Annotated in this window: 858 protein-coding genes, 18 tRNA genes, 2 other RNA genes, 5 pseudogenes, 1 riboswitch and 1 other annotated feature (2 of these 885 running past the window's edge); of the genes and pseudogenes, 460 read left to right on the forward strand and 423 right to left on the reverse strand. The window is 57.2% G+C overall.

From position 1 onward, the window contains the following. From ACP4QI_RS05245 to ACP4QI_RS05260, 4 genes are all read left to right on the forward strand, one after another. Positions 1-247: the final stretch of an MFS transporter gene (locus ACP4QI_RS05245; RefSeq protein WP_142488521.1), read on the forward strand. 992 nt of this gene lie to the left of the window's left edge; 247 of the gene's 1239 nt are visible here — the last part of the coding sequence; its start codon lies off the left edge, out of view; it ends in the stop codon at positions 245-247. 14 nt (positions 248-261) lie between these two features. Then, positions 262-1287 (forward strand): sugar phosphate isomerase/epimerase family protein, encoded by a 1026-nt coding sequence (locus tag ACP4QI_RS05250; RefSeq protein ID WP_426495113.1) that lies wholly within the window; start codon positions 262-264, stop codon positions 1285-1287. Then, positions 1280-2422 (forward strand): Gfo/Idh/MocA family protein, encoded by a 1143-nt coding sequence (locus tag ACP4QI_RS05255; protein ID WP_231312929.1) that lies wholly within the window; start codon positions 1280-1282, stop codon positions 2420-2422. Before ACP4QI_RS05250 ends, ACP4QI_RS05255 begins: the two co-directional genes overlap by 8 nt. A 75-nt stretch (positions 2423-2497) precedes the next feature. Further along, a complete protein-coding gene (locus ACP4QI_RS05260) occupies positions 2498-3472 on the forward strand; it encodes a LacI family DNA-binding transcriptional regulator (protein ID WP_142488524.1) in 975 nt (324 codons plus the stop codon). A gap of 1 nt (position 3473) precedes the next feature. Here the strand turns inward: ACP4QI_RS05260 and ACP4QI_RS05265 are convergent, their stop codons facing one another. Both ACP4QI_RS05265 and ACP4QI_RS05270 read right to left on the reverse strand, forming a co-directional pair. After that, positions 3474-4718, reverse strand: coding sequence for a mechanosensitive ion channel family protein (locus tag ACP4QI_RS05265; RefSeq protein ID WP_426495112.1), 1245 nt, complete (start codon positions 4716-4718; stop codon positions 3474-3476). A gap of 67 nt (positions 4719-4785) precedes the next feature. Beyond that, complete coding sequence (locus tag ACP4QI_RS05270) at positions 4786-6222, reverse strand: MFS transporter (protein ID WP_426495111.1); 1437 nt, start codon at positions 6220-6222, stop codon at positions 4786-4788. A 107-nt stretch (positions 6223-6329) separates the two neighbouring features. Between ACP4QI_RS05270 and ACP4QI_RS05275 the strand changes: the two genes are divergently transcribed. From ACP4QI_RS05275 to ACP4QI_RS05285, 3 genes are all read left to right on the forward strand, one after another. Then, positions 6330-7199, forward strand: a complete 870-nt coding sequence (locus ACP4QI_RS05275; RefSeq protein WP_285111530.1) for a helix-turn-helix transcriptional regulator — start codon at positions 6330-6332, stop codon at positions 7197-7199. Next, a complete protein-coding gene (locus tag ACP4QI_RS05280) occupies positions 7196-8230 on the forward strand; it encodes a DUF2157 domain-containing protein (protein WP_426495110.1) in 1035 nt (344 codons plus the stop codon). The genes ACP4QI_RS05275 and ACP4QI_RS05280 overlap by 4 nt, the downstream gene beginning before the upstream one ends. A gap of 153 nt (positions 8231-8383) precedes the next feature. Continuing rightward, positions 8384-8986, forward strand: a complete 603-nt coding sequence (locus ACP4QI_RS05285; RefSeq protein WP_426495109.1) for a hypothetical protein — start codon at positions 8384-8386, stop codon at positions 8984-8986. 27 nt (positions 8987-9013) lie between these two features. Here ACP4QI_RS05285 and nfsB read toward each other — a convergent pair whose 3' ends face one another. From nfsB to ACP4QI_RS05300, 3 genes are all read right to left on the reverse strand, one after another. Further along, entirely contained in the window at positions 9014-9667 is a 654-nt protein-coding gene (gene nfsB / locus ACP4QI_RS05290) for an oxygen-insensitive NAD(P)H nitroreductase (RefSeq protein WP_142488531.1), read from the reverse strand. A 91-nt stretch (positions 9668-9758) separates the two neighbouring features. Then, the gene (locus tag ACP4QI_RS05295; RefSeq protein ID WP_142488532.1) at positions 9759-10130 is read right to left on the reverse strand and encodes an MmcQ/YjbR family DNA-binding protein; all 372 of its coding nucleotides are present in this window, start codon (positions 10128-10130) and stop codon (positions 9759-9761) included. Beyond that, entirely contained in the window at positions 10120-10710 is a 591-nt protein-coding gene (locus ACP4QI_RS05300; protein WP_142488534.1) for a TetR/AcrR family transcriptional regulator, read from the reverse strand. The genes ACP4QI_RS05295 and ACP4QI_RS05300 overlap by 11 nt, the downstream gene beginning before the upstream one ends. A 190-nt stretch (positions 10711-10900) precedes the next feature. Here ACP4QI_RS05300 and ACP4QI_RS05305 point away from each other — a divergent pair, with 190 nt between their 5' ends. Next, positions 10901-12004: an MBL fold metallo-hydrolase gene (locus tag ACP4QI_RS05305; RefSeq protein ID WP_426495108.1), complete on the forward strand. Its 1104-nt coding sequence runs from the start codon at positions 10901-10903 to the stop codon at positions 12002-12004. A 32-nt stretch (positions 12005-12036) separates the two neighbouring features. After that, a complete protein-coding gene (locus ACP4QI_RS05310; protein ID WP_106992253.1) occupies positions 12037-12378 on the forward strand; it encodes a RamA family antibiotic efflux transcriptional regulator in 342 nt (113 codons plus the stop codon). Positions 12379-12423: 45 nt separating this feature from the next. Here ACP4QI_RS05310 and ACP4QI_RS05315 read toward each other — a convergent pair. After that, a pseudogene (locus ACP4QI_RS05315) lies at positions 12424-12973 on the reverse strand (omptin family outer membrane protease). A 38-nt stretch (positions 12974-13011) separates the two neighbouring features. Beyond that, positions 13012-13260 carry a DUF1158 domain-containing protein gene (locus ACP4QI_RS05320; protein WP_142488536.1) on the reverse strand — a complete coding sequence of 83 codons (249 nt, stop codon included), beginning with the start codon at positions 13258-13260 and terminating at the stop codon, positions 13012-13014. 488 nt (positions 13261-13748) lie between these two features. Here ACP4QI_RS05320 and ACP4QI_RS05325 point away from each other — a divergent pair, with 488 nt between their 5' ends. The 3 genes from ACP4QI_RS05325 to ACP4QI_RS05335 all read left to right on the forward strand — a co-directional run bounded on the left by ACP4QI_RS05325 (position 13749) and on the right by ACP4QI_RS05335 (position 20702). Next, entirely contained in the window at positions 13749-16469 is a 2721-nt protein-coding gene (locus ACP4QI_RS05325; RefSeq protein WP_426495107.1) for a cation-transporting P-type ATPase, read from the forward strand. 63 nt (positions 16470-16532) lie between these two features. After that, complete coding sequence (locus ACP4QI_RS05330) at positions 16533-17597, forward strand: efflux RND transporter periplasmic adaptor subunit (protein WP_426495106.1); 1065 nt, start codon at positions 16533-16535, stop codon at positions 17595-17597. A 9-nt stretch (positions 17598-17606) separates the two neighbouring features. Then, complete coding sequence (locus ACP4QI_RS05335) at positions 17607-20702, forward strand: efflux RND transporter permease subunit (protein ID WP_426495105.1); 3096 nt, start codon at positions 17607-17609, stop codon at positions 20700-20702. Here the strand turns inward: ACP4QI_RS05335 and ACP4QI_RS05340 are convergent. Then, the gene (locus ACP4QI_RS05340) at positions 20692-21813 is read right to left on the reverse strand and encodes a YbdK family carboxylate-amine ligase (RefSeq protein WP_285128661.1); all 1122 of its coding nucleotides are present in this window, start codon (positions 21811-21813) and stop codon (positions 20692-20694) included. The genes ACP4QI_RS05335 and ACP4QI_RS05340 overlap by 11 nt on opposite strands. A 193-nt stretch (positions 21814-22006) precedes the next feature. Here ACP4QI_RS05340 and ACP4QI_RS05345 point away from each other — a divergent pair, with 193 nt between their 5' ends. The 4 genes and pseudogenes from ACP4QI_RS05345 to ACP4QI_RS05360 all read left to right on the forward strand — a co-directional run bounded on the left by ACP4QI_RS05345 (position 22007) and on the right by ACP4QI_RS05360 (position 23703). Beyond that, positions 22007-22444, forward strand: coding sequence for a nuclear transport factor 2 family protein (locus ACP4QI_RS05345; RefSeq protein ID WP_156263148.1), 438 nt, complete (start codon positions 22007-22009; stop codon positions 22442-22444). A gap of 40 nt (positions 22445-22484) precedes the next feature. Further along, positions 22485-22799 (forward strand): annotated as a pseudogene (locus ACP4QI_RS05350) (cupin domain-containing protein); the annotation flags it as partial. Positions 22800-22878: 79 nt separating this feature from the next. Then, a complete protein-coding gene (locus ACP4QI_RS05355) occupies positions 22879-23124 on the forward strand; it encodes a YmjA family protein (RefSeq protein WP_142488543.1) in 246 nt (81 codons plus the stop codon). 96 nt (positions 23125-23220) lie between these two features. Continuing rightward, positions 23221-23703, forward strand: coding sequence for a cold-shock protein (locus ACP4QI_RS05360; RefSeq protein WP_156263151.1), 483 nt, complete (start codon positions 23221-23223; stop codon positions 23701-23703). Between the two features lie 75 nt (positions 23704-23778). Here ACP4QI_RS05360 and ACP4QI_RS05365 read toward each other — a convergent pair whose 3' ends face one another. From ACP4QI_RS05365 to ACP4QI_RS05385, 5 genes are all read right to left on the reverse strand, one after another. Continuing rightward, positions 23779-24489 carry an ABC transporter ATP-binding protein gene (locus tag ACP4QI_RS05365; protein WP_426495104.1) on the reverse strand — a complete coding sequence of 237 codons (711 nt, stop codon included), beginning with the start codon at positions 24487-24489 and terminating at the stop codon, positions 23779-23781. After that, complete coding sequence (locus tag ACP4QI_RS05370; protein ID WP_156263153.1) at positions 24476-25312, reverse strand: ABC transporter ATP-binding protein; 837 nt, start codon at positions 25310-25312, stop codon at positions 24476-24478. Before ACP4QI_RS05370 ends, ACP4QI_RS05365 begins: the two co-directional genes overlap by 14 nt. Next, entirely contained in the window at positions 25305-26138 is an 834-nt protein-coding gene (locus tag ACP4QI_RS05375) for an ABC transporter permease (RefSeq protein ID WP_142488549.1), read from the reverse strand. Before ACP4QI_RS05375 ends, ACP4QI_RS05370 begins: the two co-directional genes overlap by 8 nt. Beyond that, positions 26138-27151: an ABC transporter permease gene (locus ACP4QI_RS05380; RefSeq protein WP_426495103.1), complete on the reverse strand. Its 1014-nt coding sequence runs from the start codon at positions 27149-27151 to the stop codon at positions 26138-26140. The genes ACP4QI_RS05375 and ACP4QI_RS05380 overlap by 1 nt, the downstream gene beginning before the upstream one ends. Positions 27152-27289: 138 nt before the next feature. Next, positions 27290-28858, reverse strand: a complete 1569-nt coding sequence (locus tag ACP4QI_RS05385) for an ABC transporter substrate-binding protein (protein ID WP_426495102.1) — start codon at positions 28856-28858, stop codon at positions 27290-27292. A gap of 209 nt (positions 28859-29067) precedes the next feature. On the opposite strand from ACP4QI_RS05385, the gene ACP4QI_RS05390 reads away from it, so the two are divergent. From ACP4QI_RS05390 to ACP4QI_RS05400, 3 genes are all read left to right on the forward strand, one after another. Continuing rightward, positions 29068-29781 carry a GNAT family N-acetyltransferase gene (locus ACP4QI_RS05390; RefSeq protein ID WP_142488555.1) on the forward strand — a complete coding sequence of 238 codons (714 nt, stop codon included), beginning with the start codon at positions 29068-29070 and terminating at the stop codon, positions 29779-29781. 240 nt (positions 29782-30021) lie between these two features. Further along, positions 30022-30174: a Hok/Gef family protein gene (locus tag ACP4QI_RS05395; protein ID WP_142488557.1), complete on the forward strand. Its 153-nt coding sequence runs from the start codon at positions 30022-30024 to the stop codon at positions 30172-30174. 345 nt (positions 30175-30519) lie between these two features. After that, positions 30520-30672: a Hok/Gef family protein gene (locus ACP4QI_RS05400; RefSeq protein ID WP_285128669.1), complete on the forward strand. Its 153-nt coding sequence runs from the start codon at positions 30520-30522 to the stop codon at positions 30670-30672. A gap of 96 nt (positions 30673-30768) precedes the next feature. Here ACP4QI_RS05400 and ACP4QI_RS05405 read toward each other — a convergent pair whose 3' ends face one another. Genes ACP4QI_RS05405 through ACP4QI_RS05420 form a run of 4 tightly spaced genes read right to left on the reverse strand, consistent with a single transcriptional unit; the run spans position 30769 to position 35510 of the window. Beyond that, positions 30769-32268 carry an FGGY family carbohydrate kinase gene (locus ACP4QI_RS05405; protein WP_426495101.1) on the reverse strand — a complete coding sequence of 500 codons (1500 nt, stop codon included), beginning with the start codon at positions 32266-32268 and terminating at the stop codon, positions 30769-30771. A 15-nt stretch (positions 32269-32283) separates the two neighbouring features. Then, on the reverse strand, positions 32284-33702 hold the full coding sequence (locus tag ACP4QI_RS05410; RefSeq protein WP_059308548.1) for an L-fucose/L-arabinose isomerase family protein: 1419 nt from the start codon (positions 33700-33702) through the stop codon (positions 32284-32286). A gap of 34 nt (positions 33703-33736) precedes the next feature. After that, positions 33737-34687 (reverse strand): transketolase family protein, encoded by a 951-nt coding sequence (locus tag ACP4QI_RS05415; protein WP_285128672.1) that lies wholly within the window; start codon positions 34685-34687, stop codon positions 33737-33739. Continuing rightward, positions 34680-35510 carry a transketolase gene (locus ACP4QI_RS05420; RefSeq protein ID WP_426495100.1) on the reverse strand — a complete coding sequence of 277 codons (831 nt, stop codon included), beginning with the start codon at positions 35508-35510 and terminating at the stop codon, positions 34680-34682. Before ACP4QI_RS05420 ends, ACP4QI_RS05415 begins: the two co-directional genes overlap by 8 nt. Before the next feature lie 295 nt (positions 35511-35805). Here ACP4QI_RS05420 and ACP4QI_RS05425 point away from each other — a divergent pair, with 295 nt between their 5' ends. Further along, positions 35806-36756, forward strand: a complete 951-nt coding sequence (locus ACP4QI_RS05425; RefSeq protein WP_156263163.1) for a sugar-binding transcriptional regulator — start codon at positions 35806-35808, stop codon at positions 36754-36756. Positions 36757-36861: 105 nt separating this feature from the next. On the opposite strand, the gene ACP4QI_RS05430 is transcribed toward ACP4QI_RS05425, so the two are convergent. The 6 genes from ACP4QI_RS05430 to ACP4QI_RS05455 all read right to left on the reverse strand — a co-directional run bounded on the left by ACP4QI_RS05430 (position 36862) and on the right by ACP4QI_RS05455 (position 44225). Next, complete coding sequence (locus tag ACP4QI_RS05430; protein ID WP_142488577.1) at positions 36862-37950, reverse strand: ABC transporter permease; 1089 nt, start codon at positions 37948-37950, stop codon at positions 36862-36864. Between the two features lies 1 nt (position 37951). Next, positions 37952-39478, reverse strand: coding sequence for a sugar ABC transporter ATP-binding protein (locus ACP4QI_RS05435; RefSeq protein WP_426495099.1), 1527 nt, complete (start codon positions 39476-39478; stop codon positions 37952-37954). After that, on the reverse strand, positions 39478-40086 hold the full coding sequence (locus ACP4QI_RS05440) for a DUF2291 family protein (protein WP_231312911.1): 609 nt from the start codon (positions 40084-40086) through the stop codon (positions 39478-39480). The genes ACP4QI_RS05435 and ACP4QI_RS05440 overlap by 1 nt, the downstream gene beginning before the upstream one ends. A gap of 11 nt (positions 40087-40097) precedes the next feature. After that, the gene (locus ACP4QI_RS05445; protein ID WP_426495098.1) at positions 40098-41039 is read right to left on the reverse strand and encodes a D-ribose ABC transporter substrate-binding protein; all 942 of its coding nucleotides are present in this window, start codon (positions 41037-41039) and stop codon (positions 40098-40100) included. Between the two features lie 135 nt (positions 41040-41174). Next, positions 41175-41819, reverse strand: a complete 645-nt coding sequence (gene entD, locus ACP4QI_RS05450; protein WP_426495097.1) for an enterobactin synthase subunit EntD — start codon at positions 41817-41819, stop codon at positions 41175-41177. A 165-nt stretch (positions 41820-41984) separates the two neighbouring features. Further along, complete coding sequence (locus tag ACP4QI_RS05455; RefSeq protein ID WP_142488585.1) at positions 41985-44225, reverse strand: TonB-dependent siderophore receptor; 2241 nt, start codon at positions 44223-44225, stop codon at positions 41985-41987. 254 nt (positions 44226-44479) lie between these two features. On the opposite strand from ACP4QI_RS05455, the gene fes reads away from it, so the two are divergent. The 3 genes from fes to entF are packed head-to-tail and all read left to right on the forward strand — an operon-like array spanning position 44480 to position 49769. After that, positions 44480-45682 (forward strand): enterochelin esterase, encoded by a 1203-nt coding sequence (gene fes, locus ACP4QI_RS05460; RefSeq protein ID WP_426495096.1) that lies wholly within the window; start codon positions 44480-44482, stop codon positions 45680-45682. Positions 45683-45696: 14 nt separating this feature from the next. Continuing rightward, entirely contained in the window at positions 45697-45909 is a 213-nt protein-coding gene (locus ACP4QI_RS05465) for an MbtH family protein (protein ID WP_142488588.1), read from the forward strand. Beyond that, positions 45906-49769 carry an enterobactin non-ribosomal peptide synthetase EntF gene (gene entF / locus ACP4QI_RS05470; protein ID WP_426495095.1) on the forward strand — a complete coding sequence of 1288 codons (3864 nt, stop codon included), beginning with the start codon at positions 45906-45908 and terminating at the stop codon, positions 49767-49769. Before ACP4QI_RS05465 ends, entF begins: the two co-directional genes overlap by 4 nt. Before the next feature lie 621 nt (positions 49770-50390). Here entF and fepC read toward each other — a convergent pair. The 3 genes from fepC to fepD are packed head-to-tail and all read right to left on the reverse strand — an operon-like array spanning position 50391 to position 53175. Further along, positions 50391-51185: an iron-enterobactin ABC transporter ATP-binding protein gene (gene fepC, locus ACP4QI_RS05475; protein ID WP_426495094.1), complete on the reverse strand. Its 795-nt coding sequence runs from the start codon at positions 51183-51185 to the stop codon at positions 50391-50393. Then, positions 51182-52171: an iron-enterobactin ABC transporter permease gene (gene fepG / locus ACP4QI_RS05480; RefSeq protein WP_142488597.1), complete on the reverse strand. Its 990-nt coding sequence runs from the start codon at positions 52169-52171 to the stop codon at positions 51182-51184. Before fepG ends, fepC begins: the two co-directional genes overlap by 4 nt. Then, on the reverse strand, positions 52171-53175 hold the full coding sequence (fepD, locus tag ACP4QI_RS05485; protein ID WP_156263168.1) for a Fe(3+)-siderophore ABC transporter permease: 1005 nt from the start codon (positions 53173-53175) through the stop codon (positions 52171-52173). Before fepD ends, fepG begins: the two co-directional genes overlap by 1 nt. Before the next feature lie 111 nt (positions 53176-53286). On the opposite strand from fepD, the gene entS reads away from it, so the two are divergent. After that, on the forward strand, positions 53287-54522 hold the full coding sequence (gene entS / locus ACP4QI_RS05490) for an enterobactin transporter EntS (RefSeq protein WP_142488601.1): 1236 nt from the start codon (positions 53287-53289) through the stop codon (positions 54520-54522). Between the two features lie 110 nt (positions 54523-54632). Here entS and fepB read toward each other — a convergent pair whose 3' ends face one another. Next, a complete protein-coding gene (gene fepB, locus ACP4QI_RS05495) occupies positions 54633-55592 on the reverse strand; it encodes a Fe2+-enterobactin ABC transporter substrate-binding protein (RefSeq protein WP_156263169.1) in 960 nt (319 codons plus the stop codon). A gap of 187 nt (positions 55593-55779) precedes the next feature. Here fepB and entC point away from each other — a divergent pair, with 187 nt between their 5' ends. The 7 genes from entC to bamE all read left to right on the forward strand — a co-directional run bounded on the left by entC (position 55780) and on the right by bamE (position 61627). Beyond that, positions 55780-56955, forward strand: coding sequence for an isochorismate synthase EntC (gene entC, locus ACP4QI_RS05500; protein ID WP_231312901.1), 1176 nt, complete (start codon positions 55780-55782; stop codon positions 56953-56955). Between the two features lie 9 nt (positions 56956-56964). After that, entirely contained in the window at positions 56965-58563 is a 1599-nt protein-coding gene (gene entE, locus ACP4QI_RS05505) for a (2,3-dihydroxybenzoyl)adenylate synthase EntE (RefSeq protein ID WP_426495093.1), read from the forward strand. Between the two features lie 10 nt (positions 58564-58573). Continuing rightward, the gene (locus ACP4QI_RS05510; protein WP_285129926.1) at positions 58574-59428 is read left to right on the forward strand and encodes an isochorismatase; all 855 of its coding nucleotides are present in this window, start codon (positions 58574-58576) and stop codon (positions 59426-59428) included. Between the two features lie 2 nt (positions 59429-59430). Next, complete coding sequence (gene entA / locus ACP4QI_RS05515) at positions 59431-60177, forward strand: 2,3-dihydro-2,3-dihydroxybenzoate dehydrogenase EntA (protein ID WP_426495198.1); 747 nt, start codon at positions 59431-59433, stop codon at positions 60175-60177. Further along, entirely contained in the window at positions 60178-60591 is a 414-nt protein-coding gene (entH, locus tag ACP4QI_RS05520; protein ID WP_285128357.1) for a proofreading thioesterase EntH, read from the forward strand. It begins immediately after the preceding gene. Between the two features lie 147 nt (positions 60592-60738). Beyond that, a complete protein-coding gene (locus tag ACP4QI_RS05525; RefSeq protein WP_231312897.1) occupies positions 60739-61269 on the forward strand; it encodes a hypothetical protein in 531 nt (176 codons plus the stop codon). Further along, positions 61247-61627: an outer membrane protein assembly factor BamE domain-containing protein gene (gene bamE, locus ACP4QI_RS05530; protein ID WP_426495092.1), complete on the forward strand. Its 381-nt coding sequence runs from the start codon at positions 61247-61249 to the stop codon at positions 61625-61627. Before ACP4QI_RS05525 ends, bamE begins: the two co-directional genes overlap by 23 nt. A gap of 97 nt (positions 61628-61724) precedes the next feature. Here bamE and ACP4QI_RS05535 read toward each other — a convergent pair. The 3 genes and pseudogenes from ACP4QI_RS05535 to ACP4QI_RS05545 form a co-directional block, all read right to left on the reverse strand. Next, positions 61725-62837, reverse strand: a pseudogene (locus ACP4QI_RS05535) (M20 family metallopeptidase). Positions 62838-62850: 13 nt separating this feature from the next. Next, entirely contained in the window at positions 62851-63315 is a 465-nt protein-coding gene (locus tag ACP4QI_RS05540) for a YjiG family protein (RefSeq protein WP_142488614.1), read from the reverse strand. Further along, positions 63315-64031, reverse strand: coding sequence for a nucleoside recognition domain-containing protein (locus ACP4QI_RS05545; protein ID WP_285128353.1), 717 nt, complete (start codon positions 64029-64031; stop codon positions 63315-63317). Before ACP4QI_RS05545 ends, ACP4QI_RS05540 begins: the two co-directional genes overlap by 1 nt. 281 nt (positions 64032-64312) lie before the next feature. On the opposite strand from ACP4QI_RS05545, the gene cstA reads away from it, so the two are divergent. Both cstA and ACP4QI_RS05555 read left to right on the forward strand, forming a co-directional pair. Continuing rightward, positions 64313-66418 (forward strand): pyruvate/proton symporter CstA, encoded by a 2106-nt coding sequence (gene cstA, locus ACP4QI_RS05550; protein ID WP_156263174.1) that lies wholly within the window; start codon positions 64313-64315, stop codon positions 66416-66418. A gap of 59 nt (positions 66419-66477) precedes the next feature. After that, a complete protein-coding gene (locus ACP4QI_RS05555; protein ID WP_142488620.1) occupies positions 66478-66675 on the forward strand; it encodes a YbdD/YjiX family protein in 198 nt (65 codons plus the stop codon). Here ACP4QI_RS05555 and ACP4QI_RS05560 read toward each other — a convergent pair. The 4 genes from ACP4QI_RS05560 to ACP4QI_RS05575 all read right to left on the reverse strand — a co-directional run bounded on the left by ACP4QI_RS05560 (position 66672) and on the right by ACP4QI_RS05575 (position 69446). After that, positions 66672-67076 carry a helix-turn-helix domain-containing protein gene (locus ACP4QI_RS05560; RefSeq protein ID WP_142488622.1) on the reverse strand — a complete coding sequence of 135 codons (405 nt, stop codon included), beginning with the start codon at positions 67074-67076 and terminating at the stop codon, positions 66672-66674. The two genes, ACP4QI_RS05555 and ACP4QI_RS05560, sit on opposite strands and share 4 nt — an antisense overlap. Beyond that, on the reverse strand, positions 67054-67353 hold the full coding sequence (locus tag ACP4QI_RS05565; RefSeq protein ID WP_142488624.1) for a type II toxin-antitoxin system RelE family toxin: 300 nt from the start codon (positions 67351-67353) through the stop codon (positions 67054-67056). The genes ACP4QI_RS05560 and ACP4QI_RS05565 overlap by 23 nt, the downstream gene beginning before the upstream one ends. Before the next feature lie 190 nt (positions 67354-67543). Then, complete coding sequence (locus ACP4QI_RS05570) at positions 67544-68287, reverse strand: SDR family NAD(P)-dependent oxidoreductase (protein ID WP_285111557.1); 744 nt, start codon at positions 68285-68287, stop codon at positions 67544-67546. Between the two features lie 61 nt (positions 68288-68348). After that, positions 68349-69446, reverse strand: coding sequence for an oxidoreductase (locus tag ACP4QI_RS05575; RefSeq protein ID WP_142488628.1), 1098 nt, complete (start codon positions 69444-69446; stop codon positions 68349-68351). A gap of 161 nt (positions 69447-69607) precedes the next feature. Here ACP4QI_RS05575 and ACP4QI_RS05580 point away from each other — a divergent pair, with 161 nt between their 5' ends. From ACP4QI_RS05580 to ACP4QI_RS05595, 4 genes are all read left to right on the forward strand, one after another. Next, complete coding sequence (locus tag ACP4QI_RS05580) at positions 69608-71110, forward strand: sugar ABC transporter ATP-binding protein (protein WP_142488630.1); 1503 nt, start codon at positions 69608-69610, stop codon at positions 71108-71110. After that, the gene (locus ACP4QI_RS05585) at positions 71107-72102 is read left to right on the forward strand and encodes an ABC transporter permease (RefSeq protein ID WP_032616998.1); all 996 of its coding nucleotides are present in this window, start codon (positions 71107-71109) and stop codon (positions 72100-72102) included. The genes ACP4QI_RS05580 and ACP4QI_RS05585 overlap by 4 nt, the downstream gene beginning before the upstream one ends. Positions 72103-72121: 19 nt before the next feature. Further along, a complete protein-coding gene (locus ACP4QI_RS05590; protein WP_156263178.1) occupies positions 72122-73186 on the forward strand; it encodes a sugar ABC transporter substrate-binding protein in 1065 nt (354 codons plus the stop codon). An 81-nt stretch (positions 73187-73267) separates the two neighbouring features. Beyond that, complete coding sequence (locus tag ACP4QI_RS05595) at positions 73268-74512, forward strand: LVIVD repeat-containing protein (RefSeq protein WP_426495091.1); 1245 nt, start codon at positions 73268-73270, stop codon at positions 74510-74512. A 63-nt stretch (positions 74513-74575) separates the two neighbouring features. Here ACP4QI_RS05595 and mtnK read toward each other — a convergent pair whose 3' ends face one another. Next, on the reverse strand, positions 74576-75775 hold the full coding sequence (mtnK, locus tag ACP4QI_RS05600) for an S-methyl-5-thioribose kinase (protein ID WP_426495090.1): 1200 nt from the start codon (positions 75773-75775) through the stop codon (positions 74576-74578). Positions 75776-75880: 105 nt separating this feature from the next. Between mtnK and mtnA the strand changes: the two genes are divergently transcribed. After that, the gene (gene mtnA, locus ACP4QI_RS05605) at positions 75881-76900 is read left to right on the forward strand and encodes an S-methyl-5-thioribose-1-phosphate isomerase (RefSeq protein WP_426495089.1); all 1020 of its coding nucleotides are present in this window, start codon (positions 75881-75883) and stop codon (positions 76898-76900) included. Positions 76901-77002: 102 nt separating this feature from the next. Here mtnA and ACP4QI_RS05610 read toward each other — a convergent pair whose 3' ends face one another. The 3 genes from ACP4QI_RS05610 to ACP4QI_RS05620 are packed head-to-tail and all read right to left on the reverse strand — an operon-like array spanning position 77003 to position 78842. Then, positions 77003-77545 carry a 1,2-dihydroxy-3-keto-5-methylthiopentene dioxygenase gene (locus ACP4QI_RS05610; protein ID WP_426495088.1) on the reverse strand — a complete coding sequence of 181 codons (543 nt, stop codon included), beginning with the start codon at positions 77543-77545 and terminating at the stop codon, positions 77003-77005. After that, positions 77542-78231 carry an acireductone synthase gene (mtnC, locus tag ACP4QI_RS05615; RefSeq protein ID WP_285128347.1) on the reverse strand — a complete coding sequence of 230 codons (690 nt, stop codon included), beginning with the start codon at positions 78229-78231 and terminating at the stop codon, positions 77542-77544. Before mtnC ends, ACP4QI_RS05610 begins: the two co-directional genes overlap by 4 nt. Continuing rightward, the gene (locus ACP4QI_RS05620; RefSeq protein ID WP_426495087.1) at positions 78228-78842 is read right to left on the reverse strand and encodes a methylthioribulose 1-phosphate dehydratase; all 615 of its coding nucleotides are present in this window, start codon (positions 78840-78842) and stop codon (positions 78228-78230) included. The genes mtnC and ACP4QI_RS05620 overlap by 4 nt, the downstream gene beginning before the upstream one ends. 120 nt (positions 78843-78962) lie before the next feature. On the opposite strand from ACP4QI_RS05620, the gene ACP4QI_RS05625 reads away from it, so the two are divergent. Then, a complete protein-coding gene (locus tag ACP4QI_RS05625) occupies positions 78963-80123 on the forward strand; it encodes a pyridoxal phosphate-dependent aminotransferase (protein ID WP_426495086.1) in 1161 nt (386 codons plus the stop codon). A gap of 73 nt (positions 80124-80196) precedes the next feature. Here the strand turns inward: ACP4QI_RS05625 and citR are convergent, their stop codons facing one another. Both citR and dsbG read right to left on the reverse strand, forming a co-directional pair. Continuing rightward, a complete protein-coding gene (citR, locus tag ACP4QI_RS05630; RefSeq protein WP_285128344.1) occupies positions 80197-81111 on the reverse strand; it encodes a DNA-binding transcriptional repressor CitR in 915 nt (304 codons plus the stop codon). A 225-nt stretch (positions 81112-81336) separates the two neighbouring features. After that, on the reverse strand, positions 81337-82083 hold the full coding sequence (dsbG, locus tag ACP4QI_RS05635) for a thiol:disulfide interchange protein DsbG (RefSeq protein ID WP_426495085.1): 747 nt from the start codon (positions 82081-82083) through the stop codon (positions 81337-81339). 356 nt (positions 82084-82439) lie between these two features. Between dsbG and ahpC the strand changes: the two genes are divergently transcribed. Further along, positions 82440-83003: an alkyl hydroperoxide reductase subunit C gene (gene ahpC / locus ACP4QI_RS05640; RefSeq protein ID WP_032617008.1), complete on the forward strand. Its 564-nt coding sequence runs from the start codon at positions 82440-82442 to the stop codon at positions 83001-83003. A gap of 189 nt (positions 83004-83192) precedes the next feature. Next, on the forward strand, positions 83193-84758 hold the full coding sequence (gene ahpF, locus ACP4QI_RS05645; RefSeq protein ID WP_426495084.1) for an alkyl hydroperoxide reductase subunit F: 1566 nt from the start codon (positions 83193-83195) through the stop codon (positions 84756-84758). A gap of 56 nt (positions 84759-84814) precedes the next feature. On the opposite strand, the gene uspG is transcribed toward ahpF, so the two are convergent. Next, positions 84815-85243 carry a universal stress protein UspG gene (gene uspG, locus ACP4QI_RS05650; RefSeq protein ID WP_285128341.1) on the reverse strand — a complete coding sequence of 143 codons (429 nt, stop codon included), beginning with the start codon at positions 85241-85243 and terminating at the stop codon, positions 84815-84817. A gap of 225 nt (positions 85244-85468) precedes the next feature. Here uspG and ACP4QI_RS05655 point away from each other — a divergent pair, with 225 nt between their 5' ends. After that, complete coding sequence (locus ACP4QI_RS05655) at positions 85469-86707, forward strand: zinc-dependent alcohol dehydrogenase (protein ID WP_156263186.1); 1239 nt, start codon at positions 85469-85471, stop codon at positions 86705-86707. A gap of 70 nt (positions 86708-86777) precedes the next feature. On the opposite strand, the gene rnk is transcribed toward ACP4QI_RS05655, so the two are convergent. Then, on the reverse strand, positions 86778-87188 hold the full coding sequence (gene rnk, locus ACP4QI_RS05660) for a nucleoside diphosphate kinase regulator (protein WP_142488653.1): 411 nt from the start codon (positions 87186-87188) through the stop codon (positions 86778-86780). Positions 87189-87598: 410 nt separating this feature from the next. Here rnk and ACP4QI_RS05665 point away from each other — a divergent pair, with 410 nt between their 5' ends. Then, positions 87599-88228 carry a flavin reductase family protein gene (locus ACP4QI_RS05665; protein WP_426495083.1) on the forward strand — a complete coding sequence of 210 codons (630 nt, stop codon included), beginning with the start codon at positions 87599-87601 and terminating at the stop codon, positions 88226-88228. Here ACP4QI_RS05665 and rna read toward each other — a convergent pair. Continuing rightward, positions 88222-89031, reverse strand: a complete 810-nt coding sequence (rna, locus tag ACP4QI_RS05670) for a ribonuclease I (RefSeq protein ID WP_426495082.1) — start codon at positions 89029-89031, stop codon at positions 88222-88224. The genes ACP4QI_RS05665 and rna overlap by 7 nt on opposite strands. An 88-nt stretch (positions 89032-89119) precedes the next feature. Beyond that, the gene (dcuC, locus tag ACP4QI_RS05675; protein WP_426495081.1) at positions 89120-90493 is read right to left on the reverse strand and encodes an anaerobic C4-dicarboxylate transporter DcuC; all 1374 of its coding nucleotides are present in this window, start codon (positions 90491-90493) and stop codon (positions 89120-89122) included. Between the two features lie 296 nt (positions 90494-90789). Here dcuC and ACP4QI_RS05680 point away from each other — a divergent pair, with 296 nt between their 5' ends. From ACP4QI_RS05680 to cspE, 7 genes are all read left to right on the forward strand, one after another. Then, the gene (locus ACP4QI_RS05680; protein ID WP_285128337.1) at positions 90790-91191 is read left to right on the forward strand and encodes a hypothetical protein; all 402 of its coding nucleotides are present in this window, start codon (positions 90790-90792) and stop codon (positions 91189-91191) included. A gap of 55 nt (positions 91192-91246) precedes the next feature. Next, entirely contained in the window at positions 91247-91561 is a 315-nt protein-coding gene (locus tag ACP4QI_RS05685; protein WP_426495080.1) for a copper-binding protein, read from the forward strand. An 11-nt stretch (positions 91562-91572) separates the two neighbouring features. Further along, positions 91573-92829, forward strand: coding sequence for a TolC family protein (locus tag ACP4QI_RS05690; RefSeq protein ID WP_426495079.1), 1257 nt, complete (start codon positions 91573-91575; stop codon positions 92827-92829). Beyond that, entirely contained in the window at positions 92826-94025 is a 1200-nt protein-coding gene (locus ACP4QI_RS05695) for an efflux RND transporter periplasmic adaptor subunit (protein ID WP_426495078.1), read from the forward strand. The genes ACP4QI_RS05690 and ACP4QI_RS05695 overlap by 4 nt, the downstream gene beginning before the upstream one ends. Continuing rightward, complete coding sequence (locus ACP4QI_RS05700) at positions 94022-97138, forward strand: efflux RND transporter permease subunit (RefSeq protein ID WP_426495077.1); 3117 nt, start codon at positions 94022-94024, stop codon at positions 97136-97138. The genes ACP4QI_RS05695 and ACP4QI_RS05700 overlap by 4 nt, the downstream gene beginning before the upstream one ends. Positions 97139-97372: 234 nt before the next feature. Next, positions 97373-97876, forward strand: coding sequence for a lipid IV(A) palmitoyltransferase PagP (gene pagP / locus ACP4QI_RS05705; protein WP_231600433.1), 504 nt, complete (start codon positions 97373-97375; stop codon positions 97874-97876). Positions 97877-98066: 190 nt separating this feature from the next. Then, entirely contained in the window at positions 98067-98276 is a 210-nt protein-coding gene (gene cspE, locus ACP4QI_RS05710; protein WP_002439184.1) for a transcription antiterminator/RNA stability regulator CspE, read from the forward strand. Between the two features lie 220 nt (positions 98277-98496). Here the strand turns inward: cspE and crcB are convergent, their stop codons facing one another. Next, complete coding sequence (gene crcB / locus ACP4QI_RS05715) at positions 98497-98880, reverse strand: fluoride efflux transporter CrcB (protein WP_039031372.1); 384 nt, start codon at positions 98878-98880, stop codon at positions 98497-98499. 66 nt (positions 98881-98946) lie between these two features. Here crcB and ACP4QI_RS05720 point away from each other — a divergent pair, with 66 nt between their 5' ends. Beyond that, positions 98947-99735 (forward strand): deaminated glutathione amidase, encoded by a 789-nt coding sequence (locus tag ACP4QI_RS05720; RefSeq protein WP_426495076.1) that lies wholly within the window; start codon positions 98947-98949, stop codon positions 99733-99735. Between the two features lie 126 nt (positions 99736-99861). Beyond that, on the forward strand, positions 99862-100062 hold the full coding sequence (gene tatE / locus ACP4QI_RS05725) for a twin-arginine translocase subunit TatE (RefSeq protein ID WP_142488664.1): 201 nt from the start codon (positions 99862-99864) through the stop codon (positions 100060-100062). Between the two features lie 85 nt (positions 100063-100147). On the opposite strand, the gene lipA is transcribed toward tatE, so the two are convergent. The 14 genes from lipA to leuS form a co-directional block, all read right to left on the reverse strand. Then, positions 100148-101113, reverse strand: a complete 966-nt coding sequence (gene lipA, locus ACP4QI_RS05730) for a lipoyl synthase (protein ID WP_156263194.1) — start codon at positions 101111-101113, stop codon at positions 100148-100150. A 207-nt stretch (positions 101114-101320) separates the two neighbouring features. Further along, the gene (locus tag ACP4QI_RS05735; RefSeq protein WP_156263195.1) at positions 101321-102274 is read right to left on the reverse strand and encodes a YbeF family transcriptional regulator; all 954 of its coding nucleotides are present in this window, start codon (positions 102272-102274) and stop codon (positions 101321-101323) included. A gap of 302 nt (positions 102275-102576) precedes the next feature. After that, positions 102577-103218, reverse strand: coding sequence for a lipoyl(octanoyl) transferase LipB (gene lipB / locus ACP4QI_RS05740; RefSeq protein WP_426495075.1), 642 nt, complete (start codon positions 103216-103218; stop codon positions 102577-102579). Positions 103219-103310: 92 nt separating this feature from the next. Then, positions 103311-103574, reverse strand: a complete 264-nt coding sequence (gene ybeD, locus ACP4QI_RS05745; protein ID WP_003022706.1) for a DUF493 family protein YbeD — start codon at positions 103572-103574, stop codon at positions 103311-103313. Positions 103575-103681: 107 nt separating this feature from the next. Continuing rightward, on the reverse strand, positions 103682-104893 hold the full coding sequence (gene dacA, locus ACP4QI_RS05750) for a D-alanyl-D-alanine carboxypeptidase DacA (protein ID WP_142488668.1): 1212 nt from the start codon (positions 104891-104893) through the stop codon (positions 103682-103684). A 139-nt stretch (positions 104894-105032) separates the two neighbouring features. Beyond that, on the reverse strand, positions 105033-106154 hold the full coding sequence (gene rlpA, locus ACP4QI_RS05755; RefSeq protein ID WP_426495074.1) for an endolytic peptidoglycan transglycosylase RlpA: 1122 nt from the start codon (positions 106152-106154) through the stop codon (positions 105033-105035). A 10-nt stretch (positions 106155-106164) separates the two neighbouring features. Beyond that, a complete protein-coding gene (gene mrdB / locus ACP4QI_RS05760) occupies positions 106165-107277 on the reverse strand; it encodes a peptidoglycan glycosyltransferase MrdB (RefSeq protein ID WP_032617027.1) in 1113 nt (370 codons plus the stop codon). 2 nt (positions 107278-107279) lie between these two features. Then, on the reverse strand, positions 107280-109181 hold the full coding sequence (gene mrdA, locus ACP4QI_RS05765; protein ID WP_142488670.1) for a peptidoglycan DD-transpeptidase MrdA: 1902 nt from the start codon (positions 109179-109181) through the stop codon (positions 107280-107282). A 30-nt stretch (positions 109182-109211) separates the two neighbouring features. Further along, complete coding sequence (gene rlmH / locus ACP4QI_RS05770; protein ID WP_003858701.1) at positions 109212-109679, reverse strand: 23S rRNA (pseudouridine(1915)-N(3))-methyltransferase RlmH; 468 nt, start codon at positions 109677-109679, stop codon at positions 109212-109214. A 3-nt stretch (positions 109680-109682) separates the two neighbouring features. After that, the gene (gene rsfS / locus ACP4QI_RS05775) at positions 109683-110000 is read right to left on the reverse strand and encodes a ribosome silencing factor (RefSeq protein WP_032617029.1); all 318 of its coding nucleotides are present in this window, start codon (positions 109998-110000) and stop codon (positions 109683-109685) included. 270 nt (positions 110001-110270) lie between these two features. Further along, the gene (gene nadD / locus ACP4QI_RS05780; protein ID WP_426495073.1) at positions 110271-110924 is read right to left on the reverse strand and encodes a nicotinate-nucleotide adenylyltransferase; all 654 of its coding nucleotides are present in this window, start codon (positions 110922-110924) and stop codon (positions 110271-110273) included. Positions 110925-110927: 3 nt separating this feature from the next. Beyond that, positions 110928-111959 carry a DNA polymerase III subunit delta gene (gene holA / locus ACP4QI_RS05785; protein ID WP_156263200.1) on the reverse strand — a complete coding sequence of 344 codons (1032 nt, stop codon included), beginning with the start codon at positions 111957-111959 and terminating at the stop codon, positions 110928-110930. Further along, complete coding sequence (gene lptE / locus ACP4QI_RS05790) at positions 111959-112537, reverse strand: LPS assembly lipoprotein LptE (protein WP_156263201.1); 579 nt, start codon at positions 112535-112537, stop codon at positions 111959-111961. Before lptE ends, holA begins: the two co-directional genes overlap by 1 nt. Positions 112538-112551: 14 nt before the next feature. Beyond that, positions 112552-115134 (reverse strand): leucine--tRNA ligase, encoded by a 2583-nt coding sequence (leuS, locus tag ACP4QI_RS05795; protein WP_156263202.1) that lies wholly within the window; start codon positions 115132-115134, stop codon positions 112552-112554. A 213-nt stretch (positions 115135-115347) separates the two neighbouring features. Here leuS and ACP4QI_RS05800 point away from each other — a divergent pair, with 213 nt between their 5' ends. Continuing rightward, positions 115348-115830: a zinc ribbon-containing protein gene (locus tag ACP4QI_RS05800; protein ID WP_285128330.1), complete on the forward strand. Its 483-nt coding sequence runs from the start codon at positions 115348-115350 to the stop codon at positions 115828-115830. 44 nt (positions 115831-115874) lie between these two features. On the opposite strand, the gene ACP4QI_RS05805 is transcribed toward ACP4QI_RS05800, so the two are convergent. The 12 genes from ACP4QI_RS05805 to miaB all read right to left on the reverse strand — a co-directional run bounded on the left by ACP4QI_RS05805 (position 115875) and on the right by miaB (position 130013). Beyond that, positions 115875-117650, reverse strand: a complete 1776-nt coding sequence (locus tag ACP4QI_RS05805) for a two-partner secretion domain-containing protein (protein WP_426495072.1) — start codon at positions 117648-117650, stop codon at positions 115875-115877. A gap of 72 nt (positions 117651-117722) precedes the next feature. Further along, the gene (locus ACP4QI_RS05810; protein WP_426495197.1) at positions 117723-119399 is read right to left on the reverse strand and encodes a ShlB/FhaC/HecB family hemolysin secretion/activation protein; all 1677 of its coding nucleotides are present in this window, start codon (positions 119397-119399) and stop codon (positions 117723-117725) included. 337 nt (positions 119400-119736) lie between these two features. Next, a complete protein-coding gene (gene rihA / locus ACP4QI_RS05815) occupies positions 119737-120672 on the reverse strand; it encodes a pyrimidine-specific ribonucleoside hydrolase RihA (RefSeq protein ID WP_426495071.1) in 936 nt (311 codons plus the stop codon). Positions 120673-120794: 122 nt separating this feature from the next. After that, on the reverse strand, positions 120795-121520 hold the full coding sequence (locus tag ACP4QI_RS05820) for an amino acid ABC transporter ATP-binding protein (RefSeq protein ID WP_285128326.1): 726 nt from the start codon (positions 121518-121520) through the stop codon (positions 120795-120797). Continuing rightward, positions 121520-122194 carry a glutamate/aspartate ABC transporter permease GltK gene (gene gltK / locus ACP4QI_RS05825; protein ID WP_285128325.1) on the reverse strand — a complete coding sequence of 225 codons (675 nt, stop codon included), beginning with the start codon at positions 122192-122194 and terminating at the stop codon, positions 121520-121522. The genes ACP4QI_RS05820 and gltK overlap by 1 nt, the downstream gene beginning before the upstream one ends. Further along, positions 122194-122934, reverse strand: a complete 741-nt coding sequence (gene gltJ, locus ACP4QI_RS05830) for a glutamate/aspartate ABC transporter permease GltJ (protein WP_426495070.1) — start codon at positions 122932-122934, stop codon at positions 122194-122196. Before gltJ ends, gltK begins: the two co-directional genes overlap by 1 nt. A gap of 157 nt (positions 122935-123091) precedes the next feature. Beyond that, entirely contained in the window at positions 123092-124000 is a 909-nt protein-coding gene (locus tag ACP4QI_RS05835; protein WP_285128323.1) for an amino acid ABC transporter substrate-binding protein, read from the reverse strand. A gap of 394 nt (positions 124001-124394) precedes the next feature. Beyond that, the gene (gene lnt, locus ACP4QI_RS05840) at positions 124395-125933 is read right to left on the reverse strand and encodes an apolipoprotein N-acyltransferase (RefSeq protein WP_426495069.1); all 1539 of its coding nucleotides are present in this window, start codon (positions 125931-125933) and stop codon (positions 124395-124397) included. 5 nt (positions 125934-125938) lie between these two features. Then, the gene (gene corC, locus ACP4QI_RS05845; protein ID WP_032617040.1) at positions 125939-126817 is read right to left on the reverse strand and encodes a CNNM family magnesium/cobalt transport protein CorC; all 879 of its coding nucleotides are present in this window, start codon (positions 126815-126817) and stop codon (positions 125939-125941) included. A gap of 103 nt (positions 126818-126920) precedes the next feature. Further along, positions 126921-127388 carry an rRNA maturation RNase YbeY gene (gene ybeY, locus ACP4QI_RS05850; protein WP_142488684.1) on the reverse strand — a complete coding sequence of 156 codons (468 nt, stop codon included), beginning with the start codon at positions 127386-127388 and terminating at the stop codon, positions 126921-126923. After that, positions 127385-128431, reverse strand: coding sequence for a PhoH family protein (locus tag ACP4QI_RS05855; RefSeq protein ID WP_142488685.1), 1047 nt, complete (start codon positions 128429-128431; stop codon positions 127385-127387). The genes ybeY and ACP4QI_RS05855 overlap by 4 nt, the downstream gene beginning before the upstream one ends. A 151-nt stretch (positions 128432-128582) precedes the next feature. Continuing rightward, positions 128583-130013, reverse strand: a complete 1431-nt coding sequence (miaB, locus tag ACP4QI_RS05860) for a tRNA (N6-isopentenyl adenosine(37)-C2)-methylthiotransferase MiaB (protein WP_142488686.1) — start codon at positions 130011-130013, stop codon at positions 128583-128585. A gap of 135 nt (positions 130014-130148) precedes the next feature. Between miaB and ubiF the strand changes: the two genes are divergently transcribed. Beyond that, complete coding sequence (gene ubiF / locus ACP4QI_RS05865; protein ID WP_426495068.1) at positions 130149-131324, forward strand: 3-demethoxyubiquinol 3-hydroxylase; 1176 nt, start codon at positions 130149-130151, stop codon at positions 131322-131324. A gap of 95 nt (positions 131325-131419) precedes the next feature. Here the strand turns inward: ubiF and ACP4QI_RS05870 are convergent. The 12 genes from ACP4QI_RS05870 to nagB all read right to left on the reverse strand — a co-directional run bounded on the left by ACP4QI_RS05870 (position 131420) and on the right by nagB (position 138294). Next, a tRNA-Gln gene (locus tag ACP4QI_RS05870) sits at positions 131420-131494 on the reverse strand. A 38-nt stretch (positions 131495-131532) separates the two neighbouring features. Next, a tRNA-Gln gene (locus tag ACP4QI_RS05875) sits at positions 131533-131607 on the reverse strand. 43 nt (positions 131608-131650) lie between these two features. Further along, positions 131651-131727 (reverse strand) — tRNA-Met (locus ACP4QI_RS05880). 17 nt (positions 131728-131744) lie between these two features. Further along, positions 131745-131819 (reverse strand) — tRNA-Gln (locus tag ACP4QI_RS05885). A gap of 33 nt (positions 131820-131852) precedes the next feature. Then, positions 131853-131927, reverse strand: a tRNA-Gln gene (locus ACP4QI_RS05890). Between the two features lie 23 nt (positions 131928-131950). Further along, positions 131951-132035: transfer RNA gene (locus ACP4QI_RS05895), tRNA-Leu, on the reverse strand. A gap of 8 nt (positions 132036-132043) precedes the next feature. Next, a tRNA-Met gene (locus ACP4QI_RS05900) sits at positions 132044-132120 on the reverse strand. 226 nt (positions 132121-132346) lie between these two features. Further along, on the reverse strand, positions 132347-134011 hold the full coding sequence (gene asnB, locus ACP4QI_RS05905; RefSeq protein ID WP_032617046.1) for an asparagine synthase B: 1665 nt from the start codon (positions 134009-134011) through the stop codon (positions 132347-132349). 250 nt (positions 134012-134261) lie between these two features. After that, positions 134262-135014: a ribonucleotide monophosphatase NagD gene (gene nagD, locus ACP4QI_RS05910; protein ID WP_285128320.1), complete on the reverse strand. Its 753-nt coding sequence runs from the start codon at positions 135012-135014 to the stop codon at positions 134262-134264. Between the two features lie 45 nt (positions 135015-135059). Next, positions 135060-136280, reverse strand: a complete 1221-nt coding sequence (gene nagC / locus ACP4QI_RS05915) for a DNA-binding transcriptional regulator NagC (protein ID WP_142488690.1) — start codon at positions 136278-136280, stop codon at positions 135060-135062. 8 nt (positions 136281-136288) lie between these two features. After that, positions 136289-137437 carry an N-acetylglucosamine-6-phosphate deacetylase gene (gene nagA / locus ACP4QI_RS05920; protein WP_156263208.1) on the reverse strand — a complete coding sequence of 383 codons (1149 nt, stop codon included), beginning with the start codon at positions 137435-137437 and terminating at the stop codon, positions 136289-136291. 56 nt (positions 137438-137493) lie between these two features. Then, positions 137494-138294, reverse strand: a complete 801-nt coding sequence (gene nagB, locus ACP4QI_RS05925; protein ID WP_142488692.1) for a glucosamine-6-phosphate deaminase — start codon at positions 138292-138294, stop codon at positions 137494-137496. Between the two features lie 324 nt (positions 138295-138618). Here nagB and nagE point away from each other — a divergent pair, with 324 nt between their 5' ends. The 4 genes from nagE to chiQ all read left to right on the forward strand — a co-directional run bounded on the left by nagE (position 138619) and on the right by chiQ (position 144706). After that, positions 138619-140640, forward strand: coding sequence for an N-acetylglucosamine-specific PTS transporter subunit IIBC (gene nagE / locus ACP4QI_RS05930; RefSeq protein WP_285112518.1), 2022 nt, complete (start codon positions 138619-138621; stop codon positions 140638-140640). Positions 140641-140819: 179 nt separating this feature from the next. Then, positions 140820-142487 (forward strand): glutamine--tRNA ligase, encoded by a 1668-nt coding sequence (gene glnS, locus ACP4QI_RS05935; protein WP_285112521.1) that lies wholly within the window; start codon positions 140820-140822, stop codon positions 142485-142487. 435 nt (positions 142488-142922) lie between these two features. After that, the gene (chiP, locus tag ACP4QI_RS05940) at positions 142923-144329 is read left to right on the forward strand and encodes a chitoporin ChiP (protein WP_142488695.1); all 1407 of its coding nucleotides are present in this window, start codon (positions 142923-142925) and stop codon (positions 144327-144329) included. 47 nt (positions 144330-144376) lie between these two features. Further along, positions 144377-144706, forward strand: coding sequence for a ChiQ/YbfN family lipoprotein (gene chiQ, locus ACP4QI_RS05945; protein WP_142490072.1), 330 nt, complete (start codon positions 144377-144379; stop codon positions 144704-144706). Between the two features lie 156 nt (positions 144707-144862). Here the strand turns inward: chiQ and fur are convergent, their stop codons facing one another. The 4 genes from fur to ybfF form a co-directional block, all read right to left on the reverse strand. After that, on the reverse strand, positions 144863-145309 hold the full coding sequence (gene fur, locus ACP4QI_RS05950) for a ferric iron uptake transcriptional regulator (RefSeq protein WP_142488696.1): 447 nt from the start codon (positions 145307-145309) through the stop codon (positions 144863-144865). Between the two features lie 291 nt (positions 145310-145600). After that, positions 145601-146131 carry a flavodoxin FldA gene (fldA, locus tag ACP4QI_RS05955; protein ID WP_032617056.1) on the reverse strand — a complete coding sequence of 177 codons (531 nt, stop codon included), beginning with the start codon at positions 146129-146131 and terminating at the stop codon, positions 145601-145603. 155 nt (positions 146132-146286) lie between these two features. After that, the gene (ybfE, locus tag ACP4QI_RS05960) at positions 146287-146574 is read right to left on the reverse strand and encodes a LexA regulated protein (protein ID WP_142488697.1); all 288 of its coding nucleotides are present in this window, start codon (positions 146572-146574) and stop codon (positions 146287-146289) included. 128 nt (positions 146575-146702) lie between these two features. Then, positions 146703-147476: an esterase gene (gene ybfF, locus ACP4QI_RS05965; RefSeq protein ID WP_156263212.1), complete on the reverse strand. Its 774-nt coding sequence runs from the start codon at positions 147474-147476 to the stop codon at positions 146703-146705. A 183-nt stretch (positions 147477-147659) separates the two neighbouring features. Here ybfF and seqA point away from each other — a divergent pair, with 183 nt between their 5' ends. Next, positions 147660-148202: a replication initiation negative regulator SeqA gene (gene seqA / locus ACP4QI_RS05970; protein ID WP_142488699.1), complete on the forward strand. Its 543-nt coding sequence runs from the start codon at positions 147660-147662 to the stop codon at positions 148200-148202. Positions 148203-148226: 24 nt separating this feature from the next. After that, positions 148227-149867 carry a phosphoglucomutase (alpha-D-glucose-1,6-bisphosphate-dependent) gene (pgm, locus tag ACP4QI_RS05975; protein ID WP_426495067.1) on the forward strand — a complete coding sequence of 547 codons (1641 nt, stop codon included), beginning with the start codon at positions 148227-148229 and terminating at the stop codon, positions 149865-149867. A gap of 81 nt (positions 149868-149948) precedes the next feature. Here pgm and kdpE read toward each other — a convergent pair whose 3' ends face one another. From kdpE to kdpF, 6 genes are read right to left on the reverse strand one after another with little or no spacing between them, the layout of a single operon-like run. Continuing rightward, positions 149949-150626 carry a two-component system response regulator KdpE gene (gene kdpE, locus ACP4QI_RS05980; protein WP_285128318.1) on the reverse strand — a complete coding sequence of 226 codons (678 nt, stop codon included), beginning with the start codon at positions 150624-150626 and terminating at the stop codon, positions 149949-149951. Continuing rightward, positions 150623-153298, reverse strand: coding sequence for a two-component system sensor histidine kinase KdpD (kdpD, locus tag ACP4QI_RS05985; protein ID WP_426495066.1), 2676 nt, complete (start codon positions 153296-153298; stop codon positions 150623-150625). The genes kdpE and kdpD overlap by 4 nt, the downstream gene beginning before the upstream one ends. Further along, the gene (kdpC, locus tag ACP4QI_RS05990) at positions 153299-153874 is read right to left on the reverse strand and encodes a potassium-transporting ATPase subunit KdpC (protein WP_426495065.1); all 576 of its coding nucleotides are present in this window, start codon (positions 153872-153874) and stop codon (positions 153299-153301) included. It lies immediately after the preceding gene. A 12-nt stretch (positions 153875-153886) separates the two neighbouring features. Further along, the gene (kdpB, locus tag ACP4QI_RS05995; RefSeq protein WP_426495064.1) at positions 153887-155935 is read right to left on the reverse strand and encodes a potassium-transporting ATPase subunit KdpB; all 2049 of its coding nucleotides are present in this window, start codon (positions 155933-155935) and stop codon (positions 153887-153889) included. 17 nt (positions 155936-155952) lie between these two features. Further along, complete coding sequence (kdpA, locus tag ACP4QI_RS06000) at positions 155953-157632, reverse strand: potassium-transporting ATPase subunit KdpA (RefSeq protein ID WP_426495063.1); 1680 nt, start codon at positions 157630-157632, stop codon at positions 155953-155955. Next, positions 157632-157721: a K(+)-transporting ATPase subunit F gene (kdpF, locus tag ACP4QI_RS06005; RefSeq protein WP_071886481.1), complete on the reverse strand. Its 90-nt coding sequence runs from the start codon at positions 157719-157721 to the stop codon at positions 157632-157634. Before kdpF ends, kdpA begins: the two co-directional genes overlap by 1 nt. Positions 157722-158029: 308 nt before the next feature. Between kdpF and ACP4QI_RS06010 the strand changes: the two genes are divergently transcribed. From ACP4QI_RS06010 to nei, 10 genes are all read left to right on the forward strand, one after another. Further along, positions 158030-158236: a YbfA family protein gene (locus ACP4QI_RS06010; protein WP_142490073.1), complete on the forward strand. Its 207-nt coding sequence runs from the start codon at positions 158030-158032 to the stop codon at positions 158234-158236. A gap of 592 nt (positions 158237-158828) precedes the next feature. Then, positions 158829-160241 (forward strand): deoxyribodipyrimidine photo-lyase, encoded by a 1413-nt coding sequence (gene phrB, locus ACP4QI_RS06015; protein ID WP_285128314.1) that lies wholly within the window; start codon positions 158829-158831, stop codon positions 160239-160241. Between the two features lie 10 nt (positions 160242-160251). After that, positions 160252-160995, forward strand: coding sequence for a type 2 GTP cyclohydrolase I (locus tag ACP4QI_RS06020; RefSeq protein WP_142488706.1), 744 nt, complete (start codon positions 160252-160254; stop codon positions 160993-160995). Positions 160996-161009: 14 nt separating this feature from the next. Then, a complete protein-coding gene (pxpB, locus tag ACP4QI_RS06025) occupies positions 161010-161666 on the forward strand; it encodes a 5-oxoprolinase subunit PxpB (protein ID WP_142488707.1) in 657 nt (218 codons plus the stop codon). Continuing rightward, complete coding sequence (gene pxpC, locus ACP4QI_RS06030) at positions 161660-162592, forward strand: 5-oxoprolinase subunit PxpC (protein WP_142488708.1); 933 nt, start codon at positions 161660-161662, stop codon at positions 162590-162592. Before pxpB ends, pxpC begins: the two co-directional genes overlap by 7 nt. Next, complete coding sequence (gene pxpA, locus ACP4QI_RS06035) at positions 162582-163316, forward strand: 5-oxoprolinase subunit PxpA (RefSeq protein WP_426495196.1); 735 nt, start codon at positions 162582-162584, stop codon at positions 163314-163316. The genes pxpC and pxpA overlap by 11 nt, the downstream gene beginning before the upstream one ends. A gap of 40 nt (positions 163317-163356) precedes the next feature. Next, positions 163357-164067 (forward strand): DUF969 domain-containing protein, encoded by a 711-nt coding sequence (locus tag ACP4QI_RS06040; protein ID WP_156263220.1) that lies wholly within the window; start codon positions 163357-163359, stop codon positions 164065-164067. Then, the gene (locus tag ACP4QI_RS06045; RefSeq protein ID WP_426495062.1) at positions 164064-165059 is read left to right on the forward strand and encodes a DUF979 domain-containing protein; all 996 of its coding nucleotides are present in this window, start codon (positions 164064-164066) and stop codon (positions 165057-165059) included. The genes ACP4QI_RS06040 and ACP4QI_RS06045 overlap by 4 nt, the downstream gene beginning before the upstream one ends. Before the next feature lie 9 nt (positions 165060-165068). After that, positions 165069-165713 carry a pyroglutamyl-peptidase I gene (gene pcp, locus ACP4QI_RS06050; protein ID WP_285128312.1) on the forward strand — a complete coding sequence of 215 codons (645 nt, stop codon included), beginning with the start codon at positions 165069-165071 and terminating at the stop codon, positions 165711-165713. 13 nt (positions 165714-165726) lie between these two features. Then, positions 165727-166518, forward strand: coding sequence for an endonuclease VIII (gene nei / locus ACP4QI_RS06055; protein ID WP_142488712.1), 792 nt, complete (start codon positions 165727-165729; stop codon positions 166516-166518). Positions 166519-166600: 82 nt separating this feature from the next. Here the strand turns inward: nei and ACP4QI_RS06060 are convergent, their stop codons facing one another. Both ACP4QI_RS06060 and ACP4QI_RS06065 read right to left on the reverse strand, forming a co-directional pair. Beyond that, complete coding sequence (locus ACP4QI_RS06060; protein ID WP_142488713.1) at positions 166601-167887, reverse strand: citrate synthase; 1287 nt, start codon at positions 167885-167887, stop codon at positions 166601-166603. A 205-nt stretch (positions 167888-168092) separates the two neighbouring features. After that, positions 168093-168200, reverse strand: coding sequence for a hypothetical protein (locus ACP4QI_RS06065; RefSeq protein WP_426495061.1), 108 nt, complete (start codon positions 168198-168200; stop codon positions 168093-168095). A 327-nt stretch (positions 168201-168527) separates the two neighbouring features. On the opposite strand from ACP4QI_RS06065, the gene sdhC reads away from it, so the two are divergent. From sdhC to pnuC, 26 genes are all read left to right on the forward strand, one after another. Beyond that, the gene (sdhC, locus tag ACP4QI_RS06070) at positions 168528-168932 is read left to right on the forward strand and encodes a succinate dehydrogenase cytochrome b556 subunit (RefSeq protein ID WP_185902418.1); all 405 of its coding nucleotides are present in this window, start codon (positions 168528-168530) and stop codon (positions 168930-168932) included. Next, the gene (gene sdhD, locus ACP4QI_RS06075) at positions 168926-169273 is read left to right on the forward strand and encodes a succinate dehydrogenase membrane anchor subunit (RefSeq protein WP_142488714.1); all 348 of its coding nucleotides are present in this window, start codon (positions 168926-168928) and stop codon (positions 169271-169273) included. The genes sdhC and sdhD overlap by 7 nt, the downstream gene beginning before the upstream one ends. Next, a complete protein-coding gene (gene sdhA / locus ACP4QI_RS06080; protein WP_142488715.1) occupies positions 169273-171039 on the forward strand; it encodes a succinate dehydrogenase flavoprotein subunit in 1767 nt (588 codons plus the stop codon). Before sdhD ends, sdhA begins: the two co-directional genes overlap by 1 nt. Before the next feature lie 15 nt (positions 171040-171054). Beyond that, positions 171055-171771, forward strand: a complete 717-nt coding sequence (gene sdhB, locus ACP4QI_RS06085) for a succinate dehydrogenase iron-sulfur subunit SdhB (protein WP_103178719.1) — start codon at positions 171055-171057, stop codon at positions 171769-171771. A gap of 238 nt (positions 171772-172009) precedes the next feature. Beyond that, entirely contained in the window at positions 172010-174817 is a 2808-nt protein-coding gene (sucA, locus tag ACP4QI_RS06090) for a 2-oxoglutarate dehydrogenase E1 component (protein ID WP_142488716.1), read from the forward strand. A gap of 14 nt (positions 174818-174831) precedes the next feature. Beyond that, entirely contained in the window at positions 174832-176052 is a 1221-nt protein-coding gene (odhB, locus tag ACP4QI_RS06095; protein ID WP_142488717.1) for a 2-oxoglutarate dehydrogenase complex dihydrolipoyllysine-residue succinyltransferase, read from the forward strand. An 87-nt stretch (positions 176053-176139) separates the two neighbouring features. Continuing rightward, positions 176140-177306 (forward strand): ADP-forming succinate--CoA ligase subunit beta, encoded by a 1167-nt coding sequence (gene sucC, locus ACP4QI_RS06100; protein WP_142488718.1) that lies wholly within the window; start codon positions 176140-176142, stop codon positions 177304-177306. Then, positions 177306-178175 carry a succinate--CoA ligase subunit alpha gene (gene sucD, locus ACP4QI_RS06105; RefSeq protein WP_032617085.1) on the forward strand — a complete coding sequence of 290 codons (870 nt, stop codon included), beginning with the start codon at positions 177306-177308 and terminating at the stop codon, positions 178173-178175. The genes sucC and sucD overlap by 1 nt, the downstream gene beginning before the upstream one ends. An 816-nt stretch (positions 178176-178991) precedes the next feature. Then, positions 178992-180593, forward strand: coding sequence for a cytochrome ubiquinol oxidase subunit I (gene cydA / locus ACP4QI_RS06110; protein WP_142488719.1), 1602 nt, complete (start codon positions 178992-178994; stop codon positions 180591-180593). 15 nt (positions 180594-180608) lie between these two features. Then, positions 180609-181748 carry a cytochrome d ubiquinol oxidase subunit II gene (gene cydB, locus ACP4QI_RS06115; RefSeq protein ID WP_142488720.1) on the forward strand — a complete coding sequence of 380 codons (1140 nt, stop codon included), beginning with the start codon at positions 180609-180611 and terminating at the stop codon, positions 181746-181748. Between the two features lie 14 nt (positions 181749-181762). Further along, positions 181763-181876 carry a cytochrome bd-I oxidase subunit CydX gene (cydX, locus tag ACP4QI_RS06120; protein ID WP_006177208.1) on the forward strand — a complete coding sequence of 38 codons (114 nt, stop codon included), beginning with the start codon at positions 181763-181765 and terminating at the stop codon, positions 181874-181876. Then, complete coding sequence (gene ybgE, locus ACP4QI_RS06125) at positions 181876-182160, forward strand: cyd operon protein YbgE (protein WP_142488721.1); 285 nt, start codon at positions 181876-181878, stop codon at positions 182158-182160. The genes cydX and ybgE overlap by 1 nt, the downstream gene beginning before the upstream one ends. Before the next feature lie 148 nt (positions 182161-182308). Further along, positions 182309-182713: a tol-pal system-associated acyl-CoA thioesterase gene (gene ybgC / locus ACP4QI_RS06130; RefSeq protein ID WP_006819080.1), complete on the forward strand. Its 405-nt coding sequence runs from the start codon at positions 182309-182311 to the stop codon at positions 182711-182713. Then, complete coding sequence (gene tolQ, locus ACP4QI_RS06135) at positions 182710-183402, forward strand: Tol-Pal system protein TolQ (RefSeq protein ID WP_072036639.1); 693 nt, start codon at positions 182710-182712, stop codon at positions 183400-183402. Before ybgC ends, tolQ begins: the two co-directional genes overlap by 4 nt. 3 nt (positions 183403-183405) lie before the next feature. Further along, the gene (gene tolR, locus ACP4QI_RS06140; RefSeq protein ID WP_032617094.1) at positions 183406-183834 is read left to right on the forward strand and encodes a colicin uptake protein TolR; all 429 of its coding nucleotides are present in this window, start codon (positions 183406-183408) and stop codon (positions 183832-183834) included. 37 nt (positions 183835-183871) lie between these two features. Next, entirely contained in the window at positions 183872-185218 is a 1347-nt protein-coding gene (tolA, locus tag ACP4QI_RS06145) for a cell envelope integrity protein TolA (RefSeq protein WP_156263224.1), read from the forward strand. A 128-nt stretch (positions 185219-185346) separates the two neighbouring features. Continuing rightward, the gene (tolB, locus tag ACP4QI_RS06150; protein ID WP_106992811.1) at positions 185347-186639 is read left to right on the forward strand and encodes a Tol-Pal system beta propeller repeat protein TolB; all 1293 of its coding nucleotides are present in this window, start codon (positions 185347-185349) and stop codon (positions 186637-186639) included. 34 nt (positions 186640-186673) lie between these two features. After that, entirely contained in the window at positions 186674-187195 is a 522-nt protein-coding gene (pal, locus tag ACP4QI_RS06155; RefSeq protein WP_032617096.1) for a peptidoglycan-associated lipoprotein Pal, read from the forward strand. Between the two features lie 9 nt (positions 187196-187204). Continuing rightward, positions 187205-187999, forward strand: a complete 795-nt coding sequence (gene cpoB, locus ACP4QI_RS06160; RefSeq protein WP_285128309.1) for a cell division protein CpoB — start codon at positions 187205-187207, stop codon at positions 187997-187999. Between the two features lie 162 nt (positions 188000-188161). Next, positions 188162-188237 (forward strand) — tRNA-Lys (locus ACP4QI_RS06165). A 26-nt stretch (positions 188238-188263) separates the two neighbouring features. After that, a tRNA-Val gene (locus ACP4QI_RS06170) sits at positions 188264-188339 on the forward strand. A gap of 3 nt (positions 188340-188342) precedes the next feature. Continuing rightward, positions 188343-188418 (forward strand) — tRNA-Lys (locus ACP4QI_RS06175). A gap of 49 nt (positions 188419-188467) precedes the next feature. Beyond that, a tRNA-Lys gene (locus ACP4QI_RS06180) sits at positions 188468-188543 on the forward strand. A gap of 29 nt (positions 188544-188572) precedes the next feature. Beyond that, positions 188573-188648: transfer RNA gene (locus ACP4QI_RS06185), tRNA-Lys, on the forward strand. Between the two features lie 163 nt (positions 188649-188811). Further along, on the forward strand, positions 188812-189855 hold the full coding sequence (nadA, locus tag ACP4QI_RS06190) for a quinolinate synthase NadA (protein ID WP_426495060.1): 1044 nt from the start codon (positions 188812-188814) through the stop codon (positions 189853-189855). A gap of 29 nt (positions 189856-189884) precedes the next feature. Beyond that, positions 189885-190604, forward strand: coding sequence for a nicotinamide riboside transporter PnuC (gene pnuC / locus ACP4QI_RS06195; protein WP_285112537.1), 720 nt, complete (start codon positions 189885-189887; stop codon positions 190602-190604). Here pnuC and zitB read toward each other — a convergent pair. Both zitB and ACP4QI_RS06205 read right to left on the reverse strand, forming a co-directional pair. Beyond that, a complete protein-coding gene (zitB, locus tag ACP4QI_RS06200; RefSeq protein WP_426495059.1) occupies positions 190601-191539 on the reverse strand; it encodes a CDF family zinc transporter ZitB in 939 nt (312 codons plus the stop codon). The genes pnuC and zitB overlap by 4 nt on opposite strands. A gap of 108 nt (positions 191540-191647) precedes the next feature. After that, the gene (locus ACP4QI_RS06205; protein WP_426495195.1) at positions 191648-192151 is read right to left on the reverse strand and encodes a protein YbgS; all 504 of its coding nucleotides are present in this window, start codon (positions 192149-192151) and stop codon (positions 191648-191650) included. 321 nt (positions 192152-192472) lie between these two features. Here ACP4QI_RS06205 and aroG point away from each other — a divergent pair, with 321 nt between their 5' ends. Next, on the forward strand, positions 192473-193525 hold the full coding sequence (gene aroG, locus ACP4QI_RS06210) for a 3-deoxy-7-phosphoheptulonate synthase AroG (protein ID WP_142488727.1): 1053 nt from the start codon (positions 192473-192475) through the stop codon (positions 193523-193525). A gap of 67 nt (positions 193526-193592) precedes the next feature. On the opposite strand, the gene gpmA is transcribed toward aroG, so the two are convergent. The 7 genes from gpmA to modE all read right to left on the reverse strand — a co-directional run bounded on the left by gpmA (position 193593) and on the right by modE (position 201345). After that, the gene (gene gpmA, locus ACP4QI_RS06215) at positions 193593-194345 is read right to left on the reverse strand and encodes a 2,3-diphosphoglycerate-dependent phosphoglycerate mutase (RefSeq protein ID WP_032617105.1); all 753 of its coding nucleotides are present in this window, start codon (positions 194343-194345) and stop codon (positions 193593-193595) included. Positions 194346-194556: 211 nt separating this feature from the next. Further along, positions 194557-195597 carry a galactose-1-epimerase gene (gene galM, locus ACP4QI_RS06220; protein ID WP_426495058.1) on the reverse strand — a complete coding sequence of 347 codons (1041 nt, stop codon included), beginning with the start codon at positions 195595-195597 and terminating at the stop codon, positions 194557-194559. Next, positions 195591-196739 carry a galactokinase gene (gene galK, locus ACP4QI_RS06225; protein ID WP_426495057.1) on the reverse strand — a complete coding sequence of 383 codons (1149 nt, stop codon included), beginning with the start codon at positions 196737-196739 and terminating at the stop codon, positions 195591-195593. Before galK ends, galM begins: the two co-directional genes overlap by 7 nt. A gap of 2 nt (positions 196740-196741) precedes the next feature. Beyond that, positions 196742-197788 (reverse strand): galactose-1-phosphate uridylyltransferase, encoded by a 1047-nt coding sequence (gene galT / locus ACP4QI_RS06230; protein ID WP_426495056.1) that lies wholly within the window; start codon positions 197786-197788, stop codon positions 196742-196744. Positions 197789-197797: 9 nt separating this feature from the next. After that, complete coding sequence (galE, locus tag ACP4QI_RS06235) at positions 197798-198814, reverse strand: UDP-glucose 4-epimerase GalE (protein ID WP_142488731.1); 1017 nt, start codon at positions 198812-198814, stop codon at positions 197798-197800. A gap of 205 nt (positions 198815-199019) precedes the next feature. Further along, positions 199020-200489 carry a molybdate ABC transporter ATP-binding protein ModF gene (gene modF / locus ACP4QI_RS06240; RefSeq protein ID WP_426495055.1) on the reverse strand — a complete coding sequence of 490 codons (1470 nt, stop codon included), beginning with the start codon at positions 200487-200489 and terminating at the stop codon, positions 199020-199022. A gap of 67 nt (positions 200490-200556) precedes the next feature. Next, complete coding sequence (gene modE / locus ACP4QI_RS06245; protein ID WP_426495054.1) at positions 200557-201345, reverse strand: molybdenum-dependent transcriptional regulator; 789 nt, start codon at positions 201343-201345, stop codon at positions 200557-200559. 127 nt (positions 201346-201472) lie between these two features. On the opposite strand from modE, the gene ACP4QI_RS06250 reads away from it, so the two are divergent. The 4 genes from ACP4QI_RS06250 (at position 201473) to modC (ending at position 204325) form a co-directional block, all read left to right on the forward strand. Continuing rightward, entirely contained in the window at positions 201473-201622 is a 150-nt protein-coding gene (locus ACP4QI_RS06250; RefSeq protein WP_039029358.1) for an AcrZ family multidrug efflux pump-associated protein, read from the forward strand. Positions 201623-201801: 179 nt separating this feature from the next. Further along, positions 201802-202578, forward strand: a complete 777-nt coding sequence (modA, locus tag ACP4QI_RS06255; protein ID WP_426495053.1) for a molybdate ABC transporter substrate-binding protein — start codon at positions 201802-201804, stop codon at positions 202576-202578. Then, a complete protein-coding gene (gene modB, locus ACP4QI_RS06260) occupies positions 202575-203264 on the forward strand; it encodes a molybdate ABC transporter permease subunit (RefSeq protein ID WP_142488735.1) in 690 nt (229 codons plus the stop codon). The genes modA and modB overlap by 4 nt, the downstream gene beginning before the upstream one ends. A 2-nt stretch (positions 203265-203266) precedes the next feature. After that, positions 203267-204325, forward strand: a complete 1059-nt coding sequence (gene modC, locus ACP4QI_RS06265) for a molybdenum ABC transporter ATP-binding protein ModC (RefSeq protein ID WP_285112544.1) — start codon at positions 203267-203269, stop codon at positions 204323-204325. Here the strand turns inward: modC and ACP4QI_RS06270 are convergent, their stop codons facing one another. Continuing rightward, positions 204326-205144 (reverse strand): pyridoxal phosphatase, encoded by an 819-nt coding sequence (locus ACP4QI_RS06270; protein ID WP_426495052.1) that lies wholly within the window; start codon positions 205142-205144, stop codon positions 204326-204328. It abuts the gene before it with no gap. A gap of 153 nt (positions 205145-205297) precedes the next feature. On the opposite strand from ACP4QI_RS06270, the gene pgl reads away from it, so the two are divergent. Next, a complete protein-coding gene (gene pgl, locus ACP4QI_RS06275; RefSeq protein ID WP_426495051.1) occupies positions 205298-206293 on the forward strand; it encodes a 6-phosphogluconolactonase in 996 nt (331 codons plus the stop codon). Positions 206294-206724: 431 nt separating this feature from the next. Further along, positions 206725-206814, forward strand: a complete 90-nt coding sequence (tisB, locus tag ACP4QI_RS06280; RefSeq protein WP_142488739.1) for a type I toxin-antitoxin system toxin TisB — start codon at positions 206725-206727, stop codon at positions 206812-206814. Between the two features lie 53 nt (positions 206815-206867). On the opposite strand, the gene ACP4QI_RS06285 is transcribed toward tisB, so the two are convergent. Next, a complete protein-coding gene (locus ACP4QI_RS06285) occupies positions 206868-208151 on the reverse strand; it encodes a putative acyl-CoA thioester hydrolase (protein ID WP_445730306.1) in 1284 nt (427 codons plus the stop codon). Positions 208152-208375: 224 nt separating this feature from the next. Here ACP4QI_RS06285 and hutI point away from each other — a divergent pair, with 224 nt between their 5' ends. The 5 genes from hutI to hutH all read left to right on the forward strand — a co-directional run bounded on the left by hutI (position 208376) and on the right by hutH (position 214644). After that, positions 208376-209599, forward strand: a complete 1224-nt coding sequence (gene hutI / locus ACP4QI_RS06290) for an imidazolonepropionase (RefSeq protein WP_426495049.1) — start codon at positions 208376-208378, stop codon at positions 209597-209599. Beyond that, positions 209596-210534 (forward strand): formimidoylglutamase, encoded by a 939-nt coding sequence (gene hutG / locus ACP4QI_RS06295; RefSeq protein ID WP_426495048.1) that lies wholly within the window; start codon positions 209596-209598, stop codon positions 210532-210534. The genes hutI and hutG overlap by 4 nt, the downstream gene beginning before the upstream one ends. 44 nt (positions 210535-210578) lie before the next feature. Further along, entirely contained in the window at positions 210579-211313 is a 735-nt protein-coding gene (locus ACP4QI_RS06300; protein WP_426495047.1) for a histidine utilization repressor, read from the forward strand. Between the two features lie 125 nt (positions 211314-211438). Beyond that, entirely contained in the window at positions 211439-213124 is a 1686-nt protein-coding gene (hutU, locus tag ACP4QI_RS06305; RefSeq protein ID WP_156263237.1) for a urocanate hydratase, read from the forward strand. Then, complete coding sequence (hutH, locus tag ACP4QI_RS06310) at positions 213124-214644, forward strand: histidine ammonia-lyase (protein WP_142488744.1); 1521 nt, start codon at positions 213124-213126, stop codon at positions 214642-214644. The genes hutU and hutH overlap by 1 nt, the downstream gene beginning before the upstream one ends. Before the next feature lie 67 nt (positions 214645-214711). On the opposite strand, the gene ACP4QI_RS06315 is transcribed toward hutH, so the two are convergent. Both ACP4QI_RS06315 and bioA read right to left on the reverse strand, forming a co-directional pair. Continuing rightward, positions 214712-215188 carry a kinase inhibitor gene (locus ACP4QI_RS06315; RefSeq protein WP_142488745.1) on the reverse strand — a complete coding sequence of 159 codons (477 nt, stop codon included), beginning with the start codon at positions 215186-215188 and terminating at the stop codon, positions 214712-214714. 44 nt (positions 215189-215232) lie between these two features. Beyond that, positions 215233-216522: an adenosylmethionine--8-amino-7-oxononanoate transaminase gene (gene bioA, locus ACP4QI_RS06320; protein ID WP_426495046.1), complete on the reverse strand. Its 1290-nt coding sequence runs from the start codon at positions 216520-216522 to the stop codon at positions 215233-215235. A gap of 87 nt (positions 216523-216609) precedes the next feature. Between bioA and bioB the strand changes: the two genes are divergently transcribed. From bioB to bioD (ACP4QI_RS06340), 4 genes are read left to right on the forward strand one after another with little or no spacing between them, the layout of a single operon-like run. After that, the gene (bioB, locus tag ACP4QI_RS06325) at positions 216610-217650 is read left to right on the forward strand and encodes a biotin synthase BioB (RefSeq protein WP_142488746.1); all 1041 of its coding nucleotides are present in this window, start codon (positions 216610-216612) and stop codon (positions 217648-217650) included. After that, the gene (gene bioF, locus ACP4QI_RS06330) at positions 217647-218804 is read left to right on the forward strand and encodes an 8-amino-7-oxononanoate synthase (RefSeq protein ID WP_426495045.1); all 1158 of its coding nucleotides are present in this window, start codon (positions 217647-217649) and stop codon (positions 218802-218804) included. Before bioB ends, bioF begins: the two co-directional genes overlap by 4 nt. Further along, positions 218788-219543, forward strand: a complete 756-nt coding sequence (gene bioC / locus ACP4QI_RS06335) for a malonyl-ACP O-methyltransferase BioC (protein ID WP_426495044.1) — start codon at positions 218788-218790, stop codon at positions 219541-219543. The genes bioF and bioC overlap by 17 nt, the downstream gene beginning before the upstream one ends. Further along, the gene (gene bioD / locus ACP4QI_RS06340; protein ID WP_426495043.1) at positions 219536-220261 is read left to right on the forward strand and encodes a dethiobiotin synthase; all 726 of its coding nucleotides are present in this window, start codon (positions 219536-219538) and stop codon (positions 220259-220261) included. The genes bioC and bioD (ACP4QI_RS06340) overlap by 8 nt, the downstream gene beginning before the upstream one ends. On the opposite strand, the gene ACP4QI_RS06345 is transcribed toward bioD (ACP4QI_RS06340), so the two are convergent. Further along, positions 220200-220895 (reverse strand): ABC transporter ATP-binding protein, encoded by a 696-nt coding sequence (locus ACP4QI_RS06345; protein ID WP_285128293.1) that lies wholly within the window; start codon positions 220893-220895, stop codon positions 220200-220202. The two genes, bioD (ACP4QI_RS06340) and ACP4QI_RS06345, sit on opposite strands and share 62 nt — an antisense overlap. Before the next feature lie 746 nt (positions 220896-221641). On the opposite strand from ACP4QI_RS06345, the gene uvrB reads away from it, so the two are divergent. Then, positions 221642-223657, forward strand: a complete 2016-nt coding sequence (gene uvrB / locus ACP4QI_RS06350) for an excinuclease ABC subunit UvrB (protein ID WP_142488751.1) — start codon at positions 221642-221644, stop codon at positions 223655-223657. 49 nt (positions 223658-223706) lie between these two features. On the opposite strand, the gene yvcK is transcribed toward uvrB, so the two are convergent. Next, positions 223707-224615 carry a uridine diphosphate-N-acetylglucosamine-binding protein YvcK gene (yvcK, locus tag ACP4QI_RS06355; protein WP_142488752.1) on the reverse strand — a complete coding sequence of 303 codons (909 nt, stop codon included), beginning with the start codon at positions 224613-224615 and terminating at the stop codon, positions 223707-223709. A gap of 225 nt (positions 224616-224840) precedes the next feature. Beyond that, positions 224841-224975, forward strand: a riboswitch (molybdenum cofactor riboswitch). On the opposite strand from yvcK, the gene moaA reads away from it, so the two are divergent. From moaA to ACP4QI_RS06385, 6 genes are all read left to right on the forward strand, one after another. After that, positions 224963-225952 carry a GTP 3',8-cyclase MoaA gene (gene moaA, locus ACP4QI_RS06360; protein ID WP_426495042.1) on the forward strand — a complete coding sequence of 330 codons (990 nt, stop codon included), beginning with the start codon at positions 224963-224965 and terminating at the stop codon, positions 225950-225952. Its footprint overlaps the riboswitch before it by 13 nt. A gap of 19 nt (positions 225953-225971) precedes the next feature. Then, positions 225972-226484, forward strand: a complete 513-nt coding sequence (gene moaB / locus ACP4QI_RS06365) for a molybdenum cofactor biosynthesis protein B (protein WP_156263243.1) — start codon at positions 225972-225974, stop codon at positions 226482-226484. Between the two features lie 3 nt (positions 226485-226487). Next, a complete protein-coding gene (gene moaC, locus ACP4QI_RS06370; RefSeq protein WP_426495041.1) occupies positions 226488-226973 on the forward strand; it encodes a cyclic pyranopterin monophosphate synthase MoaC in 486 nt (161 codons plus the stop codon). Then, a complete protein-coding gene (moaD, locus tag ACP4QI_RS06375; RefSeq protein WP_426495040.1) occupies positions 226966-227211 on the forward strand; it encodes a molybdopterin synthase sulfur carrier subunit in 246 nt (81 codons plus the stop codon). The genes moaC and moaD overlap by 8 nt, the downstream gene beginning before the upstream one ends. Before the next feature lies 1 nt (position 227212). Then, positions 227213-227665, forward strand: a complete 453-nt coding sequence (gene moaE / locus ACP4QI_RS06380) for a molybdopterin synthase catalytic subunit MoaE (RefSeq protein WP_231312834.1) — start codon at positions 227213-227215, stop codon at positions 227663-227665. A 58-nt stretch (positions 227666-227723) separates the two neighbouring features. Then, positions 227724-228428, forward strand: coding sequence for a Bax inhibitor-1/YccA family protein (locus ACP4QI_RS06385; RefSeq protein ID WP_156263245.1), 705 nt, complete (start codon positions 227724-227726; stop codon positions 228426-228428). A gap of 79 nt (positions 228429-228507) precedes the next feature. On the opposite strand, the gene ACP4QI_RS06390 is transcribed toward ACP4QI_RS06385, so the two are convergent. Genes ACP4QI_RS06390 through ACP4QI_RS06400 form a run of 3 tightly spaced genes read right to left on the reverse strand, consistent with a single transcriptional unit; the run spans position 228508 to position 231469 of the window. Continuing rightward, positions 228508-229470 carry a lysylphosphatidylglycerol synthase transmembrane domain-containing protein gene (locus tag ACP4QI_RS06390; RefSeq protein ID WP_142488762.1) on the reverse strand — a complete coding sequence of 321 codons (963 nt, stop codon included), beginning with the start codon at positions 229468-229470 and terminating at the stop codon, positions 228508-228510. Beyond that, complete coding sequence (gene clsB / locus ACP4QI_RS06395) at positions 229470-230711, reverse strand: cardiolipin synthase ClsB (protein WP_142488763.1); 1242 nt, start codon at positions 230709-230711, stop codon at positions 229470-229472. Before clsB ends, ACP4QI_RS06390 begins: the two co-directional genes overlap by 1 nt. After that, positions 230708-231469 (reverse strand): endonuclease/exonuclease/phosphatase family protein, encoded by a 762-nt coding sequence (locus ACP4QI_RS06400; protein ID WP_285128291.1) that lies wholly within the window; start codon positions 231467-231469, stop codon positions 230708-230710. Before ACP4QI_RS06400 ends, clsB begins: the two co-directional genes overlap by 4 nt. A 132-nt stretch (positions 231470-231601) precedes the next feature. On the opposite strand from ACP4QI_RS06400, the gene ACP4QI_RS06405 reads away from it, so the two are divergent. Beyond that, the gene (locus tag ACP4QI_RS06405; protein ID WP_142488765.1) at positions 231602-232012 is read left to right on the forward strand and encodes a YbhQ family protein; all 411 of its coding nucleotides are present in this window, start codon (positions 231602-231604) and stop codon (positions 232010-232012) included. On the opposite strand, the gene ACP4QI_RS06410 is transcribed toward ACP4QI_RS06405, so the two are convergent. The 5 genes from ACP4QI_RS06410 to cecR form a co-directional block, all read right to left on the reverse strand. Beyond that, entirely contained in the window at positions 231974-233080 is a 1107-nt protein-coding gene (locus tag ACP4QI_RS06410; RefSeq protein ID WP_426495039.1) for an ABC transporter permease, read from the reverse strand. The genes ACP4QI_RS06405 and ACP4QI_RS06410 overlap by 39 nt on opposite strands. 96 nt (positions 233081-233176) lie before the next feature. Continuing rightward, complete coding sequence (locus ACP4QI_RS06415; protein WP_142488767.1) at positions 233177-234310, reverse strand: ABC transporter permease; 1134 nt, start codon at positions 234308-234310, stop codon at positions 233177-233179. Then, positions 234303-236039 (reverse strand): ATP-binding cassette domain-containing protein, encoded by a 1737-nt coding sequence (locus ACP4QI_RS06420; RefSeq protein WP_426495038.1) that lies wholly within the window; start codon positions 236037-236039, stop codon positions 234303-234305. The genes ACP4QI_RS06415 and ACP4QI_RS06420 overlap by 8 nt, the downstream gene beginning before the upstream one ends. Continuing rightward, a complete protein-coding gene (gene hlyD / locus ACP4QI_RS06425) occupies positions 236032-237027 on the reverse strand; it encodes a secretion protein HlyD (RefSeq protein ID WP_426495037.1) in 996 nt (331 codons plus the stop codon). Before hlyD ends, ACP4QI_RS06420 begins: the two co-directional genes overlap by 8 nt. Next, a complete protein-coding gene (gene cecR, locus ACP4QI_RS06430) occupies positions 237024-237701 on the reverse strand; it encodes a transcriptional regulator CecR (protein ID WP_426495036.1) in 678 nt (225 codons plus the stop codon). The genes hlyD and cecR overlap by 4 nt, the downstream gene beginning before the upstream one ends. Positions 237702-237971: 270 nt before the next feature. Between cecR and rhlE the strand changes: the two genes are divergently transcribed. Then, positions 237972-239336, forward strand: coding sequence for an ATP-dependent RNA helicase RhlE (gene rhlE, locus ACP4QI_RS06435; protein WP_142488771.1), 1365 nt, complete (start codon positions 237972-237974; stop codon positions 239334-239336). A 95-nt stretch (positions 239337-239431) separates the two neighbouring features. Next, positions 239432-241609 carry an ATP-dependent DNA helicase DinG gene (gene dinG / locus ACP4QI_RS06440; RefSeq protein WP_426495035.1) on the forward strand — a complete coding sequence of 726 codons (2178 nt, stop codon included), beginning with the start codon at positions 239432-239434 and terminating at the stop codon, positions 241607-241609. Here the strand turns inward: dinG and ACP4QI_RS06445 are convergent. From ACP4QI_RS06445 to ACP4QI_RS06465, 5 genes are read right to left on the reverse strand one after another with little or no spacing between them, the layout of a single operon-like run. After that, positions 241596-242096, reverse strand: coding sequence for a fimbrial protein (locus ACP4QI_RS06445; protein WP_426495034.1), 501 nt, complete (start codon positions 242094-242096; stop codon positions 241596-241598). The genes dinG and ACP4QI_RS06445 overlap by 14 nt on opposite strands. An 8-nt stretch (positions 242097-242104) precedes the next feature. Further along, on the reverse strand, positions 242105-243082 hold the full coding sequence (locus tag ACP4QI_RS06450; RefSeq protein WP_426495033.1) for a fimbrial protein: 978 nt from the start codon (positions 243080-243082) through the stop codon (positions 242105-242107). Positions 243083-243098: 16 nt separating this feature from the next. Next, a complete protein-coding gene (locus ACP4QI_RS06455) occupies positions 243099-245639 on the reverse strand; it encodes a fimbria/pilus outer membrane usher protein (RefSeq protein ID WP_426495032.1) in 2541 nt (846 codons plus the stop codon). 13 nt (positions 245640-245652) lie between these two features. Further along, positions 245653-246327, reverse strand: coding sequence for a fimbrial biogenesis chaperone (locus ACP4QI_RS06460; protein WP_231312824.1), 675 nt, complete (start codon positions 246325-246327; stop codon positions 245653-245655). 57 nt (positions 246328-246384) lie between these two features. Further along, positions 246385-246921 (reverse strand): fimbrial protein, encoded by a 537-nt coding sequence (locus ACP4QI_RS06465; RefSeq protein ID WP_142488777.1) that lies wholly within the window; start codon positions 246919-246921, stop codon positions 246385-246387. 280 nt (positions 246922-247201) lie between these two features. On the opposite strand from ACP4QI_RS06465, the gene ybiB reads away from it, so the two are divergent. Beyond that, positions 247202-248167 (forward strand): DNA-binding protein YbiB, encoded by a 966-nt coding sequence (gene ybiB / locus ACP4QI_RS06470; RefSeq protein WP_142488778.1) that lies wholly within the window; start codon positions 247202-247204, stop codon positions 248165-248167. Positions 248168-248279: 112 nt separating this feature from the next. On the opposite strand, the gene ybiJ is transcribed toward ybiB, so the two are convergent. The 5 genes from ybiJ to mcbA all read right to left on the reverse strand — a co-directional run bounded on the left by ybiJ (position 248280) and on the right by mcbA (position 252704). Further along, positions 248280-248540, reverse strand: a complete 261-nt coding sequence (ybiJ, locus tag ACP4QI_RS06475) for a DUF1471 family protein YbiJ (RefSeq protein ID WP_142488779.1) — start codon at positions 248538-248540, stop codon at positions 248280-248282. A gap of 285 nt (positions 248541-248825) precedes the next feature. Beyond that, entirely contained in the window at positions 248826-249092 is a 267-nt protein-coding gene (locus tag ACP4QI_RS06480) for a DksA/TraR family C4-type zinc finger protein (protein WP_032617164.1), read from the reverse strand. Between the two features lie 73 nt (positions 249093-249165). Beyond that, a complete protein-coding gene (ybiX, locus tag ACP4QI_RS06485) occupies positions 249166-249843 on the reverse strand; it encodes a PKHD-type hydroxylase YbiX (protein WP_426495031.1) in 678 nt (225 codons plus the stop codon). A gap of 41 nt (positions 249844-249884) precedes the next feature. Continuing rightward, positions 249885-252170 carry a catecholate siderophore receptor Fiu gene (locus ACP4QI_RS06490; RefSeq protein ID WP_285128278.1) on the reverse strand — a complete coding sequence of 762 codons (2286 nt, stop codon included), beginning with the start codon at positions 252168-252170 and terminating at the stop codon, positions 249885-249887. Positions 252171-252443: 273 nt separating this feature from the next. After that, on the reverse strand, positions 252444-252704 hold the full coding sequence (gene mcbA / locus ACP4QI_RS06495) for a DUF1471 family periplasmic protein McbA (RefSeq protein WP_142488782.1): 261 nt from the start codon (positions 252702-252704) through the stop codon (positions 252444-252446). Positions 252705-252945: 241 nt separating this feature from the next. Between mcbA and rlmF the strand changes: the two genes are divergently transcribed. Beyond that, positions 252946-253860 carry a 23S rRNA (adenine(1618)-N(6))-methyltransferase RlmF gene (gene rlmF, locus ACP4QI_RS06500; RefSeq protein ID WP_197090567.1) on the forward strand — a complete coding sequence of 305 codons (915 nt, stop codon included), beginning with the start codon at positions 252946-252948 and terminating at the stop codon, positions 253858-253860. A gap of 36 nt (positions 253861-253896) precedes the next feature. On the opposite strand, the gene ybiO is transcribed toward rlmF, so the two are convergent. The 6 genes from ybiO to rhtA form a co-directional block, all read right to left on the reverse strand. Beyond that, positions 253897-256107 (reverse strand): mechanosensitive channel protein, encoded by a 2211-nt coding sequence (gene ybiO / locus ACP4QI_RS06505; protein ID WP_285128276.1) that lies wholly within the window; start codon positions 256105-256107, stop codon positions 253897-253899. A gap of 125 nt (positions 256108-256232) precedes the next feature. Next, positions 256233-256955: a glutamine ABC transporter ATP-binding protein GlnQ gene (gene glnQ / locus ACP4QI_RS06510; protein ID WP_142488785.1), complete on the reverse strand. Its 723-nt coding sequence runs from the start codon at positions 256953-256955 to the stop codon at positions 256233-256235. Continuing rightward, positions 256952-257611 (reverse strand): glutamine ABC transporter permease GlnP, encoded by a 660-nt coding sequence (gene glnP / locus ACP4QI_RS06515; RefSeq protein ID WP_039029408.1) that lies wholly within the window; start codon positions 257609-257611, stop codon positions 256952-256954. Before glnP ends, glnQ begins: the two co-directional genes overlap by 4 nt. Before the next feature lie 117 nt (positions 257612-257728). Then, positions 257729-258475, reverse strand: coding sequence for a glutamine ABC transporter substrate-binding protein GlnH (gene glnH, locus ACP4QI_RS06520; protein WP_142488786.1), 747 nt, complete (start codon positions 258473-258475; stop codon positions 257729-257731). Positions 258476-258836: 361 nt separating this feature from the next. Beyond that, positions 258837-259340: a DNA starvation/stationary phase protection protein Dps gene (dps, locus tag ACP4QI_RS06525; RefSeq protein ID WP_142488788.1), complete on the reverse strand. Its 504-nt coding sequence runs from the start codon at positions 259338-259340 to the stop codon at positions 258837-258839. Between the two features lie 280 nt (positions 259341-259620). Next, on the reverse strand, positions 259621-260508 hold the full coding sequence (rhtA, locus tag ACP4QI_RS06530; RefSeq protein ID WP_426495030.1) for a threonine/homoserine exporter RhtA: 888 nt from the start codon (positions 260506-260508) through the stop codon (positions 259621-259623). Positions 260509-260863: 355 nt separating this feature from the next. Between rhtA and ompX the strand changes: the two genes are divergently transcribed. Next, positions 260864-261382 (forward strand): outer membrane protein OmpX, encoded by a 519-nt coding sequence (gene ompX / locus ACP4QI_RS06535; RefSeq protein ID WP_142488790.1) that lies wholly within the window; start codon positions 260864-260866, stop codon positions 261380-261382. 89 nt (positions 261383-261471) lie between these two features. Here ompX and ACP4QI_RS06540 read toward each other — a convergent pair whose 3' ends face one another. Together ACP4QI_RS06540 and mntS are read right to left on the reverse strand one after the other, a co-directional pair. Continuing rightward, complete coding sequence (locus tag ACP4QI_RS06540; RefSeq protein WP_285128275.1) at positions 261472-263055, reverse strand: phosphoethanolamine transferase; 1584 nt, start codon at positions 263053-263055, stop codon at positions 261472-261474. Between the two features lie 279 nt (positions 263056-263334). After that, the gene (gene mntS / locus ACP4QI_RS06545; protein ID WP_032617180.1) at positions 263335-263460 is read right to left on the reverse strand and encodes a manganase accumulation protein MntS; all 126 of its coding nucleotides are present in this window, start codon (positions 263458-263460) and stop codon (positions 263335-263337) included. A 184-nt stretch (positions 263461-263644) separates the two neighbouring features. Between mntS and mntR the strand changes: the two genes are divergently transcribed. The 6 genes from mntR (at position 263645) to ACP4QI_RS06575 (ending at position 270649) form a co-directional block, all read left to right on the forward strand. Next, complete coding sequence (mntR, locus tag ACP4QI_RS06550) at positions 263645-264118, forward strand: manganese-binding transcriptional regulator MntR (RefSeq protein ID WP_250588624.1); 474 nt, start codon at positions 263645-263647, stop codon at positions 264116-264118. After that, entirely contained in the window at positions 264115-265224 is a 1110-nt protein-coding gene (locus ACP4QI_RS06555) for an anion transporter (RefSeq protein WP_142488792.1), read from the forward strand. The genes mntR and ACP4QI_RS06555 overlap by 4 nt, the downstream gene beginning before the upstream one ends. A gap of 103 nt (positions 265225-265327) precedes the next feature. After that, positions 265328-266419 (forward strand): HlyD family secretion protein, encoded by a 1092-nt coding sequence (locus ACP4QI_RS06560; RefSeq protein ID WP_142488793.1) that lies wholly within the window; start codon positions 265328-265330, stop codon positions 266417-266419. Continuing rightward, the gene (locus ACP4QI_RS06565; protein WP_426495029.1) at positions 266416-267987 is read left to right on the forward strand and encodes a DHA2 family efflux MFS transporter permease subunit; all 1572 of its coding nucleotides are present in this window, start codon (positions 266416-266418) and stop codon (positions 267985-267987) included. The genes ACP4QI_RS06560 and ACP4QI_RS06565 overlap by 4 nt, the downstream gene beginning before the upstream one ends. Then, a complete protein-coding gene (locus ACP4QI_RS06570; protein ID WP_285110670.1) occupies positions 267987-269510 on the forward strand; it encodes an efflux transporter outer membrane subunit in 1524 nt (507 codons plus the stop codon). Before ACP4QI_RS06565 ends, ACP4QI_RS06570 begins: the two co-directional genes overlap by 1 nt. A 98-nt stretch (positions 269511-269608) precedes the next feature. Beyond that, positions 269609-270649, forward strand: a complete 1041-nt coding sequence (locus tag ACP4QI_RS06575) for an aldo/keto reductase (RefSeq protein ID WP_426495028.1) — start codon at positions 269609-269611, stop codon at positions 270647-270649. Positions 270650-270819: 170 nt separating this feature from the next. On the opposite strand, the gene ldtB is transcribed toward ACP4QI_RS06575, so the two are convergent. Continuing rightward, positions 270820-271740: a L,D-transpeptidase gene (gene ldtB, locus ACP4QI_RS06580; protein WP_426495027.1), complete on the reverse strand. Its 921-nt coding sequence runs from the start codon at positions 271738-271740 to the stop codon at positions 270820-270822. Positions 271741-271959: 219 nt separating this feature from the next. On the opposite strand from ldtB, the gene ACP4QI_RS06585 reads away from it, so the two are divergent. Next, the gene (locus tag ACP4QI_RS06585) at positions 271960-273555 is read left to right on the forward strand and encodes an ABC-F family ATPase (protein WP_142488798.1); all 1596 of its coding nucleotides are present in this window, start codon (positions 271960-271962) and stop codon (positions 273553-273555) included. A 155-nt stretch (positions 273556-273710) separates the two neighbouring features. Here the strand turns inward: ACP4QI_RS06585 and ACP4QI_RS06590 are convergent, their stop codons facing one another. The 4 genes from ACP4QI_RS06590 to ACP4QI_RS06605 all read right to left on the reverse strand — a co-directional run bounded on the left by ACP4QI_RS06590 (position 273711) and on the right by ACP4QI_RS06605 (position 279498). Then, positions 273711-274973, reverse strand: a complete 1263-nt coding sequence (locus ACP4QI_RS06590; protein ID WP_426495026.1) for a DUF1479 domain-containing protein — start codon at positions 274971-274973, stop codon at positions 273711-273713. Between the two features lie 150 nt (positions 274974-275123). Then, a complete protein-coding gene (locus ACP4QI_RS06595) occupies positions 275124-275939 on the reverse strand; it encodes a Cof-type HAD-IIB family hydrolase (RefSeq protein WP_426495025.1) in 816 nt (271 codons plus the stop codon). Between the two features lie 222 nt (positions 275940-276161). Next, positions 276162-278594, reverse strand: coding sequence for a formate C-acetyltransferase/glycerol dehydratase family glycyl radical enzyme (locus ACP4QI_RS06600; protein ID WP_426495024.1), 2433 nt, complete (start codon positions 278592-278594; stop codon positions 276162-276164). A 4-nt stretch (positions 278595-278598) separates the two neighbouring features. After that, positions 278599-279498, reverse strand: coding sequence for a glycyl-radical enzyme activating protein (locus ACP4QI_RS06605; RefSeq protein WP_426495023.1), 900 nt, complete (start codon positions 279496-279498; stop codon positions 278599-278601). 126 nt (positions 279499-279624) lie between these two features. On the opposite strand from ACP4QI_RS06605, the gene fsa reads away from it, so the two are divergent. Further along, on the forward strand, positions 279625-280287 hold the full coding sequence (gene fsa, locus ACP4QI_RS06610; RefSeq protein ID WP_156263261.1) for a fructose-6-phosphate aldolase: 663 nt from the start codon (positions 279625-279627) through the stop codon (positions 280285-280287). Between the two features lie 89 nt (positions 280288-280376). On the opposite strand, the gene moeB is transcribed toward fsa, so the two are convergent. Together moeB and moeA are read right to left on the reverse strand one after the other, a co-directional pair. After that, positions 280377-281129: a molybdopterin-synthase adenylyltransferase MoeB gene (gene moeB / locus ACP4QI_RS06615; protein WP_426495022.1), complete on the reverse strand. Its 753-nt coding sequence runs from the start codon at positions 281127-281129 to the stop codon at positions 280377-280379. Positions 281130-281131: 2 nt separating this feature from the next. Next, positions 281132-282364 carry a molybdopterin molybdotransferase MoeA gene (gene moeA, locus ACP4QI_RS06620; RefSeq protein ID WP_426495021.1) on the reverse strand — a complete coding sequence of 411 codons (1233 nt, stop codon included), beginning with the start codon at positions 282362-282364 and terminating at the stop codon, positions 281132-281134. 189 nt (positions 282365-282553) lie between these two features. Between moeA and iaaA the strand changes: the two genes are divergently transcribed. The 6 genes from iaaA (at position 282554) to ACP4QI_RS06650 (ending at position 289366) form a co-directional block, all read left to right on the forward strand. Then, entirely contained in the window at positions 282554-283492 is a 939-nt protein-coding gene (gene iaaA, locus ACP4QI_RS06625; protein WP_426495020.1) for a beta-aspartyl-peptidase, read from the forward strand. An 11-nt stretch (positions 283493-283503) separates the two neighbouring features. After that, positions 283504-285375: a glutathione ABC transporter ATP-binding protein GsiA gene (gene gsiA / locus ACP4QI_RS06630; protein WP_426495019.1), complete on the forward strand. Its 1872-nt coding sequence runs from the start codon at positions 283504-283506 to the stop codon at positions 285373-285375. Between the two features lie 35 nt (positions 285376-285410). Beyond that, the gene (gsiB, locus tag ACP4QI_RS06635; protein WP_426495018.1) at positions 285411-286949 is read left to right on the forward strand and encodes a glutathione ABC transporter substrate-binding protein GsiB; all 1539 of its coding nucleotides are present in this window, start codon (positions 285411-285413) and stop codon (positions 286947-286949) included. A 47-nt stretch (positions 286950-286996) separates the two neighbouring features. Next, positions 286997-287917, forward strand: coding sequence for a glutathione ABC transporter permease GsiC (gsiC, locus tag ACP4QI_RS06640; protein WP_142488809.1), 921 nt, complete (start codon positions 286997-286999; stop codon positions 287915-287917). Between the two features lies 1 nt (position 287918). Next, a complete protein-coding gene (gene gsiD / locus ACP4QI_RS06645; protein WP_156263266.1) occupies positions 287919-288830 on the forward strand; it encodes a glutathione ABC transporter permease GsiD in 912 nt (303 codons plus the stop codon). Between the two features lie 146 nt (positions 288831-288976). Continuing rightward, positions 288977-289366: a hypothetical protein gene (locus tag ACP4QI_RS06650; RefSeq protein WP_426495017.1), complete on the forward strand. Its 390-nt coding sequence runs from the start codon at positions 288977-288979 to the stop codon at positions 289364-289366. Positions 289367-289521: 155 nt separating this feature from the next. Here the strand turns inward: ACP4QI_RS06650 and ACP4QI_RS06655 are convergent, their stop codons facing one another. From ACP4QI_RS06655 to ACP4QI_RS06665, 3 genes are all read right to left on the reverse strand, one after another. Continuing rightward, positions 289522-290262 (reverse strand): nitroreductase family protein, encoded by a 741-nt coding sequence (locus tag ACP4QI_RS06655; protein ID WP_426495016.1) that lies wholly within the window; start codon positions 290260-290262, stop codon positions 289522-289524. Positions 290263-290373: 111 nt separating this feature from the next. Continuing rightward, positions 290374-291051, reverse strand: coding sequence for a type 1 glutamine amidotransferase domain-containing protein (locus tag ACP4QI_RS06660; RefSeq protein ID WP_426495015.1), 678 nt, complete (start codon positions 291049-291051; stop codon positions 290374-290376). A gap of 83 nt (positions 291052-291134) precedes the next feature. After that, on the reverse strand, positions 291135-293564 hold the full coding sequence (locus tag ACP4QI_RS06665) for a membrane-bound PQQ-dependent dehydrogenase, glucose/quinate/shikimate family (RefSeq protein WP_285128259.1): 2430 nt from the start codon (positions 293562-293564) through the stop codon (positions 291135-291137). 191 nt (positions 293565-293755) lie between these two features. Here ACP4QI_RS06665 and ACP4QI_RS06670 point away from each other — a divergent pair, with 191 nt between their 5' ends. Then, complete coding sequence (locus tag ACP4QI_RS06670; protein WP_426495014.1) at positions 293756-294193, forward strand: GNAT family N-acetyltransferase; 438 nt, start codon at positions 293756-293758, stop codon at positions 294191-294193. 287 nt (positions 294194-294480) lie between these two features. Here the strand turns inward: ACP4QI_RS06670 and ACP4QI_RS06675 are convergent, their stop codons facing one another. Together ACP4QI_RS06675 and ACP4QI_RS06680 are read right to left on the reverse strand one after the other, a co-directional pair. Next, the gene (locus tag ACP4QI_RS06675; RefSeq protein ID WP_285128257.1) at positions 294481-294942 is read right to left on the reverse strand and encodes a hypothetical protein; all 462 of its coding nucleotides are present in this window, start codon (positions 294940-294942) and stop codon (positions 294481-294483) included. A 26-nt stretch (positions 294943-294968) separates the two neighbouring features. Beyond that, positions 294969-295190, reverse strand: coding sequence for an ash family protein (locus tag ACP4QI_RS06680; protein WP_426495194.1), 222 nt, complete (start codon positions 295188-295190; stop codon positions 294969-294971). Positions 295191-295542: 352 nt separating this feature from the next. Here ACP4QI_RS06680 and ACP4QI_RS06685 point away from each other — a divergent pair, with 352 nt between their 5' ends. The 7 genes from ACP4QI_RS06685 (at position 295543) to ACP4QI_RS06715 (ending at position 303025) form a co-directional block, all read left to right on the forward strand. Continuing rightward, on the forward strand, positions 295543-298305 hold the full coding sequence (locus ACP4QI_RS06685) for a sigma 54-interacting transcriptional regulator (protein WP_426495013.1): 2763 nt from the start codon (positions 295543-295545) through the stop codon (positions 298303-298305). Positions 298306-298400: 95 nt separating this feature from the next. Next, entirely contained in the window at positions 298401-298823 is a 423-nt protein-coding gene (locus ACP4QI_RS06690) for a PTS sugar transporter subunit IIA (protein ID WP_285128255.1), read from the forward strand. A gap of 15 nt (positions 298824-298838) precedes the next feature. Further along, positions 298839-299309: a PTS sugar transporter subunit IIB gene (locus ACP4QI_RS06695; RefSeq protein WP_142488816.1), complete on the forward strand. Its 471-nt coding sequence runs from the start codon at positions 298839-298841 to the stop codon at positions 299307-299309. 16 nt (positions 299310-299325) lie between these two features. Further along, on the forward strand, positions 299326-300102 hold the full coding sequence (locus tag ACP4QI_RS06700; protein ID WP_106992490.1) for a PTS mannose/fructose/sorbose/N-acetylgalactosamine transporter subunit IIC: 777 nt from the start codon (positions 299326-299328) through the stop codon (positions 300100-300102). Then, positions 300083-300928 carry a PTS system mannose/fructose/sorbose family transporter subunit IID gene (locus tag ACP4QI_RS06705; RefSeq protein WP_285128253.1) on the forward strand — a complete coding sequence of 282 codons (846 nt, stop codon included), beginning with the start codon at positions 300083-300085 and terminating at the stop codon, positions 300926-300928. Before ACP4QI_RS06700 ends, ACP4QI_RS06705 begins: the two co-directional genes overlap by 20 nt. Positions 300929-300940: 12 nt before the next feature. After that, positions 300941-302002, forward strand: coding sequence for an SIS domain-containing protein (locus ACP4QI_RS06710; RefSeq protein WP_426495193.1), 1062 nt, complete (start codon positions 300941-300943; stop codon positions 302000-302002). Positions 302003-302014: 12 nt separating this feature from the next. Beyond that, on the forward strand, positions 302015-303025 hold the full coding sequence (locus tag ACP4QI_RS06715; RefSeq protein ID WP_142488820.1) for an SIS domain-containing protein: 1011 nt from the start codon (positions 302015-302017) through the stop codon (positions 303023-303025). A gap of 82 nt (positions 303026-303107) precedes the next feature. On the opposite strand, the gene rimO is transcribed toward ACP4QI_RS06715, so the two are convergent. Then, on the reverse strand, positions 303108-304433 hold the full coding sequence (gene rimO / locus ACP4QI_RS06720) for a 30S ribosomal protein S12 methylthiotransferase RimO (protein WP_426495012.1): 1326 nt from the start codon (positions 304431-304433) through the stop codon (positions 303108-303110). 193 nt (positions 304434-304626) lie between these two features. On the opposite strand from rimO, the gene ACP4QI_RS06725 reads away from it, so the two are divergent. After that, the gene (locus ACP4QI_RS06725; protein WP_426495011.1) at positions 304627-304800 is read left to right on the forward strand and encodes a glycine cleavage system protein T; all 174 of its coding nucleotides are present in this window, start codon (positions 304627-304629) and stop codon (positions 304798-304800) included. A gap of 13 nt (positions 304801-304813) precedes the next feature. On the opposite strand, the gene ACP4QI_RS06730 is transcribed toward ACP4QI_RS06725, so the two are convergent. Continuing rightward, positions 304814-305734: a LysR family transcriptional regulator gene (locus ACP4QI_RS06730; RefSeq protein ID WP_426495010.1), complete on the reverse strand. Its 921-nt coding sequence runs from the start codon at positions 305732-305734 to the stop codon at positions 304814-304816. A gap of 242 nt (positions 305735-305976) precedes the next feature. Between ACP4QI_RS06730 and bssR the strand changes: the two genes are divergently transcribed. Together bssR and ACP4QI_RS06740 are read left to right on the forward strand one after the other, a co-directional pair. Then, positions 305977-306360 (forward strand): biofilm formation regulator BssR, encoded by a 384-nt coding sequence (gene bssR / locus ACP4QI_RS06735; protein ID WP_426495009.1) that lies wholly within the window; start codon positions 305977-305979, stop codon positions 306358-306360. A gap of 104 nt (positions 306361-306464) precedes the next feature. Beyond that, positions 306465-307583, forward strand: a complete 1119-nt coding sequence (locus ACP4QI_RS06740) for a PQQ-dependent sugar dehydrogenase (protein ID WP_285131032.1) — start codon at positions 306465-306467, stop codon at positions 307581-307583. Between the two features lies 1 nt (position 307584). Here the strand turns inward: ACP4QI_RS06740 and ACP4QI_RS06745 are convergent, their stop codons facing one another. After that, positions 307585-308211 (reverse strand): glutathione S-transferase family protein, encoded by a 627-nt coding sequence (locus tag ACP4QI_RS06745; protein WP_426495008.1) that lies wholly within the window; start codon positions 308209-308211, stop codon positions 307585-307587. Positions 308212-308467: 256 nt separating this feature from the next. Between ACP4QI_RS06745 and dacC the strand changes: the two genes are divergently transcribed. After that, entirely contained in the window at positions 308468-309673 is a 1206-nt protein-coding gene (dacC, locus tag ACP4QI_RS06750; RefSeq protein ID WP_231312797.1) for a serine-type D-Ala-D-Ala carboxypeptidase, read from the forward strand. 154 nt (positions 309674-309827) lie between these two features. Here the strand turns inward: dacC and deoR are convergent, their stop codons facing one another. The 3 genes from deoR to ACP4QI_RS06765 all read right to left on the reverse strand — a co-directional run bounded on the left by deoR (position 309828) and on the right by ACP4QI_RS06765 (position 311998). Beyond that, the gene (deoR, locus tag ACP4QI_RS06755) at positions 309828-310586 is read right to left on the reverse strand and encodes a DNA-binding transcriptional repressor DeoR (RefSeq protein ID WP_142488829.1); all 759 of its coding nucleotides are present in this window, start codon (positions 310584-310586) and stop codon (positions 309828-309830) included. Between the two features lie 67 nt (positions 310587-310653). Further along, complete coding sequence (gene ybjG / locus ACP4QI_RS06760) at positions 310654-311262, reverse strand: undecaprenyl-diphosphate phosphatase (protein WP_285128246.1); 609 nt, start codon at positions 311260-311262, stop codon at positions 310654-310656. A 7-nt stretch (positions 311263-311269) separates the two neighbouring features. Then, positions 311270-311998 (reverse strand): phosphatase PAP2 family protein, encoded by a 729-nt coding sequence (locus tag ACP4QI_RS06765; protein ID WP_426495007.1) that lies wholly within the window; start codon positions 311996-311998, stop codon positions 311270-311272. Between the two features lie 167 nt (positions 311999-312165). Here ACP4QI_RS06765 and ACP4QI_RS06770 point away from each other — a divergent pair, with 167 nt between their 5' ends. Next, positions 312166-313401: an MFS transporter gene (locus ACP4QI_RS06770; protein WP_426495006.1), complete on the forward strand. Its 1236-nt coding sequence runs from the start codon at positions 312166-312168 to the stop codon at positions 313399-313401. 81 nt (positions 313402-313482) lie between these two features. On the opposite strand, the gene ACP4QI_RS06775 is transcribed toward ACP4QI_RS06770, so the two are convergent. Continuing rightward, the gene (locus ACP4QI_RS06775; RefSeq protein WP_285131034.1) at positions 313483-314295 is read right to left on the reverse strand and encodes a Cof-type HAD-IIB family hydrolase; all 813 of its coding nucleotides are present in this window, start codon (positions 314293-314295) and stop codon (positions 313483-313485) included. Beyond that, complete coding sequence (locus ACP4QI_RS06780) at positions 314285-315502, reverse strand: MFS transporter (RefSeq protein WP_142488834.1); 1218 nt, start codon at positions 315500-315502, stop codon at positions 314285-314287. The genes ACP4QI_RS06775 and ACP4QI_RS06780 overlap by 11 nt, the downstream gene beginning before the upstream one ends. Positions 315503-315583: 81 nt before the next feature. Between ACP4QI_RS06780 and ACP4QI_RS06785 the strand changes: the two genes are divergently transcribed. Beyond that, positions 315584-316126, forward strand: a complete 543-nt coding sequence (locus tag ACP4QI_RS06785; RefSeq protein WP_426495005.1) for a TetR/AcrR family transcriptional regulator — start codon at positions 315584-315586, stop codon at positions 316124-316126. 48 nt (positions 316127-316174) lie between these two features. On the opposite strand, the gene ACP4QI_RS06790 is transcribed toward ACP4QI_RS06785, so the two are convergent. Genes ACP4QI_RS06790 through ACP4QI_RS06800 form a run of 3 tightly spaced genes read right to left on the reverse strand, consistent with a single transcriptional unit; the run spans position 316175 to position 319008 of the window. Next, positions 316175-316552: a hypothetical protein gene (locus tag ACP4QI_RS06790; protein WP_142488836.1), complete on the reverse strand. Its 378-nt coding sequence runs from the start codon at positions 316550-316552 to the stop codon at positions 316175-316177. A 42-nt stretch (positions 316553-316594) separates the two neighbouring features. Beyond that, positions 316595-318271: a hypothetical protein gene (locus ACP4QI_RS06795; RefSeq protein ID WP_426495004.1), complete on the reverse strand. Its 1677-nt coding sequence runs from the start codon at positions 318269-318271 to the stop codon at positions 316595-316597. After that, positions 318268-319008: a hypothetical protein gene (locus ACP4QI_RS06800; protein ID WP_231312789.1), complete on the reverse strand. Its 741-nt coding sequence runs from the start codon at positions 319006-319008 to the stop codon at positions 318268-318270. The genes ACP4QI_RS06795 and ACP4QI_RS06800 overlap by 4 nt, the downstream gene beginning before the upstream one ends. Before the next feature lie 549 nt (positions 319009-319557). Between ACP4QI_RS06800 and ACP4QI_RS06805 the strand changes: the two genes are divergently transcribed. The 6 genes from ACP4QI_RS06805 (at position 319558) to crtB (ending at position 325871) form a co-directional block, all read left to right on the forward strand. Further along, complete coding sequence (locus ACP4QI_RS06805) at positions 319558-320130, forward strand: DUF2239 family protein (protein ID WP_156263291.1); 573 nt, start codon at positions 319558-319560, stop codon at positions 320128-320130. Between the two features lie 226 nt (positions 320131-320356). Next, positions 320357-321277, forward strand: a complete 921-nt coding sequence (locus ACP4QI_RS06810) for a polyprenyl synthetase family protein (protein ID WP_156263292.1) — start codon at positions 320357-320359, stop codon at positions 321275-321277. Further along, a complete protein-coding gene (gene fni / locus ACP4QI_RS06815; protein WP_142488841.1) occupies positions 321274-322302 on the forward strand; it encodes a type 2 isopentenyl-diphosphate Delta-isomerase in 1029 nt (342 codons plus the stop codon). The genes ACP4QI_RS06810 and fni overlap by 4 nt, the downstream gene beginning before the upstream one ends. Next, entirely contained in the window at positions 322302-323477 is a 1176-nt protein-coding gene (gene crtY / locus ACP4QI_RS06820; protein ID WP_426495003.1) for a lycopene beta-cyclase CrtY, read from the forward strand. Before fni ends, crtY begins: the two co-directional genes overlap by 1 nt. Next, positions 323470-324948 carry a phytoene desaturase gene (locus ACP4QI_RS06825; protein ID WP_285131038.1) on the forward strand — a complete coding sequence of 493 codons (1479 nt, stop codon included), beginning with the start codon at positions 323470-323472 and terminating at the stop codon, positions 324946-324948. Before crtY ends, ACP4QI_RS06825 begins: the two co-directional genes overlap by 8 nt. Next, a complete protein-coding gene (crtB, locus tag ACP4QI_RS06830) occupies positions 324945-325871 on the forward strand; it encodes a 15-cis-phytoene synthase CrtB (protein WP_426495002.1) in 927 nt (308 codons plus the stop codon). Before ACP4QI_RS06825 ends, crtB begins: the two co-directional genes overlap by 4 nt. On the opposite strand, the gene ACP4QI_RS06835 is transcribed toward crtB, so the two are convergent. From ACP4QI_RS06835 to ACP4QI_RS06845, 3 genes are all read right to left on the reverse strand, one after another. Continuing rightward, positions 325810-326346, reverse strand: a complete 537-nt coding sequence (locus tag ACP4QI_RS06835) for a sterol desaturase family protein (RefSeq protein WP_426495001.1) — start codon at positions 326344-326346, stop codon at positions 325810-325812. The genes crtB and ACP4QI_RS06835 overlap by 62 nt on opposite strands. Positions 326347-326773: 427 nt before the next feature. Further along, on the reverse strand, positions 326774-327820 hold the full coding sequence (locus ACP4QI_RS06840) for an acyltransferase family protein (protein ID WP_426495000.1): 1047 nt from the start codon (positions 327818-327820) through the stop codon (positions 326774-326776). A 432-nt stretch (positions 327821-328252) separates the two neighbouring features. Beyond that, positions 328253-329938, reverse strand: coding sequence for an aspartate:alanine antiporter (locus ACP4QI_RS06845; RefSeq protein ID WP_142488847.1), 1686 nt, complete (start codon positions 329936-329938; stop codon positions 328253-328255). A gap of 274 nt (positions 329939-330212) precedes the next feature. Between ACP4QI_RS06845 and ACP4QI_RS06850 the strand changes: the two genes are divergently transcribed. Then, positions 330213-330602, forward strand: a complete 390-nt coding sequence (locus ACP4QI_RS06850) for an inner membrane protein YbjM (RefSeq protein WP_142488848.1) — start codon at positions 330213-330215, stop codon at positions 330600-330602. Between the two features lie 13 nt (positions 330603-330615). Here ACP4QI_RS06850 and ACP4QI_RS06855 read toward each other — a convergent pair whose 3' ends face one another. Next, a complete protein-coding gene (locus ACP4QI_RS06855; protein ID WP_142488849.1) occupies positions 330616-330885 on the reverse strand; it encodes a GrxA family glutaredoxin in 270 nt (89 codons plus the stop codon). Positions 330886-331065: 180 nt separating this feature from the next. Between ACP4QI_RS06855 and nfsA the strand changes: the two genes are divergently transcribed. From nfsA to ACP4QI_RS06910, 11 genes are all read left to right on the forward strand, one after another. Continuing rightward, positions 331066-331788 carry an oxygen-insensitive NADPH nitroreductase gene (gene nfsA, locus ACP4QI_RS06860; RefSeq protein WP_142488850.1) on the forward strand — a complete coding sequence of 241 codons (723 nt, stop codon included), beginning with the start codon at positions 331066-331068 and terminating at the stop codon, positions 331786-331788. 72 nt (positions 331789-331860) lie between these two features. After that, on the forward strand, positions 331861-332763 hold the full coding sequence (gene rimK / locus ACP4QI_RS06865; RefSeq protein ID WP_142488851.1) for a 30S ribosomal protein S6--L-glutamate ligase: 903 nt from the start codon (positions 331861-331863) through the stop codon (positions 332761-332763). Positions 332764-332806: 43 nt separating this feature from the next. Further along, positions 332807-333283, forward strand: a complete 477-nt coding sequence (locus ACP4QI_RS06870; protein WP_156263300.1) for a YbjN domain-containing protein — start codon at positions 332807-332809, stop codon at positions 333281-333283. Positions 333284-333632: 349 nt separating this feature from the next. Beyond that, positions 333633-334745 carry a spermidine/putrescine ABC transporter substrate-binding protein PotF gene (gene potF / locus ACP4QI_RS06875; protein WP_231312782.1) on the forward strand — a complete coding sequence of 371 codons (1113 nt, stop codon included), beginning with the start codon at positions 333633-333635 and terminating at the stop codon, positions 334743-334745. Positions 334746-334841: 96 nt separating this feature from the next. Further along, the gene (gene potG, locus ACP4QI_RS06880) at positions 334842-335975 is read left to right on the forward strand and encodes a putrescine ABC transporter ATP-binding subunit PotG (RefSeq protein ID WP_142488854.1); all 1134 of its coding nucleotides are present in this window, start codon (positions 334842-334844) and stop codon (positions 335973-335975) included. Positions 335976-335984: 9 nt separating this feature from the next. Beyond that, complete coding sequence (gene potH, locus ACP4QI_RS06885; protein WP_285110693.1) at positions 335985-336935, forward strand: putrescine ABC transporter permease PotH; 951 nt, start codon at positions 335985-335987, stop codon at positions 336933-336935. Next, on the forward strand, positions 336932-337777 hold the full coding sequence (gene potI / locus ACP4QI_RS06890; protein WP_285131042.1) for a putrescine ABC transporter permease PotI: 846 nt from the start codon (positions 336932-336934) through the stop codon (positions 337775-337777). The genes potH and potI overlap by 4 nt, the downstream gene beginning before the upstream one ends. Before the next feature lie 59 nt (positions 337778-337836). Then, positions 337837-338325, forward strand: coding sequence for a YbjO family protein (locus tag ACP4QI_RS06895; RefSeq protein ID WP_142488856.1), 489 nt, complete (start codon positions 337837-337839; stop codon positions 338323-338325). A 40-nt stretch (positions 338326-338365) separates the two neighbouring features. Then, positions 338366-339493, forward strand: coding sequence for a 23S rRNA (uracil(747)-C(5))-methyltransferase RlmC (rlmC, locus tag ACP4QI_RS06900; protein WP_426494999.1), 1128 nt, complete (start codon positions 338366-338368; stop codon positions 339491-339493). A 135-nt stretch (positions 339494-339628) separates the two neighbouring features. Next, a complete protein-coding gene (locus tag ACP4QI_RS06905) occupies positions 339629-340321 on the forward strand; it encodes a response regulator transcription factor (RefSeq protein ID WP_426494998.1) in 693 nt (230 codons plus the stop codon). Then, positions 340318-341772 (forward strand): sensor histidine kinase, encoded by a 1455-nt coding sequence (locus ACP4QI_RS06910; RefSeq protein ID WP_426494997.1) that lies wholly within the window; start codon positions 340318-340320, stop codon positions 341770-341772. Before ACP4QI_RS06905 ends, ACP4QI_RS06910 begins: the two co-directional genes overlap by 4 nt. Before the next feature lie 141 nt (positions 341773-341913). Here the strand turns inward: ACP4QI_RS06910 and artJ are convergent, their stop codons facing one another. The 6 genes from artJ to ACP4QI_RS06940 form a co-directional block, all read right to left on the reverse strand. Beyond that, positions 341914-342645 (reverse strand): arginine ABC transporter substrate-binding protein ArtJ, encoded by a 732-nt coding sequence (gene artJ / locus ACP4QI_RS06915; RefSeq protein ID WP_142488860.1) that lies wholly within the window; start codon positions 342643-342645, stop codon positions 341914-341916. Between the two features lie 173 nt (positions 342646-342818). Then, a complete protein-coding gene (gene artM / locus ACP4QI_RS06920; protein WP_142488861.1) occupies positions 342819-343487 on the reverse strand; it encodes an arginine ABC transporter permease ArtM in 669 nt (222 codons plus the stop codon). Beyond that, complete coding sequence (artQ, locus tag ACP4QI_RS06925) at positions 343487-344203, reverse strand: arginine ABC transporter permease ArtQ (protein ID WP_032617286.1); 717 nt, start codon at positions 344201-344203, stop codon at positions 343487-343489. The genes artM and artQ overlap by 1 nt, the downstream gene beginning before the upstream one ends. Before the next feature lie 6 nt (positions 344204-344209). Then, on the reverse strand, positions 344210-344941 hold the full coding sequence (gene artI, locus ACP4QI_RS06930) for an arginine ABC transporter substrate-binding protein ArtI (protein WP_142488862.1): 732 nt from the start codon (positions 344939-344941) through the stop codon (positions 344210-344212). 19 nt (positions 344942-344960) lie between these two features. Then, entirely contained in the window at positions 344961-345689 is a 729-nt protein-coding gene (gene artP / locus ACP4QI_RS06935; protein WP_059308406.1) for an arginine ABC transporter ATP-binding protein ArtP, read from the reverse strand. A 213-nt stretch (positions 345690-345902) separates the two neighbouring features. Further along, on the reverse strand, positions 345903-346421 hold the full coding sequence (locus ACP4QI_RS06940) for a lipoprotein (protein WP_142488863.1): 519 nt from the start codon (positions 346419-346421) through the stop codon (positions 345903-345905). Between the two features lie 122 nt (positions 346422-346543). Here ACP4QI_RS06940 and ACP4QI_RS06945 point away from each other — a divergent pair, with 122 nt between their 5' ends. The 3 genes from ACP4QI_RS06945 (at position 346544) to ACP4QI_RS06955 (ending at position 348590) form a co-directional block, all read left to right on the forward strand. Then, positions 346544-346867 carry a heavy metal-binding domain-containing protein gene (locus ACP4QI_RS06945; RefSeq protein ID WP_032617291.1) on the forward strand — a complete coding sequence of 108 codons (324 nt, stop codon included), beginning with the start codon at positions 346544-346546 and terminating at the stop codon, positions 346865-346867. Beyond that, on the forward strand, positions 346864-347694 hold the full coding sequence (locus ACP4QI_RS06950) for an N-acetylmuramoyl-L-alanine amidase (RefSeq protein WP_426494996.1): 831 nt from the start codon (positions 346864-346866) through the stop codon (positions 347692-347694). The genes ACP4QI_RS06945 and ACP4QI_RS06950 overlap by 4 nt, the downstream gene beginning before the upstream one ends. A gap of 272 nt (positions 347695-347966) precedes the next feature. Continuing rightward, complete coding sequence (locus ACP4QI_RS06955) at positions 347967-348590, forward strand: helix-turn-helix domain-containing protein (protein ID WP_426494995.1); 624 nt, start codon at positions 347967-347969, stop codon at positions 348588-348590. On the opposite strand, the gene ACP4QI_RS06960 is transcribed toward ACP4QI_RS06955, so the two are convergent. After that, positions 348584-349249, reverse strand: a complete 666-nt coding sequence (locus ACP4QI_RS06960) for a hypothetical protein (protein ID WP_426494994.1) — start codon at positions 349247-349249, stop codon at positions 348584-348586. The genes ACP4QI_RS06955 and ACP4QI_RS06960 overlap by 7 nt on opposite strands. Further along, positions 349249-350826: an ExeA family protein gene (locus tag ACP4QI_RS06965; RefSeq protein ID WP_426494993.1), complete on the reverse strand. Its 1578-nt coding sequence runs from the start codon at positions 350824-350826 to the stop codon at positions 349249-349251. The genes ACP4QI_RS06960 and ACP4QI_RS06965 overlap by 1 nt, the downstream gene beginning before the upstream one ends. Positions 350827-351089: 263 nt before the next feature. Here ACP4QI_RS06965 and gspC point away from each other — a divergent pair, with 263 nt between their 5' ends. From gspC to ACP4QI_RS07040, 15 genes are all read left to right on the forward strand, one after another. Then, on the forward strand, positions 351090-351863 hold the full coding sequence (gspC, locus tag ACP4QI_RS06970) for a type II secretion system protein GspC (protein WP_231312772.1): 774 nt from the start codon (positions 351090-351092) through the stop codon (positions 351861-351863). Between the two features lie 13 nt (positions 351864-351876). Continuing rightward, the gene (gene gspD / locus ACP4QI_RS06975) at positions 351877-353787 is read left to right on the forward strand and encodes a type II secretion system secretin GspD (protein WP_231312771.1); all 1911 of its coding nucleotides are present in this window, start codon (positions 351877-351879) and stop codon (positions 353785-353787) included. Between the two features lie 23 nt (positions 353788-353810). Beyond that, positions 353811-355286: a type II secretion system ATPase GspE gene (gene gspE / locus ACP4QI_RS06980; protein WP_370462894.1), complete on the forward strand. Its 1476-nt coding sequence runs from the start codon at positions 353811-353813 to the stop codon at positions 355284-355286. Beyond that, positions 355286-356494 carry a type II secretion system inner membrane protein GspF gene (gspF, locus tag ACP4QI_RS06985; protein WP_426494992.1) on the forward strand — a complete coding sequence of 403 codons (1209 nt, stop codon included), beginning with the start codon at positions 355286-355288 and terminating at the stop codon, positions 356492-356494. The genes gspE and gspF overlap by 1 nt, the downstream gene beginning before the upstream one ends. A gap of 2 nt (positions 356495-356496) precedes the next feature. Further along, positions 356497-356940 (forward strand): type II secretion system major pseudopilin GspG, encoded by a 444-nt coding sequence (gene gspG, locus ACP4QI_RS06990; RefSeq protein ID WP_285110699.1) that lies wholly within the window; start codon positions 356497-356499, stop codon positions 356938-356940. Further along, positions 356940-357425: a type II secretion system minor pseudopilin GspH gene (gspH, locus tag ACP4QI_RS06995; RefSeq protein WP_142488870.1), complete on the forward strand. Its 486-nt coding sequence runs from the start codon at positions 356940-356942 to the stop codon at positions 357423-357425. The genes gspG and gspH overlap by 1 nt, the downstream gene beginning before the upstream one ends. Further along, positions 357418-357804 carry a type II secretion system minor pseudopilin GspI gene (gspI, locus tag ACP4QI_RS07000; RefSeq protein WP_426494991.1) on the forward strand — a complete coding sequence of 129 codons (387 nt, stop codon included), beginning with the start codon at positions 357418-357420 and terminating at the stop codon, positions 357802-357804. Before gspH ends, gspI begins: the two co-directional genes overlap by 8 nt. Further along, the gene (gspJ, locus tag ACP4QI_RS07005) at positions 357801-358448 is read left to right on the forward strand and encodes a type II secretion system minor pseudopilin GspJ (RefSeq protein WP_426494990.1); all 648 of its coding nucleotides are present in this window, start codon (positions 357801-357803) and stop codon (positions 358446-358448) included. Before gspI ends, gspJ begins: the two co-directional genes overlap by 4 nt. Positions 358449-358504: 56 nt before the next feature. Further along, entirely contained in the window at positions 358505-359455 is a 951-nt protein-coding gene (gene gspK, locus ACP4QI_RS07010; protein WP_434737711.1) for a type II secretion system minor pseudopilin GspK, read from the forward strand. A 15-nt stretch (positions 359456-359470) separates the two neighbouring features. Next, positions 359471-360616: a type II secretion system protein GspL gene (gspL, locus tag ACP4QI_RS07015; protein WP_426494989.1), complete on the forward strand. Its 1146-nt coding sequence runs from the start codon at positions 359471-359473 to the stop codon at positions 360614-360616. After that, the gene (gene gspM / locus ACP4QI_RS07020; protein ID WP_426494988.1) at positions 360613-361098 is read left to right on the forward strand and encodes a type II secretion system protein GspM; all 486 of its coding nucleotides are present in this window, start codon (positions 360613-360615) and stop codon (positions 361096-361098) included. Before gspL ends, gspM begins: the two co-directional genes overlap by 4 nt. Next, a complete protein-coding gene (locus tag ACP4QI_RS07025; RefSeq protein ID WP_426494987.1) occupies positions 361095-361892 on the forward strand; it encodes a prepilin peptidase in 798 nt (265 codons plus the stop codon). Before gspM ends, ACP4QI_RS07025 begins: the two co-directional genes overlap by 4 nt. 256 nt (positions 361893-362148) lie before the next feature. Next, positions 362149-364848 carry a glycosyl hydrolase family 18 protein gene (locus ACP4QI_RS07030; protein WP_426494986.1) on the forward strand — a complete coding sequence of 900 codons (2700 nt, stop codon included), beginning with the start codon at positions 362149-362151 and terminating at the stop codon, positions 364846-364848. Positions 364849-364990: 142 nt separating this feature from the next. Further along, on the forward strand, positions 364991-365437 hold the full coding sequence (iagB, locus tag ACP4QI_RS07035) for a type III secretion system invasion protein IagB (RefSeq protein WP_231312763.1): 447 nt from the start codon (positions 364991-364993) through the stop codon (positions 365435-365437). A 140-nt stretch (positions 365438-365577) separates the two neighbouring features. Then, entirely contained in the window at positions 365578-367395 is a 1818-nt protein-coding gene (locus tag ACP4QI_RS07040) for a glycoside hydrolase family 19 protein (RefSeq protein ID WP_426494985.1), read from the forward strand. A gap of 36 nt (positions 367396-367431) precedes the next feature. On the opposite strand, the gene ACP4QI_RS07045 is transcribed toward ACP4QI_RS07040, so the two are convergent. The 4 genes from ACP4QI_RS07045 to poxB form a co-directional block, all read right to left on the reverse strand. Continuing rightward, complete coding sequence (locus ACP4QI_RS07045; RefSeq protein ID WP_142488880.1) at positions 367432-368445, reverse strand: NAD-dependent epimerase/dehydratase family protein; 1014 nt, start codon at positions 368443-368445, stop codon at positions 367432-367434. A gap of 92 nt (positions 368446-368537) precedes the next feature. Beyond that, positions 368538-369974, reverse strand: a complete 1437-nt coding sequence (locus tag ACP4QI_RS07050) for an SDR family oxidoreductase (protein WP_426494984.1) — start codon at positions 369972-369974, stop codon at positions 368538-368540. Between the two features lie 9 nt (positions 369975-369983). Continuing rightward, a complete protein-coding gene (gene ltaE / locus ACP4QI_RS07055; protein ID WP_142488882.1) occupies positions 369984-370985 on the reverse strand; it encodes a low-specificity L-threonine aldolase in 1002 nt (333 codons plus the stop codon). A 38-nt stretch (positions 370986-371023) separates the two neighbouring features. Further along, positions 371024-372742, reverse strand: coding sequence for a ubiquinone-dependent pyruvate dehydrogenase (gene poxB, locus ACP4QI_RS07060; RefSeq protein WP_142488883.1), 1719 nt, complete (start codon positions 372740-372742; stop codon positions 371024-371026). Positions 372743-372894: 152 nt separating this feature from the next. Here poxB and ACP4QI_RS07065 point away from each other — a divergent pair, with 152 nt between their 5' ends. Then, positions 372895-373329 (forward strand): DoxX family protein, encoded by a 435-nt coding sequence (locus tag ACP4QI_RS07065; RefSeq protein WP_156263320.1) that lies wholly within the window; start codon positions 372895-372897, stop codon positions 373327-373329. A gap of 122 nt (positions 373330-373451) precedes the next feature. Here the strand turns inward: ACP4QI_RS07065 and hcr are convergent, their stop codons facing one another. The 4 genes from hcr to aqpZ form a co-directional block, all read right to left on the reverse strand. After that, entirely contained in the window at positions 373452-374420 is a 969-nt protein-coding gene (gene hcr, locus ACP4QI_RS07070) for an NADH oxidoreductase (protein ID WP_231312758.1), read from the reverse strand. 10 nt (positions 374421-374430) lie between these two features. Continuing rightward, positions 374431-376083: a hydroxylamine reductase gene (gene hcp / locus ACP4QI_RS07075; protein ID WP_426494983.1), complete on the reverse strand. Its 1653-nt coding sequence runs from the start codon at positions 376081-376083 to the stop codon at positions 374431-374433. 143 nt (positions 376084-376226) lie between these two features. Beyond that, positions 376227-377126 carry a lysine exporter LysO family protein gene (locus ACP4QI_RS07080; protein WP_426494982.1) on the reverse strand — a complete coding sequence of 300 codons (900 nt, stop codon included), beginning with the start codon at positions 377124-377126 and terminating at the stop codon, positions 376227-376229. A 168-nt stretch (positions 377127-377294) separates the two neighbouring features. Beyond that, positions 377295-377990 (reverse strand): aquaporin Z, encoded by a 696-nt coding sequence (aqpZ, locus tag ACP4QI_RS07085; protein WP_426494981.1) that lies wholly within the window; start codon positions 377988-377990, stop codon positions 377295-377297. 371 nt (positions 377991-378361) lie between these two features. Here aqpZ and ACP4QI_RS07090 point away from each other — a divergent pair, with 371 nt between their 5' ends. Then, positions 378362-378607: a hypothetical protein gene (locus ACP4QI_RS07090; RefSeq protein ID WP_426494980.1), complete on the forward strand. Its 246-nt coding sequence runs from the start codon at positions 378362-378364 to the stop codon at positions 378605-378607. A 122-nt stretch (positions 378608-378729) separates the two neighbouring features. Further along, complete coding sequence (locus ACP4QI_RS07095) at positions 378730-380388, forward strand: ATP-dependent endonuclease (protein WP_142488890.1); 1659 nt, start codon at positions 378730-378732, stop codon at positions 380386-380388. Here ACP4QI_RS07095 and ACP4QI_RS07100 read toward each other — a convergent pair. Then, positions 380385-381341 (reverse strand): VirK/YbjX family protein, encoded by a 957-nt coding sequence (locus ACP4QI_RS07100; RefSeq protein WP_156263325.1) that lies wholly within the window; start codon positions 381339-381341, stop codon positions 380385-380387. The genes ACP4QI_RS07095 and ACP4QI_RS07100 overlap by 4 nt on opposite strands. Before the next feature lie 159 nt (positions 381342-381500). On the opposite strand from ACP4QI_RS07100, the gene macA reads away from it, so the two are divergent. Next, entirely contained in the window at positions 381501-382616 is a 1116-nt protein-coding gene (gene macA, locus ACP4QI_RS07105) for a macrolide transporter subunit MacA (RefSeq protein WP_142488892.1), read from the forward strand. After that, positions 382613-384553 (forward strand): macrolide ABC transporter ATP-binding protein/permease MacB, encoded by a 1941-nt coding sequence (macB, locus tag ACP4QI_RS07110; protein WP_426494979.1) that lies wholly within the window; start codon positions 382613-382615, stop codon positions 384551-384553. The genes macA and macB overlap by 4 nt, the downstream gene beginning before the upstream one ends. 287 nt (positions 384554-384840) lie before the next feature. On the opposite strand, the gene cspD is transcribed toward macB, so the two are convergent. Further along, positions 384841-385062 (reverse strand): cold shock-like protein CspD, encoded by a 222-nt coding sequence (gene cspD / locus ACP4QI_RS07115; protein WP_032617324.1) that lies wholly within the window; start codon positions 385060-385062, stop codon positions 384841-384843. Positions 385063-385383: 321 nt separating this feature from the next. Here cspD and clpS point away from each other — a divergent pair, with 321 nt between their 5' ends. From clpS to ACP4QI_RS07130, 3 genes are all read left to right on the forward strand, one after another. After that, the gene (gene clpS, locus ACP4QI_RS07120) at positions 385384-385704 is read left to right on the forward strand and encodes an ATP-dependent Clp protease adapter ClpS (protein ID WP_032617325.1); all 321 of its coding nucleotides are present in this window, start codon (positions 385384-385386) and stop codon (positions 385702-385704) included. Positions 385705-385734: 30 nt separating this feature from the next. Continuing rightward, positions 385735-388011, forward strand: a complete 2277-nt coding sequence (clpA, locus tag ACP4QI_RS07125; protein ID WP_032617326.1) for an ATP-dependent Clp protease ATP-binding subunit ClpA — start codon at positions 385735-385737, stop codon at positions 388009-388011. A gap of 779 nt (positions 388012-388790) precedes the next feature. Continuing rightward, positions 388791-389204, forward strand: coding sequence for a hypothetical protein (locus ACP4QI_RS07130; RefSeq protein ID WP_426494978.1), 414 nt, complete (start codon positions 388791-388793; stop codon positions 389202-389204). Between the two features lie 32 nt (positions 389205-389236). Here ACP4QI_RS07130 and ACP4QI_RS07135 read toward each other — a convergent pair whose 3' ends face one another. Next, positions 389237-390058, reverse strand: a complete 822-nt coding sequence (locus tag ACP4QI_RS07135) for a helix-turn-helix domain-containing protein (protein ID WP_142488895.1) — start codon at positions 390056-390058, stop codon at positions 389237-389239. A 198-nt stretch (positions 390059-390256) separates the two neighbouring features. Between ACP4QI_RS07135 and ACP4QI_RS07140 the strand changes: the two genes are divergently transcribed. The 3 genes from ACP4QI_RS07140 to ACP4QI_RS07150 are packed head-to-tail and all read left to right on the forward strand — an operon-like array spanning position 390257 to position 394818. Further along, positions 390257-391822, forward strand: coding sequence for an alpha-L-rhamnosidase-related protein (locus tag ACP4QI_RS07140; RefSeq protein ID WP_426494977.1), 1566 nt, complete (start codon positions 390257-390259; stop codon positions 391820-391822). 24 nt (positions 391823-391846) lie between these two features. Then, positions 391847-393226, forward strand: coding sequence for a glycoside-pentoside-hexuronide (GPH):cation symporter (locus ACP4QI_RS07145; protein WP_426494976.1), 1380 nt, complete (start codon positions 391847-391849; stop codon positions 393224-393226). A 29-nt stretch (positions 393227-393255) separates the two neighbouring features. Next, entirely contained in the window at positions 393256-394818 is a 1563-nt protein-coding gene (locus tag ACP4QI_RS07150) for a carbohydrate porin (protein WP_142488898.1), read from the forward strand. A 79-nt stretch (positions 394819-394897) separates the two neighbouring features. Here ACP4QI_RS07150 and infA read toward each other — a convergent pair whose 3' ends face one another. The 5 genes from infA to trxB form a co-directional block, all read right to left on the reverse strand. Further along, a complete protein-coding gene (gene infA, locus ACP4QI_RS07155; RefSeq protein WP_001040187.1) occupies positions 394898-395116 on the reverse strand; it encodes a translation initiation factor IF-1 in 219 nt (72 codons plus the stop codon). Positions 395117-395402: 286 nt separating this feature from the next. After that, complete coding sequence (gene aat / locus ACP4QI_RS07160) at positions 395403-396107, reverse strand: leucyl/phenylalanyl-tRNA--protein transferase (protein WP_142488899.1); 705 nt, start codon at positions 396105-396107, stop codon at positions 395403-395405. Positions 396108-396154: 47 nt separating this feature from the next. Continuing rightward, the gene (gene cydC / locus ACP4QI_RS07165) at positions 396155-397876 is read right to left on the reverse strand and encodes a heme ABC transporter ATP-binding protein/permease CydC (RefSeq protein ID WP_426494975.1); all 1722 of its coding nucleotides are present in this window, start codon (positions 397874-397876) and stop codon (positions 396155-396157) included. Then, positions 397876-399642, reverse strand: coding sequence for a heme ABC transporter permease/ATP-binding protein CydD (gene cydD / locus ACP4QI_RS07170; protein WP_156263330.1), 1767 nt, complete (start codon positions 399640-399642; stop codon positions 397876-397878). The genes cydC and cydD overlap by 1 nt, the downstream gene beginning before the upstream one ends. Positions 399643-399755: 113 nt before the next feature. After that, a complete protein-coding gene (gene trxB / locus ACP4QI_RS07175) occupies positions 399756-400724 on the reverse strand; it encodes a thioredoxin-disulfide reductase (protein WP_197090569.1) in 969 nt (322 codons plus the stop codon). 550 nt (positions 400725-401274) lie between these two features. Here trxB and lrp point away from each other — a divergent pair. The 10 genes from lrp to ACP4QI_RS07225 all read left to right on the forward strand — a co-directional run bounded on the left by lrp (position 401275) and on the right by ACP4QI_RS07225 (position 415632). After that, on the forward strand, positions 401275-401769 hold the full coding sequence (gene lrp / locus ACP4QI_RS07180; RefSeq protein WP_000228469.1) for a leucine-responsive transcriptional regulator Lrp: 495 nt from the start codon (positions 401275-401277) through the stop codon (positions 401767-401769). Positions 401770-401902: 133 nt separating this feature from the next. After that, positions 401903-405823 carry a DNA translocase FtsK gene (ftsK, locus tag ACP4QI_RS07185; protein ID WP_426494974.1) on the forward strand — a complete coding sequence of 1307 codons (3921 nt, stop codon included), beginning with the start codon at positions 401903-401905 and terminating at the stop codon, positions 405821-405823. A gap of 130 nt (positions 405824-405953) precedes the next feature. Beyond that, entirely contained in the window at positions 405954-406568 is a 615-nt protein-coding gene (lolA, locus tag ACP4QI_RS07190; RefSeq protein ID WP_426494973.1) for an outer membrane lipoprotein chaperone LolA, read from the forward strand. A gap of 9 nt (positions 406569-406577) precedes the next feature. Next, positions 406578-407921, forward strand: a complete 1344-nt coding sequence (gene rarA / locus ACP4QI_RS07195; RefSeq protein WP_426494972.1) for a replication-associated recombination protein RarA — start codon at positions 406578-406580, stop codon at positions 407919-407921. Between the two features lie 219 nt (positions 407922-408140). Next, complete coding sequence (gene serS, locus ACP4QI_RS07200) at positions 408141-409433, forward strand: serine--tRNA ligase (protein WP_142488906.1); 1293 nt, start codon at positions 408141-408143, stop codon at positions 409431-409433. A gap of 202 nt (positions 409434-409635) precedes the next feature. Beyond that, a complete protein-coding gene (gene dmsA / locus ACP4QI_RS07205) occupies positions 409636-412080 on the forward strand; it encodes a dimethylsulfoxide reductase subunit A (protein ID WP_426494971.1) in 2445 nt (814 codons plus the stop codon). A 10-nt stretch (positions 412081-412090) separates the two neighbouring features. After that, positions 412091-412708, forward strand: coding sequence for a DMSO/selenate family reductase complex B subunit (locus ACP4QI_RS07210; protein WP_156263335.1), 618 nt, complete (start codon positions 412091-412093; stop codon positions 412706-412708). A 1-nt stretch (position 412709) separates the two neighbouring features. Beyond that, the gene (locus ACP4QI_RS07215; RefSeq protein WP_426494970.1) at positions 412710-413573 is read left to right on the forward strand and encodes a dimethyl sulfoxide reductase anchor subunit family protein; all 864 of its coding nucleotides are present in this window, start codon (positions 412710-412712) and stop codon (positions 413571-413573) included. Between the two features lie 274 nt (positions 413574-413847). Beyond that, complete coding sequence (locus tag ACP4QI_RS07220) at positions 413848-414996, forward strand: MFS transporter (protein WP_142488910.1); 1149 nt, start codon at positions 413848-413850, stop codon at positions 414994-414996. Between the two features lie 123 nt (positions 414997-415119). Then, the gene (locus ACP4QI_RS07225; RefSeq protein WP_285128198.1) at positions 415120-415632 is read left to right on the forward strand and encodes an anti-virulence regulator CigR family protein; all 513 of its coding nucleotides are present in this window, start codon (positions 415120-415122) and stop codon (positions 415630-415632) included. A gap of 34 nt (positions 415633-415666) precedes the next feature. On the opposite strand, the gene pflA is transcribed toward ACP4QI_RS07225, so the two are convergent. The 4 genes from pflA to ycaO all read right to left on the reverse strand — a co-directional run bounded on the left by pflA (position 415667) and on the right by ycaO (position 421969). Then, on the reverse strand, positions 415667-416407 hold the full coding sequence (gene pflA / locus ACP4QI_RS07230) for a pyruvate formate lyase 1-activating protein (RefSeq protein ID WP_142488912.1): 741 nt from the start codon (positions 416405-416407) through the stop codon (positions 415667-415669). A gap of 203 nt (positions 416408-416610) precedes the next feature. Further along, positions 416611-418893 (reverse strand): formate C-acetyltransferase, encoded by a 2283-nt coding sequence (pflB, locus tag ACP4QI_RS07235; RefSeq protein WP_142488913.1) that lies wholly within the window; start codon positions 418891-418893, stop codon positions 416611-416613. A gap of 51 nt (positions 418894-418944) precedes the next feature. Continuing rightward, on the reverse strand, positions 418945-419802 hold the full coding sequence (focA, locus tag ACP4QI_RS07240) for a formate transporter FocA (protein WP_142488914.1): 858 nt from the start codon (positions 419800-419802) through the stop codon (positions 418945-418947). Between the two features lie 406 nt (positions 419803-420208). Then, complete coding sequence (ycaO, locus tag ACP4QI_RS07245; RefSeq protein WP_285128197.1) at positions 420209-421969, reverse strand: 30S ribosomal protein S12 methylthiotransferase accessory factor YcaO; 1761 nt, start codon at positions 421967-421969, stop codon at positions 420209-420211. A gap of 138 nt (positions 421970-422107) precedes the next feature. Between ycaO and ACP4QI_RS07250 the strand changes: the two genes are divergently transcribed. From ACP4QI_RS07250 to ACP4QI_RS07310, 13 genes are all read left to right on the forward strand, one after another. Further along, positions 422108-422800 (forward strand): DUF421 domain-containing protein, encoded by a 693-nt coding sequence (locus ACP4QI_RS07250; RefSeq protein ID WP_285128196.1) that lies wholly within the window; start codon positions 422108-422110, stop codon positions 422798-422800. A 162-nt stretch (positions 422801-422962) separates the two neighbouring features. Next, the gene (serC, locus tag ACP4QI_RS07255) at positions 422963-424051 is read left to right on the forward strand and encodes a 3-phosphoserine/phosphohydroxythreonine transaminase (RefSeq protein ID WP_142488917.1); all 1089 of its coding nucleotides are present in this window, start codon (positions 422963-422965) and stop codon (positions 424049-424051) included. A 71-nt stretch (positions 424052-424122) separates the two neighbouring features. Continuing rightward, positions 424123-425406 (forward strand): 3-phosphoshikimate 1-carboxyvinyltransferase, encoded by a 1284-nt coding sequence (gene aroA / locus ACP4QI_RS07260; protein WP_285128195.1) that lies wholly within the window; start codon positions 424123-424125, stop codon positions 425404-425406. 187 nt (positions 425407-425593) lie between these two features. Continuing rightward, positions 425594-426277, forward strand: a complete 684-nt coding sequence (cmk, locus tag ACP4QI_RS07265; RefSeq protein WP_032617356.1) for a (d)CMP kinase — start codon at positions 425594-425596, stop codon at positions 426275-426277. A gap of 111 nt (positions 426278-426388) precedes the next feature. Then, on the forward strand, positions 426389-428062 hold the full coding sequence (rpsA, locus tag ACP4QI_RS07270; RefSeq protein ID WP_032617357.1) for a 30S ribosomal protein S1: 1674 nt from the start codon (positions 426389-426391) through the stop codon (positions 428060-428062). Between the two features lie 120 nt (positions 428063-428182). Beyond that, on the forward strand, positions 428183-428470 hold the full coding sequence (gene ihfB, locus ACP4QI_RS07275) for an integration host factor subunit beta (RefSeq protein WP_032617358.1): 288 nt from the start codon (positions 428183-428185) through the stop codon (positions 428468-428470). A gap of 213 nt (positions 428471-428683) precedes the next feature. Then, positions 428684-430948 carry a ComEC family protein gene (locus ACP4QI_RS07280; protein WP_426494969.1) on the forward strand — a complete coding sequence of 755 codons (2265 nt, stop codon included), beginning with the start codon at positions 428684-428686 and terminating at the stop codon, positions 430946-430948. A 36-nt stretch (positions 430949-430984) separates the two neighbouring features. Beyond that, positions 430985-432733, forward strand: coding sequence for a lipid A ABC transporter ATP-binding protein/permease MsbA (gene msbA, locus ACP4QI_RS07285; RefSeq protein ID WP_032617360.1), 1749 nt, complete (start codon positions 430985-430987; stop codon positions 432731-432733). Next, complete coding sequence (gene lpxK / locus ACP4QI_RS07290) at positions 432730-433734, forward strand: tetraacyldisaccharide 4'-kinase (protein WP_285128193.1); 1005 nt, start codon at positions 432730-432732, stop codon at positions 433732-433734. The genes msbA and lpxK overlap by 4 nt, the downstream gene beginning before the upstream one ends. A 15-nt stretch (positions 433735-433749) precedes the next feature. Then, on the forward strand, positions 433750-434979 hold the full coding sequence (locus ACP4QI_RS07295) for a winged helix-turn-helix domain-containing protein (protein ID WP_426494968.1): 1230 nt from the start codon (positions 433750-433752) through the stop codon (positions 434977-434979). A 45-nt stretch (positions 434980-435024) separates the two neighbouring features. Beyond that, positions 435025-435207, forward strand: coding sequence for a protein YcaR (ycaR, locus tag ACP4QI_RS07300; RefSeq protein WP_039029479.1), 183 nt, complete (start codon positions 435025-435027; stop codon positions 435205-435207). Then, positions 435204-435950: a 3-deoxy-manno-octulosonate cytidylyltransferase gene (gene kdsB / locus ACP4QI_RS07305; RefSeq protein WP_426494967.1), complete on the forward strand. Its 747-nt coding sequence runs from the start codon at positions 435204-435206 to the stop codon at positions 435948-435950. Before ycaR ends, kdsB begins: the two co-directional genes overlap by 4 nt. Before the next feature lie 130 nt (positions 435951-436080). After that, complete coding sequence (locus ACP4QI_RS07310) at positions 436081-436974, forward strand: YcbJ family phosphotransferase (RefSeq protein WP_142488923.1); 894 nt, start codon at positions 436081-436083, stop codon at positions 436972-436974. Here the strand turns inward: ACP4QI_RS07310 and elyC are convergent. Next, positions 436951-437730, reverse strand: a complete 780-nt coding sequence (gene elyC / locus ACP4QI_RS07315; RefSeq protein WP_285110723.1) for an envelope biogenesis factor ElyC — start codon at positions 437728-437730, stop codon at positions 436951-436953. The genes ACP4QI_RS07310 and elyC overlap by 24 nt on opposite strands. A gap of 124 nt (positions 437731-437854) precedes the next feature. Between elyC and cmoM the strand changes: the two genes are divergently transcribed. The 7 genes from cmoM (at position 437855) to ACP4QI_RS07350 (ending at position 448492) form a co-directional block, all read left to right on the forward strand. Continuing rightward, positions 437855-438640 (forward strand): tRNA uridine 5-oxyacetic acid(34) methyltransferase CmoM, encoded by a 786-nt coding sequence (cmoM, locus tag ACP4QI_RS07320; RefSeq protein ID WP_426494966.1) that lies wholly within the window; start codon positions 437855-437857, stop codon positions 438638-438640. Further along, the gene (gene mukF / locus ACP4QI_RS07325; protein WP_142488926.1) at positions 438637-439959 is read left to right on the forward strand and encodes a chromosome partition protein MukF; all 1323 of its coding nucleotides are present in this window, start codon (positions 438637-438639) and stop codon (positions 439957-439959) included. The genes cmoM and mukF overlap by 4 nt, the downstream gene beginning before the upstream one ends. Continuing rightward, the gene (gene mukE, locus ACP4QI_RS07330) at positions 439940-440644 is read left to right on the forward strand and encodes a chromosome partition protein MukE (protein WP_142488927.1); all 705 of its coding nucleotides are present in this window, start codon (positions 439940-439942) and stop codon (positions 440642-440644) included. The genes mukF and mukE overlap by 20 nt, the downstream gene beginning before the upstream one ends. After that, complete coding sequence (gene mukB, locus ACP4QI_RS07335; RefSeq protein WP_285131206.1) at positions 440644-445092, forward strand: chromosome partition protein MukB; 4449 nt, start codon at positions 440644-440646, stop codon at positions 445090-445092. Before mukE ends, mukB begins: the two co-directional genes overlap by 1 nt. Positions 445093-445275: 183 nt before the next feature. Then, positions 445276-447099: a L,D-transpeptidase gene (gene ldtD / locus ACP4QI_RS07340; protein ID WP_307763848.1), complete on the forward strand. Its 1824-nt coding sequence runs from the start codon at positions 445276-445278 to the stop codon at positions 447097-447099. Positions 447100-447276: 177 nt separating this feature from the next. Continuing rightward, positions 447277-447825 (forward strand): YcbK family protein, encoded by a 549-nt coding sequence (locus ACP4QI_RS07345; protein WP_142488930.1) that lies wholly within the window; start codon positions 447277-447279, stop codon positions 447823-447825. Between the two features lie 19 nt (positions 447826-447844). Beyond that, on the forward strand, positions 447845-448492 hold the full coding sequence (locus ACP4QI_RS07350) for an MBL fold metallo-hydrolase (protein WP_142488931.1): 648 nt from the start codon (positions 447845-447847) through the stop codon (positions 448490-448492). 116 nt (positions 448493-448608) lie between these two features. On the opposite strand, the gene ACP4QI_RS07355 is transcribed toward ACP4QI_RS07350, so the two are convergent. The 4 genes from ACP4QI_RS07355 to ACP4QI_RS07370 all read right to left on the reverse strand — a co-directional run bounded on the left by ACP4QI_RS07355 (position 448609) and on the right by ACP4QI_RS07370 (position 453710). Continuing rightward, a complete protein-coding gene (locus ACP4QI_RS07355; RefSeq protein WP_156263346.1) occupies positions 448609-449799 on the reverse strand; it encodes an amino acid aminotransferase in 1191 nt (396 codons plus the stop codon). Positions 449800-449983: 184 nt separating this feature from the next. Next, positions 449984-451066, reverse strand: coding sequence for a porin (locus ACP4QI_RS07360; RefSeq protein ID WP_426494965.1), 1083 nt, complete (start codon positions 451064-451066; stop codon positions 449984-449986). A 606-nt stretch (positions 451067-451672) separates the two neighbouring features. Beyond that, positions 451673-453073 carry an asparagine--tRNA ligase gene (gene asnS / locus ACP4QI_RS07365; RefSeq protein WP_156263347.1) on the reverse strand — a complete coding sequence of 467 codons (1401 nt, stop codon included), beginning with the start codon at positions 453071-453073 and terminating at the stop codon, positions 451673-451675. Positions 453074-453248: 175 nt separating this feature from the next. After that, positions 453249-453710 (reverse strand): Lrp/AsnC family transcriptional regulator, encoded by a 462-nt coding sequence (locus tag ACP4QI_RS07370; RefSeq protein WP_426494964.1) that lies wholly within the window; start codon positions 453708-453710, stop codon positions 453249-453251. A 207-nt stretch (positions 453711-453917) separates the two neighbouring features. On the opposite strand from ACP4QI_RS07370, the gene dpaL reads away from it, so the two are divergent. From dpaL to ACP4QI_RS07390, 4 genes are all read left to right on the forward strand, one after another. Further along, positions 453918-455132 (forward strand): diaminopropionate ammonia-lyase, encoded by a 1215-nt coding sequence (gene dpaL, locus ACP4QI_RS07375; RefSeq protein WP_426494963.1) that lies wholly within the window; start codon positions 453918-453920, stop codon positions 455130-455132. Between the two features lie 117 nt (positions 455133-455249). Continuing rightward, positions 455250-456536 (forward strand): aromatic amino acid transport family protein, encoded by a 1287-nt coding sequence (locus ACP4QI_RS07380; protein WP_426494962.1) that lies wholly within the window; start codon positions 455250-455252, stop codon positions 456534-456536. A gap of 23 nt (positions 456537-456559) precedes the next feature. Beyond that, entirely contained in the window at positions 456560-457798 is a 1239-nt protein-coding gene (locus ACP4QI_RS07385) for a Zn-dependent hydrolase (RefSeq protein ID WP_426494961.1), read from the forward strand. 18 nt (positions 457799-457816) lie between these two features. Next, a complete protein-coding gene (locus ACP4QI_RS07390; RefSeq protein WP_142488938.1) occupies positions 457817-458980 on the forward strand; it encodes a M20 aminoacylase family protein in 1164 nt (387 codons plus the stop codon). Positions 458981-459028: 48 nt separating this feature from the next. On the opposite strand, the gene pncB is transcribed toward ACP4QI_RS07390, so the two are convergent. Next, positions 459029-460231, reverse strand: a complete 1203-nt coding sequence (gene pncB / locus ACP4QI_RS07395) for a nicotinate phosphoribosyltransferase (protein WP_285128182.1) — start codon at positions 460229-460231, stop codon at positions 459029-459031. 264 nt (positions 460232-460495) lie between these two features. Between pncB and pepN the strand changes: the two genes are divergently transcribed. Next, a complete protein-coding gene (gene pepN, locus ACP4QI_RS07400) occupies positions 460496-463108 on the forward strand; it encodes an aminopeptidase N (protein WP_426494960.1) in 2613 nt (870 codons plus the stop codon). A 149-nt stretch (positions 463109-463257) separates the two neighbouring features. On the opposite strand, the gene ssuB is transcribed toward pepN, so the two are convergent. Genes ssuB through ssuE form a run of 5 tightly spaced genes read right to left on the reverse strand, consistent with a single transcriptional unit; the run spans position 463258 to position 467495 of the window. Beyond that, the gene (gene ssuB / locus ACP4QI_RS07405) at positions 463258-464025 is read right to left on the reverse strand and encodes an aliphatic sulfonates ABC transporter ATP-binding protein (RefSeq protein WP_285131213.1); all 768 of its coding nucleotides are present in this window, start codon (positions 464023-464025) and stop codon (positions 463258-463260) included. Further along, positions 464022-464813 (reverse strand): aliphatic sulfonate ABC transporter permease SsuC, encoded by a 792-nt coding sequence (gene ssuC, locus ACP4QI_RS07410; RefSeq protein ID WP_142488942.1) that lies wholly within the window; start codon positions 464811-464813, stop codon positions 464022-464024. Before ssuC ends, ssuB begins: the two co-directional genes overlap by 4 nt. Positions 464814-464822: 9 nt before the next feature. Then, positions 464823-465968, reverse strand: a complete 1146-nt coding sequence (gene ssuD, locus ACP4QI_RS07415; RefSeq protein ID WP_142488943.1) for an FMNH2-dependent alkanesulfonate monooxygenase — start codon at positions 465966-465968, stop codon at positions 464823-464825. Further along, on the reverse strand, positions 465965-466927 hold the full coding sequence (locus ACP4QI_RS07420; RefSeq protein WP_426494959.1) for a sulfonate ABC transporter substrate-binding protein: 963 nt from the start codon (positions 466925-466927) through the stop codon (positions 465965-465967). Before ACP4QI_RS07420 ends, ssuD begins: the two co-directional genes overlap by 4 nt. Next, positions 466920-467495 (reverse strand): NADPH-dependent FMN reductase, encoded by a 576-nt coding sequence (ssuE, locus tag ACP4QI_RS07425; RefSeq protein WP_059308351.1) that lies wholly within the window; start codon positions 467493-467495, stop codon positions 466920-466922. Before ssuE ends, ACP4QI_RS07420 begins: the two co-directional genes overlap by 8 nt. Positions 467496-467743: 248 nt before the next feature. Here ssuE and pyrD point away from each other — a divergent pair, with 248 nt between their 5' ends. Continuing rightward, a complete protein-coding gene (gene pyrD, locus ACP4QI_RS07430) occupies positions 467744-468754 on the forward strand; it encodes a quinone-dependent dihydroorotate dehydrogenase (protein WP_156263354.1) in 1011 nt (336 codons plus the stop codon). Positions 468755-468922: 168 nt separating this feature from the next. After that, on the forward strand, positions 468923-469459 hold the full coding sequence (gene zapC, locus ACP4QI_RS07435) for a cell division protein ZapC (protein WP_142488946.1): 537 nt from the start codon (positions 468923-468925) through the stop codon (positions 469457-469459). On the opposite strand, the gene ACP4QI_RS07440 is transcribed toward zapC, so the two are convergent. Continuing rightward, a complete protein-coding gene (locus ACP4QI_RS07440; RefSeq protein ID WP_156263355.1) occupies positions 469456-470565 on the reverse strand; it encodes a YcbX family protein in 1110 nt (369 codons plus the stop codon). The two genes, zapC and ACP4QI_RS07440, sit on opposite strands and share 4 nt — an antisense overlap. A 99-nt stretch (positions 470566-470664) precedes the next feature. Between ACP4QI_RS07440 and rlmKL the strand changes: the two genes are divergently transcribed. The 6 genes from rlmKL to rmf all read left to right on the forward strand — a co-directional run bounded on the left by rlmKL (position 470665) and on the right by rmf (position 478590). Beyond that, a complete protein-coding gene (gene rlmKL, locus ACP4QI_RS07445) occupies positions 470665-472773 on the forward strand; it encodes a bifunctional 23S rRNA (guanine(2069)-N(7))-methyltransferase RlmK/23S rRNA (guanine(2445)-N(2))-methyltransferase RlmL (RefSeq protein ID WP_285128178.1) in 2109 nt (702 codons plus the stop codon). A 12-nt stretch (positions 472774-472785) separates the two neighbouring features. Further along, the gene (locus ACP4QI_RS07450) at positions 472786-474693 is read left to right on the forward strand and encodes an ABC transporter ATP-binding protein (RefSeq protein WP_426494958.1); all 1908 of its coding nucleotides are present in this window, start codon (positions 472786-472788) and stop codon (positions 474691-474693) included. An 18-nt stretch (positions 474694-474711) separates the two neighbouring features. Next, positions 474712-475980 carry a membrane integrity-associated transporter subunit PqiA gene (pqiA, locus tag ACP4QI_RS07455; RefSeq protein WP_142488950.1) on the forward strand — a complete coding sequence of 423 codons (1269 nt, stop codon included), beginning with the start codon at positions 474712-474714 and terminating at the stop codon, positions 475978-475980. Next, the gene (gene pqiB, locus ACP4QI_RS07460; RefSeq protein ID WP_142488951.1) at positions 475970-477607 is read left to right on the forward strand and encodes an intermembrane transport protein PqiB; all 1638 of its coding nucleotides are present in this window, start codon (positions 475970-475972) and stop codon (positions 477605-477607) included. Before pqiA ends, pqiB begins: the two co-directional genes overlap by 11 nt. Beyond that, positions 477607-478170, forward strand: coding sequence for a membrane integrity-associated transporter subunit PqiC (gene pqiC / locus ACP4QI_RS07465; protein ID WP_426494957.1), 564 nt, complete (start codon positions 477607-477609; stop codon positions 478168-478170). Before pqiB ends, pqiC begins: the two co-directional genes overlap by 1 nt. Positions 478171-478422: 252 nt before the next feature. Then, on the forward strand, positions 478423-478590 hold the full coding sequence (gene rmf, locus ACP4QI_RS07470) for a ribosome modulation factor (protein ID WP_032617397.1): 168 nt from the start codon (positions 478423-478425) through the stop codon (positions 478588-478590). A gap of 72 nt (positions 478591-478662) precedes the next feature. Here rmf and fabA read toward each other — a convergent pair whose 3' ends face one another. Together fabA and ACP4QI_RS07480 are read right to left on the reverse strand one after the other, a co-directional pair. Then, a complete protein-coding gene (fabA, locus tag ACP4QI_RS07475) occupies positions 478663-479181 on the reverse strand; it encodes a bifunctional 3-hydroxydecanoyl-ACP dehydratase/trans-2-decenoyl-ACP isomerase (RefSeq protein ID WP_032617398.1) in 519 nt (172 codons plus the stop codon). Between the two features lie 68 nt (positions 479182-479249). After that, entirely contained in the window at positions 479250-481010 is a 1761-nt protein-coding gene (locus ACP4QI_RS07480; RefSeq protein ID WP_426494956.1) for an AAA family ATPase, read from the reverse strand. Positions 481011-481196: 186 nt separating this feature from the next. On the opposite strand from ACP4QI_RS07480, the gene matP reads away from it, so the two are divergent. Continuing rightward, entirely contained in the window at positions 481197-481652 is a 456-nt protein-coding gene (gene matP, locus ACP4QI_RS07485) for a macrodomain Ter protein MatP (protein ID WP_142488954.1), read from the forward strand. 67 nt (positions 481653-481719) lie between these two features. Here the strand turns inward: matP and ompA are convergent, their stop codons facing one another. Together ompA and sulA are read right to left on the reverse strand one after the other, a co-directional pair. Then, positions 481720-482775, reverse strand: coding sequence for a porin OmpA (ompA, locus tag ACP4QI_RS07490; protein WP_426494955.1), 1056 nt, complete (start codon positions 482773-482775; stop codon positions 481720-481722). 354 nt (positions 482776-483129) lie between these two features. Then, positions 483130-483639 (reverse strand): SOS-induced cell division inhibitor SulA, encoded by a 510-nt coding sequence (gene sulA, locus ACP4QI_RS07495; RefSeq protein ID WP_142488956.1) that lies wholly within the window; start codon positions 483637-483639, stop codon positions 483130-483132. A 217-nt stretch (positions 483640-483856) separates the two neighbouring features. Between sulA and ACP4QI_RS07500 the strand changes: the two genes are divergently transcribed. Further along, positions 483857-484483, forward strand: coding sequence for a TfoX/Sxy family DNA transformation protein (locus ACP4QI_RS07500; RefSeq protein ID WP_142488957.1), 627 nt, complete (start codon positions 483857-483859; stop codon positions 484481-484483). Here ACP4QI_RS07500 and yccS read toward each other — a convergent pair. Both yccS and ACP4QI_RS07510 read right to left on the reverse strand, forming a co-directional pair. Beyond that, the gene (gene yccS, locus ACP4QI_RS07505) at positions 484468-486603 is read right to left on the reverse strand and encodes a YccS family putative transporter (RefSeq protein ID WP_426494954.1); all 2136 of its coding nucleotides are present in this window, start codon (positions 486601-486603) and stop codon (positions 484468-484470) included. The two genes, ACP4QI_RS07500 and yccS, sit on opposite strands and share 16 nt — an antisense overlap. Before the next feature lie 18 nt (positions 486604-486621). Further along, positions 486622-487068, reverse strand: coding sequence for a YccF domain-containing protein (locus ACP4QI_RS07510; protein ID WP_142488959.1), 447 nt, complete (start codon positions 487066-487068; stop codon positions 486622-486624). A 123-nt stretch (positions 487069-487191) separates the two neighbouring features. Between ACP4QI_RS07510 and helD the strand changes: the two genes are divergently transcribed. Then, a complete protein-coding gene (helD, locus tag ACP4QI_RS07515) occupies positions 487192-489246 on the forward strand; it encodes a DNA helicase IV (protein ID WP_285110736.1) in 2055 nt (684 codons plus the stop codon). A 161-nt stretch (positions 489247-489407) separates the two neighbouring features. On the opposite strand, the gene mgsA is transcribed toward helD, so the two are convergent. Continuing rightward, positions 489408-489866 carry a methylglyoxal synthase gene (gene mgsA, locus ACP4QI_RS07520; RefSeq protein ID WP_142488961.1) on the reverse strand — a complete coding sequence of 153 codons (459 nt, stop codon included), beginning with the start codon at positions 489864-489866 and terminating at the stop codon, positions 489408-489410. Between the two features lie 79 nt (positions 489867-489945). Further along, on the reverse strand, positions 489946-490608 hold the full coding sequence (gene csgI / locus ACP4QI_RS07525; RefSeq protein WP_426494953.1) for a curli synthesis inhibitor: 663 nt from the start codon (positions 490606-490608) through the stop codon (positions 489946-489948). Positions 490609-490779: 171 nt separating this feature from the next. On the opposite strand from csgI, the gene ACP4QI_RS07530 reads away from it, so the two are divergent. Continuing rightward, positions 490780-491193 (forward strand): CoA-binding protein, encoded by a 414-nt coding sequence (locus ACP4QI_RS07530; RefSeq protein ID WP_106992629.1) that lies wholly within the window; start codon positions 490780-490782, stop codon positions 491191-491193. Positions 491194-491231: 38 nt separating this feature from the next. On the opposite strand, the gene hspQ is transcribed toward ACP4QI_RS07530, so the two are convergent. Together hspQ and rlmI are read right to left on the reverse strand one after the other, a co-directional pair. Beyond that, entirely contained in the window at positions 491232-491549 is a 318-nt protein-coding gene (gene hspQ / locus ACP4QI_RS07535; protein WP_032617412.1) for a heat shock protein HspQ, read from the reverse strand. A gap of 60 nt (positions 491550-491609) precedes the next feature. Beyond that, positions 491610-492800, reverse strand: a complete 1191-nt coding sequence (gene rlmI, locus ACP4QI_RS07540) for a 23S rRNA (cytosine(1962)-C(5))-methyltransferase RlmI (RefSeq protein WP_142488963.1) — start codon at positions 492798-492800, stop codon at positions 491610-491612. A 175-nt stretch (positions 492801-492975) separates the two neighbouring features. Here rlmI and ACP4QI_RS07545 point away from each other — a divergent pair, with 175 nt between their 5' ends. The 3 genes from ACP4QI_RS07545 (at position 492976) to yccX (ending at position 494676) form a co-directional block, all read left to right on the forward strand. Continuing rightward, on the forward strand, positions 492976-493533 hold the full coding sequence (locus tag ACP4QI_RS07545) for a kinase inhibitor (RefSeq protein ID WP_142488964.1): 558 nt from the start codon (positions 492976-492978) through the stop codon (positions 493531-493533). A gap of 10 nt (positions 493534-493543) precedes the next feature. Then, the gene (locus tag ACP4QI_RS07550) at positions 493544-494332 is read left to right on the forward strand and encodes a helix-turn-helix transcriptional regulator (protein ID WP_426494952.1); all 789 of its coding nucleotides are present in this window, start codon (positions 493544-493546) and stop codon (positions 494330-494332) included. Between the two features lie 62 nt (positions 494333-494394). Further along, positions 494395-494676: an acylphosphatase gene (gene yccX, locus ACP4QI_RS07555; RefSeq protein ID WP_285128167.1), complete on the forward strand. Its 282-nt coding sequence runs from the start codon at positions 494395-494397 to the stop codon at positions 494674-494676. On the opposite strand, the gene tusE is transcribed toward yccX, so the two are convergent. Together tusE and yccA are read right to left on the reverse strand one after the other, a co-directional pair. Beyond that, positions 494673-495002, reverse strand: coding sequence for a sulfurtransferase TusE (gene tusE / locus ACP4QI_RS07560; RefSeq protein ID WP_103823605.1), 330 nt, complete (start codon positions 495000-495002; stop codon positions 494673-494675). The genes yccX and tusE overlap by 4 nt on opposite strands. 86 nt (positions 495003-495088) lie before the next feature. Then, a complete protein-coding gene (gene yccA / locus ACP4QI_RS07565; RefSeq protein ID WP_032617416.1) occupies positions 495089-495748 on the reverse strand; it encodes an FtsH protease modulator YccA in 660 nt (219 codons plus the stop codon). Between the two features lie 267 nt (positions 495749-496015). Here yccA and ACP4QI_RS07570 point away from each other — a divergent pair, with 267 nt between their 5' ends. The 3 genes from ACP4QI_RS07570 to ACP4QI_RS07580 all read left to right on the forward strand — a co-directional run bounded on the left by ACP4QI_RS07570 (position 496016) and on the right by ACP4QI_RS07580 (position 498811). Continuing rightward, positions 496016-497644, forward strand: a complete 1629-nt coding sequence (locus tag ACP4QI_RS07570) for an ABC transporter substrate-binding protein (RefSeq protein ID WP_426494951.1) — start codon at positions 496016-496018, stop codon at positions 497642-497644. A 145-nt stretch (positions 497645-497789) separates the two neighbouring features. Continuing rightward, a tRNA-Ser gene (locus ACP4QI_RS07575) sits at positions 497790-497877 on the forward strand. Between the two features lie 358 nt (positions 497878-498235). Then, complete coding sequence (locus ACP4QI_RS07580; RefSeq protein ID WP_285110739.1) at positions 498236-498811, forward strand: hypothetical protein; 576 nt, start codon at positions 498236-498238, stop codon at positions 498809-498811. A gap of 126 nt (positions 498812-498937) precedes the next feature. Here ACP4QI_RS07580 and ACP4QI_RS07585 read toward each other — a convergent pair whose 3' ends face one another. The 3 genes from ACP4QI_RS07585 to ACP4QI_RS07595 all read right to left on the reverse strand — a co-directional run bounded on the left by ACP4QI_RS07585 (position 498938) and on the right by ACP4QI_RS07595 (position 502820). Next, on the reverse strand, positions 498938-499225 hold the full coding sequence (locus ACP4QI_RS07585) for a hypothetical protein (protein WP_142488969.1): 288 nt from the start codon (positions 499223-499225) through the stop codon (positions 498938-498940). A gap of 411 nt (positions 499226-499636) precedes the next feature. Then, on the reverse strand, positions 499637-501316 hold the full coding sequence (locus ACP4QI_RS07590) for a glycoside hydrolase family 43 protein (RefSeq protein ID WP_426494950.1): 1680 nt from the start codon (positions 501314-501316) through the stop codon (positions 499637-499639). 64 nt (positions 501317-501380) lie between these two features. Further along, positions 501381-502820 carry an MFS transporter gene (locus ACP4QI_RS07595; RefSeq protein WP_185902419.1) on the reverse strand — a complete coding sequence of 480 codons (1440 nt, stop codon included), beginning with the start codon at positions 502818-502820 and terminating at the stop codon, positions 501381-501383. A 507-nt stretch (positions 502821-503327) separates the two neighbouring features. On the opposite strand from ACP4QI_RS07595, the gene ACP4QI_RS07600 reads away from it, so the two are divergent. After that, a complete protein-coding gene (locus ACP4QI_RS07600) occupies positions 503328-504707 on the forward strand; it encodes a carbohydrate porin (RefSeq protein WP_445730301.1) in 1380 nt (459 codons plus the stop codon). Between the two features lie 35 nt (positions 504708-504742). On the opposite strand, the gene ACP4QI_RS07605 is transcribed toward ACP4QI_RS07600, so the two are convergent. The 5 genes from ACP4QI_RS07605 to ACP4QI_RS07625 are packed head-to-tail and all read right to left on the reverse strand — an operon-like array spanning position 504743 to position 511288. Then, complete coding sequence (locus ACP4QI_RS07605) at positions 504743-505798, reverse strand: LacI family DNA-binding transcriptional regulator (protein WP_426494925.1); 1056 nt, start codon at positions 505796-505798, stop codon at positions 504743-504745. Continuing rightward, entirely contained in the window at positions 505788-507215 is a 1428-nt protein-coding gene (locus ACP4QI_RS07610) for an inositol monophosphatase family protein (protein WP_426494924.1), read from the reverse strand. Before ACP4QI_RS07610 ends, ACP4QI_RS07605 begins: the two co-directional genes overlap by 11 nt. Positions 507216-507254: 39 nt before the next feature. After that, positions 507255-508358, reverse strand: coding sequence for an ABC transporter substrate-binding protein (locus ACP4QI_RS07615; protein WP_231312710.1), 1104 nt, complete (start codon positions 508356-508358; stop codon positions 507255-507257). A gap of 25 nt (positions 508359-508383) precedes the next feature. After that, positions 508384-509463 (reverse strand): ABC transporter ATP-binding protein, encoded by a 1080-nt coding sequence (locus ACP4QI_RS07620; RefSeq protein ID WP_156263369.1) that lies wholly within the window; start codon positions 509461-509463, stop codon positions 508384-508386. Between the two features lies 1 nt (position 509464). Further along, the gene (locus ACP4QI_RS07625) at positions 509465-511288 is read right to left on the reverse strand and encodes an ABC transporter permease (protein ID WP_426494923.1); all 1824 of its coding nucleotides are present in this window, start codon (positions 511286-511288) and stop codon (positions 509465-509467) included. A 178-nt stretch (positions 511289-511466) separates the two neighbouring features. Here ACP4QI_RS07625 and ACP4QI_RS07630 point away from each other — a divergent pair. Continuing rightward, a tRNA-Ser gene (locus ACP4QI_RS07630) sits at positions 511467-511554 on the forward strand. 175 nt (positions 511555-511729) lie between these two features. Then, entirely contained in the window at positions 511730-512176 is a 447-nt protein-coding gene (locus ACP4QI_RS07635) for a transposase (protein WP_142488978.1), read from the forward strand. 171 nt (positions 512177-512347) lie between these two features. Here the strand turns inward: ACP4QI_RS07635 and ACP4QI_RS07640 are convergent, their stop codons facing one another. After that, positions 512348-513451 (reverse strand): NADH:flavin oxidoreductase/NADH oxidase, encoded by a 1104-nt coding sequence (locus tag ACP4QI_RS07640; protein ID WP_142488979.1) that lies wholly within the window; start codon positions 513449-513451, stop codon positions 512348-512350. Positions 513452-513599: 148 nt separating this feature from the next. Then, positions 513600-514514: a LysR family transcriptional regulator gene (locus ACP4QI_RS07645; RefSeq protein ID WP_142488980.1), complete on the reverse strand. Its 915-nt coding sequence runs from the start codon at positions 514512-514514 to the stop codon at positions 513600-513602. Positions 514515-514621: 107 nt separating this feature from the next. Here ACP4QI_RS07645 and ACP4QI_RS07650 point away from each other — a divergent pair, with 107 nt between their 5' ends. The 3 genes from ACP4QI_RS07650 (at position 514622) to ampC (ending at position 517681) form a co-directional block, all read left to right on the forward strand. Further along, positions 514622-515287 (forward strand): DsbA family oxidoreductase, encoded by a 666-nt coding sequence (locus ACP4QI_RS07650; protein ID WP_426494922.1) that lies wholly within the window; start codon positions 514622-514624, stop codon positions 515285-515287. Further along, positions 515277-516425, forward strand: coding sequence for an FAD binding domain-containing protein (locus tag ACP4QI_RS07655; RefSeq protein WP_426494921.1), 1149 nt, complete (start codon positions 515277-515279; stop codon positions 516423-516425). Before ACP4QI_RS07650 ends, ACP4QI_RS07655 begins: the two co-directional genes overlap by 11 nt. 113 nt (positions 516426-516538) lie before the next feature. Further along, positions 516539-517681, forward strand: coding sequence for a CMY2/MIR/ACT/EC family class C beta-lactamase (ampC, locus tag ACP4QI_RS07660; protein ID WP_426494920.1), 1143 nt, complete (start codon positions 516539-516541; stop codon positions 517679-517681). Positions 517682-517709: 28 nt separating this feature from the next. On the opposite strand, the gene ttrR is transcribed toward ampC, so the two are convergent. After that, positions 517710-518291 (reverse strand): tetrathionate respiration response regulator TtrR, encoded by a 582-nt coding sequence (gene ttrR / locus ACP4QI_RS07665; RefSeq protein ID WP_426494919.1) that lies wholly within the window; start codon positions 518289-518291, stop codon positions 517710-517712. Next, positions 518291-520027 (reverse strand): tetrathionate respiration histidine kinase TtrS, encoded by a 1737-nt coding sequence (ttrS, locus tag ACP4QI_RS07670; RefSeq protein WP_156263374.1) that lies wholly within the window; start codon positions 520025-520027, stop codon positions 518291-518293. The genes ttrR and ttrS overlap by 1 nt, the downstream gene beginning before the upstream one ends. Positions 520028-520191: 164 nt before the next feature. On the opposite strand from ttrS, the gene ttrB reads away from it, so the two are divergent. The 3 genes from ttrB to ttrA are packed head-to-tail and all read left to right on the forward strand — an operon-like array spanning position 520192 to position 524984. Then, positions 520192-520938 carry a tetrathionate reductase subunit TtrB gene (ttrB, locus tag ACP4QI_RS07675; protein ID WP_142488986.1) on the forward strand — a complete coding sequence of 249 codons (747 nt, stop codon included), beginning with the start codon at positions 520192-520194 and terminating at the stop codon, positions 520936-520938. After that, a complete protein-coding gene (gene ttrC, locus ACP4QI_RS07680; RefSeq protein ID WP_426494918.1) occupies positions 520928-521923 on the forward strand; it encodes a tetrathionate reductase subunit TtrC in 996 nt (331 codons plus the stop codon). The genes ttrB and ttrC overlap by 11 nt, the downstream gene beginning before the upstream one ends. Then, positions 521916-524984, forward strand: a complete 3069-nt coding sequence (gene ttrA / locus ACP4QI_RS07685) for a tetrathionate reductase subunit TtrA (RefSeq protein ID WP_426494917.1) — start codon at positions 521916-521918, stop codon at positions 524982-524984. The genes ttrC and ttrA overlap by 8 nt, the downstream gene beginning before the upstream one ends. Positions 524985-525115: 131 nt before the next feature. Here the strand turns inward: ttrA and ACP4QI_RS07690 are convergent, their stop codons facing one another. The 3 genes from ACP4QI_RS07690 to ACP4QI_RS07700 all read right to left on the reverse strand — a co-directional run bounded on the left by ACP4QI_RS07690 (position 525116) and on the right by ACP4QI_RS07700 (position 527693). Then, entirely contained in the window at positions 525116-526489 is a 1374-nt protein-coding gene (locus ACP4QI_RS07690; protein WP_426494916.1) for a M24 family metallopeptidase, read from the reverse strand. A 27-nt stretch (positions 526490-526516) separates the two neighbouring features. Further along, positions 526517-526753: a DUF1272 domain-containing protein gene (locus ACP4QI_RS07695; RefSeq protein WP_231312697.1), complete on the reverse strand. Its 237-nt coding sequence runs from the start codon at positions 526751-526753 to the stop codon at positions 526517-526519. Positions 526754-526898: 145 nt separating this feature from the next. After that, positions 526899-527693 carry an SDR family NAD(P)-dependent oxidoreductase gene (locus tag ACP4QI_RS07700; protein WP_426494915.1) on the reverse strand — a complete coding sequence of 265 codons (795 nt, stop codon included), beginning with the start codon at positions 527691-527693 and terminating at the stop codon, positions 526899-526901. Positions 527694-527956: 263 nt separating this feature from the next. On the opposite strand from ACP4QI_RS07700, the gene ACP4QI_RS07705 reads away from it, so the two are divergent. Next, positions 527957-529339, forward strand: a complete 1383-nt coding sequence (locus ACP4QI_RS07705) for a glycoside hydrolase family 28 protein (protein ID WP_156263380.1) — start codon at positions 527957-527959, stop codon at positions 529337-529339. Positions 529340-529572: 233 nt separating this feature from the next. Here the strand turns inward: ACP4QI_RS07705 and ACP4QI_RS07710 are convergent, their stop codons facing one another. Further along, positions 529573-530565, reverse strand: coding sequence for a hypothetical protein (locus ACP4QI_RS07710; RefSeq protein ID WP_231312694.1), 993 nt, complete (start codon positions 530563-530565; stop codon positions 529573-529575). A 428-nt stretch (positions 530566-530993) separates the two neighbouring features. Continuing rightward, positions 530994-531878 (reverse strand): SDR family oxidoreductase, encoded by an 885-nt coding sequence (locus ACP4QI_RS07715; RefSeq protein WP_142488994.1) that lies wholly within the window; start codon positions 531876-531878, stop codon positions 530994-530996. Between the two features lie 286 nt (positions 531879-532164). Here ACP4QI_RS07715 and ACP4QI_RS07720 point away from each other — a divergent pair, with 286 nt between their 5' ends. Both ACP4QI_RS07720 and ACP4QI_RS07725 read left to right on the forward strand, forming a co-directional pair. After that, positions 532165-532728, forward strand: a complete 564-nt coding sequence (locus ACP4QI_RS07720; RefSeq protein ID WP_285130715.1) for a YcxB family protein — start codon at positions 532165-532167, stop codon at positions 532726-532728. A gap of 3 nt (positions 532729-532731) precedes the next feature. Continuing rightward, on the forward strand, positions 532732-533526 hold the full coding sequence (locus ACP4QI_RS07725; RefSeq protein ID WP_285110753.1) for an AraC family transcriptional regulator: 795 nt from the start codon (positions 532732-532734) through the stop codon (positions 533524-533526). On the opposite strand, the gene leuA is transcribed toward ACP4QI_RS07725, so the two are convergent. Both leuA and ACP4QI_RS07735 read right to left on the reverse strand, forming a co-directional pair. Continuing rightward, positions 533478-535154, reverse strand: coding sequence for a 2-isopropylmalate synthase (gene leuA, locus ACP4QI_RS07730; protein WP_426494914.1), 1677 nt, complete (start codon positions 535152-535154; stop codon positions 533478-533480). The two genes, ACP4QI_RS07725 and leuA, sit on opposite strands and share 49 nt — an antisense overlap. A 95-nt stretch (positions 535155-535249) precedes the next feature. Next, positions 535250-536122: a LysR substrate-binding domain-containing protein gene (locus ACP4QI_RS07735; protein ID WP_426494913.1), complete on the reverse strand. Its 873-nt coding sequence runs from the start codon at positions 536120-536122 to the stop codon at positions 535250-535252. A gap of 100 nt (positions 536123-536222) precedes the next feature. Between ACP4QI_RS07735 and ACP4QI_RS07740 the strand changes: the two genes are divergently transcribed. The 3 genes from ACP4QI_RS07740 to ACP4QI_RS07750 are packed head-to-tail and all read left to right on the forward strand — an operon-like array spanning position 536223 to position 537447. Next, positions 536223-536525 (forward strand): carboxymuconolactone decarboxylase family protein, encoded by a 303-nt coding sequence (locus ACP4QI_RS07740; protein WP_285127957.1) that lies wholly within the window; start codon positions 536223-536225, stop codon positions 536523-536525. A gap of 5 nt (positions 536526-536530) precedes the next feature. Beyond that, positions 536531-536920 (forward strand): tautomerase family protein, encoded by a 390-nt coding sequence (locus tag ACP4QI_RS07745; RefSeq protein ID WP_426494912.1) that lies wholly within the window; start codon positions 536531-536533, stop codon positions 536918-536920. Further along, entirely contained in the window at positions 536917-537447 is a 531-nt protein-coding gene (locus ACP4QI_RS07750) for a DUF4865 family protein (RefSeq protein ID WP_426494911.1), read from the forward strand. Before ACP4QI_RS07745 ends, ACP4QI_RS07750 begins: the two co-directional genes overlap by 4 nt. Here ACP4QI_RS07750 and ACP4QI_RS07755 read toward each other — a convergent pair. Next, positions 537413-537574 (reverse strand): annotated as a pseudogene (locus ACP4QI_RS07755) (GNAT family N-acetyltransferase); the annotation flags it as partial. The gene ACP4QI_RS07750 and the pseudogene ACP4QI_RS07755 overlap by 35 nt on opposite strands. Positions 537575-538340: 766 nt before the next feature. Here ACP4QI_RS07755 and ACP4QI_RS07760 point away from each other — a divergent pair. Both ACP4QI_RS07760 and ACP4QI_RS07765 read left to right on the forward strand, forming a co-directional pair. After that, entirely contained in the window at positions 538341-538835 is a 495-nt protein-coding gene (locus ACP4QI_RS07760) for a molybdopterin-dependent oxidoreductase (RefSeq protein ID WP_142489001.1), read from the forward strand. 17 nt (positions 538836-538852) lie between these two features. Further along, complete coding sequence (locus ACP4QI_RS07765; protein WP_142489002.1) at positions 538853-540781, forward strand: putative bifunctional diguanylate cyclase/phosphodiesterase; 1929 nt, start codon at positions 538853-538855, stop codon at positions 540779-540781. A gap of 45 nt (positions 540782-540826) precedes the next feature. Here ACP4QI_RS07765 and ACP4QI_RS07770 read toward each other — a convergent pair whose 3' ends face one another. Further along, positions 540827-541279 (reverse strand): winged helix-turn-helix transcriptional regulator, encoded by a 453-nt coding sequence (locus ACP4QI_RS07770; RefSeq protein WP_426494910.1) that lies wholly within the window; start codon positions 541277-541279, stop codon positions 540827-540829. A 148-nt stretch (positions 541280-541427) separates the two neighbouring features. Here ACP4QI_RS07770 and agp point away from each other — a divergent pair, with 148 nt between their 5' ends. Then, on the forward strand, positions 541428-542669 hold the full coding sequence (gene agp, locus ACP4QI_RS07775) for a bifunctional glucose-1-phosphatase/inositol phosphatase (protein WP_285127954.1): 1242 nt from the start codon (positions 541428-541430) through the stop codon (positions 542667-542669). A gap of 142 nt (positions 542670-542811) precedes the next feature. Here agp and ACP4QI_RS07780 read toward each other — a convergent pair whose 3' ends face one another. Both ACP4QI_RS07780 and wrbA read right to left on the reverse strand, forming a co-directional pair. Then, positions 542812-543039, reverse strand: coding sequence for a YccJ family protein (locus ACP4QI_RS07780; RefSeq protein WP_142489005.1), 228 nt, complete (start codon positions 543037-543039; stop codon positions 542812-542814). Between the two features lie 20 nt (positions 543040-543059). Continuing rightward, positions 543060-543656 carry an NAD(P)H:quinone oxidoreductase gene (wrbA, locus tag ACP4QI_RS07785; RefSeq protein ID WP_142489006.1) on the reverse strand — a complete coding sequence of 199 codons (597 nt, stop codon included), beginning with the start codon at positions 543654-543656 and terminating at the stop codon, positions 543060-543062. A gap of 393 nt (positions 543657-544049) precedes the next feature. On the opposite strand from wrbA, the gene ACP4QI_RS07790 reads away from it, so the two are divergent. Together ACP4QI_RS07790 and ACP4QI_RS07795 are read left to right on the forward strand one after the other, a co-directional pair. After that, positions 544050-544226 carry a con-10 family general stress protein gene (locus ACP4QI_RS07790; RefSeq protein ID WP_032617468.1) on the forward strand — a complete coding sequence of 59 codons (177 nt, stop codon included), beginning with the start codon at positions 544050-544052 and terminating at the stop codon, positions 544224-544226. A 141-nt stretch (positions 544227-544367) separates the two neighbouring features. Beyond that, positions 544368-545282, forward strand: coding sequence for a DMT family transporter (locus ACP4QI_RS07795; RefSeq protein WP_156263389.1), 915 nt, complete (start codon positions 544368-544370; stop codon positions 545280-545282). On the opposite strand, the gene rutG is transcribed toward ACP4QI_RS07795, so the two are convergent. From rutG to rutA, 7 genes are read right to left on the reverse strand one after another with little or no spacing between them, the layout of a single operon-like run. Continuing rightward, a complete protein-coding gene (gene rutG, locus ACP4QI_RS07800) occupies positions 545279-546607 on the reverse strand; it encodes a pyrimidine utilization transport protein G (protein ID WP_142489008.1) in 1329 nt (442 codons plus the stop codon). The genes ACP4QI_RS07795 and rutG overlap by 4 nt on opposite strands. A gap of 20 nt (positions 546608-546627) precedes the next feature. Beyond that, positions 546628-547119, reverse strand: coding sequence for an NADH-dependent FMN reductase RutF (gene rutF, locus ACP4QI_RS07805; protein WP_426494909.1), 492 nt, complete (start codon positions 547117-547119; stop codon positions 546628-546630). A 9-nt stretch (positions 547120-547128) separates the two neighbouring features. Further along, on the reverse strand, positions 547129-547719 hold the full coding sequence (locus tag ACP4QI_RS07810) for a malonic semialdehyde reductase (protein WP_426494908.1): 591 nt from the start codon (positions 547717-547719) through the stop codon (positions 547129-547131). Further along, the gene (gene rutD, locus ACP4QI_RS07815; RefSeq protein WP_426494907.1) at positions 547716-548528 is read right to left on the reverse strand and encodes a pyrimidine utilization protein D; all 813 of its coding nucleotides are present in this window, start codon (positions 548526-548528) and stop codon (positions 547716-547718) included. The genes ACP4QI_RS07810 and rutD overlap by 4 nt, the downstream gene beginning before the upstream one ends. 7 nt (positions 548529-548535) lie before the next feature. Next, a complete protein-coding gene (rutC, locus tag ACP4QI_RS07820) occupies positions 548536-548922 on the reverse strand; it encodes a pyrimidine utilization protein C (protein ID WP_106992667.1) in 387 nt (128 codons plus the stop codon). 11 nt (positions 548923-548933) lie between these two features. Beyond that, a complete protein-coding gene (rutB, locus tag ACP4QI_RS07825) occupies positions 548934-549626 on the reverse strand; it encodes a pyrimidine utilization protein B (protein WP_426494906.1) in 693 nt (230 codons plus the stop codon). Continuing rightward, on the reverse strand, positions 549626-550717 hold the full coding sequence (rutA, locus tag ACP4QI_RS07830; RefSeq protein WP_156263393.1) for a pyrimidine utilization protein A: 1092 nt from the start codon (positions 550715-550717) through the stop codon (positions 549626-549628). The genes rutB and rutA overlap by 1 nt, the downstream gene beginning before the upstream one ends. A 290-nt stretch (positions 550718-551007) precedes the next feature. Here rutA and rutR point away from each other — a divergent pair, with 290 nt between their 5' ends. Next, complete coding sequence (gene rutR / locus ACP4QI_RS07835; protein WP_142489014.1) at positions 551008-551646, forward strand: HTH-type transcriptional regulator RutR; 639 nt, start codon at positions 551008-551010, stop codon at positions 551644-551646. Here rutR and ACP4QI_RS07840 read toward each other — a convergent pair. Beyond that, on the reverse strand, positions 551643-552038 hold the full coding sequence (locus tag ACP4QI_RS07840; protein ID WP_285127949.1) for a lysozyme inhibitor LprI family protein: 396 nt from the start codon (positions 552036-552038) through the stop codon (positions 551643-551645). The two genes, rutR and ACP4QI_RS07840, sit on opposite strands and share 4 nt — an antisense overlap. A 152-nt stretch (positions 552039-552190) precedes the next feature. Beyond that, complete coding sequence (putA, locus tag ACP4QI_RS07845; protein WP_426494905.1) at positions 552191-556153, reverse strand: trifunctional transcriptional regulator/proline dehydrogenase/L-glutamate gamma-semialdehyde dehydrogenase; 3963 nt, start codon at positions 556151-556153, stop codon at positions 552191-552193. Positions 556154-556573: 420 nt separating this feature from the next. On the opposite strand from putA, the gene putP reads away from it, so the two are divergent. Together putP and ACP4QI_RS07855 are read left to right on the forward strand one after the other, a co-directional pair. Beyond that, on the forward strand, positions 556574-558082 hold the full coding sequence (gene putP / locus ACP4QI_RS07850; protein ID WP_285127947.1) for a sodium/proline symporter PutP: 1509 nt from the start codon (positions 556574-556576) through the stop codon (positions 558080-558082). A gap of 104 nt (positions 558083-558186) precedes the next feature. Beyond that, positions 558187-558606 (forward strand): DUF3574 domain-containing protein, encoded by a 420-nt coding sequence (locus ACP4QI_RS07855; protein ID WP_445730307.1) that lies wholly within the window; start codon positions 558187-558189, stop codon positions 558604-558606. A 96-nt stretch (positions 558607-558702) separates the two neighbouring features. Here the strand turns inward: ACP4QI_RS07855 and ACP4QI_RS07860 are convergent, their stop codons facing one another. Further along, the gene (locus ACP4QI_RS07860; RefSeq protein WP_142489019.1) at positions 558703-559887 is read right to left on the reverse strand and encodes a NupC/NupG family nucleoside CNT transporter; all 1185 of its coding nucleotides are present in this window, start codon (positions 559885-559887) and stop codon (positions 558703-558705) included. 251 nt (positions 559888-560138) lie between these two features. Here ACP4QI_RS07860 and efeU point away from each other — a divergent pair, with 251 nt between their 5' ends. From efeU to ACP4QI_RS07885, 5 genes are all read left to right on the forward strand, one after another. Next, entirely contained in the window at positions 560139-560972 is an 834-nt protein-coding gene (gene efeU / locus ACP4QI_RS07865; RefSeq protein WP_156263399.1) for an iron uptake transporter permease EfeU, read from the forward strand. Positions 560973-561020: 48 nt separating this feature from the next. Next, positions 561021-562148 carry an iron uptake system protein EfeO gene (efeO, locus tag ACP4QI_RS07870; RefSeq protein WP_156263400.1) on the forward strand — a complete coding sequence of 376 codons (1128 nt, stop codon included), beginning with the start codon at positions 561021-561023 and terminating at the stop codon, positions 562146-562148. Between the two features lie 4 nt (positions 562149-562152). After that, positions 562153-563436 carry an iron uptake transporter deferrochelatase/peroxidase subunit gene (efeB, locus tag ACP4QI_RS07875; protein ID WP_426494902.1) on the forward strand — a complete coding sequence of 428 codons (1284 nt, stop codon included), beginning with the start codon at positions 562153-562155 and terminating at the stop codon, positions 563434-563436. A 500-nt stretch (positions 563437-563936) separates the two neighbouring features. Next, the gene (phoH, locus tag ACP4QI_RS07880; RefSeq protein WP_426494947.1) at positions 563937-564731 is read left to right on the forward strand and encodes a phosphate starvation-inducible protein PhoH; all 795 of its coding nucleotides are present in this window, start codon (positions 563937-563939) and stop codon (positions 564729-564731) included. Between the two features lie 455 nt (positions 564732-565186). Further along, positions 565187-566680 carry an alanine/glycine:cation symporter family protein gene (locus tag ACP4QI_RS07885; protein WP_426494901.1) on the forward strand — a complete coding sequence of 498 codons (1494 nt, stop codon included), beginning with the start codon at positions 565187-565189 and terminating at the stop codon, positions 566678-566680. Positions 566681-566880: 200 nt separating this feature from the next. On the opposite strand, the gene ACP4QI_RS07890 is transcribed toward ACP4QI_RS07885, so the two are convergent. The 4 genes from ACP4QI_RS07890 to ACP4QI_RS07905 all read right to left on the reverse strand — a co-directional run bounded on the left by ACP4QI_RS07890 (position 566881) and on the right by ACP4QI_RS07905 (position 568856). Beyond that, positions 566881-567018: non-coding RNA, RtT sRNA (locus ACP4QI_RS07890), on the reverse strand. Positions 567019-567063: 45 nt separating this feature from the next. Continuing rightward, a tRNA-Ser gene (locus ACP4QI_RS07895) sits at positions 567064-567151 on the reverse strand. Positions 567152-567297: 146 nt separating this feature from the next. Continuing rightward, positions 567298-567975 (reverse strand): isochorismatase family protein, encoded by a 678-nt coding sequence (locus ACP4QI_RS07900; protein WP_156263403.1) that lies wholly within the window; start codon positions 567973-567975, stop codon positions 567298-567300. A gap of 20 nt (positions 567976-567995) precedes the next feature. Beyond that, positions 567996-568856, reverse strand: a complete 861-nt coding sequence (locus ACP4QI_RS07905) for a pirin family protein (protein WP_426494900.1) — start codon at positions 568854-568856, stop codon at positions 567996-567998. A 110-nt stretch (positions 568857-568966) separates the two neighbouring features. Here ACP4QI_RS07905 and ACP4QI_RS07910 point away from each other — a divergent pair, with 110 nt between their 5' ends. Continuing rightward, positions 568967-569872: a LysR family transcriptional regulator gene (locus ACP4QI_RS07910; RefSeq protein ID WP_426494899.1), complete on the forward strand. Its 906-nt coding sequence runs from the start codon at positions 568967-568969 to the stop codon at positions 569870-569872. 611 nt (positions 569873-570483) lie between these two features. Here the strand turns inward: ACP4QI_RS07910 and ACP4QI_RS07915 are convergent. After that, positions 570484-570571, reverse strand: a tRNA-Ser gene (locus tag ACP4QI_RS07915). Between the two features lie 228 nt (positions 570572-570799). Between ACP4QI_RS07915 and ghrA the strand changes: the two genes are divergently transcribed. The 4 genes from ghrA (at position 570800) to ACP4QI_RS07935 (ending at position 573713) form a co-directional block, all read left to right on the forward strand. Next, the gene (ghrA, locus tag ACP4QI_RS07920; RefSeq protein WP_285127943.1) at positions 570800-571738 is read left to right on the forward strand and encodes a glyoxylate/hydroxypyruvate reductase GhrA; all 939 of its coding nucleotides are present in this window, start codon (positions 570800-570802) and stop codon (positions 571736-571738) included. 83 nt (positions 571739-571821) lie between these two features. Beyond that, a complete protein-coding gene (locus ACP4QI_RS07925; RefSeq protein ID WP_426494898.1) occupies positions 571822-572559 on the forward strand; it encodes a phosphatase in 738 nt (245 codons plus the stop codon). A gap of 20 nt (positions 572560-572579) precedes the next feature. Further along, entirely contained in the window at positions 572580-573134 is a 555-nt protein-coding gene (locus ACP4QI_RS07930; RefSeq protein WP_142489031.1) for a TorD/DmsD family molecular chaperone, read from the forward strand. Positions 573135-573230: 96 nt separating this feature from the next. Continuing rightward, positions 573231-573713, forward strand: a complete 483-nt coding sequence (locus ACP4QI_RS07935; protein WP_426494897.1) for a DUF1097 domain-containing protein — start codon at positions 573231-573233, stop codon at positions 573711-573713. Positions 573714-573755: 42 nt separating this feature from the next. Here ACP4QI_RS07935 and csgG read toward each other — a convergent pair whose 3' ends face one another. From csgG to csgD, 4 genes are read right to left on the reverse strand one after another with little or no spacing between them, the layout of a single operon-like run. Beyond that, positions 573756-574589: a curli production assembly/transport protein CsgG gene (csgG, locus tag ACP4QI_RS07940; RefSeq protein WP_032617498.1), complete on the reverse strand. Its 834-nt coding sequence runs from the start codon at positions 574587-574589 to the stop codon at positions 573756-573758. A 26-nt stretch (positions 574590-574615) separates the two neighbouring features. Beyond that, the gene (csgF, locus tag ACP4QI_RS07945) at positions 574616-575032 is read right to left on the reverse strand and encodes a curli production assembly/transport protein CsgF (protein ID WP_142489033.1); all 417 of its coding nucleotides are present in this window, start codon (positions 575030-575032) and stop codon (positions 574616-574618) included. Between the two features lie 13 nt (positions 575033-575045). Next, entirely contained in the window at positions 575046-575435 is a 390-nt protein-coding gene (gene csgE, locus ACP4QI_RS07950; protein ID WP_142489034.1) for a curli production assembly/transport protein CsgE, read from the reverse strand. 4 nt (positions 575436-575439) lie between these two features. Next, positions 575440-576090, reverse strand: coding sequence for a biofilm master transcriptional regulator CsgD (csgD, locus tag ACP4QI_RS07955; protein ID WP_142489035.1), 651 nt, complete (start codon positions 576088-576090; stop codon positions 575440-575442). Positions 576091-576836: 746 nt separating this feature from the next. Between csgD and csgB the strand changes: the two genes are divergently transcribed. The 6 genes from csgB (at position 576837) to ACP4QI_RS07985 (ending at position 580673) form a co-directional block, all read left to right on the forward strand. Continuing rightward, complete coding sequence (csgB, locus tag ACP4QI_RS07960; protein WP_142489036.1) at positions 576837-577286, forward strand: curli minor subunit CsgB; 450 nt, start codon at positions 576837-576839, stop codon at positions 577284-577286. A gap of 41 nt (positions 577287-577327) precedes the next feature. Further along, the gene (csgA, locus tag ACP4QI_RS07965) at positions 577328-577783 is read left to right on the forward strand and encodes a curli major subunit CsgA (protein WP_142489037.1); all 456 of its coding nucleotides are present in this window, start codon (positions 577328-577330) and stop codon (positions 577781-577783) included. Between the two features lie 61 nt (positions 577784-577844). Beyond that, entirely contained in the window at positions 577845-578171 is a 327-nt protein-coding gene (gene csgC, locus ACP4QI_RS07970) for a curli assembly chaperone CsgC (protein ID WP_142489038.1), read from the forward strand. 68 nt (positions 578172-578239) lie between these two features. Then, entirely contained in the window at positions 578240-578626 is a 387-nt protein-coding gene (locus ACP4QI_RS07975; protein WP_231312671.1) for a type 1 fimbrial protein, read from the forward strand. Positions 578627-578710: 84 nt separating this feature from the next. Continuing rightward, the gene (gene ymdB, locus ACP4QI_RS07980) at positions 578711-579253 is read left to right on the forward strand and encodes an O-acetyl-ADP-ribose deacetylase (protein ID WP_156263437.1); all 543 of its coding nucleotides are present in this window, start codon (positions 578711-578713) and stop codon (positions 579251-579253) included. Further along, entirely contained in the window at positions 579189-580673 is a 1485-nt protein-coding gene (locus ACP4QI_RS07985; protein WP_185902421.1) for a phospholipase D family protein, read from the forward strand. Before ymdB ends, ACP4QI_RS07985 begins: the two co-directional genes overlap by 65 nt. A gap of 33 nt (positions 580674-580706) precedes the next feature. Here the strand turns inward: ACP4QI_RS07985 and mdoC are convergent, their stop codons facing one another. Then, positions 580707-581867 carry a glucans biosynthesis protein MdoC gene (gene mdoC / locus ACP4QI_RS07990; protein ID WP_156263439.1) on the reverse strand — a complete coding sequence of 387 codons (1161 nt, stop codon included), beginning with the start codon at positions 581865-581867 and terminating at the stop codon, positions 580707-580709. Positions 581868-582140: 273 nt separating this feature from the next. On the opposite strand from mdoC, the gene mdoG reads away from it, so the two are divergent. The 3 genes from mdoG to ACP4QI_RS08005 all read left to right on the forward strand — a co-directional run bounded on the left by mdoG (position 582141) and on the right by ACP4QI_RS08005 (position 586524). Beyond that, entirely contained in the window at positions 582141-583676 is a 1536-nt protein-coding gene (gene mdoG, locus ACP4QI_RS07995; RefSeq protein WP_142489042.1) for a glucans biosynthesis protein MdoG, read from the forward strand. Continuing rightward, on the forward strand, positions 583669-586197 hold the full coding sequence (gene mdoH / locus ACP4QI_RS08000) for a glucans biosynthesis glucosyltransferase MdoH (protein WP_142489043.1): 2529 nt from the start codon (positions 583669-583671) through the stop codon (positions 586195-586197). The genes mdoG and mdoH overlap by 8 nt, the downstream gene beginning before the upstream one ends. A gap of 99 nt (positions 586198-586296) precedes the next feature. Continuing rightward, a complete protein-coding gene (locus ACP4QI_RS08005) occupies positions 586297-586524 on the forward strand; it encodes a YceK/YidQ family lipoprotein (RefSeq protein ID WP_114387444.1) in 228 nt (75 codons plus the stop codon). Here the strand turns inward: ACP4QI_RS08005 and ACP4QI_RS08010 are convergent, their stop codons facing one another. From ACP4QI_RS08010 to ACP4QI_RS08020, 3 genes are all read right to left on the reverse strand, one after another. Then, a complete protein-coding gene (locus ACP4QI_RS08010; RefSeq protein ID WP_039032335.1) occupies positions 586525-586899 on the reverse strand; it encodes a MysB family protein in 375 nt (124 codons plus the stop codon). It abuts the gene before it with no gap. A gap of 98 nt (positions 586900-586997) precedes the next feature. Next, complete coding sequence (gene mdtG / locus ACP4QI_RS08015) at positions 586998-588248, reverse strand: multidrug efflux MFS transporter MdtG (protein WP_426494896.1); 1251 nt, start codon at positions 588246-588248, stop codon at positions 586998-587000. A gap of 148 nt (positions 588249-588396) precedes the next feature. Beyond that, entirely contained in the window at positions 588397-589323 is a 927-nt protein-coding gene (locus ACP4QI_RS08020; RefSeq protein ID WP_426494895.1) for a Kdo(2)-lipid IV(A) acyltransferase, read from the reverse strand. A 221-nt stretch (positions 589324-589544) separates the two neighbouring features. Here ACP4QI_RS08020 and trhO point away from each other — a divergent pair, with 221 nt between their 5' ends. Then, on the forward strand, positions 589545-590594 hold the full coding sequence (gene trhO, locus ACP4QI_RS08025; protein WP_142489046.1) for an oxygen-dependent tRNA uridine(34) hydroxylase TrhO: 1050 nt from the start codon (positions 589545-589547) through the stop codon (positions 590592-590594). Between the two features lie 45 nt (positions 590595-590639). Here trhO and ACP4QI_RS08030 read toward each other — a convergent pair whose 3' ends face one another. From ACP4QI_RS08030 to mdtH, 9 genes are all read right to left on the reverse strand, one after another. Continuing rightward, entirely contained in the window at positions 590640-591215 is a 576-nt protein-coding gene (locus tag ACP4QI_RS08030) for a YceI family protein (protein WP_426494894.1), read from the reverse strand. A gap of 1 nt (position 591216) precedes the next feature. After that, positions 591217-591783 (reverse strand): cytochrome b, encoded by a 567-nt coding sequence (locus ACP4QI_RS08035; protein ID WP_156263444.1) that lies wholly within the window; start codon positions 591781-591783, stop codon positions 591217-591219. A gap of 261 nt (positions 591784-592044) precedes the next feature. Continuing rightward, positions 592045-592158 (reverse strand): YceO family protein, encoded by a 114-nt coding sequence (locus ACP4QI_RS08040; protein WP_142489049.1) that lies wholly within the window; start codon positions 592156-592158, stop codon positions 592045-592047. Between the two features lie 56 nt (positions 592159-592214). Continuing rightward, positions 592215-593333 carry an N-methyl-L-tryptophan oxidase gene (gene solA, locus ACP4QI_RS08045; protein WP_426494893.1) on the reverse strand — a complete coding sequence of 373 codons (1119 nt, stop codon included), beginning with the start codon at positions 593331-593333 and terminating at the stop codon, positions 592215-592217. A 117-nt stretch (positions 593334-593450) separates the two neighbouring features. After that, the gene (gene bssS / locus ACP4QI_RS08050; RefSeq protein ID WP_142489051.1) at positions 593451-593705 is read right to left on the reverse strand and encodes a biofilm formation regulator BssS; all 255 of its coding nucleotides are present in this window, start codon (positions 593703-593705) and stop codon (positions 593451-593453) included. 270 nt (positions 593706-593975) lie between these two features. Beyond that, positions 593976-594221, reverse strand: a complete 246-nt coding sequence (dinI, locus tag ACP4QI_RS08055; RefSeq protein ID WP_156263446.1) for a DNA damage-inducible protein I — start codon at positions 594219-594221, stop codon at positions 593976-593978. A 74-nt stretch (positions 594222-594295) separates the two neighbouring features. Further along, positions 594296-595342, reverse strand: a complete 1047-nt coding sequence (gene pyrC, locus ACP4QI_RS08060) for a dihydroorotase (RefSeq protein WP_285127935.1) — start codon at positions 595340-595342, stop codon at positions 594296-594298. 111 nt (positions 595343-595453) lie between these two features. Continuing rightward, positions 595454-596014 (reverse strand): lipoprotein, encoded by a 561-nt coding sequence (locus tag ACP4QI_RS08065; protein ID WP_426494892.1) that lies wholly within the window; start codon positions 596012-596014, stop codon positions 595454-595456. 107 nt (positions 596015-596121) lie between these two features. Then, on the reverse strand, positions 596122-597330 hold the full coding sequence (gene mdtH, locus ACP4QI_RS08070; protein WP_426494891.1) for a multidrug efflux MFS transporter MdtH: 1209 nt from the start codon (positions 597328-597330) through the stop codon (positions 596122-596124). Positions 597331-597564: 234 nt separating this feature from the next. On the opposite strand from mdtH, the gene rimJ reads away from it, so the two are divergent. The 4 genes from rimJ to murJ all read left to right on the forward strand — a co-directional run bounded on the left by rimJ (position 597565) and on the right by murJ (position 601421). Then, the gene (rimJ, locus tag ACP4QI_RS08075) at positions 597565-598149 is read left to right on the forward strand and encodes a ribosomal protein S5-alanine N-acetyltransferase (RefSeq protein ID WP_142489056.1); all 585 of its coding nucleotides are present in this window, start codon (positions 597565-597567) and stop codon (positions 598147-598149) included. Between the two features lie 9 nt (positions 598150-598158). Beyond that, positions 598159-598809 carry a YceH family protein gene (locus ACP4QI_RS08080; RefSeq protein WP_285110775.1) on the forward strand — a complete coding sequence of 217 codons (651 nt, stop codon included), beginning with the start codon at positions 598159-598161 and terminating at the stop codon, positions 598807-598809. Positions 598810-598811: 2 nt separating this feature from the next. Further along, positions 598812-599735, forward strand: a complete 924-nt coding sequence (locus ACP4QI_RS08085) for a Gfo/Idh/MocA family protein (protein WP_285110776.1) — start codon at positions 598812-598814, stop codon at positions 599733-599735. Between the two features lie 150 nt (positions 599736-599885). Continuing rightward, positions 599886-601421: a murein biosynthesis integral membrane protein MurJ gene (gene murJ, locus ACP4QI_RS08090; protein WP_142489059.1), complete on the forward strand. Its 1536-nt coding sequence runs from the start codon at positions 599886-599888 to the stop codon at positions 601419-601421. Between the two features lie 57 nt (positions 601422-601478). On the opposite strand, the gene flgN is transcribed toward murJ, so the two are convergent. From flgN to flgA, 3 genes are all read right to left on the reverse strand, one after another. After that, positions 601479-601901: a flagella biosynthesis chaperone FlgN gene (flgN, locus tag ACP4QI_RS08095; RefSeq protein ID WP_142489060.1), complete on the reverse strand. Its 423-nt coding sequence runs from the start codon at positions 601899-601901 to the stop codon at positions 601479-601481. A gap of 7 nt (positions 601902-601908) precedes the next feature. Beyond that, positions 601909-602196 carry a flagellar biosynthesis anti-sigma factor FlgM gene (gene flgM, locus ACP4QI_RS08100; protein WP_142489061.1) on the reverse strand — a complete coding sequence of 96 codons (288 nt, stop codon included), beginning with the start codon at positions 602194-602196 and terminating at the stop codon, positions 601909-601911. Positions 602197-602289: 93 nt separating this feature from the next. Further along, positions 602290-602946, reverse strand: coding sequence for a flagellar basal body P-ring formation chaperone FlgA (flgA, locus tag ACP4QI_RS08105; RefSeq protein WP_426494890.1), 657 nt, complete (start codon positions 602944-602946; stop codon positions 602290-602292). A 161-nt stretch (positions 602947-603107) separates the two neighbouring features. Between flgA and flgB the strand changes: the two genes are divergently transcribed. The 11 genes from flgB (at position 603108) to flgL (ending at position 613011) form a co-directional block, all read left to right on the forward strand. After that, positions 603108-603524, forward strand: a complete 417-nt coding sequence (gene flgB, locus ACP4QI_RS08110; RefSeq protein WP_032617531.1) for a flagellar basal body rod protein FlgB — start codon at positions 603108-603110, stop codon at positions 603522-603524. Positions 603525-603526: 2 nt separating this feature from the next. Next, positions 603527-603931 carry a flagellar basal body rod protein FlgC gene (gene flgC / locus ACP4QI_RS08115; RefSeq protein WP_426494889.1) on the forward strand — a complete coding sequence of 135 codons (405 nt, stop codon included), beginning with the start codon at positions 603527-603529 and terminating at the stop codon, positions 603929-603931. A gap of 11 nt (positions 603932-603942) precedes the next feature. Next, a complete protein-coding gene (gene flgD / locus ACP4QI_RS08120; protein WP_426494888.1) occupies positions 603943-604647 on the forward strand; it encodes a flagellar hook assembly protein FlgD in 705 nt (234 codons plus the stop codon). 21 nt (positions 604648-604668) lie between these two features. After that, positions 604669-605931: a flagellar hook protein FlgE gene (gene flgE / locus ACP4QI_RS08125; RefSeq protein WP_426494887.1), complete on the forward strand. Its 1263-nt coding sequence runs from the start codon at positions 604669-604671 to the stop codon at positions 605929-605931. A gap of 20 nt (positions 605932-605951) precedes the next feature. Next, positions 605952-606707 (forward strand): flagellar basal body rod protein FlgF, encoded by a 756-nt coding sequence (locus ACP4QI_RS08130; RefSeq protein WP_426494886.1) that lies wholly within the window; start codon positions 605952-605954, stop codon positions 606705-606707. An 11-nt stretch (positions 606708-606718) separates the two neighbouring features. Next, a complete protein-coding gene (gene flgG / locus ACP4QI_RS08135) occupies positions 606719-607501 on the forward strand; it encodes a flagellar basal-body rod protein FlgG (RefSeq protein ID WP_032617536.1) in 783 nt (260 codons plus the stop codon). Positions 607502-607558: 57 nt separating this feature from the next. Next, a complete protein-coding gene (gene flgH / locus ACP4QI_RS08140) occupies positions 607559-608257 on the forward strand; it encodes a flagellar basal body L-ring protein FlgH (RefSeq protein ID WP_106992723.1) in 699 nt (232 codons plus the stop codon). A 12-nt stretch (positions 608258-608269) separates the two neighbouring features. Beyond that, positions 608270-609367, forward strand: coding sequence for a flagellar basal body P-ring protein FlgI (locus tag ACP4QI_RS08145; protein WP_285127928.1), 1098 nt, complete (start codon positions 608270-608272; stop codon positions 609365-609367). Then, positions 609367-610320, forward strand: a complete 954-nt coding sequence (flgJ, locus tag ACP4QI_RS08150; protein ID WP_142489069.1) for a flagellar assembly peptidoglycan hydrolase FlgJ — start codon at positions 609367-609369, stop codon at positions 610318-610320. Before ACP4QI_RS08145 ends, flgJ begins: the two co-directional genes overlap by 1 nt. Positions 610321-610396: 76 nt before the next feature. Beyond that, positions 610397-612043, forward strand: a complete 1647-nt coding sequence (gene flgK / locus ACP4QI_RS08155; RefSeq protein WP_285127927.1) for a flagellar hook-associated protein FlgK — start codon at positions 610397-610399, stop codon at positions 612041-612043. A gap of 14 nt (positions 612044-612057) precedes the next feature. After that, positions 612058-613011 carry a flagellar hook-associated protein FlgL gene (flgL, locus tag ACP4QI_RS08160; RefSeq protein WP_156263459.1) on the forward strand — a complete coding sequence of 318 codons (954 nt, stop codon included), beginning with the start codon at positions 612058-612060 and terminating at the stop codon, positions 613009-613011. Between the two features lie 80 nt (positions 613012-613091). On the opposite strand, the gene ACP4QI_RS08165 is transcribed toward flgL, so the two are convergent. Then, complete coding sequence (locus ACP4QI_RS08165; RefSeq protein WP_285127926.1) at positions 613092-614306, reverse strand: MFS transporter; 1215 nt, start codon at positions 614304-614306, stop codon at positions 613092-613094. Between the two features lie 109 nt (positions 614307-614415). Here ACP4QI_RS08165 and ACP4QI_RS08170 point away from each other — a divergent pair, with 109 nt between their 5' ends. Next, positions 614416-615354 (forward strand): LysR family transcriptional regulator, encoded by a 939-nt coding sequence (locus ACP4QI_RS08170; RefSeq protein ID WP_426494885.1) that lies wholly within the window; start codon positions 614416-614418, stop codon positions 615352-615354. A 40-nt stretch (positions 615355-615394) separates the two neighbouring features. Here ACP4QI_RS08170 and rne read toward each other — a convergent pair whose 3' ends face one another. After that, complete coding sequence (gene rne, locus ACP4QI_RS08175; protein ID WP_445730308.1) at positions 615395-618586, reverse strand: ribonuclease E; 3192 nt, start codon at positions 618584-618586, stop codon at positions 615395-615397. 571 nt (positions 618587-619157) lie between these two features. Between rne and rluC the strand changes: the two genes are divergently transcribed. Further along, a complete protein-coding gene (gene rluC / locus ACP4QI_RS08180) occupies positions 619158-620105 on the forward strand; it encodes a 23S rRNA pseudouridine(955/2504/2580) synthase RluC (protein ID WP_142489075.1) in 948 nt (315 codons plus the stop codon). A 74-nt stretch (positions 620106-620179) separates the two neighbouring features. On the opposite strand, the gene ACP4QI_RS08185 is transcribed toward rluC, so the two are convergent. Further along, positions 620180-620764 carry a Maf family protein gene (locus ACP4QI_RS08185; protein ID WP_426494884.1) on the reverse strand — a complete coding sequence of 195 codons (585 nt, stop codon included), beginning with the start codon at positions 620762-620764 and terminating at the stop codon, positions 620180-620182. A gap of 141 nt (positions 620765-620905) precedes the next feature. Between ACP4QI_RS08185 and yceD the strand changes: the two genes are divergently transcribed. The 14 genes from yceD to ptsG all read left to right on the forward strand — a co-directional run bounded on the left by yceD (position 620906) and on the right by ptsG (position 633252). Beyond that, complete coding sequence (yceD, locus tag ACP4QI_RS08190) at positions 620906-621427, forward strand: 23S rRNA accumulation protein YceD (RefSeq protein ID WP_142489077.1); 522 nt, start codon at positions 620906-620908, stop codon at positions 621425-621427. A 16-nt stretch (positions 621428-621443) separates the two neighbouring features. Beyond that, positions 621444-621617: a 50S ribosomal protein L32 gene (rpmF, locus tag ACP4QI_RS08195; protein WP_003857964.1), complete on the forward strand. Its 174-nt coding sequence runs from the start codon at positions 621444-621446 to the stop codon at positions 621615-621617. A 79-nt stretch (positions 621618-621696) separates the two neighbouring features. After that, on the forward strand, positions 621697-622731 hold the full coding sequence (gene plsX, locus ACP4QI_RS08200; RefSeq protein ID WP_221888527.1) for a phosphate acyltransferase PlsX: 1035 nt from the start codon (positions 621697-621699) through the stop codon (positions 622729-622731). Positions 622732-622737: 6 nt separating this feature from the next. Next, complete coding sequence (locus ACP4QI_RS08205; RefSeq protein ID WP_142489079.1) at positions 622738-623691, forward strand: beta-ketoacyl-ACP synthase III; 954 nt, start codon at positions 622738-622740, stop codon at positions 623689-623691. 15 nt (positions 623692-623706) lie between these two features. Beyond that, positions 623707-624636: an ACP S-malonyltransferase gene (gene fabD, locus ACP4QI_RS08210; protein ID WP_426494883.1), complete on the forward strand. Its 930-nt coding sequence runs from the start codon at positions 623707-623709 to the stop codon at positions 624634-624636. Between the two features lie 13 nt (positions 624637-624649). Continuing rightward, positions 624650-625384: a 3-oxoacyl-ACP reductase FabG gene (fabG, locus tag ACP4QI_RS08215; RefSeq protein ID WP_032617552.1), complete on the forward strand. Its 735-nt coding sequence runs from the start codon at positions 624650-624652 to the stop codon at positions 625382-625384. A gap of 154 nt (positions 625385-625538) precedes the next feature. Beyond that, positions 625539-625775, forward strand: coding sequence for an acyl carrier protein (acpP, locus tag ACP4QI_RS08220; protein WP_003857954.1), 237 nt, complete (start codon positions 625539-625541; stop codon positions 625773-625775). Positions 625776-625866: 91 nt separating this feature from the next. After that, positions 625867-627108, forward strand: coding sequence for a beta-ketoacyl-ACP synthase II (gene fabF / locus ACP4QI_RS08225; RefSeq protein ID WP_142489081.1), 1242 nt, complete (start codon positions 625867-625869; stop codon positions 627106-627108). Between the two features lie 141 nt (positions 627109-627249). Further along, entirely contained in the window at positions 627250-628059 is an 810-nt protein-coding gene (pabC, locus tag ACP4QI_RS08230; RefSeq protein ID WP_426494882.1) for an aminodeoxychorismate lyase, read from the forward strand. A gap of 2 nt (positions 628060-628061) precedes the next feature. After that, positions 628062-629084, forward strand: coding sequence for a cell division protein YceG (yceG, locus tag ACP4QI_RS08235; RefSeq protein ID WP_426494881.1), 1023 nt, complete (start codon positions 628062-628064; stop codon positions 629082-629084). Next, positions 629074-629715: a dTMP kinase gene (gene tmk, locus ACP4QI_RS08240; RefSeq protein WP_142489084.1), complete on the forward strand. Its 642-nt coding sequence runs from the start codon at positions 629074-629076 to the stop codon at positions 629713-629715. The genes yceG and tmk overlap by 11 nt, the downstream gene beginning before the upstream one ends. Continuing rightward, positions 629712-630716 carry a DNA polymerase III subunit delta' gene (holB, locus tag ACP4QI_RS08245; protein ID WP_156263465.1) on the forward strand — a complete coding sequence of 335 codons (1005 nt, stop codon included), beginning with the start codon at positions 629712-629714 and terminating at the stop codon, positions 630714-630716. The genes tmk and holB overlap by 4 nt, the downstream gene beginning before the upstream one ends. 10 nt (positions 630717-630726) lie before the next feature. Beyond that, complete coding sequence (locus ACP4QI_RS08250; RefSeq protein ID WP_156263466.1) at positions 630727-631521, forward strand: metal-dependent hydrolase; 795 nt, start codon at positions 630727-630729, stop codon at positions 631519-631521. A 297-nt stretch (positions 631522-631818) separates the two neighbouring features. Continuing rightward, the gene (gene ptsG / locus ACP4QI_RS08255) at positions 631819-633252 is read left to right on the forward strand and encodes a PTS glucose transporter subunit IIBC (protein WP_142489087.1); all 1434 of its coding nucleotides are present in this window, start codon (positions 631819-631821) and stop codon (positions 633250-633252) included. A 185-nt stretch (positions 633253-633437) separates the two neighbouring features. Here ptsG and fhuE read toward each other — a convergent pair whose 3' ends face one another. Next, on the reverse strand, positions 633438-635624 hold the full coding sequence (gene fhuE, locus ACP4QI_RS08260) for a ferric-rhodotorulic acid/ferric-coprogen receptor FhuE (RefSeq protein WP_426494880.1): 2187 nt from the start codon (positions 635622-635624) through the stop codon (positions 633438-633440). A 354-nt stretch (positions 635625-635978) separates the two neighbouring features. On the opposite strand from fhuE, the gene hinT reads away from it, so the two are divergent. The 8 genes from hinT to ACP4QI_RS08300 all read left to right on the forward strand — a co-directional run bounded on the left by hinT (position 635979) and on the right by ACP4QI_RS08300 (position 642069). After that, positions 635979-636338 (forward strand): purine nucleoside phosphoramidase, encoded by a 360-nt coding sequence (gene hinT, locus ACP4QI_RS08265; protein ID WP_142489089.1) that lies wholly within the window; start codon positions 635979-635981, stop codon positions 636336-636338. 1 nt (position 636339) lies between these two features. After that, the gene (locus tag ACP4QI_RS08270) at positions 636340-636714 is read left to right on the forward strand and encodes a YcfL family protein (RefSeq protein ID WP_142489090.1); all 375 of its coding nucleotides are present in this window, start codon (positions 636340-636342) and stop codon (positions 636712-636714) included. Positions 636715-636727: 13 nt separating this feature from the next. Next, positions 636728-637375 (forward strand): penicillin-binding protein activator LpoB, encoded by a 648-nt coding sequence (gene lpoB, locus ACP4QI_RS08275; RefSeq protein WP_197090595.1) that lies wholly within the window; start codon positions 636728-636730, stop codon positions 637373-637375. Further along, positions 637356-638180 (forward strand): thiamine kinase, encoded by an 825-nt coding sequence (thiK, locus tag ACP4QI_RS08280; RefSeq protein WP_426494946.1) that lies wholly within the window; start codon positions 637356-637358, stop codon positions 638178-638180. Before lpoB ends, thiK begins: the two co-directional genes overlap by 20 nt. An 11-nt stretch (positions 638181-638191) precedes the next feature. Then, entirely contained in the window at positions 638192-639217 is a 1026-nt protein-coding gene (nagZ, locus tag ACP4QI_RS08285) for a beta-N-acetylhexosaminidase (protein ID WP_426494879.1), read from the forward strand. A 34-nt stretch (positions 639218-639251) separates the two neighbouring features. Then, a complete protein-coding gene (gene ycfP / locus ACP4QI_RS08290; RefSeq protein ID WP_103179108.1) occupies positions 639252-639794 on the forward strand; it encodes an alpha/beta hydrolase YcfP in 543 nt (180 codons plus the stop codon). Positions 639795-640027: 233 nt separating this feature from the next. Then, positions 640028-641332, forward strand: a complete 1305-nt coding sequence (locus tag ACP4QI_RS08295) for an NAD(P)/FAD-dependent oxidoreductase (RefSeq protein ID WP_426494878.1) — start codon at positions 640028-640030, stop codon at positions 641330-641332. Between the two features lie 197 nt (positions 641333-641529). Next, positions 641530-642069: a glycine zipper 2TM domain-containing protein gene (locus ACP4QI_RS08300; protein WP_142489094.1), complete on the forward strand. Its 540-nt coding sequence runs from the start codon at positions 641530-641532 to the stop codon at positions 642067-642069. Between the two features lie 481 nt (positions 642070-642550). Here the strand turns inward: ACP4QI_RS08300 and ACP4QI_RS08305 are convergent, their stop codons facing one another. Continuing rightward, positions 642551-643186 (reverse strand): TetR/AcrR family transcriptional regulator, encoded by a 636-nt coding sequence (locus tag ACP4QI_RS08305; RefSeq protein ID WP_231312615.1) that lies wholly within the window; start codon positions 643184-643186, stop codon positions 642551-642553. A gap of 240 nt (positions 643187-643426) precedes the next feature. Between ACP4QI_RS08305 and bhsA the strand changes: the two genes are divergently transcribed. Then, the gene (gene bhsA, locus ACP4QI_RS08310; protein ID WP_142489097.1) at positions 643427-643684 is read left to right on the forward strand and encodes a multiple stress resistance protein BhsA; all 258 of its coding nucleotides are present in this window, start codon (positions 643427-643429) and stop codon (positions 643682-643684) included. A gap of 78 nt (positions 643685-643762) precedes the next feature. On the opposite strand, the gene ldtC is transcribed toward bhsA, so the two are convergent. The 3 genes from ldtC to ACP4QI_RS08325 all read right to left on the reverse strand — a co-directional run bounded on the left by ldtC (position 643763) and on the right by ACP4QI_RS08325 (position 649508). After that, positions 643763-644716: a L,D-transpeptidase LdtC gene (ldtC, locus tag ACP4QI_RS08315; RefSeq protein ID WP_231312614.1), complete on the reverse strand. Its 954-nt coding sequence runs from the start codon at positions 644714-644716 to the stop codon at positions 643763-643765. A gap of 152 nt (positions 644717-644868) precedes the next feature. Continuing rightward, positions 644869-648315 carry a transcription-repair coupling factor gene (mfd, locus tag ACP4QI_RS08320; protein ID WP_142489099.1) on the reverse strand — a complete coding sequence of 1149 codons (3447 nt, stop codon included), beginning with the start codon at positions 648313-648315 and terminating at the stop codon, positions 644869-644871. Between the two features lie 119 nt (positions 648316-648434). Continuing rightward, positions 648435-649508, reverse strand: a complete 1074-nt coding sequence (locus tag ACP4QI_RS08325) for an acyltransferase family protein (RefSeq protein WP_426494877.1) — start codon at positions 649506-649508, stop codon at positions 648435-648437. A gap of 271 nt (positions 649509-649779) precedes the next feature. Between ACP4QI_RS08325 and lolC the strand changes: the two genes are divergently transcribed. The 5 genes from lolC to cobB are packed head-to-tail and all read left to right on the forward strand — an operon-like array spanning position 649780 to position 654720. Beyond that, complete coding sequence (gene lolC / locus ACP4QI_RS08330) at positions 649780-650979, forward strand: lipoprotein-releasing ABC transporter permease subunit LolC (RefSeq protein ID WP_426494876.1); 1200 nt, start codon at positions 649780-649782, stop codon at positions 650977-650979. Next, positions 650972-651673: a lipoprotein-releasing ABC transporter ATP-binding protein LolD gene (lolD, locus tag ACP4QI_RS08335; RefSeq protein ID WP_142489102.1), complete on the forward strand. Its 702-nt coding sequence runs from the start codon at positions 650972-650974 to the stop codon at positions 651671-651673. The genes lolC and lolD overlap by 8 nt, the downstream gene beginning before the upstream one ends. Continuing rightward, the gene (gene lolE / locus ACP4QI_RS08340) at positions 651673-652917 is read left to right on the forward strand and encodes a lipoprotein-releasing ABC transporter permease subunit LolE (protein ID WP_156263475.1); all 1245 of its coding nucleotides are present in this window, start codon (positions 651673-651675) and stop codon (positions 652915-652917) included. Before lolD ends, lolE begins: the two co-directional genes overlap by 1 nt. A gap of 54 nt (positions 652918-652971) precedes the next feature. Next, the gene (gene nagK / locus ACP4QI_RS08345) at positions 652972-653883 is read left to right on the forward strand and encodes an N-acetylglucosamine kinase (RefSeq protein ID WP_285127915.1); all 912 of its coding nucleotides are present in this window, start codon (positions 652972-652974) and stop codon (positions 653881-653883) included. Between the two features lie 15 nt (positions 653884-653898). Continuing rightward, positions 653899-654720: a Sir2 family NAD+-dependent deacetylase gene (cobB, locus tag ACP4QI_RS08350; RefSeq protein WP_285127914.1), complete on the forward strand. Its 822-nt coding sequence runs from the start codon at positions 653899-653901 to the stop codon at positions 654718-654720. A gap of 93 nt (positions 654721-654813) precedes the next feature. Here cobB and potD read toward each other — a convergent pair whose 3' ends face one another. From potD to potA, 4 genes are read right to left on the reverse strand one after another with little or no spacing between them, the layout of a single operon-like run. After that, positions 654814-655848, reverse strand: coding sequence for a spermidine/putrescine ABC transporter substrate-binding protein PotD (potD, locus tag ACP4QI_RS08355; RefSeq protein WP_285110793.1), 1035 nt, complete (start codon positions 655846-655848; stop codon positions 654814-654816). After that, positions 655845-656636 carry a spermidine/putrescine ABC transporter permease PotC gene (gene potC / locus ACP4QI_RS08360; protein WP_142489107.1) on the reverse strand — a complete coding sequence of 264 codons (792 nt, stop codon included), beginning with the start codon at positions 656634-656636 and terminating at the stop codon, positions 655845-655847. Before potC ends, potD begins: the two co-directional genes overlap by 4 nt. Then, positions 656633-657490, reverse strand: a complete 858-nt coding sequence (potB, locus tag ACP4QI_RS08365) for a spermidine/putrescine ABC transporter permease PotB (RefSeq protein WP_426494875.1) — start codon at positions 657488-657490, stop codon at positions 656633-656635. The genes potC and potB overlap by 4 nt, the downstream gene beginning before the upstream one ends. Further along, positions 657474-658610, reverse strand: coding sequence for a spermidine/putrescine ABC transporter ATP-binding protein PotA (gene potA, locus ACP4QI_RS08370; protein WP_142489109.1), 1137 nt, complete (start codon positions 658608-658610; stop codon positions 657474-657476). Before potA ends, potB begins: the two co-directional genes overlap by 17 nt. 249 nt (positions 658611-658859) lie before the next feature. On the opposite strand from potA, the gene pepT reads away from it, so the two are divergent. Both pepT and ACP4QI_RS08380 read left to right on the forward strand, forming a co-directional pair. Next, complete coding sequence (gene pepT / locus ACP4QI_RS08375; RefSeq protein ID WP_285127911.1) at positions 658860-660086, forward strand: peptidase T; 1227 nt, start codon at positions 658860-658862, stop codon at positions 660084-660086. 79 nt (positions 660087-660165) lie between these two features. Beyond that, positions 660166-660657, forward strand: a complete 492-nt coding sequence (locus ACP4QI_RS08380; RefSeq protein ID WP_426494874.1) for an REP-associated tyrosine transposase — start codon at positions 660166-660168, stop codon at positions 660655-660657. 93 nt (positions 660658-660750) lie between these two features. On the opposite strand, the gene ACP4QI_RS08385 is transcribed toward ACP4QI_RS08380, so the two are convergent. From ACP4QI_RS08385 to rluE, 8 genes are all read right to left on the reverse strand, one after another. Beyond that, positions 660751-661872 (reverse strand): ribosomal protein uL16 3-hydroxylase, encoded by a 1122-nt coding sequence (locus tag ACP4QI_RS08385; RefSeq protein WP_426494873.1) that lies wholly within the window; start codon positions 661870-661872, stop codon positions 660751-660753. An 89-nt stretch (positions 661873-661961) separates the two neighbouring features. Further along, positions 661962-663425: a two-component system sensor histidine kinase PhoQ gene (gene phoQ / locus ACP4QI_RS08390; RefSeq protein ID WP_142489113.1), complete on the reverse strand. Its 1464-nt coding sequence runs from the start codon at positions 663423-663425 to the stop codon at positions 661962-661964. Beyond that, on the reverse strand, positions 663426-664097 hold the full coding sequence (phoP, locus tag ACP4QI_RS08395; protein WP_032617646.1) for a two-component system response regulator PhoP: 672 nt from the start codon (positions 664095-664097) through the stop codon (positions 663426-663428). A 123-nt stretch (positions 664098-664220) separates the two neighbouring features. After that, entirely contained in the window at positions 664221-665591 is a 1371-nt protein-coding gene (gene purB / locus ACP4QI_RS08400; protein ID WP_426494872.1) for an adenylosuccinate lyase, read from the reverse strand. Between the two features lie 19 nt (positions 665592-665610). Then, positions 665611-666240, reverse strand: coding sequence for a high frequency lysogenization protein HflD (hflD, locus tag ACP4QI_RS08405; protein WP_142489115.1), 630 nt, complete (start codon positions 666238-666240; stop codon positions 665611-665613). A 27-nt stretch (positions 666241-666267) separates the two neighbouring features. Beyond that, positions 666268-667377 (reverse strand): tRNA 2-thiouridine(34) synthase MnmA, encoded by a 1110-nt coding sequence (mnmA, locus tag ACP4QI_RS08410; RefSeq protein WP_142489116.1) that lies wholly within the window; start codon positions 667375-667377, stop codon positions 666268-666270. Between the two features lie 41 nt (positions 667378-667418). Beyond that, positions 667419-667892, reverse strand: a complete 474-nt coding sequence (locus tag ACP4QI_RS08415; protein WP_156263484.1) for an NUDIX hydrolase — start codon at positions 667890-667892, stop codon at positions 667419-667421. Continuing rightward, entirely contained in the window at positions 667885-668556 is a 672-nt protein-coding gene (gene rluE, locus ACP4QI_RS08420) for a 23S rRNA pseudouridine(2457) synthase RluE (RefSeq protein ID WP_426494871.1), read from the reverse strand. The genes ACP4QI_RS08415 and rluE overlap by 8 nt, the downstream gene beginning before the upstream one ends. Before the next feature lie 117 nt (positions 668557-668673). Between rluE and icd the strand changes: the two genes are divergently transcribed. Continuing rightward, positions 668674-669924 (forward strand): NADP-dependent isocitrate dehydrogenase, encoded by a 1251-nt coding sequence (icd, locus tag ACP4QI_RS08425; RefSeq protein ID WP_142489119.1) that lies wholly within the window; start codon positions 668674-668676, stop codon positions 669922-669924. Positions 669925-669970: 46 nt separating this feature from the next. Here icd and ACP4QI_RS08430 read toward each other — a convergent pair whose 3' ends face one another. Then, a complete protein-coding gene (locus ACP4QI_RS08430; RefSeq protein ID WP_445730309.1) occupies positions 669971-671854 on the reverse strand; it encodes an acyltransferase family protein in 1884 nt (627 codons plus the stop codon). A gap of 247 nt (positions 671855-672101) precedes the next feature. On the opposite strand from ACP4QI_RS08430, the gene ACP4QI_RS08435 reads away from it, so the two are divergent. After that, positions 672102-672365, forward strand: a complete 264-nt coding sequence (locus ACP4QI_RS08435) for a hypothetical protein (RefSeq protein WP_426494869.1) — start codon at positions 672102-672104, stop codon at positions 672363-672365. Between the two features lie 35 nt (positions 672366-672400). Here the strand turns inward: ACP4QI_RS08435 and yncL (ACP4QI_RS08440) are convergent, their stop codons facing one another. Further along, positions 672401-672493, reverse strand: a complete 93-nt coding sequence (gene yncL, locus ACP4QI_RS08440; RefSeq protein ID WP_142489122.1) for a stress response membrane protein YncL — start codon at positions 672491-672493, stop codon at positions 672401-672403. A 364-nt stretch (positions 672494-672857) separates the two neighbouring features. Here yncL (ACP4QI_RS08440) and ACP4QI_RS08445 point away from each other — a divergent pair, with 364 nt between their 5' ends. Beyond that, a complete protein-coding gene (locus ACP4QI_RS08445) occupies positions 672858-673106 on the forward strand; it encodes a GlsB/YeaQ/YmgE family stress response membrane protein (RefSeq protein ID WP_106993575.1) in 249 nt (82 codons plus the stop codon). A gap of 127 nt (positions 673107-673233) precedes the next feature. On the opposite strand, the gene ACP4QI_RS08450 is transcribed toward ACP4QI_RS08445, so the two are convergent. Together ACP4QI_RS08450 and ACP4QI_RS08455 are read right to left on the reverse strand one after the other, a co-directional pair. After that, positions 673234-673332, reverse strand: coding sequence for a YoaK family small membrane protein (locus ACP4QI_RS08450; RefSeq protein ID WP_032617670.1), 99 nt, complete (start codon positions 673330-673332; stop codon positions 673234-673236). Between the two features lie 44 nt (positions 673333-673376). After that, positions 673377-674405 (reverse strand): sensor domain-containing diguanylate cyclase, encoded by a 1029-nt coding sequence (locus ACP4QI_RS08455; protein ID WP_156263519.1) that lies wholly within the window; start codon positions 674403-674405, stop codon positions 673377-673379. 353 nt (positions 674406-674758) lie between these two features. Between ACP4QI_RS08455 and ACP4QI_RS08460 the strand changes: the two genes are divergently transcribed. Beyond that, positions 674759-675064, forward strand: coding sequence for a hypothetical protein (locus ACP4QI_RS08460; protein ID WP_142489124.1), 306 nt, complete (start codon positions 674759-674761; stop codon positions 675062-675064). A 1-nt stretch (position 675065) separates the two neighbouring features. On the opposite strand, the gene ACP4QI_RS08465 is transcribed toward ACP4QI_RS08460, so the two are convergent. After that, positions 675066-675410, reverse strand: coding sequence for a DUF488 domain-containing protein (locus tag ACP4QI_RS08465; protein WP_142489125.1), 345 nt, complete (start codon positions 675408-675410; stop codon positions 675066-675068). 147 nt (positions 675411-675557) lie between these two features. On the opposite strand from ACP4QI_RS08465, the gene ACP4QI_RS08470 reads away from it, so the two are divergent. Further along, positions 675558-676268 carry a CTP synthase C-terminal region-related (seleno)protein gene (locus ACP4QI_RS08470; RefSeq protein ID WP_426494868.1) on the forward strand — a complete coding sequence of 237 codons (711 nt, stop codon included), beginning with the start codon at positions 675558-675560 and terminating at the stop codon, positions 676266-676268. A gap of 8 nt (positions 676269-676276) precedes the next feature. Here the strand turns inward: ACP4QI_RS08470 and ACP4QI_RS08475 are convergent, their stop codons facing one another. Continuing rightward, positions 676277-677464, reverse strand: a complete 1188-nt coding sequence (locus tag ACP4QI_RS08475; protein ID WP_426494867.1) for a CynX/NimT family MFS transporter — start codon at positions 677462-677464, stop codon at positions 676277-676279. Positions 677465-677563: 99 nt separating this feature from the next. Between ACP4QI_RS08475 and ACP4QI_RS08480 the strand changes: the two genes are divergently transcribed. Then, positions 677564-678352, forward strand: coding sequence for an AraC family transcriptional regulator (locus ACP4QI_RS08480; RefSeq protein ID WP_285127903.1), 789 nt, complete (start codon positions 677564-677566; stop codon positions 678350-678352). On the opposite strand, the gene ACP4QI_RS08485 is transcribed toward ACP4QI_RS08480, so the two are convergent. Continuing rightward, positions 678336-678782, reverse strand: a complete 447-nt coding sequence (locus ACP4QI_RS08485; protein ID WP_142489129.1) for a DUF441 domain-containing protein — start codon at positions 678780-678782, stop codon at positions 678336-678338. The genes ACP4QI_RS08480 and ACP4QI_RS08485 overlap by 17 nt on opposite strands. 277 nt (positions 678783-679059) lie before the next feature. Between ACP4QI_RS08485 and ACP4QI_RS08490 the strand changes: the two genes are divergently transcribed. After that, positions 679060-679989: a diguanylate cyclase gene (locus ACP4QI_RS08490; RefSeq protein ID WP_426494866.1), complete on the forward strand. Its 930-nt coding sequence runs from the start codon at positions 679060-679062 to the stop codon at positions 679987-679989. A 144-nt stretch (positions 679990-680133) separates the two neighbouring features. On the opposite strand, the gene ACP4QI_RS08495 is transcribed toward ACP4QI_RS08490, so the two are convergent. Further along, the gene (locus ACP4QI_RS08495) at positions 680134-681420 is read right to left on the reverse strand and encodes a YeaH/YhbH family protein (RefSeq protein ID WP_142489131.1); all 1287 of its coding nucleotides are present in this window, start codon (positions 681418-681420) and stop codon (positions 680134-680136) included. Positions 681421-681546: 126 nt separating this feature from the next. Continuing rightward, entirely contained in the window at positions 681547-683481 is a 1935-nt protein-coding gene (gene yeaG / locus ACP4QI_RS08500) for a protein kinase YeaG (RefSeq protein ID WP_142489132.1), read from the reverse strand. Positions 683482-683914: 433 nt separating this feature from the next. Between yeaG and ACP4QI_RS08505 the strand changes: the two genes are divergently transcribed. Both ACP4QI_RS08505 and ACP4QI_RS08510 read left to right on the forward strand, forming a co-directional pair. Then, positions 683915-684661, forward strand: coding sequence for a MipA/OmpV family protein (locus ACP4QI_RS08505; RefSeq protein WP_142489133.1), 747 nt, complete (start codon positions 683915-683917; stop codon positions 684659-684661). Positions 684662-684751: 90 nt separating this feature from the next. After that, positions 684752-685606: an aldo/keto reductase gene (locus ACP4QI_RS08510; protein ID WP_426494865.1), complete on the forward strand. Its 855-nt coding sequence runs from the start codon at positions 684752-684754 to the stop codon at positions 685604-685606. Positions 685607-685652: 46 nt separating this feature from the next. On the opposite strand, the gene ACP4QI_RS08515 is transcribed toward ACP4QI_RS08510, so the two are convergent. Both ACP4QI_RS08515 and gapA read right to left on the reverse strand, forming a co-directional pair. After that, positions 685653-686537: a D-hexose-6-phosphate mutarotase gene (locus tag ACP4QI_RS08515; RefSeq protein WP_426494864.1), complete on the reverse strand. Its 885-nt coding sequence runs from the start codon at positions 686535-686537 to the stop codon at positions 685653-685655. A 76-nt stretch (positions 686538-686613) separates the two neighbouring features. Then, positions 686614-687609, reverse strand: coding sequence for a glyceraldehyde-3-phosphate dehydrogenase (gapA, locus tag ACP4QI_RS08520; protein ID WP_032617687.1), 996 nt, complete (start codon positions 687607-687609; stop codon positions 686614-686616). Between the two features lie 341 nt (positions 687610-687950). On the opposite strand from gapA, the gene msrB reads away from it, so the two are divergent. Both msrB and ACP4QI_RS08530 read left to right on the forward strand, forming a co-directional pair. Continuing rightward, positions 687951-688364, forward strand: a complete 414-nt coding sequence (msrB, locus tag ACP4QI_RS08525) for a peptide-methionine (R)-S-oxide reductase MsrB (protein ID WP_426494863.1) — start codon at positions 687951-687953, stop codon at positions 688362-688364. A gap of 42 nt (positions 688365-688406) precedes the next feature. Further along, positions 688407-688685: a YeaC family protein gene (locus ACP4QI_RS08530; RefSeq protein ID WP_142489137.1), complete on the forward strand. Its 279-nt coding sequence runs from the start codon at positions 688407-688409 to the stop codon at positions 688683-688685. A gap of 43 nt (positions 688686-688728) precedes the next feature. Here the strand turns inward: ACP4QI_RS08530 and ACP4QI_RS08535 are convergent, their stop codons facing one another. The 4 genes from ACP4QI_RS08535 to sppA all read right to left on the reverse strand — a co-directional run bounded on the left by ACP4QI_RS08535 (position 688729) and on the right by sppA (position 694060). Next, positions 688729-689979, reverse strand: coding sequence for a glycoside hydrolase family 18 protein (locus ACP4QI_RS08535; protein WP_142489138.1), 1251 nt, complete (start codon positions 689977-689979; stop codon positions 688729-688731). A gap of 497 nt (positions 689980-690476) precedes the next feature. Further along, positions 690477-691118, reverse strand: coding sequence for a bifunctional nicotinamidase/pyrazinamidase (gene pncA / locus ACP4QI_RS08540; RefSeq protein WP_142489139.1), 642 nt, complete (start codon positions 691116-691118; stop codon positions 690477-690479). Between the two features lie 9 nt (positions 691119-691127). Next, a complete protein-coding gene (ansA, locus tag ACP4QI_RS08545; RefSeq protein WP_142489140.1) occupies positions 691128-692144 on the reverse strand; it encodes an asparaginase in 1017 nt (338 codons plus the stop codon). A 59-nt stretch (positions 692145-692203) separates the two neighbouring features. Next, complete coding sequence (gene sppA, locus ACP4QI_RS08550; RefSeq protein ID WP_426494862.1) at positions 692204-694060, reverse strand: signal peptide peptidase SppA; 1857 nt, start codon at positions 694058-694060, stop codon at positions 692204-692206. Positions 694061-694224: 164 nt separating this feature from the next. On the opposite strand from sppA, the gene ACP4QI_RS08555 reads away from it, so the two are divergent. The 3 genes from ACP4QI_RS08555 to ACP4QI_RS08565 all read left to right on the forward strand — a co-directional run bounded on the left by ACP4QI_RS08555 (position 694225) and on the right by ACP4QI_RS08565 (position 697846). Beyond that, positions 694225-694776 (forward strand): NAD(P)H nitroreductase, encoded by a 552-nt coding sequence (locus tag ACP4QI_RS08555; RefSeq protein WP_231312577.1) that lies wholly within the window; start codon positions 694225-694227, stop codon positions 694774-694776. A 117-nt stretch (positions 694777-694893) separates the two neighbouring features. Continuing rightward, the gene (gene selD, locus ACP4QI_RS08560; protein ID WP_156263557.1) at positions 694894-695937 is read left to right on the forward strand and encodes a selenide, water dikinase SelD; all 1044 of its coding nucleotides are present in this window, start codon (positions 694894-694896) and stop codon (positions 695935-695937) included. Between the two features lie 4 nt (positions 695938-695941). After that, a complete protein-coding gene (locus ACP4QI_RS08565; protein WP_426494861.1) occupies positions 695942-697846 on the forward strand; it encodes a DNA topoisomerase III in 1905 nt (634 codons plus the stop codon). Between the two features lie 93 nt (positions 697847-697939). Here ACP4QI_RS08565 and gdhA read toward each other — a convergent pair whose 3' ends face one another. Then, on the reverse strand, positions 697940-699283 hold the full coding sequence (gene gdhA, locus ACP4QI_RS08570) for an NADP-specific glutamate dehydrogenase (protein WP_142489145.1): 1344 nt from the start codon (positions 699281-699283) through the stop codon (positions 697940-697942). Between the two features lie 236 nt (positions 699284-699519). On the opposite strand from gdhA, the gene ACP4QI_RS08575 reads away from it, so the two are divergent. Further along, entirely contained in the window at positions 699520-699795 is a 276-nt protein-coding gene (locus ACP4QI_RS08575; RefSeq protein WP_285127895.1) for a YnjH family protein, read from the forward strand. Here ACP4QI_RS08575 and ACP4QI_RS08580 read toward each other — a convergent pair. Next, positions 699755-700171 (reverse strand): pyrimidine (deoxy)nucleoside triphosphate diphosphatase, encoded by a 417-nt coding sequence (locus ACP4QI_RS08580; protein ID WP_231312571.1) that lies wholly within the window; start codon positions 700169-700171, stop codon positions 699755-699757. The two genes, ACP4QI_RS08575 and ACP4QI_RS08580, sit on opposite strands and share 41 nt — an antisense overlap. A gap of 69 nt (positions 700172-700240) precedes the next feature. Here ACP4QI_RS08580 and ACP4QI_RS08585 point away from each other — a divergent pair, with 69 nt between their 5' ends. Both ACP4QI_RS08585 and ACP4QI_RS08590 read left to right on the forward strand, forming a co-directional pair. Then, positions 700241-700813: a carboxymuconolactone decarboxylase family protein gene (locus ACP4QI_RS08585; RefSeq protein WP_426494860.1), complete on the forward strand. Its 573-nt coding sequence runs from the start codon at positions 700241-700243 to the stop codon at positions 700811-700813. Further along, positions 700806-701438 carry a CDP-alcohol phosphatidyltransferase family protein gene (locus ACP4QI_RS08590; protein ID WP_307762611.1) on the forward strand — a complete coding sequence of 211 codons (633 nt, stop codon included), beginning with the start codon at positions 700806-700808 and terminating at the stop codon, positions 701436-701438. Before ACP4QI_RS08585 ends, ACP4QI_RS08590 begins: the two co-directional genes overlap by 8 nt. Here ACP4QI_RS08590 and ACP4QI_RS08595 read toward each other — a convergent pair. The 7 genes from ACP4QI_RS08595 to ACP4QI_RS08625 form a co-directional block, all read right to left on the reverse strand. After that, complete coding sequence (locus ACP4QI_RS08595; RefSeq protein WP_285127892.1) at positions 701430-702737, reverse strand: sulfurtransferase; 1308 nt, start codon at positions 702735-702737, stop codon at positions 701430-701432. The genes ACP4QI_RS08590 and ACP4QI_RS08595 overlap by 9 nt on opposite strands. Before the next feature lie 87 nt (positions 702738-702824). After that, on the reverse strand, positions 702825-703457 hold the full coding sequence (locus ACP4QI_RS08600; RefSeq protein ID WP_285127891.1) for an ATP-binding cassette domain-containing protein: 633 nt from the start codon (positions 703455-703457) through the stop codon (positions 702825-702827). Then, on the reverse strand, positions 703457-704992 hold the full coding sequence (locus ACP4QI_RS08605; protein ID WP_426494859.1) for an ABC transporter permease subunit: 1536 nt from the start codon (positions 704990-704992) through the stop codon (positions 703457-703459). The genes ACP4QI_RS08600 and ACP4QI_RS08605 overlap by 1 nt, the downstream gene beginning before the upstream one ends. Further along, positions 704965-706137 carry an ABC transporter substrate-binding protein gene (locus ACP4QI_RS08610; protein ID WP_142489152.1) on the reverse strand — a complete coding sequence of 391 codons (1173 nt, stop codon included), beginning with the start codon at positions 706135-706137 and terminating at the stop codon, positions 704965-704967. Before ACP4QI_RS08610 ends, ACP4QI_RS08605 begins: the two co-directional genes overlap by 28 nt. An 11-nt stretch (positions 706138-706148) precedes the next feature. After that, a complete protein-coding gene (locus ACP4QI_RS08615) occupies positions 706149-706835 on the reverse strand; it encodes a TVP38/TMEM64 family protein (RefSeq protein WP_426494858.1) in 687 nt (228 codons plus the stop codon). Next, positions 706836-707645, reverse strand: a complete 810-nt coding sequence (gene xthA, locus ACP4QI_RS08620; RefSeq protein WP_426494857.1) for an exodeoxyribonuclease III — start codon at positions 707643-707645, stop codon at positions 706836-706838. A gap of 47 nt (positions 707646-707692) precedes the next feature. Then, positions 707693-707944 carry a hypothetical protein gene (locus tag ACP4QI_RS08625; protein ID WP_142489155.1) on the reverse strand — a complete coding sequence of 84 codons (252 nt, stop codon included), beginning with the start codon at positions 707942-707944 and terminating at the stop codon, positions 707693-707695. 145 nt (positions 707945-708089) lie between these two features. On the opposite strand from ACP4QI_RS08625, the gene astC reads away from it, so the two are divergent. The 7 genes from astC to ves all read left to right on the forward strand — a co-directional run bounded on the left by astC (position 708090) and on the right by ves (position 715793). Further along, complete coding sequence (gene astC, locus ACP4QI_RS08630) at positions 708090-709310, forward strand: succinylornithine/acetylornithine transaminase (protein WP_285110816.1); 1221 nt, start codon at positions 708090-708092, stop codon at positions 709308-709310. After that, positions 709307-710341: an arginine N-succinyltransferase gene (gene astA, locus ACP4QI_RS08635; protein ID WP_142489157.1), complete on the forward strand. Its 1035-nt coding sequence runs from the start codon at positions 709307-709309 to the stop codon at positions 710339-710341. The genes astC and astA overlap by 4 nt, the downstream gene beginning before the upstream one ends. Then, positions 710338-711825, forward strand: a complete 1488-nt coding sequence (gene astD / locus ACP4QI_RS08640) for a succinylglutamate-semialdehyde dehydrogenase (protein ID WP_426494856.1) — start codon at positions 710338-710340, stop codon at positions 711823-711825. The genes astA and astD overlap by 4 nt, the downstream gene beginning before the upstream one ends. Further along, entirely contained in the window at positions 711812-713137 is a 1326-nt protein-coding gene (gene astB, locus ACP4QI_RS08645; RefSeq protein WP_142489159.1) for an N-succinylarginine dihydrolase, read from the forward strand. Before astD ends, astB begins: the two co-directional genes overlap by 14 nt. 10 nt (positions 713138-713147) lie before the next feature. Next, positions 713148-714113 carry a succinylglutamate desuccinylase gene (gene astE / locus ACP4QI_RS08650; RefSeq protein ID WP_426494855.1) on the forward strand — a complete coding sequence of 322 codons (966 nt, stop codon included), beginning with the start codon at positions 713148-713150 and terminating at the stop codon, positions 714111-714113. Positions 714114-714450: 337 nt separating this feature from the next. Further along, on the forward strand, positions 714451-714939 hold the full coding sequence (spy, locus tag ACP4QI_RS08655) for an ATP-independent periplasmic protein-refolding chaperone Spy (RefSeq protein ID WP_285127885.1): 489 nt from the start codon (positions 714451-714453) through the stop codon (positions 714937-714939). A gap of 296 nt (positions 714940-715235) precedes the next feature. Next, positions 715236-715793 carry an environmental stress-induced protein Ves gene (gene ves / locus ACP4QI_RS08660; protein ID WP_142489162.1) on the forward strand — a complete coding sequence of 186 codons (558 nt, stop codon included), beginning with the start codon at positions 715236-715238 and terminating at the stop codon, positions 715791-715793. On the opposite strand, the gene cho is transcribed toward ves, so the two are convergent. Together cho and nadE are read right to left on the reverse strand one after the other, a co-directional pair. Then, positions 715762-716649: an excinuclease Cho gene (gene cho / locus ACP4QI_RS08665; RefSeq protein ID WP_142489163.1), complete on the reverse strand. Its 888-nt coding sequence runs from the start codon at positions 716647-716649 to the stop codon at positions 715762-715764. The genes ves and cho overlap by 32 nt on opposite strands. Positions 716650-716734: 85 nt before the next feature. Beyond that, positions 716735-717562 carry an ammonia-dependent NAD(+) synthetase gene (gene nadE, locus ACP4QI_RS08670; protein WP_285127883.1) on the reverse strand — a complete coding sequence of 276 codons (828 nt, stop codon included), beginning with the start codon at positions 717560-717562 and terminating at the stop codon, positions 716735-716737. A 231-nt stretch (positions 717563-717793) separates the two neighbouring features. Between nadE and osmE the strand changes: the two genes are divergently transcribed. The 7 genes from osmE (at position 717794) to chbG (ending at position 723645) form a co-directional block, all read left to right on the forward strand. After that, complete coding sequence (gene osmE, locus ACP4QI_RS08675; RefSeq protein ID WP_106993615.1) at positions 717794-718135, forward strand: osmotically-inducible lipoprotein OsmE; 342 nt, start codon at positions 717794-717796, stop codon at positions 718133-718135. Between the two features lie 273 nt (positions 718136-718408). Continuing rightward, positions 718409-718726, forward strand: coding sequence for a PTS N,N'-diacetylchitobiose transporter subunit IIB (gene chbB, locus ACP4QI_RS08680; protein WP_142489165.1), 318 nt, complete (start codon positions 718409-718411; stop codon positions 718724-718726). Positions 718727-718810: 84 nt separating this feature from the next. After that, on the forward strand, positions 718811-720169 hold the full coding sequence (gene chbC, locus ACP4QI_RS08685; protein WP_142489166.1) for a PTS N,N'-diacetylchitobiose transporter subunit IIC: 1359 nt from the start codon (positions 718811-718813) through the stop codon (positions 720167-720169). 46 nt (positions 720170-720215) lie between these two features. Further along, complete coding sequence (chbA, locus tag ACP4QI_RS08690) at positions 720216-720569, forward strand: PTS N,N'-diacetylchitobiose transporter subunit IIA (protein WP_142489167.1); 354 nt, start codon at positions 720216-720218, stop codon at positions 720567-720569. A 28-nt stretch (positions 720570-720597) separates the two neighbouring features. After that, positions 720598-721416 carry a transcriptional regulator ChbR gene (gene chbR, locus ACP4QI_RS08695; protein WP_426494854.1) on the forward strand — a complete coding sequence of 273 codons (819 nt, stop codon included), beginning with the start codon at positions 720598-720600 and terminating at the stop codon, positions 721414-721416. Between the two features lie 103 nt (positions 721417-721519). After that, the gene (locus tag ACP4QI_RS08700) at positions 721520-722875 is read left to right on the forward strand and encodes a 6-phospho-beta-glucosidase (protein WP_142489168.1); all 1356 of its coding nucleotides are present in this window, start codon (positions 721520-721522) and stop codon (positions 722873-722875) included. 11 nt (positions 722876-722886) lie between these two features. Next, positions 722887-723645: a chitin disaccharide deacetylase gene (gene chbG, locus ACP4QI_RS08705; protein WP_426494853.1), complete on the forward strand. Its 759-nt coding sequence runs from the start codon at positions 722887-722889 to the stop codon at positions 723643-723645. A gap of 129 nt (positions 723646-723774) precedes the next feature. Here the strand turns inward: chbG and katE are convergent, their stop codons facing one another. Further along, entirely contained in the window at positions 723775-726033 is a 2259-nt protein-coding gene (katE, locus tag ACP4QI_RS08710) for a catalase HPII (protein ID WP_426494852.1), read from the reverse strand. Positions 726034-726246: 213 nt separating this feature from the next. On the opposite strand from katE, the gene cedA reads away from it, so the two are divergent. Continuing rightward, positions 726247-726486 carry a cell division activator CedA gene (gene cedA / locus ACP4QI_RS08715; RefSeq protein WP_231312557.1) on the forward strand — a complete coding sequence of 80 codons (240 nt, stop codon included), beginning with the start codon at positions 726247-726249 and terminating at the stop codon, positions 726484-726486. Positions 726487-726545: 59 nt separating this feature from the next. Here cedA and ACP4QI_RS08720 read toward each other — a convergent pair whose 3' ends face one another. The 4 genes from ACP4QI_RS08720 to hxpB form a co-directional block, all read right to left on the reverse strand. Beyond that, a complete protein-coding gene (locus tag ACP4QI_RS08720; RefSeq protein ID WP_142489171.1) occupies positions 726546-727937 on the reverse strand; it encodes an L-cystine transporter in 1392 nt (463 codons plus the stop codon). 129 nt (positions 727938-728066) lie between these two features. Then, positions 728067-728657, reverse strand: coding sequence for a metal-dependent hydrolase (locus ACP4QI_RS08725; RefSeq protein WP_032617729.1), 591 nt, complete (start codon positions 728655-728657; stop codon positions 728067-728069). 92 nt (positions 728658-728749) lie between these two features. Then, the gene (gene kduD / locus ACP4QI_RS08730; RefSeq protein ID WP_142489172.1) at positions 728750-729511 is read right to left on the reverse strand and encodes a 2-dehydro-3-deoxy-D-gluconate 5-dehydrogenase KduD; all 762 of its coding nucleotides are present in this window, start codon (positions 729509-729511) and stop codon (positions 728750-728752) included. 147 nt (positions 729512-729658) lie between these two features. Beyond that, on the reverse strand, positions 729659-730327 hold the full coding sequence (gene hxpB, locus ACP4QI_RS08735) for a hexitol phosphatase HxpB (protein ID WP_142489173.1): 669 nt from the start codon (positions 730325-730327) through the stop codon (positions 729659-729661). 145 nt (positions 730328-730472) lie between these two features. On the opposite strand from hxpB, the gene ACP4QI_RS08740 reads away from it, so the two are divergent. Beyond that, on the forward strand, positions 730473-731009 hold the full coding sequence (locus ACP4QI_RS08740) for a YniB family protein (RefSeq protein ID WP_156263579.1): 537 nt from the start codon (positions 730473-730475) through the stop codon (positions 731007-731009). A 37-nt stretch (positions 731010-731046) separates the two neighbouring features. Here ACP4QI_RS08740 and ACP4QI_RS08745 read toward each other — a convergent pair whose 3' ends face one another. From ACP4QI_RS08745 to pfkB, 3 genes are all read right to left on the reverse strand, one after another. Continuing rightward, entirely contained in the window at positions 731047-731907 is an 861-nt protein-coding gene (locus ACP4QI_RS08745) for a fructosamine kinase family protein (protein ID WP_231312554.1), read from the reverse strand. Between the two features lie 105 nt (positions 731908-732012). Further along, positions 732013-732303, reverse strand: coding sequence for a type V toxin-antitoxin system endoribonuclease antitoxin GhoS (gene ghoS, locus ACP4QI_RS08750; RefSeq protein WP_156263581.1), 291 nt, complete (start codon positions 732301-732303; stop codon positions 732013-732015). An 88-nt stretch (positions 732304-732391) separates the two neighbouring features. Next, complete coding sequence (gene pfkB / locus ACP4QI_RS08755; protein WP_142489177.1) at positions 732392-733324, reverse strand: 6-phosphofructokinase II; 933 nt, start codon at positions 733322-733324, stop codon at positions 732392-732394. 293 nt (positions 733325-733617) lie between these two features. Here pfkB and ACP4QI_RS08760 point away from each other — a divergent pair, with 293 nt between their 5' ends. Both ACP4QI_RS08760 and ACP4QI_RS08765 read left to right on the forward strand, forming a co-directional pair. Then, positions 733618-734376 carry a DUF481 domain-containing protein gene (locus ACP4QI_RS08760; RefSeq protein WP_285127879.1) on the forward strand — a complete coding sequence of 253 codons (759 nt, stop codon included), beginning with the start codon at positions 733618-733620 and terminating at the stop codon, positions 734374-734376. Positions 734377-734630: 254 nt separating this feature from the next. Next, positions 734631-734864, forward strand: coding sequence for a hypothetical protein (locus tag ACP4QI_RS08765; protein ID WP_156263583.1), 234 nt, complete (start codon positions 734631-734633; stop codon positions 734862-734864). Between the two features lie 185 nt (positions 734865-735049). Here ACP4QI_RS08765 and yniD read toward each other — a convergent pair whose 3' ends face one another. Together yniD and yncL (ACP4QI_RS08775) are read right to left on the reverse strand one after the other, a co-directional pair. Next, the gene (gene yniD / locus ACP4QI_RS08770; RefSeq protein WP_231312552.1) at positions 735050-735157 is read right to left on the reverse strand and encodes a small membrane protein YniD; all 108 of its coding nucleotides are present in this window, start codon (positions 735155-735157) and stop codon (positions 735050-735052) included. Positions 735158-735266: 109 nt separating this feature from the next. Beyond that, on the reverse strand, positions 735267-735359 hold the full coding sequence (yncL, locus tag ACP4QI_RS08775; RefSeq protein WP_072036629.1) for a stress response membrane protein YncL: 93 nt from the start codon (positions 735357-735359) through the stop codon (positions 735267-735269). A 327-nt stretch (positions 735360-735686) separates the two neighbouring features. Between yncL (ACP4QI_RS08775) and thrS the strand changes: the two genes are divergently transcribed. The 14 genes from thrS (at position 735687) to selO (ending at position 748301) form a co-directional block, all read left to right on the forward strand. Next, positions 735687-737615, forward strand: a complete 1929-nt coding sequence (gene thrS, locus ACP4QI_RS08780; protein ID WP_142489179.1) for a threonine--tRNA ligase — start codon at positions 735687-735689, stop codon at positions 737613-737615. Positions 737616-737618: 3 nt separating this feature from the next. After that, positions 737619-738161, forward strand: coding sequence for a translation initiation factor IF-3 (gene infC / locus ACP4QI_RS08785; RefSeq protein ID WP_023616141.1), 543 nt, complete (start codon positions 737619-737621; stop codon positions 738159-738161). Between the two features lie 96 nt (positions 738162-738257). After that, positions 738258-738455, forward strand: a complete 198-nt coding sequence (rpmI, locus tag ACP4QI_RS08790; RefSeq protein ID WP_003030583.1) for a 50S ribosomal protein L35 — start codon at positions 738258-738260, stop codon at positions 738453-738455. 50 nt (positions 738456-738505) lie between these two features. Further along, positions 738506-738862, forward strand: a complete 357-nt coding sequence (gene rplT, locus ACP4QI_RS08795; RefSeq protein ID WP_032617738.1) for a 50S ribosomal protein L20 — start codon at positions 738506-738508, stop codon at positions 738860-738862. Positions 738863-738979: 117 nt separating this feature from the next. Then, positions 738980-739103 (forward strand) — a sequence feature (Phe leader region). Next, positions 738985-739029, forward strand: coding sequence for a pheST operon leader peptide PheM (gene pheM, locus ACP4QI_RS08800; RefSeq protein ID WP_001386830.1), 45 nt, complete (start codon positions 738985-738987; stop codon positions 739027-739029). (Overlaps the previous feature by 45 nt.) 40 nt (positions 739104-739143) lie before the next feature. Further along, positions 739144-740127: a phenylalanine--tRNA ligase subunit alpha gene (pheS, locus tag ACP4QI_RS08805; protein WP_106993635.1), complete on the forward strand. Its 984-nt coding sequence runs from the start codon at positions 739144-739146 to the stop codon at positions 740125-740127. A 15-nt stretch (positions 740128-740142) separates the two neighbouring features. Further along, a complete protein-coding gene (gene pheT, locus ACP4QI_RS08810; RefSeq protein WP_426494851.1) occupies positions 740143-742530 on the forward strand; it encodes a phenylalanine--tRNA ligase subunit beta in 2388 nt (795 codons plus the stop codon). Positions 742531-742534: 4 nt separating this feature from the next. Further along, positions 742535-742834, forward strand: a complete 300-nt coding sequence (ihfA, locus tag ACP4QI_RS08815) for an integration host factor subunit alpha (RefSeq protein WP_006820203.1) — start codon at positions 742535-742537, stop codon at positions 742832-742834. Positions 742835-742935: 101 nt separating this feature from the next. Continuing rightward, positions 742936-743916: a vitamin B12 ABC transporter permease BtuC gene (btuC, locus tag ACP4QI_RS08820; protein WP_285127876.1), complete on the forward strand. Its 981-nt coding sequence runs from the start codon at positions 742936-742938 to the stop codon at positions 743914-743916. A 36-nt stretch (positions 743917-743952) separates the two neighbouring features. Continuing rightward, positions 743953-744504 carry a glutathione peroxidase gene (locus tag ACP4QI_RS08825; RefSeq protein WP_142489182.1) on the forward strand — a complete coding sequence of 184 codons (552 nt, stop codon included), beginning with the start codon at positions 743953-743955 and terminating at the stop codon, positions 744502-744504. Continuing rightward, the gene (btuD, locus tag ACP4QI_RS08830; protein ID WP_426494850.1) at positions 744504-745259 is read left to right on the forward strand and encodes a vitamin B12 ABC transporter ATP-binding protein BtuD; all 756 of its coding nucleotides are present in this window, start codon (positions 744504-744506) and stop codon (positions 745257-745259) included. Before ACP4QI_RS08825 ends, btuD begins: the two co-directional genes overlap by 1 nt. 71 nt (positions 745260-745330) lie before the next feature. Then, a complete protein-coding gene (locus ACP4QI_RS08835) occupies positions 745331-745795 on the forward strand; it encodes an NlpC/P60 family protein (protein ID WP_426494849.1) in 465 nt (154 codons plus the stop codon). 288 nt (positions 745796-746083) lie between these two features. Beyond that, on the forward strand, positions 746084-746797 hold the full coding sequence (locus ACP4QI_RS08840; RefSeq protein WP_285127874.1) for an EAL domain-containing protein: 714 nt from the start codon (positions 746084-746086) through the stop codon (positions 746795-746797). 61 nt (positions 746798-746858) lie between these two features. Then, on the forward strand, positions 746859-748301 hold the full coding sequence (gene selO / locus ACP4QI_RS08845; RefSeq protein ID WP_426494848.1) for a protein adenylyltransferase SelO: 1443 nt from the start codon (positions 746859-746861) through the stop codon (positions 748299-748301). Here the strand turns inward: selO and ACP4QI_RS08850 are convergent. The 8 genes from ACP4QI_RS08850 to ppsR all read right to left on the reverse strand — a co-directional run bounded on the left by ACP4QI_RS08850 (position 748298) and on the right by ppsR (position 756439). Further along, a complete protein-coding gene (locus ACP4QI_RS08850; protein ID WP_142489187.1) occupies positions 748298-749077 on the reverse strand; it encodes a heme ABC transporter ATP-binding protein in 780 nt (259 codons plus the stop codon). The two genes, selO and ACP4QI_RS08850, sit on opposite strands and share 4 nt — an antisense overlap. After that, positions 749070-750062 carry a FecCD family ABC transporter permease gene (locus ACP4QI_RS08855; RefSeq protein WP_426494847.1) on the reverse strand — a complete coding sequence of 331 codons (993 nt, stop codon included), beginning with the start codon at positions 750060-750062 and terminating at the stop codon, positions 749070-749072. The genes ACP4QI_RS08850 and ACP4QI_RS08855 overlap by 8 nt, the downstream gene beginning before the upstream one ends. Then, positions 750062-750883 carry a heme/hemin ABC transporter substrate-binding protein gene (locus ACP4QI_RS08860; protein WP_426494846.1) on the reverse strand — a complete coding sequence of 274 codons (822 nt, stop codon included), beginning with the start codon at positions 750881-750883 and terminating at the stop codon, positions 750062-750064. Before ACP4QI_RS08860 ends, ACP4QI_RS08855 begins: the two co-directional genes overlap by 1 nt. Beyond that, a complete protein-coding gene (gene chuS, locus ACP4QI_RS08865; protein WP_426494845.1) occupies positions 750880-751908 on the reverse strand; it encodes a hematinate-forming heme oxygenase ChuS in 1029 nt (342 codons plus the stop codon). The genes ACP4QI_RS08860 and chuS overlap by 4 nt, the downstream gene beginning before the upstream one ends. Positions 751909-751956: 48 nt before the next feature. Beyond that, entirely contained in the window at positions 751957-753942 is a 1986-nt protein-coding gene (locus ACP4QI_RS08870; protein WP_426494844.1) for a TonB-dependent hemoglobin/transferrin/lactoferrin family receptor, read from the reverse strand. Between the two features lie 69 nt (positions 753943-754011). Continuing rightward, positions 754012-754248 (reverse strand): hemin uptake protein HemP, encoded by a 237-nt coding sequence (hemP, locus tag ACP4QI_RS08875; RefSeq protein ID WP_185902350.1) that lies wholly within the window; start codon positions 754246-754248, stop codon positions 754012-754014. 156 nt (positions 754249-754404) lie between these two features. Further along, positions 754405-755451: a 3-deoxy-7-phosphoheptulonate synthase AroH gene (gene aroH / locus ACP4QI_RS08880; protein ID WP_426494843.1), complete on the reverse strand. Its 1047-nt coding sequence runs from the start codon at positions 755449-755451 to the stop codon at positions 754405-754407. Between the two features lie 154 nt (positions 755452-755605). Further along, positions 755606-756439, reverse strand: coding sequence for a posphoenolpyruvate synthetase regulatory kinase/phosphorylase PpsR (ppsR, locus tag ACP4QI_RS08885; RefSeq protein ID WP_142489193.1), 834 nt, complete (start codon positions 756437-756439; stop codon positions 755606-755608). 338 nt (positions 756440-756777) lie between these two features. On the opposite strand from ppsR, the gene ppsA reads away from it, so the two are divergent. Next, on the forward strand, positions 756778-759156 hold the full coding sequence (ppsA, locus tag ACP4QI_RS08890; protein ID WP_285127865.1) for a phosphoenolpyruvate synthase: 2379 nt from the start codon (positions 756778-756780) through the stop codon (positions 759154-759156). Between the two features lie 110 nt (positions 759157-759266). On the opposite strand, the gene rprA is transcribed toward ppsA, so the two are convergent. Then, positions 759267-759377, reverse strand: an RNA gene (rprA, locus tag ACP4QI_RS08895) — antisense sRNA RprA. Between the two features lie 186 nt (positions 759378-759563). Continuing rightward, positions 759564-760676 carry an AI-2E family transporter YdiK gene (ydiK, locus tag ACP4QI_RS08900; protein WP_142489195.1) on the reverse strand — a complete coding sequence of 371 codons (1113 nt, stop codon included), beginning with the start codon at positions 760674-760676 and terminating at the stop codon, positions 759564-759566. A gap of 207 nt (positions 760677-760883) precedes the next feature. Here ydiK and ydiJ point away from each other — a divergent pair, with 207 nt between their 5' ends. The 9 genes from ydiJ (at position 760884) to ldtE (ending at position 771705) form a co-directional block, all read left to right on the forward strand. After that, the gene (ydiJ, locus tag ACP4QI_RS08905) at positions 760884-763940 is read left to right on the forward strand and encodes a D-2-hydroxyglutarate dehydrogenase YdiJ (protein WP_426494842.1); all 3057 of its coding nucleotides are present in this window, start codon (positions 760884-760886) and stop codon (positions 763938-763940) included. Beyond that, complete coding sequence (gene menI / locus ACP4QI_RS08910; RefSeq protein WP_285110838.1) at positions 763937-764347, forward strand: 1,4-dihydroxy-2-naphthoyl-CoA hydrolase; 411 nt, start codon at positions 763937-763939, stop codon at positions 764345-764347. Before ydiJ ends, menI begins: the two co-directional genes overlap by 4 nt. Positions 764348-765073: 726 nt before the next feature. After that, positions 765074-765442, forward strand: a complete 369-nt coding sequence (sufA, locus tag ACP4QI_RS08915; RefSeq protein ID WP_106993654.1) for a Fe-S cluster assembly scaffold SufA — start codon at positions 765074-765076, stop codon at positions 765440-765442. Between the two features lie 8 nt (positions 765443-765450). Then, positions 765451-766938 (forward strand): Fe-S cluster assembly protein SufB, encoded by a 1488-nt coding sequence (gene sufB / locus ACP4QI_RS08920; RefSeq protein WP_426494841.1) that lies wholly within the window; start codon positions 765451-765453, stop codon positions 766936-766938. Between the two features lie 16 nt (positions 766939-766954). Continuing rightward, entirely contained in the window at positions 766955-767701 is a 747-nt protein-coding gene (gene sufC / locus ACP4QI_RS08925) for a Fe-S cluster assembly ATPase SufC (protein WP_142489198.1), read from the forward strand. Further along, a complete protein-coding gene (sufD, locus tag ACP4QI_RS08930; protein WP_142489199.1) occupies positions 767676-768947 on the forward strand; it encodes a Fe-S cluster assembly protein SufD in 1272 nt (423 codons plus the stop codon). Before sufC ends, sufD begins: the two co-directional genes overlap by 26 nt. After that, entirely contained in the window at positions 768944-770164 is a 1221-nt protein-coding gene (sufS, locus tag ACP4QI_RS08935) for a cysteine desulfurase SufS (protein ID WP_426494840.1), read from the forward strand. Before sufD ends, sufS begins: the two co-directional genes overlap by 4 nt. Before the next feature lie 13 nt (positions 770165-770177). Then, positions 770178-770594 (forward strand): cysteine desulfuration protein SufE, encoded by a 417-nt coding sequence (gene sufE, locus ACP4QI_RS08940; protein ID WP_142489201.1) that lies wholly within the window; start codon positions 770178-770180, stop codon positions 770592-770594. A 97-nt stretch (positions 770595-770691) separates the two neighbouring features. Further along, the gene (gene ldtE / locus ACP4QI_RS08945) at positions 770692-771705 is read left to right on the forward strand and encodes a L,D-transpeptidase LdtE (RefSeq protein ID WP_426494839.1); all 1014 of its coding nucleotides are present in this window, start codon (positions 770692-770694) and stop codon (positions 771703-771705) included. Positions 771706-771767: 62 nt separating this feature from the next. On the opposite strand, the gene lpp is transcribed toward ldtE, so the two are convergent. The 3 genes from lpp to ynhH all read right to left on the reverse strand — a co-directional run bounded on the left by lpp (position 771768) and on the right by ynhH (position 774040). Further along, a complete protein-coding gene (gene lpp / locus ACP4QI_RS08950; RefSeq protein ID WP_001082307.1) occupies positions 771768-772004 on the reverse strand; it encodes a murein lipoprotein Lpp in 237 nt (78 codons plus the stop codon). 310 nt (positions 772005-772314) lie between these two features. Continuing rightward, the gene (gene pykF / locus ACP4QI_RS08955; protein WP_142489203.1) at positions 772315-773736 is read right to left on the reverse strand and encodes a pyruvate kinase PykF; all 1422 of its coding nucleotides are present in this window, start codon (positions 773734-773736) and stop codon (positions 772315-772317) included. Positions 773737-773743: 7 nt separating this feature from the next. Next, positions 773744-774040 (reverse strand): protein YnhH, encoded by a 297-nt coding sequence (gene ynhH / locus ACP4QI_RS08960; RefSeq protein WP_426494838.1) that lies wholly within the window; start codon positions 774038-774040, stop codon positions 773744-773746. 281 nt (positions 774041-774321) lie between these two features. On the opposite strand from ynhH, the gene ACP4QI_RS08965 reads away from it, so the two are divergent. From ACP4QI_RS08965 to fumD, 4 genes are all read left to right on the forward strand, one after another. Next, positions 774322-775344, forward strand: a complete 1023-nt coding sequence (locus ACP4QI_RS08965) for a methionine ABC transporter ATP-binding protein (protein ID WP_142489204.1) — start codon at positions 774322-774324, stop codon at positions 775342-775344. Then, on the forward strand, positions 775337-776005 hold the full coding sequence (locus ACP4QI_RS08970) for a methionine ABC transporter permease (RefSeq protein ID WP_103179330.1): 669 nt from the start codon (positions 775337-775339) through the stop codon (positions 776003-776005). The genes ACP4QI_RS08965 and ACP4QI_RS08970 overlap by 8 nt, the downstream gene beginning before the upstream one ends. Before the next feature lie 28 nt (positions 776006-776033). Next, complete coding sequence (locus tag ACP4QI_RS08975; RefSeq protein WP_039029111.1) at positions 776034-776846, forward strand: MetQ/NlpA family ABC transporter substrate-binding protein; 813 nt, start codon at positions 776034-776036, stop codon at positions 776844-776846. Positions 776847-776956: 110 nt separating this feature from the next. Beyond that, positions 776957-777166 carry a fumarate hydratase FumD gene (gene fumD / locus ACP4QI_RS08980; protein ID WP_426494837.1) on the forward strand — a complete coding sequence of 70 codons (210 nt, stop codon included), beginning with the start codon at positions 776957-776959 and terminating at the stop codon, positions 777164-777166. On the opposite strand, the gene ACP4QI_RS08985 is transcribed toward fumD, so the two are convergent. From ACP4QI_RS08985 to ACP4QI_RS09000, 4 genes are read right to left on the reverse strand one after another with little or no spacing between them, the layout of a single operon-like run. After that, entirely contained in the window at positions 777147-777833 is a 687-nt protein-coding gene (locus ACP4QI_RS08985) for an ABC transporter permease subunit (protein WP_285127858.1), read from the reverse strand. The genes fumD and ACP4QI_RS08985 overlap by 20 nt on opposite strands. Continuing rightward, positions 777827-778594, reverse strand: coding sequence for an amino acid ABC transporter permease (locus tag ACP4QI_RS08990; RefSeq protein WP_285127857.1), 768 nt, complete (start codon positions 778592-778594; stop codon positions 777827-777829). The genes ACP4QI_RS08985 and ACP4QI_RS08990 overlap by 7 nt, the downstream gene beginning before the upstream one ends. Next, positions 778594-779409 carry an amino acid ABC transporter ATP-binding protein gene (locus ACP4QI_RS08995; protein WP_426494836.1) on the reverse strand — a complete coding sequence of 272 codons (816 nt, stop codon included), beginning with the start codon at positions 779407-779409 and terminating at the stop codon, positions 778594-778596. Before ACP4QI_RS08995 ends, ACP4QI_RS08990 begins: the two co-directional genes overlap by 1 nt. 1 nt (position 779410) lies before the next feature. After that, positions 779411-780229: an ABC transporter substrate-binding protein gene (locus ACP4QI_RS09000; RefSeq protein WP_142489210.1), complete on the reverse strand. Its 819-nt coding sequence runs from the start codon at positions 780227-780229 to the stop codon at positions 779411-779413. A 242-nt stretch (positions 780230-780471) separates the two neighbouring features. Here ACP4QI_RS09000 and ACP4QI_RS09005 point away from each other — a divergent pair, with 242 nt between their 5' ends. The 4 genes from ACP4QI_RS09005 (at position 780472) to ACP4QI_RS09020 (ending at position 783298) form a co-directional block, all read left to right on the forward strand. Continuing rightward, positions 780472-780633 carry a hypothetical protein gene (locus tag ACP4QI_RS09005; protein WP_181247256.1) on the forward strand — a complete coding sequence of 54 codons (162 nt, stop codon included), beginning with the start codon at positions 780472-780474 and terminating at the stop codon, positions 780631-780633. 160 nt (positions 780634-780793) lie between these two features. Next, a complete protein-coding gene (locus ACP4QI_RS09010; protein ID WP_426494835.1) occupies positions 780794-782122 on the forward strand; it encodes a sensor histidine kinase in 1329 nt (442 codons plus the stop codon). Then, on the forward strand, positions 782115-782738 hold the full coding sequence (locus ACP4QI_RS09015; RefSeq protein WP_156263625.1) for a response regulator transcription factor: 624 nt from the start codon (positions 782115-782117) through the stop codon (positions 782736-782738). The genes ACP4QI_RS09010 and ACP4QI_RS09015 overlap by 8 nt, the downstream gene beginning before the upstream one ends. Before the next feature lie 77 nt (positions 782739-782815). Then, on the forward strand, positions 782816-783298 hold the full coding sequence (locus tag ACP4QI_RS09020) for a GlcG/HbpS family heme-binding protein (RefSeq protein ID WP_426494834.1): 483 nt from the start codon (positions 782816-782818) through the stop codon (positions 783296-783298). A gap of 65 nt (positions 783299-783363) precedes the next feature. Here ACP4QI_RS09020 and ACP4QI_RS09025 read toward each other — a convergent pair whose 3' ends face one another. Next, positions 783364-783504: a hypothetical protein gene (locus ACP4QI_RS09025; protein ID WP_032617828.1), complete on the reverse strand. Its 141-nt coding sequence runs from the start codon at positions 783502-783504 to the stop codon at positions 783364-783366. A 127-nt stretch (positions 783505-783631) separates the two neighbouring features. On the opposite strand from ACP4QI_RS09025, the gene ACP4QI_RS09030 reads away from it, so the two are divergent. Together ACP4QI_RS09030 and ACP4QI_RS09035 are read left to right on the forward strand one after the other, a co-directional pair. Continuing rightward, a complete protein-coding gene (locus ACP4QI_RS09030) occupies positions 783632-784450 on the forward strand; it encodes an MBL fold metallo-hydrolase (RefSeq protein WP_426494833.1) in 819 nt (272 codons plus the stop codon). Positions 784451-784493: 43 nt separating this feature from the next. Next, positions 784494-785129 (forward strand): carbonic anhydrase, encoded by a 636-nt coding sequence (locus tag ACP4QI_RS09035; RefSeq protein WP_231312524.1) that lies wholly within the window; start codon positions 784494-784496, stop codon positions 785127-785129. 81 nt (positions 785130-785210) lie between these two features. Here ACP4QI_RS09035 and ACP4QI_RS09040 read toward each other — a convergent pair whose 3' ends face one another. After that, positions 785211-786821 (reverse strand): FAD-NAD(P)-binding protein, encoded by a 1611-nt coding sequence (locus tag ACP4QI_RS09040; protein ID WP_426494832.1) that lies wholly within the window; start codon positions 786819-786821, stop codon positions 785211-785213. Positions 786822-787118: 297 nt separating this feature from the next. Between ACP4QI_RS09040 and ACP4QI_RS09045 the strand changes: the two genes are divergently transcribed. From ACP4QI_RS09045 to ACP4QI_RS09060, 4 genes are read left to right on the forward strand one after another with little or no spacing between them, the layout of a single operon-like run. Beyond that, the gene (locus ACP4QI_RS09045; protein WP_426494831.1) at positions 787119-789518 is read left to right on the forward strand and encodes a DMSO/selenate family reductase complex A subunit; all 2400 of its coding nucleotides are present in this window, start codon (positions 787119-787121) and stop codon (positions 789516-789518) included. Next, positions 789502-790134: a DMSO/selenate family reductase complex B subunit gene (locus ACP4QI_RS09050; protein ID WP_426494830.1), complete on the forward strand. Its 633-nt coding sequence runs from the start codon at positions 789502-789504 to the stop codon at positions 790132-790134. Before ACP4QI_RS09045 ends, ACP4QI_RS09050 begins: the two co-directional genes overlap by 17 nt. Next, the gene (locus tag ACP4QI_RS09055; RefSeq protein WP_426494829.1) at positions 790127-790960 is read left to right on the forward strand and encodes a dimethyl sulfoxide reductase anchor subunit family protein; all 834 of its coding nucleotides are present in this window, start codon (positions 790127-790129) and stop codon (positions 790958-790960) included. The genes ACP4QI_RS09050 and ACP4QI_RS09055 overlap by 8 nt, the downstream gene beginning before the upstream one ends. Further along, entirely contained in the window at positions 790960-791835 is an 876-nt protein-coding gene (locus ACP4QI_RS09060; protein WP_426494828.1) for a 4Fe-4S binding protein, read from the forward strand. Before ACP4QI_RS09055 ends, ACP4QI_RS09060 begins: the two co-directional genes overlap by 1 nt. A gap of 65 nt (positions 791836-791900) precedes the next feature. Here the strand turns inward: ACP4QI_RS09060 and ACP4QI_RS09065 are convergent. The 3 genes from ACP4QI_RS09065 to mdtK form a co-directional block, all read right to left on the reverse strand. Further along, positions 791901-791977, reverse strand: a tRNA-Val gene (locus tag ACP4QI_RS09065). Positions 791978-791988: 11 nt separating this feature from the next. Next, positions 791989-792065 (reverse strand) — tRNA-Val (locus tag ACP4QI_RS09070). Positions 792066-792216: 151 nt separating this feature from the next. Next, entirely contained in the window at positions 792217-793590 is a 1374-nt protein-coding gene (gene mdtK / locus ACP4QI_RS09075; protein ID WP_142489220.1) for an MdtK family multidrug efflux MATE transporter, read from the reverse strand. A gap of 223 nt (positions 793591-793813) precedes the next feature. Here mdtK and ACP4QI_RS09080 point away from each other — a divergent pair, with 223 nt between their 5' ends. Beyond that, positions 793814-794458 carry a riboflavin synthase subunit alpha gene (locus tag ACP4QI_RS09080; protein WP_142489221.1) on the forward strand — a complete coding sequence of 215 codons (645 nt, stop codon included), beginning with the start codon at positions 793814-793816 and terminating at the stop codon, positions 794456-794458. 34 nt (positions 794459-794492) lie between these two features. On the opposite strand, the gene cfa is transcribed toward ACP4QI_RS09080, so the two are convergent. After that, positions 794493-795641, reverse strand: coding sequence for a cyclopropane fatty acyl phospholipid synthase (cfa, locus tag ACP4QI_RS09085; protein WP_285110854.1), 1149 nt, complete (start codon positions 795639-795641; stop codon positions 794493-794495). Positions 795642-795921: 280 nt separating this feature from the next. Next, a complete protein-coding gene (gene punC, locus ACP4QI_RS09090) occupies positions 795922-797118 on the reverse strand; it encodes a purine nucleoside transporter PunC (protein WP_426494827.1) in 1197 nt (398 codons plus the stop codon). Between the two features lie 116 nt (positions 797119-797234). Here punC and punR point away from each other — a divergent pair, with 116 nt between their 5' ends. Then, positions 797235-798167 carry a DNA-binding transcriptional activator PunR gene (gene punR, locus ACP4QI_RS09095; protein WP_285127844.1) on the forward strand — a complete coding sequence of 311 codons (933 nt, stop codon included), beginning with the start codon at positions 797235-797237 and terminating at the stop codon, positions 798165-798167. On the opposite strand, the gene purR is transcribed toward punR, so the two are convergent. Further along, positions 798164-799189, reverse strand: a complete 1026-nt coding sequence (gene purR / locus ACP4QI_RS09100) for an HTH-type transcriptional repressor PurR (protein ID WP_426494826.1) — start codon at positions 799187-799189, stop codon at positions 798164-798166. The genes punR and purR overlap by 4 nt on opposite strands. 295 nt (positions 799190-799484) lie before the next feature. Between purR and cydH the strand changes: the two genes are divergently transcribed. Both cydH and ACP4QI_RS09110 read left to right on the forward strand, forming a co-directional pair. Further along, a complete protein-coding gene (gene cydH / locus ACP4QI_RS09105; protein ID WP_106993692.1) occupies positions 799485-799574 on the forward strand; it encodes a cytochrome bd-I oxidase subunit CydH in 90 nt (29 codons plus the stop codon). Between the two features lie 164 nt (positions 799575-799738). Further along, complete coding sequence (locus tag ACP4QI_RS09110) at positions 799739-800905, forward strand: MFS transporter (protein ID WP_426494825.1); 1167 nt, start codon at positions 799739-799741, stop codon at positions 800903-800905. Between the two features lie 35 nt (positions 800906-800940). On the opposite strand, the gene sodB is transcribed toward ACP4QI_RS09110, so the two are convergent. Both sodB and ACP4QI_RS09120 read right to left on the reverse strand, forming a co-directional pair. Continuing rightward, positions 800941-801522 carry a superoxide dismutase [Fe] gene (gene sodB, locus ACP4QI_RS09115; protein ID WP_231312510.1) on the reverse strand — a complete coding sequence of 194 codons (582 nt, stop codon included), beginning with the start codon at positions 801520-801522 and terminating at the stop codon, positions 800941-800943. A gap of 122 nt (positions 801523-801644) precedes the next feature. Continuing rightward, complete coding sequence (locus tag ACP4QI_RS09120) at positions 801645-802448, reverse strand: C40 family peptidase (RefSeq protein ID WP_426494824.1); 804 nt, start codon at positions 802446-802448, stop codon at positions 801645-801647. A gap of 336 nt (positions 802449-802784) precedes the next feature. Between ACP4QI_RS09120 and grxD the strand changes: the two genes are divergently transcribed. Further along, a complete protein-coding gene (gene grxD, locus ACP4QI_RS09125) occupies positions 802785-803132 on the forward strand; it encodes a monothiol glutaredoxin 4 (RefSeq protein WP_032617810.1) in 348 nt (115 codons plus the stop codon). 46 nt (positions 803133-803178) lie between these two features. Here the strand turns inward: grxD and rnt are convergent, their stop codons facing one another. The 5 genes from rnt to eptA all read right to left on the reverse strand — a co-directional run bounded on the left by rnt (position 803179) and on the right by eptA (position 807834). Next, positions 803179-803829: a ribonuclease T gene (gene rnt, locus ACP4QI_RS09130; protein WP_142489229.1), complete on the reverse strand. Its 651-nt coding sequence runs from the start codon at positions 803827-803829 to the stop codon at positions 803179-803181. A 96-nt stretch (positions 803830-803925) separates the two neighbouring features. Then, a complete protein-coding gene (gloA, locus tag ACP4QI_RS09135) occupies positions 803926-804333 on the reverse strand; it encodes a lactoylglutathione lyase (RefSeq protein WP_142489230.1) in 408 nt (135 codons plus the stop codon). An 83-nt stretch (positions 804334-804416) separates the two neighbouring features. Continuing rightward, entirely contained in the window at positions 804417-805514 is a 1098-nt protein-coding gene (locus tag ACP4QI_RS09140; RefSeq protein WP_426494823.1) for an alkene reductase, read from the reverse strand. 53 nt (positions 805515-805567) lie between these two features. Continuing rightward, positions 805568-806167 carry a TetR/AcrR family transcriptional regulator gene (locus tag ACP4QI_RS09145; protein WP_142489232.1) on the reverse strand — a complete coding sequence of 200 codons (600 nt, stop codon included), beginning with the start codon at positions 806165-806167 and terminating at the stop codon, positions 805568-805570. Between the two features lie 38 nt (positions 806168-806205). Further along, positions 806206-807834, reverse strand: a complete 1629-nt coding sequence (eptA, locus tag ACP4QI_RS09150) for a phosphoethanolamine transferase EptA (protein WP_426494945.1) — start codon at positions 807832-807834, stop codon at positions 806206-806208. A gap of 146 nt (positions 807835-807980) precedes the next feature. Here eptA and ACP4QI_RS09155 point away from each other — a divergent pair, with 146 nt between their 5' ends. From ACP4QI_RS09155 to sodC, 3 genes are all read left to right on the forward strand, one after another. After that, positions 807981-808220, forward strand: a complete 240-nt coding sequence (locus ACP4QI_RS09155) for a DUF1289 domain-containing protein (RefSeq protein ID WP_142489233.1) — start codon at positions 807981-807983, stop codon at positions 808218-808220. 48 nt (positions 808221-808268) lie between these two features. After that, positions 808269-809165, forward strand: coding sequence for an aldo/keto reductase (locus tag ACP4QI_RS09160; RefSeq protein WP_426494822.1), 897 nt, complete (start codon positions 808269-808271; stop codon positions 809163-809165). Between the two features lie 81 nt (positions 809166-809246). After that, the gene (gene sodC, locus ACP4QI_RS09165) at positions 809247-809765 is read left to right on the forward strand and encodes a superoxide dismutase [Cu-Zn] SodC (protein ID WP_156263636.1); all 519 of its coding nucleotides are present in this window, start codon (positions 809247-809249) and stop codon (positions 809763-809765) included. Here sodC and ACP4QI_RS09170 read toward each other — a convergent pair. The 3 genes from ACP4QI_RS09170 to ACP4QI_RS09180 are packed head-to-tail and all read right to left on the reverse strand — an operon-like array spanning position 809744 to position 812861. Further along, positions 809744-811762 carry an FUSC family protein gene (locus tag ACP4QI_RS09170; protein WP_426494821.1) on the reverse strand — a complete coding sequence of 673 codons (2019 nt, stop codon included), beginning with the start codon at positions 811760-811762 and terminating at the stop codon, positions 809744-809746. The genes sodC and ACP4QI_RS09170 overlap by 22 nt on opposite strands. Further along, positions 811759-812622, reverse strand: a complete 864-nt coding sequence (locus ACP4QI_RS09175; RefSeq protein WP_221888539.1) for an efflux RND transporter periplasmic adaptor subunit — start codon at positions 812620-812622, stop codon at positions 811759-811761. The genes ACP4QI_RS09170 and ACP4QI_RS09175 overlap by 4 nt, the downstream gene beginning before the upstream one ends. Before the next feature lie 2 nt (positions 812623-812624). Further along, positions 812625-812861 (reverse strand): DUF1656 domain-containing protein, encoded by a 237-nt coding sequence (locus tag ACP4QI_RS09180; protein ID WP_231312506.1) that lies wholly within the window; start codon positions 812859-812861, stop codon positions 812625-812627. A 187-nt stretch (positions 812862-813048) separates the two neighbouring features. On the opposite strand from ACP4QI_RS09180, the gene slyA reads away from it, so the two are divergent. Further along, positions 813049-813489, forward strand: a complete 441-nt coding sequence (gene slyA / locus ACP4QI_RS09185) for a transcriptional regulator SlyA (RefSeq protein ID WP_156263639.1) — start codon at positions 813049-813051, stop codon at positions 813487-813489. Positions 813490-813525: 36 nt separating this feature from the next. On the opposite strand, the gene ACP4QI_RS09190 is transcribed toward slyA, so the two are convergent. Together ACP4QI_RS09190 and slyB are read right to left on the reverse strand one after the other, a co-directional pair. After that, complete coding sequence (locus tag ACP4QI_RS09190; RefSeq protein WP_285127840.1) at positions 813526-814887, reverse strand: sensor domain-containing diguanylate cyclase; 1362 nt, start codon at positions 814885-814887, stop codon at positions 813526-813528. A gap of 194 nt (positions 814888-815081) precedes the next feature. Next, positions 815082-815549: an outer membrane lipoprotein SlyB gene (gene slyB, locus ACP4QI_RS09195; RefSeq protein ID WP_156263641.1), complete on the reverse strand. Its 468-nt coding sequence runs from the start codon at positions 815547-815549 to the stop codon at positions 815082-815084. A 285-nt stretch (positions 815550-815834) separates the two neighbouring features. Between slyB and anmK the strand changes: the two genes are divergently transcribed. The 5 genes from anmK to pdxY all read left to right on the forward strand — a co-directional run bounded on the left by anmK (position 815835) and on the right by pdxY (position 820418). Further along, positions 815835-816959 carry an anhydro-N-acetylmuramic acid kinase gene (anmK, locus tag ACP4QI_RS09200; protein WP_142489242.1) on the forward strand — a complete coding sequence of 375 codons (1125 nt, stop codon included), beginning with the start codon at positions 815835-815837 and terminating at the stop codon, positions 816957-816959. A gap of 96 nt (positions 816960-817055) precedes the next feature. After that, on the forward strand, positions 817056-817379 hold the full coding sequence (mliC, locus tag ACP4QI_RS09205) for a C-type lysozyme inhibitor (RefSeq protein WP_142489243.1): 324 nt from the start codon (positions 817056-817058) through the stop codon (positions 817377-817379). A 57-nt stretch (positions 817380-817436) separates the two neighbouring features. Further along, positions 817437-818093, forward strand: coding sequence for a pyridoxamine 5'-phosphate oxidase (gene pdxH / locus ACP4QI_RS09210; protein ID WP_142489244.1), 657 nt, complete (start codon positions 817437-817439; stop codon positions 818091-818093). A 126-nt stretch (positions 818094-818219) separates the two neighbouring features. After that, positions 818220-819494, forward strand: a complete 1275-nt coding sequence (tyrS, locus tag ACP4QI_RS09215; RefSeq protein ID WP_142489245.1) for a tyrosine--tRNA ligase — start codon at positions 818220-818222, stop codon at positions 819492-819494. Positions 819495-819557: 63 nt separating this feature from the next. Then, entirely contained in the window at positions 819558-820418 is an 861-nt protein-coding gene (gene pdxY, locus ACP4QI_RS09220) for a pyridoxal kinase PdxY (RefSeq protein WP_142489246.1), read from the forward strand. A gap of 85 nt (positions 820419-820503) precedes the next feature. Here the strand turns inward: pdxY and gstA are convergent, their stop codons facing one another. The 12 genes from gstA to blr form a co-directional block, all read right to left on the reverse strand. Then, a complete protein-coding gene (gene gstA, locus ACP4QI_RS09225) occupies positions 820504-821109 on the reverse strand; it encodes a glutathione transferase GstA (RefSeq protein ID WP_142489247.1) in 606 nt (201 codons plus the stop codon). Positions 821110-821217: 108 nt separating this feature from the next. After that, positions 821218-822726, reverse strand: a complete 1509-nt coding sequence (dtpA, locus tag ACP4QI_RS09230; RefSeq protein ID WP_142489248.1) for a dipeptide/tripeptide permease DtpA — start codon at positions 822724-822726, stop codon at positions 821218-821220. 615 nt (positions 822727-823341) lie between these two features. After that, positions 823342-823977: an endonuclease III gene (gene nth / locus ACP4QI_RS09235; RefSeq protein WP_285110861.1), complete on the reverse strand. Its 636-nt coding sequence runs from the start codon at positions 823975-823977 to the stop codon at positions 823342-823344. After that, positions 823974-824660 carry an electron transport complex subunit E gene (locus ACP4QI_RS09240; protein ID WP_142489250.1) on the reverse strand — a complete coding sequence of 229 codons (687 nt, stop codon included), beginning with the start codon at positions 824658-824660 and terminating at the stop codon, positions 823974-823976. The genes nth and ACP4QI_RS09240 overlap by 4 nt, the downstream gene beginning before the upstream one ends. Before the next feature lie 2 nt (positions 824661-824662). Beyond that, positions 824663-825283 carry an electron transport complex subunit RsxG gene (rsxG, locus tag ACP4QI_RS09245; RefSeq protein WP_156263645.1) on the reverse strand — a complete coding sequence of 207 codons (621 nt, stop codon included), beginning with the start codon at positions 825281-825283 and terminating at the stop codon, positions 824663-824665. A 10-nt stretch (positions 825284-825293) separates the two neighbouring features. Continuing rightward, positions 825294-826346, reverse strand: coding sequence for an electron transport complex subunit RsxD (rsxD, locus tag ACP4QI_RS09250; RefSeq protein ID WP_156263646.1), 1053 nt, complete (start codon positions 826344-826346; stop codon positions 825294-825296). Then, positions 826347-828560, reverse strand: a complete 2214-nt coding sequence (rsxC, locus tag ACP4QI_RS09255) for an electron transport complex subunit RsxC (RefSeq protein WP_426494820.1) — start codon at positions 828558-828560, stop codon at positions 826347-826349. After that, positions 828553-829131 carry an electron transport complex subunit RsxB gene (gene rsxB, locus ACP4QI_RS09260; RefSeq protein WP_142489254.1) on the reverse strand — a complete coding sequence of 193 codons (579 nt, stop codon included), beginning with the start codon at positions 829129-829131 and terminating at the stop codon, positions 828553-828555. Before rsxB ends, rsxC begins: the two co-directional genes overlap by 8 nt. Beyond that, complete coding sequence (rsxA, locus tag ACP4QI_RS09265) at positions 829131-829712, reverse strand: electron transport complex subunit RsxA (RefSeq protein WP_142489255.1); 582 nt, start codon at positions 829710-829712, stop codon at positions 829131-829133. Before rsxA ends, rsxB begins: the two co-directional genes overlap by 1 nt. A 75-nt stretch (positions 829713-829787) precedes the next feature. After that, on the reverse strand, positions 829788-830228 hold the full coding sequence (locus ACP4QI_RS09270; RefSeq protein WP_426494819.1) for a DUF2569 domain-containing protein: 441 nt from the start codon (positions 830226-830228) through the stop codon (positions 829788-829790). 84 nt (positions 830229-830312) lie between these two features. Beyond that, the gene (gene ydgT, locus ACP4QI_RS09275) at positions 830313-830528 is read right to left on the reverse strand and encodes a transcription modulator YdgT (protein WP_032617854.1); all 216 of its coding nucleotides are present in this window, start codon (positions 830526-830528) and stop codon (positions 830313-830315) included. Between the two features lie 200 nt (positions 830529-830728). Then, the gene (blr, locus tag ACP4QI_RS09280; protein ID WP_185902423.1) at positions 830729-830887 is read right to left on the reverse strand and encodes a division septum protein Blr; all 159 of its coding nucleotides are present in this window, start codon (positions 830885-830887) and stop codon (positions 830729-830731) included. Positions 830888-831132: 245 nt separating this feature from the next. Here blr and ACP4QI_RS09285 point away from each other — a divergent pair, with 245 nt between their 5' ends. Further along, positions 831133-832173: an oxidoreductase gene (locus ACP4QI_RS09285; protein WP_142489258.1), complete on the forward strand. Its 1041-nt coding sequence runs from the start codon at positions 831133-831135 to the stop codon at positions 832171-832173. Between the two features lie 32 nt (positions 832174-832205). Here ACP4QI_RS09285 and add read toward each other — a convergent pair whose 3' ends face one another. The 3 genes from add to malX all read right to left on the reverse strand — a co-directional run bounded on the left by add (position 832206) and on the right by malX (position 836118). Continuing rightward, positions 832206-833207, reverse strand: a complete 1002-nt coding sequence (add, locus tag ACP4QI_RS09290) for an adenosine deaminase (protein WP_156263648.1) — start codon at positions 833205-833207, stop codon at positions 832206-832208. Positions 833208-833303: 96 nt separating this feature from the next. After that, complete coding sequence (locus ACP4QI_RS09295) at positions 833304-834476, reverse strand: MalY/PatB family protein (protein ID WP_426494818.1); 1173 nt, start codon at positions 834474-834476, stop codon at positions 833304-833306. A gap of 49 nt (positions 834477-834525) precedes the next feature. Next, positions 834526-836118, reverse strand: coding sequence for a maltose/glucose-specific PTS transporter subunit IIBC (gene malX / locus ACP4QI_RS09300; RefSeq protein ID WP_426494817.1), 1593 nt, complete (start codon positions 836116-836118; stop codon positions 834526-834528). A 178-nt stretch (positions 836119-836296) separates the two neighbouring features. Here malX and ACP4QI_RS09305 point away from each other — a divergent pair, with 178 nt between their 5' ends. Further along, a complete protein-coding gene (locus tag ACP4QI_RS09305; protein ID WP_426494816.1) occupies positions 836297-837325 on the forward strand; it encodes a Mal regulon transcriptional regulator MalI in 1029 nt (342 codons plus the stop codon). 2 nt (positions 837326-837327) lie between these two features. On the opposite strand, the gene ACP4QI_RS09310 is transcribed toward ACP4QI_RS09305, so the two are convergent. Continuing rightward, positions 837328-838224: a LysR family transcriptional regulator gene (locus tag ACP4QI_RS09310; RefSeq protein WP_426494815.1), complete on the reverse strand. Its 897-nt coding sequence runs from the start codon at positions 838222-838224 to the stop codon at positions 837328-837330. A gap of 108 nt (positions 838225-838332) precedes the next feature. Here ACP4QI_RS09310 and ACP4QI_RS09315 point away from each other — a divergent pair, with 108 nt between their 5' ends. Both ACP4QI_RS09315 and ACP4QI_RS09320 read left to right on the forward strand, forming a co-directional pair. After that, the gene (locus ACP4QI_RS09315) at positions 838333-839313 is read left to right on the forward strand and encodes an MBL fold metallo-hydrolase (protein ID WP_426494814.1); all 981 of its coding nucleotides are present in this window, start codon (positions 838333-838335) and stop codon (positions 839311-839313) included. A 15-nt stretch (positions 839314-839328) separates the two neighbouring features. Beyond that, positions 839329-840183 (forward strand): alpha/beta fold hydrolase, encoded by an 855-nt coding sequence (locus tag ACP4QI_RS09320; protein WP_426494813.1) that lies wholly within the window; start codon positions 839329-839331, stop codon positions 840181-840183. Positions 840184-840222: 39 nt separating this feature from the next. Here the strand turns inward: ACP4QI_RS09320 and ACP4QI_RS09325 are convergent, their stop codons facing one another. Together ACP4QI_RS09325 and manA are read right to left on the reverse strand one after the other, a co-directional pair. Next, positions 840223-841773 carry a YdgA family protein gene (locus ACP4QI_RS09325; RefSeq protein WP_426494812.1) on the reverse strand — a complete coding sequence of 517 codons (1551 nt, stop codon included), beginning with the start codon at positions 841771-841773 and terminating at the stop codon, positions 840223-840225. 98 nt (positions 841774-841871) lie between these two features. Further along, a complete protein-coding gene (gene manA / locus ACP4QI_RS09330) occupies positions 841872-843047 on the reverse strand; it encodes a mannose-6-phosphate isomerase (RefSeq protein ID WP_426494811.1) in 1176 nt (391 codons plus the stop codon). 199 nt (positions 843048-843246) lie between these two features. Here manA and fumA point away from each other — a divergent pair, with 199 nt between their 5' ends. Both fumA and fumC read left to right on the forward strand, forming a co-directional pair. Continuing rightward, on the forward strand, positions 843247-844893 hold the full coding sequence (gene fumA / locus ACP4QI_RS09335; protein WP_426494810.1) for a class I fumarate hydratase FumA: 1647 nt from the start codon (positions 843247-843249) through the stop codon (positions 844891-844893). Between the two features lie 194 nt (positions 844894-845087). Further along, the gene (fumC, locus tag ACP4QI_RS09340; protein ID WP_426494809.1) at positions 845088-846482 is read left to right on the forward strand and encodes a class II fumarate hydratase; all 1395 of its coding nucleotides are present in this window, start codon (positions 845088-845090) and stop codon (positions 846480-846482) included. Here fumC and tus read toward each other — a convergent pair whose 3' ends face one another. The 6 genes from tus to rstA all read right to left on the reverse strand — a co-directional run bounded on the left by tus (position 846483) and on the right by rstA (position 852538). Beyond that, entirely contained in the window at positions 846483-847412 is a 930-nt protein-coding gene (gene tus, locus ACP4QI_RS09345) for a DNA replication terminus site-binding protein (RefSeq protein ID WP_156263660.1), read from the reverse strand. Positions 847413-847485: 73 nt separating this feature from the next. Further along, a complete protein-coding gene (gene rstB, locus ACP4QI_RS09350) occupies positions 847486-848784 on the reverse strand; it encodes a two-component system sensor histidine kinase RstB (protein ID WP_426494808.1) in 1299 nt (432 codons plus the stop codon). A gap of 79 nt (positions 848785-848863) precedes the next feature. Beyond that, the gene (locus ACP4QI_RS09355) at positions 848864-849634 is read right to left on the reverse strand and encodes an ABC transporter ATP-binding protein (protein WP_426494807.1); all 771 of its coding nucleotides are present in this window, start codon (positions 849632-849634) and stop codon (positions 848864-848866) included. Next, positions 849631-850593: a FecCD family ABC transporter permease gene (locus ACP4QI_RS09360; RefSeq protein ID WP_426494944.1), complete on the reverse strand. Its 963-nt coding sequence runs from the start codon at positions 850591-850593 to the stop codon at positions 849631-849633. The genes ACP4QI_RS09355 and ACP4QI_RS09360 overlap by 4 nt, the downstream gene beginning before the upstream one ends. An 86-nt stretch (positions 850594-850679) precedes the next feature. After that, complete coding sequence (locus tag ACP4QI_RS09365) at positions 850680-851681, reverse strand: ABC transporter substrate-binding protein (RefSeq protein ID WP_426494943.1); 1002 nt, start codon at positions 851679-851681, stop codon at positions 850680-850682. A gap of 140 nt (positions 851682-851821) precedes the next feature. Next, positions 851822-852538, reverse strand: a complete 717-nt coding sequence (gene rstA / locus ACP4QI_RS09370) for a two-component system response regulator RstA (RefSeq protein ID WP_426494806.1) — start codon at positions 852536-852538, stop codon at positions 851822-851824. A 128-nt stretch (positions 852539-852666) separates the two neighbouring features. Here rstA and ACP4QI_RS09375 point away from each other — a divergent pair, with 128 nt between their 5' ends. Then, entirely contained in the window at positions 852667-853002 is a 336-nt protein-coding gene (locus tag ACP4QI_RS09375; protein ID WP_142489276.1) for a GlpM family protein, read from the forward strand. Here ACP4QI_RS09375 and folM read toward each other — a convergent pair. The 3 genes from folM to ydgH form a co-directional block, all read right to left on the reverse strand. After that, the gene (gene folM / locus ACP4QI_RS09380) at positions 852999-853721 is read right to left on the reverse strand and encodes a dihydromonapterin reductase (RefSeq protein ID WP_231312488.1); all 723 of its coding nucleotides are present in this window, start codon (positions 853719-853721) and stop codon (positions 852999-853001) included. The two genes, ACP4QI_RS09375 and folM, sit on opposite strands and share 4 nt — an antisense overlap. Positions 853722-853759: 38 nt before the next feature. Next, complete coding sequence (locus ACP4QI_RS09385; protein ID WP_142489278.1) at positions 853760-855142, reverse strand: amino acid permease; 1383 nt, start codon at positions 855140-855142, stop codon at positions 853760-853762. Positions 855143-855328: 186 nt separating this feature from the next. Further along, positions 855329-856282: a DUF1471 family protein YdgH gene (gene ydgH, locus ACP4QI_RS09390; RefSeq protein ID WP_426494805.1), complete on the reverse strand. Its 954-nt coding sequence runs from the start codon at positions 856280-856282 to the stop codon at positions 855329-855331. A 535-nt stretch (positions 856283-856817) separates the two neighbouring features. Between ydgH and pntA the strand changes: the two genes are divergently transcribed. From pntA to ACP4QI_RS09405, 3 genes are all read left to right on the forward strand, one after another. Beyond that, positions 856818-858347: a Re/Si-specific NAD(P)(+) transhydrogenase subunit alpha gene (gene pntA, locus ACP4QI_RS09395; protein ID WP_142489280.1), complete on the forward strand. Its 1530-nt coding sequence runs from the start codon at positions 856818-856820 to the stop codon at positions 858345-858347. Positions 858348-858357: 10 nt separating this feature from the next. Next, positions 858358-859746 carry a Re/Si-specific NAD(P)(+) transhydrogenase subunit beta gene (pntB, locus tag ACP4QI_RS09400; RefSeq protein WP_142489281.1) on the forward strand — a complete coding sequence of 463 codons (1389 nt, stop codon included), beginning with the start codon at positions 858358-858360 and terminating at the stop codon, positions 859744-859746. 112 nt (positions 859747-859858) lie between these two features. Then, positions 859859-860974 (forward strand): mechanosensitive ion channel family protein, encoded by a 1116-nt coding sequence (locus ACP4QI_RS09405; RefSeq protein WP_426494804.1) that lies wholly within the window; start codon positions 859859-859861, stop codon positions 860972-860974. A 36-nt stretch (positions 860975-861010) separates the two neighbouring features. On the opposite strand, the gene uspE is transcribed toward ACP4QI_RS09405, so the two are convergent. The 6 genes from uspE to ACP4QI_RS09435 all read right to left on the reverse strand — a co-directional run bounded on the left by uspE (position 861011) and on the right by ACP4QI_RS09435 (position 867877). Next, positions 861011-861961 carry a universal stress protein UspE gene (gene uspE / locus ACP4QI_RS09410; protein ID WP_426494803.1) on the reverse strand — a complete coding sequence of 317 codons (951 nt, stop codon included), beginning with the start codon at positions 861959-861961 and terminating at the stop codon, positions 861011-861013. 135 nt (positions 861962-862096) lie between these two features. Beyond that, positions 862097-862849, reverse strand: coding sequence for a fumarate/nitrate reduction transcriptional regulator Fnr (gene fnr / locus ACP4QI_RS09415; protein WP_032617879.1), 753 nt, complete (start codon positions 862847-862849; stop codon positions 862097-862099). Positions 862850-863031: 182 nt separating this feature from the next. Next, positions 863032-863547 carry a methylated-DNA--[protein]-cysteine S-methyltransferase gene (ogt, locus tag ACP4QI_RS09420; RefSeq protein ID WP_142489284.1) on the reverse strand — a complete coding sequence of 172 codons (516 nt, stop codon included), beginning with the start codon at positions 863545-863547 and terminating at the stop codon, positions 863032-863034. Between the two features lie 11 nt (positions 863548-863558). Further along, positions 863559-865085 (reverse strand): p-aminobenzoyl-glutamate transporter, encoded by a 1527-nt coding sequence (abgT, locus tag ACP4QI_RS09425; protein WP_142489285.1) that lies wholly within the window; start codon positions 865083-865085, stop codon positions 863559-863561. Positions 865086-865121: 36 nt separating this feature from the next. After that, positions 865122-866567 carry a M20 family metallopeptidase gene (locus ACP4QI_RS09430; protein WP_426494802.1) on the reverse strand — a complete coding sequence of 482 codons (1446 nt, stop codon included), beginning with the start codon at positions 866565-866567 and terminating at the stop codon, positions 865122-865124. Then, complete coding sequence (locus ACP4QI_RS09435) at positions 866567-867877, reverse strand: M20 family metallo-hydrolase (RefSeq protein ID WP_426494801.1); 1311 nt, start codon at positions 867875-867877, stop codon at positions 866567-866569. Before ACP4QI_RS09435 ends, ACP4QI_RS09430 begins: the two co-directional genes overlap by 1 nt. A gap of 175 nt (positions 867878-868052) precedes the next feature. Here ACP4QI_RS09435 and ACP4QI_RS09440 point away from each other — a divergent pair, with 175 nt between their 5' ends. The 3 genes from ACP4QI_RS09440 (at position 868053) to ACP4QI_RS09450 (ending at position 870830) form a co-directional block, all read left to right on the forward strand. Beyond that, positions 868053-868961, forward strand: coding sequence for a LysR family transcriptional regulator (locus ACP4QI_RS09440; RefSeq protein WP_142489288.1), 909 nt, complete (start codon positions 868053-868055; stop codon positions 868959-868961). A gap of 345 nt (positions 868962-869306) precedes the next feature. Continuing rightward, positions 869307-869870 carry a DNA endonuclease SmrA gene (gene smrA, locus ACP4QI_RS09445; RefSeq protein WP_285127820.1) on the forward strand — a complete coding sequence of 188 codons (564 nt, stop codon included), beginning with the start codon at positions 869307-869309 and terminating at the stop codon, positions 869868-869870. A 3-nt stretch (positions 869871-869873) separates the two neighbouring features. Beyond that, on the forward strand, positions 869874-870830 hold the full coding sequence (locus ACP4QI_RS09450) for a zinc-dependent alcohol dehydrogenase family protein (protein ID WP_426494800.1): 957 nt from the start codon (positions 869874-869876) through the stop codon (positions 870828-870830). Here the strand turns inward: ACP4QI_RS09450 and ACP4QI_RS09455 are convergent. Further along, on the reverse strand, positions 870827-871864 hold the full coding sequence (locus ACP4QI_RS09455; RefSeq protein ID WP_142489292.1) for an AI-2E family transporter: 1038 nt from the start codon (positions 871862-871864) through the stop codon (positions 870827-870829). The genes ACP4QI_RS09450 and ACP4QI_RS09455 overlap by 4 nt on opposite strands. Positions 871865-871998: 134 nt before the next feature. On the opposite strand from ACP4QI_RS09455, the gene ACP4QI_RS09460 reads away from it, so the two are divergent. The 4 genes from ACP4QI_RS09460 (at position 871999) to ACP4QI_RS09475 (ending at position 875208) form a co-directional block, all read left to right on the forward strand. After that, on the forward strand, positions 871999-872166 hold the full coding sequence (locus ACP4QI_RS09460; RefSeq protein ID WP_426494799.1) for a protein YdgV: 168 nt from the start codon (positions 871999-872001) through the stop codon (positions 872164-872166). A gap of 114 nt (positions 872167-872280) precedes the next feature. Continuing rightward, positions 872281-872643, forward strand: coding sequence for a multidrug/spermidine efflux SMR transporter subunit MdtJ (mdtJ, locus tag ACP4QI_RS09465; protein ID WP_285127817.1), 363 nt, complete (start codon positions 872281-872283; stop codon positions 872641-872643). Continuing rightward, positions 872630-872959: a multidrug/spermidine efflux SMR transporter subunit MdtI gene (mdtI, locus tag ACP4QI_RS09470; RefSeq protein WP_142489294.1), complete on the forward strand. Its 330-nt coding sequence runs from the start codon at positions 872630-872632 to the stop codon at positions 872957-872959. Before mdtJ ends, mdtI begins: the two co-directional genes overlap by 14 nt. Positions 872960-873045: 86 nt before the next feature. Then, positions 873046-875208 (forward strand): bifunctional diguanylate cyclase/phosphodiesterase, encoded by a 2163-nt coding sequence (locus ACP4QI_RS09475; RefSeq protein ID WP_426494798.1) that lies wholly within the window; start codon positions 873046-873048, stop codon positions 875206-875208. A 1-nt stretch (position 875209) separates the two neighbouring features. Here the strand turns inward: ACP4QI_RS09475 and ACP4QI_RS09480 are convergent, their stop codons facing one another. From ACP4QI_RS09480 to ACP4QI_RS09510, 7 genes are all read right to left on the reverse strand, one after another. Continuing rightward, on the reverse strand, positions 875210-876034 hold the full coding sequence (locus tag ACP4QI_RS09480; RefSeq protein ID WP_285127815.1) for a trypsin-like serine peptidase: 825 nt from the start codon (positions 876032-876034) through the stop codon (positions 875210-875212). A gap of 279 nt (positions 876035-876313) precedes the next feature. Then, the gene (gene asr, locus ACP4QI_RS09485; protein ID WP_231312481.1) at positions 876314-876634 is read right to left on the reverse strand and encodes an acid resistance repetitive basic protein Asr; all 321 of its coding nucleotides are present in this window, start codon (positions 876632-876634) and stop codon (positions 876314-876316) included. A 149-nt stretch (positions 876635-876783) separates the two neighbouring features. Beyond that, positions 876784-878271, reverse strand: a complete 1488-nt coding sequence (locus tag ACP4QI_RS09490) for a carboxypeptidase M32 (protein ID WP_426494797.1) — start codon at positions 878269-878271, stop codon at positions 876784-876786. A gap of 165 nt (positions 878272-878436) precedes the next feature. Further along, the gene (locus ACP4QI_RS09495; RefSeq protein ID WP_285125549.1) at positions 878437-878769 is read right to left on the reverse strand and encodes a DUF1493 family protein; all 333 of its coding nucleotides are present in this window, start codon (positions 878767-878769) and stop codon (positions 878437-878439) included. Next, entirely contained in the window at positions 878763-879206 is a 444-nt protein-coding gene (locus ACP4QI_RS09500; RefSeq protein ID WP_426494796.1) for an STM2901 family protein, read from the reverse strand. The genes ACP4QI_RS09495 and ACP4QI_RS09500 overlap by 7 nt, the downstream gene beginning before the upstream one ends. Positions 879207-879212: 6 nt before the next feature. After that, positions 879213-879698, reverse strand: a complete 486-nt coding sequence (locus ACP4QI_RS09505) for an Hcp family type VI secretion system effector (RefSeq protein WP_285125551.1) — start codon at positions 879696-879698, stop codon at positions 879213-879215. Positions 879699-879944: 246 nt separating this feature from the next. Beyond that, the gene (locus tag ACP4QI_RS09510; RefSeq protein WP_426494795.1) at positions 879945-881198 is read right to left on the reverse strand and encodes an MFS transporter; all 1254 of its coding nucleotides are present in this window, start codon (positions 881196-881198) and stop codon (positions 879945-879947) included. 122 nt (positions 881199-881320) lie between these two features. Between ACP4QI_RS09510 and ACP4QI_RS09515 the strand changes: the two genes are divergently transcribed. From ACP4QI_RS09515 to bioD (ACP4QI_RS09525), 3 genes are all read left to right on the forward strand, one after another. After that, on the forward strand, positions 881321-882220 hold the full coding sequence (locus ACP4QI_RS09515; protein WP_156263685.1) for a LysR family transcriptional regulator: 900 nt from the start codon (positions 881321-881323) through the stop codon (positions 882218-882220). A 127-nt stretch (positions 882221-882347) separates the two neighbouring features. Further along, positions 882348-883568, forward strand: coding sequence for a sugar metabolism global transcriptional regulator Mlc (gene mlc, locus ACP4QI_RS09520; protein WP_142489306.1), 1221 nt, complete (start codon positions 882348-882350; stop codon positions 883566-883568). Positions 883569-883693: 125 nt separating this feature from the next. Next, positions 883694-884389 carry a dethiobiotin synthase gene (gene bioD, locus ACP4QI_RS09525; RefSeq protein ID WP_142489307.1) on the forward strand — a complete coding sequence of 232 codons (696 nt, stop codon included), beginning with the start codon at positions 883694-883696 and terminating at the stop codon, positions 884387-884389. Here the strand turns inward: bioD (ACP4QI_RS09525) and clcB are convergent. The 7 genes from clcB to ACP4QI_RS09560 all read right to left on the reverse strand — a co-directional run bounded on the left by clcB (position 884324) and on the right by ACP4QI_RS09560 (position 890954). Continuing rightward, positions 884324-885634, reverse strand: a complete 1311-nt coding sequence (gene clcB / locus ACP4QI_RS09530) for a voltage-gated ClC-type chloride channel ClcB (RefSeq protein WP_426494794.1) — start codon at positions 885632-885634, stop codon at positions 884324-884326. The genes bioD (ACP4QI_RS09525) and clcB overlap by 66 nt on opposite strands. Before the next feature lie 88 nt (positions 885635-885722). Further along, positions 885723-886874, reverse strand: coding sequence for an osmoprotectant ABC transporter ATP-binding protein OsmV (gene osmV, locus ACP4QI_RS09535; protein ID WP_307762708.1), 1152 nt, complete (start codon positions 886872-886874; stop codon positions 885723-885725). Next, positions 886874-887521 carry an osmoprotectant ABC transporter permease OsmW gene (osmW, locus tag ACP4QI_RS09540; protein WP_142489310.1) on the reverse strand — a complete coding sequence of 216 codons (648 nt, stop codon included), beginning with the start codon at positions 887519-887521 and terminating at the stop codon, positions 886874-886876. The genes osmV and osmW overlap by 1 nt, the downstream gene beginning before the upstream one ends. A 9-nt stretch (positions 887522-887530) precedes the next feature. Further along, complete coding sequence (osmX, locus tag ACP4QI_RS09545) at positions 887531-888430, reverse strand: osmoprotectant ABC transporter substrate-binding protein OsmX (RefSeq protein ID WP_285110893.1); 900 nt, start codon at positions 888428-888430, stop codon at positions 887531-887533. Between the two features lie 18 nt (positions 888431-888448). Beyond that, a complete protein-coding gene (gene osmY, locus ACP4QI_RS09550) occupies positions 888449-889159 on the reverse strand; it encodes an osmoprotectant ABC transporter permease OsmY (protein WP_032617901.1) in 711 nt (236 codons plus the stop codon). 257 nt (positions 889160-889416) lie between these two features. Continuing rightward, entirely contained in the window at positions 889417-890160 is a 744-nt protein-coding gene (locus ACP4QI_RS09555; protein WP_156263691.1) for a YoaK family protein, read from the reverse strand. A gap of 170 nt (positions 890161-890330) precedes the next feature. Beyond that, positions 890331-890954, reverse strand: coding sequence for a glutathione S-transferase family protein (locus ACP4QI_RS09560; RefSeq protein WP_426494793.1), 624 nt, complete (start codon positions 890952-890954; stop codon positions 890331-890333). A gap of 152 nt (positions 890955-891106) precedes the next feature. Between ACP4QI_RS09560 and ACP4QI_RS09565 the strand changes: the two genes are divergently transcribed. Then, positions 891107-891628 carry a hypothetical protein gene (locus tag ACP4QI_RS09565; protein ID WP_231312469.1) on the forward strand — a complete coding sequence of 174 codons (522 nt, stop codon included), beginning with the start codon at positions 891107-891109 and terminating at the stop codon, positions 891626-891628. Positions 891629-891763: 135 nt separating this feature from the next. Next, positions 891764-892159: an Imm63 family immunity protein gene (locus ACP4QI_RS09570; protein WP_285110896.1), complete on the forward strand. Its 396-nt coding sequence runs from the start codon at positions 891764-891766 to the stop codon at positions 892157-892159. Positions 892160-892301: 142 nt separating this feature from the next. Here ACP4QI_RS09570 and ACP4QI_RS09575 read toward each other — a convergent pair whose 3' ends face one another. The 5 genes from ACP4QI_RS09575 to ACP4QI_RS09595 form a co-directional block, all read right to left on the reverse strand. Then, complete coding sequence (locus ACP4QI_RS09575; RefSeq protein ID WP_426494792.1) at positions 892302-893657, reverse strand: carbohydrate porin; 1356 nt, start codon at positions 893655-893657, stop codon at positions 892302-892304. A gap of 83 nt (positions 893658-893740) precedes the next feature. Further along, on the reverse strand, positions 893741-895168 hold the full coding sequence (locus ACP4QI_RS09580; RefSeq protein ID WP_285127803.1) for a glycoside hydrolase family 32 protein: 1428 nt from the start codon (positions 895166-895168) through the stop codon (positions 893741-893743). A gap of 187 nt (positions 895169-895355) precedes the next feature. Then, positions 895356-895610 (reverse strand): SemiSWEET transporter, encoded by a 255-nt coding sequence (locus ACP4QI_RS09585; protein WP_142489319.1) that lies wholly within the window; start codon positions 895608-895610, stop codon positions 895356-895358. Positions 895611-895612: 2 nt separating this feature from the next. Then, positions 895613-897040 carry a melibiose:sodium transporter MelB gene (gene melB, locus ACP4QI_RS09590; RefSeq protein ID WP_426494791.1) on the reverse strand — a complete coding sequence of 476 codons (1428 nt, stop codon included), beginning with the start codon at positions 897038-897040 and terminating at the stop codon, positions 895613-895615. A gap of 84 nt (positions 897041-897124) precedes the next feature. Continuing rightward, positions 897125-898480, reverse strand: coding sequence for an alpha-glucosidase/alpha-galactosidase (locus ACP4QI_RS09595; protein WP_426494790.1), 1356 nt, complete (start codon positions 898478-898480; stop codon positions 897125-897127). Positions 898481-898752: 272 nt separating this feature from the next. Here ACP4QI_RS09595 and melR point away from each other — a divergent pair, with 272 nt between their 5' ends. The 4 genes and pseudogenes from melR to ACP4QI_RS09615 all read left to right on the forward strand — a co-directional run bounded on the left by melR (position 898753) and on the right by ACP4QI_RS09615 (position 901350). Beyond that, a complete protein-coding gene (gene melR / locus ACP4QI_RS09600) occupies positions 898753-899679 on the forward strand; it encodes a transcriptional regulator MelR (protein ID WP_142489322.1) in 927 nt (308 codons plus the stop codon). 620 nt (positions 899680-900299) lie between these two features. Beyond that, positions 900300-900497 (forward strand): Arm DNA-binding domain-containing protein, encoded by a 198-nt coding sequence (locus tag ACP4QI_RS09605; RefSeq protein ID WP_426494789.1) that lies wholly within the window; start codon positions 900300-900302, stop codon positions 900495-900497. Positions 900498-900594: 97 nt separating this feature from the next. Then, positions 900595-900758, forward strand: a pseudogene (locus tag ACP4QI_RS09610) (IS3 family transposase); the annotation flags it as partial. Continuing rightward, a complete protein-coding gene (locus ACP4QI_RS09615) occupies positions 900733-901350 on the forward strand; it encodes an SDR family NAD(P)-dependent oxidoreductase (RefSeq protein ID WP_426494788.1) in 618 nt (205 codons plus the stop codon). The pseudogene ACP4QI_RS09610 and the gene ACP4QI_RS09615, both read left to right, overlap by 26 nt. 162 nt (positions 901351-901512) lie before the next feature. Here the strand turns inward: ACP4QI_RS09615 and ACP4QI_RS09620 are convergent, their stop codons facing one another. Then, positions 901513-902688 carry an MFS transporter gene (locus ACP4QI_RS09620; protein ID WP_426494787.1) on the reverse strand — a complete coding sequence of 392 codons (1176 nt, stop codon included), beginning with the start codon at positions 902686-902688 and terminating at the stop codon, positions 901513-901515. An 83-nt stretch (positions 902689-902771) separates the two neighbouring features. Between ACP4QI_RS09620 and ACP4QI_RS09625 the strand changes: the two genes are divergently transcribed. Further along, positions 902772-903272, forward strand: a complete 501-nt coding sequence (locus ACP4QI_RS09625; protein ID WP_426494786.1) for an Lrp/AsnC family transcriptional regulator — start codon at positions 902772-902774, stop codon at positions 903270-903272. 79 nt (positions 903273-903351) lie between these two features. Here the strand turns inward: ACP4QI_RS09625 and ACP4QI_RS09630 are convergent, their stop codons facing one another. Beyond that, a complete protein-coding gene (locus ACP4QI_RS09630; protein WP_426494785.1) occupies positions 903352-904233 on the reverse strand; it encodes a LysR family transcriptional regulator in 882 nt (293 codons plus the stop codon). Positions 904234-904386: 153 nt separating this feature from the next. On the opposite strand from ACP4QI_RS09630, the gene ACP4QI_RS09635 reads away from it, so the two are divergent. After that, positions 904387-905484, forward strand: coding sequence for an oxidoreductase (locus ACP4QI_RS09635; protein ID WP_426494784.1), 1098 nt, complete (start codon positions 904387-904389; stop codon positions 905482-905484). A gap of 34 nt (positions 905485-905518) precedes the next feature. Here ACP4QI_RS09635 and ACP4QI_RS09640 read toward each other — a convergent pair whose 3' ends face one another. Then, positions 905519-906709, reverse strand: a complete 1191-nt coding sequence (locus tag ACP4QI_RS09640) for an MFS transporter (RefSeq protein WP_285127791.1) — start codon at positions 906707-906709, stop codon at positions 905519-905521. A 59-nt stretch (positions 906710-906768) separates the two neighbouring features. After that, complete coding sequence (locus ACP4QI_RS09645) at positions 906769-907905, reverse strand: alpha/beta hydrolase (protein WP_285127790.1); 1137 nt, start codon at positions 907903-907905, stop codon at positions 906769-906771. A gap of 120 nt (positions 907906-908025) precedes the next feature. Here ACP4QI_RS09645 and ACP4QI_RS09650 point away from each other — a divergent pair, with 120 nt between their 5' ends. Next, a complete protein-coding gene (locus ACP4QI_RS09650; protein WP_285127789.1) occupies positions 908026-908910 on the forward strand; it encodes a LysR family transcriptional regulator in 885 nt (294 codons plus the stop codon). Between the two features lie 470 nt (positions 908911-909380). Beyond that, positions 909381-909876, forward strand: the 5' portion of a protein-coding gene (locus ACP4QI_RS09655) for a GIY-YIG nuclease family protein (protein WP_350223585.1). It continues 449 nt past the right edge of the window; the window shows 496 of its 945 coding nt (coding positions 1-496); it begins with the start codon at positions 909381-909383; its stop codon lies off the right edge, out of view.

Here is a 909876-nt window from a genome sequence, read left to right on the forward strand (position 1 = left end):
TATCTACACCGACCGCGTGGCGGGCGAAAAGGTAAAAGGCCAGGCGCAGAGCATGATCGTGATGTTCACTTACGGTATCGGCATGCTGTTGGGCTCACAAATTTCCGGCGCGCTGTACAACCGTCTGGTAGCCGGGCAACCCGTGCCTGAGGCGTGGGTGACATTCTGGTGGATCCCGGCAGTCGCTGCTGCTGTGATTGCACTCGTTTTCCTTGTCTCGTTCAAATATGAAGATGACAAGGCGTAATTTCTGGAGGTGGTATGAGGACGATTAAAGGCCCGGGAATTCTTCTGTCGCAGTTTATCGGCGGGCAACCACCGTTTAACACCCTCGACGGGCTGGCAGGCTGGGCAGCGGAAAAGGGCTATAAAGCGGTGCAAATTCCCTGCAACCATAAAGCGATTTTTGACGTAGAGCTGGCGGCAGAGAGCCAGACCTACTGCGATGAGATAAGCGGCAAACTGGCGCAGCACGGGCTGGTCATCAGCGAACTCTCCACCCATCTGGAAGGGCAGCTGATCGCCGTAAACCCGGTGTACGACGAGGCGTTTGATAACTTCGCCCCACAGGCGGTGCGCGGTAATGCCGCCGCCCGCCAGGCGTGGGCCACCGATATCGTCAAAAAGGCGGCAGCGGCTTCGGCCCGGCTCGGGTTAACCGCCCACGCCACCTTCTCGGGCTCGCTGGCCTGGCCGTTTATGTACCCCTGGCCGCCGCATAACGAGGCGCGTTTCCAGGAGGCGTTCAGCGAGCTGGCCCGCCGCTGGCGGCCGATACTGGATGTCTTTGACGAGCAGGGGGTGAACCTCTGCTATGAGATCCACCCCGGGGAAGATCTGCACGATGGCGTCACCTTCGAGCGTTTTCTGGCGCTTCTGGACAACCACCCGCGCTGCAACATCCTTTACGATCCCAGCCACCTGCTGTTGCAGCAGATGGATTACCTGGCCTTTATCGACCACTACCACACCCGCATTAAGGCGTTTCACGTCAAGGATGCCGAGTACCGCCCGAACGGGCGCAGCGGCGTCTATGGCGGGTATCAGAGCTGGATCAACCGCGCCGGACGCTTCCGCTCCCCGGGCGACGGGCAGATCGACTTTAAAGGCATTTTCAGCAAGCTGACCCAGTACGACTATGACGGCTGGGCGGTGCTGGAGTGGGAGTGTTGCCTGAAGGACGGTGACACCGGGGCGCGGGAAGGGCGCGAGTTTATCTCCCGCCACATTATTCCGGTTTCCGATCGGGCGTTTGACGATTTCGCCGCAGGAGAACTTCATGATTAACGTCGGTATTATCGGCAGCGGCTTTATCGGCCCGGCGCACATCGAAGCCCTGCGCCGTCTCGGCTTCGTGCAGGTCGTCGCCCTGTGCGACGGCTCGCTGGAACAGGCGCAAGAGAAGGCCCGGGCGCTGAACATTCCTCATGCCTGTGGCAGCGTGGACGAACTGCTGGCGCACCCGGATCTGCACGTGGTGCACAACTGCACGCCAAACCATCTTCATGCGGAGATCAACCGCCAGATCCTGCGGGCCGGAAAGCATGTCTTCTCCGAAAAACCGCTGTGCATGACCCCGGACGAGGCGCGGGAACTGGTGGCCCTGGCGGAGCAGGCGGGTGTGGTGCACGGCGTGAGCTTTGTTTATCGCCAGTTTGCGATGGTGCGCCAGGCGGCGAGCATGGTCGGGGCGGGCTCGCTCGGACGGCTGTTTGCCGCTCACGGCAGCTATCTGCAGGACTGGATGCTGCTGGAAACCGACTATAACTGGCGGGTCGACGCGGCGCTCGGCGGGGCATCGCGCGCGGTGGCGGACATCGGTTCCCACTGGTGCGATACCATTCAGTTTCTGACCGGACGGCGCATCACCGAGGTGATGGCCGACCTGTCGATCGTCTGGCCGACCCGCAAGGCCAACGTGGCCGGGAACCAGACCTTCAGCCAGGCGGGCGATGCGGTGTATGAAGACAAGCCCGTCACCACTGAAGATTTCGGCTCGGTACTGTTCCGCTTCGACGACGGCAGCAAAGGCAGCTTTACCGTCTCGCAGGTGAGCGCAGGACGGAAAAACCGCCTCAGCCTCGAGGTCAACGGCAGCGAGGGTTCCGTGGCCTGGGATCAGGAAGTGCCCCAGCAGCTGTGGGTGGGCCATCGCGCCCGGGCCAATCAGACGCTGACGGACGATCCAGGCCTGATGAACCGCGACGTGGCCGACAGCGCCCACTTCCCGGGCGGCCATATCGAAGGCTGGCCGGACGCCTTTAAGAACATGATGGCGCAGTTTTATCGTGCAGTGCAGGCGGGCAGGATGCCGGATAAGCCCGTGTTTGCCACCTTCCATGACGGGGCAAACGTGATGTATATCATTGATGCAATAGTGAAAAGCCATCAGCAGCAGCGCTGGATTAGCGTCGCGCAGTAATACCTTGCCCGGTGCGCCGGGCAACCCATTTATGGTAGCCTGCTGCTAACGCTAACTGCAGGATCACTCGTCGCTATGTCAATTCAGAAAATCGCCCAACTGGCGGGCGTCTCGGTGGCGACGGTATCGCGCGTGCTGAATAACAGCGATACCGTCAAAGCCAAAAACCGCGATCGCGTCTTGCAGGCGATTAAAGAGGCTAACTACCAGCCCAATCTTCTGGCTCGTCAGCTGCGCACCTCGCGCAGCTATATGATCCTGGTGATGGTCTCCAATATTGCCAACCCGTTCTGCGCCGAGGTGGTGAAGGGCATTGAGGCGCAGGCGGAGAAAAATGGCTACCGTATTCTGCTCTGCAATTCCGGTTCCGATATTGAACGCTCCCGCTCGGGACTGAGCCTGCTGTCCGGCAAAATGGTCGACGGCATTATCACCATGGACGCCTTTACCCGCCTTACCGAGCTGGCGGCGCTGATTGGCGATGCCCCCTGGGTGCAGTGCGCCGAATACGCCGATGCGGGGGCGGTCTCCTGCGTCGGGATTAACGATGTCGATGCCTCCCAGCATGTGGTCAGCCGCCTGGCCGACGGCGGACGTCAGCGCATCGCTTTGATCAACCACGACCTGAGCTACAAATATGCCCGCCTGCGCGAGCGCGGGTACAAGAGCGTGCTGCATCTGCGCGATCTATCGTATCAGGCCATTGAGTATGCGAGCGATCTCAGCGCCGCAGCCGGAATGGCGGCAATGACCAAACTGCTGGCGGCAGAACCGCGCCCGGACGCGGTGTTTGCGGTCTCCGATACCCTGGCCGCGGGCGCGTTACGTGCCATCGAAAAGGCAGGGCTGCGCGTGCCGCAGGATATTGCCGTGGTGGGCTTCGACGGCACGGAGCTGTCGGAGATGGTCTCGCTGACCACCATCGAACAGCCGTCGCGGGATATCGGGCGCAAGGCGGTCGATCTGCTGCTGAACAGAATCGACAACCCCGACGCCGCGACCGAGCGGGTGATGATGAACTGGCGCTTTATTTCCCGCGCCAGTACCTGAGCTATTTTGCCAGCGCGCCGGCCAGGGAGCGAATATCGTTCCCGGTCGGCGTCTGGTGTATGCGCAGGCCAAATTCATCAATCACCGCGAAAATATGATCGAAAATATCGGCCTGAATCGCCTCATATTCCGCCCAGATCACGGTGTTGGTAAAGGCGTATATTTCAATCGGCAGCCCGTTGGCGTCCGGCGCTAATTGCCGCACCATTAAGGTCATATCCTGGCGAATACGCGGGTGATTGCGTAGATATTCATTCAGGTAAGCGCGGAAGGTGCCAATATTGGTCATCTTGCGCAGGTTCAGCACCGACTCGCCTTCGCCATTCTCCTGATTCCACAGCGTAATCTCCTCGTGGCGTGTCGCCATATAGGGCTTGAGCAGCTTCGCCTGAATCAGCTGCTGCTGCTCCTGCTGGTCGAGAAAATGGATGCTGGTGGTATCAATATTCAGGCTGCGCTTAATCCGCCGTCCGCCGGAGGCCGACATGCCGCTCCAGTTGATAAAGGCGTCTGAGACCAGCGCCCAGGTCGGAATGGTGGTGATGGTGTTATCGAAATTGCGCACCTTGACGGTGGTCAGGCCGATATCCGTCACCGTACCGTTGGCGCCGTATTTCGGCATCTCCAGCCAGTCGCCGAGCTTGAGCATATCGTTGGCGGAGAGCTGAATGCCCGCCACCAGCCCGAGAATCGGATCTTTAAAGACCAGCATCAGCACTGCGGCCATCGCGCCCAGACCGCTGATCAGAATGGCGGGGGACTGGCCGATCAGCAGGGAGATAATCAGGATCCCCACCAGAATGGCGCTCACCAGCTTGATGCCCTGGAAGATCCCCTTCAGCGGCAGCTGCGAGGCGGTCGCCATTTTCTGCGACAGATTGAAAATCACGTCCAGCAGCGAGAAGAACGCCAGCAGGGCGTAAACCATCACCCACAGCTTCGCGCAGGTGGTGAGTATTTCCGCCGCGTCGCTGCCTTTTTGCAGCCACAATACCGCCTGAACGTTGACGATGATCCCCTGCAGGGTAAAGGCCAGACGGTGAAATAATTTATTCTGGGTAATGATTTGCAGCCATAAATGGCTGCTGGCCCGGGCGCGTTTCTCGAACGCCCGCAGCACCACTTTGTGCAGAATAAAATGAATAATCAGGGCAGTAAGAAAAATAATGCCAAAGATGATCACAAGGGAGGTGGTGTGATTAATTTCAATGCCTGTCTCTTCGACCAGGGAAATGAACTCCTGCATAACGTCTCCTGTATTAAAGCAGCCGCCATAATGGCGGCTGAGGATCTATTATGCAAATTCGCCAGGCCTATTTTACCGCCTGACAGGTCTTCACCACCGGCAGGCACAGGCGATGGCGCAGCCGCAGCGTGACCAGCGCCAGCACGATCATCATGACGGTTTCCACCACCAGGAAGACGTTAATCGCCTCTGCGTAATCCCCGCGATGGGTGTGCAGGGCGTGGAGCAAAATCGCGCCGAATATCGCCGGGCCGAGGCCGAGCGCCGCCTGTTGCAGGGTGCTGAGGATGGCGCTGGCCGCCCCGGCATCGTCAGGCTGGATATCGCGCATCCCGATACGGTAGAAGCTGTTCACAATCAGCGCCTGGCCGTAGCCCACCAGCCCGGTAGCCGGGGCGAGAGTCAGGGCGGTGTTCTCCTGTCCCCAGATGCGGAAGGTGACGATCAGCGCCAGCAGGCCGGTTATCTGGATCGCCAGCCCGGTCAGCAAAATGGTGCTGGTGCTGTAGCGAGCAATCAGGCGCGGGGCAAACCACGCCGAAACAAAATAGGTCACGCCCAGGGCAATAAAGCTGTTGCCGGACTGCCACGGTGCCATTCCCAGACCGGTCTGCATGGTCAGCGCCATGCAGAACATAAACCCGGACCAGACGCTGAAAAAGAGCAGCGCAATCAGCACGCCAAAGCGGATGCTGCCGAGCCGCATCAGCCGCGGCGGGATCAGCGGATGAGCCCCATCGCGCTCTTTTTTACGCGCATTCAGCGCCATTAAATACGCCAGCGGGATAATGGCGAGAAGCATAGCCTTCAGCGGCCAGGACCAGTGCCACTGCGGCCCCAGCGCCATCGGGAACAGCAGGCAGCAGAGGATCGCCGCCAGTAATGCGGTGCCCGACCAGTCGATACGCGACGGCGTGTCGCGGCGGGTTTCCGGCACGTAGCGACGGCTCAGGGCCAGCACCAGCAGGCAGATCGGCACGTTGATAAAGAAAGCGTTGCGCCAGCCCAGCCCGGCGATATCCGCCGACACCAGCCAGCCGCCGCCCATCTGCCCGACGATAAAGGCAATCCCGCCGATGCCGCCAAACAGGCTGATGGCTTTCGCATGGGCAGGGCCTTTCAGTGTGACGTGCAGAGTGGCAAGAATTTGCGGCACGATCATCGCCGCCCCTGCGCCCTGAACGATGCGCGCCGCCAGCAGCTGCTCGATATTGCCCGCCATGCCGCACAGCAGCGAGGCCAGGCCAAAGCTCGCCACGCCCCACATAAACAGACGACGGCGGCCGAGGTTGTCCCCCAGCTTGCTGCCAAGGGCCAGGCAGACGGCAAAGGCCACGCCGTAAAGGGCGACAATCAGCTCCAGCCCGGTGGCGGTGGCGTGCAGCGAGTGGGTGATGGCGTCCAGCGCCACGTTGGTGATTGAGGTATCAATCAGCGGCAGCATCTGGCCGGTTAACAGCAATATCAGGCCTGCGCGACCCGGTGAAACAACTGACGTATTCATGGTGACTCCATTGCGTCAAACAGCGTAGCGTCGTAGCATCAACCATCTGATAAACGGGTACCAGTTCTTGCTTATACTGGTACTGGCACTACCATGCAGGGGGCAATATGGCGCTGATGTCTGAACCCGTCACCTCACTTCAGGATGACACCCGTAAACAGCTCGGCGCATTTTTACGCGCCCGACGCGAAAGTCTCGACCCGCAGCGCCTTGGTTTACCGCGCAGCGGTCGACGCCGTACCCCAGGCCTGCGCCGGGAAGAGGTGGCCCTGCTGGCGGACGTGGGCGTCACCTGGTACACCTGGCTGGAACAGGGCAGGGACGTCAACCCTTCAATCACGGTGATGGCGGCGGTGGCGAAGGCGCTGCAGTGCACCCCGACCGAAGCCCGCCACCTCTTCCTGCTGGCCGGCCTGCCGCCGGGTGAAGCGCCCCAGGCGGTCTGCTGCGAGGGGATCAGCGAAGGCACCCGTCGTCTTCTCGACACCCTGATGCCGAAACCCGCCAGCATCCAGAAACCGAACTTCGATATCGTGGCGTGGAATGACAGCTTTGGGCACCTGATGGGCGTCGATTTCAATGACATCCCGCCGGAAGACCGCAACTGTATTTATCTGTTCCTCACCCACCCGGCGTGGCGCGCCCGCCTCGGTAAGCGCGGCGACGTGCTGCCGGTTTTCGTCTCCTATTTCCGCGCTGCAATGGCGGAGCACCGCGGTGACCCGCAGTGGGAAGCCAAACTGGCGCGCTTCTTTGCGGTGTCCGAGGAGTTTGAAGCCCTGTGGCACCAGCGTAACGACGTGCGCGGCGTGGAAAACCAGCTCAAGCTGTTTACCCATCCCGAACTCGGCGATTTTCATCTCCAGCAGATGTACTGGTACTCCGCCCCGCGCAACGGCTCCCGCCTGCTGGTCTATCTGCCGGTGGATGACGAGGGCGAGCGCGCGCTGACGTGGCTGGCGGAGCAGGCACAATGAACGTCACCCGCAAACAGGAACGCCTCCTGCGCCGCGCCCTCAACGAATGGCAACAGGAGGGGGCATTAACCGCCGACGAGCATCAGCGTCTGGCTGCCAGCTTAAAACGCGTCGCCATGGACTGGCAGCGCCTCAGCCGCTACGCCTTCTGGACGGCAATCGCCTGCGTCATCATCGCCATCGGTAGCCTGTTTGCCGACAGCGAGCTGATGGCGCGCATCATCGAGTTCTTCGCCTTCTCCTCCATCGCCCGCATCGGACTGCCTGCGCTGATGGCAGGGCTGTTTTATCTGTGGGGATTCAGCCGCCAGCGGCGGGAAACCCAGTGGCACTACAGCACCGAGGCAATTCTGTTCCTCGGCGTGTTCTTCACCGCCATTGCGCTCTGGCAGCTGGGGGAACGGCTGAATACCGGTAGCGGCCATATCGCGCCGCTGTTCCTGCTCGGCTGCGCCGTTTACGGGCTGGTGGGCTTCTTCGGGCGTTCGGGGCTGGTGTGGCTGTTCTTTTTGCTCTCGCTGGGCAACTGGTTTGGCGCGGAGACCGGCTACATGTCCGGCTGGGGCGCCTACTGGCTGGGGATGAGCTATCCGGTGCGCTTTATCTTCTTCGGCGGCGCGCTGCTGGCGCTGTGCTGGTGGCTGCGCGGGATGCTGCGTAAACGCCATCTGTACACCACCAGTAAAGCGATGGGGCTGACCTATCTGTTTGTTGCCCTGTGGATCATGTCGATTTTTGGCAATTACGATATCGATAACGGGTACGGCACCACCCGGGCGGCGCTGCTGCCGTGGGCGCTGCTGTTCGCGGTGGCGGCCGGGATTTGTATTTATATCAGCCTGAAAACCGACGACGGCATGCTGCGCGGATTTGGCCTGACGTTTCTGGCGATCAACCTCTATACCCGCTATTTCGAATACTTCTGGGACGGGATGAACAAGGTGCTGTTCTTCCTGATCCTGGCGGCGTCGCTGGCGGTGATAGGGCGCTATGCGGAGCGGATCTGGCACGCGGGGAGCGGAGCGAAGTAGATCTTTTGCGAGAGGGCTTCCGGGATCCGGAGCCCCTTCTGTTGAAGGCTGTCAAAGCGTGTAAGGTGAGGTTTAATGTAAACCAACCTGCTGAATCTACGTCATTTAGCTGAGTAGTGAAGTGGGCTATACTTACGCGATGAGAAACCAGTCATGTCGCCACTGATGATTGATTCCGCAGATTTCAGCCAAAAACTCGGGCTTATCTCCCGAAACGTCGAACATACCGAAGCGTTTCTGGCAAGGGGCACAGTGGAGTTTCACCTGCCGGGTTTTTTGCTTCCTGTGGGGTACCTGCTCCTGAAATCGCGTTATGGCGATGAATACCGACTCGTCACCACCGACGACGGCAAGCCTGATACGGCGTATGCCGTAAAGCTGGCATTTCATAAAGAAATTACCTTTCCCCACGGTGCCGCTACGCAAGTGATGGTCTGGCGTACGCCACGCGCAGTCCATCAACGCGTGATAAGCGGATTACCCCAATTATTCTTTCAGTGGGTGCTAAGCGAATACGACATTGTGGTATCAGACAGCGAGCAAACCGGCGACGGACAGCGCTTCTGGCTGCGGATGATCGACTGGGCGTTTACCATGAATTATCAGATCGGTGTGGCGGACGGCATGGTTGGTGAAGAGTGGCACTTAACGCCAGTTAATTCATACGCTGAACTGGAAGAGCGCTGGATAGCGTTCGCCTGGCGTAACGATCGCGACGTGCATCCGCATCGCAGCCTGGTTATCAGTAAAAAGTAACGGGCCGCAGATCGCGGCCCGTTTGTATCAGCACTCAGTCACAATGGTGCTCAGCGGCAGGCGAGATTTTGGCAGGGTGGCGTTGAAATCTTCCACGCTGTGATGCCCAACCGGCACCACCACCAGGCTGGTGAAGCCTTTCTCTTTCAGACCAAACTCTTCGTCGAGGACTGCGGCGTCGAAGCCTTCAATCGGCACTGCATCCAGGCCCATCGCGCCCACGCCCAGCAGGAAGTTGCCGACGTTCAGGTAAACCTGTTTCGCCATCCACTGGTCGTCATCTTTCAGATCGACACGGTGCAGATCGGCGAAGAAGGTGCGGCCTTTGTGGTTGGCGGCTTTCGCTTCTGGCGTGTTGAAACGGCCGTCGGCCTCCTCCTGATCCACCACGCGCGTCAGCCAGGCATCGTCCATCGCGGTTTTGGCGCAGAACACCACCACGTGAGAAGCATCCAACATTTTGCGTTCGTTAAAGACAAAGCCACCGGCTGCGGACTTCGCCACCCGCGCTTTACCTTCCTCGGTGCTGGCGACGATAAAGTGCCACGGCTGCGAGTTGGTGCTGGACGGGCTGTACTGCAGCAGGGTTTTAATCTGTTCCGCCTGGTCGGCAGTCAGTTTTTTGCTCGGATCAAACGCCTTTGTGGAGTGACGTTTTAAGGCAACGGAAATGATATCCATAGCTACTCCTGGGTTAACATCGCCCACCGGGGGCGAGGAAAGGGAAAAGGGTACAAGGGGAAGGGGACAAAGATAAGGGCATTAAGAGCGTTTAACCGCCGGGGCGTAAACGTTTTTGCTCTTTTTTCGGCAGTTTATCCACCACCAGATGCCACGAATCATCGATCAGATCGGCTAGCAGCGCCGGGGTGATATCTTCGGCTGCATAAATCGAAATCCAGTGCTTTTTATTCAGATGGTAGCCGGGCTCGATCCCCCGGTAGATCTGCTGGTTGAGCAGCGATTTTTGCGGATCTGACTTCAGGCTGACGTGCTGGCGTCCATGCGCCACGCCCATCAGCATAAAAATTTTGCCGCCCACTTTAAACACATCGTATTCCGGGCCAAAGGGCCAGCAGTGCTCGGTAAAGGGCAACTCCAGCGCCACCTGCTTTGCGCAGGCGGCGAGCGTTTTACTGTCCATGGATATCCTCTTCGGCTAGCGCTCGCCACATGGCTTCAAAACCCAGCGCCTTAAATTCGGCGGCGCGCGCCGGTTCGCGGGTGGCGAAGGACATCGTCGTCTCCGCCAGCGACAAGAACAGGGCATCGCCAAACAGTCGAAATTCCTCTGACATAAATACCGGGCGGATATGACGACGGCACAGCTCATGCAGTTCCGGGAACATCTCGTGTACCGCCTGTTCGGTTTCGGCGTTAATCTTCTCGCTCACCCCGAGCTGGCGTATTGCGCCGTGGGCTACCGGGTTGCGGATCCCCCAGTCAACGTAGCTGTTCCAGATATTGCGGGTATGCTCTTTCGGCTGGGTGAGGGCACGATCCATATTCGCCAGCATGGTCTGGCACAGGTCCTGTTTCAGGTGCAGGTAGAGGGCGTTGAGCAGATCGTCTTTGGTGGCGAAATAGCGAAACAGGGTGCCTTCAGCCACCCCTGCGCTGCGGGCGATTAACGCGGTAGAGGCCGCAATGCCCGACTGGGCAAAAGCGGTGGTTGCCGCGTCCAGCAACGCCAGTTTTTTATCTTCACTTTTCGGACGAGCCACTGCATTTCCTCCAGTTTATGTGCAAAAACCCTGATTGAATCATGCCCTTTGCGGGGCTGCAACGTGGAATGTCAAAGATCTTAAAACGTCTTGACGACTTTCGCATCACTTCTATAATGAGTGCTTACTCACTCATAATCAAGTTTTGCCCGCGCAGGCCATCGGATGGGGCGCGAATTCGGGTCGGGATATGAAAAAGCGTTTTATTATTAGCCTGGTGGTAGTGATGATTATTGCATCAGCGGCGAGTTTGCCGTTTGTACTGAATGCCGGATTCGGCCAGCCGCCACAGGGCGCGCAGCTGAGTGAGTTTGCCGCTTCGCCGCAGTATCGCGACGGTCAGTTCCATAACACCCTGCCCACGCCGGGGTTTACCGGCAACAAGAACATGCTGGCGGCGTGGTGGGATTTTCTGGTGACGAAGCGTGAGAACGCCCGTCCGGCCCAGCCGCTGCCGCTGGTGAAAACCGATCTGGCACAACTGCCGCTGGATCAGGACACCCTGGTCTGGCTCGGCCACTCCTCGTGGTATCTGCAGCTGGCAGGCAAACGTATCCTGATCGATCCGGTGTTCAGCGGTTACGCTGCACCTTTCTCCTTCCTTAATAACGCCTTTGCCGGCGAGTACCCCTGGCACGCCGAAGAGATGCCCGACATCGATCTGCTGATTATTTCTCACGATCACTACGATCATCTCGATTACGCCACCATCAAGGCGCTGATGCCGAAAGTGAAACGCGTGGTCACGCCGCTCGGGGTAGGTTCGCATCTGCGTTACTGGGGTATGGATCCGTCAATCATTGAGGAGCGGGACTGGGATCGGTCGGTGCGCATCAGCGATGACCTGACAGTGCACGTTCTGCCAGCGCGGCATTTCTCCGGGCGGGGACTGAAGCGCAACCAGACGCTGTGGGGCAGCTTTATGTTTGTCACCCCGCAGCAAAAGGTGTTCTACAGCGGGGATTCCGGTTACGGCCCGCACTTTAGCGCCATCGGGGAGCAGTTTGGCAGCGTCGATCTGGCGATCATGGAGAACGGGCAGTACGACCAGGACTGGAAGTACATCCATATGCAGCCTGCCGAAACGGCGCAGGCCGCCGCGGATCTGAATGCCAGGGCGGTGGTGCCGGGCCACTCCGGGCGCTTTGTGCTGGCAAAACACACCTGGAACGACCCGCTGATCAAGCTGTCGCAGGCCAGCAAGGATAAGCCGTATCGCCTGCTGACGCCCGAGCTCGGTGAGCCGATCAGAGTGGATGATGCCACGCAACAATTTCACGCGTGGTGGGAATAATGTTAAATCGAAGAGCAGAGGGGGAGAGCAGCATGACTATTTCTGCTCAGGTTATCGACACCATTGTCGAGTGGATCGACGACAACCTTCATCAGCCGTTGCGGATCGAGGATATTGCCCGTCACGCGGGCTATTCCAAGTGGCACTTACAGCGGCTGTTTATGCAGTATAAAGGCGAGAGCCTTGGGCGTTATATTCGTGAACGTAAGCTGCGGCTGGCGGCGCGGGATCTGCTGGAGTCAGACGAAAAGGTCTACGACATTTGTCTGCGCTACGGCTTTGACTCCCAGCAGACCTTTACCCGCGTCTTCACCCGTACGTTCAACCAGCCGCCGGGGGCGTATCGCAAGGATAACCACAGCCGGGCGCACTAATGCGCATTCCCCTCCCGTGCAGGAGGGGATATTTAAGGCCACTATTTAAAAACGATACTGCAGGCCGACGGCGACAACATAGTTTTCGTTTTCGATCCCCGCCGCATCGCCATGCACATATAAGGAAGGTCCCCCGAGCAGGTTATCCCTGATTTCGGTACTGCCTTTTCCCTCGTCATAGCGCGTCCAGCTAAATTCCGCGAACACTTTGGCATTCGGCGTCACGTAGTAGCCCACATCCACCATTGCGGCATAATAATCGGCATTATTGGCTTCATCGCGGTAGGTGAACTGGCGATCGTAATGCTCGTCATTATCTCTGGCGCGTACCCACGGGCTATATCTGACCTGACCATTGATCTCAATATTCTGATAGCGATACATTCCCACAAGGCCAGCATAGGCGACACCAAAACGCTGTTTGTACGAGATACCGCGATCGTTATCCGGGTACTCGCCGGTCATTTTCCTGCTTCAGCAACCAGCCCTTGGCACTCAGGTCAAATTCGTTGGCATGATTGAGGCGGCTTGCCGGATGGGTTGACCAGTCTGTCGGGCTCTCCTGGTTAGGATCCATCCAGTCGTAATCATCCATATGCGATCCGCCAGGGGAGAAACGGCGGATCGCTGAGATTAATCGGCCTGCGAAAACCAGCGGCGCCAGATGAAGCGCAGGACAAAGAACTCAACGGTGCCGAGCAGTAAAAACCACAGGCAGAAGATAATGGTGTAAAGCTGGTTAAGATCCATCAGATGGAAGGTGCTCATCAGCTTCTGTGCCACCACCAGCCCCAGCGAAGGTGCAGGCAGCAGCAGAACGGAGAGAAAGGCCATCAGCAAGATGCCGCCTGCCGTTAACAGTGTTTCTAACGGGTGTCTCATGATTATGTTAATCGTCAGTTAAAAATAACATTCTCCCGGATAGGGCTTCGTAAAGCAATATCATCTATCAGGTGCGCGGGCGATAAATAATCGCCCGCTAATTTGCTGATATTCCCTTGCCAGATACCCGCTAATTCAATTAACCTGCGTTAATGTAAATTATTGTCACCCGCCGGAAAATAGTTTTACAAAGGTATAAGTGCTATATCCAATTAACGTCGCAATAACAATGGCTGCGATAATATATAACGCCAGGCGACGCCCGCGATAAATTCCAAACATGCTGACCCCTCGTTTAGTTTAGGTTTAGAAATAATTTGTAAAAATCACCGCATTGAAATGAAACGTTTTCTGTTTAATGCCATCGACAGAAATAATAGTGCGTTAAATTAATTGCCGTGACAACCCATTAAATTAACGCCTGACGATTTATAAAAGCAGAAATGGAATTCAGGCTTTTGCTCACTGCGAACTAAAGGAGCTGAAATATGACCAAAATACATCACTCTCACACGCCACCGTCCACGGCGGGCCACGCACCGACGCAGGCTTATCAGCAGACCGTCGAGCAGACCCTCGCGGCGCAGCATAGCAACACGTCTGGCCTGAGCCGTGCCGAAGCTCAGGCGCGCCTGCAGCAGCATGGCCCCAATGCCCTGCCGGAAAAAAAAGCCAGACCGGCGTGGCTGCGTTTTCTGGCCCACTTTAACGACGTCTTAATTTACGTCCTGCTGGCCGCCGCGGTGTTAACCGCAATAATGGGCCACTGGGTCGATACTCTGGTGATTCTGGGTGTGGCGGTGATTAATGCCTTAATTGGTCATATTCAGGAGAGTAACGCCGAAAAATCCCTGAGCAGTATCCGAAATATGCTTGCCAGCGATGCGCGCGTTATTCGCGAAGGGGCTCATGAAACAATACCGACAACTGAAATAGTTCCCGGGGATATTATTGTCCTGCGCGCCGGAGATCGTATTCCGGCAGATATGCGGGTGATCGAGGCGCATAATTTACGCGTGGAAGAGGCGATCCTCACCGGCGAATCTACGGTGGTCGATAAACATATTCTGCCTCTGACCGGGGAATTAACTCTGGGCGACCGCACCAATCTGCTGTTTTCCGGCACCACCGTCAGCGCGGGCGGCGGCCTGGGCGTGGTGATTGCCACTGGCCAGCAGACCGAGCTGGGCCACATCAACCAGATGATGGCCGGAATTGAAAAACACCGCACCCCGCTGCTGGTGCAGATGGACAAGCTCGGCAAAGCTATCTTCGGCCTGATTATGGCGATGATGGCCGCGCTCTTTGTCTTCAGCCTGCTGCTGCGTGATATGCCGCTCGGCGAACTGCTGCTGTCGTTAATCAGCCTGGCGGTGGCCGCGGTGCCGGAAGGTCTGCCAGCCATCATCTCGATTATCCTGTCGCTGGGCGTGCAGGCGATGGCGCGTAAGCGGGCCATCATCCGCAAGCTGCCTACCGTAGAGACGTTAGGGGCGATGACCGTGGTCTGCTCGGATAAGACCGGCACCCTGACCATGAACGAGATGACCGTCAAAGCGATCATCACCGCTGACAGCTGCTACCGCGTCGAGGGTGACAGCTACTCCCCGGAAGGCAATATCTGCCTTGAGGGCAGCGACGAGCCGGTACAGATCCAGCCGGGCACCGTGCTGGAACAGTATCTGCGCACCATTGACCTGTGTAACGACAGCCAGATGATTCAGGACGAGCGCGGCCTGTGGAGCATTACCGGTGGGCCGACCGAAGGCGCGCTGAAGGTACTGGCAGCGAAAGCCCACCTCATGCCGGTGATGACCACGCTGCTCAACAAGATCCCGTTCGACTCGCAGTACAAGTACATGGGCACCCACTACCAGATTGGCAGCGAGGAGCAGATCCTGATCACCGGCGCGCCGGACGTCATTTTCGCCCTGTGCGCAGAGCAGCAGACCCGTAACGGCGCAGAAGCCTTTAACCGTGCGTACTGGGAAACCGAGATGGAGCGCTATGCCCGCCAGGGGCTGCGCATGGTGGCCGCGGCGTTCAAACCGGCGAACGGTGAACAGGAGCTGACCCACGACGACCTCAGCCACGGCCTGATCTTCCTCGGCATCGCCGGGATGATGGATCCACCGCGCCCGGAGGCGATCGACGCCATTCACGCCTGCCAGCAGGCGGGGATCCGCGTGAAGATGATCACCGGGGATCACCCGCAGACGGCGATGAGCATCGGGCAGATGCTGGGGATCGCCAACAGCGCCCAGGCGGTAACCGGCTATCAGCTGGAGCATATGGATGATGCCGGGCTCGCAAAAGCGGCGGGGGAGTACGACATCTTCGCCCGTACCAGCCCGGAGCATAAGCTGCGTCTGGTGAAGGCCTTGCAGGAGCAGGGCGAGATCGTCGGCATGACCGGCGACGGCGTGAACGACGCCCCGGCCCTGCGCCAGGCGGACGTGGGCATTGCCATGGGCATCAAGGGCACCGAAGTGACCAAAGAAGCCGCCGACATGGTGCTGACCGACGACAACTTCGCCACCATTGCCAGTGCGGTAAAAGAGGGCCGTCGCGTCTACGACAACCTGAAGAAGACCATTCTGTTCATCATGCCGACCAACCTCGCGCAGGGGCTGCTGATTGTGATTGCCCTGCTGGCGGGGAACATCATTCCGCTGACGCCGGTGCTGATCCTGTGGATGAACATGGCGACCTCCGCCACGCTCTCTTTCGGACTGGCCTTTGAAGCCGCCGAGCGCAACATCATGCGTCGTCCACCGCGTCAGACCGGGCAGCACGTGATGGATGCCTACGCCGTCTGGCGCGTGGCCTTCGTCGGCACCATGATTGCAATTGCCGCCTTTGCGCTGGAAGCCTGGCTGGCCCCGCGCGGCCACAGCGCGGAATTCATCCGCACCGTGCTGCTGCAGATGCTGGTCTGCGCCCAGTGGGTCTACATGATTAACTGCCGCAACACCGGGGGCTTCTCCCTGAACCGCGGCCTGTTGGCAAACAAAGGGATCTGGCTGGTGACGGGCGTGCTGCTTCTGCTGCAGTTGGCGATTATCTACCTGCCGTTTATGCAGATGCTGTTCGGCACCGAAGCTCTGCCGCTGCGCTACTGGGGCGTCACCCTGGGGATGGCGAGCGTGATGTTCTTCATCGTCGAAATCGAGAAGCGCCTGACCCGCAGGTTCCGTAAGGCTGCATAACCTAAAACCTTACCCCTTACCCTCTCCCTGCAGGGGAGAGGGTCATATTCAGAGATAATCCCCATGAAACTGACCTTCCTGTGCGTACTCCTCGCCTGCGCCCTGCAAACCGCCTTTGCCGCCGCCATCCCCGTGCGCGTCGCCACCGTGGAGCAGACCGCCCACGCCGCCGAGCGCCAGATCCCGGGCCGCGTCGAAGCCATACACACCGTTGAACTGCGGGCCCGCACGGAGGGCGTGATCGCCCGGGTGCACTTCCGCGACGGGCAGTATGTGAAAAAGGGCGACCTGCTGTTTGAGCTGGACAACGCCGAGCCGCGGGCCGCCCTGCGCCTGGCGCAGGCCGAGGTCAGGAGCGCAGAAGCCACCCTGCGTCAGGCGCAGCAGCAGCTCTCCCGCTTTGAGAGCCTGGGCAGTAACAACGCCATCAGTCGTCACGACGTGGATAACGCCCGCATGCAGCGCGACGTCGCCCGCGCCGCGCTTGAGCAGGCGAAAGCCCGGCTCGAAACCCGTAACGTCACCCTGGCGTACACCCGCATTACCGCGCCCATTGATGGCCGCGTGGGACACAGCCGTTTTCACGTGGGCAGCCTCGTGAACCCGGCCAGCGGCGTGCTGGTGGAGGTGGTGCAGCTTGACCCGATCCGCATTGCCTTTGCGCTGGAGGAGGGAGCCTTCGCCACTAAAGCCGGGCAGCATTCGGACATTCGCGCCATGAAGCAGGCCTGGCAGGTGCTGATAGACAGCAACGGTCAGCGCATCAGCGGGGAACTGACGTCCGTGGATAACCGCATCGACCCGCGCACCGCCAGCGTGATGCTGCGCGCCGAGTTTGCCAACCCGCGCCATCAGCTATTGCCCGGCGGCAACGTAAACCTGTATCTGCGCCCGGCAAGCGTTCAGCCGGTGCTGACCCTGCCCGCCGCGGCGGTGCAGCAAAACGGTAACGGATACTTCGCCTGGGTAGTTAACGCCGACGGCAAAGCCGAACAACGCCCGCTGACCCTTGCCGGGCAGATCGGCCAGCAGTTTCAGATTGCCTCCGGCATCGCGTCCGGTGAGCGAGCGATTACTGACGGCGCGCAGCGCGTGCAGCCAGGCGCTGCCGTTCAGATACTCAATTAAGGAGCCACCATGCTGACGTTTTTCATCAAACGCCCGCGCTTCGCAATGGTGATCGCGCTGGTCATCACCCTGCTGGGGGCTATCGCGCTGAGGATGATTCCGGTGGAGCAGTATCCGCAGATCACGCCCCCGGTTGTGAATGTGTCAGCGTCATGGCCCGGTGCCAGCGCGGCTGACGTGGCGGAAGCCATCGCCACGCCGCTGGAGACCCAGCTGAACGGCGTGGATCATATGCTCTATATGGAATCCACCAGCTCGGACGAAGGCAGCTACAGCCTGAACATCACCTTTGCCGCAGGAACGGACCCCGATTTAGCCGCCATCGACGTGCAAAACCGCGTCGCGCAGGCCGTGGCGCAGCTTCCCGCCGAGGCGCAGCAAAACGGCGTGCAGGTGCGCAAGCGCGCCACCAACCTGATGATGGGGGTAAGCCTTTACTCACCGAATAATTCCCACTCACCGCTGTTCGTCAGCAACTACGCCAGCACCCAGCTGCGTGAGGCGCTGTCCCGCCTGCCGGGCGTTGGGCAGGTGCAGATGTTTGGCGCGCGGGACTACAGCATGCGCATCTGGCTGCGTCCGGACCGCATGAACGCCCTGAACGTCACCACCGACGACGTGGCCCAGGCACTGCGGGAGCAGAACGTGCCGGGGGCGGCAGGCCAGGTCGGCACGCCACCGGTGTTTAACGGCCAGCAGCAGACCCTGACCATTAACGGGCTGGGGCGCTTAAATCAGGCTGAAGATTTCGCCGGGATCATTATCCGCGCGGGGGAGATGGGCCAACTGGTGCGCCTGAAGGATGTCGCCACCATTGAACTCGGCTCCCGCAGCTACAGCTCCGGCGCACAGCTGAACGGGCATGACTCCGCCTACCTCGGCATCTACCCCACGCCGTCCGCCAACGCCCTGCGCGTGGCTGACGCGGTGCGCGCCGAGCTGGAACGTTTGTCCGCACGCTTCCCGGGCGATCTGACGTACGAAGTGAAATTCGACACTACCTCCTTTGTTGCGGCCACCATCAAGGAGATTGGCGTTTCGCTGGCGCTGACCCTGCTGGCGGTGGTGGTCGTGGTTTCCCTGTTTCTGCAAAGCTGGCGCGCGACGCTGATTGTCGCGCTCGCCATTCCGGTGTCGCTGGTGGGCACCTTTGCGGTGCTCTATACGCTGGGTTATTCCGCCAACACCCTCAGCCTGTTCGCCATTATTCTGGCGCTGACCATGGTGGTGGATGATGCCATCGTAGTGGTGGAGAACGTGGAAACCCTGATGGCGGAAGGGCAGAGCCGCACGGAGGCAACCGCCCAGGCGCTGCGGCAGATTGCCGGGCCGGTGATTGCCACCACCCTGGTGCTGCTGGCGGTGTTTGTGCCGGTAGCGCTGTTGCCTGGGATTGTCGGCGAGCTTTATCGCCAGTTCGCGGTGACGCTCTCCACCGCCGTGACGCTTTCAAGCCTGGTGGCGCTCACCCTGACGCCCGCGCTGTGCGCGATGCTGCTGCGTCCGCGCCCGGAGAAACCTGCGGCACTCTATCGCACCTTTAACCGCGGGCTGGACGCCACGCGCGGTTTCTACACCCGCATCGTGAACGTTTTAAACCTGCGCCCGTGGCTGGCGCTGCTGGCCACCGCAGGCGCGGCGGCTGTCGTCGCGTTCAGCTTTATGTCGATGCCAAAAGGCTTCCTGCCCCAGGAAGACCAGGGCTACTTCTTCGCCAGCGTCCAGCTGCCGGAGTCGGCCTCGCTGGAGCGGACCGAAGCAGTGATGGCGACGGCGCGGGCGCTAATCGCCAAAAATCCGGCAGTGGAGGACGTGATTCAGGTCTCCGGGTTCAACATTCTCAACGGCACCAGCGCCTCCAACGGCGGCTTTATCTCCGTGATGCTGAAGGACTGGAGCGAGCGTCCACCGCTGGATGCGGTGATGGGCACATTGCAGCGCCAATTGCTGGCCCTGCCGGAAGCGACCATCATGACCTTCGCGCCGCCGACGTTGCCGGGGCTGGGCAACGCCTCCGGCTTTGACCTGCGCATTCAGGCCCAGGCGGGGCAGAGCCCGGCGGAGCTGGAGCGCGTCACCCGGGAGGTGCTGGCGAAAGCCAACCAGCACCCGCAGCTGAGCCGGGTGTTCACCACCTGGAGCAGCAACGTGCCCCAGTTGACCCTCACCGTTGACCGCGAGCGGGCCGCACGCCTCGACGTGCCGGTGTCGCGCATCTTCAGCAGCCTGCAAACCGCCTTTGGCGGCACCCGCGCCGGAGATTTTAGCGTCAACAACCGCGTCTACCAGGTGGTGATGCAAAACGAGATGCAGTGGCGCGAGCGCGCGGAGCAAATCAGCGAGCTGTTCGTGCGCAGCAATAACGGCGAGCGGGTACGCCTGAGCAATCTCGTCACCATCACCCCGACCGTCGGCGCGCCGTTCCTGCAGCAGTACAACCAGTTCCCGTCGGTGTCGGTAAGCGGCTCGGCGGCGCAAGGGGTGAGCAGCAGCACGGCGATGGCGGTGATGGGTCAGCTTCTGACAGAGAACCTGCCTGCCGGGTACGACTACGCCTGGAGCGGCATGTCGTATCAGGAGCAGCAGACCGGCAACCAGGCGATCTGGATTGTGCTGGCGGCGGTGGTCATGGCGTGGCTGTTCCTGGTCGCCCAGTACGAAAGCTGGACGCTGCCGGCGAGCGTGATGCTCTCGGTGCTGTTTGCCCTCGGCGGGGCGCTGGTGTGGCTGTGGATAGCGGGGTACGCCAACGACGTCTACGTGCAGATTGGGCTGGTGCTGCTGATCGCCCTTGCCGCCAAAAACGCCATCCTGATCGTCGAGTTTGCCCGCGCGCGGCGCATGGAGGGAGTGGCCATTGTCGATGCTGCCCGCGAGGGGGCGTCCCGCCGCTTCCGGGCAGTGATGATGACCGCCGTGTCGTTCATTATCGGGGTCCTGCCGATGATGCTGGCGACCGGAGCCGGTGCCCAGAGCCGCCGCATCATCGGCACCACGGTGTTCAGCGGCATGCTGGTGGCCACCGTGGTGGGGATTGTCTTTATCCCGGCGCTGTTTGTGCTGTTCCAGCGCCTGCGCGAGTGGGGGCACCGGCTTACGGGCTAGTCGCCCACAGCTCGGCATGTTTTTGCACTAAGGAGATGAGCGAGCCACCGTCTGCGATAAAGTCCCGCATGCGCTGCGCCTCGCTCTTGCCCTGCTTCAGCATCAGGCCAATCTCCTGAATCGCGCTCGTCGCGCCCAGCTTCTCCGCAGACGGCGCCACGCGCTCCAGCAGCCAGGCGAGATCCTCAGCAATGGTTTTCTGCTCTCCGGTATGCACGTCCGTCAGGATCCCCGCTAACCCGTAGCGACAGGCCTGAAAACGGTTAAAGCGGTACAGCAGAAAATCCGCTTCCTGATGCTTATAAGGCCGCGTGGTCAGCAGCCAGTGCGAGGTGGCCTGAATCAGCCCGGCGATATTGATGGCATGGGCGAGGGTGAGCGGCGTATCCATCACCCGCACCTCCACGGTGCCAAAATGCGGGCTGGGGCGAATGTCCCAGTGCAGATCTTTGATGCTGTCGATCATGCTGGTGTGGCTCAGGCGACGAAACAGACCCTCGAACTCCTGCCAGCTGTTAACCCACGGCATCAGGCCATTATCCGGGAACCCCGAGAAGATATTGAGCCGCGATGAAGCAAACTTCGTGTCGGTGCCCTGCATGTAGGGCGAGGTTGCCGCCAGGGCGATAAAGTGCGGCACGAAGCGCGACAGGCCGTGCAGCAGGTAAATGGCATCATCGCCGGTGCGACACCCCACGTGGACGTGCTGGCCGAACACCGTGGCCTGCAAAATCAGATAGCCAAAGCGCTCCAGCGTGGCGTTATACCGCTCGTCCTCGCACACCTCCTGACGCTGCCATTTCTGAAACGGATGCGTGCCGCCGCCGCAGATCCGGATATGGTGCTCCGCCGCGGCGCGCAGGATGCTCTGCTGCATGGCGGAGAACTGCGCCGCCGCCTGGTCGATGTTGTGGCATACCCCGGTGGCGATCTCGAGCATGCTTTCGGTGATGTCATGCTTCACCTCTCCGGCTTTGATGTCGTTTTTCACGGCGTCGATCAGGGCGGAGGAGTCCTGGCTCAGATCGTAGCCCGGCGGGTTAACCACCTGCAGCTCCAGTTCGATGCCCAGGGTATAGGGTTCAGAGGAATGAAAGTCGGGTAAAGGCATAGCGCACTCCGTTGTCTGTGATGAGTTGAGTATAGACAACGGGGGGATCTCGCTCCGGGCAGGTGAAAGCATTGGCAGCGGGTGAGCGCTGTCATTAAAAAATAGAAAAGCCTAAACTTGGACAAAATACATTGGTTGTGTAAGTTTTAACTATGCCGCAACCACGATGTTGTTCAAATACAGGGTAGGATTTATGAGCGCACTGCCATCCGTCATCGACAGATTTGTAGATTACTACGCCGATCTGGATAACCAGCCCCCCTCGGCGCTTGTCGCGCTCTATGATGCTAACGCCATACTTTTCGATCCTTTTGGCGAGCACAAAGGACTGTTTTCGATCCAGCGCTATTTCATGCACCTGCTGGCTAACGTCGACTCATGCCGCTTCACCCTCGATCCCCCTCTGTATGACGCCCGGCGTTTTGTCGTGACATGGACCATGCACTGGTCACATCCGCGGATGGCCGGAGGTGAAACGCTCTCTTTGCCGGGGTGCTCATTCGTGGAAATTGAGGACGATATGATCGTTCGCCAGCGCGATTACTACGATGCCGGAGAGATGATTTATGAACATCTTCCTCTGCTGGGCTGGGCCGTACGCGGCGTGAAGAAGAGGGTACGCAGCGGGTGATACCGCCTGATGGACGGGCTTTTTTCTTCATCCTCTCGAACACTGGCAGCCGAAAGTCATCGCTCAGATGAATGATTACCAGTTTAAAATCGTCAAAATTTCCGGTGATTTTATCTGGCACGCCCACCCGGAGACCGATGAAGCCTTTATTGTTATCGAGGGCGTTTTACGGATCGATTTTCGCGACGGGCATATCCTCATTCATCCGGGAGAGATGTACGTGGTTCCCAAAGGCGTTGAGCATAAAACCTCTGCGGAAGAGACAGTGAAAATGATGATGATCGAGCCTTGCGGCGTCCTGAATACCGGACACGAAGGCGGAGCGCGCACCGCTGAAAACGATGTCTGGATCTAAGGTTATCCGGCAGGGATGCCAGAAAAAAACGCGGGAGAATGCTATTATCAGGCAGCATCTGACACCCTGAGGAACACTTATGAGCAACGACGTACCGATTAAATATTATGACATCGTGGATGAGTACACGACGGAAGCCGCCACCCCGGTAAGCGAAGCCGAACGCGATCCGCTGGCGCTCTATTTCCAGCTGCTGATCACCCGCTTGATGAATAACGAAGAGATCAGCGAAGAGGCGCAGACCGAGATGGCGGTGGAAGCGGGTATCAACGCGCAGCGTATCGATGATATCGCCAATTTCCTCAATCAGTGGGGCAATGAGTAGTTCCTGCGTGAAAGACGTAGTCTGCGCAGGCGTTGTGCTTTACACTGCGCGCGGCAAAAATTGAGTTGATAAACGATTAATTGGGCGGTAACGGCGATGGCGATGAACGGAACAATCACAACCTGGTTTGAAGATAAGGGTTTTGGATTTATCAAAGATGAAAACGGCGACAACCGCTATTTTCATGTGATTAAGGTCGCCAACCCTGATCTGATTAAGAAAGATGCCGCGGTGACGTTTGAACCCACCACCAACAACAAGGGGTTGTCAGCGTTTGCGGTTAAAGTGATACCGGAAAGCAAATACATCTTCATTGATGGCGAGCGTCATAAGATCACCTCCATCAAGTCTTACCTGGTGTACAGCGAAGAAGAGTCTGCCGACACCAAACTGGATAAAGAGGTGCTGTCGGTGAAGAGCCTGATGGGAAATATCGCCCCAAAATCAGCCGCGAAAACAGGCGAGATACGCACGTTGAAAAAACTGGCGATCACCACCTTCCAGGGCAAAACGTTCATTTTCTCCGAAGATGAAATCGACATTGATGCTACGGTAAAACAGCTTAAGAACCTGGTGTAATCTGCACTGCCGGGGGGCGGCTACGCCTTACCCGGCCGAAATTGTAGGCCCGAGCAAGCGCAGCGCCGCCGGGCACTACCCCTGGTTCATCCGATGTTCACCTGCGTTTAAGGCCTCACGGTCAAAGAAACGCTGGATCACACCTCCCGCCATAAACGCCGCCCGATCCGACATATGGGCAATCACATCCGCATCATGGCTCACCAGCAGGTAGGTCATCCCGTGCTGCTGTTTCAGGCGATTCAGCAGGTTGAGAATTTCGGCCTGCACCGACATATCCAGCGCCGAGGTGGGCTCATCCAGCAGCAGAAGCTGCGGGCGTAACAGCAGCGCCCGGGCAATTGCCACACGCTGACGCTGCCCGCCGGAGAGCTGGTGGGGATAGCGCTTGCCCGCATCGGCAGCCAGCCCCACCTGCTGCAGCGCCTCCGCCACCTTTTCCGCAATCTGCGTTGCATCGTGGATCCGTAACGGCTCCGCCAGGGTGCGCGAGATGGTGTGATTGGGGTGCAGCGAAGCCCAGGGATCCTGAAACACCATCTGTACGTTGCGGCGCAGCGAGCCGGTAAAACGTACCCCGGGCTGAAGTTTGTCGCCCAGCACCTGAATATTGCCGTGCCACTGGCGCTGTAGCCCGGCCAGCACCCGCAGAATGGTCGATTTCCCGCAGCCCGATTCACCGATCAGGCTGAAGGTTTCACCTTGCTCAATCGTAAAGCTGGCGGCAGAAACCGCCGTTTTCTCCCCGAAGGTCACCTGTAGCTGTTCTACGTTAACGAGTGCCATGAGTCACCTCCTTCCAGGGCTGAGTGCGGTCGAGCGTCGGCAGCATCTGCCCGAACGTGTTGGCAGCAGGGCGGCAGGTCCACAGCGTTTGCGTATAAGGATGGGTGGCCTGAGGCAGCTGGCTCGCTGCCATCTCATCCACCTTTTCGCCCTGATACATCACCAGCACGCGATCGCAATGCTCCGCCACCAGCGGCAAATCGTGGCTAATCAGCAGCATCGCCATCTGGCGTTGCGCGCACTGCTCCACCAGCAGCGCGAGGATCTGGTTACGCAGGCGGGCGTCGAGCGCGGAGGTGGGTTCATCGGCAATCAGCACCCGCGGGTTGTTGATCAGCGCAATGGCAATCATCACCCGCTGGCCCATGCCGCCGGAGAGTTCCCCCGGATAGCGGCTGAGCACCGCGTCGGTCAGACCCACGGCGTGGATCATCTCCCGGATGCGCTCCAGCCGTTCCCGTCGCGACAGTTTCTGGTGCAGGGTTAAGGCCTCATCCAGCTGCGCCAGCACGTTTTTCACCGGGTTGAGGGCGTAGCGCGGATCCTGAAGCACCATCGCAATCTCGTTACCGCGAAGTTGTCGCCAGCCGCGCGGCGACAGGGTAGTGAGATCGTGCCCCAGCACATTGAGCCGCTGTGCGCTGACCCGGCCTGGCTTGCGCACCAGCCCCATCAGTGCCCGGGCGGTCATCGACTTGCCCGAGCCGGATTCCCCGACCAGCGCCAGCCGCTCATTGCCCAGGGTAAAGCTGACGTTGTTAACCACCCGCGCGGCGGGATAATCAATCGTCAGGGAATCGACAATAATGCGGGGTTCAGTCATGTTGTGGCTCCAGCACGTCGCGCAGGCCGTCGCCCAGCAGGTTAAAGGCCAGGCTGGCAATCAGGATCGCTCCGCCCGGAATAGCGGCAATCCACCACTGATCGAAAATGACCTGCATCCCGTCGGCAATCATCGCCCCCCATTCCGCCATCGGGGGACGTGCGCCGAGGCCGAGGAAGCCCAGCCCGGCCGCCGCCAGGATAATCCCGGCCAGATCGAGCGCCAGACGCACGATGGCCGAGGGCAGACACAGCGGCAGAAGATGCCCCAGCAGCAGGCGAAAACCGCGAATGCCCATCATTTCGGCCGCCGCCAGATAGTCGCTGTGGCGCAGACGCTGGATCTCGCTGCGCGCCTGCCGGGCGTAGGCCGGCCAGGTGGTCAACGCCAGCGCCAGCGCGCCGTTGACCAGCCCCGGACCGAGCATGGCGACAAAGGCAAAGGCGAGGATCAGACGCGGCATCGACATCACCACGTCGGTAAAGCGCATTAACACCCGCTCCAGCCAGCCGCCGTAGTAGCCGGATAAAATTCCTACCAGCAGCCCGGCGGGCAGGGTGATAACGGTGACCAGCGCCACCAGTCCCAGCGCCGGACGGCTGCCATAAATTAAGCGTGAGAGCAGGTCGCGGCCGTAGCTGTCGGTGCCGAGCCAGTGCTGGGCATTGGGGGCCTGCAGTCGTGCAGCGGCGTCCTGCCAGTTCGGATCGACCGGGGCCAGCCACGGGGCGAACAGCGCCACCAGCAGCAGCAGGGTAATGATGACCAGCCCGCAGAATGCTGCCGGCGAGCGGCGCAGACGTCGTAAAAACAGATAAAACGGCATCAGCGCACCCTTGGGTCAGTGAACCGCACCAGCAGGTCGGTCAGATTATTGATCAGCACGAAACAGACGCCGATCAGCAGCGTTCCGCCCATGATGGCGGTGGTATCCCCGGCGAACAGGGCGGTGGTGAGGTAGCGACCAATTCCCGGCCACGAGAAGACGGTCTCGGTTAACACCGCGCCCTCCAGCATGCTGGTGTAGGCCAGCGCAATCACGGTGAGCAGGGTGCTGCGAATATTGGGCAGCACGTGGCGCAGCAGAATGGTCATCTCACCCGCCCCTTTGGCTCGCGCCAGCAGGATGTACTCTTTATTCATCTCGCTCAGGCACGCGGAGCGCGTCAGGCGGGTGATGCTCGCCAGCGAATAGTAGGCCAGCAGCAGCACCGGCAAAACCAGATGGCTGACGGCGTTTTTAAAGGCCGCCATGTCGCCGGAAAGCCAGGTGTCGATCAGCGCAAATCCGCTGCGCGGATCGACGGTATATTGCCAGATATCGTCCAGCCTGCCGGGCCCGGCGCTCCACTGCAGCTTCGCGTAGAACAGCGCCAGCATCAGCAGCCCGAGCCAGAAAATGGGCACCGAGTTGCCGAGCAGGGTGAGGGTGCGGATAACCAGGTCGAGCGGCGAACCGACATAACGGGCGCACAGCACCCCGGCCATCACCCCCAGCAGGGAACCGAGGATCAGCGCCAGGGTGGCCAGCTCCAGGGTGGCCGGGAAGGCGTGCAGCAGATCCTGCAGCACCGGCTGCCCGGTGGCGCTGGCGGTGCCGAGGTCGCCCTGCACCAGATTAACCAGATAGTGCCAGAACTGCACCGGCAGTGGCCGATCCAGCCCGAGCTGGTGGCGAACCTGATCGTAGGTGGACTGGCTGGCATGGTCCCCGACGATCTGCAAAACGCGATCGACCGGCGAGAGCGCAGAGAGCGCAAAGGTCACGAGCAAAAGCCCGAGCAGCGTGAGGAACAGGGTCAGCAGGCCCTGGAGCACGCGGGTGGAAAGATGTGGCATGGGAGATCTCTTCATGCCGGGTGGCGGCTTCGCCTTACCCGGCCAACAAAATATCATCGTGCGTGGAGAGGTTTTGTAGGCCCGTGCAAGCGCAGCGCCGCCGGGCGATGAGCGCATGTACGTGGCCGACAAACTGGGCTATTTCGTGACTTTATCGTACCAGACCATATCCGCATTCAGCCCCTGCTGATAACCCTTCACGTTATCACGCACCACAATCTGGGTTTTGCCCTGATCGACAAACACGTACGGCGAGGTCTGCTGCAGCTGCTCCTGCATCTGCTTATACAGGTCGAGGCGTTTGGCCGGATCCGGCTCGGCCACTGCCGACAGCGTGGCTTTGTTGAGTTCCGGGATCTGCCAGCCGTTAAGCCCGGCCACGGTGCTGGATTTGCCGTCATTCCACGCGAAGGCGCTGGCGTTGGAGTGGGCGTCGAAGTAATCCGGGATCCACAGACGGATAGCGGCCTGGTGCTGTTTGGCCCGCACGCGGGCATACACCTGGCTACCGGCTGCTGGCAGGAGTTCGATCTTCACGCCACCCTGGGCAAAGCTCGCCTGCATCGACTGGGCAATGGTAATAAACGGCGGTTTGTTCTCCACATCGAGGGTGAAGTGCGCGTCTTTGATACCCGCTTTCGCCAGAATCTCTTTCGCTTTGGCCGGATCAAATTTGAACGGGTTATTCTCCAGAGCGCCTGGCAGGCCTACCGGCAGGAAGCTCTGGTGGACAAAGTACTGGCCTTTCAGCAGATCTTTGGTGATGCCTTCATAATCCACCAGCCAGCGTGACGCTTCCCAGAAGGCCGGGTTATTCAGCAGCGGGTTGGCGCTGTTGCCGGCGTTAAACACCAGGTAGTTCTGCTCCGCAGAGGGGATGCTCAGCACGGTGACGCCCGGTTTGCCGGTGAGGGCACCCACCTGGTCAGCACCGAGATCGCGGGCGACATCGGCGTCACCCTGCTCGATCAGCAGGCGACGGGAGGCCGGATCCGGCACGTTTTTGATAATAATATTTTTCAGCTTCAGCGCGCCGCCCGGCGCGCTGGCGTTGGCTTCCAGCACGATGGCCTGATGCGGCTGGTAGACGCGCATTTTATACGCGCCGCTGCCTGCAGAGTGCATCTTCAGCCAGGCGTTGCCAAAGTCATCGCCTTTGACATTGGCGGTGACCAGCTTTTCATCCACGATGGAGGCAATCGGCGTGGAGAGAATATTCAGCGCAACGGCCGGACTCACGTCTGCCGTCCAGTGCAGCTGCAGCGTGTGATCATCCACCTTTTTCAGCTGGCTGGCGATATTGCCCGGCTCCCAGCCCAGCACGTTAAGAATAAAGGCCGGGGACTTGTTCAGGGTGATGGCGCGGGTATACGAGAAGATGACATCTTCCGCACGCAGCGGGTTGCCGGAGGCAAATTTCGCGTCCGGCTTCAGCTTGATGGTCAGGGTTTTTGCTGCCGCATCCGCCTCCCAGCTTTCGGCCAGGATCGGGGTGATTTTTTCCGGGTTATCGCGGTCAGGCTGCACCAGGCGCTGATATAGGCTGGGCACGGTCTGGATACTGGAGAGCTCGTTGGCTTCGGCCGGATCGAGGCTCACAATGTCATCCAGACCCTGAGCGACAACCAGCGTATCAGGTGGCGTAGCGGCATGGGCGGTTGCTGTCAGCGAAGCCAGCACCAGTAACGGCAGTAGTTTTTTGGTCATAACGATCCCTGAACGTCTTGTTTTTGATTGTTTTATAGACCGTTACGTTAGGGGGGCGGACAGAAATTAGGAAAGTCTTAATTCTGCTTAGCTTATTCCCGTAGCGCATAATGAATTATTTATAGTTATTAGCGGGGCTAGCGGTACCGTTATGCAGGCAATCCTGTATTGTGAAATAACAATCTATTAACAAACAAAAGGGGTAGAGCGTGCCGGAAATCAATATCTGGGGGCAGACCGTTAACGATCCTGTTCCCGGCTGGCAGGGGGCCAGCGTGTTAGAGCGTGGAGTACTGGAAGGGCGTTTTTGCCGTCTTGAACCGCTGGATGCGGTAGAGCATGCGGTGGATCTGTTCGAGGCGTACGCGCTGGGCGACGACAGCGACTGGACCTGGCTTGCCAGCAATCAACCTGCCAGCGTGGAAGCTACCGTCGACTGGTTGCAGGTCAAGGTGCAGGATGAGGGACTGGTGCCTTTTGCGGTGATCGATCGCCGCAGCGAGCGCGCCGTTGGGCTGGTCTGTTACATGGCAATTGAACAGCAGCTGGGCTCGGTGGAGATTGGTCATGTCACCTGGTCGCGGAAAATGAAAAACAGCCCGCTCGGCACCGAAGCCGTCTGGCTGCTGCTGAAGTATGGCTTTGAACGGGGCTACCGTCGACTCGAGTGGAAGTGCGATTCGATGAACATTGCTTCGCGTCGGGCCGCCGAGCGGCTGGGCTTTGTCTGGGAAGGGCGGCTGCGGCAGAAACTGGTGCGCAAAGGCCGCAACCGCGACAGCGATATGCTGTCGATTATTGACAGCGAATGGCCGGAACGGGACGCGGCCATTCGCGGCTGGCTGGCCGCGGACAATTTTGATGCTGAGGGACGGCAAATCAGACGCCTTGAGACGTTTCATGTGCGCCCGGAAACCGCCTGATTTCCCGGCAACCTGAACGTATTCCGAAAAGGTTATTCTGCTGGTTAAATATACAGTTAAAAGGCGATTTTTTAGACGATACGGGAGTAATATAGCGGCGGGTGCCTGATGCTTTCTGAGCTCAGGCAGGTGTGGTGGGCCAGAAAGCAAAAGCCCCGGAGATGTTTCCATCAACCGGGGCTACCACTCCAAACCCAAACAATTTGGATGGTAGCCTCTTCTTAGCAAGGAGGCAATGACATGCTTAACAAGTACGCCTTTGCGGCGATCCTGGTACTGGGTTTAACTGTGCTGGGCGTCACGTTTCTGGTTCACGAGCAGTTATGCGAGCTGAGCTTTAAGGAGCGTGATGTGGAAGTGAAAGCTGTTCTCGCTTACGAAACGAAGAAGTAGCGGTACGCGGGGAGCAATCCCCGCTTATCCGGTTGTCGGTTTGGTTCGGGCACCCGTTTTTTTGCCCCGTCTGGTGATGAGCCGGACGGGGCATTTTTATTTATGGTAGCGGCATCCTAAATGTATTCTGAAAACATCATTTTACTGGTTAAATACACAGTTTAATGGCGCTTTTTTCAGCGATACGAGAGTAATATTGCGGCGGGTGCCTGATGCTTTCTGAGCTCAGGCTGGTGTGGTGGGCCAGAAAGCAAAAGCCCCGGAGATGTTTCCATCAACCGGGGCTACCAACACCAAACATAGACAATTTGGATGGTAGCCTCTTCTTAGCAAGGAGGCAATGACATGCTTAACAAGTACGCCTTTGCGGCGATCCTGGTGCTGGGTTTAACTGTGCTGGGCGTCACGTTTCTGGTTCACGAGCAGCTATGCGAAGTGAGCTTTAAGGAGCGTGATGTGGAAGTGAAAGCTGTTCTCGCTTACGAAACGAAGAAGTAGCGGTATGCGGGGAGCAATCCCCGCTTATCCGGTTGTCGGTTTGGTACAGGCACCCGTTTTTTTGCCCCGTCTGGTGATGAGCCGGACGGGGCATTTTTACGTTCTTACCCGTTCAACGGTCTCCTGCCAGGCTTGCCAGCGGCTCTGCAACCGGGCGTGACGCGCCATGTCGGGTGTAAAAGTGACATGTTCCGGCAGATACTGGCGCAGCTGCGCGGTGGTCAGGTTAAACAGCGCCTTACGGGCCAGCAGGGCGGCCCCCATCGCGGAGAGCTCCGGCACGTCGCTGCGCATCACCGGACAGCCGAGCAGGTCCGCCTGATACTGCATCAGCCAGTCGTTTTTCGTCGGCCCGCCGTCAACCATCAATCCGTTGAGGGTAAAGCCCGGATGAACGCGCATCGCCAGCACCACGTCGGCAATCTGATAGGCGATCGATTCCAGGGCCGCGCGGATCAGGTGCGCCCGCTTCACGCCCCGGCTCAGGCCGTGGATCATGCCGCGTGCGTTTTCATCCCACCAGGGGGCGCCAAGACCGGTCAGCGCCGGAACAAAATAGACGCCGAGGGTGGAGTCCACCGAGCGGGGCAGGGTGTTCAGCTCATGGGCCAGCTCCGCCTGCGACAGCTCGCTCAAGCCGGTGCTGTCCGCCATCCATGCCACCGCATCGCCGGTGTGCGGAATATTGCCCTCAAGGCCGTAGACCAGGGTGTCGCCATCATGCCACGCCACGGTGGTGGCCAGCGCGCTAACGTCGCAGCGGGCGGAGGAGACCGGTGCCATCACCGACGAACCGGTGCCGTAGGTCGCCTTCACGCAGCCTTCGGCACCCAGACCATGGGCAAAGAGCGCAGCGTGGGAGTCGCCAATCATCGCCATCACCGGCAGTCCGTCAGGGATCGACGGACAGCCGCAAGTGTAACCAAACAGTCCGCTGGAGGGCTTGATATCCGGTAGCGCCGCGCGCGGGATGCCAAACAGCGCCAGCATCTGCGGATCCCAGTCGGCGGTATGCAGGTTCATCAGCTGGGTGCGGGCGGCGTTGGCGTGGTCGCAGCTGAACGACAGGCCCCGGGTCAACTGCCACAGCAGCCAGCTGTCAACGGTGCCGAGGCAGATCTCCCCCCGGGCGGCGCGCTGCGCGCCGTCGGGGGTGTTATCCAGCAGCCAGCGCATTTTAGAGGCCGAGAACAGCGGGGCGATGGGCAGGCCCGTTGCCGCCTTGATCTGCGGCCCGTAGCCATTTTCCCGTAGCTGATGGCAAAAGGACGCGGTGCGGGAACACTGCCAGCTGAGCGCCGGAGCAATGGGCTTGCCGGTTGCCCGATACCAGCCCACGACGGTTTCACGCTGATTGCTAATCGCCAGCGCGGCAACTCTCTCCGCCCCAACGGTGGCAATCGCCCGGGCCACCACCTCGAGGGAGGCCTCGACCAGCAGTTCAGCAGACTGCTCCACCCAGCCTTCGTGCGGGGTCTGGATCGCCAGTGTCCGGGAGAAGCTCGCTACCACATGACCGCTTGCGTCCAGCGCCACCGCTTTGGCGTTGGTGGTGCCCTCGTCGAGGGCAATAATAATATCCTTGCTCACCGACATTGCGGCCTCCTGCCCTTAACGATGGAGATAAGTTGAAACGCCGAGGTAGCGGGTGAAGGCTTCATGCAGGATCTCCGCGCTGGCAGAGTGGTTCATCGCCACGTGATGCTCAAAACCGTTGCGGCAGATCCAGTTCAGCAGGTTCTCCAGATGCGGGACCTGGATCACCGCCCGGCAGCCCACCGTATCCAGCGGATCGTCCACCGACTGGCCCTGGCCCACGTAGGCTTTGATTTCTCCGGTAAGATCGTCGGTGCTCAGGCGGAAGTAGGTCAGCGGGCCGCTTTTCAGACGACCGTGGACCGCGCCGCAGGTGTTCTCTTTCCCGACCGTGGTACCGATGATATCAGCGGTGCCCATGTGCGGGGATTCGAGGCTGGAGGCGGCGAAGTTACCGCAGTGGAACAGGACACATTTGTCGCGATCGTCGCCGAAGTTGTTGTTCCAGTCGGCAATGGAGGCCGGATTCATATTGCTGCTGGCCAGGGCATACATGGAGAGGGCCCCCATCACGTCCACCTCGCAGGCGCTAGGCATCAGCTGGCCGGACATCACGCTCATGATCGAGCAGACGTTAATGCCGAGGTTCTCCTGCAGGGAGGTCCAGCACTGGATGGCGGTGGTGTCGATGTCGTTGGCCACCACCCACTCGCTGATCACCACAAACAGCTTGGCCATAGTCACCAGCTTGTCGGCCGGAATGCGGCTGGCGTCGGCGTTGTCGATCAGAATCCGGCGTTTTTCATCCACGCGGATATCGTCATCGCGCAGGGTTTTAATGCGGGTAAAGACTTCGGACAGATCGAGAGTTTCCACGGCAATGCCCAGTCTTTCCAGCAATTTCTCGCTGTAGCGCACGGTGTTAAAGCCCGCCGGACGGGCACCAATCGCCCCCACGCGCACTCCCCGCATGCTGCTCACCACGCGGCACACCTGCTCGAAGCGCTTCAGATCCTGTTCAAACACCTCGCCGGTGAGGGCGCAGACGTGCTGGGAGGTGAGGGTAAAGGGAATGCCGTACTGACGCAGGTTGTTGCACAGGGAGATCTTGCCGCAGAAGCTGTCGCGGCGGGTCGCCAGCCCCATTTTATCGAGGTTATCTTCCTCGGCCTGCACCAGCACCGGCACGTTCAGGCCAGAAAGACGCAGGGTTTCTGCCACCGCTTTTTCATCGCCAAAGTTCGGCAGCAGCACCACCACGCCATGAATGCGATCGCGATGGGCGCGAAACAGCTCGGCGCACACTTTGGCATCCTGACGGGTTTCGACGCCGCCGAGTTCGGTCTGGCTCGGATCGAGCATCACGGTGTTGATCCCCAGGCGGCCAAACAGGGCGATCGCCTGCTCGCGTGCTTCTGCCACCAGATAGCTCGGGAAAAACCCACGGTTGCCGATGATCACGCCCATCGTAAGTTGTTGAGGAATTCGGGACATTGCTTCTCTCTCCAGTAAGATGTTGTTGTTATTTTCAGCAAATCTGTCGCGTCAGCATTTCCCGGGCGTGTTTCACCACTCCAGCGACATCAATCTCATGACGTGCCCGCGTTGACGCTCTGTCGGCGGCAATCGCGTATTGTCCATCCGGGATCCCCAGACGTTTCAGCGGCACGGCGCATCCGGCCTCGGCCAGCACTTCCGCCACCAGGCTGCCGACGCCGCCGTTGACGTTATGCTCCTCGACGCTCACCACCACCTTGCAGGGGGCGATTGCCGCCAGCAGCTGTTGGGTATCACAGGGACGAATAGATGGAACGCTGATAATAGTGGCGTCAATACCTTCTTCCGCGAGTTGTGCGGCGGCTTCCACTATTTCATGCACCGTCGATCCCATCGCCACCAGCGCCACGTCGTGGCCGGTGCGCAGGACGTTAATCTTGCCCGGGGCAAAACGGTAGCTTTCATCGTGCAGTTCCGGCAGATTTTTGCCGTCGAGACGGATATAGACCGGGCCCACATGGTCGAGGGCGTAGTCGATGATCTGGCGGCACTCGTTCGGGCTCGACGGGGCGTAAATTTCGATATTGCCGAAGCCGCGCATAATGGCGATATCGTCGATGCTGTGGTGGGTGCTGGCGAGCGGGCCGTAGCTGGCGCCGGCGTTCAGGCCGAACAGCTTAACGTTGGTGTTGTTGTAGCAGATGTCGACTTTGATCTGCTCGTTGGCACGTGAAATCAAAAAGGGCGCGGCGTTACAGGTGACGGCGATCTTGCCGCCAATCGCCAGCCCAGCAGCGGCACCCACCAGCGTCTGCTCGGCGATGCCGACGTTAACCAGCCGGCCCGGGAAACGCTGCATAAAGGGGGCGATTTTCGCCGTGGAGGTCGAGTCTGCCACCACCGGCACCAGGTCCACGCCGCGTTCGACGGCGTCAATAAAGGCATTAACCATCACCGTGGCGAGGTGTTCGCTATTACTCATCTTTCAGTTCCTCCAGCGCCAGTTCAACTTCTTCCCCTTTCGGCACCCGGTGGTGCCATTCAGGCCGTCCCTGAATAAATGAAATTCCCGCGCCCTTGGTGGTATGGGCAATCACCACATGCGGCTTGCCGTTGGGCTTCAGTCCTTCCAGCGTGGCGACCACATCCGCCATGTCATTGCCGTTGCAGCCGGTCACTTCCAGGCCGAAGGCTCTCCACTTATCATCCAGCGGATCGGTGTTGAGGATCTCTTTGGTAGAGCCCGCCAGCTGGAGGTTGTTTTTGTCATTGATAATAAACAGGTTATCCAGCTGATAATGAGCGGCGACCAGCGCGGCTTCCCAGTTGCTGCCTTCCGCCAGTTCACCGTCGCCGGTCACCACAAACACCCGACGCTTGCTGTTGTTGCGTTTCGCGGCCAGGGCGATCCCCACCGCTACCGGCAGACCATGTCCCAGCGCGCCGGTGTTCAGCTCAATGCCAGGGGTTTTGTGTTTCACCGGGTGGCCTGGCAGGTGAGAGTCGGCATGCTGATAGGTGGAGAGCCACTCGACGGGAATAAACCCGGCCTCGGCCAGCACGCAGTAATAGCCGCCCACCGCATGGCCTTTTGACTGGATATAGATATCGCGCTCATCGCTGTCCTTCAGCTGCGGGGAGCAGTTCAGAATGCGAAAGTAGAGGGCGGTCAGCAGTTCGACCTGCGAAAGATCGGCGCCGGTATGGCCGCCCGCCGGGCTTTCGGCATTCAGCACAATGATCCGGCGACGAATCGAACGCGCCCGGGTTTCGAGCTCCGCGACGGAGAGCGAAAACGGATTCATAACATACCTCCTGAATTTATAATCTGTTGCGAATAATTATTCCAGCCGGGTACGTTTTTTCCCTGTTCTCTCTGTCAGAGCAGGGATTTATGACCGCTTTGAATATATATTCAATGCTGATTTATTATTCATGATAGTAAGATATGCCCTGCTCTGGGGTTTGTCTACGGTTTGCGCAGGCAAATTTCGAAGAAAAGAGAAAAGGATCACATTTGCCCGGCGGATCGCGACGGCGCTTGCTTGTTAAATATTCATGGATGAATAAAAATAACGACAGTCGATTAAGGGGGACGTTATGTCGAAGCAGGATGAACAGCGACTGCTGGTCAAGATCGCCACACTTTACTACAGCGAGAATAAAAAGCAGTCCGAGATTGCCTCGCTGCTGCATCTCTCGCAGTCCTTTGTCTCACGGGCGCTGACCCGCTGCCAGAAAGAGGGGCTGGTAAAAATTACCGTGGTGCAACCGACCAACATTTTTGTCTCGCTGGAAAAGGCGCTGGAAGAGCAGTACGGCATCCGCCAGGCCATCGTGGTGGACGTGGGGGAGAACCCGTCCAGCGCCCAGATTAAGCACGCCATCGGCAGCGCGGCGGCGCACTATGTTGAAACCCGCCTGCGCCCGGAAGACCTGGTCGGGATCTCCTCCTGGAGCAGCACCATCCGCTGCATGGTGGATGAGATGCACCCGCAGAATATCCGCGCCGCCGGGGTGATCCAGCTGCTGGGCGGCGTCGGCCCCAACGGCAACGTGCAGGCGACGATCCTCACCCAGCAGCTGGCGGCGCACCTCGGCTGCCCGGCAGGGCTGTTGCCGTCCCAGAGCATTGAGCACTCGGTGGAGGAGCGCGCCCGGCTGGTGAGCAGCCCGGACGTAGCGGCGGTGGTGGGCAAATTCGCCGAAGTGGACGTGGCGATTGTCGGCATCGGCGAACTGGAGCCGTCGCAGCTGCTGAAAAACTCCGGCAACTACTACAACGAAGATATGCTCAAACTGCTGGCCGAGCGCGGGGCGGTAGGGGACATCTGCCTGCACTACTACGATGCGAAAGGCGAGCCGGTGCTGAGCCCGGAAGAAGATCCGGTGATCGGCATGGAGCTGGCGCAGATCCGCGCCTGTCCGCAGGTGATTGCCCTGGCCGGTGGGGAAGAAAAGCGCAACGCCATTCGCGGGGCGCTGGAAGGGAAGTACATCGACGTGTTGATCACCGATTACCCGACGGCGCGGAGTTTATTGAAAGCGTAGTTTTGCCCGGCGGCGCTTCGCTTGCACGGGCCTACAAAACTGCCGTTGACCTTGTAGGCCGGGTAAGGCGAAGCCGCCACCCGGCACAAAGACCGCACAACCGCGCTACTTTCCTTCCATCACCGCTTTTTGCGCCACCACCGCCGCTTTCTGCTGCATCCGGTTTTGCATCTGGTCGATGATCACCGCCACGATAATCACGATCCCTTTGATCACCATCTGCCAGAACTCGCTGACCCCCATCATCACCAGGCCGTCGGCAAGGAAGCCGATGACGAAGGCGCCAATCAGGGTGCCGAGAATGGTGCCGCGGCCACCGGCCAGCGAGGTGCCGCCCAGTACCACCGCCGCGATGGCGTTCATCTCAAACGCGGTGCCGTTGGCCGGATGGCTCGCCAGCAGCTGCGCGGAGACCACAATCCCGGCGATGGCGGCGCAGAACCCCGACAGGGTATAGACCAGCACTTTCACCTGCTTGACCCGCACTCCGGAGAGTTCTGCCGCGCGTTCGTTATCGCCGATGGCGTAGACGTGGCGGCCAAACGGCAGGCGGCGGGCGATGTAGGCGATCGCCAGCGCCAGGACGATCATCATCCAGATGGCCCACGGGATGCCGAGCAGCGTACCGGCGCCAATCTCATCGAAGCCGGTATTCCCCAGCTGCGGGTTGCCTGACAGGCCCGGGAAGGTCTGGCCGTCGGAGGTGAGCATCGCCGCCCCGCGCAGCACGTACATGGTGCCAAGGGTGCAGATAAAGGGCGCGACGTTATAGCGGGTGATGATCCAGCCGTTAACCGCCCCGATAAGCGCGCCAATCAGTAGCACGATGGGCACAATCACCCACACGCTCGGGAAGATAGCGATGCCGAACATCGGCAGCACAATCCCTTTGGTGATCATCCACCCGGCGATCATCCCGCACAGCCCCAGCGTGGCGCCAATCGACAGGTCGATCCCGGCGGTGATGATCACGAAGGTGATCCCCAGCGCCAGAAACGCGTTGATGGCGATATGCTTAATCATGATCACCAGGCTTCCGGCAGAGAGAAAGCCTGGCACGGTCATTGTGAAAAAGCCGACAATCAGAAACAGCGCAATGAAAGTGCGCATCTTCAGCAGCAGCAGAAGTAATTTTTCCCGGGAAGGCGCGGCCCCTTTTTGCGGCGTCAGCGCGACAGACTGTGTCGTTTTCATCTTAGAACCCCTGAGCACTTGCGGTGACCAGCGCCGATTCGTCGGCCCGATCGCGAACAATATCGGCGGTCAGTTTGCCGCCGGACATCACCAGAATGCGGTCCGATACCGCCATAATCTCTTTCAAATCCGAGGTGGAGAACACCACCGCGATGCCCTGCTGCGACAGCTGCACCATCATGCGAAACACGTCCGCTTTGGCACCCACGTCTATGCCGCGCGTCGGCTCATCAAGGAACAGCACCTTCGGATTGGTCAGCAGCGAGCGGCCAATCACCACTTTTTGCTGATTGCCGCCGCTGAGCGCCTGGATCTCGACTTCCGGGGTGGAGACCTTGATCGACAGATTGCCGATGGTGCTGGCCACCACCTCCTGCTCCGCTTTCTGCGCGATGGTGAAACCGCGCTGCAGACGGCGCCACAGGCTGGCGATGGTCAGGTTGCTGGCCACCGACGAGCCGGGGAAGATCCCGGTGCGTTTGCGATCTTCCGGCACCAGGCTCATCCCCATGCGGATGCGCTCGGCGGTGGTGAGCCGCTGCGGCACCGGTTTGCTGTCGAGCCACAGTTTGCCCAGATAGTTGCGCTCGGTGCCAAGCATGCACTCGAACAGCTCGGTACGCCCGGCACCCATCAGGCCGTAGATGCCGACGATCTCGCTGGCGTTCACCTGGAAGCTGACGTCGTTGACCACCGTATTCCCGGCGGCATTGACGCAGGTGATGTGTTCCGCCTCCAGCACCGGCGCGCCGAAGGTACGGCCCGGCTCGAGGAAGTTGCTCACCGGATCGCTGCCGAGCATCTCGCGCACGATCCAGGGCACGTCGATATCCTGCACCTTCGCCTCGGCCTGGAATTTGCCGTCGCGCAGAATGGTGATCACATCGCCTATCGTCATCAGCTCTTCCAGCCGGTGGGAGATATAGATGATGGTGACGCCCTGGCGGGTCAGCTCGCGGATCACCCGAAACAGGATCTCCACCTCGGTTTTACTCAGCGCCGAAGTGGGCTCGTCGAGGATCAGGATGTCGGCATCCTCGGCCAGCGCCTTGGCTATCTCGATCAGCTGCTGCTGCCCGACCTTCAGGTTGCCCACCAGCTCCCGCGGGGAGATGGGCTGATCGAGGCGTTTCAGCAGCGCCGCGGTGCGGGACTCCTGCTCCGCCTCGTTAATCGGCGTCACCCCTTTTTGCAGCTCGCGACCGAGAAAGACGTTCTCCGCCACGTTGAGGTTTTCAAACAGGTTCAGCTCCTGGTGCACCATGCCGATCCCGTGGGCAGCGGCATCCCGGGTGTTAGTGAACGCCACCTGCTTGCCGTTGAGCCACATCTCGCCGAGGCTGGGCTGCTGCACCCCGGCAAGGATCTTCATCAGCGTCGATTTTCCGGCGCCGTTCTCGCCGATAATGACGTTCACTTTGCCGCGCCAGACGCGGTAATCGACCTTATCCAGCGCCACGGTGCCGGGAAACAGCATCGAGATGCCGCGGGTGCTGAGGATAATGTCCTCTGCCGGGTTATCGCTCATCACGGCGCCTCCTGTTTCAGTTCCAGCGCCGCCGCTTCATTCGCTTTGCCGCCCGTCAGGGTGGTGGCAAACAGCACGGTGGCATTTTTGCCGCTCCAGCTGTCATCGACTTTTGGCAGATGTTTCACCGCCTCGCGGTTTAACGCCCGGGAGAGTTGGGCGTACTGCACCTGATTGGTAAATTCATCGAAGCGGAAGCCGGCCGCGTCGCGGATGGCGTTGCCCCGCATCACCGGCCCGGTCTGGATCTGAAGCGGCTGGCCGTTCACCGTCATCACCAGTTTCTGCTCGTTGGCGCTGCTGGCCTCCACACGCTCCACTTTGCCGCTGAGGCGCACGAAGACGCTCTGCGCTTTGTCAGACGGCGTTTTCAGCTGGGTGGAGAGGGCGCTGGCGTCCAGCGCATGATTTTTGGCGGCGTCGAGGATCCGCGGCTGCCAGGTTTGTTGCGCGATCTGCTGTGGGGTCTGATTGTCAAAGCTCGCTTTGGCATTGGGATCGGCAGGCATGATGGGCTTGCCGTTCTCATCCAGATCCACCACGGTGCAGGCCGTCAGCAACAGGGCAGCTGCGCCTGTCAGCGCGGCGCCCCATTGTTTTAACCGCATACTGCCTCCGCTTATTTGCTGAGGTTGAACACATTCAGCTTGCTGGCGTTGGACTCATCGATCAGCACGCAATCCATCAGCTGTTTCTCGTCTTTTTGCGCTTTGCCGTTTTTCAGGTAGTAATCCGCCTGCTCAACCGCCATCTGCGCCTGCTCCCAGCCCGGCTGCAGGACCGTGGCTTTGATGTTGCCCTTCTTCAGGATCGAGTCGCGGGTGTAGTCGCTGCCGTCAAAGCCGACCACAATCACGTTGTTCTTCCCGGCAGCCTTCAGCGCCGCTTCAGCCCCCAGCGCCATGGTGTCGTTACCGGAGATCACCCCGACGATGTCCGGGTTGGTCTGCAGGATGGCTTCCATACGGGTAAAGGCTTCGGTCTGACTCCAGTTGGCGGTCTGCTGCGCCACCATCTTCATATCCGGATAGTCATCCAGCACGTCGTGGTAGCCCTGGGAGCGCACGTGGGCGTTGGTGTCCGACGGACGGCCCAGCAGCTCAACGTATTTACCTTTGCCGTCCAGCAGCTTCGCGAACTTCTCCGCGCCAAGCTGCGCCCCCTGATAGTTGTTCGAGACAATCTGCGCCACCGCCACGTCGGTTTTGTTGATTTCACGATCGATCAGGAAGGCAGGGACGCCTGCCGCTTTGGCCTTCTCCAGCGGACCGACGGTGGCATCTGCCCCGGCGTTATCCAGAATGATCGCTTTCGCTTTACGGGCGATAGCGGTCTCAATCAGCTGGTTTTGTTTGTTCACGTCATCGTCATGCGAGGCGACAAGGGTGGTGTAACCCAGCTCTTTCGCTTTCGCCGCCGCGCCGTCGGCTTCAGCCTTGAAGAACGGGTTGTCGTGTGAGGGGGTAATAATCGCAATGAGTCCGTTATCGGCGGCAAACAGGGAGCCGGAAGCGGCGATCATTGAGGCCAGTAAAGCGGATTTTACAAAGGTCGTGTTCATTCTTTTTCTCCACATTGAATATTTATTCAATAATGATTTATTATTCAATGTAACGATAAGACTGCCTGATAAAACTGTCTACGGTTTAGGCAGCTAATTTGTTTAAAAGGAGAAAAGGATCACGATCCTGAGCCGTTATGCATCGCAGATCAGGGTGATGACCTGGGTATTAATCTGGCTCCAGTGCAGGGTAAATGCCTGATTTTGTGCAAAGGGCGGAAAAGGGCGGGAGAGGGATAAGGTCAGGGTGTTGGCCGTCAATGCCGTGGCGCGCGCACTGTCGAAGCCCATCCACGCCTGCACCTGCGGAAACAGGGCTTTGAACAGGCTCTCTTTGGCGCTGAAGGTGAGGGTGAAGGCCAGATCGAAGGGAAGGCCGCTCCCGGCCAAGAGTTGTGCTTCCCGGGCATCGATTACGCCGTCCTGGATTTCACGGACTTCGTGCTTGTCAATGATCGCTTCACAATCAATGCCGATAAGGCCATTTTTCCGGCATATCGCCACAGCCTGCGTACCGCTGTGAGAAATACTGCCGCTTACGCCCTCAGGCCACAGCGGTTCGCCGCTGTTGCCGATGCCGGCAATAGTTTGCCGGTTCAGGGCATGAAAGGCGGCGATCCGTCCGGCCAGGTGATCGGCTTTGCGCTTGCGCCCGGCGTGGGTGAGTTGCTGATGATGCGGAAGCCAAAGCAGATCGGCATCGCTGAACGTCGTGGGATCGAAGGTAATACAATGAACGGTTTGCCCGGCCAGAAGAAACGTGGAGTAGGTAGTCTGCATATGCTTCTCGCCACGGTAAAAAGGGCACTTATGGTAGCACACGCGCCCGGACGGTTCCTGGTGCCGTTGAGTTGAGTATGTAGGCCCGTGCAAGCGCAGCGCCGCCGGGCGAGGCAGGGTGCGAGAATAAAGAAAAAGGCAACTCACGTTGCCTTTTTGCTGTTGTCAGAACTGCGTATTCACGCTCATATACCAGGTGCGGCCCGGTTCGTTATAGGTATACGCCCCTGCGCCATACATATAGGCCCCGGTGGTGGTATTCCCGGTCGTCTGGGCATTCCCCGCACGCCACTGGCGTTTATCGAAGACGTTATCCACGCCGCCGGTCAGGCTGACATATTTGGTTACGTCCCAGGTCGCGCTCAGGCCGACGATGCTGTAAGGGCTGACTTCGTCCTTCTCAGAACCGCTCACCGGCTGACCTTTGTAGTTATACTTCTTCGGCTGCTGCTTGCCGTACCAGGTGAAGGTCGACTGCAGGGAGACATCCTGCTGTACCTGCCAGCTCAGGGTTGAGTTCAGCGTGTACTCCGGGATGATCGACAGACGGTCGCCGGTCTCCTTGTTCTTGCTTTGCAGCATGTAGGTAATGTTGTTGGTCCAGTTGATGGTGTCGCTGACCGGCACGTTCAGGGTGCCCTCCAGCCCTTCCACTACGGCTTTCGGCACGTTTTCCCACTGGTAGATATCGGTTTGCACCTTACCGGAAGAGGTATGACCCACCGGGGCATAGCCCGCTTCAATCTTGTCGCGGTAGTCGTTACGGAACCAGGTCACGCCCGCCAGCCAGCCGTCGCGTTTCCACTCCAGGCCAATCTCTTTGTTGATGCTGGTTTCGGCTTTCAGATCCTCGTTACCCAGCATATAGCAGCCGACGCCGTCTGCACTCGCGTAGCAACCCTGGCCCTTGCTGTAGAGCAGGTAGTTCGGGTTGGTCTGGTACAGGCTCGGGGCTTTATAGGCCCGGGCGATCCCCATCTTCAGGGTAAAATCATCCCCCAGCCCTTGCGACAGGTTCAGGGACGGGCTCCAGTTGTTGCCCACGATAGAGTGATGATCGAAGCGCAGCGCCGGGGTCAGCATGGTGCTGTCGGTCAGCTCCATGTTGTTCTCCGCGAACAGGGAGAAGATCTCCGCATCGGAGTACGGGCTGCGGCTGTCACTCATTCCCGGAACAGCACCGCCCTGCAGGGCCTGGCCATTGGAGGACATATCCTTCATCCGCTGCTGATCCCACTCGGTACCCAGCGTCAGGTTCTGGTTGACGATAAAGTCGATCGGCAGGTTGATTTCGCTGTGCAGCATCACGTCGGACAGGTCGGTGTCGGTGAATTTGTTGCTGTTAAACAGCCCTTCCAGGCCGCCCGCCAGCCCTTCACCCAGACGGGAGTTGCGGGTGTGTTCGTACTGCGCCCAGTTGTTGGTGGTGATGCCGTTATCCCAGCCGCCGGTCCAGGTGACCGCAAAGTTCTGGCGATAGAGACGGTTGGTCTCTTTGCCGTAGTTCTTCTTTACCAGCCCGTTGCTGCTGTTATCGTTGTTGGTGTTCTGGGTATCGCCCGCGTAGAGGTTATTCTGACGGCTGTAACCCGCTTCGAACTGCAGGGCCTGCATCGGGGCAAAGTCCCAGCGCAGCACGCCGTTGACGTCTTTATTCTCGACCCCTTCACGGCCGGCAGGCAGCGTATCGGCATAGGCGCCGGTACGTTCAGACTGATGGCCCTGGTTGATGTCCCAGGCATCGGCCTGGGTTTTATCCAGGTTGCCGTACAGGCGGAAGCTGAAATCCCCGCCCAGCGGGCCATTGAGGCTAAAGTTGGTGCGTTTGGTGGAGCCTTCTTCATCGTGCTCAGGGGCATTCAGATAGGTGTTCCAGGAGCCATGCCACTCGTTGCTGACCTTTTTGGTGATGATGTTCACCACGCCACCCGCCGCGCCGTTGCCGTATCGTGCTGCTGCCGGGCCACGGATCACTTCGATGCGCTCGATCATCTCTGGCGGCACCCAGCCGGTATCGCCGCGGGTGTCACGCTCGCCGCGCCAGCCCAGACGGATGGAGTTACGGCTGGTCACCGGCTTACCGTCAATCAGGATCAGGGTGTTTTCCGGGCCCATGCCGCGGATATCAATCTGGCGGTTGTTGCCGCGCTGGCCGCTGGTGGAGTTACCGGTGAGGTTGACGCCCGGCATGGTGCGGATAATCTCTGACACATCGCGTGCCGCCGGGTTTTTACGAATTTCATCGGCGGTGATGGTCGATACGCCCGGTGCCTGCAGGTTCTGCTCGGCGGCGGTGATCACCATGGTGTCTTCGTTGCCCGCGGTATCGGCTGCCATCGCAGGCAGTGCCACACCGTAAATCCCCAGATTGACCAGTAAGGCCAGTGAGTGAAGCTTGTTATTCATTGTATGTCCTGCTTTTCGATGCCGCATGCCTCATGGCTCCGTCCCGAATGGGTGAGGCGGCGGGAGGCTATCGCCCGCAGTCTGCGAAAACCCCTCAGTCCTGAGTCAGTACGCAGCGCATGGCATGGTTATTTAATGTTCGCGCTTCCCACAGCGCGCCCATACGCTATTGCAAATGAAAATAGTTATCAATAATATTATCGATATTGTTTATCTTTTATCAAAAAAACAGAACAGGTCATGGGGTTATATCGGTGACGACGCTGGAAACGGGAAGTGACGCCTGGTGGCAGTCGAAACAGGGGCCCGAAGGGGTGCGGGAAGGGGATCACTATCGGGTGACCTTCTGGTGGCGCGATCCGGGCGGAACAGAGCAGACTTCGCCGCTGAAGCGGGTATGGCTCTATATCACAGGCGTGACCGATCACCACCACAATGCCCGTCCGCAGACGCTGGAGCGCATTGCCGGCACCGACGTCTGGCAGTGGCAGGGCGAGTTCAGCCCAAACTGGCGGGGTAGCTACTGCTTTATCCCCTCTGTTCACGAGGACGACTTCAGCGAGGCGGTGTTTGCCACCGATCCGCCGGACCGCATGGCCCTGCGCGAAGGCTGGCGCAAGCTGTTGCCGCGCGCTATTGCCGATCCGCTAAACCGCCAGCACTGGCGCGGCGGGCGCGGTCATCCGGTCTCGGCGCTGGAGATGCCCGAGGCACCGGTTCAGCCGGGCTGGGATCGGCTTGATACCCCTTATATGCCCCCGCAGTGTATTTCATGGCAGAGCGCCAGGCTTGGCAACGCCCGCCGGGTCTGGATCTTTACCACCGGCGAGGATACCTCTGACGAGCGCCCGCTGGCGGTGCTGCTCGACGGCCAGTTCTGGGCCGAAAGTATGCCGATCTGGCCCGCGCTTTCTGCGCTCACCGCCGCAGGCCAGCTGCCGTCCGCCGTTTATGTGCTGATCGACGTTATCGATACCGCCCATCGCAGCCACGAGCTGCCCTGCAACCCCGACTTCTGGCTGGCGGTGCAGGAGGAATTACTCCCGCAGGTGCAGGCGCTGGCCCCGTTCAGCGACCGGGCCGATCGTACGGTGGTCGCCGGACAGAGCTTTGGCGGGCTCTCGGCGCTCTATGCCGGACTGCACTGGCCCGGGCGTTTTGGCTGCGTGCTCAGCCAGTCGGGATCCTTCTGGTGGCCCCATCGCGGTGGCAAACAGGACGGCGTGATTATCGAACAACTCAAAAACCAACAGCTGTCGGCGCAGGGACTGCGCATTGTCCTTGAGGCGGGGCGACGCGAACCGCTGATCTACCGCGCGTGCCAGTCGCTGTACGCCGAGCTACAGCACACACAGCAGCAGGTTTACTGGCGTCCGGTGGACGGCGGACATGATGCACTTTGCTGGCGGGGAGGGCTGACGCAGGGGCTGATGACTCTCTGGCAGCCGCTTATTTAATAATGGAGTCTGGTATGGAATTCAGTAACCCCTTCGACGATCCGCAGGGCCTGTTCGCCATTGTGCAAAACGCGCAACAGCAGTACAGCCTGTGGCCGCAGCAGTGCGCCCTGCCTGAGGGCTGGCGCGTGGTGTGCGAGCCGCAGTCGCAGGAAGCCTGTCAGCAGTGGCTTGCAGCCCAGTGGCAAACCCTGATCCCAGCCCATTTTGCACAGGTGACCCCATGAGCGCACAACTTCCTCTCGTGGCCGCCCAGCCGGGGATCTGGATGGCGGAACAGCTTTCCGACCTGCCCAACGCCTGGAGCGTGGCCCATTACGTCGAGCTGATCGGCCCGGTTGATGCGCCGCTGCTGGCGAAAGCGGTGGTGGCGGGCATGATGCAGGCCGACACCCTGCGTACGCGGTTTACCGAGGACAACGGCGAGATCGGGCAGTGGGTGGACGAGAGTGCTACCCTGCCGGTGCCGCAGATTATTGACCTTCGCGCTCACGCCGATCCGCATGCCGCGGCGCAGGCGCAGATGCACGCCGATCTTAACCAGAACCTGCGCGTCGACAGCGGCCAGCCGCTGGCCTTCCACCTGCTGATTCAGGTGGCGGACAACCGCTGGTACTGGTATCAGCGCTATCACCATTTAGTGGTGGATGGCTTCAGCTTCCCCGCTATTACTCGCCAGATCGCCGCCATTTATCGCGCCTGGTCTAACGGTGACGCCACGCCGGCGTCGCCGTTTACGCCCTTTGCCGAGGTGGTGGAGGAGTATCAGCGCTACCGCGACAGCGAGGCGTATATCCGCGACGGTGCTTTCTGGGCCGGGCAGCGTAAGCAGCTCCCGCCGCCGGTATCGCTCTCCAGCGCGCCGCTGCCGGGTCGCGCCGCGACCACCGACATTCTGCGCCTGAAGCTTACCGCCGATCGTTACGCCTTCAACCAGCTCGCCAGTACCAGCCAGATCCAGCGCACCGACCTCGCTCTGGCGCTGGTGGCCCTGTGGCTCGCCCGTCTGACCGGACGCATGAACTATGCCGCCGGGTTTATCTTTATGCGCCGGATGGGCTCCGCGGCGCTCACCGCTACCGGGCCGGTGCTGAACGTGCTGCCGCTGGCGGTGAACATCAACGCTCAGGAGACGCTGCCGGAGCTGGCCCAGCGCCTGGCCGGGCAGATGAAAAAGATGCGTCGACATCAGCGGTATGACGCCGAGCAGATCGTCCGCGACAGCGGGCGCGCCGCCAGCGACGAGGCGCTGTTTGGCCCGGTGTTTAACGTCAAGGTCTTCGACTACCAGCTGGATATCGATGGCGTTCAGGCGGTGACGCATACCCTCGCCACCGGCCCGGTCAACGACCTTGAGATGGCGCTGTTCCCGGACGAGCAGGGCGGTCTGAGCATTGAGATCCTCGCCAACAAGCAGCGTTACGATGAGGCCACCCTGGTGCGCCATGTCGATCGCCTGCATGGGTTGCTGGCGCAGTTTGCCGCCAATATCGACCTGCGCTGCGGCGAGGCCGAAACGGTTTCTGACGCCGAATATCAGCAGTTGGAAAAGATTAACCAGACAGCGGTTCCTCTGCCGCTCACCACCCTGAGCGCGCTGGTGGCGGAGCAGGCGGCGAAAACCCCGGACGCCCCGGCGCTGGCTGATGCGCACCACGAACTGACTTACCGCCAGATGCGCGAGCAGGTGGTGGCCCTGGCGAACCAGCTGCGTGCCCGGGGCGTGAAGCCCGGCGACAGCGTGGCGGTGGCGTTACCGCGTTCGGTGTTCCTGACGCTGGCCCTGCACGCCATCGTCGAAGCGGGGGCCGCGTGGCTGCCGCTGGACACCGGATATCCTGACGATCGTCTGCAGATGATGATCGAGGACGCGAAGCCGTCGCTGTTAATCACCACCGACGACCAGCGCCCGCGCTTTAACCATCCGGCTCTTTTTAGTTACAACACACTAATGCCTGCGGAGAGCAGCGCACCGCTCAACCTCAGTGCCCCGGAACAGACCGCCTATATCATCTTTACCTCAGGCTCAACAGGACGGCCGAAAGGGGTGATGGTCGGCCAGACCGCCATCGTCAACCGCCTGCTGTGGATGCAAAACCACTACCCGCTCACCGCCGCCGACGTGGTGGCGCAAAAAACGCCGTGCAGCTTTGACGTCTCGGTGTGGGAGTTCTGGTGGCCGTTTATTGCCGGGGCGAAGCTGGTGATGGCCGAGCCGGAGGCGCACCGCGATCCGCTGGCGATGCAGGACTTCTTCGCGAAGTACGGCGTCACCACCACCCACTTTGTGCCGTCGATGCTGGCAGCCTTTGTCGCCTCGCTGACTCCGGAAAACGCCGCCTGCTGCGCCAGCCTGAAGCAGGTGTTCTGCAGCGGCGAAGCCCTGCCGACCGCGCTGTGCCGGGAGTGGGAGCAGCTCACCCATGCGCCGCTGCATAACCTCTACGGCCCGACCGAAGCGGCAGTGGACGTCAGCTGGTATCCGGCCTTTGGCCCGGAACTGGCGGCGATAGAGGGCAACAGCGTGCCGATCGGCTTCCCGGTGTGGAATACCGGCCTGCGCATTCTGGATGCGATGATGCGCCCGGTGCCGTTCGGCGTGGCGGGCGATCTTTATCTTACCGGGATCCAGCTGGCGCAGGGCTACCTGGGCCGCCCGGATCTGACCGCCAGCCGCTTTATCGCCGACCCGTTCGCGCCGGGCGAGCGCATGTACCGCACCGGAGACGTGGCCCGCTGGCTGGATAATGGCGCGGTAGAGTATCTGGGCCGCAGCGACGATCAGCTGAAAATTCGCGGTCAGCGCATTGAGCTGGGCGAAATCGACCGGGCCATGCTGACCCTGCCGGACGTGGCCCAGGCGGTAACCCACGCCTGCGTCATCAACCAGGCGGCGGATACCGGCGGCGACGCCCGTCAGCTGGTGGGCTATGTGGTCTCGGAATCCGGTCTGCCGCTGGATCGCGACGCGCTTTTAACTGCCCTGAAAACCCAGCTGCCGCCGCATATGGTGCCGGTGGTGTTACTGCAACTCAGCGCGCTGCCCCTTAGCGCCAACGGCAAGCTGGATCGCAAGGCGCTGCCGCTGCCGGAGCTGACGATGAAGACTCGGGGCCGCGCACCGGAAAGCGACGCCGAACAGGCGATTGCCGCGGCGTTTTCTGCCCTGCTGGGCTGCGAGATCAACGACATCGAGGCGGATTTCTTCGCCCTCGGCGGCCACTCGCTGCTGGCGATGCGCCTTGCCGCCAGCCTGAGCCGCCACTTTGCCCGCCAGGTTACCCCCGGCCAGGTGATGGTGGCCTCGACGGTGGGCAAGCTGAGCGCCCTGCTGGGATCCAACATTAGCGACGAGCAGGCCCGGCGTCTGGGGTACGAGACGATTTTGCCCCTGCGCGAAAGCCACGGCCCGACGCTGTTCTGCTTCCATCCGGCCTCCGGTTTTGCCTGGCAGTTCAGCGTCCTGGCGCGCTATCTCAATCCGCGCTGGTCGATTACCGGTATCCAGTCGCCGCGACCGGGACCGATGCAGCACTGCGCCACCCTGGACGAGGTGATCGACCAGCACCTGGCGACGCTACGCGCCCAGCAGCCGCACGGGCCTTATCATCTGTTCGGCTACTCTCTCGGCGGCACGCTGGCGCAGGGCATCGCCGCCCGCCTGCGCGCGCAGGGAGAAGCCGTGGCGTTCCTTGGCCTGCTGGATACCTGGCCGCCGGAGACGCAAAACTGGCGTGAAAAAGAGGCTAACGGCCTCGATCCGGAGGTCTTAGCGGAGATCGAGCGTGAGCGTCAGGCGTTCCTCGCCGCCCAGCAGGGGCAGGCATCCGGGGAGCTGTTCAGCGCCATCGAGGGCAACTATGCCGATGCGGTGCGTCTGTTGACCACGGCGCACAGCGCGAAGTTCGACGGCAAAGCGACGCTGTTTGTCGCTGAACGCACGCGAACCATGGACCCGCTCGCCGCCTGGGCACCGTGGGTGGGGGAGCTGGAGATCTATCACCAGGACTGTGCCCACGTGGACATCATCTCCCCGCAGGCGTTTGAGACGATAGGACCGGTGTTGAAGAGGATTCTGGGGGAGTAAAAACGCCCGGCGGCGCTACGCTTGCCGGGCTTACGGTCCGTGCTGTGAGTTTTTTGTAGGCCGGGTAAGGCGTAGCCGCCACCCGGCGATGCGGCAGCGGTGCGGCTGATGCCCGGCGGCGCTGCGCTTGCCGGGCCTACGGTCCGTGCTGTGAGGTTTTAGTAGGCCGGGTAAGGCGTAGCCGTCACCCGGCGGTGCGGCAGCGGTGCGGCTGATGCCCGGCGGCGCTGCGCTTGCCGGGCCTACGGCCCGTGTTGTGAGGTTTTAGTAGGCCGGGTAAGGCGTAGCCGCCACCCGGCGATGCGGCAGCGGTGCGGCTGATGCCCGGCGGCGCTGCGCTTGCCGGGCCTACGTTCCGTGCTGTGAGGTTTTAGTAGGCCGGGTAAGGCGTAGCCGCCACCCGGCGATGCGGCAGCGGTGCGGCTGATGCCCGGCGGCGCTACGCTTGCCGGGCCTACGGTCCGTGCTGTGAGGTTTTTGCAGGCCGGGTAAGGCGTAGCCGTCACCCGGCGGTGCGGCAGCGGTGCGGCTGATGCCCGGCGGCGCTGAGCTTGCCGGGCCTACGTTCCGTGCTGTGAGTTTTTTGTAGGCCGGGTAAGGCGTAGCCGCCACCCGGCGTTTTTATCGCCGACCCAAAGGCACCACCAGCGGCGTGCCCGCCACCGGATCGTCAATAATCATGCAGCGCATCCCGTAGATCCGCTCGATCAACGCCGGGGTGACAATCTTTTTCGGCGCACCTTCCGCCACAATCTTCCCGTCGCGCAGGGCAATCAAGTGGGTGGCATAGCGGCAGGCCTGGTTCAGGTCATGCAGCACCGCCGCAAGGGTAAAGCCCTGGGTGCGGTTCAGGTCGCTCAGCAGCTCCAGCAGGTCGATCTGATAGCTGATATCCAGCCAGGTGGTCGGCTCATCCAGCAGCATGATCGATGTCTCCTGGGCCAGCACCATCGCAATCCACGCCCGCTGACGCTGTCCGCCGGAGAGGGTGTCCACGCTTTGCGCCGCCAGGTCGGTAATACCGGTGGCCTGCATCGCTTTGGTGACCGCCAGTTCATCCTCTTTACGCCAGCGGGTAAACAGCGGCTGGTGCGGATAGCGCCCGCGCGCCACCAGCTCCTGCACCGTGATATCTCCCGGCGTAGTGGCGTTTTGCGCCAGCAGCCCGACCCGGCGCGCCACCTCTTTGCTGGCAAAGCGCTGGATCTGCTCGCCATCGAGGAAAACGTTGCCATGAAGCGGCGTCATCAGGCGGCTGAGGGTGCGCAGCAGGGTCGATTTCCCGCAGCCGTTAGGGCCGATAATGGCGGTGAAGTGGCCGTCGGGGATCGCCACCTGTAAATTTTCAGCCACGGTTTTTTTGCCGTAGCCGAGGGTCAGATTTTCGCCGCGCAAGCGGGTCAGATTGGCACTCATTTCTTGCGGGACTCCTGAACAAGCAAGACGATAAGGTAGATACCGCCAAGACTGACGGTCACGACGCCCACCGGAAGTTGATACGGCATAAACAGCTGCTGGGCGCAGAGATCCGCCGCCAGCAGCAGCAGCGATCCGCACAGCGCCGACTGGGTTAACCCCCAGCGTGCGGTACCGCTCAGACGGCGGGCAATATGCGGTGCTACCAGCGCAATAAAGGAGATCGGCCCGGCAATGGCGGTGGCCGCGGCGGTTAACACCACCGCCACCAGCATCAGCATCAGACGCGAACGCTCGACGCTGACGCCCAGCGCGCAGGCGCTGTCGTCACCCATCTCCAGCAGACGCATCCGTTTTACCAGCAGTAATGCGCAGACAAACATCAGCAGGATCAGCGGGGCGGCGGGCAGGGTTTTGGCCCACGTCAGGCCGTTGAGCGACCCGGCGAACCACAGCCCGGCAGAGAGCGAGGTCTCCAGCGACGCCTGCAATAGCAGCCAGGTGTTAAAGGCCATCAGCATGGCGCGCATGCCGATGCCAATGATGATCAGGCGGAAGGTTTCAATGCCGTCGCGCCAGGCCAGCGCCCAGACGATCAGCGAGGTGAGAATACCGCCCGCCATTGCCGCCAGCGTAATGGCCGTCAGGTGCTGACCAAACAGCACCATCGCTACCAGCACGCCGCTCCATGCCCCGGTGTTAAAGCCCATCACGTCCGGGCTGCCGAGGGGGTTGCGCATCAGCGACTGGAAAATCGCGCCGCTGATCCCAAGGGCCGCGCCGACCAGCAGGGCCATCATCACCCGCGGTAAACGCCATTCGGTGACCACCATGGTGATATTACGCGGCGCACTGCCGGTCAGGGCATTGAAGACCTGAGCGAAATCGAGCGTCACCGCCCCGCTGCGCAGGCTAAACAGGGCCACGCCGAGGCTGACCAGAACCAGCATCAGGCAACTGATAACTAAACGACGGGACGGGGCCATCACAATCCACCTCCGCGCTTGCGGCGCACCAGGAAAATCAGCACCGGCGCGCCGATAAAGGCGCTGACCACCGACACCCGCAGCTCGCCGGGCACCAGCAGACGCCCGATAATGTCGGCAAACAGCAGCAGGGCAGGGGTGGCAAGCAGCGTCACCGGCAGGGACCAGCGGTGATCGGCTCCCACCAGCCAGCGCGCCATGTGCGGCATCATCAGGCCGATAAAGGCGATGGGGCCCACCACCGCCGTGGCGCTGCCGCACAGGACGGTAATGGTCAGTAATCCGAGAAACTGGGTGCGCGCCACGCGGCTGCCGAGGGCGGTGGCGGTGTCGCTGCCGAGGCTCAGGCTGTTGAGCGCCCGGCTTAACAACAGCGCTACGGCGGCGGCGATCAGCACCGGCACGCTCACCACCTGTAACGTTTGCAGGGTGCGGATATCCAGCGAGCCCGCCTGCCAGAAGCGCAGCTGGTCGTAGACGTCCGGGTTGAGCAGGGCGATGCCGTTGGAGAGACCGTCCAGCACCGCCCCCAGCGCTACGCCCGCAAGCGTCAGGCGAACCGGGCTAAGCTGGCCCCCGCCCTGGCTGCCGGTAAAGGCCACCAGCAGCGAGGCGGAAAAGGCCCCGCACAGCGCCATCACCAGCTGTTCGCCGGGGGAGGAGAAGCCAAACAGCGCCGCGCCCAGCACGATGGCGAAGCTGGCCCCGGCGTTAACCCCGAGAATGCCCGGGTCGGCCAGCGGATTGCGGGTCAGGGTTTGCATCAGCGCGCCGGCGAGACCGAGAGCGGCACCGGCCAGCAGTCCGGCGAGGGTGCGCGGAAGTCGGGCATCCCGCACGATGGTGCAGTCGGCGCTTTGACAGGTGGCGGTGAGGGCATCGACCACCACGGAAAACGGCAGCGGTTTCGCACCCACCGACAGGCTGAGGGCGACGGCAAACGCGAGCAGTAACAGTAAACCGGGCACGGCAAGGGCGCGTGACGCGGAAGAGGAGTACGACATAGCAACGTCCATGATTTGATAATGATAGTAATTATCGTTATCTATCTTATTTAGCTATGTTAGCATGTGCGGCCATGGAATTGGTACAAAAGAAACCATTAAGGCTTTGTAATGACCCGACAATCCTGGCTGCTCAATCTGAGCCTGCTGAAGACCCATCCGGCGTTTCGTGCTGTTTTTATTGCCCGTTTTATCTCCATTTTATCCCTTGGCCTGCTCGGCGTGGCCGTACCGGTCCAAATCCAGATAATGACCCACTCCAGCTGGCTGGTGGGGCTCTCCGTCACCCTGACCGGTGGAGCGATGTTTATCGGTCTGATGGTCGGCGGGGTGCTGGCGGATCGCTACGAGCGTAAGAAGCTGATTTTGCTGGCGCGCGGCACCTGTGGGGTGGGCTTTGTCGGGTTATGTTTGAACGCGATGCTGCCGGAGCCGTCGTTAATCGCCATCTATGCCCTGGGCCTGTGGGACGGCTTTTTTGCTTCCCTCGGGGTAACGGCGCTGCTGGCGGCAACGCCGGCGCTGGTGGGGCGCGAAAACCTGATGCAGGCAGGCGCCATCACTATGCTCACCGTACGTCTGGGCTCGGTGATCTCGCCGATGGTCGGCGGCCTGCTGCTCGGCACCGGGAACGTCGCCTGGAACTACGGCCTGGCGGCGGCGGGTACCTTTATCACCACCTTAACCCTGCTGCGCCTGCCTTTATTGCCACCTCCGCCGCAGCCGCGTGAACATCCGCTGAAATCCCTGATGGCGGCGATCCGCTTTCTGTTCAGCAACCCGCTGATTGGCGGCATCGCCCTGCTGGGTGGTCTGCTGACGATGGCGAGCGCGGTGCGGGTGCTCTATCCGGCGCTGGCGATTGAGTGGCAGATGAGCGTGTCGCAGATTGGCCTGCTGTATGCGGCGATCCCGCTGGGTGCGGCTTTTGGCGCGCTCACCAGCGGCAACCTGGCGCAGAGCGCCCGTCCGGGGCTGATTATGCTGGTGGCAACCCTGGCCTCGTTTATTGCGATTGGTTTCTTCAGCCTGATGCCGTTCTGGGCCCTGGGCGCGATCTGCCTGGCGCTGTTCGGCTGGCTGAGCGCGGTCAGCTCATTGCTGCAATACACCCTGATCCAGACCCAGACCCCGGAAGCGATGCTCGGGCGCATCAACGGCCTGTGGACGGCGCAGAACGTGACCGGCGATGCGATTGGCGCCGCCATTCTCGGCGGGCTGGGGGTGATTATGACCCCGGTGGCGTCGGCCAGCAGCAGCGGGTTTATGCTGGCGATGGTGGGGGCAATACTGCTGGTGGGGTTAGCGGAGTTGCGCCGGTTCCGGCAGGAGCCTGCTCCGGTTTAATGCGGTGGAATGTGCCGGGTGGCGGCTACGCCTTACCCGGCCTACAACACCCACAACCGCACGAACCGTAGGCCCGGTAAGCGCAGCGCCACCGGGCACAAGGCCGCCCCTTACTTAAACAACCCCTCTAAACGCTCCAGCACCCGCATCGCACTGAAATAATCCAGGCGGAAGGTCTCGGTGCCCAGCGCCCAGACGCGTTTGTTTTGCACCGCCGGGAGATGGGCCAGCAGCGGGTTGGCGTAGATCGCATCCACGTCCTTCTGATCCCCGGCAAACAGGAACAGCCCTTCGCCGTTCAGCCCGGTCGCCAGATTTTCTCCCCCTAACTGCACAATGTCGTGGCGTTTGCCCTGGCTCTGCGACGGGTTCAGCCCGGCGGGCAGAGTGGCAAGAGAGAAGCCCAGCTGTTGCAGCAGCTTGCCCTGCGCCGACTCGGCGGTCCACAGGTTGGCGCTGTGGGCGGCGGCGGTATAGACAATGGCGTTCACCGGCTGCGGCGGCTGCTTCAGCTGCTGTTTGACCCGGGTGAGCTGTGTATCAAATTCCGCAATCCGCGCCGCGGCCTGCTTCTCCTGTCCGGTAATGGTGCCCAGCTGGGTCAGCAGCGCCTGCCAGCTTTTGTCGTCGTAGTTGATCACCAGCGTCGGGGCGATGGCCGACAGCTGATCGTAGAGCGCCACGGCAGAATCCCCGCCGGTGGCGCTGACCAGGATCAGATCCGGCATCTGGGCGGCAACGGCTTCGGCGCTCGGCTCACCGATATACAGGCGCGCCAGCTTACGCTGTTTTGCCACCTCGCCCCACTGGCGCAAAAAGCCCTGATCGTCCGCCACCCGGTTGTTCGGCGTGGTGGCGCCGCTGGCAATCACCGGGGCATCAATCGCCAGCAGGGAGCCGGTGAGGGTCACGCTGGTGGAGACAATCCGCGTCGGTTTGCTTTCCAGCGTGTGGGTTCCGTGGCTGTCAGTGACCTGACGCGGCCAGTCGGCGGCAAGCGCTGAGGTTAATCCTGAAATTAAAAGTCCGGTTAAAAGCAGGGTGTTACGACAAACAGCGGGCAGTTTCACTAAGGGGCATCCTGTTTTCGTTGAAGTTAATGCTTCTCATTTTCATAAATGAGCCGCAGGGATGCAAGCGATAGTCGCACAAGTTGCGCTGCAGGCGGTTGACACCATCGCGCTCTGGGATTAGGTTAGCGAGCGAAAATATAAATGATAATAATTCTTACTGCTTTTATCATTTCAGGAGGATGATATGGATACGTCACTGGCTGAGGACGTTCAGCACACCGCGACCACGCTGCACAAAGACAGCTTCTTCTTTATGTCGCCCTATCGCAGCTTTACCACGTCTGGCTGCTTTGCCCGTTTTTCCACCCCAGCCGTCGGCGGCGACGATCCGGCCAGCGCGTTTCAGCAGCAGCTGACTCAGGCCTTTGCCGATGCCAAAGCCGCCGGAATTGCTAACCCGGTGATGGTAGGGGCGATCCCCTTTGATACCCGCCAGCCGTCGTCGCTGTTCATTCCGCAAGCGTGGCAACCTTTTGCCCGCCCGGCGCGCCAGCAGTCTGCCCGCTATGCCGCCCGGACCGCACCCTTGACGGTCAAATCCCGCACCGAGATCCCGGCGCAGTTAGCCTTCGAAGAGATGGTGGCCCGCGCCGCCGCCCTGACCGCCACTCCGCGCGTCAACAAGGTGGTGCTGTCGCGCCTGATCGATATCGCAACCGAAGAGAACCTCGACAGCGGTGCGCTGCTGGAAAAACTGATTGCCCAGAACCCGGCCAGCTTTAACTTCCACGTCCCACTGGAAGATGGCGGGGTACTGCTCGGCGCCAGCCCGGAGCTGCTGCTGCGTAAAGAGGGGGCCCATTTCAGCTCCCTGCCGCTGGCCGGCTCCGCCCGTCGTCAGCCGGACGACATGCTCGATCGCGAGGCGGGCAACAAGCTGCTGGCCTCGGCAAAAGATCGTCACGAACATGAGCTGGTCACCCAGGCGATGAAGGCGGTCCTGACCCCGCGCAGCCATCAGCTGACCATGCCTGCCTCGCCGCAGCTGGTGACCACCCCGACCCTGTGGCACCTCGCCACCCCGGTGGAAGGCGAAGCGCGTGAAGATGAGAACGCCCTGACCCTGGCCTGCCTGCTGCACCCGACTCCGGCCCTGAGCGGCTTCCCGCACCAGGCGGCGAAAGAACTGATTGCCGAGCTGGAGCCGTTCGACCGCGACCTGTTCGGCGGCATCGTCGGCTGGTGCGACAGCGAAGGCAACGGAGAGTGGGTGGTGACCATCCGCTGCGCGCGACTTCACGCCAACAGCGTGCGCCTGTTTGCCGGTGCCGGGATTGTGCCTGCCTCCTCACCGGTCGCCGAGTGGCGCGAAACCGGCGTCAAACTGACCACCATGCTGAACGTTTTTGGTTTGCATTAAGGATTAATCATGACCCTTCCCTTTACCCGCTGGCCCGATGAATTCGCCCGCCGCTATCGTGAAAAAGGTTACTGGCAGGATCTGCCTCTGACAGAGATTCTGACCCGCCACGCCGACAGCGATGCGCTGGCGATTATCGACGGCGAACGCCGCATTACGTATCGCCAGTTCCAGCAGTGCGTCAATAACCTCGCAGCCGCGCTGCAGGCGCAGGGGATCCAGCGGGGCGAAACCGCTCTGGTGCAGCTGGGGAACGTCGCCGAGTTCTATATCACCTTCTTCGCGCTGTTGCAGGTGGGCGTGGCTCCGGTCAATGCTCTCTTCAGCCATCAGCGCAGCGAGCTGAACGCCTACGCCAGCCAGATTGAGCCCGCGCTGCTGATTGCCGACCGCGCCCACGGGCTGTTTGCCGGCGACGACTTCCTCAACACCTTTGTGGAGCAGCACCGCTCCGTGCGCGTGGTGCTGCTGCGCGGCGAAGGGCTGGAAACCGCCATTGCCCGTCCGGCGGAGAACTTTATCGCCAGCCCGACCCCGGCCGATGAGGTGGCGTTCTTCCAGCTCTCCGGCGGCAGTACCGGCACGCCGAAGCTGATCCCGCGCACCCACAACGACTACTACTACAGCATTCGTCGCAGCAACGAGATCTGCGGTATTAGCGCGCAAACCCGTTACCTGAACGCCCTCCCGGCGGCGCACAACTTTGCGATGAGCTCTCCGGGCACGCTGGGGATCTTTATGGCCGGGGGCTGCGTGGTGCTGGCCAACGATCCGAGCGCCACGCTCTGCTTCCCACTGATCGAACAGCATCAGATCACCGTCACCTCGCTGGTGCCGCCGGCGGTCAGCCTGTGGCTACAGGCTATCGCGGAAGGGGCTGGTAATGCCCAGCTGGCCTCGCTGCAGCTGTTGCAGGTGGGCGGAGCGCGACTCTCCGCCACCCTGGCTGCCCGTATTCCGGCAGAGATGAGCTGCCAGCTCCAGCAGGTGTTCGGCATGGCCGAAGGGCTGGTGAACTACACCGCGCTGGATGATGCCCCGGAACGCATCATGAATACTCAGGGCCGCCCGATGTGCCCGGATGACGAAGTGTGGGTGGCCGATGAGCACGGCAATCCGCTGCCGCGCGGCGAGGTGGGGCGTCTGATGACCCGCGGGCCTTACACCTTCCGCGGCTACTACAAGAGCCCGGAACACAACGCCAGCGCCTTTGATGCGAACGGCTTTTACTGCTCCGGGGATCTGATCGCCATTGACGAGCAGGGCTATATCACCGTGCAGGGGCGCGAAAAAGATCAGATCAACCGCGGCGGGGAGAAGATCGCCGCCGAAGAGGTGGAAAACCTGCTCCTGCGCCACGAGGCAGTGATCCACGCCGCGCTGGTCAGCATGGAGGACAGCCTGCTGGGCGAGAAGAGCTGTGCGTATCTGGTGGTGAAACAGCCCCTGCGCGCGGTCGAGGTGCGCCGCTTCCTGCGCGAGCAGGGGGTTGCAGAATTCAAACTGCCGGATCGCGTGGAGTGCCTGGAGGCACTGCCGCTGACGCCGGTAGGCAAAGTCGATAAAAAACAATTACGCCTGTGGCTGGCCGAACGGGCGCAGGGCTGAGGAGCAGAAGATGGCAATTCCAAAATTAACCGGTTATGCGCTGCCAGGGGCAGCAGATCTGCCGACCAACAAAGTCAGCTGGACGATGGAGCCCGCGCGCGCCGCGCTGCTGATCCACGATATGCAGGAATACTTCCTGAACTTTTGGGGCGATAACTGCCCGATGATGGCCCAGGTAGTGGCGAACATTGCCCGCCTGCGCGACTACTGCAAACAGCAGGGGATCCCGGTCTACTACACCGCCCAGCCGAAAGAGCAGAGCGATGAAGATCGCGCCCTGCTGAACGATATGTGGGGACCGGGCCTGACCCGCTCCCCGGAGCAGCAGCGCATTGTCGCGGAGCTGACCCCGGATGACGCCGACACCGTGCTGGTGAAGTGGCGCTACAGCGCGTTTCACCGCTCGCCGCTGGAGCAGATGCTCAAAGAGAGCGGCCGCGATCAGCTGATCATCACCGGGGTGTACGCCCATATCGGCTGCATGACCACCGCCACCGACGCCTTTATGCGTGACATCCAGCCGTTCTTCGTCGCCGATGCGCTGGCGGACTTCACCCGGGATGAGCACCTGATGTCGCTCAAGTACGTGGCCGGTCGTTCCGGTCGCGTGGTGACCACCGACGAACTGCTGCCGTCCCTTCCTGCCTCGAAAGCGGCGCTGCGCGAGCTGATCCTGCCGCTGCTGGACGAGTCCGACGAGCCGATGGATGACGAAAACCTGATCGACTACGGTCTGGATTCAGTGCGGATGATGGCCCTGGCGGCGCGCTGGCGCAAAGTGCATGGGGATATCGACTTCGTGATGCTGGCGAAAAACCCGACCCTGGATGCCTGGTGGGCGCTGCTCTCCCGCGAGGTGAAATAATGCTGGATTTCACGGGAAAAACCGTCTGGGTGACCGGGGCCGGAAAAGGCATCGGTTACGCCACCGCGCGGGCGTTTGCTGAGGCGGGCGCAAAGGTGACAGGCTTTGACGTCGCCTTCCCGCAGGCGAGCTATCCCTTTGGCACCGAAGTGCTGAACGTGGCGGACGCGGTACAGGTGAACGAGGTTTGCGGACGTCTGCTGGCGACGATCGATCGTCTGGATGTGCTGGTCAATGCCGCCGGGATCCTGCGGATGGGGGCGACCGATCAGCTCTCGCAGGACCACTGGCAGGAGACCTTTGCGGTCAACGTGGGCGGGGCATTCAACCTGTTCCAGCAGACGATGGGCCAGTTCCGTCGTCAGCAGGGCGGGGCGATTGTCACCGTGGCGTCCGACGCGGCGCACACCCCGCGCATCGGCATGAGCGCCTACGGTGCTTCGAAAGCGGCGCTGAAAAGCCTCGCCCTGACCGTCGGCCTCGAGCTGGCGGGCAGCGGCGTGCGCTGTAATCTGGTGTCGCCGGGCTCTACCGATACCGATATGCAGCGCACCCTGTGGGTGAGCGATGACGCCGAGCAGCAGCGCATTCGCGGCTTTGGCGAGCAGTTCAAGCTCGGCATTCCGCTGGGAAAAATCGCCCGTCCTGAAGAGATTGCCAGCACCGTGCTGTTCCTCGCTTCTGACCACGCCAGCCACATCACCTTGCAGGATATCGTGGTGGACGGCGGCTCGACGCTGGGGGCCTGAATGATCTGGAAACGACATTTGTCCCTGGAGGCGCTAAACGACTCCAGCCTGAACACGATGGTGGCGCATCTGGGGATCGTCTATACCCGGATCGGTGATGACACCCTCGAGGCCGAGATGCCGGTGGATGCCCGCACCCATCAGCCGTTTGGCCTGCTGCACGGCGGCGCGTCGGCGGCGCTGGCGGAGACGCTGGGGTCAATGGCCGGTTTTCTGATGACCCGCGATGGGCAGAGCGTGGTAGGCACGGAGCTCAATGCCACTCATCATCGTGCGGTGTCGCAGGGGAGGGTGCGTGGGGTGTGTCAGCCTCTGCATCTCGGGCGCACCAGCCAGAGCTGGGAGATCGTGGTGTATGACGAGCAAGGGCGGCGCTGCTGTACCTGTAGGTTGAGTACCATGGTGTTGGGCTAATATCAGGGCGAGATTATTCTCGCCCTGCGTCATTTATTTTTATCTTAACGAAATTAGCATCATTATTTTCTTAAAATTCCCCTTTTAATTGCGGCAGGATGGTCGCTGTTACGGTTTTTCGTTATGCTGCCCGGCGGGATGAATATAATGGAACTGACAATGGAAAAAATGCGATATATTACGGGAGCGCTCGCTGCATCATTATTATTATCAGGATGCGCCACCTACTGGGGAAAAGTACCTTATACGCCGCCGCCGGATTCCGAGCAAAACACGGCAAATGTTCGCATGATCGGTAACCCGCCTGGATTTACGATCAGTCAGCACGGCAAAAAAGATGGTGCGGTTGATTTTACCAGCGTCGTGGTGTTACGGCCTACCCACGATCTGGGGTTCCCGAAAGCCAGCAATGACCCGGATCGCTATAAAGAAACCTATTACGACGCGAAAGTGTATGCCGGAACGCCGACCCGGGTGGGGTTCAGGTTCCTCTATGGCTGTAACTTTGTGAGCTATACCTTTGTGCCGCAAAAAGGTGAAACCTATGAGTTTCGCCTTTCAGTTTCGGATAAGAGTGGTTACTGCGTGCTGTATGCGACCCATTTAAAATACGACAGCGAAAACCAAATCTACCTGGACGAAAAGGTCGAAAAATATGAAGGTTACACAAGTAAATAGTCTCGGTGTGAAAATACCGGGGCTTATTTTGTTGGGCTTATTTTGTATGGCGATGCTCAGCGGTTGTATAAGGAATGTCGATCGTACGCAACAGGGAACCGTCAGTAAACTCCAGGAAAGCGACCTGGATAAAAAGTTGGTGACGGGTAAAACAACCAAAAAGGATGTGTTACTGCTGTTAGGGCGACCCGATATTCCGCAGGATTACAACCATCAGAATACGTGGTTATATCATTCGAAGGTTAAAGGACGCGCGCTGTATGTGGTCGTTCCTGTGTTTTATGATGAGTCCGTAACGCTGGTACTGACCTTTGATGAAAATAAAATACTTACCCACCGGGAATATAAAAAGGCGTAATTATATCCCTTTGCTTTAACTGGGTATCCACCCGCAAACGTGGGTTTTGTAGGCCCGGTAAGGCGAAGCCGCCACCGGGCGCACAACTGCACAATGGTTACAACATCGACACCACCCGCTTCAACAACCTGATCCGCGGTTCAATCGACGCCTTATCCAGCCACTCCGCCGGGCTGTGGAAACCGGCGCCGATCGGGCCAAAACCGTCGAGGGTCGGGATACCCAAGGCCGCGGTATGGTTCGCATCGCTGCCGCCGCCGACCGCCTGCCAGGTAATGGCGATCTCCTCTTCGCGTCCGGCTTGCTCAACCCGTGCCATCAACGCACGCGTCTCATCGCTGGTGGCCATCGCCGGTTTGTGGTTGATGCGGGTGAGAGTGGTGGTCACCCCGTCGAGAAAACCTTTCGCACATAATGCCTCCAGCGCCTGATGCACCCGGTCGTATTCGTCGTTTTCCCAGAAGCGCACGTCCAGCTCGGCGTCGGCGATGTCGGCCACCACGTTTCCCGCGCTGCCGCCCTGGATCACCCCGACGTTCAGCGTGGTGCCGCGCGTCAGGTCGGTCAGCCCGTTAATCGCCAGAATGCTGTGGGCCAGCGCCACGATCGCCGAACGGCCTTTCTCCGGGTCGTTACCCGCATGGGCCGCCACGCCGCTGAAGTGCAGCTGATAACCGGCCATCCCTTTACGCGCTTTCACCAGCGACCCGTCGGCGCGGGCGGCTTCGCACACCAGCACGCAGCGGGACCGTTTTGCCAGCTCGCCGATCCATTCGTGTGAGTAAACGGAACCGGTCTCTTCATCCGGGTTCATCGCCACCGCAATCGACAGCCGCTATTTATCAGCCACGTCCAGCCCGCGCATCGCCCACAGAATATTGAGCAGGCCGCTCTTCATATCCGAGACGCCAGGGCCGTACAGCCGGGTCTCATCCTGACTCAGCGGACGCGCGGCCACCGTGCCTGGCGCAAATACCGTATCGAGATGGCCCACCAGCAGCACGTCAAATTGCTTCGCCTGCGGTTTGTTGGTGGTAAACACGCCGGGGCCCACCTGGTTGCCCAGATCAACCTGCCTGGTATGCCAGCCTTCGGCCTGCCACAGGCGCTGCATAATGCCCGCCACCGTCGCCACGCCGTCGAGGGTTTTGGTCCCGCAGTCGACATTGACCAGGGTTTTCAGCTCTTCAATGTAGTGTTCAAGATTCATCAGCGATCCTTTTTCAGAGAATAATGCGCATCAGCAGCATGGCTAAGAAGGCGTTGATAACCGAGATGGCGATCATCAGCGGAATACGGGTGGCACGGGTGCCAATCACCCCGAGGATGCGCCCGAGGTACTGCACCTGGGAGCCCATCAGGTAGATGGCCGGAGCGAGGATCGCCAGATGCTCGCCGGTAAGAATGCCTTTATCAAACAGGCCGATGGCGACGCCAATACCGCCGCCCATCGACATCCAGCCGCCGATCAGCACCGCGGCGGCTTCCCCCGGCAGGCCAAACAGCCCCATCAGCGGGGCGAATATCATCCCGAGACCTTTTAAGGCACCGGTGATCTCCAGCGCTTTGATGATAATAAAGGCCATCACCACGTTCGGCAGGGTGCTGCTGGTGGCGATACCCCAGCCTTTGCGGGCGCCTTCGACAAAGACGTCGGTGATAACAGGATTGGCGTTCGGGGCGCTCATCAGGCTTCTCCTTTTGCCGGGGCGGTGACAGGGGCTTTATTCTGGAATCTGACAACCAGGCGCATCATATTGGCACCGACAATTTTCATGATGAACATCACCGCGATGCAGGCTCCGATGGAGGTCGGCACTGCCGCCGTGCCGTCGATAGCCACCAGGGTGAAGAGGATCGCGCCGGAGGAGAAGAAGTTGGTGATCATCGCCCCGGCCGAGAACTGAAACATGGCGAAGACATCTTTTTCGTTCTCTCCGATCAGCCCTTCGTCGGCGAGGTTGCGGGTCAGGGACGCGCCCACATCGGTGCTTTGCAGGCTGCCGATCAGCGCCAGGCCGGTGGTGCCCGGGATGCCCAGCAGCGGCCGCAGTAGCGGGGTTAGCAGCTTGCGCGCGGCACGCAGGGCGCCGTAATGCTCCAGCACGTTGATCATGCCGAGGGCAAACATCACCGCCGGGATCAGCCCGAGGGCAAACAGAAAACCATCCATCGCGCCGCTGCCACCGGTGCCGCGAAAGGCGCTGGTGGCGGTGGTTAAGGTGCCCTCATTAAGACTCGCTTTACTGACCACCTTGCCAAACGCGCCGTTCAGCGTGGTGAAATCAAACACGCCGTACCACTCTTTACCGCCTAACAGGCCGGAGAAAAATACTGCTGCAAACGCCAGTGCGAAATACGCGCCGGGGCCCACCTTATACTCCTCAGGGTGTAAACTTTTCATATCCTTTTCCTTGTTAAAATAGTGTCCTGCAAGGCTATTCTGGTGATAAAACCCATAAAAAAACTGATGTAAATCATCCTGTAAACGCAGATACGGGAAAAATTGCCTGAATTGTGAACTGGATAAGGCACGGAAAGCGGGTGAAAGTGATCGGCTTAACAATGTTATGTAAATGACTGGTTGGATGTCTGTTTTTACGTGTAGTTGAGTTGTTAAATCTTAAGCGAGTGTTATAGATACAAAATGTAACATCTCTCTTCTGCGATGATGGAAACCATATCATGAACAACTCAGGGAAATACCTCATCTGGGCAGGGCTCTCCGTGGTGGGCGCCTTTGCGCTGGGCTATATCGCCCTCAACCGCGGTGAACAGATCAATGCGCTGTGGATTGTGGTCGCAGCGGTCTGTATCTATCTGATTGCCTATCGTTTTTACGGTAAGTTTATCGCCCGCAACGTGCTCTCCGTCGACCCGACGCGCATGACGCCGGCGGTGCGGCATAACGATGGTCTGGACTATGTCCCGACCGACAAAAAGGTGCTGTTTGGCCACCACTTTGCGGCGATTGCCGGGGCCGGGCCGCTGGTGGGGCCGGTGCTTGCCGCGCAGATGGGCTATCTGCCAGGGATGATCTGGATCCTTGCCGGGGTAGTGCTGGCCGGGGCGGTGCAGGACTTTATGGTGCTGTTCGTCTCCACCCGCCGCGACGGGCGTTCGCTCGGCGAGCTGGTGAAAGAGGAGATGGGCCCGACCGCCGGGGTGATTGCCCTGGTAGCCTGTTTCATGATCATGGTGATTATCCTCGCGGTACTGGCGATGATCGTGGTGAAAGCCCTGACCCACAGCCCGTGGGGGACTTACACCGTCGCCTTTACCATTCCGCTGGCGATCTTCATGGGGATCTATATTCGCTATCTGCGCCCGGGGCGCATTGGTGAAGTGTCGGTGATTGGCCTGTTCTTCCTGGTGTTCGCCATTATCTCCGGCGGCTGGGTGGCCGAGAGCCCAACCTGGGCCCCGTACTTTGACTATACCGGCGTGCAGCTGACCTGGATGCTGGTGGGCTATGGCTTTGTGGCCGCGGTACTCCCGGTGTGGCTGCTGCTGGCCCCGCGCGACTACCTCTCCACCTTCCTGAAAATCGGCACCATCGTCGGGCTGGCGATTGGCATTCTGATTATGCGCCCGACCCTGACCATGCCTGCGGTAACTAAGTTTATCGACGGCACCGGTCCGGTCTGGTCCGGCAACATGTTCCCGTTCCTGTTTATCACCATCGCCTGTGGCGCGGTCTCTGGCTTCCATGCCCTGATTGCCTCCGGCACCACGCCGAAGATGCTGGCTAATGAAAATCAGGCCTGCTTTATCGGCTACGGCGGCATGCTGATGGAGTCCTTTGTTGCCATCATGGCGCTGGTTTCGGCCTGTATTATCGATCCCGGCGTTTACTTCGCGATGAACAGCCCGATTGCGGTGCTGGCACCGGCCGGTACGGCGGACGTGGTGGCCTCTGCAGCCCAGGTGGTGAGCGGCTGGGGCTTTGCCATTACCCCGGATACCCTGACCCAGATTGCCAACGAAGTGGGCGAGCAGTCGATTATCTCCCGTGCGGGCGGTGCGCCGACCCTGGCGGTGGGGATGGCCTACATTCTGCACGGCGCGCTGGGCGGCCTGATGGATGTATCATTCTGGTATCACTTTGCGATCCTGTTTGAAGCCCTGTTTATCCTGACGGCGGTGGATGCGGGAACCCGTGCGGCGCGCTTTATGCTGCAGGATCTGCTGGGGGTGATTTCTCCGGGGCTGAAGCGCACCGAGTCGCTGCCGGCCAACCTGCTGGCGACCGCGCTGTGCGTGCTGGCGTGGGGTTACTTCCTGCATCAGGGGGTGGTGGATCCGCTAGGGGGCATCAACACCCTGTGGCCGCTGTTCGGTATCGCTAACCAGATGCTGGCCGGTATGGCGCTGATGCTCTGCGCGGTGGTGCTGTTCAAGATGAAACGTCAGCGTTACGCCTGGGTGGCCCTGGTGCCAACGGCGTGGCTGCTGATCTGTACCCTGACCGCCGGCTGGCAGAAAGCCTTCAGCCCGGATGCGAAAGTGGGCTTCCTCGCCATCGCCAACAAGTTCCAGGCGATGATCGACAGCGGTAAGATCCCGGCGCAGTACACCGAGTCACAGCTGTCACAGCTGGTGTTTAATAACCGTCTCGATGCCGGGTTGACCATCTTCTTTATGGTGGTGGTTGTGGTGCTGGCGCTGTATTCTCTGAAGACCGCCCTGGCCGCCCTGAAACAGGACAAGCCAACGGCGAAAGAGACGCCGTATCAGCCGATGCCTGCCAACTATGAAGAGATTGTGACCCAGGCGAAAAGTGCCCATTAAAGGCAATGCCGGGTGGCGCTAGCGCTTACCCGGCCTACATTTCCAGTGAGATGAGCGATATGTTCGACACCCTATCTAAAGCAGGTAAGTACTTAGGCCAGGCGGCAAAAATGATGATCGGCGTGCCGGACTACGACAACTACGTTGAGCATATGCGCGTCAACCATCCTGACCAGACCCCGATGACCTACGAAGAATTTTTCCGCGATCGCCAGGACGCCCGCTACGGCGCCAAAGGCGGGGCGAAGTGCTGTTAACCCTCTTTCGGCAGGTACAGGCTGATCTGCTCCTGCGTGCAGCCGTAAATGGCCGCCAGTTTTTCACGGGTGCGTTTTTGCGGGCGGGAGTCGACGGCTTCCAGCTGTGACACGGCGGACTGGCTGATGCCCAGCTTGTCGGCAACTTCCTGTTGCGATAAGCCGCGCAGGATGCGCCACGCGGCCTGCAGGCTGACCTGTTCATAAGTCATAATGCGGCAGACATCTTCGGGTAAACCAACATGATCATAGATGTCGGTTTCGCTATCGATTTTCTCCCATTCTTCTTCATTTTCATCATCATATTCCGCCAGTTGCAGTTGCATACGGAAGTACTCGTCGTAAGGAATAACGACATATTGCGGCTTACCTTCGTCATCATTGATCATTTGTACAGCCATAGAGAGTGTTCTCCTCATGCAGATAAGTGGTGGACGTTCTTCGCTTGACGGCCACGATGTAGCAAACATCCCGCGACTCTCCCTGGAAAATGAAGATCACCCGGTAATCTCCAGTCCGTAAGCGATAATAATCCTCACCCATATCGAGTTTTTTAATATCAGGACGCGGCGCATTTCTGTCATTGATTGCCGCCATTTTCTCTTCAATTCGCGTCTGGTAGCGCTTATCTATCTTTGCCAGATCGCGTTTAGCGGTTCTTGACCACACAATCTTCATCCGTACCTCCACTGTACGCCCACACGAAATATAAGGAAATAATAAGACTATTAGATAAATTCCGAATTACTTATGAGGTACTGTAGGACGGGGATCGGGGCGGAAAAAGCGGCAAAAAACGGATTGTCGAGGCGGGTCGAAAACGCCTCTGCCAGGCGGCAGAGGCGTACATAAAATCTGCGAGCGGGCGTCAGGCGTTCAGCCCACCGTCCACGTCCAGCCCGGTGCCGGAGATCTGCCCGGCTGCAGGGCTGGCAAGGAAGGTGACCGCGGCGGCGATATCTTCCGGCTGGCCGTAGTGCCCGGTGGCAATAAGCTGACGCTGCGATGCGGCCTGCACGCCATCCTCCGGGTTCATATCGCTATTGGTGGGGCCGGGGTGGACCAGATTGACGGTGATGCCGCGCGGCCCGAGGTCACGTGCCAGCCCACGGGTCAGGGAGTTGAGCGCCGATTTGGTCATTGAATAGACGGCGATACCCGGCTGGGCGACGCGGTTGGCCAGACAGCTGCCGATGTTGATGATCCGTCCGCCGTCGGACATATGCACCAGCGCGGCCTGGATAGCGATCACCACCCCGCGAATATTGACGTTAATCAGGGCATCAATGTCCGCCAGGGTCATGGACTCCAGTTCACCGCCGCGCGCAATCCCGGCGTTATTGACCAGAATATCGAGCCCGCCCAGGGTGCGCGCCGCATGGGTGACGGCATTCTGAATGGCCTCGGCGCTGGCGCTGTCGGCCTGAACCGCCTCGCTGAGGCGTCCCATCGCCGTAATTTCATCGGCAACGGCCTGGGCCTTATCGGCGGATTTCTCATAGGTGATAACCACATCGGCACCCGCCCGGGCCAGCGACAGCGCAATAGCACGGCCCAAACCCCGGCTGGCACCGGTAACCAGCGCCTTCTTACCTGTTAAATCGATCTGCATGATGACCTCAACTCAAGAGTGATGAGAACCATCCTTATGTATAGAAGGCGTGTGTCCGGCGTCAATCCGCCGGGCGGCTGAGGTTCTCCACTTTCTCAAACGCGGCGCGCAGGATCGCTGGCGTCAGGGCGATCGGCAGGGCATGGATCGACTCCACCGGGCGCAGGGTATGGGCAATTACCTTGTCCAGCTCGTCGCGGTTGTGGATATCCACCTCCAGCTCGCGCAGGGTGGTGGGCAGGTTGAAGCGCTGGTACGCCGCGACCAGTTCGCGCAGCACCGCGTCCTGGCCGAGCAGGGCGCTCTGCACCAGAATGCCGTAGGCCACCTTGGTGCCGTGGAGGAACTGCGCGGTCTGCGGCAGCACCGTTAAGCCGTTATGCACCGCATGCGCCGCCGCCACGCGGGTGTAGCGTTCTCCCAGCCCGCCCACCATGCCGCCGCCGGCGATAATGGCATCCACCACGTCATGAAATTCACGGGTGACCTCGCGGCGCGTCTGGTCGGCCAGCGCCTGCTCGCTGTGTTCCAGCAGCACGTCGCGGATCGCCAGCGCGCCGTTGATCCCGAGCCTGACCGTCAGCGGTAGCTGCTCGGGCTGCGGGGCCAGCACCACCGCTTCATACCATTTTGCCAGGGTATCGCCGATCCCCGCCAGCAGGTACTCCGCCGGGGCGTTAAGCACGATTTCCGGCTCGACCAGCACCAGATAGTTGGCATCGTCAAAGATCTCAAAGTGCAGCGCCTGCCCGGCATCGTTGTACCACACCGACAGCGGAGTCCAGGCGGCGCAGGTGGCGGCGATGGTTGGAATGGCAACCACCGGCAGGCCCAGACGACGGGCCACCGCCTTGGCGGTATCCAGCAGCGCGCCGCCGCCGACGCCAATCACCACGCTGCGGTTATCGCCAGCATCCTGCACGAGCTGGTTCACATCGTGCTCGCTGCAGTGGCCTTTAAACAGCAGATGTTTGGCTCCCTTTGTATTGAAACTTTCAGGCAGGAACGGGCGCGCACCGGCAAGGGCGCGTTCGCCGTAGATCCATACTGCCCGGGAGAGCTGCTCCGGGGTGAAAAATGCGTTCAGGCGGGCAAGGGCCCCGCGGTGGGAGTAGTAGTTGGCCGGGCCGGGAACGACGCGGATATCGGTGTTGCTCATGATGGTGTCCTTTTTACGAAGCGCTAACCCGATGTTATGGCTAGACATCCAGATGGCTAATACTATTTTGCTTTATCTTATGCTTTTTCCTTCGTTGCCAGCCAGTCCCGGCTGTGAAAAATTCCATAAATCAAAAGATTAATGATAAGGGATCGCAGCGAATGTCAACCAGTCGCCTCGAGATGCGCGGCATCAGCCTGGCTTTTTCTGGCTTTCAGGCATTGTCGCGCGTCGATTTCACACTGACGGGCGGATCGGTACACGCGCTCACGGGCGCGAACGGCGCCGGTAAATCGACCCTGATGGCGGTGCTGTGCGGCACGCACGCGCGCTATGAAGGCGAAATCAGCATCAATCACCAGCTTGTCACTATTCGCGAGCCGGTGGATGCCAAACGGCTGGGCATCCATCTGGTGCAGCAGGAGGTGGACGTAGCGCTGATCCCCGGCCTGAGCATTGCGGAAAACATCATGCTCGATCATCTGGCGCAGCCGGGGCACCGCTTCCACTGGGGAAAACTGCGCGAGCAGGCCCGGCAGGCGCTGGCGCAGCTGGACGTCTCCCTCGACGTGCGGCGCGCTATCGACAGCTGCACCCTGGCGGAAAAGCAGCAGATCCTGCTGGCGCGGGCGCTCTCTCATCACTGCCGGTTTTTAATTCTGGATGAACCCACCGCGCCGCTGGACGCCCACGAGAGCGAGCGGCTGTTTACCGTGGTGCGACGCCTGCAGCAGCAGGGGATCGGGGTGGTGTTTATCTCCCACCGCATCCACGAGCTGAAGGCGATCTGCGACACCCTGACGGTGCTGCGCGACGGCAAGCTGATCGAGTCCGGCCCGATGGCGGACCTTAGCGGCGAAGCGATCGTCGAGAAGATGCTCGGCCACGAGCTGAGCGATATCTACCCCCCTGCGCGTCCTCCTCACAGCGGCGAAACCCTGCTGCGTGTGGAGGGATTGCATGACGAAGGGCTGCTGAAGGATATCTCCCTGCACCTGCGCAAGGGCGAAATTCTGGGCATCGCCGGGCTGGCGGGAGCCGGGAAAACCGAACTCTGCAAGGCGCTGTTTGGCGCCAGTAAAAGCCAGGTGGCAAAAGGCGAACTGAACCAAAAGCCCTGGAAACCGCGCGACCCGGCGGATTCGGTCCTGCGTGGGCTGGCGCTGGTGCCGGAAGAGCGGCGCAAAGAGGGCATCTTTATCGATGAGCCGGTGAGCATGAACCTGGCGGTGTCAGCGGATAACAGCTTTTCGCGCTGGAGCCTGTTCGGTCATCGCCAGGCGTGGCGCTGGGCTGAAGAGGTGATCGCCCGGGTGGGTGTGCGCACCCGCGGGCCGGGGCAGGTACTGCGCCGTCTGTCGGGTGGTAACCAGCAGAAGGTGGCGATTGGCAAATGGCTGCGCGGCAACGCCCAGGTGCTGATCTTCGACGAGCCCACCAAAGGCGTGGACGTGAAGGCCAAAACCGATCTGTTCCAGCTGATTGACGGCCTGGCGCGGGAAGGCAAAGGGGTGATTTATGCCTCGGGGGAATTTGCCGAGCTGGTGGGCCTGTGCGACCGCATCTGCGTGCTGTGGGACGGGCGTATCGTGGCGGAGCTCGAGGGGGCAACCGCCCGTGAAGAGACATTACTTTATTATTCAACCGGAGGAACGGCGTCGTGAGCAAGGCCCTTTCAGTGACTGCGGCGGCGTCTGGCCGTCAGCAAATTTTCGATTTTCTCTACAAATGGGGCATGTTGCTGACGGTGGTCGCGCTGGTGGCCATTTTTGGCGTGGCGTCAGAGAACTTCCTCGATCCCAACAACATCATCAACATTCTGCGCTCTATCGCCATCGTGACGGTAATTGCCATCGGCGTCTCCATCTCGCTGACCATTGGCGGGTTTGACCTCTCTGTCGGCTCTACCGCGTCGCTGGCAAATGCCCTGGTGATCTCGCTGTTTGTCTGGCACGGCTTCGGCACCACCGAATCCATTCTGATCACCCTGGCGCTCTGCACCCTGGTGGGGCTGTTTAACGCCTTCCTGATCGTCATCCTGCGTATTCCCGACATGCTCGCCACCCTCGCCAGCCTGTTTGTGATCCAGGGCGTGGCGATGACTTACAGCTACGGCGGGTCGATCACCGAAAACATGGTGCTGCCGAGCGGCGACATGGCGGAAGGGACCATCCCGGCAGCGTTTGGCGCGCTGGGGCAGGTGCCGACCATCGTCATTATCATGCTGGCGGTGACGCTGCTGGCGCAGCTGGGGCTATCCCTGACCACCCACGGTCGCCGTATGTACGCCATTGGCGGCAACCCGGAAGCGGCTCGCCTGTCCGGCATTCGCACCACCCGCTATAAAGTGGCGGCCTACGTGATTGCTTCGCTGCTGGCGGGCCTTGGCGGCATTCTGCTGGCCTCGCGCATTGGCTCCTCGCAGGTGAATGCCGGCGGCGGTTATCTGATGGATGCGGTGGCGGCGGCGTGGATCGGCTTCTCGCTCGCCGGCTCCGGCAAACCGAACGCGCTGGGCACCCTGGTGGGGGCGGTGATCCTTGGAGTGCTCTCCAACGGGCTGGTGATGCTCTCGGTGCCCTATTACGCAATGGACATTATAAAAGGGCTGGTGCTGGCGATTGCGCTGGCCATCACCTACGTACAAAAACGTTAACAACACGACGGGATAAAAAATGAAAAAAGTTGCACTTTCTTTGCTGACCCTGGGATTACTGAGTTCCCTGCCGGGCTATGCGGCGACGCCTGCGCCGGTTCCGGCGGCCATTGCCAACCATGACGGACAGATCCGCATCGCGGTGATCCGCAACCTCGGCTCGGACGACAACACTACCCAGTTTGTGGCCGGTGCGATTCAGGAAGGCAAAAAGCTCGGCTTTAAGGTCAGCACCTTTTTAAGCAACGGCGACGACGCCAAATTCCAGGACTTCGTTAACCAGGCGATCACCCAGAAATATGACGGCATTATCCTCTCTCAGGGACGCGATCCGTACTCCACCGCGCTGGTGAAAAAAGCCGTCGATGCCGGGATCAAGGTGGCGGTGTTCGATACCGCAGTGAACGGGGAGATCCCCGGCGTAACCGTGACCCAGCAGGATGACGCCTCCCTGACCAACCTCTCGTTTGGCCAGCTGGTGAAAGATTTCAACGGTAAGGCCAACATCATCAAGCTGTGGGTCGCCGGCTTCCCGCCGATGGAGCGTCGTCAGACCGCCTACCAGGAACTGCTGAAGCAGAACCCGGGCATCAAGGAGCTGGAGTCCATCGGCGCGGTCTCCTCAGACGTGCAGGGCGATACTGCCAACAAAGTGGGCGCGGTGCTGGCGAAATACCCGAAAGGCAAGATCGACGCTATCTGGGGCACCTGGGACGCCTTCAGCCAGGGCGCCTATAAAGCGTTGAAAGAGAACGGCCGCACCGAGATCAAACTCTACAGCATCGACATCTCCAACCAGGATCTACAGCTGATGCGTGAAGCGGGCAGCCCGTGGGTGGTGAGCGTGGCGGTGGATCCGAAGCTGATTGGCGCCACCAACGTGCGTCTCATTGCCAACAAGATTGCCGGTGAAGCAACGCCTGCAACCTATGACTTTAAGGCGGCCGCTATTCCGCAGGCGCTGCTGTCGGCCCAGCCGGGCGCGGTGAACGTGGCGTCATTAGGGAAAATCATCCCGGGCTGGGGCCAGACCGAAGACTTTATCGCCCCGTGGTTCGCGACGTTAGAAGCGAAGGCAAAATAATGCCCGGTGGCGCTGCGCTTACCGGTCCTACGGTTTTGTAGGCCGGGTAAGGCGCAGCCGCCACCCGGCGAAAGGCTCGATATGACTTCTCAACTACCCACCCCCGAATACAGCCGCAATATGCGCTTAATTGGCCACAGCGACCAGGGCGGACGCCCGGACGGCGTGCAGCTGATGGTGCATCGCGGCTTTGCCTATATCGGCCATATGGTGTCCCAGGGCTTTTCGATCGTCGACGTGCGCGACCCGAAAAACCCGAGGGCTGCGGGCTATGTGCCTGCGCCGCCGGGCACCTGGAACGTGCATCTCCAGGCCCACGACGACCTGCTGCTGGTGATCAACGCCCGGGATCTGTTTGCCGATGTCCGCTTTGCTGACGAAAAGGTCTACTACACCCGTCAGGTAGGGGAGACGGTCAGCGACGTGCAGGACAGAGGCTGGAGCGCCGGGCTGCGCGTCTTTGATATCTCCACCCCGGATAAACCGAGGGAAATCAGCTTCCTGTCGCTGAGTGGTATCGGCATTCACCGCATCTGGTACGTGGGCGGCCGCTGGGCCTATGTCTCGGCGCTGATCGACGGCTTTACCGATTACATCTTCCTGACCATCGATCTGGCGGATCCGCGTAAGCCGGAAGTCGCCGGGCGCTGGTGGCTGCCGGGGATGAACCAGGCGGCAGGAGAAACGCCCGAGTGGCCGGAGGGCAAACGCTATGCCCTGCATCACGCGATTATCAATGGGGATACCGCCTACGGTAGCTGGCGCGACGGCGGCCTGACCCTGCTGGACGTAAAGGATCGCAGCCAGCCGAAACTGATCGCCCATCGCAACTGGAGCCCGCCGTTTGGCGGCGGCACCCACACCGCGCTGCCGCTGCCGGACCGGGACCTGCTGGTTGTGCTGGACGAAGCGGTGCTCGACAATCAGGAGGACGGCGAGAAGCTGATCTGGCTGTTTGATATTCGCGAGCCATCGAACCCGGTGAGTATTGCCACCTTCCCACAGCCGCAGGAGCGAGATTACGTGGCGAAAGGGGCACACTTCGGGCCGCACAACCTGCACGAAAACCGCCCGGGCAGCTTTGTCAGCTCAACGTTGATTTTTGCCACGTATCAGAATGCGGGGGTGCGCGCGTACGACATTTCGAACCCGTATCGCCCGGTAGAGACCGCCGCGCTGGTGCCCGCCGCACCGGAGAAGATGATGGATACCCGGCCCAATCGCCCGCAGGTGATCCAGTCCTGCGATGTGTTTGTGGATGCACAGGGGATTATTTACAGCACGGATTATAACGGCGGGTTGTCGGTGATTGAGTATTTGGGGTGAGGGGACCGGTTTTGTAGGCCGGGTAAGGCGAAGCCGCCACCCGGCAAACAGGTCGCACGCAACTTAACTGTACTGACGCACCCTTGCCACCAGTTCATCGACGCTGTCGATACGGTCGGCAATCACAATCAACGCCTTACCGAGGGTAATGGCGTGGCGCAGGCATTCGTGGCGCATCTCTTCATCGCGGATGGTATCGATATCCGCCACGTGCGACAGGCCCACGCTGCGGCGGATCAGTTCGGTGCCGCAGAAGCCAATCGCGTCCTGCCAGACCTTCTTCAGAAACGCGCTGGCATAGCCCGGCACGACGAGCGCCGCATCGCGGGATTTTTCCGCGGCCAGGGCCTGGAAACGTTCCGCGAAGGTGGTCCACAGCTGCTGGATATCGATCAGGCGCTGCTCGCGACCGGCCGCCGCATCGCGGATGCCGAGGTGGCCCGGCAGGCCGCAGAAGTTAAGCAGCAGGTTGCCGATCGCCGTGCCGATATCAAACCCAATCGGGCCGAAATAACCGAACTCCGCGTCAATCGCCTTCAGGCTGCCGTCGGCGACAAAAATTGAGCCGCTGTGGATGTCGCCGTGCAGCAGCGCTTCGGCCTGGGAGAAGAAGCGGTGTTTCAGGGCGGCGACGGCAATCTTCAGCTGATCGTCATTGCGCAGAGCGGCGACGTCGTTTTCCAGCGCCGCCGGGTAGTTATTCCGTTCGTTGATCTGGTACGGGTCGTTGAAGAACAGGTCTTCGGTGATCTCGCACATTTCCGGGTTGATGAACTGCGCCACCTGCGCTTTTTTGGCGTGCGGATGCAGGTAAAAATCGCTGGTGTGGAACAGGGCGTAGGCCAGATATTCCCCCAGCTGGCGTGCCGCCTGCGGGTAGTAAACGTTATTGATCAGCTCGCCGCGCCAGATCTTATGGCTGGAGAGATCCTCCATCACCATCACCGCCAGCTCAGGGTCAAAGTGGTGGATTTTCACCGTGTGCTGCGGGCTGTGCTGATAGTGCTCTACCAGGGTTTGCGCTTCGAGACGGGCGCGGTCCAGCGTCAGCGGCCAGGACTCTCCCACGCAGCGCACGTAGGGCAGGGCCTGCTTAACGATAATGCGGCTTACGCCTTCGCTGTCGAAAATTTTGAATACCAGATTGAGGTTGCCGTCGCCCACCTCCTGCGCCTCCACTAGTGACGATGGGTTTTCGAGGCCGCCAAACTGTTGGGCGTAGGCCACGGCGTCCTGAGCGGTAAAGGTACGGTATTGCGACATTGCCAGTTCCTCATCTGTTCCGGTAATAAAGACATTTAGACGTCTATACATCTGAATTTTATCCTGACACAATGTGCTACAACAACGCAACAGAGAATTAACGACATGCAGAGATTACAGACGACCAGCCTGCGGGTGACGGAAAATCAGCTATTTATTCTCGACCAACAGGGGCTTCCGCAGGAGAAACGCTGGCTGGATGCGTCCACGGTTGACGCCCTGGTGGGGCATATTCACGCCCTGCGCGTGCGGGGCGCGCCGCTGATTGGTCTCTCTGCCAGCCTGCTTTTGGCGTTGCTGGCGGAAAACGGCTATAGCCGGGATCAGCTGGCGGTAGCGCTGGAGACGCTGCGCGCCTCGCGCCCGACGGCGGTGAACCTGATGAACAATCTCGACCGTATGAAGCAGGCGCTGTGGCAGGAAGATTATGTCCCGGCGCTGGTGGCCGAGGCGCTGCGTCTGATCGACGAAGACAAGCGGCTCTGCGATGCCATCGCGCAGGCGGGAAGCCAGCTGGTGAAGCCGGGTAGCCGCCTGCTGACCCACTGCAATACCGGCGGGCTGGCGACGGCGGGTGTCGGCACCGCGTTGGGAGTGATTGCGCTTGCGCATCAGCAGGGCAACGTCAGCAACGTCTGGGTGGATGAGACCCGTCCGCTGTTACAGGGTGGCAGGCTGACGGCCTGGGAGTTGGGCGAGCTGGGCGTGCCGTATCAGCTTATCACTGATTCGATGGCCGCCAGCCTGATGGCCAAAGGCCAGGTGGACGCGGTGTGGGTGGGGGCAGACAGGATTGCCGCCAATGGCGATGTGGCGAATAAAATCGGCACCTACTCTCTGGCGGTGCTGGCGAAATTCCACGGCATTCCGTTTTATGTGGCGGCCCCGCAAACCACCCTCGATCCAGCGTGCCCGAACGGTGAGGCTATCCCGATTGAGCAGCGCGATCCCCGGGAAGTGACCGGCGTGGCGGGGAGCTTCGGGGCGGTGCAGTGGGCACCGACGGACGCGCAGGTCTATAACCCGGCGTTCGACGTCACGCCTGCGGCACTGATTAGCGGCTGGGTACTGGATAGCGGGGTGGTGACACCTGACGATGTGGCGAAGGGGTTTTTTGGACGATAGTGCGGCCTGAATGATGCCGGGTGGCGGCTTCGCCTTACCCGGCCTACAACATCGGGTTTGTAGGCCCGTGCAAGCGCAGCGCCGCCGGGCAGGGCGCGATGCCTAAGGCAATCGTGGATACGCATCCGCAATCGCATCACCGGTGAACTGCGCTACCCAGCCCTCCGGGTTATCGAAAATACGGATGGCGGTAAAGTTCGGCTCGGAGCCCATATCAAACCAGTGCGGCGTGCCGGCGGGAACGGAGATCAGATCGTTTTTCTCACACAACACCTGATAGACCTGGTCATCAATGTGCAGGCAGAACAGCCCGGCACCTTCGACAAAGAAACGTACTTCGTCTTCGCCGTGCGTGTGTTCGTTAAGAAACTTCGCGCGCAGGGCCTCTTTTTGTGGATTATCCGCGCGCAGGCTGATCACGTCCCAGCTCTGGTATCCCTTTTCCGCTACCAGCCTGTCGATGGCGTGCTGATAGGCATTAATTACTGCATCGGGAGCCGGGTCGCGGCCTAAGTCGCGGTCGGCTTCCCAGCGCTCAAAGCGGACGCCACGGGCGTTCAGCTGCTGCTGAATCGCCTCAGGGTCGGTGCTGTGCCACTGCGGCTCGCGGGCTTCTTTATCGGAAAAAATGGTCAATGCGCTCATGAAGGGATCTGCTCCGGATTGATGTCGTCGAACTGGTGCACCTGATGATGATGGCTGGCGCCGTCTTCGTCGCCGCGAATCAGCTGCAGGGTGCGAAAACCCGCCTGTTCCGCGGCGTCCAGCTCCTGATGAATATCCGACAGGAACAGGATCTGCGAGGGGGCTGCGCCAATCTGTGCCGCAATATTCTGATAAGACTGCACATCGCGCTTGGCGCCAATATGGGTATCAAAATAGCCGCTGAACAGATGAGTAATATCACCTTCGTCGCTGTAGCCAAATAACAGTTTTTGCGCCGCCACGGAGCCTGATGAATAAACATATAAATCAATACCCTGCGACTTCCATTTTTCCAGCGAAGGCAGAACATCCGGGTAGAGATGACCGGTAAAGTCGCCGTTGACGTAGCCATCCTGCCAGATGATCCCCTGCAGCGCTTTCAGGGCGGTTGATTTGCGGTCTTCGTCCATAAAGGCGAACAGGGTGTCGATCAGGTCGCGGGTGCTGGCCTGCGGCTCGGCAATCTCTTCACGCAGATTGTCCAGAATGGTGTTGACCGGTTCAGCATACTGCTGGGCGGTGACAAAGGCCGCCAGCCGCTCGCGCGCGTAGGGGAACAGGACATTATGGACAAAACGAATATCGCTGGTGGTGCCTTCAATATCCGTCACAATCGCGCGAATCATACTCTCTCCAGTTGTCGTAAACGCATCTCGCACTCGAACAAAAATTCGAGGCCTTCAAGGTGACGCCGGGCCTCTGCCACGTTGCGTCCCCAGCAGGTTAAGCCATGACCGCGCAGAAGAAAACCATAATTAAGCGGACGTTCCTGCGCGTAATGGGCGATTCGGGAGGCCAGGGCGTCGATGTCCTGGTCGTTGTCGAACACGGCGATCGGCACGGTATCAAGATGGCTGGTCTGGCCGCTGAGGGATTTCTGCATCTCAAAGCCGCTGATATGTAGCTCCGGCGCTTTGACCAGTCGCGACAGCACCGTGGCGTTGACGGTGTGGACATGCAGCACCGCGTTGGCCTCCGGGAAGAGGCGATAGACCAGGGTATGCAGGCCGGTTTCCGCCGAAGGTTTCCGCCCGGAGGGGGCGCGGTTGGTGGCAATCTCAACCTGCAGGAAGTCATCGGGGGTCAGGCTGCCTTTGTCTTTGCCGGATTCGCTGAGCCAGCACCAGCTGGCGTCCTGACGCACGGACATGTTGCCGCCGGTGGCGGAGGCCCAGCCCTTTGCGCCGATCCAGTGACAGGCCTCGACCAGGGATGTGAGTTGCAGGTTGTCTGTCATCCTTCTTACCTCTTCGGCAGGAATATCATTATGGTTTAGACGTCTAAGCGTCTTGATTGCCAAATACTAACATCGTGTTATAGTGGCAGCAACATATGTATTACATACAGGCCCATCCAAATGAGCAATAAACCATTGATTCCACAGAGTAAACTTCCAGGTCTCGGCACCACCATCTTTACGCAGATGAGTGCCCTGGCGCAGCAGCACAAGGCGATTAACCTGTCGCAGGGTTTTCCTGATTTCGATGGTCCGGACTATCTACAACAGCGGCTGGCTCACCATGTGGCGAACGGCGCTAACCAGTACGCGCCTATGACCGGGGCCCAGCCGCTGCGCGAGGCGATTGCCGATAAAACCGCCGAACTGTATGGCTATCAACCGGATGCAAACAGTGAGATCACCGTGACCGCAGGGGCGACCGAAGCGCTGTACGCGGCGATCACCGCCCTGGTACGGACCGGCGATGAGGTGATCTGCTTTGACCCGAGCTACGACAGCTATGCCCCGGCGATTGAGTTGTCGGGGGGCGTGGTAAAGCGCGTGGCGCTACAGCCGCCGCATTTCCGTCCGGACTGGCCGGCCTTTGCGGCGCTGCTGAGCGATAAAACCCGGCTGGTGATCCTCAATACCCCGCATAACCCGTCGGCAACGGTATGGCAGCAGGCGGATTTCGCCGCCCTCTGGCAGGCCATTGCCGACCGTGAAATCTATGTCCTGAGCGATGAGGTATACGAGCACATCTGCTTCGCCGCAGCGGGCCACGCCAGCGTGCTGGCCCATCCACAGCTGCGCCAGCGGGCGATAGCCGTCTCCTCGTTTGGCAAAACTTTCCACATGACCGGCTGGAAAGTGGGGTACTGCGTGGCGCCAGCGGCCATCAGCGCCGAGCTGCGCAAGGTGCACCAGTATCTGACCTTCGCAGTCAACACCCCGGCTCAGCTGGCGATTGCCGATATGCTGCGCAATCAGCCGGAACATTACCGTGAGCTGCCGGACTTCTATCGCGCGCGCCGGGATCTGTTTATCGACGCGCTGAGCGCCAGTCGGCTGGAGATTTTGCCCTGCGAAGGCACCTATTTCCTGCTGGCGGACTACAGCGCCATTTCCGATCTGGATGATGTCAGTTTTTGCCAGTGGTTGACCAAAGAGGTGGGGGTAGCGGCCATTCCGCTGTCGGTATTCTGTGCCGATCCGTTCCCGCATAAGCTTATTCGACTCTGCTTTGCGAAACAGGAGAGCACGCTGCTGGCGGCGGCGGAACGTCTGAACGGGATATAGCCTCAGGCTGAAGCATTAAGGTTAATAATGCCGGGGAGAAACACGCCGGCATTCATATCGTTATATACCCCGATTATTCATACTCGAAGTTAGCTTCGCTGGCGTGTGTGATAAAGGTGGCGAATGCTGTGCTGTTTAAGGCGGCGCGGTTATATGACATATACATTTTTGCCACAGGTAAATTTAAAGGGGTATCCACTTTTTTCAGTTTAAAGGCCTCAGCGTAATTCCTGTAAATCAACTCGGGAACGAATCCCAGCAGATTAGATGCGCCGATCATATTTATAATTGAAAAGAATGAGTCGCAGCGAAAGCCGATTTTTCGTTGCGGCAATAATTCATCTAATTGCGTCTGGAATGACTTTATTCCGGGCTCACGACTCATATACAGAGTGAATTTTTCTTCATTCATGATCTCCAGGGTAGCTGAATCGCCTATCCGTGGATGATCTTTACGGCACACCATGACGATCGGCAAATCCAGATAATGATTGCAAATAATGGAGCGATTGCTTACCGGCGCCAATGAAAAAACAATATCCGCACGTCGATAGGTCAGTAAATCTTCCGCAGAATCACTCGTAATCATGATGTCATGGAACTCGATTTCATAGTTGAGTTCCCGAATCAGGTGCTTCATCGGCGCGATCATGTTGATGGGCGTCAGAACCTGCGGGCAGTAGATCACCAGGTTCTTTTTCAGCGCCGAGCCATGCATGATGTTGATCGTTTGCTCGATCTGGTTCAGGTTCTGTTCCAGATGCTTATGTAAATTAATGCCGACCGTGGTCGGGGATATGCCCTTACCAGAACGAATAAAAAGAGGGTCGTTCAGTTGGTTACGTAACCGTTGCAGCGACTGGCTTACCGCAGAAGGGGTAATAAATAACGTCTCTGCTGCCTTGCTGATACTGAGATGCTGGTAAATGCACTCAAAAATGACCAGCAGATTGAGGTCAAACTTTTTCAGATCGTAGAGATTAGCCATAATTCTTCCTGATTAGCTGTCTGAATACCGTTATCACATACAGGATAACTATAGAAGTAAGTTAGCCATTCACCATCCATTTGATCGGCTAACTTAACTGATTTTAAATTTCAGCTTAATATATCATGGCTGTAGATTAATGAAATAAACGCTCAGTACTTAATATAATAATTTTATCCTCAAAAAGGCGGGCGAAATTGTTGCTATTCCGCCGCCAGTCAGGTATTACGGTTCGCCCATCATCATATTAAGTTGTTCTTTATCCGGTAATCCGACAACCTGCTGTAATTCGTTCTGGTTATTCATGTAATACAGCGCGGGAGTGGCCGCTGCGCCAAGATCGTCCATAATCAATTGATGATCTTTCAACGTCTTAACCAGAGCCGGGTCTGGGGTTTGCGCGACAGTGAGCGCCATTTTGCCGCCGGATTGTTCATAATCATGCCAGCTTTTAGCCGGATCCTTCGCTGCAAGGATGGCCGCTGCGGCGCCGGTGCTTTCTGGCTTGATGACCCCCACCAGCAATGTGCGTAACTGCACCTTGCCTGATTCGACCCACGGACGCGCCTGCTGCCAGAATTGCAGGCAGTAAGGGCAGTACGGATCGGCGAAGACATAGATCACCCGCGGAGCGTCTTTGCTGCCCTCAAGCAGCCACTGGGCCTTCTCCATACGTTGCCACAGTTCACGTCCGGCAGGGGCATATAGCTCTTTCTGGAGCACCTGCTCGCTCAGGTTTTTACCTTGCTCATCATACATATACCCGGAGATGGCATGTTTTCCGTCCGGCGTCAGGTAGATGGTGACCCCCATATCCTGATACTTGCCCAGCCAGCCCTTCATCCCGCTGGGTGCCTCGAAGGATTTGATAATGGTGATACCTTGTTTTTCAACGGCTTTAACCGGGGCGGGCAACTCTTCGGCATGGGCGAGGAGGGGAAGCAAGGCGAGGAGCAGGGCGGGTCTTAACATAATGAATCCTTATAAAATCAATGGCAAAGAGCGGGTTCGGTAAAACCTATCACAATCATAGGTATTATTACCCTGTCAGCCAATTGCCCTTTCGTTGGGTGGGTGGTGTAATCCACTTCGCTGTTACGACCTTGCTAAAGGTAATGTAGAGCGCAACGCATCGCCAGCTTCGGCTGGCACTGATGTTACCCTCGGGTAGCTCAGGTATCAGGGCCGCCGTCAAGGCGGCCTTTTTACTTTGCAGCATCCAACCGGGTTGTTAGGTATTGCTGATTGATTTGATAAAGCAAACGCATTAGCCCGTTCGGGCAAAGTTGGTTACCTTAGCTCTCAACGAAAACACGGAGGAAGTACAGATGTCTTTAATTAACACCAAAATCAAACCTTTCAAAAACCAGGCGTTCAAAAACGGCGACTTCGTAGAGATCACCGAGAAAGATACCGAAGGCCGCTGGAGCGTGTTCTTCTTCTACCCGGCTGACTTTACTTTCGTCTGCCCGACCGAACTGGGTGACGTTGCAGATCACTACGAAGAACTGCAGAAGCTGGGCGTAGACGTTTACTCTGTCTCTACCGACACCCACTTCACCCACAAAGCGTGGCACAGCAGCTCTGAAACCATCGCTAAAATCAAATACGCGATGATCGGTGACCCGACTGGCGCCCTGACCCGTAACTTTGAAAACATGCGTGAAGACGAAGGTCTGGCCGACCGCGGCACCTTTATCGTTGACCCGCAGGGCATCATCCAGGCCATCGAAGTTACCGCTGAAGGTATTGGCCGTGACGCATCCGACCTGCTGCGCAAAATCAAAGCGGCACAGTATGTTGCTTCTCACCCAGGCGAAGTGTGCCCGGCGAAATGGAAAGAAGGCGACGCGACTCTGGCTCCATCTCTGGACCTGGTTGGTAAAATTTAAGTCCACAATGCCCGGCGGCGCTGCGCTTGCACGGGCCTACAACACCGTAGGCCGGGTAAACGAAGTGCCACCCGGCAATCAATGGGCGCATCTGCGCCCATTTCATTCCAACACCATGATGCAAGTTGCATTCAGGCAGCCCGGATAAGGCCGCTTGCATGATGATGTTTTTTAAGCAGGAGATGAATAATGCTCGACACAAATATGAAAACCCAGCTCAAAGCCTACCTTGAGAAGCTGACCAAACCTGTTGAGCTGATTGCCACGCTGGACGACAGCGCTAAATCGGCAGAAATCAAGGAACTGCTGGCGGAAATCGCCGAACTGTCTGCGAAAGTAACCTTTAAAGAAGATAACAGCCTGCCAGTGCGTAAGCCGTCCTTCCTGATCACCAACCCAGGCTCCACCCAGGGTCCGCGCTTTGCCGGCTCCCCGCTGGGACATGAATTTACCTCACTGGTGCTGGCGCTGCTGTGGACCGGTGGTCATCCGTCGAAAGAGGCCCAGGAAATGCTTGCGCAGATCCGCGATCTCGACGGTGATTTTGAATTTGAAACCTACTACTCGCTGTCCTGCCACAACTGCCCGGACGTGGTGCAGGCCCTGAACCTGATGGCGGTGCTGAACCCGCGCATCAAACATACCGCGATTGACGGCGGCGTGTTCCAGAACGAAATCACCGATCGCAACGTGATGGGCGTTCCGGCGGTCTTTGTGAACGGGAAAGAGTTTGGTCAGGGTCGTATGACGCTGGCAGAAATCGTTGCCAAAGTGGATACCGGCGCTGAAAAACGCGCGGCGGAAGCGCTGAACAAGCGCGACGCGTACGACGTGCTGATTGTGGGCTCCGGCCCGGCGGGTGCGGCGGCTGCGGTTTACTCCGCCCGTAAAGGCATTCGTACCGGTCTGATGGGCGAACGCTTTGGTGGCCAGGTGCTGGATACCGTAGATATTGAAAACTATATCTCCGTGCCGAAAACCGAAGGTCAGAAACTGGCGGGTGCCCTCAAAGCGCACGTCAGCGAATATGAAGTGGATGTGATCGACAGCCAGAGCGCCAGCAAACTGGTGCCTGCGGCGCAGGAAGGTGGCTTCCATGAGATTGAAACAGCCTCTGGCGCAGTGCTGAAAGCTCGCAGCATCATCATTGCGACCGGGGCCAAATGGCGCAACATGAACGTGCCTGGCGAAGATCAGTATCGTACTAAAGGGGTGACCTACTGCCCACACTGTGACGGCCCGCTGTTTAAAGGCAAGCGCGTCGCGGTGATCGGCGGCGGCAACTCCGGTGTGGAAGCTGCCATTGACCTCGCCGGTATCGTTGAGCACGTCACGCTGCTGGAGTTCGCACCAGAGATGAAGGCCGATCAGGTGCTACAGGATAAAGTCCGTAGCCTGAAAAACGTCGATATCATCCTGAACGCCCAGACTACCGAAGTGAAGGGCGACGGCAGCAAAGTGACCGGTCTTGAATACCGTGACCGCGTGAGCGGGGATGTGCACAGCGTAGCGCTTGCCGGGATCTTCGTGCAGATTGGTCTGCTGCCAAACACTACCTGGCTGGAAGGCGCGATTGAGCGCAACCGCATGGGCGAGATCATCATCGACGCCAAATGTGAAACCAGCGTGAAGGGCGTATTTGCGGCGGGCGACTGCACCACCGTGCCGTACAAACAGATCATCATCGCCACCGGCGAAGGGGCGAAGGCCTCCCTGAGCGCCTTTGATCATCTGATTCGGACCAAAACAGCATAAGAACGTAAGACTACACCTGCAAAGTAAAGAGGCTACCTGACGGTAGCCTCTTTTTTTTACCTTACCACCAGCACCGGTATGTTGGCGTGGCCTACCACACTGGAGGCGTTCGAGCCCAGCAGGTGGGTGGAGATCGACGGGTTGCGCGACCCGATCACCACGATATCGGCTTTCAGTTCGCTGGCCACCTCATTCACCACGTCGCGCACATTACCAAAGCAGACATGGGTTTTGATCCGCGACGGGTCGATGCTGAAATGGCTGACCATCGTCTTCAGGCGGGTGTGCGCCTCCTGTTCGATATGCTCCTCGAAGCGGCGCATATCTGCGGCGAAGCGATGCAGCCCAAAAGTGGACGAGCCTGGTAAAACGTGCAGTAAGTGAATAATGCCATCCTGCTGCGCCAGGAATTCAGCGTGGCGAATCGCCTTGTCGCTCAACTCCATCTCAAAAACATCCACCGGCATAATAATCGTCTGGTACATAACCGTTTCTCCCTGTGTATTTACGCGTAATCCATTCAAACACAAAATATAATCAGATTCTGATAGCTCGCTGACACTTTTTAATATCGCCCCGCTTGTTGGCGTTTTGCCGTGCCGCTTTGATGCCAGGATTAATCCCAAAGCCGTGCAATTTCCCGGTATATCCCCGCTGATGGCTACCCTTTTAAGGTAAACCCGCATTTTTTCTCTGAATCCGGAGGTCGAATGAAAGCATTGACGTATCACGGACCACATAACGTTAAGGTTGAAACGGTACCCGATCCGGCCATTGAGCAAGCTGACGATATTATTCTGCGCATCACCGCCACCGCGATCTGCGGTTCTGATTTGCATCTCTACCACGGGAAAATACCTAAGGTAGAACATGGCGATATCTTCGGTCATGAGTTTATGGGTGAAGTGGTGGAGACCGGGCGAGACGTGAAAAATCTCACCAAGGGCGATCGGGTGGTGATCCCCTTTGTCATTGCCTGCGGCGATTGCTTTTTCTGCCGTATGCAGCAGTACGCCGCCTGTGAAAATAGCAACAGCGGCCAGGGCGCAGCGCTGAACAAAAAACAGATCCCGCCTCCGGCTGCGCTCTTCGGCTACAGCCATCTCTATGGCGGTGTACCCGGCGGCCAGGCGGAATACGTTCGCGTGCCAAAAGGCAACGTCGGCCCCTTTAAGGTGCCGCCGCTGCTGTCGGATGATAAGGCCCTGTTCCTCTCGGACATCCTGCCCACCGCCTGGCAGGCCGCCAAAAATGCCCAGATTACTCAGGGCAGCAGCGTTGCGGTGTTCGGGGCCGGGCCGGTGGGGCTCCTGACCGTCGCCTGCGCGCGTTACCTCGGCGCCGAGCAGATTTTTATTGTCGATCATCACGACTACCGGCTGCGTTTTGCTCAGGATCGCTACGGCGCGATCCCCATTAACTTTGACCGCGACGACGATGCCGCAGAAAAAATCATCGAGCAGACCCGGGGCCAGCGCGGGGTGGATGCGGTCATTGATGCGGTCGGCTTTGAGGCCAAAGGGAGCACAACTGAAACCGTGCTGACCAACCTCAAGCTTGAAGGCAGCAGCGGTAAAGCACTGCGGCAGTGTATCGCCGCGGTACGGCGCGGGGGGATCGTCAGCGTGCCGGGCGTCTATGCCGGCTTTATTCACGGTTTCCTGTTTGGCGACGCTTTCGACAAAGGGCTCACCTTTAAAATGGGGCAGACCAACGTTCACGCCTGGCTGGGGGAACTGTTGCCGCTGATCGAGCAGGGACTGATCACGCCGGAAGAGATCGTCACCCACTATATGCCGTTTGAAGAGGCGGCCCGCGGCTACGAGATCTTTGATAAACGTCAGGAAGATTGCCGGAAGATCATTCTGGTGCCCGGGGCACAAAGTGCGGAAGTGGCAAAAGAGCGGGTTACCGGGCTGGTCAACCCTATGCCGGGCGGCGTTATCTGATAGCGAGGGGCGGAAAGAGGATGCCCTGGCATCCTCTGGGCAAAGCGGGTTAACGCTTGTTCAGATGGGATCAGCGCAGGTATTCGCCCGCGGCTTCAGGCTGCCAGATAAGTTCCAGCACCTCCAGATGCGTGGCGGTACCGCCTGGCAGTTCCCAGTGGATGGTATCGCCGGTACGCAGGCCGATGAGTGCTGCGCCCACCGGGGCCAGGACCGACAGCTGCGTGCTGCTGTCGGTCATCTGCGCCGGATAGACCAGCGTGCGGGTGCGGACTTCCCCGGTAGCCAGATCGCGAAACTTCACCTGACTGTTCATGGTCACCACGTCAGCGGGCATGTCCTGCGGAGCGCACATCTGCGCGCGATCCAGTTCGTCGTTCAAAGCGCTGGCGACGGGCAGCGAGGCAAAAGCCGGTTGCTCCAGCAGGCGGTCGATACGCTCAGCATCGAGTTCGTTAATGATGATTGTGGGTCTGGACATTATTTACTCCATGTCGTTCATGCTGCGACAACCGCAGAAGAGATGCCAAAAGAAAACCCTCGCCATCCGGTAGCGAGGGTTTAACTCTGTCTGATAATACTGAGTCTGTGCCCCGGTTTGAAGTGATGCTTGTCACATTCATGGTGTGGATGTAGTCCGCAAGCGTCAACTGGGTCGTTAGTATGAAATTTAGCCAAAAAAGGTGATCCTTCGCCAATTTGGATTATCCTTCTAAGGCGCAGGTTATGTAGCGTGACACACCCATAACAGCAGAACAACGAAGACTGTAGCACTAAATTCAGTCTTACTTTTCTACGGATTGCGTTACGCTGATCCCCTTGGGGCAGGGGGATGAGCGAAGCGTAATCCGTGCCTGCCGGTCTTTATTCCCGAATTTCCCAGAGAGCACTATGTACTTTTATCAACCTTCCCAGGGACACGGCCTGCCGCACGACCCGTTGAATGCCATTGTTGGTCCACGCCCGATTGGCTGGATTGCCTCCTGTGATGCTGAAGGACGCCCCAATCTGGCGCCGTATAGCTTCTTCAACTGCTTTAACTACCATCCGCCGATCATCGGCTTTGCCAGCAGCGGCTGGAAGGACAGCGTGCGCAATATCGTCGAGACCGGGGAGTTTGTTTGGAATCTCACCACTCGCGAACTGGCCAGCGCCATGAATGAAACCTCCGCCAGCCTGCCGCACGGCGAGGATGAGTTTTTACGTGCCGGGCTGACCAAAGCGGAAAGTCGGGTAGTGAAGGTGCCGCGGGTTGCCGAAAGCCCGGTCAACTTTGAATGCCGCCTGTCGCAGTGCATCCAGCTGACGGCGGCAAACGGGGCAGAGATCGACACCTGGCTGGTACTGGGGGAAGTGGTTGGGATCCACATTGATGAAAGCCTGCTGCATGACGGCATCTATCAGACGGCAAAAGCGCAGCCGGTGCTGCGCGCCGGTGGCCCGACGGCGTACTTCGCCATCGCTGAGGATCAGCGTTTTGACCTGGTACGCCCGGACGCCAGAAAAGCGAGCGGTCAGTAACCGATTTTGTCGATCACAAACTGCTTGCCGCAGTTACCCGGGTGCGGCTGGGCAATAAATGAGGCGGTCGTCAGCGGGGCGTTGATGTTGGCGGCGGTCAGCGTGAGCTGCACTTCGGTGAGCCAGGCCGGGTTACCGCTGCAGCTGAGCTTGACGGCTTTGACCGTCTGCGGGCCCCAGCTTTTAGCCACCGCGGCGTCGAACGCGCTGCGGGTGACGGTTTTACCGTAGTTATCTGCCAGGAACTGCCCAAGCCCGCTGGCTTTCACCTCCTGATTCATGCGCACCATGGTGCCGAAGTACGCATCAGGATCGAAGCCGAAGCAGACGCCGTGTTTGGCATATTCGTAACGCTCCAGACAGGAGTTACCGCCTGCGCCAGGCATTACCTCATTCAGCTTTGCGGCCCCCGTCAGCGATAATCCGGTTTCGGCGGCGTCACATTTACGGCTAGCTTTAGCCTCCGGCATATTGGGGATCGGGCGAGTGGCGCAGCCATAGCGCATCCAGCGGCGATCGTCGACCCCGCGTGCGGCGATAGATTTAGGTAAGCCCGGCCACAGGCCATGAACGGTGAGGATCGTTGTTTTATCGTCACGCTCTTTTTGCAGGCGACACTCGTCGGGCGCGGCGCGATTGCGGTCATGCAGGCTCTGGCAAAAGCCGGATTGCCAGGAGAGCGCCAGCACGTAGCGATCAAAGTCCGCGTATTGTGTCGCCTGAAGCGGGGCTGCCCGCGCCGGAAGAGCGCATAGTACTGCAGCGGTTGCGCTGATAGCGAAAACGAAATCCTTTCTGAACATGTCAATTCCTGGTGGTTGGAAGCAGGGCGTTGCTGGGAATGATTAAAGCACAAAAAGCGCCCGCAGGCGCTTTATGCTGTGAGGGGTATTAACCGATGGCGGTGCCAGGCACCAGCACTTCCGTAGCGATAATCACAATGACCAGGCCGACAAGGACCGGAACGGAGGTCCGTTTTACCACTTCGAAAGGCGAGATTTTCGCCATCCCGGCAACAGCCACCACCACGCCGGAGACCGGAGAGATGGTGCGGCCCAGGTTAGAAGCCTGCAGCATCGGGATGGTGAGGTAGGCCGGGTTAATCCCGGAGGAGTGCGCCAGTTTCGGGATCATCTCCACGAAGGCATAGAAAGGGGCATTACCGGAGCCGGTAGTCATCGCCGCCAGCATGGTCAGCACCACCAGTACCATCATCAGGATAATGCTCGCCGAGCCAAACGAGGTGGCGATGGAGATCAGGCTCTGGATAAAGCCAATGGTGCTCAGCCCCTGGGCAAAGACCCCGGCCGCGACCAGCAGCATTACCACGCCGGCGAAGGCATCCGCCATGCCGCGATACGCCACTTCCAGACCGCTAAACACCTTCTGGGTATTGAAGCCGCGCACAAATTCCAGTACTGCCGCCAGCAGCATGCAGATCACCAGAATGGTGATGATATGCAGCTCCGGCCCCCATTTACCGTCGAAAATCAGCACGCCGACGATCGGCGTAAACGGCAGGATGGCGTAGAACGACGGAGCCGTGGTGGTGATTTCGCTGACGTCGAGTCTTTCGTGAGAGATGTTCTCTTTTTTGTCGAGGTAGCGCTGCCAGAAGAAGTGCGCGATTGCCATGCCGATAATGGCGGCGATAGAGATCGGCAGGGTGGTTTTAAAGGCGAAGTCGATCAGCGGCATCTCGGCGGCTTTGGCGGCCAGCACCACGTCGCCGGAGGTCGGAGAGAGAATAATCGCTGCCGGGGAGGCACAGATAGCCGCCGCCGCGCCGCGGCTGATCCCCACGTTGACCATCACCGGGAACAGCGTAGCCATCAGCAACACGCCCAGGCCGGTTGCCGAGGAGACGGCCAGCGACATCAGACAGGCAACGAAATAGGCGGCGATCATCAGCAGGTATGGGGAGTTAATATAGCTCAGCGGCTTCGAGGCCAGCTTAACCACCATATCGTTGGCGCCGATGTGGGTCATGTAGGCGGCAAACCCACACAGCATCATGATCATCATCCCGAGGTCGCCACCGCGACTCATCAGCAGGATTTTGATGTATTCGACGATGTCGGTAGCGGTGTAACCGGTGCTGGTGGCGCTGGACGGCAGCACCTTATGGCCCATCAGGGCGCTGACGATCAGCAGGATAAGGCCGCCGACAAACAGCACTCCGGTGGCGGAGTAGCCTTTGATGATGTAGCGCGCGACGCCGACAATGACGACCACCCCGATCAGGAGCTCGATAAACGTTAGCATGGATCCCTCAGTTCCCGACGCCCCAGAGCGAAAGGAGAAATTAGCAATGAAATTAAGGTGACAAAATGTGCCGAAATAATGGACCGGCCTCGCTGACCAAAATCAATAAAACGACTACTAAAGAGGTATCCAGGCCGATTTTGCTGCTGTTGTAGCGCTAATGGGGGCGTGTTGGTCCTGTCCTGGGTCCAGGACTGTAATAACCTTACAAAAAGTAAATAAATTTAAAACGGCTTTTATCTCAGCAATATCCCTGCGTATACTCGGGTCTCTTTTTACAACCTCAAGACGCTGTTATGCCTGCCAGCTGGATCTTTCGACTGCGCTATCTGAAAAAACATCTGCTGATGCTGATGTTCGCTTTCGGCTGGCTGTTGATCCAGAGTCAGGTGGCGGTGGCCTCACACGACTGCACCATCAATGTGCAGGGCGAGACGGCCTCTATTCAGCATCTGGACATGATGGAGATGCCGCAGCATCACGCCGCGCCTGCGCCGTCGGGGCTGTGTGATAAGCACTGCGTGCCGGAGCAGGTGCAAAAAGACACGGGGCATTCACAGCTGGTGGCGCTGCCTGCGGCCATGACCGTGACCCTCAATGAACCGGACTGCGTCGCTGTGGCGTCGTCGTCCCGCGTCGTCACTCCGCCCGCCGTGGGGCCGCCGGCAACGATCCGTTTTTGCCGGTTTCGGGAATAAACAGACCTGTTAATTCGTTGATTTACTTTCAATTACGTTTAACAGGAGCTTTACCATGCGTGCTTTACTCTTTTCCGCGCTGCTTGGCGCGTGCATTACCCTTTCTTCATTTTCCGTTCAGGCGACGGAGAGTCCCTCCCCAGTGACCCCGCAGTGGCAGGGACTGGGCGTTGTCCGGGCGATCGACGCGAAGACGTTGGTTATCCAGCATGACGCAATCCCGGCCCTGAAGTGGCCCGCGATGACCATGCCGTTTGCCTTTTCAGCCGATGTTGACCTCAGCGCCGTGAAACCGGGCGAGCCGGTGACATTTACGCTGGTGCGGGCCGGTGACGGCTTTCAGATAATCTCGCTCACGCCGCTGCGCTAAGCGAGGATCCCATGAAAACAGCAACACTGAGCACCTGGCTCGGTGGGGTGATGCTCGGGCTCATCAGTGCGGCCGGGCAGGCCGCACCCTGGACGCTCGATCAAACCCTGGCCGAAGCCCAACGCTACTCTGCGGCCCTGTCCGCCAGCCGTAATGAGGCCCGGGCGCTGGATGCGATGGCGGATTCCGCTACCCAGCTACCCGATCCGAAACTGAAGTTCGGCATTGAAAACGTGCCGGTGCAGGGCAGCAACGATCGCCGCTTCACCCGGGAAGGGATGACCATGCAGCGGGTCGGTATCATGCAGAGCTACGTCAGCCATGAAAAGCGGGAGCGAAAGGCGCAAACCCTGCAGGCTCAGGCCCGGGGCGTGCTGGCGAAAGCGGACGCGGTGCGCGCCGCCCTCCAGCGGGATACCGCCCAGGCCTGGCTGGAGCTGGCCCTGGCGCAGCAGGGGCTGAACATGGCAGATCGGCTGGTCGATGAGACGGCGCGGCAGATGAACGTGCAGAAGGCCAGCGTCGGGGCCGGGAGCGCCAGCCCCGACAGCGTGCTGGCCCTGCGCATGACCCTCAGCGCCATGCGCGACAAAGCCACCCTGGCAGGACGTGACGTTCAGCTGGCGCAAAGCCGGCTGCTGCAGCTCATCGGCCAGCAGGTCGAGGACGTGCAGGGGCCGCTGCCGCGCTATCAGCGTCTGCCTGCCGACGTTATCCAGCTCGAAGAGGCCATCGCCCATCACCCGGAAGTGGAGGCCGCACAGCGAGAGGCCGAAACTGCCAAAGCCCGCTCGGCGCAGTCGGCGGTAGCGGCGATCCCGGATGTGGATGTCGAGGTGTTCTACGCCCATCGTGCCGAAGGCTATGACGATATGGCCGGGGTGATGTTCACGGTCGATCTGCCCCTGTTCCAGTCGCGACGCCAGGACAAGGACTACGCCGCGGAAGTCTCCCGCTCCCTGCAGGCGGTGGATGAACTGACGCTGATAAAGCGTGAGCACATCGCCCAGGTACAGTCGCTGGTAGCCCAGTACCAGGCCGCGCAGACGCTGTGGCAGCGCCAGCGCGAAGAGGTGCTGCCGTTACAGCATCAGCGCCTGGCGGTGCTGAATGCGCAATATCGTTCGGGTCAGTCAGCGCTGCCCGCCCTGCTCGAGGCTCGCCGCAGCGTGCTGGACAGCGAACTGGCAGCCAATCAGGCCGAGCGTGAGATGGCGCGCACCTGGGCTGCGATCCAATGGTTAATCCCCCAGGAGTTGGCACAATGAAAATCACATTCCGGGTCGCCGTGCCTCTGGCATTGCTGCTGGCTGCTGGCGGCTATTACGCCGGGCAGCGTCACGCTTCACACGAGGTAGCGTCGGCGCCTGCCGAACGCAAGGTGCTCTACTGGTACGATCCCATGGTGCCGGGCCAGCGTTTTGATAAGCCGGGGCGTTCGCCGTTTATGGATATGGAGCTCGTGCCGCGCTATGCCGATGAGGAGGATGCGCCAGCAGGCGTGGGGATCAGCGCCGCCCAACAGCAAAATCTGGGCATGAAGACCGCTCGCGTAGCGCGGCGTCAGCTGGCCCAACCCTTCTCCGCCTTTGCGACCATCGCCGCTGATGAACGCAGCGTCACGGTGCTCTCTGCTCCTGCCGCAGGCGTGGTGACGAAGCTGTATGTCAGGGCGCCGCTCCAGCAGGTAAAAGCCGGTGAGGCGCTGGCGCAGCTGTGGATCCCCCAATGGACGCAGGCGCAGCAGGAGTATCTGGCCGTGCGCGCGCTGGGCGATGCGGCGTTAAGCGCTGCCGCCCGGGAGCGCCTGAAGCTGCAGTTTATGCCCGAGGAGGTGATCCGCGCGCTGGAGCGCAGCGGAAAACCGCAGACCTCGCTGCTCCTCAGGGCGCAGCAGGCCGGCTATGTGGCAAAACTGGACGTGCGCGAAGGTGCGCAGGTGGCGGCAATGACCGCGTTGTTCGAAATGGCGCGTCTCGATCCGGTCTGGCTGGTGGTGGATTATCCCCAGTCGCAGGCGCAGGCCCTGAGCGTCGGCAGCGAGATGGTGGCGACCTCTGAGAGCTTCCCCGGGATGCGTTTTCACGGGCGGGTCAGCGAGCTGCTGCCGCAGATGGATATCGCCACCCGCACCCTGAAGGCGCGAATACTGGTGGACAATCCGCAGCAGCAGCTGAAGCCGGGTATGTTCCTGACGGTCTCCCGGGCGCAGTCGGCGGCGGGGGAACCGGTGCTGGCCGTGCCGGAAGAGGCGGTTATCAATACCGGGAACAGTAAACGCCTGCTGCTTGCCAGCGGCAACGGCTATTTTCAGCCGGTGAACGTGGAGACCGGGCTGACCGCACAGGGATGGACCGAAATCCGCTCCGGCGTGCAGGAGGGGGACGAGGTCGTCACCTCCGGACAGTTCCTGATCGACTCCGAAGCCAGCCTGCGCAGCGTGCTGCCGGAGGTGACGCAATGATTGCGGCGGTAATTAAAGCCTCTCTGCGTAACCGGCTACTGGTGATCCTCGCGGCCCTGGTCATGGCGGGGTGGGGGATCTGGGCGGTGCAGCGGGCGCCGCTGGATGCGCTGCCGGATCTGTCGGACGTGCAGGTGATTGTCCGCGCCAGTTTTCCGGGCAAAGCGCCGCAGGTGATTGAAGATCAGGTGACCTGGCCCCTGACGACCTCGATGCTCTCCGTACCCGGCGCGAAAACGGTGCGCGGGTTCTCGATGTTTGGCGATGCGTATGTCTACGTGCTGTTTGAGGACGGAACCGATCTCTATTGGGCGCGATCGCGGGTGCTGGAGTATTTAAGCCAGGTCCAGTCGCAGCTGCCGGCCGGGGTGAACGTCGCCCTGGGCCCGGATGCGACCGGGGTGGGCTGGATCTACGAATATGCCCTGATCGACCGCAGCGGCAAACACAGCCTGGCCGATCTGCGTGCCATTCAGGACTGGACCCTGAAGTTTGAGCTCAAAAGCGTGGTGAATGTGTCGGAGGTGGCCAGCATCGGCGGCATGGTGCGTCAGTATCAGGTGGTTGCCGATCCGGAAAAAATGCGGGCCCTGAACATCACCCACGCGCAAATCGTCACGGCGTTGCAGGCGGCCAACAAAGAGAGCGGGGGAGCCCTGCTTGAGAAGGGCGAGGCGGAGTACATGGTGCGCACCACCGGCTATCTGCAAAGCCTGGAGGATTTTCGCCACGTGGTGATAGCCTCCCGTGACGGAGTGCCGGTTCTGCTGGGAGATGTGGCGAGCGTCGGTTATGGCCCCGAGATCCGCCGGGGCGTGGCCGAGCTGAATGGCGAAGGAGAAGTGGCGGGTGGCGTGGTGGTGATGCGCTACGGCCAGAACGCGCTGGAGACGCTGCATGCGGTCAAAGCGAAGCTGGCTGAGCTGCAAAAAACGCTGCCCGCAGGGGTGGAGATCGTCCCGGTTTACGATCGCTCGACGCTCATTGAGGATGCCGTCGAAACGCTCACCCACAAGCTGCTCGAAGAGTTTGTGGTGGTGGTGCTGGTCTGCGCCCTGTTCCTGTTCCATTTCCGTTCGGCGCTGGTGGCAGTGGTCTCGCTGCCGCTGGGCATTCTGGGCGCGTTCGTGGTGATGCACTATCAGGGGATCAACGCCAACATTATGTCTCTCGGAGGGATCGCCATTGCCATTGGCGCGATGGTCGATGCGGCAATTGTGATGATCGAGAATATGCACAAGGTGCTTGAGCAGTGGCGTCACGACAACCCGGGTCAGGAGCCGACCTCAGCCGAATACTGGCGGCTGACGGAGCGCGCGGCTATCGACGTGGGCCCGGCGCTGTTTTGCAGTCTGCTGATCATCACCCTGTCATTTATACCAGTCTTTTCGCTGGAGGCGCAGGAAGGGCGGCTGTTCGCGCCGCTGGCGTTCACCAAGACATGGGCGATGGCGGTGGCGGCGGGGCTGGGGATCACGCTGGTGCCGGTGCTGATGGGGTATTTCATTCGCGGGCGCATCCCGGATGAGAAAGCAAACCCCATCAACCGGACGCTGATACGCCTGTATGAGCCGCTGCTGGACAGGGTGCTGCGCTTTCCGAAGATGGCGCTGGCGCTGGCGGCGCTCCTGCTGCTGGTCACGCTCTGGCCGCTGAGCCGGCTGGGCAGCGAGTTTATGCCGCCGCTCAACGAAGGGGATCTGCTGTATATGCCATCAACCCTGCCGGGGATCTCGGCCCGGGAAGCGGCCCGGCTGCTGCAACAGACGGACCGGCTGATTAAAAGCGTGCCGGAAGTGGCGACGGTATTCGGCAAGGCCGGGCGGGGGGAGACGGCAACCGATCCGGCACCGCTAACCATGCTGGAGACGACCATTCACTTTAAGCCGCGCGACCAGTGGCGACCGGGCATGACGCCGGAGAAGCTGGTTGAAGAGCTGGATCGCACCGTTCAGCTGCCGGGCATTGCCAACGTCTGGGTGCCGCCGATCCGCAACCGGCTCGACATGCTGGCGACCGGGATCAAAAGCCCGGTAGGGATCAAGGTCAACGGCAATAATCTTGCAGATATTGAACGTGTTGCGCAGCAGATTGAGCAGGTGGTGAAGCAGGTGCCGGGCGTGACCTCGGCGCTGGCGGAGCGGCTGGCGGGCGGGCGTTACGTTGATATCCGTATCGATCGCCAGAAGGCAGCGCGCTATGGCGTCTCGGTGGAGGAATTGCAGGGTATGGTCGCCACGCTGGTGGGGGGCGATAAGGTGGGTGAGGTGATCCTTGGCCGTGAACGTTATCCCATCAATCTGCGCTATCCCCGCGACAGCCGGGATTCTGTCGATAAGCTGCGGGCATTGCCGGTGGTGACGGCCAACGGCAACCAGATTGCGCTGGGCGACCTGGCGGAGATCCTGATAACCGAGGGGCCACCGATGCTGAAAAGTGAAAATGCCCGACTCTCGAACTGGATCTACGTGGATCTGCGCGGGCGCGATCTTAAATCGGCAGTGGAAGAGATGCAGCAGCGGGTAAACCAGGAGGTTATATTGCCGCAGGGGGTCTCGCTCGCCTGGTCCGGGCAGTTTGAATATCTCGAGCGGGCCACCGCGAAGCTAAAAATAGTGCTGCCGGTCACCCTGGGGATTATATTTATCCTGCTCTGGCTGACCTTTAAGCGTATATCAGATGTCCTTATCATCATGGGAACATTACCTTTTTCTCTTATCGGTGGCGTCTGGTTATTATGGCTTCTGGAATATAACCTGTCGGTGGCAGGCGCTGTCGGTTTTATTGCTCTGGCAGGCGTGTCGGCAGAGTTTGGCGTTATTATGGTGCTCTATCTTAATCAGGCGTTAAATAAATATCGGACGCGCGATGATGATGAGGAAAATACATTATTAATTCAGGCTATTCACGAAGGCGCCGTTTTGCGCGTGCGCCCCAAGGTGATGACCGTTGCTACCATCATGGCCGGTCTGCTGCCGGTGATGTGGGGTGGAGGCAGTGGGGCAGAGGTGATGCAGCGCATTGCTGCGCCGATGATAGGCGGCATGGTGAGCGCGCCGCTGTTATCAATGTTGATTATTCCTGCGCTGTATAAGTTATTGCATCAACGTTAATTTTTCTAAATGGCGTCTTAACTATTTTAAGGCGCTCTCTTTTTCCTGGGAGTATTCTGATTAAATTAAGTAAACAATTAAGATAATGACCAATGCCGTCTGGATCCCATTCAACTATTCTATGCGAGAACACGCAGCGAATATGAAAATGGTAATAAGATCGTGACAGTTGTTAATAAGTCTTTCCTTGTTTTTTCTTTTATTTTTGCTCAGTTGACTTTTTCAACTGTGGCAATGGCTAAAGACGTTCCTCCTCTCAGAGCCTGGGTCAAAACTATCCACAACGATATGATTGAAACCTGGGAAGAACCTCAACATTACGATCTCTACGTGCCAGCGATTACCTGGCATGCCCGCTTCGCGTACGACAAGGAGAAGACCGATCGCTACAATGAGCGGCCGTGGGGCGCGGGCTTTGGTCAGTCACGCTGGGATGAAAAAGGCAACTGGCATGGTCTTTACGCGATGGCGTTTAAAGACTCTTACAATAAATGGGAGCCTATTGCGGGCTACGGCTGGGAGAAAACCTGGCGACCGCTGGCCGACGATAATTTCCATCTGGGCCTTGGCTTTACCGCCGCCGTCACGGCGCGCGATAACTGGAATTACATCCCTGTTCCGCTGGTCTTGCCGCTGGCCTCGGTAGGGTACGGCCCGGCCACTTTCCAGATGACCTATATCCCGGGCACCTATAACAACGGCAACGTCTACTTCGCCTGGATGCGCTTCCAGTTTTAACTGAAAAAACTTTACGTAGCGGTGATTTAATAGCCACTTGTTGAATCGTAAAGGATAAAAATTGGGGGGCAAAAATTAACGCGACTTTTGTCACTTTTCTTCAAAAAGGCGCTGGACAAAACCGCTCACAATTGTTGTACTGATACCCGACACAGCATTTGTGTCCAATTTTCATGTAAAGGTAATTTTGATGTCTAAGATTAAAGGTAACGTTAAGTGGTTTAATGAATCCAAAGGATTCGGTTTCATTACTCCGGAAGATGGCAGCAAAGACGTGTTCGTACACTTCTCTGCAATCCAGAGCAATGGTTTCAAAACCCTGGCTGAAGGTCAGCGCGTTGAGTTTGAAATCACTAACGGTGCCAAAGGCCCTTCTGCTGCTAACGTCATCGCTCTGTAATTCAGACGAGACCAGCAAGAATTTCAAAACCCGCTCCCTGAGCGGGTTTTTTTCGTTTTGGCTCAGCTGAACAAGTACAGTCTCAAAAAGCTGGCAAGAATCGCTACGCTCAGTACGAACATCCCCGCATTTGTTATTTTCTCTTTCATTGCGTCACCCTCAGTGTATGTGGTGACAGGTTGCCTGAGAAAAATTAAGCCAACATTAAGGCCCGCGTCTTTTAGTGAGCATTCACCGCAGAAATTAACCAAAATGCGAGCGCGGTCATCATTAGCGAACCCAGCAGATTGACCGCAATGTTCAGGAGCGCCCAGGCCGCACGTCCATCCTGCAACAGAAACACCACCTCTGCGGAGAACGTTGAAAAGGTAGTCAGCCCGCCGCAAAAGCCGGTGGTGATAAGGACTTTCCAGACAGGATCGATATGGGTCATTCGGTTGAACCACGCCAGACCCAGCCCAATGATAAAAGCGCCGAGAAGATTGGCCGTAAGGGTGCCAAACGGGATCTGCTGGTGCAGAGGGTTAAACCGCATGCTCAACAGCCAGCGCGCCACGCTTCCTGTGCCCCCACCGATAAAAACAGCTAAAAGAAGTTGAAACACGAACAATACCTGCTATCTGATGTGTAAGGACTCTGAGTGTAACGCCGTTTGAGGTAAGGAGAAAATATGCACGTTGCGGTTGGACAATTTGCAGTAACGGCAAACTGGCAAAAAAATGCCGAAACCTGCGTGTCGCTGATGGCGCAGGCAGCAGCGCAGGGGGCTTCGCTGCTGGTACTGCCTGAAGCGCTACTGGCCCGCGATGATAACGATCCCGACCTGTCCGTGAAGTCGGCCCAGCCGCTGGACGGCGGCTTTTTAACGATGCTGATGGCAGAGAGTGCCCGGAACCAGATGACAACGGTGCTGACCGTGCATGTCCCGTCAACCGCAGGAAGGGCGATAAACACCCTCGTCGCTCTGCGTGACGGCAGGATAGTTGAGCAGTACGCCAAGCTGCATCTTTATGATGCGTTCAGTATCCGGGAATCCCGGCTGGTCGATGCGGGAACGCGTGTGCCGCCGTTAATCGAAATCGACGGGATTTGTCTGGGGTTGATGACCTGCTACGATTTGCGCTTCCCGGAGATGGCGTTGAACCTGGCGCTGGCGGGGGCGGACGTGTTAGTCCTGCCAGCGGCGTGGGTCAGAGGGCCGCTCAAGGAGCACCACTGGGCAACGCTGCTGGCGGCCCGGGCGCTGGACACCACCTGCTATGTGGTGGCAGCAGGGGAGTGCGGTAACAAAAATATTGGTCAGAGCCGCATTATCGATCCCCTGGGCGTGACCATTGCGGCTGCAGCTGAGGGGCCGGCGCTGCTGTTAGCTGAGATTAGCCGGGAACGCGTTACCCTGGCGCGTCAGCAGCTGCCGGTCCTGCGCAACCGACGCTTCGCGCCTCCGCAATTATTATGACGTTTTTTAAACAACGCTTGATTCACCTTGTTACAGATTGCTATTGTGTGCGGGCGTCAAATGACCGTTAATAACGTCGGGTTTTTTAGGCGCGAAACGCAGCCTGTTTACGTCAAGAAGGTATCTATGGGTGAGATTAGTATTACCAAACTGCTGGTGGTAGCCGCACTGGTTGTCCTGCTGTTTGGTACCAAGAAATTACGTACGCTGGGCGGAGACCTGGGTGCTGCCATCAAAGGCTTTAAGAAGGCGATGAACGACGATGACGCCACGGCGAAGAAAGCCGATGCGGATATCGCCACTGAGAAACTCTCGCACAAAGAGTAACGGCCACGCCTCATGGCTTGCGATAGAAAAAAACCGGCTCAGGCCGGTTTTTTTATGGGTGAACTGTAAACTTTTGTGACGGGGTTTACTTCACTTCTTCGCCTTTCGCCTGCATATCGGCATGGTAGGACGAACGAACGAACGGACCGCAGGCAGCATGGGTGAAGCCCATTGCCATCGCTTCGGCTTTCATTTCATCAAACTCTTCCGGGCTCACGTAGCGCTGGACCGGCAGGTGGTGACGGCTTGGCTGCAGATACTGGCCCAGCGTCAGCATGGTGACGCCGTGGCGACGCAGGTCGCGCATCACTTCAACGATCTCTTCGTTGGTTTCACCCAGACCGACCATCAGACCGGATTTGGTTGGGATCTCCGGATGCGCTTCTTTAAAACGCTCCAGCAGTTTCAGCGACCAGTTGTAATCGGCACCCGGACGAACCTGACGATAGAGACGCGGCACGTTTTCCAGGTTGTGGTTAAACACGTCCGGCGGGGTGGCGTTGAGGATATCCAGCGCACGATCCATACGGCCACGGAAGTCAGGAACCAGCGTCTCAATTTTAATGGACGGGCTTTTTTCCCGAATGGCAGAGATACAGTCGGCAAAGTGCTGTGCACCGCCGTCGCGCAGATCGTCGCGGTCAACGGAGGTGATAACCACATAGCGCAGCGCCATGTCAGCAATGGTCTGTGCCAGTTTCTGTGGCTCATTAGCGTCAGGGGTAACAGGACGACCGTGGGCAACGTCACAGAACGGGCAGCGGCGGGTACAAATCGCGCCGAGGATCATGAAGGTCGCGGTGCCGTGGTTAAAACATTCAGCAAGGTTCGGGCAGGAAGCTTCTTCACAAACGGAGTGAAGGCCGTTTTTGCGCATCGCTGCTTTGATTCCCTGAATACGCGAAGAGTCCGCCGGAAGTTTAATCTTCATCCAGGCCGGTTTTCTTAACAGCGCTTCGCGCTCCGTAGCCACGTTTTTAACCGGGATTAGGGCCATTTTATCGGCATCGCGGTATTTAACACCACGTTCCATCACAATGGGTTTACTCATAGCGTGCGTCTTCCAGTTGCGAAAATCGAAGGAAAGCGTTTCAATTCAAGGGAATGTTGTATTTATCAACTATTTTTGAACGAACGACAGGCAGTATATCATTGATACGGACGATAAAGCAGCCTGCCCGGTCGCCAAATTGTAAAATAGTTGTTGTTTAGTGCCTTTTGTGTGGAGCAGCACGGCTTTGCAGGGGATAACCCCTTTTCAGAAGGCCTGGCGGATAACGTTGATCAGGTTTTCCAGCACAGGGTCACGCAGGCTCAGCTTGTTGTAATACAGCGAGATTTCAACGCATTCTGCATTGAGTGGGGCGAAGGGGATCTGCTCCAGCGGCCAGCAGTGGCGTACCAGGTTAAACAGGCGCTCCGGGATGATACCAATCAGATCGCTGCTGCCGATCAGGGCGGCAATCGTAAAAAGATTGTAACTGCTGAAGTTGACCTGTTTTTCCGGGAAAATATCGTTAATGCGTTGCCGCAGGCCATTCAGGTTTTGTCCTTCCAGCATCAGCAACGTTTGCTCGTAGTGCTGCAGATTTTCAACCGTGGCGGCCTGGCTCAGGGCTGGATGGTGTTTTCGGCAGATCAACAGTAGCCTGTCAGCGAAGAGTACGTTGTGGCTCAGGGCGCGGGCATTAAGGGCGTTACTGTCGACAATCAGGTCGGTCTGGAACTGACCCAGCTGCGTCTCGGCGTCATTGACCGAAATATTACGCAGCATCAGGTGTGGCGCATGCGTCTTTACGGCCTGGTAAATCGGCGGCAGAACCAGCGCGCCCACGGTCGGGGTGGTACCAATAGTGATAGTGCGCTGCTTATCGTAGCTGCCGGTTAAATCCAACGCCCCGAGAATCGACTCCAGGCCCTGGCTGATGTATTCGTGCAGATGCGTGGCGTAGGCGGTTGGCGTCACGCCCTGGCCTTTGCGAATGAATAACGGGTCGGGGAAAATTGTCCGTAATTTTTGTATGGACTGGCTTATTGCCGAGGGAGTGAGATTAAGAATTTTCGCAGCATTAACGATCCCTTTGTGAACATACACCGCCTCAAAAATCGTCAATAAGTTGAGATCAATATTGCGTAAAGTCCGAAAAATTTGTGGTTTTGCTTCAATGCCTGGTTCACTCAAGCGCTTTTCTGAAGAATTATTATTATCCACGCTATTCCTCCCTTTTCATTCACAATATAAATAATAGTTGAATTTAAATAATGTGCTTATTGTTATGGATAAACTGCTTTCGAGGGTTAATCTTTTTAAGTAAAATCATTGGGTTGTCTAATATTTGCGCAGGCGTGATCCGTGCCAGTCGGTTGGCCATGCCGGAGCAGACAATAGATAAATGCTTATACGCAGGCGCGTTACGGTCTTTTTGAAAATATAGAAACCAGGCATTGATGTAAAGCGTAAAAGCCTTCAAATAAGAATGGCCCATCAAATAATGAGCCAACGGGAGGCAGTAATTAAGCAGGAATATATTTATGGGGTGGATTGTTTAGCAGGGCTAAAAAAGCATTAACCAAATGAGGGCGTGCAATTTCCGGGGTAATGTTCTCTACCCACTGACGCATTTGCGCCATTTCCATCCCGGCATAACCGCAAGGATTGATGCGCTGGAAAGGCGAAAGATCCATATTGATATTTAAAGCAAGACCGTGAAAAGAGCACCCTTTGCGAATACGCAGACCGAGAGAGCATATTTTCATTTCGCCAACATAGACGCCGGGCGCATCCGCGCGCGGGTGCGCATCAATATCAAATTCGGCCAGCGTATTGACTACCGTCTGTTCAAGCAGCGTTACCAGCTCGCGTACGCCGAGCTTCCTGCGCTTCAGGTTGAGCAGGACATACATCACCTGTTGGCCCGGGCCGTGGTAGGTGATTTGCCCGCCACGATCGCTCTGGATCACCGGGATATCGCCAGGCATCAGCAGATGCTCTGCTTTTCCGGCCTGGCCCTGGGTAAACACCGGGGGATGCTCTACCAGCCAGATCTCATCCAGCGTGTTCTCGTCGCGCGTGTCGGTGAATTCATGCATAGCCTTGGAGACAGGTTCATAGGGCTGGAGCCCAAGCTGACGGACGAGAATAGTATCCTGATACAAAACGATATCTCCGAACGAAGGGACAAACTGTAGCGGGGAGTATATCACAGAGGGGAAACAGGTTACCCGGCCATGCGGGTAACCGAAAGGCGTTACAGCACCATACGTACGATATCGATATTACCAAGCTCTTCGTACAGCGTCTCGACTTGTTCAATATGCGTCGCCGTGATGGTGATAGACACGGAGTGGTAGTTGCCTTTGCTGCTTGGTTTCACCGTCGGAGAGTAGTCGCCTGGCGCGTGGCGCTGTACCACTTCAACCACCTGATCAACCAGCTCAGGCAACGCCTGCCCCATTACTTTGTAAGTAAAAGGAGTAGGGAATTCAAGCAGTTCGTTAAGTTTGGTTTTCATGTGAGCTCCGGCAGTACGTCAAAAAAAGAATAACTCCCACGTTGGGTGGGAGTTATCAGGTTACATAGTATATGGGGACGGAAATCACACTTTCAAGTGTTCAATTCTTAACCAAACCAGTGATGGAACATCAATTTAATGTAATCAATGATTTTGCCGAAGAAATTGCCTTCCGGGATTTCATCCAGCACCACCAGTGGGCGCTGATCGATAGTTTTGCCATCAAGCTGGAAGTTGATGGTGCCCACGACCTGGTTTTTCTGCAGCGGGGCGTGCAGCTCGCTGGCGTTCAGCACATAGCTGGCCTTCAGATCTTTCATGCGGCCGCGTGGGATAGTCAGGTAGAGATCTTTATCGACACCCAGGGAGGCGCGATCGTTATCCCCAAACCATACCGGCTCAGAGGCGAACTCTTTACCCGCTTTCAGTGGGTTCACAGTTTCGAAGAAGCGGAAGCCCCAGGTCAGCAGCTTCTTGCTCTCGGTTTCACGCCCTTTGAAGGTACGACCGCCCATAACCGCTGAGATCAGGCGCATCTGACCTTCGGTGGCAGAGGCTACCAGGTTGTAACCGGCTTTATCGGTGTGACCCGTTTTGATGCCGTCAACGTTCAGGCTGTTATCCCACAGCAGGCCGTTGCGGTTGGTCTGACGAATACCGTTAAAGGTAAACTCTTTCTCTTTATAGATGGTGTATTCGTTTGGCACGTCACGGATCAGCGCCTGGCCAATCAGGGCCATATCGCGTGCAGAGCTGTACTGACCATCAGCATCCAGGCCGTGAACGGTCTGGAAGTGGCTGTTTTTCAGGCCCAGCGCGGAAACGTAGCTGTTCATCAGGCCGACAAAGGCATCCTGGCTGCCCGCAGCAAAATCAGCCATCGCCACGCAGGCGTCGTTACCGGACTGCAGGTTAATACCACGGATCAGCTGGGATACGGGAACCTGCATGCCTGGTTTCAGGAACATCAACGATGAGCCCTTAAACACCGGGTTGCCGGTAGCCCATGCATCGTTACCGATGGTCACCAGGTCGGTTTCTTTGAATTTACCTGCTTTCATGGCCTGACCGATGACGTAGCTGGTCATCATTTTGGTCAGGCTGGCCGGGTCGCGTCGTGCATCAGCGTTCTGTTCAGCCAATACTTTGCCGGAGTTGTAGTCGATCAGGATGTAGGATTCCGCGTCGATCTGCGGAACGCCCGGGATCATGGTCTTGATATTCAGGTCATCGGCGTGAGCCACGGAGAGCGTGGCTGCGCAAAGCGCCGTAGTGAGCGCCATGCGCTGCATAAAACGAGCGGAGAAAGTGGTCTTCATGGTCAGAACAACGACATCCGTGATGGAATTAAAAAAAGTGCCTTACTATAGCAAATGCTATACAGGCAGGCATCCGACTTTCAGCATGAGAGTGTGAATCAACATGACAAATACTGACAATTCGGATACCGCTGATTAATCATTTCGCAACAGCGATAAACGACTGTAACTGCGCCTCATTCTGCAGACGCTGCTGCAGCGCTGCTGCTTCAGATTTGCTGGCAAACGGACCTAGCTGAATACGCCATACCGCGCCATTTTGCTCAACGCGGCCCGGCACGCCGAACTGTTGACCGAGGCGTTGCTGATACTGCTGGGCACGAGCCCGATCGCTGACCGCGCCAACCTGCACGACGTAGCCGCCGGCCTGGGCTGGTGCAGAAACGGGCGCCGTCACCGGTGCCTGAGTTGGGGCCGGAACAGGGGCTGTGACCGGCGCCGTCTGGTTCACTGGCGCAGTGACAACCGGCTGAGGCGCAGGCGGTTCGCTGCCTTCCAGCACCCCAGAGGCGAGCGTGGTCGGCGCGCCAAGGAAGCCGCTACTGCTGACCGGCGCGCCCATGCTGTCTTCGCTTTTCAGCGTGTCGTTACTGATGGGACGCACGTCACCCTGCGGCGCAGGTTCGGAAACGGACGATGCACCACCCATACCGCTGCTCAGATCGGGACGCGCGGGCAGGGCGTAAGTCTGTTTTGCCACGGTGGTACAGGCCATACCTGGACCCGAGAGCGAACCGTCCTGAGCAACAATAATCGGGTCGATGCGCACTTTGGTGTTATTGGAGGTATTCAGGCGGTCGGCCGCGGCGCGCGACAGCGAGATCGCGCGATCGTTGCCGTAAGGGCCACGATCGTTGATACGCACCACGATCATCCGGCCATTCGCCAGGTTGGTGATACGCGCATAGCTCGGGATCGGCAGAGTCGGGTGCGCAGCGGTGAGCTGCATCGGGTCGAACGCTTCGCCGCTGGCGGTCAGGTTGCTTCCCGGTTCGGCATCATAAATAGCCGCCAGGCCTGCCTGACTGAATCGGGAGAGATCCTGAACGATTTTGTAGCTTTTACCGTCGCGTTCGTAATCCTGATTAGCGGTGGCGCTCAGCGGTTCAAAACGCGGATCGGCTCCGCTGATTTCAACCACCGGACCATTACATACTGCCGGCTGCGCCGGTGCGACGGCAGCTTGCTGCTGACCGTCGTCACTTGTACAGGCTGCCAGTAAACTCACTGCGATGCAGATCCCAGACCACTGCTTACGCATTGCGTGCCCCTTATACGCTTTTTGACAACATTTTTCTGTGTGTGTGGATCGACATCACGATCCCGAACCCGGCCATCAGAACGATCAGGGCCGAGCCTCCGTAACTCACCAGCGGAAGCGGTACGCCTACCACCGGCAGAATACCGCTCACCATACCAATATTTACGAAAACATAAACGAATAAAATCAACATCAAGCCACCGGCCATCACCCGGCCAAAGGTGGTTTGCGCCCGGGCGGCTATCCACAATCCGCGCATGATTAACAGCAGGTACAGCGCAAGCAGGATCAATATCCCCACCAGCCCTAACTCTTCCGCCAGAACCGCGAAGATAAAGTCGGTGTGGCGTTCGGGCAGAAACTCAAGCTGCGACTGGGTGCCGTGCAGCCAGCCCTTGCCGCGCAGGCCGCCAGAGCCGATCGCAATCTTCGACTGTATAATATGATAGCCTGCTCCGAGCGGGTCGCTCTCCGGATCGAGCAACATCATCACGCGCTGGCGCTGATAATCGTGCATCAGGAAGAACCACAGGATCGGGATAAAGGCGGCAACCAGTACCACCGCAATGCCGATAAGCCGCCAGCTCAGCCCGGAGAGGAACAGAACAAACAGGCCGGAGAGGGCGATCAGAATTGAGGTGCCGAGATCCGGCTGCGCGGCGACAAGCAGCGTAGGCAGGAAGATCAGCACCAGCGCGATAGCGGTGTTTTTCAACGACGGTGGGCAAACGTCACGGTTTATGAAGCGAGCCACCATCAGGGGAACGGCGATTTTCGCAATCTCTGAGGGCTGAAAACGCACGATACCGAGGTCCAGCCAGCGCTGCGCGCCTTTTGAGATAGCGCCAAACGCATCCACCGCCACCAGCAGAATGATACAAAAAATATAGAGATAGGGCGCCCAGCCCTCGTAGACCCGTGGAGGGATCTGCGCCATCACTACCATCACCACCAGACCCATGGTGATCTGGCCGATTTTGCGTTCCGTCATGCCGAGATCCTGGCCGCTGGCGCTCCAGATGACCAGGGCACTATAGACCAGCAGCGCCAGCAGGATTAGCAGCATGGCCGGGTCGATGTGGATCTTGTCCCACAGCGATTTTTTATTCGGATTATCCGTCACGATTATTGGTCCTCCGCGCCGGCGGCAGCCGGGCTTTCACTCGGCAAGTCAGTGTTGTTATCACCCAGCATGATGTGGTCAAGGATCTGGCGCATGATGGTACCGACCGCCGGGCCTGCACCGCCGTTTTCCAGAATAATCGACACGGCGACCTGCGGGTTATCGTATGGAGCAAACGCAATCATCAGCTTATGGTCACGCAGACGTTCAGCAATTTTATGCGCGTTATAGGTTTCGTTCGCTTTCAGGCCAAAGACCTGCGCGGTACCGGATTTCGCCGCAATTTTATAGGGTGCGCCAGCAAAGTATTTATGCGCCGTACCGTTTGCGCGGTTGGCTACGCCGTACATTCCGTCTTTGGCAATTTCCCAGTAACCGGAGTGGATATCGCCCACCGGCGGCTCGTGCGGCTGCGACCACGGCACTTTTTTGCCGTCTTCGACGGTGCTCATCAGCAGGTGCGGCACTTTTACCACCCCATCGTTGATAAGGATCATCAGCGCTTTGCTCATCTGAATCGGCGTTGCGGTCCAGTAGCCCTGGCCGATCCCTACCGGAATGGTATCACCCTGGTACCAGGGTTTCTTAAAGCGTTTCAGCTTCCATTCGCGGGTGGGCATGTTGCCGGAACGCTCTTCTGACAGGTCGATACCGGTATAGTGACCATAACCAAATTTGCCCATCCACTCGGACAGACGGTCGATGCCCATGTCATAGGCGACCTGGTAGAAGAAGGTATCCGCCGACTCCTCCAGCGATTTAGTGACGTTCAGATGGCCGTGACCCCACTTCTTCCAGTCGCGGTAGCGTTTTTCAGAGCCAGGCAACTGCCACCAGCCCGGATCGAAGAGACCGGTATTGCGGGTGATCACCCCGGCGCTCAGCGCGGAGACTGCCACATAAGGCTTAACCGTCGATGCCGGCGGATAGACGCCCTGGGTTGCGCGGTTGATCAGCGGCGTGTTGGGGTCGTTGAGCAGGCCCGAATAATCTTTGCTGGAGATGCCATCCACGAACAGGTTCGGGTCGTAGCTCGGGGTGGAGACCAGCGCCAGAATGCTGCCGGTGCGTGGGTCGGTCACAATCACTGCCGCACGGCTGCCTGCCAGCAGGGTTTCAACATACTGCTGGAGTTTGAGATCCAGGGTCAGATAGATGTCATGCCCGGCCTGCGGCGGCACCTCTTTCAGCTGACGGATAACCCGGCCGCGGTTGTTAACTTCAACCTCTTCGTACCCGGTCTGACCGTGGAGTATATCTTCGTAATAGCGCTCAATGCCCAGCTTGCCAATATCATGCGTCGCCGCGTAGTTGGCGAGCTTGCCGTCTTTGTCCAGCCTGTCGACGTCTTTATCGTTGATTTTTGAGACGTAGCCGATGACGTGCGTCAGGGCAGAGCCGTACGGGTAGAAGCGGCGCTTGTAGCCTTTGACTTCCACACCGGGAAAGCGGTACTGGTTTACGGCGAAACGGGCCACCTGAACTTCGGTGAGGTTGGTTTTAACCGGGATCGACGTAAAGCGATGCGAGCGGGAACGCTCTTTTTTGAAGGTGGCAATATCGTCGTCATTCAGATCGACCACGCTGCGTAGCGCTTCGAGCGTATCCTGCACGTTATCGACCTTTTCCGGCATCATTTCGATCTGATAGATCGTGCGGTTCAGCGCCAGTGGCGTACCGTTGCGATCGTAGATAATGCCGCGGCTTGGGGCGATGGGGACGAGTTTGATGCGGTTTTCGTTGGAGCGGGTCTGGTAATCGGTAAAACGGACAATCTGCAGATTATAGAGGTTGGCGATCAGTACGCCAGTCAGCAGCAAAATCCCCAAAAAGGCGACCAGCGCCCGGCGCACAAACAGCGCGGACTCAGCCGTATAGTCGCGAAAAGAATTCTGTAGTTTCATCCGCTGCTTAATTTATCCAGGACGTCATCATTACTCACGGTGATAAGGATGGTTAGTCGTGATGCTCCACGCGCGATAGAGACTTTCAGCAACCAACACCCGAACCAGCGGGTGGGGGAGCGTCAGCGCGGAGAGAGACCAACTCTGTTCTGCTGCCGCTTTGCAGGCGGGAGATAACCCCTCCGGACCGCCGATTAACAGGCTGACGTCGCGACCGTCCTGCTTCCAGCGCTCCAGTTCATGCGCCAGCTGCGGTGTATCCCAGGGCTTGCCCGGAATATCGAGCGTGACGATGCGGTTTTTGCCTGCGGCAGCCAGCATCAGTTCACCCTCTTTATCGAGAATGCGTTTGATATCTGCGTTTTTGCCGCGTTTACCGGCGGGGATCTCCACCAGCTCAAACGGCATGTCTTTCGGAAAACGACGCAGATATTCAGTAAACCCCGTTTGTACCCAGTCGGGCATTTTTGTGCCGACGGCTACCAGTTGCAGCTTCACGCATTAACCCCAGAGTTTTTCCAGCTCATACAGGCGACGGCTCTCTTCCTGCATGACGTGGACAATCACATCGCCAAGGTCAACGACGACCCAGTCAGCGGTCGCTTCGCCTTCTACGCCCAGCGGCAGCATACCGGCAGCGCGGGATTCCTGAACCACATGGTCAGCGATGGACGCAACGTGGCGAGTGGAGGTACCGGTGCAGATAATCATGCAATCGGTGATGCTTGATTTGCCCTGAACGTCGATGGCGATGATGTCCTGACCTTTCAGGTCATCAATTTTGTCGATAACAAAATCCTGGAGTGCTTTACCCTGCAAGTTTTCCCCCTGGGAGAGTGAGATTGAATAACTGTAAATTCGTAGTCAGACAGTATACCTGAACTGGCCGCAGTGTCGGGACAAATGTCACCGGACGGGCCTGCGAAGGCGGGTATCATCCCACCCTATGCCGGAGATTGCATCGCCATTTTTGTAAAACAGTTTTTGTAAAACAGTGCTGGCGGGAAGTCTGGCAGCGGAGGATATCAGCCTGGACGGGGGTGTCAATGGCGAGAGCGCGAATGGCGCGCTTTTTCTCCCGCCGCCCGGTCAGTTGCTGCTTTTCTGATACAGACCTTGCTGTTGAATGTAACGCAGCACCGCAGCGGGCAACATCTCATCGCAGGGGAGCCCCTGCTGCAGACGCTGGCGGATCAGCGTGGCCGAAATATCAAACCACGGCGTTTCCGCCAGGTAAATTTTACCGGCCGGCAGGCTATGCAGATCCTCAACCTGGTGCGTCAGGTGCTGCTCCAGCCACTGCTGATGCTGCTCCTCTTTCATCGTCAGGGAATAGCCCGGGCGACGACAGACGATCAGATGGCTATTATCGAGGATAGTCTGATATTGATACCAGCCCGGGAAGTTAAGCAGCGAGTCCTGGCCGATGATAAATGCCAGAGGGGTCTCCGTCCCCTGTTCGGCGCGCCACGCCCTCAGCGTTTCGGCGGTATACGACGGGGTGTCCCGGCGCAGCTCGCGTTCATCAAGGCGAAACAGCGGCTTATCGGCAATCGCCAACGCCAGCATCTCTTTGCGTTGTGCAGGGCTGGCCTCGGGCTGCGGGCGGTGCGGCGGCACGTTGTTCGGCATAATAGTGACGCATTGCAGGGCAATCTGGTTCGCCAGAATCTCGACCGGTTTCAGATGCCCGTAGTGGATCGGGTCAAAGGTGCCGCCAAACAGGGCTTGTAGAGAGTGCATCTTTTACCCCTCTATAAAAATATCGGCCAGCGCCTTGTGGCACAGCAACAGCGAAAGACTTTCCAGCTCTGACCAGATCGACTGACCGTAATCCTGCTTCAGGGTCAGCTCGGTACGCGTCAGCAGCTGAACGGCCTGGCGCAGCTGTTCCGGACTCAGGCGATTCAGGGCCTCGGTGGTCATACCGCGACGGTTCTGCCAGACCCGGTGTTTATCAAACAGCGCACGCAGAGGAGTATGCGCTGACTGACGTTTCAGGGTTAGCAGCAGCAGCAGTTCACGCTGCAGGGTTCTCAGGAGGATCACCGGCTCACTGCCTTCAAGACGCAGCTGTTGCAGAATATGCAGGGCGCGCTTGCTCTTCGCTGAGAGCAGGGCATCGACCCAGTGGAAAGGGGTGAAGTGGGCCGCGTCGTTAACCGCCTGCTCGACGCGCGGCAGGGTCAGTTTGCCATCCGGCCAGAGCAGAGACAGACGCTCAAGGGCCTGGGCAAGGGCCAGCAGATTACCTTCGTAGCAGTAACAGAGCAGCTGGTTGGCAGCATCATCCAGCTCCAGATTACGCTGTTTAGCCCGGGCCGCGACCCATTTGGGCAGGTGCGCTTGTTCCGGGGTCTGACAGGTCACCAGCACCGAATGGTTTGCCAGCGCCGTAAACCAGGCGGCATTCTCCTGGGCTTTGGTCAGCTTGTTGCCGCGAACAATCAACAGAAGATCGCCGTGCAGCAGGCTCACCAGCGTGGCTAGCTGTTCGTTGATAGCGGCATTGGGGCCGTTTTCAGGTAACTGAATAAGCAGGGTTTGCCGGGCGGCAAACAGACTCATTGCCTGGCAGAGGGAGAAAATCTCCTGCCAGTCGGTGCTGTTATCCAGAGTGAAACTGTGGTGCTCGTCAAAGCCCTGGGTTGCCGCAAGCTGACGTACGGCGTCCTGGCTTTCCTGCAACAGCAGCGGATCGTTTCCGAGAAGCAGATACGCCGCGCGCAGCCCTTCATTGAGCTGCGCGCGGAGTTGTTCAGGGTACAACCTGAGCATTACTGACCCAGCGTCGTGGAGACGCGAGGTGAGGATGCCGTTGGCTGAGCACCAGGCTGAGCTTTAAGGTCATTCTCTTTTTCAGCGGTATGGACGCTCGGCAGCTTACGGATCAGCTGCTCTGCTGCCTTGTCATACATTTCGTTAATGATAATGCTCTGCTCAGCATCTTTCGCCAGTGCAGTCTGCGGGTTATCGAAGAACGAACGGTAGACCTTGGTGCTGATAGGGTAAATATCGCTACCCGGGATCAGAACCGCGGCGTGGACTTCCATCACCATCTGGTATTCCGCAGTACGACCATCCTGGAAGATGGAGGCGGTATCCTGGCTCAGGGTCGAGCTTAATACGCGGAATGACGGTATATCCTGGCGCAGCGTTCCTTTTTCGATCAGGTCAACGCCGTTAAGACGCAGCTGGTTACGAATGGCACGGCTCAGCGGACCATTTGGATCGCCCGAATCGAAAATCATCGTTTTCATCTGTTCCGGCACCTGTGTGGTATTGCGCAGGTGCCAGCCACAGCCGGCGGTGACCAACACCGCCAGCGATAACAGTAATGTTGCCAGTTGTCGCACGCTTCCTCCCGCGCTTAGCCAACGACCAGGTTCAGCAGTTTACCGGGCACGTAGATCACTTTACGTACGGTAACGCCATCGAGATACTTCGCCACCAGATGTTCCTGGCCAGCACGCTCGCGGACCTGCTCTTCGGTTGCATCAACCGGAACAGTGATTTTACCGCGAACTTTGCCGTTGACCTGAACGACGACCAGGGTGGTGTTTTCCACCATTGCGGATTCATCCGCCACCGGCCACGGTGCATTGTCGATATCGCCTTCGCCATTCAGCTCCTGCCACAGGGTAAAGCTGGCGTGAGGGGTGAACGGGTTCAGCATACGGACAACCGCCAGCAGCGCTTCACGCATTAAGGCACGATCCTGCTCGCCTTCCTGCGGGGCTTTCGCCAGCTTGTTCATCAATTCCATAATAGCCGCAATTGCGGTATTGAAGGTCTGACGGCGACCAATATCATCGGTCACTTTAGCAATAGTTTTATGAACATCACGGCGTAGCGCCTGCTGATCTTCAGTCAGTGCTGCGGTATCCAATGCCGGTGCTTCGCCCTGAGAGGTGTGCTCGTAAACCAGCTTCCAGACACGCTTCAGGAAGCGGTTAGCGCCTTCAACGCCGGACTCCTGCCACTCGAGAGTCATGTCTGCCGGGGAGGCAAACATCATGAACAGACGCACGGTATCGGCACCGTAACGCTCAACCATCACCTGCGGGTCAATGCCGTTGTTTTTGGACTTCGACATTTTGCTCATGCCGGTATACACCAGCTCGTGACCCGCGGCATCTTTCGCCTTAACGATACGGCCTTTCTCGTCGCGCTCAACGATGGCATCAACCGGGGAGACCCAGTTACGCTCGCCGTTCACGCCCACGTAGTAGAACGCATCCGCCAGCACCATACCCTGACACAGCAGCTGTTTGGCTGGCTCGTCAGAGTTCACCAGGCCCGCATCGCGCATCAGCTTGTGGAAGAAGCGGAAGTAGAGCAGGTGCATGATGGCGTGTTCGATCCCGCCGATGTAGATGTCGACCGGCAGCCAGTAGTTTGCTGCATCGGAATCCAGCATGCCTTCCTGATACTGCGGACAGGTATAGCGCGCGTAGTACCAGGAGGACTCCATAAAGGTGTCGAAGGTGTCGGTTTCACGCAGCGCAGGCATGCCGTTCACGGTGGTCTTCGCCCACTCAGGATCGGCTTTGATCGGGCTGGTGATGCCGTCCATAACCACGTCTTCCGGCAGGATCACCGGGAGCTGATCTTCCGGGGTTGGCAGAACGGTGCCATCTTCCAGGGTGACCATCGGGATTGGCGCGCCCCAGTAACGCTGACGGGAAACACCCCAGTCGCGCAGACGGTAGTTAACTTTACGCTCGCCAACGCCCAGTGCAGCCAGCTTGTCGGCGATGGCGTTGAAGCCTTCTTCGAAGCTCAGGCCGCTGAATTCGCCAGAGTTGAACAGGGTGCCTTTTTCGGTCAGCGCCTGTTCGGAAAGGTCCGGCTCAGAGCCGTCTGCCGCGAGGATAACCGGTTTGATCGCCAGGCTGTATTTGGTGGCAAATTCGTAGTCGCGCTGATCGTGACCCGGAACGGCCATCACAGCGCCCGTACCGTACTCCATCAGTACGAAGTTGGCTGCCCAGACCGGGATCGCTTCGCCGGTCAGCGGGTGCGTGGCGTAGAAACCGGTAGCAACGCCTTTCTTCTCCATGGTCGCCATATCGGCTTCGGCCACTTTGGTGTTGCGGCACTCGTCGATGAAGGCAGCCAGTTCCGGATTGTTCTCTGCCGCTTTCTGCGCCAGCGGGTGACCAGCGGCCACGGCCAGATAGGTCGCCCCCATAAAGGTGTCCGGGCGGGTGGTGTAAACGGTCAGTTTCTGATCGTAGTTCTCAACGTTGAAGGTGATTTCCACCCCTTCAGAACGGCCGATCCAGTTGCGCTGCATGGTTTTCACGGTATCTGGCCAGTGATCCAGATTATCCAGATCGCTCAGCAGTTCGTCAGCGTAAGCGGTGATTTTGATAAACCACTGCGGGATCTCTTTACGCTCAACCTTGGTGTCGCAGCGCCAGCAGCAGCCGTCGATAACCTGTTCGTTCGCGAGAACGGTCTGATCGTTCGGGCACCAGTTAACGGCGGAGGTCTTCTTGTAGACCAGCCCTTTTTTGTACAGTTCGGTGAAGAACTTCTGCTCCCAGCGGTAGTATTCCGGGGTGCAGGTCGCCAGCTCGCGGCTCCAGTCATAGCCAAAGCCCAGCATCTTGAGCTGGTTTTTCATGTAGGCGATGTTGTCGTAGGTCCATGGCGCCGGGGCGGTGTTGTTTTTTACCGCGGCACCTTCAGCTGGCAGACCGAATGCATCCCAGCCGATCGGCTGCAGGACGTTTTTACCCAGCATGCGCTGATAGCGGGCGATCACATCACCAATGGTGTAGTTACGCACGTGGCCCATGTGTAGTCGGCCAGAAGGATAGGGAAGCATCGACAGGCAGTAATACTTCTCTTTGCTCTCGTCTTCGGTGACTTCAAAAGTGCGCTTCTCGTCCCAGTGTTGCTGGACTTTCGATTCTATCTCTTCCGGGCGGTATTGCTCTTGCATGGCAGCCAGTGGTCCTGTGTTCAATACAGCTACAAACGTAGCCAATGGATGTGGTAATTCAGATCCGCATAGCATAGCCCAAACGCCCGCGTCAAAACAGCCTTTACCTCAAAAGCGCCTTGCAGGAATTTACGCAGAGTGTGGATGACCTGACAAAGCGGGGCGCAAATAAGGTCTATCATTAGAGAGAGTTACTTACCCAGGAGGCAAATGATGAACAAGGTTGCTCAATTTTACCGTGAACTGGTCGCCACATTAACCGAACGTCTGCGTAATGGTGAGCGTGATATTGATGCGCTCGTCGAGCAGGCGCGCCTGAGGGTGACGCAGACGGGTGAGTTAACACGTACCGAAGTGGAAGAGGTCACTCGCGCGGTGCGTCGTGACCTGGAAGAGTTCGCCCGCAGCTATGAGGAGAGCCAGGATGAGGTCGTTGACAGCGTCTTTATGCGGGTGATCAAAGAGAGTGTGTGGCAGGAGCTGGCGGATATCACCGATAAAACGCAGCTGGAGTGGCGCGAGGTGTTCCAGGATCTCAACCACCATGGGGTGTATCACAGTGGGGAAGTGGTGGGACTGGGCAATCTGGTCTGCGAAAAATGCCACCATCATCTGGCCGTCTATACACCAGATGTTTTACCGCTTTGCCCGAAATGCGGACACGATCAGTTTCAACGACGTCCTTTCGAGCCGTAAAAATGCTGGCGCAGGTTGCGCCAGCATAAGCGACAGAGAATAAATTAATTAATGGTGTGGATTTCAGTGGTTTTAAAACTCTGTTTTCCACCCATATTGGAAGCATAGTTATGCGAGGAGTTAAGGTTCAGCGATTGTGCTGACAGCGAGCCTACGCCACAGAATCTCACCCCTAACCAGCCACAGCGATAGCCACCGTTGATCACGTTATTCGTGGTCATCGTGAGCGTCCCGCCAGCAGAAATCGTGTTGTAGTTAGTGATATTGCTGTTCATTGCGGTGCTGAGGTTCATATCTCTGACAGCGTTGATATGACCTTCGTTATAAATCCCCTGCGCCGCAGTGATATTGACGTTATTTCCCTGCAGCGTTGCCATGTTTTTCACGTAATTACTGTTGATGGTCAGTGTTGGCGCATTCATGTAGTAATAATTGTTCAGGGCGTTGGTATTGATCGTCAACGATTTGTTCGCGTCAACGTTACCTTCCTGATTCAGCGTTCCGTTGGTCTGGAGCGTTAAGTCACCCCCGGCAATGGTGCCTGTATTGTATATAGTTCCTGCTGAAAGGCCGTTTTGTGTTGATGATTGAACCAGCAGGCTGGAAAGACCCCAGATATTGCCTGTCACGTTAAGGTTATTGCCGCCGAAGTTAACGGTAGTTTGCTCAGCCTGGATAGAGCCGCCGTGATTTATATCGCCGTTTGACGTAACAGCCAGCGCCTTTTTCGAGACAATTTTCGAGCCATATTCAGTCGTCAGGTTGCCGCCGGCATTGACCATCAGGGTGTTGTCGCTTTTGATGACGCCCAGATTATCGAGGTCACCGCCTGCACTCACGGCCATTTGCACGGCATTAGAGATCGTCCCTTCGTTATAGAATCCACTCAGGCTATTGATAACACCGAGGTAGTTAGTGGAAATGGTTCCGCTATTGAGGAAGTCTTTGGCAGACGTGAGTTGGGTCACCATGCCATTACCCGTGATGTAGCCGCTATTAACCAGTACACCATTACTGAGCATGGTCAGGTTACCGTTGGCCACCACCGCGCCCTTATTACGAACGCCAAAACCGACATTATTGCCGACCATGCTGATGCTATTCGCTTTTACGCCACCAAGCGCACTGATATCAATGCTGTACTCCGGGAAGAGCATTTGCATTACCGTGGCTTTCTTGCCTGCCGAAGTAATGGCGCCGGTGGTGTTGTCCATCGTGAAGTTACCGGCGCTGATCAGGGCATTATTGCCAGTGACGACGCCGTTAAGGTTGATGGCATCTGCCAGCAGAGCGACATAACTCTTGTCAGCGTTCAGGCCATTGCCGTTAACGGTAATGTTACCCTGATTCACGCTGTAGCTGCTGATGGCACCCGTATCGCTCAGGTTGACCTGGCCGGTGGTTAGCACCACTTTATTGGTGTTGACGAAGCTACAGCCGGAGCAGGAGATACCGTTAGGGTTAGCGATAATAACGTCAGCTTTCTGACCATTCACTTCGATAAAGCCATTCAGCGCACTGGATTTATTGGAGATCACTTCATTAAGAATGACGGAAGCGCTGCCATTTTTCAGGTTATTGTTTTTAGCAATATTTCCTAATGTGCTGTGCGTGGTATCGCTGGCGCTGTTGTTCAGAATAAGGCCTTTATCGCTGACGTTGAACTCGCGGTAAATATTATGAGACACACCGGCAGCATTGGGTGCCTCGATATCAATAACCTGTGCTCCGGACAGATGCGTATAGTCAGGATCGGCATAGACGCTGGTGGAGGTGAGCGCTGCCGCCAGTGCGACATACGTCAGTTTAAATTTAAACATGTAATTAATCCTTTAATGAAAATATTTCCGAATTGTTGTTAATGCTGAGAGTGGGATGTTGCGTTGTGTTGCTTAATACCTCCATTGCAATGAAAAGCCCATATTGAGCGCATCGGTATGATAACTTTCGGGTTTAACCAGGGGTGTGCCCACAAAAAAATCATACTGCGTCGCCAGTTTTTGCCCGCGTAAACCGACTACCGCACCCGATAATACTTTTCCGGACTGATAGCGGTCGCTGCCAATGATCTTGCCTGCATCTGCCCCAATATAAATTTGTTGGTCGGCGAAGGGAGTATTCCAGATAAAATCATTTCGCAGAAACCAGCCCTGGTTGCTGGATAAGGTATTTTCGCCATCAAATCCCCGTACTGACCAGCGGTTGCCAATATTAAATACATTATCGCTGGATAAATTATCCGGACTTATTTGCAGACTAAAATGCGGCGCATATGTGAAGTTTTCCCCGGTATTATCAAATTTCATTAATGCTTTGATATCGGCACGCACAATACGCGCCTGCTTATTATAGAGACCGGCCTTTTCTTCCGGTGTGGCCGACGAACTGAACCAGCCTAACCGATGTTGCATGCTGATCCCGGCATCAATGACTTTATTTCCAAAATAGCGTTGATGGCGTATACCGAGCTCCCAGGCAGGGTTCTGTTTACGCATCACAGTGAGCTCGCTACCACCAAAATAATAACGTGATCGGCTTTTAAACAGTCGCGCACTGAGCGACGTTTTTTGATCTCTTGTATGAGAAAGCTGCCGCTCCAGCGTTGCGCTGTAGTAACGGTTTTTACTTTCATAATCTGTTGTTGAGTAATTGCCCTTAAACTGCTGCAGATAGGTACTGTGTGAGGCATATACGCTAACATTCCAGTAGCCAAACGGAACGGAGTAATAAACGCTGCTGTTGTGGTTGCCGTCGTTCTTTTGTTGATATTCCACATCACCGCCAGCCGCGACGTACAAGATATCGTCCAGCCTGGTTAAATCGTAAAGGTACAATGCCCCACCGCCCTGGTAGCGACCGCTGTAACGGCTTCCGGCATCGTCCAGCCAGGCGCCAAGCTGCCACTGTTTATCCAGCTTTCGGGTCAGAATGATGTCACTCTCGCCGTAGCGATCCCCCGGCTGCAATTTCATATGTGCAGATGCACCTGGAAGACGTTGCAGGTTAGCCATACCCCTTTCTAAATTCGACAGTTTGACGATATCCCCGGGAGAGGCGGGCATCGTATTCCACAGGCTGGTTTTATCGTTTTCTGTTTTTGCATCAAACGCGATTTCCCCCACCCGGCCATAGACCAGCGTCAGCGTCAGAATGCCGTTTTCCATCTCTTGTGACGGGATATCAATTAATGAAGTGATGTAGCCGCGCTCAATAAGTTCATTCTGTAATGCGCGAGCAAGGAGATGAATGCCCTTAATCCCGAGACAGTGCGTTTTCGCCTGGTCGGTTAATTTCCCGAGCAGCTTACGGGTGAGTTTATCATCATCAGACTGGATAACGATCTCATTGATATAGTGGCAAACTTCCTCTTGCGGAAACGTGAGGGTTTTTGCACCGGAAAAGGTACTGTCGGCGATATATTCCTGTTGAGCCGGTTTTAAGGCAGTTTGACGTGCTTTATCCTGCTCTGACTGACTGGTCACTGAGTGATTATTACTGGCGTAAACATTAATACAGCCTGCTGAGTAAATAATTATGCACGTAATAAGAGCAGTACAGCTTTTCAGCATAAAGGAAATCCATTTCATTTGAAGTTAACTTAATGATATTCTCTTTCGGGGATCCTTCCCAAAATAGATGTCAATTTTTTACGGCAGGTTATCGGAATATTAATAAAAATACAGTGAAATTTGCTTTGAGCAATACTTAACGTAAAAGGCATTCCACCTATATTCCGCCAGCGCGGGGGTGCTAAAAAGAGGAGGGATAATAGCGAAAGTGCTCCGCCGGTTCTACGCGTCTTTTTCTTAATTATATATGAATCAGATACTGAAGCTGAGATGAATGACGCTGTGAAAAAATTCATCTCTGCGCTCCCGCCTCTGGGCTGGAGCGCATAAGCGTGAATTATGAATAGTACCTCAGACGCTGTGCCAGCAACTCAACAAAGTCGCTTCGGTTTATATCCGTTAACACGGTTGCATTTGGGCGGTTACCCGTTAAAAAATAATAGTCCACCACGGTCATGCCTTGGGTATATTTCCCCTGCGTCTCAACGCCGACCCAGCGTTCAATCGAGGTAAACATATCGGGTTTAAGCAGCCAGGCGATAGTACAAGGATCGTGCAGCGGTGCGCCCTGGAAACCCCATTTCTCCGCCTTATGGTAAGCCATGAAGAAGTCCAGCAGTTCGGCCACGGTTGTTGCCACCGGATTACCGATAAGGCGAAAACGTTCGATATCCTCCGCCATAATTTGCGCCCGATGGGTCACGTCCAGACCAGCCATCACCACCGGAATGCCGGACTGGAAAACGACTTCTGCCGCCTCGGGATCGACAAAGATGTTGAATTCAGCCGTAGGCGTCCAGTTACCCAGTCCCATTGCACCGCCCATGATCACTATCCGGGCAATTTTTGCATGTAATTCCGGATGGCTAGTCAGCAGCAGAGCGACGTTAGTTTGCGGGCCGGTAGCAACCACCGTTACCGGTTCAGGGCTTTCACGCAGCACTTTTGCCATCAGCTCCACGGCAGTGCAATTTTGCGGGGCAAAGTCCGGCTCGGGCAGGGCGGGGCCATCAAGGCCGCTTTCGCCGTGAACGTTATCCGCAATAATCAGGTCGCGCATCAGGGGTTTAACCGCCCCTCCAGCCACCGGAATATCACTGCGCTTCAGCAGGGTCAGCATCCGCAGTACATTGCGCAGGGTTTTATCCGGGGTCTGGTTTCCGGCAGAAGAGGTCACCGCCTTAAGTTCCAGCTCGGGTGAGGCAAGGGCCAGGACGAGTGCGATCGCGTCATCATGACCCGGGTCGCAATCAAGGATGATGGGTAGTGCCATAGAATTCTCCATTTCTCAGTGTTGTTTTGTGACAAGGCTATCGCTGATGAGAGGAGCAGACGAGGCACACAGACGAAAAGCGTGAAGCAGTGCGCAATCTGGGCGATTGCGCACCGGAGAGATTAATGCAGGATTTTGGCGAGGAAATCTTTAGCGCGTTCAGACTGCGGGTTATTAAAGAATTCCTCTTTTGCGGAGTCCTCGACGATTTTACCCTCATCCATAAAGATGACGCGGTTCGCCACTTTACGCGCAAAGCCCATTTCATGAGTGACCACCATCATGGTCATACCTTCCTGCGCCAGTTGAACCATAACATCCAGCACTTCATTGATCATCTCGGGGTCAAGTGCGGACGTGGGTTCATCAAACAGCATCGCCACCGGGTCCATACAGAGCGCACGGGCAATCGCCACGCGCTGCTGCTGGCCGCCGGAGAGCTGCGCCGGGAATTTATCGGCATGGGCGGAAAGGCCCACGCGCTCCAGCAGCTTCAGCCCTTTTTCACGCGCTGCGGCTTTGTCGCGCTTGAGGACCTTCACCTGTGCCAGGGTCAGGTTCTCAATGATCGACAGATGCGGGAACAGCTCAAAATGCTGGAACACCATCCCGACGTTGGAACGCAGCTTCGCCAGATTGGTTTTCTTGTCATTCACTTTGGTGCCATTGACGACTATTTCGCCCTGCTGCACCGGCTCAAGGCCGTTCACGGTTTTGATAAGGGTGGATTTTCCCGAGCCGGACGGCCCGCAAACCACCACCACTTCGCCCTTTTTCACTTCCGTGGAGCAGTCGGTCAGCACCTGAAAGTGCCCATACCATTTAGAAACATTTTTCAGGGAAATCATTACACTGTCCTTTTCTTCAGCCAGCTGACCAACAGCGACGCGCTTAAACTAATTACAAAATAGACCGCACCTGCGAACAGGATCATCTCAACCTGAGTACCATCGCGCTCACCAATGGTAGAGGCGGTGCGGAAGAAGTCTGCCAGGCTCAACACATAGACCAGCGAGGTATCCTGGAACAGGACGATACCCTGGGTCAGCAGCAGCGGAACCATGGCGCGGAACGCCTGCGGCAGAATGATAAGCTTCATCGACTGCCAGTGGGTCATGCCTAACGCCAGCGCGGCGCTGGACTGCCCGCGGGAGATACTCTGGATCCCGGCGCGGATAATTTCTGAATAGTACGCCGCCTCGAACATCGAGAAGGCCACCATCGCCGAGATCAGACGGATATCCGATTTTGGCGACAGGCCAAGCACGTCCTGTAGCAGACCCGGTACGATCAGGTAGAACCACAGCAGCACCATCACCAGCGGAATGGAACGGAACACGTTGACGTAGGCGGTGGCAAACCAGGCGACAGGCTTAAAACTCGACAGGCGCATCACCGCCAGCAGAGTCCCCCAGACAATCCCGATAATCACCGCCGTCAGGGTGATCTTCAGCGTGATGATTAGACCATCAATCAGATAGGGCATGGAGGGAACAATGGAACTCCAGTCAAACTCGTACATTATTTGCCCCCCAGGTTGCCCGGCAGGCGAACTTTACGTTCAACCAGGTTCATCACCAGCATAATCACCGCGTTAATCAGCACGTAGGCCAGGGTAATGGCGGTGAAGGATTCCCACGCGTGCGCGGAGTAATCCAGCAGTTTGCCCGCCTGTGCGGCCATATCGACCAGACCGATGGTGGAGGCAATGGCCGAGTTTTTTACCAGGTTCATCATCTCCGAGGTCATTGGCGGCACTATCACGCGATAGGCATTCGGCAGCAGCACATAGCGGTAGGCCTGGGGTAATGTCAGGCCCATCGCCAGGGCGGCATTCTTTTGCCCGCGGGGCAGGGACTGGATCGCCGCGCGCACCTGCTCGCACACGCGGGCGGCAGTAAACAGGCCCAGACAAAGCATCGAGGAGATAAAGAACTGAACGTTAGGATCAAGCTCAGACTTGAACCACATGCCAAGATCTTCCGGCAGCAGTTCCGGGATGACCAGGTACCAGGTAAAGAACTGCACGATTAACGGAACGTTACGGAACAGTTCGACGTAGCAGGTTCCCAGTGAGGAGAGAAAACGGTTTGGCACGGTACGTAAAATACCGAACAGCGAGCCGACGAGGAAGGCGATGATCCAGGCCGTGATCGACAGTGCGACCGTAACCTGAAAACCGCTCCACAGCCAGCCAAGATAGGTGGTGTTGCCGAACGGGGCTTGCTGCAGGAAAATGCCCCAGTTCCAGTCGATTGACATAATAAACTCCAGAAAAAAAAGGGTAGCAGCGCTACCCTCGAAGATTGGTGAGAAGCTTAATGTTCGCGCTGAGTGGGGAACGACCACTCAACGTTTAGTCTGTCCGCGCTTCCCGACAATCGAGAGGGCAGGAGGTCCCGCCCCTTAATGGTTCTAATTAGTTAAGTGCTTTGTCATTCGGTTCTTTAAACAGAGCCTTCATGTCATCAGACAGCTCAAAGTTCATGTTCAGATTTTTTGGTGGGATTGGGTTCTTGAACCACTTATCAAACCATTTCTCCGCGTCGCCGGAGGTCTGAACCTGAGCGATGGTGTCATCGACCAGTTTCTTAAACTCCGCGTCGTCTTTACGCATCATGCAGCCATAGGCCTCTTTGGACTGCGCGGTGCCGACGATTTCCCAGTTGTCTGGTTTCTTCGCTTTCGCGCGCTCACCGGCCAGCAGGGCATCATCCATCATAAACGCCACGGCGCGGCCGCTCTCCAGGGTACGGAAAGAGTCACCGTGGTCTTTGGCGCTGATGATGCGCATGTCCATTTTCTTCTCTTCGTTCAGCTTATGCAGCAGCACTTCAGAGGTGGTACCGGAGGTCACGACTACCGCTTTGCCTTTCAGGTTGTCGAAATCTTTAATCTCGCCCCCTTTTTTGGTCAGCAGACGGGTACCGACCACGAAGATGGTATCGGAGAAAGCAGCTTGCTTCTGACGCTCAAGGTTGTTGGTGGTAGAGCCACACTCAAAATCGAAGGTGCCGTTTTGCAGCAGCGGGATACGGTTTTGTGAAGTGATTGGGATCAGCTTCACTTCCAGATCCGGTTTGTTGAGCTTTTTCTTCACCGCATCAATGATGGCGTTGGAGTAGGCCTGAGAGTAACCCACGACTTTTTGCGTGTTGTCGTAGTATGAAAACGGAACAGAAGATTCACGGTGGCCGACCACAATCACGCCGTTTTTAGCGATTTTTTCCAGAGTGCCGCCTGCTGCCGGGGCAGCATCTTCAGCGTGTACGACGCCTGCGGACATTCCCATTACCAGCATTGCTGTGGCCAGTTTACGTAATTGCATATCCAACTCCTTTTTTATCAACGTCAGGTGCGCATTGATATTCGGTGTGATGTTGTTATAACTCGCGCGATACGAGTGCAGTGTTATACGTGTTTGTTAACATTTAGTTTGGCTTAATGTAAAGATTTTGCTGCGTTATTGTTTATTTTTGCGAAGCGCGCCGCACCATTCAGAGGCATAAATCTGCCGTTGCACCGTTTCGGTGCTACCGGTGAACAATGCTGGTGCGACCGGGTTGCACGTTAAGCCAAATCGCGTTTGCGTGAATAAACAAAGCAATAGGCGTGCCAGAGTTGGGAAGAGTGGGGGAATTGCCTGGCGGCGCTTTGCTTGCCGGGCCTACAAACGTAGGCCGGGTAAGGCGAAGCCGCCACCCGGCAACAGAGGGGAAATGTTACTTACGACGCTGACGAAGGCTCATCAGCACGGCGCCAAAGCCGAACAGCGCGGTCAGGATCCACAGGGGCCAGTTGCCGGTACGAGCGTAAGGCGTCAGCCCGGTCGTTGGCGTGACCTTTGCAGTCAGCACGTCGCGGGTAAACTGCGGCAGCATGGCCTGAATTTCACCCTGCGGGCCAATCACCGCCGTAATGCCATTGTTGGTACTGCGCAGCAGCGGACGCGCCAGCTCCAGGGAGCGCATGCGCGCCATCTGGAAGTGCTGCCACGGGCCGATCGACTTACCGAACCAGGCATCGTTAGAGATGGTCAGGAGATAGTCGGTATTGGGACGGAAATTATCCCGCACCTGCTCACCGAGGATGATCTCGTAGCAAATGGCAGCGGTCAGCAGGAAGCCGTGGGCGCTCAGCTGAGGCTGAACGTAGGAGCCCCGGCTAAACGAGGACATCGGCAAATCGAAGAACGGCGCCAGCGGACGCAGAATCGACTCCAGCGGCACAAACTCACCAAAGGGTACCAGGTGATTTTTGTTGTAGCGGTTGGTCGACTCGTAGCTGTACGGGTTGTCTTTTCCCAGCGTGATGATGGTGTTGTAAGTGTCGTAACGGTTTTGCTTGTTCAGACGCGCATCCACAATACCGGTGATCAGGGTGGTGTCACGGGCGCGCAGCAGATCGTCCATCATGGCGAGAAAACGCTGCTGGTTGATCTCCAGATCCGGGATCGCCGACTCCGGCCAGATAATCAACTGGGATTTACCCATCTCTTTCTGGGTGGCATCCAGATAAATTTTCAGGGTATTGATCAGCTGACCTTCATCCCATTTCAGCGACTGGGGAATATTGCCCTGCACCATCGACACCTGGGTGGCGCGTTCCGGCTCAAGGGTAAACCACTGGATATAACGCAGTGGGAAAGGCAGGGCAAAGAGGATCAGCGCCGCCGCCAGCGGACGCCAGTTGCGCTGTACCAGCGCCAGTACCAGCAGGCCGCTCACCACCATCAGCAGGAAGGTGATCGCCTCGACGCCCATTACCGGCGCCAGCCCTTTCAGCGGCCCGTCGATCTGGCTGTAGCCAAACTGCAGCCAGGGGAAGCCGGTCAGCACCCAGCCGCGCAGGAATTCGCTGCACTGCCAGACTACCGGGGCGGCAATCGCCATCCGCAGCCAGCTGGTTTTCGGCCACAGGCGCGACAGAATACCGGCAAACAGACCGGTATAGAGCGAGAGGTACGCCGCCAGCAGCACCACGAGGAAGATATTCACCGGACCCGGCATGCCGCCAAATTGCGCGATACTGACGTAAACCCAGTTAATACCGGAGCCAAACAGGCCCAGTCCCCAGAAATAGCCAATCGCCGCCGCCTGTACAGGACGTCGGTTCAGGGTCAGCCCCTGAAGACCCATCAGGGAGAGGAGGGCCGCAGGCCAGAAGTCATAAGGGGAAAAAGCCAGCGTACCGCTGGCTCCGAGGATTAGCGCCAGCAGCAGACGTATGCGCTGGCGTTCAAGCAGTGGGGCAAATGCCATTTAAATCAATCATCCAGTGTGGGTTGCGGAGCGTCGTCCGGCATTCTTACATGAACCTGAATAATACGTCGACTGTCGGCCATCGCGACCTTGAACTGGTAACCGTCTATTTCCACGGTTTCACCGCGTGCTGGAAGATGCCCAAAGGCCTGCATCACCAGCCCGCCGATGGTATCCACTTCTTCATCGCTGAAGTGGGTGCCAAAGGTGTCATTGAAGTCTTCGATTGGCGCCAGCGCACGCACGGTCCAGGTGTGGCGGCTCAGCTGACGGAAGTCGATATCCTCTTCTTCGTCATACTCGTCTTCGATTTCACCCACGATCAGTTCAAGAATATCTTCGATGGTGACCAGGCCCGAAACGCCGCCAAATTCATCGATAACAATCGCCATGTGGTAACGTTGAGAACGAAACTCTTTCAGCATGCGGTCTACCCGCTTGCTTTCCGGAACAACCACCGCCGGACGTAACACTTTTTCCATGCTGAAGGCTTCGGCATCGCTGCGCATAAACGGCAGCAGATCCTTGGCCATCAAAATCCCTTCGATGTGATCTTTATCTTCGCTGATGACCGGGAAACGTGAATGGGCAGACTCGATGATAACGTCGAGGCACTCATCCAGGGTCTGGTTGCGTTTCAGGGTGATCATCTGCGAGCGGGGAATCATGATATCGCGAACGCGTTGGTCTGCGATGTCCATTACCCCTTCGAGCATTTCGCGCGTATCTTCGTCGATAAGGTCGTTCTGCCCGGAGTCACGGATCAGCTCCAGAAGTTCGTCACGGTTTTTAGGTTCACCGTGGAACAGCTGGCTCAGAATGAGGGAGAAAAATCCCTTTTTGCTGGTTGGAGTGTCGCTACTGTGTGAATTGTCGTCGCTCATGGCGTTTGTTAAGGGTTCTCATGTTGATTTAAAACTGCCGTCGCGGACCTGGGTCTGACACGACGGCACATTATGTCAGTCCGGCGCAAAAGCGCCGAACAGACTACTCTTTCTCGGCAATGTACGGATCCTCATAGCCCAGAGCAAGCATTATCTCTGTCTCGAGGGACTCCATCTCTTCCGCTTCATCATCTTCAATGTGATCGTAGCCCAGCAGATGCAGGCTGCCGTGCACCACCATGTGCGCCCAGTGGGCCTCAAGCGGTTTCTGCTGCTCTTTCGCTTCCTGCTCAACCACCTGCCGGCAGATGATCAAATCACCCAGCAGCGGCAGTTCGATGCCCGGCGGCGCTTCAAACGGGAAAGAGAGCACGTTGGTCGGCTTATCTTTCCCACGATAGGTCAGGTTCAGGTCATGGCTTTCTGCTTCATCCACCAGGCGAATCGTGACTTCTGACTCTTCCTGAAACTGAGGGATGACGGCATTCAGCCACGCCTGGAACTGGCTCTCTTCCGGCAGGCCGGCGTTATCTTCACAGGCCAGCTGTAAATCGAGGATCACCTGACTCATTTCTGCTCTTGCTCCTGGGCTTCGCGTTTGCGTTCCGCTGCCTGTTCTGCTTTACGTTTTTGATCTGCTGCTTCCCACGCTTCATATGCCGTGACGATGCGGGCAACCACCGGGTGGCGCACCACGTCTTCGCTGTGGAAGAAGTTAAAGCTGATTTCGTCCACTTCGGACAATACTTCAATGGCGTGACGCAGACCTGATTTGGTGCTGCGCGGCAGGTCGACCTGGGTGATATCCCCGGTGATCACCGCTTTGGAGTTAAAACCAATACGGGTCAGGAACATCTTCATCTGTTCGATGGTGGTGTTCTGGCTCTCATCCAGAATGATGAACGCATCGTTCAGGGTACGACCGCGCATATAGGCCAGCGGAGCCACTTCGATGACGTTACGTTCAATCAGTTTTTCGACCTTCTCGAAGCCGAGCATCTCAAACAGCGCATCGTACAGCGGGCGCAGGTAAGGATCGACCTTCTGGCTCAGGTCGCCAGGCAGAAAGCCCAGCTTCTCGCCCGCTTCAACGGCCGGACGGGTGAGCAGAATACGGCGGATCTCCTGGCGCTCCAGGGCATCCACGGCGGCCGCCACCGCAAGGTAGGTTTTACCGGTACCCGCCGGGCCGACGCCAAAGGTGATGTCATGATCGAGAATATTGGCGATGTACTGCGCCTGGTTTGGCGTGCGCGGCTTAATGACGCCACGCTTGGTCTGGATATGGATAGCTTTGCCGAAGTCCGGCACGCTCTCCGCGCTCTGCTCCAGCACCCGCGTTTCTTTGATCGCCAGATGGATCTGTTCCGGCTCAATATCCTGAATTTCACCGCGCATCGGGGCGGTATCAACGTACAGGCTACGGAGGATATCCGCAGCGGCATTGACGCAAATTGCGCGTCCGGTGAGTTTGAACTGGTTATCGCGACGATTAATCTCGATACCCAGACGTCGCTCCAGTTGTTTGATGTTGTCATCAAACGGCCCGCACAGGCTCAGCAGGCGAGCGTTGTCTGCTGGCTCAAGGGTAATTTCACGTGTATCTATATTCAAACCGTTCCTCTTAATGTCCTGGATGCCATAAGGCAGTGGGTCTGTCTTAAGAAAGTATTCACGCCACAGAATAAAGGCGCAAGCATTGCGAAGGATATGGGGGAGAGAAGAGGGGAAAACAAGGCCTGCCAGAAATGACAGGCCAGAGGGATTATGGCTGATATACGCCGACACCCAGATCGCTTTCTTTACGGGTACGGGCAATCACCGACTCCGGAGATTCGACGACGCGCAGGCCCATTTCATCTTCGGTGCGCACCAGTTTTCCACGCAGAGAGTTGGTCAACACCTCAAGAATTTCAATATCAACGAACTTGCCCACCAGGTCCGGCGTACCTTCGAAGTTCACCACGCGGTTGTTCTCCGTACGGCCAGAGAGCTGCATGATGCTCTTACGTGAAGTGCCTTCGACCAGCACACGCTGCACGGTGCCGAGCATCCGACGGCTCCAGGCGTTAGCCTGCTGGTTAATGCGATCCTGCAGAATATACAGACGCTGCTTTTTCACCTCGTCCGGTACGTCGTCAACCATGTCGGCGGCTGGCGTACCCGGGCGGGCTGAGAAGATGAAGCTGTAGCTCACGTCGAAGTTCACATCACCAATCACCTTCATGGTGCGTTCAAAATCGTCGTCCGTTTCACCCGGGAAGCCGACGATAAAGTCAGAGCTGATCTGAATATCCGGGCGCGCTTCACGCAGCTTGCGGATAATCGCCTTATATTCCAGCGCGGTGTGGGTGCGGCCCATCAGGTTCAGCACGCGGTCAGAACCACACTGGATCGGCAGGTGCAGGAAGCTCACCAGCTCCGGCGTATCCCGGTAGACATCAATGATGTCATCGGTGAATTCAATCGGGTGGCTGGTGGTGAAGCGAATGCGGTCGATGCCGTCAATGGCCGCCACCAGACGCAGCAGTTCGGCAAAGGAGCCGGTGCTGCCGTCATAGTTCTCGCCGCGCCAGGCGTTTACGTTCTGGCCGAGCAGGTTCACTTCACGTACGCCCTGCGCCGCGAGCTGAGCAATTTCAAAGAGAATGTCGTCGCAAGGGCGGCTGACTTCCTCACCGCGGGTGTAAGGCACCACGCAGTAGGTACAGTATTTGTTGCAGCCTTCCATAATGGAGACGAAGGCGGTTGGGCCATCCGCGCGTGGTTCCGGCAGACGGTCAAATTTTTCGATTTCCGGGAAGCTGACGTCGATGATCGCTTTGCGCTGGCCGGTTCCGCGCACGGAGTTGATCATCTCCGGCAGACGGTGCAGGGTCTGCGGGCCAAAAATAATATCGACGTAGTGGGCGCGCTGGCGGATCAGCTTGCCTTCCTGCGAGGCGACACAGCCGCCGACGCCGATGATCACGTCTGGTCTTTTTTGTTTGATCAGCTTCCAGCGACCTAACTGATGAAAGACTTTCTCCTGCGCCTTCTCACGGATCGAGCAGGTGTTCAGCAGCAACACGTCTGCCTCTTCCGCCACGTCGGTGAGTTGATACCCATGGGTGGCATCCAGCAGATCGGCCATCTTTGATGAATCGTACTCGTTCATCTGACAGCCCCAGGTTTTTATATGGAGTTTTTTTGTCATCGACTTGCTCGTGCTCAGGATTGCAGGGCGCGTATTGTAATGCTTTGGTGCGGTTGTGACCAGTATGAAGGTTCCCGGACTCAGGGCGAAAAAATCCGGTAAACTTAAGGGATTCTCAAATAAGGACAAATGACCATGACTATCCAACAAACCGGGATCGCCGTTGTCGGCGGCGGTATGGTCGGCGGGGCGCTGGCGCTGGGGCTGGCGCAACAGGGTTTCGACGTAACGGTTATCGAACAGGCGCCGCCGCCTGCCTTTGACGCTTCTCAGCAGCCTGATGTTCGCATCTCCGCTATCAGCGCCGCGTCGGTCGATCTGCTTCGCGGGCTGGACGTGTGGGACGCGATCCTGGCGATGCGCGCGCACCCGTATCGCCGCCTTGAGACCTGGGAGTGGGAAAATGCCCATGTGGTTTTTGACGCCGCGGAGCTCAAACTCCCCCTGCTGGGGTATATGGTTGAAAATACCGTTCTGCAGCAGGCGCTCTGGCAGGCGCTGGAGGCGCATCCCAGGGTCACGCTGCGCGTCCCCGCGTCGGTGAAGCATCTGCATCGCCACAACGATCAACATCTGATTGAGCTGGATAGCGGTGAGCAGCTGGCGGTAAAACTGCTGGTGGGCGCCGACGGGGCGAATTCCCGGGTGCGGGAGCTGGCGGGGATCGGCATTCACGCCTGGCAATACCAGCAATCCTGCATGCTGATTACCGTCGCCTGTGAGAACGATCCGGGCGACAGCACCTGGCAGCACTTTACCCCGAACGGTCCGCACGCCTTTTTACCGCTGTTCGAACGCTGGGCCTCCCTGGTGTGGTACGACACCCCTGCACGTATTCGCCAGCTACAGGGGCTGTCGATGGAACAGTTGCAGCGCGAAATCGCTCACCATTTCCCGGCACGGCTGGGTAAGGTAACGCCCGTCGCCGCGGGGGCTTTCCCGCTGACGCGTCGTCACGCCCTGCAGTACGCGCAGGAAGGGCTGGCGCTGGTCGGCGATGCTGCGCACACCATTCATCCGCTGGCGGGGCAGGGCGTTAACCTCGGCTATCGTGACGTCGACGCGCTGATAGATGTACTCAGCAATGCCCGCAATCACGGCGAAGCCTGGGCCAGCCATCAGGTACTTAAGCGGTATCAGACCCGACGGATGGCGGACAACTTCATTATGCAGTCCGGAATGGATCTGTTTTACGCCGGGTTCAGCAACGATCTGGGACCGCTGCGCGTCCTGCGTAATGTGGGGTTGATGGCGGCGCAGCGGGCCGGCGGGCTGAAACGTCAGGCGCTGAAATACGCCTTAGGGCTTTAAAACTCTTGTAGGCCGGGTAAGGCGAAGCCGCCACCCGGCATGACTTTTAGAAACGCAGAAAAGCAAAAAGCTCGCCGAAGCGAGCTTTTTTAGTGTGGCTGGGGTGCAGGGATTCGAACCCCGGAATGCTGGTATCAGAAACCAGTGCCTTACCGCTTGGCGACACCCCAATGGCGTTAAACAATGAACATCTAACGACTTTTTAAATTGGCTGGGGTACGAGGATTCGAACCTCGGAATGCTGGTATCAGAAACCAGAGCCTTACCGCTTGGCGATACCCCAACAATTTTTTTAGTTTACCGACAGAATCGATAAATCACTAATATGGTGGCTACGACGGGATTCGAACCTGTGACCCCATCATTATGAGTGATGTGCTCTAACCAACTGAGCTACGTAGCCAGTACTGCTTTCTTCGATGGCTGGGGTACCTGGATTCGAACCAGGGAATGCCGGTATCAAAAACCGGTGCCTTACCGCTTGGCGATACCCCAATAACCGCGGAGAACCGCAAAATCGAAGAAATATGGCTGGGGTACCTGGATTCGAACCAGGGAATGCCGGTATCAAAAACCGGTGCCTTACCGCTTGGCGATACCCCATCCGTGCAACGCTTTTATGGGAATGGTGCGGGAGGCGAGACTTGAACTCGCACACCTTGCGGCGCCAGAACCTAAATCTGGTGCGTCTACCAATTTCGCCACTCCCGCAAAAAAGATGGTGGCTACGACGGGATTCGAACCTGTGACCCCATCATTATGAGTGATGTGCTCTAACCAACTGAGCTACGTAGCCATCTTTTTTTCGCGTTACCTTATCGGCGTTGCGGGGCGCATTATGCGTATAGACCCTTGCAGCGTCAACACCTTTTTCATCGAAAATGTCTGGAATGTGACTGTTTGGTTAGGTTGCGAACAGCGTGGCCGAATATTCGGCAATTATTGGTTATTAATCGATTTTGTCCAGCAAAACGCGAGGCAAAAAAAGAGGCCCCGAAGGGCCTCATGGCAAATTTTATTGCTTATTTATACGCAGACTGGTGCACGCCTACGGCACGACCTGACGGATCGTTCATGGTTTTGAAGGCTTCATCCCACTCAATGGCTTTCGCAGAGGAGCAGGCGACGGAAGGGCCACCCGGGACACACTCTGCTGCGCTTGGCAGCGGGAACAGCTCTTCGAAGATCTCACGGTACAGATAGGCTTCTTTTGAACCCGGCGTGTTGTACGGGAAGCGGAAGCTGGCGGTTTCCAGTTGTTGATCGGAAATCTGCTTCGCGGCCACCTCTTTCAGGGTATCGATCCAGCTGTAACCTACGCCGTCAGAGAACTGCTCTTTCTGACGCCAGGCCACGCTTGCCGGTAGGTAAGATTCAAAACATTCGCGCAGGATATGTTTTTCCATCTTGCCGTTGCCGCACATCTTATCCTGCGGGTTGATACGCATGGCCACGTCGAGGAATTTCTTATCCAGGAACGGCACGCGTGCTTCCACGCCCCAGGCAGACATCGCTTTGTTGGCGCGGGCGCAGTCAAACATGTGCAGCGCCTGCAGCTTACGTACCGTCTCTTCGTGCAGCTCTTTAGCGTTCGGCGCTTTATGGAAGTACAGGTAACCGCCGAACACTTCGTCAGACCCTTCGCCGGACAGCACCATTTTGATGCCCATGGCTTTGATTTTACGCGACATCAGGTACATCGGCGTGGAGGCGCGGATGGTGGTCACGTCATAGGTTTCAATGTGATAGATAACGTCACGGATCGCATCCAGCCCTTCCTGCACCGTAAAGTGAATTTCATGGTGTACGGTGCCGAGATGATTAGCCACTTCCTGTGCGGCTTTCAGATCCGGAGATCCTTCCAGACCGACGGCGAAGGAGTGCAGCTGCGGCCACCAGGCTTCGGAGCGCTCCTGATCTTCCACGCGGCGGGCGGCGTATTTTTTGGTGATAGCCGAAATCACAGAGGAGTCCAGACCGCCGGAGAGCAGCACGCCATAAGGCACGTCTGACATCAGGTGGCTTTTTACCGCCTCTTCCAGCGCCTGCGTCAGCTCCACTTTGTCGGTAACGTTGTCTTTAACGGCATCGTAATCGAACCAGTCGCGCTGATAGTAAGAGCGGATCTCGCCATCTTTACTCCACAGGAAGCTGCCTGCCGGAAACTCTTTAATGGTGCGGCACACCGGCACCAGGGCTTTCATCTCTGATGCCACATAGAAGTTGCCGAATTCGTCGTGACCCATGTACAGCGGGATGATCCCGATGTGGTCGCGGCCAATCAGATACGCATCTTTTTCGCTGTCGTACAGGGCGAAGGCGAACATCCCCTGCAGCTCGTCGAGGAATTCCGGGCCTTTCTCCTGATACAGCGCCAGGATCACTTCACAGTCAGAACCGGTCTGGAAGGCATAGCGATCGCCGTACTCCGCACGCAGCGCCTGGTGGTTGTAGATCTCACCGTTGACCGCCAGGGCATGGGTTTTTTTCTCGTTATATAACGGCTGAGCACCGGCGTTAACGTCGACAATCGACAGACGTTCATGGGCCAGAATCGCTTTATCGCTGGCGTAGACACCGGACCAGTCCGGGCCGCGATGGCGCATCAGACGGGACAATTCCAGTGCTTTTTTACGCAGTTCGCCTGCGTCAGTTTTAATATCCAGTACGCCGAAAATTGAACACATAACCTTCTCCATTAACCCTGTTGCAGTGTGATGTTGCTTGCTTATGAAAATGCCGCAAAAGGGGAGGAGCGGCAAGCGTTTTGCCGGGTAAAAGAGAAAAAGTGCAATGGTCATTGCTGAATGTTGAAAAAAGCGTATGACTTGAGCTGGTTTATTGAAGATTATTCAATGAATGAAGGTTTAGTTTAGATGTGACTCTGTTTTTACTGCGACAAAATGAAAAAACCACGTCCGGTGACGTGGTTTCAGATTACATAACATCAATTTCCGCGACTGAGGGGTAAATCCAGCTCGGCCGGAACGGCATCGAATCAATATCATCGAGGGTCGATACCCCTGACAGCACCAGAATAGTCTCCAGCCCGGCCTGGAAGCCGGCCAGAATATCGGTGCGCAGGTTGTCACCCACAATCACCGTATCTTCCGAGTGAGCCTGCATTTTGTTGAGCGCCGCGCGAATGATCCACGGGCTTGGCTTACCGACATAAAAGGGCGTACGGCCGGAGATCTTCTCAATACCGGCACAGAGCGCGCCACAGGCCGGGTAGAAGCCGCGGCCGTGGGTATCCGGGTTGGTGGCGATAAATCGGGCACCGTTGGCGACGAAAAATGCTGCCTTATGCATCATCTCCCAGTTATAGGAGCGTGTCTCGCCGACGATCACGAAATCGGGATTCACATCGGTGATGGTGAAGCCTGCTTTGTATAGCTCATGGATCAGCGCGCCTTCGCCCACTACATAGGCTTTTTTACCTTCCTGACGCTTCAGAAAATCTGCGGTGGCCATCGCCGAGGTGTAGAACACGCTGTCGGGCACGTCGACACCGGCAGTAGCGAAGCGGTTCGCCAGATCCTGTCCGGTCTGCGACGGGAAGTTGGTGAGCAGAACCAGCGGCATGCCTTTTTCCATGATGCGGTTAAGAAATTCTGCTGCGCCCGGCACGGCAACGTTGTCGTGCATCAGCACGCCGTCGATATCACAAATAACATTCTTAATGGTCATGGACTTCCCGACATCAAAAAAAGAAGGCGTCACTATAAAACGCTGTCAGCTTTCCAGCAAACGCTGCAACAGGATACCGTTAAGCATGGCGCGTTTTACCAGCGCAAAGGCGCCGATCGCTGAACGGTCATTCAGCGCGGAGCGGACCACGGGCAGATTCTGGCGAAACGCCTTCAGCGCCTGGGTATTGATGCACCCCTCAATGGCGGGCAGCAGCACTTTTTCGGCTTCGGTAATTTCGCCCGCAATCACCACTTTTTGCGGGTTAAACAGGTTGATGGCAATGGCAATAGTTTTGCCAAGGTGACGGCCGACCTGTTCGATGACTTCGCTGGCCAGGGCGTCGCCCTTGTTGGCGGCCTTGCAGATAGCGTTGATTTTACAGTCGTCCAGCGTAATGCGGCTCTGGTAACCCTGCTCCAGCAGATGACGCACGCGCTGCTCAATGGCGGCGTTGGCAGCCACCGTTTCCAGACAGCCAAAGTTGCCGCAGTGGCAGCGCTCACCCAGCGGATCAACCTGAATGTGGCCAATCTCGCCGACGTTACCGTTACGGCCAATAAAAATGCGCCCGTTGGAGATGATCCCGGCCCCCGTCCCCCGATGAACACGCACCAGAATAGAGTCTTCACAATCCTGGCTCGCACCAAAGTAGTGCTCCGCCAGCGCCAGGCTACGGATATCGTGGCCCACAAAGCAGGTGACGGCGAAGCGTTTTTCCAGGGCGTCGATCAGCCCCCAGTTTTCAACCTGAATATGCGGCATATAGCGGATCACGCCGCTTTCGGGGTCGACAAGCCCGGGCAGGATCACCGAAATGGCGATCAGCTCGCGGATTTTGCGTTGGCAGGACTCGATAAACAGCTCGATGGCGTTGAGCAGGGCGTGCTCAAGGGTCTCTTGCGTGCGTTCCGGCAGGGAGTAGTGCTCTTCTGCAACCGCTTTGCTGCTCAGGTCGTACAGCGTCAGGGTGGCATCATGACGTCCAAGGCGCACGCCGATGGCGTGAAAATGGCGGGTTTCGGTCACAATGGAGATCGCGCGACGGCCCCCGGTGGAGGCCTGCTGATCCACTTCTTTAATTAACCCGCGCTCAATGAGCTGGCGGGTAATTTTCGTCACGCTGGCGGGGGCAAGCTGGCTCTGTTCTGCAATCTGGATCCGCGAGATGGGTCCATGCTGGTCAATCAGTCGATATACCGCCGCACTGTTCAGCTGCTTTACCAGATCAACGTTACCAATTTGAGCTTGTCCGCCAGGTGTCATACGTTTACTTACTCTGTGACGACCTCGTTACCATTAACGATGGTCTTGATGATTTTATAATCGTGTGTGAATGCGGTGAGGTTAGCCACCATGCCCGGGGCAATGCTGCCCAGCTGCTTGTCCACGCCAATCGCACGTGCCGGGTAGAGGGTTGCCATACGCAACACTTCATCCAGAGCAATGCTGCAATGTTCCACCAGATTGCGCACGCCTTCGATCATGGTCAGGGCCGAACCGCTTAAGGTTCCGTTCTCATCCACACACAGTCCATTCCGGTAGTATATTGTTTTACCAGCAAAAATGAACTGTTCAATATTTGCCCCCGCCGGTGCCGTGGCATCTGTGACCAGACACAGCTTGTCGCCTTTCAGGCGTTTGGCGTTACGCACGTTGGCATAATCTACGTGTAACCCGTCGGCAATGATGCCGCAATAGACGTCCGGCTCATCGAAGATCGCCCCGGTCAGACCCGGCTCACGCCCGGTGATGTACGGCATGGCGTTATAAAGATGGGTAGCAAAGGTGATACCGGCCCGGAAGCCAACTTTGGCCTCTTTCAGCGTGGCGTTGGAGTGCCCGGCTGAAACCACAATTCCTGCGCCCGCCAGCTTGCCGATGACCTCTGGATCGACCATCTCTGGCGCCAGGGTCACTTTGGTGATCACATCCGCGTTGGCACAGAGGAAATCGACCAGCTCGCCGTCAGGTTTACGCACGAAGCTCGGGTTATGGGTGCCTTTCTTGACGATATTCAGCCACGGACCTTCAAGGTGCAGGCCCAGCGCCTGGTGCGGGTATTTCGCCAGGTATTCACGCATCACGCGAATGCCCTGTTTCATCAGATCGTCGCTGGTGGTGATCAGCGTTGGCAGATAGCTGGTGCAGCCCGATCTTTCGTTGGCGCGCTGCATAATCTCCAGCGTCTCAACCGTGACGGCATCCGCTGTATCATTGAACTGCACGCCGCCACAGCCGTTAAGCTGTACGTCGATAAAACCGGGGGAGAGGATTGCCCCATTGAGCGAGCGTTGTTCTATTTCCGTCGGCAGTTCGGCCAGCGGGCAGACACGTTCAATCAGGCCATTTGCGATCACAATCGCATGGTCATCCAGAATTTCATGGCCGGTATAAATCCGACCGTGGGTTAAAGCGTACATAACGACCCCCGGTATAAAAATAGCATCCCGCCTCTGCAAACAGAGGCGGCGTTACATTACAGACCTTTAATGTTTTCTGCTTCTAATTCGTTGAAATATTTCAACGTCTTCACTTTAAGTTCCATCGTGGACGGCTCATCGCACACCACTACCGCTTTCGGATGCAGCTGCAGGCAGCTGATGGTCCACATGTGGTTGACGTTGCCTTCAACGGCCGCCTGCAGCGCCTGCGCTTTCACGCCGCCCAGCACCAGAATCATCACTTCTTCCGCGTCCAGCAGGGTACCCACACCAACGGTCAGGGCGTATTTTGGCACCTGGTTCACGTCGCCATCAAAGAAACGCGAGTTTGCCACACGGGTGTCATGGGTCAGGGTTTTGATACGGGTACGGGACGCCAGAGACGAGGCCGGTTCGTTAAATGCGATATGACCGTCGTTGCCCACGCCACCCATGAACAGGTGAATTTTGCCGTAAGCGCGAATTTTTTCTTCATAATGACGGCATTCAGCATCGATATCCGGCGCATTACCATCCAGCAGGTTAATATTTCCCGGCTGAATATCAATGTGATCAAAGAAATTACGGTGCATGAAGCTATGGTAGCTTTCCGGATGATCTTTTGGCAGGCCAACGTACTCATCCATGTTGAAAGTGACAACATGTTCGAAACTTACCTGGCCCGCTTTATGCATCTCAACCAATGCTTTATAGGCAGTAAGAGGTGTGCCACCGGTTGGCAGGCCGAGCACAAAAGGACGATCGGCAGTCGGTTTAAACGCATTGATACGGTTTACAATATGGCGGGCAGCCCATTTACCGACTTGTTCTGCAGTTGCCAGGGGGATCAGTCTCATTATTCACCTCTAAAGATTTCATAAAAGATGGCGGATTGCTTGTCCGGGTATGATTAAGACTAACCTGGTTCACACCGAGAGGGGGCAATTCGTCTTGATTTTTCGTATCATAAAATAAGTTTTGGCAGTTTGCCAGTGCAGGGGAGGGTGATAAACAATATTTGTTGACAAAACTCACAAAAAGTACGCGTTTAATTTGCGATACGAATTAATTTTCCACACACTCAGTCAGCCAGTGAATCATCAACTGTATTTACAAGTTAGTGACACAATAAAAACACAGCTGAGAACACACCGTTAACGGGGTCTCATAGGGGGAACAAATTGAGCATTTTAGGTTACTTACAAAAGGTTGGCCGCGCCTTAATGGTGCCGGTCGCCACGCTGCCAGCGGCAGCAATACTGATGGGTGTCGGGTACTGGATTGACCCTGTGGGTTGGGGTGGGGACAACGCGTTAGCGGCGTTCTTCATTAAGTCCGGTTCTGCCATTATCGATAACATGTCCGTACTGTTTGCCATTGGTGTGGCTTATGGTATGTCCAAAGATAAAGACGGTGCTGCGGCACTGACGGGTTTCGTGGGCTTCCTTGTGTTGACCACGCTCTGCTCCCCGGCTGCGGTTTCCATGATCCAGAAGATCCCTGCGGACCAGGTTCCGGCAGCCTTCGGTAAGATCAGCAACCAGTTCGTGGGTATCCTGGTGGGTATCATCTCCGCTGAACTGTACAACCGCTTCAGTAGCGTTGAGTTGCCAAAAGCACTCTCCTTCTTCAGCGGTCGTCGTCTGGTGCCGATTCTGACCTCCTTTGTGATGATTGTTGTCGCTTTCATCCTGATGTACATCTGGCCGGTGATCTTCGACGGTCTGGTGAACTTCGGTGAGCACATCCAGAAGCTGGGTTCCGTCGGTGCGGGCGTGTATGCGTTCTTCAACCGTCTGCTGATCCCGGTCGGTCTGCACCACGCCCTGAACTCTGTGTTCTGGTTTGACGTTGCGGGCATTAACGATATCCCTAACTTCCTCGGCGGCGCACAGTCCATCGAAGCAGGTAAAGCGGTTGTGGGTATCACCGGTCGTTATCAGGCGGGCTTCTTCCCGATTATGATGTTCGGTCTGCCGGGTGCGGCGCTGGCTATCTACCACTGCGCGCGTCCAGAGAACAAAGCAAAAGTGCTGGGTATCATGATGGCGGGCGCATTCGCGGCCTTCTTCACCGGTATCACCGAACCGCTGGAATTCTCCTTCATGTTCGTTGCCCCGGTACTGTACGTCATCCACGCCGTACTGACCGGTATCTCCGTGTTCATCGCCGCAAGCATGCAGTGGATTGCCGGCTTTGGCTTCAGTGCGGGCCTGGTGGATATGGTACTGTCGTCCCGTAACCCACTGGCGGTTCACTGGTACATGCTGATCCTGCAGGGTCTGGCCTTCTTCGTGATCTACTACGTGGTATTCCGCTTCACCATCACCAAATTCAACCTGATGACTCCGGGTCGCGAGCTGGCTGTCGCCGGTAGCGAAGCGGATGGTCAGGACGTGAACGTGAGCGGCACCGCGACGGAAGACGTTTCCGGCCTGGCGCGTCAGTACATCGCGGCAGTCGGCGGTTCAGACAACCTGACCGGTATTGATGCCTGCATCACCCGTCTGCGTCTGAACGTGAAAGACTCTTCTCTGGTTAACGAAGCAATGGCGAAACGCCTGGGTGCGTCTGGCGTGATCCGCCTGAACAAAACCAGCGTTCAGATTATCGTCGGCTTTGTGGCCGAGAAAATCGCCAACGCAATGAAAACCACCGGTCCGGTTGCCGCTGCTGAAGCGACATCTGCGCCAGCTGCTGCGCCTGCTGCGGTTAAGCCACAGGCTGTTGCCAATGCCACCACCATCGCTGCGCTGGTTTCGCCAGTGACCGGGGAAGTGGTTGCTCTGGAGCAGGTGCCTGATGAAGCCTTTGCCAGCAAAGCAGTGGGCGATGGCGTAGCGGTGAAACCAACGGATAAAACCGTGGTCTCTCCGGCAGCCGGTACTATCGTCAAGATCTTTAACACCAACCACGCGTTCTGCCTGGAAACAGAGAAAGGCGCGGAGATCGTTGTCCATATGGGTATCGATACCGTTGCGCTGGGTGGCCAGGGCTTCAAACGCCTGGTTGAAGAGGGTGCCGAAGTGGTTGCCGGTCAGCCGGTTCTGGAAATGGATCTCGACTACCTGAACGCCAATGCCCGCTCCATGATCAGCCCGGTGGTCTGCAGCAATATCGACGACTTCAGCGGCCTGGTGATCAAGGCGCAGGGTCAGGTTGTTGCCGGTCAGACACCACTGTATGAAATTAAAGGCAAATAAGTGCTCCTGAGTCAGCGTTAATGCCTGAGCGGCGGGGATATCCCCGCCGCTTTTTTTTGCAGCAATTGCCCCGATTATTCTCTTCAGAGACCTTTTTTTGCGTAACTAAAGGTTGTCACTACGCCCGGCTTATAAGATCATATGCCGTTATACGTCGTTTACGCTTTGAGGAATCCACGATGAGTGAGGCTGAAGCCCGCCCGAGCAACTTTATCCGTCAGATCATTGATGAAGATCTGGCCACCGGTAAGCACACTACCGTTCACACCCGTTTCCCGCCGGAGCCGAACGGCTACCTGCACATTGGTCATGCGAAATCGATCTGCCTGAACTTCGGCATCGCGCAGGACTACCAGGGTCAATGCAACCTGCGTTTCGATGACACCAACCCGGTGAAAGAAGATATCGAATATGTAGAGTCCATTAAGAACGACGTGCAATGGTTGGGCTTCAACTGGTCTGGCGACATCTGCTACTCCTCTGACTATTTTGATCAGCTGTACGCTTATGCCGTTGAGCTGATCAACAAAGGCCTGGCCTACGTTGACGAGCTTTCCGCTGACGAGATCCGCGAATACCGCGGGTCGCTGACCGCGCCGGGCAAAAACAGCCCATACCGCGATCGCAGCGTAGAAGAGAACCTGGCGCTGTTTGAAAAAATGCGTGCCGGTGGCTTCGAAGAGGGTAAAGCCTGTCTGCGTGCCAAAATCGATATGGCCTCGCCGTTTATCGTGATGCGCGACCCGGTGCTGTACCGCATTAAGTTTGCCGATCACCACCAGACCGGCAGCAAGTGGTGCATCTACCCGATGTATGACTTCACTCACTGCATTAGCGATGCGCTGGAAGGCATTACCCACTCGCTCTGTACCCTGGAGTTCCAGGATAACCGTCGCCTGTATGACTGGGTGCTGGATAACATCTCTATTCCGGTGCATCCGCGTCAGTACGAGTTCTCTCGTCTGAATCTGGAATACACCGTGATGTCCAAGCGTAAGCTGAACCTGCTGGTGACCGACAAGCACGTTGAAGGCTGGGATGACCCGCGTATGCCGACCATTTCCGGTCTGCGTCGTCGTGGCTATACCGCCGCCTCCATCCGTGAGTTCTGCAAACGCATTGGCGTGACCAAGCAGGACAACACCATTGAGATGGCGTCACTGGAATCCTGTATCCGCGAAGATCTGAACGACAATGCCCCGCGCGCCATGGCGGTTATCGATCCGGTTAAACTGGTTATCGAAAACTATCCGCAGGGCGAAAGCGAGCTGGTGACCATGCCAAATCATCCGAGCAAACCGGAGATGGGCAGCCGTGATGTGCCGTTCAGCGCCGAGATCTGGATCGATCGCGCCGACTTCCGTGAAGAAGCCAACAAGCAGTACAAACGTCTGGTGATGGGCAAAGAGGTGCGTCTGCGTAATGCCTACGTGATCAAAGCCGAACGCGTCGAGAAAGATGCTGAAGGCAATATCACCACCATCTTCTGCACCTACGATGCTGAGACCCTGAGCAAGGATCCGGCCGACGGTCGCAAGGTGAAGGGCGTTATTCACTGGGTGAGCGCGGCACATGCGCTGCCGGTTGAAATCCGTCTGTACGATCGTCTGTTCAGCGTGCCAAACCCGGGTGCCGCAGAGGACTTCCTGGAAGTGATTAACCAGGATTCACTGGTGATCAAGCAGGGCTTTGCCGAGCCGTCCCTGAAAGCTGCCGTTGCTGGTCACGCGTATCAGTTCGAGCGTGAAGGCTACTTCTGCCTCGACAGCCGCTATGCTACTGCCGACAAACTGGTATTTAACCGTACCGTCGGTCTGCGTGATACCTGGGCGAAAGCGGGCGAGTAATCCCTTTCTCCTTTTGAAAAACGCCGCGTATGCGGCGTTTTTTTTGCCTGACCATTATGCCCTTAACCCTTTAAATCTTCGCGTTGCGAATTAATTATATTTTTTAAAACGGTTTACTTTCTCTTCCCTTTCGCAAATTAACCGTCATCGATACCAGATGCGCTGTTTAATTATTATTAATTAAAAATAAATCGCTCATTCTGAATATTATTTTAAATAAATATTCTTCCTCATTGGCTTTGTTACAAACCGCAACCAAATATGTGCGCTTTGTCATAATCCTGACTTTTGATCGCTGAAAAGCATTGATAATTCGCGTCGCGAAAAATAGTCTAAGGACAGGAGATGTAAGCGGGTATTTCCGGTTGCCTCCACTTTTTACTTTTTTGTTTTTCGCCGTTTAAGGCGCTTTTAATACGTCAAAGAGGATTAATTATGCGTACGTTTAGTGGCAAACGTAGTGCGCTTGCGCTGGCTATCGCCGGTGTTACAGCAATGTCAGGCTGGATGGTTTCTCCGAAAGCCCAGGCCGAAGGTTTCATCGATGATTCAACCCTCACGGGCGGTGTCTATTACTGGCAGCGTGAACGTGACCGCAAAGATGTCGATGCAGACAAATATAAAACCAACCTGGCTCACTCCACCTGGAACGCCAACCTTGATTTCCAGTCCGGCTATGCCGCCGATATGTTTGGTCTTGATCTGGCTGCGTTCACTGCTATCGAAATGGCGGAAAACGGCGACAGCGGCCACCCGAACGAAATTGCCTTCTCCTCCAGCAATAAAGCCTATAAAGAGGACTGGTCCGGTGATAAGAGCGGGATCAGCCTGTACAAAGCGGCAGCAAAATTCAAATACGGCCCGGCCTGGGCACGCGGTGGCTGGCTCCAGCCAACCGGTCAAACCCTGCTAGCGCCGCACTGGAGCTTTATGCCGGGTACCTATCAGGGTGCCGAAGCCGGAGCCAACTTTGACTACGGCGATAGCGGTGCGTTGAGTTTCTCTTACATGTGGACCAACGAGTATAAAGCGCCGTGGCACCTCGAGATGGACAAGTTCTATCAGAATGACAGAAAAACCCGCGTCGACTATCTCCACTCCTTCGGCGCGAAGTACGATTTCAAAAATAACCTGATTCTGGAAGCCGCGTTTGGCCAGGCTGAAGGCTTCATCGATCAGTACTTTGCCAAAGCCAGCTACAAGCTTGATATCGTGGGCGGCCCGCTCTCCACTACCTATCAGTTCTACGGCACGCGTGATAAAGCCGACAGCGGCACCGTAAACGATATCTACGACGGTACGGCCTGGCTGCAGGCGCTGACGTTGGGCTACAAGGTCGGTCAGGTCGATTTACGTCTGGAAGGAACTTACGTCAAGGCTGAAGGCCAGCAGGGCTACTTCCTGCAGCGTATGACCCCAACCTACGCGTCATCCAACGGTCGTCTGGACGTATGGTGGGATAACCGCTCCGACTTTAACGCCAACGGCGAAAAGGCGGTCTTCTTCGGGGCCATGTATGACCTGAGTAACTTGAACCTGGCGGGCTGGAGCGTCGGCGCGTCTTATGTCTACGCCTGGGATGCGAAACCGGCAGACTGGTTAATCAACAGCGCCGGTCAGCGTGAAGATATCGCCTCCAACAAGATCAAGGAATCTGCCTACAGCCTGGATGCGATCTACACCCTGCAGGATGGGCGCGCAAAAGGGACCATGTTCAAACTGCACTTCACGCAGTATGACAACCACTCCGATATCCCAAGCTACGGCGGCGGCTACGGCAACATCTTCCAGGATGAGCGTGACGTGAAGTTCATGGTTATCGCCCCGTTCACCATCTTCTGATGACAATCCGGGCGGGGGCGCTCCCCGCCTGACTGGAGACCTCTATGCTGAAAAAAATCGTACTGGTCGCGGTGCTGGCATCAGGACTGGCCGCCTGCGCACAACCACAGACCCAGAAAGAAGATACCCGTCTGAAAGAGGCCTACAGCGCGTGCATCAATACCGCTGAAGGTTCGCCAGAAAAGATCGAAGCCTGTCAAAGCGTGTTGGACGTGCTGCGCCAGGAGAAGGCGCACGAACAGTTTGCGGCCCAGGAAACCGTCCGGGTGGCGGATTACCAGGCCTGTATCCAGGCGCGTAAAACGGGTAACAATCAGGACGTGACCAAAAACTGCGATAAAATCTGGCAGGAAATCCGCAGTAATAACGCGAAGTAATCAGCTGTTTGCCATGCCCGGTGGCGCTATGCTTACCGGGCCTACGGGTAATTTCACCCTTGTAGGCCCGTGTAAGCGCAGCGCCACCGGGCTTTTTTACAGGATGGCAGGCAAAAAAAAGCCAACCGTCAGGTTGGCTCAGAGTCTATGCAGAGATTACTTCGCGTCGTGCGCGTGGTCATCTTCGCGGCAGTCGCCTTCGGCGCAGTGGCCATACAGGTACAGACTGTGGTTGGTCAGACGAATGCCATGACGTGCGGCAATTTCGCGCTGACGTAATTCGATGGAATCATCGCTGAATTCGATCACTTTGCCGCAGTCGAGGCAAATCAGGTGATCGTGGTGGTGCTGCTGCGTCAGTTCAAATACGGATTTACCGCCTTCGAAATTATGACGCGTAACGATGCCTGCATCGTCGAACTGGTTCAGTACACGGTAAACGGTAGCCAGACCAATTTCTTCGCCCATGTCGATCAGACGCTTGTATAAGTCTTCCGCACTGACATGATGGTTATCCGGACCCTGAAGTACTTCCAGGATTTTTAACCGTGGAAGCGTGACTTTCAGTCCGGCCTTCTTTAATGCGGTGTTGTTGTCAGTCATGCGGAATCTGTCCTGTTGCTAAACGATTCACTTCTAAAGAAGAAGTGACAGAAAATGCACCTGGGATAATGCGTCTCATTATAGAACTGCCATGACGTAATGAAAACTGCAAGTCTCAAGTAAAGTATGCTTATAAAAACGTGGTACCGCCAACAAAGTTGTTACAAGGTTCCCCGTTTACTCCTGGATCATTGTACAGGTATGGCAGCGAAAGTTAAAAATTTGTAGCAATTATTTTGATTGGAATTACCTATCGATGCGGCGCAACTTTAGCGTTGCGCCGCGACATCATCAGGCGTTGAGGATGGCGTCTAGGTGCAGCTCTTCGCGGATCTGTTTAACCCATTTGTCCACGCGTTCAGCGGTCAGTTCCGGCTGGCGATCTTCGTCGATGGCGAGACCGACAAAGTTGTTGTCGTCGGCCAGACCTTTAGAAGCTTCGAAGTGGTAACCGGCGGTTGGCCAGTGACCAACAATCACCGCGCCGCGTGGCTCAATGATGTCGCGAATGGTGCCGAGGGCGTCGCAGAAGTATTCTGCGTAATCTTCCTGATCGCCGCAGCCGAACAGGGCAACCAGCTTGCCGTTGAAGTCGATCTCTTCCAGAGACGGGAAGAAGTCGTCCCAGTCACACTGCGCTTCACCGTAATACCAGGTCGGGATGCCCAGCAGCAGAATATCGTAACCTTCGATATCTTCTTTGCTGCTTTTCGCAATGTCATGCACATCGGCAACGTCTTTACCTAACTGTTTTTGAATGTTTTTTGCGATGTTTTCGGTGTTACCCGTGTCGCTGCCGAAAAAAATGCCGATGATTGCCATGAGTAAAATAACCTCTTGATACTTAATGGTATGGTGGCGCAATTTAGCCACGGATAAGGGCAATCATAGCAGAACAGAGAAGCCTGCGGAAACTGCTATCACGCAGGACTGCACTCTGTGCTACATGAAAGCAACAAGAAGGGGAGTTTTCTGACTTACGCTTTGCCGTGCCATTTATCGAGCTGCGAAATCAGCATCTCTTCGATAAGCTCACTGCGGCTGATCTCCCGGGCATTCGCCAGCTCATTCAGCGCATCGACGGCTTCAGCATTCAGTTTCAGCTCGACGCGTTTAAGCCCACGACTTTTATCGCGTTTAAGCTGATTGCGCTTATTAATGCGCAGCTGTTCATCACGCGAAAGCGGATTGGTTTTCGGTCGTCCCGGGCGACGCTCATTCGCGAACAGATCTATTGTCGTGCGGTCCGTGTGTTCTTTGGCCATGATTCTGAGACTTCGGGGGAAACAAGACACCCTGCTAATGCCCGGGCGATAAGCGCGCCATCATACATCACCGAAAACGGCACGCCAACGACTGGAGGCCTGCCGGCGACCAGTCGCTCTCTTTTTAATCAATTATTGATGTCAGCGAGGTAACGGCGGATAGCGCGCAGCACCGCGTCAGGTTTTTCAGCATGAACCCAGTGTCCGGCTCCGGCAATGACATGCGCTTTGGCCTGAGGGAATTGCGCCAGCAGCGCATCGCGGTACGCTTCGGTGACATACGGGGAATTGCCGCCAGTGATAAACAGGGTAGAGTGCGGCCACGCCGGGACCGCCTGCCAGCCGACGATCTGGTCATACTGATCCCACAGTACCGGCACGTTGAAGCGCCACTCGCCGTCAACGAAGGATTTCAGCAGGAACTGCACCACGCCCTCTTCATCCAGATGTTCACGCATCAGCGCCGCGGCCTGCTGGCGAGTGCTGACGCCGGCGTCCGTGACGGCGTTAATGGCGGCGAAAATCTCATCGTGGCGACGGACGTCATAATCCACAGGCGCGACGTCGATCGCTACCAGGCCGGCAATTCGCTCTGGCGCAATTGCCGTCAGCGCCATCACCGCTTTGCCGCCCATTGAGTGACCAATCAGGATCGCCTTTTCAATCTTGTGTTCATCCAGCGTATCCAGCAGATCCTGAGCCATATCGGCGTAGGTCATCTGCGGCGAGCGCGGCGACAGACCGTGGTTGCGCATATCCACCTGCAGCAGCGCGTGGTCGGTCACCAGATCCCGGGCCAGCACGCCAAGGTTATCCAGGCTGCCAAACAGGCCATGCACCAGGACGATGGGAGAATTATTGTGCGGCGATTGTGCAGATTGCGCTCGGGTATTCAATTTCATGGCAAAGTTCTTTTTTTACGTATGTCAGGTTAGGGTATCATGTTGACCATTCTGCCGCCCGGCTGCAAGGAAACAGTTAAATCTGACTTTTGCCGCCATTCTGGCTTGACGCTATCCGCTGTTGGGTTTTGACCTTATACTCCCAACGACTTGTATTCAGATAAGATATCGCACTGGATTAAGATGAAAACAATCGAAGTTGATGACGAGCTTTATCAGTATATCGCCAGCCAGACTCGGCACATTGGTGAGAGCGCGTCCGACATTTTACGGCGCATGCTGAAAATTGCCGCCGCCTCGCAGTCTGCCGCTCCGGCCATCAAAGAGACGCGCCAGCCAGCTGCTGTCGCGCAGGAAAAGCCGCTGTCGCCGGTAAAAGACAAAGTGCGTGCGATGCGCGAATTGCTGCTTTCTGACGAATACGCTGAGCAGAAGAAAGCAGTTAACCGCTTTATGCTGGTGCTGACTACACTCTATTCACTGGATAACAACGCGTTTGCCGACGCGACTGAGTCACTTCACGGTCGCACCCGCGTCTATTTCGCGGCTGATGAGCAAACGCTGTTACAGAATGGCAATCAAACTAAGCCCAAGCACCTGCCTGGTACACCGTACTGGGTGATCACCAATACCAATACCGGACGCAAGCGCAGCATGATCGAACATATCATGCAATCCATGCAGTTCCCGGCGGAATTGACTGATAAGGTTTGCGGCACTATCTAACCCTTGCATCAGAAGGACCAGGCAATGGCAAATCACAATCGTGCGGGTCAACCTGCACAACAGAGCGATTTGATTAACGTCGCCCAGCTTACCGCGCAGTACTACGTGCTGAAGCCGGAAGTGGGTAACGCAGAACACGCAGTGAAGTTTGGTACATCCGGGCACCGCGGCAGTGCGGTACGCCACAGCTTTAACGAGCCGCATATTCTGGCCATTGCTCAGGCCATCGCGGAAGAGCGCGCCAAAAATGGCATCACCGGTCCGTGCTACGTGGGTAAAGATACCCACGCCCTGTCAGAGCCTGCTTTTATTTCCGTACTGGAAGTGCTGGCGGCCAACGGCGTGGACGTCGTGATTCAGGAAAACAACGGCTATACGCCAACTCCAGCCGTCTCTAACGCCATTCTGGTGCATAACCAGAAAGGTGGCGCGCAGGCGGATGGTATTGTCATCACGCCATCCCACAACCCGCCGGAAGATGGCGGCATCAAATACAACCCACCGAACGGCGGCCCGGCTGACACCAACGTCACCAAAGTGGTGGAAGATCGTGCCAACGCCCTGCTGGCCGACGGCCTGAATGGCGTGAAGCGCATTTCCCTGGACGAGGCGATGGCCTCCGGCCACGTGAAAGAGCAGGATCTGGTGCAGCCGTTCGTTGAAGGGCTGGCGGATATCGTCGATATGGCGGCGATCCAGAAAGCCGGTCTGAAGCTGGGCGTTGACCCGCTCGGCGGTTCCGGTATCGAATACTGGAAACGTATTGCCGAGCACTACAAGCTGGATCTGACCATCGTTAACGATCACGTCGATCAGACCTTCCGCTTTATGCACCTCGATAAAGACGGCGCGATCCGTATGGACTGCTCCTCCGAGTGTGCGATGGCCGGCCTGCTGGCGCTGCGCGACAAGTTTGACCTCGCCTTCGCCAACGACCCGGATTACGACCGTCACGGCATCGTCACCCCGGCTGGCCTGATGAACCCGAACCACTATCTGGCGGTAGCGATCAACTACCTGTTCCAGCACCGTCCACAGTGGGGCGCAGAGGTTGCTGTGGGTAAAACCCTGGTCTCCTCCGCCATGATCGACCGCGTGGTTAACGACTTGGGCCGCAAGCTGGTGGAAGTGCCTGTTGGCTTCAAGTGGTTTGTTGACGGTCTGTTCGACGGCAGCTTTGGCTTTGGCGGCGAAGAGAGCGCGGGGGCTTCCTTCCTGCGCTTCAACGGTACGCCGTGGTCTACCGACAAAGACGGCATCATCATGTGCCTGCTGGCGGCGGAAATCACTGCCGTCACCGGTAAGAACCCGCAGGAGCACTACAACGAGCTGGCAGCCCGTTTCGGGGCCCCGAGCTACAATCGTCTGCAGGCTTCTGCCACTTCTGCCCAGAAATCGGCGCTGTCTAAGCTGTCGCCAGAGATGGTCAGCGCCAGCACCCTGGCGGGCGATCCGATCACTGCACGTCTGACGGCAGCACCGGGTAACGGTGCGTCGATCGGCGGCCTGAAGGTGATGACCGAGAACGGCTGGTTCGCAGCGCGTCCATCCGGCACCGAAGATGCGTACAAAATCTACTGTGAAAGCTTCCTCGGCGATGAACACCGTCAGCTGATCGAGAAAGAAGCGGTGGAGATTGTGAGTGAAGTGCTGAAAAACGCATAATCATTAAAAACGGCAACCTGGTTGCCGTTTTGTTGTATTCGTAGGCCCGGTAAGCGCTAGCGCCACCGGGCTTTTTTGTGCTCAAAGCATAAATCGATACCCGATCCCGGTTTCAGTTAACAGATGGCGTGGGCGCGCGGGGTCCACCTCGAGTTTCTGACGAAGGTGCCCCATATAAATCCGCAGGTAGTGACTATGCTCCACCGCATTGGGGCCCCACACCTGGCTTAACAGCTGGCGCTGGGTGAGCACCTTGCCGTGATTGTTGAGCAGGACCGCCAGCAGGCGGAACTCGATAGGGGTCAGGTGGATTTCCGTCTCACACCGCTGAATGCGCCGCGAGGCCAGATCGACGCGAATGTCAGAGAAGCTATACACCGGGTCGGCAGGGGAGGTTGTTGCGTGGCGGCGCAGGGCAACGCGGAGACGCGCCTGCAGTTCGCCAATGCCAAACGGCTTGCTGAGATAGTCGTCGGCCCCGGCATCGAGCGCGGCAATTTTGTCGGTCTCCTCCAGACGCGCCGAGAGCACAATGATAGGCATCTGGCTCCACTGGCGCACTTCCCGGATAAAGTCGAGGCCGTCGCCGTCCGGAAGACCTAAATCGAGGATCACCAGATCCGGCTTGCGGGTCGCGGCTTCAATCAGGCCCCGCTGTAGCGTTCCGGCATCGTGTACGCGCAGGCCTTCACCTTCCAGCGCGACGCGCAGAAAACGGCTGATGGCGAGTTCATCTTCAACAATCAGAACGTTAATCACAAATCCTCTGGGAATTCATTCAGTTCGGGCGGCGTATCGCGCGGCAGTGTAACACAAAAACCGGCGCCCCCGTCGGGACGGTTATGGGCGGTGATGGTGCCACCGTGCACCTCAACAATCGCCTGGCAGATGGCGAGCCCCAGCCCGACGCCGGGAATGGCAGACTCTTTGTTACCGCGGGCGAATTTATCAAAGATAGCCTGTTCCTGCCCCGCCGGAATGCCGGGGCCGGTATCCCACACCTCCAGCTGGAGCTGGTCGGGGGTGACGCTGGCGTCAATACCAATTTGCGCTCGGCTCCCCGCGTATTTGCCAGCGTTCTCCAGCAGGTTAATCAGCACCCGCTCGAACAGCGGGCCATCCACGTGGATCAGCGCCAGCGGATCTGACATATCGAGCGCGATATGCCGCCCACCAAGCCCTGGCTCCAGCGTTTTCAGGGCGCTACCGATCACCTCTTCCAGGGTCAGCCACTCTTTTTTCAGGTTAAAGCCGCCGGACTGGATCCGCGCCATATCCAGCAGATTATTCACCAGCCTGGTGGTGTTCAGCACGTGCTGGCGGATCTCGCTGGCCTGTGGCGCGTGGCGGGAACCCTCTGCCGCCAGGTCGAGGGTCAGGATCTCTGACTGGCCGAACAGCACCGTCAGCGGCGTGCGCAGATCGTGGGAGAGGGCCGCCAGCAGCGAGTTACGAATGCTCTCCCGCTCGCTGGCTAACCGCGCCTGCTCTTCGCTGGCGGTCAGCGCCAGTCGCTCGAGGGCGCTGGCGACCAGCAGAGTAAAGGTCTCCAGCAGGCGCTGCTGCTCGGGGATCATCAGCTGACGCAGATTGGACGGCTCGACAATCGCCACCCCCTGATTCTGCAGCGGCAGAATAAGCCAGGGCACGCCGGGCAGGGTATCGGTGCCTGCCCCGGCGGGCTGGCCCTTGTCAAAGCTCCAGCGGGCAATAGCTTCATCCCAGGGCGTCATTCCCGAAGCCGGAGTCAGCGGGCGGAGCTTGCCCTCCCGATCCGGAAGGAGGATCAGGCTGCGGGCGTGAAAGGTGGAGTGGATGAACTGCTGGCTGGTCTGCGCGATATCCTGTGGCGTGCGGCCCACCGCCAGTGCCTTCGACATCTCATACAGATGGCGGGTGCGCTGCTCGCGATAGCGGGCGATCCGCGCCTGATAGCGCACGCCCGCCGTCAGGTTACCGATCAGCAAGCCCACCGCCAGCATCACCGCAAAGGTGAGGACGTACTGTACGTCCGATACCGCCAGGGTGCCGCGCGGGGCGATGAAAAAGAGATCGAAGCTGACCACGTTGATTACCGTCGCCAGTACCGAAGGCCAGCGGCCATAAAACAGCGCCACAATCACCACCCCAAGCAGGTAGATCATCACCAGGTTGGCGGCATCAAAATCGGGTAGCCACTGACTGGCAATAAAGGTAATCAGGGCGCAGAGCAGCACCGCCACCAGGCAGCCGCGCAGCTGGATCCGCCATTTGTCGCTGAACGTCCGGTTATCCGGCGTTCTGGCGGGCAGGGCCGCGGGTTTGTCGTCGAGGGCGACGATCAGCAGGTCGAGATCGGGGGCACGCTGCGCCAGCTTATCGGCAAAGGTGTCCCGGTTAAACCAGCGGCGGTGCGTCCGGCGACCGATAACAATCTTGCCGAGGTTATGCTCCCGGGCGTAGCGCAGGATGGCTTTGTCTTCCGCCTGTTCGGCCAGGGTGGCGGTTTCGGCGCCCAGCTCCTGGGCCAGACGCAGGGCGCTGAGAATGGCGCGGCGCTGGTTCTCCGGCAGACGGTGCAGCTGCGGGGTCTCGACGTAAACGGCGTGCCAGACGCTACCGAACTTCGCTGCCAGCCGCGCGGCGGTACGCACCAGCTTCTCGTTGCCGCTGCCGTGGCCGATGCAGAGCAGGATGGCGTCGCGGGTATGCCACACCTTCTCCTCGCCCTGCCGGTCGCGCCAGGCCCGCATCTGATCGTCCACCCGATCGGCGGTGCGGCGCAGGGCCAGCTCACGCAGGGCGATCAAATTGCCTTTGCGGAAGAAGTGTTCGATTGCCCGCTCGGCCTGTCCGGCAATGTAAACCTTGCCTTCATGCAGGCGCTGGCGCAGATCGTCCGGGGGCAAATCCACCAGTACCACTTCGTCTGCCGCGTCGAAGAACGGATCCGGGACGGTCTCCCGCACCTGAATGCCGGTGACGCCGCTGACCACGTCGTTAAGACTTTCCAGATGCTGCACGTTAACGGTGGTAAAGACATCGATGCCCGCCTCCAGCAGCTCTTCGACGTCCTGCCAGCGTTTAGGGTGGCGTGAGCCTGAGGCGTTGCTGTGCGCCAGCTCGTCCATCAGGATCAGCGCCGGACGGCGGGCGAGGGCGGCATCGAGATCGAACTCCGTCACCAGACGCCCGCGATGATGAATGCGCCGGGGCGGCTGGGTCGCCAGGCCGGCCAGCAGGGCGGCGGTCTCCTGGCGACCGTGGGTCTCCGCCACGCCGATCAGAATATCGAGCCCCTGGGCGCGCAGACGCTGCGCTTCACTGAGCATGGCGAAAGTCTTGCCGACCCCCGCACAGGCGCCGAAGAAGATTTTCAGTTTGCCGCGATGGGGGGCGGCAGCCTGCTCCAGCAGTTTGTCCGGGTCCGGGCGCTGAGGCTCGTCGATCATTTAGTTTTTCCTTAGTGCGTCCAGCGCCAGATTTAATTCAACGATGTTAACCACCGCGCCGCCCATCGCGCTGAACAGCGGTTTTTGCGTATGTTCGGCCACCAGCTGGCTAAGCTGCGCGGGCGCTATCTGACGCGCCTGCGCCACGCGCGGGATCTGCCAGGCGACGGCCTGCGGCGTCAGGCTGTAGTCCAGCCCGCTGGCCGAGGCGGTCACCAGCTCAACCGGCACCGCCTGGCTGGCCTGCGGGTTGGCGACGCGTAATGCCGCAACCCGTGCGCGAACGGCGTTATCCAGCTCAGGGTTGCTGCCCGCCAGGTTGCTGCCGCCCGAGGCCAGCGGATTATACGGGCTTTCTGCCGTGGCGGAAGGACGTCCGTGAAAGTAACCTGCTCCGGTAAAGTCTTGTCCAATCAGGCGGGAACCGCGGATCTCCCCCTGCTGGCGGATAAGGGATCCGTTAGCCTGGTCAGCAAACCACCACTGCCCCAGGGCGGTAGTCACCAGCGGATAGACACCCCCGGTGATCAGGGCCAGCAGAATAAACAACAGTATAGCGGGACGTAACATAGCCATTTGATTTTCCTCTTAAACCAGCCCGAACAGGGTGAGTACCAGGTCGATGGCCTTAATGCCGATAAAGGGCACCACCAGCCCACCCAGACCGTAAATCCACAGATTGCGGCGCAGCATGCCGGCGGCGGTGAGCGGCTTGTAGCTCACCCCTTTCAGCGCCAGCGGGATCAGAAAGACAATGATCAGGGCGTTAAAGATCACCGCGCTCAGGATGGCCGAGGCGGGGGAGTGCAGGTGCATCACGTTCAGGGCATCCAGCTGCGGATAAGTTGCTGCAAACGCCGCCGGAATGATGGCGAAATATTTCGCCACGTCGTTGGCGATACTGAAGGTGGTCAGCGAGCCCCGGGTCATCAGCATCTGTTTGCCGATATGCACCACCTCAATCAGCTTGGTCGGGTTGGAATCGAGGTCGACCATATTCCCCGCCTCTTTTGCCGCCTGGGTGCCGGAGTTCATCGCCACCGCCACATCCGCCTGGGCGAGGGCCGGGGCGTCGTTGGTGCCATCCCCGGTCATCGCCACCAGTCGTCCTTCGGCCTGGTACTGGCGGATCAGCGCCAGTTTGGCCTCCGGCGTCGCCTCGGAGAGGAAATCATCCACGCCGGCTTCCGCTGCAATGGCTGCGGCGGTCAGGCGGTTATCCCCGGTGATCATCACCGTTTTGATGCCCATTTTGCGCAGCTGGGCAAAACGCTCCTTGATGCCGCCTTTAACGATGTCCTTCAGGGCGATCACCCCCAGCACTGTAGCGCCTTCGGCCACCACCAGCGGGGTGGCCCCCTGGCGGGCGACGTTCTCTACCAGGGTATCAACCTGCGGCGGGAAGTGGCCGTTGTTGGCGGTAATGTGACGGCGAATGGCATCCACCGAGCCCTTACGAATCATCCGCTCCTGGAAGTTAATCCCGCTCATCCGCGTCTGCGCCGTAAAGGGCACGAAGGTGGCATGCAGGCTCTGGACGTCGCGCTGGCGCAGGTTAAAGCGCTGCTTGGCGAGGATCACGATGCTGCGGCCTTCCGGGGTCTCATCCGCCAGCGAGGCCAGTTGAGCCGCGTCGGCCAGCGTTTTTTCGTCCACGCCCGGGGCGGGCAGGAACCCGGAGGCCTGACGATTGCCGAGGGTGATGGTGCCGGTTTTATCCAGCAGCAGCACGTCGACGTCGCCAGCCGCCTCCACCGCCCGGCCGCTGGTGGCGATGACGTTGGCCGCCAGCATCCGGCTCATACCCGCCACGCCGATAGCCGACAGCAGGCCGCCGATAGTGGTTGGGATCAGGCAGACCAGCAGGGCAACCAGCACGGTGACGCTTACCGCCGTACCGCCATACGATGAGAAGGGCCACAGGGTGGCTGTCGCCAGCAGGAAGACGATAGTCAGCGCCACCAGCAGAATGGTCAGGGCAATTTCATTCGGGGTTTTTCGCCGCTGGGCACCTTCCACCATGGCGATCATCCGGTCGAGGAAGGTCTCACCAGGGTTGACGCTGCACTGGATCACCAGCCAGTCGGAGAGAATGCGCGTCCCGCCGGTGACCGAGGCAAAATCGCCGCCGGACTCACGGATCACCGGCGCGGATTCCCCGGTAATGGCGCTCTCATCCACCGAGGCGCCCCCTTCGATAACTTCCCCGTCGCAGGGGATAATATCTCCGGCCTCCACCAGCACGATGTCGCCTTTGCGCAGCGTGTCCGCCGGAACCCTGTCGGTATCGGCACCGTATTTCGCTTCGCGCAGCTTGCGGGCGAACGCCGTCTTCTGCACCCCTTTGAGGCTGTTGGCCTGCGCTTTGCTGCGGCCTTCCGCCAGCGCTTCGGCGACGTTGGCAAACAGCACGGTGAACCACAGCCACAGACTGATCGCCGCGGTAAACGAGGCGCTCCCTGGAAGCAGCCCACCCGCCATGGCAAGGGCCAGCAGGGTAGTCAGCAGGCTGCCCAGCCAGACGATAAACATTACCGGATTGCGCCACTGCACGCGCGGGTCGATTTTTTTTACCGCATCCATCAGCGCCTGACGAACCAGAGAGGGTTCGAGCAGGGCCAGTTGCTTACGACTCATGACCAATACTCCGCAAATCAGCGTAAAGAGAGATGTTCCGCGACCGGGCCTAAGGCGAGGGCGGGGATAAAGGTGAGGGCGCCCACCAGCAGGACGGTACCGATCAGCAGGCCGACGAACAGCGCGCCGTGGGTGGGTAGCGTGCCGCCAGAAGCGGGCTGGCGGGTCTTGTTAACCAGCGATCCGGCGATGGCCATGACCGGCACAATCACGCCAAAGCGTCCGATTAACATGCAGAACGCCAGCAGGCAGTTCCAGAACGGCGAGTTGGCGCTCAGGCCCGCAAAGGCGCTGCCGTTGTTGTTGGCCGCCGAGGAAACCGCGTACAGCACCTCGCTAAACCCGTGGATCCCGGGGTTGAAGATGCCGCTGCGCCCGGCGTCGGTCATCAGCGCCAGCGCGGTACCGAGCAGCACCAGCGCCGGAGTGACGAGGATCGCCAGCGCGGTCAGCTTCATCTCACGCACGTCGATTTTCTTGCCCAGATATTCCGGGGTACGGCCAATCATCAGCCCGGCGATAAACACCGCCAGCAGCACAAACAGCAGCATGCCGTACAGGCCAGAACCGACCCCGCCAAACACCACTTCACCAATCTGCATCAGCCACAGCGGGATCATCCCGCCCAGCGCGGTGAAGGAGTCGTGCATGGCGTTGACCGCCCCGCAGGAGGCGGCGGTGGTGACGACGGCGTACAGGCTGCTGGCGAGAATGCCAAAGCGGCTCTCTTTGCCCTCCATATTGCTGTTGCTGTCCGCCCCCAGCAGCATGAAGTGGCTGTTGCCCTGCCACTCCGCCCACATTACCAGCGCGGCGCAGATCGCAAAGATGATGGACATGGTCCAGAGGATCGCATGCCCCTGACGGCGATCGCTGACCGCATCGCCAAAGGCAAAGCACAATGCGGCGGGGATCAGGAAGATCGCCAGCATCTGCACGGCGTTCGTCAGCGCGGTCGGGTTCTCAAACGGATGAGCAGAGTTCGCATTAAAGAAGCCGCCCCCGTTGGTACCGAGCATTTTGATCGCTTCCTGGGAGGCCACCGGTCCCATCGGCAGCAGCTGTCTGGCCCCCTCCAGCGAGGTGAATGGCTGATAGGGCAGTAGGTTTTGCAACACGCCCTGCTGGATAAACAGCAACGCGATAACCAGTGACAGCGGCAGCAATACCCACAGGGTGATGCGGGTCAGATCGACCCAGGCGTTGCCCAGGGTATTGACACTCTGGCGGGCAAAGGCGCGGGTGAGGGCGAAGATGACCGCGATGCCGCTGGCCGCCGAAAGGAAGTTTTGTACCGTCAGGCCCGCCATCTGGCTGAAATAGCTCAGGGTGGTCTCCCCGGCATAGGATTGCCAGTTGGTATTGCTGACGAAGCTGACGGCGGTGTTCAGCGCCAGATGCCAGGAGAGGCCCGGAAGCTGCTGCGGGTTTAGCGGCAGATAACCCTGCAGCATCAGCATGGCGAACAGCGCGACCAGACCCACCCCATTCAACAGCAGGATCGCGCCCAGGTAGTGACGCCAGCCCATTTCTGCGGTGCCGATCCTGAGCATTCGCAGTAGTCCTGCGTCAAGGGATTGCACCCCGGGCAGCGGCAGGCCGTTAATCATCCGCGCCAGCCACATCCCCAGCGGTCGGGCGAGCCCCAACAGCACCAGCAGAAAGCCGGCGATAAGCAGAAATCCTTGTGCGGCCATCAGAATGCCTCCGCGTTCAACAGGGCATAAATCAAATACCCCAGTAACAGGAACACCAGCACGATGCCCGCAATTACACCTGCACTCACAATTCACCTCCGGGTGACGTTAGTAATGGTGCAAAGGGTAAAATTTCGGTCGCAAAGATTTCGCAAAAATCAGAGAGGGAGGTGTAAAAAAAGTATAAAGAGGGCTAAGACCCTAATTTAACTAATGGTTAGTAAAAATTTAACTTTTCTGTAACTTAATTACGGCTTGAAGTGTAAAGTTCGCTTCAGAAGGGCAAAAAAGTGGTCGGATGAGTAGTAAAATTACAGCCAAAGCGTTACTATTTTCCTCAGATAACCAGTTTTAACTTTCCGGAGAGGGTTTCCGGCCAGAGAAAGGGGAGAAAATGATGGAATTTTACAAAGCGTATCCGGCACATATCGTTTTTATTCGCCGCACTTTCGCTGTGATAGCGGGTGTTCTGGCGTTACCTGTGATGCTTTTCTGGAAAGAACGCGCTCGTTTTTATAGCTATCTGCATCGCGTCTGGGCTAAAACCAGTGATAAACCGGTGTGGATGGATCAGGCTGAAAAAGCCACTTGTGATTTTTATTAAATTTAAGAAAGACTACACACAGCACCTGAAGCAATAAAAAAACCGCCACAGCAATGTGGCGGTTTTTTTATCCCTCGGGATTCGCGGTCCGTCGGGAGGTGTTAAACAAGCACTACCAGAGAAAGCTATCTTAGCCTGAACGTCCTTCAGGCGAAATGTGCAGTGTCTAAATGAATTCTGAAAGGCCTGTTGCGGTCTGCCGATGACACAGGATGTTGACTATGATGTGTCGTCCCTTTCCGCCATCTCGCACATGGGCACCGGTCCCGGGAAAGGCGTCATCACAACCGTAAAACAAGTACTACCAGAACTTGTGTCTGCCGGATTATCACCGGTGGTGAACGGTGGAGCGGTTAGTTTGCAGGGACCGCATAATGAAACGTTATCTGTGTATCGCGTTCATTGTCGCCAGCGTATTCGTGGTGAGAAGTGACGAGCCAACCATGCTTGTTGTGCTTACCGCGCTCGCGCAGGATAAGTAGCGTTAAGGCCGCCATCAGGGCGGCCTTTTTTATTCCAGTATGGCTACACTTGTTAAAGCAAAGTATCCTCGGTGACTTGTAGATGTTACAGACGATAATACTGGAGTGTTATGGCCACCCATCTGGTCTGGTTTCGCGCCGATCTGCGCATCCACGACAACCTGGCGCTTGCTGCCGCCTGCCGCAACAAACATGCCCGCGTGCTGGCGCTTTTCATCGCTACGCCGCAACAGTGGCACCAGCACGCCATGGCGCCGCGCCAGGCCGCGTTTCTTCACGCCCATCTCAATGGCTTGCAGCAGCAGCTGGCCGATAAAGGCATTCCGCTGCTGTATGCCCAGGTCGCTGATTTTGCGGCGCAGGCTGAGAAAGTGGCGCAGCTATGCGCCGAGCATGACGTCACCCAACTCTTTTATAACTACCAGTACGAACTGAACGAGCAGCAGCGCGATCGTCAGCTGGAGCGCGCGCTGGAGGACGTGACCTGTCAGGGCTTTGATGACAGCGTCATCCTTCCTCCCGGCAGCGTTATGACCGGCAATCACGAGATGTACAAAGTGTTTACGCCGTTTAAAAACGCCTGGCTGCGGCGTCTGAAAGAGGGGCTACCTGATTGTGCGGCGGCGCCTGCCGTGCGCGAGGGGGAGAAGGTCAATGCGGTAGCACTGGATTTCGACTACCCGCAGCAGGCGTTCGATGCTGACCTGTTCCCGGCGAGCGAGAAAGAAGCGATTGCCCGGCTGCGGACGTTCTGTCAGCAGGGGGCAGGAGAGTACGAAACGCAGCGTGATTTCCCGGCCATCGAAGGCACCAGCCGTCTCTCCGCCTGCCTGGCGCTGGGGGTACTTTCCCCCCGTCAGTGCCTGCACCGATTGCTGGCGGAACAACCCCAGGCGCTGGAGGGCGGGCCGGGTGCAGTATGGCTAAACGAGCTGATCTGGCGCGAGTTTTATCGTCATCTGATGACGTATCACCCTGATTTATGTAAATATCGGCCATTCATCCGTTGGACTGATAACGTGAAGTGGCAGTCTGAAGATGCCCAGCTAGAGGCCTGGCAATATGGACAGACCGGCTATCCGATCGTCGATGCCGCCATGCGCCAGCTGAATGAAACCGGCTGGATGCACAACCGCCTGCGGATGATCACCGCCAGCTTTCTGGTGAAAGACCTGCTTATCGACTGGCGAGCCGGGGAACGTTACTTTATTTCTCAGCTTATCGATGGCGACCTGGCCGCCAATAACGGCGGCTGGCAGTGGGCGGCGTCAACCGGAACCGATGCCGCGCCCTATTTCCGTATTTTTAACCCGACAACCCAGGGGCAGAAGTTTGATAACGACGGCGTGTTTATCCGCCGCTGGCTGCCGGAGCTGGCCACCGTGCCGGACAAGGCCATCCATGACCCCTGGACCTGGGCGGATAAGCAGGGGATCGCCCTCGATTATCCGCGCCCGGTTGTCGACCATAAACAGGCACGCATAGCCACGCTGGCAGCGTATGAAGCCGCCCGTAAAGCGTAAGGGAGCAATAATGAAAAACAGTGAACTGGAAAAACTGATTAACGACAAACTGAACAGCAGCAGCTTCAGCGACTATGCGCCGAACGGCCTGCAGGTGGAAGGGCGTGAGCAGGTGCAGAAGATTGTCACCGGCGTCACCGCAAGCCAGGCGCTGATCGACGAAGCGGTACGCCAGCAAGCCGATGCGGTGATTGTCCACCACGGCTATTTCTGGAAAGGCGAATCCCCGGTGATCCGCGGCATGAAGCGCAATCGTCTGAAAACGCTGCTGGAAAACGACATCAACCTTTACGGCTGGCATCTGCCGCTGGACGCCCACCCGGAGCTGGGAAACAACGCCCAGCTGGCGGCGCTGCTCGGCATTAACATCATGGGTGAAATCGAGCCGCTGGTGCCCTGGGGCGAGCTCTCCATGCCGGTACCGGGCCTGGAGCTGGCGTCGTGGATTGAAGCCCGTCTGGGACGTCGTCCGCTGTGGAGCGGCGATACCGGGCCGGACCAGGTACAGCGCGTTGCCTGGTGTACCGGGGGCGGGCAGAGCTTTATCGACAGCGCGGCGCGTTTTGGCGTCGATGCCTTTATTACCGGCGAAGTGTCGGAGCAGACCATTCACTCTGCCCGGGAGCAGGGGCTGCATTTTTATGCGGCAGGACACCATGCCACGGAACGCGGCGGCATTCGCGCCCTCAGCGAATGGCTGACGGAAACCACTGACCTGGATGTCACCTTTGTGGATATCCCTAATCCAGCCTGATGAGAGGTGTATAAGTGCAGCGAGCACGTTGTTATCTGTTAGGCGAAACCGCCGTCGTACTGGAGCTCGAGCCGCCGGTCACCCTGGCGACGCAAAAGCGGATCTGGCGTTTAACCCAGCGACTGGGTGAAATTCCCGAGGTGGTGGAAGCCATTCCGGGGATGAATAACATCACCGTGGTGCTGCGCAATCCCCACTCGCTGGCGCTGGATGCGATTGAGCGTCTGCAGCGCTGGTGGGAAGAGAGCGAGGCGCTGGAGCCTGAGTCCCGCTATATCGAAATCCCGGTGGTGTATGGCACCGCTGCGGGCCCCGATCTTGGCGAGGTGGCCCGACACGCCGGGCTGACCGAGAAACAGGTCGTGGAGCTTCACTCATCCATCGATTATGTGGTCTGGTTCTTAGGTTTTCAGCCGGGCTTTCCTTATCTGGGCGGTTTGCCCGAGCAGCTGGCGACCCCGCGCCGGGATGAACCCCGGCTGCAGGTGCCGGCGGGCTCGGTGGGGATTGGCGGGGCGCAAACCGGCATTTACCCGATAGCCACCCCTGGCGGCTGGCAGCTGATCGGACACACCCCGTTGCCGCTGTTCGATCCACATCGTGACGAGCCGGTGCTGCTGCGACCGGGCGATACCGTGCGGTTTATCCCGCAGAAGGAGGGGGTATGCTAAAAATAGTTCGCGCAGGGCTCTACACCTCGGTGCAGGACGGCGGGCGTATCGGTTTTCGCCAGTCGGGGATCAGCTACTGTGGCGCGCTGGATAAACCGGCCCTGCAGATTGGCAATATCCTGGTGGGCAACGATCCGGACGATGCTGCGCTGGAGATCACTCTTGGGCAGTGTACCGTCGAATTTGAACAGGACGGCTGGTTTGCCCTGACCGGGGCGGGCTGTGACGCCCGGCTCGACGGCGCGGCGGTCTGGACCGGCTGGCGTCTGCCGGTGAAGGCCGGGCAACAGCTCACCCTTAATCGCCCCCGGCGCGGAATGCGTAGCTATCTGGCGATTGCGGGCGGCATCGACGTGCCGTCGGTGATGAACTCCCTTAGCACCGACCTGAAGGTGGGACTCGGCGGCCACGAAGGGCGGCTGCTGAAAGATGGCGATCGACTGGCCGTTCGGCCTGGCGGGCGCGATTTCCTTGAAGCGCAGGGCGTTAAGCAGCTGCTGTGGGATAACCGCGTGCGCGCCTTGCCGGGGCCGGAGTATCACGAGTTTGATAAGGCCTCGCAGGATGCGCTCTGGCGTCTGCCGTGGCAGCTCAGCCCGCAAAGTAACCGCATGGGCTATCGCCTGCAGGGGCAGAAGCTGGTGCGCACTACCGAGCGTGAAATGCTGTCGCACGGTCTGCTGCCGGGCGTAATCCAGGTGCCGCACAACGGACAGCCGATCGTGCTGATGAACGATGCCCAGACCACCGGGGGCTATCCGCGGATCGCCTGCATCATCGAGGCCGACATGTACCACCTGGCACAGGCCCCCCTCGGACAGCCGATCCACTTTGTCCCCTGTACGCTGGAAGAAGCGCTCGACGCGCGACGCATCCAGAAGCAATACATCGAACAACTGGCGTGGAGGTTGCATGATCGCGGTTGATTTAAATGCAGATTTAGGCGAAGGCTGCGGCAGCGATGCCGCGCTGTTGCAGCTGGTATCCTCAGCCAACATCGCCTGCGGTTTTCACGCCGGAGATGCCCAGACCATGCTGGCCTGCGTGCGTGAGGCGCTGAAAAATGGGGTCGCCATTGGGGCGCACCCCAGCTTCCCGGACCGGGAAAATTTTGGCCGCACGGCCATGACACTGCCGCCGGAGACGGTCTACGCACAAATGCTGTACCAGATTGGTGCCCTGGCGGCGATCGTCCGCGCCGAAGGGGGGCAGCTGCGCCATGTGAAGCCCCACGGCATGCTCTATAACCAGGCGGCAAAAGATCGCGAGCTCGCCGATGCCATTGCCCGGGCAATCTTTACTATCGACCCGGATTTGATCCTGGTGGGGCTGGCGGGGAGCGAGCTGATCCGCGCGGGGACCCGCCATGGCCTGATTACCCGGGAAGAGGTTTTTGCCGATCGGGGATATCAGGCTGACGGTAGCCTGGTGCCGCGTACCCAGGCCGGGGCCATGATCACCGATGAAGAGCGGTCCCTGGCGCAAACGCTGGAGATGATCCAGCACGGACGGGTGAAGAGTATTACCGGTGAATGGGCAACCGTGCACGCACAGAGTGTGTGCATCCACGGTGACGGAGAACACGCGCTGGCCTTTGCCCGTCGACTGCGGACAGAATTTGAAACAAATAATATAAAAATCAGTGCGTAACGCACGGCCGTAAACACAACACAACCAAAGGAACATTAACATGGCAGAGACGCTATCCCTCTGGCCACTCATCGGTATCGCGGTGATTGTGGTCGGGTTTCTATTACGCTTTAACCCGGTGCTGGTGGTCATTGCCGCCGGGATCGTCACCGGCATTGCGGCGCATATGCCGATCGCCACCATTCTGGAAAAACTGGGCGAAGGGTTCCTGAATACCCGCAACCTGCCCTTTATCCTGCTGATCCCGCTGGCGGTTATCGGCCTGCTGGAGCGCCACGGCCTGAAAGAGCGGGCCCAGGCGTGGATCGCGAAGATCCACAGCGCCACCGCCGGACGTCTGCTGATCGTCTACCTGTTTGTCCGCGAGGCCTCGGCAGCAATGGGGCTGACCAGCCTCGGCGGTCATCCGCAGATGGTGCGCCCGCTGCTGGCACCGATGGCAGAAGGGGCGGCAGAGAAGAAATATGGCGAACTGCCGGGGGCGGTGCGCTATCGCCTGCGGGCGATGTCGGCGGCCACCGATAACGTCGGGCTGTTCTTTGGCGAAGATATCTTTGTCGCCTTTGGCGCCATCATCTTTATGCATAACTTCATGCTTGAATCCGGCGGGATCCAGACCGAACCGCTGCATATCGCCCTGTGGGGGATCCCAACCGCGCTCTGCGCCTTTGCGATCCATTCTGCCCGCCTGTACCGCCTGGATAAGCATCTGGAGCGTGAGCTGGCCAAAATGCAGGGAGAGATGAAATGAGTTTCCAGCAAAGTTATCTCTACTGGCTGGCGGGCCTGATCCTGCTGATCGTGGCGCTGATGTCGTTTCGCGATAAGGCCAACCCGCGGCGCATCACTACCGGCCTGTTCTGGGGCATTTACGGCCTTTTATTCCTGCTGGGCAACTGGACCTACGAGCTGGTGGGTGACAAGCGCACCGTCCATATCGCGGTAGGCTTAGCGGTAGTCGGGCTGGCGCTGATCGCCGGTTTTGGCGGCGTACGGCTGGGCAGCTATCACCAGCGCACGACCGAAGAGCGCGAGACCAGCGCGAAGCGCCTGGGCAATCGCCTGTTCTTACCGGCGCTGGCCATTCCGGTGGTGACGGTAGTGGGCGTGCTGATGTTTAACCATATTCCGGGCCTGCAGGAGACGCTGTTCGGCCCGGGCAACCACGCAACGCTGGTAACGCTGTTCTCGATGACGGTCGGCTCGCTGATTGGTCTGGCGATGGCGATCAAAATGACCCATGAAAAAGTGCATCAGCCCCTGCAGGAGGCGCGCCGTCTGCTCGACTCCATCGGCTGGGCCTTTATTCTGCCGCAGATCCTCGCCACCCTTGGCCTGCTGTTTACTGCCGCCGGGGTGGGGGAGGGGATCTCATACCTCACCCAGACGTATCTGGCGGTCGACAGCCGGTTTATCGCGGTGGTGGTCTATGCTGTGGGCATGGCGCTACTGACCATGGTGATGGGCAACGCCTTTGCCGCCTTCCCGATTGTCACCGCGGGGATCGGCATTCCGATCCTGGTGCTGCAACACGGCGGCAACCCGGCGGTAATGGCGGCGATTGGCATGTTCTCCGGCTACTGCGGTACCCTGATGACGCCGATGGCGGCCAACTTCAACATCGTGCCCGCCGCGCTGCTGGAGCTCCCCGATAAAAATGCGGTCATCAAAGCGCAGGTGCCCACCGGGGTGCTGCTGCTGATCGCCAACGTATTCCTGCTCTACTTCCTGATGTTCCTGTAAGGAGAAATGATGCAAACCGTATTAATCACGGGATTTGAGCCCTTTGGCGGCGAAACCCTTAACCCGTCCTGGGAAGTGGTAAAGCAGCTTGATGGGATGATTATTGACAACTGCCGCGTGGTGGCGCGGCAGCTGCCCTGCGTGTTCGGCGAGTCGTTAGAGGTGCTGAATGCGGCCATTGACGCGCTTCAGCCCTCCGTCGTGCTGGCGATAGGGCAGGCCGGGGGCCGCGTGGATGTGACCATTGAGCGGGTAGCGATTAACGTCGATGACGCCCGCATCCCGGATAACCGCGGGCAACAGCCGGTGGACGTCGCTATTGTGCCGGACGGCCCGGCGGCCTGGTTCAGCACGCTGCCGATCAAAGCGATGGTGGAGGCCCTGCGCGAAGCCGGTATTCCTGCTTCGGTTTCGCAGACGGCTGGCACATTCGTCTGTAACCACGTGATGTATGGCGTGCTGCACAAGCTGGCCGATCGACCGGAGGTGAAAGGCGGGTTTATCCATATCCCTTACCTGCCTGAGCAGGCGGCGGCGCATCCTGGCGCGCCGAGCATGGCCACGCACACCCTCAAGAAAGGGCTCGAGATTGCCATTGCGGTGGCGCTGCGTCAGGAGCACGACATCAAAGTGGTTGGCGGTGCCACGCACTAAATAAGGAGTCACAATGCCAGAAGGACCGGAGATCCGCCGCGCGGCGGATAGCCTGGAGGCGGCGATAAAAGGCAAACCGCTCACCGACGTGTGGTTTGCTTTCCCTCAGTTAAAATCCTTTGAGTCCCGGCTTATCGGGGAGAAGGTCACCCATCTGGAGACGCGCGGCAAAGCGCTGCTTACGCACTTCTCCAACCAGCTGACGCTCTACAGCCATAACCAGCTGTACGGCGTCTGGCGGGTGGTCGAGACCGGTCAGGAGCCGCAGACCACGCGGGTGCTGCGCGTTAAATTACAGACCGCAGATAAAACCATTTTGCTCTACAGCGCCTCGGATATTGAGATGCTGACGGCGGAGCAGCTCACCACCCACCCCTTCCTGCAACGGGTGGGGCCGGATGTGCTGGATTTACGCCTGACGGCAGAGGATGTGAAAGCGCGGTTACTGTCAGCAAAATTCCGCAATCGCCAGTTTTCAGGGCTGCTGCTGGACCAGTCGTTTCTTGCCGGTTTAGGCAACTATCTGCGGGTCGAAATTCTGTGGCAGGTGGGGCTGGCGCCACAGCACAAGGCATCACAGCTGACCGAACAACAGCTCGATGCACTGGCGCATGCGCTGCTGGCTATCCCGCGTCTGTCGTACAACACCCGTGGGGTGGTGAATGACAAGAAGCATCACGGGGCGTTGTTCCGGTTTAAGGTGTTTCATCGGGCCGGGAAAAAGTGTGAGCGGTGCGGTGGGGTGATTGAGAAGACCTCGCTTTCTTCCCGACCGTTTTACTGGTGCCCACATTGTCAGACATAAAAAAAGCCGGGTGGCGCTAACGCTTACCCGGCCTACGTCGCTTTTGTAGGCCCGGCAAGCGTAGCGCCGCCGGGCGTTTCTTTTAGCGTGTGGTGATATCGCTTTCGAAGTTACGCTGCTCGTAGCCGGTATACAGCTGACGTGGACGCGCAATTTTCATTCCCTCGGTGTGCATTTCGTTCCAGTGTGCAATCCAGCCCACGGTACGCGCCATCGCGAAGATTACGGTAAACATGGAAGACGGAATGCCCATCGCTTTCAGGATGATACCGGAGTAGAAGTCGACGTTCGGGTAGAGTTTCTTCTCGATGAAGTATGGGTCGTTCAGCGCGATGTGCTCCAGCTCCATCGCCACCTGCAGCAGGTCATCTTTGGTGCCCAGCTCTTTCAGTACTTCATGGCAGGTTTCACGCATGACGGTTGCGCGCGGATCGTAGTTTTTGTAAACACGGTGACCGAAGCCCATCAGACGGAAGGAGTCATTCTTGTCTTTCGCACGGCGTACGAATTCAGGAATGTGCTCAACGGAGCTGATCTCTTCCAGCATCTTCAGTGCGGCTTCGTTCGCGCCGCCGTGTGCCGGCCCCCACAGGGAGGCAATACCTGCTGCGATACAGGCGAACGGGTTGGCACCGGAGGAGCCTGCGGTACGCACGGTAGAGGTGGAGGCGTTCTGCTCGTGGTCAGCGTGCAGGATCAGAATACGATCCATCGCGCGTTCCAGAACCGGGTTCACTTCGTACTCTTCGCACGGCGTGGCGAACATCATACGCAGGAAGTTACCGGCGTAGGAGAGATCGTTGCGTGGATAAACAAACGGCTGTCCGATGGAGTATTTGTAACACATCGCGGCCATGGTAGGCATTTTGGACAGCAGACGGAATGCGGCGATATCGCGATGACGCTGGTTATTCACGTCAAGGGAGTCATGGTAAAACGCGGCCAGCGCACCGGTGATCCCACACATTACCGCCATCGGATGCGAATCACGACGGAACGCATGGAACAGACGGGTGATCTGCTCATGAATCATGGTGTGGCGGGTAACGGTGGTTTTGAACTCATCGTACTGTTCCTGGGTCGGCTTTTCGCCGTTCAGCAGGATGTAGCACACTTCCAGATAGTTGGATTCAGTGGCTAACTGATCGATGGGGAAACCGCGGTGCAGCAGGATGCCTTCGTCACCGTCGATGTAGGTGATTTTGGACTCGCAAGATGCGGTGGAGGTGAAACCAGGGTCGAAGGTGAATACACCTTTTGAACCCAACGTACGGATATCAATAACATCCTGACCGAGCGTGCCTTTTAGCACATCCAGTTCAATAGCATCGTCACCACCCAGGGTGAGTTTTGCCTTAGTATCAGCCATTTACGGTCTCCTTAGCGCCTTATTGCTTAAGACTGCCCATAACCGGATTTGCATTCAGCTGATTTATCATTGTTACCAGTTTGTTATTTGGCTCGCCGCTCAGCTCACGAGGAGAAACCAGGGTACAGAGCAATGGCGCTAGCAGGTAAACAAATGAGAAATCAGAGAAATAACAGCAAATCAGTGTTTGTGCAGTCCGAATTATTCAAACCTGTATACCACTAATAACTGTCCTGATAACTTCGGTCAATACCATCACACTGTTACATAACTTATTCTCAGGTGAAAGAGAGACCTCATAACTTTTGCGCATTATATGCCTTTTCTGGTGATGTTTGTAACAATAATGTTTAACATTTGTCAAATCAGATGATTAAAAATTAAAAAGATGTTGTTATCGTGACCCTGATCACTGTTCCGCATAAAACCAGACAAACTGTATGTAGGTTAATTGTAATGATTTTGTGAACGGCCTATACTGCCGCCAGGTCTCCGGAAAACCCTGCAATCCCGAGCCAACCAGCGTTGTAACGTGTCATTTGAGCATCTGGAAGCAATGTTTTGCATGACGCACAGTTATATAAAAGGCACGCTGTCTGACCCGCATCGCAGTCCGGAGGAAGGAAACTATAAGAACAGCATGTGGGCGTTATTCATGATAAGAAATGTGAAAAAACAAAGACCTGTCAATCTGGATCTCAAAACGATCCGATTCCCCGTAACGGCAATAGCGTCCATCCTTCATCGTGTATCCGGTGTGATCACGTTTGTCGCGGTGGGTATCCTGTTATGGTTACTGGGTACCAGCCTCTCGTCTCCGGAAGGATTCCAACAGGCCTCCGACATCATGAACGGTTTCTTCGTGAAATTTATCATGTGGGGCATCCTGACCGCGCTGGCCTATCACGTTGTTGGCGGTGTCCGCCATATGCTGATGGACTTCGGCTATCTGGAAGAGACCTTCGAAGCCGGCAAACGTACTGCTAACATTTCATTTGTCATCACTGTCGTGCTTTCACTTCTCGCAGGAGTTCTCGTATGGTAAGCAACGCCTCCGCATTGGGACGCAACGGCGTACATGACTTCATTCTGGTCCGTGCTACCGCTATCGTTCTCACCCTCTACATCATCTACATGATCGGTTTCTTTGCCACCAGCGGCGACCTGACGTGGGAAATCTGGACCGGTTTCTTCGGTTCGGCGTTCACCAAAGTCTTCACCCTGCTGGCGCTGGCCTCCATCCTGATCCACGCGTGGATTGGCATGTGGCAGGTACTGACCGATTACGTTAAACCCGTCGCGATTCGTCTCGTTCTGCAGCTGGCTATCGTAGTTGCTCTTGCGGTTTACGTTATTTATGGATTCGTTGTGGTGTGGGGTGTGTAATGAAACTGCCAGTCAGAGAATTTGATGCTGTAGTGATTGGTGCCGGTGGCGCAGGTATGCGCGCGGCGCTGCAAATTTCCCAGAGCGGCCAGAGCTGTGCGCTGCTCTCTAAAGTCTTCCCGACCCGTTCCCATACCGTATCTGCGCAGGGTGGCATCACCGTTGCGCTCGGTAATACCCATGATGATAACTGGGAATGGCATATGTACGACACGGTGAAAGGCTCCGACTATATCGGTGACCAGGACGCCATTGAATATATGTGTAAAACCGGCCCGGAAGCGATTCTGGAGCTGGACCATATGGGTCTGCCATTCTCCCGCCTGGAGAACGGCACCATCTATCAACGTCCGTTTGGCGGCCAGTCGAAAGACTTTGGCGGCGAGCAGGCGGCACGTACCGCGGCAGCGGCCGACCGTACCGGTCACGCCCTACTGCATACCCTGTATCAGCAGAACCTCAAGAACAAAACCACCATCTTCTCCGAGTGGTATGCGCTGGATCTGGTGAAAAACGAAGATGGCGCCGTGGTGGGTTGTACCGCCCTGTGCATCGAAACCGGTGAAGTGGTTTACTTCAAAGCCCGCGCGACCGTGCTGGCGACCGGCGGCGCAGGCCGTATCTACCAGTCCACCACTAACGCCCATATCAACACCGGTGACGGCGTCGGTATGGCGATCCGCGCTGGCGTGCCGGTGCAGGATATGGAGATGTGGCAGTTCCACCCAACCGGTATCGCCGGTGCGGGCGTGCTGGTGACAGAAGGCTGCCGTGGTGAAGGTGGCTATCTGCTGAACAAACACGGCGAACGCTTCATGGAGCGTTATGCCCCGAATGCAAAAGACCTGGCGGGTCGTGACGTGGTGGCGCGTTCCATCATGATCGAAATCCGTGAAGGTCGTGGCTGCGATGGTCCATGGGGCCCGCACGCGAAACTGAAGCTTGACCATCTGGGTAAAGACGTTCTGGAATCCCGCCTGCCGGGCATCCTTGAGCTGTCCCGTACCTTTGCTCACGTCGATCCAGTCAAAGAGCCAATCCCGGTTATCCCAACCTGCCACTACATGATGGGCGGTATTCCGACCAAAGTGACCGGCCAGGCGCTGACCGTGAACGAGCAGGGCGAAGACGTGGTGATCCCGGGCCTGTTCGCGGTAGGCGAAATTGCCTGCGTATCCGTACACGGCGCCAACCGTCTGGGCGGTAACTCCCTGCTCGACCTGGTGGTGTTTGGTCGTGCGGTGGGTCTGCATCTGCAGGAGTCCATTGCCGAGCAGGGGCCGCTGCGTGATGCGACCGAAGCCAATATCGACGCCTCTCTGGAACGTCTCAACCGCTGGAACGGTAACCGCAACGGCGAAGATCCGGTGGAAATCCGTAAAGCGCTGCAGGAGTGCATGCAGCACAACTTCTCGGTCTTCCGCGAAGGCGATGCGATGGCGAAAGGGCTTGAGCAGCTGAAAGCGATCCGCGAGCGTCTGAAAAATGCCCGTCTGGACGATACTTCCAGCGAGTTCAACACCCAGCGCGTCGAGTGTCTGGAGCTGGATAACCTGATGGAAACCGCTTACGCAACCGCGGTCTCTGCAAACTTCCGTACCGAAAGCCGTGGCGCGCATAGCCGCTTCGACTTCCCGGATCGTGACGACGAAAACTGGCTGTGCCATTCCCTGTATCTGCCAGAGTCGGAATCCATGACACGTCGTAGCGTCAATATGGAACCGAAACTGCGTCCGGCGTTCCCGCCGAAGATTCGTACTTATTAATGCGGAGACAGGACAATGAAACTCGAATTCTCAGTTTATCGTTATAACCCGGATGTTGATGACGCTCCGCGTATGCAGGATTACACCCTGGAAGCGGAAGAAGGCCGGGACATGATGCTGCTTGATGCCTTAATGCAGCTGAAAGAAAAAGATCCGACACTGTCATTCCGTCGCTCCTGCCGTGAAGGGGTATGTGGCTCCGACGGCCTGAACATGAACGGCAAAAACGGTCTGGCCTGTATCACGCCGATCTCTGCGCTCAACCGTCCGGGACAGAAAATTGTGATCCGTCCTCTGCCTGGTTTGCCAGTCGTTCGCGATTTGGTGGTGGACATGGGGCAATTCTATGCACAATATGAGAAGATTAAGCCTTACTTGTTGAATAATGGGCAAAATCCACCCGCTCGCGAGCATTTACAGTCGCCAGAGCAGCGTGAAAAACTCGATGGCCTGTATGAGTGTATTCTCTGTGCATGTTGTTCGACCTCTTGCCCGTCGTTCTGGTGGAACCCGGACAAGTTTATCGGCCCGGCTGGCCTGCTGGCAGCGTACCGCTTCCTGATTGACAGCCGCGATACCGAAACCGACAACCGCCTGGAAGGGCTGAGTGATGCTTTCAGCGTATTCCGCTGCCACAGCATCATGAACTGCGTCAGTGTATGTCCTAAGGGGCTGAACCCGACGCGCGCTATCGGCCACATTAAGTCGATGTTGTTGCAGCGCAGTGCGTAAGTAACAACGCCGGATGGCGCTGCGCTTATCCGGCCTACGTCACAGTAGGCCCGGTCAGCGTGGCGCCACCGGGCAAAATGCAGAAACCTTTAAAAACTGCCCTGTAGTTTAGACAGTTTCTAAAGGTTCCTTCGCGGGCCAAAGTAAAAGAGCTCGCAGGTGAACCCCGGCACGTACACGTGGTGTGCGTGGTAGTTTCTACGGCGAAAGTAAGCATAAAAATGCTTAAGGGATCACGATGCAGAACGGCGCAATGAAAGCCTGGCTGGACTCTTCATTCCTCTCTGGTGCAAACCAAAGCTGGATTGAACAGCTCTATGAAGACTTCTTAACCGACCCTGACTCAGTGGACGCTAACTGGCGTTCGATGTTCCAGCAGTTACCTGGAACAGGAGTCAAACCGGATCAATTTCATTCCAAAACACGTGATTATTTCCGTCGTCTGGCGAAGGATGCCTCACGTTACTCTTCCGCCATCTCCGACCCTGACACCAATGCGAAACAGGTTAAAGTCCTGCAGCTGATTAACGCCTACCGTTTCCGTGGCCACCAGCATGCGAATCTGGATCCGCTGGGGCTGTGGCAGCAGGAGCGCGTGGCGGATCTCGATCCGGCTTATCACGATCTGACCGAAGCTGATTTCCAGGAAACCTTCAACGTGGGTTCTTTCGCCATCGGCAAAGACACGATGAAGCTGGGCGAGCTGCTGACTGCGCTGAAGCAGACCTACTGCGGCTCTATCGGTGCGGAATATATGCATATCACCTCAACTGAAGAGAAACGCTGGATCCAGCAGCGCATCGAATCGGTTGCCGGTAAATCCACCTTCAATGCTGACGAGAAAAAACGCTTCCTGAGCGAGCTGACCGCAGCAGAAGGGCTGGAGCGCTACCTCGGTGCCAAATTCCCGGGGGCAAAACGCTTCTCGCTGGAAGGCGGCGATGCGCTGGTGCCAATGCTGAAAGAGCTGATCCGCCATGCGGGCAACAGCGGTACCCGCGAAGTGGTACTGGGCATGGCGCACCGTGGTCGTCTGAACGTACTGATCAACGTGCTGGGTAAAAAGCCGCAGGATCTGTTCGACGAATTCGCGGGCAAACATAAAGAACACCTCGGTACCGGTGACGTGAAGTACCACATGGGCTTCTCATCGGATATCGAAACCAACGGCGGCCTGGTCCACATGGCCCTGGCGTTTAACCCGTCACACCTCGAGATCGTGAGCCCGGTGGTTATCGGTTCCGTGCGTGCGCGTCTGGATCGTCTCGACGAGCCGAGCAGCAACAAAGTGCTGCCAATCACCATTCACGGCGATGCGGCGATCACCGGTCAGGGTGTGGTTCAGGAAACCCTGAACATGTCCAAAGCGCGGGGTTACGAAGTGGGCGGTACCGTTCGCATCGTGATCAACAACCAGGTGGGCTTCACCACCTCTAACCCGCTGGATGCGCGTTCTACGCCATACTGTACCGACATTGGTAAGATGGTTCAGGCGCCAATTTTCCACGTGAACGCTGATGATCCAGAAGCCGTGGCATTCGTCACCCGTCTGGCGCTGGACTTCCGTAATACCTTCAAGCGTGACGTGCTGATCGACCTGTTCTGCTACCGTCGTCACGGTCACAACGAAGCGGATGAGCCAAGTGCAACCCAGCCGCTGATGTACCAGAAAATCAAAAAGCATCCTACTCCGCGCAAAATCTATGCTGACAAGCTGGAAGCGGACAAAGTGGTCACGCTGGAAGATGCCACCGAGATGGTTAATCTGTACCGCGATGCGCTGGATGCCGGCGAGTGCGTGGTGAAAGAGCTGCGTCCAATGAACATGCACTCCTTTACCTGGTCGCCGTACCTCAACCACGAGTGGGATGAGAGCTACCCGAACAAGGTCGAGATGAAGCGTCTGCAGGAGCTGGCGAAACGCATCAGCACCGTGCCAGAAGCGATCGAGATGCAGTCCCGCGTGCAGAAAATCTATTCTGACCGTCAGTCAATGGCGGCAGGCGAGAAGCTGTTCGACTGGGGTGGCGCAGAAAACCTGGCCTATGCGACCCTGGTTGACGAAGGCATTCCGGTTCGTCTGTCCGGTGAAGATGCGGGCCGTGGCACCTTCTTCCACCGCCATGCGGTGATCCATAACCAGACCAACGGTTCAACTTACACCCCGCTGCAGCATGTGCATAACGGTCAGGGCCAGTTCAAGGTCTGGGACTCCGTGCTGTCTGAAGAAGCGGTCCTGGCGTTCGAATACGGTTACGCCACTGCAGAACCGCGCACCCTGACCATCTGGGAAGCGCAGTTCGGTGACTTCGCCAACGGTGCGCAGGTGGTTATCGACCAGTTCATCTCTTCCGGCGAGCAGAAGTGGGGCCGTATGTGTGGCCTGGTGATGCTGCTGCCGCACGGCTATGAAGGGCAGGGTCCGGAGCACTCCTCCGCGCGTCTGGAGCGTTATCTGCAACTCTGCGCCGAGCAGAACATGCAGGTTTGTGTTCCGTCTACCCCGGCACAGGTTTACCACATGCTGCGTCGTCAGGCGCTGCGCGGGATGCGTCGTCCGCTGGTCGTCATGTCACCGAAATCGCTGCTGCGTCACCCGCTGGCGGTTTCCACGCTGGATGAGCTGGCGAACGGCACCTTCCTGCCGGCGATTGGCGAGATTGACGAGCTGGATCCACAGGCGGTGAAACGCGTGGTGATGTGTTCTGGTAAGGTTTATTACGACCTGCTGGAACAGCGCCGTAAGAACGACCAGAAAGATGTCGCCATCGTGCGTATCGAACAGCTTTATCCATTCCCGCATCAGGCGATGCAGGAAGTGCTGAAACAATATGCTCACGTACATGATTTTGTCTGGTGCCAGGAAGAGCCGCTCAACCAGGGCGCATGGTACTGCAGCCAGCATCATTTCCGTGAAGTCATTCCATTTGGGTCTGCCCTGCGTTACGCAGGTCGCCCGGCCTCCGCCTCTCCGGCGGTAGGGTATATGTCCGTTCACCAGAAGCAGCAACAAGATCTGGTCAATGACGCGCTGAACGTCGATTAATTAAAGGATACATAATGAGTAGCGTAGATATTCTTGTTCCCGACCTGCCTGAGTCTGTAGCAGATGCGACCGTCGCCACCTGGCACAAAAAACCGGGCGATAGCGTTAAGCGCGATGAAGTGCTGGTAGAAATCGAAACTGACAAAGTGGTACTGGAAGTACCGGCATCGGCGGATGGCATTCTGGATGCAGTCCTGGAAGATGAAGGCACGACCGTGACCTCTCGCCAGATCCTGGGTCGCCTGCGTGAAGGCAACAGCGCGGGCAAAGAGTCCAGCGCCAAATCTGAAGAGAAGGCCTCTACGCCGGCCCAGCGCCAGCAGGCTTCTCTGGAAGAGCAAAGCAACGACGCGCTCAGCCCGGCGATCCGTCGCCTGCTGGCTGAACACAACCTCGACGCGGCGGCCATTAAAGGCACCGGTGTGGGCGGTCGTCTGACCCGCGAAGATGTGGAAAAACACCTGGCGAAAGCGCCAGCTGCACCGGAAGCGAAAGCACCGGCTGCCGCACCAGCAGCACAGCCTGCTCTGGGCGCTCGCAGTGAAAAACGCGTGCCGATGACCCGCCTGCGTAAGCGCGTGGCCGAGCGTCTGCTGGAGGCGAAGAACTCCACCGCGATGCTGACCACCTTCAACGAAGTGAACATGAAGCCAATCATGGACCTGCGTAAGCAGTACGGTGATGCGTTTGAAAAACGTCACGGTATCCGTCTGGGCTTTATGTCTTTCTACGTTAAGGCGGTGGTTGAAGCGCTGAAACGCTACCCGGAAGTGAACGCGTCCATCGATGGCGATGATGTGGTTTATCACAACTACTTCGACGTCAGCATGGCGGTATCTACCCCGCGCGGCCTGGTGACCCCGGTTCTGCGTGATGTAGACACCCTGGGCATGGCTGACATCGAAAAGAACATCAAAGAACTGGCAGTGAAAGGCCGTGACGGCAAGCTGACCGTAGACGATCTGACCGGCGGTAACTTCACCATTACCAACGGCGGCGTTTTCGGCTCGCTGATGTCTACTCCGATCATCAACCCACCGCAGAGTGCGATCCTGGGCATGCACGCCATCAAAGATCGTCCGATGGCGGTTGACGGTAAAGTCGAGATCCTGCCGATGATGTACCTGGCGCTCTCCTACGATCACCGCCTGATCGACGGCCGCGAGTCAGTGGGCTTCCTGGTCGCCATTAAAGAGCTGCTGGAAGATCCAACCCGTCTGCTGCTGGACGTTTAGTTTTTAGCCGTACTGCCCGGCGGCGCCTTGCCTGCCGGGCCTACAAAAGCATGACCTAACGATTACCCTGAAGGATGGATAGAACACATGAACTTACATGAATATCAGGCAAAACAGCTGTTTGCCCGGTATGGCTTGCCGGCTCCGGTGGGTTATGCCTGCAATACCCCTCGTGAAGCAGAAGAAGCCGCATCTAAAATCGGCGCCGGTCCTTGGGTAGTGAAATGTCAGGTTCACGCTGGCGGCCGCGGCAAAGCGGGCGGTGTGAAAGTTGTTAACAGTAAAGAAGAGATCCGCGCATTTGCTGAGCACTGGCTGGGCAAACGTCTGGTGACCTATCAGACAGACGCGAGCGGCCAGCCGGTTAACCAGATTCTGGTTGAAGCAGCGACCGACATTGCAAAAGAACTGTACCTCGGCGCCGTGGTAGACCGCAGCTCCCGTCGCGTGGTGTTTATGGCCTCTACCGAAGGCGGCGTGGAAATCGAAAAAGTGGCGGAAGAGACCCCGCACCTGATCCACAAAGTAGCCATCGATCCGCTGGCAGGCCCAATGCCTTACCAGGGTCGCGAGCTGGCATTCAAACTGGGTCTGGAAGGTAAACTGGTGCAGCAATTCACCAAGATCTTCATGGGCCTGGCAAATATCTTCCTGGAGCGCGATCTGGCGCTGATCGAAATCAACCCGCTGGTGATCACTAAGCAGGGCGACCTGATCTGCCTCGACGGCAAACTGGGCGCTGACGGCAACGCGCTGTTCCGCCAGGCCGATCTGCGCGAAATGCGTGACCAGTCTCAGGAAGATCCACGTGAAGCGCAGGCTGCACAGTGGGAACTGAACTACGTGGCACTTGATGGCAACATCGGCTGCATGGTTAACGGTGCGGGCCTGGCAATGGGCACCATGGACATCGTTAAGCTGCACGGCGGCGAGCCGGCAAACTTCCTCGACGTGGGCGGCGGCGCGACCAAAGAGCGCGTGACCGAAGCCTTCAAAATCATCCTCTCTGACGACAACGTGAAAGCGGTTCTGGTGAACATCTTCGGCGGCATCGTACGTTGCGACCTGATCGCTGACGGTATCATCGGTGCGGTAGAAGAAGTGGGCGTGAACGTCCCGGTTGTTGTGCGTCTGGAAGGGAACAACGCTGAACTCGGCGCGAAAAAACTGGCTGACAGCGGCCTGAATATTATTGCAGCGAAAAGTCTGACGGATGCCGCTCAGCAGGTAGTTGCCGCAGTGGAGGGGAAATAATGTCCGTTTTAATTAATAAAGATACCAAAGTCATCTGCCAGGGCTTCACCGGTAGCCAGGGTTCATTCCACTCTGAGCAGGCGATTGCCTACGGTACGCAGATGGTTGGCGGCGTAACGCCAGGTAAAGGCGGCACCACCCACCTGGGCCTGCCGGTGTTCAACACCGTACGTGAAGCAGTAGAAGCGACGGGCGCGACCGCCACCGTGATCTACGTTCCGGCCCCGTTCTGCAAAGACTCCATTCTGGAAGCGATCGACGCAGGCATCAAACTGATCATCACCATCACCGAAGGTATCCCGACGCTGGATATGCTGACCGTGAAAGTGAAGCTGGACGAAGCTGGCGTGCGCATGATCGGGCCAAACTGCCCGGGCGTGATCACCCCAGGCGAATGCAAAATCGGCATCATGCCGGGCCACATTCACAAGCCGGGCAAAGTGGGCATCGTCTCCCGTTCCGGTACCTTGACCTATGAAGCGGTTAAGCAGACCACCGACTATGGTTTCGGCCAGTCCACCTGTGTGGGCATCGGCGGCGACCCAATCCCGGGCTCTAACTTCATCGACATCCTGAAGCTGTTCCAGGAAGACCCGCAGACTGAAGCGATCGTCATGATCGGTGAAATCGGCGGCAGCGCGGAAGAAGAAGCGGCTGCTTATATCAAAGATCACGTCACCAAGCCGGTTGTAGGTTACATCGCGGGCGTGACTGCGCCTAAAGGCAAGCGTATGGGCCACGCAGGCGCCATCATCGCGGGCGGCAAAGGTACTGCGGACGAGAAATTCGCAGCGCTGGAAGCAGCAGGCGTGAAAACCGTGCGCAGCCTGGCTGACATCGGTGAAGCGCTGAAGTCCATCATTAAGTAAATCCTCTCTGCTCCCCGTGCGGGGAGCTTTGACATAATAAATGTCCGTTTCGACATGGTTGGCCATCGTAAGATGGCCTTTTTTTTTGCTGCGGGCTGGTGCTAAAGAGGTTTAAGCGGGGTGGGCGGCTGAAAGATTAACGAACAGGCGGCGTGCGATCCTTATTTTTGGCAGGTAAACACAAAACATTAACATTGCAGTGTTAATTTATGGATTATTAAAAGTAAAATATTTGTAATAAAAACCACGGATATAAGCGCAATAAAAAAATACTGTGAAATGACTAACATTAATAGTTCGGCATCAATAAAAATTTGAACCCGTAGCCGCGTTAATTTAAATCACCTTTATTTATATTTCCTCCTTTCATTGATAACTATTGCCAGCATCTTTAAACATATCGTTAACATTGCGCTCACTGAATTCACCATATGGAAACACCCTTAACACGTCTGCGCGATATTGATTTATATCAATATTTAATACCTGGAAAAGGGCGTCAAAAAGCGTTAAATTGCTCCCGATCAATCTGGTCGAAAAGTGGTAAAGTCGCTATATATTGATCGCTGTCGTAAAACGTAAAGCGCTTTCAATAAAAACCTGTTTATTGTAAGGGTTTTGCAGCGTAATATATTTGCGGGATCAATTTCGGGTTTTTATTAACGTATCTGTAACCTTTCATCATGGCTTTTTCCTCCTGTGAAGATTAAGTAACGAAGAAAGGATTCGGATAATTTTTTGTATTGGGGCATGTGTGTGGATCTTTTCTAACGGGATCCACTCCCGGAGTCTTCATGCGATGAGCAAGGAGTCATGATGTTAGATATAGTCGAACTGTCGCGCTTACAGTTTGCCTTGACTGCGATGTACCACTTCCTGTTTGTGCCACTAACGCTCGGTATGGCGTTCCTGCTGGCCATTATGGAGACGGTCTACGTCCTTTCCGGCAAACAGATTTATAAAGATATGACCAAGTTCTGGGGCAAGTTGTTTGGTATCAACTTTGCGCTGGGCGTGGCCACCGGTCTGACCATGGAGTTCCAGTTCGGGACAAACTGGTCTTACTACTCCCACTATGTCGGGGATATCTTCGGTGCGCCGCTGGCCATTGAAGGTCTGATGGCCTTCTTCCTCGAATCCACCTTTGTAGGTCTGTTCTTCTTCGGTTGGGACCGTCTGGGCAAAGTCCAGCATATGGCGGTCACCTGGCTGGTGGCGTTAGGCTCTAACCTGTCCGCGCTGTGGATCCTGGTAGCCAACGGCTGGATGCAGAACCCTATCGCATCTGATTTCAACTTCGAAACCATGCGTATGGAGATGGTCAGCTTCTCCGAGCTGGTGCTGAACCCGGTTGCCCAGGTGAAATTTGTTCACACCGTGGCTTCCGGCTATGTCTGCGGCGCGATGTTCGTGCTGGGCATCAGCTCCTACTACATGCTGCGTGGTCGTGACTTCGCTTTTGCCAAGCGCTCCTTCGCCATCGCGGCGAGCTTCGGTATGGCGGCTATCCTCTCCGTTATCGTGCTGGGTGATGAATCCGGTTACGAGATGGGCGACGTGCAGAAAACCAAACTGGCGGCGATCGAAGCAGAGTGGGAAACCCAACCGGCTCCGGCAGCTTTCACCCTGTTTGGTATTCCCGATCAGGATGCACAGGAAAACCACTTTGCTATTCAGATCCCTTACGCGCTGGGCATCATTGCCACCCGCTCTGTGGATACGCCGGTTATCGGCCTGAAAGATCTGCTGGTGCAGCATGAAGAGCGTATCCGTAACGGGATGAAAGCTTACTCCCTGCTGGAGCAGCTGCGTTCCGGCTCTACCGATCAGTCCGTTCGCGATCAGTTCAACAACGTGAAGAAAGACCTCGGTTACGGCCTGCTGCTGAAACGCTATACCCCGAACGTCTCTGACGCGACGGAAGAGCAGATTCAGATGGCAACCAAAGACTCGATTCCACGCGTTGCGCCGCTGTACTTCGCGTTCCGTATCATGGTTGGCTGCGGCATCATCATGCTGTTGATCATTGCTGCCTCCTTCTGGTCGGTGATTCGTAACCGTATCGGTCAGCGTAAATGGCTGCTGCGTTCTGCGCTGTACGGCATGCCACTGCCATGGATCGCCATCGAATCCGGCTGGTTTGTTGCGGAATACGGCCGTCAGCCGTGGGCTATCGGTGAGGTGCTGCCAACCGCGGTAGCGAACTCATCCCTGACCGCCGGGGATCTGATTTTCTCCATGCTGCTGATTTGTGGTCTGTATACCCTGTTCCTGGTGGCTGAACTGTTCCTGATGTTCAAGTTTGCGCGGCTTGGCCCAAGCAGCCTGAAAACCGGTCGCTACCACTATGAGCAGTCAACCGTTGCTTCTCAGTCCCACTACGAGCAGTCCACCGTGACTACTCAGCCGGCACGGTAAGACAGGAGTCGTCAAATGATCGATTATGAAGTATTGCGTTTTATCTGGTGGCTGCTGGTCGGGATCTTACTGATTGGTTTTGCGGTCACTGACGGTTTCGACATGGGGGTGGGTATGCTCACCCGCTTCCTCGGTCGTAATGATACCGAGCGTCGAATTATGATTAACTCCATCGCCCCGCACTGGGACGGTAACCAGGTGTGGCTGATCACCGCAGGCGGCGCGCTGTTCGCTGCCTGGCCGATGGTCTACGCGGCTGCGTTCTCCGGCTTCTATGTGGCGATGATCCTGGTGCTGGCATCGTTGTTCTTCCGTCCGGTCGGTTTTGACTACCGCTCGAAGATTGAAGACACCCGCTGGCGCAACATGTGGGACTGGGGCATCTTCATCGGTAGTTTCGTGCCGCCGCTGGTGATCGGCGTGGCGTTCGGCAACCTGCTACAGGGCGTGCCGTTCCACCTCGATGAATACATGCGCCTGTACTACACCGGTAACTTCTTCCAGCTGCTGAACCCGTTCGGTCTGCTGGCGGGTGTGGTCAGCGTGGCGATGATCCTCACCCAGGGTGCAACTTACCTGCAGATGCGTACCGTGGGTGAACTGCACCTGCGTTCCCGCGCCGTCTCGCAGATTGCGGCTCTGGTGACCCTGGTCGGCTTCGCGCTGGCAGGCGTGTGGGTGATGTTCGGTATCGACGGTTATGTGGTGACGTCCGCGATTAACCATACCGCGCCGTCTAACCCGCTGACCAAAGAAGTCGCCCGTCAGGCAGGCGCCTGGCTGGTGAACTTCAATAATACGCCGGTTCTGTGGGCTATCCCGGCCCTGGGCGTGGTGCTGCCGCTGCTGACCCTGCTGACTTCCCGCATGGAAAAAGGCGCATGGGCATTCGTCTTCTCTTCACTGACGCTGGCGTGCATCATTCTGACGGCCGGTATCGCGATGTTCCCATTCGTGATGCCATCCAGCACCATGATGAATGCTAGCCTGACGATGTGGGATGCCACTTCCAGTCAGATGACCCTGAACCTGATGACGTTTGTGGCTGCCGTGTTCGTACCGCTCATTCTGGCTTACACCACCTGGTGTTACTGGAAAATGTACGGTCGTATCACGAAAGAACATATCGAAAGCAATACTCACTCTATGTATTAAGGAAGGAGCTGAATATGTGGTATTTCGCATGGATTTTAGGAACGCTTCTTGCCTGTGCATTTGGTGTGATTACCGCCCTGGCGCTTGAGCACGTTGAAGCGTCCAAAGCCGGTGAAGAAAAACACTGATGATCGCGTATCTCTACGGGATCATGGACAAGCGCCCGCTCCGGGCGCTTTCCTTAGTGATGGCCTTGCTGCTGGCAGGTTGCATCTTCTGGGACCCGTCGCGCTTTGCGGCGAAGACCAGCGAGCTTGAAATCTGGCACGGTTTTCTCATCATGTGGGCGGTGTGCGCCGGGGTGATCCACGGCGTCGGCTTTCGGCCGAAAGCCGTACACTGGCAGGGCATCTTCTGCCCGCTGATCGCTGATGTGGTCCTTCTTGTCGGCCTGATTTTCTTTTTCAACTGAATAAGAACTATCCGTTAATATTATGGGCTTACCCTGGCCCATAAATATTTACTCTCCGTTTACTTTCCCCCATTCCAAACCACCATTCCCGCGCGTATAGTAGCGAAGTTTAAAAGCTCTAACTCTTTTTGTATTACCGGGATGTAAAGTGAATACAACGCTGTTTCGATGGCCGGTTCGTGTCTACTACGAGGACACTGACGCCGGTGGTGTGGTTTACCACGCCAGCTACGTTGCCTTTTATGAACGAGCACGCACTGAGATGCTGCGCCATCATCACTTTAGCCAGCAGGTCCTGCTGGCGGAGCGAGTTGCCTTCGTGGTACGCAAGATGACGCTGGAGTATTTTGCGCCTGCCAGACTCGACGATATGCTCGAAGTCCAAACAGAAATAACATCAATGCGCGGAACCTCACTGGTTTTCACGCAGCGGATCGTCAATGCAGAAAACCAGGTACTGAACGAAGCTGAAGTCCTGATTGTCTGTGTTGATCCACTCATCATGAAGCCTCGTGCGCTTCCTAAGTCTATTGTCGCGGAGTTTAAGCAGTGACTGACATGAATATCCTTGATTTGTTCCTGAAGGCAAGCCTTCTGGTTAAACTTATCATGTTGATTTTGATTGGTTTTTCAATCGCATCCTGGGCCATCATCATCCAGAGAACCCGTATCCTCAATGCAGCAGGCCGCGAAGCGGAAGCGTTTGAAGATAAGTTCTGGTCAGGTATCGAACTTTCCCGTTTGTATCAGGAAAGCCAGGGGCGTCGTGAAAACCTCTCCGGCTCCGAGCAAATTTTCTATAGCGGCTTCAAAGAGTTCGCTCGCTTACACCGCGCTAACAACCATGCGCCGGAAGCGGTCGTTGAAGGGGCATCCCGTGCGATGCGTATCTCGATGAACCGTGAACTGGAAACGCTGGAAACGCACATCCCATTCCTTGGCACCGTCGGTTCCATCAGCCCGTATATCGGTCTGTTTGGTACGGTCTGGGGGATCATGCACGCCTTTATCGCCCTTGGCGCGGTAAAACAGGCGACGCTGCAGATGGTTGCACCAGGTATCGCAGAAGCGCTGATCGCGACCGCTATCGGTCTGTTCGCCGCTATTCCTGCGGTTATGGCGTATAACCGCCTGAATCAGCGCGTGAACAAACTGGAACTGAACTACGACAACTTTATGGAAGAGTTCACCGCGATTCTGCACCGCCAGGCGTTTACCAGCACCGAGAGCAACAAGGGGTAAACCATGGCCAGACAGCGTGGACGGGGTCGTCGCGAACTGAAGTCCGAAATCAACATTGTACCGCTGCTGGACGTGCTGCTGGTGCTGCTGCTGATCTTTATGGCCACAGCACCCATCATTACCCAGAGCGTGGAGGTTGATCTGCCGGATGCGACAGAATCTCAGGCTGTAAGCACCAATGACGATCCACCGGTCATCATTGAGGTATCCGGAGTGGGGCAGTACAGCGTGGTGGTTGAAAAAGATCGTCTTGATCAGCTGCCGCCGGAGCAGGTCATTGCCGAAGCGCAACGACGTCTGCAGTCAAATCCGAAAACGGTCTTCTTAATCGGTGGTGCGAAAGACGTGCCTTACGATGAAATAATAAAGGCGCTGAACCTGTTGCATAGCGCGGGCGTTAAGTCAGTCGGCTTGATGACGCAGCCTATTTGATCATCTGCGTACACAACAGAGTTTTTGGGAACCCATAGTGTCAAAGGCAACCGAACAAAACGATAAGCTTAAACGGGCGATAATTATTTCGGCGGTGCTGCATGTCATTCTTTTTGCAGCACTGATCTGGAGTTCGTTCGATGAGCATCTCGATACCGCTGCCGGCGGTGGGGGAGGTTCATCCATCGATGCCGTAATGGTCGATCCCGGCGCGGTAGTACAGAACTATAATCGTCAGCAACAGCAGCAGGCGAGTGCAAAACGTGCTGAAGAGCAACGCGAAAAGCAGGCGCAACAGCAGGCGGAAGAGCTGCGTGAAAAGCAGGCCGCCGAGCAGGAACGTCTGAAGCAGCTTGAGAAAGAACGTTTGCAGGCGCAGGAAGCGGCGAAAGAGCAGGCGGAGCAGCAGAAACAGGCTGAAGCCGCAGCGAAGCAAGCGCAGGAAAAACAGAAGCAGGCGGAAGAGGCAGCAGCCAAAGCCGCAGCGGATGCCAAAGCGCAGGCCGATGCTCAGGCGAAACAGGCTGCTGAGGCGGCAAAACAAGCTGCGGATGCTGCTGCATTAGCCGCGAAAAAAGCCGCTGCCGATGCGCAAAAACAGGCCGAAGCCGAAGCAGCCAAAGCGGCTGCGGATGCGAAGAAGAAAGTAGAAGCTGAAGCCGCGAAGAAAGCCGCTGCCGAGGCCCAGAAAAAAGCGGAAGCTGAAGCTGCCAAACAAGCAGCCCAGGAAGCCGAGAAGAAAGCGGCCGCCGAAGCTGCTAAGAAAGCCGCTGCCGCTGAAAAGGCCGCTGCGGAAAAAGCTGCTGCGGCAGAAAAAGCGGCTGCTGAGAAGAAAGCCGCTGCGGCAGAAAAAGCCGCCGCCGATAAAAAAGCCGCTGCCGAAAAAGCGGCTGCAGATAAGAAAGCTGCTGCCGATAAAGCTGCTGCTGACAAAGCTGCCGCCGCGAAAGCCGCAGCAGCGAAAAAAGCCGCTGCGGAAAAAGCAGCCGCATCGGACGTTGACGACCTGTTCGGCGATTTGAGCTCAGGTAAGAATGCGCCGAAATCGGGTGGGGCCAAAGGTAACGGTCAACCGGCAAAAGATAGCGGAACAAGTGGTGCTAATGGTGGCGCGTCAGGCGCTGATATTAGTGCGTATGCTTCGCAAATTCGTAATGCCATTCAGAGCCGTTTATACGGTGCCGACCTGTATGCCGGTAAGTCCTGTGTGCTGCATATTAAGCTGGCGCCGGACGGTCTGCTGCTGGATGTCACGGAGGAGGGCGGCGATCCTGCATTATGTCAGGCAGCTCTGACGGCGGCGAAAACGGCCAGAATTCCTAAACCGCCTAGCACGGCTGTTTATGAAAAAGTAAAAGATGCCAAACTGGACTTCAAACTGTAGCGATTTTCCCGCTAAAGTTGGCAAAACAGTCTAAGTTTGAGGCTGTAGATTGGTAGTTTTGTTTATTTGGGTTTGTTAACATTCTGCTAAATTATCGCGGGTAAGGTTACCCGGATATGGGAGATATGATGAAGCAGGCATTACGTGTTGCAATGAGTTTCTTAGTGCTGTGGGCAGCGGTGCTGCACGCAGAAGTGCGTATCGAGATCACCCAAGGGGTGGACTCGGCACGTCCGATTGGTGTGGTTCCATTCCAGTGGAAGGGGCCTGGCGCTGCGCCGGAAGATGTGGGCGGCATTGTTGCCGCTGACCTGCGCAACAGCGGTAAATTCAACCCGTTAGACCGTTCCCGTCTGCCACAGCAGCCAGGCACTGCTGCTGAGCTGCAGCCGGCGGCATGGTCCGCGCTGGGTATTGATGCGGTAGTCGTGGGTCAGGTTACCCCTAACCCGGACGGCGGTTATACCGTTGCTTACCAGCTGGTAGACACCGGTGGCGCGCCGGGTACCGTGCTGGCACAGAACACCTATAAAGTGAACAAGCAGTGGCTGCGTTATGCAGGCCACACGGCGAGTGATGAAGTGTTTGAGAAGCTGACCAGCATCAAAGGCGCATTCCGCACTCGTATTGCTTATGTCGTGCAGACCAACGGCGGCCAGTTCCCGTATGAACTGCGTGTCTCTGACTACGACGGTTACAACCAGTTCACCGTTCACCGTTCACCGCAGCCGCTGATGTCGCCGGCCTGGTCACCGGACGGTTCTAAGCTGGCGTACGTGACCTTCGAAAGCGGTCGCTCAGCGCTGGTTATCCAGACCCTGTCTAACGGCGCGGTGCGTCAGGTTGCCTCTTTCCCACGTCACAACGGGGCACCGGCATTCTCTCCGGACGGTTCTAAACTGGCGTTTGCCCTCTCTAAAACCGGTAGCCTGAACCTGTACGTGATGGACATTGGCTCCGGCCAGATCCGTCAGGTCACCGACGGTCGTAGCAACAACACCGAACCAACCTGGTTCCCGGACAGCCAGAACCTGGCCTTTACCTCTGACCAGGCGGGTCGTCCACAGGTGTATAAAGTCAATGTTAACGGCGGTGCACCGCAGCGTATCACCTGGGAAGGTTCACAGAACCAGGACGCAGACGTGAGCGCTGACGGTAAGTTTATGGTAATGGTTAGCTCGGCCGGTGGTCAGCAGCACATTGCCAAACAAGATCTGGGCGGGGGTGGCGTACAAGTTCTGTCGTCAACTTTCCTGGATGAAACGCCAAGTCTGGCACCTAACGGCACTATGGTTATCTACAGCTCTTCTCAGGGGATGGGATCCGTGCTGAATCTGGTTTCTACCGATGGGCGTTTCAAAGCGCGTATTCCGGCAACTGATGGACAGGTAAAATCACCTGCCTGGTCGCCGTACCTGTAATAATAATTAATTGAATAATAAAGGAATCATAGAAATGCAACTGAACAAAGTGCTGAAAGGGCTGATGATCGCTCTGCCTGTTATGGCAATCGCAGCGTGTTCTTCTAACAAGAACGCCAGCAACGACCAGAGCGGCGAAGGCATGATGGGTGCCGGCACCGGTATGGACGCAAACGGCAACGGCAATATGTCTTCTGAAGAGCAGGCGCGTCTTCAGATGCAACAGCTGCAGCAGAACAACATTGTTTACTTCGATCTGGACAAGTTCGACATCCGTTCTGACTTCGCTGCGATGCTGGATGCGCACGCTAACTTCCTGCGTAGCAACCCGTCTTACAAAGTCACCGTAGAAGGTCACGCGGACGAACGTGGTACTCCTGAGTACAACATCTCCCTGGGTGAGCGTCGTGCTAACGCCGTTAAAATGTACCTGCAGGGTAAAGGCGTTTCTGCTGACCAGATCTCCATCGTTTCTTACGGTAAAGAAAAACCTGCAGTACTGGGTCACGACGAAGCGGCTTACTCCAAAAACCGTCGTGCCGTACTGGTTTACTAAGAGAATTGCATGAGCAGTAACTTCAGACATCATCTGTTGAGTCTGTCGTTACTGGTTGGTATAGCGGCCCCCTGGGCCGCTTTTGCTCAGGCACCAATCAGTAGTGTCGGCTCAGGCTCGGTAGAAGACCGGGTCACCCAACTCGAGCGTATTTCTAATGCTCACAGCCAGCTTTTAACCCAACTTCAGCAGCAGCTCTCTGACAACCAAACCGATATTGATTCACTGCGCGGACAGATCCAGGAAAGCCAGTATCAGCTCAATCAGGTTGTGGAGCGTCAGAAGCAGATCCTGCTGCAGATAGATAGCCTGAATAATGGCGGCGCAGCAGCGCAACCAGCCGCAGGCGATCAAAGCGGCGCAGCTGGTGCGACGGCAACGCCTCAGGCTGATGCGTCAGCCTCCACAGGCGCGCCTGTACAGAGCGGTGACGCGAATACTGACTACAACGCGGCGATTGCCCTGGTGCAGGATAACTCGCGCCAGGACGAAGCTATGGCGGCGTTTCAGAACTTCGTGAAGAAATACCCTGATTCAACCTATCAGCCCAATGCGAACTATTGGTTGGGACAGCTGAATTACAACAAGGGTAAAAAAGACGACGCGGCGTTCTATTTTGCCTCCGTGGTAAAAAATTACCCTAAATCACCGAAAGCCCCAGATGCGATGTACAAAGTCGGGGTGATCATGCAGGACAAAGGCGACACCGCGAAAGCGAAGGCCGTCTTCCAGCAGGTGGTCACTAAGTTCCCGGGCACCGAAGGTGCAAAACAAGCGCAAAAACGTCTTGCTGCGATGGGATGATTGCCGGTTGACCAGAAATCGCGTTTTTTCTGGTCTTGCCGCATACTTCCTAAGCAGTTAAGTGATATTCATCAAAATATTAGTTGCGCAGAATTCTGAAATCAGTAATATATGCCGCCGTTGCCAAGGGATATCAAACAGCCCAAAAGCAGCCAAAATAGTGGGTCGTTAGCTCAGTTGGTAGAGCAGTTGACTTTTAATCAATTGGTCGCAGGTTCGAATCCTGCACGACCCACCACTAAAGCAGTTCCGGTAGTACAGAGTGGGTGATTAGCTCAGTTGGTAGAGCATCTCCTTTACACGGAGGGGGTCGGCGGTTCGAGCCCGTCATCACCCACCACTCGGGTCGTTAGCTCAGTTGGTAGAGCAGTTGACTTTTAATCAATTGGTCGCAGGTTCGAATCCTGCACGACCCACCAATTTTGAATTGGTACCGAGTAAAATTATCTTCGAAGTCAATACCCGAATGGGTCGTTAGCTCAGTTGGTAGAGCAGTTGACTTTTAATCAATTGGTCGCAGGTTCGAATCCTGCACGACCCACCACTTCGAAGAAAAGCAGTACATCCCCCAAGGGGTCGTTAGCTCAGTTGGTAGAGCAGTTGACTTTTAATCAATTGGTCGCAGGTTCGAATCCTGCACGACCCACCAATGTAAAAAGGCGCCCTAAAGGCGCCTTTTTGCTATCCAGCCCGATGACATTTCGCTCCAGATTCGCTATCTTGTTTAGTATACAAAACACAATGGTCGCCCGTTTTGCTATGTCGCGCAAAATAAAGGCGATATTGTTAAGCCCGTAAAACGAGAAGCCAAAATGAGTGTGATGTTTGATCCTGAAGCCGCTATTTATCCCTTCCCGCCGAAGCCTGTTCCGCTGAGTCTGGACGAAAAGCAGTTCTACCGTGAAAAGATAAAGCGTCTGCTCAAAGAGCGTGATGCGGTCATGGTGGCGCACTACTACACCGATCCGGAAATTCAGCAGTTGGCAGAAGAGACCGGCGGCTGCATTTCGGACTCGCTGGAGATGGCGCGCTTCGGAGCAAAACATCCCGCTTCAACGTTGCTGGTGGCCGGGGTGCGTTTTATGGGCGAGACGGCAAAAATCCTCAGCCCGGAAAAAACCATCCTGATGCCGACCCTCAATGCAGAGTGCTCGCTGGATTTAGGCTGCCCGATCGACGAATTCACCGCCTTTTGCGATGCCCATCCTGACAGAACGGTGGTGGTTTATGCCAACACCTCTGCCGCGGTCAAAGCGCGTGCCGACTGGGTGGTAACGTCCAGCATCGCCGTCGAACTGATTGAGCATCTCGACAGTCTCGGCGAGAAAATTATCTGGGCGCCGGACAAACATCTGGGTAACTACGTTCAGAAACAGACCGGGGCAGACATTATGTGCTGGCAGGGCGCCTGTATCGTTCATGACGAGTTTAAAACCCAGGCGCTGGAGCGCATGAAAGGCCTCTATCCGGAAGCCGCTGTGCTGGTCCACCCGGAGTCACCCCAGGCGATCGTCAACATGGCGGATGCCGTCGGTTCCACCAGCCAGCTGATCAATGCCGCGAAAACGCTGCCGCATCGCCAGCTTATCGTCGCCACCGATCGCGGCATCTTCTACAAAATGCAGCAGGCGGTGCCGGAGAAAGAGCTGCTGGAAGCGCCGACCGCAGGCGAGGGGGCAACCTGTCGCAGCTGCGCGCACTGTCCGTGGATGGCAATGAACGGACTAAAGGCGATTGCAGACGGGCTGGAGTCGGGCGGCGCGGCGCATGAGATCCATGTGGATGCGGCGCTGCGTGAAGGGGCGTTAATTCCGCTTAACCGGATGCTGGATTTTGCGGCTACACTACGTCCTTAAGCTACGTAACGTAACGCTGAGGGAAAAAGATGGATTTTTTTAGCACGCAAAACATTCTGGTACATATACCCATTGGCACCGGCGGCTATGACTTGTCATGGATTGAAGCTGTCGGGACGATTGCAGGTCTGCTCTGTATCTGGCTCGCCAGCCTGGAGAAGATCGTCAACTATGCGTTTGGCCTGGTGAACGTCACGCTGTTCGCCATTATCTTCTTCCAGATCCAGCTGTATGCCAGCCTGCTGCTGCAGCTGTTCTTCTTCGTAGCCAATATTTATGGCTGGTATGCCTGGTCGCGGCAGAACAGCCAGCAGGAGGCGGAACTGCAGATCCGCTGGCTGCCGTTGCCGAAAGCCGTCGGCTGGCTGGCCGCCTGCGTGGTGGCTATCGGCCTGATGACGGTCTATATCGATCCGGTGTTCGCTTTCCTGACCCGCGTGGCGGTGTCGGCGATGAGCAGCCTGGGCCTGAACGTCACCATGCCGGAGCTGCAGCCTGATGCCTTCCCGTTCTGGGATTCGTGCATGATGGTACTGTCGATTGCCGCTATGATCCTGATGACCCGCAAATATGTCGAAAACTGGCTGCTGTGGGTGATCATTAATGTCATAAGCGTGGTGATCTTCGCCCTGCAGGGCGTCTATGCCATGTCGCTGGAGTATATGATCCTGACCTTTATTGCCCTGAACGGCAGCAGGATGTGGATTAACAGCGCGCGTGAACGGGGTTCCCACGCGCTGGCACGTTAATGGTGGTGATGATGGGCGTGGTCGGACTGGATCTCATTGAGATGGCAGTCCGGTCCGTTACAGGGGGTGTACTCCATCTGGATGGTGCTATGCGCAATGGCGTAGTGGTGCTCCAGAAAATGCTGGATACGCCCCAGTAACGCATCGTGATCGTGAGGAGGAATGACCTGAACATGCAGCGTCATCAGCGGCTTTTCACCCACCATCCAGACGTGAACATGATGCACATCGCGCACTTCGGGAATGGATCGCGTTAAGTTGCGCTTCAGCGCCGGAATATCCAGCGACGCCGGGGCCCCTTCCAGCAGCTCATTCACGCTCTCCTGCAGTAACCGCCAGGCACTGCGTAACACCAGGCACGAGACTAAAATCGACAGTATCGGATCGATCGGCGTCCATCCCGTCCAGAGGATCACCAGCGCCGCGACGATGGCCCCTACCGAACCCAGCAGATCCCCCAGCACATGCAGCGCCGCTGCCCGCACGTTGAGGTTTTTCTCTTCACTGCCGCGATGCAAAATCCAGAACGCCAGTATATTGGCGATAAGCCCGGCAACCGCCACTACCATCATGGTGACACCCGCGACAGGCTGAGGATGCCGGAAACGCTGGAAGGCTTCCCAGACAATTAAAATCGTGATTAACACCAGCGCAATGGCGTTGACGAATGCGGCAAGGGTGGTAAGGCGCAGCCAGCCAAAGGTGCGACCACGGCTTGGAGGACGGCGGGCGAATATCACCGCCAGTAGCGCAAACAGCAGAGCAGCCGCGTCCGTTAACATATGTCCGGCATCGGCCAACAGCGCCAGCGAGCCGGAAACCAGCCCGCCGATCACTTCGATGACCATAAATGTGGCAGTCACGGCAAAAGCCAGCTTCAGCCGTTTAGCATTGTCGTCCTGCGAGGAAGGGGCGTGCGAGTGGGCGTGCGCCATGAATGATGTCCCGGTTCATTATTATTGTAAGTGTAGCGTTTTTAGCATCTTACACAAAAAACAAAGGAGAGCCGTAGCTCTCCTTCATCATAACCGCATTACCGTTAATTACTGGGTAGTGCCGTCAGTTTTTTGTTCTTGCGGAGTTCTTTCAGTATCGACTTTGCCGGACTGATCCGGACATTTGCCATCTTTACACATTGAGTTCTTGTGCTGGTCGTCCTTGGTCATGCCGCTACTGTCCATCTTGCTTGGGTCATCATTACCCATGACAGAGTTGGTGCCACCGGTAGTCGAACTGTTGCCGGTACCGTTAGTCGTGCCAGTGCCGCTGGTGGAGTTAGTGCCATCAGGGTTTAGCATTGTCCCGCCAGTGCCAGTGCCAGTACCAGTGCCAGTACCCGTTGTGCCTGAACCCGTATTAATCTGGCTGTTACCGGTATTATTTGGAGCAATATTCTGATGCGCATCAGGCGCTACTGCTCCGGCATCCGCAGCGGCGTTTGCCTGGCCGTTGTTGCTGCTGGAGCCAGTGTCAGCCGCCAGGGCTGCACCGCTTGCCATCGTGAGCGAAGCTGTCAGGAAAAGGGTTGCGAGTTTAGTCATTTTCATCATGCTGCTCCTGTTCTGGTCGTTATGTTCTGGATAACTTCTTTCCACAGTGCATATGCGAAATCGATATACTGCTCAGTGGTTAAAGATGCCATGATCCATACTTAGGTCAGTATGGAATCGCGATAAACGTAATAAATGCAGTGCATACAGTTAAAAAGTTTAGGGTGTATCTCGTTTTTCGCTACTTTGTGGGGTTTTTTAAGCGAATTCCAGGATTTATCTGTGCGAAGTGTAAAAGCCAGTTTACACTTCCTGACTGACAAGATAGATTGAAGGGATTGCATTCGTTTATAAAAATATGGCAAAGCTGGAAAGAAGATGAATTATCAGAATGACGATTTACGTATTAAAGAGATCAATGAGTTATTACCCCCTGTAGCGCTCCTTGAGAAGTTTCCTGCCACCGAAAATGCCGCCAACACCGTTTCTCATGCCCGTAAAGCGATCCACAAGATCCTGAAAGGTAATGACGATCGTCTGCTGGTGGTGATCGGCCCGTGCTCCATTCACGATCCTGCGGCGGCGAAAGAGTATGCAGCACGCCTGCTGACGCTGCGCGAGACGCTGAAGGATGAGCTGGAAATCGTCATGCGCGTCTACTTTGAAAAACCGCGTACCACCGTGGGCTGGAAAGGACTGATCAACGATCCGCATATGGATGGCAGCTTCCAGATCAACGACGGTCTGCGCATCGCCCGCAAGCTGCTGCTGGATATCAACGACAGCGGGCTGCCGGCGGCGGGTGAGTTCCTTGATATGATCACCCCGCAATATCTGGCAGACCTGATGAGCTGGGGCGCCATTGGCGCGCGTACCACTGAGTCTCAGGTCCATCGCGAGCTCGCGTCCGGGCTCTCCTGCCCGGTGGGCTTTAAAAACGGCACCGACGGCACCATTAAAGTGGCGATCGACGCGATTAATGCCGCCGGGGCGCCGCACTGCTTCCTCTCCGTGACCAAATGGGGTCACTCTGCGATTGTAAACACCAGCGGCAACGGCGACTGCCATATTATTCTGCGCGGCGGCAAAGAGCCTAACTACAGCGCGGCGCACGTCGCGGAAGTGAAGGCGGGCCTGGACAAAGCGGGTCTGCCTGCACAGGTGATGATCGACTTCAGCCATGCCAACTCCAGCAAGCAGTTTAAGAAGCAGATGGACGTCGGCACCGATGTCTGCCAGCAGATTGCGGGCGGTGAAAAGGCCATTATCGGGGTGATGATTGAAAGCCACCTGGTGGAAGGCAATCAGAATCTGGAAGGTAGCGAGCCGCTGGTTTACGGTAAGAGTGTTACCGATGCCTGCATCGGCTGGGACGATACCGAAACGGTACTGCGTCAGCTGGCAAACGCGGTGAAAGCCCGTCGCGGCTAAAAAAAATGCCGGATAAGTATCCGGCATTCAGCATCTAAGGCCCGGTCATCGCGACCGGGCTTTTTTATTACTTGGCTTTACCCTGGTTCGCAACGGCCGCAGCTTTAGCCGCGATCTCGTCAGCGTTACCCAGATAGTAGTGCTTGATTGGTTTGAAGTTTTCGTCGAACTCGTACACCAGCGGTACGCCGGTTGGGATGTTCAGCTCGAGGATCTCGTCTTCGCCCATGTTGTCCAGGTATTTCACCAGCGCACGCAGGGAGTTACCGTGAGCAGCGATGATCACGCGCTCGCCGCTTTTCAGGCGTGGCAGGATGGTTTCGTTCCAGTAAGGCACCACGCGATCGATAGTCAGCGCCAGGCTTTCAGTCTGTGGCAGCTCAGCATCGGTCAGTTTCGCGTAACGCGGGTCGTGACCCGGGTAGCGCTCGTCATCTTTGGTCAGCTCTGGTGGGGTTACCGCGAAGCCGCGACGCCACTGTTTAACCTGCTCGTCACCGTATTTTTCTGCGGTTTCTGCTTTGTTCAGACCCTGCAGCGCACCGTAGTGACGCTCGTTCAGTTTCCAGGATTTCTCAACCGGCAGCCATGCCTGATCCAGTTCGTCCAGCACGTTCCACAGGGTGTGGATGGCACGTTTCAGCACGGAGGTATAAGCAAAATCGAAGCTGAAGCCTTCGTCTTTCAGCAGTTTGCCCGCTGCTTTCGCTTCGCCAACGCCTTTCTCGGACAGGTCAACATCATACCAACCGGTAAAACGGTTTTCGTTGTTCCACTGGCTTTCGCCGTGACGTACCAGAACCAGCTTAGTTACAGCCATATTTTACTCCTCCAGAACAAGCATTATTTGAATGATAACAATTCTCATTATATTGCTGCGGCTGAGCCGCGGGCAACGCTTAACCCTAACCATAGCGAAAATAGTGTCGCAGTGTAAGATGCTTGTGAATGAGGGGTTGTGATTTTGTCCGTAACTGGCGCTATTTTCAGCAAGATGGGCAAAAAAAGCCCTCCATCAGGAGGGCCGGTTTTTATTGCGTAATGAACTGATATTCCGTGACGCTGATGTACTCTTCACCCGGACGCAGAATGCAGTCGGGCTGCGGCCATTCCGCATGGTTCGGGCTGTCGGGTAAAAACTCGCTCTCCAGCGCCAGGCCTTGCCAGGCACGATATTCACCGTCTTCCCGCGCCGGCGTGCCGTCGAGGAAGTTACCGGAATAGAATTGCAGGGCAGGGGCGGTGGTATAGACCGTCATCTGCAGCTTTTCATCGGCCGACCACAGGTGCGCCGCAGGCTGGCTCAGATCACCCAAGGCATCAAGCAGGAACGCATGATCGTAACCTTTCACCTTGCGCTGATGGTCATCCGCCAGGAAATCCTGGGCGATAGCTTTGGTGGTGCGGAAATCAAAGCTTGTGCCCGCCACGGCTTTTAACCCTTCCTGCGGGATCCCCATTTCATCGACCGGCAGATAGCGCTGGGCCAGCAGTTGCAGCCTGTGGTTACGCACGTCGCTGCAGTCGCCGTCGAGGTTGAAGTAAGCGTGGTTGGTCAGGTTGACCGGGCAGGGCTTGTCCACCGTGGCGCGGTATTCAATGGCGATCCGGTTATCATCCGTTAAGCGATAATGGACGCTCGTCTCACAGTTACCCGGGTAGCCCTGATCGCCATCCGGGGAGTGGAGGGTCAGCAGCGCTTCGCCATCGTTCTGCTTGATAATGCGCCAGCGACGCTTGTCGAAGCCGTCCGGGCCGCCGTGTAGCTGGTTTTCGCCCTGGCTCGGCAGCAGCGCATAGCGCACGCCATCCAGCTTAAAACTGCTTTTGGCGATGCGGTTGGCATAACGGCCCACCGAAGCGCCAAGGAACGCGGTTTGTTCAACGTATTGCTCAGGTGAGGCACAGCCGAGCAGGGTTTCGCGCACGCTGCCGTCACGCATCGGGACGCGGGCGGAAAGCAGCGTGGCGCCCCAGTCCATCAGCGTCACCACCATCCCCGCGCTGTTGCGCAGGGTGATCAGGCGGTACGGCAGGCCGTCAGGGGCGAGAACAGGTGTTTCGTTTAGCACTGGCCAGCTCCTTGTGAGGCGTTGCAAACATAGAAGGTCTCTTTGATACCGGTTTTGGCTTCATACTGCTGCTCAACGGCTTGCTGAACAACCGGGACTAACGCCTCCGGCACCAGCGCCACGATGCAGCCACCGAAACCGCCCCCGGTCATACGCACGCCGCCCTGCTCGCCGATCGCCGCTTTGACAATCTCCACCAGGGTGTCGATCTGCGGTACGGTGATTTCGAAATCATCGCGCATGGAGGCATGCGATTCAGCCATCAGCTCGCCCATCCGACGCAGATCGCCTTTCTCCAGCGCTGCCGCCGCTTCCACGGTACGGGCGTTTTCGGTCAGGACGTGACGAACGCGTTTGGCGACTACCGGATCCAGCTCGTGGGCCACTTTATTGAACTCAGCGAGTGAGACGTCACGCAGCGCAGACTGCTGGAAGAAGCGCGCCCCGGTTTCACACTGCTCGCGGCGGGTGTTGTACTCGCTGCCGACCAGGGTGCGTTTGAAATTACTGTTGATGATAACAACCGCCGCGCCTTTCGGCAGGCTGACCGCTTTGGTGCCCAGCGAGCGGCAGTCGATCAGCAACGCGTGGCCTTTTTTGCCCAGCGCCGAGATCAGCTGATCCATAATACCGCAGTTGCAGCCGACGAACTGGTTCTCTGCTTCCTGGCCGTTAAGGGCGATCTGCGCGCCGTCCAGCGGCAGATGATAGAGCTGCTGGAACACGGTGCCGACCGCCACTTCCAGCGAGGCGGATGAGCTTAAGCCCGCGCCCTGAGGTACGTTGCCGCTGATCACCAGATCCGCACCGCCAAAGTTCTTGTTGCGCTTCTGCAGGTGTTTTACCACGCCGCGAACATAGTTCGACCACTGCTGGCTGTCGTGCTCAACAATAGGCGCATCCAGTGAGAACTCGTCGATCTGGTTGTCGTAATCGGCCGCCAGCACGCGCACCTTGCGGTCGTCGCGTTTCGCGCAGCTGATTACCGTCTGGTAATCAATGGCGCAGGGCAGGACGAAACCGTCGTTGTAATCGGTATGCTCGCCGATCAGGTTAACGCGGCCTGGGGCCTGAATCGCGTGAGTGGCAGGGTAGCCGAATTTTTCAGTAAACAGGGCGTGGGTTTTATCTTTCAGGCTCATTGTTATTCTCCGGATTCGCGAAAATGGACATCACTCACTGCACGCAGGCGTTCTGCGGCCTGTTCCGCCGTCAGATCACGCTGGGTTTCCGCCAGCATCTCGTAGCCGACCATAAATTTACGTACGGTCGCGGAGCGCAGCAGCGGCGGATAAAAGTGGGCGTGCAACTGCCAGTGTTGATTCTCTTCGCCATTAAAGGGCGCGCCGTGCCAGCCCATGGAATACGGGAAAGAGCACTGGAACAGGTTGTCATAACGGCTGGTCAGCTTTTTCAGCGCCAGCGCCAGATCGCTGCGTTGGGCTTCGCTCAAATCGGTGATCCGCAGAACGTGGGCTTTCGGCAGCAGCAGGGTTTCGAACGGCCATGCCGCCCAGTACGGTACCACGGCTAACCAGTGCTCGGTTTCCACCACGGTGCGGCTACCGTCGGCCAGCTCGCGCTGGACATAGTCCAACAGCATCGACGATTCCTGCTCAGCGAAATAGGTCTTTTGCAGGCGATCTTCCCGCTCCACTTCGTTAGGCATAAAGCTGTTGGCCCACACCTGGCCGTGCGGATGGGGGTTGGAGCAGCCCATGGCTGCGCCTTTGTTCTCAAAGACCTGCACCCAGGGATAGCGCTGCCCCAGCTCGGCGGTCTGTTCCTGCCAGGTTTTCACGACCTCGGTCAGGGCCTCAACGCTCAGTTCCGGCAGGGTTTTGCTGTGATCCGGCGAGAAGCAGATCACCCGGCTGGTGCCGCGTGCGCTTTCGCAGCGCAGCAGCGGATCGTCACTCTGCGGCGCGTCCGGCGTATCGGTCATCAGGGCGGCAAAGTCGTTAGTGAAAACGAAGGTGCCTGTATAGTCGGGGTTAATATCCCCGGTCACGCGGGTATTCCCCGGACAGAGGAAACAGTCCGGATCGTGCTGCGGCAGCGTCTGTTTAGCTGGCGTCTCCTGTGCGCCCTGCCAGGGACGCTTGGCGCGATGCGGTGACACCAGGATCCACTGCCCGGTTAACGGATTGAAACGACGATGTGGGTGATCGACGGGGTTAAATTGGGTCATGACAGATCCTTAGTCCGGATAGCCCTGCGGGTGGCGAGACTGCCAGCGCCAGGTATCCTGTGCCATTTCATCGAGCGTGCGCGAAACACGCCAGTTAAGCTCTTTCTCGGCCTTGGTGGCATCCGCCCAGTAGGCGGGCAGATCGCCGTCGCGACGTGGGGCAAAGTGATAGCTCACCGGTTTGCCGCAGGCGGCGCTGAAGGCGTTCACCACGTCCAGCACGCTGCTGCCGACGCCTGCGCCGAGGTTGTAAATATGGACGCCCGGTTTATCGGCCAGCTGCTGCATAGCCGCCACGTGACCGTCGGCGAGATCCATCACATGAATGTAGTCGCGAACGCCGGTGCCGTCCGGGGTCGGGTAGTCGTTGCCGAACACCGCCAGCGAATCACGACGGCCTACTGCCACCTGGGCAATGTACGGCATCAGGTTATTGGGGATACCCTGCGGATCTTCGCCCATATCCCCTGACGGATGCGCGCCCACCGGGTTGAAATAGCGCAGCAGGGCGATACTCCAGTCCGGCTGGGCTTTTTGCAGGTCGGTCAGGATCTGTTCCACCATCAGCTTGCTTTTGCCGTACGGGCTTTGCGGCGTCCCGGTCGGGAAGCTTTCGGCATAAGGGATTTGCGGCTGGTCGCCATAGACGGTGGCAGAGGAGCTGAAGATGAAGTTTTTCACGCCCGCGGCGCGCATGGCGGAGATCAGACGCAGCGTACCGTTGACGTTGTTATCGTAATACTCCAGCGGTTTTGACACCGACTCGCCCACGGCTTTCAGCCCGGCAAAGTGGATCACTGCCTCAATGGCGTGATCGTGGAGGATCTCGGTCATCAGCGCTTCGTTACGAATATCGCCTTCGACAAAGGCAGGCTGTTTACCGGCCAGGCGTTCCATGACCGGCAGCACGCTGCGTTTACTGTTGCACAGGTTATCAAGGATGATGACGTCGTGGCCATTTTGCAGCAGTTGCACACAGGTATGACTTCCTATGTAACCGCTACCACCTGTTACCAGAACTCGCATATTTCGCTCCATTAGGCTTAGGGTATGAGATAATCCTAGCATAACAGAGAGCAGGAAAGTGTGACATGGGATAAATTAGTGGAATCGTTTACACTGGATGAAGCGCAACCGCTTTCCGGCTAAAAAAGGATTGTAAATCAAAGTGCCCGGGATGGGATGTTGCAGGTTATCTGAAAAAAACGGGGGGGCGTCCCCCGTCAGGATGTCAGACCGGGCCCGTCCGGTAGCGGTAACTGTCGCCGTCAGCGACAAACTCCAGGCGGTGGGTGATACAGGCGGGAGCATCCTCCGCATGGTGAGAGACAAACAGCAGCTGCGTTTCCCCTTCGCTAATCAGTACATCCACAAAGCGGCGGATCAGCTGGCGGTTAAGCGGATCCAGCCCCTGCAAGGGCTCGTCGAGGATCAGCAGGGTCGGGTGCTTCACCAGCGCGCGCACGATCAGCGCCAGCCGCTGCTGGCCCCACGACAGGCTGCTGAACGGCGCATCCGCGACCCGGTTATCCATCCCGAGGATATCCAGCCACTGCTGCGCCAGCTTGTGCTGCCTGTCGGAAACCGCCTGATAAATTCCGATGGAGTCGAAATACCCCGACAGAATGACATTGCGCACCGTGGTGCTGACCCGGTAATCGAGGTGCAGGCTGCTGCTGACATAGCCGATATGCTTTTTGATATCCCAGATGGTTTCGCCGCTGCCGCGACGGCGGCCAAAGAGGGTGAGATCGTTGCTGTAGCCCTGGGGATGATCGCCGGTAATCAGGCTCAGCAGAGTCGATTTACCGGCGCCGTTGGGGCCGACAATCTGCCAGTGCTCGCCGGGATTTACCGTCCAGCTCAGATGGTCAAGGATCGGGCGATCGTTATACGACACCACGCCGTCATTGAGCACTATCCGCGGTTCGCCTTCTGGCAGGGCATGGCGTGCCGAAGGGGCATCCGGTTCGGGCAGGGTGACGCCGTTCAGCTTTTCACTGTGCGCCAGCTGGGCAATCAGGGCCTGGTTCAGCAGGGCCGCTTTTTCCCCCACCGCCGTCAGGGTACAGTCGGCCAGTACCCCGGCGTTCTTCACAAAATCGGGGATCTCGTCGAAACGGTTAAGGACCAGCACCAGGGTGTAACCCTGCTGATTAAGCGAGGCCAGCAGATCCGCCAGCTGCCCGCGGGATTTCACATCGAGGCCGTCGAAAGGCTCATCGAGGATCAGCAGCTCAGGTGCGGCCATCAGGGCCTGGCACAGCAGCGTTTTGCGGGTTTCGCCGGTGGAGAGGTATTTAAAGCGTCGGTCCAGCAGGTGAGCGATGCCGAACTGTTCCGCGAGCTGGCGGCAGCGGGCATCGTCTTTGATCTCGTCCTGGATAATCTCAGATGCCGTGCGGCCGGTATCTTCTTCGCCGGGGCTGAGCAGATCGGTGTTGTTGCGCTGCCACTCGTCACTAACCAGTTTTTGCAGCTGTTCAAAGGAGAGGCGGGTCAGACGCGTAAAGGTACTCTGGCGTTCGCCCTTCAGCAGCGTCAGCTCCCCAGCCAGCGCCCGGGCGAGGGCAGACTTGCCGCTGCCGTTACTGCCAACGAACGCCCAGCTTTCACCAGCATTGAGCGTAAAATCCGCGAGCGTGAGCGTACGGGTATCGCTAAGACGAAACGTGCCTTGCGAAATTTGCAATGATGACATGATTTATCCCATTTTATGCAGCAATAAGCATCAGGGATACCCAGTGTCGGGGCGAATGTCAATGCGCTTAGCACAACGTGGCGATAATCACCCGGTCAGCATTAAAATATGCCGTTACCTCAGTACATTCTTCTAAGCCCCGGCTCTGGGCCACAGGCACGGTGGCGCAAAGCGTCTGGCCGTCGGGCAGGGTCATCAGCACTTCACACTGCTCATCGCCCCGATCGATATGGTTAATGATCCCCTGCAATTGATTATCCGCCTGGATCGCCGTCTCCCTGTCCTGAGTGATACTGACCCAGGGGGCCTTCAGCAGCACCAGCACCTCTTTGCCCTCATCCAGCCCCAGCCGCTCGCCGCTCTGGGCGGTAATGGCCACTTTCAGGCGGGTAGTACCGTCGGCGAGTAAAATATCCACCTGCTGCTGGACGCGATCGTCATCGCGGGCGGTGACCGTACCAAACCACTGGTTGCGGGCGCTGGTCTGCAAGGAGAAACGCGAGATAGCGCCAAGCAGGCTGTCCAGCGGCAGAGCGTCGTCGTCGCTTAAGACATCGAAGGCTTTCTGTTGGATCTGCCCCAGCAGGTCATAGAGCTGGATCAGTCGCTGCCCGTAGCGCGTCAGTATCGCACCGCCGCCGCCTTTGCCGCCGGTAGCGCGTTCGACCAGAGTCTGTTCGCTCAGGGTGTTCATCTCATTGATGGCATCCCAGGCGCTTTTATAGCTAATGCCGGCGTTCCTGGCTCCCTGGCTGATGGAACCGGTTTGCGCAATCTGTTTAAGCAGGGCGATGCGGCGGGGATCGGCAAACAATTTTTGCGAAAGACGGAGGGTGAGGAGAATTTCGGCCTGCATAACAATGTCCTGGCAAAAGGGTTATTGTGACCTAATTCGTTTTATGCGCAAACTGTACCGCACAAAAGGGGATGTATTTCTCGCTTTTCCGGTTAGAATAAGGCATTCACATTGTCTGGAGAAAGCCATGTTAGAGTTGCTGAAAAGTCTGGTATTCGCCGTGATCATGGTGCCAGTGGTGATGGCTATCATTCTCGGTGCCATCTACGGCCTGGGTGAGGTGTTCAACATCTTTTCCAATATCGGCCACAGAAAACAGCCGAAAAAACAGCATTAATTTCCTGTAAAAACGCCCGGTTCTGCCGGGCGTTTTGCTCTCAAGTTTCCCTCTTCCGCGCCGATATTACTTACGGCATCAGTTTCATTTACTCACTAATCGGTACGATTTAACGCTGGGAAAACCTTAGGGTTATCGTTATATTTATTTTTATATAACGACACTCACAGGAGTTAAAGATGACACGTACATGGTTACGCCTTTTCGCAGGGGCAACGCTGACCCTCACCCTGACCGGACATGCACTGGCGGATGAGGGCAAAATTACCGTCTTCGCGGCAGCATCCCTGACGAACGCGATGCAGGATATCGCTGCGGAGTATAAAAAAGAGAAAAACGTCGAGGTGGTGTCGTCCTTTGCGTCTTCGTCCACGCTGGCGCGCCAGATCGAAGCGGGAGCGCCTGCGGACCTGTTCATCTCCGCCGATCAGAAGTGGATGGATTACGCGGTCGAGAAAAAATCGATAGATACCGCCAGCCGCGCAACCCTGCTGGGCAATAGCCTGGTAGTGGTGGCACCGAAAGAGAGTGCCCAGGGCGAGACCGCCATAAACAAAGAGACCCGCTGGACCAGCCTGCTGAAAGACGGGCGTCTGGCGGTGGGCGATCCGGAACACGTTCCGGCGGGCATTTATGCCAAAGAGGCGCTGCAAAAACTTGGGGCCTGGGAGACGCTGTCCCCGAAACTGGCCCCGGCGGAAGACGTGCGTGGCGCGCTGGCGCTGGTGGAGCGCAACGAAGCGCCGTTGGGCATCGTCTACGGCTCTGATGCCGTCGCCGGAAAAGGGGTGAAAGTGGTGGGGACCTTCCCGGAAGACTCACATAAGAAAGTGGAATATCCTGTTGCCATCGTCGATGGACATAAAAACGCTACCGTCAGCGCCTTTTACGATTATCTGAAGGGGCCGCAGGCATCGGCAATCTTTAAACGTTACGGATTTACGACTCACGAATGATATTGACCGATCCCGAATGGCAGGCCGTGCTGCTGAGCCTGAAAGTCTCTTCCCTCGCGGTTGCATTTAGTTTGCCCTTTGGGATCTTCTTCGCCTGGCTACTGGTTCGCTGTAAATTTCCCGGCAAAGCGCTCCTTGACAGTGTTTTGCATTTGCCGCTGGTGCTGCCGCCGGTGGTGGTCGGTTACCTGCTCCTCATCGCCATGGGGCGACGCGGGTTTATCGGCGAGCGGCTGTATGAGTGGTTTGGCCTCAGCTTTGCCTTCAGCTGGCGCGGTGCGGTGCTGGCAGCCGCGGTGATGTCGTTCCCGCTGATGGTGCGGGCGATCCGCCTGGCGCTGGAAGGGGTCGACATGAAGCTTGAACAGGCGGCCCGCACGTTGGGTGCCGGACGCTGGCGCGTATTTCTGACCATCACGCTTCCCCTGACGCTGCCGGGCATTATTGTCGGCACCGTGCTGGCCTTTGCCCGCTCGCTGGGCGAGTTTGGCGCGACCATCACCTTTGTTTCTAATATCCCGGGTGAAACGCGCACTATCCCGTCGGCGATGTATACCCTTATCCAGACCCCCGGTGGCGAAGGGGCCGCCGCGCGTCTTTGTATTATCTCCATTGTGCTGGCGATGGTGTCGCTGCTGGTATCGGAATGGCTGGCCCGTCTGAGCCGTGAACGGATGGGGAACTGACCATGCTGGAACTCAATTTCACCCAGACCCTGGGCGAGCACTGCCTCACCCTCAACGAAACCCTGCCTGCCAGCGGAATTACCGCCATTTTTGGCGTTTCCGGCGCGGGGAAGACCTCGCTGATCAACGCCATAAGCGGCCTGACCCGGCCCCAGTCAGGGCGGATCGTGCTCAACGATCGGGTGTTGAACGACGTAGAAAAACGCATTTATCTGGCACCGGAAAAGCGCCGGGTTGGCTATGTCTTCCAGGATGCACGACTGTTTCCGCACTACAAGGTGCTGGGCAATCTGCGTTATGGCATGGCGAAAAGCATGGCCGGGCAGTTCGATAAGCTGGTGGCTCTGCTGGGCATTGAACACCTGCTTGACCGGCTACCTTCGTCGCTCTCGGGCGGGGAAAAGCAGCGCGTGGCGATCGGCCGGGCGCTGCTCACCGCCCCGGAGTTGCTACTGCTGGACGAGCCGCTGGCCTCGCTGGATATCCCCCGCAAGCGTGAGCTGCTGCCCTATCTGCAGCGCCTGGCGCGTGAAATCAATATTCCGATGCTCTATGTCAGCCACTCGCTGGACGAGATCCTGCATCTGGCCGATAAGGTGCTGGTCCTGGAAAACGGCAGCGTGAAGGCGTTCGGCAATCTGGAAGAGGTGTGGGGCAGCAGCGTGATGCACCCGTGGTTGCCTCAGGAGCAGCAGAGCAGCATTCTGAAGGTGAGCGTGCTGGAGCACCATCCGCACTATGCGATGACCGCGCTGGCCATTGGCGATCAGCATGTCTGGGTCAACAAGCTGGATAAACCGCTGCAAACCAATCTGCGCATTCGCATTCAGGCGTCGGACGTCTCGCTGGTGCTGCAACCGCCGCTCCAGAGCAGCATTCGTAACATTTTGCGCGCCAAAGTGGCCCAGTGTTACGACGATAGCGGTCAGGTTGAGGTGCAGCTGGAAATTGGTAGCCGCACGCTGTGGGCGCGTATCAGCCCCTGGGCCAGGGATGAGCTGGGGATCAAACCTGGCCTCTGGCTCTACGCACAGATCAAGAGCGTGTCGATCACCACCTGATCACACCAGATGGGTATAGATAAATTGGGCGATGCTGTCGGTGGTGTTGTCGCCAATTACGATGTTGGCGCGCGCTTTGACGGCGTCGTCCGCATTACCCATTGCCACCCCGGTCCCGGCCGCTTCCAGCATGCTGATGTCATTGTAGTTATCGCCAAAGGCAATGACGTCCTTCATTGATCCGCCGATGGATTCCACATACTGCGCCAGGCGCTTGCCCTTGCTGTTGCCTTTGCGGGCAATATCCACCTGATCGTGCCAGGACCATTCGCACTCCAGGCCCAACGTCTGCTCCACGTGTTTAGCGAAGGCATTTAGCTTGCTGGTATCTTCATCGGTCAGAGCAAATTTCCAGATAGCGTTAACGTCCCGGGCCGCCTGCGCCAGCGACGGCACCTGGGTGAACACCGGACGCTGCGCTTCCGGCAGCGACAGCGCCCAGTTGCTGGTGCGGATCACATGCCCGGTCGGGCGTTCGTAAAGCATCGCGTCGTCGACATACATCAGGCCGTGAATGACATGTTCATCGAGCAGATCAATCAGTTGCAGCGCCTGGGTAACCGGCAGCGGATCGGCCTGCAGAACCTTTTTTGCTTGATAATCATACAAATAGGTTCCGTTACAGCAAATTGCAGGTGTATCTAACGCCAGCGCCTGATAAAAAGGATGAATCGCAACATGATGACGACCCGTCACGATGAGGAGCTGGTATCCCGCCTCCTGGGCACGCTTCAGGGCGTCGAGGGAAGAGGGGAGCAGGGTTTTTTGCGGGGTTAACAGCGTACCGTCTAAATCCAGTGCAATCACACGCGAGGTCATTTGATATTCCGGGTTAATGTTGAAATGGCAGAATGAGCAGATGGTACACCGCGTGACTAAGGCTGCAAAATTCCTGGTTAAAATTCAGCATTCACCGTTAAAAAAGACTATCCTGGTACATTACTTTTACGCGCAGTGAGGAAAGGAGCATTCATGAAACAAACCGTTTATACCGCCAGTCCTGAAAGCCAGCAGATCCATGTCTGGCGTCTGAATCCCGAAGGTACGCTCACCCTGGTTCAGGTCGTCGATGTTCCCGGCCAGGTTCAGCCGATGGCGATCAGCCCGGATAAACGTTTCCTGTATGTGGGCGTGCGCCCGGAGTTCCGTGTGCTGGCGTACCGTATCTCTCCTGAAGATGGCGCGCTGACCTTTACGGCCGAAGCTGCGCTGCCGGGGAGCCCGACCCATATCTCAACCGATCTGCAGGGGCGCTTTATCTTTAGCGGCTCTTACAACGCCGGTTGCGTCAGCGTCACCCGCCTGGATGATGGCATTCCAACGGAGACCGTTGAGGTGGTTGAAGGGCTGGAAGGTTGTCACTCGGCCAATATCTCCCCGGATAACCGCACCCTGTGGGTGCCGGCGCTGAAACAGGATCGTATCTGCCTGTTTACCCTGGGCGACGACGGCAAGCTGGCCGCGCAAACGCCAGCAGAAGTGACCACCGTTGAAGGCGCAGGCCCGCGTCATATGGCCTTCCATCCGAACCAGCAGTACGCCTATGTGGTGAATGAGCTGAACTGCTCGGTAGACGTCTGGGCCCTGCGCGATCCGCACGGCAACATCGAGTGCGTGCAGACCCTGGACATGATGCCGGCGGACTTCACCGATACGCGCTGGGGGGCGGATATCCACATCACCCCTGATGGACGCCACCTCTATACCTGCGATCGTACCTCAAGCCTGATCACCATTTTCAGCATTTCTGAAGATGGCAGCGTGCTGGCCATCGAAGGCTTCCAGCCGACCGAGACCCAGCCGCGCGGCTTTAACGTCGATCATAGCGGTAAGTACCTGATTGCAGCGGGTCAAAAATCGCACCATATCGCGCTGTATGAGATTCAGGGCGAGCAGGGGCTGCTGGAAGAGAAGGGGCGTTATGCCGTCGGTCAGGGGCCAATGTGGGTGGTGGTTAACGCGCACTAAGGCGACTAAATAAAAAAACCTCGCAAATGCGAGGTTTTTTTATGCCCGGTGGTTGCCGGGTGAGCACATCGGTAACACCAACCTCAATATAGTAATCCCGGCCTGGCACTATGTAAAATTAACCCACGGCAAAAGAATGGGATGAGCCGCTGAGTTAATAATTATCATACTGAAAAATAATAATATTTTTCTTTATCTGAATAAATTCTTAATCTGTTTGAAACTGTTTTTATATACAGTTATCAGAGATTACAATGTTGCCGTTGGTTCGATGTGAGCAGTTCCGCAAATCAGGTTTCTTTTAAGTCCTGGCTGGCGGGTGGTGCCGTCAGTACCTTAACTGTGGAGCACATCGGTAACACCAACGCCCACTGGTGACAGGCAGCGGAAAGGTAAGTCAGTGGAAGTGCTCCTGACCAAAGGAGTGGCGTATGAGCAGTATGGGATGGGTAATTCTGTTCCTGCAACTCATGGTTGCAGTATTGCAACTGCTGGATGCGTATCTTAAGACCGGTGCCTGACGTGCCCAGCCGCAGCATTAAGGGGGAGTTACTCCCCCTTTTTGCTAATCATATTACTGCTTCGGTTCCGCTACCACTTTGCTGCCCACGCCGCGGTTGTTGTATTCCCACATGCGGTTGAAGTTAGCGTCGTTGAGGTTACGCTGCACGTTGCCTTTCTCATCCACCGCACCGGTATTACCCGCATACGGACGCTGAGAGATCGCCGCGTTGCCCCACGGTTTTGCCATGTTAAAGCCTTCGTTGATCACGCTGTCGCGAATCACCACCTGGCCGTTGGAGGCAGAATCGACGTCCAGCGAGCGGCCCAGCTGTGCCACACCGTCACCCATCGCGGTAAAGCGGCTGTTCACTGCCAGGAAGCCGTAGAACATGTTCGACAGGGTGGCCGGGGCGAAGACATAGCCTTCCTGCTGGGTACGGGTATTCATCACCCGGAAATCGGTGTTATCAAACACCACGGCACCGCGACCAGAGACAATATCCACATCCCCTTCAATGTAGCTGTTAGTGACCACCGTACGGGTGATGCGGTTGTTCTTCAGGGTGTTATCAACGCCGCTGTTGGTAACGAAGAAGGTATTCTGACGACCCAGAATATTTACCTTGTCGATCTGCACCTGGTCGCCATCGCTGCGCAGGGCAACCGCCTGGTGATTACCGGCATCGACGCTGTCGCCGAGATTGTTTTCAATCGTCAGGTTCTGCAGCTGCAGGCCGGTGTTCTGCGACCAGAAGACGGCGGAACACATCACGCCGACGGTGGCACTGTGCTTGCTCTGGCAACGGTCAAACATGTACCAGGCCGGTTTACCAGGCATGTATTTACCGCCCGGATTGACCAGACGACGCCAGCTCGCGGTATCCATCTCCGAGTCGATCGCCAGACCAATTTTCACATCAATCGGTTTTTCACCCGTACCGTACAGGGTCACGCTACCCGGCGCGGCAGGCACATACACGGTGCCTTCGTACTCGCCTGGTAAAATGGCAATGTACTGACGGGAGCTGCTGTGCTTAGCAATGGCTGCATCAACCGCCGCCTGAATGGTGGTATGCGTAACGCCCTGGGTTCCCGCCGGGCCAACCACAAAGTTCGGCTGCGCAGGCAGACGAATGGCGTAAGGACTCCACGGCGCCGCGTTTGGATCCATGGCCGTGAAGTAGCGAGCCTGCTGGAAGTTTTTCGCTTCATCAGTGGAAAGGATCGGGCGGGAAGCCGTGCCTGGTGCGACCTGCTCTGAAGGCAGTTGATCCGGCGGAGTAGAGCTGCACGCGGACAACGTCACGCCAAATGCGAGGGCCAGCGCCAGACGAGAAATCCTGGAAATGTTCAAGGGAAAGCTCCTGCTAAGCATATCAATAGGGGGATAACCGAAATAGCCTGCTTTTTTATACTAAGTTGAGCGAAACGGGAAGATTAAAAGGCAAAAAGTTACTTTTTATTCCCGCGCTTAGCGGGAAAGTTGTCACAAATAAATAACAATTTCGGTAAAGGCGATTGACAGGGCGACGGGAATGAAAATAAATGTCTATACAATTCATGACAAGCGGAAGCCCGATGTTGCAACTTCATCCCGACGACGTTATCTGGCGTAACCTGCGCCTCGCGACTATGGATCCTGGCTACGGCACAGCCTATGGTTTGCTGGAGAACCGGGCCTTAATTGTGCGTGGAGAGACCATCCTGGCGATCGCGCCGGAATCTGACCTGCCGCAGGATCTGCCCAACACCCGCGATTTACAGGGGCGGCTGGTCACGCCGGGCCTGATTGACTGCCACACCCATCTGGTGTTTGGCGGCGACCGCGCCGCCGAGTGGGAGCAGCGGCTGAACGGCGTCTCCTATCAGACCATCAGCGCCCAGGGCGGCGGAATTAATGCCACGGTGAGCGCGACCCGGGACAGCACCCCTGAGCAGCTTGAGCAGCTGGCGCAGCAGCGTTTACAGCGGCTGATGCGCGAAGGCGTTACCACTATCGAAATCAAATCCGGCTACGGCCTGAACGACGAGGCGGAAGAGAAGATGCTGCGCGTGGCCCAGCGTCTGGCGCACACCCATCCCATTGAGATCAGCCCGACGCTGCTGGCTGCCCATGCCGTGCCGAAGGAGTATCGTCAGGATCCGGATGCGTACATCGCCCACGTGTGTCAGCACACGCTCCCGCAGCTGTGGGAGAAAGGCCTTTTCGAAGCCGTGGATGTCTTCTGCGAGAACGTTGGCTTTACCCCGGAACAGAGCGAGCGGGTGTTCCAGGCTGCACAGGCCCGGGGGATCCCGATTAAAGGCCACGTCGAGCAGCTCTCTAACCTCGGCGGTACCGCGCTGGTGAGCCGTTACCACGGGCTGTCTGCCGATCACATTGAGTATCTTGATGAGGCCGGAGTGAGCGCGATGGCGCAGAGCGGCACCGTGGCGGTACTGCTGCCCGGCGCGTTCTACTTTTTGCAGGAGCGCCAGCGCCCGCCGGTTGACCTGCTGCGTCAGCAGGGGGTGCCGATGGCCGTCGCGACCGACTACAACCCCGGCACCAGCCCCTTTGCCAGCCTGCATCTGGCGATGAATATGGCCTGCGTGCAGTTTGGTTTAACCCCGGAAGAGGCGTGGGCAGGGGTGACCCGGCATGCCGCCCAGGCGCTGGGTCGCGGGGCAACGCACGGCCAGCTGAAGGCCGGGTTTGTCGCGGATCTGGCGATCTGGGATGCCAAAAGCCCGGTGGAGATGGTGTATGAGCCGGGTCGTAACCCGCTTTATCAGCGCGTATTCAGAGGAAAAGCACAATGAGCATATGGCAGCCGGTTTCACCTGACGTCTGGCAGGGGCGTGACGACACCCGCGAGGCCAGCAACGCGCTGCGCCTGTTCCAGACCGTGCAACGTAGCGATACGCCAACGCCCTCCGGGGACGGTATCGCCCTGATCGGCTTTGCCTGCGACGAAGGGGTCAGACGCAATCAGGGCCGGACCGGTGCGGCCCAGGCCCCGGATGTGTTACGCCGCGCGCTGGGAAATATGGCCAGCCATCAGGGCCACCAGCGGCTGACCGATATGGGCAACATCCGCGTCGAGGGGGAGGCGCTGGAGGCCGCCCAGCAGGCGCTGAGCGAGACGGTCACCGCCTGCCAGCAGGCTGGCATGCGCACCCTGGTGTTCGGCGGCGGGCATGAAACCGCCTGGGCCCATGGCCGCGGCGTGCTGGATGCTTTTCCCGGCGAGCGGGTGGTAATTATCAACCTCGATGCGCACCTCGATCTGCGTCACGCCAGCCAGGCGACCTCCGGAACCCCGTTCCGCCAGCTGGCGCTCTACTGCGCGGAACAGCAGCGTGAATTTCACTACGCCTGTCTCGGGGTCAGCCGGGCGGCCAATACGCAGGCGCTGTGGGATGAAGCGGCTCGTCTTAACGTCACTCTGGTGGAAGATCTCGATTTCCAGCAGCAGGCGCTGCCGGTGCTGGACACCGTCCTCAACAATGCGGATCGGGTCTACCTCACCATTGATCTCGACGTGATGCCCGCCGGGGAGATGCCCGCCGTGTCGGCACCCGCCGCGCTGGGGGTTCCGGCCCGGGATCTGCTTCCGGTCATCGCGCGGATCTGTCGCAGCGGCAAACTGCAGGCGGCGGATCTGGTGGAGTTCAGCCCTGGCTTCGATCGCGACGGCCAGGGGGCGAAGCTCGCCGCGCGTCTTGCCTGGCAAATTGCTCACTGGTGGGCGTAATCTGTGGATATACTCGGATTTTTATAACGGCTTAAGGAATTGCTATGTTCTCTCGCGCCCCGCAGCAGCAGGCCAATACGCCAGCCCCTTTCTATGAAAAGGTAAAACAGGCGATCAGCCATCAGATCGCCACCGGCGTCTGGCGTCCTCACGATCGCATCCCGTCCGAGGCAGAGCTGGTGGCCCAGTTCGGCTTTAGCCGGATGACCATCAACCGCGCGCTGCGGGAGCTGACCGATGAGGGGCTGCTGGTGCGTCTGCAGGGGGTCGGCACCTTTGTGGCCGAGCCAAAAGGGCAGTCCGCGCTGTTTGAAATTCGCAGCATTGCCGATGAGATCGCCTCCCGCAACCATCAGCACCGCTGTGAGGTGCAGTTCCTTGAGGAGACGCAGGCCAGCGCTGCGCAGGCCGCTGCGTTGAACGTCAAAGAGGGAACGCGTATCTTCCACTCCCTGATGTTGCACTTTGAAAACGATATCCCGGTGCAGATTGAGGATCGCAGCGTCAATGCCGCGCTGGTGCCGGATTACCTGCAGCAGGACTATACCGCCACCACCCCCCATGCTTATCTGTCGCTGGTCGCGCCGCTGACGGAAGGGGAGCATATCGTCGAGGCGGTGCGCGCCACGCCGCAGGAGTGCGAGCTGCTGCGTATTAAAGAGCACGATCCCTGCCTGCTGATCCACCGCCGTACCTGGTCAGCCTCGCACATTGTTTCCCACGCCAGACTGCTGTTCCCGGGCAACCGCTATCGGCTGCAGGGCCATTTCATGTCATAAGCCAAAAGCGTGATTGCTGACGCAATATAACAAAAATGTATCGTAATTGTTAAAGCCGGCCTTGTGTGTACTTGTCTATACAAGTATATCTTAGTGTATATTCTGTCCCCAATGAGGAGCACACAATGTCGTCAGGTAAGTATCGCCAGCAAGAGATCCGCGCCCCACGTGGCACCACGCTTAACGCCAAAAGCTGGCTCACCGAAGCCCCGCTGCGCATGTTAATGAACAACCTCGATCCCGACGTGGCGGAAAACCCTCACGAGCTGGTGGTGTATGGCGGAATTGGCCGCGCGGCGCGCAACTGGGCGTGCTATGACGCCATTGTCAAATCCCTCACCGAACTGGAAAACGACGAAACCCTGTTGGTGCAGTCCGGCAAACCGGTCGGCGTGTTCAAAACCCACGAAAACGCTCCGCGCGTGCTGATCGCCAACTCCAACCTGGTCCCGCACTGGGCAACCTGGGAACACTTTAACGAGCTGGATGCGAAAGGGCTGGCGATGTATGGCCAGATGACCGCCGGCAGCTGGATCTACATCGGCAGCCAGGGCATCGTCCAGGGCACCTACGAAACCTTTGTCGAGGCGGGCCGTCAGCACTATAACGGCTCCCTGAAAGGCCGTTGGGTACTGACCGCGGGCCTGGGCGGCATGGGCGGCGCACAGCCGCTAGCGGCGACGCTGGCGGGAGCATGCTCCCTTAACATTGAGTGCCAGCAGAGCCGCATCGATTTCCGTCTGCGTACCCGCTACGTCGATGAGCAGGCCGATTCGCTGGACGATGCCCTGGCGCGCATTAACAAATACACCCAGCAAGGCAAAGCGGTCTCGATTGCCCTGTGCGGTAACGCGGCCGATATCGTGCCGGAGCTGGTGGCGCGCGGCGTGCGTCCGGACCTGGTCACCGACCAGACCAGCGCCCACGATCCGCTGCACGGCTACCTGCCAAAAGGCTGGAGCTGGGAAGAGTACCAGCAGAAAGCGCAGCAGGATCCGGAAGGCACCGTCCTGGCGGCGAAGCGTTCGATGGCCGATCACGTCAACGCGATGCTGGCCTTCAGCCAGCAGGGCGTCCCGACCTTCGATTACGGCAATAATATCCGCCAGATGGCGAAAGAGATGGGCGTTACCAACGCCTTTGACTTCCCGGGCTTTGTCCCTGCCTATATCCGTCCGCTGTTCTGCCGCGGGATCGGCCCGTTCCGCTGGGTGGCGCTCTCCGGCGACCCGGAAGATATCTACAAAACCGACGCCAAAGTGAAAGAGATTGTCGCCGATGATGAGCACCTGCATCACTGGCTGGACATGGCCCGCGAGCGCATTAACTTCCAGGGACTGCCGGCGCGTATCTGCTGGGTAGGCCTGGAGTGGCGCCAGAAGCTGGGCCTGGCCTTTAACGAAATGGTCCGCAGCGGTGAAGTCTCAGCGCCAATCGTTATTGGTCGTGACCATCTTGATTCGGGCTCGGTTGCCAGCCCGAACCGTGAAACCGAAGCGATGCAGGACGGCTCAGACGCGGTCTCCGACTGGCCGCTGCTGAATGCGCTGCTCAACACCGCCAGCGGCGCGACCTGGGTCTCGCTGCACCACGGCGGCGGCGTCGGGATGGGCTTCTCCCAGCATGCCGGAATGGTCATCGTCTGCGACGGCACCGATGAAGCCGCGGCCCGTATTGCCCGCGTACTGCACAACGATCCGGCGACTGGCGTGATGCGCCATGCCGATGCCGGGTATGACATTGCCATTGATTGCGCTAAAGAGCAGGGCCTGAACCTGCCGATGATCGCCGCTCAACAAGGAAAGCACTGATGAACGCTTTAACCCTGACTCCCGGTTCCCTGACCCTGGCCCAGTTGCGCCAGGTCTGGCAACAGCCGCTGCACCTGACGCTCGACGACGCGGCCCATAAGGCCATCAACGACAGCGTCGCCTGCGTGGAAGCGATTGTCGCCGAAGGGCGCACCGCCTACGGGATCAACACCGGTTTTGGCCTGCTGGCGCAGACGCGCATCGCCACTCACGATCTGGAAAACCTGCAACGTTCGCTGGTACTCTCCCACGCGGCGGGCGTCGGCGAGCCGCTGGATGACGACATTGTGCGTCTGATGATGGTGCTGAAAATCAACAGCCTGGCGCGCGGTTTCTCCGGCATCCGCCTGAGCGTCATTCAGGCGCTGATTGCCATGGTCAATGCCGAAGTTTACCCCTGGATCCCGGCCAAAGGTTCGGTCGGCGCGTCCGGCGACCTGGCCCCGCTGGCGCACATGTCCCTGACCCTGCTCGGTGAGGGCAAAGCCCGCTACCGGGGCGAATGGTTACCGGCCGCCACCGCCCTGCAGAAAGCGGGTCTGGCCCCGGTGACGCTGGCGGCGAAAGAGGGGCTGGCGCTGCTGAACGGCACCCAGGCCTCCACCGCCTTTGCCCTGCGCGGCCTGTTTGAAGCCGAAGATCTGTTTGCCTCGGCGGTGGTCTGTGGGGCGCTGACTACCGAAGCGGTGCTCGGCTCCCGTCGTCCGTTTGACGCCCGCATTCATGAGGTACGCGGTCAGCGCGGGCAGATCGACGCCGCGGCGCTGTTCCGCCACGTCCTGACCGACACCAGCGCCATTGCCGAGTCGCACCACAACTGCGACAAGGTGCAGGACCCGTACTCCCTGCGCTGTCAGCCGCAGGTAATGGGGGCCTGCCTCACCCAGATGCGTCAGGTGGCGGAGGTACTGCTGGTGGAATCCAATGCCGTTTCCGATAACCCGCTGGTGTTCGCCGCGGAAAACGAAGTGGTCTCCGGGGGTAACTTCCACGCCGAACCGGTGGCGATGGCGGCGGATAATCTGGCCCTGGCGATTGCCGAAATTGGCGCGCTGTCGGAGCGTCGTATCGCGCTGATGATGGATAAACACATGTCCCAGCTGCCACCGTTCCTGGTGCGCAACGGCGGGGTTAACTCCGGGTTTATGATTGCCCAGGTGACCGCCGCCGCGCTGGCGAGCGAGAACAAGGCCCTGTCGCACCCGCACAGCGTGGACAGTCTGCCGACGTCAGCTAATCAGGAAGATCATGTCTCGATGGCCCCGGCGGCAGGCCGCCGCTTGTGGGAGATGGCGGGCAACACCCGCGGCGTGCTGGCGGTAGAGTGGTTAGCGGCCTGTCAGGGCTGCGATCTGCGCGACGGTCTGACCTCCAGCCCGCAGCTGGAGCAGGCGCGGCATATCCTGCGGGAGCAGGTGGCGCACTATGATGACGACCGCTTCTTTGCCCCGGATATTGATGCGGCGATTGCGTTGCTGAACAAAAGGAGCCTGGTCGGGTTGCTGCCAGCGTTCTTGTAAAAAAACGCCCGGTGGCGCTGCGCTTACCGGGCCTACAAAAAAACCGGCCTATGTGCCGGTTTTTTATTTAACTGTACATCGCCGTAATCGACGCGCTGCCCAGGGTGTGGAAATGGACGTTAAAGCCCACCATTGCGCCGCTGGCCTCTTTATCGACCTCGATTCTCTCCACATTCAGCGCATGTACCGTGAAGATATAACGATGGGTTTCGCCTTTTGGCGGGGCCGCGCCACCGTATCCCGCTTTGCCAAAATCGGTGCGGGTCTCCACGGCACCCTCCGGCAGCGCCACCAGCGAAGAGCCGGAGCCCTGCGGCAGCACGCGGGTATCGGCGGGGATATTGGCGACAACCCAGTGCCACCAGCCGGAGCCGGTTGGGGCGTCCGGGTCGTAACAGGTCACGACAAAGCTTTTGGTACCCGACGGCACCTCGTCCCACGCCAGATGCGGAGAGATGTTATCTCCCTCATATCCCATACCGTTAAATACGTGGCGCAGCGGGAGTTTATCGCCGTCGCGCAGATCCTGACTGATAAGTTTCATACAGTTCCTCCGTAAAAAGCCCTGCCAGAAGTGTAACGCATAAACTAAAGCGTAAAGTGCGCAGGCTCCTGAACGGCATCCACCACCGCACGGGTCAGCTTGCTGAGCTGGTCGCGGCTTATCACATAGGGCGGCATCAGATAGATCAGTTTGCCGAACGGCCGCACCCAGACGCCGCGCGCCACAAAGAAGCGTTGCAGCGCCGACATGTTCACCGGATGGGTTGTTTCGATGACGCCGATCGCCCCCAGCACCCGTACGTCGGCGACAAAGGCTGAATCCCGCGCCGCCGCCAGTTCATTCTTCAGCTGGGCTTCGATGGCGGGCACCTGAATCTGCCACTCACCGCTCTCAAGCAGGGCCAGGCTCTCGCTGGCGACCGCGCAGGCCAGCGGGTTGCCCATAAAGGTCGGGCCGTGCATAAAGCAGCCTGCTTCGCCGTTGCTGATGGTCTCCGCCACCTGGCGAGTGGTGAGGGTGGCTGAGAGGGTCATGGTGCCCCCGGTCAGGGCTTTGCCGAGGCAGAGAATGTCCGGCGTAATGCCCGCGTGCTCGCAGGCAAACAGCTTGCCGGTGCGCCCGAAGCCGGTGGCAATTTCATCGGCAATCAGCAGAATGCCTTCGCGGTCACACATCCTGCGGATGCGCTTCAGCCACTCGGGATGGTACATGCGCATTCCGCCCGCACCCTGCACGATGGGCTCGAGGATCACGGCGGCAATCTCATGACGGTGTGCGGCCATCAGGCGGGCAAAGCCGACCATGTCCATTTCATCCCACTCGCCGTCGAAACGGCTCTGCGGCGCCGGGGCAAACAGGTTTTCCGGCAGATAGCCCTTCCACAGACTGTGCATCGAGTTGTCGGGATCGCAGACCGACATCGCGCCGAAAGTGTCGCCGTGATAGCCGTTGCGGAAGGTGATAAACCGCTGACGGCTTTCGCCCTTCGCGTGCCAGTACTGCAGCGCCATTTTCATCGCCACCTCCACCGCTACCGAGCCGGAATCGGCCAGGAAGACGCACTCCAGCGCTTCGGGGGTCATCGCCACCAGCCGACGGCAGAGATCCACCGCCGGTTGATGGGTGATGCCGCCGAACATCACGTGCGACATGCGGTCAATCTGGGCTTTCATCGCCGCGTTAAGCCGCGGGTGATTGTAGCCATGAATGGCTGCCCACCAGGAGGACATGCCGTCCACCAGCTGTTCGCCGCTGGCCAGGGTCAGCTCGCAGCCGTGCGCTTCCGTCACTGGATATACCGGCAGGGGCTGGGTCATGGAGGTGTAGGGATGCCAGATGTGTTGCCGATCGAAGGCGAGATCGTCCGTTGTCATAATCGACTTGTAAACCATTTTGAAAACATTTAGGTTTACAAGCATAACCCGAACCCATCCTGAACTAAACCCCTTTGGAGATGCCCTATGGCTCACCAGGCTCGCTGGACATTGTCGCAAGTCACTGCATTATTTGAAAAACCCCTGCTTGAACTGCTGTTTGAAGCGCAACAAATTCACCGTCAGCACTTCGATCCGCAGCAGGTTCAGGTCAGCACCCTGCTGTCGATCAAGACCGGGGCCTGCCCGGAAGACTGTAAATACTGCCCGCAAAGCGCGCGTTACAAAACCGGCCTCGAATCCGAACGCCTGATGGAGGTGGAGCAGGTGCTGGAGTCGGCGCGTCAGGCGAAAAACGCCGGCTCGACCCGCTTCTGCATGGGCGCGGCCTGGAAAAACCCGCACGAGCGCGATATGCCTTATCTCGAGCAGATGGTGCAGGGCGTGAAGGCGATGGGCCTCGAAGCCTGTATGACCCTCGGCACGCTGGATGACCATCAGGCCCAGCGTCTGGCCTCGGCGGGGCTGGATTACTACAACCACAACCTCGACACCTCCCCGGAGTTCTACGGCAACATCATCACCACCCGGACCTATCAGGAGCGTCTGGACACCCTCGACAAAGTGCGCGATGCGGGCATCAAGGTCTGCTCGGGCGGGATTGTCGGCTTAGGCGAAACGGTCACCGATCGCGCCGGGCTGCTGTTACAGCTGGCAAACCTGCCGACCCCGCCGGAGAGCGTGCCGATCAACATGCTGGTGAAGGTGAAGGGCACCCCGCTGGCCGACAACGACGACGTCGACGCCTTTGACTTTATCCGCACCATTGCGGTGGCGCGGGTGATGATGCCGACCTCGTACGTACGCCTCTCGGCGGGTCGCGAGCAGATGAACGAGCAGACTCAGGCGATGTGCTTTATGGCCGGGGCCAACTCCATCTTCTACGGCTGCAAGCTGCTCACCACCCCGAACCCGGAAGAGGACAAGGACGTGCAGCTGTTCCGCAAGCTGGGGCTCAACCCGCAGCAGACCGCGGTGCTGACCGGCGATAACGAGCAGCAGCACCAGCTCGAACAGCAGCTTTTCAATGCCGATACCGACCAGTTCTACAACGCGGCGACGGTATGACCTGGCAACAACGCATCGATGCCGCCCTCGACGCTCGTCGGGCGGCCGACGCCCTGCGCGTGCGCACCCCGGTGGAGAACGGCGCCGGGCGCTTTCTCACCCGCGAGCAGCGGCGGTACTGCAACTTCTCCGGCAATGACTATCTCGGCCTGAGTCAGCACCCCGACATCATCCGCGCCTGGCAACAGGGCGCGGAGCAGTACGGGGTGGGCAGCGGTGGCTCCGGCCACGTCAGCGGCTACACTCACGCCCATCAGGCGCTGGAGGAGCACCTTGCCGACTGGCTCGGCTACCCGCGGGCGTTGCTGTTTATCTCCGGCTTTGCCGCCAATCAGGCTCTGATTGCCGCCATGACCAACAAAGACGATCGCATCGTGGCCGACCGCTTAAGCCACGCCTCCCTTCTGGAGGCCGCCAGCCATAGCCCGGCTCAGCTCCGACGCTTCGCCCATAACGATGTCGTCCAGCTGGCCTCGCTGCTGGAGAAACCCTGCACCGGACAACAGCTGGTGGTGACCGAAGGGATCTTCAGCATGGACGGCGACAGCGCCCCGCTAAATGATATCCATGCGGCGGCACAACGTCAGGGCAGCTGGCTGCTGGTGGACGATGCCCACGGTATCGGCGTCACCGGGCCGGAAGGGCGCGGAAGCGCTGCCAGCCAGGGGGTAAGACCCGAGCTGCTGGTGGTGACCTTTGGCAAAGGCGTTGGGATCAGCGGGGCGGCGGTGCTGTGCAGCGACGCCGTCGCCGATTATCTGCTGCAGTTCGCCCGGCATCTGATCTACAGCACCAGTATGCCGCCTGCCCAGGCGGTGGCGCTGCTGGCGGCCTTTAACCTGATTCGCAGCGACGAAGGCGAGTCGCGTCGACAGCGGCTGGCGGCTTTGATCGACCAGTTTCGCACGGGCGTGCGCGATTTGCCGCTGGCGATCACCGCCTCGCAGAGCGCCATTCAGCCGCTGATCGTCGGCGAAAACGCGCGTGCCCTGCATCTGGCGCAGACCCTCAGAGAGCAGGGGATCTGGGTGACCGCCATTCGTCCACCTACCGTCCCGGCGGGGACGGCGCGCTTACGCCTGACCCTGACGGCGGCCCATGAGGCAGCGGATATCACCGCGTTACTGGAGGCGCTGCATGTCGCAAGTGAATAAGCAGGCAATTGCCGTCGCCTTTGGCCGGGCGGCGCAGAGCTACTCACGCCACGACGCACTCCAGCGGCAAAGTGCCGACGGGCTGCGGGCTTTGCTGGCAGAGAACAGGTTTGCCAGCGTGCTGGACGCCGGCTGCGGCCCTGGGAGCAACAGCCTGGCCTGGCGCCAGGCCGGGAGTCATGTGACGGCGATGGATCTCTGCGCCCCGATGCTGGAGGAAGCGCGCCGCAACCAGACAGCCGACTGCTATCTGCAGGCCGATATCGAAGCCATTCCGCTGGCGGAGGGGCAGTTCAGCCTGGTCTGGAGCCATCTGGCGGTGCAGTGGTGCGCCAGCCTGCCGCAGGCGCTGGCAGAGCTATATCGCGTGGCGCAGCCGGGAGGCAAGGTGGCCTTCACCACGCTGCTCAACGGCTCGCTGCCGGAGCTGAATCAGGCCTGGCAGGCGGTGGATACCCAGCCGCACGCCAACCGTTTTCTGACCGGACAGCAGGTGAACGATGCCCTGTCCGGCTGGCAGTACCGCTGTGCGGTCCAGACCGTCACCCTGCTGTTTGACGATGCGCTCAGCGCCATGCAGTCCCTGAAGGGGATCGGCGCCACCCATCTGCACGCCGGGCGGGCCGACAGGCCCTTAACGCGCGGCCAGCTGCAGCGGCTGGCGCAGGCCTGGCCGCAGCAGGCGGGGAAATTCCCGCTCTCTTATCAACTTTTTCATGGAATTATCGAACGTGACTGAACGTTATTTTGTCACCGGCACCGACACCGAGGTCGGTAAAACCGTCGCCAGCACCGCCCTGTTACAGGCGGCGCGGGCGCTGGGCCTCAACACTGCCGGATACAAACCGGTGGCCTCGGGCAGTGAGATGACCGCACAAGGGCTGCGCAACAGCGATGCCCTGGCGTTACAGCACAACAGCAGCGTGACGCTGAGCTACCCGACGGTGAACCCTTATACCTTCGCGGAGCCGACGTCGCCGCACATCATCAGCGCCGACGAGCAGCGCCCGATCCTGTTCAGCACGCTCTCCGCCGGGTTACGCACCCTGGAGAGCTATGCCGACTGGGTGCTGGTGGAAGGGGCGGGCGGCTGGTTCACGCCGCTGTCGCAGGAGCAGACCTTCGCCGACTGGGTGCTGGCCGAACGCCTGCCGGTGATCCTGGTGGTGGGGGTGAAGCTGGGCTGTATCAACCACGCGATGCTGACCGCGCAGGCGATTCAGCAGGCGGGACTGCATTTTGCAGGCTGGGTGGCGAACGGAGTAGTGCCCCCCGGCAAGCGCCATGCCGAATACATGGCGACGCTCCGGCGCGTGCTGCCCGCTCCGCTGCTGGGCGAGATCCCGTGGCTGGGCGATACGGCTGACACCTCGGCAGTCGGGCAGTATCTGTCTCTTACTGCGCTGACGCCGTCGGCCCCATCCAGTGGGCAATCAGCGGGTCATCCAGCTCGCTGACCCGACCCTGAGCCACGTTTCGCCCCCGGTAAAGCAGGCAAAAGCGATCCGCCACCCGACGGATCAGGGAAAGATGTTGTTCGGCCAGCAGCACCGATAATCCCAGCTCCCGGTTGAACCTGAGCAGCAGCTGCGCCAGCTTGAGGGTAAACAGCTGGCCGGTGCCGCGGCTGGGCTCGTCGAGGATCAGCAGGCGAGGGCGGGTCACCAGCGCGTTCGCCAGTGCCAGCTGGTACTGCTGGTCGTCATTAAGACCCGAGGCCCGATGCTGGCGCAGCGGGTACAGCTCCGGAAAGAACTCAAAAACGTCGCGGCTTACCGATCCGCCCGCGACGCCTTTCGCCATCCGCGCGACATGCAGATTCTCCTCTACCGTCAGTTGCGAAAAGATCCGCCGGTCCTGTGACACAAAGCTGATCCCCTGTCCTGGACGGATCTCTGGCCCGGCGTCATGCCAGACCATGGTGCCGCTGGCGATGGGCAGCAGCCCGGCAATACAGCTCACGAGGGTAGTTTTCCCCATTCCGGGCAGCCCGACGACGCCGGTGCAGAGGCCGGGAGGCAGATCGAGGTCAACGTTCCACAGGGTGTGGCGATCCCCGTAATACTGGTTTACAGCGCGCAGGCTTAACATGGTATTGCTCCTTTTCAGGCATCGGTGACACCTGATGCTCTGCAAGACTCTTGCCACAGCCCAAAAAATGGCGCTTAACCCTTCTTTTTTCGGATTAGGTTCAAAAATGCGCGCTGCGATGACAGGAACCTGCACTGCGTCGGTGCCCCGTTTTATGCACCTGGTGCAGGTACTATTTTGGTTAAAATGTGAGCAATGCCTCACCAGTTCGTTCGCTGATTTTTGTCATAAGATCGCCATAATTGGGTGATAAAAATTTTTTACCGTCGCGCTGGGGAGAAAAACCGGGAACGGGCCGAGTCACGTTCCGTATGGCCTGGAGACAGTTATCCACTATTCCTGTGGATAACCATGTGCATTAGAGTTAGAAAACACAAGGTAAGCGAGAGAATACGCGGCCTGCGCCTGAATTGCTGCGAAACGCGTCTTTTTGAAAACTTTATTGCAGATCAAGGCGTTAAATAAAAGCAATCATTGTCATCAAACTGTCAATCAGATGCGCTAAAGTCCGGCGGTTCGCCTTGACAAATGTTAAAAAACAAAAAATTCTGGGGATAACCCACCCCTGATGGAATTTTATCCCGTCACAGCCGAAATTTTGCGCAGCTTTGCTTGATTCCCGCTGCTGCTGGCACAAAACCACGCAGATGCTACTGGGTTTATATCCAGTATAATTTACTGGCAAAAATAGCCATGAGGAGTAAAATTACACACCTGCCGTATTAATCATCATCAGGTCGCCGTTCATGAGTAAACCGTTCAAACTGAATTCCGCTTTCCGTCCTTCTGGCGATCAGCCTGAAGCGATTCGCCGTCTGAAAGAGGGGCTGGAGGATGGGCTTGCACACCAGACGCTGCTGGGGGTGACCGGTTCGGGTAAAACCTTTACCGTCGCCAACGTGATCGCCGATCTTCAGCGGCCCACCATGGTGCTGGCACCTAACAAAACCCTGGCTGCGCAGCTGTACGGCGAGATGAAAGAGTTCTTCCCCGAAAACGCGGTGGAGTACTTCGTCTCCTACTACGACTACTACCAGCCGGAAGCCTACGTCCCCAGCTCTGATACGTTTATCGAAAAAGATGCCTCGGTGAACGAGCATATCGAGCAGATGCGTCTGTCCGCCACCAAGGCCCTGCTCGAGCGCCGCGACGTGGTGGTGGTAGCCTCGGTGTCAGCCATTTACGGCCTCGGCGACCCCGATCTCTACCTGAAGATGATGCTGCACCTGACCCAGGGGATGATTATCGATCAGCGCGCCATCTTGCGGCGCCTGGCGGAGCTGCAATATACCCGCAACGATCAGGCGTTCCAGCGCGGTACTTTCCGCGTTCGCGGCGAGGTCATCGACATCTTCCCGGCGGAGTCGGACGACTTCGCGCTGCGCGTGGAGCTGTTTGATGAAGAGGTGGAGCGGCTTTCCCTGTTTGATCCGCTGACCGGCCACGTGGAGTCGATTATTCAGCGCTTCACCGTCTACCCCAAAACCCACTACGTTACCCCGCGCGAGCGCATCGTGCAGGCGATGGAAGATATCAAGGTAGAGCTGGCGGATCGCCGCAAGACCCTGCTGGACAACAACAAGCTGCTGGAAGAGCAGCGCATCAGCCAGCGTACCCAGTTCGATCTCGAGATGATGAACGAGCTGGGCTACTGCTCCGGTATTGAAAACTACTCGCGCTATCTCTCCGGCCGCGGGCCGGGCGAGGCGCCGCCGACCCTGTTTGACTACCTGCCGGCGGATGGCCTGCTGGTGGTGGACGAATCCCACGTGACCATTCCGCAGATTGGCGGCATGTACCGCGGTGACCGGGCGCGTAAAGAGACCCTGGTGGAGTACGGCTTCCGTCTGCCGTCGGCGCTGGATAACCGTCCGATGAAGTTCGAAGAGTTTGAGGCGCTGGCGCCGCAAACCATCTACGTTTCCGCGACGCCGGGCAACTACGAGCTGGAGAAATCGGGCGATGAAGTGGTGGATCAGGTGGTGCGTCCGACCGGTCTGCTGGATCCGATTATCGAAGTGCGTCCGGTTGGCACCCAGGTGGACGATCTGCTGTCGGAGATCCGTGCCCGGGCGGCCATCAACGAGCGCGTGCTGGTCACCACCCTGACCAAACGCATGGCGGAAGATCTGACCGAATACCTCGAGGAGCATGGCGAGAAGGTGCGCTATCTGCACTCGGATATCGACACCGTGGAACGTATGGAGATCATCCGCGACCTGCGCCTTGGCGAGTTCGACGTGCTGGTGGGGATCAACCTGCTGCGTGAAGGGCTGGATATGCCGGAAGTGTCGCTGGTGGCGATTCTGGACGCCGATAAAGAGGGCTTCCTGCGCTCCGAGCGCTCGCTGATCCAGACCATTGGTCGTGCGGCGCGAAACGTCAACGGCAAAGCGATTCTTTACGGCGACAAGATCACCCCGTCAATGGCGAAAGCCATCGGCGAAACCGAACGCCGCCGCGAGAAGCAGCAGCGCTATAACGAAGAGCACGGCATTACGCCGCAGGGTCTGAACAAGAAGGTGGTGGATATCCTGGCGCTCGGCCAGAACATCGCCAAAACCAAAGCGAAGGGCCGCGGCAAGTCGCGCTCACCGGTGGAGGCCGATACCGTTGCCCTGACGCCGAAAGCGCTGCAGCAGAAGATTCACGAACTGGAAGGGCAGATGATGCAGCACGCGCAGAATCTGGAGTTCGAAGAGGCCGCGCAGATCCGCGACCAGCTGCATCAGTTGCGGGATTTATTCATCGCCGCGTCGTAGTTTGTGCCCGGTGGCGCTAGCGCCACCGGGCGATAAAGGCCGCACAGTCTTAACCCAGCGCCTGCACCGCCTTCTCCAGCGCCACGCGCAGTAAATGCCGGTCATGGCGGTACTTAATATCGCTCGCCTCAAGTGGCTCCTGCACTACCACCCGGCCTTCCATGCCTGAGACATCAGTACAAGGCCCGACCACCACCGCATCGATAATCTTTTTCCCGACATACTGCTCCATCAGGGCCAGCTTAGCGGGCAGCGAAAGCCCGGCGGCGGCAGGGCTGAGCTCGCGACCCAGATTGCCAATGTAAACCACGGGGGCAGGCGTCCGGCGCAGCGCCTGGGCCAGCTCGTTGTTCAGCAGCAGCGGCATCAGGCTGGTGTAAAAACTGCCCGGGCCAATCAAAATTAAATCTGCTTCACCAATGGCCTCAACTGCTTCACGGGTCGCCGGAACCGTGGGGTAGAGCATCAGCTCTTTCGGCGGCAGAACCAGCTGGTCGATATTCACTTCGCCATACACTTCATGGTCGTTACTGTCGATGGCCATCAAATCCACCGGAAGTTCGGACATCGGAATCAAAAACGCATCCACTTTTAGCAGGTTGCGGATTAAATTGATCGCCTCCAGAGGCCGCACGCTGAGATGATCCAGCGCCTTTAACATCAGATTTCCGAGGTTATGCCCCGAAAGTTCGCCATTACCGCCAAAACGATACTCAAACATCGCGGAAGCGACGCTGGGTTCGGTGATAAGTTGATTCAAACAGTTGCGCATATCACCCCAGGCGATGCCCCCTTCGGCGCGACGAATGCGTCCGGTTGAGCCGCCGTTATCGGTGGTGGTAACGATCCCGGTAAGCCGTGAACCGAGCGATGACAAGGAGGACATCACCCGGCCCAGTCCGTGGCCTCCGCCGAGAGCGACGACGCGGTCGAGATCCGCAAAAGTGCGATTGCGCATAGAAATTCCTTAGTAAGACGAACACCTTAACAGTAACTCAACTACCCCTAAATGACGATGTCCCGCCCGGGGCAAAATGACATATATCAATGCAATAATTTTATAATGACGTATTCTGAATCGAAATGGCACGAACATGTCGATATATACAACTTTATATAGCGAAAGACGATAATAGCGAAACTGCTTTTAACACGCTACTATCGGCATAACCACGTTTTCTTAATCGAAAACATACACTCTAGCCTTTGCGCCTGTGTCGACAGATATGGTGCTCTGGCCGTGGCGGTTTCGCCACCAGGGTACAGAAAGAAATGACTGTGCCTCCCGTATCAGGAAAGGTGTACATGGCTTCACAACTTACCGATGCATTCGCGCGTAAGTTTTTTTACCTGCGTTTGTCGATTACCGATGTGTGCAATTTCCGTTGCACCTACTGCCTGCCGGACGGCTACAAACCCGGCGGTATCACCAATAACGGCTTTCTCTCCGTGGACGAAGTCCGCCGCGTGACGCGCGCGTTTGCCGCCATGGGAACAGAAAAGGTCCGTCTTACCGGCGGCGAACCCTCGCTGCGCCGTGACTTCACCGACATCATTGCCGCAGTACGCGAAAACGACAGCATCCGCCAGATTGCGGTGACCACCAACGGTTATCGCCTGGCGCGCGATGTCGCCGACTGGCGCGATGCGGGGCTCACGGCCATCAACGTCAGCGTCGACAGTCTGGATGCCCGCCAGTTTCACGCCATCACCGGCCAGGATAAATTCCACCAGGTGATGGAGGGCATCGATGCGGCCTTTGCGGCCGGCTTCGACAAGGTGAAGGTCAACACCGTGCTGATGCGCGATGTGAACCATCATCAGCTGGATACCTTCCTGGCGTGGATCAAGCCCCGCCGCATTCAACTGCGCTTTATCGAGCTGATGGAAACCGGCGAGGGCAGCGACCTGTTCTCCCGCCATCACATCTCCGGCATGGTGCTGCGCGATGAACTGCTTAGACGCGGCTGGATCCATCAGCTTCGCCAGCGCAGCGACGGCCCGGCACAGGTCTTTTGTCACCCCGACTACGAAGGGGAGATCGGTCTTATCATGCCGTATGAAAAAGACTTCTGCGCCAGCTGCAACCGCCTGCGCGTCTCGTCGGTGGGTAAACTGCACCTGTGCCTGTTTGGCGACGGCGGCGTCGACCTGCGCGATTTGCTGGCCGATGACGCCCAGCAGCAGGCGCTGGAAGCGCGCATTTCTGAGGCGCTGATGCACAAAAAACAGACCCACTTCCTGCATCAGGGCAACACCGGGATCACCCAGAACCTGTCCTACATAGGCGGGTAATCGCAAAAGGAACCAGAAGATGAGTCAGGTAAGCGCTGAATTTATCCCGACGCGTATTGCTATCCTTACCGTTTCCGAACGCCGCGGCGAAGAGGATGATACCTCCGGCCACTGGCTGCGCGATGCGGCCCATGAGGCGGGGCATCAGATCGTCGACAAGAGCATCGTCAAAGAGAACCGCTACGCCATTCGCGCGGAAGTGTCGCGCTGGGTCGCCAGCGACAACGTTCAGGTAGTGCTGATCACCGGCGGCACCGGGTTTACCGCGGGCGACCAGGCCCCCGAGGCGCTGCTGCCGCTGTTCGATCGTGAGATTGAAGGCTTCGGGGAAGTGTTCCGCATGCTCTCCTTCGAAGAGATTGGCACCTCCACGTTGCAGTCGCGCGCCGTGGCCGGGATCGCCAACAATACGGTGATTTTTGCCATGCCGGGCTCCACTAAAGCCTGCCGTACCGCATGGGAAAACATCATTGCTCCGCAGCTGGATGCCCGTACGCGTCCGTGTAATTTCCATCCTCATCTGAAGAAGTAAGCTATGTCGCAACTGACCCACATTAACGCCGCTGGCGAAGCGCATATGGTGGATGTCTCCGCCAAGGCCGAGACCGTGCGTGAAGCCCGCGCGGAAGCGTTCGTCACCATGCTTCCCGAGACGCTGGCAATGATCGTTGACGGCAGCCACCACAAAGGGGACGTCTTCGCCACGGCGCGGATCGCCGGGATCCAGGCGGCGAAACGCACCTGGGATCTTATCCCGCTGTGCCATCCCCTGATGCTGAGCAAGGTCGAGGTCAACCTGCGGGCCGAGCCGGAGCATAACCGGGTGCGCATCGAATCACTGTGCCGCCTGACGGGAAAAACCGGGGTGGAGATGGAAGCCTTAACCGCTGCCTCCGTGGCGGCATTGACTATCTACGACATGTGCAAAGCGGTGCAGAAAGATATGGTCATCGGTCCGGTTCGCCTACTGGCGAAAAGCGGCGGTAAATCAGGGGATTTCAGGGTGGAAGAGAATGATTAAGGTACTGTTTTTTGCGCAGGTGCGCGAGCTGGTGAACACCGACAGCCTGACGCTGGATACTAAGTTCGACAGCGTGGAAGCGCTGCGCGCGCATCTGGCGGCGCAGAGCGACCGCTGGGCGCTGGCGCTGGACGCGGGCAAACTGCTGGCGGCGGTCAACCAGACGCTGGTGGAGTTCACTCATCCGGTCAAACCGGGCGATGAGGTGGCTTTCTTTCCACCGGTGACCGGAGGTTGAGATGACTGACACCAAAATCGTGGTCGATCAGGCGCGTTTCAACGTCGGCACGGAGTACAGCTGGCTGGCGGAGCGCGACGAAGACGGGGCGGTGGTCACCTTCACCGGCAAAGTGCGCAACCATAATCTGGGCGACAGCGTGAAGGCCCTGACCCTTGAGCACTATCCGGGCATGACCGAAAAGGCGCTGGCGGAGATCGTCGACCAGGCGCGCGAGCGCTGGCCGCTCGGCCGGGTAACGGTGATCCACCGCATCGGCGAGATGTGGCCCGGGGAAGAGATCGTCTTCGTGGGCGTCACCAGCGCCCATCGCGGCAGCGCCTTTGCCGCAGGCGAGTTTATTATGGATTATCTGAAAACCCGCGCCCCGTTCTGGAAGCGCGAAGCCACCCCGGAAGGGGATCGCTGGGTAGAGTCCCGGGACAGCGACAAGGATGCTGCCAGCCGCTGGTAGCCGGATTGGCGGGATGTGTTAGTCTATAACAGTGTGTCCACTTAAAAAGGAGTGCGTTATGGACAGATTTCCCCGTTCCGATTCCATCGTGCAGACCCGCAGCGGCCTGCAAACCTATATGGCGCAGGTCTATGGCTGGATGACCTGCGGATTGCTGCTTACCGCGTTTGTCGCCTGGTTTTCAGCAAACACGCCTGCCGTAATGATGTTCGTTTTCTCCAGCAAAATTACCTTCTTTGGTCTGATTATCGCCCAGCTGGCGCTGGTGTTTGTTCTCTCCGGGCTGGTGCATAAGCTCAGTGCCGGGATGGCGACCACGCTGTTCATGCTCTATTCGGCGCTTACCGGCCTGACGCTCTCCAGCATCTTCATCGTCTATACCTACTCCTCCATTGCCAGCACCTTCGTGGTGGCGGGCGGGATGTTTGGCGCGATGAGCCTCTACGGCTACACCACCAAACGCGACCTGAGCGGCTTTGGCAACATGCTGTTTATGGCGCTGATTGGTATCGTGCTGGCCTCGCTGGTGAACTTCTGGCTGAAGAGCGAAGCGCTGATGTGGGCGGTGACCTATATCGGGGTGATTGTGTTTGTCGGCCTGACGGCCTACGACACGCAGAAGCTGAAAAATATCGGAGAGCAGATTGACGTGCGTGACAGTTCAAACCTGCGTAAGTACTCGATTCTCGGGGCGCTGACCCTCTATCTGGACTTCATCAACCTGTTCCTGATGCTGCTGCGCATCTTCGGCAACCGCCGTTAAGGGTGATGCCCGGCAGCGCGATGCTTGCCGGGCCTACAAATCTGCCCGGCGGCGCTGCGCAACCCGGCATTTCCCATCATTACTTCGCCATCTGCTGCTCGTTTTTAGCCCGCAGTTTCTTCGCCCGGCTCTCCAGCACCAGATAACAGACCGTCGCCAGTGCCAGCGGCAGGAAGTAATAGAGCATGCGGTAGGCCAGCAGGGCGGCAATGATGGTGCCGTGAGAGACATGCTCCCCGGCCAGCAGGGCGATAAATACCGCCTCCAGCACGCCGATGCCGGCCGGAATATGGACAATCACCCCGGCGATGCTGCTCACCAGCAACACTCCCAGCACGAAGAAGTAATTCACATCTTCGCCCATCAGCAGCCAGATAATCGCCCCCATCGCCATCCAGTTACCGGCTGAAATACCCATCTGCGCCATTGCAAAACGCCAGGAGGGGAGCACCAGCTTTTGCTTTTTGATCGTCACATGGCGCCGCTTCGCAAACGCGCAGGCCCACAGATAAACGGCAATCACCAGCAGCAATACTACGCCGAGAATGCGCAGCGTCGTCTGGTCTATGTACCAGTGGTCGGGCAGTTGAACGACCCCGGCGGTAAAGATCACCCCGCCCAACAGGATATAGCCCAGCCAGTTGGTGGTGATACTCAGGGAGAAGATGCGGGTAATGGTGCTGCTGGGCAGCCCGAGGCGGGAGTAAAGCCGGTAGCGCATCCCGATACCCCCGACCCAGGTGCTCAGGGTCAGGTTAAAGGCATAGCAGATAAACGACACCAGCATAACCTGGCGTTTGGCCAGCTTATGCCCGCAGTAGACCCGCCCGAGCAGGTCGTAACAGCCATACAGCAGATAGCTCAGCACCACCAGCGCAATCGCGCTCAGGAGCGATACACGGTCATAGTCGCGGATAACCTTCCAGACTTCAGTCCAGTCGACCTTTTTCGCGTAAACTACCAGCAGCACCGCAACGGCAATAAAAAATACCCAGGTGAGGATCTTTTTAGCCAGACGCCAGCGCGAATGTTTTTTGCTCATCAGGGTTTCACTCCCGTGTTACCTGCCTCGACCCGATCCTGGGTCTCCATTTCGGGCTGTACCGGGGGCGGCACCTGCGCCAGCTTGGGCGTATGGGCCGGCAACCAACCCACCAGCGCCGGGAAATGGCGCAGGAAGTGGAACACCACCACGCTTTTGCCCAGATTCCACCAGGTGCGTTTCGGTACCATCGTCTCATCAACCCGAACGCAATCCTCGGCGATGATGGCGGAGAGATTGTCGCGCAGGGTCTGGTTAAACTCACGATCGTGAATAATCAGGTTGGCCTCCAGATTCAGCGACAGGCTGAGGGGATCGAGGTTGCTGGAGCCGACGGTCACCCAGTGATCGTCCATCAGCGCCACCTTGCCGTGCAGCGGACGGCGGCGGTATTCGTAAATCTCGACCCCACCTTTCACCAGATAGTTGTACAGCAGGCGCGCGCCCACCGTGACGATCGGCATATCCGGCTCGCCCTGCACAATCAGCTTCACCCGAACGCCGCGCCGCGCCGCGTTACGCATGGCGTGCAGCAGGCGATAGCCGGGGAAGAAGTAGGCGTTGGCGATGATCACTTCGCGCCGGGCGTTGGTCAGCATCTTGAGATAGTGCCGCTCAATATCGTCCCGGTGCTCTTCGTTATCGCGCCAGACGAACAGCGCCTGGGCCTCGCCCGGTTTCCTGTTCTCTTCGGCGCGATGACGCCGCTTCCACCAGCGACGCACGGCGGCTTTGCCGGGCAGGTTTTCCACGACAAACTGCAAAATATCCTGCACCACCGGGCCTTCGACCTGGACGGCATAATCCTGTTTGGCTTCCGGACCGTAGTCCGACATATGTTCAGCGGAGTAGTTAATCCCGCCGACAAAGGCCACCTGCTCATCCACCACCACAATTTTACGGTGCATGCGGCGGAACACGTTGGTACGCATGCCGAACAGAGGAGGGCGTGGATCGTAGTAACGGAACACCACGCCTGCCGCGGTGAGTTCCCCGACGAAGTCGTCATCGAGATCGGGGGATCCGTAGCCGTCCAGCAGCACTTCGATATGCACGCCGCGCTGGGCTGCGCGTAGGATAACGGCATGCAGCTTGCGGCCTACGCTGTCATCAAACCAGATGAAGGTCTCCAGCAGCACCCGACTCTGGGCCTTATCGATGGCGGCAAATACCGCCGGATAATATTGATCGCCATTTTCCAGCAGCTTAATCCGGTTGCCGCTTTGCCATGAACATTTCATAGATGAATCTCCGCACTTAACGGCGCATGGTCGGAAAGGTGACGCCAGTTACTCAGTGCCAGCGCGGTAGGGCTGCTGGCATGGGCATTTTTGACATAGATACGATCGAGACGCAGCAGCGGGAACCTGACCGGGAAGGTGCGGGCAGGCCTGCCGTGCGCGAGGGTAAACACCTCTTCGAGCCCGGCCTCCGCTTTCAGCGGATGGCTGGCGCGCTGACGCCAGTCGTTAAAGTCCCCGGCCACCACGACCGGATCGCCCTCGGGCAGGGCGTTGACCCAGTCGGCCATCATCTGCAGCTGCGCCTGGCGGTGTGCTTCCCGCAGGCCCAGATGCACCGAGGCCACATGCAGCGGCATGGCCAGCTCCGGCACGGCAACCCGACAGTAGAGTAGCCCGCGTTTTTCACTCTCGCCAACCGAGACATCGTGGTTCTCAAAGTGTTCGATGGGATAGCGGGAGAGGATCGCATTGCCGTGATGCCCTTCGGGATAGACGGCGTTGCGCCCGTAGGCGTAATCACTCCACATGGTGTCCGCGAGAAATTCGTAGTGGCTGGTGTCGGGCCAGTTCTCTACGTGCAGCGGATGCACTTCATGGGCCCCCATCACTTCCTGCAGACAGACGATATCCGCGCTGACGGTACGTACGGCGTCGCGCAGTTCGGGCAGAATGAAACGGCGGTTAAACGCCGCGAATCCTTTATGAATGTTGATCGTTAAGACTTTAAGCGAAAAATGCCGGGTTTGTTGGGTCATACACTCCTTCCCGCGTCACTATCCTGATGAAAATAAAGTGTAGTCGTCGTCACAAAAAGGTGCTGTGTTACGGAATTTTCCGTAAAGTGCGATAGTCTGAACAAGCAGAGTAAAATCCTTCAGGAGAGTGCCATGAAGTGGCAACAACGCATACGCGTCGCGACCGGCCTGAGTTGCTGGCAGATTATGTTGCATTTATTGGTGGTGGCCGTACTGGTGATGGCCTGGATGAGCGGCACCCTGGTGCGCGTCGGCTTAGGTTTATGCGTGCTGTACGGCGTAACCGTACTGCTGATGCTCTTTTTACAGCGTCATCATGAAGAACGCTGGCGCGAAGTGGCGGATGTGCTCGAAGAGCTCACCACCACCTGGTATTTCGGTGCGGCAGTGATTGTGCTGTGGCTGTTGTCACGCGTGTTGCAAAACAACTTTTTACTGGCCGTTGCAGGCCTGGCGATCCTGGCCGGGCCAGCGGTGGTTTCACTGTTAACCAAAGACAAAAAGCTACGCGATATTGCGTCTAAACATCGCGTACGCCACTGACCCCGTCACGGCCGCTATCACCAGTAGCGGCCACAAACTTCCCCACACAATGTCCAGACTCGCATCCTTGAGATAGATCTGCTTGGTGATATCGGTGAAATGACGGATCGGGTTTACCCAGGTTAAGTTCTGCAGCCACACCGGCATATTCTCCACCGGCGAGACATAGCCGGAGAGCAAAATCGCCGGCATCATAAAGACAAACACCCCGATAAACGCCTGCTGTTGAGTCGAGCAGAGCGCCGAGATCAGCAGCCCAAAGCCCACCAGCGACAGCCCGTAAATCACCATCGTGAAGTAGAACAGCAGAAGCGAACCGGCGAAGGGGATGTGATAGGCCCAGATGCCAATCGCCAGCACGATACTGGCCTGGAAAGTGGCCACAATCAGCGCCGGAACCGCTTTGCCGACGAAGATCTGCCAGGTCGCCAGCGGAGAGACCAGCAGCTGATCCAGCGTGCCCTGTTCGCGCTCGCGGGCCACCGACAGCGACGTCACGATCATCACCCCGATGGTGGTGATCATGGCGATCAGCGACGGCACCACAAACCATTTGTAGTCGAGGTTCGGGTTGTACCAGTTGCGCACCACCAGCTCGCTGTTGTTCGGCTTCGGTTTGCCCTCCATCAGCTCCTGCTGATACTCCTTCACCACCTGCTGCAGGTAGTTGGCGGCGATCTGCGCGCTGTTGGAGTTACGCCCGTCAAGGATCAGCTGCATAGGGGCGGTTTGCAGGGTGTCGAGGTTGCGGGAAAAATCGGCCGGGAAGCGCACCAGCAAGAGCGCCTTTTGCGTGTCGATGGTCGGCTGTATTTCCTGCGGGCTGTTGAGGATCAGCACGTGGGTAAAGGCTTTGGCGCGGGCGAAGCGCTGGGTCAGCTCCACCGAATGTTTGCCGTTATCTTCGTTATAGACGGCGATGGTGGCGTTGGTCACCTCCAGGGTGGCCGCCCACGGGAACAGCAGCACCTGGATCAGCACCGGCAAAATCAAAATCGCCCGGGTCTGCGGTTCGCGCAGCAGGGACTGTAGCTCTTTGCGGATCAAGGTCCATAAACGGTGAAACATAGTGTCGTCCTCTTGTCGGGTGGCGCTTTCGCTTACCCGACCTACAAAATCAACGAGACCCGTAGGCCCGGTAAGCGCAGCGCCACCGGGCGCAACCTAATCTAATCGCCGTTTGGTTTTCATCCACGTCAGCCCGATAAACATCACCGCCGACGCAATCAAAAACAGCAGATTCACAATCAGCACCACCGGAATATTGCCCGCCAGGAACAGGCTTTGCAGGGTGCTGACGAAATAGCGCGCCGGGATAATGTAGGTTGCCGCACGGATCGCCGCCGGCATACTGTCGATCTGGAAAATAAACCCGGACAGCATAATCGACGGCAGGAAGGCGGCATTCAGCGCTACCTGGGCGGCGTTAAACTGGTTGCGGGTGACGGTGGAGATCAACAGCCCCATCCCCAGGGTGCTGAGTAAAAACAGGCTGGTGATGAGGAACAGCACCAGCAGCGAGCCGCGATAGGGCACGCCGAGAATAAACACTGACACCAGCATGCACAGCAGCATCGCCAGCATCCCGAGGAAGTAGTAGGGGATCAGCTTGCACAGCAGCAGTTCCGTGCGCGTCACTTCGGTGGAGAGCAGCGCCTCCATGGTGCCGCGCTCCCACTCCCGGGCGATCACCAGCGAGGTGAGGATCGCGCCGATAACCGTCATGATAATGGTCACCGCGCCGGGGATAATAAAGTGCTGGCTGATGGCCGCCGGGTTAAACCAGTACCGGGTCTGGACGTCGATCAGCGGCTCGAACGTTTCACCGCGGTCTTCCGCCCGCTGCATCTGCCACAGCTGCCAGATCCCTTCGCTGTAGCCCTGCACAAAGTTGGCGGTGTTCGGCTCGCTGCCGTCGGTGATCACCTGGATCGGGGCGGTATCGCCCGGGCGCGCCATGCGGGCCGCGAAATCCACCGGAATGACGATCAGCCCGCGAATGCGCCCGGCCTGCATCATCTGGATCAGCTGCTGGCGGTCATCGCTGATGGTGGCGTCGATATAGGGCGAGCCGGTCATGGCGTGGGTGAAGTCGAGCGCCTCTTCGCTGCGCTGCTCCAGCAGGATCCCGACCCGCAGCTTGCTGGAGTCGAGGTTAATGCCGTAGCCAAAGATAAACAAAAGCAGCAGGGGGATCACCACCGCAATCAGCCAGCTGCTCGGGTCGCGCACAATCTGCCGCGTCTCTTTGATGCACAGGGCGCGCACCCGACGCCAGGAGAGGGCGGTATCAGACATGGCCATGCTCCTTATCCCAGTCGTTAATCAGCGAAATAAAGGCCTGCTCCATGGTGGGGTCGGGCTGTTGCTCGTCCGCCACCTGAGCTTTGAGATCGTCAGGCGTGCCGTGGGCGATCAGCTTGCCGCGGTACACCAGCCCGATGCGGTCGCAGTACTCCGCCTCGTCCATAAAGTGGGTGGTGACCATCACGGTAACCCCTTTCTCCACCATGCTGTTGATATGCAGCCAGAACTCGCGGCGGGTGAGGGGGTCGACGCCGGAGGTGGGTTCATCGAGGAACAGAATATCCGGCTCGTGCATCAGGGAGCAGGCCAGCGCCAGCCGCTGCTTAAACCCGAGGGGCAGCGCGTCGGTGGCCTGGCTGGCAACCTGGCGCAGGCCAAACGCCTCGCTCATGCGATTGATTTTTTCATTCTGCGCCCGCCCGCGCAGGCCGTAGACCCCGGAGAAGAAGCGCAGGTTCTGCTCCACCGTCAGGTTGCCGTACAGGGAGAATTTTTGCGCCATGTAGCCCAGGTGCTGGCGCGCCTTGCCGGAGCTGACCTTCAAATCCATATCCAGCACCAGCGCCTTTCCGGCGGTGGGCACCAGCAGGCCGCACATCATTTTGAAGGTGGTGGATTTGCCCGCGCCGTTGGGGCCCAGCAGGCCGAAGATTTCGCCGCGCTTCACCGCGAAATTCACGTCGTCGGTGGCGGCAAAATCGCCGAATTTTTTGGTCAGAGATTTGGCTTCTATCACCGTCTCGCCCGGGGTGCCCTCCACGGTATGCAGGATCCCCCCGAGCGGGGATTCGGCGGTCTCCGCGCCGCCGAGCAGATCGATAAAGGCATCTTCAAAGCGCGGGGCGGTCTCCTCGATGTGCAGATCCGGCAGATCCGCACTCTGGCGCAGATCGTCGGCGCTGGCCTCTTTTGTGAGGATCACCCGCACCGATTTTCCCTGAATCATCCCGTCGCTCACCTGGGGCAGCTTCAGCACCCGCTGCAGCAGGCGGCGGTTGTTCTCATGGGGCGAGTGCAGTAACAGGCTGCGCCCGGTCATGCTTTGGGTCAGCTTAGTCGGATCGCCCTGATAGAGCAGCTCCCCTTCGTTCATCAGCAGCACGTCCCGGCACTGCTCTGCTTCGTCGAGGTACGAGGTGCTCCAGAGGATCAACATCCCGTCGCCCGCCAGCTCATGCACCATCTGCCACAGCTCGCGGCGGGAGATGGGATCCACCCCAACGCCGGGCTCGTCCAGCAGCAACACCTTCGGTTCGCCTACCAGGGTGCAGGCGAGCCCCAGCTTCTGCTTCATGCCGCCGGAAAGTTTGCCCGCCAGCCGATCGGTGAAGGGACCCAGCGCGGTAAAGTCGAGCAGGCGCTGAAAGGTCTTCTGCCGCGTCTCGCCGGTGACGCTGCGCAGATCGGCGTACAGGGTCAGGTTCTCCATCACCGTCAGATCCTCGTACAGGCCGAACTTCTGCGGCATGTAGCCCAGCATCGCATGCAGGGCGCGATCGTCCTGGATGGGATCCAGCCCCAGCACGCTGGCTGTCCCTTCGTCGGGCTTCAGCAGCCCGGCCAGCATTCGCATCAGGGTGGTTTTGCCCGCGCCGTCTGGGCCGACCAGCCCGGTGACGTAGCTTTTCTGCAGCGTACAGTCGAGCGGCGCGACGGCGGGCTTCTCCATCCCGGCAAAGCGTTTAACCAGCCCGGTGAGCTGGATCACCGCGTCACTCATGGGCTTGCCCATTATCGAAGCTGACCGTTACCGGCATCCCCTGGCGCAGGGCGTCGTCGGCATCGTTGACGATAATGCGCAGGCGATAGACCAGATCGGTGCGCAGGTCCGGGGTTTCCACGGTTTTCGGCGTGAATTCGGCGGTAGGGGAGACAAAGCCGATTTTCCCGTGATAAGGCTTGTCGGGGCGGCCGTCGGTATAGAGCAGCACTTCGCGCCCCGGTTTAGCCTCCCCGAGACTGGCTTCATTGACGTAGGCCCGCACCCACACCGGGCGGGTCAGGGAGAGGGTCAGCACCGTGCTGCCCGCGTTCAGCATGCTGCCGGGCTCGACGGCGCGGGTCAGCAGCGTGCCGTTAGCCGGGGCCACCAGGGTGGTGTCGTGCAGATCCAGCTGCGCCTGCGCCAGCTGGGCCTGGGCCTGTTCGAGGCTGGCTTTGGCCTGGGCGATATCCTGCTCGCGGTTGCCGGAGCGGTACTGGCGCAACTTATCCTGGGAAGATTTCAGGGTTGCCAGCGCCTGGTCGCGCGAGGAGCGGGCATTCTCCAGATCGTTAGCCGACACGGTGTGGCTTTTCCACAGCCCCTGCTGACGGTTATAAAAGTTCTGCGCATAGTCATAGGCGGCCTGGGCCTGTTTGACGGCGGCAGCGGCCTGGGCCACCTCTTCGTCGCGGTAGCCCGCCTGCATCAAATCGTATTGCGCCTGAGCCACGGAGACGCCCGCCTGGGCCTGCATCAGGGCATTCTGGTACGGGGCCTTGTCCAGCTCGCCCAGCGTCTGCCCGGCGGCGATGGTATCCCCTTCGTCCACGGTTAATGACGCCAGCCGTCCGCCGACGCGAAAGCTCATGTTGACGGTGCGGATATCGACGTTGCCGTAGAGAGTCAGCGTTTTATCCTGCTGACTCTGATACCACAGCCAGCCGCCGATCCCGGCGGCCAGCACCACGATCGCTGCCACAATAATGACAACCGGTTTTTTCATGACTCCAGGCTCCTTTGCGTTAACCCCTGCAGGATCAAATCGACATGACAGGTGATGACCTGGCTTATCTGCAGGGCTTTATCCTCATCAAATTCGGTCCAGCCGGTGCGTAACAAAATGGTTTCCCGCCCGAGGCGAAAGGCGAGCACTTCGCCCAGCAGGGCATGGGTATGCAGGATGGTCTGCGTGTCGCTGGCGTCGCGACCGGTATAGGCAGCCACCAGCCGGGTCAGGTGGGTGTGCATCGGGGCGATAACCTGATCGTGCACCAGCTGGTAAGCGGCGGAAGGCGAGAGCTGCTCCCGTGAGATAAACTTACTCAGGTTCAGCGTATCGTCATGGGTCAGCAGCTGAATCATATTGTTGCAGGCGGTTAAAATCAGTTCGCGAATGGCGGCGCGATCCGGCGCGGGCTCGTCCAGCAGGGCAGTGGCCGTCTCCACGTGCGGGCGAAAGTGAGTGCCAATGAAGTCGGCGATCCACTGGGCGCAGGCGAGGTAGAGATCCTCTTTCGAGCCAAAATAGTAGGTAATGGCGGCGATGTTCTGCCCCGCCTGGGCAGCGATATAGCGGGTGGTGGCATGCAGCCCGTATTCGCCAAACTGCGCCAGCGCGGCGGCAATCAGCTGGCTTTTGGCCTGTTCGCCTTTAGTGGTGGTCGGGATCGGATTCATAGGGCATATAATCTTAATCAATCGATTGATTAAGATTATGACTGTTTTTTGAGCTTGTCCAGTCCGCTTGTTCAATGTTGCGCCGGGCGGCACTGCGTCTGCCCGGCCTACGTAATAGCGTGGATGCATCTGTTTGCGGGATATTTTATGCGCCACGTCACAAAAGCTGCTACACTCCGCTGCTTCGCGACACCGTGGTTTTTGTCCTTCTATTTGTCATTATCTCCCTGAAAACTACACCTGAAATGGTCGGGGCGGTTCGGAGTTGTTATGTCTTTTGATACCCTTGGCCTGAACCCGGAAATCCTGCGTGCTGTAGAAGAGCAGGGCTACCGCGAACCTACCCCTATTCAGCAGCAGGCCATTCCTGCCGTGCTGGCCGGCCGCGACCTGATGGCCAGCGCCCAGACCGGGACCGGTAAAACCGCCGGCTTTACCCTGCCGCTGCTGCAACGCCTGATTCAGAAAGAGCCGCACGCCAAGGGCCGTCGCCCGGTGCGCGCCCTGATCCTGACCCCGACCCGTGAACTCGCTGCCCAGGTGGGTGAGAACGTGCGTGAGTACAGCCGCTATCTCAACATCCGCTCGCTGGTGGTGTTCGGTGGGGTCAGCATTAACCCGCAGATGATGAAACTGCGCAGCGGCGTGGACGTGCTGGTAGCGACCCCGGGCCGCCTGCTTGATCTGGAACACCAGAACGCCGTCAAGCTCGACAGCGTGGAGATCCTGGTGCTCGACGAAGCCGACCGCATGCTCGACATGGGCTTCATTCACGATATTCGCCGCGTGCTGGCAAAACTGCCGACCCGCCGCCAGAACCTGCTCTTCTCCGCTACCTTCTCCGACGAGATCAAAGGCCTGGCGGAAAAACTGCTGCATAACCCGCTGGAAGTGGAAGTGGCGCGCCGCAACACCGCCTCCGAGCAGGTGACCCAGCATGTGCACATGGTGGACAAAAAGCGCAAGCGCGAGCTGCTGTCGCAGATGATTGGCGAAGGCAACTGGCAGCAGGTGCTGGTCTTCACCCGCACCAAGCACGGCGCAAACCATCTGGCAGAACAGCTGAACAAAGACGGGATCCGCAGCGCGGCTATCCACGGCAACAAGAGCCAGGGCGCACGTACCCGCGCGCTGGCAGATTTTAAATCCGGCGATATCCGCGTGCTGGTGGCGACCGACATCGCCGCCCGTGGTCTGGACATCGAAGAGCTGCCGCACGTGGTCAACTACGAGCTGCCGAACGTCCCGGAAGATTACGTCCACCGTATCGGCCGTACCGGTCGTGCAGCGGCCACCGGCGAAGCGCTGTCGCTGGTCTGTGTGGATGAAATTAAACTGCTGCGCGATATCGAACGCCTGCTGAAGAAAGAGATCCCGCGCATCGCCCTTGCGGGTTATGACGTGGATCCGTCGATCAAAGCTGAGCCGATCCAGAACGGTCGCCAGGGTGGCGGTCGCGGTCAGGGCGGTGGACGCGGGCAGGGCGGCGGCGGTCGTGGTCAGCAGCAGCCGCGCCGTAGCGAAGGCGGCGCGCCGAAAGCGGCCAGCAAGCCACCGCGTCGCGACGGTGAAGCGAAACCGGCCGGGGAAGGCCAGCGCCGACGCCGTCCGCGCAAACCTGCCAGCGCACAGTAATCTGGAAGCCCGGTCGTAAAGCCGGGCTTTTCTTTTGCGGCCCGCCTAAGAAAGTGCCACAATAGTGGCTGTTTATACAGTATTTCAGGTCCATCATGGCTTTAACCGCCGCGCTGAAAGCGCAAATTGCCGCCTGGTATAAGGCGCTGCAACAGCAGATCCCCGACTTTATCCCCCGCGCACCGCAACGGCAGATGATTGCCGATGTGGCAAAAACGCTGGCCGGTGACGAGGGGCGACATCTGGCAATTGAAGCCCCGACCGGGGTCGGTAAAACCCTCTCCTACCTGATCCCCGGCATCGCTATCGCCCGGGAAGAACAAAAGACGCTGGTGGTGAGCACCGCCAACGTAGCCCTGCAGGATCAGATCTACAGTAAAGACCTGCCCCTGCTGCGCAAGATTATCCCCGAGCTGCGCTTTACCGCCGCCTTCGGGCGCGGGCGTTACGTTTGCCCGCGCAATCTGGCCGCCCTTGCCAGCAGCGAACCGACCCAGCAGGATCTGCTGGCGTTTCTCGATGACGAGTTGACCCCTAACAACAAGGCCGAGCAGGAGCAGTGCGCAAAGCTGAAGACCGATCTCGACGGCTACAAGTGGGACGGCCTGCGCGATCACACCGATCAGGCCATCAGCGACGATCTCTGGCGCAGGCTCAGCACCGATAAAGCCAGCTGCCTGAACCGCAACTGCCACTACTACCGCGAATGCCCGTTCTTTGTCGCCCGCCGTGAAATTCAGGAGGCCGAAGTGGTGGTCGCCAACCACGCCCTGGTGATGGCGGCCATGGAGAGCGAAGCGGTACTGCCGGACCCGAAACATCTGCTGCTGGTGCTGGATGAAGGCCATCATCTGCCGGACGTCGCCCGCGATGCGCTGGAGATGAGCGCCGAGATCACCGCTCCCTGGTTCCGCCTGCAGCTGGATCTCTTCTGCAAGCTGGTTGCCACCTGCATGGATCAGTTCCGCCCGAAAACCATCCCGCCGCTGGCGGTCCCGGAGCGCCTCAGCGAGCACTGCGAAACCATTTACACCCATATCGCCTCGCTGAATAACATCCTCAATCTCTATCTCCCGCCCGGACAGGAGGCGGAGCACCGCTTTGAGATGGGCGAGCTGCCGGATGAGATCATGACCCTTTGCCGCGAGCTGGCGCAGCTTATCGAAAAACTGCGCGGGCTGGCGGAGCTGTTTTTAAACGATCTCAGTGAAAAGACCGGCACCCATGACGTGGTGCGTGTGCACCGGGTACTGTTGCAGATGAACCGTGCGCTCGGCATGTTCGAAGGGCAGAGCAAGCTGTGGCGGCTGGCGTCGATGGCCCAGGCCTCCGGCGCGCCGGTCACCAAGTGGGCGACGCGGGAAGTCAGGGAGGGGCAGGTGCATCTCTTCTTCCACTGCGCGGGCATTCGCGTCAGCGATCAGCTGGAAAAACTGCTCTGGCGCAGCGTCCCGCATGTGGTGGTCACCTCCGCCACGCTGCGCTCGCTGAACAGCTTCTCGCGGTTGCAGGAGATGAGCGGCCTGAAGGAGAAAGCGGGCGATCGTTTTGTGGCCCTCGATTCGCCGTTCAACCACTGCGAGCAGGGCAAGCTGGTGATCCCGCGCATGCAGTTTGAGCCGCTGATCGACAACGAAGAGCAGCATCTTGCCGAGATGGCGGCCTACTTCCGCGAACAGCTGGAAAGCAAAAAATACCCCGGCATGCTGGTGCTGTTCGCCAGCGCCCGGGCGATGAATCTCTTTTTAACCTTCGTCACCGATCTGCGCCTGCTTCTGCTGGTGCAGGGGGATCAGCCCCGCTACCGGCTGGTGGAACTCCACCGTAAACGGATAGACAGCGGGGAGCGCAGCGTGCTGGTGGGGCTCCAGTCGTTCGCGGAGGGGCTGGATCTGAAGGGTGATTACCTGACCCAGGTGCACATCCACAAGATTGCCTTCCCGCCCATCGACAGTCCGGTGGTGCTGACCGAGGGAGAGTGGCTGAAAAGCCTCAACCGCTTCCCGTTTGAAGTGCAGAGCCTGCCGGCGGCGTCGTTTAACCTGATTCAGCAGGTCGGGCGTCTGATCCGCAGCCATAGCTGCTGGGGCGAGGTGGTGATCTACGATAAACGCCTGCTGACCAAAAATTACGGCAAGCGGCTGCTGAATGCGCTGCCGGTGTTCCCCATCGAACAGCCCGAGGTGCCGGAAGTAAAAAAACGCCCGACTAAACTTGCCGCCGGGCGTAAAAAAAGCATCCATGCCAAGAGGCGCGGTCCTACTGGTAAGTGAAGGTAAACTGCACCACGCTTGAAAACTCGCCCGCGCTGACCGTGGTATGCGAGGCGTAATAGCGTGCCGCCATCGGGAAATCGGCGGTGTGGGTGACCGGGTCGACCACCGCATTGAAGTGCGCTTCCGGCGCCAGAATGATCGCGTCGGTGCGGTCTGCCAGCTCCAGCGCCAGCCCTCTGGCCGTGCCGGTGTTGGCAAACTTAAACGGGTGGAGGGTGTCGCGCTGCCCCTCCAGGTTGATCGTCGCCAGGGTCAGGTTTTGCGGGCAATGCGAGAGGGTAATATCAAAGTTCTTCCACACCCCGGTGTCCCCCACCGATTTAAAATCACTGGCAACGGCCTGGCCGAGATCGACCACCTTGTTCTGGCTGGCGCTGTCCACCTCGCAGGCGGTGTCGTAAATATTGCCTTTGATGCTGAGGATCACGTCGGTGGCCGGGGCAGACGCGCTGGTCAGCAGCAGTAGCAGGGCAACGTATTTCATCGGGGATCTCACTGGTATTCAATGTCGATGGTGGCAAGGGTATTGGCTCGCCCGGCGGTTGCCTGAGCGCCAGTCTGGTAATACTGCACCTGGAAGGGCAGCGTAAACGGCTGGTTGGGTACGGTCTCATCGCCAAAGGGGATGGGGTAGTCGTAGCGCAACACGACCCCGCCGAGGGTCATTCTTACGCCCACCCCGCTGGCGCTGTCGGGGCCTGGCGTCAGGTTCAGCACATCATTCCCATCGCTGATCGTGGTCGCGCCATTGGGGCTGGTGACCCGGGCTGTCATGGTCACCGTGTCGGTACAGATCGCCGTCACATTGAACGCTTTCCAGCTGGTAAAGCTGCCGCGATGGGTAAAGCCGCTTAGCGGAAAATCCCCCAGGGTAACGACCAGGCTTTTCGGATCCACCGAGCAGGTGGTGGCCTTCAGCGACATGCTGCCGCCGTAGCGCACGGCATTCAGCTGGCCCAGGGTCCGATCGGGGTAGATGCCCAGGGACCAGATACCGTTACGTACCGTCGTCTGTTGCCCGGTGGTGGTGGCAGTTTTGATCAGCTGCATCGAGAGCGGCACACTGAAGCTGCCGTCACTGCTGACGTAGCCCAGCGGCGTGCTGCGGCTGTCGCAGTGGGCAGCGCGACCGCGCACCGGCTGGCCGGCGCTGTTCAGCAGCTCAATACCGATCCCCTCAATGCCGCTGCGATAGACCCCGGGCATCCCAGGCACCTCTTCTCCTACGCCCAGATGGCAGGCGGTGATCGGCCTGCCGCTGTCGGCGGCATCACATGTCCCTTTTACCCTATGGGAGCGGGCGGAGCCCGGGATAGCATTGCCGACCCCAAGGGTAGCGGGTACCGCCAGCGTCCCCGGCGTGGCGGTCCAGGGCAGATCCGCAGTGGAACAAGCGGCTAAGGCCGGCGGCATAACCAGCAGCAGGGCGGCAAACAGGGCCAGCACACAGCCGTAACGGAGTGGTTTCATCTTTTCCTCGACGCCGTCAGGTGCACTGGGCGGTGACGCTAATCACCGGATCGGCAGTGCGGGAGGGCAGTTGATAGTGGGCGGAGCAGTGCGCGTCTGCGCCTTTGCCCCAGCTGACGTTGACCTGGCCGCGGGCGTGCATCCCGGTCAGGTAGACCTCGCCGCCATCGCCAACGATAAATTCGCCGCTGTCGTGGGCCGGTGCCGCCGTGGCGCCAAAGGGCACCGGACGACCGTCACCCCGGGTGAGAGTCAGCAGCACCCGGCTGCCGACGCGGGTATCAAAGTGAGTACGTACAATCGCCCCCCGGGTTGGGGTGATGACTTTGGCCGCCTGGCCGACGTCGGCCCCGGCGGGCAGGCTTTCGGTATTCAGCGCCACGGTGTTGTGATGGTACGGCGTGACGTAAGGCACGATGGCATAGCCACGATAGTCGGTTTTGACCCCGGTCTGGTTGTCGATCCCGGTTCCGCTGGCTCCCGGCGCCTCCACCAGCGCCACGGTATCTCCCATCGGCTGGCCGAAGGTGACGCCGTGGGCGTGGACAATCATGCTGCCCTGCACGCCGAGGTTGAGCTGGCGCTGCTGGTTATCCCGGGAATAGCCCGCCGTCATTTCGCCGTAGGTGGCTTTGTAATCGCTGTTCAGGCTGGTGCTGTAGCCGGACGCGTGGCTGTGGCCCTGCTGCACCCCCCAGCTGAGATTATTGTCTGCCAGCGCGGTGCCGTTGAGGCCGACGCTCTGGCTGGTGTCATCTTTGCTGTTGTTGAAGGTGTAATTGACCCAGGTATTGCTCAGCCAGCGATCCAGCGGGACGGAGAGGTTAAAGCCGAAGGTCTGCTCGTTCTCCCGCTGGTCGTCGTCGTCCTCATCCTGCGTGTTTTTGCTCAGGCCGTAGTTGATACCGTAACTGATGCCGTGCCAGCTGCCGTTATAGCCAATGCTCAGCGAGGTCATGCCCTGGTCGCTGTGCCAGTAGTTCTCTTTCACCAGGCTTAACGTCATCGACCCCAGAGAGCCGCCCAGGGACTGATCGAGGGTCGCCTCCTGGCGGTCGCGTCGCCTGTCGGCTGGCGTCCAGTCGTCGTTGGCGGTGTGGGAGTCGAACACGTCTGCCAGGGTGGCAAACCCAGCGCTATTGTAGCGATACCCGGCCACCGTAAAGTGGGTGCCGGTGGTGACGAAATCTTTGCTGTAGCGCACCCGCCAGGCGCGGCCGCGGGAGGTTTTTTGCCCCTGCATCTGCGATTTCGCCGCGGTTATATCCACTGAAAAAGCCCCCCAGTCACCGATATTTTTCCCGGTGCCGAGCGCCAGGGCATCGTAATACTGGCTGGTCTGGAGGCCGCCATAGGCGGTGATATCGTACGGCAGACCGTAGATCCCGGTCCCCTGCAGGAATGGCGTCTGCTCCACGCTGTGGTCATAGCTGCGGTAGCGCCCGCCGGTCAGGCTGTATTTGAACCGGCCTTCACGCTGCAACACCGGCACAGAGGCGTAAGGCACCACGAAGTGCTGCTCGCTACCGTCGGTCTCTTTGACGGTGACGTTCAGATCGCCGCTGCCGCCGGTGGGGTAGAGATCGTGAATCTCGAACGCGCCGGGTGCGACGTAATTCTGATAGATCACGTAGCCGTTCTGGCGCACCACCACCTGGGCATTGCTGTGCGCCACGCCGCGAATGCGCGGGGCGAAGCCTTTCAGGCTGTCCGGCAGCATGTCGTCGTCCGAGGCGATCTGCGCTCCGGTGAACGACAGGCTGTCAAACACGTCCGAGGGGGTGGCGCTTTGCCCGAGGGTGACGACGCTGCCCAGCGACAGGATATTGCGCTGGGCATAGCTGTAGACGGAGGAAAAATCGCGCTGCGCGGTGCGATCGTCCCGGGTCTGGCTCCATGTCGAGTAGTTACGCAGGCGCCAGGCGCCGAGGTTCAGCCCCGGTCGCAGGTTCAGGTAGTCATTGCGCTGGTGGTCATCATCTTCGCCCCGGCTGCGGCTATCCCCGGCGGAGTAGCTGTAGTTCAGCAGAAAGGCGTTGATCCCGTTGTCCATCTCTTCCGGCGCCACGTAACCGTGGGGAACCGGGGTGATGGCCGCCTGGGGGATACTCAGCAGCAGCTGCTGCTGGCCGGGGCGGAAGGTGGCGCTGGCGGCAGGTAACCCAGAGAGATCGACACAGCCGTCATTCTTTGTGCCGCTGAATTTATCGCTCCGGATACCCAGGCTCTTAAGGGTCTCCACCGAGAGGCAGGGTTGCAGGGTGGCCGGCCCGCTGGCCGCCTGTTGCAGGCCAAAGGCGATCTTTCTGTTGGCTACTTTGTTGTTATTGACGTAGACATCCACCTGATAGCTCCCCGGCGCGATGCCGGGGCCCTTCTCATACACTGAGAGGTCGGTTTTGCCCTGACCGGGGGTATCGATATCCAGCAGGGCCGGGTTGAAATAATCCTCCGCCAGCACCTGCTGCACGCCCACGCTCAGTATCGCGCAGCCCAGCGCAATCAGCAGGGCGCGCCCGGGGTGACGGGGTGCTTTGGTGGAGTAGTCCCAGGGCATGGCGGCGTCGGGCTTAGTGCAAAGGCGCAGACCAGGCGTGGCTTACCGCGCCGTAGTCGTTGATGATTTTCCAGGAAACCGTGCTCCCGGTGATGCCGCCCGGCACGGCAAAGTGCGCGTCGCTGTCGGGGGCCACCCAGGTCACATTGTCGGCTTTTTTACCGCCGACGGTGATGGTCTGGAAGTTCATGTAAAAGGGCGTCGGGTTGCTCACCACCAGGCTATTGCCCTGCTTATGCCAGCGTAATTTACCCGCCACCTCGTCCGGTTTGCCGTTAATCCCGCTCGGGCGGTAGATCAGTTTGATTCGCGTTTTAATGGCGATTTGCAGGGTGTTACTGCTCTCTTCCCGGGAGGTGGACGGAATGGATTTGATATTCAGCCAGTAGAGCGATTCGCGATCGGTCGGCAACGTGCCCCCGGTGCGCACCACGCGCAGGATGTTGTCCTGTTTGCCATCAAGGCGAAACAGCGGCGGGGTGATAAGAAACGGCGCTTTATTCCGCGCAGAATCGGCGCTCTCCACCCAGGATTGCACCAGATAGTCGAGGTTATCCGGGTTGGAAAGCCCTAACGACGCTTCTTTTTTATCTCCCTGATAGATTAGACGGGTCCCTTCGATAATCACCCCGGCGTGAGCGGCGGTGGTAATGAATAACAGGGCGGCGATGAAAACAGATTTACGCATGGCGGGACTCTGATAAAGCAGGCGGTGCCTGACCGCAGAGGGCCAGGCAGCGCAGGATTAGTTGTACATGACGGTAAAGGTGGAGACCGCATTCGCCGGGCCGGCGGTGATGGTGCTGCCGGTCTGGATATAGCGTGCGCCAAACACCAGATCGTTGGTGGTGGTGCCGGACTGTAGCGTATAGCTGGTGGAGGCGGTGTACAGGCTCAGTGGATTTTCTGTCTTATCCAGCAGCTGGATACCGACGCCGGTGGCGGCACCGGTGCCTGGCGTTACCGCCAGCACGTTGGCGTTGGTACCGTCAGCGGAGCCACCAAAGGTGATCGCCGCGCTGGTGATGGTTTCCGGGCAGTCTTTCAGCTGGATATCAAAACGGGTGGTTGAAGTGGTCGAGCCTGAACCGGTAAAGGCCGTTTGTGAGACTTTGCCGAGGGAAACATCCAGCGGGCTGCTGACGCCATTCACCACCTGACAGGCGGAGTCGATGATTTCGCCAGTGAAATTAATCTGTCCCTCGCCGCTGTTTGCAGCCCAGGCAGAGACAGAACAACATAATGCAGTGGCAATAAAGGTGCCGGAGACAATTTTACGCATAATAATTCCTGAATAAATTCCGGGGGTAATAACATCCGTTGTGATGAACTGCGGTAAAAAGTGGGGCAACTTTTTACCGGGTAGATAATTTACGTAATTAATTAATTTCGGATAACTATTGGTCGGGTCAATAGTGATTCCGATAACGGTTGAATTTTTATTTTTACTGAAATTACAAGGGGATGGTGTTATTGCCGCCCGGCAGCGATAAGAGAAATGTCTGTCCGATGGCGCCTTATCAACGCTATAGTGTTAACAAGATGTCACAAGGAGAAAGAACGTGGATTATCGCAAAATTATCAAAGAGGTCGGGCGGGGGAAAAACCACGCCCGCGACCTGGATCAGGAGACCGCCCGGGCGCTCTATACCGCGATGCTGAACGGCGAGGTACCGGATCTGGAGATGGGCGGCATTCTGATTGCCCTGCGTATTAAGGGCGAAGGCGAAGCCGAAATGCGCGGTTTCTACGAAGCGATGCAGGCGCAAACCCTGCGCCTGACGCCTCCGGTGGCGAAGCCGATGCCGGTGGTGATCCCGAGCTATAACGGCGCGCGCAAGCAGGCTAACCTGACCCCGCTGCTGGCTATTCTGCTGAACAAGCTGGGGTTTCCGGTAGTGGTACACGGGATAAGTGAAGATCCCACCCGCGTGCTGACGGAAACCATTTTTACCCTGCTGGGCATCGAGCCGACACGTCACGGCGGCCAGGCGCAGGCGAAGCTCGAGGGGCATCATCCGGTCTATATTCCGGTGAGCACCCTGTGCCCGCCGCTGGAAAAACAGCTGGCGATGCGCTGGCGGATGGGGGTGCGCAACAGCGCCCATACCCTCGCCAAGCTGGCGACGCCCTTTGCGGAAGATGCCGCCCTGCGCCTCTCCAGCGTCTCGCACCCGGAGTACGTCACCCGCGTGGCGACCTTTTTTGCCGATATTGGCGGTCGGGGGCTGTTGATGCACGGCACCGAAGGGGAAGTGTATGCCAACCCGCAGCGCTGCCCGCAGCAAACCCTGATTGACCCGACGGCGGGAACCCGGGTGGTGCTGGAGCGCGGAGAGGAGAACAGCGACGTCTCCCTGCCGCAGGCCAAAGATCCTGAAACGACCGCCCGCTGGATAGAGAGTTGCCTGGCCGGGCGTGAAGCGGTGCCGCACGCTCTGAAGCTACAGATGGCCTGCTGCCTGCTGGCGACCGGACAGGTAGAGACGGTCGACGCCGGGCTGGCGCGGGTTAACCAGAGTTTTTAAATAAAAAAAGGCCCGTCCAGCGATGGACGGGCCAAAAAAATAACAACAGGGTCAATGAGGGTTGGAGCATCTCGCCAGCGAACTGGCGAGCAGAGCAGAGATAAGGGTCCGGTTATTTGTAGATAACCGCAGTACCGCTCAGTTTGTTGTTGGTGTTGGCGGAGGTAATGGTGTAACCGGTCGCGCCAGCCGCTTCAGCTTTCGCTGCCAGGCGAGCTTCCAGACCGTCCAGCGTGGTCGCGCCTTCAGCACTCACCACACCGATTTTGTTCATGCTGTTTGCCTGAGCGGCGCTGATAGATTCCGCAGCGAAAGCACCGAAGGAGAGGGTAGTCAGGGCAACAGCGGCAACAGCATATTTAATGGTTTTCATCGTTAGTATCTCGCAGGTTATTCTGTTAAGGGGACGTTGTTCCGTCGATGTGATAAGTATCACGCTTTTTTACGAGAGATAAAATCGAAGAGAATTGACGACATCATTCGAAAAATTTGAATGACAAATAAGTTATTGAATATTAATAAATTCAGTGAATGGATTTACGTTTCTTGCCGTTGCGCTTTACAGAGGGAAGGGTGAGGGCACGTTTTGCGAAACGCACCGCAAAAAATCGTGCTCAAAAAAGAAACCGCTTGCGTGGCGTTGCTGCCGCCAGGCCAGTCATCGTAACTGGCTGTCTTTCGATCCTCTGCGATTATATCCTGCATGCGATGCATTATGTGAATCTTTCTCCTGCTGGCAGGCGATGCACAGCCGGACGCCGGGCACCGCTTTACGCCGCGCTTCGGGGATGGGCTCCCCGCACTCTTCACAGGTTTTCAGGCTCTCACCCTGCGGGATCTCGCCCCGCGCCCGCGCCACCGCATCTTCAATGGTACTGTTGATCTGTTCATTAACGGCGTCATCATTCGCCCAACCGGAAGCCATAAACCCCTCCTGACAGGATATTGCGCTGTACCAGTAACTATGGGGCTAAAAAACGCACAATCAAGGCGAAGGGCTAGATTTCAGACCATTCACGCAGCAGGTTATGGTAGAGGTTGAGCAGGGAGAGCACTTCGTCACTTTCGCCATGGCGGCCGCGCAGAGTCTGGATGTTGCGGTCCAGCTCGAACAGCATGGCGCGCTTTTTATCGTCGCGGATCATCGACTGGATCCACATAAAGGAGGCTACCCGCACGCCCGCGGTCACCGGGGTCACGCAGTGCAGGCTGCTGGAGGGATAGAGGACCAGATCCCCTGCCGGGAGCTTGACGCTGTGCTGGCCGTAGGTGTCGTTAACCACCAGCTCGCCACCCTCGTAGCTGTCGGGCTCGCTTAAAAAGAGGGTGGCCGAGAGATCGGTCCGCATCCAGCCGCTTTGCGGGTGACTGCGCACGGCGCCGTCGACGTGAAAGCCGTAAGTTTCCTGCTGCTGATAGCGGTTAAACAGCGGGCTGGAGATCTGGCGCGGCAGGGCGGCGGCAAAAAAGAGCGCGTGCTGATTCACCGCCTGCAACACCGCCGCCTGCAGGGTGGCGTACAGCGGACTTTGCGTGTCGACCTGCTGGTTATTTTTGACCTGCGCACCCTGGTTGCCCACGGTGGCACGGCCGTCGATCCACGGGGCCTGATCCAGCTGAGCGCGGAAGTGCGCTACCTCATCGGCGTTCAGCACGCCCGGAATGTGATACATCATAAAAGGTTCTCCGAAAGGTGGGGCCGAAGCCCCACGCGGGATCAGAAGTGCATGTTCGCCGTTAACATAAAGGTGCGCGGCTCACCCGGATGGTAGCGGTAGCCACTCTTGTTGATGGAGGCGACATAATCTTCATCAAACAGGTTGTAGACGTTGAGCTGCATATCGAGGTTGCGGTTGACGCGATAGCCCAGTTTGGCATCGGCCACCCAGTAGCCTTCGGTGAAGGACGGGGTACCCACCGCGCCGTCAGAGCCACGATGCATGCTGCCGATGTAGCGCGCGCCGGCACCCACGGAGATCGCATCCGTGGCCTGGTACTGGCTCCACAGGGTGAAGGCATGTTCCGGAGTATACGGCAGGGAAGAGGTGCCATCCTGCGCCACGTCACTGCCGGTGCGCACGCTAGCGCGCTGCTGAGTATAACCGCCTATGACCTGCCAGGCCGGAGTGATGTTGCCCGCGGCAGACAGCTCATAGCCTTCGATACGTTTTTTACCGTACTGCGAATAGGTACCGTCATCGTTCTGCTCGACTTCGTTTTCGATGTCGGTGCGGAAGACGGCCGCGGTCAGCAGGAGACGTTTATCCAGCACTTCCCACTTGGTGCCCAGCTCGCTGGTCTTGGCCTTCTGCGGTTTAAAGTCCGTGCGGTTGGCGCTGCTGCCGGTGCCGCCCTGGGCCAGGGCAAAGTTATTGCCGCCCGGCGGCTGCTGGGAAATAGCGTAATTGACGTAAATATTGCCGTGCTCGGTCAGATGGTAGAGCGCCCCGGCTTTCCAGTTGACCAGGTTACCGGAGGTGGCGGTATCCACCGTAGTGACCGGCGAGCCTTTAGGCGTGCCGGCCGGGCAGGCAACCGCCCCGCGACCCGTGCCGCCGCAGATGCTGGCGCTGTCATATTCGGTGTGATACGTATCGAGACGAATTCCGCCGTTCAGCTCGAAGTCACGGGTGACCTGGAGCGTATCAAAGGCGTAAATCCCGAAGGTATCGGTCCGACCGTTGGCGTTGGCACCGCTGTTGTTCAGACCGCCCAGGCTGACGTTGCTGTTCGGGTGATAGATATTCACCGGCGGCGGGGTGATGGCATCCACGCCATAGTTGGTCTGGGTTTCGCGGGTGAACTCCACCCCGGTGCTGATATCGTGGCCGACGCTGCCGGTATAGAATTTGGTCGTCAGGTTGGTCTGGTTGGTCAGGATCTTGTTGCTGACATCTTTGGTGTTGGCGTTACGCGACCAGGTCCAGGTGTCCACGTTGTTGCGATCGGGCTGGGTGATGTTGGTGGCCCCACCCATCACGGCGGTCATCAGATAATCCTGCTTCACCCGCGACCAGCGCGTGGTGTTCCGCACGGTGGTGTTGTCGTTGAAGTCGTGCTCAAAGCGCACCGTGGCGGTGTCGGAGGTGGAGTCGTCGTAATCGGAATCGGTGCCGTAGAAGTTGCTGGTATCCACTTTGCCGGAGTGATTCAGCGCCGCAGTGCCCGCCGATGGCGCAGAGTAGCCCGGCAGCCCGATGGTCGGGATGCCGCCGTCCGGGGTGTTGTGCTGAGTCACGTGCAGGTAGTTCAGATACAGACGGTTTTCCGTTCCCAGACCAAAGGCGAGGGAAGGGGCTACGCCGTAGCGTTCGTTCTTAACGTTATCGCGTCCTTCGTCGTGGGTTTTTTCACCCATCAGGTTCAGACGAAACGCCGAGGTGTCACCCATCACCTGGTTAATATCGAGGGTACCGCGACGCATGTACGCGCTGCCAATGCTGGCGGAGGCATCAATACCCGAGTCCAGACGCGGCTGTTTGCTGATCATATTGATGGAGCCGCTGGGTGCGCTACGGCCGTAATCGCTGCCGGATGGCCCTTTAATCACCTCGACCTGTTCGGTGTTAAAGGTATCGCGCGTAGTGGTGCTGATGTCGCGGATACCGTCAACGTAAATGCTGTTCGAGGTGTCCACGCCGCGCATGTACACCGCGTCGCCGGTAGTGGAGTTACCGTTTTCACCGGCAAAGAAAGCCCCCACGCCCGGAACGTTTTTCAGGGCGTCGGTCAGGTTGGTGGTGCCCTGATCCTTCAGCACCTGTTCGGAGATAACGGTCATAGTGCGGGTGGTATCTGCCACCGGGCGGCTGAACTTCGCGTCGGCAGACTTCTGCGGCGCATAAAGCGAAGGTTGCGCCGCTTCTACCACCAGGGTGTCGTCAGACTTTTTATCGTTATTCTCCGCCGAGATAGCACTCGCTACCGGGGAGAGGCCAATACACAGCCCCGCAAAAAAGGTCAGCGAGCTGAAGCTGTTCGGAACGTTGCGATTTTTATCCATATTGTTTAGCGACTTATAATTTTTAGAATCGAGTTTCCATTACGTTGTCAGGCAGGTCTGTGCCTTTTCCTTTGCCACGTGAATAACCGTAATGAACCTACAAATGATAATAATTGTGATAAACATTATCATTTGGCGTGACTTTTTATCACTCTCGCCAACAAAATGAAATACGTAAATTTACATTGCCTGCTAAAAAACTTCACAAAGTGGATTTTGGATAAAAAACGAACTGCACCCCAGAGGATGCAGTGTGTAGTGCAGAGCGGGGAACTATTTGTAGATGGTGGCAGTACCAAACATGTTGTTGTCGCCGCTGGCAGAGTTCACAACATAGCCTTTAGCACCTTTTTCACGCGCTTTTTCAGCCAGTTTGTCCTGCAGGTCGTCGAGGTCTCTTGCGCCCGAAGCCTGCACGGTTCCGGCTGGCCTCAGTTGACTGGTGTCGCCGCTGCTGAGTGATTCAATCGACCATGCAGCAAACGACGCGCCTGCCAGTGAAGCGGCAGCGAGCATTACCAGGTATTTTTTCATAATCACTTCCTCTGATTGACAACGGGTGGTGCACACTAAGTGTAGAACGGGTCAGAGTGTGATTTAGTGCAAAAAATTGATGATGATCTGCTTATTTTTTGAACGACATATTTTGACAATTTCATGACAAATCAGCGACATACAGGTGGCTGATTTTTGGTGTTTTATTCTGCGGCGCAGAGAAATATTTACCGTTGCGCCCGCAACGGGTATCTTACGCCGCTGTTTACAGGAGAACGCCATGACACCCGAGAAGCCGGGGTTGCACCCACGCAACCGCCACCGCAGCCGTTACGATATGAATGCCTTATGCGAGAGCTGTCCGGCACTGCGCGAATTTATCACCGAAACCCCGACGGGCGAGCCGACGGTGAACTTTGCCGATCCCCAGGCGGTGAAGACGCTGAACAAGGCGCTGCTTGCTCATTTCTACGGCGTGGCGCAGTGGGATATTCCGGACGGCTACCTCTGTCCGCCGGTGCCGGGGCGCGCCGACTATATTCACCATCTTGCCGATCTGTTGGCGGAAGGGAATAACGGCACGGTACCTGCCCAGGCGACGATCCTGGATATTGGTACCGGCTCCAACCTGATCTACCCGCTGATTGGCGTGCATGAGTACGGTTGGCGCTTCACCGGCAGCGAGGTGGATCCGCAGGCGTTTGCCAACGCCACCGCCATCATTAACGGCAACCCCGGTATGGCCCGCGCCATTCGTCTGCGCCGCCAGAAAGAGGCTTCCGCCATTTTTGCCGGGGTGATCCATAAAAACGAACAGTACGATGCTACTCTGTGCAACCCGCCGTTCCACGATTCCGCTGAATCAGCTCGGGCGGGCAGCGAGCGTAAGCGCCGCAACCTCGGCCAGGCGGCCGATGCCGCGCTGAACTTTGGCGGCCAGCAGCAGGAGCTGTGGTGCGAAGGGGGCGAAGTGGCCTTTATCAAGAAGATGATTGCCGAGAGCGCCCAGTTTGCCCGTCAGGTGAAGTGGTTTACTACTCTGGTCTCGCGCAGCGAAAACCTGCCGCCGCTGTATCGCGCCCTGACGGACGTCGGCGCGGTGAAGGTGGTGAAAAAAGAGATGGCCCAGGGTCAAAAGCAGAGCCGCTTTATCGCCTGGACATTTATGGATAACGACAAACGTCGCCAGCGCTAACGGGTCTTCCCCCCGGTGGCGCTACGCTTGCCGGGGCTACAACGTGGGTTCCTGTGGCGGCGGGGCTGAGCCCGGCGACGGCAGCAGCTGATACATCTGCACCGGCATCCGCACTTCCGCCAGGTCGAAGTGTTTTTTCACCATGCTATCGAGGGCGAAACGCACCGTCCACTGCTTTAGCGGCTGGGTGGTGAAGGAGACGCGCAGCGTAAAGGCGGTGCTGGTCAGCCCGACAATCCCGGCAAACGACGGCTCGCCGATAATCAGGCCGCGAATATCCTCTCTCTCCAGCAGTTCATCCACCGCCGCTTTCAGCGCCTGCTTCGCTTTCTCGGCATCTTCATGTCTGTCCACATCGTAGTTCGCCACCACCGAACCGATGCCGCGGACAAAGTTGGCGAAGGTGGTGATCGAAGACCAGGGAATAATGTGGTACGCCCCGGTATCCTGCCGCACCCCCACCGAACGAATCGACATTCGCTCTACCGTGCCGGTTAGCGGCCCGATGGTCACCAGATCCCCGGTGTTCATCCCGTTTTCAAACTGAATAAAGATGCCGGTGATGATGTCTTTCACCAGCGTCTGGGAACCAAAGGAGATCGCCAGCCCCAGCGCCCCGGCACCGGCCAGCAGCGGGGCGATATTCACGCCAATTTCCGACAGCACAATCATGATGGTGATGGTGCTGATCACCACCGCCAGCGCGTTGCGGAACAGCGTCAACAGCGTGCGGGCGCGGGCGCTGGGCAGCGGCCGGCCATGAATATCCGAGGAGAGCCGGTTCTCAATCAGGCTCGCCAGAATCGTCCAGCCAATGGCGGAGAAGAAGAGGATCAGCGCGATGCGGATCAGAATATCCACCGTCTTTTCACCGGCACCGTTGTGCAGCCAGTTCCAGAAGTCGAACAGCCCCCAGGCGCTGAGCAACAGCATAATGGCGACACAGACCGTCAGGAACCGCGCCACCTTCAGCGACACGGAGATCCAGCCGTTCAACCGCTTTTGCAGCTCCGGATAGCTGCGCTGCACGTGCGGCGACAGGGTGATGGTTTTAGCCAGCCAGCGCGACAGCAGCCCCGACACAAAGGCGGCGATGCCGACGATCGCCAGGCTGCGGAAGGTCGCTCCCATCATAAATTTGAGGCTGTTTCCCGGGTCGAACAGGGAGAAGAAGCACAGCACGATAAAATAGGCGCTCGCCAGCCAGTGCCACACCAGGGCGAAGGCGCGAATAAACAGGCTGAAAAAGGCGAGGGAGCGGTCGGCCAGGTGCAGCAGCCCCTCGGTAATGGCGCGTTTGTTGTGAAAAATCAGGTACAGCGCCCAGACGGTGATGCAGAGCATAATCAGCACGTTGGCCAGGGCGCCGATCTGCACGTTAACCTGGTTAGAGATAATGGGCACCGCCACCAGCAGGCCATAGCCGATCATCCCGCTCAGGATGCTCAGCCGGAGCGACCAGTAGTGGGCGGCGCGATCGCTGATGGCAAAGGGGCGCAGGTCGGGCACCCGCGGGCAGAATATCAGACGCAGGATCGCTTTGAAGAACTCAATCAGCGCGAAGGCGTTGAGGAATAGCGTCTGCTGGAAGGCGATGGTGGGATTGCCGGTATTGAGATATTCGCTGAGGATCTGGCCGATAAACAGGGTCAGCGCCAGCAGCAGCAGGTCGATAATAAAGGCGCTGGCGATGGTCAGCGGCAGGTGGACCCAGCTGCTGGTCTCCCGGTTCTTTCTGCGTCCCCAGCTGCCCATTTTGCGGTACAGCGGCCAGGCGCAGAGCCTCACCAGCCAGTAGAAGGCAAAAACTAACCCGGCGAGGAGCAGAAACTGCCGCGCGGCAACGACGAAAGTCTGCGGGTTAAAGGGCTTATGCGGGGAGCCGATCAGGTTGCGGTAGAGCTGGGCGAAGCGGGTGGAGAGCGCATCGCCGTAATGGCGGCTGATGTCGGTCACGTTCTCCAGCACGGTCTTCTCTTCGGCGATCTCCGGCGGGGTGATTTTGGGCACCGGCTCCTGGGGAGGCGTCGCGGCCACGCTGCGCAGCTGGGAGATCAGCTCCTGGCGCGAGGCGTCATTTTCCAGAACATCCGCCAGCGCGGAATAGGCGGCCTTCTTCTGCTCAACGTCCGGCTCGGCGGCCGGAGTGGTCGCTTCAGCTGGGGTGGCAGCAGGAACGCCCGGCAGGCTGACGGCCTGTGCAGGCAGGCAAAACAGGCTTATCAGGAGCAGCAGGATCCAGGGCACGGCGTCCTCCGGTGACAATATTGTGCAAAGTGATAAGTATAGAAGGCGAACGGAAGCGGGGGGTTTTTGGGAAGATTCCGGAGGAATCGTAGGCCGGGCAAGCGTCAGCGCCGCCCGGCGTTAAATTACGAAACGTGCTGGAGGAAATCCTGCAAACGCTGGCTCGGTGGGTTTTCAATCAACGCCTGCGGATTGCCATCTTCGGCAATACGGCCTTTGTCGATGAAGATCAGGCGCGAGGCCACTTTCTCGGCAAAGCCGATTTCGTGGGTCACGATCACCATCGTCATCCCTTCTTCCGCCAGATCCTGCATAACCTTCAGTACTTCGTGGCGCAGTTCCGGGTCGAGGGCCGAGGTCGGCTCATCGAACAGCATCATCTTCGGTTTGACCGCCAGCGCACGGGCAATCGCCACGCGCTGCTGCTGACCACCGGAGAGCTCGGACGGATAGTGATGCCCGCGCTCCGCCAGTCCGACTTTCGCCAGCAGCTCTTTTGCAAGCTGCTCGGCGGCCGCTTTGTTGGCACCGCGCACGCGCAGAGGGCCGAACATCACGTTCTCCAGCGCCGTCAGATGCGGGAACAGATAGAACTGTTGGAACACCATTCCGGCTTCCTGGCGGATCAGACGCTCGTCCACCTTCGGGTCGTTGACCTTCAGACCGTCGACAATCAGATCGCCGCTGGTGATCTCTTCCAGCTTGTTGATGCAGCGCAGCAGGGTCGATTTACCGGAGCCGGACGGCCCGATAATCACCACCACTTCGCCGGTCTGGATCTGGAGATCGATATTGTGCAGCACCTGGGTCTGACCAAAGTGCTTGGAAACGTTTTTAAATTCAATCACAGGATTTTCATCCTTCTTTCAAGACGACGCAGCACGAAGCTCAGTGCCAGGGTAATAATAAGATAGACCACTGCAACGGCGCTCCAGATCTCCAGGGCGCGGAAGTTACCGGCAATGATCTCCTGGCCCTGACGGGTCAGTTCAGCGACGCCGATAACAATGAACAGTGAGGTATCTTTAATGCTGATGATCCACTGGTTGCCCAGCGGCGGCAGCATACGACGCAGCGCCAGGGGGAGGATCACGTGGCGGATGGTTTCGCGACGGGAAAGACCCAGCGCCAGACCGGCCTCGCTAAAGCCCTTGTGGATCGACAGCACCGCACCGCGGGTGATCTCAGCGATATAGGCACCGGAGTTGATCATGATGGTAACCACCGCCGCGCTGAACGGGTCAATGCGCAGATCGGTAAAGGCCATCGGCAGGGCGAAGTAGATAAACATCACCTGCACCACAATCGGCGTGCCGCGGATCACTTCGATGAAAACCAGTGCTACGTGGTTGGCTATCCAGCCGCCGTAGGTGCGGGCAAAACCGGCAACAAGGCCGATAATCAACCCGCCAACCAGACCGAGGACCGAAATCCACAGGGTCATTTTGGCGCCTTCAAGCAAGAGAGGAATGGCAGGCCAGATGGCGCTCCAGTCAAACTGCATGATGTATTCCTGTATACCGTGGTGAAAACAAAAAATTAGCCAGGGGGATGACTAAAATTGTAGGCCCGGTAAGCGCAAGCGCCACCGGGCGGTGCAGTTCCTGTTTAACAGGCTGTTTTATTTAGGTTCAGTACCGAACCATTTTTTATAGATTTCGTTGTAGGTGCCGTTCTCTTTCAGGGTTTTCAGCGCGCCGTTCACCTTGGTACGCAGCTCGTCGCTGCCTTTCGGGAAGGCGATACCGTATTCCTGCGCTTCCAGAGATTCACCTACCGCTTTGAACTTGCCGTTGCCTGCGGTTTTGATGAAGTACAGGATATTTGGCGTGTCGTGCAGCACGGCGTCAGCACGGTTGGTGCCCAGCTCCATGTACGCGTTATCGATGTTCGGGAACTGGCGCAGGTCTTTGGTTTTGATGTTGGCTTTAGCGTAATCAACAGAACCGGTGCCGCTCTTCACCGCGACCACTTTGCCGTCGAGATCTTTCGCGCTTTTCACGTCGTTGTTGTCCGCTTTCACCATGACCAGCAGGCCGCTTTTGTAGTAGCCGTCAGAGAAGTCGATAGCTTTTTTACGTGCGTCAGTGATGGTGATACCGGCCAGCGCCAGGTCAACGTTTTTGGTTTGCAGTGCCGGAACGATGCCGCTGAAGTCCATTGGCTTCAGGGTGTAGTCCAGTTTCAGTTCTTTCGCGACGGCCGCCCACAGATCCACGTCAAAACCAACGTACTGATCGCCCTGCTTAAATTCAAACGGTACGAAGGCGGTGTCGGTGGCGACAATCAGTTTTTTATCAGCAGCCTGAGAAGAAACCGCAAAAGCCAGGGTAAGTGCAGCCAGTGAAACTTTTAATACAGACTTCATAGCATTTCCTTTTATATCCACGGGGCGATCCCCTGCGAGAACGAACGGCTCTATGAAAAAATCGTGCCAACTTTGCAACAGGTTGTTTTTAAAAGGCCAGCACGCATTTCATTGCACAAAAAGTGTAGCAATGTCGGCGGATTGCACCATAACGAAGCACTGTTTTGGTGCAGCGCTACGCCATCACTAACGGTTATGCTATTAAGCGCAAATATTGATGAGAAAACAATCTTTCGTTAACGATTGTGTGAGGTGATTATTACAAATGCTTTACGTTTGCGGCGGGAAAGGTGAAATGTGTGCACTATAAAAGTGCAAAACCCCCGCCGGAGGCGAGGGTGTAATAGCAAAATGCTATGGATTACTCAATGTTAGACTCGATGAACCACAGGAACTGATCCAGGTCGCGGGAGGCCGCGGTCAGAATGTCAGCGGTATCTTCGTCTTTAGCTTCACCAATCGCTTTACGTACGTCGTTAGCCACGACAGCGTAACGATCCGCCAGCTCTTTCAGGTGATCCTGCACGCTGTGGATGTCCAGCGGGTAGCTTTTCAGCGCCGTTTTGCTGTTGATCACCTGGGTAGTGCCCAGCGCCACGCCGCCCAGCTGCACGGCACGTTCCGCCATGGTATCCAGATGGGTAGTCAGTGCGGTACGGAAGCCATCCAGCATCTCGTGGACAGCAATAAAGTTAGCGCCGCGCATATTCCAGTGGGCCTGTTTGGTAATCAGCGACAGGTCAATAAACTGGATCACCTGGCGATTCAGCAACTCAATCGTCGCTTTCTTATCGCTGTCAGAGACATCGTTACGGGTATAGAGCAGATTAGGTGCTTTCGTTTTTACCAGTTTAGCGGTAGGCATAATCTCATTTCCTCTTGATGTTGGCGTCCAAAGTAATTTCCGAAATCAAGTATAGCACCGGCTATAGAAGGCGCGATTGGGTCCTGCCTATTGGTTTAATAGAGAGGGGCGGGTTGTGATAGTTAACCAGTTGATAATAAAAAGATATTTATATTTTAGGGTAAATTTATCTTATTTTCACCGGGCGGGTGAGAGGCAAAGGGGATATTTCAAAATAATGACGGTTATTGCGAATGGGAATATTTCGCCGGGAAACCTATCCCCGGCAAAATAATATCGGTTAGCGGATATCCACCTCTTCAACTTTACTCTCCCGGCGCAGGGTGAGCGTCGACCCCATCGACGCGGCAATGATCGAGCAGAGCGCCAGCGTCTGGGTAAAGGTCAGAGATTCGCCCAGGAACACCATCCCGGACATGGCCGCCAGGGCGGGCTCCATGCTCATCAGGGTGCCGAAGATGCGCGTCGGCAGACGCGTCAGGGCAATCATCTCCAGCGAGTAGGGAAGTGCGGTTGAGAGCACCGCCACCGCCAGGCCCACCGGCAGGATCGACCACTGCCAGATCGACTCGCTGGCCTGCGCCATTCCCAGCGGTACAAAGACGATGGCGGCGATCAGCGACCCCAGCGCCACGGTGGCCGGGCCGTGCTCTTCCCCGGCACGCTGCCCGGTAAGAATGTAGACTGCCCAGCAGGCCCCCGCGCCCAGCGCCAGGGCCGCGCCGGTCAGGTCAACGTGCGAGACGTCCTGACCCAGCGGCAGCAGAAACCACAGCCCCAGCACCGCCAGCACCACCCAGACAAAGTCCACCGGACGACGGGAGGAGAACAGGGCTACCGCCAGCGGGCCGGTGAACTCCAGCGCCACGGCGATCCCCAGCGGCACCGTCTGAATCGACAGGTAGAAGAGATAGTTCATCGCCCCCAGCGACAGCCCGTAAAACAGCAGGGGCAAGCGTTGCTCTTTCTTAAAACGCAGCCGCCAGGGTTTAAAGATCACGACCAGAATCAGGGTACCGAGCGCAATACGCAGCGCCGTCACGCCAGGGGCGCCCACGATCGGGAAGAGCGATTTTGCCAGCGAGGCGCCGCTCTGAATCGAGAGCATGGCAATGAGAATGACAATTACGGGCAACCAGACTGGCGCCCTGCGAGACAACCCAGGCATCCTTTCTCCTGTCAATTTCTGTCAAAGGAAGTAAAGAGGGGGAGTGTAAAGGAAATAACGCCGCACGGTTGAGACTTTGTTGAAAAAAAGTCGCCGCAAATCCGTAAAATAGCCTCATAGCGCCGGGTGATTTCTGTAACAGATTAGGAATCGTCTGGATGAATGTATTGTGACTGACGCGCAAAATCAGGTTTGTGAAACATAAATTCGGTGTTTTTTGAACAAGATAGCTGCGGGTGGAAATGTTTAGTTACATGAAAAGCCGCATTAGACATCACGAATGACAAAGAGTTTCACAAGTTTTTTTGATATATTTAAAACTTACGGATTTACTTGAAGCACATTTGAGGTGGTTATGAAAAAAATTGCATGTCTTTCAGCACTGGCAGCTGTTCTGGCTGTTTCCGCAGGTTCCGCTGTCGCAGCGACCTCTACCGTGACTGGCGGTTACGCTCAGAGCGATATGCAGGGCGTGATGAACAAAACCAACGGTTTCAACCTGAAATATCGCTACGAGCAGGACAACAACCCGCTGGGTGCCATCGGTTCCTTCACCTACACTGAGAAAGACCGTTCCGAAGACGGCGCTTACAACAAAGCTCAGTACTACGGCATCACTGCTGGCCCGGCTTTCCGTCTGAACGACTGGGCAAGCATCTACGGTGTAGTGGGTGTTGGCTACGGTAAATTCCAGCAGACTGAAAACCAGGGCTTCAACCGCTCTGCTACCAACAGCGACTATGGCTTCTCCTATGGCGCAGGTATGCAGTTCAACCCAATCGAAAACGTTGCGCTGGACTTCTCCTATGAGCAGAGCCGCATCCGTAACGTTGACGTTGGCACCTGGATCGCAGGCGTAGGTTACCGCTTCTAATCACTTCGGTGAGCCAGTAAAAAAACCCGCTTCGGCGGGTTTTTTGTTTTTGTTATTTCCCCTCATAAGAGGGTCAGGCTGCGTGGTCGTTACCGGCTTTTCGTCTCAAACAGGTCCGTCCCCAGATGGTTGTAATCCACTTTCTGTAGCTTAAAGTTGGTCACATACACCGGCGGCGCTTTGTCGTTCGACATGAAGCGGTACTTACTGGCGATCTCTTTCGCGCCGATCCCCGTCCACTGCGAGAAGAAGCTTAAAAAATCATTCGCGGAACGGCGCGCCTTGATGATGCGATGCGCTTTGTCATCGCTCGACAGCACCATAAACGGCACCTGGAAGTTCTGCTGGAAGCTGTCGTCGTGGGCCAGGTACTGCACCTCTTTGCCGCGCTCTTTAAACGCCAGTCCGTGATCGGAGAAATAGACCATTGAGAAGCTCTCACCGGTATTTTGCAGCTGGGCATAGAGCTTGCTGAGCAGGTCATCGGTCTGGGTCATGGTGTAGAGGTAGCACGAGGTCTCTTTCGACTGCACGAACTCTGCATATTTCCCCTGGGTGCGGTCGCAGGCCTGCGGATGGGAGCCCATCAGGTGCAGAACGATGAGCTGCGGCTGGGTGCGATGGCTGCTGAAGACCTGTTCGGTCATCTTCAGCAACGCCTCATCCCGGGTGTTTTTATCTGCCTCGAAATCACCGCTTTTCAGGAACTGCACTTCGTCAGCCCGTTTAGCAATGCTGGCGATGGCGGTATCGTATTCACCAATCTGCCCCTGGTTCGAGAACCACCAGCTCTGGAAGCCCGCGCGGTTGGCGAGGGTCACAAAGTTATCCTGATACTGCGGCTTGTTGTCCACCACCCGGTTGAGCGTCAGCCCGAGCGACTTCTGCGTTGAACCGCTGGCGGCAACGTAGTCGGTAAACAGGGTGCCGTTAACTTTGCTGGCAAACGGGGTGTTATTCCAGTGTCCACCGAAGGCACCCAGCGCGTCGCGGCGGGCGCTTTCACCAATCACCACCATATAGATGTGATACTTGGGTTTCACCGCCAGCACGTTCCAGGTGTCCTTCATCTGCGACAGCTCGGCCATCCGGGCCTGCTCTTCAACCACTTCCTGGTTGTTCACCACCACATCTTTGACAAAGCGAAACACCGGATAGCCGGAATCTTTCAGCTTGAAGACGCCGCCCCAGGCCAGGTTTTGCACCGGGGCGACGAAAAAGGCCACCACGCTGAAGACCAGACACAGGCTGTCGATTTTGCCCCACGCCTTTTTAGGCTGCGGCTTGCGGCGCACGGCGATTACGCCGAGGGCAAAGATAAACAGGCCGACGACGTAGCTGTACCACGGGAAGATGGTGAGGATCTCCGTCGACTCCTCCATGTTGGTGGAGTGCATCGCCAGCAGAGTATTAAAGTTGGGCGCGCCGTAAGCCTGGCCAAAGGGGAAATACATCGCCGCTACCAGCGAGCAGATCCCGAGCAGCCCTTTTTGCAGGCGCGGCGCGCTCAGCCAGAGCAGATGCAGGATACAGGTGAAAGCGACGGTATAGAGGATGCTGAATGAATAGCCGAGGGCGATATTAATCAGCAGCGACTGTAAAAAGTAGAATCCGGTCCACGGGCTTAAGGCCCGGCTGCGGGTAATGAGCGTGTCTTTCAGGGTTAAATTCATAGGTCACTATCGTGAAAACGCCATGTGCTCACCCTGGCGCCAAGGGTCTAAACCTGCCTGAGAATGCGTAGAAGGGGAGAGGAGGTCCGCATCTGCGAGCCGCAAATAGTGCAGGGCTGCAAGAAGATAGAGCCAGTGGCCGTTAAGGTCAACAGTTATAAAGGGGGTGTTTTGCGAAGAGGATTACATTTCCGCAAAAAAGGTCCGGGCATAGCGTGGAGACGAACAGTTTAGAGGGGATAAATGACAAAAAAATGAAGCGGCGTACCGCGACGCCGCCTAGTGGGAAGGTTTGTTCTGCTGTGGCTTGCCGTTAATGATGTCGCAAATCATATTCAGCAGCATTAAGCGTACTTTAAAGGGAGAGTGGCTGAACACGCGTATACACCTCTTGAATTCGTTCATCGTAACCTCCTGCGGGTTGATCCCTTCGATCCGTGAAGGGTGACTGCATTACATACAGATATAGCACAGGCTATGTTATATGGCTACGGCTATAACGTTAATTTTTTGTGCTTATAGAGTGATGGTTTACAATGGCCGCTTATCTATTGATACGCTTGATGTGTCCCCCGCTTGAGGAAGCACAATGAACCGCCGTGCAGGTAAACCAACAACAAAAAAAATGACGCAACTGGTCAACGTCGAAGAGCATGTCGAAGGCTTTCGCCAGGTTCGCGAAGCGCATCGTCGCGAGCTGATCGATGATTATGTCGAGCTGATCTCCGATCTGATCCGTGAGGTGGGGGAGGCCCGTCAGGTGGATATGGCCGCACGCCTTGGCGTGTCGCAGCCGACGGTGGCAAAAATGCTCAAGCGTCTGGCAACAGTGGGTCTGATCGAAATGATCCCCTGGCGCGGGGTCTTTCTTACCCCGGAAGGGGAGAAGCTGGCGCAGGCGAGTCGCGAGCGCCATCAGATTGTCGAAAACTTCCTGCTGGTGCTGGGCGTCAGCCCCGAGATTGCCCGCCGTGACGCTGAGGGAATGGAACATCATGTCAGCGAAGAAACGCTGCAACAGTTCCAGGCCTTTACCCTTAAATATGGATCTTCCGCGGAATGACCCTGCCAGGCCTGCGGGCGCTGGCCCGCGATCGTTTCTTTCATCTGTTACTGGTGGTTGGGGCAGGGCTCAGTTTCCTGGTGCCCTTCGCACCTGAGCGCTGGCCTGACGCCATCGACTGGCACACCATCATTACCCTCGCCGGGTTGATGATGCTGACCAAAGGGGTCGAGCAGAGCGGTTTTTTTGACGTTCTGGGGCGCAAGATGGTGCGCCGTTTCGCCACCGAGCGACGGCTGACGCTGTTTATGGTCTTCTCTGCCGCGCTGCTGTCGACCTTTCTTACCAATGATGTGGCGCTCTTTATCGTAGTGCCGCTCACCCTTACGCTGCGCAAGCTGTGCGAAATCCCGGTTAACCGGCTGATCATCTTTGAGGCGCTGGCGGTCAACGCCGGATCGCTGCTGACCCCGATTGGCAACCCGCAAAACATCCTGCTGTGGGGGCGCTCCGGGCTGTCGTTTGCCGCTTTCACCTGGCAGATGGCGCCCCTGGCGCTGGTGATGGTGACAACCCTGATGGCCCTGTGCTGGTTCGCCTTTCCGGCAACGCCGCTGCGCTACCACAGCGGCAATGCGGCGACCCAGTCGAAACCGCGGCTGGCGTGGAGCTGTCTGGCGCTTTATCTGGTGTTTCTGGTGGCCCTCGATCTCAAGCAGGAGCTGTGGGGCGTGTTGCTGGTGGCGGGAGGATTTCTGCTGCTGGCGCGTCGGGTGCTGATAAGTGTCGACTGGACGCTGCTGCTGGTCTTTATGGCGATGTTTATCGACGTGCATCTGCTGATTCAGGTCCCGGCTTTACAGGGCGTGCTGCAAAACGTCACCCATCTGTCGCAGCCGGGCCTCTGGCTAACGGCCATCGGGCTGTCGCAGTTTATCAGCAACGTGCCGTCTACCATCCTGCTGCTTAACTACGTGCCGCCGACGGCGCTGCTGGCATGGGCGGTGAACGTGGGGGGCTTTGGCCTGCTGCCAGGATCCCTCGCAAACCTGATCGCCCTGCGTATGGCAAACGATCGCCGCATCTGGTGGCGCTTCCACCTCTGGTCTTTGCCAATGCTGGTCTGGGCCGGCCTCGTCGGATTCGGATTATTCCTTCTCATATAGTGCCACATTTGTCAGTTTTTCCTGGCAAATGTATAGCAACGTCCTAACTTTAGTGGGCGGCATAAATTGTGATGCCGTTCACTAACAGGATGGATGCTGTTCTATGGCGGAAGAAAATCAACCCTCAGAAAACACCGATAATAAAGAGACTGAACGTAAACGCCCCGGCAAAAAGCCGCTGATTATTCTCGGCATTGTAGTGATCGTGATGGTCATCGTGGCGCTGGTCTGGTGGTTTATGACCCGTAACCAGGAGACCACCGACGACGCCTTCACCGAAGGCGACGCCGTGACCATCGCCCCGAAAACCGCAGGCTATGTCACCGAGCTGCGGGTGCGCGATAACCAGCGGGTGAAAAAGGGCGATCTGCTGGTGACTATCGATCCCCGGGACACCAGCGCCCAGCGCGACCAGGCAAAAGCCCAGCTTGGCCTGGCCGAGGCCCAGCTTCATCAGGCCCAGGCGCAGCTGGCTCTCTCGAAGGTGCAGTATCCTGCCCAGCGTGATGAAGCCAACGCTCAGGTGATCAAAGCTCAGGCGGATCTTGCCAATGCCCAGGCGGAATATCGCCGCCAGCGCGGGGTCGATCCCCGCGCCACCACGCAACAGAGCATCGACGCGGCCAACGCCCAGCTGCGCAGCGCCCAGGCCCAGCTTGCCAGCGCCAAAGCCCAGCTTGAGGTGGCCTCGCAGGTGCAGCTGCAAATTCGCCAGCAGGAGACCAACGTCGAAGCCCGGGAGCGTCAGGTGGAGCAGGCCCGCGCCCAGCTGGAGACCGCCGAGCTCAACCTCTCTTATACCCAGGTCCGCGCCCCCTTTGATGGCTACATCACCAAACGCAACGTCCAGACCGGCACCCTGGTGCAGGCGGGCACTGCGCTCTTCTCGCTGGTCTCGACCGATATCTGGGTGGTCGCCAACTTTAAAGAGTCGCAGCTGGAGCGAATGCGCCCCGGCAATAAGGTGACCCTGAGCGTGGACGCCTGGCCGGATCTGGAGCTGGAAGGGCATATCGACTCTATCCAGCAGGGGAGCGGCTCGCGCTTCGCCGCCTTCCCGTCGGAGAACGCCACCGGCAACTTCGTGAAGATCGTCCAGCGCGTGCCGGTAAAAATCGTTATCGACAAAGGTCTGGATCCCAACCAGCCGCTGCCGCTCGGCCTCTCGGTTGAACCTAAGGTCACCGTAGAATGAGTGAGCACAGCCACGAAAACTGGCGGCCCGCCAGCAACCCGTGGGCGGTGGCGATTGTCGTCACCCTGGCGGTGTTTATGGAGATCCTCGACACCACTATCGTGAACGTGGCGCTGCCCCACGTGGCGGGCTCGCTCTCCGCCAGCTACGACGAATCCACCTGGGTGCTCACCAGCTATCTGGTGGCTAACGGCATCGTGCTGCCCATCTCGGCGTTTCTGAGCCGGGTCTTTGGCCGCAAGCAGTTCTTCCTGATCTGCATTGTGATGTTCACCGTCTGCTCCTTCCTGTGCGGCATCGCCACCGAGCTGTGGCAGATCATCCTGTTTCGCATCATGCAGGGCTTCTTCGGCGGCGGGTTACAGCCCACCCAGCAGTCGGTGCTGCTCGACTACTTTAAGCCGGAAGATCGCGGCAAGGCTTTCGGCCTGTCGTCCATCGCCATTATCGTCGCCCCGGTGCTGGGGCCGACGCTCGGGGGCTGGATCACCGATAACTACTCCTGGCGCTGGGTATTCTTTATTAACATCCCGGTGGGCATCGTGACGGTGCTGGCGATCTACCAGCTGCTGGAAGATCCGCCCTGGGAGAGTAAATCGAAAGAGAAGATCCCTATCGACTGGACGGGCATCGGCCTAATCGCGCTGGGTCTGGGCTGCCTGCAGGTGATGCTCGACCGGGGCGAGGACGAAGACTGGTTTAACTCGAACTTTACCCGCACCTTCGCGGTGCTGACGCTGGTTGGCATTATCGGTGCTATCTACTGGCTGCTGTATGCCAAAAAGCCGGTGGTGGATCTGCACTGCATGAAGGATAAAAACTTTGCCGTCTCCAGCCTGCTGATGGCCGGGATGGCAATGATCCTGTACGGCAGCTCGGTGGTGATCCCGCAGCTGGCGCAGCAGGATCTGGGCTATACCGCCACCTGGTCCGGGCTGGTGTTGTCGCCTGGGGCAATACTTATCGTCCTCACTATCCCCCTGGTGCTGAAGCTGATGCCGATTGTGCAGACGCGCTGGATCATCGCCTTCGGCTTTACCTGCCTGGCGGTATCGTTCTTCTGGTCGCGGACGCTCACGCCGGATATCGACTTCGAGACCCTGGTGCTGTTCCGCAGCGCCCAGTCAATCGGGCTGGGGTTCCTGTTTGTGCCCCTGACCACCATCGCCTTTATCTCGATTCCCCGGCGGCTGAACGCTGACGCCGCGGCGCTCTTTACCATGTTCCGCAACGTGGCGGGGTCAATCGGCATTTCGCTCTCGACGGCGGCCATTACCGAGCGCTCGCAGGCCCACAGCGCCCATCTGGCCACGCATACCTCGGCGTTCGACGAGCCGTTCCAGCACACCATCCGCGAGATGGCGCAGGCGGTGCAGAACTTTACCACCCAGGTGGGCGACCCCGCCGGTATCGCTACCGGGCGCATGTACCAGGTGATGATCGAACAGTCGCGCTTCCTGGCCTACATCGACGTCTTCACCCTTCTGAGCGTGGTGGCCCTATTACTGATTCCGTTTTGTTTGTTGCTCTCGCCGGTTAAGAGCGAGGGGAGTGCAGGAGCACACTGATGATTTGCAGACGTTTAAGCCCCCTGATGTTAATGCTGTTGCTGGCAGGCTGTGCCGTGGGGCCGGACTACCAGCAGCCCGTGCCGCAAACCCCGACGCACTGGAACGATCCGGGTGACGGCGGCGTGAAATCGCAAACCGCGTCCACCGCCATCAACCCGCGCTGGTGGAAAACCTTCGGCGATCCGCAGCTGGACAGCCTGATTGAACGGGCCATTGCCGGCAACCTGTCGCTACAGCAAACCGTGCTGCGCATCGCCGGGGCGCGGGAGCAGATCAACCAGGCGGGCGGGGCCTTCTTCCCGGCGGTGAACGGTAACCTGCAGGCCACCCGGCAGCAGCTGGGGCTGGAGGGAGAACTGAAATCCCACGGCGTATACGACCAGCTGGATGAGGTGGACCCCGAACTGCGCGGGGCGCTGGGACCGCTGACCCAGCCGATTAATCTCTATCAGGGCAGCTTCGACGCCCAGTGGGAGCTGGATCTGTGGGGCAAGGTACGGCGTCAGGTGGAAGCCGCCGATGCCCAACAGCAGGCGGCCATCGAGCAGCGTAACGACGCCCTGGTATCGCTGGAGGCCGAAGTCGCCCGCGGCTGGCTCCAGCTGCGCGGGGCCCAGAGCAGCATCGCGACCCTTAACACGCAAATCGAGAGCGCGCAGCAGACCCTGGAGCTGACCGACAGCCGCCAGCGCGGCGGCCTGTCACCGCAGATGGACGTGGAGAATGCCCGCGCCCAGCTCGGCAACCTGGAGGCGCAGCTTCCGCAGTATGAAGCCCAGGCGCGGCAGGCGATGAACGGCCTGGCGATCCTGCTGGGCAAACCGCCGGGGGCGCTGGACGGCGAGCTACAGGCCAGCAAACCGCTGCCCGCGCTGCCGGAAATCGTCCCCACCGGTATTCCCTCCACCCTGGCGCGGCGACGTCCGGACGTGCGTGAAGCCGAGGCAAACCTGCATGCGGCCACGGCGCAGATCGGCGTGTCGGTGGCGCAGCTGTTCCCCAGCGTCTCGCTCAGTGGCCAGTTTGGCCTGCGCAACAGCGAAGCCAGCTGGCTCACCGACTGGAGCAGCCACTTCTACAGCGTCGGGCCGCAGGTTTCCATCCCCATCTTCCAGGGCGGCCGGCTGGTCTCCAGCGTAAAGGTCGCCCGCGCGCAGCAGGGCGCCGCGGTGCTGGAATATCGTCAGACGGTGCTCACCGCGCTGGGCGATGTGGAAAACGCGCTGGTCAGCTACCGCACCGACCAGAAGCGGGAGGCGGGATTAAGCAAAACTATCGATGCGCTGCAAAACGCCTTCGATCTGGCGAGCAGCAGCTATCGTCAGGGGATCGCCACCTTTATCGACGTGCTGGATGCCCAGCGTCAGCTGGCGCAGGCGCAGCAGCAGCGGGATCAGGCCCGGGTCCAGAGCGCGCTGGATCTGGTGGCGCTCTATAAAGCCCTCGGCGGGGGCTGGGAGCCGTATCAGCAGGTTCAGCTGCCGGACTACGCCGTCTTTGGCGACGCCCCGCGCGGATAAGTTCAGAGGATTGGGCAAGAAACGGGCAGGAACCGCACATTCGCCATCGGCGTGAGCCGGGTATAACTATCGGGTACTCAACACACGAGGAGCGTCAAATGCGATATCAAAAACTGGGTAATACCGGCCTGTTTGTTTCTGAACTCTGCCTCGGCACCATGACCTTCGGCGGCGAAGGCGGCATGTGGGGCAAAATCGGTCAACTCCAGCAGCAGGAGGCCGAACAGCTGGTCGGGCGCGCGCTGGACGCGGGGATCAATTTTATCGATACCGCCAACGTCTATTCGGAAGGGCGTTCGGAAGCAATCACCGGCCAGGCGCTGAAGAACCTGAAGATCCCGCGCGAAAACGTGGTGGTGGCGACCAAAGTCTTTGGCGAGACGGGCACCGCCGGGGTGAACTCCCGCGGCAGTTCCCGCTATCACATCATCAGCAGCGTGAAGGAGAGCCTGCGACGCATGCAGCTGGATCACATCGATCTCTATCAGCTGCACGGTTTCGACCCGGCCACCCCCATCGAAGAGATGCTCTATGCCCTGGATAACCTTGTCCAGCACGGCCACGTGCGTTATATCGGCGTCTCCAACTGGGCGGCCTGGCAGATTGTGAAAGCGCTGGGGATCTCCGAGCGGCTGGGGCTGGCCCGTTTTGCCTCCCTGCAGGCTTACTACACCATCGCGGGCCGCGATCTTGAACGCGAGCTGGTGCCGATGTTGCAAAGTGAGAAGGTGGGGTTAATGGTCTGGAGCCCACTGGCAGGCGGGCTGCTGAGCGGCAAATATGGCCGCGACGGCCAGGTGCAGGGCGGTGGCCGCCGCCAGGAGTTTGACTTCCCGCCGGTGGATAAAGCGCGGGCATTTGACTGCGTGGACGTGATGCGCAACATTGCCGACAGCAAAGGGGTTTCGGTCGCGCAGATTGCCCTCGCCTGGCTGCTCCATCAGCCGGTGGTCAGCAGCGTGATTGTGGGGGCGAAGCGGGTGGATCAGCTGGACGACAATATCGCCGCGACGGCGATTCACCTCAGCGATGACGAGCTGAAACAGCTGGATGCGGTGAGCGCGCTGCCACGTGAATATCCTGGCTGGATGCTGGAGCGGCAGGGGGAGTATCGCCGTAACCAGCTGGCGCAGCAGTAACCCTGTTCAGGCTGCAGAGAAGCCGGGTGGCGGCTGCGCCTTACCCGGCCTACAAACGACCCGTAGGCCCGGCAAGCGTAGCGCCGCCGGGCATTGCCGCACGCAACAGCAGTAACAGCCAATAAAAAAGCGGGCCATCAGGCCCGCTTTTTTTATTTCGCATTCTGCAATCAGTTCAGACGAACCGGTATACCGGAACGGTTGTTGATCGCTTGCTCAACGATGGTCGCATCCACGTCCTGCTGGCCGGTGATAGCCTGCACGTTGCTGGTCAGGGTGACCGGCACGGTGACGTTATTGTCGATCTGCTCTTCGCTGGTGGACAGCGGGTTATGCACTTCGAGGTAACGGCTACCATCGGGCTCGGTGGTCGCTTTTACCGGCTCGTTGATGAACTGTACGCGGGTGCCAACCGGCACGTTCTCGAACAGGAACTTGATGTCGTCGTTACGCAGACGCACACAGCCGTGGCTCACGCGCAGGCCGATACCGAAGTTGGCGTTGGTGCCGTGGATCGCATACAGACGACCGATATACAGCGCGTACAGACCCATCGGGTTATCCGGGCCGGCAGGCACAACGGCTGGCAGCGGCTCGCCTGCGGCAATGTACTCGGCGTGCATTTTCGCGGTTGGGGTCCAGGTTGGGCCGGCTTTCTTACGCTCAACCTTGGTGGTCCAGTTCATCGGGGTATCTTTGCCCAGCTGGCCGATACCGATTGGCAGCACGATCACCGTGTTGGTGCCTTTCGGGTAGTAGTACAGACGCATTTCGGCACTGTTGATCACGATGCCTTCATGCACGGTGTCCGGCAGGATCAGCTGCTGAGGAATGTTCAGCACGGTACCGCCTTTCGGCAGATAAGGGTCAACACCCGGGTTGGCTTCCATCATGTTGGAGAGGCCGAGCTGATATTCTGCTGCGAAATATTCCAGCGGCTGGGTGTTGCCTTCTTCAATGGTCACAACCTGGTTCTGACCCACCAGACGGCTACCGTCGGTTGGCAGTGGATAGGTGACAGCAGAAGCGGTCTTGCAAAACCCTACTACGGCAAACGCCGCCGCAAAAAGCGAAGTTAATTTCATATTCATGGTGTGCGAGGTATCTGTGCCACTTGGCAGGTTGTTTAAAAGTCTGAACGGTTTAGGGAGCGCATTATATGTGCATTCCTGACCGCATGGAATTCGGATGTGTACTAAATCACACTTTTTTCCGTTTCGTTAAAGTTTAGCGTTATGTTGTTACACGGGATCTCATTTCGGAATTGTGGCATAATGCCGGGTTTATCACACTTCTCGCAGGAATCTCCCGTGTTAGTTACCAGCAACGTCACTATGCAGTTTGGCAGTAAGCCGCTGTTCGAAAACATTTCCGTCAAATTTGGCGGCGGCAACCGTTACGGCCTGATTGGTGCCAACGGTAGCGGAAAATCCACCTTCATGAAGATCCTCGGCGGCGATTTAGAGCCGACGCTGGGCAACGTTTCTCTCGATCCGAACGAGCGCATCGGTAAGCTGCGTCAGGATCAGTTCGCCTTTGAAGCGTTCACCGTTCTTGACACGGTGATCATGGGCCACGGTGAGCTGTGGGAAGTGAAGCAGGAGCGCGACCGCATCTATGCCCTTGCCGAAATGAGCGAAGAAGACGGCTATAAAGTGGCCGACCTCGAAGTGCAGTACGGCGAAATGGACGGCTACTCTGCCGAGTCCCGTGCCGGTGAGCTGCTGCTGGGCGTGGGCATTCCGGTTGAACAGCACTACGGTCTGATGAGCGAAGTCGCGCCAGGCTGGAAGCTGCGTGTTCTGCTGGCGCAGGCGCTGTTCTCTAACCCGGATATCCTGCTGCTCGACGAACCGACGAACAACCTGGACATCGATACCATTCGCTGGCTGGAGCAGACGCTGAACGAGCGTAACAGCACCATGATCATCATCTCGCACGACCGTCACTTCCTGAACATGGTCTGCACCCACATGGCGGATCTGGACTACGGCGAGCTGCGCGTCTATGCAGGCAACTACGACGAGTACATGACCGCCGCGACCCAGGCGCGTGAGCGTCTGCTGGCCGACAACGCCAAGAAAAAGGCGCAGATTGCGGATCTGCAATCCTTCGTCAGCCGCTTCAGCGCCAACGCCTCTAAATCGCGTCAGGCCACCTCGCGTGCCCGTCAGATCGACAAAATCAAGCTGGATGAAGTTAAAGCCTCCAGCCGTCAGAACCCGTTCATCCGCTTCGAGCAGGACAAGAAGCTGTTCCGTAACGCCCTGGCCGTCGAAGAGCTGTCAAAAGGTTTCGACAACGGTCCGCTGTTTAAGAACTTCAACCTGCTGCTGGAAGTGGGCGAGAAGATCGCCATTCTGGGTGCCAACGGCGTGGGTAAATCCACCATGCTGAAGACCCTGGTAGGTGAACTGGCCCCGGATAACGGCACCGTAAAATGGTCCGAGAACGCGCAGATTGGTTATTACGCCCAGGATCACGCCGAAGATTTCGACAACGATCTGACCGTTTTCGACTGGATGAGCCAGTGGAAATCAGAAGGCGATGACGAGCAGGTGGTGCGCAGCTTCCTCGGCCGTCTGCTGTTCAGCCAGGACGACATCAAAAAGCCGGCGAAGGTGCTCTCCGGTGGTGAGAAAGGCCGTATGCTCTTCGGCAAGCTGATGATGCAGAAACCGAACATCCTGGTGATGGACGAACCGACCAACCACCTGGACATGGAATCGATCGAATCGCTGAACATGGCGCTGGAGATGTATCAGGGCACCCTGATCTTCGTCTCTCACGACCGTGAGTTCGTGAGCTCCCTGGCGACCCGCGTAATTGAAATTACGCCGGAGCGCGTGGTGGACTTCAGCGGTAACTACGAAGATTACCTGCGCAGCAAAGGTATCGATAACTAAAAAAAGCCCGGTGGCGCTACGCTTACCGGGCCTACGAATCTGCGGTCTGTCACGCCGGGCGGCGCATGCGCTTGCCCGGCCTACGATATGGGGTGGGTTTTGTAGGCCGGGTAAGGCGAAGCCGCCACCCGGCGCATCAGTTGGTCAGGATATCCTTAAGCCATGCCCAGCGCGCGCTTGCCGTGGATGTTTAAATCATCCGTGGTGAAGCGCGACTGCCAGTCAGCCTCATAATCCTCGCGCGGGAAATCGCCCGGAGAGGCCCCGGTTTCCAGCGCCGCTTTCACCTTCTTGGCGTAGGCGAGGTTTTTCTCGCACATCGGTGCCGCCGGAATGTACATCACGTTGCCCCAGCCCTGCTGGTTCTCAACGGGAGCCACGGAGTGGATCACATCGCAGTGCCACCACACGGAATCACCCGCTTCCAGCGCCGGAATGCTTGTGAGGGCTTCAATCAACAGCGGATGCCACTTCTCGGAGATCGGCAGCACGCGACCCGGCGTCACGCCGCAGAGTTCATCTTCCGGCACATCATCCAGCAGCGGACGCAGCAGGATATAGGCCATCGCTTCCGGGATCGGCACCACGTGCAGCAGACCCTGATCCGGGATCATGTCGGAGAGCGCGGTCCAGCCCTGGAAGGTGCGGAACACCGAGCACTTGGTGGTGTTATCCACGGTGTACTCTTCCACTTCGGTACGGTGCGCGGCATTCCAGGGATCGTATTGATCGATATTGCCATCGAACACCCGGGCGAAGACCTGCTGATAGGCCGGGAGCAGCCAGCGCTCCAGCGCGCCGGAGTCGGTGTGCGCCCCGAGGCCTTTCGAGGTGGTTCCCGGTGGACGGCGGCGAATGCGGTCCGGGTAGATCACGCTCACGTCCGGGTTGAACCACTGTTTGCCGTTGCTCTCAAAGGTCCATAAACGGTTCAGGAACGACTGCACCTGCGCCATCCGTTCGCTCTGGCGGGCTTCCATCTGCGCGTGTGACCAGTAGATCGGGTAGATCTCCGGGCGCGACGCGGTCAGGCTGCCGAAGAAGTTATCTCCCGGGCCTTTGTAGACTTCATCAAAACGGTTGAGATCCAGATAGTCGAGCATCGCGTTATCCCAGGCCAGCGCCTGTTCACGCGGGAAATGACCTTTGATCACCGCACAGCCGCGACGCTTAACCGCCTCGCGCTGTTCCGGGCTGATGTTACCGCTCTGCACGTCGGCAAAGGGGATCACCGGCCAGACGGGATCGCCTTTGCTCTTCAGGGCATTAATTTCTGCCACCCGGCTGGCAATCTTATCGCTCAGGCGATTGAACACCGCCTGCACGTCACCGATCTGCGCCCGCAGTTCGCGTTTCATCTGGCGGATCGCCGCTTTGTGGTCTGAAGGTAACGTTTCACTGGTAAAGGTTAAGGTCATAACAGCCTCGCTATCTTTCATTCGAAAGTAAAAGTAATTACAAGTGATACTTTAGGTTAAAAATAAGTTAAAGCAAGTTAAATAACTTGATGAAGTGCACAGGCTGAGAAAAAAGAAGAGGGTTCGCCGGAGAAGGTTCCGGCGGGGCGATCAGTTGCTGAAAGGCGGGGTGTTATCGAGGACGGCCTGAATCACGTTCAGCGCGCCCTGGTGGTTGTTGTCGTCGGCCTGATAGCGGGTGATGGCTTTAATGCTTTCGCCGGCGTTACCCATGGCGAAGGAGTAGTGGGCAAACTTCAGCATTTCGGCGTCGTTACCGCTGTCGCCGATCGCCACGCACTCCTGCGGGGAGATATGCCAGCGCTTGAGCAGACGGCTGAGGCCGTTGGCTTTATGCAGGCCGGGGATGATCAGATCGACAAAACCAAACCCGCTGGTCACCGGCTTCATGATGCCGTCGAGGGAGACGTGCAGGGCATCAATCAGGTTCGGGATATCGCTGTCGGGCAGGTTCAGCGAGAACTTAAACAGCACGTCGTCAATCTCGCGATAGTCGCTGACGCGCTGTAAGCGGTGATAGTGTTTTGACATCAGGTTAACGAACGCCTCGGGCGCCTGGTCGCTGACGTATGCGCTTTCCAGACCGCAGGCGACGAAGTTCAGGGATTTATCTTTCAGCAGCTCGCCAATGACGATCTGCGATTCGTGCTTCGTCAGCTCACCGTGGAAAATCTGCTCGCCGTGATCGAACACCAGCGCGCCGTTTTCTGCCACGAAGGAGATCTGCGATTTCAGCTCCGGGAAGAAGGAGATCAGCTGGTAATACTGGTTGCCGCTGGCGACAACGAACTCAATATTCCGGGCCTGAAGTTGCTGGAACTGCGCCTGAAAGCGGTCACGATCGTACTGCTTGGCGTCATCAAGAAAAGTTCCGTCCATGTCGGTGACGATAACTTTAACGGTCATACATTGCGCTCCTGAGTCACTGCGTTATGAAACATTCTAATAACAAGGTGACGTGGAGCACAAATTTAATTTCGAATGAAAGTAAAAAGCCGGGTGGCGCGACGCTTACCCGGCCTACATTTTAGCTCCCGTAGGCCGGGTAAGGCGCAGCCGCCACCCGGCGAGAAAGACCGCACGATCTTATAGGCCCGGTAAGCGTAGCGCCACCGGACATTGCCGAGGCTACAGCGTATGCTCAGTACGGGCGATAATATCGTCCTGCGCATCCGGTGACAGGGCGGTGAAGAACGCCGAGTAACCCGCCACGCGCACCACCAGATCCCGATACTGGTCCGGGTGTTTCTTCGCTTCCAGCAGCGTTTCGCGGGAGACGATGTTGTACTGGATATGCCAGCCTTTGTGCACCTCGAAGAAGGTCCGCAGCAGCACCATCAGCTTCTGGCGGTCGCTGTCGTTATCCAGCGTCGCCGGGTTGAGCTTCTGGTTCAGCAGCACGCCACCCAGAATCGCTTCGGTCGGCAGCTTCCCGACAGAACCAATTACCGCGGTCGGCCCCAGATGGTCAGTGCCGGAAGCCGGGCTTGCCCCTTCCGCCAGCGGGGTATGCGCTTTACGTCCATCCGGGGTCGCCATGGTTGCCGCACCAAAGGGGACGTTGGCGGAGATAGACGAGGTCCCGGCGTAGTAGTTACCGCCAATCGGGCCGCGGCCGTAGCGCGGGTTGTGATACTGCTTCAGCTCTTCGATGTAGGTCTGATAGGCGCGAGCCAGCAGCAGATCCACGCTGTCGTCGTCGTTGCCGTACTTCGGTGCGCCGTTGATCAGACGCTGGCGCAGCTGCTCGTGGGTCAGCCCCTCGTAGTCATCCGCCAGCGCCGCCGCCAGCTGCTGCTGACCGATGGCTCCCTGGTCGAAGACCAGCTTCTTCACCGCCGCCAGGCTGTTGCCAAGGTTGGCGATCCCCACCTGCAGGCCAGAGACCCAGTCATACTTCGCGCCGCCCTGCTTGATGCTCTTCGCGCGCTCAATGCAGTCATCTACCAGCGCCGAGCAGAGAATGTCATGCACGTTCTCTTCCAGCATGGTATCCACCACGTACTCAATCTCGATGGATTTACGGGTGTAGTACTTAATCTGGCGGTCCCAGGCGGCCATCACTTCGTCGAAGTTGTTAAAGTTACCTTCAGAGAGCGCTTTGACCTGCGGCAGGAACACTTTGCCGCTGGTGGCGTCGCGGCCGCCTTCCATCGCCGCCAGCATTACGCGGGCGAAGTTGATAAAGCTCATCCCGGTGCAGCGGTAGCCCCATTTACCGCCGACGGCGGTCTCGATACAGCCGATGGCGGCGTAGTCGTAAGCATCCGCTTTTTCGATGCCGAGCTTGATGAACTCCGGGATCACGATTTCATCGTTGTTAAAGGCAGGCATCCCGAAGCCGCAGCGGATCACCTGCACGCAGGCGTCGAGGAAGTCGTTGCTCATGCCCGCGTGGTAGCGCACGCTCAGGTTCGGCTGGGTGGAGCGCAGACGGCCGCAGGATTCCAGAATCGCGTACGAGAGCGGGTTCACCGCATCCATCGGCGTGCCGTTCACCAGCGTCTGGCCGCCGATGGTGACGTTCTGGTACAGCGGGCTCCCGGCAGAGGCTTTGGAGTGGGAGCCGGAGCGGATCTTGTTCACTTCCAGCAGCTTCAGCCAGCAGCTGTGCAGCAGCTCGATGGCGTGCTCACGATCCAGAGACTGGTTCAGCTCCACGTCGCGGCGGTAGTAGGGGTAGAGATACTGGTCCATACGGGCAAACGACACCGAGTGGCCGTTGGATTCAATCTGCAGGATCAGCTGGATGAAGTAGCACAGCTGCAGCGCCTGCCAGAAGGTTTTCGGCGGTTCGTGGGCGATCACATCGCAGTTCTCCGCCATCGCCAGCAGCTCGTCCCGGCGGGTTTCGCGGGTTTCGCTGGCGGCCATCTCACGGGCCAGATCGGCAAAGCGTTCGATATGCAGGCTCACCGCTTCCAGCACGATATCAATCGCTTTCAGGAACTGGTCGCCGTGCAGATCTTCCAGGCAGGTGAGGTTAATGCGGGAGCGGCGCTCGTCCACTTTATGACGCATCCCGTCGAGCCCTTTCTCCAGCACCAGCGGGAAGTTCACCGCCAGGTGTGCATCGCCGGAGGTCATGTTGCCTTCGGCTTTGATAATGCCGGTTTCCAGCAGGCCTTTCTGCTCATCGGTGAACATGCCGTAGCAGCGATCCTGCACCGTCTGGCCGCGCCACCACGGGCACAGCGCGTGCAGGACGCGTTTGTTCTCTTCGCTTACCGCAAAGCCTGCGCCCGGACGGTCGGCGAGATCGTCGATCTCTTTCTCAATCCACGAGACGGTGTATTCCGGGAAGATCGGCGCGGCACGGACTTCGCTTGCCTGGTTGCCGATAATCAGCTCGTCATGTTTGATCCAGATGGTGCGCTGCGCCAGGTGGTGCGCCAGCGCCAGCGCGCGACGTACCGGGATCGGCTTATCCATATGCTGCTGGTACATTTCGGTGTAGTGCTGCGCACGCTCGGTACAGACCAGGGGCTTAACAATGTGGACCAGGGCAGTTTTATGCGCCTTAATGCGATCGCTCAGGGTAGAAAGATTCAGCTGTGTCATAACATTATCCTCGTAAGGTCGCGGTTAACCCTTTCCGGGCGGCATACTGCCGGGCAAAGTCCAGTAAAGCAGGGTTATCGAGCGGTTTATCTGGGGCAGAGTAGGGTTGGCCGAGCAGGGTGTATTTGTTCATGCCCAGCGTGTGGTACGGCAGAAAATGGATGTCGTGGACGTTCAGTTCGTCGGCGGCAAAGTTGGTAATGGCGGTAATGGAGGCCTCATCGGCGTTAAAGCCCTGGATCAGCGGCACGCGGATGGTGAGCTGTTTTCCGGCCGCGGCCAGGCGCTTGAGGTTATCCAGCACCCGTCTGGCGGAGCCGTCGGTCCACTGCTTAAACACCGCGCCGTCGATGTGCTTCAGGTCGGCGAGAAACAGATCGATCCAGGGTAACGACGGTTCGATATAGTGCCAGGGCACATGCAGGCAGGTTTCGACCGCGGTATGAATGCCCTGCTCATGGCTGGCCTGGAACAGCTGGCGCGCCAGGTCCGGGTTCATAAAGGGCTCGCCGCCGGAGAGGGTGATCCCGCCGCCGCTGCGATCGTAGAAAGGCTTATCGCGCAGGACGGTGGTCATGATCTCCTCCACCTGCTGCTCTTCACCGCAGACGGTGAGGGCCTGGGTCGGACAGCAGTGGGTGAGGGCATCCAGATGCGTATCGTCGAGTTTCTCGCGGTGGATCACCAGGCCATTCAGCGTCCGGTCGATGACCGCGGGCGCCACCTGCTGGCAGAGGTTGCACCCCTCCAGGCACAGGCGGGCATTGAACAGCAGGTCCCGCGACCGCGCGCGGCTCTCCGGGTTCTGACACCAGCGGCAGCCCAGCGAGCAGCCTTTCATAAAGACCACGGTACGAATACCGGGGCCGTCGTGTGTCGAGTAACGCTGAATGTTGAAGATCATAATGTCGCCTCTTGTTGCGTATGAAGATTAAATTACTTTCGAATGAAAGTTATCTTGACGCAAATCAACTCCGGCGCAGGTTTTGCCGTGTAGGGTTACGGCATAGTCATTTTTGAGGACCCGATCATGGAACTGTATCTCGACACATCCGACGTTATCGCTGTTAAAAAACTGGCCCGCGTATTTCCGCTGGCCGGCGTAACCACTAACCCAAGCATTGTGGCCGCAGGCAAAACGCCGCTCGAGGTTTTACTGCCTCAACTGCAGGAGGCGATGGGCGGTCAGGGCCGTCTGTTTGCTCAGGTGATGGCGACTACCGCGGAAGGAATGGTGGAAGACGCGCTGAAGCTGCGGGGTATCGTCGCCGATCTGGTGGTTAAAGTGCCGGTTACGGCGGAAGGGCTGGCGGCGATCAAGATGCTGAAAGCGCAAGGGGTGCCGACCCTGGGGACGGCGGTCTACAGCGCGGCGCAGGGGATGATGGCGGCGCTGGCGGGCGCGGAGTATGTCGCGCCGTACGTGAACCGCGTGGATGCGCAGGGCGGGGACGGGATCCAGACGGTGGCCGAGCTGCAACAGCTGCTGACCCTGCACGTACCGCAGTCAAAGGTGCTGGCGGCAAGCTTTAAAACCCCGCGTCAGGCGCTGGATTGCCTGCTGGCAGGCTGTGAATCCATTACCCTGCCGCTGGATGTGGCCCAGCAGCTGATTACCTCTCCGGCGGTGGATGCAGCCATTGCGAAGTTCGAGCAGGACTGGCAGAACGCCTTTGGACGGACGTCGATCTAAGGGTATTGCCGGGTGGCGGCTTCGCCTTACCCGGCCTACGGTTCGTGCTTTTGTAGGCCGGGCAAGCGCAGCGCCGCCCGGCAACAGTTTCACCCCCCGCACACCTCGCACCCCGGATTACGCATCAGCTTCATCTCGCGGAACTGGCAGGTCATCGCGTCGTACATCACGATTTTCCCGGCCGCGGGCGTGCCGTAACGAGTCAGCACTTTTATCGCCTCCATCGCCTGCATCGAACCGATCACCCCCACCAGCGGGGCCATCACGCCGGCCTCCACACAGGTCAGGGCGTTTTCGCCAAACAGGCGGCTCAGGCAGCGGTAGCAGGGCTCGCCCTCCGCGTAAGTAAAGACGCTCACCTGTCCCTCCATGCGGATCGCCGCACCGGAGACCAGCGGTGTCTTATGGGCAAAACAGCCCGCATTGAGCTGATTGCGAATGGCGACGTTGTCAGTGCAGTCAAGGACCAGATCGTGGTGGGCAATCTGGCCCGACAGCGAGGCGTCATCCAGCAGGGCATTGAGCAGGGTGAACTGTACGTTGGGGTTGATGCGCGTCAGCGACGCATGGGCCGACACCACTTTTGGCTCGCCGAGGGTCGCATCGCTGTGCAGGGTCTGGCGTTGCAGGTTGGAGAGCGACACGGTGTCGAAATCGAGCAGCGTCATGCGCCCCACGCCAGCGGCGGCCAGATACTGGGCCGCGGCGCAGCCCAGCCCGCCGAGGCCGACCACCAGCACGTTCGCCGCTTTCAACGCTTCCTGCCCGTCGAAATCAAAGCCGCGCAGCACAATCTGGCGATTGTAGCGCAGCATCTCCTGGTCGCTCAGTTCCACCGTCATGGTTAGCCCCCAAACAGCGCGTTAAACGGCTCAACCTCAACCCATTCACCCGCTTCCACGTTGCCGCGTTCGCGCTCGAGCACGATAAAGCAGTTGCCCTGGCTGAAGGAGCTAAAAATATGCGAGCCCTGGTGGCCGGTGGTGCTCACTTCCAGCTCGCCGTCGGCGTTACGCGCCAGAATGCCGCGCTGGAAGTCGAGACGACCCGGTGATTTTTTCAGGCGGGTGGCGGCGCGCACGCGCTGGCGGGCGGGCAGGCTGTGCCCCCGGTTGCCGGAGAGCTTCGCCAGTAGCGGCTGCACCAGCTGATAGAACGTCAGCGCCGCAGAGACCGGGTTCCCCGGCAGGCCGCAGAACCAGCTATTCGGCAGCTTGCCGAAAGCGAACGGTTTGCCCGGCTTGATGGCCAGCTTCCAGAAGCCGATCTCGCCCAGCTCATCAAGAATGGTTTTGGTGTAATCCGCTTCGCCCACCGACACGCCGCCGGAGCTGAGCACCACGTCGGCCACGCGATCCGCTTCGATAAAGGCTTCGCGCAGCTTGTCCGGATCGTCCGGGATAATTCCAAGGTTGATCACCTCGCAGCCCAGCTGCTCCAGCATCAGGTGCACCGCCAGACGGTTGGTGTCGTAGATCTGCCCCTCGGCCAGCGGCTGACCCGGGAGCTGAAGCTCGTCGCCGGTGGAGAACAGCGCCACCCGCACCTTGCGCACCACGGCAATTTCGGCAATACCCAGCGAGGCCAGCACCGGCAGTTCGGCCGCGGTCAGCCGGGTGCCCGCCGGGAAGACGGTTGCGCCCAGGGTAATGTCTTCCCCGCTGCGACGGATGTTCTGACCCGGCTTAACGCTGGCGATAAAGCGCACGCCGTCGTCGGTCTGCTCGGTCTCTTCCTGCATCACCACGGCGTCGCAGCCCGTTGGCACCGGGGCACCGGTCATAATGCGGATACAGCTGCCTTGAGGCCATTCGCCCTGGAAGGGCTGCCCGGCAAAGGCTTTGCCCGCCACCGGCAGCGCGGCACCCGCCGCCAGATCCGCCAGCCGTACGGCATAGCCGTCCATCGCCGAGTTATCAAAACCCGGTACGTTGAGGGGCGAAACGATATCTGCGGCGGTCACGCGGCCAAAACAGCGCAGCAATGGCAGCGTCTCCTGGTCTGACAGGGGTGAAAGTCGATCGAGCATCTGCGCGAGTGCCGTCTCAAGCGGCATCAGTCCGGCGGTAAAATCCATGGGTCACTCCAGCGAGAGAATAACGAAGGCGGCCATTATGGCAGAAAAGTGCCCTTAACTGTATGACACCATGGGCTTAGCCTTTACATCACAGTTGGGTCTTTCTATATTCAAAAATTATCTGAAGTTCCGGCAACGATAATGATATTTATAGAAAAAGCGGCAAATATGCCCGGTAAGGTGAAGTAAATGGGGAATGCAGTCATCGCGATCCACGGCGGCGCAGGGGCAATTACCCGTGCGCAGCTCAGTCAGGAACAGGAGAGGCGCTACATTGAGGCGCTCTCGTCGATAGTGGAAACCGGCCAGCGGATGCTGGAGGCGGGAGAAAGTGCGCTGGATGTGGTCACCGAAGCGGTCCGCCTGCTGGAGGAGTGCCCGCTGTTTAACGCCGGGATTGGCGCGGTGTTTACCCGTGACGAAACCCATGAGCTGGACGCCTGCGTGATGGACGGCATCACCCTGAAAGCGGGTGCCGTGGCCGGAGTCAGCCATCTGCGCAACCCGGTGCTGGCTGCCCGTCTGGTGATGGAGCAGAGCCCGCACGTATTGCTGGTGGGCGAGGGGGCCGAGAAATTTGCCTTCGCGCACGGCATGGAGGCGGTTTCGCCAGATATTTTCTCCACCCCGGAACGCTATCAACAGCTGCTGGCGGCGCGTGATGCGGGCGAAACCCGGCTTGACCACGCCGCACCGCTGGATGAATCCATGAAAACGGGTACCGTCGGCGCGGTGGCGCTGGATAAGGCCGGTAACCTGGCCGCCGCGACTTCTACCGGCGGGATGACCAATAAACTGCCCGGCCGGGTGGGCGACAGCCCCTTACCCGGCGCGGGCTGCTATGCCAATAACGCCAGCGTGGCGGTCTCCTGTACCGGCACCGGCGAGGTGTTTATTCGCACTCTCGCGGCGTATGACATCGCCGCGCTGATGGACTACGGCGGCTTAAGCCTGGCCGAAGCCTGCGAGCGGGTGGTGATGGAAAAACTCCCGGCGCTGGAAGGCAGCGGCGGGCTGATTGCCGTCGATCGCGAAGGCAACGTGGCATTACCGTTTAACAGCGAAGGCATGTACCGCGCCTGGGGCTATGCCGGCGACACGCCGAGCACCGGAATTTACCGTGAATAAGGGAGAAAGGGATGCCGCACAGCGATGAACTCGACAGCCAGCAGGTGCTGGCGGTGCATAACCTGAACGTCGCCTTTTCCGACGAACGCCAGACGATCCCGGCGGTAAAAAACCTCTCTTTTTCGCTAAAACGTGGCGAAACGCTGGCGATCGTCGGGGAATCTGGTTCCGGTAAATCGGTTACCGCCCTGTCGCTGATGCGCCTGATTGAACAGTCCGGCGGGCAGGTAGCGTGCGACAGCCTGCTGCTGCGCCGTCGCAACGGCCAGGTAAGCGATCTCACCGGGCTCAATCCGTCGCAGATGCGCAGCGTGCGCGGTGCCGATATCGCCATGATTTTTCAGGAGCCGATGACCTCCCTCAACCCGGTCTTCCCGGTGGGAGAGCAGATCGCCGAGTCGATCCGTCTGCACCAGGGGCTGAGCGGCGAAGAGGCGCTGGCCGAAGCTAAACGCATGCTCGAGCAGGTGCGGATCCCGGAGGCGGACGCCATTCTGGGACGCTATCCGCATCAGCTCTCCGGCGGGATGCGCCAGCGGGTGATGATCGCCATGGCGCTCTCCTGCCGTCCGGCGGTGCTGATTGCCGATGAACCGACCACCGCGCTGGACGTCACCATCCAGGCGCAGATCCTGCAGCTGATTAAAGTGCTGCAGGAGGAGATGGAGATGGGGGTGATCTTTATCACTCACGATATGGGCGTGGTGGCGGATATCGCTGACCGGGTGCTGGTGATGTACCAGGGCGAGGCGGTTGAAACCGGCCCGGTGGAGCAGATTTTCCATGCCCCTGAGCACCCTTATACCCGGGCGCTGCTGGCTGCGGTGCCGCGACTGGGGGCGATGAACGGCCGCGACCTGCCGCGCCGTTTTCCGCTGATCTCCCTGGCTCATCCAGGTTTTCAGGAGGCCGAAACCGAGCAGGACACCGTGGTGCCCGGCGAGCCCATCTTAAAAGTGCGCGATCTGGTAACTCGTTTTCCGCTGCGCGGCGGCCTGCTGAACCGCGTTAAGCGTGAAGTGCACGCGGTAGAGAGCGTCAGCTTTGATTTATGGCCCGGCGAAACGCTGTCGCTGGTGGGCGAGTCCGGCAGCGGCAAATCGACCACCGGCCGGGCGCTGCTGCGGCTGGTGGAGGCCCAGGAGGGCACCATCATCTTTAACGGTGAGCGCATCGACACCCTGCCGGCCGGGAAGCTGCAACCCCTGCGGCGGGATATTCAGTTTATTTTTCAGGACCCTTACGCCTCCCTCGATCCCCGCCAGACGGTGGGCTATTCGATTATGGAGCCGCTGCGGGTACATAACCTGCTGGAGGGCGACGCTGCCCAGCGGCGGGTGGCGTGGCTGCTGGAGCGCGTGGGCCTCAAGCCGGAGCACGCCTGGCGCTATCCCCATGAATTTTCCGGCGGTCAGCGGCAGCGGATCTGCATTGCCCGCGCGCTGGCGCTGAATCCGAAGGTGGTGATTGCCGACGAGTCGGTCTCGGCGCTGGATGTCTCCATCCGGGCGCAGATCATCAATCTGCTGCTCGATTTGCAGCGGGAGATGGGCATTGCATTTCTGTTTATTTCGCACGATATGGCGGTAGTGGAGCGCATCAGCCACCGGGTGGCGGTGATGTATCTCGGGCAGATCGTTGAGATTGGCCCGCGTCGGGCAGTGTTTGAAAATCCGCAGCACCCTTACACCCGCAAGCTGATGGCGGCAGTGCCGGTGGCCGATCCGACCCATCGTCAGGCCCGGCGGGTGCTTCTTCAGGATGAGCTGCCGGGCAACATTCGCAAGCGTGGGGAAGCCACCGAGCGCGTGGTGCTGCGGGAGGTAGGCCCCGGCCATTTTGTCGCCCCGCCGCGTCAGGATAATGCCTTTAAGCATCTATAACGAACAACAGCACAGAACAACCGGAGAACACAACAATGACAAAATTTGTTGCTCGCAAATGGCTGTTAGCCGCGAGCGTAACGGCAGCCCTGGCGGCCACGCCGGCTTTCGCAGCAAAAGACGTGGTGGTGGCGGTGGCCTCCAACTTCACCACCCTCGATCCGTATGACGCCAACGACACCCTGTCGCAGGCGGTGGCGAAGTCGTTTTATCAGGGGCTGTTTGGTCTCGATAAAGAGATGCAGCTGAAAAACGTGCTGGCCGAGAGCTATAAAGTTTCGGACGACGGGCTGGTCTATACCATTAAGCTGCGCAGCGGGGTTAAGTTCCAGGACGGGACCGACTTTAACGCGGGAGCGGTGAAGGTCAACCTCGATCGCGCCAGCAACCCGGAAAACAGCCTCAAGCGTTATAATCTGTATAAAAATATCGCCAGCACCGAGGCGGTCGATCCCACCACGGTAAAAATCACCCTGAAAGAGCCGTTCTCGGCCTTTATCAACATTCTGGCCCACCCGGCCACGGCGATGATCTCCCCGGACGCGCTGAAAAAGTACGGCAAAGAGATCGGCTTCCATCCGGTGGGTACCGGCCCGTATGAGCTGGTGACCTGGAATCAGACCGACTTTGTGAAGGTGAAGAAGTTCGCCGGTTACTGGCAGCAGGGGCTGCCGAAGCTGGACACCATTACCTGGCGTCCGGTGGTGGATAACAACACCCGCGCGGCGATGTTGCAGACCGGCGAAGCGCAGTTTGCCTTCCCGATCCCTTACGAGCAGGCGGCGCTGCTCGGCAAAAACAGCAAGCTGGAGCTGGTGGCCAGCCCGTCGATCATGCAGCGCTACATCAGCATGAACGTCACGCAAAAGCCGTTCGATAACCCGAAGGTGCGCGAGGCGATTAACTACGCCATCAACCGTGAGGCGCTGGTGAAGGTGGCCTTTGCCGGTTACGCGACCCCGGCCACGGGCGTGGTGCCGCCGTCCATTGCTTACTCCCAGCAGTATCATCCGTGGGAATACAATCCGACGAAGGCGCGCGCGCTGCTGAAAGAGGCGGGCTTCCCGAACGGCTTCAGCACGACCCTGTGGTCGTCACACAATCACAGCACCGCCCAGAAGGTGTTGCAGTTCACCCAGCAGCAGCTGGCGCAGGTAGGCATTAAGGTGCAGGTAACGGCGATGGATGCCGGACAGCGTGCCGCCGAAGTGGAAGGTAAAGGGCAGAAAGAGAGCGGAGTGAGGATGTTCTATACCGGCTGGTCGGCCTCCACCGGCGAAGCCGACTGGGCGCTGTCGCCGCTGTTTGCCTCTAATAACCAGCCGCCAACCCTGTTCAACACCGCGTTCTACAGCAATCCGCAGGTGGATAAAGATCTGACCGATGCCCTGAAAACCACCCAACCGGAAGAGAAAGCGAAACTCTACAAGGATGCGCAGGACACTATCTGGAAGGAGTCGCCATGGGTGCCGCTGGTGGTTGAGAAGCTGGTCTCGGCGCACAACAAGGCGCTGACCGGGTTTTACATCATGCCGGATACCGGCTTTAGCTTTGACGACGCGGATCTGAAATAGAGCACTCATTCCCGCAGGCGCGCGTCTGCGGGATGAGAGGAATGTGCATGCTGAATTATGTGATTAAACGCCTGCTGGGGCTGATCCCGACGCTGCTGATTGTGGCGGTGCTGGTCTTTTTATTCGTCCATATGCTGCCCGGGGATCCGGCGCGGCTGATTGCCGGCCCGGAAGCGGATGCCACGGTCATTGAGCTGGTGCGTAAGCAGCTGGGGCTGGATCAGCCGCTCTACCGGCAGTTCTGGCACTACATCACCAACGTCCTGCAGGGGGATTTTGGTACCTCGATGGTCTCCCGTCGGCCTGTTTCCGAGGAAATTGCCAGCCGCTTTATGCCCACCTTCTGGCTGACCCTCGCCAGCATGGCCTGGGCGGTGCTGTTTGGTCTGGGGGCGGGGATCGTGGCGGCCGTCTGGCGTAACCGCTGGCCGGACCGGCTGGGGATGGCGCTGGCGGTGACCGGGATCTCCTTCCCGGCCTTTGCGCTGGGAATGCTGCTGATGCAGGTTTTCTCCGTGGAGCTGGGCTGGCTGCCCACCGTGGGGGCGGACAGCTGGCGACACTACATCCTGCCTTCCCTGACGCTGGGCGCTGCGGTGGCGGCGGTGATGGCGCGCTTTACCCGCGCTTCTTTCGTTGACGTGTTGAACGAGGACTATATGCGTACCGCCCGGGCGAAGGGGGTCAGCGAGAAGTGGGTGATCCTCAAGCACGGCCTGCGCAATGCAATGATCCCGGTGGTGACTATGATGGGGCTGCAGTTCGGCTTCCTGCTGGGCGGCTCGATCGTGGTGGAGAAAGTCTTCAACTGGCCGGGACTCGGGCGCCTGCTGGTCGATTCCGTCGACATGCGAGACTACCCGGTGATCCAGGCGGAAGTGCTGCTCTTTTCGCTGGAGTTTATTCTTATCAACTTAGTGGTGGATGTGCTCTATGCCGCCATTAATCCGGCTATCAGGTACAAGTAAGATGCGATTGTTAAACTGGCGCCGGCAGGCCATGTTAAAGGCAATGCCGGGGCTCAAACCGGATCAGATCCGCACCCCGTGGCATGAATTCTGGCGGCGCTTTCGCAAGCAGCCGGTGGCGATGACCGCCGGGCTGTTTGTCCTGCTGCTGATCCTGGTGGCGGTGTTGGCCCCCTGGATCGTCCCCTTCGATGCGGAGAACTACTTCGATTACGACCGGCTGAACGAGGGGCCGTCGATGATGCACTGGTTCGGCGTGGACTCCCTCGGGCGGGATATCTTCAGCCGGGTACTGATGGGGGCGCAGATCTCCCTCGCGGCGGGCGTTTTTGCAGTACTGATTGGCGCGGCTATCGGCACGGTGCTGGGCCTGCTTGCGGGTTACTACGAGGGCTGGTGGGACCGGGTCATCATGCGCATCTGCGACGTGCTGTTTGCCTTCCCCGGTATTCTGCTGGCGATTGCGGTGGTGGCGGTGATGGGCAACGGCATGGCGAACGTGATTATCGCCGTGGCGATCTTCTCGATACCGGCCTTTGCCCGCCTGGTGCGTGGGAATACCCTGGTGCTGAAACAGCAGACCTTTATCGAGTCGGCGCGCAGCATTGGCGCCAGCGACACCACCATCCTCTTTAACCATATTCTGCCGGGCACCGTCTCCTCGATCGTGGTCTATTTCACCATGCGTATCGGGGTGTCGATTATCTCGGCGGCCAGTCTGTCGTTCTTAGGGTTAGGCGCTCAGCCGCCAACGCCGGAGTGGGGAGCGATGCTCAACGAGGCACGAGCCGATATGGTGATCGCTCCGCACGTGGCGCTGTTCCCGAGCATGGCGATTTTCCTCACCGTGCTGGCGTTTAATCTGTTAGGAGATGGGCTGCGCGACGCGCTGGATCCGAGAATTAAGGGATAATCTACCAATAATGGTAGAAGTTAATGTGAAAGGCTTTTATATTCAGTATGTTATAAATTGCCGTATAAAAGGTTTGCTGGAGTTAACTATTTGTAAAAATTATAATGATTAATGGTTGAATAACGTTAAATATTGTAAGGATTACAATGAAAAAGCTCCTTTTATGCGGCATGGTTTTACTGTCTACCTCTTGCGCCGATTTCCAGAAAAACATGAGTGACGGGATGAAAGCGGTCAATTCGGCCCTGACGCCGAAATCTTCCACCGGCACGCAAACCACGGCGGCAGCAAAACAGTCTGGCACTATCACCAATGAACAGTGCAAAACCAGCGTGGGTAAATCCCGCGACTATTTCGAACAGATTGTTGGCTTCAAGCTGAACGAGACCAACTCCTCGGGCTATACCTCTTTCTCCGAGACCTACAACCTGCGCATTTCCGATCGTAAAGACCGTTTTGGCGGCAACTTCGCTATCTGCATTATCTCTATCGATCCGCAGACCAATAAGGTCACCACCTTCTCGATGCCGACCTGATTCAGGCATTTTGCCGGGTGGCGCTGCGCTTACCCGGCCTACAAAGGGCACATCACCCGTAGGCCCGCGCAAGCGCAGCGCCGCCGGGCAATGCCGGCAGCTCGCACATCACCCGTAGGCCCGTGCAAGCGCAGCGCCGCCGGGCATTTTCCACGTTACTTATCGACGCCAAAGCCCTGTTTAATCAGAGCCGGAAGCACGTCCGGGAAGTAAATGTGCTGGTAATACCCGCTCACGCTTTCACTCCAGGTATCGCCGTCATTACGATCAATAGCCTGCCAGTGTTCGGTCATCTGCTGATTGTAGCGGGTGATTTTCGCTTCTAGCCCGTCGGTGACGTAGGCTTCGTCGTGGCGGAAGGTGTCCAGCGGCAGACGCGGTTTATGATGCGAAGGCACATCGACGTGACCGATCACCACGCCCGCCACCGGGAAGGTGTGTTCCGGCAGGTCGAGCAGTGCAATCAACTCCTGTGGGCGCAGACGGATCCCGCCAATCGGCACGATCCCCAGCCCTTCGGAGCGGGCCGCAGCCATCACTGAGCCGAGGGCAATGCCCACGTCGGTTGCGCCGGCCACCAGGCTCTCAATGCTCTGATGCGCCACCTGCTCCTTGCCCGCCAGCTTCATGCCGACCCCGGTTTTATACATATCCAGCACAAAAGTGATAAACACCGGGGCCTTGGCAATCCACGGCTGGCCGCCGGCGATCTGCGAAATCTGCGCTCGCTTTTCGGCATCGCGGGTGACGATGACCGACACCTGCTGGGAATGCACCGAGGTAGGGGCACGGTATGCGGTGCTGATAATGCGTTCGAGCGTGGCGTCATCAATGGCGCGATCGGTAAAACTGCGCTCGCTTTTATGGTCGTTAAAGAGGTCAATAATCGTGTTCATAGCATCTCCGGTGTGAATCGCAAAATTCTGGCAGCCCGGCACCATTTTGTCTTTAACACTCTATGCGAAAAGCGCAGGAGGGATTGCCCGACCAGCGGCCGGGCGGGGGGGTTATTGCAGCGCCTTGACCAACGCTTTGGCGACATCTTCGGAGCTGCCCGGGTTCTGCCCGGTAATCAGCTGGCCGTCTTCAACAATGTACGATCCCCAGTTCGGGCCTTTCTGGTAGTTAGCGCCCAGGGCAATCAGCTCATCTTCCACCAGGAACGGGACGATATCGGTCAGCTCGACGCCCGCCTCTTCGCCGTTGGTAAAGCCGGTCACCTGACGGCCCTTGACCAGCGGTTCGCCAGAGGCGGCCTTCACGTGGCGCAGCACGCCCGGGGCATGGCAGACGAAGCCCGTCGGTTTACCGGCGCGGTTGAAGGCTTCAATCAGGGCGATGGAGGTCCGGGATTCGGCCAAATCCCACAGCGGGCCGTGGCCACCAGGGTAGAAGACGGTGTCGAAATCCTCCTGACGCACGCTGTCGAGCTTCAGGGTGTTGGCGAGTTCATGTTGAGCCGCCGGATCGGCTTTGAAGCGCTGGGTCAGTTCGGTCTGGAAGTCGGCGGAATCACTTTTGGGATCCAGCGGCGGTTGACCGCCCGCCGGGGAGGCCAGCACCACTTCGGCTCCCGCATCTTTGAAGATGTAATACGGGGCGGCGAACTCTTCCAGCCAGAAGCCCGTTTTCTTACCGGTATTGCCCAGGTCACTGTGAGAGGTGAGAACCATTAAGACTTTCATTGTTATCTCCGGTGATGATACGAGATATAAAAGTAGCCTGTTTCGGCTCAGCCATCCCCGAAGGGATGGCTGTTTCGGAACTATTACGGCAGCTTATAGGCAATCACGTAGTCACCGCGATCCGGCGAGTTACGCGCACCGCCCGCGGTGATCAGCAGGTACTGCTTCCCGTCCACCGGCGATTTGTAGCTGATTGGCGTGCTCTGGCTCCCCACCGGCAGGCGGGCTTTCCATACCTCTTTCCCGGTTGAGGTATCGAACGCGCGCAGGTAGTAATCCTGGGTGGAGGCGATAAACACCAGGCCGCCCTGAGTCGCCATCGTGCCGCCGATGGTCGGCATCCCAATCGGGATCGGCAGCCCCATCTTCACGCCAAACGGACCGGTATCCTTCACCGTGCCCACCGGCACCTGCCAGGCAATTTTCTGGGTTTTCAGATCCACAGCCGTCAGGGTGCCAAACGGCGGTTTCTGGCAGGGGATCTCGACCGGCGACATAAAGCGCACTTTGGCGTTGATGGCGTACGGCGTACCGGCCAGCGGCACCGGACGGCTGATGGCCGCGGCTTCGTTGCCGTCATTTTTGGCACCCTGAATCTCCGGGGAGGCCGGGATGAGCTGCACTTCGAGGCCCACGCGCATATCGTTGATGAACAGGTACTGATTCACCGGGTCAATCGACAGACCGCCCCAGTTCATGCCGCCTAACGAGCCCGGCAGGTTCAGAGACGGATCATCCCCCGGCGGGGTAAAGAGGCCGTTGTAGCGCTTGGATTTAAACTCAATACGGCAGATCAGCTGGTCAAACGGCGTTGCGCCCCACATGTCGGACTCTTTCAGCACGTCCGCGCCGATGGTTGGCATGCCTACAGAGAAGGGCTGGGTCGGGGAATAGATCTCTTTCGGGATCTGGCCCTGGGTTACCTTGCGCTCTTCCACTTTGGTCAGCGGCTGACCGGTCGCGCGATCCAGCACAAACAGCTGACCGGATTTGGTGCCGAAGATCAGCGCCGGGGTGGTTTTGCCGTCCGCAGCAGGGAAGTCGGTGAAGGTCGGCTGCATCGGGACATCAAAGTCCCAGAGGTCGTTGTGAACGGTCTGGTAAACCCATTTCACCTTACCGGTGCTGGCATCCACCGCCACCATCGAGGCACCAAACTTACGATCCAGGGCGTTGTGCTTCACGCCCCACAGATCTACCGCCGCGCTGCCGGTTGGCATAAACACGGTGTTGGACTGCGGATCGTAAGACATCGGGGCCCAGACGTTCGGGGTGGAGCGGGTGAAGGTTTCGTTATCGGCAGGGGCGTTCTGATCGTCCGGTTTGCCCGGATCGAAGGCCCAGCGCAGCTGGCCGGTGATGACGTCGAAGCCGCGCACCACGCCGCCCGGCATGTCCGTCGCCACGTTATCCGCCACGCGGCCGCCTACCACCACGGTGGTTCCGGCGAGGGTCGGAGCTGACGTCGGATAGTACAGGCCGGTATCGGCGCCTTTACCCATCTGCGCGCTCAGGCTGACGCGACCGTGATTGCCGAAGTCTTCGCAGAACTTACCGGTATCCGCATCCAGGGCTACCAGTTCCGGCGTGACGCTGTTCATGATGATCCGGCGCTTGCACTGGGCATCCGCAGGCAGCGAAACGGCGGCCACCGGCGAAGAGCCCGGCAGGATTGGCTGCTGCATCGGGGCTGTGGCATCAAAGTACGCCAGGCCGCGACAGCGCATCCACTTTTTCTGTCTGGCGTTGATCTCGGTTTTCCACCGCTCCTTGCCGGTGGTCGCATCGACGGCAATCACGTTGTTATGCGGCGTACAGAGGAACAGCGTATTGCCGATCTGCAGCGGGGTCTGCTGATCTTCCGCGCCGCCGCCGTTCGGGCTGACGGGAATATCGCCCGTGCGGTAGGTCCAGGCCACCTGCAGGTCTTTTACGTTATCGCGGGTGATCTGATCCAGGGCCACAAAGCGCGATGCGCCCGGGGTGTTGCCGTAGTTGGCCCAGTTCTTCTGCTCTTCACCGGGTTTGACCGGGGTGAGAGGAAGCTGTGCGCCCGAGGCCGTCACCGGATCGTGCGGGACAAACATGCCGCCCACGGTGGCGGCGAAGGCAACCGCCAGCACCGCCGCCATCGCCCCTGCGCCTTTCCAGCACGGCGTCTTACCGGCACGGCGCAGCAGCGAGGGCAGGGAGAGCGCCACCAGGATGGCGATGCCCGCGAGGGTTAACAGACGGGAGACCAGCGGCCAGAAATCGAGGCCGACGTCCCACAGGGCCCAGAGGGCGGTGCCCGCCAGCACCACAAAGTAGAGCGCCGCGCCGCTCAGGCGCTGGCGCAGGATCTGCACGCCCGAGAGGATAAGCAGGCAGCCGCTGATCAGAAAGTAGGGGCTGCCTTTAACGCTGACCAGCTTCCCACCGTAGTAAGCGAAGAATATCCCCATCGCCAGAATTAAGACGCCCAGAAGCCCCAGCAATATCGCTGCGGTTCTGGATAATTTTTGAACGGACATAAATGTTCCCTGATGTTGGCAAAGATTGAGTGAAATCACTCAAAAGTGACGATTTATAATCTAATGCGCGCGAGTGTACAACAACCAGGTAACAATATATTTACCAGAAATAGCTTTCTGAAGAGGTGGGCAGGCAGGAGGTGAACCCTGGTATCATAAGGTTATCTCTGGCAGAACAAGGAATAACGACGATGGTTAAGATACGTGAGGCGAACGCGGACGATTTCGACGCATGGTTAAAACTGTGGAAGGGCTATCTGGGTTTTTACGGCACCGAGCTGGATGAGGCGGTGACCCTGACGACCTGGCGGCGGGTGTTATCCCCGGAGTCCGGTCTGTTTTGCCGACTGGCAGAAACCGAACAGGGCGTGGTGGGCTTTGCCATCTGCGTGCTCCATGAGGGCACCTGGGTGACCCGGCCGCTGTGCTATCTGGAAGATCTGTTTGTCGATGACGCGGCGCGCGGCAAAGGGGTGGGCAGGGCGTTGATTGAGGCCATCATTGACGAGGCACGGCAAAAGGCGTGGTCGAAGGTCTACTGGGTGACCCGAACAGGCAACCCGGCCCGGGCGCTGTATGACCAGCTGGCAGCGGTGGATGATTACGTTCGCTACCGGATTACGATTTAGCAATAATTGGCACGGACGATCCCCTCTCCCTTGAGGGAGAGGGTCAGGGTGAGGGGGAAAAGCGCACTCCGCTTTAACAGCGCCGGGCGGCACTGCGTTTGCCCGGCCTACAGGGTCAATTCCCTCTCCCTTGAGGGAGAGGGTTAGGGTGAGGGGAAAAGCGCACTCCGCTTTAACAGCGCCGGGCGGCACTGCGTTTGCCCGGTCTACAGGGTCAATTCCCTCTCCCTTGAGGGAGAGGGGCAGGGTGAGGGGGAACAACGCGCACATTCCCCCGTTGACTATCCTCAGTCAATCAACGCATCAATCGCCACGCGTCCGTCCGGCGTGTGCAGCCAGCGCGGCGCGTTCAGCGTGTCGGCGTAGAAGTTCACCAGCTCATACAGCAGTCCTTCCATCACCTTTGCCATATCCCGCGGCAGTGCGTTGCTGATCAGCAGCTGCGTGAGCGTCTGGCAGTACAGCCCCAGCAGCTCGCTTTCCGGTTCAAATGCGGGCAGACGGGATGGCAGATCGGTCAGAGTAAAACGCTCCACCAGGTGCGGCGGAATGGGCTCGTTGAGGGTTGGCTGCAATAGGGCGAGACAGGCAGAAAGGCGGGCGCAGAGCGCCAGTTTCTCCGCCGGGTCGTCGGTTTCCAGCAGGGTATGGGCGAAGCGTTCGCAGTGGTTCGCCAGCTCGGTGAAATCGGTATTGTGGGAGAAAGGTACGTTAAACAGTGCCTGAGCACGGGTTGGGGTAGTAGCCATAGTGGCAGCCTCCTGTAATTTGCATTTTATCCGCCACCCGAGAGGCTAATCTCATGGTGGCAGAACCGAGCGGAGTTAGCCTTACCGGCATTACAGGAAACCGGCGCGTCTTGCGACGCCCCCGCCCGGCCTACCATTGAGGTGTAACCGTGCGTGCGACATATTACTACATCGCCTGTAATTTTAGCTGAGAGGCTAATCCCGGCGCCTGATTTTGCAGGCGCATCTGGAAGATACTGCGGGGAGATCGCGGCGACAAGCCGGGAAAATCATTCCTGGAAAGCGCCTCGCAAAAATTTTAACGCAACGAGGAAACCCCGGAAGAATAAAGCACTTACAGTGGCTACCTGGCACGTTCACCGGTTCCGGTGTATCAGAGAAGCAAGGAACGTGAGGTGAACGGAACCACCACCAGAGCCGCATTTTCCCCCTCACCCCAGCCCTCTCCCTCGAGGGAGAGGGGGCAGTCCCCGCCAATTCCTGCCTCAGGCAATCCTGTGAACTTCCCCACAAAAGCGCACATTCCCCGCCGTCGCGCTCCCTTCGCCCGCAGCTTTGCGGGCATCATGTCCCCACGACACTCCAGACGTGGGATACACCATGCGCAACGAAATCCTGACCTTTCTCGCCAATCAGACCGATTTTTTCGACCCGGAAAACCTGAGCGAGGTCTTTACCGCCCGCTACCTCGCACAACGGTTCGACCTCAAACGCAATACCGCCAGCCACTATCTGAACCAGCTGGTGGCCCAGGGGGAGCTGGTCAAAATCAACACCCGTCCGGTCTACTTCCTGCACAAGAAAGCCTTCAGCCAGCAGTTTTTCTCCCTGACCGGGAACGAATACGACAGCATCGCCCAGCTGCTCAACGACGGCGACAGCGGGCAGGAGCCGCCGGATCACTTTTCTCTTCTCATCGGTCATGACGGCAGCCTGAAAAAGGCCATTGCCCAGCTGAAAACCGCGCTCTTCTATCCCGATGGCGGCCTGCCGCTGCTGATCACCGGCGACAGCGGCACCGGCAAAAGCTATATGGCGAACCTGATGCACGCCTTCGCCATCTCCCAGGGGCTGCTGGCGGACGATGCCCCCTTTGTCAGCTTTAACTGCGCCCAATACGCCAGCAATCCGGAGCTGCTGGCGGCTAACCTGTTCGGCTACGTGAAAGGGGCCTTTACCGGGGCGCAGACCGATAAGCAGGGGGCATTCGAAGCCGCCGTCGGGGGCATTCTGTTTCTCGACGAGGTGCATCGCCTGAACGCCGAGGGCCAGGAGAAACTCTTTACCTGGCTCGACCGGAAGGAGATCTACCGGGTGGGGGAGACCGCCCAGGGGCGCCGCATCACCACGCGGCTGGTCTTCGCCACCACCGAGGAGCTGCACAGCACCTTTTTAACCACCTTCCTGCGCCGCATTCCAATCCTGGTCACGTTGCCCGACCTGCAGGCGCGCTCCCGTCAGGAGAAAGAGGCGCTGATCCTCCAGTTCTTCTGGCGGGAGGCGCAAAAGCTGAACGCGCGCCTGAACCTGACCCCGCGTCTGCGCCAGGTGCTGCATCACGCGCTCTATCGCGGCAACGTCGGCGAGCTGAAAAACGTGGTCAGGTATGCGGTCGCCGCCGCCTGGGCCAGACAGCGGGGGCAGGCGGCGATTGGCGTCACCATCCAGGATCTGCCGGAGAAGGTGCTGGCCGCGATCCCGCTGATGAGCGACGCCCCCGTGGCGGAAGAGCCGCTGACCATCGAGCCGGAGACCAACCTCCTTTGGCTGCTCCGCGCCCACGATCGCACCCAGGGGATGATCCACGATACCCAGTGTCAGGTGCTGGCCCTGTACGAAGAGGTGCTCAGCGGCCGCTCGGGCTGGGAGGAGGTCCACCGGCGGATGGGGGAGGAGATCGAAACCCTGTTCGACAGGCTGGTGTTTCACCACCGGGATACCACCGCCTCGCCGGTCTTACAGCTCACCACCCAGCAGGTGCGGGAGGAGTTTTACCGGCTGGAGCAGCAGTTCAACGTCCAGTTTAACGGCAATGGCATCTACGCCCTGAGCCACTATCTGGTGCATCGCGCCCAAAGCGCACTCTCTTCCCTGAGCCAGGAGCGGGTCCGGCTGCTGGATGATTTTCTGGCACAAAAGTACCCCCTGCTGTACCGCTTTTGCCAGGCGATGATCGCCGCCCTGACGCAAAAGCTCGATATCGAGGCCCAGCGCATCGACGCCCTGCTGCTGGTGCTGTGGCTGCATAAATCCGGGGCGGTGAGCCAGACCCAGGTGACGCGGGCGGTGATCCTCGCCCACGGCTACGCCACCGCCAGCAGCATTGCCAACGTGGCGAACCGCCTGCTGAAACAGACGGTGTTTGAATCCTTCGACATGCCGCTGGACGTCACGCCGGAGGCGATTGCCCAGCAGGTGATGCACTACATCGAAAGCAACGCCCTGGCGTCCGGGCTGATGATCCTGGTGGATATGGGTTCGTTGAATGCCATCCACAGCCACTTCCAGCGCCGCGTCTCTACCCCGGTGGCGATTGTGAACAATGTGTCTACCAGCATGGCGCTGTACGTCGGGGAGCGTATCCTGCAGGGGCATCACATCGAGGATATTGCCAGCGAGATCGGCAGCGATTTGCCGGTGGAGCACCAGCTCTTCTGGCCGCAGGCCAGTAAACCCCGGGTTATTCTCACCACCTGCATCACCGGGATCGGCGCGGCGGCCAACCTCTGCCATCTGCTGAAGGCCAGCATTCCGGAGGCGTTGGGGATTGAGATTATCGCCTGCGACTACGAGATGCTCAGCGACGCGCAAGAGCGGGCGGTGGCCTTTAACCGCTACGACATGCTGGCGATTGTCGGCACTTTCGATCCGCAGGTGCCGGATGTGCCCTGGATCTCGCTGGATTCACTGATTGCCGGGGAGGGGACGCGGCCGCTGATGCGCATCTTTGGCGATATCGCCACGGAGGAACAGGTGGCGGAGATCAACAATCTGCTGCTGAAGAATTTCTCCCTGCGGCGGGTGATTGAGTCGGTGACCATTCTCGATACCACCAAAGTGATCAACCAGGTGGAGCAGTTTGTCTTCCGCTATGAGCATCTGGCGGGCTGTCAGGTGCAGAACGAACGCAAGGTGGCGCTCTATGTCCACATCAGCTGTCTGATTGAACGGCTGATCCGCAATGCCTCGCCCACCACCTACGCCGGGCGACAGTGTCCTGAAAGCGAGCTGGCGCTACTGCGCCAGGCCTTTAGTGTCATTGAGAGCAGTTATAGTGTCAAAATCCCGGTTGTCGAGCTCTGTTACATCCACAATATTCTGACCCTCGAAACGGAATTTATTCAGGCAGATCAAGAGTTTTAATCTCCCCCTCTCTCCTCATCGCCCACGCGCCACTTTTTCCTGGCACGTGGGTTGCAATCTCTGTCTGGTAAGTGGAATGAGCATTCGAGGACAGGATGAAACGACATTACATATTTGCCAGTCACGGCACCTTAGCCCGCGGGGTACTCGACTCGGTCGAGCTGATCCTCGGCAAGCAGCAGGACATCTATACCCTCTGCGCCTATGTCGACGAGCACCAGGACGTCACCGGGCAGGTGGATGAGCTGCTCGCCGGGCTACCCGCCCAGGATGAGGTGATTGCGATCACCGATATTTTTGCCGGCAGCGTCAATAACGAATTTATCCGCTATCTGCATCAGCCGAATTTTCATCTGATCGCCGGGCTTAATTTGCCGCTGGTCATCGGTCTGCTTATTTCCGCGGATGAACAGGATACCGAAAAATTAATTCAGGACGCGTTATTAAGCTGCCGGGAAAGTATTCAGTATTGCAACCACACCATTGCCAGTGCGGTACAGGCGGATAAAGACTTCTGAACAGGAGGAATAATAATGATTACGTTACTGCGTGTTGACCACCGCTTATTACATGGCCAGGTGGCTTTTTCCTGGACGCAATATGTCGGGGCGGATTGCATCTTAATTGCCAACGACAGCGTGCCCAACGATGAACTGCGAAAAACCACCATCAAGCTGGCCAAGCCGCCTGCGGTCAAGCTGGTGATTAAAAATATCAACGACTCGATTGAAGCCATCAAAAGCGGCGTCACCGATAAATACAACCTGTTTATCGTGGTGGAGTCAGTGGAGGATGCCTGGCGTTTAGCCTCGGCGGTAGACGGAATTAAGAGCATCAATCTCGGCGGCGTTAAAGCGAAGGAGGGGGCGCGGAATATTTCAAAGGCCATCAATTTGCTGCCGGACGAAATAGAAAAACTCACTCAGCTGGTCGGCAACGGCGTGGAGATCGAAATACGCCAGGTGCCTAACGATCGCAAACAGTTATTAGCGGAATCGCTGTAATTCCTGAGGACTCACTATGGTAGAGGCACTTTTACTCGGGCTGGTGGCGTTTATCGCCCAGTCGGAATATGCCCTGGGCACCTCGCTGCTCTCCCGGCCGATTGTCACCGGATTATTAACCGGGCTGGTGTTAGGCGATGTGCAGACGGGCGTGATTATGGGGGCGACGCTGGAGCTGGCGTTTATCGGGTCGTTTTCAGTGGGGGCGTCTATTCCGCCAGATGTGGTCACCGGCGGGGTGCTGGGGGTGGCGTTTGCCATCACCTCCGGGGCGGGAACGGAAACGGCGCTGCTGCTCGGCCTGCCGATTGCCACCCTGACCCTGGTGCTGAAGAACGTCTATCTCGGCATGTTTATCCCGATGCTCAGCCAGAAGGCCGACGGCTACGCCGAACAGGCGGACACCCGCGGCATTGAGCGGATGCACCTTATCGCCGGGTTTGGCCTGTCGCTGATGCTGGCGGCGGTGGTCACCGTTTCCTTCCTGGTGGGCAGCAGCGCGGTGAAATCCTTACTGGATGCCATCCCGGAGTTTATTAAGCACGGGCTCAGCGTGGCGACGGGGATCATTCCTGCGCTGGGCTTTGCGATGCTCGCCCGGCTGCTGATCAACAAAAAAGTGGCGCCCTTTTTCTTCCTCGGCTTTGCCCTGATGGCGTACCTGAAAATACCCGTCACCGGTATCGCCATTCTCGGTGCCATTGTGGCGGTGGTGATGGTTAACACGACTGCACGTAACGCCCCTCGTCCAACGACCGATCAAGGAGTCAGCGATGACGACGAAGATTTCTGAAGAGACCCTGCCTCAGGTGCAGGATGAGAATGCCATCAACGCACGCGATCTGCGCCGGGTGTTCTGGCGGTCGTTCCAGATGGAGTTTTCCTGGAACTATGAGCGGCAGATGAACCTTGCGTTCGTGTATGCCCTGATCCCGGTACTGAAAAAGCTCTACCCGCAAAAGGCAGAGCTGGCCGCGGCGTTAAAACGCCACCTGGTGTTCTTCAACACCACGCCGCATATCGTCACCCTGCTGCTCGGCATCACCACGGCGATGGAGGAGAAAAACAGCCAGCAGCAGGAGATGGACGGCACGGCGATTGACAACGTCAAGGCGTCCCTGATGGGGCCGCTGGCCGGGCTGGGAGACTCCTTCTTCTGGGGAACGCTGCGCCTGATTGCCACCGGTATCGGCACCAGCCTCGCCCTGCAGGGCAACATCCTGGGGCCCATCCTGTTCCTGCTGGTGTTTAACGTGCCGCACATTCTGGTGCGCTGGCTCTTTACCCGCTGGGGCTACGTGCTCGGCACCGGGGTGCTCCATCGGGTCCAGAAGAGCGGAATGATGGAGAGCCTCACCTACGGGGCGTCGATTATCGGGCTGATGGTGGTGGGGGCGATGGCCGCCTCGATGATCAACATCACTATCCCCATCTCCTTCGGCGCGGGGGAGGCGAAAACCGGCGTTCAGGACATCATCAACAACATCATGCCCTGCCTGCTGCCGCTCATCAGCTTCGGGATTGTCTACTGGCTGCTGGGGCGCAAGGTTAAACCGCTCACCATTATCGGGGGCATGGCGCTGGTGGGGATTCTGGGTTCGTGGATTGGCCTGTTTTAAGCGGAGAAGATGATGCAACCGACAATGATGACCTATATCGAAGAACAGCCCGCGGCGCTGGCGGAGATCCTCAACGCGTACCCGCAGCATCTGGCGTCCGTGGAGGCTTTTGCCCGCCAGCATCCGGTGCGCCGCCTGCTGGTGCTGGCGACCGGTTCCTCGCTAAACGCGGCGCTATGCGCGCGCTACTTCTTTGAACACCGTTTTGGCCTGCTTCTCGAGATCAAAGAGCCGTACAACTTTGTCCACTATGAAGCCATCGACCCGCACACCGACATGGTGCTGGTGGTTTCCCAGAGCGGGAAAAGCGCCTCGACGCTGGCGGCGATGGAGAAGGTGCAGGCCGCCGGGCTGCCGGTGTTTGCCCTGACCTCGGATCCGGACAGCCCGATAGGCCGCCGCTGCGACCATGTGCTGGATATCCATACCGGGATTGAGAAGGTGGGCTTCGTGACCCGCGGCTTTAGCGCCACGGTACTGAATCTGCTTCTGGTCGCGCTGACTATCGCCCGGGCGCAGCAGCAGATCGATGAGCGGGAAACGGACGACTATCTGGCGGCGCTGCACCAGCTGGCGGGAGCGATCCCCGACACTATCGCCCGCACCGAGGCCTTTTTCGAGCGGCACGTTCAGGAACTGCAGGCTGGGACGCGCTTTATCGCCATCGGCGAAGGGGCCCTGACCGGGGTGGCGAAAGAGTTTGAGACCAAGTTCACCGAAACGGTGCGGGTGCCGTCCGGCGGGTTTGAGCTGGAGGCCTACATGCATGGCCCTTATCTGGAAGCCAACGCTGAGCATGTGATGTTCTTTATTGAGGACGCGCCAAACCCGCGCCTGCGGGCGCTTCGGGACTATATGGCCCCGGCGGTTAAGCGGGCGTTTCTGATCACCCTGACGGACGAGGTGGGGCCGGATACCCTGGCGCTGAACTGCCGCCTGCCGCATCTGCTCTCACCGCTGCTGTTGATTGTCCCCTTCCAGCTTCTGGCCTGGCGTACCGCCTGCGCCAAAGGCATCGATCTCTCGGTGCGTATTTTCGACGACTTCGATCGGGTTTTAAAAAGTAAAATCTAAAGGAGAATAACTATGTTAGGTTTTAATCAGGACGAGTACCTGACCAGTGCTCGTGAGATTGTTGCTGCGCGCAAACAGGCGGAACAGGTGGCTGACGAGATTATTCAGCAGGGCTTCAGCACGTTATTTTTCGCCTCGGTAGGAGGCTCGTTAGCGCCGATGATGGCGATGAACGCCTTCGCCCGGGAAATAACCGAAATGCCGGTTTACCTTGAGCAGGCGGCGGAATTAATTCATGCCGGACATAAACGCTTAAATAAAGATTCCGTAGTGATTACCCTCTCGAAATCGGGTGATACCAAAGAGTCGGTGGCGATTGCCGAATGGTGCAAGGCCCAGGGGATCCGCGTGGTGGCGATCACCAAAAACAGCGATTCCCCGCTGGCAAACGCCGCCACCTGGCATATTCCGATGCGGCACAAAAACGGCGTGGAATATGAGTACATGCTGCTGTACTGGGTATTCTTCCGCCTGGTACAGGGTAACGGGGAATTTGAAAACTATGATCGCTTTGCCAGCCAGCTGGAGCTGTTACCTGAGAATCTCCTGAACGCCAAAAAACAATTTGATCCGCAGGCCGACGCGATCGCAAAAAAATATCATAATGCCGACTATATGATGTGGATTGGCGGCGCGGAGATGTGGGGCGAAGTCTATCTCTTCTCGATGTGTATTCTGGAGGAGATGCAGTGGAAGCGCACTAAGTCGGTCTCGTCTGCGGAATTTTTCCACGGCACGCTGGAGCTGCTGGAGAAAGATGTCCCGCTGTTCCTGGTGAAAGGTGAGGGCAAATGCCGGGCGCTGGACGATCGCGTGGAGCGTTTTGCGGCCAAAATTACCGATAACCTGGTGGTGTTTGATCCGCGTGAATACGCGCTGGCGGGGATTGATGATGAGTTCCGCTGGCTGCTGGCGCCGTGCGTGATCTCAACCTTGCTGGTGGACCGTCTGGCTGCCCATTTCGAGCACTACACCGGCCACAGTCTGGATATTCGCCGTTATTACCGGCAGTTCGAGTATTAATGAAATAAAAAAGGGGACGTAAAGTCCCCTTTTTCGTATGCCTGATAAGCGCAGCGCCATCAGGCATTATGCACAGAATCGATTAAACCCGCGTACCCCACAGGTCATACTCGTCGGCGTTTTCAACCTTCACGCGCACGATATCACCCGGTTTCACCTTGGTTTCGCCATTCAGGTAGACCGCGCCGTCGATTTCCGGGGCATCTGCCATGCTGCGGCCAATCGCGCCTTCTTCGTCCACTTCGTCAACGATCACCAGAATTTCGCGGCCCACTTTTTCCTGCAGACGTTCAGCAGAGATCTGCTGTTGCAGCTGCATGAAGCGGTTCCAGCGCTCTTCTTTGACCTCTTCCGGCACCTGATCGGCCAGTTCGTTGGCGGTCGCGCCTTCAACCGGGCTGTACTTGAAGCAGCCCACACGGTCCAGACGCGCTTCAACCAGGAAGTTGAGCAGCATCTGGAAGTCTTCTTCGGTTTCACCCGGGAAGCCGACGATAAAGGTGGAACGCAGGGTCAGATCCGGGCAGATCTCACGCCACTGCTTGATGCGCGCCAGCTGGCGGTCAACGGAGCCTGGGCGCTTCATCAGCTTCAGAATACGCGGACTGGCGTGCTGCAGCGGGATGTCCAGGTACGGCAGGATTTTGCCTTCCGCCATCAGCGGGATCACGTCGTCCACGTGCGGGTACGGGTAAACGTAATGCAGACGCGTCCAGATACCCAGCTTAGCGAGCTGTTCGCACAGGCCGACCATGCTGGTCTTCACCGGCTCGCCATTGTGGAAGCCGGAGCGGTGTTTCACGTCCACGCCGTAAGCGGAGGTGTCCTGGGAGATCACCAGCAGCTCTTTCACGCCCGCATCGGCCAGACGTTTGGCTTCGGCCAGCACTTCGCCAATCGGACGACTCACCAGATCGCCACGCATGGACGGGATAATGCAGAAGGTGCAGCGATGGTTGCAGCCTTCGGAAATTTTTAAGTACGCATAGTGACGCGGGGTCAGCTTCACGCCCTGTTCCGGCACCAGGCTCAGGAACGGATTATGCTTTGGTTTTGGCACATAGTGATGCACATGTTCCAGCACCTGCTCGTAGCTGTGTGGACCGGTGATTTCCAGCACCTTAGGGTGAACTTCACGGATTTGATCGACTTTGGCGCCCAGACAACCGGTGACAATCACCTTGCCGTTTTCGGTGAGTGCTTCACCGATGGCTTCCAGAGACTCCTGCACGGCGCTATCGATAAAGCCGCAGGTGTTAACGATCACCATATCGGCGTTGTCGTAGCTGGGTACGACGTCATAGCCTTCGGTGCGAAGTTCAGTCAGGATGCGTTCGGAATCCACCAGGTTTTTCGGACAGCCCAGCGAGACGAAGCCGATTTTCGGCTGGTGCGTAACATTGCTCATAGATTAAAAAGTAGTCAGTTATGGAGTTATCAGGGCAGGGATTGTACAGCGTTCTTGCCGGGATTTATACAGATCCCTGCGTGGCGAAGATAACGGCTAAGAATTACTTATCCCGGCTTTAAGGGGCCCTTATTGGCTGACTAAAACAGATACCCTATCTTTCACCTCGTCGATAACACACATGAGGTACGTAATGAGAGATATCTATCTGCAATCCAAATTAGAAATGGCCAAAACCCTTCACACCCATGGCGTCGAGCTGTCGCATATATCCGTTGCCACCGGACTGACGCCGTCCCGGTTAGTCACTGAATTAAAAATTGCCGATGAGTTTGAATTTGCCAGGCACCAGGCAAAGCAATACTGATGACATCCCGGCTTCAGGCTGACTGACTGGCGTAAAAATCGGCTAACAGAGAAAAGAGCATTTTATTGGTCTCTTTCCGGCAGGACGAATAGATACTGAATTGTGGCAACGTAAATGGCGTATCCAGTTTTTTCAGCTGATACATCCCGGAATAGGTCGCAAAGACTTTTTCCGGGATAATGCCCAGGCAGTCGGTGGTAGACACAATCAGTAAAATGGAGGCGAAAGAGGTGGTCAGCAGACAGCGCTCGCTGGAGCGGAATTTTTTATCCACGATGCTGCGATGATAAATAATCTTCTCGTTTTTAGTGTTGTAACCCACCAGACTGGCATCCCTGAACATCTCCTCCGTTACCGTATTCTCATAAAGAGGATTATCTTTTGCAGCAATCAACACCAGCGTCATATCACTCATCTTCTGGCAAGAAATATTACTGCTCTCAACAGAAAAGGTGGAGAACACCACATCCGCCTGGCGCATGTTCAGCAGCTCGGTAATTTTCGCTTCGTTAAGCTCGGCGGTGCGGTGCAGCAGGCTGACATCCGCGTTCATCCCGACAATCTTCTGCGTCAGTTCCGGCACCACTAACGGCGAGACAAAGGACTCGGTGTAGAGGGTGAGTCTTCGCTTTTTGATGTGGGAAGAGAGGGGGAGCAGAGTGGCGAGCTTATCGATGATCGGCAGGATGTTGTCGTACAGTTCATCCGCATACACGGTGGGTAACAGCGTGTTGCCGCTGCGGACAAACAGGTTATCCCCCATCTGTTCCCGCAGTTTGCGCAGCGACTGGCTGACGGCTGAGGCGGAAATATCCAGCATATCGGCCACTTTCGAGATACTGCCGACGCTGTAAATCAGGCAAAAAATGGTCAGCAGATTCAGGTCGATCCGGTTTAACGAGATAATCTTTTCTGACACCGGCATCGCTGGCATACGCCCTCTGTCTCCACGCCCTAACCCTCTCAAAAATAGCAGGCTTCGCAATCCGCGCGGTGAGGGAGAAGCATGATTTTATGCCCAGCCTGAACGCCTGCCTTCTCGCTGTGCTTTTCGGGCGCTGTTTTAACATTGTAAATTTTGTTAATGCGTCGCTAATTATTGACCTGACGCATTAAATTGCTCAAAAAATAGACATAATCTGAAGGTGTGATAAAGCTGACAAGGGGGGAAAAAGCATGTCCGTTGACAGACTGAAACGCGATCTTCTTAACAAGATGATTAATGCCCGAATTGATCTCGCGGCCTATCTGCAGTTAAGGAAAGCGAAGGGGTATATGTCAGTCAGCGAAAGCGACCATCTGCGTGACAACTTCTTTGAACTTTGTACTTACATGCGTGAAAAAGCGCCGGAACTGCGAGCGCATTGCAATGCCGAGGAGCAGGCAATGCTCTATCGCGCCGCCGGATCGCTCACCACCGCAGGCGTCTGTATGATGACCGGCAACCACGATTGCCCGACGTTCATCGCCGTCAACGCAGAGAAGCTGGAAAACTGTCTGAACGATCTCACTCTCTGCATCCAGTATCTGAAATCACATTCACCGCTGATTCAGAGCTGATCCCGGGGGAGGCAACTCCCCCATCTGATTAAGCTTTTGTAAAAGTATCAACGCCCCTGCGCTGAGTGACTACCTTTAAGGCATACGTCGAAAAGGAGTGCGTAATGCGTCGATCCTCGCTTATTTCCCTGCCATTGTTACTCATCTCCGCCTCACTGTGTGCTGCACCCGCTGAAGTGAAGGTTTCGGTGCTGCAAAATAAACTCGACCACCCCTGGGCGCTGGCGTTCCTGCCGCAGGATCAGGGCATGCTGATCACCCTGAAAGGCGGGCAGCTTAAGCGCTGGCAGGCGGGCAAAGGGCTCTCGGATCCCATTGTTGGCGTGCCGAAGGTCTGGGACAGCGGACAGGGTGGATTGCTCGACGTGGCGCTGGCACCCGACTTTGCGACTTCCCGCCGGGTCTGGCTGAGCTATGCCGAAGCGGGCGACGACGGGAAAGCGGGCACGGCGGTGGGGTATGGCCGCCTGAGCGACGATAATACCCGGCTGGAGGCCTTTAAGGTGGTCTTCCGCCAGCAGCCTAAACTCTCGACCGGCAATCACTTTGGCGGCAGGCTGGTGTTCGACGGCAAAGGCTATCTGTTTATCGGGTTAGGTGAGAATAACCAGCGCCCGACCGCCCAGGATCTGGATAAGTTACAGGGCAAAGTGGTGCGCCTGACCGATCAGGGCGCGGTGCCGGACGATAACCCCTTTGTGAACAATAAACAGGCGCGCCCGGAAATCTGGTCTTACGGTATCCGTAATCCGCAGGGAATGGCGATGAACCCGTGGAGCAATACCCTGTGGCTCAATGAGCACGGGCCGCGCGGTGGGGACGAAATCAACATCCCGGAGAGGGGCAAGAACTACGGCTGGCCGCTGGCGACGCACGGCATCAACTACAGCGGATTGCCGATCCCCGAAGCAAAAGGGGAAACCGCCGCGGGAACCGAGCCGCCGCTGTTCGTCTGGAAACAGTCCCCGGCGTTAAGCGGGATGGCTTTTTATAACAGCGACGTTTTCCCCCAGTGGAAGAACAAGCTGTTTATTGGCGCGCTGAAGGACAAGGATGTGATTGTGCTCAACGTCAGCGGCAATAGCGTCACCGAGGAGGGAAGGATCCTCGGCGACCGTAACCAGCGGGTTCGCGACGTGCGGGTCGGGCCGGATGGCTATTTATACGTGCTGACCGATGAAACAGACGGGCAGCTGTTAAAAGTCAGCCCGTCCAAAGAGTAGATCAGGTGACCGGGATCATCACCACGTTGCAGTAGGCAGGGCGCTCGGTCAGGTTCGCCAGCCAGCGCTCCAGATGCGGACGGGGCGCCCACGCCAGGCCAAGGTTGGTCAGGTTCCAGACAAAAGGCGCGACGGCGATATCACCCACGCCAAAGTCGTTGCCCGAGAACCACGGCTGTGTCGCCAGGGCCTCATCCATCATGGCAAACAGCGACTCGCAGGTGGCTTTGGCGGCGTCAATGGCCGCATAGTTACGCTCGGCTTCCGGGGTTCTCACCAGCCCCATCAAAATCACCCGATGGGCAGGGGAGAGGGTCTGGTTGGCCCAGTCCATCCACTTTTCGCCGACGGCACGCTTCGCAGGCTCATCGATCCACAGACGGTTCTGGCCGTACTGCGCCGCGAGATAGCGCACAATGGCGTTCGATTCCCACAGCGTGAGGTCGGTTTCATCATCGCGCAGCAGCGGCACCAGACCGTTGGGGTTCATCGCCAGATACTCGGCCTCTTTATTTACCCCGTGTTCCAGTCCCGCCATGATCTGCTTAAAGGGTAAATCCAGCTCTTCCAGCGTCCAGATTACCTTTTTCACGTTGGTCGAATTGTTCCTGCCCCACAAAGTAATCATAATAACCCCTTATAATTAAAGCCGATATCTGGATGAGATCCTTGTTGATGGCTTCACATGGTGAGATAAACCTAACCAATACGCAACAGATGCGAAAAAAATCGATGTGGTCAAAGCGTATCGGGTTGTTATTGCATAAACTTTAAAAACTTTACCAGCTTTTGGTTTTTTTTAAGGCTTTAGTGCGTTATTACTCATCGCTTCTTGCGGCACGGCGATGTGACGTGATTTTTGGAATGGAAACTCGGGTGGCATTATGATGCGAAACACTTTTTCTTTACGCGGTCTGGTGGCAGGTTCTGCGCTGCTGGTCCTTTTTGCACCTTCGCTGTACGCAGCGGAACAGGCGGCGCCAGAGGCTCCGCCTGTTGATGCCCGTGCCTGGATATTGATGGACTATGCCAGCGGCAAAGTGCTGGCAGAAGGCAATGCAGATGAAAAACTCGACCCTGCCAGCCTGACCAAAATCATGACCAGCTACGTGGTAGGGCAGGCGCTGAAAGCGGGTAAGATCAAGCTCAACGACATGGTCACCATCGGCAAAGACGCCTGGGCGACCGGCAACCCGGCGCTGCGCGGCTCCTCGGTGATGTTCCTCAAGCCGGGCGACCAGGTGGCGGTTTCCGATCTGAATAAAGGGGTAATCATTCAGTCGGGCAATGATGCCTGCATCGCGCTGGCCGATTACGTGGCGGGTAGTCAGGACTCTTTCATTGGCTTGATGAATGGTTATGCGCAGAAATTAGGCCTCACCAACACCACCTTTAAAACCGTTCACGGCCTGGATGCGCCGGGCCAGTTCAGTACCGCCCGCGATATGGCGCTGCTGGGCAGAGCCCTGATTCATGATGTGCCGGAAGAGTACGCGATCCATAAAGAGAAAGAGTTTACCTTCAACAAGATCCGCCAGCCGAACCGCAACCGTCTGCTGTGGAGCAGCAACGTCAACGTGGACGGGATGAAGACCGGTACCACCGCCGGTGCCGGCTACAACCTGGTGGCCTCGGCAACCCAGGGCGATATGCGTCTGATCTCGGTGGTGCTGGGCACCAAAACCGACCGCATCCGCTTTAATGAGTCAGAGAAACTGCTCACCTGGGGCTTCCGCTTCTTCGAAACCGTTACCCCGATCAAGCCGGATGCCACCTTTGTCAGCCAGCGCGTCTGGTTTGGCGATAAGAGCGAGGTCAATCTTGGCGCCGGTGAAAGCGGCTCGGTCACCATTCCGCGCGGCCAGCTGAAAAACCTGAAGGCCAGCTATACCCTGACCGACAAGCAGCTCACCGCACCGTTGAAAAAAGGCCAGGTGGTCGGCACCATCGACTTCCAGCTGAACGGCAAATCCATCGAGCAGCGTCCGCTGATCGTGATGGAAGCGGTGGAAGAGGGCGGGTTCTTCGGTCGGATGTGGGATTACGTGCTGATGAAATTCCACGACTGGTTTGGCGGCTGGTTTAATTAAAGCTTCCGTGTTTCGCCGGGTGGCGGCTTCGCCTTACCCGGCCTACGGGGTTTCCCAGGCCCGTGCCAGCGTAGCGCCGCCGGGCATCAAGGTCACAAACGGCCCGGTATCGTAGGCCCGCGCAAGCGCAGCGCCGCCGGGCAATAAACCACACTCAGTACATCAGCTTGATCTGCTGCGCCTTAGCATAAGTCACCAGCGCCTCATCCGGGCGGCAGTCGCTGACGATTGCGTCGAAGCACGTTAGCTCCCCCATCCGCGCGGGGCGTACTTTACCCATCTTGCTGTGATCCACCACCAGCACATGATACTGCGCCATATTCATTGCCCACTGTTTTACCGGCAGCTCATCCAGATTAAAGCAGGTCGCCCCCTGGCGAACATGCACGCCTGCCGCGGAGTAAAAGGCGATGTCCGGGCACAGGTTGCTGAGGGTGTCCTGCAGATTGAGCGGCTTAAAGATGGCATTGCTGGCGTGAAACTCGCCGCCGCAGAGGATCACCCGGCACGCGGGTTTTTCCTGCAGGGCGAGAAAGGTATTCAGGGAGTAACAGACCCCGGTGAACGGCAGGTCGTTATCGATGGCTTCGATGATCCACGGCGTGGTGGTGCCACAGTCAAAAAACAGCGTCTGATGGGGTTGCACCAGCGAGGCTGCCAGACGCGCCGCTTTGCGCTTCTCTTCCACCAGGCGAGTTTTTTGGTCACTCAGCAGATAGTGGCTGGCGCTGCGGGGTTCGAGGACAATGTAGCCGCCGAGCAGCACGACGGGCCCGCTTTCACTGTTCAGGTCGCGACGAATGGTCATTTCCGAGACGCCGAGTAGCGCGGCGGCCTCTTTCAGATGCAGTTTATCGCTGCGCTTAAGCGCATTGATCAGTTGAGCCAGCCGTTCGTCACGTCGTGTTTCCATAGGTCCTCAGAGCGATAAATGAACCCCCGTTACGCCGGGGGCTCAAGTTTACCTCGTGAGACCCAAATTAGTCACGTATCCAGCCTTTACGGATAGGCAGGGCAAAGCAGAAGCGGTAAAGCTGCGAGAGGCGTTGATAGAGGGCGTGCCCGAACAGATTCCACAGGATCTGCGCGCTCAGACAACCCAGCAGTCCGACCATCAGCCCGCCCAGCATATCCATCGGCCAGTGCACGCCAAGATAGACGCGGGACCAGGCAATGGCGCAGGCCACCAGCATCAACACTATGCCTGACCAGATCCGGTGCCAGAGCAGGAACGCCAGCGCAAAGGTGAAAATAGCGGTGCCGTGATCGCTCGGGAAGGAGTCATCCGCGGCGTGGTGCAGGAAGTTATAGCCAACGTGATCGACAAACGGGCGGTCGTGGGGGAACAGATGGCCCAGCAGCCAGGACGCCGCCAGGCTTATCACCAGCGCCATGGCGATCTTTATCACCAGCTGACGCTGGGCGCCCACCTGCTTGCGTGGCCCCCACAGCCAGAGGATCGCAATCAGCGCCGGTACAATGCTGATCAGGTCTTTCGCCACAAAGATGGCCAGTTTGATGCTCCACTCCGGTGAAGCAGGTGTGGCATTAATCAGTTCAAACAGTCCGTAGTTCAGATTTTCTAACATATCCTCGTTACTCTTTTGCAAACCAGGTGGAAATCAGGCCCCAGGCCACCACTTGTGAAAACCACACCCACCAACCTGCCCACAGGTTGTGAGAGAAGAAATGTGCCCCGCGCATCACCTGGCCATAGCCCATCACTAACCCGAGCACGGCACCGGCTATGACCATTCCCCAGGCCAGGCGTGGACGCTCGCGCCAGAAGGCGAAGAACAGCCCCATCACCATAAAGCCGCTCGAGGAGTGCCCCCCCGGGAAACAGCGGCCAGGGCCACTGCCGGAGGGAACTGAGTCAAACAGGGGATACGCCAGCGCTTTGCCGCCATACTCCACCAGATCCCAGGGACAGCTGTGATGGCTGATAGCCTTCAGGATGCCCACTACCGCCGTGCCCAGCCCCATCAGCAGCGCCGCCGTCACTAATCGCGGGTTGCGGCTGAACGCGCCGTAAAGGAGAGTGACCGCCGCCACGGCAATGGTCAGGTATTTCGCCAGCCGATGGTTGAGCAGATCCAGCAGCGCATTGTGCTGCAGCGGAAAGTGCTGATTTGCCACGTCATACCAGTAACCCGTCAGCAGCCTGTCGAGCGTTTCATCCCGCGCCAGCCAGGTAAAAAGCCCGGCCAGAACCAGCAGCGCTAGCAGCTGGTAACCATAAAAACGAACCGGTAAGCGGTAAAGGGCTTTTGTCTTAGAAGTCTTTAACTTAGACAATTCTGAAGCGGAGACGATTTGTGTCATAATTAAGGTCAATGACTGGAAAAGCCCAAGCATACGGATGGCAACTTAAGGAAACCTTAAACGACAGCGATTTGTGCCTTATTTCTGTGAGGCGGCGTGAATCTGCTATCTCTGGTGCGGCCATTTCATTACACTCTGCGCGATTTTTTATCGGATACTGAGACTCCATGCTAAACCGTTCTTCTTCCCGCACGCGCCTGGGGCGTCAGGCGCTGCTGTTCCCGCTGTGTCTGGTGCTGTACGAATTCTCCACCTATATCGGAAACGATATGATCCAGCCCGGCATGCTGGCGGTGGTGGAACAGTACAACGCCGGGATCGAGTGGGTACCCACCTCTATGACCGCCTACCTGGCGGGGGGGATGTTTTTACAGTGGCTGCTCGGGCCGCTGTCGGATCGTATTGGCCGTCGTCCGGTGATGCTGACCGGCGTGGTGTGGTTTATCGTCACCTGCCTGGCGACCCTGCTGGCGCAAACCATCGAGCAGTTTATGGTGCTGCGTTTTTTACAGGGGGTCAGCCTGTGCTTTATCGGCGCGGTGGGTTACGCCGCCATCCAGGAGTCCTTTGAGGAGGCGGTGTGCATTAAAATCACCGCCCTGATGGCCAACGTGGCGCTGATTGCGCCGCTGCTCGGCCCGCTGGTGGGGGCCGCCTGGGTCCACGTCGCGCCCTGGGAGGGGATGTTTGTGCTGTTTGCGGCGCTGGCAGCGATCTCGTTTTACGGTCTGTACCGCGCGATGCCCGAAACCGCCACCCGCATCGGTGAGAAGCTCTCACTCAAAGAGCTGGGGCGCGACTATAAACTGGTGCTGAAGAATGTCCGCTTTGTGGCGGGGTCGCTGGCGATTGGTTTCGTCTGCCTGCCGCTGCTGGCGTGGATCGCCCAGTCGCCGGTGATCATCATCAGCGGCGAAAAGCTCAGCAGCTACGAGTATGGCCTGCTGCAGGTGCCGATTTTTGGCGCGCTGATTGTGGGTAACCTGGTCCTGGCACGCCTGACGTCACGCCGCACCGTGCGTTCGTTAATCATCATGGGCGGCTGGCCCATCGTGATTGGGCTGGTGGTGGCCGCGGTGGCGACAGTGGTTTCCTCCCATGCTTATCTGTGGATGACCGCCGGGCTGAGTATCTATGCGTTTGGTATTGGGCTGGCGAATGCCGGACTGGTGCGCCTGACGCTGTTTGCCAGCGAGATGAGCAAAGGCACGGTATCGGCGGCGATGGGGATGTTGCAGATGCTGATCTTTACCGTCGGGATTGAGGTCAGCAAACATGCCTTCAGCTCTGGCGGCAACGGGCTGTTCAGCCTGTTCAACCTGGCGAACGGCATCCTGTGGCTGGGGCTGATGTTTGTGTTCCTGAAAGACAAGCGGGTGGGTAGTTCGTTACAGCCGGATTAAGCAATCAAGCCGGGTGGCGCTGCGCTTACCCGGCCTACGAAACCCGTAGGCCCGTGCAAGCAACGCGCCGCCGGGCATTGCTTAGTTGAACGGGGCTTCCCGGTTCAGGACGCGGTCGATCACTTCCAGCACCCCTTCGTCGTTATTGTGAGGCGCTTCATAGCGGGCGACCGCCTTGATGTGATCCCGGGCGTTTGCCATCGCAAAGCTGTACCCGGCCTGGGTGAGCATCTCCACGTCATTCCCGCTGTCGCCAAAGGCGACCACTTCGCTGTTGTCGATGCCCCACAGCTCCTGCAGCAGGCGCAGGCCATTGGCTTTGTGGATCCCCGGCAGGATCAGGTCAATACTGCCGTGGCCGGTGGTGACCGGCACCATAATGTCGCTCAGCTGCTGGTGGATCATCGCCTGAATGCGCGGGATCTCATCGTCCGGCACGTTCAGGCCAAACTTAAAGAAGATATCGTTGAAGTTGTCGAAATTGTCCACCTTTTCCAGCCGGTGATAATATTTGGCGGCAAGGTCATGGAAGGTTTCACCATAGTGTTTCAGGGTATAGGCGCTGCCTTTGCCGCAGGCGATCACCTCCACTTCCGGAATGGCGCAGAGAAACTCCGCCACGGTGGCGAACTGGGCTTGGGTCAGCTCGCCGTTGTAGACATCCTGCCCGGCATTCACCACCCAGCCGCCGTTTTCCGCGACAAAGGCGATCTCATCGGCGATCTCAGGGAAGAAGGAGATCAGCTGGTAGTACTGGTTGCCGCTGGCGACCACAAACCGTATGCCCTGTTCCTTCATCTGCGCGTACTGGCGCAGAAAGCGCGCGCGATTGTACTGCTTCGCATCGTTCAGGAAGGTGCCATCCATATCAACTGCAATCAGTTTAACGCTCATATCCATTCTCCATGGCAGATTTAGCCTGCGAATCCGGTTTGGCGACCGCCCTGGCAACCAGGGCGGCAATCATCACTAATCCTAATACCACCAGCATGGCGCTGCGTAAGCCGTAATGCTCCCCGAGGAAGCCCAGCAGCGGCGGGCCCACCAGGAAGGCGAGATAGCCGGTGGTGGCGACCACGCTGACGCGGGTCGGCGCATCCGGGCCGGTGTCGCTGGCCGCCGAAATGGTCAACGGGAAGCCAAGCGAAGCACCAAGCCCCCACAGCACCACCGACACGCCGGCCACCCAGTCGACATCGACAAAAATAATCAACGCAATACCCAGACCACCCAGCAGGGCGCTGGCACGGACCACCGTCACCCGGCTGTAGCGGTCGATAAACCAGCCGCCGGTAAAGCGACCGACGGTCATGCCCAGCGTAAACCCGGCATAAATCAGCGAGCCGGAGGTCGGGCTGAATCCGTGACCGTCCACCATCAACAGCGGCAGCCAGTCGTTCGCGGAGCCTTCGGCAAAGGCCATCGCCAGCACCACCACGCCAATCAGCATCAGCTGCATATCGCGATAGAAGGGCAGCCCTTTTTCACCCGTTTTAGTTTCACCCGCGACGTTCCTGCCGTTGCCATCCGGGATGGCGGTGATCCCCAGCAGAACCGGGGCGATACAGACCAGCGCGGCCAGCAGAGTATGTGTCGTAGCGGCGATGCCGGAGGCGGTCAGGGCCATGCCGATACCGGCGCCTGCCAGCGTGCCAAGGCTGTAAAACCCGTGCATCATCGGCAGCACGGTTTTGTTCATCTCCTGCTCGATAGTTGCGCCTTCGACGTTAATCGCCACTTCCGCCGCGCCAAAACTGCCGCCAAACACGGTCAGCCCGATGGCAAACGCCAGCGGGGAGGCGAACCACAGCGCAACGCTGAGCATCATCATACCCACAATCGCGCAGCACATGGTGGTGCGGATCACTGTCCGCGTGCCGAACCGCTTAACCAGCCAGGCGGAACAGAGAATGCCGCTCATCGAGCCTATCGACAGGCCAAATAACACGATGCCCATTTCCGCCGTCGAGACCGACAGAATGTCACGGATAGCGGGGGTGCGCGTGGCCCAGGAGGCCATTAACAGGCCGGGAATAAAGAAGAACATAAACAGCGCCCACAGGCGTCTTTGCAGAATTTTGCGCGATGAGATGACGGTCATGGTTTCTGTACCAGAAGGACAACATAGAAGACAACACTAGCAAGTTTGTGTACATTTGTACATAAATGCGCTGAGGTAAAAATGAACAGACGACCCAACGATCCGCAACGGCGGGAACGGATATTGCAGGCCACCCTGGACACCATCGCAGAGCATGGCCTGAACGCCGTCACTCATCGCAAAATCGCCAGCTGCGCCGGGGTGCCGCTGGGGTCGATGACCTACTATTTTGCCGGGATGGATGCGCTGCTTGAGGAGGCCTTCACCTGGTTTACGCAGCAGATGTCGGTGCAGTATCGCGAGTTCTTTGCCGGGGTGACGGGGCCGGAGATGGCCTGCGAGTCGATCGTCACCCTGATTTACAGCTCCCAGGTCACCACGCCGCACAATATGGAGCTGATGTACCAGCTTTATGCCTTTATGAAACGCAGCGCATCGTTAAAAACCGTGATGCAGGACTGGATGAAAACCAGCCAGACGACGCTGGAGCAGTGGTTTGATCCGGTCACCGCCCGTGCCCTGGACGCGTTTATTGAAGGGATGACGCTGCATTTTGTCACTGACAGGCAGCCGCTCTCGCGGGAGGCGTTAAGGGTTATGGTGGGGCGAATTGCGGGGGTATAACATCAACCAACAGGCCAGCTTGCGCTGGCCTTCATGTCTTTCGGCCGGTTAATCCAGTAAGCCGGTAGACGCGGTGCTGGAGGTCTGGACGAAGTTATAGCCTTCGACCACGTTACCTTTAAACCAGATATCCATGGATTTAATGTTCGCCGTTGCGCCATTGGTAAACATAGAGACAATCGGGATATAACTGGTGATGCTGCTTTTTCCTGATGTTACCGAGTAGCTCCACGTCTCTTTGCCATCAATCATTGCACGTGTCTGCGGCTCACCATATTTGTTAATAATCTCTTGCTGGGTGGTTTTGCCTTTAATGATATTGGCCGCCACCGTTTGCTGGCTTTCCTCTTTGATGGATTTATTGCCATACACCGTACAGCTTGCAAGAGGAAGAATGGCAAGTGCGACAAAAATGAACTTTTTCATATTATACCTTGTTTATATTGATTATTTATTCCCAGTCGGGAATCACTCTTCGCGCGTGACATACCCGAAATCAAAGCCCTGCAGCAGATGTTCACGCAAATATTGATTGATCGGGTAGCTGTAGCTTTGGCCGATACTGACGGCATGCATCACACGCAATACCGCTCCCCCGCTCAGCGGTAAGGGTTCATCGGTAATGGTAATTTTCGCGCCCGCCAGCCCATCCTTCAGATTTTTATAGGCCACTGATTCAGTGATGCTGTTATTGATGAGGCTGAACGTGACCACCAGAACGGCAATTAACGCGACCGGGAAGGCTAAAGGATGGCGATTCAGGAACTGCACCGGGCGCCAGGAACGGCGGGTTAATAGCGTCGCCGTCAGGGGAACGAGCACTAAATAGAGCAGTTTTGCCAGGTGAGTAAGTGCACCCACCAGAGAGAAAATCAGCGCAATGGGCGGCACAATAACGGCACGCGCGGCATCTTCACCCAGCTTTTCATTAACCCCTCCCGCGCTATAGCTCGATACTGCCGCGCGCAGTTCAGGTAATTGTTGCTTTACCGCCTCGTTAAGATGTGGCGTGTGAAGCTCAAGGGCGAACTGTTTCAGCTTATCGTTCAGCGGATACTCCTCACGAACAAGCGTATTCGCCGGGAGAAGCAGCTTTTCGCGTAACGATTTCTGCACTACGTCAAGGCGGAAAAAGACGCCCCAGTCGAGCCGTTTAGGGATGGTCACGCCCTGGTAGACCACGGTTCGCTGGGCGAGATATTTCTGCCTGGCGGCTTTCGCCACCGCGGCATTAAACCCGGTACGATCTGACGGCGACCAGTCATTGGCGACGGGAACGCCTTGCCCGCGAACCTGATTTCTTACGGTGGCGTAATAACGTCTCGGGACGTTCCAGGTTTTCAGGCGTTTCGCCTCTAAGGAGCGTTCGTACCGTTGCCAGGCCCTGGCCTGCTCAAGCCGCACCGTTTCGCTGATATCCATGTCATCGTTGTAATAGGCAACAAATTGTTTATGCACCTCGCCACGCGCCTTGATCCAGGCCTCGTAGTAGCCGCGAACGCCGCCTTCTTGTGCGCTGATGTTGTCGCGTAAATTCTGTTCCGCATCGCGTTCCAGTAATTTACGGTAGCGATCGGACGAACTTAGCAGGACCGGTAAGGTTGCCAGAAACGCCTTCCCTGAGGGACTGTTCCACGTCTGTGCCTGTCCACCGCCGCTATCCAACGGGATGCCTTCCAGCGTCTGCTGTCCTTCAATTAATGCATGCTGATAGAGCTGTGCCAGCAGGGACATCTGACGAAATTCACCCGTGCTCTTCGTCACCTGACGTTCAATCACCCATTCCACCGCATGCCAGGTTAAGGTGCCGGTGATCAGGCAGATCAACAGCACCAGCGCCGTACTGGCTTTCGCCGTCAGCCAGACGCCTTTTTTCTTCAGCCGGACAATACCCATCAGCGAGAACTGTAACGCCAGCAGCGCCGCCGCGATGGCGGTTAATGTCCGGCCGTAGCGCTCCATATTGTGAACTTCATCGGCGGTCGAGACGCTGCCGACCAGGTCCAGCAGGCGGGAGTTGAACGCCAGCTCACAAATGAGATAGGTGAGGGTAATGCCCGTCACCAGCCAGTTTTGCCAGGCGGGGAGGACCGAACGTTTGATCCCGTCCTGCGGCCAGTGCTTTTCCTGAACCTGCTCGGTCATGACTTAAGCTCCAGGCTGGTCTGACGGGTTTTGGTTGGAGCATAGATCTCGGTAGGCACTGAATTGTTCAGCTCCGGCTGGGCAACTTTAGGCGGCAGTGGCTCCACGGTTTTGGTCGGCGTGCGTTTAACCGGCTTCGCTACGGGCTGCGCTTTGGTTTTACGGGACGATCTCACGTTATCAGGGCTGTTGCTGACGACCGTTTTTTGTTTCTGAACGGGGAATCGACTGTGGTAAACCTCGCCATGCTGCCAGTTGAACTGCTCCACCCGATTGTCGGTGGTGAAATTCAGTTGCAGCTTGTCCGCGCTGGCGTTGATCTCAGGCCCTGTATCGCATACGCCGGTGAAGGCCCACTCCTGGGATCGCGTATTTTGCAGATCGACCAGGCGATACTGTGCCGGGCAGGACGGCGTCGCCACTTTCAGCAGCAGTAACGTATGTCCTTCGATGTGATACTGATTGATGATCCTCGCCCAGCTGATGCCCTCCAGCGGGCGCTCAATCATCAGATTGCTCCACTTCAGGCTATAACGACCATTCAGCTCCCTTAATGCCCCTGTCGAGCCATCCGCCAGCGTGAACTGTCCGACTTCGTTCCCCAGAACGCTCGCCAGATCGGTATTAAACAGAATTTTGCCGTTTTTATCGTAACGAACAGAGCAGCCACTTAACCCAAGAATTAACGCCAGAACCAGTAAGCTACGTAGGGTTAAGTTGTGTCGTGACATAGTCATCTGTTAATTCCGTTTTGGTACGTTATTTTATCAATGCGCAACGTTATCAATGTTGCCATTGATAATTGATGAGGAGGATTTCCGCGATCGCTTATAAATTTGACTTAAGGCCCGATAAACCACGAAAACAAATTCTGATGGAGGAAAAATTTATATGTCCACTGCTCTTGAGAAAGCGTGATGCTCATCCATGAGAAAAATCTCAAAAAATTTAACATGTTGAAATAATCAGTCAATCTCCATTTCTGGTAGTTCTTCGAAAGGGGATACAGCAGAGCAGGCAGTGAAATACCGCAGGGAGTTAATTTTTCCGCCGCGAGAAGATATATGCGGTCAGAGTCCATTTTTAACAGAAAAATGATCTACTCTTTTATCTGCCAATTATTTTTAAGCCGTACAGATATCTGCCGCCGTTATTCTTGCCCCCAGCGCGTCAAATTTACCCGTTTCAGCAAAGGCCACAGACCCTTGTTTTTACCCGGGTATAATTGACAGGGCGCGCGCCTGCGCGTACGTTGCTATTTTTACCCGGATAGAAAAGGTAGCAGCATGGCGAACATCACCCTTACCGCCTTCTGGCGACAGCAACAGATTGCGCACGGTACGCTGAGCGCGCTGATCCAGCAGATCCAGTCCGCTAATATTCAGGATGAAACCGTTTTCATTTTTAACGATCGTAGCGGCAAGCGTCTCGATATTCACCTTCACGGGGATATTGCCAGCACTCTGGCGGTGTACCCGGAGCTGGCAGAAAGCAGCGTCGTCAGAACCCGGGGCAGGCCAAAGCTTGGCGTCTCGGCAAAAGAGGTGACGCTGCTGCCGCGTCACTGGGAGTGGCTAGCCTCCCAGCCCGGCGGGGCTTCCGCTACCTTGCGCAGGCTTATCGATCAGGCGCGAAAATCCAGTGACGCGGCGGATAGCAAGCGCCAGCGACACGACCGCGCCTACCACTTTATGTATGAGATAGCCGGGGATCTGCCTGATTACGAAGCCAGCCTGCGTGCGCTCTTTGCTGACGATGAGGTCGCGTTTACCGCGGGTATCAAAAACTGGCCGCAGGATATTCGCCAGTACGCGTTACGGCTGGCGTTTGGCAAAGAAGAGGATCACCAGCAGGGGTGACGGGAAGGGGGTTCTAATATCTCTACAAATGTAAATTTTTGTGCAACTTACTTCATGTCTATAATTTTAAGTTATTGATTTTAATATAATTAATAACTATTTTCGTTTTCTCTTACCCCGGCGGGCAACAAAACGCAGAAGGATACGCTACGCTTTGTAAATCATCCTGCGGCAAGCGTTTTTACCTCTTCTGCGGAAGTCGCCACCATATACCGGGGAAGCCCCTATGACCCTTAGTCATGAAGATGATGTAAAAATGCTGCTGTCTGCGTTTGAACAACGTCTGGAACAACTGCTGCCTGCGGGAGAGCAGGAGGGCCAGGTCTACGCGGCCATGCGCGAAGCAACGCTTGTCGCCGGCAAGCGCATGCGCCCTCTGTTGCTGCTGCTGGCGGCGACCGACATGGGCTACAAAGCTGAGCGGACAGGCCTTCTGGATCTGGCCTGCGCCATTGAAATGGTTCACGTGGCCTCCCTGATTCTGGATGACATGCCCTGCATGGACAATGCCATGCTCAGACGCGGGCGGCCGACGGTTCACTGTCAGTATGGCGAAAGCGTCGCGATACTGGCGGCAGTGGCGCTGCTGAGTCACGCATTTTGCGTCATCTCACGCGCGCCTTCGCTGACGCACGAGGCCAAAGCGCGGGCGATTGCTGAGCTTTCAGCATCGGTGGGGCATATGGGGCTGGTACAGGGGCAATTTCGCGATCTGAACGAGGCCCGGCAGAGCCGTAATGCGGATGAAATACAGCTGACCAATGAGTTGAAAACCAGCAGCCTGTTCAATGCCACCCTGCAACTGGCGGCCATTGCGGCCGAAGCACCGCCTCAAGTCAGCGAACGCCTGCGCTTTTTCGCCCGCGATCTCGGTCAGGCTTTCCAGCTGATAGATGACCTGACGGACGGCTCACACGCCACCGGCAAAGATCCCCATCAGGATAAAGATAAATCGACGCTGGTCGCCGTGCTCGGGACAGAGAGCGTTTTCCTGCGCCTGCGTGAGCACGTGCGCAGCGCCGACCAGCATATTGCTACCGCCTGTCAGCCGGGAACTACCGCCCGGCACTATGTTCACGTCTGGTTTGAAAAACAGCTGACGCTTATCAGTCAGAGCCTGTCGTTATCCCTGTCGGAGTGTCAATGAGCAACCTGTCGCAACGTAAAAGCGATCATCTCGATATCGTACTGAACAGCACGCCCGGGGTAAAAAAGTGTACCAGCGGCTTTGAAAAATGGCGGTTCGGGCACTGTGCACTGCCTGAACTGCATCTTGATGATATTGATCTCTCGACCTCGCTGTTTGGCCGCGCCCTGAAGGCGCCGCTGCTGATCAGTTCTATGACCGGGGGTACCCGTCGGGCGAGCCAGATCAATCAACATCTTGCCCTTGCCGCGCAGGCCCTGGGGCTGGCGATGGGGGTTGGCTCCCAGCGCGTGGCGCTGGAGAGCGAGGCTAACTACGGCCTGACGCGTGAACTGCGCGCCTTTGCCCCGGACGTGGTGCTGATGGCCAACCTCGGTGCCGCGCAAATCGCGGGCCGACAGGGCATTGACTATGCCAGACGCGCCGTAGAGGCCCTCGCGGCAGATGCGCTGATTATCCACCTCAACCCGCTTCAGGAGGCGCTGCAGCACGGCGGGGATCGCAACTGGTGCGGGGTTATCGACGCCATTCATCAGACCGTCGAGGCGCTGCATGTGCCGGTGGTGGTCAAAGAGGTGGGCAGCGGGCTTTCGGTACCGGTTGCCCGTCAGCTGGCTGCGGCGGGCGTGGCGATGCTGGATGTCGCCGGAGCCGGTGGTACCAGCTGGGCGGCGGTTGAGGGCGAACGCGCCGTCACCGCTCATGGCCGGGCGGTGGCGATGGCCTTTGCCGACTGGGGGATCCCGACCGCGACGGCATTACAGGATCTGCATCAGGCGCTGCCCGACATGCCGCTTGTGGCCTCGGGTGGGATCGCCAACGGCATCGAGGTGGCAAAAGCGATCCGCCTGGGCGCAAGCCTGGTGGGGCAGGCGGCCGGGGTGCTGCAAAGCGCGTTACTCTCCAGCGAGGCGGTCATTGACCATTTTCAGGTGATCATCGACCAGCTGCGCGTCGCCTGTTTCTGCACCGGGAGCGCCAACCTGGCCCAGCTGCGTCAGGCCACGCTGGTGGCGCAGACGTAATGGCGCACGAGTGGGACATCATCTTAGCGGGCGGTGGGCTGGCGAACGGGCTGATCGCGTTACGGTTGCGTCAACAGCGCCCCGGGCTGCGCGTGCTGCTTCTCGAGGCCGATAGCCAGCCGGGGGGGAATCACACCTGGTCGTTTCATGAAGGCGACATTACCCCCGGGCAGCACCGGTGGCTTGCCCCCCTGGTGGCACATCGCTGGCAGGGATACGACGTCCGCTTTCCCGGCCTGAACCGGACCCTTACCGGGGACTACCTCAGCATCACCTCCGCGCGTTTTGCCGCCGTGCTGGCCGACGCCTGTGGCGAGAGCCTGCAAACTGACGCCGCCGTCACCGCGCTCACTCCGCAGACGGTGACGCTCGCCGACGGCACCACGCTCCGGGCCCGCGCGGTGATCGATGGCCGGGGCTACACGCCGGACAGGCACCTCAACACCGGCAGCCAGTCATTTCTTGGCCAGGAGTGGCATCTCCGCCAGCCGCACGGCCTGACCCGGCCGATACTGATGGACGCCACGGTCAACCAACAGGGCGGGTATCGTTTTGTTTATACCCTGCCGCTTTCCGCCACCGAACTGCTGATCGAAGATACCCACTACATTGACGCCGCCCGGCTGCACCTCAGCGCCGCGCGGCAAAACATTGCTGACTACGCCCGCCAGCAGGGCTGGTGCCTGGACCGCCTGATCCGCGAAGAGCGGGGCCATCTGCCGATTATGCTGGCGGGTGATTTCCCTGCCTACTGGCAGGCGCGGGATAAACAGCCGTGCAGCGGCCTGCGCGCCGGGCTGTTTCATGCCACCACCGGCTATTCGTTGCCACACGCGGTGGCGCTGGCCGAAGCCATCGCCGGCACCGCGGATATCAGCGCGGCCGCGATCTTTTCCGTGATTCATCGCTATGCCCTGCGCCAGTGGCAGGAGCAGCGATTTTTCCGCACTCTCAACCGCATGCTGTTTCTGGCGGGGGATGCCGATAAACGCTGGCAGGTGATGCAACGTTTTTACTCTCTTAACGAAGGGCTGATTGCCCGCTTTTACGCCGGGCAGCTGACCCTGGCCGATAAAGCGCGGATCCTGGCAGGTAAGCCCCCGGTTCCCGTCGGCGAAGCGATGCTCGCCATACTGAAACTCACTCCCCGGATGCGAGCGTTTCACCATGAATAAAACAGTCATTATTGGTGCCGGGTTTGGCGGATTAGCGCTGGCCATTCGGCTACAGGCCCAGGGCATTGCCACACTCCTGCTGGAGCAGCGGGATAAGCCCGGTGGGCGCGCGTACGTTTATCACGATCAAGGGTTCACCTTTGACGCCGGGCCGACGGTGATAACCGATCCCAGCGCCATCGAAGAGCTGTTCACCCTGGCCGGAAAACGGATGGCGGATTATGTCGATCTCCTGCCGGTCACTCCATTCTATCGCCTGTGCTGGGAGACGGGAGAGGTCTTTGATTACGACAATGTGCAGGCCCGGCTGGAAGAACAGATAAGACGTTTTAACCCCCGTGACGTGGAGGGTTACCGCAAATTTCACGCCTACTCGCGGGCGGTGTTTAACGAGGGGTATCTCAAGCTCGGCACGGTGCCGTTCCTCTCTTTTCGCGATATGCTCCGCGCCGGGCCGCAGCTTGCCCGATTGCAGGCCTGGCGCAGCGTCTACGGCATGGTTTCGCGCTTTATCGAGAATGAACAGCTGCGTCAGGCGTTCTCGTTTCATTCCCTGCTGGTGGGGGGCAACCCGTTTGCCACCTCGTCCATTTATACCCTGATCCACGCCCTGGAGCGTGAGTGGGGCGTCTGGTTTGCCCGCGGTGGCACCGGGGCGCTGGTGCAGGGGCTGGTGAAGCTTTATCAGGATCTCGGCGGGGAGTTGCAGCTGAATGCGGAGGTGACCCGGCTGGTGGCCGAGGGCGATCGCATTCGCGCCGTGGAGCTGAAAGACGGCCAGACGATCCCGACCGCGGCGGTGGCCTCCAATGCCGACGTGGTGCATACCTATGAAAAGCTGCTGGGGCATCATCCGGCGGGGGCGGCGCGCGCGACATCGCTCAAGCGCAAACGCATGAGTAATTCCCTATTTGTGCTCTATTTTGGCCTGAACAAGCAGCACGATCTTGCGCACCACACGGTGTGTTTCGGGCCGCGCTATAAAGAGCTGATCGACGATATCTTCAATAAAAACGCGCTGGCGGAGGATTTCTCCCTCTACCTGCACGCCCCCTGCGTCACCGATCCCTCCCTCGCGCCGCCGGGCTGCGGCAGTTATTACGTGTTAGCCCCGGTGCCCCACTTAGGCACCGCGGATCTCGACTGGGAAGTGGAAGGGCCGCGCCTGCGCGACAGGATTTTCGATTATCTTGAAGCCCATTACATGCCGGGGCTGCGCAGCCAGCTGGTGACCCACCGCATGTTCACTCCCTTCGATTTTCGCGACCAGCTTGGCGCTCATCTGGGCTCCGCCTTTTCGGTCGAACCGATCCTGCGCCAGAGCGCCTGGTTCCGGCCGCACAATCGCGACAGCCGGATCCCCAATCTTTACCTGGTCGGGGCGGGCACCCATCCGGGCGCCGGTATTCCCGGGGTGATTGGTTCGGCCAAAGCTACGGCAGGGCTGATGCTGGAGGCGCTTTCCCGATGAACACCACCCTGATGGATCACGCGACCGACACCATAGCCGTGGGCTCGAAAAGCTTTGCCACCGCAGCGAAACTCTTCGATCCGGCCACCAGGCGTAGCGTGCTGATGCTCTACGCCTGGTGCCGCTACTGCGATGACGTTATCGACGGCCAGGAGCTGGGATTTAACGCCAGTCCCGTGGACAGCGCCCAGGCAGAGCAGCGTCTGGAGATGCTCAAACGCCAGACTCTGCGCGCGTGGGAAGGGGGAGAGATGCGTGACCCCGCCTTTGCCGCCTTTCAGGAGGTGGCGCTGGGCCACAACATTCCGCTCCAGCTGGCTTACGATCACCTTGACGGTTTTGCCATGGACGTACGCGAGACGCATTACGAGACTTTCGATGACACCCTGCAATACTGCTATCGCGTGGCGGGGGTGGTGGGGTTAATGATGGCGAGGGTGATGGGGGTACGCGATGAAGCCGTGCTCGATCGGGCCTGTGATTTAGGCCTCGCCTTTCAGTTGACCAATATCGCCAGGGATATTGTCGAGGATGCCCGGGTGGGCCGCTGTTATCTACCCGCCCAGTGGCTGGCAGAGGCGGACATCCCCCCGGGGGAGATAGCACAGCCCAAAATGCGCGCTCCCCTCGCGGATATCGCCCGGCGGCTGGTGGCAGAAGCCGAACCTTACTATGCCTCTGCCCGGGAAGGTCTGGCCGGGCTGCCGCTGCGATCCGCCTGGGCGATAGCCTCGGCGCACGGGGTATATCGTGAGATTGGCGTGAAAGTCAGCGCGGCGGGGCCCCGGGCCTGGGATATACGGCAGGGGACCAGCGCGTTTGAGAAATCGGGATTAATGCTGAAAGGCGCCTTGCTTTCGCTCACTTCTCGTTTTGCGACGCCGTCACCGCGCCCGCCTCAGCTCTGGCAGCGCCCGCGCTAGCCCCACGGCGCGCCTTGCGCTGGCGTAAGGTGGCCTGCAGTTTTTCAATCGGCGGTGCATAGAGAAAACCAAAGGAGACGCAGTCCTCTTTGCCCCGTACCGCGTGGTGCAGACGGTGCGCCAGATAGAGGCGTTTAAGGTAACCCCGACGCGGGATATAGCGAAACGGCCAGCGCTGATGCACCAGCCCGTCATGCACCATGAAATAGAGCGCGCCGTAGAGCGTCATCCCGGCGCCTATCCACTGTAGCGGCCACAGGCCCCATGTCCCCAGCGCAATCAGCACAATCGCCAGCACGGCGAACACTACCGCGTACAGGTCGTTGACCTCGAACCAGCGGGTGCGCGGCTCGTGATGCGACTCATGCCATCCCCACCCCCAGCCGTGCATGATGTACTTATGCGCAAGGGCGGCGACTAACTCCATGGCGGCAACGGTTAACAGCACGATTAGGGTGTTGTACAACGCGAGCATTGGTACTCCTTGGGCTCGGGGAGAAATGTTTGTCTCAGGTATTAAGCGTAACACTTAAATGGGGGAAGGGTGGATAGATGGGGCTGGCGGGTGCGATTTGTTGCCTGAAAACAACAGATCTTTTCTGGGGATATATAGAAGCTCCCTGGCGCAAGAAAGTTTAGGAAATGACATCTGGGGTGGTAATGAGAGGGGCACGGATGAATAAAAAAGACGAAAGCCGGGATAGTCGCCGCAAAGATGAAATCTACACCGCTGCTAACGCGCAAGGTATCATTAACTATAAATTTATAGAAGACTAAGTTGTAACCTCGCCTCATCCTCGGCAAGGATAGAGTTAAACCGATGATAAGGATGCACTACACTAAACTTTGCAGGCCAGTGAAACATTTGCAGCATCATAAGTTTCCTGGCCTAAAAACCTCAACTAATTTAATTCTAACGATGAATTTGGTTTGCGCTTCCAGTTAAGAATGAAAGATTTTATAGTTTTATTATCTTCAACGAAATGGTAGCAAGCCGAAGCCATTACTAAATTAATCAATGCCAAAAGTGTCCATATAAACCATGTGGGAAATGATGCCAGCGTGTCATGATATTTTGTTATATAAATCATGATAGGCAGCTGCATTAAGTAAAATGAGTAACTTATCTTTCCTAAATATATCAAAGGGAGCGTGATTATATTTTTATTGATAGCTGCACTTGCAAGGTAATAAACAACAATGCAAGTGGCAGGTAGTGTTATATAGTTGTTTTGCATCCAGCCAATATTGTTTGTTGGAGAAATGAAAAGTAGTAATGCTATAGCGAGAACAAGCAAACTATTGTTAAAACGAGTGAAACGGAAACCTTGCGCAAAAATACATCCAAGCGCTACACCTGCGACAAATTCCGGTAAGCGGTGGACAGGACTGACATAATAACGTGGGAAATCCGCACTATTAGTTAATATCATAGATGTTGGTATGATTATTGATGATATTATGATCGCAATGCTTAATGAAAGTATCGGTCTTTTTTTTATTAGCGGCAAAAGGAATGGGAAAACGAGATAAAAAAACATTTCCGTTGAAACAGACCATGAACCACCAAAATTCCATTGGCTAAAACTGTCAGGAAACCACGACTGAGCAGTGGTTAAAAATAATAAAATATAGGTTATGGCCTGTTTCAGGTTGTATTCAAAAAGGAAAGGGATTGAAATTAAACCCATAATGAAATAAGCAGGAAATATTCTGGCGACTCGGGAACGATAGTAGTTTTCTTTAATTCCCTTTCTTGAAGCCCATGCCATGACAAAACCAGAAAGGACAAAAAAGAAAGACATCCCAATAGCGCCATTTCCGATCACAGATTGCAGCCACTCGGAGACTTCAGCCTTATATCTCAGATTACAATGAAATAAAAATACATAAAAAGCAGTTATAAAACGGAATATTGTTAATCCGTGAAGGTCATTTCTGATGTTCATAGTCATGTTCAGGTGAATTTTTTCTGATGCTATCATAACATTTGATAGTGATACCCATCGTTTCTTCATTCTAAGCCAAAATGTCACTGCGCTGCCAATCTTCTTCTGAAACTGCTCTCATCTGCAATCTCTGTCAATCTTGCCTCTTTCGCAGCCTGACGACGCATTTCTGATAGCGCCCTTCTAAAGTCATGAACGTTCTTCTGATTGTTTTACGGAAGTGAGTTTTTAATGCAGTCGTCATTTTGTCGATACATGAGTGTAAATCACAGGCAACAAAAAACCCATCAACCTTGAACCAAAACGGCGGGGTTGATGGGCTCCACAAATTGGGGACATCAAAGAAAAGCAGTGGCAATAGTTATGACTGACGGATGACAGAAAAGTTCTGCGCATAGCGAAAATTTTTTCGCCATTGCGCAAATTTCTCTCTTATCCCAGCCCCGGCCAGATGATGATGATCAAGGTCCCCGCAAGGGTTAACAGCACGTTAGCGATGGCGTAGGTACCGGCATAGCCCAGCGCCGGGATGTTGCTGCGGGCGGTATCGCTGATAATTTCCATCGCAGGGGCGCAGGTACGGGCGCCCATCATCGCGCCGAACAGCATGGCGCGGTTCATGCGCAGCACGTAGGCGCCGAACAGGAAACAGATCACCACCGGCACCAGGCTGACGATTAACCCAGCCACCAGCATCTGCCAGCCCACTGCGCCCAGGCTGTGGCTGATACCGCTGCCCGCGCTCAGGCCGACGCCCGCCATAAATACCATCAGGCCAAACTCTTTCACCATGTTCAGCGCGCCCTGAGGGATATAGCCGAAGGTTGGATGGTTGGCTCGCAGGAAGCCGAGCATGATCCCGGCGAACAGCAGGCCTGCGGCGTTGCCGATGCCGAAGCTAAAGTTGCTGAACTGGAAGGTGATCATCCCGATCATCAGGCCGACGATAAAGAAGGCGCAGAACGCCAGCAGGTCGGTCACCTGGCTGTGAATGGAGATAAAGCCGATGCGGTCGGCGACGGTTTTCACGCGGCGCGTGTCGCCGCTCACCTGGAGCACATCCCCCTTGTTCAGGACGATGTTGTCGTCGATAGGCATCTCAATCTGGCTGCGGATCACCCGGTTGAGGAAGCAACCGTGGTCGGTCAGCTTGAGCTGGGCCAGGCGGCGGCCCACGGCGTTGTGGTTCTTGACCACGATCTCTTCGGTGACGATGCGCATGTCGAGCAGGTCGCGGTCGAACACCTCTTTGCCGTTACGGAAGCTCGGATCGAGACGGGCGTGCGCATCCGGATAACCCACCAGCGCGATATCATCGCCCATCTGCAACACCGCATCGCCGTCCGGGTTAGCCAGAATGCCGTTACGGCGAATACGTTCGATATAGCAGCCGGTCTGGCGATAAATGCCCAGCTCGCGCAGATTTTTACCGTCCGCCCAGGCCACCAGCTCCGGGCCGACGCGGTAGGCGCGGATCACCGGCAGATAGACTTTGCGTTTGGTGTCAGTGTCCAGACCGCGCTCGCGGGCGATCTGCTGGGCGCTGGTCTGCAGATCCTGATGCTGCAGTTTCGGCAGATAGCGTGCGCCGACAATTAAACTCACCAGACCAATCAGATAGGTCAGGGCATAGCCGAGGCTGAGGTGATCCAGCGCCAGCGACAGCTGGGCGTTATCCAGCCCGAGATGGCGCAGCGTATCCCCGGCACCCACCAGCACCGGCGTGGAGGTCATCGACCCGGCCAGCATGCCCGCCGTCAGGCCGATATCCCAGCCAAACAGTTTGCCTAAACCCAGCGCGATGAGCAGGGCGCTGCCGACCATCACCAGCGCCAGCATCAGGTAATTTTTGCCGTCGCGGAAGAAAATAGAAAAAAAGTTGGGCCCGGCTTCGACGCCGACACAAAAAATAAACAACATAAAGCCCAGATTTAGGGCATCGGTGTTAATACTGAAATGCTGCTGGCCTAATAATAACGAAACGACTAAAACGCCAATAGAATTACCGAGTTGGATCGACCCGAGACGTAATTTACCCAGGCAAAGACCCAGAGCCAGTACCACAAATAATAACAGGATGTAATTCCCGTTTAACAATTCTGCGACGTTTATGTTCACGGAGGATAACTTTTCGTTTACCAGTAAGTGGTTGAAGGGGTGGGATATTTAGGCTACTGTTTTGCACTGTAAGAGAAGGAGTAACGCTCCCGATCGCGCATTATAATATATCCCACAAAGTAATATCAAACTATTAGTTAATTTTTAACAAATATCACCCTTTGATAGCGATGACGTAATGGCGTGCTGATTTTGGCAAGGAATGCCGGGTGACTCAACTAATTGGCGTCCACGGGGCGAAAAAAGTATTTGTCCGCACTGGCAGGGGGATAGATTGAATATTAAACGTAACTGGTTTGGCGTGGCTTGCTGCTTTTTACTGTTCACCGCGGTGTGCGTCTGTCTGACGTTCAGGGTGAGGGGGGCGTTTATGTCCGCAGGCTACCCTGGACTGGGATTACTCTTCTTCACCTTGCCGGGTATCGCTGCCAGCTTCTTCTCCCGTGGCGGAGAGGTGATCAGGCCGCTGATTGGGGCGATACTTGCCGCGCCGGTCTGCCTGGTGGTGATGCGGATGATGTTTATCCCGTCACGCACGATGGTACAGGAGCTGGCCTGGCTGCTGAGTGGCGTTTTCTGGTGTGCGTTAGGTGCGCTGTTCTTTCTGTTTGTGCGCCGGGCGCTGAAGAACCGCCGCGAGAGAATAAAAACGCCCTCAGAGTGAGGGCGTGAAAGGCTTACTGGGCAGCAAACAGCCCCAGGTGCTCTTTGGCGTAGGCTTCAAAATCGGTAAAGCCGCCGATGTGGGTCTGGTCGAGGAAAATCTGCGGAACGGTTTCAACCGGCTTACCGACGGTTTTTTCCAGATCGGCCTTGGTGATGCCTTCGGCGTGAATGTCCACGTAGCGGTAGTTAAAATCTTCACGCTCAGCGGTCAGTTTTTCTGCCAGATCTTTTGCGCGCACACAGTAAGGGCAACCCGGACGTCCAAAAATCACTGCAAACATGTTCTCTCTCCTGAAACTAAGCCAGACGGCGAATAACGCTATATTGCCGATAACTATCGGTAATGGAAAGCAGGTTCTGCCTGTTGCATTGATATCTTCAGGCTATGTTTGGCCAATTACAGCCTCCTTTTCTTTGCCTATACTGGCGAAATGTCAGTAACGCCCGTAAAGAGAGACAAGATGACGCCAGTAATTGATCTGCTACGTTCCCACCGCTCCATCCGCCATTTTACTCAGGAACCCATCAGCGACGCGCAGCGCGAGGCCATTATTGCCGGTGCGCAGGGCACGTCCAGCTCAAGCTTCCTGCAGTGCAGCTCCATTATCCGCATCACCGACCCCGCGATGCGCGAACAGCTGGTGACCCTCACCGGCGGACAACAGCATGTCGCCCAGGCGGCGGAGTTCTGGGTCTTCTGCGCCGACTTTAACCGCCATCTGCAAATCTGCCCTGAAGCGCAGCTTGGCCTGGCGGAGCAGCTGCTGCTCGGGGTGGTGGATACCGCAATGCTGGCGCAAAACGCGATGACGGCGGCGGAGTCGCTGGGACTGGGTGGCGTTTACATCGGCGGCATCCGCAACAGCATTGAGGCGGTGACCGAACTGCTGCAGCTGCCGAAGCACGTTCTGCCGCTGTTTGGCCTGTGCCTCGGCTGGCCGGCGGATAACCCGGACGTCAAGCCGCGCCTGCCTGCGGCGATGGTGGTGCATGAAAACCACTATCAGCCGGTCGATCAAGAGGTGCTGGCGCAGTACGACGAGGAGCTGGCGAACTACTACCTCAGCCGCGCGACCAATAATCGTCGTGATACATGGAGCGACCATATCCGGCGCACCATCATCAAGGAAAACCGTCCGTTTATTCTCGACTATTTGCATAAACAGGGCTGGGCGACGCGATAAGTCCATTCATCCTGCGCCTGCCTGCGTGTATGATACGCAGGCTTTTACCGGATTATGTCTGAGAGGTGCAGGGTGAAAATTGCCATATTGTCCCGGGATGGAACGCTCTTTTCCTGTAAACGCCTGCGTGAAGCGGCGGAGCAGCGCGGCCATCAGGTAGAAATCCTCGACCCGCTGTCCTGCTATATGAATATCAGCCCGGCGGCCTCCTCCATTCACTATAAAGGGCGTCAGCTGCCGCACTTTGACGCGGTTATCCCGCGCATTGGCTCGGCAATCACCTTCTATGGCACCGCCGCCCTGCGCCAGTTTGAGCTGCTCGGCAGTTATCCGCTGAATGAATCCGTGGCCATTACCCGGGCGCGCGACAAACTCCGCTCTTTGCAGCTGCTGGCCCGTCAGGGGATCGACCTGCCCATCACCGGCATTGCCCACTCGCCCGACGACACCAGCGATCTGATCGAGATGGTGGGCGGTGCGCCGCTGGTGGTCAAGCTGGTGGAGGGCACCCAGGGGATTGGCGTGGTGCTGGCCGAAACCCGTCAGGCAGCAGAGAGCGTGATCGATGCCTTTCGCGGCCTGAACGCGCACATTCTGGTGCAGGAGTACATTCAGGAGGCGAAAGGGCGGGACATTCGCTGTCTGGTGGTGGGCGATGAAGTGGTTGCGGCCATCGAACGTCAGGCCAAAGAGGGCGATTTTCGCTCCAACCTGCACCGGGGGGGCGTTGCCCGGATGGTGGAGATCACCGCGCGCGAGCGGGAGATCGCACTGCTTGCCGCCCAGACGCTGGGGCTCGATATTGCCGGGGTCGATATCTTACGTGCCGATCGCGGGCCGCTGGTGATGGAGGTTAACGCCTCACCGGGGCTGGAAGGCATTGAGAAAACCACCGGGATTGATATCGCCGGGAAGATGATCGGCTGGATAGAGCGCCAGGCCACGCCGGAGTTTTGTCTGAAAACGGGCGGATAACTGACCTGCCACGCACTGTTATTTTTTAAGAGGTTCCACCGTTATGGATTCACTCGTAGTACCGACACTTGATACCTTGCGCCACTGGCTCGACAACATGGGCGTTAGCTTTTTTGAATGCGACACCTGCCAGGCGCTGCACCTGCCGCACATGCAAAACTTTGACGGCGTGTTTGATGCCAAGCTCGATCTGATTAACGACGTCATTCTTTTTTCCGCGCTGGCGGAGGTCAAACCCTCGGCATTGCTGGCCTTAGCATCGGATTTATCCGCCATCAATGCCAGTTCTTTGACGGTGAAGGCATTTCTCGATATACAGGATGATAATCTGCCAAAACTGGTGGTTTGCCAGTCTTTCAACGCAGCCGTCGGGCTGACTTTCCCGCAGTTCGCGGCCTTCATTCAGCAGAGCGAAGAGCAGATCTCCATGGTGATGCTTGAAGCCAGCGCCCATCATCTGTTGTACAACGCCGAAGAGGGCGCTGAGCAACCTGAAACTTCGGGCAATTTTCTGCACTAAAGCTGTCTGACTTTTAGGCAGTCGCTGTCGTAGCGGCTGCATAACACCCTCTTTTCTGCTGGATTTAACCTTTCTTTAAAGAATTATTCACCGCCATCCCGCCAATTCGGCTTATCACATAGACATTTACTGCATAAAAAATTGTTAAAAGGCGTTTTTTAATCTGAGCTATAGCTACGGAGACAAGCTACAGTTTATTCTTGCGATGCTGTTAAATGCGAGCAGATACTGCCACCTGAGTAACATCTTCTGCTGCAGGCAGAGTGATAAATTATGCACGTTTCTTGCATAGGCTAAGAGTGTTCATTTTTAGCGCGTTTGTTAACGCGCTTTCAGAAGGATTACCGCTATGATCGCTTTAAATAAAAAATGGTTATCGGGTCTGGTTGCAGGTGCTCTGATGGCTGTCTCTGCCGGCACGCTTGCTGCGGAACAAAAAACGCTGCATATCTATAACTGGTCTGATTATATTGCCCCGGATACGGTGGCGAATTTCGAAAAAGAGACCGGCATTAAAGTCGTCTACGACGTCTTCGATTCCAACGAAGTGCTGGAAGGCAAACTGATGGCGGGCAGCACCGGCTTCGATCTGGTCGTGCCGTCAGCCAGCTTCCTTGAGCGTCAGCTCTCTGCCGGCGTGTTCCAGCCGCTGGATAAAAGCAAACTGCCGGGCTGGAAAAACCTCGACCCCGAGCTGCTGAAGCTCATCGCCAAACACGATCCGGACAACAAGTACGCCATGCCGTACATGTGGGCGACCACCGGCATCGGCTATAACGTCGAAAAAGTGAAACAGGTGCTGGGTGCCGATGCGCCGGTGAACAGCTGGGATCTGGTGCTGAAGCCAGAGAACCTCGAGAAGCTGAAAAGCTGCGGCGTCTCCTTCCTCGATGCTCCGGAAGAGGTGTTTGCCACCGTCCTGAACTACCTCGGCAAAGATCCAAACAGCACTAAAGCGGATGACTACACCGGCCCGGCCACAGACCTGCTGCTGAAGCTGCGTCCTAACATCCGTTACTTCCACTCGTCCCAGTACATTAACGATCTGGCGAACGGCGATATCTGCGTGGCTATCGGCTGGGCAGGTGACGTCTTGCAGGCGGCTAACCGCGCCAAAGAGGCAAAAAATGGCGTGAATATCGCTTATTCGATCCCGAAAGAGGGGGCGATGGCCTTCTTCGACGTCTTTGCGATGCCTGCTGATGCAAAAAACAAAGACGAAGCCTATCAGTTCCTGAACTATCTGCTGCGTCCGGACGTTATTGCCCACATCTCTGACCATGTCTTCTACGCCAACGGTAACAAAGAGGCCACCTCACTGGTCAGCGCCGAAGTACGTGACAACCCGGGTATCTACCCGCCGGCAGACGTGCGCGCCAAGATGTTCACCCTGAGCGTCCAGGAGCCGAAAATCGACCGCGTCCGTACCCGTGCGTGGACGAAAGTGAAAAGCGGTAAATAACCGCTCCTCGTAGGCCGGGCAAGCGTAGCGCCCCCGGCAACAGGCGCACCGTTCTGGTGCGCCTGCACCAGTTTGATTGATGCCGGAGAGCACCCCGTGAACGACGCGATCCCCCGCCCGCAGGCGAAAACCCGTAAAGCGCTGACCCCGCTGCTGGAAATCCGTAACCTGACCAAATCTTTTGATGGTCAGAATGCCGTGGATGATGTCAGCCTGACTATCTACAAAGGCGAAATTTTTGCCCTGCTGGGTGCATCTGGCTGCGGGAAATCGACGTTGCTGCGCATGCTGGCCGGGTTCGAACAGCCCAGCGCCGGGCAGATTATGCTCGACGGCGTTGACCTCTCGCAGGTACCGCCGTATCAGCGTCCCATCAATATGATGTTCCAGTCTTACGCGCTGTTCCCGCACATGACCGTGGAGCAGAACATCGCCTTTGGCCTGAAGCAGGACAAAATGCCGAAAGCCGAGATCGCCGCCCGCGTGGCCGAAATGCTGAGCCTGGTGCATATGCAGGAGTTTGCGAAGCGTAAGCCGCACCAGCTCTCGGGCGGGCAGCGTCAGCGCGTGGCCCTGGCCCGCAGCCTGGCGAAACGGCCAAAACTGCTGCTGCTGGATGAGCCGATGGGGGCGCTGGATAAAAAACTGCGCGACCGCATGCAGCTGGAAGTGGTGGATATTCTGGAGCGCGTCGGCGCGACCTGCGTGATGGTGACTCACGACCAGGAAGAGGCGATGACCATGGCCGGACGCATTGCGATCATGAACCGCGGCAAGTTCGTGCAGATTGGCGAGCCGGAAGAGATCTACGAGCACCCGACCACCCGCTACAGCGCCGAATTTATCGGCTCCATGAACGTCTTCGAAGGGCTGCTGAAAACGCGTGAAGAGGACGGGCTGGTGATCGACTCGCCGGGCCTTATCCACCCGCTGAAGGTCGCCGCCGACAACTCGGTGGTGGACAACGTGCCGGTGTACGTAGCGCTGCGCCCGGAGAAAATCACACTTTGCGACGCGCCGCCTGCCGATGGCTATAACTTTGCGGTGGGGGAGGTGGTGCATATTGCCTATCTGGGCGATCTCTCCATCTATCATGTCCGTCTGAAGAGCGGACAGATGATCAGCGCCCAGCTGCAGAACACTTACCGCTACCGTAAAGGGCTGCCGACCTGGGGCGACGAAGTGCGTCTCTGCTGGGAAGCGGACAGCTGCGTTGTGCTGACGGTATAAGGAATGGCGATGAGCAAACCTGAACCTGTGACCCGCCCAGCTGCGGGCATTGATACCAGCTGGCTGACGCGGATGCAGATGGCCCACGGGCGCAAGCTGGTGATCGCCCTCCCTTATGTGTGGCTGATCCTGCTGTTCCTGCTGCCATTCCTGATTGTGTTTAAAATCAGCCTGGCCGAGATGGCACGCGCGATCCCGCCCTACAGCGATCTGGTGGAGTGGGGCGACAGCCAGCTGTCGATCATGCTCAACCTGGGCAACTTCCTGCAGCTGACCGACGATCCGCTCTATTTTGAGGCCTATCTGCAGTCCCTGCAGGTGGCGGCTGTCTCGACGATCTGCTGTCTGCTGCTGGCCTACCCGCTGGCCTGGGCGGTGGCCCACAGCAAGCCCTCGACGCGTAATATCCTGCTGTTGCTGGTGATTCTACCTTCGTGGACCTCGTTCCTGATCCGCGTTTATGCCTGGATGGGGATCCTGAAAAACAACGGCGTGCTGAACAACGTTCTGCTGTGGCTGGGGGTTATCGACCAGCCGCTGACCATTCTGCACACCAATCTGGCGGTCTATATCGGCATTGTGTACGCCTATCTGCCGTTTATGGTTCTGCCGATTTATACCGCCCTGACGCGCATCGACTACTCGCTGGTAGAAGCGGCGCTGGATCTCGGTGCCCGTCCGATGAAAACCTTCTTCAGCGTCATCGTGCCCCTGACCAAAGGCGGGATTATCGCCGGGTCGATGCTGGTGTTTATTCCGGCGGTGGGGGAGTTCGTGATCCCGGAACTGCTCGGCGGCCCGGACAGCATTATGATTGGCCGCGTGCTGTGGCAGGAGTTCTTTAATAACCGCGACTGGCCGGTGGCCTCGGCGGTGGCGATCGTGATGTTGCTGCTGCTGATCGTGCCGATCATGTGGTTCCACAAGTACCAGCAGAAACAGATGGGAGATCACGGATGAACAACTTACCGGTAGTGCGCTCGCCGTGGCGGATCCTGATCCTGGTGCTCGGCTTTACCTTCCTGTATGCCCCGATGCTGATGCTGGTGATCTACTCCTTCAACAGCTCCAAATTAGTGACGGTGTGGGCAGGCTGGTCCACGCGCTGGTACGGGGAGCTGTTCCGCGACGAGGCGATGATGAGCGCCGTGGGGTTAAGCCTGACCATTGCCGCCTGCGCGGCGACGATGGCGGCGATCCTCGGCACTATCGCCGCGGTGGTGATGGTGCGCTTTGGCCGTTTCCGCGGCGCCAACGGTTTTGCCTTTATGATCACCGCCCCGCTGGTGATGCCCGACGTGATCACCGGCCTGTCGCTGCTACTGCTGTTTGTGGCGATGGGGCACGCCATTGGCTGGCCGTCGGATCGCGGCATGCTGACCATCTGGCTGGCCCACGTCACCTTCTGCACCGCCTATGTGGCGGTGGTGATCTCCTCGCGGCTGCGCGAGCTGGATCACTCCATTGAAGAGGCGGCGATGGATCTCGGGGCGACGCCGCTGAAGGTGTTCTTCATCATCACCCTGCCGATGATCATGCCGGCGGTGGTCTCCGGCTGGCTGCTGGCCTTTACCCTGTCGCTCGACGACCTGGTGATCGCCAGCTTTGTCTCCGGCCCGGGGGCGACCACGCTGCCGATGCTGGTCTTCTCCAGCGTGCGCATGGGGGTCAACCCGGAGATTAACGCCCTGGCAACGCTGATCCTGGGCGTGGTCGGCATTATCGGCCTGATTGCCTGGTATCTGATGGCGCGGTCTGAAAAACAGCGCCAGCGCGATATCCAGCGTGCAAGACGCGGCTGAAGCTCCTAAAATCTGCAAAGAAGCGTAATTGAGATGCCGCGTTATCGCGGCATCGTTTCATGGAAGACATCACGTTGGGATTTTTCAGCAAAACAAGTCAGTCACATGCCCGTCTGAATGTTCCTGCTCTGGTGCAGGTGGCGGCGCTCGCCATTATTATGATCCGCTGCCTCGATGTATTTATGATTTTCAATACTCTGGGCGTGCGCGGCATGGGCGAGTTCATTCACCGCAGCGTCCAGACATGGAACCTGACGCTGGTCTTTTTCGCCAGCCTGATGCTGGTGTTTATCGAAATTTACTGCGCCTTTTCGCTGGTGAAAGGGCGTAACTGGGCGCGGCTCATCTACCTGCTGACCCAAGTGGTCGCCACCGGCTATCTGTGGGCCGCGTCGCTGGGTTACGGTTATCCGGAACTGTTCAGCATCCCCGGCGAGTCAAAACGCGAGATCTTCCATACCCTGGTGATGCAAAAGCTCCCCGATATCCTGGTGCTCGGCCTGCTGTTCGTGCCCGCGGCCAGCCGACGGTTTTTCCGTCTGCAATAACGTGTATAATCGCTGCCCCCAGACGTATTAAGGTTTCGTTATGCAGTGCGCACTCTATGACGCCGGTCGCTGCCGCTCCTGCCAGTGGATAGAACAGCCAGTCTCTTCTCAACTTTCCGCCAAAATGGCCGACCTGCAGACCTTGCTGTCTGACCTGCCGGTGGCGGAGTGGTGCGCGCCGGTCAGCGGGCCGGAACAGGCATTTCGCAATAAAGCCAAAATGGTGGTCAGCGGCAGCGTCGAAAAACCGCTGCTCGGAATGCTCCACCGGGACGGCACCCCTGTCGATCTGACCGACTGCCCGCTCTATCCAGCCTCGTTTGCCCCGGTCTTTGCCGCCCTGAAACCCTTTATTGCCCGCGCGGGCCTCACGCCCTACAACGTGGAGCGCAAGCGCGGCGAGCTGAAGTACATTCTGCTCACCGAAAGCCAGCTTGATGGCGGGATGATGCTACGCTTCGTGCTGCGCTCGGACGCCAAGCTGCCTCAGCTGCGCGCGGCGCTGCCGTGGCTCCAGGAACAGCTGCCGCAGCTGAAGGTGATCACCGCTAATATTCAGCCGGTACATATGGCGATCATGGAGGGCGACGAAGAGATCTTCTTCACTGAGCCCCAGGCGCTGGCAGAACGTTTCAACGACGTGCCGCTGTGGATCCGCCCGAAGAGCTTCTTCCAGACCAACCCGACCGTCGCCAGCCAGCTGTACGCCACCGCCCGCGACTGGGTGCGTGGGCTTCCGGTGAATCATATGTGGGATCTGTTTTGCGGCGTCGGCGGCTTTGGCCTGCACTGCGCCACCCCGGAGATGAAGCTGACCGGGATTGAAATTTCCGCCGAGGCGATCGCCTGCGCGACCCAGTCGGCTACCGAACTGGGGTTAACGAATCTGCATTTCCAGGCACTCGATTCGACGCAGTTCGCCACCGGCCAGGGCAACGTGCCGGACCTGGTGCTGGTTAACCCGCCGCGCCGCGGCATCGGCAAGGCGCTGTGCGACTACCTGAGCCAGATGGCCCCGGATTTTATTATCTACTCCAGCTGCAATGCCCAGACGATGGCGAAAGATCTCCGCGAACTGCCGGGCTATCGCCTTGCGCGCGTGCAGCTGTTCGATATGTTCCCTCATACCGCGCACTATGAAGTGCTGACCCTGTTAGTTAAGTCCTGAGCCACTGCCCGGCGGCGCTGCGCTTGCGCGGGCCTACGGGTTTTGTCGGCCCGCGCAATCTTAAACAAAATGTGAACGTTTCCCGCCGCGGAAATCGGGTAAGCTTTACCTGTTAAGATTTAATAAGGCTGACCGATGAAGCAGATCCTGCTGGTGGAGGACGATGGCGATATCGCCGCGTTACTGCGCCTCAATTTAGAAGACGAAGGTTACGTAATTACCCACGAGGCGGACGGGGGCAGGGCGCTGCACCTGCTCGGGCAAGCCCACTGGGATGCGGTGATCCTCGACCTGATGCTGCCCAACGTTGACGGGCTGACCCTCTGCCGGGCTATCCGCCAGCGCGATCACTACCTGCCGGTGATTATCATCAGCGCCCGCAGCAGCGAAACCGAGCGCATTCTGGGCCTCGAAACCGGGGCCGATGACTACCTCGCTAAACCCTTCTCGGTGCAGGAGCTGGTGGCGCGGATCCGGGCGCTGTTCCGCCGTCAGCAGGCGATGGGCCAGCAGTCCTCCGGGCTTATTACCGCCCACGGCCTGACCATCGACCCGCTGGCTCGCAGCGTCCTGCTGCACGGCGAGGGGGTGGATCTCACCCCGCGTGAATTCGATCTACTCTACTTTTTCGCCCGTCATCCCGGGGAGGTCTTCTCCCGCCTGGCCCTGCTTGAACAGGTGTGGGGATATCAGCACGAAGGCTACGAACACACCGTCAACACCCACATCAACCGCCTGCGGGTAAAAATTGAGAAAGACGCCGCCGAGCCGGAGGTGATCCGCACCGTCTGGGGCAAAGGCTACCGGTTTACCAGGGAGGCGGAATGACGCGTCGTCTCACCCTGCTGTTTATCCTGTTGCTGACGGGCTGTGCGGCAGTGGCCTGCGCGGTGCAGCTCTGGACCAGCATGCAGTACGGGAATGCCATGGTGCAGCGTCTCTCCGGCGGGCTGGCGCAGCACATCGCCCAGCGTGAAACCCTGCTGGATGCCAACGGGCAGGTCGATCGCACCCGGCTCAAGCCGCTGTTCGACAGGCTGATGACCTTTAACCCCAGCGTGGAACTCTACATCCTCTCCCCGGACGGGGAGATCCTCGCCGATGCTGCGCCGCCGGGGCATATCAAGCGGCAAAAGCTCACTGTTGCGCCGGTGCAGCAGTTTCTCAGCGGCGGGATGATGCCGGTCTACGGGGACGATCCCCGCACCCTGACGGGAGAGAAGGTCTTCAGCGCCGTGCCGCTGCATCAGGACGGCGTACTGCGCGGCTATCTGTACATTATTTTGCAGGGGGAAGAGCTGAACGCGCTGGCGGAGCGGGCGTGGCAGAAAACGCTGTGGAGCACGGTGCTCTGGTCGCTGCTGCTGGTGGCCCTTTTCGGCGCGCTGGCGGGCGGCCTGGTCTGGTACTGGGTGACCCGGCCGGTGAAGCAGTTAACCGACGAGGTCAGCGGTCTCGATCGCGAAAGTATGCACGTCATCAAGCAGCTGGCCGCCCAGCCACCACAGACCGCCCCGTCGGACGAAGTGGCCCTGCTGCGTAACACCTTTATCGAACTGGCGCAGCAGATTGCCAGCCAGTGGGATCAGCTGGCCGACAGCGACCGGCAGCGCCGGGAGTTTATCGCCAATATCTCCCACGATCTGCGCACTCCGCTGACCTCCCTGCTGGGGTATCTGGAGACCCTGTCGCTGAAAGCCGGCACGCTCTCACCGCAGGAGACCCAGCACTATCTCTCTATCGCTCTGCGCCAGGGGCACAAAGTTCGCCATCTGTCCCAGCAGCTGTTTGAGCTGGCGCGCCTTGAGCACGGCAGCATCAAGCCGCAGCGGGAGCGCTTTGCCATCGGGGAGCTGATCTCCGACGTAGCGCAAAAGTTTGACCTGGCGGTGGAGACCCGCCAGCTCCGGCTGCATATCGACGTGCCGCGGCAGCTGCCGATGATCAATGCCGATCTGTCGATGATCGAGCGGGTAGTGACTAATTTGCTGGATAATGCTATTCGCCATACCCCACCGGGCGGCGAGATCGGGCTGAAAGTGTGGCTGGAGGGCGAGCAGGTGCAGGTGGAGGTGAATGACAGCGGGCCGGGGGTTGATGCACATCTGCGCGATCGGCTTTTTATGCGGCCATCGGCGCTGAGTCAGCAGGCGGCGCGGGATAATCGCGGCGGGCTGGGGCTGTTGATCGTCAAAAGGATGCTGGAGCTGCACGGGGGCGGGATCAGGTTAATAGAGGCGGGTCAGGGCGCAATATTTCGTTTTTATGTGCCGTTATAAAAACGCCGGGTGGCGCTAACGCTTACCCGGCCTACAAAAACCCTGGGGCCCGTAGGCCCGGTAAGGCGAAGCCGCCACCGGGCATCAGACCGCACAGCCCGTAGGTCGGGTAAGGCGAAGCCGCCACCCGGCACAACAAACTTACTGCGGGAACCACTGGTCGCTGATTTTCTGATACGTGCCGTCCGCTTTAATCGCTTTCAGGGCGCCGTTCAGTTTCTCCACCAGGGCTTTGTTATCCGGACGCACTGCAATGCCCAGACCGGTGCCGAAATACTGCGGGTCGGTCACTTTATCGGTAGCGGTGCCCAGCTGCGGGTTGGTTTTCAGCCACTCGTTTACCACCGCCGTGTCGCCAAACACGCCATCGATACGGCCATTCTTCAGGTCAATAATCGCGTTCTGGTAGCTGTCATAGGCTACGGTTTTCACTTCCGGGTGCTTATCCTGGAGGTATTTCTGGTGCGTGGTACCGTTTTCCATCCCGATGCGTTTGCCTTTCAGCTCATCAAAGGATTTGTAAGCGCCTTTCTTCGCAATCACCACCGCAGAGTTGGCGTAGTACGGGTCGGTGAAAGTCACCTGCTTGCTACGCTCCGGGGTGATGTCCATACCTGAGATCACCGCGTCATATTTTTTGAATTTCAGGGACGGGATCAGGCTGTCAAAGGCGTGGTTAGTAAAGGTGCACTCGGCCTGCATCTGGGTACAGAGCGCTTTCGCCAGGTCGATATCAAACCCGACGATCTGGTTGCTGGCATCCAGCGATTCGAACGGTGGATAAGTCGCAGAAACACCGAAGTTGATTTTATCGGCGGCAGAAGCGCCCGCGGCGAAGGTTGCCAGTAAAGCGGCCAGAACTAACTTTTTCATTGTGAAGCTCCCGTCTGTCAATCTTGTCATTATATGCCGTGTCTGCGGCTGGGAGTTACAATGCCATTGAATGAATTTGTATGCAATAAAAATGATTAAATATTAGTGAAATATAAAAAAAGGCGGACAGTGGTTAGACTTGTCCGCCTTCTTTAATCACATTGTATGCAGTTTTAGTTGCGGCGTTCGAACGCCAGCGCTCTACGCTCAACCAGACGCATCAGCAGGGTCAGCAGGCCGTTGACCACCAGGTAAATTAACCCTGCGGCACCAAACACCATCACATCGTAGGTGCGTCCGTACAGCAGCTGTCCGTGGCCCATCACTTCCATCAGGGTGATGGTGTAGGCCAGCGACGTACTCTTGAACACCAGCACCACTTCGTTGGAGTACGAGGAGAGGGCGCGCTTGAAGGCGTACGGCAGCAGGATCGCCAGCGTATCTTTCTTGCTCATCCCCAGCGCACCGCACGACTGCCACTGCCCGTCCGGGATGGCGCGGATGGCGCCGTAGAACAGCTGGGTGGTATAGGCGGCGCTGTTCAGCGACAGGGCCAGCAGGGCGCAGAGCCACGGCTCGGAGAGCAGATGCCACAGCACCGGATACTCCTGCAGCGTCGGGAACTGGCCCGGACCGTAGTAAATCAGGAAGATCTGCACCAGCAGCGGGGTGCCGGTAAAAAGGGTGATGTAGCCGCGCACGATCCACACCAGCACCGGCGTTTTCAGCGTCAGGATGATGGTGAAAATCAACGCCAGAACCAGCGCCACGATAATCGAGGCGACGGTCAGCGTCAGGCTGGTATGCAGCCCTTTCATCAGTTCGGGTAAGTAATCCAGCATCAGCCTGGTCTCCGTTCAAAACGCGTCGCACGCAGGTCAATACGCTTGAGAATGTACTGACTGAGCAACGTGATCACCAGGTAGATAGCCGCCGCCACGATGTACCAGGTAAAAGGCTCCTGGGTACGGGTGGCGATGCTTTTGGTCTGCAGCATCAGGTCGTTAACGCTGATTAAGCTCACCAGCGCCGTATCTTTCAGCAGCACCAGCCACTGGTTGCCGAGCCCCGGCAGGGCATGACGCCACATCTGCGGCATCACCAGACGGAAGAAGATTGCCGTTTTCGACAGCCCCAGCGCCTGACCGGACTCCCATTGACCCACCGGCACCGCTTTCAGCGCGCCGCGCAACGTCTGCGAGGCATAGGCGGAGTAGAGCAGGGAGAGCGCGATCACGCCGCACAGGAACGGGCTGACGTCGAAGTTTTCGATCTGCATCTGAATCGGGATCTGCACTACGCCCAGATTGAGCGTAAAGCCGTCCGACAGCATCAGCAGCAGCTGTGACGAGCCGAAATAGATAAACAGCACCACCAGAATTTCCGGCAGGCCGCGAAGAAGGGTCACCAGTGCTGAGCCGGTCCAGGCGACAGGTCGCCACTTAGCCGACTCCCACACGGCAAAGATCATCGCCAGCACCAGGCCGATGATCAGCGCACAAACGGCAAGGCCGACGGTCATCCCGGCGGCGCTTGCTAATGGAAAAATTTCGTTCATCAGTTCTTACTTCTGGAACCATTTTTTGTAGATGGAATCGTACGTGCCATCTTTCTTCACTTTTTCCAGCGCGGTGTTGAATTTCTGCTGCAGCGCGGTGTTGCCCTGGCGCACGGCAATGCCCAGGCCGGTGCCGAAGTAATCTTTATCCGTCACTTTATCGCCAACCGCAGCCAGCTTGTCGTTGGCCTTCAGCCATTCGGTCACCACCGCGTTGTCACCAAAGACCGCGTCGATACGGCCGTTTTGCAGATCCAGACGGGCGTTCTGGTAGCTGTCGTATGGAACGGTAGTGATTTCCGGGTGCTTATCCATAATGAATTTCTGGTGGGTGGTACCGTTCTGCACGCCCACTTTCTTGCCTTTCAGCGCTTCGATAGAGGCGTATTTACCCTTCTGACCGATGAACAGGGCAGAGTTCTCATAGTACGGAGTACTGAACAGAACCTGCTTTTCACGTTCCGGAGTGATATCCATACCGGCCATCACCGCGTCGATACGGCGGAATTTCAGGCTTGGGATCAGGCTGTCGAAAGACTGGTTCGCAAAGGTACAGGTGGCGTCGATCTCTTTACACAGGGCGTTAGCCAGATCCACATCGAAGCCGACGATCTTGTTGTTGGCATCCATAGACTCAAACGGAGGGTAGGACGCTTCGGTCGCGAAACGAATGGTCTCAGCGGCTGTTGCAGAGAGGCTAACGCTTGCAAGCAGGGCGGCAATCACTATTTTTTTCATTGTCGTTCTCTCGATTCGATTAGTGAGACAGATAATTTCTGAACGCGTCGGTCTGCGGCTGGGCAAAGCAGCTCGCATCCCCTTGCTCTACGATATGACCGTTTTCCATATAGACCACACGACTGGCGGTTTTACGCGCCACTTCCACTTCGTGGGTTACGATCACCTGAGTAATGTTGGTTTCCGCCAGCTCGCGGATGATGCTGACGATCTGGGCGGTGATTTCCGGGTCCAGTGCGGCGGTCGGTTCGTCAAACAGCAGCACGGCAGGCTCCATCATCAGGGCGCGGGCAATGGCCACACGTTGCTGCTGACCGCCGGAGAGGTGCAGCGGATAACGGTCGCTGTACGGCTTCAGGCGCAGGCGTTCCAGCAGCTTCTCGGCACGGGCCAGCGCCTGCTCTTTAGAGAGGCCCAGCACACGGCACGGCGCTTCGATCAGGTTCTGCTGCACGGTGAGGTGCGGCCAGAGATTGTACTGCTGGAAGACCATACCGACGTTCTGACGCAGATCGCGGATCGCTTTTTCAGACGGCGCTTTGGCAAAATTAAAGTGATTACCGGCGATATCCAGAGTACCGGAGCGCGGCATTTCAAGCAGATTGAGGACGCGAAGCAGCGAGCTTTTACCCGCGCCGCTTGGGCCTAACAGCACCAGCGTTTCGCCCTCAGGGCAATTCAGTGTGATGTCGAACAGCGCCTGGTGTGCGCCGTAGAAGCAGTTAATGCCGTTTAGTTGAATACTCATCGGGGCAGTCTTTACTCATCCAGGCAATCTATAGCAATTGAGGCCGCAAATAGTACCGTTGACAGAATAGTTATGCAATATTTATGCGTTAAAAGTTAAATATAAACCGAATCTATCCCTAAACATAGCACAAAGTAGCGAGCGGAGATGGCGACGAGAATAAATGTCGGCATTCCTCACGAAATGCCAGACATTTTGCGGGGTTTTATCTGCTTAACGGTTCTCAATAGACTGGCGCAGGGTGCCGGCCGGGGCGTGGACGCTGCCGCCGAGGTAGCGCACGTCATCAATGGCCCAGCACTGGCCTTCACGGATCATCAGCACTTCATCCTGCCAGCTTTCGCTGCCCTGGGTCAGCTTCACCCGCAGCGGAATATTGCGCGCATCGGTATTGGGGATGGTCGAGGCGCTGGCGACTTCAGCCGTTTGTGGCGCGATGGTGCGGCTGGAGAACGGATCGTCTTTCAGCAGGTTTTTATGCTGCGGATCGCGGCTGGCATCGCTCAGCAGCTGGGCCAGGTTATCGCTCAGGTACGGACGCAGCGCGGTCAAATCGTTGCTGCGGTGCGAAATGCGGTAGTCATAAAACTGTTGTGCCACGGCATCCGGACCGCCGGTAATGCAGCTGCCGCTGCGGGTTCCGATATCCTTAAAGGCCGGGGTGACCGGGGTGGTGCAGGCGCTGAGCAGCAGCGCGCAAGGCACTAAAAGCGTCAAAGCAGAATAGCGCATGTTGATTTCCTTATTAGGCTGCAATAATTAACTAACCTTTAAATGATAGCGTAACGATCGGATAATGGTTTTGTTCTTAAACGCTTAGGACCTGGTTCCCGGCATGTAATAAGGAGACAAATATGCAATTTTCAACCACCCCCACTCTGGAAGGACAGCCGATCAGTGAATATTGCGGCGTGGTGACCGGGGAAGCCATTCTCGGGGCCAATATCTTCCGCGACTTTTTTGCCGGTATCCGCGATATCGTCGGCGGCCGCTCCGGCGCCTATGAGAAAGAGCTGCGCAAAGCCCGTGACATCGCCTTTAAAGAGCTGGGCGAGCAGGCGAAGGCGCTGGGCGCCGATGCCGTGGTAGGTATCGATATCGACTACGAAACCGTCGGCAAAGACGCCAGCATGCTGATGGTCAGCGTCAGCGGTACGGCGGTGAAAACGCGCCGATGAAGCCAGTCCTGGTGCCCGTCCTGCTGGCGCTGCTGCTGGCAGGCTGTGCGACTGAAAAAGGCGTCGTGGATAAAGGCGGCTATGAGCTGGATACCCGGCGTCAGGCCCAGGCGGCTTATCCCCGTATTAAGGTACTGGTGATCCACTACACCGCCGACGACTTTGACAGCTCCCTCGCGACCCTGACCGATAAAAACGTCAGCTCCCACTATTTGATTCCGGCGGTCCCGCCGCAGCACAACGGCAAGCCGCGGATCTGGCAGCTGGTGCCGGAGCGCGATCTGGCCTGGCACGCCGGGGTCAGCTTCTGGCGCGGCGCGACCCGGATTAATGACACCTCAATTGGTATTGAGCTGGAAAACCGTGGCTGGCAAAAAAGCGACGGCCAGAAACGCTTCGTCCCCTTTGAGCCGGCGCAGATCGCCGCCCTGATCCCGCTGGCGAAGGACATTATTCAACGTTACGACATCAAGCCGCAGAACGTGGTGGCCCATGCGGATATCGCCCCGCAGCGCAAAGACGATCCGGGGCCGCTGTTTCCCTGGCAGGCGCTGGCGCATCAGGGAATTGGTGCCTGGCCGGATCCGGCCCGGGTGGCGTTTTACCTGAACGGACAGCCACGTTATCAACCTGCGGATCCGGCCGTATTGCTCGATTTATTATCCCGGTACGGCTACGAGGTACCGGAAAATATATCTTTGGCCCAGCAGAAAAGGGTCATTATGGCGTTTCAAATGCATTTCCGTCCGCAATTATGGAATGGCGTTTCTGATAAAGAAACAATGGCCATTGCCGAAGCCCTACTCGAAAAATACGGTCAGCGATAGCCCCCATAATCAGGGGGTTAACGCCTTTCCTCAATATTCACTTAAGATTAATCTTAAGTTCATTCGGAATTAACTTTAAGTAAATTGACTTAAAAGTACCCACATTTAAGATAGCTCCATAGCTTGCTAAGCAATTCAGCAAATAAATATGGATTGAGACTTACTCTCATCTGAATATATCTTCTTATTTTATCTGGACTCGGTCTCGTATATCCGTTGCGACATCACTTTCGCAGTGGCTCTTTTATCTACAATTAATAACAGGCACAATAATGTTAAGCATATATGGAAAAAACTGTCGTCCGCAGGAAGCGATAGACGCTATTATTGCGGCGACCGCTGAATATCCAGAAAAAACGCTAAAGAAATGGCAGAAAATCATTACCGCGGATGTGAACTACATCCATATCGTCATTAGCGGCGAAGTCGAAATTCGTCGTGTCTCCGATGAGTTAAGTATGTTTACCATGCGCAGCGCGGGTTTTCTGGGTGTCTCATCTGTCTACAATAAAGCGTCGTATATGTATGGTATTGCCCGCGATACGACGGTTATTCGCACCATCAGGAAAGATGAGTTTGAGCGCCTGATCGGTGAGAAAAATCTCTGGCCGCAGTTCAGCCAAATCCTTGTCTGGTATATTGGCCTGCTCAGCAAGCGTGATGATATTCTGGTTGCCCGCAGCGCGTACTCTGTGGTGCGTGAATTTTTGCTGGAAATTAATGAATTAATTATTTACCAGAATCGTGACGTCAACGTTTATGACTATATTCAGGAATATACCAACCTGGCCCGTAGCACGATTATTAAAATCCTCTCAGACCTGAAAAAAGGTCACTATATTGTGGTGGAAAAAGGTAAGCTGAAAAATATTACCAGCCTGCCGGAACGCTACTGAACATCCTGCTTCAGATCTCCATGGGTTAACGCCGATGGAGATTTTTTTTGCCCTGTCGTTGGCCCTTGCGCCGATATGCGCTCGGATCTTAACGTCGTTGTCCGATCGATGAGCCTCTCCCCCGTCAGCGTACCGGATTGCGTCTCGTCAACGGGATCCCCGGGCATTTTTCCCTGCGAATAATCCTCCTGCTGCTCTTTCAGGGCCTGCATAAACCGCGCTTTCAACGAGCCTGACCCGGTTTCGGGCGGCGAGACATGCGTGTCGGGCAAGGGTTCGCTGGAGATATCGCTGTCCGGGGGCTGCTGCCAGTCGGCGCCAGCGTCCATTACCAGCGGATCGCTCTCTGGCAGAGGCGGGGCGTTGACTTCCGCGGCTTCAGGTTGCGGCGCCGGGAAGGGTCTGGAGACGTACACATAATGCATATCGGAGAGCTGAGTATCAGGCTGGGCGACGCTTACCGGTTGCGGTATAGGCGTCGGGTGGCGCAGGTGCCAGTAAAGGTGCGCGTACAGCCCGGCGACCAGCATCGCGCCCAGGCAGCATAAGCTGGTCAGGCTTGTGAAGGCGATCCTGGTCAGCGAGGGGAGGCGATAAGAGAACCAGACCGCCTCACCGGTCTGGAAGCTGCGCTGTGCAGCAAGACAAATCGTGGACATTATTGGGCTTTTCCTTTCGCCAGCGTTTGCGGGGGAGTATCCGTCACCGGCGTTACAATCGCGGGTGTGGTGTTATTAATGCGCATCAGCTGCATTAGCGTCTCTTCGCCGGGCATACCGTCAACGTTGAGCCGGGCGCTGGACTGGAATTCGCGGGTTCGCTTCACCAGCGCCCGGGTCCATGTTTGCGCGTGCGTTTCCGGCTCGTGCAGGGCCTGGCTGAGTTGGGCATCGATCCAGCGCACATCCTCGCTGCTGCTGGCCGCCCCGATTGCCGTTTTCCCCGCCGGGGAAAGACGGTGCAATAACGTATAGTTTCCTGTCGCATGGGTGGTAAACCAGCTGCGCTTCACCTGCCACGTGCGGTTATTCATCAGCAGATCGAGCGAATCTGCACCCACCCGCGCCACCACCGCATAATTCAGGTGATCCCCGGTTTTCAGTTCGCTCACCCAGGGATAGCCCCCTTTCTCCAGCGTGGCGAGCGGCGCATTGCCCTGCTTACAGGCGAGGTTCACCCGGACGGCATTCTGACAGAGCGCCTCTTCTGCGGAAGGATCATAGCCCCACATGGCGTAGAGCTGATGCATGGCGTCCGGCAGGTTGACCACCTCATTGTCCATCTGTGGCTGTACGGGGGCTTGCGGGGCGTGAGTCAACCGCTTCCAGCTCGCAGGTACCGGCGGCTGCACGGGCAGCATGGCGCTGAGAGTGGAGGAGAAATGCCAGCCGCAGGCGGCAAACAGCACGCTGGCAAACAGACCAACCGTTGCCAACGTTTTGCGATGGGTGGGGCGCGGCAGCACTTCACTCGCCGCCAGGCGCAGATGACGTGAGCCTACCGCGGCGGCACGTTCGGTCCAGGCTGCCAGCAGCGACAGGTGCGCCAGCGCGTTCAGTTTGCTGACGGAGCCGTGGCTCAGGGCATGCATGCGGCGCACGCGGGCAGGGCTAAAGGGCGATGTGTCGGCACCATGCTCCAGCGTCTGCGCCTGAACATAGCGCAATGTTTCGCGGCAGGTGAGCGGGCGCAGCGTATGGCGGGTATGCACGCGGGACGCCAGGCCGGAACGGGTCATCAGACGCGCGTCCTGATCGGGCGTGCCGGTCAACACCAGCGTCAGCGGCAGCCCGCACTCCTGCGCGCGTGAAAGCAGCATCCCCAGCGTGTCCCAGCCATTATCCCGCAGCGCCTGAACGGCGGCGATCGTCAGCACCAGGCCGGTTGTTTTGCAAGCGGGGTATTTTTCCTGCCACTGATGCAGCACGGCATCAATGGCGTGCAGCCTGCTTTTGGCCTCTTTTGCGCTGGCGCTGAGTTTATACAGCAGGGCTTTCGCGCTCAGGGTCGGAAAGGCATTAATCGCCACCCCCGCAGGAGAGGTTACCAGTAATTGACCGGTGAAAGCGTTCAGTAGCGTCTCGTCATCGCTGAACAGGGCCGCAATACCGGCAAGGGTCGACTTCTCTGCCAGCATGCCGAAGACATCCTGATGATAAGACGCAAAGAAGTCGCCACAGGCGCGGGTCGCACTCCTGAAGGGCGGGCGGACAAATTTAAAATGACTCTGATACATAACGCTTCACCCTGGTAATTCATATCACTGATATTCAGCCAGGAAAGTACGAGAGGCGACGCAGTGGGTCAATTTTTCCGCAGGAGAAAAATAACCTTTTATAACCGCTTAACACCGGGGTTTTTAAGGGTCAATATTTTTCTGCATTAAAGTTAATGGCAAAGCAGATGGAGCCATCAGGCCGGCATTATTACTATTTTCGGGTGTTACAGGTGCAGCGCCAGGCTGCAAATTCCTGCATTTGCTAAAAGGCCCGTTAAATAATGAAAATGCAGCTCTATTCCCGATTTATTGCGCCCTGCGTGATGTTTGTCTTACTGCTGTTTAGCGGTCATCAGGGATATGTCGTCTTTAAAGCTTATAAAAAAGGCACGGACCCCGTCCCGGATAATGCGCCAGAGCAGCCCCGCACAGGTCAACAGGGACAGACGTTTGCCCTGTTTCAGCCTGCGGTTAATCAGACCACGCCGCAGCAGGCGGAGAAAAAGTCAATTTCGGCTGAGGTTGACGGGATTATCAGCAGCGATGAAGCCTGGCTCTCCTTCGCGGTGATCAAAACGCCTAACGGACAGCAAAGTTACCGCGAAGGCGAGAGTCTCCCGGGCTACAGCGATGCGTGGATTGAAGAGATCAATCCCGACAATGTGGTGGTGAATTATCAGGGGGATCGTCAGGTGCTGGCGTTAAAGCGTCCCGACTATTTTAAAGGGGAGGTAAATCCCTCTCCGGTGCCAAAACCGAAAAACGATGCCGGGGGCGATAATTTACACCTCGACGACTATTTCGTGCTGAAGCCTTATATGGATAAAGGCCAGCTCGGCGGCTATCAAATAAAGCCGAAAAATGCCTCCTCCTTTTTTAGCCATAGCGGGCTGGAAAAGGGGGATGTGGTAGTGAAAGTGAACGCCGTCGATATGACGCGGGCGGAGCAGGCGAAAAGTATTATTGCCAGCTGGTCGAAAATGAGAGAAGCGGAAGTCGTAGTCAGACGCCACGCTCACCTTGAAAATATTCGGGTTAATGTTTTAAACAATTAACAAGTGTAATGTGATGAAGAAATTTCCCTGGGCATGTATCGCGCTGACCGCCGCGTCGTTGATCTCAAATTCAGTGATGGCGGCGAACTTTAGCGCCAGTTTTAAAAATACCGATATCCGAGAATTTATTGATACGGTAAGTCGCAACCTGAATAAAACCATTCTTGTCGATCCCTCCGTGCAGGGAAACGTATCGGTTAAGACCTATAACGTACTGACGGAAGAGGAATATTATCAGTTCTTTCTTAGCGTGCTGGATCTGTACGGCCTGTCGGTGATCCCGATGGATAACGGCATGGTGAAGGTGGTGCGCTCCACGGTGGCGCGCACCGCCGGCGTACCGCTGGCCGACAGCAAAAACCCCGGCAAGGGCGACGAGATCATCACCCGCGTGGTGCGGATGGAAAACGTACCGGTACGGGAGCTGGCCCCGCTGCTGCGCCAGCTGAACGACGCCTCCGGTATCGGCAACGTCGTGCACTTTGAACCGTCCAACGTACTGCTGTTAACGGGTAAAGCCTCGGTGGTCAACCGGCTGGTGGATCTGGTCGGGCGCGTGGATCGCTCCGGCGTGCAGCGTCGCGAAATCGTGCCGCTGCGCTATGCCTCGGCGAAATCGCTCAGCGACATGTTGAACAACCTCAACAACGAAGAGCAGAAAGGGCAGAACGCGCCGCAGCTGACGACCAAAGTGGTGGCCGATGATGAAACCAACAGCCTGATCATCAGCGGCCCGGAAGATGGCCGGGCGCGTACCCGGTCGCTGATTGGCCAGCTCGATCGCGAACAGAATAACGAAGGCAATACCCGCGTCTTCTACCTGAAGTATGCCAGCGCCAGCAAAGTGGTGCCGGTGCTGACCGGGATTGGCGAGCAGCTGAAAGACAAAGCGGGCGCGGCGAAAAGTAAAACCCCGTCCGCCAGCAGCGAGCTGAATATTACCGCGGATGAAGCCACCAACTCGCTGGTGATCACCGCCCAGCCCAACGTCATGAACTCGCTGGAAAAGGTTATCGACAAGCTCGATATCCGCCGCCCACAGGTGCTGGTAGAGGCGATCATTGCTGAAGTGCAGGACGGTAACGGCCTCGACCTCGGCGTGCAGTGGACCGGCAAACACGGCGGGGTGCAGTTTGGCGCCACCGGTCTGCCGATAAGCCAGGTAAAAGCAGGCACCCTGAAGGGCGCCAGCTTTACCGGCATGGCGACCGGCTTCTTTAACGGCGATTTTGGCGCCCTGATGACCGCGCTCTCCACCGACGGTAAAAACGACATCCTGTCGACGCCCAGCGTCGTCACCCTCGATAACAAAGAGGCGTCATTTAACGTCGGTCAGGATGTGCCGGTACTCTCCGGCTCGCAGACCACCAGCGGGGATAACGTCTTTAACTCGGTGGAGCGAAAAACCGTCGGCACCAAGCTGAAGATTGTGCCGCAGATTAACGACGGCGACATCATTCACCTCAAGATTGAGCAGGAAGTCTCCAGCGTTGACGCCAGCGCCACCGAAGATGCGAGCCTCGGCCCAACCTTCAACACCCGTACCATCAATAACGAAGTGATGGTCCACAGCGGGCAGACCGTGGTGCTCGGCGGGCTGATGGAGAACGTCACCAAACAGAACGTCTCGAAGGTGCCGCTGCTGGGGGATATTCCGCTGGTGGGGCAGCTGTTCCGCTATACCTCCCAGGACACCTCGAAGCGCAACCTGATGGTCTTTATTCATACCACTGTTCTGCGCGACGACGACACCTACAGCGCGTCGTCGAAAGAGAAATATGACCAGATCCGCGCCCGTCAGCAGCAGCGGCTGGAAGAGAGCAAGTTCGGCATCGTCGCCCCTGAAGGCAATGCCGTTCTGCCCGACTACCCGGCGATGACAGGCACGGCGACGGTGAAAAGCCGTAACCCCTTTAAAGAGTAAGGACGAGGCGCAACATGGACGAAATGCAACTGAGTCACGATCTCTGCAGCAGTAACTACGCCCGGGAGCACGGGATCCTCTTTTATCAGGGGCAGGTCTGGATGCGCGACGACGCTCCGGCGTTTGCCCTGCTGGAGATGCGCCGGGTGCTGGGGCGATCCTTCTCCCCGACCATTCTGACGGCAGACGCCTTCGACGAAATGCTGGCGAAGGTCTGGCAGCAGAACAGCGGCGTCTCCCAGCAACTGGTGGACGACATGGACGCCGATATCGACCTGCTGGCGTTAACCGAGGAGATCCCCGACAACGAAGATCTGCTGGATAACGACGAAAACTCGCCGGTGATCCGCCTGATCAACGCCATTCTTGGCGAAGCGGTGAAGGACGGCGCGTCAGATATTCATATTGAAACTTTTGAGCGCACCCTGAGCATCCGCTTTCGCGTCGACGGCGTGCTGCGACCGGTGCTGCAACCGGCGCGCAAGCTCGCGCCGCTGCTGGTGTCGCGCATTAAGGTCATGTCGAAGCTCGATATCGCCGAAAAACGCCTGCCGCAGGATGGGCGTATCTCGCTGCGGATCGGGCGCAAGGCCATCGACGTGCGTGTCTCCACCATTCCGTCGCAGTATGGCGAGCGGGTGGTGATGCGTCTGCTGGATAAAAGCAACCTCCAGCCGGACATTAATAAGCTGGGGCTGATCGATCACGAGCTGGCCCAGCTCAAGGCGCTGATTGCCCGTCCGCACGGCATTATCCTGGTCACCGGGCCGACCGGCTCCGGGAAAAGCACCACCCTGTACGCCATCCTGTCGGCGCTGAACGGCCATGAACGCAATGTCCTGACCGTGGAAGATCCGATTGAGTACGAGCTGGAAGGGGTAGGGCAGACCCAGGTTAACCCGCGCGTGGACATGACCTTTGCCCGCGGCCTGCGCGCCATCCTGCGCCAGGATCCGGACGTGGTGATGATCGGCGAGATCCGTGACGGCGAAACCGCGCAGATCGCGGTGCAGGCCTCTCTGACCGGTCACCTGGTGATGTCCACCCTGCACACCAACAGCGCCGCCGGGGCCATTACCCGTCTGCGCGATATGGGGCTGGAGTCCTTTTTAATCGGATCATCGTTGCTCGGTGTCATTGCCCAGCGTCTGGTGCGTCGGCTCTGCACCCACTGCCGCACCACCAGTCCGCTGGATGACAATGAAAAAGCGCTGTTCAGCTTTATGGCCATTACCCCGAAGGCGATCTGGCGCGCGGTGGGCTGTGAGCACTGCCGTCAGAGCGGCTATCAGGGACGTGCGGGGATCCATGAGTTTCTGGTGGTCGACAGCGCCATGCGCCGGGCGATCCACGAAGATAAAGACGAAATGGCGATCGAAACCCAGCTCTTCAAACAGGCGCACAGCCTGCGCGAAAACGGTCTGCTGAAGGTGATCTCCGGCATCACTTCGCTGGAAGAGGTGATGCGCGTCACCGCCGAACGTGGGGGTGAGGAATAATGGCATGGTATGCGTGGACCGCGACCGACGCGGCGGGTAAAACCCGGCGCGGCACCCTGCAGGCCGAGGGGCAAAAGCAGGTGCGTCAGGCGCTGCGCGAGCAAAAGCTGATGCCGCTGACCATTACCCTGACCCGGGAAAAATCCGCTGCCGGCAGCGCACAGAAAGGGATCAAGCTCTCAACGCCGGACCTGTCGATGTTTACCCGCCAGCTGTCGACGCTGGTGAACGCCGCGCTGCCGCTGGAGAGCGCCCTGAAGGCCATTGCCCGGCAGTCGGAGGATAAAAAGCTGGCGGCGATGGTGAGTGACATTCGCGACAAGGTGGTGGAAGGGCATACGCTGTTCGACGCCTTCAGCCAGTTTCCCCGCACCTTCGACAAGCTCTACTGCACCCTGGTGATGGCCGGAGAAAAAACCGGCCACCTCGGCGATGTACTGGAGAAGCTGGCGGAGTACAACGAACAGCGCCAGAAGATGAAAAGTAAGCTCACCCAGGCGATGGTCTACCCGATCACCCTGACGGTGGTAGCCATTGCGGTCATCAGTATTTTGCTGGTAGCGGTGGTGCCGCAGGTGATCGAGCAGTTTACCCATATGAAACAGCAGCTGCCGATGACCACCCGCACGCTGATTGCGGTCAGCGATTTCCTGCAGGCGTACGGCATGATCATTGGCGGAGGGCTGGCGGCGGGCGCGATCGGCTTTAAAGGCTGGCTGAAGAAAACCCGCAATCGCTTCATCTGGCACCGCTGGCTGGTGAAAAACGCCCCGGTTAAAAAGCTGGTTCGCGCCATCAACAGCGCGCGTTACATCCGCACCCTGAGCATATTGCAGGCCAGTAGCGTTCCGCTTCTGGAGGGGATGTATATCGCGATGGACGGGATTGAAAACCTCTATGCCCGCCAGGTGCTGGAGCAGGCGGCGGATACCGTGCGCCAGGGGGCATCGCTCTGTTCCGCCCTGGAGCAGGCGCAGTTCTTCCCCCCCACCATGCTGTATATGATTGCCTCCGGCGAAGAGAGCGGTGAATTAGGCAACTTAATGGATCGCGCCGCCGAAAATCAGGAATCGGGATTACAGCATCGTATTACCTTAACGCTGTCGGTATTTGAACCGGCGCTGGTGGTCTCCATGGCGACCATTGTTCTCTTTATTGTGATGTCAATATTACAGCCGCTTCTGCAACTTAATAACATGGTAGGTTAAATATGGCGATGAAACGAAAAAACCTGGCGTCCCAGGCGGGCTTTACTTTGCTCGAATTAATGGTGGTGATTGTGATCCTCGGGGTGCTGGCCAGTATGGTGGTGCCAAATTTAATGGGTAATAAAGAGAAAGCCGACAGTCAGAAAGCCACCAGCGATATTGTCGCGCTGGAAGGTTCGCTGGATATGTACAAGCTCGATAACCACCGCTACCCGACCACCGAGCAGGGCCTGCAGGCTTTGGTCAGCAAACCGGAAATCGCGCCAATCCCCAACGGCTACCGCGCCGACGGCTATATCCGCCGCCTGCCGCAGGATCCCTGGGGCAGCGATTACCTGATGGTCAGCCCGGGCGAGCACGGTGCCGTCGATGTCTTTTCTGCGGGGCCCGATGGCGAAGCCAATACCGCCGACGATATTACTAACTGGTCGCTCGCGAATAAATAATGAGTAAGCAACGCGGCTTTACTTTGCTGGAAATTATCCTCGCGCTGGTGATATTCGCCAGCTGCGCGATGATGGTGGTTTCAACGATTCCCTCGCGCAGCGGCGCGGATATATTTGGTCAGCAATTAAAAGCCCTTGTGGATTATGGTTCAGACCGTGCGGTGATGGACGGAAATATTGTCGGGTTAGTGATCGCCACGGATAAATATCAGCTTGTGTCGTTGAACGTTGTAAAAGGTGAACGTCGCTGGGTGCCCTTATCCGCAGGGCGAATTACCACGAAAGGCGATTTTCCTGAAGAGATGCACGTATCGCTATCTCCGCAGCGGCTGGCCGCCACGCTGGATGCCGATCCGCAAATCATCTTTTTGCCGGATGGCGAGGTAGGTCGCTTCACGCTGAGGTTGCAAAGCTACGACAAACAGCACCATTTCCGGGTGGTATCGCAAGGTGCGGCCCCCGTTTCGGTGGAGAACGATGACTAAACGCAAGGCAAAGCAAAAGGGGATGACGCTGCTGGAGGTGATGGTTGCGCTGGTGATTTTCTCCACCGCAGCGCTGGCGCTGATGAACTCCGTGTCCCTGAACGTTCGTTTTACCCACGGCCTGAGCGAAACAGTGCAGGCCAGTTGGGTCGCGGAAAACGTGCTTGCAGAAGCGACGCTCAGCAACAGTGATTTCCCCGATGCCGATGAGCAGGGGACGGAAACCATGGGCGGGCGTAGCTGGAACTGGCACAAGCAGCGGGTCAAAACCGCCAACAACGGCTGGGCCAGTGAAGTTCGCGTTTACGCAGAAGGGGATGAAAGCCAGCCGGCCATCGCCCTGTACATCATTCCGCCAGCAGAGAAGGTGAGCAAGTGAAAAAAACGCGACGCCAGCGTGGCTTTACCCTGCTGGAGATCATGATCGCCCTGACCATTTTTGCGGTGATTAGCACCCTGGCCTGGCAGATCCTGGACGGGGCGATGCGTACCCGCTCTGCAACCGATGCCAGTGCGGCAAAGCTTAATCAGGTGCAGCGCGCCTGGAGCCTGATGGAGCGTGATTTCTTTCAGCTTCAGGGGCGTGCGCCGCGTAACGAACCGGGCGTGTTTGTGCAAACCGATGACGCCATTGAGCTAACCACGCTGAACGGCGTGAGCGGCACCGTCCAGCTGGAGCGCGTGCGTTGGCGGCTGGAAGAGGGGCGTTTATATCGCGATATCTGGCCTGCGATTGATGGCCCGGCGAGCGTGAAGCCCGAAGAAGTCCCCATCGTTAATAAGGTGAAATCGATGACGTGGCGCTTTTACAGCCAGGGCTGGCAGAAAAACTGGACCGACAGCAGTCGCCAGCCCGACGGCGTAGAGGCGACGCTGACGATGGAAAACGGCGATATCTGGCGTTGGGTGTTTACGACCCCCGGGGAGATACCTGCCGTGACGGTTGCCCCGACGCCGGAGACAAAAGCGGCCGCTCCGCAGCCGGAGCAGGCGCCTCAAGCGGCGTCAGGAGTACAGCCGTGAGCCGAACAGACAAACAGAAAGGCGTCGCCCTGCTGGTGGTGCTGATCCTGCTGGTGATGATGTCGGCGCTGGCCGCCAGAATCAGCCAGCAGTTTTGCCGCAACCTGCAAAAAACACATTACCAGGTGAGCCAGCAGCAGCTGCGCTGGGCGATGCAGGCGCAGGAAAAAACCGTTAAAGCGATCCTGCAAACCGAGGCCAGCGGCGAAAGCAGAGCCCTTGCGCCGGACGGTGACTGGCATCAGCCGCTGGAAACCCGGGGGGATGACTACACCCTGGTCAGCCAGACAGAAGATGCGCAGGACTGCTTTAACGTCAACAACCTGCTGGCAGCGGATAAAGGGCCTCAGGTACAGGACGCCGCGGCCGCGGCAGGGAAACCGCGTAAAGAGCAAATCGTCGAGCAGCTCCTGATCGACAGCGGCGTCAGCCAGGCCACCGCCGAAGCGGTATATTCCCAGCTGGTGGACTACCTCGACGGGGACGCCACCACCGCCAGAGAGGGCGCTGAGAGCGATGCGTGGGCAGGGGCTGTCCCGGCTCGCCAACCCGCGAATCAGATGATGCGCACTATTGCGGAAATCAAACTGCTGCCTGCGTTCCCGGCCCAGGCGTATCCGACAGTGAGCAAGCTCTTGTGCGCCCTGCCGGATCCCGCCAGCAAGGTTGACGTGAATACCCTCAAACCTGAACAGGCAGGCGTCCTGGCGGCGATGTTCCCGGGAAAACTGACGGAAGATGACGCCAGACGTCTGATTGATGCTCGCCCTGAAGCGGGGTGGGAAAGTCTGGATGCGTTCAGCAAGATGCTGGAACAAACCTTCCCGCAGCTTAAAGACGATTTACCCCAGGTGGCGGAACAGCTGGCCATTAACAGCCGATATTTCCGCGTTGACTATACCGGCAACACGGATGATTTAACGCTGCTCATGGTTAGCCAGCTTCAGGTTAATAACGACGCCGGTGAGATTGTGACGTGGCAGCGTCGTTACCGAATGATTGAATAACAGAAGTTGATATCGATGAAACAGGTGCTTTTTGTTCGTCCCGACAGCCGTGAGAACGGGAAATTATGGTGGTGCGAGTCCGGTAGTCAGCAGGTTGAAACGCTGGAGAATCTCTCGGAGCTCACTACTCTCGCCAGACATGCTCTGGCAGGACGCGTCTGTCTGCTGCTGCCTGCCAGTGAAACGATCTTCCGCCACTTCAGATTACCGAAAAAAGGAATGGCCGCCCAAAGCACGGCCTTTTCCTGGATGGCGGAGGAGACATTAATAGGTGAAGTGGACAACCTTCACTGGACGGTACTCAATAAAAAAGGGTGCGACATTGACGCGGTGGCGATTGATGCCGGGCGCCTGCGCCAGTGGCTTGACCGTTTCACCGCTGCCGGTTTGACCGTTATTCAGGCCATCCCGGACGCCTGGCTGCTGCCGGTATCCGCCGGGGGCACGACCTTTGTCTCTCTTGACGAGAACTACTGGCTACGTTTGTCACCAGCGTCGGCGTGTGAAGTGGATACGGCCCTGCTGCCTCTGGTGTTGCAGGAGAGAGGGGAGGGCGAAGTGTGCTGCTACGGCGCCGTTCCGCCGGAAGTGGTGGTTGACGAGGCGCTGGCCTGGGTGCATCCGCTGGTGCTGATCCAGCCGCAGTGGCAGGCTTGTCGCGTGAACCTGCTGCACGGGGCGTTCAGCGCCAGAAGCGGCAATAAGGAGCTGACAAAAAGCATGAAGCTAGCCGTGGCTGCTGCGGGGCTGCTGTCGCTTGGCCTGCTGTTAGGACCCCGTGCCGCGATAGCCTGGATGCTGGCTCAGGAGGAAAACCAGGTTCAGCAGGAGGTCATGCAGGTCTACCAGCACCATTTTCCGAGTATGCGCCAGCAGACCAACATCAAATATCACTTTGGTCAGAATATAAAGAAACAGCCTAAGGGGATTTTCCTGCAAATCGATGAGCTGGAAACCGCCAGACGGGCGGTTCCGGCAATGGAAATTACCCGGCTTGAATACGATGCAGCACAAGGGACGCTGACCCTGGGCGTCAGTGGCCAAAATCAGCAGGCGCTCCAGGCGTTTGTGAATCAGACCAGCCCAAATTTTGATTTTTCAGTACAGCCTGTTTCAGCAGAGGCACCGTACACCGCCATTGTGACAGGGAAACATAAATGAACGAGAGCATCGCGCAGCTGAAAAGGCGTTATCAGAATTACAACGTCAGGGAAAAAATCATTTTGAAAATAGGCGCAGCGGCAGTCGGCTGCGCTGCAATTTATTACGCAGGAGTGATTCCCTTGGATAATATGATTCAAAGCAGTAAAACGACCCTTGCACGTCAGGTTGAAACGCTCAACTGGATGCGTCAGGAAATAGATAAAAACCATCTTCAGATGTTGCAGGTTAAAACTGATAATCCACGCAGCGTGATTGAGAACAGCGCCCACGCCATTAATTTATCGCTGACGGATGTTCGCCAGGACGGGCAAACACTCTCCTTCGTGGTTGGACGGGTGAATATTTACGAATTAAAAAACTGGCTGCGTGAAATCAACCTGACTTCCGGGGTCCGCCTGCAAAAAATGAATCTCACCCCGGTTGACCACATCAGCGATGTAAAGGCCGAAATTCAGCTGACCTGGAAGAAACTGGCATGAACACCTTCGCACTGATACGGGAGGTTTACCCGGTTGGGTTCTTCCTCATGAGTGCGGTGTCAGGGGCAATAACAGGCAGTTTTCTCGGCGTAGTGGCAGACCGCGTCCCGCCTATGGTGATGGAAGAGGAGGGATGCGGCAACCTGCTGTTCCCTGGCTCGCACTGCCCGGTGTGTCAGCATTCACTCTCTGCCTGGGAAAATATTCCGCTGCTCAGCTGGCTGTTACTGCGGGGCCGCTGCAGCCAGTGCCGAACGGCGATTCCGCTACAGGTCCTTTTGATTGAGCTGTTTACCGCGCTATTTTTTGGCATAACGGCCTGGTCTGTTCCGGGCATTCAAACCCTCTTCTCGCTCTGGCTGTTGGCGTCGTTTTTACTGCCGCTGACGTTGATCGACTGGCAACACCAGCTGCTGCCTGATTGCCTGACGCAGAAGCTGCTCTGGACCGGATTGCTCGTACATACGCTGGGCCATGCGCTGCCCCTTCGCGATGCTGTGCTCGGCGCAGTCGCGGGATATCTGTCGCTCTGGCTGATTTACTGGGGCTTTCGCCTGACGACTGGCCGGGAAGGGCTAGGTTACGGTGATTTCAAGCTGCTGGCGGCGCTGGGGGCCTGGTGTGGCTGGCAGGCACTGCCTTCTGTCGTATTAATTGCTGCGCTTAGCGGTATTGTCGGTTATTTCGCATTAAACCATTCACATAAAAATAGCCAAACAATATCTTTTGGTCCCTATTTATCCTTTGCCGGCCTCACTGTTTTTATTGCTCAGGCATTCGCTGTCACACTCTGAATATTTTGGTCAAGTTTTTTATCGCTTTTTTTCGACGAGGAAAGGAAGGGAACACGTTTTTTCTACGGTGTATCGTAAAAGACATAAGACAGAGGGAATTTATGCTTGTGTCTTTTTAGGGAGGAATACAACGCTTCACAATATTTTTGGCAACGGATTTTTTATTTATTTAAAACTAAGTGTGTAAATTCATTCCATGAGCTCAGGGAAGTCATGGGTAATTAACGTTCACGTATAAATTTATCAGGATATAAAAATGAATTTTATGAAGCCTAAATATCTGGCGCTTTTCATTGCGGCTGCCACAAGCTCAGCATTCGCAGCGGCGCCAGGTACGCCGTCTATTACTTCAGGCAATGACAAATTTGCTTTGGTAGAAGTCGATCAGGCGGCTCAGGACTATAACAATCTTGTTAAAGTTCACAGCGATGGTGTGGATGTGAAGGTTGAGTGGAACGTCTGGAGCGGTGATGCGCCAACGTCGGCAAAAGTACTGCTGGATGGCCAGACCGTCTGGACCGGGGCGGGCAGCGCTGCGGGCTCTGCGACCTTCAAGGTGAAGAAAGGGGGTCGCTATCAGGAGCAGGTTGAGCTTTGCAACGACAGCGGCTGCACCAAAAGTGCCAGCAAACTGATTATCGTTGCAGATACGGACGGTAGCCACCTGCTGCCGATGAACACCCCTCTGCTTGAGAACAATAAATCCTTCGCTAAACACACCGACAAAGTTGTGGGGGCTTACTTCCCTGAGTGGGGCGTATATGACCGTAACTTCTCTGCCGACAAGATCCCGGTTGCTAACCTGAACCACCTGCTTTATGGCTTCATTCCAATCTGTGGCGGTGATGGCATTAACGACAGCGCCAAATCCTCCGGCGCGCTGGAGTCGCTGAAACGTGCCTGTGCGGGCCGCCAGGACTACACCGTTGCTATCCACGATCCCTGGGCTGCTCTGCAAAAACCTCAGTCCGGCGTCTCCAACTGGGACGATCCGTACAAAGGTAACTATGGTCAGCTGATGGCGATGAAAAAAGCCCATCCGGACCTCAAAATTCTGCCTTCTGTTGGCGGCTGGACGCTGTCTGACCCGTTCTTCCAGATGGACAACAAAGTGCTGCGTGACCGCTTCGTTGGCTCCGTGAAAGAGTTCCTGAAAACCTGGAAAGTGTTTGACGGCGTGGATATCGACTGGGAATTCCCTGGCGGCGGCGGCGAGAACGCTAAACTGGGTAACCCGGCTGTCGATAAGGCCACCTATACCGCGCTGATGCACGATCTGCGCGCAATGCTGAACGAACTGTCAGCTGAAACAGGCCGTACCTATGAGCTGACCACCGCGATTGGTGCCGGCAGAGATAAGATTGAAGACGTGGACTATGGCACTGCGCAGCAGTATCTCGACCACATCTTCCTGATGAGCTACGACTACTACGGCTCATGGAGCAAGACCGACCTGGGTCACCAGGCCGCGCTGTACGGTGCTTCCTGGAAACCAGACACCAACTACACCACCGATAACGCCGTGAAAGCGATGCTCGATCAGGGCGTTCAGCCGGGTAAAGTCGTTGTGGGCGCAGCAATGTACGGCCGCGGCTGGACTGGCGTTCACGGTTATACCGGCGACAATCCATTTACCGGCACCGCGACCGGCGCCATCCCGGGTTCATGGGAAGCAGGCATCCTTGATTATCGCGATATCGTGAACAAGATGCTGGGTAAACCAGGCTGGGAATACAAGTACGATACCGCGGCAGAAGCCCCGTACCTGTTCAACAAATCCACCGGTGAGCTGATCAGTTATGACAACGCCCGTTCTGTCGAAGCGAAAGGCAAATACGTGCTGAACAAAAACCTCGGGGGTCTGTTCGCCTGGTCTATCGAATCTGACAACGGCGACATTCTGAATGCGATGAACGAAAGCCTGACGGGCGGCAGCTCAACGCCAGTGGAACCGGTTGTTACCAACCATGCCCCTGTCGCTTCTGCGACTGATGTAAGCGTGACTGGCCCGGCTTCCGTGACGCTGGATGGCTCTGCTTCCAGCGATCAGGACGGCGATGCGCTGACCTACAAATGGACGCAGGTGTCCGGTACCTCCGTGACGCTGTCCAACAGCACCAGCGCGAAAGCAAGCTTTAACGTTCCTGCTGTCGCGAGCAACCAGACGCTGGTCTTCCGTCTGACCGTTACTGACGCGAAAGGTCTGAGCAACTCAGTTGACGTGCAGGTTGTTAACAAAGCGCCTAAAGCCAACCAGGCACCAGTGATCAACGCGATGCAAGCGGTCACCGTTGAATCCGGTGAAGCGGTTTCTCTGCACGCACAGGCGTCCGATCCCGATGGCGATGCACTGACCTATAGCTGGAGCGTACCGGGTGACATGAATGCCACCGGCACCGATACCGCGAACGTGCGTATCACCGCGCCAGAAGTGAGCAATACATCGACCTATACGCTGAGCGTGATCGTGTCTGATGGTAAAACCAGCGTGCAGTCTAACGTTGAAGTGACAGTGACCCCGAAAGAAGCGGTTGTTCCGGTTGACGAAGAGACCAACCCGTCTGACGAAGGTACGACCCCATCTGATGAAGGTACCACGCCGGCAGACGAAGGGAGTGCGACCGGTAGTTGCGATGCCCCTGTTGATGCCAACGCCAGCAAATATGCTGCGTGGAGTGCAAACACCATTTACAACGGCGGCGACATTGTTAGCTCCGATAATCTGGTGTGGAAAGCGAAGTACTGGACTCAGGGCAACAAACCGGCATTCGGTGAGGGTGCATGGGAGCTGGTAAGCCAGGTGAAATTCAACTGGCAGCCTGAAATGGTTTATAACGGCGGCGACACCACCACTTACGAAGGTAATGTATACCGCGCGAAATGGTGGACGAAGGGCGACAAACCAGGCAACAGCGATGTATGGGTAAAAGAAGGCGCGTCAGCAGACTGCAAATAATCTTCTGAACCTTTAATGACGGGCGTGATAGTCGTCCGTCATGGTTGACCGCGCTGCGCTTCGGGTGCGGTCAACCATCAAAAAAATAAATAACAGCTGTGCACAAGGGGAAAATGGGAAATCCCTGTAGCAGGTCAATTAAATGAAACGCCTAATCTTTTTGTTGTTAATGATAAGCCAAAGCACCATGGCAAACTGCTGGGACAACGCTGCGCATTATTATCATGTCGATCCCTGGCTGTTATTTGCAATTGCAAAAGTGGAATCGGGTATGAATCCCTATGCGGTGGGCTGGAATCACGATGGTTCACGCGATGTGGGGTTAATGCAAATTAATAGCTCTCACTTTAGTGAATTACAACGCCTCGGTATTGATGAGTCCCGCTTAATCACTGAGCCTTGTACCTCAATAATGGTGGGCGCATCCATATTATCAGACATGGTCAAAGTTTATGGCTATAACTGGGAAGCGGTAGGAGCCTATAACGCAGGAGCGAAAAAAGAAAATTATCCCCAACGTATGATGTATGCCCATAAGGTGTGGGCGAAGTACAGGGAAATAAAAGCAAAACAATCTTACCGGTACTGATTTTTATTTTTTGAAGAGTACCCGACGGTATTCTTCAGAAAATGAAAAATAAACGCCTCCAGGGGGTTTATGTATTAAGGGAGTAATACATAAGCCGGGAGTGCATCACCCATTGTTGCTTATATACAGGATTATTTGAAATGACGAAAAGGACATTACTCAGCGTTCTCGTTGCGGGGGCATGTGTCGCTCCCTTTATGGCGCAGGCTGCAATGTTACAGGCGGCCAGCAGCGAACCTTACACCATGAAAGCCAGCGATCTGGCTAAAAAGGAAAAAGAACTGACCGATTTCCCGTTAATGAAATCGGTAAAAGACACCATTCGCACCCTGGATAACAGCGTTGTCGAACAGATTGAACCTGGCAAAGCGTCCAACCCGGATAACGTTAAGCGCGTTGAAGGGATCCTGAAAGAGAGCGACTGGGAATATCTCTTCCCTCTGCGCGCGAAGGATTATAGCTACAGTAACTTCCTCAAGGCCGTGGGTAAATTCCCGGCGCTGTGCGACACCTATAAAGATGGCCGTGACAGCGACGCGATCTGCCGTAAAGAGATGGCGACCATGTTTGCGCACTTCGCCCAGGAAACCGGCGGCCATGAAAGCTGGCGTCCTGAAGCCGAATGGCGCCAGGCGCTGGTTTACATCCGGGAAATGGGCTGGAGCGAAGGCCAGAAAGGCGGTTATAACGGCGAATGTAACCCTGATGTATGGCAGGGGCAGACCTGGCCATGCGGTAAAGACAAAGATGGCGATTTCCTGAGCTACTTTGGTCGCGGTGCCAAGCAATTGTCCTACAACTATAACTACGGTCCGTTCTCTGAAGCGATGTACGGCGATGTGAAAGTCCTGCTGGAAAAACCCGAGCTGGTGGCTGACACCTGGCTGAACCTGGCAAGCGCCATCTTCTTCTTTGCCTATCCACAGCCGCCGAAACCGAGCATGTTGCAGGTTATCGACGGAACCTGGCAGCCAAACGAACACGACAAAGCGAACGGTCTGGTACCGGGCTTCGGCGTGACCACCCAGATCATCAACGGCGGCGTTGAGTGCGGCGGCCCGACTGAAATTGCGCAGTCTCAAAACCGTATCAAGTACTACAAAGAGTTCGCTAACTACCTGAAAGTGCCGGTTCCGGCTGACGAAGTGCTGGGCTGTGCCAACATGAAACAGTTTGATGAGGGCGGCGCGGGTTCTCTGAAAATCTACTGGGAACAGGACTGGGGATGGAGTGCAGATACACCAGACGGTAAGACCTACTCTTGCCAGCTGGTCGGCTACCAGACGCCATTCAGCGCCTTTAAAGAGGGTGACTACACCAAATGTGTTCAGAAGTTTTATAACGTGAACATCGTGGATGATGAGGGGTCTGCAATCACGCCGGATGAAACGCCGGTTACGCCAACCCCTTCTGAAGATGAAACGCCGGTCACCCCGATCCCGACGCCGGATGAGACCCCTGCGGTGGTTAACCATGCGCCAGTGGCGCATATCGCAGGTCCAGTCGGTGCGGTTGAAGCCGGTGCCCAGGTTTCCCTGAGCGCAGAAGGCTCTACTGATGAAGACGGCAACAAACTGACCTACACCTGGCGCTCCCAGGACGGCCAGACCGTCAGCGGTGAAGACAAAGCCGTGGTGACATTTACCGCGCCGGAAGCCACAACGGCTCAGCAGTATGAAGTCAGCCTGACCGTCAGCGACGGTGAACTGAGCGCGACCACCACTTACCTGTTAAACGTGAAAGCGAAAGCGGCAACCCCGTCTCAGGATGAAGGCAGCTCTGGTTCCTATGCTGCGTGGAGCGCCAACGGCAAGTACAACGCCGGGGATATCGTGAACAACAAGGGTAAACTGTTCCAGTGCAAACCCTTCCCGAACAGCGGCTGGTGTAACAGTGCGCCAGCGTACTACGAACCGGGCGCAGGCCTGGCCTGGGCAGACGCCTGGACAGCGTTGTAAAAGCAAAACGGCAACCTCAGGGTTGCCGTTTTCGTGTCAGCGATGCAGCTTCCCGTGATCCCGCAGCCAGGCCGCCGTCTTCTCAATGCCTTCATCCAGCGTCACCAGCGGTGTATAGCCGAGCTCGGTCTCTGCGCGTCGCGTATCAAGGGTAAAGTCAAAGTTCAGTTTCGACACCCCGTAGTGGGTCAGGGCGGGCTCTTTGGCGGCTTTATTTCCCAGCCGCTCCATGCTGCGGGCAATAATGTCCAGCATCGGATAGGGCACCGAGCGGATCCGGCAGTGAATGTTCAGCTCGTCAATCAGCTTCTGCACAATGCTGCGCAATGTGCGCGGTTCGCCGTTGGTGATGTTATATGCCCGCCCGGACGGCAGATTGTCGCATTCGATCTGGCTGGCCAGCCACATGGCGTGAATGGCGTTGTCGAAATAGGTCATGTCCACCAGCGCATCTCCGCCGCGCGGCAACAGCACGCTGCCGTAGTGGTGCATCATCTGCGCCAGGCGCGGAATAAACACTTTATCGTGCGGCCCAAACAGGCTCTGCGGACGCAGGATGGTAAAGCGGGTATGCGGGTTGGACTGCGCCAGCAGATCGATCACCTCTTCGCTGGCGGCTTTGCTGCGGGCAAATTCGCAGGCGTAGCGCGCAGGACGAAAATCTTCCTGAACATCGCGATGATGGTGGTAATCGAAGTAGAGCGACGGGGAGGAGATATGCACGAAGTTGCGCACCCCCCAGGCCACGGCCCACTCGCCCAGACGGCGGGTGGCGCGCACGTTCGCCAGATCGAAGGCTTCCTGGGTACCCCAGGGCGAGGTAAAGCTGGAGCAGTGCCACAGCGTATCGATTCCGGCCAGCATCACTTTTGCCTGGGAAGAGACCAGTTCCGTCAGGTCGGCATGGACAAACTCTGCGCCCATTTTTTGCAGCAATTTACCCATCGCTTCATTGCGACCGGTGGCCCGGACGCTGATGCCTTTATTGCGCAAAAACTCCACCGCATTGCGGCCTAAGCCGCTGGTGGCGCCGGTAACCAGTACCTTCATATCGATCCACTGTTTTGAAAAGAATTTCGTGCGCATTCTTCCGTGAATTACGCCTGTATGCAATGGGAAACGTGAAAGATTCGGAGTTTTAATCAGACTTTTTCTGACTTTTGTTCTGCCAGATGTGCAATACGCCGGGCCATTCCCCGGAAGATAAACAGGTGCGCCGGGATCATCAATAGCCAGTAGAACAGACCCGGCATCCCGTGCGGGTGCCACCAGGCGCGCACGTCCAGCTCCCGGCGATCGCCTTTGTCCTTCAGGGTAAAGCACAACCGCCCAAGACCGGGGGCTTTCATGCCAAACAGCAGCGCCAGCTGTTTCTCTGGCTCGACGATAATCACCTTCCAGCTGTCGACCGCATCACCGGTTTGCAGGTACGGTGCCGCCGGACGGCCCTTCGCCAGCTTATGCCCGACCAGCAGGTCCATCATCGCCCGGGTCTGCCACAGGGCGTTGCCAAAGAAGTAACCCTCTTTGCCGCCGAGCTGATTCACCACCTGCCACAGGTCGGCCAGGCTGGCGGAGGTTGTCACCCTATACCCGGCCTGCTTTGGATAGTAGCCGTACTCCGGCCGCCAGCGGGCGAACGCCTGGGCGTCGTAGCCCCAGTCGCTGGAGTTCACCAGCTTCTCCTCTTCTTTTAGCGTGTTACGCACCGCGTCATCGAAGCGGATCAATTCCTGCGGGATCAGCGCCCGCAGCTCGCGGTCGTCCGCCAGCAGATCGTGTTTCAGCCCCTGAATTAAGGCCCTGGCGGTGGTCGGCGGCACGGAGGTGATGACGTTTAAAAACCACACCGAGATCCAGCGGGTCGGGAAGGGGATGGGGATCAGCGGCCGGCGGCGGCCGCTCACCGTCATAAAGTGTTCGAACTGCTGCTGATAGCTCAGCACCTCGGGCCCGGCGGCCTCCAGCACCCGGTGCTCTGTGGCCGGGTGATTGAGCAGTTCAACCAGATAGTGCAGCAGATTCTCCAGGGCAATCGGCGTGGTGCGGGATCGCACCCAGCGCGGCGGGGTCAGCACCGGCAGGTTATAGACCATGTCGCGCATCACCTCGAAAGCGGCAGAGCCTGCGCCGACGATGATCCCGGCCCGCAGCTCGGTGAGCGGGATCCCGGCGCTGCGCAGCACCCCGGCGGTCAGCTGCCGGGCGCGCAGGTGGTCGGACTGCTCATGCTCCGGTGCCTGCAACGAACTGAGGAAAATAATCTGTTTAACCGGATGTTCCAGCAGCAGGTCGCGGACGTTCATCGCTACCTGACGCTCGTGGGCGATAAAGTTCCCGCCTTCGCCCATGCTGTGCACCAGATAGTAAAGGGTATCCACCCCCGCAAGCAGGGCCGCCAGATCCCGGGGCCAGTTGAGATCGATAGCATGGCAGGTGACGTTGGGCAGCCCCAGCTTTTGCAGGCGCTCAACGTTGCGTGCCGCAGCCCGGACCTGATGCCCGCGCGCGCTAAGGGCGGCCACCAGATGTTGACCGATATACCCGCTGGCACCCAGGACCAGAATACGTTGCGGCACGTTAGCTCCTTAGCGCTGCAAAAACGCCTGCCAGTGAGCAACGACTTCAGCAAGCTGCTCGCGGTTGACGTCGAGATGCATTACCAGACGGACCACCGGCGAGGCGTTGATCAGCACGCCGCGCGCCTTCATAAACTCACCCAGCGCCGCCGCGTTGTCCTCTCCGACGCGGATAAACAGCATGTTAGTGTCGTGACGCATCACATCTGCGCCGATCTCGCGCAGCTGCGTCGCCATCCATGCCGCATTGTCGTGATCGTCCTTCAGGCGGGCAACGTTATTTTTCAGGGCGTACAGACCCGCTGCGGCGAGGATCCCGGCCTGGCGCATGCCGCCGCCGGTCATTTTACGCCAGCGGTTGGCGCGCCTGATGTAGTCGGCGTTGCCCACCAGCAGGGAGCCCACCGGCGTGCCCAGCCCTTTGGAGAGACAAATGGTGAACGAGTCGCAATATTGCGTGATCTCTTTCAGCTCGCAGCCATACTCCACCACGGCGTTAAAGATGCGTGCGCCGTCGACGTGCAGCCCCAGCTTGCGCTCGCGGGTAAACTCCCACGCCGCTTTCAGGTACTCGCGCGGGAGCACTTTGCCGTTATGGGTGTTTTCGAGGCTGAGCAGCTTAGTGCGGGCGAAGTGGATGTCGTCGGCTTTGATTTTGGCGGCAACTTTGTCCAGCGGCAGGGAGCCGTCAGAGGCGGCATCGATCGGCTGCGGCTGAATGCTGCCGAGCACCGCGGCGCCACCGGCTTCGTAGAGATAGTTATGCGCCCCCTGACCGACGATATACTCTTCGCCGCGTTCACAGTGGCTGAGCAGGGCCACCAGGTTGGCCTGGGTGCCGGTCGGCAGGAACAGGGCGGCCTCGTGACCGCTCAGCTCCGCGGCATAGCGCTGAAGTTCGTTAACGGTGGGGTCGTCGCCGTAGACGTCGTCCCCGACCGGCGCGGCCAGCATCTCCTCCAGCATGGCTCGCGTTGGTCTTGTGACGGTGTCGCTGCGTAAATCAATCATGGCATTTCCTTATTATTTTAAAGGCGATGCCGATTGTTTTACCTGAGCCAGTTGGTTTTGGCTAGCTCCAGAACTTCGTCACCGCGGCCGCTGATGATGGCGCGCAGCATATACAGGCTAAAGCCCTTGGCCTGCTCAAGTTTGATCTGCGGCGGGATCGCCAGTTCGTCTTTGGCGACCACCACGTCCACCAGCACCGGGCCTTCGGTGGCGAAGGCGCGCTGTAGGGCATCGTCCACCTCGGAGGCTTTTTCCACACGGATGCCGGTGATACCGCAGGCTTCGGCGATAGCGGCGAAGTTGGTGTCGTGCAGCTCGGTGCCGTCGGTGAGATAGCCCCCGGCCTTCATCTCCATCGCCACAAAGCCCAGCACGCTGTTGTTAAAGACGATGATTTTGATCGGCAGCTTCATCTGCGCCACCGAGAGAAAATCGCCCATCAGCATGCTGAAGCCGCCGTCACCGCACATCGCCACCACCTGCCGCTCCGGCGCGGTGGCTTTGGCCCCCAGCGCCTGCGGCATGGCGTTAGCCATCGAGCCGTGGTTAAACGAGCCAATCAGACGGCGCTTGCCGTTCATTTTCAGGTAGCGCGCCGCCCATACGGTCGGGGTGCCCACGTCGCAGGTAAAGATGGCATCTTCGTCAGCGTAATGGCTGATCTGCTGCGCCAGATACTGCGGGTGGAGCGCCTTGTCGCTGGGCTTCGCCAGATCGTCCAGCCCTTTGCGGGCATCACGGTAGTCGCTGAGGGCTTTATCGAGGAATTTACGATCGGTTTTCTCCTCCAGCAGCGGCATCAGCGCGGTAAGCGTGGCCTTGATATCGCCTACCAGCGCCATATCCACCTTGCTGTGGGCCCCGATGCTGGCCGGGTTGATGTCGATCTGAATGATTTTTGCGTCGGTAGGGTAGAAGGCGCGATAGGGGAAGCGGGTGCCGAGCAGCACGAGGGTGTCGGCGTTCATCATGGTGTGGAACCCGGACGAGAAGCCGATCAGCCCGGTCATCCCTACATCAAAGGGGTTATCGTACTCTACGTGCTCTTTGCCGCGCAGGGCGTGAACAATCGGCGCCTTGAGCATGCCGGCAAATTCCACCAGCTCGTCGTGGGCCCCGGCGCAGCCGCTGCCGCACATCAGGGCGATATTGCTGGAGTAGCGCAGCAGCTGCGCCAGCTTTTTCAGTTCGGCATGGGCGGGCGTCACCACCGGCAGGGGGGCCGGATACCAGTGGTTGCTGGCGCTTTCCGGTGCCGCCTGTAGCGCCACGTCGCCGGGCAGCACAATTACCGAGACGCCACGCTTTAAGATAGCGTTGCGCAGGGCCAGGGCCAGCACCTGCGGGATCTGCTCGGGTGAGGAGACAAGCTCACAGTAGTGGCTGCATTCACGGAACAGCTCCTGGGGATGCGTCTCCTGAAAATAGCCGCTGCCGATTTCACTCGACGGAATATGCGCCGCGATGGCCAGCACCGGGACGTTGTTACGATGACAATCAAACAGGCCGTTGATCAGGTGCAGGTTGCCCGGCCCGCAGGAACCGGCGCACACCGCCAGCTCCCCGGTGAGCTGGGCCTCGGCCCCGGCGGCGAACGCGGCGACCTCCTCATGACGGGTGGGCATCCACTCGATGGTGCCCATCCGGTTCAGGCTGTCGCTCAGGCCGTTGAGGGAATCCCCGGTGACACCCCAGATTCGCTTCACTCCGGCCTGTTCCAGCATTTTTGCAATGTAGTTCGCCACGGTTTGTTTCATGGTAGTCCGTCTCCTGAATGTGATAACGCTTTCAAGCTTAGATGAAACTGACCGCCATGCCTGTTTAATCCCCCTGATTAATAGTTGCTTTCAATGCGCAACATTTCGTCATATTGTGGTGGCGTATCCCATAAAAAGCGGAGTGAATTCAAATGGTTAAATCATTGTTAATGGCTGTTAATAAAACGCTAACGCATGAAGATTTTGGCAGACTGCTGCTGCGCCTGGCGGTGGGGGGGTTGATGCTGTTTCATGGCCTGCATAAGGCTTTCGACGGGGTGGGGGGGATTGCAGGCATGCTGGTGGCAAAAGGACTGCCGGGCTTTATCGCCTATGGGGTTCTGATTGGCGAAGTGGTGGCGCCGATCCTGATTATCCTCGGTATTCTTACCCGTCCGGCGGCGCTGGTACTGGCCTTTACTATGGTCGTGGCGTGGCTGATGGTAGGCACCGGTAAAACCTTCGCGCTGGATGCGGTGGGGGCGTGGGCGATTGAGAGTCTGGTCTACTTCTTCGTTGGCGCACTGGCCGTGGCATTTTTAGGGGCGGGGCGGTACGCGGTGGTAAGCGATCCGGTCTGGAAGTAACGCCGGGCGGCACTGCGTTTGCCCGGCCTACGGGTTTCGTAGGCCCGGTAAGCGTAGCGCCACCGGGTATTAGAGCATGGACTTTGCAGGCCCGGTAAGCGGTAGCGCCACCGGGCTTTTCATCAGGCCAGCACCAAATCCCCCTGCGGATGACAGGAGCAGGCCAGCACGTAGCCTTCCGCCACTTCGGCATCCGTCAGCGTCATGGTGCTGGAGACGGTATAGTTCCCGTCCACCACCTTCGTTTTACAGCAGCCGCAGACGCCTGCACGGCAGGCGGCCACCACCGGCACGTTATTGCTCTCCAGCGCCTCCAGCAGCGTGCTGCCCACGCGGCCAAAGAAGGTCTGTGCCGGCTGCAGTTTGGTGAACTTCAGTCCGCTGGTGGCGGCTTCCGCGACCGGGGTAAAGAACTGCTCTTTAAAGAAGCGGGTCACGCCCAGGGCCTTCACCTCTTCTTCAACAATGTCCATATAGGGCGCCGGACCGCAGGTCATCACGGTGCGTGAGGCGAGATCCGGCACGCGCTGCAGCAGCTCGCGGGTCAGACGACCGGCCACAAAACCCTCGGTGGCGTTGGTTTCGGCCACCAGGGTGACCGGGTAGTTACGCCATTCGTCCGCGAAAATCACATCCTGCGGCGAGCGCACGCTGAAGATCACCTCCACGTCGGCCTGCGGGCGGTTCTTCGCCAGCCAGCGACGCATCGACATCACCGGCGTCACGCCGCATCCGGCAGCCAGCAGCAGGAATTTATCTTCCGGCTTATCGTCACAGGTAAAATCACCCTGCGCGTCCGACAGCCAGATGTAATCCCCGCGCTTCACATCGTGCGTCAACCACTGAGAGCCTGCCCCCGCATCAATGCGGCGGATGGTCAGCGTGATGTACTCGCTGATACCCGGCGTTGAGGAGATCGTGTACGCCCGCAGCGTTTCCGCTGAATTACGCACGCTGACCAGCGCATACTGTCCGGCACGGTATGGATAATAGTCGTGGCACAGCAGCGATATCGTCCAGACATCAGGCGTTTCCTGATGGATGTGATGAACCTGCATCCGCCATGGGCACTGATGGGTTGGCATTGTCATACTTTACTCCTTACGCGCTCAGCAGTTGCTTCATGTCTTCTTCAACGGTGGTCACGGAACGCAGACCAAACTTCTCGTTGAGGACGGCCAGCAGATCCGGCGTAAAGAAGCCGGGTGCGGTCGGGCCGGTGACGATGTTTTTCACGCCCAGCGACAGCAGGGTCAGCAGGATCACAATCGCTTTCTGTTCGAACCAGGAGAGCACCAGCGACAGCGGCAGGTCGTTCACGCCACAGCCCAGTTTTTCTGCCAGGGTTACCGCCAGGATGATCGCCGAGTAGGCATCGTTACACTGGCCGGCATCGATCAGACGCGGCAGGCCTTCAATATCACCGAACTCCAGCTTGTTGAAACGGTATTTACCGCAGGCCAGGGTCAGGATCAGGCAGTCGTCCGGCACGCTGGTGGCGAAGTCGGTGAAGTAGTTACGCTCCCCGCGTGCGCCGTCGCAGCCGCCGACCAGGAAGATGTGACGCAGTTTTTCGCGGCTCACCAGATCAATCAGGGAATCCGCCGCGCCCAGCAGGGTCTGACGGCCAAAACCAACGGTGATCAGATGAGGGATTTCGCTGTACGGGAAGCCCGCCATCTGCTGTGCCTGGGCAATCACCGGGCCAAAATCATCACCTTCGAGGTGGCTCACGCCCGGCCAGCCGACGATGCTGCGGGTCCAGATACGATCGTCGTAGGCACCTACGGTTGGGTCGATGATGCAGTTAGAGGTCATCACGATCGGGCCAGGGAAGCGGGCGAACTCCACCTGCTGGTTCTGCCAGCCGCTGCCGTAGTTACCGATCAGATGTTTGAATTTGCGCAGCTCCGGGTAGCCGTGGGCAGGCAGCATCTCACCGTGGGTGTAAACGTTCACCCCGGTGCCGTCGGTCTGCTCCAGCAGGTTGTAGAGATCTTTCAGGTCGTGACCGGAGATCAGGATGCACTTGCCTTCGGTCGCTTTAACGTTGACCTGGGTTGGGGTCGGGTGACCATATTTAGTGGTTTCACCGGCGTCCAGAATGCTCATCACTTTGAAGTTCATCTGGCCGATTTCCATGGAACACTCCAGCAGGGCGTTCATATCGGAAGGCCAGGTCCCCAGCCACGCCATGATTTTGTGGTACTGGGCGTAGATGTCGTTGTCGTACTGGTCCAGAACGTGCGCGTGTTCCATATAGGCCGCCGCACCTTTCAGGCCGTACAGGCACAGCAGACGCAGGCCGAGGATATTCTCGCCAATCGCCGCTTTGTCTTTGTTCGGGGTAAATTCAGCCGCCTGACGCTGCAGGTCGCCGAGATCGTCGCTCACCAGCTGCAGATCGGCCATGGGATTATCGACGCGGGCACTGGCATCAACGTTCATGGACTGGGCTTTCAGGGCGTCACGCAGGGCAATAGCTTCACGGGCGTAGCCCACAATGCGTGGCGAATCGAAGTTGACGTTGGTCAGGGTAGAGAAAAACGCGCGCGGGGCGAAGTTATCCACGTAGTGGTCGATAATGCCATATTTCCGGGCTTTTACTGCCCAGGCGGATAAACCCTGCAGGGAGGCAATCAGCAGATCCTGCAGATCGGAGGTTTCTGCGGTTTTACCGCACATGCCCTGTGCGTAAGAGCAGCCGTTGCCGGCTGGGGTACGTATAGTTTGTTCACATTGCACACAAAACATAATCACACCTGTTAAAGTTATATTTGAGATACATCTTTAAGATTATGCTTGCGGCGATACGCTGGGAAGGGCTTTCTGCTACAAAGTAGAGGGATATTGATTTAGCGCAATTTTGGCGGCAGCAGGCTACCGCCAAAGAAGTATCAGGCGGAGAAGAACGCCATCATAATCGGCACCAGCAGGCTTAAAATAAAGCCGTGTACGATAGCGGCCGGCACCATCTCCAGACCGCCCGAGCGTTGCAGAACCGGCAGGGTAAAGTCCATCGAGGTGGCGCCGCACAGGCCCAGCGCCGTGGAGCGGCTGCGACGCACCAGACCCGGGATCAGCATAATGGCGATCAGCTCCCGGCCAAGGTCGTTAAAGAAGGCGGCGCTGCCAATCACCGGGCCAAAGGATTCGGTTAACAAAATGCCGGACAGGGAGTACCAGCCAAAACCTGAGGCCATTGCCAGGGCGGTATTAAGCGGCAGGCCAAGGATAAAGGCGTTAATCACCCCGCCCACCAGAGAACTGCCCACCACGATGACGGCGACCATCATACCCCGGCGGTTGAGCACGATCTGTTTTAAGGTCATGCCGTTATTTCGCAGCTGAATACCAATCAGGAACAGCAGGAAGATCAGGGTATATTCACTGGCTTCGGTGGCGTGCTGTAAAATGTCGAGCCCCGTCAGCCCCAGCAGAAAACCGAGCACCACCACGCCGCATAATTTTAATGACTCCAGCGCCATGGCAATACGCGACGGTAATTTCTCCTGGTGATGGTAGTTTTTCCAGGGAATAACCCGTTCCAGCCAGAACAGCGCTGCGATATTGCACAGCAAAATAACCGCCATCGTAATGATGGAGTAATGCAGGATCGACAGCAGGTTGGCCGCCAGATTATCGAGAAAGGCGAGACTGATGCCCATAAAAAACAGAATGACGTAGACAATCCAGCTCAGTAAACGGTTGATCAGTTTTAAGGCTGACAGCTGACGAAGAGGAATGAGATAACCCACAATCAGCGGGATCAGAATGATTAAGAGTCCTGAAAACATGAACAACCGGTCCTTTATATGAGTGGCGCTGTGACACTACCCAATTAAGGCGGTTCAGTAAAGGTGAAAACAGTGCCGGGCGGCGCTGACGCTTGCCCGGCCTACGAAATACTGTCCCGTAGGCCGGGTAAGGCGAAGCCGCCACCCGGCACCGCAACGCGTACAATCTTAATCGCGCTTCTCAAGCAGGGTGCGATACAGCACGCCGCCGATAATACCGCCGATAATCGGCATCACCCAGAACAGCCACAGCTGCTCCAGCGCCCAGCCGCCCTGGAAGATGGCGACCGCGGTGCTGCGCGCCGGGTTAACCGAGGTGTTGGTCACCGGGATACTGATCAGGTGGATCAGGGTCAGCGCCAGGCCAATGGCAATCGGGGCAAAACCGGCCGGGGCATGTTTGTCGGTGGCGCCGTGGATCACCAGCAGGAAGCCGGCCGTCAGTACGATTTCAATCACGATAGCAGACAGCATGGAGAAGCCGCCTGGAGAGTGTTCGCCAAAACCGTTTGACGCAAAACCGCTGGCCGCGGCGTCAAAGCCGGCTTTACCGCTGGCAATAACATACAGAATAGCGGCAGCAATAATCCCGCCAATTACCTGGGCAATAATATAGCCGAGAATATCTTTCGCCGGAAAACGGCCGCCCGCCCACAGGCCTAATGTCACCGCCGGGTTAAAATGCCCGCCAGAAATATGCCCTACGGCGTAGGCCATGGTTAATACCGTTAAACCAAAGGCCAGGGAGACCCCGACAAAACCAATCCCCAATTCAGGAAAACCTGCGGCCAGAACCGCGCTGCCACAACCACCAAAGACTAACCAGAATGTACCAAAACATTCAGCTGCTAATTTTCTGAACATAACCACCTCAAAAATAAAAAAACTGCGACTATCCGGTACGCAGTACTTATCGCAACAAAATAATCACGACATAAAAAGCGCTATTATTCTAGAAATGCATGCTCCCCTGCACCAGTAGAATAAATCTATAAAATTTGATTTAGAACAATGACAGATGGTTCCTTATTTAAATAAGTGAAGAGATATCGCGCTATTTATATTGATCGGATGATTGGTTGTTCGGGCATTTTTCCGAATAAAATGCAATACATTGACAATAATAATACCGATAACTAGCATCCGCCCCTGAAATGACCGGGGCAGAACGCGTATTGATGGCCACCGGAAATTTCAAATGTATACATAAACAACATTGAAATAAGGATTTTGCAATGCGTGAATTAAACCAACAGGAAATTGAAAACGTATCCGGTGCAGGTTTTATTGCAGATGCAGCCGCTTCACTGGGCATGGGCATTGGTAAAGTGGTTGATACGGGTCTGAATATCTTCGGTCTGGATCCTGAAGGTCAGGCGACCGCAGCGGCCGAAACTCTGGGTCGCGGTATCGGTATGATCGTTGAAACGGGCGTCAGTGTTGCCTCCAGCATTTTCAACAAGCTGTTTCATCGTAGCTAATCACCGTTAATCTATTTATGGGGGGCTTGCTCCCCATTTTTGTTTACTCATATTCTCAGCGCACCCAGAAAGCTATACTCCGGATAACATAAAGGAAAAATCAGGAATTTCCCGGAGGGTATATGTTGCTGGAACGTGTGGAAATTGTAGGATTTCGCGGGATCAACCGATTATCGTTGATGCTTGAGCACAATAACGTGCTGATCGGGGAAAACGCCTGGGGTAAATCCAGCCTGCTGGATGCCCTGACGCTGCTGCTCTCCCCGGAATCCGATCTGTACCATTTTGTCCGGGAAGATTTCTGGTTCCCGCCCGGGGATCTGCTGGGGCGAGAACACCATCTGCATATCATTCTCACCTTCCGTGAATCCGAGCCGGGCCGTCATCGCGTCCGTCGCTATCGCCCCCTTGCCGACTGCTGGGTGCCCTGTGAGGACGGCTATCAGCGCATTTTTTACCGTCTGGAGGGCGAGCTGGCGGACGACGACAGCGTGCTGACCCTGCGTGGTTTTCTCGATACCGACGGTAATGCTCTGCCGCTGGCGGATATCGACGCGCTCGCGCGCCATCTGGTGCGTCTGATGCCGGTGCTGCGCCTGCGGGACGCCCGCTTTATGCGCCGGATCCGCAACGGCGCGGTGCCCAATATGCCCGACGTGGAAGTGACCGCTCGCGAGCTGGATTATCTGGCCCGGGAGCTGGTGGCCCGCCCGCAAAATTTAACCGATGGCCAGATCCGTCAGGGGCTGTCGGCGATGGTGCAGCTGCTGGAGCACTACTTCTCCGAGCAGGGATCTTCGCCGGTCCGCAACCGGCTGATGCGGCGGCGCTCCCATGACGAACAGCGTAGCTGGCGCTATCTCGACATCATCAACCGGATGATTGACAGGCCTGGCGGCCGTTCGCACCGGGTGATCCTACTGGGACTCTTCTCGACGCTATTGCAGGCCAAAGGCACCGTCCGGCTGGACCGGGATGCCCGCCCGCTGCTGCTGGTAGAAGATCCCGAAACGCGCCTGCACCCCATTATGCTCTCGGTGGCGTGGCACCTGCTGAACCTGCTGCCGTTGCAGCGCATCACCACCACCAACTCCGGCGAGCTGCTGTCGTTAACCCCGGTCGAGCACGTCTGTCGCCTGGTACGCGAATCGTCGCGCGTCTCCGCCTTCCGCCTCGGACCCGGGGGGATGAACGCCGAAGACAACCGGCGGATCGCCTTCCATATTCGCTTTAATCGCGCCTCCTCCCTGTTCGCCCGCTGCTGGCTGCTGGTGGAAGGGGAGACGGAAACCTGGGTGATTAACGAGCTTGCCCGCCAGTGCGGCCACCACTTCGATGCCGAGGGGATCAAGGTGATTGAGTTTGCCCAGTCGGGCTTAAAACCGCTGATCAAATTTGCCCGGCGGATGGGCATCGAGTGGCACGTGCTGGTGGACGGCGACGAAGCGGGTAAGAAATATGCCGCTACCGTGCGCGGGCTGATCAATAACGACCGGGAAGAGGAGCGGGAGCACCTGACGATGCTCCCCGCTATGGACATGGAGCACTTCATGTACCGCCAGGGCTTCTCGGACGTCTTTCACCGGGTGGCGATGATCCCCGACGATGTTCCGATGAACATGCGGCGGGTGATCGTGAAGGCCATTCACCGTTCGTCGAAACCCGATCTGGCGATTGAAGTGGCGATGGAGGCCGGGCGGCGCGGGGTTGAGGCAGTGCCAACCCTGTTGCGGAAAATGTTCTCCCGCGTGCTGTGGCTGGCGCGCGGGAGAGCTGATTAACGGCGGGTTGCCTGGTTGACCTGATCGATCAGGCTGTCCAGCAGGGCAAAGCGGCGGCGGTACTCGGCGCGCTTTTTGCTGGCAATCTCTTCCATCGGTTTGCGCGGCATGGCGAGCGGCAGCCTGAAGTTGCCCTCGTCGTCGCGCTCTCCACCGAGCGACAGCCAGAAGCTATCGTAATCGGCCAGCAGTTTGCCCTCTTTTTTCTTGCGATAGCGCCAGCTGCGGTAAATATGGGTGCTGTTGCTGACGGCAACGATCTGCTCCACGGCAAGGGCGTTGCCCAGCGTCATGGCGGCTTCCACCAGCAGGCGTTTCGGGAACAGGCCGTGACAGGCTTTGGTGGCGCTCTGGATCGCCTCGTGCGGCACAAAGGCTTTTGCCCCCTGCATCCCGCCGATAAACAGCGTCGCGGTGCCGTTAATCTGGCACAGCGTAAAGGTCATCTCTGCCAGCACCGTCTGCTGTGCGTCGCAAAACGCCAGCGTGGCTTCGCCCTCTTTATCCAGAAAAGCATCGGCGCACAGGCGCAGGGTAAACTGCTGCTCGTCTTTGCCGGTCAGGGTCAGCAACGTCACACCTTCCCGGGAGAGATAGCCGTTCATCAGCGCGGCCGGAAGCTGGCGCTGCATCGTCTGATAGTGCCAGTTCAGCGCCTGCAGGGTTTGCTGACGGTTGATGGCAACGGACAACCACGGGCGGTGCAGGCGGCAGGGAAGCCCAGGCTGAACCTGCAACAGCTGCAGTAACTGCGGCTGTTTTGCCAGGTTAGTCAGCAGGCGGGCGGTGCTGAATGGCGTCATCAGCGATCGCAGCATAAACTTGCGGCGGTAGGCCGGGTTGCGCCAGGCAAGGCCGGGGGTTAATGTCCCGGATGCCAGACGTTGAAACAGTTGCCAGCCCGATTTTGGGTGTGGCTGGTGTGTATAAGATGACTCTGCGATGGATGACATAATAAATTCCGGTCTTGTTGCCAGATCTTTATTTCAGCAGGGGTTTTATCAACCTCTCCTCAACGATTTTCAACCATCCTGAAAAGCAGGGGTTTCGTTGAGGAACGGTTTAGTTAGAATCAACAGTTATGTAAGCCAGAATAGCTATTTGGAATATTTATGAACTTTAAGGGAAAACGCAGGAAGCTGTTTCTGCTGCTGGTGCTGATTGTACTGGTGGCTGGATTCTGGCTGTGGCGGGTGCTTAACGCCCCGGTGCCGCACTATCAAACGCTGATTGTCCGTCCGGGCGAGCTGCAGCAAAGCGTGCTCGCCACCGGCAAGCTGGACGCGCTGCGCAAGGTGGACGTAGGCGCGCAGGTCAGCGGGCAGCTGAAAACGCTGTCGGTGGAGATTGGCGACAAAGTGAAAAAAGGGCAGCTGCTGGGGGTCATCGATCCGGAGCAGGCCGAAAACCAGATCAAAGAGGTGGAGGCGACCCTGATGGAGCTGCGCGCCCAGCGCAGCCAGGCTGAAGCGGAGCGTAAGCTGGCCCAGGTGACCCTGAACCGTCAGCGGCAGCTGGCTACGACCCAGGCGATCTCGCAGCAGGATCTGGATACCTCGGTTACGGAGCTGGCGGTCAAGCAGGCGCAGATTGGCACCATCGATGCTCAGATCAAACGCAACCAGGCCTCGCTGGACAGCGCCAAAACCAACCTTGATTACACCCGTATCGTCGCCCCGATGGCCGGGGAAGTGACGCAAATCACCACCCTGCAGGGGCAGACGGTGATTGCCGCCCAGCAGGCGCCGAACATCCTGACCCTGGCGGATATGGGCACCATGCTGGTGAAAGCCCAGGTCTCCGAGGCGGATGTCATTCACCTTAAACCAGGACAAAAAGCCTGGTTTACCGTGTTGGGGGATCCGCAAACCCGCTACGAAGGGGTGCTGAAAGACATTCTCCCGACCCCGGAAAAGGTCAACGACGCCATCTTCTATCACGCCCGCTTTGAAGTGCCTAACCCGCAGGGGGTGCTGCGTCTGGACATGACCGCTCAGGTGCATATCCAGCTGGCCGGGGTTAAAAACGTGCTGACCATTCCGCTGGCGGCGCTGGGTGAACCCGTAGGCGACAACCGCTACAACGTGAAGGTGCTGCGTAGCGGCGAGACGCGCGAGCGTGAGGTGAGCCTCGGCGCGCGCAACGACACCGACGTGGTGGTGGTGAAAGGGCTGGAAGAGGGTGAAGAGGTGGTCATCAGCGAGAGCCAGCCTGGGGCGGCCAAATGACGGCCCTGCTGGAGCTGAATGATATCCGCCGGAGCTACCCCTCCGGCGACGGGCCGGTGGAGGTGCTGAAAGGCATCACCCTGCGGGTCGAGGCCGGGGAGATGGTAGCGATTGTCGGGGCCTCGGGCTCCGGTAAATCCACCCTGATGAATATTCTTGGCTGTCTGGATAAACCCACCAGCGGCACCTACCGGGTGGCCGGGACCGATGTCGCCACCCTCGACAGCGACGCGCTGGCCAAACTGCGGCGGGAACATTTCGGCTTTATCTTCCAGCGTTACCACCTGCTCTCGCACCTGAGCGCGGCGCAAAACGTCGAAGTCCCGGCGGTCTATGCCGGCGTGGAGCGCAAAAAACGGCTTGAGCGGGCGCAGGCGCTGCTTACCCGGCTGGGGCTGGGGGAGCGGGTCGATTACCAGCCTTCGCAGCTCTCCGGGGGACAGCAGCAGCGGGTGAGTATCGCCCGGGCGCTGATGAACGGCGGGCAGGTGATCCTTGCCGATGAACCGACCGGGGCGCTGGACAGCCACTCCGGGGAAGAGGTCATGGCGATCCTGCACCAGCTGCGGGATCAGGGGCATACGGTGATCATCGTCACCCACGATCCGCAGGTGGCCGCGCAGGCCGGGCGGATCGTGGAGATCCACGACGGCGAGCTGGTCAGCAATCCACCGCCCGGCCTTAACGCCACCCGGCGTCAGGAGGTGGCGCTACCGCCGCCGTCCGGCTGGCGGCAGTTTGCCAGCAGTTTCCGTGAAGCGCTGACCATGGCCTGGCTGGCGATGGCCGCCAACAAGATGCGTACCCTGTTGACCATGCTCGGGATCATCATCGGTATCGCCTCGGTGGTATCGATTGTGGTGGTGGGGGATGCCGCCAAACAGCTGGTGCTGTCGGACATACGCTCCATCGGCACCAACACCATCGACGTCTATCCCGGCAAAGACTTTGGCGACGATGAGCCGCAGTATCAGCAGGCGCTGAAATATGACGATCTGGCCGCTATCCAGAAGCAGCCCTGGGTCAACTCCGCCACCCCGGCGGTGTCGCAGAACCTGCGTCTGCGTTACGCCAACATCGACGTGGCCGCCAGCGCTAACGGCGTCAGCGGCGATTACTTTAACGTCTACGGTATGACCTTCAGCGAAGGGGGCACCTTCAATGCGGAACAGCTGGCGGGCCGGGCGCAGGTGGTGGTGCTGGATGCCAACTCCCGGCGTCAGCTGTTCCCCAATAAAGCGAAGGTGATGGGCGAAATTATCCTGGTGGGCAATATGCCTGCAACGGTGATCGGCGTGGCGGAGGAGAAGCAGTCGATGTTTGGCAGCAGCAAGATTTTGCGCGTCTGGCTGCCGTATACCACCATCTCCGGACGCATTATGGGGCAGTCATGGCTGAACTCGATCACCGTCCGGGTGAAAGAGGGCTACGACAGCGCCCAGGCGGAACAACAGCTCGAGCGCCTGCTGACCCTGCGCCATGGGAAGAAGGATTTCTTCACCTGGAACATGGACGGGCTCTTGAAAACGGCGGAAAAGACCACACGTACTCTTCAGCTCTTCCTCACGCTGGTAGCGATTATCTCTCTGCTGGTCGGGGGAATTGGGGTGATGAATATCATGCTGGTGTCGGTGACGGAGCGCACGCGCGAAATCGGCATCCGCATGGCGGTCGGCGCCCGGGCCAGCGACGTGCTGCAGCAGTTTTTAATTGAGGCGGTGCTGGTCTGTCTGGTAGGCGGCGCGCTGGGGATTTCGCTCTCCCTGTTAATTGCCTTCACGCTGCAGCTGTTTTTACCCGGCTGGGAAATTGGTTTTTCACCGATGGCGCTGTTAACGGCCTTTCTTTGTTCTACCTTTACCGGGGTGCTGTTTGGCTGGCTGCCGGCAAGAAATGCGGCGCGGCTGGATCCGGTGGATGCGCTAGCCCGGGAGTGAGCCTGTTGCCGGGTGGCGGCTACGCCTTACCCGGCCTACAAAAGTTCGTAGGCCCGCGCAAGCGCAGCGCCGCCGGGCGTCAGCTCGCACAGCAGCCCACAAGGCTTTGTAGGCCCGTGCAAGCGCAGCGCCGCCGGGCGTCAGCTCGCACAGCAGCCCACAAGGATTTGTAGGCCCGTACAAGCGCAGCGCCGCCGGGCACCAGACCGCACGGAAGCCCACAAATAAAAATGCCAGCGCATCGGGCTGGCATTTTGAGTGCGGGGTGTACACAATGAAACAGAGGGCTATGCCACCACTTCTGCTTCGATGGGCACAATAACGCTGGCATGATTGCCTTTTGGCCCGAGGTGTACATCGAACCGGACGGCTTGTCCGGCCTTCAGCGTTCTGTAACCATCCATCTGAATGGTGGAGTAATGCGCGAAGATGTCTTCGCCGCCGCCTTCAGGGCAGATAAAACCAAACCCTTTGGCGTTGTTGAACCACTTAACTGTACCCGTTTCCATGCTTCGACATCCTTCGTAAATCTTATTAAGTTAGATGTAATGAACCGGTGCTGGAGTGGGGGCTGTTCAAAACCTCGCCAACTCACGCCTGTACAATTTAGATAAACCAAAGGCAGCGTCAAGCATTTGCCGGGGATGGGAGGGGGAAAATGCGTCAAAATTTGAAGCAGTTAACGCTATTGGTGGGTATTGTGACAGACATCGCGGATGGCAATAATAGATGTGAGTTATCTGACATCTGAGGTAGATTCAGGTTATGTATAGCCTCCTGTCAGCATCAGAACCGCGACCGGAGACCGTAAACGAAGATGACGACAGACAATGGGTAAGACGAACGACTGGCTCGATTTCGACAAGCTGGCGGAAGATAAAGTGCGCGACGCGCTAAAACCGCCATCTATGTATAAAGTTATGTTAATGAACGATGACTACACGCCGATGGAATTTGTTATTGACGTGCTACAAAAGTTCTTTTCTTATGATGTAGAACGTGCAACGCAACTGATGCTTACCGTTCACTATCATGGCAAAGCCATCTGCGGTGTTTTTACTGCAGAAGTCGCAGAGACGAAGGTGGCGATGGTGAACCAGTATGCAAGGGAGAACGAGCATCCGTTGCTGTGTACGCTGGAAAAAGCCTGAATAAGGCAATGAAAATTGGGGGAGGTGCCTATGCTCAATCAAGAACTGGAACTCAGTTTAAACATGGCTTTCGCCAGAGCGCGTGAGCACCGACATGAGTTTATGACGGTCGAGCACCTGCTGCTCGCACTGCTCAGCAATCCATCCGCCCGCGAAGCGCTTGAAGCCTGCTCCGTGGACCTGGTGGCGCTGCGTCAGGAACTTGAAGCCTTCATCGAACAGACCACACCTGTACTGCCCGTCAGTGAAGAGGAGCGCGACACGCAGCCGACGCTCAGCTTCCAGCGTGTACTCCAGCGTGCGGTATTTCACGTCCAGTCCTCCGGACGTAGCGAAGTCACCGGTGCCAACGTGCTGGTTGCCATCTTCAGCGAGCAGGAGTCGCAAGCCGCCTACCTGCTGCGCAAACACGAAGTCAGCCGCCTCGATGTGGTGAACTTCATCTCTCACGGAACGCGAAAAGACGAGCCGAATCAGGCATCGGATTCCGGCCATCAGGTCAACAGCGAAGAGCAGGCAGGCGGGGAGGAACGTATGGAAAACTTCACCACCAATCTTAACCAGCTTGCCCGCGTCGGCGGTATTGACCCGCTGATTGGCCGCGAAAAAGAGCTGGAACGGGCGATTCAGGTACTGTGCCGCCGCCGCAAGAACAACCCGCTGCTGGTGGGGGAATCGGGCGTCGGTAAAACCGCCATCGCCGAAGGGCTGGCCTGGCGCATTGTGCAGGGCGACGTCCCGGAAGTGATCGCCGATTGCACCATCTACTCGCTGGATATCGGTTCCCTGCTGGCGGGGACCAAATACCGCGGTGATTTTGAAAAACGTTTCAAAGCGCTGCTGAAACAGCTGGAGCAGGATACTAACAGCATCCTGTTTATCGACGAGATCCATACCATCATTGGTGCCGGTGCGGCATCGGGTGGCCAGGTGGATGCTGCCAACCTGATTAAACCGCTGCTCTCCAGCGGCAAAATCCGGGTGATTGGCTCGACCACCTACCAGGAGTTCAGCAATATTTTCGAAAAAGACCGCGCCCTGGCGCGTCGCTTCCAGAAAATCGACATTACTGAACCGTCGGTTGAAGAAACGGTGCAGATCATCAACGGCCTGAAACCGAAGTACGAGGCGCACCACGACGTGCGTTATACCGCCAAAGCGGTGCGTGCGGCGGTGGAGCTGGCGGTGAAATACATCAACGACCGTCATCTGCCGGATAAAGCGATTGACGTGATCGACGAAGCGGGCGCGCGTGCGCGTCTGATGCCGGTCAGCAAGCGCAAGAAAACGGTCAACGTGGCGGATATCGAATCCGTGGTGGCCCGCATCGCGCGTATCCCTGAGAAGAGCGTTTCTCAGAGCGACCGCGATACGCTGAAAAACCTCGGCGATCGCCTGAAAATGCTGGTCTTTGGTCAGGATAAAGCCATTGAGGCCTTAACCGAAGCCATCAAGATGGCCCGCGCCGGGCTGGGGCATGAGCACAAGCCTGTCGGTTCCTTCCTGTTCGCCGGCCCGACCGGGGTGGGGAAAACCGAGGTGACGGTTCAGCTCTCCAAAGCGCTGGGTATTGAGCTGCTGCGCTTTGATATGTCCGAGTATATGGAGCGTCACACCGTCAGCCGACTGATCGGTGCGCCTCCGGGCTATGTGGGCTTTGATCAGGGCGGCCTGCTCACCGACGCGGTGATCAAGCATCCGCACGCGGTTCTGCTGCTCGATGAGATCGAGAAAGCGCACCCGGACGTCTTTAACCTGCTGCTGCAGGTAATGGATAACGGGACGCTGACCGACAACAACGGGCGCAAGGCGGACTTCCGCAACGTGGTGATGGTGATGACCACCAACGCCGGGGTGCGTGAGACCGAGCGTAAATCCATCGGCCTGATCCACCAGGATAACAGCACCGATGCGATGGAAGAGATCAAGAAGGTCTTTACGCCGGAGTTCCGTAACCGTCTGGACAACATTATCTGGTTCGATCACCTGTCTACCGAGGTGATTCATCAGGTAGTGGATAAGTTCATCGTCGAGCTGCAGGTCCAGCTGGATCAGAAAGGGGTTTCCCTGGAAGTGAGTCAGGAAGCCCGCGACTGGCTGGCTGAGAAAGGCTACGACCGTGCGATGGGTGCGCGTCCGATGGCGCGTGTCATCCAGGACAACCTGAAAAAACCGTTGGCTAACGAGCTGCTGTTTGGTTCGCTGGTGGATGGGGGGCAGGTCACCGTGGCGCTGGATCAGGCGAAGAACGAGCTGACATATGACTTCCAGAGTGCGGCGAAGCACAAGCCGGAAGCGGCTCACTAGTTTTGTTGAGTGACGATAAAAACCGGGCGAAAGCCCGGTTTTTTTATGGCTTTTATATTGTGCATTTTGTAGGCCCGTGCAAGCGCAGCGCCGCCGGGCAATGCACGGTGGTAACATGTGGCGGCTGTGGGGGTTCCGTTCACCTTGCGTTCGCTGCTTCTCTGTAAACCACGTCACCCGTGAACGTGCCAGGGGGGCTCGCCGCCTCCCCCCTGGCAACCCCGGCTCCCGGCAAAGAAAATCGCCGCTTCGCGGTCCCTTCGGCTTATTCCCTTCGGCTTTCGGGTCGGGCACCAGCCTGCATCCATGCAGGCTATGCCCTCTCGGCGCGTCCATGCGCCTCGCCCCGGCCTGCGGTCAACGCCTCAGCGATTTTCAGCCGGACCTGGGTGCCGCTGTGAGTGGCAAGTTTGCCTCTGACTTTTGTGTTGCTGTAGGGGAGATAAAAATTTGCGAGGCATTATCCAGAATTTAAACGAGGATATTGCTGGATAAAATCCCAGTAATAAAATGGCGATGCACCTGCAAAATCAGGTGCCAGGATTGGCGTCCTGGACTCATAGATATGGAAATGATGTTGCCATGGCAGCACCACAGGTTTCGTTCACACTTTTGTAAGTAGCGATTATAATGGGCTTCTTCAATTATGGTGGGCTGAACCGGGGCTTCTTTTGAAGCGCCGATTTTCCATATTGTCGGTACGCCAATCCGGTTCAGTCTGCCACCCGAAGTTGGCGTTTCAGGTGGTAGTTTTTCAGCGTTAATATGGAATTGTGAATATGGAAAATCAAACTATTGCTCACCTTTACAGCGAACTCGAACTCAGCACTCCCGATCTCTCCACCCTTGCCGCGCGCTGCAACCTGCTCACCGAAATCCTGGTCGATTGCAATTCGCTGCCGCAAACGCAGCCCGTCTGCCGCTGTCTTGCTGCATACCTGGACGCATTCAGGAGTGAGCTGGAAAAATCGATGACCGATTTCCGCGTGCTGGATGAGGATGAGATACCGCCAGCACACAAACAGGGGGGGCTGCTGGACAGCACCGAAGCCCAGTGCGATTACTGCCGGGCGTTAAACCATGTGCTGCTGGTGTCGCATTTTGACCGCGATATGCTTCCGCATTTGACCGGTCTGCTGCACGAGATCAGCCATGCGATGCTGGCCGATCTGACCGTGGTGCATGTTCACTGAGTCGTCACCTGCGCCTGGCGAATCCGGGCGCATTAACCGGCCATTTCAGCCCGTTTGCGCTCTTCGCTAGGGGTAATTGAAAAGACCTTTTTATACAGGGTACTGAAATGGCTGCTGTTGGCGAAACCGCACAGGAAGGCGATCTCGGTAATAGTCATATCGGTTTCGCGGACTTTAACCCGGGCGGAGACCAGCCGCAGGTGTTTAATATAATTTTCCGGCGTCATGCCCGTCGCGGCTTTAATATGGCGGAATGCCGTGCGCGGGGTTAAATGAAACTGCTTAGCCAGATCGTTCCAGTCATATTCTTCAAAACAGTTTTCCTGCAGATGATTGAGCAGCTTATGCAACTTATAGCGGGTATTGTTGTGGTTCACGTCAGACTGCGCCTGCAGCAACGTATTCACCAGTTGGAAAAAGAGCGACTCCCGCTGTTCAACCTGCAGCGGCTGGGCGCTGAATATTTTATCGATCAGGGAATTGCACTGCATGCGGATCTCCGGTGCCAGCCAGGTGTAGCAGCTGGCATCCCGGACCGAGAAGCGTTGCAGCAGGGAGCCGGTGTGCTGTAAAAAAACAAATTCAGCCACAGGATTTATCAGGATATTAATCAGCTTGAGTGTACCCAGCTCATCATAAAAATGGTGGTCGCCACGCTGGACGTAAAAAATATCCCCTTGCTGAATATAGAGAGGGCGTCCGTTAATAATGTGCAGGCCATGACCTTGCTCAACAATAACCAGTTCATCAAATTCATGACAATGTTCGCAGCTGTTATCTTCCGGGTCGCTTTTATAAAGGGCGAGTTTATCGTCTGTGGATTTGAAATAATGCGCAACGGTTAAGGTGTTCATAAATTATCCTGCAATGTGAAAAGCTGCGAGCACGATAATTGATTTACCCCGGCTTAAGAAGCCCTGTTTTTCAAAATGTGAACATCCTCAGGCCGACCTCACTGACACTGCCAACCTGCGTCGGGGGTTGGCAATCTGAGAGTGGCTCTCAACTCCCCATCACCTCTATTCTGCCTGAAATCTTACAGAGGGCGCAGTATGTCTCAGGCACTTCAGCAACATCACAATCTCACCATGTATCGCGACGAGCATCTCCTGGCCACCGCCAGCGCATTGATGCCAACACTCTATTCGCAGGCGATTTCTCCCGTCAGCGTGATCAATACTGTTCCCGACAGTGACGCCCTGCACGGCTGGCGTGCGGAAAAGGTGGCCGATGCCAGCGCCTGGCTCAAGCAACCTTTCTCCCCGGGAGATTCATTTATTCTGGACTTTGGCACCCACGGCGTTGGCTGGTTAAATTTTAGCTGCAAAGCCGCAGGCAGCCCGCCGGATGCCCCCGCTCATCTGGAGTTTATTTTTGGCGAAACGTTGTGTGAAATGGCAGAGCCTTTCAGCGATTATCAGGGATGGTTAAGCAGCAGTTGGTTGCAACAACATCATGAGTATATTGACGTCCTGCCTGCGGATATTACCCTCGCTCGCCGCTACTGTTTTCGTTATCTGAAGGTACGCGTGGTGGCGCTCTCACCCAAATATCAGCTGCGCTTTAACCATATCACGTTAAATAGCGTCAGCTCGGCGCCGGACGAATATCCACCCTGCAACGCCACCGACCCGCAGCTGCGAAAGATTGATGAAGTGGCGGTCCGAACCCTGCGCAACTGCATGCAGGAGGTGTTTGAGGACGGGCCGAAGCGGGATCGCCGGTTATGGCTGGGTGACCTCCGGCTGCAGGCGCTGGTGAATGACGTCACCTTTGCGAATCACGATCTGGTGCGCCGCTGTCTGTACCTGTTCGCCGGTCATCGTCGGGAGGATGGAATGGTCTCAGCCAATATCTTTGTCCGCCCCGAGGTGATGGCGGATGACACTTTCCTGTTTGATTATTCGCTCTTTTTTGTCGATACGCTGCACAACTATCTGAAGTCGACCGGGGACAGGACCACCGCTCGCGAGCTGTGGCCGATTGCCTTCCGACAGGTCGAGCTGGCGTTAGCGCGGTGTGAAGCTGGCCTGGTCACAGACAGCGATGACTGGTGGTCATTTATCGACTGGCACGATCAACTCAACAAGCAGGCGGCCTCCCAGGGCGTGCTGATCTACTGCATCGACAAAGCCGTGCGGCTGGCGGAAGTCTGCGCTCCTGAACAGATTGCATTCCTGAACGAAAAGCGGGTTCTGGTAAAACGTGCCGCGCATCAGCTCTGGGATGAAGCGAGCGGCTTTTACGTCAGCGGCTCAGCGCGCCAGATCAGCGCCGCCTCGCAAATCTGGCTGGTGTTGGCCGACGTGGGCGATGCGGAACACCAGCAACAGGTCATGACGAATTTACTTCAGTCGCCGCCGTCCATCGGCATGAATACTCCCTATCTGCGCCACCACTTTATCGCCGCGCTGCTGAAATGCGGCTTGCGCGAGCGTGCCGTGGTCGAGATCAAAGCCTACTGGGGAGCGATGGTGGATGACGGGGCGGACACCTTCTGGGAACTATTTGATCCGCAAAGACCTGACTTCTCCCCGTATGGCAGTAAGCTCATCAACAGTTACTGCCATGCCTGGAGCTGTACCCCGGCCTGGTTTATCCGCCAGTTCGGCCTCTGATAACACAACAATAAAGTGAACAAAATGGCTAAAACCTTCTTTACCCTATGGCGGCAACGGTTAGGTTACGGGATTGCCGATCTCTCCTGTAACCTGGTCTGGCAGTTAATCTCGCTGTACCTGATGTTCTTTTATACCGATGTGATGAACCTCCCGGCCTACTGGGTGGGGATTATGTTCCTGGTCACGCGGCTGGTGGACGGCGTGGCGGACGTGTTAATGGGACTGATGATCGACAACACGACCACCCGCTGGGGACGATGCCGTCCGTGGTTGCTGTTTGGCGCGATACCTTTCGGTCTGATGTGTATACTGGCGTTTTACGTGCCCGATTTTGGCACCACCGGGAAGCTGGTGTATGCCTTTATCACCTACCTGTGCCTCTCGTTCCTCTACACCATCGTCAATATTCCCTTCTGCGCGATGCTGCCGTTCCTGACGGCGGATTCCCAGGAGCGCACCACCTTATCCGCAGTGCGCATTCTTCTCGGCTCGCTGGGCTCCACCATTGTGGCGGTCGCCACGCTGCCGCTGGTGGGGGCGTTAGGGCAGGGCAATCAGGCGCAGGGGTTTCTCTATACCGCGGTGGTGTTCGGCGTGATCGCCACCTTCTTCCTGCTGATCAGCTTCCGCAACGTGGAGGAGAAAATCAGCATCACTCAGGAGCGCATGACCTTAAAACGGGCCTGGACCGGCCTGAAATCCAACACGCCGTGGAAGGTGTTCGCACTGAATATTTTCCTGATGTGGGGGGCCTTCTTCTTCCAGACGGGGTCGCTGGTCTATTTCTTCCACTATTACGTGGGCAGCAGCGAGCTGACCGCCCTGGTGGCCGGGATCTCCTCCTTTGTGCCGCTGCTCGGGACGCTGACGGTGCCGTTCCTCGCGGGCTTAATGAAAAAACGCCATGTTTACCTGGTCGCCAGCACGGTTAACCTTGTCGGCATGGGGATCATGATGGTCGCCGGCGTCAACTACTGGGGGCTGGTCATCGGGGCAATTGTTCTGTCGCTTGGCGCGGGGCAGCGCACCGCAATCTACTTCTCGATGCAGGCCGATCCGGTGGATTACGGGGTGTGGAAAACCGGGATTAATACCGCAGGTATTCTGACCTCCATAAACGGTTTCCTCGGTAAGGTAGCAATGGCCGGGGCCGGGGCGATCACCGGTTTTCTGCTCTCCTCGGGCGGTTACGTGGCAAACGCGGTGCAAACCCCGTCAGCCCTGCTGGCCATCCAGGCCTGTTACCTGTGGATCCCCGCCGGGTTAATCGTGGCGTCGATGATCTGGATCGGGCGCTTCTACCGGCTCGACGACAGCTTCGGGGCGATCCGCGCCGATCTCGATGCCGGAATCTTCGCATCGGACGACCAACCAGAACTCAAAAAATCCGCCGCTATTTAATCTGACCTCTTTCTGATAACAGGACATCTATGCGTATCTCTGTGATTAGCGCAGCGGTTTGCTGCGCCCTTTTTTCGCCCTCATATGTGTTTGCCGACGCGCAAAGCGTGGAACAACGCCTGGCTCTGCTGGAGCAGCGGCTGAACGCAGCGGAACAACGAACTACCGAGGCAGAACGGCGCGCCTCGCAGGCGGAGGCAAAATTAGCCACCCTGAGCCAGCAATCTCAGGCCACCGAAAAGAAAGTGGAGACCGTCAGCCAGAAGCAGAAGCAAAACGCGCTCAGCGACGGGTTTGAATTTAATGCTTATGCTCGCTCAGGGTTGTTGATCAATAACCACGGCAAAGGTGCGCGCGGCGGTCCGGGTGTCTCACCGGCCAGTTCCCTGAATGGCGACGCGCACGTCGGGCGTCTGGGTAACGAAGAGGATAACTACATCGAGCTCAGCTTCGGCAAGCGCATGACCTTCGATGACGGTTCCTGGGCGCACTTCAAAACCATGATTGCCGATGGCGCCACCAACCCCGATCCCTGGGTGCAGGATAACGACAGCCACCATATCAACGTGCGCCAGATGTACGTCGAGATGGGCAACTTCGCCGAGTTTTCCGGCCCGGCGAAAAATGCTTATCTGTGGGCCGGGAAACGTTTCGATCGCGATAACTTTGATATTCACTTTACCGACAGCGACATCATGTTCCTCGGCGGCACCGGGGCCGGGATCTACGACGTGCAGTGGACCAATAACCTGAAAGGCGACTACTCCCTGTATGGGCGCAATTTCGGCGATCTTGGCAGCTCGCACTATGAAGACAACGACATCCAGAACCTGATGCTCACCGCCAACCACTTCTACGGTAACTGGCAGCTGATGCTGACCGGGATGACGGCCCAAGGCAATGACGATCTTAAGGACAATACCTCCTCGACCGGAAGCTATGCCCTGCGCAGCGACAACACTGCGCAAAACGGCTACTACGCGATGCTGGCTTATCATGATAAACAGCAGTTTTATGGCCTGACGAAGGGAGTATCGGAAACCGCATTACAATTTGGCGGCGGGCTGGGGGCCGAAGCGCGTCAGCCGGGCAGCGACGGCGATCTGACGGACAATGCCACCTCTCTGCGCTTTGCCTCTTACGGCATTTTGCCGGTGGCGAAAAACTGGGAAATTGCGCCGTCGGTGATCGCCCAGCACAGCGAAGATCGTTATCGTGACGGCGACCGCTATGACTGGGCGACCTTTAACCTTCGCGCCTCACAGGCATTGACTCCGCATTTTGCCCTGCTGTATGAGGCATCCTGGCAGTATATGGATCTGGATCCTAACGGGCGCACCTACAGGTCGGACGGTAACATGAACCAGTACCAGGCGGTAAAAGGGGATTTTTACAAGCTGACCTTTGCCCCGACGTTCAAAGTGGGCAACGTGTTTGATATCAAAGCGCGTCCGGAAATCCGTCTTTTTGCCACTTATATGAACTGGGACAGAGAGCTGGATCGCTATGCCATCAACGACGACTTTGGCAGTGCAGGGTTCACTGCGGGCGGGACATGGAACTTTGGCGTGCAGACCGAAATCTGGTTTTAACGCTGCGTAACAGAAAACAAAAAGGCCGGGATTACCCGGCCTTGATTATTCTCACTACGCCATTCGCGGCGAAAAACTCTTAGCGACTACGGAAGACAATGCGGCCTTTGCTCAGGTCGTACGGGGTCAGCTCAACAGTCACTTTGTCGCCCGTCAGAATACGGATATAGTTCTTACGCATTTTACCGGAGATATGCGCGGTAACAACGTGACCGTTTTCCAGTTCTACGCGAAACATGGTGTTAGGCAACGTTTCAAGAACGGTACCCTGCATTTCAATATTGTCTTCTTTGGCCATCTAATCCTCTGGGGTATCACTACCAAGTTTTGAACCGGCAAGATAATGCCGAAATTCATCAATTAAGTAAAGATTTGCGCGTTTAAAACGCAACAAAGCAGTTTCAGCGTATTACCCGGACGTCACGGATGAACCGTACGAAAAGCGCATACGTAAAGGGGAGGTGGCAGGATAAACGATAGGGCGTTATCGGATGCGAACTATTCCCAAACGGCGGCGGGGCAACAGGCAGAACCTACTCTGCGGCAGAATTATAGCACCTTGAGGAAAAATATGCGGAAAACATTTATCTTTGGGGCATAAATAACGTCCCGGGGACCCAGAAATTCTGCGGTAATTTCTGCATTCGCAGCGTTGCCAGCTGATCCAGATATTCATGGCGGGAGATCTCAACCGCACCCAGCGAGGCGGTATGCTCATTCAGCACCTGGCAATCTATCAGCTGGCCGCCGCTGCGGGTAAAGCGTTCGCAGAAAACCAGCAGGGCGGTTTTGGAAGCATTCACCGCCCGGCTGAACATTGACTCACCGCAAAACAAGGTGCCCTGCGCCACGCCGTACATCCCGCCCACCAGTTCGTCCTTATCCCACACCTCAATCGAGTGGGCGTAACCCAGCTCATGCAGGCGGTGATAGGCAGCGATCACCTCCGGGGTGATCCAGGTTCCTTCAAAGCGATCGCTGGCGCACCCCTCGATCACCTGACCAAAGGCGTGATTAAGGGTGACGCGATAGGGGGAATGGTTATGAAAGCGCTTCATGCTGCGGCTGATATGAAACCGCGCGGGCCACAGGACGGCACGAGGATCGGGCGACCACCATAAGATCGGATCGCCGGGGGAAAACCACGGAAAAATCCCGCGCTGGTACGCCATTAATAAACGCGACGGGCTCAGATCGCCGCCGAGGGCCAGCAAACCATTAGGTTCACGCAGCGCCCCTTCTGGAGAAGGGAACGCAAGAGAATGACGAGAGAGCTGGACCAGGCGCATGACAACAAAACTCCAGTACGCGAAGTGGGGATCGGTTCAAATATAGACTACAGACGTTGTTTAAACTGGTAGTAGCGACCCTGTTTTGCTAACAGCTCTGCGTGACTACCTTGCTCAATAATTTGTCCGTTGTCCATCACAATAATTTGATCGAAATCCGCCAGCCCGCGCAGGCGGTGCGTCACCATTAGCACCGTTTTGCCCTGCATCTCTTTTTCGAGTAAATCAAGGATTTGTCGCTCTGTGGTTGCGTCGAGCCCTTCGGTAGGTTCATCCAGCAGCATCAGCGGGGCATCGTGCAGCAGCGCACGCGCAATCGCCAGACGACGCAGCTCGCCGCCGGAAAGCTGACGACCCCCTTCACCGAGCCAGCTGTTCAGACCTTCGTCTTCCAGCAGCTTGTGCAGACCAACCTTTTCCAGCATCGCGCTTAACACGTCATCGGCGGCGCCAGGCGCGGCTAACAGCAGGTTATCCCGCAGGGTAGCGCTGAAAAGATGAACCCGCTGAGGCACCACGCTCACCGTTTTACGCAGCGCAGGTTCGCTCATCTCTGTCAGAGGGGTGTCGTTGAACAGGATCTGGCCCTGGGCCGGATCCCAGGCCCGGGTCAGCAGCTGCAGCAGCGTCGATTTCCCGCAGCCGGTACGACCCAGTACCGCAACATGAGCGCCTGCAGGAATAACCAGGTTTATATGGTCCAGCGCCGGTTGTGCCTGGCCATCGTAGGCAAAGCTGACATCCGCCAGGCGGAGGGCCAGCTGCTCAGGCACGTCGGACGCGGTAGTACTGAACTGTACTTCCGGCTGCTGGCCGGTAATCTGGGTGATACGCAGCGCGGAGGCCACCACCTGGCCCAGGTGCTGGAAAGCCCCGGTCACCGGCGCCAGCGCCTCGAACGCCGCCAGCGCACAGAAGACAAACAGCGCAATGAGCGGCCCCGGCTGGGTGTTACAGCCCACGCCGCCGGAAGCCAGCCACAGCATTGTCATTACGGCAATACCGCCAATCAGCAGCATCAACGCCTGAGACAGGGCCGTGAGCTCCGACTGTTTGCGCTGGGCTTCATGCCAGTTCATCTCGGTATTTTCCATCTGCGCGCGGTAGCGACGGCTGGCACCAAAAATCGTTAGCTCTGCCTGACCCTGCAGCCACCCCGTCAGTTGCTGGCGATACTCGCCGCGCAAACGGGTAAGATTTTCACCGGTGGGTTTACCGGCACGGTAAAACAGCGGCGGCAGTAAAAACAGCGTCAGGAGCATGATCCCGCCGAGGACCAGCGCGATATTGACGTCCAGCAGGCACAGCCCGAGGGTAACAACCACAATCACCACCAGCGCACCCACCAGCGGGGAGATGACGCGAAGGTAAAGGTGGTCGAGAGTGTCGACATCCGCAACAACGCGGTTCAGCAGCTCGCCCTGGCGGTAGCGCGCCAGTCCGGCAGGGGAGAGGGGCAGCAGCTTGCTGAAGGTAGTGACGCGCAGGTGTTGCAGCACGCGGAAGGTTGCGTCATGGCTGACCAGACGTTCGAAGTAGCGTCCGGCGGTGCGGGTAATAGCCGTGCCACGTACACCTGCGGCAGGCAGCATATAGTTGAAGCTGTACAGCCCGGCAAACCCGGCCACCGCAGAGGCCGAAAGGAACCAGCCCGAAAGCGTGAGCAGGCCGATACTGGCCAGCAGGGTGATGATCGCCAGTACCACGCCGAGGGTCAGCATCCATTTGTGGCGCATATAGAGCGCCAGATAAGGCAGTAAAGCGCGCATCAGATGTCCTCCTGACGGTTCGCCAGCAGGGCCGCGAATGGCCCCTGTGCCGCCGCGAGCGTGGCGTAATCGCCCTGCTCAACAAGCTGACCGTTGTCCATGACCCAGATCTGATCCCATTGGGAGATACCCTCCAGCTGGTGGGTTACCATCAGGGTGGTTTGCTGCTGCGAGGCGGCATCCAGGGCCATCATCACGCGCTGTTCGCTGTGCGCATCCAGGCTGGCAGCGGGCTCATCCAGCAGTAAAAGCTGGCAAGGGTTAAGCAGGGCGCGGGCCACGGCGATACGCTGCGCCTGTCCGACGGAAAGTCCCGCCGACTGATCGCCCACCACCGTATCCACGCCGTTCGGCAGCAGGGGCAGGAATTCGCTGACCCAGGCGCGATCGAGCACCGATTGCAACTCTTCGTCGCTGGCATCCGGGCGCGCCAGCAGTACGTTTTCACGCAGCGTGGCCGCCGGAAGCTGTGGGTTCTGACCCACCCAGCTTAAATGGGTGCGCCATTCGTCAGGATCGAGCGCAGAGAGTTCGGCCTGGTTGATGCGCAACGACCCGCTGTAGGCCATAAAGCCGGATAACGCATTTAGCAGCGAGCTTTTGCCCGAGCCGCTGGTACCGACCAGCACCACGCGCTGACCTGCAGCGAGAGTGAAGTTTAATGGCCCCGCCAGCACTTTCCCCTCCGGCGACAGCACGCAGAAATTCTCTGCTTCAATGCTGACCGGTTTGCTGGTGCTCAGGGTCACGTCGCCGCGCTGCGGATGGGCCAGCGGCGTTTCGAGGAAGGTTTTCAGGCTGTCGGCTGCGCCCACGGCCTGGGCCTTTGCATGATAGAAGGTGCCCAGATCGCGCAGCGGCTGGAAGAACTCCGGGGCCAGAATCAGCGCCAGGAAGCCCGCCGAGAGGGTCACGGCGGTGCCGTAGTGACCAAAATCGAGGGCGCCCAGATAGGAGAAACCAAAATAGACGGCGACCAGCGCAATCGACAGGGAGGTAAAGAACTCCAGCACCCCGGAGGATAAGAACGCCAGGCGTAACACCTCCATGGTGCGCTGGCGGAAATCCTGGGAGGCGTGGCGGATATTGTCGGTTTCGGCTTCACCGCGACCAAAAATGCGCAGCGTCTCCATGCCGCGCAGGCGGTCGAGGAAGTGGCCGCTTAAGCGCCCCAGCGCCAGGAAGTTGCGGCGGTTGGCATCGGCGGCCCCCATGCCGACCATCGCCATAAACAGCGGGATCAGCGGGGCAGTACCCAGCAGGATCAGCGCCGCGACCCAGTTATACGGGAAGATCGCCAGCACAATCAGCAGGGGAACGAAGACGGCCAGCGCCATCTGCGGCAGATAGCGGGCGTAGTAGTCATGCATATCGTCGATTTGCTCGAGGATAAGCGTCGCCCAACTGCCGGCAGGTTTGCCCTGGATCCAGGCGGGACCGGCTTCCTGTAGCCTGTCGAGCACCTGGCGGCGAATTTCGTAGCGGATGTTCTGTCCGGCGTGAAAACCCACGCGCTCACGCAACCAGACCACCCAGGCACGCAGAATGAAGACCAGAATCAACACAATGAAAGGCAGTAACAGGGCCTCGCGCGGGATGTTTTCCATGATCATATGGTTAAGAATGCGGGCCAGCAGCCATGCCTGGCCTACAATCAACACGCCGCTGATAAACCCTAAAAGACGGGAAATATTCAGCCAGCGGCGGGAAAGTACGCTTTGCTGTTTAAGCCAGCGTGTTAACTCTTGTTGACGGGTTTTTTCCATTGCGTGCTTTGCAGGTGATGTTATTAGGTATTGGGCACGGCAATGTTACAACGCAGAGACAATAAAGGCGACTTATCGCCGCCTTTTTTACGTTTGTTGCTGTTTTGTAAAAATTATTTACTCTGATCGGCCAGTCCGTCGAGATAACGTTCTGCATCCAGCGCCGCCATACAACCGGTGCCCGCAGAGGTGATCGCCTGACGATAAATGTGGTCCATCACGTCGCCCGCAGCGAACACGCCCGGGATGCTGGTCTGGGTGGCATTGCCATGGATCCCGGACTGCACTTTGATGTAGCCGTTCTCCAGCTCCAACTGACCGTCGAAGATCGCGGTGTTCGGGCTGTGGCCGATAGCAACAAACAGACCCGCCACTTCCAGCGTTTCAACGTTGTCGGTGTTCTGCGTATCACGGATGCGCAGGCCCGCCACGCCCATCTGATCGCCAGTCACTTCTTCCAGCGTGCGGTGGGTGTGCAGCACGATATTGCCGCTGGCCACTTTGTCCATCAGACGCTTGATCAGGATTTTTTCCGCGCGGAAGGTATCGCGGCGGTGAATGAGATGCACTTCAGAGGCGATGTTCGCCAGGTACAGCGCTTCTTCCACGGCGGTGTTGCCGCCGCCGATGACCGCGACCTTCTGGTTGCGATAGAAGAAACCGTCGCAGGTGGCGCAGGCGGAAACGCCGCGGCCTTTAAAGGCTTCTTCAGACGGCAGGCCCAGATAGCGGGCAGAAGCGCCGGTTGCAATAATCAGCGCGTCGCAGGTGTATTCTGCGTTATCACCGATCAGGCGGAACGGACGGTTCTGCAGATCGACCTTGTTGATGTGGTCAAAAATGATTTCGGTATCAAATTTGGCGGCATGCTCGTGCATGCGCTCCATCAGCAGCGGCCCGGTCAGGCCTTCAGGATCGCCTGGCCAGTTTTCTACTTCGGTAGTGGTGGTCAGCTGACCGCCTTTTTCCATGCCCGTAATCAGTACCGGTTGCAGGTTAGCGCGTGCCGCGTAGACCGCTGCGGTGTATCCCGCAGGTCCGGAACCCAGGATGAGAAGTTTACTGTGTTTGGCCGTGCCCATGAGATCCCCATTGTTGTTGGCAGACATTTTCCCCGGATTGTAGGGAATTTGTTGCCGTAAAAAAAGGGCGCAGCGATTTTGTTAACGATGTGTGTGATAGCAAGCGCCAATCAACGGCGGGGCAGGGAAGGTGATTTTATAACAATAATCATGGCAAATCGCTCGAAACGACGGCGATAAAATGAGGATTAATCGCCGGTCGTAATGAATATCCGGCATGTTGTACTAAAAATCGATGTTTTGCTTTGACAATCCCCTGCTGTTTTGCGAAAACATTCAAGGAAGAAAAAAAACGGTCTTTGTGTAACGCATAGTCATGCACAAAATCACCATTTTTACCGGGTCAGCGAAATCTACGCATGGTGTGGACAGATGCCATTCGTGATGTTGATGGCCGCCTCTGGGCAACGGTCTTCATACCACATAACCCCAATCGAATCGCGCAAACTATAAAACAGGCGATGCGATTAACCGCGGGGAAAGACTCTGAACAGTGAAGTGCACAGGGTCCTGGCAGGAGTTAGGGAAGGAATACAGAGAGACAATAATAATGGTAGATAGCAAGAAGCGCCCTGGCAAAGATCTCGACCGTATCGATCGTAACATTCTTAATGAATTGCAAAAGGATGGGCGTATTTCCAACGTCGAGCTTTCAAAACGTGTGGGACTTTCCCCGACGCCATGCCTTGAGCGTGTGCGCCGACTGGAAAGACAGGGTTTTATTCAGGGCTATACAGCGCTGCTGAACCCGCATTACCTGGATGCCTCACTTCTGGTATTTGTTGAGATTACTCTGAATCGTGGTGCGCCGGATGTGTTTGAGCAGTTCAATGCCGCCGTGCAAAAACTTGAAGAAATTCAAGAGTGTCATCTGGTTTCCGGTGATTTCGACTACCTGTTGAAAACCCGCGTACCTGATATGTCTGCATACCGTAAGCTGCTGGGCGAAACCCTGCTGCGACTGCCTGGTGTGAACGACACCCGTACCTACGTGGTAATGGAAGAAGTCAAACAGAGCAATCGTCTGGTTATTAAGACGCGCTAACACGGAACAGGTGCATTATCAGCGTACTTTGATTACACTCCTGGTAATCCATACAGCAACAGTGTCGGGCCTCCCGGCACTGTTGTCCGTTTAGCACTCAGGCAGGAATTGCCTGATACCTGGAGAGCCTGTTTTGAGCCAGGAATATACCGAAGACAAAGAAGTCAATTTAACCAAGCTCAGCAGTGGGCGCCGACTCCTTGAGGCGTTACTGATCCTTGTTGCTCTTTTTGCCGTCTGGTTGATGGCAGCCTTACTCAGTTTCAATCCCTCCGATCCCAGCTGGTCACAGACCGCATGGCACGAACCTATCCATAATTTAGGCGGCGTACCGGGCGCCTGGCTGGCGGATACGCTGTTCTTTATCTTTGGCGTGATGGCCTACACCCTGCCCGTCATCATTATTGGTGGCTGTTGGTTTGCCTGGCGCCATCGCCAGAACGATGACTACATCGACTATTTTGCCGTCTCGCTGCGCCTGATAGGCGCGCTGGCGCTGATCCTCACCTCCTGCGGGCTGGCGGCGATTAACGCCGATGACATCTGGTATTTTGCCTCCGGTGGGGTAATCGGCAGCCTGCTGAGTACCGCGCTGCAGCCGATGCTGCACAGCAGCGGCGGCACCATCGCGCTGCTCTGCGTCTGGGGCGCAGGGCTGACGCTCTTTACCGGCTGGTCATGGGTCAGTATTGCTGAAAAAATCGGCAGCGTGATCCTCAACATTCTTACCTTTGCCAGCAACCGTACCCGTCGCGATGATACCTGGGTCGATGAAGAGTATGAAGACGACGACTACGATGACGCTGAGCCGACCGCCGAGCGTCGTGAATCCCGCCGCGCGCGCATTATGCGCGGGGCGCTGGCGCGCCGTAAGCGCGTAGCAGAGAAGTTCGCAAATCCGTTGGGGCGCAAGACGGATGCGGCCCTGTTCTCTGGCAAAAGGATGGACGACGAAGAGGTAGCTTACAGCGCCCGTGGCGTAGCCGCCGATCCGGATGATGTGCTGTTCTCCGGCAATCGCGCGCTGACCTCCGACTATGATGAGTACGATCCGCTGCTCAACGGCCACTCGGTGGCTGAGCCGCTTGCCGCCGCTGCCGCGGCGACTACCGCCACTCAGGCCTTTGCTGCACCTGTCGATCCGGTGATCCCGCCAACCCCTTCGATGCCGGATACCCATCTGCAGCCGCCTGCGGTTGAATGGCATGGGGAACCCACTGCATCAGCAGCACCGGCCTATGCGCCAGAGCCACAGCCTTATGCCGCCGCCGCGCCGCAGGAGCAACCGCCTTATCAGCCTGAACCGGCATACGCGCAGCCGCAGTATGAACAACCGCAATATCAGCAACCTCAGTACGAGCAGCCACAGTACGAACAACCTCAGTATGAGCAGCCGCAGCAGTATGAACCGCAGCAGGCCGTGTATCAGCCTGAGCCGGTGGTAACTCCGCCGGTCGTCGAAGCGCCGCCGGTTGAAGAGGTGAAACCGTCCCGGCCGCCGCTTTACTACTTCGAAGAGGTGGAAGAGAAACGTGCCCGTGAGCGCGAACAGCTCGCGGCCTGGTATCAGCCTGTACCGGAGCCAGTGCAAGAGCCTGCCCCGGTAAAAGCAGCTGAGATCCCGTCTGTACCGGTTCCGGCCGTTGAGCCTGCCTCCGTCGTGGCACCGGTTGCGGCGAGCGTGCAGCAGGCAACAGCGGCAGGTGCCGCTGCGGCTGGCGCTGCTGCACCGTTATTCAGCCTGGCCACCGGCGGCGCACCGCGTCCGCAGGTGAAAGAGGGCATTGGTCCGCAGCTGCCGCGTCCGAACCGCGTGCGCGTTCCTACCCGCCGTGAACTGGCCTCGTATGGCATCAAGCTGCCTTCGCAGCGAATGGCGGAAGAGGAAGCGCGCAAAGCCGGGCGTCAGCAGTACGATGACGACCAGTACGAAGACGACGCTGACGAAATGCAGCAGGACGAGCTGGCCCGCCAGTTCGCCCAGCAGCAACAGCAGCGTTATGGCGAAGAATATCAGCCTGAGCCACAGCAGTATCAGACCCAGGATGACGAAGATGATGCCGCCGAAGCGGAGCTGGCTCGCCAGTTTGCCGCCACGCAGCAGCAGCGTTACGCTGGTGAACAGCCGACAGGGGCGAACCCGTTCTCGCTGGCGGATTTTGAATTCTCACCGATGAAAGATCTGGTGGATGATACGCCGAGTGAACCGCTGTTCACGCCGGGTGTGATGCCGGAGGTCGAGCCGCCGCGTCAGGCGTTTACGCCGCCGCAGCCTGCGCAGCCGCAACAGTTTGCCCAGCCTCAGCAGCCTGCACAGCCGCAGCAATATGCTCAGCCTGCACAGCCGCAACAGTTTGCCCAGCCTCAGCAGCCTGTGCAGCCGCAGCAGTTTGCTCAGCCTCAGCAGCCTGTACAGCCGCAGCAGTTTGCTCAGCCTCAGCAACCGGCACAGGCTCAGCAGTACGCTCAGCCTCAACAGCCTGCGCAGCCGCAGCAGCCACCGGCTCAGCAGAGCCTGATCCATCCGCTGCTTATGCGTAACGGTGACAGCCGCCCGCTGCAAAGACCGACCACGCCGTTGCCGTCATTTGACCTGTTAACCCCGCCGCCAACGGAAGTCGAGCCGGTTGATACCTTCGCCCTCGATCAGATGGCGCGCCTGGTTGAACTCCGCCTGGCCGACTTCCGGATTAAAGCGGATGTGGTGAATTATTCACCTGGTCCGGTGATCACCCGTTTCGAGCTGAATCTGGCCCCGGGTGTGAAAGCCGCGCGTATTTCAAACCTCTCCCGCGACCTGGCGCGTTCGCTGTCCACCGTGGCCGTGCGCGTGGTCGAGGTTATTCCGGGTAAACCCTATGTTGGCCTGGAGTTGCCGAACAAAAAACGTCAAACCGTTTACCTGCGTGAAGTGCTGGATAACGCCAAATTCCGCGATAATCCATCACCGCTGAGCGTGGTGCTGGGTAAAGACATCGCCGGTGAACCGGTGGTGGCCGATCTGGCGAAAATGCCGCACCTGCTGGTGGCGGGTACGACGGGTTCCGGTAAGTCTGTCGGCGTGAACGCCATGATCCTCAGCATCCTGTATAAGGCGCAGCCGGAAGATGTGCGCTTCATCATGATCGACCCGAAAATGCTGGAACTGTCGGTATACGAAGGTATTCCGCACCTGCTGACCGAAGTCGTGACCGACATGAAAGATGCCGCCAACGCCCTGCGCTGGAGCGTCAACGAGATGGAGCGTCGCTACAAGCTGATGTCCGCGCTGGGGGTACGTAACCTTGCCGGTTATAACGAGATCATCGCCGAAGCGGCGAAGATGGGACGTCCGATCCCGGATCCGTACTGGAAACCGGGCGACAGTATGGATGCCGAGCATCCGGTGCTGGAAAAACTGCCGTACATCGTGGTGTTGGTGGACGAGTTTGCTGACCTGATGATGACCGTCGGTAAGAAGGTGGAAGAGCTGATCGCCCGCCTGGCACAAAAAGCGCGTGCGGCGGGGATCCACCTGGTGCTGGCGACCCAGCGTCCGTCGGTGGATGTGATCACCGGCCTGATTAAAGCCAACATCCCGACCCGTATCGCTTTTACCGTGTCGAGCAAAATTGACTCCCGCACTATCCTCGACCAGGGGGGCGCGGAATCGCTGCTGGGTATGGGGGATATGCTTTACTCCGGCCCGAACTCCACCACGCCGGTGCGTGTCCATGGTGCCTTTGTGCGTGACCAGGAAGTGCATGCCGTGGTGCAGGACTGGAAGGCGCGCGGTCGTCCGCAGTACGTTGAAGGCATCACCTCTGACAGCGAAAGCGAAGGCGGCGGTGGCGGCGGCGTAGATGGCGGCGAAGAGCTGGATCCGCTGTTCGATCAGGCAGTTAACTTCGTCACCGAGAAACGCAAAGCTTCCATCTCCGGGGTTCAGCGCCAGTTCCGTATAGGCTATAACCGCGCGGCGCGTATCATCGAGCAGATGGAAGCGCAGGGCATCGTCAGCGAGCAGGGGCACAACGGCAACCGTGAAGTGCTTGCCCCGCCGCCGTTTGAGTGATCCCCCTCGATTGCAAAGATGGGTAAATCAGCAATAATTAAGCATTTTCTTCTGTCGCCTGCCTGCGGGCAGGTCCAGAATAGTTGACAGAAAACCCCCATTTCGGGATGACGCTTTGTAAGGACTACCAATGAAAAAAATTGCAATCACCTGTGCATTACTGACCAGCTTTGTCGCGAGCAGCGTCTGGGCTGATGCCGCCGGCGACCTCAAAAACCGTCTGGACAAAGTCAGCAGTTTCCACGCCAGCTTCACCCACAAAGTGACTGACGGCAGTGGCAATGCGGTGCAGGAAGGTCAGGGTGACCTGTGGGTGAAACGTCCAAATCTGTTCAACTGGCATATGACGCAGCCGGATGAGAGCATCCTGGTTTCCGACGGGAAAACCCTGTGGTTCTTCAACCCGTTTGTTGAGCAGGCCACGGCGACCTGGCTGAAAGATGCCACCAGCAACACGCCGTTTATGCTGATCGCCCGTAACCAGACCAGCGACTGGCAGCAGTACAACATTAAACAGAACGGCGATGATTTTGTGCTGACCCCGAAAGGCAGCAACGGCAACCTGAAGCAGTTCACCATTAACGTGAGCAGCAACGGTACCATCAATCAGTTCAGCGCTGTTGAGCAGGACGATCAGCGCAGCAGCTATCAGCTGAAATCCCAGCAGAACGGGGCGGTTGATGCATCGAAATTCACCTTTACCCCGCCGAAGGGCGTGACGGTGGATGACCAACGTAATAAGTAAGAGGCGTGCGTGAGCAACCTGTCGCTCGATTTTTCAGATAATGCGTTTCAACCTCTGGCCGCCCGTATGCGGCCAGAAAATTTAGCGCAGTATATTGGCCAGCAGCATCTGCTGGCTGCGGGCAAACCCTTGCCGCGCGCCATTGAGGCCGGGCATCTGCACTCCATGATCCTGTGGGGGCCGCCAGGCACCGGTAAAACGACGCTGGCGGAAGTGATTGCCCGCTACGCCGATGCCGACGTCGAGCGCATCTCCGCCGTCACCTCCGGAGTGAAAGAGATCCGTGAGGCCATCGAGCGTGCCCGCCAGAACCGTAATGCCGGTCGCCGCACCATCCTGTTCGTCGATGAGGTGCACCGTTTCAACAAGAGCCAGCAGGATGCCTTTCTGCCGCACATCGAAGACGGCACCATCACCTTTATCGGTGCCACTACCGAAAACCCTTCGTTTGAACTCAACTCCGCACTGTTGTCCCGCGCCCGCGTCTATCTCCTGAAATCGTTAACCACCGAAGACATTGAGCTGGTGCTGACCCAGGCGATGGACGATAAGTCCCGCGGCTACGGCAGCCAGAATATCGTGCTGCCCGACGACACCCGCCGAGCCATTGCAGAACTGGTTAACGGGGACGCGCGACGGGCGCTGAATACCCTGGAGATGATGGCCGATATGGCCGAAGCCGACGACAGCGGCAAGCGGGTGCTGCTCCCGGCACTGCTGACTGAAATCGCCGGCGAACGCAGCGCGCGCTTTGATAACAAAGGCGACCGCTTTTACGACCTGATCTCCGCATTGCACAAATCGGTACGCGGCAGCGCGCCCGATGCCGCGCTCTACTGGTATGCGCGCATTATCACCGCCGGGGGCGATCCGCTGTACGTGGCTCGCCGCTGTCTGGCGATCGCCTCGGAAGATGTCGGTAACGCCGATCCGCGCGCGATGCAGGTGGCGATCTCCGCCTGGGACTGCTTTACCCGCGTGGGGCCTGCCGAAGGGGAGCGCGCCATTGCCCAGGCGATTGTCTATCTGGCCTGTGCACCTAAAAGCAATGCGGTCTATACCGCGTTCAAAGCGGCGATGTCCGATGCCCGCGAGCGCCCTGATTACGATGTTCCTGACCACCTGCGCAACGCCCCGACCAAACTGATGAAAGAGCTGGGTTACGGTCAGCAATACCGCTACGCCCACGACGAGCCCAACGCCTACGCCGCAGGGGAGGAGTATTTCCCGCAGGAAATGGCACAAACGCGCTATTATCGCCCGACAAACAGAGGCCTTGAGGGCAAGATTGGCGAAAAGCTCACCTGGCTTGCCGGACAGGATCAAAATAGCCCTATAAAACGCTACCGTTAGGGCTATCGTTGCGGTAATGTTGGCAATGTATACCCGTTATACTTCAAGTTGCATGTGCGTTGGCTGCGCTCGTTCACCCCAGTCACATAGTTTTCTATGTTCCCGGGGATTCACTCGCTTGCCGCCTTCCTGCAACTCGAATTATTTAGGGTATATTCTTGTGACCGCAGGCTGCGGTCATTTCCTCCTATTTTTTAATTCGATAAGCACAGGATAAGCATGCTCGATCCCAATCTGCTGCGTAACGAGCCAGACGCAGTCGCTGAAAAACTGGCACGCCGGGGCTTTAAACTGGATGTAGATAAGCTGCGCGCTCTTGAAGAGCGTCGTAAAGTTCTGCAGGTACAAACCGAAAACTTGCAGGCAGAGCGTAACTCTCGATCGAAATCCATCGGCCAGGCGAAAGCGCGCGGGGAAGATATTGAGCCATTACGCCTGGAAGTGAACAAACTCGGTGAAGAGCTGGATCAGGCGAAAGCCGATCTGGACGTTCTTCAGGCCGAAATTCGTGATATCGCCCTGGCGATCCCGAACACCCCTGACGACAGTGTCCCTGTCGGTAAAGACGAAAATGACAACGTCGAAGTGAAACGCTGGGGCACCCCACGCGAGTTTGACTTCGAGGTTCGCGATCACGTCACGCTGGGCGAAATGCACGCCGGGCTCGATTTTGCGGCTGCCGTTAAGCTGACCGGTTCCCGTTTCGTGGTCATGAAGGGTCAGATTGCCCATCTGCACCGTGCGCTGGCCCAGTTCATGCTGGATCTGCACACCGAGCAGCACGGCTACAGCGAAACCTACGTGCCGTATCTGGTCAACCACGATACGCTGTACGGTACCGGCCAGCTGCCGAAATTTGCCGGCGATCTGTTCCATACCCGTCCGCTGGATGAGGAAGCAGACAGCAGCAACTACGCGCTGATCCCAACCGCAGAAGTGCCGCTGACCAACCTCGTGCGTGATGAGATCATCGACGAAGACGACCTGCCGATCAAACTGACTGCACACTCTCCGTGCTTCCGTTCTGAAGCAGGCTCTTATGGCCGTGATACCCGTGGTCTGATCCGTATGCACCAGTTCGACAAAGTTGAGATGGTGCAGATTGTGCGTCCGGAAACGTCCATGGATGCGCTGGAAGAGATGACCGGTCACGCGGAAAAAGTGCTCGAGCTGTTAGGTCTGCCGTACCGCCGCATGGCGCTGTGTACCGGTGACATGGGCTTTGGCGCCTGCAAAACCTTCGATCTGGAAGTGTGGGTTCCAGCGCAGGGTACCTATCGCGAAATCTCCTCCTGCTCCAACGTTGGCGATTTCCAGGCGCGTCGCATGCAGGCCCGCTGCCGCAGCAAGTCCGACAAGAAAACCCGTCTGGTGCACACCCTGAACGGCTCCGGCCTGGCAGTGGGTCGTACCCTGGTGGCGGTGCTGGAAAACTACCAGCAGGCTGACGGTCGTATCGAAATTCCTGAAGTACTGCGCCCTTACATGAAAGGCCAGCAGTACATCGGTTAATTTGCTTTTACGTAAAAAAGCGCCTGCGGGCGCTTTTTTTATGCCCCGGTTTTGACATCAGGCAATATCCCCTCCTTCCAAAGTAGTAATACTTTCCAGGTAGTTAGCATAAACCTCTGTTAACGCAATCACTCATTATATAAATAACTATATAGCGGTGCTGCCGCACATGGAACTTTGTGAGCAATCAAAGTGAGAGTCTATGAAAATTAAAACGCCTGATGCCTTACTGGCTGCCGAGGTGAGCCGTCGCGGGCTGATGAAAACCACCGCGATTGGCGGCCTGACGGTTGCCAGTAGCGCCTTTACTTTGCCTTTTTCTCGCCTGTCGTCGGCGGCTGAAGCCATCGCCGCCGTTAAGCCGTATGAAAAGGTGGTCTGGAGCGCCTGTACGGTGAACTGCGGTAGCCGCTGTCCGCTGCGGATGCATGTTATCGACGGCGAGATCAAATACGTCGAGACCGACAATACCGGGGATGATCACTACGAGGGGCTACACCAGGTGCGCGCCTGTCTGCGTGGCCGTTCCATGCGCCGCCGCGTCTATAACCCGGACCGCCTGAAATACCCGATGAAACGTGTCGGCAAGCGCGGGGAAGGCAAATTCGAGCGTATCAGCTGGGACGAGGCCTTCGATACCATTGCCAGCAATATGCAGCGCCTGATTAAAGACTACGGCAACGAGTCTATCTACCTTAACTACGGCACCGGCACCCTCGGCGGGACCATGACCCGCTCCTGGCCGCCGGGCAAAACCCTGATTGCCCGCCTGATGAACTGTTGCGGGGGCTATCTCAACCATTACGGTGACTACTCCACCGCGCAGATTGCCGCAGGTCTTAATTACACCTACGGCGGCTGGGCCGATGGCAACAGCCCGTCGGATATCGAAAACAGCCAGCTCGTCGTATTGTTCGGCAACAATCCCGGTGAAACGCGCATGAGCGGCGGCGGGGTGACTTACTACATCGAACAGGCGCGGCAAAAATCGAACGCCCGGATGATCGTCATCGACCCACGCTATACCGACACCGGGGCAGGGCGCGAGGATGAGTGGATCCCGATCCGCCCGGGAACCGATGCGGCGCTGATCTCTGCCCTGGCCTGGGTGATGATCAACGAGGACCTCGTCGATCGGCCATTCCTCGATAAATACTGCGTTGGCTACGACGAAAAAACGCTGCCAGAAGGCGCCCCGGCGAACGGCCACTATAAAGCTTATATTCTCGGCCAGGGCAATGACGGGATCGCCAAAACTCCGGCCTGGGCCGCGGCCATTACCGGTATTCCCGAGGCGCGTATCGTTAAGCTGGCGCGTGAAATCGCCGGGGCGAAACCGGCCTTTATCTCCCAGGGCTGGGGCCCGCAGCGCCATGCCAACGGCGAGCTGGTATCCCGAGCCATCGCCATGCTGGCGATTTTGACCGGCAACGTGGGGATCAATGGCGGCAACAGCGGGGCGCGCGAAGGCTCGTACTCTCTGCCGTTTGTGCGCATGCCGACCCTGGAAAATCCGGTTCAGACCAGTATTTCGATGTTTATGTGGACCGACGCCATCGAGCGCGGCCCGGAGATGACCGCCACCCGTGACGGGGTGCGCGGCAAAGAAAAGCTCGACGTGCCGATCAAGATGATCTGGAACTATGCCGGCAACTGTCTGATCAACCAGCACTCCCAGATCAACCGCACCCACGACATTCTGCAGGACGACAAAAAATGCGAGCTGATTGTGGTGGTGGATTGTCATATGACCTCGTCGGCGAAGTACGCCGATATTCTGCTGCCTGACTGCACCGCCTCTGAGCAGATGGATTTCGCCCTGGATGCCTCCTGCGGCAACATGTCGTACGTGATTTTTGCCGACCAGGCGATTAAACCGCGTTTTGAGTGCAAAACCATCTATGAGATGACCACCGCGCTGGCAAAACGCATGGGCGTTGAGCAGCAGTTCACCGAAGGCCGCACCCAGGAAGGGTGGATGCGCCATCTGTATGAGCAGTCGCGCCAGGCCATTCCTGAGTTGCCGCCGTTTGATGAGTTCCGTCAGCAGGGCATGTTCAAGCAGCGCGACCCGGAAGGGCATCACGTGGCCTATAAAGCCTTCCGCGCCGATCCAGCCGCCAATCCGCTGACTACCCCGTCAGGCAAAATCGAGATCTATTCTGCCCAGCTGGCGCAGATTGCCGCGACCTGGGAGCTGGAGCAGGGCGATGTGATCCATCCGCTCCCGGTTTACAGCCCGGGCTTTGAGAACTACGACGATCCGCAGAGCAAAGATTTCCCGCTGCAGCTGACCGGTTTCCACTACAAAGCGCGAACGCACTCCACCTACGGCAACGTTGATGTCCTGAAAGCGGCCTGCCGTCAGGAGATCTGGATCAACCCGCTGGATGCACAGCGGCGCGGAATTGCCAACGGCGACCGGGTGCGGATCTTCAACGGACGCGGTGAAGTGCATATCGAAGCCAAAGTCACGCCGCGTATCCTGCCGGGTGTGGTGGCGCTAGGCGAAGGAGCCTGGTACAACCCCGATGCGAACCGTATCGATCAGGCGGGCTGCATTAACGTGCTGACCACCCAACGCCCGTCGCCGCTGGCGAAAGGCAACCCGTCTCACAGTAACCTTGTTCAGGTTGAAAAGGCGTAAGGAGTAGCCGATGACCACTCAGTATGGATTTTTTATTGATTCCAGCCGCTGCACCGGGTGCAAAACCTGTGAGCTGGCGTGCAAGGATTACAAGGACCTGACCCCGGACGTCAGCTTCCGCCGCATTTACGAGTATGCGGGCGGCGACTGGCAGGAGGACAACGGGGTCTGGCATCAGAACGTGTTTGCCTACTACCTCTCCATCGCCTGCAACCACTGCGAGGATCCGGCCTGCACCAAAGTCTGCCCCAGCGGGGCGATGCACAAGCGCGACGACGGCTTTGTGGTGGTGGACGAAGATGTCTGCATCGGGTGTCGCTACTGCCATATGGCCTGCCCGTACGGCGCCCCGCAGTACAACGCCGCGAAAGGCCATATGACCAAGTGCGACGGCTGCCACGAGCGCGTGGCGGAGGGTCACAAGCCGATCTGCGTCGAATCCTGCCCGCTGCGGGCCCTGGACTTTGGCCCGATAGAAGAGCTGCGCAAAAAACACGGCAAGCTGGCCGCCGTTGCCCCGCTGCCGTCGGCGCACTTCACGAAGCCGAGTATCGTCATAAAACCCAATGCCAACAGCCGACCTACGGGTGATACCACCGGCTATCTGGCCAATCCGAAGGAGGTGTGAGATGGGAAGCGGGTGGCATGAATGGCCGTTAATGATTTTTACGGTCTTCGGACAGTGTGTGGCGGGCGGTTTTATCGTCCTCGCCCTGGCGTTGTTAAAAGGCAATCTGAACAGGGAGCAACAGCAGCGGCTGGTGCTGAGTATGTTTGGTCTGTGGGTGCTGATGGGCATCGGGTTTATCGCCTCCACCCTGCACCTCGGTTCACCCATGCGCGCGTTCAACTCCCTGAACCGCGTGGGCGCGTCTTCACTTAGCAACGAGATCGCCAGCGGGGCGCTCTTCTTTGCTGTCGGCGGGCTGGGCTGGCTGCTTGCAGTCGTGAAAAAACTACCGGTAGCGTTACGCGATCTGTGGCTGATCGCAACTATGGTGCTGGGCGTGGTCTTCGTCTGGATGATGGTGCGGGTCTATAACACCATTGATACGGTGCCGACCTGGTACAGCGTCTGGACGCCAATGAGTTTCTTCCTGACCATGTTTATCGGCGGGCCGCTGCTGGGCTTCCTGCTCCTGCGGGTGTCGGGCGTCGATGGCTGGGCGATGCGTTTACTGCCTGCCGTGTCGCTACTGGCACTGGCAGTAAGTACGGTGGTGGCCCTGATGCAGGGCGCGGAGCTGGCGACGATCCACAGCGCCATTCAGCAGGCCTCGGCCCTGGTGCCTGATTACGGCTCGCTGATGGCCTGGCGTGTGGTGCTGCTGGCGGCGGCGCTGGTGTGCTGGATCGTGCCGCAGCTGAAAGGCTATCAGCCTGCGCTCCCGCTGTTGTCGCTGGCATTTGTGCTGCTGCTGGCAGGTGAATTGATTGGACGTGGAGTGTTTTACGGTCTGCATATGACCGTTGGAATGGCCATCGCCAGTTAGCGCTGATTATTGTTATATAAAGCCGGGACTTAGTGCCCGGCTTTTCTTTTTTCAATCATGAAATTTTTCAACTGTCGTTTGGTTTTAATTTTGGCCTTAAATAAACAAAAACAAACACATAATTATTATCGATAGCAGACTTTGCATTAGCAGGATGAGTTTTTTCAATCGACAGAGAACATATTGTGCGTGCGGCCCGATCGGGTGGATTGACTTTGTTTTTGCCAGTGGCATGATGCGCACGAAATCTGAACTTCCTCACGGTTTTTAATCCATGTCGATCTATACCCGGCCAGTGCTCCTGTTGCTCTGTGGCCTGCTTTTGCTGACCCTCGCGATCGCGGTGTTAAACACCCTCGTCCCGCTGTGGCTCGCCCATGAAAACTTACCGACCTGGCAGGTGGGTATGGTCAGCTCGTCCTTTTTTACCGGTAATTTGCTGGGCACCCTGATGACGGGAAGCCTGATTAAACGCTTTGGTTTTAACCGCAGCTATTATCTGGCGTCGCTGATTTTTGCCGTCGGCTGTGCCGGGTTAGGGCTGATGGTCGGCTTCTGGAGCTGGATGGTCTGGCGCTTTATTGCGGGCGTCGGCTGCGCCATGATCTGGGTGGTAGTGGAAAGCGCCCTGATGTGCAGCGGTACTTCCCGCAACCGTGGCCGTCTGCTGGCAGCCTATATGATGGTCTATTATGTCGGCACCGTGCTGGGGCAACTGATGGTCAGCAAACTGCCAACCGACCTGATGAGCGTCCTGCCGTGGGTAACCGGCATGGTGCTGGCCGCGATCCTGCCACTGCTCTTTACGCGCATTGTGAACCAGAGCAGTGAGCATCAGGAAGCGACCCATATCTGGCCGATGCTGAGACTGCGTCATGCGCGTCTCGGAGTGAACGGCTGCATTATCTCCGGGATTGTGCTCGGCTCGCTCTATGGTCTGATGCCGCTCTATCTGAATCATCAGGGCGTCAGTGATTCCGGGATCGGTTTCTGGATGGCAGTGATGGTCAGTGCCGGCATTATCGGGCAGTGGCCGGTTGGCCGTCTTGCTGACCGCTTTGGGCGCCTGCTGGTGCTGCGCGTTCAGGTCTTTGTGGTGATCATGGGTTGTCTTGCCATGCTGAGTAATGCCGCGATGGCACCGGCACTGTTTATTCTGGGCGCGGCGGGCTTCACCCTCTATCCGGTAGCGATGGCCTGGGCCTGTGAGAAGGTTGAACATCATCAGCTGGTGGCCATGAACCAGGCGCTGCTGCTGAGCTATACCATCGGCAGTTTGCTGGGCCCGACCTTTACCGCCATGCTGATGCAGAACTATTCCGACAATCTGCTGTTTATCATGATCGCCAGCGTGTCATTTATTTATCTGCTCATGCTGCTGCGTAAAGCGGGCGAACATCCCACACCGGTGGCCCATGCCTGAGTAAATAAAAGCCTGTCGATGACAGGCTTTTTTGTCTCTGTCACATATAAGAGTTTTACGCATTGTTTGTTTATTGCCTGAGGCGATAATTCAGAGGCGTTCTACCACTAAAAGGCAGCCATTATGTCTACTCGTCGTTTTACCACTACAGCGCTGGCAGTAGTATTGTCTTTAACCTTTGCAACTGCACCTGCTATGGCCAATCCGGGAAATGGAAATGGAAATGGCCACGGTAATGGGCAAGGTAATAGCGGCAATCATGGCAACGGTAATTCCGGTAAAGGGAATACCGGTAACCAGGACCACAAACAAAATAACGGTCACCAGAATCAAGGCAAATCAAATAAAAGCGTCAAAGACGACGTCGATGCGCGCGTCAGTTACGACCATGCCCGGCATCTGGCGTTGAATTATGGTTTAACGGGTTATGATTCCCTGCCGCCGGGGATTGCGAAAAACCTCGCGCGCGGTAAACCACTGCCTCCGGGTATCGCCAAAAAGACCGTACCGGCGTCAATGTTAGGTCAATTACCCTCTTATCCTGGCTATGAATGGCGGGTAGTCGGGAGGGATCTGGTCTTAATTGCGTTGAGTACGGCGATTGTGACCACCATTATTAATGGCGTCTTTGACTAATAAATAAAAAGCCCGGTGAAAACCGGGCTTTTTATTAATACATGACCTTGTGACCGTACTGCTCCAGAATGCCTTTTACGCGTTCCATGGTCTCTTTTTTCGGTGGTTTAACGCCATCCAGCTTGTACTCTTCACCCATCGCCACCCATTTATGTTTGCCCAGCTCGTGATACGGCAGCAGCTCAATTTTCTCAACGTTGCCCATATCACGCGTGAACTCACCCAGACGGTGGGCAGAGTCGTCATCATCTGACCAGCCCGGCACCACAACATAACGGATCCAGGTTTTGATGCCTTTGGCTGAGATGTATTTTGCGAACTCTAAAGTGCGATGGTTAGAGACGCCGACCAGATTCTGGTGGATTTCGTCGTTCATCTGCTTGAGATCCAGCATCACCAGGTCGGTCACTTCTAGCAGCTCATCAATCACCGGATCGTAACGACGGACAAAGCCGTTGGTATCCAGACAGGTGTGAATGCTCTCTTTATGGCAGGCGCGGAACCAGTCGCGGACAAACTCGGCCTGCAGGATCGCTTCCCCGCCGGACGCGGTCACGCCGCCGCCGGAAGCGTTCATAAAGTGGCGATAGGTCACCACTTCTTTCATTAATTCATCAACGGTGACTTCTTTACCGCCGTGAGTATCCCAGGTATCACGGTTATGGCAGTACAGGCAGCGCATCAGGCAGCCCTGGAAGAAGGTGATAAAGCGGATGCCTGGGCCATCGACGGTGCCACAGGACTCAAAGGAGTGAATGCGACCAATAGTTGACATTGCGGTGATATCTCCAGATTCGGCCCGTCCGGGGCCTGTGTATGCGCACAACTCAAGCGGCTGTGTCGAGTCTGTTTTGGCTGTTATCCATTTATTATAGATAGCGGGCAAAAGAGACTGTGGTGCGGGAGGTGTTAAAAAGGCCCCACTTGCGTGGAGCCTTTATTGTACGCGTTTTACGGCGTGATTTCAGTCAAAACCACTTACATGGACTGAGTGAAAGTACGGGTAATAACGTCTTTCTGCTGTTCTTTAGTCAGCGAGTTGAAACGTACTGCGTAGCCAGAAACACGGATGGTCAGCTGAGGATATTTCTCAGGATGTTCCATCGCATCGAGCAGCATTTCACGGTTCATAACGTTCACGTTCAGGTGCTGACCACCTTCGATGGACGCTTCGTGATGGAAGTAACCGTCCATCAGACCCGCGAGGTTGGTTTTACGTACTTCGTCGTCTTTACCCAGCGCATTTGGCACGATAGAGAAGGTGTAAGAGATACCATCTTTCGCGTAAGCAAACGGCAGTTTCGCAACGGAGGTCAGAGAGGCAACTGCACCTTTCTGGTCACGGCCGTGCATTGGGTTAGCACCTGGTCCGAATGGCGCGCCAGCACGACGACCGTCTGGGGTGTTACCGGTTTTCTTACCATAAACCACGTTAGAGGTGATGGTCAGAACAGACTGAGTCGGGATAGCGTTACGGTAGGTGGTCAGTTTCTGAATTTTCTTCATGAAACGTTCTACCAGGTCAACCGCCATGTCATCAACGCGCGCGTCGTTGTTACCAAACTGCGGGTATTCGCCTTCGATTTCGAAGTCTACAGCCAGGCCGTCTTCGTCACGAATCGGTTTAACTTTTGCATATTTGATAGCAGACAGGGAGTCAGCTGCAACAGACAGACCTGCGATACCACATGCCATGGTGCGAACAACGTCACGGTCGTGCAGCGCCATCAGAGAGGCTTCGTAGCTGTACTTGTCGTGCATGTAGTGGATGATGTTCAGCGCGGTGACGTACTGTTTAGCCAGCCAGTCCATGAAGTGATCCATGCGATCCATGACTTCGTCGAAGTTCAGGACGTCGCCTTTGATCGGCTCAGACTTAGGACCAACCTGCATTTTCAGTTTTTCATCAACGCCGCCGTTGATTGCATACAGCATGGTTTTCGCGAGGTTAGCACGCGCACCGAAGAACTGCATTTGCTTACCAACAACCATTGGGCTTACGCAGCAAGCGATCGCGTAGTCATCGTTGTTGAAGTCAGGACGCATCAGGTCATCGTTCTCATACTGCAGAGAAGAGGTGTCGATGGACACTTTAGCGGCATATTTTTTGAAGTTCAGTGGCAGTTTTTCAGACCACAGAACGGTGATGTTCGGCTCCGGAGATGGCCCCATGGTGTACAGGGTGTTCAGGAAGCGGAAGCTGTTTTTGGTGACCAGAGTACGGCCATCCACGCCCATACCGGCGATAGATTCAGTTGCCCAGATTGGGTCACCGGAGAACAGTTCATCATACTCAGGGGTACGCAGGAAGCGAACCATACGCAGTTTCATGACCAGGTGGTCAATCATTTCCTGAGCGTCTTGCTCGGTGATTTTGCCTGCTTTCAGGTCACGTTCGATGTAAGCATCCAGGAAGGTGGATACACGACCGAAGGACATTGCTGCGCCGTTCTGAGATTTAACCGCTGCCAGGTAACCGAAGTAGGTCCACTGGATAGCTTCCTGAGCGTTGGTTGCAGGACCGGAGATATCGCAACCGTATTTCGCTGCCATCTCTTTGATCTGACCCAGCGCACGGTGCTGTTCGGAGATCTCTTCACGCAGACGAATAGTCGCTTCCAGGTTTACGCCGTTTTCCAGATCGGATTGCAGGGACAGGAACTGTGCGTATTTGTCTTTCAGCAGGAAGTCGATACCGTACAGGGCAACGCGACGGTAGTCACCGATGATACGGCCACGGCCATACGCATCTGGCAGACCGGTCAGAACACCTGATTTACGGCAGTTCAGGATGTCTTTGGTGTAAACGTCAAATACGCCCTGGTTATGGGTTTTGCGGTATTCGGTGAAGATTTTCTTCAGCATTGGGTCCAGCTCGCGATCGTACGCTTTGCAGGAGCCTTCAACCATTTTGATACCACCGAACGGGATAATCGCACGTTTCAGTGGTGCTTCAGTTTGCAGACCAACAATCTTCTCGAGGGATTTATTGATATAACCCGCATCGTGAGAAGTAATGGTGGATGCAACGGAGGTGTCGAAATCAACAGGCGCGTGAGTGCGGTTTTCCTGCTTAACGCCTTCCATAACGCTGTCCCACAGGGCAGTGGTTGCGTCGGTAGCACCGGCCAGGAAGGATTCGTCACCTTCATACGGGGTGTAGTTTTTCTGGATGAAGTCACGAACGTTGACTTCATTCTGCCAATCACCTTTGGCAAAACCTTCCCATGCTGTGGCTAACTTTTCATTAAGTTCGGACATGTAACACCTACCTTCTTAAGTGGATTTTTTATTTACTGCCTGAGAAAACCATTAATGATGGTTATCGCCACGCAGGTAAATGACCCAGTATGTCAACCCAACCAACAGACCACCGCCAATAATGTTCCCGATTGTGACTGGGATCAGGTTATCAGTGATGAAGTTCATAACGGTCAGATGAGAGAAACTTTCCGGGCTGGAACCTACTGCGGTCCAGAACTCCGGGCTGGCAAAATCACGGATTACAATACCCAGAGGTATCATAAACATGTTTGCAATACTGTGTTCAAAGCCGCTGGCAACGAACATGGCGACTGGCAGAACCATGATCATGGCTTTGTCCATCAGGCTGCGTCCGGAGTAGCTCATCCAGACGGCCAGGCAGACCATCAGGTTGGCGAGAATGCCAAGCGCAACGGCTTCAATAAATGTGTGATGTACTTTGTGGTCGGCGGTTTGCAGGACGTTAAGCCCCCACGCGCCGTTGGCGGTCATATATTCACCCGACAACCACATCAACAGGACAAACAGCAGGCAACCAATCAGGTTTCCAACGTAAACGTTGAGCCAGTTTTTTGCCAGTTGGCCCCAGGTGATCTTACCGCTGGCTTTCGCGACGACGATAAGAACCGTTGAGGTAAAGAGGTCAGCGCCGCAGATAACGCACAGGATCAGACCCAGTGAGAAACAGATGCCGCCGATCAGCTTAGCGATACCGAAAGGCATCCCGGCAGTACCGGTGGTGGCGGTGATATAGAAAACAAAGGCAATGGAGATGAACACCCCGGCAGTGATGGCCAGGAAGAACGTCGTCATCGGTTGTTTCGTTGCTTTATAGACACCCGCTTCTTCGGCAACTTTCGCCATTGCAGCTGGGAGTAAAAGATCAAAAGGGTTGTCAGCTTTCACACTAACTCTCTCTTTATTAAGTCGGCGACGAGATACTAACAAAGCATTATAGAAGAGAAATTGATGTAGATCATATCTCGCCTGGCTTATAGGCCCGCAAAGCGCGTGGTTTTCCAGCGAATGCGGTGTAAGTATTTGATTATCCGTATAAAAATAAATTTTAAAAGTTACAAAATGAGTTGATTTTTTTCTTCTGACCTTCCCCCGGGCAGTTAATTAGAATGGAGTATTTCATATAAAAAGTAACAATAACCGCCAGGTCGCCATTATTATAGCTACCAATATTTAACTTTATTATTACAACTAAAACTTATTGCCGCAGAAATAAAAAACGGGGCAATAAAAATCGCCCCGTAATATAACGTAGGCGATTGTATACGCCTACTGTTTGTCATGTTATTTAACGTTATTTAGCCCAGAAAGCGCTTTTGGCCTTCTGCAATTTCTCATAGGCCTTCAGCAACGACTGGTGAGCAGGGAAGGCTTTCAGATCGCTGTCCACCGCCTGCAGGCCGTGGAATGGCGCTTCGCCGCTCAGGGCTGCGCTGGCGTTCTCTACCGCTTCGGCGCCGTACATACGGGTAAAGGCGTTAAGATACTGCAGCGGCTCACGATCCTCTTCCTGCGACAGCAACAGCAGCGTCTGCAGGCAGCGGTAGTAGTTCGCACGCTCTGCGCTGAAGACCGAGGCGTTGAACTCGATGGTCCACTCAGTCCAGATCAGCGCCTGCTCCAGGTCGCCGCCCGCCAGCGCCAGCATCGCTTTCAGCTCACCGATACGCAGGGTGTACCAGCCGTTGTCTTTGCCCGTCGCCAGGCCCAGCAGCTCGCGCACGCGGGTGAAGTCGTCGTGGCCTTCGTCGTCCAGCTGGGTGATGAGGTTCAGGTAGTCCTCTTTCTCCCACGCGCTCTCCGGCAGCGCCAGCAGGGTTTCGCGCAGGTGCGCACCCATGCTGTTGTTCGCCAGCCACAGATCTTCTACCGGATAGATATCGGACATGCCCGGAACCAGAATACGGCAGGCGTACACGCCCAGGTGTTCGTAATCGGCGATATACACTTCCTGGTCTTCAGCAGTGAAGATCGCCATCAGCGTGGCAAACTCTTCTTCCGTGGTGCCCGCGAAGCTCCAGTCAACGAACGGATAATCCGCGTCCTGCTTGAACATATCCCAGGAGATAGAGCCGCTGGAGTCGATGAAGTGCGTCTCCAGGTTGGCGTGCTCAGCCACTTCTTCGTCATCGAAGGTCGGCGGGGTGAACACGTCGAGATCTTTCAGGCTACGACCCTGCAGCAGCTCGGTAACGGTACGCTCCAGCGCCACGCCGAAGTCCGGGTGCGCGCCGAACGAGGCGAAGCAGGTGCCGTTCGCCGGGTTGAACAGCACCACGCAGATCACCGGGTACTTACCGCCCAGAGAGCCGTCATAGGCAAAGATTGGGAAACCTTCGGCTTCCAGTTTGGCAATGGACTCCACCACGCCCGGATAGCGGGCCAGCACGTCAGCCGGGATCTCCGGCAGGCTGATGGATTCCGCGATAATGCGGTTCTTTATATGACGCTCAAACACCTCGGACAGGCCCTGAACGCGCGCTTCGTTGCGGGTATTACCTGCGGACATGCCGTTGGAGACATACAGGTTGCCGACGATGTTCATCGGAATATAGACGGTTTGCTCGTCAGACTGACGGGTAAACGGCAGGGCGCAGATACCGCGATCCTCGTTACCTGATTGCAGATCGATCAGCATGCTGGCGGTCAGCTGATTTTCCAGATCGTAGAACGCGCGCAGACGATCGTCGAGGATCCCTTCCGGCAGCTCGTCATCTTCGGTCAGCGGGAACCATTTTTCATTCGGGTAGTGAACGAATGGGCCATTCGCCACGGTGTCGCCCAGCCAGAAATCGGCAAAGAAATAGTTGGTGGACAGACGCTCAAAATACTCACCCAGCGCAGAGGCCAGCGCCGCTTTTTTGGTCGCGCCTTTGCCATTGGTAAAGCACAGCGCGCACTCTTTATCGCGAATATGCACGGACCAGACGTGGGGAACCGGGTTGAGCCAGGAGGCCTCTTCGATATTAAAACCCAGGTCGGTCAGTTTTTGCTGGAAGCGAGCGATGGAATCTTCCAGGGCGGCGTCTTTGCCGGGGATAAACGTTTGAGTCATGGCGATCACTTATATCGTACGGAAAGCGCGCAATGATACGGGTTTTGCATGACAGGCGCTATCTCCCCGGCGGTTTCGGCGAAAATAAAAGGCTGGGCTATGCTTATATTGAGTAACCTACTGTAAAGGAATATAAAAATGGAAGCATTCGATCTTCAACGAATGGCCTTTGATAAAGTACCCGTTGAGTTTTTAGGCGAGGTCGCGCTGCGAAGTCTCTATACCTTTGTGCTGGTTTTCCTGTTCCTTAAACTTACCGGGCGGCGCGGCGTGCGCCAGATGTCGCTCTTCGAAGTGTTAATCATTCTGACGCTGGGGTCGGCGGCGGGTGACGTGGCGTTTTATGACGATGTGCCGATGATCCCGGTCTTTATCGTGTTTGTCACCCTGGCGTTGCTCTACCGGCTGGTGATGTGGTTGATGTCGAAAAGTGAAAAGCTGGAAGATCTGCTGGAGGGGAAACCGGTAGCCATTGTCGAAGAGGGCAAGCTGGCCTGGGAAAAAGTACAGCGCGCCAACATGACCGAGTTTGAGTTCTTTATGGAGCTGCGGGTGAGCAGCGTCGAGCAGCTTGGGCAGATTAAGCTTGCCATTATGGAGACCAACGGGCAGATAAGCGTCTACTTTTACGAAGATGACCAGGTTAAGCCCGGGTTGTGCATATTGCCGGATGAATTTGTGGAACGTTTTATGACCATACCGGAAGTCGGCGAGTATGCCTGCCGACGCTGTGGTCATGTTGAGACTCTATCGGCCGGGGCACATCAATTATGTCCACGCTGCACGAATCCGGAATGGACGAAGGTTAGCCGGGCCAAACGCATCACCTGACAGCCATTTTGTCGGTTTTGTGACAGCCCGCTGGCAGAATGTATTGTGTGACGGCGGGCACATTTTCCGGGTCATAAGTTTTAGACATTGCGGCGCGTGTCACTGAATGATAAAACCGATATCCACAGTTATAACTTATTGCTTTTAGCGTGGTGAGGGGAAATGGCTCAGGTCTTTAATTTTAGTTCAGGTCCGGCAATGTTACCGGCGGATGTGCTCAAACAGGCTCAACAGGAGCTGTGTGACTGGAACGGTCTTGGCACGTCGGTGATGGAAGTCAGCCACCGTGGTAAAGAGTTTATTCAGGTGGCAGAAGAGGCAGAAGCAGATTTTCGTTTCCTGCTGAATATCCCCTCAAATTACAAAGTATTATTCTGCCACGGCGGCGGACGCGGTCAGTTCGCGGGCATCCCGCTGAACCTGCTGGGTGACAAAACCACCGCGGATTACGTTGATGCCGGTTACTGGGCGGCCAGCGCAGTAAAAGAAGCGCACAAATACTGCTCCCCGAACGTGATTGATGCCAAAGTCACCGTGGACGGGTTACGCGCGGTGAAGCCGATGAGCGAATGGCAGCTCTCCGCGGATGCGGCCTACCTGCACTACTGCCCAAATGAGACCATCGACGGGATCGCCATTCACGAAGAGCCGAACTTTGGCGAGAACGCGATCGTTACGGCGGACTTCTCCTCCACGATTCTCTCGGCGCCGCTGGATGTCAGCCGCTATGGCGTGATCTACGCCGGCGCGCAGAAAAATATCGGCCCGGCCGGTCTGACCCTGGTGATCGTCCGTGAAGATCTGCTGGGTAAAGCCCACAAATCCTGCCCGTCGATTCTGGATTACACCGTGCTGAACGACAACGACTCCATGTTCAACACCCCGCCGACCTTTGCCTGGTACCTCTCTGGCCTGGTCTTTAAATGGCTGAGAAACAACGGCGGCGTGGCGCAGATGGATAAGATCAATCAGCAGAAATCTGAGCTGCTGTACAGCGTGATCGACGGCAGCGACTTCTACCGTAATGACGTTGCCAAAGCGAACCGTTCCCGCATGAACGTGCCGTTCCAGCTGGCCGACAGCAATCTCGATAAGCTGTTCCTGGAAGAGTCCTTCGCCGCAGGTCTGCACGCGTTGAAAGGCCACCGCGTCGTGGGCGGAATGCGTGCGTCTATTTATAACGCTATGCCGCTCGAAGGCGTTAAGGCACTGACCGACTTCATGACTGACTTCGAACGTCGCCACGGTTAATCACGCCCGTGTTTATTCCCCCGCGGCCTGGCTGCGGGGTTTTTATTATGTTGAATTGAGAGTTAAGTTTCATGGAATCCCTGACGTTACAACCTATCGCGCGGGTAGATGGCACCATTAATCTGCCTGGTTCAAAAAGTGTCTCGAACCGCGCTTTGCTGCTGGCAGCGCTGGCAAACGGCACCACTGTTCTTACTAACCTGCTGGACAGCGATGACGTTCGCCATATGCTCAATGCGCTGAAAGCGTTAGGAGTCCACTATACCCTGTCCGCCGATCGCACCCGCTGCGAAGTGACGGGCAATGCCGGGGCGCTGCACTCTGCTGACGCGCTGGAACTGTTCCTCGGCAATGCCGGTACGGCAATGCGCCCGCTGGCGGCGGCCCTGTGCCTGGGCAGCAACGACATTGTGCTGACCGGCGAGCCACGCATGAAAGAGCGTCCGATTGGCCATCTGGTGGATGCGCTGCGTCAGGGCGGCGCGCAGATTGATTATCTGGAGCAGGAAAATTATCCGCCGCTGCGTCTGCGTGGGGGCTTTACCGGTGGCGAAGTGGCGGTGGACGGCAGCGTCTCCAGCCAGTTCCTGACCGCGTTGCTGATGACCGCACCGCTGGCGCCACAGGACACCACTATCACTATTAAAGGTGAGCTGGTTTCCAAACCCTATATCGATATCACCCTGCACCTGATGAAGACCTTTGGCGTTGAGGTTGAAAACCACAGCTACCAGTGTTTCGTGGTGCGCGGTGGGCAGCAGTACCAGACGCCGGGTAACTACCTGGTGGAAGGCGATGCCTCGTCTGCCTCTTATTTCCTTGCTGCGGGCGCCATTAAAGGCGGCACCGTCAAAGTGACCGGTATTGGCCGCAACAGCGTGCAGGGCGACATTCGCTTTGCCGATGTGCTGGAGAAGATGGGCGCGGTGGTCACCTGGGGCGATGACTTTATCTCCTGCACGCGCGGTGAACTGAACGCCATCGATATGGACATGAACCATATCCCCGATGCGGCGATGACCATTGCCACGGCGGCCCTGTTCGCCAAAGGCACGACCACAATGCGCAACATCTACAACTGGCGTGTAAAAGAGACCGATCGCCTGTTTGCGATGGCCACTGAGCTGCGTAAAGTAGGTGCCGAGGTGGAAGAGGGCGAGGACTACATCCGCGTTACGCCACCGGCCCAGCTGCAGGCTGCGGAAATTGGTACCTACAACGACCACCGGATGGCGATGTGCTTCTCGCTGGTGGCGCTGTCGGATACGCCGGTTACCATTCTGGATCCGAAATGCACCGCGAAAACCTTCCCGGACTATTTTGACCAGCTGGCGCGTATCAGTACGCTTGCCTGACGCTTCTCTGCCGCACCGCCCGGTGCGGCAATTAATTACTTACACTTCATGACGCTGTCATCGTCCAATTCTTCTACACTCAGCTTCAATCATTCCGTAATTTGCACGCAAAGGTAACAGTTGTGCACGTTGACGCGTATAATGCGCGGCGTTTACACAACGGTATGCCTAATTTAAGGAGAAAAAGATGACGGCAATTGCCCCGGTTATCACCATTGACGGGCCGAGTGGCGCAGGTAAAGGTACTCTGTGCAAAGCGATGGCGGAAGCATTGCAATGGCATCTTTTAGATTCGGGCGCAATCTATCGTGTGCTGGCGCTGGCTGCTCTGCATCACCATGTTGATGTGGCCTCTGAAGAGGCGCTGGTGCCGCTGGCCGCCCATCTGGACGTGCGTTTTGTCTCCACCAACGGCAATCTGGAAGTGATTCTGGAAGGGGAAGACGTGAGCGGTGAGATCCGCACCCAGGACGTGGCGAATGCCGCCTCTCAGGTCGCTGCATTCCCGCGCGTTCGCGAGGCGCTTTTACGCCGTCAGCGCGCCTTCCGTGATGCTCCCGGCCTGATCGCCGACGGACGCGACATGGGAACCGTGGTTTTCCCTGATGCGCCGGTCAAAATTTTCCTCGACGCTTCCTCGGAAGAGCGTGCGCAGCGCCGCATGCTGCAGTTGCAGGAAAAGGGCTTTAGTGTTAACTTTGAACGTCTTTTGTCTGAGATAAAAGAGCGCGACGATCGCGACCGCAATCGCGCCGTTGCACCACTTGTTCCTGCAGATGATGCATTAGTTCTGGATTCTACCAGTTTAACTATTGAGCAAGTGATTGAAAAAGCGCTACAATATGCGCGCCAAAAACTGGCAATCGCGTAATCGCGACCGATTTAGCAGTACCCCCGCTGCAATGGATTGACGGCGGGTATGTGAAACAACCCCATCCGGCACGGAGCCAGGTGGACGTTAATATTAACCTGAAGATTAAACATGACTGAATCTTTTGCTCAACTGTTTGAAGAATCCTTAAAAGAAATCGAAACCCGTCCGGGTTCCATCGTTCGTGGTGTTGTTGTTGCTATCGACAAAGATATCGTACTGGTTGACGCCGGTCTGAAATCTGAGTCTGCCATTCCGGCAGAGCAGTTCAAAAACGCCCAGGGCGAGCTGGAAATCCAGGTTGGTGACGAAGTTGACGTTGCTCTGGATGCAGTGGAAGACGGCTTCGGTGAAACCCTGCTGTCCCGTGAAAAAGCTAAACGTCACGAAGCTTGGATCACGCTGGAAAAAGCTTACGAAGAAGCTGAAACTGTGGTCGGTGTTATCAACGGCAAAGTTAAAGGCGGCTTCACTGTTGAGCTGAATGGTATTCGTGCGTTCCTGCCAGGTTCACTGGTAGACGTTCGTCCAGTTCGTGACACCCTGCACCTGGAAGGCAAAGAGCTTGAGTTCAAAGTAATCAAGCTGGACCAGAAGCGTAACAACGTTGTTGTTTCCCGTCGTGCCGTTATCGAATCCGAAAACAGCGCAGAACGCGATCAGCTGCTGGAAAACCTGCAGGAAGGCATGGAAGTCAAAGGTATCGTTAAGAACCTCACTGACTACGGCGCATTCGTTGACCTGGGCGGCGTTGATGGCCTGCTGCACATCACCGACATGGCGTGGAAACGCGTTAAGCACCCAAGCGAAATCGTGAACGTGGGCGACGAAATCACTGTTAAAGTGCTGAAGTTCGACCGCGAGCGTACTCGTGTATCCCTCGGCCTGAAACAGCTGGGCGAAGATCCATGGGTTGCTATCGCTAAACGTTACCCAGAAGGTACTAAACTGACTGGTCGCGTTACCAACCTGACCGACTACGGCTGCTTCGTTGAAATCGAAGAAGGCGTTGAAGGCCTGGTTCACGTTTCCGAAATGGACTGGACCAACAAAAACATCCACCCATCCAAAGTTGTTAACGTTGGTGATGTAGTGGAAGTTATGGTTCTGGATATCGACGAAGAACGTCGTCGTATCTCCCTGGGCCTGAAGCAGTGCAAAAACAACCCATGGCAGCAGTTCGCGGAAACCCACAACAAGGGCGACCGTGTTGAAGGTAAAATCAAGTCTATCACTGACTTCGGTATCTTCATCGGCCTGGACGGCGGCATCGACGGCCTGGTTCACCTGTCTGACATCTCCTGGAACGTTGCAGGCGAAGAAGCAGTACGTGAATACAAAAAAGGCGACGAAATCGCAGCAGTTGTTCTGCAGGTTGACGCAGAGCGTGAGCGTATCTCCCTGGGCGTTAAACAGCTCGCAGAAGATCCGTTCAACAACTGGGTTGCACTGAACAAGAAAGGCGCAATCGTAAACGGTAAAGTGACTGCAGTTGACGCGAAAGGCGCAACCGTAGAACTGGCTGACGGCGTTGAAGGTTACCTGCGCGCTTCTGAAGCTTCACGTGACCGCGTTGAAGATGCAACTCTGGTTCTGAGCGTAGGCGACGACGTTGAAGCTAAATTCACCGGCGTTGACCGCAAAAACCGTGCAATCAGCCTGTCTGTTCGTGCTAAAGACGAAGCTGATGAGAAAGATGCAATCGCAACTGTTAACAAACAGGAAGATGCAAACTTCTCTAACAACGCAATGGCTGAAGCTTTCAAAGCAGCTAAAGGCGAATAAGTTACTCGTAGAGTAACTTGACAGATTGCAGGATTCGTCCTGTAATCAATAACAAAGGGCGGCTACGGCCGCCCTTGTTTAAGCTGTTTAGCTAATGGGTTTGAAGGAACCGGAGGAATCATGACCAAGTCAGAATTGATTGAAAGACTTGCCAGCCAGCAATCGCACATACCTGCTAAAGCAGTGGAAGATGCCGTAAAAGAGATGCTGGAGCATATGGCGACCACTCTTGCACAGGGCGAGCGCATTGAAATCCGCGGTTTCGGTAGTTTTTCTCTGCACTATCGTGCTCCACGCACCGGGCGTAACCCGAAGACTGGCGACAAAGTAGAGCTGGAAGGTAAATACGTTCCACACTTTAAGCCGGGTAAAGAACTGCGCGATCGCGCCAATATTTACGGCGACTGAGTTTGGCCTGCGGGCGAAACTGAGTAACCTCAAGAAAGCACCTGCGGGTGCTTTTTTTGTTTCTGTTTTGCCGATCCTGAATCGACGCTGCAAGTTTTGCGGTCGGTTGCTGCAAACCGATCGTTTCCCGCCAGTCTGCGCCGCAACCTCACATTTCCCTGCCTGACAAACCACGCGACCCGCCGCACACTGCCCTGATACAGGGAGGTGTGAATGTGCTTGTCAACGCTCGCGACATGTCTGATCCTGGCCATCTTACCGCTGCTGTGGTTGCCCGCGCTGCCGGAGTTGACGGTACTCCAGGCCATAATCGTCGTCGGGGTCCCGCTGGCTTTAATTCGTCATCAGATTGCGCGCTATTTGGGCTTCTGGCTGCTCTTTTTTGCCTGGGGCGGGCTTGCCGCGCTGGGCGAAGTCTGGCCGATGCAGCATCTGACCAGCGGGCCGCAGAAGGCTGAGCTGGAGATCCTGGCGACCGGGAGCGACACGATGTACCAGGCCCGCATTGTCCGGCTTAATGGCAGAACGATGCTGCCCGCGGTGGGCGTTACGCTGTATGGCAACGCGCTGCCGCAACCCGGCTGTGCGGGACAACGCTGGAAGATGACCTTGTCCTTAAGGCCCGTTCATGGGCAGCTTAACGAAGGAGGATTCGATGCCCAGCGCTATGCCCTGACGCAGCATCAGCCGCTGACCGGGCGTTTTACCCACGCAGACGTGGTCGATGTCCGCTGCAGCTTACGCGCCCGATATCTTGCCACCCTGACAGCCAGGCTCTCGTCTTATACCTGGGGCCCGGTCCTGCTGGGGCTGGGCATGGGAGAGCGTCTGTCGGTGACGCCTGACATTAAAAATCTGATGCGGGAAACGGGCACGTCGCATCTGATGGCGATCTCGGGATTGCACATTGCGCTGGCGGCGTCGGTCATCTGGCTGCTGGTGCGGGGTGGGCAGTATTTTATTCCGGTCCGCTGGGTGGGCTGGCGAGCCCCCCTGGTGGCAGGATTCTGTTTTGCCGCTTTTTATGCCTGGCTCACCGGGATGCAGCCCCCCGCGCTGCGCACCGTCGTCTCGCTGGGGGTATATCTGGCGCTGCAGCTGAGCGGCCGTCTCTGGTCGCCCTGGCAGGTATGGCGGATCTGTATTGCCGCCATTCTGCTGGTCGATCCGCTGGCGGTATTATCCCATAGCCTTATGCTGTCGGCCTTTGCGGTGGCGGGACTGATTTTCTGGTATCAGTGGATGCCCAGACCCCGTTTATCCGGGCCGTGGGTAGTCAGGGCAGTGGTGAATCTACTGCACCTGCAGCTTGGCATGCTTTTACTGTTGCTGCCGGTGCAGGTGCTGGTCTTTCACGGGTTTAGCCTGTCATCGCTGGTGGCGAACCTGGTCGCGGTACCGCTGGTGACCTTTATCTCTGTACCGCTCATTTTGCTGGGGATGTGGTTGCATCTTGGGATATGGCCCCTCGCGGAACATAAGGTCTGGACGCTGGCAGATGGCTCACTGTCCCTGTTGTTTAATTTCTTAACTACGCTGCCCGACGGCTGGATCCCGGTCGATAAACGCTGGCTGTGGCTGACCCTGCTACCCTGGGGAGCCATTATCGCCTGGCGGATGCGCGGCATAAAAGCCTGTCCGGTTGTCTGTGTCTCGGCACTGGTGCTGGCGGCCAGTCCGTTATGGCGGGTGAACAAAACGGAAGGCTGGGCGGTGCATATGCTGGATGTCGGGCAGGGGCTGGCAGTGGTTATTGAGCGACAGGGGAAAGCGATTTTATATGACACCGGTCCGGCGTGGCCGGGCGGGGACAGCGGGCAACGGCTGATTATCCCCTGGCTACGCTGGCATCACTTGCGTCCGGAGGGGGTGATTATCAGCCATGAACACCTGGACCATATCGGTGGGCTGGCATCGCTACGCGAGGCGTGGCCGAACATGTGGATACGCAGCCCGCTGCGCCGGGACGGACATGATCCCTGTTTTCGCGGCGAACGCTGGCAATGGCAGGGGCTGACCTTCAGCGCGCACTGGCCCCTTGCCACCGCTCCGCAGCGCGGCAACAACGGTTCCTGCGTGGTCAAAATTGAGGATGGTACCCATAGCCTGTTGTTAACCGGGGATATTGAGGCGCAGGGAGAAAAAGCGATGCTCAGTCGTCACTGGCAATATCTTGCGTCTACACTTATCCAGGTGCCGCACCACGGCAGTAATACCTCGTCGTCACTTCCTCTGGTGCAGCGCGTAGGTGGGCGTATCGCTCTGGTGTCGGCATCCCGCTACAACGCGTGGCGACTGCCCTCGAACAAGGTGGCTCGCCGTTACAGAAAGGAGGGGTATCTCTGGCTAACAACCCCCCGATCCGGGCAAATCACGGTTTCCTTTTCGCAACATGGCTGGCAAATCCAACGCTTACGGGATCAAATTTTACCCCGTTGGTATCATCAGTGGTTTGGCGCGCCCGGAGATAACGGGTAGAATATGCGGCTATTTCAACAAATGCTGGTTTTTTGAATGCATAACGACAAAGATCTCTCCACGTGGCAGACCTTCCGCCGACTCTGGCCGGTGATTGCACCCTTCAGAACGGGCCTTATCGTGGCGGGCGTAGCGTTAATCCTCAACGCAGCCAGCGATACCTTCATGTTATCGCTCCTCAAACCGTTACTGGACGACGGTTTTGGTAAAACGGACCGCTCAGTGTTGCTCTGGATGCCACTGGTGGTTATCGGCCTGATGATTTTACGCGGCATCACCAGCTATATCTCCAGCTACTGCCTCTCCTGGGTATCGGGCAAAGTCGTCATGACCATGCGCCGTCGCCTGTTCAGCCACATGATGGGCATGCCGGTAGCGTTTTTCGATAAGCAGTCCACCGGTACCTTGCTGTCGCGTATTACCTACGACTCCGAGCAGGTTGCCTCCTCCTCCTCCAGCGCGCTGATCACCGTCGTGCGTGAAGGGGCCTCAATCATTGGCCTGTTCGTCCTGATGTTCTGGTACAGCTGGCAGCTGTCGCTGATCCTTATCGTACTGGCGCCGATTGTGTCGATAGCGATCCGCGTTGTCTCCAAACGTTTCCGCAGCATCAGTAAGAACATGCAGAACACGATGGGGCAGGTAACTACCAGCGCGGAGCAGATGCTGAAAGGGCACAAAGAGGTGCTCATTTTTGGTGGTCAGGAAGTGGAGACCAAACGCTTCGATAAGGTCAGCAATAAGATGCGCCTGCAGGGGATGAAGATGGTTTCCGCCTCTTCCATCTCCGATCCGATTATTCAGCTTATCGCCTCTCTGGCACTGGCCTTTGTACTTTATGCCGCCAGCTTCCCGAGCGTGATGGAAACCTTAACCGCCGGTACCATTACCGTCGTCTTCTCGTCAATGATCGCCCTGATGCGCCCGCTGAAGTCGTTAACCAACGTTAACGCCCAGTTCCAGCGCGGGATGGCCGCCTGTCAGACGCTGTTCGCTATTCTCGATTCCGAACAGGAAAAAGACGAAGGCAAACGCGTGATCGAGCGTTCAACCGGCGATGTTGAATTCCGCAACGTGACCTTTACCTATCCGGGTCGTGATGCGCCTGCCTTGCGTAACATCAATCTGAAGATCCCGGCAGGGAAGACCGTGGCGCTGGTGGGCCGCTCTGGCTCGGGTAAATCGACCATCGCCAGCCTGATCACCCGCTTCTACGATATTGATGAGGGTGAGATCCTGATTGATGGCCACGATCTGCGGGAGTACACCCTGAGGTCGCTGCGTAATCAGGTCGCTCTGGTTTCGCAGAATGTGCATTTGTTCAACGACACCGTCGCCAATAACATTGCGTATGCCCGTAACGAAGAGTACAGCCGTGAGCAGATTGAAGCGGCGGCGCGGATGGCCTACGCCATGGACTTCATCAATAAGATGGATAACGGCCTGGATACCATTATCGGTGAAAATGGCGTGCTGCTCTCCGGCGGTCAGCGCCAGCGTATCGCCATTGCCCGTGCGCTGCTGCGTGACAGCCCGATCCTGATCCTCGATGAAGCCACCTCGGCGCTGGATACGGAGTCCGAACGCGCCATCCAGTCTGCGCTGGATGAGCTGCAGAAGAACCGTACTTCGCTGGTAATCGCACACCGCCTGTCGACCATCGAAAAAGCCGACGAAATCGTGGTGGTGGAAGATGGCTACATCGTCGAGCGCGGCAGCCATACCGATCTGCTGGCGCATCAGGGCGTGTATGCGCAACTTCATAAGATGCAGTTTGGCGCATGATTGCCCGCATCTGGTCCGGTGAGTCTCCGCTCTGGCTGCTGCTGTTGCCGCTCTCCTGGCTGTATGGCCTGGTCAGCGGCCTGATTCGTCTCAGCTATAAAGCGGGGCTCAAACGGGCCTGGCGTGCCCCGGTACCGGTGGTGGTGGTGGGTAACCTCACCGCCGGCGGCAACGGTAAAACGCCGGTGGTGATCTGGCTGGTGGAACAGCTGACCAGACGCGGTATCCGCGTGGGGGTTGTCTCCCGGGGATACGGCGGTAAGGCGGAGCGCTATCCACTGTTGTTGACCCCGCAAACCACCACCGCAGAAGCGGGGGATGAGCCGGTGCTGATCTTTCAGCGCACCGGTGCGCCGGTGGCGGTCTCGCCGGTGCGTAGCGAGGCGGTTCAGGCTCTGCTGAACCAGACGGATGTGCAGATTGTTATCACCGACGACGGGCTGCAGCACTACGCCCTGGCCCGGGACAAAGAGATTGTGGTGATTGACGGCGTGCGCCGCTTTGGTAACGGCTGGTGGTTACCCGCCGGGCCGATGCGCGAGCGTGCGTCTCGCTTACATTCTGTGGATGCGGTCATCGTCAACGGCGGTACGGCGCAGGCGGGAGAGATCCCGATGCAGCTGCGCCCTGGCCTGGCCGTGAATCTGCTGACCGGCGAGCGGCGTGATGTCGCCGAACTCCCTGGTCTGGTGGCAATGGCCGGTATTGGTCATCCCCCGCGCTTTTTCTCTACTCTCGAAGCCTGCGGTGCCCGGCTTCTCAACAGGGTGCCGCTGGCCGATCATCAGGCGCTGAGCCTGTCGCAGGTTGCAGGTTTTACCGCACCCGGCCAGACGCTGATCATGACCGAAAAAGATGCGGTGAAATGCCGGTCGTTTGCCCGCGACAACTGGTGGTATTTACCGGTTGATGCTGAGCTGCAGGGCGAACAGCCTGAACGACTGCTACAGGAACTGATTGCCCTCGCAGGAGGGGGTAACGGGGTTTCTCCCGCGCACTAACTGACAGGACATGGCATGGCTTTACCGCAACTCACGCTTTCAGCCGCACGTCATCTTCATCTTGCCGCGCAGGGGCTTTTGAAAAAGCCCCGCCGCCGCGCGCAGCCCGCCGATATTCTTACCACCATCCAGCGCATGTCGCTGCTGCAGATCGACACCATCAATATCGTCGCCCGCAGCCCGTATCTGGTCCTGTTCAGCCGTCTCGGTCACTATCAGCCCGAATGGCTGGATAATGCCCTGCGTCAGGGCGAGCTGATGGAGTACTGGGCGCACGAGGCGTGCTTCCTGCCGCGCAGCGATTTTGCCCTGGTGCGTTACCGGATGCTCTCCCCCGACAACATGGGCTGGAAATACCGTCAGGCCTGGATGCAGGAGCACGCGGAGGAGATTGACCAGCTTATCGCCCATATCCATGAAAAGGGTCCGGTACGTTCCGCCGATTTTGAACACCCCCGTAAAGGGGCCAGCGGATGGTGGGAGTGGAAGCCGCACAAACGCCATCTTGAGGGGCTGTTTACCGCCGGGAAAGTGATGGTGGTCGAAAGGCGTAATTTCCAGCGCGTTTACGATCTCACCCACCGGGTGATGCCGGAGTGGGATGACAGCCGGGATATGCTGACCCAGGCGGCGGCCGAAGCCGTGATGCTGGAAAACAGCGCCCGTAGCTTAGGCATTTTTCGCCCCCGGTGGTTAGCCGATTATTATCGCCTGCGCCAGCCGGCGCTGGCTCCGCTGCTTGAACGCTGGCAGGCGCAGCAGCAGGTGGTGCGCGTCGAGGTGGAGTCTCTGGGAGAGATGTGGCTGCATGTCGATCTGCTGCCGCTGCTTCCTCTCGCCGAAGAGGGAAAACTCACCGCCACCCACAGTGCCGTCCTGTCGCCGTTTGATCCGGTGGTCTGGGATCGCAAGCGCGCCGAGCAGCTGTTTAATTTCAGCTACCGGCTGGAGTGTTATACCCCAGCCCCGAAACGCCAGTACGGCTATTTCGTCCTGCCGCTGCTGCACAAAGGACAGCTGGTCGGGCGGATGGATGCCAAAATGCACCGTAAAACCGGTGAGCTGCAAATTATCGCCCTTTATCTGGAAGAGGGCGTCCGGGTCAGTGCCGCGCTGGAGAAGGGGCTCACTGCCGCCATCAGCGATTTTGCGGGCTGGCAGGGGGCAACACGGATCGCGCTGGGCCATCTTCCCGACGGACTTTTTGCCGCCTGTCGAAGTGGCTGGGAAATAGACGCGGTCTGAAAAAGGAATATGGTAAGCTTTACCGATCATTGATACGGAGGAACTATGGATCACCGTTTACTGGAAATTATTGCCTGCCCGGTGTGCAACGGCAAACTCTACTACAGCCAGGATAAGCAGGAGTTAATCTGCAAACTGGACAGCCTTGCCTTCCCCCTGCGCGACGGCATTCCCGTCCTGCTGGAAACCGAAGCCCGTTCGCTGGCGGCAGAAGAGAGCAAACCATGAGTTTTGTTGTCATTATTCCGGCGCGCTTCGCCTCCACGCGTCTGCCGGGTAAACCGCTGGTCGACATCAACGGTAAGCCGATGATTGTCCACGTGCTGGAGCGTGCGCGCGAGTCCGGCGCTGAACGGATTATTGTCGCCACCGATCACGACGACGTGGCGCGTGCGGTTGAAGCGGCGGGTGGCGAAGTGTGCATGACCCGCGCCGATCACCAGTCCGGTACCGAGCGTCTGGCGGAAGTGGTTGAGAAATGCGGTTTCAGCGACGACACGGTGATTGTCAACGTGCAGGGCGATGAGCCGATGATCCCGGCGGTCATTATTCGCCAGGTGGCAGAGAACCTCGCCCAGCGTCAGGTGGGCATGGCGACGCTGGCCGTGCCGGTGCACAGCGCCGAAGAGGCGTTTAACCCCAACGCCGTGAAAGTGGTGCTGGACGGTGAAGGCTACGCGCTCTATTTCTCCCGCGCAACTATTCCCTGGGATCGCGATCGCTTTGCAGCCTCCCGCGAAGAGATTGGCGACAACATCCTGCGTCATCTGGGCATTTATGGCTATCGCGCCGGTTTCATTCGCCGTTACGTAACCTGGCAGCCGAGCCCGCTGGAGAACATCGAGATGCTCGAGCAGCTGCGCGTGCTGTGGTACGGCGAGAAGATCCATGTTGCCGTCGCGCAGAAAGTCCCTGGTACAGGCGTTGATACACCAGAGGATCTCGCCCGCGTTCGCGCCGAGCTTCGTTAATCCCCGTCATCCCCTCATCCGGGGGGATGCTTTTCTTCCGAATTTCTTCATCAGAATCGCCTCACAAGAGTGACATCCGCCCGCCACGCGCTCATTATAAAAGCAGTAGTCTTAATGGGGGTAATATCAAATGGAACAGCTGCGTGTTGAGCTCAGCCATCTGCTGGGTGAAAAACTGAGCCGCCTGGAATGCGTGCATGAAAAGGCGGATACCACCCTGTGGTCGTTATATGACAGCCATGGAAACCCCATGCCGTTACTGGCGCGAAGCTTCTCTTCACCGGATGTTGCCCGACAGCTGGCGTGGAAAATCTCCATGCTGGCACGCAGCGGTACGGTCAGAATGCCGACCGTATATGGCGTAATGACCCACGAAGAGCATCCGGGCCCTGACGTCCTGCTGCTTGAGCGCCTGCGCGGTGTCCCGGTTGAAGCACCGGCCCGCACGCCGGAACGCTGGGAACAGCTGAAAGACCAGATTGTTGAAGCGCTGCTGGCCTGGCACCGGATGGATAGTGGAGGATTAGTCGGTGCGGTGGACAGCACTCAGGAGAACCTCTGGCCGCTCTGGTATCGCCAGCGGGTCGAGGTCCTGTGGGGAACGCTGAATCAGTATCACAACACCGGCCTGACCATGCAGGACAAACGGATCCTGTTTCGGACCCGTGAATGTCTGCCCGCCCTGTTTGAAGGCTTCAACGACAACAGCGTGCTCATCCACGGCAACTTTACCCTGCGCAGTATGCTCAAGGATCCGCGCAGCGATCAGCTGCTGGCGATGGTTGGGCCAGGGGTGATGCTATGGGCCCCGCGGGAGTACGAACTGTTTCGGCTCAGCGAGAGCGGGCTCGCTGAGGATCTCCTCTGGTACTATCTGCAGCGGGCGCCGGTCTCAGAGTCCTTCCTCTGGCGGCGCTGGCTGTATATGTTGTGGGACGAAGTGGCGCAGCTGGTGAATACCGGTCGCTTTAACCGCGCTAACGTCGATCTGGCGTCGAAATCACTCCTCCCGTGGCTCGCCTGACAGGCCTTTCAGCCATTGCCAGACGCGCCCCAGCGTCTCGTAGCCAACACGATCGCTGTGCATCAGCCAGACCGGGGACGGAATAATCCGTTCCCAGGGGTTGAGCGGAGCGCTAATCGCCAGCTGGTTGGCCGGGGCAGGTAGCGGGTGCAGACCCTCGCGTTCAAAGAAGATCATCGCCCGCGGCAGATGTGAGGCGGAGGTCACCAGCAGGAACGGGGCATCGCCGATCGCCTGCTTCACCGCTGCGGCTTCCTCTTCGGTATCTTTTGGGCTATCGAGGGTGATAATGGCCTCGCGCGGCACCCCCAGCGACTGGGCCACGCGTGCACCTGCTTCTGCCGTGCTCACCGGATTGCTTTGCGCCGCCGCGCCGGTGAAGATCATCTTCGAACCGGGATTGGCCAGCCACAGACGCATCCCTTCATTGAGTCGCGGCAGGCTGTTGTTGATGAGATTCGAGCTGGGCGCCCAGTCCGGATCCCAGGTATAGCCGCCACCCAGCACCACAATGTACGCAACCTTCTGATTTCCCTGCCAGGTGGGGTACTTATTTTCCACCGGACGTAACAGCCCGTCAGCCACCGGCTGCAGGCTCAGCAGCAGCAGCACCAGCCAGCCTGCCGTCACAAAAATTTTGCCGGTTTTCTGGAAGCGGCTGAACCACAACAACCCCAGGCCCAGCGCGATACACAGCAGAAGAAGAGGGAGGGGAAGCATCATGCCGCCAATATATTTTTTTAGGGTAAAAAGCATCCTTTCTGGCTCCTTTTTTGACCATACAGCTGAGGATTGTCAGCGATATTACACCAGAGAGGTTCATTCTCCGCCCGGCTGTGACAAAATAGCGGTTTTGTTGTTAGCGGGTGGAGCTCTCCCAATGCGGGATCGCAATTTTGATGACATCGCGGAAAAGTTTGCCCGCAATATTTATGGCACGACCAAGGGCCAGCTGCGTCAAACGATCCTCTGGCAGGATCTGGACATCCTGCTCGCCCGCTTTGGCTCGAAAAAATTGCGCGTTCTCGACGCTGGCGGCGGTGAAGGTCAGACGGCGATAAAAATGGCCGAGCGCGGCCACCATGTCATCCTGTGCGACCTGTCGGCAGAGATGATCGCCCGTGCCGAAAGCGCCGCGGCACAGAAAGGTGTGAGCGATAACATGCAATTTATACATTGCGCCGCTCAGGACATCGCTCAACATTTGGAAAGCCCGGTTGATCTGATATTGTCTCATGCGGTGCTGGAGTGGGTGGCCGATCCCCAGGCGCTGTTGCAGACGCTGTGGTCGATACTCTGCCCCGGCGGTGCGCTGTCGCTGATGTTCTACAACGCCAACGGCCTGCTAATGCGTAACGTGCTGGTGGGCAATTTCGGCTACGTGCAGCAGGGCATGTACAAAAAGAAACGGCGCACGCTTTCACCGGACTTTCCGCGCGATCCGCAGCAGGTCTATGGCTGGCTGGAAGCGATGGGCTGGCAGATCGCCGGGAAAACCGGCATCAGGGTGTTTCACGATTATCTGCGTGATAAACAAAAGCAGCATGAGTGCTTTGACGCCCTGACAGAATTAGAGACGCGGTACTGTCGCCAGGAACCCTGGGTCAGCCTTGGCCGTTACATACACGTCACCGCGCACAAGCCGCAGAGCAAGGATAACTTATGAGTGAATTTTCCCAGACAGTCCCCGAACTGGTTGCCTGGGCCCGAAAAAACGATTTCTCCCTCTCGCTGCCGGTAGACAGACTCTCTTTTCTGCTGGCGGTGGCTACGCTGAACAGCGAACGGATGGATGGAGAAATGAGCGAGGGCGAACTGGTGGATGCGTTCCGCCATGTCAGTGATGCGTTTGAGCAAACCAGCGAAACCATTAATGTGCGTGCCAATAACGCGATTAACGATATGGTGCGTCAACGTCTGCTGAACCGCTTTACCAGCGAGCTGGCGGAAGGGAATGCCATCTATCGCCTGACGCCGCTGGGCATTGGTATCACCGACTACTACATTCGCCAGCGCGAATTCTCGACCCTGCGCCTCTCTATGCAGCTCTCTATTGTGGCGGGCGAACTGAAGCGTGCGGCCGATGCCGCTGACGAGAACGGCGACGAGTTCCACTGGCACCGCAACGTCTACGCGCCGCTGAAATATTCGGTGGCCGAGATTTTCGACAGCATCGATCTGACCCAGCGCATCATGGATGAGCAGCAGCAGCTGGTCAAAGACGATATCGCCCAACTGCTGAACAAAGACTGGCGGGCGGCGATTTCCAGCTGCGAAATGCTGCTGTCAGAGACCTCCGGCACCCTGCGTGAACTGCAGGATACGCTCGAAGCCGCGGGTGACAAGCTGCAGGCTAACCTGCTGCGCATTCAGGATGCGACGCTGGCCCATGACAACCTGCATTTTGTCGATCGTCTGGTTTTCGATCTGCAAAGCAAACTCGACCGCATTATCAGCTGGGGCCAGCAGGCAATCGACCTGTGGATCGGCTATGACCGCCACGTGCATAAATTTATCCGTACCGCCATCGATATGGATAAAAACCGCGTCTTTGCCCAGCGCCTGCGCCAGTCGGTCCAGACCTACTTCGATGCGCCATGGGCGCTGACCTACGCCAGTGCCGACCGTCTGCTCGATATGCGTGACGAAGAGATGAGCCTGCGTGACGAAGAGGTGACCGGCGAACTGCCGGCAGACCTGGAATATGAAGAATTTAACGAAATACGGGAACAGCTTGCGGCGATGATCGAGGAGCAGCTGGCGATCTTCAAAGCCAAAAACACACCACTCGATCTCGGCCTGGTGGTGCGCGACTACCTCGCGCAATACCCACGTGCGCGCCATTTCGATATTGCCCGCATCGTGGTCGATCAGGCGGTACGCCTGGGCGTCGCGCAAGCAGATTTCACCGGCCTGCCGCCGAAGTGGCAGCCGATTAACGATTACGGAGCCAAGGTACAGGCGCATGTCATTGACAAATATTGAACACGTGATGCCAGTTAAGCTGGCCCAGGCGCTGGCAAATCCGATCTTTCCGGCGCTGGACAGCCAGCTGCGTGCCGGTCGTCACATTGGTCTCGACGAGCTGGATAATCACGCCTTTTTGATGGATTTTCAGGAGTACCTGGAAGAGTTTTACGCCCGCTATAACGTGGAGCTGATCCGCGCCCCGGAAGGTTTCTTCTACCTGCGCCCGCGCTCCACCACGCTTATTCCGCGCTCGGTGCTGTCCGAACTGGATATGATGGTCGGCAAGATCCTCTGCTACCTCTATCTCAGCCCGGAGCGTCTGGCTAACGAAGGCATCTTCACCCAGCAGGAGCTCTATGACGAGCTGCTGACGCTGGCGGACGAAGGCAAACTGCTGAAGCTGGTGAACAACCGCTCTACCGGTTCCGACGTGGACCGTCAGAAGTTACAGGAAAAAGTGCGCTCCTCCCTGAACCGCCTGCGTCGTCTGGGCATGGTGTGGTTTATGGGGCATGACAGCAGTAAATTCCGCATCACGGAATCGGTATTCCGCTTCGGCGCCGACGTGCGCGTGGGCGATGACGCCCGTGAAGCGCAGCTGCGCATGATCCGCGATGGCGAAGCGATGCCGGTGGAAAACCATCTGCAGCTCAATGATGAGCATGAAGACAATCAGCCGGATAGCGGGGAGGAAGAGTAATGATTGAACGCGGTAAATTTCGCTCACTGACGCTGATTAACTGGAACGGTTTCTTTGCCCGCACCTTTGATCTCGATGAGCTGGTGACCACGCTCTCGGGCGGGAACGGGGCCGGGAAATCCACTACCATGGCGGCGTTCGTCACCGCCCTGATCCCGGATCTGACGCTGCTGCACTTCCGTAACACCACCGAAGCCGGTGCGACCAGCGGCTCCCGCGATAAGGGTCTGCACGGTAAGCTGAAGGCGGGTGTCTGTTACTCCGTGCTGGACGTGATCAACTCCCGTCACCAGCGCGTGGTCGTTGGTGTGCGTCTGCAACAGGTCGCCGGACGTGACCGTAAGGTGGACATCAAGCCGTTCGCCATTCAGGGGCTGCCCACCTCCGTTCAGCCAACCTCGCTGTTAACGGAAACCCTCAACGAGCGCCAGGCGCGCGTGCTGACGCTCCAGGAGCTGAAAGACAAGCTGGAAGCCATCGAAGGCGTGCAGTTTAAGCAGTTCAACTCCATTACCGAATACCACTCGCTGATGTTCGATCTGGGCGTGGTCGCGCGTCGTCTGCGCTCGGCGTCGGATCGTAGTAAGTACTATCGCCTGATTGAAGCCTCGTTGTACGGCGGGATCTCCAGCGCCATTACCCGCTCCCTGCGCGACTACCTGTTGCCGGAGAACAGCGGCGTGCGCAAAGCCTTCCAGGACATGGAAGCGGCGCTGCGTGAAAACCGCATGACGCTGGAAGCGATTCGTGTCACCCAGTCGGATCGCGATCTGTTTAAGCATCTGATCAGCGAAGCCACCAACTATGTGGCCGCCGACTATATGCGCCACGCCAACGAGCGCCGCATCCATCTGGATCAGGCTCTTGAGTATCGCCGCGAACTCTTTACCTCGCGTCAGCAGCTGGCGTCCGAGCAGTACAAGCACGTCGAGATGGCGCGTGAGTTGTCCGAGCATAATGGGGCGGAAGGGGATCTGGAGGCCGATTACCAGGCCGCCAGCGATCACCTGAACCTGGTGCAGACCGCGCTGCGCCAGCAGGAAAAAATTGAGCGCTACGAAGCAGATCTCGATGAACTGCAAATTCGTCTGGAAGAGCAGAACGAAGTGGTGGCCGAAGCCGCCGACAAGCAGGAAGAGAACGAAGGCCGCGCCGAAGCCGCCGAACTGGAAGTGGATGAGCTGAAAAGCCAGCTTGCCGACTATCAGCAGGCGCTGGACGTCCAGCAGACCCGCGCCATTCAGTACAACCAGGCGTTGCAGGCCCTGCAGCGCGCGAAAGATCTCTGCCATTTACCGGATCTGACCCCGGAGAGTGCCGATCAATGGCTGGAAACCTTCCAGGCTAAAGAGCAGGAAGCGACCGAGAAGCTGCTCAACCTCGACCAGAAGATGAGCGTGGCGCAAACCGCCCACAGCCAGTTTGAGCAGGCTTACCAGCTGGTGGCGGCTATTAACGGCCCGCTGGCGCGCGGCGAGGCGTGGGAAGTGGCCCGCGAGCTGCTGCGTGACGGCGTCAATCAGCGTCATCAGGCGGAACAGGTTCAGCCGCTGCGTATGCGTCTGAACGAGCTGGAGCAACGCCTGCGCGAACAGCAGGAGGCGGAACGTCTGCTGGCTGAATTCTGCAAGCGTCAGGGAAAACGGGTCGATATTGACGATCTCGAGTCCCTGCATCAGGAGCTGGAAGCCCGCATCGCGTCGCTGTCTGACAGCGTCTCCAGCGCCAGCGAACAACGCATGGCGCTGCGTCAGGAGCTGGAGCAGCTGCAGTCGCGTATTCAGACGCTGATGCAGCGCGCGCCGATCTGGCTGGCAGCCCAGAGCAGCCTCAGCCAGCTCAGCGAGCAGTGTGGGGAGGAGTTCGAATCCAGCCAGGACGTTACGGAGTACCTCCAGCAGCTGCTGGAGCGTGAACGCGAAGCGATTGTTGAGCGTGATGAAGTGGGCGCGCGCAAACGCGCGGTCGACGAAGAAATTGAGCGCCTGAGCCAGCCGGGCGGGGCAGAAGATGCACGCCTGAACACCCTGGCAGAACGTTTTGGCGGCGTGCTGCTGTCCGAAATCTACGACGACGTCAGCCTCGAAGATGCACCGTACTACTCGGCGCTGTATGGCCCGTCCCGCCACGCTATCGTGGTGCCGGATCTCTCCCTGATTGCTGACCAGCTCGAAGGGCTGGAAGATTGCCCGGAAGATCTCTATCTGATCGAAGGGGATCCGCAGTCGTTCGATGACAGCGTCTTTGGCGTCGACGAGCTGGAAAAAGCGGTGGTAGTGAAAATCGCCGACCGCCAGTGGCGTTATTCGCGCTTCCCGTCGCTGCCGCTGTTTGGCCGTGCCGCGCGTGAAAGCCGCATTGAAAGTCTGCACACCGAGCGCGAGGCGCTCTCCGAACGCTTTGCCACGCTCTCTTTCGATGTGCAGAAAACCCAGCGTCTGCACCAGGCGTTCAGCCGCTTTATCGGTAGCCATCTGGCCGTCGCATTTGAAGCCGATCCGGAAGCGGAGATCCGCAAGTTCACCACGCGTCGTACCGAGCTTGAACGCGCGCTGTCCGCCCACGAGAACGACAACCAGCAGAGCCGCGTCCAGTTCGAGCAGGCCAAAGAGGGTGTCGCTGCCCTGAACCGTATTCTGCCGCGCCTCAACCTGCTGGCGGATGACACCCTTGCCGATCGGGTGGATGAGATCCAGGAGCGTCTCGACGAAGCACAGGAAGCCGCGCGCTTCGTGCAGCAGTACGGCAATCAGCTGGCGAAGCTGGAACCGATGCTCTCCGTCCTGCAGAGCGACCCGGAGCAGTTCGAACAGCTGAAAGAAGATTATGCCTGGTCGCAACAGGTTCAGCGCGAAGCCCGTCAGCAGGCCTTTGCTCTGACCGAAGTGGCCCAGCGTCGGGCGCACTTCAGCTACTCCGACTCGGCGGAAATGTTGAACGGCAACAGCGATCTGAACGAGAAACTGCGTCAGCGTCTGGAGCAGGCAGAAGCGGAACGTACCCGCGCCCGTGAAGCGATGCGTAGCCATGCCGCGCAGCTGAGCCAGTACAGCCAGGTGCTGGCGTCGCTGAAAAGCTCGTTTGATACCAAGAAAGAGCTGCTGACCGACCTGCACAAAGAGCTGCAGGATATCGGCGTACGTGCCGATAGCGGCGCAGAGGAGCGGGCGCGTATTCGTCGCGACGAACTGCATGCCCAGCTCAGCAACAACCGCGCGCGCCGCAACCAGCTGGAAAAAGCGCTGACCTTCTGCGAAGCGGAGATGGATAACCTGACCCGTCGTCTGCGCAAGCTGGAACGCGACTACCACGAGAAGCGCGAGCAGGTGGTTACCGCCAAAGCGGGCTGGTGTGCCGTGATGCGAATGGTGAAAGACAACGGGGTTGAACGTCGTCTGCACCGCCGCGAGCTGGCCTATCTTTCCGGAGATGAGCTGCGCTCTATGTCGGATAAGGCGCTCGGCGCGCTGCGTCTGGCGGTGGCGGATAACGAGCACCTGCGCGATGTCCTGCGCATGTCGGAAGATCCGAAACGCCCTGAGCGCAAAATTCAGTTCTTTGTGGCGGTCTATCAGCACCTGCGCGAGCGTATCCGCCAGGATATCATCCGTACCGACGATCCGGTCGAAGCCATCGAACAGATGGAGATCGAGCTGGGCCGTCTGACGGAAGAGCTGACTTCCCGCGAGCAGAAGCTGGCAATCAGCTCCCGCAGCGTGGCGAATATTATCCGCAAGACGATTCAGCGCGAGCAGAACCGTATTCGTCAGCTGAACCAGGGCCTGCAAAGCGTGTCGTTCGGCCAGGTTAACAGCGTACGACTGAACGTCAACGTGCGTGAAGCCCACGCCACGCTGCTGGACGTACTGGCTGAGCAGCACGAGCAGCATCAGGATCTGTTCAACAGCAACCGCCTGACCTTCTCCGAAGCGCTGGCGAAGCTGTATCAGCGTCTGAACCCGCAGATCGACATGGGCCAGCGCACGCCGCAAACCATCGGTGAGGAGCTGCTGGACTACCGCAACTATCTGGAGATGGAAGTGGAAGTTAACCGTGGTTCCGACGGCTGGCTGCGTGCGGAATCCGGCGCCCTGTCAACCGGGGAAGCGATCGGTACCGGGATGTCGATTCTGGTGATGGTGGTGCAGAGCTGGGAGGATGAATCCCGGCGTCTGCGCGGCAAGGATATCTCTCCATGCCGCCTGCTGTTCCTCGATGAAGCGGCGCGTCTGGATGCCCGTTCGATCGCCACGCTGTTTGAGCTGTGCGACCGTCTGGATATGCAGCTGATTATCGCGGCGCCGGAGAACATCAGTCCGGAGAAAGGCACCACCTATAAACTGGTGCGTAAGGTCTACCAGAACAGCGAGCACGTTCACGTTGTCGGCCTGCGCGGCTTTGCCCCGCAGCCGCCTGAATCTCTCCCGGGGACGGCTGACGCCTCCTGATGAATCTGAAAGTGAACCATGGCGGCCCCCGGGCCGCCTTTTTTTATTCCTTGAGCTTGTACTGGCGGCTGCGTTAACTTTAAACTTCTTTACATAAGGCAAGGCTGGTGCCGGTCTGTCTTCCTATAATGAAATGAAGCCCCGGTGATGAGGGCGCGACGTAAAGCAAACAGGGGGCAAGGGATGTTGCTGAATAAAATGTATGGTCGTCAGCTGTCGGCGCTAAGTTTGTGCCTGACGGTAGTAGTGGCTCCACTGTTTTCTGCCCGGGCCGATGAGCCCGAACTGGTTCCTGTCGACAGCTCCGCCACCATGGGCGCGCAGCCTACGTCGCTGTCACAACCGCTGGAACAATCGCCAGCCACCGCCATTATGGCCGGTATCCGACCGCTGCCTGCCGATGTCACAGCGGAACAACGCCGCGAGCAGCTACTATCAGCTCTGCCGGCGGGTTACTCCCCGGTCTATCTCAATCAGCTTACGCTGCTGTATGCCGCACGCGACATGAAACCCATGTGGGACGATCGCGATGCCGTGCGGGCGTTCCAGCAACAGCTTGCTGAAGTCGCTATCGCCGGTTTCCAGCCGCAGTTTACCGCCTGGGTGGAACTGCTGACCCAGCCTGCGATAACCGGTATGGCGCGGGACGTGGTCCTGTCGGATGCGATGATGGGCTATCTGCAGTTTGTGGCGGGGATCCCGGTCAACGGTAACCGCTGGCTCTACAGCACCAAACCGTACAAGATGGCGACGCCGCCGCTGTCGGTCATCAACCAGTGGCAGCTGGCGCTGGATAACGGGACGGTACCGAATTTTATTGCCGGACTTGCACCGACGCATCCGCAGTATGCGGTGATGCACCAGTCGCTGCTGCAGCTGGTGGCCGATACGCAACCCTGGCCACAGCTGCAGGGAACCGCCAAACTGAGTCCGGGGCAGTGGAGCAGCGACGTTCCGGCCCTGCGCGAAATCCTGAAACGCTCCGGCGTGATTGACGGTGGGCCGAAAATTGCCCTGCCGGGTGACGATCCGCAAAGCGTGGTTGTCAGCCCGTCAGCCCCGCCGGTTGAGAAGAAAACGAAGCCCGTCTCCAGCAAGCCGGCCTCCTATGACCGTAGCCTTGTTGAGGCGGTCAAAGCCTTCCAGACCACACAGGGGCTGGGCGCGGATGGCGTGATCGGCCCGGCAACGCGTGACGCGCTGAATCTCACCCCTGCCCAGCGTGCCGGCGTGCTGGCGCTGAATATCCAGCGTCTGCGCCTGCTGCCGGGAACGCTCTCCACCGGCATTATGGTGAATATCCCGGCCTTTTCGCTGGTCTATTATCAGAACGGCAATGAAGTGCTGGCATCAAGAGTGATTGTCGGTCGTCCGGATCGCAAAACGCCGATGATGAGCAGCGCGCTAAATAACGTGGTGGTCAACCCGCCGTGGAACGTGCCGCCGACTCTGGCGCGCAAAGACATTCTGCCGAAACTGTGGGATGACCCGGGATATCTTGAGCGCCACAACTATACCGTCCTGCGGGGCTGGAACAGTAAAGAGGCTATCGATCCGTGGCGGGTAGACTGGGCGACCATTACGCCAGCGAATCTGCCGTTCCGTTTCCAGCAGGCTCCCGGGGCGCATAACTCTCTGGGGCGTTATAAATTCAATATGCCGAGTTCGGACGCTATCTATCTGCACGATACGCCTAACCACAACCTGTTCCAGAAAGATGCTCGTGCGCTCAGCTCCGGCTGCGTGCGTGTAAACAAGGCGTCAGAACTGGCTAACATGCTGTTACAGGATGCAGGCTGGAACGACACACGAATCTCCGACGCGCTGAAGCAGGGCGACACGCGTTATGTGAATATCCGCCAAAATATTCCGGTTAATCTGTACTATCTGACCGCATTCGTGGGTAAGGACGGCCGGACCCAGTATCGTACAGATATTTACAATTATGATGAGATCGCCCGGTCCAACACACAAATTATTGCCAGGGCCGAGCAATTGATCAGGTAAATGAAGAAGTTCGGAAAATTCTGGTAGCCTGAGTCAGGAAAAGAAACGGGGCTTGCGGCTGCAAGCCCCGTATTTCCTGGTTTTGCTGCCTTGACGCTGACAGGTTTGCCCGGTAATGTGCCCTTCGTGCGCTGTATTGCATTTATACGATAACACTGACCTGTAGACCTGATTACCATGGATAAATTCGACGCTAATCGCCGTAAGTTGCTGGCGTTAGGGGGCATTGCGCTGGGCGCTGCCATCTTACCGACGCCATCATTTGCCACGCTCTCTACCCCTCGACCACGCATTTTGACGCTTAATAACCTGCATACAGGTGAGTCAATAAAAGCCGAGTTTTTTGATGGCCGGGGCTATATTCAGGATGAATTAGCAAAGCTTAATCATTTTTTCCGTGATTTCCGCGCAAATAAGATTAAAGCCATCGATCCAGGATTATTCGATCAGCTTTACCGCCTGCAGGGCCTGCTGGGAACCCGTAAACCGGTCCAGCTTATCTCTGGTTACCGCTCCCTTGATACCAATAACGAATTACGCGCCCGCAGCCGTGGGGTTGCTAAAAAAAGTTATCACACCAAAGGGCAAGCGATGGATTTTCATATTGAAGGCGTTTCGTTAGCCAATGTTCGCAAAGCTGCGTTATCTATGCGCGCAGGTGGTGTAGGATATTACCCACGTAGCAACTTTGTGCATATTGATACCGGGCCACTGCGGCACTGGTAATAACGAAATCAGGAGCAGTATGAACTATCGTATTATTCCGGTCACCGCGTTCTCCCAGAACTGTTCGATTATCTGGTGCGAACAAACCAAACTGGCCGCCCTGGTCGACCCGGGTGGTGATGCAGAGAAGATCAAACAGGAAGTCGCCGCCGCTGGCGTGACCTTAATGCAGATTTTACTCACCCACGGTCATCTCGATCACGTGGGGGCTGCGGCCGAGCTGGCGCAACACTACGGTGTGCCGATCGTGGGTCCGGAAAAAGAAGACGAGTTCTGGCTGCAGGGATTGCCGGCACAAAGCCGCATGTTTGGTCTGGATGAGTGTCTGCCGCTGACGCCGGATCGCTGGCTGAACGAAGGTGAAACCGTCAGCGTCGGCAATGTGACCTTACAGGTGTTGCATTGCCCGGGCCATACGCCAGGCCACATTGTCTTCTTTGATGACCAGTCCCGCTTGCTGATTTCCGGCGACGTGATCTTTAAAGGCGGAGTAGGGCGCAGTGATTTCCCGCGTGGCGATCATGGTCAGCTGATTCGATCGATTAAAGAGAAGTTATTGCCGCTGGGGGATGATGTGACCTTTATCTCCGGCCACGGCCCAATGTCGACGCTGGGCTACGAGCGGCTGCACAACCCGTTCCTGCAGGATGAAATGCCTGTCTGGTAACGAACAATAAAAAAGCCTGCTTTAAGCAGGCTTTTTTTTGCCCGGCGGCGCTACGCTTGCGCGGGCCTACGAGGCTTTGTAGGTCGGGTAAGCGCAAGCGCCACCCGACAGTTTTTTTACAGCACAGCCACAATCGCTTCGCACAGCGGCGCCATGTTATCCGGCGTCATACCCGCCACGTTAACACGACCGGAAGCCACCGCGTACACGCCAAACTCTTCACGCAGACGTAGAACCTGCTCTTTGGTCAGGCCGCTGAATGAGAACATGCCGTTCTGCTTGATGATGAAGCTAAAGTCGCGATCTGCGCCTTTTTCCGCCAGGGTGTTCACGAACAGCAGGCGCATGCGCTGAATACGCTGACGCATGTCGTTCAGTTCCTGTTCCCAGATGGCGCGCAGCGCATCGTTGCTGAGAATGGTTGCCACTACAGACGCACCGTGAGCCGGTGGGTTGGAGTAGTTAGCACGAATAACGGATTTCATCTGGCTGAACGCACGATCGACGGTCTGCTCGTCGGCAGCCACCAGCGTACAGGCGCCTACGCGCTCATTGTACAGACCGAAGTTCTTGGAGTAGGAGCTGGCAACAATCAGCTCTTTATGCAGTGCAGCGAACGCACGCAGGCCTTCAGCATCTTCTTCCAGACCACGGGCAAAGCCCTGGTAGGCGAAGTCAAACAGCGGCAGCCAGCCTTTTTCGACGGACAGTTTCGCCAGCTGTTCCCACTGTTCCAGCGTCGGATCGATGCCGGTTGGGTTATGGCAGCAGCCGTGGAACAGGACCACATCGCCCGCCTGCGCTTCGCTCAGGCTTGCCAGCAGACCGTCAAAGTCGAGAGCGTGATTAGCCGCGTCGTAGTAAGCGTATTCACGCACTTCCAGACCTGCAGAGTTGAAGACGCTCTTATGGTTCGGCCAGCTTGGGTTGCTCACCCAGACGGTTTTTACGCTGGTATTTTTGGCGAGGAAATCCGCCGCCACGCGCAGGGCACCGGTACCGCCAGGGGTCTGTGCGGTGCGGGCACGTTTATCGCTGATAATCGCGTTGCCTTTGCCGAACAGCAGCTCCTGAGTGCAACGACCAAATTCCGGGATGCCGTCGATGCCGAGGTAGTTTTTGGTATTTTCGTTTTCCAGCAGATACTGCTCAGCTTTTTTAACGCTGGTCAGTACCGGGGTCTTGCCGGTCTCATCTTTATAGACACCAATACCCAGGTTGATTTTTCCAGGGCGGTCATCGGCACGAAACAGATCGGCCAGGCCCAGAATCGGGTCGGCAGGGGCGGCGGTAATGTTCTCAAACATGACGAAGTTCCATTGTGGTTACGGAAGTGAAATCCGCTATCAGGTTAACGATAGTTCTACAAAATGCCAACCGTTTGCTACAAAAAGCGTGCGGCTTTTCAAAAGTCGCCATTTTTAGCTTTCGGGCATAAAAAAACAGGGCCGAAGCCCTGTTTTTTAGACATATAACAAAGTGGTGTACTGATTAGAACTGGTATACCAGACCCAGAACGTAGGTGTCGTCTGTTGCCAGATCAACGCTACGGGTGTAGTTGTTGTTATCCAGCAGGTTGAAACGGTATGCACCGTACACGTTCATGTTCTTGTTGAAGTAGTACCATGAGCCCACTTCTACGTATTTCACCAGGTCAGCATCGCCACCGTTGAAGGTGCCACGTGCAGCCAGGTCTTTACCTTTGGACTGAACGTAACCCACGGATGGACGCAGGCCGAAATCGAACTGGTACTGAACCACAGCTTCGAAGTTCTGGGTTTTGTTGGCGAACGTATCATCGTTTTCACGAGTCATGTTGTTTGATTCGCCGTACATAACCGCAGCGTACAGGTTGTTGGCATCATACTTAGCAGATGTTGCCCAACCTTCAGCGCGAGAACCCTGGCCATCAGCTTCTTGACCGTTAGTACGGTCAGAGTTGGTGTATGCCGCGGTGACGTTGAAGCCATCCAGGAAGTCATAGCCTAAAGAGTAGCTGTTGCCGTCGCCGTTCTGGCGCTCAACGCCGTGACCGTTAACGTTTTTGCCCTGGTATTGCAGACCCAGAGACAGGCCATCAACCAGGCCGAAGAAGTTGGAGTTACGATAGGTCGCAACGCCAGTGGTACGGCAGGTCATGAAGTTGTCGGTCTGGCACAGGGTGTCGCCGCCGTATTCAACCAGCATATCGGTAGATGCCAGCGCATCATAGAACACGCCATAGTTACGGCCGTAGTCGAATGAGCCGTAGTCGCCCGCTTTCAGACCTGCGAAGGCCAGACGGGTTCTGGTGTCCTGAGAACCTTCAGCTTTGCTTGCGTTCAGGTTGTATTCCCACTGACCGTAACCAGCCAGTTGGTCATTTACCTGAGTTTCGCCCTTGAAGCCAATACGAGCATAAGAGTCGTCAGCGCTGTTGTTGTCGCCGCCAGATTTATCCCAGATGTGTTTACCAACAACTTTGCCGTACAGATCCAGTTTGTTGGCGTTTTTGTTATAGATCTCAGCAGCGTTAGCTGCACCGGCTACCAGCAGAGCAGGGATAACCACTGCCAGGATATTGCGCTTCATCATTATTTATTACCCTCATTTGTTTTTTTATGACACTCGCCACTGCCGCCAATAAATTTCGTCAATAAATATTTCCGGAACTATTGATGAGAGTTTGGTGTCTTTATGTGTCTGACAGGCATCTTTCCATTCAAATTACCGTTTCGCCACCCTGAAAGTGCTACAAACATCAAGATACAGTTACAAAAAGAAAATATGTGTAACAAAACATGTATTTTAAGGAACTTTGTGAACTATCTCAAACTTCAGAGTTGAGTGGCGAAAATTAAACCTTTCTCTTTTCTATCTATATGAATTACTTATCATAATTTTATCTAACGACTTTTTTTATGCTGCGAACCATTTGCACACTGTTTTTCTTATTTCTGTAAATGGACTTCTGGATAGCCAGTTTTTTGGTTGAAAATTGTGCTAAAGCTTAAGAAGCGTATTAGGCGCAATAAGACTATGGTTTATTTTGTGTGCAAAAATATTTCATAGAAATAAAGCGTAACAGTGGAGAGGATCTTGCGGGGTTGCTCTTTAAGGATAATGACTTTCGACTGACATAAGTTGACAGTGCAGGATAAAATAATGGCCAGCATAAGCTGGCCATGGAATGTTAATAAATCAGAAGGTGGCGCTGCGCGGGGTACGCGGGAATGGGATCACATCACGCACGTTCTGTACGCCGGTCACGTATGCGATCAGACGTTCGAAGCCGAGACCGAAACCGGAGTGCGGAACGGTGCCGTAACGACGTAAATCGCGGTACCACCAGTAGTCCTCTTTGTTGAGGCCCATCTCAGCCATACGCGCATCCAGCACATCCAGACGCTCTTCACGCTGAGAACCACCGATGATTTCACCGATGCCCGGGGCAAGTACGTCCATCGCGGCAACGGTTTTACCGTCTTCGTTAAGGCGCATATAGAACGCCTTAATGTCTTTCGGATAGTTTTTCACGACCACCGGGGCTTTGAAGTGTTTCTCGGCGAGATAGCGTTCGTGCTCGGAGGAGAGGTCAACACCCCAGTACACCGGATTCTCGAATTTCTGGCCGCAGTTTTCGAGAATGGTCACCGCATCGGTGTAATCCACCTGCGCAAAATCGGCAGAGACGAAACGTTCCAGACGGGAGATAGCATCGCTGTCCACGCGCTCGGCGAAGAACTTCATGTCATCTGCGCGCTCGGTCAGTACGGCATTAAAGACGTACTTCAGCATCGCTTCCGCCAGGCCAGCCACGTCGTCGAGGTTGGCAAAGGCCACTTCTGGCTCCAGCATCCAGAACTCCGCCAGGTGGCGGCTGGTGTTGGAGTTTTCAGCGCGGAAGGTTGGGCCGAAGGTGTAAATTTTGGACAGTGCGCAGGCGTAGGTTTCGCCGTTCAGCTGGCCAGATACGGTCAGGAAGGACTCTTTACCAAAGAAATCTTTGTCATAGTCCACTTTGCCTTCCGGCGTGCGCGGCAGGTTTTCCATGTCCAGCGTGGAGACGCGGAACATCTCGCCAGCGCCTTCGGTGTCGGAGGCGGTGATCAGCGGGGTGGAGACCCAGAAGTAACCCTGCTCGTCAAAGAAACGGTGCAGCGCCTGTGCAAGGGTGTGACGGACACGGGCCACGGCGCCAATCATGTTGGTACGCGGGCGCAGGTGAGCCACTTCACGCAGATACTCGATGCTGTGACGTTTTGCCGCCATCGGGTAGGTATCCGGATCTTCAACCCAGCCGGTCACTTCAATCGAGGTGGCCTGCAGTTCATAGCTCTGACCCTGGCCCTGAGAGGCCACGATTTTGCCGGTGACGACCACGGAACAGCCGGTGGTCAGACGCAGCACTTCCTGATTGTAATTGGGCAGAGAATTATTAATAACGGCCTGTACAGGATCAAAGCAGGAACCGTCATAAACGGCGAGGAATGAAAAGCCAGCTTTTGAATCTCGGCGGGTACGCACCCATCCGCGCACGGTGACTTCGCTGTCAACGGTAACGCGGCCCTGGAGTACGTCGGCTACAGGCACAACGCTCATAATAGTCTCTCTATGTAGTCCAAAAATAAAATCTGTATCCCCTTCAATGGGGGGATATCTATGTTACCTGTCATCTTCCATCAGACAAGTAGAATTCGCATATGAAAGAGCGGATTTCGGAAATAATAATGGTGCAGACAGATTCATTACCCTCTGCCATTGCCTTTCACGCAAACTATTCAATCACCACCGTCATCCCCTGCTTGGCATTTTGCATCGAAACGATGGTGCGGAAGGACTTAATATTCCCCGAGGCGAAGAACAGCTCGCGGGTCAGCCCTTCGTATTCCGCCATATCGCGCACGTTAATCACCAGCAGAAAATCAAAATCTCCGGTGACGTAATACACCTGCTGCACCTGCGGACAAGTCACGAACCGCTGCTTATCTTCCTCCAGCAAATCCAGGCGTTCGTTCTCAATGGTGACCTGAGCCATGATGGTGATCGGGCGGCCCACCTTGCTGGCGTCCACCACGCTGACGCTGCCCTTGATAATGCCTGCCTCCTCCAGCGCGGCGATCCGCCTGTTGACCGCCGAGGCAGACAGGCTAACGCGATCGGCAATTTCCCGCTGCGAGAGGCGATTCGTCTGCTGTAAAAGCGTGAGGATTTTTTTATCCCAGGTATCCAGTTTCATCGTATTGGCAGCCTTTAAATAGTGTGATCGGCCTCACTAATGCAATTTTGTTGCATTGATGGGGTAAATAAGGGCGTAAATTGCGCAACAGTGGGCAATTTTGCGCCATTTGCGCATCGGGCGAAGTGTACCATCACTATCACCGGGAAAGCGTTAAGTCGCTTCAAATAGCCAGCCCACGCGATTTCACACAATAAAGGTGCACTTATGACGGACAGGATTAATTTTCATTTCAACGCCCGACGCAAAGCCTATGGCCAGGGGGTGAGCCTCAGCTTGCTCAATGAGCAGATCGGTGGCGAAGTGCTTGCTTTTCATCAAAAATTTCCCGCTTATCAGGTGACGCCGCTGCGCCGGCTGGACCACTTAAGCCAGCGTCTGGGGCTGGGGTCGTTACATATTAAGGATGAAGCCCAGCGATTCGGCCTCAATGCCTTTAAAGGGCTTGGGGGGTCTTATGCCATGGGGAAATATCTCGCCGACCTGCTTGGACGCGACATTAATACCCTGAGTTTCGCCGACCTTAACTCAGCGGAAATAAAAGACCGCATTAAGGATATTGTCTTTGTCACCGCCACCGATGGTAATCATGGACGCGGCGTCGCCTGGGCGGCAGAGCAGCTCGGCCTGCGGGCGGTGGTTTATATGCCAAAAGGTTCTTCGCCGGTGCGGGCGCAGAATATTCGCCAGCACGGCGCCGAATGCACCATCACCGATCTCAACTACGACGATACCGTGCGGCTGGCCGACAAAGCGGCCCGCGAGCAGGGTTGGGTGCTGCTGCAGGATACGGCCTGGCAGGGTTATGAGCAGATCCCCACCTGGATTATGCAGGGCTATATGACCCTTGCCGTTGAAGCCTGGGAACAGCTGCGGCAAAGCGGCACGCCGTTACCGACGCACCTCTTTTTACAGGCCGGCGTGGGGTCATTCGCGGGCAGCATCATGGGCTATTTTGTCGAGAAGATGCAGCATCAGGCGCCGACGATCGTCATTGTGGAACCGCATCAGGCGAACTGCCTGTATCGCTCGGCGGTCATCAATGACGGACAACCGCATAGCGTGGGGGGTGATATGGCCACCCTGATGGCCGGGCTGGCCTGTGGGGAACCGAATATTACCAGCTGGCCGATGCTGCGCGACCACGCCACCTGTTTTATCTCTGCCGACGATCGCCTTGCCGCCAACGGCATGCGCCTGCTTGCCGCGCCGCGCCCCGGTACCGATGAGCCCTTTATTTCCGGGGAGTCTGGTGCTATCGGTGCCGGGGTGCTGCATGCCCTGATGACCCAACCGGAGCATCGCGAACTGGCCGAATCCCTGCGCCTCAATGCCGATGCCCACGTCCTGTTAATCAGCACAGAAGGAGACACCTCCCCGGACATCTATGAAGAGATCGTCTGGTTTGGCCGTAACGGTTAATCGCTCCCGGTAATAGCAAGAGGGCCATTTTACCTACCCTACAGGCCCTCGGTATGGCACGCGTTCTGACAATAAAACATACGCGGTATCGCGTAATGCACAGAGAGAACATGACCGATGAATAGTGAAAATGCTGTTACAGAAAGAGGATGTAATCCCGCAAAATGGCATAGCGAAGATACCGTCTGGGTACTTGGCCTTTTCGGAACGGCAATTGGCGCCGGAGTGCTGTTTCTGCCGATAAACGCCGGAATTGGCGGCTTCTGGCCGCTACTGATCGTTTTCGTCCTCGCCTTTCCCATTACGTATCTGGCACACCGCGGGCTGGCGCGATTTATTTATTCGTCGACTACCCCGGAAAGCACCATTACCGATGCGATAGGGGAGCATTTCGGCGCGCTGGCCGGGAAGGTATTTACCGTTATCTATTTCTTCGCCGTCTATACCATTCTGATTATGTATGCGGTGGCGATAACCAATACCGCGCAGAGTTTTATCACGCATCAACTGGGAATGGCGGAGCCGCCGCGGGCGCTGGTGGCTATAGGACTGATCCTCGGGCTGATGTTTATCGTCCGGCTGGGGCAGCGGTTGATCATGCGGGTGATGAGCGCGCTGGTTTACCCCTTTATTCTCTCGCTTATTTTTATGGCGCTGTTTCTGATCCCACACTGGAACGGAGCGATCCTGCATACCCTGAACGTCAGTACGGTGGGTGACGGGCACGGCATGTTATTGACCCTGTGGATGACATTTCCGGTGCTGGTGATGTCCTTTAACCACTATCCGATTATCTCCCCGATGGTGGTGCGTCAGAAGCAGCGCTACGGCCTGGCACTGGCCGAGCGTAAATGCGGGCAGATCCAGCGCTACGGCATCCTGTTGATGACCCTGGTGGTACTGTTTTTCGTGCTGAGCTGCGTGTTAAGCCTGTCGCCGCAGCAGCTGGCGGAGGCAAAGAGGCAAAATCTCTCCATCCTCTCGTACCTCGCTAACCAGTTTGATACGCCGGTTATCGCCTGGCTGTCACCGATTATCGCCTTTGTCGCCATTACAAAATCCTTCCTCGGCCACTATATCGGGGCCTATGAATCGCTGCGCGATCTGATCGTTGAAGCCGCCGGCGCGCGGGGTAAAAAACCGGCCATCCGCTCGGTTGACGCCGCGATCCTGATTTTTATGGTGCTGACCTGCTGGTTCGCCGCTTATAAAAACCCCAGCATCCTCGGCATTATTGAATACATCAGCGGCCCCACCGGGGCGGTGATCCTCCTGCTGTTACCCATGTACGCCATCCATAAATTACCCGCGCTGGCGCCGTACCGCGGCAAAGCCAGCAACGTTTTTGTCACCCTGATTGGGCTGATTACCGTATCCGCCATTTTTTACGGCATGTTCCAGTAACCACGATCAATAGCGAGATTTATATGCATCATTATCTACAGATTAACGGCCAGCGGCTTATCGATTCTCTGTTCGCTCTCGGCGAGTTCGGCGCGCTGGAGGGTGGGGGTGTCTGTCGCCTCGCGGCCACAGCAGAGGACAAAGCGGGCAGAGATTTTGTTGTCGCCAGAATGAAGGCCCTGGGGCTGGATATCAGTGTTGATGCGATCGGCAACGTTACCGGCGTGTATGCCGGGGAAGAGGCGCTGCCCATGGTCATGATGGGTTCGCATATTGATACCGTCGGCACCGGTGGCCTGTATGACGGCAACTATGGCGTCATGGCCGGGCTTGAGGTGATTGCCACGCTGCAGGAGGCGGGGCTCCGTGCCAGGCGTCCGCTGGCGGTCACCTTCTTTACTAATGAAGAGGGGGTGCGCTTCCAGCCCGATATGATGGGCAGCGTGGTGTTTGCCGGAGAGTATCCGCTGGAGGCAGCGCTGGCGGCGAAAGATCGCGAGGGCATTACCCTTGACGAGGCGCTGCGGGCGATTGGTTACAGGGGCGAACGCAGGCCTGGCGATATGTCGGTGGATAGCTACGTCGAACTGCATATTGAGCAAGGGCCAATCCTCGACAAAGAGGGAACCGATATCGGTGTGGTTACCGGGGTGCAGGGGATCTCATGGCAGGAACTTACCCTGACGGGCGTCTCCAATCACGCCGGAACCACGCCGATGTCTATGCGTCACGATGCCGGTCTGGCGGCAGCAAAAATCGCCGTCTTTACCCGTGAACTGGCGCTGAACCTCGGCGGCGATCAGGTCGCCACGGTGGGGCACATTAGCGTCAAACCCAATCTGATTAACGTCATTCCCAACCAGGTCGTGATGTCGGTGGATCTACGCAATACCGATAACGCGATCTTAAAACTGGCCGAACAGCAGCTGGCGGACTTTATCGCCACAACGGCCCAGGACGAAGGGGTAAAAATTACCAGCCGTTCGCTGGTGCGTTTTAATCCGGTTATTTTTGCCGATGATATCGTCAACGCCGTGGAAGACGAGGCGAAGCGTCAGGGCCTGAGCGCACGACGGCTGCCGAGCGGCGCAGGCCACGATGCGCAGTTTATGGCCTCGGTGTGTCCGGCCGGGATGATCTTCGTCCCTTGCGTCGACGGCATCAGTCATAACGTCAACGAACATAGCGATCCCAAAGACCTGATTGCCGGTGCCAACGTGCTGCTGCAGGTGGTTTTACAGCGCGCCCAGCGCCCGGCTTAACCTTAACTGGAGATTATGATGAATCAGGAACAGCTCAAACAGCAGCTTACCGCATGGCGTCACCATCTGCATGCCAACCCGGAAAGCGCCTTTGAAGAGGTAAAAACCGCGCAGTTTATTGCCGAAAAACTCCAGAGCATGGGGATTGAGGTGCATCGTGACATTGGCAAAACCGGTCTGGTTGGGGTCCTGAAATGCGGAGAAGGTCAGGGCGTCATCGCGATCCGCGCCGACATCGACGCCATTCAACTGACGGAAAAGGGCGAGATGTCTTATCGCTCGGACACGCCGGAACGCATGCACGGCTGCGGTCACGACGGTCATACCTGTATTGCGCTGGGGGCGGCGCAGCTGCTGTTACAGCGGCAGAATTTCAACGGCACCGTCTGCTTTGTCTTCCAGCCAGCCGAGGAGCCGGGTTACGGTGCGAAGGCGATGATGGCGGACGGGGTTATCGAGCGCTTTGGCATTGAAGAGATTTATGGCCTGCATAATATGCCGGGCATGAAGGCCGGAACGATAGCCACCCGGGTTGGCGGCATTATGGCCAGCGAAGATAACTTTATTATTCGTATTACCGGCCAGGGGGCGCATGCCGCGCGACCGCACATGGCCAAAGATCCGCTGGTGATTGCGGCGGAGATTATTCTGGCCCTGCAAACCATCGTCTCGCGCAACGTCGATCCCAACGTCCCGGCAGTGATCTCCTGTACGGAGCTGCACACCGATGGCATCCGTAATGCCATTCCGACCCATGTCGAAATCAAAGGCGATACCCGCAGCGATTCCCCGGAGGTGCAGGCCCTGCTCGAGGAACGGATGCGCACCATCAGCGAAGCGATTTGCGCCATGCACGGGGCGCAGTGCGAATTTATTTACACCCATGAGTTCGCACCGACCGTGAACTGGCAGCAGTGTGTGGATGTGGCCGTGAACGCGGCGGTAAACGTGGTGGGCGCGGAGCGGGTGGAGGGCAACGTCGCGCCGATGATGATCTCCGAAGATTTCGGCGCTTTCCTGCAGCAGGTGCCCGGCTGCTTTGTCTTTTTAGGCAATGGCGATGCGTCGGACCCGCAGGGCAATACGCCGCTACACAATGCCTGCTATGACTTCAACGATGAGATTTTACTGACCGGCGCGGAGTATTTTGCGGAGATCGTCAGAACCCGTCTGCCGCTGTAGAACAAGGAAATACAAAAGGGCCCCAGCAGGGGCCCTTTTTAGCGAAAATCAACTGGCTATTTTAATTTGCGGCAGGTCGAACGCTTTGCGCAGCGCCCGCACGAAGGCTTTGTCATGGCAGATGGTTTTACCCGGGCTGTCGGAGAGTTTTGCTACCGGCTTGCCGTTACATTCCACCAGTTTAATGACGATATTCAGCGGTTTTACCTGAGGAATATCGCAGGTCAAACGGGTGCCGATGCCAAAGCCCAGATTTATGCGTGAGGAGAAGTGGCGGTACAAGCCTACCGCTTTTGGCAGGTCGAGGTTATCGGAGAAGACCAGCACTTTGCTCATCGGGTCGATGCCCAGCTTCTGATAATGGGCAATGGCTTTCTCACCCCACTCCTGCGGATCGCCGGAGTCGTGGCGCAGCCCCTGATAGGCGGTGGCGAACTCCGGGCCGAAATCGCGCAGGAACGCGTCCATGGTAATACAGTCGGTTAAGGCGATGCCGAGCTGGTTCGGGTATTCCTCAAGCCAGGCCGCCAGCGCCGCACGCTGGCTGGTCGCCAGTTCCGGGCTGATCTGCTGATGCGCCTGGAACCACTCATGCGCCTGGGTGCCCATTGGCGTCAGGTTGAGACGGCGGGCCAGATCGTAATTGCTGGTGCCGACAAACCACGGCTCCTGCTGCAACCGCTCAACGATGGCCTGCTGCACCTCGCGGGAGAAACGGCGGCGGGTGCCAAAATCCATCAGCCGGAAACGCGACATATCCAACGATTCGGTAAGCCTGGCAAAATCAACCAGCTTGTGTTCCAGGTTGGCCAGCGCCTGCTCAAAGCCGGCCTCCGGGGAGCGGAAGCGGTGCACCAGCTCGCTGATCACCGCCAGCAGCGGCACTTCCCACATGATCACTTCCCGCCACGGGCCTTCAAGGCGAATATGCAGCTTGCCGTTATCATTGCTGATCTGTACCTGGGTTGGGTCATAGCGGAAATTCCGCAGCCACTGCAGATAGTCTTCTTTAAAGAAAGGCAGGCCGGAAAGCCACTGGAATTCATCATCTTGCAGACGAAGATGCTGCATAGCGTCGACTTGCTCACGAATGGCATCAGCATAGATCCCAAGCAAATCATCACCACGGCAGCGGAACTCCGCCGCGACCTGTACGTCGTGGTAGTGGTGAAAAACGGCTTGCTGCATATGCAGTTTATACGCGTCGGTATCCAGCAGCGTATGCAGAACAGGTGAAGCGAATCGAGTCATAGGCGCGCAATAGCATCCTCTCACGGGAGCGTTTAGTACAATAAACAACTATTGAAACCGCTGGAGTATACCCTGTTTAGCGATTTATTGAACCCCGATCACACCATAAGCCTGGTTCAGGGTCGAGTGCATTTCGTGCCGCGTGTTATACAAATGTAGCAAATAGCGTGTTTGTAACTGAAAAGATGAACATTCTGCATAGCGCGATTTACACAACAGGAATAGACTGACTCGTTATTCGACAAACGATGCAAAAGGTTTTCTATGACACAACAGCCTCAAGCCAAATACCGCCACGACTACCGTGCGCCGGATTACCTGATTAGCGATATCGATCTGACTTTTGACCTGGATGCCACAAAAACCGTTGTCACGGCGGTAAGCCAGGTGACCCGCCATAACGCCACGGCGGTGCCGCTGCGTCTTGATGGCGAAGATCTGACCCTGGTGTCGGTGCACGTCAACGACACCGCATGGACCGACTATAAAGAAGAAAACAACCAGCTGGTGCTCGACAACCTGCCGGAGCGTTTTACCTTACGCATCGTCAACGAAATCAGCCCGGCGTCCAACACCGCGCTGGAGGGGTTATACCAGTCGGGTGTCGCCCTCTGTACCCAGTGTGAGGCCGAAGGCTTCCGCCACATTACCTGGTATCTCGATCGCCCGGATGTGCTGGCCCGCTTCACCACCAAAATCATTGCTGATAAAGCTACCTATCCGTTCCTGCTCTCCAACGGCAACCGCGTCGGTGAAGGCGAGCTGGAAAATGGCCGTCACTGGGTGCAGTGGCAGGATCCGTTCCCAAAACCGTGCTACCTGTTTGCGCTGGTGGCGGGCGATTTTGACGTTCTGCGCGACACCTTCACCACCCGTTCTGGCCGTGAAGTGGCGCTGGAGCTGTTTGTCGACCGCGGCAACCTCGATCGCGCTCCGTGGGCGATGACCTCGCTTATCAACTCCATGAAGTGGGACGAAGAGCGATTCGGCCTCGAGTATGACCTCGACATCTATATGATCGTCGCCGTCGACTTCTTTAATATGGGCGCGATGGAGAACAAAGGCCTCAACGTCTTTAACTCTAAGTACGTGCTGGCGCGGACCGATACCGCCACCGATAAAGACTACCTCGATATCGAGCGCGTCATCGGCCACGAATATTTCCATAACTGGACCGGTAACCGCGTCACCTGCCGCGACTGGTTCCAGCTGAGCCTGAAAGAGGGTTTAACCGTCTTCCGCGATCAGGAGTTCAGCTCTGACCTCGGCTCACGCGCGGTTAACCGCATCAACAACGTGCGCACCATGCGCGGCCTGCAGTTTGCCGAAGACGCCAGCCCGATGGCGCACCCGATCCGCCCGGACAAAGTGATCGAGATGAACAACTTCTACACCCTGACGGTGTATGAGAAGGGTTCCGAAATCATCCGCATGATCCACACTCTGCTGGGCGAAGTGAATTTCCAGAAAGGGATGCAGCTCTACTTCGAGCGCCATGACGGCAGCGCCGCCACCTGCGACGACTTCGTGCAGGCGATGGAAGATGCCTCTAATATCGATCTGTCTCACTTCCGCCGCTGGTACAGCCAGGCCGGTACGCCGATTGTGACCGTCAAAGACGACTACAACCCGGAAACCGAGCAGTACACCCTGACCATCAGCCAGCGCACGCCGCCGACGGCCGAGCAGGAAGAGAAGCACCCGCTGCATATTCCGTTTGCCATCGAGCTGTACGATAACGAAGGCAAAGCGATCCCGCTGCAAAAGGGCGGTCATCCGGTGCATAACGTGCTGAACGTGACCCAGGCCGAACAGACCTTCGTCTTTGATAACGTCTACTTCCAGCCTGTGCCTGCGCTGCTGTGCGAATTCTCCGCGCCGGTTAAGCTGGAGTACAAGTGGAGCGATCAGCAGCTGACCTTCCTGATGCGTCACGCGCGCAACGACTTCTCCCGCTGGGATGCCGCGCAGAGCCTGCTGGCAACCTACATCAAGCTGAACGTCAATCGTCATCAACAGGGCCAGCCGCTGTCTCTGCCGGTCCATGTTGCGGATGCCTTCCGCGCCATTCTGCTGGACGAGAAGATTGATCCGGCGCTGGCGGCTGAAATTCTGACCCTGCCGTCCGCGACTGAAATCGCCGAGCTGTTCGAGATTATTGACCCGATTGCGATTGTGGCCGTGCGCGAAGCCCTGACCCGTACCCTGGCGACCGAGCTGGCGGATGAGTTCCTCGCCATCTACAACCATCACAAGCTGGATGCGTACCGCGTTGAGCATGCCGATATCGGCAAGCGCGCGCTGCGTAACACCTGCCTGCGCTATCTGGCGTTTGGCGAAACAGCGCTCGCTAACGAACTGGTCAGCCAGCAGTATCATACTGCCGACAACATGACCGACGCTCTTGCCGCGCTGGCCGCAAGCGTTGCCGCGGAACTGCCGTGCCGTGATGCCCTGATGCAGGAGTATGACGACAAATGGCATCAGGATGGTCTGGTGATGGACAAGTGGTTCATTCTGCAGTCCACCAGCCCGGCCGCTGACGTGGTGAACAAGGTGCGCAGCCTGCTTCAGCACCGCTCATTCACCCTGAGCAACCCGAACCGCGTCCGTTCCCTGATTGGCGCCTTCGCCAGCAGCAACCCGGCCGCCTTCCATGCGGAAGATGGCAGCGGCTACCAGTTTATGGTGGAGATGCTGACGGAGCTTAACAGCCGTAACCCGCAGGTGGCGTCGCGTCTGATTGAGCCGCTGATCCGTCTGAAACGCTATGATGCAGAGCGTCAGGCGAAGATGCGTGCGGCGCTGGAGCAGCTGAAAGGGCTGGAAAACCTGTCCGGGGATCTGTACGAGAAGATCAGTAAGGCGCTGGCCTGATAGAAAGTTGGGGCCGGTTTTGTAGGCCGGGTAAGGCGAAGCCCGCCACCCGGCAATGCTGTGCGGCCTGATGCCCGGTGGCGCTACGCTTACCGGGCCTATGGTTATGTTTTGTAGGCCGGGTAAGGCGAAGCCGCCACCCGGCATTTTTATCCGTGCTTTCTGACAGACACCTCATTTGCGCCACGCTTCATCACCCGATCCAGCACCTCCGCTTCCAGCTCCGCCAGCCGCACTGAACCCACCCGGCGAGGGCGTGGAAGGTCCACCGTCAGATCCAGCCCTATCTTGCCATCCTCAATCAGCAATACCCGATCGGCCATCGCGACGGCTTCGCTCACGTCATGCGTCACCAGCAGCACCGTAAAGCCGTGCTCCTGCCATAGCGAAACGATCAGATCCTGCATCTCGATCCGCGTCAGCGCATCCAGCGCCCCCAGCGGTTCATCCAGCAGCAGCAGCCCGGGGCGATGGATCAGCGCCCTCGCCAGCGCCACGCGCTGTTTTTGTCCGCCGGAGAGGGCGGCAGGCCACTCACCCGCGCGATTGTCCAGCCCGACGGCGGCCAGGGCTTGTAGCGCCTGCGCTTTCCAGTTGCCTTTTAGCCCCAGCCCGACGTTATCAATTACCGTTTTCCACGGCAGCAGACGCGCGTCCTGAAACATCATTCGGGTGTCTTCCTGGATCTGCGCCAGCGGGGTATTGCCGGCCAGCAGTTCACCGCCGTTTGGCGCTTCAAGCCCGGCCAGCAGGCGCAGCAGGGTACTTTTACCGCCACCGCTGCGGCCCACCACCGCCACAAATTGTCCGGCGGGAATGTGCAGGTCCAGGCCGTTGAGAATGGTGTTTTCGCCGTAGCGTTTGGTCACGCCGTTAAGCAGCAGCGGCGTCCCCTGATTTAAGCGAGCCGTATTCATGCGTGTGCCTCCTTAATTACGTAGGCCGGGTTCCAGCGCAGCCAGCGGCGTTCAAGCCACTGGGCGCTGACATCCGCCAGTTTGCCGAGCAGGGCGTAAAGAACAATGGCCACCACTACCACGTCGGTCTGCAGGAATTCTCGGGCGTTCATCGCCAGGTAGCCGATACCGGAATTAGCGGAGATGGTCTCCGCTACGATCAGCGTCAGCCACATCAGGCCGAGGGCGAAGCGCACGCCGACCATGATCGAGGGCAGGGCGCCCGGCAGGATCACATGGATGAACAGGGCGAAGCCGGACAAACCGTAGCTGCGCGCCATCTCCACCAGCCCGCGGTCGATATTACGAATGCCGTGCCAGGTGTTGATGTAGATCGGGAACAGGGTACCGAGGGCGACGAGAAAAATCTTCGCCGTCTCGTCGATACCAAACCACAGGATCACCAGTGGGATCAGCGCCAGGTGCGGCACGTTGCGCAGCATCTGGATGGAGGTGTCCAGCAGACGCTCGCCCCAGCGGGACAGACCGCTGATCAGTCCCAGCGTCAGGCCAATCGACCCGCCGATGGAGAAACCAATCACCGCGCGCCAGGAGCTGATCGCCAGATGCTGCCACAGCTCACCGCTGGCGCTCAGGGACCAGAAGGCCTCCACCACGCCCTCCGGGGAGGGCAGAATGCGGCTCGACAGCCAACCCACGGAGGATGCCAGCTGCCAGATCAGGACAATACCCACAGGGAGCAGCCAGGGTGCAATGCGCAGCAGCCATTTTCGGGAAGGGTTAGCCATGCGTTCTCCTTAGCTCTGGGCGACTTTACGCGGGATAAATTCGTTGGCGACCGCCTCACCCTGCTGCGACAGGGGCTGCGGCTGCGGGATCTGCGGAATGGCGACATCCAGATGCGGGAACAGCAGTTCGCCTACCTTGTACGCCTCTTCCAGATGCGGATAACCGGACAGAATAAAGCTGTCGATACCGAGGTCGGCGTATTCATTAATTCGCGCCGCCACGGTCGGGCCATCCCCCACTAACGCCGTACCCGCGCCGCCGCGCACCAGCCCCACGCCCGCCCACAGGTTCGGGCTGATCTCCAGATTTTCTCGCTTGCCGTTGTGCAGGGAGGCCATCCGGTGCTGCCCGACGGAATCGGTGCGGGCAAAGGCGGCCTGGGCTTTCTCAATGGTGGCATCGTCGAGATGGGCGATCAGACGGTCGGCGGCCTGCCACGCCTCTTCAGTGGTTTCGCGCACAATCACATGCAGGCGGATCCCGAAGCGCACCTTACGACCGTGAGCCGCGGCTTTGGCGCGCACCTGTTCGATCTTCTCTTTGACCAGCTCCGGCGGCTCGCCCCAGGTGAGATAGAGATCCACCTGCTCGGCGGCCAGATCCTGAGCGACGTCCGATGAACCGCCAAAATAGAGCGGTGGACGCGGCTGCTGGATCGGCGGGAAGAAGAGTTTGGCATCACGAACATGAATATGTTTGCCCTCGAAGGTCACATTTTCCCCCTCCAGCAGACGACGCCAGACGTGGGTGAACTCAGCGGAGGCTTCGTAACGCTCGGTGTGATCCAGGAAGACGCCGTCTCCCGCCAGCTCCTGCGGATCGCTGCCGGTCACCAGGTTAAACAGCGCGCGTCCGTTCGACAGGCGGTCGAGGGTGGCGGCCTGGCGGGCGGCTACCGTCGGAGAGGTCACGCTAGGGCGCAGGGCCACCAGGAACTTCAGGCGCTGGGTCACCGGGATCATCGACGCTGCCACCAGCCATGCATCCTCACAGGAGCGTCCGGTCGGGATCAGCACCCCGGTAAAGCCAATCCGATCTGCGGCCTGGGCGATCTGCTGGAGATAAGCATGATCCACCGGGCGTGCGCCCTCGTCGGTACCCAGATAATGACCATCACCGTGGGTAGGTAAAAACCAGAACAGATTCAGACTCATGATTTAGCTCCTTTTTGCGCTGTGGGTTGCCAGATACGGTCGCGAATATCGATTTTTTTCGGCACCAGGCGATTGTCATAGAAGAGGTCAGCGGTTTGCTGCTGCAACACGGCGGTACTGGCATCTACCGGTTTGATAACGGTTGGCGGGCGGTGGTCAAGGTAGGTGGCAATGACCGGCTCCGGGAGGCCCATCGTTTTTGCCAGCAGGGCAATACTGGCCTGACGCTGGCTCCGGGTGAGGGCATCCGCTTCGCTAAAGGTATTCAGTACGCCCTGAACAAATTCACCGTTTTTCTCCGCATAAGGGCGAGCGGCAAGGTAGAAGGAGCCGGTCTGTTTCAGGGTTTCGCCGTCTTTCAGCACCTTCACGCCACCCTGCAGCAGGGCCGCGGAGTAGTAGGGATCCCAGATAGCCCAGGCATCGACGTTGTTTTGCTGGAAGGCGGCACGGGCATCTGCCGGGGACAGATAAACCGGCTGAATATCTTTAAAGGTCAGACCCGCCTGCTGCAGGGCGCGCAATAAAAGATTGTGCGAGCTGGAACCTTTCTGGAAAGCCACTTTATGGCCTTTAAGATCCGCCACGGTTTTAATCGGGCTGTCTTCAGGCACCAGGATCACTTCGGCTTTCGGTTTTGGTGGCTCCACGCCAACGTAGACCAGGTCCGCGCCGGCGGCCTGAGCAAAAATCGGCGGGATATCGCCGGTGCTGCCGAGGTCGATACTGCCGACGTTCAACGCCTCCAGCATCTGCGGCCCTGCCGGGAACTCCACCCAGGAGAATTTGGTGTCCGGGTAGCGTTTTTCCAGCAGCTGATGGCTTTTCGCCAGCACCATGCTGACGCTGCCTTTCTGGTAGCCTATACGCAGGCTCTCGGGGGCGGGATCGGCGGCGTGGGCCAGGCCGGAGAGGGCCACCAGACCCGCCAGGCTCAGGCGTGCAAGGGTTTTAAACATGGGCGACTCCTTTCTGAAGACCGAAGGCGGGAACCTGAACGTCACGGCGATGCAGCGCCTGCCAGAAAGTCTCCAGCGCGCTGTCGAGGCGGGTTTGCAGGTTCGGGGTAAAGTGCGGCTTGTGCTGGTAGTCGATCACCTGCGAGTCATCGGCAAACACGCCGTGCAGGATCTCCTGGGCCTTCAGGGCGCTGAGCACCGGCTTCAGGGCATAATCCACCGCCAGCAGATGAGCGACGGTGCCGCCGGTCGCCAGCGGCAGCACAATTTTGCCCTCCAGCGCGCGCTCCGGCAGCAGATCGAGCAGGGTTTTCAGGGCGCCGGAAAATGAGGCTTTATACACCGGGGTGGCGACGATCAGCCCGTCGGCATCCTTAAGCTGCTCGTTCAGGGTCTTCAGCGCCGGGCTATCGAAGCGGGCATAGAGAAGATCTTCCGGGGCGAAGTTATGCAGATTCCAGTGGAACACTTCCACATCCAGAGAAGTCAGTTGCTCCCGGGCATACTCCAGCAGCGCGCTGGAGCGGGAAGGGAATCGCGGACTGCCGGCCAACGTAATGACGCGCATAGATGCTCCTTATAACCAATTATTTGCTTTTATCTAACATTGATAACATTTGTTGGCAGTGTGGCATCGCTGACTTATTCCACTAAATGATTTATCCGCAAGATAAATGCCAAAAAATGAATAAAGGAGGGGTGAAAAGTAAACGATTGCGTCTGGTGAGGTTTTTTTTGCCGCAGGTCAATTCCCTTTCCCGCTGCGATCGCTGATAATTCGGCCCCGGTTTGCACACCGGGAATCCAGGAGAGTTCATGTACTACCCCTTCGTTCGTAAAGCCCTTTTCCAGCTCGACCCTGAGCGCGCTCATGAATTTACATTCCAGCAATTACGCCGTATTACGGGAACCCCGCTTGAAGCGCTGGTGCGCCAGCGAGTGATGGAGAAGCCGGTCACCTGCATGGGATTAACCTTTAAAAACCCGCTGGGTCTGGCGGCAGGACTGGATAAAAATGGTGAGTGCATTGATGCACTGGGTGCGATGGGCTTTGGCTCCATCGAGATTGGCACCGTCACGCCGCGCCCGCAGCCGGGTAACGACAAGCCGCGCCTGTTCCGACTGGTAGAGGCCGAAGGGCTAATCAACCGCATGGGCTTTAATAACCTCGGCGTCGATCATCTGGTCGAGAACGTAAAGAAAGCCCATTTCGATGGCGTTCTGGGCATTAATATCGGCAAAAATAAAGACACGCCGGTCGAGCAGGGCAAAGATGACTACCTGATTTGTATGGAAAAAGTCTACGCCTATGCCGGGTATATTGCGGTGAATATCTCTTCACCGAACACCCCGGGCCTGCGTACGCTGCAATATGGTGAAGCCCTCGACGATTTATTACTCGCCATTAAAAATAAGCAAAATGAACTCCAGGCGACGCACCATAAATATGTCCCGGTGGCCGTTAAAATCGCCCCGGATCTGACTGAAGAAGAGCTGGTACAGGTCGCCGACAGTTTAGTTCGCCATAATATTGATGGTGTTATCGCCACCAATACCACCCTCGATCGCTCGCTGGTTCAGGGGATGAAATATTGCGACGAAATGGGTGGCCTGAGCGGGCGTCCGGTGCAGTTAAAAAGCACTGAAATTATTCGCCGTCTGTCGCAGGAATTAAAGGGTCGCCTACCGATTATCGGGGTGGGCGGTATTGATTCGGTCATGGCCGCGCGCGAGAAAATGGCGGCTGGCGCTTCGCTGGTGCAGATATATTCAGGCTTTATTTTCAAAGGCCCGCCGCTGATTAAAGAAATCGTTAATCATATCTAATCTTTTAGAATGACTTACAACCAGGGCTTTATTTCCAGCTCTGGTTGTTTTATATTCCCGGACTGTTGCTTTATTAGACATTGTAGTCTTTGATTATTGAAGTTAAAAAAGCGAAGCGGCAAATAAGGACTTTCTTACGACAGGACGTTTCGGGAACGGGAGAGACAGATGCGAATTAAACCTGACGATAACTGGCGCTGGTATTTCTGTGACGAGCACGATCGCATGATGCTCGATCTGGCCAATGGTATGTTGTTTCGTTCGCGTTTTGCCCGCCGGATGTTAACCCCGGACGCCTTTGCCGATACCGGTTTTTGCGTCGACGATGCCGCGCTCTATTTCTCCTTTGAAGAGAAGTGCCGCGATCTGGACCTGTCGAAAGAACAACGCGCCGAACTGGTGCTCAATGCGCTGGTGGCGATCCGCTTCCTTAAACCTCAGATGCCGAAAAGCTGGCACTTTCTTGCTCACGGTGAGCGCTGGTCGCCGGTCACCGGCGATGCCGCATGCGTCAGCCTGAGCGAAAATGCCGAGCTGGTGAATTTGCTGGTGGTGGAGCCGGGCGATAACGCCGCGCTCTGTTTACTGGCGCAGCCGGCGGTGACTATTGCCGGGCGCACCATGCAGCTGGGCGACCCGATCAAAGTGATGAATGACCGACTCAAACCCCAGCCGGTCAGCTTCAGTCTCGAGCAGGCCGTTTAGGCTTCCAGCTGTACCGAGGTTTTCGGTACGCAGCTGCAGCACAGAATAGTGCCGTCACCGCCGATGGCCGATTTCTTCAACGCGCTCACTTCGCCTTCGACCAGCGTGATGCGACAGCATCCGCAGATCCCCGCACGACAGGAATAGGGCACGCGAATCCCGGCCTGTTCAAGCTGCTCCAGTAACACCTGCTGATTGTTACCGCGAATCGTCTGACCCTGCCACTGAATGGTCACCGCCGTGGCAGGCTGGATCTCCACCTCTGGAGTCTCTTCTTCCGCACCTGCGCCGTAGATCCGCCCTGGCCCGGTCGAGAGGATCTCCACCTCGTCGCCCACGCGGATCACGCCGCTGGAGCGCGGAATCAGGTTCTGGCCGAAATCAACATCGCCATTATCCTGCGCGGTGCGGAAGGATTGCAGCGTTTTCAACGGCTCGCCGGCGGGGTGCTTCTGCCCCTTTTCCGGGCTGACGGTGGTAAAGATGCAGCGGCTACAGGGTTTCACCACGTCAAAGATAACGTCGCCGATGCGAATCACTTTCCAGGTGTCTTCTTCCCAGGCCGTTGCGCCTGTGACCACCATATTCGGGCGGAACTGCTCCATCTGCACGCTTGCCGGGCAGCGCTTTTGCAGATCGCGCAGCGAGGCGTCGTTGGTGAGCAGGAACGGGAAGCCGTCGGCAAACGACAGCGGCACCCCGGCGAAATTTTTCACGCGTCGCGTCAGTTCAGGCCCGACCCAGCGAAGCTGTACCGGGCGGGAAAAGAACTCGCTCAGCCAGCGGTTAATCGCCTCCGGGGCGATACGCGCGGTAAAGTGGTTGCCCCACACTTCGGTAGGCGCATCCGCTGGCGCAAAATCGCTGAAGCGAACGATACTACTGGAACCGTCCGGCGCGGTGAGATGCAGACCATCCTGAACCGGGGCCGGAGTGAAACGAACCATTTGCGGGAACTGGCGGGCGGTAATGAACGTGCCATCCGGTTCGGTGACCATGAAAATGCGATCGTAGGCAAAACCGCTGACGTCTGCGAAGGCATGCGTGAGCCCAATACCGCGCATGGATTTGACCGGATGAATGAAAAGCCTGGATAACGTCGCCACGGCACCGTCCCCTCAAATGAAAATAAGCCCTCAACTTTATGACATAGAGCCCAGATTGGCTATAATGCGCAGCAATTTTCTTAGAGTAAAAGTGACGATATGAATTCTCTGTTTGCCAGTACGGCCCGTGGGCTGGAAGAGCTGTTAAAAACTGAACTGGAAAGTCTGGGCGCGCAAGAGTGCCAGGTGGTTCAGGGTGGTGTCCATTTTCAGGGCGACACGCGGCTTATTTACCAGAGCCTGATGTGGAGTCGCCTGGCCTCACGCATCATGTTGCCGATGAGAGAGTGTAAGGTTTACAGCGATCTCGATCTTTATCTGGGCGTGCAGACGATCGACTGGACAGAGATTTTTGCTCCGGGCGCCACTTTTGCCGTGCACTTCAGCGGCCTCAACGACGAGATCCGCAACAGCCAGTACGGCGCGTTGAAGGTCAAAGATGCCATCGTCGACAGTTTCACCCGCAAAAATCTGGAACGTCCGAACGTCGATCGTGAAAACCCGGATCTGCGCATTAACGTGCGTCTGAACAAAGAGATCGCCAGTATCGCGCTGGATCTGTGTGGCGAGGGCCTGCACCAGCGCGGCTACCGCGACCGGGCGGGTATCGCGCCGATCAAAGAGAACCTGGCGGCGGCCATTGTTATGCGTTCCGGCTGGCAGCCGGGCACGCCGCTGCTCGATCCGATGTGCGGTTCCGGTACGCTGCTGATTGAAGCGGCCATGCTGGCGACCGATCGCGCACCGGGTCTGCACCGCGGCCAGTGGGGTTTCAAAGGCTGGGCACAGCATGACGAAGCCACCTGGCAGGAAGTGAAAGCCGAAGCCCAGACCCGCGCCCGTGCCGGTCTGGCTGCCTATGAATCCCGTTTCTACGGTTCTGACAGCGATGCCCGCGTGATTGAACGCGCGCGCAGCAACGCCCGTCGCGCCGGGATTGGCGAGCTGGTCTCCTTTGAGTTGAAAGATGTCTCCCAGCTCACCAACCCGCTGCCGAAAGGTCCGTACGGGACGGTGATCAGCAACCCGCCTTACGGCGAACGTCTGGACAGCGAGCCGGCGCTGATTGCCCTGCACAGCCTGCTGGGCCGCACCATGAAGGATCTGTTTGGCGGCTGGAACCTCTCCCTGTTCAGCGCCTCGCCGGAGCTGCTGAGCTGCCTGCAGCTGCGCGCCGAGCGTCAGTTCAAGGCCAAAAACGGCCCGCTGGACTGCGTGCAGAAAAACTACCATCTGGCCGAGAAAGAAGCCGACAGCAAACCGGCCAGCATTGCGGAAGATTACGCCAACCGTCTGCGTAAAAACCTGAAGAAATTTGAAAAATGGGCGAAGCAGGAAGGGATTGAGTGCTATCGCCTGTATGACGCCGATCTGCCGGAGTACAACGTCGCGGTCGACCGCTACGGCGAGTGGGTGGTGGTGCAGGAGTACGCCCCGCCAAAAACCGTCGATCCGCAGAAAGCGCGTCAGCGTATGCTGGATATCATTGCCGCGACCATCAACGTGCTGAACATCGCCCCGAACAAGCTGATCCTGAAAACGCGTGAGCGTCAGAAGGGGAAAAACCAGTACGAGAAGATGAACAGCAAGGGCGAGTTTATCGAAGTGGGCGAATATAACGCGCGCCTGTGGGTCAACCTGACCGATTATCTCGATACCGGCCTGTTCCTTGATCACCGAATCGCCCGCCGTATGCTGGGCCAGATGAGCAAAGGCAAGGATTTCCTGAATCTCTTCTCCTACACCGGCAGCGCCAGCGTGCATGCCGGTCTGGGCGGCGCGCGCACGACCACGACTGTGGACATGTCCCGCACCTATCTGGAGTGGGCAGAGCGCAACCTGCGTCTCAACGGCCTGACCGGCCGGGCACACCGTCTGCTGCAGGCCGACGTGCTGGGCTGGCTGCGCGAATCGGAAGAGCAGTTCGATCTGATCTTTATCGATCCGCCGACCTTCTCCAACTCCAAACGCATGGAAGAGTCTTTTGACGTTCAGCGCGACCATCTGGCGCTGATGAAGGATCTTAAACGGATGCTGCGTAAAGGCGGCACCATCATGTTCTCGAACAACAAGCGCGGCTTCCGCATGGATCACGAAGGGCTGGAAGAACTGGGGCTGAAAGCACAAGAAATCAGTCAAAAAACCCTGTCCCAGGATTTTGCCCGTAACCGTCAGATCCACAACTGCTGGCTGATCACCGCCGCCTGAAAGGAAAAGTAAATGTCATTAATTAGCATGCATGGCGCGTGGCTCTCATTCAGTGACGCACCGCTTCTTGATAACGCAGAACTGCATATCGAAGATAACGAACGTGTCTGTCTGGTAGGCCGTAACGGCGCCGGTAAATCGACCCTGATGAAGATCCTGAACCGCGAGCAGGGGCTGGATGACGGGCGTATCGTTTACGAGCAGGACCTGGTGGTGGCACGTCTGCAACAGGATCCGCCGCGTAACGTGCAGGGCAGCGTCTATGATTTTGTGGCCGAAGGGATCGCCGAGCAGGCGGAATACCTGAAGGGCTACCACGAGATCTCGCACCTGGTGATGACCGACCCGAGCACCAAAAACCTCAACGAGATGGCGCGTCTGCAGGAGCTGCTGGATCATCACGGCCTGTGGCAGCTGGAAAACCGCATCAACGAAGTGCTGGCCCAGCTGGGTCTGGAAGCGGACATGCCGCTGGCCTCCCTCTCCGGCGGCTGGCTGCGTAAGGCCGCGCTGGGCCGGGCGCTGGTCAGCGGGCCGAAAGTGCTGCTGCTCGATGAACCGACTAACCACCTGGATATCGAAACCATCGACTGGCTGGAAGGGTTCCTGAAAACCTTCGGCGGCACCATTATCTTTATCTCGCATGACCGTTCATTTATTCGCAATATGGCAACCCGCATCGTCGATCTCGACCGCGGCAAGCTGGTGACCTATCCGGGCGACTACGACACCTATCTGCTGGAAAAAGAGGAAAACCTGCGGGTAGAAGAGCTGCAAAATGCCGAGTTCGACCGCAAGCTGGCCCAGGAAGAGGTATGGATCCGTCAGGGTATTAAAGCTCGTCGTACCCGTAACGAAGGCCGCGTCCGCGCTCTGAAAGCGATGCGCCGTGAGCGCAGCGAGCGCCGGGAAGTGATGGGCAGCGCCAGAATGCAGGTGGAAGAGGCGAGCCGCTCCGGCAAAATCGTCTTTGAGATGGAGAACGTCAACTACCAGGTGGACGGCAAAGTGCTGGTGAAAGACTTCTCCGCCCAGGTCCAGCGTGGGGATAAAATCGCCCTGATCGGCCCGAACGGCTGCGGTAAAACCACGCTGCTGAAGCTGATGCTTGATCAACTGAAGGCCGACAGCGGCCGCATCCACTGCGGGACCAAGCTGGAAGTGGCCTACTTCGACCAGCACCGTGCCGAGCTGGATCCGGACAAAACGGTGATGGATAACCTCGCAGAAGGTAAGCAGGAAGTGATGGTGAACGGGAAACCGCGCCATGTGCTGGGCTACCTGCAGGACTTCCTGTTCCATCCAAAACGGGCGATGACGCCGGTTCGTGCCCTCTCCGGCGGGGAGCGTAACCGCCTGCTGCTGGCGCGTTTGTTCCTGAAACCCAGCAACCTGCTGATCCTCGATGAACCCACGAACGATCTTGATGTAGAAACGCTGGAACTTCTTGAAGAACTGATAGATAGTTATCAGGGAACGGTAATGCTTGTGAGCCACGATCGTCAGTTCGTGGACAACACCGTGACCGAATGCTGGATCTTCGAAGGCCAGGGGCGTATCGGGCGCTATGTGGGCGGTTACCACGATGCCCGTGGGCAGCAGGCGCAGTCGCTGGCGACGAAACAGTCAAAAGTGAAGAGTGAAGCAGAAGTTGCTGTCACCAAAGCAGAAACGGCCAAACGTAGCAGTAACAAACTAAGCTATAACCTGCAGCGCGAACTGGAAGGCTTGCCGCAGCGTCTGGAAGAGCTCGAAGCCAGTCTGGAAGGTTTGCAGGCTCAGGTGGCCGACGCGTCATTCTTTAGCCAGCCGCATGACCATACGCAAAAAGTCCTGGCCGATATGGCACAGGCTGAGCAGGCGCTGGAAGAGGCATTCGAACGCTGGGAATATCTTGAGGCTCTGAAAAACGGCGCATAAGTTAAACATGGAGCCAGTATGTGTGAACATCACCATGCCGATCGGCATATTTTATGCTCCCAGTGCGATATGCTCGTGGCGCTTCCCGCGCTCGAGCATGGACATAAAGCGGCATGCCCGCGATGCGGGACAACGCTGACAACGAAGTGGGACGCGCCCCGGCAGCGTCCCACTGCTTATGCTATTGCTGCGCTGTTCATGCTGTTTCTCTCCAACCTGTTTCCCTTTATCTATATGAAAGTGGGCGGTATCACCAGCGAAGTGCATTTGCTGGAGATACCTGGCGTAATGTTCTCGGAAGATTATGCCAGTCTGGGCACCTTCTTTATGCTTTTCGTCCAGATCGTGCCGGCGTTTTGCCTGGTGGTAATCTTGCTGCTCGTGAACCGCGTGCAGATGCCCATGGCATTGAAAATCAGGCTGGCGCGGATCCTGTTTCAGTTAAAAAGCTGGGGGATGGCGGAGATCTTCCTTGCCGGGATCCTGGTGAGCTTTGTCAAACTGATGGCCTACGGTGACGTGGGCGTTGGCAGCAGCTTTATTCCCTGGTGTCTTTATTGCGTCCTGCAGCTGCGGGCATTTCAGTGTGTGGACCGCCGCTGGGCATGGGACGATATCGCCCCAGCGCCTGCGCTGCCGCAGGCATTGAAGGTCGGCGTGCCGGGGATTCACCAAAATCTGCGCCTGTGCTCCTGCTGTACGGCGATCCTCCCCGCCGACCAGGAGATCTGTCCGCGTTGCGAAACGAAAGGGCACGTGCGGCGTAAAAACAGTCTTCAATGGACGATGGCGCTGCTCGTCACCTCGATCATGCTCTATCTCCCCGCCAACATCCTGCCGATTATGATCACCAATCTGCTGGGCGATGAAATGCCCTCGACCATTATGGCCGGGGTAATTCTGCTCTGGGGGGAGGGATCCTATCCTGTGGCGCTGGTGATTTTTATCGCCAGTATCATGGTACCTACGCTCAAAATGATCGCCATTGCCTGGCTGTGCTGGGATGCCAAAGGACACGGCAAGCGTGATAGCGAGCGGATGCATTTGATTTATGAAGTGGTCGAGTTTGTCGGACGCTGGTCAATGATTGACGTGTTTGTGATTGCCGTTCTTTCTGCACTGGTGCGGATAGGCGGGCTTATGAGTATTTACCCCGCAATAGGGGCACTGATGTTTGCATTGGTCGTGATTATGACCATGTTTGCGGCCATGACCTTCGATCCGCGTTTATCGTGGGATCGTGAGCCAGAGTCGAGCCATGAGGATGAAGAAAAGCATGGAAAATAAGAGTGGAGAGGCGAAAGTGCAGAAGGTCAAAAACTGGTCGCCGGTGTGGATTTTCCCCATCGTGACCGCGCTGATCGGTGCCTGGATCCTGTTTTATCATTACAGCCATCAGGGCCCGGTCGTGACGCTAATCACCACCAACGCCGAGGGGATTGAGGGCGGTAAAACGACCATCAAGAGCCGCAGCGTGGACGTGGGGGTGGTTGAGAGTGCAACCCTGACCGACGACCTGACGCACGTAGAAATCACAGCCCGCCTCAACGCCGGCATGGAGAAGCTGCTGCATGGCGACTCGGTGTTCTGGGTGGTGAAACCGCAGGTGGGCCGCGAAGGCATCAGCGGCCTGGGAACCCTGTTGTCCGGGGCCTATATCGAACTGCAGCCGGGGAAAAAGGGATCTCAACCGGGGCAGTATCAGCTGCTGGACTCTCCACCGCTGGCGCCGCCGGATGCGAAGGGGATCCGCGTGACCCTCGACAGTAAAAAAGCCGGCCAGCTGAGCCCGGGCGATCCGGTGCTGTTCCGCGGTTATCGTGTTGGCTCCGTTGAAACCAGCACCTTTGACACGCAAAAACGCACCATCAGCTACCAGCTGTTTATCAATGCGCCGAACGATCGTCTGGTCACCGGCAACGTCCGTTTCTGGAAAGATAGCGGTATCGCCGTGGATTTAACCTCGGCGGGGATGCGCGTCGAGATGGGCTCACTCTCCACGCTGTTCGGCGGTGGCGTTAGCTTTGACGTGCCGGAAGGGATGGATCAGGGACAGCCGGTGGCGCAAAAGACCGCGTTCAGACTGTATGACGACCAGAAGAGCATTCAGGATTCGCTCTATACCGACCATATCGATTACCTGATGTTCTTCAAGGACTCTGTGCGCGGCCTGCAGCCAGGAGCGCCGGTGGAGTTCCGCGGCATCCGTCTTGGTACCGTCGGCAAAGTGCCGTTCTTTGCGCCGGGCATGCGTCAGGTGCTGGATGACGATTACCGTATTCCGGTGCTGATCCGCATTGAGCCGGAGCGTCTGATTAATCAGGTGGGCGACACGCCTGATATCGCTCAGCATATCGACGGGTTGATGAAGCGTGGCCTGCGCGGCTCGCTCAAAACCGGTAACCTGGTGACCGGGGCGCTGTACGTGGATATGGACTTCTTCCCGAAAGAGCCGCCGGTTAAAGAGATCCGCGAGTTTTCGGGCTATAAAATCATCCCGACCGTAAGCAGTGGTCTGGCGCAGATCCAACAGCGTCTGATGGAGACCCTGGATAAGATCAACAATCTGCCGCTCAATCCGATGATCCAACAGGCCACCAACACGCTCAGTGAGAGCCAGGCGACGATGCGCCGTCTGCAGACTACCCTGGATAACCTCAACAAGCTGACCGCCAGCCAGTCGATGCAGCAGCTGCCTCAGGACATGCAGAAAACGCTGCGCGAGCTGAACCGCAGTATGCAGGGCTTCCAGCCGGGCTCAGCGGCGTACAACAAGATGGTGGCAGATATGCAGCGCCTCGATCAGGTTCTGCGTGAACTGCAGCCGGTGCTGAAGACGCTGAACACGAAGAGCAACGCGCTGGTATTCGAAGCGAAAGACAAAAAGGACCCTGAGCCGAAGGGGGCTAAATAATGAAAAAATGGCTAACGATCGCCACAGTGGCGCTGCTGACCGCCTGCAGCTCAGCAGAGAACAAGAGCTATTACCAGCTGCCTGTGGCAGCGCAGGCGGGCGGGCAAAGCATCGCCAGCCAGGGGAACCGTCTGCTGTGGGTCGAGCAGGTGGCGGTGCCGGATTACCTGGCGGGTAATGGCGTGGTATACCAAACCAGCGATGTGCAGTATGTCATCGCTAACAACAACCTGTGGGCCAGCCCGCTGGATCAGCAGCTGCGCAACACGCTGGTCGCCAATCTCAGCAGCCAGCTGCCGGGATGGGTAGTGGCGTCGCAGCCGTTGGGGAGCGATCAGGATACGCTGAACGTCAACGTGACCAACTTCCATGGTCGCTATGATGGCAGCGTGATCGTCAGCGGGGAGTGGCTGCTGAACCATCAGGGCCAGCTGATCAAACGGCCTTTCCATCTGGAGCTCAAGCAGCAGAAAGATGGTTATGATGAGATGGTGAAAGTGCTGGCTCAGGGCTGGGCGCAGGAGTCTGCCAGTATCGCCAGAGAGATTTCTCGTCTGCCATAAGTAAAATTCATCGCACCGGCCGCAGTTAGCGTCATGCTAATTGCGGCTTTTTTTGTTTTACGCTCAGGCCGTTACTTGTGCCGCGTCACACTTTTTGTACAAATGAACTTTTGACCAGGTCACATTTATGACACTGGCGTGAATTTTGCGCATTGACGCTAAGCGGTAATCAGGGTATTCGTTATCTGTGGTTGCACATTTTGTAATCACTGTTTTCTTTTCCACCAGATCAAATAATGAGGGAAACGAGGCATGAAGAGACAGAAACGAGATCGCCTTGAAAGGGCTCATCAACGTGGTTATCAGGCTGGCATCGCCGGACGTTCTAAAGAAATGTGTCCCTATCAGACCATCAATCAGAGGTCGCAATGGTTAGGGGGCTGGCGAGAAGCCATCGGAGACAGGGCAGTACTTGCTTGATAGCGTCTCTTTAAAAAAAGAAACCTCCGCAGTGCGGAGGTTTCGCCGTTTTATGCTTATGAAAAGCTAAAATCAGAATGCGGAAGTATCCTGGAACAGACCCACTTTCAGGTCATTCGCGGTGTAGATCAGACGACCGTCGACCAGCACTTCGCCATCCGCCAGGCCCATAATCAGGCGACGGTTAACAATGCGTTTGAAGTGAATGCGGTAGGTAACTTTTTTCGCGGTTGGCAGAACCTGACCGGTGAATTTCACTTCACCAACGCCCAGGGCGCGGCCTTTACCTTCGCCACCCAGCCAGCCGAGGTAGAAACCAACCAGCTGCCACATCGCATCCAGACCCAGGCAGCCTGGCATCACCGGATCACCAATAAAGTGGCAACCAAAGAACCACAGGTCCGGGTTGATATCGAGCTCTGCTTCTACGTAACCCTTATCGAAGTTGCCGCCGGTTTCCGTCATCTTCACGACACGGTCCATCATCAGCATGTTCGGGGCCGGTAACTGCGGGCCTTTCTCGCCAAACAGTTCACCGCGACCAGAGGCAAGAAGATCTTCTTTTGTATAGGATTCGCGTTTATCTACCATGTTCTCAGTATGCCTTATTTTAGTGAAGGACGCAGGATAGCTAACACGTGTACGCTGAACAAGTCCGATCAGTTAGGCGTGAACCAGTTCAACCAGCGTAACGGCCAGGGATAACGATGACGTGCTTCCTGCTGTGTTGCCTGCGCAATACGCTCCTGGATAGTGTGCATCAGCGTCGTCTGCCCTTCGGCATCCCACTCCAGGTTTGTCAGTAAGGGTAGCGCATCAGCAATGTCTTCGATCGCCCAGAGGGTGAATTGTTCCTCTTCTACCGCTGTCAGCAGTTCCTGGCTGAGGCTAAGATGGCGGACGTTCGGCAGAGGGATAATGACGCCCTGTTTACCGCTCAGCCCGCGCTGCTGGCAAACGGTAAAGAAGCCTTCGATTTTCTCATTCAGCCCGCCGACCGGCTGCGCGCGACCAAACTGATCCACCGAACCGGTAATGGCAATGCTCTGATTCACCGGCACATCGGCCAGGGCGCTGATTAACGCGCACAGCTCTGCCATCGAGGCGCTATCGCCATCGACTTCGCTGTAGGACTGCTCGAAGGTCAGGGAGGCGGTGAAGGGGATCTGCTGCTCAAGCTGCAGTTCCGACATCAGATAAGCCTGCATGATCATCATGCCCTTGGCATGAATATTCCCGCCGAGCTCGGCTTTACGTTCCACATCGATAAACTCACCGTCACCGATGTGTACGACGCAGCTGATGCGAGACGGTTCGCCAAAGGCGCGCGGATGACCAGGGAACTCAATCACCGACAGGGCGTTGATCTGCCCTACGCGTTCACCTTCGGTTTCGACCAGGATCTGCTCCAGCAGGATCTCGTCCTGCATGCGATCCGCAAGGTAGCCTTCACGCCACTCTCGCTGCAGCAGCATCTGGGAGAGCTGCTCGCCGGTAATGGTGCCGTCATCGGTCATGGCCGCGGCTTCACGCAGCTGCTTACCAAGCCAGAGAGGGCAAAGCGGCAGGGTCTCCTGATCGCCGGTATAACGCACTGCTTCGCGGATCAGCACCGGCCAGGCATCGGCCGCCAGGGTTGGAAGCTGCGCACGTTCGCAGACGGCATGCACCCACTGAAGCCATTGCAGCATATCTTCGGCATCCGCGATCTGCGTGCTGTCTTCAAACTCGCTGTACACCACCTGGTCCGCCAGTTCGGGTTCCATCTCCTGGAAATCGGCCAGCGCTTCGCGATCGCCAATCAGCACCACTTTCAGGGAGAGCGGCATAGAAGGCACGGCAACCGGAAGAGGGCGCGACTCATCATACGCCACCCAGTCAAACTGCTGCTGGCTGACGCTGTTTTTCAGGCGCATCCACAGCAGAGGCTGTGCCAGAAGCGTGCGCAGGGAGATGAGCAGCACGCCGCCATTGGCCTGATGGACCATGCCGGGATGCAGGGTTAACTCGCCGTTAAACTGACGCAGGCAGCCGAACAGCTGTTCAGCTTCTGTCCAGCCCGCCGGGACAATGTTGCCTGTGACAGCAAAACGGCCATCGGGTACGGTCGCCGGTTCAAAGGTAACAGTATGCCCGTTAATGTTGTACTCACCCCCAAAGACCGTCCCGGTTTCTGGTTGCAGCTGCCGCATGGCATCCGCCAGAAGACTCAGATACTCCGCTTCGTCTGGCGCTTTCAACAACATGAACGGTGAGGTGGCCCACGGGCTTAACACCTGCTCCAGTGCGTAATGCAAACGGGGCTGTGTGTCACTGAGGATGTATTCGTGTTCTTTCGCGAGATCTGGCTGTGCAAACAGTTCCTGATAGCTATCGGTATCCGGAACCAGGTCACGCCATGCAAGTTTCGTAATGGTCAAAGTTGATGTTTTTTAGTCAGAAGTAAAACGATGGAGTATACCGTAAGGCGCAGGCTCTGCCCATGAGGGAATGGGCGTTTCCAGCGATGAATACGTCACCGCGTGTCACAGGATATGATTTCTTTTCAGCAGATTGCCAAAAAACTGATATTCTGAACACAGTTACACGGTCACACTGAGATCGCAATGAAATACCAACAACTGGAAAATCTCGAAAGCGGCTGGAAATGGAAGTATCTGGTCAAAAAACACCGTGAAGGGGAATTGATCACGTGCTACCTCGAAGCCAGTGCTGCAAAAGAAGCTGTAGATTTATTGCTGACCCTCGAAAATGAACCCATTCTGGTCAACGGCTGGATAGATAAACACATCAATCCGGCGCTCCTGAACCGCATGAAGCAGACCATCCGCGCGCGGCGAAAACGGCATTTCAATGCTGAGCACCAGCATACCCGGAAGAAGTCGATCGATCTGGAGTTTATGGTCTGGCAACGTCTGGCGGGGCTTGCCCAGCGCCGCGGAAAAACCTTGTCTGAGACTATCGTGCAGCTGATTGAAGATGCGGAACATAAAGAGAAGTACGCCAACCAGATGTCGACCCTGAAAACCGATCTCCAGGCGCTGCTCGCCAATAAGAAGTAGCGTTTTACTTTTCTTCAGGTAATAAAAAACCCCGCAACATGGCGGGGTTTTTTTATAAGACGATAACTTATGCCGCTGGCTGAGTTACAACGTCTTTGATGCCTTTAACTTCGATCTCTACGCGACGATCTGGTGCCAGGCAGTCGATCAGTGCAGCGCGAGGTTTCACGTTGTCACAGGTAGAACCGGTAACTGGGTTAGATTCGCCCATACCACGTGGGGAGATCTTGTTAGCCGGGATACCTTTAGAGATCAGGTAATCAACAACGGACTGAGCACGTTTCTCGGACAGACCCTGGTTGTAAGCGTCAGAACCGATACGGTCGGTGAAGCCCAGAACCACAACGGAACCGTCTTTAGGATCCAGGTTGCTCAGCTGGGTGTACAGCTGATCCAGTGCCTGCTGACCTTCTGGTTTCAGGGTTGCTTTGTTGAAGTTGAACAGAACGTCAGACTTCAGAGTGAAGTGCTTGGTCTGTACTTCTGGAGCTGGTGCTGGAGCTGGAGCAACGATTGGCGCTGCTTCTTCCTGCTGGCCGAAACGGTAGGAAACACCTACGCTCAGCATGCCGTTGTCTGGACGAACACCAACGGTGTTGCCATCGCCGATGTTGTTAACCCACTGGTATTCCAGACGGGTAGCAACGTCACGGGTCATTGCCCACTCAACGCCACCTGCGAATACTGGAGATACGCCAGTGTCATGGTCGTCGCCAGCGATGCTGTTGCTGGAGTCTGCACGCCATACCATGCCGCCCAGACGGGTGTAGATGTCTACAGCGTCATTTACTGGGTAGCCCAGTTTAGCAGTCAGCTGAACGCCCTGTGCTTTGAATGCGCCGTTGGTCTCGTCGCCTTTGTAAGGCATACGGCCCAGCCAGTCGTAACCCATTTCGAAACCAACGTACGGGTTAACCTGATAACCACCGAACGCGCCTGCGCCCAGCTGGCTTTCGTGAGTTGGGCCGTCGTTGTTCAGAGCGTCGTTATACCAGCCAGTGTCATGGAACTGAGACCAGCCCAGTTTACCACCAGCGTACCAGGTATTATCTTTTGGAGCGGCCTGCGCTACGGTAGCGAAACCTGCCAGTGCCACTGCAATCGCGATAGCTGTCTTTTTCATTTTTTGCGCCTCGTTATCATCCAAAAATCGCCATGAGAATCTCAATGAGAGTCACGGTTAAATCCTTCACCGGGGGGCGGGGACAAAGAGTAAAGCTACCGATATCTTCGGTTTAGGCCGAGCACCCCTGGCGATGTAAAGTCTACAACGTACCTGAAAACTTACAAGTGTGAACTCCGTCAGGCATATGAAAAAAAAAGTTTTGTATACACAATATTTAACATTTCTGGCGAAGATTTGGGCGTGCTAAACTGGAGGAAGCCGCGGCAGACAAGACTTGTCGCGGCTTTTAGAAAGGGAACCAATGGCGTACAGAGCCTGCAAAATAAATTCCAGGAAAACTCTTATTTTTACTTAGTGATACAAATTCGAGTGAATTTTTAGCCCAGAAAGGTGTCCGTTGCCCAGAGCATTCATCCGAACGGGACGCATAATAAAGCCGAGTGCATTACCTTCTTCGGCCGCTTCAGCCAGACGATGTTGCTCCGTTTCGGTTAATTCTTCCGTAAACCAGCCAATCACCACGCTGTAATTCCCGGTACGCAGTGCTCTCACCATCGATTCTACAGTATGGCAGGGATCCATCTGGCTAACCTGCATCACTTTAGTCAGCGGTAAGCCTGCGGACTGCACCCATTCCCGGCTCAACTTCTGTTGCGGCGTCAGCCACAGCTGCCAGCGAGACTGTTGACCCAGCTGCTGTAACAGAGGCAGCAATAACAGCTGCGTCATCATGGGCTGGTCTTCACGGTAAAGCACTTCACTAATCAACCCGGTGGACATATACGCAGCGGAACTCCGTGCACTTTTGCCAGCGGAAGAAGAGAAAGTTGTTGAACGGTTTGCATAGCCTGAAGAGTACATAATCAATCCAGCCCTGTAGTTACTGTATGGATATACAGTAACCCCTGTGCGTCTAAAGATCAACCTCATTTTCTGAAAGCGCCTCGCAAATTTGGTTTGTTATTCAGGCGGATTGAAAAATCATCTTGCCGTTCGATCGTAAGTTACCTATTTTTTGGCTAACGGATCCGTTAACAAACAACTTTAATTTTACTCCATGATTTACAAGGGAAATATCATGAAAAAGTTATCTTACGAACGGATCTATCAATCAACAAAATATCTTTCTCCTCTCGGTGATGTTGAGCATCGTGCCCTGTTTGGTGGATACACTCTGGCGGTGGATGACGCGGTCTTTGCGATGGTGTCAGACGGGGAGCTATACCTGCGCGCCTGCGAAGAGAGCGCCCAGTATTGCGTCAAAAATGCCTCCTCATACTTAACGCTGGTGAAGCGGGGGCGCGCAGTATTGTTAAATTATTATCGCGTCGATGAGGCGCTCTGGCAGGATCGGGATAAGCTCCTGCAGCTCTCCTCATTTGCGCTTGAGGCCGCGCGGCGGGAACGCCGGGAACGTTACAAGCGCGACAGGTTGAAAGATTTACCCAATCTCACCTTTCAGCTTGAGATCCTGCTGAACGAGGCGGGCATCGCCAACGAAGAGGCGTTACGCGCCCTCGGGGCCGAGCAGTGCTGGCTGAAGATCAGAGAGCTTAACAGGCACCTGAGCTACAAAGTGCTGTTCGCACTGGAAGGGGCGATCGTCGGATTGCATGAAGCTGCGCTCCCGGAGACAAGGCGCCGGGAGCTGGTGGAGTGGTACAAAAGGCTGCCGGTGGATAACAGCACTCACTCCGGCAGTTGATTAACGTGCTGCTGTAAACGACATATTTCTGGCAGCAACGCGATAAGCAGACCGATTTGCTGCAGCACCAGCGGCGCTTTGCTCTCGGCACCCGGTTCAATATGCGAAATGCGTTGCGCCAGTTCGGTCAGGGCCTGCTGAACACGAGGTTCATCCGCCGGACGTTGATGAAGCGCATCATCCACGTAGCAAACGGCGTCATCAAGCAGGGCCAGGATGGCTGGACTGGTCAGCCGCTCGCGATGCGCGCCCAGCGCCGAAATGTAGCTGGTAAAGGTATGATTCAGGCACAACAGACGGAACGCGACTTCCCGCGTTTCCGCTGTCGCCCGCGGTTCGGTGGACATATTCGAGACCACCGAAGCCAGTTCTGCATCGCGATTATAGGCGTCACGTCGGGCTATGCGATACGCCAGGCGGTTATCGCGGCCCTGGTGATACTGCTCGAGAATGGCGTCCAGATACCGGCAGTTGGCATTCATCGCCTGATCCAGTACCCGCGGCAGATTACGGAACCGCCAGTCCGGCCAGATAAAGCTCACCGCAGCCCAGGCAATGGCGCAGCCGATCAGGGTATCAATGATGCGCGGCAGTGCTACTTCAAAGCCTTCCCCAAGCAGGTTGAAACAGAGCAGCACCAGCAGGGTAATAAACATGGTGGCGTGCGCGTACTGCACATTGCGAAACGCAAAAAACAGCACCCCGGTGATCACAATTAAGATCAGCTGGCCTTCCAGTGAGGGGACGAAGTAAAGGATAGGCAGTCCGATAGCGACCCCCACCAGCGTACCGAGAATACGCAGCGCCAGCCGGTGGCGGGTGGCATTATAGTTGGGCTGGCAAACAAACAGGCTGGTCAGCAAAATCCAGTAGCCATGGTTAAGGCCGGTTATCTGTATAAAGGCGTAGCCAATACAGAGCACCACCGACATCCTCACCGCATGGCGAAACAGCGCCGATTCCGGCGAAAAGTTGCGGCTTAAGCGCAGCCACATATCGCTAAAACCGTGCAGCCTATCGTCGGCTAACTGGTTTTCAACATCATTACCGGGCATTGCCAGCGCCTGCTCGGATTCGATGGTGGCGAGCTGGGCATCAATGGCGCGCAGGTTGTTCAGCAGGAAACCCAGGGCTTTCATCTGTTCGGCTGAGGTCCCGCTGGCCTGGACGCGATCGAGCGCCGCATCCAGGTGCGTGAAGGCCCGCTCAAAACGCGGATCGTGCTGATAAGGGGTGCGCAGCAGGATGGATTGCGACAGCTGATGACAGGCCTGAGACTGCATGGAGAGCAGGCGCTGGAAGCGAAACATCACGTCGCTGTAGCGAAACTTCTCGCGCAGGTCGGCGTACTGGATATGCGAGGAACTGGCGCGTTCGTGAATATCCTGTGCGACAAAATAGTAATGCAGGGTGCGGCGGGTGCCGCGCTGACCACGATCGCCGCGTAAACGGGTAAGCAACGAGGCTTTGGTCTGGTTCAGCGTGGTCACCAACTGGCCGTTAGCCAGGGCCAGATCGTACAGCGGCGCCTGACCGTCACCTTCAATGTCCGGGTCAAAGAGCCGGGACTTGAGTTCCAGATAGTGCGCCAGCTGCTCATAGCTGCGGGCCAGATTGTCCTGCAACGGGCGAATGGGGAAGATCAGGTGCCCGGAGAGAGTAAGCAGGTTATACCAGACCGCTCCCAGGAGCAGGAGCACCGGCTGTTGATACCACTGGTCGTAAAGCGATACCCCCAGCATGGTATAGATAGCAATCAGCAGCGCGCCAAAGGCGATAGTGGCATAGCGTTGGCCCAGCCCGCCCAGCAGGATAAAGACGCTGGTGGAGAGCATCAGCCCGATGGCGAAAAGCCACGGCCAGGGGAAGAGCAGCTCCACCGACGCCGAGGCGATAAAAAAGCAGATCAGCGTAATAACCAGATTGCGCAGCCGACCGGCGAGACGGTCATCCAGATCGGCCAGCGCCCCGGCGACGACGCCCAGCGTCAGCGGAATGGTCAGCTTCACGTCGCCCAGCCACCAGGGCAGGGCGGTGCTGCCACACAGGGCAATAAAGATCCTGGCGTTGTACAGCCAGGCGCTGTTGAGAGTGTAGCGGCGAATCAGCGGGCTTAGCATGTGCGCACGGGATCCTTGTTACGGAAAACGACGGCGGGCGTTGGCTTCCCGCGCGGCACGGGCAACTTCCACCGGGACGACCCGGCGTCCGACAGGCCACAAGGCAATGGCGGCAATTTTAAAATTGGCGATCCCGACCGGGATACCGATAAGCGTCAGGCACTGGGCGATCCCCGCCGCAATGTGCATCACGCACAGCCACCAGCCGAAAAAGATCAGCCACAAGATATTGAGCAGCGTTCCGCCGGTGTTCATCAGCGCGCTTTTGCTGTCAGGCTCCAGCTCGTCCACGTGAACGGCTTCGTTACCGTACGGAACCAGTGACAGTTTGGTGATCTCCCAGCAGGAGCGCGTCAGCGGCAGGGTGAAGATCAGCACCACGCTGACCAGCGTTGCCAGCAGCCAGGCGAGCGTGGTGGCAAAACCACCCAGGACAAAATTCAAAATATTCAGAACGGTACGCATAAAACCTCAATTCTTTCCATAATGTTGAAGCCCTGCTGATTGTAACGTTTTTTTGCGCTGGAGCACCTGAAAACTGGCAGTTAAACTATCAGGCAATTTCTCACGTCGTGGATCGGGCTGGACATGGAACTGAAAGCAACTTCGTTAGGCAAACGCCTGGCACAACATCCGTACGACAAAGTCGTTCTGCTCAATGCCGGGGTGAAAGTCTCTGGCGAACGCCACGAATACCTCATTCCCTTCAATCAGCTGCTGGCCATTCATTGTAAGCGCGGCCTGGTCTGGGGCGAGCTGGAGTTTGTCCTGCCCGAAGAGAAAGTGGTGCGGCTGCACGGAACGGAGTGGGCGGAAACCCAGCGTTTTCACCACCATCTGAATACGCTCTGGCAGCAATGGAGTGCTGAAATGAGCGAGGTGGCGGCGCAGGTACTGCAAAACGCGCTGAATGACATTTCCACCAGCAATGAGCAAAACAGCTGGCTGACGCGGGAAAAAACGCTGGGCCTGCAGCAAAAAATTACGCAGGCATTACAGGCGCTCCCCCTGTCGGTCTCGCGGCTGGAAGAGTTTGATAACTGCCGGGACGCCTGGCGTCAGTGCCGGGCCTGGCTGGACGATATTGACCGGAGCCGATTGGCGCACAACCAGGCGTGGACCACCGCCATGCTCAGTCAGTATGCCGACTTTTTTGCCGATATTGAGTCATCTCCTCTCAACCCGGCCCAGGCCCGGGCGGTGGTTAACGGCGAGCAGTCGCTGCTGGTGCTGGCGGGGGCCGGCAGCGGCAAAACCTCGGTGCTGGTGGCGCGGGCGGGCTGGCTGCTGACCCGCAATGAAGCGGCTCCCGAGCAAATCTTACTCCTGGCATTCGGCCGTAAGGCGGCCCAGGAGATGGATGAGCGGATCGAGGCCCGGTTGCATACCCGCGACATTACCGCCAGAACTTTCCACTCCCTGGCCCTGCACATCATCCAGCAGGGGAGCAAAAAGGTGCCGGTCGTCAGCAAGCTGGAGAACGACACCGTGGCGCGGCAACAGATTTTTATCGAGGCCTGGCAACAGCAGTGCAGCGAGAAAAAAGCGCAGGCCAAAGGGTGGCGTCAGTGGCTGGAAGAGGAGCTTGGCTGGAGCGTGCCGGAAGGCAGTTTCTGGCAAAACGAAAAGCTGGCGCGTCGGCTGGCTCCGCGGCTCGATCGCTGGGTGAGCCTGATGCGAATGCACGGCGGCGCGCAGGCCGAGATGATTGCCGGCGCGCCCGAGGCGATCCGGACCCTGTTTTCGAAGCGGGTGAAGCTGATGGCTCCGCTGTTAAAAGCGTGGAAAACCGCCCTTAAGGAAGAAAATGCCGTCGATTTTTCCGGGTTGATCCATCAGGCCATCATTATTCTCGAGAAGGGGCGCTTTGTCAGTCCGTGGAAGCACATCCTGGTGGATGAGTTTCAGGATATCTCCCCCCAGCGCGCGGCGCTGCTGGCGGCGCTACGGGCGCAGAATAAGCACACTACCCTGTTTGCCGTAGGGGATGACTGGCAGGCGATCTACCGCTTTAGCGGCGCGCAGCTGTCGTTGACCACGGCGTTCCACCACTACTTTGGCGAGGGCGATCGCTGCGATCTCGATACCACCTACCGCTTTAATAACCGGATCGGTGAGATCGCCAACCGGTTTATCCAGCAGAACCCGCATCAGCTGGCAAAACCGCTGAACAGCCTGTCGGCCGGGGACAAAAAAGCGGTCACGCTGCTGGCTGAGGATCAGCTCGATGCCCTGCTGGATAAACTGAGCGGTTACGCCAGGCCGGAGGAGCGCATTCTGGTGCTGGCGCGCTATCACCACCTTAAACCTGCCAGCCTGGAGAAAGCTGCGACCCGCTGGCCGAAATTGCAGCTCGATTTTATGACTATTCACGCCAGTAAGGGGCAGCAGGCGGATTACGTCATTGTGGTGGGGTTGCAGGAAGGGAGCGATGGCTTCCCGGCACCTGCGCGTGAATCGGTAATGGAGCAGGCTCTGCTGCCGGCGGTGGAAGAGTTCCCCGATGCGGAAGAGCGGCGATTACTGTATGTGGCGATCACCCGCGCCCGTCACCGCGTCTGGCTGCTGTTTAACAAAGAGCAGCCTTCACGCTTTGTGGACATTTTGAAGGAGATAGATGTACCGGTGGCGCGAAAACCGTAGCGGTGTGTTGCCCGGTGGCGCTGCGCTTACCGGGCCTACGGATGGTGCGGCCTGATGCCCGGCGGCGCTGCGCTTGCACGGGCCTACGGGTGTGCGGGTCGACGGTTTTGGGCTTTTCGTAGGCCGGGTAAGGCGAAGCCGCCACCCGGCAGGGCGGGCACTTACTTCAGGCGTTCAGCCAGATAGCGCTGATAATCCGGGATCAAAATCTCCACCTGGTCGTTGAACTGCGGAGAGGCAATGATAAAGTCCGCCGTTGACAGGTTGGTGGCGACGGGAATATTCCACACCGTTGCCAGACGCAGCAGCGCTTTGACGTCCGGATCGTGCGGTACGGCATTCAGGGGATCCCAGAAGAAGATCAGCACATCAATTTTTCCTTCCGAAATCTGTGCACCCACCTGCTGATCGCCGCCCATGGGGCCGCTCAGCATGGCATTAACCTCCAGCCCGGTTTCGCGATGAATCAGGTTACCGGTGGTCCCGGTGGCTGAAAGGCGGTGTTTTTCCAGCAGGGATTTGTGACGCTGTACCCAGTTGAGCAGCATCTGTTTGCAGTGATCGTGCGCCACCAGCGCGATATGTTTGCGGTCCGGCAGTGTGCGGGTTGTGAGTTCCATAATCTCTATCCGTTAGTTAACTGGTTACAGATTACTGGAAGCACCTGATGCTGCAAGGGAAAGGGATAAAAAATGCGGCTCAGGACGAGGGTTGTTGCTTCGCCCATTGCAGAAAACGGCGGCGGGTCTCGGGATCGGCCTGGGCAAACCAGTATTTTAGCCGCTGCTCTGTCAGATTCTGCGACTGCGGGGGCGGCATATCCAGCTCGGAGATGCCGGATAACAGAGTGCTGTCATCGGCCATGGTGGTGGAGAACTGCGGTAGCGAGGCGCTCTGACCAGCTTTGTTATAACGCTCGGTATCGTACTCATAGTTTACGCCGGTCGGCGTATCGGTGATCGCCAGAATATCCAGCTTCACCGGGATCGGGGTCGCATCGCCATCCAGTAATTCAATATGCGGTGAATGATCAAAAAGTTGTGACTCTTTTTCTGTTTCCAGTCGGGGAAGGCTAAAATTAACCTGACTGATGCGCTGAGTGTTAAAGCTGGCGACCAGAGGAGGGGAGATATAGACCCGCTCTTCATGATTGCCGAGGCGAATGGTCTTCTCTACCCGAAACACAATCTGATGCGGGCCGTTATCCAGCTCGATGCTGTCCGCACCGCGCAGCAGGGAACTGGAGACTTTTTTTCCGTCCAGCACCAGCAGGTCGATGTCCGTAGAGAGCCGCAGCGTTGTGGCAAAAACGCAAACCGGCATGAGCAGCGCAAACAGACTCCAGGCAATGCCGGTTTTCATAAAAAGCCCTCTTAAAAGACGCGCGTCATGAATAATGTATCAAAATTTTTCTTCAATCATATTTACTAACATATAGACATAAGCCGGCAATTTGCCCTCATGCAGACGTATGGGATGACAGGTTGCTCTCACTGCATGGATATTGATGTTGAACACGCCAGGAGGAAGTTCATGAAACAGAACGATATTGCTGAGATCCTTTCCACCACCCGAACCATTGCGCTGGTGGGAGCAAGTGACAAACCCGATCGCCCGAGCTATCGGGTGATGAAATATCTGCTCGATCAGGGCTATCACGTGATCCCGGTATCGCCAAAAGTGGCAGGCAAAACATTGTTAGGCCAGCAGGGGTACGGCACCCTGGCAGAGGTACCGGAAAAAATCGATATGGTGGATGTGTTCCGTAATTCTGAAGCTGCCTGGGGCGTCGCGCAGGAAGCCATTGCCGTCGGGGCGAAAACCCTGTGGTTACAGCTTGGGGTAATTAACGAACAGGCGGCAGTGCTGGCGCGTGACGCGGGCATGAACGTGGTGATGGACCGCTGCCCGGCGATTGAGATCCCTCGACTGGGGATGGCGAAGTAATAAAAAACCCGGTCAGCCTTTGGCTACCGGGTTTCTGGTTAGTTGCGCAGGCGCGGGGCCTGTAACTGTCTGCGGATCGTTTGCGCCAGTTCATCCATGGAAGGCTGTTCAGGGTGTTCATCCTGCTGCTCGCCACTGAGCTGGGCTTCGGCAAGATAGGTATGCACGGCCTGGCCTTCGTCGTCTTCCATCACCACGTGGTACCAGGGGGCGGCGCGGAGTTCTGCGTTCACCGCCAGCTCATCCGCTGACGGTTCGTCGAGGGAATATTCCGGGTCGATATCCACGACCACGCCCAGGTATCCTAACAGGGAGTGGCGGACCTGCTGGCCGATACCGAATTTGCTGGCAATCATAGTCACCTCCCGGGAAACGTTACTTACTCTATAGGTGAGGGCAACATTCCACTTTTCAAGTTACATGATGCGACAGGCAAATCCTTTCAGATACAGCCCTTCCGGATAGGTAGCGATCACCGGATGATCGGCCGCCTGACGGAACTGCTCTATAAATTGTACATCACGGCCAGCATCTACAGCGGCATCCGCGATAATTTTCTGGAACAATTCGGTGGTCATCAGGCCGGAACAGGAGAACGTCAGCAGCACGCCACCCGGATTAAGCAGCTGGATCGCGAGCATATTGATGTCTTTATACCCACGGCAGGCGCCCATCAGCTGGTTTTTGTTCTCGACGAATTTCGGCGGATCCATCACGATAACGTCAAACTTCTCACCCTGGTCGCGATATTTGCGCAGCAGCTTAAAGACATCATCGCGCACAAATTCGGCTTTGCTCAGATCCAGCTTGTTCAGCTCAACGTTCTGTTTCGCCACGTCCAGCGCTTCCTGAGACGTGTCGACGCTCACAACCTGGCTGCAGCCGCCCATCAGAGCTGAAACCGCAAAACCACCGGTATAGGAGAAGCAGTTCAGCACGCGTTTGTCGGCAACGTACTGACGGGTCGCCAGACGGCTGTCGCGCTGATCGAGGTAGTAACCGGTTTTATGGCCACCCTGAATATCCACCAGCAGTTTCATGCCGTGCTCTTCGATAGGCAGCAGGGCCGGCGGCAGTTCACCGGTGACCGGGCCCTGGGTCAGCTCCATACCCTCTTTTTTACGCACCGCAACGTCGCTGCGATCGTAAATAGCGCACTCAGGATACTGCGCCTGCAGGGCGCTGATTAACGCCGCGCGCTGATATTCAGCACCCGCACTTAACAGCTGCAGCACCAGGAAGTTACCGAAACGGTCGATGGTCACGCCCGGCAGACCGTCGGATTCACCGGCGATCAGACGATAGCTGTCCAGCCCGTCGCGTTTTGCCAGCCAGTCGCGCCACTGCTGCGCCTGCTGCAGACGGCGAACGAAGAAAGCGATGTCGATGGTTTCATCTTTATCGAAGGTCCAGACGCGGGCGCGGATCTGAGACGCTGGCGAGTATGCGCCGCGCGCCAGCCATTTCCCCTGATGATCAACAATATCGATGGTTTCACCGAGGTTGGCTTTGCCTTCCATACGCGCAACCGCGCCGGAGAAGACCCAGGGATGGCGGCGCAACAAGGATTTCTCGCGCCCTTTGGCTAACACTAAACGTACACTCATAATTTACTATTCTGTCGATTCCAGGGAAATGGCGCGTAGAGTAGCACAGATGGTCAGGGGCAATCATCTGCGGACACTATTGAGCGTTTCGGCACAATTTAAAATCGCTCTGGCACATCATCCCTTTGCTGCGGGATTTACATTGATGTTTCCAGCTCAGCAAAAGGAAACTCGAATGAAAAAGCACATTGCAATCGCAGCAGCCACTCTGGCGGGGATGAGTTTTACGGTCTCAGCGGCATTACCTTTCAGCATCAACAGCCGGGATATTTCCGGCGAACAGCGATTAACCCAGAATCAGGTCTTCGACGGCTTTGGCTGTCATGGCGGCAACGAATCGCCGCAGCTGACATGGAAAAATCAGCCGCAGGGTACGAAAAGTTTTGCCATCACGGTGTATGACCCCGCTGCGCCTACCGGCAGCGGCTGGTGGCACTGGACGGTGGTGAACATTCCTGCACAAACGCAGGAGCTCCCTGCCGGTGCCGGCAACCAGAATAACGAGAAATTACCCGCAGGAGCTGTGCAGGGACGTAATGATTTCGGTTACTCTGGCTTTGGCGGCGCGTGCCCGCCGGAAGGAGACAAGCCTCACCCGTACCAGATAACCGTCTGGGCGCTGGATGTGGATAAACTGCCCATCGATAAAAGCGCCAGCGGCGCACTGGTCGGTTTCATGCTCAACAGCCACGCGCTGGCGAAAGCGCAATTAACCGCAACATACGCAAGATAGAGGTGGCCCGGTGCAGGATTTTCATTTTCAACATAAACATCTGACCGCGGCTGAGGTCAGTGCCAGCAAAATGCATCGCCTGCATCAGGTTAAGCTGTTTTATCCTGCCATCTGCCATATCACGCACGGTAGTAAGGTGATTATTCATGAGGATAGCCGTCTGGTTGCTACCCCCGATGAGCTGATCATTATCCCGGCGAATACGCCGATGGAGATCGTTAATCAGCCAGCGCAGGGCATTTTCCATTCTGATTTGCTGCTGTTGTCGCCGGATATTATCGCGGCGTTTAAAGCCCATTACCTGCAATCCTGGCCGCGCAGCAAAACCGACTCGCTCTGTGCGCCGCTCAGCGAAGGGCTGGCTTTTATGTGGGGCAACCTGTTGCATGCAGTCCGGCATGATTTTCCCGACGAACTGCAAAAGCATCAGGCTTTCGGGCTGCTGCTGGCGCTGCTGCATGATGGGGTGGCGGGGCCGCTGCTTATCGAACGCAACGTCAATCTCACCGAGCAGGTACGGCAGTTCATCATGATGTCTCCCGCCCGGGCATGGACCGCGCAGGATGTTGCCAGCCGTCTGGCCGTCAGCGTGCCGACCTTACGCCGACGGTTACGCGAAGAGTCGCACAGCTTTCGCCAGATCGTGGAGGAGGTGCGCATGGCGGTTGCGCTGTCTCAATTGCAGTCGACACGGCTGCCCGTCGGTGAGATCGCCATGCAGTGTGGGTACCTTTCCAGCTCGCGTTTTACGGCCCGTTTCCGCCAGCATTACGGGTGCTTACCCAAAACGTTACGCTAATCGTCCGGCCATAATTTGCTATTCTTGTGGTTCAGGGCCAGGCACGGATAAGGGGAAATATCATGGCAAAAGTGTGCACAATCGCGTGGGTTCACGGCACGGTTCAGGGGGTTGGCTTTCGTTATAGCACCCAGCGTGAAGCTACAGAGCTGGGGTTGACCGGGTACGCGCGCAATATGGATGACGGCAGCGTTGAGGTGGTGGCCTGCGGCGAAGCGGAACAGGTCGACAAACTGCTTGCCTGGCTTAAAGCGGGCGGGCCCCGCATCGCCCGGGTTGAAAAGGTCCTGTCAGAACCGCATCAACCCGACCGGGACTACGTCAATTTCGGTATTCGCTATTAAATGCACTTCACGGGCTTAGGCAGGCCGGCGATTTTGGTCGCCTGTTTTGCCGGGCCTTTCGGGAACAGACGATACAGATAGCGGCTGTTGCCTTTCTCCTCGCCATACTTATTGGCCATCGCTTTCACCAGCATGCGGATGGCGGGGGAGGTGTTAAATTCCAGATAGAAATCACGCACGAACCGCACCACTTCCCAGTGCTCCGGCGTCAGGGCGATAGACTCTTTTTCGGCAATGATAGCCGCCAGCCCTTCGCTCCACTGGCTGGTCTCTTTCAGATAGCCTTCGCTATCGGTCTCAATCTCTTTACCTTCAAAGTTCAGCATAATCATCACAGGTTTATCGAAAACTGCGGCAGTTTACCAAAAAAGAAAGCCCCGCATAAGCGGGGCTTTTTATACAGCACTGAGGGTTAATCGCGGCTGGCGAAGCCCAGGATGCTCAGCAGGCTAACAAAGATGTTATACAGCGACACATACAGGCTCACGGTGGCGCGGATGTAGTTGGTCTCGCCGCCATGAATGATGTTACTGGTTTCCATCAGGATCGCCCCGGAGGAGATCAGGATGAACACTGCGCTGATGGCCAGGTGCAGAGCCGGCAGCTGCAGGAAGATGTTTGCCACCATACCAATCAGCACCACCACGATGCCCGCCATCAGCATACCGCCGAGGAAAGACATGTCTTTGCGGGTGGTCAGCACATAAGCGGAACAGCAGAAGAACACCAGCGCCGTACCACCCAATGCCAGGCCGATCAGATCGCCCATCCCGGCAGACAGGTAGGTGTTAAGCATTGGCCCCAGGATATAGCCCAGGAAACCGGTGAAGGCGAACGCGGACAAAATACCTACCGGCTTGTCAGCGGTTTTGTAGGTAAGGAACATCAGACCGTACATGCCGACCAGCGTCAGAATCAGACCCGGAGACGGCAGCATCAGCACGGTGCTGGCGGTTGCCGTCAGCGCGGAGAAGGCCAGCGTCAGGCTGAGCATAAAGTAGGTATTGCGCAGCACCTTGTGGGTACTGAGCAGCGATGTGCGGTCGCGTGAAGAACTAATAATACGATCCATGAGTCACTCTCTTATGACAGATGTAATTAACGGCAAGAATAGAAAACGACGCGCCGGTTACAAAGTGGTTTTACCCATCTTTACTCAGCGTCTTAGGGGAAGAGCCAGCATGAAATGTTCCACAACGCACCATATGCAGAACGAACCGCGGTTTGTCAGGATTAATCAGATCAAGCTCTTATAGGTCACTGAAATATATTGCCTTATTCCAGCCGCAACGCTAAGAGTTATTTTGCGTCGACAAAACGAAACGATAAGGCGAAGGACATGAAACCATCATCACGCGCGACATTTACACTCTCTTTGCTGACGGCAGGCATCCTTTGCGCAAGCGCAACGGCCTTTGCCGCCAGCGTACCGGCAGGCACTGAGCTGGCAGAGAAGCAGGAACTGGTCAGGAATAATGGCAATGAACCGGCATCGCTCGATCCGCATAAAGTCGAAAGCGACGTCGAATTCAATATTATCAGCGATTTGTTCGAAGGTCTGGTCAGCGTCTCGCCGGACGGGGAGATCCAACCGCGGCTGGCTGAGAAATGGGAGAATAAGGACAACACCGTCTGGACGTTCCATCTTCGCCCGGGCATTACCTGGAGTGACGGCACTGCCATCACCGCTCAGGACGTGGTCTGGAGCTGGCAACGGCTGGTGGATACTAAAACTGCTTCGCCCTACGCCAGCTACCCCGGCAGCATGCATCTGCTGAACGCCACCGATATCGCCGAGGGCAAGAAATCTCCCGACACCCTGGGAGTAAAAGCCCTGAATGACACCACCCTTGAAGTGACGCTAACCCAGCCTAACGCCGCCTTCCTTGCCATGCTGGCGCACCCGTCGCTGGTGCCGGTCGATAAGGTGCTGATTGGCCGCTATGGCGATAAGTGGACCAAGCCGGAGCACTTTGTCAGCAGCGGGGCCTATACCCTCAGCCAGTGGGTGGTCAACGAGCGGATCGTTGCCGAGCGTAACCCGCGCTACTGGGACAACGCCCATACGGTGATCAACAAGGTGACGTACCTGCCGATCGCCTCCGAAGCCGCCGACGTCAACCGCTACAAGGCGGACGAAATTGATATTGTCTATACCGTGCCAATCAACCAGTTTTCCCAGCTGCAAAAAACGCTGGGCAGCGAGCTGGATGTCTCCCCGCAACTGGCGACTTATTACTACGAATTCAACACCACCCGCCCGCCGTTTAACGACCCGCGCGTGCGTCAGGCGCTGAACCTGGCGTTGGATAAAGACATTATCGCCGGGAAGGTGTTAGGGCAGGGGCAGCGTCCGGCGTGGGTCATCAGCCAGCCGGATATCGGCGGTGTTAAACTGCACAATCCGGACTACGCCAGCTGGCCGCTGGAAAAACGCATTGCCGAAGCGAAAAAACTGCTGAACGAGGCGGGCTATAACGACAGCCATCCGCTGAGCTTTAATCTGCTGTATAACACCTCGGAGTCGCACCAGCGGATTGCCATCGCTGCCAGCTCGATGTGGAAGAAAAACCTCGGCGTGGAGGCGAAGCTGCAAAACCAGGAATGGAAAACGATGCTGGACACCATGCACACCCACAACTTTGATGCGGTGCGCTATGCCTGGATCGCCGATTACGACGATGCGGCCACCTTCCTGAATAACTTCCGTACCGGCGACAGTCAAAATACCAGCCAGTACAGCAATCCGGCCTATGACGAGGCGCTGGACAACGCCGCAAAAGCGAAGACCACCGCCGAGCGCGGCACCTTCTACCAGCAGGCTGAAGATCTGCTGGCGCGGGACGTACCGGCGATCCCGGTTTATCACTACGTGCGCACCCACCTGGTGAAGCCGTGGGTAGGGGGCTTTACGCCGGATAAGCTGGGGTACTATTACACCAAAGACATGTACATCAAAAAGCACTGAGTATCGGCGGTGAGATGTTGTGCTGATAAAATGGTCAATGCGTTGTCTATTCAACCGATTAAACGCATTTTGACTATTTTTCAGGCGAACGATCGCGGGTGCGCTTTACAGGGTGCCCGGAGGTGTTTATAGTTCGCCTCACTTAGGAAGCGTGGCCGAGCGGTTGAAGGCACCGGTCTTGAAAACCGGCGACCCGAAAGGGTTCTAGAGTTCGAATCTCTACGCTTCCGCCAAATTTGAAAGCCCTGCGATAGCAATATCGCAGGGCTTTTTTGTTACTGCTTTTTATTAAAAGCTGATACCGTTTAAACAATGAGTTTAACCAGCTCACTGAGCAGGGCCCACCGGTCATCACAGGCAGTGGCCAGTGTTGCGGTCACCAGCCGGAAGGACAGGAATGCTAAATGAATAGAAATAGCAATCAGGAATGAAGTACTTCATATTGCAATGAAAATATAATTTCTCTGCTGTCTTCATTTTCTTTTCTACTTAGTTACAATATCCACTTGAAAATATGGGTGAGTAAATTCTCATAAGAAAATAAGTTGTTAACTACGCATCAAAGCTAATTAATAATAAAGAGGATTTGTTATGGGTGTAAGACAAGATGGTGATGGGAATTATGTAACAAATGCCAGACCTCATTTACAGTACGATACTGAATCACAGGCTCGAATTGCAGACGCGAAGGAAAAATATCAATCAGAACTTGCTAACTCTGCTCTTAATTCGTCGCATCATGAGGGTGATCAGGTTATAGGTCAGGCTATTGGGTATCTTATAGTCGCCTGCCTGGCCTGGGCGATTGTTTTTGGTTTAATTCTCATTCCCGGGCTCAATTCTGCGGGTATGTTAGTTTATCAGGGCGGTATTCTCGCAGTTCCTGGCGGGATCGTATGGTTTGTACTCAAGGGTGCATACTCTATTCTTACTGTACCCATGATGATAGGGAGTGTGGTTAATCCCTACGATCTGGGTACAAATCTGATATGGCAGGCCATTGTGATGGCGATCACTACAGTCGTCATTTATAAATTCAGGCGAAAAATTAAAAAACCCATTTTATACCTGACAGGGTTTCTCGCGATACTGGCCTATATTTCCGTTGGGCTTGTTGCGCTCAATGATAACTTATGGTCGGCTTTTAAAATGTTCCCCTATCTTTGATTAATATCCTGTCCAGTTGTTCATTTATGAAATTTGCAGTTTTATCTGATTCCCGGTATGTCTGCCGGGAATCTCTGTTCTGTCGTAGTGCGGAGTTTATAAAGAATATACAGCAACCGAACGCACTCAGTCTTTCTGTATAATTAAACGCGAATAGACAGTGGCTTTACTCGGATCCATCTGGGAAGTCGATGCCATCTGATCGCTTACTTGCACAATTTTCCAGCCCTGTTTTGCCAGTTCTGGAAGAGTACCTTTAATGCCACTCCCGCAGGTGAAAACCGTGCTGTCATTAATATCTTGTCGACCGCTTGCCAAAGCACTAACTTCAGGCGAACCACAAAAATGCGCTTCTCCGGCAGCAACCGATGCGCTCATACCCAGGAAAATCGTCATGAATAGTATCTTCTTCATTTTATTGCCCCTTCTTAGTCATGCTTTATTTCCCTGGGGAAATAAATCGCCGTAAGTGATCTGTTTATATATTCTGCCGCGAAGCTCATTTAATCGTATATTTATTATGAAACTTAATAACTTCCTTAAAAATCAGCGTTACTGTGAAAATTTCAAAATACTACATGCTAATCTCTTCAGCAACTAAGCACCGAATGATTTATGATAAACCTACTAATAATCATGATGCTTATGCCAAGCGGAAGAGATATTCTGGCAATTATTTGTGCAGGAGAGGTTTGCCAGGACCAGCATTGCTTCATCTACCCGGGTGCCGCATAAAGCCGTTTGCTATTACACGCGCGGCGTCACGGTATCAGGTAGCCCCTTAGAACCTGCGTTATCGTTGCAATAACGCAGGCGTTTTATTATTTAATCAAAACGGGACTCGCTCGCGTCCCAGCTCCAGGCATTATCGCCAGTTTTCTTATCGCCAAGCTCCTGATAAACAAAGTTATAAAACTCTGCGCTGGCATCGTAACCAGAGTAGTCGACTGCCGCCAGGCCAACGAACGCTCCGGTAAAGAAGCCGCCGTAGCTTTGCAGGATATAATCATCAGAAAGAATAGCGGCATCTAACTTAACAGGGATCTCTGTGAAAGTGACGCCATCGAAGCTGTATTCATACGTATAAGTTTCCTTCCGAACTTTCGTGCGGAACCAGACAAATTCTGTGCCCTCCGGGATCTTGATGGCGTTATCTTTCAAATAAGAGGTATATTTTCCACGGTTATTCTCACCTATTTCGATGACAGAGCCGTTGATTTCATTCCAGGTAATGAAAACGAAACTCCAGTGGCGGTCATTATAATAATTCGTCAACCCGGCCATTTGTTGGTAATTAAATGGATTAAATTTGACTTTGACCTGAGCATCAAAATAAAAGGCTTGCCAGCGTCGGGCAATCAGCGAAAGGTTATGGGTATTCGCTAAAGAACCCTGTCCTGTTAACGTCAGCCTTCCATCGCCCGTGGTACCCATTTTTTCTGTAAAGGGGACACGAAGCGTATTCCAGTTAATATCGAGTGTCGCCGTTTTAAAATCATCGTGCTGGCTATGGTCTTTTGCGCTTTCGGTATAAATGGCATCGGTCGGCCCCTCGACAAAGGTTTTTCCACCATGGCCTCCCGCAATACGTGGCCAGCCATCTTCATCCCAGTACACTTTCTGAATAGACGTTTCCCGGCCAAGGGTTGACCAACCACGAGGATCGTAGGCTGACTCACCTGCACGATTCCACGGACGTGCGCAGAGCGAGGCATAATACCACTCACCGCTGGGGGTGGACACCAACGCCCCATGCCCCTGCTTCTGGATATAGCTGTCTGGCGTATCGACGTTAGTTAAGAAGACTTCGCCGGGCTCTGTTTCAAAACTGTTGGCCTCTAAGGTTCTGGATCGCGCAACCACCTCCTGGTGGGTAAATACAGTCCCGCCCTGAGCGGCGAAAAGATAGTAATAGCCGTTCAGTTTATAGAGATGTGGCCCCTCTACCAGTGCAACGGCTGTGCCGCGATAAATAGTCCGCGCTGTCTCTGGTTTTAATTTTAATGTCCGGGTATCCAGCTCCGTTAAGGTAATACCATCAAAAGGATGATGGTACTCTCGGTGATCCCAGGTTTGTTGAACCAAATATTTACGCCCGTCTTCATCATGGAACAGTGACGCATCAAAGCCGACCCCATTTAGTTTGATGGGATCGGTCCACGGACCACGTATATCTGTTGCGGTGGTCAGATAATTTGTCATGTCCTTAAAAGCGCCTTCTGTGATTTTCACATCTGTATAAACCAACCAGAATTTGCCATCGGCGTATGAGAGCGCCGGAGCCCAAATCCCGCCAGAAGAGGGGTTGCCTTTCATATCTAAAAGCGCTGTTGTGGACAGAGGACTGGGCAGAAGAGTCCAGTTTTGCAGGTCTTTTGATTCATGCAAGCGAACGCCAGGGAACCACTCAAACGTTGAGTTTGCGATATAGTAGGTATCTTCTACACGGATAATGCTTGGGTCTGGGTTAAAACCAGGGAGTACAGGGTTCTGAATAAGTGACATAACATTCTACCTTTTAAATTTTACTGACTTATATCGTTCTAAGACATTTTTAATGAAAATAAAACTAAACGCGGATCTCATCAAGCTGACGGTTAATATCCGTGACATGTTTATCTGAGATAGGATAAATGTGAATGACGATCATCGAGATAAACGCTAACACGATTGGGATCCAGACCGCAGTGATGATTATTCCGTCAATAGCATTGGCGCTCTGCTGTGCCCCTGTTTCGTTAAAGCCATAAACAGCCAGTAACCACAGTGGAATCGCTCCGCCGATAGTAAAACCAATTTTGAAAAAGAGACCCATAATGGCGTTGATGATGGCAGCATTTCGCTTGCCTGATTTTAATTCACCATAAGCAATGACTTCAGGAACAAGTGCCCACATGAATCCGGTAGCCGACGTTAAGCCCCACTGTTTAATGAATGTAGCGATGTAAGCCAGCCAGAGCGCATCATGCATACCCTCACGTGACCAAACGTAAGTTAATAATTCCCCTACAATAAACATGCCCAGGAAAATGTGGAAGAATCCTTTTTTACCGAAGATTTTCTTCAGTTTGGGCCAAAAAATCGGGAACAGGATGCCCGGTATTGAGGCGACAAGGCCAACGGCGCCCATCCATTCGGAATGGCCGACAACATACTGATTGAAAAAGCCATTTACCGTGTTCATGAAGAACATGAACGTAAAGGCCAGCATGAAAAAGAGTCCGAGAATAACCAGAGGGCGGTTATTTTTGAGTTCAAGGAATAAATCTGTCGTTTTTACGTTGGCCGTTTGCTCGGCAGAGGCAACCACACGTTCTTTAGTGAATTTATAGCAAATGAAAAGTGCAACCGCTCCGATTACCATATAAATCGAGTAAACGCCAAACCAGGCGTAGTTCGCTGATGGATCGGTATAGTTCCCCATATTGAGCTCAAGGCCAAAGAACCCCGTATCCTTAAGGCTCCGATCCTTTGGCGAGGCCATCTGGACAAACATAGGGAAGAGGGTATAGACCAGCAGATTGGCACTGTTAGCCAACATCATTCGCGTACTGGTCAGTTTATCAATCGATTCAGGATCTCTTGTTAAAGAAGCATTCAGGGAACCATAAGGTATGTTCACTACGGAATAAACGAGATCCAGTGCCAGATAAACGATAAACGCAAAGGGAACGGAACCTTTGACGCCCGGAATGGGCGCAAAAAGTAAAGCGGAAAGAATAACGAGCGGAACGCCGGCCCTTAAAATCCAGGGGCGATACTTGCCAGCCGCTGAACTTCTTTTGTCAACATAGGTGCCTACCATCGGATCCCAAAAAACGTTGATGATGCGCACAAAAAGAAATATGAATCCCGCCGTTGCTGTACCGATTGTATTTACGGTCAACATGTGAAGTGCCAGAAAACCCCCTATCGTCCCAAACACAAGGTTTTGCGCAAAGTCACCCATCCCGTAACCAATCCGTTCCCCACGAGATAATTTATGATATTCATCATGCCGGCTTTGCATTATGTTTTTACTCATTCTAATCCGATCTCCGATTTGTTTTATGAATGTTAAGCTCTTTCTGACACAGGTGGTCCGGGAGAATCCATTACGTTTTTAAATTAAGTAATTATGTTTTTTTACTTCTGTGATCGTCGAGCGCTGGTTTATATAGCCTCACTAAATAGTTCAGCCGCCGGGTTGTCAATGTGGTGGAAATATAAGGTTATTTTTGCGACGCGGTTCACGTTTGAGCATTATCTTACTCTGATAGTGAAATAACGTAATTGAGCAATCGGCCAGAAAAATAGAGGGTATGTCTCAGCCGATTATTGGCCGCTTCCTGTGAGCGCCCACATTTTTTGAATTCAACATGAATAATTCTGTGAAGGAGATAACCTTACGATAATAGTGTGAACCTCTGGACCCTAAAAAATAAAAATCAACCTTTTCTGATGATAGCGACATATTCTGTCAATCCGGAACGGGGTGGTTATTGTCTGAATAAAATTTAAATATATTGAGATAACCATGAATATGATTAAAAAACTTCCATTAACAATGGCGGTAATCGCCGCGCTTTGCCCGGTTTCCGGATTCGCACAGGAATTTACGCAGGAGCAAATCGACGCCATTGTGGCCAGAGCGGTGGATAAAGCCCTGGCGGATCGCCAGGCGAAAATGGATGCCGCGGTGGCGAAAAAAGCCGACGTCATCAACGAACCGCAAAGCGCCGCCCAGTCCCCGGATATGGCGATCCCGTTCGGGATTAAATTTACCGGCTATGCCCGCTACGGGGCGCACTTCCAGGCCGCCGATCAGAAATACGTCGCGGTGGACGGCTCCTATAACGGCGCCTCGGCGATCGGCCGTCTGGGTAACGAAGGCAACGGCGGTGAGTTCCAGCTCTCAAAAGCCTTCAAGGGCGAAAACGGGGCCATCTGGGACGTCAACGTGATGATCGACCACTGGGGCGACGAGGTTAACCTGAAGAAGGCCTACGCCGGGGTGACCAACATTCTGGCGTCCAACCCGAACGCCTATCTCTGGGCCGGGCGTGACTTCCACCAGCGTCCGCAGCAGGGCATCAACGACTACTTCTGGATGAACCACGACGGCCAGGGTGCCGGGGTGAAGAACTTCGACATCGGCGGCGTGCAGTTTGACGTGGCGACCGTGGCGGCAGTCGAATCCTGTAGCCCGGAAGTGATGGACGACGAGGCCAACCCGTCGCGCATCACCTGTACCGGCGGCTCCGGCACCGGCGACAAGGGCAACTACGCGGCCACCTCCAAAATTCACGGCATGAAGCTCGGCCCCATCGACCTGGAGCTGTACGCCAACTACGGCTTTGACTCGAAAGCCATCGACACCGAAGAGCGCACCAACGCCTGGCAGGGCGGCGTGGTCCTGAGCCACACCAACGACAGCGGCGTGAACAAGGTGATCGCCCGCTACTCTGATAACTCCGATAACAGCGTGTTCAACAAAACCGAGGACCTGACCACGGTGTACGCCAGCTTCGAAGGGCTGCACAAGTTCACCCAGGCGACCCAGGTGGAGTACATTCTGGCCTTCCACGACTACGACAACAGCCGTGACAGCACCGACAACCGCAAGAACTACAACGCCATCGTGCGGCCGATGCACTGGTGGAACGACGTGCACTCCACCTGGCTGGAAGCGGGCTGGCAGCATGTTGATTACGACAACGGCGGGGATAACAAGGGCTGGAAGCTGACCCTGTCGCAGAACATGTCCATCGCGATGGGCCCGGAATTCCGTCCGATGCTGCGCTTCTACGTCACCGGCGGCAAGGTGGATAACGAACGCACCGCCCGCGTGAACAACACGAAAGATGAAACGCTCGACGACTTCAACGTCGGCGCGATGTGGGAAGCCTGGTTCTAAATCAACTGCGCCCGGCGGCGCTGCGCTTACCCGGCCTACGGTTTTTGTAGGCCCGTGCAAGCGCAGCGCCGCCGGGCAAGACCCGTGGTCCGCCGTTTCACCAGCTGCGCCCTGAACACCCGGCGGGCCGGTTTTTCCGCATCCGCTGCAAGCAGCATGTCACAGGCAGCCTCCGCCATCTCTGCCAGCGGTTGGGCGAAGGTCGTCAACTGATACCCCAGCCAGCTGGCCTGTTCGATATCATCAAAACCAATAACGCTGATGTCCTCCGGAATGCGCAGGCCAAACTCGTGGCGGGCGGCATCGATAAAACCGCAGGCGATGAGATCCGTGACGCAGAAGACGCCGTCCGGCGGTGAGGCCTGGCTGAGCAATTCCCGTGCGGCGAGGACGCCGGTCTGGTAACTGGCGCTACCGGGACGGATAAGCGTGACCTCGCTCCCCGTTTCGGCGGCGGCGTCCAGAAAGCGCGTTTCACGGGTAATCATGCTCGGGGAGCGGGCAGAGGAGGAGACCACAGCCAGACGGCGGCAGTTTGCGGCAATCAGGCAGTCATATGCTTCTTTCATCGTCGAGCTGTAATCGATATCAATATTGTCCGCGCTGGGGAACTGGCCCATACGGTTGATGGCAATTACCTGTTGCCCGCTCTGCAGGCAGAGTTCAATCAATGTCCCGGGTGGTTTGCCCGACAGCACGATGGTGGCGGTTGAGCGATAGTTCAGCGTTTGCTGTAGCGCCTCCCGGGCACTCGTTTCGTCATCGTCGGTATTGATCACCATCACCGCGCGTCCGGCCTGGTGTAGACGGCGGGTCAGGTGGTCGAGCAGGCTGGACTGCCAGGGAAACGACAGATTGCCGCCCAGAATACAGACCGGACGGCTCTCCTCCCGGGAGAGCCCCCGCGCCAGATGATTGACGTGGTAATTCAGCGCTTCAGCGGCGGCCAGTACTTTACGCCGGGTATCCTCAGACACGCTGCGACCCGGCGTAAAGGTGCGTGACACCGCAGAACGGGAGACCCCTGCCAGGCGCGCCACCTCGGTGGCGCTGGCGAAGCCGGGATTTTTCCGCAGGCTGTTATTGCTCATGACGCTGTTCCACTCCGGCGATGGCCCGTTCGCGGATAATGGCATGTTCGGCCAGGCGGATCAGCGACGGCTTCGGCGTTTCATACCACTCGTCCGGGTGGAGCTGGCGCCGGTCGCGGATAAGATCGATAGCTGCCTCGAGCGTCGGGAAGCGTGCCGGGCACTCCAGATGCATAAACAGCGCCACCAGAGCGACAGAGCGGCTGCGCCCGCCGCGACAGTTGACGAGGATATTGCCGCGCTTGCGGACAGGGTAGGAGGCTTTATCCGGGATCTGCTGGAGCAACGCCGAACGCATCAGCTGATAGCCAGCGTGCAGCATTTCTGGTGCATTGCCTTCGCCGTCGACCAGCCCCAGCTTGTAATAGCGGACCGGGCCTGAGCCATGAGATAACAGGTGCGGAGGCGCACTGGCTTCCGGACGTATCACCCAGTCGATATCGAGGTTGACCGCGCAGTTAATCACGACCCCGATATCATGTTCGGCCAGCAGGGCCGCATCGCTGACACCACTGGATCCGCCAATATAAATATCCACGCCCCAGCCGGGAAAATCCTCGGCGATCAGGCTGATGGGCGGGCGAGGGTAGTGCCCTGCCGCGGGTTTCGCCTCTGTTTCGATCGTCAGCGGGATCCCTGCCGCAGCCGCAAGTTTCGCCGCAATGCCCGGCGCGGCAGCCAGCACCGGCAGGCCGTTGAAAATTCCCCCGGCAGTTTCAGGAATAACCCCCGTCACGCCACCGGCTTCGCGCACCAGTAAAAGCCCCGCCAGGCAATCCCAGGCGTTCATATGAATTTCGAGATACCCGTCGGTGCGGCCTTCCGCCACCCATGCCAGCGCCAGCGCCCCGGAGCCGCCCCGACGCACGCTGGCGCCCAGCGTGAGCAGCGAGCCCAGCACCTTAAGATAGTGATTCTGGCTATGGCGGGAAGACCAGCCCAGCTCAACGGCGGCCCGCTGCGGGTCGGTAATGGCGGTGCAGCGCAGCGGCTGGTCGTTTTTCAGGGCGTAATGGCCGCGACGGGCCAGATAAAGCTCCTGGCTTACCGGGTTATAAATCGCCCCCAGCTCGGTAACACCCTGGCGAACCCACGCCATGCAGACACAAAAATGGGGGATGCCGCGGGCAAAGTTGGCGGTGCCATCGATGGGATCCACCACCCACAGGCTCTCCGCGCTGGCAGGCTGGCTGGCGGACTCTTCGCCGAGGATCAAATCGTCCGGGAACGCCCCGGCAAGGGCCTCCAGAACCTGCTTCTCAACGAAGGTATCGGCCTCGGTCAGGATATCCTGATGGCCCTTCAGTTCATACTCGCCCGCTTTTCGCGACCGGAAGAAGCGCAGGGCAGTATCCCCGGCGTCAACGATAATGCGCCTCAGCGCGGCTTCCCGCTGTTCAATATCATGAGTAGTCAAAGTGTGCTGCCTGTTCAGAATGAAAATGTACGCTGAAAACTACTTTTTGTAGTTCAGGCTCCAGATGTCCTGCCAGTCCTGGCGGCTTGCCCAGTCGCCCTGGGCGGTGGCCGTCAGGTATTCCATCAGCTCGCCGCGATGTTTTTCAATCCCGGAGGCTTCGTCGGCGGGGAGGTTGACCTTCTGGTTGGTGGACATTTTACCGTCCACGCCCTGGGGCGCGATGCCTTCGGCGGTCAGCAGATAGTGGGTAAAGAGCTTCGCGGTGTTCGGGCTTTTACTGCCGGTGGCGACCACGCCGAGGCTGGGGTAGTTCCAGCCGATGAACGGCTTCAGGCCGCTGCACAGACCCAGCTTCATCCCCTGCTTGTTGTCGCGGAACTTGGCGGTTGACACCAGGCCGACAAAGTCGGTTTTGCTGTCCGGCGCGCCGATGGCGGATGCCGCGTCGTTATCGGAGTGAGTGAGCAGTACACCGTTGGCCGCCAGCGCCTTCACAAAGGCTGCGGTTGCGGATTTTTCGTCGGTTTGCAGCGGCTTGCCAAATTGCTGCTGATAAGCATCGCGAACCTGCCGATCGTAGTGGGTTTCCATCTGGCTGAACCAGTCGGTATAGGCCGGTTTGCTGGTGGGATCCTGCATCGCGACGCGGCCCCGCCATTTCGGCTCGGTCAACTGCCAGAGGTTTGTCACCGGGCAGGTAGCGTGATGATCGGTATTATAGGCAAACACGTTTGGCGCCAGCACCACTGTCAGGGGCTCCTGATAGCGGGCGGCAATGTCGTCTTTCAGATCGTCCGGCACCCAGCTCTGGACATAGCCTTTTTTGAGTAGCTGCGTCATCCCGGCAGGGGCGTCCTCAACGATAGCGACATCGGCGCGAACGTTTTTGGCCTGCGCTTCCCGGCTCATGATTTCAATGATTTGCGGCGCATCGGCTTTCACGCCCACGGCCTGCAAGCCGTACTGCTCGCTAAAGGCTTTTGCCTGCTGCACGATTTTACCGGTCGAGGCATAAACGGTAATCGGCTGCTCCTGTTTCGCGGCGGCGATCAGCTTTTGCAGATCGAAGGTTTCAGCCTGAGCGACGGCGCTGCTCAGCAGGGCACTGGTGATAAGGACGGCGGACAACTTGCGCTTCATGTGAGTTCCTTAAGGGTCAATGGGGTTAATTCGCGGTCACGTCGTGACGCAGTCCGTTGCGGTTGAAAAAGTGCAGGGACGAGGTCGGGAGCTGGCAATGCACCTGCTGACGCGTCTGCCAGCGCGGTCGCAGCTGCGTGGAGTGGAACAGCCGATCTTCCCCGGCCACCAGCTCAATCACCCAGCTTCCACCGGTGGGCATAATGTTATCGATGGTCATCGGAACGGCGTTGCTGCAAGACTCTGCGCTCAGCACAATCTCTTCCGGGCGGATACCGCAGAGCTGGGTCTGATCGTGCAGGGTAAAGCGCCGTTGCAGATGCTGCGCCAGCTCGCTGCAGGGCTGGTGCAGCGGGATCATGTTCAGGCGCGGGGTGCCAATAAATTCCGCGACAAAGCGGTTGGCCGGGGTAGCGTAAATCTCATCCGGGGTGCCCACCTGCTGCATCTGTCCGGCGCTCATCACCGCAATGGTGGTGGCAAGGGTCATCGCCTCCCACTGATCGTGGCTGACAAACACGATGGTGGTGCCGAAAGTTTCATGCAGGCGACGCAGCTCGGCGCGCATCTCCAGGCGCAGCGTGGCGTCGAGATTCGAGAGCGGCTCGTCCAGCAGCAGCACGCCAGGATTGACCGCCAGCATACGGGCCAGGGCCACGCGCTGCTGCTGGCCGCCGGAGAGCTGCGCCGGATAGCGTTTGGCGTAATCGGCAATGCGCAGTTTTTCCATCACGTCCTGGCAGCGGGCGATACGCGCTTTGGCGGGCACTTTCTGCAGCCGCAGGCCGAAATCCACGTTCTGCTCGACGGTCATATGCGGCCAGAGCGCATAGCTCTGGAAGACCAGCCCGATGCCGCGCTTTTCCGGCGGCACGTACGTGCCCCGGGCGATGGAATCAACGACCTTGTCGCCAATGCTAATTTCCCCGCCGCTGGCGTGCTCAATGCCGGCAATCATCCGCAGGATGGTGGTCTTGCCGCAGCCGGACGGCCCCAGCAGACACATAAACTCGCCGTCTTTCACCGTCAGGTTGATGTTGTTCACCGCCGGGGCATCGCTGCCAGGGTAGGTTTTGGTGAGATTCGTTAATTGAATATCAGGCATCTTATTTCTCCAGACCATCAGCCAGACCGGTACCGGTGATCCGCTGGATCATCACCGTGCCAGCCCATGAAATCAGGGCAATCATCAGCACCACGGCATTGGCCGCCTGCTGGTAGTTGTAGTCAATCAGGCGCAGGGACCAGGTCGTCAGCACGTCGGTGGCCGGGGTGGCGAGGATGACGAACAGGCTGACCCCTTTAATCCCTGAGATAAACGGCAGCAGGATCCCGGTCGCCAGCGGCGCAGCCTGAATCGGGATAACGATGCGGCGAAGTCGCGCGAACCAGCCGGCACCGGCAATCCGCGCCGCTTCTTCGGCTTCTTTGCCGAGCTGGGTCATCGCCGCGATGCCGGAGCGGCTGGCGTAGGGCATTTTTTCGGCAATCAGCGCGAGGATCAGAATAAACGGGGTGCCGTACAGGGCCGGAACCGGCCCCCGGGCCACGGCAAACAGCGACAGAAAGGCGGCGGCGAAGGCAATGCCCGGCACCAGATAGGGCAGGAAGGTCAGCTGGCGCAGGAAGGCGGCGACCCAGCGGAAGTGGCAGCGCAGCACCGCGTAGCCCACCAGCAGGCCCAGCACGCCGCAGGCGAGAGAGGCCGAGCCGACGATGACCAGCGTGTTCCCCACCGTGCGCCAGAATTCGGGGCTCAGCAGAATACCGTTGTGCAGGGCTACGGTGTCGAGGTTGTGACCAATCCAGTAATCGAGGGTGAAGTTATCGGCGCTAAAGCGGCCCGGGAGGATCATCACCGTTGACAGGAACAGGGTCAGCAGCGGGATCGCCACTCCCAGCAGCACGAATACCAGCGGCAGGGCGGTAGCGGCGCTGCGCCAGCGTCCCAGGCTGCGCCGGCGCTCCATCACCCCTTTTCCGCCGAGGGTCACAAAGCGTTTCGCCTCGCGCAGCATTTTCATATCCAGCATCAGGGTCAGCATGCCCATCAGCATGATCACCGCCGCAATCACCGCCGCCACGCCGGACTGGCGCGTGCCGATGGCCCGGTACAGCCCGGTGGAGAGCGTATCGAAATGCACCGGCAGGCCAAGAATATAGGGCAGGGCGAACTCGCCGATACAGTCAGCGAAAATCAGCAGGGCGGCAGAGAGCAGCGCCGGGCGTACCAGCGGGATGATAATTTTAAAGGCGATAACCCGGCGGGATGCGCCGAGAACCTGGGCGCACTCCTCCATCTGGCTGTCCATGCGCTTCAGGGCATTGCCGACAATCAGGATCACCAGCGGGGCGTAGTGCAGCGCCATAATGGTCACGATGGGGAAATAGCCGTAGGCCATCCAGTTCGGGGTCTGGATCCCCATCGCCTCCAGCCATCCCGGCTGCCCGCCTATGGCGTGATTCTTGAAGATGGTGCTCCATGCCAGGGCGAAGGTCCAGGAGGGCAGCATAAAGGGGACGATAAGCAGGGTGGCAAACCACTTGCGGCCCGCGATATCGGTACGATTCACCAGCCATGCCAGCACGATGCCAACCACCAGGGCGATGGTGACGGTGCTCAGCGCCACCGCTAGGGTATTAAGCAACGGCGTCCAGAGCAGGATATCGGACATACGTGAACTGAGCGTGCGCAGCAGGTACCAGGCGGTAAATGCCCCCTCGGTTGCTCCGGTACGGCCTTCATCGCCGCTCTGCACCAGCACCGCGTTCAGCAACACGGAAATGACCGGAGCCAGGATTATCCAGCTGAACAGCGCGAGCAGCAGCACAGCCAGCAGGTTGGCGGGCTCATGGCTGACAATCGACAGAGTATGACGGAGCTTTTGCCACGCGCTGTGGCGTGGGTAGATATCAGATGGGTAAGACACTCGTTGACCCCTGGCTGTGAAAGACAGTCAGGAATATATCGACGAAATGTTACATTTTTGCTAAAAGTTTGCACATATGTGCAAAAAAGTGCGCCGGGTGCAAAACCGGAACATTATCAAATTCTTCAATTAGCCTCTTTACATAGCGCACAGAGATGTTTATAGTGCGCCTCACTCTGGAAGCGTGGCCGAGCGGTTGAAGGCACCGGTCTTGAAAACCGGCGACCCGAAAGGGTTCTAGAGTTCGAATCTCTACGCTTCCGCCAAATTTAAGGCGAAATCAAAATTTACGATAATTTTCGGTTTCTCCTGCATAAAAAGCCCGTGAAAACGGGCTTTTTTGTATCTAGAATCTGTACCTCTCTCACTCAGAATCTTTTCCGTTACTCATCTTGCAGGTGAGGGCAAATCCCATCTATGTTCTGCGAAGGAAGAGACTCGATGAGTAAAAAGCGTTTTACAGACGAACAAATTGCAGATTTTCTTCGCCAGGCTAAAGAAGGCGTACCTGATAAAGCGTTGTGCGAAAAATATGCTTTCAGTATCAGTACACTTCGACGCTGGAAAGCGCTGCATGATAGCGCCATCAGGCAAAAATTAAAAAAAATGGAATCTACCGCAGCAGTCGTCTATTTGGGCATAATAGCTGTTAGCTTGCTGCTGGCGATCTTTTCTCATAAGGTCGGTGGTGTGTTATTCATATTTTTCATGCTGGGTTATTGCGTTTATTATATTGCTCAATTTCGAAAGACGTCCGGATTATTTGTTGCAACGGATAATGTCTTTGTTTCTCGCACAGGATTGGGGGCAAGTAATGCATTTTACTGGTTCAGCTGGATATTTGTTATTTTGTTTACGCTCTGCGCGGCATATATGATTTTGCGTTAATTCTTATTCCCGCGCCTTCGAGCAGAACTTGTCTCTTTTTTAACTTAGCAATGGTGAGTGCTTTGGTTCACTTCATCATTATCTAATCTGTTCTCGCAGAGTTTTGGGCTTTTTTATCTCTGAGCGCTTGAAGAGTACCCGTGATGCCACGGGTACTTGCCAGAGACAGGATCAGGACTTAAACAGGTTCTTCAGCGTGTGGGGCTGACAGCGCAGATACTGATCCGGCGCATGCACCTGCGCACCCAGCTCCGCCGCCGCATGCCACGGCCAGCGCGGATTGTAGAGCGCGCCACGGGCGATCCCGATAATATCCGCATCTCCACTGGCGACGATGGATTCTGCATGTTCCGGGTCGGTGATTAAGCCCACCGCCACCACCGGAATCTTCACGGCAGCTTTCACCGCTCTTGCCAGCGGCACCTGATAGCCTGGGTAGACCTCAATCTGCTGATCGGGGTGCAGGCCGCCGCTGGAGACGTGAATCGCATCCACTCCGCGGGCTTCCAGCATCTTCGAGAATTCTACGGCTTCCTCAAGGTTAAAACCGCCCTCAACCCAGTCCGTCGCGGAGATACGCACGCTGATCGCTTTATCGGCAGGGAAGGCTTCCCGCACCGCGTCGACGATCTCCAGCGGGAAGCGGGCCCGGTTTTCCAGCGAACCGCCGTAATTATCCGTGCGCTGGTTAGAGAGCGGGGATAAAAATTGATGTAACAGATAGCCATGCGCGGCGTGGATCTGGATCAGGTCAATACCCAGTCGGGCGGCACGTTTTGCGGCCTGTGCGAACTGGCTGCGGATTTCGGCTAACCCGTTGCTGTCGAGAGCGGTCGGGAGGGTATAGCCCTCGCTGTAAGGCACTGCGGAAGGGGCTAAGGTCTGCCAGCCACCCTGCTGATCGGGTGGGATTTGCCCGTGCTTATCCCAGGGCTTGTAGGTTGAGGCTTTGCGGCCCGCATGGGCCAGCTGGATGCCGACAGGAATATTTGACCACTTACGGAGAGTCTTGAGCACCCCGGCCATCGCTTCTTCGGTTTTATCATCATAGAGCCCGACGTCAGCGTAGGTGATTCGCCCTTCGGGGGAGACGGCTGCCGCCTCAATGGTCAGCAGGCCCGCGCCGGACTGGGCCAGTTGCCCCAGATGGAGAGTATGCCAGTCAGTCATACAGCCCTCTTCGGCAGAATACTGACACATGGGGGCGATCACGATACGGTTTTCAAGTTCAAGATTGCGGATACGTAACGGTGTAAACAGCTTGGGTTTAGACATACATGTCACTCCGGATTGCAGCGTTAGAAATGGGATTTAGCGATTTTTATCCTTGAATATTCATCAACATACCGTACAGCCAGCGATAACAGAACATGACGTTTACGCAAAAGTACGTTGCGTCAGACGCAACGCTGTTGAATTTGCACTATTCACTTTCCGTCTCCGGGGAAAGATGCGCCATCAGAAAATCGACAAACACCTTCACTTTTTTGGTGTTCCTGCGGGTGGGATGGTAGATGGCATAAATCGCGGAATCATCCTCACCGTCGTTCACTTCTGCGCGCCATTGCGGCAGTAACCCGATCAGCTTCCCCTCCTGGATATCCTTGCCGATCAGCCAGTCAGGCAGCAGCGCGATGCCATAGCCACTTAACACCGCTTCGCGCAGGATTTCTGAGTTGTTGCACTTCAGCGTGCCTTTCACATCGATAGCGACCTGGCTTTCCCCGTTGAAATACCACTTCGTTTTGCCGGACGAATAGGAAAAGATCAGGCAGTTATGGTTTTTAAGATCCGCAGGTACGTCAGGATAACCCTGCGCTTGCAGGTAGTCCGGGCTGGCGCAAACGCACCGACGCTGGGAAAGCAGCTTGCGTGCGATCAGATTGGGGGAGTCGACCTTGCCCAGTCGGACAGTCAAGTCCAGCCGCTTTTCCACCAAATCGACGACCTCATCGGTAAAGGTCAGATCAAGGGAGATCAACGGATAGCGGCGAGAGAAGGGGGCCAGCAGCGGGGCGATATGCAGCCTGGAAAACGAGACCGGCAGGCTGATCCTTAACACCCCCCGGGGTTCCCCCGTCTGGTCCCGCACCTCCTGATTGGCGTACTCCAGGTCGTTGAGGATCCTGACCGCGTGCTCGAAGTAAACATGCCCGGCCGCCGTCAGCACCACGCTGCGGGTCGATCGGGTTAGCAGCTGGGTGCCGAGCACCTTTTCCAGGCCGTCAATCTGTCGGGTGACCGAAGACGTTGCCAGGGCTAACTTTCTGCCGGCGGGTGCAAAGCCACCCTCTTCGACTACCGTAATAAAGGCTTCAAGCGATGCCAGCATATCCATTTTTCTCTCCCCGCATCGTTGCGCCTTGCGCAACTCTGTAAGCTGTTTTAACCATATTATCACCTTTAAGTAACAGTGTTAGCCTTCTCCGCAGTGAGAGGTGAAACATGAAAGTATCCATCAAGATTACGTCAGATTTTATTTGTCCCTGGTGCCGGATTGCGGATGCCCGGCTGGAAAAGGTACTGCAATCGTTGCCCGAAGACGTCGGGGTCGAGGTCGACTGGCTACCCATTGAGCTTAACCCCGGTATGCCGCTGGAGGGCATGGAGCGTGTCGCCTATCGCCGCGCTAAATTCGGGAGCTGGGAATATTCGCATCAGCTGGATGAGCACACCGTTGAGAAGGGGAAAACGGACGATGTCGCCTTTAACTACCCGGCCATTCAGCGCGTTCCTAACACCTTTGCGGCGCATCGGCTGACGCTTTTTGCCCCTGCCGGAAAGGCCCGATCCCTGCTGGTTAAGCGCCTGTTTCAGGCATACTTCGAGGAGGGAAGAGATATTGGCGACCTTGATGTCCTGGCGGAGGTGGCCGGCGAATGCGGGATAGACAAAGAGGCCGCGCGCATTTATCTGCTCAGTACCGCGGGAGAGGCGGAGGTGATCCAGCTGGAAGACCTGGCGCGGCAGGGCGATATTAGCAGCGTTCCCACCCTTGATATTGCCGGTATCAGGCTGACGGGCGCCGTTCCGGTGGATCAGCTCCGCTATTACATCATGGATGCTTATCGCGACCTGATTAAACGAGAGGGAGCCCGATATGATCGGTGAAATGCACCCCAGAAAACGGGCCCTGATTATCGGTGGCTCGTTAGGGGGATTATTTGCAGGGAATATGCTGCAGCAGGCGGGCTGGGACGTCGATATTTTCGAACGCTCGGCCCGGGATCTCGACAGCAGAGGCGGCGGCATTGTGCTCCAGCCCGAAGTGGTGGCGTTAATCCGCCGCAGTGGTATCGAACGCGACTGGGACACTCTGGGCGTGCGCTCAGCGCAGAGAGTGGTGTATCGCCCGGACGGCTCGGTGGAGCAGCGGCAGTATGCCCCCCAGGTGCAAACCTCGTGGTCACTGATCTATTCGCTGATGCGCTCGACGATCCGCGATATTCATTATCATAAAAACCATGTGCTTACGGATGTAGCGTTTCCTGACAACCAGCACGTCACCGCCATCTTTGAAGGCGGCGCAAAGGAGACTGGGGATCTGCTGATCGGTGCTGACGGCAACGGTTCTTTTGTGCGCAAACTGCTGTGGAACGACACGCCCGAATACGCCGGGTATATCGCATGGCGCGGGCTGGTTGCCGAAAACGACATGCCTGAGCTGGCCAGACAGCAGCTTCACGGCGATTTTGCCTTCGCCAGCAACGCGGGCTCGCACATTCTGGGCTATCTGGTGCCGGGGGCGGATAACGATTTACGGCCAGGCCACCGTTTTTACAACTGGGTCTGGTACCGGGTCGTCGGTGATGCGCAGCGGGAAGCGATCATGACGGGAACCGACGGTGTTGCGCGAAGCTATTCCGTGCCGGAAGGGCTGCTGGCCGCACGCTGGAAAGCGCATCTGATGGACGAAGCACAGCGGCTACTCCCGCCCGGCTTCCGCGAAATTGTACAGGCGACAAAGGAGCCCTTTGCCCAGGCGATACGCGATCTCGCCGTCGATAAGATGGTGAAGGGTAGGGTGATTTTACTGGGTGACGCCGCCTCTGTTCCCCGGCCCCATACCGCGGCGAGCACCTCCAAAGCGGCCGCCAACGCCTTGGCCTTAGGCGATGCCCTGCAAGCCTGGCCGGATGACACGGATAAGGCCCTGGCTGAGTGGGAAAGGGAACAAATTTTTCGCGGCAAGTATTTACGCGAAATGGGGATGAAGATAGGGGATCGACTGCTTTTCGGCCGGGCATAATCGGGAACCATCAAGCATCACCCCAGGGGGCCGTGCAGGCTCTCTGGCCCGTTTTACATTCCTCCGTCAGATCTGCAAAATAGCCCCCTCACTTTTCGATAAAGATCATCCCGATGAAGAAATCATTGCTCTGTGCGCTCCTTTTCTGCCTGTCCGGTTCCGCGTTGGCCACTACGCCGGAGGCGGCGCAGGTCGCGCAGGTGGTTAACCCCACCATCACGGCGCTGATGAAGGCGCAGGCGATCCCGGGTATGGCGGTGGCGGTGATTTATCAGGGCAAACCCTACTACTTCACCTGGGGGCAGGCGGATGTCGCCGGGAACAAGCCCGTCACCCGCCAGACGCTGTTTGAACTCGGCTCGGTAAGCAAAACTTTTACCGGGGTGTTGGGCGGCGATGCGGTAGCGCGCGGGGAGATTGCGCTCAGCGATCCTGCCAGCAAGTACTGGTCTGCGTTATCGGGCAAGCAGTGGGAAGGGATCACGCTTCTGCATCTGGCGACCTATACCGCGGGTGGCCTGCCGCTACAGGTACCGGACCGCGTCACTGATACCGCATCGCTGGAAAAATACTACCAGGCCTGGCAGCCGGAATGGGCTCCGGGGACCAGGCGCCAGTATGCCAATGCCAGTATTGGCCTGTTTGGCGCCCTGGCGGTGAAACCTTCGAAAATGAATTTTGAGCAGGCGCTCACCCATCGGGTGCTGAAACCGCTAAATCTCTCCCATACGTGGATCGCTATTCCGGAAAATGAGCGGGCGAACTATGCCTGGGGCTACCGGGACGGCAAGGCGGTGCACGTCTCGCCGGGCATGCTCGATGCAGAAGCCTACGGGGTGAAAACCTCCATTGTGGATATGGCGGGCTGGCTACAGGCCAACCTCCGGCCGGATGGCATTCAGAATGCGTCCCTGAAAAAAGGGGTGGCGATCGCCCAGTCACGCTACTGGCAGGTGGGGGAGATGTATCAGGGGCTGGGCTGGGAGATGCTGAACTGGCCGGTGACATCCCAAACGCTGGAGGCCGGGGCGGATAACAAGTACGCCCTGGCGGCGCGGGATGCCGTGGCCATCACCCCGGCGCAGCCGCCGGTAAAGGCCTCATGGGTGCATAAAACCGGGGCGACCGGCGGGTTTGGCAGCTACATCGCCTTTATCCCGGAGAAGGATCTCGGGATTGTGATGCTGGCGAATAAAAATTACCCCAATCCGGAGCGGGTGAAGGCGGCGTATCACATTCTCGACGCGTTGCAGTAATGACGAAGGCCTGCTTCGGCAGGCTTTTTTATGCGCCTGAACGGTTAATCTGCAACACCAGCTCCGCCATGCTTTTCGCGTCCATCTTCTCCATCACCCGCGCCCGGTGAACCTCCACCGTGCGGAGCGCGATATGCATCTTCAGCGCAATATCTTTATTCATCAGGCCGGCGGCGACCCAGTGTGCCACCTCTTTCTCTTTTGGCGTCAGCGTGGCGTAGCGCAGCCTGAGTTCGTTGGTCTGCGTCAGGCGCGCCGAGTGGGCGTAACCTCTCTCAATGGCCGCCGTCAGGGCCCCGGCGGCGACGGGTTTCTGTAAAAAATCGACCGCGCCAGACTGGATCTCCTGGACGGCCATCGGTACGTCGCCGTGCCCGGTGAGAAAGATCACCGCCAGGGTGCTGTTGACCTCGCGCATGGCCTGAAAAAGCGCATGCCCGTCCATCTCCGGCATCCGCATATCCAGCAGCGCGACGCCGGTCGTCCCGAGCGGGGCTTCGCGCAGAAACTGCTCACTCCGGTTCCAGCACTGGACGCTGTGGCCCAGGCTCTCCAGTAAATAGCAACAGGCGCTGGTGACCGCCTCGTCGTCGTCAACTAAATGAATCATTACGCTTTTCCGTTGTGTTCGCCGATCGCAAAGGTAAGGGTCACGCGCGTCCCGTCGCTCCCGTCCGGCGCACGGTGGTTGTTTACGCTGATGTCGCCATTAACGCCACGCAGCAGCCGCTGGCAGATAACCAGCCCCAGGCCCATGCCCGTTTTTTTACCGGAATGGAAGGGGCGAAACAGCTCAGCGAGCTGTTCCGCAGGGACGCCGCCGGCATCATCCTGCAGGGTTATCCGGTGCTGCTGCTCATCGCGATCCAGGTCAATCCACAGGTTGCTGGCACCCGCCTGAACCGCGTTCAAAATGATATTTGCCAGCACCTGCTCCAGCACCACCGGCGGCAAAAAGAGCATAACGGTTTGGTGGCGGGTCAGATGTACGGCAAGGCCGGGCGCGGCCTTCTCCAGCTGCAGGAGGGTCAGTACCTGCCTGAGGGTCCCGGCAACATCGCAGGGGGTCACACTTTCCGTCGCCTGTTCACTCTGTCGCGCCGGGTTGGCCCACTCCCGCAGGTGGCGGATGATCAACCCGCAGCGTTCGGCCTGCGATTCAATATTGACCAGCGCCTTTTCGACCGCGGCACGGTTTTCAGCCGCGGACAGATGGTTCAGCCCGCCCTGGGCGTACATGCGGATGGCCGCCAGCGGCTGGTTGAGCTCGTGGGCAAAACCGGAGGCCATCTCCCCCAGAATGCTCATCTGTCGGGCCTGCTCCAGGGTCTGCTGCTGGGCGAGCAGCTGGCTGTTTGCCTGCTCCAGCGCCCTGCCACGGCGATTCACCAGCACCATCACCCAGCCATAGTTGGCGATAAACAGCACCACCAGCAGTAAACACAGCCCGATAGCCAGCCGGTGCTGGCGCATCCAGTCGATCACCGTCTGCCCGATCCGCTGCTGCTCCGGGTGGCGGTTGAGTTCCCGCAGCAGGGCTTCGGTATCGCTGGTGGAGGTCGGAGCCCCCCAGCGGGGCGAACTCAGCAGGGCCCGGGTCACCGCGTCCGCCACCCGGTCGTCCACGCCGGGCAGCGCGGCAAACGACCAGTCAGGGTAGAGCGGGGTGCTGGTCAGGCAGTGAAAGGCGACGTTTTTTTGCAGCAGCACGCGAAACTGGCTTTTGTCGATCAGCCCCTCGCTGTCCATGCTCTCGAGTAAACAGACCGGCACGATGGCGGCCTGAATAGCGTCTTCACGCAGCAGATAGAGCAGGGCATCGGCCGGAAAACCGACAAAGCGCACCTTGCTGTCATCCACCTGTAACCCGGCATCACGCAGCGCCCGGTAGCCCAGCAGATAGCCGCCAAAGGCCTGCGCATCCACCGCTCCCAGCGTTCTTCCGGCCAGATCCTGTGGGCGGGTGATGCTGCTGGTGCTGCGCACCAGTATGGCGCTGCCGGTGGTCATGCTCTCCACGGCGGATCCCTGCCCGGAGCGCAGCGATGACAGCCAGCGCAGATGGTAGTGGCTGTTGAGCTGGACAAACTGCCCCGGGTTGGTCAGCACAAACTGGATGGTGCCCTGGTTTACCGCCTCGCGCATGCCGTTGAGATCCAGCGGCAGCAGGCGGAAGTGGGCATCGGGCACGGCGTGATTAAGCGAGTCGACCAGCGGCTGCCAGTGGGTGCGGGTGGCGGTTTCACCGCGTAAGGCCAGGATGCCGATGGTCCAGTCGGCTGCCAGCAGCGGGGAGGTGAGGCCGGTAACGATCAGGAACAAAAGGATTTTTACGCTGCGCTCCATGCAATACCTGCCCCTTTCTTTTGCGTTAGATCAAGCCCATCGGGTTTATGTGGTTAACCACAATAGTGAGCGACCCGGCCAGATTTTTAGACTGTAAATAACCACATTTGGTCAGGTAATACCATCCCTGATCGTTTTCTTACGCGCACTGAGTGGAGGGCAACATGGACATCAGTAAGCGCCAGTTTTTACAGAAAATGGGCGTTGTCACGGCCGGCGCGGCGCTGGTTCCGCTGGCAGAGGCAGAGATCGCGTTCGGCCCTGAGCGGCATGGCGGTTCCGACCAGCATCGCTACGCCATGCTTATCGATCTGCGCCGCTGCATCGGCTGCCAGTCCTGTACGGTAAGCTGCGCCATTGAGAACCAGACGCCGCAAGGGGCGTTCCGCACCACCGTCAGTCAGTATCAGGTCCGGCTTGCCGATAGCGACGAGGTGACCAACGTGCTGCTGCCCCGGCTGTGCAATCATTGCGATAACCCCCCCTGCGTGCCGGTGTGCCCTGTGCAGGCCACCTTCCAGCGCAAGGACGGCATTGTGGTGATCGACAACACCCGCTGCGTGGGCTGCGCCTACTGCGTGCAGGCCTGCCCGTATGATGCCCGCTTTATCAACCATACCACCCAGACGGCGGATAAATGCACCTTCTGCGCGCACCGCCTCGAAGCCGGGCTGCTGCCGGCCTGTGTGGAATCCTGCGTGGGAGGCGCCCGGATCGTCGGCGACCTGAAAGATCCCCGCAGCACCCTGAGCCGGATGCTGGCGACGCACCGGGACGAAATCAAGGTGCTGAAGCCGGAAAACAACACCCGACCGCAGGTCTTCTATCTCGGCCTGGATGAGGCCTTTGTCTCTCCGCTGCAGGGCCGCGCCCGACCCGCACTCTGGCAGGAGGTGGAATATGATCATTGATGAGATGCTGGCTCAACCCCAGGCCATCACCTGGCTGCCCTGGGCCGTGCAGTACTTTTTCTTTATCGGGATTGCCTCCTGCGCCGTCCTGCTGGCCTGCGCGGCCCGCTGGCTGCGACACCGGCACAGCGAGCGGTTTGAGCGGGTGTGCCTGTTCATCGCGCTGACCTGCGGGATCACCGCCCCGCTGGCGCTGACCGCCGACCTGCACCAGACCGCGCGCTTCTGGCACTTTTACGCCTGGCCGACCCCCTGGTCATGGATGCCCTGGGGCGCGCTCTTTTTACCGCTGTTCACTCTGCTGCTGGGGCTGTGGTTCTTACTGTTTCACCTGCGCAAGGGCAATACCCGGCTGCTGCGCGGGCTGGCGCTGGCGGCGGCGCTGACCGCCATCGGGTTGCTGCTCTATACCGGGCGGGAAGTCTCCGTGGTGCGCGCCAGGCCGGTGTGGTTCAGCTACTGGCTCCCGGTGGCGATGTTCTTCAGTGCCATGAGCGCGCTGCTGGCGCTGCTCGGTCTTGTGATGCGCGACCTCGCCCGGCGGCTGGCGCAGGGGCAGGTTGTGGCCCTCGTCCTGCTCGGGGCGGTGATGCTGGCGTGGTCTCTCGGCGATACCCTGTCGGGGGAAGCGCTGCGCCAGCAGTGGCAGCTCGGCGGTGACATCCGCCTTTACCTGCTTACCCTGATGCTGCTGTGGGCGGCGGCGCTGACAGTCTCGTTGTATGCCAGTCGGTATCAGCCCCCGTTCTTTATCATCCTCGCAAGCGCGCTGCTGGTGGCGATCCTCTGCTGGACGCTGCGCTGGGCGGTGCTGATGGGGGGGCAAATTATCCCGAAATACAACGCCCTGAAAAATGACTACTCCCTGCCGATGGGCACCGACGGCCTGCTGGCGATTATCGGCACTTTCGGCCTGTGGCTGGCCCTGATGATTATCCTCGGGGAGTGCGTGACCTGGCTTTCAAGGAGATATCAGCATGCCTAAATTATCCCGCCGTCAATGGCTGAAAATCGGCGTGGCCGCCGGGGGTTTTGCCGCGTTCGGTCTGAGCTATCGCGATGTTGCACAACGGGCCCTCGAGGGGCTGGTCAACGGCACCTCCGGCAAGGTGACCCGCGACCGGATCCACGGCAACTCGCTCCCGCCGGAAGGCAGCGTCCATAACGGCTGGCAAAACACGCCCGGCCAGGCGGTCTCCATGACCCAGTGCTTTGGCTGCTGGACGCTGTGCGGCATCCGGGTGCGGGTCGACAAGCAGGCGAACCAGGTGCTGCGCATCGCCGGTAACCCCTGGCATCCGCTCTCCCATGAGAAACCGTTCCCCGGCAGCATGCCGTTTGCCGGAGCGATGTCCCGCCTTGCCGGAGAAAGCGGGCTCGGGTCCCGCTCCACCGCCTGCGCGCGCGGTGCCACCCTGCTGGAAAGCCTGACCAGCCCCCTGCGGCTCCTCACCCCGATGAAGCGCGCGGGCAAACGCGGCGAGGGCAAATGGCAACGCATCAGTTTTGAGCAGCTGATCGAAGAGGTGGTGGAGGGCGGTAACCTGTTCGGCGAGGGGCACGTGGACGGGCTGCGCGCCATTCGCGATCTCACCACCCCGGTGGATGCCCGCCATCCCGCCTGGGGGCCGAAGGCCAATCAGCTGCTGGTAACCAACACCAGCGATGAGGGGCGGGACGGTTTCCTGCGCCGTTTTGCCCTCAACAGCTTCGGTTCGAAGAACTTTGGTGCCCACGGGGCCTACTGCGGCCTGGCCTACCGCGCCGGGTCCGGGGCGCTGATGGGCGATCTGGATAAAAACCCGCACGCCAAACCGGACTGGGAAAACGTCGAGTTTGCCCTGTTTATGGGCACCTCGCCGGCCCAGTCGGGTAACCCCTTCAAGCGTCAGGCCCGCCAGCTTGCCAGCGCCCGGCTGCGGAAATTCAATTACGTGGTGGTCTCGCCGGCCCTGCCGCTGACCACGGTGCTGGCCGACGATCGCGGCCACTGGCTGGCGGTTAAGCCCGGTTCGGACTCGGCGCTGGCGATGGCGATGATCCGCTGGATCATCGATAACGAGCGCTATACCGCAGAGTATCTGACGCTCACCAGCCGCGAGGCGATGGCGCGTGCCGGGGAGAAGAGCTGGAGTAACGCCACCTGGCTGGTCATTACCGATGAAGCGCACCCTCTGGCGGGCCAGCATTTACACCTTTCCCATCTGAACGGCGGCGACGGGCAGGAGGATGAGGCGCTGGTGGTGAACGAGGCGGGCGAGCTGGTGCCCGTCAGCCAGTGCGATCGCGGCGCGCTTTACGTGACGCAGCAGGTCACCCTGCACGACAGCACCCTGGTGACGGTGAAAAGCAGTTTTCAGTGTCTGAAAGAGTCGGCCCACCGCTTCAGCCTGGCGCAGTACAGCCAGCAGTGCGGGGTGGCGGTGGATCAGATCGTCGCCCTGGCCACGACCTTTACAGGCTACGGGCGCAAGGCGGCGGTAGTGACCCACGGCGGCATGATGTCCGGGAACGGGTTCTACAACGCCTGGGCGGTAATGATGCTCAACGTGCTGCTGGGGAACATGAGCCTCAGCGGCGGGGTGTTTGTCGGCGGCGGGAAATTCAACGGCGAGGTGAACGGGCCCTGCTACAACCTGGAGCAGTTCCCCGGCAAGGTGGCGCCCAAAGGGCTCAATATTGCCCGCAGCAAAGCCGACTACGCCCAATCGGAGGAGTATCAGGCGAAGATCGCCGCAGGCCAGTCGCCGTGGCCTGCCCGTGCCCCCTGGTATCCCTTTGTCGCCGGGCAGCTGACCGAGCTGCTGCCCTCCGCGCTGGAGGGTTACCCCTATCCACTGAAGGCGTGGATCTCCAACATGACCAACCCGCTGTACGGCGTCCCGGGGCTGCGGGGGGTGATTGAGGAGCGCCTGGCGGATCCGCAGCGCCTGCCTCTGTTTATCGCCATCGATGCTTTCATGAATGAGACCACCGCCCTGGCGGACTATATCGTGCCGGATACGCATAATTTCGAAAGCTGGGGATTCAGCGCCCCGTGGGGCGGCGTGGCGAGTAAAACCACCACCGCGCGCTGGCCGGTGGTGGCCGCCGCGACGGCGAAAACCGCCGGGGGCGAGCCGGTTTCCATGGAGGCCTTCTGCATTGCGGTGGCCACACGAATGCAGCTCCCGGGGTTTGGCGACAACGCCATCCCGGATGCGCAGGGGGAGATGCACCCGCTACACCGCGCGGAGGATTACTACCTGCGCGCCGCCGCCAATATCGCCTTTGCCGGGCAGAAACCGCTGCCCGGAGCCAACGAGCAGGACATCCTGTTATCCGGCGTGGATCGCATCTTCCCGGCCATCAAACAGACCCTAACGGCCCGGGAGGCGCTACCGGTGGCGTTTCTCTACAGCCGGGGAGGGCGGTTTGCGCCGGATGCCTCGGGCCGATCAGGGGAGACGGTGGGAACCGAATGGGCTAAACCGCTGCATATCTGGAACCCGCAGGTCGCGGCATACAAACACGCCATCACCGGCGAGCGCTTCAGCGGCTGCCCGACCTGGTATCCGGCCCGCCTGTCTGATGGCCGGGCGCTGGAGGCGGTCTACCCGCCAGCGGAGTGGCCGATGCAGCTGATGTCGTTTAAATCAAATGTGATGAGCAGCTCAAGCACCGTCGTGGAACGGCTGCACCACGTTAAGCCGACGGGGCTGGTGGCGATCCACCCGCAGGATGGCGCGCGGTTTGGCCTGCAGCACGGCGATCTCGCCCGAATACGGACGCCGGGCGGCAGCGTGGAGGCGCAGGTGAGTTTACTCTCCGGGGTGATGCCGGGGGTGATTGCCATGGAGCATGGTTACGGGCACAAAGAGATGGGGGCGCGGCAACACTGGCTGGATGGTGAGCCGATGGCGCAGCGAAGCCAGATTGCTTCTGGGGTGAATCTCAACGATCTCGGTTTTGCCGATCCCACCCGTAAGGTGCCCGGTCCGTGGCTGGAGTGGGTGACGGGCTCCTCGGTGCGCCAGGGGTTACCGGCCAGGATAGAGAAAGTGTGATCCGGTACGGTAAGTGAAGGGCCGACTACAGGGGCGGTCTTTTCCCCCTCATCCTTAAAGGAGAGGGGGGGAGGCAGGTTATTTCTTAATACTTTATCTGGTCTATGCAAACGGCAGCACCAGCCTTCGCCTCAGCAGGTAAACGCCTTCTCCTTCGCCAGCAGGAACGGGCGCAAATAGGCCACGGTATTCGACAGCGGGATCGCCTCATCCGCGAGATTGATCTTCAGCACGTCGCGAATATAGGTCCGGCGGGTCACAATCCGCGCCCATACCTCCGGATAGATCGTCTGGATTTTGCGTTGCAGCGCCGGGTCAGCCAGCGCGATGCTCTCCTCGGCGCTCACCCCGGTGTAGCCCGGTACGGAGGGGATAATGTCGATCTGCAGGATCATCCCGCTTTTCAGCGTCTCGGTGGAGTGAGGATAAATGGGGGAGGACATCCACTCTTCATCGGCGCTGAGATGCCCGGGATTGAGGTGCCAGCCATACTGCGTTTTGTTGAGTACCTTTTCGATATGGGCGTACATCTCGCCGCCCGGCATCCCGATGCGGATAGTCTCAAGCCAGCTGGCGACCGCCGCAAAATAGGGCTTCGCCACCCGATCGAGATAATCTTTCTGCGCTTCAGGCAGCTCGCTCTCGTCGGCAATCACAAACCCGGTCCGGCTCGATAGCCCGCCTTTAAAGCCGGTGGTCATCGACAGCGGCTGGCCGCGCTCCAGCTTTTTATACGTGGGGTAAAAATTCGCTTTCTCAAAACGCTGCCCGGCGGCGGCAATGGTCACCACCGTCTGATACTGGCCTTCCGCCGCGAGCAACGCCCCCAGCTCGGTTTCGCGGATCCCCGGCTCCACCGCGTTCATGGCATTCAGCATGCAGCCTGAGGCCAGATTAGCGCCATATTCGTAATGGGCGATTTCGTTCTCGTTGTTGGTCACCCGGGCACCGTTATCGCCGCCGATAAACAGGTGCGCGGCATTCTCCAGCTGCGCGTCGGTGCTGTTTTTGAGCGCCTCGACAATAAAGTACGGCAGATCGAAGAGGTGTTTATTATCGGCCCCGGTAGCGGTAAACATTTTCCAGCCCACAAGACCCATTTTGCCGAGCCGGTGAAGGCCGATGTCGCTGAACAGCGTCTCCAGCGAGGTCTCATTGTCCATCGGCTGATTGGGCAGCGAGAAATACGGACAGTGCTTCAGGGTGACCGGGAGCCGCGAATGCTGCGCCATCTTCAGGTTCTCATTGCCCAGAATTGCCGTAGCAGCGCCCGACTTATCAAGGATCAGCAGCCCCTCCTCGAAGCGGGGTACAAACCCGGTCAGATACTCGAAGTTACCCCCGTGCTCCTTGTCGGCATAAATCACGAGGGCGTCATAGCCCGCCTCGTTCATGCGGGTCAGCACCTTATTTTTACGCTCAAGCAGGGTGGCATCGGTGAGCAATACCGGGGCCACCCCGGTGAACAGGCGCGGTGCCGGGATGGTCTGCAACTGGATCATCATTTACCTCATCGTCAGAAAGCTGGAGAGTCAGGCCCTTTTTTGCGCGTGGACCCGCAGGGTGGAAGCTGGCGAATTCACCAGCTTATTTGCCGGCCGCACCGGGCGGCGCACCAGTTCCCCCTGGCAGTTGGGACAGCGATGGTTGAGATGGGTTTCGGCGCAGGCGGCGCAGAAGGTGCATTCGAAGGAGCAGATTCTGGCGTCCCGGGCGTCAGGGGGCAGGTCACAGTCACACCATTCACAGTTCGGGCGAAGTTCGAGCATGGGGTTCTTCCTTATCAGCAGGCTGCGTCTGCCTCACTATGCCAGAGAGACCCTAACCCCGCGACAGCTGTGTCGCAGGGTTGAGATCAGCGTCCACGCTGACCGCCTGGATGAACGAGTACGTGACCCGCTTAAGCAGTAACCCTCAGCGGGGCAGATAGCGCAGTGCCGGTTCCCCGGTGCGGGCGCTGGCAAACAGCGCCAGCCGCGCCTCTTCGTAGCGCGCCCACAGGGTTTCGTCGTGCATCGGCGGAATGGTGATCAACTCCCCCTGATCCAGCCCCGCCAGCGCTGCGTCCACCATATTGTCGGTAGTCATCACCGATCCGGCGGGCAGATCGTCAGCAGTGATGCCGGACAGCCCCCAGATTTCGGTGGCGGTGGCTGCCGGTAATACCGCCTGGATCCGCACCTGGCTGTCGGCAAACTCCTCCTGCAACCCGCGCGTAAAATTCAGCACCCAGGCTTTGGTGGCGCTGTAGAGCGCGCTGCCCGCCCGGGCATGAATCGACAGCACCGAGGCGATGTTAATCAGGGTGCCGCGGTTGTTCTGCGCCAGCCGCGGCAGCAGGGCATAGGTGAGGCGCATCAGGGCGGTAGTGTTGAGCATGTTGATCGCCTGATGCTGCACCACATCTCCCGCGAGGAAGGGGGCCATCTGCGCGGTGCCGGCATTGTTGATCAGGGTATCGATAGCGGTATTGCTGCGCAGGATCTCCTCCACGGCACGGATCCCGGTTTCATCGGTAAGATCCGCCGTCAGGGTGGTAACCTTCACCCTGTAGCGCTGCTCCAGCTGTTCCGCCAGCGCCAGCAGGCGCGCTTCCCGGCGGGCCACCAGCACCAGATCGTAACCGCGGGCGGCGAGACGGTCGGCGTAGACCGCGCCAATCCCGGAAGATGCACCTGTAATCAAAGCCGTAGAACGTTGCGTACTCATTGTGATACCTCGGAATGCGTTAATTGGTTTCAATATAAAACTAAATAAAGCCTGCGCTATATGGTTTTATAATGCAACCAATTGCAGAAGGTTTTTTTATCTTTGCGAAGGGAAAAGGGCGGGAAAGTTGTGTCATTTGCCCAAAAAATCAGCGTTATTTTCAGGCAAAATAACGACATGCAGCAAAGCGTGATCGTCACACTCACAGAAAAGAAACAGCGGTGCTAATTTTACAAAACAACAAACCATAAAAGGATGACGTTATGATCTCCCGCACTTTACCTCTGTGGGCTGCCGCCGCTGTGGCGAGCCTGATACCGCTTCACGCCGTCCAGGCCGCGAGTTCCGTTAAGTTTCCCGATAAAGTCTGTAAGGTCACCGACTACGGCGCGGAGGGCCATCGATTACAGATTGCTCTCAACACCGGGGCTATTCAAAAAGCGATTGACGACTGCGCTGCCGCAGGCGGCGGAACCGTGCTGGTACCCAAAGGCAATTTTTTGACCAACCCGCTCTTTCTGCGCAATAACATCCAGCTGAAGCTGGAGAAAGATGCCACCCTGGTGGCGTCAACCGAAGTTGCGGCTTATCGTGCCGATGAAAAATCAAAATATGCCGAAGCGGAAAACGGCTGGCTGCCGTTTATCAGCATTGCGGATGCGCAAAATGTCGCTATCGTCGGCGAAGGCACTATCGACGGTCAGGGCGCCGTGTGGTGGGAGCGCTGGCGGGAAAACATCCGCGCGACAGGTAAGAAGGGCGGGACCGATCGGCCACGGCTGATTTATATTACGCGCTCGAACAACGTGCTTATCGATGGGGTCACACTGACCCATTCGCCGAGCTTCCACGTGGTGACGCGCTATGCGCACGATGTCGATATTAACGGGACGCGCATTCTCTCCCCCTGGCATGCGCCAAATACCGACGCCATCGATCCTATCGACAGCCAGAACATTCGTATCACCAATAACTACATTGACTGCAACGACGATCACATCGCCATCAAAGCGGAAAAAGCGGACCCACGCTTCCCGGATGGCGTGGTGGATAATATCTATATTGCCAATAACACCCTGAAGCAGGGACGCGGGATCTCCATCGGCAGCGAGAGTGCGGGTGGGGTGAATAACGTGCTGGTGGAAAACAACACCTTCGAGGGGTCGATGTACGGCATCCGCATCAAAAGCCCGCGCGGTAAGGGGGGCGAGGTGAAAAACATCGTTTACCGCAATACCAAAATGCACAACGTCGAAGTGCCCCTGGTCTTCTCCGCCTACTATAAAGCCGCGCCTATTGTTGAGGCAGAGGTTGACAAGCTGCTGCAGGCGGGCGGTTTTACCCTCGGGGAGCAGATCTATCCGCCGGACAGCGATCCGAAACAGCCCTTCGACAAACACACCACCCCGCACTTCAGTAACATCACCGTGGAGAACTTAACGTCTACCGGTGACAGCAAGGCGGCAGCCTATATTATTGGCACCCCGGAAGCCCCACTCAGCGGTTTCCATTTCACCAACGTCAATATTGAAGCCGCTCAGGGGCTGCGCATTCGCAATGCCGAACTGGAGACAAAAGGACTCAGCCTGAAGGTGAAAGAGGGGCCGACGATCCGCCAGGATGCGGGCGCTATCGTCCGCGAATAACCTGAAAGCCAGGACAACTGCGGCGGGATCTGCGCAACGCCCCCTCCTGAGGGAGGGGGAGCAACCCACGCAGAAAACATAAATGCCCTTCCGGGCATTTATGTTTTAACTGGATGTATCCTGTCAGATACCGATTAGTGCCAGAACAGCGCAATCAGAATAATGATTGGGATCGGGACGCCTAAAAAGAACAGTAGTAATGAGCGCATGTAAACCTCCTGCTTAATTAAGTATTAAAGATCGCGTTGACGGCCACCGAAGGTCGCACACAGGCTGGCGACAAAAGCACCCGCCAACAGAGAAATAAATGTCCAGAGCATGAGATAGCTTGTCGTTTTACGTGCGGTATCAGCCGCCTGTTGAGCTTTCTCTTTCGTCTCTTTTAATTTCGCCTGGGCTTTGTCGTACGTGGTTTGTACCCGCTGTTCAGCCTCTTGCTGACTGATACCGGTACGTTGAGCAATCAGCTGCGCGACATACTGACGATCTTCCTGAGGTAACTGGCCGGTGGTGATACTGTTGGTAAAAATACCGGTCACTTCATTCAGCTGAGCAGGGGTGAGCTCCTGCTGAGGCGCGGAGGGCGCCGGTGTAGCGGGAGCCGCTGCTGGCGCATCCGGGGTTACTGACGTATCAGGTGTCGCAGCCGGGGCACCCGGACGGAACATCGAATTAACGAAATACGCCATTGGGGAACCGGAACCTTCAGATGATGCGTTCGCCATACCCGCCGCGCCGCCTACCGTGGCTGCGGCAGCCCCGCCTGCTACGGAACCCACGACTTTCGCGCTTCCTCCCACAATGGAGCTCACGGTGGAGGTTAACAGCATTGCCGAGACCAGCGCAGCCACCGCCCAGGCCAAAAATCCATGCGCAGTATCGCGGAAGTAAATTTCATTGGTATGGGTAGAAACCCATTTGGTGCGCAGTCGCCCGGCTAAATAACCTCCCATACCGGACGCCACGATCTGCGTGAACGTCAGCCAACCTATTGCCGCAATACCAACCGTACCGGCTTCGAGCCCCTCGTTTTCCCATGGCGAGACGGAAGTCAGGCCTAGCCCGGCGCCCAGCATCAGCAGGATCAACGACAAGGAAGCCGCTGCCGCCGCGCCAGCAAAGATGGCGCCCCATGATACGGCACTACTGCTGCTCGCGTCAGGCAGGGGCAGACGCGGATCAACATACTGAGTGTTAGCAGTGGAATGATCGTGAATGTGAGTCATAGCTGTTGTCCTTTAAATAATCTTATGCCGGAACGCAGGTCTGTTATGCGTTCAGTACCAGGAACTGATTGAAAAAACAGGAATCATTAACAACTTCAACATTGAAACGCTTTCAGGACCGATCGATACAACTTATAACGAGACCATCGCTAAAAGTTTAAGAAAATAAAACAGCTGAAAATTGAATATAGAAATCTAATCAATGATCTTAGGATAGTTGATAATTTTGCACCGGGCACGTTTTGATCCAAAGAAATAAGCGTACCGGCAGCGGTGATGCTTGAGTCAAGAATTTCCCGCACACTCTACGCGCCTGCAATAATATTCAGGACGGGGTGTCATGCTCATTAAAAATCCGTTACCGCTTAAGGTAACGGATTTTATAATATTCCTTACTGTTCATCAGGCGCACCGGATTTAATAAACCGCTATGCGACGCCGGTACCACCGTCGGAGCACCAGACCTGTCCTGAGGCATAAGAGCAACTTTCGGACGCCAGCAGAACATACAGAGGGGCAATTTCAACCGGCTGGCCTGGTCTGCCCAGCGGGGTATCAGCACCAAACTGCTGCACCTTCTCCTGAGGCTGTCCGCCGCTGGATTGCAGTGGCGTCCAGTATGGGCCCGGGGCCACGGCATTCACCCGAATGCCTTTCGGACCCAGCTGTTTTGCCAGGGATTTCGTGAACGCCACGTTGCAGGCTTTGGTCTGGGCATAATCCAGCAGAATTTCGCTGGGCTTGAAGGCCTGAACCGAGGAGGTGTTAATGATCGCCGCGCCTTCCGTCAGGTGACGCAGCGCGGCGCGCGTGATCCAGAAGGGGGCATACACGTTGGTTTTGAAGGTGGCGTCGAAAGCAGCTGTCGTCAGCTCTTCAATGGACTCGCAATACTGCTGTCGTCCGGCATTGTTAACCAAAATATCGAGGCCGCCCAGTTCACTCACTGCCCGTTCAACCAGGGTATCGCAAAACGACTCTACCCGAATATCACCGGGGATAGCGACGGCTTTACGCCCTTCAGCCTGAATAAGCGCGATAACGGCCGCAGCATCAGTTTCTTCTTCCGGTAAATAACCAATGGCCACATCGGCACCTTCGCGGGCATAAGCGATTGCGACGGCGCGTCCAATACCGGAGTCACCACCGGTAATAAGCGCTTTTTTACCTGCAAGTTTCCCGGACCCGATATAACTTGTCTCGCCGTGATCGGGAATTGGCTTCATTTCTGATGCCAGTCCGGGCATTTGTTGTGGCTGCTCCACAAAGGGTGGACGTGGGTAGTGTTTTGAAGTGGTGTTTCCTGATGTCATCCCGGCCTCCTTAGTTATTGAATATAAATAATAGCCATTGTGACAAGAGACACATTTCCGGACGGCATAATTCGGACTATTCTTCTTTTGGATATATTTTTGCTTTTTCTCTCTTTATGACATACCCAAAAATAAGCGACGTCATCAGGCGGTAAAACCGCGTGTAAAGCCTGTCTCTGATACCGGGGCGATTAAGGCTTCTCCGACTGGTATTAACCCGGTACAATTAAACGGGACGTGAATAGATTAGCAAGAGGGTTGCATGATAAGAAAAAACAGGATCATTGTGGGTTACTCGTTATCCGTTTTAGAGCGAACTCAGGCCAGCAAGCTCATCCACGATCATAAAAAAGAATATCTCAAACCCTACGGTTATATTTCTCTCATTCAAAAGGCTGCGGTCGCTATTTTAGCGGTAGCGGTTTTATTTAATGTGATTACTTTGCTGCAGTTTAGCCTGAGAACCACGCTGGACAGTGATTTTCTGGCAAGAACAAAAATGTTCAGTATTGCTCTGCTGGTGCTGTTTGGCGTCGCGTTGGCCCTGTTTAAACTCTATGACGTGCTGATGAATAACGTCATGCAGAAGCAGCAACCGGTTGAGCAGGAGGACGCCGGGATCTTACAAAAAGTTAAATTAAACCGATTTTTTGTCGAAACTATTACCCCTAACGCCAGCGGTAAGATCTACTGGAAAAACGTTAAGGACTGCTACAGGAAAAATGGGTTTATTTTTATCCATATGAAGAATGATAATTGTGTGGTTATTCCGGAACGGGTTTTTGCTTCTGCCGGTGAAGCAGCGGAAGTGTTTGACTTTATCAACGTGCAGATAGCGCAAAATAAATAAACCATGACAACCCAACAGCAGTTCAGCTTTACCACACGCCCGCTGGTGCCCTTTGCCCATGATTACACCCACGGCGAAACGGAGCCCTGGCACAGCCATACCTGCGCTCAGCTCCTGCATACCCTGAGTGGAGTGGTGCGCGTGGAGACCGCGCAGGGCTTCTGGATTGTGCCGCCGGGGCGCGGCGTCTGGCTGCCTGCCGGGACGCAGCATCGCCTGCTGATCACCGGCAACGTGGCGGCTAGGACGCTGTTTATCGATCCTTTTGCCCGGGCGGATTTGCCGTCGGTTTGCCAGGTGGTGCAGATTTCGACCCTGCTGCGCGAGCTGATCATCGCCTCGCTGCAATTGCCGGAGAGCTATGCGGCGGGCAGTCGGGCGGAGCGCATTTATGAGCTGATCCTCGATGAAATCCGCGGGATAAGTGTGCTGCCGTTCAATCTTCCTGAGCCTCAGTCACCCGCGCTGCTGGCGCTGTGCCGCCAGATCCAGGCCGAGCCTGGCATCCGCTGGACCACGGCGCGGGTTGCCAGTCAGTTAAATATCAGCGAGCGCACCCTGCTGCGACACTTTCGCCAGCAGACCGGGCTGGCGTTCAGCGAATGGCTGCGCCGGGCGCGGCTGATGGAGGCGCTGAACCGCCTGGCGCAGGGGCAGTCCGTGCTCCGGGTGGCGCTGGATCTCGGCTATGAGAGCCACAGCGCCTTCAGCGCCATGTTCCGCCGCACTCTCGGCGTGGCCCCGAGCGACTACTTCCAGCCGGAGTCGCTCTCCGGCAGCGCGTTCAGCAAGGCCTGAAGCGACGCCCGGGAAACATCGTTGTCGATGCCGGTTCCCCAGCGGCTCGCTCCTTGCTTAGAACTGCAGCGAATATAGGCCGCCGACCGGCTTTCGCTGCACCTGCCGAGCGTGTGCTCGTGATAATCCTCGATGGCGAACGTCAGATTAAAGCTGGCCTTTATCGCCCCGGCGGCGGCCGAGAGCAGGCCGTTACCTTTCCCCTCTAAGGTCACAATACCGTCCGCGGTCTGTACGCGGGCCCACAGCGCCAGCCCGCCGTCGGCCTGGCTTTCGGTCCGGTAATCCAGCAGTTGCCGGGGGGCATGCTGGTGCGGTCCGTACAGCTCACGATACAGTTGCCAGAGCGCACTCAGCGTCATCTCGTTGCCTTCCCGGTCGGTGTGAGCCTGGACGTGGCGGCTGAAATCCTGCTGCAGCGCCCGGGGCAGCACCAGACCATGATTCTGCTCCAGCATCCAGGCCGCGCCGCTTTTGCCGGACTGGCTGTTGACGCGGATCACCGCCTCATAGCTACAGCCGATATCGTTCGGATCGACCGGAAGATAGGGCATCTCCCACCGCGGTGAGGCCGACTGTTCCCGGGCGTGAAAGCCTTTTTTGATCGCGTCCTGGTGTGAGCCAGAGAAGGCGGTAAATGCCAGCTTGCCGGCGTAAGGGTGGCGTGGATGCACCGGCAGCTGGTTGCACTGCTCTACCAGCTCCACGACCTGTTTCATATCGCTGAAATCGAGGCGGGGTGAGACCCCCTGGCTGTAGAGATTCATCGCCAGCGTCACCAGGCAGACGTTCCCGGTACGCTCTCCGTTGCCAAACAGGCAGCCTTCCACCCGGTCGGCCCCGGCAAGCAGGGCCAGCTCGGCGCTGGCGACGCCGCTGCCGCGATCGTTATGGGGATGCACGCTGATGCAGACCTCGCTCCGGCGGGAAAAGTGACGGCAGAAGTACTCGATCTGATCGGCATAAACGTTGGGCGTATTGACCTCGACCGTGGCGGGGAGGTTGACGATCATCGGCCGTGCGGAAGAGGGCTCCCAGACATCCGCCACCGCCTCACAGATTTGCAGGGCAAACTCCGGCTCGGTAAAGCAGAAGGTTTCCGGTGAGTATTCGTAGCCCCAGCGCGTCTGCGGGTTGGCCTCGCACAGGGTGCGGATCTGGCGCGTGGCGCTGACGGCGAGCTGGATAATTTCCTCTTTGCTCTGGCGGAACACCAACTGGCGGAACAGCGGCGCGGTGGCGTTATAGAGATGCACTGTGGCCCGTTTTGCCCCGTCGAGCGAGGCAAAGGTGCGCTCAATGAGATCGCTGCGGGCCTGGGTGAGCACCTGGATGGTGACGTCTTCCGGGATGCGTTGCTCCTCAATCAGCTGACGGACAAACTGGAAGTCCGTCTCTGAGGCGGAGGGAAACGCGACCTCGATCTCCTTAAATCCGCACTTCAGCAGCTGTTCCCAAAAGCGCAGCTTGCGCGGGATATCCATCGGCTCCGCCAGGGCCTGGTTGCCATCGCGCAGGTCGGTAGAGAGCCAGCGCGGGGCGTGGGTCAGGGTCTTGTCCGGCCACTGGCGATCGGGTAAGGCAATCGGGGCAAAGGCAGCGTACTTTTGCGAGGGGTTGGTCAGCATAGCGTTTCTCCAGGTGATGTTGTGTTTTTATCCTGGCGAATAACGGGGGAGGGTACTGGCGCAAAACTGACAACCTGTGGTGAGGATCCGCCATATCACGTCGCTTCGGGCAGCGCCGCTTCCATCAGCTGCGCCAGCATCGTCCGGGCGTTGGTCCCGTCCTTTTGCTCCAGGGTGATCCCCAGGCTACCCGGCGCGGGCAGAACGTTTCTCACCACCCGCAGGTTGCCCGGCATCCCGATACGCGTGCGCAGCGTGATGCCAAGCCCCGCCTGCACTGCCGCCCAGATCCCGCTCAGGCTGTGGCTGACAAATACCACCCGCCAGGGGATGCCCGCCCGGTTCAGGCAGTCGATGGCGCGGGAGCGCATCAGGCAGGGGTGTTCAAACATCACCAGCGGCAGGGGTTCGCCCTTGGCCAGCAGGGCGCTGATGTCCAGATCCGGGTGTTGGATCCACACCATCTGGCTCTGGCCGATTGTCCGGCCCTGACGTGGTTCGCGCTCGTTCTGCCACAGCAGCACCATATCGAGGTCGTTAGCGTCAAAGGCGTTAAGCAGGGCCCGGTTGCGATCCACCCGGGCAATGATCCGCACGCCGGGATGGTGGCGCCTGAATTGGCCCAGGATGCCCGGCATCAGCGACTCACCAAAATCTTCCTGCATGCCGATGCGGATCTCCTCCTGCAGCTGTTCGCCCTTCAGGGCGCTCTGCATCTCATCATTCAGCGCCAGCATCCGGCGGGCATAGCCCATGACAATCTCGCCGTCGCGGGTCAGCGCCAGGCCGCGGCCCTTCTTCATCACCAGTTCAGCCCCGCACTGCTGTTCCAGCTTTTTCAGCTGGGCGCTCACCGCCGAGGTGGAGCGGCAAAGGCGGATGGCGGCCTGAGCGAAGCTGCCGCACTCCATACCGGTAACAAAAGTGCGCAGAGCGTCGAGGTCGAGCGTTGGGGGAAGCTTGTTCATAATCGTCCTGAAAAGCGGGATGGTAGGCCGCAGATTATTTGATTTTCAGGATGAAAATATGGCGCCAGAATCGCCTTACTGTCAATACGGAGAGAACACCATGGCGAAATCACTTACTGCTGAAACCTTGTCCCGCGTCGCGCCTAAGCTGGCCGAGCTGAGCAGGGAGGTCCTGTTCAATGATATCTGGAAAGGTGACGCGCTCTCCCCGCGCGACCGCAGCCTGATCACCCTGGCCGCCCTGACGGCGCTGGGGCGCGTGCAGCAGTTGCCCTGGCATCTCGATTTCGCGCAGCAAAACGGCCTGAGCAGAGAGGAAATCACCGAAGCCTTTACCCATCTGGCGTTTTACGCCGGCTGGCCGGCGGCGGTGTCGGCTCTTGGCTGCCTAGACGAGGAGTAGCGCCGATGCCTTTCACCCGCATCTCCCTGCGTCCGGGGTACAGCGACGCACAGATAACGCAGATCTCCGACATTCTGCAGCAGAGCCTGGAGGCCGAGTTTGCCGTCCCGCCGGGGGATCGCTTTCAGATTTTCGAGGTGCTTCCGGCCAGGCTGCGCGTGTTTGACCGCCATTACAAAAGCAATGGGCGCAGCGACAACTTTATCCAGTTCCACATTCTGGCGGGCAAGCCCCGCACGTGCGAGCAGAAGCACAACCTCTGTCGCCTGCTGTGCGAACGCCTGCATACGGTGCTGGATATTCACCCGGATGACGTGATGGTGATGATTCACTTCAACACCGCCGATGACTGGAGCTTCAGCCAGGGGCGGATGCTGTCGGAGGAGGGGTTATGATCGTAATGCAATACCGCTTCACCCTGCCAGCCGATTACGATATGGCGATCGTTGAGAACCGCATTGCGGAGAATGGCGCGAAGCTGGATGGTTTTACCGGGCTGCTGTTTAAGGCGTACCTCGTTTCCCGACGTGAAGACGAACATACCGAAGAGAACCGCTATGCGCCTCTCTACGTCTGGGAAGATGCCGGGGCCATGGCGCGGTTTTTACAGAGCCCAGGCTTTCGCAGGCTGACGCAGGATTTTGGCTGGCCACAGATTGATACCTGGCTGGCGCTGCGCCTGCCTGCAGTTGATGAGGTCAAAGATGCCGCCTGGCTGTCTATCGATCGTCAGCCAATAGCCGCCCACAGCGACCTGTCGGCGTTGGCGATGCACGCGCCGCTCTGTGCCTGGGATGTCAGCCGCTGGCAGCTGTTGCAGGTGGAATTCGGCGACGCGCCCCAGGCGGGGATAGAGAATTACCGTATTGGGTATGTGGCAAGCGGGGTTACGGATCCAATCGCTGCCACTCCTCACGCGTGATCTCCCATAATTCCGTGTCCAGCTCACCGGACACGTATTGCGCTTTTTCGACGCGAACTAAACGCATGCCGCTACGCTCTGACAGGCTTCTCGACCGGCTGTTGACAGCCGCTTTCGGGGCCCGCATCCGGGAACGGACTTTATTTACAGAAAATAGTCCGTGGCATAGTCAGAAATAATAAATTAAAACGAATATAAATTATCGATATCGTAAAACGCATTTGTAAATTGTTTCTGAGTTTAAGCGTAATGCACTGAATATCTCAGATGGACAAGTCCAGGTAATATAGGTTTTTTACACCAATATAATCACCGGGGCTTGCAGAGATGTATTACCTCACTTCCGTTAGATGGCCACTCACACCGGACGTATGGGCGGAACGCGGCTGCAAAAAGCCGAAATTAAATATTATGCAACGAACGAGACTGGCGTCGAGCGGGAAATATTTAAATAAATCCCTGCACCGATCTGAATAGTTGCGGGGCTGGTCCAGAGACGCGCTGCATCCAGGAACGAACGTCTGCATGGCAAAGGTCTCGCGCAGTAAACGTGCTACCGTGGGCTGCAACGCATGAAGCACGTTCGGCATGCGGGTGAGTATCCTGTGTGGCTGCAAAGAGAAATTAAACCTTCATCTCTGTGCGGGTATATTTACACTTAATAACCCGGTGGCTTGTTTTTTGTACAGGCAAGAAAGGCGTTAACCTATCTCAAATAACAATTCAGACCATGCCTAACCAATATCATGAATCGCAATGGGTTTTAACTTGTTGATTTTACTGTTATAAATGCCAATTGTAATTTATTGAATCCATAATAGTCTGACGACATATATTAATAGCATAATAACTAAATTATACTTCTTTACATTTGATGGAAAGGTGAGGTTAGAATGCGCTTGATTGTCTTGTTGTTAGGCCTCGTGGCAGCCACTCAGGTCTGGGCGGGTGAGCTTCCCAAACCTGCCGGTAAAGTCCTTTTAACCCTGTCCGGTAATATCCAAAATACAAATGAAGACGGGAAAGCCGTTTTTGATATCGCCAGCCTTGAGAAACTGGGCATGGTAAGTTTCCAGACCACCTCTCCCTGGTATAATGGGCGTCCTACCTTTACGGGTGTTCCACTGCAAAAGCTCATGGATTATGTCGGGGCGAAAGGTTCTATCGTTAAGGTCACGGCGCTCAATGACTACACTACCGTTATTCCGCTCAATGATTTCAAAAAATACAACGTCATCCTTGCCTTGAAAATCAACGGAGAATATATGCGTATCCGTGATAAAGGGCCGCTATTCGTCGTCTATCCTTATGACAGCCTGCCTGAACTGAATAATCAGATTTTCTATTCAAGGTCTGCATGGCAGGTCAGCAAAATGATGATCGAATAGGCGTTCAGGAGAGCATCATGAACAGGATACTGGCGGGCATCATTTTTTTCCTTTTTATCTCTACGGGATATATATCTTTTCTTGTACATGAAAGACAGGAAGAGTTACAAAAACTGACTCACTACACTGATTCATGGTCTGCTGCACAGCTGGTATCAGAATATTACCGATTCGAATCAGTGCTTGGTCTTTATACTATTGATGATACGCTGTCGATCGATGATGTGCGCCTGCGTCTTGACATTATGCTCAGCCAGAGTGATTTAACCAAAGAAGGTGATTTGGGGCGTTATATCGAAAGCAATAAATCACACCATGAACTGGCTATACAACTTGAAACGATACTTAAATATCTGGATGTTCATCTTGAGAAAATGAACCGTCCGGAACTCGAGAACTACCTTAAAACAATGCATACGCTTGATGCGCCGCTCAGCCGTCTTTCATCCGGTGCATTAGACAAGGATGTTAACTCGATTAGCGGCGCTAACCTCAAAATTCAAACCCTGTACTATATTTATTCCGCAACCTCTGTACTGCTGATAATACTGAGCGCCATCCTCGGGACGCTGATCTTCTATCAGAACAGAAATATTCAGAAGGCGCATCTGCAGGTCACCAGCCTTGCGGAAGAGCTCCAGACATCGAAAGAAAAACTGCAAATTCAGAACGCCCAGCTGGAATATGACGTCTACCACGATTCGCTTACCGGGATGAATAACCGCCAGTTTTTCTGGGATAATTTAAAAAAAATCATCGAAGCGGCAGAAAGGAATAATGCCTCTGTGGCGGTGATGCTATTTGATTTAGACCGCTTCAAAGAGGTCAATGATACCTGGGGGCATGATGCCGGCGACAGGTTATTACGCCAGATATCCGACCGCCTGATGTCAATAAGCCTGACGTCAGAAACGCTTTATCGCTTAGGGGGGGATGAGTTTGCCTTTCTCTCGAGCGGTCTGACTGAGAGCAGCGCGGTTTCGCGCGCCCAAAAAATATGTGACGCTATCAACCAGCCCTACACTATTGATAACACGATTATCAATATCGCCACCTGTGTGGGGATTGTTATCTCTGCAACCGAACGCCGCGCCGACTATCTCTACAAATTTGCCGATCTGGCTCTGTATGAAGCCAAAAAAGAGGGCTCCGGACATATAAAAGTTTTCCGCCAACGCATGTTAGAAAAACTGCAGGAAAGCAGAACCCTTGAGCATGATATGGCCATGGCCATAGTGAACAAAGAATTTGTGGTTTATTACCAGCCTATTGTCGATTCGTTCAGTCAGGAGATCTACAGCTATGAGGCCCTTATTCGATGGATGCATCCTCTGAAGGGCCTTCTGTCGCCGGACAGCTTTATTCCTGTTGCTGAAAAAACAGGAATGATCAACGAGATGGGCAAAACTGTGCTGGAGCTGGCCTGCCGGGAAGCGGCTTCCTGGGCGGTTCCGGTAAAAATTTCAGTCAATGTTTCCCCTGTTCAGCTAAGCAGCAAAGCCTTTGCCGCAATAGTGTTAACCATTCTGAAAGAGACAGGGCTTGCGGCTGACCGCCTTGAACTGGAGGTGACGGAGTCTTCTCTCTTTACCGAAAACAGTACGCCGCTGAATACGCTTAACCGGCTCAGAGCCCTGGGCGTGAAAATCTCCATCGATGATTTTGGTACAGGATACTCTTCTCTTTCACGGCTGAGTAAACTCGCCTTCGATAAAATCAAAATAGACAAGTCTTTTGTGCATTCGATATCTACCCAGGAAGACGCCCTTAACATCATCAAACTCATTACGGGGATGGCGAAGTCCCTCAATATGAAAACGGTCGCAGAAGGGGTTGAAACGCTGGAACAGCTGGAAAATCTTCAGGCACTGGGGTGCGATCTTGCACAAGGCTATCTGTTTGGAAAACCTCAGCCTGGTATCGACGGGAGGATCCGGAACGGTTAAACCGCGAACCTGCTGATGCCCCGGTGGTGGAAGGCTGATGCCCTGTCACCCCTTTGCCGGCGGATATTTCGCCACGACCTCCCCCGGCCCCAGCTCCCGCCCGTCGCTCGCCACCATCGCCAGCTTGCGCAGCGGCAACCGATCCCGGGCATCCACCATTACCGTTCCGACATCCCCTTCAGCAAACAGATGCGCATTCCCCCACTGGGAGAGCGCCACCAGCACGGTTTGCAGGGCGCGGCCCTTTTCCGTGAGGACATACTCCTGCCACGCGCTGCCGTCGGAGGCGGGTTGCAGCACCAGAATCCCCTCGTCCACCAGCAGTTTCAGCCGGGTCGCCAGCATGTTTTTTGCGATGCCGAGGCTCTTCTGAAACTCGCCAAAACGCGTCACCCCGCGCAGGGCATCGCGCACAATCAGCAGTGACCACCAGTCGCCGATAATATCCAGCGAGCGGGCAACAGGGCAGGGACTCTCTTCCAGGCGGGTTCGTTTCACGGGGGCTCCTTATTAGCGGTGAGTTTTATTATAAAACCAATTCGCCTTCATACACAAAGTAAGCCGTCACTTTGCGGGCAGGCTCCAGGTAATCCGTCACAAATCTGTCACACTGTTTACGACGATAAAACAGAGTGAGGAATTAGGGATGAGAAAAGCACTAATCGCTGTCGCCGTGGCGGGCAGCATCGGCCTGTCCTGCGGTGTCCAGGCGCAAACCGCGCCGGAAGGGTATCAGCTGGAACAGGTTCTGATTATGAGCCGTCACAACCTGCGCGCGCCGCTGGCCAATAACGGCAGCGTGCTGGAGCAGTCAACCCCGGAAAAATGGCCGGAGTGGGATGTGCCGGGCGGACAGCTCACCACTAAAGGCGGTGTGCTGGAAGTTTATATGGGCCATTACATGCGCGAGTGGCTGGCGGAGGAGGGCGTGGTGACCGCCGGGGAGTGCCCGACGGCGAACAGCGTCTATGCCTATGCCAACAGCCTGCAGCGCACGGTGGCGACGGCACAGTTCTTTATCACCGGGGCCTTCCCGGGCTGCGATGTGCCGGTGCACCATCAGGAACAGATGGGCACCATGGACCCCACCTTTAACCCGGTGATCACCGACAACTCCCCGGAATTCCGCGAGAAAGCTCTGCAGGCGATGAACACCGAGCGCCAGGGGATGAAGCTCGACGAGAGCTACAAACTGCTGGAGCAGATGACCGACTACAAGGATTCGCCGTCCTGCAAAGAGAAACAGGTCTGCTCCCTGACCGACGCGAAAGACACCTACAGCGCCGAGTACCAGAAAGAGCCCGGCGTCTCTGGTCCGCTGAAGGTGGGTAACTCGCTGGTAGATGCGTTCACTCTGCAATACTACGAAGGCTTCCCGCTGGATCAGGTGGCCTGGGGCGAGATCAAAACCGATCAGCAGTGGCGCGTGCTGTCCCAGCTGAAAAACGGCTATCAGGACTCGCTGTTTACCTCAGCGGAGGTGGCGCGGAACGTGGCGAAGCCGCTGGTGAAGTATATCGACAACGCGCTGGTCACCGACCAGGCGAAAGCGCCGAAGGTCACCCTGCTGGTGGGGCATGACTCCAACATCGCCTCGCTGCTGAAAGCCCTCGACTTTAAACCCTATCAGCTGCCCGGTCAGTACGAGCGCACGCCGATCGGCGGCAAGATCGTCTTCCAGCGCTGGCATGATAAGACCGGCAACCGTGATTTGATGAAAATTGAGTATGTTTATCAGAGTACGGAGCAGCTGCGTAATGCCCAGGTGCTGACGTTAAAAGCCCCGGCGCAGCGCGTCACGCTGGAGCTGAGCGGCTGCCCGGTAGATGCGGATGGATTCTGCCCGGTGGAGACCTTTAATACGGTGTTGAACACGGCGGCGAAATAAGCGTGTTCCCTCTCCCACAGGGGAGAGGGAACAAAACGTCGGGTGGTGCTTCGCTTACTCGACCTACAAGTCCAGGGTCGGGTCCGCACCCCGTAGGCCTGATAAGCGTAGCGCCATCAGGCGTTTTTTGTCAGCACGCGTATCAGACGTTTTTGCGCTCGATGGTCTGCTCGCCCCAGAACAGCGAGTCTTTGTCGGTTTTATCGAAGGCTATCACCAGCACTTCATCACTGCCTTCTTCCCAGATTTTCTCTGCCAGTTTTTCGTCATATTTTGCGACTTCAAAAATCGCCTCGGCGATCTCCGGTGACGTATTACGTAAACGCGCAAATTCTCCGACGCGATGTGCTTTAGCTTCTTGAGTTGGCATAGTAATCCTCCTGTTGAGAGTTAACCTTTCAGTTTAGCAGCCAGACCGGCAACATATTCACCCTGATAGCGGGCAATGTTCAGTTCCGCTTCCGACGGCTGGCGCGAGCCATCACCGCCGGCAATAGTCGTCGCCCCATACGGCGTACCGCCGCGCGTCTGCGAAATATCAAACAGCTCCGGTGTCCCGTAGCCGATCGGCACAATCACCATACCGTGATGGGCAAGGGTGGTCCAGGTCGACGTAATGGTCTGCTCCTGACCGCCGCCGGTACCGGTGGAGCTGAACACGCTGGCGATTTTGCCGTGTAACGCATTCTTCACCCACAGCCCGCCCGTCTGGTCGAGGAAGGTGCGCATCTGCCCGGACATGTTGCCGAAGCGGGTCGGGGTGCCAAAGATGATAGCGTCGTAATCGCCCAGCTCCTGCGGTGAGGCTTCCGGCGCATCCTGCGCTTTCCCCCCGGCTTTGGCAAAGGCTTCCGCTGGCATGGTTTCCGGTACGCGTTTGATTACCACCTCAACCCCCTCGACTTTCCTGGCGCCGTCCGCCACTGCATGAGCCATGGTTTCGATGTGTCCGTACATGGAATAGTAGAGCACCAGAATTTTCGTCATTTCGCTTCACTCCTCGCATGATTTTTAAGGCAGCGGCATGCTGCACTCTTTTAAAGATATGACGTGACAGCGAGACTGCAAATCTGGCCGCCATTTATTTGATTTCAAACAAAAAAGCGGATGGCCTTTCTTTCGTAGCAAAATGACACATTTTCGCTATTGTGAATTTTTAGAATGATAAGAAAGGCTTATGGTTCCGTTTCGACGAGCGTCATACGAAAGGCTGATTTCGTATTGCAGAATATTACGGTTAGCTGGATGAATGCTCATACTCCACTAAGCTTAGGTTCACGTGGCGCAGATAAAGACACTTTTTTAGCGCCGCCAGGTGAAAGAATAGCCTTCACTGAATACAGTATTAAGTCTTATGTTTTATAACTCTGGAGGTCCGACATGGCAAACCATCGTGGTGGGTCTGGTAATTTTGCAGAAGACCGTGAAAGAGCATCAGAAGCAGGACGTAAAGGTGGCCAGCAAAGCGGGGGGAACTTTAAAAACGACCCTCAACGCGCATCCGAAGCTGGCAAAAAAGGGGGCAAAAATAGCCATGGCGGCAACAAGAGCAGTTAAGTTGCAGCCGTCTGAAGTATGGGTCACATGACCACTGGCACCCCCCGCCGCCGGGATCCCCGGCGGTTTTTTTATGCCTGTTATTGAAGTGTTATCAAATTCCTTCCACACTAGCGGATTGACTCTTTGTGCTGGTGCCCCATGTCCTCCTCCCGTTATGCCTTCTCGATCAAACCGCAGGAAGCGATCCTGATCCTTATCACCATGTTCTGGGGCGGGACCTTTCTTGCCGTGCAGTACGCCGTCACGCTCAGCGATCCCTTCTTTTTTGTCGGCCTGCGCTTCGCCACGGCGGCCATTGCGGTGGCGATTATCTCCCTCAAAACGCTGCCCGGCCTGACCATGACCGAGCTGAAAGCCGGGCTGGCGATCGGCGTCTCCATTGCGCTGGGCTACAGCCTGCAAACCTGGGGATTACAAAGTATTCCCAGCAGTAAATCGGCGTTTATCACGGCCATGTATGTGCCGCTGGTACCGCTGTTGCAGTGGCTCTGCCTGCGCCGCATACCGGGGGTGATGTCCTGCATCGGGATCGTGCTGGCCTTTATCGGCCTGATTCTGCTGGCGGGGCCGGACGATAACCTGCTGGCGCTCGGAAAGGGGGAGATAATCACCCTGGTCGGGGCGGTGGCGATTGCCGCTGAGATTATTTTGATCGGCGCCTGGGCCGGAAAGGTGGACGTCAAGCGCGTCACCGTTGTGCAGCTGGCGACCGCCTCGCTGGTGGCGTTTCTGTTGATGATCCCGGCCGGGGAGTCCGTCCCGCCGATCTCATCCGGGCTGGTGATTGTCGCCCTTGGGCTGGGGATTTTTAGCGCCATTATTCAGGTGACGATGAACTGGGCCCAGCGCAGCGTCTCACCGACCCGGGCGACGGTGATCTATACCGGGGAGCCGGTGTGGGCAGGGATCTTTGGCCGTCTGGCCGGGGAGCGCCTGCCGCTACTCGCCCTGGTGGGGGCGGCCTTTATCATCGCCGGCGTGCTGGTGAGCGAGCTGAAGCTTAAGAGAAAGAAAAAGGCGCTGCCCGACATCGACAGCGCCACTATCGACTAAGGATCCTGAACCGCCACCTCGCCCTGCGTCACCCCGGCCATCCGGCGGCTGAGCAGGGCGTTAAGCGCGATCGCGCCAAAGGTGGCGGTGCCGATCCCGCCCAGGGTAAAGCCCCCGAGGGAGAGGGCGAAATCACCGGCCCCCAGCACCAGGGTGACGGCGACCATAATCAGGTTGCCGTTCTGGCTGAGATCGACCCGGTTCTGCACCCAGATCCGCGCCCCGGCCACCGCAATAAGGCCAAACACCACAATCGACGCCCCGCCAATCACCGCCGCTGGAATGGTGTGGATCAGCGCGCCAAATTTGGGTGAAAAGCCGAGCAGCATGGCGATGGCCGCCGCCGCCACGAACACCAGCGTCGAGTAGACTTTGGTCACCGCCATCACGCCGATATTCTCGGCGTAGGTGGTCACGCCGCTGCCGCCCACCGAGCCCGACAGCATGGTGGCCAGCCCGTCACCGACAAAGGCCCGGCCCATATACGGGTCCATATTGCGCCCGGTCATGCCGGCCACCGCCTTCAGGTGGCCGAGATTCTCCGCAACGAGGATCACCGCCACCGGGGCGATCAGCATCATCGCCTGGCCGTTAAAGGTGGGTGAGGTCAGCTGCGGCAGGCCAAACCACGCTGCCTGCTGCACGAGGGCGAAATCGACCGGTTTGCCGAGCCCGAAGAGGCTGGTCAGCAGAGCGTAGATCACGCAGGCGAAGATCAGCCCCACCAGGATCAGCAGCCGCTGGATCATCCCCCGGGTAAAGACCGCCACTAGGCCGATGCACAGCACCGTCACCACCGCCATCCAGCTGTCAAACGCCGAGCCGGAAACGCCTTTGACGGCAATCGGGGCCAGGTTCAGACCAATCGCCATCACTACCGCCCCGGTGACCACCGGCGGCATCAGCCTTTCGATCCAGCGGGTGCCGAGCTTCATCACCACCAGGCCAATCGCAGTGTAGATCGCGCCGCAGGCGATAATCCCGCCCAGGGCGACACTCAGCTGCGGGTTGATCCCCTGGCCGTTAAAGCCGGTAGCGGCAATCACCACCCCGACAAAGGCCGCGCTGGAGCCCAGATAGCTCGGCACCCGTCCGCCGGTAATGAAAAAGAACAGCAGGGTGCCGATCCCCGACATCAGTATCGACAGATTGGGATCCAGCCCCATCAGAATGGGCATCAGCACGGTGGCGCCAAACATCGCCACCGCGTGCTGGACGCCCATCACCGCGGTTTGCGCCAGCGGGAGACGTTCATCCGGCGCGACCACGCCGCGTTCATCAGAGGTCGATTTCAACTGCCAGTGAGGAAAACCGAATAGTGCCATCAGCTGCTCCTTAAGGAGGGTTAACAGGCGGGTCGCATCAGGGCGTGGTAGCCGCGGTCAAACCACACCAGGCCCTGCGGCTCCGGGTGGCGGGTGATTGCAAGGATCTCGCAAAACAGAATGTCGTGGGTGCCCACGCTGACCACCTGGCTAATCCGGCAGTCGAACGAGGCCAGCGCGCCTGCCAGGCGCGGACAGCCGGTCTCCCCGATCTGCCAGCGGGCGGCGGCGAAGCGCTCCGCCATCGGGGTTTTGCCGCCGAACAGATTCGACAGCGACTCCTGCCCGGCGCTGAGGGTGTTGACGCACAGGGTGCGGTTGTCGTGAAACACCGGCCACACCGAGGCACCGCGATTGAGGCACACCAGCAGGGTTGGCGGCGAATCGGTGACGCTGCACACCGCGCTGGCGGTAAAACCCGCCTGTCCGGCCGGGCCGTCGGTGGTGATGATATTCACCGCCGCCCCCAGGCAGGCCATGGCATCGCGAAAGGCTTGTTTATCAATGTTCATGAGCGCTCCTTATACCAGCCCGCAGGCGTCGTCAAAGCTCAGGCGGGGCAGGCGCCCGTAGAGTTTGCTGGTGTCGCCATAGCCGATGTTGATCAGCAGATTGCTTCTCAGGTTACTGCCGGTGAAGAAGGCCGCATCCACCTTCTCCCGGTCGAAGCCGGAGAGCGGCCCGGTATCGAGCCCCAGCGCCCGACAGGCGACAATCAGATAGGCCGCCTGCAGGGTGCTGTTGCGAAAGGCGGTCTCTTCGGCGAGCTGCGGGCTGGCGGTGAACCAGCTCCGGGCATCACCGTGGGGGAACAGCTCCGGCAGACGGTCATAAAACTGGCTGTCCCAGGCCACGATGGCCGTCACCGGGGCGGTGAGGGTCTTTTGCAGGTTGCCGCTGGAAAGCGCCGGGCGCAGCTTCTCTTTACCTTCCGGGGTGCGGATAAACACCATCCGCGCCGGGGAGCAGTTGGCGGAGGTGGGGCCCCACTTCATCAGGTCGTAGATGTCGCGCAGCGTCTCGTCGCTTACCGGGCGATTCAGCCAGCCGTTGTGGGTGCGTGCTTCGGTAAACAGCGCATGCTGCGCGGTCGGGGTGATGGCTTCACTCATGGCAACTCCTTCGATAAGCGTTCGTGGCGGTGCAGCAGGCTGGCGAGCCCGTTTTGCAGCAGGGCATTGAAGACCTCCGGCTCGGTGACGTTGCAGGCGTGGCCGCCCCGGGGCATCACCGTGATGACGCTCCCGGGCAGGGCGGCGTGCAGCTGCGTTGAACAGACGGCGGGCACCAGCAGATCGTCGGCGGAACAGATAATCTGCACCGGGCAGCGGATCCGCAGCGCCTGGCAGTTGAAATCGGCCCGTCTGAGGGCATTCAGCCGGCGCAGCAAGGTGGTTTTGCCCTGGAAATGGGCCAGCGCCAGCGCCTCTTCGGCCTCCATGCGCGGCTGGCGGACGGCCATCCAGTCGGCGGGATAGAGAAACAGCGGCTGGGCCTCCACCCAGGCCTGGGCGCCACCGGCATGCAGCAGCCGCTCGCGTACCTGGAAGCAGCGTTTGGTATGGGGATGCAGCGTCAGCCAGCCGTTGACGCACACCAGCGCGCTGAGCGCTCCGGGCCGATCCACTGCCAGCTGGAGGCCAATCAGCGCCCCCAGCGCATGGCCCACCACGCAAAAGCGTGTTATCCCGGCCTCGCTCAGCGCCTGCCACAGCTCATCGGCCATCTGCGCCAGGCTGTACGCCTCCGGCAGCTCGCCGGGGTTGTTGCCGGTGCCGCGCTGGTCGTAGCAAACCACCTGATACTCCTGCTCCAGGTCGGCCAGCTGGGGCAGCCAGTAGCTGCCGCTGCCCCCCAGCCCGGCAATCAGCACCACCACCGGCGCGCCCGCAAAGGGCGGGGGTGAAATAGACAGTTTCATGGCAACCTCACCGGCCAATGTGGGCGATAGTGGCGATCTCCACCAGCGCCTCGGGTTTCACCAGCCCGCACTGAATGCAGAACCGCGCAGGCTTATCACCGGGGAAAAACTCGGCGTAGATTTCGTTAATCGCGGCGTAGTTTTTCCAGTCGGTAATAAAGATGCTGTTGAAGGTCACGTCCGCCATCGTTCCGCCCGCCGTTTCGATAACGCGCTGGATGGTCTGTAGCACGTGGCGGGTTTGCGCCTTTGGGTCATCGGGAAACACCACGTTGTTGTGGGCGTCGAACGGCAGGGTGCCCGAGACGTAAACCACGCCATCTGCCAGCGTACCTGGCACAAAGGGGGCGATTGGCGTACTGGTGCCTGGCGGGATAATCACAGATTTTGGCATGGGTTCACTCCTCAGGCGATACGGGCATAGGTGGCAGGGGAAAGAGCGTCGCAGAAGGTGGCGACATCAGTAACCCAGCCAAAAAAGGTTTCGATATTGAACAGCGCGGCCTGCTGGGCAAACGCCGGGCCCGCCTGGTGGGTGGCGTCTTCCAGCACCACGCCGAAATATTCGAGGAAGAAGCCGTCGCGCAGGGTCGACTCCACGCAGACGTTAGTGGCGATGCCGGTAAAGATCAGATGGCGGATCCCGCGGCTGCGCAGCAGGCTGTCCAGCGGGGTATTAAAGAAGCCGCTGTAGCGCGGTTTCGGCAGCACGATGTCGCCCGGCTCCGGCACCAGCTCGTTCACCAGCTGGTAATCCCAGCCGCCTTTCGCCAGCAGCTTGCCCTGCAATTCCGGGCGCTGGCGCATGGTTTTCAGGGCGTTGGATTTGTGGAAGTTGGGCGAGCCGGGGCCGCCCGCCTCCACGTACTGTTCATCCCAGCCGTTCTGGAACCAGATTATCTGGATCCCGGCGGCGCGCGCGGCGGCCACCGCGGTGCGGATATTGTCGATCACCGGCCGGGTGGCGGAGACGTCAAACCCGGCGAGGTCGAGATAGCCCCCGGGGCTGGCGTAGGCGTTCTGCATATCCACCACGATGAGCGCGCTTTGCTGCGGATCAAAGGTGATGGCTTCCGGACGTGCGGGCAGGGTGGTCATTACGCGACCTCCTTAGTGAAAACCGGAAGATGAGCGCGGCACTGCATCAGCGGCTGGATACGCTCGCCGAAGGTTTCAATCCCGGAGAGGAAATCATCAAAGGTCAGGAGTACCCCCTCAGCGCCCGGTACGCTGGCGACCTCATCGAGCATCCGCGCCACGCTGGCATACGAGCCCACCAGGGTGCCCATATTGATGTTCACCGCCGAGGTAGGATCGGCCATCTGCCGCACGTTGGTGTCCGCCCCGGAGCGGGTGTCCTTCTGGCTCTGCTCGCTGAGCCAGCTCAGGGCTTCGTCGTCGGCCCCGGCTTTGTAGTGTTCCCACTTCGCCCGTGCCGCCTCGTCGGTTTCGTCGGCAATCACCATAAACAGCACGTAGGAGCCGACGTCGCGCCCGGTTTTCTCCGCGGCCTCTTTCATCCTTGCCGCCGTGGGCGCAAAGGCCGCTGGGGTGTTGACCCCTTTGCCGAAGCAGAAGTTGAAGTCCGCATATTTCGCCGAGAACTCCATCCCGGCGTCGCTCTGTCCGGCGCAGATCACCTTCATCGGCACCGACGGCTGGGGGCTGACCCGGCAGTCGTTCATGGTGAAGAACTCGCCTTTGAAGTCGCTCTTGCCGGTGCCCCACAGATCCCGCAGGACCTGCACATACTCGGTGAGGTAGTCGTAGCGTTTAGAGAAGTACTCATCCCCCGGCCAGAGGCCCATCTGCTCGTACTCCGGCTTCTGCCAGCCGGTGACGAGGTTAACGCCAAAGCGCCCGCCGGAGATGGTGTCGATGGTGGAGGCCATCCGCGCCACGATTGCCGGAGGCAGGGTGAGGGTGGCGGCGGTGGCGTAGATCTGGATCCGCGAGGTGACTGCCGCCAGCCCGGCCATCAGGGTGAAGGACTCCAGGTTGTGATCCCAGAATTCGGTTTTACCGCCGAAGCCGCGCAGTTTGATCATCGACAGGGCAAAGTCGAAGTGGTAATGCTCCGCTTTTTGCACGATGGCTTTGTTCAGCTCGAAGGTCGGCATGTACTGCGGCGCGTGGGTGGAGATCAACCAGCCGTTATTGCCAATGGGAACGAATACGCCAATTTTCATCGCTAACCTCTCTTCATCTCAACATAGGGGGTGAAAGTCAGACGTGGCGCTGCATCCTGCATCTCCTGTTCAGCCGCGTAAGCCTGTTTTGCAAAGCGGATGCCAGGTTTGAAATTGGCAATGTTATTAATGTGTTAACTGATGGTTGATAAAATGCTGGCGGCAAAGTGGACTGTCTGGTCAAAATAGTTGCACACAAAGCAGGCAGTCGTGCGCGGTCGCGGTGCAGATAGTCGTGGTCACTCAAGGGTTTTTGCTATGCTGGGAACAGATCAACAAGGAGTGAGCACATGGCACAAGGCGCAGTGAAAACAGGCGGTAAACGTTCGCAGGCGGTGAGCGCGAAAAAACAGGCGATCTTCTCGGCGGCGCTGGAGACCTTTTCGCAGTTTGGCATTCACGGCACGCGGCTGGAACAGGTGGCCGAGCTGGCGGGGGTATCAAAAACCAATCTGCTCTACTACTTCCCCTCAAAAGAGGCGCTGTACGTTGCCGTCCTGCAACAGATCCTGGATATCTGGCTGGCGCCGCTGAAGGCGTTTCGCGAGGAGCTCACCCCGCTGGTGGCGATCCAGCAGTATATCCGCCTCAAGCTGGAGGTCTCCCGGGACTATCCCCAGGCCTCGCGGCTGTTCTGTCTGGAGATGCTGCAGGGGGCACCGCTGCTGAAAACGGTGCTGAGCGGCGATATGAAATCGCTGGTGGATGAGAAGTCGGCGATCATTGCCGGGTGGGTTGCCACCGGCAAACTGGCGCCGGTAGATCCGCATCATCTGATCTTTATGATTTGGGCCGCCACCCAGCACTACGCCGACTTTTCTGCCCAGGTGGAGGCGGTGACCGGCAAGTCGCTTAAGGATGACGACTTCTTCCACAGCACCGTGGATAACGTGCAGCGGATGATTATCGAAGGGATCCGGGTGCGTTAATTTGCCGGTGGGAGAGGGCAGCTTAAATCGCCCTCTTCACACTGCATCAGCGAGGCCAGATACGCTTCCCGCTCGCGGGTTTTATCCGCCAGACACTGATTCACGATCATTGGCTGAACGGAGCCGCCTGAAGTGCCCGAGCCGACAAAGGCGCAGTCGGCATCGCGCAGGGCGATCCACGCCTGCTGGGCCTTTTTCAGCAGATCGCGCTGGGGGGCCGCGGCGCGCTTCATGGCGGCCTGGTAAGTCTGGTTCAGGGTTTTATCCGCCGCCTGATATTGCTGCGCGGTGCAGGTGTTCAGTTCAACCTGGGTGCTGGCGTTGGCGCACTCATCCGCCAGGGCGCTGGTGCTCAGCAGTAACGCAGCACCTGCGATCAAAGCTCGTTTCATCTCTCCCTCCGTATAAAAAAGCCGGGTGGCGGCTTCGCCTTACCCGGCCTACAACATCAAAACCGTAGGCCCGGTAAGCGTAGCGCCACCGGGCATCAGGCCGCACAGTATAGCCCCGGTAAGCGTAGCGCCACCGGGGGGAGTTTGCACGCTTAGCCGATGGTCATCAGGCTGGCGTTACCTCCTGCGGCAGCGGTGTTGACGCTGAGGGAGCGCTCCACGTACAGACGCTCCAGCTGCAGATTGTCTTCGCCGCGGGCGAAGCCCTGCACCGACACAATGGCGCCTTTCCGGTCTGCAACCTGCTCGCACAGCTCGCGCAGCTGGTCGGAGTCCCCGTGATAGATCACCGCGTCAAACGGCTGGCTGGTCAGTACATCCGCCTTCGCAAAGTGAATGCGCGCGGTTACCGCGTTCGGCAGCTGCTTCGCCAGGTCGCGGTGCAGGGCATCTTCCGTCCACAGCACTTCACATCCGGTCGCTAACGCCGCCGCCAGCTGAACCAGCGCATCCTGCTCGTTATCCGCCACGCAGAGCACGCGCTCGCGCGGCATCAAGGTCCAGGTGTTGCGCTCGCCGGTCGGGCCAGGCAGCACGCGCTGGGTACCGGCCTGCGCCAGCTCGCCATACTGCTGGCACAGCGCCCGCAGTTCAGGACGTTTTTCAGCCCAGGTCGCCAGCGCTTCCAGCGGCTGAGTCAGGACCGCTTTCACCTGCGTATCCACCGGGTATTGTGCATCCTGACGACCCAGGGTCACGCCGAGGGCGTTGGCCGGACGGTTCGCCAGCAGGCGGTACAGGTACATCGGCCCCCCGGCTTTCGGACCGGTGCCCGACAGCCCTTCGCCGCCGAACGGCTGCACGCCAACGACCGCGCCGACCATATTACGGTTTACGTACAGGTTGCCGACCTTCGCGCTGCCGGTCACCTGAGCGATGGTTTCGTCGATACGGGTATGCACGCCCAGCGTCAGACCGTAGCCGGAGGCGTTGATCTGCTCGATAAGCGCATCGAGGTTGTTACGGTTGTAACGCACCACGTGCAGCACCGGGCCGAAGACCTCTTTCTTCAGCTCGTCGAAGCTGGCCAGCTCGATCAGGGTTGGCGCCACAAAGGTGCCGCTGGTCCACTCGCGGGCGTCTTCGCTGTTCTCACGCACCGCCTGGAACACCGGACGGCCCTTGGCACGCATCGCCTGGATGTGATTCTCAATGTTGGTTTTGGCTTCGGCATCGATCACCGGCCCGATGTCGGTGGTCAGACGGCCCGGGTTGCCCATCCGGCACTCGCCCATCGCGCCACGCAGCATTTTCAGGGTGTGGTCAGCGATATCATCCTGCAGGCAGAGCACGCGCAGGGCAGAGCAGCGCTGTCCGGCGCTGTCGAAGGCCGAGGCCACTACGTCCACCACCACCTGTTCGGTGAGGGCGGAGGAGTCGACGATCATCGCGTTCATGCCGCCGGTTTCGGCGATAAGCGGGGTCGGACGGCCCTGGGCGTCGAGACGGGTGGCGATATTGCGTTGCAGCAGGGAGGCCACTTCGGTGGAGCCGGTGAACATTACCCCGCGCACGCGGTTGTCGGCGGTCAGCTTCGCGCCGACGGTCTCGCCGCGGCCTGGCAGCAGCTGCACCACGCCCGGCGGGACACCAGCTTCCAGCAGGATGTTGATCCCCTGGGCGGCAATCAGCGGCGTCTGCTCGGCCGGTTTCGCCAGCACGCTGTTACCTGCGGCAAGGGCGGCGGCAATCTGCCCGGTGAAGATCGCCAGCGGGAAGTTCCACGGGCTGATACAGACCACCGGCCCCAGCGGGCGGTGGGTTTCGTTGTCAAAGTCGTCGCGGACCTGACCGGCATAGTAGTGCAGGAAGTCAACGGCTTCGCGCACCTCGGCGATGGCGTTGCTGAAGGTTTTACCCGCCTCGCGCACCAGAATGCCAATCAGCTGCTGCATCTGATCTTCCATCAGCACCGCAGCACGTTCGAGGATCGCGGCGCGCTCCTGCGGCGGAGTGGCGAACCAGATCGGCGCGTTGTTCACCGCGCTGTCGAGGGCCAGATCCACTTCCTGTTCGGTCGCTTCCCGGGCAAAGCCGACAATATCTCTCGGCTCGGCCGGGTTGACCACCGGCTGCATTTCGCCAGCGATAACCGGCTGCTCGAGGATCGGTCTGGCCTGCCATTTCTGCAGGGCGCTGTTCAGCAGCGACGAGGAGAGCGACGCCAGGCGGTGTTCGTTCGCCAGGTCCAGACCGGCGGAGTTGACGCGCCCGCTGCCGTACAGCTCGCGCGGCAGGGCAATCTTCGGATGCGGCAGGCCCACCTGACCTTCCTGGGCAGCCATTTTCTCGACGGCCTGCACCGGATCCGCCACCAGCTCGTCCAGCGGCAGGGTGGTATCGGCGATGCGGTTCACGAAGGAGGTGTTAGCCCCGTTCTCCAGCAGACGACGCACCAGGTAGGCCAGCAGGGTTTCATGGGTGCCGACCGGGGCGTAGATACGGCATGGACGATTCAGTTTGCCATCCGCCACTTTACCGGTGACCTGCTCGTACAGCGGTTCACCCATGCCGTGCAGGCACTGGAACTCGTACTGGCCCGGATAGTAGTTCTGGCCGGCCAGCTGGTAGATAGCCGCTAAGGTGTGGGCGTTGTGGGTGGCGAACTGCGGGTAGATCAGGTTCGGCACGCCGAGCAGCTTTTTGGCGCAGGCGAGGTAAGAGACGTCGGTATAGACCTTGCGGGTGTAGACCGGATAGCCCTCGAGACCGTCCATCTGCGCGCGCTTGATCTCGCTGTCCCAGTAGGCGCCCTTCACCAGACGGATCATCAGGCGGCGACGGCTACGGGTAGCGAGGTCAATCAGGTAATCAATCACAAACGGGCAGCGCTTCTGGTAGGCCTGGATCACGAAGCCAATCCCGTTCCAGCCCGCCAGCTCCGGCTCGAAGCACAGTTTTTCCAGCAGATCGAGGGAGATCTCCAGGCGGTCGGCCTCTTCGGCATCAATGTTGATCCCGATGTCATACTGGCGCGCCAGCAGGGTCAGGGATTTCAGGCGCGGATAGAGCTCTTCCATGACGCGGTCGTACTGGGCGCGGCTGTAGCGCGGGTGCAGGGCGGAGAGCTTAATCGAGATCCCCGGGCCTTCATAAATGCCGCGACCGTTAGAGGCTTTACCGATGGCGTGGATCGCCTGCTGGTAAGAGACCAGATAGGCCTGCGCGTCGGCGGCGGTCAGTGCCGCTTCGCCCAGCATATCGTAGGAGTAGCGGAAGCCTTTATCTTCCAGCTTGCGGGCGTTGGCCAGGGCTTCGGCGATGGTTTCTCCGGTAACGAACTGCTCGCCCATCAGGCGCATTGCCATGTCCACGCCTTTACGGATCAGCGGCTCGCCGCTCTTGCCGATAATGCGGTTCAGGGAGCGGGAGAGGCTGGCTTCGTTGTGGGTGGAGACCAGACGGCCGGTAAACAGCAGGCCCCAGGTGGCGGCGTTAACGAACAGCGACGGGCTGCGGCCGATGTGTGAATGCCAGTTGCCGTTGCTGATCTTGTCGCGGATCAGCGCGTCGCGGGTGGCTTTGTCCGGGATACGCAGCAGCGCTTCCGCCAGACACATCAGGGCCACGCCCTCCTGCGAGGAAAGTGAGAACTCCTGCAGCAAGCTCTGCACCATCCCGGCACGGCCGGTGGCGTTTTTCTGGTTGCGCAGCTTTTCGGCCAGCTGATACGCCAGGCTGTGGGCCTGGGAAGCAATCGGCTCCGGCAGGCGCGCCTGCTCCAGCAGCATCGGCACGGCGTCGGTCTCTGCGCGGCGCCAGGCGGCAGTAATGGCCGCACGGCTCACCGACTGGGGCAGGATCTGCTCGGCAAATTCGAGGAACGGCTGGTGGATCTCTTCCGCGGCGTCGGTGTGTTCGTCGCTCTCATTGGCGGCACCGGCCAGCAGGGCAGGCAGCTCAGGCAGGTCGTCGTTGCTCTCCAGCTTTTCCAGATAGTTAAAGATGGCCTGCTTAATTAACCAGTGCGGCGTGCGGTCGATCCGCGTGGCTGCCGATTTAATCCGTTCGCGGGTCGCGTCATCCAGCTTAACCCCCATGGTGGTCATGCCCATGCCAAAAACTCCTGTGATTCAGTAGCGCTAGTGTAGTTAACGTGAAATATCCACTATGTTGCAACTTTGTGCAACCTCGTTAAATGTGACCCGGATTGCAAGCTGAAAAATGAATGGATTGTTACGTCATGGTTAACCGGAAAAAAGGTGTGGATTTTGATTATCAACCCTGGTTTCATGCGGCGCTTAACACTTTTTGCAGGTGCAACCGCGAAAAACGTGAGCGAGTGCAACCTCCAGGAATCTGGTGTGAAACCGGGGATGAAATTGATGTAAATGCAGTGTTAAATCGTTTGTGTCGTGGCAGCGCATACGGCAGGATACGCGCGGCCAACAGAAACACACATCATCACCCCCTCGTTCCGGGGGTGGAATAAAGACAGTCGGGAAGGCTGTCGAACATCTTTGCGGAGTATTTAAATGGCAATTAGCACACCGATGCTGGTGACATTTCTTATCTATATTTTTGGCATGATCCTGATAGGGTTCCTTGCATGGCGTTCAACCAAAAACTTTGACGACTACATTCTCGGCGGACGCAGTTTAGGCCCGTTCGTGACCGCGCTCTCTGCGGGTGCATCGGATATGAGCGGCTGGCTGCTGATGGGCCTGCCTGGCGCTATCTTTCTCTCCGGGATTTCGGAAAGCTGGATTGCCATCGGTCTCACCCTGGGCGCATGGATTAACTGGAAGCTGGTGGCCGGGCGTCTGCGCGTGCATACCGAAGCCAACAACAATGCCCTGACCCTGCCGGACTACTTCACCGGCCGTTTCGAAGATAACAGCCGCATCCTGCGTATTATCTCCGCGCTGGTTATTCTGCTGTTCTTCACCATCTACTGTGCCTCCGGCATCGTGGCCGGGGCGCGCCTGTTCGAAAGCACCTTTGGCATGAGCTATGAAACTGCCCTCTGGGCGGGCGCCGCAGCAACCATCCTTTATACCTTCGTGGGTGGCTTCCTGGCCGTGAGCTGGACCGATACCGTGCAGGCCAGCCTGATGATTTTTGCCCTGATCCTGACCCCGGTTATTGTGATCCTCTCCGTGGGCGGCCTGGGTGATTCCCTGGCGGTGATCCAGCAGAAGAGCATCGAAAATGTCGATATGCTGAAAGGGCTGAACTTCGTCGCCATTGTCTCCCTGATGGGCTGGGGGCTGGGTTACTTCGGCCAGCCGCACATCCTGGCGCGCTTTATGGCGGCAGACTCTCACCACACCATCGTCCATGCCCGTCGTATCAGCATGGCGTGGATGATCCTCTGTCTGGGCGGTGCCTGTGCGGTAGGCTTCTTCGGTATTGCTTACTTCAACAACAACCCGGCCCTGGCGGGTGCGGTGAACCAGAACGCCGAGCGCGTGTTTATCGAGCTGGCGCAGGTCCTCTTCAATCCGTGGATCGCCGGTATTCTGCTCTCTGCGATCCTGGCGGCGGTGATGTCCACCCTGAGCTGCCAGCTGCTGGTCTGCTCCAGCGCCATCACCGAAGACCTGTACAAAGCCTTCCTGCGTAAGAACGCCAGCCAGAAAGAGCTGGTGTGGGTAGGGCGCTTTATGGTGCTGGTGGTGGCCCTGGTCTCCATCGCGCTGGCGGCAAACCCGGAAAACCGCGTGCTGGGTCTGGTGAGTTACGCCTGGGCAGGCTTCGGTGCCGCCTTTGGTCCGGTGGTGCTGTTCTCGGTGATGTGGTCCCGCATGACCCGCAACGGCGCGCTGGCCGGGATGATTATTGGTGCAGTTACCGTCATCGTCTGGAAGCAGTTCGCGTGGCTGGGGCTGTACGAAATCATTCCGGGCTTTATCTTCGGCAGCATCGGGATTGTGGTCTTCAGCCTGCTGGGTAAAGCCCCGTCTGCCACGATGCAGAAACGCTTTGCGGAAGCGGATGCGCATTACCACACCGCGCCGCCAACGAAGTTACAGGCTGAGTAAGTTTAAGACACGCTGTAAGCCGGGCTCGCCCGGCTTTTTTTATTGCTAATTTCCGTGATTTACGCTCATATCGCTGTGCTAAAAAATGATGAGGATAGCGAATAATGACAATCAAAACAGGGCTTGTGGCTGGCGCAATTTTACTGCTGGCAGGCTGCAACGCCCCATCGCGCAGCACGGCGGAAAACACCTGCAAAGCTGATAATCAGATGCAGCAAACCACCCTCTATTTCGGCCTGAACCGTCCGGCAGGGGAGGCGATCACCGGCCAGGAGTGGCAGCAGTTTGTTGACCAGGACGTGACGCCGCGTTTTCGCGATGGCTTAACGGTATTTGATGCGCGTGGGCAGTGGCTGGGGAATGACGGGAAGGTAGCGCGCGAATCAAGCAAGGCGCTGATGCTGATCCACAGCAAAGATGCCCAGAGCGAGAGCAATATTGAGGCACTGCGCGGGATCTATAAGCAGCGCTTCGCCCAGGAGTCGGTGATGCGCGTAGACCAGCCGGTGTGCGTACAGTTTTGATGAATCTGCCGGGTGGCGCTGGCGCTTACCCGGCCTACGAAACCCGTAGGCCCGTGCAAGCGCCAGCGCCGCCGGGCAATACCGCGGTATCAAAAACTACAACACTAATCCCGCAAAGCTCGCCGACAACAGGCTGACCAGCGTTGCGCCGTACACCAGACGCAGACCAAAGCGTGATACCACGTTGCCCTGCTGCTCGTTCAGCCCCTTAATCGCCCCGGCCACGATACCGATGGAAGCAAAGTTGGCGAAGGAGACGAGGAACACCGACAGAATGCCCAGCCCGCGCGGCGTCATCTGCGCGGCAATTTTTTGCAGCTCGATCATCGCTACAAACTCGTTCGCCACCAGCTTGGTTGCCATAATCCCGCCCGCATGCAGAGCATCACTCAGCGGGATCCCCACCAGCCACGCCAGCGGATAGAAGACATAGCCCAGAATCTGCTGGAAGCTCAGGCCGAAGACGCTGGAGAAGAGGGCGTTGACGGCGCTGATGAGGGCAATAAAGCCAATCAGCATCGCCAGAATAATCATCGCCACCTTGAAGCCGGCCAGAATATATTCTCCCAGCATCTCAAAGAAGCTCTGGGATTCATGCATCTTCTCCAGCTTAATTTCCGGCTCCGCTTCCGGGCGGGCCGGGTTAATCACCGTCAGGATAATAAAGGTGCTGAACATATTCAGGATCAGCGCCGCCACCACATATTTCGCCTCCAGCATGGTCATATAGGCCCCGACAATCGACAGCGAGACGGTCGACATCGCGGTAGCCGCCATGGTGAACAAACGACGCGATGAGAGATCGCCCAACACCCCTTTGTAAGCAATGAAGTTTTCCGACTGGCCGAGCGTCAGGGAGCTGATGGCGTTAAAGGATTCAAGCTTGCCCATGCCGTTAACCTTCGACAGCAGGGTGCCAATAACGCGAATAATCACCGGCAGAATACGCCAGTGCTGAAGAATACCGATCAGTGCCGAAATAAAGATAATCGGGCACAGCACGCCGAGGAAAATAAATGCCAGCCCTTTTTCACCCATCCCGCCAAATACAAAGTTGGTCCCTTCGGCGGCATATTTCAGTAACGACTCGAAGAAGCCCGAGACGTACTGAATAACAAACAGACCGCTTTCGGCGTGGAGGAAAAAGAACGCCAGCGCAATTTCAATGACGATAAGTTGGATAAGGTAGCGAATGCGAACGTTGCGGCGGTCAAAGCTGACCAGCCAGGCCAGCGCAAGGATAACCACCAGCGCCAGCAGGAAGTGCAGGAATTGATACATAGTTGATTTTCAGCAGATTAATGAGGCGCTCATTTAGCCACAGCCTGCTTTAACCGTAAATGAACTTTTACGTCTTAACTTATAAACCTTTTAGTTACCTGGGTGATTATTTTCCCCTTATGGGTTTACATCCTGTCATTAAAATGCAGCATATTTCGCTTGTATTTCTTATTGCCGTAATGATAATCACTATCACAAGAATTTACCTTTCTTTGCATCAGTTGACCGCGAAAAACATTTAAGGTGTCGGCATGTTTGTACCATTTCTCATTATGTTACGTGAAGGCCTGGAAGCGGCCCTGATTGTCAGCCTCATCGCCAGCTATCTGAAACGCACCCAGCGCGGCCGTTGGATCGGCGTGATGTGGATTGGCGTCTTCCTGGCTGCCGCCCTCTGCCTCGGTCTGGGCATTGCCATCAACGAAACCACCGGGGAATTCCCGCAAAAAGAGCAGGAGCTGTTCGAAGGCCTCGTGGCGCTGATTGCGGTGGTGATCCTCACCTGGATGGTGTTCTGGATGCGTAAAGTGTCGCGTAACGTCAAGGTTCAGCTGGAGCAGGCGGTGGACAGCGCGCTGGCGAAAGGCAATCACCACGGCTGGGCGCTGATCATGATGGTCTTTTTCGCCGTGGCGCGTGAAGGCCTGGAGTCAGTCTTCTTCCTGCTGGCCGCTTTCCAGCAGGATGTCGGGATCTGGCCGCCGCTGGGCGCCGTGCTGGGTCTCGCAACCGCGGTGGTGCTCGGCTTCCTGCTCTACTGGGGTGGGATCCGTCTTAACCTCGCCGTCTTCTTCAAGTGGACCAGCCTGTTCATTCTGCTGGTGGCCGCCGGGCTGGCCGCAGGGACGATCCGCGCCTTCCATGAGGCGGGCCTGTGGAACCACTTCCAGGATGTGGCGTTCGATCTCAGTAACGTCCTCTCGACTCACTCTCTGACCGGCACGCTCCTCGAAGGGATCTTCGGCTATCAGGAAGCGCCGAGCGTCAGTGAAGTGGCGGTGTACTTTATCTATCTCATTCCGGCGCTGGCGCTGTTCTTTATGCCATCGCGGCCAGGCACGCAGCCGTCGCATACTGCGCCCTGAAGTGTTCATTGTAGTTACAACATACTCTAAAAGGTTAAGGGAAAAGTCATGGCAATCCACTTTCGTCGCAGTGCATTACAGGCGGGCTTAGCAGCGCTGATTGCGTCAGCATTCGCCGCGCAGGCCGCGGATGTTCCGCAGGTTAAAGTTACCGTCAATGATAAACAGTGTGAGCCGATGACCATCACGGTCAACAGCGGTAAAACCCAGTTCATCATCCAGAACCACAGCCAGAAAGCGCTGGAGTGGGAGATCCTCAAAGGGGTAATGGTGGTGGAAGAGCGCGAGAACATCGCCCCGGGCTTCAGCCAGAAGATGACCGCCAACCTGCAGCCGGGCGAATACGACATGACCTGCGGCCTGCTGACCAACCCGAAAGGCAAGCTGATCGTGAAAGGTGCCGCTACCGCTGACGCCGCGAAGGGCGACGCGCTGCTGAGCCTCGGCGACGCCATTACTGCCTACAAAGCGTATGTCACCAAAGAGACGGCGGACCTGGTTGCCGGCACCAAAGCCTTTACCGACGCGGTGAAAGCGGGCGATATCGAAAAAGCGAAATCCCTGTATGCGCCAACCCGTCAGCACTACGAGCGCATCGAGCCGATTGCCGAGCTGTTCTCCGATCTCGACGGCAGCATCGATGCCCGTGAAGATGATTACGAGCAGAAAGCCGCCGATCCGAAATTCACCGGTTTCCACCGTCTGGAGAAAGCGCTGTTTGGCGACAATGCCACTAAAGGCATGGAGCAGTACGCGGAGCAGCTCAACAGCGACGTGCTGGATCTGCAAAAACGCATCAGCGAGCTGGCCTTCCCGCCGTCAAAAGTGGTGGGTGGCGCGGCAGGGCTGATTGAAGAAGTGGCGGCCAGCAAGATCAGCGGTGAAGAAGACCGCTACAGCCATACCGACCTGTGGGACTTCCAGGCCAACGTCGAAGGCGCGCAGAAGATTGTTGACCTGCTGCGTCCGCAGCTGCAGAAAGATAACAGCGAACTGCTGGCGAAAGTGGATGCCAACTTCAAAAAAGTGAACACCATTCTGGCGAAATACCGCACCAAAGACGGGTTTGAAACCTACGACAAGCTGACCGATGCCGACCGTAACGCCCTGAAAGGGCCGATCACCACTCTGGCAGAAGATCTGGCGCAGCTGCGTGGCGTACTGGGTCTGGACTAAGTTGATGAACAAGCATGACGAGTACGACGTGGCTGAACCGTCACGACGTCGGTTGTTAAAAGGGGTAGGGGCGCTTGGCGGCGCCCTTGCCCTGGCAGGTGGTTGCCCGGTGGCGCATGCGGCAAAACCGCAGAGCGCGCCGGGCACGCTCTCTCCGGACGCGCGGATGGAGACGCAGCCTTTTTACGCTACCCATCAGGCCGGGATTTTAACCCCGCAGCAGGCGTCGATGATGCTGGTGGCCTTTGATGTGCTGGCCAGCGACAAAAGCGAGCTGGAGCGTCTGTTCCGCCTCCTGACCCAGCGCATTGCCTTTCTGACTACCGGCGGCCCGGCGCCCAACACGCCAAACCCGCGTCTGCCGCCGATGGATTCCGGGATCCTGGGCGCCTTTATCGCCCCGGATAACCTGACCATGACGGTGTCACTGGGAGCCTCGCTGTTTGACGATCGCTTCGGCCTCGCCCCACAGAAACCGAAATCCTTGCAGAAAATGGTGCGTTTCCCGAATGACTCTCTGGACGCGGCCCTGTGCCACGGCGATCTGCTGATCCAGATCTGCGCCAACACCCAGGACACGGTGATCCACGCCCTGCGCGATCTTATCAAGCACACCCCGGATCTGCTGAGCGTGCGCTGGAAGCGGGAAGGGTTTATCTCTGACCACGCCGCGCGCAGCAAAGGCAAAGAGACGCCGGTGAACCTGCTCGGCTTTAAGGATGGCACCGCCAACCCGAACAGCCAGGATGCGCCCCTGATGGACAGCGTGGTGTGGGTGACGGCCGATCAGGGTGAACCGGCCTGGGCGGTGGGCGGCAGCTATCAGGCGGTGCGCATTATCCAGTTCCACGTTGAGTTCTGGGATCGCACGCCGCTGAAAGAGCAGCAGACCATTTTTGGCCGCGACAAGCACAGCGGTGCCCCGCTGGGCATGAAAAACGAGCACGACGTGCCCGATTACGCCAGCGACCCCGACGGCAATGTGATCGCCCTCGACAGCCATATCCGTCTCGCCAACCCGCGCACAAAGGAGACCGAATCAAACCTGATGATGCGCCGGGGCTACAGCTACTCGCTGGGGGTGACTAACTCCGGGCAGCTGGATATGGGCCTGCTGTTTGTCTGCTTCCAGCACGATCTGGAGCAGGGCTTCCTGACCGTGCAGAAGCGGCTGAACGGCGAGGCGCTGGAAGAGTACATCAAGCCGGTAGGCGGGGGCTATTTCTTCGCCCTGCCGGGAGTACGCGATAAAAACGGCTGGCTTGCAGAAGGGCTGCTCCGCGCCTGAATCCCGTCCCGCTTACCCCTTAAGCGGGACACATTTTTTATGTCCCGCTATCTCTTTGTTATAATTCTGTAATATTCCCGTAGCAGACTAATCATCGCTGTCAGGCGAATCTTAAAAGTTGCACTCAGGTAAAAATAATGTTGCATTCATGCTAAATCCTGATGTACTTACATTAAGATAGCGGTAAACCTTACAGTGATTATGAATCGCTCTGGAGATCGCGAATGGTTGGGTCCTCAACTGGACAGGGTAAACGCAATAACCGCAGTAACCGGCGCGGAGGCTCAAACTCCGGCAGCGATCTCTTCACTGAAAAATTCTCCCCCTCCACAGCAAATCCTGATTTCTCCGATCCGTCGAATGGTGAGCATAGCGATTCGGCCGGGTCATTTAACCAAGTAAGCTATGGCTTAGAAGGAAGCCAACCCTCAGATGTTTGTTCGCCTAATCGTACCGATGCCGGTACGAGTGATGAATACCAACAACTCAAGGTGCTATCCATGGGAAGACAAAAAGCAGTGATCAAAGCTCGTCGTGAAGCAAAACGTGTGCTGAGACGGGATTCACGTAGCCATAAACAGCGTGAAGAAGAGTCGGTCACCTCGCTTGTGCAGATGAGTGGTGTTGAAGCAATTGGCATGGCGCGGGACAGCCGGGATATGACGCCAGTTGTTGCACGCAATGACGCTCAGGCGCAGTACCTGAATGCTATTGAGAGTAAGTCGCTGATTTTCGCCACCGGTGAAGCCGGGTGCGGAAAAACCTGGATAAGTGCAGCCAAGGCGGCGGAGGCTCTGATTCATAAAGACATCGACAAGATCATTGTCACCCGGCCGGTATTGCAGGCTGATGAAGATCTCGGCTTCTTGCCCGGTGATATTTCGGAGAAATTTGCGCCGTACTTCCGGCCCGTTTATGACGTGCTGGTGAAGCGATTGGGCGCATCTTTTATGCAGTACTGCCTGCGGCCGGAAATCGGCAAGGTAGAAATTGCGCCGTTCGCCTATATGCGCGGACGTACATTTGAAAATGCAGTTGTGATTCTCGACGAGGCTCAGAACGTAACTGCTGCGCAAATGAAGATGTTTTTAACGCGCCTCGGGGAAAACGTGACGGTGATCGTGAACGGGGATATCACCCAGTGCGACCTGCCGGCCGGCGTCAAATCGGGTCTGAGCGATGCGCTGGCACGTTTCGTTGAGGATGAGATGGTGGGCATCGTACGTTTTGATAAAGACGACTGCGTGCGCTCTGCGCTGTGCCAGCGGACGCTGCATGTCTATTCCCGGACATAGCACAACCTTCTCGTTTTACTTGCTTGTTTTACCCCCTTCCCGGCGCAATGCCGGGAAGCTGCATCTGACCCCTCGGTTAAAACTCATCTGTTTGGTTGTCTTTCACAAGATCATATTATGATGATGACATATTTATTTCGTATAGAAAATGCCGGGTATTACCCGGTGTTTTGCTGTATCTATAAGTCTTGTTGTTAACTCGTAGGGCTTTTTAATAAAAATGGCAGAAATGTGATATTAATTCATAATACCCACAAAATATCTATTAGAACCATGATCAGGCTAATTATAAATAATCAATTAAACGTGAATGTTGTCACAATTCATTACTGCCAGGCGAATATTAAGTTGGTAACTTTCGGGCTATTATCTATGTTTCGTAGTCATTCAGACACAATTCTAAAAAGAAACTCCAGGAAAGACTTTTCTCTGGACCATCACGCTGAGGGCCATACATGAACGAACTGGTTAGTGCAATTAATGGTGTTATCTGGAGCCCGGCGTTAATATTTTTATGCCTGGGTGTCGGTCTCTATTTCTCACTGCGTAGTCGCTTTCTTCAATTACGCCATGTCAAACATATGGTGGCTCTGATGTTTCAGGGGCGTGCCACGGATGCAGGCGTATCGTCGTTTCAGGCGCTGACAATGACGCTGGCGGGACGCGTGGGGACCGGGAACATCGCTGGCGTGGCGACCGCCATTACGTTTGGTGGGCCTGGCGCGCTATTCTGGATGTGGATGGTGGCGTTTTTGGGCGCCAGCTCTGCTTTTGTTGAATCCACTCTGGGTCAGGTTTATAAAGAAAAAATCAATGGCGAATATCGTGGCGGTCCCGCCTTTTATATTGAAAAAGGTTTGGGCGTAAAATGGTACGCATGGTTATTTGCTATAGTGACTATTTTCTCCTGCGGATTATTACTTCCCGGCGTGCAGGCAAACTCTATTGGCGCCAGCCTGGATATTGCCTTTGGGCTCAGTCCAAATGTCACCGCCGCATTATTGGCTATATTGTTAAGTTTTATTATTTTTGGTGGTGTGAAAAGGATCGCCAGCTTTAGCAGCATGGTCGTTCCCTTTATGGCACTCGGCTATATTATTGTCGCCTGCGTTATTATCGCCCTTAATATTGACCAACTTCCTTCCGTTATTCTGCTGATCTGGAAAAGCGCATTTGGCCTTGAAGCGGGCTTTGGTGCTGTTTTGGGTCAGGCGATAATGTGGGGTGTTAAGCGCGGTGTTTATTCCAACGAAGCGGCACAGGGTACAGGGCCACATGCTTCATCAGCGGCCGAAGTGAGTCATCCGGCGAAACAGGGGCTGGTGCAGGCCTTCTCAGTCTATATCGACACGCTGTTCGTCTGTTCCGCGACCGGGTTCATGTTATTGATTACCGGGCTGTATAACGTGCAGGGCGTCGACGGCGCGGCAATCTACACGGGCATTGCGGGCGTGGCGGCAGGCCCTGGTTATGTGCAGACCGCGATGGAAAGCATGATGCCTGGCTTTGGTAATTACTTTGTTGCCATTGCGCTGTTCTTCTTTGCCTTCACAACTATTATTGCCTACTACTACATTGCAGAAACGAATATCGCGTATATCAACCGTAAAATTCACCGCCCATGGCTGACGTTCTTGCTGAAAATATTTCTGTTAACGTCTACGGTATATGGCACCGTGCGTACTGCGGATCTGGCATGGGGCTTGGGCGATATTGGGGTCGGTCTGATGGCGTGGCTTAACATTATTGCAATTGTTCTTTTACATAAAAAAGCATTTGTCAGTCTTAAAGATTATGAAGCGCAAAAGGCGCAAGGTATCGATCCGCAATTTGATCCGATTCGGCTTGGGATTAAAAATGCCGATCATTGGGTTAAAGAACCTAAAGGTGAAAAGGATGTGAATTCGGGTGAGACATCTTCTCTACCGGGAAGTCGTACAGTAAGTTAAGGACGCGTAAAACAGCCCGTACGAAAGTACGGGCTGTTTTTTATAGGGGTGATGAAGGGGCAGCCCACTCACTGCGTTCGCGGTCTGTCCAACTGGCTGCGCCAGTTGTCGAACCCTCAGTCGAGGGGTCTCATCCCTCCCGGTGGCGTGCTACATGCGAAAAAAAAGCCCGCATTTTCATGCGAGCTCTTCTTTAAATATGGCGGTGAGGGAGGGATTGACTCGCTTCGCTCGCCCTGCGGGCAGCCCACTCACTGCGTTCGCGGTCTGTCCAACTGGCTGCGCCAGTTGTCGAACCCTCAGTCGAGGGGTCTCATCCCTCCCGGTGGCGTGTTACATGCGAAAAAAAAGCCCGCATTTTCATGCGAGCTCTTCTTTAAATATGGCGGTGAGGGAGGGATTCGAACCCTCGATACGTTGCCGTATACACACTTTCCAGGCGTGCTCCTTCAGCCACTCGGACACCTCACCATATTGTTTTGCTGCCTTTCCTCTCGGGGGCAACGGGGCGCTACTATAGGGAGTCGGGCTAAATCGGTCAAGCAGATTTTCTGCTTTACCGCGCGTTCGGTTAAGCAATAATCAGCTCCACGGTTTTCGGGCCGTGGAGCTAACCCTTAACGCTGCGAATCGAGGGCTTCGCTGTTCTTCACCACCTCTTGCGCCTTGCCGTAGCTTTCAATCAGCAACTGATACGCCGGGAAAATGTGCGTGTAGACTTCTGCCCACTGCGCCGCATCCTCACGATTCCAGGTGCGCTGGATCTCCGAGGCCACAGCCGCGGTGTCCATAGGGACAACGCCCGCCTGCACCACCCGCGCCAGGGTGATCTCCTGCGCCATCTTGCTGTAGGTGCCCGAGGCATCGATCACCGCAAAGACTTTATAGCCGTCAGCCACCGCGCTTATCGACGGGAAAGCCATGCAGACGCTGGTGATGGTGCCGGCGATAATCAGCGTCCTGCGTCCGGTCGCCTTCACGGCGGCCACGAACTCCGGGTTATCCCAGGCGTTGATCTCACCTTTACGCGCTACGTACTGCGCATGCGGGGCGTTAGCGTGGATCTCCGGGATCAGCGGCCCATTTGGCCCCTGCGGCACGGAGGCGGTGGTGATCACCGGGATATTCGCCAGGCTGGCGATTTTCGCCAGCGCCGCAGCGCGGGCACGCAGCTCCGGCATCGGCATGTCACCAACGGTCTGGAACAGGCCGCTCTGGTGGTCGATCAGCAGCATCACCGCATCATTCACATCAATAGCCGGACGTGCACCGTTAAAGTTAGCTGGGGTAGACATGGTTCTCTCCTTTATTACGTTCAGATCTGGCCGAAGCTGCCGGAATTAAAATCGCGAATAGCTTCAGCGATTTCGGTTTTACTGTTCATCACAAACGGGCCGTAGCCGACAATCGGTTCGTTCAGCGGCTCTCCGGCCATCAGCAGCACTTTGGCGTCGCTGCTGGCCTCCAGATGCAGCTTCTCGCCTTCCTGACTCAGGACAACAAGCTGCGCTTCACCCGCCTGGGCGGAACCGTTCACCGTCACGCTGCCTTCCAGCACCACCAGCGCCGTGCTCCAGCCTTCTGGCTGAGCGAGCGTCAGATGACTGTCCTGACGCAGGGCGATGTCCCAGACGTTCAGCGGGGAGTAAGTGTGGGCCGGGCCGGTCACGTCCTCGTAGCGCCCGGCAATCACCCGCAGTTCGCCGCTGTTATCGGGCAGGGCCACCACCGGAATCTGGTTCTTAGTGATGCTCTGGTAGCCCGGTGTCGCCATCTTGTCTTTCGCCGGCAGGTTGACCCACAGCTGCATCATTTTTAATTCGCCCCCTTGCTGCGCAAAGGCGCTGGAGTGGAACTCCTCGTGCAGAATGCCGGAACCGGCCGTCATCCACTGGACGTCACCCGGGCCAATCACGCCACCTTTACCCGTCGAGTCACGATGCTCCACTTCGCCGGAATAGACGATGGTGACCGTCTCAAAGCCACGGTGGGGATGTTCACCCACGCCGCGCTTTGCCCCATCAGCCGGGAAGCTGTGCGGCCCGGCGTAGTCCAGCAGTAAAAACGGGCTAAGCGGTTCGCCGTGGGTCTGGTAAGAAAACATCGAGCGCACCGGGAAACCGTCGCCAACCCAGTGCTGGCGGGGTGCGGTATAAATGCCTGTAACGTTTTTCATCGTCTTCTCCTGATGTTCTGTTGATGTAATTAGCTTATATTCAGGTTTAATATCCCGGTAGATAGCGAAAATGACATGCACTGTTCCAGAAATGGAACGATGAGGACGTTATGCAGGATCTCAATGATTTCGTATGGTTTGTGAAAGTGGTGGATCATGGCGGCTTCGCGGCGGCAGGCAGGGCGCTCGATCAGCCAAAATCTAAACTTAGCCGCCGGATTGCCCAGCTGGAAGAGCGGCTCGGCGTGCGCTTGATCCAGCGCACCACCCGCCAGTTTGCGGTTACGGAGGTGGGGCATACCTTCTACCAGCACTGTAAGGCGATGCTGGTAGAAGCCGAGGCCGCGGAGGAAGCCGTCGCGGCATTGCAGGCTGAACCCCGCGGCATGGTCAGGATCACCTGCCCGGTGACGCTCCTGCATGTTCACGTCGGGCCGATGCTGGCGAAGTTTATGGCGCGCTATCCCGGCATCAATTTGCAGCTTGAGGCAACTAACCGGCGGGTGGATCTGGTGGCGGAGGGCATTGATGTGGCGATCCGCGTGCGCCCGCGCCCCTTTGACGACAGCGATCTGGTCCTGCGGGTGCTGGCCGACAGAGGGCACTGTCTGGTGGCCTCGCCGCAGCTGATTGACAGGCTGGGCACGCCAGTGGTGCCGTCTGAACTCAGCGCCTGGCCCGGCCTGAGTATGGGGGAGGGGAAACAGGTGCATAAGTGGGCGCTGAGCGGGCCGGACGGGGCCCGGGCGGAGATCCATTTTCAACCGCGCCTGATTACGACCGACATGCTGGCGCTGCGGGAAGCGGCGATGGCAGGGGTGGGCCTGGTCCAGCTGCCGATTTTGATGGTCAAGGATCAACTCGCGTCGGGGGAGCTGATAAAAGTGCTCGAGGCGTGGGAGCCACGGCGGGAGGTGATCCACGCGGTCTATCCTTCGCGGCGTGGGCTGTTACCGTCCGTCAGAACGCTGGTGGATTTTTTGACCGGGGAGTATGCGCGGATGGTGGAGGAGTGACGCCGGGTTTGGGTTTTGTAGGTCGGGTAAGCGTTAGCGCCACCCGACAAGCAGGCCGCACGGTGTTGCATTTGGTGAAAACGCCTGATGGCGCTGCGCTTATCAGGCCTACGGGGCGAGGCCGGGTCTGGATTTTGTAGGTCGGGTAAGCGTTAGCGCCACCCGACAGGCTGGCCGCACGGAGTTGCATTTGGTGAAAACGCCTGATGGTGCTGCGCTTGTCAGGCCTACGGGGCGAGGCCGGGTCTGGATTTTGTAGGTCGGGTAAGCGTTAGCGCCACCCGACAGGCTGGCCGCACGGAGTTGCATTTGGTGAAAACGCCTGATGGTGCTGCGCTTGTCAGGCCTACGGGGCGAGGCCGGGTCTGGATTTTGTAGGTCGGGTAAGCGTTAGCGCCACCCGACATGAAGACCGCACGGTGTTGCATATAGCACCGGGAGGGATTGACTCGCTTCGCTCGCCCTGCGGGCAGCCTGTTCGCTGCGCTCTCAGGCTGTCCAACTGGCTGTCGCCAGTTGTCGAACCCTCAGTCGAGGGGTCTCATCCCTCCCGGCGGCGTGCTACATGCGAAAAAAAAGCCCGCATTTTCATGCGAGCTCTTCTTTAAATATGGCGGTGAGGGAGGGATTCGAACCCTCGATACGTTGCCGTATACACACTTTCCAGGCGTGCTCCTTCAGCCACTCGGACACCTCACCATATTGTCATCCCGTTGTTGCTGGGACGGGCGCTAATGTAAGGAAAAGCCTTACTTACGTCAATCAACTTTTTCAGTAAATTAGCGCGTTGAGACAAACTTCAACCAACCTGATTTCTAATTGTGCTGAAAGTGCCTTTTTTATCAACAACGACCGCGGCAACAAATTTTGCTATGCTGCGATGCAGTTGAAAATGAAAGTAAAATAGCGCAACAGAAGGCAATCGCAATGGACATCATTTTTTACCACCCAACATTTGATAACGCTTACTGGATTAAAACGCTTACGGCGGCGCTGCCGGGCGCGCGGGTTCGCGAGTGGAAACGCGGTGATAACGAACCGGCGGATTATGCGCTGGTGTGGCATCCCCCGGTAGAGATGCTGCAGGGGCGTAATCTGAAAGCGGTGTTTGCCCTCGGCGCCGGGGTGGATTCGATCCTCAGCAAACTGAAAGCGCACCCGGAAATGCTGGCGGAGACGATCCCCCTGTTTCGCCTTGAAGATACCGGCATGGGCCAGCAGATGCAGGAGTATGCCGTAAGCCAGGTGCTGCACTGGTTCCGCCGCTTTGATGACTATCAGGCGTTAAAACAGCAAGCCCGCTGGGAGCCGCTGGCGGATTATCAGCGCGAAGATTTTACCATCGGTATTCTTGGGGCCGGGGTGCTGGGTTCTAAGGTGGCCGAGGCGCTGGCGCCCTGGGGCTTCCCGCTGCGCTGCTGGAGCCGCACCCGTAAGGACTACCCTGGCGTGACCAGCTTTGCCGGTATAGATGAATTGCCGCAGTTTTTACAGGGCACGCGGGTGCTGATTAACCTCCTGCCAAATACGGCGGAGACGGTCGGGATCATCAATAGCGGTCTGCTGAATCAGCTGGCGGATAACAGCTATCTGATGAACCTGGCGCGCGGCGTTCACGTGGTGGAGGCCGATCTGCTGGCGGCGCTGGAGCGTGGCAAGCTGAAAGGGGCGATGCTGGATGTCTACAGTAAAGAGCCGTTGCCTGCCGACCATCCTTTATGGGCCCATCCGCGCGTGGCCATGACGCCACACGTGGCGGCGGTGACGCGTCCGGCCGAAGCCGTGGCCTATATCGCGCGCACCATCACCCAACTGGAAAAAGGCGAGCCGGTCACCGGGCAGGTCGACAGGCAGCGCGGTTACTGAGTCAAACCCGGCCATCGCCGGGTTTTTGCTAATAAACGCCTGGGATAACTGCTATCCTTTGGGAAACACGAGAGGAGAGAACGATGTACCCCGTTGACCTGCATATGCACACCGTCGCCAGCACTCACGCCTACAGCAATCTTCATGACTACATCGCCCAGGCAAAGGTAAAGAACATCAAGCTCTTTGCGATCACCGATCATGGTCCGGATATGGCAGATGCCCCGCACTACTGGCACTTTGTGAATATGCGTATCTGGCCGCGGGTGGTGGATGGCGTGGGGATCCTGCGCGGAATTGAGGCCAACATCAAAAACACCCAGGGTGAGATTGACTGTACCGGCCCGATGCTGACCTCGCTGGATCTGATCCTCGCCGGTTTTCATGAGCCGGTATTTGCCCCGCAGGACAAAGCCACCAATACCGAGGCGATGATTGCCACTATTGCCAGCGGCAACGTGCATATCATCAGCCATCCGGGCAATCCGAAATACCCTATCGACATTCAGGCCGTCGCCCGTGCGGCGGCAGAGCATCGCGTAGCGCTGGAGATCAACAACTCCTCGTTTATTCACTCCCGCAAGGGCAGTGAAGCGAACTGCCGTGACGTCGCGGCGGCGGTGCGTGACGCCGGCGGATACGTGGCGCTGGGATCCGACTCCCATACCGCCTTTACGCTGGGTGATTTTAGCGAGTGCCGCAAGATCCTCGATGCGGTAGGCTTCCCTGAAGAGCGCATTCTGAACGTGACGCCACGTCGTTTACTCGACTTCCTGGCGTCGCGTGGTATGGCGCCGATCGCCGAATTTGCTGATTTTTAACTGTGTAATGGACTAAATAAATGAACGAGTTTTCCATCCTCTGCCGCGTACTGGGTTCCCTCTACTATCGTCAGCCGCAGGATCCGCTGCTGGTGCCGCTGTTTACCCTGATCCGCGAAGGCAAGCTGGCCCAGAGCTGGCCGCTTGAGCAGGATGAGCTGCTGCTGCGTCTGCAAAACAGCTGCGACATGCAGCAGATCGCAGCCGATTACAACGCGCTGTTTGTCGGGGAAGAGTGTCGCGTGTCGCCTTATCGCTCCGCATGGGAAGAGGGGGCTACCGAAGCAGAAGTACGTGCGTTTCTCTCTTCACGCGGTATGCCGCTGACCGATACGCCAGCCGATCATATCGGCACGCTGCTGCTGGCGGCATCGTGGATTGAAGATCACGCGGCAGAAGACGAAAACGAGGCGCTGGAAACGCTCTTTGGGGAGTACATTTTACCCTGGTGTGGGGCGTTTCTCGGCAAGGTAGAGGCGCATGCTGCGTCGCCGTTCTGGCGCACTATGGCACCTCTCACCCGCGACGCCGTTGCCGCTATGTGGGACGAGCTGCAGGAAGAGAACGAAGAGTGATCTGGATCACTTTATTAATGTAACAGCAAATCTCAATTTGCATATTATGTGTTCTTGATCTCATTTCATGGCCGCGTATCTGCTAAGATGCGCGCCATGAACATATTACTTTCTATTGCAATCACAACAGGGATCCTCTCCGGCATATGGGGATGGGTCGCCGTCTCCCTTGGCCTCCTGAGCTGGGCGGGTTTTCTGGGCTGCACGGCCTATTTCGCCTGCCCACAGGGTGGCATGAAGGGGTTGTTTATCTCGGCGTGTACGCTGATCAGCGGTGTGGTGTGGGCAATGATTATTATCCACGGCAGCGCGCTGGCACCCCATCTGGAGATTGTCGGCTACGTCATGACCGGCGTGGTGGCGTTTTTGATGTGTATCCAGGCGAAACATCTGCTGCTGTCGTTTGTACCCGGCACCTTTATGGGCGCCTGCGCCACCTTTGCAGGGCAGGGGGACTGGCGGCTGGTGGTTCCTTCGCTGGCCTTAGGGCTGGTGTTTGGCTACGCGATGAAAAACAGCGGACTGTGGCTGGCGGCGCGCAGAGACAGGACGCGAAACGTCACGGCGTTAAGCAAATAAAAAAGGCGAGACCCCGGTCTCGCCTTTTTAATGCGCTTTCTGTCAGGATTCTGGCGGCGATGACATCTCGCGGTATTTCACCAGAACATCGTTTTTCACTTCGTTCTTGTTTTGCAGGTCCCACAGGCCGCGATCGATACCGTCGTTAATCAGGAAGATTACCCCGGTTTCGATAGCCGACATCAGGCACAGCATCACCGGTTCGTTCGAGGTATAGCCGATTTCGCCTTCCAGCAGTCGCTGGTAGTCGATAAAGCGGAACACCCCGGCCTGAACCTCGTAAGAGAGAATCGTTTTGCTGGTGGTGACGGAGGATAAGATCTCCCCGGTACTGACGTTGACCACACGCAGGTTCACCGCAATCTGGTCAAGCTGGTACTGGGTGTCACCGCCGATACCGAAGTAGCGCGCCCCCACGCCCCCCGATTTCACATTACTTTCGTAACCGATAATCGAGCCTTCAACCATGACGTTTGCCGCCGTGAGAGAGTGCAACGGAATACGGTTGTTCATCGCCACGGTGCCGTTATCCTGCGCTGCACGAATGATTTTGCGTTCGTTGAGCAGGTTTTGCAGCCCCTGGCGTTCCAGAGGAATAAACCAGCGAGAATCTTTTAACGCCGTGACCAGCATCGCGGTGGCGCTTTGCGGGACAGCAGTGGAGAAGTTACTTGCCGGATAAGGTTTAAATTGACCCGTTTCATCCTGAATATTGTAAACCGACACGTAGATCTTACCCGTTGGCAGTGGTAACTGGGTTAAATCACGATAGCTTTGGGCGCGAGGCATTAATGTCGGTTTTGCCGCCTGTTTCGGGGGAGCAGTTAAACAACCGCTCAATAAGCATACTGCAACAAGTATGAGAAAGCGCTGCATGATTATTGTCCTTATCTCGACATTGCTTAGAAGTCGGTAGAGTTATTTTGCAAGCCAGCAACCTGAATGGTGGACGTTCTCCCCGTTTTCCGGTCCGTGACATTTAACTGCATTTGTCCGTCCGCATTGGCGATATCGACAATAAAGTCGCTGGTCACCATACGGCCCGGTTTACCGGTGTTGATGTTGGTCAATAATCCGCCCAGAACCTGGGCCTGGATCGCCTGGGTAAAGTTATCCAGGGCGCTTGGGGTCTCAATACCGAAGTCATCGTCGGCGCTCGGATCCTTATAGGAGTTTTGCGCCTGGGCCGAGTTTAAAAGAAAAGAGCCGTTATTGGGGTTACCACCGAAGTTAGGGTTCCGGAACTGGAAGGTCATATTTCCGGCCCAGCTCAACGATGGAATGAGCATTAAAGCAATAGCTGCATGGACAACACGCATGAATGCCTCCGAATTAAAATTCGTCTTTCGCTAAATCGCCGGTACTGAGCAGAGCTTTATCGATCTGCAGACGATTTATTGCTTCTTCGGTTTGAGCCAGAGCGAAGACCACGTTTTGATCGAGGTCTTTTTTCGTTGGGAATAAAAATGTCTGGAATATAACGTCCTGATTGACCGTTATGGTGATCCAACTTCCCCATCGCGCACTGGGCCGTTCATTAATCGTTAAGTTCCCAGGATAGTCACTTTCCCATTTGTCGCTGAACTCGCGATAGAAAGCGTGTCCAACTGCCGAGACAGTGTGGTCGGTTAACAATCCTGGAACCTCAACTTCAACCGCATGCAGATTCCCGGCAGCAAGCCAAAAGCCTGCTGCGGCAATCCAACTCATTGTGCGTTTCATACTGTTAACGCCTGAGGTTATCGTTCGCCCATGAAACCGCCTGCGTCCGGTTTTTAACAGCTATCTTCTTGAAAAGATTATAAAGATGGGTCTTAACCGTATTTTCGCTGATAAATAACGAACGGGCGATTTCAATATTTGAAGCTCCGATGCGTAATTTATTCAGAATCTCTTTTTCGCGATGGGTCAGCAACGCAGACTCTGAACTGTTATAGCGATAATTTCCGGAATGCGTTATGAGGTAGCTGGCAAGTTTTTGCGAAAAGTAGCATTCACCACGCAGAACGCCCTGCAGGCCATCAACCACGCGCGTCTCGTCCTCGTTGACATAGAAGACACCATTGATATGCGGCCAGCTTTCAATATCCCTGAAAGGATACTCTTCAGGCGTATTCAACAATAGCACACGGATATTGTTGTTTTTTCTGCTTAAAATATCTTGCCAGTATTGGATAAGTTTTTTATCCGCTTCCATCATATCGAAAAGAATAATACTGCCAGGCGCAATGTCATCGAAAGAGCGTTGAATGCTATGCAATTTTCCGCTCAATGTAAGACTTTGCTTTAAATGCTGTAGTAAGGCTGTCGCCTGTAAAGAAGGCTTGGTCACTAACAATAATGTCTGACCATGAAAGCTTTGGACTTCATTAAACATGATGAAACCCCTTTTTTGAAACATCTGGCAGCTGCCCCCAATAATATTATTGGGGGCACCAGAAGCACTGACAGATGTTGCACTGCTGTGTGTAGAAGAAAGACCATATCCCTTGAAGTAAGGGAAAATAAAATAACAATGCCGAACTTCTGTTTTCAATCTAGCTATTACGATTTTTAAAGCAAGTGTTAAACATGTAACGAGATGTAAAAATCAATATTAACTTGTAAAATTTGAGTTCATGAATTGATGAGACTTCATCAAAAAGTTGTACACAAACATATTGATGCACACATTTTAAAAATCATACAAATTATATTATCTTGTTGATTATTAAGAAATATATATTTAAGGCGCCTTTAAGGGTAAGGTATGAGCCTGGTCAAAACGCTAAGCCTATTTTTACAATGTGTAAACGTCTTAAGAAATCACGGAGTTTGTCACGCATTCATGGATATATCGTCAAACTCCCCTGCAAGGCAGGCGAAACGGCAAATCAGCATTTTCACCGCTATCCATTTCCGAAATCTGTATATGCGCTTTTTAAAAGGCCTGTTAAACCGCTGTATCACCGGGGTGTTTAATTTTTTTTAATACTTTGGGGTGACGATGGAAATAAAAATACAACTGGCGGGTGAGATATTAAAATTGTTTCGGCAGACATACTCTTCATCGTAACGCCGGGTTAACAAAATATTTCACCTTGTTAACGCAAGTTATTTTACCACCAGGTCCAGGGTGATAACATGAAGAACAAGTTGTTATTGATGTTTACATTACTGGGTGCACCTGGATTTGTTTTCGCTACCCCTGATTTGGCAGCTTCAGAATACAATTTTGCGGTTAATGAATTGAGTAAATCATCCTATAACCAGGCCGCTATTATTGGGCAGCAGGGCGTTAATAATAACGCAACTGTTCTCCAGCAGGGCACGAAATTGTTATCTGTCGTTTCCCAGGAAGGCGGAAATAATCGGGCGAACATTGAACAATCAGGCAGTTATAACCTTGCCTACGTTGATCAAAAAGGGAACTCGAACAGTGCGAGTATTAATCAAGGTGCATATGGTAATACCGCAATGATTATTCAGAAAGGTTCTGGTAACAGAGCGAATATTACGCAGTACGGTACGCAAAAAACGGCAGTTGTAGTGCAGAGACAGTCACAAATGGCGATTCGCGTAATCCAACGCTAGCTATTGAGTGATGAATTAATCAATCCGATGGGGGCTTTACAATGAAACTTTTAAAAGTGGCAGTAATTGCAGCAATCGTGGTTTCTGGCAGTGCTATGGCTGGCTCCATTCCACAATGGGGCAATAATCATGGCGGCGGCAACAATGGTGGAAATAACGTTAGCCCAGAAACCCTGACTGTTTATCAGTACGGTGGTCGTAACAACGTAGACGCTTTGCAGAGCGACGCTCGTGGGTCTGAAATCACCGTAACTCAGAACGGTTTCGGTAACGATGCTGACCTGTCACAGGGCGCTGATAACAGCGAAATCGACCTGAACCAGCGTGGCCAGGGTAACGAAGCGACCATCAGCCAGTGGAGTGGTCGTGACCTCACCGCTAACGTTCGTCAGTCTGGTGGTCGTAACGAAGTGAGTCTGAATCAGACCTCTAACGGTGCTACCGCTAACATCACTCAGGTTGGCTTCGGCAACACCGTTACTGCTGGCCAGTACTAACGCTGACGTCCGTACGACGAAAAAACAGGGCTGAGGCCCTGTTTTTTTTTGGGAGAAGATCATGAATACACTTTTACTGCTTGCTGCGCTCACCAGCCAGATTACCTTTCAGACGGCCACTGAAGGCGAAATGTTGACCATTATTCCTCAGGTAACGGTGACCGAACCCTGTTTATGCCAGGTGCAGATCCTCACCTCGCGCAGCGGACCCGGTGGGCAGAGTACCTCGCGGCAGCAAAATACCGTCTCATTACCGGCTAATAAAACGGTCAATCTTTCCCGAATGACCGTTAACTCGGGACCCAACGACAAAGTGAATGTCATTGTTACGGTGTCGGATGGCAAATCACTGCACCTGTCGCAGCAGTGGCCGCCGTCAAAAGCGTAATGGGTAAAACATTCATGAAATCAATGGATTGATTAGTGTAGCGTAAATGTTTGTGTGTGGTTATTCTGATGTTGCTGGCATCGTCGATGCCAGTCGACAGCCCAGCCCGGGGCCTGTCTTATTATCATCAAGGACGATTTTCATTAAGGATCGCACCGATGATCTCGTCCCGTATCAAACTTTCCGCCGCGCTCGTGATGGCGGTGACGTTCACCCCGGCTTATGCCGCGACAGTCATCCATTTCACCGGACAGGTTGTCGAAGATCCCTGCGTGATCTCCCCGGCGTCGCACACCATTTCGGTGACCTGTCCGCAGAATACAAAAATGCATACCCAACAGGTGAGCTATTCAGATGCCTTATATGGGGCTGCTGTAACGGATCGCGCGACCATCAGTATGAAGTACATTAACCCTGAAAAATCGTTGGCTATTGTTCAGGTGGATTACCGCTAAGGCGGGGCGGTTTTCTGATTGCAGGGCTTACACACCCCATCCTCTGCGATACACTTAAGAAAAAAGCGTCAGCAGAGGTTGATTATGAACTCGCGTATTGAAGTTTTTCTCGGTGATATCACCACCCTGCATGTCGATGTGGTGGTCAATGCCGCCAATCCCTCGTTGATGGGCGGTGGCGGCGTGGATGGCGCCATTCACCGGGCGGCCGGGCCCGCACTGCTGGAGGCCTGCAAGGTGGTACGTCAGCAGCAGGGCGAATGCGCGCCGGGCCAGGCGGTCATTACTCTGGCAGGCGACCTGCCAGCCAAAGCGGTGATCCACACCGTTGGCCCCGTCTGGCATGGAGGCGATCGTCATGAAGCCCGGATCCTGGAAGAGGCTTATCGCAACAGCCTGAACCTGGCGGCAGCCAACGGCTATCATACCCTCGCATTCCCGGCAATCAGCACCGGCGTGTACGGTTATCCGCGTGCCGCAGCGGCAGAAATCGCCGTTAATACGGTTTCGGATTATCTCACCCGCAAGCCTCTGCCGGAGCGGGTATACTTTGTCTGCTATGATGAAGAAAATGCCCGGCTATACAAGCGACTGCTTACCCAACGAGGTCAGGAAACCGACGCATAACACGCGACTTGGGCGCGCTATTGCGCCGGTCAGCTCTGCTCATCCTGGCCTTTGTGGTCTTCTCCCTCTTGATAACAGTCTTGACGCCTTCGCCTGCCGTTACCGGCTGGCGGAGATGGCGGAAAAGACCCTCGATGTGCAGTATTACATCTGGGAAGATGACATGTCCGGAAGACTGTTGTTTTCCGTGTTGCTCTCCGCCGCCATGCGCGGCGTGCGGGTGCGTCTGCTGCTGGATGACAACAATACGCAGGGGCTGGACGCTATCCTGCGCCTGCTGGACGCACATCCCAATTTCTCCGTTCGTCTGTTTAACCCTTTCTCATTTCGCACCCTGCGCGCTCTTGGTTACCTCACGGACTTCGCCCGACTCAACCGGCGAATGCATAACAAGAGTTTTACCGTGGACGGGGAAGTCACTATTGTTGGTGGCAGAAATATCGGGGATGCCTATTTTGGCGCGGGCGAGGAGCCTTTATTCTCCGATCTGGATGTGATGGCAACAGGTCCGGTAGTTCAGGACGTGGCCGATGATTTTGAACGCTACTGGAACTGCGCCTCGGTTTCCACGCTCCAGCAGGTGCTGGAGCTCTCGGAGACCGAGATCGAAGATAAAATTCACCCGCCTGAAGAGTGGTATCGGGACGATATCACCCGCCGCTATCTGGATAAACTCCAGTCCAGCGAGTTTATTACCCGCCTCGAGGCCGGTAATTTGCCGCTGATCTGGGCGAAAACCCGGTTGCTCAGTGACGATCCGCGTAAAGGGCAGGGCAGGGCAAAACGCCATTCGCTGCTGCCGCAGCGTTTGCTGGACGTCATGGGCTCGCCGGTGGAGCAAATTGCGATTATCTCCGCCTATTTTGTTCCGACCCGGGCGGGGGTAGCCCTGCTGCTGCAGATGGTTCGTAAAGGGGTAAAAGTCGCCATTATGACCAATTCCCTGGCGGCTAACGATGTCGCCGTGGTGCATGCAGGCTATGCCCGCTGGCGCAAGAAGCTGTTGCGCCACGGCATTGAACTGTATGAACTTAAGCCGACCCAGGATGGCGTACCGGTGGTGCACGACCGCGGTATTACCGGGAACTCCGGTTCCAGCCTGCATGCCAAGACGTTCAGTATCGACGGTGAGAAAGTGTTTATTGGTTCGCTTAATTTTGATCCCCGGTCAACCATGCTTAATACCGAGATGGGCTTTGTCATTGAAAGCGAGGTGCTGGCGCGACTAATCCATACCCGTTTTGTCCGCAGTCAACGCCATGAGGCCTGGCAGATAAAGCTGGACAGTCTGGGACGACTGAACTGGATTGAGCGCAAGGATGGAGAGGAAATTGTGCACACAAAGGAACCCAAAACCCGTTTCTGGCAGCGGATGCTGGTGCGGCTGGCCTACTGGCTACCCGTAGAGTGGCTGCTGTAAAGCGGCGCCGGTTCAGTGACCGGCGCACAACATTTAGCTGGTGGCCTGCGGGGTGTTATTGGGTTTGCTGGCCGGTTTACCGGAAAATAAGAAGCGCAGCAGCGGAATACGCAGATGAATTTCATACAGCGCAATCGCAATCCCGACCACGAACACCAGTCCGCAGATAAAGCCCAGCAGATTTGAGCTGATATGCGGCGTGATATAAGCGCCAAAGAACAGCGTCAACGGGTGATGCACCAGATAGATAAACAGCGAGGCGTTGACAAAATAGGTCACGCGCGCGGATTTAAAGTTCAGCAGGCGGTGCCCCAGGGCAAAGACCACATTTACCATCCACAGCCCCAGCAGCATGGTGATCACGCTTTCGGTTTCATACATCCACGCATCACCGCTGCCATAACGCTGATTCAGCAGATAGGCGACAAACGCCAGCGCCGCCCCGAGGGTGCAGCCGCGCGATGGGGTAGTGAACAGGGCTTTCAGTTTGGGATGCACAAATGCCAGCGCGCCAATCATAAAGAAAGGAAGATAGAAGAGCGTCTGCATCACCACAAAATTAAACAGACCGTCGCTGAGGATCGGCGAGTAAACCATTAACAGCGTGCGGCGCAGCGCAGCATAGGCAATGCCCAGCAGTAAAAACAGAATCGACAGTTTGCCCCAGCTGATGTTGGCAAAAAATGTCTCCGTCCGGGTACTGAGATGGCGGCGCATGCGGCTGAATAGCCACAGGCAGATCGTGGTCATCACCACCAGCACCAGCAGGAACCACAGGTGCGAGATCAGTTCCCAGGCGAGGGTATTGTATTTTTCGTACAGCGACAGGTTGTGCCAGGTATCCGCTTTGCCTTTTACGTACTGCAGCATAATAAATTGCGGCAGCGTGAGCAGGGGAATAGCGGTGAGCATCGGGATGCCGACGCGCTCGACGCGCACTTTCCACCACCGTTTAAGCGGGTAGCGCAGAAAAAGCATGTAGGAAAAATAGCCAGAAATAACGAAAAAGACCTGCATCCGGAAGGAATGGATAAAATCGTTGAATAGCGTCAGCCACCACGAGGACTCGGCGCTATTGACGTGCCAGACGTGGCTCGAATAGATCAATGAGATGTGAAATGGGATCCCCAGCAGCATGAGCCAGGCCCGAATAGAATCAAGGAAATATTCGCGTTGTGCGGGTACGGTACTCATATGACGTTGCGCATTCTCAGACTTATCGCCTTATCCCTAAGACCAATAGTGGTTACATTCGGGGCCAACCCTACACGAAGTCCGACATACTGTCTCCAGGATAAGCACGCAAAGTGAAAACGGGTTACTTTCATTTGCTTAATCCATGAGCCAGCACGCTGAACAAAGCGGTGATTATGTTGTCGGAATGCCTGATTTTCCATTAAAATGGATCGGATCGATATAAGCACACAAAGGGGGAAGTGCTTACTTATTATGAAACATACACCACATATGATGAAAATGCGTTGGTTAGGGGCAGCCGTCTTGTTGTCTCTGTATACCTCATCGGCCCTGGCCTTTACCATCGACGACGTCGCAAAACAGGCAAAATCGATGGCGGGTAAAGGGTACGAAGCGCCAAAAAGTAACTTGCCCTCCGTTTTCCGCGACATGAAATATGCGGACTATCAGCAGATCCAGTTTAATCACGATAAAGCGTACTGGAATAAGATTAAGACCCCATTCAAGCTTGAGTTTTATCATCAGGGGATGTACTTCGACACGCCTGTTACTATTAATGAAGTGACAGCCAATGCGGTACGTAAGATCAAGTACAGCCCGGATTATTTTAATTTCGGCAATGTGCAACACGATAAAGACACCGTGAAAGATCTGGGCTTTGCGGGCTTTAAAGTGCTTTATCCTATCAACAGTAAAGATAAGAACGACGAAATTGTCAGCATGCTGGGGGCGAGCTATTTCCGCGTGATCGGCGGCGGCCAGGTGTACGGCCTCTCTGCGCGTGGTCTGGCGATCGATACCGCCCTGCCTTCCGGGGAAGAGTTCCCTCGTTTTCGCGAGTTCTGGATTGAGCGTCCAAAACCGACCGACAAACGCCTGACTATCTATGCCCTGCTGGATTCTCCGCGTGCGACCGGTGCCTATCGTTTCGTCATTATTCCGGGCCGAGACACCGTGGTTGACGTGCAGTCAAAAGTCTATCTGCGCGATAAAGTCGGCAAGCTGGGCGTTGCGCCATTAACCAGTATGTTCCTGTTCGGGCCTAACCAGCCGTCGTCCGCCACCAACTTCCGCCCGGAACTGCATGACTCTAACGGTCTGTCGATTCTTGCCGGGAACGGCGAGTGGATCTGGCGTCCGCTGAACAACCCGAAACATCTGGCGGTAAGCAGCTTCAGCATGGAAAACCCACAGGGGTTCGGCCTGCTGCAGCGCGGTCGTCAGTTCTCTCGCTTTGAAGATCTGGACGATCGTTACGATCTGCGCCCAAGCGCCTGGATCACCCCGAAAGGCGAGTGGGGCAAAGGTAAAGTTGAGCTGGTAGAGATCCCGACCAACGACGAAACCAACGACAACATCGTCGCGTACTGGACGCCGGATCAGCTTCCGGAAGCCGGGAAAGAGATGAACTTCAACTACTCCATCACCATGAGCCGCGATGAAGACAAACTGCATGCGCCAGAAAACGCGTATGTGCTGCAGACGCGCCGTTCAACCGGTGACGTGAAGCAGTCGAATCTTATCCGTCAGCCGGATGGCACTATCGCGTTCGTGGTGGACTTCACCGGTCAGGAGATGGCTAAACTGGCGCCGGAAACTCCGGTCACCGCGCAGGCAAGCATCGGTGATAACGGTGAAATCGTTGAAAACAACGTGCGTTATAACCCGGTCACTAAAGGCTGGCGTTTAACCCTGCGTGTGAAACTGAAAGACGCGAAACAACCGACTGAGATGCGTGCCTCTCTGGTGAACGCTGACCAGCCGCTGAGTGAAACCTGGAGCTATCAGCTACCTGCCAATGAATAAGACAACTGAGTATATCGATGCCATGCCGCTGACCGATATCGAGAAGGCGGCACTGCCGAAGGGTGACATCAGCGCGGTGCATACCGCGCTGGATGCCGATCATCATCCGTTTACCCGTGAAGATGATACCCCGCTGGGCTCGGTTAAAAGCCGCCTTGAGCAGGCCTGGCCCGACTCACTGGCCGAAGGCCAGCTGATTCGCGATGACGAAGGGCGTACCCAGCTTGAGGCGATGCCGAAAGCGACGCGCTCCTCAATGTTCCCGGATCCCTGGCGCACCAACCCGGTGGGCCGTTTCTGGGATCGCCTGCGTGGCCGCGACGTGACCCCGCGCTACCTCTCTCGCCTGACCAAAGAGCAGCAGGCCAGCGAGGAAAAATGGCGCACCGTCGGCAGTATTCGCCGCTACATCCTGCTGCTGCTGACCATCGCGCAGACCGTCGTCGCCACCTGGTATATGAAGACCATTCTGCCTTACCAGGGCTGGGCGCTGATCAATCCGGCCGATATGTTCGGCCAGGATCTGCTGGTCTCGTTTATGCAGCTGCTGCCGTATATACTGCAGAGCGGCATCCTGCTGCTGTTCGCCATTCTCTTCTGCTGGGTATCGGCCGGTTTCTGGACCGCGCTGATGGGCTTCCTGCAGCTGTTGATCGGCCGGGACAAATACAGCATCTCTGCGTCGACGGTGGGGGATGAACCTATCAACCCTGAGCACCGCACGGCGCTGATCATGCCTATCTGTAACGAAGACGTCGATCGCGTCTTCGCCGGCCTGCGCGCTACCTGGGAGTCGGTGAAAGCTACCGGTAACGGCGAACACTTCGACGTTTACATCCTGAGTGACAGCTACAACCCCGACATTTGCGTGGCGGAACAGAAAGCCTGGATGGAGCTGATCGCCGAAGTGCAGGGCGAAGGGCAGATCTTCTACCGTCGTCGCCGTCGTCGCGTGAAGCGTAAAAGCGGCAACATCGATGACTTCTGCCGTCGCTGGGGCAACCAGTACAGCTACATGGTGGTGCTGGATGCGGACTCGGTGATGACCGGTGACTGCCTGACGGGTCTCGTGCGCCTGATGGAAGCCAACCCCAACGCCGGGATCATCCAGTCTTCGCCAAAAGCGTCGGGCATGGACACGCTCTATGCGCGCTGCCAGCAGTTTGCGACGCGCGTGTACGGGCCGCTCTTTACCGCCGGTCTGCACTTCTGGCAGCTGGGTGAATCCCACTACTGGGGGCATAACGCCATCATCCGCGTGAAGCCGTTCATCGAGCACTGTGCCCTGGCGCCGCTGCCGGGTGAAGGCTCCTTTGCGGGCTCGATCCTGTCGCATGACTTCGTGGAAGCCGCGCTGATGCGTCGTGCTGGTTGGGGGGTGTGGATTGCCTACGACCTCCCGGGCTCTTATGAAGAGCTGCCGCCGAACCTGCTGGATGAGCTGAAGCGTGACCGCCGCTGGTGTCACGGTAACCTGATGAACTTCCGCCTGTTCCTCGTCAAAGGGATGCACCCGGTACACCGTGCCGTGTTCCTGACCGGCGTGATGTCCTACCTCTCCGCGCCGCTGTGGTTTATGTTCCTGGCCCTGTCGACCGCGCTGCAGGTGGTGCACGCCCTGACCGAGCCGCAGTACTTCCTGCAACCGCGCCAGCTGTTCCCGGTGTGGCCGCAGTGGCGTCCCGAGCTGGCGATCGCGCTCTTTGCCTCGACGATGGTGCTGCTGTTCCTGCCGAAGCTGCTCAGTATCGTGCTGATCTGGTGTAAGGGCTCGAAAGAGTACGGCGGTTTCTTCCGCGTCACGCTCTCCCTGCTGCTGGAAGTGCTGTTCTCGGTACTGCTGGCACCGGTGCGTATGCTGTTCCACACCGTCTTCGTGGTCAGCGCGTTCCTCGGCTGGGAAGTGGTCTGGAACTCACCGCAGCGTGACGATGACTCCACCCCGTGGAGTGAAGCCTTTATGCGTCACGGCTCGCAGATGCTGCTTGGCCTGGTGTGGGCCGTAGGGATGGCGTGGCTGGATCTGCGCTTCCTGTTCTGGCTGGCACCGATTGTCTTCTCGCTGATCCTGTCGCCGTTCGTGTCGGTGATCTCCAGCCGGTCGACCGTGGGTCTGCGCACCAAACGCTGGAAGCTGTTCCTGATCCCGGAAGAGTATTCCCCGCCGCAGGTGCTGGTGGATACCGACAGGTATCTGGAGCTCAACCGCAGCCGTTCGCTGGAAGATGGTTTTATGCACGCCGTGTTTAACCCATCGTTCAACGCGCTGGCCACCGCCATGGCGACTGCCCGTCACCGTGCCAGCCATGTGCTGGAGATCGCCCGCGATCGTCACGTTGAGCAGGCGCTGAACGAGACCCCGGAGAAGCTGAACCGCGATCGTCGTCTGGTGTTGCTGAGCGACCCGGTCACCCTGTCGCGCCTGCATTATCGTGTCTGGTCCGCCCCGGAGAAATACTCTTCATGGGTGAACCATTATCAGACGTTGAAGATGAACCCGCAGGCGTTGAAGACCAAATAAGCCGTCAGTGTTGCATGACGTGTAGGCCGGGTAAGCGTAGCGCCACCCGGCAAATAAATACCGGCTCCAGGGCCGGTATTTTTATCTTTGAGGTATTAAATGCGATTTTTCATCGTCATTACGATGGCGTTATTACTGAGCGGCTGCGGGAGTATTATCAGCCGGACCATCCCGGGGCAGGGACACGGCAATCAATACTATCCGGGCGTGCAGTGGGACGTTCGCGACTCCGCGTGGCGTTACCTGACGGTGCTGGATCTGCCATTCTCGCTGGTTTTCGATACCCTGCTGCTGCCCATCGACGCTCAGCATGGGCCCTATGAGTAACTAACGCTCATCCCACTCATCCGCTGCGGTTTGGCCCTCTTCGGTATCCAGCGGCGGCTCAAGCTGGAATTCACCCTCATCCCATTCATGCAGGGTGTTCTCTTCCAGCCACTCCTGACGGAGCTCAATCTCGTCATAATCGCCATCAAACACTGCCTGAGCCGCTTCACCGCTCAGCACCGGCAGACATTCGCCGTCTTCGCCGTCATCGGCAAAAAATTCGGCCTGCCACATAATGTCCCCATCCTGCATGACATATTTCTGGATATTGAGTTGCTCAATATTCGCGTCATCTTCCTCAATGCCGGGATTATCAGCGAGGAACTCCTCGCGCGCGGCATCAATCGCTTCCTCTAGAGTGGCAAACATAGTCATCGGCGTCTCCCTGTGATTTGACATGGTGTTCAGGGAAAGAATAGCTGATTCTCCATAATTGCAAGTATGAAAGCCGTAAAAGCATTCACGAAGTTGTCTTAATCTGGCGCAGATACCCTATCCGGCTCGTGGACAGACCGCGGCTGGCGAACGTCGCGCGACAGACTTACCCAGGAGTAAAAGACGTTAAACATCACCACGCAAGCGGTCACAATAAACACCGCGCGAAAACCGTAGCTGGCCGCGATACCGGCCCCGAGAAGCGGGCCGGTGACGTTGCCGATATCACGGAACGACTGGTTATAGCTGAAGATACGGCCGGCAATCTGATTGGTGGAGTTATAGACCAGCAGGGTCTGGACCGCAGGCAGCAGGGCACCATCGGCCGCCCCGAGTAAAAAGCGCAGTACGCCCAGCTGCCACGGCGATTGCACGAAGGACATCGGGATAAGCAGCAGGACGGAGATCGCCAGGGCGACAATCAGGATCCTTTCCGGGCCGATACGATCCCCCAGTTTTCCCAGCCGCGGGGCGCTGATCAGCGCGGCCACGCCCGGCACCGAGGCGATTAAGCCGCTGATAAAGGCGATATTGCTGACGTGGCCGGCGAGGTCGCGTACATACAGGGTCAGGATCGGCGCGATGGACCCGGTCGCTACCTGAATGATCATGGTGGTGACAAACAGGCTGATTACCAGTCGGGGGTTTTTCAGCGAGGCGAACACCTGGCGGGCATGCAGCATCTCTTTTTTGGGCACCGGAGTAAAATTTTCCCGAATGCAGAAAAAGGTCAGCAGGAAGCAGGCAAACAGGACGCCCGCGGTGATGAAAAAGACCGGGCGCAGACCGTAGCTGTCCGCCAGAAGCCCGCCGGCCAACGGGCCGAGCAGAGCGCCGCTCACCGCACCGGTGGAGAGGGTGCCTAACGCCCAGCCGCTTTTATGGCGAGGAATTTGCGTGGCGATAAGCGCGTTGGCATTGGGCACAAACCCGCCCAGCAGCCCCAGCACGGCGCGTAAGATCAGAAATTGCCAGATGTTTTGCGCCATCCCCATCAGTAGCATGATAATCGCCATCCCCAGCGCCGAGCGCAGCAGCATAATCTTACGCCCCTTGCGATCGGCCAGCCCACCCCAGAACGGAGACGCGATGGCGGAGAAGAGGAAGGTGATGCTGAAGACCAGCCCCGACCACATGTTGAGGGCGCTGTGGCCGCTGACGCCCAGCTGTTCGACATACAGCGGCAGGAAAGGCATGACCAGGCTAAAGGCGGCCCCGGTGAGAAAGCAGCCCAGCCAGGCCACCATGAGGTTCCGCTTCCAGTTAATTGGCGTTTCTGAGGGAGACATAGCTATCCGCATTATGATGCGCAGCGGCATCATCATTTAAAGAAGTAATAAGCCTGCTAATTATGCGCCTGGGTGATGGTTGCTGCAATGCGGGAAAGCATGATAAGTCAAAAGGGTGGTGCGGCCGGAGAGGCCGCAGGGCACAACGTTAATAGCGGGAAGGTACGCCTTCAGGGCGGGTTTTGAAGCGGCGATGCAGCCACATATACTGTTCCGGTGCCAGCAGGATGCACTTCTCAACCACCTCATTCATCCACGCGGCGGTGGTTTTCGCATCGTCCAGCGGTGGAGAACACTCTGGTTCCAGCATCATCAGCTCATAGCCCTTACCGTTGGATTTGCGGCGCGGTACGAAGGGCACAATTGCCGCCTGCGACAGACGGGCCAGCGTCCAGGTACCGGTGGTAGTGGCCGCTTCATCGACGGCAAAGAACGGAACGAAGACGCTGGCACCCGGGCCGTAGTCATGGTCCGGCGCATACCAGATCACCTCGCCGGATTTCAGCGCCCGGATCATCCCCTTGAGATCTTTACGGTCGATCATGCTCTTGTTGGAGCGCATCCGGCCCCAGGTTTGCAGCCAGTCGATCACCGGATTGTCATTCGGGCGATAGACGCCGATGCCGGGGGCCTGCATGCCGAACATCCGCGCGCCGATCTCCAGCGTGAGAAAATGAACGCCAATCAGCAGTACGCCGGTTTTCTGCGCCTGGAGCTGATGCACGGGCTCCATGCCGGTGCCGGTCACTTCGGTCCAGCGCGCCATGCGTTTATCGGACCAGAACCATGCCATCCCGGTCTCCATCAGCCCCATGCCGACGGATTCAAAGTTTTTGACCACCATGTCGTGACGCTCTTGCTCGCTCATCTCAGGAAAACAGAGTTCCAGATTGCGTCGGGCAATCCAGGCGCGGCGGGGCATAAAGCGCATCGCCAGGCGACCCAGGCCGCAGCCGAGACGGTAGATCAGCGGGTAGGGCAGCTGCACCAGTAACCATAATAAACCGATGCCAGCCCAGGTCAGCCAGTAACGAGGATGTAATAGCGCAGTGGAAAATTTAGGTAATTGAGTCATGTCGTTCCTGTTTTTAATACGTCCTGTCGGCAGATTGTCGCATTATTCGTTTCATATCCAAAACGGATGACAACGGAATGTTCATAAAAACGTCAAATGTTATTGCCCGGGCATTAAGAGGTATGAAATGTAGCGCAAAATGAAGGGATGTAAATTCTCATTGTTTGCTATATGATGCCGCCCGATTTTCATTCTCACTACGATTGCAGGAACCGTACACCATGCCAGTGTTACACAACCTCATTTCGAACGAAGAGCTGAAAGCGCGCATGTTGGCTGAAACCGAGCCGCGCACGACGATCTCGTTCTATAAATATTTCACCGTCGTTAACCCACAGGCCACGCGTGACGCACTGTATAAGGCGTTAACTGCCCTGAACGTCTTTGGCCGCATCTATCTGGCGCACGAAGGTATCAATGCGCAAATCAGCGTGCCTGAAAGCAACGTCGAGGCCCTGCGTGACTTCCTGTACGCCTTTGACCCGGCGCTGGACGGCCTGCGCCTGAACGTTGCCCTCGACGATGACGGCAAATCTTTCTGGGTGCTGCGCCTGAAAGTGCGCGAACGCATTGTGGCCGACGGCATTGACGACCCGACGTTTGACGCCAGCGATGTGGGTGAGTACCTGAAAGCGGCCGACGTTAACGCCATGCTCGACGATCCCGACGCCGTGTTTATCGATATGCGTAACCACTACGAATATGAAGTGGGCCATTTTGAAAACGCGCTTGAAATCCCGGCAGACACCTTCCGCGAGCAGCTGCCGAAAGCGGTTGAGATGATGCAGGAGCATAAGGACAAGAAAATTGTCATGTACTGCACCGGGGGGATCCGCTGCGAAAAAGCCAGCGCATACATGAAGCATCAGGGCTTCAACAAAGTCTGGCATATCGAGGGCGGGATCATTGAGTATGCCCGTCGCGCGCGCGAACAGGGGCTGCCGGTGCGCTTTATCGGCAAGAACTTCGTCTTTGACGAGCGGATGGGGGAGCGTATCTCTGACGATGTGATCGCCCATTGCCATCAGTGCGGCACCGCCTGCGACACCCATACCAACTGCAAAAACGACGGCTGTCACCTGCTGTTTATTCAGTGTCCTGCCTGCGCCGGGAAGTTCAACGGCTGCTGCAGCGAGCTGTGTAGCGAGGAGAGTATGTTGCCGGAAGAGGAGCAGCGCCGCCGCCGTGCGGGCCGCGAGAACGGCAATAAGATCTTCAATAAATCGCGTGGGCGTCTGAACACCCGCCTGGGTATTCCTGACCCGGAATAACCCTGAAACCTTGCCCGGTAGCGCGATGCTGACCGGGCGAGGGCATTACTTCTGCTGTACCCCTTCCACCGAAATAATCAGCTCTACGTCCTGCGACGCCGGGCCCAGATCGGTGGTGATGTTGAAGTCCTTCAGGTGAATTTTGCCTGTCGCTTCAAATCCTGCGCGCTTACCGCCCCAGGGATCGTCACCCTGACCAATCAGTTTTGCATCCAGCTTAACCGGCTTGGTTACGCCGTTCAGCGTCAGATCGCCAGTGATATCCAGACCCTCGCCATCCTTCTTCACCTCGGTCGAGGTAAAGGTCGCCTGCGGGTATTTCGCCACGTTGAGGAAATCTGCGCTACGCAGGTGCTTATCGCGCTCGGCGTGGTTGGTATCCAGGCTGTTGGTATTCAGGGTCACGTTGACCTTATCGGCCGCCGGATTACTCTCATCAAAGGTGAAGGAGCCGTCGAAATCCTTGAAGGTGCCATACAACCAGCTGTAGCCCAGATGCTGGATGCGGAAATTCACAAAGGCGTGCTGACCTTGCTTATCAATTTTGTAGTCGGCTGCCACCGCGGCGCCGGTGGTGAACAGCAGAGAACCTAAGGTTAATCCCAGCAGGCTTTTTTTCATTTTATGCTCCAGAGTCAGGTGACGCTTTGCCCAACATTCGTGTCAGGGTGGCGTCTTTGTCGATAAAGTGGTGTTTGATGGCCGCAAGACCATGCAGTGCAGATAACGAGACCACGCCCCAGGCCAGCCACAGATGAACGGTGCCGGCCAGATCGGCCTGCGCCCCGGCATCCGCCAGCAGGGCAGGGACGTCAAACAGACCGAAGACGCTGATCGGCTTGCCGTCGGCGGTGGAAATTAAATAACCGCTGATAAGAATGGCGAACAGCACCGCATACAGGGCAAAATGCGCGGCGGCGGCGCTCAGACGCGTGACGCGCGACTGGCTTTTCAGCGCCGGGGGCACCGGGGAAAAACGGCGCCACAGCAGACGCACCACCAGCGCGAGCATCAGCATAAAACCGATGCTTTTGTGCAGCTCTGGTGCCTGGTGATACCAACCATCGTAATAGCTGAGGGTCACCATCCATAATCCAAGGCCAAACATGCCATACACCGCAATAGCCATCAGCCAGTGCAAACTCATGGAAATAACGCCATAGCGTGTAGGGGAATTACGCACCTGCATTTTGAATACCGTCATTAATTAATAAGCGCTCAAAATGGCGTGGAGGAAACATTAATGCAAATGATATTTATAGATATTCATTATTAATTTTATTTGTTCAATTCTTTTGAAGGAAAATAAGTAAAAATGGTCAATATGACTGTTAATGCTTTGTGATGCAGGCTGATTTAAGGCGGGTTATGACGATTTTATGATGTTCAAATAATTTATTGTGAAATTATAGTTATCTTAAGAATCGTCAGTTTTTGTCAATATGTCTCATCAGAAAAATACAATGTACAGAATATCGAGGATCGCCAGTAACGACCACAGCACAATATAGAGCATCAGATGCTCGCGAATATTATTGACCACATAATTAACAATACGACGCATGAGGGTACCGGTAATGGAGATGATGAAAGGCTTCGGCAACCCGAAGCCTGACAGCATTATCGGCTAAAGCGCGACAGGGAGAAAGGCGCGAGATCAAACGGCGGGGCGATCTGCTGTGAGAATTGCGCGGCAATCTCGCCCAGCACGCTGGCAAATTTGAACCCGTGCCCGCTCAGGCCGGCGATCAGCAGCGTATTATCATGGCCCGGCAGGGTATCGATGATGAAGTCTTCGTCCGGCGTGTTGTCATAGGTGCAGGCTGCCCCGTATAACAGGCCGCCGATACCCGGCAACACGTTGCGCAGGAACTTGAATGCTTCAGAGCCGTCGCCAGGCCAGGCACCGAACGGTTTGCGCTCTTCCGGGGAGTTGATAACCTGCCCGCCGTTGTGTTTACCGATCTTCAGCGCATCTTTCTCTGATGGGAAGCCGTAGAACTGATCCCCATCTGGCAGCTCGCCAGTGAAGGCCGGGAAGCGGTTCTGATGACTGTAACGCCCGTCGGACTGGAACCAGGAGAAGACCTTGCGCACCGGCTGGATCGGCAGGCCGGGCACCAGACGCGATACCCAGGTTCCGGCGCTTACCAGCAGGCGATCCGCACGATACGGACCCTCCGGGGTCTCGACGGTGACGCCGTCGTCCTGATGGGAAATCGCGGTGACCGGGCAGTTAAACAGCTGTGCGCAGCCCGCCTCTTTCGCCAGCGCAATCCAGGTTTTGATCGCCAGCTCGCTGCGCAGGACTCCGGACTCGGCCTCAAACAGACCGATATAACCCTCAGGAACCTGGATTTCAGGCCAGCGCTTCATCACCGCCGCCGCGTCCAGCCGCTCAAGATTGAGATTGAACTGGCGGGCGCTCTGCTCAACGGTTGCCAGGAACGTCGAATCTGACGGCCCGAGATTGACCACCCCCGTGCGTTCGAAGACCGGTTCGCCGCTGATGTCGGCCAGCTCATCCCACAGCGCCTGGGCGCGCAAAACCAGCGGCACATAGCGTTCACCTTCCCCGTAAGCGTGACGCATCAGGCGGGTGTCGCCGTGATGACTACCTTCGGTGTGGGGCGGCATATGGGCATCGATCATCAGGACGTTTTGACCGGCACGTGTTGCGTAATATCCTGCCGCTGCACCGACAGATCCGCTGCCAATAATAATTAAATCGTATTTCATCAGATTCTCTTTACGCGTTTCGTTGCTTAGCAGGGTAATTAAGACGTGACGGTTATACAAGGGCGAAATAAATGAGGCACCGTAAGGTGCCTTTTTGAGTGAGATTTAGACATGACATTAATGTCGCCGGTACTCATTTGCCTGGTAGTCACTGGATTCTATTTTTGCAATACCGGCTTCTAAAATAGAAATAAACTGACGTGCGACGTCTGTTGTTAACCACAGCGTCTGCCCAACTTCCGCTTCTTCGGTGTCAGGGTGATTCGGGGTCTGGTAATGCAAACGCAGCATCAGTGCGTCGTAGCTATCTACAGTGCTGATATCCCAGCCAACAAGCGGATGTGTCTGGATGACTTCATTATTCTTTTCCATCATAACCCCCTGAATACGTGTTAAAAGACAACGACTGTGAGGTTCAATGCGTGTTTTTCTGAAGCAATTTCAGTATATCAATAAATAAGGCTTCTGAAGGGAAAAAGAAACAGGCAGCACAACAAATTTGTGCGTTTTAGGATTGTTTGAACATTAAAACATCATCTTGCTGATGATTTTTGAGGAAGTCAGTCAGATTATTCGTACTAACGTTGAACAGACGAAAAAAAGCCGGGGCGACCCGGCAAAAAAAAACAAAGAGGGATAAAATTAATCGGTAATAAACCAGTCGTCAGCGCTCTCCCAGGTTTCCTGTAAAATTTCGCTGATGCGCGCTTTATCTTCTTTGGCGCCACCGATGACCGACAGATTGTTTGACCCGGCATAACGCACGGTGACAGCACCTTCGCGTTCGGGGAAGGAGTCATTTATACGGCGGGATAATTCACCCGCCAGCGCATCCAGCGCGCCGGCAGGCAAAGCAGTTGTTCTGGCAATGGTCACTTCGATACGCATAGTTGCCCCCTGTGTAATATACTGGTTATTTATACAGTTATATTATTGAACTTACAACAGGGGGCCAACAATTTTTAGCGTTTTACCGTCCAGTGCACGGTTTCACCTGCGAGGAACGGGATCAGGGTGTCATCCGTCAGCGCAATAGAATCCACCACGCTGCTCTCTTCGCGTACCAGTTCAACGAAGGTTTCATTGACCGGCAGGCCGTAGAAGCGAGGGCCGTTCAGGGAGCAGAAGGCCTCAAAGTGCTGCAGGGCGTTCATCTCGTCAAACACCTGGGCATAGCTGGCCAGCGCCGTAGGGGCGTTAAAGCAGCCTGCACAGCCGCAGCTGGCCTCTTTGCGATGACGGGCGTGCGGGGCGGAGTCGGTGCCGAGGAAGGCGCGCTCAAAGCCGCTGGCGACGAGTTCACGCAGCGCCTGCTGGTGGATATTGCGTTTGAGGATGGGCAGGCAGTAGAGGTGAGGGCGCACGCCGCCCACCAGCATGTGGTTGCGGTTGAACATCAGGTGCTGCGGGGTGATGGTGGCAGCCAGAAGCTCGTTGCCCTCGCGCACGTACTCGGCTGCATCTTTGGTGGTGATGTGTTCAAACACCACTTTCAGACCCGGCAGGCGCTGACGCAGCGGCTCCATCACGGTGTCGATGAAGCGCGCTTCACGGTCGAAGATATCGATCTCGGCATGGGTCACTTCGCCATGCACCAGCAGCGGCATCCCCAGTTTCTCCATACGCTCCAGCACCGGCATAATGGCATCAATGCTGGTCACGCCATGGCTGGAGTTAGTGGTGGCGTTCGCCGGGTAGAGTTTGGCGGCAGTAAAGACCCCTTCGTTAAAGCCGCGTTCAATCTCATTAGGATCGAGCGTGTCGGTCAGATAACAGGTCATCAGCGGGGTAAAATCGTGACCGGCAGGCACGGCATCAAGAATGCGCTGGCGATAGGCAATCGCCGCATCGACCGTGGTGACGGGCGGCACCAGGTTTGGCATAACAATCGCGCGGCCATAGATTTCACTGGTATAAGGCACGACGGTATTCAGCATATCGCCATCGCGAAGATGGATATGCCAGTCGTCTGGGCGGCGAATTTTCAAAACCTGGGATGGTGCAGTCATGGATAGGCTCCGGCTGAGTGAGATGATTTTTGCCGGACACAAAGAATAGGGGGAAACGTTTTCGTTTGCACTCTTTTCCGCAAAAAAAAGGGCGCCGGAGCGCCCTGGAGGTTAATCGACGAAGGGGATAACAATCTCACCCGGCTTCACTTCGATACCTTTAGCGTATTTTTTCGCCAGCGCTTCACCCTTGCTGTTATCTTCGCTCAGGATGTAGGCCGGCTGATGATTAAAGTAATTCTGCAGTGACTGGTTCAGGTAGGGCATCAGGGTTTGCAGAACCGGCTTCATCTTGTCCGGCGACACCACGGCGTCGGTGATCTCCATCTGCTGCAGATAGATGGCGCCCTGATCTTTATTGAAGACCGGCAGCGCTTTTAATTTCAGTTTGATATTGGCTTTCTGGCTACCGAACAGCGAGTTCATGTCCAGGCTGGCATCCCCGGAGAGCATCACTTTATTCGGCTCCTCGCGGCCAATCTGACTGGCAAGGTTGGTCAGGACGATATGCGCATCCGCCACGCCCGGAACGCCAATATCTTTCGCAAAGTTATTGCGCTTTTGCAGTGCCTGGTTGATCTCCTGTTCACTGACGGTGTACTGGGTAAGCTGATTACAACCAACCAGCAGGCCGCTGATGATCAACGCAGTGGCAATAACGATCTTCTTCATGGTTTTCCTCGACATATATGTCAGCGCTTCAATCCTGACGCGCCAGTATGTCAGGGGAGCCTGAGTCAGACCAGCAGAAAAAACTGATATCTGCGCCTGTGGAGCAATCAGGCGCCGGGTTCCAGCAAGGGGCGCACGCGGCGCTTGTGGCTGAACTGCCAGCCCAGCGCAAAGAAGGTGATGACGCCGATTAAGGCCAGCATCACCCACGGCAGCTCGGGCTGGTGGAACGCTTTCCCGGCATCGAACAGCCAGCCGCCTCCGGCATAGCCCAGCGCACCGCCAATCGCCAGCCCGAGACGGCTGAAGCCCATATAGCTGCCCCGCGCGCGCGGGTCGGCCAGCTCGGCGCTCAGCGTTTCACGAGCCGGTTCGGCGATAATAGAGCCGATATAGAAGGTGCAGATCAGCATAAACAGCTGCTGCAGGGAGCTGACCATGCCGATGGGCAGCATGCTCAGGGACATCAGCAGCAGCCCCGCCATCAGGCGGTGCTCGAGGCGGAATCGTTTCTCGCTCCAGCGCGCAATGGGGTAGAGCAGGGTCAGGGAGAGACAGGCCTCAATGGCGTACATCCATTTGACCGCCGCCGGGGAGCCCGCCACATCGTTAACCATGATCGGCAGCATCAGCATCACCTGCACTCCCAGCATGTAATAGCCCGCCAGGGTCAGCACATAGGTGATAAAGCGTTTATCGCGCCAGACCCGATCCAGCCCCTCACGCACCGGCGCTTTGACGGTGGAGAGTTTCCAGGCGGGCAGCAGCCAGGCGTTGAAGGCCGCGCAGAGGATAAACAGCACCGCGCCCGTGGCGCAGACCAGACGAAAATCATACTGCAGCAGCCAGCTGCCCAGCAGCGCGCCCACCACCGCCCCGGCGCTGTCCTGCATCATTAGCAGGGAGAAAAAACGTCCGCGATGCTGAGGGCGGATCAGTTTGACCACTAAGGCCGTGCGCGGTGGGTCGAACAGCGTGCCGCCAAGACCGGAGATAAAGCAGGAGACCCACAGCAGCCAGGGTTCATGGGCGATCGCCATAGTGGCAAACCCCGCCGCCCGCAGCAGCATGCCGGTGACGATCATCGGTTTAGCGCCGAAGCGGTCGGCAATTGCGCCGCCAAACACCCCCAGCCCCTGCTGAACGAACTGGCGCAGCCCCAGTGCAATGCCGACCATCAGCGCCGCCCAGCCCATCTGATCGACAAAGCGAATCGAAATAAGCGGGAAAACGACAAAAAAGCCGAGCACAACCAGCATGTTATCGACGAGCAGGAAGTACTTACCCAGACTCCGGGCCTGTGAGATACGGGACATTTCCCCTCCAGGGGAATAAAGATGATAAGCGCGCTAATATTCTGCGGTTTCGCCGGAGTTTTTCCCACAGCGCAAGCGACAATATTTTTTTATCAAAAGGGTACTTTGATTGAGGCTTTTCATCGAAAAATGTGAAAAGTCTTCAAAATGGTATGTCACTGTTTTCCCAGACGGCAACGGCGCAGGTATAGTAAAGCTAACGGGTCAAGGTTGTAACAGGAAGGAGTTGTATCCATGTTTGGCTATCGCAGTAATGTGCCGAAAGTGCGCCTCACGACTGACCGGCTGGTGGTTCGTCTGGTTCATGAGCGTGATGCCTGGCGTCTGGCGGACTACTACGCCGAGAATCGTCAGTTTTTAAAACCCTGGGAACCCGTGCGGGATGAAAGCCACTGTTATCCTTCCGGCTGGCAGGCCCGGCTGAGCATGATTGCCGAGTTCCACAAGCAGGGTTCGGCGTTCTATTTTGCCCTGCTCGATCCCGATGAGAAAGAGATCGTTGGGATCGCCAACTTTTCTAACGTGGTGCGGGGATCGTTTCACGCCTGCTATCTGGGTTACTCCATCGGACAAAAATGGCAGGGGCAGGGGCTGATGTTTGAGGCCTTAACCTCGGCAATCCGCTATATGCAGCGTACCCAGCATATGCACCGCATTATGGCCAACTACATGCCGCACAATCAGCGCAGCGGGGATCTGCTGGCGCGCCTCGGGTTCGAAAAAGAGGGCTACGCCAAAGACTATCTGCTGATTGACGGCGAATGGCGCGATCATGTCCTGACGGCGCTGACAACCAAAGAGTGGAGCGCGGGGCGCTAAGGAACAGAGATGAAATACCAATTAACCGCCACAGAAGCGCGCGTCATTGGCTGTCTGCTGGAAAAACAGGTCACCACGCCGGAACAGTATCCGCTCTCGGTGAATGCAGTGACCCTGGCCTGTAATCAGAAAACCAACCGTGAACCGGTGATGAACCTCGCCGAGCATGAGGTGCAGGATCTGCTTGATGCGCTGGTTAAACGCCACTATCTGCGCACCGTCAGCGGCTTTGGCAATCGCGTTACCAAATATGAGCAGCGTTTTTGCAACTCCGAGTTTGGCGCCCTGAAACTGAACTCTGCCGAAGTGGCGTTGATCGCCACTCTGCTGCTGCGTGGGGCGCAGACGCCCGGCGAGCTGCGTACCCGAGCCGCGCGCATGCACGAGTTCGCCGATATGCAGGAGGTAGAGCAGGCGCTTGAGGGGCTTGCTGCCCGTGAAGATGGGCCCTTTGTCCTGCGTCTGGCGCGCGAGCCGGGCAAGCGCGAAAGCCGCTATATGCACCTCTTCAGCGGCGAGGTTGATACCTCCGTTGCGACGTCAGAGGCCGCAGCGCCGGTTGCGGATGAAACCTTGCTGGCCCGTGTTGAGGCGCTGGAGAATGAAGTCGAAGAATTGAAACAGCGACTCGATTCGCTGCTGGCACATCTGGGGGATTAACGGTGGCAAAATTACGTGTAGGCGTTGTAGGGCTGGGCGGTATCGCGCAGAAAGCCTGGCTGCCGGTGCTGAGCGCCGCGACAGACTGGACGTTACAGGGCGCCTGGTCGCCGTCGCGGGATAAGGCGCTAAGGATCTGCGAGTCCGTACGCATGCCTTATTATTCATCGTTACAGGATCTGGCCCGGGAGTGTGATGTGGTCTTTGTCCACACCTCCACCGTCACCCACTATCAGGTGGTCAGCGAGCTGCTGCAGGCCGGTGTTCATGTTTGCGTCGATAAACCGCTGGCTGACAACCTGGCCGACGCCGAGCGCCTGATTGAGCTCGCGGCGCGGAAGAAGCTCACCCTGATGGTCGGCTTTAACCGCCGCTTCGCGCCGCTCTACCAGCAGCTGAAAACGCAGCTGAACGATGCGGCCTCGCTGCGGATGGATAAACACCGCGCCGACAGTATCGGGCCCAACGATCTGCGCTTTACCCTGCTGGATGATTATCTGCACGTGGTGGACACTGCCCTGTGGCTGGCGGGCGATAATGCCCAACTGACCGGCGGCACGCTGCAAACCAACGAGCAGGGGGCGATGGTCTATGCCGAGCACCATTTCAGTGCGGGCAATCTGCAGATCACCACCTCCATGCACCGCCGGGCGGGCAGCCAGCGCGAGTGGATCCAGGCGGTAACGGACGGCGCGCTGCTGGACATCACCGACATGCGCGAGTGGCGTGAGGAGCGCGGCGCAGGTGTCGTTACGCCGGCCATCCCGGGCTGGCAGAGTACTCTTGAACAGCGCGGCTTTGCGGGCTGCGCGCGTCACTTCATCGAATGCGTGCAAAATCAGACGGTTCCTGAAACCGCGGGTGAACAGGCGATCCGCGCCCAGCGTATCGTGGAGAAGCTCTGGCGCGATGCCATGAGCGAATAACCCGCTGTAACATCTGCCCATAGCAATTCGTTTTTTTACGAGTAGACTAGGCGCTTTTATTGTCCTGTAGGCCGGGTAAGCGCAGCGACCCGGCGAGAATCACGCCTGCTTTGCAGGCGTTTTGCCGTCTGGTAGTGGAAATTCACGTTAATGAACCTATTAAAATCGCTGGCTGCCGTCAGCTCAATGACCATGTTTTCGCGCGTGCTGGGCTTTGCGCGCGACGCCATTGTGGCAAGGGTCTTTGGCGCAGGGATGGCGACTGACGCCTTTTTTGTTGCTTTTAAACTGCCTAACCTGCTGCGCCGTATCTTTGCCGAAGGCGCGTTCTCCCAGGCTTTTGTCCCCATTCTGGCGGAATACAAAAGCAAGCAGGGGGAAGACGCGACGAAAGTGTTTGTCTCCTACGTCTCGGGATTGCTGACCCTCGCCCTGGCGATCGTCACGGTAATCGGGATGCTGGCGGCGCCCTGGGTGATCATGGTCACCGCCCCCGGCTTTGCCGATACCGCCGACAAATTTGCCCTGACCTCGCAGCTGTTGCGCATCACCTTCCCCTATATTCTGCTGATCTCGCTGGCGTCGCTGGCGGGGGCGATCCTTAACACCTGGAACCGCTTCTCGGTCCCGGCGTTTGCGCCGACGTTCCTCAACGTCAGCATGATCGGCTTTGCGCTGTTCGCCGCACCGCACTTCCATCCGCCGGTGCTGGCGCTGGCCTGGGCGGTGACGGTGGGCGGCGTGCTGCAGCTGGCGTATCAACTGCCGCACCTGAAAAAGATCGGCATGCTGGTGCTGCCGCGCATTAACCTGCGCGATGCCGGGGCGATGCGGGTGGTGAAGCAGATGGGCCCGGCCATTCTTGGCGTCTCGGTGAGCCAGATTTCGCTGATCATCAACACCATCTTCGCCTCTTTCCTGGTCTCCGGTTCCGTCTCCTGGATGTACTACGCCGACCGCCTGATGGAGTTCCCGTCCGGGGTACTCGGGGTGGCGCTGGGCACTATTTTGCTGCCGTCGCTCTCACGCAGCTTCGCCAGCGGCAACCAGGATGAGTACTGTCGTCTGATGGACTGGGGGTTACGCCTCTGCTTCCTGCTGGCGCTGCCGAGCGCGGTGGCGCTGGGGATCCTCGCGAAACCGCTGGTGGTGTCCTTGTTCCAGTACGGTAAATTTAGCGCCTTCGATGCCCTGATGACCCAGCGGGCGCTGGTGGCCTATTCCGTCGGGCTGATGGGGTTGATTGTGGTGAAAGTGCTGGCCCCGGGCTTCTACTCGCGCCAGGACATCAAGACGCCGGTGAAGATTGCCATCGTGACCCTGATCATGACCCAGGTGATGAACCTGGCGTTTATTGGCCCACTGAAGCACGCCGGCCTGTCGCTCTCCATCGGTCTGGCAGCCTGTCTGAATGCCGGGCTGCTCTACTGGCAGCTGAGAAAGCAGCAGATTTTTACCCCGCAGCCGGGCTGGGCGAGCTTCCTGTTACGTCTGGTGATCGCGGTGCTGGTGATGGCCGCAGCGCTGGTGGGCATGCTGTACGTGATGCCTGACTGGTCGCTGGGCACCATGCCTTATCGTCTGCTGCGCCTGATGGCGGTGGTGGTGGTGGGCGTCGTGGCCTACTTCGCGACTCTCGCGGTGCTGGGCTTTAAGGTGAAAGAGTTCGCCCGCCGCACGGCGTAAAGCCAAAAAAGGGGAGCGCCTGTCGGTGCTCCCCTTTTTCTGTCTGTCTCACAACAATTAAATCGAAAACTTCTTCCCGCCGCTGCGTGAGCTGGAAGTCTGGCCATCGGCACCGTACAGTGCCGGCTCCTGATGCGGCTTCAGCACGTCCAGCGCCTGCTGGTTGCGGGTGATTTGCCCCTCGAGTAACCAGCCGTTATGCTGATTGAGATCGCGCAGACGCTGTGTTTTTTCAGTAATAGTTTGCCAGCGATCGGCGACATCATCATTGGCACTCTGGCGCGCGGACTGTTCGGTACGGCGCTGCTGCTCCAGATAATCCAGAGTTGCCAGCAGGGAGCTTTTATCTTCTGTAATGCGCTGCAGCGCGCTGCCGTTCACATTCCCGGCAGAGAGCTGTTGTTGCTCGGCGTCCATCACCGTTTTCAGGTCGTTTAAGACGACCGTCATTTGATCCATAATTTCCGTCAGACGACTCATACGGCGATTACTCTAAGAAACTTTGCGCTTCCTGAATCAGCGCGTCAGCGATTTTACTGGTGTCCATTTTCAGCTCACCGTTACGGATCGCGGTTTTCAGCGCTTCAACACGTTCCATGTTGATATCGTTGCTGCCCGGCTGCATCAGTTTCGCCTGGGCATCGCTCAGCGTAACGCTGGTGCTGTTAGCCGCGGCCGATTTTTGCGGGCGCGGTTTTGCCGTCGCAGTCTCATTCAGTTCGCGAGGTTGTACAGTGCTAACCGGCTTCAGGGGCGATGTACGATCAATGCTCATTGTGTTGTCCTCATCGAGGGTTGGCGGCGTTAGCGCCTGACATTATCACTTGTTAATGATTTATCGGCAGTCGCCGCATAATCTTTAAAAAGATTATAGGTTAATCAGAATATTCCCATCAGAATCGACGGTGCCGCTCACGACCTGACCTGAGGTCATCCTGACGCGGGCGTTTTGCGCCACGGCCGCATTGTTCAGCGCCTGTCCTTCGCTGTTAACGCTAAAGCCCTCGCCGCTGGCGATCACCATTACCCGCTGTCCGGCTTTAATGAGCCAAGCCTGGCGCAGCATCGACAGTTGCAGAGGCTGCCCGGGCACCAGATCGCGCAAGCTAATGGCATTCTGCGCCTGGTTAATATCCAGCATCGTGCGCGGAGGCAGCTGATCCAGTCTGCCGCGCTTCAGCGCAACGCTACCCGGCTGCAAGGCCGCACCACGTGGGATGTTCCGGGACGCGACAACATAATCGCCCGTCGCCTGAACTGCAACCTGTATAAACCGTTTTTCATTGTCACATCGTGCCGTGACGCTGACGTTGCCCCACTGCCTGGTGTTTCCAGGGACGCTGAATTCGGGTGTTTCACAGGAGGGCAGCATGGTGGCAGGCGTGCGGATCTGCACCGAAACCTCATCGCTATACCCTGCCAGACGCTGGGCAAAAAACGCCGTCAGCTGGGCATCAAGATCCTGCGCCAGAGTGCAGGCGCTCCAGAGGAGCAGGATTGCGGTCAAACCACCTTTAAGTGCCATATCGCCCGTTACCATCGGATTACAGAATGAGCAGGATTCTACCTGTAGCGGTTGGGCATCAACGCAATAAATAGCGACGCATTTTGCGCTTATTCCGTCGATGACGGAGACGGGTTGAGATTTAAGCTATCCACTGAAATTTTGCCATCAGCGGAGGAGACATGCTCGATAAACTCGACGCCGCGCTACGTTTTCAGCAGGAAGCGCTCAACTTACGCGCCCAGCGTCAGGAGATTCTGGCCGCCAATATCGCCAACGCCGATACCCCCGGGTTTCAGGCGCGCGATATCGATTTTTCCAGTGAATTAAAGAAAGTGATGGAGCGCGGTCGGGCCGAAAATAGCGGTGTCGCCCTTGCGCTGACCTCTGCACGCCATATTCCGGCAGAGACCGTGACGACACCGAATACCGATTTACTTTACCGCATCCCCGATCAGCCATCCCTCGACGGCAACACCGTCGATATGGACCGGGAGCGTACGCAGTTCGCCGATAACAGCCTCAAGTACCAGATGGGACTGACCGTTCTCGGCGGGCAGATTAAAGGCATGATGAGTGTTCTGCAGGGAGGCAACTAGTAATGGCCTTACTCAATATCTTTGATATCGCGGGTTCAGCCCTGACCGCGCAATCCCAACGTCTGAACGTCGCCGCCAGTAACATGGCGAACGCTGACAGCGTGGCGGGTCCGGACGGTCAACCTTACCGCGCCAAACAGGTGGTGTTCCAGGTGGATGCAGCACCGGGTGCGCAAACCGGCGGGGTCAAAGTGGCCAGCGTGATTGAGAGCCAGGCTCCCAACAAGCTGGTGTACGAGCCGGGCAACCCGCTGGCCGACGCCAGTGGCTACGTCAAAATGCCAAACGTGGATGTGGTCGGTGAGATGGTGAACACCATGTCGGCGTCCCGCAGCTACCAGGCCAACGTAGAAGTCCTGAACACCGTGAAGAGCATGATGCTTAAAACCCTCACTCTGGGCCAGTAAAGGAGAGATCAATGTCCATTGCCGTAAATGTTAATGACAGATCGGCTGCTACTGGCGTCAGCGGCGCCACCGGCAGCAGCTCGCTTACCGGAAGTAACGCTTCCGATCTCCAGGGCAGCTTTCTGACGCTGCTGGTTGCGCAGCTGAAAAACCAGGATCCGACCAACCCGATGCAGAATAACGAACTGACCACGCAGCTTGCGCAGATCAGTACGGTGAGCGGCATCGAGAAACTCAACACCACGCTGGGCTCCATCTCCGGGCAGATCGACAGCAGCCAGTCGATGCAGGCCAGCACGCTGATTGGCCATGGCGTGATGATCCCGGGCTCGACCGTTCTGGCAGGCACCAGCGGTGCCGAAGGCTCGACGACCACCTCAACCACCCCGTTTGGTGTGGAGCTGCAGCAGAGCGCGGACAAAGTGACCGCCACCATCACCGATAAGAACGGTGCGGTGGTACGCACCATTGACATCGGCGAGCTGAAAGCGGGCGTTCACACCTTTACCTGGGACGGGACCCTGACCGACGGCACCACGGCGCCAAACGGCTCTTATAACGTCGCCATTTCCGCCAGCAGCGGCAGCACGCAGCTGGTGGCACAGCCACTGCAGTTTGCGATGGTGCAGGGCGTGATCCGCAGCAGCAGCGGTAACACGCTGGATCTCGGGACTTACGGTACTACCACGCTCGACGAAGTTCGGCAGATTATTTAAAACCATTACCAGGAGTAACTCATGGCCTTTTCACAAGCGGTCAGCGGCCTGAATGCTGCAGCCACTAACCTCGACGTCATTGGTAACAACATTGCCAACTCCGCGACCTATGGCTTTAAGTCCGGTAGCGCGTCGTTCGCAGATATGTTCGCCGGCTCCAAAGTAGGTCTGGGCGTTAAAGTCGCCGGGATCACCCAGGACTTTTCAGACGGTACTACCACCAACACCGGGCGTGGCCTGGATGTGGCTATCAGCCAGAGCGGCTTCTTCCGCATGCTCGACAGCAACGGTTCGGTCTATTACAGCCGTAACGGCCAGTTCAGCATGGACGAAAACCGCAACCTGGTGAACATGCAGGGTCTGCAGCTGACCGGCTATCCGGCAGCAGGTAGCCCGCCAACGGTGCAGACCGGTGCCAACCCGCAGCCGATCAACATTCCAAACACGCTGATGTCGGCAAAAGCCACCAGCACCGCGGCGCAGCAGATCAACCTGAACTCCACCGACAGCGTGCCGACCATTCCGTTTGACGTTACCAACGCTAACCCGGATTCAGACAGTTTCAACAAGAAAGGCACCATCACCGTTTATGACAACCAGGGTAACGCCCACAACATGTATGTCTACTACGTGAAAACGGCAGACAACAAATGGGATCTCTATACCCAGGACGGCAGTGTTGCTAACGGTAAGATCACCAAAACCGCGCAGATGAACTTCGATGGCAACGGTAATCTGGAAGGTGTGTACAACTACGACGCCGCCGGTACGTTGAGCGCTGCAGCAAATACCAGCCCGTCTATCAACGTGACTACCGATCCGCTGAGCGGCGCGGAGTCGATAGAGTTCACCCTGAGCTTCCTCAACTCCATGCAGCAGAACACCGGGGCGAACAACATCGTGGCGACCAACCAGAACGGCTACAAGCCGGGCGACCTAGTGAGCTATCAGATCAACGATGACGGTACCGTGGTAGGTAACTACTCCAACGAACAGAGCCAGGTGCTGGGTCAGATCGTGATGGCGAACTTCGCCAACAACGAAGGTCTCCAGTCTGAAGGTAACAACGTCTGGTCTGCTACCCAATCTTCGGGCGTCGCGCTGCTCGGCACCGCCGGTTCCGGTAACTTCGGTACCCTGACCAACGGCGCGCTGGAAGCCTCCAACGTCGACCTGAGTAAAGAGCTGGTCAATATGATCGTCGCGCAGCGTAACTATCAGTCGAACGCGCAGACCATCAAAACCCAGGACCAGATCCTCAACACGCTGGTTAACCTCCGCTAAGTGGCTGACGGGATAGCTTAATGGATCACGCAATATATACCGCGATGGGCGCCGCCAGTCAGACGCTCAATCAGCAGGCCGTCACCGCCAGTAACCTGGCGAACGCCTCGACGCCGGGTTTTCGTGCGCAGCTCAATGCGATGCGCGCCGTACCGGTGGAAGGACTCTCCCTGCCGACGCGTACGCTGGTCACTGCATCCACGCCGGGCGCCGACATGACGCCAGGGCAGATGGACTACACCTCGCGCCCGCTCGACGTGGCGCTGCAGCAGGACGGCTGGCTGGCGGTTGAAACGGCCGACGGCAGCGAAGGCTACACCCGTAACGGGAACATCCAGGTGGATGCGGTCGGGCAACTGACCATCCAGGGACATCCGGTTATCGGCGAAGGCGGCCCGATCACCGTGCCGGAAGGCTCGGAGATCACCATCGCGGCAGACGGTACCATCTCGGCCCTGAACCCGGGCGATCCGCCGAACACCGTAGCACCGGTTGGCCGCCTGAAGCTGGTCAAAGCTGAAGGCAGCGAAGTGCAGCGTGGCGACGACGGCATGTTCCGTCTGACCCAGGCGGCGCAGGCCACCCGTGGCGCGACCTTACAGGCTGACCCGACCATTCGCGTCATGTCAGGCGTGCTGGAAGGCAGTAACGTTAAGCCAGTGGCGGCGATGACCGACATGATTGCCAGCGCGCGCCGTTTTGAAATGCAGATGAAGGTGATCTCCAGCGTTGATGAAAACGCGGGCAAAGCTAACCAACTGCTGTCAATGAGTTAACAGGACTTCTTATGATCAGTTCTTTATGGATCGCGAAAACGGGCCTCGACGCGCAGCAAACCAATATGGACGTTATCGCCAACAACCTGGCGAACGTCAGCACCAATGGGTTTAAACGTCAGCGTGCAGTTTTCGAAGATTTGCTTTACCAGACCATCCGCCAGCCGGGTGCGCAGTCGTCTGAACAGACCACGCTGCCATCCGGTCTGCAGATTGGTACCGGTGTTCGTCCGGTGGCAACCGAGCGTCTGCACAGCCAGGGCAACCTGTCCCAGACCAACAACAGCAAAGACGTGGCGATCAAAGGCCAGGGCTTCTTCCAGGTCCAGCTGCCTGACGGTACTTCGGCCTACACTCGTGACGGCTCGTTCCAGGTGGATCAGAATGGCCAGCTGGTGACGGCGGGCGGTTTCCAGGTACAGCCAGCGATCACCATTCCGGCTAACGCCCTGAGCATTACCATCGGGCGTGACGGGATCGTAAGCGTGACCCAGCAGGGCCAGGCTGCACCGGTACAGGTTGGCCAGCTTAACCTGACCACCTTTATGAACGACACCGGTCTGGAAAGCATCGGTGAGAACCTGTACATCGAAACCCAGTCCTCCGGTGCGCCGAACGAGAGCACGCCGGGTCTGAACGGTTCAGGTCTGCTGTATCAGGGGTATGTGGAGACCTCAAACGTCAACGTCGCGGAAGAGCTGGTGAATATGATCCAGGTTCAGCGCGCGTACGAAATTAACAGTAAAGCAGTGTCGACGACCGACCAGATGCTGCAGAAACTGACGCAACTCTAAGGTGTAGTCCGGTGCGGTTCTCGCCGTACCGGCTCCCTGTTTTCGAAGATGAAGGCAATGCAAAAACTCGCGGCGATTCGTTATCCGATAGTGACCCTCCTGGCCGTTACCCTTACCGGTTGCGCCTGGGTACCGTCTCAACCTCTGGTGCAGGGTGCGACTTCCGCCCAACCCATTCCTGGCCCGACGCCGGTCGCGAATGGCTCTATTTTCCAGACAGCGCAGCCGATCAATTACGGTTATCAGCCGATGTTTGAAGACCGTCGCCCGCGTAATATCGGCGACACGTTGACCATCCAGCTTCAGGAAAACGTCAGCGCCAGCAAGAGCTCGTCCGCGAATGCCAGCCGCGACGGGAAGACCAATTTTGGCTTCGATACTGTGCCGCGTTACCTCGAAGGTCTCTTCGGTAATGCCCGCGCCGATGTCGAGACCTCTGGCGGCAACTCCTTTAATGGTAAAGGCGGCGCCAATGCCAGCAACACCTTTAGCGGCACCCTGACGGTGACCGTTGACCAGGTGCTGGCGAACGGCAATTTACATGTCGTGGGTGAAAAACAGATCGCCATCAATCAAGGCACTGAGTTCATTCGCTTCTCGGGTGTGGTTAACCCTCGCACCATCAGCGGCTCCAACACCGTACCGTCCACCCAGGTGGCCGATGCGCGCATCGAATACGTCGGCAACGGCTATATCAATGAAGCGCAGAATATGGGCTGGTTGCAGCGTTTCTTCCTTAATTTATCACCGATGTAAGCGAGGTGACCTATGTTTAAATCCCTCTTCGGGATCCTGTTGGTGCTGGTGGCAACCGTTGCCCAGGCCGACCGTATCCGCGATCTCACAAGCGTACAGGGCGTGCGGGAAAACTCACTGATCGGTTACGGCCTGGTGGTGGGGCTGGACGGCACGGGTGACCAGACGACGCAGACCCCGTTCACCACTCAGAGCCTGAACAACATGCTCTCCCAGCTCGGCATCACGGTGCCGGCCGGGACCAACATGCAGCTGAAAAACGTGGCGGCGGTGATGGTCACTGCCTCCTACCCGGCCTTTTCCCGCCAGGGGCAGACCATCGACGTGGTGGTTTCCTCCATGGGTAACGCGAAAAGCCTGCGTGGCGGTACGCTGCTGATGACCCCGCTGAAAGGGGTGGACAGCCAGGTGTATGCTCTCGCCCAGGGTAATATTCTGGTCGGCGGGGCAGGTGCGTCCGCAGGCGGCAGCAGCGTGCAGGTTAACCAGCTTAACGGCGGGCGTATCACCAACGGGGCGATCATTGAGCGTGAACTGCCGACCCAGTTCGGGTCCGGCAACACCATCAACCTGCAGCTGAACGACGACGATTTCACCATGGCGCAGCAGATCGCGGACACCATTAACCGTGGCCGCGGCTATGGCAGCGCCACGGCGCTGGATGCCCGCACTGTGCAGATCCGCGTCTCCACCGGAGGCAGCAATCAGGTTCGCCTGCTGGCGGATATCCAGAACATGGAGGTGAACGTCACGCCGCAGGATGCCAAAGTCATCATCAACTCCCGTACCGGTTCTGTGGTGATGAACCGTGAAGTGACGCTGGATAACTGTGCCGTCGCGCAGGGCAACCTCTCGGTGACCGTCAACCGCACGGCTAACGTCAGCCAGCCGGACACGCCGTTTGGCGGGGGCGAAACCGTGGTGACGCCGCAGACCCAGATTGATATGCGTCAGAGCGGGGGTTCGCTGCAGAGCGTGCGCTCCAGCGCCAACCTGAACAACGTGGTGCGGGCGCTGAATGCGCTGGGCGCAACCCCGATCGATCTGATGTCGATTCTGCAATCCATGCAGAGCGCGGGCTGTCTGCGCGCCAAAGTGGAAATTATCTGATGCTGACCGATAGCAAACTGCTGAGCAGCGCGGCCTGGGATACCCAGTCGCTCAACGAACTGAAGTCCAAAGCGGGCAAAGATCCGGCGGGGAATATCCGCCCGGTGGCCCGCCAGGTGGAAGGGATGTTTGTCCAGATGATGCTGAAAAGCATGCGTGAGGCGCTGCCGAAAGACGGTATCTTCAGCAGCGACTCAACGCGTCTGTACACCAGCATGTATGACCAGCAGATTGCGCAGCAGATGACTTCCGGCAAAGGGCTGGGGCTGGCCGATGTGATCGTTAAGCAGATGGCGGCCGCCCAGGGCGTGCCGCCGGAAGAGGCACCGCAGCAGGTGCCAATGAAGTTCGATCTGGAAAAAGTGACCAGCTATCAAAACCAGGCCCTGACGCAGATGGTGCGTAAAGCCGTGCCGAAAGCGCCAGAAAGTAACGATGAGCCGCTTACCGGCGACAGCAAAGACTTCCTGGCTCAGCTCTCGCTGCCGGCGCGTCTTGCCAGCCAGCAGAGCGGGGTGCCGCATCACCTGATTCTGGCCCAGGCGGCGCTGGAATCCGGCTGGGGGCAACGGCAGATCCGTCGTGAAAACGGCGATCCGAGCTTCAACATCTTTGGCGTGAAGGCTTCGGGAAGCTGGAAAGGGCCAACCACCGAGATCACCACCACCGAATATGAAAACGGTGAAGCGAAGAAGGTTAAGGCTAAGTTCCGCGTCTACAGCTCCTATCTGGAAGCGCTTTCAGACTATGTCGGGGTGCTGAGTCGTAACCCACGCTATGCGGCAGTAACCCAGGCCGCAACGGCAGAGCAGGGCGCACAAGCGTTGCAGAAAGCGGGCTACGCCACCGATCCGCAGTACGCCCGCAAGTTGACCAGCATGATCCAGCAGCTTAAAGCGATGGGTGAGAAAGTCAGCAAAGCGTACAGCAACGATATCGAAAATCTGTTCTGAAAAGTTCTCAAGTCCGGCTGGGGTCTGCCGATAATCTCCAGCAGGACTCGTGTCTGAAAGTATAAAAGGAACCCCCATGTCCAGTTTGATCAACAGCGCCATGAGTGGCCTCAGCGCGGCACAGGCTGCGCTGAATACCGCCAGTAATAACATTTCAAGCTACAACGTGGCGGGCTATACCCGTCAGACCACGGTGCTGAGCGCCTCAAACAGCACCCTGACCGGCGGTGGTTGGGTTGGCAACGGCGTGTATGTCTCCGGGGTACAGCGCGAATATGATTCATTCATCACCAACCAGCTGCGCGCCGCACAGAACCAGAGCAGCGCCCTGACTACCCGTTACCAGCAGATGTCCAAAATTGACGACATTCTGTCCGGCAGCACCAACAGCCTCGCCACCACCCTGCAGGACTTCTTCAGCAGCCTGCAGACCCTGGTCAGCAATGCCGAAGATCCGGCTGCGCGCCAGACGGTGCTGGGCAAGGCCGATGGCCTGGTGAACCAGTTCAAGGTGAACGATCAGTACCTGCGCGATCAGGATAAGCAGATCAATACCGCGATTGGCACCAGCGTTGATCAGATCAACAACTACGCTAAGCAGATTGCCAACCTGAATGACCAGATTTCCCGCCTGACCGGCGTGGGTGCCGGGGCCTCCCCGAACAACCTGCTCGATCAGCGTGACCAGCTGGTCAGCGAGCTGAACCAGATCGTGGGGGTTGAAGTCGCAGTCCAGGACAGTGGCACCTATAACGTCTCCTTCGGTAATGGCTACAACCTGGTCCAGGGCAGCACCGCCAATCAGCTGGCGGCCGTGAAGTCCAGCGCCGATCCGTCCCGTACCACGGTAGCGTTTGTTGATGGCACCTCAGGCCCGGTCGAGATCCCGGAAAAACTGATGACCAGCGGCTCGCTGGGCGGAATGTTGACCTTCCGTACCGAAGAACTCGACGCTGCCCGCAACACCCTTAACCAGCTGGCGCTCTCTTTTGCTAATGCGATGAACACCCAGCACCAGAAGGGCTTTGATCCAGAAGGCAAAGCGGGCGGCGAATTATTTGATATCGGTGCCCCGGCGGTGCTGGGCAACACCAAAAATACCGGTTCGGCCTCCGTCACCGCGAAGGTCAACGTTGCAGACAGCGCCAAAGTACAGGCCACCGACTACAAGATGGAGTTTGACGGCAGCAGCTGGAAGATCACCCGCCTCTCGGATAAAACCACGGTCACCGCCACCAATGACGGTAAGGGGAACCTCTCCTTCGATGGCCTGACGGTCAACGTATCGGGTGCGGCAAAAAATAAAGACAGCTTTGTTATTAAGCCCGTCGTTAACGCCATTGTGAATATGGACGTGGCGATCAGCGATGAGTCAAAACTGGCTCTCGCTTCTGACGCTGACGGTGGCGAAAGTGATAACCGCAATGGGCAGGCGCTGCTGGATCTGCAAAGCAGCAAAGTGGTCGGCGGCAACAAAACCTTTAACGACTCCTATGCCTCTCTGGTTAGTACCGTTGGCAGCAAAACCGCGACGCTGAAAACCAGCAGCACCACCCAGGCAAACGTGGCGACGCAGCTGAGCAACCAACAGCAGTCGATCTCCGGGGTTAACCTCGATGAAGAGTATGGCAACCTGCAGCGTTTCCAGCAGTACTACCTGGCTAATGCCCAGGTGCTGCAAACTGCCAGCACGCTTTTCGACGCGTTAATTAATATCCGCTAAGGCCGAGGTCAACGATGCGTATCAGTACCCAGATGATGTATGAGCAGAACATGCGTGGGGTTACCGAATCCCAGAGCAAGTGGCTGAGTTATGGTGAGCAGATGTCCACCGGCAAACGTGTTAACCGTCCTTCAGACGATCCGATTGCCGCGTCGCAGGCGGTAGTTGTTTCCCAGTCTCAGGCGCAAAACAGCCAGTACACCCTGGCCCGCTCTTTTGCCACGCAGAAGGTATCGCTGGAAGAGAACGTGCTGGGCCAGGTGACCACGGCGCTGCAATCGGCGCAGGAAAAAATTGTCTATGCGGGCAACGGCACCCTGAGTGACAACGACCGCAACTCGCTTGCCACCGATCTGCAGGGTATTCGCGATCAGCTGGTAAACCTGGCGAACAGTACCGACGGCAATGGCCGCTATATTTTTGCGGGCTATAAAACCGATACTGCGGCGTTCGATCAAGCTACCGGCGAGTATGCTGGCGGCGACACGCCAATCAGTCAGCAGGTCGATTCTGCGCGTACCATGCAGATTAGCCATACCGGTAGCGACGTGTTTGAATCCTTTACCAGTAATGCCGCACCAGAACCGGGTGACGCTACGCCAGAAAAAAATATGTTTAAAATTCTGGATAACGTGATTGCTGCGCTGAAAACCCCGGTTGAAGGCGATCAGGATAAAGCCGATCAGATGACGTTGGATATTGATAAGGCAAACCGCGGATTGCGTAATTCACTGGACAATGTGCTGACCGTGCGCGCCGATCTCGGAACTAAACTGACCGAGCTTAGTTCGCTCGATTCCCTGGGCAGCGACCGTGCTTTAGGTCTTACCCAGCAGATGAGTGACCTGGTGGACGTTGACTGGAACTCAGCGATTTCATCCTATGTGATGCAGCAGGCTGCGCTTCAGGCGTCCTATAAAGCGTTCAGCGATATGCAGGGTATGTCTCTGTTCCAGCTTAATAAATAACTGACTTGACCTTTGGACATGACTTGAAACTGGTTATGTTCTGTATGCCCAACCCGTTTTCGCGGATTGGGCATTTTTTTTCAGGAATTCTGCATTACTGAGGTTTGGGTACGTGCGCTTTCGGTGAGACGAATAACGAGCGCCACGCCTGCCGTCACCGTCGCAAGAGCAATCACGCCCGGCCAGCCTGCCATCGTATACAGCTGACTACCCAGCGCTGAACCCAGCGCCATCCCGATAAACACGCCGGTGAAGAGCAGGGCATTGAGGCGGCCACGTGCCTGCGGCTCCAGACCATAAACCAGATTCTGGTGAGCGACCAGGCTTGACTGCAGGCCGAGATCAAAGCCCACCGCGGAGACCGCAATCAGGACTAACTGGCCCTGTACACCCAGAGCGGGCATCAGGAACATCAGGGCGAAAGAAACGGTCACCAGCGCGGCACCAAGCTGGGTGACTTTACCGGCACCGAGTTTGTCGGCCAGACCACCTGCAAGCGGGGCGGCCAGGGCACCTGCAGCACCGGCAATGCCGTATCCTCCGGCAACTGCGCTGCCAAGCCCGTAGTGTTCCATCAGCATTACCGCCAGCGTAGACCAGAAGGCGCTGAAGGCGACGGAAAGGAAGCCCTGAGCCAGGGCGGCACGGCGCAGAGCCGGGTAGCGACGCCACAGGTGCGCCATGGAACGCATCAGCTCCGGATAACGCAGGTTCGAAGGAACCGCGAAGCGGGGCAGAATCAGCCACATGACTGCGGCAAGGATCGCAATGCTAACTGCCGCCAGCTGATACATCACACGCCAGCCGAAGGCTTCACCCACCACGCCGCTTACCGTACGGGAGAGGAGGATCCCCAGCAACAGGCCGGTCATGACCGTCCCGACGGTTTTCCCCTGTTTGCCTGCCGGGGCAAGAATAGCCGCCGCCGGAACGATATCCTGCGCCATGGTGGCCGCCATCCCAATCAGCAGACTGACCAACAGCAGGGAGTGAATCTGCCCCGTCAGGCTACAGGCCAGCAGCAGCCCCGCCAGGGCAATGCTTTTTACCACTATCAGGGTGCGACGGTCATAGCGATCGCCCAGCGGCAGGAGGAACAGGATCCCCAGCGCATAGCCTGCCTGGGTGAGCGTAGGCACCATCCCCATCCCTTCAATGCTGAGATGCAGATCGGTACCCATCAGCGGCAGCAGCGGCTGGGCATAATAGATGGAGGCGACGCTAAATCCTGCGCCAATGGCGAGGATAAAAATGACCCAACGGCTGACGGCTGGGGTTAGGGTGCTGGTGTTCATATGCAGTTCCTCATTTCGGGTGTGTCGCTATTCTTTACCAGCCCTGCTTGCGGTGGTAGCGGGCGCAGTGTTAAAACACTTATACGTGTAACGTATAACCGGATAAATCATGAAACGTTCAGAGCGTATAGACAGGGTCGAGCTGATGCGAACCTTCGTGCGCATCATCGAGACAGGCTCCCTCTCCGCCGCCGCCGTGCAGATGGCAACCACTCAGGCCACCGTGAGTCGCCGCCTGCAATCGCTGGAGACGCTGCTCGGCGTGCGTCTGATCCTGCGCACCACCCATGCCATGAAGCTGACCGATGACGGGGAACGTTGCTATCAGCATGCCCGAAAGGTGATCGATAGCTGGCATGCGCTGGAAGATGAAGTCGGGCAGACGGAAGATGAACCGGTAGGCGTGCTTCGCGTTCGCGCCCCCCATGCCTTCGGGCAGGAGCAGCTGCTGGAGCCGTTAACGGCGTTTCTGCTGCGCTATCCGCGGTTGAACGTGGAGTGGATGCTCAATGACCGCTCGGCCGATTTCCTGAGCGACAATATCGACTGTGCCATCCGGGTAGGGGCGGAGATCGACCCGGGTACGGTGTCGGTATTACTGGCCGAGGTTCCGCGCAGTATTGTGGCCTCGCCGGAACTGCTTGCACGTCATGCTCCGGTTGATAAGCCAGAAGATCTCTCTGCGCTGCCCTGGGTGGCACTCAATACTTTTTATCGTCAGCACGTAGAGCTGTTCCATGAGGGAGCGCCACAACCGCTGCGGGTGGCTATTTCTCCCCGGCTCAGTACCGACAGCCTGTACGTGGCGCGTAAAAGCGCATTAACCGGACTGGGCGTTGCCGTGGTATCAAGCTGGACGGTTGAAGCCGACATCCGTGAGGGCAGGCTGGTGCATCTGCTGCCCGACTGGCAACCGGCCGCATTGCCGGTTCATCTGGTCTATCCGTGGTCACGGTATTATCCGGCACGTCTTCGCCGCTTTCTGGAGATGATGAGAGAAGTGATGCCTGAAATCGCGGGGATGCGCAGGCCTGAGCAGAAGCAATAAAAAAGCCGACCCGGAGGTCGGCTTTTGCGCTTAAGCGGGCTTATTCAGCCGGCTGTGGACGCGTGGCTGGGGCTGTGGCCTGGTGGGTGGCGCTGTGACCACCCGCAGAGCCCTTACCGTCGAAATCAAACGCCGGGCGTACCCAGTCGCTGTGACGCGGTGCTTCCGGAACATATTCCGGAGCCGGCGCGCGGGTCATTGGCGCAGTGGCGTGGTGAAGATCCGCGTTAACCTGAGCAGCTGGCGCTGGCTTCACTTCTGGCTCTGGCTTCACTTCTGGCGCTTTCACTTCAGCGACTTCAGGTTCAGCTTCAGCAACAGGTTCAACCTCAATTTCAACTTCAGGTTGAACGTCAGTTTCCACTTCAACTTCCACTACCGGCTGTGGCTCAACGGCTTCCACGGTGATTTCAACCGGCTCGGCAGCCTTAACGTCTTCCACAACCTGTTCTGCGACAACCACGTCTTCAGGGGCGATGATTTGCGGCTGTTCGGTTACAGGCGCGGCAATCACTTCCGGATGTGAAGTTTCAACTTCAACAACCTGCGGCTCAGGGATAACGACTGCCGCAGCCTCGGTGATAACCTCATCAACGACCGGCGCTACCGGGACAACCGCTTCGACAGCAGCGTTCTGCTCGTCAAACTGCTGCTCCTGAGGGCGGGCAACCGGATAACGGATCCAGGCTTTACCGGAGGCCATTTCTGGTGACGCACAGGCGATAGCCAGCGGCATCGGTGACTGCAGCGGGTAACGCTCGTCACGATAACGGCGACGACGCTGACCGCTTACGCGCAGGTGACGCGGGGAGCGACGTGAACGACGCGGCATACCGGCGTTGTCACGGCCTTCGCTGGTCTCTTCCTGCTCAGGTGCATTTTCAATAACCGCTGGCAGATCAACCTTCGCCAGCTCGGTGCTCTGGGCCGGTTCAACCTGCGGCGCTACTGCTTCAACAGCCGCTTCTTCGGTCTGAGACTCGAAACGCACTTTCTGGTTCAGCTGACGCTGCTTACGGCGCGGCATGACCTGAACGCGTTCTTCCTGCTCGCCATCCTGCACGGTCTCTTCTTCGCGATTCAGCGCTTTAACTTCCTGCTGCGCCTGGCGCTTGTCATCATTACGACGACGGTTGCGCTCGCGGCGTGGCTGCTGCTCATCACGCTGTCTGCCTTTATCAGCCTCTTCGCTGACCGGCTGGCGAATTTCACGATCTTCCGTGTTCTGCTGCGGCTTCTCGCGACGGTTGCGGCGGTTATCGTCACGACCTTCGCGGCGTTCACGACCTTCGCGGTTGTCACGATTATCACGGCTTTCGCGATTGTCACGGCTTTCGCTGCCTTCACGACCTTCGTTATTCTCGGAACGGTTATCGCGGCGCTCGTTGCGGTCACGACGGTTGTTCTGACGCTTACGACGATCCGGTGAACGCTCTTGTTTCTCTTCTTTCTTCTCAACTGGCGCAGGGGCTGGCTGCGGCTCTTCGCCGGCAAACATCTTCTTCAGCGCGCTGAAGAAGCGGCTCAGCAGACCTGGCTGCGCAGCCGGTTGGCTCACTTCTGCTGCCGGTTTAGCTGCTGTTGGTTGGGCTACCACGCTCTCCTGCGCAGGCGCAGGTGGGGCTTCTGGCATGACAAATGCCGCCAGCGCTGGCTGCTCCGGAAGTTTACGCTCGGTGTATTCTTCTTCGGACGGCAGAGCCATCGCCTCTTCATGCAGCTTAGGCAGCATGTAGCTGATAGTGGATGTCTCTTCGCCTTTGCGCACGCGCAGCACGGAGTAGTGCGGGGTTTGCATCTGGTCGTTAGGCACGATCACGCAGCGTACGCCGCTCAGACGGGCTTCGATAGCGCTTACCGCGGCACGTTTTTCGTTCAGCAGGTAGGAGGCCACCGGCACAGGCACAATGGCGTGTACTTCTTTGGTGTTCTCTTTCAGCGCTTCTTCTTCGATAAGACGCAGGATAGAAAGCGCCAGAGATTCGTTGTCACGCACGGTGCCGGTGCCGCTACAGCGTGGGCAGACGTGGTGGCTGGATTCACCGAGGGACGGGCTGAGACGCTGACGGGACATCTCCAGCAGACCAAAACGGGAGATATGGCTGATCTGGATACGCGCACGATCCTGACGCACTGCTTCACGCAGGCGGTTTTCTACCGCACGCTGGTGACGTACCGGCGTCATGTCGATGAAGTCGATAACGATCAGGCCGCCCAGGTCACGCAGACGCAGCTGACGCGCAATCTCATCGGCCGCTTCGAGGTTGGTGTTGAACGCCGTTTCTTCGATATCGCCGCCGCGGGTTGCACGCGCGGAGTTGATGTCGATAGCGGTCAGCGCCTCGGTGCTGTCGATAACGATTGAGCCACCGGAAGGCAGACGCACTTCACGCTGGAAGGCGGATTCAATCTGCGATTCGATCTGGTAGTGGCTGAACAGCGGGATTTCACCGGTGTACAGTTTGATTTTGCTGGTGAAATCCGGACGACCCAGCGCGGCAATGTGCTGGCGAGCCAGCTCAAGCACTTTCGGGTTATCAATCAGAATTTCACCGATGTCCTGACGCAGATAGTCGCGGAAGGCACGCACGATGACGTTGCTTTCCTGGTGGATCAGGAATGGAGCAGGGCGGCTTTCAGCGGCTTTCTGAATGGCTTCCCAGTGCTTCAGGCGGAAGCCGAGGTCCCACTGCAGCGCTTCGGCAGATTTGCCTACGCCTGCGGTACGAACAATCAGGCCCATGCCATCTGGCAGTTCGAGACTGGCCAGCGCTTCTTTCAGCTCGGTACGGTCGTCGCCTTCAATCCGGCGTGAGATACCACCCGCGCGCGGGTTGTTTGGCATCAGTACCAGATAGCTGCCTGCCAGACTGATAAAGGTGGTCAGCGCGGCGCCTTTATTGCCACGCTCTTCTTTATCGATCTGAACAATAACTTCCTGACCTTCACGCAGCACATCTTTGATGTTTGGGCGGCCATGGGCGTTATAGCTGGAAGGGAAGTACTCGCGAGCGATCTCTTTCAGGGGGAGGAAACCATGACGCTCGGCACCGTAGTCAACGAATGCGGCCTCAAGGCTGGGTTCAATGCGGGTGATTTTGCCTTTGTAAATGTTCGCTTTTTTCTGTTCGTGTCCAGGACTTTCGATATCCAGATCGTACAGACGCTGCCCATCCACAAGGGCGACACGCAACTCTTCTTGTTGAGTTGCGTTGATTAACATTCTTTTCATCGTAACTTACTCATTATTCTTACATTGACGACTAAGCTGCGGGCAAGGTGACGCTTTCCGGGGTATGAACCGATGGCCTCGTGTCTATTCACGTCGCCAACCTCACGGTTGTCGCTCGCTTAAGAGGCGCAAAGTGTCGGTTGCCTGTATTTCATACGGAAATACAGCGCGATTATCAGGGGAATAGCCTGGGTAAAACTCTCCAGAGAAGATTCCATTTACCGGTAAGTACTGCAACCCGCAGCCCGCTAACTGTCTGAAAGATCAATACGTCTTACGCCATTGCTGCGTGGATGATCGGTCAGACAAAATTGGTCATTCCGTCGATATCCTTACAAAACCCGGATTTAACGCGGAAAACAGCAGCATTATTCCATTGCTAACCGGGTTATAGCAAGATGACTTTTACCAATTATCACCCGGTTACTCACAGTTTCTTCACTTCTTTCGAATGATTGGTTTAATAACCACCAAATCGATTGCGTGAACGAAACCCTGACCGGGTAAAGGTAAATATAAGCATAGAAAAATGAGTGGCGCTAATGGCTGGCGATAATTAGAATCGCCCCCCATGAAAACAGAGACTCCAGCCGTAAAAATGGTTGCCATCACCGAAGATGAAGCGGGGCAACGCATCGACAACTTTTTGCGCACCCAACTGAAGGGCGTGCCAAAGAGCATGATTTATCGCATCCTGCGTAAGGGTGAGGTGCGGGTAAATAAGAAGCGCATTAAACCTGAATACAAACTTGAAGCGGGTGATGAAGTGCGCATCCCGCCGGTGCGCGTCGCCGAGCGGGAAGAGGAAGCGGTGTCGCCGCATCTGAATAAAGTCGCCGCGCTGACGAATGTGATTTTATATGAAGACGATCATATTCTGGTGCTCAACAAACCCTCAGGTACAGCCGTACACGGCGGTAGCGGGTTAAGCTTCGGCGTGATTGAAGGTTTGCGCGCGCTGCGCCCGGAAGCCCGCTTCCTTGAGCTGGTTCATCGCCTTGACCGCGACACCTCCGGCGTACTGCTGGTCGCCAAAAAGCGTTCCGCGCTGCGTTCGCTGCACGAGCAGCTGCGTGAGAAAGGAATGCAAAAGGATTATCTGGCGCTGGTGCGCGGACAGTGGCAATCCCATGTCAAAGTGGTGCAGGCGCCGCTGCTGAAAAACATTCTGCAAAGCGGTGAGCGTATCGTTCGCGTGAGTCAGGAAGGCAAACCGTCTGAAACCCGGTTCAAGGTGGAAGAGCGTTATGAATTTGCCACACTCGTGCGCTGCAGCCCGGTGACCGGACGTACCCACCAGATCCGCGTTCATACACAGCATGCTGGTCATCCAATAGCCTTCGACGATCGCTATGGCGACCGTGAGTTCGATAAGCAGCTGGCCGGTACAGGCTTGTCCCGCCTGTTCCTGCATGCCGCCGCGCTGAAGTTTACCCACCCGGGTACCGGCGAAGTGATGCGTATCGAAGCCCCGCTGGATGAGCAGCTGAAGCGCTGTCTGAAAGTTCTGCGCGGGTAGTTGCCCGGCGGCGCTGCGCTTGCACGGGCCTACGGTCTTGCAGGCCGGGTAAGCGTAGCGCCAGCCGGCATAAATTACGCCATCAACGGGTTGTAATGCTCCCGGCGCAGCATCTGGCACAGCGCAATCAGCGGTAGCCCCACCAGCGTGTTCGGGTCGCGCCCGTCCAGCCTGTCAAACAATGCAATTCCCAGCCCCTCGCTTTTAAAGCTGCCCGCGCAGTTTAGCGGCCGCTCTTTTCGCACGTAGTCGTCAATTTCCTGTTCGCTGAGATGGCGGAAGTGCACGTCAAAGGGCTCGCATTCCGTCTGTAAATGGCCCGTAGACGAATTATAAAGGGCCAGGCCGGTGTAGAAGGTGACAATACTGCCGCGCGCTTTCAGCAACTGCTGGCGGGCGTTCTCTTCGGTGTGCGGTTTACCGGTAATCATTCCATCCAGGACGCAAACCTGATCGGAACCTATAATTAAATGGTCAGGAAATCGCGCTGCCAGACTTTTCGCCTTTTCCTGAGCCAGACGGACCACCAGATGGCGTGGCGATTCACCGGGCTGTGGGGTTTCATCCATGTTCGGCGCGGCGCATTCGAAGGGGACGCCCAGCTTTTCCAGCAACACGCGGCGGTAGGGTGATGTGGAGGCGAGAATGAGATTTGGCATATTTTTTTCACCAGATATAGCGTATCGATGCCAGCCATTTTAAACTACGGGCCGCAATGTGTGCGAATAAATGGCAAAAGGCAGCCTGAGGTTGCCTTTTTCTTTGACTCTATGACGTTACAAAGTTAATATGCGCGCCCTATGCAAAAGGTAAAATTACCCCTGACTCTTGATCCGGTTCGTACGGCTCAAAAACGCCTTGATTACGAAGGTATCTATACTCGTGATCAGGCTGAGCGTGTCGCCGAATCCGTAGTCAGTGTGGACAGTGATGTGGAATGCTCCATGTCGTTTGAGATCGATCCCCAGCGCCTTGCCGTTATTACCGGTGATGCAAAGGTGTCGGTCACGCTCGAATGTCAGCGTTGCGGGAAACCGTTCCCACTTCATGTTCACACAACATATTGTTTTAGTCCGGTTCGTTCAGACGAACAGGCTGAAGCACTCCCGGAAGCGTATGAGCCGATTGAGGTTAACGAATTCGGTGAAATCGATCTGCTGGCGCTGGTTGAAGATGAAATCATCCTCACCTTGCCTGTAGTTCCGGTGCATGATTCTGAACACTGTGAAGTGTCCGAGGCGGACATGGTCTTTGGGGAACTGCCTGATGAAGCGCAAAAACCAAACCCATTTGCCGTATTAGCCAGTTTAAAGCGTAAGTAATTAAGGAGTAAGGTCCATGGCCGTACAACAGAATAAACCAACCCGTTCCAAACGTGGCATGCGTCGTTCCCATGACGCGCTGACTGCAGTTACCAGCCTGTCTGTAGACAAGACTTCTGGTGAGAAACACCTGCGTCACCACATCACTGCTGACGGTTTCTACCGCGGCCGCAAGGTTATCACTAAGTAATCACGCGTTTGCGTGATTAGGCTTAGTGAGGGTTTCCCCGTGCAAACGGGGATATACCGAACCAGGCTGCGACGATACCTTGACACGTCTAACCCTGGCGTTAGATGTCATGGGGGGAGATTTTGGCCCTTCCGTGACAGTGCCTGCAGCATTGCAGGCACTGAACTCTAATTCGCAACTCACTCTCCTTTTAGTCGGCAATCCCGACGCTATCACGCCATTACTTGCAAAAGCTGACTTCGAACAACGTTCACGTCTGCAGATAATTCCTGCCCAGTCAGTTATTGCCAGTGATGTCCGGGCCTCACAGGCGATCCGCAGCAGTCGCGGAAGCTCAATGCGCATCGCGCTGGAGCTGGTGAAAGAAGGGCGCGCGCAGGCGTGCGTCAGCGCCGGCAATACCGGCGCGCTGATGGGGCTGGCAAAATTACTGCTTAAACCCCTTGAGGGTATTGAGCGCCCGGCGCTGGTGACCGTATTGCCCCACCAGCAAAAGGGCAAAACGGTGGTGCTGGATTTAGGTGCCAACGTCGATTGCGACAGTGTTATGCTGGCGCAGTTTGCCGTAATGGGCTCGGTGCTGGCAGAGGAAGTCGTGGGGATCTCTCATCCCCGCGTGGCTTTGCTGAATATAGGTGAAGAAGAGACCAAAGGTCTCGACAGCATCCGTGAGGCGGCCGAGCGGCTAAAAAATGAGCCATCCATCAACTATATTGGATATCTCGAAGCCAACGAATTATTGACCGGAAAAACGGATGTACTGGTATGTGACGGGTTTACAGGAAACGTTACATTAAAAACCATGGAAGGGGTGGTGAGAATGTTTCTTTCTCTGCTTAAATCGCAGGGAGAGGGGAAAAAACGGTCATGGTGGCTGATTTTATTAAAGCGTTGGTTACAAAAGAGCCTGGCGCGGCGATTCAGTCACCTCAACCCCGACCAGTATAATGGCGCCTGTCTGTTAGGATTGCGCGGCATTGTGATTAAGAGTCACGGTGCGGCCAATCAGCGAGCGTTTGCCGTCGCGATTGAACAGGCAGTGCAGGCGGTGCAGCGACAAGTCCCACAGCGGATTGCCGCTCGCCTGGGATCTGTATTAGCAAAAAGTGACTGAGCGTACATGTATACGAAGATTTTAGGTACCGGCAGCTATCTGCCAAAGCAAGTGCGAACCAACGCCGATCTGGAAAAAATGGTAGATACGTCTGACGAGTGGATCGTCACCCGTACAGGTATCCGCGAACGTCGTATTGCCGCGCCAGATGAAACAGTTTCCACCATGGGCTATGAAGCCGCCCAGCGCGCGCTGGAGATGGCGGGTGTCGATAAAGACGACGTCGGCCTGATTATCGTTGCCACTACGTCTGCCACGCATGCTTTCCCAAGCGCAGCGTGCCAGGTTCAGAACATGCTGGGCATTAAAGGTTGCCCGGCGTTCGACGTTGCCGCTGCCTGCGCAGGCTTTACCTATGCGTTGAGCATCGCCGATCAATACGTGAAATCCGGTGCCGTGAAGCATGCGCTGGTGATCGGTGCTGACGTGCTGGCGCGTACCTGCGATCCAGCCGATCGCGGAACGATCATTATTTTTGGTGATGGTGCAGGAGCTGTCCTGTTAGGACAATCTGAAGAGCCAGGCATCATCTCAACGCATTTGCATGCGGACGGTAGCTACGGCGAACTGTTGACGCTGCCAAACGCCGATCGTGTTAATCCGGACAATGCCATCTACCTGACCATGGCCGGTAACGAAGTTTTCAAGGTGGCGGTAACAGAGCTGGCGCATATTGTTGACGAGACGCTGGAAGCAAACAATCTGGAGCGTTCCGCCCTCGACTGGCTGGTGCCGCATCAGGCGAACCTGCGTATTATCAGCGCCACGGCGAAGAAACTTGGCATGTCGATGGATAACGTTGTGGTGACCCTGGATCGTCATGGCAATACGTCTGCAGCATCAGTGCCCTGCGCATTTGACGAAGCGGTACGCGATGGACGAATTCAACGAGGCCAACTGGTCTTGCTCGAAGCCTTCGGGGGCGGTTTCACCTGGGGTTCTGCGCTGGTTCGTTTCTAGTATAAGGATAAAAAAATGACGCAATTTGCTTTTGTGTTCCCCGGTCAGGGTTCTCAGGCCGTTGGAATGTTGTCCGGCTTAGCGGAGCAGTATCCGGTCATCGAAGAGACCTTCCGTGAAGCGTCGGATACCCTGGGCTACGATCTTTGGGCGCTGACCCAGCAAGGGCCAGCCGAAGAGCTGAATAAAACCTGGCAGACCCAGCCTGCACTGCTGACCGCATCGGTCGCATTGTGGCGCGTATGGCAACAGCAGGGCGGCAAAGCGCCAGCGCTGCTGGCCGGTCACAGCCTGGGTGAATATTCTGCGCTGGTATGCGCAGGGGTGATTGCGTTTGCTGATGCCGTGCGTCTGGTTGAAATGCGCGGCAAATTTATGCAGGAAGCGGTGCCGGAAGGTACGGGCGGCATGTCGGCCATTATTGGTCTGGATGATGCTTCCATTGCCAAAGCCTGTGAAGAATCGGCAGAAGGCCAGGTGGTTTCTCCGGTAAACTTCAACTCGCCGGGCCAGGTGGTTATCGCCGGTCATAAAGAAGCGGTTGAACGTGCAGGCGCAGCCTGTAAAGCTGCGGGCGCCAAACGTGCGCTGCCGCTGCCGGTGAGCGTACCGTCGCACTGCGCGCTGATGAAGCCTGCTGCCGAGAAGCTGGCGGTCGAGCTGGAAAAAATCACCTTCAACGCGCCGACCATTGCGGTGGTGAATAACGTTGATGTGCAGTGCGAAACCGCGCCAGAGGCCATCCGCCATGCGCTGGTTCGCCAGCTGTACAGCCCGGTTCAGTGGACCAAAACGGTTGAGTTTATGGCATCCCAGGGCGTTGAGCACCTGTATGAAGTCGGCCCGGGTAAAGTTCTTACCGGTCTGACCAAACGTATTGTTGATACCCTGACCGCATCGGCCATTAATGAGCCAGAAGCACTGTCAGCGGCACTCGCGCAGTAAGAAGAGGAATACCATGAGTTTTGAAGGAAAAATCGCACTGGTCACTGGTGCAAGCCGCGGTATTGGCCGTGCTATCGCTGAGACCCTCGTCGCGCGCGGCGCGAAAGTGATCGGCACCGCGACCAGCGAAAGCGGCGCGCAGGCGATCAGCGAGTACCTGGGTGCGAACGGTAAAGGTCTGATGTTGAATGTGACCGATCCTGCATCTATCGAATCTGTTCTGGGAAATATTCGCGCAGAATTTGGCGAAGTGGATATTCTGGTCAATAATGCCGGAATCACTCGCGACAACTTACTGATGCGAATGAAAGATGATGAGTGGAGCGATATTCTCGAAACCAACCTGTCATCTGTGTTCCGTCTGTCAAAAGCGGTAATGCGAGCTATGATGAAGAAGCGTCATGGGCGTATTATCACTATCGGTTCTGTGGTTGGTACCATGGGAAATGCTGGTCAGGCTAACTACGCTGCGGCGAAAGCAGGTCTGATCGGTTTCAGTAAGTCGCTGGCACGCGAAGTTGCGTCCCGCGGAATTACTGTAAACGTTGTTGCTCCGGGCTTTATTGAAACGGACATGACGCGTGCGCTGACCGATGAGCAGCGTGCGGGTACGCTGGCGGCAGTTCCGGCGGGTCGTTTAGGTGACCCTAAAGAAATCGCCAGCGCGGTTGCATTTTTAGCCTCTGACGAAGCGAGTTACATCACTGGTGAAACTCTCCACGTCAACGGCGGAATGTACATGGTTTAATCACGTTAGAAAATATTTGCGTTATTAGGGCGAATGGCCTCAAAATAACGTAAAATCGTGGTAAGACCTGCCGGGATTTAGTTGCAAATTTTTCAACATTTTATACACTACGAAAACCATCGCGAAAGCGAGTTTTGATAGGAAATTTAAGAGTATGAGCACTATCGAAGAACGCGTTAAGAAAATTATTGGCGAACAGCTGGGCGTTAAGCAGGAAGAAGTTGTGAACTCCGCTTCCTTCGTTGAAGACCTGGGCGCAGATTCTCTTGACACCGTTGAGCTGGTAATGGCTCTGGAAGAAGAGTTTGATACTGAGATTCCGGACGAAGAAGCTGAGAAAATCACCACCGTTCAGGCTGCCATTGATTACATCAACGGTCACCAGGCGTAAGTGAGCATCTCCAGGCGGTCATTCGACCGCCTGTGTTTTTTCTTTTGTAGTCCCTCGATTTTCTTTTTTTATCCCTCCCTGGAGGACAAGCGTGTCTAAGCGTCGTGTAGTTGTGACCGGACTTGGCATGTTATCTCCTGTCGGCAATACCGTAGAGTCTACCTGGAACGCTCTCCTTGCCGGTCAGAGTGGCATCAGCCTAATCGACCATTTCGATACTAGCGCCTATGCAACGAAATTTGCTGGCTTAGTAAAGGATTTTAACTGTGAAGAGATCATCTCGCGCAAAGAACAGCGCAAGATGGATGCCTTCATTCAATATGGAATTGTCGCTGGCGTTCAGGCCATGCAGGATTCTGGCCTTGAAATTACGGAAGAGAACGCAACCCGTATTGGCGCCGCTATTGGCTCCGGGATTGGCGGTCTTGGCCTGATTGAGGAAAACCACACCTCTCTGGTGAATGGTGGCCCACGTAAAATTAGCCCGTTCTTCGTTCCGTCAACGATTGTTAACATGGTGGCAGGTCACCTGACCATCATGTTTGGCCTGCGCGGTCCAAGCATCTCGATTGCCACTGCCTGTACGTCCGGCGTGCATAACATTGGCCAGGCGGCGCGTATTATCGCCTATGGCGATGCCGATGCGATGGTTGCAGGCGGTGCAGAAAAGGCCAGCACCCCACTGGGTGTAGGTGGCTTCGGCGCAGCGCGTGCCCTGTCTACCCGCAACGATAATCCTCAGGCGGCAAGCCGTCCGTGGGATAAAGACCGTGATGGTTTCGTGCTGGGTGACGGTGCGGGTATGGTCGTGCTGGAAGAGTACGAGCATGCGAAGAAGCGCGGCGCGAAAATTTATGCTGAAATCATTGGCTTCGGCATGAGCAGCGACGCTTATCACATGACCTCTCCGCCGGAAGACGGGGCAGGTGCTGCGCTGGCAATGGTTAACGCAATCCGCGATGCGGGTATCGAACCGGGTCAGATTGGCTATGTGAATGCGCACGGTACCTCCACACCAGCAGGCGACAAAGCTGAAGCGCAGGCCGTGAAGTCTGTGTTTGGCGATGCATCCCGCCGCGTGATGGTCAGCTCCACCAAATCCATGACCGGCCACCTGTTGGGTGCGGCGGGTGCAGTAGAATCCATCTACTCCATCCTTGCGCTGCGCGATCAGGCAGTTCCGCCGACTATCAACCTGGATAACCCGGATGATGGTTGCGATCTGGACTTCGTTCCGCACGAAGCACGTCAGGTCAGCGGTCTGGAGTACACCCTGTGTAACTCCTTCGGCTTTGGCGGCACCAACGGCTCTCTGATCTTTAAAAAGGTCTGAGGCCGACAGCCGGGCGGTCTATCGCCTTCCCGGCACATTGATAAAAAAGGTCCGCTTGTCGGGCCTTTTTTATTCGGTTTTATTCCCTTGTCCGCGGCCCGCCTTCCTGCCAGACTATTCGACCATTTAAAAGGAGCCATCATGTTCTTGATCAATGGCATACCCCAGGAAACGCTGTCAGCGAGCGACAGGGCTATTCAGTTTGGTGACGGCTGCTTCACGACGGCACGCATTGCTGCGGGCCAGGTCTGTCTGCTGGATGCCCATCTGCAACGCTTGCAGAAAGCCTGTGAAAAACTGCTTATCCCCTATGTGGCATGGGCAGAGTTGGAACGTGAAATGGTTGAGCTCGCCCAGGGGAATGACCGTGGCGTGCTGAAGGTCATTATCAGCCGGGGAAGCGGCGGCAGGGGATACAGCCCGGCGAACTGCCTGCGCCCGGTTCGACTCCTCTCGGTGTCGGCGTATCCCCCCCACTATGATAGCTGGCGTAGCGAAGGCATTGTCCTGACCTTAAGCCCGGTGCGGCTGGGACGTAACCCGCAGCTGGCCGGGATAAAACACCTTAACCGTCTTGAACAGGTGCTCATCCGCACCCATCTCGAACAGACCAGTGCCGACGAGGCGCTGGTTCTTGACAGCGAAGGGTTCATTACGGAATGCTGTGCGGCGAATTTATTCTGGCGTCAGGGGAAGGAGGTTTTTACCCCCCGGCTGGATCAGGCAGGCGTTAATGGCCTGATGCGCCAGTTTTGTCTGCAACAGCTGGCACACTCCGGGTATCGCGTTGTCGAAGTGTATGCCCACGAGGCTGTGCTGGCTGAGGCCGACGAGATGGTGGTCTGCAATGCGCTAATGCCCGTTGTGCCTGTTCGTCAGTATGGTTCTCAACGTTTTTTATCGCGTGAGTTGTACGCATTATTAGCCCCTCTGTGTGAGCAAACCAGATAGTCATGAAGAAAATGTTGCGCTTTATTCTCCTCATCCTTGTTGTGCTGGGCATTGCCGCTGGCGTGGGGATGTGGAAAGTTCGCCAGCTGGCGGGCAGTCAAATTCTGATCGCCGAAGAGACGGTCTTCACCCTGAAACCGGGCACCGGGCGTCTGGCGCTGGGTGAGCAGCTGTATGGCGAGAAGATCATTAACCGCCCGCAGGTGTTCCAGTGGTTATTACGCGTGCAGCCGGAACTGTCGCATTTTAAAGCCGGTACCTACCGTTTTACGCCGGGGATGACCGTCAAAGAGATGCTGCAGCTGCTTGAGAGCGGTAAAGAGGCGCAGTTCCCGCTGCGTTTTGTGGAAGGAATGCGCCTGAGCGACTACCTGAAGCAGCTCCGCGACGCGCCTTACATCAAACACACTCTTAAAGACGACAGCTATGCCACCGTCGCCGAGGCCCTGAAGTTTGAGCATCCGGAGTGGGTAGAAGGGTGGTTCTGGCCAGATACCTGGATGTATACCGCAGGCACCACGGATGTGGCTTTGCTGCAACGCGCGCATAAAAAGATGGTTGAAGCGGTGGATAAAGCCTGGGAAGGGCGGATGGAGAACCTGCCGTATAAAGATCAGAACCAGTTCGTGACCATGGCCTCGATCGTCGAGAAAGAGACGGCGGTTGCGAGTGAGCGGGATCAGGTTGCCTCGGTATTTATCAATCGCCTGCGCATCGGTATGCGTTTGCAGACCGACCCGACGGTAATTTACGGAATGGGTGAGAATTACAAGGGCAAAATTTCACGTAAAGACCTGGAAACCCCAACCGATTATAATACATATGTCATTAGCGGCTTACCCCCGGGGCCAATTGCCACGCCGGGTCAGGCATCGTTGAATGCCGCCGCGCATCCGGCAAAGACGCCGTATCTCTATTTCGTCGCCGACGGAAAGGGTGGACATACTTTTAACACCAATCTTGCCAGTCATAATCGTTCGGTCCAGGACTATCTGAAGGCACTTAAGGAAAAAAATGCGCAGTAATTACATTGTCATTGAGGGGCTGGAAGGCGCCGGGAAAACGACCGCACGTGATGTAGTGGTCGAGACGCTCAAACAGTGTGGTATCGAAGAGATGATCTTTACCCGTGAACCGGGCGGTACCCAGCTGGCTGAAAAACTGCGCAGCCTGGTACTGGACATCAAATCGGTCGGGGATGAAGTCATCACCGATAAAGCCGAAGTGATGATGTTTTACGCCGCGCGCGTCCAGCTGGTCGAAACCGTCATCAAGCCTGCCCTGGCGCGGGGATGCTGGGTGATTGGCGACCGCCACGATCTCTCGACCCAGGCGTATCAGGGCGGCGGACGCGGCATTGACCAGCAGATGCTCGGCACGCTGCGCGATGCGGTCCTCGGTGATTTCCGCCCGAACCTGACGCTCTATCTCGACGTGACGCCTGAAGTGGGTCTGAAACGCGCCCGCGCCCGCGGCGAACTGGATCGTATCGAGCAGGAGTCGCTGGACTTCTTTAACCGTACCCGCGCGCGTTACCGCGAGTTGGCCGCCCAGGACAGTTCGATCCGCACCATCGATGCAACCCAGCCGCTGGAGGATGTGATGAACGACATTCGCCAGACGGTCACTGACTGGCTGAAGGAACAACAGGCATGAAATGGTACCCATGGTTGCGCCCGCACTTTGAACAGCTGGTGAACAGCTATCAGTCCGGTCGGGGGCATCATGCGTTACTGATCCAGTCGCTGCCGGGCATGGGCGATGAGGCCCTGATCTACGCCATCAGCCGTTTTTTGATGTGCCAGCAGCCGCAGGGGCATAAAAGCTGCGGTCAATGCCGCAGCTGTCAGCTGATGCAGGCGGAGACGCACCCGGATTATTACGCGCTGGAGCCGGAGAAAGGCAAGACCACGCTGGGCATCGATGCGGTGCGTACGGTCAGTGAAAAGCTCTACGAGCGTGCGCGGCTCGGCGGGGCGAAGGTCGTCTGGCTGAAGGATGCCGCTCAGCTTACTGAGGCGGCGGCGAACGCTTTGTTAAAAACCCTCGAAGAGCCACCGGAAAATACCTGGTTCCTGATGGCCTGTCGTGAACCCGGACGGCTGCTGGCAACCCTGCGTAGCCGCTGTCGTTTGCATCATCTCAGCGTGCCGCAGGAGGCCTGGGCTCTCAGCTGGCTGGCGCGAGAAGTGACAACGTCACAAGAAGCTGCGCTGAGCGCGCTGCGTCTGTGCGGCGGAGCACCTGCCGCGGCGTTGGCCTTGCTGCAGCCCAACGTCCAGACACAACGGGAACAACTCTGTCAGGCGCTCGGCGCGGTGCCGGACAGCGGCGACTGGCTGAGCCTGCTTCCGGTTCTGAACCACGAGCAAGTGCCAGACCGTCTGCACTGGCTGGCAGCCCTGCTGCTGGATGCCCTTAAAATTCAGCAGGGAGCGACCCTGCTTAGCAATGCTGATGCCTGGCCGCTCGTGAATACCCTGGCGCAACGCCTCCCGGGCGTGGCATTGCGGGCTATCCTTCATGATGTCTGCCAGTGCCGCGAACAACTACTCAGCGTAACGGGGCTGAATCGGGAGCTTGTCCTGACCGACCTGTTACTCACTATCGAGCATTACCTGCAACCGGGCACGACGTTGCCTGTATCCCATCTCTGAGAGAGACATTATGTTTTTAGTCGACTCACACTGCCATCTCGATGGCCTGGATTATCAATCCCTGCATAAAAACGTCGATGACGTGCTGGCGAAAGCCGCCGCCCGCGATGTGAAATTTTGTCTGGCGGTCGCCACGACGTTACCGGGTTACCGCACTATGCGCGAGCTGGTGGGCGTCCGCGACAATGTGGTGTTCTCCTGCGGCGTGCATCCGCTGAACCAGGATGAACCTTACGACGTCGAAGATTTACGCCGTCTGGCGGCGGAAGAGGGCGTGGTGGCGATGGGTGAAACCGGGCTGGATTATTTCTACACTCCGGAAACCAAAGCTCGCCAGCAAGAATCTTTCCGCGACCATATCCGCATTGGCCGGGAACTGAATAAACCGGTGATCGTCCACACCCGCGACGCGCGCGCCGATACGCTGGCAATCCTGACAGAAGAAAACGTGACGGATTGCGGGGGCGTACTACACTGTTTCACAGAAGACAGAGAAACAGCGGGCAAGCTGCTGGATTTGGGTTTTTATATCTCGTTTTCCGGGATCGTGACGTTCCGTAACGCCGAGCAGCTTCGTGATGCTGCGCGCTACGTGCCGCTCGATCGTCTGCTGGTGGAAACAGATTCCCCTTATCTGGCTCCGGTACCGCATCGCGGTAAAGAAAATCAACCCGCGATGGTACGGGATGTGGCCGAGTACATGGCCGTATTAAAAGGCGTCGACGTTGAAGAACTGGCACGCATTACCACCACCAACTTTGCCAGCCTGTTTCACATCGATCCCTCCCGCCTGCAATCTGCCTGATTAATCTATTTTTTTATGGCTCGTAATTAATAGCCGAAAAGAGTAAAGTTCACCGCCCAGGTTGGGGCGGTGATGACCGTTATGGAAACATTTGGCAATCTGTTTTGTAAAAGTCTGAAAGTTTTTCAGCTGCCTTGCGCTGAAACGTGATAGCCGTCAAACAAAGATACGCGGATTTATTTTACTCTGTGTAATAAATAAAGGGCGCTTAGATGTCCTGTCCACGGCACGGTTCTCCCCCCGGGCCAATGCGTGAAAACGTAAAAAAAGCACAAATACTCAGGAGCACTCTCAATTATGTTTAAGAATGCATTTGCTAACCTGCAGAAGGTCGGTAAATCGCTGATGCTGCCAGTATCCGTACTGCCTATCGCAGGTATCCTGCTGGGCGTCGGTTCTGCAAACTTCAGCTGGCTGCCAGCCGTAGTTTCTCATGTGATGGCCGAAGCAGGCGGTTCTGTTTTTGCTAATATGCCACTGATCTTCGCTATCGGCGTTGCGCTTGGCTTCACCAATAACGACGGCGTATCTGCACTGGCCGCTGTAGTTGCCTACGGCATCATGGTTAAAACCATGGCTGTGGTTGCACCTCTGGTGCTGCACTTACCACCGGAAGAGATCGCTGCTAAACACCTGGCTGATACCGGGGTTCTGGGCGGTATCATCTCGGGTGCAATTGCGGCATATATGTTTAACCGCTTCTATCGCATCAAGCTGCCTGAGTACCTGGGCTTCTTTGCAGGTAAGCGTTTCGTTCCAATTATCTCTGGTCTGGCGGCGATCTTCACCGGTGTGATCCTCTCCTTCATCTGGCCTCCGATTGGTTCTGCGATCCAGACCTTCTCCCAGTGGGCTGCATACCAGAACCCGGTTGTGGCGTTCGGTATCTACGGCTTCATTGAGCGTTGCCTGGTGCCGTTTGGTCTGCACCACATCTGGAACGTTCCTTTCCAGATGCAGATCGGCGAATACACCAACGCAGCAGGTCAGGTTTTCCACGGCGATATCCCACGTTACATGGCAGGCGACCCAACTGCAGGCAAACTGTCTGGCGGCTTCCTGTTCAAAATGTACGGCCTGCCGGCTGCTGCGATTGCAATCTGGCACTCTGCTAAACCAGAGAACCGTGCCAAAGTGGGCGGTATCATGATCTCCGCAGCGCTGACCTCGTTCCTGACCGGTATCACCGAGCCGATCGAGTTCTCCTTCATGTTCGTTGCGCCGATTCTGTACATTATCCACGCGGTACTGGCTGGCCTGGCGTTCCCAATCTGTATCCTGCTGGGTATGCGTGACGGTACCTCCTTCTCGCACGGTCTGATCGACTTTATCGTTCTGTCCGGTAACAGCAGCAAGCTGTGGCTGTTCCCAATCGTTGGTGCGTGCTACGCGGTTGCGTACTACACCATCTTCCGCGTGCTGATCAAAGCACTGGACCTGAAAACTCCGGGTCGTGAAGATGCAACAGACGACGTTAAAGCTGGCGCGACCAGCGAAATGGCTCCTGCACTGGTTGCAGCGTTCGGCGGTAAAGAGAACATCACCAACCTGGACGCGTGTATCACTCGTCTGCGTGTGAGCGTTGCTGATATCGCGAAAGTTGACCAGCCGGGTCTGAAAAAACTGGGCGCAGCTGGCGTAGTTGTTGCAGGTTCCGGTGTACAGGCTATCTTCGGTACTAAATCCGATAACCTGAAAACCGAAATGGATGAGTACATCCGCAGCAACTAAGTTGTGACCTGGGGAGACTAAGGCAGCCGAATGGCTGCCTTTTTTATATCTATGGTTTGTGAAATGCCGGGTGGCGGCTGCGCCTTACCCGGCCTACAAAAGCTCAGACCGTAGGCCGGGTAAGCGTAGCGCCACCCGGCACAAAAAAGGGAGCCATTTGGCTCCCTTAGACGTCTGATGATTTATCAGAACTGATAGCTTGCGGTCAGGCTCACGTTACGCGGTTCGCCATACACAATTTCGCCTTCGACGTTGGTGTCGTAGGTCTTATCGAAGAGGTTATTCAGATTACCCTGCAGGGAGAAGTTCTTCGTGACCTGGTAACGGGTGAAGAGATCCACCAGCGCGTAGCTGCCCTGTGATGCGCGCCAGGTGCCGTAAGGCGTGTCCTGATAAGTGTAGACGCTGTTTTGCCAGTTAACGCCGCCACCAACGGTCAGCTCAGGCATAGCCGGTAGACGGTAGCTGGTAAACAGTTTTACGGTAGTACGCGGCAGTTGCGGGTTTACCGCCTTGCCTTCGTTATCTTCCGCAACGTAGCGCGTTGCACCGAAGGTCATCTGCCAGTTATCCGTCAGCGCGCCGTTGATTTCAAACTCAACGCCTTTACTCACGGTACCGTCAACGCTCTCGTAAGCCACATCAGTGGAACCCTGAATGGTCCGGCCGGTGCTTTGCCCCAGATTATCCTGCTCAATGCGGAACACGGAGAGCGTGGTAGTCAGACGGCTGTTCATCCAGTCGGATTTCAGGCCCGCTTCGTAGTTATTCCCGGTGATCGGGTCAAGATACTTGCCCGAGCTGTCGCGGTAGTTTTGCGGCTGGAAGATGGAGGTATAGCTGGCGTAGGCAGACCAGTTGTCATTGATGTCGTAAACCAGACCCGCGTAAGGCGTGGTGTGGTTTTTCTCCATGTCACTGGTCAGGGTGTTAACACTCCAGTTGGTATAACGGGCGCCAAGAATTAAATGCAAAGGATCGGCCAGTGAAATGCGCGTCGCGGCGTACAGCGATTTCATATTGGTGGTGTCATCCTGAGCCAGCGACTGCGATCCCCAGTTGGTTTCCGGGAAGTTACCGTTATAGTCGTAGAAGCTACCGAACTCATCCGGGTAGACGTTAGCCCATGAGTTGGTGTAACGGTTGGTCTGACGACTGAAGCTGCCGCCCACCATCATAGTGTGCTGACGGCCCAGCAGCTCGTAGCCCCCGTCTGCAAACAGATCCACCGCATCCACTTTACGTTTACCGCTGTTCCAGCCGGTGCCGCCAATGTAATCAAAGCCCGGACCATAGTTCGAATAAGGGCCTTCCAGCATGCCGGTGCTCTTATTCACAAAGGCATCGATGTACATCGCTTTGCTGTCGAATTTCGCTTCGGTATGGGTCGCATTCAGGGTGGCTTGCCAGTCGTCGGCAAAACGCTGCTTCAGGGTGAAGAAGACCTTATTGAACTCTTTGTCGTTGTAAGCCCAGTCTGGAGACGTGCTGTGGGCGCGATCGTAATGTTTGGTGCTACCGTCGGTGTTCCAGCGCGGCAAACCACCCCAGGTCTGGTTATTGATGTCGATACGCTGGTATTCGTAGCCGGCGGACAGGGAGGTGCTGGTGCCCAGGTCGGCGTCCAGAATACCGGAGAAGAAGGTGCGCTTCTGATTGTAGTTGTCGAGCCAGGAGTCGCTGTCCTGATAACCCGCCACGATGCGGCTGCGTAGATTGCCGTCTTCCGTCAGCGGGCTTTGCATGTCCATGACGTAACGTTGTTTGTTCCAGCTGCCGTATTCTGCCGACAGATTGGCCTTGAATTCGCGGCTGGTGGCATGCTTACGCACCATATTGATCGCCGCAGACGGGTTGCCTGTGCCGGTCATCAGACCGTTGGCGCCACGCACCACTTCCACCCGCTCAAACAGGGCCGTGTCAGACTGAGAATCACCCAGGTTCCAGCGTGATTCGAAATAGGTTGGAATGCCATCGACCATGTAGTTGTCGATTTCGAACCCGCGGGAGTAAAAGTTGCTGCGATCGGAGTCAGTGGTGCTTTTGCTGATCCCCATCGTGTTATCCATCACGTCGCCCAGGGTTTGCAGCTGTTGGTCTTCCATGCGTTGTTCGCTGACGATCGTGACCGATTGCGGAATGTCACGCTGGACCATCTGCATTTTGGTGCCCACGGTCGTGGTTTTTACGCTGTAGTCCTGGCTTTCATCAGCGACATCCGGCTGCGATGAACCCTCAACAATGACCGTCTCTTCGGCCGGGGCGGCGAAGCTGGCGACGGGCGTCAATGCGAAAGCAATACAGGCTGCGAGCAGCGAGGGTTTAGCGACAGGCTGGCGTTGCCCGTCCCTGGTATAATTCATGAAAGACATCAACAAACCTTTCTGAGTGAAGTGTGAATGTTATGCCCCAGTTCCGTAAGCACAGTCTGAGGTCGTTTTCTAGGTATAAAATGCGCATGTAAATGCAAATGCGAAATATACGCATTGTGATTAAACCTGTAAACAAGGGTTTCAGCCGTATATGAAATTATGTTTTAAGATTTCAGGGCAGGGCGCGAGGAACGGCTGCGTATAAATTGCGCTATAAGGAAAGAATTCGAGGGATAAGGTTGAAAGGATTAGAGAAAGTCGCTCATACTCTTGAGTCGTATCACATAAGAATGCGCCTGCACCGAGTGGGTTGTCTCCGGGCACGTCGCCAGATTAATGAATAAGGAAAACCTCATGGCTGAAGAAACCATTTTCAGTAAAATTATCCGCGGCGAGATACCTGCGGATATCGTCTATCAGGATGAGCTGGTTACCGCTTTTCGCGACATCTCTCCGCAGGCGCCGACCCACATCCTCATTATTCCTAATATTCTGATTCCGACGGTAAATGACGTGAAAACTGAGCATGAACTGGCATTAGGCCGTATGCTGACAGTAGCAGCGAAAATTGCTGAGCAGGAAGGCGTGGCCGAAGACGGTTATCGTTTGATCATGAACTGTAACCGCCACGGTGGTCAGGAAGTTTATCATATTCATATGCATCTGCTCGGCGGTCGTCCGCTGGGGCCGATGCTTGCGCATAAAGGTCTTTAAAATGCCCGGTGGACGGATTGCGATGCTGTTCATGATGGTGCTGCTGGCGGGATGTAAATCTCAGCCCGCCATCCCCGTCAATGATGAGCAAACATTAGTGATGGAGTCATCTGTACTGGCGGCGGGCATTACCGCCGATAAACCGTCGCTGACCATCAGCGAGATCCAGCCGTCTGCCTCCTCCACGCTGTTTAATGAAAGACAAGAGTCCATAACCGTCCATTACCGTTTTTTCTGGTATGACGCCAGAGGCCTGGAAATGCACCCGCTTGAGGCGCCGCGCAGCGTGACCATCCCGGCGAATTCGTCGGTCACGCTCTACGGCAGCGCCAATTATCTGGGTGCGCATAAGGTCAGACTTTATCTCTATCTGTAAGGGGTGATCCTTGATTAAAAATTTCAGTCGTTACGCGCTGGTCACGGCTTTTGCACTGTTCCTCTCGGGTTGTATCAGTCGTACTGAGCAGCCGCCTGCACCGGTCGAAGAGGTGAAGCCGGGCGCAGAGCAGCCGGTCCAGCCAACACAGCCTGTACCAACCGTACCTACCGTGCCGTCCGTGCCTGCGCAACCCGGTCCTATCGAGCATCAGGAAGAAAGCGCTCAGCCTGCGCCGCGTGAACGTCATTACGACTGGAACGGCGCGATGCAGCCGATGGTCAATAAAATGTTGCAGGCTCAGGGCGTTACCGCAGGCAGCGTGCTGCTGGTGGACAGCGTCAACAACCGCACCAACGGCAGCCTGAATGCCGGGGAAGCCACCGAAACGCTGCGCAATGCGCTGGCGAACAATGGCAAATTCACCCTGGTATCGGCGCAGCAGCTCTCCGTGGCCAAGCAGCAGTTGGGCCTTTCTCCGCAGGACAGCCTGGGCTCGCGCAGTAAAGCCATCGGCATTGCCCGCAACGTAGGGGCGCAGTATGTGCTCTACTCCAGCGCGACCGGCAACGTCAACTCACCAGCGCTGCAAATGCAGCTGATGCTGGTTCAGACAGGTGAAATTATCTGGTCGGGTAAAGGTGCAGTTCAGCAACAGTAATCTGACGCGCGACACATTGCTGTCGCGCTTTTTCCCGCAGTATCGCCTTATCGCGCCGCAGACCCAAACCGGGTTGAGCGGCGCGAGTTGCATTATTGAGCACGCCGGGCAGCGGCTGGTGCTGCGCCAGTATCATGCCGCGCTGGCCACGCCGGCCCATTTTCGCCGCCAGTACCATGCGCTACGCCATCTTCCCGCCGACATTGCTCCCCAGCCGCATTTTTACAGTCCTGGATGGATAGCGGTCGATTATCTGGCGGGTGAGGTCAAAACCACGTTACCCGCCGCACCCGTGCTGGCCGCGATGCTGTATCATCTGCATCAGCAGCCCAGGTTCGGCTGGCGCATTACCCTGGCCCCGCTGCTGGAGCAGTACTGGTTGCAGGCCTCGCCGTCCCGGCGTACACCGTTGTGGCTGCGCTGGCATAAGCGTCTGCAAAAAGGGGGCGAGCCGCGCCCGCTGCGCCTCGTGCCGCTGCATATGGACGCTCATGCGGGTAATATCGTGCACACGCCTGCCGGCAGTCGGCTGCTGGACTGGGAATATGCCGGAGACGGCGACGTTGCCCTGGAGCTGGCCAGCGTCTGGACTGAGAGTGAAGTCCAGCGTCAGCAACTGCTTGCCGCCTACGGCGAGATCGCGCAGCTCGATCTGTCCCGGCTGCAACGTCAGGTGAAACGCTGGCGCCCCTGGGTGCTGATGCTGATGGCTGGCTGGTTTGAGCTGCGCTGGCAACAATCACAAGACAAACATTTTATTGCGCTGGCCGATGAGATCTGGCGCCAGTTAGAAACGACAGAATAAGAGAGGTTCGTGTGGGTCCGGTCATGTTGGATGTGGAAGGTTATGAGCTGGATGCGGAGGAGCGCGAGATTCTGGCGCATCCGCTGGTGGGTGGCCTGATCCTGTTTACGCGCAATTATCACGATCCTGCGCAGCTGCGGGAGCTGGTACGCCAGATCCGCGAGGCTTCCCGTCACCGCCTGGTGGTAGCCGTTGATCAGGAAGGCGGCCGCGTGCAGCGTTTTCGCGAAGGCTTTACCCGTCTGCCTGCAGCCCAATCCTTTGCAGCGTTACTCGGGCTGGAAGAGGGTGGCAAACTGGCGCAGGAGGCCGGCTGGCTGATGGCCAGCGAGATGATCGCTATGGACATTGATATCAGCTTCGCGCCGGTGCTGGACGTGGGCCATATCAGTGCCGCCATCGGTGAGCGCGCGTATCATGAGGATCCGCAGAAAGCGCTGCAGGTGGCGACCCGCTTTATCGACGGGATGCACGAGGCGGGAATGAAAACCACCGGCAAACATTTCCCGGGGCATGGGGCCGTCACGGCGGATTCCCACAAAGAGACCCCGCGCGACCCACGTCCACAGGCAGAGATCCGCGCCCGGGACATGTCGATTTTCAAATCGCTTATCAGTGACAACAAGCTCGACGCCATTATGCCTGCGCATGTGATCTACACCGATGTTGATCCGCGTCCGGCCAGCGGCTCGCCGCACTGGCTAAAAACCGTGCTGCGTCAGGAGCTGGGCTTCAACGGCGTGATTTTCTCTGACGATCTGTCGATGGAAGGGGCGGCGATCATGGGCAGCTACGCGGAACGCGGTCAGGCATCGCTGGATGCGGGTTGCGATATGATCCTGGTCTGCAATAATCGTAAAGGCGCAGTCAGCGTGTTAGATAACCTGTCGCCGATCAAGGCTGAACGTGTTACACAATTGTATCATAAAGGTTCTTTTAGCCGTCAGGAGCTGCGGGATACGGAACGCTGGAAAACCGTGAATGCGCAGCTTGAGGCGCTTCATGAGCGCTGGCAAGCGCATAAAGCGGGGCAATAACCCCTCCTGGCAAGCGTAGTGTGGCGAGGATACGATGATCATCTATTTGCACGGTTTTGATTCGAACAGTCCCGGTAATCACGAGAAAGTACTGCAGCTGCAGTTTATCGATCCGGATGTGCGGCTGATTAGCTACAGCACACGTCATCCGAAGCATGATATGCAGCATCTGCTGAAGGAAGTGGACAAAATGTTGCAGCTGAATGTTGACGAGCGTCCGTTGATCTGCGGCGTCGGCCTGGGTGGGTACTGGGCGGAGCGCATTGGGTTCTTGTGTGATATTCGCCAAGTGGTGTTCAACCCCAACCTGTTCCCGAACGAGAATATGGAAGGCAAGATCGACAGACCGGAAGAGTACGTTGATATCGCCACCAAGTGCGTAAGCAACTTCCGTGAAAAGAACCGCGATCGCTGTCTGGTGATCCTTTCCCGCAACGATGAGGCGCTGAACAGCCCCCGCGCTGCGGAACTGCTGCACCACTACTACGAAATTGTCTGGGATGAAGAGCAGACGCATAAGTTCAAGAATATTGCCCCTCATCTGCAACGCATTAAGGCGTTCAAGACTTTAGGTTAATTCCTGATTTCATCCTGAGCCCGGCCACGTAACGTGAGCCGGGCTTTCTTTTTGCTAAGCTTGTGTGAATTTTAAGCGGCAAAACTTGATGCACATCAATTTTGGTATGACCAATGCACCGAACATGTTATTCTCATGTCCGTTGAATGGTTTCAGTGCTGTAACTTGTTGTTAACTAAAGGTTATTTTCATAACTTTTAGTTAACAATTGGTTAATAATTTAGGGGGTCACGTTGACTACACCATTGAAAAAGATAGTGATTGTGGGTGGTGGTGCTGGCGGTCTGGAACTGGCTACGCAGCTGGGTAAGAAGCTCGGACGCGGTAAAAAAGCTAAAGTTACGCTCGTCGATCGCAACCACAGCCACCTGTGGAAACCGCTGCTGCACGAAGTGGCTACCGGTTCTCTGGATGAAGGCGTTGACGCGCTGAGCTATCTGGCGCATGCGCGCAACCACGGGTTCCAGTTCCAGCTGGGCTCGGTGATGGATATCAATCGTGAAAGCAAAACCATTACCCTGGCCGAGCTGCGCGATGAGAAGGGCGAACTGCTGGTGCCGGAGCGTAAGCTGGCTTATGACACGCTGGTGATGGCGCTGGGCAGCACCTCTAACGACTTCAATACCCCGGGCGTGAAAGAGAACTGCATCTTCCTCGACAACCCGCATCAGGCGCGTCGTTTCCATCAGGAGATGCTTAACCTGTTCCTTAAGTACTCCAATAATCTCGGCGCAAGCGGCAAGGTGAATATCGCCATCGTCGGCGGCGGCGCGACCGGCGTTGAGCTCTCTGCCGAACTGCATAACGCGGTGAAGCAGCTGCACAGCTACGGCTACAAAGGGTTAACCAACGACGCGCTGAACGTGACCCTGGTGGAGGCGGGAGAGCGCATTCTGCCTGCGCTGCCGCCGCGCATCTCTGGCGCAGCCCACAGTGAGCTGACCAAACTGGGCGTACGCGTTCTGACCCAGACTATGGTCACCAGCGCCGATGAGCATGGCCTGCACACCAAAGATGGCGAACATATTAAAGCCGATCTGATGGTCTGGGCGGCGGGTATTAAAGCGCCTGATTTCATGAAAGAGATTGGCGGCCTGGAAACCAACCGCATCAACCAGCTGGTGGTAGAGCCGACGCTGCAAACTACCCGCGATCCGGACATTTATGCGATTGGTGATTGCGCCTCTTGTGCCCGCCCGGAAGGTGGATTCGTACCACCGCGCGCTCAGGCCGCTCACCAGATGGCCAGCCTGGCGCTGCATAATATTCTGGCGCAGGCGAAAGGAAAGCCCCTTAAGAACTATGTCTATAAAGACCATGGTTCTCTGGTGTCGCTCTCTAACTTCTCTACCGTCGGCAGCCTGATGGGCAACCTGATGCGTGGCTCGATGATGGTGGAAGGGCGTATTGCGCGCTTCGTCTACATCTCGCTGTACCGTATGCACCAGGTTGCGCTGCACGGTTACTTCAAAACCGGGCTAATGATGGTGGTAGGCAGCATCAACCGCGTGATCCGACCGCGACTGAAACTGCACTAAGACCCGCGCCCCTCCGCACTCGCCGGAGGGGCTTTTTCAGCATATCCTTCTGTGAATCGCGCTCTGACGGACTAAGAGTCCTCCTAAACACGTCTGTTTTGCGTTTATCGCCACATTTTTAATCCTTTCTCTGATTTGCGAACACGCCGCTTTAGTTGCAGAATTGTTACCAATAGCAATAAAAAGGAGGTTGTCCCATGAATAAATCCATGGTGGCAGGTATAGGGATTGGCGTGGTTGCCGCGTTAGGCGTGGCGGCAGTTGCCAGTCTGAATGTCTTTGAACGTGGCCCACAATACGCGCAGGTGGTTTCGGCGACACCGATTAAAGAGACGGTGAAAACACCGCGTCAGGAGTGCCATAACGTGACCGTGACGCATCGTCGTCCGGTGCAGGATGAAAACCGCATTGCCGGTTCCGTGCTTGGTGCGGTGGCAGGCGGCGTGATTGGTCATCAGTTTGGTGGCGGGCGCGGTAAAGATGTTGCCACGGTCGTGGGCGCGCTGGGCGGTGGTTATGCCGGCAATCAGGCGCAGGGAGCCCTGCAGGAGCGCGACACCTACACCTCCACGCAGCAGCGTTGTAAAACGGTGTATGACAAATCAGAGAAAATGCTCGGCTACGATGTGACATACAAAATTGGCGATCAGCAGGGCAAGATCCGGATGGATAAAGATCCCGGCACGCAAATCCCCCTCAACAGCGATGGTCAGCTGGTACTGAATAACAAAGCATAAAAAAATCTGTTCTCTGCATTTAGCTCCCCATTCGCTCAGGCTGGGGAGCTTTTTTTGTCCATAAAAAAAGACCTTAACGCCCGCATCGTTCGCGTCGGGATTAAGGTCTTCTCAGGGATACAGCGGGGTAACAGTGGTTACAGGTCAAATTCGTGATACTGGCGGAGTAACATAAATCCTGTTATCAGTACGGAAAGGAAAGCAAATAAAACTGACCCACCACATAAAACCCAGAGACCGAATAACAATGTAATGACTATTAACACCTTAAAAAATGGTAATAGCAAAATCATTTTATTCTCCTTCTGAATGTGAATAGCCAGAACAGCTCCGTTATGACTCATACGCCTAATCATTAGCACATCAATAATTACTCGTTAAGGATAGCAAGCGGCAGAGAGGTGGTGATAGTTTTTACCTATCTTTAAACAGATTTGTCTGAAAGTGGCGGGCAGAGCAGGGCGGTTTACCGCCCTGCTGGTCAGGCTTTAAGGAGCTCAGGCCACAGGCGCAGGGTGATTTGCGTGATGGTCTGCAGTTTTTCCAGGCTGGCGCCTTCCCGGGCGCTGATAGACATCCCCTGCAAAATGCAGCTCAGATACTGGGCCAGTTTTTGCGGATCGCATTGGGCGGGGATCTCACCGCGCTGCTGACGCTGCTCTAAGAACCGGCATAGCGTCTCTTCCTGCATCGCATGGCGAGATTTGACCGTATGGGCGATCTCTTCTGACGAAGCCGCCAGCGTCGCTGAAGTGTTAATCATAAAACAGCCCGCAGGCGTGTCTTTGCTGGTAAAGCAGGTCGCCACCGCGGTGAAGTAATCTTCCAGCGCCTCTTCAACACGCTTCTCTTCGCAGAACAGCTGCGCTTCATGGCGGGCGGCGAAGCGGCTGATATAGCGATCCAGCACCGCACGGAACAGCCCCTCTTTATTGGTAAATTCTGCATACAGCGTAGGGGCTTTGGCCCCGGTTGCTGCGACCAGATCGGCCAGCGATGTGGCTTCATACCCATGCTGCCAGAACAGCGTCATGGCCTTATCCAGCGCCGCGTCCCTGTCGAACACTTTTGGTCGGCCACGGCTTTTTTTAGCGCAACGCGTGTCATCGGTTGTCATGAGCCGTTGTACCTCTGTTGGTTTGTTGAACGACCATTATAAAAATAATCCCGGTTTGCAGCCAGCGCTGAATTCATAAAATTATTTTCATCATATCAATATGAATTTTAAAGATTTTAAATTTATTTTAACGATCGTTATAAAAAGAATTTGACCGTGATGCAGATCACATTTATTATTTAGTTATCGATCGTTAAGTTAATGCTTACGACCACCTGTCACTTGCATAAGGTTCATAAAATGAAAAACGTAAAAACGCTCATCGCCGCTGCTGTACTCAGCTCACTCTCGTTTGCCAGCTTCGCCGCTGTACAGGTTCAGTCTACCCCTGCCGATCAACAAAAAGTGGGCACTATCGCCGCAAATGGTGGGACTAACCTGGGTTCTCTGGAAAGCCAGCTAGCGCAAAAAGCGGACGAAATGGGCGCAAAATCTTTCCGTATCACCTCCGTTAGCGGTCCGAACACCCTGCACGGTACTGCGGTGATCTACAAATAAGCATGGCTTAACCCTCATTAATGCCACTGCGAAAAAAAACGCTCTGCAATTGCAGAGCGTTTTTTTTATCGTTTCGGCTTACAACGTCTGGGCTTCAGGATGACGGGTAACGTCCACCGGCATGCCGGAGCGGGCTTCCATCGCGCGCTCCATCACTGCTTCGTCTGAGCTGGCTTTAAAGCCCTGCTGGGCGGCATTCAACACAATCGGCAGGGTCTGAGGATCGTCATTCAGCTGCTTCGACAGCGGTTGATGTACTTCCACCAGCCGCACGCCACCGGGCTCCTCTGACACCTTGATCGGCGTATTCAGGATATTCACTTTGGTGCCGGGCTGGATGACGCGGAACAGCGTCTCGATGTCATTGTCACGCAGGCGAATACAGCCGGAGCTGACGCGCATGCCGATGCCAAAATCGGCGTTGGTGCCGTGTAGCAGGTAGACCCCACCGTAGGCCGCAAGGCGGATCGCATGATGCCCCATCGGGTTTTCCGGTCCGGCGGGCACCACCGCAGGCAGATCGATGCCCTGGGCTTTATAACGGGCGCGAATATTGGCAGTTGGCGTCCATGTGGGGTTGGCGCGCTTATCTGACACCGTGGTCACCATGGTTGGCGTCAGGGTATCACCGCCCAACTGACCAATGCCGATCGGATAGACCGTGACCTCATTTTTACCCGGCGGGTAATAGTAAAGACGCAGCTCGGCCAGGTTAATGACAATCCCTTCCCGCGGCGCATCGGGGAGCAGGGTCTGTAGCGGGATGGTCAGCACGCTGCCCGCGCGGGGAACGTAGGGATCCACGCCGGGATTGGCCTGCAGTAGCGCCAGAAAGCCGACGTTATATTTTTTGGCAATTGCTTCCAGCGAGCCGCCGTCATTTTCCACGACGTGAAAGCGGTTCTCGCCCACGAGACGGCTGCCCGGCGGGGGAAGGGGCCAGGTATTGGCCCGGGCAGGTAGGGCAAGCGCCAGGGTAGCGAGCAGCGCAACCAACGATATCCAACGGGTAAAACGCGAAGTCGTCATCATCACCAGAATCCATAGCAATAAAGATTATTATTATCTGAAAGTTAATTGATAATTATGGCGAATGGACGTGTCGGGAAATCCAGGTGTATTGCAAAGAGTTGTAAATTAACGGGGAACGAGGCCGGGCGATTGCAGGATCGCCCGGCGGTGGGTCAGGCGACGGCGTTCTCTTCAAGCTGCCGCATAAAGTTACGTACCCAGTCCATGCGGGTTTTCCGTTCCGCCAGATCCTGGGTGAATTTCAGACGCGTTGGACCGTCCAGACGGTAGTGCTGAGGCTGTTTCTGCAGCAGACCAATCAGCCACATCGGATCGACATGATTCTTCTCGGCAAACTCAATCATGCCGCCTTTGTCATTCCCTTCCAGCTTGCGGATCCCCAGCTTCTGCGCCTGCTGGCGTAAACGGGCGATATCCAGCAGGTTACGCGCCGCATCCGGCAGCAGGCCAAAGCGGTCAATCAGCTCCACCTTAATCTCGTCGAGGCTGGCTTCGTCCCTGGCGCTGGCAATGCGTTTATAGAACGACAGACGCGTATTAACATCCGGGATAAAGTCATCCGGCAGCAGGGCCGGCATCCGCAGCTCCACCTCCGTCTGCTGGCTGGTGAGATCTTCCAGCGACGGCTCGCGCCCCGCCTTCAGGGCATCGACGGCATTTTCCAGCAGCTCCATATACAGCTGGAAGCCGATGGTTTCCATCGATCCGCTCTGATCTTCACCCAGCAGCTCACCCGCGCCGCGGATCTCGAGATCGTGCGTCGCCAGCGCAAAGCCGGCCCCCAGATCTTCCAGCGAGGCGATGGCTTCGAGACGTTTTTGCGCATCGGTAGTCATCGCTTTCGGATGTGGAGTCATCAGCCAGGCATAGGCCTGATGGTGTGAACGGCCGACGCGACCACGCAGCTGGTGGAGCTGCGCCAGGCCGAAGTGATCCGCCCGCTCAATGATGATGGTATTGGCGGTAGGAATATCGATCCCGGTTTCGATGATCGTGGTACACACCAGCACGTTAAACCGCTGGTGGTGGAAGTCGTTCATCACCCGCTCCAGCTCGCGCTCGCGCATCTGCCCGTGGCCGATGGCGATCCGCGCCTCCGGCACCAGCTCTGCCAGCCGGTCGGCCGCTTTCTGAATATTTTCCACATCGTTGTAGAGATAATAGACCTGGCCACCGCGCAGGACTTCACGCAGGATCGCCTCGCGCACCACCAGGTTATCGTATTCACGGACAAAGGTTTTCACCGCCAGGCGACGGGCCGGCGGGGTGGCGATAATCGACAGATCGCGCATGCCGCTCATTGCCATGTTCAGGGTGCGCGGGATCGGCGTGGCGGTGAGGGTCAGGATGTCGACATCGGCACGCATCGCTTTGATCCGCTCTTTGTGGCGCACGCCAAAGCGGTGCTCTTCATCGACAATTAACAGCCCCAGATCTTTCCACTTCACGTCGCTCTGCAGCAGCTTATGGGTGCCGATGAGAATATCGATTTTGCCCTCGCTGGCCTGCTCCAGGATCTGCGCCTGCTCTTTGGCGCTGCGGAAACGCGACATCATCTCAATGCGCACCGGCCAGTTGGCAAAGCGGTCGCGGAAGTTATCGTAGTGCTGCTGCGCCAGCAGGGTGGTCGGCACCAGCACGGCCACCTGCTTGTTGTTCTCAACCGCGAGGAAGGTGGCGCGCATCGCCACTTCGGTTTTCCCGAAGCCCACGTCGCCGCACACCAGCCGGTCCATCGCCAGCGGCTGGCACATGTCGCTAAGCACGGCATTGATCGCCTGGGCCTGGTCCGGCGTAGTTTCAAACGGGAAGCTGTCGCAGAACAGCTGGTACTGCTCTTTATCGTGTTTAAAGGCGTAGCCGGACTTGGCCGCGCGCTGGGCGTAAATATCCAGCAGCTCTGCCGCCACGTCGCGTACTTTTTCCGCCGCTTTCTGCCGCGCCCGCGCCCAGGCGTCACCGCCAAGTTTATGCAGAGGCGCATTCTCTTCCGCGCCGCCCGCGTAGCGGCTGATCAGGTGCAGGGAGGAGACCGGCACATAGAGTTTGGCGTCGTTGGCGTACATCAGCATCAGGTATTCGCCCTTGATGCCCCCGGCTTCCAGGGTGGTCATTCCCGCGTAACGGCCCACGCCATGCTCGAGATGGACAATCGGCTGGCCGGGGTGCAGCTCCGCCAGGTTACGGATCAGCGTATCCGGGTTGATGGTGCGGCGGCTGTCCTGACGACGACGCGCCACGCGCTCACCTAGCAGGTCGCTTTCGCAGATCAACGCCAGGTTATTGAGCGTATCAATAAAGCCGTGCTCGGCGGCACCAATCATCAGATAGCGACCGGTGCCGCTGGCCTCGTCCAGACGCAGGATGCGCTTCGGCGCCACTTTGATGCGGCTGAGCAGCTCGCCCAGCGCTTCGCGACGGCCTTCGCTTTCGACGGAGAAGATCACCGGGCCGGTAAAGGCTTCGAGGAACTTACGCAGGTTATCCAGCGGAGATTTATTCTGCGCCTGCACCGCGAGGTCCGGCAGCGGCTGATACGCCAGATTGGTATTAGCGGCTTTATCCGGCAGGTTTTCGGTTTTGAGCTGCATGCGCGGCCAGCGTTTCAGCTCGCTGAACAGCTCGTCGGTGCGCAGCCACAGCAGCTCAGGCTCCAGCAGGGGGCGCATCGGATCCACCCCGCGATTCTCAAACCGGGCGCGGGTTTCGCTCTCAAAACGGTGGGCGCTGGCCTCCAGATCGCCGGTATTCAGCACCAGGGTATTAGCCGGGAAGTAGCTGAACAGGGCGGGGAGCGGCTCGCTGAAGAACAGCGGCTGCCAGTACTCGATCCCCGTCGGCAGGGTGCCTTTGCTCACCTGCTGATAGATATGCTCGGCGTCGCGCTTGACCTCAAACTTATCGCGCCACTGGCTGCGGAACAGCTCGATAGCGGTTTTGTCAGTCGGAAACTCGTGCGCCGGCAGCAGGTTGATGGCCTCCACTTCCTCCAGCGTGCGCTGGGTGTCGGCGTCAAACAGGCGCAGGCTGTCGATTTCGTCATCGAAGAAATCCAGACGATAGGGCAGCGCGCTGCCCATCGGGAAGAGATCGAGCAGGGCGCCGCGGGTGGCGTATTCCCCGTGCTCCATCACCTGATCCACATGGCGATAGCCGGCGCTGTCGAGCTGGACGCGCAGGGCATCCCGCGACAGGCGCTGACCCTTTTTCATCACCAGCGCATGCCCGTGCAGATAGCTGTGCGGACAGACGCGCTGCATCAGGGTATTGACCGGCACAATCAGCACACCGCGCTGCATGGTGGGCAGCTGATAGAGCGTGGAGAGGCGCGAGGAGATAATCTCCTGGTGCGGGGAGAAGCTGTCGTAGGGCAGGGTCTCCCAGTCGGCGAGACTGGTGACCAGCTGATCGGTAAACTGGCGGATCTCATCATGCAGGCGCAGGGCGTTTTGCATGTCCGGCGCGACCAGCACCACCGGCCCCTGATGGCGCTCTGCAATTTCTGCAACCAGCGTGGCGCAGGCTGCCCCGGTCAGTTCACCCAACTGGCGTTGGTCGCCCGCTTTGCCGGGCAGGGAAAAACGATATTGTTCAGGCATGGCTTTGTCAGGATCTCTTATTGGGCATATCACTGATACACAATGTCTTTATTATCCTTGATCGTTTTACATTAGCAAATCGTAACCGCACACAGCGTGAAGAGGCCCCCGCAGGGGCGCTAGCGCGTGGCCTGAACCGGCGTCAGGCGGGCAGGCGGGGTAAAGAAGAAATCCCCGGTCAGCGCACTGGAGAGTTTACGCGCCCCCAGCCCCACGAGGGTGCAGACCAGCAGGCTGGCAAAGGGATAGAACAGCACCAGCGTCAGCTCCGCCCATACCGGCCATGCCCCGCTGTTCAGCTGGTGGATCATGACCAGGCTGACCCCTTCGATCAGGATGCGGTGAGTGGTATAGATGGCAATGGTGTTCGAGCCCACCACGTTCAGCAGGTTATCAGGCCCGACGGCAAACCGCTGCTCAAGGCGGTAGAAAAGGGCCATGATCAGCAGGATCGACAGCAGCGACAGCGGCAGGGGAACGCCGACGAACCACAGCACGACGGAGACCACTCCGAACGCCGCCACCGCCAGCGCATCACGCCGCCACACCCGGGCCTGCATCCACGCCATCAGCTGCACGCCATACCAGGCGCCGAGGCTGTAATAAATCATATTGCGCACCACGCTGTTCATCCCCCACCACGGCAGCGGCAGGAAGTTGATCGCGATGCTGGCCAGCGCCAGCAGCCCGATAAGCGGCAGCTTCCAGCGGCTCAGCAGCTTGCAGAGGGTGAAATAGACTACCAGGGCGTAGAGGTACCACAGGCTGGTGCTGGCGGTGAGCATCCCGGTGATAAAGCCGCTCAGCGAGTCGGCATAAGCGGCGTTCGACGCGGTATTGAGATCCCGCTCCGGCGCCAGCCACGCGTTGAGATGGGTCAGGGCCTGCCACTGCAACACACCCCACAGCGCCAGGACCCAGATAATGCTCCAGAGCCGTTTGTCGAGGCAGGTTTTCCACTCAACCTCGTCAATATAGCGCCGAACCAGATACCCCGAGATAAAGAAGAACACCGGCATGCGGAAGGGGGCGAGATAAAGATTGAACGTCACCCAGCATTTGGCGAGCAGCACCGAATGCGGGGCCTGCAGCGCCTCGAGGTGGGGATAAAAGGTGATCACCGAGTGGTAAATCACCACCAGGCAAATGCACAGCCCCTTTATCTGGTTAATCCATAGTGCTTTTTGTTTCATCGCTTACCGGGTCCTGTTCTTATCGTCATCGAAAGGGATAAGTGTGTTGAGCGGCTGATGGGATGTAACGGGTAAGAGTCTGTAAGCGGACGATTTTCGGAAAAACTGCAAAGGGTATGGGAATGAAGGGGAGGGCCGGGCAGCGGTTACCGCATTGATTTAACCTGTTTTTTCGGATAATTGATTATCAAAGCGTCGGGTATCAGTCATTTACCCTTAGCGGATTCGCTTATATACTCGTGGGTCTGCTACCAGCAAACAGACGGATTTCATGTACCAACCTGTCGCACTTTTCATAGGCTTACGTTACATGCGTGGGCGCGCCGCGGACCGTTTCGGTCGCTTTGTCTCCTGGCTTTCAACCATTGGCATTACGCTTGGCGTGATGGCGCTGGTGACGGTTCTCTCCGTCATGAACGGCTTTGAGCGCGAGCTGCAAAATAACATTCTGGGGCTGATGCCGCAGGCTATCCTCTCATCCAGCAGCGGGTCGGTGAACCCGCAGCAGTTGCCAGAAAGCGCCGTTAAGCTGCAGGGCGTAAGCCGCGTGGCGCCGATCACCTCCGGTGACGTGGTGCTGCAGAGCGCGCGCAGCGTGGCGGTGGGGGTGATGCTCGGTATCGACCCGGCGCAAAAAGATCCCCTCACGCCCTGGCTGGTCAACGTCAAACAGAGCGATCTGGCTCCCGGCCAGTACAACGTGATCCTTGGCGAACAGCTTGCCGGTCAGCTCGGCGTTAACCGCGGCGATCGGCTGCGGGTGATGGTCCCTTCCGCCAGCCAGTTCACCCCGATGGGGCGTCTGCCAAGCCAGCGCCTGTTTAACGTCATCGGCACATTCGCCGCCAACAGCGAAGTGGACGGCTACCAGATGCTGGTCAACATCCAGGACGCGTCGCGCCTGATGCGCTACCCGCTCGGGAATATCACCGGCTGGCGTCTGTGGCTCAACGAACCGCTGAAGGTGGATGTCCTGAGCCAGCAAACGCTGCCGGAAGGTACTAAATGGCAGGACTGGCGCGAACGTAAGGGCGAGCTGTTCCAGGCCGTGCGCATGGAAAAGAACATGATGGGCCTGCTGCTGAGCCTGATTGTGGCGGTCGCCGCGTTTAACATTATTACTTCGCTTGGCCTGATGGTGATGGAGAAGCAGGGCGAAGTGGCCATCCTGCAAACCCAGGGCCTCACGCCGCGGCAGATCATGGCGGTATTTATGGTCCAGGGCGCCAGCGCCGGGATTGTCGGCGCGCTGCTTGGCGCGGTACTCGGCACCCTGCTCGCCAGCCAGCTCAACAATCTGATGCCGATCATCGGCGCGCTGCTCGACGGCGCGGCACTGCCGGTCGCCATTGAGCCGCTGCAGGTTGTGGGCATCGCCCTGGTGGCGATGGTTATTGCCTTACTCTCCACGCTTTATCCTTCATGGCGCGCTGCCGCCACCCAACCCGCTGAGGCTTTACGTTATGAATAAGATCCTGTTGCAATGCGACAACCTGTGCAAACGCTATCAGGAAGGCACGGTGCAGACGGATGTCCTGCACAATGTCAGCTTCAGCGTCGGGGAAGGGGAGATGATGGCTATCGTCGGCACCTCCGGCTCCGGGAAAAGTACCTTACTGCACCTGCTCGGCGGGCTGGATACGCCAACTTCCGGCGACGTGGTCTTTTCCGGCACCCCGCTGAGTACGATGTCATCGAGCGCCAAAGCCGATCTGCGTAACCGCTCTCTGGGCTTTATCTACCAGTTCCACCACCTGCTGCCGGACTTTACGGCGCTGGAAAACGTGGCGATGCCGCTGCTGATCGGCAAAAAGAAACCGGCTGAAATTAACGCCCGCGCCAGCGATATGCTGAAAGCGGTCGGCCTCGGCCATCGCGGTAATCATCGTCCGTCTGAACTTTCCGGCGGCGAGCGTCAGCGTGTGGCGATTGCCCGCGCGCTGGTCAACAACCCGCGCCTGGTGCTGGCGGATGAACCGACCGGTAACCTCGATGCCCGCAACGCGGACAGCATCTTCCAGCTGCTGGGGGAGTTGAACGCCTCCCAGGGTACAGCGTTTCTGGTGGTGACCCACGACCTGCAGCTGGCAAAACGCATGTCCCGCCAGCTGGAGATGCGTGATGGGCACCTGAATACCGAGCTGACCCTGATGGGAGCGGATTGATGGCTTCACCGTTATCGTTACTCATCGGCCTGCGTTTTAGCCGGGGTCGTCGTCGCGGCGGCATGGTGTCGCTGATCTCTGTTATCTCTACCATCGGCATTGCGCTGGGGGTGGCGGTGCTGATTGTCGGCCTTAGCGCCATGAACGGCTTCGAGCGTGAGCTGAATAACCGTATTCTGGCGGTGGTGCCGCACGGTGAAATTGAGCCAGTTAACCAGCCGTGGAATAACTGGAACGACGCCCTGAATAAGGTGGAAAAGGTGCCGGGCATTGCCGCCGCCGCGCCGTACATCAACTTTACCGGGCTGGTGGAGAGCGGGGCGAACCTGCGCGCCATCCAGGTGAAAGGGGTCAACCCGCGTCAGGAAGAGAAACTCAGCGCGCTGCCGCAGTTTATCCAGAAAGATGCCTGGGCCAACTTTAAAGCCGGCGATCAGCAGATCATTATCGGTAAGGGCGTGGCCGATGCGCTGAAAGTGAAGCAGGGCGACTGGGTGTCAATCATGATCCCGAACGCCAGCGCCGATCATAAGCTGCAGCAGCCGAAGCGCGTACGTCTGCACGTGGCCGGCATTCTGCAGCTCAGCGGCCAGCTGGATCACAGCTTTGCCATGGTGCCGCTGGAAGATGCGCGGCAGTATCTGGACATGGGCAGCAGCGTCACCGGGATCGCCATCAAGGTAAACGACGTCTTTAACGCCAACAAACTGGTGCGCGACGCCGGGGAAGTGACCGACAGCTATGTCTACATCAAGAGCTGGATTGGCACTTACGGTTATATGTATCGTGATATCCAGATGATCCGCGCCATCATGTACCTGGCGATGGTGCTGGTGATCGGCGTGGCCTGCTTCAACATCGTCTCTACCCTGGTGATGGCGGTAAAAGACAAGAGTGGCGACATCGCGGTCCTGCGTACCCTGGGGGCAAAAGACGGTCTTATTCGTGCCATTTTCGTCTGGTATGGTCTGCTGGCGGGGCTGTTTGGCAGCCTGTGCGGCGTGGTCATCGGCGTGGTGGTATCGCTGCAGCTGACGCCAATTATCAACGGCATTGAGGCCCTGATTGGCCATCAGTTCCTGTCGGGCGATATCTATTTTATTGACTTCCTGCCGTCTGAACTGCACTGGCTGGACGTTTTTTATGTGCTGGTTACAGCACTTTTACTGAGTCTGCTGGCAAGCTGGTATCCGGCGCGTCGCGCAAGCCGAATCGACCCGGCGAGGGTATTAAGTGGCCAGTAATTACGTCATGGTTTAGCGGTTTTTTGGCCGCTGAATCAAACAGAGGAATGCACTATGTATTATGGATTTGATATTGGCGGCACCAAAATTGCGCTGGGCGTATTTGATACCAACCTGAAATTGCAGTGGGAAACCCGGGTCCCTACCCCGCGCGAAAGCTACGATGAATTCTTAACCGCCATTGCCGCACTGGTAGCCCAGGCCGATGAGCGCTTCGGCGTGAAAGGGTCGGTGGGCATTGGCATTCCGGGGATGCCGGAAACCGACGACGGCACGCTGTATGCCGCCAACGTCCCTGCCGCCAGCGGTAAGCCGCTGCGCGCCGACCTGTCGCGACTCCTTGAGCGCGACGTGCGCCTCGACAACGACGCCAACTGTTTTGCCCTCTCCGAAGCCTGGGATGACGAGTTCCAGCAGTATCCGCTGGTGATGGGGTTGATCCTCGGCACCGGCGTTGGGGGCGGGATCGTTGTTGACGGCAAACCGATCACCGGACGCAGCTATATCACCGGCGAGTTCGGCCATATTCGCCTGCCGGTGGATGCGCTGGATGTGGTCGGGCGCGATTTCCCGCTAGTCCGCTGCGGCTGCGGCCAGCACGGCTGCATCGAAAACTACCTCTCAGGCGGCGGATTTGCGTGGCTTTATGAACACTTCTATCATCAAAAACGACAGGCGCCAGAAATCATTACGCTGTGGGAGCAGGGTGATGAACAGGCCATTGAGCATGTGGAGCGCTATCTCGATCTGCTTGCCGTGTGTCTGGGCAACATCCTGACCATTGTCGATCCTGACCTGCTGGTGATCGGCGGGGGATTATCGAACTTTACGGCCATCGCCGAGCGGTTATCCGGTCGGTTGCCGCGTCATCTGCTGCCGGTTGCCCGCGTGCCGCGCATTGAGCGCGCACGACATGGCGATGCCGGGGGGATGCGCGGTGCCGCGTTCCTCCATCTCACCCGTTAGTCATTCGAGGTTATTATGCTGTCGCGCCGGTCACATCGACTCACTCGTTTTCGCAAAAACAAACGCCGCTTGCGTGAACGCTTACGCCAGCGAATTTTCTTTCAGGATGGGGCGCTGCCAGAATTGATGGAAAAACCAAGAGTGTTAGTCCTGACCGGGGCGGGGATCTCCGCCGAGTCGGGCATTCGAACCTTCCGCGCCACCGACGGGTTGTGGGAGGAGCATCGCGTAGAGGATGTGGCGACGCCGGAAGGCTTCGCCCGTAATCCGCAGCTGGTGCAGGAATTTTATAATGCCCGCCGTCGACAGCTGCAGTCGCCGGAGATTGCTCCTAACGCGGCGCATCTGGCGCTGGCAAAGCTGGAAGAGGCGCTGGGGGATCGTTTTCTGCTGGTCACGCAGAACATCGATAACCTGCACGAGCGTGCGGGCAACCAGAATGTGATCCATATGCACGGCGAACTGCTGAAGGTGCGCTGTTCCGGCAGCGGCCAGGTGTTCAACTGGACCGGTGACGTCACTCTCGATGACAAATGCCACTGCTGCCAGTTCCCGTCCCCGCTGCGTCCGCACGTGGTCTGGTTCGGCGAAATGCCGCTGGGGATGGACGAAATCTACAGCGCGCTGGCGATGGCGGATGTGTTTATCGCTATTGGCACTTCCGGGCATGTCTATCCGGCGGCGGGATTCGTCCACGAGGCGAAGCTGCACGGGGCGCACACGGTGGAGCTGAACCTCGAGCCGAGCCAGGTGGGCAGCGAGTTTGAAGAAAAAACCTACGGACTGGCGAGCGAAGTGGTGCCGGAGTTTGTGGATAAACTTTTGAAAGGTTTGTAGAAAAAACGCCGGGCGGCACTGCGTTTGCCCGGCCTACGGTTTACGCCGTTGTAGGCCCGGTAAGCGAAGCGCCACCGGGCGTTGTTGTCGGACTTAACGACCTGCCTTCAGCTTCTGGTAATACTCTTCATACAGACGGCTCGCATCGCCGACATCATTCTGCCACTCGCCTTTGCTGACGGTTGCCGCATCCGGGTAAAGAGACTTGTCGTTCGCCACCTCAGGACTCAGCAGCTTGCGGGCAGCCAGGTTTGGTGTCGGGTAACCGATGGTTTCTGCCACCTGTTTTGCCACATCGGGACGCAGCAGGAAGTTAATCAGCTTCAGCGCGCCGTCCACGTTTTTGGCGTTGGCCGGAATAGCGAGGCTATCCATCCAGAAGATCCCGCCCTCCTCAGGCCACACCACTTCCAGCGGCGTTCCGGCCTGACGCGCCACGTACGCCGAACCGTTCCACACCATCCCCACGTTGACTTCCCCCTCCATATACGGGTTAGCCGGGTTATCGGAGTTAAAGGCCGCAACGTTTGGCATCAGTTTTTGCAGCTCGTGATACGCTGCTTCGATCTCTTTCGGGTCGGTGGTGTTGCCGGAGTAGCCCAGCTTACGCAGCGCCACCTGGAACACTTCGCGCGCGTCATCGGTCAGGAGTAAACCGCCTTTGTACTCCGGTTTCCACAGGTCGGCCCAGCGGGTGACCGTTTTAGGATCCATCGCCTCGCTGTTGATCCCAATTGCTGTAGCGCCCCAGATATACGGGATGGAGTAGTCATTATTGGGGTCAAACGGCTTGTTGAGCATCTCCGGATCGAGGTTTGAAAAATTGGTTAGCTTCGATTTGTCGATCTTCTGGATCATGCCCTCTTTACGCATCTTGTCGACGAAATAGGTCGACGGAACCACCAGATCGTAGGCGCCATCTTTATAGGTTTTGAGCTTGGCATACATGGTTTCATTCGACTCGTAGGTGGAATAGATCACCTTGATGCCGGTCTCTTTGGTGAACTGCTCCAGCAGGCCAGGCGGCACATACTCGGTCCAGTTGTAGAAGTAGAGCGTTTTACTGTCGTCCGCGTGGGCAGCGCCCATTCCGAGCACCAGTGCCGCGGCGGCAAGCATTTTTTTCATTTCACTGTCCCCTGAGATTTTGTTTTATCACGAGCAACCAGCTGGCTGGCGATCACCAGAACCAGCGATAACATCAACAGAATGGTCGCCAGCGCGTTCACCTCTGGTGAGACGCCGACTTTCACCATTGAATAGATCTTCAACGGCAGAATTTCATAGCTGGGTCCGGTGACGAACGACGACACCACCACGTCATCCATCGACAGGGTAAAGCTGAGCAGCCATCCCGCAGCCACGGCGGGCATCGCCAGCGGCAGGATAATTTTGCGCAGGATGGTCATTTCGCTGGCGCCCAGATCTTTCGCCGCTTCCAGCATTCGTACATCAAAGCCCTTCAGACGGGAGTAAACCGTCACCACCACAAACGGCAGACAGAAGGTGATGTGCGAGAACAGCAGCGACCAGAAGCCCAGTTGTACCCCCAGCAGCATAAACAGCACCAGCAGCGAAATGGCCATCACGATGTCCGGGGACATCATCACCACAAACAGCATCCCGCTAACGAAGGGCTTGCCGCGAAAACGGTAGCGGTAGAGCGCCACCGCGGTCAGGGAGCCAATCAGGGTGGCGAAGGTGGCCGAGAAGATGGCCATCGTCAGCGAGTGCTGCGCCGCCTGTAGCAGGCTGTCGTTGTTCATCAGCAGGCTATACCACTGGGTGGTAAACCCCTGCCAGTTGATGCCAAAGCGCGAGCTGTTAAACGAATTGACGATCAAAATAATGATCGGAATGTAGAGATACGCGTAAATGGCGGTCATAAAACCGCCGCGAAGCAGTCGACCGATCATCCGAGTTCACCCTTATTATTAAGCAAGCGCGAGGCGCGCCAGTAGACCAGCAGCATCAGGCCCATGACCAGGGTCAGGGTGATACTGGTGGCCGAGCCGAACGGCCAGTCGCGAATATTCAGGAACTGGCTCTTGATGACGTTGCCAATCAGCAGGTTCTTTGCGCCGCCCATCAGGTCGGAGACGTAGAACAGCCCCATCGCCGGGAGCATCACCAGCAGGCAGCCGGCAATGATCCCCGGCATCGTCAGCGGGATGATGATACGGATAAAGATTTGCAGCTTACTGGCGCCCAGATCTCTTGCCGCTTCCAGCAAGGGTTTATCCAGCTTCTCAATGCTGGAGTAGAGCGGCATGACCATAAACGGCAGCAGAATATAGACCAGCCCGACGATCACCGCGCCGGGGGTAAACATAATGCGGACAGGTGTGTCGATCACCCCCAGCCACAGCAGAAACGCATTCAGGTAGCCTTTGGTGCTGAGGAAGATCTTCAGGCCATAAATGCGGATCAGGGAGTTAGTCCAGAAGGGCACAATCAGCAGAAACAACAGCAGCGGACGCACCTTCTGCGGCAGCTTCGCCAGAAACCAGGCGAAGGGATAGCCGAGGACCAGGCAGGCCAGGGTGGCGATAAGCGCCATATTGAGAGAGTGGAGCAGCACCTGGAAATAGAGCGGATCGAGCAGGCGCGCGTAGTTATCCAGCGTAAAGACCAGCGAGACGAAATGGGCGTCGTCGCGGGTCAAAAAGCTGGTGGCAATAATCATCAGGTTGGGTAAAAAGACAAATAACACAAGCCAACCGACGATAGTGGCGATCACCACATTCTGGAACTTACTTGTGTTCTTCATCAGCCAGCACAACCTCCCAGCTTTCTACCCAGTTAATAACCATCTTCTGATTGAGCGAGTGGTCGAAATCAGGGTCGTCCTCGTTAAAGAACTCGCTGACCATCACCATCTTGCCGTTTTCCAGTTCGACCACCGACTCGAGGGTCATCCCTTTGTAGTTGCGCTCGCGGATATAGCCGATCAACCCTTCCGCTTCGGTCTCGTCATGGATCTCATCGACGCGCAGATCTTCCGGGCGCAGCAGGACGTTAAGCTGTTGCCCTGGTTCCACGGCAAAGTTGACGAAGATGTTGCAGGCGCGGCCTTCGACATTAGCCAGCACCCGCTGGTCGTCGAGGCGTTCAATAACGGTAGCACTGAAGATATTGATTTCGCCAATAAAGCTGGCGACAAACAGGTTTTTCGGCTCTTCGTAAATCTCACGGGGGGTGCCGTCCTGCTCGATTTTGCCGTCGCGCATCACCACGATGCGATCGGACATGGTCAACGCCTCTTCCTGATCGTGGGTGACAAAGACAAAGGTGATCCCGAGCTTGCGCTGCAGCGCCTTTAACTCGTTCTGCATCTGCTTACGCAGCTTGTAATCCAGCGCGGAAAGCGACTCATCCAGCAGCAGTAGCCGCGGCTTATTGACCACCGCGCGGGCGATGGCGACGCGCTGCTGTTGCCCACCCGACAGCTGGTGCGGCTTGCGCTGGGCGAACGTCTCCAGCTGTACCATGCGCAGGGCATCGGTGACACGGGGCGTAATTTCACTGGCCGGGGTTTTTTGCATCCGCAGGCCAAAGGCGACGTTTTCGAAAACCGTCATGTGGGGGAACAGGGCGTAGCTTTGAAAGACGGTATTGACGTGGCGGTGTTCAGCAGGAACCTGAGTAATATCCTGATTTTCAAGATGAATATGGCCGTGATCGACGTTTTCCAGCCCGGCGATAAGGCGAAGCACTGTCGTTTTACCGCAGCCCGACGGGCCAAGCAGCGTAAGAAATTCGCCGTTGTTGATGGTCAAATCGAGGTCGGAAATGACGGTTTTTCCGTCAAAGCTTTTACGAATTCCGGCCAGTTGCACCAACGGTGACAGTGAAGCTGGTTGTGTATTCAATTTTTGATTCAGTCCCATATCGACGCTGCAGAGACTTATCGCAGCGGGGTTTGTGGTTAGCCACCTTGGTGAAACGTAATGAGGGCGGACATTCTACGGGAATACGCTGTAATCGCCAATCCTTGTTACCCATTGATAAGCTACATTTATTAGCGAAAGCTGCGATAAAACGGAAATATTCTCGTTTACGGGATAAAAGTGACCTGACGCAATATTTGGGTTTTGATGCTTACTGATAATGTTGTCACAAAAAGTGAGGGTGACTGCATGGATAAATTACTTGAGCGTTTTTTACAGTACGTATCGCTGGATACCCAATCTAAACCGGGTGTCCGCCAGGTGCCGAGCACCGAAGGACAATGGAAACTGTTACAGCTGTTAAAGACGCAATTGGAAGAGTTGGGTCTGGTCAACGTCACGTTAAGTGAGAAAGGGACGGTGATGGGGACGCTCCCGGCCAGCGTGAGCGGCGATATTCCGGCCATTGGTTTTATTTCCCATGTTGATACCTCACCGGATTTTAGCGGTAAAAACGTGAATCCGCAGATTGTTGAGAACTATCGCGGCGGCGATATTGCGCTGGGGGTTGGCGACGAAGTGCTCTCCCCGGTGATGTTCCCGGTGTTGCACCAGCTGCTCGGGCAGACGCTGATCACTACCGACGGCAAAACGCTGCTGGGGGCCGATGATAAAGCCGGGGTGGCCGAGATCATGACCGCGCTGGCGGTGCTGAAGCACAACAAGGTGCCGCACGGGGATATCCGCGTCGCCTTCACCCCGGATGAAGAGGTGGGCAAAGGGGCGAAGCATTTCGACGTTGCGGCGTTCGATGCCCGCTGGGCCTATACCGTTGACGGCGGCGGCGTGGGTGAACTTGAGTTCGAGAATTTCAATGCGGCGTCGGTGAATATCCGCATCGTCGGCAATAACGTCCACCCGGGCACGGCGAAAGGGGTGATGGTGAACGCGCTGTCGCTGGCGGCCCGCATTCATGCCGAAGTCCCGGCAGATGAGAGCCCGGAGCAAACCGAGGGCTATGAGGGCTTCTACCACCTCACCAGCATCAAAGGGACGGTCGATCGCGCGGACATGCATTACATCATTCGCGATTTTAACCGCGACGGGTTTGAAGCGCGTAAACGTAAGATGATGGATATCGCCAAAAAGGTGGGCAAGGGTCTGCATCCGGATTGCTATATTGAGCTGATCATCGAGGACAGCTATTACAATATGCATGAAAAGGTGATCGAGCATCCGTACATTCTCGAGGTTGCCCAGCAGGCGATGCGCGACTGCGGCGTCGAACCGCAGCTAAAACCGATCCGCGGCGGCACCGACGGCGCGCAGCTCTCCTTTATGGGATTGCCGTGCCCGAATCTGTTTACCGGCGGCTACAACTACCATGGCAAGCACGAGTTCGTGACTCTCGAGGGGATGGAGAAAGCGGTGCAGGTGATAGTGCGTATTGCCGAGTTAACCGCGAAGCAGCGGTAGGGCATCGCCCGGCCCACTCGTAGGCCGGGTAAGGCGCAGCCGCCACCCGGCATTTCCACAAATGGGGAGGGAACCTCATATGTCAAACTACCGTCGTCACTATCTAGCGGGTGGAACCTGGTTTTTCACCGTTAACCTGCAAAACCGGCGCAGCGATCTGCTGACCCGCCATATCGATACGCTTCGTGCGGCAACGCAATGCATTAAACGCACAAAACCCTTTCTGATTAACGCCTGGGTGATCCTGCCGGAACATATGCACTGCATCTGGACGTTGCCTGAAAACGACACCGATTACTCCGGCCGCTGGCGGGATATCAAAAAAACCTTCACCCGAGCGCTGGGTATGTCAGGCATCTGGCAGCCGCGCTTCTGGGAACATACCATTCGGGATGAAAACGACCTCCGGCGGCATACGGATTACATCCATATCAACCCGTTGAAACATGGCTACGTGACGCGCGTTAAAGAGTGGCCCTATTCCACGTTTCATCGTGACGTGCGGGAAGGGATATACCCGGAGGATTGGGCGGGGGAGGTGGAGGATTTTAACGCCGGGGAGCGACGGTAAAACAACGCCCGGTGGCGCTTCGCTTACCGGGCCTACAAAACCATACCGTAGGCCGGGTAAGGCGCAGCCGCCACCCGGCAAAGTACAAACGACTCAGTCCTCGAAGAACCAGTACCCACTGTTAACCAGCGCTGCCAGCATAGCGAGGAACGAGGGATCTTCCAGCGCATCACCGAACTTGTCGGCGGTCAGCACCGTATGGCTGGCCAGCGCTTCAAGTGCCGGGCGGTGCGGGGAATCCAGCTGCTCGCCATTAACGTACACCTCTTCGCCAATGCGTAACACGCGCAGGCCACCCAGACGCACCAGCTTGTCACCCTGCTGCAATGCATCGTAAATCTCATCGGGCTGATACGGCGGCTCCGGCAGGGAGACATCAAGCTCATGACGGGACTGGCTGATAAACTCCCCGAACCACTGGTTGAAATGCTGCGGCTGATTGATCATATCCAGCATCATCCCGCGCAGCTTATCCAGCTCTTCAGGCAGGATATCGGCCGGGTGCTCACGGGCCGGCACGTCCGGGTCGCTGAAGCGATGGCTGCCCAGCTCGCGCTGCAGAACGTAATCGGCAAACCCACTGATCATCTCGCGGCCGCTTGGCGCGCGGAAGCCCACCGAATAGTTCATCGAGTTCTCAAGGGAGTAGCCCTCGTGCGGGAAACCCGGCGGAATATAGAGAATATCGCCTGGCTCCAGCTCCTCGTCGATGATGCCGACAAAAGGATCCACCTGCAGCAGGTCGGGATGCGGGCAGTGCTGCTTCATCGGCACCTTCTCGCCCACGCGCCAGCGGCGGCGGCCGGTACCCTGAATGATAAACACGTCGTACTGGTCCAGATGCGGACCAACGCCGCCTCCCGGCACGGAGAAGGAGATCATCAGATCGTCCATTCGCCAGTCGGGCAGGGCACGGAATGGCTGCATCAGGGCTGCGGCGGGCTGGTGCCAGTGGTTAACCGCCTGCACCAGCAGGGACCAGTTGCTTTCGCCCAGGTGATCGAAGCTTTCAAACGGGCCGTGGCTGACCTGCCATTTCCCCTCGTTGTGGCTGACGAGGCGGCTGTCGACTTCGCTCTCCATGGCCAGGCCGGCAAGCTCATCGGGAGAGATCGGATCGACGAAATTGGTGATGCCGCGTTTCAGAACGACAGGGCGTTTTTGCCAGTAGCGTTCGATAAAGTCGGGCCAGTTAAGGGCTAATTGATAATCCATATTTATATTCCGCAGGCTTTTACTGACTCGGATTATAACGGAAGCTCAGCGGCCTGCGTGCGAGAATCACGCTTTTTTCACCCGGAAGCTTAACTCTCGTCGCTTGTAAGGTGCTGACGGGCAAAAATCGCCTCCATGCGCGCGCCACCGAGCAGACTATCGCCGGTGTCGATCCGGCCGTCGTACTGCTCAACAATGTCGCGCGCAACGGAGAGGCCCACTCCCTGACCGGGGCGTAAGGTGTCGGCGCGCTGCCCGCGATCGAAGACCCGATCGCGTTTGCCCTGCGGGATCCCCGGGCCGTCGTCCTCGACGATAATGTGCAGCTCATTTTCACCCTGGCGGGCCGACACTTCGACGAACTCCAGGCAGTATTTACAGGCGTTATCGAGCAGGTTGCCCATCACTTCCATAAAGTCGTTCTTTTCACCCACGAAGCTGATTTCAGGCGAGATATCGAGGGTGATGTTCACCCCTTTACGCTGATAAACCTTATTCAGGGCCGAAGTCAGGCTGTCCAACAGCGGGGCAACGGGGTGCAGCTCCCGGCTCAGCAGGGTGCTGCCGGTTCGCATGCTGGCGCGGTGCAGGTAGTAACCGATCTGCTGGGAAATACGGCTGATCTGCTCCAGCATCACCGGTTCCGCCTCATCGGCGCTCAGCTTTGCGCTGCGTAAGGAGCGCATCGTGCTTTGCATCACCGCCAGCGGGGTTTTCAGACTGTGGGTCAGATCCGTCAGGGTGGTGCGGTATTTGTCGTAACGTTCACGCTCGCTTTTCAGCAACCGGTTCAGGTTCCGCACCAGGCTGGTAAGTTCGCGCGTGGTGTTAGGATTGAGCTTTTCCCGGTGATGCTCTTCCAGCTCGCGCACCTCCTTCGCCAGCGACTGAATGGGCCGCAGGCTCCACCAGGCGGCCAGCCACAGGAGGGGGATCACCAGCAGCAGGTTGGCGGCCAGTACGTACACGAACCAGTTCCACACCGTATAAGAGCGTTTCAGCTCTACCGGAATGGTGTCGATGACCACAATCGTCAGTTGCGGCATTTGCATGGTGGCGGGGTAGATATTGACCGCCACCGAGTGGGTCAGCTCGCTGTCGTCGTCGTCTTCGCGGATCTCGGCCAGCTCTTTCTGCATGTTGTGGTCGTTACCCACCAGCACGCTGGTGGCATCCACGTCCGCTTCCAGCTCGTGAAAGCCGTTGGATTTTAACCACTCAGGACGGATGCTTTTAATCAGCCAGGGCACATCACGCTGGGCCCACAGCAGCTTGCCTTTTTCATCATAAATCAGCGACATGGTCGGGCTCTGGCGATCCAGATGCTCCGGCATATCGATGGTAATTTTATTGTCTTGCCAGTTCGCAAGGGTATAGAACAGGTTGCTCTCCCCGCGCAGCAGACGGAAGGTGGTCTTGTCGAAGCTGACGCTGTAGCCCACCAGCGCCACCATCCCGTAGGCCAGCGACAGGACCAGCACCACCACCGCCGTGGCCAGCAGAAAACGAAACCGCAGCGACAGAGGCAGAAAGTGGCGAAAGAGTTTTTTCATTTAGCGTAATTCGAAAAGATAGCCCTGACCGCGCACGGTGGTAATAACATCCTCCGGGTACTGCGCCTGAATTTTCTTGCGCAGGCGCCCCATAAGGACATCGATAGTGTGGCTTTCGCGCAGCTCCGCGTCGGGATAGAGCTGGAGCATCAGGGAATCTTTGCTCACCACTTTGCCGCTGTTGCGGATCAGCGTCTCCATGATGGTGTATTCAAAGGCGGTGAGCTTGATCACCTCGTCATGAATAGCGAGTTCGCGGCGGGAGAGATCGACCTGAAACGGCGGAATGGAGATCACCTGCGAGGCCAGGCCGCTGTTGCGGCGCATCAACGCCTGCATGCGGGCGGCAACTTCTTCGATATGGAAGGGTTTGGTGACGTAGTCATCCGCCCCGGCGCTCAGCACTTCAACCTTATCCTGCCAGCCTTCGCGGGCGGTTAAGACCAGTACCGGCAAGGAGACATCGTGGCTGCGCCAGCGACGGATCAGCGACAGGCCATCTTCATCAGGCAGCCCCAGGTCAACGATGGCGATATCGGGCAGGTGTTCATTGAGATAGTAGTCAGCTTCTTTTGCATCTTCGGCATCGTCCACCTGATGCCCCATTTCCTGAAGCTGGACCTTCAGGTGATGACGTAGCAACGCATTATCCTCAACAACCAGTACGCGCATCATCGCTTCTCCCTAATATGAATGGTCTGAATAGTTTAAGCTGATTATGTTGCGCCAGGGATAAACATTTCGTAAACCGGAGGGAAGGAACCCTCTTTCCGGGCGGAAAGAGGGCTTAAAGCGTTATTTCAGCTCATCAACCATCGCAATGGCGCGGCCGATGTAGTTGGCCGGGGTCATCGCTTTCAGGCGGGTTTTCTCGTCTTCTGGCAGTTCCAGACCGTCGATAAACTGCTTCATGCCTTCGGCGTCCACGCGCTTGCCGCGGGTCAGCTCTTTCAGTTTTTCGTACGGTTTTTCGATGCCGTAGCGGCGCATCACGGTCTGGATCGGCTCCGCCAGCACTTCCCAGTTGTGTTCCAGCTCGTCAAGCAGACGCTCGCGGTTCACTTCCAGTTTGCTCACGCCCTTCAGGGTGGACTGATACGCAATCAGCGCGTAGCCAATGCCTACGCCGAGGTTACGCAGCACGGTGGAGTCGGTCAGGTCGCGCTGCCAGCGGGATACCGGCAGTTTGCTGGCCATATGCTGCAGCATGGCGTTCGCCAGACCCAGGTTGCCTTCGGAGTTTTCGAAGTCGATCGGGTTCACCTTGTGCGGCATGGTGGACGAGCCGATTTCACCGGCGATGGTCTTCTGCTTGAAGTGGTTCAGGGCGATGTAGCCCCACACATCACGGTCGAAGTCGATCAGGATGGTGTTGAAGCGCGCGATGCAGTCAAACAGCTCGGCGATATAATCGTGCGGTTCGATCTGGGTGGTATACGGGTTCCACTGGATGCCCAGCGAGGTAACAAACTCTTCGCTGAACTGGTGCCAGTCCACTTCAGGGTAAGCGGCGATATGGGCGTTGTAGTTACCGACGGCACCGTTGATTTTGCCGAGGATCTCCACCTGCTCCAGCTGACGGTACTGACGCTCCATACGGTAGGCGACGTTAGCCATCTCTTTACCGATGGTGGACGGGGTCGCTGGCTGACCGTGGGTACGGGAGAGCAGCGGGATATCGCGATACTCTACCGCCAGGGCTTTCACCGCGTCGATGATTTTGCGCCAGTACGGCAGCACCACTTCCTCACGCGCGGTAGAGAGCATCAGAGCGTGGGAGAGGTTGTTAATATCTTCTGACGTGCAGGCGAAGTGAATGAATTCAGATACCGCGTGCAGCGCAGGAACGCTTGCCACTTTCTCTTTCAGGAAATACTCAACCGCTTTCACGTCGTGGTTGGTGGTGCGCTCGATAGTTTTAATGCGCGCGGCGTCTTCTTCGTTGAACTGCGCGACGATTGCATCAAGGTAATCGTTTGCCTGGCTGTCAAAAGCAGGAACTTCCGCGATCGCTGCCTGTGCGGCCAGCTTTTGCAGCCAGCGTACTTCAACCTGGACACGGAATTTCAGCAGACCATATTCGCTGAAGATCCCGCGCAGCGCGCTGACTTTATCGCCGTAGCGTCCATCGACAGGGGAAACGGCGGTCAGTGAGGATAATTCCATAATTCGCAACTCCGGGAGGTTAACAATGAGCAAGAATTTGTTTTGCCTGAGTGGTCAGGCGATTACGATAAAACATTAACTGCAGGCGGCCACCGCCGACCTGATGCCACAGCACCGCGGCACGAATACCGGCCAGCAGCGAGGCGCGCACTTTGGCCTGTACCTGCGGGCTTTGCAGGACGGCAGGGGAGCCGGTGACCTGGATCCGCGGCCCCAGCGGACTGATGACATCCACATAAATGCCGGCCATGGCGCTGAGTAAGGTCTCTGACTGTAAATCGAAATGATCAAGCTGACGCTGCAGGCCCGAAATGCGATCGCCCAGGGTACCCATGGCTCCTTTGGCTGCGTTCAGCTTGCGCTCCAGCACCATCATGCTGAGGGTATAGCGCGTCAGTTCCGCATTCAGCCCCTGACGGCTGCTGGCATTTAACACACCGAGTAGGGTTTCAAGACCGAGGCGAAGATTCGCTTCGCTACCACCGAAGACGCCGAGCGTTGAACTGGGGTTCAGATCCACGACGCTGTTGAGCGAAACGTGCAGCGCGTCAGCGTCACAATGACCCTGATGTGCCAGCTGTTGCACCAGACGGGCAGACTGGCAAATTCCCGCCAGCGCCAGGGTGATGTCATAAAAGTTCTTCGCCACACTGGCTCCTTTCTGTGTGTAATCGCATTAAACCGCAGTCAGCGGCAGACGTTGTTCGATAATACCGCCGCCGAGGCAGATCTCACCGCTGTAAAAAACAGCGGACTGGCCCGGGGTCACGGCGGAGACCGGCTCGTCAAAACGCACTTCGATGCGTTCGTCGTCCAGCGCGGTAATGGTGCAGGGGATATCGGTCTGACGATAACGGGTTTTCACCGTGCAGCGCAGCGTGCCTTTCAGCGGCTCGCGGGCGACCCAGTGCAGCTGCTGGGCAATCAGGCCGACGGACATCAGACGCGGATGGTCATGGCCCTGGGCCACAATCAGGATATTGTTTTCAACGTCTTTATCGACGACATACCACGGATCTTCGCTACCCTCTTTGGTACCGCCGATCCCCAGCCCTTTACGCTGGCCTAAGGTGTGGTACATCAGCCCCTGGTGCTCGCCAATCACGTCGCCGTCAACGGTGACGATTTTGCCCGGCTGGGCAGGCAGATAGCGACCAAGGAATTCACGGAATTTGCGCTCACCGATAAAGCAGATGCCGGTAGAGTCTTTTTTCTTCGCGGTGATCAGATCCAGCTCTTCAGCGATTTTACGTACTTCCGGTTTTTCCAGCTCGCCCACCGGGAACAGACTCTGGGCAATCTGTTCGTGGCCGAGGGTATAAAGGAAGTAGCTTTGATCTTTGTTGCCGTCGAGACCGCGCAGCAGCTGGCTTTTGCCGTCAACGTCGGCGCGGCGCACGTAGTGACCGGTCGCGATATAGTCAGCACCCAGATCTTCAGCGGCGAATTCGAGGAAGGCTTTAAATTTGATCTCTTTGTTGCACAGAATATCCGGGTTCGGCGTGCGGCCGGCTTTGTATTCTTCCAGGAAATGCTCGAACACGTTATCCCAGTACTCTGCGGCAAAGTTGACGGTATGCAGTTCAATGCCGAGCTTGTCGCAAACCGCCTGCGCATCAGCCAGATCCGCAGCAGCGGTACAGTATTCCTCGCCATCGTCCTCTTCCCAGTTCTTCATGAACAGGCCTTCAACCTTATAGCCCTGTTGCAGCAACAGCCAGGCAGAGACGGAAGAATCGACGCCGCCGGACATGCCGACGATCACTTTTTTTTGGCTTTCAGACATTGGAATACTCACGACATTGAACTTCAAGGCGGCGTATTCTATCACGCGCCCCCGGCATTGACACCCTCTGTAAACGGCCAGTTAAATTCGCCGATCGTCTCCAGCGGCAGACGATTGCCGGTCAGGTAGCTGCGAATGCTCTCCGCAACCAGCGGCGAGCGCAGATTGGTGGCGGTCAGAATGGTGTCGGCATCCACCCACAGACAGCGATCGATATCGCTGTCGTGCGGCTCAGTGGCGCACGTTTCGCTAAGCTCAATGGCAAACAGGAAACGCAAAAACGGCGTTTTGTCCGGGGCTATCCACTGATGTAAACGGATGAAGTGCTGCGGCTCGGCATGGATGCCGGTCTCTTCCCACAGCTCGCGCTTTGCGGCCTGAACCAGCGTCTCGTCGGCTTCGAGATGGCCAGCCGGCTGGTTCCATAACGCTTTGCCGTTGATGGTCTCTTCCACCACTAAAAATTTGCCCTGGGCGTGGACAATGGTGGCGACCGTAACGTGCGGCTTAAACATGAGGTTCTCCTTGGTCGGTAACGTCCCGCCACTCACCGTTGGCGAGAGAATCCAGCGTGTAACTGCCCATCGCGTAGCGAATCAGACGTAATGTCGGATGCCCGACATGCGCCGTCATGCGACGCACCTGGCGGTTGCGGCCTTCATAAAGGGTAACTTTGATCCACGACACGGGAATCGACTTTCGCTCGCGGATCGGCGGATTGCGCGGCCAGAGCCACTCAGGCTCGCTGACCAGCTCAATGCCCGCGGGCAGGGTAGGGCCGTCGTTCAGCGTGATGCCGTGACGCAAGGCCGCCAGCGCCTCGTCGTTCGGGACGCCCTCAACCTGCACGTAGTAGATTTTACCGGTGCGTTTTCCCGGCTGCGTGAGTTTTGCCTGCAACTCGCCGTCGTTGGTGAGCACCATCAGCCCTTCGCTGTCGCGATCGAGCCGTCCAGCAGCATAGACCCCCTGAACGGGGACGTAATCTTTCAACGTGCTGCGCCCGGCTTCGTCGGTGAACTGCGGCAGGACATCGTAAGGTTTATTGAACAAAATGACGCATGTTGGCGCACGTTGCTTGCGCGGCCTGGCCGCTTGTCGTGTGCTGAATCGTTCAACCCGGTGATTTCTAAAAGAAGTTTTCTGCATGGTATTTTCAGACGTTATCAATTGCCGCATTATAGCCTAATAACGAATGCCTTTCATGGCGCCAGACATTCAGGTACTATCGATGGGCTCATTACAAATTATTAACATAAGATCAGTAACAACCAGAAGCGCTCGAAGGAGAGGTTAATGGAAAGCAAAGTAGTTGTTCCGGCGGAAGGTAAAAAGATCACCCTGCAAGACGGTAAGCTGAACGTCCCACACAATCCGATTATCCCGTTTATCGAAGGTGACGGTATCGGTGTTGACGTAACCCCAGCGATGCTGAAAGTGGTGGATGCCGCTGTTGAGAAAGCCTATAAAGGCGAGCGTAAAATTTCCTGGATGGAAATTTACACCGGTGAAAAATCTACCCACGTTTATGGCCAGGACGTCTGGCTGCCAGCGGAGACGCTGGATCTGATCCGTGACTACCGCGTTGCCATCAAAGGCCCGCTGACCACCCCAGTCGGTGGCGGTATTCGCTCCCTGAACGTTGCTCTGCGTCAGGAACTTGACCTCTACGTCTGCCTGCGCCCGGTACGTTACTACCAGGGCACCCCAAGCCCGGTGAAACACCCTGAACTGACCGACATGGTTATCTTCCGTGAGAACTCCGAAGATATCTACGCGGGTATTGAGTGGAAAGCCGACTCTGCTGACGCACAGAAAGTAATCAAGTTCCTGCGCGAAGAGATGGGCGTGAAGAAAATTCGCTTCCCGGAACATTGCGGTATCGGTATCAAGCCGTGCTCCGAAGAAGGCACCAAGCGCCTGGTCCGTGCAGCGATTGAGTACGCGATCACCAACGATCGTGACTCTGTGACCATCGTTCACAAAGGCAACATCATGAAGTTCACCGAAGGTTCTTTCAAAGACTGGGGCTACCAGTTGGCGACGGAAGAGTTTGGTGGTGAGCTGATCGATGGCGGCCCATGGCAGAAAATCAAGAACCCGAACACCGGCAAAGAGATCATCATTAAAGATGTGATCGCCGATGCGTTCCTGCAGCAGATCCTGCTGCGTCCGGCTGAATACGACGTGATCGCCTGTATGAACCTGAACGGTGACTACATCTCCGACGCCCTGGCGGCGCAGGTTGGCGGTATCGGTATCGCACCAGGCGCGAACATCGGTGACGAGTGCGCGCTGTTCGAAGCGACTCACGGTACAGCACCGAAGTATGCAGGCCAGGACAAAGTGAACCCAGGCTCTATCATCCTGTCCGCAGAGATGATGTTGCGCCACATGGAATGGTTCGAAGCCGCAGACCTGATCGTTAAAGGTATGGAAGGCGCGATTAACGCCAAAACCGTAACTTACGATTTCGAACGTCTGATGGAAGGCGCTAAGCTGCTGAAATGTTCAGAGTTTGGTGACGCGATCATCGAAAACATGTAATCCGGATTCCGGATTAGAGAAAAGGGAGCCTCACGGCTCCCTTTTTTTATTGAAATACCGTGCGGAACATCGGCACCAGTAACTTATTGCCATATTCGCTCAGATGATCGTCATCGCGGTAAATCGGTAGGCCCGCTTTGCTGCCCGAACAGCGGCCGTTATGGCAGAGATAGGGCAACGGGTCGAGGATTTTTACCCCACACTGACGAGCGGCCTGATCCTGTGCCGCCCATACTGCGGCATTACGCTGATGATACGCCTCCAGGGAGATGAATATTTGTGGCACCGGTTGCCCAAACATCATGGCGCGTGACAGGGTTTTCGGCACGTTGTACATCATTTCTGGCACAGGCCGGGTAATATACACCGTTCTCGCCTGAGCATAAGTGCAGGCGGTTTTGACCAGCTGTGCACTGTAGTGTTTGATAAAGTCCGGGGTGATTGTCCGTTGCGGTTGATCGAAGTAGGCCAGCGGGATATGCATTTTATCTTTTATATTGTGCTCACCGAATGCATAGGCTGAGGTGCGGTTAATGATGATGAGCGGAATGTGCCTGTCGTACTTAGCAATCTCCTGCGCAGCCCATTTGTTAAAACCATAGCAGTCTGCATCTTTGTTGTCCGGGTTTCGGTGGAGATCGTCAATGGTCGGACAGCTGACGTAGCTCCAGTCCAGAACGCCCTCATTGGGGTGCTTCAGCGCTTGTTGTACCGAGGTGATCATCGCGTCGGCATGGCTGTCCCCAATGACGATAGCTTTGATCGTTTCGCCGCCGAAAACGCAGGATGTCGAGGCGATGCCGGACAGGGTAAAACAGGCGTCCTGTCTGGGGTTCACATTCTCAGACTCTCGGGCAATCCTTTCAATGGCGGGATCAATGCGCTCGTCCACGTGCAGAAATCTGGCGCCGACCGCCATCAACCCGGTAAGAAGCAGCGCTGAGCCAAGCACGCACTGCTGCCGGTTGAACGTAAGCTTACCCAGCTCTCTGCGGGTCGGGATTTCGATCCAGCGTAAGGAGAGCTCGCCCAATAGCAGGCTGAATACTATCCCGGCGGCAATCCACAGCGGATTATCCTGCTGGCCGGAGTAAGTCAGCAGGACAACCAGCGGCCAGTGCCAGAGATAAACGGAATAAGAGCTGGCGCCCAGATGGCGCGTCAATGGATTAGCGGTGAGCCACGAATGTGAACGGTGCGCGGCCAGTACCAGCATTGTGCCCGCGACGGGTACCAGCGCCAGGTAACCCGGCCAGCGAAGAGTGGCGTCAAACATCACAATTGCCAGGATAATCAGGATAAAACCGAGCCCTTCCGCCAGCCTGGCCCAGGGACGGATCATCGGGCGCTTGCGGGTTATCCACCAGATCATTCCACCCGCCAGCATTTCCCAGATACGGGCGGGCAGCAGATAAAACGCTGCTCCAGGCCAGCGGCTGCTGGCATATATCGAGACCAGTAATGATGCCAGACCTATTGCCAGCAGGCAGACCTGCGCCCCACGATATCCCCACCAGCGCCACAGTACGATGCATCCAATCGGCAGCAAAATGTAGAATTGCCACTCCACCGACAGCGACCAGGTGTGCAGCAGCCAGGTCTCATGAGCGTCAGCCTCAAAATAGCTGGTTTGGCGCCAGAAGATGAGGTTCGAGATAAACAGCAGGGCAGCGGCGGCGTGGGCGGCGAGCGTATGATAATCGGCGGTGGGTAGCCAGAACCAGCCGGGGATGACCAGGCAGGCTAACAACATCATCAGCGCAGGAAGAATGCGTCGTGCCCGGGCGAGATAAAATTCCCACAATGAGAACCTGTTTTGCTCAAGCCCGTTGATAATGATGGCGGTCATTAAAAAACCGGAGATGACAAAAAACATGTCGACGCCGACAAAGCCACCCGCAAAACCAGGAACGTCAAAATGATAAAACATAACGGCCAGCACAGCCCATGCCCGGAGCCCGTTAATGTCATGGCGATAATGTTTAGAAGGAGAGGCGACCTTCCCTGAATGATAACTGGTAGGCATAACTCGTCAGTTCCAACAAACGAAGCGGAAAGGTGAAGAAGTATACGTATCAACCTCTTGGGGTTACAACCGTTCACTTCTCAACCAATGCGTGCAGCCCATTAATACTGATAATATGCTAGATTTCAATTACTTCAGAGGAGGAAAAACCATGATCGATGAGACTGCTATTCGTCGCGTTGTAGCAGGTGAGATTTCCGGAGTAACGCCCACAATCCTTGCAGAGCTTGCCACCGAACTGCTCTCCCTCCGTCAGGAGAACGCCCGGCTGAAACAGCTTCTCGCCCGGGAAGTGAAGCTCCCCTGGACCAGCGCCAGTCCAGTGTGCGATATCGAAGCCGGATACGCCGCAGGGGTTACCGACAGCAAAGAGGCGATACGCCGCGCAGGGTTTTTGATCGAAGGGGATGATTAAAGCGAAGAACCCGGCGGGTGCCGGGCCTGCTCACATTAAAACCAGTTAAATTTGTCAGAAAGGATCAGTAACAAGGAACTGGCACAAACAAGGTTAATACAGACCACGAATCGACTGGAAACGTTCATGTTATCAACACCATTCTGCTTATGAATGAATTGTGCTAATAAGCGTAATAGCAAATAGCGGAACGATCAAATCAGACGGGCAGGGCAAAAAAAAAGCCCACGTAACGTGGGCAAGTAATACTGGAAGCAATGTGAGCAATGTCGTACTGAATACCTGAGTGATTTGCTCAACTATTCAGTGTTGAGAAAGATAATATTTCTCATTAACGATTACAACCCCAATTTTTGTGCGGAACGTCGGTTAATCGCTTTTTTCTTAAATTTCTCTCGTGATGGCTATCACAAACTTGCAATTCTGAATCCTGTGCTAAGCTTTGTGTGTATTTGATTTGACGACAAAAACCATACAGAGAGGAAAGCAGCTATGGGAATCATATCCTGGATTATCTTTGGGCTTATCGCGGGTATTCTGGCTAAGTGGATCATGCCGGGCAAAGATGGCGGTGGATTCATCGTTACGGTCATACTGGGTATCATCGGCGCCGTGGTCGGCGGCTGGATCAGTACCCTCTTCGGTTTCGGCAGAGTTGATGGCTTCAACTTCGGCAGCTTTATGGTCGCGGTGGTTGGCGCACTGGTTGTGCTGTTTATCTACCGTAAAGTAAGAAGCTAAACCGACGCTTCAGACAAAAAGACCGCCGACAGTGGCGGTCTTTTTGCATCGGTCACCACCAGCCCAGCTGGCTACCCGCAACGGCCGCGATGGCGACAATCAGCATAATAATGGTCGTTTTTCTCACTTATCCCCCGGGCGCAGCGTAACCGCCGACAAAAAACCACGTTAAAAAGATGACCGCCGTGATGAAAATCACGATCGGGAACAGAATACCAAGCCGCATGTTACCACCTGTCCTGAAATGCAAAACCCGTCGAGTGTACGGGGTTAATCAATATTGAGAAAGGGCGTTTTGAGTTTGCCTTTCTTATCGTTGTACATGGCGGCATCGGCTGCCCGCAGCGCGCCGTCAGCATCGAGTTCGGCAGGATCCACCTCAATCACGCCGAGACTGGCACCTGGATAGACGAGATGCACATCTCCCAGCCAGTATTCCCCGGCAATCTGTGCGCTCAGCTGCGTTTTCACCACGTTTAATGAGGTCTGCTCGCCGCTCTCCCGATCCTGGCAAAGACAGGCAACCAGAAATTCATCCCCGCCAAGCCTGCCCACGATATCATCATCGTCCCGTCCGTCGTTCAGGCGCTTGCCCACCTCAATCAGAAACTGGTCGCCCGCCTCATGACCAAAGCGATCGTTGATTAGCTTGAAATCATCCAGATCGATATAGGCGATAATGGCGTTGCGGTTCAAATGGCGCGCCAGAGAGAAGAGGGTGGTGAGATTCTCAAAGATGGCGCGGCGGTTCGGCAGGCCGGTCAGGGCATCGGTATAAGAGTAAGCAATCAGCGCGGCGTTGGCTTCGCGCAGCTGTCTGACCAGCGACTCCTTCTCGATGTTCTGGGCGATAAGCCCGGCGAAAAGCTTTAAGACGTGCTCGCCGCGCTCGCTTAGCTGGTGCTTGCTGGAGCTGGCGGCGCACAGGGTGCCGTACAGGGAACCATCTGCAAGATGAATCGGTATGCTCATGTAGGTGGTAATACCCAGCGCTTTAGCCGCATCACAGTCACCCCAGTGCTCGGCCACGTTGTTGCTGAAGAAGCAGTCGGAATCGATCGCCCGCTTACACAGGGTCTCGCCCCAGGGAACGCTCAGCCCTTCCGGGATCTGCATCTGTTTGCTGTTTCGGGCATACAGAATATGCTGCAGGCGGGCATTAATATCGACTTTGGTAAGGTAGGTCGACTCCATGTCGGTGACCACTTCAAGCATTTCGAGCAGCTGACGCACCAGGCTCTCAAGCGATTGCTCAGTGCTGAGCGTTTCTGAAACACGGGCAAGAATAATATCCGACATGGCGCTGCTCAACTCCCTACAGAAGACCTCTGTACCTGTCTGTTTTGCTGAAAGATTCGACTACGGGTAGTAGAACATGAATTGGCGACATTTCATATATTCTGGCTTGGAACAGCAAATGTGGCGGGTAAAAAAATCCCCGGCGCGGGCCGGGGAAAAATACATCTTGATTACGGAATGATGTTCTCTGGTCAATGTGAGAACAGAGCCACTCTAGCAACGAAACATGTCGGCATAATGAAGAAATCATGGAGAAAGGATCACCCCTTCCCCCTGGTGACAGGCTCTGATGGCTGAGATACACTTTGCACTAAGAATATTCTTATGTATTCCACAGCCAATTACGAGGAAGTATGTTTCAGTTAAATCCGGGCAGCCTGGCGATGATCATCGGCGCCCGTACGCCAGCAGGGCGTCGCAATATCGGCAAATCCGTTGAGTTATTCAGCCTCTGTCAGCCGGGCCAGCGTTTCCTGAACCCGGTTAACGGGGTGATGACAGAACTGCCGCCAGGCGCAGAGCGCGCCCTGTGGCTGGTGACCGGCGATGTGTTTTCGTTTGATAACCAGAGCGGCTTTGCGTTTGTACGCCCGGAACACCTGATGCCGCTCACGCCTGAAGCGTCGCCGGAAACCCTCGACGCCCTGATGCTGGATTGATTTAGAGCTGACGCAGCCAGTCGGCTAACACCCGAGCGTGATTCTGCTGCCGGTCTTTCGCGCCATACAGCAGGGTCACGGTCTGCTTGTCTGCCAGGCGGGCAATCCGCAGTCCCTCATCCTGATGCAGAGCCAGCTCCTGACGATAGGCCTCGCTGAAGCTGGCGAAATCGATCGTCTCGCTGTGGAATGCCTTGCGCAAGTCGCTGGATGGGGCCAGGGTCTTACACCACTCATCGCAGGCTAACGCCTCCTTTTTCATCCCCCGCGGCCAGAGTCGGTCCACCAGGATCCGGTAGCCATCCTCTTTACTGGCCTCGTCATACAGTCGTTTGCACTGAATCATGTTTTGCTCCTTTTCTCTGCCACGCCCTGTAGCTTCAACGCTACCACATTCTGCCCACGTATTTTAAGGTGTTGTGATATCAACGAAAGATCGGTAGTCTGAGGCGCCTTATGTTATCTGATATTTGTCTGGCATAAGGATCACTCTATGGAACTCTCTGCGGTAAAAAATACCCTCCGAATTGCGCTGGTCGGCGACTACAATCCTGACGTTCTGGCTCACCAGGCGATCCCTCTGGCCATTGATGATGCCGCAGCGGTGCTGGAGGTTACGGCCGACTACGACTGGCTGGCGACGACTGAATTAACCAGCCCGGAAGATCTGGTCGGCTACGACGCTATCTGGCTGGTGCCTGCAAGCCCGTACAAAAATGCCGACGCCGCGTTTATTGCCGCACGCTACGCCCGCGAAAACAGCGTCCCGTTTCTTGGCACCTGCGGCGGCTTCCAGCATGCATTGATTGAATATGCCCGTAACGTCCTGGGCTGGCAGGATGCGGCACACGCCGAGACGGATACCGAAGGCCGGATGGTGATTGCCCCGCTGACCTGCTCGCTGATCGAGCAAAGCGACGCCATTGAACTGCGCGCCAATACCCTTATTGCCAGAGCCTATGGCCAGGAAGAGATTGAAGAGGGCTATCACTGCAATTACGGCGTTTCGCCTGAGTTTGCGCAGGAGCTGGAGAAGGGCGATATGCGCGTCACCGGCTGGGACGCGCAGGGTGAGATCCGTGCCGTAGAGCTGGTGACGCACCCGTTCTTTATCGCCACGCTGTTCCAGCATGAGCGCGCCGCGCTGGCAGGCCGACCGGCCCCGCTGGTGCAGGCTCTGCTTCGCGCAGCACTGAATTACTGAGTGCCGGCTTAGCCGGGCGTGATCTCCCGGTCACGCCCGGCCAGCATCCCACAGACGGCCATCACTACCGATACCAGCGCGCAGGCCAACAGCGGGATCCGCCAGTCGCCGTTGGCGTCGTGGATTTTGCCCATCAGCGGCGGTCCACAGGCGGCCAGAAGATAGCCCACCGACTGCGCCATCCCGGAAAGGGCCGCGGCCTGATGTGCCGAGCTGGCGCGCAGGCCAATAAACGTCAGGCCGAGGATCATCGTGGCCCCGGATCCAAAGCCAAAAATCAGCGTCCACATCACAGCCAGATCGGGCATAAACCATAGCCCTGCGCTGCTTACCGCACACATCATTGCCGCCAGCCCGGCCACCCCACGCTGATCTCTCAGCCGCAGCAGGATCAGCGGCACTGCAATGCCCGGCGCGGCGGTTGCCAGCTGTAACAGCCCGTGCAGGGATCCGGCTTCGGTTTCGCTATAACCGTGGCTCTGCAGGATCGCCGGCAGCCAGCCAATAATCACATAGTAGATAAGCGAGTTAATCCCCAGAAACAGCGTCACCTGCCAGGCCAACGCCGAGCGCCAGATACCCCGGCTATGTAGCGCCCGCGCGCCGCTCAGGAGGCCTGCAGGGCGCTGGCGCCACTGCGGTAACCACAGAAGCAACGCCAGCAGAGGGAATATCATCAGCATCAACAGCGCACCGTGCCAGCCTGCGCCGCTCAGGGCGACGGGCACCACCAGTGCAGAACCCAGCGCCGCCGCCGCCCCCATCGTCAGGGAGTACGCTCCGGTCAGTTTCGCCACCTGGCCGGGGAAATCGCGTTTGATCAGCCCCGGCAGCAGCACGTTACCCAGCGCAATACCGCAGCCAATCACCGCCGTGCCGCCAAACAGCAGCATGGCGGAGGGCAGGGAGCGCAGGGCAATTCCGGCGATAATTAATAACAGGGCGATAAAAAGGCTGCGCTCCATGCCAATGCGGCGGGCAAGACCGGCCGCCAGGGGCGAGATGAGCGCAAAGGCCAGCAGCGGGAGGGTCGTGAGCAAACCGGTCTGGGCGGTGGTCAGGGCATAATCCGTGCGGATGGCGTCCAGCAGCGGCGCGGCGCCGGTAAAGGTCACCCGCAGCGAGGTGGCGATCATCAGGATCCCGGCGATCAGCAGCGCCCGCTGTTTGCCGGTAGTCGAAAGGGCTATGGTCATTGTTATCTCTTACCTCGAATTGAGGCTAAAGGATACGCATTTTCAGGAAGGTTGAAATCAAGCTAAAATGACAGATTATCGCTAAAATCGGACAACATAATGCCTGGACTCGGTCTTGAAGGTTACGATCCCGACAGTCAGCATGACCCTGCGGTGGCATTCCACGTGCGGGTGGTGGCAGATGAGCAGCGTATCGCGGAACATCAACACCGCAAGGGGCAGTTGATCCTGGCCCTGCACGGCGCGATCACCTGCGAAGTGGAGAATGCCATGTGGATGGTGCCCCCTCAGTATGCGGTCTGGGTCCCCGGACAGCTGCCGCACAGCAATAAGGCCACACCCAGCGCCCGGCTCTGTTTTTTGTTTATCGAGCCCGGGGCTGTATCGCTGCCGGATCGTTGCTGCACGCTAAAAATTTCACCGCTGGTACGGGAGTTGATCCTGGCCCTGGCAGCGCGCAGCCCAGGGCAACAGGATCCTGCTACCCGACGGCTGGTTGAGGTGCTGTTTGATGAACTGCCCCGCCAGCCCGAGGAGCAGCTGCAGCTCCCGGTCTCCTCGCATCCTAAAATTCGTCTGATGAGTGACACCATGGCCGCCTCCCCGGCGGAATGGCAGACGCTACACCAGTGGGCGCACCATTTTGCAATGAGCGAGCGCAACCTTGCCCGGCTGGTGGTCAGTGAAACCGGGCTCAACTTTCGCCGCTGGCGGCATCAGCTTCAGCTGATCGTGGCCCTGCAGGGATTGATCCGCGGCCAGTCGGTGCAGCAGGTGGCCCATGCTCTGGGTTATGACTCCACCACGGCATTTATCACCATGTTCAAAAAGGGGCTGGGGCAGACTCCGGCGCGGTATATCGCCAGCCTGGCTACGACTTACCGATAAACAGCGATACCAGCCCGGCGGCAATCAGCGGGCCGACCGGCACGCCGCGGAACAGCGCCACCCCCAGCACCGTGCCCACCAGCAGTCCGGCCACCAGCGTGGGCTGGGAGCTCATCAGCGTGACGCCGCGCCCGCCCAGCCACGACACAAACACGCCCACGGCGATGGCAATCAAGGATTTCCAGTTCATGAAGGCGTGGATCAGCGTTGAGGCTGGCAGAGTGCCGCTGGCAATCGGCGCCATCACGCCGATGGTGAGGATAATAATCCCGACGGTCAGACCTTGCTTTTCAATCCACGGGAAAAAACCGCTCAATGGCGTCACCCGGACGATGATCAGCACCAGAATTGAAATTGCTACCGTGGTGTTGTGGCTGACAAAGCCCAGCGCCGCCAGGCCCAGAAGAATGAGCAGAGTAGGGTCGAACATGTTGTATTCCTTGCCAAAATAAAAAAGTAAGCCTGCTTACTTTACCCGCTCGCAGGTAGGTAAAAAGCGTTTTTAACAAAAAATATTCTGATTTGGGCTATTGCCTGACAGGGGATGACGGGACGCTGCGGCCCCGCTTTTTCCACGATAAACAGGTTTTATTTCGCCGACATTTTTTAAAGATAATTGGAAACAATCATTCCGTAGATTTATTAGTAGGCGTCTATATAATATTTTAATTCGCTGACATTTTTTGAGATTTAATCAATTATGATTTTTGTTGTTATTAATCTGTTACTCTGGAGTTCCTGTGAACAGAAAGTTTAAAGAGATTGACGAAACCGTACGCGGTCTGAACCAGTCAACGGATGCACATTTCAAATGGTTAGTAAAACTATTGCGTTTTATCGACAGTCGTAATGTAGATTTACCGGAAGTTTCCAGTGAGGAAGCTCATCTGCATTGCGAGTTTGGTCAATGGCTTAATACCCGGTTACTGGAAGAGCGAGAAGACACAAACTTTTTACTGGATATTAACAAAAAACATATTCATGTTCATCAGGCTTGCCGGCGTTTAATTTCTGCCATTGAACAGCAGCGTCAGCGTAATGAGGATTTTGATCTCTTCGAACAATCGTTGCTGGCGTTCACCGATGTCCTGACCATCTATAAAGTACACCTGCTGCAGCTGCGTACCAGCTATGACGCCCTGACAGGCCTGCCGCTGCGCCGCATCCTCGATGAGTCGTTCGGCAGCATGAATAAAGAGCTGGGCGCCAGTGGCCTCTATTTATTATTGCTGGATATCGATCACTTTAAAAAAGTGAATGATAATTACGGTCATCTGAACGGGGATATTGTTCTGCGTTCACTGGCCCTGAATATCAGTAATAATATCCGGCGCTCTGAGTCGATGTATCGTTATGGAGGAGAAGAGTTTATTGTTTTACTCCATGCCACCCACGACGATGAAGCGGTCATCATTGCCGAGCGCCTGCGCCGCGACATTGCCCGGCTTGAAACTATTGCCGGTGAGCACATTATTCGTATTACTTTTACCGGTGGATTAACGCGTATTCATCAAGGGGAGGTGCTTCGGGAAGTACTGGAGCGGGCGGATATCGCGTTATATACCGGCAAAAAAAGCGGCCGTAATTGTACCCAGCTGATTAACCGGGATCTCGAAACGCAGAAGTTTTGTGATTAACTAAAATACACCAGTTATTTTCAACTGGTGTATTTATTTCTGGGGCCAGGCATTCATCCACATCCATTTCGCATTATAACAATTTCCCACCCATTTCTGCTCCTCTCATTCTCTTTGACCGCCGGTCAGTGACCGGCGGTGGGGTTAGCTGTTGCTGGTGGCAGATTGCTTGTGGAACAGCTCTCTGAATACCGGATAGATATCGTCCTGGTCGCGAATGTGCTGCATCGCGAAGTTATCAAACATGGATTGCAGATGTTCATACTCACGCCACAGCGTCTGGTGGGCGCGGCGGGTGATCTCGATATAGCTGTAGTAACGCACTACCGGAAGCAGTTTTTTCGCCAGAATTTCATGGCATAGCGGCGAATCATCCGCCCAGTTATCGCCATCCGACGCCTGCGCCGCATAGATGTTCCACTGCGCCGGGTCGTAGCGCTCCTTCACCACCTCATCCATCAGCTTCAGGGCGCTGGAAACAATGGTGCCGCCCGTCTCCTGCGAGTAGAAGAACTCATGTTCATCCACCTCTTTCGCCTGGGTGTGGTGGCGGATATAGACCACTTCCACGTTCTTATAGGTTCGGCTCAGGAACAGATAGAGCAGAATATAAAAGCGCTTGGCCATATCTTTGGTGGCCTGATCCATCGAACCGGAGACGTCCATCAGGCAGAACATCACCGCCTGGCTGGAGGGTTCCGCACGTTTCTCGTAATTCTTGTAACGCAGGTCAAAGGTGTCGATAAAGGGCACGCGCTCAATTTTGGCGCGCAGTTCGGCAATCTCTTTGCGCAAACGCTCCTCTTCCAGCAGCTGCGCGGGCTCGCTGTTGGTAACGCTATCCAGGCTGGCTTCAAGCTCGCGAAGCTCACGTTTTTTTCCCGCCGTCATGGCGGTGCGGCGCGCCAGCGAGTTCTGTAACGAACGCACCACGCTAATGTTGGCCGGCACGCCGTTGGCGGTAAAACCGGCCCGGTGCGTTTTATACTCATTCAACTGACGGTGCTGATTTTTCTTCAGATTCGGCAGGGCCAAATCCTCAAACAGCAGATCCAGATACTCATCCTTGGAGATCTGGAAGACAAATTCGTCCTGACCTTCCCCGTCCGGGCTGGCCTGGCCCTGACCACTGCCGCCTCCGCCGCCACCCCCGCCTTGCGGGCGTTCGATGCGGTCGTTCTGGATGAAATGGTCGTTACCGGGATGAACGCGATGGCGCAAACCGCCGCGTCCCTGATGGAACATCGGTTCGCTAATGTCGTCCGTCGGAATAGAAACGGACTCCCCACTGTCTACGTCGGTCACCGAACGCTTATTAATGGCCTCGGAGATCGACTGTTTGATTTGCGCTTTATAACGGCGCAAGAAGCGCTGGCGATTCACCGTGCTCTTGTTTTTACCGTTAAGACGCCGGTCAATAAACCAGGTCATATGCCCCCCGTACTGCATTTGCCAACTTTCAGTGCCCGTAAGTGCCGGATGACGCTGACGCTTATCCGGCCTACGGAACATTGTAGTAGGCCCGGCAAGCAACGCGCCGCCGGGCTTCTCGGGCTATTAAGACGATTTACGCACGCGCAGGTACCATTCGCAGAGCAGGCGAACCTGTTTGCGGGTGTAACCTTTCTCCATCATGCGGTCGACAAAATCGTCGTGCTTTTTCTGCTCGTCGGTTGAGGTTTTGGCATTAAAGGAAATGACCGGCAACAGCTCCTCGGTATTGGAGAACATTTTCTTCTCAATAACCGTGCGCAGTTTTTCGTAGCTGGTCCAGTTCGGATTTCGTCCGCTGAAGTTCGCTCTGGCGCGCAGCACAAAGTTGACGATCTCATTTCGGAAGTCTTTCGGATTGCTGATCCCGGCAGGCTTCTCGATTTTTTCCAGTTCCGCATTCAGTGACTCGCGGTCAAACAGCTGGCCGGTATCCGGGTCGCGATACTCCTGATCCTGGATCCAGAAGTCAGCATAGGTAACGTAGCGGTCAAAAATGTTCTGCCCGTACTCGGAGTAGGATTCCAGGTAGGCGGTCTGGATCTCTTTGCCAATGAACTCGGCGTATTTCGGGATTAGATAGCCTTTCAGGAACTCCAGATAACGTTCAGCCTGCTCCTGAGGGAACTGTTCACGCTCAATTTGCTGCTCCAGGACGTAGAACAGATGTACCGGGTTAGCGGCCACTTCAGCATGGTCAAAGTTGAACACGCGGGAGAGGATTTTGAACGCAAAGCGCGTGGAGAGACCGTTCATCCCTTCATCCACACCGGCGTAATCGCGATACTCCTGGTAGGACTTCGCTTTCGGGTCGGTATCTTTGAGGCTTTCACCGTCATAGACGCGCATTTTCGAGTAGATGCTGGAGTTTTCTGGCTCTTTCAGGCGCGACAGAATTGAGAAGCGCGACAGCGTTTCCAGGGTTCCCGGGGCGCATGGGGCGTGAACCAGCTCACTGTGGTTCAGCAGTTTTTCGTAAATCTTGATCTCTTCGGAGATCCGCAGGCAGTAAGGCACTTTGACGATATAAACACGGTCAAGGAAGGCCTCGTTGTTTTTGTTGTTTCGGAAGGTAACCCATTCCGATTCGTTGGAGTGCGCCAGAATAATGCCGTTAAACGGCAGGGCGGAGATCCCTTCCGTACCGTTGTAGTTACCCTCCTGGGTTGCGGTCAGCAGCGGATGCAGCACCTTAATCGGCGCTTTAAACATCTCGACGAACTCCATAATCCCCTGGTTGGCGCGGCACAGGGCACCGGAATAACCGTAAGCATCAGGATCGTTTTGCGCGTGGTTTTCCAGTTTACGGATGTCCACTTTACCTACCAGCGCAGAGATATCCTGGTTGTTCTCGTCACCCGGTTCGGTTTTAGCAATCGCAATCTGTTCCAGAATGGAAGGCCAGGCTTTCACCACGCGGAATTTGGTAATGTCGCCGCCAAATTCATGCAGGCGCTTCGCGGCCCACGGCGACATAATAGTGCCGAGATAGCGACGAGGAATGCCGTACTCTTTATCCAGAATCTGCGCATCTTCCTGCGGGTTAAACAGGCACAGCGGATGGTCGTTGACCGGGCTGCGTTCGCCGTTGGCGCTGAGCACGTAAATCGGTACACGCTGCATCAACGCTTTCAGCCGTTCAGCCAGCGAGGATTTACCACCGCCGACGGGACCCAGCAGATACAGGATCTGTTTCTTCTCTTCAAGACCCTGAGCAGCGTGCTTCAGGTAGGAAACAATCTGCTCGATGGCATCTTCCATGCCGTAAAATTCTTCAAACGCAGGATATCGGGCGACGACCCGATTCGAAAACAGACGGGAAAGCCGTGGCTCCTGGGCAGTATCAACCATATTCGGCTCACCAATAGCCATCAATAGTCGTTCTGCCGCATTGGCATAGGCACTGCGATCTTGCCGACAAATGGTAAGAAACTCCTGCAGTGTGAACTCTTCGTCCTTGGCAGCTTCATAGCGCTGGCGATAGTGATCGAATATATTCATGGCATGCCGTCCTTTCGTTTTTTAGCACAGGAAAAGAGCCGTTCATATGAATAGTAGAGGCTCCCGGAAGCGGGATCCGTTGCACCTCACTGCCAGAGCAGCAACCCGTGTGCCAGGTCGGGCGCTAAAACCGCGGGGTGATTCGGTATTCAGCTTCTTAAAATTAAGCGTAGATGGCATTTGCAAAACTTGCCTGCACGCAAAATCTAATTTCAATGACATATCAATAACTCATCCAGAAATTCAGCCAAATCCTGTCAGACAAAGAGACTTCCTTCACTGAACGGTAATCTGGCTGACAGCGTTCCGTCATTTGCCGCAAACAAAATAAGGGGTTAATCAAATTGATTAGCTGACAAAAAATTTTGAGAAATGGGGGGAATGACGGTTACACTTCACCCGCTGATTATTTGACTACAGGAAAGAATGGATTGTGACCAAACTCAAACTTCTGGCACTGGGGATTATCGTTGCCACCTCAGTGAGTACAGCATACGCGGAAAATCAGTGGTCAGTTGGTGCTGGTGTCGGCGTAATCAATAGCCCTTATAAACAATATGACCGTGATTTCTATCCGGTTCCGGTTGTCACTTATGAAGGTGATAATTTCTGGTTCCGCGGGCTGGGCGGTGGCTACTATCTTTGGAACGACCAGACCGACAAACTCTCCGTCATGGCCTACTACGACCCAACGCACTTCAAGCCAGGCGACAGCGACAACTACCAGCTTCGTCAGCTCGATAAACGTAAGAGCACCATGATGGCGGGGGTTTCCTGGGTCCATAACACCGAATACGGTTTCCTGCGCACCGCCCTGGCTGGCGATACGCTTGATAACAGTAATGGCTATATCTGGGATCTGGCGTGGTTGTACCGTTACACCAATGGCGGGCTGACGCTGACTCCGGGCATCGGTCTGGAATACCACAGCGAAAACTACAACGACTACTATTATGGCGTGTCCCATAAAGAGTCCCGTCGCAGCGGCCTGAACAGCTATGACGCAGATGATGGCTGGAACCCGTACCTGGAACTGACTGCCAGCTATAAATTTGCTCCTGACTGGAACGTCTACGCCACGGGGCGTTATAACCGCCTGAGCGACGAAGTGAAGGACAGTCCGATGGTCGATAAGTCCTGGACGGGGCTGATGTCGGTGGGTCTGACCTGGAGCTTCTGATTGTGCATTTTTACTGTGCAATTTGTGCATCACAACGGGGCTCTTGAGCCCCGTTTGTTTTAGGGTGGTGCAGATAAACAGGAGAATGTGATGAGCGAAAAAACCGTTAACTTTGGCAACAACATCGTCCTTCCGGCCATTGGCCAGGGTACCTGGTACATGGGCGAAAAAGCGAGCCAGCGCCGCCAGGAAGTGGACGCCCTGCGGGCTGGCATTGAGCGCGGGCTGACGCTGATTGATACCGCCGAGATGTATGCCGACGGCGGCGCGGAAAAGGTGGTCGGCGAGGCGATCAAAGGCCTGCGCGACGAGGTGTTTCTGGTCTCCAAAGTCTACCCGTGGAATGCCGGAGGGCACAAAGGGATAGCCGCCTGCGAAGCCAGCCTGCGCCGTCTCGGCACCGAGTATATTGACCTTTATCTGCTGCACTGGCGCGGGAATTACGCCCTGGATGAGACCGTCCGGCTGATGGAGACGCTGCAACAGCAGGGGAAAATTGGCCGCTGGGGCGTCTCGAACCTCGACTTTGCGGATATGCAGGAGCTTTGGCAGGTGCCAGGCGGACAGGTCTGCGCGGCCAATCAGGTGCTGTACCATCTGGCCTCGCGCGGTATCGAATATGACCTACTGCCATGGTGTCAGCAGCAGTCGATGCCGGTGATGGCCTATTGCCCGCTGGCGCAGGCCGGGCGGCTACGCTCAGGGCTGTTCAATCATCCGGTAGTGAATGCGATAGCGCAGGAGTACCAGATCACGGCGGCGCAGGTTCTGCTGGCGTGGGTGATAAGTCATCGCGGGGTCGTGGCTATCCCGAAAGCGTCATCCATTAAGCATGTGGAAGAGAATGCGGGCGCCCTGGGCATTTCGCTCTCTGCGGAGGCGTTAAAGCAGCTGGATGCGGCCTTCCCGGCGCCTGAACAGAAAACGGCGTTAGACATGGTGTGAAGTGAGCGTAATGCCCTCTCAACATGGAGAGGGCAAGGGTAGGGGATTAACGCTTCACAATGTGAATCGTCTGTCCCAGACGGGAAGGTTTCTCTTCCGTCGCGGTTTGCGGTTCGCTGACGCAGGCGGTTTCCACGCAAACAAAGGTCTTATAGCCGTCGTCCGGAACGTCGCCCATGCTCACTGACAGCGCCGGGCCCGGGTTCCAGCCCACCACGTTGCTGTGATGATGATGGATCACTTCAATCGCGCGATTCAGCACGGTATCTTCAATGACGCTGCAGGCTTCCGGGTTCAGGTAGACGCGGTCAGTACGATCCGGGAATGTCTGTGAGCCGTCGTTGAGTTTGCCCTCTTTCGCATTATCCACTTTGTCGATAAAGCTATCGCCGAGGCCGTTCACCGTTACGGCAGCGATATCGCCGACGTTGAAGTAGGTGTGCAGGGCAGAGGTGGTCTCAAATTCACCGTGCGCTTCCAGCTCGATCTCGCAGGTTTTACCTAACTTGAAGCGGGCGTACAGGGTGAAGTCGTGCGGCCACAGTTTGCGGGTCTCGTCGTCGCTTTGCAGTTCAAAGGTCAGCACCACGCCGGATTCATCTTCGTTATGGGCTTTCAGCGTCCACGGCAGGTTGCGGGCAAAACCGTGCGACGGCAGGCCCTGTTCGGTAGCCGGGCCAAACCACGGCCAGCAGATAGGTACGCCGCCGCGGATTGCCGCCCCTTTTTTAAAGGAGGTGATGTCGCTCAGCCACAGCGCTTCCACTTCACCTTCTGGCTGCCAGGAGAGCAGATGCGCGCCGTGGAGGGCGACAGAAGCCTTAACCTGCGGATGTTCAATCACGATAACTTCGACATCATCAATCTGACGGCGGGAAAGCACAGGGGTAAGTTGTTCGACTACCGGAAGTGCAAAAATTGTTTTAATCATTACGCAATCCTCTGTCTCTAATGCCATAAAAAAAGGCGACCGAGGTCGCCTTTTTGGATCAGTTTCTCATCTCAACTTATTTGGAGATGTGAGCGATCAGGTCCAGAACTTTGTTAGAGTAACCGGTTTCGTTGTCGTACCAGGAAACCAGTTTCACGAAGTTGTCGTTCAGTGCGATACCTGCTTTAGCATCGAACACGGAAGTGCACACTTCGCCGTTGAAATCGGTAGAAACAACGTCGTCTTCGGTGTAACCCAGAACGCCTTTCATTGCGCCTTCAGAAGCCGCTTTGATTGCTTTCTTGATTTCTTCGTAGCTTGCTGCTTTTTCCAGACGAACGGTCAGGTCAACAACAGATACGTTAGGAGTAGGAACGCGGAACGCCATACCAGTCAGTTTGCCGTTCAGCTCTGGCAGAACTACGCCAACTGCTTTAGCAGCACCGGTAGAAGAAGGGATGATGTTCTGAGCTGCGCCGCGGCCGCCGCGCCAGTCTTTATGAGACGGGCCATCAACAGTTTTCTGAGTAGCGGTGGTAGCGTGAACGGTGGTCATCAGGCCTTCAACGATACCGAAGTTGTCGTTGATAACTTTAGCCAGTGGCGCCAGGCAGTTGGTGGTGCAGGATGCGTTAGAAACGATGTCCTGGCCAGCATACTTCTCGAAGTTAGCGCCTTTAACGAACATTGGGGTGTTGTCTTTGGAAGGACCAGTCAGAACAACTTTTTTCGCGCCAGCGGTGATGTGCTTACGCGCAGTTTCGTCGGTCAGGAAGATACCGGTTGCTTCAGCAACAACGTCAACACCGATTTCGTTCCACTTCAGGTTAGCTGGATCTTTTTCAGCAGTAACACGGATGGTTTTGCCGTTGACAACCAGGTGGCCGTCTTTCACTTCAACGGTGCCGTTGAAACGACCGTGAGTTGAGTCGTACTTCAGCATGTACGCCATGTATTCAGCGTCTAACAGATCGTTGATACCAACGATTTCGATGTCAGAACGTTCCTGAGCAGCACGGAAAACAATACGGCCGATACGGCCAAAACCGTTGATACCTACTTTGATAGTCATATATTCCACCAGCTATTTGTTAGTGAATAAAAGGTTGCGTGTAAAATTACAAAAACCTTACGCAGCGTCAAGCGGAATCGTGTCAATCATTGCGACAAATCAATCCTTCGCACTACCTTTGCTCGATTGACCCACCTCACATTCCCTTGGAGCTTGCACCCATATGGGGCCTGCGCACGGAATTTTAAAGGGCTGACCACATAAAAACGTGGAGTAGATCACATTTGTCTGAGTGCCTCTACGCAACGAGTAAGTTTAGAACAAAAGTTCATACTTCAGTGTTAATGTTTTGTTAGAATCGGGGGTAAAAGTTGTCTGTTTCAACTGCGAGATGTAAGCCTATGTCGAATCAACAAAACCCCGATGAACTGAAAAAAAACCTCACAGAAATGCAGTTCTACGTGACGCAAAACCACGGTACGGAACCGCCGTTTACCGGGCGTCTGCTGCATAACAAACGGGATGGTGTCTACCACTGCCTGGTGTGTGACGCTGCGCTGTTTAACTCCCAAAGCAAATATGATTCTGGCTGTGGTTGGCCAAGCTTTTATGAACCGGTAAGTGAAGAGGCCATTCACTATCTGAAGGACTTCAGCCATGATATGGAGCGCATTGAGATTCGCTGTGGAAACTGTGACGCCCATCTCGGTCACGTCTTCCCGGACGGCCCACAGCCGACAGGCGAGCGTTTTTGCGTCAATTCCGCCTCATTAAGCTTCACTGATGACCAGAATGGCGACCAGACGAAAGGCTGAAAAATCGATTCAGCAAATTATTCCTTCGGAGCCGGATTTAACATGAATATTGAAGAGATGATTAAGGGCATGACGCCGGAAGTGTATCAGCGTCTGGTCACGGCAGTGGAGCTGGGGAAATGGGCCGATGGCGTGGCGTTGACCGCCGAGCAGAAAGAGAACTGTCTGCAGTTAGTGATGCTGTGGCAGGCGCGCAATAATACCGATGCGCAGCACATGACCATCGACACCCAGGGTCAGATGGTGATGAAGAGTAAGCAACAGCTGAAAGAGGATTTTGGCATCGCGCCAAAATCGATCGCGACGCTGAAAATGCAGTAACCATGCGGGCTAATGCCCTCTCCCGCAGGGAGAGGGCTAATTTTTACTTAATCCCCAGCGACTCGGCTAACTGCTTCGCCAGCTGGTTGTTGTCATCCGCGCCGTACTCCCAGAACATCGCCCCGGCCAGACCTTTCTCTTTGATGTACTCCGCTTTGATGGTCACCGACCGCGGGTTTTCGTACGACAGGGCAAACAGCGCCTTGCCATCATCACCCTTAACCGACAGCCACGGCACTTTGGCCTGGTCGTCCCACTGCTCGGTAAAGCGTTTTTGCGGATCGTTTAATAACGTTTTCACGATATCGTTGTACTTCACATAGGTGTCTTTGGTCAGATCGTAGCCCAGCGATTTGAACAGCTCGATCTGCTGTGCGCCGAAATAAGGCTGAGTCGCGGGGTTTTTTTGCGCATCCGGCTTGCTCCAGTCGATGCCAGGCTCAACGGCACGCTTGGGTACCCGGCCATAGAAACCGATACCCAGGTTCATCTGCTGCGGCTTCAGCCCGGCGGCCAGATAGTTGTTAACCACGAAATCCACGCTGTATTTATCCGCGGCGGCTACGGTGGGCCAGGCGCTGGAGTCATACAGGTTAGCGTTGAAGTACTGGGTGCCGTACGCCATGTCGTAGGTCATCAGGTTGATGTAATCAAGTAACGGCGCAACCGCTTTAACGTCTACCCAACTTTTCGGGCTCTCCACATTGGCACCGACGGCGATGGTCACCAGTTTTTTATCCCCGAATGCAGCACGCAACTCTTTCAGCAGGGCGGTAAAGTTATCCCGGTCCTCAGGCTTGCTGGCGACCAGTCCCCATGCGCCGTTAACCGGGAACTCCCAGTCGAGGTCAATCCCGTCGAGACCGTATTTATCGACAATTTCCTGAGCTGAGCGGATGAACACGGCTCGAGTCTCTTTGGTCGATGCCGCCCCCGAGAAGCCACGCGCCCCCCAGCCACCCACGGAGAGCAGCACCTTGAGGTCAGGGTTTTGTTTGCGCAGGACAGGGAGTAAAGCCAGATCGGCCGCGACTTTTGGGGAGAGCCAGATTTGATGCAGTTTGTTCGGATCTTTTAGCGCCGGGTTGGTTTCGTCTTTCTCGTCGTTATAGATAAGGCCAAACGAGTAGTTAAGGTGGGTGATCTGACGCACATCGAGTTTGTTGATATCCCCGCCCGGTCCGGCGGTGACGTCGCCACCCCCGTTAAAATAGCCCACCGACATCAGGGAGCTGGCGGAAGCAACGGACGCGCAGAGCAGGGGTAAAGCTGCCAGCAAAGGCAAACGTTTCATAGCAATTCCTCTTCAATTTTGACGGTAAAAAAACAAGCACGCCACGTAATGGCGTGGCGAAAAAAGTGCCAAAAAAGAATAGCATTGCCGCCTCGCTGAGAGTGCGAGGCAGTTCACCTTATGGGACTTAATAAGAATTGTGCCCAGCGGCGCTGCGCTTGCACGGGCCTACGGGGGGGCGGGGTTTTGCCCGGCGGCGCTGCGCTTGCACGGGCCTACGGGGGGCGGGGTTTTGCCCGGCGGCGCTGCGCTTGCACGGGCCTACGGGGGGGCGGGGTTTTGCCCGGCGGCGCTGCGCTTGCACGGGCCTACGGGGGCGGGGTTTTGCCCGGCGGCGCTGCGCTTGCACGGGCCTACGGGGGCGGGGTTTTGCCCGGCGGCGCTGCGCTTGCACGGGCCTACGGTGGGCGGGGTTTTGCCCGGCGGCGCTGACGCTTGCATGGGCCTGCGGGTTTTGTAGGCCGGGTAAGGCGTAGCCGCCACCCGGCATAAGGCTATCAGGCCTGCGTCTCCTGCCAGTCTGCCAGCGTATAAAGCGTGGCGCCTTCCGCCGCCATATCCATAAACGCCTGCGCGCTGTCCTGGCGCTGAATGTTGACTCCACGACAGCCGTCGGTGATCACGTTCACCCGGTAGCCCAGCTGTAACGCATCCAGCACGGTAAATTTGACGCAGTAATCGGTCGCCAACCCCATCACGATTAGCTCCACGATTTCGTGATGGCGCAGCCACTGATCCAGCCCGGTTTTCTGCCGGTGGCCGTTATCAAAGAAGGCGCTGTAGCTGTCGATGTTCGGGTTTTCCCCTTTCTGGAAAATGGCGTCAATGGCTTTGCTGTTGAGCAGGGGATGCAGCTCTGCGCCTTCGGTGTGCTGCACACAGTGATCGGGCCAGAAGGTTTGCGGCAGGCCATCCAGCTCGCCCTGAGTGAAGGGCTCGACGCTGTGCTGGCTGGCAAAGCTGCCGTGATCTGCCGGATGCCAGTCCTGGCTGGCCACCACCGCTTCGCCGCGGGCTTTACACCACTCGATCAGGGCGTTGGCAACGTCTACCGTGCTGTCGCCTTCGGCCACAGCCAGCGCGCCGCCGGCGCAAAAATCATTCTGTAAATCCACCAGTAACAGGGCACGTTGTTTCATGCTCACTCCTTATTCGTCTGGCGTCAGTTCGCCACGCAGGTTTTGCATCATCGCCGTACGAATCGACTGCACGTCCAGATCCTGACTCAGTAAGTAGTGAAGTTTAGTCAGGGTGGCTTCTACCGTCATGTCGAATCCGCTCACGACCCCCGCCTGCGCCAGGGCGTTACCGGTGGCATAGCCGCCCATATTCACCTTGCCGGACATGCACTGGGTCAGGTTTACCACCACGATGCCGCGGCTGCTCGCTTCCTGAAGCTCCTTCAGAAACTCGCCGTTTTGCGGGGCGTTGCCCACGCCGTAGGAGCGCAGGATGAGCGCTTTTACCGGCTGACGCAGGAAATTACGCACCACATCGGCGGAGATACCCGGATAAATGGTCACCACGCCAATAGGCTGCGGCGTAATCGGGTGCACCACCAGCTCGCCGGAAGTATGCGGCGCGGGAGGGGTACCGAGGCGGCGGATATGGATCCCGGCTTCCAGCAGTGGAGAGAGATTGGGTGAGGCAAAAGCATCAAAGCCGTCCGCATGTGCTTTGGTGGTACGATTGCCGCGATACAGGCGGTTGTTGAAGAACAGGCTCACTTCGTTAATCGGGAAGTTGGCCGCCACGTACAGCGAGTTAAGCAGGTTGATCTGCCCGTCGGAACGCAGCTCCGCCAGCGGGATCTGCGAGCCGGTGACGATCACCGGTTTGCTGAGGTTTTCCAGCATGAAGGAGAGGGCCGAGGCGGTAAACGCCATGGTGTCGGTGCCGTGCAGGATCACGAAGCCATCATATTGATCGTAGTGCGCCTTGATGTCGTCGGCGATATGTTGCCAGTCTTCCGGGGTCATGTCGGAAGAGTCCATCAGCGGATCGTACTCGTGGATGGTGAAGTCCGGCATCTCCGGGCGGTGGAACTCAGGCATTAACGCCAGCTGGCGCTGCAGGTGGCCCGAAACCGGGATATAGCCATTTTCCGAGCGCTGCATACCGATGGTACCGCCGGTATAGGCCACATAGATTGATTTCTTTTGCATGATGTAATGTTCTTGGGCTTCAAAGAAAAATCCCCTCTTCGCAGAAGAGGGGATGGGGATTAACGTACGTTAGCGCAGGTGAGGCAGAACGCGTAGCGGTTTTGCGGATCGTTAAAGGCGGCCAGCTTGTCGCCCTCCGCTTTAACTGCCTTCGCCGCCGAGGCGACCGGCGCTGGCAGATACGCCTGCAGCGCGTCCGGCAGCATGGCTTTGACCGAGCCGGAGAAGCTGTCCATCACCAAATCGATGAAGGTCGGCTCATCCTGATAGAAGTCGATATGCCACTGCTTCAGCTTCGCCAGTTCGGCGGCCTTGGCCACGGCGTCATCGAAATCGCCCAGGTTATCCACCAGCCCGTTGGATTTCGCATCCTGGCCGGTCCAGACGTGGCCCTGGGCAATCTGGTCGATCTGCGCCGGGGTCTGCTTACGGGAGTCGGCCACCAGGGTGATAAAGCGCTTATAGCCGTTCTCAATGCTGAGCTGCATCATCTGTGACACTTCCGGCGGCAGTGCTTTGGTGATGGCAATATCCGCCAGCGGCGAGGTCGCCACGCCGTCGGTATGCACGCCCAGATAGTCGAGGCTGTTCTCTACGGTGTTAATGACGCCGAAGATGCCGATGGAGCCGGTTAGGGTGCTTGGGTTCGCCACGATGTAGTTCGCCGGGGTCGAGATCCAGTAACCACCGGATGCCGCCATGCCGCCCATGGAAACCACCACCGGTTTACCGGCGGTGCGGGCCGCTGACAGTTCCGCGCGGATCACTTCCGATGCGCTGACGCTGCCGCCCGGGCTGTTCACCCGCAGGACAATGGCTTTCACTTTCGGATCGAGACGCGCATCGCGGATCTGCGCGGCGGTGGTATCACCCCCGACGTTGCCCGGCGTCTCTTCGCCATCCATGATCGCCCCGTTAGCGAAGACCACGGCAATGCTGTCACCGGTATCGGCCGGTTTTTTCGCCTGATAATCATAGAAGCTGATGGCGCTGTAGTTCTTGTCCTCTTTGCTCCAGCCGAACTGCTTAGTCAGGGACTTTTCAATTTCGGCGCTGGAGCCCAGGGCGTCCACCAGCTTGCTGTTCAGCGCATACTTCGCGGTATCGCCATCGACTTTACGCAGCCCATCCAGCACGCCCTGCGCACCCGGGAAGACCTGCTCCGGAGCGATCTGGCGGTTGGCGGCGACGGTGGCGAGATAGTGCTGCCACAGCTCGCCAATCCAGCGGCTATCCGCTTCACGGGCGGCAGGAGACATATCGTCGCGGATAAACGGCTCTACGGCAGATTTATAGGTCCCGACGCGGAAGACGTGGGTCGTGACTTTCAGCTTATCGAGCAGCGATTTGTAATAGAGGCCATTGGTGGCGAAACCGTGCAGATCGACGGTGCCCTGCGGCGAGAGCCACACTTTATTGGCAAAGCTTGCCAGATAGTACTGCCCCTGGCTGTAGTTATCGCCCACCGCAATCACCGGTTTGCCGCTGTCGCGGAACTCACGCAGCGCTTTACCGATGTACTGCATGGAAGGCTGATCCGCTCCGGCAAAGTTCTTCAGATCCAGCACGATGCCTGTGATGTTGCGGTCATCCTTCGCCTGACGAATAGCATCGACGATATCGAACAGCGAGTTTTCCTGCAGACGGTCGCTGCTGGCGCCAAACAGCTGGCGGCCCAGTACCCCAAGACGGTTGCTGGTGGAGGGTTTATCGACCACGACCCCTGCGATATCCAGCAACAGCGCGCCGCGGCCGGCGCTCTGAGCCTGGTTGTTGGCGCTGAGGTGCATCCACACGCCCACGCAAACCATCAGAATAAGGATGAAGAAAATGTTCATCACCAGATTTCGGACGAAATTCAGCAGACGCCACGTCCATTTAAAAAAGCCGGCAAACAGTCGCCAGAGGGTTCGCATGTATTCTCCCTGTCCAGATAATTACCTTCCCGTCGCCACTGGACGGTGTTGTCGGGCTATCGTAATGACCCGACCGCCACTTGTCAGCAGGAATCGCCTGCCACGCTGTAACAAAATCTGCCGTCGTGTTAATTTTGAGTAAATTTCAAGACAGGAGTAACCCCATGGATGCACTCGAACTGCTTGTTAACCGCCGAAGCGCGGCGCGTCTGACCGAGCCCGCCCCGGCAGGCGAACAGCTGGACAACATTCTTCGCGCCGGGATGCGCGCCCCGGATCACGGCACCTTACAGCCGTGGCACTTCTTTATCATAGAGGGTGAAGGACGCGAGCGCTTCAGTACCCTGCTGGAGAAAGGGGCCGTGGCCGCCGGACAGGATGAAAAGGCGATTGAGAAAGCCCGCAACGCGCCGTTCCGCGCGCCGATGATTATCGCCGTGGTTGCCAAATGCCAGCCGCAGCACAAAGTGCCGGTGTGGGAGCAGGAGATGTCTGCCGGCTGTGCGGTAATGGCTATGCAGATGGCTGCCGTCGCCCAGGGTTACAACGGTATCTGGCGCAGCGGCGCATTAACCGACAGCCCGGTGGTCCGCGAAGGCCTGGACTGCGGCGCACACGACAAAATCGTCGGTTTCCTCTATCTGGGTACCCCGCAGCTGAAAGCCTCGACCACCGTCTCCGTGCCCGACACTGGGCCGTTTGTCACTCATTTCTGATCCCCGGTGCAAAAACTGTCTGGATCCTGAACAACTGCCGCAGAATTCAGACAGTCATACTTATCACTTAATGGAATGAGCGCTAACATAGTGCAATTGTAATGAAAGGAGATTGTCATGAGCGAGCAAGCCATTCGTTTAACGCAATACAGCCATGGAGCCGGTTGCGGTTGTAAAATTTCCCCCAAAGTGCTGGAAACCATTCTGCATAGCGAGCAGGCGAAGTTTGTCGACCCGAACCTGCTTGTGGGTAACGAAACCCGCGACGATGCCGCGGTCTACGATTTAGGTAACGGCACCAGCGTTATCAGCACCACCGATTTCTTTATGCCGATCGTCGATAACCCGTACGACTTTGGGCGCATTGCCGCCACCAACGCTATCAGCGACATCTTCGCCATGGGCGGAAAGCCGATCATGGCGATTGCGATCCTCGGCTGGCCAATTAATACCCTGGCCCCGGAGATCGCCCGCGAGGTGATCGAGGGTGGACGCTTCGCCTGCCAGCAGGCGGGGATCGCCCTGGCGGGTGGCCACTCCATTGATGCCCCGGAGCCCATTTTCGGCCTGGCGGTCACCGGTGTGGTGCCGACGGAGCGCGTTAAACGCAACAGCACCGCCGAAGCGGGCTGCAAGCTGTTCCTCACCAAGCCGCTGGGCATTGGCGTGCTCACCACTGCCGAGAAAAAATCCCTGCTGCAGCCGGAGCACAAAGGGCTGGCAACGGAGGTGATGTGCCAGATGAACCTCGCCGGTGCCGCCTTTGCGAACATTGAGGGCGTGAAGGCAATGACCGACGTCACCGGCTTTGGCCTGCTGGGCCATCTGAGCGAAGTGTGCCAGGGGGCAGGCGTGCAGGCCCAGGTCTGGTATCAGGACGTGCCGAAGCTGCCGGGCGTGGAAGACTATATTGCCCAGGGTGCCGTGCCGGGCGGCACGCAGCGTAACTTCGCCAGCTACGGCCACCTGATGGGCGAGATGCCTGCCGAGTGGCGCGATCTGCTGTGCGATCCCCAGACGTCCGGCGGCCTGTTGCTGGCGGTCACGCCGGAGGCAGAAGCCGAAGTCCAGGCGACCGCCGCTGAGTTCGGGATCACCCTGACCGCCATCGGCGAGCTGGTGACCGCCCGCGGCGGCCGTCCGATGATTGAGATCCGTTAATTCAATGCGGTTATTTATTGCCGAAAAACCCAGCCTCGCCCGGGCGATCGCGGATGTATTACCCAAGCCGCATCGCAAGGGCGATGGCTATATCGAGTGCGGGAACGGGCAGGTGGTCACCTGGTGTATCGGTCACCTGCTGGAGCAGGCCCAGCCGGACGCTTACGACAGCCGCTACGCGCGCTGGAATCTCAACGATCTGCCCATCGTGCCGGAAAAGTGGCAGCTGCAGCCGCGCCCGACGGTCACCAAACAGCTCAACGTCATTAAGCGCCTGCTGAATGACGCCGCAGAAGTGATCCACGCCGGTGACCCGGACAGGGAGGGGCAACTGCTAGTGGACGAGGTGCTGGATTACCTGAACCTCTCGCCAGAGAAACGCCGCCAGGTGCAGCGCTGTCTGATCAACGATCTCAACCCGCAGGCGGTGGAGCGTGCCATCTCGCGTCTGCGATCCAACAGCGAGTTTGTGCCGCTGTGCGTCTCCGCGCTGGCTCGCGCCCGCGCCGACTGGCTGTACGGCATCAACATGACCCGCGCCTACACCATTCTCGGGCGTAACGCCGGTTATCAGGGGGTGCTCTCGGTGGGTCGCGTCCAGACTCCGGTGCTGGGGCTGGTGGTGCGCCGCGATGAAGAGATCGAGAACTTTGTCGCCAAAGATTTCTTCGAAGTGAAAGCCCACATCGTTACCCCGAAGGACGAACGTTTTACCGCCATCTGGCAGCCGAGCGAGGCCTGCGAACCTTATCAGGATGAAGAGGGGCGCCTGCTGCATCGTCCGCTGGCCGACCACGTGGTGACCCGTATTGAGGGCCAGCCCGCCGTCGTCACCAGCTATAACGATAAACGGGAATCGGAACCTGCTCCGCTGCCGTTTTCCCTTTCTGCCCTGCAGATCGAGGCGGCAAAACGCTATGGCCTGAGCGCGCAAAACGTGCTCGATATCTGCCAGAAGCTGTATGAAACGCACAAGCTGATCACCTATCCGCGTTCCGACAGCCGCTACCTGCCGGAGGAGCATTTCGCCGGACGCCACGCGGTGCTGAACGCCATTGCCGCCCACGCGCCCGATTTACTGCCGCAGCCGGTGGTCAACCCGGATACCCGCAACCGCTGCTGGGACGATAAGAAGGTGGATGCCCACCACGCCATCATCCCGACGGCGCGCAGCAGCAAGGTCAATCTGACCGAGAACGAATCGAAGGTCTATAACCTCGTCGCCCGTCAGTATCTGATGCAGTTCTGCCCGGATGCGCTGTTCCGCAAGTGCGTTATTGAGCTGGAGATCGCCAAAGGCAAGTTTATCGCCAAGGCGCGTTTCCTTGCCGAAGCGGGCTGGCGCACGCTGCTGGGCAATAAAGAGCGTGACGAGGAGAACGACGGCACGCCGCTGCCGGTGGTGAAAAAAAACGACGAACTATTGTGCGAGAAGGGTGAAGTGGTGGAGCGACAGACCCAGCCGCCGCGACACTTCACCGACGCCACGATCCTCTCAGCAATGACCGGTATTGCCCGGTTTGTGCAGGATAAAGATCTGAAGAAGATCCTGCGTGCCACCGACGGGCTGGGGACGGAAGCGACTCGCGCCGGGATCATCGAGCTGCTGTTTAAACGCGGTTTTCTGCACAAGAAAGGGCGTTATATCCACGCGACGGATGCCGGAAAGGCGTTGATCCACTCCCTGCCGGAGATGGCCGCCCGCCCGGACATGACCGCGCACTGGGAGTCGGTGCTGACCCAGATCAGCGAAAAGCAGTGTCGTTATCAGGATTTTATGCAGCCGCTGGTGGGCACGTTATTCGATCTGATCAACCAGGCGCGGAATACCTCGGTCAGAGATTTTCGCGGCATGGTTGCGCCGGGTGGCGACAAGAAGAAAAAGTTTAAGAAGAAGAGTGCGGCCTGAGGAGTTGCCGGGTGGCGGCTACGCCTTACCCGGCCTTCAAAAGCACGAACCGTAGGCCGGGTAAGCGCAGCGCCACCCGGCACAGCCATAGAATCAGATCACACCCTGACCCATCATCGCATCCGCGACCTTCACAAACCCGGCAATGTTCGCACCGCGGACATAGTTGGTCTGCTTCTCTTCTCCGCCGTACTCGACGCAGGCGTGGTGAATATCCAGCATGATGTGATGCAGACGCGCATCCACTTTCTCGGCTTTCCAGCCCATACGCGCGGCGTTCTGCGCCATCTCCAGACCTGAGGTTGCCACACCGCCGGCGTTTGCCGCTTTACCCGGTGCGAACAGCACGCCAGCCTGCAGGAACAGGTCGGTGGCTTCGATGGTGGTTGGCATGTTAGCCCCTTCCGCAACCGCTTTTACGCCGTTGGCGATCAGCTGGTGCGCTGCATCAATATCCAGTTCGTTCTGGGTGGCGCATGGCAGGGCGATATCAACCGGCACGGCCCACGGCTGTTTGCCTTCAAGGTAGGTCAGACCGAATTCGCGGGCATAATCGGCCACGCGACCGTCACGGCTGGCTTTGATTTCGCACAGGCGCGCCAGTTTTTCTGTGGTGAAGCCTGCTTCATCAACCACGGTGCCGCTGGAGTCGGAGGCGGTGATCACCCGGGCGCCCAACTCCATTGCTTTCTCGATAGCGTACTGGGCCACGTTGCCGGAGCCGGATACCGCGACGCGCATCCCGTCGAAGCTCATACCGTGACGCTTCAGCATCGCTTCAGTAAAGTAGACCAGACCGTAACCGGTGGCTTCCGGGCGGATCAGGCTGCCGCCGAAGGAGAGACCTTTCCCGGTGAAGACGCAGGCGCTGTTGTTGGAGAGTTTTTTCATCATCCCGGCCATAAAGCCCACTTCGCGCCCGCCCACGCCGATATCCCCGGCCGGTACGTCGGTATCCGCGCCCAGGTGACGATACAGTTCGGTCATCAGCGCCTGGCAGAAGCGCATCACTTCGCCTTCGCTCTTGCCTTTCGGATCAAAATCGCTGCCGCCTTTGCCGCCGCCCATAGGCAGCGTGGTCAGGGCATTTTTAAAGGTTTGTTCAAAGCCGAGGAACTTCAGGATCGACAGGTTAACCGACGGGTGGAAACGCATCCCGCCTTTGAACGGGCCGATCGCGGAGCTGAACTGGACACGCCAGGCGCGGTTGACCTGCACCTGATTGCGGTCGTCCACCCATACCACGCGGAACTGGATCACGCGTTCTGGTTCAACCAGGCGCTCAAGCAGGGACATCTGACGATAGCGGGGGTTTTGTTCCAGAAATGGCCAGAGGGTGGTCATCACTTCACGCACGGCCTGAGCGAATTCGCTCTGATTCGGATCGCGCTGTTGAACACGGTTTAGAAAGGATTCAAGGGAGCAAGCCTGGTCCATAACTATAAGTTCCTCTAATATATTGGGATTATTTTATTTTTAACAAATATATGCATGATGTTGTGTTTTTCGACTATACCACCCGATGGGCTTTGTGACGCAAGCTAAATTTCGCCCTCAAGTTAAATTCATTAAACGCGCCGGGTCATAATAAAAAACGATGATCGGCGGGATTAAAGTTTGTCGGCAGGTTTACCGTTATAGTCATTGTCAGGACACAACAGAAAGAGACGTCTATGAAGCGTATTGTAATGGCTGTTTTGCTTGGGGTTTTCGCGGCCGGCAGTCAGGCCGACCAGCGGTTTGGCACCGGGGTGGATGTGAATATTCCGCCGGAGATCTTCAGCTCCAGCGGTCAGCGTCCACCGCCGTGCAACCAGTGCTGCATCTATCAGGATCAGAACTATTCAGAAGGATCGGTGGTAAAAGCCGAGGGCGTACTATTGCAGTGCCAGCGGGATCCGCAGGCGATCAGCACCAATCCGCTGGTCTGGCGTCGTGTAAGAGAATAAAGGCTTCCAGCAGAGGAATATCCGCTGGGGCGAGATCGTAGCCCAGCGCCTCGCGCGGGGAGCACCACACCAGCTGGCTGTGGTAGTGCGTTTCGGGCGTGCCGGTAAACGTCGGGACGTGCCAGGCGTGCAGGTTAATCAGCCGCCGGGATACTTCCCGCTGGTGGCTGGCGATATACCGCGCGGGCCGGGCCTCGATACCCAGCTCCTCGCGCAGCTCGCGCGCCAGGGCCTCGGGCTGCGTTTCCCCGGCCTCCACTTTGCCCCCGGCAAACTCCCACAGACCGGGCTGATCCGCATGCAGCGGGCGCTGCGCCAGTAAAATCTTGCCATCCCGTTCGAGAATAGCGCAAACAACATCGAGTGTTTTTAGCATGGTCGTCAATAATGGTTAAGAGAGAAAGCGTTAGGATCTACGTACTTATTAGCGACCAGGGAGCATCCTGTGAAAGAGTTACCACCAGCCTGGGTTAAACCCATCGAATCCATCCCCGCCAGTCTAACGCCAATCGCCAGGATGCAGAAAAAACATTATGGCGCGGTGCTCAATCCGCTGCGCTGGTGGGGGAGAATGCCCCGGCTGTTCTGGCTGGTGGCGCTGTTTGTCGGCTTTCTGGAGCGCAAAAAATCGCCTCTCAATCCGGTGCTGCGTTCGCTGCTGATGACCCGCGTCTCGCAGGTGTGCCACTGCGCGTTCTGCATCGATGCCAATGCGCTGCGTCTTGCGGAACGCTGCGGTGGTCTGAAGAAGGTGCAGGCCGTCGCGACATGGCGCGACAGTCCCATATTCAGCGATGAAGAGCGTGCCGCGCTGGCCTATGCCGAGGCGGTTACTGCCACCCCGCCGGTGGTGGACGATGCCCTCAAAGCGGCGTTGCGCCGCCACTTCAGCGATGAGGCGATCACGGAGATGACCTCGCTGCTTGCGTTTCAGAACCTCTCTGCGCGCTTCAATGCCGCGCTGGATATCCCTTCGCAAGGGTTGTGCGCCATGCCCGGAGAAAAACACGATGCTTGACCGTCACCTCCATCCGCGCCTGAAACCGCTGCTTAACCGGCTGGTGATGACGCTGGATAAACCGGGGATTGCTCCGGACGGCATTACGCTGATCGGCTTTGCTATCGGGGTGCTGGCCCTGCCGTTTCTGGCGCTGGGCTGGTATCTGGCGGCGCTGGTGGCGATCCTGCTGAACCGGTTGCTGGACGGACTGGACGGGGCGCTGGCGCGGCGGCGCGGGCTAACCGATGCCGGGGGCTTTCTCGATATCGCCCTCGATTTTCTCTTTTATGCTCTGGTGCCCTTTGGCTTTGCCCTGGCGGATCCTGTGGTGAATGCGCTGCCAGCCGCCTGGCTGCTGTTCGCCTTCATCGGCACCGGCAGCAGCTTTCTGGCGTTTGCGGCGCTGGCGGCGAAGCACAACATCGACAATCCGGGCTACGCCCACAAGTCGTTTTACTATCTGGGCGGGCTGACAGAAGGAACAGAAACTATTCTGCTGTTTGTGCTTTGCTGCCTGTTCCCGGCGCACTTTGCGTGGCTGGCCTGGGTGTTTGGCGCGTTGTGCTGGCTCACCACCGCAACGCGCATCTGGAGTGGCTATATGACGCTGAAGGATGTTCAGCGCCAGCCGGGATCAGAGTGAGCTCTCTGGCCCGCGTTCACCGGTTGCCACCGGGTTCTGCGGGTTACTGCTCCATTCGTACCAGCCGCCGTCGTAAACGCCGACATTTTTCCAGCCCATCGCCCGGGCATACATGAAGGTCTCTGATGCCCGCCAGCCGGTGCCGCAGTAAAAGGCCACCTGCTGGTCCGGCAGAATGTTCCACTGCTTCCACATGGCGGCGATATCCTCAGCGCTGCGCATGGTGCCATCCGGATTATGGAAATCTTCCATATGGGTCGAGTCGCTCCCGGCATGACCCCAGCGTGCGCCCGCGATCTCACCTTTTGGCTTGATATAGCTGTAGCCGCTGGTCACGCCGGTAAACTCCGGCCATGAGCGGATGCTCACCAGAGAGGCATCCTTACGATGCAGCAGGCCGCGGGCCTGTTCGGTATTCAGCATCAGCTGCGGCTGACCGGGGATCGGCGCGCCAAAATCGGCCGCTGGCGTCACTTTGCCCGGCGTCCCGCGTTCGACCGGCAGGTTTGCTTCGCTCCAGGCCTTCCAGCCGCCATCCAGCAGGCGCACATCTTTCACCCCGGCGTACAGCATGATCTGCGCCACGCGCGCGGCGGCATAGACGTCGCGGCCGTAGAGGATCACCGTGGTGTCATGGCGGATCCCATGTTTTGCCAGCATCGCCTTCAGATCGGCATCGGAAACTTTGTTCCACAGCGGCTCGCTTTCCACCTCGTTGGTGTCGATATAGCCTGCGCCGGGAATATGGCTCAGCAGATAAAATTTAGGTGCGCCCCAGGCGGCTTCAATCACTTTCCACTCCCCGGCAGGGGCGGCGGTCACTGTCTTACCTTGCTGGAGCTGGTTCAGCCACTGCGGGTAGACCAGCTGTTCGAAGTGGGCGAGGCGCTGGAGACGCGCCGGGTTTTTCAGGGCATCGCTCAGCAACGTGACCTGGCTGAAACCCGCCTGATTCAGCCGGGCCTGGACGGCCTGGTTATCGCTGTCGCTGCCGTATAAGGCAAGCGGAGTGGTCGGGGTCAGCTGATGCTGCGACGCCCAGGCTTTCAGCTGGGTCTCGTTCATCGCTCCCAGCCAGCTGGCGGAAAGATTAAGGGCGGCAGGCTCGTGGCCGGAAGGGCCGTTCAGGGTCTGCGGCCAGCCGTTGTAAAAGGCGCTGGCGCGGGTATCAATAATCGAACCTTGCTGCTGCTGAAGCTTCGTCAGCGTCAGGGAATGCGCCATGTCAGCGGCCAGGGTTGAAAAAGAGGCGAGACCTAAAGCGGCGGTCAGCGCGGTCAGGTGAGAAACACGTTTCATCGAAATGCCCGATCGTAAAAAAATGAGACGTGATTGTGGCAATCTGCCGGACAAAAAACGTTGCGTTTGCGCAGGATGTCACGGGATTCACTGCCAGCCTGCCATCGGCAGCATCTGCCCATTCGCGGGAATATCGTCGTCATCGTGCGTCACCTGTACTACCGGGATCCGCCGGGCACGCACTTCGGCAAACACCCAGCGGCGAAACTGGTCGCGCAGATTTTTATCCAGACGGCTAAAAGGCTCGTCGAGCAGCAGCGCCTGGGGTTGAGCCAGCAGGGCGCGGAGCAGGCTCACCCGGGCGCGCTGGCCGCCGGAGAGCGTGGCGGGATCGCGACGAAAGAAGCCGCTCAATTCCGCGGCGTCCAGCGCGTCGTTAACCTGCTGTATGCGCGCCTCGCCTTTGACCGCCGCCGGGAGCGCCAGCAGCAGATTCTGCCCGACGCTGAAGTGATCGAAGAGCAACGCATCCTGAAACAGCAGCCCGAGCCCCCGCAGCTCGGTGGGCAGGGTGTCGCAGCGCCGGGAATTGATCCACAGCTCTCCGGCAGCGCGAAAATCGCCGGGCAGAGCCCCCACCATCCAGGCAAACAGCGATGATTTCCCGCTGCCGGAAGGGCCCATCAGGGTAAGTATTTCGCCAGGCGGCACCTCGAAACTGACGTTGTGCAGCAGCGTCGTCTGGCGCAGCGAGAGCGAAACATCCTTAACCATCAGCATTAACGTAACCCCTGTCGAAAGCGGCCCACCAGCCGGGAAAGCAGGATGCAGGCGGCAAAGACCAGCATCGGTAGCAGCAGCTGCCACAGCGCCTGGGCCGCCAGCACGGCGCTACTGCCGCCGCTGCTGAGCGCCACGGCGTCGGTGGTCAGCGTGGCGTACCGGCCGCTGCCCAGCCACAGGGTGGGCAGATACTGCGCCATACTGACGGAAAATCCGACGGCAAAGGCGGTAAGCGCCGGACGGATCATCTGCGGGCATTTGACCAGCCAGAATATTTTAAGCGATCCCCAGCCGAGGGTGCGGGCGATCAGGATCAGGCGCGGATCGAGTCGGCGCCAGGCCGGCTGCATCACCAACAGCATCCACGGCAGCACCCACAGTAAATGACCCCACAGCACGGCAATCCACTCTCCGTCGAGCTGCATCAGCAGCGCCAGCTGATACTGTCCGGCCACCAGCGGCAGGGTGGGGAGCGCCAGCGGTAGCCAGACCCAGAAGCCCCCGCGCTGCGGGCCCCACTCCAGCCAGAGCAGGATCATTCCCAGCGTAAGCGCCGCCGAACAGAGACCCAGCGACAGGCTCACCGCCGCCGTTTCGCGGGAGACGCGGGCATCGCCCGCCACCAGCACCAGGATCGCCACGCTGACGAGGCCCGCCAGGGGCAGCAGCAGGGCGCAGGCGCGTCCCACCCGCAGCGGGCGCGGCGTCGGGCGCTCCCCGGAGACGTCCGGGATAGTGCGTTTCCAGCGTCGCCAGCAGAGAAACAGCGCGACGGCGATCGGCTCCAGGATGATCAGCAGGATCGCACAGACCAGCATCCCTTTGGCCTGCTGTTGTGTATCCCCCTGTGAAAGCCACTGCCAGGCCAGCACGGCGAGGGTAGGAGGGTTTCCCGGTCCGAGGATCAGGGCCACATCCACCACTGACAGCGTCCAGGCGATCGTCGCCAGCATCACCGCCCCCAGCGCGGGGGCAATGGCGGGCAGGATCAGCCAGCGCAGCGCCTGCCAGCGGCCATAGCCCAGCGAACGCAGCACGGTCACTTTTTGCGCCAGATCTTTTTCTGGCAGCGAGGCGTAAATCGCCCAGAGAACAAACGCGCTCTCCTTGATCGCAAGGGTCAGGCCAAGGCCAATTCCGTAGCGATCCAGCACCGGGGAGCAGAACGAACAGAGGCGGTAGAGCTCGCCGCCTTCGGCAAAAATCAGCAGCACGCTGACCGCAAACGCCACGTGGGGGATCGCCAGCAGCCAGGGTAGGTGGTTGCACAGCCGTCGCCAGCGGCTACCGGGCCACAGCGCGGCCACCACCGCCAGCGCCAGCAGTAGCGCCCCGACGGCGGCAATCAGGGTAGACACCAGGGTGGCGATCAGCGCCTGCGGCAGCTGAGGATCCGCTGCCAGCGCCCGCCAGTTCTCCAGGGAGAAGATCGGCGGTAACAGCAGGGCAACGGCGGGCAGCAGCGGCAGATACACCGCCGCCATCAGCAGCCAGGCGAGCCCGCTTAGTGGGTGCCGTAGCGACGCAGCCATTCCTGCTCCAGCGCGTTAACCCAGGCGGCGTGCGGTTCCGCGAGCGTGGCCGGGAGTCCTGCCGGGATAAACTGACGCAACGCTGCGGCCTCAGCGGCAGGCAAGGTCTGTGGATCCAGCACGCTTGGATCGCCCCAGTTGGCGGGGTCCGCCTTGCGGATCTGCGCCTGCGGCGAGAGTAAAAAGTTAGCCACGACCTTCGCGCCCGCGCTGGCAGAGGCATTGGCCGGGATCGTCACAAAGTGCACGTTGCCGATCATCCCCTGTTGAAAACCAAAGCTGTAGCTGTCAGCGGGCAGCTCGTTGCTGTTCACTTTTTGCCGCGCGTGGGCCGGGTTAAAGGTGATCGATAGCCCTAAATTGCCACTTGCCAGTAGGGCATCCATCCGCGCCGGTGACGGCGGAAAATCTTTACCCTCGCGCCACAGATGGGGATGCAGCTTATCCAGATACGCCCACAGCGGGGCAGTGACCGCAGCGAAACTGGCGTTGTCCGGCGGCTGCTTCAGCGCCTCCGGCAGGGTGGTTTGCGTCAGCAGGAGCTGTTCCAGAAACGCGGTGCCGGTAAAGTCGGGCGGGCGCGGGTAGGTGACGGTACCGGGATGTTGGGTGGCGTACGCCAGCAGCGCCTGCGGGTCCGACAGCGGTTGCGGCAGGGTCTTGCGGCTGGCGATAAAAGTGAGCTGGGCGCTGCCCCATGGCGACTCAGCCCCCTCGGTCGGGATGGCGAAATCTTCCGTCACCGGTTTAGTCGTATCCACATAGCGCCAGTTGGGCAGGCTTTGTGCCCATCCGGTCTGCAGCAGCCCGGCGGTTTTCAGGGTGCGGAAGTTCTCGCCGTTGACCCACAGCAGGTCGACCGAGCCGTTGGTTTTACGCCCGGCGCTGGCCTCGGTCTGGATGCGTTTTACCGCGTCGGCGGCATCCGCCAGACGGACAATCTTCAGGGTAATGGCGTAGTGGGTTTTCATCTCGCCGCTCACCCAGTCCAGATAGCGGTTTACCGCCTCATCGCCGCCCCAGGCGTTAAACCAGACGGTCTGGCCCCGGGCATCCTCTTTAGTTTTCTGCCAGCCGTCATCGGCCAGCGCCGGCCCTGCCATCAGCAGGCCGGTTAACAACATGCAAAAACGCGCACGGCGCATAATGCCCCCTGTTATGGAGAAGTGCGGGAAAAGCGGGCAAACAGCCAGCGGGTAATCAGCGGCAGCAGTCCCAGTAGCGTAAAGGCGAAAACCACGCCCGGCGAGAGGATATCACGCAGCGAGGCGATCTGCCCTAACTGGTGGCCAGCATTGAGAAAAACCACCGCACCGGGCAGCATCCCGAGCTGGCTGACCCACCAGTAGCGCCGTACCCCGAGGGTCGTCACCCCGGCCAGCAGGTTGACCACAAAGAAAGGGAACAGCGGCATCAGGCGCAGGGCAAACAGATAAAAGGCCCCGTCGCGGGCAACCCCGTCATTCACGGTGCGCATCGGCCCGGCAAAGCGGCGCTGCACCCAGTCGCGCAGCAGATAGCGGCTGACCAGCATCGCCAGCGTGGCGCCAAGCGTGGCGGCGAAGGAGACCAGCAAAATCCCCGGCCACAGACCAAACAGCGCCCCGCCGAGCAGGGTCAGCAGCGCAGCCCCCGGCAGCGACAGAGTGGTGACCAGCACATAGAGAATGAAAAAGAGCGCGGCGCTCTGGAACGGTGCCTGTTGGCAGTAAAGCAGCAGCGCCTGATGCCGGGCCTGAAGATTTTCCAGCGTCAGGACGCCGGGAGGCAGTTGCGTATAAATAACAACAAATGCGCCCAGAAGGGCGCACAGAAGAGTGATTTTACGGACGTTTGCCGCCATTCATTTTACGTCGAATGTCGCCCATACCGGGGCGTGGTCGGACGGTTTTTCCATGCTGCGGATCTCGTAATCGATCCCGGTTTCAATGCAGCGCTCTGCCAGCGGCGCGCTTGCCAGCAGCAGGTCGATGCGCAGGCCGCGGTTATCGTCAAAGCCTCTCGAGCGGTAATCAAACCACGAGAAGCGATCCTGGGTCTCCGGGTTGGCGTGGCGGAAGGTATCCACCAGACCCCAGTCCATCAGACGCGCCATCCACTCGCGCTCTTCCGGCAGGAAGGAGCACTTCCCGGCGCGGAGCCAGCGTTTGCGGCTGTCTTCGCCGATGCCGATATCCAGATCGGTATGGCTGATGTTCATGTCACCCATGATCAGCACCGGATTCTTTTTGTTCAGCTCGGTTTCGAGGAAGGACTGCAGATCCTGGTAGAACTTCTCTTTAGCCGGGAATTTCAGCGGATGGTCGCGGCTCTCGCCCTGCGGGAAGTAGCCATTGATCACGGTGATGTTGCCCAGCGGCGAGGGAATTTCCGCCATGATGATGCGGCGCTGGGAATCTTCACCGTCCCCCGGGAAGCCGCGACGCACCGAGACGGGCGTCTCTTTAGTGAGCAGCGCCACGCCGTAATGGCCTTTCTGGCCGTGATAGAAGACGTTGTAACCCAGTTTTGCCACCTCTTCCAGAGGGAACATATCGTCGTGAACTTTTGTCTCCTGCAGACCGATAACGTCAGGCTGATGCTGCTCAACGATGGCTTGCAGTTGATGAGGACGGGCACGCAGGCCGTTGATATTAAAAGAGACAAATTTCATAGTCGCTGCCAGTGCAAGGTGAATAGTGCAAGGATGGTAGCAGAATTTCATTGGGCTGACTGCCGCCGCTGCGTATGTTCCAGCCATTTCTGCGATAGATCGTACTGACAGTGCAATTTTTGCACCGATCTGGCGCGTGATGCCCTGCGATGGCGCGTAAATGGACCACAAATTTCGCGAGCGATCACAATTCCAGAATTATATTTGGCTTCTGCATAAAACAGCTGTTTTTCATCCGGCAAAGCCGCGCTTGTTGTAAAAATATTCACTTTATATGCAATAACAGTGAATAACTCCATATCGTAACCTGTTGATATTTCGTTCACCCATCCCGTTTATGCATTTTTATCGCTGGCTGGCACGATCGCTGCAATCTACATTTACAGCGCAAACACTAAAATATTTAACATTTAATCAACCTTTTATTTACCGGATGAGGTCGCTATGTCTCTGTCAATTACGCGTGAAAACTTTGATGAATGGATGATGCCGGTTTACGCCCCGGCGGCTTTTATTCCGGTACGGGGAGAGGGCTCACGCCTGTGGGATCAGCAGGGCAAAGAGTATATCGACTTCGCCGGCGGCATTGCGGTTAACGCCCTGGGCCACGCCCATCCGGCGCTTCGACAGGCGCTGAATGACCAGGCGGCGAAGTTCTGGCATACCGGGAACGGGTACACCAACGAACCGGCGCTGCGCCTGGCTAAAAAACTGATCGACGCCACCTTCGCCGAAAAAGTGTTCTTCTGTAACTCCGGGGCCGAAGCTAACGAAGCGGCGCTGAAGCTGGCGCGTAAATATGCCCACGACAACTTTGGCAGCCAGAAAAGCGGCATCGTCGCTTTCAAAAATGCCTTCCACGGCCGCACCCTTTTTACCGTCAGCGCGGGCGGTCAGCCCTCTTATTCCCAGGACTTTGCGCCGCTGCCGCCGGATATCCGTCACGCGATCTATAACGATCTGCAATCTGCCAGCGAGCTGATCGACGACACCACCTGCGCGGTGATCGTTGAGCCGATGCAGGGCGAGGGCGGCGTGCTGCCTGCGGATAAAGCCTTCCTCCAGGGGCTGCGCGAGCTGTGCGATCGCCACAACGCGGTGCTGATTTTTGATGAAGTCCAGACCGGCGTCGGCCGCACCGGCGAGCTGTATGCCTATATGCATTACGGCGTCACCCCGGACGTGCTCTCCACCGCCAAGGCCCTCGGCGGCGGCTTCCCGGTGGGGGCAATGCTCACCACCGACAAATTCGCCCGGGTGATGACCGTCGGCACCCACGGCACCACCTACGGCGGTAACCCGCTGGCGTCGGCGGTGGCCGGTCAGGTGCTGGATATCATCAACACCCCGGAAGTGCTGACCGGCGTCAGGCAGCGTCATGAGTGGTTTGTCGAGCGCCTGCAGGCCATTAACGCCAAAACCGGCCTGTTCAAAGAAATTCGCGGTCTGGGGCTGCTGATTGGCTGCGTGCTCACGGAGGAGTTCGCCGGAAAAGCTAAACTTATCTCACAGGAAGCGGCAAAAGCGGGCGTGATGGTGTTGATCGCCGGGGCTAACGTGGTGCGCTTCGCGCCTGCGCTGATCGTCAGCGAGGAAGAAGTGCAGACCGGGTTAGATCGCTTCGCGCTGGCCTGTGAACGTGTGAAGTCCGGGGTGTCATCATGATGGTCATCCGTCCCATTGAGCGCGGTGATTTATCCGCCCTCATGCAGCTTGCCGGTAAGACAGGAGGCGGGTTGACCTCGCTTCCCGTTGATGAAAATACCCTCTCGGCGCGCATTGAGCGCTCGCTGGAGACCTGGCAAGGGACGCTGCCGAAAGGCGAACAGGGCTACGTGTTTGTGCTGGAGGATACCGACAGCGGCACCGTGGCCGGGATCTGCGCCATTGAGGTGGCGGTGGGTCTGAACGATCCCTGGTACAACTACCGTGTCGGCACCCTGGTGCACGCTTCGAAAGAGCTGAACGTCTACAATGCGCTGCCGACGCTGTTCCTCAGCAACGATCACACCGGCAGCAGCGAGCTGTGCACGCTGTTTCTCGATCCGGAATGGCGCAAGGAGGGCAACGGTTATCTGCTCTCCAAATCGCGCTTTCTCTTTATGGCAGCCTTCCGCGACCGCTTTAATGAAAAAGTGGTGGCCGAGATGCGCGGCGTGATCGACGAAACCGGCTTCTCGCCGTTCTGGCAAAGCCTGGGGGAACGCTTCTTCTCGATGGAGTTCAGCAAGGCCGACTATCTGTGCGGTACCGGGCAGAAAGCCTTTATTGCCGAGCTGATGCCAAAACATCCTATCTATACCTACTTCCTCAGCCCCGAAGCGCAGGCCGTGATTGGCCAGGTGCATCCGCAAACCGCCCCGGCGCGCGCGGTACTGGAGAAAGAAGGGTTCCGCTACCGTAACTATGTCGACATCTTTGACGGCGGCCCGACGCTGGAGTGCGACATCGACCGGGTGCGGGCGATCCGTAAAAGCCGTCTGGTAGAGGTGGCCGAAGGCCAGCCTGCGCCGGGCGAGTGGCCCGCCTGCCTGGTGGCCAATGAACAATATGACCAGTTCCGCGCCACGCTGATCCGCGTGGATCCTGACTGTGAACGTCTGGTGCTGACCCCAGCCCAGCTGGATGCCCTGAAATGCCGCGCCGGCGATCGTATTCGCATGGTGCGCCTGTGCCCCGAGGAGAAAACAGCATGAACTTATGGATTAACGGCGACTGGGTGACCGGCGAAGGTGAACCACGCACCAAACACAATCCGGTAGGTCAGGAGGTGTTATGGCAGGGGGCGGACGCCAGCGCCGCGCAGGTTGAGCAGGCGTGCCGTGCGGCGCGCGCCGCCTTCCCGGGCTGGGCGAGGCTGCCGTTCAGCGCCCGTCAGGCTATCGTTGAGAAATTTGCCGCCCTGCTGGAGGCCAACAAACAGGAGCTGACCCGCATCATTGCCAGCGAAACCGGCAAACCGCGCTGGGAAGCGGCGACCGAAATCACCGCGATGATCAACAAAATCGCCATTTCGGTGAAGGCCTACCACACCCGCACCGGCGAGCAGCGTACCGAGATGGCCGACGGCGCCGCCACCCTGCGCCACCGCCCGCACGGCGTGCTGGCGGTGTTCGGCCCCTATAACTTCCCCGGCCATCTGCCGAACGGCCATATCGTGCCCGCGCTGCTGGCGGGTAACGCTGTGATCTTCAAGCCGAGCGAGCTGACGCCGTGGAGCGGGGAGGCGGTCGTCAAACTGTGGGAGCAGGCCGGGCTGCCGCCGGGCGTGCTCAATCTGGTACAGGGCGGGCGCGAAACCGGCCAGGCGCTGAGTGCGCTGGGCGACATTGACGGGCTGCTGTTTACCGGCAGCGCCGGCACCGGCTACCAGCTGCACCGCCAGCTGGCCGGACAGCCGGAAAAAATTCTGGCCCTCGAGATGGGCGGCAACAATGCCCTGATCGTCGACGATCCGGCGGACATCGACGCCGCGGTTCATCTGACCATCCAGTCGGCCTTTATCACCGCCGGGCAGCGCTGCACCTGCGCCCGTCGTCTGCTGGTAAAAAGCGGTGCCGAGGGTGACGCCTTCCTCGCCCGTCTGGTGGAGGTGAGTGCACATCTACTGCCGGGCGAGTGGGATGCCAGCGACCAGCCGTTTATCGGCGGGCTGATCTCCGAACAGGCGGCGAAAAACGTCTATCACGTCTGGCGGGAGCATGTCGCCCGTGGCGGCCAGTCGCTGCTGGATCCGCGTCTGGTGAAGGCGGGCACCTCTTTATTGACGCCGGGCATTGTTGAGATGACCGGGGTGCGCGATGTACCGGACGAAGAGGTCTTCGGTCCGCTGCTCTGCGTCTGGCGCTATGACGATTTCGACCAGGCCATCGCGATGGCTAACACCACGCGCTACGGCCTGTCGTGCGGGCTGATCTCCCCGGATCGCGAGAAGTTCGACCAGCTGCTGCTGGAGGCGCGCGCCGGGATCGTTAACTGGAACAAACCGCTCACCGGCGCGGCCAGTACTGCGCCCTTTGGCGGCGTAGGGGCCTCCGGCAACCACCGCGCCAGCGCCTGGTATGCGGCGGATTACTGTGCCTGGCCGATGGCGAGCCTCGAAACTCCGGCCATTGTCCTGCCGGAGCAGCTGAGTCCGGGCCTCGATTTTACTCGGGAGAAGCGCCATGAAAGCGCGTGAAGTTAACTTTGACGGGCTGGTAGGCCTGACCCACCATTATGCCGGGCTGTCGTTCGGCAATGAGGCCTCCACGAAACACCGTTTTCAGATCTCCAACCCGCAACTGGCGGCAAAGCAGGGGCTGTTAAAGATGAAGGCGCTGGCGGATGCGGGCTTTCCCCAGGCGGTGATCCCGCCTCAGGAGCGGCCTAACGTCGGCGTACTGCGCCAGCTCGGTTTTACCGGCACCGATGAACAGGTGGTGGAGAAGGCAGGCACTCAGATGCCACAGCTGCTCTCCGCTGCCAGTTCGGCCTCCTCGATGTGGGTAGCCAATGCCGCGACCGTGGCGCCGTCGGCGGACACTCTCGACGGCAAAGTGCATCTGACGGTGGCTAACCTCAACAACAAATTCCACCGCGCTAGCGAAGCCGGCACCACCGAAAAGGTGCTGCGCGCTCTTTTTCGCGATGAATCCCGTTTCAGCGTTCATACGGCGCTGCCGCAGGTGGCGATGTTCGGTGACGAAGGGGCGGCCAACCATAACCGCCTCGGCGGTGACTACGGCGAGCCGGGCCTGCAGCTGTTTGTTTACGGTCGGGAAGAGGGGGGCAATGAGGCGCCGGCCCGCTACCCGGCACGCCAGACCCTGGCCGCAAGCCAGGCGGTTGCCCGGCTAAACCAGGTTAACCCCGGGCAGCTGATGTTTGCCCAGCAAAACCCGCAGGTGATTGACCAGGGGGTGTTCCATAACGACGTGATTGCCGTATCGAACCGCCAGGTGCTGTTCTGCCATGAGCAGGCGTTTGTGCATCAGGCCGCGCTGCTGGAGGCCCTGCGCGAGCGGGTGCCCGGCTTTATGCCCATCGAAGTGCCGACTGAGGCGGTCTCGGTGCAGGACGCGGTCGCGACCTATCTGTTTAACAGCCAGCTGTTGAGCCGGGACGATGGCAGCATGATGCTGGTCCTGCCGCAGGAGTCGCAGGATCACCCTGGCGTCTGGCGTTATCTGAGTGGTCTGGTGGCGGAGGATAACCCTATCAGCGAGCTGCGGGTATTCGATCTGCGCGAGAGCATGGCTAACGGCGGTGGCCCGGCCTGTCTGCGCCTGCGCGTGGTACTGACTCCCGAGGAGCAGCGGGCGGTCAACCCGGCGGTAATGATGAACGAGACCCTGTTCAATACCCTCAATGACTGGGTGGACCGCTACTACCGCGATCGCCTGACCCAGGCTGACCTGGTGGATCCGCAGCTGCTGCGCGAAGGACGCGAGGCGCTGGATGCTCTGACCCAAATTTTGCAGCTCGGGTCTGTCTACCCGTTCCAGCAATAAAGGAGGCGTGATGGACAACTTTCTGGCGCTGACGATGGCCGATGAAATGCCTCCCCACCGCGAAGGCAGAGGGGCATCGTTTCACTGGCGCTGGCTGGCACGCGGGGTGTTGGAGCTGACGCCGGAGGTCGCAAGCACGCGCTCCCTGGTGCTCTCGGCCGGGATCCACGGCAATGAAACCGCACCGGTGGAAATTGTCGACCTGCTGGTGCGGGCGCTGTTTCGCGGCGAACTGACGCTGCGCTGCCGCCTGCTGGTCATCTACGGTAACCCTCCGGCGCTGAGGGCCGGCAAGCGCTATCTGACCTGCGATATCAATCGTCTGTTCAGCGGGCGCGGGGCGCAGTTTCCGGCCTGCGACGAGACCGCGAGGGCGACCCTGCTGGAGGATCTGGTGACAGGGTTTTACCAGCAGGCGGGGGACGATCGCTGGCATCTGGATCTGCATACTGCCATCCGCGCCTCTTATCATGAGCGTTTTGGCGTGCTGCCCCAGCGCAGTCAGCCCTGGGATGAAGCCTTTATTCAGTGGCTTGGAGATGCCGGGCTGGAGGCGCTGGTCTTTCATCAGGCGCCGGGCGGCACCTTCACCCATTTCAGCTGCGAACGTTTTGGTGCCCTGGCCTGTACCCTGGAGCTGGGCAAGGCGCTGCCGTTCGGCCATAACGATCTGACTCGCTTTGCCACTACCCATCAGGCGCTGTATGCCTTGCTGAGCGGCGAGGCGCCAGGGCAGCATGCTGATCCTGTCCAGCAGTACCGGGTGGTGCAGCAGATCACCCGCCGCAGCGAAGCTTTTGTGCTGCACATGGCGGCGCATACCCTGAACTTTACCCCGTTCCGCCAGGGCAGTTTGCTGGCAGAGGATGGCGAGGAACGCTATGAAGTACACCACCCGACGGAGTATGTTCTGTTCCCGAATCCTGCCGTGGCCTTCGGTTTACGAGCCGGGCTGATGCTGGAAAAAATAACCTGAAACCCTCTGACCCCATCAGCATAACGCGGTGGGGTTGTTTATTTTCCCAGCCATTTCATTTAGCTGCCGTTTTATTACAGATTATTCCTGGCTGTTTGCTTTATTATTAATCTTTCTCCCGGTATACTCCTTCACAATCTCTTTAAAATCAGTCAGATGAATATTTTTGTTTCAACTCTCCACGCTTTATCCTTATTTCCTCCATATTTGGCGATAATTTGTTTTTTACACTTTCATTGTTTTACCCTTGCTCTGATTAATTGACGATAAACCCCGTAAAGTGAATCTCGTCAACACGGCATAGCGCCGAAGAATAACTGAAAGGAAGGACAAAATTATGCGTAAATTAACTGCACTGTTTGTTGCCTCTACCCTGGCTCTGGGCGCTACCAGCGCGGCGTTCGCCGCAGATACCGCCACCACGACGGCAGCACCGACCGAAAACAAAATGATGCATCACAAAGGTAAGCCGGGTATGCATCACGACATGATGTTTAAAGACCTGAACCTGACGGATGCGCAGAAAACGCAGATCCGCGACATCATGAAAAGCCAGCGTGACCAGATGAAACGTCCGCCGGTAGAAGAGCGCCGCGCAATGCATGACATCATTGCCAGCGACAGCTTCGATAAAGCGAAAGCCCAGGCGCAGGTCGATAAGATGGCCGAGCAGAACAAAGCCCGCATGCTGGCGCATATGGAAACCCAGAACAAGATTTACAACATCCTGACCCCGGAACAGAAAAAACAGTTCGATGCGAATTTTGAGAAGCGTCTGACAGAACGTTCCGCGCCGGAAGGTAAAATGACCCCACCAGCCGAATAATCGGTTCAGCCATTCAAGACCGCCGGAGTCCTGTTCACCCAAGCGAATACGCTGTGGACAGGTCCGGCGGTTTTTTCTTTTCTCCCCTCTTGCCAGCCGCCGCCATCCCGGTATTCTCCTGTTATCGCTTTGCAGAATGTGATTGAAATTTCTGACGTTACGGATTTTTTCGTCGTCATGCTAAGGCCGTTGTGCACATCTGCCGATACTACCCAGTGATGACCTAACGATAACAATCAAAATGCGACCGCCCTGCGCGGGTTGCTCTGGCGCGTATTGCGCCATTCGGAGTGGTGATGGAATTCTTTGATATCCGCAAAATGCCGATCAGCCTCTGGCGCAACGGGGCCGGTGAGACGCGCGAAATATGTTGTTTTCCCCCCGCAACCCGGGAATTTAACTGGCGTGCCAGTATTGCCTCCCTGGCCAGTAACGGTGACTTTTCCGTCTCACCCGGCGTCGATCGGGTGATCACCCTGCTGGAGGGGGGAGAGGTCCATCTGGATGGCGGAAAGGCGTTTACTCACACGCTGCAGCGTCATCAGCCCTTCAGCTTTGCCGGCGACCTGCCGGTAAAGGCGCAGCTGCTGGAAGGACAGATGTCGATGGATTTCAATATTATGACCCGCCGGGATCGCTGCCGGGCAAAGGTGCGCGTGGCGGACCGCACCTTCACCACCTTTGCCTCACGCGGCGGGGTGGTGTTTGTGCTGAGCGGCGCCTGGCAGCTGGGGGAGAAGCTGCTCACCGCCGATCAGGGCGCATGGTGGCATGAGGGCGACCATACGCTGCGGCTGCTGAAGGAAGAGGGAACCCTGCTGTTCAGCGAGATTTTCTGGCTTCCGGGACACTGAGCGGAATGATCTCGTAGTTGCCGGTCAGCAAGGGCTTGCAGAGAATTTTATACCCATCCTGATCGAAACCGGCGGGCGTGCGCAGCAGGTCCGCCGCCTCGTCCAGACTGTCGACCGCTCCCAGCCAGAGCCAGTTATGGATGATATGGTAGTGGGTCATGTCCGGGCGCGACTCTTTTAGTGCCACCGCGCTATCCCACGGCCAGCAGGTAACGCCAATCGCCTGCAATCCCTCGACTAAACGCTGCTGATGATCCTCAACGCTCTCTTTCCCGCAGCACGCGCCCGCGCAGCGCTTCAGAGCGGAACGGAAGCAGGCCCGCCCGCGGCTTAGCGACTCCAGCCCCAGCAGGCCGTAACAGAGCTGGCGCTCATCGGCCAGCGTCTGCAGGGTTTGCAGCGCCGCACGGCGGTTGGCGAAGAGGCCAAACAGATTCGGCGTGTGTGAAAAATCGACCTCGCGGGCGTAGACGATCTGCGGTTTACCCTCGGTGATTTGCAGGGAGCAGAGCTGGCGATTGCGGCGCAGCCGTTTATTGAACAACGGCTGCTGCTCCTTAATCAAGCGCGCCTCAAGCAGCAGAGCGCCCAGCTCACCCGCGGTCTGGATCCAGGTGATACGCCGGGACTGGCGCAGCATGGCGGCCTCGTCCGGGGTACGCAGATGTGACAGCACCCGGCTGCGAATATTGACGCTTTTACCGATATAAAGGGGCATGGCGTCGCTGTCGCCATGGAAGAAGTAGACGCCAGGCTGCTTGGGCAGTGCCTCAAGCCAAGGGCGCAGATGTTCGGGATATTCATAGATAGCTGCCGCTTCGAATTCAAGCCGCGGTGCCGATTGACGCCTGCTCACAACTTACTCCTGATACTGTTCAGGCATACAGTGTAGCAGCTGTGGTGTGGTTAAAAAAGAGGCGGCAGATGCCGCCCCGTCATAATTATTGTTTCCAGAAGTCGTCGAATACCGTGATCGGCGGGCGACGTTTGTGTTCGGTCTTCAGATACCAGCCTTCAATAATGCGGGCGGTGCCTTCATCCAGCGTCTTGCCTTCCAGATAATCGTCAATGTTTTCATAGGTCACGCCCAGCGCGGCTTCATCCGGCAGGGAAGGGCGATCGTCTTCCAGATCCGCGGTAGGGGCTTTTTTGTAAAGATGCTCCGGGCAGCCCAGCGCGGCCAGCAGCTGTTTGCCCTGGCGCTTGTTGAGACGGAACAGCGGGTTAATGTCGGTGCCGCCGTCGCCATATTTGGTGAAGAAACCGGTCAGCGCTTCGGCCGCATGGTCAGTGCCCACCACCACGCCGCTGGTCATCCCGGCGATGCTGTACTGGGCTTTCATGCGCTCGCGTGCCTTTTCGTTGCCGCGCACGAAGTCGCTCAGCTCAATACCCGCGTCGCGCAATGCCTTTTCGCTGGCCAGCACCGCTTCTTTAATGTTTACGGTCAGGACGCGATCCGCCTGAATGAATTCGAGGGCATCCTGGCAATCCTGCTCGTCAAACTGCACGCCGAAGGGCAGGCGCACCGCGATAAACTGCAGGGATTCATTACCCGTTTCGGCGCGCAGTTCGCTGATTGCCATCTGGGAGAGCTTCCCGGCGAGGGTGGAGTCCTGACCGCCGCTGATGCCCAGCACCAGCGTCTTCAGAAACGGGAAGCGGGTTAAATAGGATTTCAAAAAATCGACGCTACGGCGGATCTCTTCTTCCGCATTGATGGTGGGTTTGGCACCCAGCGCCTGGATAATTTCTTGTTGCAGAGCCATTTAGCCCCTCCGTTACACAAATTTGCCTGATGAATGTTCTGTTAAAGCTAACTCGTCATGCGGAAAACGACAAGGATCACACATTTGAATTGGGCGAATCAGGCCGATTTAGCAGCTTATGAGTGCTTTACAGGAATTTTCCGAAAAAACTTTGCCGTCACGCTTAAGGTTGAAAAATGTGATTTTCTATTCCAGGCTTACATAACACGCTGATAAACAAGAGGACGGAATATGAACAAGAATTTAGCAGGAATGTTAGGCGCAGCGGCTGTAATGACTTTGCTGGCAGGGTGTACCGCGTATGACCGTACGACGGACCAGTTTAAAGAGCCCGTCGTAAAAGACGTTAAAAAAGGGATGAGCCGTGCACAGGTACAGCAGCTTGCCGGTAAGCCGTCATCAGAGGTGACGATGATCCACGCCCGCGGTACCTGCCAGACCTACATCCTGGGTCAACGTGATGGTAAAACAGAAACTTACTTTGTGGCCCTCGACGATACTGGCCACGTGATTAACTCCGGCTACCAGACCTGTGCGGAATACGATACCGATCCGCAGGCACCTAAGGCCTGATAACGCCTTTTCCTGAGCAAAGAGACAAACCGGCCGCATGGCCGGTTTTTTTACGTCTCTACACATCTTAATTCTCACCGCGAATTATTTACCTAAAATGTGAAGGTGGTCATAACGACAGGTCAAGGAGAGACAATTGTAGTCTCTTTCGAATTATCCCTGGGAAATCAGTTGCCGTATACTCCATCCATCAGATACGCCAGCGAGGAAATCCGGTCGGTCAAGGCGGGGATATCGCGGCGAAAGCGGTGAGCATATAAGAGGGAAATTGCTATGGAAAAGAAACATATCTATCTGTTTTGCTCGGCGGGCATGTCAACGTCACTGCTGGTGTCAAAGATGCGCGCGCAGGCAGAGAAGTACGAAGTACCGGTTGTGATTGAAGCCTTCCCGGAAACGCTGGCAGGCGAGAAAGGGACCCAGGCGGATGTGGTGCTGTTAGGGCCGCAAATTGCCTATATGTTGCCGGAGATTCAACGTCTGTTACCGAATAAACCAGTTGAAGTGATCGACTCTGCGCTGTACGGCAAAGTGGATGGTTTGGGTGTTCTTAAAGCTGCTGTAGCAGCGATTAAAAAAGCTGCTAATTAATTTAATTTTTTATTTTTCCCGTCAAAGAGCAATTTCACACACACTTACGCCGCAATATTATTGCGGCATTTAAGGGCATTTTCTATGAGTAGATTTATTGCTGCGCTTGAAAAGGTACTCCTTCCTTTTGCAGTTAAAATAGGAAAGCAACCGCATGTCAACGCCATTAAAAACGGCTTTATTAAAGTAATGCCGTTAACCCTGGCCGGGGCCATGTTCGTTTTAATTAACAACGTTTTTCTTAGCTTCGGTGATGGTTCATTTTTCTATTCATTAGGTGTTCGTTTAGATCCCTCAACTATTGAAACGTTAAATGGTTTCAAGGCCATCGGCGGCAATGTGTACAACGGTACGCTGGGTATTATGTCGCTGATGGCGCCTTTCTTTATTGGGATGGCGTTGGCAGAAGAGCGTAAAGTCGACTCGCTGGCCGCCGGTTTATTATCCGTCGCTGCCTTTATGACCGTGACCCCATACAGCGTCGGTGAAGCGTACGCGGTAGGGGCCAACTGGCTGGGCGGGGCAAACATCATTTCCGGTATCGTGATCGGCCTGGTCGTGGCGGAAATGTTTACCTTTATTATTCGTCGCAACTGGGTGATTCGTTTACCTGACAGCGTGCCGGCGTCGGTGTCCCGCTCCTTCTCGGCGCTGATCCCAGGCTTTATTATTCTCTCCATCATGGGGACCATTGCCTGGGCGCTCTCTCACTGGGGCACCAACTTCCACCAGATCATTATGGATACCATCTCCACACCGCTGGCCTCTATGGGTGGTGTCGTGGGCTGGGCTTACGTGATTTTCACCTCCCTGCTGTGGTTCTTCGGTGTTCACGGCTCTCTGGCGCTGGCTGCGCTGGACAGCGGCATCATGACCCCATGGGCGCTGGAAAACGTGGCGCTTTATCAGCAGTACGGCTCCGTTGATGCGGCGCTGGCGGCGGGTAAAACCTTCCACGTGTGGGCCAAACCGATGCTCGACTCCTATATCTTCCTGGGCGGTACCGGGGCGACGCTGGGCCTGATCATCGCGGTCTTTATCACCTCCCGTCGTGCGGATCACCGTCAGGTGGCGAAGCTGGCACTGCCATCAGGCATCTTCCAGATTAACGAGCCTATCCTCTTCGGTCTGCCGATTATTATGAACCCGGTGATGTTCATTCCGTTCATCCTGGTGCAACCGCTGCTGGCTGCTATCACCCTGACCGCCTACTACCTGGGGATAATCCCGCCGGTAACCAACATTGCGCCATGGACGATGCCAGCGGGCCTGGGTGCCTTCTTTAACACCAACGGCAGCGTAGCGGCCTTCCTGCTGGCGATATTTAACCTTGGTGTGGCAACCCTGCTCTACATGCCGTTCGTCGCCATCGCCAATAAGGCTCAGACCACCATTGATGAAGAAGAGAGCGAAGAAGAGATCGCCCTCGCACTGAAATTCTGATGTCGTATGACGCGGGGCAACCCGCGTCAGTACAGGAGAACCCGAGATGTTTGATTTAGAAAATGTTGTTGCAGAAGCAGAAGAAGTAGCAGAGAACGACCTTGAAGAAGTGGTGATGGGGCTTATCATCAACTCTGGTCAGGCGCGTAGCCTGGCGTACGGCGCACTGAAAAAAGCCAAGCAGGGTGATTTCGATACCGCCAAAGAGATGATGGCCCAGTCCCGCACCGCGCTGAATGAAGCGCACCTGGTGCAAACAAAACTGATCGAAAGCGATCAGGGTGAAGGTAAGATGAAGGTCAGCCTGGTGCTAGTACATGCCCAGGACCATCTGATGACCTCCATGCTGGCACGTGAGCTGGTGGCGGAACTCATCGAACTTCACGAGAAAATGCAGTAAGTCAGACTGATAGCAGGAGGTCAGCGCAATGGAAATCACTACCGCCCGGGAACAGCAGCTGTTCAATGGTAAAAATTTTCATGTGTTTATCTACAACAAGGTGGAGAGCATCAGCGGTCTGCATCAGCATGACTACTATGAATTCACCATTGTGCTGACTGGCCGCTATTTCCAGGAGATCAACGGCAAGCGGGTGCTGCTGGAGCGTGGAGACTTCGTCTTTATCCCGATGGGGTCCCACCATCAGAGCTTTTACGACTTTGGCGCCACGCGTATTCTTAACGTCGGCATCAGTAAACGCTTCTTCGAAACTCACTATTCGCCGCTGCTGCCGTTCTGCTTTGTCGCTTCGCAGGTTTATCATGTAAAAAGTGAATTCCTGAACTGGATCGACACCGTTATTGCCTCGCTTAACTTTCGTGACAATGAGTTCGATGAATTCATTGAAACGGTGACCTTCTACGTCGTCAACCGCTTACGCCACTATCGCGAAGAGCAGCAGGCGACGGACGATATCCCACAATGGCTGCGCACCACCGTAGAAATGATGCACGATAAACTGCGCTTTGGTGAAAATGCGCTGGAGAATATGGTGGCGCTGTCAGGTAAATCACAAGAATATCTGACCCGGGCGACCCAGCGTTATTATCAGAAAACCCCGGTGCAGATTATTAATGAAATACGGATCAATTTCGCCAGAAAACAGCTGGAGATCACCAATTATTCGGTGACGGATATTGCTTACGAATCCGGTTACAGCAGTCCGAGTCTGTTTATTAAGAACTTTAAGAAATTGACCTCATTTACACCTAACAGCTACCGGAAAAATCTTACGGTTATTAATTAACGTCCGGCGGGATCGCCGCCGGAAATATCGACTTCAAAACTTGCCCAAATATATGGGACGGGATCGCTATACTTAAATGGCGCATCTCCCTGGGAGAAATATTATGCAAAAGAAACTGAAAGTAGTGACCATCGGCGGCGGAAGCAGCTACACCCCGGAATTACTGGAAGGGTTCCTCAAGCGTTATCATGAACTGCCGGTCAGCGAACTGTGGCTGGTGGACGTGGCTGAAGGCCAGGAGAAGCTCGATATTATTTTTGACCTGTGCCAGCGCATGGTGAAAAAAGCGGGCGTACCGATGACCGTGCATAAAACACTCGACCGTCGCCAGGCGCTGAAAGACGCTGATTTCGTCACCACCCAGCTGCGCGTCGGCCAGCTAAAGGCGCGCGAGCTGGATGAGCGTATCCCGCTGAGCTACGGCTATCTGGGTCAGGAAACCAACGGTGCCGGCGGTCTGTTCAAAGGGCTGCGTACCATTCCGGTGGTTTTCGACATCATTAAAGACGTGCAGGAGATCTGCCCGCAGGCGTGGGTGATCAACTTTACCAACCCGGCCGGGATGGTAACCGAAGCGGTCTACCGCCACACCGATTTCAAACGCTTCATTGGGGTCTGTAATATCCCTATCGGCATGAAGATGTTTATCCGCGATGTGCTGGCGTTGACCGACAGCGACGAACTCTCCATCGACCTGTTCGGCCTGAACCACATGGTCTTTATCAAAGATGTGCTGGTCAACGGCGAGTCACGCTTTGCCGAACTGCTGGACGGCGTGGCATCTGGCACCCTGAAAGCCAGCTCGGTGAAAAATATCTTCGACCTGCCGTTCAGCGAAGGGCTGATTCGCTCGCTCAATCTGCTGCCGTGCTCCTATCTGCTCTACTACTTCAAGCTGAAAGAGATGCTGGCCATTGAGATGGGCGAATACTACAAAGGCGGCGCCCGGGCGCAGGTGGTGCAGAAGGTAGAAAAACAGCTCTTCGACCTGTACAAGGATCCGGATCTGAACGTGAAACCAAAAGAGCTGGAGCAGCGCGGTGGGGCTTACTACTCCGACGCGGCCTGCGAAGTGATCAACGCCATCTACAACGACAAGCAGGCGGAGCACTACGTCAACGTGCCGCACCACGGCCACATTGATAACATCCCGGCGGACTGGGCGGTGGAGATGACCTGCATCCTCGGCCGCGATGGCGCGAAACCGCATCCGCGTCTGACCCATTTCGATGACAAGGTGATGGGGCTGATCCACACCATCAAGGGCTTTGAAGTCGCAGCAAGCCAGGCGGCGATCAGCGGCGAGCTGAATGATGTGCTGCTGGCTCTGAACCTGAGCCCGCTGGTCCAGTCCGATCGCGATGCCGAGAAGCTGGCGCGCGACCTGATTCTGGCCCATGAAAAATGGCTGCCGAACTTTGCCGGCGCTATTGATAAACTGAAAAGCGAGCAGCACTAAGAGGGATCGCTATGGAATATCTGCTGATCGTCAATGCCGATGATTTTGGCCTCTCAAAAGGACAAAACTATGGCATCGTGGAAGCCTGTCGGCACGGCGTGGTGACTTCAACCACCGCGATGGTCAACGGCGATGCGATTGAGCACGCCGCTGAACTCAGTCGGGCGCTGCCGGAACTGGGTGTCGGGATGCACTTTGTTCTGACTCTCGGCATGCCGCTGACGCCGATGCCAGGGCTGACCCGCGAGGGGCAACTGGGGAAATGGATCTGGGAGATGGCGGAGCAGGGGACGTTGCCGCTGGAGGAGATTGCCCGCGAGCTGGACTGTCAGTTCAATCGCTTTGTCGATCTCTTCGGCCGCGAGCCGACCCATATCGACAGCCATCACCATGTGCATATGATCCCGGCCATCTTCCCGCTGGTGGCCGAGTTTGCCCGCCGCAAAGGAGTGGCGCTGCGTGTGGATCGTCAGGTTGAAGGGCTTGGGGAGCTGAGTGCCGAACTGCCGCCGACCACCGACGGTTTCAGTAGCGCATTTTATGGCGATGAAATCAGTGAGCCGCTGTTCTTAAGCGTGCTGGATCATTCCGTGCAGCAGGGCGAACGCTCGCTGGAGGTGATGGCGCACCCGGCCTTTATTGATAACACCATTCGTAAAAGCGCCTACTGCTGGCCGCGCCTGACGGAGCTGGATGTGCTGACCGCGACGTCGCTGAAATACGCAATTGCCGAGCGCGGGTATCGTCTGGGGACGTTCAGGGATCTGTGAGGAAATGCCGGGTGGCGGCTTCGCCTGACCCGGCCTATAAATTCAATGGAACCTTGCGCCGGGTTTTATCCGGTTAGCAAATTACACGGAACCGTAGGCCGGGTAAGCGCAAGCGCCACCCGGCTTTTTTTACGCCGGTATGCTGGCGATTTTACTGCGACGCGACCAGACCCGGTGCGCCGCCATCTGCAACACCAGCTCATCCATAAACGCGCCTGCCGCGGTATCGCCTTCGATAATCCCTTCTTCGCCCTGATCCGCCACCTTCAGCAGCGGTTTGAACTGCCGCGCATCGCCCGCAAGCGCAATCGGCTTGAGGTGCTTGTAGGCTTCCAGCAGATAATAGGCGGCATCCCCGTTATTGAGCAGGCTCTGGATATCGCCGCAGGGCACCACCACCGCATCAACGGTCAGCGACGGGGATCCGGCAAAGGTCGCCGCCACCGGTAGCACCGAGCCGTCATCAGCGGTTACTTCACCCATTCGCGAGTAGAGCAGCTTCGCGTGAACGCCTTTGGCCTTCAGCGCCCGCAGTACCGCCAGTACGTCGTTGGCCCGCGGGGTATCGTTGAGCAGTATCGCCACCACGCGGCCTTTGATATCGCCACCGGGAACGGCATACAGGCTGAGGGATGGATCCTTTTTCAGGCCGCTGACATCCTGCGGTGGAGCCAGATTACGTTGCTCCTCGGTAAGGGTAAGCCCCAGATTCTCAGCCACACCCTGGGCCAGGGTGATATCAATGCGCGCCAGCTGATCGACCACCCGCTCGCGGATATAGGTCCGCACCACTTTGCTCAGCTCAAAGCTGAAGGCACCGATGATATGCTCCTGCTCGACAGGTGTCTGGCTCTGCCAGAACAGGCGCGGATGGGCGTAATACTCCGCGAAAGAGGGGCTGCGCTCGCGGATTTTACTGCCTTCCACACGCTCCTGATAAGACTCAAACCCACCGCGTTTTGGCCCAGGCGGGGTCTCGCGCGGCCAGTTATCGTTGATCGAGTTCGGTTCGTAGTTGGCCGGGTTGGTGTCGATCTCCATCCGGTGCATGCCGTCACGCTGGAAGTTATGGTACGGACAGGTTGGCTTGTTGATGGGGATCTCGTGGAAGTTCGGCCCACCCAGACGGCTGATTTGCGTATCGGTGTAGGAGAACAGCCGGCCCTGCAACAGCGGGTCGTTGGTAAAGTCCAGCCCGGGGACGATGTGCCCGGGGTGGAAGGCGGCCTGTTCGTTCTCGGCAAAAAAGTTGTCCGGGTTGCGGTTGAGCACCATTTTGCCCACCAGCTGAACCGGCACCAGCTCCTCGGGGATCAGCTTGGTTGGGTCGAGAAGGTCAAAATCAAATTTAAACTCGTCCTCTTCCGGGATCAGCTGGAAGCCGAGCTCATATTCCGGGAAGTCGCCCGCTTCGATGGCTTCCCAGAGATCGCGGCGATGGAAGTCCGGATCGCGCCCGGTGAGCTTCTGCGCCTCATCCCACACCAGCGAGGCTTTGCCGGCCACCGGCTTCCAGTGGAAGCGCACAAAGGTGGCTTTGCCATCGGCATTGATCAGCCGGAAGGTGTGGATGCCAAACCCCTCCATGGTGCGGTAGCTGCGGGGGATGCCGCGGTCGGACATCGCCCACATCACGTTATGCAGGGTTTCAGGCTGCAATGAAACGTAGTCCCAGAAGGTGTCGTGCGCGCTCTGGCCCTGCGGGATTGCCCAGTGAGGCTCCGGCTTCACCGCGTGGACAAAATCGGGGAACTTGTGGGCGTCCTGAATAAAGAAGATCGGCGTGTTGTTGCCCACCAGGTCAAAAATGCCCTCTTCGGTATAAAACTTAGTGGCGAAGCCGCGAATGTCCCGCACCGTGTCGGCGGAGCCTGCGCCACCCTGCACCGTGGAGAAGCGGACAAACACCGGGGTGATTTTATTCGGGTCAGAGAGGAAGGCGGCTTTGGTGATGTCGCTCAGGTTTTTGTAAGGCTGGAAATAGCCGTGCGCGGCCGAGCCGCGGGCGTGGACAATACGCTCCGGGATACGCTCATGGTCGAAATGGGTGATCTTCTCCCGCAGGATGAAATCTTCCAGCAGGGTCGGGCCGCGCGTCCCGGCACGCAGCGAGTTCTGATCGTCAGCGATGCGTACACCCTGGTTGGTGGTGAGCGGGAAGTTTTCGCCGCCTTTACGCACCGCATCCAGCGCGTTCAGTTTTTCATTGCCGGTGTCCGGTGCTTTCAGGCTGCCGGGCGCGGTAGGTTCCTGGCCCGGCGGAGTAGGGACTGGACTGGCGCGGTGGGAACCATCCTCTGGGGCCAGGGAGTCCAGGCCGGGTTTCGCTTCATTTTCATCATGTACCGGGGATTGCTGCGGGTGGTGGGTCTTATCATTTTGCGACATTGCACTCGTCTCCTGTTTTCATTGCTGAAACGCGGTCGTCTTTGCGTCAAAACTCATTAACTATAGAACAATGCCGACGGTGAGCCGGGTGAAAACCCGATTTCTGGCTACCACTTACGCTTGATGTGCCACGTGGGGCGCGACGCAGGAAGGGCAATCAGCTATCATAGGAATTTACTGATTTTTGAGTTTGCTTTAGTGAACCCGCTGCTTATGAAACCTCTTCGCCAACAAAATCGTCCTGTTATCAGTTATCAGCCCCGCGTTGAACCCGCGCCGCCAGAACATGCCAACAAAATGGATGGCTTTCGTGACGTCTGGCTGTTACGCGGCAAATATGTGGCCTTTGTGCTGATTGGCGAGCGTTTTCGCCGTTCACCGGCGTTTAACGTTCCGGAATCTGCTCAGCGCTGGGCGGCACAGGTCCGCCAGGAAGAAGAGGTTGAGGATTAACAGATAATAAAAAAACCGCCTTCATTGCTGAAGGCGGTTTTTTTTAGCGAGGGTGGCGCTTAACGGTGCGCCAGTTCCGCATGTTCATCGCTGTCCAGTACCGCTTTATCGGTCTGCTTCAGCCACTGGCTGGTGAGCGTACCGGCGGTCATGGAGCCACTGACGTTCAGCGCGGTACGGCCCATGTCGATCAGCGGTTCTACCGAGATCAGCAGTGCCACCAGCGTCACCGGCAGACCCAGCGCAGGCAGTACGATCAGCGCGGCAAAGGTCGCGCCGCCGCCCACACCGGCCACACCGGCAGAGCTCACGGTCACAATCCCGACCAGGGTCGCAATCCAGACCGGATCCAGCGGGTTAATACCCACCGTCGGTGCCACCATTACTGCCAGCATTGCCGGATAAAGACCTGCACAACCGTTCTGACCAATGGTCGCGCCAAAGGAGGCGGAGAAGCTGGCGATCGATTCCGGCACGCCCAGACGACGGGTCTGCGCTTCCACGTTCAGTGGAATGGAGGCGGCGCTGGAGCGGCTGGTAAAGGCGAAGGTCAGCACCGGCCACACCTTACGGAAGTATTTCAGCGGGCTGACGCCGTTCACACCGAGCAGAATGCCATGGACCACAAACATGATGCCCAGACCGAGATAAGAGGCGACCACGAAGCTACCCAGCTTGATGATGTCCTGCAGGTTTGAGCCTGCCACCACTTTGGTCATCAGCGCCAGTACACCGTACGGAGTCAGCTGCATCACCAGACGCACCAGCTTCATCACCCAGCTCTGCAGGGTGTCGATGGCGGTCAGAACGCGCTGGCCTTTCGGGGCGTCATCTTTCAGCAGCTTCAGCGCGGCTACGCCGAGGAAGGCAGCGAAAATCACCACGCTGATGATCGACGTCGGGCTGGCCCCGGTGAGATCGGCAAACGGGTTCTTTGGGATAAAGGAGAGCAGCATCTGCGGTACGGTGAGATCCGCTACTTTACCCGCATAGTTAGTCTCGATGGCGGTCAGGCGCGCGGTTTCTGCGGTGCCCTGCACCAGGCCTTCTGCGGTCAGGCCAAACAGGTTGGTGACCAGCACGCCCACCAGAGCCGAGATCAGGGTGGTAAAGAGCAGCGTACCTATGGTCAGGACGCTGATTTTACCCAGCTGAGAGGCATTATGCAGACGGGCAACCGCGCTCAGAATAGAGGCAAACACCAGCGGCATAACAATCATCTGCAGCAGCTGGACGTAGCCGTTACCGACAACGTTGAACCACTGGATAGAGTCTTTCAGTACCGGGTTGCTGGCGCCGTAAATGGCCTGCAGCGCCAGTCCAAAGACCACGCCCATCACCAGACCGACCAGTACTTTTTTGGCCAGGCTCCACTGTTTGTGACGCGACTGCGCCAGCAACAGCAGTAAGCCGACGAACACCACGATGTTCGCGATTAATGGAAAATTCATCCCGTTCTCCTGATTGAATAGCAGATCGGTATTAGGTCCGACCTTGTTGGCGCAAGATTATCAGAAGTGTGATCTGGTCGCTTATATCCAAATGGAATGGGTTATGCCAAAACGGCTGAATTCGTCCAGTTACTGCTCACTTTGATGGTGAATAAAGCGGTTGAACTGAAACTGCAGGGAATTAATCATGTGTGAGGACCAGCGCACGGCTCCGTTTTCCGGCAGCGTCTGCGGCATCCACACCGCCCAGGCAAACAGGGCCATGCACAGGGCGCGCTCCAGCTGGTTGCCTTTTTGCGGCCTGAGGATCGGCAGACGAAAACGCCAGCGGCAGGGCCACAGCAGAGGAACGCCCGCCGGGGTAAGCATGTCGGCCAGAATATGGCTCAGATAGCCCAACACCATCCCCTGGATGGCATCCGCCGGGATCAGCCAGCTGTCCGGCACTTTTAAATAGAAGAGGGTAAGCGCGGCAAATACCGCCAGCAGGCTATGTGTAAAGCCGCGATGGCCGCAGGCGCGGGCTATGGGTTTTGAGATCCACTTCAGCCGCTGCCCGAGCAGCGACTTGGGATGATCGATGTCAGGTAACAGGCAGGTCAAAACTGCCGATGGCACGATGTGCCACCAGTCACCCTGCGCCAGCACTGGTGTAAGCTCAGCGTTTTTGGCAAACACTGCGCAGGCGAGAGAAAAGAGCAGATGACCTTCCGCCGTCATGATAAAACCCACTAAACTGTCAATGCATCCAGTATAGGGATTTTATACAGTATACGGAAGTAGTGACGGTGTAACTCTTTGTCACAAAGCTGTTAACGTGCGAGCCAGCCCCCATCGACGGCGAGGGTGTAGCCGTTGACGTAGTCCGAGGCCGACGAGGCCAGAAATACCGCTGGGCCCTGGAGATCTTCCGGCTTACCCCAACGACCCGCCGGAATACGGTCGAGGATCTCTTTGCTGCGCTGTTCGTCGTCGCGGAGTTGCTGGGTATTGTTGGTTGCCATATAGCCCGGCGCGATGGCGTTAACGTTTATACCATGGTGTGCCCACTCGTTGGCCAGCAGGCGGGTGATCCCGAGCACGCCGCTTTTCGACGCGGTATAAGAGGGAACGCGGATCCCGCCCTGGAACGACAGCATGGAGGCAATGTTAATAATTTTGCCGCCTTGCCCCTGAGCGATGAACTGACGGGCCACGGCCTGCGACAGGAAAAAGACCGATTTCAGGTTGAGATTCATCACATCATCCCAGTCCTTTTCGCTGAAGGTCAGAGCATCTTCCCGGCGAATGGTGCCGGCATTATTTACCAGAATATCAACGCGTCCCATGCCCGCCACCGTCTGCTCGACGATATCGTTAATAGCATCCTGCTTGCTGAGATCGGCCTGAATAGCCAGAAACCGGCGACCCAGCGCCTTCACGCCTGCAGCGGTCTCTTCCGGGATCCGGCGATTGACGCTCACGATGTCACAGCCTGCCTGCGCCAGACCCAGCGCCATGCCCTGGCCGAGTCCGGTATCACAGCCGGTAACGATGGCAACTTTTCCTGAAAGATTAAAGGCATCCAGTATCATACAGACCTCAGAAAGTAGGGGGGTATAGTTGTTCTGAGATAAGCATAGAAGCAGGGATAGGGAATATCAAATTAAAATGAAATGATGTTTTAAAAATTTTATGTGGATCATGTTTGCGGGCAACAGGACGTTGCCCGCCGTCGTTAATCAGCCGCGCAGATGTGCCACGGTGAGGTCCTGCAGCGAGGTCAGTTTAACGTCCGCCAGGGCGTAGCGGGCGTCATGCTGATTCTCTTCTGCGGGGACGACAATCGAGCGCATCCGTGCCGCTTTGCTGGCGATCATGCCGTTAACGGAGTCTTCCAGCGCCACGCAGGTGGTCGGGTCGACGCCCAGCTTCGCGGCGCAGTCCATATAGACCTGCGGGTGCGGCTTGCTGTAAGGCAGTTTTTCTGCCGAGGCCAGCGCATCAAAGCTGTCGCGCAGATCAAACATGATTAGCACTTTTTCCAGCATATGCAGCGGCGAGGCGGAGGCGAGGCCAACCTTCAACCCCTGCGCTCTGCACAGGGCGACAGCCTCACGGGCCCCTTTCAGCAGCGGGCGGTTCTCTTCCACCAGCGTAATGGCCCGGTTGATAATGCGGTCGGTGACCTCATCCCGGCCCGGCCCCACCCACGGCTGGTGGGCATACCAGAGTTCAACCACCATATCGATGCGCAGACCGAGGGTATCCGGCAGTTCGTGACGGCGGCTGATATCCACGCCCAGGCTGGCCATCACATCCAGTTCAGCACGATCCCAGAGCGGCTCGGAATCAATCAGTAATCCATCCATATCAAAAATGGCTGCAAGAATTTGACGCGGAGTCGACATGCAACTTCTCCTTTCGTGGGTGTTTATCAGGGGTAAAGGCTACCTAACCCTGGCAATTTACCATATCGCCTGCAAAGAACGGGCGAAAATGACAACCAGCAGGTAGACTTAGCCTCAAAGGATGTATTTTAAAAACGAGGAACCGATGACATATCAACAAGCTGGACGTGTAGCGATACTGAAGATAATCGCCGGATGGGTAATTTTTATCCCGGCGGTGATCTCGACAATTATTTCCGTCCTGAAATTTATTTATGACCACAGCGAAAAGCAGGCCGGGATCAATGCCGTGATGCTGGATTTTGCCCATGTCATGATCGAGATGATGCGCTTTAACACGCCGTTTCTTAATTTCTTCTGGTACAACTCCCCGACGCCAGATTTCCGGCAGGGAATGAACATCGCGTTCTGGATTATCTTTGCTCTGATCTTTATTGCTCTGGCACTACAGGCTTCCGGAGCGCGGATGCGCCGGCAGACCCGCCTCATTCGCGAAGGGCTGGAAGCCCAGCTGATTCTGGAGAAGGCAAAAGGAGAAGAGGGATTAACGCGCGAACAGATCGAAGCGCGCATTGTGGTGCCGAATCACACCATTTTCCTGCAAATTTTTACCCTCTATGTACTTCCGGTGCTGATGATCGTTGCCGGGTACTTCCTGTTCTCCCTGCTCGGCCTGTTATAAGCGTTCGCTGCCGGGCAGTGCTGCCCGGCAGCGAACGCTACGCTGCCAGCACCCGCTCCATCGCCTTCTGCGCAATCACCAGATGCTCGCCGCCAAACAGAATGGCGCGGTTCATCAGGGTATAGAGCTGATAGACCGGCTGCCTTTGCAGAAAACCGGCCGGCAACGGCGAGACTGACTGATAGCCGTCGTAGATCTGCGGCGGCTGTTCAGGGTGCAGCGGCAGCATCGCGAGGTCGCACTCCCTGTCTCCCCAGTAGCAGGCCGGATCGAAGATATAGGGGCCGTTCGGACCCAGCGCACAGTTGCCCGACCACAGATCGCCGTGCAGCAGCGAAGGCTGCGGCTGATGCGAGGCCAGGCGCTGCTGAATATGATCGACAATGGCGTCAATGTTGCCGAACTCCAGCCCCTTTTCTGCCGCCAGCTCCAGCTGCCAGCCGATCCGCTGTTCGGCAAAGAAGGTCGACCAGCGGCGTTGCCAGGCGTTGGGTTGCGGGGTGGTTGAGAGGTCGTTGTCGAAATCGAGACCGAACTGCGGCTGCTCGCTCCACAGATGGAGGCGGGCAATTTGTTGCCCCAGGATAAAGGCGTTATGCGCATCGAGCGGACGGGCAGGGAGGTACTCCATCACCAGAAAGCTGTAGTCACGATCGCTGCCGACGGCCCAGACCTGGGGTACGGAGACGGTTTTGCTGCGGGAGAGCAGTTCCAGCTGGTCAGCTTCCGCGGTAAAGATGGGTAACAGCTCGCGTTCATCACATTTCACGAAGAGGTCGCGTCCTGCATAGCGCAGATGCCATGCGGCGTGGATCTCGCCCCCTGGCAGCTCGTTACGCAGTTCAATTTCACCTTCGCCCAGTTGTTCACTTAAAAGATGACTGATAGCCTGCCACATGATCGCTCTCCCATGTTGTCTGCCAGATCATAAAGTTAGCGTGAAACTATGGTCAAAAAACACGAACTAACGCACATCTATACCGTTTGGTTGACCCTGTGGCACTTATTGTTGCTGTTTTTGCCAGTTTTCCCAGCTCGTGACTTCAACCTGCGGCTCTTTCCCAGTGGCACTCTCCACCAGACCCGTGGCCAGCGCCTTCACTTCGTCTTCACTCAGGGTACTGACCAGACCGTAGGTATGGGTACCCAGCTCATGCAGATTGCCGTCGCCGTCGGTCATGGTTAGCAAAAAACCGCCGCGGGTAAGATGGTTGTTGATTTCATTGAGTTCTGTCAGCGAGTCTTCATGAACTTTTACGGTTACCACGTAGCGAGCGATCTCTCCACTGCTCATAATTCACCTCGTTGTTATCACGAAATTTTTTTAGCATAGACGATTCATGCCATTTGTCGCCCTCGCCGGGACACCGGGAGGGCAAGGGTTACGCATTTGTCAGGTATGTGAAGATTTTCTGCGTGTCATCAAGGGAGCACAGCCGGGTCCCGTGATTAATGGTTGCCGCGCTGCCTGCCGCCACGCCGTATTGAGTCATCTCCCGTAAAGACGCCCCTTGTGCCAGCTTCAGTGTCATGGCACCCACCATGCTGTCCCCCGCGCCGACGGTACTCTGGCTTTTCATCGGCGGCGGCACGACATGCACCGATCCGGTTTCATCCACGCCCAGCGCACCCTGTGGGCCCAGGGACACCACTACCCGCCGGGCTTTACCGCTTTTCACCAGTTCTTCTGCGGCGTTACGCACATCATCCGGCTGGCTGAGATCGCGATTGACCAGCGCGCTTAGCTCTTTCTGATTGGGTTTCACCAGCTCGATGTTGCCAAGGGTCAGTGCGGCGCTGAGGGCCTCTCCGGAGCTGTCAACGATGCAGCGGATGCCGTTCTGTTGCGCAGCGCGGATAAGCTGGGTCAGGCGCTCGGTTTTGACCCCGGGTGGCAGGCTGCCGCTGATGACCAGCAGCGCGCCGCTCTCGATGGCCAACACTTTCTCTTCCAGCTGGCGAAATTCATCTTCGCTCAGCGTCGCGCCAGGCATCACAAAGCGATACTGCTCGTGGGTGGATTCAACATGCACGTGCAGGTTTTGCCGGGTCCAGTCATGGGCATCGACCGTATCCACGGCGACCTGCTCATCAGCCAGAAGCGAGACAAGGTGTTCACCCGTCGCGCCGCCCGCAGGAAAGATGGCGGTAGCTTTTCCGCCGAGGTGAACAATGGCGCGCGCCACGTTAATCCCACCGCCGCCGGGTTCGAAAACCGGCGCGCTGCAGCGAAGTTTACCTTCAGGATAGAGTTGAGCCGTCAGGGTTGCGCTGTCCAGAGAGGGGGAGAGCGTCAACGTAAAGATACGATCCATGCTGATCTCCTTTGAATGAGGATAGCCCTAAGCCTGGCACCGAACCAGCGGAAGGGAAAGTAAATAACAATATGATTTTAAAAATGAATATCTTTACGTGCCGTGACTTTTATTTATAAATATCCAGCTGGTTTAAGATCGTTCTTATTCCAAAAATGAAACAAGAAATCATTGCTATGTTATTTGAGCCTTTTTATAATTTGTTACCTTTCGCGGGATCCCATGGCATTGATCCGCAAGAAAGTTTCCGGGACCGTAATGGTCTCTTTTTTTGTTGTACGGACTCTTTATAAATGAAGCTCTTAAAGACAGTACCCGCTGCAATGATGGTAGCGGGAGGCCTGTTTGCGTCAATGTATGCAACAGCCGATGATTCCGTTTTTACTGTCATGGATGATCCTTCCACTGCACAGAAACCTTTCGAAGGCAACCTGAACGCAGGTTATCTGGCGCAATCGGGCAATACAAAAAGCTCCTCCCTGACCGCCGACACCACCATGACCTGGTACGGTAATACCACCGCCTGGTCGCTGTGGGGTAACGCCAGCAACACCTCTTCAAACGATGAACGCTCTTCCGAGAAATATGCGGTGGGTGGGCGTAGCCGTTACAACATGACCGACTTCGACTATCTGTTCGGCCAGGCAAGCTGGTTGACCGACCGCTACAACGGCTACCGTGAGCGTGATGTGGCAACGGCCGGTTATGGTCGCCAGTTCCTGAATGGTCCGGTACACAGCTTCCGCTTTGAATTTGGTCCAGGCGTGCGTTACGACGAATACACCGATGGTGACACCGAAACCCAGCCACTGGGCTATGCGTCCGGTACTTACGCCTGGCAGATGACCGATAATGCCAAATTTAGCCAGGGCGTCTCCGTCTTTGGCGCTGACGACACAACCGTCAACTCCGAGACCGCGCTGAACGTGGCGATTAACGCCCATTTCGGGCTGAAAGTTGCATACAACGTGACCTGGAACTCTGAGCCGCCAGCTTCTGCACCGGAACATACCGATCGCAGAACCATCGTCTCTCTGGGCTACAAAATGTAATTGCGACGGGCCAATAATATATTGGCCCGTTTTTAATTTTTGTGCTGATAAATAATAAACAGCGTTTTAAAAATAGCGGCAGCCGATATCTCCATATTCTCTCCATAATTCCTCGTTTTGTTAACATTCAGTTTATTTGACACGAATTGATAAATATTTTGACTATGCAAAAGTGTGATCCAGATCTAAACTAACAGGACAGGCTAGATATTGCCTTAAGGTGTTCTGCATTAATTCAGTAAGAGAAAAATATTATGAATAAAATCACAACTGCATCTGCAGCAATAGTGCTTTCTGCACTATCATTCGGCGCATTTGCCGCTGATTCTGTATATAACTCTGCCAGTGACAGCTCTACACAAATTGGCATTACCAAAGCCTCTGATGTAGAAGCCGGTTCGAACATTGCCCCGGGCTCACAATCTACCGGGCAATCCATGGACGACGCGTTCGACGTGCATAAACTGGTTGCCGGTGAATGGTCCTGATTGATTCGTCAAACGCGATAAATTCATTTGCTGGTAGTTATTACCGCTAAAAAAAACCGGATTCTGATGTACCGGTTTTTTTATTTCTGCCGTTTGTGTAAAGATATTTAAAACGTAAGTTTATATTCGTTGGGTTTTGCAAACAAAAACGAATACGCCTACGCGACAGTACAGGGAAGATACGATTAACCCCAAAGCATCGCCGCCCAGCGTAATAACAGCAGGGCAGCACAAAGGGTGATTAACACAATCACCATCTTCCAGTATTTTTTTGAAAAGCGTTTCGTCGGCATCATATCATCCTTGTTCTTTGGTCGTGGTCGACTGCTAAGTCTACCAAAGAGCAAAAATAATTGCGCTTCGCCGGGAAGTTAAAGCGTCAGGCGCTGGCAACAACGAGCTTCAAAACCAGTGAAACTTATCCGCCAGAATCACGAGTAACGCGGTGGCAGAAAGAATGTTCAGGATAACGACTGTTCTGCTGGATACGTTCATACTATGCCCCAAAGTGTGTTGTAAGGACCTGTTCAAGAATAGCTCAGCCACCCGGTATTGCGAGAAGCTGTTTGAAATTCCACGTTAAACTCATGCGAAAGTGCTAACGCGTTCAATCTGCCCGTAAGGGTGTTTTCACCCTGGCGTTAGTGTTACCATCAACAGGCTGATCGTAAATTGCCATTTTTCTGATTTCGATCCTGTGCATGATTGCGGGCCAATTTGACGATTGTTGGTCAGATGGTTTTGCAATTCACTGTAAATTAAAGATTATTTTCTTTGCATATGCTCTTATGTGTGGGGCATCACTGCAAATAAGGACATAAAATGCCTGTAATTACTCTTCCTGATGGCAGCCAACGCCATTTTGACCGCGCCGTCAGCCCAATGGATGTTGCGCTGGATATCGGCCCGGGTCTGGCGAAAGCCACTATTGCTGGCCGCGTAAACGGTACGCTGGTTGATGCTTCCGATTTAATTGAAAACGATGCGAAGCTGTCGATCATCACCGCGAAAGACGAAGAAGGTCTGGAGATCATTCGTCACTCGTGCGCTCACCTGCTCGGTCATGCGATCAAGCAGCTATGGCCTAATACCAAAATGGCTATCGGCCCGGTTATCGACAACGGTTTCTACTATGACGTCGATCTTGACCACACGCTGACCCAGGAAGATATCGAAGCCCTCGAAAAGCGTATGCACGAGCTGGCTGAGAGCAACTACGACGTCATCAAGAAGACCGTGAGCTGGCACGAAGCGCGTGAAACCTTCGTGAAGCGTGGTGAAAACTACAAAGTCACTATTCTTGACGAGAACATTGCTCATGATGACAAGCCTGGCTTGTATCATCACGAAGAATACATCGACATGTGCCGTGGACCGCACGTGCCGAACATGCGCTTCTGCCATCACTTCAAACTGATGAAAACTGCGGGCGCTTACTGGCGTGGCGACAGCAACAATAAGATGTTGCAGCGCATCTACGGTACCGCCTGGGCTGACAAAAAAGCCCTGAACGCGTATCTGCAGCGTCTGGAAGAAGCGGCGAAGCGCGACCACCGTAAAATCGGTAAACAGCTCGACCTGTATCATATGCAGGAAGAGGCGCCGGGTATGGTCTTCTGGCACAACGACGGCTGGACTATCTTCCGCGAGTTGGAAACTTTCGTGCGTTCCAAACTGAAAGCGTACCAGTATCAGGAAGTAAAAGGCCCGTTCATGATGGACCGTGTGCTGTGGGAAAAAACCGGCCACTGGGACAACTACAAAGATGCGATGTTCACCACCTCTTCTGAGAACCGTGAATACTGCATCAAGCCAATGAACTGCCCGGGCCACGTTCAGATCTTTAACCAGGGTCTGAAATCTTACCGCGATCTGCCGCTGCGTATGGCGGAGTTCGGTAGTTGCCACCGTAACGAGCCATCAGGTGCGCTGCACGGTCTGATGCGTGTTCGTGGCTTTACGCAGGATGATGCGCATATCTTCTGTACTGAAGATCAGGTACGTGATGAAGTTAACGCCTGTATTCGTATGGTCTACGATATGTACAGCACCTTTGGCTTCGAGAAGATCGTCGTCAAACTCTCAACGCGTCCGGAAAAACGTATCGGTAGCGATGAGACCTGGGATCGTGCTGAGGCGGATCTCGCCGTGGCGCTGGAAGAGAACGGTATCCCGTTCGAATACCAGCTGGGCGAGGGCGCATTCTACGGTCCGAAAATTGAATTTACCCTGTATGACTGTCTCGATCGTGCATGGCAGTGCGGTACTGTACAGCTGGACTTCTCCCTGCCGCAGCGTTTAAGCGCCTCTTACGTTGGCGAAGATAACGAGCGTCAGGTGCCGGTAATGATTCACCGTGCTATCCTCGGTTCACTGGAGCGCTTCATCGGCATCCTGACCGAAGAGTTCGCGGGCTTCTTCCCAACCTGGCTTGCGCCAGTGCAGGTAGTCGTGATGAACATTACTGATTCTCAGGCTGATTACGTTAAAGAATTGACGCAGAAACTACAAAATGCGGGCATTCGCGTAAAAGCAGACTTGAGAAATGAGAAGATTGGCTTTAAAATCCGCGAGCACACTTTACGTCGTGTCCCGTATATGTTGGTCTGTGGTGATAAAGAGGTGGAAGCAGGCAAAGTTGCCGTTCGCACCCGCCGTGGTAAAGACCTGGGCAGCCTGGACGTAAATGAAGTGATTGAGAAGCTGCAACAAGAGATTCGCAGCCGCAGTCTTCAACAACTGGAGGAATAAGGTATTAAAGGCGGAAAACGAGTTCAAACGGCACGTCCGAATCGTATCAATGGCGAGATTCGCGCCCAGGAAGTTCGCTTAACAGGTCTGGAAGGCGAGCAGCTGGGGATTGTGAGTCTGAGAGAAGCGATCGAAAAGGCTGAAGAAGCTGGAGTAGATTTAGTTGAAATCAGCCCTAACGCCGAACCGCCAGTTTGTCGTATCATGGACTACGGCAAGTTCCTTTATGAAAAGAGCAAGTCTTCTAAGGAACAGAAGAAGAAGCAAAAAGTTATCCAGGTTAAGGAAATTAAATTCCGTCCTGGTACCGACGATGGCGATTATCAGGTAAAACTCCGCAGCCTGATACGCTTTCTGGAAGATGGCGATAAGGCCAAGATCACGCTGCGTTTCCGTGGTCGTGAGATGGCCCACCAACAGATCGGTATGGAAGTGCTTAACCGCGTCCGTGACGATCTGAGTGAACTGGCAGTAGTCGAATCCTTCCCTACGAAGATCGAAGGCCGCCAGATGATCATGGTGCTCGCTCCTAAGAAGAAACAGTAGGCCTTCAAGTAGCAATTCCTGTGGAGCCAACAGGCTTCGCAGGTTTTGTTCGCCTGGGTTTCGTTTATTTAACAATGCGAAGTGGAAGTTATTAAGATGCCAAAAATTAAGACCGTACGCGGTGCTGCTAAGCGCTTCAAAAAAACCGGTGGTGGTGGATTTAAGCGTAAGCACGCAAACCTGCGTCATATTCTGACCAAAAAATCTACTAAGCGTAAACGTCACCTGCGTCCAAAAGGCCTTGTGTCTAAAGGCGATCTGGGTCTGGTTATCGCGTGCCTGCCGTACGCATAAGCCGTTAACGTTTAATTTTTTACTAAGAATATAGATACAGGAGAGCACATATGGCTCGCGTAAAACGTGGTGTAGTTGCCCGCGCACGTCACAAGAAAATTTTGAAACAAGCCAAAGGCTACTACGGTGCGCGTTCACGCGTATACCGCGTTGCCTTCCAGGCAGTTATCAAAGCAGGTCAGTACGCTTACCGTGACCGTCGTCAACGTAAACGTCAGTTCCGTCAACTGTGGATTGCGCGTATCAACGCAGCAGCACGTCAGAACGGTATTTCTTACAGCAAATTCATCAACGGCCTGAAAAAAGCCTCTGTTGAAATCGACCGTAAGATCCTGGCTGACATCGCAGTATTCGACAAAGTAGCGTTCACCGCTCTGGTCGAAAAAGCGAAAGCAGCTCTGGCATAAGCCAGTTGAAAGAGGGAGCTCTGCTCCCTCTTTTCGTTTCAACAGCATCAAAACGTTGACAATTTTCCGCCGACCCTTTTCAATAAGGCGTTAGGTCTCTTACCACACAAGGTAATGCAAGCATGAATGCTGCTATTTTCCGCTTCTTCTTTTACTTTAGCACCTGACATCAGGAGGCTAGCGCGTGAAAGACGAAACGGAAAACAGCGCCAGAAAGCCTCCTGATGGAGGCTTTTTTTGTATCTGCCGCTTGTAAATATCGCTACATAACGAGGAAAACCATGTCACATCTCGCAGAGCTGGTTGCCAGTGCAACGGCCGCCATTAACCAGGCCTCAGATGTTGCCGCGTTAGACAACGTCCGCGTCGAATATCTGGGCAAGAAAGGGCACCTGACCCTTCAAATGACTACCCTGCGTGAGTTGCCGCCAGAAGAGCGTCCGGCTGCAGGTGCGGTGATTAACGAAGCCAAAGAGCAGGTTCAGCAGGTGCTGAACGAGCGTAAAAACGCGCTGGAAAGCGCCGCGCTGAATGCCCGCCTGGCCGCCGAAACCATCGATGTCTCCCTGCCGGGTCGCCGTATTGAGAACGGTGGTCTGCACCCGGTCACCCGCACCATCGACCGCATTGAAAGTTTCTTCGGTGAGCTCGGCTTTACCGTGGCGACCGGCCCGGAAATCGAAGACGATTACCATAACTTCGATGCCCTGAATATCCCAGGCCACCACCCGGCACGTGCTGACCACGACACTTTCTGGTTCGATGCCACGCGTCTGCTGCGCACCCAGACCTCTGGCGTGCAGATCCGTACCATGAAGGAGCAGGAACCGCCGATCCGCATCATCGCCCCGGGTCGCGTCTATCGTAACGACTACGATCAGACCCACACTCCAATGTTCCACCAGATGGAAGGTCTGATCGTTGATAAAAATATCAGCTTCACCAACCTGAAGGGCACGCTGCACGATTTCCTGAACAACTTCTTTGAGGAAGATCTGCAGGTTCGTTTCCGTCCGTCCTACTTCCCGTTCACCGAACCGTCCGCAGAAGTTGATGTGATGGGTAAAAACGGCAAATGGCTGGAAGTGCTGGGCTGCGGCATGGTGCACCCGAACGTGCTGCGTAACGTCGGCATTGACCCGGAAGTTTACTCCGGCTTTGCTTTCGGTATGGGGATGGAGCGTCTGACCATGCTGCGTTATGGCGTGACCGACTTGCGCGCTTTCTTCGAAAACGATCTGCGTTTCCTCAAACAGTTTAAATAAGGGCAGGACAGAACAATGAAATTCAGTGAACTGTGGTTACGCGAATGGGTGAACACCGAGCTCGACAGCGAGGCGCTCTCTAACCAGATCACCATGGCCGGCCTGGAAGTGGACGGCGTTGAGCCGGTTGCTGGTGCCTTTAACGGCGTGGTTATCGGTGAAGTCGTGGAGTGCGGCCAGCACCCGAACGCAGACAAACTGCGTGTCACCAAAGTTAACGTGGGCGGCGAACGTCTGCTGGATATCGTCTGCGGCGCGGCGAACTGCCGTCAGGGCCTGAAAGTGGCCGTGGCGACCGTTGGCGCGGTGCTGCCGGGCGATTTCAAAATCAAAGCGGCAAAACTGCGCGGCGAGCCTTCTGAAGGCATGCTGTGCTCGTTCTCCGAGCTGGGTATTTCCGACGATCACTCTGGCATTATTGAGCTGCCAGCGGATGCGCCGATTGGCACCGACCTGCGCGACTACCTCAAGCTCGATGACAACACTATCGAGATCAGCGTCACCCCGAACCGTGCCGACTGTTTAGGTATCATCGGCGTGGCCCGCGACGTGGCGGTACTGAACCAGACCGAACTGAACGCGCCAGAAATCGCGCCAGTTGCCGCGACTATCAGCGACACGCTGCCGATTCAGGTTGAAGCCGCAGACGCCTGTCCGCGCTACCTGGGCCGTGTGGTGAAGGGGATTAACGTCAAGGCGCCAACCCCGCTGTGGATGAAAGAGAAGCTGCGTCGCTGCGGCATCCGTTCTATCGATGCGGTGGTTGACGTGACCAACTATGTCCTGCTGGAACTGGGTCAGCCGATGCACGCGTTCGATAAAGATTGTATCGAAGGCGGGATCGTCGTGCGCATGGCGAAAGAGGGCGAAACCCTGGTCCTGCTGGACGGCAGCGAAGCCAAACTGAATGCCGACACTCTGGTGATTGCCGACCACGGCAAAGCGCTGGCAATGGGCGGCATCTTTGGCGGCGAACACTCAGGCGTGAATGACGAAACGCAAAACGTGCTGCTGGAGTGTGCTTTCTTCAGCCCGCTGTCCATTACCGGTCGTGCCCGTCGTCATGGTCTGCATACCGATGCGTCTCACCGCTATGAGCGCGGCGTGGATCCGGCCCTGCAGTACAAAGCGATGGAGCGCGCAACCCGCCTGCTGATCGACATCTGCGGCGGCGAAGCCGGTCCGGTGATTGATGTCACCAGCGACGCGCATCTGCCGAAGCCTGCGACCATCACCCTGCGTCGCGGCAAGCTGGATCGCCTGATTGGTCATCACATTGCCGATGCGCAGGTGAGCGACATTCTGCGCCGTCTGGGCTGTGACGTGGCCGAAGGTCAGGACCAGTGGACTGCCGTAGCGCCGAGCTGGCGTTTCGATATGGAGATCGAAGAAGATCTGGTGGAAGAAGTGGCCCGTGTTTACGGCTACAACAACATTCCTGATGAGCCGGTGCAGGCTGGCCTGGTGATGGGCTCCCATCGCGAAGCCGACCTCTCCCTGAAGCGTGTAAAAACCATGCTGAACGACAAAGGTTACCAGGAAGTGATCACCTACAGTTTCGTTGACCCGAAAGTGCAGCAGCTGATCCACCCGGGCCAGGAAGCATTGATTCTGCCAAGCCCAATCTCCAGCGAAATGTCCGCCATGCGTCTGTCGCTGCTGACCGGCCTGCTGAGCACCATCGTTTACAACCAGAACCGTCAGCAGAGCCGTGTGCGCATCTTCGAAACCGGTCTGCGCTTTGTGCCGGATACCCAGGCTAACCTCGGCATCCGTCAGGATCTGATGCTGGCGGGCGCTATCTGCGGCAACCGCTATGAAGAGCACTGGGATCTGAGTAAAAACAGCGTTGATTTTTACGACCTGAAGGGCGATCTGGAATCGGTGCTGGATCTGACCGGTAAATTGTCTGAAATTGAGTTCCGTGCTGAAGCCATTCCAGCCCTGCATCCGGGCCAGAGCGCCGCGATTTATCTGAAAGGTGAACGCGTTGGTTTCATTGGTGTTGTGCACCCGGAGCTGGAACGCAAGCTGGATCTCAATGGCCGCACGCTGGCGTTTGAACTGGAGTGGAACAAGGTCGCAGACCGCGTCATTCCTCAGGCTCAGGACGTTTCCCGCTTCCCTGCAAACCGTCGTGATATTGCAGTTGTGGTGGCCGAAAATGTGCCTGCCGCAGATATTTTGGCCGAATGTAAGAAAGTTGGCGTAAATCAGGTAGTTGGCGTAAACTTATTTGACGTGTACCGCGGTAAGGGCGTAGCAGAGGGCTTTAAGAGCCTGGCTATCAGCCTGATCCTTCAGGATACCAGCCGTACACTCGAAGAAGAGGAGATTGCCGCTACCGTCGCCAAATGTGTAGAGGCATTAAAAGAGCGATTCCAGGCATCATTGAGGGATTGAACCTATGGCGCTTACAAAAGCTGAAATGTCCGAATATCTGTTTGATAAGCTTGGGCTTAGCAAACGGGATGCCAAAGAGCTGGTTGAGCTGTTTTTCGAAGAGATCCGTCGCGCTCTGGAAAATGGTGAGCAGGTAAAACTCTCCGGCTTTGGTAACTTTGATTTGCGCGACAAAAATCAACGTCCGGGCCGTAACCCGAAGACGGGTGAGGATATTCCCATTACAGCTCGCCGCGTGGTGACCTTCAGACCCGGCCAGAAGTTAAAAAGCCGTGTCGAAAACGCTTCACCCAAAGCAGAGTGATATGATCTAACCAAAAAGGCCGCTGATGCGGCCTTTTTTCTTTGCGCTGCTGTAAACCCACCGTAAAATCAGTTACATCATTCACCCGCATAATGACTCCGATGCCCGAACTTGCCCGTCAGCAGTACCGCGCCGATCTGCGTAAATTGCTCTTTCTGTTACTGGCGCTGGTTATCGCGCTGGGATTGAGCCTGTGCGCCGGCGATCGGTGGATTGGTCCTGAAGCGTGGTTCACTCCCCGTGGGGAGCTGTTTATCTGGCAAATCCGCCTGCCGCGTACGCTGGCCGTGGTGCTGGTGGGGGCAGCGCTGGCGCTCAGCGGAACTATCATGCAGGCGCTGTTCGACAACCCGCTGGCGGAGCCCGGATTATTGGGCGTATCGAACGGGGCCGGGGTAGGGCTGATTGCCGCCGTGATGCTCGGCGGCGGGACGTTATCGGGCTGGAGCTTAAGCCTCTGCGCCATCGCCGGGGCGCTGATCATCACCCTCATCTTGCTGCGTTTCGCCCGCCGTCACCTCTCCGTAAGCCGCCTGCTGCTGGCCGGGGTGGCGCTGGGAATCATCTGTAGCGCCCTGATGACCTGGGCAGTCTATTTTTCCACCGCCTTCGACCTGCGCCAGCTGATGTACTGGATGATGGGCGGTTTCGGCGGCGTGGACTGGGGGCAGGGCTGGCTGATGCTCCTGCTGGCGCCCGCCATCGTCTGGTCCTGCTTTCAGGCGCCGCCGCTGAACATTCTGGCGCTGGGGGAGATTTCGGCCCGTCAGCTCGGCCTGCCGCTCACCTTCTGGCGCAACACGCTGGTGGTCGCCATCGGCTGGATGGTGGGCGTGAGCGTAGCCCTGGCCGGCGCTATCGGCTTTATCGGTCTTGTCATTCCCCATATGCTGCGTTTGTGCGGTATTACCGATCACCGGCTGTTATTGCCCGCTGCGGCAGTGACGGGCGGCGCAACGCTGCTTTTCGCGGATATCATCGCGCGCCTGGCGCTCAATGCCGCGGAGCTGCCCATTGGGGTGGTGACTGCGACACTGGGCGCACCCGTGTTTATCTGGCTACTCTTAAAAGCCGGACGTTAAGTACAGCCCATCTGAAACACAACCTGAGAGAATGCTATGCCGAACGATATTCTGAACACCGAAGTGACGACCATTGATGGCAAAACCACGACCCTTGCGGACTATAAAGGGAAGGTGCTGCTGGTGGTGAACGTGGCATCGAAATGCGGTCTGACGCCGCAGTATGAGCAGCTCGAAAATATCCACAAAGCATGGGAAAAGGACGGGTTTACCGTGCTCGGTTTCCCATGCAACCAGTTCCTCGGCCAGGAGCCCGGTAGCGAAGAGGAGATCAAAACCTTCTGTAGCACTACCTATGGCATTACCTTCCCGATGTTCAGCAAAATCGATGTCAATGGCGAAGCCCGTCACCCGCTGTACCAAAAATTGATTGCCGCCGCCCCGGTGGCTGTCGCTCCTGAAAGCAGCGGTTTTTATGAGCGTCTGGCAAGCAAAGGCCGTGCGCCGCTCTATCCTGATGACATTTTATGGAATTTCGAAAAATTCCTGATTGGCCGCGATGGGGAAGTGGTCCAGCGTTTTGCGCCGGATATGACCCCTGAGGATCCGATCCTGATGGAAGCGATCAAGCTGGCACTCGCGAAGTAATGTCGATGCTGATGCAGCTCAATGGCGTGACGGAAACCGGGCGTCTGCAAGCGATTTCCGCCCAGGTTAATGCGGGGGAGATCCTGCACCTGGTCGGCCCGAACGGGGCAGGTAAAAGCACATTGCTTGCGCGTATGGCCGGGTTGAGCACCGGGCCGGGCGAAATCCTGTTGCAGGGCGAGCCGCTCCCCCGGTGGTCCCCTGCGTCGCTGGCCTGCCGCAGGGCTTATCTGGCCCAGCAGCAAAGCGCGCCGTTCGCCATGCCGGTCTGGCACTATCTGACGCTGCATCAGTACGACAAACAGCAAAAAACGTTGTTAAGTGACGTGGCGGGGACGCTGGGTATCGAGGATAAACTTTCTCGCCACGTCAGCCAGCTCTCCGGCGGGGAGTGGCAGCGCGTGCGGCTGGCTGCCGTGATCCTGCAAATCCACCCTGGCGGCAATCCGCACGGCCAGCTATTGTTGCTGGACGAGCCGATGAACAGTCTCGACGTCGCCCAGCAGGTGGCCCTCGACCGGCTGTTAAGCGCCCTGTCACGGCAGGGGATTGCGGTGGTTATGAGCAGCCACGATTTGAACCATACGCTGCGCCACGCCCATCGCGTCTGGCTGCTGAAGCGGGGGTTGCTTATCGCCAGCGGCGCGCGGGACAGCGTGCTGACGCCGCCGAATCTGGCTAAAGCCTACGATATGTCATTTCGCCGTCTGGACATCGAAGGTCACAGAATGATCATTTCGACGTCCCAGGAATAACCGCTTGTTGCACAGCGACATATTCACAGGCTAAATTACGGAAAGCACAAAAATCAGAGGATTCGTCTGGAATGCGATTCTGTTTTCTTCTTGTGGCCACGCTATTTCTTGCAGGATGCAGCAGCCATCGCGCACCGCCTCCGAACGCGCGGCTGTCCGATTCTATTGCCGTGATTGCCGGCCTGAACGATCAGCTGCATCACTGGAGCGGCACCCCTTATCGCTATGGCGGCATGACGCGTGGCGGGATTGATTGTTCAGGATTTGTGCTCCTGACCTTCCGCGACCAGTTTGCGCTACAGCTGCCGCGTGAAACGCGCCAGCAGGCCACCATTGGCACCGAAATTGACAAAGATGAGCTGCTTCCGGGCGATCTGGTGTTTTTCAAAACCGGCTCCGGCGAAAGCGGGCTACACGTCGGGATATATGACACCGACAATCAATTTATTCATGCCTCTACCAGTCGTGGTGTGATGCGCTCTTCCCTCAATAACGTCTACTGGCGTAAAAATTTCTGGCAAGCCCGACGTATTTAACCCTGTCGCGCCGCGCGGCGCGACATTCTCTTTCATCCGTAAATGTTATTCGTTAGTGAGCTTTAATTGTGGAGAATTGCTTAGCCGCTGAATTAATTTGAAGCAATTCTGTTAGTTAGCGACAACTGGCTATTAAGCACTATCCAGGATAAGATTATTTCAGGACTAAGGAAAATCCGAATATTTAATGGAACGAATGAAATTAATCTTATTAAAATCCATAAAGTTGAATTGCTTCAGCATATGTTTCAGGATGTCTTGTATCGTTTTTAAACCGGGTCGGACGCCATGATTGTGATGCTGGATATTGCTTATCAGTCTGAATTGTTATTACTGCCTGCGCGGAATGACTCAGGATCGCTGACAGGCCTTGAAATAGTCGTGAACTTTGTTGGTGTGGATAACCAGGTCCGCATTCCGACCGAACTGGTGCGCCCGTATCTCTCCCCTGAGCAAGAGCTGATGCTGTTTCAGGAACAGCTGGCGATGCTCGACAGCTGCAAACTCTTTTTTATTCAGCAGCAGCTGACAGCATGGATAAATATCTCTCCGGCCATCGTTGAATACCTGTTAACAGAAGAAAACGGTGCTGCAATAAGTGAGCAACATCCGTGGCTGGAGTTCTGCATTAATGAGAATTATCCCGATCTGAATAAAGGCAATATGAATACGGCCCTGATGGACTTTGCCCTGCGTTTTCCGCTGGTGCTTGGCAATTTCGGCGCCGGGGATGCCTCCACCAAAGCCATTTTTGATGGCATGTTTAAACGCGTGGCGCTGGATAAAAACTTCATTCAACAGCATTTAACAGATAATACATTCGAGCTGTTATTAAAGGCGATCATGACTCAGGTCTCGCCCTACTGTCAGTCATTGATGGTGGCGGGCGTGGACGACGACCTTACCCTGCAGCGGCTGTCGGCATTTGGCTTCAGCGCCATGCAGGGCGGCTTGTGGCCTGCCGTTCCCCTTGAGCGCATTACCACCCTGGTGCAGGGATAACCCTTACCTTACCCGGTGTTTAACCTCTGATAAACCCACTACACTAAAAGCAGGAGGACCTATGACCCTGTCTTTTACCGCGCACTGGCATGATGAATTACCCGGCTTTTATACGGCTCTGAAACCCACTCCACTCAATAATGCCCGCTTGATCTGGCATAACACGGCGCTGGCCACCGAGCTGGCGATCCCGGAGTCGCTGTTTAGCCCCGAACAGGGCGCTGGCGTGTTTGGCGGCGAAACCCTGCTGCCGGGCATGCAGCCGCTGGCCCAGGTTTACAGCGGCCATCAGTTCGGCGTCTGGGCCGGGCAGCTGGGGGACGGGCGGGGGATCCTGCTCGGCGAACAGCAACTCGCCAACGGGCAAACGATGGACTGGCACCTGAAAGGCGCCGGGCTCACCCCTTATTCACGTATGGGCGACGGGCGCGCCGTGCTGCGTTCGACCATCCGTGAAAGCCTGGCCTCGGAAGCGATGCACGCCCTCGGGATCCCCACCACTCGCGCGCTGTCGATCGTCACCAGCGACACGCCTGTGGCACGTGAGACCATGGAGCAGGGGGCAATGCTGATCCGCGTGGCTCAAAGTCACGCCCGCTTCGGTCATTTCGAACACTTCTACTATCGCCGCGAGCCGGAGAAAGTTCGCCAACTGGCGGATTTTGTCATCAAGCATCACTGGCCGCAGTTGCAGGACGATGCCGATAAATACATCCTCTGGTTCCGCGATGTGGTGACGCGGACTGCCGCGCTGATCGCCAGCTGGCAGACGGTGGGCTTTGCCCACGGGGTGATGAATACCGATAACATGTCGATCCTCGGTCTGACCATCGACTACGGCCCGTACGGCTTCCTCGACGACTATCAGCCGGGCTATATCTGCAACCATTCCGACTATCAGGGGCGCTACAGCTTTGATAACCAGCCGGCGGTGGGGCTGTGGAACCTGCAGCGGCTGGCACAGTCCCTGTCGCCGTTAATCGATGTTGACGCCCTCAACGACGCGCTGGATGGCTATCAGGAGGTGCTCCTGCAGCAGTATGGCAAGCTGATGCGCCGTAAGCTGGGGCTGATGACCCAGGAGCGGGGCGACAACGACATCCTGAATAACCTGTTTGCGCTGATGGCGCGGGAAGGCAGTGACTACACCCGCACCTTCCGCATGCTGGGCCAAACCGAGCAGCACAGCGCCGCCTCGCCGCTTCGCGACGAATTTATCGACCGGCAGGCCTTCGATGACTGGTTCGCGACCTACCGCGAACGTCTCCAGCGGGAGAATATCGCGGATGACGAGCGTCAGACACAGATGAATGCCGTTAACCCGGCGATGGTGCTGCGCAACTGGCTGGCGCAGCGGGCGATCGAGCAGGCGGAGAAAGGCGATTACGCCGAACTGCACCGGTTGCACGAGGCGCTGCGTACGCCGTTTGCCGACCGCAACGATGACTACATCAGCCGCCCCCCCGACTGGGGTAAGCGGCTGGAAGTAAGTTGTTCAAGCTAAGAGACGAGAAAAACCTGGGGAGTAGCGTTCAACGGATGCAGGCCCACATGTACCTGCGCGCCATACCAGCGCGCAAGGTCATCGGCCTTTAGCACCGACGGGGGCGTTCCCTGGGAGACAATCCTCCCCTCGTGCAGGAGCACGATCCGGTCGGCCCATAAGGCGGCCAGATTGAGATCGTGCAGCACTACGCAGACGTGCAAGTTCCCGTCCGCAGTCAGCGTTTTCAACAGCCGCAGCAGATGCTGCTGGTGGTAAAGATCCAGCGCCGAGGTGGGCTCATCGAGGAACAGCCAGCCGCGCGGCGCGGCGTCGCACCACAGCTGCGCCAGTGCCCGGGCCAGCTGTACCCGCTGCTGCTCTCCGCCCGACAGGGCCGCATACTGACGACCCGCCAGCGGCTGACAGCCGGTGAGCTGCATCACCTCGCTGACGATCTGCGCTTCAGGCTGCGGCGTCCAGGGCGAACGTCCCATCCCGATCACCGCCTCCACCGGCCAGTCAAAGCCCAGCTGAGTTTGCTGGCGCATCACCGCCCGCTGACGCGATAACGCCTGGGTACCCCACGCCGCCAGGGCTTTTCCGTCCAGCAGACAGCGCCCGGTATCCGGCCGGAGAAAACCGGTTAACAGACGCAGCAGGGTTGATTTCCCCGCGCCGTTGGGGCCGATCAGCGCCACCAGTTCGCCCTGTGCGAGCGACAGCGAGACATCGCGTACCACCGCCCGGCCTGCCACGCTATAAGACAGGCCTTCAGCCAGTAAGGGTTCAGCCATGCTGACCTCCACGCCGGAAAATGAGCCACAGGAACCAGGGCGCGCCGAGAATGCTGGTCAGCAACCCCACCGGCATCTCCGCCGGGGCGACCAGCGTGCGTGCGGCGGTATCGGCAATCAGCAGCAGAAAGGCCCCCGCCAGCACCGAGCCGGGGATCACCGCCCGGTGATCCGATCCCAGCCACATGCGCATCAGGTGCGGCACCACCAGACCGATAAAACCGATCACTCCGCTCACCGCCACCGCGGCGGCCACCAGCAGGGCGCTGCACAGGAGTAAAACCCGCTGAACGAGCCGCACGTCGACGCCCAGATAGTGCGCCTCCTCCTCACCCAGCTGCAGCAGGTTCAGGGCTGTAGCCAGCCGCCAGATCACCAGCACGGTGGGGATCATCAGCGAGGTCACCGCCAGCAGGGTGGACCATTGCGCCTGGCCGAGACTGCCCATCCCCCACAGTGAGAGCTGGCGCAGCTGGGCATCGTTACTGACCCAGGAGAGGACGCCCACCGCCGCCCCGCACAGAGCATTGATGGCGATCCCCACCAGCAGCAGACGCGAAAGCGAGTTCTCCCGCTGCTGGCTGAGGAGAAAAATCACTACGGTCGCCGCCAGCGCGCCGAGAAAGGCCGCCAGCATCGGGGCGTAGAGCATCAGCAGAGCGGGGAGGGATATGGGCAACACCACCCACAGGGCGACGGCGCAGGCGGCACCGCTGCTGATCCCGAGCAAACCCGGATCGGCGAGGGGGTTGCGAAACAGCCCCTGCATCACGCAGCCCGCCAGCGCCAGCGAGCCGCCAATCACCAGCGCCAGCAGCACCCGCGGCAGGCGAATAGTGAGCCAGATCTGACGCAGGGCTTCGTCACTGCCGCTCCACAGCAGGGACACCGGCAGGCGCAACGCGCCAAAACCGGTGGCCAGCAGCGTCATCACCGCCAGCGCCATTCCCAGTCCCCACAGGGAATAACCGATCCGGCGAGGCATCAGGGCAGTTGCTCGGCTTTGCTGCGCAGCTGTCCGATGGCCTGCGGGGTACGCACGCTAAACCCGAGCAGTGCCATATCATCAATCTGCAATACCTGTTTATGACGTCCCGCCGGGGTTTGCGCCAGACCTGGCAGCTTCCACAGATTGGCTTCTCCACCCATCGCCTTTAAGCCCTCCTGCGAAATCACCACCAGATCGGGCTGGCTGGCGATCACACCTTCCTGAGAGAGTGGCTGATAGCGGGAGAACCCCTGCATGGCGTTATGCAGACCGGCCGCGCGGATCGCCGCATCGGCCCCGGTCTCCTGCCCGGCGGCCATGGCGGTCATCCCGCCGTGGTTGAGGATAAACAGCACCCGCTTATCGATCGGTGAGGCGGGCAGCGCAGCCAGCTCCTGCCGCAGGCGCTTACGCAGGGTTTCCCCTTCGGCAATGCGGTGCGTCGCCTGGGCCACCACCCGCACTTTCTCGTCGATAACGCTGAGGGCATTACTGCCCGGCACCGTCACCACGCTGACGTTACTCTGCCCGACCTGTTTCAGCGCCAGCGAAGGCTGCGCCTGGGCGCTGGCTAAAACCAGCGTCGGGCGCATCGCCAGGATCCCCTCGGCATTGAGCTGGCGCAGGTAGCCCACGTCCGGCAGCGAGGTGGCCTGCTCCGGCCACTGGCTGGTGCTGTCGCGCGCCACCAGCGAGCCTTCGGCCCCCAGAGCGTAGATAATCTCCGTCACGTCGCCGCCGAGGGCGACGATCCTCTCCTGTACCGCGCCGATGGCGGCCAGCGGTAGGGCGACAAGCAGGGCGAGCAGTTTTCTCATGCGGCCAGCCCTTTTACCGTCAGGGCGTCAATCTGTGAACGCCACTGAATCTGCTCGGGCTCGCCTTCCGTGCGCTGACCGTACAGCTGGGCGATCTGCGTCCCGTCGGCGGCAAAGAGTTCGAGGCTGGTGACATGCCCGTCGGCGGTCGGTTTGCGGGTCACCCAGCTTTCAGCGATGGTCTCTTCCAGCAGATGCAGGGTAAAGGCCGGGTTGAAGATGTTCAGCCAGCCCTTCATCGGAACCACTTTTTCCACCGCGCCGGTGAAGATCTGCACGCAGCCGCGGTTGCCAACGAAAATCATGATCTCGTTGCCGTCCTGACGGGCGCTATTCAGCAGCTGCACCAGGGCGCTGTTATCCACCTGACAGGCGAGGTCGTCCCCCACCAGACGGAACGCCTGTTGCCGGGTCAGACTGTGGCGCTTCAGCAGGCCGAAGAACTGGTGGACGTCGGTCATGGCGCGCCACTCGCTGTCCACCGTCGCAGCGTCGGGATTCGCCACGTTAACTGCCGGGTCGGCGGCTTTCAGCGCCAGCGGCGGGTTATCGGCGAAGATAAAGCGGGACAGCAGGTCGCCCCAGGCAGCCATGTCCGTGTTGTCGGTGGCATAGACCTTCAGCAGCGCATCGCCCTGATGGTCGAAAAACTGAATGCTCTGGCGTTCGCCGCGGGGAGTGGTTTCGGTGATATGAAACGCGCTGGCCCACTGGTGGAGGAACAGGCGCAGATCCAGCGCGCGCGGGTTGAGCACCAGTCCGGCATGGCCGTTCAGGTGTTGGTTAGTGAAGGTGCCCACCTGCTCATGAACCGCATACTCGTTGCGGCAGATGCATTTGGTTTCGCCTGCCGCTTCCAGCGCGCTGAGGATCTCGCGAATTTCACCGTGCAGACGCCACGCGTCATGTCCTACCCGGGCCCAGGTCAGTTCGGCTTCGCTGATGTTCATCAGGGCAGCGATGTCCCGCGCGTATTTTCCCGGGTTTTCTTGTTTGAGTTCAAGCCAGCGTGTGTAGTGATTCATTGTCTCTTCCTTCCGGATAAATACCCCGGCAGCGCCGGGGCAGGGTAATTACCACTGATAACTCACGAAAATCTTGCCGTTGCGGCCATCCTGCGGGATGCCCTGCGGGGACCAGTACTCTTTGTCAAAGGCGTTGCCAAGCACCAGGGTGGTGGTCACGCCTTTCAGCGCCTGTTGACCCTGATAGCTGACGTAGAAATCATTCACCGCGTAGCCCGGCTGGTGGCTGTAACTGCTGCTCACGTGAGTGGAGCGATCGGCAAAGGTGCCGATCCAGCCGACGCTAAAGCCGCTCTGCGCCAGGGGGACATCCAGCTTGCTGGAGACGGTGTCCGGGCTGATGCTGGAGATGTACTCCCCGGTGTCGGTGTCTTTACCCCGGGTGCGGTTATAGGCCACGTCGAGGTTAAACAGGCTGGCGGAGTATTTCGCCATCACGTCCCAGCCCCAGATTTTGGCGTTCGGCACGTTGTACGACATGGTTGTCGCGGCGGCAAAATCGACGGTGGTGGAGATGTAATCTTTAGCATGGGTATCAAAGTAGCTGGCTTTGAACTCCAGCGCATCGTCAGCCAACAGCAGATCGTCAAAGCGCAGACCGAACCCGTACTCCTGGGTTTCATTGGTTTCCGGGCGCAGGTTCGGGTTCGGCACCCAGTAGTTGGTGTAGAACCGGCCAATGGAGAAGTGTTTCGCGTCGTTATACATTTCCCCCATCGTCGGGGCGCGGAAGGCCTGGGCATAAGAGCCGAACAGCATCAGCCAGTCCGCGGGGGACAGGGTGATCCCGGCGCGGGAGGACCATTTATCGGCATCCACATCCTCATAGCCGTCGCTGCTGCCGCTGTAGTTATCGTAGCGGGTACCGCCCAGCAGGGTGATCGGCAGGTCGCGCAGTGTGATCTCATCCTGGATCCAGCCGGAGCTAAAGTCGATGCTCGCATCAGGGAAGCCGGTGGTGGCCCCGGACGGCTCCTGCTCCTGACGGTAGTACTCCCCGCCGTAGGTCAACAGATGCGAGGCGAAGGAGTCGGCGAACAGGCGGGTGCGGTTCTCTACTTTGCCGCCTTTGGTAGTCTGCTGGCGGAATTCGCCGGTGCCATCGATGTTCTGAGCATTAATACGCGCCTCGGACCAGTAAAGGCGGGCATCGGCGTTCAGCCAGTCGTTGCCTTCCGGGGCAATGTGATACCCCAGCTGAACATCCCGCTGAATGGTGGAGCGGTCGGTCATCGGGTTGCTGCTGTCTTCCGCCTCGATGGTCTGCGGGTTTTTCGGCTCCTGCGCCGCATTATTGTAATAGCGCAGCGAGCCGCTCAGGGACTGGGCCCGATCCATCTGCCAGCTGCCTTTGGCCAGCATATTGTTGATCGATTCGTCATTCGGCGCAGTGCCGCCGCCGCCCTGGCGGATATCCCCGCGATCCCGGCTCGACCAGGCCACCAGGCCGTCAAGGGTATCGGTGCGGCCAAAGGCGCTGGCACCCATGCCGAGGCTGTGATCGCCGGTGGCGGCGGTGCCAAACACGCGGTAGCCGCTGGTTTGTCCGGCCTGGAGCAGATCTTTTGCATCGGCGGTGTCATAGGCGATCACCCCGCCCATCGCGCCGCTGCCGTACAGCAGGGCGGACGGCCCGCGCACGATCTCGATACGCTTAATCAGGGCCGGATCGAGGAAGGTGCTGTTCAGGTGACCGGTATCGGTGCCCTGGCGCACGCCATCAACCAGCACCAGCACGCCGCGGCGATCGTACCCGCGCAGATTAACGTCCTGGCCGTTGGTGCGCCCGGTGCCGTCGAGGGTCAGGCCGGGCACGTGGCGCAGCAGATCGGCGGCGGAACTGGCGGTTTGATTTTCCGGGGCGGTGGCGTCAATGACGCTGACCATCATCGGGGCTTCAAAGGCGCTGCGGGCATTACCGGTGGCGGTAACGGTCATGTCGTCGGTGGCGGCAACAGCCGCTCCCGGCAGGGCGCTGACGATCGCCAGTGCCAGCAGCGACGGGCGTAAAGACGCGGTATTCAGGTATGGCATGAGCCACTCTCCATTTAAAAGTGAAAAGCGCTGGCTGCCTGGGGGGAACCTGGGTGGCTGGCGGGGGACTTATTTTGTGAGGATTAATTTTCCGGCATGTGTCTGACGCAGCAGGTAGTGCTGGCCGTCATGCTCAATAATGACGCGGCCCTCTTCGCCCAACAGGTGTTTACTGTCGATTCGGCGATCGGTTGCGCCTGGGGCTGGCTGTGTTTTGTCTTCAGGACGAGTGAGCGTTGCTGCAGTGTTATCCATACGTGACATAATGTTTTTCAAAATAGCAATCAATGTAACAATGATAATCATTATCAACAAATCGATTTTGACGGCAAGCGTTTTATGAAAAAACAGTGAGGTGGGAATTGTGCGGCCTGGGAAAAAGCCGGGTGGCGCTGCGCTTACCCGGCCTACGGTATCGCTTTTCCAGGCCCGGTAAGGCGAAGCCGCCACCGGGCAGGGATTTTAAAAACGACTGTTAACTGCTGAGGCAAGTTTATCCAGCAGGAGCTCGGTATCTTCCCAGCTCAGGCAAGGATCGGTGATCGACTGGCCATAGGTGATGGGCTGACCGACCACTACTTTCTGCGTTCCTTCGCGCAGGAAGCTTTCGGCCATGATCCCGGCGATGGCGGTGGAGCCGTTGCGGATCTGCTGGCAAATCTCATCGCAAACGTCCAGCTGACGGCGGTGCTGTTTCTGGCAGTTGCCATGGCTGAAATCCACCACCAGCTGCTCGGGAAGGTCGAATTCACGCAGGGTATCGCAGGCTTCCGCAATATCCTGGGGGTGATAATTCGGCTGTTTGCCGCCGCGCATGATGATATGGCCATATGGGTTGCCGCTGGTCTGATAGATGGTCATCTGACCGTTCTTGTCCGGCGACAGGAACATATGGCTGGCGCGGGCGGCGCGGATAGCGTCTACCGCGATGCGGGTATTACCGTCAGTACCGTTTTTAAAGCCCACCGGGCAGGAGAGCGCCGAAGCCATTTCACGGTGGATCTGGCTTTCGGTGGTGCGGGCGCCGATAGCCCCCCAGCTAATCAGATCGGCGATAAACTGTCCGGTCACCATATCGAGGAATTCGGTGGCGGTGGGAACGCCCAGCTCGTTGACCTGCAACAGCAGCTTGCGCGCCAGCTGAATGCCGTGGTTCACCCGGTAGCTGCCGTTCAAATCGGGATCGGAGATCAGCCCTTTCCAGCCCACCACGGTGCGTGGTTTCTCGAAGTAGGTGCGCATCACGATTTCCAGACGTGCATGGTGTTTAACCCGCAGTCCCTTCAGGCGCTGGGCATAGTCCATCGCGGCATCAAGGTCGTGAATAGAACAGGGGCCAACAATCACCAGCAGCCGGCGATCTTCACCGTTTAGAATTTTTTCAATACGTTTACGTGACGTTGTCACGTTTTCTGCCACTGCCGCAGAAACAGGGTACCGCTGGGCCAGTTCAGCTGGCGTCACCAGGCTATCGATACGCGCTGTGCGGAGTTCATCGGTTTTATTCATGGTATTTCTCAGAATGTAGTGCTTCAACGGTAACTTACCGGGAAGTGATGGGCATCACCTTAAACCAATCCCCGCTGAATTCAAGTGCAGGGCACAAGCGGTGCCCTGTTGTGGGGTGGGAGTATAAAGGAATATGGACTGATGTACTAGTCTATTAGTACATGCGGCGATTGAGGCCCATAATGTCGAGGATTTTGGTGGCGATCTCTTCTACCGAATAGTTGGTACTGTTCAGCCACGGAATGTTGTTTTTACGATACAGGGCTTCAACTTCGGCTACCTCCAGCCGGCACTGGCGCATCGAGGCGTAGCGACTGTTCTCCCGACGCTCTTCACGGATCGCCGCCAGCCGTTCCGGGTTAATGGTCAGACCAAAGAGCTTATGCTGCAGGGGTTTGAGCGCTGCCGGAAGGACGAGGTTGTCCATATCGTCGGCAATAAAGGGGTAGTTTGCCGCGCGGATCCCGAACTGTAACGCCAGATAGAGGCTGGTGGGGGTTTTCCCGCAGCGCGAGACGCCGAGCAGAATGACCTGGGCCTGATCGAGGTTACGCATCGAGATGCCGTCATCATGGGCGAGGGTGTAATCAATGGCGGCGATACGGGCATCATACTTGATGATATTCGCCGGGTTCAGGCCGTGGGTACGGTGCGCCACCGGGGTCGGATCCAGCTTTAACTCCTGCTGCAGCGGGGCCACCAGCGCCTGCACAATGTCCTGACAGAAGCCTTCACTTTGCAGAATGATATTGCGAATTTCCGGGATCACAATCGAGTAGAACACCAGAGGCCGCTCACCGGTCTGCTGGAAAATGGCGTCGATTTGATCTTTTACCGCTCGGGCACGGCTTTCGTTTTCCACGAACGGCAACGTGATGCTATTGATGGAAACCGGGAATTGCGACATCACCGCATGGCCCAACACTTCGGCGGTGATCGCCGTACCATCGGAAATATAAAAAACGTGGCGATCGACAGCATTATCCATTTTGCACACTCTGTATATCAGATGTAATTGACTGAAAGCATAAATTAAAAAAGTAAAATACAACAGTCAGCGCGGGAGGGAAATTAAAAATGAAACGCTATTTTTATTTTTAATGAAAGGGGTGTTTCATTTTTCAAAATCACCCTAAAGTCTGAGTTTTTTTGTGGGAATCCATACGAATCATTAGGTTAGCATTTAAGCGGGAACAGTCTGAAAAGCTAAAAAATAAAAGTGCTTACACGATTCACCGTTTTTTTAGCGCGAATAAATATGACAGTATAAATACGCAGTAAGGAGTTTCTTAAAACCCGTTCATATATCACAAAAGGATTGTTTCGATGTCCAACAATGGCTCGTCACCGCTGGTGCTTTGGTATAACCAACTCGGCATGAATGATGTAGACAGAGTTGGAGGCAAAAATGCCTCCCTGGGTGAAATGATTACGAATCTGTCCAGTATGGGTGTCTCCGTACCGAATGGATTTGCGACTACCGCCGATGCGTTTAACTATTTTCTGGACCAAAGCGGCGTAAACCAGCGCATTTACGAACTACTGGATAACACGGACATTGATGATGTCTCTGAGCTTGCCAAAGCCGGGACCCAGATCCGCCAGTGGATCATCGATACACCTTTCCAGCCTGAACTGGAAAAAGCCATTCACGACGCCTACAACCAGCTCTCTGCTGATGATGCTCAGGCCTCCTTTGCCGTGCGCTCCTCTGCTACCGCAGAAGATATGCCGGACGCCTCGTTCGCCGGGCAGCAGGAGACCTTCCTCAACGTGCAGGGCTACGATGCCGTGCTGGTGGCGGTAAAACATGTGTTTGCCTCCCTGTTTAACGACCGCGCCATCTCCTATCGCGTGCATCAGGGTTATGACCACCGCGGCGTTGCGCTGTCGGCGGGCGTGCAGCGCATGGTGCGTTCGGATCTGGCCTCGTCAGGCGTGATGTTCTCTATTGATACCGAATCGGGTTTCGATCAGGTGGTCTTTATCACTTCCGCCTGGGGTCTGGGCGAGATGGTGGTGCAGGGTGCCGTTAACCCGGACGAGTTCTACGTTCACAAACCGACCCTGGCCGCAGATCGCCCGGCTATCGTGCGCCGCACCATGGGTTCGAAAAAAATCCGCATGATCTACGCTCCGACCCAGGAGCATGGCAAGCAGGTGCGGATTGAAGATGTGCCGCAGGAGCAGTGCGACCGCTTCTCCCTGACCGATGCCGAAGTGCAGGAGCTGGCGAAGCAGGCGGTGCAGATCGAGAAACACTACGGCCGTCCGATGGATATCGAGTGGGCCAAAGATGGCAACACCGGCAAACTGTTCATTGTCCAGGCGCGTCCGGAAACCGTGCGTTCCCGCGGTCAGGTGATGGAGCGTTACACGCTGCATGCCCAGGGCAATATCATTGCTGAAGGCCGTGCCATCGGCCACCGCATCGGCGCGGGCCCGGTGAAAGTCATTCACGACATCAGCGAAATGAATCGTATCCAGCCGGGCGACGTGCTGGTGACCGACATGACCGACCCGGACTGGGAACCGATCATGAAAAAGGCGGCGGCGATTGTCACCAACCGTGGCGGTCGCACCTGTCACGCGGCAATCATCGCCCGTGAGCTGGGTATTCCGGCCGTGGTCGGCTGCGGTGACGCCACCGAGCGCATGAAGGACGATCAGAACGTCACGGTCTCCTGCGCAGAAGGCGATACGGGCTACGTCTACGCCGAGATCCTCGACTTTAGCGTGAAGAGCTCCAGCGTCGACACCATGCCGGATCTGCCGCTGAAGATCATGATGAACGTCGGTAACCCGGACCGCGCCTTTGACTTCGCCTGTCTGCCAAACGAAGGCGTTGGCCTGGCGCGTCTGGAGTTCATCATCAACCGCATGATCGGGGTTCACCCGCGCGCGCTGCTGGAATTTGACGACCAGGATCCGAAGCTGCAGAAAGAGATCCGCGAGATGATGAAGGGTTACGACTCGCCGAAGGAGTTCTACGTCGGCCGTCTGACCGAAGGGATCGCCACTCTGGGCGCGGCGTTCTTCCCGAAACGCGTCATTGTGCGTCTCTCTGACTTCAAATCTAACGAATATGCCAACCTGGTGGGCGGCGAGCGTTACGAGCCGGAAGAAGAGAACCCGATGCTGGGCTTCCGCGGCGCCGGTCGTTACGTCTCTGACAGCTTCCGCGACTGCTTTGCGCTGGAGTGCGAGGCGGTGAAACGCGTGCGCAACGACATGGGGCTGACCAACGTCGAGATCATGGTGCCGTTCGTGCGTACCGTCGATCAGGCGAAAGCGGTTGTCGACGAGCTGGCCCGTCAGGGGCTGAAACGCGGCGAGAACGGACTCAAAATCATCATGATGTGTGAGATCCCGTCCAACGCCCTGCTGGCAGAGCAGTTCCTGGAACACTTCGACGGCTTCTCTATCGGCTCCAACGATATGACGCAGCTGGCGCTGGGTCTGGATCGCGACTCCGGCGTGGTCTCTGCGCTCTTTGATGAGCGTAACGAGGCGGTGAAAGCGCTGCTGTCGATGGCCATCCGCGCCGCGAAGAAACAGGGCAAATACGTCGGCATCTGCGGTCAGGGGCCTTCCGACCATGAAGACTTTGCTGCCTGGCTGATGGAAGAGGGGATCGACAGCCTGTCCCTTAACCCGGACACCGTGGTGCAAACCTGGCTGAGCCTGGCGGAACTGAATAAGTAACGCTGCGCTTCTGCAACGAATAAAGGCGAGGACTTTGGTCCTCGCCTTTTTATTTAGAGCAACTAACCTGCTGTAATGGCAGGTTTTTCTTTATGGTTGCCGAATTCTGGATAAAAAAAAGCCCATCGTGGGAGATGGGCAAAGACTACACACAGCAATTCGTTGTTTCACTCAGGGGATTTCCATGCTTATAAATCAAGGTGTTGTTGATTCATAACCGTGACCTAATAGTAGGCATGGGGAATTTTTGCGTCGATCAGATTCGTCTCAATAGTTTAAAGAAAGTGAAGATTTTATGAGAGTAATGAGGCAATTGCGGATAAAAACGGGTTTAGCTGCGCTTAAGGGAAATTGAAATGATAAGTGACGCTTAACATTCTGGTGGGCGAACCCACCAGAACCTGAATTTACTTCTTCAGCTCTTCCGTCTCGTTCAGCGCTTCAAGCAGCGCGTCGGGATCGGTCGGCGGCAGCGGGACTTCGTGTACCCACGCGGAGAACAGTCGCCAGGAGACCGCCAGCAGCACCGGCCCGATAAACAGACCGATCATCCCGAAGGCAATCAACCCGCCGATAACGCCAGAGAGGATCAGGATTAACGGCAGGTCGGCGCCCATGCGAATCAGTATTGGACGAATGACGTTATCCATCGTGCCCACCACGCAGCTCCACACCAGCAGCACCGTGCCCCAGGTGGTATCACCGCTCCAGTAGAGCCAGACAATTGCCGGGACCAGCACCAGCAGAGGCCCCAGCTGCATCAGACAGGTTAACAGCATCAGCACGGTAAAGAGGGTGGCATAAGGCACGCCGGAAATCGCCAGACCAATTCCGCCCAGCACCGACTGCACCAGCGCCGTCACCACCACGCCCAACGCAACCGCACGCACGGCCTGCGCCGCCAGCAGCATCGCCGCATCGCCGCGGGCGGAGGCCAGACGGGTCGCAAAATGACGAACCCCGAGCGCTACCTGCTCGCCGCGCCAGTAGAGCAGGGCGCTGAACAGCAGCATCAACACGCAGTGGACAACAAAGCGGCCCAGGTGCGCGGCGGTACCGACAAACCAGGTGGTGGTCGCGCCAACATAAGGCCGCACCTTCGCCATGATGGCGCTGCCGCCCATATCCAGCAGGTTATGCCAGCCGGCATAGAGCTTATCGCCAATCAGCGGGATATCGTTCAGCCAGTCCAGCGTTGGTAAGGTCATATCCCCGCTGGTGATGCTGGTGATGAGCGGGCCGCTGCCGTCCACCAGGCTATTCACCAGTAGGGCAACGGGGATGACAAACAGCAGCACCAGCAGCAGCGTCATCACCAACACCGCCAGCGCGCGGCGACCAAACAGCAAGCGCTCTAAACGGAGAAACAGCGGCCAGGTGGCGATGACTACCGTCCCCGCCCAGGCAAAGCCAAGAATGAAGGGTTGAACAATCCACAGACACGCAATAATCATGATTGCCAGAAACAGCACCGACAGCAAAACTTGTGCAACGTCCCTGGGCTGGTGTCGATTGACCATAGTTGAAATTTACCTTTGAAGGACACCGGAAAGACCGGTGAGAACAGGAAACTGCATCACTCTAATCATTAGTGATTTCAGCGATTTTTAACAGGCTGATTCTGCCTGTAATTCTGTCGGGCGCATATGAATAAAATGTGATACAAAATGTGAGATACAACGCAAACGATTATCTACAACAATTCAGATGGGGCAGGGTCGACAGTAATGATCCCACAAATTTCTCAGGCACCCGGCGTCGTTCAGCTGGTGCTCAATTTTTTGCAGGCTTTGGAGCAACAGGGTTTTACCGGCGATACCGCCACACGTTATGCCGACAGGCTGACCATGGCGACCGACAACAGTATCTACCAGCTACTTCCCGATGCAGTCGTTTTTCCCCGTTCTACCGCTGATGTGGCCCTGCTGGCCCGTGTAGCATCCCAGGAGCGTTTCGCTTCGCTGATCTTTACCCCCCGCGGCGGCGGCACCGGCACCAACGGCCAGGCGCTGAATACCGGGATCGTTGTCGACATGTCCCGCTATATGAACCGCATCATTGAGATCAACCCGGAAGAGGGGTGGGTGCGGGTTGAAGCCGGGGTGATCAAGGATCAGCTTAACCAGTACCTGAAGCCCTACGGCTACTTTTTTGCCCCGGAGCTGTCGACCAGTAACCGTGCCACCCTCGGCGGGATGATCAACACCGACGCCTCGGGCCAGGGCTCGCTGGTGTACGGCAAAACCTCCGATCACGTCCTCGGGGTGCGGGCGGTGCTGCTTGGCGGCGATATTCTTGATACCCAGCCCGTGCCGGTCGAACTGGCCGAGACGCTCGGGACGGACAACACCACCGCCGGGCGCATCTACCGCACCGTGCTGGACAGCTGTCGCGACAACCGCCAGCTGATTATCGATAAATTCCCGAAACTGAACCGCTTCCTGACCGGCTACGATCTGCGTCATGTCTTCAATGACGACCTGAGCCAGTTCGATTTGACCCGCATCCTGACCGGTTCAGAAGGCACGCTGGCCTTTATCACCGAGGCGCGTCTCGACATCACCCCGCTGCCAAAAGTGCGCCGGCTGGTGAACGTCAAGTACAACTCCTTTGACTCTGCGCTGCGTAATGCCCCCTTTATGGTGGATGCCCGCGCATTGTCGGTGGAAACCGTCGACTCCAAAGTGCTCAACCTGGCGCGGGAAGATATTGTCTGGCACTCGGTCAGCGAGCTGATCGCCGACGTGCCCGACAAAGAGATGCTGGGCCTGAACATCGTTGAGTTTGCCGGTGATGACGCCGAACTCATCGAAAGTCAGGTCGCGGCCCTGTGCCAGCGGCTCGACGAGCTGATCGCCCGGGGCGAGGGCGGGATAATTGGCTGGCAGCTGTGCAACGAGCTTGCCGGTATTGAGCGTATCTATGCGATGCGTAAAAAAGCGGTCGGCCTGTTGGGTAATGCCAAAGGGGCGGCCAAGCCGATCCCCTTTGCCGAAGATACCTGTGTCCCGCCGGAACACCTCGCCGACTATATTGTCGAATTCCGCGCCCTGCTCGACAGCCACGGCCTGAGTTACGGCATGTTCGGTCACGTCGATGCCGGGGTACTGCACGTTCGCCCTGCGCTGGACATGTGCGATCCGCAGCAGGAGATGCTGATGAAGCAGATCTCCGATGACGTGGTAGCCCTCACCGCGAAATACGGCGGCCTGCTGTGGGGCGAGCACGGGAAAGGGTTCCGCGCGGAGTACAGCCCGGCCTTCTTTGGCGAGGCGCTGTTTGGCGAACTGCGCAAAATCAAAGCGGCCTTTGATCCGGACAACCGGCTCAACCCTGGTAAAATTTGTCCGCCTGAGGGCGTTGATGCCCCAATGATGCAGGTAGACGCGGTGAAACGCGGCACCTTCGATCGCCAGATCCCGATTGCGGTGCGCGCTTCGTGGCGCGGCGCGATGGAGTGTAACGGCAACGGCCTGTGCTTTAACTTCGATGCCAAAAGCCCGATGTGCCCGTCGATGAAGATCACCAGCAACCGCATCCACTCCCCGAAAGGGCGCGCCACTTTGGTGCGCGAGTGGCTGCGTCTGCTGGCCGACCGCGGCGTGGATCCGCTGGCGCTGGAGAAAGAGCTGCCGGAAAAACGCGCCAGCCTGCGCACTCTCGTTGAGCGCACCCGTAACAGCTGGCACGCGCGCAAAGGGGAGTACGATTTCTCCCACGAGGTGAAAGAGGCGATGTCCGGCTGCCTGGCCTGTAAAGCCTGCTCTACCCAGTGCCCGATTAAGATCGACGTGCCGGAGTTCCGTTCGCGCTTCCTGCAGCTCTACCACAGCCGTTACCTGCGCCCGATGCGCGATCATCTGGTGGCGACGGTTGAGAGCTATGCCCCGCTGATGGCCCGCGCGCCGCGCACCTTCAACTTCTTTATCAACCAGCCGCTGGTGCGCAAACTGTCCGAGAAGCATATCGGCATGATTGACCTGCCGCTGCTCTCCACGCCGTCGCTGCAGCGCCAGCTGGTGGGCCATCGCTCCGCCAACCTGACCCTTGAGCAGCTGGAGGCCCTGAGCCCGGAGCAGAAAGCGAAAACCGTGCTGGTGGTGCAGGACCCGTTCACCAGCTATTACGACGCGCAGGTAGTGGCTGACTTTATTCGTCTGGTGGAGCGACTGGGCTATCAGCCGGTACTGCTGCCGTTCTCGCCGAACGGGAAAGCCCAGCACATTAAAGGTTTCCTCAATCGTTTCGCCAAAACGGCGCAAAAGACCTCTGACTTCCTTAGCCGGGTGGCGCTGCTGGGGATGCCGATGGTCGGCGTCGATCCGGCGCTGGTGCTTTGCTATCGCGATGAGTACAAGCAGACCCTCGGTGACAAGCGAGGCGACTTCCACGTGATGCTGGTACATGAGTGGCTCCCGGCGATTGTCGACGGGCAAGCCGCCCGGGAGACCAGCGGCGAATCCTGGTACCTGTTCGGCCACTGTACCGAAGTCACCGCGCTGCCGGGCGCTCCTGTCCAGTGGGCTACGATCTTTGCCCGCTTTGGTGCGAAGCTTGAGAGCGTCAGCGTCGGCTGCTGCGGCATGGCCGGGACCTACGGCCATGAGGTGGTGAACCACAAGAACTCGCTGGGGATCTATGAGCTCTCCTGGCATCAGGCGATGCAGCGTTTGCCGCGTAATCGCTGTCTGGCGACCGGCTACTCCTGCCGCAGCCAGGTGAAGCGCGTCGAGGGCAGCGGCGTACGCCATCCACTGCAGGCTTTACTGGAGATTATGGGATGATCTGGAAACGTGCTGTCACCCTGCAGGCGTTAAACGCCATGAGCGACGGGAACATGGTGGGGTTGCTGGACATTCAGTTTACCCGCATCGGCGAAGATGAACTGGAAGCGACCATGCCGGTGGACGGCCGCACTCATCAGCCGTTTGGCCTGCTGCACGGCGGCGCGTCGGTGGTGCTGGCCGAAACCCTGGGCTCGGTAGCGGGCTATCTCTGCACCGAAGGGGAGCAGAAGGTGGTGGGGCTGGAGGTCAATGCCAACCACATACGTTCCGTGCGCAGCGGGCGAGTGCGCGGCGTCTGTCGCGCTCTGCATACCGGCGGGCGACACCAGGTGTGGCAGATTGATATCTTCGATGAACAGCAGCGGTTGTGCTGCTCTTCGCGGTTGACGACCGCAGTCGTATAAAAGTGAAGGCCGCGAAAGCGGCCTTTTTACATTTCCATCTCATTGAAACAGCATTGATTTCTGACAGGTCGCAATTTATGTTAAATCCGACAGCATGAATCATGAGATTATTCTTATGCTCCTTCAAGAGCTAAGCCATGATGAGTGCCGGAGATAAGCGCCGGATGGAGCAAGAAACCCTTAAGACTATTCCAGTAGTCTTAAGGGTTTTCTTTTTTGCGCGGCCCATCTGCGGCCCTTGGTTTACCTTCAATAATCGTCTCTAAGATCCTGCATGGCCGACAGAATGACCAGGCCGGTAATGACCACGGCAAGGATGGCGGTTATCAACAGTGCAGTAAGCATATCCCCTCCTGATGCTGGCCCCTTTACATCAAGGATAGCGTACCCACAGCCTGGCTATAGCCCACCCTAGGGCTCTTTCAGAATACGCTTACAGGTAAGATCAGCCGCATCGGTACACTTCCTATCCCAAAAATAGGCATTTTCTATACATATTTTGCATTTATCCCGTTCAGCCGCGAATTAATGGGAAATCCCTCATCCGATCAACATGTTAAGTTAATGTGATCATCCCTGTTAACCTCCATAGCAGGGTCTATGCTTAATGAAAGTAGCCAAAAAGGGCGGTTAAGCCGAATGCCCCTGCAACTGAGGGGTTGAAGTGATAATCATTATCACTAACATGGTGTTATGCCCTGGGGGCGCAATACAAGAGGTGGATTTATGCAACAGCATTCAGAAACATTTGATCCGACAGAATTTGCGTGGCGTGGATTGTCGCTTACACCTGCCGCAGCGGCGCATATACGCGAGCTGGTAAGCAAGCAGGCGGGCATGCTGGGCGTGCGGTTAGGCGTCAAGACCACCGGCTGCGCCGGCTTTGGTTATGTGCTCGATACCGTCAGCGAACCGGCCAAAGACGATCTACTTTTCGAGCAGGATGGCGCCAGACTGTATGTTCCCTTGCAGGCGATGCCGTTTATTGACGGCACGGAAGTGGATTACGTGCGCGAAGGCTTAAACCAGTTATTCAAATTCAATAACCCGAAAGCCCAGAACGAATGCGGCTGCGGCGAAAGTTTTGGGGTATAGGCGGTATTATGTCTCGACATACTGAAGCAACTGACGACGTCAACACCTGGTCCGGCGGCCATATCAATTACAAAGAGGGCTTCTTCACCCAATTGCAGACCGATGAGCTGGCAAAAGGGATCAATGAAGAGGTGATCCGCGCCATTTCCGCCAAGCGCAACGAGCCAGACTGGATGCTGGAGTTCCGCCTGAATGCGTTCAAAGCCTGGCTGGAGATGGAAGAGCCGCACTGGCTGAAGGCGCACTACGATAAGCTGAACTATCAGGATTACAGCTACTACTCTGCGCCGTCGTGCGGCAATTGCGACGACACCTGCGCCTCTGAGCCCGGCGCGGCACAGCAGACCGGGGCTAACGCCTTTTTAAGCAAAGAGGTGGAAGAGGCCTTCGAGCAGCTTGGCGTGCCGGTGCGGGAAGGACGCGAGGTGGCGGTGGACGCCATCTTCGACTCCGTCTCGGTCGCCACTACCTATCGGGAAAAGCTGGGTGAGCAGGGGATCATCTTCTGCTCCTTTGGCGAAGCCATCCACGATCATCCCGAGCTGGTGAAGAAGTACCTCGGCACGGTGGTGCCGGGCAACGACAACTTCTTTGCGGCGCTGAACGCGGCGGTGGCCTCCGACGGCACCTTTATCTATGTGCCGAAGGGTGTGCGCTGCCCGATGGAGCTGTCGACCTATTTCCGCATCAACGCTGAGAAAACCGGCCAGTTTGAACGCACCATTCTGGTGGCCGACGAGGGCAGTTACGTCAGCTATATCGAGGGCTGTTCCGCCCCGGTTCGCGACAGTTATCAGCTGCACGCCGCGGTGGTGGAGGTGATCATCCATAAAGACGCCGAAGTGAAATACTCCACGGTGCAGAACTGGTTCCCGGGGGATAACAACACCGGCGGCATTCTGAACTTCGTCACCAAGCGCGCATTGTGCGAAGGCGAAAACAGCAAGATGTCCTGGACCCAGTCTGAAACCGGCTCCGCCATCACCTGGAAGTACCCGAGCTGCATCCTGCGCGGGGATAACTCCATCGGCGAGTTCTACTCGGTGGCGCTCACCAGCGGGCATCAGCAGGCCGATACCGGCACCAAGATGATCCACATCGGCAAGAACACCAAATCGACCATCATCTCGAAGGGGATCTCGGCGGGTAAAAGCCAGAACAGCTACCGCGGGCTGGTCAAAATCATGCCGACGGCCACCAACGCGCGCAACTTTACCCAGTGTGACTCGATGCTGATTGGCCCGGACTGCGGGGCGCATACTTTCCCGTACGTCGAGTGCCGTAACAACAGCGCCCAGCTGGAGCATGAAGCTACCACCTCGCGGATTGGTGAAGATCAGCTCTTCTACTGTCTGCAGCGCGGCATCAGCGAAGAGGATGCCATTTCAATGATCGTGAACGGCTTCTGTAAGGATGTGTTCTCTGAACTGCCGCTCGAGTTTGCCGTTGAAGCGCAGAAATTACTGGCGATTAGCCTTGAACACAGCGTCGGTTAAGGATTAAGGAAAGCACATGTTAAGCATTAAAGATTTACAGGTCAGTGTGGAAGATAAAGCGATCCTGCGCGGCCTGAGCCTGGACGTGCGTCCGGGCGAAGTGCACGCCATTATGGGGCCAAACGGCTCGGGGAAAAGCACGCTCTCTGCCACCCTGGCCGGGCGCGAAGATTACGAAGTGGTCGGCGGTTCGGTCGACTTTAAGGGCAAAGATCTGCTCGAGCTGTCGCCGGAAGATCGCGCCGGCGAAGGCATTTTTATGGCCTTCCAGTATCCGGTGGAGATCCCCGGGGTCAGCAACCAGTTCTTCCTGCAGACCGCGCTGAATGCGGTGCGTAAATACCGCAGCGAAGAGGAGCTGGATCGCTTCGATTTTCAGGATCTGATGGAAGAGAAGATCCAGCTGCTGAAGATGCCGGAAGATCTGCTTACCCGTTCGGTCAACGTCGGTTTTTCCGGCGGGGAGAAGAAGCGTAACGACATCCTGCAGATGGCGGTGCTGGAGCCGGAGCTGTGCATTCTCGATGAAACCGACTCCGGGCTGGACATTGACGCCCTGAAAATTGTCGCCGACGGCGTTAACGCCCTGCGCGACGGTAAGCGGTCGTTCATCATCGTTACTCACTACCAGCGTATTCTCGACTACATCAAGCCGGACTACGTGCATGTGCTCTATCAGGGGCGGATTGTGAAATCCGGTGATTTCACGCTGGTGAAACAGCTGGAGGAGCAGGGCTATGGCTGGCTTAGCGAACAGCAGTAACGCGCTGCAGCAGTGGCACCGCCTGTTTGAGGCCCAGGGCGGAACGCGCTCGGAGCAGGCCCAGCAGCACCTGCAGCAGATGCTGCGCCTCGGCCTGCCGACGCGTAAGCACGAGAACTGGAAATACACCCCGCTGGAAGGGCTGCTCAACGGCGAGTTTGTCACCCGGCCTGCCAGCGTGCAACCGACCGATCGTGATGCGCTGGCGCTCACCCTCGACGCCACCCGGCTGGTGTTTGTGGACGGGCGCTTTAGCCCGGCGCTGAGCGACAGCGCCGACGACAGCGGCTTTGAGGTCGTTATTAACGACGAGCGCCAGAGCCTGGCGGCACCGGTGCAGCCGGAGCTGTTCCTGCATCTTACCGAGAGTCTGGCGCAGAGCGTGACCCATATCCGCGTGAAGCGTAACGCGCGTCCTGCGAAGCCGCTGTTGCTGATGCACATCACCCAGGGGCTTGAGGGGGAGGAGATCAACACCGCCCACTATCGCCACCATCTGGAGCTGGGCGAAGGGGCCGAGGCGACGGTTATTGAACACTATGCCAGTCTGACCCCGGCGCGCCATTTCACCGGCTCGCGTCTGACCATGAGCGTGGCGGCCAACGCTCAGCTGCACCATATCAAGCTGGCGTTTGAGAACGCGGCGAGTCATCACTTCGCCCATAACGACCTCCAGCTTGCCGCCGATGCGGCGGCATACAGCCACAGCTTCCTGCTGGGCGGGGCGGTACTGCGTCATAACACCAGCACCCAGCTCAACGGCGAAAACACCACGCTGCGCATTAACAGCCTGGCAATGCCGGTGAAAACCGAAGTGTGCGACACCCGGACCTGGCTTGAGCACAACAAGGGCTACTGCAACAGTCGGCAGCTGCACAAAACTATCGTCAGCGATAAGGGCCGGGCGGTCTTTAATGGGCTGATTAACGTGGCGCAGCACGCCATCAAAACCGACGGGCAGATGACCAACAATAATCTGCTGATGGGCCGGCTGGCGGAGGTGGACACCAAACCGCAGCTGGAAATCTATGCCGATGACGTGAAATGCAGCCACGGGGCAACGGTGGGTCGTATTGATGATGAGCAGATGTTCTATCTGCGCTCCCGCGGGATCGATAAGCAGGCGGCAGAGAAGATGATCATTTACGCCTTTGCCGCCGAGCTGACCGAAGCGCTCGGAGATGAAACCTTAAGACAGCAGGTGCTGGCGCGAATCGGTCAGCGTCTGCCCGGAGGTGTGGCATGAGTTTTCCTGTAGAGAAAGTGCGGGCGGATTTCCCCGTCCTGACCCGTGAAGTGAACGGTCTGCCGCTTGCCTATCTCGACAGCGCCGCCAGCGCGCAAAAGCCCGCGCAGGTGATCGAGGCCGAGGCGGAGTTTTACCGGCACGGTTACGCGGCGGTGCATCGGGGGATCCATACCCTCAGCGCCGAAGCGACGCAGCGGATGGAGAACGTCCGTACCCGGGCGGCGGCATTTTTAAATGCCCGCTCGCCGGAAGAGCTGGTGTTTGTGCGCGGCACCACCGAAGGGATTAACCTGGTGGCAAACAGCTGGGGCAGTGCTGAGGTCCATACGGGCGATAACATCATCATCAGCCAGATGGAGCATCACGCCAATATTGTGCCCTGGCAGATGCTGTGCGAGCGGGTCGGGGCCGAGCTGCGGGTGATCCCGCTGAATCAGGACGGCACGCTCCAGCTTGAACAGCTGGATACGCTGCTGGATGAACGCACCCGGCTGGTGGCTATCACCCAAATCTCCAACGTGCTGGGCACCGAAAACCCGGTGGCGGACATTATCGCTAAAGCCCATCTTGTCGGCGCGAAAGTGCTGGTGGACGGGGCGCAGGCGGTGATGCATCACACCGTGGACGTGCAGGCGCTGGACTGCGATTTTTACGTCTTCTCCGGGCATAAGCTCTACGGCCCGACCGGGATCGGCGTGCTGTACGTCAAAGACGATATCCTGCAGAAGATGCCGCCGTGGGAAGGGGGCGGGTCAATGATCGCCACCGTCAGCCTGAGCGAAGGCACCACCTATGCCCGCGCGCCGTGGCGTTTTGAAGCCGGGACGCCTAACACCGGGGGCATTATCGGTCTCGGGGCGGCGATGGAGTATGTCTCGTCCGTTGGCCTCGATGCCATCGGCGAGTACGAGCAGATGCTGATGCACTACGCCCTGGCAGAGCTGGCCAGCGTGCCGGATCTGACCCTTTACGGCCCGGCAGATCGTCAGGGGGTGATCGCCTTTAATCTCGGGAAACACCACGCCTATGACGTCGGCAGTTTCCTCGATAACTACGGAGTGGCGGTGCGCACCGGGCATCACTGCGCCATGCCGCTGATGGCATTCTATCAGGTACCGGCAATGTGTCGCGCATCGCTGGTAATGTACAACACACTGGAAGAGGTCGACAGGCTGGTGGCAGGGCTGAAGCGTATCCACCACCTGCTGGGCTAAAAGAGGGCAAGAGATGGCTGCATTGCCAGACAGAGACAAATTGCTGCGTAACTTTACGCGTTGCGCAAACTGGGAAGAGAAATACCTCTACATCATTGAGCTAGGGCAGCGTCTGCCTGCCCTCAGCGAAAGTGCGCACGTTCCGGAAAATAGTATTCAGGGCTGTCAGAGCCAGGTGTGGATAATAATGCACCAGAATGAGTCCGGAATGATTGAATTAGCGGGCGACAGTGATGCGGCAATAGTAAAAGGCCTAATAGCCGTGGTGTTTATTTTATATCAGCAGATGTCCCCGCAGGATATTGTCGCTTTTGACGTGCGCCCGTGGTTTGAAAAAATGGCGCTTACCCAGCATTTAACGCCTTCGCGCTCTCAGGGTCTTGAGGCGATGATCCGCGCAATCCGCTCCAAAGCCGCCAACATTAGCTAAACTAACAGGACAGCTATCATTCTGTTTCACGAGGTGGTTCCCGCCTCGTGGATTTTTCAGCTTTCTGACGATCGGTCAGTGAATAAGGAATCTCAGTATGAAGCGCGCGTCCCTTGTTACTCTTATTCTCTTTGGTTCGCTCAGCGCGCTTAATAGCGCCCTGGCGGTGGATTATCCCTTGCCGCCGGCGGGCAGTCGGCTTATCGGGCAAAACCAGACGTATATCATTCAGGAAGGCGATAATAAGTTGCAGGCCATCGCGCGGCGATTTAATACCGCTGCGCACTTAATACTTGAAACCAATAATACCATCGCCCCGGTCTATCCGGCGCCGGGAACGGAGATCACTATCCCGTCGCAAATGCTGCTGCCGGATACCCCCCGGGAGGGGATCGTGGTGAACCTGGCGGAGCTGCGGCTCTACTACTATCCGCCGGGGGAAAACATCGTTCAGGTTTACCCGTTGGGCATTGGTCAACTGGGGCTGGAAACGCCGGTCACCGTGACCCGCATCAGCCAGAAGATCCCCAATCCAACCTGGACCCCCACAGCGGGCATCAGAGCGCGCTCGCTGGAGCAGGGCATCAAGCTGCCCCCGGTCGTCCCCGCAGGCCCCAATAACCCACTGGGGCGCTTTGCGCTGCGTCTGGGCGTGGGTAACGGCGAATATCTCATCCACGGTACCAGCGCACCGGATAGCGTTGGGTTGCGCGTCAGCTCCGGCTGTATGCGCATGAATGCGCCGGATATCAAAGCGCTCTTTGCCCAGACATCGGTCGGCACGCGGGTGCAGATCATCAATGAACCGGTGAAGTTCTCGGTTGAGCCGGACGGTAAGCGCTACGTTGAAGTGCATCGTCCGCTGGCGTCGGTGGAGGGGGAAAACCCGCAAACCCTGGCGATCGCGCAGTCCGGGGCCTTTGCGTCCTTTATGGCGCAGGGCGGTAGCGATAAGACGTTGGTGAATAAAGCGTTGTCACGTCGGGCAGGGATCCCGGTGGTGGTATCGACAGGGGCCGGGCCGCAGGTCGAGAGTACGGGGTTGTCAGCGCGTAATACGCAGCTTCCGGCGGCAGCGCCTCAGAGTGGGCATGAAGTGGCGATTCAGTAAAGCGAAATGCGGGGCAAAAAAAATGGCGCACAATGTGCGCCATTTTATTAACACAGGTACTATTACTTACGGTATTTAGTAGCCTGGTTGTCCAGACGCTGGTTAGCGCGAGCTGCGTCATCTTTAGCAGCCTGAACGTCGGAACGCATTGCGTTCACGTCGTTGCTCAGCTGGTCAACTTTAGCGTTCAGAGTCTGAACGTCAGAAGACAGCTGATCGATTTTAGCATTGCTGGAGCAACCTGCCAGCAGAGTAGAACCCAGGATTACCGCGCCCAGTACCAGTTTAGTACGATTCATTATTAATACCCTCTAGATTGAGTTAATCTCCATGTAGCGTTACAAGTATTACACAAAGTTTTTTAGGTTGAGAATATTTTTTTGATGGGAATATGCCTATTTTTGATCGTTCGCTCAAAGAAGCACCTGTTTTGACTATTTCGTGAAAAATATTGTGCAAAAACAGACAATTTTCATCGGATTCATCTTAGAAAACGTACCCGTTAAATAGAAAAACCCGATTTGCTTTTTTAATAAGTTTGGTTGATAGCGGAAATAAAAAAAGCGCCCCGAAGGACGCTTTTTATACAAATTAATTCGTTCGAAATTATTACAGGACGTGAACAGATGCGGTATTAGTCGTGCCGCTTGGTACCAGCGCACCGGAAACCATCACCACAACGTCGCCTTTCTGCGCCAGGCCACGCTCAACCAGCTGCAGGGCCACTTCTTTACCCAGACGGTAGAAATCATCAGTAGAAGCGATCTCTTTCACCAGGTGCGGCACAACGCCTTTGCTCAGTACCAGCTGACGAGCAGTGATCTCGTTAGTGGTCAGGGCCAGGATAGTCGCGTTCGGGAAGTATTTACGAACGGCTTTAGCAGATTTACCGCCCTGGGTTGCAACCACGATCAGCGGTGCTTCCAGTTTCTCAGCAGTTTCTACCGCGCCACGGCAAACGGCTTCGGTGATGCGCAGTTTACGGCTGTCGTTGTTGTTATCAAGACGGCTTGGCATCACGCGGTCAGTACGCTCGCAGATGGTCGCCATGATGGAGACGGCTTCCAGCGGGTATTTACCCTTCGCGGATTCACCGGACAGCATGACTGCATCGGTACCGTCGAGGATGGCGTTCGCCACGTCACCGGCTTCTGCGCGGGTTGGACGTGGGTTTTTGATCATGGAGTCCAGCATCTGGGTGGCGGTGATCACCACTTTACGTGCGCGAACACACTTCTCGATCATCATCTTCTGCGCGAAGATCACTTCTTCAACCGGGATCTCAACGCCCAGGTCACCACGCGCAACCATGATGCCGTCAGACGCTTCGAGGATTTCGTCGAAGTTGTTCAGGCCTTCCTGGTTTTCGATTTTGGAGATGATCTGGATGTGCTCTCCGCCGTGCGCTTTCAGGTGCTCACGGATTTCAACCACGTCGGAACGCTTACGGATAAAGGAGGCGGCAACAAAGTCAACGCCTTGCTCGCAGCCGAAGATCAGATCCTGTTTATCTTTCTCTGCCAGAGCAGGCAGGGCGATGGAAACGCCTGGCAGGTTAACGCCTTTGTTTTCACCCAGGTCGCCGTTGTTCAGCACTTTACAAACAACGTTTTTGCCTTCGATAGCGGTGACTTCCATACCGATCAGGCCGTCGTCCACCAGTACGGTGTTGCCAACGGACAGGTCGCTGGTGAAGCCTTCATAAGTCACAGCAACGATTTCACTGTTGCCGACAACGGACTTGTCAGTGGTGAAGGTGAAGGTCTGTCCCGCTTTCAGCGAAACGTCATTACCGCCTTCCAGTTTAATGGTACGAATTTCTGGACCTTTGGTATCCAGCAGGATTGCTGCTTTTTTACCGGTCTTGCTCATCACGTTGCGCAGGTTCTGAATGCGCTGACCGTGTTCAGCATAGTCACCGTGAGAGAAGTTCAGACGCATAACGTTCATGCCGGCTTCCAGCATTTTGGTCAGCATCTCTTCAGATTCGGTTTTCGGGCCGATGGTGCAAACAATTTTCGTCTTTTTCATGACAGTCTTAGTCTTTAAGTTGAGAAGGATATGGAAATCTCGCTCCGGGGGCGCATGGCCTCAGAGTCAAACCTGTGTTGCGAAATTTTTTGTGACACGCAGTAAGGATAGGTGACATCAAATGAGCGTGCAGAAGAATGTGTGCCTGTGTTTCAGCCCAGGGAGAGAGGGAAAGTTGTATGCGTTGTTTTTTGTAGTCCAAGCGCTGAAACCATTCATCAGGGATTAGGTGCGCATTATACGCTGATAAATGCGCAAAAGGAAAATGAAAACAGCGTTTCAAAAATTTTATATGCCGTTTCACAAAGGATTGTTATCAAGGCGTTAAGGTTCACTGTAAGGATGTTGCAGGAGCGGAAATCCTTACGTCAAACGCCGCAAATTGTTTGGGCCAGTCCACATATCCGTCCCATACCTATTGATTGCTAAAAATGAGCTTTACGGGTTTTGCCAGCCTGCATGCGGCATATTGCTGAAAGTTATAAGATATTCCTTTTCATTCATTTAAAACCTAATAACGGCTGTTTACTATCATTTGGACATCCATACTGCTAAACCGCCACGGGCGAACGGATTACTCTAAGAATGATAGTACTCAGGAATATTTCGAAGATTTTTGACAACGGAAAAGTGGCGCTGACGGCCGTTGATAACGTGAACCTGACGATAGAGCAGGGACAGATTTATGGAATTATTGGCTACAGCGGCGCCGGTAAAAGCACCTTAATCCGCCTGCTCAACGGCCTGGAAAAACCGACCACCGGCAGCGTGACCATCAACGGCCAGGATATTTCCGCCGCGAAAGGCGAAGCCCTGCGCCAGGCGCGGCTGAAGATCAGTATGGTGTTTCAGCACTTCAACCTGCTGTGGTCCCGCACGGTGAGCGAGAACATCGCCTTCTCCATGCAGATTGCCGGGGTGCCAAAAGCCAGAATCAAAGCCCGCGTGGCGGAACTGGTGGAGCTGGTGGGGCTGAAAGGCCGCGAACAGGCTTATCCGTCTCAGCTCAGCGGTGGGCAGAAGCAGCGCGTCGGTATTGCCCGCGCACTGGCGAACAACCCTGACGTCCTGCTCTGCGACGAGGCCACCTCGGCGCTGGACCCCCAGACTACCGATCAGATCCTCGATCTGCTCCTCGACATTAACCGTCGCTTTAAGCTGACCATCGTGCTTATCACCCATGAAATGCACGTGGTGCGCAAGATCTGTGACCGCGTGGCGGTGATGGAAAACGGCAAAGTGGTGGAAGAGGGCGAGGTGCTGCAGGTCTTTACCCACCCGCAGCAGCCGATTACGCAACAGTTTGTCCGTCAGGTCAGCCAGTACGCCGAAGAAGAGACCTTTAACACCGAGCTGGCGAACGAGCTGGAAGGCACCGTCATCAAGCTGACCTTCACCGGACACAGCACCCACAAGCCGATTGTCGGGGAACTGACCCTGCGCTACGGCCTGCCGTTTAACATCCTGCACGGCAAAATGACGCAAACTGCCCACGGCGTATTCGGCCAGCTCTGGCTGCACGTGGTGGCAACCGAAGAACAACTGAACAATATCCTCGCCGATTTGCAGCACAGTGATATTGAAGGCGAGGTAATTAAACATGGCTGAGAATCTCTTCCCGCACCTGAAATGGGACCAGCTCTGGGCTGCCACCCTGGAAACGCTGTACATGACGGCACTTTCCGGCGTCGCGACCTTTGTGCTCGGGCTTGTCCTCGGCCTGGCGCTGTTTTTAACCGCCCGGGGTGGCATGTTCCACAACCGCACGGTCTACAGCGTGATTTCGATTGTGGTGAACGTGTTCCGTTCGATCCCGTTCATCATCCTGATTGTGTTGCTGATCCCCTTCACCAAAACCGTGGTGGGAACCATCCTCGGGGCGAATGCCGCGCTGCCTGCGCTGATTGTTGGCGCCGCGCCGTTCTACGCCCGTCTGGTGGAGATTGCCCTGCGTGAAGTGGACAAAGGGGTGATCGAGGCGACGCGCTCAATGGGTGCCCGACTGAGCACCTTAATTTTTCGGGTTTTACTGCCGGAATCATCACCCGCTCTGGTCTCAGGGATCACGGTGACGCTGATTGCGCTGGTCAGCTACAGCGCAATGGCGGGGGTGATTGGTGCCGGTGGTCTGGGAAATCTGGCCTATCTGGAGGGCTTCCAGCGCAACCATGGTGACGTCACGCTGGTGGCAACGGTGACCATTTTGATCATCGTTTTCATTATCCAGTTCTGCGGCGACATCATTACTTCCATTCTTGATAAAAGATAAACACTAATAACACACAGGAACCATCATCATGAAAAAGACACTGACGTTGATCGCCGCAGCAACCCTGAGCGCCCTGAGCTTTGCCTCCTGGGCTGACACCCTGACCGTGGGCGCGTCCAACACCCCGCATGCGGAAATTCTGGAGCAGGCGAAGCCGATTCTGGCGAAGCAGGGTATCGATCTGGAGATCAAACCGTTCCAGGATTACATCCTGCCGAACACCGCTCTGGCCGGCCGTGACATCGACGCCAACTACTTCCAGCACATTCCGTACCTGAACAGCGTGCTGAAAGATCACGCCGGGGATAAAGAGTATGATTTCGTCAGCGCCGGGGCGATCCATATCGAGCCGATCGGTATCTACTCCAAAAAATACAAGTCGCTGAAAGATCTGCCGGAAGGCGGAAAAATCATCATGCGTGATGCGGTGTCTGAAGAGGGTCGTATCCTCTCTATCTTCGAGAAAGAGGGCGTGATCAAGCTGAAGCCAGGCATCGACAAAGTGACCGCGCGCATCAGCGACATCGTTGAGAACCCGAAAAAGCTGCAGTTCACCCCGAACGTTGAAGCCTCTCTGCTGCCGCAGATGTACAACAACGACGAAGGCGCTGCCGTAGTAATCAACGCCAACTACGCCATCGACGCCGGTCTGGATCCGGTTCACGATCCAATCGCGGTAGAGAGCGGTGAAAACAACCCGTACGCCAACATCATCACCGTGCACCGTGGCGATGAGAAGAAGAAGGATATCGTGGCGCTGGTGGACGTGCTGCACTCTAAAGAGATTCAGGACTGGATCCGCACCAAATACAAAGGCGCTGTGATCCCGGTTAACAACTAATCCCCTGATTCTGCGTTTAAAAAGCCCGGTGAGTCTCTCGCCGGGCTTCTTTTTTGTATAAGGCTAATGAATGCTTTAAGCTGGCGTTTTCAGGCAATGGAGTGAAGGACATGGGCAATGTAACCAAAGACGAAGCGCTGTATCAGGAGATGTGTCGAGTGGTAGGCAAAGTCGTTCTTGAGATGCGCGATCTCGGGCAGGAGCCAAAGCATATTGTCATCGCCGGGGTGCTGCGCACCTCGCTGGCGAACCAGCGAGTGCAACGCAGTGAATTAACGACCCTGGCAATGGAAACCGTGGTTAAAGCGCTGGCTGGCTAAACTGCCAGCGTTTAGCCAGCTGTTCAATCCCACAGCACAGCAGGTAATAGACCACCCCAGTAAAGACAAAAATAGCCGCCGGGTAGATCTGCACCCGGTTGTTCACCTGGCCTGCGACGGTGGTCAGCTCCGGGACGTTGACGATAAAGGCCAGCGAGGTGTCTTTCAGCAGGCTGATAAAAATCCCCAGCAGCGAAGGTAAGGTGTTGCGCAACGTCTGCGGGAGCAGCACCCATCCCAGGGTTTGCAGCGCGCCAAATCCCTGCGCCTGTGCCGCTTCATACTGCCCGACAGGCAGCGCCCGCAGCCCGGCCAGCACCGAGTGCATCACCGCGGCGGCGGTAAACCATGCCAGCGCCAGGGTCACGGTGAGCGCACCCGGCAGATCGCCGCCTGTAATGAGCGGCAGCAAATACCACAGCCAGAAAATGACAAATATCAGCGGGATCCCGCGGATAATCTCGGCCCACAGGTACAGGGTGTTGCGTATTGCCCCCGGAAAACGCCACGCCAGCCCCGCCAGCGCAATCCCGGCCGGTAACGCCAGCGCCGCGGCGCCGAAGGCCATCAGCAGCGTCAACAACACGCCGCCGGGCTGCCCGGCCGCAGCCCGCCCCCAGAGCAGATAATCCAGGTTATCGGTGATCACAGTGAGTCCGGCTAGCATTTCTCTTCACTCCGGGGGATGAGGGCAGTTTTTCGCTGCCGTTCGGTTGAGGGGCCGAGTTTCGTCAGCAGTACGCCCATCGCCACGCCGGTGAGCAGATACAGCACCGTGCCGACGCTGAACGCCTCCAGCGCGTGGGCGTTATAGCTCTCTATCTGCCGCACCTGGTAGGTGAGTTCTGCAAAGCCAATCCCGCTTGCCAGCGACGAGAGTTTCATCAGGTTGAGATACTGACCCACCACCGGCTGCCAGGCGTTCGCCAGCCCCTGCGGCAGCAGGATATAGCGCAGCATCGGCCAGGCGGAGAAGCCCTGCGCCAGGGCGGCTTCCCGCTGTCCGGCAGAGACGGCGCGCAGCCCGGCGGCGATCTCCTCGGTCAAAAAGGCCGAGGTAAAGACCCCCAGCCCCCAGGCGGAGCAAAGAAACTCGGGCGTGAACCACCAGACCTGGCCCGGCAGCACCGACCAGGGATGATCGTCCATCACAAAGGTGCGAAAACCCTGCGGCAGCCCGTTCCAGGCGGCGAAATACCAGAACAGAAGCTGCACCAGCAGGGGCGTATTGCGAAACAGCGAGACCCATACGGCAACGATCTTCGCCCCCATACGGCCCCCGGCGAGACGCAGCCCGAGGCAGGCGAGGGTGATAAGGCTGGCGACCACTATCCCCGCCAGGGTCACCCACAGCGTGGTGAGAAAACCGGAGAGGATCCACTGCAGGGGCTGGCCGGTCAGCACCCCCTGCCAGTCGAGGGCCGGCATCACACCGCTCCCGGATGCAGCGGGTTAAGTACCTTCTGCAGAAAACGCCGGGTACGCGGATGAGACGGATGCTGAAAGAACTGCTCCGGGGGAGCCACCTCCAGAATGTGGCCGCCATCGATGAACACCACCCGGTCGGCAATCTCCCGGGCAAACTGCATCTCATGGGTGACGACAATCATGGTGATTCCGCTGTGGGCGAGGGCCTTCATTACCATCAGCACTTCGCCAATCATCTCCGGGTCGAGAGCCGAGGTGGGCTCATCAAACAGGATGATCTGCGGCGAGGAGGCCAGAGCGCGGGCGATCGCCACCCGCTGCTGCTGCCCGCCGGATAACGCCTCCGGATAGTGGTCGGCTTTCTCCGCCATGCCCACCTGCGCCAGCAGCGCCTCGGCGCGGGTTTCGGCCTCGGCGGGCCGCCAGCCGTGAACATGCTTCAGCGCCAGGGCGATGTTCTGTCGCGCCGTCAGATGGCTGTAAAGGTTGAACTGTTGAAATACAAACCCGACCCGGCTGCGCAGCTGGCGCAACGCCTGGCGGGAGAGCTGACGGGTCGATTTTCCGTCGATCAGAATGTCGCCGGAGGTCAGGGTTTCCAGCTGATTAATGAGGCGGATCAGCGTCGATTTACCGGAGCCCGACGGGCCGAGAATGGCGACGACTTCACCCGGCGTGACGCTGAGGTTGATGCCTTTCAGCACCGGGCGATCGCCGTAGCGTTTCGCCACCTCAGAGAAGGTGACGCTGGCCTGCTCCAGATGTGAAAAATCCGCGGCAGATGCCGCGGAGCGTGAGAATAGACCTGACCGCATCTTACTGGGCTTCTATTTTAAAGGCGCGAGGCTGCGGGGAGGGGGTCTGTGGCCCGAACCAGGCATCGTAGATCTTTGCCGCGTCGCCGCTGCTCTCCAGCTTCACCAGCTCGTCGTTCACCACTTTCAGCAGCGCGGTTTCGCCTTTCTTCACCCCGACGCCAATCTCCTCCTTACTCAGCAGGTCAGGGAGAATTTTAAACTCGGCTTTGTCCGGTGCCTGGGCCAGCAGACCGGCCAGAATGGTGCTGTCCTGGGTGATGGCCTGCACGTTGCCGTTGCGCAACGCCGTCAGCGCCAGCGGAATATCGTCATAGGAGAGCACGCGGGATTGCGGGAAACGCTGATGCAGCGCCTGCTCCCCGGTGGTGCCCTTTACCGCCCCGATACGTGCTTTGCTGTAGGCATCCAGTTTATCAGCCCCTTTCGCCGGAACGAGGAACTGCTGCCCGGTCACGAAGTAGGGGGTGGAAAAATCGATCACCTGCGCGCGCTCCGGGGTGATGGTGATATCCGCCACAATCAGATCCGCTTTGCCCGACTGCAGCAGCGGGATGCGGTTAGCCGGGTTAGTGGCGACCAGCTCCAGCTTCACCCCGAGGGTTTTGGCTAATGCTTTGGCAAAATCCACGTCGTAACCGACGATCTCGTGGCTTTTGGCATCCACCGAGCCAAACGGCGGGTTGGCATCGAAGGTGGCGACTTTTATTACCCCTGCCGCCTTGATATCGGCCAGTTGGTCTGCCTGCGCCTGAGTTGCAAGAAGACCGCCTGCGGTCAGCAAACCAAGTGCCAGCGCGAGTTTTGTGTGTATTGCCATTAGAATATCCTCTGAGTCTGTTTTTGTTTTGTCCTGTTACGCTCCCATAACCGCTCCCGGCCGCCAAATGCCAATATCGTCTTTGCTATGTGAAAAAAATGATTAGTGAACAGCCGGTTACACAGAGGTGAAAAGAAAGAGGCTTTTGCGATTGGCGCAAATCCTCTGCCGGAATCGGCATTTCTCGCCGCGCCAGATTGCTGGTTTACTGCACTCAGGCTGAACTGATGAGGAACAGGGCAATGGGCAAACTGATGAGTACGTTACGGCGGTTTTTTGCCGCAAAATCGGAAGAGAACAGCGCGCAGCGTATTATTGAATCCATATTGCCGGTTGCCAGCCTGTATGGCGTGGATATCGCCAACATTGACCCGGAGTGGTTCCATGAGCAAACGCAACGCTGAACACCGCCATGTGCGGGAAACCTACTGGAACGAAGTGTGCGTTCTTCCGCGCACGCCCCGCCATTCTGGACGTTAACATCCAAAAATCACCGCAAGTTTTGTCCCCGGCTTAGCTTCCTGCTAAGGTCTCTGGCGTCCTTTTCCAGCGCCAGTTAAATGAATGAACAGCCAAAAATTTTTACAACGTGGGCTTCTGATCTGGCTCCTGCTCTGCCTGCTGAGCAGCGTGCTGCTGTATGCCGAACAGATCCGCCGTCAGTTCTGGGATCTGGACCGGGCGTTTGCCGCGGCTTTTGCTGAGGCAGGGGCGGTCCTCACGCAGAATGAGTCGGTGCTGCCGCTGTTAAATGGCAATGAAGATTTAGCGGCGCTGCGTAAAAAATTCCCGCAAATCCTCGACCTGCAAAAGACTCAGGACCGCGCCCTCGACGCCGCGCGGGTAGAACCCGTGGGCGAGGCGCAATACTGGCTCTACAACCCCTGGCGGCAAATCCGGGTGCTGATCGACACCCAATCGGTGATCGGCGTCAGGCCAATTTTTTCCCATCTCAGCCTGGATCTCCGCGGTGACGCATCGCCACCCCCGGCGGACACCTTCTGGCACTGGCAGCGGCAATTCTCTCAGCACACCCAACCCTTTATCCTGCAGGCCGATGCCCGACCGGCGTGGCTGAACGTTGCTCTGGTGCCGTTTTTGCTGCTCTGGCTGGGATGGGCCGGGGTGATTGCGGCGGGTGGGGTGATCCTCTGGCAGCGTAAGCAGCGGCAAAACGCCGACCAGCGCGCCAGGTATTATCAGCACGCCAGGCTCAATACTTTGGGGGAGATCACTGCGGGTATCGTGCATGAGATCAACCAGCCCCTGACCGCGGCCCAGACCTGGATCCAGGGGGCGCAGCGCCAGCTGCGACAGGATAATCCCGAGGCGGTGTCTCAGGCCCTCGGGGCGGCGCTGGTGCAGACCCAGCGGATCGGCGAGCTCCTGACCCGCTTTCGCGAACACGTTACCCAGGAGAGGGTGGATCTGGGTGAGGTAGATCTGGCCAGCTGCTGGCATCAGGTCGGCAACCTGCTGGAGCACGAGCGCACCGCCAGACCTATCCGCCTGACCCATGATTTTGCCGCCGATGCCCGTACCCTCTGCGCCGACCGGCTCTGGCTGGAGCAGGTGCTGCACAACATCCTCAGCAACGCCATCCAGGCGCAGCAGGAGCGTGCGGCGGGGTGGGTGCATATCCGCAGCCAGCGCAGCGGCGAGTTTATCCGGATAGAGATCACCGACGGCGGGCCGGGTTTTACCCCGGATGCCTTACACAACGCCTTTATGCCCTTTTACAGCGGGCGGCAGGGCGGCATCGGCCTGGGCATGACCTTAACGGAGTCGTTAGTCACCAGAATGAATGGCACCCTGGCCCTGGATAATGCCCCGGAAGGGGGCGCCAGGGTCCGGTTGCAGTTTGCTTATCAGGGGAGTCAGGAAAATGGATAACGTCATCTGGTTAATTGACGATGATGCGTCTGTCAGGGAGTCGCTGGTTTTTCTGCTCTCCGGGATGCACTGGCGCGTTGAACCCTATGAGAGTATTGCCGCCTTTACCGCCGCCCACGGCGAAGAACAAGCCCTGACCGGCTGCCTGCTGCTGGATATGCGCATGCCGGGCAAAGGCGGGCTGGCCTGGCTGGAGGAGGGAGCATGGCCCTGGCCGCTGCTGCCGGTGATCCTGATGACCGGCCACGGCACCATTGATGCCTGTCGACGAGCGTTTCATAACGGTGTATTTGAATTTTTCACCAAGCCGCTGGATGCCGACAAGCTGATCGAATCCATTACCGCCGCGCTGGCGGAGAGCCAGCAACGGATAGTGCGCTGGCAGGAGGCCCGACGGGTCAGGGCGCTGTTTGAGCAGCTCACCGCCCGGGAACACGAAGTGCTGCTGGCCCTGATGGAGGGGAGCAGTAATAAAGAGGTCGCCGCCCGGCTGAATCTCTCGCCGCGAACGGTGGAAGCGCACCGTGCGGCGGTATTTCTCAAGCTGGGCGTCTCCAGCCTGGTGCAGGCCATCCGGGAATACGACAAATTGCAATCCGTAGAACTACCAGGATAACTGCGTAATCCACCGAATAACATTTCATTGCCCGCTTCGGTACGCTGCATCTGTTTCCACTTACCCGAGGATGTGCGATGAAAAAGTTAATAATGGCAGCAGTATGTGTAGCCGGGATGGTCAGCGTATCGGCGCACGCCCAGTCCGTGGCGCAAAAGAGTCTCTCCCTGACCCAGGCGAACGCCCTGGCCAGCGCGGCCATTCAGGCTTGTACGACCAAAAATTATCAGGTCAGCGTCACGGTGGTGGATCGTGCCGGGGTGGTTAAAGCGGTACAGCGCACGGACAACGCCGGTCCGCATACCCTGAAAGCCAGCGAGATGAAAGCCTTTACCGCGCTCAGCACCAAAAATGCCTCGGGCAAAGTGATGGAGTCTGCGCAAAGCAACGCCGGAGCGCAGAACCTGCGTGATATTCCGGGCCTGCTGCTGCTGGCGGGTGGATTGCCGGTTAAGGAAGGGGATGAAGTGATCGGGGCCATCGGGATTGGCGGCGCGCCGGGTGGGCATCTGGATGAAGCCTGCGCCCAGCAAGCGATTGATGGTATGAATAAGTCGTAATCATTGCCCGGCGTACGGGATGGTGTTGTAGGCCGGGTAAGCGTAGCGCCACCCGGCTTTTTACATCAGATCTTGCAGGCGTCGCCGCAGTCATCGTCCGCTACAATCGCCTGGGCTTTTTTATCCGCATCTTCAAGGCGTTCTGCGTTACGTTCTTCCGCTTCATCCAGCCCGTCAAACACCAGATTGTTGAGATCAATTTCCATCATTTACCTGCTTTGTTCGGTTTTGGTTCCAGGTCGTATTATAGAGCAAAACAGTGGGCTGAGGCACCCCAGCGCACATAAGGTTAATCCTTGCCATACTCATGACTTATCCGGCTAAGGAGATGTCATGATCGTCCTCTGTAAAACCTGCGGCACGTCGTACGATGTGGCCAGCGAACCGCAACAGTGCGCCATATGCGAAGATGAACGCCAGTACGTGCCCGCGACGGGGCAGGAATGGATCAATTTCAGCACCCTGACCGCCACCCACACCAACAAGTGGCAACAGCTCGAAGTCAGCCTTTTTAGCATCAAAACCGTCCCCGCATTTGCCATCAGCCAGCGGGCGATCCTGCTGCGAACTCCGCAGGGTAACGTGCTGTGGGACTGCATCGCCAACCTTGACCCCGCCACTCACGCGCTGGTGACGGCGCTGGGCGGGATTGACGCTATCGCCATCTCCCACCCGCACTACTACAGCACCATGCAGGACTGGGCCGCGGCCTTTAATGCCCCTGTGTATCTGCATGCCAGCGACCGGCAGTGGGTGATGCGCAGCAGTCCCGTCCTGCGCTTCTGGGAGGGGGATTCCCTTGAGCTCGCCCCGGACGTCAGGCTGCTGAGGCTGGGCGGCCATTTTGCCGGCGGCACGGTGCTGCACCACAACGTCGACGGGGGCGTGCTGCTGGCCGGGGACATCCTGCAGGTGACTCCCGGAAAAGACGCGGTTTCCTTTATGTGGAGCTATCCGAATATGCTGCCGCTGCCGGCCAGCGAGGTGAGCGAAATCGCCGCCCGTCTGGACGATGTGCGCTTTGAACGGCTTTACGGCGCCTTTGAAGGGCAGAACATTTCCGCCAGCGCGCGGGAGATTGTCATGCGGTCGGTCCAGAAATATATTGCTTGTCTGAACTCGGGCCCGGTGGGTAAACTCGAAAAACCGTGATCTCGATCATGCCTGTACAATCACAATAAAATGAGACATTGCTATGCAACATATCATTGAAGGTTTTCTCAGCTTTCAAAAAGAAGTTTTTCCGCAACGTAAAGACCTCTTCCGCAGTCTGGCCTCCAGCCAGAATCCCAAAGCGCTGTTTATCTCCTGTTCTGACAGCCGCCTGGTGCCGGAATTAGTCACCCAGCAGGATCCGGGACAGCTCTTTGTCATTCGTAATGCTGGCAACATCGTGCCGCCTTTCGGCCCGGAGCCGGGCGGCGTCTCCGCCACCATCGAATACGCGGTAGTGGCGCTGGGTATCACCGACATCGTGATCTGCGGCCACTCGAACTGCGGCGCGATGAAGGCGATTGCCGACAACGCCAATCTCGAGCCCATGCCTGCGGTATCACACTGGCTGCGTTACTCCGATGCCGCCAAAGCGGTGGTGGAGAATAAGACCTGGGACAACCCGACCGACAAAGTTAACGCCATGGTGCAGGAAAACGTCTTCGCCCAGCTGAGCAACATCAAAACTCACCCTTCTGTGGCGGTCGGCCTGCGTAACAACGCGATCCGTCTGCACGGCTGGGTTTACGATATCGAAAGCGGGGCAATTCTCGCTCTCGATAAAGATTCAAAAACCTTCGTATCCCTGTCCGAAAACCCTGGCGTTTACTTCGAGTAAATGTCGATATTCAGGGCGGGCTCTCCCGCCCTGAATCCTCTGTGCCGTCCACATTCCACGTCGCCGCCTGCGAAACTGCGTTTACTCTGTCGTAAACGGCAGCCGACGACGCACGCGCGAGGCGGGCTGCACCGCGGCTTTTGCCATCGCCTCGCCGATTTCGGCGCACACCACCAGCCCCTGCACAAAGGGACGATCGTGCATCAGGTACGGCAGGGCACCGAAAGCGATTTTGCCGCGCAGGTAGTCGGGGGCCAGCAGGGTGTAATCATCCCCGACCTCGGGGATATCCTCTCCGGCGGACTCCAGCTGGTGGCGCAGGACCGGGAACGGCAGATCCTTGGTTTTGAGCGGTTGCTGCCCGCGCGCATCGATAAACACATCGAAATACCAGGCTTCATCCCGGGCATGGATCACCGTCCGATCCTCTTTTAACGCCATTTCATAATCGTCACCCAGGGTCAGAATGCTGATAATGCCCGCCTCGCGCAGGGCCAGCAGTCTGCGGATAGACTGGGACGGAATTGCCGCATAGTTATCGATAAAAATACGCGCCAGGCCGACCTTAAAGCGCTCTTTGTCCTGTTTTGTCAGGTGGGGCACAATCTTCTCAACGGCCTCGTGTAGCCGCAGGATGGTGTAGCGCCAGGGCACCGTGCGTTTGTCGCGCTTGTTGCGTTCCACTTCATCGAGGTTAGACACCGCCCAGCGGAACGGGCCATGTTTTTCCCTGTCGGCAAACCAGGCGTCGCGAATGCTGTCGGCCGTCAGGGTCTCCAACGCCACCGCGTCGCTCCACTGTGGGTCGGCGTGCTGCAGCTCGGCAACGATAAGATCAAAAATGCGGTCGAGTAAGCCCTCAGAGCCCTGTTCAATTGCGGCGTCTATTGCCGGTGCCGTGGCGAGGGTGAGCGGCTCGTAGGGGATGGGGCAGTAAAAGTCAGCTTCCGGCAGGATGCCCGAGCGGGACATCAGCACGATCTTCAGCGCTTCGCTGCCCTCGTCCAGCCGGAACTGGATCTGTTCATTATCGGCTTCAATGAATTTGCCATGCTGAACGGCGACGGCCATCGCCGCGTCCAGCCCGCTCAGCGAGGTGCCCATAATGCCCACGTTGCAGGCGCGAATTTTTGCCTCCATCAGCCCGGACCAGGGGCTGGGGAAAAAGGAGCGGGAGGCATTATCTTCATCAGGCCAGACGTGACCGGTGGCGATAACGACCAGATCGAACAGCTTCGGCGCAGATTCCTCTTCAGTCAAAATATTGACCCCGTCAGGGGTTGCCTCCACGTCGGTGACCTGGCAGGACTCGCGCACCTCGATGTCAAAACCCGCTTTTTTGGCCCGATCGACCAGCTGCACAAATTGATCGCGGAAATACTCCCCCAGCAGAATGCGCGGCAGAAACTGCCGGACGTGCAGGGTTGATTGCTCCACGCCGTAGCGCGCCAGATGCGCATCGTCCAGGCTACGCAGCCAGTCGATGTAGGTTGAAACCAGAGGGGGGATTTCGATACTGGCGATGTTAGCCAGCATCATTTTAGAGTTCTCTTCGTCGCTGTAGGGCATGCCGACGCCGGCTTTTTCGGCCTGCTCATAAACGGTGATGCAAAGCGGCGTCCGATGGTTAAGTAGCGAAAAAAACGTATAAATGCCGGTCGGCCCTGCGCCGATAATTGCGATCCTTTTCATCAATGCTGACCCTTTTTTTGCCTGCCTGTAACGTCGTCTCAGGCACGCGCGTTATTAATCCATGAAAAATAAGTGTGGATGAAAACGCAAAATGAGCAAATCGGCAGTCCGGGGATACCCCTAAATCATTAGTTTTGTGAATGCGTGTTAAATATAGCATTCACATACTCAATTGTTTTACCTGAATAAATCAAAAATAACGCGCCTGGCACAGGGCACATTTTCTCAATTGATTCATATCAATTACCTCCCTGGGGTTATAGGGAAGAATGCACCTCTTTTTTGAGAGGGTACAACATGTCAGAACGCAAAGAAAAAAGGGAGGCGCTTTTTCCCGAAATCACGCGCAGAGGCCTGCTCAAGGCGGGCTCAGCCCTGGTGACGCTGCCCTTTGTCATGTCCGGTAAAGCAATGGCCGCGAAAACCGCTGCCGGTACGGCGCAGGCGTCCGCGGAGAGCGCAGAACGCGTCGTCCAGACCTGCAGCACCTTCGACTGTGGCGGTAAATGCGATATTCGCGCCCACGTCGCGGACGGCGTGGTGACACAGATCACCACTCGCCCGGATAGCGCGCTCGATCTGCAGATGCCGGTGATGCGCGCCTGCGTGCGCGGCCGGAGCTATCGCAAGTTTGTCTATCACCCGGATCGTCTGAAATATCCGATGAAGCGCGTCGGCAAACGGGGGGAGGGGAAGTTTGAACGCATCTCCTGGGAAGAAGCCACCACGCTTATCGCCGACAACCTGCAACGCATCACCGCCAAATATGGCCCGGCGTGCCGCTTTGTGCACAACAATACCGCCACCAGCGGGGGCACCTTCTCCGGCGATAAAATGATGCGTCGTCTGCTCAATCTCACCGGGGGCTATCTGGAGTATTACCATTCGGTGAGCATGGGCAACACCGCCGCCGCGACGCCCTATACCTACGGCACGGCCGCCAGCGGTAACTCGCTGGATACCCTGGCCGACACGAAGCTGGTGATCCTCTGGGGACACAACCCGACCGAAACCATCTTCGGCCACACCAACCACTATTTTCAGCAGATGAAACAGAACGGCACCCGCTTTATCGTCGTCGATCCGCGTTATTCCGATACTGTGGCGTCGCTGGCCGATGAGTGGATCCCGCTGCTGCCCGCCACCGACAACGCCCTGATGGACGCCATGATGTACGTCATCGTCAGCGAAAACCTGCACGATAAAGCCTTTATCGAACGCTATACCCTGGGCTTCGACGAGGCCTCCATGCCGGAAGGCGTGCCCGCCAACGAGTCGCTGGTGGCTTACCTGATGGGGGATAAAGACGGTCAGGTCAAAACCCCGGAGTGGGCGGAAAAGATCACCCGTGTTCCGGCACAAACGATTCGCCAGCTGGCGCGGGATTACGCTAACACCAAACCGGCGGCGTTGATTCAGGGCTGGGGGCCTCAACGACACAACTGTGGCGAGCGTACCGCCCGCGGTTCGACGCTGCTGGCGACCCTTACCGGCAATGTCGGCATCAAAGGCGGTTGGGCGGCGGGATACGGCGGCTGCGGCAATCGTAAATTCGCGGCAGGCCCGGAGATGCCAGACAACCCGGTCAAAGAGAGCATCTCGATCATGAACTGGGTGCAGGCCGCCGATGATGCCAGCAAAGTGACGGCGGAAGCGGGGCTCAAAGGGGCGGATAAACTCAACAGCAATATCCGTATCCTCTTCTCGCTGGCGGGCAACTATCTGGCGAACCAGAACCCGGATCTGCATCAGGCGGTGAAAGTGCTGGAGGATGAGTCGAAGATCGAGTTTATCGTCGCCAGCGATCTCTACATGACCCCGAGCGCCCGCTATGCGGATCTGCTGTTGCCGGAAACCAGCTTTATGGAGCGCTGGAACATCGGGGAAACCTGGGGGACGGCAAGCTACCTGATCCTGTCGGAAAAGCTGATCGAGCCGGAGTTTGAACGCCGCTCTGACTATGACTGGCAGCGTGAAGTGGCCGCTAAGCTGGGGATTGAGCCGCAGTTCAGCGAAGGCCGCACCGAGCAGGAGTGGATTGAACATATCTGGGAGCAGACCCGCCTCTCCATGCCGGATGAGCAGTTGCCGACGTTCGCCGAGCTGCGGGAAAAACGTCAGCACCTCTTCAAAAGCAAGCCGTATGTGGCCTTCGAAGATAACATCCGCGATCCGCAGAATCACCCCTTCCCGACGCCGTCCGGGAAAATTGAGATCTTCTCGAAGCGTCTGTACGACATGAACAACCCGGAAATCCCGGCGCTGTCGCATTACGTTCCGGCACACGAAGGCCCGGAAGATGCGCTCGCGAAACAGTTCCCGCTCCAGCTGATCACCTGGAAAGGAAAGAACCGCGCCAACTCCACGCAGTATGCCAACCCCTGGCTGCAGGAAGTGCAGGTCCAGAAACTGTGGATCAACCCGATGGATGCCCAGCAGCGGGGGATCCGCCAGGGGGACAGCGTGCGCATTCACAACCAGCGCGGTGTCTGCCAGGTGCCGGCTGAAGTCACCCAGCGCATTATGCCTGGGGTGGTCGCCATGCAGGCCGGGGCCTGGTGGCAGCCGGATGCCGACGGCGTCGATCACGGCGGGTGTGCCAACGTTCTGAGCTCCGCACGTATTACTCCGCTTGCGAAAGGCAATTCTCATCAAACCATGCTTGTGGAGGTCGCAAAGTATGAGCCAGCAGTATAAGGAATACCCACCGGTCAGCGATAAGCAGCTTGGCTTTTTCATTGACTCATCACGTTGCTCCGGGTGCAAAGCCTGCCAGGTGGCCTGTAAAGACAAGCATAACCTCGAAGTGGGGCGTCGTTTCCGTCGCGTCTATGAGGTGAAGGGCGGCGGCTTTATCCCGACCGGACAGGGGGGCTATGCCAATAACGTCTATGCCTTCACCCTGTCGATCTCCTGCAACCACTGCGCGGATCCGATCTGCACCAAAAACTGCCCGACCACGGCGATGCATAAGCGCCCGGGGGATGGCATTGTCCGCGTCGATACCAACAAATGCGTCGGCTGCGGCTACTGCGCCTGGTCGTGCCCTTACGGCGCGCCGCAGATGAATGAGGAGGTCGGGCAGATGTCAAAATGCGATTTCTGCGTGGATTTGCAGGCCAAAGGCGAACAGCCGATCTGCGTCGCCACCTGCCCGTTGGGGGCGATCCAGTTCGGGCCGATCGAGGAGTTGCGCGCGAAGTATGGCAATCTCTGCGACGTGCAGGGCCTTCCGGCGTCGTCCATTACTCAGCCCAATCTGGTGATTAAACCGCATCAGGGTGCAGAAAAAGAGGAACAGCCGCATGCATGAGTTACCGCTTCTGATTTTTACCCTGCTGGTACAAGGCTCGGTTGGCATGACCCTCTTTCTGACGCTATCTGCCCGGGCGGGATCGCGCGTGCCGGAAGTCAAACCCCAGCTGCTGCCGGGCATGCTGATAGCCTGTATTGCCGGCGGCCTGGGGCTGATGGTTTCCACCCTGCACCTCGGCTATCCGCTCAACGCGTTTAATGCCCTGCGCCACGTCGCCAGCTCATGGCTGAGCCGTGAGATCGTCTTTGCCAGCCTCTATCTGGCTGCACTTGGGCTTTGCACGCTGGTGATGCTGGTCAGAAAGCAGCTGATCCCGCTGTTACTCCCCTTGGCCGCCGTGCTGGGGCTGATTGACGTCTGGTGCATGAGTGCGATCTATGCTCATACCTCCGTCATTACCTGGAGCCATTTCAATACCTGGCTGATGTTTTACGGTGCCGTTGGCGTGCTGGGCGCGGTGGCGCTGGCATGGCTGCCGATGCTCAAAGCACGCTCCGTGGCCCGGGAGCGACAGTCAGTGATGCGCTTCGCGGCGGCGATGGTGGTGGCGATTGTCGCCATACGTCTGCTGGCGCAGCCGGACTATATCGCTCATCTGGCAAGTGCCAGCCTGAGCGGTGTTATCACCCTGCCGCACCAGCCGATGGAGATCTTCACCCGTCTAAGCGGTCTGCGGCTGCTGAGCTGGACTTTATCCGCGGTCGGGGCGCTGCTGTTTGCGGTAAGCGCATGGCGTCAGGGCAAGTTCGGGTTGATGGTCGGCAGCCTGCTGCTGGTGCTTTCTGAAGTGTTGTTCCGCTTTATGTTCTTCTGCATTAACTGATGGCGCGCTTTCGCCTGACGCAGACCCCCGCGCCGCCCGGCGTGGGGGATTCCTGCTTGCGCAAACAGCTTCCCCGCCACGACTGTCAGGCGTGTATGGTGGCGTGCCCGGTGCAGGCCATTACCGCCCCGGCCACCACGCCGGTGATTAACGAGGCTGAATGCCTGCAATGCGGCCGCTGCCTGTTCGTCTGTCCGGCGGATGCGCTGCAAAACATTCGGCCTGAAACCCGCCGCTTTACGGCATCGACGCTGGTTGCGCCTTTTTCCACGCTGGAGCCGTCCGTAGAGGAATTGCTGATGTGGCATCAGCAGCACGGGATCCGGGCGGTGGAAATGGAGATGGATGCGTTTCCCGGCTGGGTGCGCGCCGTCGCAGCCCTGAATATCCGGCTTCGGGAGCTGAATGCCCCTGTCTGGCAGATCGTTGCGCCGCAGCGAAAAGCGATCAACACCGGGAGGCGACACTTTATTAAGGTTCGTGAAGTGGACGTCCAGTCATCCACCGTGAGCGTCGGGGTTCGGGCCCGTCGTCAGGCATTTTCCGCACTCAGTGAATATCAGCTGTCGCTGGATAAGAGGCAATGCACGGTCTGTGGGGCCTGCGCCAGGGTGTGTGGGGAGAGGGCGCTGAGCCTGAGCAAGGGGGCGCTGACGTTCTCGTCGTCATCCTGTACCGGCTGCAACAGCTGCGCCGTGGTCTGCCCCGTGGACGCTGTTCGCATTGAGAAGCAGGTGGGCGAAAACAGGGTGTTGCACTTTCCGTGGATTCAAAAAACCTGCCGATGCTGTCAGCGGGCGTTTTATACCTTTGATCCGGAAACAGAACGCTGTGCGGTGTGTCAGCGGCATAAGTACGGAATGCGGGAAGCATAAAAAACGCGTAACAACAGGGTGATTTATAAGAGAGATAAAAAGGAATAACTGAGGACTTACTGAAATGGTGCGTCCGAGTGGACTCGAACCACCGACCCCCACCATGTCAAGGTGGTGCTCTAACCAACTGAGCTACGGACGCACTGTAGAGAATGGTGCGTTCAATTGGACTCGAACCAACGACCCCCACCATGTCAAGGTGGTGCTCTAACCAACTGAGCTATGAACGCATTGTTGTGTGTGACAACGGGGACGAATATTAGCGGCAGCGCGGGCATCAGGCAAGAGGAAAACTGCAAATTTCTTCACGAATTCACGCGATTGCTGCATTCCCGCGCAAAATGCGGAGAAAGTAGCCGCCCGCGGGCGGCTACTGCGCAATTAGCGTGCAGCGCGTTGCAAAATCACGCTGGATGGCTGGCGCTGCAGGAAGCGCATGCGCAGCATCATCATGATTGCGGCAGAGGTTAAGCCGATAATAAAGCCCATCCAGAAGCCGGCAGGCCCCATCCGATCCACCACCAGGTCGGTGAGGGCCAGAATATAACCGCTCGGCAGCCCCAGCACCCAGTAGGCGATAAAAGTGATAAAGAAGATCGAGCGGGTATCTTTATAGCCACGCAACACGCCGCTGCCGATCACCTGAATGGAGTCGGAGATCTGATATATCGCCGCCAGCAGCATCAGCTGGGAGGCAAGGATCACCACTTCCGGATTATCGTTATAGAGCAGGGCGATCTGCTCCCGCAGCGTGACGGTGAACAGTGCGGTGCACACCGCCATGCACACCCCGACGCCAATCCCGGTGCGGGCGGCGGTTTGCGCATCCAGGGTTGAGCCCTGGCCGAGGCGATACCCGACGCGAATGGTCACGGAGGCGGCCAGCGACAGCGGCAGTACGAACATCAGGGAGCTGAAGTTAAGGGCGATCTGGTGACCAGCCACGTCGACAATCCCCAGCGGGGAGACCAGTAGCGCCACTACCGCAAACAGCGTCACTTCGAAGAACAGCGCCAGAGCGATAGGCAGACCCAGCTGTACCAGACGTTTCACTACCGCCATGTCCGGCTTGCTGAAACCGGCTTCGTAGCGAATATCGCGCATGGAACGGGCGCGCTTTACATAAGACAGCATGCCGAAGAACATCACCCAGTACACCGCTGCCGTTGCCACGCCGCAGCCGACGCCGCCCAGTTCCGGCATGCCGAAATGACCGTAAATAAAGACGTAGTTCACCGGAATATTCACTAACAGCCCGATGAACCCCATCACCATGCCCGGTTTGGTCTTCGCCAGACCTTCGCACTGGTTACGCGCTACCTGGAAGAATAAATAACCTGGCGTTCCCCAGAGCAGGGCGCGTAAATACCCAACGGCTTTATCCGCCAGGGCCGGATCAATATTGCGCATGGCGTGAATAATATAGCCCGCGTTCCACAGGACAATCATGATCAGCACCGAGACAAAACCGGCCAGCCAGAACCCCTGGCGGATCTGATGGGCAATACGCTCCCGGCGCCCGGAGCCGTTCAGTTGGGCAATAGTAGGGGTTAACGCCAGCAGCAGGCCGTGTCCAAATAAAATCGCCGGCAGCCAGATAGAGGTGCCGATGGCGACCGCGGCCATGTCGGTGGCGCTGTAGCCACCCGCCATCACGGTATCGACGAATCCCATCGAGGTTTGGGCAATTTGCGCCAGTATTACCGGGATCGCCAGAGCTAATAACTGACGCGCTTCAATCAAGTACTTCTGCACGTGAACACCTTTGATATTGTTGTTATTTGAAAGAGAAAAAGCCGCTGCGAAAAAACAGCAAGAAGAAGATGCGGGGAATTCCAGCTATTGTAGCGGGGATAGGCTAATTATCTAGTGAAAAAATCGCCAGAAAAGGTGGGGTACTGGCAACCTCTATTTTCAACTGTTATTGTGGTGCGATAAAACGGTGTCATCACCGAAGGAACAAACAGGAGTCGTAAGCATGTTTACTGGTATTGTGCAGGGCACCGCGAAACTGGTGTCCATTGATGAAAAACCCAACTTCCGAACCCATGTTGTCGCCCTGCCGGATGAGATGCTCGATGGGCTGGAGACCGGGGCATCGGTTGCGCACAACGGTTGTTGTCTGACGGTCACCGAAATTAACGGTAACCTGATCAGTTTCGATTTAATGAAGGAAACGCTGCGTATCACCAACCTGGGCGACCTGGCCGAGGGTGATATTGTTAACGTGGAACGCGCGGCAAAATTCAGCGACGAAATCGGCGGGCATTTAATGTCGGGCCATATTATGACCACGGCTGAAATTTCTAAAATCCTGACCTCAGAAAATAACCGCCAGATCTGGTTTAAAGTTCAGGATCCGTCGTTAATGAAATACATCCTCTATAAAGGATTTATTGGCGTGGACGGCATCAGCCTGACGGTGGGTGAAGTGACGCCAACCCGTTTCTGCGTTCACCTGATCCCGGAGACGCTGCAGCGCACGACACTCGGCAATAAAAAGCTGGGCCATCGGGTCAATATTGAAATCGATCCGCAAACCCAGGCGGTGGTCGATACCGTAGAGCGCGTGCTGGCAGCCAAAGAGGCAGCAGCCATCCAACAGACGCTTAACGACGCGTGATAAAAAAACACCCCGGCATGCCGGGGTGTTTTATTTAGCGCGCCACCCGCAGGCCGTGCTCCACGCCGCGGCTGAACACCACCTGCCACAGATGAATATCGCGGGCGCGAAACGCTCCGGCACAGGCATTCAGGTAATAGCTGAACATCCGTTTAAATCGTTCGGAATAGTTGTCTGCGATCTCCGGCCAGGCGGCGAGAAAACGTTCATGCCATGCCATCAGGGTGGTATCGTAATCAGCGCCGAAATTATGCCAGTCTTCCATTACAAAATGGGGTTCGCTGGCATTCGCAATCTGGCGAACTGAAGGTAAACAGCCATTCGGAAAGATGTATTTATCGATCCACGGGTCGACGCGATGGTCGGTTTTTTGTGAACCTATGGTGTGCAGCAGAAACAGACCGTCCGGCTTGAGGTTGTGATCCACCACCTCAAAATAGGTGCGGTAGTTCTTCGGCCCGACATGTTCAAACATTCCTACAGAGACGATGCGATCGAACTGATCGCGCAGGTCGCGGTAATCCTGCAACAGGATGGTGACATCAAGCCCCTCGCAGCGCGCCTGAGCCATTTTTTGCTGTTCAGCAGAGATGGTCACACCCACCACGCTGACGCCATAGTGATGCGCCATAAAATGCGCCAGCCCGCCCCAGCCACAGCCAATGTCGAGCACCCGCATGCCGGGTTTCAGCTGCAGTTTTTCGCAGATAAGACGTAATTTGTCCTGTTGCGCCTGTTCGAGGGTGGTCGCCTCTTTCCAGTAACCGCAGGAGTATTGCATGGTGGGGTCGAGCATGCGGCTGAACAGGTCATTGCCGAGATCGTAATGCTCTTTGCCGACGATCCAGGCACGCTTTTTACTCTGCAGGTTGAAGAGACGGGCAGTGGCGATCCGCAGCGTATCCTTCAGATGGCTGGGCAGCTGTGTTTCCAGGCCCGCCCGCAGGACGTTATTGAAAAAGATATCCAGCCGCTCACACTCCCACCAGCCGTCCATATAGCTCTCGCCAAGACCCAGCGAGCCCTGCTTCAGGACGCGTTTAAAAAAATCGGGGTGTTTAATTTGTAGATCGGAGGATGCCGGGCCGTTGATGGTGATACCCGCGCGGCTCAGCAATTCATTGACGATCCGGAACCAGTCATCATTCCGGATGCTGACTTCTTCTATACACGATGAACTCATAGCTTCTCCATCACCTGATGTGATCAGAATCCATAAATAGCGTAGACGCTCTTTATGGAGAGTGAGAAATTTCACGGCGTGACCCGTGAGGCTAATATCCGACGTAGAACAGAGGAAGGGAGAGGACCCTTGCCGAAAGGCCATCCATGGTAAAACGGGAGCACTCCGGCTCCCGTTAACACTTAATATTTTTAGTATTTATCAGAACGCTTCAGTCAGTATAGGACTGATAGGGTAGTGATTCAACAGGATATTGTTAGCATGCTAATCAACTCGCCCGTTATGCCTGTGAAGACCCGGCCTGCAGCCTGTCATCCTGCTGTTCTGCGCGCACGTACTGCATCCGATAGCCAATCGCCGCCAGCACCACGGTTGCTACCATCACGCTGGTGGTGGTCAGCAGCGGGGTGGCAATCAGCCACGACACCATCAGGCTCGCCAGGAAGCAAAGGCCCAGCTGAAGGGTGTTCTGCAGGGCGGCAGCGCTGCCGGTCGCCTGCGGGAAGGGACGCAGGGCCTGCGCCACCACAATCGGGTAGATCGCGCCGTTTGCCACCGCCATCAGGCAGAAGGGGATCAGCAGCTCAACCAGGCCCACGCCAGGGATAAACCCAACGGCCCAGGTGGCGATCACGCTGAGGGCAAACAGGCCCAGCAGCCACGGCAGCATCTGGTGACCCTGCCATTTCTGCAGCGCGGCACGGCAGCCATAGCCACCAATCAGGAAGGCGATGGTCTGCGGCACGTAGCTCAGGCCGATCGCCGCCGGGCTGTAACCCATATCGCTGAGAATAAACGGCGACCCGGTCAGCCAGGCGAAGAAGCTCGCGGAGCAGGCGGCGTAAATCAGCACATTGCCGCGATAGGTACGCGAGCGCAACAGCGATAAAAAGGTGACGCGTTGTTTAGGGTGTTCATTTTTCACTGCCGCTGGCTTCAGGCTAAAGGCCGGGATCATCAGCACCAGGGTGATAACAAACAGCACCGCAAAAATCGCCTGCCAGCTGAAGTGGGCAAGGATCCAGCTGCCGAGCAGCGGGGCCAGCGCCGGAGAGAGTCCGACCAGCGGCATAATGGTGGCAAAAATACGGTTAGTGCGCGAGGCCGGGTAGTAGTCGGTCACCAGCGCCTGCCAGGTGACCGCTGCGGCACAAACCCCCACCGCCTGGATGAAGCGCAGCACCAGCAGCCAGGTGGCATCGCGAACCCACAGCATACCGAGGCAGCCGAGGGCGAAAATGGCTAAGCCCGCCAGTAAAACCGGCTTACGGCCGAAGCGGTCGGACATTGGTCCCCACAGCAGCTGAGCAAAGGCAAAGCCCGCCAGGAACAGGCTCAGGCTGGCGCTGATGGCCGCCGCCGGGGTCTGCAGATCCTCCTGCATGATGGCGAAGGCAGGCAGGTACATATCGGTGGCGAGAAAGCCCAGCACGCTTAAGCCGCCGAGCCAGACTAAAAATCCTTTCCCGGGTGTCATTATTTTATTACTCCGTTTGGGCGCAGGTTTGGGTAGCCGCTGAGTGTAGGGAGTGCAAACCCGCTTGTGAAACGCTAATATTTGGCGGTTGCATTCAAAAATTTTGCAGGCAGAAAATGTGGTCAGAATATTCTCTTGAAGTGGTGGATGCCGTGGCGCGTAACGGCAGCTTCAGCGGAGCAGCGCAGGAGCTGCATCGCGTCCCGTCCGCCATCAGCTACACCGTGCGTCAGCTGGAGGAGTGGCTGGCGGTACCGCTGTTTGAGCGGCGTCACCGGGACGTGGAGCTCACGCCTGCCGGGACGTGGTTTCTCAAAGAGGGGCGGTCTGTTATCAAAAAAATGCAGATCACCCGCGAACAGTGCCAGCAGATCGCCAACGGCTGGCGGAGCCATATCTCCATTGCGGTGGATAATATCGTGCGCCCCGAGCGCACCCGGCAGATGATTGTCGATTTTTACCGCCACTTTTCCGACGTCGAGCTGCGGGTCTCGCAGGAGGTCTTCAACGGCGTCTGGGACGCGCTGGCGGACGGCAGGGTGGAGATGGCGATCGGCGCCACCCAGGCGATCCCGGTCGGGGGACGCTATGCGTTTCGTGATATGGGCACCCTGAGCTGGATCTGCGTGGTCGCCAGCCATCATCCGCTGGCCGCCATGGAAGGACCGCTCAGCGATGATACCCTGCGCAACTGGCCCTCGCTGGTGCGCGAGGATACCTCCCGCTCGCTGCCAAAACGCATCACCTGGCTGCTGGATAACCAGCGGCGGATCGTCACCCCGGACTGGGAATCGTCCGCCACCTGCCTCTCGGCTGGTCTGTGCGTGGGGATGGTGCCAGTGCATTTTGCCCGGCCGTGGATCGACAGCGGGAAATGGGTTGAGCTGACGCTGGAAAATCCTTTCCCGGATGCGGCCTGCTGCCTGACCTGGCAACAAAACGATATGTCACCGGCCCTGGCCTGGCTGCTGGATTATCTGGGCGACAGTGAAACGATGAACCGGGAGTGGCTGCGGGAGCCAGAGGTACTGACTCCCGGAGAGGATTAACGGCGGTAGTCGCGGAACGGACCGTCCGCGACGGAGCGGCGCTCGATCAGGCGCGGATGCACTTCAATCGACTGGGACTCTTCGCGCTTGTTAACGATACGGTCCAGCAGCATGTTGAAAGCGGTCTCACCCAGCGAATCTTTCGGCTGGTGAATGGTGGTCAGCGCCGGGGTAAAGAAGCGGGCGTTGCGCACGTTATCATACCCGATCAGCGAAACGTCCTGCGGGACGCGCAGGCCCATCTCATCGGCGGCACAGAGTGCACCCATTGCCATAATATCCCCGCCGCAGAAGATGGCGGTCGGACGCGGGCTCTGGGAGAGGATCTGCTGCATGGCGCGGTAGCCGGACTCCGGCTCAAAGTCGCCCTGCACGATCCAGCTTTCCGGCACCGTGATTAACGCCTCTTCCATCGCTTTCATAAAGCCCGCCAGACGCCCGGCCCCGGTGTTGCGCTCCAGCGCTCCGGGGATCACGCCGATTTCACGGTGGCCGCGTTCAATCAGATAACGACCGGCCATGTAGCCGCCTTCGAAGGCGTTATCGATTACCGAATCGGTAAAGTCGGCCTTCGCTTCTCCCCAGTCCATCACCACCATTGGAATATTGCGGTACTCTTCCAGCATGGTGAGCAGGGATTCCGGGTATTCGGAACACATCACCAGCAGACCGTCGACGCGCTTCTGCGCCATCATCGACAGATAGGCCCGCTGTTTTTCGAGGCTGTTCCAGGCGTTGCCGAGGATCAGGGTGTAGCCTTTCTGGAAGCAGTTCTTCTCCACTGCTTCAATAATTTCTGCAAAATAGGGCGCTTCGCTGCTGGTCGCCAGCAGGCCAATCGATTTGGTGTGATTCACCTTCAGACTGCGGGCCACGGCGCTGGGAGAGTAGTGCAGCTCTTTAATGGCCGCCCAGACGTTGTTGCGGGTCTCTTCCGCAACAAAGCGGGTTTTGTTAATAACATGTGATACGGTTGTAGTGGAAACGTTTGCGCGTTTCGCCACGTCTTTAATTGTTGCCATCAGATGTCACTCCAGACCATATCTAAGCTCCTGAAAAACCAATAGGTAAACGTTTGCCTTCACTCGCCCTAATTGCGCAATTTGAATTGCGGTACGCCGGGAAAACGACACAGGACGTCAGGAGGGGGTCAATGGCCGGTACGCTAATAAATTTAGCGTGGAATTTTGTCTTATCTTGGCCAAAAGGGGAAGAGCAAAAACCGATATCAATCTAAATCCAGCAAGATTTTTACCCTGAACTGTGTAAAAATGAGCAGGCTCACTCTTAATAGGGTGATTAAAAGGAGAAAAATTGATGAGTACCGATCTTAAGTTTTCGCTGATTACTACCATTATTGTTCTGAGTCTGATTGTTGCCAGTGGTCTGACGGCGGCACTGCACTGATTGATGCGGGAGAGGTCAGCTCTCCCTCGTTCCTTCCGCTGATTGTTACGCGCCCTGCAAAAATCTTTTGCCAAATTGTTAACTTCTCATTTTTTGTGATTGGTGTCATGCTTTCGCCTTCATTGTTCTGTGTCGCCTGACGACACGGTGTCTGGAGTTGAAGTATGAGAATCAATTTTCCGCTGCTGGCCCTGGCCATTGGTGCCTTTGGTATCGGCACAACCGAATTTTCCCCGATGGGCCTGCTACCGGTTATTGCCCGGGGGGTAGATGTCTCTATTCCCGCTGCGGGCATGCTGATCAGCGCCTACGCCATCGGCGTGATGGTGGGTGCGCCGCTGATGACCCTGTTGCTGTCCCATCGCGGGCGTCGCAATGCGCTGATCTTCCTGATGGCGATCTTTACCGTCGGTAACGTCCTGTCGGCGCTCTCGCCGGATTACACCACCCTAATGCTGTCGCGTATTCTGACCAGCCTGAACCACGGCGCCTTCTTTGGCCTCGGGTCGGTAGTCGCCGCCAGCGTGGTGCCGAAGCATAAGCAGGCCAGCGCTGTCGCCACCATGTTTATGGGCCTCACCATCGCCAATATCGGTGGGGTACCGGCCGCAACCTGGATGGGCGAAGCGATTGGCTGGCGGATGTCCTTCATGGCGACCGCGCTGCTGGGCGTGGTTTCGATGATTGCGCTGTTCTTCTCCCTGCCGGCTGGCGGGGCGGGCGAAAAACCGGAGGTGCGCAAAGAGCTGGCGGTGCTGCTGCGTCCGCAGGTGCTGTCTGCCTTGCTGACTACCGTCCTCGGAGCCGGCGCGATGTTCACCCTCTATACCTACATTGCCCCGGTGCTGCATGACATCAACCAGGCGACTCCGGCCTTTATCACCGCCATGCTGGTGCTGATTGGCGTCGGTTTTTCCATTGGCAACTACCTGGGCGGCAAGCTGGCGGACAAATCCGTGAGCGGCACCCTGAAAGGCTTTTTACTCCAGCTGATCGTCATCATGCTGGCTATTCCGTGGCTGGCGCGTAATGAAGTGGGCGCGGCCGTGGCGATGGTGGTGTGGGGCATGGCGACCTTTGCGGTGGTACCGCCTTTGCAGATGCGCGTCATGCGCGTGGCCAGCGATGCGCCGGGGTTATCGTCGTCGGTGAATATCGGTGCCTTTAACCTCGGGAATGCGCTGGGGGCGGCGGCCGGTGGGGCGGTCATTTCCAGCGGGATGGGCTACAGCTTTGTTCCGGTGATGGGGGCCATTATTGCAGGCCTGGGGCTTATTCTGGTCTTTGCCTCGGAACGAAAACAACCCGAGCCGGTTTGCGCTACCGAATAAAAATAACGCCGAAGGAGTTCCCTTCGGCGTTTTTATTATGCCGCGAAGTTCTTCGCCACAAATTCCCAGTTTACCAGCGCCCAGAAATGCTCGAGGTAATTCGGGCGCGCATTACGGTAATCGATGTAATACGCATGTTCCCAGACGTCGACGGTCAGCAGCGGAATAGCGCGGGTGGTTAACGGCGTTCCCGCATTAGACGTAGAGACGATCGCCAGTTTGCCGTCGGCCTCTTTTACCAGCCAGGTCCAGCCTGCGCCAAAGTTCTTCACCGCCGCATCGGTAAACTTCGCTTTAAATTCCGCAAAGCTGCCGAACGCAGCAGTAATGGCTGCCGCCAGTTCACCCGTCGGTTCGCCGCCGGCATTGGGCGCCAGGCAATGCCAGTAGAAGGTATGGTTCCACACCTGAGCGGCGTTATTAAACACGCCGCCTTCTGACGTGCGTACGATCTCTTCCAGGGTTTTCCCTTCAAAGGCGGTACCGCCGATCAGGTTGTTCAGGTTGGTGACATAGGTCTGGTGGTGTTTGCCGTAGTGGTACTCCAGGGTCTCCGCAGAGATGTGCGGGGCCAGGGCGTCTTTTGCATACGGTAATGCAGGTAATTCAAACGACATTGCTTCTCTCCTTATTATAGTGATCCATTCAATAGCCCTACTGAATGAAGGGATAGAGTAGCAAATTGAAAGATTATGCAAAAGAGGAACTTACCCCGCAGGCGTACCGGCGGGGCAGGGGATTAACGGAGGGTGTTGGCCTTCATCACGCGACGTGCGCCGACGTAATGACGCTGCCAGTAGTCTTCGCTGAGGGAGGTGATCTGAATGTCCTGGCCGGTACGCGGGGACTGAATGAATTTGCCGTTACCCACGTACACGCCAACGTGATCGGCGGTACCACGGCCCTGGGTGCGGAAGAACACCAGATCGCCGCTCTCCAGCTCACCGCGATCGACCGGAGAGGCGTCACGGAGGTGGTACATTTCATTAGCGGTGCGCGGAATGCGGAATTTAACCAGATCTTTATAGGCGTAATAAACCAGACCGCTGCAGTCGAAGCCGGTACGCGGAGAGGAACCGCCCCAGCGATAAGGTTTGCCAATCTGGCCCATCAGCTTATTCATTGCCGTTTTCTGCGCTTTCTGCACCCGGACTTTATGCGCTTCGGCAAGAGTCGTGGTCTTGCTGGTTTTTACGCACTGCGCTTTACGCCCTTTACGGGTGGTGCATTTTTCTGTCAAAACGCGGGAGGCGGTTTGCGTGGTTCGGCTGGCGTTGCGGGAGGTGGTGCGGCTTTTTTTGCTGGAATGCGTTGACTGTGTTTTAGCGAGGCTTTTTTTGGTGCTGCTCTTTTTACTGGTGCTCTCTTTTTTTGTGGTTTTGCTGGTACTGCTTTTTTTCTTAGGTTCGGTCGCTTTCGCCAGATGCGTTTTATGCGCGGCAGAAGGCCGCGCCTGCTCTGAGGCGTTAGCCACCGGCGTGAATGTGAGAGAAGTAAACAGCAAAGCACAGAGCGTGATCGAGAATTTATTTATTCGCGCCACTGGGCAATCCCCTGGTAATTGCAGGTTATAAATAAACCTGCTTATGATTTACAAAACTCGTCGATTCTAATCTATAAAAAGGCCCAACGTTAATAAACTTTTTGCATCTAAAACTGTGTTTCGTTAGCGAGCGCAAAAAATCACAATTTCGCAGCGGCGTTTTGTGCATTAGGTGAACAAAACCGCAGGTAATCTCGCGATAAGTTAGGTTCTGAATGCATCTTTAAGGGACGCGCGGTAAAATCATATAAGTGACAAAAATGTTATTTTCCGTTGTCGGTCTGAAACGCTACAATGTCAGACGATTGCCGTAACAGAAGTTAAAGGAAGCAAAACATGAGCACTACTATTGAAAAAATTCAGCAGCAGATTGCTGAAAACCCGATCCTGCTGTACATGAAAGGTTCTCCGAAACTGCCAAGCTGTGGTTTCTCCGCTCAGGCGGTCCAGGCGCTGTCTGCCTGTGGCGAACGTTTTGCTTACGTTGATATTCTGCAGAACCCGGATATCCGCGCTGAGCTGCCAAAATACGCAAACTGGCCGACCTTCCCACAGCTGTGGGTTGACGGTGAGCTGGTTGGCGGTTGCGACATCCTGATTGAAATGTATCAGCGCGGTGAACTGCAACAGCTGATCAAAGAGACGGCTGCGAAATACAAATCTGAAGAGCCAGGCGCCGAGTGATTTACCGGGCCCGGTAAATAAAAAAGCGACCACAAGGTCGCTTTTTTTATGCGTTGCTGTCGGCTTCCGGCAGCGGCCAGCCGCCAAGGCGTTTCCAGCGGTTCACAATTTCACAAAACAGCTCCGTGGTGCGCTCGGTATCGTACAGGGCAGAGTGCGCCTGGGTGCCATCAAACTCAATACCGGCGGTAATGCAGGCCTTCGACAGCACGGTTTGCCCCAGCGCCAGCCCGCTTAATGCGGCGGTATCGAAGGTCACAAACGGGTGGAACGGATTACGCTTCAGGGAGGCGCGCTCGGCGGCGGCCATCATAAAGCTGTGATCGAAGGTCGCGTTATGCGCCACCATAATCGCGCGATTACAGTTCTGGTCCTTCATACCCTTGCGGACCATTTTGAAAATGGCATGCAGCGCCTCATATTCACTGACCGCCCCGCGCAGTGGGTTATGCGGATCAATGCCGTTAAACGCCAGCGCCTCCGGCTGCAGGTTCGCCCCTTCGAAAGGTTCGACGTGGAAATGCAGCGTGGAGTCCGGCAGCAGATCGCCTTGCTCATCCATTTTCAACGTGATGGCGGCAATTTCCAGCAGCGCATCGGTTTTGGCATTAAATCCAGCGGTTTCGACATCAATGACGACAGGATAAAAACCACGAAAACGGTCGCACAGACCGGTAAGTTGAGCGTTATCGGACATCTGGATCTCTTACAAGGGGAAAAAAGCAGTGGGCATTATGGCAAATTTTGCAATGGGATGCAGTAAAACAACGGGCGCATGGCGCGCCCGTCAGGATCAGTTGCCCAGACCGCGACCGGCGTCTTTGGCTTCGATCAGTTCGATTTTGTAACCGTCTGGATCTTCGACAAACGCAATCACCGTGGTGCCGCCTTTAACCGGACCCGCTTCACGGGTGACGTTGCCGCCGTTGCTACGGATACGCTCGCAGGCTTCCGCGGCGTTATCCACTTCCAGCGCGATATGGCCGTAGGCGGTACCCAGCTCGTAGCTATCAACACCCCAGTTGTAAGTCAGCTCAATCACCGCTTCTTCGCTCTCTTCGCCGTAACCGACAAAGGCGAGGGAGTATTTGTATTCCGGGTTTTCGCTGGTGCGCAGCAGGGTCATGCCCAGCACATTGGTGTAGAACTCGATGGAACGTTGCAGATCGCCAACGCGCAGCATGGTGTGAAGTAGGCGCATATTATCCTCTTAGCTTTTTATCATCTTGAACAGAAACGATGTTTTAGTATAGCGGCGAATTGTCGCCGCTATCAATGAAGGGATTATAAAGAAGGATAATCGGTATAACCTTCCGCGCCGCCGCCGTAGAAGCTCTCCGGACGCTGCGGGTTCAGCTCGGCCTTGCGCTCGAGGCGCGCCACCAGATCCGGGTTGGCGATGTAGGCGCGGCCAAAGGCCACCGCGTCAATCAGCCCTTTGTTGATCAGATCTTCTGCTTTCTCTGGCGTATAGGCACCGGCACCGATGATCACGCCCGGGAAAACGTCGCGCACTTTCTGGCGGAAGGCGTCGGTGTAAGGCTCGCCGCCGGCCCAGTCTGGCTCAGACATGTGCAGATAGGCGATGCCGCGTTTTGCCAGCTCTTCAATCAGGTAGAGCGCGTCGGCTTCTTCGTTCGGGCCATTGTCGACGTTCTGGAAGGATCCGATTGGCGAAACGCGGATCCCGATGCGATCGGCGCTCCACTCTTGTGATACGGCATCAATCACCTCCAGCACCAGACGGGCGCGGTTCTCTACGCTGCCGCCGTACTGGTCGGTACGCTGGTTAGAAGACGGTGACAGGAACTGGTGCAGCAGATAGCCGTGGGCACCGTGCAGTTCGACCAGGTCGAAACCGGCTTCACGAGCATTGGCGACCGCCTGACGGAAATCGTTAACGATGCCCGGGATCTCGTCCAGCTCCAGCGCGCGCGGAGTGGTGGTGTCGACGCGGATCGCATGGCCGTTTTCATCACGCAGGGAGGTGCGGGTGCCCGCATTGAGGGCAGAAGCAGAAACCGGAGCCTCGCCGCCAGGCTGGATGCTGCTGTGAGAGATACGACCGGTGTGCCACAGCTGGACCGCGATGCGACCCTCTTCGGCATGCACGCCTTCGGTGATCTTCTTCCACGCCGCGATCTGTTCCGGGCTGTGCAGGCCAGGGGCACCAGCATAGCCTTTGGCCTGGGCGGAGATCTGGGTAGCTTCAGAGATGATCAGGCCCGAGCTGACGCGCTGGCGATAGTATTCGCCCATCAGCGGCGTTGGAATATCGCCCGGCTCGATGCTGCGCAGACGGGTAAGGGGTGCCATAAAGACACGGTTGGGTGCAACGATCGCGCCCACTTTAAGCGGGGTGAATAATTTTTCGGCTGACATAGTGGCTCCTGAGTAGACCGGTCGTCTAGTAATTAGTGAAATAAAAACGCCTGTTATACGCCAGGCGTTGCAAGGATGTTCTTCACATGGTCCAGCGCGCTCTCCAGCGGCAGCGCGCTGCGGGATATTTTGGCCTGCAGGTTAGCGCCCAGCCACAGGGAATAGAGCACCTGGGCCTGGGTGAGCGGTTCGCCGACGAAGGTCAGTGACTTTTCATCACGCCCTTTCGCCAGCGCCTGCGCCAGCAGGGCGATCACGCCCGTGGCGCCTTTATCCATCGCCGTGCGCATATCTTCGGAAAGATCGCACACTTCGGCTGAGAGTTTAACCGTCAGACAGCCGCTGATAATGCCCTGAGCACAGAACTGGGCCAGCGTCTCCTGGTAATAAGCCAGAACACGATCGCGACAGTTGCCCTTGCCAGTGGCGAAGTGCGTAGCCAGACGCTGATGGTAGCCCGCATAGTGGCGCTCCAGCAAAGCAACGCCAAACGCCTCTTTGGAGCGGAAGTAGTGATAGAACGACCCCTTCGGCACATCGGCGGTTTTCAGCAGTTCGCTCAACCCCATTCCGGTAAACCCGCGGTGCATGCACAGCCGCTCGCCGGTAGCCAGAAGGTGTTCGCGTGTATCGTGTTCAGTATGCTTATTCATGTCGTCAATGTAGTAGACCAATCGGTCTAATGCAAGCGTTAAGTTTGACGGCAGTGGGCGAGCAGATCCATTTGCGGCTGATAGACCGTCGTCCGGATGTTCATCATCCCCAACACCGTGGAGAACAGATTGTCCTGCGATACCGTTTCTTTCGCCGCCTGATCGCGCAGGCACTGCTCGTCAACGCCGAAGTTCTGTTTGTAGTCCTTTGAGAGCCAGAACATAAACGGAATGTGCGTCTGCTGCTCCGGGGCCAGCATATACGGCGTGCCGTGCAGATAGAGGCCGTTTTCCCCCAGCGATTCACCGTGATCGGAGAGATAGACCAGCGCCGTGTTCATCGTTGCCTGACGCGCTTTCAGGGCATCGATGGTTCGACTCACCACGCTGTCGGTATAGAGAATAGTATTGTCGTAGGTATTCATCAGCGCCTGATGATCGCAGTCCTGGATCTCATTGGTATCGCAGGTCGGGGTAAAGCGACGGTACTGCTCCGGGTAACGCTGATAGTAGGCCGGGCCGTGGCTGCCCATCAGGTGGATCACCAGCACTGTATCCTGTTTCAGGCCATCCAGGGTGTCATCCAGGCGATACAGATCCGCGTCGTCAATACAGGATTTGTTCTTACAGAACTGGTCCAGCTTCCACTGGGTCATGTCGGTGTGCGGGATGCGATCGCAGGCGCCTTTACACCCGCCGTCGTTATCCCGCCACAGCAGGTTGATCCCGGCGTGATTCAGCACATCCATCAAACCTTCCTGATGATGCGCCAGGTCGGCGTCGTATTTTTTGCGCGGCATCCCGGAGAACATGCAGGGCACGGAGACGGCGGTTTCGGTGCCGCAGGAGGAGGCCTGCGGGAAGTTAATCACATTCTCTTTTTTCAGCTCAGGGTTGGTATCACGGTTATAACCGTTCAGGGAATAGTTTTCCGCCCGGGAGGCTTCCCCGACCACCAGCACCAGCACGGTTTTTTTCTGCTGCGCCAGCAGCAGCGGGCCTTTACGCGCATCTTCACCGAGACGGATCAAGGTCTGGTCACCGGCAAACCAGCGCGCCTTGCTGTATTTGGCGATGGCGCTGACGTAGTTGGCCGGGGTCACCATCTTGACGATGCCTTTGTTATTGCGGAACAGCGAGGCATAGTCCTTATAAAAGACCGCTGCCACCAGAACGATGACCACCAGACTTGCGAGAATAGCCGCGAGACGCATTAACAGCGTCTGCCACCATTTACCGGGGCGGATGCGGATCAACGCCAGCACGACGGAAGGCACCAGGCCGGCGACAACCAGCCACAGCACCAGCTGCGGGGTGAGCAGCGCCGTGGCCTCCTGAGAGTTGGTCTCAAAGACGTTGACCATCATGTTCTGGTCAATCACCGCCCCGTAGGTGAACATAAACCAGGTTGCCGCCGCGCAGCCGAGGGTCAGCAGCACCAGCAGCGGTTTACGGATCAGGGGAATATTCAGGATGCTGAATACAATAACCCAGCCGCAGAACAGCACCAGCGGCACCGTGAGGGCGAAAAGCACGTCATGCAGCCGGGCGGGAGAGATCACCTGCCAGCTGCGATGAATAAACAGGGCATTCAACAGGGTAAATAAGAGCGCACAGCTCAGCGTAAATTTTGTATCGTTACACTGTAACTTTTTAAGGGTCAGCATCATCGTTAAACCAGATCGTAGTGATGAGGCGAGTATAGGGAGCGAAGATTAGTGAAACCTTAATGCCACAATTCTGTGGTTGACCTCTTGCGTTACCCGGACTTAAGGTCTTCACTTTACTCAATCTTGGGTTTTGGGAGGGTCGTGTGGCTGAACAACTGGAGTTCTTTCCCGTCCAGAGCCCGTGCCGGGGTATCTGCCAGTCTGACGAGCGAGGTTTTTGTCGCGGCTGCATGCGCACTCGGGAGGAGCGTTTTAACTGGCAAGCCTTCAGCGATGCGCAGAAGCAGGAGGTCCTGCGCCTGTGCCGTCAGCGTCTTTTGCGTAAATTGCGCGCAAACAAAGCCCCCGAAACCGAAGAACCGCAGCAACCCTCACTTTTTTAGCGCCGTAAATGCGTATACTCTCCCCAGACTTTTTTTGAGGAAATTGCTATGGTTCAGCGTATTACCCTTGCCCCGCAGGGCCCGGAGTTTTCCCGTTTTGTGATGGGTTACTGGCGTCTGATGGACTGGAATATGTCCGCCCAACAGCTGGTCAGCTTTATTGAAGAACATCTTGAGCTGGGGATCACTACCGTCGACCATGCCGATATCTACGGTGGTTATCAGTGTGAAGCCGCCTTCGGCGAGGCGATGAAGCTCTCTCCCGCGCTGCGTCAGCGAATGGAGATCGTCACCAAATGTGGTATCGCCACCACGGCCAAAGCGGAGCATGCGATCGGCCACTACATCACCGACCGCGACCATATTATCCGCAGTGCAGAGCAGTCCCTCACCAATCTGGCGACCGATTATCTTGACCTGCTGCTGATTCACCGCCCCGATCCATTGATGGATGCTGATGAAGTCGCTGAGGCCTTCCTCGCCCTGCATCAGAGCGGCAAGGTGCGTCATTTCGGCGCCTCCAACTTTACCCCGGCGCAGTTTACCCTGCTGCAATCGCGCCTGCCATTCACCCTTGCGACCAACCAGGTCGAGATTTCGCCGGTTTACCAGCCGCTGCTGCTGGATGGCACCCTCGACCAGCTTCAGCAGCTGCGCATCCGTCCTATGGCCTGGTCCTGCCTCGGCGGCGGTCGTCTGTTTAATGACGACGCTTTCCAGCCGCTGCGCGATGAACTCGCTCAGGTGGCGCAGGAGCTGAATGCCGAAACCATCGAGCAAGTGGTGTACGCCTGGATTTTACGTCTGCCATCCCAGCCGCTGCCGATTATCGGTTCCGGTAAAATCGAGCGCGTGCATTCAGCCCTCGCCGCAGAGCAGCTGCAGATGACGCGCCAGCAGTGGTTCCGCATCCGTAAAGCCGCGCTGGGTTACGACGTGCCGTAATTCCGTATTTGTCTGATTTCCCGGTGAAATCATTGCCCCTGGTATAAACTTAAGGAGCAAAAAATAACCGAAGGAGGTCATATGAAGCGTTTTACTCTGGCAGCGTTGACGCTGGTGGTCTGTGCAGGTGCGCAGGCTGCCAGTGAAGAAGTAAAAATGAACCTCGTCACCTCACAGGGGATAGGTCAGTCCATCGGGACGGTGAAAATTACCGAAACGGATAAAGGACTGGAGTTCTCCCCCGATCTTAAAGCCCTCCCACCGGGCGAACACGGTTATCATGTCCATGCCAAAGGCTCCTGCGAACCGGCCATGAAAGAGGGCAAACCGGCCGCCGCTGAGGCCGCGGGCGGACACCTCGATCCCCAGAACACCGGCAAGCATGAAGGGCCGGAAGGGATGGGCCACCTCGGCGATCTTCCTGCGCTGGTGGTGAACAATGACGGTAAAGCTACCGACCCGGTGGTCGCGCCGCGTCTGAAAAAGCTGGATGAGGTCAAAGGTAAGGCGCTGATGATCCACGTCGGCGGGGATAATATGTCGGATCAGCCCAAACCGCTCGGCGGTGGCGGTGAACGCTACGCCTGCGGTGTGATCTGATCGGTCAGGGTGCCCGGAGCGGGCGCCTGTTCCAGCTGGGATAACGAACAGTGTAGTCGCCAGATCAGGGCCGCCAGCTCCTGCCCGGCCGGTTGCGGATGATGCCCCAGGGTGTCGCAGATACGCTGAAGCTCATCAAGGGTGGCGGCCAGCGGCCGCTGCTGTACCCCGCGCTCGCTCATGATATCGCGCAGGAGCGACACGGCGACATCCCGCACCTGCGCCAGCGGATCCGAGCGGGTCTCCCAGCCTCGCAGCTGCCAGACCACATGGCTGCAGTTGAGCAGCACTACCCCCCAGCGCAGCAGCCAGCGGCGCGAGAGCGCATCCTTACTGCTGTTGAGCTGGCTCACATGGTGATACACCAGCGATTCGTAACCATTTTCACTCAGCTGCGGCCTGCGGCTGAGCTGATCGACAAACCCCCGTCGCAGCTCCCGGATATGACGGCGGCTTTTCCGCGCATCCGAGCCCGGCCTGAGTACCGCAAAAGCCAGCCACGTCAGCCCCACGCCAAGAATTTTCGCCAGGTCGTCGTTGAGGAAATCGGCAAAGTCATACACCGGCGGGTTGGTCACTGAAATAAACGACCCCATAAAGACGATCAGCTGCCCCCACAGCCCGGCAAGGGCGGGCATCTGCTGTTTAAGCAGCTGCATGGTGGTCAGCAGCGGAAACAGAAACAGCAGGAACAGCCACAGATCGGAGATTTGCACCATCAGGCCAAATTTGACCACAAAGCTGAACAGCGAGAGCAGGATCAGCGTCCGCAGCAGCAGCGTGAGTGAATTAAAGGGCGAGGCCGCCACCGAGTAGAGCACGCTGCTGATCGCCGCCAGCGTCAGGGCTGCCCCCCCGGCATCCCACTGGGCGGTAATGGTCCAGGCGCCCACCAGGCTGAGGGCGCAAAAGGTGCGAAAGCCGCTCCACAGGGCCTCCAGGTTATCGGTATGCCTTGCCAGCGCCGGGCTGCGCGGGACGGCAAACTCGGTCGCCGGCGTGGCCGCTTCCACCGCGGCTATCCAGCGGCTGCTGCGCAGATACAGGCGGCAAAAATAGCGCAGCCGCTGCCAGACGGCGCGATGCCGGTAGTCGCCGTCGTCGCCCGGTCTGAGCGGGGCAATAATGCGGGCAACGGTATAAAAATCGGCATCGGGACGGGCGAGGGCGGCGAGCAGCCGATCGATGACTTCCCGGGTATGGGCAGGCGGGTTGGGCCAGTTCAACAGCATGCGGCGCAGGCTGGAGATAGCGCTGGTCATCCGCAGCTGCTGATGGAGCAGATAGTTGAGCAGGGCATTTTGCCGACGAAAGCGGTAGTGGCTCCAGAAGGCCTGAATGCGCAGCAGGTTCATGGTCAGGATCTGAGCGATGACCTTTTCATGGGCCAGACGAATAGCGTCGTTACTGTCGGGTTGCCACAGCAGGCTGGCGTGCTCCAGCAGCCGGGCGTGCATCGCTTTCAGGGCGCTGATAAGGGCGGTGCCGTCGGAGGTGCTGGGCAGGATCATCATCATCACGCCGCCGCTCAGGATGCCGATAATGACTTCGCACACCCGGGCCTGGGCAATATCCCACAGCTGGGTGATGTCGAGAATATTGATCACCGGGAAGGCGATGATCGCCGCGGTGTAACCCGCCAGCTGGAAGGCATAGGCGACGTTATTGCTGAAGTGGGCGCAGGCCCAGGTGCAAATAGCCAACCACGCCGCCATGCTGAACAGAAACAGCCATGGGTCGTTGAGGGTATGTCCGGCAATGATCAGCGCCGCGGTGGCCCCCAGCAAGCTGCCCGCCACCCGGCCCAGGCTTTTGCTGATCACCCCCCCGACGGTCGGGAAGCTAACCACCGCCGCCGAGGTCATCGCCCAGTAGGGTTCATCCAGATTGAGACAATAGGCGACGGTGAGGGCCAGACACATCGCAATCCCGTTGCGCAGGGCATAGCGCCACTGCGCCGGGGTTGCCCTGAGCCACGGAAGGTTGCGCCAGTTCACCGGGCGGTTCCGATGGAGACGGTGCAGGTCGTGCCGGAGACCAGGGTCAGATCCCTCGGCAGCTGGTCAAAGGCGATACGCACCGGGATACGTTGTGCCAGCCGCACCCAGGGAATATTGGGTTTAACGTCAGGCACCAGGCCTGAATCGGTCTCGACGCTTTGATCGTAGATGGCGCGTCCGATACTGGATACATGCCCCTGTAAGGTTCTCGAGCCGCTGTAGAGGACGATCTGCGCCGGAGCACCCTCGCGGATATGTCGGAGTTTGGTCTCTTCAAAATAGCCCACCACGTAAAACGAATGGCTGTCGACCAGCGCAAAGACCGGCTGGCCGGTGGTGGCGTAATCGCCCGGACGGGTGGAAAGATTGGTGACCCAGCCGTCAACCGGGGCTTTAACCACCGTCTGGGTCAGCTGCCACTGGGCCTGCTTGAGGGTCGCTTCAGCCACCGCGACGCTGGCCTGCATCGCTTTGACGTTAATATTGGCGGTATCCAGATCTTCGGCGGAGATATAGTTCCGTGACAGATGGCGGCGGCGGTTGGCTTCGTTATTGGCTTTCGCAAGATCGGACTGGGATTTCGCCAGCTGCGCCTCGGCGTTGAGGACCGCGATGTGATAAGGGGTCTCATCGACAGAAAACAGTACCTCACCCGCATGAACAAACTGGTTATCTTTAACCAGCAGCCTGGTGATAGTGCCGGACACCTGCGGCGTCACGCTGACCTGCTCGGCGCGTACTTTGCCGTCACGGGTCCAGGGCGACTGCATATAATAATTCCATAACCACCAGCCCGCGATTAGCGCCAGGACCAGAACAAGTAATGATGAAAAATATTTGATTGTTTTCATATGTATAGTCACCACACAATCAGCATAGCCAGACCCAGGCATACTGCCAGCACAAACAGCGAAAGATCCATCAGCATGGGATGCCAGATTTCACCGGAATACATCCAGTCGCGCAGTAAGCGGTGGGTGACGAGCCAGATAATAAAACCCAGCATCACCGCCTTGAACAGGGGAGGGAAGTAAACTGAGGCGCCGACAATCAAATCCTGAAGCGGTAACCCCGTGGCGTTAAACGTGAAATTCACGAGCCGGTTCCTTTGCAAAGGGGGAAGTGACCAAAATAGCAGTCGCATAACGCCCGGGGGCGCCTGAACTCAGTGTAAAACAGACGACCATCAAGTTTTAGACCCGTATTGCATTTGTTTTGGCAATATAAATGCTGCACACTATTCTAAAATCAGTATAATAACTTAGCAAGCTAATTATAAGGAGATGAAATTGGAATCGCCACTAGGTTCTGATCTGGCAAGGTTAGTACGCATCTGGCGTGCTCTGATTGACCATCGCCTGAAACCTCTGGAGTTGACACAGACGCATTGGGTCACGCTGCATAATATCCATCAGCTGCCGCCCGACCAGTCACAGATCCAACTGGCAAAAGCGATTGGCATCGAGCAGCCATCCCTGGTACGAACGCTCGATCAACTGGAAGATAAGGGACTGATCTCGCGTCAGACCTGCGCCAGCGATCGTCGTGCCAAGCGAATTAAGCTTACCGAAAAAGCCACACCGATCATCACAGAGATGGAAGCCGTGATCAGCAAAACGCGCGGTGAGATCCTTTCCGGGATCAGCCCCGCTGAACTGGAACTGCTGATCTCGCTGGTCGCCCGGCTGGAAAGCAATATCCACGAGCTACAATCCCGTGACTGACCTTTAAAAAAGCCTTGCGAACGCAAGGCTTTTTCTTTAACGGAACACGACAACCCGGTTACGCCCGGTCTCTTTCGCCTCGTACATCGCCTTATCTGCCCGTTCGACGCACTCTTCCGCACTGGTTTTCGACGACGTGGTGGTAAACACCCCCATACTGATGGTGATGGGCTCGGGAAGCTGGCCCTCCGAGCTGGCTTTGTCGAAGCTGCTTAGTTTTAACCGTATCCGCTCCGCAACCTGACGGGCTGCGTCGGAAGAGGTATGGGTTAACATCAGGACAAACTCCTCCCCACCGATTCGCGCCGCGATGTCCTGTGGCCGTACCGAATCCATCAACAGCCGGGAGACAAACTGCAGCACCTTATCTCCCTGCAGGTGCCCGTAGTTGTCATTAATACGTTTAAAACGATCGAGATCGCTCACAATAACCGAGATCGGATGGGCCTCTGTTGCGGTGCGCAGCGACTGGTTCAACGCGTCGTAAAAATAGCTTCGATTGTAGAGACGGGTCAGGGGATCGCGTATTGAGTTCTGGTATGACTGTTGATACTTCAGATGCGAGTTACGATACAGATTAAATACGTCATACAGGAGGACGAAAATAATCAGCAGCGTCGCGACGGTTTCAAATAACCGGGCACGATACCAGGAGATATCTTCCGCGTGACCGCCCAAATACAACATTCCAAGGGTTGCGAGATAGCAGACACATAAAAAATTCCCGCCGACCCAAAACATATTGCGCACGCGGGTAATAATCATCAGCGTTGCTAATGAAACAACCCAAAAGAGGATTAAGACAATGTTTATCTCCTGTTTCCACAGCAGCATATATTGCCGGGTTTCATTATCAACCAAATCTATTGATAAAAAAGGTGAATAGCTGGAATAAACCCAGGCCAGGGTTACGACCATGCCAGTAAAAAGAGTGGCGCCGACAATGACAGAGAGATGAAACGTCCGTGACAGCGGTCTGCTACGGATAAAGTAAAGCAGGCCCGACGCGATAAACAGCACCGACATCAACAGATGACGGAAGGTAAAGAAGATCATCGCATCGTTATAGTTGGCGACGTTGAACTGGTGCTGGTCGAGCCATGCCGGGTAGCTGGAAAGCGTCCCCACCATCAGTATAGCGGAGCCGACATAGGCGAAGGCAAAGGCGAGCAGATATAAGCGCTGTCTGTCGCACCAGTACTTCATTACCATAAAACAGGCAATAAAGAGGTGAAACACCAGTAAAAATATGGTCAGCATCGGAAATAAAAGCGGCGAAAAAGACGAAACCTTTTCTTCAAGACCTATAAACAGAGAGTGTAAAACTCCGATGACAATTAAGCATCCCAGAAAGAACCGAACATAATTATTCTTTATATAACGTCTCATCGCAACCATAGGCATTGTATTAAATTAACACAGAGATAAAAGGGGTTTGCGAATAATCTCATGAAGGCCGGGGGAATACTTTGCGCAGGAACAAGATAAGCGGATATTAACTATATGTTGGGTGAATGTATATTGTTAATATATTCACGTGAGTGTTGTGTAGGGTAAATGGACGTGATCGTAAGACCACGCCCATAATGTCATTAACGCGGGGAGACGGTCACCTGGCTGCCGTTGCTTGCCAGCACGACACGTTGGCCAGCGGCAAACTTAGTGTTGCCCTGTTTCTGGACTACCATAATGGTGCTGCCGTCATCTTTGCGGATCTCTAACTCAACGCCCTGGGATTTGTTCATCGAACCCTGAACACCCTGACCGGCAACGCCACCGGCTACGGCACCTGCCGCAGTCGCCAGGGAACGACCCGAGCCGCCACCTACGGTGTTACCGAGGAAGCCACCCAGTACCGCACCGCCAAGAGCACCGATCACGTTGTTCTCGTCACCACCCTGAATCTGCACCGGGCGTGCGTTCACAATGGTGCCGTAGGTGACTTGTTGTACCTGTTTCGCCTCAGACGCACTGTAAACATCCCCGGAGAGGGAGCTATCATTAACACAGCCAGCCAGAGTGAATCCAACCAGCGAAACGGCCAGTACACGTAAAATCATTTGAATCTCCTGTTCACCAAAAAACGCTCTATGAGCATCCGTTATGGCTAAATTATATGGCATCAGGTGCCACAGATCCTATTTTCGCCTAAACATTCAGAGAATAGTACTTGATTCTGGCTTAACCAGATATAAACAGGCTCTGACTTCACCCCGCATCCGGTAAGGATAATTCCTGGAATGGCCGTAACGTCCAGCTATTGTTAAAAAGTATTATCGCGTCATGGCATTGATGACGGGTTTATGGTGGAGTGGGCCATCAACCCTGTGGAGTAAGGAAAACGGATGAAATCGGGTCGCTATATTGGCGTAATGTCAGGAACCAGTCTGGATGGCGTGGATGTCGTTCTCGCGGCAATCGATGAGAATATGGTGGCACAGCAGGCGAGCCTTAGCTGGCCCATCCCCCCGGAAACCAAACAAGCGATCCTGAATATCTGTCAGGGCCAGCAGCTGACGCTGTCGCAGCTGGGGCAGCTGGATACACAGCTCGGACGTCTATTCGGCGATGCCGTGCTGGCGCTGATGAACCAGGAAGATCTCCGCCCTCAGGATGTAGTGGCGATTGGCTGTCACGGCCAGACGGTCTGGCATGAGCCGGGCGGCGATGCGCCTCATACCCTGCAGATTGGTGATAACAACCAGATTGTGGCCAAAACCGGGGTAACGGTGGTCGGTGATTTCCGCCGTCGTGATATGGCGCTCGGAGGACAGGGCGCGCCGCTGGTTCCGGCTTTCCACCACGCGCTGCTTGCCCACCCGACGGAGCGCCGCATGGTGCTTAACATTGGCGGCATCGCCAACCTTTCCTTATTGATCCCCGGGCAGCCGGTACGCGGTTTCGACACCGGGCCGGGGAACATGCTGATGGACGCCTGGATCTGGCGTCAGGCGGGCAAAGCTTACGATAAAGACGCCCAGTGGGCCTGCAGCGGCAAGGTCATCATTCCCTTACTACAAAGCATGCTGTGCGATCCCTATTTCGCCGCCCCGGCACCGAAAAGCACCGGCCGCGAGTATTTCAACTACGGCTGGCTGGAACGCCAGCTGGCGAACTTCCCGGGCCTGGCGCCGCAGGACGTGCAGGCCACGCTGGCTGAGCTCACCGCCGTCTCCGTGTCGGAACAGGTGCTGTTGAGCGGCGGCTGCGATCGTCTGCTGGTGTGCGGCGGCGGTAGCCGTAACCCGCTGCTGATGGCGCGGCTGGCCGGCCTGCTGCCGGGTACGGAAGTGACCACCACCGATCGCGCCGGGATCAGCGGCGATGATATGGAAGCGCTGGCCTTTGCCTGGCTGGCGTGGCGAACGGTGGCGGGCCTGCCCGGAAATCTGCCTTCCGTGACCGGCGCGCGTGAAGCCAGCGTGTTAGGTGCTGTTTTTCCAGCCAATCCGCGGCAAAATCAGAGTTAACCGAATTTCGCTTAAAGGCACGATGGGTAGAATGACACGAAAAAACGGGAGGGCGTTCGCGCCCTCCGGGACCAGGAAAGTCTTCGGAACTCACCCATGAAAAAACTGCTTCTTGCTTTTACCCCCTTCCTGCTGGCGAGCTGTAGCGTCTACAACCAGTTTGTTGAGCGTATGCAAACCGACACCCTGGCTTATCAGTGCGAAGAGAAACCGCTCACCGTGAAGCTTAATAATCCTCGTCAGGAAGTCAGTTTTGTCTATGACAACAAGCTGCTGACGCTGAAGCAGGGGATGTCGGCCTCCGGTACCCGTTACAGCGACGGGGTCTATGTCTTCTGGTCGAAGGGCGACAGCGCGACGGTCTACAAGCGCGATCGCGTCGTGCTGAACAATTGTCAGATCGAAAATCCGAAGCGTTGAGATTTTGCAGGGGGCGGCGCACAATAGCGTCACCCATTGTCAATGTCAGCTAACGCCATGTCAGATAACGACGAATTGCAGAACATCGCGCACCTCAGGCGCGAATACACCAAAGGCGGCCTGCGTCGCCAGGATCTCCCCGCCGAGCCGCTGGTGCTGTTTGAGCACTGGCTGAAACAGGCCTGTGATGCCCGTCTGGCCGATCCCACCGCGATGGTGGTGGCGACGGTCGACGAACTGGGTCAACCCTACCAGCGCATTGTGCTGCTCAAGCATTATGATGAGAAAGGGCTGGTGTTCTACACCAACCTCGGCAGCCGCAAAGCACACCACCTCGAAAACAACCCGCGCATCAGCCTGCTCTTCCCCTGGCATATGCTGGAGCGTCAGGTGATGGTCACCGGCACCGTCGAGCGTCTCTCTACCCTGGAAGTGGTGAAGTACTTTCACAGCCGCCCGCGCGACAGCCAGATTGGCGCCTGGGTCTCTAAACAGTCGAGCCGCATCTCCGCCCGCGGCGTACTGGAAAGTAAATTCCTTGAGCTGAAACAGAAGTTCCAGCAGGGCGAAGTGCCCCTGCCGAGCTTCTGGGGCGGTTTCCGCGTCTGTGTCCAGCAGATGGAGTTCTGGCAGGGCGGTGAACATCGTCTGCACGACCGCTTTTTATACCAGCGCGATAATGACGCCTGGAAAATCGATCGTCTCGCACCTTAATCCCCGAAATTTGTTCTCTTAAGCGCTGGTACAACGGGTGTCAGCGCTTTATTCTATGTACCTTTCGCGTCTGGCGAAAAGTCGTGTACCGGCAGAGGTGCAGTCGTTTTATACATGGAGAATTTGATGGCAAGCAGTAACTTGATTAAACAATTGCAAGAGCGGGGGCTGGTAGCCCAGGTGACGGACGAGGAAGCGTTAGCAGAGCGACTGGCGCAAGGCCCGATCGCGCTCTATTGCGGCTTCGATCCTACCGCCGACAGCTTGCATTTGGGGCATCTGGTTCCATTGTTATGCCTGAAACGCTTCCAGCTGGCAGGCCATAAGCCTGTGGCGCTGGTCGGCGGCGCAACGGGTCTGATTGGCGACCCGAGCTTTAAAGCCGCTGAGCGTAAACTGAATACGGCAGACACCGTGCAGGAGTGGGTGGATAAGATCCGCAAACAGGTCGCCCCGTTCCTCGATTTCGACTGTGGTGAAAACTCAGCGATCGCCGCTAACAACTATGACTGGTTTGGCGGCATGAACGTGCTGACCTTCCTGCGTGATATCGGCAAGCACTTCTCCGTTAATCAGATGATCAACAAAGAAGCGGTGAAGCAGCGTCTGAACCGTGACGACCAGGGCATCTCGTTCACCGAGTTCTCTTATAACCTGCTGCAGGGTTATGACTTCGCCTGTCTGAACAACCTGCACGGCGTGGCGCTGCAGATTGGCGGCTCCGATCAGTGGGGTAACATCACCTCCGGTATCGATCTGACCCGTCGTCTGCACCAGAACCAGGTCTTTGGTCTGACCGTTCCGCTGATCACCAAAGCCGACGGTACCAAGTTCGGTAAAACCGAAGGTGGCGCGGTATGGCTCGATCCGAAGAAAACCAGCCCGTACAAGTTCTACCAGTTCTGGATCAACACCGCGGATGCTGATGTCTATCGCTTCCTGAAGTTCTTCACCTTTATGGATCTGGAAGAGATCAACGCCCTGGAAGAAGAAGACAAAAACAGCGGCAAAGCCCCTCGCGCCCAGTACGTGCTGGCGGAGCAGGTCACCAAACTGGTTCACGGCGAAGAGGGCCTGGCGGCCGCGAAGCGTATTACCGCCAGCCTGTTCAACGGTACCCTGAGCGATCTGAGCGAAGCTGACTTCGAGCAGCTGGCGCAGGATGGCGTACCGATGGTTGAGATGGAGAAAGGGGCTGACCTGATGCAGGCGCTGGTGGACTCTGAGCTGCAGCCGTCCCGTGGTCAGGCGCGTAAAACCATCGCCTCGAACGCCATCACCATTAACGGCGAAAAACAGTCCAACGAGGAGTATACCTTCGTGGACAGCGATCGCCTGTTTGGCCGCTACACCTTGCTGCGTCGTGGCAAAAAGAATTACTGTCTGATCTGCTGGAAGTAATCGTAAAAGCACAGGGGCATGGGAAACCATGCCCCTTTATTTTTTCAGGGTTGTGGTAAGAAAATGAAGAATATCCTCGCCATCCAGTCCCACGTTGTGTTTGGGCATGCTGGCAACAGCGCCGCTGAATTTCCGATGCGTCGTCTCGGGGCCAACGTCTGGCCATTAAATACCGTTCAGTTTTCCAATCATACGCAATACGGCAAGTGGACCGGTTGCGTGATGCCGCCTGCCCATCTGACAGAGATTGTTCAGGGCATCGCGGAGATCGACAAACTCAAGACCTGTGACGCCGTACTGAGCGGCTATCTGGGTTCAGCCGAGCAGGGCGAGCATATTCTCGGGATTGTCCGTCAGGTGAAGGCGGCCAACCCGGCGGCAAAATACTTCTGCGATCCGGTGATGGGTCACCCGGAAAAGGGCTGCATCGTGGCGCCTGGCGTCGCGGAGTTCCATGTCCGTCATGCCTTACCGGCCAGCGATATTATCGCCCCGAACCTTATCGAACTGGAGATCCTCTGCGAACATCCGGTAAACAGCGTGGAAGAGGCTATTGCCGCATCCCGGGAGCTGATTGCCATGGGCCCGGAGATCGTGCTGGTGAAGCATCTGGCGCGCGCCGGCATTAGCCCGGACCGCTTTGAGATGCTGCTGGTGACCAAAGACGAAGCCTGGCACATCAGCCGTCCGCTGGTGGATTTCGGCAGCCGTCAGCCGGTGGGCGTAGGCGATGTGACCAGCGGCCTGCTGCTGGTGAAACTGCTGCAGGGGGCAACGGTGCGTGATGCGCTTGAGCACGTCACGGCGGCGGTGTATGAAATTATGATCGCCACGAAGAATATGCAGGAGTATGAACTGCAGGTGGTGGCCGCTCAGGACCAGATTGCGAAGCCGGAGCACCTCTTTAGCGCGACCCAGCTCTAGCATCATAATGCCCGGCGGTGCTGCGCTTGCACGGGCCTACAGGTTTTGTAGGCCGGGTAAGCGCCAGCGCCACCCGGCAAAAAACTTACTTCAACCCTTCCGCTTCCAGCGCTGCCGCCACGGCAGGACGCTCCGCCATACGCTGCATATACGCGTCAATATGGCTTAACCCTTCCATATTCAGCTTCACGGCCCGCGCCCAGCGCAGAACGGTAAACAGATACGCGTCGGCAATGGTAAAGCGCTGACCGCAAATCCACTGCTCATCTTTCAGCGACTCGTTCACATACTGGAGCTTTTTCTCCAGCAGCGCGCGTACGGTCGGCTTGTACTCTTCCGGCGTATCCGGGCGGAACAGCGGGGTGAAGCCTTTGTGCAGCTCGGTGGCTATGTAGTTCATCCACTCAAGCGTCTTGTAACGCGCGATGCTGCCGGTCGGGGCCAGCAGCTGGCGATCGGCAACGCCATCCGCCAGGTATTGCATGATGGCCACCCCTTCAGTCAGCAGGGTGCCGTCTTCCAGCAGCAGCGCCGGGACCTGGCCTTTAGGATTCACCGCGAAAAAATCATCGCCGTTTTCCAGACGCTTTTTCATCAGATCAACACCGTTGAGGGTGAAGTCTTTACCGCTCTCGCGCAGCGTAATATGGGAGGCAAGAGAGCAGGCGCCTGGTTTATAGAACAGTTTCATCGGTCACTCCTGTTTACGTAGGTTTACCCTATGGTAGTGCGGCACAGAATAAAAAAAAAGCCGCTAACGCACAGTTAGCGGCTTCAATTCAGTCGTTTCCCGATGACATTACGCGGTCGCGGTTTTGCTCGCTTTGGCGTTGATGTCGTCGTCCTGAGTCATTCGATTCAGTTTTGGTGCGGTCAGCATCATCAGCACGGCGATAACCGCGGTGGCGATACCAATCTGCAGGAATACGTCACCGTACACGTGCAGAGACAGCAGCGGATCGGTCACGTCAGATGGCACGGCCATCAGGTTTGCGATCTTACCGGCGATGATTGCAGCACCGGCAGTCGTCAGGAACCAGCTACCCATGATGAAGCCCATCAGGCGCTGCGGCACCAGCTGCGCAACCATTGCCAGACCCAGACCGGAGATCATCAGCTCACCGATGGACTGCAGGGCGTAGCTCAGGATCAGCCAGTTTACGGAAACGATACCCGCGTCGCTGGCGAATTTCGCACCCAGCGGCAGCACCAGGAAGGCGCCAGAGCACAGCACCATACCTACCGCGAACTTGTGCGGCATTGGCAGACGGTCACCCATCTTGTTGTAGATGGCGGCCAGAATCGGGCTACCCACCATGATCCAGAACGGGTTCAGGGCCTGGAACTGCTCAGGTTCGAACGCGATGCCGAGGATAGAGTGTTCAACGTTACGGATAGCGAAGAAGTTCAGGGACGTTGGCATCTGGCTGTACAGGACGAAGAAGACAATCGCTTCAACCATCAGGATGAAGGCAACAATCATCTTACGACGTGCTGCGCCCTGCATGGCAAAGGCTTCTTTCGCGAAGATGCAGACGATACCCAGCGCAACCACGCCCAGAACCGCACGCGCGATACCCTGGTTGTGCAGCAGCCAGGTGGCAACGGCAACCAGAATCACCACGCCGACGATGGTCGCCAGCAGTTTGCCCATCTGTACCGGCGCGAAGTCAGGTTTTGAACCGTAGTCCTTAACCCAGCTGCGGCAGAACAGGAAGTTCACCACGGTGATCAGCATTCCGACGAAGCTCAGGGCAAACGCCACGCTCCAGCCGAATTTCGCTGCCAGCCACGGGGTTGCCAGCATAGAGAAGAAGGAACCGATGTTGATGGCCATGTAGTACATGGTGAATGCGCCATCAAGACGCGGATCGTCTTTGTTATAGCAGGTCGAGAGCAGGGAAGATGGGTTCGCCTTGAACAGGCCGTTACCGACAGCGATAGTCGCCATACCCATGTACACCACACCGGCATCATGACCAGACCAGGCAACCAGACCGTAGCCGATCGCCAGAACGATGGCGCCCAGCAGAATTACACGTTTGGTGCCCAGCACTTTATCGCCCAGCCAGCCGCCAATCGCGACCAGACCGTACACCAGAGCACTGAAAGAAGAGAACAGCGTGATGGAATCAGCTTCGGACATACCCAGTTGTTTAACCAGGTAAACCGCCATGATCCCTTGCAGGCCGTAGTAACCAAAACGTTCCCAAAGCTCAATGGAGAAAATGAGATAGAACGATTTCGGTTGTTTGAAAGCGTTAAGACTTACGCTTTCTTCAGCTGGTTTATTGTTTGCAGTAGACACATATACCTCTTTTTTTACATCCCATATTAACGGGGGTGTTCATAGCGTGATGACCGTAGTCCGTCCGCTTTATAGTTATAGTGGGAGGGGAAACGGCGGGTAATGTTCACTATCCTGACCCATCTGGCAAGGTGTTTGTAATAACCTGTTACATATAACTCTCGCGCTATAATGCGCCAGAAACCTAAATGTTATTTAGCGTTAAATTTTACCGTTGCGTCTAAACTGGTTTTTTCCACTATGAGTTAGCGGAAAAAATGGGCAGGTGGCGATATGTTCTGCTGTAAAAGGGATTGTGCAGTGATATGGGCTAAGTTCTGAAATATATCCGGTCATATCTTCGGGTTATCAGGGGCAGTTTCTTGATGCAATAAGGCTTTATCGGGATTTGCTATACATAAAATTAACACCATGTGAACAGAGTGATCCTGATCACATTTATATAGAAAATTTCGCTGACGAAAAAACAATTAACCTGTTTGATTGTTATATAGCCGCACAATGCGCGAAAGACGAAGTTTGGCTTAGGTTGAAAAACTATGAAAGGTACTATCAGCAGGGAGTCATGCTTTCTGTAAGCAGTTTACATTATAAAAAAACCGTCGGTTGACGGTTTCAGAGGTCAGTTTTCTCTTTATATTCACAGAGATCTTCAATAATACAGGAGCCGCAGCGCGGTTTACGCGCGATGCAGGTGTAGCGCCCGTGAAGGATCAGCCAGTGATGGCAGTCGACCTTAAACTCAGCCGGAACCACCTTCAGCAGCTTCTCTTCCACCTGCTCCACGTTTTTGCCGGGGGCGAAGTTTGTCCGATTACTCACGCGGAAAATATGTGTATCGACCGCGATAGTCGGCCAGCCAAACGCCGTATTCAGCACCACGTTAGCGGTTTTACGCCCGACGCCGGGCAGGGCTTCCAGCGCGGCGCGATCTTCCGGGACCTCGCCACCGTGCAGCTCAAGCAGCATGCGGCAGGTCTTAATCACGTTCTCGGCTTTGCTGTTAAACAGGCCGATGGTCTTGATGTACGACTTGACCCCCTCCACGCCCAGCTCCAGCATCGCCCGCGGCGTGTTGGCAACGGGATAGAGCTTCGCGGTGGCTTTATTCACGCTGACGTCGGTGGCCTGCGCGGAGAGCAGGACCGCAATCAGCAGTTCAAACGGCGAGGTAAAATTCAGCTCGGTGGTCGGGTGCGGGTTGTTATCCCGCAGGCGCTGCAAAATGGTTAAACGCTTCTCTTTGTTCATGAGGCCTTCTCAGGGATCCCTTCCTCTACGCTGCGGGCAGCAGCGCGGCGCTTACGTTTCTCATCGATCAGGTATTTTACCGCCAGCATCATGCCGAGGCCAATAAACGCGCCCGGTGGCAGCATCGCCAGCAGGAATGGCGTATCGGTGTGGAACACCTCAATGCGCAGGGCCTTTGCCCACCCGCCCAGCAGCGCGTCTGCGCCGTCGAACAGGGTACCGTTGCCGAGGATTTCACGCATCGAGCCCAGCACGAACATCGCCCCGGTTGCCCCCATGCCGATGGCAAAGCCATCGAGGGCCGAAATCAGCGGATCGTTCTTCACCGCAAAGGCTTCGGCGCGGCCTACCACGATACAGTTGGTGACGATCAGCGGGATAAAGATCCCCAGCGACTGATAGAGGCCAAAGGCGTAGGCGTTAATCAGCATCTGCACGACGCTCACCACCGAGGCGATGATCATCACGTAGATCGGAATACGAATTTCTGACGGCGTCCAGCGACGCAGGGCAGAGATCGACAGGTTGGTCAGGGTCAGCACCAGCGTAGTGGCAAGACCCAGACCGAGCGCGTTGGTGGCAGTCGAGGTGACGGCCAGCAGCGGACACATCCCCAACAGCTGTACCAGGGCGGAGTTGTTTTTCCACAGACCCTGGACAATAACCTCTTTAACCTGGCTCATGATCACTCCTCACAGGCAGGCAGATTGTTAAGTTGCGCAGGCAACGTTTGGGCATACACACCCGCACGTCTAACGGCGTTCACCACCGCGCGGGGGGTGATGGTCGCCCCAGTAAACTGATCGAATTCACCGCCATCTTTCTTCACCGCGAACGCCGGATCGTCACTGCCGTGGATGGTTTTGCCGGCAAAGTGCAAAATCCAGTCGCTTAAGCGGGTTTCGATTTTATCCCCGAGCCCTGGCGTTTCGTGATGCTCGGTGACGCGCGTTCCCAGCACGGTGCCGGAGAAATCAGTGCCGACCAGCAGCTGGATAGCGCCGGAATAGCCGTCTGGCGCGGTAGCTTCCATCACGACGCCCACCGGAGCATCCCCTTTACGGGCGATAAAGATGCGGTGGGTACCTTTGCCTAATGGCGCAGCCTCAGCAAGATAACAACTTTTCTGCAGATCGTTATCGTAAAGCTCCGCCGGGATCACCTGGTCGAACAGCGCCTTTTGCTGACGGGCCGCCTGTTCGTCGATGGTGGATTTGGTCAGGCCGTTGACCAGTGCCGTCAGGCCGGTCAGCACCGCGGCAAAGACCGCCAGCGTCACGCCGTGTTTTTGCATCGTTTTTAACATGGCGAGTCCCTTAGCGGTGGCCGTACACGCGCGGACGCGTGTAGTAGTCAATTAACGGTACGGTAATGTTGGCCAGCAGAACCGCAAAGGCCACGCCGTCCGGATAGCCGCCAAAGCTGCGGATCAGCCACACCAGCAGACCGGCCAGCGCGCCGAAAATCAGGCGTCCACGGTTGGTGGTCGAGGCCGTCACCGGATCGGTCAGAATAAAGAACGCCCCCAGCATGGTCGCGCCGGACAGCAGATGGATCTGCGGGGAAGCCAGAGACTCAGGGGAGAATGCCCAGCCCAGGCCGGAACAGATCGCGAGAGTGACCAGGAAGCTCACCGGGATATGCCAGCGGATCGTTTTCTGCCACAGCAGGAACACTCCCCCGGCCAGATACGCCAGGTTAACCCACTGCCAGCCCGCACCGGCGAGCACGCCGCTGTAGATCGGGTACTGCAGGATCTGCTCCACGCTGTGACCGGCGTGCAGGGAAGTTTTAAAGGTATCGAGCGGGGTGGCCTGGCTGATGCCGTCCACGCCCATTCGCAGGGTGTTCATGTCCGCGCCGCTGGCGGTATGGCCGGAGAAGATCACCTGCAGGGCATCCATAAAGCCTGGCACGGTCGCGGCAATCTCATGCGGCGGCAGCCAGCTGGTCATCTGCACCGGGAAGGAGATCAGCAGCACCACGTAGCCAATCATCGCCGGGTTAAACGGGTTGTGCCCGAGGCCGCCGTACAGCTGCTTGGCGATAATCACCGCGAATACGGTACCGAGCACCACCATCCACCAGGGGGCGAAGGGGGGAATACTGATGGCAAGCAGCAGGCCGGTGAGCAGGGCGGAGTTATCCGCCAGGATTTTGCTCACCGCGATTTTACGCAGTTTGAGGACCAGGGCTTCCGCCACCAGGGCGCTCACACAGCCGAGAACGATCTGCAGCAGCGTACCCCAGCCGAAAAACCAGACCTGAACGGCGATGCCCGGCATGGCGGCCAGACAGACCAGCATCATAATGCGCGATGTCTGGCGCTGGTTGTGGGTATAAGGGGAGCTTGCGATTCTGAAAACCATTTAATCCTCGTTAACTGCCTGCTGTGCGGCTTTCTTCGCCTGAACGCGCGCAATGGCGGCGGCAACGGCCGCTTTGCGTGGATCGTCATTGGCTGCCGGTTCTTCTTCCTGTTGCGCCGCTTTGCGTGCTTTCGCACGGGCAATGGCGGCTTCGACCGCCGCTTTACGCGGATCGACCGGAGCGGGTTCTGCCGGTGTAGCGTCCGGCTGCGCCGCTTTGCGGGCTTTCGCCCGGGCAATGGCGGCTTCGACCACGGCTTTACGCGGATCGACCGGGGTCTGTTCGATCTGAATATCGTCCGGCTGCGCCGCTTTACGGGCTTTGGCGCAGGCAATGGCGGCTTCGACTGCCGCTTTACGCGGATCGACCGGGGCAGCCTCGGCCTGCGCCTCTTCCGGCGGTGCGGCTTTACGGGCTTTCGCGCGTGCGATGGCGGCTTCGACCGCCGCTTTACGCGGATCGACCGGGGCAGGCTCGGCCTGCGTCTCTTCCGGCGGTGCGCCTTTACGCGCTTTGGCGCGGGCGATAGCGGCCTCGACCGCGGCTTTACGCGGATCGGCTTCTGGTTGTGCGGCGCTGGTCTGTGCTTTTTCCGCCTGACGGGCGCGGGCCTCTGCTTTACGTGCTTCGCGCGCGGCAATGGCTTCGCTGTTATCCGGGCGTTCTCCTGCCGGGATCACCACATCCTGCGCGGCGGTAGCTTTCTTCTCGCGCACGCGGGCCAGGGCCGCATTAATGGCATCCTGATCTTTCGCCGCTGGTTGTACCGCAGCCTTTTTATGGCGCTCCTCGCGGGCGGCTTTTTCGCGCTCAAGACGCTGCTGGCGGGCTTCAAAGCGCGCTTTCGCGTCGGCGGCGCGTTTCTCTTCCTGGGCGATAGCGTAAATTTCGGCCTTCTCGACGCGGAAGTATTGCACCAGCGGAATATTGCTCGGGCAGACCCAGGCGCAGGCTCCGCACTCAATGCAGTCGGCCAGGTTATGGGATTTGGCTTTGTCGTGGATCTGGCCTTTGCTGAACCAGTAGAGCTGCTGGGGCAGCAGATCGGCCGGACAGGCGTCGGCGCAGGCGCTGCAGCGAATGCAGCCTTTCTCTTCCTGCACTTCGCCCATCTCGCTGACGGATGGCGCCAGCAGGCAGTTGGTGATTTTTACCACCGGGACATCCAGCCACGGCAGGGTAAAGCCCATCAGCGGCCCGCCCATGATCACCATCTGCTCCGCGCTCGGGCAGAACCCGGCCTGGTCCAGCAGATGACGCACCGGGGTGCCCAGTCGCGCCCAGACGTTGCCGGGTCGGCTGACGGCTTCACCGGTCAGGGTAACAACGCGCTCGGTCAGCGGCTCGCCGTCAACAACGGCGCGCTTCACCGCATAGGCGGTGCCGACGTTCTGCATCAGCACGCCGATATCTGATGAGCGACCGCCGTGCGGAACCTGCTTGCCGGTCAGGATCTGGGTCAGCTGCTTCGCGCCGCCGGACGGGTATTTGGTCGGGATCACCCGCAGGCTGATATCGTGGCTGCCCGCCAGCACCGCACGCAGCATGGAGATGGCCTGCGGCTTGTTGTCTTCAATGCCGATCAGCACCTCTTTCGGCTGCAGAACATGGGCGAGGATGCGGATACCCTCGACGATCTGCGCGGCGCAGTCCTGCATCAGGCGATCGTCCGCGGTGATGTACGGCTCACATTCGGCGGCGTTGATAATCAGCGTCTGGATCTTATCGCCACCGCCCTGCAATTTGTTCCCGGTCGGGAAGCCCGCGCCGCCCAGACCGGCGACGCCAGACTGGTGGATACGGGAAATAAGATCTTCACGGCTGTGGCTGCGGTAGTCGCTCCAGCCCTCACGTTCGATCCAGCGATCTTCGCCATCGGCGTCAATCACCACGCACAGCTCGGAGAGGGCGGAAGGGTGGGCCACGGTGTGCGGGGCAATCGCCGCCACGGTGCCGGAGGTTGGGGCATGAACCGGGAGCATACGTCCGCGTCCAAAGGTCAGCGGCTGGCCGCGCAACACGCGGTCACCGACCTTAACGCACAGCTCGCCCTCAGCACCGATGTGCTGCTTGAGAGGGATAACAAAACGGTTAGCCAGCGGGATCTGGCGCAGCGGCGTACCGCTGGACTGGGTTTTCATCTCCGGTGGATGAATACCGCCGTCGAAATCCCAGATCTTCTCTTTTCTGAAGGCAGAAAATAACTTAAACATGTTGTTCCACAGGAATATTGCGCACCGGAATGGTCTGAAGATCCCATTTCCAGCTGTCGGTCGTTGTCGCTACCGGGCGTAACTCAATGCACTGGGTCGGGCAGGGGGCGACGCAGAGATTACAGCCGGTACACAGATCCTCAATCACGGTGTGCATGGCGCGCGTGGCGCCGACGATGGCATCCACCGGGCAGGCCTGAATACATTTGGTACAGCCGATGCAGTTGGGTTCATCAATCACCGCCAGCATGCGAACCGGCTCCTGCGCGCTTTCGTCGCCGTCGACCGGCTGCGGGTCAACGTTCAGCAGCGCGGCGATCTTCAGCATCACCGCTTCGCCACCGGGCGCACAGCGGTTAATTTTCTCCCCGCCATTGCCCACCGCCTCTGCGTAGGGGCGACAGCCAGGAAAGCCGCACTGCCCGCACTGGCTTTGCGGCAGCAGCTCATCAATTTTTTCAACGATCGGATCGTCCTCCACCGCGAAGCGGCGCGAGGCGTAACCGAGTATGATGCCAAAAAGCAGCCCCAGAACGCTAATGGCTGCGACGGCGATCCAGATTGCATTCATTACAACTTCACCAGACCACTAAAGCCCATAAAGGCCAGAGACATAAGACCGGCGGTAACCAGCGCGATGGCGTTACCGCGAAACGGTGCCGGGATATCGGCGGCGACCAGACGTTCGCGGATCGCCGCAAACAGCACCATCACCAGCGAGAAGCCGACCGCAGCCGAAAAGCCGTACAGCGCCGACTGCAGAAAATTGTGCCCAAGGTTAATGTTGAGCAGCGCCACGCCGAGCACCGCACAGTTAGTGGTGATCAGCGGCAGGAAGATGCCGAGCAGACGGTATAACGCCGGGCTGGTTTTACGCACCACCATTTCGGTGAACTGCACCACCACCGCGATAACCAGAATAAAGGCCAGCGTACGCAGATAGGTCAGGCCGAGGGGGATCAGGATCCAGGTGTCAATCCACCAGGCGCAGATCGAGGCAAGGGTCATCACGAAGGTGGTGGCCAGCCCCATCCCCATCGCTGTTTCCAGCTTTTTGGATACGCCCATAAACGGGCACAGGCCAAGGAACTTCACAAGGACGAAGTTGTTTACCAGCACCGTGCCGACAAAGAGCAGTAAGTAATCGGTCATTATTCAGCCTGAAATAAAAAAGCCGCCTATTATCGGATAAACCGTGGCAGGCGACAACAGGTTAACTGTAAGGTTTTACGGGTTCACAAAGGTGTTCTTCACGCGCGCCGAACGCTTAAAGTAAGGCACAAACAGCGCGGTCATCAACAGAGGGAAGAGTAACTGACGCACCGCCAGCGCATCGGAGACGGGCGAAAACGCGAAGGTTTTCACGGCCAGTAATACGGAGACAAGCAGCCAGATAATATAGTGTTTAGGCACATTCCGACGACGCTTAAAAAAAGCAATGGTCAACCAGAGCGTGTAGTACCACATGGCAATTGCAAAGGCGAAAGATAAAAACCACATGACGATATTAACGGTATTTTGCGCGCCCAGCGCTTTTAACGCGTGCGGCGTAATTAATGCCGTGGAGTAAAGTACCAACGCCAGCGACGTGCTTAATAATGCCAGCAGCAGCCAGGCAAGCGGAGCCAGTAACCAGCCGCCAATTCTTTCTCCAGCCGTTGTGGTCATGTTCTCTCCCGAAGTCAGTAACAGCGCGAACTGCAAATTAGCAGGGGCGAGAGTATATAACATTTCCGGGGAATGGCTACCCTCTTAGAGCACGTAACGCCACACCGACTTAGGGACTTCGCCAATGTTGAACAAACGCCCGCCAGAGACCAGCTCTGCGCGGCGATGATCCGCGGCGCGGTACATGCTGATAATCTCCTGGTTATCGCTCAGGCTGTAGTTCAGATGATCAAACAACTTTTCCAGACTTTCGAGGGAATTAATCTTGCGAAACTTTAATAAATAGTCCTGAACGGTCATATTAATAATTTTCCATATAAAAGGCGTGCTACCAAAGGAGTAATTCGGTCGAATAATAAACGGAACAAGAAAGACGTAAACATTTGCCGAAGCGTATCGGCAAAAATAAGAATTTTCTTTACTGGTGAAATCAGGCGTCGGCCGACGCCTGGCGATGAAGGTTAACGCTGTTCATGACGGCTGGCAATATGCAACTGACATCATATGTCACTATTTTTGATCAGTGCATGCGGCTTGGCTTGATTGACGCTATTGACCGGCTCCGGCGGCTGGTAGTTATCGATATGGCTGGCGATCCCCAGCAATATCACCGACACGCCCAGCACAATCCACCCCGCTAACTCGATAATTCGATTAATAATTGTCGTCATGATTCGTTATTTTGTTTTATCCATAAATACAGATTAAGAATTTTACAGCGCAGAATGCCCTTCGGCAAGCGCTTTGCAATGATGTTTTGCGATTGTATTCAGCGAGTTATAATTGTTAATCAGAAATTACTGATTGCATGTATCGCCTTAAGGCGCGATACCCCGGATTAATCTATTGTGACCGATGAAGAGATGGTGTGAAATAGGCGTGTCAAAAGATGAGAGGCGACTTCATGAGCGATAAAATCCGTGTTGGATTAATAGGTTATGGTTATGCGAGTAAAACGTTTCATGCCCCGCTGATTGATGGCACTCCGGGGATGGAGCTGGCGGCAATTTCCAGCAGCGATGCGACGAAAGTGCATGCAGACTGGCCGACGGTCCCGGTGGTTTCCGAGCCGAAGCATCTGTTTAACGACCCCAATATTGATTTGATCGTTATTCCCACCCCGAACGACACGCACTTCCCACTGGCGAAAGCGGCCCTGGAAGCCGGAAAGCATGTGGTGGTGGACAAACCTTTTACCGTGACACTGTCACAGGCCCGCGAGCTGGACGCGCTGGCGAAAAGCCTCGGTAAACTGCTCTCGGTGTTCCATAACCGCCGTTGGGACAGCGATTTCCTGACCGTGAAGGCGCTGATCGCTGACGGTTCCCTCGGCGAAGTAGCCTTTTTCGAATCCCATTTTGACCGCTTCCGGCCGCAGGTGCGTAACCGCTGGCGTGAGCAGGCGGGCCCGGGCAGCGGCATCTGGTACGATCTGGCTCCGCATCTTCTCGATCAGGCCGTTAACCTGTTCGGTCTCCCGGTGAGCCTGAACGTCGATCTGGCCCAGCTGCGCCCCGGCGCGCAGGCAACGGACTACTTCCACGCTGTCCTGAGCTATCCGCAGCGTCGCGTGGTACTGCATGGCACTATGATGGCGGCAGCGGAATCCGCGCGTTATATCGTGCACGGCACCCGCGGCAGCTACGTGAAGTTTGGTCTCGACCCGCAGGAAGATCGTCTGAAAAACGGCGAGCGCCTGCCGCAGGAGGACTGGGGCTACGATATGCGTGACGGCGTGCTGACTCGCGTCGAAGGGGAAGAGCGGGTGGAAGAGACCTGGCTGACGCTGCCGGGGAACTATCCGGCCTATTATGCCGGTATCCGCGATGCGCTGAACGGTGACGGGGAAAACCCGGTCCCGGCAAGTCAGGCGATCCAGATTATGGAGCTAATTGAGCTGGGGATTGAGTCTGCGAAACATCGCGCGACTTTGTGTCTTGCTTAAAAAAATAAAGCCCGGCATCGCCGGGCTTTTTCTTATCCGCGTGCGACCTTGTCGCGTAACGCCTGCTTCTCGGCAGGGGTTAAGAAGGCCATCTCCAGGCCGTTAATCTGCGCCTGACGGATCTGCTCCCGGCTGAGCCCGGCCAGCGAAGCGGCAACCGTATACTCGTGAATAATATCCACCCCCTGAACCGCCGGATCGTCGGTGTTCAGCGAGGCCATCACCCCATGCTCAAGGAAAGTTTTCAGGGGATGCTGCGCCAGGGTCGCCACTGTGCTGGTCTGAATGTTGGAGGTCAGACAGGATTCGATCCCGATGCGCTGTTCCGCCAGGAAGTCCATCAGGGCACGATCTTCGACCGCTTTTACTCCATGACCGATACGTTCGGCACCCAGCTCGCGGATGGCCTGCCAGATGCTCTCCGGACCCGCCGCTTCACCGGCATGGACGGTAATGTGCCAGCCTGCATCCCGGGCGCGATTAAAGTGGGAGAGGAACAGACTGCCCGGGAAGCCCAGCTCGTCGCCCGCCAGATCCACGGCGGTGATATGGTCCCGGTGCGCCAGCAGAGCTTCGAGCTCCTGCAGGCAGGCGTCCTCCCCGAAGGTACGGCTCATGATGCCAATCAGGCGCGCTTCAACGTTAAAGGTCTTGCAGCCTTCGCGTACGCCGGCAATGACGGCTTCCACCACACCCGCGACCGGTAGCTGATGGGTCATCGCCATATAGCCCGGCGAGAAGCGGAGTTCGACGTAGTGCAGGCCGTTGCGTGCGGCATCCTCAATATTTTCGAAGGCGACCCGACGGCAGGCGTCCAGCGAGGCCAGGACTTTTACCCCCCAGTCGAGCTTGCTCAGGAAGCTGACCAGATCCGGCTCGTTTTCCGTCACCTGCACGTGTGGGATCAGTGTCTCAAGGGTCTGTGCGGGCAGGGTTAAATTATACTGACGACCCAGGTCAAGGATGGTCTGGGCTCGGATGTTGCCATCAAGGTGGCGATGAACGTCAGTTAACGGGAGGGTGGTATCAATCATGGTCGCACTCTTTATTAGTAGAAGTGCGAGCTATTATAAAAACAAAAGACGTCAAAAAGCTATTTGCGCAATGGATAATTCCGTTGCGCAACATAATTAAAGCAAAGCACGGATCCCGGCAATCAGGCGCTCAACCCCCTGTGCAAGCTTGCTGCGCGGGCACCCGGCGTTCAAGCGGATAAAGCCGTTCCCCTCCACGCCGTAGGTATATCCCGGCATGATCGCCACTTTTTGCTGCTCAATCAGCACCTTCTGCAGCGCTTTGTCATCGATATTGAGCGGGCGAAGATCGATCCAGGCCAGATAGGTCGCCTCCGGCGGCTGCCAGTTCAGGGCCGGGAAAGCGGCATTCAGGCTGTCGGCCACGTATTGCAAATTCGCTTGCAGATAGCCGCGCAGGGCATCCAGCCAGGGCTCGCCCTGCTGGTAGGCGGCGATATGCGCCACCAGCGCCAGCACCGACGGCGAAGAGAGCCCGTCGCGCCCCTTCAGCGCCTGCAAATACGACGTGCGGCTGGCCTCATCGCCAAGCAGGCCGTAAGCCCCGGTGAGGGCGGGAATGTTGAAGCTTTTGGAGCCGGAGGTCAGCAGTGCCCATTTGCTCTGTGCCACCTCGCACCAGGGAGTATGTTGATGGTTGCCCCACACCATATCCATATGAATCTCGTCGCTAATCACCGCCACGTCGTGCCGCGCACAGAGTTCAGCCATGGTGGTCAGCTCGTCACGGGTCCAGACCTTGCCGGTGGGGTTGTGCGGGCTACAGAGCAGCAGGATTTTGTTCTGCGGCCGGGCCAGCACTGACTCCAGCTCGGCCATATCGCACTGCCAGCCCTGTGCTGCTTTGTGCAGACCGACGGCAACCACCTGACGGTGATTACCCGCAATGGCATTGTAAAAGGCGTCGTAGGCCGGAGTGTGGATCACCACGCCATCGCCCGGGTTCGACCACTGGCGAATCAACTCAGACACCATATAGATTACCGACGGCCCATAGACGATGGCGCTGGTATCAATTTCGCTGTTAAAGCGCTGACGGAACCAGTGGGCCACAGCGGCCAGGAACTCGTCGTTTTTCCAGCGGCTATAGCCAAACACCCCGTGACCGATGCGCGCTTGCAGGGCGTCGATGATGCAGGGGGCGGTGGCAAAATCCATATCCGAGATGGTAAAGGGCAGCAGATCGGCAGCACCGAAGCGATCGGCAATGTAGTCCCACTGGGTACACCAGGTGCCGTGACGATCCACGACGGTAGAGAAATCAAACATGACGTTGGTCCTTAAAATAAAACCCCCTCATGGCGAGGGGGTTGAGGCATCAGGCTTCTACTGTTCGCATCAGGGTTGCCAGCTCGTCTTTCACGGACTGCACCTGCGGGCCGATGACCACCTGCAAATTATGCTGATTTAACTGTACCACGCCGATAGCACGGTTGGCCTTCAGGGCGTTGGTATCCACTTTCGACATATCCGCCACCGACAGGCGCAGGCGGGTAATGCAGTTATCCAGCGAGGTAATGTTATCCGCACCGCCCAGCGCCGCCAGAATGGCAGGGGTGTTATAGCCGGATTTCCCAATCTTACCCGCAACGGCCTGCTCAACGCTGGTGGCCGCGTCGGTATCGCGACCCGGCGTTTTCAGGTTAAAGCGGGTGATGGCGAAGCGGAAGATCCCGTAGTACACCGCGAACCAGATAGCCGCCACCACCGGTACCAGATACCACTTGGTCGACAGGCCGTGCAGGATCCCGAACACCACGAAGTCAATCACGTTGCCGTCGGTATTACCGATGGTCACACCCAGCACCGCCATGGTGGTAAAGCCCAGACCGGTCAGCACGGCGTGAATGAGGTACAGCACCGGCGCCACGAACAGGAACAGGAACTCGATCGGTTCGGTGGTCCCGCCCACCACGCAGGCAATGACGCCGGAGATCAGCAGGCCTTTAATCTTATGACGGTTTTCCGGACGAGCGCAGTGGTACATCGCCAGCGCGGCACCCGGCAGACCGCCGAGGAAGGCCGGCATTTTACCCTGGGAGAGGAAGCGGGTGGCGCTCTCGGAGAAACCGTGGGTGGTCGGGCAGCTCAGCTGCGCCTGGAAGATGGTCAGCGCGCCGCTGACGTCGTGGCCGCAAACGTCCAGCGTGCCGCCCGCTTCAGTGAAGCGGATCAGGGCCACAAGAATATGCTGAAGCCCAAAGGGTAACAGCAGACGTTCGCCGGTACCGAAGATCATTGGGCCAAAATCACCGGCGCTGTTAATGATCCGGCCAATACCGGTAATGCCCATGGCAAAGACCGGCCATATCAGCGGAATGATCAGACCAAACAGCCCCATCACCACGAGGGTAATGATGGGCACAAAGCGGGTACCGCCGAAGAAGGCCAGAGCGTCCGGCAGGCGGATATTGTGAAAACGTTCATGAAGCATCCAGATGATCACGCCCGCGATCACGGCCCCGAGGATCCCGGTATCAATAGACTGAATACCAATCACGCTCTGAATGTTGTTGGCCTTCAGGATTGCCGCGTCGGTGGTCGGCAGGATGCCTTTGGCGGTCAGCCAGAAGTTAACCGCCAGGTTCATCACCGCGTAGCCAACGAAACCGGCAAACGCCGCTACGCCTTTGTTTTCGCGGGCCAGCCCCAGCGGGATGGCGATACAGAACATCACCGGCAGGAAGCTAAAGGCAAAGGAGCCGACCTTGCTCATCCAGATAAAGATCGCCTGCAGCACAGGGTTTCCCAGAACCGGGATCAGGGTAACGACATCGTGGCTGCTGAGCGAGCTGCCGATGCCCAGCATGATCCCGCAGAAGGAGAGCAGAGCCACGGGCAGCATAAAGGTCTTACCCAGTTGCTGGAAAAATTCCCATAGCGAGATTTTTTGTGCTGCTTTCGCCGTCATAAAACGACTCCTTTATTGTTAAAATAAGTTTACCTGCCTCAGTGCTGCGAGAAGATAAAACGTTTTATCAAATTTTAGTGCGCTCTGAATCACATTCTCAGGCTTTGGCAGAGAGTATAAATACAAGGTATTGATAAAACGTTTTACCGATCTCATTATCAGGGAGTCACGCCAACACATGGCTGTAGCGAAAAAGATCACCATCAATGATGTCGCCCTGGCGGCGGGCGTTTCCGTCAGCACGGTTTCACTGGTGCTGAGCGGGAAAGGGCGGATCTCCTCCGCGACGGGTCAGCGCGTCAACGATGCGGTTGAACAGCTGGGATTTGTTCGCAACCGCCAGGCTTCGGCGCTGCGCGGAGGGCAGAGCGGGGTCATTGGCCTGATCGTTCGCGACCTCACCTCGCCGTTCTATGCAGAACTGACGGCGGGGCTGACGGAGGCGCTGGAAGCTCAGGGGCGGATGGTCTTTTTACTGCACGGCGGCCGCGAGGCCGATCAACTGCTCCAGCGGCTCGACATGCTGCTGACGCAGGGGGTGGATGGGGTGATCGTTGCTGGCGCATCCGGGGTAAGCAATGAACTGTGCGAACGGGCGGCGGAGAAAGGCGTGCCGCTGGTGTTTGCCTCCCGCGCCAGCTATCTGGACGAAGCCGACACCCTGCGCCCGGACAACATGCAGGCGGCACAAATGCTGACCGAACATCTTATTCGCCGTGGCCATCAGCGGATTGCCTGGCTGGGGGGGCAAAGTTCGTCCCTGACCCGCGCCGAGCGGGTGGGGGGCTACTGCGCAACGCTGATCAAATACGGCCTGCCGTTCCACAGTGAATGGGTGGTGGAGTGTGGATCCAGCCAGAAGCAGGCGGCGGAGGCGATAAGTACGTTACTGCGCGCCAGCCCCACCATTAGCGCCGTGATCTGCTACAACGACGTGATTGCCATGGGCGCCTGGTTTGGCTTGATCCGGGCCGGACGCCAGAGCGGGGAAGGCGGGGTTGAAACCTTCTTTGGACATCAGGTGGCGCTCGGTGCCTTTGCGGATGTGTCAGAAAACGCGCTGGACGATCTGCCCATCGTCTGGGCGACCACCCCGGCGCGGGAGATGGGCTACACCCTGGCAGACCGCATTATGCAGCGGATTGAGAAATCCGACGTGCAGGCCGGGCACCAGATCGTTTCGGCCCGGTTAGTGACGGTGAAGTAGCATCAGGGTTGTGGCGTGAGTGGATTTTGCGCCAGCCGCGCCTCAAGTGCCTCGACAAACTTACGCACTTTTGCCGGGATCAGCCGCGAGGTCGGGTAAACGGCCCAGACGGCCAGCGCTTCCGGCTCGGCGTCTTCCAGGACTATCCGCTTAAGCCTGCCTTGCGCCAGGGCGGGCCCAACGTACCAGCGGGACAGGTTGGCGATGCCCATTCCTCCCAGGCAGGCCTCAAAGATCGCCTCAATCGAATTCGCCGAAAATCGCCCCGATACCTTTTGTCTGCTCCGCTGTCCGTCCTGCTCAAACGACCAGTGGGTGGTGTCAGAGGTGGTTAAGCAGCTGTGGCCCGCCAGATCGCTGAGCCTGGTCGGATAGCCGTTCGCCGCCAGATAATCGGCACTGGCGCACAGGTCGCGGGGATTATCACACAGGCGATGCGCAACCAGCCGGTTGTCCCGCAGCGGAGCGATACGTAACGCCACGTCGATGCCTTTCCCGACAATATCAACCTGCTCGTCGGTGGCGAGGAGATCGACCTGCAGGGCCGGATGCTGGCGCATAAAGTCGGGCAGCATCGGGGCGATGATCCTGCGACCAAAGGCCGCCGAGGCGGTAATGCGCAGCCGCCCGGACAGATGTGCTCCCTCAGGAAACAGATCGGCAAGGGCATTGGTTTTATCTTCCAGCAGCGCCTGAGCATGCGGCAAAAAGACCTCGCCATCGCTGGTCGGCGACAGGGAGCGCGTGGTGCGGTGCACCAGCCGAACCCCCAGCTCGGCTTCCAGATTATTAAGGCAGCGCGACGCCGCCATGGCGCTCATCGAAAGCCGACGTGCAGCACCCGCCAGGCTACCCGCTTTTATCGCTTCAACGAACACTTCCACATCGTCCAGTCTCATTATCTCGTTTCTCGTTATGCTGGCGTATCAAATTACACATCTACACTAATTATCGTTATAGCGCCATAGTCACTCCACATCCTGATAAACAGTAAATTTGGAGTGACGATGAAAAAGATGACAATGGCTTTAGCGCTCAGCAGCCTGTTTTTAGCGAATGCCGTTTGGGCAGACGCCCCCGCGCAGATCCGCCAGCAGGTGCCGGGTTATTACCGCCTGGCGGTGGGTCAAAATGAGGTGACGGCGCTTTTCGATGGCTATAACGATCTCTCGCCTGCGCTGTTAAAAGGGCTCTCAGCCGACAAAATTCGTGACCTGCTGGCACAGCATAAGATCGATGCCGAGCGCATGCCCACCTCGTTTAACGCTTTTCTGGTCAATACCGGTAAGCATCTGGTGATGATTGACAGCGGGGCGGGCCACTGCGTGCCGCAAACCGCCGGGCAACTGATTCCTAATATGGAGGCCTCTGGCTATCGCCCGGAACAGGTGGATACTATCTTCCTGACCCACCTCCACCTTGATCACGTCTGCGGCCTGAGCGATGCCTCCGGGAAAGCGCTGTTCCCCAATGCCACCGTCTGGGTGCCGCAGGGCGAAGCCGACTTCTGGCTGGATCCGGCGAAAGAGGCCAGCGCGCCGGCCAATGCGAAAGAGTATTTCGCCATCGCCCGGCATGCCCTGGCAGCCTATAAAGCGACCGGACTCCTGAAAACCTTCGTTCCGCCAGCCTCGCCGATCCCTGAAGTCCAGACGGCCTATGCGGTCGGCCATACGCCTGGCAGCACGGTTTATCGTTTTGCCTCGGAAGGGAAGGCTATCAACTTTATCGGGGATTTGATCCACGCGCCTGCCGTGCAGTTCCCGCACCCGGAAGTGTCGATTCGCTTTGACGTGGATGCGAAAAAGGCCACCGCATCCCGTGGGCAGGAATTTAACGCCCTGGCGAAAGACGGCGAGTGGATGGCGGCAGCGCATCTGGCCTTCCCCGGTATTGGGCACATCACGACCGACGCTCAGGGCTACAGCTGGAACCCGGCAATCTACGGTCCGTATCAACGTGCGGCCGATGTGCCACTGCTGAAGTAAGACGAGGAGATGATAATGAAAAGTTACACCGTAACGGCTAATGGTATTCGTCAGTTCGTCATTGAAGCGGGGGAAGGCGCGCCGGTGATCCTCCTGCACGGTTTCCCGGAAACCAACTACGCCTGGCGGTATCAAATTCCCGTCCTGTCCAGGCACTACCGGGTGATTGCCCCGGATTTGCGCGGCTACGGAGAGACCGATAAACCGGCCTCCGGCTACGATAAACGCAACATGGCCCGGGATATCCGGGAGCTGATGCGCGCCCTGGGCCTGAACAAAGTGGTGCTGGTGGGGCACGACCGCGGGGCGCGCGTCGCGACCCGCTTTGCGAAAGACTATCCTGAGCAGGTGGAGCGCCTGGTGGTAATGGATAACGTACCTACGCGCATCGTGGCGCGGGATCTCAACGCCTCCATCGCCCGCGCCTACTGGTTCTTCCTGTTTCATCTGGTGCCCGATCTGCCTGAAGCCCTGATAGCCGGTCGGGAGCATATCTGGCTACGCCATTTCTTCTCGGACTGGACCTTCGATCCCTCGACCATCAGCGGTGAGGCGTTTGATACCTATGTCCGGGCTTATCAGGCCCCTGGTGCCGTGCGCGGGGCGATGGCGGACTATCGCGCCAACGCCGAGGATGTAGAGCAGGATCTGGCCGACGCGGAGGTTAAAATTGCCTGCCCGGTGATGTCGCTGTGGGGCAATGATTTTCACGCCGTCGGTAAACTCTTCGATATGCAGAGCGTCTGGGCGGAGATGGCGGACGATCTCAGGGCTTATGCTATCGAAGAGTGCGGCCATCTGCCGCAGGAGGAACAGCCTGAGAAAGTGAATGCCCTGCTGATGGACTTTCTGGCCGGCTGGAAAGGATGACCGGCAATAAAAAACCCCTCCGAAGAGGGGTTTTGCGGTTTACTGCTGTGGAACCGCAGGCACTGGCGCAGGAGCCGGAACCGCTGGCGCGGCAGGCTCGTCCGGTACGGCGAGATTCAGCGCCGGAACGCCAAACATGCCGACGAACTCTTCCAGCGGCATTTTCTGCCCGTTCAGCGTCACCTGACCGTTACTGTACTGCAGGCTGGTGCTGATGACGTTATCTTCCACGGTGGTGATGCGGAACATCTGACCCATCGCCGCAAGGCCTTTCACCTGCTGGCTGGCCAGCTTGCCGGCATCATCCTCGTTATAGCCTTCCAGCTTCGCAATCTGGGTCATGAACTCGGTCGCCATGTCCATCGGGATGGTCAGCTTGCTCTCCAGCGATTTCACGCTGCGATCCACTTCCTGAGCCAGGGTCTGTGCTTCACCCGTGGCGGTAGCCGGATCCTTAAGGAACAGCGACAGGTTGAAGTTGGTCTCGCCTTTGCTGTTTTTCCAGCTCAGCGGCGCGAGGGTCACCACCGGTTCGCCTTTCAGCAGGATCGGCAGGTTGCTGAAGAAAGCCTCTGTCGCTTTCTGTTGATAGAGCGCCGGATTTTCCATCAGCGCTTTATCTGCCAGCAGGGCCTGGCTCTGGGCGCGATACTGCTGGCTGAACTGATGCCAGGCCTGGCCGTCGATATTGCCGATTTTCAGCGTCAGCTTGCCGGTACCCATATCCTGATTCTGTATTTTCAGGCTCTTCAGGCTGTAATCCACCTGGCTGTTGACGCTCTTGCCGTCTTTCGACAGCTCGGCCTTACCGCTCAGGTCCGTGCCTTCCAGCACCGCCATCTCTTTGCCTTCAATGGCGATAGCCAGCTTATCAAGGGTCACTTTCTGATCGCCGATACGCTCGTCAAAGTCGGTCAGACGGCTGTTGCCATCGGTTTTCAGGTTATTGAAGGTGAGCTGCACTTTCTGGCCGTACTCGTTCACCGCATTCACCAGACCGCTTGCCGCTTCACCTTTCAGCGAGAAGCTGTTGCCGTCGCGATCGGCATCGAGCTGGAAATTGCCGCCGCTGAAGGCCACTTTCTCGTCGCCATTCTCGTAATTCAGCGCTTTCAGCGCGAGATCGGTGCGGGTGTCACCGGCATAGCTAATGCGGGTATTGGCCTCAAACGGAGACTCATTCTTCGCCAGATCGAACAGCGGCTTAGAGGCTTCGTTGTTCACCAGCGTCGATTTTACCGAGGCCATGGATGGGATCAGGTTGAAGGTTTTCAGCTGGGCCAGCGGGAAGGGTCCGTGGTCAACCACTTCGTTCAGCACCAGGCTTTGTCCTGGCTGTAGCCATGGATTTTGCGTGCCCGCCACCGGTTTAAGCACCAGCTGCAGATGGCTTTTGAACAGGCCACGCTGGTAATCCTGATAGCTCAGCTCCAGCCCGGCTTCCGGTGCGGTACGCTTAAGCTCGCTATTCGCCTGCACCACCATCTCTGCCAGATGGCCCTCCAGCTGTTTCCCGGTAAACCAGGCCGCACCCGTCCAGACCACCCCTAATGCAACAATAACGCCTGCAGCTATAACCGATTTCTTCATCGTGATTATCCCTAAAATGAAACCGAGCGGTGAAAACCGCCCGGTGAGGTCATAAGATTACCAATAGCTTAGCAATAATTGTTAAAAAATTCAGCCGGTCACTGGAGCTTGTTGAAAACCCGGGCCAGGCGGCCCACGCCGCTGACGCTGACCGGCGAGTCGCTGGCGGCAACAAACGCCGACTCGCCCGGCTTCAGCACCAGACGCTCCTGGCCCTTGCTCAGCACCGCTTCGCCCTCTACGCAGAACAAGATCGCCGCGCTCTGTTGGGCAATCTGCGTGTCGGCGCTGCTGAGGTCGTGCAGCGAGAAGGCAAAATCATCCACCGGGATCGGGAAGTCGAGCTCCGCGCCATTTTTCACCGGCTGGGTTAGCAGCTCAGCGGCCGGTTTGGCGACGAATTTAACGTTAGCCACCAGTTCAGGAATATCAATGTACTTCGGCGTCAGGCCCGCACGCAGCACGTTATCGGAGTTGGCCATCACCTCCAGCGCCACGCCTTTGAGATAGGCGTGCGGGGTTTCAGCGAACAGGAACATCGCTTCACCCGGCTCCAGTTTCACCACGTTCAGCAGCAGCGGGGAGAACAGGCCGCTGTCGTCCGGGTAAAATTCCGAAATCACGCGAATGGTCTGCCACGGCTCACCCTGCTGGCTGTTGAGCGCCGCTTTTAGCACCGCCAGGGCACGGGATTTTTCGTCGCCCTGCATATTGAGCAGGCTGGCGAAGAGGTGGCTCAGGCGATCGGCATCCGGTTTTTCGAGGAAGTGGGCAATGGCGCTGTGCGCCCCGGCCACCGGCTGCAGCAGGGAGACGATTTCAGAGAATTCGCGGAAGGCGTTCATCGCCAGGAACGGCGTAAGGGCGAACACCAGCTCGGGTTTGTGGTTGGGATCTTTATAGTTACGCTCGGCGGCATCCAGCGGAATACCTGCCGCGTTCTCTTTGGCAAAGCCCGCTTCAGAGGCCTGCTTGTTCGGGTGAACCTGAATGGAGAGCGGCTGATCGGCGCACAGCACCTTAAAGAGGAACGGCAGCTCGCCAAAACGATCGGCAACCTTTGTACCCAGCAGCGTGGCTTTATCCGCGTCGATGACCTCACGCAGGGAACGTACCCTGTTGGCGTCGGTAATTTTTGAGCTGCTCTTCGGATGCGCACCCATCCACAGCTCTGCCATCGGCAGGTTGTCGGGGTTGGCGATACCGTAGAGATCCGTTAACGCAGTTTTACTTCCCCAGGCGTAGTTCTGCACTGAGTTAATGAGTTTTTGCATTATCAAGCCCTGTTTCAAATGTGGAATTAACTGCCCGTATTAAAGCAATAAACCGGGCGGAAGTAACCTGCGCTCGGAAAAAGTCGTACTAGTCTCAGTTTTTGTTAAAAAATTGTGTAGGATAGGCTAACTCGCTTTTAAGCCGAGCAGCGGAACATCTGCTCTACATAATCAGACCCAAGCAGTAAGTGAGAGATCAATGTCGAATAAACCCTTCCATTATCAGGATCCTTTCCCGCTGGCCAAGGATCAGACCGAATATTATCTGTTAACCCGCGATCACGTTTCTGTCTCTGAGTTTGAAGGTCAGGAGATCCTCAAAGTCGACCCGCAGGCGCTGACCTTACTGGCGCAACACGCCTTCCACGATGCCTCCTTCATGCTGCGCCCGGCGCACCAGCAGCAGGTAGCCGATATCCTCAGCGACCCGCAGGCCAGTGAAAACGACAAGTACGTGGCGCTACAGTTCCTGCGTAACTCCGATATCGCGGCGAAAGGCATTCTGCCGACCTGTCAGGACACCGGCACCGCCATCATCACCGGCAAAAAAGGCCAGCGCGTCTGGACCGGCGGTGGCGACGAGGCGGCCCTGGCCCACGGCGTGTACAACACCTATATCGAAGATAACCTGCGCTACTCGCAAAACGCCGCGCTGGATATGTACAAAGAGGTGAACACCGGTACCAACCTGCCGGCGCAGATCGACCTCTACAGCGTCGATGGCGACGAATACAAATTCCTCTGCATCGCCAAGGGCGGCGGTTCAGCGAACAAAACCTATCTCTATCAGGAGACCAAAGCGCTTCTCTCTCCGGGCAAGCTGAAGAACTACCTGGTGGAGAAGATGCGCACCCTCGGCACCGCGGCCTGCCCGCCGTACCACATCGCGTTTGTGATTGGCGGCACCTCGGCGGAAAGCACCCTGAAAACCGTCAAGCTGGCGTCGACCAAGTACTACGATGGCCTGCCGACCGAAGGTAACGAACATGGTCAGGCGTTCCGCGACGTCCAGCTGGAGCAGGAGCTGTTGGTGGAAGCGCAGAACCTCGGCCTCGGCGCGCAGTTTGGCGGCAAATACTTCGCCCACGACATCCGCGTGATCCGTTTGCCGCGTCACGGCGCGTCCTGTCCGGTGGGCATGGGCGTCTCCTGCTCGGCGGACCGCAACATCAAGGCCAAGATCAACCGCGACGGTATCTGGATCGAAAAACTGGAAAACAACCCAGGCAAGTACATCCCGGAAGCGCTGCGTAAAGCGGGCGAGGGCGAGGCGGTACGCATCGACCTGAACCGTCCAATGAACGAGATCCTGGCCCAGCTGTCGCAATACCCGGTCTCCACCCGTCTCTCCCTGAACGGCACCATCATCGTGGGCCGCGATATCGCGCACGCCAAGCTGAAAGAGCGTCTGGATAATGGCGAAGGGCTGCCGCAGTACATCAAGGATCACCCGATCTACTACGCCGGCCCGGCGAAAACTCCGGACGGCTATGCCTCCGGCTCATTAGGCCCAACCACCGCAGGGCGTATGGACTCCTACGTGGATCAGCTCCAGGCTAACGGCGGGAGCATGATCATGCTGGCGAAGGGCAACCGCAGCCAGCAGGTGACCGATGCCTGCCACAAGCATGGCGGCTTCTATCTCGGCAGCATCGGCGGCCCGGCAGCGGTACTGGCGCAGGGCAGCATCAAGAGCCTCGAGTGCGTGGAGTACCCGGAGCTGGGCATGGAAGCGATCTGGAAAATTGAAGTGGAAGACTTCCCGGCGTTTATCCTGGTGGATGACAAAGGCAACGACTTCTTCAAACAGATCCAGTCTTCGCAGTGTTCGGCCTGTGTGAAGTAGTTTGAAAACCCTGCCGGGTGGCGCTGCGCTTATCCGGCCTACATGTTCGGTAGGCCGGGTAAGGCGTAGCCGCCACCCGGCACGGCCGGACAACAAAAAGAGCGCACAAAGCGCCATACCCTTTCCCCGTTCTCATCAATACTTGTTTCTTTGAGCTGTGAGCAATCCACTTCAGTGTTATCAAGGAGAAAGTAATGACCACCTCACGCAGTGAGAAAGATTCGATGGGCGCCATCGACGTCCCGCAGGACAAACTCTGGGGCGCGCAAACCCAGCGTTCGCTGGAACATTTCCGTATTTCCACTGAAAAAATGCCGGTCTCGCTGATCCAGGCCCTGGCGCTGACCAAACGTGCTGCCGCCAAAGTGAACCAGGATTTAGGCCTGCTGGCGGCGGAAAAAGCCACCGCCATTATCAGCGCCGCCGATGAAGTGCTGGCGGGCAAGCATCCCGATGAATTCCCCCTCGCCATCTGGCAGACCGGCTCCGGCACCCAGAGCAACATGAACATGAACGAGGTGCTGGCGAACCGCGGCAGCGAGCTGCTCGGCGGCGTGCGCGGCATGGAGCGCAAGATCCACCCCAACGACGACGTCAACAAAAGTCAAAGCTCCAACGACGTCTTCCCGACGGCGATGCACGTGGCGGCACTGATCGCCCTGCGCGAGCAACTTATCCCCCAGTTGAACGTGCTGAAACGCACTCTTGATGCCAAAGCTCACGCCTTTAGCGATATCGTCAAAATTGGCCGTACCCACCTGCAGGATGCCACGCCCCTGACCCTTGGCCAGGAGATCTCCGGCTGGGTGGCGATGCTCGAGCACAACCTGCGCCATATCGACCATAGCCTGCCACACCTGGCGGAGCTGGCGCTGGGCGGCACCGCGGTAGGCACCGGGCTCAATACCCATCCGGAATACGCGGTACGGGTGGCTGAAGAGCTGGCGACCATCACCGGACAGCCGTTTGTCACCGCGCCGAACAAGTTCGAGGCGCTGGCGACCTGTGATGCGCTGGTGCATGCCCACGGGGCGCTGAAAGGGCTGGCGGCCTCGCTGATGAAAATCGCTAACGACGTGCGCTGGCTGGCCTCCGGGCCGCGCTGCGGCATCGGAGAGATCGGCATTCCGGAGAACGAGCCGGGCAGCTCTATCATGCCGGGCAAGGTCAACCCGACCCAGTGTGAAGCCATAACCATGCTCTGCTGTCAGGTGATGGGCAACGACGTGGCGGTGAATATGGGCGGCGCGTCGGGCAACTTTGAGCTGAACGTCTATCGCCCGATGGTGATCCATAACTTCTTGCAGTCGGTGCGTCTGCTGGCGGACGGGATGGAGAGCTTTAACGAGCACTGCGCGGTGGGTATCGAGCCGAACCGCGAGCGCATCAGCCAGCTGCTCAACGAGTCGTTAATGCTGGTGACGGCGCTCAATACCCATATCGGCTACGACAAGGCGGCTGAAATCGCCAAGAAAGCGCACAAGGAGGGGCTGACCCTCAAAACCGCCGCCCTGGCGTTGGGGTATCTCACCGAGGCCGAGTTCGACAGCTGGGTCCGCCCGGAAGAGATGGTCGGCAGCCTGAAATAGCTACTCTGCAACGTACAGGTGCAGCCGCGGGATGATCAATCGCAGCGGCTGTGCCTGCGGCTTATAACGGTGCTGGACATTTTCAGCATCGTAATTCAGCAGTTCGCCAATATCCGGAATCACCGCCCCCCGATCGTCATCATACAAGGCGATCAGCGGCGTCGGGCAGGCGTACTGGACCTGTTTTTGCTGTCCGGCATACCAGACCCGGGCAATAGGCTGCACCTTCACCGGTCGCTTGATCTTCAGCCGCGCCTCCGCCGGCAGGGCATGAATGGCGGTATATTCTGCCTCCAGCCGCTCTACCCACTGATCCCGCGACCAGGGGGCCACGGCGCGCGGGGACTTCAGGCTTTTCTCCAGCATCGCCAGCACCTCATCGCGGGTGAAGTTTTTGATGATGTGCTTATTGGCCCAGCCGAAGCGCAGGGTGGCGGGGTGGTTGATGACCGTTAACGTGCGATAGGCGTTGAGGGTAATCAAACCCGGCAGCTGGTGATGCACCCACTCAAAGCGGGCGGCGGGGGCCAGGCCCGACTCTTCGGTGACGATTTTTTCAAATTCCGCTTTTAAGGCGTTAATGCCCGCGATCTGGTCCGTGAGCTGGATGCGGTTGGCGGCATCGCTCTGGAGGCAGATCACCCCCGGCAGGCGCACGGCGGCCTTGCTGCTGCGGGTTTCGGACTGCTGCTGAATAAACAGGTGGCGATAGTGTTGCAGCGCCATCGTCAGCGCCTCCTGGCCGAGGTGCTGTTTTACCGCGATGGCGTTGAGCGGATCGTGCTCGGCGCCTTTGGCGACGTCCGGCAGGGAGAAGACGCGGCCCGCCAGTAAGCGGCAGCTTTTCAGATCGTCCGTGAGCCGGGCCAGCGCATGCTCCATCTGGCGAAAGGTTGAGTTCAAGCGTTCAATAAGATCGTAAGTTGCCATGGCACACCACATTAGTTACAACATACTCATTATATAGCACAGCACGCCGGGTCAGGCCAGCGTGCGGTTTAGGTCAGTCAGGGATGGGCAGGGCGATATGATGCCAGACGGGCCAGTTAAAGCTGAACCGGGCCCCGCCGAGCTCGCTGGCTTCGCAGCTGACATCGCCCCCCAGCGCCTGGGCAATAGAATAGACGATCGCCAGCCCGAGGCCGCAGCCGCCGGTGGCGCGGTCCCGGCTCGGGTCGAGACGCACAAAGGGCTCAAACACCCGCTGGCGGGCCTCTGGCGCGATACCGGGACCATCATCCTCCACCGCCAGCGTGGCGCGGCTGCCGTTCAGCTGCAAAGAGATACGCAGGGTGTTATCGCTGTAGCGCAGGGCGTTGTTGACCAGGTTATCCAGCACCCGCTCCATCAAACGCATATCCAGCGCGCCATAGTCGCCGTCCATGCTGTCGATCCGCAGCGCGCGCTGCGGGTTGACGCTTTGCACGTCCTCCACGTAGCTGCGCAGCCAGGCGGGCAGGTCCGGGGTGGTGAGCTTGAGCTCGTTCTGGGGACGGTCGAGGCGGGCATAGGTCAGTAGCTCCTCAATCAGCGCCTCAAGTTGACCGATATCGCGGTTCAGGGCCTGCGACTCCGCTGCGGTCAGGTTCTCACTCATCTCCAGCCGGTAGCGCAGCCGCACCAGGGGGGTGCGCAGCTCGTGGGCGATACCGTCGATCAGCTGTTTTTTGCTGGCGATCAGGGCGTTGATGTTGTCCGCCATCTGGTTAAAGGCCACCCCAAGCCGCTCGAAGCTGGACCCGCTGTCGAAGTGGATCCTCTCGGTCAGGTGCCCGTCGCCAAAACGCTGGGCGGCGGCCTCGAGGCGCAGCATGTCCTGCCAGTGGGGGCGCATCCAGATAAACACCGGGAAGGCCAGCGAAATGGCGATAAAGGCCAGCAGGGCGATATCCAGCAGGCGCATCTGGTGCAGGAAGTAGAGGTAGGGCACCGGGCCAACCGCCAGTACATAGTGGCTGCGCGGAATACGCTGGATAAAGGTGTACTGATCGTCCAGCGCGACGATGTCACCGCCGCGAAGTCGCTGCATGGTCGGGGCATCCAGATTGTACTTTTTCAGGGGTTCGATGCGCAGTTTGAATGACAGGTTCAGATCCAGCTCTTTGATGGTCCGCGCCCAGTCGTGAGGGGGGATCTCACGCAGTTCGCTGCGCATCAGATAGAGCGAGCTTTTCATCAAGTCATCCAGCGACTGTCTGCCCGCGCGCTCGGCGGTGAACTTGTAGACCAGCCCGACCAGCATGGTCATCACCAGGAAGCAGACAAACAGCAGGAGGTAAAACTGCACGAACAGTTTTTTCATCGAATATCACCCAAATACCACGCGTTAATGATGCCGCCCGACCAGACGATTCACCTTCTCTGGCGGGACATCGCACACTTTACGCAATGGGCTGCTTCATGGCATAGCGAATATTTAGCGTGTCGCCCTGTTTTATGACGTTCGCTTTAACATGCCAGGCATTTTCGATCAGATCTGAGGTCAGCACGGCTTCAGGTGGCCCGCTCGCTATCACCGATCCGGCTTTCAGCAGGACCAGCCGCTGGCAGTAGTTGGCGGCGAGATTGAGATCGTGCAGCGCCACTACCACCGTAACGGGCAGCTGCGTAATTAAGGTCATCAGTTCCAGCTGATACTCAATATCCAGGTGGTTGGTGGGCTCATCGAGGATCAGCAGTCCCGGCTGTTGGGCCAGGGCGCGGGCGATTTGCGCGCGCTGCCGCTCCCCGCCGGACAGCTGCCGCCACAGCCGGTGGCGCAGGCCGGAGAGTTTCATTAACCGGATCGCGTTCTCAACCGCGCTGTCGTCGGTATCGCTCCAGCCAAAGGGCCCCCTGCGGTGCGGGGTACGCCCCAGACGGACAATTTGTTCAACGCACAGATCGCCGTCGACCTCGGCATGCTGGGGCACAAACGCCAGCTGTTTGGCCCGCTCCCGCAGGGAGATCTCGTTGAGCGGCGTTCCATCCAGCCGGATATGATGGGCATGACGCGGAAATAGCCCGGCCAGACAGCGCAGCAGCGTGGATTTACCGGAACCATTAGGCCCCAACAGGCCGACGACGTCACCCGTCGCCAGCTCCAGATCGATATCGTGCAGCACTTTCCGGGATTGCAGGGAGACCTGCAGTCCGCTTAATGAAATGGTCATACTCTTTTCTCCCGGCTGCGATACAGCAGGACTACAAAAGCAGGTGCGCCTACCAGCGCGGTGACCACGCCGATGGGGAGCACCTGATGCGTAATCAGCGTACGGGAAACCACATCGGCGAGGATCATGAAGTGACTGCCGATCAGGAAGGTCAGAGGAACTGAACGGCTGTGCCCGGGGCCGCACAGCATCCGGGTTATATGGGGGATCACCAGCCCGACAAACCCCACCGCACCAATGATACTGACCATCACCGCGGTCACCAGCGCACAGGTGAGCAGCAATATCATGCGCACGAGGGTGACCGGCACGCCCAGGGTGGTCGAGACGTCATCGCCAAAGGTGAAGGTATCAAGCGTTCGTGAAAAGGCGAAGATCACCATAAACCCGGCCAGCACCACCCCCAGAGCCAGGAGGGCATCCGGCCAGCGAACGCCGCTCAGACTCCCCAGCAGCCAGAACATCACGCTGCGCGACTGCTCCGCATTGGCGGATGTGCTGACAATGTAGGCGGTCATGGCGTTGAACAGCTGGGTACCGGCGATACCCGCCAACAAGATGCGTGGCGGGCTGTCGGTCATGCCATGGGTGATCAGCATGATAAGCCCAAATGCGCAGCAGGCGCCCATAAAGGCACCGCCGCTGATGCCCAGCGTGCTGCCACCCATCCCCAGCAACATGACGCAGACCGCACCCAGCGACGCGCCGGAAGAGATCCCCAGCAGATAGGGCTCGGCCAGCGGATTGCGCAGAATCGCCTGCATCACCAGGCCGCACAGCGCCAGTCCCCCTCCGCTGCAGGCCGCCATCAGGGCCCGGCTCATGCGGTACTGCCAGATAATGCCCTCCTCAACCTGCGGCAGCGGCCAGGCACCCAGCCCGAGGCCGTTGAGAATGGCTTTACCCGCATTCGCATACGAAACTGGCATATCCCCGACGGTGGCGGCAAATACCAGCATTAACGGCAGCGTCAGTAACCCGACTGCCGTCAGGCTGTGCTGCCGCCAGCGCGGCACTGTAGAGGGGACGCGGAAAGTCAGTATGCTCATGGTTCAGCCTGAAAGGTCGCCAGTTTTTCACTTATCGCCTCGACGGCATCGACATTACGCAATGAGGGATTCAGTGACATCGCGGGGACGACAATGATGTGTCCTTTTTTTACGGCGGGCAGGTTTCTGGTTACCGGGTCCTGATACAAAAAGGCTTTTTTAACAGCGACATCATCAGCGGGGTAAAGGCGCCGGGACATCTCAGCAATCACGATAACGTCAGGTTGCGCCTGAGCAATGTGTTCCCAGGTGACGGCAGGCCATTCATCGTGGGAATCAATAACGTTTTTCAGCCCCAGCGTGTGGCTGATCCAGCCCGGCGCGCCATAATCGCCCGCCACCCAGGGGTCGCCTTTCAGCCGGCTGCTGGAGAACCAGAACACAACTTTCAGCGGCCTGGTGTGCTGCGCGGCGGCGCGCGCCTGAGCCTTCTGAATACGAAGGGTCAGCGCCTCGTTGAGTTTTTTGCCCTGCGACTGAACGTCGAAAATGGCCGCCAGCTCGCTGATTTCACGCTCGATCTCCGCGATGGAGAAAGGCGTGCTGCGCGCCCCGTCGCTATTCGAACTGTCGGTCACGCTTTTGCCGATGCAGTCGGCGGGCGAAACCCAGGTCGGGATGCCAAGCGAAGCAAACTGTTCGCGGGTACCCGTTTCCCCCTGCGGCCCGATATGCCAGTGATATTGCGCCAGCACCAGATCGGGATGTTGAGCGGTGACAGCCTCAAAGGAAGGGGCGTTATCTGCCAGTTTTTTTATTCCCTTACTGCGCTCCGCCAGCGTATCGGGTAGGGGGCCAAACCAGACTGACGTCGCGCTGATTTTCTTTTCGAGCCCCAGCGCCAGCAGGAGTTCTGTCTCGTGTTGCCCGACCGTCACCACCCGCTGCGGGGCGCGCGTGAAGGTCTCTTTAACCCCACAGTTTTCTACCGTCAGCGGATAAACCTGTGCCGCAAAAACCGAATTCGCGAGGGCCGCGAGAACAGACGCCAGTACCATCTTTTTGATTAACACAATCCCACCCCATAATTGTTATGTTATAACATAATACATAATATGCGGATGGGAGCAAAAGATTAATCGCAGAAGAAGGTGTCTGTTAGCGGAAGCAGCCTGCAATGCCCGGCAGGCTGAGGGGGCTAAATATCCCAGGCGTGCGGCGCGAAGAGATAGCCTTTGTTACGTATGGTTTTAATGCGGAAAGGTTCGGTGGCGTTATCCAGCAGTTTCTTGCGCAGGCGGGAGATGGCCACGTCCACGCTGCGGTCCAGGCCATCGTAGCTGACGCCGCGCAGGTTTTTCAGCAGCGCGTCCCGGTCCATAATCTGCCCGGCATGGGTCGCCAGCTCCCACAGCAGATCGAAATCCGCCGTCGACAGCGCCACCTGTTCGCCGGACAGCAGCACCTGACGATTCACCGGATCAATGGACAGGGTGCCAAACCGCAGCGCTTTGTGCGGCGTTAGCAGCGGGGCGGAGGTATCACTGGTGGCCGCAACGCGCTGGCGCAGATGCAGGCGCAAACGTGCGAGCAGCACCGCCGGTGGGGTGGTTTTAAGAATATAGTCGTTAGCACCCATCTCCAGGGACAAGATATGGTTCATGTCGCTATCGAGGGAGGTCAGCAGCACAATCGGGCCCTGCCAGCGGGCACGCAGATCCCGGCACAGGGTCATACCGTCTTTACCGGGTAACATGATGTCCAGCAGCACCAGATCGGGATTTTCCCGCGCCACTACCTCTTCAGCACGGTCTCCACGGGCTTCGACGATGACCTCCATATCATGTTTACCCAGATAAGCGGCAATCAGCTGGCCCACTTCGGGTTCATCCTCAACGTATACGATCTTGTTCATAGCAAGTCTGTGTCTGCGGAAAACGCCAACATACACCGCAGAACCTTAACCTTCCATTAATCGTTCGCAAATTATTGCCGTTCCGTTATGCTGCCCGGCACTGTTAGTGAGTTGTTAAGGGAAAAAGGATGGGGTTGTTTATAAAAGCGGCGATAGGCGCGCTGGTGGTGCTACTGATAGGGATACTGGCCAAAACCAAAAACTATTACATAGCCGGGTTGCTCCCGCTGTTTCCGACCTTTGCCCTGATTGCCCACTATATTGTCGCCTCTGAGCGCGGCATCGAGGCGCTGCGCGCCACCATCATCTTTGGGATGTGGGCGATTATTCCGTACTTCCTTTATCTGCTCTCGCTCTGGTACTTCGTCGGCGTGATGCGTCTGCCCCTGGCGCTGGGCGGGGCGGTGGTCTGCTGGTGCCTCAGCGCCTGGGTATTAATCTTCTGCTGGGGCCGTTTTCACTAACGTAACGGCCGCCCGCCGTCGACGCCAAACGACCGGCCGGTAACGTAGCAGCTGGTCAGGATGTAGTCGATTAAGTCGATCACCTCTTTTTCTCCGGGGGCGATCTTCATCAGCGATTTATTCAGCGCCTTCTGACGATAGTCGGCATCGTCGTGCTCGTTAAACAGGATAAGCGACGGGGCGATGGCGTTGACCTTCACTTCCGGCGCCAGCTTGCGGGCAAACGAGCGGGTCATGTTATCCAGCGCGGCTTTGCTGGCGGCATAGGCAATGTGCTTATCGCTGCCGCGCTCTACCACATAGTCGGTGAAGTGAATGATGTCGCTGGCCGCATGGCCGTGCCCGCGCAGCAGATCCTGCAGAGCATGGTTCAGCAGGTAGGGCGCGTGAACGTGGATCTGTAGCATGCAGGAGAGCGTTTCGCTGAGCGAGTTGTCAGCCGTTTCTGGCATCCATGCGCTGGCATTATGAATGATGGCGCGTAATGCAGGGGTCTCGGCTTTTACGCGCTCTGCAAAGGCCAAAATACCCTCGTCGGTGGAAAAATCGGCCTCAATGCAGGTCGCACCCGCCTCGCACAGGGTGGCGATAGCAGGATATTTTGTCCGGTAGCTGACAATCACCGGCTGGTGAAGATTCAGAAAATGGTGGGCAAGCGCGAGGCCGATGCGACGGCCTCCGCCAGTAATCAGGATCGGGAGCGGCTTTGCGTGTCCCATCGTATTCTCCTTAACCGTTCGACGATGGGATAACTCGCTTATCCCATCAGCATCCACGTTGCCGGTAATGCGGCAACCAGTAACATTCCAATCAACACCATTTCACGGCGTTTCAGCGCGTGTTGCAGCTGGTGCGTGCGACGGGCATAAATAAACACCAGCAGCCCCGGCGCATAAAGTACCACGGAGAGCAGCAGATGCATCGGGCCGGAGGCATAAAGCAGCCATAAGCCATAAATACAGGCTCCCATTCCCACGACGTTGTGCATCGGGCGGGTGGCTATTTTTAACAAATATGCGCCCACCAGGAAATAGGGTACCAGAATCATCTCAGAGGCGATGGTTAACAGCGTGTTATAGTCCGAACCTGTGAGCCAGATCAGCACCAGACAAACCTGCACGCTGATATTGGTCAACCACAGCGAGGCGGAAGGCGCATTGTTCTTGTTCTGACGGGCAAACAGACGAGGAAACGCCTTATGCGTCGCGGCCAGGAACGGCACCTCTGCCGCCATAATGGTCCAGCTCAGATAGGCCCCACATACCGACACGATCAGACCGGCGGCAATCACCACTTCGCCCCAGGAACCCATCATTTTGACCATCAGGCCCGCCATCGACGGGTTACGCATCTCCGCCAGCTCAGGACGCGCCACCACGCCTAAGGAGAGCAGGGTGACCAACAGATAGACCCCCAGCGCGGCCAGTACCGCCAGCAGCGTGGCGCGACCGACGTCCTGTTTATTGCGCGCCCGGGCCGAGACCACTACCGCGCCTTCCACCCCGATAAAGACCCACAGGGTAATGAGCATGGTGTTTTTGACCTGCTCCCAGACCGGGACACCCAGCGCCACGCCGGTAAAGTCCAGGCTAAACACATCGAGACGAAACGCGATAAACGCCAGCACGATAAACAGCCCCAGCGGCACCAGCTTCGCCAGGGTGGCGACCAGGTTGATGCTCGCCGCGGTCTGCACGCCGCGCAGTACCAGGAAATGGACGAACCACAGCAGCACCGAAGATCCGACGATGGACTGCCAGGTATTGCCATCGCCAAAGAGGCGCAGTTCAGGCGTATCGGTAAAGAAACTCAGCGCAGAGAAAACGATCACCAGATAGGAGACGTTGGCGATCACCGCGCACAGCCAGTAACCCCATGCGGAACAGAAACCCACCAGCTCACCAAAGCCTTCGCGGGCGTAGGTGAAGATGCCGCCGTCGAGATCGGGACGGATGCGCGTCAGCAGCAGCATGGCAAAGGCCAGCAGCAGGATCCCGGCGCCGGTGATGCCCCAGCCGATAAGCAATGCTGACGGGCTGGCAACGGCAGCCATATTCTGCGGCAGACTGAATACACCTGCACCGAGCATGGAGCTTAAAACAAGCGCAGTTAAAGCGCTCAGGCCAAGTTTCTTTTCCATTGGCTTCCTTTTTAAAAAGGGTCAGATCCAGAATAATTATTTCGTCGAAACGCATAATAATGGTGGATCACACTAAGGCGCGGGATTTTACGGAGTGTCACGAAGGCATGCAATCAGGAAGGGCGGAATTCTGCGTAAAAAGCCAAAAAAAAGGCGGCATTACGCCGCCTCTGTGTATCTGTTTACTTATTTGTACAGGTCGGCGCTGATGGTCATGTTATTACCGCGTTCCTGCCACTGGCGGGTGATGTGGTAATACTTGGCCCCTTTCTTCGCCGCACGCTTCGCCACCTGGTAGGAGATTTCGGTCATGTTGCCGTAGTTACCGGTGAACTTGATGCTGTCGAACGGAATCATCTGCGCGGCAGTGGCGTTGTTCAGCTCTTCAATTTTGGTGCCGTCGTTGAGGGTAACGCTGTAACGGCCACCCTGAGTGGTTTGGGTCTCAAAGAAACGGCCCACACCGGCAGCGGAGGCGCCTGGCGCTGCGCTGGTCGCTACGCCCGGGATCTCGACTTTCTTCGCTTCTTCGCCGCCTTTGGCAATGGCCGCGCGGCCAGCATCAGAGTTAGCCGGGATGGCATCAGGGCTCTGGATCACACGTTTTTTGGCGTCTTTCTTGTAGACGTAGGCGGTGATCCGCTGGTTGCCGCCCTGGTTGGCATCAATCTGACGAACGATGAAGAAGGCGTCAGCCCCTTTCCCTTTCGCGGCTTTGGTGATGGCGTCGTTCACTTCCGGCTGGCTGCGGTAGAAGCCCTGTATGGTGACGGTATCAAACGGCTCAAGCATAACGGCCTGCTCTTTCGGCAGCTCCATCACGCCGTTAATGACGCGGTTTTTCGGCACTTCCGCTTTCGGGGCATTCTCCTTATACAGCGCAACGGTCACGCGCTGGTTGCCGCTGCTGCCATATTCGGAGTTATCCACGACGTAGAATGCGGCAGCGCCCTCTTTATCGGCGCGTTTGGAGGCGGCATTAACTGCATCGCCAATGGCGTTAAAACGACCTACGATCGTAACGTGATCGTAAGGTTTCGTTGCAGCCGCTTGCTCCGGCGTTAACTCTGTTGCGGCATTGGCAGACAGGGCGGTCGCAGCAAGGAGTGCGGACGCCAGGAGAGTGTTCTTAAGCTTCATAAAAATAATCCTTCGCCTTACGCAAACCAGGTACTGGTGTAGTTGTTAATTTGAAAACGTTGTTGATTATTGCATTTAACACCTGTCGCTGTCTGCGCGATTTTTCGCGACCGGTGCGGAGTAAGTCATCAAAATATATAACCTTTAGTGATATGTTGAAAAAACACGCGTTTGACCAGTAAAACTAATAAAGCATATGACTTTCACAAGTTGATTTAATGTTAATAAGTTGTTTCTTGCTGGGGCTATATCGTGTTTTTGCCGCTTCGCCTGAGCTAAACATCGGCCCTGGCGGGGAAATAAAGGTAGATATGCCTGTCTGAGACGCCGATCGCTTATTTTTGACAGTTAAAGTCATAAATAGTGTTTTCTTGCTGTGGATCACAGGCGGTATTTTCAGTAGGTTATAGAAAGTTTGTTACTGTTTTATTTTCTGCGGGTAAACGTGCGTGGCAGGTTAAGACTGTCACTGCCGGCGTATACCCGTGATGAACGTTCGACAAACCATCATCAAAAACCGATGGAAGGGATTACTATGCGTATTGGGGTACCAAGAGAACGGTTTGCCAATGAAACCCGCGTAGCGGCGACACCAAAAACGGTGGAACAGCTGCTTAAACTGGGTTTTACCGTCGCGGTTGAAAGCGGCGCAGGCAAGCTGGCAAGTTTCGATGACGAGGCGTTTATTCAGGCTGGCGCAGAAATTGTAGACGGCGCTAACGTCTGGCATTCAGACATCATTCTGAAGGTCAATGCACCGGAAGAGAATGAAATCGCACTGCTCAATCCGGGCACCACGCTGGTGAGCTTCGTCTGGCCGGCACAAAATCCGGAGCTGATGGAGAAACTGGCGGCACGTGGCGTGACCGCGATGGCGATGGACTCCGTGCCGCGCATCTCGCGTGCGCAGTCGCTGGATGCCCTGAGCTCGATGGCGAACATCGCGGGCTACCGTGCCATCGTCGAAGCCGCGCATGAGTTTGGTCGCTTCTTTACCGGGCAGATCACCGCGGCGGGTAAAGTTCCCCCGGCGAAGGTGATGGTTATCGGCGCAGGCGTTGCCGGGCTGGCCGCCATTGGCGCAGCCAACAGCCTGGGCGCTATCGTCCGTGCCTTTGACACCCGTCCGGAAGTGAAAGAGCAGGTGCAGAGTATGGGCGCCGAGTTCCTTGAGCTGGACTTTAAAGAAGAGGCAGGCAGCGGCGACGGCTACGCAAAAGTGATGTCCGAAGCCTTTATTAAAGCCGAGATGGCGCTGTTCGCCGCTCAGGCGAAAGAGGTGGACATTATTGTCACCACCGCATTGATCCCGGGTAAACCGGCGCCGAAGCTGATCACCCGCGAGATGGTCGACTCCATGAAGGCCGGCAGCGTGATCGTCGATCTGGCCTCGCAAAACGGCGGCAACTGCGAATATACCGTCCCGGGCGTGGTTACTACCACCGCCAACGGCGTGAAGGTGATCGGCTATACCGACCTGCCGGGTCGTCTGCCGACCCAGTCCTCCCAGCTGTACGGTACCAACCTGGTCAACCTGCTGAAGCTGCTGTGCAAAGAGAAAGACGGCACCATCACCGTTGATTTTGACGACGTGGTCGTGCGCGGCGTAACCGTGGTTCGCGAGGGTGAAATTACCTGGCCGGCACCGCCGATTCAGGTTTCCGCGCAACCGCAGGCGGCAGCCAAAGCCGCTCCGGCACCGAAAGAGCCGGAAAAACCGGCTTCGCCGTGGCGTAAGTTTGCCTTTATGGCGCTGGCGATCGTGCTGTTTGGCTGGCTGGCGGACGTCGCACCGAAAGAATTCCTGGGGCACTTCACCGTCTTTGCGCTCTCCTGCGTAGTGGGTTACTACGTCGTCTGGAACGTCTCCCATGCGCTGCATACGCCGCTGATGTCGGTCACCAATGCCATCTCCGGGATCATCGTGGTCGGGGCATTACTGCAGATTGGTCACGGCGGCTGGGTCAGTTTCCTCAGCTTTATCGCGGTACTGATCGCCAGTATCAATATTTTCGGTGGCTTCACCGTGACTCAGCGCATGCTGAAAATGTTTCGTAAGGGATAAGGGGTAACTTATGTCTGGAGGATTAGTTACCGCTGCATACATTGTTGCTGCGGTCCTGTTTATTTTCAGCCTCGCGGGGCTTTCAAAACATGAAACGTCGCAGCAGGGTAACAACTTTGGTATCGCCGGGATGGCGATTGCGCTGATTGCCACGATTTTCGGGCCGGACACCGGCAACGTTGCGTGGATCCTGGTGGCGATGATCATCGGCGGCGCCATTGGTATCCGTCTCGCCAAACGCGTTGAAATGACCGAAATGCCGGAACTGGTAGCGATCCTGCACAGTTTCGTGGGTCTGGCGGCGGTGCTGGTAGGCTTTAACAGCTACCTGTATCACGAGCCGGGGATGGAGCCGATTCTGGTGAACATCCACCTGACCGAAGTGTTCCTCGGGATCTTCATCGGTGCGGTGACCTTCACCGGTTCTATCGTGGCGTTCGGCAAACTGCGCGGCAAGATCTCCTCTAAACCGCTGATGCTGCCAAACCGCCACAAGTTGAACCTGGCTGCGCTGGTTGTCTCCTTCGTGCTGCTGGTGGTGTTCGTACGCACCGACAGCGTGGGCATGCAGGTGCTGGCGCTGCTGGTAATGACCATCATCGCGCTGGCCTTCGGCTGGCACCTGGTGGCCTCCATCGGTGGGGCAGATATGCCGGTGGTGGTTTCAATGCTGAACTCCTACTCCGGTTGGGCGGCAGCGGCGGCGGGCTTTATGCTGAGTAACGACCTGCTGATCGTGACCGGTGCGCTGGTCGGCTCGAGCGGTGCGATCCTCTCCTACATTATGTGTAAGGCGATGAACCGTTCGTTCATCAGCGTGATTGCCGGGGGCTTTGGTACCGACGGACAAACCTCCGACGGTGACGAAGAGGTGGGTGAGCATCGTGAGATCAATGCCGAAGATACCGCTGACCTGCTGAAAAATTCGCACTCGGTGATCATCACCCCGGGCTACGGCATGGCGGTAGCGCAGGCACAGTATCCGGTTGCGGAAATCACCGAGCGCCTGCGTGCCCGCGGCATCAAGGTGCGCTTTGGTATTCACCCGGTTGCCGGGCGTCTGCCGGGCCACATGAACGTGCTGCTGGCGGAAGCGAAAGTGCCTTACGACATCGTGCTGGAGATGGATGAAATCAACGACGACTTCTCCGATACCGACACCGTGCTGGTGATTGGCGCGAACGATACCGTGAACCCGGCGGCGCAGGACGATCCGAAGAGCCCGATCGCCGGTATGCCTGTTCTGGAAGTGTGGAAGGCGCAGAACGTTATCGTCTTCAAACGCTCCATGAACACCGGTTATGCCGGCGTGCAGAACCCGCTGTTCTTCAAAGAGAACACCCACATGCTGTTTGGCGACGCCAAAGCCAGCGTGGATGCGATCCTGAAAGCGCTGTAATACGGCGTTACGCACCCTAAAAAAACCGCCCCACCGGGCGGTTTTCTCATTTCTGCAGGCTCCTCGCGCTCACTGTCTATACTTTCCCTTTTTGCGTAAAGGGAGAAGGGACATGCAGTTTTTGTCACGTTTCGATTTTTTGACCTTAATGATGACCCCCAGATTCTGGATTGGCTTTGCCACCGTGACGGTGGTTACCCTGCTGATCTACTGGCTACTGAAGCGCCTCATCACCTTTGTCCATAAGGGCATCACCAACTGGGGTGATAAACATCCCGCTACCCACAAGATGCATTTTATCCTCACGGAAATACTTAACAGAACCAGCCGGGTTCTGCTGTTTGTGGTGGCCTTTCTGTTTAGCCTGCGGTTTGTCGAACTGCCGGATCGCCTCTATGGCGCCCTGAGCCATGCCTGGTTCCTGGTGCTGGCGATTCAGGTGGCGCTGTGGATGGATCAGGGGGTGGTCTCCTGGCTCCGGCACGTGATGCTGGCACCGGGGAGCCATAAAAACCCTGTCACCCTGGTGATCACCGGCATGATCCTGCGGGCAATTGTCTGGTCAGTGATGCTGCTGTCGATTCTTGCCAACGCGGGCGTCAACATTACTGCGCTGGTGGCAAGCCTTGGGGTGGGGGGGATTGCCATTGCGCTGGCGGTACAGACCATTCTCAGCGACGTCTTCGCCTCGCTCTCGATAGGTTTTGATAAGCCCTTCGAGATCGGGGATTTTGTGGTGTTTAACGACGTTGCCGGGACAGTAGAGCACATTGGCCTCAAAACGACGCGTATTCGCAGCCTGAGTGGGGAACAGATTGTCTGTGGGAATGCGATCCTGCTTCAGCAAACCCTGCATAACTACAAGCGTATGCAGACCCGTCGTATCGTCTTTACCTTCGGCGTGGCCAGCGATACGCCCCCGGAAAAGCTGCGGGTTATTGGCGATAACGTGAAGAAGATCATTACGGATATCGGCGAAACGCGTTTTGACCGTGCCCATCTGCTCGGGTTTGATAAGGACAGGCTTACCTTTGAAGTGGTGCATATCGTCAACACGGCGGACTACAACAAGTACATGGATATCCAGCAGGAGATCAACATCCGTATACTGGAGAGCCTAAATGATGAGGGGGTGAAACTGGCCTTGCCAAGCATGGTGCTGCATGCGCCCTGGATGAAAGAGGGTGAGGGTGTGCAACAGTCGCCTCAGCCCGCCATCGAGAGCTAAAAAAAAAGCCCGCCGTTACGGCGGGCTTTCTCATGGTTAATCGTCTTCGTCGTCGTCCAGTTCGACCGGGGTCTGATACTGGTCCGGCTTAATGACCAGCAGGTCGCAGCGCAGGTGATCGATCACCTGTTCCGCGGTGTTGCCGAGGAAGGCAGCAGAGATACCGGTGCGGCCAATCGTGCCCAGCACCACAATACCGGCTTGCAGATGCTCTGACAGATCCGGGATCACCTCTTCTGGCAGGCCTTTCTCGACGTGGGTCAACTTCTCATCAATACCGAATTTTTGCCGCAGCGCTTTCATCGCCAGCAGATGCTGGCCGCGAATGGCGTCGTTATACACGCTGGGATCAAATTCCGGGAGTTCGATGGCAATGTTAATCGGGGTAATCGGGTAGGCGCCCACCAGGTGGACTTCGGTATGGTTGACCTGCTCGGCCAGGTGTAGCGTCTCTTTCACCAGCTTTTCGTTCAGGGCATGGTGGTAGTTCTCTTCGCTGGCGAGATTTACCGCCACCACCGCTTTGCCGCCTTCCGGCCACGGCTGGTCTTTCACCATCCACACCGGGCACGGGCATTTACGCAGCAGGTGCCAGTCGGTTGGGGTAAAGATTACCGCTTCCAGCTTGTCGTGCTGGTGGGCCATCTTCAGCAGCAGGTCGTGCTCGCCGCTCACCACTTCCTGGATGATGGCTTCAAACGGACGGTTGTGCCACACCACTTTGATCTCAATGGGCACACCGGCATCAAGATAGAATTTTGCCTGCTCGCGGATCCACGCGGTACGCTGGCTGATCACTCCCTGACGCATAGCGGTGCGTTCGTCAGGCGACAGAAGGGTGGTCATTTCGTAAGAAAAGTCATATATCGGCAGAAACGCTTTTATCCTGCCACCAATCCGTTGATGTAAATAGACAGCTCGTCGTAACGCCGGTTGATCGTCCTGATTAGGATCGATGGCCACCAGCATGTTTTGATACTTTGCCATACAGGTCTCCTTACTACTGTCACCACAGTCTGTAATTAAAAGAGTAACCTATATATCTGAAATGAAACAGAGGGGAAGATTTGCCAGATCAATAAATCAGTAAAATTATCGATCTGGCAGGGGAATCGGAGAGGTTTATGCCACGTTACGGGAATGGCCCGCCAGCACAGCCAGCGCTTCACCGTTTTCGATGGTGATATATTTCCCTTTTACCGCCAGCATGCCGCTTTTCTGGAAACGACCCAGCAGACGGCTGATGGTTTCAACGGTCAGGCCCAGGTAGTTACCGATATCGCCACGGGTCATGGTCAGACGGAACTCACGCGGAGAAAAACCACGTTCGGCGAAACGACGGGACAGGTTATAGATAAACGCGGCCAGACGCTCTTCGGCATTCTTTTTGGACAGCAGCAGGATCATGTCCTGATCGCCTTTGATCTCACCGCTCATCAGACGCATCATCTGCTGGCGCAGGTTAGGCATTTTGCCTGACAGATCGTCCAGAGTTTCAAACGGGATTTCGCAAACCATTGAGGTTTCCAGCGCCTGAGCGAAGCTCGGGTGGTTACCGGTGCCGATCGCATCAAAGCCTACCAGATCGCCCGCCAGGTGGAAGCCAGTGATCTGCTCGTCGCCCTGTTCGGTAATGGTATAGCTCTTGATGGTGCCAGAACGGATAGCGTACAGCGATTTCAGTTCGTCTCCCGCTTTAAACAGCGTTTGCCCTTTCTGAATCGGCTTTTTACGCTCGATAATATTATCAAGCTGATCCAGCTCGTGCTCATTCAGGGTGAACGGGATACAGAGCTGGCTGATGCTGCAGTCCTGACAATGGATAGCACAACCGCCAGACTGAATGCGTCGAATAATTCGCTTTTCCGGGATCATAGGTTTGCTCAAGCCTTAATTGATATTGGTCAATTTTAACATCTTTTTGGACCCTACGTAAGCCTGGTAAACCATCAATCAGGACAAGAAGCGTGAATGCGCCAGCATCTTCTTGAAATTCCACAAATTAGCTGCGGACTTTATCGCTAACTTAAGGAAAATTAAGCACTAAAAGCCTGGAACTACAGCAATAAATAGCCCTCGTGACGCAGCAGCCACTCTTTGCGCTGCACCCCGCCCGCGTAGCCTGTCAGGGTGCCGTTGCGACCAATAACGCGGTGACAGGGCACCACAATACTGACCGGATTTGACCCGTTCGCCGCACCCACGGCGCGCGCTGCGCCGGGGCGACCAAGCTGTTCCGCCAGCTGACCGTAATGCATCACCTGGCCGCAGGGAATGGATCGCAACGCCTGCCACACTTCACGCTGAAAGGGGGTGCCAGCCGTGGCGGTCGGCAGAGTGTCGATAATGCTGAGATCGCCCTCGAACCAGGCGGTCAGCTTATCGCTAAGTCCGCCCGGATTGCTGGCGCTGATGCGCTCGTAGCCCTGCGCCCGGTAGTGGATATTCAGCAGTTCTACCATCCGGTTGCTGTGCTCCTCCCACTCCACGGCGCGCAGGTTAAATTGCTCGTCCGCAATCACCCACAGCGGCCCCAGCGGGGTAGCAATTTTATCTTCGAGTAATCTCAGCATTGTGCTCTTCCTTAATTCAGTCGCGGGTACACTCCCGGCCCAATGGGCAGGCCGACAAGATACCACGCCACCAACATGAGCAACCATACTCCTAAAAAGATAAGCGGATACGGCAGCACCAGCGAATAGTAGGTACCCAGTTTGGCCTCGGGCTTATAGCGCTGCAGGAAGCCTAAAAACAGCGGTACGAACGGCGACACCGGGGCCAGCGGGATCACCGATGAATCCGCCACGCGGAACAGGATCTGCGCAAACGCCGGATGGAAGCCGAGCAGCATAAACATCGGCACGAAGATAGGGGCCAGAATCGACCAGATGGCCGATCCGCTGGCGATAAACATGCACAGCAGGGAGGAGAGCAGCGCCAGGCCGACAAAGGCGGGCACGCCGCTCAGCCCGGCGGTTTCCAGCAGGTCGGTCAGGCCCACCGCCATAAACTTGCCCATGTTGCTCCAGTTGAACATGGCGACAAACTGCGCCAGCGGGAACACCATCACGATAAACCCGGCCATCTCTTTCATCGGCTCGATCATCAGCTGGGGCAGATCGCCCTGACGACGCACTTTTCCGGTGGCGATGCCGTACGCCAGCGACACCACAAAAAAGAACAGGATGATCAGCGGCACGATGCCTTTAATAAACGGCGAGGGCAGTACGGTGTGCTGGACCGGATCGCGCAGAATGCCGTTCTCCGGCACTACCATCAGGGCGATGGCGGCGATAAACAGCAGCGATACCCCCCCGGCAACGCGCAGCCCGCGGCGCTGCTCCGGCGACAACGCATCCAGCTTCTCGTCGCTGCTGCCCTGCCACTTGCCCAGACGCGGCTCAACGATCCTGTCGGTAATCAGCCCGCCGACAACAGTCAGCACAATCACCGAACTGGCCATAAAGTACCAGTTGTCAATCACGCTGACGTGCATCGCGGCATCAATGGTTTTGGCCGCTTCGGTGCTGATGCCGGAGAGCAGCACGTCGGTGGTGACGATCAGCAGGTTGGCGGTAAAACCGCACCCGACACCGGCAATGGCCGCCAGCAGGCCCGCCACCGGATGGCGTCCGACGGCGAGGAAGATCAGCGCGCCCATCGGCGGCATGATCACCAGCGCCGCATCGGACGAGATATGGCTGAAGAAGGCGATAAACAGCACCATATAGCTGGCGTAACGCGCGCTGACGTGAGAGGCCATTTTCACCATCAGGGCAGGCAGCAGGCCGGAACGTTCGGCCAGGCCGGCACCCAGCACCAGGGCCAGGATCGCCCCCAGCGGGGCAAAGCCGCTGAAGTTTTTAATCACATTAGGTAAAAACCAGTGCAGCCCTTCAACGCTCAGCAGATTTTTGACAACGACCATGCTGCCATCGGCCGGATTGCGGGCGCTGACGTTAAAGGCCGACAGCACGGCGGTGGCTGCCGCCAGGATCACAATCAAATAAACGAAAAGCAGGAAAGGGTGCGGCACTTTATTGCCGATCCTTTCAACCCAACCATAGAGCTTGCCGGATGGGGAATGCGAAGGTATGGATGACATACTCATGGGCGTTCCTCGGGAGTGTTGTGTTGTTGTGTTTTATTATTTTAAAGGTGACGGTGTCACGTTTTCTGGGATCGGGCAGACGTACGGTTTTTCGGTTACTTGTTGCGTAAACTCCTCGCGGCAGGCGGCCAGCAGCGCCGGATCCCGCAGCAGCGCCAGCGCGGTGGCTCCCATCACTTTACCGGCCAACAGCATCCCCTTATGGGCGATGGAGGTGCGGCCCTGAGCCACCAGCTGCCAGGTGTGCAGCGGCGTGCCGACGGTAAAGCAGGGGCTGAAGCACTGGGCGACCGGCATTTTCCAGCTGACATCCCCCACGTCGGTGGAGCCCGCCAGGACGTTATCAGTAATGGCATACGGGGCCACCTCGTCCACCAGCAGGGTGTGCTGATGGCGACGGGCAAACTGCTTGCCGTCTTCCCCGCCGGTGGCGGCGATATTTTTCAGGCTGTTTTGCAGATCGTTATCGGTCAGGGTAGCGCGGATCTCCGCCGCAAACGCGCGCTCATCATCGCTCCACGCCGGGGTGCCGTAATGCTTTAGGGCGCTGTACATCGCGGCCTCCAGCGTGCGGTTCGGCAGGTAGCTGGAGCAGGCTTTATCGAAACGGCGTTCGACGGTAGTTTCGGTCATCAGCGCGGCACCCAGGGCAATCTTTTCGATCCGCTCATAGATTTGCTGCGCATCGGCCATCTCCGGGGCGCGGATCAGATACAGCACTTCCGCCTGGGCCTGCACCACGTTCGGGGAGATCCCGCCGGTATCGGTGATGGCGTAGTGGACGCGGGCTTTTTCAATGATGTGTTCATTGAGGAAGTTGGTGCCGGTGGTCATCAGGGTGACGGCGTCCAGCGCGCTGCGCCCCAGATGCGGAGAGTTGGCGGCATGGGCTGCTGTACCGTGAAAACGCCATGCTGCCTGGATGTTGGCTAAGGTACTGACGTTAAACATTCCGGCGAAGGCCTCGGGGTGCCAGGTGACGGCGGCGTCGACGTCGTCGAACAGCCCTTCGCGCACCATAAAGGTTTTACCCGATCCGCCCTCTTCGCCAGGGCAGCCGTAAAAGCGCAGGGTGCCGCTGCCGCCGTGCTGCTCCAGCCAGCTTTTTGCCGCCACCGCAGCCGCCAGCCCGGCGGTGCCGAGCAGGTTATGCCCACAGCCGTGGCCGTTGGCGCCGGGGGTGTCGGTTTGCGGGGTGGCGCAGTGCGCCTGCTGGCTTAAGCCTGCCAGGGCATCGTACTCCCCCAGAATGGCGATCACTGGTTTGCCTTCGCCGTAGCTGGCAATAAAGGCGTTCGGCACGCCTCCGGCCTCGCGGGCCAGGCTAAAGCCGGCCTCTTCCAGGGCGCAGGCCAGCCGTTCGGCGGACCAGAACTCTTCGAAACGGGTCTCCGGGTGATCCCAGATCTCATCGGCAATGTCGGTGAAAAGCTGACATCGGGTATCGATGGCATCCTCAATAAAACGGTAGATATTCTCCATTACACACCTCGCGTCCACGGGAAGTTAAGCGCGGTTCGCGCCAGGGTTTCGATGGCGATGAGCATCACCGTCTCGTCGAAATCGAATTTTTCGTTGTGGTGTCCGGCGCTCAGGGTGGTGCCAAAGACCATATAGGAGGCGAGGCCGCCATTCTGCTGAACGCGGGCCATCATCAGGGTGGCATCCTCAGATCCGGCAGGGGCTTTTACCTTATCGATGGCCTGTTCCACACTGGCAACCTGCGATGCCTGCTCGCGCAGGTAGTTCACCCATGCCGGAGAGGGGGCGCTGGAGGTCGCTGCGCCCATCAGACGCAGCTCGGTGCTGACGCCGTGCATCGCCGCCGCGCCGTCAATGACCGCTTTTGCGCGCTCGAACATATAGTGATTAATGGCTTCGCTCTCGCCGCGGGTCTCTACCTTCAGCAGCGCGCTGGCGGGGACCACGTTACGACCGCTGCCCGCCTGCATTACGCCGACGTTCACGCGGGACGCGCCTTCGCTGTGCGGGGCGATGCTGTGCAGGCCAAGAGCTGCCTGGGCGGCGGCCAGCAGGGCATTGCGACCCTCTTCGGGTTTGCCGCCCGCGTGCGCGGCCACGCCGGTAAAGCGCACGTCAAATTTGGTGGTGGCCATAAAGTTATCGCTGCCGCAGATCACGGTGCCCGCCGGCACGCCGGTGCCAATGTGGATCGCGGTGAAGTAGTCCACGCCGTCAAGCGCGCCGGCGGCGACCATGGCCCGCGCGCCGCGGGTGCCCTCTTCGGCAGGCTGGAAGATGAGTTTGATGGTGCCGTTCAGCTGCGCGCGGTACTGCATCAGCAGGTGCGCCAGCCCGAGGCCGATGGTGGTGTGGCCGTCGTGGGCGCAGGCATGCATCATGCCGCTGTTGCAGGAGGCAAAGCCTTCCCGGACAGGGAGATGATCGTCCTGAGCGGATTCATCCAGATCCAGCGCGTCCATGTCGACCCGAAACGCCAGCGTCGGCCCCGGGCGGCCGGTATTCAGCGTGGCAACAATGCCGGTAAAACCGCCTTCAAAGGCGCTGAGCCATTTTTCCGGCGCACCTTGCTGACGCGCGCGGGCAAAGGCCTGGGCCAGGGTGGCCTTGTCGGGCAGACCCATGCGGCTGTCGGCATCGACCACATCGCGGCCCATCGCCAGCGTGTAGCCCAGTTGATCCAGCACCTCTGCGACTTTTGCCGCGGTGCGGAACTCCACCCAGCCCGACTCCGCAAAGTGATGGAAATCGCGTCGCCAGGCGATGAGTTGCGGGAAGAGGGTTTGCAGGTCCTGCGCCAGTGTATGCATATCGTTTCCTGTCATCATTAGAATATGTGAACTGCTTCACACTGTGATAGTTTTTACTTATCACTAACCGTTTTTTCACAGATTTAACCGTTCGTGGCTTACCCTGGCACAATCAATTCCATTACAGTAGATGACAGTTTCTTTACTCTGATAGACAACGGTTATCGGTGCCGACATGACATTCCAGGTAAAATTTCATCAGCTGCGAGCCTTTGTGGAAGTGGCACAGCAGGGGAGCATCCGTGGGGCGGGTCGGGTGTTGAACCTGTCGCAGCCGGCGTTAACCAAATCGATTAAAGAGCTGGAAGAGGGCATCGCGGCGCAGCTATTCATCCGCCGCAGCAAAGGGGTGACCTTAACCGAGTGCGGAGAGAGTTTTTACCAGCACGCCAGGCTGATACTTGAAGAGTTACGCAGCGCGCAGGACGATATTCGCCAGCGGCAGGGCCAGCAGGCCGGGCAGATTAATATCGGCATGGGCGCCAGTATTGCCCGCCTGTTAATGCCTGCGGTCATTACCCGTTTCCATCAGCAGCACCCGCAGGTCAAGGTGCGTATTATGGAAGGGCAATTAGTTTCGATGATTAATGAATTACGCCAGGGGGAGCTTGATTTTACCATCAATACCTATTACCAGGGGCCGTATGATCATGAATTCACGTTCGAAAAATTGTTTGAGAAGCCTTTTGCGATATTTTGTCGGGCAGATCATCCGGCAATAGGTGCGGAATCCATTAATGCGTTGCTGAAATATAGCTGGACGATGCCAACCCCGCGAGGCAGTTATTATAAGCAACTGGAGGAGATGTTTTCCCACCGGGATCAGATCCCCCATATTGGCGTGGTATGTGAGACCTTTTCGTCCTGTATTAGCCTGGTGGCGCAGAGCGATTTTCTCAGCATACTGCCGCAGGAGCTGGGCTGCGACCCGCTGTTGGCCAACAGGCTGGTGATGTTGCCGGTGAAAGAGCCGTTACCGAAAGCGACCTATTACCTTATTCAACGAAGGGACTCCCGACAGACACCGTTGACCACCTCATTAATCACACAATTCAGACGTCATGCCCGGCAGGTTATTTATTAGACAGTATAAGGTTAAAAAAATGGAGCCCGTCGACATCCAACAGACTCCACAGTACACACAGCATTGCTCCAGATGCAACTCTGCTTATTATTTCCGTTGTGCAGATAACTTCATATATAACATCTTTTAGTGATAAATAAAGGAATTAACGTAACGGGATCATAAAAATTTAATGTAAGTCATAAAGTTAATCATTAATAAAAATTAATTTCAGTCCACATGCATTATCCATTAAATTTAGTTTATTAATTATTGTTTTTGGAATGATTAACCGACCTGTAACGCCGTATTGAGCCACGTGAAAGGGGCAGGTATAGTACCCTGTCAGCTAAGCAGGAGGATGCCATGAACCCAGACGATAAATCGCTTTTTCTCGATGCGATGGAGGATGTCCAGCCTCTCAGGCGTTGTACCGACGTCCACTGGCAGCCCGCCGCCACCCCGCGCACTCGCCAGCCTGTGGACACCAGCCAGTTGGATAACTTTCTCACCACCGACTTTCTGGATGTTCTGCCTCTGGCAGAGCCGCTGGCGTTTCAGCGGGAAGGGGTGCAACAGGGGGTATTCGATAAGCTGCGCTCGGGCAAATACCCCCGCGAGGCGAGCCTCACCTTATTGCGTCAGCCCGTGGAGCAGTGCCGCCAGCAGCTGTTTACCTTCATTCGCCAGGCGGAGCGTGACGGCTTGCGTAACCTGATTATCATTCACGGTAAAGGGCGCGACGATAAGTCCCACGCCAACATCGTGCGCAGCTATCTGGCGCGCTGGCTGCCGGAGTTCGAGGCGGTACAGGCGTTTACCGTGGCCCAGCCGCATCACGGCGGCAGCGGCGCCTGCTATGTTGCACTGCGCAAGTCCAGTGAGGCGAAGCTCGAAACCCGCGAACGGCTGGCCAAGCGCAGCCGCTGAAGCATGGACAATAGCGCATTATGCTACCGCCAGTTCGGCGAACCTGAGTCTGTTTTGCAGCGGGAGGCCGCGGCAAAAGCCCCCCTGCAGCCGGGAATGCTCCGGGTGCGGATGCGACTCGCCCCGGTCAACGCCTCAGATCTGATCCCCATCACCGGGGCTTACCGTCATCGCATCACGTTGCCCGCCATCGCCGGATATGAAGGCATGGGTCAGGTGATTGCCGCTTCGGACGGCGCTGCGCTTCTGCCGGGCCAGCGGGTTTTGCCCCTGCGCGGGGAAGGCACCTGGCAGCAATATGTTGATTGCCCGGCGGCGCTGGCGATCCCGGTTCCCGATTTCGTTGAGGACGCGCTGGCGGCGCGGGCGTTTATCAACCCGATGGCGGCCTGGCTGATGCTCAACCTCTGGCCTGTGCAGGGTAAAAGGGTACTGCTGACCGCCGCCGGGTCGGACTGCGCCATTCTGCTCGGGCAGTGGGCACAGCGGCGGGGGGCGACGGCGGTGTACGGCATTCACCGTTCGGCGATCCATGCCGACAGGCTGCGGGCAATGGGGATCGTCCCGGTTGCGCAGCAGGACAGCGATACCGTGCGCGCCCTCGCCGCGTCCAGCGACATTGTCTATGACGCCACCGGCGGCGAGCTGGCCCAGACCATCCTCAATTCGATGCGCAGCAGCGCAACGTTTGTCTGCTACGGGCTGCTCTCCGGCCAGCCCTTTTCGTTACAGCGTCATTTTCCGCCGACGCACTGGTTCCATATTCGCAACCACTTTGCGGCGCTCAGCCCGCAGGCGTGGCAGGCGGCGTTTAGTGAAATCTGGCCGCTGCTGGCTGAGAGCCAGTACAGCGACGCCATGCTGATCCCCTTTAGTGCCTGGCCGTCGGCGCTGGCCGGCTACCGCCAGGCGGGGCGTACCCACAAGCCGCTGCTGGACTTTACCCGCGATAATCCTTAGTTCGCCCGGCTCATATCACTCAGCAGCAGCGCAATACTTTTGCCGCCGGTGGTCTGCTCCAGCGCAATCTTCACGATAATGGTCAGAGGCACCGACAGGAGCATCCCCACCGGCCCCAGCAGCCAGCCCCAGAAGATCAGCGACAGGAAAACCACCAGCGTGGAGAGGCCCAGCCCGCGCCCCATTAACCGGGGCTCGAGAATGTTGCCGAAGATCAGGTTGACGATCAGATACCCCGCCAGCAGCACCAGCGCCGGGTAAAAGCCGCTGAATACCAGCACCTGCGCAATGGGCGGGATGGCCGCCAGCACCGATCCGATGTTGGGGATATAGTTCAGGGCAAAGGCCAGCAGAGCCCAGACAAAGGCGAACCGTACCTCCAGCGCTGCCAGCATCCCCCAGACCACCAGCCCGGTCACCAGGCTGATGGCGGTCTTCAGCACCAGATAGTGCGAGACGCTGTCGAGGGCGCGCTGAATGGCGGCCATCCCCTCTACCGGGCGGGACATTAGCGGCTGGAGCTTCGCCGGCAGCTGCGGCACCTCCAGCAGCATAAACACCACGGTCAGCAGCAGCAGAAAGATAGACGTCATGGCACTGGAGAGCTGCGCCAGCAGGGCGGTTACCAGCGTCATGGCGGCATTAGGGTCGATATACTTCAGCAGCTCCTCCATCGACACTTCGATCCCGGCCCGCTGCAGCCAGGGCTCCAGATGCAGTAAAGGCACGGCCAGCGAGGTACGGTAGTGCGGCAGGGTGCGCGCCAGCTCATTCAGCGAGGTGCCCAGATAGGCCACCAGTAACGCCATAAAAACCACGATAAGCAGGATCGGCAGGACGATCGCCAGCACCCGGGGAAGACGCAGGCGCACCAGACGCCGCACCAGCGGGTGCAGCACCACGGCGATAAACAGCGCCAGGATAAAGGGCACAATAATATCCGCCGCAATGCGGATCCCCGTCAGCACAATCACCAGCATGCCGAGCATGATGACTATTTTTAATCCGTTGAGGGTAATAATGGGTTTGGCCATGCTGGCTCCTGATGCCGTCCTTTTTATATATTCTAATGGCGCGGCGCTTTTAATAAATTAACCAAACGCAAACGGCGAGGGTAAAGAAATGAAAAGGCTTTGAGTAAAATCCTGGCTTATGGTAAAAATCAGCTGTGTTTAACTACCGGAGACAATTTTCATCTGCACTGACGAGAAGCAACACCGCAGATAATTGTAATTTTATGGACAATCTGTTCAGGATCTATTTTTCAAACCTCTCTGTTTTACTCTCCTCTTTTTGCCTACTGTCTGGCGAGCAACACTGGCGCACCGCGCTGTAGACCCTCTCTCTGCCTGAGCTGGCGCCTTGCGCCCGGCTGAATCTTCATTCGTTTTTACCCGGCTGCCACCAGTGGCGAGCCGCGAAGGATTATATTCTCAAGCAGGAGAAAAACATGTTTTACTGGATCCTCTTAGCCCTTGCTATCGTTGCTGAAATAACCGGCACCCTCTCAATGAAATGGGCCAGCGTCAGCGGCGGTCACACCGGTTATATTTTAATGCTGTCGATGATTGCGCTGTCCTATATTTTCTTGTCTTTTGCGGTTAAAAAAATCGCGCTGGGCGTAGCCTATGCATTATGGGAAGGGGTAGGTATTTTCTTAATCACCCTGTTTAGCGTTTTACTGTTTGATGAGTCGCTGTCGCTGATGAAAATGGCAGGACTGACGACGCTGGTAGCGGGAATAATATTCATCAAATCCGGCACCCGCAAAGCGGTAAAACAGCGCAAGGAGGCGACCCATGCCACAGTTTGAGTGGGTACATGGCGCCTGGCTGGCGCTGGCGATCGTCCTGGAGATTGCCGCTAACGTGCTGCTGAAGTTTTCCGACGGTTTTCGCCGCAAAGCCTATGGTCTGCTGTCGATTGCGGCGGTACTGGGCGCGTTCAGCGCCCTGTCGCAGGCGGTTAAAGGTATTGAGCTGTCGGTGGCCTATGCCCTATGGGGCGGGTTTGGGATTGCGGCGACGCTGGCGGCGGGCTGGATCCTGTTTGGTCAACGGCTGAACCAGAAGGGCTGGATTGGCCTGCTTCTACTCCTGGCCGGAATGATCATGATAAAACTGGCCTGATAACGTCGCTGCCTGTCATTACAGGCAGCGAAATTCATCTCCTGTATTACGCTTAGACTGAAAGCCTTAAAAAGGACGAGGAATGAATGCATACCCCTTTAAGCTGGCGTAAAATCCCCTCTGCGAAAACTTTGTTTGTCATGATTTTTATGGCAGGGCTCGGCTTAATTTTCTCCGTTGTGACCCTGCTGTACCTCTCGCTGAACCTCATCAGCAGTAAAGCCAATGAAATCGACGAGCAGCGTACGGCCCTCTCCGTGCAGGGCGCCGTTCAGACCTCGATTAACCGGGTCTGGTCGCTGGTGATCGACAACGCCGTCTGGGATGACGCGGTGCGCGAAGCCTATCGTCCGGCGCTGGACATAGACTGGCTCTACAACACCTGGGGGGCGGGCTATAAGGTCAATAACCTGTATGACGGCACCTTTGTACTCGACGAACGCTTCCGGGTGCTGTGGGGATCGTTTAAAAGCCAGCCTTTCGCGGAAAAAAACCTCGACTTCTTTGGCGATGGCTTAAAGTCGCTGATCCTGATGCACACCAACGCCCTGAAATCGGATAAAAACATCTATGCCGGGATCACCCGCACCCGGGCGGGGATCGCCTTCGTGGGTGTCGGACTGATCCGCCCGACGATAGGCAGTTTGCAGGCGGGGGACAATACCCGCCGCTTTCTGGTCATCACCCGCCACATCAATCCGCAAATTTTGCGCGATCTGGGAAACACCTTTCAGATCGACGACCTGACCTTCACCCCGGAGCAGGTCAGCGACGTTAACGTGCCGCTGAAGAGCTCTTCGGGTGAGGTGCTGGGGTATCTGTCGTGGAAGCCGCGCCTGCCAGGGGCTGCCGCGGCCAAAGCCGCTTCACTGGATATCACCCAGATCGTGCTCTTCACCGCAGCGCTGATCCTGCTGTTTATCCTCTTCAGCTGCGTGGGGCTGTATAAACTGGCGCGCGGTGAGAACCTGGCGCGAAAGGTGGCGCGCACCGACTGGCTCAGCCATTTACCTAACCGCCGGGCATTGATTGAAGAGCTGGAGCGGGTGAGCCAGCGCGGCGATACCGATCGTAAAAGCGTGGTCTTTATCGATCTCGACGGCTTTAAAGACGTCAATGATATCTACGGCCACGAGGTGGGCGATGAGCTGATCGTTATCATTGCCGGCGCGCTACGCGACAAGGTGCCGAAAGACGGCATGCTGGCCCGCATGGGCGGGGATGAGTTTGCCATGACCATCGGCGGGGACAATGCCGAAGCGCTGGCCTCCGCCTTTGCAGGTTTTGTTCTCGATTATCTGCACAATGCGATCCGCGTCGGGGAGCGCACCATCCATATTGGCGCCAGCATCGGTATTGCCAGCGGCACCCTGGTGGAGTGCACCAGCTCGGAGCTGTTCCGTCGCGCCGATATCGCCATGTACCACTCCAAAATCACCGGCAAGGGGCGGGTGACGCACTACGATACGGAGCTGAACAGCGTGCGTGAGCGCCAGGTGGCGATTGAGAGTCAGATCCGCAGCGGCCTTGAGCGCGACGAGTTCGATGTCTGGTATCAGCCGATCATTGATGCGCGCAGCCAGAAGATGGTCAGCGTGGAGGCGCTGGTGCGCTGGCCGCGCCGCCCGGAGGGGCCGCTGCCGCCGGACGTGTTTATCACTATCGCGGAGACCAGCGGGCTGATTTATGGTCTGGGGCAGTTTGTCCTGCGCCGGGCCTGTCAGGATCTGGAGCCTTACGCGGATTTGAAACTGTCGGTCAACATCTCGCCCGCGCAGTTCCGCGACCCGGAATTTGAGGCCAAAGTGGAAGGCGCCCTCGACGTCAGCCACTTCCCGGCCACGCGCCTGCAGCTGGAGGTGACGGAAACCTACGTTCTGGAAAATCCCGAGCGGGCGCGTTCAGCTATCAACAACCTCAGAGCCCAGGGGATCGCCGTGGCGCTGGATGATTTTGGCACCGGCTACTCCAGCATCGGCTATCTCAGGCGCTTTAACTTCGACACCATCAAGATCGACAAATCGCTGGCCGGGCTGGTGGATCATGACGAGCAGGCCGCGGCCCTGGTCAGCGGCACGGTGCGCATCGCCAGCGCCCTCGGGATGACCGTCGTGGCCGAAGGGGTGGAGAACGAGATACAGATGAAACTGCTGCGGCTGGCGGGCTGCGATCAGCTGCAGGGCTTCTGGTACAGCCAGCCGATGCCGATAGAGGCGATCATGGCGCTACGCCAGCGGCGGCAGTGCTAAATCACTGCCGGGCCAGCTCTTCCAGCTTGTCACGAAAGCCGGTAATCGACAGGGCGCGGTTGTCCGCCCGCCAACGATCTTTCGCCGCCGGAGCGGAGCTTTGTACCCCGATGACCTGCCAGCCTTCGGCGGTTTTCAGCATCAGCGGCGAGCCGCTGTCGCCGGGCAGGGTATCGCACTGATGCGACAGCACGCCGGTTTGCGCCCAGCCGGTGACGATACAGTCCTGATGGGTATAGAGCACGTCGAGATGATCTTCCGGATAGCCTGCCTGGTTCACCTTGCGGTCGGCCGCTTTCAGGGCGGCGGTCAGGGCGTCTTTGTCGCCGGTAAACAGCGGCAGCGGGGTGATCCCCGATGGCGGATTACGCAGCACCACCAGACCAAAATCCCAGGAGGCGGCAGAAGGCGGCACGATCCAGCCATCGCCGTCGGCTTTCAGCCGTCGTCCAAGTGACGTCGGGACGCGCCCTTCAATGCCGTGGATCTCATAGCGCCAGCTGCCTTTTAGCGACACGAAGCGCAGGGCAACGGCGGTATCCGGTTTACCGTTTGGCGGCACAAGCAGGCAGTGGCCGGCGGTCAGCGCCAGCTGAGGGGTGATGAGGGTCGCAGTACACAGATTTCCACTGGCGGTTTCCAGCTGGCCAATGGCATCCCACGGCGAGCGGGAAGGATCGGCGACACGCGTGCGGTCGTCATGACCAAAAAACAGCGTTTGTACCTCTTTTTTGACGTTCGCAGCGTCGACACCGCCATCGTCCGCATGACTCAGCCCAGAAAAGAGAAAAAACGTTCCCAGTACAACCACAACAGATTTACGCATATCACACTCTGAAGGGGGATAATTATGATTATTAAATATGAACCCTGGTTAATAACTATAGACGGGACAGCGCGAAAGTGGGAGTAAAATCAGCGTGCTACACTCAGGAAATATAAAACACACTGGCGACAAGTGCGCACAAAATAAGCGTGATAAGAATGAACTCAAACCGATAGCGCTGAAACATAACGCCCTCCGGATAGAAAAACGGCGCTGCGACCTTGGGGGTTCAGCGCCGGGGACCAACGCGCCCCTCAGGGCACGTTAAGGTAAGTCGGCTTATGCAGCCGGTTTAGCTGCCGGGGCTGCAGCTTCGTGTTTCACTGGTTTTTTGTGGTGTTTTTTGGCTGCCTGGGCTTTCTGGGCAACCGGAGCGGCTTCCGCTTTTTTCACGTCTTTTTTGTGATGCTTTTTCGCTGCCTGTGCTTTCTGGACGGCAGCTTTTTTATGTTTTTTGTGGTGCACGGTTTTCGCAGCCGGTGCTGCGGTGGTGGTCGCGGTTGCAGCAGGTGCAGCGGTGTTGGCGACGGTGTCAGCAGCAAACGCAGCAGAAGAGAGACCCATTGCAGCGGCAACAACCAGAGCTAATACTTTATTCATCATCCTACCCTCGAATTGGTTTTTTCATTTAACCCCACTGCGGGGCCGTTGAAAGAACTATATCCCTGAAACTACGGGGCTTCCGTGAGTGATTGGTGACGGCGTGTAACGGATTGTACAGCGCCGGGTACGATACCCGGCGCGGAGGGTTACAGGTAGCGGGCGGTAAGATGGTCACGGAAGTAGCGGCTGTTGAGATCCTCCCCGGTCGCCTGCTCAATCAGCTGGGCGGTGGTGAAGCGGCTGCCGTGCTGCCAGATGCTCTGACGCAGCCAGTCGAAGAGGGCGCTGAAATCCCCCACGGCGATGGCGGCGTCCAATCCCGGCAGGGCCTTTTTCGCAGCAGCGAACAGCTGGGCGGCGTACATCGCACCCAGGGTGTACGACGGGAAATAACCAAAGCCGCCGTCCGTCCAGTGAATATCCTGCATACAGCCGTTGCGGTAGTTATCTTTGGTGGACAGGCCCAGCCACGTCTGCATCTTCTCATCCCACAGGGCCGGAATGTCCTCCACCTCGATCTCGCCGTTAATCAGCGCCCGTTCGATCTCATAGCGCAGCACCACGTGTGCCGGATAGCTCACTTCGTCAGCATCCACGCGGATGTAGCCCGGCTTAACGCGCTGGTTCCAGGCGACAAAGTTCTCCGGCGTGAAGGCCGCCTGGCTGCCGAAGCGCTCATGCACCGCCGGGAGCAGGTGGTTGAGAAACGCCTTGCTGCGGCCAAGCTGCATCTCAAAGAACAGGCTCTGGGATTCGTGAATAGCGGTAGAGCGTGCCAGGGCGATGGGCTGGCCGAGCCAGTTGCGCGGCAGGTTCTGCTCGTAACGGGCGTGGCCGGTTTCATGGATCACCCCAAACAGGGCGCTGAGCAGCTCGTCTTCATCGTAACGGGTGGTGATGCGCACGTCTTCCGGCACGCCGCCACAGAACGGGTGGGCGCTGACGTCCAGACGACCGGCATTAAAGTCGAAGCCGAGGGTCTTCATCGCCTCCAGCCCCAGCTCGCGCTGGATCGCCGTCGGGAACGGGCCCTGCGGCGGCACGAAGGACTGCTGCGCCTGCTTTTCGACAACCTGGTTCAGCAGATCCGGTAGCCAGGATTTGAGATCGCCAAACAGCTCGTCAAGCCGGGCGCTGGTCATGTCCGGCTCGAAGATATCCAGCAGCGCATCGTAAGGGGTGCAGCCTTTGGCTTCGGCGCGCAGGCGGGCCTCTTCCCGGCTCAGCTTTACCACCTCTTTCAGGTTGGCAGCAAAGCCCTGCCAGTCATTCGCCGGACGCTGGGTGCGCCAGGCATGCTCGCATTTACTGCCCGCCAGCGATTTGGCTTCAACCAGCGACTCTGGCAGCAGCGCGGCCTGCTGATAATGGCGGGTCATTTCCCGCAGGTTGGCCTGTTCGACGTCGTTAAGATCTTCGCTTTCAGCGTTACGCAGCCAGTCGGCCACTTTTTTATCGGTCAGGATCTGATGTTGCAGCACGCTCAGTTCTGCCAGCGCTTCGCCCCGGGCGGCGCTGCCGCCCGCGGGCATCATGGTGAACATGTCCCAGCTGGCGATGGCGGAGAGGTGGGAGAAGCGGGACAGGCGCTGGAAGGTGCGGGTGAGTTGCTGATAAGAAACGTTTTTCGGCATAGTTGTTGTTCTCGTTCAGGTGGATGTGTTCAGGGGAGTTTACCGTGATTCATATGTGATTCATGCACTTTTCATACATTCGTTTGAGGTAAGGAGAAGGCAGAGATTCTGGCTACCGACAGAGAGCTGACAGGAAATAGGGGGCATAAATGCCCCATTATGTGGTTAGTCATACAGCCATCGGCCTGCTTTTGCAGACTCAGAAAGCATACGAAGCGTTAGCGGTTCTGGTTCATCATCATCCTTTCCGCTAGTGAATAAGGCGTAAAGGATAAATGTCTCCTCAGGCCAGTATCGGTAAAATTCGAAGTTAGCAGGGTCCACATCGAAGCGTTTAAAATAGTCGCTCATGATTTCAACCCCTGTCTCACTTGCCCAAACGTAATCACCCGTGGAGAGGCTGGTATCAAGGGTTACGGGCCATGTCTTACGGGTGAACAGGGAAGGCTTATTGTACCTTTCACAGTACCAGGTAATTACCTCTTCATCTGTCACCATACCTTGTCTTTTCCTCTGGCTATGGTGTTGTATTTCGTTGTCGCTTTATAAGCGATGGTTGATATATCAGCAGCAATAACGAAAATTCCAATGACAGGAATCCATCGTCCTACAAATGCACCGAGATTAGTGACGTAAGCAAACTTCATCCTTCTGATACTGGAGTTGGTGAGGGTGGGCAAGCGTCTGGTTTCGATATTCAGCCAATGGCGCAACTGTGAGCTCAGTTGCGATGTTCCGGGTGTTGTCCCGCCAGGTTTCCCTCTTGTTGCGATCTCAGGTTGACCGAGCAGAATTAAACCTACTGTCAAAAGATCGCTTGTTCCAAACTGTTCAGCCGCCTCATCAAGGAAAATCCAGAAAAGTAATTCTCCAGCGGAAAGATTCGAATATCCCTTATAGAAATACGTTCCGTTAAGTTCTTCCACACTATCCATGTATAGTTACCCGGTTGTGCGTTCTGCCCATGCGTCGGAATGCTGAATGTTTCCGTCCTTGAATGTCCATGTGATTTTGGCGTAGCGTAATTGTACCTGTTCAAGGTGACCTGCATTTATTACGGTCCTGATGTCATGCATCATTGGTGTTACTGATACAATCTTCACACCTTCCAGGAACATGTTGTAATACTCAACTTCCTGGCCTGCATCGTTAATGCAATACCATTTAAACTCAGCACTCTGAAGAGTTTGCCCAGTGGAGACCGCTTTCATCAGGTAAGGGGATGAACTGTCAAACTCCTTTTCGAACATCAGGGCGCCGTGTACGCGTGTTCCTGTTAGTTTCCCGGTATTGCCATCGGTTGGGATATATAAGTTATGGCTGAATGAGGTGATTTCTATGGATTGCTCACGATGCCTTACATCTACAGAACCCTTGATGAGAGCGCCGCCATCATCTTTGAGCCAAAGATAAGTCGGGATTGCCATATTCCATTATCCTTATGTCTATTGTGCTTAATCCATTAGAAGCCTAACCTGCAAGCATTGATGAGTAAATGTCCAGATTGAGATAAGTTTTTGTTTATTAATACTTAAAAATGATTTTAGCGTGATTGGACCTGGAAATCCCCGTACCAGCTTTGTACCGGCACGGGGTCGAAGCCAAAGTGAGAGGACGGATACTCGGAAATGCAATATTGGTGGATCCGCTACTCATCTCACCAGATCAGACTCTCATTTCAATCGCTGATGAAGGCTTCTCCCCACCACCAGCGCCCCACACAGCATCAACGCGATAAACCCGCCCACGCCGTTCCAGCCATACTGATGCCAGAAGACGCCGCCCAGCGTCCCGGCAATGCTGGAGCCCAGGTAGTAGCTAAAGAGATACAGCGACGAGGCCTGGCCTTTGGCGCGGCGCGCGCGCGGGCCAATCCAGCTGCTGGCGACCGAGTGGGCGGCGAAAAAGCCGGCAGAGAAGAGCAGCATTCCGGCGAAAATCACCCACAGATTGGCGAGGAGGGTTAACAACACCCCGGCCAGCATGATGCCTGTCGACGCCAGCATCACCGGACCGCGGCCAAAACGGGTGGTCATCGCCCCGGCTTTCGGTGAGCTCCAGGTGCCGGTCAGGTAGGCCACCGACAGCAGGCCAACCAGGGCCTGATTCAGGTGCCAGGGGGCGAGCATCAGCCGGTAGCCAATGTAGTTAAACAGGGTGACGAACGAGCCCATCAGCAGGAATCCGGTGAGGAACAGCAGGGGCAGGCCCCGATCGCGCCAGTGCAGGCGGAAGTTAATCAACAGCGTTTTTGGCCGCAAGGCCGTAGGACGAAAGTGGCGCGACTCCGGAAGGATTTTCCAGAACATCAGCGCTGACGCCAGCGCAAAACAGCCGATCGCCGCCAGCGCAATCCGCCAGCTAAAGAAGTCGGTAAAGACCCCGCTGAGCAGCCGTCCGCTCATCCCGCCGATGGAGTTACCGCTGATGTAGAGCCCCATCGAGAAGGCGACAAAGCTGGGGTGGATCTCCTCGCTGAGGTAGGTCATGCCTACCGCCGCCACGCCGCTGAGAGAAAGGCCGATCAGCGCACGCATGATGAGTATCCCGTGCCAGCTGGTCATCATCGTCGACAACAGGGTACAGACCGAGGCCAGCAGCAGGGCGGTAACCATCACCGGTTTACGCCCGATGGCATCCGACAGCGGGCCGGTAAAGAGCAAGCCGACCGCCAGCATCCCGGTGGAAATGGAGAGCGAAATACTGCTGCTGGCGGGCGTCACGCCAAACTCCTGCGACAGCACCGGCAGGATCGGCTGCACGCAGTAGAGCAGGGCGAAGGTCGCCAGTCCGGCGGAGAAGAGCGCCAGGGTGACGCGCATAAACTGCGGGGTGCCGCGTTTGATTAACTGCACCGGGCGCGATTTGGCCGGTAAGAGATCGATATCATCTGTCGGGGCGATATCAGCCGTTGTTGTACGACTCACGTAAGTTCCTTGCTTCAACATCCCCGTGATTTCTGGTGACGGGTATGACCACAGGGATCAGGGTAGGAAAATGTAAATATTCTGTCTAATATATTAATAATCTCAAATGATACGTTAAAAATATGAACATTGAACTGCGTCATCTGCGCTACTTTGTGGCCGTCGCGGAGGAGCTGCATTTTGGTCGTGCGGCGGCGCGGCTGAATATCTCCCAGCCGCCGCTGAGCCAGCAAATTCAGGCCCTGGAGCTTCAGGTGGGGGCCCGTCTGCTGGCGCGCACCAACCGCAGCGTGGCGCTGACGGCGGCAGGACGCCAGTTTCTGGCGGACAGTCGGCAGATCCTGAGCCAGGTGGATGAGGCGGCAGCCCGGGCGGAACGCCTGCATCATGGCGAAACCGGGGAGTTGCGCCTCGGGTTTACCTCTTCCGCGCCCTTTATTCGCGCCATCTCGCAAACCCTGTCGTCGTTTCGCCGCCTCTCCCCGGATGTGCATATCCAGACCCGGGAGATCAACACCCGGGAGCAGATCGTCCCGCTGAGCGAAGGCTCGCTCGACCTCGGCCTGATGCGAAATACCCAGCTGCCGGATACTCTGGCGTGGCAGCGGGTGCTGCGCGAGCCGCTACTGGCGATGATCCACCGGGATCACCCCCTGGCGGCAAAGCCTGTGGTTTCGCTTGCGGAGCTGGCCCATGAGCCGTTTGTCTTTTTCGACCCGCATGTCGGCACCGGCCTGTATGACGATATCCTGGGGCTGCTGCGCCGCTACGGGGTTACCCCGGTCATCACCCAGGAGGTGGGCGAGGCGATGACCATTATCGGACTGGTGGCGGCGGGGCTGGGCGTGTCAATCCTGCCCGCCTCGTTCAAGCGCCTTCAGCTGAACGAAATGCGTTGGGTGGCGATAGCCGAACCGGATGCGGTGTCGGAGATGTGGCTGGTGTGGTCGAAACATCATGAGCTCAGCGCGGCGGCACAACGTTTCAAAAATCTACTGATTAATGCCTCTTCCGGCGGCTAAGCCGCAAAAAAGGCGGGCAAAAATGTGCTGTAAATCACAAGGCTAAGTAAAAATTTGACGATTACTGTAGAAGTGCTTCACCATAGCCCACAGTTTATTTCGAAGCTCGAAAATAAGGGAGTACGTGGTGGTTGCTGATAGTCAGCCTGGGCATATCGATCAGATTAAGCAGACCAATGCGGGTGCAGTATATCGCCTGATTGATCAGCTTGGGCCGGTCTCGCGCATCGATCTTTCTCGCCTTGCGCAACTGGCACCTGCCAGTATCACCAAGATCGTACGAGAAATGCTCGAAGCGCATCTGGTGCAGGAGACGGAAATTCAGGAGCCGGGCAGCCGCGGCCGTCCGGCAGTAGGTCTGGTGGTGGAAACCGAAGCCTGGCACTACCTCTCGTTGCGTATCAGCCGGGGTGAAATCTACCTGGCGCTGCGCGATCTCAGCAGCAAGCTGGTGGTGGAAGAGCAACTGCCGCTTGAGCTGAAAGCCGAGCTGCCGCTGGAGGTACGGATCACCGCGCTTATCGATCAATTCTTTATTCATCACCAGCAGAAGCTGGAGCGTCTGACCGCCATCGCCATTACCATGCCAGGCATCATTGATACCGAAAACGGTATTGTCCACCGGATGCCGTTCTATGATGACGTCAAAGAGATGCCGCTGGGAGAGGTGCTGAAAAACCACACCGGCGTGCCGGTCTATATTCAGCATGACATCAGCGCCTGGACGATGGCCGAGGCGCTGTTCGGCGCCTCACGCGGGGCGCGGGACGTGATTCAGGTGGTGATCGACCACAACGTGGGGGCCGGGGTGATTACCGATGGCCGTCTGCTGCACGCCGGCAGCAGCAGCCTGGTAGAGATTGGTCATACCCAGGTCGATCCCTATGGTAAACGCTGCTACTGCGGCAATCATGGGTGTCTGGAGACCATTGCCAGCGTCGACAGTGTGCTGGAGCTGGCCCAGCTCCGCCTCGGCCAGTCGATGAGCTCGTCGCTGCACGGGCAGCCTTTGACGGTGGCGTCGCTTTGCGCGGCTGCCCAGCAGGGCGATCTACTGGCTAAAGATATCATTACCGGCGTCGGCACCAACGTCGGGCGCATTATTGCCATTATGGTTAACCTCTTTAACCCGCAAAAGATCCTCATCGGCTCGCCCCTGAGCCAGGCGGCAGAGGTTCTCTTCCCGGCCATCGCCGACTCCATCCGCCAGCAGTCCCTGCCAGCCTACAGTAGGCATATCGTGGTGGAGAGCACCCAGTTTACCAATCAGGGCACGATGGCCGGTGCCGCGCTGGTAAAAGATGCGATGTATAACGGTTCACTGCTGATCCGTCTGCTACAGGGTTAACCGTTTCTTACAGACTTACTAAAAATTGCGCTATCTCAAACTGAGCGGATAGCGCATGCCTTAGACTTCCCCCACTGAATTATTTCCTTGATTTATATTTCCAAAGCATAACGGTGGAGTGAGTGATGCTTAAGCGTTTCTTTGTAACGGGTACTGATACTTCTGTCGGTAAGACGGTGGTGTCCCGCGCCTTGCTGCAAGCCCTGATGGCAAGCGGCAAGAGCGTTGCAGGGTACAAACCGGTAGCAAAAGGGAGTAAAGAGACGCCAGAGGGATTGCGCAATAAAGATGCGCTGGTGTTACAAAGCGTCTCCTCGATTGAATTGCCCTATCATGCGGTAAACCCCATCGCCCTCAGCGAAGATGAGAGCAGCGTGGCGCACAGCGGGCGGGTCAATTACAGCCTGTTGTCGGACGGGCTCGCCAGCCTGAGCGAGCAGGTCGATCATGTGGTGGTGGAAGGGACCGGCGGCTGGCGCAGCCTGATGAATGATTTGCGTCCGTTATCGGAGTGGGTGGTGCAGGAGCAGCTCCCGGTGCTGATGGTGGTGGGCATTCAGGAAGGCTGTATTAACCATGCCCTGCTGACGGCGCAGGCCATTGCCAATGATGGTCTGCCGCTGGTGGGCTGGGTGGCAAACCGCATCAATCCGGGCCTGGCCCACTACGCTGAAATCATTGACGTGTTGAGTAAAAAACTGCCTGGCCCGCTGGTGGGCGAGCTGCCGTATCTGCCGCGCGCAGAGCAGCGCGAGCTAGCGCACTATATCGATCTCTCGGCTCTCGGCAGTGTGTTGACCGTAGACAGAGTCGTGGCGTAACGTCCGCGACAGGACCGACGCCACCACGCAGGCAATCAGCAAGCCGGGCAGCAGAAGATACTGCCCGGTCATTTCACAGACCATCAGCGCCGACATGATCGGTGCGTGCGTCGTGGCGGCAAGCAGTGTCGCCATACCCGCCAGCCCCAGCAAAATCGCAGTTTCAGACCCTGGCAACCACAGCATAAAGAGTTGCGCAAACAGCATCCCGGTCGCCATGCCGACAAACAGCGTTGGCGTGAAGACCCCGCCCGGTGCGCCTGAACCGCTGCTGGCGAGCACGGCCAGCAGCTTGCAAATGAATACCCCCGCAATGACCGACAGCACAGGCGGCGCCAGCAGAAACGCCTGCACCACGCTGTAGCCATTGCCCCACACTTTGGGCGTCAGCAGCGACAGCAGCCCGACAATCAGCCCGCCCAGCGCCAGCTGCCACGGCGGCGAGAGTTTCAGGCGCAGAAACAGAGCGTGGCTGAAGGACATCAGCCACATCAGCGCCGGGCCGCAGACGCCCGCTAGCAGGCCCATGCCGACCATCAGAGCGTAATCCACCCCGGTCAGGGTTTCGCTGAGATGCACCTCATACAGCGTGCTCGCACCCGGACTGAGCAGGCGGGTGGCCAGCAACGCCACCACCGCGGCAATCACCACCGGGCCGAGGGACGCCAGCATCAGGGTGCCGAACAGGATCTCGGCAATAAACAGGCTCCCGGCTAAGGGCGCGTGGTAGGCGCTGGCCATCCCGGCGGCGGCCCCGCAGGCGATCCACAGTTTCCATTCTGATTTCGGCGTAAAGCGCTGGGCAAAAAAGGAGGCGGCGAGGGCGGCCAGCAGGATCATCGCCCCTTCACGACCAATGGCGCTGCCGCTGGCAACTACCAGTAACGACGCCAGGGATTTCACCAGGCTGGCACCATAATCGAACCGCCCGTCGCCCGTTTCCAGTGCTTCCATATAGTCGGTAGGGGCATGGGGACGCTGCGCCGTCATCCGCTGCCATCCCCATAGCAACAGTCCGGCCGCCAGTCCGCCCAGGGCGGGCGTCAGCGCACGCCGCCAGGGCGAAAGCGCGCTGGCCGCATTCACCAGGCTGCCGCTTTCGTTACTCAGGAACAGCCACTCCAGCAGGTACATGGCGTGACGAAACACCGCCACGGCCAGCGCCGCCAGCACGCCGGTGACGGTGGCAATCAGCAGCCTGCGAAACATCGCGCGGATGTCAGGGTAAGCATGGAGTCGATGCATGGGTTACGCGTAAACAGGGAAGATACAATATTGTGAGGGGAAATCGCGGGGTTAGCAACGTAAAGCGCCGGGCAGGGCCCGGCTGACTTTATGAGTTCTCGCTATGAATATTCAGCGCCCGGCGGGTGCGGCCAGAGCTGAGGTATTCCGCGATATAGTCCTGGGAAATCTCGCCGTTATAGCGCCCGTCCTCATCAACAATCGGCATCCAGCTGGTATTACTCTCATACAGGCGGGAGAGCACCACGCGAAGGTTGTCCTCCGCCTTGCCGGTCATGCGGAACGGATGGATCAGATCGGCGCAGGTACCGGTGGCATGACGCGCTTCCCGGCGCTTCACAAAGCCCAGCGGCTTGCCGTTTTCATCCACCACGGTCACCGCGCGGATATCGTTATCGTCCATCGTGGCGAAGGCCTCAGGCAGCGGCGTGGCCGGGCGAACCGTGATCGTCGGCTGCTGGTCCGTTACATCTCCTGCAGAAACCAGCAGCAGGCGCTTCAGGGTACGGTCCTGGCCGACGAATGAGCCGACAAACTCATTCGCCGGTTTAGCCAGCAGTTCGTCCGGGCTGGCGCACTGGACAATTTTCCCCTGACGGAAGACGGCGATGCGATCCCCCAGCTTCAGCGCCTCGTCTATGTCGTGACTGACCAGCATCACGGTCTTTTTCAGCTTGCGCTGCATCTCAAGGAACTGGTTCTGGATCACCTCGCGGTTAATCGGGTCGACTGCACCGAACGGCTCATCCATCAGCAGCACCGGAGGATCTGCCGCCAGGGCGCGGATCACGCCGATACGCTGCTGCTGACCGCCGGACATTTCGCGCGGATAGCGGTTGAGGAACTTATGCGGATCCATCGCCACCATATCCATTAGCTCTTCGGCGCGGGTTTTACAGCGGGCTTTGTCCCAGCCCAGCATCCGTGGCACCACGGTGATGTTCTCTTCGATGGTCATGTTCGGGAACAGACCAATCTGCTGGATCACATAGCCGATGTTGCGGCGCAGGGTGACGGTATCCATGTCGCTGGTGTCCTGACCGTTAATCAGGATTTTGCCGCTGCTTGGGGTAATCAGGCGGTTAATCATCTTCAGGGTAGTGGTCTTGCCGCAGCCGGACGGGCCGAGCAGGACGCACATTTCCCCTTCGGGCACGTTCAGGTTAACGTTGTCCACGGCCTTAACGCTCTGGCCCTGTTTCTGTGAAAATTGTTTGGTGAGGTTTTCCAGTTTTATCATTATCGAATCCCCTTTGGAGTCAGAACGATCTGCAGACGGTGCAGTAACCAGTCGAGCACAATCGCTAAAAGACAAATCATCAGCGCACCGGCAATCAGCATACGAATATCGCTTCCGCCAATGCCGTTAAGCAGCAGCAGGCCCAGCCCGCCAGCACCAATCACCGCGGCAATCGCCATCACGCCGATGTTCATGACTACGGCGGTGCGGATCCCGCCAAAGATCACCGGCAGCGCCATCGGAATTTCTACCCAGCGCAGACGCTGCCAGAAGGTCATGCCGATGCCGCGACCCGCTTCGCGCAGGCCCGGCGGCAGGCTGTCGAGGGCGGTGTGGGTGTTACGCACAATCGGCAGCAGCGAGTAGAGAAACACCGCCGTAATAGCGGGCAGAGCGCCAATACCCTGACCGATCATGGAAAAGAGTGGGATCATCAGGCCGAACAGGGCAATCGACGGGATGGTCAGCACGATGGTGGCAATCCCCAGTACCGGCGTCGCCAGCCATTTGTGGCGCACAATCAGAATGCCCAGCGGCACGCCGATAATAATGGCTAAGCCCACGGCCAGCGCCACCAGCCACAGATGTTGCAGCGTCAGGGTTAACAGATAGCCCCAGTTATCAATAATGTAATGAACCGTATCCATAGCGCCTCCTTACAGCAGCTGCTTGCTACGCAGGAAATCACGGGCGACCTGCTGCGGTGACTGATGATCGATATCCACCTTCTTGTTCAGCTCGGTGATAACGTCGTTGTTGAGCTGGGCGGAGAGGGTATTCAGCGCCTCTTCCAGACCCGGGTTAGCCTCCAGGGTGTCCTTACGCACGACCGGCGTCACCGCATAGCTCGGGAAGAAGCCCTTATCATCTTCCAGCACTTTCAGGTCAAAACCCTTCACGCGCCCGTCGGTGGTGTAGATCAGCCCGGCATCGACAAAGCCGTCGCGCACCGCGTTATAGACCAGACCGGGATCCATCTGGCGGATCTGCGGGCGATCCAGCTCCAGGTTGTAGGCGGCCTGCAGCGGCTTCATGCCGTCGCTGCGCCCGGAAAACTCGAGATCGAGCCCCAGCAGCCAGTTGTTATCCGGGTCGGTTTTACGCACCTGCTCAACCTTCGCCACCAGCTCTGACATGGTGTTGATATGCTCCGCCTCGGCGCGCTTACGTTGCATAGCAAAGGCGTAGGTGTTGTTCATGTCAGCAGGCTTAAGCCACACCAGGCCGTGCTTCGCATCCAGGCGTTTCACCGTCTCGTACGACTCCTGCGGCGACATGCGTTTGTTGATGTGGTTAAAGATGATCAGCGAGGTACCGGTGTACTCCCAGGTCATATCGATCTGCTTGTTGATCATCGCGTTGCGAGAGATGACCGTCGCAATGTTGGTCTGGGGCTGAACCTGAAAGCCCTTCTTTTGCAGATACTGCACGGTCATGGCCGAGAGAATGTGCTGCTCGGTAAAGCTCTTGGTCGCCAGAATCAGCGGCGCGGCGAGCGCCTGGCTGGAGAAGAGCGCGGCGGCGCACAGCGCCGTCAGGCCGGTAAACAGTCTCATAGAAGCTCCTTGTTATAATTATCGCGCGAGATGCGGGCTCATCAGGCGACCCAGCGCCGCCAGCAGCGTATCCAGAATCAGGGCGAACAGGGCGGTAGCCGCAGCACCCAGGATCAGCGTCGGGAAGTCGTTCAGGTAAATACCCGGGAAAATCAGCTCGCCGTAGCTGCTGGCGCCGATCAGGAAGGCCAGCGGCGCGGTACCGACGTTAATCGCGGTAGCGATGCGGATCCCGGAGAGCATCACCGGCCAGGCGTTGGGGATTTCCACCTGCCACAGACGCTGCCATTTGGTCATCCCGATGCCGTTCGCCGCTTCCAGCAACGACCCCGGCACGGAGCACAGCCCCGCGTAGGTGTTACGCACGATCGGCAGCAGCGAGGCCAGGAACAGGGCGATGATGGCAGGGGTATCACCAATGCCAATCACCACCATCGCCAGGGCCAGAACGGCCAGCGGCGGCAGGGTGTTACCGACGTTAAAGATCTGCATCACGTATTCGGCGATACCTCGCGCGGCCGGACGGCTCAGCAAAATCCCGCTCGGGATACCAACCAGCAGGGCGAAGAACATGGAGGAGAAGACTAAAATCAGATGCTGTTGCCCGAGATAGACCAGGTCAACCTGGCGCGCTTTGATCGTCTCGAGCCCAATTCCCCAGACGAGGAGGGCGACGACCACGATAATCGCGCCGACAAAAAGCAGCGAACGTTTGAATAATGGATGCATTGCGATGTGTCTCCCTGTGCGCATGCGTTATAGCAACCACCGGTTGCCTGTTGTTATGCCATGATTCGGCAGGGGTAATTGAGCTATAGCAAGGGATTGGGAAGGGTTCCAGCGAAGCGGTAAAATCAGTAACCCTATGAAAACAGGGGTAATCATAGTTTAAGCCTTATGGGATAAGGCCTGGTCAGGGGGAGGCAGAATAGTCTTAAAGATATTCTCATTAAGTGACGCTGTCACTTAATGAGAAGGCAAGTGTGTTATTTGCTGAGGGCAGTGCGGACTTTTCGCACACGTAGCGAGGTGCTGATGATGGAGAAAGCGGCCACGAAAACCAGCATGAGCCCCAGCGCCAGCATCGCATTGAAGCCAAACCACCGGAACAGTATCAGCCCGGCAATACCCCCGGTAATGAATGAGAAGAGGGTGGTGAGATGGGTTTTGAGCTGGCTTCGTTGTGCTGCGGTATCTTTGGAGTAATCCCGGCGCAGCATCGCCACTACCACCGAGGCCAGCGAAATACCTGCGTCGGTTAACGTGCCGGTAATGTGCGTGGATCTTACCCGTCCGCCGGAAAGCTGGGTGGAAGTTGAGTTATGGATCCCCATCAGGCCGCAGAGAAAAACAATAATTTCCCGATTGGTGGTGAAGGTATGAAAATACATTTCATACAGAGACACACCGGCCAGTAATAGCCCTTCAATAAACAAAACCTGACAAAAAATGAGCCGCACATTCTGAATGATGCCCCATAAAACGATAATCCGGGCAATAATTGCTCCCGTAACAAACGACAAAATAATGGTGGCAAAGAAAATAATATCGTTCAGATCCGTTGAGGAGACTTCACTGGAGAATTGCGAGGTATTGCCGGTCATATGGGAAGGAAAAAAACCGAATGCCCCCAACGCAATAGCATTCAGTAATCCTGCGGAGGTGGCCAGCCAGAGGGCAAGCCGGCGATCCTCCTGATGCGTTCGTTCTTTCTTGAGTTTAATCAGCAAAGAATACCTCCGGTTTGAGCTTTGCCTGAATAATCAGGCTAGCAAAGACAATTCATGGGTTGTCCAGGATAGCGCTTAATTATTACGGCACCGGAGGCCGGGGTGGATTGAGTAATTAATTAAAATAACCTTGATAAGAAAGTGATTATTAAGCATCGGACACAGCAGGCTCACATCATTCCATTATTGCCGTGGCGTAAAAACGCCGGGCGTCGGTTTAAACGGTCAAACCAGGCCTCGATGGCGGGCACATCCGGATGATCGAAGGGCGTCATCTTCCAGCGGTTTACTGACAGCCCCAGCACCACATCGGCGAGGGTAAAGGTCTCGCCCGCCACCCAGGCCCCGGTGCGTTGCAGCTGCTGCTCAAGGATCGCGATATGGTGATTCCACTCTTTAATCCCGGCCGCTATCCGCGCGGGATCGTTAAAGTCCGGGTTTTTGCGCCCCAGGGCCGGGAAGACGTAGCGCCAGGCGTTGTTGAACTCGGTCGCCTGCCAGTCCATCCAGCGCTCGACGTTGGCGCAGGCCTGCGGATCCGTGGGGAGCAGATCGTCGCGCCCGGCTTTACGCGCCAGATAACGGCAGATCGCATTGGATTCCCACAGCACAAAATCGCCTTCGATCAGCACCGGTACCATGGCGTTCGGGTTGAGCGCGCGGAAGGCGTCCGTTTCCGTCGAGGTAAAGCCACTGCCGTAGTCTTCCTGAAGATAGTCCAGACCCGTTTCTTCGCAGGTCCAGAGCACTTTGCGCACGTTAATGGAGGTGGTTTTGCCGAGGATTTTTAGCATGGTGCAGATGTCCTTTGTCGGGTGAGTTAACAACAATACAGCAGTTATGCAGGGAGCTTAGGGCAAATTCTGGTGGGGAAGTGGTGACGTGCGGTAAGTAATGATTTATGCAATAGTTGAAACACAATGGAAGTATTAGGAAAGGAGTAACTGTGAAAAAAGTGTTGGGATTATTATTTGTCTTATTGCTGGCAGGCTGTTCCACCCCCGGTAAACCCGCTTTCTTTTATACCTGGACGCAGTACCGTACGGGGATTGATATCAACCTCCCTAAAGAGCCTAAATATAATGACTCCTTTCATGGGACGTTACGCCAGGACGATGATGGCGAATATGCCCTGATTGTGATCTATAACGGCGGCAACGTTGTAAGCCAGTTCGGCTATGTCACCAAAAACACGCTTGAAAGCTGGATTAACCTCTATTCCGGATTCCTGAAATGGGATCCCAAAGATACGGCAGCGACAACCAGATTCACCGTCCCGGATACAGACTCGCTGACGCGCAAAGAGTACGATATTGAATATCGCCTCGTTCAGGGGAAAAAGCTTTTTGTCATCAATAAACACAGCTCTGATGCCCTGTTCACCGATTTCTCCGAGATGTCGATGGATGAGGCGAACGTGGCCAAAGCGCTGGATGTTTATGAAAACCTGAGAACAGTGCTCAGGTAGTCAGGCTGGTTAATTGTCCATGGCGTTGTAAGCTGTTGCCGGTCATTCAGAGCGCAGAGCGGACATCAGCCCCTCGCTCAGAATCCTCTCCGCATTACGCGGGGAGGTTCGCTTAAGGCTAAAAAATAATCAATCATGAAAGATATCGAAGCGTTACGCGCAGAACTTCTCAAAATAGGTGAGCGAATTGGAGGGGGGATAAGGCCCAATTATTACTTCATCATCCCTGACGGACCTGATGGTATGGCAACGCCCTATCTGGAAATTCATGGTCAAGAATATCACTTCATTGTCAATGAAAGAGGTATCGAAATAGCGCGTAAAGTGACGCTGAGTGACGATGAGATTCTTTACTGGTTTGTTGAGTGTGGCGTGGCTGGTTTAGCGGCAAAGTTTGCAGCCTTGCACAGCTCACCGGGCAAGGCATTCAGGGAGGTTTATTTCCGGAAACAATACAGTTTAATGCTTTCCATTAAACCTGAATGGGCAACAAGGAAACGCAAAGAATTTTCAGAAATTCTTAGTGCTTAGATCCACAAATGTCATTACGTTAGTCTGTCTGCGTTAAAAGGACCGTTACCATTGCAAAAGCATCAAACGGCCCTGTGCTACTTATGGGTCATGGCGTGATGAACAGGCTGATTGCAAGGGTACTCCTGTCGCGATAATGCAATTAAAACAGATATTTAAAACGCAGGCGTGCGCCGTAACGTGGTTGGTCATTAGCTTCTTCTTGTGCTGTTGAATTAAGCCAGGAGGTGTAAGCGCCAAGGTAAATATTGAAATTGGGCATATTCATAATATTGGGTAATTGCCAGGAGGTGTGGATAGTATGGATATCGTAATTTCCAGGCGCGAGTATTGCGCATTCGTTATCACACTCACTGTTTAATCCGGATATATTGAATTCGGAAATTTTGTTATGAGCATAAATATAGCCTAACTCAACGCGGTGCCAGAGCGCATTGACCCCTACGCTAAAGTCTTTTTCGTCTTCTGCATTCATATAAGCAGTGCTCATATTAACCACTACACCATCTTGCGGATTTTTTTTCAGGGTATTCCAGTTCATGGTTAAACCATATCCTGTGCGCTCCGATTGATCGTGCCACTTTCCGTCAGGATCTTTATAGCCGTAAGCGTTGTTGACAAGGTTAGTTTCCATAGCAGCCGCCACAGAATAGTCGCCTGAACGCCAGGCAATAACCGGGCGGACGTAAACCACATTTTTTTGATTATCGAGTTCAGTTCCGTGATAACGCTGGTCTACGTAAAGTGAACTGCCATCCTCTACCAGTGTATTCACCTCCAGATACCAGTTATCTGACGTTTTACTGAATAGCAGATTCCCTCCGCTGTTACTGCGGCCACGCGCCTCTTTCATCATGTAGATGTAGCCATAACCGTCGCTATAGAGGTCATTAGCTGTGTTTCCAGAGTACTCGATAAAGGTGTCCTGGTTGAGGGGGAACATATCATAGGCTTCAAAGCGCCCAACCTTAACTAACCAGTCTTGCTGTTGTCCAAAGAAGAACGCTGCATCATCAAGGTTCATTTTCCCATTCATATCCGCCAGCGGTTGGACAGTAAAACCGGCAAACTGGTCATTCGATGAACGTTGTATACCGTCAATGCTTAATAGAATACGTCCATTGATATCCCAGCGTTCTTTATCGCCCGGCGCCCAGTTTTTATTCGCGCTGGTTTTTGCCGATGTTAAACTACCGGTGCGGCTGGCACCATCAAGATTAAACTCCACGTCACCATGGAATTTCAATTCCGCATCTTTATTTAAAGTTAATTTAGGTACGTCTGTTTGCTTTGCTGAATTTGTGTTATTTCCATCTTTCCTGGCTGATGCTTGTTTTAATGCTGCTATTTCTGCCTCTGCGCTATAAGCGCGATTTTCTGCATCCTGTAATCGTTGTTCAAGCACCATAAAGCGCTGTTCAATTGTTAACGGTGTCTGGGAAAAAACGGAGGCCGAGTATAAGCCGGCGCAGAGCACCGATCCGGTTGTTATTTTCATCGAATCAAACCTGTATAATTTTAATGATGCCGACGCGTGACGCCGCAGGATAATTACTACGGCATTTATTTATATTTATTTCTTTATTCCAGATGCCAGGCCCCACACTCCGTGAATTCGGCACGTCCTGACCAGGCAAAGAGACTCAACATGCGTGACTGCGGATATATACGGCTGCTCAGACAGGCTTCGCCGTCATTGACGAAAACTTCCACCGACGAGCTGTCGAAGAATACCCGCAGTTTCAGCGTTGCTGAAGCGGGGAGAGGAATGCTCCGTTGCCCGCAAAGACCAAGCTCCGGATAATTGCGCTCAAGCACCAGCCGTTGTGCCTGGCTATCGACATACAAGCGCATACCGTCCTCCAGCGCAATACCGTATTGTTCTGCATCACAGGCGGCCAGTTCAAACTGCAAAATGACTTCCGTTGTTTCGCAGTGATTCATCACTGGCAACATTTTGTTGCTCAGGGTGCTGACGGGCCAACTGAACCAGTGCTGGCGTAGGTTTTCCAGCTCTCTTACAGGACGCATTTGCAGGCGATTATCGGCAGTGAGTGTCAACTCTCGTGGTAACGTCAGCATGCCTGACCAGCCGTCTTGTTGTTCCGGCATTGGAGATCCCCACATGGCCATCCAGCCCAGAACGATGCGACGGCCATCCGGGGCAAGAAAGCTCTGCGGCGCATAGAAATCGTGTCCGTGGTCCATCTCCCGGAACGCGCTCTGTTGCAAGAAAGGGGCACCCGGTTGCCACTGCCCAACCAGATATCCACTCTGGAATAAGTTACGATTTTCATATCCCTGTGCCGCCATTCCCTGCGGCGAGAACATAAGTATCTGTTTGCCGTTTAGGGTAAATAAGTCCGGGCACTCCCACATAAAGCCCATCTTCTCGTCCGCTTCGGCCAGAACCCCCTCAGCTTGCCAGCTTCGTAAGCACTCTGAACGATAGAGCCTGACCTGCCCGGTATCACCCACGCGCGCGCCGACCACCATGTACCACGCTTCGCCTTCCTGCCACACTTTCGGGTCGCGGAAATGATGCAGTCCCGCAGGAGTGTCAATAACCGTCCCGTGACGCGCAAATTCGATGCCATCTTTGCTGGTTGCCAGACACTGCACCTGGTACAGGTTGTCATCACTGCTCAGATCGCCGTGAAATTTATGGCCGGTATAAATCAATGCCAGTTCATCAGCGTTCACTACCGCAGAACCCGAGAAACAACCATCTTTGTCTTCTGGCCCAACCGGTGCCAGCGCCACCGGCAAATGTTCCCAGTGCAGCATATCGCGGCTGCGCGCATGCCCCCAGTGCATCGGCCCCCATTCCGGGGAGTAAGGATGATGTTGATAAAACGCGTGATACCACCCGTCAAACCAAACCAGCCCGTTGGGGTCATTCATCCAACCCGCTCGCGGAGCAAGATGGTAACGTGGATACCAGCGAATGTTCAGTTGGTCTTGCTTTTCGTTCAGGGCCTTCTCAGCATTGGCAATCAATAACGTCATAACAACTCACTCCTGAATAATTCAAATGGGGGAGGTTGCGATAGCCGCCCGCCGGATAAGGACTTATTGCCTCGTAAAAAGAAAATCGAAAGGATCATGTAGAGTGGATAAGCGATAACGTCATCCGCCTTTTTATCTGTTATTCCAAAGAAAAATTCCGGATGACGCTACGCTTATCTGGCCTGCCTTAGCGCAAGCGGTATTTCATAATTAAGACGGGCAGAGCAAACAGCAATGTCAAAAGATTTGCCGCGCTAATAGCCAAATCGTTAATTAATAGCCCATATAAAAACCACATCATCAGTCCGCAAACGAACATCGCGTACATCAGGCCGGAGATGCCTTGCGTATTGCGTGTGGAAATCACTTTTACCGCCTGGGGCAAGAATGACAATGTTGTCAGGCTTGCCGCTATGTAACCAATTACAGATATCCATTCCATGGTTACGCCTTCGCGTCTGATGGTTTCGTCATGCTGATGCTGGATGATTGCGTTTCTACAGGCGCTGTGGAGTGACGATATTTATCCAACAGGTGGATCTGTATTTTTCTCAGCATATCGCCATTAAGTTTGTAGAGGCGGAAGTAGAAGATCAGGGTGATCAGGAAGAAGAGCGCCGGAAGCGCAATCATGATGAACTGCATACCGGTTACGGTGCTTTCAGACTGCGCAACATTTGGTACGTAACCGATGATGCCAAGTATCAGGGAGATAAAGAATGCAGAAAACGCCGAGCCTCCTTTAACCACCATCGTTTGAACCGAATAGGCAATGCTTTCACACCGAACGTTGAGTTTGTACTCGCCATAATCTACGGTGTCCGCCACCATAATGACCTGTAGCACCCAGAACAAGGCTGTCCCTACGTTCAGCAAAATTCCGGCAAGGGAAATTAACCACACATTGTGATACCCAGCCAGCGCTATCCAGAGCAGCACCCCACCGCCAAAAATCGGTAGCACCGATGCTCCCGCCCACAGTAAGCGGCGTGACAACGCTTTTACGAGTCGCGGGAACAGGATCAGAGTTAACAGGTTTGCCGCCCCCGAATAAGACATGTAGTAGGGGAAGAGGCTGGCGTCACCTATAACGTAGGTGAAGTAATAAATCGCGAACCCCGTAATAATGTTTGCTGCGATGTTGTAAGCCAGCGCCATACCCAGCAGGCAAGAAAGCTGATCGTTTTTATAGATCAATGCCACTATGGCCTTTAAGCTGAGGCGGCTACTGTCTTCGGTTGCATCACTGTCTGACGAGTAGACCTCTTTCACGTTGCGTAACATGATGAGGGTTGAGGCAATGAAGAAGGCTATCAATACAAGCGTAAACATCTGGAAGCCGAAACCTCGGTCTTCGCCGCCGATATAGTTGACGAACGGTAGCGTAACGCCTGCGGTGATAAACCCGGATAAACTGGCAAAGAAACGTGGAAAAGGTACCAACTGTTCGCGTTCACGTTTATCCAGGGTAATGGTGGGTACCATCGACCAGAACGGAATATCCATGATTGTGTAGGTCATGCCCCATAAGATATAGGTTACGCAGACGAACACTACCTGCGTTGTGCCTTCAAACAGATGCGCACTGAACAGTAAAAACAGAACAATCGAGTTGGCTATCGTCCCCACCAGAATCCACGGCTTAAACTTCCCCCAGCGGCTACGGGTACTGTTGACTATCCAGCCCATGATCGGATCGTTGATGGCATCCCAAATCCTTGCGATCAAAAACAGCGTGCCCACCAGGCCTACCGATAAACCGACAACATCGGTGTAGTAATACATCAGATACATGTAAACGATGCCAATAGCGAAATCTTTACCAAACGCCCCAAATCCATAACTGAGTTTTGTTGTAATTGATATGCTCATATAGGGTACCAGGCCACTGTCACCAGTGCCTTCCTTCTGTTATTAGATATGTGAGAAGCCGGGCATGACGCCCGGCGTACTGGGTTATGCGCGATGAAGCCAGGCCGGTAACCAGTCACCGTGTGCTGTAATCAGGTCATCAACCAGGGCATAAATCTCTTCAATTCCGAGGACGGCTGAGGTATGAGGGTCAAGCAGCGTGGCGTGGTAAACGCGGTCGCGATTCTCTGTCAAAATCGCTTCGGTCAGTAAGGTCTGAACATTAACATTGGTTTGCATAAGCGCTGCCAGATGTGAGGGTAGTGTGCCAACACGGGTCGGTTGAATACCGTTGGCATCCACCAGGCACGCTACTTCAACACAGCAGCCCTGCGGCAGGTTATCGATAAGGTTATCGTTGCGCACGTTGCCATAGATAACACTTGGCTCACCCGTCCACAGCGCGTTCATAATGGTGCTGGCATATTCACGTGATGGCTTGATGTCAATGCGTTCTGCCGTTTTGTACTCTTCAAGTTCCTTGCGCCAGTTAGCCAGTTGCTCAACACAACGTTTTGGGTACTCATCTAATGGGACTTTGTAACGCTCAATCAGATCTTCGCGGCCAGGCTTAATAAACCAGGGCGTATATTCTGCAAAGTGCTCAGAAGATTCCGTCACGAAATAGCCCAGCTTTTTGAACATCTCGTAGCGGACGATATTTTCACAGCGCGGATTGCCATGCAGATTGGGCTTCGGCGCTTCGCCACTTTCGTAAGCTCTCAGCAGATCCGGATAAATACTGACGTATTCACCCTGATCATTTTTTTTCTCAAGCGAGAGATAAAATGCCATATGGTTGATACCGGCGCAGCGATAGCGCAAGGACGCCGGGTCGATAGATAAATCACGCGCCAGCTCTTCAGCCGTTCCCTGCACCGAGTGGCACAGCCCCACCTGTTTAATCTGCGGGTAGCGTGCATACATAGCCCAGGTATTCATCGCCATCGGATTCACGTAGTTAAGCATCGTGGCATCCGGACACACTTGCGTCATATCTTCACAAATCTGCCATAAATGCGGGATGGTGCGCAGGGCACGCATAATTCCGCCAGGGCCTAAGGTATCGGCAATAGTTTGTTCCAGGCCGTGCTTTTTACAGACGGCAAAGTCCGTGACGGTACAGGGTTCGTAACCGCCAATCTGGAAAGCAACCACAACGAAATCAGCATCCTGAAGGGCTTGTTTCTGGTCGGTATGGCAGGTGATTTTTCCGCAGGCACCTGCGGAGTCCATCAGTTTACGCACTACAATATGTGACTCTTCCAGACGCGTTTCATCAATATCCATCAGGGCGATATGGGCCGATTTCAGCGCCGGGCGATGAAAAACATCTCCGAGAATGTTTTTAACAAAAATCGTCGAGCCTGCGCCGATAAAGGTAATTTTTGGTGCTGACATTTTCTTTCTCCGTGGCATAAGTAAACCCCGTCAGATTGGCATGTCGTGCACCGGTTCTCCTCCCTCTTCCTTACTTAGCATTCCGGAAAACTCAGATTGGTTTCATCACCCATTTAAATATGAGTTTTCCGGATTTTTTCGTCAGGAAAGCAGATATTCTCGGCTAACAGACTGATAACTGCCCGCTTATATCGCCAAATTTTTCTCATTCTCACAGCCACAGAAAGACTTTTGTGCCAGTATTTCTGACAATTCAGGAAACGGAGAGAACAATGAATATCATCCCAAATAGCCTTCCGCCCGACCCGGATATGTGCAGCAGCACCGATAGCAATACGCGCAGTCCTTTATCGCTTTACTCCGAATACCAACGCATGGATATTGAGCTACGCAGGCCTCAGCATATGGAAGCCTGCCACTGGCACGGGCAGGTCGAGGTGAATGTCCCTTTTGACGGCGACGTAGAATACTTAATCAATAATGAAACGGTGCAGATTAAGCAGGGACATATCACGATATTTTGGGCCTGTACTCCGCATCAGCTCACCCGTCCTGGTGAATGCAAAAATATGGCTATTTTTAGTCTTCCTATGCATCTTTTTCTCTCCTGGCCGCTGGACCGGCAGCTTATCAATCATGTCACCCACGGTACGGTGCTGAAATCCCTGACCGCGCAGCAGCTTAGCCCCTTTGAAGTTCAGCGCTGGCAGGAGGAGATCAGAAGCCCCAACGAGCAAATTCGCCAGTTAGTCATCGATGAAATCTGCCTTATGTTCAAACGTTTTAGCCTGTCAGGTTGGCAGCCGATTCTGGTGAATAAACCCGCCCGTACGCGCAGCAGCGGTAACAATGTGTCACGCCATGCACAATTTTATGTCAGCCAAATGCTGGAGTTTATCGGCAATAATTACGACCAGGCGTTGACCATCGAACAGGTTGCTGAACACGTCAAACTCAATCCGAATTATGCGATGGGGATATTTCAGCGCGTGATGCAGCTCACCATGAAGCAATATATTACTGCGATGCGCATTAACCATGTGCGGGCACTTCTTAGCGATACGGACAAGTCGATTCTGGATATCGCTCTCACCGCAGGGTTCCACTCCAGCAGTAGTTTCTACAGCACATTTAACAAATATGTCGGGATGTCGCCGCATAACTATCGCAAACTGCGCCAGTTAAGGAATGGCTGCTAATTAACCGGGTCGCTTAATAATCATGCGCGTCAGCCCAGTTGTGGAGAGGAAGTACAAGAGGCGTTCGCGCTGAAACAGTTCTGATTGCCTGGCGCTGAATATTGAGTGAAAAGCGGAACTTAAGCCACGCCACAGAGGGCTCAAAAAAAGAGCCCAAAATTCAGCTGCAAGGTTGATAGCCCCCCGTTATTTCAATTTGAAACCGCGCTGTATGACTGTTTCACGTAATTTATTTCTTCCGCCTAAATAATCCATGCTTATCGCGGCTTCAACTACGGATCCAGCCCAGGTTTTGTCACTCATATTCTGGCGCTTACGGAATGTCTTATAGGCGGATTCATATCTTTCAAGCACTTAGCATAGCTTTCTGAGGTTTTCGTGTAGTTGCTGGTTTTGTATTTAATCTTTTGATTATTAAAAATAAGTCTTTTACTCCTTTCACTGAATTTTCCTCGTTATCTGTGTGTTGCAATCACCTCTGTATTGCAGCTTGTATTGCTTTTTAGGGGCTAAAAATGGCAGGCGAGAACAAACTGAGCGACAAGGCGATCAGGGGATATCTGGGTAAAGCCAGAGAAAAATAGGTCACAGTTGCTGATGGGAAAGGGCTCTCAGTTCGTGTGAGTGCGAAGGGGGTTGTCAGTTTTGTATTCTTCTACAGATTGGCTGGTGGGCTAGCTGCTCCTGTCTGGTTCACTTTGGGTAAGTACCCGGACATGTCCCTGAATCAAGCCAGAGAAAAGCGTGATGAATGCCGTGCATGGCTGGCTGACGTGATCCGCGTATTCAGATTAAGATTCAGGCTGAGGAACGCTTAAAGCCAGTAACGTGGAAGATGCGCTTAACTGCTGGTACGAAAATTACTGCAAGATTCGGCGCAAATCACATGCTGTGACTCTAGGCCGCTTTCGAAAACATATCAGCAGGACGGTGTATTTTACCAGCCCGATCTCCGCCGGGATGAGCCCGTGATCCTGGCGCTGACAGAAGCGGCTGAACGTTATCCCCGGTACGGTTTTAAGAAGCTGTTCCAGGTGCTGCGCAGACAGGGTAATGCCTGGAATCACAAGCGCGTGCACTGGCTTTAATGCCTGCAATGCGGGGGATCTGGATGAGGTCGCCGCGATGGTGCAGGAGACCGTCGCCACCTTCGGCCGCCTCGATATCGCTTTCAACAACGCCGGGATCCAGAATGTGCTGGCTGAGATCGCGGATGCGACAGCAGAAGATTTCGACCGCGTCACGGCGGTGAATCTGCGCGGCGTCTGGGGCTGTATGAAGTACGAACTGCAGCAGATGTGTAAGCAGGGCAGCGGCGTGATTGTGAACTGCTCCTCAATCGGCGGGATTGTGGGCGGGGCAGAACGCGCTAACTACCACGCCGCCAAGCATGGCGTGCTTGGCCTGACGAAAAGTGCTGCGCTTGAGTATGCCGCGCGCAACATTCGCGTCAACGCCGTCTGCCCGGGCCTGATCTGGACCCCTATGGTTGATGCCATGGTCGCCTCCGGTCAGAAAGAGGCGCTGGAGGCAATGGTTCAGGGCGTTCCTATGCAGCGTCATGGCAGGGCGGAAGAAATTGCGGATGTCGTGCTTTGGCTCTCCAGCGATGCGTCGTCCTACGTTACAGGCCAGTCCATATCGATTGATGGCGGTCTGACTATGCGTTAATGCAGGGTAGTTCTAATCGTTTCATTACCTTTTATTTTGAAGTGATGCCCTGTTGAACAGGGCTTTTTTATTGGCTTGTTTGCGGATTCATTGTTATGGGTTAACCCATCGACCCGCATTACCCGATTCGTCTGGGCCGCATTATCCAGATGTCAACCAGGGTTAATCAGCCTCCATCTGCAATACATATCCCTTCCGCGCGCTTTGCCACGCCAGCACAGCCAGCCCAAGCGCAATAACCGACAGCAGCGCCCCCGCCCAGTTTGGTGAGGCCAGTCCAAACCCGGCGGCTATGGTGGCGCCGCCTGCCCATGCACCCAGCGCATTACCCAGATTGAACATCCCAATATTGACCGACGCTGCCATCGTAGGCGCGCCCGCCTGGCTGGCGCGATCCATCACCAGCTTCTGAATGGGGGAAACCGTGGCAAAGCCAAACGCTGCCATCAGGAAAACGCAGGTCGCGGCGACAATCTGATTATTCACGCCCATCCAGAAGACCAGCAACACAATCGCTTGTGCTGCAAGGGTAACGAAAAGCGTGCCAAACAGCGAACGGTCCGCGAAGCGTCCCCCCATCCCGTTTCCTACCGCCAGGCCAAGACCAAACAGTACCATCAGCCACGCCACGCCGCTGGCGGAAAAGCCACCTTCCTCGATCATCATGGGCGCGATATAGGTAATGGAGGTGAAAAAGGCCGCCGGACCAAAGACGGTAATGCCCATCACCAGCAGAACCTGAGGATCAACAAAGGCGCGCAGTTCCGTTTTCAGGGCAATGGCCTTGCCTTTTTCGATGCGAGGAACCAGCAGAGCAATGCTGGCAATTGTCAGCAGGCCAATCCCGGCGATAACCCAGAAAACCAGCCGCCAGCTAAAGGTCTGGGCGAGCCAGGTCCCCACCGGAACGCCCAGCAGATTGGCAAGCGTCAGCCCCGAGAACATAAAGGCGATGGCGCTGGCCTGGCGTCCAGGTGCCACCAGCGAGGCTGCGATGATCGAGCCAATACCAAAAAATGCCCCATGGTTGAACGAGGTGATGACCCGGCCTACAACCGCCAGGGTCAGCGTGGGGGCCACCGCCGTCAGGATATTACCGAGGGTGAAAATAAGCGCCAGACCGATCAGCATGGTCTTGCGCGGGATTTTCGCACCCAGAACGGTCATCAGTGGCGCACCAACAAAAACGCCGAGAGCGTAAGACGTCGCCATCAGACCGGCAGAGGGGATGCTGACCTTAAATTCAGCCGCGATCTGCGGAAGGATCCCCGCGATAACGAACTCGGTCAGACCGATCCCGAATGCGCCGACGGCGAGGGCGAAAAGTGCGATGGGCATGTCAACTCCATTAATTGTTGTGTGGTTAATTTTATTAAGTAGAATCTAGTATATTCACGTTTTTATTGTGCTATCGAGGCTATATGAGCGCATTTGATAAAGAAAAAGAAGGTATTAAGCAGGTGAGGCATAAACCGGCGGAAATGGATGCGATCGACCGAAAAATATTAGGCGCGCTGGCAGAAGACGCAGGACGCAGTTACGTGGAGTTGAGCGAGATCGTGCATCTGTCGGCACCGGCGGTTCACGATCGCGTGAAGCGTTTAAAACGTGACGGGGTGATTAAAGGCACCGTAGCGGTACTGGATGGCTGCAAGCTAGGTCGGACGCTGTTAACCTTCCTCGTCATTGATACCAGCAGCTATCAGGCGACCCGGGCGCTACTCCAGTTCACCAGCCGCAAAGAGGTCGAGGAACTGCATACCGTGGCAGGTGACGGCTGCGTGCTGATAAAGGTGAGGGCAGCGGATACCGAATCGCTGGAAAACTTTCTGATGGAGATTCAGAGTGTGGAGGGTGTGCGTTCCGTGCGCAGTTATATTGCGCTGTCGACCTTCCTGGAACGTGGGCCTTCTCCGGATTAAAGCGGCTGGATTGGCAAAACATGTGCATCAGCACATTCCCGTTAGCTCCAGGGTAAACATTTTAGCCGGAGCTTACGGGTCAATTCAGGGATGCCAGCGATGACTTTAATTTCTCCATAAAAGTGCTGACCCGGAGGGGAAGGTAACGTGTGGTAGGGAGAAGGGCCCAGACCGCTAAATCCTGCGGGCTCGCATCAGAGAAATTAATCTCAACAAGCGTACCTTTGCGAAGTTCTTTCATGACATCCCAGCGGGTAAGTTGCGCAATGCCCAGCCCCTGAACACACAGCTCTCTGACCCCTTCAACATTATCTGAGCTGAAACGCCCCTCGACGTTGACCCTGACATCTTCCCCATCACGTTTGAAAATCCACTGAGGCACGCTGCTGAGCCTCAGGCAATTATGCTGCATTAAATCCTCAGCGAAATAAGGGATACCCTTCGCCTTCAGATAATCAGGCGAGGCGCAGACTACACGAGGATTATCAGCAATTTTTCGGGCTATAAGCGTTGAATCCTTTAATGGCGCGATACGTATAGCGACATCGAACCCTTTCCCGACAATATCAATCACATCCTCGCTTAACTGAAGGTCGATGCTCAATTTTGGATTCTCTGCCAGCAGGCCAGAAACAAGAGGCAAAATATTCCGCCGCCCGAACCCTGAAGGCGCAGTGATCCTCAGTAACCCGGTTGCGCCCTGCATGGAGGGAGAAAACAGCGCCCGGGCTCCTGTCTCTGCCTCAATAAGTGCCCGGGCATAGGGCAGAAACTCCATTCCTTCCTGGGTTAACGAAACAGATCGGGTTGTTCTCTGTAAAAGACGCGTACCCAGTTCGTGTTCAAGCGATGCGAGACGTCTTGAAACGGCCATTGCGGAAATGCCCTGCCGTTTTGCCGCCTGGGTAAGGCTATGCGTTTCGGTGATAACGAGAAAGAGTGAAACATCCTGCAAATTCATAGCGGCTCCGGTATCTGAATCAGCGCAAATGTTATGGATCGGCCATCAGGATTATAACGATAATCGTTATACAACCTTATCATTTTGCCCCGTTTAAGCCTGATTAAACAATGATTATAGTGCGTTCACGATTTAATTAATCAGGAGCAACTTATGAACAGATCATCTCTTTTTACCCCGGGGCATATTGGAAAGGTTGTCTTAAAAAACCGTCTCGTCGTCGCCCCCATGACCCGTGTCACCGCTTCAGAGGACGGTATAGCCAGCGAACGTATGAAGCTGTACTACGAAGATTTTGCCCGGGGTGGCTTTGCTCTCGTGATATCGGAAGGCATTTATATTGATAAAGCATGGTCGCAGACCTATGCCTTCCAGGCTGGGTTAACCAGCCCGGAACAGGTTGCAGGATGGCGCAAGGTCACAAACGCAGTACACCAGCAGAGCGGCCTGATTTTTGCCCAAATCCAGCACGCCGGGGCGTTGTCGCAGGGCAATTATTATCGGGATGGAACAGTCGCACCCAGCGCCATTCGTCCGGTAGGCAAGCAGATGACGTTTTATCGTGGTGAAGGTGATTATCCTGTTCCGCGTGAACTCAGCGAAAATGAAATACAGGACATTATCAAAAGTTTTGCCGATGCAGCCTCGTATGCTGTTTTTGAAGCGGGATTTGATGGCGTGGAAATCCATGGCGCAAATGGATATCTTCTCGATCAGTTTTTCACGGATTACACCAATAAGCGAACTGACCGCTGGGGCGGTGATACCGCAGGCCGCCTTCAACTTATTCTGGACGTGATTCGATCTGTCAGAGAACGGGTTGGTGAGAATATCCCCGTGGGCATTCGCATCTCACAGGGGAAAGTAAATGACTTTTACCATAAATGGGCTAACGGTGAAGACGATGCCCGGGTGGTGTTTACGCTGCTTGCTGATTCCGGTATCGATTATCTGCACCTGACTGAATATGAAGCCTGGCAGCCCGCATTCCCGGACAACGCGCTCTCACTGATCGAGCTGGCCCGTAAGTATGCGCCTCAGCTGACAATTATGGCCAATGGCAGTCTCCACGATGAGGCGCGGGCGACAGAAGTTATGGCGAAGGGGGCCGATTTTATCGCCCTTGGCCGCGGCGCTCTGGCAAATCATGACTGGCCTGAACGCGTTGCCGCACGTGGGGCAGTGCGCACATTTGATAGTGCGATCCTGGGACCCATCGCCAATATCAAAGACTCCGAGCTTTCTCTCTGATTTGCAGCCCCGGATAAATTTCCGGGGCCTCTGACTAACCCGCCTCCGCGCTCTTCCGGGAAGTGAACCAGGTCAGCACCACCGCGCTCAGCAGCAAAATCCCACTCATTGCAAAGGTGCTTTGCCAGCCGACGTTATCGAATACCATCCCGCCCACCGTCGAGCCCAGCGCAATCGAGAGCTGGATCACCGCCACCATCAACCCGCCGCCAGCCTCTGCATCCTGGGGCAGGGTACGGGCGATCCACGTCCACCAGCCCGTCGGGGCAGCAGTGGCCAGCAGTCCCCAGAATCCCAACAGCAGGGCGACGCTCCAGACGCTGTGTCCGGTCAGGATTAACATCCCGGCGATAGCAGCCATCAGGAGCGGAATCGCCATTAACGTCAGGTAAAATCTGGCGTTCAGGAAGAGGGCAACGATCAGCGTGCCAATAAAACCCGCCACGCCGATGGTGAGCAGGATCAGCGATAAGCCAGCGGCGCTGACGTGGGTGACCGTCTCCAGGAACGGGCGCACGTAGGTGAACAGCGCGAACTGACCCATAAAGAACAGGCCGCAGGCCAGCAGACCGATAGACACCACTGGCAGGCGGAACAGGCGGAAGACGGTTCCGCCTGAGGACTGGCTTTTGTTCCCCTTCATGTCCGGCAGGCTAAACCACTGCCAGATAAAGGCTGCAGTTGCGACCGGGACCAGGCACAGGAAGGCCCCGCGCCAGCCAATAGTGGCCCCGAGATAGCTACCGAGCGGGGCGGCGACCACCGTCGCCAGGGCGTTACCGCCGTTGAAAATCGCCAGCGCACGGGCGACCTGATGCTGCGGCACCAGGCGAATGGCCGTCGCCGCAGACATGGACCAGAATCCGCCGATGGCGATCCCAATCAGGGCGCGCCCGGCCATATAGACCAGGTAGCTGGAGGCGAAGGCAATAATCAGCCCGGATGCCGCCATCAAAATCGTCATGCCCAGCAGGAGGGTTTTACGATTCATATTCCCGGCAATATGAGAAAGGCTCAGGCTGGTCAGGACCGCCAGCGCGCCGGAGATAGCAATCCCCTGGCCGGCCAGACCCTCGGTGACGCCCAGATCGCTGGCGATGGGGGTCAGCAGGCTGACCGGCATAAACTCCGATGCAATCAGGACAAATACGCACAGGGTCATGGCGAAAATACCGCCCCAGTACGCGCGCTCGTTACTCTGTGTGGTTTGGCTCAGTGTGGACATAGTCAGATTTCACGCTGGGGAAAATATCGCCACCTGCCAGAAACAGGTGGCGTAGAGGATTATTTCAGGCTGATTTTGAAGAACTGCTCAAACTGTGCAAACGGGATCTTACCGGCGACGTTGTCATACAGATCGACATGGTTAGCACCCGGAACAACCACCAGCTCTTTCTGTTTGCTGCCGACGGCTTTGTACGCATCTTCAGCAAAGTAGCGGGAGTGCGCCTTTTCACCGGTCACGATCAGCGTTGGAATAGCGATCTCATTGGCATAGCTCAACAGCGGCATGTTCATAAACGACAGCGGCATAGTCGCGGTCCATGCGCCTGTGGAGTTCACGGAGCGCTCGTGGAAACCGCGCGGTACCCGATAGTAATCAAAGAACTCTTTCAGGATCGGATGCGGATCCGCAGGCAGGGCTTCCGGCAGAATACGCTCCGCCGCGGTGACTTTGCCGTTCTGGTCGACATTAATATCGTGACCACCGTGGGCGACGGTGCCGTTTTCAGCATCCTTCCAGCGCTGCTCGTTCAGATACTGCAGAACAGCATGCCGATCGGCCGCAGAGTAGCGGTCTTTGCCATCGCCCACGCCGTGGCCCATCGCCCGGCTCATGTCGTACATCACGCTGGTGGCGACCGCTTTCACGCGGGTGTCCATGGATGCCGCGTTCAGCGCCATCCCGCCCCAGCCGCAGATGCCGAGGATGCCGATGCGGTTGCGATCCACCTCTTTCTGTAATCCCAGGAAATCCACCGCCGCGCTAAAGTCCTCGGTGTTGATATCCGGAGAGGCGACGTTACGCGGCTGGCCGCCACTTTCGCCAGTGTAAGAAGGGTCGAAGGCCAGGGTCACAAACCCTTTTTCAGCCAGGGTCTGGGCATACAGGCCGCTGGACTGCTCTTTCACCGCGCCAAATGGCCCGCTGACCGCAATTGCCGCCAGCTTGCGATCGCCCCGGTCTTTGGGCAGGTAAAGATCGGCCACTAAGGTGATCCCGTAGCGGTTCGGGAAGGAGACCTTACGGTGCTCCACTTTATCGCTTTCGGCAAAGGTCTTATCCCATTTCGCGATCATCGAAACGGGCGCGTTCGGATTCGTAGTATCTGCATAACTCATTGTTGTTACTCCACTTAAAGATGCGCATAGCAGCATCGCAGGTATGGCAGCTGTCAGTTTTCGGGTAAATGTTTTCATAAGCGGCACCGGGCTGTGTTGTTGTGTGGAGTCCAGTATAGTTAGCAGAAATAGTGCTGATTAGAGGGCGAAAGCTGCTAAGATTCATACCATATTGTTATAAATAGGCGGGAGAGAGGGATGGCGAAGCGGGAAAACTATAACGAGCTGTACCTGTTTATGCAGGTGGTAAGGGAGGGGAGCTTTACCGCCGCCGCGCAGCGGCTGGGGCTGGCCCAGTCAGGGATCAGCCGTTCCATTCGCGATCTGGAAGAGCGCCTGGGCGTCCAGCTGCTGGTGCGCACCACCCGCAGGCTCTCCCTGACCCAGGCGGGTGAACAGCTCTACCAGACCACCGAGTCCGGGTTTGATGCCCTGAATAGCGGGCTGGCTACCCTGGCGCATTATCGCGAGACCCCCTCCGGCACGGTACGCATCAATGCCAGCCAGCACGCCATCGAGAAATGCCTCCTGCCAAAGCTGGCGGTGTTTAAACAGCGCTACCCGGATATCCGGCTGGAGCTGATGAATGAGAGCCGCTTCGTCGACATTATCGCCGAGCGGTTCGATGCCGGCGTCCGGTTAGGGCCGGAGGTGGGGCAGGGAATGGTCGCGGTACGCATTACGCCCGACATGGAGATGGCCGTGGTCGGCACCCCCGACCATTTACGCCGCTACGGTTTTCCCCAGACGCCAGCGGAGTTAGCGGCTCATCCCTGCATTGCCTACCAGTTTGCCGACGGCAGCCTCTACCACTGGGAGCTGGTTCAGGACGGGAAGAGCATCACGCATCGTCCCGAGGGGCAGTGGGCCCTGTCTGACAGCTATATGGAAGCCGAGGCGGCCCGGCTGGGTCTGGGGCTGGCCTATGTGCCGGTCGAGCTGGTGGCGGACGATCTGGAGCGCGGGACGCTGATCCGGGTGTTGCAGCGCTACAGCCTGCGCATGGACGGGTTGTTCCTTTATTATCCCCATCGCAACGTATCCCCGGCCCTGAGAGCGGTGATCGATACGCTGAAAATCTGAGGGTGTATTTTTTACACCCGCCTGACGGTACAAACCAATAGTTACTTTTTAATCGCATAATGCCTGTATGGGCGTCATTTCGAATAAAGGAGCAATCAATGTCCCATTCGTCATCAAGAAGAAAAGTTTTAGATAGTGATGGTCTCCTTGCGCACAGGGCGTCACATGCACGGAGTTGCGTTAACCACGTTGCGAATAGACTGGGAATAACCCGCAGTGAGCTATTGATGAAAGTTGAGAAAGATACGGGGGCAAGTTTGGTATCACCGCTTACAGAAGATGAGTTAATGAAAGCGTTTTATTATATGGAAAACCTTTAAGAGCGGCTGATTTGAACGAGGAACGATAGTTCATAAATAATCACCTGACATTATCAATATAACTGCGCCAGGGGATAGAATTTCGCGAGGTTTATCTTAAGGTATTGATATCTTTATCAAATAATGATACATAAAAACTTTAGCATAAAGATGGATTTTAAAATGCAGTGGAGATTTTTAGGTTCTATATCAGAGGCCAGAATGTCTGGCTGTAGCGGAGTTTACCTTATCGTTCACCAGGGGCTTTTTAATCGCGTTGTTTATGTTGGGGTGAGTTGTAATGTTGGGAGAAGGATAAATGAACATTATGAAGGTTACCTGAGAGGAAACCGAACAATTTACAATGCAGGCCACGATGATGACGTATATCGTTTTATGTCAGCTTACAAAATTCACAACCATACGAAATACTATCAATCTTTGGCGAAGGATTATAAAATTTGGGCATCTACGACAGTGCCCTCTGATTCTCCTAAAAATTTATTAGCTAAAAGCCAAACTTTTGATGCCGCGTGGGAGGGCATTGCATCTGAAAAATATCTCCCTCAACTGAAAGTGTGGGCCCTTCCAATGGCCAGATATTGTTATTCAAACGCATCCAGAATTGAAAGCGTTATTCAGACAAAGCTCGTCAGAGCTTTTGATT

The organism is Leclercia sp. TB492 (genome assembly GCF_049974505.2).
Classification (GTDB): Bacteria; Pseudomonadota; Gammaproteobacteria; order Enterobacterales; family Enterobacteriaceae; genus Enterobacter; species Enterobacter adecarboxylatus_C.

What these genes read in the sequence shown, in the direction of transcription:
- ACP4QI_RS05250 (WP_426495113.1), top strand. Translation starts at nt 262, where the DNA reads ATGAGGACGATTAAAGGCCCGGGAATTCTTCTGTCGCAGTTTATCGGC.
- ACP4QI_RS05255 (WP_231312929.1), top strand. Translation starts at nt 1,280, where the DNA reads ATGATTAACGTCGGTATTATCGGCAGCGGCTTTATCGGCCCGGCGCAC.
- ACP4QI_RS05260 (WP_142488524.1), top strand. Translation starts at nt 2,498, where the DNA reads ATGTCAATTCAGAAAATCGCCCAACTGGCGGGCGTCTCGGTGGCGACG.
- ACP4QI_RS05265 (WP_426495112.1), bottom strand. Translation starts at nt 4,718, where the DNA reads ATGCAGGAGTTCATTTCCCTGGTCGAAGAGACAGGCATTGAAATTAAT.
- ACP4QI_RS05270 (WP_426495111.1), bottom strand. Translation starts at nt 6,222, where the DNA reads ATGAATACGTCAGTTGTTTCACCGGGTCGCGCAGGCCTGATATTGCTG.
- ACP4QI_RS05275 (WP_285111530.1), top strand. Translation starts at nt 6,330, where the DNA reads ATGGCGCTGATGTCTGAACCCGTCACCTCACTTCAGGATGACACCCGT.
- ACP4QI_RS05280 (WP_426495110.1), top strand. Translation starts at nt 7,196, where the DNA reads ATGAACGTCACCCGCAAACAGGAACGCCTCCTGCGCCGCGCCCTCAAC.
- ACP4QI_RS05285 (WP_426495109.1), top strand. Translation starts at nt 8,384, where the DNA reads ATGTCGCCACTGATGATTGATTCCGCAGATTTCAGCCAAAAACTCGGG.
- nfsB (WP_142488531.1), bottom strand. Translation starts at nt 9,667, where the DNA reads ATGGATATCATTTCCGTTGCCTTAAAACGTCACTCCACAAAGGCGTTT.
- ACP4QI_RS05295 (WP_142488532.1), bottom strand. Translation starts at nt 10,130, where the DNA reads ATGGACAGTAAAACGCTCGCCGCCTGCGCAAAGCAGGTGGCGCTGGAG.
- ACP4QI_RS05305 (WP_426495108.1), top strand. Translation starts at nt 10,901, where the DNA reads ATGAAAAAGCGTTTTATTATTAGCCTGGTGGTAGTGATGATTATTGCA.
- ACP4QI_RS05310 (WP_106992253.1), top strand. Translation starts at nt 12,037, where the DNA reads ATGACTATTTCTGCTCAGGTTATCGACACCATTGTCGAGTGGATCGAC.
- ACP4QI_RS05320 (WP_142488536.1), bottom strand. Translation starts at nt 13,260, where the DNA reads ATGAGACACCCGTTAGAAACACTGTTAACGGCAGGCGGCATCTTGCTG.
- ACP4QI_RS05325 (WP_426495107.1), top strand. Translation starts at nt 13,749, where the DNA reads ATGACCAAAATACATCACTCTCACACGCCACCGTCCACGGCGGGCCAC.
- ACP4QI_RS05330 (WP_426495106.1), top strand. Translation starts at nt 16,533, where the DNA reads ATGAAACTGACCTTCCTGTGCGTACTCCTCGCCTGCGCCCTGCAAACC.
- ACP4QI_RS05335 (WP_426495105.1), top strand. Translation starts at nt 17,607, where the DNA reads ATGCTGACGTTTTTCATCAAACGCCCGCGCTTCGCAATGGTGATCGCG.
- ACP4QI_RS05340 (WP_285128661.1), bottom strand. Translation starts at nt 21,813, where the DNA reads ATGCCTTTACCCGACTTTCATTCCTCTGAACCCTATACCCTGGGCATC.
- ACP4QI_RS05345 (WP_156263148.1), top strand. Translation starts at nt 22,007, where the DNA reads ATGAGCGCACTGCCATCCGTCATCGACAGATTTGTAGATTACTACGCC.
- ACP4QI_RS05355 (WP_142488543.1), top strand. Translation starts at nt 22,879, where the DNA reads ATGAGCAACGACGTACCGATTAAATATTATGACATCGTGGATGAGTAC.
- ACP4QI_RS05360 (WP_156263151.1), top strand. Translation starts at nt 23,221, where the DNA reads ATGGCGATGAACGGAACAATCACAACCTGGTTTGAAGATAAGGGTTTT.
- ACP4QI_RS05365 (WP_426495104.1), bottom strand. Translation starts at nt 24,489, where the DNA reads ATGGCACTCGTTAACGTAGAACAGCTACAGGTGACCTTCGGGGAGAAA.
- ACP4QI_RS05370 (WP_156263153.1), bottom strand. Translation starts at nt 25,312, where the DNA reads ATGACTGAACCCCGCATTATTGTCGATTCCCTGACGATTGATTATCCC.
- ACP4QI_RS05375 (WP_142488549.1), bottom strand. Translation starts at nt 26,138, where the DNA reads ATGCCGTTTTATCTGTTTTTACGACGTCTGCGCCGCTCGCCGGCAGCA.
- ACP4QI_RS05380 (WP_426495103.1), bottom strand. Translation starts at nt 27,151, where the DNA reads ATGCCACATCTTTCCACCCGCGTGCTCCAGGGCCTGCTGACCCTGTTC.
- ACP4QI_RS05385 (WP_426495102.1), bottom strand. Translation starts at nt 28,858, where the DNA reads ATGACCAAAAAACTACTGCCGTTACTGGTGCTGGCTTCGCTGACAGCA.
- ACP4QI_RS05395 (WP_142488557.1), top strand. Translation starts at nt 30,022, where the DNA reads ATGCTTAACAAGTACGCCTTTGCGGCGATCCTGGTACTGGGTTTAACT.
- ACP4QI_RS05400 (WP_285128669.1), top strand. Translation starts at nt 30,520, where the DNA reads ATGCTTAACAAGTACGCCTTTGCGGCGATCCTGGTGCTGGGTTTAACT.
- ACP4QI_RS05405 (WP_426495101.1), bottom strand. Translation starts at nt 32,268, where the DNA reads ATGTCGGTGAGCAAGGATATTATTATTGCCCTCGACGAGGGCACCACC.
- ACP4QI_RS05410 (WP_059308548.1), bottom strand. Translation starts at nt 33,702, where the DNA reads ATGTCCCGAATTCCTCAACAACTTACGATGGGCGTGATCATCGGCAAC.
- ACP4QI_RS05415 (WP_285128672.1), bottom strand. Translation starts at nt 34,687, where the DNA reads ATGAGTAATAGCGAACACCTCGCCACGGTGATGGTTAATGCCTTTATT.
- ACP4QI_RS05420 (WP_426495100.1), bottom strand. Translation starts at nt 35,510, where the DNA reads ATGAATCCGTTTTCGCTCTCCGTCGCGGAGCTCGAAACCCGGGCGCGT.
- ACP4QI_RS05425 (WP_156263163.1), top strand. Translation starts at nt 35,806, where the DNA reads ATGTCGAAGCAGGATGAACAGCGACTGCTGGTCAAGATCGCCACACTT.
- ACP4QI_RS05430 (WP_142488577.1), bottom strand. Translation starts at nt 37,950, where the DNA reads ATGAAAACGACACAGTCTGTCGCGCTGACGCCGCAAAAAGGGGCCGCG.
- ACP4QI_RS05435 (WP_426495099.1), bottom strand. Translation starts at nt 39,478, where the DNA reads ATGAGCGATAACCCGGCAGAGGACATTATCCTCAGCACCCGCGGCATC.
- ACP4QI_RS05440 (WP_231312911.1), bottom strand. Translation starts at nt 40,086, where the DNA reads ATGCGGTTAAAACAATGGGGCGCCGCGCTGACAGGCGCAGCTGCCCTG.
- ACP4QI_RS05445 (WP_426495098.1), bottom strand. Translation starts at nt 41,039, where the DNA reads ATGAACACGACCTTTGTAAAATCCGCTTTACTGGCCTCAATGATCGCC.
- entD (WP_426495097.1), bottom strand. Translation starts at nt 41,819, where the DNA reads ATGCAGACTACCTACTCCACGTTTCTTCTGGCCGGGCAAACCGTTCAT.
- ACP4QI_RS05455 (WP_142488585.1), bottom strand. Translation starts at nt 44,225, where the DNA reads ATGAATAACAAGCTTCACTCACTGGCCTTACTGGTCAATCTGGGGATT.
- ACP4QI_RS05465 (WP_142488588.1), top strand. Translation starts at nt 45,697, where the DNA reads ATGGAATTCAGTAACCCCTTCGACGATCCGCAGGGCCTGTTCGCCATT.
- entF (WP_426495095.1), top strand. Translation starts at nt 45,906, where the DNA reads ATGAGCGCACAACTTCCTCTCGTGGCCGCCCAGCCGGGGATCTGGATG.
- fepC (WP_426495094.1), bottom strand. Translation starts at nt 51,185, where the DNA reads ATGAGTGCCAATCTGACCCGCTTGCGCGGCGAAAATCTGACCCTCGGC.
- fepG (WP_142488597.1), bottom strand. Translation starts at nt 52,171, where the DNA reads ATGGCCCCGTCCCGTCGTTTAGTTATCAGTTGCCTGATGCTGGTTCTG.
- fepD (WP_156263168.1), bottom strand. Translation starts at nt 53,175, where the DNA reads ATGTCGTACTCCTCTTCCGCGTCACGCGCCCTTGCCGTGCCCGGTTTA.
- entS (WP_142488601.1), top strand. Translation starts at nt 53,287, where the DNA reads ATGACCCGACAATCCTGGCTGCTCAATCTGAGCCTGCTGAAGACCCAT.
- entC (WP_231312901.1), top strand. Translation starts at nt 55,780, where the DNA reads ATGGATACGTCACTGGCTGAGGACGTTCAGCACACCGCGACCACGCTG.
- entE (WP_426495093.1), top strand. Translation starts at nt 56,965, where the DNA reads ATGACCCTTCCCTTTACCCGCTGGCCCGATGAATTCGCCCGCCGCTAT.
- ACP4QI_RS05510 (WP_285129926.1), top strand. Translation starts at nt 58,574, where the DNA reads ATGGCAATTCCAAAATTAACCGGTTATGCGCTGCCAGGGGCAGCAGAT.
- entH (WP_285128357.1), top strand. Translation starts at nt 60,178, where the DNA reads ATGATCTGGAAACGACATTTGTCCCTGGAGGCGCTAAACGACTCCAGC.
- ACP4QI_RS05525 (WP_231312897.1), top strand. Translation starts at nt 60,739, where the DNA reads ATGGAACTGACAATGGAAAAAATGCGATATATTACGGGAGCGCTCGCT.
- bamE (WP_426495092.1), top strand. Translation starts at nt 61,247, where the DNA reads ATGAAGGTTACACAAGTAAATAGTCTCGGTGTGAAAATACCGGGGCTT.
- ACP4QI_RS05540 (WP_142488614.1), bottom strand. Translation starts at nt 63,315, where the DNA reads ATGAGCGCCCCGAACGCCAATCCTGTTATCACCGACGTCTTTGTCGAA.
- ACP4QI_RS05545 (WP_285128353.1), bottom strand. Translation starts at nt 64,031, where the DNA reads ATGAAAAGTTTACACCCTGAGGAGTATAAGGTGGGCCCCGGCGCGTAT.
- cstA (WP_156263174.1), top strand. Translation starts at nt 64,313, where the DNA reads ATGAACAACTCAGGGAAATACCTCATCTGGGCAGGGCTCTCCGTGGTG.
- ACP4QI_RS05555 (WP_142488620.1), top strand. Translation starts at nt 66,478, where the DNA reads ATGTTCGACACCCTATCTAAAGCAGGTAAGTACTTAGGCCAGGCGGCA.
- ACP4QI_RS05560 (WP_142488622.1), bottom strand. Translation starts at nt 67,076, where the DNA reads ATGGCTGTACAAATGATCAATGATGACGAAGGTAAGCCGCAATATGTC.
- ACP4QI_RS05565 (WP_142488624.1), bottom strand. Translation starts at nt 67,353, where the DNA reads ATGAAGATTGTGTGGTCAAGAACCGCTAAACGCGATCTGGCAAAGATA.
- ACP4QI_RS05570 (WP_285111557.1), bottom strand. Translation starts at nt 68,287, where the DNA reads ATGCAGATCGATTTAACAGGTAAGAAGGCGCTGGTTACCGGTGCCAGC.
- ACP4QI_RS05575 (WP_142488628.1), bottom strand. Translation starts at nt 69,446, where the DNA reads ATGAGCAACACCGATATCCGCGTCGTTCCCGGCCCGGCCAACTACTAC.
- ACP4QI_RS05580 (WP_142488630.1), top strand. Translation starts at nt 69,608, where the DNA reads ATGTCAACCAGTCGCCTCGAGATGCGCGGCATCAGCCTGGCTTTTTCT.
- ACP4QI_RS05590 (WP_156263178.1), top strand. Translation starts at nt 72,122, where the DNA reads ATGAAAAAAGTTGCACTTTCTTTGCTGACCCTGGGATTACTGAGTTCC.
- ACP4QI_RS05595 (WP_426495091.1), top strand. Translation starts at nt 73,268, where the DNA reads ATGACTTCTCAACTACCCACCCCCGAATACAGCCGCAATATGCGCTTA.
- mtnK (WP_426495090.1), bottom strand. Translation starts at nt 75,775, where the DNA reads ATGTCGCAATACCGTACCTTTACCGCTCAGGACGCCGTGGCCTACGCC.
- mtnA (WP_426495089.1), top strand. Translation starts at nt 75,881, where the DNA reads ATGCAGAGATTACAGACGACCAGCCTGCGGGTGACGGAAAATCAGCTA.
- ACP4QI_RS05610 (WP_426495088.1), bottom strand. Translation starts at nt 77,545, where the DNA reads ATGAGCGCATTGACCATTTTTTCCGATAAAGAAGCCCGCGAGCCGCAG.
- mtnC (WP_285128347.1), bottom strand. Translation starts at nt 78,231, where the DNA reads ATGATTCGCGCGATTGTGACGGATATTGAAGGCACCACCAGCGATATT.
- ACP4QI_RS05620 (WP_426495087.1), bottom strand. Translation starts at nt 78,842, where the DNA reads ATGACAGACAACCTGCAACTCACATCCCTGGTCGAGGCCTGTCACTGG.
- ACP4QI_RS05625 (WP_426495086.1), top strand. Translation starts at nt 78,963, where the DNA reads ATGAGCAATAAACCATTGATTCCACAGAGTAAACTTCCAGGTCTCGGC.
- citR (WP_285128344.1), bottom strand. Translation starts at nt 81,111, where the DNA reads ATGGCTAATCTCTACGATCTGAAAAAGTTTGACCTCAATCTGCTGGTC.
- dsbG (WP_426495085.1), bottom strand. Translation starts at nt 82,083, where the DNA reads ATGTTAAGACCCGCCCTGCTCCTCGCCTTGCTTCCCCTCCTCGCCCAT.
- ahpC (WP_032617008.1), top strand. Translation starts at nt 82,440, where the DNA reads ATGTCTTTAATTAACACCAAAATCAAACCTTTCAAAAACCAGGCGTTC.
- ahpF (WP_426495084.1), top strand. Translation starts at nt 83,193, where the DNA reads ATGCTCGACACAAATATGAAAACCCAGCTCAAAGCCTACCTTGAGAAG.
- uspG (WP_285128341.1), bottom strand. Translation starts at nt 85,243, where the DNA reads ATGTACCAGACGATTATTATGCCGGTGGATGTTTTTGAGATGGAGTTG.
- ACP4QI_RS05655 (WP_156263186.1), top strand. Translation starts at nt 85,469, where the DNA reads ATGAAAGCATTGACGTATCACGGACCACATAACGTTAAGGTTGAAACG.
- rnk (WP_142488653.1), bottom strand. Translation starts at nt 87,188, where the DNA reads ATGTCCAGACCCACAATCATCATTAACGAACTCGATGCTGAGCGTATC.
- ACP4QI_RS05665 (WP_426495083.1), top strand. Translation starts at nt 87,599, where the DNA reads ATGTACTTTTATCAACCTTCCCAGGGACACGGCCTGCCGCACGACCCG.
- rna (WP_426495082.1), bottom strand. Translation starts at nt 89,031, where the DNA reads ATGTTCAGAAAGGATTTCGTTTTCGCTATCAGCGCAACCGCTGCAGTA.
- dcuC (WP_426495081.1), bottom strand. Translation starts at nt 90,493, where the DNA reads ATGCTAACGTTTATCGAGCTCCTGATCGGGGTGGTCGTCATTGTCGGC.
- ACP4QI_RS05680 (WP_285128337.1), top strand. Translation starts at nt 90,790, where the DNA reads ATGCCTGCCAGCTGGATCTTTCGACTGCGCTATCTGAAAAAACATCTG.
- ACP4QI_RS05685 (WP_426495080.1), top strand. Translation starts at nt 91,247, where the DNA reads ATGCGTGCTTTACTCTTTTCCGCGCTGCTTGGCGCGTGCATTACCCTT.
- ACP4QI_RS05690 (WP_426495079.1), top strand. Translation starts at nt 91,573, where the DNA reads ATGAAAACAGCAACACTGAGCACCTGGCTCGGTGGGGTGATGCTCGGG.
- ACP4QI_RS05695 (WP_426495078.1), top strand. Translation starts at nt 92,826, where the DNA reads ATGAAAATCACATTCCGGGTCGCCGTGCCTCTGGCATTGCTGCTGGCT.
- ACP4QI_RS05700 (WP_426495077.1), top strand. Translation starts at nt 94,022, where the DNA reads ATGATTGCGGCGGTAATTAAAGCCTCTCTGCGTAACCGGCTACTGGTG.
- pagP (WP_231600433.1), top strand. Translation starts at nt 97,373, where the DNA reads ATGGCTAAAGACGTTCCTCCTCTCAGAGCCTGGGTCAAAACTATCCAC.
- cspE (WP_002439184.1), top strand. Translation starts at nt 98,067, where the DNA reads ATGTCTAAGATTAAAGGTAACGTTAAGTGGTTTAATGAATCCAAAGGA.
- ACP4QI_RS05720 (WP_426495076.1), top strand. Translation starts at nt 98,947, where the DNA reads ATGCACGTTGCGGTTGGACAATTTGCAGTAACGGCAAACTGGCAAAAA.
- tatE (WP_142488664.1), top strand. Translation starts at nt 99,862, where the DNA reads ATGGGTGAGATTAGTATTACCAAACTGCTGGTGGTAGCCGCACTGGTT.
- lipA (WP_156263194.1), bottom strand. Translation starts at nt 101,113, where the DNA reads ATGAGTAAACCCATTGTGATGGAACGTGGTGTTAAATACCGCGATGCC.
- ybeD (WP_003022706.1), bottom strand. Translation starts at nt 103,574, where the DNA reads ATGAAAACCAAACTTAACGAACTGCTTGAATTCCCTACTCCTTTTACT.
- dacA (WP_142488668.1), bottom strand. Translation starts at nt 104,893, where the DNA reads ATGAAGACCACTTTCTCCGCTCGTTTTATGCAGCGCATGGCGCTCACT.
- rlpA (WP_426495074.1), bottom strand. Translation starts at nt 106,154, where the DNA reads ATGCGTAAGCAGTGGTCTGGGATCTGCATCGCAGTGAGTTTACTGGCA.
- mrdA (WP_142488670.1), bottom strand. Translation starts at nt 109,181, where the DNA reads ATGAAACTACAGAATTCTTTTCGCGACTATACGGCTGAGTCCGCGCTG.
- nadD (WP_426495073.1), bottom strand. Translation starts at nt 110,924, where the DNA reads ATGCACTCTCTACAAGCCCTGTTTGGCGGCACCTTTGACCCGATCCAC.
- holA (WP_156263200.1), bottom strand. Translation starts at nt 111,959, where the DNA reads ATGCTCAGGTTGTACCCTGAACAACTCCGCGCGCAGCTCAATGAAGGG.
- leuS (WP_156263202.1), bottom strand. Translation starts at nt 115,134, where the DNA reads ATGCAAGAGCAATACCGCCCGGAAGAGATAGAATCGAAAGTCCAGCAA.
- ACP4QI_RS05800 (WP_285128330.1), top strand. Translation starts at nt 115,348, where the DNA reads ATGAACAAGGTTGCTCAATTTTACCGTGAACTGGTCGCCACATTAACC.
- ACP4QI_RS05805 (WP_426495072.1), bottom strand. Translation starts at nt 117,650, where the DNA reads ATGTTTAAATTTAAACTGACGTATGTCGCACTGGCGGCAGCGCTCACC.
- ACP4QI_RS05810 (WP_426495197.1), bottom strand. Translation starts at nt 119,399, where the DNA reads ATGCTGAAAAGCTGTACTGCTCTTATTACGTGCATAATTATTTACTCA.
- rihA (WP_426495071.1), bottom strand. Translation starts at nt 120,672, where the DNA reads ATGGCACTACCCATCATCCTTGATTGCGACCCGGGTCATGATGACGCG.
- ACP4QI_RS05820 (WP_285128326.1), bottom strand. Translation starts at nt 121,520, where the DNA reads ATGATTTCCCTGAAAAATGTTTCTAAATGGTATGGGCACTTTCAGGTG.
- gltK (WP_285128325.1), bottom strand. Translation starts at nt 122,194, where the DNA reads ATGTACGAGTTTGACTGGAGTTCCATTGTTCCCTCCATGCCCTATCTG.
- gltJ (WP_426495070.1), bottom strand. Translation starts at nt 122,934, where the DNA reads ATGTCAATCGACTGGAACTGGGGCATTTTCCTGCAGCAAGCCCCGTTC.
- ACP4QI_RS05835 (WP_285128323.1), bottom strand. Translation starts at nt 124,000, where the DNA reads ATGCAATTACGTAAACTGGCCACAGCAATGCTGGTAATGGGAATGTCC.
- lnt (WP_426495069.1), bottom strand. Translation starts at nt 125,933, where the DNA reads ATGGCATTTGCCCCACTGCTTGAACGCCAGCGCATACGTCTGCTGCTG.
- corC (WP_032617040.1), bottom strand. Translation starts at nt 126,817, where the DNA reads ATGAGCGACGACAATTCACACAGTAGCGACACTCCAACCAGCAAAAAG.
- ybeY (WP_142488684.1), bottom strand. Translation starts at nt 127,388, where the DNA reads ATGAGTCAGGTGATCCTCGATTTACAGCTGGCCTGTGAAGATAACGCC.
- miaB (WP_142488686.1), bottom strand. Translation starts at nt 130,013, where the DNA reads ATGACAAAAAAACTCCATATAAAAACCTGGGGCTGTCAGATGAACGAG.
- ubiF (WP_426495068.1), top strand. Translation starts at nt 130,149, where the DNA reads ATGACTATCCAACAAACCGGGATCGCCGTTGTCGGCGGCGGTATGGTC.
- asnB (WP_032617046.1), bottom strand. Translation starts at nt 134,011, where the DNA reads ATGTGTTCAATTTTCGGCGTACTGGATATTAAAACTGACGCAGGCGAA.
- nagD (WP_285128320.1), bottom strand. Translation starts at nt 135,014, where the DNA reads ATGACCATTAAGAATGTTATTTGTGATATCGACGGCGTGCTGATGCAC.
- nagC (WP_142488690.1), bottom strand. Translation starts at nt 136,280, where the DNA reads ATGACACCTGGCGGACAAGCTCAAATTGGTAACGTTGATCTGGTAAAG.
- nagA (WP_156263208.1), bottom strand. Translation starts at nt 137,437, where the DNA reads ATGTACGCTTTAACCCACGGTCGGATTTATACCGGCCATGAAATTCTG.
- nagB (WP_142488692.1), bottom strand. Translation starts at nt 138,294, where the DNA reads ATGAGACTGATCCCCCTGGCAACTGCAGAACAAGTCGGTAAATGGGCT.
- glnS (WP_285112521.1), top strand. Translation starts at nt 140,820, where the DNA reads ATGAGTGAGGCTGAAGCCCGCCCGAGCAACTTTATCCGTCAGATCATT.
- chiP (WP_142488695.1), top strand. Translation starts at nt 142,923, where the DNA reads ATGCGTACGTTTAGTGGCAAACGTAGTGCGCTTGCGCTGGCTATCGCC.
- fur (WP_142488696.1), bottom strand. Translation starts at nt 145,309, where the DNA reads ATGACTGACAACAACACCGCATTAAAGAAGGCCGGACTGAAAGTCACG.
- fldA (WP_032617056.1), bottom strand. Translation starts at nt 146,131, where the DNA reads ATGGCAATCATCGGCATTTTTTTCGGCAGCGACACGGGTAACACCGAA.
- ybfE (WP_142488697.1), bottom strand. Translation starts at nt 146,574, where the DNA reads ATGGCCAAAGAACACACGGACCGCACGACAATAGATCTGTTCGCGAAT.
- ybfF (WP_156263212.1), bottom strand. Translation starts at nt 147,476, where the DNA reads ATGAAATTGAATACCCGAGCGCAATCTGCACAATCGCCGCACAATAAT.
- seqA (WP_142488699.1), top strand. Translation starts at nt 147,660, where the DNA reads ATGAAAACAATCGAAGTTGATGACGAGCTTTATCAGTATATCGCCAGC.
- pgm (WP_426495067.1), top strand. Translation starts at nt 148,227, where the DNA reads ATGGCAAATCACAATCGTGCGGGTCAACCTGCACAACAGAGCGATTTG.
- kdpD (WP_426495066.1), bottom strand. Translation starts at nt 153,298, where the DNA reads ATGATCGACGAGCCTCAGCGCCCGGACCCGGACAAACTGCTGGAGCAG.
- kdpC (WP_426495065.1), bottom strand. Translation starts at nt 153,874, where the DNA reads ATGGCTATGTTACGTCCCGCTATACTGTTGTTTATTCTGCTGGCCCTG.
- kdpB (WP_426495064.1), bottom strand. Translation starts at nt 155,935, where the DNA reads ATGAGTCGTAAGCAACTGGCCCTGCTCGAACCCTCTCTGGTTCGTCAG.
- kdpA (WP_426495063.1), bottom strand. Translation starts at nt 157,632, where the DNA reads ATGGCCGCACAAGGATTTCTGCTTATCGCCGGCTTTCTGCTGGTGCTG.
- ACP4QI_RS06010 (WP_142490073.1), top strand. Translation starts at nt 158,030, where the DNA reads ATGGAATTTTACAAAGCGTATCCGGCACATATCGTTTTTATTCGCCGC.
- phrB (WP_285128314.1), top strand. Translation starts at nt 158,829, where the DNA reads ATGGCCACCCATCTGGTCTGGTTTCGCGCCGATCTGCGCATCCACGAC.
- ACP4QI_RS06020 (WP_142488706.1), top strand. Translation starts at nt 160,252, where the DNA reads ATGAAAAACAGTGAACTGGAAAAACTGATTAACGACAAACTGAACAGC.
- pxpC (WP_142488708.1), top strand. Translation starts at nt 161,660, where the DNA reads ATGCTAAAAATAGTTCGCGCAGGGCTCTACACCTCGGTGCAGGACGGC.
- ACP4QI_RS06040 (WP_156263220.1), top strand. Translation starts at nt 163,357, where the DNA reads ATGGCAGAGACGCTATCCCTCTGGCCACTCATCGGTATCGCGGTGATT.
- ACP4QI_RS06045 (WP_426495062.1), top strand. Translation starts at nt 164,064, where the DNA reads ATGAGTTTCCAGCAAAGTTATCTCTACTGGCTGGCGGGCCTGATCCTG.
- pcp (WP_285128312.1), top strand. Translation starts at nt 165,069, where the DNA reads ATGCAAACCGTATTAATCACGGGATTTGAGCCCTTTGGCGGCGAAACC.
- nei (WP_142488712.1), top strand. Translation starts at nt 165,727, where the DNA reads ATGCCAGAAGGACCGGAGATCCGCCGCGCGGCGGATAGCCTGGAGGCG.
- ACP4QI_RS06060 (WP_142488713.1), bottom strand. Translation starts at nt 167,887, where the DNA reads ATGGCTGATACTAAGGCAAAACTCACCCTGGGTGGTGACGATGCTATT.
- ACP4QI_RS06065 (WP_426495061.1), bottom strand. Translation starts at nt 168,200, where the DNA reads ATGCGCAAAAGTTATGAGGTCTCTCTTTCACCTGAGAATAAGTTATGT.
- sdhC (WP_185902418.1), top strand. Translation starts at nt 168,528, where the DNA reads ATGTGGGCGTTATTCATGATAAGAAATGTGAAAAAACAAAGACCTGTC.
- sdhD (WP_142488714.1), top strand. Translation starts at nt 168,926, where the DNA reads ATGGTAAGCAACGCCTCCGCATTGGGACGCAACGGCGTACATGACTTC.
- sdhA (WP_142488715.1), top strand. Translation starts at nt 169,273, where the DNA reads ATGAAACTGCCAGTCAGAGAATTTGATGCTGTAGTGATTGGTGCCGGT.
- sdhB (WP_103178719.1), top strand. Translation starts at nt 171,055, where the DNA reads ATGAAACTCGAATTCTCAGTTTATCGTTATAACCCGGATGTTGATGAC.
- sucA (WP_142488716.1), top strand. Translation starts at nt 172,010, where the DNA reads ATGCAGAACGGCGCAATGAAAGCCTGGCTGGACTCTTCATTCCTCTCT.
- odhB (WP_142488717.1), top strand. Translation starts at nt 174,832, where the DNA reads ATGAGTAGCGTAGATATTCTTGTTCCCGACCTGCCTGAGTCTGTAGCA.
- sucC (WP_142488718.1), top strand. Translation starts at nt 176,140, where the DNA reads ATGAACTTACATGAATATCAGGCAAAACAGCTGTTTGCCCGGTATGGC.
- sucD (WP_032617085.1), top strand. Translation starts at nt 177,306, where the DNA reads ATGTCCGTTTTAATTAATAAAGATACCAAAGTCATCTGCCAGGGCTTC.
- cydA (WP_142488719.1), top strand. Translation starts at nt 178,992, where the DNA reads ATGTTAGATATAGTCGAACTGTCGCGCTTACAGTTTGCCTTGACTGCG.
- cydB (WP_142488720.1), top strand. Translation starts at nt 180,609, where the DNA reads ATGATCGATTATGAAGTATTGCGTTTTATCTGGTGGCTGCTGGTCGGG.
- cydX (WP_006177208.1), top strand. Translation starts at nt 181,763, where the DNA reads ATGTGGTATTTCGCATGGATTTTAGGAACGCTTCTTGCCTGTGCATTT.
- ybgE (WP_142488721.1), top strand. Translation starts at nt 181,876, where the DNA reads ATGATCGCGTATCTCTACGGGATCATGGACAAGCGCCCGCTCCGGGCG.
- tolR (WP_032617094.1), top strand. Translation starts at nt 183,406, where the DNA reads ATGGCCAGACAGCGTGGACGGGGTCGTCGCGAACTGAAGTCCGAAATC.
- tolB (WP_106992811.1), top strand. Translation starts at nt 185,347, where the DNA reads ATGAAGCAGGCATTACGTGTTGCAATGAGTTTCTTAGTGCTGTGGGCA.
- pal (WP_032617096.1), top strand. Translation starts at nt 186,674, where the DNA reads ATGCAACTGAACAAAGTGCTGAAAGGGCTGATGATCGCTCTGCCTGTT.
- cpoB (WP_285128309.1), top strand. Translation starts at nt 187,205, where the DNA reads ATGAGCAGTAACTTCAGACATCATCTGTTGAGTCTGTCGTTACTGGTT.
- nadA (WP_426495060.1), top strand. Translation starts at nt 188,812, where the DNA reads ATGAGTGTGATGTTTGATCCTGAAGCCGCTATTTATCCCTTCCCGCCG.
- pnuC (WP_285112537.1), top strand. Translation starts at nt 189,885, where the DNA reads ATGGATTTTTTTAGCACGCAAAACATTCTGGTACATATACCCATTGGC.
- zitB (WP_426495059.1), bottom strand. Translation starts at nt 191,539, where the DNA reads ATGGCGCACGCCCACTCGCACGCCCCTTCCTCGCAGGACGACAATGCT.
- ACP4QI_RS06205 (WP_426495195.1), bottom strand. Translation starts at nt 192,151, where the DNA reads ATGAAAATGACTAAACTCGCAACCCTTTTCCTGACAGCTTCGCTCACG.
- aroG (WP_142488727.1), top strand. Translation starts at nt 192,473, where the DNA reads ATGAATTATCAGAATGACGATTTACGTATTAAAGAGATCAATGAGTTA.
- gpmA (WP_032617105.1), bottom strand. Translation starts at nt 194,345, where the DNA reads ATGGCTGTAACTAAGCTGGTTCTGGTACGTCACGGCGAAAGCCAGTGG.
- galK (WP_426495057.1), bottom strand. Translation starts at nt 196,739, where the DNA reads ATGAGCCTGAAAGATAAAACCCACGCCCTGTTTACTGAAAAATTCGGC.
- galT (WP_426495056.1), bottom strand. Translation starts at nt 197,788, where the DNA reads ATGACCCAATTTAACCCCGTCGATCACCCACATCGTCGTTTCAATCCG.
- galE (WP_142488731.1), bottom strand. Translation starts at nt 198,814, where the DNA reads ATGCGAGTTCTGGTAACAGGTGGTAGCGGTTACATAGGAAGTCATACC.
- modF (WP_426495055.1), bottom strand. Translation starts at nt 200,489, where the DNA reads ATGTCATCATTGCAAATTTCGCAAGGCACGTTTCGTCTTAGCGATACC.
- modE (WP_426495054.1), bottom strand. Translation starts at nt 201,345, where the DNA reads ATGCAGGCCGAAATTCTCCTCACCCTCCGTCTTTCGCAAAAATTGTTT.
- ACP4QI_RS06250 (WP_039029358.1), top strand. Translation starts at nt 201,473, where the DNA reads ATGTTAGAGTTGCTGAAAAGTCTGGTATTCGCCGTGATCATGGTGCCA.
- modA (WP_426495053.1), top strand. Translation starts at nt 201,802, where the DNA reads ATGACACGTACATGGTTACGCCTTTTCGCAGGGGCAACGCTGACCCTC.
- modB (WP_142488735.1), top strand. Translation starts at nt 202,575, where the DNA reads ATGATATTGACCGATCCCGAATGGCAGGCCGTGCTGCTGAGCCTGAAA.
- modC (WP_285112544.1), top strand. Translation starts at nt 203,267, where the DNA reads ATGCTGGAACTCAATTTCACCCAGACCCTGGGCGAGCACTGCCTCACC.
- ACP4QI_RS06270 (WP_426495052.1), bottom strand. Translation starts at nt 205,144, where the DNA reads ATGACCTCGCGTGTGATTGCACTGGATTTAGACGGTACGCTGTTAACC.
- pgl (WP_426495051.1), top strand. Translation starts at nt 205,298, where the DNA reads ATGAAACAAACCGTTTATACCGCCAGTCCTGAAAGCCAGCAGATCCAT.
- tisB (WP_142488739.1), top strand. Translation starts at nt 206,725, where the DNA reads ATGAGCAGTATGGGATGGGTAATTCTGTTCCTGCAACTCATGGTTGCA.
- hutI (WP_426495049.1), top strand. Translation starts at nt 208,376, where the DNA reads ATGTTGCAACTTCATCCCGACGACGTTATCTGGCGTAACCTGCGCCTC.
- hutG (WP_426495048.1), top strand. Translation starts at nt 209,596, where the DNA reads ATGAGCATATGGCAGCCGGTTTCACCTGACGTCTGGCAGGGGCGTGAC.
- ACP4QI_RS06300 (WP_426495047.1), top strand. Translation starts at nt 210,579, where the DNA reads ATGTTCTCTCGCGCCCCGCAGCAGCAGGCCAATACGCCAGCCCCTTTC.
- hutU (WP_156263237.1), top strand. Translation starts at nt 211,439, where the DNA reads ATGTCGTCAGGTAAGTATCGCCAGCAAGAGATCCGCGCCCCACGTGGC.
- hutH (WP_142488744.1), top strand. Translation starts at nt 213,124, where the DNA reads ATGAACGCTTTAACCCTGACTCCCGGTTCCCTGACCCTGGCCCAGTTG.
- ACP4QI_RS06315 (WP_142488745.1), bottom strand. Translation starts at nt 215,188, where the DNA reads ATGAAACTTATCAGTCAGGATCTGCGCGACGGCGATAAACTCCCGCTG.
- bioA (WP_426495046.1), bottom strand. Translation starts at nt 216,522, where the DNA reads ATGACAACGGACGATCTCGCCTTCGATCGGCAACACATCTGGCATCCC.
- bioB (WP_142488746.1), top strand. Translation starts at nt 216,610, where the DNA reads ATGGCTCACCAGGCTCGCTGGACATTGTCGCAAGTCACTGCATTATTT.
- bioF (WP_426495045.1), top strand. Translation starts at nt 217,647, where the DNA reads ATGACCTGGCAACAACGCATCGATGCCGCCCTCGACGCTCGTCGGGCG.
- bioC (WP_426495044.1), top strand. Translation starts at nt 218,788, where the DNA reads ATGTCGCAAGTGAATAAGCAGGCAATTGCCGTCGCCTTTGGCCGGGCG.
- ACP4QI_RS06345 (WP_285128293.1), bottom strand. Translation starts at nt 220,895, where the DNA reads ATGTTAAGCCTGCGCGCTGTAAACCAGTATTACGGGGATCGCCACACC.
- uvrB (WP_142488751.1), top strand. Translation starts at nt 221,642, where the DNA reads ATGAGTAAACCGTTCAAACTGAATTCCGCTTTCCGTCCTTCTGGCGAT.
- yvcK (WP_142488752.1), bottom strand. Translation starts at nt 224,615, where the DNA reads ATGCGCAATCGCACTTTTGCGGATCTCGACCGCGTCGTCGCTCTCGGC.
- moaA (WP_426495042.1), top strand. Translation starts at nt 224,963, where the DNA reads ATGGCTTCACAACTTACCGATGCATTCGCGCGTAAGTTTTTTTACCTG.
- moaB (WP_156263243.1), top strand. Translation starts at nt 225,972, where the DNA reads ATGAGTCAGGTAAGCGCTGAATTTATCCCGACGCGTATTGCTATCCTT.
- moaC (WP_426495041.1), top strand. Translation starts at nt 226,488, where the DNA reads ATGTCGCAACTGACCCACATTAACGCCGCTGGCGAAGCGCATATGGTG.
- moaD (WP_426495040.1), top strand. Translation starts at nt 226,966, where the DNA reads ATGATTAAGGTACTGTTTTTTGCGCAGGTGCGCGAGCTGGTGAACACC.
- moaE (WP_231312834.1), top strand. Translation starts at nt 227,213, where the DNA reads ATGACTGACACCAAAATCGTGGTCGATCAGGCGCGTTTCAACGTCGGC.
- ACP4QI_RS06385 (WP_156263245.1), top strand. Translation starts at nt 227,724, where the DNA reads ATGGACAGATTTCCCCGTTCCGATTCCATCGTGCAGACCCGCAGCGGC.
- ACP4QI_RS06390 (WP_142488762.1), bottom strand. Translation starts at nt 229,470, where the DNA reads ATGAGCAAAAAACATTCGCGCTGGCGTCTGGCTAAAAAGATCCTCACC.
- clsB (WP_142488763.1), bottom strand. Translation starts at nt 230,711, where the DNA reads ATGAAATGTTCATGGCAAAGCGGCAACCGGATTAAGCTGCTGGAAAAT.
- ACP4QI_RS06400 (WP_285128291.1), bottom strand. Translation starts at nt 231,469, where the DNA reads ATGACCCAACAAACCCGGCATTTTTCGCTTAAAGTCTTAACGATCAAC.
- ACP4QI_RS06405 (WP_142488765.1), top strand. Translation starts at nt 231,602, where the DNA reads ATGAAGTGGCAACAACGCATACGCGTCGCGACCGGCCTGAGTTGCTGG.
- ACP4QI_RS06410 (WP_426495039.1), bottom strand. Translation starts at nt 233,080, where the DNA reads ATGTTTCACCGTTTATGGACCTTGATCCGCAAAGAGCTACAGTCCCTG.
- ACP4QI_RS06415 (WP_142488767.1), bottom strand. Translation starts at nt 234,310, where the DNA reads ATGTCTGATACCGCCCTCTCCTGGCGTCGGGTGCGCGCCCTGTGCATC.
- ACP4QI_RS06420 (WP_426495038.1), bottom strand. Translation starts at nt 236,039, where the DNA reads ATGAGTGACGCGGTGATCCAGCTCACCGGGCTGGTTAAACGCTTTGCC.
- hlyD (WP_426495037.1), bottom strand. Translation starts at nt 237,027, where the DNA reads ATGAAAAAACCGGTTGTCATTATTGTGGCAGCGATCGTGGTGCTGGCC.
- cecR (WP_426495036.1), bottom strand. Translation starts at nt 237,701, where the DNA reads ATGAATCCGATCCCGACCACCACTAAAGGCGAACAGGCCAAAAGCCAG.
- rhlE (WP_142488771.1), top strand. Translation starts at nt 237,972, where the DNA reads ATGTCTTTTGATACCCTTGGCCTGAACCCGGAAATCCTGCGTGCTGTA.
- dinG (WP_426495035.1), top strand. Translation starts at nt 239,432, where the DNA reads ATGGCTTTAACCGCCGCGCTGAAAGCGCAAATTGCCGCCTGGTATAAG.
- ACP4QI_RS06445 (WP_426495034.1), bottom strand. Translation starts at nt 242,096, where the DNA reads ATGAAATACGTTGCCCTGCTACTGCTGCTGACCAGCGCGTCTGCCCCG.
- ACP4QI_RS06450 (WP_426495033.1), bottom strand. Translation starts at nt 243,082, where the DNA reads ATGAAACCACTCCGTTACGGCTGTGTGCTGGCCCTGTTTGCCGCCCTG.
- ACP4QI_RS06455 (WP_426495032.1), bottom strand. Translation starts at nt 245,639, where the DNA reads ATGCCCTGGGACTACTCCACCAAAGCACCCCGTCACCCCGGGCGCGCC.
- ACP4QI_RS06460 (WP_231312824.1), bottom strand. Translation starts at nt 246,327, where the DNA reads ATGCGTAAATCTGTTTTCATCGCCGCCCTGTTATTCATTACCACCGCC.
- ACP4QI_RS06465 (WP_142488777.1), bottom strand. Translation starts at nt 246,921, where the DNA reads ATGCGTAAAATTGTCTCCGGCACCTTTATTGCCACTGCATTATGTTGT.
- ybiJ (WP_142488779.1), bottom strand. Translation starts at nt 248,540, where the DNA reads ATGAAAACCATTAAATATGCTGTTGCCGCTGTTGCCCTGACTACCCTC.
- ACP4QI_RS06480 (WP_032617164.1), bottom strand. Translation starts at nt 249,092, where the DNA reads ATGGCTTCCGGTTGGGCGAATGATGACGCCGTTAATGAACAGATCAAC.
- ybiX (WP_426495031.1), bottom strand. Translation starts at nt 249,843, where the DNA reads ATGATGTATCACATTCCGGGCGTGCTGAACGCCGATGAGGTAGCGCAC.
- ACP4QI_RS06490 (WP_285128278.1), bottom strand. Translation starts at nt 252,170, where the DNA reads ATGGATAAAAATCGCAACGTTCCGAACAGCTTCAGCTCGCTGACCTTT.
- mcbA (WP_142488782.1), bottom strand. Translation starts at nt 252,704, where the DNA reads ATGAAAAAATACCTGGTAATGCTCGCTGCCGCTTCACTGGCAGGCGCG.
- rlmF (WP_197090567.1), top strand. Translation starts at nt 252,946, where the DNA reads ATGACACCCGAGAAGCCGGGGTTGCACCCACGCAACCGCCACCGCAGC.
- glnP (WP_039029408.1), bottom strand. Translation starts at nt 257,611, where the DNA reads ATGCAGTTTGACTGGAGCGCCATCTGGCCTGCCATTCCTCTCTTGCTT.
- glnH (WP_142488786.1), bottom strand. Translation starts at nt 258,475, where the DNA reads ATGAAGTCTGTATTAAAAGTTTCACTGGCTGCACTTACCCTGGCTTTT.
- dps (WP_142488788.1), bottom strand. Translation starts at nt 259,340, where the DNA reads ATGCCTACCGCTAAACTGGTAAAAACGAAAGCACCTAATCTGCTCTAT.
- rhtA (WP_426495030.1), bottom strand. Translation starts at nt 260,508, where the DNA reads ATGCCTGGGTTGTCTCGCAGGGCGCCAGTCTGGTTGCCCGTAATTGTC.
- ompX (WP_142488790.1), top strand. Translation starts at nt 260,864, where the DNA reads ATGAAAAAAATTGCATGTCTTTCAGCACTGGCAGCTGTTCTGGCTGTT.
- ACP4QI_RS06540 (WP_285128275.1), bottom strand. Translation starts at nt 263,055, where the DNA reads ATGAATTTAACCCTGAAAGACACGCTCATTACCCGCAGCCGGGCCTTA.
- mntS (WP_032617180.1), bottom strand. Translation starts at nt 263,460, where the DNA reads ATGAACGAATTCAAGAGGTGTATACGCGTGTTCAGCCACTCTCCCTTT.
- mntR (WP_250588624.1), top strand. Translation starts at nt 263,645, where the DNA reads ATGAACCGCCGTGCAGGTAAACCAACAACAAAAAAAATGACGCAACTG.
- ACP4QI_RS06555 (WP_142488792.1), top strand. Translation starts at nt 264,115, where the DNA reads ATGACCCTGCCAGGCCTGCGGGCGCTGGCCCGCGATCGTTTCTTTCAT.
- ACP4QI_RS06560 (WP_142488793.1), top strand. Translation starts at nt 265,328, where the DNA reads ATGGCGGAAGAAAATCAACCCTCAGAAAACACCGATAATAAAGAGACT.
- ACP4QI_RS06565 (WP_426495029.1), top strand. Translation starts at nt 266,416, where the DNA reads ATGAGTGAGCACAGCCACGAAAACTGGCGGCCCGCCAGCAACCCGTGG.
- ACP4QI_RS06570 (WP_285110670.1), top strand. Translation starts at nt 267,987, where the DNA reads ATGATTTGCAGACGTTTAAGCCCCCTGATGTTAATGCTGTTGCTGGCA.
- ACP4QI_RS06575 (WP_426495028.1), top strand. Translation starts at nt 269,609, where the DNA reads ATGCGATATCAAAAACTGGGTAATACCGGCCTGTTTGTTTCTGAACTC.
- ldtB (WP_426495027.1), bottom strand. Translation starts at nt 271,740, where the DNA reads ATGAATATGAAATTAACTTCGCTTTTTGCGGCGGCGTTTGCCGTAGTA.
- ACP4QI_RS06590 (WP_426495026.1), bottom strand. Translation starts at nt 274,973, where the DNA reads ATGACCTTAACCTTTACCAGTGAAACGTTACCTTCAGACCACAAAGCG.
- ACP4QI_RS06595 (WP_426495025.1), bottom strand. Translation starts at nt 275,939, where the DNA reads ATGACCGTTAAAGTTATCGTCACCGACATGGACGGAACTTTTCTTGAT.
- ACP4QI_RS06600 (WP_426495024.1), bottom strand. Translation starts at nt 278,594, where the DNA reads ATGACACAGCTGAATCTTTCTACCCTGAGCGATCGCATTAAGGCGCAT.
- ACP4QI_RS06605 (WP_426495023.1), bottom strand. Translation starts at nt 279,498, where the DNA reads ATGATCTTCAACATTCAGCGTTACTCGACACACGACGGCCCCGGTATT.
- fsa (WP_156263261.1), top strand. Translation starts at nt 279,625, where the DNA reads ATGGAACTGTATCTCGACACATCCGACGTTATCGCTGTTAAAAAACTG.
- moeB (WP_426495022.1), bottom strand. Translation starts at nt 281,129, where the DNA reads ATGACGGTGGAACTGAGCGACCAGGAGATGCTGCGCTACAATCGCCAG.
- moeA (WP_426495021.1), bottom strand. Translation starts at nt 282,364, where the DNA reads ATGGATTTTACCGCCGGACTGATGCCGCTTGAGACGGCACTCGCGCAG.
- iaaA (WP_426495020.1), top strand. Translation starts at nt 282,554, where the DNA reads ATGGGGAATGCAGTCATCGCGATCCACGGCGGCGCAGGGGCAATTACC.
- gsiA (WP_426495019.1), top strand. Translation starts at nt 283,504, where the DNA reads ATGCCGCACAGCGATGAACTCGACAGCCAGCAGGTGCTGGCGGTGCAT.
- gsiB (WP_426495018.1), top strand. Translation starts at nt 285,411, where the DNA reads ATGACAAAATTTGTTGCTCGCAAATGGCTGTTAGCCGCGAGCGTAACG.
- gsiC (WP_142488809.1), top strand. Translation starts at nt 286,997, where the DNA reads ATGCTGAATTATGTGATTAAACGCCTGCTGGGGCTGATCCCGACGCTG.
- gsiD (WP_156263266.1), top strand. Translation starts at nt 287,919, where the DNA reads ATGCGATTGTTAAACTGGCGCCGGCAGGCCATGTTAAAGGCAATGCCG.
- ACP4QI_RS06650 (WP_426495017.1), top strand. Translation starts at nt 288,977, where the DNA reads ATGAAAAAGCTCCTTTTATGCGGCATGGTTTTACTGTCTACCTCTTGC.
- ACP4QI_RS06655 (WP_426495016.1), bottom strand. Translation starts at nt 290,262, where the DNA reads ATGAACACGATTATTGACCTCTTTAACGACCATAAAAGCGAGCGCAGT.
- ACP4QI_RS06660 (WP_426495015.1), bottom strand. Translation starts at nt 291,051, where the DNA reads ATGAAAGTCTTAATGGTTCTCACCTCTCACAGTGACCTGGGCAATACC.
- ACP4QI_RS06665 (WP_285128259.1), bottom strand. Translation starts at nt 293,564, where the DNA reads ATGTCCGTTCAAAAATTATCCAGAACCGCAGCGATATTGCTGGGGCTT.
- ACP4QI_RS06670 (WP_426495014.1), top strand. Translation starts at nt 293,756, where the DNA reads ATGGTTAAGATACGTGAGGCGAACGCGGACGATTTCGACGCATGGTTA.
- ACP4QI_RS06675 (WP_285128257.1), bottom strand. Translation starts at nt 294,942, where the DNA reads ATGGCTACTACCCCAACCCGTGCTCAGGCACTGTTTAACGTACCTTTC.
- ACP4QI_RS06685 (WP_426495013.1), top strand. Translation starts at nt 295,543, where the DNA reads ATGCGCAACGAAATCCTGACCTTTCTCGCCAATCAGACCGATTTTTTC.
- ACP4QI_RS06690 (WP_285128255.1), top strand. Translation starts at nt 298,401, where the DNA reads ATGAAACGACATTACATATTTGCCAGTCACGGCACCTTAGCCCGCGGG.
- ACP4QI_RS06695 (WP_142488816.1), top strand. Translation starts at nt 298,839, where the DNA reads ATGATTACGTTACTGCGTGTTGACCACCGCTTATTACATGGCCAGGTG.
- ACP4QI_RS06700 (WP_106992490.1), top strand. Translation starts at nt 299,326, where the DNA reads ATGGTAGAGGCACTTTTACTCGGGCTGGTGGCGTTTATCGCCCAGTCG.
- ACP4QI_RS06705 (WP_285128253.1), top strand. Translation starts at nt 300,083, where the DNA reads ATGACGACGAAGATTTCTGAAGAGACCCTGCCTCAGGTGCAGGATGAG.
- ACP4QI_RS06710 (WP_426495193.1), top strand. Translation starts at nt 300,941, where the DNA reads ATGCAACCGACAATGATGACCTATATCGAAGAACAGCCCGCGGCGCTG.
- ACP4QI_RS06715 (WP_142488820.1), top strand. Translation starts at nt 302,015, where the DNA reads ATGTTAGGTTTTAATCAGGACGAGTACCTGACCAGTGCTCGTGAGATT.
- rimO (WP_426495012.1), bottom strand. Translation starts at nt 304,433, where the DNA reads ATGAGCAATGTTACGCACCAGCCGAAAATCGGCTTCGTCTCGCTGGGC.
- ACP4QI_RS06725 (WP_426495011.1), top strand. Translation starts at nt 304,627, where the DNA reads ATGAGAGATATCTATCTGCAATCCAAATTAGAAATGGCCAAAACCCTT.
- ACP4QI_RS06730 (WP_426495010.1), bottom strand. Translation starts at nt 305,734, where the DNA reads ATGCCAGCGATGCCGGTGTCAGAAAAGATTATCTCGTTAAACCGGATC.
- bssR (WP_426495009.1), top strand. Translation starts at nt 305,977, where the DNA reads ATGTCCGTTGACAGACTGAAACGCGATCTTCTTAACAAGATGATTAAT.
- ACP4QI_RS06740 (WP_285131032.1), top strand. Translation starts at nt 306,465, where the DNA reads ATGCGTCGATCCTCGCTTATTTCCCTGCCATTGTTACTCATCTCCGCC.
- ACP4QI_RS06745 (WP_426495008.1), bottom strand. Translation starts at nt 308,211, where the DNA reads ATGATTACTTTGTGGGGCAGGAACAATTCGACCAACGTGAAAAAGGTA.
- dacC (WP_231312797.1), top strand. Translation starts at nt 308,468, where the DNA reads ATGATGCGAAACACTTTTTCTTTACGCGGTCTGGTGGCAGGTTCTGCG.
- deoR (WP_142488829.1), bottom strand. Translation starts at nt 310,586, where the DNA reads ATGGAAACACGACGTGACGAACGGCTGGCTCAACTGATCAATGCGCTT.
- ybjG (WP_285128246.1), bottom strand. Translation starts at nt 311,262, where the DNA reads ATGTTAGAAAATCTGAACTACGGACTGTTTGAACTGATTAATGCCACA.
- ACP4QI_RS06765 (WP_426495007.1), bottom strand. Translation starts at nt 311,998, where the DNA reads ATGACACAAATCGTCTCCGCTTCAGAATTGTCTAAGTTAAAGACTTCT.
- ACP4QI_RS06770 (WP_426495006.1), top strand. Translation starts at nt 312,166, where the DNA reads ATGCTAAACCGTTCTTCTTCCCGCACGCGCCTGGGGCGTCAGGCGCTG.
- ACP4QI_RS06775 (WP_285131034.1), bottom strand. Translation starts at nt 314,295, where the DNA reads ATGAGCGTTAAACTGATTGCAGTTGATATGGATGGCACCTTCCTGAAC.
- ACP4QI_RS06780 (WP_142488834.1), bottom strand. Translation starts at nt 315,502, where the DNA reads ATGACCGTCATCTCATCGCGCAAAATTCTGCAAAGACGCCTGTGGGCG.
- ACP4QI_RS06785 (WP_426495005.1), top strand. Translation starts at nt 315,584, where the DNA reads ATGAACAGACGACCCAACGATCCGCAACGGCGGGAACGGATATTGCAG.
- ACP4QI_RS06790 (WP_142488836.1), bottom strand. Translation starts at nt 316,552, where the DNA reads ATGAAAAAGTTCATTTTTGTCGCACTTGCCATTCTTCCTCTTGCAAGC.
- ACP4QI_RS06795 (WP_426495004.1), bottom strand. Translation starts at nt 318,271, where the DNA reads ATGACCGAGCAGGTTCAGGAAAAGCACTGGCCGCAGGACGGGATCAAA.
- ACP4QI_RS06800 (WP_231312789.1), bottom strand. Translation starts at nt 319,008, where the DNA reads ATGACTATGTCACGACACAACTTAACCCTACGTAGCTTACTGGTTCTG.
- ACP4QI_RS06805 (WP_156263291.1), top strand. Translation starts at nt 319,558, where the DNA reads ATGGCGAACATCACCCTTACCGCCTTCTGGCGACAGCAACAGATTGCG.
- ACP4QI_RS06810 (WP_156263292.1), top strand. Translation starts at nt 320,357, where the DNA reads ATGACCCTTAGTCATGAAGATGATGTAAAAATGCTGCTGTCTGCGTTT.
- fni (WP_142488841.1), top strand. Translation starts at nt 321,274, where the DNA reads ATGAGCAACCTGTCGCAACGTAAAAGCGATCATCTCGATATCGTACTG.
- crtY (WP_426495003.1), top strand. Translation starts at nt 322,302, where the DNA reads ATGGCGCACGAGTGGGACATCATCTTAGCGGGCGGTGGGCTGGCGAAC.
- ACP4QI_RS06825 (WP_285131038.1), top strand. Translation starts at nt 323,470, where the DNA reads ATGAATAAAACAGTCATTATTGGTGCCGGGTTTGGCGGATTAGCGCTG.
- crtB (WP_426495002.1), top strand. Translation starts at nt 324,945, where the DNA reads ATGAACACCACCCTGATGGATCACGCGACCGACACCATAGCCGTGGGC.
- ACP4QI_RS06835 (WP_426495001.1), bottom strand. Translation starts at nt 326,346, where the DNA reads ATGCTCGCGTTGTACAACACCCTAATCGTGCTGTTAACCGTTGCCGCC.
- ACP4QI_RS06840 (WP_426495000.1), bottom strand. Translation starts at nt 327,820, where the DNA reads ATGAACATCAGAAATGACCTTCACGGATTAACAATATTCCGTTTTATA.
- ACP4QI_RS06855 (WP_142488849.1), bottom strand. Translation starts at nt 330,885, where the DNA reads ATGTTTGCAGTGATTTTTGGACGTCCGGGTTGCCCTTACTGTGTGCGC.
- nfsA (WP_142488850.1), top strand. Translation starts at nt 331,066, where the DNA reads ATGACGCCAGTAATTGATCTGCTACGTTCCCACCGCTCCATCCGCCAT.
- ACP4QI_RS06870 (WP_156263300.1), top strand. Translation starts at nt 332,807, where the DNA reads ATGGATTCACTCGTAGTACCGACACTTGATACCTTGCGCCACTGGCTC.
- potF (WP_231312782.1), top strand. Translation starts at nt 333,633, where the DNA reads ATGATCGCTTTAAATAAAAAATGGTTATCGGGTCTGGTTGCAGGTGCT.
- potH (WP_285110693.1), top strand. Translation starts at nt 335,985, where the DNA reads ATGAGCAAACCTGAACCTGTGACCCGCCCAGCTGCGGGCATTGATACC.
- potI (WP_285131042.1), top strand. Translation starts at nt 336,932, where the DNA reads ATGAACAACTTACCGGTAGTGCGCTCGCCGTGGCGGATCCTGATCCTG.
- ACP4QI_RS06895 (WP_142488856.1), top strand. Translation starts at nt 337,837, where the DNA reads ATGGAAGACATCACGTTGGGATTTTTCAGCAAAACAAGTCAGTCACAT.
- rlmC (WP_426494999.1), top strand. Translation starts at nt 338,366, where the DNA reads ATGCAGTGCGCACTCTATGACGCCGGTCGCTGCCGCTCCTGCCAGTGG.
- ACP4QI_RS06905 (WP_426494998.1), top strand. Translation starts at nt 339,629, where the DNA reads ATGAAGCAGATCCTGCTGGTGGAGGACGATGGCGATATCGCCGCGTTA.
- ACP4QI_RS06910 (WP_426494997.1), top strand. Translation starts at nt 340,318, where the DNA reads ATGACGCGTCGTCTCACCCTGCTGTTTATCCTGTTGCTGACGGGCTGT.
- artJ (WP_142488860.1), bottom strand. Translation starts at nt 342,645, where the DNA reads ATGAAAAAGTTAGTTCTGGCCGCTTTACTGGCAACCTTCGCCGCGGGC.
- artM (WP_142488861.1), bottom strand. Translation starts at nt 343,487, where the DNA reads ATGCTGGATTACTTACCCGAACTGATGAAAGGGCTGCATACCAGCCTG.
- artQ (WP_032617286.1), bottom strand. Translation starts at nt 344,203, where the DNA reads ATGAACGAAATTTTTCCATTAGCAAGCGCCGCCGGGATGACCGTCGGC.
- artI (WP_142488862.1), bottom strand. Translation starts at nt 344,941, where the DNA reads ATGAAAAAAATAGTGATTGCCGCCCTGCTTGCAAGCGTTAGCCTCTCT.
- artP (WP_059308406.1), bottom strand. Translation starts at nt 345,689, where the DNA reads ATGAGTATTCAACTAAACGGCATTAACTGCTTCTACGGCGCACACCAG.
- ACP4QI_RS06940 (WP_142488863.1), bottom strand. Translation starts at nt 346,421, where the DNA reads ATGCGCTATTCTGCTTTGACGCTTTTAGTGCCTTGCGCGCTGCTGCTC.
- ACP4QI_RS06945 (WP_032617291.1), top strand. Translation starts at nt 346,544, where the DNA reads ATGCAATTTTCAACCACCCCCACTCTGGAAGGACAGCCGATCAGTGAA.
- ACP4QI_RS06950 (WP_426494996.1), top strand. Translation starts at nt 346,864, where the DNA reads ATGAAGCCAGTCCTGGTGCCCGTCCTGCTGGCGCTGCTGCTGGCAGGC.
- ACP4QI_RS06955 (WP_426494995.1), top strand. Translation starts at nt 347,967, where the DNA reads ATGTTAAGCATATATGGAAAAAACTGTCGTCCGCAGGAAGCGATAGAC.
- ACP4QI_RS06960 (WP_426494994.1), bottom strand. Translation starts at nt 349,249, where the DNA reads ATGTCCACGATTTGTCTTGCTGCACAGCGCAGCTTCCAGACCGGTGAG.
- ACP4QI_RS06965 (WP_426494993.1), bottom strand. Translation starts at nt 350,826, where the DNA reads ATGTATCAGAGTCATTTTAAATTTGTCCGCCCGCCCTTCAGGAGTGCG.
- gspC (WP_231312772.1), top strand. Translation starts at nt 351,090, where the DNA reads ATGAAAATGCAGCTCTATTCCCGATTTATTGCGCCCTGCGTGATGTTT.
- gspD (WP_231312771.1), top strand. Translation starts at nt 351,877, where the DNA reads ATGAAGAAATTTCCCTGGGCATGTATCGCGCTGACCGCCGCGTCGTTG.
- gspE (WP_370462894.1), top strand. Translation starts at nt 353,811, where the DNA reads ATGCAACTGAGTCACGATCTCTGCAGCAGTAACTACGCCCGGGAGCAC.
- gspF (WP_426494992.1), top strand. Translation starts at nt 355,286, where the DNA reads ATGGCATGGTATGCGTGGACCGCGACCGACGCGGCGGGTAAAACCCGG.
- gspG (WP_285110699.1), top strand. Translation starts at nt 356,497, where the DNA reads ATGGCGATGAAACGAAAAAACCTGGCGTCCCAGGCGGGCTTTACTTTG.
- gspH (WP_142488870.1), top strand. Translation starts at nt 356,940, where the DNA reads ATGAGTAAGCAACGCGGCTTTACTTTGCTGGAAATTATCCTCGCGCTG.
- gspI (WP_426494991.1), top strand. Translation starts at nt 357,418, where the DNA reads ATGACTAAACGCAAGGCAAAGCAAAAGGGGATGACGCTGCTGGAGGTG.
- gspK (WP_434737711.1), top strand. Translation starts at nt 358,505, where the DNA reads ATGATGTCGGCGCTGGCCGCCAGAATCAGCCAGCAGTTTTGCCGCAAC.
- gspL (WP_426494989.1), top strand. Translation starts at nt 359,471, where the DNA reads ATGAAACAGGTGCTTTTTGTTCGTCCCGACAGCCGTGAGAACGGGAAA.
- gspM (WP_426494988.1), top strand. Translation starts at nt 360,613, where the DNA reads ATGAACGAGAGCATCGCGCAGCTGAAAAGGCGTTATCAGAATTACAAC.
- ACP4QI_RS07025 (WP_426494987.1), top strand. Translation starts at nt 361,095, where the DNA reads ATGAACACCTTCGCACTGATACGGGAGGTTTACCCGGTTGGGTTCTTC.
- ACP4QI_RS07030 (WP_426494986.1), top strand. Translation starts at nt 362,149, where the DNA reads ATGAATTTTATGAAGCCTAAATATCTGGCGCTTTTCATTGCGGCTGCC.
- iagB (WP_231312763.1), top strand. Translation starts at nt 364,991, where the DNA reads ATGAAACGCCTAATCTTTTTGTTGTTAATGATAAGCCAAAGCACCATG.
- ACP4QI_RS07040 (WP_426494985.1), top strand. Translation starts at nt 365,578, where the DNA reads ATGACGAAAAGGACATTACTCAGCGTTCTCGTTGCGGGGGCATGTGTC.
- ACP4QI_RS07045 (WP_142488880.1), bottom strand. Translation starts at nt 368,445, where the DNA reads ATGAAGGTACTGGTTACCGGCGCCACCAGCGGCTTAGGCCGCAATGCG.
- ltaE (WP_142488882.1), bottom strand. Translation starts at nt 370,985, where the DNA reads ATGATTGATTTACGCAGCGACACCGTCACAAGACCAACGCGAGCCATG.
- poxB (WP_142488883.1), bottom strand. Translation starts at nt 372,742, where the DNA reads ATGAAACAAACCGTGGCGAACTACATTGCAAAAATGCTGGAACAGGCC.
- ACP4QI_RS07065 (WP_156263320.1), top strand. Translation starts at nt 372,895, where the DNA reads ATGGTTAAATCATTGTTAATGGCTGTTAATAAAACGCTAACGCATGAA.
- hcr (WP_231312758.1), bottom strand. Translation starts at nt 374,420, where the DNA reads ATGACAATGCCAACCCATCAGTGCCCATGGCGGATGCAGGTTCATCAC.
- hcp (WP_426494983.1), bottom strand. Translation starts at nt 376,083, where the DNA reads ATGTTTTGTGTGCAATGTGAACAAACTATACGTACCCCAGCCGGCAAC.
- ACP4QI_RS07080 (WP_426494982.1), bottom strand. Translation starts at nt 377,126, where the DNA reads ATGTTTTCAGGACTCTTAATCATTCTGATCCCGCTGATTGTGGGTTAT.
- aqpZ (WP_426494981.1), bottom strand. Translation starts at nt 377,990, where the DNA reads ATGTTCAGAAAATTAGCAGCTGAATGTTTTGGTACATTCTGGTTAGTC.
- ACP4QI_RS07090 (WP_426494980.1), top strand. Translation starts at nt 378,362, where the DNA reads ATGCGTGAATTAAACCAACAGGAAATTGAAAACGTATCCGGTGCAGGT.
- ACP4QI_RS07095 (WP_142488890.1), top strand. Translation starts at nt 378,730, where the DNA reads ATGTTGCTGGAACGTGTGGAAATTGTAGGATTTCGCGGGATCAACCGA.
- ACP4QI_RS07100 (WP_156263325.1), bottom strand. Translation starts at nt 381,341, where the DNA reads ATGTCATCCATCGCAGAGTCATCTTATACACACCAGCCACACCCAAAA.
- macA (WP_142488892.1), top strand. Translation starts at nt 381,501, where the DNA reads ATGAACTTTAAGGGAAAACGCAGGAAGCTGTTTCTGCTGCTGGTGCTG.
- macB (WP_426494979.1), top strand. Translation starts at nt 382,613, where the DNA reads ATGACGGCCCTGCTGGAGCTGAATGATATCCGCCGGAGCTACCCCTCC.
- cspD (WP_032617324.1), bottom strand. Translation starts at nt 385,062, where the DNA reads ATGGAAACGGGTACAGTTAAGTGGTTCAACAACGCCAAAGGGTTTGGT.
- clpS (WP_032617325.1), top strand. Translation starts at nt 385,384, where the DNA reads ATGGGTAAGACGAACGACTGGCTCGATTTCGACAAGCTGGCGGAAGAT.
- clpA (WP_032617326.1), top strand. Translation starts at nt 385,735, where the DNA reads ATGCTCAATCAAGAACTGGAACTCAGTTTAAACATGGCTTTCGCCAGA.
- ACP4QI_RS07130 (WP_426494978.1), top strand. Translation starts at nt 388,791, where the DNA reads ATGGAAAATCAAACTATTGCTCACCTTTACAGCGAACTCGAACTCAGC.
- ACP4QI_RS07135 (WP_142488895.1), bottom strand. Translation starts at nt 390,058, where the DNA reads ATGAACACCTTAACCGTTGCGCATTATTTCAAATCCACAGACGATAAA.
- ACP4QI_RS07140 (WP_426494977.1), top strand. Translation starts at nt 390,257, where the DNA reads ATGTCTCAGGCACTTCAGCAACATCACAATCTCACCATGTATCGCGAC.
- ACP4QI_RS07145 (WP_426494976.1), top strand. Translation starts at nt 391,847, where the DNA reads ATGGCTAAAACCTTCTTTACCCTATGGCGGCAACGGTTAGGTTACGGG.
- ACP4QI_RS07150 (WP_142488898.1), top strand. Translation starts at nt 393,256, where the DNA reads ATGCGTATCTCTGTGATTAGCGCAGCGGTTTGCTGCGCCCTTTTTTCG.
- infA (WP_001040187.1), bottom strand. Translation starts at nt 395,116, where the DNA reads ATGGCCAAAGAAGACAATATTGAAATGCAGGGTACCGTTCTTGAAACG.
- aat (WP_142488899.1), bottom strand. Translation starts at nt 396,107, where the DNA reads ATGCGCCTGGTCCAGCTCTCTCGTCATTCTCTTGCGTTCCCTTCTCCA.
- cydC (WP_426494975.1), bottom strand. Translation starts at nt 397,876, where the DNA reads ATGCGCGCTTTACTGCCTTATCTGGCGCTCTATATGCGCCACAAATGG.
- cydD (WP_156263330.1), bottom strand. Translation starts at nt 399,642, where the DNA reads ATGGAAAAAACCCGTCAACAAGAGTTAACACGCTGGCTTAAACAGCAA.
- trxB (WP_197090569.1), bottom strand. Translation starts at nt 400,724, where the DNA reads ATGGGCACGGCCAAACACAGTAAACTTCTCATCCTGGGTTCCGGACCT.
- lrp (WP_000228469.1), top strand. Translation starts at nt 401,275, where the DNA reads ATGGTAGATAGCAAGAAGCGCCCTGGCAAAGATCTCGACCGTATCGAT.
- lolA (WP_426494973.1), top strand. Translation starts at nt 405,954, where the DNA reads ATGAAAAAAATTGCAATCACCTGTGCATTACTGACCAGCTTTGTCGCG.
- serS (WP_142488906.1), top strand. Translation starts at nt 408,141, where the DNA reads ATGCTCGATCCCAATCTGCTGCGTAACGAGCCAGACGCAGTCGCTGAA.
- dmsA (WP_426494971.1), top strand. Translation starts at nt 409,636, where the DNA reads ATGAAAATTAAAACGCCTGATGCCTTACTGGCTGCCGAGGTGAGCCGT.
- ACP4QI_RS07210 (WP_156263335.1), top strand. Translation starts at nt 412,091, where the DNA reads ATGACCACTCAGTATGGATTTTTTATTGATTCCAGCCGCTGCACCGGG.
- ACP4QI_RS07215 (WP_426494970.1), top strand. Translation starts at nt 412,710, where the DNA reads ATGGGAAGCGGGTGGCATGAATGGCCGTTAATGATTTTTACGGTCTTC.
- ACP4QI_RS07220 (WP_142488910.1), top strand. Translation starts at nt 413,848, where the DNA reads ATGTCGATCTATACCCGGCCAGTGCTCCTGTTGCTCTGTGGCCTGCTT.
- ACP4QI_RS07225 (WP_285128198.1), top strand. Translation starts at nt 415,120, where the DNA reads ATGTCTACTCGTCGTTTTACCACTACAGCGCTGGCAGTAGTATTGTCT.
- pflA (WP_142488912.1), bottom strand. Translation starts at nt 416,407, where the DNA reads ATGTCAACTATTGGTCGCATTCACTCCTTTGAGTCCTGTGGCACCGTC.
- pflB (WP_142488913.1), bottom strand. Translation starts at nt 418,893, where the DNA reads ATGTCCGAACTTAATGAAAAGTTAGCCACAGCATGGGAAGGTTTTGCC.
- ycaO (WP_285128197.1), bottom strand. Translation starts at nt 421,969, where the DNA reads ATGACTCAAACGTTTATCCCCGGCAAAGACGCCGCCCTGGAAGATTCC.
- ACP4QI_RS07250 (WP_285128196.1), top strand. Translation starts at nt 422,108, where the DNA reads ATGGAAGCATTCGATCTTCAACGAATGGCCTTTGATAAAGTACCCGTT.
- serC (WP_142488917.1), top strand. Translation starts at nt 422,963, where the DNA reads ATGGCTCAGGTCTTTAATTTTAGTTCAGGTCCGGCAATGTTACCGGCG.
- aroA (WP_285128195.1), top strand. Translation starts at nt 424,123, where the DNA reads ATGGAATCCCTGACGTTACAACCTATCGCGCGGGTAGATGGCACCATT.
- cmk (WP_032617356.1), top strand. Translation starts at nt 425,594, where the DNA reads ATGACGGCAATTGCCCCGGTTATCACCATTGACGGGCCGAGTGGCGCA.
- rpsA (WP_032617357.1), top strand. Translation starts at nt 426,389, where the DNA reads ATGACTGAATCTTTTGCTCAACTGTTTGAAGAATCCTTAAAAGAAATC.
- ihfB (WP_032617358.1), top strand. Translation starts at nt 428,183, where the DNA reads ATGACCAAGTCAGAATTGATTGAAAGACTTGCCAGCCAGCAATCGCAC.
- ACP4QI_RS07280 (WP_426494969.1), top strand. Translation starts at nt 428,684, where the DNA reads ATGTGCTTGTCAACGCTCGCGACATGTCTGATCCTGGCCATCTTACCG.
- msbA (WP_032617360.1), top strand. Translation starts at nt 430,985, where the DNA reads ATGCATAACGACAAAGATCTCTCCACGTGGCAGACCTTCCGCCGACTC.
- lpxK (WP_285128193.1), top strand. Translation starts at nt 432,730, where the DNA reads ATGATTGCCCGCATCTGGTCCGGTGAGTCTCCGCTCTGGCTGCTGCTG.
- ACP4QI_RS07295 (WP_426494968.1), top strand. Translation starts at nt 433,750, where the DNA reads ATGGCTTTACCGCAACTCACGCTTTCAGCCGCACGTCATCTTCATCTT.
- ycaR (WP_039029479.1), top strand. Translation starts at nt 435,025, where the DNA reads ATGGATCACCGTTTACTGGAAATTATTGCCTGCCCGGTGTGCAACGGC.
- kdsB (WP_426494967.1), top strand. Translation starts at nt 435,204, where the DNA reads ATGAGTTTTGTTGTCATTATTCCGGCGCGCTTCGCCTCCACGCGTCTG.
- ACP4QI_RS07310 (WP_142488923.1), top strand. Translation starts at nt 436,081, where the DNA reads ATGGAACAGCTGCGTGTTGAGCTCAGCCATCTGCTGGGTGAAAAACTG.
- elyC (WP_285110723.1), bottom strand. Translation starts at nt 437,730, where the DNA reads ATGCTTTTTACCCTAAAAAAATATATTGGCGGCATGATGCTTCCCCTC.
- cmoM (WP_426494966.1), top strand. Translation starts at nt 437,855, where the DNA reads ATGCGGGATCGCAATTTTGATGACATCGCGGAAAAGTTTGCCCGCAAT.
- mukF (WP_142488926.1), top strand. Translation starts at nt 438,637, where the DNA reads ATGAGTGAATTTTCCCAGACAGTCCCCGAACTGGTTGCCTGGGCCCGA.
- mukE (WP_142488927.1), top strand. Translation starts at nt 439,940, where the DNA reads ATGTCATTGACAAATATTGAACACGTGATGCCAGTTAAGCTGGCCCAG.
- mukB (WP_285131206.1), top strand. Translation starts at nt 440,644, where the DNA reads ATGATTGAACGCGGTAAATTTCGCTCACTGACGCTGATTAACTGGAAC.
- ldtD (WP_307763848.1), top strand. Translation starts at nt 445,276, where the DNA reads ATGTTGCTGAATAAAATGTATGGTCGTCAGCTGTCGGCGCTAAGTTTG.
- ACP4QI_RS07345 (WP_142488930.1), top strand. Translation starts at nt 447,277, where the DNA reads ATGGATAAATTCGACGCTAATCGCCGTAAGTTGCTGGCGTTAGGGGGC.
- ACP4QI_RS07350 (WP_142488931.1), top strand. Translation starts at nt 447,845, where the DNA reads ATGAACTATCGTATTATTCCGGTCACCGCGTTCTCCCAGAACTGTTCG.
- ACP4QI_RS07355 (WP_156263346.1), bottom strand. Translation starts at nt 449,799, where the DNA reads ATGTTTGAGAACATTACCGCCGCCCCTGCCGACCCGATTCTGGGCCTG.
- ACP4QI_RS07360 (WP_426494965.1), bottom strand. Translation starts at nt 451,066, where the DNA reads ATGATGAAGCGCAATATCCTGGCAGTGGTTATCCCTGCTCTGCTGGTA.
- asnS (WP_156263347.1), bottom strand. Translation starts at nt 453,073, where the DNA reads ATGAGCGTTGTGCCTGTAGCCGACGTACTCCAGGGCCGCGTTACCGTT.
- ACP4QI_RS07370 (WP_426494964.1), bottom strand. Translation starts at nt 453,710, where the DNA reads ATGAAACTGGATACCTGGGATAAAAAAATCCTCACGCTTTTACAGCAG.
- dpaL (WP_426494963.1), top strand. Translation starts at nt 453,918, where the DNA reads ATGACGGACAGGATTAATTTTCATTTCAACGCCCGACGCAAAGCCTAT.
- ACP4QI_RS07380 (WP_426494962.1), top strand. Translation starts at nt 455,250, where the DNA reads ATGAATAGTGAAAATGCTGTTACAGAAAGAGGATGTAATCCCGCAAAA.
- ACP4QI_RS07385 (WP_426494961.1), top strand. Translation starts at nt 456,560, where the DNA reads ATGCATCATTATCTACAGATTAACGGCCAGCGGCTTATCGATTCTCTG.
- ACP4QI_RS07390 (WP_142488938.1), top strand. Translation starts at nt 457,817, where the DNA reads ATGAATCAGGAACAGCTCAAACAGCAGCTTACCGCATGGCGTCACCAT.
- pncB (WP_285128182.1), bottom strand. Translation starts at nt 460,231, where the DNA reads ATGACTCGATTCGCTTCACCTGTTCTGCATACGCTGCTGGATACCGAC.
- pepN (WP_426494960.1), top strand. Translation starts at nt 460,496, where the DNA reads ATGACACAACAGCCTCAAGCCAAATACCGCCACGACTACCGTGCGCCG.
- ssuB (WP_285131213.1), bottom strand. Translation starts at nt 464,025, where the DNA reads ATGAATACGGCTCGCTTAAATCAGGGGACGCCGCTGCTGCTTAACGGC.
- ssuC (WP_142488942.1), bottom strand. Translation starts at nt 464,813, where the DNA reads ATGGCTAACCCTTCCCGAAAATGGCTGCTGCGCATTGCACCCTGGCTG.
- ssuD (WP_142488943.1), bottom strand. Translation starts at nt 465,968, where the DNA reads ATGAGTCTGAATCTGTTCTGGTTTTTACCTACCCACGGTGATGGTCAT.
- ACP4QI_RS07420 (WP_426494959.1), bottom strand. Translation starts at nt 466,927, where the DNA reads ATGTTTAAAACCCTTGCACGCCTGAGCCTGGCGGGTCTGGTGGCCCTC.
- ssuE (WP_059308351.1), bottom strand. Translation starts at nt 467,495, where the DNA reads ATGCGCGTCATTACGTTGGCCGGCAGTCCGCGATTCCCTTCCCGCTCC.
- pyrD (WP_156263354.1), top strand. Translation starts at nt 467,744, where the DNA reads ATGTACTACCCCTTCGTTCGTAAAGCCCTTTTCCAGCTCGACCCTGAG.
- zapC (WP_142488946.1), top strand. Translation starts at nt 468,923, where the DNA reads ATGCGAATTAAACCTGACGATAACTGGCGCTGGTATTTCTGTGACGAG.
- rlmKL (WP_285128178.1), top strand. Translation starts at nt 470,665, where the DNA reads ATGAATTCTCTGTTTGCCAGTACGGCCCGTGGGCTGGAAGAGCTGTTA.
- ACP4QI_RS07450 (WP_426494958.1), top strand. Translation starts at nt 472,786, where the DNA reads ATGTCATTAATTAGCATGCATGGCGCGTGGCTCTCATTCAGTGACGCA.
- pqiA (WP_142488950.1), top strand. Translation starts at nt 474,712, where the DNA reads ATGTGTGAACATCACCATGCCGATCGGCATATTTTATGCTCCCAGTGC.
- pqiB (WP_142488951.1), top strand. Translation starts at nt 475,970, where the DNA reads ATGGAAAATAAGAGTGGAGAGGCGAAAGTGCAGAAGGTCAAAAACTGG.
- pqiC (WP_426494957.1), top strand. Translation starts at nt 477,607, where the DNA reads ATGAAAAAATGGCTAACGATCGCCACAGTGGCGCTGCTGACCGCCTGC.
- rmf (WP_032617397.1), top strand. Translation starts at nt 478,423, where the DNA reads ATGAAGAGACAGAAACGAGATCGCCTTGAAAGGGCTCATCAACGTGGT.
- fabA (WP_032617398.1), bottom strand. Translation starts at nt 479,181, where the DNA reads ATGGTAGATAAACGCGAATCCTATACAAAAGAAGATCTTCTTGCCTCT.
- matP (WP_142488954.1), top strand. Translation starts at nt 481,197, where the DNA reads ATGAAATACCAACAACTGGAAAATCTCGAAAGCGGCTGGAAATGGAAG.
- ompA (WP_426494955.1), bottom strand. Translation starts at nt 482,775, where the DNA reads ATGAAAAAGACAGCTATCGCGATTGCAGTGGCACTGGCAGGTTTCGCT.
- sulA (WP_142488956.1), bottom strand. Translation starts at nt 483,639, where the DNA reads ATGTACTCTTCAGGCTATGCAAACCGTTCAACAACTTTCTCTTCTTCC.
- ACP4QI_RS07500 (WP_142488957.1), top strand. Translation starts at nt 483,857, where the DNA reads ATGAAAAAGTTATCTTACGAACGGATCTATCAATCAACAAAATATCTT.
- yccS (WP_426494954.1), bottom strand. Translation starts at nt 486,603, where the DNA reads ATGCTAAGCCCGCTGATTCGCCGCTACACTCTCAACAGCGCCTGGCTG.
- ACP4QI_RS07510 (WP_142488959.1), bottom strand. Translation starts at nt 487,068, where the DNA reads ATGCGTACCGTTCTGAATATTTTGAATTTTGTCCTGGGTGGTTTTGCC.
- helD (WP_285110736.1), top strand. Translation starts at nt 487,192, where the DNA reads ATGGAACTGAAAGCAACTTCGTTAGGCAAACGCCTGGCACAACATCCG.
- mgsA (WP_142488961.1), bottom strand. Translation starts at nt 489,866, where the DNA reads ATGGAACTCACAACCCGCACACTGCCGGACCGCAAACATATCGCGCTG.
- csgI (WP_426494953.1), bottom strand. Translation starts at nt 490,608, where the DNA reads ATGAAAACCGGCATTGCCTGGAGTCTGTTTGCGCTGCTCATGCCGGTT.
- ACP4QI_RS07530 (WP_106992629.1), top strand. Translation starts at nt 490,780, where the DNA reads ATGAAACAGAACGATATTGCTGAGATCCTTTCCACCACCCGAACCATT.
- hspQ (WP_032617412.1), bottom strand. Translation starts at nt 491,549, where the DNA reads ATGATTGCCAGCAAATTCGGTATCGGCCAGCAGGTCCGCCACTCCCTG.
- rlmI (WP_142488963.1), bottom strand. Translation starts at nt 492,800, where the DNA reads ATGAGTGTACGTTTAGTGTTAGCCAAAGGGCGCGAGAAATCCTTGTTG.
- ACP4QI_RS07545 (WP_142488964.1), top strand. Translation starts at nt 492,976, where the DNA reads ATGAAAAAGCACATTGCAATCGCAGCAGCCACTCTGGCGGGGATGAGT.
- yccX (WP_285128167.1), top strand. Translation starts at nt 494,395, where the DNA reads ATGGCAAAAGTGTGCACAATCGCGTGGGTTCACGGCACGGTTCAGGGG.
- tusE (WP_103823605.1), bottom strand. Translation starts at nt 495,002, where the DNA reads ATGCTGAACTTTGAAGGTAAAGAGATTGAGACCGATAGCGAAGGCTAT.
- yccA (WP_032617416.1), bottom strand. Translation starts at nt 495,748, where the DNA reads ATGGATCGTATTATTAGTTCTTCACGCGACCGCACATCGCTGCTCAGT.
- ACP4QI_RS07570 (WP_426494951.1), top strand. Translation starts at nt 496,016, where the DNA reads ATGAAACCATCATCACGCGCGACATTTACACTCTCTTTGCTGACGGCA.
- ACP4QI_RS07580 (WP_285110739.1), top strand. Translation starts at nt 498,236, where the DNA reads ATGGGTGTAAGACAAGATGGTGATGGGAATTATGTAACAAATGCCAGA.
- ACP4QI_RS07585 (WP_142488969.1), bottom strand. Translation starts at nt 499,225, where the DNA reads ATGAAGAAGATACTATTCATGACGATTTTCCTGGGTATGAGCGCATCG.
- ACP4QI_RS07590 (WP_426494950.1), bottom strand. Translation starts at nt 501,316, where the DNA reads ATGTCACTTATTCAGAACCCTGTACTCCCTGGTTTTAACCCAGACCCA.
- ACP4QI_RS07595 (WP_185902419.1), bottom strand. Translation starts at nt 502,820, where the DNA reads ATGCAAAGCCGGCATGATGAATATCATAAATTATCTCGTGGGGAACGG.
- ACP4QI_RS07600 (WP_445730301.1), top strand. Translation starts at nt 503,328, where the DNA reads ATGAATATGATTAAAAAACTTCCATTAACAATGGCGGTAATCGCCGCG.
- ACP4QI_RS07605 (WP_426494925.1), bottom strand. Translation starts at nt 505,798, where the DNA reads ATGAGCAATAACAGCCTGCGGAAAAATCCCGGCTTCGCCAGCGCCACC.
- ACP4QI_RS07615 (WP_231312710.1), bottom strand. Translation starts at nt 508,358, where the DNA reads ATGAAGCGCAAGTTGTCCGCCGTCCTTATCACCAGTGCCCTGCTGAGC.
- ACP4QI_RS07620 (WP_156263369.1), bottom strand. Translation starts at nt 509,463, where the DNA reads ATGCCTGATATTCAATTAACGAATCTCACCAAAACCTACCCTGGCAGC.
- ACP4QI_RS07635 (WP_142488978.1), top strand. Translation starts at nt 511,730, where the DNA reads ATGAGTAAAAAGCGTTTTACAGACGAACAAATTGCAGATTTTCTTCGC.
- ACP4QI_RS07640 (WP_142488979.1), bottom strand. Translation starts at nt 513,451, where the DNA reads ATGTCTAAACCCAAGCTGTTTACACCGTTACGTATCCGCAATCTTGAA.
- ACP4QI_RS07645 (WP_142488980.1), bottom strand. Translation starts at nt 514,514, where the DNA reads ATGGATATGCTGGCATCGCTTGAAGCCTTTATTACGGTAGTCGAAGAG.
- ACP4QI_RS07650 (WP_426494922.1), top strand. Translation starts at nt 514,622, where the DNA reads ATGAAAGTATCCATCAAGATTACGTCAGATTTTATTTGTCCCTGGTGC.
- ACP4QI_RS07655 (WP_426494921.1), top strand. Translation starts at nt 515,277, where the DNA reads ATGATCGGTGAAATGCACCCCAGAAAACGGGCCCTGATTATCGGTGGC.
- ampC (WP_426494920.1), top strand. Translation starts at nt 516,539, where the DNA reads ATGAAGAAATCATTGCTCTGTGCGCTCCTTTTCTGCCTGTCCGGTTCC.
- ttrR (WP_426494919.1), bottom strand. Translation starts at nt 518,291, where the DNA reads ATGATTCATTTAGTTGACGACGACGAGGCGGTCACCAGCGCCTGTTGC.
- ttrS (WP_156263374.1), bottom strand. Translation starts at nt 520,027, where the DNA reads ATGGAGCGCAGCGTAAAAATCCTTTTGTTCCTGATCGTTACCGGCCTC.
- ttrB (WP_142488986.1), top strand. Translation starts at nt 520,192, where the DNA reads ATGGACATCAGTAAGCGCCAGTTTTTACAGAAAATGGGCGTTGTCACG.
- ttrC (WP_426494918.1), top strand. Translation starts at nt 520,928, where the DNA reads ATGATCATTGATGAGATGCTGGCTCAACCCCAGGCCATCACCTGGCTG.
- ttrA (WP_426494917.1), top strand. Translation starts at nt 521,916, where the DNA reads ATGCCTAAATTATCCCGCCGTCAATGGCTGAAAATCGGCGTGGCCGCC.
- ACP4QI_RS07690 (WP_426494916.1), bottom strand. Translation starts at nt 526,489, where the DNA reads ATGATGATCCAGTTGCAGACCATCCCGGCACCGCGCCTGTTCACCGGG.
- ACP4QI_RS07695 (WP_231312697.1), bottom strand. Translation starts at nt 526,753, where the DNA reads ATGCTCGAACTTCGCCCGAACTGTGAATGGTGTGACTGTGACCTGCCC.
- ACP4QI_RS07700 (WP_426494915.1), bottom strand. Translation starts at nt 527,693, where the DNA reads ATGAGTACGCAACGTTCTACGGCTTTGATTACAGGTGCATCTTCCGGG.
- ACP4QI_RS07705 (WP_156263380.1), top strand. Translation starts at nt 527,957, where the DNA reads ATGATCTCCCGCACTTTACCTCTGTGGGCTGCCGCCGCTGTGGCGAGC.
- ACP4QI_RS07710 (WP_231312694.1), bottom strand. Translation starts at nt 530,565, where the DNA reads ATGACTCACATTCACGATCATTCCACTGCTAACACTCAGTATGTTGAT.
- ACP4QI_RS07715 (WP_142488994.1), bottom strand. Translation starts at nt 531,878, where the DNA reads ATGACATCAGGAAACACCACTTCAAAACACTACCCACGTCCACCCTTT.
- ACP4QI_RS07725 (WP_285110753.1), top strand. Translation starts at nt 532,732, where the DNA reads ATGACAACCCAACAGCAGTTCAGCTTTACCACACGCCCGCTGGTGCCC.
- leuA (WP_426494914.1), bottom strand. Translation starts at nt 535,154, where the DNA reads ATGCTGACCAACCCCTCGCAAAAGTACGCTGCCTTTGCCCCGATTGCC.
- ACP4QI_RS07735 (WP_426494913.1), bottom strand. Translation starts at nt 536,122, where the DNA reads ATGAACAAGCTTCCCCCAACGCTCGACCTCGACGCTCTGCGCACTTTT.
- ACP4QI_RS07740 (WP_285127957.1), top strand. Translation starts at nt 536,223, where the DNA reads ATGGCGAAATCACTTACTGCTGAAACCTTGTCCCGCGTCGCGCCTAAG.
- ACP4QI_RS07745 (WP_426494912.1), top strand. Translation starts at nt 536,531, where the DNA reads ATGCCTTTCACCCGCATCTCCCTGCGTCCGGGGTACAGCGACGCACAG.
- ACP4QI_RS07750 (WP_426494911.1), top strand. Translation starts at nt 536,917, where the DNA reads ATGATCGTAATGCAATACCGCTTCACCCTGCCAGCCGATTACGATATG.
- ACP4QI_RS07760 (WP_142489001.1), top strand. Translation starts at nt 538,341, where the DNA reads ATGCGCTTGATTGTCTTGTTGTTAGGCCTCGTGGCAGCCACTCAGGTC.
- ACP4QI_RS07765 (WP_142489002.1), top strand. Translation starts at nt 538,853, where the DNA reads ATGAACAGGATACTGGCGGGCATCATTTTTTTCCTTTTTATCTCTACG.
- agp (WP_285127954.1), top strand. Translation starts at nt 541,428, where the DNA reads ATGAGAAAAGCACTAATCGCTGTCGCCGTGGCGGGCAGCATCGGCCTG.
- ACP4QI_RS07780 (WP_142489005.1), bottom strand. Translation starts at nt 543,039, where the DNA reads ATGCCAACTCAAGAAGCTAAAGCACATCGCGTCGGAGAATTTGCGCGT.
- wrbA (WP_142489006.1), bottom strand. Translation starts at nt 543,656, where the DNA reads ATGACGAAAATTCTGGTGCTCTACTATTCCATGTACGGACACATCGAA.
- ACP4QI_RS07790 (WP_032617468.1), top strand. Translation starts at nt 544,050, where the DNA reads ATGGCAAACCATCGTGGTGGGTCTGGTAATTTTGCAGAAGACCGTGAA.
- ACP4QI_RS07795 (WP_156263389.1), top strand. Translation starts at nt 544,368, where the DNA reads ATGTCCTCCTCCCGTTATGCCTTCTCGATCAAACCGCAGGAAGCGATC.
- rutG (WP_142489008.1), bottom strand. Translation starts at nt 546,607, where the DNA reads ATGGCACTATTCGGTTTTCCTCACTGGCAGTTGAAATCGACCTCTGAT.
- rutF (WP_426494909.1), bottom strand. Translation starts at nt 547,119, where the DNA reads ATGAACATTGATAAACAAGCCTTTCGCGATGCCATGGCCTGCCTGGGG.
- ACP4QI_RS07810 (WP_426494908.1), bottom strand. Translation starts at nt 547,719, where the DNA reads ATGAGTGAAGCCATCACCCCGACCGCGCAGCATGCGCTGTTTACCGAA.
- rutD (WP_426494907.1), bottom strand. Translation starts at nt 548,528, where the DNA reads ATGAAACTGTCTATTTCACCCCCGCCCTTTGCGGGCGCGCCGGTGGTG.
- rutC (WP_106992667.1), bottom strand. Translation starts at nt 548,922, where the DNA reads ATGCCAAAATCTGTGATTATCCCGCCAGGCACCAGTACGCCAATCGCC.
- rutB (WP_426494906.1), bottom strand. Translation starts at nt 549,626, where the DNA reads ATGACCACCCTGCCCGCACGTCCGGAAGCCATCACCTTTGATCCGCAG.
- rutA (WP_156263393.1), bottom strand. Translation starts at nt 550,717, where the DNA reads ATGAAAATTGGCGTATTCGTTCCCATTGGCAATAACGGCTGGTTGATC.
- rutR (WP_142489014.1), top strand. Translation starts at nt 551,008, where the DNA reads ATGGCACAAGGCGCAGTGAAAACAGGCGGTAAACGTTCGCAGGCGGTG.
- ACP4QI_RS07840 (WP_285127949.1), bottom strand. Translation starts at nt 552,038, where the DNA reads ATGAAACGAGCTTTGATCGCAGGTGCTGCGTTACTGCTGAGCACCAGC.
- putA (WP_426494905.1), bottom strand. Translation starts at nt 556,153, where the DNA reads ATGGGCATGACCACCATGGGGGTTAAGCTGGATGACGCGACCCGCGAA.
- putP (WP_285127947.1), top strand. Translation starts at nt 556,574, where the DNA reads ATGGCAATTAGCACACCGATGCTGGTGACATTTCTTATCTATATTTTT.
- ACP4QI_RS07855 (WP_445730307.1), top strand. Translation starts at nt 558,187, where the DNA reads ATGACAATCAAAACAGGGCTTGTGGCTGGCGCAATTTTACTGCTGGCA.
- ACP4QI_RS07860 (WP_142489019.1), bottom strand. Translation starts at nt 559,887, where the DNA reads ATGTATCAATTCCTGCACTTCCTGCTGGCGCTGGTGGTTATCCTTGCG.
- efeU (WP_156263399.1), top strand. Translation starts at nt 560,139, where the DNA reads ATGTTTGTACCATTTCTCATTATGTTACGTGAAGGCCTGGAAGCGGCC.
- efeO (WP_156263400.1), top strand. Translation starts at nt 561,021, where the DNA reads ATGGCAATCCACTTTCGTCGCAGTGCATTACAGGCGGGCTTAGCAGCG.
- efeB (WP_426494902.1), top strand. Translation starts at nt 562,153, where the DNA reads ATGAACAAGCATGACGAGTACGACGTGGCTGAACCGTCACGACGTCGG.
- phoH (WP_426494947.1), top strand. Translation starts at nt 563,937, where the DNA reads ATGGGAAGACAAAAAGCAGTGATCAAAGCTCGTCGTGAAGCAAAACGT.
- ACP4QI_RS07885 (WP_426494901.1), top strand. Translation starts at nt 565,187, where the DNA reads ATGAACGAACTGGTTAGTGCAATTAATGGTGTTATCTGGAGCCCGGCG.
- ACP4QI_RS07900 (WP_156263403.1), bottom strand. Translation starts at nt 567,975, where the DNA reads ATGTCTACCCCAGCTAACTTTAACGGTGCACGTCCGGCTATTGATGTG.
- ACP4QI_RS07905 (WP_426494900.1), bottom strand. Translation starts at nt 568,856, where the DNA reads ATGAAAAACGTTACAGGCATTTATACCGCACCCCGCCAGCACTGGGTT.
- ACP4QI_RS07910 (WP_426494899.1), top strand. Translation starts at nt 568,967, where the DNA reads ATGCAGGATCTCAATGATTTCGTATGGTTTGTGAAAGTGGTGGATCAT.
- ghrA (WP_285127943.1), top strand. Translation starts at nt 570,800, where the DNA reads ATGGACATCATTTTTTACCACCCAACATTTGATAACGCTTACTGGATT.
- ACP4QI_RS07925 (WP_426494898.1), top strand. Translation starts at nt 571,822, where the DNA reads ATGTACCCCGTTGACCTGCATATGCACACCGTCGCCAGCACTCACGCC.
- ACP4QI_RS07930 (WP_142489031.1), top strand. Translation starts at nt 572,580, where the DNA reads ATGAACGAGTTTTCCATCCTCTGCCGCGTACTGGGTTCCCTCTACTAT.
- ACP4QI_RS07935 (WP_426494897.1), top strand. Translation starts at nt 573,231, where the DNA reads ATGAACATATTACTTTCTATTGCAATCACAACAGGGATCCTCTCCGGC.
- csgG (WP_032617498.1), bottom strand. Translation starts at nt 574,589, where the DNA reads ATGCAGCGCTTTCTCATACTTGTTGCAGTATGCTTATTGAGCGGTTGT.
- csgF (WP_142489033.1), bottom strand. Translation starts at nt 575,032, where the DNA reads ATGCGTGTTGTCCATGCAGCTATTGCTTTAATGCTCATTCCATCGTTG.
- csgE (WP_142489034.1), bottom strand. Translation starts at nt 575,435, where the DNA reads ATGAAACGCACAATGAGTTGGATTGCCGCAGCAGGCTTTTGGCTTGCT.
- csgD (WP_142489035.1), bottom strand. Translation starts at nt 576,090, where the DNA reads ATGTTTAATGAAGTCCAAAGCTTTCATGGTCAGACATTATTGTTAGTG.
- csgB (WP_142489036.1), top strand. Translation starts at nt 576,837, where the DNA reads ATGAAGAACAAGTTGTTATTGATGTTTACATTACTGGGTGCACCTGGA.
- csgA (WP_142489037.1), top strand. Translation starts at nt 577,328, where the DNA reads ATGAAACTTTTAAAAGTGGCAGTAATTGCAGCAATCGTGGTTTCTGGC.
- csgC (WP_142489038.1), top strand. Translation starts at nt 577,845, where the DNA reads ATGAATACACTTTTACTGCTTGCTGCGCTCACCAGCCAGATTACCTTT.
- ACP4QI_RS07975 (WP_231312671.1), top strand. Translation starts at nt 578,240, where the DNA reads ATGTTGCTGGCATCGTCGATGCCAGTCGACAGCCCAGCCCGGGGCCTG.
- ymdB (WP_156263437.1), top strand. Translation starts at nt 578,711, where the DNA reads ATGAACTCGCGTATTGAAGTTTTTCTCGGTGATATCACCACCCTGCAT.
- ACP4QI_RS07985 (WP_185902421.1), top strand. Translation starts at nt 579,189, where the DNA reads ATGAAGAAAATGCCCGGCTATACAAGCGACTGCTTACCCAACGAGGTC.
- mdoC (WP_156263439.1), bottom strand. Translation starts at nt 581,867, where the DNA reads ATGAGTACCGTACCCGCACAACGCGAATATTTCCTTGATTCTATTCGG.
- mdoG (WP_142489042.1), top strand. Translation starts at nt 582,141, where the DNA reads ATGATGAAAATGCGTTGGTTAGGGGCAGCCGTCTTGTTGTCTCTGTAT.
- mdoH (WP_142489043.1), top strand. Translation starts at nt 583,669, where the DNA reads ATGAATAAGACAACTGAGTATATCGATGCCATGCCGCTGACCGATATC.
- ACP4QI_RS08005 (WP_114387444.1), top strand. Translation starts at nt 586,297, where the DNA reads ATGCGATTTTTCATCGTCATTACGATGGCGTTATTACTGAGCGGCTGC.
- ACP4QI_RS08010 (WP_039032335.1), bottom strand. Translation starts at nt 586,899, where the DNA reads ATGACTATGTTTGCCACTCTAGAGGAAGCGATTGATGCCGCGCGCGAG.
- mdtG (WP_426494896.1), bottom strand. Translation starts at nt 588,248, where the DNA reads ATGTCTCCCTCAGAAACGCCAATTAACTGGAAGCGGAACCTCATGGTG.
- ACP4QI_RS08020 (WP_426494895.1), bottom strand. Translation starts at nt 589,323, where the DNA reads ATGACTCAATTACCTAAATTTTCCACTGCGCTATTACATCCTCGTTAC.
- trhO (WP_142489046.1), top strand. Translation starts at nt 589,545, where the DNA reads ATGCCAGTGTTACACAACCTCATTTCGAACGAAGAGCTGAAAGCGCGC.
- ACP4QI_RS08030 (WP_426494894.1), bottom strand. Translation starts at nt 591,215, where the DNA reads ATGAAAAAAAGCCTGCTGGGATTAACCTTAGGTTCTCTGCTGTTCACC.
- ACP4QI_RS08035 (WP_156263444.1), bottom strand. Translation starts at nt 591,783, where the DNA reads ATGCAGGTGCGTAATTCCCCTACACGCTATGGCGTTATTTCCATGAGT.
- ACP4QI_RS08040 (WP_142489049.1), bottom strand. Translation starts at nt 592,158, where the DNA reads ATGCGTCGTATTGTTAATTATGTGGTCAATAATATTCGCGAGCATCTG.
- solA (WP_426494893.1), bottom strand. Translation starts at nt 593,333, where the DNA reads ATGAAATACGATTTAATTATTATTGGCAGCGGATCTGTCGGTGCAGCG.
- bssS (WP_142489051.1), bottom strand. Translation starts at nt 593,705, where the DNA reads ATGGAAAAGAATAATGAAGTCATCCAGACACATCCGCTTGTTGGCTGG.
- dinI (WP_156263446.1), bottom strand. Translation starts at nt 594,221, where the DNA reads ATGCGTATCGAAGTGACCATTGCCAGAACAACTGCTTTGCCTGCCGGC.
- pyrC (WP_285127935.1), bottom strand. Translation starts at nt 595,342, where the DNA reads ATGACTGCACCATCCCAGGTTTTGAAAATTCGCCGCCCAGACGACTGG.
- ACP4QI_RS08065 (WP_426494892.1), bottom strand. Translation starts at nt 596,014, where the DNA reads ATGAAGAAGATCGTTATTGCCACTGCGTTGATCATCAGCGGCCTGCTG.
- mdtH (WP_426494891.1), bottom strand. Translation starts at nt 597,330, where the DNA reads ATGTCCCGTATCTCACAGGCCCGGAGTCTGGGTAAGTACTTCCTGCTC.
- rimJ (WP_142489056.1), top strand. Translation starts at nt 597,565, where the DNA reads ATGTTTGGCTATCGCAGTAATGTGCCGAAAGTGCGCCTCACGACTGAC.
- ACP4QI_RS08080 (WP_285110775.1), top strand. Translation starts at nt 598,159, where the DNA reads ATGAAATACCAATTAACCGCCACAGAAGCGCGCGTCATTGGCTGTCTG.
- murJ (WP_142489059.1), top strand. Translation starts at nt 599,886, where the DNA reads ATGAACCTATTAAAATCGCTGGCTGCCGTCAGCTCAATGACCATGTTT.
- flgN (WP_142489060.1), bottom strand. Translation starts at nt 601,901, where the DNA reads ATGAGTCGTCTGACGGAAATTATGGATCAAATGACGGTCGTCTTAAAC.
- flgM (WP_142489061.1), bottom strand. Translation starts at nt 602,196, where the DNA reads ATGAGCATTGATCGTACATCGCCCCTGAAGCCGGTTAGCACTGTACAA.
- flgA (WP_426494890.1), bottom strand. Translation starts at nt 602,946, where the DNA reads ATGGCACTTAAAGGTGGTTTGACCGCAATCCTGCTCCTCTGGAGCGCC.
- flgB (WP_032617531.1), top strand. Translation starts at nt 603,108, where the DNA reads ATGCTCGATAAACTCGACGCCGCGCTACGTTTTCAGCAGGAAGCGCTC.
- flgC (WP_426494889.1), top strand. Translation starts at nt 603,527, where the DNA reads ATGGCCTTACTCAATATCTTTGATATCGCGGGTTCAGCCCTGACCGCG.
- flgD (WP_426494888.1), top strand. Translation starts at nt 603,943, where the DNA reads ATGTCCATTGCCGTAAATGTTAATGACAGATCGGCTGCTACTGGCGTC.
- flgE (WP_426494887.1), top strand. Translation starts at nt 604,669, where the DNA reads ATGGCCTTTTCACAAGCGGTCAGCGGCCTGAATGCTGCAGCCACTAAC.
- ACP4QI_RS08130 (WP_426494886.1), top strand. Translation starts at nt 605,952, where the DNA reads ATGGATCACGCAATATATACCGCGATGGGCGCCGCCAGTCAGACGCTC.
- flgG (WP_032617536.1), top strand. Translation starts at nt 606,719, where the DNA reads ATGATCAGTTCTTTATGGATCGCGAAAACGGGCCTCGACGCGCAGCAA.
- flgH (WP_106992723.1), top strand. Translation starts at nt 607,559, where the DNA reads ATGCAAAAACTCGCGGCGATTCGTTATCCGATAGTGACCCTCCTGGCC.
- ACP4QI_RS08145 (WP_285127928.1), top strand. Translation starts at nt 608,270, where the DNA reads ATGTTTAAATCCCTCTTCGGGATCCTGTTGGTGCTGGTGGCAACCGTT.
- flgJ (WP_142489069.1), top strand. Translation starts at nt 609,367, where the DNA reads ATGCTGACCGATAGCAAACTGCTGAGCAGCGCGGCCTGGGATACCCAG.
- flgK (WP_285127927.1), top strand. Translation starts at nt 610,397, where the DNA reads ATGTCCAGTTTGATCAACAGCGCCATGAGTGGCCTCAGCGCGGCACAG.
- flgL (WP_156263459.1), top strand. Translation starts at nt 612,058, where the DNA reads ATGCGTATCAGTACCCAGATGATGTATGAGCAGAACATGCGTGGGGTT.
- ACP4QI_RS08165 (WP_285127926.1), bottom strand. Translation starts at nt 614,306, where the DNA reads ATGAACACCAGCACCCTAACCCCAGCCGTCAGCCGTTGGGTCATTTTT.
- ACP4QI_RS08170 (WP_426494885.1), top strand. Translation starts at nt 614,416, where the DNA reads ATGAAACGTTCAGAGCGTATAGACAGGGTCGAGCTGATGCGAACCTTC.
- rne (WP_445730308.1), bottom strand. Translation starts at nt 618,586, where the DNA reads ATGAAAAGAATGTTAATCAACGCAACTCAACAAGAAGAGTTGCGTGTC.
- rluC (WP_142489075.1), top strand. Translation starts at nt 619,158, where the DNA reads ATGAAAACAGAGACTCCAGCCGTAAAAATGGTTGCCATCACCGAAGAT.
- ACP4QI_RS08185 (WP_426494884.1), bottom strand. Translation starts at nt 620,764, where the DNA reads ATGCCAAATCTCATTCTCGCCTCCACATCACCCTACCGCCGCGTGTTG.
- yceD (WP_142489077.1), top strand. Translation starts at nt 620,906, where the DNA reads ATGCAAAAGGTAAAATTACCCCTGACTCTTGATCCGGTTCGTACGGCT.
- rpmF (WP_003857964.1), top strand. Translation starts at nt 621,444, where the DNA reads ATGGCCGTACAACAGAATAAACCAACCCGTTCCAAACGTGGCATGCGT.
- ACP4QI_RS08205 (WP_142489079.1), top strand. Translation starts at nt 622,738, where the DNA reads ATGTATACGAAGATTTTAGGTACCGGCAGCTATCTGCCAAAGCAAGTG.
- fabD (WP_426494883.1), top strand. Translation starts at nt 623,707, where the DNA reads ATGACGCAATTTGCTTTTGTGTTCCCCGGTCAGGGTTCTCAGGCCGTT.
- fabG (WP_032617552.1), top strand. Translation starts at nt 624,650, where the DNA reads ATGAGTTTTGAAGGAAAAATCGCACTGGTCACTGGTGCAAGCCGCGGT.
- acpP (WP_003857954.1), top strand. Translation starts at nt 625,539, where the DNA reads ATGAGCACTATCGAAGAACGCGTTAAGAAAATTATTGGCGAACAGCTG.
- pabC (WP_426494882.1), top strand. Translation starts at nt 627,250, where the DNA reads ATGTTCTTGATCAATGGCATACCCCAGGAAACGCTGTCAGCGAGCGAC.
- yceG (WP_426494881.1), top strand. Translation starts at nt 628,062, where the DNA reads ATGAAGAAAATGTTGCGCTTTATTCTCCTCATCCTTGTTGTGCTGGGC.
- tmk (WP_142489084.1), top strand. Translation starts at nt 629,074, where the DNA reads ATGCGCAGTAATTACATTGTCATTGAGGGGCTGGAAGGCGCCGGGAAA.
- holB (WP_156263465.1), top strand. Translation starts at nt 629,712, where the DNA reads ATGAAATGGTACCCATGGTTGCGCCCGCACTTTGAACAGCTGGTGAAC.
- ACP4QI_RS08250 (WP_156263466.1), top strand. Translation starts at nt 630,727, where the DNA reads ATGTTTTTAGTCGACTCACACTGCCATCTCGATGGCCTGGATTATCAA.
- ptsG (WP_142489087.1), top strand. Translation starts at nt 631,819, where the DNA reads ATGTTTAAGAATGCATTTGCTAACCTGCAGAAGGTCGGTAAATCGCTG.
- fhuE (WP_426494880.1), bottom strand. Translation starts at nt 635,624, where the DNA reads ATGTCTTTCATGAATTATACCAGGGACGGGCAACGCCAGCCTGTCGCT.
- hinT (WP_142489089.1), top strand. Translation starts at nt 635,979, where the DNA reads ATGGCTGAAGAAACCATTTTCAGTAAAATTATCCGCGGCGAGATACCT.
- ACP4QI_RS08270 (WP_142489090.1), top strand. Translation starts at nt 636,340, where the DNA reads ATGCCCGGTGGACGGATTGCGATGCTGTTCATGATGGTGCTGCTGGCG.
- ycfP (WP_103179108.1), top strand. Translation starts at nt 639,252, where the DNA reads ATGATCATCTATTTGCACGGTTTTGATTCGAACAGTCCCGGTAATCAC.
- ACP4QI_RS08300 (WP_142489094.1), top strand. Translation starts at nt 641,530, where the DNA reads ATGAATAAATCCATGGTGGCAGGTATAGGGATTGGCGTGGTTGCCGCG.
- ACP4QI_RS08305 (WP_231312615.1), bottom strand. Translation starts at nt 643,186, where the DNA reads ATGACAACCGATGACACGCGTTGCGCTAAAAAAAGCCGTGGCCGACCA.
- bhsA (WP_142489097.1), top strand. Translation starts at nt 643,427, where the DNA reads ATGAAAAACGTAAAAACGCTCATCGCCGCTGCTGTACTCAGCTCACTC.
- ldtC (WP_231312614.1), bottom strand. Translation starts at nt 644,716, where the DNA reads ATGATGACGACTTCGCGTTTTACCCGTTGGATATCGTTGGTTGCGCTG.
- mfd (WP_142489099.1), bottom strand. Translation starts at nt 648,315, where the DNA reads ATGCCTGAACAATATCGTTTTTCCCTGCCCGGCAAAGCGGGCGACCAA.
- ACP4QI_RS08325 (WP_426494877.1), bottom strand. Translation starts at nt 649,508, where the DNA reads ATGAAACAAAAAGCACTATGGATTAACCAGATAAAGGGGCTGTGCATT.
- lolC (WP_426494876.1), top strand. Translation starts at nt 649,780, where the DNA reads ATGTACCAACCTGTCGCACTTTTCATAGGCTTACGTTACATGCGTGGG.
- lolD (WP_142489102.1), top strand. Translation starts at nt 650,972, where the DNA reads ATGAATAAGATCCTGTTGCAATGCGACAACCTGTGCAAACGCTATCAG.
- lolE (WP_156263475.1), top strand. Translation starts at nt 651,673, where the DNA reads ATGGCTTCACCGTTATCGTTACTCATCGGCCTGCGTTTTAGCCGGGGT.
- nagK (WP_285127915.1), top strand. Translation starts at nt 652,972, where the DNA reads ATGTATTATGGATTTGATATTGGCGGCACCAAAATTGCGCTGGGCGTA.
- cobB (WP_285127914.1), top strand. Translation starts at nt 653,899, where the DNA reads ATGCTGTCGCGCCGGTCACATCGACTCACTCGTTTTCGCAAAAACAAA.
- potD (WP_285110793.1), bottom strand. Translation starts at nt 655,848, where the DNA reads ATGAAAAAAATGCTTGCCGCCGCGGCACTGGTGCTCGGAATGGGCGCT.
- potC (WP_142489107.1), bottom strand. Translation starts at nt 656,636, where the DNA reads ATGATCGGTCGACTGCTTCGCGGCGGTTTTATGACCGCCATTTACGCG.
- potB (WP_426494875.1), bottom strand. Translation starts at nt 657,490, where the DNA reads ATGAAGAACACAAGTAAGTTCCAGAATGTGGTGATCGCCACTATCGTC.
- potA (WP_142489109.1), bottom strand. Translation starts at nt 658,610, where the DNA reads ATGGGACTGAATCAAAAATTGAATACACAACCAGCTTCACTGTCACCG.
- pepT (WP_285127911.1), top strand. Translation starts at nt 658,860, where the DNA reads ATGGATAAATTACTTGAGCGTTTTTTACAGTACGTATCGCTGGATACC.
- ACP4QI_RS08380 (WP_426494874.1), top strand. Translation starts at nt 660,166, where the DNA reads ATGTCAAACTACCGTCGTCACTATCTAGCGGGTGGAACCTGGTTTTTC.
- ACP4QI_RS08385 (WP_426494873.1), bottom strand. Translation starts at nt 661,872, where the DNA reads ATGGATTATCAATTAGCCCTTAACTGGCCCGACTTTATCGAACGCTAC.
- phoQ (WP_142489113.1), bottom strand. Translation starts at nt 663,425, where the DNA reads ATGAAAAAACTCTTTCGCCACTTTCTGCCTCTGTCGCTGCGGTTTCGT.
- phoP (WP_032617646.1), bottom strand. Translation starts at nt 664,097, where the DNA reads ATGCGCGTACTGGTTGTTGAGGATAATGCGTTGCTACGTCATCACCTG.
- purB (WP_426494872.1), bottom strand. Translation starts at nt 665,591, where the DNA reads ATGGAATTATCCTCACTGACCGCCGTTTCCCCTGTCGATGGACGCTAC.
- mnmA (WP_142489116.1), bottom strand. Translation starts at nt 667,377, where the DNA reads ATGTCTGAAAGCCAAAAAAAAGTGATCGTCGGCATGTCCGGCGGCGTC.
- ACP4QI_RS08415 (WP_156263484.1), bottom strand. Translation starts at nt 667,892, where the DNA reads ATGTTTAAGCCGCACGTTACGGTCGCCACCATTGTCCACGCCCAGGGC.
- rluE (WP_426494871.1), bottom strand. Translation starts at nt 668,556, where the DNA reads ATGCGGCAATTGATAACGTCTGAAAATACCATGCAGAAAACTTCTTTT.
- icd (WP_142489119.1), top strand. Translation starts at nt 668,674, where the DNA reads ATGGAAAGCAAAGTAGTTGTTCCGGCGGAAGGTAAAAAGATCACCCTG.
- ACP4QI_RS08430 (WP_445730309.1), bottom strand. Translation starts at nt 671,854, where the DNA reads ATGTTTTATCATTTTGACGTTCCTGGTTTTGCGGGTGGCTTTGTCGGC.
- ACP4QI_RS08435 (WP_426494869.1), top strand. Translation starts at nt 672,102, where the DNA reads ATGATCGATGAGACTGCTATTCGTCGCGTTGTAGCAGGTGAGATTTCC.
- yncL (WP_142489122.1), bottom strand. Translation starts at nt 672,493, where the DNA reads ATGAACGTTTCCAGTCGATTCGTGGTCTGTATTAACCTTGTTTGTGCC.
- ACP4QI_RS08445 (WP_106993575.1), top strand. Translation starts at nt 672,858, where the DNA reads ATGGGAATCATATCCTGGATTATCTTTGGGCTTATCGCGGGTATTCTG.
- ACP4QI_RS08450 (WP_032617670.1), bottom strand. Translation starts at nt 673,332, where the DNA reads ATGCGGCTTGGTATTCTGTTCCCGATCGTGATTTTCATCACGGCGGTC.
- ACP4QI_RS08455 (WP_156263519.1), bottom strand. Translation starts at nt 674,405, where the DNA reads ATGTCGGATATTATTCTTGCCCGTGTTTCAGAAACGCTCAGCACTGAG.
- ACP4QI_RS08460 (WP_142489124.1), top strand. Translation starts at nt 674,759, where the DNA reads ATGTTTCAGTTAAATCCGGGCAGCCTGGCGATGATCATCGGCGCCCGT.
- ACP4QI_RS08465 (WP_142489125.1), bottom strand. Translation starts at nt 675,410, where the DNA reads ATGATTCAGTGCAAACGACTGTATGACGAGGCCAGTAAAGAGGATGGC.
- ACP4QI_RS08470 (WP_426494868.1), top strand. Translation starts at nt 675,558, where the DNA reads ATGGAACTCTCTGCGGTAAAAAATACCCTCCGAATTGCGCTGGTCGGC.
- ACP4QI_RS08475 (WP_426494867.1), bottom strand. Translation starts at nt 677,464, where the DNA reads ATGACCATAGCCCTTTCGACTACCGGCAAACAGCGGGCGCTGCTGATC.
- ACP4QI_RS08480 (WP_285127903.1), top strand. Translation starts at nt 677,564, where the DNA reads ATGCCTGGACTCGGTCTTGAAGGTTACGATCCCGACAGTCAGCATGAC.
- ACP4QI_RS08485 (WP_142489129.1), bottom strand. Translation starts at nt 678,782, where the DNA reads ATGTTCGACCCTACTCTGCTCATTCTTCTGGGCCTGGCGGCGCTGGGC.
- ACP4QI_RS08495 (WP_142489131.1), bottom strand. Translation starts at nt 681,420, where the DNA reads ATGACCTGGTTTATTGACCGGCGTCTTAACGGTAAAAACAAGAGCACG.
- yeaG (WP_142489132.1), bottom strand. Translation starts at nt 683,481, where the DNA reads ATGAATATATTCGATCACTATCGCCAGCGCTATGAAGCTGCCAAGGAC.
- ACP4QI_RS08510 (WP_426494865.1), top strand. Translation starts at nt 684,752, where the DNA reads ATGAGCGAAAAAACCGTTAACTTTGGCAACAACATCGTCCTTCCGGCC.
- ACP4QI_RS08515 (WP_426494864.1), bottom strand. Translation starts at nt 686,537, where the DNA reads ATGATTAAAACAATTTTTGCACTTCCGGTAGTCGAACAACTTACCCCT.
- gapA (WP_032617687.1), bottom strand. Translation starts at nt 687,609, where the DNA reads ATGACTATCAAAGTAGGTATCAACGGTTTTGGCCGTATCGGCCGTATT.
- msrB (WP_426494863.1), top strand. Translation starts at nt 687,951, where the DNA reads ATGTCGAATCAACAAAACCCCGATGAACTGAAAAAAAACCTCACAGAA.
- ACP4QI_RS08530 (WP_142489137.1), top strand. Translation starts at nt 688,407, where the DNA reads ATGAATATTGAAGAGATGATTAAGGGCATGACGCCGGAAGTGTATCAG.
- ACP4QI_RS08535 (WP_142489138.1), bottom strand. Translation starts at nt 689,979, where the DNA reads ATGAAACGTTTGCCTTTGCTGGCAGCTTTACCCCTGCTCTGCGCGTCC.
- pncA (WP_142489139.1), bottom strand. Translation starts at nt 691,118, where the DNA reads ATGAAACAACGTGCCCTGTTACTGGTGGATTTACAGAATGATTTTTGC.
- ansA (WP_142489140.1), bottom strand. Translation starts at nt 692,144, where the DNA reads ATGCAAAAGAAATCAATCTATGTGGCCTATACCGGCGGTACCATCGGT.
- sppA (WP_426494862.1), bottom strand. Translation starts at nt 694,060, where the DNA reads ATGCGAACCCTCTGGCGACTGTTTGCCGGCTTTTTTAAATGGACGTGG.
- ACP4QI_RS08555 (WP_231312577.1), top strand. Translation starts at nt 694,225, where the DNA reads ATGGATGCACTCGAACTGCTTGTTAACCGCCGAAGCGCGGCGCGTCTG.
- selD (WP_156263557.1), top strand. Translation starts at nt 694,894, where the DNA reads ATGAGCGAGCAAGCCATTCGTTTAACGCAATACAGCCATGGAGCCGGT.
- ACP4QI_RS08565 (WP_426494861.1), top strand. Translation starts at nt 695,942, where the DNA reads ATGCGGTTATTTATTGCCGAAAAACCCAGCCTCGCCCGGGCGATCGCG.
- gdhA (WP_142489145.1), bottom strand. Translation starts at nt 699,283, where the DNA reads ATGGACCAGGCTTGCTCCCTTGAATCCTTTCTAAACCGTGTTCAACAG.
- ACP4QI_RS08575 (WP_285127895.1), top strand. Translation starts at nt 699,520, where the DNA reads ATGAAGCGTATTGTAATGGCTGTTTTGCTTGGGGTTTTCGCGGCCGGC.
- ACP4QI_RS08580 (WP_231312571.1), bottom strand. Translation starts at nt 700,171, where the DNA reads ATGCTAAAAACACTCGATGTTGTTTGCGCTATTCTCGAACGGGATGGC.
- ACP4QI_RS08590 (WP_307762611.1), top strand. Translation starts at nt 700,806, where the DNA reads ATGCTTGACCGTCACCTCCATCCGCGCCTGAAACCGCTGCTTAACCGG.
- ACP4QI_RS08595 (WP_285127892.1), bottom strand. Translation starts at nt 702,737, where the DNA reads ATGAAACGTGTTTCTCACCTGACCGCGCTGACCGCCGCTTTAGGTCTC.
- ACP4QI_RS08600 (WP_285127891.1), bottom strand. Translation starts at nt 703,457, where the DNA reads ATGCTGATGGTTAAGGATGTTTCGCTCTCGCTGCGCCAGACGACGCTG.
- ACP4QI_RS08605 (WP_426494859.1), bottom strand. Translation starts at nt 704,992, where the DNA reads ATGGCTGCGTCGCTACGGCACCCACTAAGCGGGCTCGCCTGGCTGCTG.
- ACP4QI_RS08610 (WP_142489152.1), bottom strand. Translation starts at nt 706,137, where the DNA reads ATGCGCCGTGCGCGTTTTTGCATGTTGTTAACCGGCCTGCTGATGGCA.
- ACP4QI_RS08615 (WP_426494858.1), bottom strand. Translation starts at nt 706,835, where the DNA reads ATGGCGGCAAACGTCCGTAAAATCACTCTTCTGTGCGCCCTTCTGGGC.
- xthA (WP_426494857.1), bottom strand. Translation starts at nt 707,645, where the DNA reads ATGAAATTTGTCTCTTTTAATATCAACGGCCTGCGTGCCCGTCCTCAT.
- ACP4QI_RS08625 (WP_142489155.1), bottom strand. Translation starts at nt 707,944, where the DNA reads ATGGAGTTATTCACTGTTATTGCATATAAAGTGAATATTTTTACAACA.
- astC (WP_285110816.1), top strand. Translation starts at nt 708,090, where the DNA reads ATGTCTCTGTCAATTACGCGTGAAAACTTTGATGAATGGATGATGCCG.
- astA (WP_142489157.1), top strand. Translation starts at nt 709,307, where the DNA reads ATGATGGTCATCCGTCCCATTGAGCGCGGTGATTTATCCGCCCTCATG.
- astD (WP_426494856.1), top strand. Translation starts at nt 710,338, where the DNA reads ATGAACTTATGGATTAACGGCGACTGGGTGACCGGCGAAGGTGAACCA.
- astB (WP_142489159.1), top strand. Translation starts at nt 711,812, where the DNA reads ATGAAAGCGCGTGAAGTTAACTTTGACGGGCTGGTAGGCCTGACCCAC.
- astE (WP_426494855.1), top strand. Translation starts at nt 713,148, where the DNA reads ATGGACAACTTTCTGGCGCTGACGATGGCCGATGAAATGCCTCCCCAC.
- spy (WP_285127885.1), top strand. Translation starts at nt 714,451, where the DNA reads ATGCGTAAATTAACTGCACTGTTTGTTGCCTCTACCCTGGCTCTGGGC.
- ves (WP_142489162.1), top strand. Translation starts at nt 715,236, where the DNA reads ATGGAATTCTTTGATATCCGCAAAATGCCGATCAGCCTCTGGCGCAAC.
- nadE (WP_285127883.1), bottom strand. Translation starts at nt 717,562, where the DNA reads ATGGCTCTGCAACAAGAAATTATCCAGGCGCTGGGTGCCAAACCCACC.
- osmE (WP_106993615.1), top strand. Translation starts at nt 717,794, where the DNA reads ATGAACAAGAATTTAGCAGGAATGTTAGGCGCAGCGGCTGTAATGACT.
- chbB (WP_142489165.1), top strand. Translation starts at nt 718,409, where the DNA reads ATGGAAAAGAAACATATCTATCTGTTTTGCTCGGCGGGCATGTCAACG.
- chbC (WP_142489166.1), top strand. Translation starts at nt 718,811, where the DNA reads ATGAGTAGATTTATTGCTGCGCTTGAAAAGGTACTCCTTCCTTTTGCA.
- chbA (WP_142489167.1), top strand. Translation starts at nt 720,216, where the DNA reads ATGTTTGATTTAGAAAATGTTGTTGCAGAAGCAGAAGAAGTAGCAGAG.
- chbR (WP_426494854.1), top strand. Translation starts at nt 720,598, where the DNA reads ATGGAAATCACTACCGCCCGGGAACAGCAGCTGTTCAATGGTAAAAAT.
- ACP4QI_RS08700 (WP_142489168.1), top strand. Translation starts at nt 721,520, where the DNA reads ATGCAAAAGAAACTGAAAGTAGTGACCATCGGCGGCGGAAGCAGCTAC.
- chbG (WP_426494853.1), top strand. Translation starts at nt 722,887, where the DNA reads ATGGAATATCTGCTGATCGTCAATGCCGATGATTTTGGCCTCTCAAAA.
- katE (WP_426494852.1), bottom strand. Translation starts at nt 726,033, where the DNA reads ATGTCGCAAAATGATAAGACCCACCACCCGCAGCAATCCCCGGTACAT.
- cedA (WP_231312557.1), top strand. Translation starts at nt 726,247, where the DNA reads ATGAAACCTCTTCGCCAACAAAATCGTCCTGTTATCAGTTATCAGCCC.
- ACP4QI_RS08720 (WP_142489171.1), bottom strand. Translation starts at nt 727,937, where the DNA reads ATGAATTTTCCATTAATCGCGAACATCGTGGTGTTCGTCGGCTTACTG.
- ACP4QI_RS08725 (WP_032617729.1), bottom strand. Translation starts at nt 728,657, where the DNA reads ATGACGGCGGAAGGTCATCTGCTCTTTTCTCTCGCCTGCGCAGTGTTT.
- kduD (WP_142489172.1), bottom strand. Translation starts at nt 729,511, where the DNA reads ATGATACTGGATGCCTTTAATCTTTCAGGAAAAGTTGCCATCGTTACC.
- hxpB (WP_142489173.1), bottom strand. Translation starts at nt 730,327, where the DNA reads ATGTCGACTCCGCGTCAAATTCTTGCAGCCATTTTTGATATGGATGGA.
- ACP4QI_RS08740 (WP_156263579.1), top strand. Translation starts at nt 730,473, where the DNA reads ATGACATATCAACAAGCTGGACGTGTAGCGATACTGAAGATAATCGCC.
- ACP4QI_RS08745 (WP_231312554.1), bottom strand. Translation starts at nt 731,907, where the DNA reads ATGTGGCAGGCTATCAGTCATCTTTTAAGTGAACAACTGGGCGAAGGT.
- ghoS (WP_156263581.1), bottom strand. Translation starts at nt 732,303, where the DNA reads ATGAGCAGTGGAGAGATCGCTCGCTACGTGGTAACCGTAAAAGTTCAT.
- pfkB (WP_142489177.1), bottom strand. Translation starts at nt 733,324, where the DNA reads ATGGATCGTATCTTTACGTTGACGCTCTCCCCCTCTCTGGACAGCGCA.
- ACP4QI_RS08760 (WP_285127879.1), top strand. Translation starts at nt 733,618, where the DNA reads ATGAAGCTCTTAAAGACAGTACCCGCTGCAATGATGGTAGCGGGAGGC.
- ACP4QI_RS08765 (WP_156263583.1), top strand. Translation starts at nt 734,631, where the DNA reads ATGAATAAAATCACAACTGCATCTGCAGCAATAGTGCTTTCTGCACTA.
- yniD (WP_231312552.1), bottom strand. Translation starts at nt 735,157, where the DNA reads ATGCCGACGAAACGCTTTTCAAAAAAATACTGGAAGATGGTGATTGTG.
- yncL (WP_072036629.1), bottom strand. Translation starts at nt 735,359, where the DNA reads ATGAACGTATCCAGCAGAACAGTCGTTATCCTGAACATTCTTTCTGCC.
- thrS (WP_142489179.1), top strand. Translation starts at nt 735,687, where the DNA reads ATGCCTGTAATTACTCTTCCTGATGGCAGCCAACGCCATTTTGACCGC.
- rpmI (WP_003030583.1), top strand. Translation starts at nt 738,258, where the DNA reads ATGCCAAAAATTAAGACCGTACGCGGTGCTGCTAAGCGCTTCAAAAAA.
- rplT (WP_032617738.1), top strand. Translation starts at nt 738,506, where the DNA reads ATGGCTCGCGTAAAACGTGGTGTAGTTGCCCGCGCACGTCACAAGAAA.
- pheS (WP_106993635.1), top strand. Translation starts at nt 739,144, where the DNA reads ATGTCACATCTCGCAGAGCTGGTTGCCAGTGCAACGGCCGCCATTAAC.
- pheT (WP_426494851.1), top strand. Translation starts at nt 740,143, where the DNA reads ATGAAATTCAGTGAACTGTGGTTACGCGAATGGGTGAACACCGAGCTC.
- ihfA (WP_006820203.1), top strand. Translation starts at nt 742,535, where the DNA reads ATGGCGCTTACAAAAGCTGAAATGTCCGAATATCTGTTTGATAAGCTT.
- btuC (WP_285127876.1), top strand. Translation starts at nt 742,936, where the DNA reads ATGCCCGAACTTGCCCGTCAGCAGTACCGCGCCGATCTGCGTAAATTG.
- ACP4QI_RS08825 (WP_142489182.1), top strand. Translation starts at nt 743,953, where the DNA reads ATGCCGAACGATATTCTGAACACCGAAGTGACGACCATTGATGGCAAA.
- btuD (WP_426494850.1), top strand. Translation starts at nt 744,504, where the DNA reads ATGTCGATGCTGATGCAGCTCAATGGCGTGACGGAAACCGGGCGTCTG.
- ACP4QI_RS08835 (WP_426494849.1), top strand. Translation starts at nt 745,331, where the DNA reads ATGCGATTCTGTTTTCTTCTTGTGGCCACGCTATTTCTTGCAGGATGC.
- ACP4QI_RS08840 (WP_285127874.1), top strand. Translation starts at nt 746,084, where the DNA reads ATGATTGTGATGCTGGATATTGCTTATCAGTCTGAATTGTTATTACTG.
- selO (WP_426494848.1), top strand. Translation starts at nt 746,859, where the DNA reads ATGACCCTGTCTTTTACCGCGCACTGGCATGATGAATTACCCGGCTTT.
- ACP4QI_RS08850 (WP_142489187.1), bottom strand. Translation starts at nt 749,077, where the DNA reads ATGGCTGAACCCTTACTGGCTGAAGGCCTGTCTTATAGCGTGGCAGGC.
- ACP4QI_RS08855 (WP_426494847.1), bottom strand. Translation starts at nt 750,062, where the DNA reads ATGCCTCGCCGGATCGGTTATTCCCTGTGGGGACTGGGAATGGCGCTG.
- ACP4QI_RS08860 (WP_426494846.1), bottom strand. Translation starts at nt 750,883, where the DNA reads ATGAGAAAACTGCTCGCCCTGCTTGTCGCCCTACCGCTGGCCGCCATC.
- chuS (WP_426494845.1), bottom strand. Translation starts at nt 751,908, where the DNA reads ATGAATCACTACACACGCTGGCTTGAACTCAAACAAGAAAACCCGGGA.
- ACP4QI_RS08870 (WP_426494844.1), bottom strand. Translation starts at nt 753,942, where the DNA reads ATGCCATACCTGAATACCGCGTCTTTACGCCCGTCGCTGCTGGCACTG.
- hemP (WP_185902350.1), bottom strand. Translation starts at nt 754,248, where the DNA reads ATGATTATCATTGTTACATTGATTGCTATTTTGAAAAACATTATGTCA.
- aroH (WP_426494843.1), bottom strand. Translation starts at nt 755,451, where the DNA reads ATGAATAAAACCGATGAACTCCGCACAGCGCGTATCGATAGCCTGGTG.
- ppsR (WP_142489193.1), bottom strand. Translation starts at nt 756,439, where the DNA reads ATGGATAATGCTGTCGATCGCCACGTTTTTTATATTTCCGATGGTACG.
- ppsA (WP_285127865.1), top strand. Translation starts at nt 756,778, where the DNA reads ATGTCCAACAATGGCTCGTCACCGCTGGTGCTTTGGTATAACCAACTC.
- ydiK (WP_142489195.1), bottom strand. Translation starts at nt 760,676, where the DNA reads ATGGTCAATCGACACCAGCCCAGGGACGTTGCACAAGTTTTGCTGTCG.
- ydiJ (WP_426494842.1), top strand. Translation starts at nt 760,884, where the DNA reads ATGATCCCACAAATTTCTCAGGCACCCGGCGTCGTTCAGCTGGTGCTC.
- menI (WP_285110838.1), top strand. Translation starts at nt 763,937, where the DNA reads ATGATCTGGAAACGTGCTGTCACCCTGCAGGCGTTAAACGCCATGAGC.
- sufA (WP_106993654.1), top strand. Translation starts at nt 765,074, where the DNA reads ATGCAACAGCATTCAGAAACATTTGATCCGACAGAATTTGCGTGGCGT.
- sufB (WP_426494841.1), top strand. Translation starts at nt 765,451, where the DNA reads ATGTCTCGACATACTGAAGCAACTGACGACGTCAACACCTGGTCCGGC.
- sufC (WP_142489198.1), top strand. Translation starts at nt 766,955, where the DNA reads ATGTTAAGCATTAAAGATTTACAGGTCAGTGTGGAAGATAAAGCGATC.
- sufD (WP_142489199.1), top strand. Translation starts at nt 767,676, where the DNA reads ATGGCTGGCTTAGCGAACAGCAGTAACGCGCTGCAGCAGTGGCACCGC.
- sufS (WP_426494840.1), top strand. Translation starts at nt 768,944, where the DNA reads ATGAGTTTTCCTGTAGAGAAAGTGCGGGCGGATTTCCCCGTCCTGACC.
- sufE (WP_142489201.1), top strand. Translation starts at nt 770,178, where the DNA reads ATGGCTGCATTGCCAGACAGAGACAAATTGCTGCGTAACTTTACGCGT.
- ldtE (WP_426494839.1), top strand. Translation starts at nt 770,692, where the DNA reads ATGAAGCGCGCGTCCCTTGTTACTCTTATTCTCTTTGGTTCGCTCAGC.
- lpp (WP_001082307.1), bottom strand. Translation starts at nt 772,004, where the DNA reads ATGAATCGTACTAAACTGGTACTGGGCGCGGTAATCCTGGGTTCTACT.
- pykF (WP_142489203.1), bottom strand. Translation starts at nt 773,736, where the DNA reads ATGAAAAAGACGAAAATTGTTTGCACCATCGGCCCGAAAACCGAATCT.
- ACP4QI_RS08965 (WP_142489204.1), top strand. Translation starts at nt 774,322, where the DNA reads ATGATAGTACTCAGGAATATTTCGAAGATTTTTGACAACGGAAAAGTG.
- ACP4QI_RS08970 (WP_103179330.1), top strand. Translation starts at nt 775,337, where the DNA reads ATGGCTGAGAATCTCTTCCCGCACCTGAAATGGGACCAGCTCTGGGCT.
- ACP4QI_RS08975 (WP_039029111.1), top strand. Translation starts at nt 776,034, where the DNA reads ATGAAAAAGACACTGACGTTGATCGCCGCAGCAACCCTGAGCGCCCTG.
- fumD (WP_426494837.1), top strand. Translation starts at nt 776,957, where the DNA reads ATGGGCAATGTAACCAAAGACGAAGCGCTGTATCAGGAGATGTGTCGA.
- ACP4QI_RS08985 (WP_285127858.1), bottom strand. Translation starts at nt 777,833, where the DNA reads ATGCTAGCCGGACTCACTGTGATCACCGATAACCTGGATTATCTGCTC.
- ACP4QI_RS08990 (WP_285127857.1), bottom strand. Translation starts at nt 778,594, where the DNA reads ATGCCGGCCCTCGACTGGCAGGGGGTGCTGACCGGCCAGCCCCTGCAG.
- ACP4QI_RS08995 (WP_426494836.1), bottom strand. Translation starts at nt 779,409, where the DNA reads ATGCGGTCAGGTCTATTCTCACGCTCCGCGGCATCTGCCGCGGATTTT.
- ACP4QI_RS09000 (WP_142489210.1), bottom strand. Translation starts at nt 780,229, where the DNA reads ATGGCAATACACACAAAACTCGCGCTGGCACTTGGTTTGCTGACCGCA.
- ACP4QI_RS09005 (WP_181247256.1), top strand. Translation starts at nt 780,472, where the DNA reads ATGGGCAAACTGATGAGTACGTTACGGCGGTTTTTTGCCGCAAAATCG.
- ACP4QI_RS09010 (WP_426494835.1), top strand. Translation starts at nt 780,794, where the DNA reads ATGAACAGCCAAAAATTTTTACAACGTGGGCTTCTGATCTGGCTCCTG.
- ACP4QI_RS09015 (WP_156263625.1), top strand. Translation starts at nt 782,115, where the DNA reads ATGGATAACGTCATCTGGTTAATTGACGATGATGCGTCTGTCAGGGAG.
- ACP4QI_RS09020 (WP_426494834.1), top strand. Translation starts at nt 782,816, where the DNA reads ATGAAAAAGTTAATAATGGCAGCAGTATGTGTAGCCGGGATGGTCAGC.
- ACP4QI_RS09025 (WP_032617828.1), bottom strand. Translation starts at nt 783,504, where the DNA reads ATGGAAATTGATCTCAACAATCTGGTGTTTGACGGGCTGGATGAAGCG.
- ACP4QI_RS09030 (WP_426494833.1), top strand. Translation starts at nt 783,632, where the DNA reads ATGATCGTCCTCTGTAAAACCTGCGGCACGTCGTACGATGTGGCCAGC.
- ACP4QI_RS09035 (WP_231312524.1), top strand. Translation starts at nt 784,494, where the DNA reads ATGCAACATATCATTGAAGGTTTTCTCAGCTTTCAAAAAGAAGTTTTT.
- ACP4QI_RS09040 (WP_426494832.1), bottom strand. Translation starts at nt 786,821, where the DNA reads ATGAAAAGGATCGCAATTATCGGCGCAGGGCCGACCGGCATTTATACG.
- ACP4QI_RS09045 (WP_426494831.1), top strand. Translation starts at nt 787,119, where the DNA reads ATGTCAGAACGCAAAGAAAAAAGGGAGGCGCTTTTTCCCGAAATCACG.
- ACP4QI_RS09050 (WP_426494830.1), top strand. Translation starts at nt 789,502, where the DNA reads ATGAGCCAGCAGTATAAGGAATACCCACCGGTCAGCGATAAGCAGCTT.
- ACP4QI_RS09055 (WP_426494829.1), top strand. Translation starts at nt 790,127, where the DNA reads ATGCATGAGTTACCGCTTCTGATTTTTACCCTGCTGGTACAAGGCTCG.
- ACP4QI_RS09060 (WP_426494828.1), top strand. Translation starts at nt 790,960, where the DNA reads ATGGCGCGCTTTCGCCTGACGCAGACCCCCGCGCCGCCCGGCGTGGGG.
- ACP4QI_RS09080 (WP_142489221.1), top strand. Translation starts at nt 793,814, where the DNA reads ATGTTTACTGGTATTGTGCAGGGCACCGCGAAACTGGTGTCCATTGAT.
- cfa (WP_285110854.1), bottom strand. Translation starts at nt 795,641, where the DNA reads ATGAGTTCATCGTGTATAGAAGAAGTCAGCATCCGGAATGATGACTGG.
- punC (WP_426494827.1), bottom strand. Translation starts at nt 797,118, where the DNA reads ATGACACCCGGGAAAGGATTTTTAGTCTGGCTCGGCGGCTTAAGCGTG.
- punR (WP_285127844.1), top strand. Translation starts at nt 797,235, where the DNA reads ATGTGGTCAGAATATTCTCTTGAAGTGGTGGATGCCGTGGCGCGTAAC.
- purR (WP_426494826.1), bottom strand. Translation starts at nt 799,189, where the DNA reads ATGGCAACAATTAAAGACGTGGCGAAACGCGCAAACGTTTCCACTACA.
- cydH (WP_106993692.1), top strand. Translation starts at nt 799,485, where the DNA reads ATGAGTACCGATCTTAAGTTTTCGCTGATTACTACCATTATTGTTCTG.
- ACP4QI_RS09110 (WP_426494825.1), top strand. Translation starts at nt 799,739, where the DNA reads ATGAGAATCAATTTTCCGCTGCTGGCCCTGGCCATTGGTGCCTTTGGT.
- sodB (WP_231312510.1), bottom strand. Translation starts at nt 801,522, where the DNA reads ATGTCGTTTGAATTACCTGCATTACCGTATGCAAAAGACGCCCTGGCC.
- grxD (WP_032617810.1), top strand. Translation starts at nt 802,785, where the DNA reads ATGAGCACTACTATTGAAAAAATTCAGCAGCAGATTGCTGAAAACCCG.
- rnt (WP_142489229.1), bottom strand. Translation starts at nt 803,829, where the DNA reads ATGTCCGATAACGCTCAACTTACCGGTCTGTGCGACCGTTTTCGTGGT.
- gloA (WP_142489230.1), bottom strand. Translation starts at nt 804,333, where the DNA reads ATGCGCCTACTTCACACCATGCTGCGCGTTGGCGATCTGCAACGTTCC.
- ACP4QI_RS09140 (WP_426494823.1), bottom strand. Translation starts at nt 805,514, where the DNA reads ATGTCAGCCGAAAAATTATTCACCCCGCTTAAAGTGGGCGCGATCGTT.
- ACP4QI_RS09145 (WP_142489232.1), bottom strand. Translation starts at nt 806,167, where the DNA reads ATGAATAAGCATACTGAACACGATACACGCGAACACCTTCTGGCTACC.
- eptA (WP_426494945.1), bottom strand. Translation starts at nt 807,834, where the DNA reads ATGCTGACCCTTAAAAAGTTACAGTGTAACGATACAAAATTTACGCTG.
- ACP4QI_RS09160 (WP_426494822.1), top strand. Translation starts at nt 808,269, where the DNA reads ATGGTTCAGCGTATTACCCTTGCCCCGCAGGGCCCGGAGTTTTCCCGT.
- sodC (WP_156263636.1), top strand. Translation starts at nt 809,247, where the DNA reads ATGAAGCGTTTTACTCTGGCAGCGTTGACGCTGGTGGTCTGTGCAGGT.
- slyA (WP_156263639.1), top strand. Translation starts at nt 813,049, where the DNA reads ATGAAATTGGAATCGCCACTAGGTTCTGATCTGGCAAGGTTAGTACGC.
- ACP4QI_RS09190 (WP_285127840.1), bottom strand. Translation starts at nt 814,887, where the DNA reads ATGGTTGCGATGAGACGTTATATAAAGAATAATTATGTTCGGTTCTTT.
- slyB (WP_156263641.1), bottom strand. Translation starts at nt 815,549, where the DNA reads ATGATTTTACGTGTACTGGCCGTTTCGCTGGTTGGATTCACTCTGGCT.
- anmK (WP_142489242.1), top strand. Translation starts at nt 815,835, where the DNA reads ATGAAATCGGGTCGCTATATTGGCGTAATGTCAGGAACCAGTCTGGAT.
- mliC (WP_142489243.1), top strand. Translation starts at nt 817,056, where the DNA reads ATGAAAAAACTGCTTCTTGCTTTTACCCCCTTCCTGCTGGCGAGCTGT.
- pdxH (WP_142489244.1), top strand. Translation starts at nt 817,437, where the DNA reads ATGTCAGATAACGACGAATTGCAGAACATCGCGCACCTCAGGCGCGAA.
- tyrS (WP_142489245.1), top strand. Translation starts at nt 818,220, where the DNA reads ATGGCAAGCAGTAACTTGATTAAACAATTGCAAGAGCGGGGGCTGGTA.
- pdxY (WP_142489246.1), top strand. Translation starts at nt 819,558, where the DNA reads ATGAAGAATATCCTCGCCATCCAGTCCCACGTTGTGTTTGGGCATGCT.
- gstA (WP_142489247.1), bottom strand. Translation starts at nt 821,109, where the DNA reads ATGAAACTGTTCTATAAACCAGGCGCCTGCTCTCTTGCCTCCCATATT.
- nth (WP_285110861.1), bottom strand. Translation starts at nt 823,977, where the DNA reads ATGAACAAAGAGAAGCGTTTAACCATTTTGCAGCGCCTGCGGGATAAC.
- ACP4QI_RS09240 (WP_142489250.1), bottom strand. Translation starts at nt 824,660, where the DNA reads ATGAGCCAGGTTAAAGAGGTTATTGTCCAGGGTCTGTGGAAAAACAAC.
- rsxG (WP_156263645.1), bottom strand. Translation starts at nt 825,283, where the DNA reads ATGTTAAAAACGATGCAAAAACACGGCGTGACGCTGGCGGTCTTTGCC.
- rsxD (WP_156263646.1), bottom strand. Translation starts at nt 826,346, where the DNA reads ATGGTTTTCAGAATCGCAAGCTCCCCTTATACCCACAACCAGCGCCAG.
- rsxC (WP_426494820.1), bottom strand. Translation starts at nt 828,560, where the DNA reads ATGTTTAAGTTATTTTCTGCCTTCAGAAAAGAGAAGATCTGGGATTTC.
- rsxB (WP_142489254.1), bottom strand. Translation starts at nt 829,131, where the DNA reads ATGAATGCAATCTGGATCGCCGTCGCAGCCATTAGCGTTCTGGGGCTG.
- rsxA (WP_142489255.1), bottom strand. Translation starts at nt 829,712, where the DNA reads ATGACCGATTACTTACTGCTCTTTGTCGGCACGGTGCTGGTAAACAAC.
- ACP4QI_RS09270 (WP_426494819.1), bottom strand. Translation starts at nt 830,228, where the DNA reads ATGACCACAACGGCTGGAGAAAGAATTGGCGGCTGGTTACTGGCTCCG.
- ydgT (WP_032617854.1), bottom strand. Translation starts at nt 830,528, where the DNA reads ATGACCGTTCAGGACTATTTATTAAAGTTTCGCAAGATTAATTCCCTC.
- ACP4QI_RS09285 (WP_142489258.1), top strand. Translation starts at nt 831,133, where the DNA reads ATGAGCGATAAAATCCGTGTTGGATTAATAGGTTATGGTTATGCGAGT.
- add (WP_156263648.1), bottom strand. Translation starts at nt 833,207, where the DNA reads ATGATTGATACCACCCTCCCGTTAACTGACGTTCATCGCCACCTTGAT.
- ACP4QI_RS09295 (WP_426494818.1), bottom strand. Translation starts at nt 834,476, where the DNA reads ATGTTTGATTTCTCTACCGTCGTGGATCGTCACGGCACCTGGTGTACC.
- malX (WP_426494817.1), bottom strand. Translation starts at nt 836,118, where the DNA reads ATGACGGCGAAAGCAGCACAAAAAATCTCGCTATGGGAATTTTTCCAG.
- ACP4QI_RS09305 (WP_426494816.1), top strand. Translation starts at nt 836,297, where the DNA reads ATGGCTGTAGCGAAAAAGATCACCATCAATGATGTCGCCCTGGCGGCG.
- ACP4QI_RS09310 (WP_426494815.1), bottom strand. Translation starts at nt 838,224, where the DNA reads ATGAGACTGGACGATGTGGAAGTGTTCGTTGAAGCGATAAAAGCGGGT.
- ACP4QI_RS09315 (WP_426494814.1), top strand. Translation starts at nt 838,333, where the DNA reads ATGAAAAAGATGACAATGGCTTTAGCGCTCAGCAGCCTGTTTTTAGCG.
- ACP4QI_RS09320 (WP_426494813.1), top strand. Translation starts at nt 839,329, where the DNA reads ATGAAAAGTTACACCGTAACGGCTAATGGTATTCGTCAGTTCGTCATT.
- ACP4QI_RS09325 (WP_426494812.1), bottom strand. Translation starts at nt 841,773, where the DNA reads ATGAAGAAATCGGTTATAGCTGCAGGCGTTATTGTTGCATTAGGGGTG.
- manA (WP_426494811.1), bottom strand. Translation starts at nt 843,047, where the DNA reads ATGCAAAAACTCATTAACTCAGTGCAGAACTACGCCTGGGGAAGTAAA.
- fumA (WP_426494810.1), top strand. Translation starts at nt 843,247, where the DNA reads ATGTCGAATAAACCCTTCCATTATCAGGATCCTTTCCCGCTGGCCAAG.
- fumC (WP_426494809.1), top strand. Translation starts at nt 845,088, where the DNA reads ATGACCACCTCACGCAGTGAGAAAGATTCGATGGGCGCCATCGACGTC.
- tus (WP_156263660.1), bottom strand. Translation starts at nt 847,412, where the DNA reads ATGGCAACTTACGATCTTATTGAACGCTTGAACTCAACCTTTCGCCAG.
- rstB (WP_426494808.1), bottom strand. Translation starts at nt 848,784, where the DNA reads ATGAAAAAACTGTTCGTGCAGTTTTACCTCCTGCTGTTTGTCTGCTTC.
- ACP4QI_RS09355 (WP_426494807.1), bottom strand. Translation starts at nt 849,634, where the DNA reads ATGACCATTTCATTAAGCGGACTGCAGGTCTCCCTGCAATCCCGGAAA.
- ACP4QI_RS09360 (WP_426494944.1), bottom strand. Translation starts at nt 850,593, where the DNA reads ATGCTGGTATTTGCCGCCACCGTCGGGGATATGCCAGTTTCGTATGCG.
- ACP4QI_RS09365 (WP_426494943.1), bottom strand. Translation starts at nt 851,681, where the DNA reads ATGGTACTGGCGTCTGTTCTCGCGGCCCTCGCGAATTCGGTTTTTGCG.
- rstA (WP_426494806.1), bottom strand. Translation starts at nt 852,538, where the DNA reads ATGAACAAGATCGTATACGTTGAGGATGAACCCGAAGTGGGCCAGCTG.
- ACP4QI_RS09375 (WP_142489276.1), top strand. Translation starts at nt 852,667, where the DNA reads ATGGGGTTGTTTATAAAAGCGGCGATAGGCGCGCTGGTGGTGCTACTG.
- folM (WP_231312488.1), bottom strand. Translation starts at nt 853,721, where the DNA reads ATGGGACACGCAAAGCCGCTCCCGATCCTGATTACTGGCGGAGGCCGT.
- ACP4QI_RS09385 (WP_142489278.1), bottom strand. Translation starts at nt 855,142, where the DNA reads ATGGAAAAGAAACTTGGCCTGAGCGCTTTAACTGCGCTTGTTTTAAGC.
- ydgH (WP_426494805.1), bottom strand. Translation starts at nt 856,282, where the DNA reads ATGAAGCTTAAGAACACTCTCCTGGCGTCCGCACTCCTTGCTGCGACC.
- pntA (WP_142489280.1), top strand. Translation starts at nt 856,818, where the DNA reads ATGCGTATTGGGGTACCAAGAGAACGGTTTGCCAATGAAACCCGCGTA.
- pntB (WP_142489281.1), top strand. Translation starts at nt 858,358, where the DNA reads ATGTCTGGAGGATTAGTTACCGCTGCATACATTGTTGCTGCGGTCCTG.
- ACP4QI_RS09405 (WP_426494804.1), top strand. Translation starts at nt 859,859, where the DNA reads ATGCAGTTTTTGTCACGTTTCGATTTTTTGACCTTAATGATGACCCCC.
- uspE (WP_426494803.1), bottom strand. Translation starts at nt 861,961, where the DNA reads ATGGCAAAGTATCAAAACATGCTGGTGGCCATCGATCCTAATCAGGAC.
- fnr (WP_032617879.1), bottom strand. Translation starts at nt 862,849, where the DNA reads ATGATCCCGGAAAAGCGAATTATTCGACGCATTCAGTCTGGCGGTTGT.
- ogt (WP_142489284.1), bottom strand. Translation starts at nt 863,547, where the DNA reads ATGCTGAGATTACTCGAAGATAAAATTGCTACCCCGCTGGGGCCGCTG.
- abgT (WP_142489285.1), bottom strand. Translation starts at nt 865,085, where the DNA reads ATGAGTATGTCATCCATACCTTCGCATTCCCCATCCGGCAAGCTCTAT.
- ACP4QI_RS09430 (WP_426494802.1), bottom strand. Translation starts at nt 866,567, where the DNA reads ATGGAGAATATCTACCGTTTTATTGAGGATGCCATCGATACCCGATGT.
- ACP4QI_RS09435 (WP_426494801.1), bottom strand. Translation starts at nt 867,877, where the DNA reads ATGCATACACTGGCGCAGGACCTGCAAACCCTCTTCCCGCAACTCATC.
- ACP4QI_RS09440 (WP_142489288.1), top strand. Translation starts at nt 868,053, where the DNA reads ATGACATTCCAGGTAAAATTTCATCAGCTGCGAGCCTTTGTGGAAGTG.
- smrA (WP_285127820.1), top strand. Translation starts at nt 869,307, where the DNA reads ATGAACCCAGACGATAAATCGCTTTTTCTCGATGCGATGGAGGATGTC.
- ACP4QI_RS09450 (WP_426494800.1), top strand. Translation starts at nt 869,874, where the DNA reads ATGGACAATAGCGCATTATGCTACCGCCAGTTCGGCGAACCTGAGTCT.
- ACP4QI_RS09455 (WP_142489292.1), bottom strand. Translation starts at nt 871,864, where the DNA reads ATGGCCAAACCCATTATTACCCTCAACGGATTAAAAATAGTCATCATG.
- mdtJ (WP_285127817.1), top strand. Translation starts at nt 872,281, where the DNA reads ATGTTTTACTGGATCCTCTTAGCCCTTGCTATCGTTGCTGAAATAACC.
- mdtI (WP_142489294.1), top strand. Translation starts at nt 872,630, where the DNA reads ATGCCACAGTTTGAGTGGGTACATGGCGCCTGGCTGGCGCTGGCGATC.
- ACP4QI_RS09475 (WP_426494798.1), top strand. Translation starts at nt 873,046, where the DNA reads ATGCATACCCCTTTAAGCTGGCGTAAAATCCCCTCTGCGAAAACTTTG.
- ACP4QI_RS09480 (WP_285127815.1), bottom strand. Translation starts at nt 876,034, where the DNA reads ATGCGTAAATCTGTTGTGGTTGTACTGGGAACGTTTTTTCTCTTTTCT.
- asr (WP_231312481.1), bottom strand. Translation starts at nt 876,634, where the DNA reads ATGAATAAAGTATTAGCTCTGGTTGTTGCCGCTGCAATGGGTCTCTCT.
- ACP4QI_RS09490 (WP_426494797.1), bottom strand. Translation starts at nt 878,271, where the DNA reads ATGCCGAAAAACGTTTCTTATCAGCAACTCACCCGCACCTTCCAGCGC.
- ACP4QI_RS09495 (WP_285125549.1), bottom strand. Translation starts at nt 878,769, where the DNA reads ATGGTGACAGATGAAGAGGTAATTACCTGGTACTGTGAAAGGTACAAT.
- ACP4QI_RS09500 (WP_426494796.1), bottom strand. Translation starts at nt 879,206, where the DNA reads ATGGATAGTGTGGAAGAACTTAACGGAACGTATTTCTATAAGGGATAT.
- ACP4QI_RS09505 (WP_285125551.1), bottom strand. Translation starts at nt 879,698, where the DNA reads ATGGCAATCCCGACTTATCTTTGGCTCAAAGATGATGGCGGCGCTCTC.
- ACP4QI_RS09515 (WP_156263685.1), top strand. Translation starts at nt 881,321, where the DNA reads ATGAACATTGAACTGCGTCATCTGCGCTACTTTGTGGCCGTCGCGGAG.
- bioD (WP_142489307.1), top strand. Translation starts at nt 883,694, where the DNA reads ATGCTTAAGCGTTTCTTTGTAACGGGTACTGATACTTCTGTCGGTAAG.
- clcB (WP_426494794.1), bottom strand. Translation starts at nt 885,634, where the DNA reads ATGCATCGACTCCATGCTTACCCTGACATCCGCGCGATGTTTCGCAGG.
- osmV (WP_307762708.1), bottom strand. Translation starts at nt 886,874, where the DNA reads ATGATAAAACTGGAAAACCTCACCAAACAATTTTCACAGAAACAGGGC.
- osmW (WP_142489310.1), bottom strand. Translation starts at nt 887,521, where the DNA reads ATGGATACGGTTCATTACATTATTGATAACTGGGGCTATCTGTTAACC.
- osmX (WP_285110893.1), bottom strand. Translation starts at nt 888,430, where the DNA reads ATGAGACTGTTTACCGGCCTGACGGCGCTGTGCGCCGCCGCGCTCTTC.
- osmY (WP_032617901.1), bottom strand. Translation starts at nt 889,159, where the DNA reads ATGCATCCATTATTCAAACGTTCGCTGCTTTTTGTCGGCGCGATTATC.
- ACP4QI_RS09560 (WP_426494793.1), bottom strand. Translation starts at nt 890,954, where the DNA reads ATGCTAAAAATCCTCGGCAAAACCACCTCCATTAACGTGCGCAAAGTG.
- ACP4QI_RS09570 (WP_285110896.1), top strand. Translation starts at nt 891,764, where the DNA reads ATGAAAGATATCGAAGCGTTACGCGCAGAACTTCTCAAAATAGGTGAG.
- ACP4QI_RS09575 (WP_426494792.1), bottom strand. Translation starts at nt 893,657, where the DNA reads ATGAAAATAACAACCGGATCGGTGCTCTGCGCCGGCTTATACTCGGCC.
- ACP4QI_RS09580 (WP_285127803.1), bottom strand. Translation starts at nt 895,168, where the DNA reads ATGACGTTATTGATTGCCAATGCTGAGAAGGCCCTGAACGAAAAGCAA.
- ACP4QI_RS09585 (WP_142489319.1), bottom strand. Translation starts at nt 895,610, where the DNA reads ATGGAATGGATATCTGTAATTGGTTACATAGCGGCAAGCCTGACAACA.
- melB (WP_426494791.1), bottom strand. Translation starts at nt 897,040, where the DNA reads ATGAGCATATCAATTACAACAAAACTCAGTTATGGATTTGGGGCGTTT.
- ACP4QI_RS09595 (WP_426494790.1), bottom strand. Translation starts at nt 898,480, where the DNA reads ATGTCAGCACCAAAAATTACCTTTATCGGCGCAGGCTCGACGATTTTT.
- melR (WP_142489322.1), top strand. Translation starts at nt 898,753, where the DNA reads ATGAATATCATCCCAAATAGCCTTCCGCCCGACCCGGATATGTGCAGC.
- ACP4QI_RS09615 (WP_426494788.1), top strand. Translation starts at nt 900,733, where the DNA reads ATGCCTGGAATCACAAGCGCGTGCACTGGCTTTAATGCCTGCAATGCG.
- ACP4QI_RS09620 (WP_426494787.1), bottom strand. Translation starts at nt 902,688, where the DNA reads ATGCCCATCGCACTTTTCGCCCTCGCCGTCGGCGCATTCGGGATCGGT.
- ACP4QI_RS09625 (WP_426494786.1), top strand. Translation starts at nt 902,772, where the DNA reads ATGAGCGCATTTGATAAAGAAAAAGAAGGTATTAAGCAGGTGAGGCAT.
- ACP4QI_RS09630 (WP_426494785.1), bottom strand. Translation starts at nt 904,233, where the DNA reads ATGAATTTGCAGGATGTTTCACTCTTTCTCGTTATCACCGAAACGCAT.
- ACP4QI_RS09635 (WP_426494784.1), top strand. Translation starts at nt 904,387, where the DNA reads ATGAACAGATCATCTCTTTTTACCCCGGGGCATATTGGAAAGGTTGTC.
- ACP4QI_RS09640 (WP_285127791.1), bottom strand. Translation starts at nt 906,709, where the DNA reads ATGTCCACACTGAGCCAAACCACACAGAGTAACGAGCGCGCGTACTGG.
- ACP4QI_RS09645 (WP_285127790.1), bottom strand. Translation starts at nt 907,905, where the DNA reads ATGAAAACATTTACCCGAAAACTGACAGCTGCCATACCTGCGATGCTG.
- ACP4QI_RS09650 (WP_285127789.1), top strand. Translation starts at nt 908,026, where the DNA reads ATGGCGAAGCGGGAAAACTATAACGAGCTGTACCTGTTTATGCAGGTG.